Origin of the sequence: Streptomyces sp. P13-3-3 (genome assembly GCF_050571355.1) — a bacterium.
Lineage (GTDB): Bacteria > Actinomycetota > Actinomycetes > Streptomycetales > Streptomycetaceae > Streptomyces > Streptomyces althioticus.
Window position 1 is genome coordinate 113191 of the sequence record NZ_CP192228.1, and the last position, 903199, is coordinate 1016389.

The window sequence follows — 903199 nt, forward strand, 5'->3', positions numbered from 1 at the left end:
CCCGACGGGGCTGTCGACGTCACCGGAGTTCTTGGCGACCCGGTCGATGCTCGAGCGGGTGTCCAGCAGCGAGCCCACCCGCAGGCCGACGGAGGCGTCGGTGACGGCCTTCTTGCCCTTGTTGGTGACCGTCCCGGAGACGGTGACGGTGTCGCCCTCGGTGGGGGCGCCGGGTGTGAGGGAGTCCACGGACACAGCCACGGAGCCGTTGTCGGAGGCGGCCGGTGGCGCGGCCGGGGTCGCGGCCGCCGCGGGGGATCCCGCGGGCAGCTGGAGGAGTCCGGCGAGGAGGGGCGTCCCTGCAAGCACGGCACCGGTGCGCCGCAGCCAGCGGCGGGCAGGTGAGGGACTGGTCCCCTGGAAGTCTGCCGCCTCGGCCACGCGCTCGCCCGTCCCTTGTCGTCGTCAGTGGTCGTCGGAATGTGCGTCCAGGCATGGTAACGAGGTGCGAGGAGGGGAAGTGCCGCGGACCGGCGCCCAAGATCGAACTGCGCACGCCTTGTCCATGATCGCCACAGGTCCGTCCTGGCGTCTTTTCCGGGCGCTCGGGGCCGTGCGGGCCACGTACCCTCTTCTGTTGTGCCGAACGCCAACGAAGCAACCAGTGCCCTGAGCCAGGTGCAGGACCGCGCCGTGAGTGAACTGCTGCGGGTCGCCCCTGTCGCCGACGACCTAGCCCGCCGTTTCCAGGAGGCGGGGTTCTCACTCGCCCTGGTCGGCGGCTCGGTGCGGGACGCGCTGCTCGGCCGCCTCGGCAACGACCTGGACTTCACGACCGACGCCCGCCCGCAGGACGTCCTGAAGATCATGCGGCCCTGGGCGGACGCCGTCTGGGACGTCGGCATCGCCTTCGGAACGGTCGGCGCCCAGAAGGAGGCGCGGGTCGGGGACACCGACCGGAGTTTCCAGATCGAGGTGACCACCTACCGCTCCGAGGCGTACGACCGCACGTCGCGCAAGCCGGAGGTGTCCTACGGCGACTCCATCGAGGACGACCTCGTCCGTCGTGACTTCACTGTCAACGCGATGGCTGTCGCCCTCCCCGAGAAGAGGTTCATCGACCCTCACGGTGGTCTGAAGGACCTCGCCTCGCGCGTGCTGCGCACGCCGGGGACGCCCGAGGAGTCCTTCTCCGACGACCCGCTGCGGATGATGCGGGCCGCGCGCTTCGCCGCCCAGCTCGACTTCGAGGTGGCCCCTGAGGTCGTCGCGGCGATGAAGGACATGGCGGGACGCATCGAGATCGTCTCAGCTGAGCGGATCCGGGACGAGCTGAACAAGCTGATCCTCTCCCCGCACCCCCGTAAGGGCCTCACCCTGCTCGTGGACACCGGGATCGCCTCCTCCGTGCTGCCGGAGCTGCCGGCCCTGCACCTGGAACGTGACGAGCACCACCGGCACAAGGACGTCTACGAGCACACCCTGATCGTGCTGGAGCAGGCGATGGCCCTGGAGGAGGACGGACCCGACCTGACTCTCCGCCTCGCCGCCCTGCTGCACGACATCGGCAAGCCCCGCACCCGCCGCTTCGAGAAGGACGGCCGTGTCTCGTTCCACCACCACGAGGTGGTCGGGGCGAAGATGACCAAGAAGCGCATGACCGCGCTGAAGTACTCCAACGAGCTGGTGAAGGACGTCTCCCGGCTGGTCGAGCTGCATCTGCGGTTCCACGGCTATGGCACGGGAGAGTGGACGGACTCCGCCGTCCGCCGCTACGTCCGCGACGCGGGACCGCTGCTCAGCCGACTGCACAAGCTGACCCGCTCGGACTGCACCACGCGCAACCGCCGCAAGGCTGCCGCGCTCTCCCGCGCGTACGACGGTCTGGAGGAGCGGATCGCCCAGCTGCAGGAGAAGGAGGAGCTGGACTCCATCCGACCGGACCTCGACGGCAACCAGATCATGGAGATCCTGGGTATCAAGCCGGGCCCGGAGGTCGGTAAGGCGTACAAGCACCTGCTGGAGCTCCGGCTGGAGAACGGCCCGATGGAGCACGACGAAGCGCTGAACGCCCTCAAGGAGTGGTGGGCCGCACAGCAGGGCTGACAACGGGAACGGGGTCATGTTTCACGTGAAACATGACCCCGCACACGGTTCGGGGGCGGTGTTTCACGTGAAACACCGCCCCCGACGTCGTTCTTACTTGTCCTTGAGGCAGAGCAGGAAGCTCTTGCTGCCGTTGGTCTCCGTGTAGACGTACTCGAAGTCCTTGGCCTCGGCCTCGCACTTGCTCTGGGCGGTCAGGCCGGAGTAGTCGCCCTCGACCTTGGCCAGCACCTTGTACTGCGCCTTCGCGTCACCGCAGTCGACGACCTCGAGGTCCGGGTCGTTGTCGTCCGTGCTGCCACGGTGCATGCAGTCGCCCACGGCGGCCGCGGCGGCGTCGTCACGGCTGGCGATCCACCCGCCGATGGCCACACCCGCGACGATCAGAACGATCACGATGTTCTTGATCGTCTTGAAGCTGATCTTGCGGCCCTGAGGCTGCGGGGGCACGGGGGCTCCCGGCGGCGGGAAACCGGGCTGACCGGCCTGCTGCGGGAAGGGGGCCTGGCCCTGGGGCTGGCCGTAGGGCTGCTGCTGGCCCTGTGCGAACGGGTTGCCCTGGGGCGGCGGAGTGGTCACTTGGGGGTCCCCCTGTTACGTAGGCGCTTGACGCGAAAGGCGCGTCGATAAGACCCACGTAAGCTATCGGTCCGCACCGACAACTCTGTAGTCAGTTCTCGCTTCGTGGCACTGATGTGACACTTACTGGCGTTCAAACCGGGCCATAGCCACCGCTACTGCTCCGTAGATAACGGCGATTGTTACCACCAGCGTGACTGAACGTCCGTCAGACGGGAGCACCAGGGCGGCCACGGCCGCCGCTCCGACGAACGCCACGTTGAACAGCACGTCGTAGACCGAGAAGATCCGGCCGCGGAAGTCGTCCTCCACGGAGGCCTGGACGATGGTGTCCGTGGAGATCTTCGCGCCCTGGGTGGACAGGCCGAGGACGAACGCCCCCGCCAGCAACGGGCCGGTGGCGAACGGCAGGCCGAGCGCCGGCTCGAGCACGGCCGCCGCCGCGGCGCACGTGACGATCCACCGGCCGGGGCCCATCCGCCCCGCGGCCCACGGGGTCAGCACGGCCGCGGCGAAGAAGCCGGCGCCGGACGCCCCCAACGCCAGTCCGAGCAGCGCGAGTCCCTCGTCCGTGGTCGACGTGAGGTGGTACCGGCAGAGCATCAGCAGCATGACGAGCATCCCGCCGTAGCAGAAGCGCATGAGGAACATGGCCGTCAGCGCCCAGGCCGCGTCCCGGCGCGCGGGTGCCGCGAGATGACGTACGCCCGCCACGAGGTCGGCGAGCGTGCCGGAGAGGGCGGTGGACAGCCGGGGATGCACCAGCGCTCGCTCGGGGCCGAGCAGTTCCTTGGCGATACGCAGGGCCGACAGGGCCGCGCACAGGTAGAGGGCGGCGCCCACGAGCACCACGGCCGCGTCCGAGTCCGAGACGACCAGCCGGACCACGAAGGCCAGCCCGCCGCCCGCGGTCGCGGCGAGCGTCCCAGCGGTCGGGGACAGGGAGTTGGCGATGACGAGCCGCTCTGCGTCCACCACGCGGGGCAGTGCGGCGGACAGCCCCGCGAGGACGAAACGGTTGACGCCGGTGACGCACAGCGCGGCCACGAACAGGAGCCAGTCGGGGACCCGGACGAGGATCAGGAGGGCGGTCACCGACGCCATCAGGGCGCGCAGCAGGTTTCCGTAGAGGAACACCTGGCGGCGGCGCCAGCGGTCCAGCAGGACGCCGGCGAAGGGGCCGACCGCGGAGTACGGCAGGAGCAGGATGGCCATGGCCGAGGCGATGGCCGCGGCGGAGGTCTGCCGCTCGGGCGAGAAGACGACATAGGCGGCGAGCGCGACCTGGAAGACGCCGTCGGCGCCCTGGGAGAGCAACCGGACGGCGAGCAGGCGCCGGAAGCCTTGGAAGCGCAGCAGAACGCGCAGGTCACGGACGACGGCCATGGGGCACAGCCTCACATACGAAGGGGGTCTCCGGGACACACGACCCGGAGACCCCCGACTGCCCGCGGTGGTCGCGCTTAGCGCTCGACCTCGCCCTTGATGAACTTCCCGACGTTCTCACGGGCCTCGTCGTCGAAGTACTGCACCGGCGGCGACTTCATGAAGTACGAGGAGGCCGACAGGATGGGGCCACCGATGCCCCGGTCCTTGGCGATCTTCGCGGCGCGCAGGGCGTCGATGATGACACCGGCGGAGTTCGGGGAGTCCCAGACCTCGAGCTTGTACTCCAGGTTCAGCGGGACGTCACCGAAGGCGCGGCCCTCGAGGCGGACGTAGGCCCACTTGCGGTCGTCCAGCCAGGCGACGTAGTCGGACGGGCCGATGTGGACGTTCTTCTCGCCGAGCTCCCGGTCGGGGATCTGCGAGGTGACGGCCTGCGTCTTCGAGATCTTCTTCGACTCGAGGCGGTCGCGCTCGAGCATGTTCTTGAAGTCCATGTTGCCGCCGACGTTCAGCTGCATCGTGCGGTCCAGGATGACGCCCCGGTCCTCGAACAGCTTCGCCATGACGCGGTGCGTGATGGTGGCGCCGACCTGCGACTTGATGTCGTCGCCGACGATCGGGACACCCGCCTCGGTGAACTTGTCCGCCCACTCCTTGGTGCCGGCGATGAAGACGGGGAGGGCGTTGACGAAGGCGACCTTGGCGTCGATGGCGCACTGGGCGTAGAACTTCGCCGCGTCCTCGGAGCCGACGGGCAGGTAGCAGACGAGGACGTCGACCTGCTTGTCCTTGAGGACCTGCACGACGTCGGCCGGCTCCTCGGCGGACTCCTCGATGGTCTCGCGGTAGTACTTGCCGAGACCGTCGAGCGTGTGGCCGCGCTGGACCGTCACGCCGGTGCGGGGAACGTCGCAGATCTTGATGGTGTTGTTCTCGGAGGCGCCGATGGCGTCCGCGAGGTCGAGGCCGACCTTCTTGGCGTCCACGTCGAAGGCGGCGACGAACTCGACGTCACCGACGTGGTAGTCGCCGAACTGGACGTGCATCAGGCCCGGCACCTTGGCCGCCGCATCGGCGTCCTTGTAGTACTCGACTCCCTGCACCAGCGATGCGGCGCAGTTGCCCACGCCGACGATGGCTACGCGAACCGAACCCATTCCGGTTGCTCCCTGTGTGTACGAGTGAGGTCCTCGCGGACTCTCACGTGGCGGTGTCGCCGGGCGAATCCGGCCGGGGGTCGTCCCCGGACCGGGGCAGGTCGCCCGTCGCTCCAGATGTGGTGTCCTGCTGAGCGGGCCCCCCGGCGGCGGACCCCTTGAGGTCCCGGCCGGCCCGCTCGCTCTCGATGAGCTCGTTCAGCCAGCGCACTTCGCGCTCCACGGACTCCATCCCGTGGCGCTGGAGCTCAAGCGTGTAGTCGTCGAGGCGCTCCCGGGTCCGGGCCAGGGAGGCGCGCATCTTCTCGAGGCGCTCCTCCAGCCGGCTGCGGCGGCCCTCGAGCACGCGCATACGGACGTCGCGCGACGTCTGCCCGAAAAAGGCGAACCGCGCGGCGAACGTCTCGTCCTCGTACGCGTCCGGTCCCGTCTGGGCGAGCAGCTGTTCGAAGTGCTCCTTGCCCTCCGCCGTCAGGCGGTAGACGATCTTGGCGCGGCGCCCGGCCAGCGGTGCGGCGAGGGCGTCCTCGGTGGTGTTCCCCGGTTCCTCGATCAACCAGCCGTTGGCGAGCAGCGTCTTGAGGCAGGGATAGAGCGTCCCGTAGCTGAACGCACGGAACACACCCAGTGACGTATTGAGTCGCTTGCGCAGCTCGTACCCGTGCATCGGGGCCTCGCGGAGCAGGCCGAGTACGGCGAACTCGAGGATTCCGGAACGCCGGCTCATCGTCGCCTCCCCTCTGCCCCGGTCGTGCCCCGATGGGCTCGTGTGCGGCTCACGGCCGCCTTTATGTCGCGCTGATGTATCGACTCGATACATCACGACGATAGAACGACCTTCCGGGAGCGACAAGAGGGGGGAGAGTGAACGGGATCACATCACCGTTTCATTGCGAGCAAGTTGCCTGATTTGAGGTGAACTTCTGCGCCCGGGGGGTTTTGGCGGTGCGTAGTCTGTGCGCCATGCAGACCACCGGGAACCGAGTGACGACTGGGGGCGTCCTTGTCCCCGGTGCAGTACGGATGAATGCGCCGAGCGCCGCATCCGTACTTCGGGGGGACCGGAAACCAGCCGCCGTTTCCAGGCGCGCAGAGATGCGCCTGCCCGAGGAGTAGTCGTTCGATGAGCGAGCACCGTCGCAAACCGCCGCAGCCGCAGGGAGGCGGACGTGCCGCGGCCCGACGCGGCCAGTCCGGCTCGTCCTCCGGCCGCCGAGCGGCACCGCGAGGCGCCACCGGATCTCCGTCCGATTCCTATGGGTCGGGAACACGCGGTGCGGGGAGTGAGGCCCGCACCTACGGCAGCCGTGCCGAGGCACGACGCGCGGCACAGCGGGGAGGGTCCCGCCGCGCCGCCGGACCCGGGCGCGGACGTGGGCGCGCGGCCCCTCCGGCCAAGAAGAAGATCATCGACTATCCGCGCTACGACAAGGACGGCTGGCGACGCTGGCTGCCGTCCTGGAAGCTCGTGTCCGGCCTGTGCCTGGCCTTCTTCGGCGGCCTCGTCGCCGTGGCCGGGATCGGGTACGCGATGGTGAGCGTCCCCAGCGAGGAGAACGCCGCGGCGCGGTCCGAGAACAACGTCTACTACTGGGAAGACGGCACCCAGATGGTCGCCACCGGCAGCGGCCAGAACCGGCAGAACATCAGCTTCGACCGGATCCCCGAGGCCATGCGCTGGGCGGTGATCTCGGCCGAGAACAAGAGCTTCTACAAGGACTCGGGCATCGACCCCATGGGCATCGCCCGCGCGCTCGGCAACATGGCGACCGGTGGTGACACCCAGGGCGGGTCGACGATCACCCAGCAGTTCGTGAAGAACACCTACCTGACCCAGGAGCAGACGCTCTCCCGGAAGTTCAAGGAGATGTTCATCTCCATCAAGGTGGGCACCAAGCTCTCCAAGGACGAGATCCTCCAGGGCTACCTGAACACCTCCTACTACGGCCGCGGCGCCTACGGCATCCAGGCCGCCGCCCAGACGTACTACGGCAAGGACGCGGTCGACCTCACGCCCAGCGAGTGCGCCTTCCTCGCGGCCCTCCTCAAGGGCCCGACGTACTACGACCCGGCCGGCAACGAGAGCATCGACAGCTCGGCGAACGCCCGGGACAACCGGAAGCGGTCCGAGGAGCGCTGGGCCTGGATCCTCGAGCAGATGCACAAGGACGAGCACCTCTCGACCGCCGAGTACCAGGAGGCGATCAAGAGGTACCCGATGCCCCAGGGCCGCAAGGCCACCAAGGGCATGACCGGCCAGGTCAGCTACCTGGTCGACACGGCCAAGCGGTACGTCCTGAAGAACTCGGACATCTCCGAGGCGCAGTTCGACCAGGGCGGTTACCAGATCTACACGACCTTCGAGAAGGACAAGGTCGAGGCGCTGGCCAAGGCCGTGAAGAAGGTCGAGAAGGAGAACATCGACCCGAAGCGCGAGAAGGACCAGCACGTCCAGTTCGGCGCGGCCACGGTGAAGCCCAAGGACGGCGCCATCGTCGCCCTGTACGGCGGCCCCGGGTTCGAGAACGGCCACTTCGTCAACAACGCCGACACCTCCGGTGTCCCGGTCGGTTCGACGTGGAAGCCCTTCGTGCTCGCCGCGGCGATGCAGCACGGCACGTACAAGACCAACGGTGTGGGCGTCTCGCCGGCCAGTAAGTACAACGGCAACGACCACCTGAAGATCCTGAACAACGACGGCTCCTACGTCCTCAAGAAGGACAACACCCCGTTCTTCCAGGAGAACGAGAGCGACAAGCCGTGGGGCTACATCAGCCTGCGGAAGGCGATGGAGCAGTCGGTCAACACCCCGTTCGTGCAGCTGGGCATGGACGTGGGGATGAAGAAGGTGGCGGACGTCGCACAGAAGTCCGGCATCCTCAAGGACAGCTTCGCGGACCTCAACGCCTCGTTCGCGCTCGGTACGTCCACGCCCAGCGCGATCCGTATGGCGGACGCGTACGCGACGTTCGCGGCGTCGGGCAAGCAGGCCGAGCCGTACTCGGTGACCGAGGTCAAGTACCGGGGCTCGGAGCTGCCCAACTTCGAGAAGCCGCGGGTCAAGCAGGCGATGCCCGAGAAGGTGGCGAACAATGTCACCGACGTGCTCGAGAACGTGATCGAGAACGGTACGGCGCAGCATGCCAAGGAGCTCGGGCGCCGGGCGGCCGGCAAGACGGGTACCACGGACGAGAACAAGTCCGCCTGGTTCGTCGGCTACACCCAGCAGCTGTCGACCGCGGTCACGATGTTCCGTGAGGACCCCAAGAGCCACAAGCTGCTCTCCATGAACGGCACGGCGGGCAAGGACTCGATCCACGGTGGTGACATCCCCACCGAGGTGTGGACGGAGTTCATGAAGGTCGCGCTGAAGGGTGCGTCGGACCCCGGCTTCCCCAAGGCCGAGAAGATCGGCGAGGTCGCCGACGGGGTCGGCGCACCGTCGCCGACCCCGACCGAGACGGAGACCGAGGAGGCGACGCCGTCCGAGTCACCGACGCCGTCCGAGACGGTGACCACCCCGCCCCCGCCCACGGAGACCGAGACCTGTGGTCCCTTCGACTTCCGTTGCCGGGACGAGGAAGAGGACGACGGCGGGACCGGAAACGGCGGTGGTGACAACGGCGGCACCGACGGAGGCGCGAGTTCGTCGCCCGATCCCACCGAGAGCGAGGACCCCGGAGGTCCCCGGGGCGGCGGCAACGGCGGCCTGTTCGGAGGCTCCGGCGGCTGAGCCGTCACACCCGCCCGATGTGGGCGTTTCACGTGAAACATGGGCCGCCGTACCCGACGGGTACGGCGGCCCTCGCCGTATCACCGCACAGGTACGGCAGGATGTGCGGCATGCCCAGTGGAAAAACGACGAGCGTCCACGAGCCGGACCCGGTGCGGCCGACGGAGGAGGACCGGGTCGCAGCGGCCGGCAGCGAACTGATCGGGGGACCGATCGGCCGGCGTGCCCTGTTCGGCAGATCCTGGTGGACCCCGGTGCGGGTGATCGCGCTCGTGGCGATCAGTGTGTTCGCGCTCGGGCTGGTGCAGAAGGCGCCCTGTTACAACGGCGCCTGGTTCTTCGGCGCGAGTTCGCAGTACACGCACGCCTGCTACTCGGACATTCCGCACCTGTACCAGGGACGCGGCTTCGCCGACGGGCTGGTGCCGTACTTCGACCGGCTCCCGGGGGACATGGAGTACCTGGAGTACCCGGTCCTGACGGGCGTCTTCATGGAGGTCGCCGCGTGGCTCACCCCGGGCAGCGGCAGCATCCAGCACCAGGAGCAGTGGTACTGGATGGTCAACGCCGGGATGCTCATGGCGTGCGCGGCCGTCATCGCCGTGTGCGTGACGCGCACCCACGCCCGGCGGCCCTGGGACGGTCTGCTCGTCGCTCTCGCCCCTGCCTTCGCGCTGACCGCCACCATCAACTGGGACCTGCTGGCGGTCGCTCTGACGGCCGCCGCGATGCTGATGTGGTCGCGGGGCCGCGCCCTCGCCTTCGGCGTCCTGCTGGGCCTCGCCACGGCCGCCAAGCTCTATCCCGTACTGATCCTCGGACCTCTGCTCGTGCTGTGCTGGCGCGCGGGCCGGTGGAGGCAGTACTGCACGGCGCTCGGCGGAGCCGCCGTCGCCTGGATCGTCGTGAACGGGCCGGTGATGCTGTTCGCCTTCGACGGCTGGTCGAAGTTCTACACGTTCAGCCAGGAACGCGGCGTCGACTTCGGGTCCTTCTGGCTCATCCTGGCGCAGAACTCGGACGACCCGATCGCCACCGAGACGGTCAACACGCTCGCGACGCTGCTGATGCTGCTGTGCTGCGCGGGCGTGGCGGCCCTGACACTCACGGCGCCGCGCCGGCCGCGCTTCGCGCAGCTGGCCTTCCTGATCGTCGCGGCGTTCATCCTCACCAACAAGGTCTACTCGCCGCAGTACGTGCTGTGGCTGGTACCCCTCGCGGCGCTGGCCCGGCCCAAGTGGCGTGACTTCCTGATCTGGCAGGCCTGCGAGGTGACGTACTTCCTGGGCATCTGGATGTACCTCGCGTACACGACCAGCGGGGACGCCCACAAGGGCCTGCCCACCGACGGCTACCACTGGGCCATCGGCGCGCACCTGGCGGGGACGCTCTTCCTGTGCGTCATGGTCGTCCGCGACATCCTGATGCCGGATCGGGACCCGGTGCGCCGCTCCGGCGACGACGACCCCTCGGGTGGCGTGCTGGACGGCGCCGAGGACGTCTTCGTGCTCGGCCCCGCGGCGCGTCCCGCGCGCCACGCGGCCCACTTCGAGGCGCCTCAGGTCGACTGGGGCAGAACGCCGGCCGAGGGCGGTTCGCTCTGAGCGAACGGTCGGGAGGCGCCCGCGGACCACGCGAAGGGCCGTGCACGGAACGTCCGTGCACGGCCCTTCGCGATGGGTCCCGGAATTGTCTCAGCGGTCGACGAGCCGGTCGAACTGGGTCGTGGTGTGCCGCAGATGGGCCACCAACTCCTCGCCGACCTGGGGCTCCGGTGCGTCGGACGGCACGAACAGGATGGACACCTGCATGTGCGGCGGCTCGGCGAACCAGCGCTGCTTGCCGGCCCACACGAACGGCGAGAGGTTCCGGTTGACGGTCGCGAGGCCCGCCCGGGCGACCCCCTTGGCGCGCGGCATGACGCCGTGCAGGGCCTTGGGGGACTCCAGCCCCACCCCGTGGGACGTTCCGCCCGCCACGACCACCAGGTAGCCGTCCGAGGCGGCCTTCTGCTGCCGGTAGCCGAACCGGTCCCCCTTGGCGACCCGGGTGACGTCCAGGACCGCGCCGCGGTACTCGGTGGCCTCGTGGTCCCCCAGCCAGAGCCGGGTGCCGATCCGGGCGCGGAAACGGGTCTGCGGGAACTGCTGCTGGAGGCGGGCCAGCTCGTCGGCCTTGAGGTGGCTGACGAACATCGTGTGCAGCGGCAGACGGGCCGCCCGCAGCCGGTCCATCCAGCCGATGACCTCCTCGACGGCGTCGGAGCCGTCGGTGCGGTCCAGCGGGAGGTGGATGGCGAAGCCCTCCAGCCGGACGTTCTCTATCGCGGCGTGCAGCTGGGGCAGGTCCTGCTCGCTGATGCCGTGCCGCTTCATCGAGGACATCACCTCGATGACGACGCGGGCGCCGACCAGGCCGTAGACGCCGTCGACGGACGACACCGAGCGGATGACCCGGTCGGGCAGCGGCACCGGCTCCTCGCCCCGCCGGTACGGCGTCAGCACCAGCAGGTCACCGCCGAACCAGTCCTTGATCCGCGCGGCCTCGTACGTCGTGCCGACGGCCAGGACGTCCGTGCCCAGCCGTGTGGCCTCCTCGGCGAGACGCTCGTGGCCGAAGCCGTAGCCGTTGCCCTTGCAGACGGGGACGAGCCCCGGGAACTGCTCCTGCACGTGCTTGTGATGCGCCCGCCAGCGCGCGGTGTCGACGTAGAGCGTGAGCGCCATGGCCGGACCTGGAACCTTTCTCGTGGCTGCGGTGTAACAAAGGTATGGGAGGCGACGAAAGCCGTCAGGCTACGAAGACGGATACCGCGGCGAAGCGCGGATCAGCGGCGGGACATGTACATGTCGAGCGCCTTGTGGAGCAGCTTGTTGAGAGGGAAGTCCCACTCGCCGAGGTACTCGGCCGCCTGCCCGCCGGTGCCGACCTTGAACTGGATCAGGCCGAAGAGGTGGTCGGTCTCGTCCAGCGAGTCGGAGATGCCGCGGAGGTCGTAGACGGTGGCACCGAGCGCGTAGGCGTCGCGCAGCATGCGCCACTGCATCGCGTTCGAGGGGCGGACCTCACGGCCGATGTTGTCGGAGGCGCCGTAGGAGTACCAGACGTGCCCGCCGACGATCAGCATGGTCGCCGCGGACAGGTTCACGCCGTTGTGCCGCGCGAAGTACAGCCGCATGCGGTTGGGGTCCTCGGTGTTGAGGGCCGTCCACATCCGCTGGAAGTACGACAGCGGGCGCGGCCGGAAGTGGTCGCGCACAGCGGTGATCTCGTACAGCCGCTGCCACTCGGCCAGGTCCTCGTAGCCGCCCTGGACGACCTCGACGCCGGCCTTCTCGGCCTTCTTGATGTTGCGGCGCCACAGCTGGTTGAAGTTCTTGTGGACCTCTTCGAGCGAGCGGTTCGCCAGCGGCACCTGGTAGACGTAGCGCGGCTGGACGTCGCCGAAGCCGGCGCCGCCGTCCTCGCCCTGCTGCCAGCCCATGCGGCGCAGCTTGTCCGCGACCTCGAAGGCGCGGGGCTCGATGAAGTCGGCCTCCAGGTCACGCAGGCGCTTGACGTCCTGGTCCTGGATGCCCCGCTTGATGGTGGGAGCCTCCCAGCGGCGGATGATCACCGGCGGGCCCATCTTCACGGAGAAGGCGCCCTGCTGCTTCAGGTGGGCGAGCATCGGCTCGATCCACTCCTGGAGGTTCGGCGCGAACCAGTTGATGACCGGACCCTCGGGCAGGTAGGCGAGGTAGCGCTTGATCTTGGGCAGCTGCCGGTAGAGCACCAGACCCGCGCCGACCATCTCGCCGGTGCGGTCGTCGAACCAGCCGAGGCTCTCCGAGCGCCACTCCGCCTTGACGTCTGCCCAGGCCGGGACCTGCATGTGGCTCGCCGACGGCAGGCTCTGGATGTATGCCAGATGCTGCTCGCGACTGATGGTCCTCAGGGTCAGGCTCATTCGGGGCGCTCCTCGGGCTGGTGTGTCCCCATGGGTTCAGGGGCTCCGGCTCTCGCGCGAAGCCTACTGCGCCCCGGGTGCGGCCCGTCTGGGCGCACGGGACCTTCGCCCCGGCCGGCGGGCGGCCGGGGCAGTGGACGATGTGTGGAAGGGGCGGGTGGTGGCGGCGTCAGTCGACGACTCCGCCGAAGAGTCCGCCGTGCGCCATGCCCAGGAAGAAGCCGACCGCCGCCAGACCGAGGCCCAGGATCAGCCCGAAACGCTCGCGCGTCGTGACGGAGACCCACTGGCCGTACGCCCCGGTGAGGACGCCGATCAGGCCGGTCCAGGAGCTGAGCAGGTGCAGGTGATGGAACTGCGCCGAGATGAAGGCGGTGAGCCCCAGCACCAGGGTCACCGCGAGCAGGGTGTCCTGGAGCGGATGGGGCTTGCCGTCGGTGGCGAAGAGTCCGCCGGCGGTGTTGGGTCGCATTGCCTGTGCCATGGGCACCTCCTGCGAAGGGCGGCGCATCGTAGCGCCGTACACACCCGATGTGTCCAGATTGACGGTCCTCACGGCCGGATTTCAACCGGAAGCCGCTGTGCGGGTACTCTGTAGCGTCTGCACCGGTGTCTGTCCGGACAGATCCAGGCGGGAGCAGGAGAGGGTCACGACCCCTCCGTCCGGCCCGGAAGCCCGCCGCCCGACCCCGTTGTCAGTGGCGGCTGTTCTACTGACAGGCAACGTTGCGCAACGCATCACGACCCTCCTGCCACGGAACGACCGTGGCCGCTGAGTCCAAAGGAGGTGGGTTCCACATGCGTCACTACGAGGTGATGGTCATCCTCGACCCCGATCTCGAGGAGCGCTCTGTCTCCCCGCTGATCGAGAACTTCCTCTCTGTCGTCCGTGACGGCGGCGGAAAGGTCGAGAAGGTCGACACCTGGGGCCGTCGTCGTCTCTCGTACGAGATCAAGAAGAAGCCCGAGGGCATCTACTCGGTCATCGACCTGCAGGCCGAGCCTGCGGTCGTCAAGGAGCTCGACCGCCAGATGAACCTGAACGAGTCGGTCCTCCGGACCAAGGTCCTCCGTCCCGAGACCCACTGAGCTCCGCTCAGCTGATCCCGGGATCCGAGTAGCAGCACAAGCAGCCAGCAGCAAACCCGCCGAGAGGTTCCCCCATGGCAGGCGAGACCGTCATCACGGTCGTCGGCAATCTTGTCGACGACCCCGAGCTGCGCTTCACCCCGTCCGGTGCGGCCGTCGCGAAGTTCCGTGTCGCGTCGACCCCCCGCACCTTCGACCGCCAGACGAACGAGTGGAAGGACGGCGAGAGCCTGTTCCTGACCTGCTCCGTCTGGCGTCAGGCGGCGGAGAACGTCGCCGAGTCGCTCCAGCGAGGCATGCGCGTCATCGTGCAGGGCCGGCTGAAGCAGCGGTCCTACGAGGACCGTGAGGGCGTCAAGCGCACGGTCTACGAGCTGGACGTCGAGGAAGTCGGCGCCAGCCTGCGCAACGCCACGGCCAAGGTCACCAAGACCACCGGCCGCGGCGGCCAGGGCGGCTACGGCGGCGGTGGCGGCGGCGGCCAGCAGGGCGGCGGCTGGGGCGGCGGCCCCGGCGGCGGCCAGCAGGGCGGCGGCGCTCCTGCCGACGACCCGTGGGCGACCGGTGCTCCCGCCGGTGGCCAGCAGGGCGGTGGCGGCGGCTGGGGCGGTGGCTCCGGCGGCAGCGGCGGCTACTCGGACGAGCCCCCCTTCTAGGGCGGGCCGTACCCACACTTCTTGATCACACAGGAGAATCACCATGGCGAAGCCGCCTGTGCGCAAGCCGAAGAAGAAGGTCTGCGCATTCTGCAAGGACAAGGTCACGTACGTGGACTACAAGGACACGAACATGCTGCGGAAGTTCATTTCCGACCGCGGCAAGATCCGTGCCCGCCGCGTGACCGGTAACTGCACCCAGCACCAGCGTGACGTCGCCACGGCCGTGAAGAACAGCCGTGAGATGGCGCTGCTGCCCTACACGTCCACCGCGCGATAAGGGAAGGGTGACCCACTCATGAAGATCATCCTTACCCACGAGGTCTCCGGCCTCGGTGCCGCGGGCGACGTCGTCGACGTCAAGGACGGCTACGCTCGCAACTACCTGGTTCCGCGGAAGCTTGCTATCCGCTGGACCAAGGGTGGCGAGAAGGACGTCGAGCAGATCCGTCGTGCTCGCAAGATCCACGAGATCCACACCATCGAGCAGGCCAACCAGGTGAAGGCCCAGCTCGAGGGCGTCAAGGTCCGCCTGGCCGTCCGCTCCGGCGACGCCGGCCGTCTCTTCGGTTCCGTCACCCCGGCCGACATCGCTTCGGCGATCAAGGCTTCCGGTGGCCCCGAGGTCGACAAGCGCCGCATCGAGCTCGGTTCGCCGATCAAGACGCTGGGCGCCCACGAGACGTCGGTGCGTCTGCACCCCGAGGTTGCCGCCACGGTCAACATCGAGGTCGTCGCCGCCTGAAGGCAGCGCTCGCTGAAGCAGTGAGCATGGGGGCCGCATCCGTCAGGGTGCGGCCCCCATCGCTGTTCGTGCCAGGGGCCTCACGGGTAGCCGACCTGAGCGCGAGGTTCCACGTGAAGCGCGCTGTTCCGCATGAGGCGCGCTGTTTCACGTGAGGGCGGGCTGTTTCACGTGAAACGGTCAGCGCGCCGCGCCGGTCACGACCCAGCGGCCGGAGCGGGAACGCAGCCACAAGGTCAGCATCCGCACGGCCATCATCAGCGTCATCGTGGCCCACAGTGCGGTGAGCCCACCCCCGAGCACGGGCACCAGCAGGGCGGCCGGGGTGAAGACGGCGAGGGTCACGAGCATGGCCCAGGCCAGATACGGCCCGTCGCCCGCGCCCATCAGGACACCGTCCAGCACGAAGACGATGCCGCAGATCGGCTGGGACAGCGCCACGATGATCAGGGCAGGCAACGCCGCGTCCTTCACCGCGGAGTCGCTGGTGAAGAGCGGCAGGAACACCGGCCGTGCCAGGACGACCAGCACGCCCAGGACGACACCGACGGCCACGCCCCACTCGACCATGCGTCGGCACACGTCCCGTGCTCCCTGCGCGTCACCGGCTCCGAGATAGCGCCCGATGATGGCCTGTCCCGCGATGGCGATGGCGTCGAGGGCGAAGGCGAGCAGACTCCACAGGGAGAGGATGATCTGGTGGGCCGCGATGTCGGAGTCGCCCAGCCGGGCGGCGACCGCCGTCGCGATCAACAGGATCGCCCGCAGCGAGAGCGTCCTCACCAGGAGCGGTGCGCCTGCCTGGGCCGACGCCCGGATGCCGGCGGCGTCGGGTCGCAGGGAGGCCCCGTGCTGACGGGCGCCGCGCAGCACCACGGCCAGATAGACCGCGGCCATGCCGCACTGCGCGATCACGGTGCCCCAGGCCGACCCGGCGATACCGAGGCCGGCGCCGTAGACCAGGACGACGTTGAGGATGCCGTTGGCGACGAAGCCGGCGACCGCCACGTAGAGCGGGGTCCGGGTGTTCTGGAGTCCGCGGAGCACTCCGGTCGCCGCGAGCACGATCAGCATGGCCGGGATACCGAACGACGAGATCCGCAGGTAGGTGACGGCGTACGGGGCGGCGGTCTCGGAGGCGCCGAAAAGGTCCACGAGCGCGGGCGCCGTCGGGAGGACGACCGCCATGACGGCGGCGCCGAGCAGCAGGGCCAGCCAGATGCCGTCCATGCCCTGACGGATGGCGGCGGGGAGGTCGCCGGCGCCCACCCGCCGGGCGACGGCCGCCGTGGTGGCGTAGGCGAGGAAGACGAAGACGCTCACCGAGGTCACCAGGAGGGCCGACGCGACGCCGAGGCCGGCGAGCTGTGCCGTGCCGAGATGGCCGACGATGGCGCTGTCCGCCATCACGAACAGGGGCTCGGCGACGAGGGCGCCGAAGGCCGGGACGGCCAGCATGACGATCTCTCGGTCATGCCGGCGGCGGGCGGCGTTGGGGCGCGCGGGGGCCTGTGTCATGTGCACCAATCTAATCATCCACAGGTAAGAGATGCCAGCAGTTTACGACCCTTACTTTGTGGCTCAGGGTGTGGGGTTGCGTACACCTGTCGAACCGATTGTGATCCCCGTGGGAAAGTTTTTCTTCTACACAGCCGGTGGACGGCAAAGTGCCAGATCAGACGCCCCTTCACAGGGTGTTCACGGGCTTGTTCACAGCGCTGTCCACCGCCTCGTGCACAGGTTTCGCGGAGTTCTCCACAGCTCTGGGCCCGTCATCCACACGGCCTGTGGATAACCAGATTGGCTGACGGTGCCGACAGGCCTACGGTGGTCCGGCACCTGCTCCGTCCACCGGTTCTGGAAACGTCATAAAACCGGCGTGCGACAAGCGGAGTTGGGCCCCTTATTTGTCAGTGTCGTGCCGTAGAACTGAGGGGCACGGCGAGATCCGCTCCGGCGGACGGGAGGAGGTGGCTCGGTGAGCATTTCCGAGCCCTTGGACGACCCGTGGGCCGACAGCGGTCCCAGTGATCGTCTGCCCGCCTCCCGCCGTACGGGCGACCACGGCAGAGGCCGTGACGAGCAGCACGACCGCGGCCCGGACCGGGGCGTGTGGGACGAGGGAGGCTCCGCCTTCGAGCGGGTCCCGCCCCAGGACCTGGAGGCGGAGCAGTCCGTGCTGGGCGGCATGCTGCTGTCCAAGGACGCCATCGCCGACGTGGTCGAGATCCTCAAGGGCCACGACTTCTACAAGCCGGCCCACGAGACGGTCTACACCGCCATCCTCGACGTCTACGCCAAGGGTGAGCCGGCCGACCCGATCACCATCGCCGCCGAACTGACCAAGCGCGGCGAGATCAACAAGGTGGGCGGGGCGTCGTACCTGCACACCCTCGTGCAGACGGTGCCCACGGCGGCCAACGCCGCGTACTACGCGGAGATCGTGCACGAGCGGGCGGTGCTGCGCCGCCTGGTCGAGGCGGGCACCCGCATCACCCAGATGGGATACGCGGCCGACGACGACGTGGACGAGATCGTCAACCGCGCCCAGGCGGAGATCTACGCCGTCACCGAGCAGCGCACCAGCGAGGACTACCTGCCGCTCGGCGACATCATGGAGGGCGCCCTCGACGAGATCGAGGCGATCGGGTCGCGCAGCGGCGAGATGACGGGTGTGCCCACCGGGTTCACCGACTTCGACTCGCTCACCAACGGCCTGCACCCCGGTCAGATGATCGTCATCGCCGCGCGTCCCGCGATGGGCAAGTCGACGCTCGCGCTGGACTTCGCGCGGGCCGCCTCCATCAAGAACAACCTGCCCAGCGTCATCTTCTCGCTCGAGATGGGCCGCAACGAGATCGCGATGCGTCTGCTGTCCGCGGAGGCCCGCGTCGCCCTGCACCACATGCGGTCCGGCACGATGACCGACGAGGACTGGACCCGGCTGGCCCGGCGGATGCCGGACGTCTCGGCCGCCCCGCTCTACATCGACGACTCCCCGAACCTGTCGATGATGGAGATCCGCGCCAAGTGCCGGCGGCTGAAGCAGCGCAACGACCTGAAGCTGGTGGTCATCGACTACCTCCAGCTGATGCAGTCCGGCGGCTCCAAGCGGGCCGAGAGCCGTCAGCAGGAGGTCTCGGACATGTCCCGTAACCTCAAGCTGCTCGCCAAGGAGCTGGAGATCCCGGTCATCGCGCTGTCCCAGCTGAACCGTGGTCCCGAGCAGCGCACGGACAAGAAGCCGATGGTCTCCGACCTGCGTGAATCGGGCTCCATCGAGCAGGATGCCGACATGGTGATCCTGCTGCACCGCGAGGACGCGTACGAGAAGGAGTCTCCCCGCGCGGGCGAGGCCGACCTGATCGTCGCCAAGCACCGTAACGGCCCGACGGCCACGATCACGGTCGCCTTCCAGGGCCACTACTCGCGGTTCGTGGACATGGCGCAGACCTGAGGCGCCGCGACACACCCGGGCGTGTCGGCACGGCTCACCTGCTGAACTGGTGGCATGACGTCACCTCAGGAAGAACTGCTGCCCGGTACCCGGCGGGCGCTGCTGCACCGGGTCGCCGTCGCGCAGCGGGAAGGGCGGGCGCCGTCGCTCGTCGCGGCCGTCGTGCGGGACGGGAGGACCGTGTGGAGCGGGACCCGGACCTCGATGGAGGGCGAGGCCCCGGACGGCGATGTCCAGTACCGGATCGGTTCGATCACCAAGACCTTCACCGCCGTCCTGGTGCTGCGGCTGAGGGACGAAGGGCTGCTCGACCTCGCCGACCCGCTGGAGAGGCACCTGCCCGGCACCGGTGTGGGTGAGGTGACCGTCGTCGACCTGCTCGCCCACCGTGCCGGCCTGGCCGCCGAGACGCCCGGCCCCTGGTGGGAGCGAACCCCCGGTTCCCTGCGTCCCGACCTCGCCGACGTCCTGGGGGAGCGTCCCCTCATCCACCCCGTGGGGCGGCGCTTCCACTACTCGAACCCCGGCTACGCGCTCCTCGGCGCGCTGGTCGAGGAGCTGCGCGGGGCGCCGTGGGCGGACGTCCTACGGCGTGAGGTGCTGGAACCTCTGGGGCTGCACCGCACCACCGTCGAGCCTGTGGCGCCGCACGCGGGCGGCTGGGCCGTGCATCCGTGGGCCGACGTGATGCAGCCCGAGCCGCTGGAGAACCTGGGCGTGATGGCTCCCGCCGGGCAGTTGTGGTCCACCACCGGCGACCTGGCACGCTTCGCGGCCTTCCTGGCCGCGGGGGACGAGCGGGTGCTGAGCGCCGAGTCGGTGCGGGAGATGAGGACGCCGGCGGCGCCGGCCGAGGCGGCGGACGTGGCCGACGGTTACGCCTACGGTCTGGGGATGGAGCTGCGTCATCAGCACGGCAGGGCGCTCGTCGGGCACACCGGCTCGCTCCCGGGGTTCCTGGCCTGCCTGACGATGAGCCTCGCCGACGACGTCGGCGCGGTGGTTCTCGCCAACTGCACCTCCGGGCCGGCGCCCTTCACCGTCGCCGCGGACCTGGTGCGGATCGTCGCGGAGGCGGAACCTCGCATCCCCGCGCCCTGGCGGCCGCTCCGGAAGGCCGATTCCGCCGCGCTCGACCTGGTGGGCCAGTGGTACTGGGGGACGTACGCCTTCGGGTTGCGGCTGTCCGCCGACGGGCTGCTCGCGTTGGAGCCGCTCTCCGGAAAGGGGCGGCGTTCACGCTTCCGTCCGGACGGTGACGACGGCTGGGTGGGGCTCGAGGGCTACTACGCCGGGGAGGTACTGAAGCCCGTACGGCGCCCGGACGGCACGGTCAGCCACCTCGACCTCGGCTCCTTCGTGTTCACCCGGCAGCCGTACGAGGAGGGCGCTGCGGTACCCGGCGGCGTGGACGCCGACGGGTGGCGGGGTCTTTCGTAGACCCCGCGGGCGCCCGGACGTACACGTGCGGCCGTGTTTCACGTGAAACACGGCCGCTTCCTCACAGCGCCAGCTTGAAGCCCACGTGCGATGCCGTGAAGCCGAGCCGCTCGTAGAAGCGGTGGGCGTCGGTGCGGCTGTTGTCCGTTGTCAGCTGGACCAGTTGGCAGGCCTCGCGGCGGGAGGCGTCGATCGCCCACTCGATCAGCCGGGTGCCCAGACCGCCACCGCGTTCGTCCGCGTGGATGCGTACGCCCTCGATGACCGAGCGCGTGGCGCCGCGCCGGGACAGTCCTGGAATGATCGTGAGCTGAAGCGTCCCGACGACCCGCTCCTCCCGGACGGCGACGACAAGGTGCTGGTTCGGGTCGGTACGCAGCCGTTCCATCGCGGTCAGGTAGGGCGCGAGGTCGTCCGGAGACTCCCGCTGCGCGCCCAGGGGGTCGTCCGCCAGCATGGCGACGATCGCCGGTACGTCATCGGTGGTCGCGGGCCGTATCTCAAGATCTTCCATGCCCGCAGCCTAAGCGGGCACCGGCGCCTTCAGCGTCTCCACGGCGCGGACCAGGGGGGCGAGTTCGGGGTTCTTCGCCGCCTCGTCGAGCGCCTCGCGCAGCGCGGTGTCGTTGGTGGGCCGCGCCTCCTCCAGCAGCTCGAGGCCGGCCTCGGTGACGTCGGTGTAGATGCCGCGGCGGTCGGTGGGGCAGAGATACCGCTCCAGCAGGCCGCGGTCCTCGAGTCGCGTGACCAGCCGGGTGGTGGCGCTCTGGCTGAGCACGACTGCGTCGGCGACCTGCTTCATCTGCAGATGGCCGCCCTCACCGGTGTGCTGCCGGCTCAACACGTCGAGCAGGGAGTACTCCCGCACGCTCAGATCGTGCCGGGCCTGCAGTGCGCGCTCGATGTGGGCCTCGATCCTCCCGTGCAGCAGCGAGAGAGCGCACCAACCCTGGGAGAGGGCGGTGAGTGCGGGATCCGTGGCTGTCATGGGGTGGTTCCTCCGTCCAGCAGCGTCTGACTCCAGGGTAGACCACGGCCGCAATATCCAGCGCTTGCAAATATCCCGCGTCTGCAATTATTGTCTAGTCTCGTTAAGCGCTCCCGCAATCTCTGGAAGGTCTGTTCCCCCATGCCTCTCGCGCTTCTGGCCCTCGCGATCGGGGCCTTCGGGATCGGCACCACCGAATTCGTGATCATGGGCTTGCTGCCCGAGGTCGCGGGCGACTTCGGTGTCTCCATCCCCACCGCCGGTTACCTGGTGACCGGTTACGCCCTGGGTGTCATGTTCGGCGCCCCCCTGATGACCGTGCTCGGCACCAAGATCTCCCGGAAGCGCATGCTGATGCTGCTGATGGGCCTCTTCGTCGTCGGGAACCTGCTCTCGGCGCTGGCCCCCAGCTTCGGCCTCATGCTGACCGGACGGGTGGTCGCGTCCCTGGCTCACGGCGCTTTCTTCGGCATCGGCTCCGTCGTCGCCGCCGACCTGGTCGCCCCCGACAAGCGGGCCGGCGCCATCTCCCTGATGTTCACCGGTCTCACCGTCGCCAACGTCGTCGGTGTGCCGCTGGGCACCCTGGTCGGCCAGTCCCTCGGCTGGCGCGTCACCTTCGGCATCGTCGCCGCGCTCGGCGTGGTCGGCCTGCTGGGCGTCGCCAAGCTCGTGCCCGACATGCCCAAGCCCGAGGGCGTACGGCTGCGCCACGAGCTGGCCGCCCTGAAGAACGTGCAGGTCCTCCTCGCCATGGCGATGACCGTGCTCGGCTTCGGCGGCGTCTTCGCGGCGATCACGTACATCGCGCCGATGATGACGCACGTCGCGGGCTTCGCCGACGGCTCCGTCACCTGGCTGCTGGTGCTGTTCGGCCTCGGCATGGTCGGCGGCAACCTGGTCGGCGGCAAGTACGCCGACCGCGCCCTGATGCCGATGCTGTACGTGTCCCTCGGCGCGCTCGCCGCCGTCCTGGCGCTGTTCACCCTGACCGCCCACAACAAGATCGCCGCGGCCGTCACCATCGCCCTCGTCGGCGCACTCGGCTTCGCCACCGTCCCTCCGCTGCAGAAGCGGGTCCTGGACCACGCGCACGGCGCGCCCACCCTGGCCTCGGCGCTCAACATCGGCGCCTTCAACCTGGGCAACGCGCTGTCCGCCTGGCTGGGCGGCCTCGTGATCGCCGCCGGGCTCGGCTACACCGCCCCCAACTGGGTCGGCGCCGTCCTCGCCGCGGCAGCTTTGGCGCTCGCCGTCCTCTCGGCCGGCCTCGAGCGCCGCGAGCGGGCGGCCGGCACACCGGCCTCCGGCACGGTCCCCGCGGAGCGGCCGACCGTCGCCACGCACTGAACAGCGACGCCTCCAGGCGCGGGGCCAGGGCCGTCCCCGCGCCCGCCGGCCCCCCTCCCGTCCGTCACGACGGACACCGCACCCACCGCAAGGAGAACCACCTCATGACCACCACCGCCGTCGCCCCGCTGACCACCGCGGACGCCGAAGCCCTCGTCACCGCCGCGGTCGAGGCCGCCGAGAAGGCCGGCGTCACCGTCAGCGTCACCGTCCTCGACGCGGGCGGACACCTGCTCGCCTTCCGCCGGGACGACCGTGCCGTGCTGATCTCCGGCGAGACCAGCACGCGCAAGGCCTACACCGCGCTGCAGCTGAACGCCCCCACCGCCGACCTGGTGGACGCCGTGCAGCCCGGCGGCCTCTTCCACACCCTCCCCACCGCCCTCGACCGGCCGCTGCTCTTCATCGCCGGCGGCGTGCCCGTACGGCGTGACGGCCGGCTGATCGGCGCCGTCGGTGTCGGCGGCGGCGCCCCGGAGCAGGACCACGGCTTCGCCACGGCCGCCGTGGAGTCCCTCGCCTGACGTCGGACGGGCGCCACGCCCCGGACGTCGCACAGGACAGCCGTACAACGCACATCACGTGCCATACGGCGCACTACGAGGCGACGCCGGTCCCGCACCGCATGCGGGACCGGCGTCGCCGTCTGCCTGCCGTCAGGCGGCCGCCACCGTCACCGGGGCGAACCGCCGGCCCCAGTCCCCGGGGAGTTCCGTGATGCCGTGCGTCATGACGGCGTTGAACGCGACCGGCGCGAGGCCGTGCTCCTTCACCCAGTCGAGCAATGCGCCGTGACGGACGTCGATGTCGGTGCGCAGCGGCCGGTTGGTGTGGGCGGCCAGGGAGGCGATGAGAGCCTGGGCCGTCGCGGTGTCCCGGGCGATCAGCGGGCCCACGACGTGGGTGTGCATGTTGGGCCATGCGGCGGCGTAGCCGATGATCCGTCCGTCCTCCTCGGCCACCCGCAGCTGGTCCGCGAAGGCGGGCAGGCGGGTCACGATGTGGGTCCGGTCCAGGCCGAAGACCTCTTCGTCCAGCCGCAGGATCGCGGGGAGGTCGTCGGCGGTGGCCGTGCGGGTCAGGACGTCCGCCCGGCCGGACGGGACGAAGAGGCCGCGCACCATCTCGGCCTGCCCGGTGACCTTGAAACCGAGCTCCTCGTACAACGGCCGTCCGAGAGGCGTGGCGTGCAGGGTGAGGGGAGTCGTGCCCGCCTCTTCCAGCACATGGCGCATCAGCCGGCGCCCGAGGCCCTGCCGGGAGTGGCGCTCCGCGACGAGCACCATGCCCACGGCGGCCAGGGAGGGCTGCTCCCGGGGTCCGTACTCGGTGACGACGCAGGCAGCCGCCAGACCGCCGTCGGGGGCGTCGATGCCGTGACCGCGTCCGGCCGCGAGCAGGAGTCCCCACTTGTGCTCCTCCCGGGGCCACCCCCGGTCCTCGGACAGGTCGGCGCAGGCGGTGAGATCGCGGAGCGTCAGACGGCGGATGGGCAGGGCGTCGAGAGAAGGTGTCGGCACGCACGTCAGGCTGTCCGGCCGGAGCCTTCGGCGTCCACCTGTTTCCGCAGATGCGTACGTGCTTTTGGCCATCCCGTCCGGCCGGGATCAGCCCAGGTCGGAGGCGTGCAGGGCACGTACCCCTTCGATGTTGCCGTCGAGGTAGTGCCGCAGGGACAGCGGGACGAGGTGCACGGAGGCGATGCCGACCCGGGTGAACGGCACCCGCACGATCTCGTACTCGCCGGCGGGTTCCTCGACCTCCGGACCGTGCCGCAGGGACGGGTCCATGGACTCCAGACGACAGACGAAGAAGTGCTGCACCTTCACGCCGGTGGAGCCCTCGTCCTCGCCGATGTGCTCCACGGTGTCCACGAAGCACGGCACCACATCGGTGATCTTGGCGCCGAGCTCCTCGTACACCTCGCGGTGCAGGGCATGGACGACGGTCGCGTCCTCCGGCTCGACCCCGCCGCCGGGGGTGACCCAGTACGGGTCCACACCGGGTTTGGTGCGCTTGATCAGGATCAGGTGATCGCCGTCCAGCAGAACGGCTCGGGCGGTGCGCTTGACCACGGGTCGGACGGTCATGGGGGAAATGTGGCCCAGCTGGTTCCACGTGAAACATCGCCGGACGCCCTTGCTCCGGCCGCGTGGACACCGTGCCGCCGGCACCCCTGTCAGCACCAGTCGGCGGCCGCCCGCTCCAGCCATTCATGGGCCCGTGCGATGTGCGGCATCGCCAGCGTGCCGGTGCGGACGGCCAGGAAATAGGTGCGCAGCGGAGGCACCGTGGGCTCGTACAGGGCCAGGACGTCGCCGCGCTCCAGCGCGCCCGCGCAGAGGTAGCGCGGCAGCACGGCGAGGCCCGCCCCCGCCGTGGCACACGCCAGCACCGCGCGCAGGTCCGGGACGATCACCGTGCCCGGACACACCGGACGGGAGTCGAACACGGCGGCCCAGTAGCGGGAGACGAAAGGCAGTGACTCGTGCACCTCCACGACCGGGACCCGCTCGAGGGCGGCCGGGCCGGCCCGGCGGAGCGCCGCCACGCCGATCCGCCTGGTCCAGCCGGGCGCGGCGACCAGGACGTGCTCCTCGTCGCAGAGCGCCGTCGCCGAGAGCAGCGCGCCACGTGGACGGACGGTGCTGATGGCCAGGTCGTGGTGGCCGGCGGCGAGCCCTTCGAGGACCTCGTCCGCCGTGCCGAAGGAGGCGCGGAGCGCGAAGCCGTGGCCGTCCTCGCCGGTCAGCTCCGTCAGCGCGGGCAGCGCCCGCTCGGCGGTGAACTCGGGCGGCCCGGCCAGATGCAAGGTGCGTAAGGAGGAGTCCTCCTCCAGCCGGGACTCGGCTATCTCCACCAGCGCGTCCAGGTGCGGAGCCGCTTTGTGGGCGAGTTCGTCGCCGATCGTCGTCGGCGTCACCCCGCGCGCCTGCCGCAGGAACAGAGGCCGTCCGACCTGCCGCTCCAGGGTCCTGATCTGTGAGGTGACCGCCGGCTGCGAGAGCCCCAGCAGGGCCGCCGCGCGCGTGAAGGAACCGGCCCGGTGCACGGTCACGAAGGTCCGCAGCAAGGCCAGATCCACGGCACGCACCCTCCCTCGTCGGCCCGCCGCGGACCGGACGGGACCAACTATAAATTTGTCGATAGGTCGCTGTCGCTACGGTGATTGGACACTGACAGTCAGTCAACTAGCCTAAGTCGCGCGGTTCTTCGCGCGCAGAACCGAGGACGGTCCGAGCCACGAGGGGGGAGGCTCGGACCGTCCGCAGCGGGTGTCGCAGGTCGGACGTCCGCCGGTCAGCCCGCGGTCACGTCCAGCGCCCGCAGCACGTCCGCGATCAGGTCCTCCGGGTCCTCGGCGCCGACGGAGAAGCGGACGAATCCCTCCGGAACCGCGTCCCCGCCCCAGCGGCCACGCCGCTCCGCCGTGGACCGCACGCCGCCGAAGCTCGTCGCGTCGTCCACGAGCCGCAGGGCCTCGAGGAAGCCGTCCGCCCGTTCGCGGGACGGCAGTGTGAAGGACACCACGCACCCGTAGCGGCGCATCTGCTGCGACGCGATCTTGTGCGACGGGTCGTCCGGCAGCCCCGGGTACCGCAGACCCGTGACCTCCGGCCGCTCCCGCAGCGCCTCCGCGAGCCGCATCGCCGTCGCGTTCTGCCGCTCCACCCGCAGCTGCAGCGTGGCGATCGACCGGTGCGCGAGCCACGCCTCCATCGGCCCCGGAATGGCGCCGGTGATCTTGCGCCAGCGCCGCACCGCGGCCATCGCCTCGGCGTCGCGGCCGGTGACGTACCCGAGGAGCACGTCACCGTGGCCGGTCAGCTGCTTGGTGCCGCTGGCCACCGCGAAGTCCGCGCCGAGCTCCAGCGGGCGCTGGCCGAGCGGCGTCGCCAGGGTGTTGTCGACGGCGACCAGAGCCCCCCGCGCGTGGGCCGCTTCGGCGAGCCTCCGCACGTCGCACACGTCGAGTCCGGGGTTCGAGGGCGTCTCGATCCACAGCAGCTTCGCGCCGTCCAGCACCTCCAGCTGGGCGTCGCCGCCGGTCGGCGCGGTGCGCACCTCGATGCCGTACGCCTCCAGCTGGGCGCGCGCCAGCGGCAGCGCCTGGTAGCCGTCGTCCGGCAGGACGACCGCGTCCCCCGCGCGGAGCTGCGAGAACAGCACCGCGGAGATGGCGGCCATGCCCGAGGCGAACACGAGCGTCTCGACGTCGTCACGCCCCGGGGCCTCCAGCTCGCCGATCGCCCGCTCCAGCAGAGTCCACGTCGGATTCTCGTCCCGGCCGTAGGTGTACGGGCCGGTGGGGTCGCCCGGCAGATGGAAGTGGGCCGCGAACACCGGCCCGGGCAGGGTCGGCTCGTGCTTCACCGGCTCGGGCAGCCCGGCCCGCACCGCACGGGTGCCGTCGCCCGGTCCGCCCGTGCCCCTGGTCGCGTCGTTCATGCCGCCCGTCCTTCCACCTGCTCACGTACCGCGGCGAGCAGTCCGTGGCTCGCCGCCTCCACCATCTCAAGACACGCGTCGAAACCCTCGGGTCCCCCGTAGTACGGGTCGGGCACGTCGAGGTCGTCGCCGGCCGCCGGGTCGTACGACCGCAGCAGCCGGACCTTCTCCGCGTCCCGCTCCGTGGGGGCGAGACGACGCAGTGCCCTGAGGTGGCCGGCGTCCAGGGCGACGACCAGGTCGAGCCCGCGGAACCAGGACGGGTCGAACTGCCGGGCCGTGTGCTCGGCGCCGTAGCCGTTCTCCCGCAGCACGGCGACGGTGCGGGGGTCCGCGCCCTCGCCCTCGTGCCAGCCGCCGGTACCGGCGCTGTCGACCTCGACCAGGTCCTCGAGACCGGCCTCCGCCACGCGGGTACGGAAGACGAACTCGGCCATCGGGGAACGGCAGATGTTGCCGGTGCACACGAAGCAGACGCGGTAGGTCATGGTGGTCAGTTCCCGTCGGGCAGGATCATGTTCAGGGCCCAGGAGACCACGGAGATGATCAGACCGCCCAGGACGGCCGTCCAGAAGCCCTCCACGTGGAAGCTCAGGTCGAGCTGGTCGGCGAGCCAGGAGGTGAGCAGCAGCATCAGGGCGTTCACCACCAGGGTGAACAGGCCCAGGGTCAGGATGAGCAGCGGCAGGCTCAGCAGCTTGACCACCGGCTTGACCAGGAAGTTCACCACGCCGAAGATCAGTGCCACCAGCAACAGGGTGCCGATCTCCTTGCCGGTGCTGTCCCCGGTCAGGGTGATCTTGTCGAGGAGCCAGACCGCGACGGCGAGTGCTCCCGCGTTGGCGATCGTCTTGACTAGGAAATTCTTCATGTGTCTGATCGTGGCAGACAGCGTCGTGATCGGGCAGTGAGGGCAGGGGCGGGACCAGTGAAGGCATACCGGCTGGACGAACTCGAAGCGGAACGTGCCGCGAACGACGGGGCGTACCTGCAGTTCCTGCGGGAGCGGAACATGTCGGTCGGCCTGTACGCGCTGGACTCCGGCGCCCAGGATCCGCAGCAGCCGCACGGTCAGGACGAGGTGTACTTCGTGGTCAGCGGCCGCGCCTCGATCACCGTCGGCACGGAGACCACCGAGGTCGCGCGCGGCAGCGTCGTGTACGTGCCCGCCGGGGTTCCGCACAAGTTCCACCACATCAGCGAGGACCTGCGGGTCCTGGTGGTGTTCTCTCCGCCGGAGAGCTGAGGCAGGGCCTCGGGGTTCCCTAGGGGACGGGTCAGGGGAGGACAAGGGGTCCGAGGCCCCCGTCCGGCCCCCGGCCGCCCTAGCATCGAGAGCGGACATCATCGACACGACCCGGCAGGCAGCGGGCGGAGAGGTAAGGACGAGGCCATGCGAGAGATCTTCACGGGACTGCCGTGGTGGGTGAAGTGGATCGCGGTGCCGGTCATCGCCCTCGTGGTGTTCGGCGGCCTGATAGCGAGCGTGGCCTACTTCGTCATCAGCCTGCTCTTCAAGGCGCTCGTCTTCGTCGCCCTGGTCGGCGGACTGATCTACGTGGTGCGCAAGTTCACGGCGAGCTCCTCCTCACGCGACTGGTGAGCCGGCGGGAACCGGCGGGGCGGTAACGGGATACGCCGGTTCCCTCGGGTGGGGGAAGTTTCCGCCCAGGGCCTCCTGCGTACGGTGACGGACGGTTAGAGTCCGGAACTCGACGCGGGGCCGGTCCCCGCGAGCGGCGACCCCACCACCCGTGTTCCCCGCACGGGCTGCCCCCTCGCGTTACGGGAGTGACCCTTGGCCACGACTGGCACCGCCCCCGCCCCACGGACCGCGGTCCCCCCGCAGCCCCGTTCTCCGGCGCCGCACACCTCGGCCGCCGGCGCGACCCTCATCGGCTCCGTCCAGCGCGCCATGCGCCTGCTGGAGACCGTCGCCGCGCACGAGCAGGGCGCCCCCGCCAAGCAGCTCGCCCGGGAGACCGGGCTGGCGCTGCCCACCGCCTACCACCTGCTCCGCACCCTGGTGCACGAGGGCTATCTGCGCCGCGACCGCGGCCTGTTCTTCCTCGGGGAGGCCGCCGAGCGGCTGAGCAGCAGCGGAGCACAGCAGAAACGTCGCAGCACGGTGACCGACACCCTCGCCCGCTGGCGGGACGCGGTGGGCGTCCCCGTCTACTACGCGGTCTACCGCGACGGCGAGATCGGTCTGATCGGCGTGGCCGACACCCCGGCCAATCCGGCCGTCGAGGAGTGGGCCGACTTCCGGGAGACCGGCCACGCCCACGCCCTCGGCCAATGTCTGCTCGCGCAGCTGGACGACGCGGCCCGGCGCGACCACTTCGACCGCTACCCGGTGCGCCCGGTCACCCCGTACACGGTGCGCGACGCCGCGAGCCTTCTGCGAAGCCTGGAACGGGCCCGCGAGACCGCCCTGGCGATGGAGCGTCAGGAATACGCGCTGGGAACGGTGTGCGCCGCGATCCCCCTCAGGGTCGGCGCCACAGCGGCCTCCGTGGCCGTCTCGCTGCCCGTGCACCAGGCCGACCGTCTCCTCCCGACGATCCAGCGGTTGCAGGCCGAAATGCGCTGCTTGCTGGGCTCGCTGGCGCTGTCTATCAGTATCTGAAAACTCACTCCTTGTGATCTGCTGTGTACGTTGAGCAAGATTCCCTTGAGTGTCAGGGTCCATGCCCGGCCAGTCCGCGGCGAATGACGGGGTAGGCGATGCGCGAATCCGTACAGGCAGAGGTCATGATGAGCTTTCTCGTGTCGGAGGAGCTTTCCTTCCGCATTCCGGTGGAGCTCCGTTATGACACCTGCGATCCCTACGCGGTGCGGCTGACCTTCCATCTGCCCGGAGACGCCCCGGTGACGTGGGCGTTCGGCAGGGAGTTGCTGGTCGACGGCGTGGGCAGGCCCTGCGGCGAGGGCGATGTGCGGGTCGCGCCGGTCGACCCCGACACCCTGGGCGAGGTGCTGATCCGGCTCCAGGTCGGCAGCGACCAGGCGCTGTTCCGCTCGTCGACCGCCCCGCTCGTGGCCTTCCTCGACCGCACCGACAAGCTGGTGCCGCTGGGGCAGGAAGGGGCGCTCGCCGACTTCGACGCCCACCTCGACGACGCGCTCGACCGCATCCTCGCGGAGCAGAGCGCCGGCTGACGCGTTGAGCCGACCGGGTGGGCCGGTGGCGTAACGCTTCAGCGCGCCCCCGGCCCCCGCCCTTGGGTGGGTCAGCGTTTGCGGCGGCGGCCGCGCCCGCCGCGCGCCATGGCCGGCCGTGGTTCCGGCGCCTGGCCGACGGCCTTGTCGTGCGCCGCCGTCTGACCGGGCACCGGGGCACGCTCCGCCGGGCGGTCCGCCGACACGACCAGCGCGGCCAGGGCCGTGGTCACCGGCACCGAGGCGACCAGGCCGATCGAACCGATCAGCGTGCGCACGATCTCCTCCGCGACCAGTTCGCTGTTGGCGACCGTCCCCACGCCGCTCTGCGCCACGGAGAACAGCAGCAGCAGCGGCAGTGCGGCGCCCGCGTAGGCGAGGACGAGGGTGTTGACCACGGACGCGATGTGGTCGCGGCCGATGCGGATGCCCGCGCGGTACAGCGCGCGGCGGCCCATCGCCGGATTGGCTTCGTGCAGTTCCCACACGGCGGACGTCTGGGTGACCGTCACGTCGTCCAGGACGCCGAGCGAGCCGATGATGACGCCCGCGAGCAGCAGGCCGCTCATGTCGATGTCCGGATAGAGGCCGTGGATCAGGCCGGTGTTGTCGTCGGTGTTGCCGGTGAGGGCCGACCAGCCGATGAACACCGATCCCAGGACGCCGATCAGCAGCAGTGAGACCAGGGTGCCGAGCACCGCCACCGACGTGCGGGCCGACAGCCCGTGACAGAGGTACAGCGCGAGCAGCATGATCAGGCTCGCTCCCACCACCGCCACGACCAGCGGGTTCGAGCCCTCGAGGATCGCCGGCAGGATGAAGAAGTTGAGCACCAGGAAGCTGACCGCCAGCGCGACCAGCGCCATGACGCCCCGCAGCCGGCCCACGGCCACCACGGCGAGCGCGAAGACACCGGCCAGCAGCGCCAGCGGGAAGCGGCGGTTCACATCGGCGACCGAGTACTGGAGGTCCTCCGGCGCCGAGGGCTCGTAGGCGACGACGACCCCCTGGCCCTCGCTCAACTGCCGCGACTGGTCCGGCTGCACGATCTCGGTGAACGTCCGGCCCTTGTCCGTGCCGGTGTCGACCCGGATCGTCGCCTTCTTGCAGGTGCCGTTCGCCCGCTGCTGGGCCGAGGAGCCCTCGGCGGTGGAGGTGTCACCGGTCGGGACGCCGGCCGAGGGGTTCGCGGAGGCGCAGTCCACCGCGACCACCTCGGTGACCGTGGCCTGCTGTGTCTGGCGGTCGAAGCCGACGCCGGTGCGTTCGTGGGCGGGGGCGCCGCCCGGCCACAGCACGGCCAGGCCGACGAGGACCGCCGCCGTGAAGGGGACGAGGACCGCGGCGATGACCTTGCGGAGATGGCGGGACACCGGGGCGGCAGGTCCGTGACTGTGGCTGTGCCCGTGGCCGTGGGCCGGGGCGTGACCGTGGGTGTGCCTGTGGTCGTGTCCGCTCGTCGTGGGCGGGGAATCACCCGGCGTCCCTGGCGTGGCCAAACGTCGGTGTGAACCGGTGTGTTCGTGCGATCCCGTGCGTCCCTGCCCGGGACCGTGCCCCTGCCACTGCCCGGGGCCGTGCCCGGACTGGGCGTCGGCACCGTGCGGTGGCTCGGACGGCGGGTACGGAGGCGGAGAGTTCGAGGTCACCGACCGATCATCGCAAGAAGGAAGGAGGCCCTCTATTCAGCGCGCCAGAAATGACGCTAGCGTGGAGGCACCTTTTGTACACGCGGGAGCTCGGAGCACCGGGCTGAGAGGGCGCTGACCTCCGTCCCAGCGATGTTCCACGTGAAACATCACCGACAGCGGGTGATGTTTCACACGGGACGTCGGCAGACGGAAACCGCTGCGTCGACCGCCGAACCTGTTACCGGGTAATGCCGGCGTAGGGAGTAGGTCTCATGACCAACAAGGACGCACGCACGCCTGCCTCCACGCAGAACCCGACGGAGACGTCGGAGGCCGCGGAGGCCGGGAAGTCCATCGGCTGGCACAAGGCGTACGTCGAGGGCAGCCGCCCCGACCTGCGGGTGCCGGTCCGTCAGGTGCATCTCACCAACGGGCAGTCGGTCACCCTGTACGACACATCGGGTCCGTACACCGATCCACTCGTCGACACCGACGTCCGCCGGGGACTGGTCCCGCTGCGCGAGAACTGGATCGTCGCCCGCGGCGACACCGAGGAGTACGCGGGCCGTCCCGTCCGTCCCGAGGACGACGGGATCAAGCACACCTCGCCGCGCGGGGGACTGCGCAACCTCGACGCGGTCTTCCCCGGCCGGCCGCGGCTGCCACGCCGGGGCCGCGGAGGGAAGGCCGTCACGCAGCTGGCGTACGCGCGCCGGGGCGAGATCACGCCCGAGATGGAATTCGTGGCGCTCCGGGAGAACGTCTCCCCCGAGGTGGTCCGCGAGGAGATCGCGGCGGGCCGCGCGGTGCTGCCGGCCAACGTCAACCACCCGGAGATCGAGCCGATGATCATCGGCAAGCGGTTCCTGGTGAAGGTCAATGCCAACATCGGCAACTCGGCGGTCACGTCCTCCATCGAGGAGGAGGTGGAGAAGATGACCTGGGCGACCCGTTGGGGCGCCGACACGGTCATGGACCTCTCCACCGGCCGCAACATCCACACCACCCGCGAGTGGGTGCTGCGCAACTCCCCCGTGCCCATCGGCACCGTGCCGCTCTACCAGGCGCTGGAGAAGGTCGACGGCAAGGCCGAGGAGCTGACCTGGGAGATCTACAAGGACACGGTCATCGAGCAGGCCGAGCAGGGCGTGGACTACATGACGGTCCACGCGGGCGTCCGGCTCGCGTACGTGCCGCTCACCGCCAACCGCAAGACGGGCATCGTCTCGCGCGGCGGGTCGATCATGGCGGCGTGGTGCCTGGCGCACCACAAGGAGTCGTTCCTGTACGAGCACTTCGAGGAGCTGTGCGAGATCCTCGCCGCGTACGACGTGACGTACTCGCTCGGCGACGGTCTGCGGCCAGGGTCCATCGCGGACGCCAACGACGAGGCGCAGTTCGCGGAGCTGCGGACGCTGGGCGAACTGAACCGGATCGCCAAACGGCACGACGTGCAAACCATGATCGAGGGACCGGGACACGTCCCGATGCACAAGATCAAGGAGAACATCGACCTTCAGCAGGAGATCTGCGAGGAGGCGCCGTTCTACACGCTCGGCCCGCTCACGACGGACGTCGCGCCCGCGTACGACCACATCACCTCGGGCATCGGCGCCGCGATGATCGCCTGGTGGGGCACGGCCATGCTGTGCTACGTCACGCCCAAGGAGCACCTGGGGCTGCCCAACCGGGACGACGTGAAGACCGGCGTGATCACCTACAAGATCGCGGCCCATGCGGCCGACCTCGCCAAGGGGCATCCGGGCGCGCAGGAGTGGGACGACGCGCTGTCCGACGCGCGCTTCGAGTTCCGGTGGGAGGACCAGTTCAACCTGGCCCTCGACCCGGACACGGCCCGTGAGTTCCACGACGAGACCCTCCCGGCGGAGCCGGCGAAGACGGCGCACTTCTGCTCCATGTGCGGGCCGAAGTTCTGCTCGATGAAGATCTCCCAGGACATCCGCCGTGAGCACGGCGGCAGCCGCACGGAGATCGAGGAGGGCATGGCCCAGAAGTCCCGCGAGTTCGCGGAGGCGGGCAACCGGGTGTATCTGCCGATCGCGGACTGATCGTCGGGTGTCCTGGACGCACTGTTCCGGCAAGGCCCGTGCGGCTGACCGGGACAGTGCTCCGGCCACCGGTTCCGTGGGGCGGGCCGGACCGGGCCCTGGGCTCGGCTGGTGACCCTCTCCTACGCAGACCGCGTCTCCGCGCCCCGGCACGTCCTCTACGGCGGCCAGTACGTGACGGAGTACGTCTACCGCCGGCCCAGGACACCGGCGGAGACCGCACGGCTGGCCGAAGCCGCCGCCCATGACCCCGTGCTCGGATACGGCTGCGACGGCGACTCGCACCGGACCCCGGCCGCGCGAGGGGTGAGCCCGCGGTCGGCCGAGGTCGCGCCGTGGGTCATCTCGTGCATTCGTGCCGAGGTCGGCAGACTGGGGCCATGGTCGTGTGGGCGATGAGCAAGGGGTCCAACTGTTCCGTCGAGGCGCCCGTCGTGCGGGCCGAGCTCGCCTGGGCGGCGGGGCCCGGTGTGCCCGACATCGACGCGTCGGCCCTGCTGCTGACGTCGGTGGGGCGGGTGCGTGACGACGGGGACTTCGTGTTCTACAACCAGCCGCGGCACGCCTCGGGGGCCGTGCGGCACCTCGGCAAGCAGCACGCCGACGGGACCGCCACCGACACCGTCGAGGTGGACCTGCGCTCGGTGGAGCCGGCCGTCGAGCGGATCGTGCTCGGCGCCTCGGCCGACGGCGGGACGTTCGGGCAGGCGCCCGGACTGGTGCTGCGGCTGCTGGACGCCGCCTCGGGCGCCCAGATCGCCCGCTTCGCCATGGCGGCCGGCTCCGAGACCGCCTTCATCGGCGGCGAGCTGTACCGCAGGCAGGGCGCCTGGAAGTTCCGCGCGGTCGGCCAGGGGTACGCCTCCGGCCTCGCCGGACTCGCCACGGACTTCGGCATCACCGTCGACGACCCCGCCCAGGCACCCCTCGTCGCCGCGCCGCTGCCCCCTCCGCCGCACACCCCGGCACCGCCCCCGTCCGGCGCCACCCGCCTCGGCAAGGGCGAGGAGCAGCTGCCCGTCGACATGCGCAAGCGGCTGTCGCTGCGCAAGGAGCAGGTCGCGGTCAGTCTGCGCAAGCACGGCGCCGCCGACGTCACCGCACGGGTGATCCTCGTGCTGGACGCCTCCGGGTCGATGTCCTTCCTGTACTCCAAGGGCGTCGTCGCCGACGTCGTCGAGCGGATGGCGGCGGTCGCCGCCCAGCTGGACGACGACGGCGAGATGCAGGCCTGGACGTTCGCCACGAACCCCGCCCGGCTGCCGGACCTGCGGCTCGGTGAGCTTCCCGAGTGGCTGCGGCTGCACGTCCGCGTGGGGGAGATCTCCCTGTTCCGGCGCAAGCGCAGGAGGGGCCTCGACCCGAGCCAGGTCGACATGCGCGACGTGGGCATCCAGAACGAGGAGCAGAAGGTCATCGCGGAGGTGCGCGCCTACGTACGGGAGAACCCGACGTCCGCCCCCACGCTCGTGCTGTTCTTCTCCGACGGCGGCGTCTACCGCAACGCCGAGATCGAGAAGCAGCTGCGCGAGGCCGTCGAGGAGCCCGTGTTCTGGCAGTTCGTGGGGCTCGGGCAGGCCGGCTACGGCGTGCTGGAGCGGTTCGACACGCTGCCCGGCCGGCGCGTCGACAACGTCGGCTTCTTCTCCGTCGACGACATCAGCACGGTCCCGGACGCGGAGCTGTACGACCGGCTGCTGTCCGAGTTCCCGCAGTGGATCAAGGCGGCGCGCGGGGCGGGCATCCTCTGACGCCCCGGCCCCCGGGACGTACGCCGGCCGTGCGGCGTGCGTCCCCGTCGCGCTGCCGAGAGCGCTACTCCGGCTGGTGCTCCGGACCTCCGAAGTCCGGGCTCGAGTAGTCCGGGCTGGAGTAGCTGGGGCGGGTGCCCCGGTGCGCCCCGTCGTCGGGGCTGGAGAAGCCCGGCCGGTCGTACCCCAGGTGCGGCATACGGCTGCCCGGCGCGGGCGGCGCCGTGTGCTGCAGCGCCGTGGCCCCCGCGGGGTCGGCGAGCGCATCCCGCAGGAACGGCACGATGCCCCGTTCCAGCAGCGCCTCGCGCCAGGCCTCCCTGGCCTGGGCCACCTCCTCGTCGAGTTCGCGGTACGTCCCGCCGAGCGCCGACGGCTTGTTGCGCAGCGCGGTGAGCAGCAGACCCGCCCCGGCGACGAGGATGGCGACCGCCGTGACCGCGCCGAACACCCAGCCGGTGGTCAGCAGCGTCCCCGCGAACTCGTTGTCGGAATCGAACGCCCGCAGCACGAAGCCGACGAGCAGGAATATCGCGGCGGCGGTTCCGGCGAGGACCGGCGCCAGGACGGCGACGACCGCCGCCACCCCCGCTCCGGCCGCCTCGGCCATCTCGCCCACCGACGCGGCGAACCCCGCCGCGCCGCCGGCGCCCGGCTCACCGGCGCCGGCGTCGCGCACGGCCGGGGTGACCGCGGGCGGCCTGCGGGCCTCCTCGCGGACCTTCACGTAGTGCTGGTACTCGGTCGCCGCGGCCACGCTGATGAGCGCGGTGGCGTTCAGCGCCATCGTGCGCAGTTGCTCCGAGTTGAGCCGCTGTCCCACAGCGGCCAGCTCCGGGTTGTGTGGTGCGGAGCGCAGCGCCTCATCGAGAATCCGCTCGTAGTCCTGGCGGTCCTCGTTCAGCAGGTGCTGCGGAACGCTGTTCATGTGCATCCCCCGATGCTCCGTAGGGCTTGGGGCTCGGCATGCTGACGAGCCGTCGGGCAGAAACGGAGGGGAGCCTGCTACGGATAAGCCGATGGTAGAGCGGTGACGGCGCGCCGTGACAGGGGGTCTGCGGAAATTGCCGTACCCGGGATGCGGTCCGGGGCCGCCTCAACGCGGCCCGCACACCCCTCAGTTGGTCAGTGGCAACTGCCGTACCAGCAGTTTTCCTGCCATCGTCACGCCACCGTCCATCGCGATGGCGAGTCCGTCGGCGTACACGTGCGGTTCGAACACCGCGGGGCCGCGGTCGTCCTCGCCGTCCTCGGAGCCGACCTCGCCCAGCAGATACGGGATCGGGCTGTGGCCGTGAACGACCCGGGTACCGCCGTACGTATCGAGCAGGGAGCGCACCGCGTCGGCGCCGCCCTCGTCCCGGAAGGAGAACCGCTTGGTGAACTTGCGGAACAGGTCCCAGACCTCGTCGGCGTCGTTGCGGGTGAGGGTCTCGCGGACCGTGTCGTTGACCTCTTCGATCGAACGGCCGTAGTCGAGGTAGGCGGTGGTGTCGGAGTGGAGCAGCAGGTGGCCGTCGACCTCCTCGACGGCGTCGAGGCGTGCCATCCACTGCAGGTGGTGGTCCTGGAGGCGGTCCATGTCGGTCTTCTGGCCGCCGTTCAGCAACCAGGCCGCCTGGAAGGTGGCGGTGCCCGCGCCGGAGTTGACGGGCGTGTCGCCGAACCGCTTCGCGCCGAGCAGCAGCAGCTCGTGGTTGCCCATGAGGGCCTTGCAGTACCCGCCTGCCGCGGCGGCCTCGGCGGACAGCCGCATCACCAGGTCGATGACGCCGATGCCGTCCGGACCGCGGTCGGTGAAGTCGCCGAGGAACCACAGGCGCGCGGTTCCGGCGCACCAGTTGCCCGCGGAGTCGACGAGGCCCTGCTCCTGGAGGGCGGCCAGCAGCTCGTCCAGATAGCCGTGGACGTCGCCGACCACGTACAGCGGCCCCTTGCCGGTGGCGGGCTGGGGGGCGGGCGCGGCTACGGGGTCGACGGTCACCTGGACCGTGTCCCCCCGGTTGATGACGGGGAGGTCCCGCTGGGTCGGCGTGTACCCCTCCGGGTACGCCTCCTCGGACGGCGGGACGACGTCACCGGGGTGCGTGCTGCTGTGGACGTACGGACCGGTCTCGTGGACGTACGCGGGTACCCGGAAGTCGCGCAACGTCGCCGTCCGCTCCACCTCGGGTCCCTGACCGGCCCCCTGAGTCATCGACCCCTCCACCATCGCGCCGCATCTGCACCGCGTCGGACTGCCTGGTCGCAGCGGCCCGCGGTGTCGTGGGCCCATCATAGGAATGCGGATCGCGCCGTGTGATGACCCAGGGGTGGTGAATCAGAACAGGACTCCGGTTCATCGGGGCTTTCGCCCCGTTTGCGGTGGTCTCCGGCCCGTCGAATGGTGTTCGACACCGGCGCGCGGCCGTCCCTCGAACGCTCCACGACCGCCTGACCGGGGCCCGTCCGGTCGGTCCGGCGGGTGGTCCGGATTCCGTTTCCGCGCCCGTTCCGCCGCCCGTGCCGGTCGTCCTGCTTCCGGTTCGTCCCTTCGTCATCCCTCGGCGCGCACTCCGCGCGTCGTCCCTGGGGCGCACGTCCCCGCACCCGCCCCCGTCGGCCGGACCGTCCCGCAGGACGGCCGGTCCGTCTTCCCCGGGAGCCCCGAGCGGGCCGGGTGCCGCCTCGCCTCACCCCTCCGGAAGCGGGGCGTTCCCCCTGGTTCCCCGGCCCTTCGCGCCCCCCGGGTGTTCATGTGCCCTGCGGCGACCTCGGCGGGCTGACCGTCGTGCGGGGCGGCCGGCGCTGCGAGGACGTGCGCACGATCAGCTCGGTCGGTATCACCTGCTCGACGGGCTGGTCCGAATCGACGCCCTCGATGGCGTCGATCAGCAGCTGCACCACCGCCGTACCGATGCGGCGGGGTTTCAGGGAGAGCGTGGTGACGGGCGGCTCGGTGTTGGCGTACACCGTGGACTCGCTGCAGCAGACGAGAAGGAGGTCCTCCGGCACGCGCAGTCCGTAGCGGCGGGCCGCGGCGAGCAGATCCGTGCCGTTGGGGTCGAAGAGGCCGTAGACCGCGTCGGGGCGGTCCGGTCGGGCGAGCAGCCGGTCGGCGGCGACGGCGCCCGCACACGGGTCGTGCGCCGGGTACGCCTCGTACACCGGGTCCTGCCCCACCCGCTCGCACCAGCGCAGGTACGCGGTGGTCGACAGGTGGGTGTACGTGTCGGTGGTGGTGCCGGTCAGCAGGCCGATGCGGCGGGCGCCGGCGTCGGCGAGGTGGTCGAGGATGCCGAGCACGGCGGCCTCGTGGTCGTTGTCGACCCAGGCCGTGACCGGCAGGGAACCGGCCGGGCGGCCGTCGGAGACCACGGGTAAGCCCTGCCGGACCAGCTCGCTGACCACCGGGTCCTGGTCGGAGGGGTCGATCACCACCGTGCCGTCCAGGGCCACGTTGGACCACACGTCGTGACGCGAGGTCGCGGGCAGGATGACGAGGGCGTAGCCGCGGGCGAGCGCGGCGGACGTGGCGGCCCGCGCCATCTCGGCGAAGTACGCGAACTCCGTGAAGGTGAAAGGTTCATCCCCGTACGTCGTCACGGTCAGGCCGATGAGTCCGGACTTCCCGGTGCGGAGCGTTCGGGCGGCGGCCGAGGGGCGGTACCCCAGTCTGTCGGCCACCTCGCGGACGTGGCGCCGGGTGGCGTCCGGGAGCCGGCCCTTGCCGTTGAGGGCGTCGGAGACGGTCGTGATGGAGACTCCGGCGGCGGCGGCCACGTCCCTGATGCCCGCTCGACCCGGCCGGCTGCCTCGGCGTGAGGTTTCCGCGCGGCTCACCTGGTGCTTCCCTGCTGCTGTCATGGCGAGCCGATAGTAGGGCTCATGCGGTGGGGTAGGGCGGACGCATATGCACGCGTTGACAGGCACGTTTCTGCATGATCATTTCACATCAATCGCCTTGGAAACCACGGGTGTTGAACGGTTCAATGACAGTCCCTGACGTGTCCGTGCATGCGTGCCTGGCGAGGGTGCGATGTTGCGAAGAGGTCTCAACTCACCTGCACGGGTGACGCGCGCCACGGCGCGAACCACCGGCGCATAGATATATGTGCGGCGCGCCCCTGACCCGCACGCCCTTCACACCCGTACGGGCGATGTTTCCGGTGTTGTCCCTGTGACGCGGGAGAAGGAAGGCCCGGTCGTCGCCCCTATACGCAGCGAGGCCGAATCCTCATAAGGTGAGCAGTATTGGATGTCGGCGGCGGTCATGTGCCGCCGGTCTTCGCGAGGAGGACTGCGGTGAGCGAGACGAGCCCCAAGCTGCGCGCCGAGCTGGAGGGGATCCCCACCTACAAGCCGGGCAAGCCCGCGGCGGCCGACGGCCCGGCGGCGTACAAGCTGTCCTCCAACGAGAACCCCTATCCGCCCCTGCCGGGCGTGATGGAGACGGTGACGGCCGCCGCCTCCTCCTTCAACCGCTACCCGGACATGGCCTGCACCGCCCTCACGGCCGAGCTGGCCGAGCGGTTCGGCGTGCCGGCGTCCCACGTGGCGACGGGCACCGGCTCGGTCGGCGTGGCCCAGCAGCTGCTGCAGGCCACCTCCGGCCCCGGCGACGAGGTGATCTACGCCTGGCGTTCCTTCGAGGCGTACCCGATCATCACGCAGATCAGCGGCGCCACCTCCGTGAAGGTGCCGCTGACCGAGGGCGATGTGCACGACCTGGACGCGATGGCCGACGCGATCACCGACCGGACGCGACTGATCTTCGTCTGCAACCCCAACAACCCGACCGGCACCGTGGTGCGACGCGCCGAGCTGGAACGGTTCCTCGACCGGGTGCCCCGCGACGTCCTGGTGGTGCTGGACGAGGCCTACCGCGAGTTCATCCGCGACCCCGAGGTGCCGGACGGCGTGGAGATCTACCGCGAGCGGCCCAACGTCTGCGTCCTGCGCACCTTCTCCAAGGCCTACGGTCTCGCCGGGCTGCGCGTCGGTTTCGCCATCGCACACGAGCCGGTGGCCGCGGCGCTGCGCAAGACGGCGGTGCCGTTCGGTGTGAGCCAGATCGCCCAGGAGGCGGCCGTCGCCTCGCTCCGGGCGGAGGACGAGCTGATCGGCCGGGTCGGCTCCCTGGTCTGCGAGCGCAACCGGGTGGTGGACGGGCTTCGTGCCCAGGGCTGGACGGTCCCCGAGACCCAGGCCAACTTCGTGTGGCTGCGGCTGGGGGAGCGCACCGTGCCGTTCGCGCAGGCGTGCGAGCAGGCGGGTGTGGTCGTCCGTCCGTTCCCCGGCGAGGGTGTCCGGGTCACCATCGGTGAGACGGAGGCGAACGACATCTTCCTGAAGGTCACCGGGGAGTTCGGCGCACAGGGCTGACCTGCGGAGACAGCAGGTTCGACCTGCGCGGACACGGAGCGGCCGGCGGAGCGATCGCCGGCCGCTCCCGTGTGTCCGGGACCGGTCCGGGACCCGCCGGGGCGTGTCCGGCGAAGGGGTTGACGTCACACAGGACCCCCCTTCCGGGTCGGAAAAGCAGTAGGTCATAATTGCTTGTGAATGTGAACGCGTTCACAAGCGCATCCCGTTTCTCCCGAGATGGCCGGGGATGGAGCGGGCCCCGCGCGGCTGCACCACGGCGAAGTAAGGAGCGACGACGTGGATCTGGCTCTGGCGCCGGAGACCCTGGCGCGATGGCAGTTCGGTATCACCACCGTCTACCACTTCCTCTTCGTTCCCCTGACGATCTCGCTCGCCGCCCTCGTCGCCGGGCTGCAGACCGCCTGGGTGCGGACGGAGAAGGAGAAGTACCTCAGGGCGACGAAGTTCTGGGGGAAGCTCTTCCTGATCAACATCGCGATGGGCGTCGTCACCGGCATCGTGCAGGAGTTCCAGTTCGGCATGAACTGGTCCGACTACTCGCGCTTCGTCGGTGACGTCTTCGGCGCCCCGCTCGCCTTCGAGGCGCTCATCGCCTTCTTCTTCGAGTCCACCTTCATCGGCCTGTGGATCTTCGGCTGGGACCGGCTGCCGAAGAAGATCCACCTGGCCTGCATCTGGATGGTGTCGATCGGCACGCTGCTGTCGGCGTACTTCATCCTCGCCGCCAACTCCTGGATGCAGCACCCGGTCGGCTACCGGATCAACGGCGAGAAGGGCCGCGCCGAGCTCACCGACTTCTGGCTGGTGCTCACGCAGAACACCACGCTCAACCAGGTCTTCCACAGCTTCTCGGCGGCCTTCCTGACCGGCGGCGCCTTCATGGTCGGCATCGCGGCCTTCCACCTGATGCGCAAGAAGCACATCCCGGTGATGCGCACCTCGCTGCGGCTCGGCCTGGTGACCCTGGCGGTCGGCGGACTGTTCACCGCGATCAGCGGCGACACCCTCGGCAAGGTCATGTACGAGCAGCAGCCGATGAAGATGGCCGCCGCCGAGGCCCTCTGGGACGGTGAGGAGCCGGCGCCCTTCTCCGTCTTCGCCTACGGCGACGTCGACAAGGGGCACAACGAGGTCGCCCTGGAGATCCCCGGCCTGCTGTCGTTCCTCGCCCACAGCGACTTCGAGTCCTACGTGCCCGGGATCAACGACACCAACGAGGCGCTTCAGGAGAAGTTCGGTCCCGGCGACTACAAGCCCATCGTGCCCGTCGCCTACTGGGGCTTCCGCTGGATGATCGGGTTCGGCATGGCTTCCTTCTCGGTGGGCCTGCTGGGGCTGTGGCTCACCCGGAAGAAGTTCCTCCTGCCGGCCGCGTACCGCACCGGCGAGGACGAGGTGCCGCACCTGGTGCTGCTGAAGAAGCCGCTGGGCTCCCGGCTGACCCGGCTCTACTGGCTGGCCGCGGTGTGGACGATGGCCTTCCCGCTGATCGCCAACGCCTGGGGCTGGATCTTCACCGAGATGGGCCGTCAGCCCTGGGTCGTCTACGGCGTGATGCGCACCGAGGACGCGGTCTCCCCCGGCGTGTCCCAGGCCGAGGTCATCACCTCGATGACCGTCTTCACCCTGCTCTACGCCGTGCTGGCCGTCATCGAGGTCCGGCTGCTCGTCAAGTACGTCAAGGCGGGGCCGCCCGAGCTGAGCGACTCCGACCTCAACCCGCCCACGAAGCTCGGCGGCGACGTCCGTGACGCCGACAAGCCGATGGCCTTCTCGTACTAGGCCGAGGGAGCTGCACTGTCATGGAACTGCACGACGTCTGGTTCGTCCTCATCGCCGTCCTGTGGACCGGCTACTTCTTCCTCGAGGGCTTCGACTTCGGGGTCGGTGTCCTCACCCGGCTGCTGGCCCGGAACCGGGCCGAGAAGCGGGTGCTCATCAACACCATCGGGCCGGTGTGGGACGGCAACGAGGTCTGGCTGCTCACGGCCGGCGGCGCCACCTTCGCCGCCTTCCCCGAGTGGTACGCCACCCTCTTCTCCGGCTTCTACCTGCCGCTGCTGGTCATCCTGATCTGCCTGATCGTCCGAGGGGTCGCCTTCGAGTACCGGGCCAAGCGGCCCGAGGAGAACTGGCAGCGCAACTGGGAGACGGCGATCTTCTGGACCTCGCTGCTCCCGGCGTTCCTCTGGGGGGTCGCCTTCGGCAACATCGTGCGCGGGGTCAGGCTCGACGCCGACTTCGAGTACGTGGGCACCGTCTGGGACCTGCTCAACCCGTACGCCCTGCTGGGCGGCCTGGTCACGCTGAGCCTGTTCACCTTCCACGGCACGGTGTTCACGGCCCTCAAGACGGTCGGGGACATCCGGGAGCGGGCGCGGAAGCTGGCTCTGAAGGTGGGTCTGGTCACCGCCGCGCTGGCGCTGGTCTTCCTGCTGTGGACGCAGGCCGAGAGCGGTGACGGGGCCAGCCTGGTCGCGCTCGGTGTGGCGGTCGCCTCGCTGGTCGCCGCCCTGGGGGCCAACCAGGCGGGACGTGAGGGATGGTCGTTCACCCTGTCCGGCGTCACCATCGTGGCCGCGGTGGCCATGCTCTTCCTGACGCTGTTCCCGAACGTCATGCCCTCCACCCTGGACCCGGAGTGGAGCCTGACCGTCACCAACGCCTCCTCCAGCCCCTACACGCTGAAGATCATGACCTGGCTCGCGGTCGTCGCCACCCCGTTGGTGCTGCTCTACCAGGGCTGGACCTACTGGGTCTTCCGCAAGCGGATCGGCACCCAGCACATCGCCGACCTCGTGCACTGAGGGTGTGTTTCACGTGAAACCGATCGACCCCCGCCTCCTCCGGTACGCGCGTGCCACCCGGGGCTTCCTGGCAGCGGTCGTCGGCCTCGGGGCCGTCGGCGCGGGACTGGTCGTCGCCCAGGCCATGCTCATCGCGGAGATCGTGGTCGGTTCCTTCCAGGACGGCCGGTCCGTCGGTGAGCTGCGCACGCCGCTGCTGCTGCTCGTCGCGGTGGCGGCCGGCCGGGGCCTGGTCGGCTGGCTGACCGAGCTGGCCGCGCACCGGGCGAGCGCCGCTGTGAAGTCCGAGCTGCGGGGGAGGCTGCTGGACCGGGCGACGGCCCTGGGCCCGGGCTGGCTGGACGGGCAGCGCACCGGGTCGCTGGTCACCCTGGCGACCCGGGGTGTCGATGCCCTCGACGGCTACTTCTCGCGGTATCTCCCCCAACTGGGCCTCGCGGTGGTCGTCCCGGCCGCCGTGCTGGCGCGCATCGTCACGGAGGAGTGGGTGTCGGCGGCGATCATCGTCGGCACCCTGCCCCTCATCCCCGTCTTCATGGTGCTGATCGGCTGGGCCACCCAGAACCGGATGGACCGGCAGTGGCTGCTGCTGTCCCGGCTGTCCGGGCACTTCCTTGACGTCGTGGCCGGGCTGCCGACGCTGAAGGTCTTCGGGCGGGCCAAGGCGCAGGCCGAGTCGATCCGCACCATCACCGCCGAGTACCGGCGCGCGACCATGCGGACGCTGCGGATCGCCTTCATCTCGTCGTTCGCGCTGGAACTGCTCGCCACCCTCTCGGTGGCGCTGGTCGCCGTGACCATCGGCATGCGCCTGGTCCACGGCGAGCTGGACCTGTACACCGGTCTGCTCATCCTGATCCTGGCGCCGGAGGCATATCTGCCGCTGCGCCAGGTGGGGACGCAGTACCACGCGGCTGCGGAAGGTCTCGGCGCGGCCGAGGAGATCTTCACGGTGCTCGAGACGCCCGTGCCCGCGGCGGGGAAGGGCGCGGTGCCTCAGGGCGCCCTCGCCTTCCAGGACGTGACCGTCCGTTACCCGGGCCGGGCCACGGACGCCGTGGCGGACGTGTCGTTCACCGTCGCCCCCGGTGAGACGGTCGCCCTGGTCGGGCCGAGCGGGTCCGGGAAGTCGACGCTGCTCAGCGCGGCGCTGGGCTTCGTCCGTCCCGACGCGGGCCGGGTGAGCGTCGGCGGGGCCGACCTCACCGGGCTCGACCTCGCCGAGTGGCACCGCCACGTCGCCTGGGTGCCGCAGCGGCCCCATCTTTACGCCGGGACGATCGCGGAGAACGTCCGCCTGGCCCGGCCCGACGCGGACGACGCGGCGGTGCGGCGCGCGCTGCGGGACGCGGGCGCGCTGGACTTCGTGGATGCCCTCCCCCACGGCGTCGGCACCGTACTCGGCGAGGACGGTGCGGGGCTGTCGGCCGGGCAGCGGCAGCGGCTCGCGCTGGCTCGCGCGTTCCTCGCGGACCGCCCCGTGCTGCTGCTCGACGAGCCGACGGCCGCCCTCGACGGGGCCACGGAGGCCGAGGTCGTGGAAGCCGTACGACGTCTGACGGAGGGCCGGACGGTGCTGCTCGTGGTGCACCGCCCGGCACTGCTCGCCGTCGCCGACCGGGTGGTCCGGCTGACGGCGCCCGAGGTTCGCGACGAGGCCGTGGCCGTCGCCGCGGGCCGGGCGGACGCGGACACGGTGCCGGGCACCGCCTCCGAGAAGGACTCCGTGCCTGAACCGGCCGCACTCGCCGAGCCGGCTCCCGGCCGTGTGCTCGCCCGGGTCCGTGCCCTGTCGGGCGCACGGCGGGGGAGGATCACGCTCGCGCTGCTGCTCGGCAGCCTCGCCCTGGGCAGCGCCGTCGGCCTCATGGCCACATCCGGCTGGCTCATCTCCCGCGCCTCGCAGCAGCCGCCGGTGCTGTACCTCATGATGGCCGTCACCGCGACGCGCGCCTTCGGCATCGGCCGGGCCGTGTTCCGCTACGTCGAGCGGCTGGTGTCCCACGACGCGGTGCTGCGCATGCTGGCGGACACCCGGGTCGCGGTGTACCGGCGGCTGGAACGTCTCGCGCCCGCCGGACTGCGCGGCACCCGCCGGGGCGACCTGCTGACCCGGCTGGTGTCCGACGTGGACGCGCTCCAGGACTACTGGCTGCGCTGGCTGCTCCCGGCCGGCGCCGCCCTCGCCGTGTCCGCCCTGTCCGCCGGCTTCACCGCGTGGCTGCTGCCCGAGGCCGGTGCCGTGCTGGCGGCCGGGCTCCTTCTCGCGGGCGCGGTCGTGCCGCTGCTCACCGCCGCCGTGGCGCGGCGCACCGAGCGCCGGCTGGCCCCGGCCCGCGGTGACCTCGCCACCCGGGTGACCGACCTGCTGAGCGGCACCGCCGAGCTGACCGTCGCCGGGGCGCTGCCCGCCCGGTCCGAGGGGACGAGGCGGGCCGACGGCGTGCTGACCCGCATCGCGTCGCGCTCCGCCGCCGTCACCGGCCTCGGGGACGGGCTCACCGCGCTGATCTCCGGGCTGACCGTGGCCGCCGCCGCGTTCGTCGGTGTGCAGGGCGTGGCGTCCGGGCGGCTCGACGGTGTCGCCCTGGCCGTGGTGGTCCTCACCCCGCTGGCCGCGTTCGAGGCGGTCCTCGGCATGCCCCTCGCGGTGCGGTACCGGCAGCGGGTGCGCCGCAGCGCGGAGCGCGTGTACGAGGTGCTGGACGCGCGGCCGCCCGTACATGAGCCGGAGACGCCCCGGCAGGCGCCCGTCTCGCCGTTCCCGCTCACTCTCAGGGGGCTCACCGCCCGCCACCCCGGGCAGGAGCGGGACGCGCTCGCCGGGCTGGACCTGACGCTGGAGCGGGGCCGCCGCGTCGCGGTGGTCGGTCCCTCCGGCTCCGGGAAGACGACGCTCGCCCAGGTGCTGCTGCGCTTCCTGGACCCGGGCGCGGGGACGTACACGCTCGCCGGTGTGGACGCCCGAGCCTTGGACGGGGACCACGTACGGCGCATGGTGGGGCTGTGCGCACAGGACGCGCACCTGTTCAACAGCTCCGTCCGGGAGAACCTGCTGCTGGCGCGGAAGGACGCGACCGAGGCCGACCTGCGCGACGCGCTGCGCAGGGCCCGGCTGCTGGACTGGGCGGACGGGCTGACGGACGGGCTGGACACGATGGTGGGCGAGCACGGCGCGCGGCTGTCCGGCGGGCAGCGGCAGCGGCTCGCCCTGGCGCGGGCCCTGCTGGCGGACTTCCCCGTGCTGGTGCTGGACGAGCCCGCCGAGCACCTCGACCTTCCGACCGCGGACGCGCTCACGGCCGATCTGCTCGCCGCCACCGAGGGCCGCACCACCGTTCTCGTCACCCACCGGCTGGCCGGCCTGGAGGCCGTGGACGAGGTGATCGTGCTGGACGCGGGACAGGTGGTGCAGCGCGGACCCTTCGAGGAACTGCGCGTCGTCGACGGGCCGTTGCGGGACATGGCGGTGCGGGAGGAGGAGGCGGAAGCACTGGTGACGGTGTCCTGACCGACGCCCGCGCACGCACGAGGGGGCCGCCCCGACACAGCGTCGGGACGGCCCCCTCCGGCACGTCAGACGAGCCAGCCCACGAGGTGGACGACACCGGCGAGCAGCTCGGTCAGAACGTTCATGGCAGATCCTCCTGTGAAGGTGCATCGCGTGCGTGGGACTACGCACGCTCCACGCGCCGGAACGCGTGGGGGACACGCGCAGGACACCGGTCTGCAGCCCGTTGCTTGCGCCCTACAAGGATCACCGGGTCACGCGGGCCACGGCAGCCACATCGGCATCAGGCACCCGATCCGGGGAGTGCCTGACCTCCAGTTCGATTCCCTGAGCGGCGTTCTCCCGACCGGACGTTGACGCCTCGTCAGTGACGCCGGGGTTGCGGACGGCCGCCGAAGCATCCGTCCGGGGGCGTGTCGTCCCCCATGTGTACGACCTGAGCGCGCCTCCCGGCCCGGGCCGGGGACAGGATCGCAGGCATGCGTCTCACCCGCCGCCGTCCGTTGGTCGTCGCCGTGCTGTTCTGCGCGCTCGCCGTGCTCGCCGCCCGGCCCGCCGACGGCGACGGATCCCACGCCCCCGGCCACGGCGCCACCTCCGTCAGCACGGAGGTGGCGCGGCTGTACGAGGAGGCGGCGAAGGCCACCGAGCGGTACGAGGCCGGGCGCGAGGAGGCGGAGAAGCAGCGGGAGCTGGCACAGCAGCTCGAGGAGCGGCTCGACGACGAGCGGCAGGAGGCCACCGGGCTCCGTGAGGACCTGGGCCGGATCGCCAGCTCCCAGTACCGGGACGGCGGCGGGCTGCCGCTCACCGCGCACCTGCTTCTCGCCGACGATCCCGAGCAGCTGATGCGCGGTCAGCGTGTCGTTCAGCACGCCGAGGTGACACTGGACCAGGCACTGGGCCGCAGCGAACGGGCCGAGGCGCGGCTCGCCCGGGACGAGGCGAAGGCGGCGGCCGCCTGGGAGAAGCTGGAGAGGCGGAACGAGGAACTCGCCGCGTTGCAGCGGGACATCGAGGAGAAGCTCGAGACGGCACGGTGGAAGCTCCAGGGCGAGGCGGACGCCTCGGTGGCGGCGGGCTCCTGCCGTGGCGCCGTGCGGCTCGACCAGCCGCCGGTGGAGTACACCACCCCGTGGGTGGCGCCCGTGGAGACGTACGAGCTGTCCGCCTCCTACGGCAGCGGTGGCGCGCGCTGGGCGAACCGGCACACCGGGCAGGACTTCGCGGTGCCGATCGGGACGCCGGTGCGGGCCGTGGGCAGCGGCACCGTGGTGAAGGTGTCCTGCGGCGGCGCGTTCGGCATCGAGATCGTGGTCGCGCACCCGGGTGGTTACTACACCCAGTACGCGCACCTGGCCGCCGTCGCCGTCGACCAGGGGGAGCGGGTGTCCCCCGGGCAGTGGATCGGGCAGTCCGGCACCAGCGGAAACTCCACCGGCCCGCACCTGCACTTCGAGGTGCGGGTGACCCCGGAGATGGGATCGTCGGTGGACCCGGTGCCGTGGCTCACCGGACGCGGAGTGCCCCTCTGAGCGGCGGCCGCCGAAAGCCGCCGATCCGCCCCGGCGAACCGTCCGTGGACCTACATCCGCCCGTTCAGCAGCTGCTCGATCACCATGGCCACGCCGTCGTCGTTGTTCGCGACCGTGCGGCCCGACGCGGCGGCCAGCACGTCCGGGTGGGCGTTGCCCATCGCGTACGAACGGCCCGCCCAGGTCAGCATCTCGACGTCGTTCGGCATGTCGCCGAAGGCGACGACCTCCTCGTGCGAGATGCCGCGTTCGGCGCAGCACAGCGCGAGGGTGCTCGCCTTGGAGACACCGGGCCCGCTGATCTCCAGCAGGGCGCTCGGGCTGGAGCGGGTCACGGTGGCGCGGTCGCCGATGGCGAGCCGGCCCAGGGTGAGGAACGCGTCCGGCTCCATCTCGGGGTGGAACGCCAGGATCTTGAGCACCGGTTCGGCGGTGATGGGCGAGCCGTCGGCCAGCAGCTCCTCGGCGGGCGCCAGGTCGTCCGGGACCTCCATGTGCAGCTTCGGGTACGCGGGCTCCTGGTAGAAGCCGTAGGTCTGCTCCACCGCGTACACCGTGCCCGGGGCGGCGTCGCGCAGCAGGCCCACCGCCTCCAGGGCGTTGTTCCGGGGCAGCTCGCGCACCTTGACGAAGCGGTGCGCGCCCGGGCCGCCGTGCAGGTCGACGACGGCGGCGCCGTTGCCGCAGATGGCGAGGCCGTGGCCGTGCACATGGTCGCTGACCACGTCCATCCAGCGGGCCGGGCGGCCGGTGACGAAGAAGACCTCGATACCGGCCTCCTCGGCGGCGGCCAGGGCGGCGACGGTCCGTGGGGACACCGACTTGTCGTCGCGGAGCAGGGTGCCGTCGAGGTCGGTGGCGATGAGCCGCGGTGGAGTGGTGGCGGCCGGGGTCTCGGGCTCTCGGATCGCTGAGGTCACCCGCTCATTGTCCCGCATATGCCCGCACGGCCGTGCGGGACTCCGCACATCTGAGTGATTACCGACCTCACCAGCGGCTTCGCGTCCCGCAGCGGTGGGGCGGCGCCCGTTCTCGTTCACCGCAGCTGTGCCGGGGCCTCCATCGCGATCCGTTCGAAGACCTTCTGGTCCGCCGCGAAGTCGGAGTCCGGGATGGGCCAGTGCAGCACGATCTCGTCGAAACCCAGCTCGACGTGGCGGCCGGCGAAGTCGACGAAGGCGTCCAGGGACTCCAGCGGGCGGGCCCGGTCGGGGGTGAACCCGGTCAGCAGGATCTTGTCCAGCTCGGTCACGTCCCGGCCGATCTCGGCGCAGGCGCCGGCGAGCTTCTCGGCCTGACCGCGAATGGCCTGAACCGACTGCTCGGGTGTGCCGTCCTCGTACAGTTTCGGGTCGCCGGTGGTCACCCATGCCTGTCCGTACCGGGCCGCGAGCCGCAGTCCGCGCGGGCCGGTCGCCGCCACGGCGAAGGGCAGCCGGGGCCGCTGGACGCAGCCGGGGATGTTGCGCGCCTCGTGCGCCTGGTAGAAGTCGCCCTCGTACGACACGGCGTCCTCGGTGAGCAGCCGGTCCAGCAGGGGAACGAACTCGGCGAAGCGGTCGGCGCGCTCGCGCGGGGTCCACGGCTCCTGGCCGAGGGCGGTGGCGTCGAAGCCGGTGCCTCCCGCGCCGATGCCGAGGGTGACGCGGCCGCCCGAGATGTCGTCGAGGGAGATGAGCTCCTTGGCCAGGGTGACCGGGTGCCGGAAGTTCGGAGAGGTGACCAGGGTGCCCAGACGCATCCGCTCGGTCACGCCCGCGGCGGCGGTCAGGGTCGGGACGGCCCCGAACCACGGGCCGTCGCGGAAGCTTCGCCAGGACAGGTGGTCGTAGGTGTAGCCCGCGTGGAAGCCCAGTTCCTCGGCCCGCACCCAGGCGGAACGGCTTCCTTCGTGCCAGCGGCGGTACGGGAGGATCACGGTGCTCAGACGCAGGCTCATGCCACCGAGCCTAAGCGGCGCGTCCGGTTTCACGTGAAACACCTGAGCCGGCGCGGACCCCTGCTGCTCCCCTGTCACCGCACCCGGGCGCTCAGCCAGGGAGTGAGCACGATCATCGGGATGAACTCCTTGTGCGTCCGGTCCCCTGGCAGCGGCACGACGAGGAAGTAGCCCGGCGGGAAGCGCCGCGCCTTCACATACGCCAGCCCGTCGAACAGCGAACGCAGAAAGGCGGGTACGTCGTCGCGGGGGATGTCGGGGCACTCGACGCCCTCGACGTCGATCAGCGCGTCGTCCTCCGGGAACAGACGCACCCGCACCCGGGGCAGGCCGCCGAACTCGACATGAGCCTCGTGCGGCAGGGAGCCGTCGGGGTCCGTGGTCACACCGACCCCGGCCGCGGTGCGGCGCGAGGTCTGGTCGGCGCCGATGTCGTGAGTGACCTCGATCTCGCGTCCGTACCGGTCGGCGAGGGCACGGAGGGCGGTGACGGCGGCCTCGGTGGTGGGCAGGTGCTCCATGCCGTCGATCATGGCCTACCGGCTCTCGCCGAAGCGCAGATACCGGCGGGGAACGGCCTCGGTCAGCCAGACGCCGTTGGCGCTGATGTGGAAGACGTGGCCGTCGCGGTGCATGGCGCCCGCGTCGACCGACAGCACCACCGGCCGTCCCCGGCGGGCACCGACGCGGGTGGCGGTCTCGCGGTCGGCGGAGAGATGCACGGCGTGCCGGTCCATGGGCCGCAGGCCCTCGGCGCGGATCGCGTCCAGGTTCCGGGCGACCGTGCCGTGGTACAGCCAGGCCGGGGGTACGGCGGTCGGCAACTGGAGGTCCACGGGGATGGTGTGGCCCTGGCTCGCGCGGATCCGGGAGCCCTCGACGGCGAAGCGCCGTTTGTCGTTGGCGGCGACGACGTGGTCCAGCTCTTCCCGGGTGATCGGGAAACCGTGGTCCGCCGCCGCGGCGATCAGCGCGTCGATCTCCACCCAGCCGGCCGCGTCCGGGGCCAGCCCGATCCGCTCGGGCTGGTGGCGCAGATGCTTCGAGAGGTACTTCGACACCCGCACGGTGCGTCTTTCGTCCATCTGTTCAGACTGCCGGGAGAGACGCGCATCACGCGATCGATTTACATCCGAAGGTTTGATCCACAGATAAGTGAGGTTATCCACAGCGGAACGAGGGGTTCTGTGGACAACCGGCCCCTCAGACCGGGGGCTTCACGCGCGCGAGCCTCCGCGCCGCCCCCGGCAGCCACCGCGCCAGCGCGTACGCGGCCCGCGCCTCCGGGGTGACCGGCACGACCGCCTCGTCGCGGACCACCGCACGCAGCACCGCGGCGGCGACCTTCTCCGGCGGGTAGTTCCGCATCCCGTAGAGCCGCGCCGCCTTCCGTCGCCTGCGCCGCTCCTCCGCCGCGTCCGTGCCCGCGAACCGCGCGGTGGACGTGATGCCGGTGTTGACGAACCCCGGGCACACCGCCGTCACACCGACCCCCCGCTCCGCCAGCTCGGCCCGCAGGGACTCGCTCAGCATCAGCACAGCCGCCTTCGACGCCCCGTAGGCGGGCAGCGCCCGCGAGGGCTGGAACGCGGCCGCGGACGCCACGTTGACGATGTGGCCACCCTGCCCGCGTTCCGCCATCCGCCGCCCGAAGTGCAGACAGCCGTGGATCACGCCCCACAGATTGACGTCGAGGACCCGTTTCCAGTCCTCCGTCGTGGTGTCGAGGAAGGCGCCGCCCAGGCCGACGCCCGCGTTGTTCACCAGCACGTCCACCACCCCGTGCGCGGCGGTGACCCGCTCGGCGAGCTTCTCCACGGCCTGCTCGTCGGCCACGTCCGCCGTCTCCGCCCAGGCGTCCGCCGCACCCCGCGCCCGCGCCTCACCGGCGGTGCGGAGCGCCGCGCCGGTGTCCCGGTCGACCACCACCACGCGCGCGCCCGCCTCGGCGAACGCCAGCGCGGTGGCCCGTCCGATACCGCTCCCCGCGCCCGTCACCAGCACCAGCCGCCCGCCGAACCGGTCGGCGTACCGGCCCCGGGCCCGCCCCTCGGGCCGCCCGTCCTCCACGGACGTCACGAAATCGGCGATCCATGTGGCCAGCTGGTCGGGCCTGCTGCGCGGCACCCAGTGGCCCGACGACAGCGTGCGCCGGGTCAGCCGGGGCGCCCACTCCTCCAGCCCGTCGTGGAGCCGTGGCGAGAGGAACCGGTCCCCCAGCGGCGTGACAAGCTGCACCGGCACGTGCGCGTAGGCGTCGGGACGCGGGTCGCCCAGCCTGGACCGCACGTTGTCCCGGTACAGCCAGGCGCCGTGCGCCGCGTCCGACGGCAGGGACGTCGTCGGGTAGCCGTCGCCGGGCACCCGCTCCATGCGCTCCAGCAGCCGCGGCCAGTACCGGCCGAGCGGCCCGCGCCAGGCCAGCTCGGGCAGCACGGGCGTGTGCAGCGCGTACACATACCAGGACCGGAGGCCCTGGCCCAGCAGGTGTCCCGCCCGGCGTGGGGTGGGGCGGGACACCCGGCTCTTGATCCAGTGCCCGAAGTGGTCCAGCGAGGGGCCGGAGACGGACGTGAACGACAGGATCCGTTCCCGCGCGCGCGGCGCCGTGACGAACTCCCACCCCTGCACCGAGCCCCAGTCATGCCCCACCAGGTGCACCGGACGGTGCGGGCTGACCGCATCCGCCACGGCCAGGAAGTCGTCCGTCAGCTTCTCCAGCGTGAACCCGCCGCGCAGCGGACGCGGCGCCGTGGACCCGCCGTGACCCCGGACGTCGTAGGCCACCACGTGGAACCGCTCGGCGAGGCGCGGCGCGACCCGCGACCACACCTCCTTGCTGTCCGGGTAGCCGTGCACCAGGACGACCGCCGGCCGCTCCGGGTCACCCAGCTCGGCCACGCACAGCTCGACCCCGCCCGTCCGCACCCACCGCTGCCGCGCACCCTCGAGTCCCGTCACAGCGGCGAATCTCGCAGCTGTGAGACAAGCCGTCAACAGTGCACCCCGAGCCGTGCACAACTCTCAGGCAGGGCGTCCCCTACGGGCGCGTACGACTCCAGACGGACCCCAAGACGGCCCCGCGGTCTGACGACCGCAGTGGTACGGGTCACTACCTTCAGGGATGTGACTGTGATCGCGACCGAAAGCCTGAGCAAGCGGTACCCCCGGGTGACCGCGCTTGACCGGCTCTCCGTGGACGTCGGCCCCGGTGTGACCGGGCTCGTCGGAGCCAACGGGGCCGGCAAGTCCACGTTGATCAAGATCCTGCTGGGTCTGTCCCCCGCCACGGAGGGCCGTGCCGAAGTGCTCGGACTCGACGTCGCCACCGAGGGCGCCGCCATCCGGGAACGGGTGGGCTACATGCCCGAGCACGACTGCCTCCCACCGGACGTCTCGGCCACCGAGTTCGTCGTCCACATGGCGCGCATGTCCGGCCTGCCGGCCACCGCCGCCCGGGAGCGCACCGCGGACACCCTGCGCCACGTCGGCCTGTACGAGGAGCGCTACCGCCCCATCGGCGGCTACTCCACCGGCATGAAGCAGCGGGTGAAGCTGGCGCAGGCCCTGGTGCACGACCCGCAGCTGGTCTTCCTGGACGAGCCCACCAACGGCCTCGACCCGGTCGGCCGCGACGAGATGCTCGGTCTCATCCGCCGTATCCACACGGACTTCGGCATCTCGGTCCTGGTCACCTCCCACCTGCTGGGCGAGCTGGAGCGCACCTGCGACCACGTCGTCGTCGTGGACGGCGGCAAGCTGCTGCGCTCCTCCTCCACCCGGGACTTCACGCAGACCACCACGACCCTCGCGATCGAGGTCACCGACACCGACGAGCACCCCGACGGCACCGGCGCGGTGCGCGAGGCGCTGCACGCGCGCGGGGTGACCGTCCAGGACGGCAGCGGACTGCCGGGCGCGGGGCACATCCTGCTGCTCACCGCGCAGGGCGAGGACACCTACGACCTGGTCCGCGACGTGATCGCCGACCTGGGACTCGGCCTGGTGCGCATGGAACAGCGGCGGCACCAGATCGCCGAGGTCTTCACGAACGACGACGACGCACAGCGGAAGGAGGCGGTCGGCCATGGCGGCTGAGCAGTCCGTGCAGGCACCAGCCACCCCGTCGGGTGACTCCCGTATCCACAACATCGGCTACCGCTCCTATGACGGCCCCCGCCTGGGCCGCTCGTACGCCAGGATGTCGCTGTACTCGCAGTCCCTGCGCGGCGCCTACGGCCTCGGCCGCTCGGCGAAGTCCAAGGTGCTGCCGATGCTGCTGTTCGTCGTGATGTGCGTGCCGGCCGCCATCATGGTGGCCGTCGCCGTCGCCACCAAGGCGAAGGAACTGCCGCTGGACTACACCCGCTACGCGATCGTCATGCAGGCCGTCATCAGCCTGTACGTCGCCTCGCAGGCGCCCCAGTCGGTCTCCCGCGACCTGCGCTTCAAGACCGTGCCGCTGTACTTCTCGCGGCCCATCGAGACCGGCGACTACGTCCGCGCCAAGTACGCCGCGCTGGCCTCCGCCCTGTTCATCCTCACCGCCGCGCCCCTGCTGGTGCTGTACGTCGGGGCGCTGCTGGCCGAGCTCGACTTCACCGACCAGACCAAGGGATTCGCACAGGGACTGGTGTCCGTGGCCCTGCTCTCACTGCTCTTCGCCGGCATCGGCCTGGTCATCGCCTCGGTGACGCCGCGCCGCGGCTTCGGCATCGCCGCCGTGATCGCCGTCCTGACCATCTCCTACGGCGCCGTCTCCACCCTCCAGGCCATTGCCGACGTCCAGGGCAGCGGCGACGCGGGCATCCTGATCGGCCTGTTCTCGCCGATCACCCTCATCGACGGGGTGCAGTCCGCCTTCCTGGGCGCGAGCTCCGCCTTCCCCGGCGGGGTCGGCCCCGACCGGACCGAGGGCATCTTCTTCGTCCTGGTGACCCTGGGCCTGGTCGTCGGCTCCCACGCTCTCCTGATGCGCCGCTACAAGAAGGTGGGGCTGTGACAACCCTCAGCATCGACCACGCCTCCCGCTGGTTCGGCAACGTGGTCGCCGTCAACGACGTCACGATGACCATCGGCCCCGGCGTCACCGGCCTCCTCGGCCCCAACGGCGCCGGCAAGTCCACCCTGATCAACATGATGGGCGGCTTCCTCGCCCCCTCCACCGGCACCGTCACCCTCGACGGCGAGCAGGTGTGGCGCAACGAGAAGATCTACCGCCACATCGGCATCGTCCCCGAGCGCGAGGCGATGTACGACTTCCTCACCGGACGCGAGTTCGTCCTCGCCAATGCCGAGCTGCACGGCCTGGGCGCCAAGGCGGCCCAGAAGGCACTCGCCACGGTGGAGATGGAGTACGCGCAGGACCGGAAGATCGCCACCTACTCCAAGGGCATGCGGCAGCGCGTGAAGATGGCGTCCGCGCTGGTCCACGACCCGTCGCTGCTCCTGCTCGACGAGCCGTTCAACGGCATGGACCCGCGCCAGCGCATGCAGCTGATGGACCTGCTGCGGCGCATGGGCGACGAGGGCCGCACCGTGCTGTTCTCCTCGCACATCCTGGAGGAGGTCGAGCAGCTCGCCTGGCACATCGAGGTCGTCGTCGCCGGACGGCACGCGGCCAGCGGCGACTTCCGCCGGATCCGCCGTCTGATGACGGACCGCCCGCACCGCTACCTGGTGCGCTCCAGCGACGACCGCGCCCTCGCGGCCGCGCTGATCGCCGACCCGTCCACCTCCGGCATCGAGGTCGACGTCACCGAGGGCGCCCTGCGCATCCAGGCCGTCGACTTCGGCCGGTTCACCGCGCTGCTGCCGAAGGTCGCGAGGGAGCACGGCATCCGCCTGCTCACGGTCTCGCCGTCCGACGAGTCCCTCGAGTCCGTGTTCTCGTACCTGGTCGCGGCGTAGGAGGCCCTGATGTACGACCCCACAGTCGCCCGGCTCACCTACCGGGCCCTGCTCGGCCGTCGCCGGGCCCTCATCCTGGGCGCGCTGCCCCTGCTGCTGATCGTCATCTCGCTGGCGGTCCGCGCCCTCGCGGGCGCCGACGACCAGACCGCCGCCGACGTCCTCGGCGGGCTCGCGCTCGCCACGATGGTGCCGATCATCGGCGTCATCGCGGGAACCGGCGCGATCGGCCCGGAGATCGACGACGGCTCCGTGGTGTACCTGCTGTCCAAGCCGATCAAGCGGCCTACGATCATCTATACCAAGCTGATCGTCGCCGTCGCCGTCACCATGGTGTTCTCCGCGGTGCCGACGCTGATCGCGGGCTTCATCCTCAACGGCAACGGCCAGCAGGTCGCCGTCGCCTACACGGTGGCCGCCCTGGTCGCCTCCATCGCCTACGCGGCGCTGTTCCTGCTGCTCGGCACGGTCTCGCGGCACGCGGTCGTCTTCGGCCTGGTGTACGCGCTGATCTGGGAGGCGCTGTTCGGCTCCCTGGTGCCCGGCGCGCGCACGCTGAGCGTCCAGCAGTGGTCCCTCGCCGTGGCGGAGAAGGTGGCCGGCGGTGAACTGGTCACCTCGGACGTGGGCCTGACCACGGCGACGGTCGCGCTGGCCGCCGTCACGGTGCTGGCCACCTGGTACGCCGGCCAGAAGCTGCGCACGCTGACGCTCGCCGGCGAGGAGTGAGGGGCACACGCCCCGAGGTGCGCGAGGGCGGTGCCGCCGGTGTGGCGGCACCGCCCTTCGTCATGTCCTGCGGTGATTTATTCGGTGGCGTCGGGCGGGTCCGGCCGGGCACAGTGAGGTGTCCGCATCGCCGGGAACCTCCCGGCGACCGTGAGCCGGGGAGGAGCGGGACCATGCCCATGCACGGCAGTACGTTCCGCTCCCGTCGGGGCGGCCCGAGGCGGACTCCGGAGTAATCCCTACTGCTCCGTCGAGTCCCCCCGAGGACCGCCCGGGGCGGCCGCTTCGAGCGCGCGCACACCGCGCGTGGGCCGCCCACCCGGAGGATTGGCCGAGTGGTAAGGCACCGGCTTGCTAAGCCGTGGTCGGGTGAGAGCCCGCGCACGTTCGATCCGTGCATCCTCCGCCGAACGCGTTTCACGTGAAACCGCCGGGCGTCAGCCCAGCAGGCGCTCCAGTACCACCGCGATGCCGTCGTCCTCGTTGGACGCCGTCACCTCGTCGGCGACCGCCCGCAGTTCGCGGTGGGCGTTGGCCATGGCGACGCCGTGGCCGGACCAGGCGAACATCGGGATGTCGTTGGGCATGTCGCCGAAGGCGATCGTCTCCGCCGCCTTCACGCCGAGGCGTCGGGCGGCGAGCGACAGCCCGGTCGCCTTGGACAGTCCCAGCGGCAGCAGCTCCACGATGCCCTCGCCCGCCATGACGACGGTGACGAAACCGCCCGCGGTGCGCTCGGCCGCCGCGGCCAGCTCGTCCGAGGTCAGCTCGGGGTGCTGGATGTACAGCTTGTTCAGCGGGGCGGCCCACAGGTCGGAGGCGTCTGTGAACGGCGTCGCGGGCAGCTTGCCGACGACGTCGTAGCCCGGACCGACCAGCACCTCGCCGTCGAGGCCGTCCCGGCTCGCCGCCAGGTGCAGCGGGCCGACCTCCGCCTCGATCTTGGCGAGCGCCACCCCGGCGAGCTGCCGGTCCAGCGTCACGGAGGTCAGCAGCCGTCCCGCGCCGGCGTCGTACACCTGGGCGCCCTGGCCGCAGACCGCGAGGCCCTGGTAGCCGAGGTCCTCGAGTATCGGTCGGGTCCAGGGCACAGCGCGGCCGGTGACGACGATGTGCGCGGCACCCGCCGCGGTGGCCGCGGCGAGCGCCTCACGGGTGCGTGCGGACACCGAGTGGTCGTCACGCAGCAGCGTGCCGTCCAGGTCGGTGGCGACCAGCAGGTACGGGAAGGAGGACGACGCGCCGCTCACTTGGCGACCGGTTCCAGGATCTCCCGGCCGCCCAGGTAGGGACGCAGCACCTCGGGCACACGGACCGAGCCGTCGGGCTGCTGGTGGTTCTCCAGGATCGCCACGATGGTGCGCGGGACGGCGCACAGCGTGCCGTTGAGCGTGGCCAGCGGGCGCGCCTTCTTGTCCTCGCGCATCCGGATCTGCAGGCGGCGCGACTGGAACTCGGTGCAGTCCGAGGTCGAGGTCAGCTCGCGGTACTTGCCCTGGGTGGGGATCCACGCCTCGCAGTCGTACTTACGGGCGGCCGAGGAGCCCAGATCGCCCGAGGCGACGTCGATGACGCGGAACGGCAGCTCCAGCGACGTCAGCCACTGCTTCTCCCACTCCAGCAGCCGACGGTGCTCCTCCTGGGAGTCCTCCGGCGCCACGTAGGAGAACATCTCCACCTTGTCGAACTGGTGGACGCGGAAGATGCCCCGGGTGTCCTTGCCGTGCGAGCCGGCCTCGCGGCGGAAGCAGGGCGAGAAGCCCGCGTAGCGCAGCGGCAGCTTGTCGGCCTCCAGGATCTCGTCCATGTGGTAGGCGGCCAGGGCCACCTCGGACGTGCCGACCAGGTACAGGTCGTCCTTGTCCAGGTGGTAGACGTCCTGCGCGGCCTGGCCGAGGAAGCCGGTGCCGGCCATCGACTGGGGGCGCACCAGCGCCGGGGTCAGCATCGGCGTGAAGCCGGCCGCCGTGGCCTGCGCCATCGCGGCGTTCACCAGGGCCAGCTCGAGCAGCGCGCCGACACCGGTGAGGAAGTAGAAGCGGCTGCCGGAGACCTTGGCGCCGCGCTCGACGTCGATCGCGCCGAGGCGCTGGCCGAGCTCCAGGTGGTCCCTGGGCTCGAAGCCCTCGGCGGCGAAGTCGCGGATGGTGCCGTGCGTCTCCAGGGTGACGAAGTCCTCCTCGCCGCCGACGGGCACGTCGGGGTGGACGAGGTTGCTCAGCTTGAGCAGGAGCTCCTGGGTCTCGGCGTCGGCGGCGGCGCGCTCGGCGTCGGCGGCCTTGACGTCGGCCTTGAGCTGATCGGCGCGCTTCAGCAGGTCGGTCTTCTCGTCACCGGCCGCCTTCCCGATGAGCTTGCCGAGCGACTTCTGCTCGGCGCGCAGCTCGTCGAAGCGGACGCCGGACGACCTGCGCCGTTCGTCGGCGGAGAGGAGGGCGTCGACGAGCGCGACGTCCTCTCCACGGGCGCGCTGCGAAGCGCGCACACGGTCGGGGTCCTCACGGAGCAGGCGAAGGTCAATCACGCGGTCAAGGCTACCGGTGTGGGGTGAGGGCTCACGACTCACTATCGCGGTGACGCGATCTGTGTCCCTTTACTGATGAATTATCCGTTGTGTTCCTCAAGGTCAATAAAAGGGGTGCGACCGCTTGAAAGAGTCGGTCCCAGGGCTCAGGGTTGACCGGAAACCCTTGTGCGGAACGGGACTTGGGGCCGCACTGTCCACAGCTGTCCACATCACGCGAAAAGTTATCCACAGGCTGTGGGGAAGATCTGTGGACGTCGGAATTGATCACTCCGAAACGCCTGGCCGGCGACGGACATTCACGCAGGAACTCGCTCTGCCGCCACTTTCGAGTGGAAAGCCCTCCCTCTAAAGGATTGATCCCTTCAAAAAAGTGGACGAAGGGTGAGGCGCGGCGCAATGAACGTGATCATGGCCTGTAGGGCGATTTGTCGACCGAAGACCCCTCGGGTGTCGACTTGTCCCCAGGTCGAGAAGCGGGCCTGTGGATAACTTCTGTGGATAAAGACAATCGGCAGGTAGGACCGGCGGTGGACCGGTCAGAACCGGCCGTCCTGGCAGCGCGCCACCCAGTCCGCCGCCCCCACGAACTCCTCGTCCGACGTCCCCGGGAACGGCGGCCGCACCTCGCCCGGCTGCACGTCCGCCCTCGGGTACGAACCGAGATAGCGCACCTGGAGGCAGATCCGCTTCAGCCCCATCAACGCCTCCGCCATCCTGCGGTCCGAGATGTGGCCCTCGGCGTCGACGCAGAAGCAGTAGTTGCCGATGCCGGCACCGGTCGGCCGCGACTGGAGCAGCATCAGGTTGATGCCCCGGGTGGCGAACTCGCCCAGCAGGTCGCGCAGCCCGCCCGGGTGGTCGTCGCGCTGCCACAGCACCACCGAGGTCTTGTCCGCGCCGGTCGGCGCCGCAGGACGCGCGGGCCGGCCCACCAGCACGAACCGGGTCTGGGCGTTCTCCGCGTCGTGGATGCCCGTCTCCAGCGGCTCCAGCCCGTACCGGGCCGCCGCGAACTCACCGGCGAAGGCCGCGTCGTACCGGCCCTCCTGGACCAGCCGCGCGCCGTCCGCGTTCGAGGCGGCCGACTCCCACAGCGCGTCGGGCAGGTGCGTGCGCAGCCAGTTGCGCACCTGCGGCTGGGCCGCCGGGTGCGCGGTCACCGTCTTGATGTCCGACAGCTTCGTGCCGGGGCGGACCAGCAGCGCGAAGGTGATCGACAGCAGCACCTCGCGGTAGATCATCAGCGGGGTGCCCGCGACCAGCTCGTCGAGAGTGGTGGTGATTCCGCCCTCCACCGAGTTCTCGATGGGGACGAAAGCGGCCTCGGCCTCGCCGGCGCGCACCGCGTCGAGCGCGGACTGCACGGACACGTACGGGATCAGCTCACGCGTGGCCGCCTCGGGAAGCGTGCGCAGGGCGACTTCGGTGAAGGTGCCCTCTGGGCCGAGATACGCATAGCTCGCTGGCATGACCTCACCCTAATGGGCCCACGCCGACAGCCCCTCCCGAGAGAGCTCCGGAGGGTGACTCCGGGCGGTTCTCACCCCTCCAGCAGCGCCTGACCCACATACTCGCCCTCCGCCGCCCCGCCCGGGACCGCGAACAGCCCGCTCGTCTCGTGGCGGACGAACGGCGTCAGCGCGTCGCCCCGGTCGAGCTTGCGCTGCACCGGCACGAAGCCGCGCAGGGGATCGGCCTGCCAGCAGACGAACAGCAAGCCGGCGTCCGGAGTCCCGTCCGCGTCGATGCCGTCGTGGTAGGAGAACGGCCGGCGCAACATCGCGGCCCCACCGTTCTGGTCGGGCCGGGTGATCCGCGCGTGCGCGTTGATGGGGACGACCAGATTGCCCCGGGCGTCGGTCTTCTCCAGGTCCATGTCGGTCTTCTCGTCACCGCCGGAGAGCGGGGCGCCGTCCGCCTTGCGCCGCCCGATGACGCCCTCCTGCTCCCTGAGCGACAGCCTCTCCCAGTCGTCCAGCAGCATCCGGATCCGGCGGACGACCACGTAGGAGCCGTTCGCCATCCAGGCGGGCTCGCCCTGCTCCGGAACGAAGATCCGCTCGTCGAAGTCGGGTTCCTGGGGCTTCGGATTGCGGGTTCCGTCGACCTGGCCCATCAGATTGCGGGTGGTCATCGGGCGGGCGGTGGCGCCCGGCGAGCGGTTGAAGCCGTTCATCTGCCAGCGCAACCGGGCCGCCGCACCCGCGTCCTTCTGCACCGCGCGCAGGGCATGGAAGGCCACCAGCGCATCGTCGGCGCCGATCTGCACCCACAGGTCTCCGTCGCTGCGGGCCCGGTCGAGGCGGTCGGAGGAGAAGGCGGGCAACGGGTCCAGGGCAGTCGGACGCTGTTGCTCCAGCCCGGTGCGCGCGAAGAAGCTGTGCCCGAATCCGAAGGTCAGGGTCAGCGAGGAGGGTCCGGCGTCACGGGCAATGTCGCTGTCGCCCTCGGCCTCGAACTCCCCGGCCATCAGCCGGCGGGCGGTGTCGGACCAGCGGCGCAGCAGTGCGGCTGCCTCCCTGCGCCCGGCGCCGGGCGCAAGGTCGAAGGCGAGGAGATGGCCGCGCGACTGGAGCGGCTCGGTGATACCCGGCTGATGTTTCACGTGAAACGGCACTTTTGTGGCGCCGACCGAGGTGAGGGGGGTGGCTCCGGAGGGCGCCGCCGCGTACCCGACGGCACCGCCGGCCGCCCCGAGCACCAGTCCGGTGGCGCCGGCCGTGCCGAGCAGGCGTCGCCGCGACATGCCGGCGGCGGTGGGTTCCGTCCGGGTGTCCTCCTCGGGGATGCGAGTCTGCGACAGGGAAGGGTCAGCCATGGTGGTTCAGCCGATCTGAGCGTTCTTGGAGACGGTCACCTGGTCGATGTCGGAGGTCCGCACGGTCACCTCGACCTTCCAGTCGCCCGCCATGGGGATCTGCACTGTGCTCGCCGACCAGTGTCCGGTGGTGATGTGGTCGGGTGTGACGGGCAGCGGCCCGATGTCCTGGGCGGCGAGGGTGAGCGCGATCTTCACCTCGGGCACGTCGACGGGCGTGCCGTCCGGCCCCTCGACGTAGACGTGCAGGGCGTTGTCACCGGCCTGGGCGGGGTCGAGGTCGACCGAGACGACACCCTTGCCGTTGGTGCCGCCCGTGTCGAAAGGCATGGTCAGGCTCACCGCACCGCTGCCCTGCCCGGTCGTCGAGGCCGAGGACGAGAAGGAGGCGGCGGCCGCCTTCGCGTCCTGCTCGGTGCGCCCCGGCTCGGTCTGCGTCAACACGGTGGTCACGGCCAGCAGGACGACGGCGACGCCCGCTTCGGCGAGCACCGAGCGGCGCAGTCCGAAGCGGTTCGGGTCGGCGTCCCGCAACCGCTTCTGCCGGGCGGCCTCCGTCGCGGCACGCTGACGGGCGAGCTGCGCGGCCCGCACGGAGTCATGGCCGGCCTCGGCCTTCTCCGCATCGGACGCCCTGGGCGCCTCGGCCGCCTCGACCGCCTCGGACACCGCAGACGTGCCGGATGCCTCGGCCGGGGCCGTGCCGGCCGGCTGCTTCTCCTCCTCGGCCTCCTCGGCCCGCTCGGTCTCCTCGCTCCTTGCCGCCTCCTCGGTCGCCACCGACACACGAGCGTCGGCCAGCCGCTGCGTCCAGCGGCGGGACAGGAAGGCGACGGCGACCATCACGGCCACCAGCGCGATCTTGACGAGGAGCAGCTGCCCGTACCGGGTGTCGGTGAAGGCGGACCAGGAGCCGAGCTGCCGCCAGCTCTGGTAGACGCCGGTGACGGCCAGCGCCACCACGCTGCCGAAGGCGAGGCGCGAGAACCGTCGGACGGCGTCCCGCCCGACCGGCGTCTCCACGGGGGCGCGGTGGAGCGCGACGAGGAGGGCGGCCAGTCCGCCCAGCCAGGCGGCGACCGCCAGCAGGTGCACCACGTCGACCGGCATGGCCACGCCCGCCTGCAGACCCTGCGAGGCGTGCTCGGACATGGCCCAGCTCGCGGCCAGCCCGGCCGCGACGACCGTCCCGCCGAGGGCCAGCCCGAAGGTCAGGTCCCGCTTGTCCGGCTCCCCGCCGTCGCCCTCGCCGTCGCCCTCGGCGGCGTGGTCCGGGGCGCCGCCGTCCGCCGTGCGGGCGTACGCCCCGAAGAGCACCGCTATGAACAGCGCCGCCGCCGCGAGCAGCAGCAGCCGCGACACCAGGGCCGCGCCCGTCTTGGTCTGGAGCACGTCGCCGAGCAGCTCCAGGTCGAAGACGTCGCCGATCTTCCCGGAGGTGGTGTAGGAGCCGCGCAGCATCAGCAGGCCCAGGGTCGCCGCGGTGAGCGCGAGCCAGCCGGAGACGACCAGACGCTGGACCGCCCGCACCCGGGCGCCCGGCGCCCAGCAGGCGAGGACGAAGGCGGCGCCGCCCGCCAGGACGACGAAGCCCGCGTAGGAGACGTAACGGCCGAAGCCGTAGAGCCACCCCACCAGGCCGTCGTCGGAGCCCTGCGCGGAGACCGAGACGGTGGTCTCCGAGGGGGCGCCGATGGAGAAGGTGAAGGCCCCGGCGACGGGGTGGCTGTCGGCGGACACCACCTGGTAGGCCACCGTGTAGGTGCCGTCGGGGAGCCCACTCACCAGCGGCACGCTGTACGTGGTCCCGCTGGGGTTGGCCGGGTCGCCCTTGTCCACACGCTCGCCCTTGGGGTCGAGCACCCGCACCGAGTCGTCGCCCACCGCGACCGGCTCCGAGAAGGTCAGCGAGACCTGCGAGGGCGCGGTGTCGACCACTGCCCCCTGCGCGGGGTCGCTGCCGGTCAGCGCGGCGTGCGCGGAGGCGGGAGCGGCCCCGGCGAGGAGCGCGCCGGCGACGGCCAGGATCAGCAGCACCAGGGTCCGTACGCGGGGGGCGATGGTCTGGGTCACGGGGGTGTCTCCCTCAGTGTCCGGTCGTCGGGCGGTAGGTGGCCGGCTTCACCGGCAGCTCGACCGTGACGGGGTCGGAGTGGGCGAAGCGCAGCTCGACGGAGACCTTCTGACCCTGCTTCGGCTTGCGCTTCAGCTGCTCGAACATCAGATGGTTGCCGCCGCTCTCCAGGACGAGGCTGCCGTGGGCCGGGATGTCGAGGGATTCGACCTCCCGCATCGCCCCGTCGACGGTCTCGTGCACGGTGACCTGGCGGGCGACGTCACTGCTGACCGAGGTCAGCCGGTCCGCGGCGTCGCCGTCGTTGGTGATCGTGAGGAAGCCCGCCGCCAGGTCCGACACCGGCTGCGGCATGTACGCGGCGCCTACCGACAGCTGTGCCGAGCCGTCGTCCGAACCGCCGCACGCGGTCAGGGCGAGCGCGCCGGCCAGCGCGAGGGCGGCGGCCGCGCGGTGCCTCACGGGTTCTCCCCCTTGATGATCTTCGGGAGGTCCTGGGTGTAGTCCTCGACGGTGGCGTCCTCGCCGTAGAGGACGTAACCGCCGTCCGTCTTCGGGGAGAAGGCGATGACCTGGGTGCCGTGGTCGGAGACGGTCTTGCCGTTGTCGTCCTTGCGCGGCGGGTCGATGGAGATGCCGAGGGTGCGGGCGCCGGCCTGGATGGTGGCGAAGTCACCGGTCAGACCGACGACCTGGGAGTCGATGCCCTTGAGCCACGTGCCGAGCTCGGCCGGGGTGTCCCGCTCGGGGTCGGTGGTGACGAACACGATCCGCAGCTGGTCCTGCTGCTCCTTCGGGAGCTGCTTCTTGGCCACCGCGAGGTTGTTCATCGTCAGCGGGCAGACGTCGGGGCAGTGCGTGTAGCCGAAGTAGATCAGCGTGGGCCTGCCCGCGGTCTGCTCGCGGAAGTCGTACGGCTTGCCCTGGGTGTCGGTGAGGACGAGGTCGGGCTTCTCGAAGGGCTTGTCGAGGACGGTGGCCGCCTTCTGGCCGCCGTTCTCCTCGGACACCACGGAGACGGGCGAGCCGCTGTCGCCGTCGTCGCCGCCGCAGGCGGTGAGGGTCAGCGGGACGACGGCGAGCAGAGCCGCCGCCGCGAGGGTCTTCTTGCGCATGGGATGGTCCTGAAGGTGGGTGTGCGGCGCGCACCGGGAGGCCGCGGGCCGGGCCCGGTGCGCGCCGTGGAGAGGGAAGGCTCAGGCGGAGCGCCGGCGCCCGGCGAGCACGCCGTACGCGACGCCCGCGGCGCCGACCACGATGCCGACGACGCCCAGCACGCGGGCGGTGGTGTCGGTGCCGCCGGAGTCGCCGGACGCGGCGGTCGTCTCGGCGGAGGCCTGCTCCGCGTCGTCGGACGCCTTGTCGTCGGCGGCGGCGCCGTGTCCGTGGCCGTCCTCGGCGGGCGCGGACAGGGTCAGCACCGGAGCCGGGTTGTCGGGCTCGTCCTGGCCCTCCTGCGGTACCTCGATCCAGCGGACGACCTCCTTGTTGGAGTACGTCTGCAGGGCCTTGAAGACGAGCTGGTCGGTGTCCTCGGGCAGCGTGCCGACGGAGACCGGGAACTTCTGGAAGAAGCCCGGCTCGATCCCCTCGCCCTTGGCGGTCCAGGTGACCTTGGTGACGGCCTCGTCGATCTTCTTGCCGTGCACCTCGAGCGGCTCGGCCAGGCGCGACTTGGTGACCTTGATGTCCCAGCCCTCGACGGGCTGCGGCTGCACCGACGACAGGGGGTGGTCCGACGGGAACGTGACCTCGAGCTTGGTGGTCGCGGCGTTGTCCCGCTCGTTGGGGACCTTGAAGCCGACGACCGCGTAGCCGCCCTTGGCGGCCTCACCCTCGGGCTGCACGCTGACGTGCGCGAAGCAGGGGGAGGACACGGCGAGGACGGCGGCGCCGGCGACGGCACCGGCGGCGGCGATACGGGAAGCCTTCATGGCAGAAGCACTCCGCTTCGTAGAGGTTTCACGGACGGTGAGGGATACGCGGCGCGGACGGCGGTCGCTCCGCTGGGCGGGACGACGGCCCGGCGCACGCGGCGGGACCGGCGCACAGGCGTGCCGCACGGAGGCGTCCCTCGTCCCGTCCGGAACCCCGGACCGGTGGGTCGCCCCGCGTCAGGCGGCGAGCGCGAGTGCGGAGACGGAGGCCGGGGGACCCCGGCGGATCACCGTGTGGTGCAGGCCCGCGGAGCGCGGGGGAAGCGGAGGGAGCAGCGCGGTGCGCGGGGTGACCGGGCCGGCCTCGGGAGCGCCGGGGAGTCCGGCGCGCAGGGCCCGCACCAGGGCCAGCGCCCCGCGCAGCGACCGCACGAGGGCGCCCTCGGCGACTCCCTGCGCGGACAGCTCGGCCAGACGCAGCAGCGCCAGGTCGCCCCGGCGCAGCAGCCATCCCGCGACCGTCGCGGCGAGGACGTGCCCGAGCAGCATCGGCAGCGACGGCAGCAGCGACCCCACGGGGCCCGCCACGGCGTCGGCCTCGTGGGCCCCCGGCCCGTGCGGCAGGATCCGGGCGTCGGCGAGGAGCCGCTCGGCCTGGGCCGGGCTGATCGTGCCGGGGCCGCACCACAGCCGGGCGGCCTGGGCGACCAGCGAGGCGTCGGACGCGCCCGCGCCGTGCTGCCCGAGTCCGAACAGCGTGTGCAGCGCGGTCTGCCCGCCGGCCAGCAGGGCGGTGATCACCGGCAGCGGGCGGGTGCGCCCGGCGAGCGGCACGGCGACGGCGACCGCCGCGAGGAATCCCGCGCCGAGCGTCCACAGCGGGACGGCGTCGCAGGAGGCGAGCGAGTGGCCTGCCCCGGCCAGCACGACGCAGACCGCGGCGAACACCGCGGCCCGCAGGATCCGGAGTCCTCGTCCGGCGCGCGTCGTGCGCGGATAAGGGGCAGACATGGCGGCCTCATCATCGCACCAGCCCCCGGGGCGCCGTACGCCAGGTCCGCAAGATGAGGTACGACCGTAAGATCACCTGTGCGGTGCGGCGTCCCACATACACCGATCGGCTCCCCCGTACACCCGCCATATGGGCGGTGTCACGTCAACTTCGCGCTTACAGGTCACCACTCAGGGCAATACGTAACGGTATGTCGAGCCGCAGCCAGGAGGCTGGAGCATGAGCATCTGGTGGTCACTCCATCTGCGGCGTGATGCCGCCAGCGTGCCGCTCGCCCGGCGCCTGCTGCTCGGCACCATGGAGACCGCGGGCGTCGATCCCGAGATCTCCTACGACCTGTCCGTCGCCCTCAGCGAGGCCTGCGCGAACGCCGTGGAGCACGGTGGCGGCGCCGCACGCGACCACACCTCGGAGGCGTTCCGGGTGACGGCCTACCTCGACGGCGAGAAGTGCCGCATCGAGGTCGCCGACGCCGGCCCCGGCTTCCCCGCCGCCGGGCCCCGCCCCCGCCCCCAGCCCGTCCCGGCCGAGGCGGAGCACGGCCGTGGCCTGTGCCTCATCGAGCAACTGGCCGACCACGTCCACATCGGCAACAAGCCGGGGCGAGGCGGCGCGGTGGTGAGCTTCGACAAGATCCTCAAGTGGCGCGAGGACGCGCCGCTGACGGCGGTCTGACGCACACGACGAGGGCCCCTCCCGGCGATCCGGGAGGGGCCCTCGTTCATGCGTGCCAGGGGTGACTCAGCCCTTGAGGTCCGCCATCCACGCCTCCACCTCGTCCGAGCGGCGGGGCAGGGCGGAGGACAGGTTCGTGTTGCCGTCCTCGGTGACCAGGATGTCGTCCTCGATGCGGACGCCGATGCCCCGGTACTCCTCGGGGACCGTCAGGTCGTCGGCCTGGAAGTACAGGCCCGGCTCCACGGTGAGGACCATGCCCGGCTCCAGCGTGCCGTCGACGTAGGTCTCGGTGCGCGCGGCGGCGCAGTCGTGGACGTCCATGCCGAGCATGTGACCGGTGCCGTGCAGCGTCCAGCGGCGCTGCAGGCCCAGCTCCAGCACCCGCTCCACCGGGCCCTCGACCAGGCCCCACTCGACGAGCCGCTCGGCCAGCACGCGCTGCGCGGCGTCGTGGAAGTCGCGGTACTTGGCGCCCGGCTTCACGGCCGCGATGCCCGCCTCCTGGGCGTCGTACACCGCGTCGTAGATCTTCTTCTGCAGCTCGGTGTAGCGGCCGTTGACCGGCAGCGTCCGCGTGACGTCGGCGGTGTAGTACGTGTGCGTCTCCACACCGGCGTCGAGCAGCAGCAGGTCGCCGGAGCGGACGGGGCCGTCGTTGCGCACCCAGTGCAGGGTGCAGGCGTGCGGTCCCGCGGCGCAGATGGATCCGTAGCCGACGTCGTTGCCCTCGACGCGGGCGCGCAGGAAGAACGTTCCCTCGATGTAGCGCTCGCTGGTGGCCTCGGCCTTGTCGAGGACCTTCACCACGTCCTCGAAGCCGCGCACGGTGGAGTCGACGGCCTTCTGCAGCTCGCCGATCTCGAAGTCGTCCTTGACGAGCCGCATCTCGGAGAGGAAGACGCGCAGTTCCTCGTCGCGTTCGGCGGTGACCTTGTCGGTCAGCGCCTCCTCGATCCCGGCGTCGTAGCCGCGCACCACACGGACCGGGCCGGTGGCCTCGCGCAGCGCGCCGGCCAGCTCGCGGACGTCGGAGGCGGGGATGCCGTACCGCTTCTCGGCCTCGGTGAGGGAGTGGCGGCGGCCCACCCACAGCTCGCCCTGGCCGTCCAGCCAGAACTCGCCGTTCTCACGGTCGGAGCGGGGCAGGAGGTAGATCGTCTCCTGGTGGCCGTCCGTCGTCGGCTCCATGACGAGGACGCCGTCCTCCGTCTGGTTGCCGGTGAGGTAGGCGTACTCGACGGACGCCCGGAACGGGTACTCCGTGTCGTTCGAGCGGGTCTTCAGGTTGCCCGCCGGGATCACCAGGCGCTCACCGGGGAAGCGGGCGGACAGCGCCGCGCGGCGGGCGGCGGTCTCGGCGGCCTGGGCGATCGGCTCCAGGTCGTGCAACTCGGTGTCGGCCCAGCCGCTCTTCATGTTCTCGGCCAGCTCGTCGGACACGCCCGGGTACAGGCCGTTCTTCCGCTGCTTGACGGGCTCCTCGTCGGCAGTCTCCGGGGTCTCCGGCAGCTCCTCCGCCACGGTCATCCTCCTCGATACGGCACTGGACCACCCCCATCGTACGGTCGGGCGGAAACGGACGAACCGGGGAAGCGCCTGTTACCTGGGAGGCACGCGCGGTGAGCGGCGCGCGGGACGGGCGGATCAGTCGAAGCGCGCCGCGAGCAGCACCACGTCCTCCGAGGTGTCCGCGTCCTCGGCGCCCTCCGGCAGCACCGCCCGCAGTACGTGGTCGGCGACGGCGCCCGGGTCGCGGCGCAGCGCCCGCGGCACCCCGGCCGCGGCGGCGTGCAACCGGGCGAAGGCGCGGTCGGTCGGGTCGCCGGTGCGGTGCAGCAGGCCGTCGGTGTAGAGCAGCACCGTGTCGCCCGCCTCCGCCTGCACCTCCACGCTGGGCGCCTCCCAGCACGCGAGCATCCCGAGGGGGGCCGAGACGGATGTCTCCACGAACTCGGTGCGGCGCTCGCCGAGCAGCAGCGGCGGGCTGTGCCCGGCCCCGGCCAGGGTGATCCGGCGCACCGCGGGCTCGCAGTAGCCGAACAGCGCGGTGGCCGACCGGGCCGGCTCGGTCAGCCGCAGCAACAGCTCCAGGTCGGACAGGACGGCGACCGGGTCCTCGCCCTCCATCACGGCGTACGCCCGCAGGGACGCCCGCAGCCGGCCCATCGCGGCGACGGCGCTGGGGCCGGACCCGGTGACGGAGCCGACGGCGAGTCCGAGCGCGGCGTCCGGCAGCGGCAGCGCGTCGTACCAGTCCCCGCCTCCGCTCGGGCAGGTGCGATGGCGCGCGGCGAGCTGCACGCCTGCCACCCGCGGCAGGCGGGAGGGCAGCAGCTCCTCGGTCATCGTGGCCATCGACGCGCGCGTGTGCTCCAGTTCGAGGAGCCGGGCGAGGTGCTCCGCCGCGTGCCGGACGTACAGGCCGACGAGGTGGCGCTGCCGCTCGACGGGTTCGGCGGGTTCGTCGTACAGCCAGACGACCGCGCCGAGGCGTCCGGCGGTGTCGGTGGCGAGGGGCAGGGCGTAGCTGGCGGCGTAGCCGAGGCGGGCGGCCACCTCACGGTGCCGGGGGTCGAGGCTCTGCTCGGCGAACAGGTCGGGCTCGGCGACGCCGTCGTCCCCGCCGGGCAGTCCGTCGAGGATCCGGCCGTGCGGCAGGGCGCCGCGCGGCACCGTCTCCAAGTGGCCCAGGTCCGCGCGGCCGAGGCCCAGCCCGACGGTCGTGGAGGGCCCGCGCCCGTCGGCGGGCTCCAGGGCGACGAGCCCGCGCCGGGCGCCCACCAGGGCGGCTCCCGCGCGCAGCAGTTCGTCCAGGGCGGCGTCGAGCGTGCCGGCGCGGACCAGTCGTTCGGTCAGTTCGTGCAGGGTGGTGAGGTCCGAGACCCAGCCGGCGAGGCGGTCCTGGAGCAGCGCGCCCGGGGCGCTGTGGGGGTGTGCCGCGGCGGACGGGGTGGTACCCGTGGCGGGCGCGACAGTGTGTGCGGGGGCGGGAACCGTTGAATCGATTCCGGCCACTTTCGGAGGGTGCGGAGCGTTCATGGCGTCCGGCTTTCCGGCCGGTACGTACTGCTCAAAAGCATCGCAAACCCCCATGTCGTTCTGCGTCGCCGGCAGTGTCTCCACATGTACACGTACTCGTGAGGAGATGTCCAGCATTGTCCTGCTGGGATTCCTGGTGTCCGTGTGACCGAGAAGAACTCCCGATGGAACTCTTGCCGAAATGCGAAGTTGGCTTGAAACTGCCTCAGGGGGAGGCTTACTGCGGTCGACTGGCCTTGCTCGACGGAGCGTCACAGCGGTCGTGATGGGTACGTACTCGGAGAAGGCCAGGGGTGGTTGGGAACCGCCCGGGAACCTGGCGACGGACCCGGGCGTCTTAACCACCGACGACCGTGCCCCATCCTCCCGTGGCGGAGGCGGAGAGAAACACGCGCGACGGTAAACGCCAGACTTCGCCACCCCACGCCGTACCCGTACTTCTGATAGACGCTGTATGGGTGGAACGGCCGCGGAGGCAGCCCATGCCCGGCCCCTGGGGGTTCCCCCTGCCCGGCGCGGGGGTGTGATGCGCCAACAGGTACGCACAGTGAAGTGATCGACACATGACGTGAATGGTCCACGGTGTTGCCAGGCGTGCAACGGAAAGGAACGAGCGCTCATGCGCGAGATCCTCGGAAGGCGACGCAGGCTCCTGTCCCGGCGTGGTGACGAGGGGCCCGATCTGATCGGTGCGGCCCTGACCTTCGCCGCGGAGTGGCAGTGGCCCGTACTCCCCGGCGTGGCGGCCGACCCGCAGGACGGGTCCCGCTGCGCCTGCCCCGACCCGGAGTGCACGGTGCCGGGCGCCCATCCGTTCGACCCCGGCCTTCTCGCCGCCACCACCGACGCGCGGATGGTGCGCTGGTGGTGGACCAACCGGCCGACGGCACCGATCGTGCTCGCCACCGGCGGCAAGGCCCCGTGCGCGGTGTCCCTGCCCGCCCTGCCGGCCGCCCGCGCGCTCGCCGCGCTGGACCGCCGGGGGATGCGGCTCGGCCCGGTCGTCGCCTCGCCGACCCGCTGGGCGATTCTCGTCAAGCCGTACTCCCTGGAGCAGCTGGGCGAACTGCTCTACGCCCAGGACTTCGTCCCCGGCTCCCTCCGCTTCCACGGCGAGGGCGGCTACCTGGCCCTGCCCCCGTCGGTCACCGCGCAGGGGGAGATCCGCTGGGAGCGGGCGCCGCTGCCCGGCTCGGCGTCGCCCTGGATGCCCGACGTCGAGGCCGTGGTGGACGTGCTGGTCGACGCCCTCACCCGTACGGGTGTGAGCGCCCCCGAGATGTAGGCGGCGCCGTCGCGCGCCGCGCCCGGCAGCCCGTGCGAGGCCGCTATCTTCCCGGGACATGCCGCGTCATGCCGGGGGACGTGCCCGGGCGTCCCGCAGAGCCCGAGCGACCGCCCTCGCGGGCGTCGCGGCGGCCTGCGCGCTCACGCTGCCGCTGGCGGTCGCCTGCGCGGGCCAGGACGACGGCCGGAACCATCCCTCGGCCGGGCCGGACGATCTGCGTCCGATTTCCGTCCCCGTGAAGGGTGCTGCGGAGATCCCCGCGGAGAAGAGAAGCGCGCCCGACGGACGCGTCCCCGGAGGCCACGCTTCCGAGTGGGGCGCAACGGAGATCCGCGTCCCGGAGGACGGGGACGTCCTGGTGCGGGCGCCGACGGCGGACGAGGCGCCGCCGGGCGCGCCTGTGTCGACCGCCCTGCGCTGTGGCCCCGCCCTGTCCTCGCCCGACGGCGTGGAGGCGCAGACGTGCGTGGTGGTGCGGGGAGAGGACGTGTGGGCGCGGACGTACTACCGCAACACCACCGGCGCGCCCCTGGACGCGACCCTGTCCCTGCTCGGTCCGGACGGGCACAGCGTGCGGAGCCGGTGCGTGGCGGGGGCGGGGGACGACCCGTCCCTGTGCGAGACGCCGCGCGTACGTCTGAAGGGGGAGCCGCTGCGGTACACGGCGGTCGCGGAGTTCGCCGCCCACGCGGGCGGTGCACGGGAGGGGCGGCTGCTGTTGCGGGCCGGGAGCAACTCGCCGTCGGGGAGAGAGCGGTGAGACGCGGAAGTCTCTGTCCGACGCCCGGGGAGCCCGTGCGGAGGCCCGGACGGAGGGCGTGTGGCGGGCACACAAAGACCCGGTTGCTGGCGACGGGGGATGCACCAGCAACCGGGCTACTGGAACGGTAACAAGAGATCGGCGGTAAGCAAATTCGATCTCGGCGTTTCCAGTCACCGACTGGCTTGTGAGTACGGGGAGTTACGCGAGCGTAAGGAGATGTGTCCCGGGCGGTTCGGCCCGCCCGGGACACCCGCGGGAAGCCGGGTGCGCGGCGCCTCAGCTCAGCGTGACCTGGCGGTTCGTCAGACCGCCGCGCGCCCGGCGCTCGTCCGCGGTGAGCGGGGCGTCGGTCGCCAGTGCGGCGGCGAGCCGCTCGGCGAACTCGGCGGCCGGCTTCTCCACGTCGTCCGCGCGGACCTCGCTCGGCAGGTCCCAGACCGGCACGGTGAGCCCGTGGGCGCGGAAGGAGCCGACCAGACGGGTGCCCTCGCCGAGGGAGGAGCGGCCCGCCGCGTGCAGCCGCGCGAGCGCGTCCAGGAGCTGCTCCTCCGCGTGCGGCATGACCCACCGCAGGTGGTTCTTCTCGGGCGTCTCGCACCAGTACGCGGAGTCCACGCCCGTCAGCTTCACGGTCGGGATCGCCGCCGCGTTCGCCCGCTCCAGGGAGGCGGCGACGTCCGGCGAGGCGTTCTCCGGGTCCGGGACCCAGAACTCGAACCCGTCGTGCACGACCGGCTCGAAAGCGCCCTCCGGGTCGAGCAGGTCCTGCAGCCGGGAGCCGTCGGCGGGCGCACGGCGGGCCTGCACCGGGGTGCCCGGCTCGGCGGTCAGCGCGCGCTGCAGCGTGTCGGCGAGATCGCGGCTGAGGTCGCCGGAAGGCGTGTCGTTCTGCAGGCCGAGCAGCACCGAGCCGTCGTCGCGGCGGAGCGCCGGCCAGGCCATCGGAAGCACCGTGGCCAGGGTGACGGACGGGACGCCCTCGGGCAGGCCGCTCTTCAGGGTCAGCTCGACGGTCGCGGCGGGCACCAGCTCGCGCAGCGCCACCCAGTCGCACTCGCCCGGAAGGCCTTCGAACGGGCGGTGCACCAGCTCGGTCACCGCCTGCGCGGCTGCGCGGCCGTGGCACGCCTTGTAGCGGCGGCCGCTGCCGCAGGGGCAGGGTTCGCGCGCGCCGACGACCGGGATCTGCCCGTCCGTGAGCTGCGGGCGCTTGGCCTTCGTCTGAGGTCGCTTCTTGGCCATCGTGGGTGTCTCCCGGTTACGGCTCGTCTCGTACGGCGCGAGCCTAGCCGTTCGCGCCACGGCCGACGGGAACCTGTGGACGACGGGGTGGCCTGTGGACAACCCGGAGCGCCCCGTGGCGGCCCTCTCGGGAGAGCTGGACGGTGCAGGGTGTCGGGCAGCCCTACGAGGTGCGGGCTGCTGCCGGGGGAGCCTCACGAGGTGTGGGCTGCCGGCGGAGTCTCACGAGGTGTGGGCTGCCGGGGAGCCTGCCCCGGCACCGTGGGCGGTCAGTCCAGGTCGTCGAAGACGTCCGCGAAGTCCAGCCCGGTGAGGCGTGCGACCGGCGGGGCCGTCACCCGTGCCGCGAAGTCCTCGCGGCGGTGGCAGCTCCCGGCGTCCGGGTCGTGCACGTCCTCGTGGACGACGACCCACACCGTGACCTCCCCGGGCACCTCGTCGCGCACGCCCCAGTCGTCGGAGAGCGCGGAGATGATGTTGAGCCCGCGGCCGCCGTGCGCGGTGACCGACGGGGTGGCAGGCGCTGGGCGGGTCGGACCGCCCCCGTCGGTGACCTCGACGACGAGCCGGCCGCGCGGGTCCACCCGCCAGGCCGCACGCACGTCGCCGTCGCCCGCCAGGCTGTCGCCCAGGGGCCGGCCGTGTTTGCACGCGTTGCTCAACAGCTCGGAAAGGATCAGTACGGCATCGTCGACGACCGATTCCGGGACGCCTCCGTCACGCAGCTGCGTGCGCATCCGGCGCCTCGCCTTCCCCACGCCCGCAGGGCCATGGGGCACGGCCATGCTCGACGACGTGGGCACCTCCTGTGCCACCACCAACGCCACCCCCGAGACCTCCTTCGCCCCACGCCACGGTGTGGATGCCCCATCGGCCTGAACCGGAAACCGGCCGATCCGTGCGCGGTGACGCACTTGGAACGATCGAATACGCACCGAACGCGCCGGAGCACTCCCCGTAGTCGCATGGCTGGATTTCGTCGATGTGGCCGAGATATGAGGATGTGGGCGACCGGTCCCGTGGGTCAAGAGGTGGGCGACAACCACTGGGACACACGGGACGGATGCGACGCTCTGGGAGGGTTCCGGGGTCCGCTTCCGGCCTGTCATCCGCCGGGTTCGCGGGCCACCGACCGAGCCGGGCCGCACCGCGTCCATCCGTACCGAAGAGGCGTCTTCGCAGCTCAGCGCCCGAGCCGGTCGAGCACCGCACGCGGCCGGTTGGTGATGATGGCGTCCACGCCGAGACCCACGCACAGGTCGACGTCCGCCGGCTCGTTGACCGTCCAGACGTGCACCTGGCGCCCGGTCCGCTTGAGGCGCTCGATGTAGGCGGGGTGGCTGCGCAGGATGCGGATCGAGGGGCCCGCGATGTCCACGCCCTCGGGCAGCCGCCCGTCGCGCAGCCGCGGTGTGACGAACTGCATGAGGTAGACCGTCGGCATCGTCGGGGACGCGGCGCGCACGCGGTGCAGGGAGCGCGCGGAGAAGCTCATGACGCGCACCGGCGAGTCCTCGCGGGAGGCGGGCGCGTCCAGCCCGAACCGCTTGAGCAGGACCAGCAGCCGTTCCTCGACCTGCCCCGCCCAGCGCGTGGGGTGCTTGGTCTCGATCGCCAGTTCCACCCGGCGTCCGGCGTCGGCGACGAGCTCCAGCAGCCGCTCCAGGGTGAGTACGGAGGTGGCCTCGCGGTCCTCGGGGCGGTGCTCCCAGTCGGGCTCCTCGACGCGGGGCCCGCCGGCCGCGTCCCGGGTCTTCCACGAGCCGAAGTCGAGCGCGGCGAGATCGGAGAGCTCGAGCGCCGACACGGCGCCGCGCCCGTTCGACGTACGGTTGACGCGACGGTCGTGTACACACACCAGGTGTCCGTCGGCGGTGAGGCGTACGTCGCACTCGAGTGCGTCCGCGCCGTCCTCGATCGCCTTGCGGTACGCGGCCAGGGTGTGCTCGGGGGCGTCCTCGGACGCCCCGCGGTGTGCGACGACTCGGGTCAGGTGCTGACGTGCGTGGGTCACCGCGTCATGGTGCCACCGCGCGTCGGCCGGTGGGCGGGCGGTGTGGCGTGATCGGTACGGCAGTCCGGTCGGAGCCATCGAGTGGCGCACCTTACGTGAGTAATGCCCTATATAAAGAATGACCCCGGACCCACAGGAACGGCTTACGGTGCCCTGACGGCGTGTGGGAAAAGCTGACGTCATACAAAGAGACGTGCACAGCTCCATCCGCGCCGCGCCGGACGTCAGGCGCGCGTGACATGCGGGCCCGAGTGCGACCGAGACCGAACAGCCGTGGATCGAGGAGACAAGCTGTGAGCACCGAGAACGAGGGCACCGCGGTACCCCCGGCCCCGTCGGCTCCGCCGCCCCCGGCGGACGCTCCCGCTGCTTCCGCACCCCAGGGCGCGCACCCGGGGTCGGCTCCGGCGGCCGGCGACCCCTACGGCCCCCCGGCCTCCCAGGCCCACCACGACCGGGGCGAGTCCACCTCCGCCCCCGACCTGTCCTGGCCGCCGCCCCCGCCGTCCACCCCGGCGTACGGCGCCGGCGGCGCGGGACACGGCGCCGCGGGCCAGGGCGGTGGCGGCTGGGGCGCCGGCTGGGGTGCCGCGCACCAGCAGCCCGCGCCGAAGAACGGCCGCGGGCGCGGCGGGCTCGTCGCCGCGGTCCTGGTGGCCGCGCTGGTCGCGGGTGGCCTGGGCGGCGGCCTCGGCTACACGCTCGCCCGGGAGAACGACAGCGGCGGCTCGACGACCGTGTCGGCGGGCACCACCGGCGGCAACGTCAAGCGCGACCCGGGCACGGTCGCCGCGGTCGTGGCGGCGGCGCTGCCCAGCACGGTCACCATCGAGGCGGCGAGCAGCAGCGGCGAGGGCGGCACGGGCACCGGCTTCGTCTTCGACAAGCAGGGCCACATCGTCACCAACAACCACGTGGTGGCGGAAGCCGTCGACGGCGGCAACCTCTCCGCGACGTTCCCCGACGGCAAGAAGTACGAGGCGGAGGTCGTCGGCAACGCGCAGGGGTACGACGTCGCCGTCATCAAGCTGAAGAACGCGCCGTCGGACCTCAAGCCGCTGACCCTGGGCAACTCCGACGACGTGGCGGTCGGCGACTCCACCATCGCGATCGGCGCGCCCTTCGGCCTGTCCGACACGGTGACGACCGGCATCATCAGCGCGAAGAACCGCCCGGTCGCCTCCAGCGACGGCAGCGGGAGCAAGGCCTCCTACATGAGCGCACTGCAGACCGACGCGTCGATCAACCCGGGCAACTCCGGCGGTCCGCTGCTGGACGCGCAGGGCAACGTGATCGGCATCAACTCCGCGATCCAGTCGACCAGCAACGGCGGCTTCGGCACGGGCCAGGCCGGCTCCATCGGCCTCGGCTTCGCCATCCCGATCAACCAGGCCAAGTACGTCGCCCAGGAGCTGATCGAGAACGGCAAGCCGGTGTACGCCAAGATCGGCGCGTCCGTCTCCCTGGAGGACACCACCAACGGCGCGAAGATCACCGAGCAGGGCGTGGGCGGCACTGAGCCCGTCGACCCGGGCGGCCCCGCGGACAAGGCGGGCCTGAAGCCGGGTGACGTCATCACCAAGCTCGACGACCGGGTCATCGACTCCGGCCCGACGCTGATCGGCGAGATCTGGACGCACAAGCCCGGCGACGAGGTGACGATCACCTACGAACGCGGCGGCAAGGAGCGGACCACGGAACTCACCTTGGGCTCCCGCGTGGGCGACAGCTGACCCCACCCGCCACCCCCGCACCCGTTACCCTTGTCCCCGCGCCGCCGATCACCGGCCGGCGCGGGGAGGCGTGCCCGAGCGGCCGAAGGGAACGGTCTTGAAAACCGTCGTGGCAGCGATGTCACCGTGGGTTCAAATCCCACCGCCTCCGCGCAGGTGATGAACGTTGCAGGTCAGAGAGGGTGTCCCGTCCACCCGGGGCACCCTCTCTGCGTGCGCCTTGCCTCACCGTGAGTCGCAGGCATCCCACCTCTGCCAGCGCGTGTGGCCAACCTGCGGCCAGGAGCCATGCCCCCTCGGCCCCGCCCTCGTACTCCTCCGGACCCCGCTTGATCAGGCGTTCATCTTGTCCTCCTCGCCGTCCAGCAGCTCAGGGGCTATGGGGGCCGTGCAGCCTCCCGGTAGGCGAAACCCCGCCCGCAGGGGGTACGCGGGCCTTACGGGGCCTGCGGGACCCGGCCGGCTCATGGTGGCCGACAGGCTGGAAGGGATGAGTGGATGAGGCTGGAACGCTGCACGGCGGAGAGGCTCGGATTCGCGCTGTGGGTCGCCGGTGCCGTGGCCGCGTTCGGCGTGGTGGGTGCGTTGCTGTCAGCGTTGGGGGCTCCGGAGACGGTTGCCTGGCCCGCCGCTGTCGGAGCCGCAGTCGCCGGCGGATGGGGCGGCGGCCGGCTCACGCGGCGGTACGCGGAACGCCGCTGAGCTGGTCAACCGGGCACCCACCCGGAGGCAGTACAGCGCCACCTGACGGGGTCGGCCAAGCTTCGCGACGTACGTTCCGCCACAGTGACGTCCGGCGGAAAGTCAAGTACTCCAGCGAGTCGTCGGCTTGCAGAAGTCGAGCCACGAGGCACCGGCAGGGTGGCAGGCTGATCATCATGATGTCGACATCCCAGCCCGAGCCCCTGCGGGCGGCCATGACCGTTGAGGGGCGCCGCCTGTCCTACCTCGACTTCGGCGGTCCGGGGCGACCTCTGCTCGCGTTGCACGGCCACTTCAACGAGGCGCGCACCTTCTCCCACCTGGCGGGGGCGCTCAGCCCGGACTGGCGTGTCGTGGCCCTCGACCAGCGCGGGCACGGCTTCTCCGACAGGGGACCGGACTTCTCGCGCGAGGGATACGTCCGCGATGCTGCCGCGCTCATCGCTCATCTCGGCCTGGAACGGCCGGTGGTGCTCGGCCACTCGATGGGCGGGGTCAACGCCTACCAGCTCGCCGCGCGCCATCCGGAACTGGTCAGCGCACTCGTCGTCGAGGACATCGGCGCCGAGATCGAGGACGACCTGTCCTTCTGCCTGGCGTGGCCGCACCGGGCACCCACCCGCGCGGCGCTTGTCGAACAACTCGGGGAGTCGGCCCGCTACCTCACCGACGCCGTCCGCGAATACCCCGACGGCTGGGGTCTCGCCTTCCGTCCCGAGGACATGGTCACCTCCGTCGGTCAGGTCAACGGCGACCACTGGGACGACTGGCTCGCCAGTGACTGCCCCGCCCTGCTCGTCCACGGCACGCGCAGCGACACGCTCACCGAGGCCCACGCGGAGGAGATGGCGGCCCGCCGCCCCAACACCCGATTCGCCCAGCTCGCGACGGGACACACCGTTCACGAGACCGACCCTGCCGGGTTCGCCGCGACGGTGCGGGCCTTCCTCGAGGGCACGGTGACCGAGGGCCGATGAGAGTGGCACACCTGAGTACCTGAACTCATGTGCGACGCCCACCGCGCCATCACACTGACCGCATGAACCCAGCAGAAACGCACCCGGTGGATAAGCCCTCCACCGGTCCGCAGATCGGCGTCGGCGTGGCGCTGCTTCTTGTCGACCTCGTGCTCATCGCCGGGTCGGTGTACTGCGTCGGAGTAGCGGGCTGGGCCGACGGCTACGAGAGCGGCGGCTCCGCGGCGTCGGGTGCGTCGCAGACGGCGGCGCAAGCGATGTGGCTCCTGGGCGGCGGCGCTGTCCTGACGGGCGGCGGCCTCCTCGCCCTGGGGTGGCGCATCCCCGGCATCGTCCAACTGGTCGTCCTCGGCGCCGGGGCCGCGCTGGTCTCCGCGATGGGGGCCGGGTGACGACTCCGGTGGCCGGCCGGCCGTGGAGCGCCGATCAGATCCAGTTCGCCCAGCCGAAGGTGGCCGTATGGGCGGTGCGCACGGCGGGCCGGATTCCTTTTCCGGTGACGAGCCTCGTTGTCAGGACGAGGGTGAACAGCGCGGCGAAGGCGCCGGCGACGGCCCATGCCGCAGCGGGGGACCAGGCCGCTCCCACGAGGAGACACGCGATCACCGTCACCGCCAGGCCCAGATGGGCTGTGGGCAGGTCGGCGCGGAGTTCCCGGGCCGAGCGGCGGGCCGTGCTCAGGTCGGCCTCGTAGCGCGCCCTCGCCGCATCCGGGTCGGCGCACCGTCCTTCCGGCCACCGTTGGTTCACGGCAACTCCCCCCTTCCACCGTCTCCCCGCGGAGACTGGACGCCGCCCGCCGACGGCAGCGGGCCCAAGTGTTCCGTCAGACGGGCGCGGAGGAGCTCGTACTCGGGGTGGCGGCGGGGTAGTGGGCCCGGGGGGCGTGTCACCGTGCGGGGTGGGGAGAGGGCCTCGCCCGCCTGGAACTGTTCCAGCGTCAGGTCGAGGTCGACGCCGTTGGGGAGGCGGTTCCACCAGTGGTAGCCGTGCGGGGAGCCGGCCCGGCGGACGTCGGCGACCAGGAGGTCGCCGCCGAACAGGTCGTTGACGACCAGCGTCGTGATGTCGCAGTGGCCCACGGACGGGTTGTCCGGGCGCCAGTCGGGCAGGTCGTCGGGTGAGCACGTGTCGGCGGCCCAGCAGGCGCGGAACGCCCTGTCGAGGTCGAGCAGGGACCACGGCCGCCGAGTGGCGGCGTCACGGTTCATGACGCCGCCCGCACCATGCGGAGCTGCCCGATCTCCGTCGCGTTCTTCATCAGCTCCGCGTTCACCCAGGCCAGCATGTGCGCCTTCGTGTGGGACGGGTCGTCGGGCCAGGGGAAGGGCGCCGGGGTGTCCAGGTCGGCGTCCGTGAGGGTGCCGAGGTGGGCGAGCCACTCCGTGCGCAGGGAGCGGAGCCAGGTGAGCGTGGGTTCCCCCGCGCCGGGCCAGACGATCTCGGTCCGCTCGCGCGGGCGCTCCCCGCGCGCGTGGTCCAGCGTCACGCTCCACCACCATCCGATGTGCCAGCTCACCCACGCGACGGTGGGCACCGGTACGGGGTCGGGCTCGGTGTCCGCCCAGTCGGGGACCCACGCGCCCTCGGGCGACCGGCGGAGCGTCCAGCAGAGCGGGGCGGGCTCCCAGAGGAAGTCCTCCGGCTCCAGACGTTCCAGGTGGTACTCGAACAGGGACCAGGTCAGGTCGAACTGCCAGCGGAGCAGGCCGACCCGGCCGGCGGCGGAACGGGTGGGCGCGGTCACAGTTCCTCGTCGGTGGCGAGCTGCTCCCAGTCCATGTCCAGCAGCTCCGTCTCCGCGTCGTACCCCGAGGGGATGTGCGACGTCGGCTGGAACCAGACCACGGTGAGGCGGGAGCGGTACAGGGCACGGTCGTGTTCGGGGTCGAGGGCCTCGGAGCGGAAGCTGCCCACGCAGGTCACGGCGGGCAGCACCTCCACCGGGCCGAACGCGCCCGCGAACTGGTCGGGGTACTCGCGCGGCGGCGGGATCAGGTGCACCGGGGCGCCCGGGTGGAAGCGCTCGGCGGACCGGAGCAGCCCGGCGATCGCGTGGTCGTTCAGCGGCTTGCACGGGTATCCCTCGAGCACGTTCCCGTACGTCGCCGACAGGTGCAGCTCGGTCAGGTCGACGGAGCGGCCCGAGGCGAGGACGACGCGGGAGAGTGCCATGGTCGGCACTTTAAGACGCTGGTGCATGCGGGTCTTTCGAATTTCGGGCGCGTGCGCGGAAGGGCGTGGGGGCCGGGGAGGGGAGGACCGGTCGCCTCAACGGCCGGTCAAGCGCGCGGCCGACGCGACCGTCGCGCGTGCCTCGCGTTCGGACAGGCCCGTGGCGCGTGCCGCGTCGACCAGGGGATCCACCAGCTCGGGGCCGATGCCGTCCTCGTAGGCACGGCAGGCCGCCCAGAAGAGCCGGGTGTTGCGCTGGCCCTCGTGCGCCGCGAGGACGAACTGGACCAGGCCCTGCCCGTGGTCACCGGCCGACGGGGGCGTCGGATGGTGGGCGCGGGGTGGCGGCAGCAGCAGACGCAGCAGGGCCGGAGGGCAGGGCGAGGGCGCCAGGTCGGCGGTGCCGGGCGCGGCCCGGTACGCGCCGTGTTCCGTACGGGAGCCGGGGCCGACGAGGTAGCCGCCGGCGCCGCGGATGTCGATGCCGGGGGCGAGGCGGCCGGCGGAGTTGGGGACGACGACGTCGGGCGGGCCGCTGAGCCAGAGGTGGCGGCCGCCGCTCGGGGTGAGGACGACCACCGTGGGCGGGACGGTGAAGCCGTGCCGGGAGGCGAGGGCGCGGAGGGCGGCGCCGGGGTCGGTGCCGTTCTTCGTGTCGAGGTCGACGCCGATCAGGTGGTGCGGGGGCAGGCCGCAGGCTATGCCGTAGCCGGTCGCGCGGGGCGCGGCGGCGAACAGGGCGCGGATGCGCGCCGGGTCGGTGGTGGCGTCGTACACGCCGTGGCCGAAGCGGCCGCACTCGCCGTGGCAGGGCGGGCGGGACGGTTCGTCGCGGTGGGGGGAGCGCAGGGCCGGGAGCTTGGTGCGGGACAGCGGGATGACGGCCAGCCCGCGTCCGGCGGCTGACAGGGCGTGTGCGTGGGCCAGCGTCGTGGCCTGCCGGTCGGTGGTGGCCATGCCTCTATGTTCGTACACGCGTTCGAAGAAGGGAAGGGGGTAAGGGGTGCCACCCGAGGGTGAAGGCTTCCGTCGGGCGGACGCCGAAACGCTTCCTCCGTTGGGGCGCCGGGGTCGTCGCCACCTCGGGGCGAACAGGCCCCGAATCAGGGTCGACTCGGGGTTTATCGGCGGCTTCTCACGCTTGCGTGCGAATCACGGCTTACAAGGTGGTTCCGTGGCGTCCGGTGGGCAATCCTGATCTTGCGACGTCGTGCACAGCATCAGGGCGGGGGGCCAACTTCCCTGGTGAAAACCGCAGTTCACAGTCGTAGTGCACACATGGACGGCCTCGACCCGGTGCGTCCCTGGTTCTGGAGGGAACACAAACATGGCAAGCATCCGTACCGCCCGTGTCATCGCCGCCGCCGCCGCTCTCCCGCTCGCGGCCGCGCTCTTCGCGGGAGTCGCGACGGCGGACAACGGCGTCGGCGCCCTCGGTACCGGAGTCGGCGGGGACAACTTCGGGAACTCCGCCACCACACAGCAGCAGGCCGTAGGGGCCGGCGCCGAGAACGAGAGCAATACCGCCCAGGTCAACGGCTCCGCGTTCACGACCGTCAACCAGGGCGAGGACAACGTGGCCATCAGCTTCGCCCCCTTCTGGTGGCCGGCGCTCTGACCGCGTAGGCAAGGGGGAGATCCGGGGGGAGAAGGGGGATGCCGGACAGGGGGGAGGACGTCGGTCGCGGCGGCGCTTCGGCGCCGCCGCACCGGGCGGCCGGTCCTCGAGACGGCGCGCGGTACGTCAGGGGGGACCCGTAAGGCCCCTCATCCGCTCGTCCACCTCTGGGAGGTGAGGTGAACCCCACCCCTACGACCTGAGGGGGACCCGGCTTCGGGACCTGCGGGCGATCCGCCGGACGGGACCCGCTCCTAGCGTGGACGACATGACCACACCCGTCTGCACCAGCGCTTCGAACGCCGCCGCCCCGGCGACGCAGACCCTCCCGTACGCGTCGTTCTCGTCGTACATGAGGGCCCGCCAGCCGGTGCTCCTGCGGACCGCCCGGTCGCTGACCGGAAACCCCAGCGACGCGGAGGACCTGCTGCAGACCGCGCTCGCCAAGACGTACGTCGCGTGGGAGCGGATAGAGGACCACCGGGCGCTGGACGGCTACGTCCGCCGGGCGCTGGTGAACACGCGGACCTCGCAGTGGCGCAAGCGCAAGGTCGACGAGTTCGCCTGCGACGAGCTGCCCGAGCCGGACCCGCTGCCGACCGCCGACGACCCCGCCGAGCAACAGGCCCTGCGGGACGCGATGTGGAGAGCGGTCATGCGGCTGCCCGCACGCCAGCGGGCGATGGTCGTGCTGCGGTACTACGAGGATCTCAGCGAGGCGCAGACGGCGGAGGTGCTCGGCGTCTCGGTCGGGACGGTGAAGTCGGCGGTGTCGCGGGCGCTCGGCAAGCTCCGCGAGGACGCTGAGCTGGGGCTTGTTCGGAGCTGAGGGGGAACAGGAGGGGAACCTGACGCAGAACGTCGTCCGGCGGAGCGTGATCGATCATCCGCTCCCCTAGTGACATACCGCGCGGTATGTGCGCACAATCAGCGCAACCCGTACCGACGCCAGGCAATGTCGCCCAGGAGGACGCCGTGCTGAGCACCATGCAGGACGTACCGCTGCTGATCTCGAGGATCCTGACCCACGGGTCGTCGATCCACGGCACTTCGCAGGTGATCACCTGGACCGGCGAGGGGGACCCGCAGCGCCGTTCCTACGCGGAGATCGGCTCCCGGGCCGCCCAGCTGGCGCACGCCCTGCGCGAGGACCTCGGCGTCCGCGGCGACGAGCGGGTCGCCACCCTGATGTGGAACAACGCCGAGCACGTCGAGGCGTACTTCGCGATCCCCTCCATGGGCGCCGTGCTGCACACGCTGAACCTGCGCCTGCCGGCCGAGCAGCTCGCGTGGATCGTCAACCACGCCGCCGACCGCGTGGTCATCGTCAACGGCTCGCTGATCCCGCTGATAGCCCCGCTGCTGCCGCACCTCAAGACCGTCGAGCACGTCGTCGTCTCCGGACCCGGCGACCGCTCCCCCCTGGCCGACACCCACGTCCAGGTGCACGAGTACGAGGAGCTGATCGCCGGACAGCCCGTCGCCTACGACTGGCCGGAGCTGGACGAGCGGGCCGCCGCCGCCATGTGCTACACCTCCGGCACCACCGGCGACCCCAAGGGCGTGGTCTACAGCCACCGGTCCATATACCTGCACTCGATGCAGGTGAACATGACCCAGTCGATGGGGCTCACCGACCAGGACATCTCCCTGGTCGTCGTCCCGCAGTTCCACGTCAACGCCTGGGGCCTGCCGCACGCCACGTTCATGACCGGCGTCCACATGCTGATGCCGGACCGCTTCCTGCAGCCCGCCCCGCTCGCCGAGATGATCGAGAGCGTGCAGCCGACGCACGCCGCCGCCGTCCCCACCATCTGGCAGGGCCTGCTCGCCGAGCTCACCGCCCGCCCCCGGAACGTCTCCTCCCTCACCCAGGTCACCATCGGCGGCTCCGCCTGTCCGCCCTCGCTGATGGAGGCGTTCGACAAGCTGGGCATGCGGGTCTGTCACGCCTGGGGCATGACGGAGACCTCCCCGCTCGGCACGATCGCCCGCCCGCCGGCCCACGCCGTCGGCACCGACGAGGAGTTCGCCTACCGGCTGACCCAGGGCCGCTTCCCGGCCGGCGTCGAGGCCCGCCTCACCGGCCCCGGCGGCGAGCGCCTCCCCTGGGACGGCGAGTCCGCGGGCGAGCTGGAGGTCCGCGGCCCCTGGATCGCCGGCGCGTACTACAACGGCCCCGACGCCGAACCCCTCCGCCCGGCGGACAAGTTCAGCGAGGACGGCTGGCTCAAGACCGGCGACGTCGGCACCATCAGCGCCGACGGATTCCTCACCCTGACCGACCGCGCCAAGGACGTCATCAAGTCGGGCGGCGAGTGGATCTCCTCGGTGGAGCTGGAGAACGCGCTGATGGCGCACCCGGACGTCGCCGAGGCCGCCGTGGTCGCCGTCCCCGACGACAAGTGGGGCGAGCGCCCGCTCGCCACGGTCGTCCTCAAGGAGGGCTCCGCCGCCGACTTCACCACGCTGCGCACCTTCCTCCAGGAGGAGCGGAAGATCGCCAAGTGGCAGCTGCCGGAGCGCTGGACGGTGATCGAGGCGGTGCCGAAGACCAGCGTCGGCAAGTTCGACAAGAAGGTGCTGCGCCGCCAGTACGCCGAGGGTGCGCTGGACGTCACGCAGCTCTGACCGGCACCCGGTCCCGGACACGCGCCGGGCGGTGAGCGCGCCATCCGCGCCCACCGCCCGGCGCGGCGCTGTCCGCGCCCTACGTGCCGTAAGCGCCCTACGTGTCGTGAGTGCCGTATGTGCCGTAAGCGCCGTACGTGTCCACGGCCCGTACCCGCTCCGTCAGTTGGTCCCGATCCGCGACAGCAGGTCGACGATCCGCTCCTGCACCTCCGCGCTGGTGGACCGCTCCGCGAGGAACAGCACCGTCTCGCCGGAGGCCAGCCGCGGCAGGTCCGCCGCGTCGACGGCGGCCGTGTAGACGACCAGCGGGGTCCGGGTGAGCTGCCCGTTCGCGCGCAGCCAGTCGAGGATGCCGGCCTGCCCGGCCTGGCGGTGCACCTGCATCAGGTCCATCACCACCAGGTTCGGCCGGAACTGGCCCGCCAGCGTCACCGCGTCGGCGTCGCTCGCGGCCCGCGCGACCTGCATCCCGCGCCGCTCCAGCGTGCCGGTCAGGGCCAGCGCGATCTCCGCGTGCTCCTCGATCAGCAGGACGCGCGGCGGGTGCTGTTCGCTGTCGCGCGGCGCGAGCGCCTTCAGCAGCACCGCCGGGTCGGCGCCGTACGCGGCGTCGCGGGAGGCCTGGCCGAGTCCGGCGGTGACCATCACCGGCACCTCCGCCGCGCCCGCCGCCTGACGCAGCGACTGCAGGGCGGTACGGGTGATCGGCCCGGTCAGCGGGTCGACGAACAGCGCCGCCGGGAAGGCCGCGATCTGCGCGTCGACCTCCTCACGGGAGTGCACGATCACCGGGCGGTAACCGCGGTCGCTCAGCGCCTGCTGCGTCGACACGTCCGGCGCGGGCCACACCAGCAGCCGGCGCGGGTTGTCCAGCGGCTCCGGCGGCAGTTCGTCGTCCATCGGCTGCGGACGCGGCGGGTCCGCCACCTCCACGGCCCCGCCCGGACCGTCCAGCGGCTCGGGGCCCTCGGCGGCGTCCGCGTCCGGCGCCCCTATCGCGTACGAGCGTCCGGCGGCCTCCGCGGCCGGCGCGAGACGGGACTGCCCGGACGGCGTCGGCGTCGGCTGCGCCGCGGGCTGGGCGAGGGCTGCGGCCGGGCTGCGGTCCTGCTGCGGAGCGGGTGCCTGACCGGCGGGCGGTACGGGCTCCGCCTGCTGCGGGTGCGGCCGGGCGCCCTGGGCGGCGCCGGGAGCCTGCCCGCCGCCGGAGGTCTGGCCGTTCGCCGCGGCCTGGTCGCTGCGGGTGCCGAGCTTGCGGCGGCGTCCGGAACCGCCCGGCTGGTGCGGGGGCGGCGTGGCCGACGCCAGCGGCTGCTGGACCTGGGCGGCCTGCCGGTTGAACGGCACGCCCTGCCCCAGCGTCCGCACGCTGATCGCACGGCCCTGTGTCGAGTTCGGGTCCACCGGCGCGGCGGCCTCGGCGGGCAGCGGCTGGGCGGCCGGCCGGGCGGGCGCGGGCGCGCCCTCGGGCGGCAGCGGGGTGCCGCCGGACGGCGTGGGCTGCGGCGCGTTGGGAACGGGCGCCGCTCCGGCGCCGGAGGTGTCACCGGCGGTCGGCCACTGCTGCGGGGCCGGGGTCCCGGCGGGCGGGGTGGCCGCGCCCGCCGGGACCCCGGCCTGCGGCGCGCCCTGGGCGGGAGGGGCCTCGGCGGGCAGCGGCTGGGCCGGAGGGAGCGGGGCCGCGGCGCCCTGCGGGGGCGCCGCCCCCCACTGCTCGGGAGCACCCGGCGCCTGCGCGGCATCGGCCGGCGGAGCGACCGCACGGCGACGGCGGCCGGTGGGCGCGCTGGTGGGGTGCGGCTGCGGCGGGGTGTGGTCCTCGGACTGGTCCACCGGCACGGCGTCGTGCCGCCCGGCATCGGCGGCGGGCACACCCTGCGGCGCGGGAGCGGGCTGCGCGCCGGCCTGCGGCGCGGAGGCGCCAGGCTGCGGGGCCTGAGCGGTGGCGTCGGCGGGCTGCGCGGCCTGCGGGTTCGGGTTCGGCGGTACGGGCTGCTGCGCCTGTGCGGCGGCGTCGGCCGGCTGGGGACCGGGCGCGGCGGGCCGGGCATGCGGCCCGACCGGCTGAAGTCCCGGCCCGGCCGGCTGCGGCGCGATCGGCTGCGGCGCCTGCTGGCTGGGCGGAACCGGCTGCGCGTTCGGGCCGACGGGCTGGAGGTTCGGCCCGGCGGGCTGCGGTGCGGCCTGCTGGTCGGGCGGTACGGGCTGCGAGGCCTGCGGGTTCGGGCCGACGGGCTGGAGGCCCGGCGCGGCAGGCTGGGGCGCGGCCCCGGGGGCGGGTGCGTTCGGCGGCACGGGCTGCTGCTGTGCGTCGGCTGCGGCGGACTGAGGCGCGGCCGGCTGCGGCACCGGTTGATGCGGCGGCACCGGCTGTCCGTCGGTCCCGGCCGGCTGAGCCGCGCCCGCACCCGCAGCCGCGGCGTTCGGTCCGGCGGCCCGCTGCTGCGCAGGTACGGCCTGACCCGCGGCGGGAGCCACGGGCTGCGGAACCGGACCGGCAGCCACACCGTTCGGCGCGGCACCCGGCGCCACCGGCACGACCCCCTGGGCGGCCGGCAGTTCCTGACCCCCCGGCACCTGACCCGGCGCCATGGGGGCCTGACCCGGGGCCCCGGCCTGCGCGGGCTGCCCGGCGGCCTGTCCCGCCTGTTCCTCCTGGTCCGCCCCGGCCGGAGCCACCGGCGGCAGCGCGAACACCGTGCGCGGGGCGGCCTCCTGCGCCGCCGCGCGCTCGTTCGCGGCGGCCAGCGCACGTCGGCGCCGTCCCGTCGGCTGCGGCTGCTGGTCCGGTCCCGCGCCCTGGGCGGGCACGTGCACGGCGACCGCGCCGGGAGCCCCGTCCGCCTCGCCGCCCGCGGGCAGCGCCGGCGCGAGGGCCTGCTGCTCACCGGCCGCACGCCGGGCCCGGCGTCCGGACGGCGCGGGCACACCCTGCGGCGGTACGGTCCCGCCCAGCCCGGTGTTGGAGGCCGCGGCGCCCGCCGCGTGCTCGGCCGCGGTGACGACGGCGCCCTCGGACACCCCTGCCCCTGCCGCCGCACCGGCGAGTTCGACCTCGGCGCCCGCCGCGGGCGCCGCGTCCTCGGCGGGACGGCCACGCCGCCGCCCGGTACCGCCGGACGCGGCCGCGCCCTCACCGGACGCCTGCGCCGGAAGCTGCGCCTGCTGCGCCTGCTGTGGCTGCTGCGCCTGCGCGGGCTCGGCCGGAGCCGCCCGCCGCCTGCGCCGCCCGGTGGGCTGGGGAGCCTCCGCGGCCGGAGCCGCCGGGGCTTCGCCGTCACCGCCGGGCACGTCGCTGTCCAGGAACGCGTCGACGGACGCGCGCCGCGCCCGGCGCCGTCCTCCGCCCGGCGCGGGCCCGGCGGGAGCGGCGGCCTCCTCGGCCTGGGGAGCGGCCTCCTGGGGGACGGACCCCGCCCCGCCGCCGATCGGCACCTCGAGGACGAACGCGCTGCCGCTCATCCCCGGTACCTCGTGCGTCTGGAGCACCCCGCCGTGCGCCCGGACGATCCCGCGCACGATCGGCTCGTGCACCGGGTCGCCGCCGCTGTACGGGCCGCGTACCTCGATGCGGACGACCTCGCCGCGCTGGGCCGCCGCGACGACGACCGTGTTGTCCAGGTAACCGCCCGCCGACAGGGGCGTGTTGCCGGTCGCGTCGACGCCGGCGACGTCCGCGACCAGATGGGCGAGGGCGGTCGCGAGCAGACGCGCGTCCACCTCGGCCTCGATGGGCGGGGCGTGCACCGCGAACTGCACCCGGCCGGGGCCGATCAGCTCCACGGCCCCGTCGACACCGGCCGCGACGACCGCGTCGAGCATCACCTTCGTACGGGCGATCTTCTCGGTGCCGGAGTCGAGCTGCTGGTAGCCGAGGACGTTGTCGATGAGGGTGGTGATGCGGGCGTACCCGGCCGACAGGTGGTGGAGCACCTGGTTGGCCTCGGGCCACAGCTGGCCCGCGTCGTCCGCGGCGAGCGCGGCCAGTTCACGGCGCAGCTCGTCGAGCGGGCCGCGCAGGGAGCGGCCGAGCAGGGTGAGCAACTGCTCGTGGCGGGCGGCGAGGGCCTCGTAGCGGTCCTTCTCGCGCTCGCCGAGGGCCGCGTACCGCTCCTCGTACGCGGCGAGTTCCTCCGTGTGCTTCTCGCGGAGCTCCTCCACCTCGGTGACGTGGCTCTGGCGCAGGGCGGTCAGCTCGGAGCCGTGCTCCTCGGCGAGCCGCTCCAGCTCCTCGGCGTGCTCCCGCTCGGCGTCCTCCTTCTCCTGCAGGAGGGCGTCGTAGGGGCGGCGGTCGAGGAAGGTCATGACCGCGCCGACGAGCTGGTCGCCGTCGCGCACCGGGGCGGTGGTGAGGTCGACCGGCAGCTTGTCGCCGTTCTTGGCGTAGAGGACCTGGCCGCGCACGCGGTGCTTGCGGCCGGAGCGCAGGGTGTCGGCGAGCGGGGACTCGGAGTACGGGAAGGGGGAGCCGTCGGCGCGCGAGTGCAGCACGAGGGTGTGCAGCTCGCGTCCGCCGAGCTCGCCGGCCCGGTAGCCGAGGATCTGGGCGGCGGCCGGGTTGACCAGGACGATCCGCCCGTCGGTGTCGGTGCCGACGACGCCCTCGGAGGCGGCCCGCAGGATCATCTCCGTCTGCCGCTGCGAACGGGCCAGCTCGGCCTCGGTGTCGACGGTGCCGGAGAGGTCCCGGACGACGAGCATCAGCAGCTCGTCGCCGGTGTAGCCGTAACTGTCGTAGGCCTGCGAGGTGTTCTCGAGATTGGCGCTGGTGACCTCGACGGGGAACTCGGTGCCGTCGGTCCGCCGGGCGGTCATCCGGGTCGGCTTGGTGCGTCCGCGCGGGTCGATGTGGTCGGGCCGCCGCATGGAACCGGGGATGAGCTTGCTGTCGAACTCCGGCAGCAGGTCGAGCAGCCCGCGCCCCACCAGGGCGGTGCCCGGCGCCTCGAAGGCCTCGAGGGCGATGGTGTTGGCGTTGACGACCGTCCCGTTGGCGTTGACCAGCACCAGGGCGTCGGGAAGCGCGTCCAGTATGGCTGCGAGGCGAGCAGCGCCTCGGGATGGCCTGCTGCTCACGAGACGCTTCCTCCCTGTTACCGCGACGTGCCGACCGCTCGGGCCATCTTGCCAACGGGCCCGCAACGTGTCACGGGAGGGAGTCTAAGGGCTGGGGGTGCGCCGGGGACGCCGGATGGGACGCACATCGCACCCCGAGGTGACGGTGATGTGACGCCCGGTACGTCCGGAACCGCGCCTGCCTGGGCCGACGCACCGCGAACCTTCGCGGGACCTTTACGCCCCGGGCGCACCCGGGGCCCGGCCCACCTCGGGCAGCAGCGGCACCAGCCGGTCCCACCGCTCGATCGCGCATCCGTTCGTCCGGTCGTACGTCGCGTCGACGGGGCGGCCCGCCCAGGTGCCGGTGATCCGGGCGGTGGCGGGGCCGCCGTACTGCATGGTGCACACGGCGTCCCGCGGCGCCGGCGCGAAGGCGTCCCGGCCCCACCGTGTGCGCCGTTCGACGGCCGCGCAGGCGGCGTCCGGGTCGGGGTGGGTCCCCCCGCTCGGCCGGCACCGCACCTCGTACGTCCCGTCCGCCCCTCCGCCCGCGTCCCGCACGGTGACGGTGAGCCGGTCGCCGTCCGGCACCGGTTCCCCGGCCCGTGCCGGGGAGGGGAACGCGGCGAGCGAGGCGAGGACGGCGGCGAGCGCGACGAGGCCGCGTCGCCCGGGCACGGAGGACAGGGGGGAGGGCAGGGCAGTCATGCCGTGATCAACGCGCGGGGAGGCGGGACGTTGCGCCACGACGGCGTGCCGGTCGTCAGGGCTTTGCCCTGCGGGCTCCGCGCCTAGTACCGTGGGGACCGATTGGTGACACGCCACGCGGTTGTGTCATCATCGGCACGCACCACCCACTCGCGCCCGCGCGCAGCAGGTTGTGCATGGAGGCGTCGCCTAGTCCGGTCTATGGCGCCGCACTGCTAATGCGGTTTGGGCCTTAAAGCCCATCGAGGGTTCAAATCCCTCCGCCTCCGCCCCGAACACGAAGCCCCGGCCCCAGCGGCCGGGGCTTCGTCGTTGTCCCGCCGATCATGCCCCGGACTGCGTTTCCGCAGGTCACAAGGGGTAGGGCAATCGGATTTCACATGGCGGCGGCAGTCATGTAATGTTCTTCCTGTCGCCGCGAGCGGGCCGAAAGGGCCGGGAGCGGCGAGACAAATGAAGAGACAAGCACTCGTAGCTTAACGGATAGAGCATCTGACTACGGATCAGAAGGTTGCAGGTTCGAATCCTGCCGAGTGCACACAGACCGAAGGCCCCGGAGCGATCCGGGGCCTTTTGCGTTTCCGGTGTCTCAGGGGCGCGCGGCCCCGGCGGGCTCCTCCGGTCGCCGTGTCACCGCCAGGGCCGCCGCGTCGTCCTCGAGTTCGTCGGTGTGCCGGAACAGGGCCGCCAGCATGGCGTCCAGCACGGCGCCGGGGTCCGCCGGCAGGGGGCCGGTGAGCGGGGGGACGGGGTCGAAGAAGGCGCCGGTGCGGTCGCGGGCCTCGACGATGCCGTCCGTGAAGAGGACCAGCGTGGCACCGGGAGGCAGGTCGTACCGGTCCACCGGGACGACGGGACCGGCCAGGTCGCCCAGGCCCAGCGGCAGCGACGGCTCCTTCGGCTCCAGCGGCGTCACCCGGCCCCCGTGGACGAGCAGCGGCGGCGGGTGCCCCCGGTTCGCCATGCGGAACGCGGACCGGTCGGGGAGGATCTCGACGAAGACGGCGGTGACGAAGTCCTCGTAGGGCGCGTCCTCCTCGCGGGCCTTCACGTCCTGCACCTGGATCTCCGCGGCCTGCACGACCGACGGCAGGTCCGGCGTCTGCAGGGCCGCCGCGTGGAAGGCGCCCAGCAGGGCGTTGACCAGGGTGGCCGACCGGGTGCCCTTGCCGCGGACGTCACCGATCACCATGCGCAGCCCGTGGGGCGTGTCGTGGACCGCGTACAGGTCGCCGCCGATCAGGGCCTCCTCCTGCGCGGCCTGGTACCGGGTGGCCAGGGCCAGCCCCGGGACCCGCTCGGGCACGGTGGGCAGCATGGCGCGCTGGACCGTCTCCGCCACCTGGCGCGACGTCCTCAGCTGCTCGCGTTCGCGCGCGAAGATCCGGTTGAGGAACGCCGCGACGACGGTCAGCGTGACGAGGGTCGTGAAGCCGATGACGTTCGGCCGGGAGATCACCTCCCCGCTCTCACGGAAGGCCAGCAGCCAGCCCGTCAGAAGGGCCACGCCACCGCTGATGACCGTCCGGGCCAGGGAGTACACGGGCGCCGCCGTCACCGACACGGTCGCCAGCAGCGGAAAGGTGTTGAACGGCGGCCAGGCGAGGTCGACGACGACCGCGACGACGATCACGGCGGGCGGCAGGGCACGGGGCCAGGCCATCCGCCTGAAGCGCTCCTCGCGCTGGTACCGCTGCATCCCCAGGGCCCCCGGTCGATCCGTCGCGTCCTGCGCCCCAGTTTTCGGCATGCCCTCCCACGCAGCCACCTGGCGGGTCCGTCCGCGACCCGCCCGGACCGGCGCCGCTCAGGCCGCCGGCGGGATGTTCTGGTTGGCGTGGAAGAAGTTGTCCGGGTCGTAGGTGTGCTTGACGGCCGCGAGGCGGGCGTAGTTGTCGCGGTAGGTGGCGCGGACGCTGTCGGCGTCGCCGGTCTCGCCGAGGAAGTTGACGTAGGCGCCGCCCATGGAGTGCGGGTGGAGCGCCGACCAGTAGTCCACGCACCACCGGCGGATCAGGTCGGCGTTGCCCGGGTCGGGGTCGATGCCGGCGATGACGCCGGACCAGATCGCGTCGCGGTACGCCCAGGCCGTCTCGCCCGGGGCGACGTCGTGGGCCGCCCCGTCCACCGGGTACAGGTGCATGGTCGACAGGCCGGTCGGCAGCTCCCGCCCGAACCGCTCGTGCACCGCGAGGGCCTCGTCGGTGACCGTGTCGAAGAAGTCGCCGCGCCAGTACCACTGGAGCCCCTTGGGCACGAGGTCGTCGAACATCGTCTGGAGCATCGGGTACGGCATCGGCGTGGCGAAGTGGAAGGCCGGCGGGGCGGGGTCGTTCACCACGGACAGCACGTCGTCGAGGCGCCCGCCCTCCAGGTCGCCGGTGTAGCACCAGACGACGGCGCACACCTTCCGTCCGTGGAGCGGCTCCGGGAAGGGCGGCGCGGGCGGGACGGTCATGACGGCGAAGAAGCCGTTGAGGTCCTCGGGCGCCGACGGCAGGAACTCCCGGTACCAGCGCAGCACCTCCTGGGTCTGCTCGACCGGCCACACCGTGGCCGCCACGCCGACCGTGTGCACCGGGTGCAGCCGGAAGGTGAAGGACGTGACCACGCCGAAGTTGCCGCCGCCGCCCCGCAGGGCCCACAGCAGGTCCGGGTGTTCCTTCTCGGTGGTGGTGACGACGCTGCCGTCGGCCAGGACCACGTCCGCGGCGACCAGGCTGTCGATCGTCAGTCCGTACGTGCGGGTGAGGTGGCCGTGGCCGCCGCCCAGCGTGAGACCGCCCACGCCGGTGGTGGAGTTGATGCCGGCGGGCACGCCGAGCCCGAAGGTGTGCGTCTCGTGGTCCAGGTCGCCGAGCTGGCTGCCCCCGCCGACCTGGGCCGTCCTGGTCACCGGGTCGACCCGCACCCAGCGCATCAGGGACAGGTCGAGGGTGAGCCCGCCGTCGACCAGACACAGGCCGGGCCCGCTGTGTCCGCCGCCGCGCACGGCCAGCTCGACGCCCGTCTGCCGGGCGAAGGCGATCGTGGAGCGCACGTCCGCCGTGCCGGTGCAGCGGGCGACGGCGGCGGGACGGCGGTCGATCATGGCGTTGTAGACGGAGCGGGTCTCGTCGTATTCGGCGTCCTGCGGCGTCACGAGGGGGCCTCGCAGGGCCTTGCGCAGATTGTCCAGTGCGGTTGCGTCCATGCCGCTCATGTGCGGACACCCCTTGGAGCAGTGCGGAACCGGAGGCGGGCCGCGGGCGGACGAACCGGCGTCCCGCGCCTCGGCGGCGTCCGTGCCCTGGCGGCGTCGCGGGCCTCGCGAGGCGTCCGGCCGGTGTGCGTCCGGGGTCCTGAGGGGTGCGGTCCCCGGGGGCCCGAGGGAGCACCCTGCTCCTTTCAGTGTGACGCCGGTCACAAGGGTGCGCGATGTGGGCGCGGGGCCGGTGCGGGGTCGCACGGTCGGTGCGGGGTCGCGCGGGGTCGGTGCGGGGTCATCGCGGCGGGTCCGCGCCCCTGTGGTGGCGCAGGGCGTTGCGCAGATGGTTGGTCAGGGCGGTGGCCGCCGCCGTGAGGAAGATGAAGCTGTAGAGGATCTGCAGGATCGTGACCAGGCGCGCGGACTGTCCGCGCGGGGTGATGTCCCCGTACCCGACGGTCGCGAGCGTGACCATCGTGAAGTAGAGGGAGTCCAGGCGCGTGGCGATGCCGTCCAGTTCGCCGGGGTGCTGGGCGAGCCCCTGGTAGGCGGTCGCGAAGACCAGCACGGACAAACACATCAGCGGCGGGATCACCAGCCCCGGACGGACGCCCGGGACGTTCAGCAGCACCCGGGCGACCTGGATCAGCAGCAGGACGGCGATCAGCGCGAGGGCCGCCCCGAAGAGCACCCAGCTCAGGACCGGCCGGCGCGGGCCCAGCCGGTCCAGCGGCAGCAGGAAGTACGCGGTGACCATCGCGGTCAGCCCGGCTGCCTGGACCACCCAGGGCCAGGCGCCGGACCGGCCGCCGGGCGCGCGACCTACTGCGCCGGGGACTCGCGGCGAGGTGCGCACAGGGCCCAGATGATGAAGCCGTCGATGACGATGAGGACGATCGACCACACCGGCTGGTAGGGCAGCCACACGAAGTGGGCGATCATGCTCAGCCCGGCCAGTCCGACGCCGACGGCGCGGGCCCAGGTGGCCCCCTTGAACAGGGCCAGGCCGGCGGCGGCCACCAGGGCGCCGAGGATCAGATGCACCCAGCCCCAGCCGGTCAGGCTGAACGAGTACGTGAAGTTGGGTGTGGCGACGAAGACGTCGTCCCGCGCGATGGCGGCGATGCCCTCGAAGATCGCCATGACGCCGCCGAACACCATCAGGAACGCGGCGGCCACCGTCCAGCTCGCCGCCCAGGGGCTCTCGGCCTCCCGGCCCGTCCCGCGAAAGCCCGTACCGCTGACATTGCTGGCCATGTTTCCCGACCTTCCGGATGTCCCCGAGCGGTTCGATCCCTCCCAGACTGGCACCGCGGGCCCCGCCCGGCACCTCGGCGGTGACCCGGGGTCAGTTCCCGTACGGGTTCCCGCGCGGCTCAGCTCTTGGTGCGGCTCTCCTCGCGGAAGGCGTCCGCGAGCGCGGTGGCGCGCCGGAACCAGTCGTTCAGTACGGCCACCTCCTCGGCGGAGTAGTCCGCGAACAGGTCGGCGAGGCGGGCGTAGTAGGGCTCGTAGAGCCGGCGGGCCAGGGCCACCGCGTCGGGCACGGCGGCCACGCGGACGCGGCGGCGGTCGGCGGGGTCGGGGCGGCGGGTGATGAAGCCGGCCCGCTCCAGACGGTTGAGGACGCCGGTCATCGCGCCGGTGGTGACGTGGACGCGTTCCGCCAGCTCACCGGCGGTGAGCAGGTCGTCCCCCGCCTCCAGGACGAAGCCGAAGCAGGTCACGTCGGTCACGTTCAGGCCCATGACCTGGGCCATCTCCTGCTGGCCGATCAGATGCGTCGCGATCAGTCGGTCCATCGCCCCCATCGCCTCCTGCTGTGTGGCGGGTGGGCGCGGCTTGGCGTGCATGACGGGACTTCCCATTCCTCTTAGCTCGTGAGAGATTTCTGTTGTAAATTCCTTAGGACGTGAGACATCTGGAGACGTCCGTCGTCCGGAGGGAACGCCGACGCCGCGGAAGGGCAGACATGAGCGCGCATCCATATGACCACGGGCACACGGTCGCCGGCTGGACCGGCTGTGGGATCGCCCTCGCCGGAACGGCCCTCCTGGGCGTGGGAGTCTGCACCGTCTCGGGGCCGCTGCTCGCCGCCGGAGCGGCGGTCGACGTGCTCGCCCTGCTCGTCACCTGGGCCCTCCACCTCGCCGGGTGGGGCAAGGCGTCGGGGCCCCGGCAGCGGGAGGAGTGGAGCTGGCGGGTGCGGGACAGCGGGGCTCGCGCGGGACACGCGGAGTGCCTGGGGTGCCGGATGGCGGGACGGAGGGGCGGTACGGCCGTGGCGCCGGCACGTTCGGTCACGTCCGCGCCGGCCGCCCCCGCCGAGACGGACGCGGTGGGCGTGGGCGGCTGAGCCGGGCTGCTGTCAGTGGCCCCCTCTACTCTCGGCCGGGATGGCACAGGCATGGCGGTGCGCGGGGCTGAGCTGGACGGCGGGCGGTCCCGTGCTGATCTGGGATGGGGGCCGGCGCTCGGCGCTGACCTGGGGGAAGACGGTGGCCTTCGGGGTCGCGGAAGAGGGAGCGCGGACCTGTGTGGGAGCACGGGGGAACATGTGTCCGCTCGCCGCGCGGGTGTCGGCGCGGAGCACCGGGCCGCGCTGCGAGGAGTGCGCCCGTCTGGACCGGGCGCACTCGGTGGCCGCCGACACACTTGCGGACGACCCGCGGCCGTACCGGGTCTACCTGGCGTGGTTCGGGTCCGGGATGACCAAGGTCGGGATCACCGCCGAGCGGCGGGGACCCGCCCGGCTGCTGGAGCAGGGCGCGATCTGCTTCAGCTGGCTGGGCACGGGACCGCTGATGGCGGCGCGCCGCACCGAGGAGCTGCTGCGTGCCGCCCTGCGGGTGCCCGACCGCATCCCCTACGCCGCCAAGCGCGCGGCGCGGGCGGCGCTCCCGTCGGGCGGGGAGGAGCGGGCCGCCGAGATCGCCGGGCTGCACGCGCGGGCGCTGGCGCTCACCAGCTGGCCGGAGTCGCTCGAACCGGCCCCCTTCCGTCCCGTGGACCACGTGGAGGCGTTCGGACTGGCGGAGGCGCCGGCGCCGGTGGGCGTGGTGGGGGAGCTGGCCGCCGGCGGCGCGGTGAGCGGGGAGCTGGTGGCGGCCGCCGGTCCCGACCTGCATCTGGCGACGGACCGGGGCGTCCTCGTGCTGGACACCCGCCTGCTGCCCGGCTGGGAGCTGGTGCCGGGCGGGGGACGCCGGGTCGAGGTGCCGGTGCGGGCGCTGAGGGAGCGGCCGACGGCGCAGGACGGGCTGTTCTGAGCGGCGAAGACGGAGAGCGGGGCTGGACCGCCCCCGCTCCCGCGGGTGATCGTGTCCGGCATGAGCGCGCACACTCCGACTCCGTCGGCCGAGACCGACGCGGTATCCGAGCCCGAGGTGGCCTCCGAGACCGACGTGGCCTCCGAGCCCGTCGTGGCCTCCGACGTGGCCTCCGAGACCGACGTACCCTCCGGGGCCGAGGTGGCCTCCGAGACCGACGTGGCCTCCGAGACCGACGTGCCCTCCGAGACCGACGTGCCCTCCGAGACCGACGTGCCCTCCGAGACTCCCGGGACCTCAGAGACCGCCGGGGCTGCTGCCGAGGCCGCCGAAACTGACGGGATCGCCGCGACTGTCGGGGCTACCGGAACTTGCGGGGCCCCTGAGACCGACAGGATCGCCGGAGCTGCCGGAGCTGCCGGAGTCACCGGAACTACTAGGGCCGCCGCGACCGCCGCGACCGCCGCGACCACCGAAACCGACGGGACTGCCGCGACCGGCGGGCCCGTCGGCCCTCCCGCGCCCGGTGGAACCGACCGGACCGCCGTGACCACCGGCACCGCCGGGACTGCCGCGACCGGCGGATCCAACGGATCCAACGGATCCGCCGAATCCGCCGAAGTCCGCCGCTTCTGGCAGAACCTCGGTCTCCCCGGCCTCGTCGACGTGCACACGCACTTCATGCCGGAGCGCGTTCTCCACAAGGTGTGGGCGTATTTCGACGAGCTCGGGCCGCTCACCGGCGGTGTCGAGTGGCCGATCACGTACCGCGAGGACGAGGCCGCACGGGCCGCGCTGCTCCGCGCGTTCGGCGTGCGCGCCTTCACGGCGATGCTCTACCCGCACAAGCCGGGCATGGCCCGCTGGCTCAACGACTGGGCCGTCGGCTTCGCCCGCCGTACCCCCGACTGCCTGCACACCTCCACCTTCTTCCCCGAGCCCGGCGCCGCCGCCTACGTCCGCGAGGCGGTCGAGCACGGGACGCGCGTCTTCAAGGCGCACGTCCAGGTCGGCGGGTACGACCCCGCCGACGAGGCACTCGACGCCTGCTGGGGCCTGCTCGCCGAGGCGGGCACACCGGTGGTGGTCCACTGCGGCTCGGGCCCCGCCCCCGGCAAGCACACCGGCCCCGGACCGATGGCCCGCGTACTGGCCCGCCACCCCCGGCTGCGGGTGGTCGTCGCCCACCTGGGCATGCCCGAGTACGAGGACTTCCTCGACCTGGCCGAGCGGTACCCGGAGGTCCGCCTCGACACCACCATGGCGTTCACCGGCTTCAGCGAGCGGATGGCGCCGTTCCCCCGGCGTGCGCTCCCCCGCCTCGCCGCCCTCGGCGACCGCGTCCTGCTCGGCACCGACTTCCCCAACATCCCCTACCCGTACGCCCATCAGCTCGACGCCCTCGCGGGTCTCGGGCTCGGCGACGACTGGCTGCGGGCGGTGTGCCACGACAACGCGGCCCGGCTGTTCGGCCTGCCGGACGCCCCGGAGCCGCCCGCCTGAGAAACGCCTGTGGATTTCTCAGGGAAAACACAGACAGACGCAAGGGTGCTCTCAGGGGACGCCCCGATCGTGTCCGGTATGACCACGATCTCGCCCCAGGGGCGCACGGAACTGCTGAGGCCGGACGGGAGCTCCGTCCGGGTGCTGGTGGTGGACGACGAGCAGTCGATCACCGAGCTGCTCTCCATGGCCCTGCGCTACGAGGGCTGGCAGATCCGCAGCGCGGACGACGGCCAGGGCGCCCTCCGCGCGGCGCGCGAGTTCCGGCCCGACGCCGTCGTCCTGGACATGATGCTGCCCGACATGGACGGACTCACCGTCCTCGGCCGCCTCCGGCGCGAACTGCCGGACGTGCCCGTGCTGTTCCTCACCGCGAAGGACGCCGTCGAGGACCGGATCGCGGGGCTGACCGCGGGCGGCGACGACTACGTGACCAAGCCGTTCAGTCTGGAGGAGGTCGTCGCGCGGCTGCGCGGGCTGATCCGCCGCTCCCACGCGGTCGGCCGCCGCTCGGACGCCCTGCTGGTGGTCGGCGACCTCACCCTGGACGAGGACAGCCACGAGGTGACCCGCGGCGGGCAGAGCATCCATCTGACCGCCACCGAGTTCGAGCTGCTGCGCTTCCTGATGCGCAACCCGCGCCGGGTGCTCAGCAAGGCGCAGATCCTCGACCGCGTCTGGTCCTACGACTTCGGCGGCCAGGCGAACGTCGTCGAGCTGTACATCTCCTACCTGCGCCGGAAGATCGACGCGGGCCGGGAGCCGATGATCCACACCCGGCGCGGCGCCGGTTACCTGCTGAAGCCCGCGGTGGCGTGAGCGAGGCGGTGCGGTCGCGTCCACGCACGCTGCGTCCGCGTCCACGCACGCTGCGTCCGCGTCCGCGCACGCTGCGGACGCGGCTCGTCGTCGCGTCCGTCACGCTGATCGCGGTGGTGTGCGCGGTGATCGGCACGGTGACCACGCTGGCCCTCCGCTCCCATCTGTACGAGCAGCTCGACGGGCAGCTGCGCGAGGTGGCGATGCGGGCCACGGGCGGCCCGCCCGGCGACGGACCGCGCCCCGGCCCGCACGGGGACGCCCTCGACTTCGTGACGAGGGGCCCGCAGATGTTCGGCACCGTAGGCGCCACCGTCGTGAACGGCGCGGTGACCGCCGGGGTGGTCAGCGACTCCCGCGAGGTGAACGGCGTCCGCACGCCCGAGGCCGGGCGTCTCACCGATGCGCAGCTCGCCGCCCTGGAGGGCGTGCCACGCGACGGGCGCGAGCACAGCGCCGACCTCCCCGGCCTCGGCGGCTACCGCGTCCTCCACGCGGAAGGCCCCAACGGCGCCTTCTACGTCGCCGTCCCCACCGCCGACGTCGACGCCACCGTCACCACCCTGATCCTGGTGGAGATCAGCGTCACCGCCGCCGGTCTTGTCGCCGCGTCCCTGGCCGGCGCCGTCATCGTAGGCGTGGCCACCCGCCCCCTGCGCCGGGTCGCCGCCACCGCCACCCGCGTCGCCGAACTCCCTCTTCATCGCGGTGAGGTGACGCTGAAGGAGCGCGTCCCGAAATCCGAGTGCGATCCGCACACCGAGGTCGGCCGCGTCGGCGCCGCACTCAACCGCATGCTCGACCACGTCCACGGAGCCCTGCACGCCCGCCAGCTCAGCGAGACCCGGGTACGGCAGTTCGTCGCGGACGCCTCCCACGAACTGCGCACCCCGCTCGCCTCCATCCGCGGCTACGCCGAACTGACCCGGCGCGGCCGTGAGGAGACCGGCCCCGACACCCGGCACGCGCTGCGCCGTATCGAGTCCGAGGCCGGCCGGATGACCCTGCTGGTGGAGGACCTGCTGCTGCTCGCCCGCCTGGACGCCGGACGGCCCCTGCGGTTCGAGGAGACCGACCTGCTGCCGCTCGTCGTGGACACCGTCAGCGACGCCCGCGCCGCGGGACCCGGCCACCACTGGCGCCTGGACCTGCCCGACGCGCCCGCACCGGTCACCGCCGACGCCGCCCGGCTCCAGCAGGTCCTCGTCAACCTGCTCGCCAACGCCCGTACCCACACCCCGCCGGGCACCACCGTCACCGCACGGGTGCGCCGCGAAGGCCCGTGGCTGCGGCTGGACGTCGCCGACGACGGGCCCGGCATCCCGCCCGAGCTGCTCCCGCACGTCTTCGAACGGTTCGCGCGCGGCGACTCGGCCCGCACCCGGGCCACCGGTTCGACGGGTCTGGGGCTGGCGATCGTGCGGGCGGTGACAGCCGCGCACGGCGGCTCGGTGACGGTCGCGAGCACGCCCGGACGGACGGTGTTCACCCTGTGGCTGCCCGCCGCCGCACCGGACGCGCCTGACCCACAGCTGTGGCACAGCCTCACCACAGGGGCACAACAGGGCAGTTGACCAGGGTCGCTCCCATGCGAACCGATCACTGTCCCGGCACGCTGCCGGCTCGGGAGCACCTTCCGGCAGCCTGGGCCGGCACACCGGTCCTGGACGTCGTCGTCCCCGTCCACAACGAGGAGAAGGACCTCCGGCCCAGCGTCCGCCGGCTCCACGAGCACCTGACCCGGACCTTCCCGTACGCGTTCCGCATCACGATCGCCGACAACGCCTCCACGGACGGCACCCCGGACGTGGCCGCCGACCTGGCGCGGCGGCTCGAGGAGGTGCGGTCCGTCCGGCTGGAGCGGAAGGGCCGGGGCCGGGCGCTGCGGACCGTCTGGTCCGCGTCGGACGCGCCTGTCCTCGCCTACATGGACGTGGACCTGTCCACCGACCTCAACGCCCTGCTGCCGCTGGTCGCCCCGCTGATCTCCGGGCACTCCGACCTCGCCGTCGGCTCCCGGCTGAGCCGCGGCGCGCGGGTGGTGCGGGGCGCCAGGCGGGAAGTCATCAGCCGCGGCTACAACCTGATCCTGCGCGGCTCGCTCCAGGCGCGCTTCTCCGACGCGCAGTGCGGGTTCAAGGCGATCCGCCGTGACGTGGCGCAGGTGCTGCTGCCGCTGGTGGAGGACAGCGGCTGGTTCTTCGACACGGAGCTGCTGGTGCTCGCCGAACGGGCGGGGCTGCGCATCCACGAGGTGCCGGTCGACTGGGTCGACGACCCCGACTCCTCCGTCCACATCGTGCGGACGGCCATGGAGGACTTGAAGGGCGTCTGGCGGATCGGCAGGGCGCTGGCCACCGGCGCGCTGCCGCTGGACCGGCTCGCCCGGCCCTTCGGCGACGACCCGCGCGACCGGGAACTCGCGGACGTGCCGCGTGGACTGGCCCGCCAGCTGGTCGGCTTCTGCGCCGTCGGCGTCCTGTCCACGGCGTTCTACCTGCTCCTCTACAGCGCTTTCCGCGCCGTCACCGGCGCCCAGCTCGCCAACGGGCTCGCCCTGCTTGTGTCGGCGGTCGCCAACACGGCAGCCAACCGGCGGCTCACGTTCCGGGTGCGGGGGCGCGGCGGCATGGTCCGCCACCAGGCGCAGGGCCTGGTCGTCCTCGCCATCGGCCTCGCCCTGACCAGCGGCTCGCTCGCCGCCCTCGACGCGGCGAGCAGCGACCCGGCCCATTCCACGGAACTGGCGGTCCTGGTGGTGGCCAATCTGGCGGCGACCGTCCTGCGGTTCCTGTTGTTCCGCGCCTGGGTCTTCCCGGACACGGCTTCCCGGACCACCTCGGGATCCGACCCCGCTCCCCGGCCGGAGACGCCCTTCACGCCACCCCTCGCCCCGGCCCGCCCGCCGCTTCCCTCCCGGACCACTCCGCAGGCCGACGACGACCCGAGGACCACCCGATGACCACCCCGCACGACCCGCAACCGAACCCCGCCACCGAGGCACCCCGCCCGGCGCCCCCACCGCACGGCCCGCAAGCCGCACCCGATCCCGCCGACGGCGGCCACCAGCCCTCGCCCGGAGCGCGGGGCACCGCCGACAGCACCCACACGGCGTCCGCGCCGCACGGCCCCCACCCGGCATCCGCGCCGCACGGCCCCCACCCGCCATCCGCGCCGCACGGCCCCCACCCGCCATCCGCGCCGCACGGCACCCACGCCGAAGCCGGTACCCCCCGCTGGGCCCGTCCCGCCCTCTTCGCGCTGCTTCTCGCCACCGGTCTGCTGTACCTCTGCAACCTCCACGCCTCCGGCTACGCCAACTCCTTCTACTCCGCGGCCGTGCAGGCGGGCAGCCAGTCCTGGAAGGCGTTCTTCTTCGGTTCGCTCGACGCCGCGAACGCCATCACCGTCGACAAGCCCCCGGCCGCGCTCTGGCCGATGGCCCTCTCCGTGCGCCTGTTCGGGCTCAACTCCTGGGCGATCCTGGTGCCCGAGGTGCTCATGGGCGTCGGCGCCGTCGCCGTCGTGCACGCGTCCGTGCGCCGACGTGCCGGACACGGCGCCGCCCTCCTCGCGGGCGCGGTCCTCGCGCTCACGCCGGTCGCGGCGCTGATGTTCCGCTTCAACAACCCGGACGCGCTGCTCGCGCTGCTGATGGCCGTCGCCTGCCACCTCGTCGTCCGCGCCCTGGAGGACGGCCGCACCAAGTGGCTGGTGTGGGCGGGCGTCGCCGTCGGCTTCGCGTTCCTCACCAAGACGCTCCAGGCGTTCCTGATCCTCCCGGCACTGGCCGCGGTCTACGCGGTCTGCGCCCCCGTCCGCCCGCGCAGGAGGTGCGTCCAGCTCGCGCTCGCGGCCGTCGCGCTCGTGGTGTCCGGCGGCTGGTGGGTCGCGGTGGTCGAACTGTGGCCGGCGTCCTCACGGCCGTACATCGGCGGCTCGCAGAACAACAGCTTCCTGGAGCTGACCTTCGGCTACAACGGCCTCGGCCGGCTCAACGGCGACGAGACCGGCAGCGTCGGCGGCGGGGGCGGCCCCGGCGGCGGAGGCTGGGGCGAGACCGGCTGGGACCGGATGTTCAACGAGGAGATCGGCGGCCAGATCTCCTGGCTGCTGCCCGCCGCGCTGATCCTGCTGGTCGCCGCACTGGTCGTGACCCGTCAGGCGGGCAGGACCGACGTCACCCGTGCCGCGTTCCTCGTGTGGGGCGGCTCGCTGCTGACGACCGCCGCCGTCTTCAGCTTCATGGCCGGCATCTTCCACCAGTACTACACGGTGGCCCTGGCCCCCTACCTGGCCGCCGTGACCGGCATGGGCGCGGCGGTCCTGTGGGGGAGGCGGCGGGAGACCCGGGCCGCCCTCACCCTGGCGGGGGCCGTCACGGTGACGGCGGTGTGGGGCTACGTCCTGCTCCACCGCACGCCCGACCACCTGCCGTGGCTGCGGTGGCTCGTCCTGGTGGGCGGGCTGACCGCCGCGCTCGGGCTGGTCTTCGCGGGCCGGGCGGGACGCCGGGTGGTGCTCGCGGCGGCCGCGCTGGGTGTCGCGGCCTCCCTGGCCGGCCCGACGGCGTACACCCTGAGCACCGTGCGGGAGGGCCACTCCGGCTCCATCGTCACGGCCGGTCCCGCGTCGGCGGGCAGGGGAGGCGGCGGGCGTCCGCCGGGCGGCGCCCAGGACGGAGGCCCGGGTGGTGGCGGACCCGGCGGAGGGGGCTTGCCCGGCCAGGGCGGCGGCCCCGGTGGGGGCGGAGGCCCGCAGAACGGCACCCCGCCGAACACCGACGGCACCGGCGGCTTCCCCGGCGGCGCCCCGCCGAACACGAACGGCACGGGCGCCCCGCCCGGCGGAGCCACCACGGAAGCCCCCGGCCGGGGCGCACGCGGAGGCACCGGCATGGGCGGTCTCCTCGGCGGCACCGACGTCGACGCCGAGGCACGCCGGCTGCTGGGGACCGACGCCGCCGACCACACCTGGGCCGCCGCGACGGTCGGCGCGCAGAACGCCGCGAGCTACCAGCTCGCCACCGGCGAACCGGTCATGGCGATCGGCGGCTTCAACGGCACCGACCCGTCCCCGACCCTCGCCCAGTTCCAGCGGTACGTGGAGGACGGCCGCATCCACTACTTCATCCCGGGAGGAGGCGGCGGCCGGGGAGACGGCACCGCCTCACGGATCACCGCCTGGGTAGAGGCCCACTTCACCCAGGTCACCGCCGGCTCCGCCACCTTCTACGACCTCACCCGCCCCACGTCCGAAAGCTGACCCCGTCCCACAACCCCGCGTTGTACACCGTAAGAGAGGTGTTCTACGGTGTACAGCATGACCACGTCCTCGCAGGAGCAGCCCGCCGCGGCCCCCGACCCGTCCCCGGACTCCGCGCCGGCGGACGCGGTCCCCCGGGGGCACGCGCGGCGCTGGCTGATTCTCGGAGTCATCTGCCTCGCCCAGCTCACCGTGCTGCTGGACAACACGGTGCTGAACGTGGCGATCCCCTCCCTCACCCGGGAGATGGACGCCTCGACCGCCGACATCCAGTGGATGATCAACGCCTACTCCCTGGTGCAGTCGGGCCTGCTGCTCAGCGCCGGCAACGCGGCCGACCGCTACGGCCGCAGGAAGATGCTGATCGTGGGCCTCGCCCTGTTCGGCGCGGGGTCACTGGTCGCGGGGCTGGCCCAGTCCTCGGGGCAGCTGATCGCCGCGCGGGCGGGCATGGGCGTCGGCGGGGCGCTGCTGCTCACCACCACCCTCGCCGTGGTCATGCAGATCTTCACGCCCGAGGAGCAGCCCAAGGCCATCGGCATCTGGAGCGCCGTCAACTCCCTGGGTTTCGCCGCCGGTCCGCTGGTCGGCGGGTTCATGCTGAACCACTTCTGGTGGGGGTCGATCTTCCTGATCAACCTGCCGGTCGTGGCCCTGGCGCTGGCCGCCGTCGCCGCGTACGTCCCCGAGTCACGCAACCGTCAGGGCGACCGGCCCGACCTGGTCGGGGCGGTGCTCTCCACCATCGGCATGACGGCCCTGGTCTACGCGATCATCTCCGGCCCCGAGCACGGCTGGACGTCCGGCACGGTGGCCGTCAGCGCGGGCACGGCGGCCGTGGTGCTCGGCGTCTTCGCGTACTGGGAGAGCCGGATCCCGTACCCGATGCTCGACCCGCACTTCTTCCGCAACCGGCGCTTCACCGGCGCGGTCGGCGGCCTGGTGCTGATCACCTTCGGGATGGGCGGCGCGCTCTTCCTGCTCACCCAGTACCTCCAGTTCGTCCTGGGCTACGGCCCGTTGGAGGCGGGTCTGCGCACCGCACCGATGGCGCTGACCGTCGTCGCCCTGAACTTCACCGGCGTCGGCACCAAGTGGTCGGCGAAGATGGGAACTCCGCTGTCCATAGCGGTCGGCATGGGACTGATGGCGGCCGGGCTGGTGTCGATCGCCACGCTCACCGGCCACGGGTACGGCGGCACGCTGCTCGGCCTGGTGCTGATCGGCGGCGGCACCGCGATCGGCAGCCCGGTGATGGCGCACGCCGTGATGAGTTCCGTGCCGCGCGAGAAGGCGGGCGTCGGCGCCGGGATCAACGGCACGCTGGCCGAGTTCGGCAACGGACTCGGCGTGGCCGTCCTCGGCGCCGTGCTGAACGCGCGCTTCGCCGCGCTGGTGCCGGTCGCGGCGGCCTCGCTGCCGGCGGCGCTGGCCGCGGCCGGATCGGACCGCGAACGCGCCGAGATCACCGGGGCGTTCTCCTCCGGTCTGGAGACGAGCCTGCTCGTCGGCTCGGTCGCGGTGCTGCTCGGCGGACTGATCGCGGCGTCGCTCCTGCGCCGCGCCGACCGCGTCGACGCGCGGGCCGCGCGGGACGGGGCGGACGCCTAGCATGAACCGGCGTCGGCGAGTCGAGGAAGGTGCGCCATGGTGAGGGCAGACCAGCGGTCCGGGAAGACGCCACGGCCCAGTGTCTGGCTGGAGGACCGGGAGCGGGGCGGCAGGCGCGGCGGAGGTCAGCCCTCCGGCCTCGACCGGGACCGGATCACCGGGGCCACCGTGCGGCTGCTGGACGCCGAGGGCCTGGAGAGGTTCTCCATGCGCCGCCTCGCCGCCGAGCTCGACGTCACCGCGATGTCCGTCTACTGGTACGTCGACACCAAGGACGACCTGCTCGAACTGGCCCTGGACCGCGCCTTCGGCGAACTCGCCCTGCCCGAGCCGGACTCCGGCGCGGACTGGCGCGAGGAGCTGCGCGCCCTGGCCCGCGAGTACCGGGCGCTGCTGGTGCGGCACTCCTGGCTGCCGGCGCTCGTCGGACGCTTCCTCAACATCGGCCCCCACGCGCTGCGGTTCTCCGGCGCCGTCCAGGGGGTCCTCGGCCGCACCGGCCTGCCCGAGCACGAGGTGACCGGGGCGATCGCCGCCGTGTTCCAGTTCGTGTACGGACACGGCGCGGTGGAGGGCCACTTCCGCGAGCGGGTCGCCTCGACGGGCCTGACCCCCGACGAGTACCACCACCGCGCCATGACCGAGGTGCTGCGCGACCCGGACGCCTCCGACGTCGTCGGCCGGTCGGCCCGGATCATGGAGGCGCGGGGCGGCGACACGGTCGAGGAGATGCTCGACCGGGACTTCAGCTTCGCCCTGGACCTGCTGGTCGCCGGCATCGAGGCGATGGTCGCCCGCAGCCGCGGCTAGCCGCGCACGCGGCGTGGTCCTAGTCGCTCTCCGCCAGCCGCGCCGGGAAACCGCCCGTCGCCACCGGCCCCCAGCGCTCCGGGGTGATCCGGATCAGCGACTTGCCCTGCTTCACCATCGCCGCGCGGTACTCGTCCCAGTCGGGATGCTCACCGGCGATGTTCCGGTAGTACTCCACCAGCGGCTCCACCGAGTCGGGCGCGTCCAGCACCTCGGCGGTGCCGTCGATCTGCACCCAGGGGCCGTTCCAGTCGTCGCTGAGGACGATGAGGCTCACCCGCGGGTCACGCCTGGCGTTCCGGGTCTTGGCACGCTCCGGGTAGGTGGACACCACGATCCGCCCGGAGTCGTCGACGCCGCAGGTCAGCGGCGACCCCTGCGGCCCGCCGTCGGAACGGCGGGTGAGCAGGATCGCGTGGTGCCGGGGGCGTACGAAGTCGAGCAACTCGTCGAGGGAGACGCGGGTGTTGGTCGCGATGTCGGGTGCCATGGCGTCAGCCTAGGCCGCCATCGCCTCGGAGAGGTTGTCGTACACGGGCACGTCGCGGCGGAGCCCGGTCACCTCCAGGACGCGGCCCGCGACGCTCTCCGGGAGGGCCACCAGGTGCACCTTGGTGTGGGGGAGCAGCAGCCTGCGGGCGTCGTTGATCAGGCGGATGCCCTGGGAGTCCATGAAGCGGGTCCCGGACAGGTCGAGGACCATCACCCGGGCGGGCCCCCCGGAGCCGGAGCGGGCCTGGTACATGATCAACGGCAACAGGCCGTCGGCGTTGCGGAAGTCGATCTCCGACGGCAGCGGGAGCATCACGCGCTCGGAGGAGAAGGGGGGAAGGGCCATGGCATTCACCTGGAATCGGTCGTCCGGAATCGGCAAGGCCGCTTCCTGACCCTTCGCCCATTGCACCACGTCCGGGACGCGACGGACAGCGGTGCAGGTCCGGACGTCGCGCTCAGCCCTCCGGGAGCTGTTCGCCCTGCACGGCCTGGACGTCCAGCTCCACCCGGAGCGTGGTGCCGATGGCGGCGATGCCGGCCTGGACGACCTGGTTGTAGTTCATCGCGAAGTCCTCGCGGTGCAGCTCGGTCGTGGCCCGGAAGGCTGCCCGGGTGCCGCCCCACGGGTCGGCGCCGGTGCCGAGGTAGGCCAGGTCCAGGTCGACCGGGCGGACCACGCCGCGCATGGTCAGCTCGCCGTGCACGGTCCAGCGGTCGGTGCCCGCCTGGGTGAGCCCCGTGGACCGGTAGGTGATCTCGGGGTGCCGTGCGACGTCCAGGAAGTCGGGCGACCGCAGATGGGTGTCGCGCATCTTGTTGCCGGTGTCGATGGACTCGGCCCGGATCACCGCCTCCACACGGGACTTGGTGACGTCGTCGGGGGCGATCTCCACCAGGGCGGTGAAGTCGGTGAACCGGCCGCGCACGCTGGAGATGCCCAGGTGCTGGGCGACCGCGGCCACGCTCGAGTGCGCCGGGTCGACGGTCCACGGGCCGGGCGGCGGCAGCTCCGTGCCCCCGGTGCGGGCCAGCGTCACCGTCCCGATCTCGGCGCGTCCGCTCGCGGTGACGAGGGCGCTGGCGGCGGCCGGCGCGTACCCGACCGCGGTCACGACGACGGTGTACGCCCCCGGTGCCAGCTCGGTGGCGTCCCGGACGGCGCCCTCGGCGTCCGCCTCGGCACGCAGCACCTGGCTGCCCGTCCCGTCGGTCAGCGTGACGACCGCGTGCGACACGGCCCATCCGTCCCGGGTGCGGATCCTCGCGGTCAGTGGCATCCCGTCTTCTCCCTGCAAAGGCTCATAAAAAGGTCGTGATACGACCGGCCCGCGGCGGGGCGCGTCTCCGCTACAGGACGCGCGAACCCGCCACGGGCCGGGACTCGGGTTACTCGCCCGGGTGGGCGAGCTCGATGTCGTGGCCGTCGACACCGGGGCCTGCGACCGTCAGGGCGCTCGCCACCGGCGGATAGCCCGTGGCGATGACGGTGTACTCGCCGCCGTCCAGGTCGGCGAAGGCGTACGCCCCGTCGTCCCCGGTCGTGGCCGTGCCGACCACGTTGCCCGCCGCGTCGACCAGGGTGACCCGGGCGTCGGCCAGCGGACCGTGCGGGGCGCGGACCACGCCCCGGACATGGGCGCCGGTCTCCAGGTCGGCCTCGACCCGGGTGACGCCCGTGGCGCCGATCTCGACCGGCAGGGCGCGCGGCCGGTACCCGGCGGCGTTCACCGCGACGGTCACCGTGCCCGGCACCAGTTCGGCGAAGGAGAACTCGCCCTGCTCACCGGTGGTCCCGGTGGCCAGCAGGTCCCCGCGCACGTCGGTGACGATCACCATCGCGTCCTTCACCGGCTGCCCGGTCTCCGCCGCGCGGACCACACCGGTCATGCCGCTGGTGCCGCTGAGCAGGACGTCGTAGGTCACCGGCTCGCCGTTGACCACGATCGTCGACGCCTGCGGCTGGTGCCCGTCGGCGGCGGCGATCAGGACGTACGACCCCGCCGAGGGGGCGTCCACCGCGTAGGAGCCGTCCTCCTGGGCCACGGAGCGGCCGAGCTGGCGGCCGCCCAGGGAGATCAGCGTGACCGCGGCTCGGGGCACCGGGGTGCTGTCGGCGCCCCGGACGAAGCCGCGCACCGGGATGCCGGAGGAGGCGGACTCCTCGGGCCGGGCCGCGGTGGCGACGGCGGACACGGGCTGGGCGAAGGTGTCCTCCGCGGCGGCCTGCGTCTCCGCGACGGCGGGGGCGGCGCCCCCGGCCGGGACGGTGGCGGCCTCGGCGGCGGTCGGGGCGACCGGGTCGCCGGCCGCGGTGGCCTGCTCCTGCGCGGCCTGGGCCAGCGCGCCGGTGGTCCGCAGCGGGACCTCCTTGATGAAGATCGTCACCAGGAAGCCGAGCAGGGCGACCGGCGCGACGTACAGGAAGATGTCGGCGATGCCGTGGCCGTAGGCGCTCTCCAGCCAGGTGCGGATGCCCGGAGGCAGCAGGTCCATGTCGGGGATGGTGCCGCTGCCGGAGGCCTTGGCTGCCGCCGCCTGCTCCTGCGGGCTGAGCGTGCCGATGGTGTCCGCCGCGTAGGTGCTGATCCGGGACGACATCACCGAGCCGAGCACGGAGACGCCCACCGCGCCGCCGAGGGAGCGGAAGAACGTGACCACGGAGGAGGCCGCGCCCAGGTCGCTCGGGGCCACCTGGTTCTGCGTGCAGAGCACCAGGTTCTGCATCATCATGCCGACGCCGAGACCCATCAGCGCCATGAAGAGGCCGATGTGCCAGTACGGGGTGTCGTAGCGGATGGTGCTCAGCAGGCCGAGGCCCGCCGTGAGCAGCACGCCGCCCGTCAGCAGCCAGGCCTTCCAGCGGCCGGTCTTGGTGATGATGATGCCGGAGACGGTCGACGATATGAACAGACCGCCGATCATCGGGATGGTCATGACGCCCGACATGGTCGGGGACTTGTCCCGGGCGAGCTGGAAGTACTGGCTGAAGTAGACGGTGCCCGCGAACATCGCGATACCGACGAACAGCGAGGCCAGCGACGCCAGCGTGATGGTGCGGTTGCGGAACAGGCGCAGCGGGATGATCGGCTCGCTCGCCCTGGACTCGACGAGCAGGAAGATCAGCGTCAGCACGACCGCGCCGCCGACCATCACACCGGTCTGCCACGACATCCAGTCGTACTTGTCGTCGGCGAAGGTGACCCAGACGAGCAGCAGGGAGACGGCCGCGGTGACGAAGAAGGCGCCGGCCCAGTCGACCTTGACCTCCCGCTTCACCAGGGGCAGGTTCAGCGTCTTCTGCAGGACGACCAGCGCGATGAGCGCGAAGGGGACGCCGACGTAGAGGCACCAGCGCCAGCCGAGCCAGCTGGTGTCGGTGATGACGCCGCCGAGCAGCGGGCCGCCGACGGTCGCGACCGCGAAGGTCGCGCCCAGGTAGCCGGAGTACCGCCCGCGCTCACGCGGGGAGATCATCGCGGCCATGATGATCTGGGCCAGCGCGGCGAGACCGCCGCCGCCGAGGCCCTGGATGGCGCGCGCGGTGATCAGCATGCCCGGGTTCTGCGCCGTGCCGGCCACGATCGAGCCGATCACGAAGACCACCAGGGCCGTCTGGACCAGGGCCTTCTTGCTGATGAGGTCGGCGAGCTTGCCCCACAGAGGGGTGGAGGCGGTCATCGTCAGCAGCGAGGCGGTGACGACCCAGGTGTAGGCGCTCTGGCCGCCGCCGAGGTCGGAGACGATCTCGGGCAGGGCGTTGGTGACGATGGTCGACGACAGGATGGCGCAGAACATGCCGAGCAGCAGCCCGGACAGCGCCTCCATGATCTGCCGATGGGTCATCGGAGCGTCCGTGGAGGAGCCTCCCCCGTGCTTGGCATGAGCCCGCACACCGTTCGGTGTGGTCGTTGCCATGGACTTCCTTCTTTTACGTGCTTGCGGGTGTACGGGTGGTCTGTTCGAGTGACGGAGACGCCTGCCGGGGCACGGTGCGCGGGTCGCCGAAGCTGTCCCTGAGCCGGGCCATCAGCCGGGTGAGGTCGTCGACCTCCTCGTCCGACCAGTCGCCCAGCCGCTCCGCGAGGAGCTGGGTCGTGCGTCGGAACAGCTCGTCGAGCCGGGTCTCGCCGGCCGGGGTGAGGCGCAGGATGCGGGACCGCTTGTCGGCGGGGTCGGGAGAGCGTTCGATCCAGCCGCGCTCGGCCAGATGGGTGACGTGCCGGCTGGTGACGGACATGTCCACGGACAGCAGCTCGGCGAGCCTGCTCATGCGCATGTCGCCATGGCGGCCCAGCACGGTCAGCACGGCCGCGGAGCCGCTCGGGCAGTCCGACGGCATCAGCCGGTTCATCTCCCGCTTGACGGCGCCGAAGGCACTGAACTGCCGGACCAGCTCCTCGTACTGTGCCGACTCGGCCATGGCACCTCCGTTTCGTTGCTTAAAGCAACCGTAGGGATTGATGGTTGCTGAAGGCAAATAAAAACGGCCTGTCCGGACCCAAAACTTGGCAAAGACAAGTAATCGCGTCAGTAAACACGCAGGTGGGAGGGGTTTCCCCGTGGGATCCCGCCCCGCTTGGGGCCCCGGACGCTGATTCGCTAGGGTCTCGGTCCATGGCTAACACCCAGGGCCCGCAGGGCAATCACGACCCCGCCGGCAGCACCCAGATGTTCCGCGCGTTCGTCGACGAGGCTCCGGAGGCCGGCCAACCGGCGGCCACGGGCGGCGGCCCGCGGATCGGCCTGATCATCGGCATCGTCGCCGCGGTCGCCGTCATCGCGGCGGTGGCCTGGCTCGCACTGAAGTAAAAGGGAAGGCCGCCGAGGGGAACCCCCTCGGCGGCCACGCCCTCAAGGGGCGCGGGGAACTGCGCGCCCAGCCCCCACCGGCCCGCACGGGCGGGTGACCGTCCCCGGTCTGTTTGTTCGGCACCGCGACGACAACACCGTCAGGGGCGCGGGGAACTGCGCGCCCAGCCCCCACCGGCCCGCACGGGCGGATGGCCGTCCCCGGTCCGTTTGCTGGGTGCGGCGACGATAACACCGTCAGGGGCGCGGGGAACTGCGCGATCGACCCCCACCGGCCCGCACGGGCGGGTGACCGTCCCCGGTCCACTCCCTCGGCACGGCGACGACAACGCCCTCAAGGGGCGCGGGGAACTGCGCGATCAACCCCCACCGCCCCGCGCCCGCGAAGCGACCGAAGCGACCGCCACCCGCCCCGCCCGCAGGCGCGGAAAAGCGGTGCGCGGCGCCGCCGCAACGAGGAGCGCGAAGGCCCCCGGCCCTGAAAGGGCCGAGCGCCTCCGCGCTCGAAGGCAGGTCCGCGGACGTCAGTCCGAGATGAGCCCCTCCCGCAGCTGGGCCAAGGTGCGCGTCAGCAGACGAGAGACATGCATCTGCGAGATGCCCACCTCCTCCCCGATCTGCGACTGCGTCATGTTCGCGAAGAACCGCAGCATGATGATCCGCCGCTCACGCGGCGGCAGCTTCGCCAGCAGCGGCTTCAGCGACTCCCGGTACTCCACGCCCTCCAGCGCCGTGTCCTCGTAGCCGAGGCGGTCCGCCAGGGAGCCCTCGCCGCCGTCGTCCTCAGGCGCGGGGGAGTCCAGCGAGGACGCCGTGTACGCGTTCCCCACCGCGAGGCCGTCGACGACGTCCTCCTCGGACACGCCCAGCACGGCGGCGAGCTCGCTCACCGTCGGGGAGCGGTCCAGCTTCTGGGAGAGCTCGTCGCCGGCCTTGGTCAGCGCCAGCCGCAGCTCCTGGAGCCGGCGCGGCACCCGCACCGACCAGGACGTGTCGCGGAAGAACCGCTTGATCTCCCCGACCACCGTCGGCATCGCGAACGTCGGGAACTCCACGCCCCGTTCGCAGTCGAAGCGGTCGATCGCCTTGATCAGCCCGATCGTGCCGACCTGGACGATGTCCTCCATCGGCTCGTTGCGCGAGCGGAACCGCGCCGCCGCGTACCGCACGAGCGGGAGGTTGAGTTCGATCAGCGTGTCCCGGACGTAGGCGCGCTCCGGGCTGTCCTCGTCGAGGACGGCGAGCCGCAGGAACAGGGAGCGGGACAGGGTGCGGGTGTCGAGGGCCGCCGTCTCCGGGACCTCCGGAGCGGGTGCGGCGGCGAGGGACGGGCCCTCGTCGATGGGGCCGAGTGCGTCGAGAGCATGGGGAGCTGACTCGCTCTCCGCGAGCGTGAGCACCTTCGAGCTGCCCTGTTCTGCGGACATGCCACCCCCTTTGGGTCGCGGGACGGTCGCGGCGAACGCTCCCGATCCGAGGAACGCAGCCTTCACCTGAATACCGGCGCCGAGGCTCCGGCAAACGCGCTTCCGGCAGAATGTCACATGTCGGCAACGCGCTGTAGTGACATGTCGACATGCGAGATGCGAATCAGCCCTGGAAACAAGGGGTCTGACGGGGTATCGGACGGAAAGAACGCAGATTCGCGCCGTCGGGCGATTCGCTCTTTACGGTTACGCGTCGATCCTGTTTGCGGACCTCAGCCGCTGGAAGCTGCGGGCCAGCAGCCGGGACACGTGCATCTGCGAGACGCCCAGCTCGGCGCTGATCTGGGACTGCGTCAGATTGCTGTAGTAACGCAGCAGCAGGATGCGCTGCTCGCGCTCCGGCAGCTGCACGAGGAGGTGCCGGACGAGGTCGCGGTGCTCCACGCCGTCCAGGGCGGGGTCCTCGTAGCCGAGCCGGTCCAGCAGGCCGGGCATCCCGTCGCCCTCCTGCGCGGCCTCGAGCGAGGTGGCGTGGTACGACCGGCCGGCCTCGATGCAGGACAGCACCTCCTCCTCGGAGATGCGCAGCCGCTCGGCGATCTCGGCGGTGGTGGGGGTGCGCCCGAACGCGGTGGTGAGGTCCTCCGTCGCGCTGTTGACCTGCACCCACAGCTCGTGCAGCCGGCGCGGTACGTGGACGGTGCGGACGTTGTCCCGGAAGTACCGCTTGATCTCGCCGACGACGGTCGGCATCGCGAAGGTCGGGAACTGCACGCCCCGCTCGGGGTCGAAGCGGTCGATGGCGTTGATGAGGCCGATGGTGCCGACCTGGACGACGTCCTCCATCGGCTCGTTCCGGGAGCGGAAGCGGGCGGCCGCGTAGCGCACGAGCGGGAGGTTCGCCTCGATGAGCGCCGCCCGCACGCGGGCGTGCTCCGGCGTGCCCGGCTCCAGGTTCTTGAGCTGACCGAACAACACCTGGGTCAGGGCCCTGGTGTCCGCGCCACGGCGCTTGGCGGGGGTCTGGACCGCGTCGGGGGACACCTCGTCCTGGGGTGGCGCGGAACTGGCCGACACGGTCAACGCCACCTCTTCATTCGCTCACATCGTCCGTCAACTCATCCGTCAAAAGCGGTCATAGCATCACAAGACTGACTCACTGTGTGCAAGCACCGCATATTCCGTGTTGAGGGTGGGAGGCGGGCGCCGAACGCGGCGAGGCCCCCTGCCGGCACGGCGGGGGGCCTCGGTGCACGGTGTGCGGAGGGGGCGTCAGAACTCGTAGTCGGCGATCACCCACGTGGCGAACTCGCGCCACAGTCCGACGCCCGCCTGGTGGTCCGGGTGCTCGACGTAGCGGCGCAGCGCCTCGGCGTCCTCGAACGCGGAGTTGATGGCGAAGTCGTAGGCGATGGGGCGGTCGCTGATGTTCCAGGCGCACTCCCAGAAACGGATCTCCGGGATCTTCCCCTCCAGCGCGCGGAAGGCCTCCACGCCTTCGGCGACCTTCGGGTCGTCGCGGCGGACGCCCTCGTTCAGCTTGAAGAGCACCAGGTGCCGGATCATCACTTGCCTCCCGCGGCCAGCCAGGTCATGAAGTCGCCGATCGCCTTCGCGGCGTCCGAGATGCCCTGGAACCCGATGGTGACGTAGTCGCCGGCGGTCTCGGGGTCCGTGATGATCACGTACAGCACGAAGACCACCACCAGATAGACGGCGGCCTTCTTCGCGTTCACCGCCATCGCGGCCCTCCCCTGTCACGGCTGTCACTGCTGTCACGCGTGCATCGAGCGGGCCCATGATCGCACGAAGGGCCCCGTCTGACGACGGGGCCCTTCTCAAGCGGTAGCGGAGGGATTTGAACCCTCGGTGACTTGCGCCACACTCGCTTTCGAGGCGAGCTCCTTCGGCCGCTCGGACACGCTACCGAGGGAGACCTTACAGCACGGTGGCGCGTGGATCGAAATCGGTATTCAGCGTCCCCGGAAGAACTCCGTGAGCAGCCGCGAGCACTCCTCGGCGAGCACGCCTTCGATCACCTCGGGCCGGTGGTTGAGGCGCCGGTCGCGGACCAGATCCCACTGGGATCCCGCCGCGCCGGCCTTCTCGTCCCGGGCGCCGTAGACCACCCGGTCCACCCGGGACTGCTGGACGGCGCCCGCGCACATCGTGCAGGGCTCCAGCGTGACCACCAGGGTGCAGCCGGCCAGCCGCCACTCCCCGGCCCGTTCGGCGGCCCGGCGCAGGGCCAGGACCTCCGCGTGCGCGGTGGGGTCGCCGACCGCCTCGCGCTCGTTGTGGGCGCGGGCCAGCACGGTGACCCCGTCCGCGGCCAGCACGACGGCGCCGACGGGGACGTCCCCGCCCGGGACGGCCCGGCGGGCCTCGTCCAGGGCGAGGCGCATCGGCTCCCGCCAGCGGTCGCGCACCGGGTCCGGGAGGCCGGGCGCGGGGGTGGTGGTCGGCACGGTCAGCGGACGGTCTCCAGCACCTCGGAGGCGCCCAGCACCTCGGCGATCTCGGAGACGGCGTCCTGGGTCATCGAGCGCAGCTCCTTCTCGGTCACGCCCAGGTCCTCCAGGACCTGTGCGTCACCGACGGGGCCGTGCGGGACGGACTCGCCGGACGCGGCGGACGGGGCGCCGTCGGCGTCCTCGTCGTCCGGCTCACCGTCCTCCGTGCCGTCGAGGTCGAGGGCGTCCAGATCGGGGCCGTCGTCCCCGGGCTGCCGGCCGAGCAGTTCGTCGGTGAGCAGGATCTCCCCGTAGCTGCTGCGGGCGGCCGCCGCGGCGTCGGAGACGTAGATCCTGGGATCCTCCTCACCGTCCACGCGGACGACGCCGAACCAGCCGTCCTCCTGCTCGATCAGCACGAGCACGGTGTCCTCGTCAGGGGAGGCTTCCCGGGCCAGGTCGGCGAGATCCGACAGGGTTTCCACATCGTCGAGCTCTGTGTCGCTCGCTTCCCACCCGTCTTCGGTGCGCGCGAGCAGTGCGGCGAAGTACACCGTGACTCTCCCACTGGTCATAGGCGTGCCGGTTGGGGGTCCCCCCGGCGGAGGTGTGCGGGCGGGTATGCGGAGCTGAGACCCCGCCCACTGGGAATCGTGGCAGAAACAAGGCCGTCAGGGGACGTCTTCCGCTCCCTGTGTCCGGCAGTTTCGATCGCGGTCCAGCGCGCTTGTCGCCGCCACGACCGGATCGTACGCGCACAATCCCGCCACGGAAGCGCGGCACGTCAAAGGGACCCACGGTCCCCTTCCCCCACGGCCCACCCCGCGTGTCGCACCCACCCCGAGCAGAACGCGCCCACGCCGCAGTCACGCCCCTCGCGGGCACGGCTCCGACGTTACGCGGCCACGCTTCCCGCCATCCGCGGGCACGTCCCCCGCCATCTGCGGGCAGGCCCGCGCCGCCCGGGGCACGCCTCCCGCCCTCCGCTGGCACGGCTCACGGCCTTACGCGGCCTCGCCTCCCGCCCTCCGCGGGCAGTCGTGCCGCAGGGCGGCACGGGTGGGCGCGACGGCACCCTGCTGGCGCCAGGTGCGCGGACACCCCGGGCCGGCACAGGCGCCGGCGCCCCGCAGGCGCCAAATGCGTAGACACTCCCCGGCCGGCACAAGCGCCGGCGCCCGGAGACGAAGGCACCTGTGGGCGCGACGGCGCCTCGTCAGCCGCCAGGTGCGCAGCACCCCCGGCCGGCACAGGCACCGGTGCCTGAAAACGAATGGGACTGGGCCACCCCGCCCGAAAACCCCGCTACCAGCGAAACGTCCGCATCCGCATCGCATGCCGCAACCGCGCCGCCTTCGCCCGCCGAGGCTGCACCCGGTCCCGCAACGCCCGAGCCTCCGCCAGCTCCCTCAGGAACCGCGCCCGCCGCCGCCGGCGCTCGGCCTCCCAGTCCACCTCGCCGCCGGCGCCGCCCCCGCCGCCCCGGGCGCTTTCGGCTCCCCGGGACACCCGGGAAGCCCCGGCACCTTCGGCTCCCCGGGACACCCGGGAAGCCCCGGCCGCCCCGGCCGACGGATAGCGATCCTCCTGCTCAGGCATTGCTTCATCACCCCAGTCCGTCCCTCCCACCTTCCCCCGACCGGGCGGTTTGACGCCAGCGAAGGGGTGACGGGCGCCCCATCCCCTTGCCACGCACGGGGACGCCGGCCCTCCGCGTCCCGGTTAGGGTTGACGCCATGCGTCTCCACGTCGTCGACCACCCCCTGGTCGCCCACAAGCTCACCACGCTGCGCGACCAGCGCACCGACTCCGCGACCTTCCGCCGTCTCGCCGACGAGCTGGTCACCCTGCTCGCCTACGAGGCCACGCGCGACGTGCGCACCGAACAGGTGGACATCCAGACGCCGGTGGCGCGGACCACGGGCGTGAAGCTGTCCCACCCCCGCCCCCTGGTGGTGCCGATCCTGCGGGCCGGCCTCGGCATGCTGGACGGCATGGTCCGACTGCTGCCGACCGCCGAGGTGGGCTTCCTGGGCATGGTGCGCAACGAGGAGACGCTGCAGGCGTCCACGTACGCCACGCGCATGCCCGACGACCTCTCCGGGCGTCAGGTGTACGTCCTGGACCCGATGCTGGCGACCGGCGGCACGCTCGTCGCGGCCATCCAGGAGCTGATCAAGCGCGGCGCGGACGACGTGACCGCCGTGGTGCTGCTGGCCGCGCCGGAGGGCGTCGAGGTCATGGAGCGCGAGCTGGCCGGCACGCCGGTGACGGTCGTGACGGCGTCCGTCGACGAGCGCCTCAACGAGCTGGGCTACATCGTCCCGGGCCTCGGCGACGCGGGCGACCGCATGTACGGAGCCGCGGAGTAACTCCGCGGCTCGTCCCCCCCCCCCGTGCCCGACGGCCCGGAGGGTCAGCAGTTCTTCTTCGAGGCGGGTGCCGGCTCGGGGTTGGCCAGTGCGGTCAGCGCCTTGTCGGCGTCCGCCTTCGCCGTGAGCCCCCGGAACGCGTCGCCGATGATCAGATCGAGCTCGACGCCCTTGCGGGCCGGGTCCGTGCGGCGCTCGGCACCGGCCAGCTGGGTGCCCAGCACCGGCAGCGCCGTGTCCAGCGCGGTCGCCGGGCCGAGCAGCACGCCGGTGCCCTTGACCTTCTTGTCGAACGTCTCGGGCGCGTTGGCGACCTCGCCGACCTTGAAGCCGCGCTTCTTCAGCTCGTCGGCGGTCTTCTGGGCGAGTCCGCTGCGCGTCGTGGCGTTGAGCACGTTGACGGTGATCGTGCCGGGGAGGGGCAGCGGCTTGGCGGCCCCGGCGGGACTCGCCGAGGGCTTCGCCGTGGTGCCGCACGCGGCCTTCGTGCCGGCCGCGGAGGCGGAGTCACCGCCGCCGGTGAACACGTCGATGAGTTGCAGCGTGCCCCAGCCGCCCACGCCGAGGACGGCGACGGACGCGACGGTCAGCACGACGAGCTTGCCGCGCCGCCGGGGCCGGCGCATCCGCGGGTACTTGTCACCCGTGATGCGGTACTGGCCGCCCATGCCGGGTGGAGTGAGCATGCTCATGAGCGCAGCGTAGTGCGCCTGGGCTGCTATGCCTACTAGATGATCATTCGACTGGGTGCAGTCCAACCCGAAAGGGCCAAACCGGGCCGTCAGAGGGTTCGACGGGTGTCAGTCGAGTTCGAGAACGCGCGCGTGGAGCACCTGGCGCTGCTGGAGCGCCGCGCGCACCGCGCGGTGCAGTCCGTCCTCGAGGTACAGGTCGCCCTGCCACTTCACGACGTGCGCGAAGAGGTCGCCGTAGAAGGTCGAGTCCTCGGCGAGGAGGGTCTCGAGGTCGAGCTGCTGCTTGGTCGTCACGAGCTGATCGAGGCGGACCGGGCGCGGCGCCACGTCCGCCCACTGCCGGGTGCTTTCCCGGCCGTGGTCGGGGTACGGCCGGCCGTTTCCGATGCGCTTGAAGATCACACGGAAAGCCTACCGGTCGAGACGTTCCGGGCGCAGCCATGGCGACGCAGTACGCCGCCGCAAAAGACGCCCGAAACCGTCGGATAACGGTCCGCGCGCCCGTCGCGCGCCCTCACGGGACGCTCCGTACGCCACCCCTGGCTCGCATACCCGCCCCCGGTACGCCTCCTGAGCGGGCCCGCGGCGCCCGTCACGCCCCCGTCTTCCTGGCGGCCTTCGCCGCCTTCGCCGCCGCCTTCATCTCCTGCTTGTGCGCCCGCACCTTCACCAGCGACTCAGGGCCCGTGATGTCCGCGACCGAGCGGAAGGACTCCTCTTCGCCGTACGCGCCGGCCGCCTCGCGCCAGCCGGACGGGCGGACGCCGAGCTGCTTGCCCAGCAGGGCGAGGAAGATCTGCGCCTTCTGCTTGCCGAACCCGGGCAGGTCCTGGAGCCGCTTCAGCAGCTCGCGGCCGTCCTCCACGCCCCGCCAGACCGCCTCGGCGTCTCCGTCGTAGTGCTCGACGAGGTACCGGCACAGCTGCTGGATGCGGCCCGCCATCGACCCCGGGTAGCGGTGCACCGCCGGCTTCTCGGAGAGCAGCGCGGCGAACGCCTCGGGGTCGTACGCGGCGATCTCGTGCGCGTCGAGGTCGTCCGCGCCGAGCCGCTGCGCGATCGTCGCCGGTCCCTTGAACGCCCACTCCATCGGGATCTGCTGGTCGAGCAGCATCCCGGTCAGCGCGGCGAGCGGGCTGCGGCCCAGCAGCCGGTCGGCGTCGGGGTCCTGGGCGAGGTGCAGTGTGACGTCCATGCCCCTGATGATCGCGCGTCGCCCCGTTGATCGCGCGTCGCGGGTCAGCTCGGGCGCCAGTACCCCAGCGCCTGCACCCGCTGCTTGGGCAGGCCCAGCTCCTTGCGGACGAAGGCGCCCAGCGCGCGGGTGGTCGCGGTGTCGCAGGCGATCCACACGTACGGGTCGGCCCCGGACGCCAGCAGGTCCGGCAGGTCGGCGCGGACGCGCTCCACGAGGGCCGCGCCCGCGTCCCGCCGGGGCACCTCGCGCACCTCGTGCCGCGCGGGGTCGGCCACGAAGGGCAGCCCGTCGAGGGAGCCCTCGAACCAGACGGTCGCCGGGGCGTCGCCCAGGGCGCCCAGCAGGGAGTTGACGGCAGGCAGCGAGGCCGGGTCGCCGACCACGTACACATGGGACGGGGAGGGGTCCGGGTGCTCGAAGCCCGTGCCCTGCACGGTCGCCTCGACGGTGTCCCCGGCCTTCGCCGCCCGTGCCCAGTCGCTGGCGCGGCCCTCGTGCAGCGCGAACTCCAGGGCGAACGTGCCGGCCGCGGGGTCCGGGTCGACCAGGGTGTACGCGCGCTGGTGCGGCTTGCCCGCGTTGTCGAACCACAGGCGGACCCACATCGTGGGGTGGACCCCGGTGGTGGCCAGCATCCCGCCGTCGGTGAAGGTCAGCCGCCGGTAGTCGGCGGTGACGTCCTCGGCGCCCGTCACGGTGAACTCGAAGTCCTTCGCACGCAGCAGTCTGAGGACCGCGCCCTCCCAACCCCGCCCCTGCCCCATCGCGTTCTCACCCTTCGCGTACGATCCCGTCACGTCACGGGGTAACTTAGGGGAGCCTAACCTAAAGTGAAGTGGGGGCACAGTGTCCGGTGCGATCTTCCGGGACGCCTGGGGGATTCCCCATCTGCGGGCGGACGGAGCGCGTGAACTCGCGCGCCTCCAGGGCTTGGTGACCGCCCGTGACCGCGGCTGGCAGATCGAGGTGGAGCGTCACCGCGCCCAGGGCTCCTCGGCCTCCTTCCTCGGCGCCGGCGAGCTGTCCTGGGACGTGCTGGTCCGGCGCGCCCGGATCGCCGACACCGCCCGCCGCTGCCTCGCCCGCCTGGAGGAGCGCGACCCGGAGACCGCCGACTGGATCCGGGCGTACGTCACCGGGGTGAACGAGGGCCTGGACGGGCACGACGCCCCGGAGTTCGCGCGCGCCGGTGTCCTCCCCGGCCGCTGGGAGCCGTGGACGCCGCTGGCCGTGTGGCTGTCCACGCACCTCCTCTTCGCCGGCTTTCCCGCCAAGCTGTGGCGCGACCACGCCGCCGCGCGCCTCGGGGCGGACGTGGTCGGCCTGTTCGCCACCGACGGACCCGGCACCTCCGGCAGCAACGGCTGGCTGGTCACGGGGGAGCGCACGGTCACCGGGCAGGGGGTGATCGCCGGCGACCCGCACCGGTTCATCGAGGACCCCGGCGTCTACCAGCAGATACGTCTGTCCTGCCCGGAGTTCGACGTCGTCGGCCTCGCCGTGCCGGGCGTCCCCGGCATCGCCCACTTCGGCCACACCGGCACGGTCGCCTGGGCCATCACCAACGCCATGGCCGACTACCAGGACCTCTACCGCGAGCGGCTGCGGCGCACCGGCGCCGGCATCGAGGCGCTCGGCCCGGACGGCGTCTGGCGGCGGGCCGCACGGCACACCGAGACCGTCGAGGTCGCGGGCGAGGACCCCGTCGAGGTGGAGGTCGTCGAGACCGAGCGCGGGCCCGTCGTCATCGGCGGCCCCGAGGGCCTCGACGGCGGGGTGCCCGAGCCGGGGGAGCCCCCGCTCGCCGTCGCCCTCCGGTACCCGCCCCGCGTCACCGGCGACCTCGGCTTCGGCGCCCTGCTGCCGCTGCTGCGGGCCCGCCGCGTCGCCGACGTGGACCGCGCCGCCGACCTGTGGGCCGAGCCCGTCAACGTCCTCCTCGCCGCCGACACCGAGGGCGGCACCCTGCACCGGGTGGCCGGCCGCGTCCCCGTGCGCTCCGACGCCAACCGCGTCCGCCTGGTGCCCGCGTGGGAGCCCGGCCACGAGTGGCGGGGCTGGCACGAGCCGCCGCGCGCCGGTCTCGACGACGGCGTCGCCGTGATGGCCAACCAGCGCGGACCCGCCGCCCCGCTCGGCGTGGAGTTCGCCCCGCCGCACCGCGCCCGCCGCATCGCCGCCCTGCTCGCCCGGCAGCACCGCTGGTCCGCCGCCGGTATGGCCGCGATCCACACCGACACCCACCTCGCCTCCGCCGCGCCCCTCCTGGACCACCTGGCCGCGCTCGACGCCCAGGACCTCACCGCACCCGCGTCCGCCCTGCGCGCGCGGCTGCTCGCCTGGGACCGGCACATGGACGCCGGCAGCGCCGACGCGGCCGTCTTCGCGGCCCTGCGCAGCGCGGTCGTACGCCGACTGGCCGCCGAGCCCGCCCTCGCGGCCGCCGCGGCCCCGCCGCCGTACCCGGACGTCTTCCGCCCCTGGCTCGCGCTGGTCCCGCGCATCGGGTTCGCCCTGGAACATCTGCTCGCGGCCGAGGACCTGTTCGGCATCGACCGCCCCGCCGTCGTCCGGGCGGCCCTCGAGGAGGTGGCCGCCGCGCCGCCCTCCGGCGCCTGGGGCGACACCCACCGCCTCGCGCCCTGGCGAGCCCTGGCGGCCGAGGACCCGCGGGAGGAGCCCGGCCTGTCCGGCGACCACGACTGCGTGCTGTGCACCTCCGCCGTGCCCGGCATCACCGACCTCGCCGCCCGCGGCCCCGCCGCCCGCTACGTCTGGGACCTGGCCCGCCGCGAGGACAGCCGCTGGGTGGTGCCGCACGGCGCCTCCGGCCGCCCCGGATCACCCCATCACCGGGACCAGCAGCCCCTGTGGCTCGCCGGCGACCTGGCCCCGGTCGTCACCGACTGGGCCCAGCTGACGAAGGAGACCGATGTCTGACCCGTACGCCTCCCGCCCGGCCGTCCACGAGCAGAAGGTCGACGGCTTCGGCGCCGTACGCGTCCTGCCGCTGGACCCGGCCGCCGACGCGCCCCTGCTGCACCGCTGGGTGAGCGAGGAACGGGCCGTGTTCTGGGGCATGAACGGCCTCACCGAGCAGCAGGTCTCCGAGATCTACGCGCACATGGAGACCCTCGACACCCACCACGCGTACCTCGTGGTGAAGGACGGCGAGCCGGCCGCACTGCTCCAGACGTACGAACCGGAGGCCGACCGGGTGGGCGAGTGCTACCCCGTCGAGCCGGGCGACATCGGCATGCACCTGCTCCTCGCGCCCCCGGAGCCGGGCGGGAGCAGCTCCGGCTGGACCGCGGGGCTGGCGGCCGCCGTCTCCACGTTCGTCCTGCTGGGCCTGGACCGGCGGCGGATCGTCGTCGACCCGGACGTGGCCAACGAGAAGGCGGTCGCCCGGTTCGCGCGACAGGGCTTCACCACCGGGCCCCGGGTGGTGCTGCCCGAGGTCGACCTGCCGGACGTGTACCTCCCGGAGAAGCACGCACAACTCGCGTTCCTCACCCGGGAGGTAGCCTTCGGGGGGTGACCCCCGACGACCTCGTCGCCCACTTCGGACTGGAGCCGATCCCCCGGGAGGGAGGCCGGTTCCGGCAGACCTGGGCCGGCCCCGCCCGGCCCGACGGCCGCCCCGAGGGCACCGCCATCGTCGCCCTGCTCACCGCCGGGCCCGGCGACTTCTCCGCCCTGCACCGCCTGCCCGCCGACGAGACCTGGCACCACTACCTCGGCGATCCGCTGAGCATGCTGCTGCTCGCCCCCGACGGCACCAGCAGCACCCCGGTGCTCGGCCCCGACGTGGTCGGCGGCCAGCACGTCCAGCTCACCGTCCCCGCCGGCACCTGGATGGGTGCCCGCGTCGCGGACGGCGGCTCCTGGACCCTGTTCGGCTGCACGATGGCCCCCGGCTTCACCTACGAGGGCTACGAACACGGCGACCCCGCCGAGCTGGCCGCCCGCTACCCGGACCGGGCCGCCCTCGTCGCGGAACTGGGCCGCCCATGAGCGGGCGGGGACTGCTGCACGGCCAGGTCGCCCTGGTCACCGGCGCCGGCGGAGGCATCGGCGGGGGCATCGCCCGCCGGCTCGCCGAGGAGGGCGCGGCCGTCGCCCTGCACTGCCGCACCTCCGTCGCGTCCGCCCAGGAGACGGCGGTCACCATTCGGGACGCGGGTGGCAGGGCCGTCGTCCTGAAGGCCGACCTCACCGACGAGGACGCCTGCCACCGGCTCGTGGCGGAGGCAGCCGAACGGTTCGGCGGCCGGCTCACCACGCTGGTCAACAACGCGGGCGTCCAGCCCGTCCAGGAGCTCGCCGGGATGACGGCGGCCGAATGGCGCGCGGTCGTCGACACCAACCTCACCGCCGTCTTCGCCTGCACCCAGGCGGCGGCAGCGCTGATGCGCGGGCAGGGCGGCGGCTCCGTCACCCACGTCGCTTCCGTCGAGGCCCGCTTCCCCGCCCCCGGCCACGCGCACTACGGCGCCGCCAAGGCCGCGGTGGTGATGCACGCCCGCTCGGCGGCCCTGGAGTACGGGCCGTGGGGCGTGCGCGTCAACACGGTGTCGCCCGGCCTGATCGACCGCGACGGCCTGGAGGACACCTGGCCGGAGGGCGTGCGCCGCTGGCGTGAGGCGTCCGCCGTGGGCCGCCTCGGCCGCCCCGAGGACGTCGGCGACGCCTGCGTGTTCCTGGCGTCCCCGCTCGCGTCCTGGGTGACCGGCCACGACCTGGTGGTCGACGGAGGGGCGACGTCCCGCCCCACCTGGTGAAGCCCCCGTGGTGAAGGCGTCCTCGCCGCGTTGAGCGGACCGGGCGTCCCGTCCGTACTCCACGGGAGGCGGACGGCCGGGAGGCGGGAACGACGTGGAGCGACGGCGCGGTGAGGCGGCGGGCGGCGGGTCGCCGGCCCTGCGGGCGTGGGTGCTGCTGGGCACGCTGCTGGTGCTCCTCCTCGCGGGCGCGGCCCCGGCGAGCGCCCACGCGGCCCTGCGCGCCAGTGACCCCGAGGACGGAAGCGTCGTCAGGACGGCGCCCACCCACATCACCCTGACGTTCACCGAGTCCGTGGGCCTGCTCGAGGACTCCTTCCGGATCTACGGCCCCGACAACCGCCGGGTCCACATGGAGGAGCCCGAACACGCGGCCGGCGCCGCCGACACGGCCCGCGCCGCGCTGCCCCGGGGCCTTGACGAGGGCACGTACACGGTGGCGTGGCGGGTGGTCTCGGCGGACAGCCATCCGGTCTCGGGCGCGTTCACCTTCTCCGTCGGCAAGCCGTCCCCCACCCCGCCCGCGGCGCCCCAGGACCACGCCGAACACCCGGTCACCAAGAGCCTCTACGACACCGGCCGCTACCTCGCCTACATCGCGGCCGCGCTGCTCATCGGCACAGCGGCGTTCGCGGCCCTGTGCCGCCCGCCGGACACGGGCCCGCTGCGGGCGCCCCTGCTGTTCGGCTGGTGGACGCTGCTGGTGACGACGGCGGCGCTGCTGGTGCTGCGCTCGCCCTACGAGAAGGGCACGTCACCGGCGACCGCGCTGGACGTGTCGGCGTTCCCGGACACGCTGAGCGGCCGTCCGGGCATGGCGCTCCTGGCGCGCGTGCTGCTCCTGTCGGCGGCGGCCCTGCTCCTCCCGGTCCTGCGCCACCGGACCCTCCGCACCCGCGTCACGGCGGGCGCGGCCTTCTCCGTGGGGCTGGCCCTGACATGGGCGTCGGCGGAGCACGCCTCGGCCGGCATCCAGGTCCCGGTGGCCATGACGTCGTCGGTGCTGCACCTGCTGGCGATGGCGGCCTGGCTCGGCGGCCTCACCGCCCTGCTGCTCACCCTCCACCGGGCGAAGACCCCGCCCCCGTACGACACGGTGGCCCGTTTCTCCCGCCTGGCGTTCACGTCGGTGACGGTCCTGGTCCTCACCGGCGCCTACCAGTCCTGGCGCGGCCTCGGCTCGTGGTCCGCCCTCACGGGGACGGCGTACGGCCGCACGCTCGCCGTGAAGTTGGCCGCGACGGTGTTCCTGCTGCTCGCGGCGGCCCTGTCCCGCCGCTGGACGGCGCTGCTGGCCCGCCCGGCGGTGGCCGAGGAACGCGTACCGGCGCTGGTGGGCGCGTCGGGCCCGCCCCCCGAACCGAGGACGACGCACGTGACCACCGCTCCACCGGAAGCCGTCGGACCGGAAGCCGTCCACCGGCGTGCCCTGCGCCGCTCCGTCCTGGCGGAGGTGGTGGTCGCGGTGGCCGTCCTGCTGGTCACCACGGTGCTGACCGGCACCCTGCCCTCCCGGGCGGAGGCCGAGGCCGCGAAGGCGCCCGCGCCGCAGGTGGCGGGCCTGCCCGGCGCCCAGGCCCTCACGGTCCCCTACGACACGGGGACGCCCGGCGGCAGCGGCACGGTCCAGCTCACGATGGACCCGGGCCGCGTCGGCGAGAACGGCCTCCAGGCGGTGGTCTTCGGCCCTCAGGGCGCCCTGTCCTTCGTCCCGGAACTCCGTGTCACCTTCACCCTCCCGTCCAAGGACGTGGGCCCCATCGACGCCGGCCTCACCGACCGGGGCGGCTACTGGGCCACCAACGACCTCACCCTCCCCCTGGAGGGCGCCTGGACGATGAAACTGACGGTCCGGGTCTCGGACATCGACCAGGTGACGGTGGAGCGGGGGGTGCGGATCGGGCGGTGAGGGCAGGGCGAGAGCTACCTCTCGCCCGGACCTCCGGCGGGCGCAGCCTCGTCGGTGGCGGTGAAGGCCCGCAGTATCCGGCCCAGGTGGGCAGGGGCGGCCGCGAGGCGGATCACCCTGTCCCCGTCGCCCAGTTCGGCGACGTCCCAGCTCTTCGGCACGGTGTCGCCGTCGCCGCCGCGTGGACGGCGGACCGTCCTGACGACGAGCCGCTCCACCGGGATCGGGCGTGCCGCGAAGCGGCCCGGGCCCGGGTGGGGCGTGACGGCGGGCCCGTCGGCGCCGAGGACGATGTGGGTGCCGAAGCCGTTGGGGTTGTAGTCCGTGGATTCCAGGAACCGGGCGGGCAGGAAGACGTCCTCGTCGTCCAGGGGTGTGCCGTCCGGCGTCCCGGGCGGGCGGACGCGGGTCGCGCGCCAGGCCCGGACGACGAGGGCGAGCGAGGCCAGCGATCCGAGACCGGCCCAGACGACGTCCCCGGAGGTGTCCGGCACGAGGGTCGGGTGCTGGTAGCAGTACGGCAGCGCCCACACGGCCGTGCCGACGGCGGCGCCGGCGAACGGTGCCGACGACGGCATGACCTCGTCGGCGGGGAGGCGGCGTCCGCGACGGCGCTGCACGATCACGCCGCCCGTCATGCCGGCCGCCAGCACGCACAGCGCCGCGACCACGGTGACCTCACCGGAGGCGGGGAAGTGCTCGCGCCACGCGTGCTCCTCGCCGACGACCTCCCGCACCTGACCGCGCCACACGGTGAGTCGGACACGGTCGCCCGCCTCGAAGCCCCGAGCCCCCTCCCTCGACACCGCCAGCCGGTCGATCGGCCGTCCGCCGGCGAAGTAGAGGTAGCTGTTGCCCTTGCCCCTCTCCACCTCGGTGCGGGCGATCACGGAGGACAGCGTCGTCAGGCAGTCCCGGTCGTGCGCTGCGCCCTCCGCCGCGCACGGGGCGGCCGACGTCCATGCCAGCTTGGTCTCCGCCACCACCGGCACGAACCACGCGGCCAGCGCGGCGCCCGCGAGGAACAGGGCGCACATCACGGCCGGCAGGCCGCCACGGCGCCCGGCCGTGCGGACGGTGATCACGACGAGATGGTCCGACTCGGGTGTGCCGTGCCGCCGGTGCAGCGCGCGCAGCTCCTCGACGGTGCCGTCGAAGGTGTCCTGTCCCTCGGAGGACGGGCCCACCGGCAGAGGCAGACGCCAGACGGCACCGCCGCGCGTCACGACCTCGACGCGGTGGATGTCGCTGTGACGGCCGCGCTGCAGGTTCACCCGCACGTCCGCGATGTCCTCCCACCGGGCGCCGCGGCGGCGCAGCAGCGTGCGGTACGACAGTCCGTCCGCGTCGGCGTGCACGCGGACGACGGCGGCGTACGCGCCGCCGACACCCAGCGGCATGAGAAGAAGACCGATGAGCACCCACCGGTCGGGGGGCCCGCCCGTGATCACGAGGCGGGCCACCACCAGGAGCAACCCGGCCGCACCGGCGGCGACGAAGAACCACGGAAGCCGCTTCGAGCGGGTACGGCACGTCACTTCAGGCACGCTGCTCATGCGGGGAGCGTGCCATCGCCTCACTTACGCGGGCTTGTCCCGGCCACGGCAGTTTTCCGTGCGCGACGTTGCCGGGTCGCCACCGTCGCTAGGCCGACCTGGGACGCCGCGCGTGCGTGTCCGGGGCGGGCTGCTGCGCGTCCTCGGTCCAGAGGGTCTCGTCCTCGCCGAAGTCCGGAGCCTGGAACGGCTGCGTCGTCGGACGCGGCGATCCGGTGGAGCTGCGTGTCTGCCCGGTCGGGGCCGAGAACAGCGATGTGGAGTCGATGAGAGGTCTGCCTTTCGTCACAGGCCACTGAGCGGGCCTGGCGTGCCCGGAGCGGGCACGGTGGTCCTAGAGCTTGGTCATCTTGGGGTACGGGCTCAGGATCCGCATCTGCGACGAGCCGAAGTCCACGAGTGCCGCGACTCCGTCCTCGATGCCGACCACCCGGCCGAGGCCGTACACGTCGTGGGTGACCTGATCACCGGTGTCGAAGTGCTTGGGGGCCGGTGCGACCGGGGCCTTGAAGGGGCTGGTGGGCAGATGACGCTTCGGCGCCGAGGGCTTGGTCATGGCTCAGTATGCGCCTTTGTGCGCCGCGCCCGCTGTGTCCGTGGGCACAGACCGGGACGGCGACGACCGCGTCACGCCGCTGACCTGGGCAGGCCCGGTCTTAGGGCCTCCCCGCGCATGTGACGGGGGTCACGCTCGACGGGTGGAGCCGGGCAACGTCGAAGGGCCCCACCGCGAACGGTGGGGCCCTTCGACATCGTGCCCGGTGAGGCACTGGCGGAGGATACGAGATTCGAACTCGTGAGGGGTTGCCCCCAACACGCTTTCCAAGCGTGCGCCCTAGGCCTCTAGGCGAATCCTCCGCCGGAAACATTACATGACCGAGAGGAGTGCTCGCGAACTCGTTCCCTGCCCGGCGGATGAGGTAGCCTCTGCGTAGCCCCTCACGCGGCGCTATCTGACTGAACTCCCCCAGGGCCGGAAGGCAGCAAGGGTAGGTTGGCTCTGGCGGGTGCGTGGGGGGCGCTTGCGTTCCCCGGCGGGCCGGTCCGGTTGTCGGTGCGCGCCTATAACCTCGTAGACGTGTCGTCTCTCGCGCTGTACCGCCGCTACCGACCCGAGTCCTTCGCCGAGGTCATCGGGCAGGAGCATGTCACCGACCCGCTGCAGCAGGCCCTGCGGAACAACCGGGTCAATCACGCGTACCTGTTCAGCGGGCCCCGCGGCTGCGGCAAGACGACCAGCGCGCGGATCCTCGCGCGCTGCCTGAACTGCGAGCAGGGACCCACCCCCACCCCGTGCGGCACCTGCCAGTCCTGCCGCGACCTCGCGCGCAACGGCCCCGGTTCGATCGACGTCATCGAGATCGACGCCGCTTCGCACGGTGGTGTGGACGACGCCCGTGACCTGCGGGAGAAGGCGTTCTTCGGGCCCGCGTCCAGCCGGTACAAGATCTACATCATCGACGAGGCCCACATGGTCACGTCGGCCGGCTTCAACGCGCTGCTCAAGGTCGTCGAGGAGCCGCCGGAGCATCTGAAGTTCATCTTCGCGACCACCGAGCCCGAGAAGGTCATCGGGACGATCCGGTCGCGCACGCACCACTACCCGTTCCGGCTGGTGCCGCCCGGCACGCTCCGCGAGTACCTCGGCGAGGTGTGCGCGAAGGAGGGCATCGCCGTCGAGGAGGGCGTGCTGCCGCTGGTGGTGCGGGCCGGCGCCGGTTCCGTGCGTGACTCCATGTCCGTCATGGACCAGCTGCTCGCCGGCGCCGGGGAGGAGGGCGTGACGTACGCCATGGCCACCTCCCTGCTCGGTTACACCGACGGCTCGCTGCTCGACTCCGTCGTCGAGGCCTTCGCCACCGGTGACGGCGCCGCCGCCTTCGAGGTCGTCGATCGGGTGATCGAGGGCGGCAACGACCCGCGCCGTTTCGTCGCCGACCTGCTGGAGCGGCTGCGCGACCTCGTGATCCTGGCCGCGGTCCCCGACGCCGCGGACAAGGGCCTCATCGACGCCCCCGCCGACGTGCTCGAGCGCATGCAGGCGCAGGCCGGCACGTTCGGGCCCGCCGAGCTCGGCCGCGCCGCCGACATCGTCAACGAGGGTCTCACCGAGATGCGCGGCGCCACCTCGCCCCGGCTCCAGCTGGAGCTGATCTGCGCGCGCGTGCTGCTGCCCGCCGCGTACGGCGACGAGCGCTCGCTGATGGCCCGGCTCGACCGCATCGAGCGCGGGGTGCAGTTCTCCGCGGGCGGTGCCGCCGCCGGCATGCCGTCCATGGGGTACGTCCCCGGCCCGGAGGCCCACCAGGGGGCGGCCGCTCCGGCCGCGCACGACGTCGTCGAGCCCGGCGGCGGCCCCGCCGCGGCCCGCGCCGCCGTACGGGCACAGGGCCAGCCGACGCCTCCGTCGCCCGTGACTCCTCCGGCCCAGACGCAGCCACAACCCCAGCCTCAGCCCCAGGCGCAGGCTCCCGCCCCGACTCCGCCCCCCGCCCCCCAGACACCCCCGGCGGCCGCCGCACCGGCACCCGCTCCGTCGGCACCCGCCGCCCCCGCCCCCGGCGCCTGGCCCACCGCCGCCCCGGCGGGCGGCGGCGGCGCGGGACGGCGGCCCGGCGGCTGGCCCACGGCCGCCTCCGCGGGCGGTGGCGCGAGCAGGTCCCAGGCACCGCAGCCCACCGCCCCGCCGGCCCCCGCGGCTCCGTCCGCGCCCTCGGGGCCCTCGGCGCCCGCCACACCCCCCGCTCCGTCCGGCGGCGGAGGCGGCGGCCTCGACCCCCGCATGCTGTGGCCGAACATCCTGGAGACGGTCAAGAACCGCCGCCGCTTCACCTGGATCCTGCTCAGTCAGAACGCCCAGGTGACCGGCTTCGACGGCACGACGCTCCAGCTCGGCTTCGTGAACGCGGGCGCCCGCGACAACTTCCTCAGCAGCGGCAGCGAGGACGTGCTGCGTCAGGCGCTGACCGAGCAGTTCAACGTGCAGTGGAAGATCGAAGCGGTCGTCGACCCGTCCGGCGGTGGCACCCCGGCCGCGTCCGGCCCCGCGGGCGGCCCGTCCGGCGGCCGTGGCGGTGGCGGCGGCTACGGAGCACCCGGTGGTGGTGGTTACGGAGCACCGAGCGGCGGCTCCGGCGACACCCGAAGCCCCTCCGCCCCCCAGCCGCCGGCCCCCGCGTCTCCGTCCTCCGCGCCCTCGGCGCCCGCCCCGGCGGCCCCCTCCCGGCCCGCCGCTCCCGAGCCGCCCCCGGTCTCGCCCGAGGACGACATCCCGGAGGACGACGACCCCGACCTCGACGAGTCAGCCCTCTCCGGCAAGGAGCTCCTCGTCCGGGAGCTGGGCGCGACGGTGGTCGAGGAGATCACGAACGAGTAGCACGGGCGAGTACGACGGGCAGGGCCCCGCTATCCACACCCGGGTCGCGGCAACCGTCCGCACCCGGTCGCGGCAACCGTCCGCACCCGGTCGCGGCAACCGTCCGCACCCCGGCTCCGGCAACGCCCTGACCAGCTCGTTCGGAGGAACACACAACACTGCGCTCCCCGCCCCTTCGGAAGCCCGCACAAAGCGTGCCCGCCGTCTGCCGTTAGGCTGACCCCCGTGAAGGTCCTCGTCATCGGCAGCGGCGCCCGCGAACACGCCCTGTGCCACTCCCTGTCCCTCGACCCCGATGTCACCGCGCTGCACTGCGCGCCCGGCAACGCCGGCATCACCGAGGTCGCCGAGCTGCACCAGGTCGACGCCCTCGACGGCGCCGCCGTGTCCGCGCTGGCCGTGCGGCTGGGCGCGGACCTCGTGGTGGTCGGCCCCGAGGCGCCCCTGGTCGCCGGGGTCGCCGACGCCGTGCGCGAGGCGGGCATCCCCGTCTTCGGCCCCTCCAAGGAGGCCGCGCGGCTCGAGGGCTCCAAGGCCTTCGCGAAGGACGTGATGGCGGCCGCCGAAGTACCCACCGCCCGCTCCTACGTCTGCACCACCCCCGACGAGGCCGACGCGGCGTTCAAGGCCTTCGGCGCCCCCTACGTCGTGAAGGACGACGGGCTCGCGGCCGGCAAGGGCGTCGTCGTGACCGACGACCTGGAGGCGGCCCGCGCGCACGCCGCCGCCTGTGAGCGTGTCGTCGTGGAGGAGTTCCTCGACGGCCCCGAGGTCTCCCTCTTCGCGGTCACCGACGGCGAGACCGTCGTGCCCCTCCAGCCCGCGCAGGACTTCAAGCGCGCGCTGGACGGCGACGAGGGCCCGAACACCGGCGGCATGGGGGCGTACTCCCCGCTGCCCTGGGCCGACCCCAAACTGGTCGACGAGGTCCTCCAGACCGTGCTCCAGCCGACCGTGGACGAGATGCGCCGCCGCGGCACGCCGTTCTCCGGTCTGCTCTACGCCGGTCTCGCGATCACCTCGCGCGGTGTGCGCGTGATCGAGTTCAACGCCCGGTTCGGCGACCCGGAGACCCAGGTGGTCCTGGCCCGCCTGAAGACCCCGCTGGCCGGGCTGCTGATGGCCGCCGCCACCGGCAACCTCGCCCACCTGGAGCCGCTCCGCTGGAGCGACGAGGCCGCGGTCACCGTGGTCGTCGCCTCGCACAACTACCCCGGCACCCCGCGCACCGGCGACCCGATCACCGGCCTCGACGAGGTCGCCGCCCAGGACGCCCCGCACGCGTACGTCCTGCACGCCGGGACCCGGCTCGAGGGCGACACGGTCGTCAGCGCGGGCGGGCGCGTGCTGTCCGTGACGGCGACCGGCGAGGACCTCACCGAGGCCCGCGACCGCGCCTACCGTGCCGTCTCCCGTATCCGCCTCGACGGCTCCCAGCACCGCACCGACATCGCGCGGAAGGCGGCGGAGGGCGCGTAACCGGCCCGCACGACGCCCAGGTCACCACAGGCCCCGGACCCCTCCAGGATCCGGGGCCTGACCCTCGCCGTCCGTCGACCACCTCTCCCCAAAGCCATTCCATCGAGTGAGCGATGTGCCATCCGGCTGACGGGGGCCGGGGCCCCAACTAGGGTGCCGCGCAAGCGTTCCGGCACTTGGCCCACCGGCATTGCGATGTCGGTGGCGGGTGCCACAGTGGGGGCATGGGCAAGCCAGGACCGTGTCAGGCGCCGGGAGGGGGTGAGGGCGGGCCATGAGTACGAGCGGTGCGGGAAGGGAGCAGGGTGCTCCGGGCGCCAGAGCCCGGGCGCTGGCCGTGCTGCGGGTCCGCAGCCGGGCGCTGGCCGTCGCGCTGCTGCCCGCCGCCGCCGCGGTGATCCTCCTGGCCGGCGGCTCCACCGGCCACATGACCGGCCCCGGCTGGGACGTGGCCCGCCGGATCGTCACCCCTCTCGCCGTGCTGGTGCTGCTGCTCGCCGCCGGTGTCGCCCTGGTCGTCGCCCGCGCCCGGCCCGCCGTCACCCCCACCGTGCCGATCGCCGAGGAGTCGGCGCCGGACCTGTACCGGATGGTGCGTGACCTCGCCGACCGCCTCGGCGTCCCCGCGCCGTCCGCGATAGCGCTCACCCCGGACTGCGACAGCTGGCTGGAGGACCGTACGCATCCGGCGCACGCGCCCCCGCCGCCCGAGGAGCACGACGACGTGGCCCACGCGGGCCGGCCCTCCCGCCGCGCGCCCGCCGCGCCCGTGCTGGTCATCGGCTCGCCGTTCCTGTGGTGGATGCGGGTGGCCGAGCTGCGCGCCCTGCTCGCCCCGGTCGTCGCCGGCACGGGACCGGCGGCGCACCCGGACATAGCCGCCGCCCGGCGCTTCGTCCGGGGCCTGGACGCCGCGGTCGCCGTCACGTCGGCGCCGGACCGAGGGCCGGTCTCCCGCGTGGTGCTCGCCGGGGCCGGCCGGGTGGCCCGCCTGCTGCTGCACGGCAGCCGGGTGCACGCCGCCGAGATGGAGCGCGGGGTCGCCGCGGCCGCGGCCGAGCGCGCCAAGGCCGTGGACTACGGCCTGCGGATCGTCGCCCAGGAGCAGGTCGGCCTCGCCTACGCGGGCTGGGACCGGCTGCTGACCCGGGTGGCGCTGCCCGCCTGGCGGATGGGCCGCTGGCCCGCCCGGCTCAACGCGGGCGTGGTCGCCGCCCTGACCGAGCTGTCGCGCCGGGACCGGCTGGCCGAGGGGTTCGCCTCCCGGCTCGGGGAGCGCCCCGCCTGCGACCTGCTGGAGGAGCCCGGCGCGGTCGACGAGGCCACCTCCCTGCTCGCCGCCCGCCTCTTCCACGGCGGCCCGGCGGAGACCGGCCCCGACTGGTCGCCGGTCCACTGGGGCGACTATCCGGAGGAGGTCGTCGACCGCAAGTGGCGCACCGACGCCGCCCGCCTGCACCGGATACTCGACGCCCTGCGCGTCCCGCCCGCGGACGAGGAGACCCGGGCCCCCGACGGCCCCACGCTCGCCCGCGTCCTGACCCATCTGTCCACCACGCCCGACCTGCCCCCGGCGCCCGCCCCGGCCGTCGTCCCGGACGAGGACGACCTGGGCGGCGGCACCGCCCGCAGCGCCGCCCTCGCCGCGCGCCTCACGGCCGAGCTGGCCCGCGAGGAGGCCGCCGCGGCCGCCGCCCCCGCCGGCCCCCAGGCCGCCGCGGCGTCCGATCCGGACCCCCTCCGCGACGACCGCGCGCTTCCCCTCTTCCCTCTCCAGCCGCCCCGCACCGGACGGGAACTCCTCGCCGACCACATCACCGCGATGGTCTGCTGCGCGGCGATGGACACCGTGGGCGCCGTCCCAGGCCTCGACTGGCTCGACGGGCCCACGCTCCTCGTCGGCGGCGCCCGCGCCACGGACCTCCCGCCCCAGGTGCTGACCCTCATCGAGGACGGCGACCCCGCGGGCCTCAGAACCTGGCTCGCCCGGCAGGGCATACGCCCGGAGAAGCCCGTACGCCTCGCCTGAGCCGCACCCCGCCCGCCCCACCCGGAGCGCGTTCCTCCACTTCAACGCACGCACGACGAACGGTGACGACACCCGTGCGGAATGTGATGTGCTGGGGCCGTTCACGCTCAGGGGAGGGGGAACGGCATGCGACCGGAGCGGATCCGGCACGAAGGCACAGGGGCACCGGCACCCGACGGCGGCGACCCCTTCGCACCCGTCGCCTTCCCCTGGCCGGCCACCCCGCCCCACGACGCCGACGGCCGCATCGAAGGCTTCGCCTCCCCCTCCGCCGTCGCCCCCGGCGACTGCGTCGACCTCCACGTCACCGTCGACCCGCCCCGCCCGTTCCGCGTCACGGTCCACCGCATCGGCCACTACGACGGCCGGGGCGCCGCCGAGATCGCCTCGAGCCCCCGCCTCCACGGCACGGCGCAGCTTCCGCCGCTCACCGCGGGGCGCACCGTCTCCTGCCACCACTGGTGGCGGTCCTGGCGGCTGCCCGTCCCGACGTACTGGAACACCGGCGCGTACGTCGCCGTGCTGGCCACGGAGGACGGCCGGCACCAGGCGCACGTCCCGTTCACCGTGCGGGACGACCGGCCGGCGGACCTGCTGCTGGTGCTGCCGGACCTGACCTGGCAGGCGTACAACGCCTACCCGGCGGCGGACGGCCGCACCGGCGCGAGCCTCGCCCCGGCCGACGACGAGCACGAGGCGGACGACCCGGTCACGACCGTCACCTTCGACCGCCCGTACGCGGGCGACGGGCTCCCGCCGCACGCCGGGCACGCCTACGACGTCATCCGCTGGGCGGAGCGCTACGGCTTCGACCTCGCCCACGCCACCGCCCGCGACCTGCACGCGGGGCGCGTCGACCCGGCCCGGTACCGGGGGGTCGTCTTCCCCGGCCCGGACGAGTACTGGACGGCGCGGATGCGCACGGCCGTGGAGCGCGCCCGCGATCACGGCACCTCGCTGGTGTTCCTCTCCGCCCGCACCCTGCACCGGCAGATCGAGCTGGCGCCTTCCCCGTCCGGCGCCGACCGCCTGCTGACCTGCGGCAGGCGCCGGGGCCGGTCGGGTCCCGCGCCGTGGCGGGAGATCGACCGCGCGGAGCAGCTGCTGCTCGGCATCCAGTACGCGGGCCCGGTGCCGGGACCGCGCCCGCTGATCGTCCGCAACGCCGGCCACTGGCTGTGGGAGGGGACCGGCGCGCGCGAGGGCGACGTCCTCGACGGCCTGGTCGCGGGCGGGGCCGACCGTTACTACCCGCGCACCCCGCTGCCCGCCCACGAGGAGCGCGTCCTGCTCGCGCACTCCCCGTACGGCGACCGGCAGGGCGCCCGGCGCCATCAGGAGACGTCCCTGTACCGCGCGCCGTCCGGGGCGTGGGTGTTCGCCTCGGGCACGCTCGCCTGGTCGCCGGCGCTGGACCGGCCGGGGCACGCCGACCCGCGCGTCCAGCGGGCCACCGCCAACCTGCTCGACCGCATCCGCAAACGCGACTGACGGCGGGCGCGGACCCGGGCCCGCCGAACCCGGCCGCACCACCCCGACCGCCGTCCCGTCCGCACATACGGGAGAATCGACGTACCGTCCGGCCCCCTCCCGCCACCACCCTCCGGGAGTTCGCGCGGGAGCCGGGAGCGCTGCGGGCGTCCCTTCTGTTCGATCACGCGGAGGAACCGTGTCCGGATTCGTCGACAAGCCCGAGCCGATCCAGGTTCCGGGCCTGGTGCATCTGCACACCGGCAAGGTGCGCGAGCTGTACCGGAACGAGGCGGGCGACCTCGTGATGGTCGCCAGCGACCGCATCTCCGCCTACGACTGGGTACTGCCCACCGAGATCCCGGACAAGGGCCGGGTGCTCACCCAGCTCTCCCTGTGGTGGTTCGACCAGCTCGCCGATCTGCTCCCCAACCACGTCCTGAGCACCGACCTCCCCGAGGGTGCCCCCGCCGACTGGGCGGGCCGCACCCTGGTGTGCAAGTCGCTGAACATGGTCCCGGTGGAGTGCGTGGCCCGCGGCTACCTCACCGGCTCGGGCCTCGTCGAGTACAACGAGAGCCGGACGGTCTGCGGGCTGGCCCTGCCCCACGGCCTGGTCGACGGCTCGGAGCTGCCCGCCCCGATCTTCACCCCGGCCACCAAGGCCGCCGTCGGCGAGCACGACGAGAACGTGTCCTACGAGGAGGTCGCCCGCCAGGTCGGCGCGGAGACCGCCGCCCAGCTGCGCCAGGCCACCCTCGCCGCCTACTCCCGCGCCCGCGACATCGCCCGGGACCGGGGCATCATCCTCGCGGACACCAAGTTCGAGTTCGGTTTCGACGGGGACAGCCTGGTCATCGCGGACGAGGTGCTCACCCCCGACTCGTCCCGCTTCTGGCCGGCCGACCAGTGGGAGCCGGGGCGCGCGCAGCCGTCGTACGACAAGCAGTTCGTGCGGGACTGGCTGACCTCGGCGGAGTCGGGCTGGGACCGGAAGGGCGAGCAGCCTCCGCCCGCGCTGCCGCAGCAGGTCGTGGACGCCACCCGGGCGAAGTACGTGGAGGCGTACGAGCGCCTGACGGGCATCACCTGGAGCTGACACCGGGTTCCGGGGCCGGGGCACACCCCCGGCCCCGGGAACCGTACGGCGCACACGACGAAGGCCCCGGTCATCGACCGGGGCCTTCGTCCTCTGAGCGAACGACGAGGTTCGAACTCGCGACCTCAACCTTGGCAAGGTTGCGCTCTACCAACTGAGCTACGTTCGCCTGCTGCGCCGTGGCGCGAGCACCACTATACCCAACCGCGCTCGCGGGCGAGACGCACCGCGGTGTGGCGGTTCTCCGCGCCGAGCTTGGAGACGGCGGAGGAGAGATAGTTCCGCACGGTCCCCTGGGACAGCCGGGCCCGCTCCGCGATCTCCGCCACGGGCGCCCCGTCCGCCGCCAGCTCCAGCACCTCCGCCTCGCGCGCGGTCAGCGGCGAGTCGCCGGCGGCGATCGCGTCGGCGGCCAACTCGGGGTCGACGTAGCGGTTTCCCGCGTGCACGGTGCGGATGATCTCCGCGAGCCGCTGGGCGCTGACGGTCTTGGGGACGAACCCCCGCACCCCCGCCGCGAGCGCCCGCTTGAGATGGCCCGGGCGTCCGTGCCCGGTCACGATCAGCACCTGGCAGCCGGGCAGCTCCGCCCGCAGGGTTGTGGCGACCTTCACACCGTCCGCGCCCGGCATCTGGAGGTCGAGGACGGCGACGTCCGGGACGTGTGCCCGAGCCATCGCCAGGGCCTCCGGGCCGGACGCGGCCTCGGCGACCACCAGCAGGTCGTCCTCCAGGGACAGCAGGGCGGCCAGCGCCCCGCGGATCAGGTGCTCGTCGTCGGCGAGCAGCAGCCGCACCACGTCGGTCACGACGCGACCTCCAGCGCGGGACGCGCGGTGAGCGGAACCTCGGCGACGAGCCGGAACTCGCCGTCCCCGGCCTCCCCGGCGTCCAGCGTGCCGCCCACGTCGGACAGCCGCTCCCGCAGCCCGGCCAGTCCCGTCCCGCCCGCGCGGGACGACCCGTGCGGGGCGGCCGCCCCGTCGTTCCGCACCGTCAGCACCACGCGTCCCTCCGGCCTCCGCACCGTGACGGTGCACGTCTTCGCGTCCCCGTGCCGCAGCACGTTGGTGGTCGCCTCCCGGACCACCCAGCCGAGGGCCGACTGCACCTCGGCGGGCAGCCCGTCGGTCTCGCCGCTGACCTCGCAGTCGATGCCGGCCGCCCTCAGCACTCCCCTCGCACCGCTGAGTTCGGCCTCCAGGTCGGCCCGGCGGTAGCCGCGCACCACCTCGCGCACCTCCCGCTGGGACTCCTGGGCGATGCGCTGCACCTCGATCATCTGCTCGACCGCCTCGGGCCGTTCGCGCCGGGCGAGCTGGACGGCCAGCTCGCTCTTGAGGGCGATCACGGCCAGGTTCCTCCCCATCACGTCGTGCAGGTCGCGGCCGAAGCGCAGCCGTTCCTCGGCGACCGCGAGGCGGGCCCGCGTCTCCCGCGCCTCGTCGAGGGCGTAGACGGCGTTGAGCAGCCAGACGGAGAAGCAGGAGGTGGCGGCGATGAAGCCACTGGCGGCCGTCATGAACACGGCCATGCTCAGCGCGGCGAGAGCGGGCATGCCGAGCGCCGAGGCGACCAGGCCCGCGCCCACCCCGTATCCGGCGACGAGCCAGACGACGCGCCGGCGTTCCTTCATGGCGAGGGCCATCATGCCCACGCCGTAGGTGACCGTGGTGCCGAAGATCGCGCCCAGGACGGTCTCGGCGCCTTCCCCGTCGGGGCCGTGCCGGGTGAGGACGAGGGAGGTGACCGCGAGCACGGCGGTCGCGGCGCCCACTGCCCCCAGCAGCCGCAGCGGCTGGGGACGCCGGCCCGCCGTCCAGTCCAGGGCGCGGGAGACGAGCACCAGGGCCAGGGAGACGTGTCCGACGACCGGCACCATGAACAGCAGTGCGAGCCGCGCCTCCACCTGCCCGAGGGCCGTCACGCCGATCACCAACGGCTCGGACAGCGCGATCAGGTAGAACGACCACCGCGTGTACGTCTCGACCTTCGCGGGGGTGCTCTTGCGCCCCCACCAGCCGCCCGGGCCCGCCATCCGCCGCTCCTGTTCCTGCCGATCTCCGACGCCGCACCGGCCACAGCCGGTGCGGCGTCCTTCGCCCCTGGTCAGCGCCTCAGCGCCGCGGCTCCCAGCGGAACCGCCGCCGTACAGCAAACACCGCCACCGCGGTCCAGGCCAGGGCCACCGCGAGCGCACCGAGGGCGTCCCCGGCCGAGAGGTCGCCGGTCCAGCCGCCGCGCACCAGGGTGACGACCGGGGTCAGCGGCAGCAGCTCGCAGACCGACGCCAGCCGGTCCGGGAACAGCTCCAGCGGGACGAACATTCCGGAGCCCAGCATCGAGACGAACATCAGCGGCATGGGCGTGACCTGGGCGCTCTCGCCGGTCCGGGTCCAGCTCGCGGTGGCGGCGGCGAGCGCCGCGCTCATCACGAGGCCCAGCAGGAGGCCGAGCACGGCCAGGTGCGGCGCGGAGGGCGCGGACAGGTCGAGCAGCGCGGCGCAGCCCACGATCAGCAGCAGGCACTGCAGCAGCCCGGTGAGGACGGCGGGCAGCGCGGCTCCGGAGAGGATCTCCGCGTCCCGCAGCTCGCCCGTGCGCAGCCGCTTCAGCACCAGCTCCTCGCGCCGGACGACGTAGACGCCGACGAGGGTGGAGTACACGGCGAAGAGCAGCGAGAAGCCGACGGCGGCGGGCAGGACGAGCTCACCGGGGGTGAGCCCGGCCTCCGCGAGGTCCATCTCCTCGGCGGCGGAGCGCACGCTGACCGGCAGGACCAGCGGCACGAAGAGCCCGGCGACCAGGGCGCTCTTGTTGCGTCCCAGCAGGATCAGTTCGGCCCGGGCCAGGGAGGCCATCCGGCCGGCCGGGGTGGTCGTGGTGATGCTCATGCCGCGTACTCCTCCGTGGTCACGCCGTTCCCCGACGGGGCGGAGGCGTCCTTGGCGATGGTGAGGAAGGCCTCTTCCAGGGAGGCCGAGCGCACGTCGAGCCGGCGCAGCTCCACGCCCGCGTCCCGTGCCCACAGCAGCAGCTCGGTGGCCGAGCGCTGGAGGTCGCGGGTGCGCAGCCGGACGGTGCGGCCGTCCACGGTGTGGTCGCCCACGCCCATCGGACCGAGCGGCGGGAGGTCGCCCAGGTGGTAGCCGTCGGGCAGGTCGAAGGTGATCCGGGACGGCTCGGTCGCGGTGACCTCGGCCGGGGTGCCGGTGACGGCGATCCGGCCCTCGTGCATGATCGCGAGCCGGTCGGCGAGGTTCTCGGCCTCCTCCAGGTAGTGCGTGGTGAGCAGCACGGTGGTGCCGGAGTCGCGCAGGGCGCTCACCAACTCCCAGGTGTCGCGGCGGCCTTCGGCGTCGAGCCCGGTGGTCGGCTCGTCGAGGAACAGCACCTCGGGGTCGCCGAGCAGCGCGAGCGCCAGGTCCAGACGCCGCCGCTGCCCGCCGGACAGCTGCTTGACCCGGACGTCGGTCTTGGAGCCGAGGCCCACCATGGCGAGCACCTCCCGCTCGGGGCGGGCGCCGCTGACGGAGCCGGCCCACATGCGGGCGGTCTCGGCGACGGTCAGCTCGGAGGGGAAGCCGCCCTCCTGGAGCATGACGCCGGTGCGGTGCCGTACGGAGGCGCGCTCGGTGTAGGGGTCAAGGCCGAGGACCCGGACCTGTCCGCCGGCCGGCGGGGCGAGCCCTTCGAGGAGTTCGACGGTGGAGGTCTTCCCGGCGCCGTTGGTGCCCAGCAGGGCGAAGATCTCCCCGCGCCGCACGGTGAAGTCGACCCCGCGCACCGCTTCGAACCCGCCCCCGTAGACGCGTCGCAGGCCTGTGACCTCGATCACGTGCTCAAGTCCGTTCGTTTCCATGCCTCGAGCATCGCGGCCCGCGGAGGTGCTCGGCAGTGCGCGGTGTCATCACCGGACATGACAAATGTCAGACCCGGCGGGCCTGTTGAGACCGGAACACGGCCCGGACACGAAAAGACCCCGGTCCGATGGACCGGGGTCTCGTTCCCGAGCGGACGACGAGGCTCGAACTCGCGACCTCAACCTTGGCAAGGTTGCGCTCTACCAACTGAGCTACGTCCGCATTGCCTCCGACCGGCTCTCACCGATCGGCGCGGGCACCAGCCTACCTGATCCACAAGAGTGGTCGGTGAGGTGGTGCAGAGCGGGTGACAGGAATTGCACACTGCGCCTTCCCCCTGGAAGGGGGATGTTCTACTACTGAACTACACCCGCGTGTCCTCGGACCGGGCCTTTCGGCCTCGCCCCTCGGCGTGCTCCAGACTTTAGCTGATCAGCAGGGGGGCTGCGCAAGTCGGTTGCCCGCAGCGCCCGGTGACCGCCCGTCGGCGGGGTCGCCCGGCAGGGGCCGGCTCCGCACGGGAGTGCGGTTCCGGGCCGGGGCCGGGCGCGGTTCAGCGGGCCGCGGCGAACGCCTCGTAGACCTTCTTGGGGATGCGGCCGCGGGCCGGGACGTCCATCCGGTTCGCCTGCGCCCAGGCGCGCACGGCCGCCGGGTCCGGCGCGACCTCGGTCTGCCGGTACGCCTTGCCGGAGCGGGCGCGCTTGCGGCCGGCGTCCACGTAGGGCTCGAGCGCCTCGCGCAGTTTCCTGGCATTGGTTTCGTTCAGGTCGATCTCGTACGACGTGCCGTCGATCCCGAAGGCGATCGTTTCCGCCGCTTCCGAGCCGTCGATGTCGTCGAAGAGAGTGACCACGACCTTCTGCGCCACGAATATCGGTCCCTTCGTGCGACACCTCTTCCGTCCGGCCGTCCGTGATGACGTGCCGGTACGGTCGCCGAGATGTCGGCTGTCCGCCTGTAATCGGGCAAAGTATCTGCTAATGACAATTCATTTGTACAGTGCCCGGCAATGCAATGGGAAGCCCGACTAAATCTGCCCGCGTGTCCGGGCGCAATAGTGATCTGCGGGAGATCGCGAATCTTTCCCGGATCTTTTCCGGCGGGTCTCCCGGCGATGCCGAATCGTGACGGCGCTCACGTAGATTCCTACAACTCTACTCGCGTAGAAATTTTGTGCGGGTAGTCTGAAGGGACCTGCTCAGCACCACACACCGGGAGTGCCAGTGGCACGCGTCGTAGTCGACGTCATGCTCAAGCCGGAGATCCTCGACCCCCAGGGCCAGGCGGTGCAGCGCGCACTGCCGCGTCTGGGTTTCGAAGGGATCTCGGACGTCCGTCAGGGAAAGCGATTCGAACTGGAAGTTGACGGGCCGGTCGACGAGGCCGCGCTCGCCCGTATCCACGATCTTGCCGAATCCTTCCTCGCCAACACCGTGATCGAGGACTTCACCGTCCGGGTCGAGGAAGTCGCGGAGGCGGCCAAGTGACCGCTCGTATTGGCGTCGTCACTTTCCCGGGCAGCCTCGACGACCGGGACACCCAGCGCGCGATCCGCGTCGCCGGCGCCGAACCCGTCGCCCTCTGGCACAAGGACAAGGACCTCAAGCAGGTCGACGCCGTGGTGCTCTGCGGCGGTTTCAGTTACGGCGACTATCTGCGCGCCGGCGCCATCGCGCGCTTCTCGCCGGTCATGGACACCGTCATCGACCAGGCCAAGGCCGGCCTGCCGGTCCTCGGCATCTGCAACGGCTTCCAGATCCTCACCGAGGCGCACCTGCTCCCCGGCGGCATGCTGGGCAACGACCACCTGCACTTCATCTGCCGCGACCAGAAGCTGCGGGTGGAGAACGCGGACACCGCCTGGACCACCGACTACGAGGCCGGCCAGGAGATCCACATCCCGCTGAAGAACATGGACGGCCGCTACGTCGCCGATCAGCGGACGCTGGACGAGCTGGAGGCCGAGGGCCGCGTCGCCTTCCGCTACCTCGGCTTCAACCCGAACGGCTCGCTCAACGACATCGCGGGCATCACCAACGCCGCCGGGAACGTCGTCGGCCTGATGCCGCACCCCGAGCACGCCGTCGAGTCGCTGATCGGTACGGGCCGTACCGACGGCCTGCCCTTCTTCACGTCGATCCTCAAGAAGCTGGTCAACGCATGAGCAAGACGCCCCTGGACACGGTCGAGCACGCGGCCGCGACCCCCGACGTCGAGCTGCCCTGGGCCGAGCTGGGCCTGAAGAAGGACGAGTACGAGCGGGTCGTGGAGATCCTCGGCCGCCGGCCCACCGGAGCCGAGCTCGCCATGTACTCCGTCATGTGGTCCGAGCACTGCTCGTACAAGTCCTCCAAGGTGCACCTGCGCCAGTTCGGCGAGAAGGCCCCCGAGTCCGACGCCCTGCTCGTCGGCATCGGCGAGAACGCGGGCGTCGTGGACGTCGGCCAGGGCTACGCCGTCACCTTCAAGGTCGAGTCGCACAACCACCCGTCGTACGTCGAGCCCTACCAGGGCGCGGCCACCGGCGTCGGCGGCATCGTCCGCGACATCATCGCGATGGGCGCCCGCCCGGTCGCGGTCGTGGACCCGCTGCGCTTCGGCGCCGCCGACCACCCCGACACCAAGCGCGTCCTGCCGGGCGTGGTGGCGGGCATCGGCGGCTACGGCAACTGCCTGGGCCTGCCCAACATCGGCGGCGAGGTCGTCTTCGACGCCTGCTACCAGGGCAACCCGCTGGTCAACGCGGGCGCCATCGGCGTCATGCGGCACGAGGACATCCACCTCGCCAAGGCGTCCGGCGCGGGCAACAAGGTCATCCTCTACGGGGCCCGGACCGGCGGTGACGGCATCGGCGGCGCGTCGATCCTCGCCTCGGAGACCTTCGACGACGCCAAGCCGTCGAAGCGCCCCGCGGTGCAGGTCGGCGACCCCTTCCAGGAGAAGCTGCTCATCGAGTGCACCCTGGAGGCCTTCGCCGAGAAGCTGGTCGTCGGCATCCAGGACCTCGGCGCGGCCGGTCTGTCCTGCGCCACGTCCGAGCTGGCCTCCAACGGCTCCGGCGGCATGAGCGTCACCCTCGACGACGTGCCGCTGCGCGACTCCACGCTCTCGCCCGAGGAGATCCTCATGAGCGAGTCGCAGGAGCGCATGTGCGCGGTCGTGGAGCCCGACAAGGTCGACCGGTTCCTCGAGATCTGCGACAAGTGGGACGTCATCGCCACCGTCATCGGCGAGGTGACCGACGGCGACCGGCTGGAGATCTTCTGGCACGGCGAGAAGATCGTCGATGTCGACCCGCGCACGGTCGCGCACGACGGCCCGGTCTACGAGCGCCCCTACGCCCGCCCGTCCTGGCAGGACGAGCTCCAGGCGGACGACGCGAACAAGCTGCCCCGCCCGGCGACGGGTGAGGAGCTGAAGGACCAGGTCCTGAAGCTGGTCGGCTCGCCGAACCAGGCGTCCAAGCAATGGATCACCCAGCAGTACGACCACTTCGTGCAGGGCAACACCGTCCTCGCCCAGCCCGAGGACTCCGGCATGATCCGCATCGACGAGGCGTCCGGCCTCGGCGTCGCGATCGCCACCGACGGCAACGGCCGCTACGCCAAGCTCGACCCGTACACGGGCGCGCAGCTCGCCCTCGCGGAGGCGTACCGCAACGTCGCCACGACCGGCGCCAAGCCGCTCGCCGTCTCCGACTGCCTGAACTTCGGCTCGCCGGAGGACCCGGCGGTCATGTGGCAGTTCGCCGAGGCCGTGCGCGGTCTGGCGGACGGCTGCAAGCAGCTCGGCACGCCGGTGACCGGCGGCAACGTCTCGCTCTACAACCAGACGGGCGAGGCGGCCATCCACCCGACCCCGGTGGTCGCCGTCCTCGGCGTCATCGACGACGTGGCCCGCCGCACCCCGGTCGCCTTCCAGGAGGAGGGCCAGCTGCTCTACCTCCTCGGCGACACCCGCGAGGAGTTCGGCGGCTCGGCCTGGTCGCAGGTGATCCACGACCACCTCGGCGGTCTGCCGCCGAAGGTCGACCTGGAGCGCGAGCGGCTGCTCGGCGAGATCCTGATCTCCGCCTCCCGCGACGGCATGATCGACTCCGCGCACGACCTGTCCGACGGCGGTCTGATCCAGGCCGTGGTCGAGTCGGCGCTGCTCGGCGGCAAGGGCGCGCGTCTGGTCGTCCCCGACGGGCTGGACGCGTTCACCTTCCTGTTCTCCGAGTCGGCCGGCCGCGCGGTCGTCGCCGTGCCGCGCTCGGAGGAGGTCCGCTTCAACGACATGTGCGGTGCGCGCGGCCTGCCGGTCACCCGCATCGGCGTCGTCGACGGCGACACGGTCGAGGTCCAGGGCGAGTTCTCCCTCCCCCTGGCCGACCTGCGCGAGGCCCACGAGGGGACGATCCCGGCGCTGCTGGCCTGACCGGCACGGGAGTACGACACGGCAGAGGCCCCGCACGGTGTGTGCGGGGCCTCTGTTCTGTGCGCCCGCGCGGACGACACGGCAGAGGCCCCGCACGGTGTGTGCGGGGCCTCTGTTCTGTGCGCCCGCGCGCTGCTGCTAATTTCGACGGGCTGTCGGAGGGGATCCAGGGGAGCGGTGGCCATGCCGAGCGGGGTGCGCAAGCCCGTGTACGTGTTGCTGTGTCTGGCAGCCGTGGTGGCCCTCGGCTGGTGGGGGCGGGAGACCTGGCTGACCGTCGAGGCCCGACAGCAGATCGACGATGCCTGCGGAGGACTCGTCCCGGCGGAACGGGTGCTGTCCCTGTCCCCGGCGGGCGGCACCCTCACCCACCGCGACTCCGAGGAAGGCACGATCGACCTTGACGACGGGCTGCCGCAGAACTGCGAGATCTTCAGCACCGAGGCGGGCGAGGCGTACGGCACGAACAGCGGGGAGCGCTGGTTCTTCACCGGTGCGATGGGCGTCCTGCCGGCGGGCCCGCAGGTCGCCGACGATCCGCTGGACGTCCTCCTCGATCCCCATGGCGGTCCGACCCATCCGTATCAGCCGCTCGGCGGCGGCATCACCGGCATCGTCACGGACTCCGGGGTCGTCGTCGAGCTCCCATGTGCCGAGGGCGAGGCGGACGGGCGGCCCGTCACCGCCTTGTGGGCGCGGGCCGAGCTGATGGTCACCAAGCCGCCCTTCTCGGAGAACGGCCAGCTCACCGACCACGACCGGGACGTCCTCGCCGGGACCGCCGTGACCACCGCCAACAACCTCGCTGACCGGCTGGGCTGCGCCGATCGGCTGCCCGACCCGCCGGAGAACATCCCCGCGCTGCCCGAGGGCCCCGTCCCGGCCTCCCGCGCCGAGGGCACCTGCGCCTGGTACCGCGAGGGTGACTTCGCCCGGAGCGTCCGCTTCCCGGACCAGGTCCTCCAGAGCCGTACGGACGACCGGCTCTGGGACGAGCGGTGCGTCCTCGTGCTCGGCGCCGAGCGCGCGGCGGGCCTCTACAACGCCGAGGTGGAGAACCAGTCCTACCTGCCGAGGCCGACGGCGCCGGGGCAGTGGTTCGTCTCCCTCCACACCTACTCCGGCGAGAGGGCGAGGAACGTCCTGCTCACCAGCACCTACGGTGACGAGAAGCCGGAACCCGCCAGGCCCGGCGGGGCGGGCCGCAGCAGCGAGGACCCGGTCTGGTGGGCCTCCTCCGTCTGTGCCGGGCAGCCGCAGATCCACACCATGACCCTCGGCCTCGGCTACGACCAGGTGATCCCGGCCGAGATCAAAAAGGTCTTCCGCGCCTACGTCACCGACGTCACCGAGCGCCGTGGCTGCACGGACGTCGTCCTCCCGAAGTCCTCCGACTTCCCCTTCCGTCCCGCATAGGCTTCCGCCATGCCCCCGGCCAGGAAACGCCCCCGCTCCTACGACCCCGCCAAGACCCGCGCCGCCGTCCTGGCCCAGTTCGGGCACGTGCGCACCGCGGTCGGCACCCTCACCCCGGAGCAGCTCGCCGCGCCGACCCGGCTCGGCGACTGGACCGTCCGGGTACTGGTCGCCCACATCGGCGTCGCGCTGCTGGCCGTCGACCGCCTGCTGGACGAGCCGGAGCCCGCGAAGCAGGACGCCCGGCTGACCGACTGGCCCGCCGCCATCGCCACCGACGCCGGAGCCATCACGGACACCGCGCACCGGCTCGGGGCGGACCACCCCGACCTCGACGCCTACCTCGCGGACGCCGAGCGCCGCCTCACCGCCCGCCTCGACGCCCACCCGAGCGGCAGGCTGCTCCCGACCAGCGCGGGCGCCCTGCCTCTCACCGACTACGTGGTCACCCGCGCCGTGGAGCTGGTCGTCCACACCGACGACCTGAACGCCGCCCTCCCCGGCCTGGACGTCCCGTACGACCGGCAGGCGCTGGCCACCTGCGTCCGGCTGCTGGCCGACGCGCTCGCCGCGAAGGCGCCCGGCGGGTCCACGGAGGTGCGCGTCCCGCCGTTCGCGGTGGTGCAGTGCGTCGAGGGACCCCGGCACACGCGCGGCACCCCGCCCAACGTGGTGGAGACCGACCCGCTCACCTGGATCCGGCTGGCCGGCGGGCGGCTCACCTGGACGGACGCCGTGGCCTCCGCCGAGGTCAGTGCGAGCGGCGAGCGCGCCGACCTCGGTCCGTACCTGCCGCTGCTCGGCTGAGGGACGGGAGCCGAGGGGCGAGCCGAGGGGGAGCGGACGCCGACACCGGGGGGAACCGCCCGCTCCGCCCTTCCGTCGAAGCGGCATGGACCGACAGAAGCACACCTCGCGCAGGACCCTGGCGGCCGTCGCCGTGCTCGTCGTCCCGTTCGCCGCGGCATGCGGCAGCGAGAAGGCGGGCGCCGGCAGCGGCGCCGCCGAGGCGGAACGGCCGGTCACCGGCGTCCGCTGGACCGTCGACAGCGTCACCCTGGACGGCGCCACCCACCCCGCCCCCGACGGCGCCCACCTCACCCTCGGCGAGGACGGCCGCGCCACCGGCAGCTACGGCTGCAACCTCTTCGAGGCCCGCGTCCGCACCGACGGCGACCGCGTCCTCCTGACCGACCCCGAGACGACCTTGCGGGCCTGCGACGACCGGATCATGGAGGGGGAGAGCGCCGTCTCCCGTGCCCTGGCCGCCGGGGAGCTGAAGACCGACGTCGACGGCGACCGCCTCACACTGACCACCGCGTCCGGCGACACCGTGCGCCTCAGCGAGGCCCAGGACAGCCCGCTGCACGGCACCCGGTGGAACGTCACCACCCCCGACGGCGCCGGCCGCGCCCACCTGACCTTCGACCGGGAGAGTGGCGCGGTATCCGGGAACCTGGGATGCAACCAGGTCCGGGCGAAGGCCACCGTGCGCGACGGCCATATCACCCTCGGCGTCCCGTCCCTGACCCGAATGATGTGCGAAGACTCACTCATGGACACCGAGAAGGCCTTGACGAAGCTCTTCGACGGCGCCGCCCGATACACGATCGACGGCGACACCCTCACGCTGACCAGCGAAAACGGCGGCGAGGTACGGGCCGTCGCGGCCCGCTGATCCACCCGTGCGGCCACATCCCGCATTCGGACCAGTGGTCGATCTCGCCTACACTCGGAGGCGTGCCACGTGGTGACGGACGACTCAACCACGACCTGCTCCCCGGTGAGAAAGGCCCCCAGGACGCTTGCGGCGTCTTCGGTGTCTGGGCTCCGGGCGAAGAGGTCGCCAAGCTCACGTACTTCGGGCTCTACGCCCTCCAGCATCGGGGCCAGGAATCCGCGGGAATCGCGGTCAGCAACGGCTCCCAGATCCTCGTCTTCAAGGACATGGGCCTCGTGTCCCAGGTCTTCGACGAGACCTCCCTCGGCTCCCTGCAGGGTCACATCGCGGTCGGACACGCCCGCTACTCGACCACCGGCGCCTCCGTGTGGGAGAACGCCCAGCCGACGTTCCGCGCCACCGCGCACGGATCGATCGCGCTCGGCCACAACGGCAACCTGGTCAACACGGCGCAGCTCGCCGACATGGTGGCCGAGCTCCCCAAGGAGAACGGCCGCGCGCCCAAGGTGGCCGCGACCAACGACACCGACCTGATCACCGCCCTGCTGGCCGGCCAGCGCGCCGCCGACGGCGAGCCGGTCACCGTGGAGCAGGCCGCGCACGTGGTCCTGCCCAAGGTCAAGGGCGCCTTCAGCCTCGTCTTCATGGACGAGAACACCCTCTACGCGGCCCGTGACCCGCAGGGCATCCGCCCGCTGGTCCTCGGCCGGCTGGAGCGCGGCTGGGTGGTCGCCTCCGAGTCCGCCGCCCTCGACATCTGCGGCGCGAGCTACGTCCGGGAGATCGAGCCGGGCGAGTTCGTCGCCATCGACCAGAACGGACTGCGAACGTCCCGATTCGCGGAAGCGAAGCCCAAGGGATGCGTCTTCGAGTACGTGTACCTGGCGCGCCCCGACACCGACATCGCCGGGCGGAACGTCTACCTCTCGCGCGTCGAGATGGGCCGGAAGCTCGCCGCGGAGGCACCGGTCGAGGCCGACCTGGTGATAGCGACGCCGGAGTCCGGCACCCCGGCGGCCATCGGCTACGCGGAGGCCTCCGGCATCCCCTTCGGCGCCGGCCTGGTCAAGAACGCGTACGTCGGCCGTACGTTCATCCAGCCCTCGCAGACCATCCGGCAGCTCGGTATCCGGCTGAAGCTGAACCCGCTCAAGGAAGTCATCAAGGGCAAGCGCCTGGTCGTCGTCGACGACTCGATCGTGCGCGGCAACACCCAGCGGGCCCTGGTCCGCATGCTCCGTGAGGCGGGCGCCGCCGAGGTCCACATCCGGATCTCCTCCCCGCCCGTGAAGTGGCCCTGCTTCTTCGGCATCGACTTCGCCACCCGCGCCGAGCTGATCGCCAACGGCATGACCATCGAGGAGATCGGCACCTCGCTCGGCGCCGACTCCCTGGCGTACATCTCCCTCGACGGCATGATCGAGGCGACCACCATCGCCAAGCCCAACCTGTGCCGCGCCTGCTTCGACGGCGAGTACCCGATGGAGCTGCCCGACCCCGAGCTCCTCGGCAAGCAGCTCTTGGAGACCGAGCTGGCCGCCGGCACCGCCGCCCCGGCCGCGGTCGACGCGATCCGCCGCCCGTAAGCCCTGACGGACGACACGAAAGCTCTCACAGCCATGTCCCAGAACACTGGTGCCAGCTACGCAGCGGCGGGCGTCGACATCGAAGCGGGCGACCGCGCGGTCGAGCTGATGAAGGAGTGGGTGAAGAAGACGCAGCGCCCCGAGGTCCTCGGCGGCCTCGGCGGATTCGCCGGCCTCTTCGACGCCTCCGCCCTGAAGAACTACGAGCGCCCGCTGCTCGCCTCCGCCACGGACGGCGTCGGCACCAAGGTCGACATCGCCCGTCAGATGGGCGTGTACGACTCCATCGGGCACGACCTGGTCGCGATGGTCATGGACGACATCGTGGTGTGCGGCGCCGAGCCGCTGTTCATGACCGACTACATCTGCGTCGGCAAGGTCCACCCCGAGCGTGTCGCGGCGATCGTCAAGGGTATCGCGGAAGGCTGTGTGCTGGCCGGATGCGCCCTGGTGGGCGGCGAGACGGCCGAGCACCCGGGTCTGCTGGGTCCGGACGACTTCGACGTCGCCGGCGCCGGTACGGGCGTGGTGGAGGCCGACCGCCTGCTGGGCGCCGACCGCATCCGTTCGGGTGACGCGGTGATCGCCATGGCGTCCTCCGGACTTCACTCCAACGGCTACTCGCTCGTCCGCCACGTGCTGCTGGAGCGGGCCGGCCTGTCGCTGGACGCCAGGATCGAGGAGCTGGGCCGCACCCTCGGCGAGGAGCTGCTGGAGCCCACCAAGATCTACTCGCTGGACTGCCTGTCCTTGATCCACACCACCGAGGTGCACGCGTTCAGCCACGTCACCGGCGGCGGTCTGGCGGCCAACCTGGCGCGGGTGATCCCGGACGGGCTGCACGCCACGGTGGACCGCTCCACCTGGACGCCCGCCCCGGTGTTCGACCTGGTCGGACGGACCGGCTCGGTCGAGCGGCTGGAGCTGGAGAAGACGCTGAACATGGGCGTCGGCATGATCGCGATCGTGCCCCAGGAGTCCGTCGACGTGGCGCTGGCCACGCTGGCCGACCGCGGCGTGGACGCCTGGGTGGCCGGCGAGATCACCGAGCGCGGTGACCACACCACGGGTGCTGCTCTTGTCGGTGACTACGCGAACTGAGCACGAAGGTGCCGCCCGCTCGGTGACCGGGCGGGCGGCACACCGGCCGACGTGGTCGGCCCGGGCAGCACTGAACCCGGCGGGTGACCTGGGTCACCGACCGGGTTCATGCACCACGCAAGGTCAAGCGCCGCGACGCTGTTGCGAGGACGGGCCGTCCTCGCCTTCGTCGTCGTCCTCGTAGAGGTCGGCGTACTTTGCGTACAGGTCGTCGTCTTGCTCATCGTCCTCGAAACGATCACCGTTCGGTGACTGATTCGACGTCGATGCGCCCAGCTCCTCGGCCAGGCGGGAGAGATCAGTCCCACCGCTGTTGTACTTCAGCTGGCGGGCGACCTTCGTCTGCTTGGCCTTGGCCCGGCCGCGCCCCATGGCTCGACCCCCTCAACGACGGGGCTCGACGGCCCCAGAGTCTTGACACGCGTTCATGGTCCAGAACGGGCTCTCCGTGGAGAGACCGGTCCGTAGGGCTTCCACGGTACCTGAGCCCGCGCCCATACGGTACGTCGCCCGCATGACGTGGCCGCGCCCGGGACCGTCGAGGCGCCCTGTCCTCGCTGGTCAATCGCGATTTTAACCACTTATCGGCGGTCGACCCGCCGGGAGAAGTGAGAGTTCTCTCCAAGTGCCCCCCGGCGGGTACCGCTCAGGTGTGCGAAGGGCCCCGATCGGGGGCGCCGTGCACGGGCCTCAACGCAGTGGACGCGCCTCCGCCATCCGCTGCTCGGCGATCCGGTCGGCCGCGGCGGCCGGCGGAATACCGTCCTCCTTCGCACGTGCGAATATGGCGAGCGTGGTGTCGAAGATCTTCGACGCCTTCGCCTTGCACCGGTCGAAGTCGAAGCCGTGCAGCTCGTCCGCCACCTGGATCACGCCGCCGGCGTTCACCACGTAGTCCGGCGCGTAGAGGATCCCGCGGTCGGCGAGGTCCTTCTCCACGCCCGGGTGGGCGAGCTGGTTGTTGGCCGCGCCGCAGACCACCTTGGCGGTCAGCACCGGCACGGTGTCGTCGTTCAGGGCGCCGCCGAGCGCGCACGGGGCGTAGATGTCCAGGCCCTCGGTGCGGATCAGCGTCTCGGTGTCGGCCACGGCCGACACGCCCTCGGGGTGCCGGTCGAGGATCCGGCGGACGGCGTCCTCACGCACGTCGGTGATCACGACCTCGGCGCCCTCGGCCCGCAGGTGCTCCACCAGGTGGTGCCCGACCTTGCCCACGCCCGCGATGCCGACCGTGCGGTCGCGCAGCGACGGGTCGCCCCACAGATGCTGGGCGGCGGCCCGCATGCCCTGGTAGACGCCGTAGGAGGTGAGCACCGACGAGTCGCCCGCGCCGCCGTTCTCGGGGGAGCGGCCGGTGGTCCAGCGGCACTCCCGGGCCACGACGTCCATGTCGGCGACGTAGGTGCCGACGTCGCAGGCGGTGACGTAGCGGCCGCCGAGGGAGGCGACGAACCGGCCGTAGGCCAGCAGCAGTTCCTCGGTCTTGATCCGCTCCGGGTCGCCGATGATCACGGCCTTGCCGCCGCCGTGGTCGAGGCCGGCCATGGCGTTCTTGTACGACATCCCGCGCGCGAGGTTGAGCGCGTCGGCGACGGCCTCCTCCTCGGAGGCGTACGGGTAGAAACGCGTGCCGCCCAGGGCGGGGCCCAGAGCGGTCGAGTGGATGGCGATGACGGCCTTGAGGCCGCTGGCACGGTCCTGGCAGAGCACGACTTGTTCGTGGCCGCCCTGGTCCGAACGGAACAGGGTGTGCAGGACGCCGTCAGATACGTCGGTCACTGTGGTGACTCCTGAGTAAGTAGCGGCGGGTGGGACGGGCTCCCGTACGGGTGGCGGGGGCTGTGGCACGAGAGTAGATCCTTACTTGCCGGTCGGCGGCACTGTGTCCCGGATCACCTCCGTCCGGAGTACCGCGTGCGACGATTTGCCGGGGTTTCCCACCCGTCCGGGCGGAGGCCGGGCAGGTTTTCGCGTCGGTCCGCGGGGGAGGGAGCAGAGCGTGACCAAGGTGTCCTCGGTGATCGTCCCCTACGCCTCCTACCTGCGCGTGTACGAACCGCTGGCCGCCTTCCCGGAAGCGGAGCGCGGCCACTGGGAGCGGTACGCCCGGCGCGACGACCTCCCCTCCTACCAGGAGGAGCTGCGCCGGTCGCTGGCCGACCTCGCGACGGTCCCGCCGACGCCGGTCCCGGTGCACGAGAGCGACGACGCCTTCGTGCTGGAGACGGACGGCGAGGTCCGCGTCTGCCCGTGGCGCACCCGGCTGCGCGGCTGGCAGGCCCTGGGCGGGCTCGCGGAGGAGTATCCGCTGCCGGTCCTGGACGCCCTGCTGCCCCCGGTCGTACGGAACGAGACGAGCCGGGACTACGAGCGCTGGCTGGCCGAGCACCCCGACGCGCGGCCGTGGATCCGCACCTCCACCTGGCAGGTGCCGATCAACTGGTTCGTGCTCTTCGCCGACGAGGAGCGCGAGTACGCCAAGGGCTCCGCGGGCGAGGTCCCGGTCCTGCGCTACCGCACGCCCATGGTCCAGGCGCGGCGCCGGGTGGCGCGGGGCCTGCGGGCGCTGCGGGACGCCGTGGACGAGAGCCTGCTGATCGACGGCCTGGTGGACGTCGGCCGCTGGCTGGAGGAGTTCCATCCGCGCTCGCTGGTCGAGCTGGACTACGGAGGGCTGGTGCACGCCCTGTCCGCCGGCGCCCTGGAGGACGACCACTCCGCGGCCGACGTGAGTGAGGGGATCGCGGCGCTGCGGCGGGGCGACGAGGGGGGTGCCGCGGACGCGTACGGGCGCCTCGTCGAGCGCTGGCGCGCGGTCCGTGACCTGCGCTCGGCGAACTGACGTTTGACCAAACGCCCTTCTTGGGGTTTTGTCTTCGCCCTGAGGTTGGTTGAAGTCGCGTCAATCCGGATGCGACATCGGACGTAGCGGCCGTTCCGGGCTTAAGTCTCAAGTGTGTCAAGCGTGACGGACCGCACGTACAAGGCCCTTGCGTCCCTTGCCCCTCCTCATGCCAAAATAGGACAAGGAGTCCGGGGAGGGCTCCTCCGTCCTGCTGTGCTCCACTATGGGCGGAATCTCCGCATTGCACGCTTTGGGGGGTCCGGTGACTCCTGCACGCTGCTGTGACTGATCGTCACAGGGGTGTGACTGTCCGCTATGGCATGGTCCATCGGCTTCCGCGGCTGATGAACACCTGGGAGGGCAATTCCATCGGTTTGGCCGACGTGGCTGGACAGATGGTGTAGTTGTAGTGCCGAGGACAAGCCGTTCGTCCTATAACCGACTCGACTCGCGTCCGCCATTTCGGGCAACGCGGGTCAAGGTGCAGAATTTAGAGGAAAGAACCGAGAAGGTTCGGTTCTCCCGAGGAGGCCGCTCATGACCGCTCGCACCCCTGATGCCGAGCCGCTGCTGACCCCCGCTGAGGTTGCCACCATGTTCCGCGTCGACCCGAAGACGGTCACGCGCTGGGCGAAGGCCGGCAAGCTCACGTCGATCCGCACGCTCGGCGGGCACCGCCGCTACCGCGAGGCCGAGGTCCGCGCACTGCTCGCGGGCATCCCGCAGCAGCGCAGCGAGGCCTGAACCTGCATGAACCGGGCAGAACCGGCTGGTCCCCCACCGGCCGCGACGCCCGGGAACTTTAGCTCCAAGCGACGCGGGGACTGCCCCAACAGCCCCCTCGCCCAACCGAATCAGAGCTTCACGGCCAACTGAACACCGGGTGCGTCGTCGATCGCGCTGGACTCCGCCGGGTCCAGCGCGATCTTTTTTGTGCGCCGGTGGTGGGTCCTCGCACGGGTCCGTGAGTCCTCAACGGCCTTCTGTGCGCGGGCTTGTCGGACTCTGAGGGCGCCTGTGGGATCGGCTCCGGAGTGGCCGAGGCGGAGCGCTCGGGACAGTGCAATTGCACATATTAAATTGACCTGTTGTAGGCGAGGCGTAAGTTCCGCCCTCGTGAAAACTCATGCGGTGACACCCGTCACATACCAGTTGGGTTGTTGGGTCGACGGCATATGCGCTAGACGGAACGCGCTTCGGTGGCGGCTTGTTCCTGAGGATCTTCGACGGGTTCGGACGGCTCCCCGGGGACGATGCCGTCGGCGGGCGCGGAGTCCATCGCCAGGCGCTGGAGACGGTGGCAGACCGGGCAATGACGGGTGAGATGCCGGTACGACGACGCGGCCGCGAGATGCGCGCGGAGCAGTGCCCTCGTCTCGTGCCTGGCCGATGCCGTCATGCGCCACCTCCGGTCCCCCGCGGACACGTGCCCTGTTCCTGGAGTACCGAGGGACCGTGAGCCCGTCAAGACGGCGCAGGGGCCCCGGACAAGGGCGTGGAGGTTCTTCCCGGGGCGCGGGCCTGCGGAGGGGCCCTCACGACGCCTCCGGGGCGCCCGCACAGGTCTGCACGGGTCTGCACATGCGGAAGGCCCGCCATCCCTTACGGGGGGCGGGCCTTCCGATATGCGGTCCTGACGGGATTTGAACCCGCGGCCTCCACCTTGACAGGGTGGCGAGCACTCCAAACTGCTCCACAGGACCAGAATCGCGGCGCTTTCCTGCGTTGCGCTGCGAGAAGGACTGTACAGGAGCGGGAGCCCCCTGGTCGAACTCACCCTGCGTGCGGGTCCCGTCACGGCGCCGCGGCGTCGATCGCCTTCACGATCCGCTTGTCCGACACGGGGTACGCCGTGCCCAGCGCGTGGGCGAAGTAGCTGACCCGCAGCTCCTCGATCATCCAGCGGATGTCCCGCGCCTGCTGCGGCACCGGCCGGCCCTGCGGCATCTGCTCCAGGAGCCAGGCGTACTCGTCCTGCATCTCGTGGACCTTCGCCATGCGTGTGGTGTCCCGCTGCACGTTCGTCGGCATCTGTTGGAGCCGGCGGTCGGCGGCCACCAGGTACCGCATCAGGTCCGGCATCCTGCGCAGCCCCGCCGCGGTCACGAAGCCCGGCTTCACGAGCCCGTCCAGCTGCGTGCGGACGTCCTGGAGGTTCGGGAGCAGAGCGGGGCTGCGGACGCCCTTCAGGCGGCGCTCACAGGCCTGCCAGGCGGCCAGCACCTGCTGCACCTGCCCGACCGCGCGGACCGTCGTGTCGACGATCTCGGCACGCACCTTGTCGAACAGCTTCCGGTACGACTCCTCGTCCCACACCGGGCCGCCGAAGTCCGCGATCAGCTTGTCCGCCGCGGCCATGGCGCAGTCGTCGAACAGCGCCTGCACCGAGCCGTGCGGATTGGCGGACAGAGCCAGCTTCTGAGGGTTGGTCAGCTTCTCGGACGCGAACTTCGCGGGGTTGACCGGGATGCCCAGCAGGATCAGCCGCCGGGTGCCCTTCCACATCGCCTCCGCCTGCTCGGCCTCCGAGTCGAACAGCCGCACCGACACCGAGTCGCCGTCGTCCACCAGCGCCGGGTACGCCTTCACCGGCTGGCCGGCCCGGCGCGTCTCGAACACCCGGGTGAGCGAACCGATCGTCCAGTCCGTCAGGCCCTTGCGCTCCAGGGACTCCCCGCCCTGACGCTGCGCCGTGGCGGCGGCCGCCTGCGACAGCGCCTTGCGCGCCTTGGGACGCAAGCTGAGCTTCAGCGCCTCCAGGTCCTTGTCCTCGGCGAGCGTGCGGCGCCGCTCGTCGACGATCCTGAAGGTCACCTTCAAGTGGTCGGGGACGCGGGACCAGTCGAAGTCCTCCGCCTCGAACGGCACCCCGACCATCCGCTTCAGCTCGCGGGCCATGGTGACGGTCAGCGGCTCCTGCAGCGGCACGGCCCGCTCCAGGAACGCCTTCGCGTAGTTCGGTGCGGGCACGTAGTTGCGCCGGATCGGCTTGGGCAGGGAGCGGATCAGCTCCGTGACGACCTCTTCGCGCAGACCCGGGATCTGCCAGTCGAAGCCCTCGTCCGTGACCTGGTTCAGCACCTGGAGCGGGATGTGGACGGTCACGCCGTCCGCGTCCGCCCCCGGCTCGAACTGGTACGTCACACGGAACGTGAGCGGGCCCTGCCGCCAGTTGTCGGGGTAGTCGGCCTTGGTGACCGCGTCCGCCGACTCACGGATCAGCATCTCCCGTTCGAAGTCGAGGAAGTCGGGCTGCTCGCGCCGCTTGTGCTTCCACCACGAGTCGAAGTGCGCCCCCGAGACCACATGGTCGGGGATCCGCTGGTCGTAGAAGTCGAAGAGCGTCTCGTCGTCGACCAGGATGTCCCGGCGCCGCGCCCGGTGCTCCAGCTCCTCGACCTCGGTCAGCAGCTTGCGGTTGTCCGCGAAGAACTTGTGGTGCGTGCGCCAGTCGCCCTCCACCAGGGCGTTGCGGATGAACAGCTCCCGGGACAGCTCCGCGTCGATCCGGCCGTAGTTCACCTTCCGCTGCGCCACGATCGGCACGCCGTACAGCGTGACCTTCTCGTACGCCATCACGGCCGCCTGGTCCTTCTCCCAGTGCGGCTCGCTGTAGGTGCGCTTGAGCAGGTGCTCGGCGAGCGGCTCGACCCACTCCGGCTCGATCTTCGCGTTGACCCGCGCCCACAGCCGGGACGTCTCCACCAGCTCCGCCGACATCACGAACCGCGGCGGCTTCTTGAACAGCGCGGAGCCCGGGAAGATGGCGAACTTGGCGTTGCGCGCGCCGAGGTACTCGTTGCGCCCGCCGTCGCGCCGGCCGCCGCCCTGCCCGGAGTCCTTGGACTCCTTCACGTCCTTCATGCCGATGTGCGAGAGCAGACCGGCCAGCAGGGACACGTGGACGCGGTCGGCGGGGGCGTCCTCGTCGTTGAGGTGGATGCCCATCTGCTTGGCGACGGTCCGCAGCTGGGCGTAGATGTCCTGCCACTCGCGGATGCGCAGGAAGTTCAGGTACTCCTGCTTGCACATCCGCCGGAACGACGACGAGCCGCGTTCCTTCTGCTGCTCGCGGATGTACCGCCACAGGTTGAGGAAGGCGAGGAAGTCGCTGGTCTCGTCGCGGAAGCGGGCGTGCTGCTGGTCGGCCTGCGTCTGCTTGTCGGCGGGACGCTCACGCGGGTCCTGGATGGACAGGGCGGCGGCGATGACCATGACCTCACGGACGCAGCCGTTGCGGTCGGCCTCCAGCACCATGCGCGCCAGACGCGGGTCCACCGGCAGCTGGGCCAGCTTCCGGCCGGTCTGCGTGAGGCGCTTGCGCGGGTCCTTCTGCGTGGGGTCCAGCGCGCCGAGCTCCTGGAGCAGCTGAACGCCGTCGCGGATGTTGCGGTGGTCCGGCGGGTCGATGAAGGGGAACTTCTCGATCTCGCCCAGGCCGGCCGCCGTCATCTGGAGGATGACCGAGGCGAGATTGGTCCGCAGGATCTCCGCGTCGGTGAACTCCGGGCGGGAGAGGAAGTCGTCCTCGCTGTACAGCCGGATGCAGATGCCGTCCGAGGTACGGCCGCAGCGGCCCTTGCGCTGGTTGGCGCTGGCCTGCGAGACCGGCTCGATCGGCAGCCGCTGCACCTTGGTGCGGTGGCTGTAGCGGGAGATGCGGGCGAAGCCGGGGTCGATGACGTACTTGATGCCGGGGACCGTGAGGGAGGTCTCGGCCACGTTGGTGGCCAGCACGATCCGGCGTCCGCTGTGCTGCTGGAACACCCGGTGCTGCTCGGCGTGCGACAGCCGGGCGTACAGCGGCAGCACCTCGGTGGAGCGGTACCGCTTCTTCGTGAGGGCGTCCGCCGTGTCCCGGATCTCGCGCTCGCCGGAGAGGAACACCAGGATGTCGCCGGGGCCCTCCGCCATCAGCTCCTCGACGGCGTCGGTGATCGCGGTGATCTGGTCCCGGTCGGCGTCGTCGGAGTCCTCCTCCAGCAGCGGCCGGTACCGCACCTCCACCGGGTAGGTGCGCCCGCTGACCTCGATGATCGGGGCGTCGTCGAAGTGCCGGGAGAACCGCTCGGGGTCGATGGTCGCCGAGGTGATGACGACCTTGAGGTCGGGACGCTTCGGCAGCAGCTGCGCGAGATAGCCGAGCAGGAAGTCGATGTTCAGGGACCGCTCGTGCGCCTCGTCGATGATGATCGTGTCGTAGGCGCGCAGTTCGCGGTCCGTCTGGATCTCCGCGAGCAGGATGCCGTCCGTCATCAGCTTGACGAACGTGGCCTCCGGATTCACCTGATCGGTGAAGCGGACCTTCCAGCCGACGGCCTCGCCGAGCGGGGTGTCCAGTTCCTCGGCGACCCGCTCGGCCACCGTGCGGGCCGCGATCCGGCGGGGCTGGGTGTGTCCGATCATGCCGCGGACGCCACGCCCCAGCTCCATGCAGATCTTCGGAATCTGCGTGGTCTTGCCGGAGCCCGTCTCACCGGCCACGATCACCACCTGGTGATCGCGGATGGCCTCGGCGATGGCGTCCTTCTTCTGGCTGACGGGCAGCTGCTCGGGATACCTGACCTCCGGCACCCTGGCCCGGCGCGCCGCCATGCGCTCCTCGGCCGCGGCGACCTCCGCCTCGATCTCACCGAGCACGGCGGCGCGCGCCTCCGGCTTACGGATCTTGCGGGCGCCCTCGAGTCGCCGCCCGAGCCGGTGCGCATCGCGCAGCGACAGCTCGGAGAGGCGGGAGGCGAGGGAGCCGAGGGCGGGGGCAGAGTGCGTAGACATACGGACTCCAGGATCTCAGACCGCCGAAAAGCGCGGCGAGCCATTTTGCCGGGGCACACAACAAGGCCCCGATCGAAGATCGGGGCCTTTGCTGTGGCTGGGGCCGGGGTCGAACCGGCGACCTTCCGCTTTTCAGGCGGACGCTCGTACCAACTGAGCTACCCAGCCGCGATGTTTCACGTGAAACATCAGCGGTCCTGACGGGATTTGAACCCGCGGCCTCCACCTTGACAGGGTGGCGAGCACTCCAAACTGCTCCACAGGACCAAGCTTGTGTCGTACGACAGTGTCGCACAGGGTGGTGCGTGCCCCCAACGGGATTCGAACCCGTGCTACCGCCTTGAAAGGGCGGCGTCCTAGGCCGCTAGACGATGAGGGCTATCGGCCCGCCTGGGCGCTTCTCAGCGCGTCGGGGACGTGAGAAGCATATGGGATGGCGGGATGGTTCGCCAAAACGGTTCAGGACCGGGGTCGCGACGGCGTGGCGGAGGGGGTTGCGGGCGCCGTCCCCGACGGGCTGCCGGACGACGTGCCGGGGGAGCTTCCGGAGGGCGACGGGGAGGTGTCCGCGCCCGGCTGGTTCTCCTCGGGCAGGTGCCGGCTGACCTCCGCCGTGGTGAGCCCGAGGCCGCCCAGCTCGATGGAGTCCCAGGCCTGGAGGCGCTTGGTGTCCCGGTCGAAGTAGAGGATCGACGTCTCGATCGGGTCGGGGTACTTGCCCTCGATCGCACGCAGGCCGCTGCCGCCGGTGGACCCCTCGACGCGCAGCCGGGTGCCGTACCGCATGACCTCGGTGTCCTCACGGTGCAGATGGCCGGAGAGGACCAGCGGCACGGTCCCGTCGACCTCGCGGGCCGCCGAGGGCTCGTGGACGACCGCCACGTCCACCGGGGTGCCGGCCCGCCTCTGGTCCCGGATCGAGGAGGCGAGCCGGGCGCCCGCCAGCTCCTGGGACTGCTCGGCGCCGGTCCGCTGGGTGCGGTCGGGGGTGAACTGCGGGTCGCCGATGCCGGCGAAGCGCAGGCCCGCGATGGTCCGCGCCCTGCCGTCGTCCAGGACGTGCACGTTCCGCATCCGGTCGAGATAGCGCTGGGTGACGAGCGAGTCGTGGTTGCCGCGCACCCACACGTACGGGGCGCCCAGGTTCTCGACCGGGTCCAGGAAGCCGTTCTCGGCGGCCGTGCCGTGGTCCATCGTGTCGCCGGAGTCGACGATCACGTCCACCCGGTACTGCTCCACCAGCGAGGCGATGATCTTCCAGCTCGCGGGGTTGAGGTGGATGTCGGAGACGTGCAGGACGCGGATGGTGGTCGGGTCCGGCTGGTACACGGGGAGCGTGGACGTGGCGTCGTAGAGCTTGGTCACGTTGGTGACCAGGCGGGCCAACTCCTGCTGGTAGACGTCGAACTCGGTGACGATGCTGCGCGCGTCGCCGACCAGTGACGGCGCGGAGGACAGCAGACCGGAGAACTTCGGCTCCAGCACCGAGTCCGGGTTCCAGGTCGCGTACGCCGTGCCGCCGGACGCGGCCAGCAGCCCGAGGGCGAGCCCTCCGGCCGTCAGGGCGCGACGCGGACGGCGGTAGACGAGGAGGCCGAGCGTGGCGGCGCCGGTGACGACGGCGACGCAGGAGCGCACGGCGAGGTCCGCGGTGCCGCGGGCGATGTCCTCGGTGACCTCGTCCTGGAGCCCCGAGAGGCGCTCCGGGTGGTCGACGAGGGCGCGGGAGCGCTCGGGGTCGAGCTGGTCGACGTTGACGTCGAGCCGCACCGGGGCGATGTGGCTGTCGAGCTGCAGCGCGCCCAGGGGCGACACGTTGATCTTCGTGCCGCCGGTGAAGGACGGGCGCAGGGTCATGGTGGTGTTCATCGGGCCCACCGGCACACGGACGTTGCCGACGACGAGCAGACCGAGCCATGCGCCGAGCAGCACCACCGAGACGAGGCCGAGGGCACGCACCCACGGGCGCGGGCGCGCCCCGGCGGTGAGGGCGAGGGCCGGCGCGGCCGGGCGCCGGGTGCCGGAGCGCCGGCGACGGGTCGAGGCCTGCGGGAGCCGTGGGAAGCGGTGGATCAGGTTCATGACGGCAGTCGGGACGCGGGCCATTGATCCCCTATGCCCGTGCGGGCGGCCGGATATGCGGGCCTCGCCCGCCTCTCGTACGGACCGATCGTCCCCGACAATGGCTTCGTGCTGGAGATGACGCGCGAGGAGTTCGAGGAGCTGGTCGCCGAGGCGCTCGACCGGATCCCCCCGGAGCTGACGCGGCTCATGGACAACGTCGCGGTGTTCGTGGAGGACGAGCCGCCGGCGGACGACCCGGAGCTGCTCGGGCTCTACGAGGGGACGCCGCTGACGGAGCGGGGGGAGTGGTACGCCGGGGTGCTGCCCGACCGGATCACGATCTACCGGGGGCCGACCCTGCGGATGTGCGAGTCCCGGGAGGACGTGGTCACGGAGACCGAGATCACGGTGGTGCACGAGATCGCGCACCACTTCGGGATCGACGACGCCCGGCTGCACGCGCTCGGCTACGGATAGGCCGTCCGCGTGTCCTCCTGCGGGTGACGGGAGTTGGGGTTGTCGACCCTGTACTCCAACCGGAGGTGGCCCCGTGCGCCGCTTGTACGTACCCGTCCGCCTGGCCGCCACGGTCGTGGCCGTCGCCGCCGCCGCCGGATGCGTGAGCGTGGGTGACGACGACGCCGGAGGGAAGGCGGCCCCGTCCCACTCCGCGGGACGCCCGGGTGGCGAGGCCCCCGACGGCGGCACCGACCGGGTGGGCGGCAAGGCCGGCCACGGAGCGGCCGGGACCGACGGCGGGCGCGACGAGAAGGACGGCAAGGACGAGGACGGGAAGGACGGGAAGAAGAAGCGCAAGGGCGAGCGCCCGTCCCCCTCCGACGACCGGCCGTCCGCCGACGAGAGCCGTCCCGCGTCCGACGGCGGCGGCCCGGACGGCCCCGCGCGTCCGACCCCCGACGACCGCCCCGACCCGCCCGAGCCCAGCCGGACCCCGGACCAGCAGCCCTCGGACCCGCCGCAGGACCCCGGGCCGACGTCCGAACCGACCCAGGCCGAGCCCTCCTCGTCCGCCCACCAGCCACCCGACACCCAGCTCGCCCAGCGGGAGCCCGCACCGCGGGCGGGGGCGCCGGCCTAGTGTCGGCGCGGCCCCGCCGCACGCTTCTCACCTGCTGATTTGCATCCGAGGGGCCGGGGTGCGTATGGTGGCAGATCGTTTGATCCTATTTGCCCGGCGCCACAACAGAGCGCGCCGTGTGGCGCGTACTCTCTCCCTTGCCGTGGTGGACCGCATTGAGGCGGTCGTAATTGCGAACTGCGAATCACGGAGTTGACGGGCGCGTGCCGAAGAGACTCCGGAAGGTTTCGCATTCGTATGCCCATCGCCAGTACTGATCACGTCGTCGTGCCCGAGAACACCGAGGACACCGACACCACCGCCGCCGAGACGGCGGCCCCCGAGATCACCTTCGCCTCCCTCGGTCTGCCCGAGGGCGTCGTGCGCAAGCTCGCGCAGAACGGCGTGACCACCCCCTTCCCGATCCAGGCCGCGACCATCCCGGACGCCCTGGCCGGCAAGGACATCCTCGGCCGCGGCCGCACCGGCTCCGGCAAGACCCTCTCCTTCGGTCTGCCGACCCTGGCGCAGCTCGCCGGCGGCCGCACCGAGAAGCACAAGCCGCGCGCCGTCATCCTGACGCCGACCCGCGAGCTGGCCATGCAGGTGGCCGACGCCCTCCAGCCCTACGGCGACGTCCTCGGCCTCAAGATGAAGGTCGTCTGCGGCGGTACCTCCATGGGCAACCAGATCTACGCCCTCGAGCGCGGCGTCGACGTCCTCGTCGCCACCCCGGGACGGCTGCGCGACATCATCAACCGCGGCGCCTGCTCGCTGGAGAACGTGGAGATCGCGGTCCTCGACGAGGCCGACCAGATGTCCGACCTCGGCTTCATGCCCGAGGTGACGGAGCTGCTCGACCAGGTCCCGGCGGGCGGTCAGCGCATGCTCTTCTCCGCCACCATGGAGAACGAGATCAAGACCCTCGTCGACCGCTACCTCGACTCCCCGGTGTCGCACGAGGTGGACGCGGCGCAGGGCGCTGTGACGACCATGTCGCACCACATCCTCGTCGTGAAGCCCAAGGACAAGGCGCCGGTCACCGCGGCCATCGCCTCCCGCAAGGGCCGCACCATCATCTTCGTCCGCACCCAGCTCGGCGCCGACCGCGTCGCCGAGCAGCTGCGCGACGCGGGCGTGAAGGCCGACGCGCTGCACGGCGGCATGACCCAGGGCGCCCGCACCCGCACCCTCGCCGACTTCAAGGACGGCTACGTCAACGTCCTGGTCGCCACCGACGTCGCCGCCCGCGGCATCCACGTCGACGGCATCGACCTGGTGCTGAACGTCGACCCGGCCGGCGACCACAAGGACTACCTGCACCGCGCCGGCCGCACCGCGCGCGCCGGCCGCACCGGCACGGTCGTCTCCCTGTCGCTGCCGCACCAGCGGCGCCAGATCTTCCGCCTGATGGAAGACGCGGGCGTCGACGCCACACGCCACATCATCCAGGGCGGCGCGGCCTTCGACCCGGAGGTCGCCGAGATCACCGGCGCCCGGTCCATGACCGAGGTGCAGGCCGAGTCGGCCGGCAACGCCGCGCAGCAGGCCGAGCGCGAGGTCGCCCAGCTCACCAAGGAGCTGGAGCGTGCCCAGCGCCGCGCCACCGAGCTGCGTGAGGAGGCCGACCGGCTGCTGGCCCGCTCCGCGCGTGAGCGGGGCGAGGACCCGCAGGCCGTGATCGCCGAGGCGGCCGCCGTGGTGGCCGAGGCCGAGGTGACGCTGCCGGAGCAGCCGACCGCGCGGGACGTCGAGCGGACCGAGCGCCCGGCGGCCTCGGCCCCGTACGAGCGGCGTGAGCGGCGTGACGACCGGGACGACCGCGGCGGCTTCCGCCGGGACGACCGGGGCGACCGCGGTGACCGTGGCAACTTCCGCCGCGACGACCGTGGGGACCGCGGTGACCGTGGTGGGTTCCGCCGTGACGACCGTGGTGACCGTGGCGGCTTCAACCGTGACCGTGGTGACCGTGGCGGCTTCCGTCGCGACGACCGCCGTGACGACCGTGGCGGCCGTTCCTTCGAGCGCCGTGACGACCGCGGCGACCGCGGCGGGTTCCGCCGTGACGACCGTGGTGACCGTGGCGGCTTCAACCGTGACCGTGGTGACCGTGGCGGCTTCCGTCGCGACGACCGCCGTGACGACCGTGGCGGCCGTTCCTTCGACCGCCGTGACGACCGCGGCGACCGCGGTGGCCGTTCCTTCGAGCGCCGTGACGGCGGCGACCGCGGCGGCTTCCGCCGTGACGACCGTCCCGGCCACCGGGGCAGCGACCGCCCGTTCAACCGCGACCGTCAGGGCGACCGCCCGGGCTTCCGCTCCGGCGGCCACGACCGCCCCTACGGCCGTCGTGACGACCACCGCGGCGGCGGCTCGTTCCAGCGCCGCGAGGACAAGCCGCGCTGGAAGCGCAACGGCTGACACCGCCTCACCGGACCGACCGCCGAGGGCCCGCGCGACACCCGTCGCGCGGGCCCTCGCGCATGTGTGCCCCCTCCGGCCGCCACGCGCCTGCCGATACCCGATCGGCTCCCCGGCCACGTCCGGCTATGCTCGGGGAGGCAACATCGCCAAGGGCCCTTAGCTCAATTGGCAGAGCAGTGGACTTTTAATCCATTGGTTGTGGGTTCGAGTCCCACAGGGCCTACCTCCCGCCGGAGGGGAACCCCCCGACGCGGCGAACGGCGCTCGCACCGGCCAGGCCGGTACGAGCGCCGTTCGTGTTCTCCGGAAGGGGCGGCTCAGCGCGGGGACGGGCGCCGGACGTCGTCGCCCGGCCGCTCGTAGGGGTCGATGAGCTGCACGCCGATACCGCTGGTCACCAGGCCGGCCGCGATCAGCAGCCCGTCGGGCACGACGATGCCCGCGACCAGCATGCCCAGCCCCGCGATCAGCACCCACCAGGCGCTGGTCCGCCGGTACTCGCGCGGGCGGGTCGGGCGGCCGGCAGCGAGGGAACGGGCGAAACGGGGGTCCTCGTGCTCGAGTCGGGCCGCGAGATCGACCAGGCGGTCGTCGTCGGACTGGGGCACGGCTCCTCCTTCCCAGGGGGTGGCCGTCCGGTCACACCGTCGACGGCCGTCGCTCCGGACACCGGGACGTGCGCGAACCGCCGGCATGCCGTGAACTCGGGCCGATATCCAGGAGTTTGCCCGTCTGCCGAGGTCGTCACCCGCCCGGTACGGTGCCTCCAGCGTCTCCCGGGGCGCACGGCCCGAGCCATCCGTCGCGCCCCCCAACTCCAGGGGGGACCGGCACGCACACGAGCGTGGGCAGGGGTCCGCACACGCCGGGAAAATGGGGACTGTCACCGATGGCGCCCGCCCGGTCATGGGCGGAGGCTGGACGGTGACGGCCCGCGCCGCGCCCCCGGCCGCGGGCCGTCGGGGCCTTGAGCATACGACGGCGAGGAGGCGGAACCGGGTGCCTCTGTTCTGGCGCATCTTCCTGCTGAACGCCGTCGTGCTGATCGTCGCCACCGCCCTGCTCCTCGGACCCGTCACCGTGTCCACGCCGGTGCTGCTCACCGAGGCCGCGGTGCTCACCGTGGGCCTGGCCGCCATGCTCGTGGCCAACGCGCTGCTGCTGCGCGTCGGACTCGCGCCGCTGCAGCGCCTCACCCGCGCCATGAACACCACGGACCTGCTCCGCCCGGGGCACCGGACCGCGGTCGACGGGCGCGGGGAGATCGCCGAGCTGATCACCACGTACAACACGATGCTGGACCGGCTGGAGGACGAGCGGGCCACCAGCAGCGCGCGGGCCCTGTCCGCGCAGGAGGCGGAGCGCCGCCGTATCGCCCGTGAGCTGCACGACGAGGTCGGCCAGTCGCTGACCGCCGTGCTGCTCCAGCTCAAGCGGGCCGCCGACCACGCCCCCGCCGAGCTCGGCGACGAGCTGCGCCAGGTGCAGGAGACCACCCGCGCCTCCCTGGAGGAGATCCGGCGGATCGCCCGCCGGCTGCGCCCCGGCGTGCTGGACGAGCTGGGCCTGGCCAGCGCGCTGAAGGCGCTCGCCACCGAGTTCGGCGGGCCCGGGCTGACCGTCCAGCACTGCCTCGATCCCGACCTGCCCGAGCTGGACCGGGAGTCGGAGCTGGTGCTCTACCGGGTCGCCCAGGAGGGCCTCACCAACGTCGTGCGGCACGCGGGGGCGCGCCGTGCCGAGCTGGCGTTGCGCCGCACGCCGGGCGGGGTCGAGCTGCGGGTCCGCGACGACGGCCGCGGCATCGCCGGAGCCGACGAGGGAGCCGGCATCCGCGGCATGCGGGAGCGGGCGCTGCTGGTGGGCGCCGAGCTGACCGTGGAGCCCCGGGCGGACGGCGGCGGCACCGAGCTGCGGCTCGCCGTGCCCGTGCCCGCGCGTTTCCCCGCGCACGTCCTCGTCCCCGTACGACCCGAGCGGAAGTCCGTTCCCTCGACCATCCCGGCCGTCGTGCGCCGCTCCGCGCCCGCGCACGCGCCGCCCCCGTGACCGACGCCCCCCGACCGGAAACGCCGAACCATGACAGACGCCTCCCCCACCCGCATCCTCCTCGCCGACGACCACGCGCTGGTCCGCCGAGGGGTCCGTCTCATCCTGGACGGCGAACCGGACCTGACCGTGGTGGCGGAGGCCGCCGACGGCGCCGAAGCCCTCGAACTGGCCCGGGAGCACCGCCCCGACCTGGCCATCCTCGACATCGCCATGCCGCGCCTGACCGGCCTGCAGGCGGCCCGTGAGCTCTCCCGCACCCTGCCGGAGACCCGGATCCTCGTGCTGACCATGTACGACAACGAGCAGTTCTTCTTCGAGGCGCTGGCCGCCGGAGCTTCCGGCTACGTCCTCAAGTCGGTCGCCGACCGCGACCTCGTGGAGGCCTGTCACGCCACCATGCGGGGCGAGCCCTTCCTCTACCCGGGGGCGGTCAACGCGCTCATCCACAATTACCTCGACCTCGCGCGGGAGGGCCGCTCCCTGCCCGCGAAGGCCATCACGGACCGCGAGGAGCAGATCCTCAAGCTCGTCGCCGAGGGCCACACCTCGCAGCAGATCGCGGACATGCTGGTGATCAGCCCCAAGACGGTGGAGCGGCACCGCGCCAACCTGCTCGCCAAGCTGGGCCTGAGGGACCGCCTTGAGCTCACCCGGTACGCCATCCGGGTCGGCCTGATCGAGCCCTGACCTCTGCCCCCGGCGGCACGGGTTGCCAGACTGGAGCCGGACCGCGCAGCGGTCCCGCCGCCGCCCGCACCCGGGAGAGCCCGCCGATGCCGTACCCGTACGTCCTGCTGTCCGCCGCCGTCTCCCTCGACGGCTACCTGGACGACACCGGCCCGGAGCGGCTGCTGCTGTCGAGCCCGGCCGACTTCGACCGGGTCGACGAGGTCCGGGCGTCGGTGGACGCCATCCTGGTCGGCGCGGGCACGATCCGCGCCGACAACCCCCGGCTGCTGGTCAACTCGCCCGAGCGGCGCGCCGCCCGGGTCGCCGACGGCCTGCCCGAGTACCCGCTGAAGGTCACGGTGAGCGGCTCCGGGGACCTGGACCCTGCGGCCCGCTTCTGGCACACCGGCGGCGAGAAGGTCCTCTACACCACCGGCAAGGGTGCCGAACGCGCCCGAGCCCTGGGCATCGCCGCCGACGTGGTGCCGCTCGGCGACACCGTGGAGTGGCGGCCGCTGCTGGAGCACCTGCACGACGTGCGCGGGGTGCGGCGGCTGATGGTGGAGGGCGGCGGGCGGATCCACACCCAGCTGACGACCGAAGGCCTCGCCGACGAGCTCCAGCTCGTCCTCGCCCCGCTGTTCGTCGGCGACCCGGACGCCCCCCGCCTGTTCGGCCCCGGCTCCTACCAGGGCGGGCGGCTGCGCCTGGTGGAGACCCGGCCCGTCGGCGACGTCGTCCTGACGCGCTACGAACCCACCGCGCCCGGCACCGGCGCGCTGCCGTCCGCCGCTGACCGTCACTGGCTCGCCCTCGCCTGCGACCTGGCCGGACAGTGCCCGCCCTCCGAGACCGCGTTCAGCGTCGGCGCGGTCGTGGTCGCCGCCGACGGGACCGAGCTGGCGCGGGGCCACTCCCGGGAGGGCGACGACCCGGTGGTGCACGCGGAGGAGGCCGCGCTCGCCAAGGCCGACCCCGCCGACCCGCGGCTGGCCGGCGCCACCGTCTACTCCAGCCTGGAGCCGTGCGCCCGCCGCGCGTCCCGTCCGGCACCCTGCGCGCGGCTGATCCTGGACGCGGGGGTGCGCCGGGTGGTCACGGCCTGGCGGGAGCCGGACACCTTCGTGACGGACGCCGACGGCAGCGCCGTCCTGGCGGACGGGGGCGCCACGGTGCTGGTGCTGCCGGAGTTCGAGCAGCGCGCGAAGGCGCCGAACGCGCACCTGCTGGGCGGCTGATCGCGCCCGCCGGGGAAGCGATGTGCATCGAACCCCGTGGATGCCGTACACTCGTGTTTACCGACGCGGGGTGGAGCAGCTCGGTAGCTCGCTGGGCTCATAACCCAGAGGTCGCAGGTTCAAATCCTGTCCCCGCTACTGAAGGCCGAGGGCCGGAATCCGAAAGGGTTCCGGCCCTCGGTGCTTTCCATGACGGCGCTCGTTGCCCGCCCCTTCACGCGTCCTCCACCTCGCCTTTCGCGCACAGTGAGCGAACGGCGCCGCAGCGCATAACAACTGACGAACCGTCAGGTTCGGCCGGTCGTCCGAGGCGCAGTCAACTCGCCCGTTTTCGCCCGCTCGTGGCGCTTAAGTCCACGCGGAAATCGTTAACGATCAAGAGGAACGGCTTGGAATCCGGCCCCCGCGTCTATTAACGTTCGATAACGCAGCGCGGTCGTCCCAGCCGTCACAGAAGGCGGCTCCGTGCGCACGCGCCGAATCCCGCAAGGGAACCGGGGAACCACCACCATGGGGTGAATCGGGCGGATACCGCCGTGGAGGCACGGTTCGTATACGCGCGTAGGAGACCTTCCCGCTCCGAACCCGTCAGCTAACCCGGTAGGCGAAGACGGAAGGAAAGGAGCGCGCCCACGTGGCGTCCAACCCGCCTGCCCCCGAGGCCCCGTTCAAGCCGAACGACACCTTCGCGTACGGCGCCCCCGGCGCCGAAGAGGGCCCCTTCGAGGAGTGGAACCCCACCGCGGAGTCCGTGCGGCCCGTGCGTGGCCGGCACCGCGTCGCCAAGCAGCGCGGAGGCGGACTCGCCCGCAGCTCCACCGTCCTCGGCGTCGGCGTCATAGCCGCCGTCGGCGCCGGCGGCATGGCCAGCGCCCAGACCGGCAAGCCGCCCGTCTCCATCTCCATCCCCGACCTTCCCCACGTGGGTTCCCTCATCTCCGACGAGGAAACGCCCAAGGGATCCAGCACCCCCCTCAGCGACATCGGCAGGATGGCCGCCGCCGACACCGGCGCCGAGGAGGGCGCGGACGCCGGCGAGGCGCTGCGCGCCCGCATCATGGCCCAGGTCGAGCAGCAGCAGGGCCAGGCGCAGAGCAAGGCGGAGGCCGCCGCCCTCGCCGCCGCCGAGAAGGAGGCCGCCGAGGCCGCCGCCAAGGCGGAGAAGGAGGCCAAGGAGAAGGCCGAGGCCGCCAAGAAGAAGGCGGAGGAGGAGGCCGCGAAGAAGGCCGAGGCCGAGCGCCTCGCCGAGCTGGCCAAGCAGTACGCGCTGCCGACCTCCTCGTACACCATCACCTCGACCTTCGGTCAGGCCGGCGCCTACTGGTCCTCCGGCTACCACACCGGCCTCGACTTCGCCGCGCCCACCGGCACCCTGATCAAGGCGGTCCACACCGGCACGATCACCTCCGCCGGCTGGGACGGCTCGTACGGCTACAAGACCGTGCTCACCCTCGACGACGGCACCGAGGTCTGGTACGCCCACCAGTCGTCGATCAACGTCAGCGTCGGCCAGAAGGTCGCCACCGGCGACGTGATCGGCCGCGTCGGCGCGACCGGCAACGTGACCGGCGCCCACCTCCACCTCGAGGTCCACACCGGCTCCGGCGGCGTCGACCCGGCGGCCTGGCTGGCCGGCAAGGGCCTCAGCATCTGAACCACCGGCGGCCGGCTCCCGGCTGCCGACGCCGTGAACGCCGGCAGCCCCGACGACGACCCCCCGACGTCAGGGCTGCCGGTTCCGCGTGTCCGGGGCCTTCTCAGCGCCGGTAGGGGTTCTCCCCGTACGCCGGATACGGCGGCTGCCCCTGCGGCGGCCACACCGCCGGGACCGGCCCGTACGCCCAGCCCGCGCCGTACGGCACCCGGGGCGCCGTGAGGCGGGCCGCGTGCTCCAGCGCCGGGCGGGCCGCCTGGCGCCGGTGCCACAGCTCCAGCAGCAGCTCCCGCTCCCGCGTCACGAAGTCCGCCCCCGCCTTCCCCGCACGGCCCCGGTGCCGCAGGAACGCCAGCTGCGTCGCGTACACCTCGTACTGGGAGACCGCCCGCGCCGCCGGCCTGCCCCCGTGCTCGCGGGCGAACTTACGGGCGAGGCGCCGCGCCCGCATCGAGCCCAGCGCGAACGGCTCCGACGGGCGCAGCCAGCCCGCCACCGCGTACGCGGGCAGCTCCGTGCGCACGGTCCGCAGCTCCCGCTGCCGCGTCCACACCACGAGCCAGGTCAGCAGCCCGAACGTCGGGACCATGAACGCCCCGTACACCGCGATGAAGCCGAACTGGCCGAGCGTGGCGGAGCCGTTCCACAGGGCGTGCATGCCCATCGCGAGGAGCAGCCCGGCGAGGGGGAGGAGGACGCGCCGCACCCGCTGGCGGTCGGCGGCCAGCGCGGCCGCGCCGAACCCGATGCCGGTGAGCACGGTGAACAGGGGGTGCGCGAAGGGCGACATGACGACGCGCACGAAGAAGGTCGCCGCGGTGACCGAGGCGATGCCGCTGCCGCCGGTGAGCTGGTCGGTGCCGAAGGCGTTGCCCAGGTAGAGGACGTTCTCGGTGAACGCGAAACCGGTCGCGGTGAACCCGGCCGCCACCACGCCGTCGAGGATCCCGTGGAAGTCGCGTCTGCGGAACAGGAAGAGCAGCAGCACCGCCGCCGCCTTCGCCGTCTCCTCCACGACCGGCGCTATGACCGTCGCGCCCAGGGTGTCGGCGCCGGCCGGGTCGGCGGTGGTCGTCGCTATCCACCGGGTGGCGAAGCTGTTCGCCACGATCGCGATGAGCGCCGCCGCGCACGCGCCCCAGGCGAAGGCGAACAGCAGGTTCCGCCAGGGGCCCGGCTCCACCCGGCCCAGCCAGCGGAACGCCGCCAGCAGCAGCGGGACCGGCAGCACGGCCAGCCCCAGACCGACGAGAAAGCCCTGCGTGCCCGTCTGCTCCCGCACCAGCGCGAGGATCACCAGACCGGACAGGGCCAGCAGCGTGACCATCGCTCCGTAGCGGACCGCCGGGCGCTGCCACCAGTGCGGGTGCCGCAGCGTGCTGCCGGGAGCTGCGCCGGGGTGCGGCGGGTACGGAGGGCTGCTGGCCACGGGATCGACCCTAACGAGGAAGGGGCAGGGCTGCGTGCCGGCGCGGGGCCCCGGGGGAGGTCAGACGGTGTCCCCGTCCGGGCGGTCGGCGCGGTCGTCGTGCGGTACGCGGCGGAAGAGCAGGTCGTTCACCACATGACCCTTGTCCAGCCCCTGCCGCTCGAAACGGGTGAGCGGCCGGAACGCGGGACGCGGCGCGAAACCGCCGTCCTCCCGGGTGTTCTCGAAGTCCGGGTGCGCGGTCAGCACCTCGAGCATCTGCCCCGCGTACGGCTCCCAGTCGGTGGCGCAGTGCACGGTCGCGCCCGGCGCGAGGCGGGACGCGGCCAGGGTGAGGAACTCCGGCTGGATCAGCCGCCGCTTGTGGTGCCGCTTCTTCGGCCACGGGTCGGGGAAGAAGACGCGCAGCCCGCTCAGCGCGTCCGGGGCGAGCATCTCGCGCAGCAGGATGATCGCGTCGCCGTTCGCCACGCGCACGTTGGTCAGGCCGCGCTCCTCGGCGAGGTGCAGCAGATGCCCCTGGCCGGGGGTGTGGACGTCGACGGCGAGGATGTTCGTGTCCGGGTCGGCGGCGGCCATCTCCGCGGTGGCCTCGCCCATGCCGAAGCCGATCTCCAGGACGACCGGCCGGCCGTTCCCGAACAGCTCGGCCAGGTCCAGCCGGCGGCTGCCGTCGATGTCGAGCCCCCACACCGGCCACAGCCGCTGCAGCGCGTCCGCCTGGCCCGCGGTGACGCGGCTGCGGCGGGGCTGGAAGCTGCGGATCCGGCGTTCGAAGTGCGACCCGGCGGGGTCGGCCTTCGGGCCGTCGGGGAAGCGCGGCTCCCCCTTCGCGCGGGCGCGGGGGGCCGGCTCGCCGGCGGTCCGCTCGGCGTGCGGTGCTTCGGGGGTGCTCATCGCGGAATCAGACACAGTGCCCTCGATTTTACGGGGACGGCGCGCCCGGCCGCCCGGCCGCCCGACGGCCGCGCCCGTCACGCGTACTCACCGCTCGCTCTCGGCGAGGCCGGCCAGCGTCCGGCGGGCGATCTCCCGGCCGATCGGCAGCGAGGCGGTCGCGGCGGGCGAGGGGGCGTTCAGCACGTGCACCGCGCGGGGCGCCTCCCGGATCAGGAAGTCGTCGACCAGCGTGCCGTCGCGCAGCACCGCCTGCGCCCGCACCCCGGCCGCCGTCGGCACCAGGTCCTCGTCCCGCACGGCGGGCAGCAGCCGGCGCACGGCCCGCGCGAAGGCCGGCTTGGACAGCGAGCGGTGCAGCTCCCCGGCGCCGTACCGCCAGTGGCGGCGGGCCAGCTGCCAGGAGCCCGGCCAGGCCAGGGTCGCGCCCAGCTCGCGCGGCCGCACCGTCCGCCAGTCGTACCCCTCGCGGGCCAGCGCCGGGACCGCGTTCGGCCCCACGTGCACCCCGTCGTCCGTGCCCCGGGTGAGGTGGACGCCGAGGAAGGGGAACGCCGGGTCCGGCACCGGGTATACCAGGCCGCGCACGAGCTCGGGGCGGGCCAGCTCGTAGTACTCCCCGCGGAACGGCACGATGCGGGCGCCGGGCTCGTCGCCCGTGAGCAGCGCGATCCGGTCGCAGTGCAGCCCCGCGCAGTTCACCAGCGTGCGGGCGCGCACGATGTCGCCGGCGGCCGTCAGCACGGCCACGCCCCGGTCGGGCCGGCGGTCGATCCGGACCACCTCCGCGCCGTGCCGCACGTCCGCCCCGGACGCCTCCGCGAGCCGGCGGGCCACCGCGCCGTAGTCGCAGATGCCGGTGGTGCCGACATGGATCGCGGCCAGGCCCTGGACCTCCGGCTCGTACTCGGCGATCTGCGCGCCGCACAGCTCGCGCACCGACAGGCCGTTCTCCCGGCCGCGCTGCACCAGGGCGTGCAGCCGGGGCAGCTCCTCGCGCTCCGTGGCGACGATCAGCTTGCCCGTCACCGCGTGCGGGATGTCGTACTCGGCGCAGAACTTGACCATCTCGGCCGCGCCCGACACCGCGTACCGCGCCTTCAGGGAGCCGGGGCGGTAGTAGATGCCGCTGTGGACCACCCCGCTGTTGCGTCCCGTCTGGTGCCGGGCCGTGCCCTGCTCCTTCTCCAGCACGGTCACCCGCGTGCCCGGGGCGGCCCGCCCGATGGCATACGCCGTCGACAGGCCGACGATCCCGCCGCCGATCACCACCACGTCACAGTCGTACGACCCCGCCGCCACCTGCGCCACCTCCCGCGTCGATAGTGCACTGCGCCACTGACAACGGCTTCAAACCAAGGGCGGGGCGGGACGGGTCAGGCCGTGGTCATCAGCAGCGGGCGGGCGCGCTCGCGCAGCTCGACCACGCGCGGCTCGTCGCCGTACGGCTCCAGCCGGTGCAGCAGGTCCTTGACGTACTCCGTGGTGCGCGCGGAGGAGATGCGGCCGGCCACCTCCACGGCCCGTACGCCCTGCTCACAGGCGGCGTCCAGGTTCCCGGACTCCAGTTCGGCGACCGCGGAGACCACCAGGCGCAGGCCGTGCGAGCGCACGAACTCCTCCGTGGGCTTCGACAGCGCCTGCTCGGTGAAGCGGCGCACCTGGCGGGGCGCCTTCAGGTCCCGGTAGCACTCGGCCGCGTCGGCGGCGAACCGGTCGTAGGAGTAGAAGCCGAGCCAGGTCGGGTCGCTGTCGCCGGGCCGGGACCGCTCCAGCCAGCTCTCCGCCGACTTCAGCGCGGCGCCGGCCGCCTGCGCGTCCCCGGCGCGTGCGTGCGCGCGTGCCTCGACCAGGCGGAAGAAGCTGAGGGTGCGGGCGGTGGCCAGGCCGCGGTTGCGCTCCAGGGCGGCCTGGGCGAGGTCCACGCCCTCGTCGCCGAAGCCGCGGTACGTCGCCTGGAGCGACATGGAGGCGAGGACGTATCCGCCGAGGGGCACGTCGGCCGCCGCGCGGGCCAGGCGCAGGGCCTGGATGTAGTAGCGCTGCGCCGCCTCCTGCTGGCCGGTGTCGAAGGCCATCCAGCCCGCGAGGCGGGTGAGTTCGGCGGCCGCGCCGAAGAGGGAGCGGCCCACGTCGTCGGAGTAGGAGCCGAGGAGCAGCGGGGCGGCCTCGACCCTCAGGCACTCGGGGACCATCGACGAACGCCAGTCGCCGCCGCCGTACTTGGAGTCCCAGCGGCGGGCGTCCTCCGCGGCCTCCCGCAGTTTCTGCACATCGCTGTGGCCGACTTTGAGCGGTGCGCCGGAGCCCTCGGACGGGCTCACCTCGCGCGCGACCGAGCTGTCGGCCGGGGTTATCAGCCACCGTGAGGCGGGCGTGGCGTACGCGCTCACCGCGAACGACCCGGCGAGGGACTGCCAGATGCCGCCGGAGCCGGCGCGGCGGCCGGCGAGGTCCAGCCGGTACAGCTCGGTCGCGGACTTCACCGCCTGGCCGACGTCACGGGGGAAGGCGAGACCCACCTCGGGCGCGGGATCGGCGTCCGCCAGACCGATCTCGTGCAGCGGCACGGGACGGCCCAGCTTCTGGCCGATGGCGGCGGCGATCAGGTGCGGGGCTGCGCCCTGGGGCACCATGCCCTTCGACACCCAGCGCGCCACCGACGTCTTGTCGTAGCGAAGCGTCAGTCCCCGCTGGGCGCCGAGATCGTTGACGCGCCGCGCGAGGCCGGCGTTGCTGATTCCCGCGAGGGCGAGAACGGCGCCGAGCTTTTCGTTCGGCCCGCGTTGCTCCCTGGACATGCGCCACCCCTCGACACAGACGGCTGCCGCTCTGGCATAACCACGCGGCATTCGTAAACCCAGCGTAGTTCGCCGCATCCCAAGCGTTAAGGGGCATTCTTCCGGATGGCGGGATTGTGGTCCGTACTGAAGTACGGGTCCGATACGCGCAGTTGCGGCGTGCTCCCGGTGTGTGGCCGTGCGCCTGTCCGTGCGCTCTTCTCCGGCCATCCCGGGAGCGGTTCCATGGTCCGTGCGTGGGTCGGCCCGCTGTACTGGATCCAGTGGGCTGGGGGAACACCGCCGCCTTCATCCCCGCGGGCGGCGGAACGGTCCGGGAGACGAGCTCCGCCTCCCGGACCGTACGCCCCGCGGTGGTGCGCAAAGCCTGTACGGAGCGTGTTCGAGTGTGATCTCACCGCTTCGATTTGGCCGAAAATCGATGCCACTCGTTTCGGCGTATCCGCGCTTCTATCCAGGTAGTTGAGGGCGCTTTGGTGGTTTTGGGGGCGCGCTGCGGGGGCGCATTCGCGTCGAAGTGGCCTGGTGGGCGGCGACCGCCCGGATGTCGATCTCCGTGTCTCGGGCGGGTGTTCGGGTGTGCTCCGGCGCAACGCCCGTAGAGGGTAGGTGTATCCGCCGGGGCGCATTCGACGGAGCACACACCGCTCCGGCGACGTTACCGAGCGCCGCCTTCATGGCAGCATGGGGAACCGGTTCGTACGGTGCACTGGTTGTCCACAGCATGTGGAGGCGGCGATGCGGTGGTTGGTGGGATGGAGCAGCACCGCCGCGGCGGCCGGGGGATACGGCCCCGTCGGCTCCGCCGGAGCCACCGGCGTCGACGGTGAGACGCTGCAGCCCGTCGGCTCCCACCCGCTGTGGGGCGACCCCGACCCCCTGTGGGCGGTCGGCGACTGGCGCCCCGACGAGGTGCGCGTGGTCTCCGCCGACGCACAGACCCGCATCGCCGTCCTCGGCACCTGCGGCGCCACCGACGAACAGCTGCGCGTCGCCCTCTTCGCCGCCCGCGGCGGTGCGCTGCGGCACCTGACCGCCTGGCCCGGCAGCTACACGGCCGTCGTCCAGGTCGGACGCCGCATCACGGTGTGCGGCGACCTCGCCGGCGCCCGGCCCGTCTTCTACACCCCCTTCGAACGGGGCGTCGCCTACGCCACCGCCGCCCTGCCGCTCGCCGACCTCGTCGAGGCCAACCTCGACTTCGGACACCTCGCCGCGCTGCTCGCGGCGCCCGACGTGCCCGCCGCGCTCCAGGACTCCACCCCGTACGAGGGCGTGAAGCGCGTTCCGCCGGGGCACGCGCTGATCCTGCGCGCCGGGGCCCGGGAGATCGCCGGGTACGAACCCGTCGCCTCCCTGGCCGTCGCCGCACCGCCCGCCGACCCCGACCACGCGGTGGACGCCGTGCGGGACGCGCTGGTGGAGGCGGTACGGACGCGGCTGGCCGCGCCTCGTCACGTGCCCGGCGCCGACATAGACCCCGGACCGGTACCGGGCATGGGTCCCGCGGAGCGGCGTGCGGCGCGGGGGACGCCGGTGGCCGGGATCGGGGCGGACCTGTCCGGGGGGCCGGCGTCGGGTGCCCTGGCGCTGCTGGCCGCCGGGCTGCCCGGGAGACCCGGCACCGTGCTGGGGCACGGCACCGGCGCGGGGGAGCGGCTGCTCGCCGTCACCTTCAACGACCTCGCCGCCGGCGACGCGGGAGGGCGCGACGAGGGCGAACTGGAGCGGGCGGGCGCACTCGCCGCGAATCCCCGGCTGCACCATGTGGTGGTCGCCGGGGAGGAGTCGACGCTCCCCTACGTCGAGCTGGACGTGCCGCTGACGGACGAGCCGGGGCCGTCGCTGGTCGCCGCGGCGCGGCACCGGGCGCGGCTGGCGGCGGGCAGCGCGGACCACTTCACGGGGTACGGCGCGAAACAGGTGCTGGACGCTCATCCGGCGCGGCTCGCCGACCTGTTGATGGACCGGAAGCGGCGGCATCTCGTGCGGCCGGTCGCCGCTCTGGCCAAGGCGGACGGGTCCGTGATGGTGCCGGCGCGGGTGTACGCGGCGGCGAGGCGGCTGGCGCGGACGCCGTACCGGACCGGGCTGGAGTCCCTCGCGCAGCGGCTGCTGCACAAGAAGCTCGACGACGACGGTCCCGGGGGCGCGGCGGACGCCTCGCTGGCCGCGCTGACCTGGGGAAGGCCCGGGCCCGCGGCGCGGTGGCTGACCGGGGAGGCCCTGGCTGAAGTATCGGTTCGCCTCCAGGCGTCGACGTGGCGGTCGGAGGTGGGTCCCGGGCAGCGCCCGGGGGACTTCCGGGCGCGGGCGGCACTGGCGCGGTACGCGGCGGACGTGCGGGTGCTGGAACAGGCGGCGGAGATCCGGTCGCAGCGGCTGCACACGCCGTTCCTCGACAACCAGGTGGTGCGGGCGTGCAGGGCCCTGCCGGAGGCGCTGCGGGTACGGCCCGGCGCGCGGGCGGCGATCCTGCGGTCCGTGCTGGAGGGCGCGGGGGTGCGGGATCTGCCGGCGGGGTGGGGGGCGCCGGCGGTCCCCACGTCGGCGGTGGCCGCGCGGACGGGGCTGCGGGTGGCGGCGGGGCCGCTGATCGCGCTGTTCGACACGCCGCTGCTGGCGCAGGCGGGGCTGGTGGAGGCGCGGGTCGTGCGGAAGGCGTTGCGGGGGGCGGCGGAGGGCGAGGTGCTGCCGCTGGACGGGCTGGCGGATCTGGTCGCGCTGGAGGTGTGGCTGCGGAGGCTGCTGGCGCGGCGGGGGACGTGCTGGACGGGGACGCCTGCGCGGCAGCGGGCGGTGCCGGCGGGGATTGTTCCGCAGCGGGGGGCGCTGGGGGCGGGGGCTGCGGGGGCTGCGGGAGCTGCGGGGGCTGCGGGGTCGCGCTGAGGTGGGACGCCTGCGGTGCAGGGTTTTGTCCGGCGGGGGCTGAGGTAGCGCCCTACGGCCGGTGGGTGGTGCGGGGCGCGCTGGGGGCGGGGGCCGCGGGGGCCGCGGGGGCTGCGGGGTCGCGCTGAGGTGGGACGCCTGCGGCGCAGGGTTCTGTCCGGCGGGGGCTGAGGTAGCGCCCTACGGCCGGTGGGTGGTGCGGGGCGCGCTGGGGGCGGGGGCCGCGGGGGTCGCTGGGGCCGCGGGGTCGCGCTGAGCACGGTGGGGGCTGAGGTTGCGCCTACGGCCGGTGGGTGGCGCGGGGGCGCGCTGGGGGTGGACGTCCTCGGTCTGGCGCGATGGTGCGTGTTGCAGAGGCGGACGGCGAGGACGCGCCAGCCGCTGCGGGCGCCCACCCCCACCCCGCCCCCTCCCCGCCGCGGGCGCCACACCGACACTGGTGGCGGAGGCCCGGCCCCGCCCTCCCCGCCATCGCGCGGCAACACCGACTCCGGTGGGGGCGGCGGCCGCAAGTGTCGCCGACTGCGGGCAGTCGTGCCGCTGGGGCGAGCAGAGTCGGCGGCGGCCATCGAGTTTCGCTGACTGCGGGCAATCGTGCCGCTGGGGCGATGGGGGTACCTCCCGCTCGAGCGAAGCCGAGAGTGGGGGAGGGTGGGCGCGGCGGCGCCTCGTTGGCGCCGAGGTGCGCGAACACGCCCCGGCCCGCACCGACGCCGGGCGACCTGGTTCGCACCGTGGGTGCGACACGCGTGGGCCGGCGCCCGTGTCGTACGGGGGTCGGCCCACGCCGTTGGAAAGTGACCGCAGGTCAGGAGGGCCTGCTGCGGAGGCCCTCCAGGAGGATGTCCAGGAGCCGGGCGGAGGCCGCCGCCTGCTGAGCCGCGTCAGGAAGGGAAGGCGCGGCCGTCGCTATGACGAGCAGCACGTCGGACACGGACACGTCCGCCCGCAACTCCCCCGCCGCCCGGGCCCGTTCCACCAACTGCCCGACCACGTCGAGCAACTCCGCCGCCCCGCCGTCGTCCTCCACCCGCTCCTCGGGCACGAGCCGCAACTCCCCCGCAGGCTGCGTCCGCTGCTGCGGCAGCCGCGCGTGCTCCGGCAGCCCCCGCTCCTCCGCGACCCCGACCCGCAGCACCTGCGGCGGCAGCAGCCGCCCCGCGCCGGAGGCGACCGACGTGCGCAGGAAGCGCGACAGAGCCGACCACGGCTCGTCCTCCTGCCCCAGAGCGGCACGCGCCTGCTCCGTCAGCCGGGACGTCTCCTCCTCGGCGATCCGCCGCACGAGCACGTCCTTGCTCGGGAACCGCCGGTACACCGTGCCGACGCCGACCCGTGCCCGGCGCGCCACGTCCTCCATCGGCGCGCCGTACCCCAGCTCGCCGAAGACCTCACGCGCCGCACGCAGCACGTGCTCCAGGTTGCGCTGGGCGTCGACGCGCAGCGGTGTGGTGCGAGTGCCGTCCGGGCGCCCGCCGGAGGCGGCGCTCATCGTCGCGCCAGAGGCGACAGCGGACGACCATCGAGAGTCCTGAACATGCATGTGTATCCCCCGGTAATGACGTCTCCCCCCGGAGACTCTCCCCGCCATTGACGTCCGGGGCGTGAAAACGGGACCGTGCCGGTCGGTCCCGCCCGTCGCGGACCCGATGAGCACATCCCCCTGCACCCCGTCGACACATGAACATAGTTGAGAGGGGGTCAATTCAGAAGGGGCACGTTCCGCACGGAGCGCCCCTCGATCGGAGCACGAGTCGTATACGTCCCGAATGTTCCGTGACGAGGGTGCCGATCATGCGGTGTGACCTGCGGTGATCGGGGCTGTGTCGGTAATTCGGCCAACCACCGGCAGGGCCGTCCTACGGTCACACAATTCGTCGGGGCTGTGGACAAACGGAAGCGACGGGTGCGTCATGGGAGGGTGAAGGAACGTGCGCGCATTCTCGTTGTCGGCGGCGGCTACGTCGGGATGTACACGGCCCTGCGCCTGCAGCGGAGACTGAAACGCGAGCTCGGACGGGGTGAAGCCGAGATCACGGTCGTCACGCCGGACCCCTACATGACGTATCAGCCGTTCCTGCCCGAAGCGGCCGCAGGTGCCATTTCCCCTCGTCATGTCGTCGTACCGCTGCGTCGTGTCCTCGACCGGTGCCGCGTCGTCATCGGGGAGGCCACGGCCGTCGACCACGCCGCGCGCACGGCCACCGTCCGCACCCCGGCCACCGAGGAGGAGGGGACGGACGGCAGCCGGATCGAGTACGACGAGCTGGTCCTGGCACCCGGGTCGGTCGCGCGTACCCTGCCGATTCCGGGCCTCGCCGATCACGCCATCGGGTTCAAGACGGTGGAGGAGGCGATCGGGCTGCGCAACCACGTCCTCGAGCAGATGGACATCGCCTCGTCGACGCGCGACCCGGCGGTGAGGGACGCCGCCCTGACGTTCGTCTTCGTCGGCGGCGGCTACGCGGGCGTGGAGGCGCTCGGCGAGCTGGAGGACATGGCCCGCTACGCCACGCGGTACTACCACAACGTCCGCCCCGGGGACATGAAGTGGATCCTGGTGGAGGCGTCGGACCGGATCCTCCCCGAGGTGGGCGAGGAGATGGGCCGCTACACCGTGACGGAGCTGCGGCGGCGCAACATCGACGTGCGTCTCGAGACGCGGCTGGACTCCTGCGCCGACCGGGTGGCCGTGCTGAGCGACGGGTCGCGCTTCCCGACGCGGACCGTGGTGTGGACCGCCGGTGTGAAACCGCACCCCGTGCTCGCCGCCACCGACCTGCCCCTGAACGAGCGCGGCCGGCTGCGCTGCACCGCCGAACTGGCCGTCGCCGGCGCCCCCCACGCCTGGGCCGCCGGCGACGCCGCAGCCGTACCCGACGTCACCGCGGGGGAGGAGGGGCGGGAGTGCGCGCCCAACGCGCAGCACGCCCTGCGCCAGGCGCGCGTGCTCGGCGACAACGTCGTCCACTCCCTGCGCGGCGAACCCCTGGAGACGTACGCCCACAAGTACGCCGGATCCGTCGCCTCCCTGGGGCTGCACAAAGGGGTCGCCCAGGTCTACGGGCGCAAGCTGAAGGGCTACCCCGCCTGGCTGATGCACCGGACGTACCACCTCAGCCGGGTGCCGACCTTCAACCGCAAGGCGCGCGTGGCCGCGGAGTGGACGCTCGCGGGCCTCTTCAAGCGGGAGATCGTCTCGCTCGGATCACTCGAACATCCTCGGGCGGAGTTCGAACTGGCGGCCGGTGGAAAGCCTTCCCACGACCCACCGCACAACCCGAAGGGGTCGTCCTGACCGGACCCAGGAACTCCTGGGGCCGGACCGGCGTCTAGCGGATGTCGGCCCGGCCGGACCCTGTCACACTGGTCCACCACCGCGGGCGGGAGGGCCCGCCCCGGTGCGGCCCCCGGGCCCCGGCCGGTTCCGGTATCCGGCCGCCGACAACTACACGAGGCAAGGATTCGTGAACTTCACGCGCTGGAGCGCCCGGCTCCCCGGAACGCAGCGCCGCGCCGCAGCGCGGACCGAGCAGACGGCACCCCCGGACCGGCGGGGAGAGGGCTCCGTGCCCGCGGCCCGCGCGGAGAGCCTCACCGACGGGGACCGGCCGCCGCCGCCCGTCGACGAGCTGGAGGTCCGTGAGGTCCTCGACCGCGTCCCCTGCCTCGTCGCCCTGGTCCACGGCCCGGACCACCGCATCGCCTACCTCAACGACGCCTATACGGCCGCCTTCGGCCTCCGCCCCGTCGGCGCGCCCGCCAGGGGAGCGCTCCCGGAGCTGGACGAGCTGGGCCTGCTGCCCCTCCTCGACCAGGTCCTGCGCAGCGGCAAGCCCCGTACGGTCAAGTCCCGCAAGGCGCCTGACGGCCGCTCGTACACGTTCACCTGCACGCCCGCGGGGGAGGGCGACGGCCGCGGCGTGCTGGTCTTCGCCACCGACGTCACCGACCACGCCGAGGCCGCCGAGCGGCTGCGCGCCAGCGAGCGCAGGCAGCGCGAGACCGCCGTCACCCTCCAGCGCTCCCTGCTCCCTCAGGAGCTGGAGGAGCCCGACGACCTGCGCGTCGCCGCCACCTACCACCCCGGCGGCACCGAGGCGGCCGTCGGCGGCGACTGGTACGACGTCATCACCCTCGGCGGCGGACGCACCGCCCTGGTCATCGGCGACGTGATGGGACGGGGGGTGCGCGCGGCGGCGGTCATGGGCCAGCTCCGCACGGCCGTCCGGGCGTACGCGCGCCTGGACCTCCCGCCGCACGAGGTGCTCCAGCTGCTCGACGGCCTCGCCATGGAGATCGACGCCAACCAGATCGCCACCTGCGTCTACGCCATCCACGACCCGAACGAGGGCCGCCTGGTGTACGCCTCCGCGGGGCACCTCCCCATCCTGGTGCGCGACGAGAACGGCACCGTCCGGCGCGCCGACGAACCGACCGGGCCCCCGCTCGGCACCGGCGGCTGGATGCACGCCTCCGGAACCGTGCCGCTCGGTGCGGGATCCACCGCCGTCCTCTACACCGACGGCCTGGTCGAGCGCCGCGACGAGGACCTGGACGAGGGCATCGCCTCCCTGGAGCGCGCCCTGGCCGGGGCGACCGGCGGCCCCCAGGTCGTCTGCGACCGCCTGGTCCGCTCGGCCGGTGTCACTCCGGAACACGACGACGACGTCGCCGTCCTGGTCCTCCAGCACCCGGCGCGCTCCGGTCCGGAGAGCGAGCTGTTCCGCAACGCCGCGCTGGAGCTGCTCGGCGGGGTCGAGGCGGCGCCCCGCGCGCGTGCCTTCGCGTCCGGCGTGCTGACCAGCTGGCGCTTCCCCGCCGAGCTGCACGACCTGGGCGTGCTGGCGACCAGCGAACTGGTCGCCAACTCCCTCCAGCACGGCACACCCCCGATGCGGCTGCGGCTGCGCCGCACCGACCGCCGCCTGATCATCGAGGTGACCGACGGCGACGACCACCTGCCCAGGCGGCGGCGCGCGGAGCCCGGAGACGAGTCCGGCCGGGGCATCGCCATCGTCGCGACGATCGCCTCCGCGTGGGGCAGCAGACGCACCCCGGGCGGCGGCAAGGCCGTCTGGTGCGAGTTCCTGCTGCCGAGGACCGCCGGCGTCGGCGTCTGACGCGCGCGGTCAGGCCGGAGCGGGCGCCTGCTCGGTGCCGCCCTGCGCGACGACCCGGCTGCCCGCGGCCGACGGCTGGTCCTGCACGGCGGTCAGCCGGCGCCCGAGCCGCAGGGCCAGCACGGTGATCCCCAGCGAGAACAGCAGGAACACCACGATGTACGGGGCGTGCAGCGAGGCCGCCATCGGACCGCCCACCGCCGGACCCACGGCCAGCGCGAGCTGCTTCACCAGGGCGAAGGCGGAGTTGTACTGGCCGGCCATCCCGGTCGGCGCCAGGTCGGCGACCAGCGGCGCCAGCGTCGGCGACAGCATCGCCTCCCCGAGCCCGAACAGCGCGTACGTCGAGACGAACGCCGCCGTCGCCATCTCCTGACTGGCACCGCCCAGCCCCGCGTACCCGGCCACGGCCCACGCCACGGCCCAGATCAGGCCCACGGAGGCGATCACGCGCGACCGCTTCCGCCGCTCCACGAAGCGGAGCACCGCGAACTGCGCGACGACGATCACCAGCGTGTTGGCCGCCAGCGCCGTTCCCAGCGTGGAGGTGGAGATCCCGGCGGCCTCCACGCCGTACGCGCTCAGGCCCGACTCGAACTGGCCGTAGCAGGCGAAGAACAGCACGAAGCCCAGCACGCACAGCTGCACCATGGCCCGGTTGCCCAGCAGCTGCTTCCAGCTGCCCTTGGCCGACTGCGCGGGCGTGCCGTCGATCCGCGGGGAGCGCGGCATCCGCACCGTGGACATCACCACGACCAGCAGCAGGAACATCACCGCTTCGATGGCGAAGAGAAGAGTGAACGAGCCCGCTTTCGTCGGGTCGACGAGGTGACCGCCGATGAGACCGCCGACGCCGAGCCCGAGGTTCTGCAGGAAGAACTGCATGGCGAACGCGCGCGACCGGGTCTCAGGACCCGAGCAGTCCACGATCATCGTGGCCAGGGCCGGCTGCATGACCGCCTGACCCGCGCCGAGCGCCGCCGCCGACAGCAGCACGGTCGCGGCGCTCGCCGACAGCCCCAGGCTGAGCGAGCCGATGGCGGCGGTCAGCAGGGCGGCGAGCAGCACCGGCAGGGCACCGCGCCGGACGATCGCCCGTCCGGCCAGCGGCAGCACGATCAGCGCGGCCACGGCGAAGACGGCGAGGACCATCCCCGCCGTCATCGGCCCCAGCCCGCGCACCTGCGCCACATAGACGTACAGATACGGGACCGTGAAGCCCAGCCCGAAAGCGCTGAGTGCGTTGCCCACGTGGATCCGGCGCATCGCTGCGCCCATCGCCCTGGTCACGTTCACCTCTCTCACTAGTTAGGAGTGAAGGCTTAGAAGCTAAAGTTCGAAGCTAAAGAGTACATAGAGAAGGACTTCAAGGCAAAGACGGGGCGTGCCATACTGCGCCCATGGGCGACACCCCCGGCGTGGAAGAGCCGACCCTCGAAGAGCAGATCGCCGCGTACCAGCGCGAGTTCCAGGACCTCGACCCCCAGGTCGAGCAGATCGTCAACGCGCTGTCCCGGCTCAACCGCCGCATGAACGTCGCCTACGGCCGCCAGACCGCCGAGCTCGGCATCACCAACGCCGACTGGGAGGTCCTCAAGGCGCTCGTCCTCTCCGGTGCCCCCTATCGCATGGGCCCCGGCGACCTCGCCAAGCGCCTGGGCCTGACCCCGGCCGCCATGACCCACCGGATCGACCGGCTGGTCACCGAGGGTCTGGTCACCCGGGATCGGGACGAGAACAACCGGGTCCGCGTCATCGTGGAGCTCACCCCGGCCGGCCGGGAGAAGTGGCAGGAGGCCATGCGGATGGCCACCGTCTTCGAGGCGGACCTCCTCCAGGACCTCGACGCGGCAGAGCGGACCGCCCTCGGTGAGGTGCTCACGCGCCTGCTGCGCAGGGTCGAGGACGCCCAGCCGGACGCCGGCGGACGCCTCACCGACCTGGACTGAAAGATCTAGGCCTGCGGGACTTGACGCGGCCCGGGCCGCTCCGTAAGGTTCTTCGGGTTGCCACGGGGCCGTAACGGTTCTCCGGCAGCACTTCCGCCGCGAAAGCGGCAACCAAACCTGAGTTCGACCTCCCAGTGGGAACGATTTCAGCGTGCCCGCATGCCTGAATTCAAATCCACACCCTCGATTTGGGGAACACGGAGAGAGTCCGCTAAGGTTTGAGACGTCGGAACGGCCCGCAACGGCCGGAAAGACGAACCCCGCTGACTGGGGGTCAGAGCGAGAAACTGGATCTGATAAAGTCGGAACCGCCGGAAAGGAAAGCGCGAAAGCGTCGACCTGGAAAGCACCGAGGAAATCGGATCGGAAAGATCTGATAGAGTCGGAAACGCAAGACCGAAGGGAAGCGCCCGGAGGAAAGCCCGAGAGGGTGAGTACAAAGGAAGCGTCCGTTCCTTGAGAACTCAACAGCGTGCCAAAAGTCAACGCCAGATATGTTGATACCCCGTCCATCCAGTTTCGGATGGTCGAGGTTCCTTTGAAAAAACACAGCGAGGACGCTGTGAACGTCGGGACTATTCCTCCCGATGTTCCGCTCTCGTGATGTGTGCACCCGATTACGGGTAAACATTCACGGAGAGTTTGATCCTGGCTCAGGACGAACGCTGGCGGCGTGCTTAACACATGCAAGTCGAACGATGAACCACTTCGGTGGGGATTAGTGGCGAACGGGTGAGTAACACGTGGGCAATCTGCCCTGCACTCTGGGACAAGCCCTGGAAACGGGGTCTAATACCGGATACTGACCCGCTTGGGCATCCAAGCGGTTCGAAAGCTCCGGCGGTGCAGGATGAGCCCGCGGCCTATCAGCTAGTTGGTGAGGTAATGGCTCACCAAGGCGACGACGGGTAGCCGGCCTGAGAGGGCGACCGGCCACACTGGGACTGAGACACGGCCCAGACTCCTACGGGAGGCAGCAGTGGGGAATATTGCACAATGGGCGAAAGCCTGATGCAGCGACGCCGCGTGAGGGATGACGGCCTTCGGGTTGTAAACCTCTTTCAGCAGGGAAGAAGCGAAAGTGACGGTACCTGCAGAAGAAGCGCCGGCTAACTACGTGCCAGCAGCCGCGGTAATACGTAGGGCGCGAGCGTTGTCCGGAATTATTGGGCGTAAAGAGCTCGTAGGCGGCTTGTCACGTCGGTTGTGAAAGCCCGGGGCTTAACCCCGGGTCTGCAGTCGATACGGGCAGGCTAGAGTTCGGTAGGGGAGATCGGAATTCCTGGTGTAGCGGTGAAATGCGCAGATATCAGGAGGAACACCGGTGGCGAAGGCGGATCTCTGGGCCGATACTGACGCTGAGGAGCGAAAGCGTGGGGAGCGAACAGGATTAGATACCCTGGTAGTCCACGCCGTAAACGGTGGGCACTAGGTGTGGGCGACATTCCACGTCGTCCGTGCCGCAGCTAACGCATTAAGTGCCCCGCCTGGGGAGTACGGCCGCAAGGCTAAAACTCAAAGGAATTGACGGGGGCCCGCACAAGCGGCGGAGCATGTGGCTTAATTCGACGCAACGCGAAGAACCTTACCAAGGCTTGACATACACCGGAAAGCATCAGAGATGGTGCCCCCCTTGTGGTCGGTGTACAGGTGGTGCATGGCTGTCGTCAGCTCGTGTCGTGAGATGTTGGGTTAAGTCCCGCAACGAGCGCAACCCTTGTCCCGTGTTGCCAGCAGGCCCTTGTGGTGCTGGGGACTCACGGGAGACCGCCGGGGTCAACTCGGAGGAAGGTGGGGACGACGTCAAGTCATCATGCCCCTTATGTCTTGGGCTGCACACGTGCTACAATGGCCGGTACAATGAGCTGCGATACCGCGAGGTGGAGCGAATCTCAAAAAGCCGGTCTCAGTTCGGATTGGGGTCTGCAACTCGACCCCATGAAGTCGGAGTCGCTAGTAATCGCAGATCAGCATTGCTGCGGTGAATACGTTCCCGGGCCTTGTACACACCGCCCGTCACGTCACGAAAGTCGGTAACACCCGAAGCCGGTGGCCCAACCCCTTGTGGGAGGGAGCTGTCGAAGGTGGGACTGGCGATTGGGACGAAGTCGTAACAAGGTAGCCGTACCGGAAGGTGCGGCTGGATCACCTCCTTTCTAAGGAGCACTTCTCACCAACCTCGGTTGGTCAGAGGCCAGTTCATCAGCGAACGTCTGATGCTGGTTGCTCATGGGTGGAACGTTGACTACTCGGCACGGTCCAGGATGGACCAGGCGCTAGTACTGCTCTTCGGGGCGTGGAACGCTGATCTGGTCAACTGACTGTGTCGGGCACGCTGTTGGGTGTCTGAGGGAATGAACTTCCTTCAGTGCCGGCCCCAGTGCACTCGAGCCGTATGGCTTGGGGTGATGGGTGGTTGGTCGTTGTTTGAGAACTGCACAGTGGACGCGAGCATCTGTGGCCAAGTTTTTAAGGGCGCACGGTGGATGCCTTGGCACCAGGAACCGATGAAGGACGTGGGAGGCCACGATAGGCCCCGGGGAGTCGTCAACCAGGCTTTGATCCGGGGGTGTCCGAATGGGGAAACCCGGCAGTCGTCATGGGCTGTCACCCGCTGCTGAACACATAGGCAGTGTGGAGGGAACGCGGGGAAGTGAAACATCTCAGTACCCGCAGGAAGAGAAAACAACCGTGATTCCGGGAGTAGTGGCGAGCGAAACCGGATGAGGCCAAACCGTATGCGTGTGAGACCCGGCAGGGGTTGCGCATTCGGGGTTGTGGGATCTCTCTTTCATGGTCTGCCGGCCATGAGACGAGTCAGAAACCGTTGATGTAGGCGAAGGACATGCGAAAGGTCCGGCGTAGAGGGTAAGACCCCCGTAGTCGAAACGTCAGCGGCTCGTTTGAGAGACACCCAAGTAGCACGGGGCCCGAGAAATCCCGTGTGAATCTGGCGGGACCACCCGCTAAGCCTAAATATTCCCTGGTGACCGATAGCGGATAGTACCGTGAGGGAATGGTGAAAAGTACCGCGGGAGCGGAGTGAAATAGTACCTGAAACCGTGTGCCTACAAGCCGTGGGAGCGTCGCGTTGAGTGCTTGCACTCAACGTCGTGACTGCGTGCCTTTTGAAGAATGAGCCTGCGAGTTTGCGGTGTGTTGCGAGGTTAACCCGGGTGGGGAAGCCGTAGCGAAAGCGAGTCCGAATAGGGCGATTTTAGTAGCACGCTCAAGACCCGAAGCGGAGTGATCTAGCCATGGGCAGGTTGAAGCGGAGGTAAGACTTCGTGGAGGACCGAACCCACCAGGGTTGAAAACCTGGGGGATGACCTGTGGTTAGGGGTGAAAGGCCAATCAAACTCCGTGATAGCTGGTTCTCCCCGAAATGCATTTAGGTGCAGCGTCGTGTGTTTCTTGCCGGAGGTAGAGCACTGGATAGGCGATGGGCCCTACCGGGTTACTGACCTTAGCCAAACTCCGAATGCCGGTAAGTGAGAGCGCGGCAGTGAGACTGTGGGGGATAAGCTCCATGGTCGAGAGGGAAACAGCCCAGAGCATCGACTAAGGCCCCTAAGCGTACGCTAAGTGGGAAAGGATGTGGAGTCGCACAGACAACCAGGAGGTTGGCTTAGAAGCAGCCACCCTTGAAAGAGTGCGTAATAGCTCACTGGTCTAGTGATTCCGCGCCGACAATGTAGCGGGGCTCAAGCGTACCGCCGAAGTCGTGTCATTCCAGAACATAGGGCCAACGCCTTCTGGGATGGGTAGGGGAGCGTCGTCTGCCGGGTGAAGCAGCCGCGGAAGCGAGTTGTGGACGGTTGACGAGTGAGAATGCAGGCATGAGTAGCGATTCACACGTGAGAAACGTGTGCGCCGATTGACTAAGGGTTCCTGGGTCAAGCTGATCTGCCCAGGGTAAGTCGGGACCTAAGGCGAGGCCGACAGGCGTAGTCGATGGATAACCGGTTGATATTCCGGTACCCGCTGTGAAGCGTCAAACATCGAATCCAGTGATGCTAAGCCCGTGAAGCCGCCGGCTGAGTCTTCGGACGAGGTCGGAGTGGTGGAGCCGGTGACCCGAGCTGGTAGTAGGTGAGTGATGGGGTGACGCAGGAAGGTAGTCCATCCCGGGCGGTGGTTGTCCCGGGGTAAGGGTGTAGGCCGGACGGTAGGCAAATCCGCCGTTCATTAAGGCTGAGACCTGATGCCGAGCCGATTGTGGTGAAGTGGATGATCCTATGCTGTCGAGAAAAGCCTCTAGCGAGTTTCATGGCGGCCCGTACCCTAAACCGACTCAGGTGGTCAGGTAGAGAATACCGAGGCGTTCGGGTGAACTATGGTTAAGGAACTCGGCAAAATGCCCCCGTAACTTCGGGAGAAGGGGGGCCACAACCGGTGATGAGCTTCGCGCTCTGAGCTGGGGGTGGCCGCAGAGACCAGCGAGAAGCGACTGTTTACTAAAAACACAGGTCCGTGCGAAGCCGTAAGGCGATGTATACGGACTGACGCCTGCCCGGTGCTGGAACGTTAAGGGGACCGGTTAGCTCACTTTCGGGTGGGCGAAGCTGAGAACTTAAGCGCCAGTAAACGGCGGTGGTAACTATAACCATCCTAAGGTAGCGAAATTCCTTGTCGGGTAAGTTCCGACCTGCACGAATGGCGTAACGACTTCTCGACTGTCTCAACCATAGGCCCGGTGAAATTGCACTACGAGTAAAGATGCTCGTTTCGCGCAGCAGGACGGAAAGACCCCGGGACCTTTACTACAGTTTGATATTGGTGTTCGGTTCGGCTTGTGTAGGATAGCTGGGAGACTGTGAACTCTGGACGCCAGTTCAGGGGGAGTCGTCGTTGAAATACCAGTCTGGTCGTGCTGGATGTCTAACCTAGGTCCGTGATCCGGATCAGGGACAGTGTCTGATGGGTAGTTTAACTGGGGCGGTTGCCTCCTAAAGAGTAACGGAGGCGCCCAAAGGTTCCCTCAGCCTGGTTGGCAATCAGGTGTTGAGTGTAAGTGCACAAGGGAGCTTGACTGTGAGACCGACGGGTCGAGCAGGGACGAAAGTCGGGACTAGTGATCCGGCGGTGGCTTGTGGAAGCGCCGTCGCTCAACGGATAAAAGGTACCCCGGGGATAACAGGCTGATCTTCCCCAAGAGTCCATATCGACGGGATGGTTTGGCACCTCGATGTCGGCTCGTCGCATCCTGGGGCTGGAGTCGGTCCCAAGGGTTGGGCTGTTCGCCCATTAAAGCGGTACGCGAGCTGGGTTTAGAACGTCGTGAGACAGTTCGGTCCCTATCCGCTGTGCGCGTAGGAGTCTTGAGAAGGGCTGTCCCTAGTACGAGAGGACCGGGACGGACGAACCTCTGGTGTGCCAGTTGTTCTGCCAAGGGCATGGCTGGTTGGCTACGTTCGGGAGGGATAACCGCTGAAAGCATCTAAGCGGGAAGCCTGCTTCGAGATGAGGACTCCCACCTCCTAGAGAGGGTAAGGCTCCCAGTAGACGACTGGGTTGATAGGCCGGATATGGAAGCACGGTAACGTGTGGAGTTGACCGGTACTAATAGGCCGAGGGCTTGTCCTCAGTTGCTCGCGTCCACTGTGTTGGTTCTGAAACCACGAACAACCCCATGTGCCACACATGGTGCGGTTGAATGTTTCATAGTGTTTCGGTGGTCATAGCGTAGGGGAAACGCCCGGTTACATTCCGAACCCGGAAGCTAAGCCTTACAGCGCCGATGGTACTGCAGGGGGGACCCTGTGGGAGAGTAGGACGCCGCCGAACAATTCTTATAGAGAGAGCCCCCGTGCCATTCGGCACGGGGGCTTTCTGCGTTTCACGGCCTCGCCAGTCACGTTTCATACGCGCGGATCACCGCCTGGACCCGGTCCGGTCTCGGAGGGACGGCGGCCCTAATTCGTTGGGAGGCCGTGGTACCCCGGTACTACCGTGGCCGCATGAGCTACAAGGTCCGTTCCCTGCGCGTCGACGAGTGGCCCCTGGCCAAGGCCCTGCGGCTGGAGGCACTGCGGGACCCCGTGGCGCCCATCGCCTTCATGGAGACGTACGAGTCCGCCGTCGCGCGGCCGGACTCCTTCTGGCGGGAGCGGGCCGAGGGGGGCGCCGAAGGGGCGTCGGGGGCGCAGCAGATCATCGCCGAGGGGCCGGACGGGGAGTGGGTCGGCACGGTCACGGTGCTGATGGAGGAGGCCGGGACCACGGACTGGGCCGGGATGCCCGTCGAGCGGCTCCAGGGGCATCTGGTCGGGGTGTACGTGCAGCCGGGGCACCGGGGGATCGGGCTCACGGAGGTGCTCTTCGACGCCGGTCTGGAGTGGGCGTGGTCGCGGGGCGCCGAGCGGGTGCGGCTGCTCGTGCACGAGGACAACGCGCGGGCGCTGCGGGCCTACCGGAAGGCCGGGTTCACCGAGACCGGGGTGACCATGACGCTGGGTCCCGACAAGGATGAGCGGGAGCTCGAACTGGCCGTGCAGCGCCCGGAGTCAGACCGGTAGTTCCGCGTGCGGCCAGCGGGTGCGGGCCTGTTCGCGGGAGCGCAGGAGGGCCACCGTGGGCATGCCGCGCTCGGGCCCGGCGGTGAGCAGCTCCGGGAGCTGGGGGAGAGGGGCCACCGCCGCCACGTCGTCCAGGACGAGGGTGAGTGGTGGGTCGAGCCGACCGGAGGATGACCGTTCGGCCATGCGCCGGCCGTGCTCGACCACGTGCGAGACGAGCGCCGTGAGCAGAGGCATGGCGCCCGGACCGGTGCGCGGATCCTCGATGGATTCGCCCACGACGTAAAGCGTTCCCCCTTCGTGGATGAAGGAATCCAAGGCGAGGGCATCACTTCGGTGCGGATTGCAGGCTTCCCGGACGTTGACCGTGGAGAGGGCCGCCAGCGCACGCGCCGTCAGCTGCTGAGCCATGTCCCGGCGTTCGGGGTGCGCGGTGAGGGCCGCCTCGAGTTCGCCCGCCGAGCCCGACGCCGCCTTGGGATGGGTGCGCAGGACCCGTACGGCGTCCTGCACCTGGAGGCCCTGTGCCCAGCGGTGCACGTGGCGGACGGCGCGGCCGTCGACGGCGGCCGCGTGCAGGTAGCTGCGGAGCAGCAGTTCGGCGGTGTCGCCGAGCTGCTGGTCGAGCCGTGAGGTGGGACGGACGGGGGCGAGGAGGGCCGCCGCGCGGGCGGTCGCCGTGTCCTTGTCCTCGCAGCCGGCGGTGGGCGACCAGTGGAGGCGGGCCGGGGTGTCGCAGAGGTGCGTCGGGTCGTAGAGGTGGGCGGGACCGAGTTTGGCGCGGGCGTCCTTGGTGTCGTACCAGAGGGTCGGGTTGGACGTGAGGACGAGGGCGGGGCCCTCGGCGTCGCGTACGGCCTGCGCGGCGGTGGTGTGGCGGGTGGCCGGGGGGCCGTAGTGGAGGCCGGGGGTGGCCGTGGTCCCCTCCACGGCGGGCCGAGGGGCCGGTTCGGCGGGCCTCGGGGCGGGGACGTCGTACGCCGGCGCAGGCTCCGGCCGTTGTTCGAGCGCGGGCTCCGGCTGCTGTTCACGCATAGGCTCCGGCCGCGGCCCGGGCGACGGTTCCGGCATCGGTTCCGGCCCCGGCATCGGCTTGGGAGGCGTCGGCGCCTCCGCCGTCCGTTCCTCCGCGCGGCGGCGCGCCCGTACCGCCCGCCAGCGGGCCACCGTGCCGAGGACGAACACGGTGAGGACCACCAGGATCATCAGCTGGCCGATGAGCAGGCCCCAGAACAGGCCGTAGCCCGACAGGTCGCCGGGCGGGGCGTCGGGCCAGGCGCCGGGGATGTCGTGCGGTTCGGCGATCAGGTGGCGCACGGCCAGCGGGGTGCGGGTGAAGGAGAGGCCGGACGGCCAGTGGCCGTGGGCGAAGAGGCCCGCGAGGCCGGTGGCCGTCCACACCATCGCCGTCATGCCGAGGAGGAACGCGAGCACCCCGACCAGCAGTCCGTCCGGGATGCCGCCGCTTCGGCCGCCGTCGTGCCCGCGTCGCTCGTCCGGTCTCACGCGTCCCCCTCCCGCCGTTCCTACGCCACCGTCGACTCGGAGTCCCCGACGTGCTGCTCCACGAAGGCCGCCGCCCGCTCCTCCGCCTCCAGCTCGGCGGCGCGCAGGGCGTCGTCGGTGAGGTCGGCGGACGACTCGGTCATCGCGCGGTCGGTGAAGACCAGCGGGCGTTCCGTCTCCGTGACCAGGTGTTTGACCACCTGGACGTTGCCGTTGACGTCCCAGACGGCGATGCCCGGGGTGAGCGTCGGGATGATCTCCACGGCCCACCGGGGCAGGCCGAGCACCCGGCCCGTGGCCCGCGCCTCGTCCGCCTTCTGGGCGTAGATGGTGCGGGTGGACGCCATCTTCAGGATCGCCGCGGCCTCCTTCGCCGCCGCTCCGTCGACCACGTCGGACAGGTGGTGGACGACCGCGACGAAGGACAGGCCGAGGCGCCGGCCGAACTTCAGCAGCCGCTGGAAGAGCTGCGCCACGAACGGGCTGTTGATGATGTGCCAGGCCTCCTCGACCAGGAAGATCCGCTTCTTCCGGTCGGGGCGGATCCAGGTGTGCTCCAGCCACACGCCGACGATGGCCATGAGGATCGGCATGGCGATGGAGTTGCGGTCGATGTGGGACAGGTCGAAGACGATGAGGGGGGCGTCCAGGTCGATGCCGACGGTCGTCGGGCCGTCGAACATGCCGCGCAGGTCACCGTCGACCAGGCGGTCGAGGACCAGGGCGACGTCCAGGCCCCACGCCCGGACGTCGTCTATGGCGACGTTCATCGCCTCCGCCGACTCCGGTTCGGGGTGGCGGAGCTGGTCGACGATGTCGGACAGCACCGGCTGGCGTTCGACGATGGTCTCGTTGACGTAGGCGTGCGCGACCTTCAGGGCGAAGCCGGAGCGCTCGTCGAGGCCGTGCCCCATGGCGACCTCGATGATGGTGCGCAGCAGGGCGAGCTGGCCCGTGGTGGTGATCGCCGGGTCGAGCGGGTTGAGGCGGATGCCCTGGTCGAGCGCGGCCATCGGGTCCAGGCGGATGGGGGTTATGCCCAGCTCCTGGGCGATGAGGTTCCACTCGCCGGCGCCGTCCTCGCCCTGCGCGTCCAGGACGACGACCTGGCGGTCGCGGAAGCGGAGCTGGCGCAGGACGTACGTCTTCTCCAGCGCCGACTTGCCGTTGCCGGACTCGCCGAGGACCAGCCAGTGGGGGGCCGGGAGCTGCTGGCCGTAGAGCTGGAAGGGGTCGTAGATGTAGCCCTTCCCGGAGTAGACCTCGCGGCCGATGATGACGCCGGAGTCGCCGAGGCCGGGCGCGGCGGTCGGCAGGTACACCGCCTGCGCCTGGCCCGTGGACGTGCGCACCGGCAGCCGGGTCGTCTCGACCTTCCCGAACAGGAAGGACGTGAAGGCGTCGGTGACGACGGACAGCGGATCCCGCATCTTCAGCTCAGCCCCTACCTACGAATGCCGGTGGCGAACGGGAGAGTGTTCACGAACGCGCGGTGGTGCTCGCGGTCGCACCACTCCAGCTTCAGGTACGACTTTCCGGCCGAGGCCCGTATCGTCCGCTTGTCGCGGGCCAGGGCCTCGGGTGTGCGGGAGGAGACGGTGATGTAGCCGACCAGGTTGACGCCCGCGGCGCCGCTGGCGAGGTCCTCGCCGCGCTGGTCGAGACGGCTGTGCGCGGCGACGTCGCGCGGGTCGACGGTGCGGTTCATCTTGGCGGCGCGGGACGCCTCCGCCGCGTCGTTGGTCTTCTCGGTCAGCATGCGCTCGATGGCGACCTCGGTGGGTTCGAGGTCCATCGTGACGGCGACCGTGCGGATCACGTCCGGGGTGTGGACGAGCAGCGGCGCGAGGAAGTTCACGCCGACCGGGGTCATCGGCCACTCCTTCACCCAGGCCGTGGCGTGGCACCAGGGGGCGCGGGTGGTGGACTCGCGGGTCTTGGCCTGGAGGTACGTGGGCTCGGTGGCGTCCAGCTCGGCCGGCCAGGCGTTGCGCCGGGACATCGCCTGGATGTGGTCGATCGGGTGGTCCGGGTCGTACATGGAGTGGATCAGCGAGGACAGCCTGCTCTGGCCGAGCGGCTGGCGTACGCGGATGTCGGCCTCCTGGAGCCGGGAGCAGATGTCGGTGAGCTCGCGGGCCATGACGACGGCGAGGCCCGCGTCACGGTCGACGCGGCCGCCGCCCTGGCTGCGCATGGCGCGGGCCATGGCGTTGGCCTCGGCGGCCAGCTCCCGGGTGTAGTGCATGCAGGCGACCAGGTACGCGCGGTGCTGCTCGCTGCTGGTCGACACCATCGACTGGAGCTGGTCGTACGACTGCTGGAGCCAGGCGGGCGCCCTGTCGTCGCCGCGGACGGAGACGTCCTTGGCGTGGGCGTCGGGGTCGGCGGGGAGGGTGCGGGCGAGCATCTGGATGCGGGTGACGAAGCCGTCGCCGTTCGCCACGTGCTTGAGCAGCGTGCCGAAGCGGTCGACGAGGGCCTCCTGGTCCTCGGAGTCGCGCAGGCCGACGCCGGGGCCCTCGATCTCGATGGCGGCGGTGACGGTCTTGCGGTCCGCGTGCAGCAGCACGGCGATCTCGTCCGGGCCGAACGGCGCGGACAGCCAGGTGATGCGGCCGATGCCGGGCGGCGGGCCGACCTCCACCTCGCGGCCGTCCAGCCGCGTGCCGGCCTCGATGACGCCGGAGCGGTAGGCGGCGCCGCGCCGCAGGGTGCGCTTGTAACTGCGGTTGATCTCGAACCACTTGTAGAACGTGCGGTGCTTGTACGGCACGTACACGGCGGCCAGGGCGAGCATCGGCAGGCCCGCCAGCAGCACGATCCGCACGGACAGGACGGGGACGAGGAGCCCGCACATCATGCCGAGGAACGCGCCGATGACGATGAGCGCGATCTCACCGGTCTCGCGATTGCGGCCGACGATCGCGTTCGGCCGGGCGCGGCCGATCAGATACGTACGGCGGGGCGTGACCGTGGGGGACAGATGGGACTCGGTCGTCAACGCCCTTCACCTCCCGTGCGGTTGTTGCTGCTGTTGCGGGTGCCGGCGTGCGGGGTGTTCACCGGGCTGCCCGTCCGGGGCGGGGGCGCGGCGGCGGATCCGGCGCCGCCCGAGGGGCGGGAGCTGTGCGCGGCGACTCCCCCGGACGCGGGGTTGGACGGGCGGGGCGCGGAGGACTGGCCGCCCCCGCCGCCGTGGTTGTCGGCGCGGGTGCTGTGGGTCTTGATGCCCTGCGCGACCAGGGTGGCCGGGGAGCTGATGACGGCGGCGGCCTTGCCCTCGGCGCCCTGCATGAGGCGGTTGTTGCGCGAGCCGGCGATCTCGTCGCCGAAGCCGGGGACGAAGCGGTAGATCATCGCCGAGGCGAAGATGGCGAGCAGGATGATCGCCAGTCCGGAGACGACGGCGGAGAAGGCGTCCGGGCCGTCGTCGGCGGAGAGCGCGCCGGCCAGGCCGAGCACGATCACGATGACCGGCTTCACCATGATCACGGCGATCATGATGCCCGCCCAGCGGCGGACGTGGCCCCACAGGTTCTTGTCGACCAGGCCCGCGTAGACGACGGTGCCGAGGAGGGCGCCGACGTAGAGCAGGGCGGCGCGGATGACCAGCTCCAGCCAGAGGATGCCGGCGGCGAGGATGGAGACCAGGGAGACGACGATCAGCATGATCGGGCCGCCGCCGATGTCGTCGCCCTTCTCCAGCGCGCCGGAGAACGTCCCGAAGAACGTGTCCGTCTGGTCGCCGGTCGCCTTCGCCAGCACGTCGGTGACGCCGTCGGTCGCGGAGACGACGGTGTACAGGATCAGCGGGGTGAAGGCGGAGGCGAGGACGGTCAGCCAGAGGAAGCCGATCGCCTCGGACAGGGCGGTGGTCAGCGGCACGCCGCGGACTGCCCGCTTGGCCACCGCCAGCAGCCAGAGGAGGAGCGTGAGGATCGTCGACGCGGCGAAGACGACGGCGTACTGCTGGAGGAAGGTGTCGTTGGTGAAGTCCACCTTCGCGGTGCTCTCGACGGCGGCGCTGAGCTGTTTGACCGTCCAGGACGCGGCGTCGGCGCAGCCGCGGGCGAGGGAGGAGAGGGGGTCGAGGGCGGAGGTGGGGTCGCTGAAGGTGGAGCGGCCACCGCCTCCTCCGGAGGAGCCGCCTTCACCGCGTTCGCAGTAGTCCTTGGCGGGGCCGCGGATGAGATCGCAGGGGTCGCTGCTACCGGTGGGTTCCGGTGATGGGTCGGCGACTGCCCGGCCGGCGAACAGGACTGCGACGCCCTGTACCGCCGCGACGGCCGTCGTGAGCTTGAGGAAGCGGTGGCTAGCGCGCATACGTGAACCCTCCGTACTCCTCGACAGCCTTCGTCATGTCGTCGGCGGTGGAGGCCTTCTGGTCGCGCCCGACCGGGACTGGTCCGTCCTTCTGCTGGAAGTCGACGACCTTCCAGTCGTTGTCGATCCACTGCAGCTGGTAGGTGGTGGTGTACCAGCTCTCGGTGACCGGGTTGGTGGATCCCTCCCCGGACAGGCCGAACAGCGAGGTGTACCAGACCTCGACGGTGGCTTCGTTCGCGCTGAATGCCGTCGCCTTGGTGCCCACCGGGACGACCCGGGAGACGAAGGTCTGTCCGGCGGGCGCCTTGCCGCTCTTGTCGAGGCCGATGTTGGCGAGGAACTCCTGGTTCGAGTAGGCCGCGTCAAGGTCGCCTTGGCGTGCAGCGGCGACATCGGGCGTGAAGACCGCCGTCACGATGTCGCGTCGCTGCTCCTTGTCGAACATCTCGGCGGAACCGAGTACTACGGAGTAGTTGGCCGCCGCGCTCTCCGCCCCCTGTCTGTCATGGGCGAAGCCCGACGCGACGGGCTTTTCGCCCGTCGGGGCCGTCGCCGCCGCCTTCGGGGAGTCGCCGCCCTCCTCCGCGTCGGAATCCCCGCCTCCACGGTTCGCGAAGGCGATCGCCGCGATGAGGAGGACCACCACGCCGACGACCGTGACCAGGCTGCGTGACGACGACCGGCCGTTTCTGCGCGCGCCGCCGTACGGGTCGCCGCCCGCCTCCGGCAGGCGGGTGCGGGTCCGGCCCGTGTCGTCTCCGAGACTCATGCCGCGTACGCCCCCTCAGCGTCGTGCGGGAACACCTCGTACTCCGTGTACTCCACGTACGACGGTAGCCGTACCGGCCGCCGCTCGGGCGTGGTGTGGTGACTGGACATCAGGGAAACGCAACCTCAGCCGGTGGGCACGACGGGCGGGTGGGATGGAGGGGGCCGGGCGTGCCCGGTCGGGACCGATGGTGCGGGATCAGACGGCCATGCCGTACACGATGGTGAACAGGGTGCCGAGCGAACCGATGATGAAGACGCCCGTGAGCCCCGCGATGATGAGGCCCTTGCCCTGTTCGGCGCTGAACGTGTCCCTCAACGCGGTGGCGCCGATGCGCTGTTTGGCCGCCCCCCAGATGGCGATGCCGAGGCAGATGAGGATGGCGACGGCCATGACCACTTCGATCATCACCTTGGCCTCGTTGCCCAGGCTGCCGAAGGGGCCCCAGTCCGGAGCGATCCCGCCGATGATGGTGTTGATGTCTCCCTCGTCGGCCGCAAAGAGCATGTAAGTCACCGCCCCTGTATGGGTAGTTCCGCATCCTCTGCGGGGGTGCAGAGGTCAGGCCTCATTGTCGCCGACGATGACGCCGTCGTATGTCGACTTGACGTCATCTGTTGGCAGGTTTCGTGGGAATAGCTTGCCACCGGCGCGCGCCGGACTTCGGGAGGGGCGCGCTCCGAAGGGTGAAGAGTCGTATCGTCACTCTGTGTATCACGCTGCGTAACGCCGGGCAATGAAGCGGGGCTCGTTCCCGGTGGCGCGGACCGTGCATGTCGTCGTATCTGATCACTCCCGTTCGGCCGTCGCGCCTTTACACTGTCGGGCGTCGGTGGACTGCCGGACGGTGAGGGGTGGTTGACGGTGCGTAAGGTGTGGGTCGGTGCGACTCTTGCCGTCGGATCCGCGCTCGCCTTCGTGATGCTGCTCGTCGTCGGGGTGTACGTCGTCGCCGGGAACCTGGTGAACGGGGTGGGTGGCGGCGCCGCCAAGACCTTGGCCAAGGGCAGTGTGCCGGCGGCCTATCAGCAGCTCGTCTCCCGCTGGGGCAATCTCTGTCCCGCCATCAACCCTGCGTTGCTCGCCGCGCAGCTCTACCAGGAGAGCGGGTTCAACCCGCGGGCGCAGAGCCATGCCGCCGCGCAGGGCATCGCGCAGTTCATCCCCGGCACCTGGGCCACTCACGGGATCGACGGGGACGGGGACGGGGACCGTGACGTGTGGGACCCGGCGGACGCGATCCCGTCCGCGGCGACCTACGACTGCACGCTCGCGTCCTACGTGAAGGACGTCGGCGGGGATCTGACCGAAAACATGCTCGCCTCGTACAACGCGGGGGCGTACGCGGTCATCAAGTACGGGGGTGTGCCTCCGTACAAGGAGACGCAGAACTACGTGAAGCGCATCCGTGAGCTGGAGAAGAGCTTCGCGGCGCCCGTGGGGCGGGTGGATCCCTCGCGGCAGGCGGCCGGGGCGATCGCCTTCGCGCAGAAGAAGCTCGGCACTCCCTATCTCTGGGGCGGCAACGGCACCGCTGACCAGGGAGGACGCTTCGACTGCTCGGGGCTGACGAAGGCCGCGTACGAGAGTGTGGGCATCACGCTGCCGCGTGTGGCGAACGACCAGTACAACGCGGGTCCGCATCCGGACCGGGACGAGTTGCTGCCGGGTGATCTGGTGTTCTTCTCGGACGACCTGACCGATTCGCGGGCCATCCGGCATGTGGGCATTTATGTCGGCGGCGGGTACATGATCGACGCGCCGCGCACCGGTGCGGTGATCCGATTCGACCCGATCGACACTCCTGACTACTTTGGTGCCACCCGGGTCACGGAAGATGGCGCGAAAGCGCTCCCCACGACGGTGTGAGCGGAGCGACAAACGCCCCCCTGAGCTGCGAAGACGCATCTCTCTTCGATAACGTCTGCGTGATCTTTCGGTGGAGTGTGGAACGTATCGACGGGGACCGTGCGTTCCTGTTCTCGTAGCCGAGCGGACGAGCGGATCTACAGACCACGGGGGTGGCAGACACGGCACGCGTCCGCGTGCCGGACGACATGACGAAGGGGCCGCAGCACCATGGCTGGACTCGCCGATTCCGGGTCGAACCCCGACGTCGACCTGCTCTACGACATCAACGGCCTCGCGAAGGCCGCCCCGCCGTGGTTCGACCACGTCATGGAGTTCGTCGGTGAGTACGGGGTGCTCTTCGGCCTTCTCGCGATGGTGCTGTGGTGCTGGTGGGGCGTGCGCAAGCGCGGCGGACCTGACGCTGCGTCATCGGTGGCGGCCCTGGTGTGGGCCCCGCTCGCGGCGGGCGTCGCGGTCCTGGTGAACGTGCCGATCCGCGGCTTCGTCGAGCGGCCACGGCCGTTCAACGACCACGAGGGGCTCGAGGTGCTCGTCGACGGCAAGGACGACTTCTCGTTCGTGAGCGACCACGCGACGCTCTGCATGGCACTGGCGGTGGGGCTGTTCCTGGCCAACCGGCGGTTCGGCCTGGTCGCGCTGGTGCTGGGCCTGCTCGGCGGTTTCATCCGTGTCTACATGGGCGTGCACTACCCGACGGACGTGGTGGGCGGACTGGCGCTGGGCACCGCGGTCGCGCTGCTGCTGTCGCCGCTCGCCATGGCGCTGCTGACGCCGCTGGCGCGGGCGGTGGAGCGGTCGCCGAAGGCCGGCTGGCTGGTCGCCGCCCGGCCGCAGGGCCAGCGGCGGAGGGTGGCCGAGCGCAGCCGGGGCCGGGCCGCGGGCACCGGCCCCGAGGAGCGGGACCTGGCGGCCTGACGACGTCGCACGAGGGCCCGTGACCTTCGTCCCTCTGCGGGGCGGGCGGTTACGGGCCCTTCGTGTGTCCGGCGCCCTCAGAGGGCCTGTGGGTGGGTGAAGACGCCGTCCGGGTCGTAGCGCCGCTTGAGGCGGGACAGGCGCGGGGCGGCGTCGCCGTAGTAGGCGCGGCGCCAGTCGGCGAGGGCGGGGTCGGTGTAGTTCTGGTAGGCGGCGCCGGACGCGTGGGGGCGCAGCGCCTGGTGAGTGGCCGTCAGCCACTCCCGGACCGTCGCGCCGTCGGAGTGGTCGGGGTGCCAGGACGCGAGGTACTGGGCGAGCACGCGGGAGCGGCGGTGCACGAACGCCGTCGCGGCGGGCGCGACCCGGTTGACGGCGCCGCCGAGGGCGGTGAGCGCGATGCTCGCCGAGCCGCCGCGGGCCGCCCGTGTCCGCTCCAGCAGGGTGTCGATCCCGGCGGCGTCGAGGGGCCGGTCGTAGAAGTCGGAGCGTGCCGCGTACGTCTCGCGGGACAGGGCGCCCTCGGGGCTGCGGCCGGGCGTCCCGCCGGGCAGGCCGCACCGGTCGTCGGCGAACGAGGTGCAGCCCGCGTACAGCTCCATCGACTCCTGGTACGAGCGGCGGCGCAGCAGGACGCTGCTCTCGGAGGCGCCGACGCGGTCGGCGAGCCGGTCGACGGCGTTCTGCAGCTCGCCGTAGGTGCCGAGGGAGAAGACGGTGACGGAGACGGAGGGGCCGGCGCCGGTGTTCTCCAGGTGGAGCGCGGACCAGATCTCGTCGGGCTGGCCGGGACCCCACTCCTGCCAGGCCGCGACCACGGCGGCCGCCCGCTCCCACGGCCAGGTGAGGTGGCCGGTGACGCTCCGGGGCGCGGGGTGGGTGCGGAAGCGGAACTCGGTGACGACGCCGAACTGGGCGTTCCCCGCGCCGCGCAGCGCCCAGAACAGGTCCGGGTGCTGGGAGTCGGATGCGGTGAGCCGGCTGCCGTCGGCGGTGACCAGGGTGACCTCGGTGAGGCTGTCGCAGGTCAGGCCGTAGGCGCGGGAGGTGACGCCGTGTCCGCCGCCGAGGGTGAGGCCGGAGATGCCGACGGTGGGGCAGGAGCCGCCGGGGACGGTGACCCCGCGGGCGGTGAGGGCGCGGTAGACGTCGATCAGCCGGGCGCCGGCGCCGACGACGGCCGTGTCGCCCTCGACGCGTATGCCGGCCATGGCGGACACGTCGACGATCAGCCGGCCGTCGCCGGAGGACCAGCCCGCGTAGGAGTGGCCGCCGCTCCGCACGGCGAGCGGGACGGCGTGCTCGCGGGCGTGGGTGAGGGCGGTGCGGATGTCGTCGGCGTGCCGGACGTAGGCGACGGCGGCGGGCCTGAGGGTGTCGAAGCGCGTGTTGTAGAGGCGGTGCGCGGTGGTCCAGTCGGCGTCGCCGGGGCGCACCAGGCGGCCGTCGAGGTGTCCGGCCAGGGCGGTCCAGTCGGCTGGCGTCGCGGGGCGTGGGGTGCGGGAGGGCGTGGGTGAGGACGGGGCGCGCGAGGCGGGCGGCGCGGTCCGGGGCTCGGAGGACGTGCACGCGGAGGCGGTGAGCGCGGCGGCGGCGCCGGCGACGAAGGTGCGGCGGTTCACGGGCGGCCTTCCGGACGTCGGGTGGGGGGACGGCCTGTCACGGCACCGGGGGCGGCGGTCCCTGGGCGGGCGCTCCGTGGGGGACCCGGGCGGTCCGTCGTCGGACCCGGTGCCGGCCCATTCTCGGCACCTGCCGGGCCCGCGTCACTCCCCCGTGTGGTTTTCGGCGTCCCTGCGGGCCAGGCTCCTGGCTCTGCGGGCCGGGCCGCGCCATCCGCAGGTGCAGCGGGCCGTGCAGAAGGGCCCCTGCTCGGTGGTGGTCGTGAGGTGGCGCCGGGGCTCCGGCGCGTCGTCCTGGTGCGGCACGCCGCCCACGGTAACGCCCGCGGGGCCGCGTGACGGGGCCCCTGACCGGTCGTTAACGCCACTGACAGCGGCCCGTGTCGGACGGAGCGGGGGTAGGCAGGGATGGCGCGAGGGCGACAGCACAGGCGGACGCACGGCGTGACGGCCGTGGCCGGGGTCGTCTGCTGTCTCGGGCTCGGCGCCGCCGGGTGCGCGCGCAGCGACGCCGTCGCGCAGGGGCCGCCCGCCGGGGACCCGGTGCAGGTGCTGCGCACGGCCGCCGACGCGCTGGTGGAGGCCGGCAGCTCCCAGACGCGCACGTCGCTGGAGATAGCCACCGGAGGCACCCGGGTCACCATCCGGGGCGAGGGGGTCTACGACTACCGCAAGCGGCTCGGGCGGCTCGAGGTGCGGCTGCCGCAGGACCCCGCCGGCGCCGCCGGCCACCGGCCGATCACCGAACTCCTCGCCCCCGGCGCGCTGTACATGAAGAACCGGGGCGCCGGTGTGCCCGCCGACAAGTGGGTGCGGGTGGACACCGCGACGCTGTCCGACGGGAACCTGGTCACCGGCGGGGCGACCGATCCGTTCGCCGCGGCGGAGGTGCTGCGCGGGACGAGTTCGGCGGCGTTCGTCGGGCGGACCGAGGTGGCGGGGGCGCGGGTGCGGCACTACCGGGGCACCGCCGACCTGGAGGCGGCCTCGCAGGCGGCGTCGGAGGTCAACCGGGGGCCGCTGGGCGCGGCGGCGAAAGGGTTCGCCACCGCGCGGGTGCCGTTCGACGTGTACCTCGACGACGAGGGGCGGATCCGCAAGATCCGGCACCGGTTCAGCTTCGTGAACGGCGAGCGGCAGGAGCCGGTCGCGGTCGCCTCCACCACCCTGCTGTACGACTTCGGCGCCCCCGCCGACGTGCGGCTTCCGGAGGACGAGGACATCTACGCCGGGCGGATCGCCCAGGAGTGAGTCTCGTCGGCGGGGCGGGACGGGCCCGTGGTGGCCGGGCCGAACTAGCCCTTCCGTGCCATGCGCGGTCCGTAGGGCGCTCCCTACTCTAGGAAGTCGGTGACGACAGAGTGAGGTGAGGCGCGTGGCTCCGCTCGGGAGGGGGACGGTTCCGGTCCAGGATCACGTGGCGCTCGCCGAGATCGAGCTGTGCGGCGAGCTGATCATCGCCGCGTCCAACGCCGAGGACCGGCTGAGCCTGGAGAGCATCGACGAGGTGCTGCGGGTGGCCGAGGCGCGGACGGACACCGCCGGATCCTGAGGGCCCCGGCCCCCGGTGGGCCGGTCAGGTCCGCAGCATGCGGGCGATGGCCTGCGTGGCTTCCTTGACCTTCGCGTCGATCTCGTCGCCGCCCTTGACGGCCGCGTCCGCGACGCAGTGGCGCAGGTGCTCCTCCAGCAGCTGCAGTGCGAACGACTGCAGCGCCTTCGTGGAGGCGGACACCTGGGTGAGTATGTCGATGCAGTAGACGTCCTCGTCGACCATCCGCTGCAGTCCGCGGATCTGGCCCTCGATGCGGCGCAGCCGCTTGAGGTGCTCCTGCTTCTGGTGGTGGTAGCCGTGGATCCCGCGGTCGTGATCGGTCACGATGTCCGTTACGTCCGTCACATCCGCAGTTCCCGGGGCGCCCGCGGCGGGCGCGGTGTCCACGGCGCCGTCCGCGTCCGGCGAGGAGGGCGCGTGCGCGCCGGTTCCGGTGGTGGTCATCGCGTCCTCCTGGTGTCCTGATGGGCGCTATATACCCCTGGTGGGTATATGTTACCGAACTTCGCCGGTCCGTGGAGGGCCGGTCCGCGCCGCCCGCCGGATCCCGCGAGCCGCACCTGCCGCCCCCGTACTCATCACTCTGCCTGATGGGCGACACTGGGGGGCGGCCGTTATTGGTGGCCGGATGATGCGCCTAGCATCAGCCTGACCGAAACCGACGCATACCGAGGACCCCACGTGCGCTTTCGTCTGACCCCCAGGGAGACGAGCTTCTACGACATGTTCGCCGCGTCCGCGGACAACATCGTCACGGGCTCCAAGCTCCTGATGGAACTGCTCGGGGCGGACACCTCCGCCCGGGCCGAGATCGCAGAGCGTATGCGGGCCGCGGAACACGCCGGTGACGACGCCACGCACGCGATCTTCCACCAGCTGAACTCCTCGTTCATCACGCCGTTCGACCGCGAGGACATCTACAACCTGGCGTCCTCCCTCGACGACATCATGGACTTCATGGAGGAGGCCGTCGACCTGGTCGTCCTCTACAACGTCGAGGAACTGCCCAAGGGTGTCGAGCAGCAGATCGAGGTCCTCGCGCGGGCAGCGGAGCTCACCGCGGAGGCCATGCCACACCTGCGCACCATGGACAACCTCACCGAGTACTGGATCGAGGTCAACCGGCTGGAGAACCAGGCCGACCAGATCCACCGCAAGCTCCTCGCCCACCTCTTCAACGGCAAGTACGACGCGATCGAGGTGCTGAAGCTCAAGCAGATCGTGGACGTGCTGGAGGAGGCGGCGGACGCCTTCGAGCACGTCGCGAACACGGTGGAGACCATCGCGGTCAAGGAGTCCTGAGCCTTTCATGGACACCTTCGCTCTGATCCTGACCATCGGGGTCGCGCTCTTCTTCACCTACACCAACGGTTTCCACGACTCGGCGAACGCCATCGCCACGTCCGTCTCCACCCGGGCGCTGACGCCCCGCGCGGCGCTCGCCATGGCGGCCGTGATGAACCTGGCCGGCGCCTTCCTGGGGTCCGGGGTCGCCAAGACCGTCAGTGAGGGGCTGATCGAGACGCCCGAAGGGTCGACGGGGATGGGGATCCTCTTCGCGGCCCTGATCGGCGCCATCGCATGGAACCTGATCACCTGGTACTTCGGTCTGCCCTCCTCGTCGTCCCACGCCCTGTTCGGCGGCATGGTCGGCGCCGCGCTGGCCGGCGGGACGACGGTGTACTGGCACGGCGTCGTCGACAAGATCGTCATCCCGATGTTCGTGTCGCCGGTGATCGGCCTGATCGCCGGTTACCTGGTGATGACGGCGATCATGTGGATGTTCCGGCGGGCCAACCCGCACAAGGCCAAGCGCGGCTTCCGGATCGCCCAGACGGTCTCCGCGGCCGGCATGGCCCTCGGCCACGGCCTCCAGGACGCCCAGAAGACGATGGGCATCGTGGTGATGGCCCTGGTCATCGCCGACGTCGAGGACTACGGCGACCCGATCCCAGTGTGGGTGAAGATCGCCTGCGCGCTGATGCTGTCGCTCGGCACCTACGCGGGCGGCTGGCGCATCATGCGCACCCTCGGCCGGAAGATCATCGAGCTGGACCCGCCGCAGGGCTTCGCCGCCGAGACCACCGGCGCGTCGATCATGTTCGGCTCGGCCTTCATCTTCCACGCCCCGATCTCCACCACCCACGTGATCACCTCCGCGATCATGGGCGTGGGCGCCACCAAGCGCGTCAACGCCGTGCGCTGGGGCGTCGCCAAGAACATCGTCCTCGGCTGGTTCATCACCATGCCGGCCGCCGCCCTGGTGGCCGCGGCCTGCTTCGGACTGGTGCATCTGATCGCGCTGTAGACCCGCGCGCCGGCACGTACGTGGAAGGGCCCGCCCCCGTCGAACGGGGGCGGGCCCTTCGTGCCTCGCGGCGGCACCGCCATGCAGCGTCGCGAGGAGCCGGGTCAGCCGAAGCGGCCGGAGATGTAGTCCTCGGTGGCCTGGACCGACGGGTTGGAGAAGATCCGCTCCGTCTCGTCGATCTCGATGAGCTTGCCGGGCTTGCCGACGGCCGCCAGGTTGAAGAACGCCGTGCGGTCCGAGACGCGCGCCGCCTGCTGCATGTTGTGCGTCACGATGACGATCGTGAAGCGCTCCTTCAGCTCGCCGATCAGGTCCTCGATGGCGAGGGTGGAGATCGGGTCCAGGGCGGAGCAGGGCTCGTCCATCAGCAGCACGTTCGGCTCGACCGCGATGGCCCGCGCGATGCACAGACGCTGCTGCTGGCCGCCGGAGAGGCCCGAGCCGGGCTTGTTCAGCCGGTCCTTGACCTCGTTCCACAGGTTGGCGCCCCGCAGGGACCTCTCGACGACGTCGTCCAGCTGGGACTTCTTGTACGTGCCGTTCAGGCGCAGCCCCGCCGCCACGTTGTCGTAGACGGACATCGTGGGGAACGGGTTCGGGCGCTGGAAGACCATGCCGACCTCGCGCCGCACGGCCACCGGGTCGATGCCCGCGCCGTACAGGTTCTCGTCGTCCAGCATGACCTTGCCGTCGACCCGGCCGCCCGGGGTCACCTCGTGCATGCGGTTGAGGGTGCGCAGGAAGGTCGACTTCCCGCAGCCGGAGGGGCCGATGAAGGCCGTCACGGAGCGGGGCTCGACGGTCATCGAGATGTCCTCGATGGCCAGGAAGGATCCGTAGTAGGCGTTGAGGCCGCTGACGTCGATGCGCTTGGCCATGGGTATCACTGCTTCTTTCGGGTCGCCGACGACTGTGTGGGGGAGCCGGTCAGCGACCGGTCTTCGGGGCCTTCCAGCGGGCGATGCCGCGGGCCACCAGGTTGAGGATCATGATGAACGCGATGAGCGTCAGGGCCGCCGCCCAGGCACGGTCGTACGCCGCCTCGGAGCCGTTGGTGTACTGGAGGTAGATGTACATCGGCAGGGAGGCCTGCGGGTCCTGGAACGGGTTGGCGTTGATGAAGTTCGTGCCCCACACCAGGAGCAGCACGGGGGCCGTCTCGCCGGTGATGCGGGCGATCGCGAGCATCACGCCGGTGGTGATGCCGCCGACGGACGTCGGCAGGACCACCTTGAGGATGGTGCGCCACTTGGGCACGCCGAGGGCGAGGGACGCCTCGCGCAGCTCGTTGGGGACGAGCTTGAGCATCTCCTCCGTGGAGCGCACCACCACCGGGATCATCAGGATGGACAGCGCCATGGAGCCGGCGAAGCCGGAGTAGCCCATGCCGAGGATCAGGATCCACAGGCTGAGGACGAACAGGCCCGCGACGATGGACGGGATGCCCGTCATCACGTCGACGAAGAAGGTCACGGCCTTCGCCAGCCGGCCCCGGCCGTACTCGACGAGGTAGATGGCGGTGAGCACGCCGACCGGCACGGAGATCGCGGTGGCGAGGCCGACCTGCTCCAGCGTGCCCAGCAGGGCGTGGTAGATGCCGCCGCCCGGCTCGGTGTCGGCGACCACGCCCATGGAGTGGGTGAGGAAGTAGCCGTCGAGGACCTCGATGCCCCGCTTGACGGTCTCCCAGGTCAGCGACGCGAGCGGGATCACCGCCAGCAGGAACGCCACCCACACCAGGCTGGTCGCGGTGCGGTCCCGGGCCTGGCGGCGCCCCTCGACCTTGGCGGACACGGCGAACGAGCCGCCGACGAACAGCAGCGCCGCGATCAGCGCCCACTGGATGTCGCTGTGCAGCCCGGCCGCGGCGCTGATCCCGTACCCGAGGGCGGCGGAGGCGCCGGCGACGGCCCAGGGGAACCACTTCGGCAGGGTCGCCCCGCGCAGGGAGCCGGTCGGGCGGACGTCGTGGGTTGCGTGGGTCATGCGTTGGCCCCCGAGTACTCCTTGCGGCGGGCGATGATCAGCCGGGCCGCGCCGTTGACCAGCAGGGTGATGACGAACAGCACGAGACCGGAGGCGATCAGCGCGTCCCGGCCCATCTCGGTGGCCTCGTTGAACTTGCTGGCGATGTTCTGCGCGAAGGTGCCGCCGCCCGGGTCGAGCAGGCTGGCGTTGATCGTGAAGCTCGGGGAGAGCACCATGGCGACGGCCATCGTCTCGCCGAGGGCACGGCCGAGGCCCAGCATCGACGCGGAGATCACGCCGGAGCGGCCGAACGGCAGCACCGACATGCGGATGACCTCCCAGCGGGTCGCGCCGAGGGCCAGGGCGGCCTCCTCGTGCATCCGCGGGACCTGGCGGAAGACCTCACGGCTGACGTTGGTGATGATCGGCAGGATCATCACCGCCAGCAGGATGCCGACGGTGAACAGCGAGCGCGGGGCGCCGTCGTTCCACTCCAGGATCCCGGTCCAGCCGAGGTGGTCGTCGAGCCAGCCGTACAGGCCGTCCAGGTGCGGCACCAGGACGAGCGCGCCCCACAGGCCGTAGACGATGGACGGGACGGCGGCGAGCAGGTCGATCACGTAGCCGATGGGGCCGCCGAGGCGGCGCGGGGCGTAGTGCGTGATGAACAGGGCGATCGCGACGGCGACCGGCACGGCGATGACCATCGCGACGATCGACGACACCACGGTGCCGAAGGCCAGGACGGCGATGCCGAACTCCGGCGGGGAGCCGCTGGGGTTCCACTCGAAGCTGGTGAAGAAGTTGGCCTCGTCCTGGGATATCGCGAGCGAGGCCCGGTAGGTGAGGAAGGCCGCGATGGCGGCCATCAGGACCAGGACGAGGATGCCGGACCCCCGGGACAGCCCGAGGAAGATCCGGTCGCCGGGGCGGGTGACGCCGCGCGCGGCACGGGTGTCGGGGGGCGCGGCCGGGCCGGGTGCCGGCGGGGCCGCGGGTTTCTGCGTGGTGGTGTCCATCGGGTTCTCCGGTCTGCGGAGCCGCCGGGCCGGGAGGCTCCTTCGGAGCCGTCCGGAACCCTCGGGGCTCCTGTTGGCGGTGCACCGGACGGTGCGGCCCGCCCCGGGACCGGGTGCGGGCCGCACACTCGGGTCAGCTGAGGCTCGACACGGTCTCGCGGACCTTGGTGATGATCTCCTGCGGCATCGGGGCGTAGCCGGCCTCGGCCAGCTGTCCCTGACCCTCCTCGGAGGCCATGTAGTTCAGGAAGGACTTGGTGGCGGGCAGGGTGTCGGCCTTGTTGCCCTTGTCGCAGACGATCTCGTACGTCACCAGGACGATCGGGTACGCGCCTTCGGCGGACGGGGTGTAGTCCAGCTCGAGCGCGAGGTCCTTGCCGGTGCCGACCACCTTGGCGGCGCCGATGGCGGCGGTGGCGTTCTCGATGGTCGCCTTCACCGGCTCGGTGGCCTCGGTCTTGATGTCGACGGTCCTGACGCCGTCCGAGGCGTAGGACAGCTCGAAGTACGAGATGGCGCCGGAGGTCTGCTTCACCTGCTGGGCGACGCCGGAGGAGCCCTGCGCGGACTGGCCGCCCTCGGCCTCCCAGGACTTGCCCGGCTCGTACGTCCAGTCCTTGGGCGCGGCGGCCTTCAGGTACTTGGTGAAGTTGTCCGTGGTGCCGGACTCGTCGGAGCGGTGGAAGGCCTGGATCTTCAGGTCGGGCAGGTCGGCGCCGGAGTTGAGCTTGGCGATCGCCGGGTCGTTCCACTTGGTGATCTTGTTGTCGAAGATCTTCGCGAGGGTCGGGGCGTCCAGGGCGAGGGTGTCCACGCCGGGCACGTTGAAGCCGACCGCGATCGGGCCGCCGACCATGGGCAGGTCGATGCCCTGGCCGTCCGTGCACACCTTCTTCGACGCCTCGACCTCCTCCGGCTTCAGCGCGGAGTCCGAGCCGGCGAACGCGGTCTGGCCCTGCGTGAACGCGGTGATGCCGGCGCCCGAACCGGTCGGGTTGTAGTTGATCTGCACGTCCTTGCAGGCCGCGGTGTACTGCTTCACCCAGGCGTCGACGGCGTTCTTCTGGGCGGAGGAGCCGGACGCCTGGAGCTGGCCCTTGGCGTCGCCGCAGTCGATGTTCCCCGCCTGCGCGGTGGCCGAGGCGTCGCCGCCGTTGCTGTTGCCGGTGTCGTCGGAGCCGCACGCCGTGAGGGCCAGGGCGCCGGTGACGGCGAGAGCACCGAGAGCGAGGGCCCGCCGGTTCATGCGCTGAAGCTTCACTTGTGTTCCTTCCAGTGGCCGCCGTCCTGAATTCGGCGGCGTGCGAAGTGTGGTGAGGCGCGACGCCTCGTCCTGTAAGGGTGCGGGTACGGGCGATCCGCACCGCGTAAGGCCGAAATTAGGCAGAAGAGGTGAAGCCGCCGATGGGCGTACATGAACGAGGGGTGAACCCCTGAGGACGGTGCGGTGAGGCCGCGGCGCGGACGGTTTCAGGGGGCCGGGCGGAGGGTGGGGAGGAGGGCGTCCACCAGGCCCGCGTCCATGGGCGAGGTGAGGTGGCGGCGGGCCGCGTCCGGGGGCAGCCAGAGGATGCGGTCGACCTCGTCGTTCGGGGTGAACGTGCCGGAGACCGCCTCGGCCGCCCAGTAGCGGACCCGCTTGGGGCGGCCGTGCGCGAGATAGCGGGTGCTGGGCAGCTCGGCGGCCGGTACGGCGGTGTACCCGGTCTCCTCGGCGACCTCGCGCAGGGCGCCGGCGAGCGCGTCCTCGCCGCGCTTCAGCTTGCCCTTCGGCCAGGACCAGTCGTCGTACTTGGGCCGGTGGACCAGGCACAGCTCCAGGTCGCCGGTGACGGGCGAGCGGCGCCACAGGACGCAGCCGGCCGCCTCGACGGTGAGGGCGCCGTTCCTGCCGGGTCGGGTGGTGCGCACCGGGGCCTCCCTGTCGCAGGGCGTTCTACGGGGTGCCGGCGGGCGGCTGCTGCCAGGCACGCTGGAACGCGTACCGCGCGGCCTCCACCTCATGCCGCTGACCGGCGTGGAGCACGCCCAGCGCGTACGCCGTGGCCGGCGCGATCCTCGGCGTGCGGCCCGCCTGCGCGGCGGCGGCCGCGGCCTCGGCGGCGTCCCGGTGCCGGTCCAGCGCCTCGCCCGCCGCACGCAGCCGGGGGTCGTCTCCCGCGGCGGGGTCCAGCACCTCCTGGGCGTAGCGGTGCAGCCGGAGCAGGAGCCGCACCTGGTGCCAGGGGGCGTCCTGCGGGTGCGGGGAGGGGTCCGGCGACAGCCCGACCACCAGTGCCTCGGCGTTGTACGGGCTCCCCGCGGTGAGCAACGGCAACGCGGCGACGGCGTCCTCGAGCCGCTCCCGCGCGGCGTCGGCGAGCGGACGCAGATCGGTGTGCCCGGCCTCGCCGGCCAGCGGGACCTCGCCGGCCAGCACGGCCACCTGGTCGGCGACGGCATGGAACCGCGCGGACCCGAGCGCCCGCAGGGCGGCGGAGTGCGCCCGCGTCCGGGCGAGGGTGAGCTGCCGCTCCAGCAGGGCGGCGGCCTTGGCGGCGCCCACGGCCAGGGGAGCGCGGCCGGGGGCGGCGCCGGATCCGCCTTCGGGACGCGGTGCGACGGTGCGTCGGCCGTCCGGGGCCGGAGCGGTGGCGGTCGCGGCGGGAGCGCGGCGGGGCGCGGCGGGGAGGGCTCCTGTCGCGCGGGCGGGGGCCGGGGTGCCGGACACGGAGGTCGCGGGCCGGGGCGCGTCCGGCGGGGTGGCGTCGGCGGGAAGGGGCACACCGGAAGTGCTGGGCGTTGGCCGACGGGCCGAGGGGGGTGTCGGGGCCCCAGGGCCCGAGAGGTGGTGGAGGGCTTCCAGGAGGCGGGTCAGGCGGGTGGCGCAGGCGTCCTCCTGGGACAGCGTGCCCGAGACCCAGGCGAGTTCCGGGCCCAGGGCGCGGGACCAGGACGGGTCCAGGGCGGGCCGGAAGGTGTAGAGGCCCGCGCCGATGCGGCGGGCCGCGCGTCCGAGGGCGCGGGCCGCCTCCGCGGAGTCCTCCGGGGTCGCCGCGTCCCGGTGGAGCCGCAGCGCACGGAGGAACTCGGTGGCCCTGGCCCGCAGATGGCGGGCCAGGACGTCCACGGGATCAGGGTGCCGCTGTGCCACGCCGGCGCCTCCGGGCGTCAATGAGCATCTCCTGGATGTTGCGCAGGGGCTGGCCGTCCGCGTCCGTGGAGTGCCGGGTCCACTCGCCGTCCGGACCGAGGTGCCAGGAGGCCGTGGTGTCGGACATCCCCGTCTCCAGCAGCCGGTTGAGGGCGGCCCGGTGCGCCGGGTCGGTGACCCGCACCAGCGCCTCGATCCGCCGGTCGAGGTTGCGGTGCATCATGTCGGCGCTGCCGATCCACACCTCGGGCTCGCCGCCGTTGCCGAAGGCGAACACCCGGGAGTGTTCGAGGAAGCGGCCCAGGACGGACCGCACGCGTACGTTTTCCGACAGCCCCGGCACGCCGGGCCGGATCGCGCAGATGCCGCGCACCCAGATGTCGACGGGCACGCCCGCCTGGGACGCCCGGTAGCAGGCGTCGATCACGGCCTCGTCGACCATCGAGTTGACCTTGATGCGTACGTACGCGGGCCGCCCGGCGCGGTGGTGCTGCGCCTCCTTGTCGATCCGTGAGATCAGCCCGTCCCGCAGGGACTTGGGGGCGACGAGGAGGCGTCGGTAAGTCTCACGCCGGGAGTAGCCGGAGAGGCGGTTGAACAGGTCGGAGAGGTCCGCGCCGACCTGCGGGTCCGCGGTGAGCAGGCCGAGGTCCTCGTACAGCCGGGCCGTCTTCGGGTGGTAGTTGCCGGTGCCGACGTGGCTGTACCGCCGGAGCGTCTCGCCCTCCTGACGGACCACCAGCGACAGCTTGCAGTGGGTCTTCAGGCCGACGAGGCCGTAGACGACGTGGCAGCCGGCCTCCTCCAGCTTGCGCGCCCACTTGATGTTGGCGTGCTCGTCGAAGCGGGCCTTGATCTCGACCAGGACGAGGACCTGCTTGCCGGACTCGGCGGCGTCGATGAGCGCGTCGACTATCGGGGAGTCGCCGGAGGTCCGGTACAGCGTCTGCTTGATGGCCAGCACGTCCGGGTCGGCCGCCGCCTGCTCCAGGAAGGCCTGCACGGAGGTCGAGAAGGAGTCGTACGGGTGGTGCAGCAGCACGTCCCGGCTGCGCAGCGCGGCGAAGATGTCGGGCGCGGACGCCGACTCCACCTCCGCCAGGTCGCGGTGGGTGCCGGCGACGAACTTCGGGTACTTCAGCTCGGGCCGGTCCAGGCTGTGGATGCGGAACAGGCCGGTCAGGTCGAGCGGGCCGGGCAGCGGGTACACCTCGGCCTCGGAGATCTTCAGCTCGCGCACGAGGAGGTCCAGCACCTCGCGGTCGACGGACTCCTCCACCTCCAGCCGCACCGGAGGCCCGAAGCGGCGCCGCATCAGCTCCTTCTCCAGGGCCTGGAGGAGGTTCTCCGCGTCGTCCTCCTCGACCTCCAGGTCCTCGTTGCGGGTGAGCCGGAAGGCGTGGTGCTCCAGCACCTCCATGCCCGGGAACAGCTCCTCCAGGTGCGCGGCGATGACGTCCTCGACGGGGACGTAACGGCCGGGGGAGGACTCCAGGAAGCGCGACAGCAGCGGCGGCACCTTCACCCGGGCGAAGTGCCGGTGCCCGGTCACCGGGTTGCGCACCACCACGGCCAGGTTGAGCGACAGACCCGAGATGTAGGGGAAGGGGTGCGCCGGGTCCACCGCGAGCGGGGTCAGCACGGGGAAGATCTGGTGCCGGAACAGGGTGAAGAGGCGGGCCTGCTCCTTCTCCGTGAGCTCGTTCCAGCGGACCAGGTGGATGCCCTCCTCCGCGAGGGCGGGGGCGACGTCCTCGTGGTAGCAGGCGGCGTGCCGCGCCATGAGCTCCCGGGAGCGCGCCCAGATCATCTCCAGCACCTCGCGCGGCTGGAGGCCGGACGCGGAGCGGGTGGCCACGCCGGTGGCTATGCGCCGCTTCAGTCCCGCGACCCGCACCATGAAGAACTCGTCCAGGTTGCTGGCGAAGATCGCGAGGAAGTTCGCCCGCTCCAGCAGCGGCGTCTCGGGATCCTCGGCCAGTTCGAGCACCCGCTCGTTGAACGCCAGCCAACTGCGCTCGCGGTCGAGGAAACGGCCCTGCGGCAGCGGGGCGGCGCCCTCGATGTGCGCCTCCTCGTAGCCGTCCAGGTCGGCGTCGATGTCGGGTTCCAGATCGGACACCGTTCCGGCCACGGTGTGCGGCCGGTGCGCGGCGATGGAGCCCACGGAGGGCTGCGAGTGCTGGACCTGTGCCTGGGTGTTGGGCTGGCTCATGACCCCATTCTTCCGCGCGAAGGGGGTCACGGGCGCGTCGGAAAGCGCGGGTGGGAGCGGTGGTGGCCCTGAGGCGCTCCCGTACCCCCCGTTCACCCGGCGGGGTGAGGGCTCTGCCGCGGCAGGATGCATTCACCGAGCGTCGCAAGGCCGTCTGAATCCGTGGTTACGGCGACATGACGTCCAGGGCAGCGGGCGGTTGCCCGCGGGGGTGCCCGCCTCTGATCCTGACGGCATCCCGTCTGCCGGGGCTCGCCGTCCGCCGGCCACCGCCCGTCGGGGGCTGATCGCCCAGTTCCCCGCGCCCCTTTCAGGTGCGCGGGGAACTGCGGTGGGCTGGGGGCACCCGCCGCACCCGCCTCAGCCGCGCGCCGTCCCGGTCGTGCGGCGCAGCACCCGGAACGCCGCGTAGGTCAGCAGACCGGCCACGGCGAGCAGGATGCCCGTGGCGACCAGTTGGAGCGGCCAGTAGTGGGAGGCGGGGTGGGCGTCGCGGTAGAAGGCGGTGGCGCCCATGTCGGCCAGGGTGTCGCGGCAGCTGTGCATGGAGCTGCTGACGCACGGGGCCTCCGCCCGGCCCCCCGGGGTCAGTACACCCTCGCTGACGAGCAGGCCCCGCCCCAGCAGCCCCTCGGCCAGGCCGCTGACCCGGGTCACGGACGGCCACAGGTACGGCACGGCCGTGTGGACGGCGGCCCACAGCACCCCCACGGTGGCCGCGGCGGCGGCCAGCGCGGCCATCGCGCGGCGCAGCAGCAGCCCGGCCAGGGCGCCCGCCGCCAGACCGGCCAGCGCCAGGCCCATGGGGATGGTGCCGTTGGCGTGGAAGGTGTCCATGTCGTGCCAGGACGTGGCCGTGTCGATGCGGTCCCTGCCCGCCGCCCAGGCCCAGTGGTGCAGTGCCGCCAGCAGACCGGTCACGGCGATGGTGAGCACGGCCGGGGCGACCAGCCGGGAGGCCAGCCAGCGGGCGGGGGAGACACCCTGGGTCCAGGCGAGACGGGCCGTGCCGGACTCCGTCTCGCGGCCGACGAGCGCGCCCCCGGCCCAGGCGGCCACCAGGAACGGCACGGCCAGCACGGCGATCGTCGTCCAGTTGTAGACGTCCTTGTAGAGCAGGATCGATTCCTGGTCGTAGGAACAGCGCGGGGTGAACCCGCAGGCGTTGTACGCCTTCCACGCCGCCGCGGAGGCGTCGGTGAGCGGCCCGCCGAGCCACACCAGGGCCGCCGCGGTGAGCAGCACCAGCGCGCCGCCGCCGATCAGGGCCGGGCGGTGCAGCCGGACCAGCCAGCGCCACTGGCGGGGCACGCCGGCGGTGCGGGCGGCGGGCGCGGCCGGGGTGGTGAGGGCGGCGGTCATACGGCGGCCTCCAGGGTCTCGGGCGCGGGGGTCAGGGCCGGGGCCGCGGGATTGCGCAGGTAGGACAGGACGAGGTCCTCGAGGGACGGTGTGGTGGTGCGCCAGTCGTCGGGCAGCGGGCCGGACGGGCGGATCACCGCGCTGAGCTGGCGTCCGGTGGTGCGGGACTCGACGACCTCGTGCGCGGCGAGGTCCGCGCCGGCGGGGGCGGTCACCCGGGTGTGGGCGGCCAGCAGGTCGTCGATGTCGCCGGAGAGCCGTATCTTGCCGCCGCCCACCAGCAGCAGGTGGTCGCAGGAGTCCTCCAGCTCGGCGACGACGTGCGAGGACATCACGACGGTGGTGCCGTGGGCGGCGGCCTCGCCCATCAGCAGGCCCATCAGCTCGTGGCGCGCGAGCGGGTCGAGGTCCGCCATCGGCTCGTCGAGGAGCAGGAGTTCGGGCCGCTTGCCGAGGGCCAGGGCGAGCGCGACCCGGGTGCGCTGGCCGCCGGAGAGGGCGCGGATCCGCCGGTCCGGGTCCAGGTCGCCGCCGGCCACGACCCGGCGCGCGGTGTCCGCGTCCCAGTGGCCGGGGTTGAGGTCGGCGCCCATGCGCAGCGTCTCGGCGACCGTGAGCTGCGGGTACAGCGGCTTGTCCTGGTCGACGAAGCCCACCCGGGAGCGGGCGGCGGCCGGGTGGGCGCCGAGCACGCGGACCGTGCCCTCGGTGGGGGCGAGCAGGCCGGCGGCGAGCGCGAGGAGCGTGGACTTGCCGGCGCCGTTGGGTCCGACGACGGCGCACACGCGTCCGGCGGGCAGCCGGAAGGAACAGTCGCGCAGCGCCCAGGAACGGCGGCCGAAGCGCTTGCCCAGCGCGTCCGCCTCGAGGGCCGGGACGGTCATGACGGGTCTCCCTGTGGGGTGTGCGCAGGCGCGGGGTGCGCGGCCTGCTCCGGGTAGTGCGTCTCGAGTACGGCGGTGAACAGCGCGGCGACGTCCTCCCGCTCCAGGCCGGACTCCCGCGCACGGGCGGCCCAGTCCTCCAGCTCCGCGCGGAGCGGGGAGTCGGCGGGGGCCGCGCCGAGGGAGCGGCGCACGAAGGTGCCGAGGCCGCGCCGCGCCTCGACCAGACCCTCGCGCTCCAGCTCCCGGTACGCCTTGAGGACGGTGTTCGGGTTGACGGCGGTGGCCTCCACGACCTCGCGGGCCGTGGGCAGCTTGTCGCCGGGGGCCAGCAGGCCCAGCCGGATCGCCTGCTTCGTCTGCTGGACGATCTGGACGTAGGTGGCCACGCCGCTGCGCCGGTCGATGCGGTAGTCGACCACTCGACAACCACCCTTTCACTATTTGAGTAGTGAAAGGGTGGTGCAGGGGTGGTGCGAAAGTCAACCGGGACCGATCGCGGCTCCGGCCGCGCATTCGACGGCCGAACCGTGAACCGATCCGCGGGGCCCGTCCGATGAGGGGACGTGAGCGAGATGAGAAGCGACGGCGAGCTGCTGCGCGCCGTCACGGCCGACGGCGACCGGCGCGCCTTCGAGGAGCTGTACCGGCGGTACGCGCCGTGGCTGACCGCGCGCATGCGCACCCGGTGCGCCGACGCCGCCCTCGTCGACGACGTCGTGCAGGAGACCTTCCTCGCGGTGTGGCGCGGCACGGCCCGCTGGCGTGAGGACGCGGCGGGCGCGGACGCCGCCGGCTGGCTGTGGCGGATCGCCTCACGCCGGCTGGTCGACGCGCTGCGCGGGGCCGGGGCACGGGGGCGGCTGCGGCAGGCGCTGGCGCGGCTGCGGCACCGGGACGAGGCGTCGGCGGAGGAACGCGTGCTCGCGGGGGTCGAGCACGGGGACCTCGCCGGCGCCCTGGTGCGGCTGTCGCCGGAACTGCGCGCGGTGCTCCAGGCGACCGTGGTCGACGGGCTGACCACCCGTGAGGCCGCGGTCCTGCTCGGCATCCCGCCGGGCACGGTCAAGACGCGGGCCATGCGCGCCCGCAGGCAACTCCGGGAGGCGCTGGCATGACGTACGAGGACAGGCGCTGGCACGTGCCGGAGGACGACCTGCGGGCGTACGCGCGCGGCGGGCTCGAGGCGCCCGCGCTGTGGTCGGCCGACACCCATCTCACGGCGTGCGCGCACTGCCGTGCCGTGCTCGCGGGCCTCGGCGACCCCGTCGCCCTGGACGCCGGCTGGGAGCGGCTGGACGCCGAACTCGACGCGCCCCGGCCCGGCCTGCTGGAGTCGCTGCTGCTGCGGCTCGGCGTCCGCGACCACACCGCCCGCATGCTCGCGGCCACGCCCGCGCTGCGCCGCTCCTGGCTGGGCGCGGTGACGGCGGTGCTGCTGCTCACCGTGGCCGTCACCGTCGCCCGCACCGAGAGCGACCGGCTCACCTTGTTCCTCGCCCTCGCCCCGCTGCTGCCGCTCGCGGGGGTGGCGCTGTCGTACGGGCCGCGGATGGACCCGACGTACGAGATGGCCGTGGTCGCGCCGATGCACGGGTTCCGGCTGCTGATGATCCGCACGGTCGCCGTGCTGACCGCCGGGCTCGGGCTGAACGGCCTGGCCACGCTCGCCCTTCCCGGGTACGGGCTGCTCGCCCTGAGCTGGCTGCTGCCCGCACTCGCCCTCACCGCCACGGCGCTCGCGCTGTCGGCCCGGCTCGGGCCCGTCCTGGCGCCCGCGCTGACCGGCGGCGGCTGGGTCGCGCTGCTGGTCACGGCGGACGCGGTCCGCTCCGGCGGGCAGGAGACGCTCGCCCCTTTCACCGCGGCCGGACAGGGCGTCTCGGCGGCCGTCGCCGTGCTCGCCGCCGGCCTGCTGGTCCTGCTCCGGGACCGCTTCGACCTGAGCCGGGACCCCGCGGTCTGACCGCGCCCGGCCTCCCACCGGCCGGGGCGACCCACCGCCCCGGCCTCCACCACCTGCCACGGGAGTTCCCCATGTCCCCCACCGTCTCGGCCTCCGGGCTGAGCCTCCACTACGGCGCGACCCGCGCCCTGGACGACGTGTCGCTGCGACTGACCCCCGGCGTCACCGGGCTGCTCGGCCCGAACGGCGCGGGCAAGACCACGCTGCTGCGGGTCCTCGCCACCGCCGTGCCCGCCGACCGGGGCGCGTTCACCGTGCTCGGCCACGACCCCTCGACCGCCCGCGGCCGCCAGGAGGTGCGCCGCCGGCTCGGCTACCTGCCGCAGACGCCCGGCTTCCACCCGGACTTCACGGCCTTCGAGTTCGTCGACTACGTGGCCATCCTCAAGGAGCTGACCGACCGCTCCGCCCGCCACCGCGAGGTGCGCCGGGTCCTCGACGAGGTCGGCCTGGCCGACGTGCGGGGCAAGCGGATCCGCAAGCTGTCCGGCGGCATGCGGCAGCGGGTGGCGCTGGCGGCGGCGCTCGCCGGCGACCCGGCCTTCCTCGTCCTCGACGAGCCCACCGTCGGGCTCGACCCCGAACAGCGCATGCGGTTCCGCGAGCTGATCGCCACCGCGGGCGAGGGCCGGACCGTGCTGCTGTCCACCCACCAGACCGAGGACGTGGCGATGCTCTGCCACCGGGTCGTCGTCCTGGCGGGCGGCACCGTCCGCTTCGACGGCACCCCCGCCGAGCTGACCGCACGGGCCGCGGGACGCGTGTGGAGCAGCGACGGCCGCGACCCCGGCGCGCTGGCCGGCTGGCGCACCGGACTCGGCACCTTCCGCAACGTAGGCGACCCGCCGCCCGGCGCCGACCTCCTCGAACCCACCCTCGAGGACGGCTACCTGCTCACCCTGGACGGCGCGGCCGCGGAGGTGACCGCGTGACGACGACCACCACCACGGCGCCGGCCCCGGCCCCCGTGACGGCCCCGCCCGGCGCCTCCTGGGCCGCCGTGTCCGCCCTCGCCCGCTTCGAGACGCGCAAGCTCCTCACCCGCGTGCCGGTGGTCGTCGCGTTCGCGGTGTACGTCGCCTGGACCGTGTGGCGCACCCGCGTCTCCTTCGACGGCTTCCCCGCGCTGCAGGACGCCGACCGCGCCACCCAGGACGCGCCTCTGCTCGTCGGCCTCGCGGTCCTGCTGAGCGCCAACCACGCCATGCTGCGCTCCCGCCGGCACGACACCGAACGGCACCTCGACGTGCTCGTGCTCCCCCGGTGGGGGCGCACGGTCGCGCACCTGCTGTCCGTCGTCGCGGCGGCCCTGCTGGTCGCGGTGTGCGTGGGCGGGCAGTTCGCCTGGGAGGCGCTCAAGCCGGGCGCGGTCGGGCACGGCTCGCCCGGCGAACTCCTCGTCGGCCCCCTGTCCGTGCTGCTCCTCGGCGGGTTCGGGGTGCTGCTGGCCCGCCTGGTCACCGCGCCGTTCGCGGCGCCGCTGCTGATCGTCCTGCTGCTCTTCCTCGCCACCTTCCTCGGCTTCTCCGACGACGGCTGGACGCGGTGGCTGATGCCGTCCGTCGGCACGTACAGCGTCGTCACCCTGCCCTCCGACCTGATCGGACGCCCCGCCGCGTGGCACGCCCTCTACCTGGGCGGACTCGCGCTGACCCTGATGACGGCGGCCGTGCTGCTGTCCGGCGGCGCCCGGCTGCGGACCGCCCAGGCGGCGGTCGCCTGCGCGGTGGCGCTGACCCTGGCCGGCGCGGTGGGCCAGTCCCGGGGCGTGCCGGAGTCCGTCACCGAGGCGCGCGTACGGGCCTCGGTCACCCCGGAGAAGGTCCACACCTGCGTCGAACGCGACGCCACCACGTACTGCGCCTTCCCCGAGTGGACGCCGCGCACCGGCGACTGGGCCCGGACCGTCGACGACGTCCGCGCCCTGGCCGGCGGCGACGCGCAGGACCGCCCCCTGGTCGTACGGCAGCGGGTCGAGGCGCGCTACGGCCTGGACGCCGACGCGACCCTCCCGCCGCTCACCCGACCCGGCGAGGTGACCGTGGGGACGGCCTGGGGCGGCAACCGGGTGCCCGAGTTCGCCGTCGCGGTGGCCGGTGCGCTGGTCACCGGCTCGGAGGCCACGGCGGGCGGGATGTGCGACGGCCGGATGGTCACCGTGATGTGGCTGGCCCTCGCCGACCGGCCCGACCCGGTCGCCGACCTGCGCCGGGTGCGGATCGACGACAGCGACACCGGCTCGGCGATCGTCGTCTCCCGGACGGAACCGCTGCAGATGACCTCCGCCCAGACGGAGCTGCTGCGCGAACTGCTGGAACTGCCCCGCGACGAGGCCGCCGCCAAGGTGAAGGCCGGCTGGGCCGAGCTGACCGCCCCGAAGGTGACGACGGACCGCGTCGCGCGGGTGCTGGGCCTGGAGAAGCCCGAGGGGGAGAACGAGTGCCTGTGACCGCGACCCGGACGGCCGGGAACACCCCGGCGCGCGCGGCCCGGCGGGGCGTTCTCCTCCAGCTGGTCCGCCCGGTCGCCCGCACGGTGCCCTGGTGGGCGCTCGCGGCGGGCGGCGGGCTCGGACTGCTGGCGGCCGCGCTGCCCCGGCTGTCCGGCGGCGAGGTCACCCCGTGGGCCGGGGTGAACGCCCTGCGGGCCGCCGCCCTGTGCTTCGCGCTGGGCGCCGCGTTCCTGCTGGACGACCCTGCCCGGCAGACCACCGCCGCCGTCCCCGTCCGCCGCGTCCTGCGGCACGCGCTGCGCTGCGCGTTGGTGCTGCCCGCCGCCGCCGTGTGGTGGTCGGCGGCCGTGCTGCTCGTCCCCGAGGAGGCGCGGCCCCCGGCCGGGGACGTCACCCTGGAGGCGGCGACGGCCCTCGCGCTCGCCCTGGCCGGCGCGGCCTTCGCGGTGCGCCGCCGGGGCGCCGGCCGGCCGGGTCAGGCGGTCGCCGCGTCCCTGCTGGTGGCCGCGGTCCTGGCGCCGCTGCTGACCCCCTCGGAGTGGTCACTGTTCACCGTGCCCGGCGACCCACGCTGGGCGGACGCCCACGGCCACTGGACGCTGCTGCTGTGCGCGGCGCTCCTGGCGGTCGCGGTGTGCTGCGTGGAACCGGTGCGGCGGCGCACACTCCGGACGCTCAGGTCCCCGTCCCGTTCTTGAGTACGCGGGTCCGCCGACTCCAGCCCGTCCGGCGCTTGAGGACGAGGCCCGCCAGGGCCGACAAGGGGGGTCTGGGGGCGTAGGCCCCAGGGAGGAAGGGGCGGCGGGGGCGCAACCCCCGGCGCCCGTGCGGCCGGCGGCGTGCACGCCCGGCGTGATCGACACAGTGCCGGCCCGGCCGGCCCTCACGTCTCCGTCCGGTACATCAGGTCCGTCTCGTGGGTGACGAAGCCCAGCCGCTCGTAGACGGACACCGCCGCCTTGTTGTCGGCGTCGACGTACAGCATGGCGGTGGGCAGACCCTGGTCCGCCAGGTGGCGCAGCCCGATAGTCGTCAGCGCCTTGCCGAGCCCGCCGCCCTGCACGTCGGGGGAGACCCCGAGGACGTACACCTCGCCGAGGCCCTCCTGGGCGTGCACCTTCGTCCAGTGGAAGCCGACCAGCCGCCCGTCGCCCTCCGCGAGGAAGAAGCCCGCGGGGTCGAACCACGGTTCGGCCTTGCGGTCGTCGAGGTCCCGCTGTGTGAGGGAGCCCTGCTCGGGGTGGTGGGCGAACGCGGCGGCGTTCAGCGTGAGCCACGCCGCGTCGTCCCGGCCGGGCTCGAAGGTGCGCACGGTGACGCCCTCCGGCAGCACCGGGTCGGGCAGGTCCAGGTTCGCCAACGGGCGCCGCATCTGCCGCAGTTCACGGAACAGCGTCAGTCCGAGCACCTGCGCCAGATGCCGGGCCGCGGAGTGCCCGCCGTGCGCCCACACCCGCAGCCGCTTGCCCGACGCGGCCAGCAGCGCCGTGCCGAGCGCCCGCCCGTGCCCCTGCCCGCGGTACGCGGGATGCACCACCAGCTCCGCGGCGGGCGGCTCCACCGGGTCGGTGTCCTCCAACTGGGCGTACCCGACGAGCTCTTCCCCGGCGGTCAGCAGCAGATGCGAGACGCCCTCCCGCTCCCCGCCGCGCAACTGCAGCCGGCCCTGCTCGGACACGGCCTGCTGGCCGTCGGCGCGCGCCGCCTCGTCGAGCAGCGCGAGCACCGCGTCGACCTTCGCCTGGTCGAGCGTGGTGTACGTCTGGAGCGAACGGGGGCGGCCGGGCCGGGAGAACGCGTCGCTGGTCATGCGTACGAGGGTAAAGGGACGGCGCGACGAGGGGGCGGCGACGGGCGCGTGCGGCCCGCCGCGGCGACGGCGGCGACCGTGGCCGAAAAGATAAACCAGGCTGTAACCCGGAAGCCCCTGTCGCGCTACGCGCGTTGACTCTAGGCTGCGCCGGTACCCACTCGCACCGACAGGGGGGCGTATGCCAGCCACATCCCCGGCGCACCCGCGCCGCAGACGCCGTACGAACCGTCTCCTCGCGACCGCCGCCGGTGTCCTCACCGTCGGTGCCCTGGCCGCCGCGGCCCTGCCGGGGTCCGCGAGCGCGGGCGAGCAGCACGGCAAGGGCAAGGGCCACGGCCATGGACCGAGCCGCTACCAGGACGTGCAGCTGCTGTCCTTCAACGACCTGCACGGCAACCTGGAGCCGCCCACCGGTTCCTCCGGCCGGGTCACCGAACTCCAGCCGGACGGCACGACGAAGACCATCGACGCGGGCGGCGCCGAGTACCTGGCGACGCACCTGCGTCAGGCCCGCAAGGGCAACCCGTACTCCATCACCGCGGCCGGCGGCGACATGGTCGGCGCCTCCCCGCTGCTCTCCGGCCTGTTCCACGACGAGCCCACCATCGAGGCGCTGAACAAGCTCGAACTGGACGTCACCTCCGTCGGCAACCACGAGTTCGACGAGGGCGCCAAGGAGCTGTCCCGCCTGCAGAACGGCGGCTGCCACCCGACGGACGGCTGCTACACGGACAAGAAGTTCAAGGGCGCCGACTTCCCGTACCTGACGGCCAACGTCCTGAACGAGAAGACCAAGAAGCCCCTTCTCAAGCCGTACTGGGTGTGGAAGAAGAAGGACGTCAAGGTCGGCTTCATCGGCGTGACCCTCGAGGGCACCCCGAACATCGTGTCCGCCGAGGGCGTCAAGGGCCTCGTCTTCAAGGACGAGGTCGAGACGATCAACAAGTACGCCGAGGAGCTGCGCCGCAAGGGCGTGAAGTCCATCGTGGCGCTGATCCACGAGGGCGGCTTCCCGGCCTCGCAGGGCTACAACTACGACTGCGACTCCGGGGGCCCCGGCGCCGGCATCTCCGGCCCCATCGTGGACATCGCGAAGAACGTCTCGCCCGAGGTGGACGCGCTGGTCACCGGCCACACCCACAACGCGTACGTGTGCACCGTCCCCGACCCGGCGGGCAACCCCCGCATGGTCACCTCCGCCGCGTCCTTCGGCCGGCTCTACACCGACACCACGCTGACCTACGACCGCAAGACCGGTGACATCGCCCGTACGGCCGTGAAGTCCGCGAACCACGTGGTGTCCCGCGACGTCCCCAAGGCGTCCGACATCACCGGCCTGATCGGCAAGTGGAACACCCTCGCCGCCCCGATCGGCAACCGCGCCATCGGCTACATCTCCGGCGACGTCGTCAAGGACGGCACCGAGTCCCCGCTGGGCGACCTCATCGCCGACGCGCAGCTGGAGTACGCCCGCACGCTGGACCCGGAGACCGACCTCGCCCTGATGAACCCGGGCGGCATCCGCGCCTCCCTCACCTACGCGGCGAGCGGCGCCGAGGGCGACGGAGTCGTCACCTTCGCCGAGGCGTTCACGGTCCAGCCGTTCGCCAACACGGTCAACCTGCAGACCTACACCGGCGAGCAACTGATCCAGGCGCTCAAGGAGCAGGTCAGCGGCTCCAACGAGGCGGCCCCGAAGATCCTCCAGGTGTCCGACGGACTCACCTACACGCTGGACCTGACGAAGTCCGGCGCCGACCGGGTCGTCACGGACTCCATCCGGCTGAACGGTGAGGCGATCGACCCGTCGGCGAGCTACCGCGTCGCGATGAACAGCTTCCTCGCGGGCGGCGGCGACGGCTTCACCACCCTGGGTCAGGGCGCCGACGCCCTGGTCGGCGACGACGACCTGAAGGCGCTCGAGCAGTACCTGACGGCCAACTCGTCGGCCGGCGCCCCGCTCGCCCCGCCGGCGGCGGACCGCATCACGATCGTGCAGTAACCCGCAGGACGACGAAGAGGGGCCGGTGCCGGATGGCACCGGCCCCCCTCGCGTTCTAGCCCTCCACGTCCCACACGACCGCCTGCGCGACGATCACGCGCTCCCCGTCGAAGGTCACGGCCGGCCCCTCGTGCAGCCGGTACCCCGACTCGAGCGCCTCGCTGACCCGCCGGCAGAAGGCGGAGTCGTCGGGGCCGGTCAGTACGCGGTAGACGGGCAGTCCGTCGGGTGGATTCGCCATGCCTCCCAGCGTGTCACGGGGCGTCGGGGACCTCCGGCGGAGGGGTCGGGGCGCCCGGCAGACGGACGGTGGCGGTGGTGCCGCCGCCCTCGGCCGGGGTGAGCGCGACCGTGCCGCCCGCCTGCTGCACCGTGCGCGCCACGATCGACAGCCCGAGGCCGGAACCGGGGAGGGCGCGGGCGCCGGGGGAGCGCCAGAAGCGGTCGAAGACGTGCGGCAGTTCGTCCTCCGCGATGCCGGGGCCGTGGTCCCGGACGGTCAGCACGCCGTCGGCGAGCCGCACCTCGACCGTGCCGCCCGGCGGGCTGAACTTCACCGCGTTGTCCAGCACGTTGACCACCGCGCGCTCCAGCGCGGCCCGTTCGGCCCGCACGTACCAGGGCCGCAGCTCGGCCGACATCGTCAGCTCCGGGCCGCGCAGCCGGGCCCGGCGCAGGGCCGCCTCCACCACGTCCTGCCAGGCGACGATCCCCACGCGGCCCGCCTGATGACCCGGGTCGGGGCGGGACAGCTCCTGGAGGTCGCCGATCAGCGCGGCCAGCTCCGTCATCTGCGCCTTCACCGAGTCCAGCAGCGCCTTGCGGTCGGCCGGCGGGAGGGGCCGGCCGGTGTCCTCGCTGCGGGTCAGTAGCTCGATGTTGGTGCGCAGCGAGGTGAGCGGGGTGCGCAGTTCGTGCCCGGCGTCCGCGATGAGCTGCTGCTGGAGGTCACGGGAGCTGGCCAGCGCGGACGTCATGGAGTTGAAGGAGCGCGACAGCCGCGCGATCTCGTCCTCCGACTCCTCCTCCACCGGGATGCGCACGCCCAGGTCCTCGGTGCGCGCCACGTGCTCCACGGCCTCGGTCAGCTTGTCGACCGGGCGCAGTCCGGTGCGCGCCACGGCGAGACCCGCGGCGGCCGAGCCGAGCACCCCGATGCCGGACACCAGCAGCAGGATCAGCGCCAGGTCGTTCAGCGTCGACTGCGTGCCCTTCAGCGGGACCGCCACGATGACGGCCGCGTGGGTGCTGGTCAGCGTGGACGGGTCGTTGATGACGAGCGGCAGGGTCAGCACCCGGACGTCGTCGCCGTCCTCGTCGGTGCCGTCGCGGAAGATGCCCCTGGACCCGGTGCCCGCGTTCTCGATCACCTCGCGGTCCGACGCGGTGACCTTCACGTTCCCCACCGAGCTGGGAAACAGGCAGACCGTGCCGTCCTCCTTGACCACCTGCGAGTACGTGTACTGGAAACCGCCCGCGCTGTCGCGGGGCGTGTCCGTGCAGTCGGTGAGGGCGCTGCGGATCTCGTCCACCCGCTGCGGCCCCTGCAGCACGGTCGCCTTCTTCAGATCCTCGTCGACCTGCTCGTACAGCTTGCCCTGCACGATGAACCAGCAGGTCACCGACACCGCTGCCACCGCGAACGCCACCGCCGCGGCGACCAGCAGCGACAGCCGCGCCCGGATCGGCAGGGCGCGGAAACGGCGCACAGGACCGGTCACTCCGCGCCGCCCTGCCGCAGTACGTACCCCACCCCCCGCACCGTGTGCACCAGGCGCGGCTCGCCGCCCGCCTCGGTCTTGCGGCGCAGGTACATGACGTACACGTCCAGCGAGTTGGACGACGGTTCGAAGTCGAAGCCCCACACCGCCTTGAGGATCTGCTCACGGGTCAGCACCTGGCGCGGGTGCGCCATGAACATCTCCAGCAGCGTGAACTCCGTGCGCGTCAGCTCCACAGGGCGTCCGGCCCGGGTCACCTCCCGCGTGGCCAGGTTCATCGTGAGGTCGGCGAAGGTGAGGACGTCGTCGGTCTCGGCGGACGCCGCCACCGCGGCCGCGTACGAGCTGCGCCGCAGCAGGGCCCGGATCCGCGCGAACAGCTCGTCCAGCTCGAACGGCTTCACCAGGTAGTCGTCCGCCCCCGCGTCCAGCCCCGTCACCCGGTCGCCCACGGTGTCGCGGGCCGTCAGCATCAGGATCGGCGTGGTGTCGCCGGTGGCGCGGATACGGCGGGCGGCGGTCAGGCCGTCCATGCGGGGCATCTGGATGTCGAGCACGAGGAGGTCGGGCCGGCGGGCCGCCGTCTTCTCCAGGGCGTCCACGCCGTCGACGGCCTCCTCGGTGTCGTATCCCTCGAAGGCCAGGCTGCGCCGGAGTGCTTCGCGCACCGCCGGCTCGTCGTCGACGATCAGGATGCGCTGCGGGGCACGGTCGCCGTCTGCGGGGCTCATCGGGTGGCGGGTCCTTCGTCTGCGCGCCGCGCGGCGGGCGCGGCGGGGGAGGGGGCGGGCTGTCGGATCTTCAGCGTCGCACGTTTCCCGCCCCGCGCGTCAGCCGCCCGCACCGGCCCGCAGGTCCGGCAGGTCCGCCTTGAGCGTGTTCACCGGGATGGCGAAGCCGAGGCCGACGCTGCCCGCCGTGGACGACTCCGCGCCGCTCGGCGCGTACATCGCGGAGTTGATGCCGATGATGTTGCCGTTCATGTCGATCAGCGCGCCGCCGGAGTTTCCCGGGTTCAGCGAGGCGTCGGTCTGGATCGCCTTGTACGTGGTCGTGGAGCCGCCGGTGTCGCCGTTGAACTGCCGGCCGCCGAACTCGAACGGCCAGCCGCCGCCGCGCTGCCACTGCTGCTGCCCCTGGCTCTCGTCCGTGGACACGGTGACGTCCCGGTCGAGCGCGGAGACGATGCCGCTGGTCACCGTGCCGGTGAGGCCCTCGGGCGAGCCGATCGCGACGACCTGGTCGCCGACCTGCACGCCGTCGGAGTCGCCCAGGGTGGCGGCCTTCAGACCGGAGGCGTCCTCCAACTTGATCAACGCCAGGTCCTTGCTGCTGTCGGTGCCGACGACGCGGGCGTCGTACGTCGTGCCGTCGTGCGTCCGCACCTGGATCTGCGAGGCGCCGGCCACGACGTGGTTGTTGGTGACGACCTCGCCGTCCTCGGTGACGACGACACCGGAGCCGGTGGCCGAGCCGGACGAGGAGGCCGCCTTGATCTCCACGATGCTGGGGCTGACGCTCTTGGCGACCCCGGCGACCGTGCCCTTCAGGGACGCCGGCACGACGTCGGTCTCCGTGGCGGAGGACGTGGTGACGCCGGTGGAGGAACCACCGGTCAGCTCCTGCACGCCGTAGGCCGTGGTCCCGCCCACGGCGGCGGCGACGATCGCCACGGCGACGAGCAGCTTGGCGGGGCCGCGGCTTCGCCTGTGCGCGGGAGCGTAGGGCGGCGGGGGCGGCCACTCGGGGTTCACGTGGTGAGGAGGGAGGTTTTCGCTCATGTACCTGAGCGTCCCGCTCGGTGATGAGAGCCACCTGAGGGCGACCTGAGAAGCCCGGCAGAAGTACGTACGGCCGGCATAAATGCCCTCAGGGGGCGCGGGGAACTGCGCACTCAGCCACGCAGGTCCCGCACCCGGCGTCGACGGGGTGCCGCTGCGCCCACCCGTGCCGCCCCTAGCGGCACGACTGCCCGCAGCGGCGGCGTCCCTCAGGGGCGCGGGGAACTGCGCGCCCAGCCACGGAGGTCCCGCACCCGGCGTCGGCGGGGTGCCGCTGCGCCCACCCGTGCCGCCCCAAGCGGCACGACTGCCCGCAGCTAGGACGCCCCTCAGGGGCGCGGGGAACTGCGCGCTCAGCCGATCACGGCCCGCGGCCGACCGGCGGCGGGGGCGTGCCCCTTCAGGGGCGCGGGGAACTGCGCGACCAGCCACGGACGACCCGCACCCGGCGGCGGCGGGGTGCCGCGGCGCCCGCAGCCGGGGGCGGCACGCCCCTCAGGGGCGCGGGGAACTGCTAGGAACAGCCGCAGGACTGGCGCAGGACCAGTCGCGACGGGAACACCTTCAACCGCTCCCGGCGGGAGCCGGCCACGCGGAGACCGTCGTCCAGCACCAGATCCACCGCCGCCCGCGCCATCGCCGGCCGGTCCGACGCGACCGTGGTCAGCGGCGGATCCGCCAGCGCCGCCTCCTTGATGTCGTCGAACCCGACGACCGCCAGCTCCCCCGGCACGTCGATCCGCAGCTCCCGCGCGGCGCGCAGCACACCGATCGCCTGGTCGTCCGTGGAGCAGAAGACCGCCGGCGGCCGCCGCGGCCCCGACAGGATGTCCAGCGCGACCCGGTAGGCGTCGTAGCGGTTGTAGGGGGCCTCGAAGAGGCGCCCCTCCGTGGGTATCCCGGCCTCGTCCATCGCGCGCCGCCAGCCCTCGACGTGGTCGGAGACCGGGTCGCCGACGGCGGGCGTCTCCGCCGTACCGCCGACACAGGCGACGTACTCGTAGCCGTGCTCCAGCAGATGACGCACGGCGAGCTGCGCGCCGCCGAGGTCGTCGGTGACGACGGCGACGTCGTCGATCGCCTCCGGCCGCTCGTGCAGCAGCACCACCCGGGCGTCCCACGCCTCGATCTCCGCCGCGGCCAGGTCGTTCAGCGCGTGGCTGACCAGGATCAGACCGGAGACCCGCATGCCGAGGAAGGCACGCAGATAGTGGACCTCGCGCTCGCCGATGTAGTCGGAGTTCCCGACCAGCACCATCTTCCCGCGCTCGGACGCGGCCTGTTCCACCGCATGTGCCATCTCGCCGAAGAACGGCTGGCGGGCGTCCGGCACGATCAGACCTATGAGATCCGTGCGCCGGGACGCCATCGCCTGGGCGACGCGGTCGGGCCGGTACCCCAGCTCCTTGATCGCTGCGAGCACCCGCTCGCGCGTGGCCGGGGCGACCGGCCGGGGTCCGTTGTTGATGACATAGCTGACGACCGCGGTCGACGTCCCCGCCAGTCGCGCCACGTCATCCCTGGTTACCTTGGCCACGCGCGGAGTCTACGCGGATATATCTTTTCCGGGCAGGGCGTGCCGGAGGTGGTGAGCAGCGGAAAAGCGGCTCGTCTGCGCGAACGCGCCGCTCATGCGTGCGGCCCTCAGGCCTTCGCCCGCACCCCGTCGGCGTCCGCCGCGGCCGTCTCGTCCGCTTCCGCCGCCTTTTGCCGGGCGCCCTTCGCCTTCGCCTCCTCGGCCGCGCGCTCCACCTTCTCCGGCGTAACGAATCGATAACCGACGTTCCGGACGGTGCCGATCAGCGACTCGTGCTCCGGGCCGAGCTTGGCGCGCAGACGGCGTACGTGCACGTCGACCGTGCGGGTGCCGCCGAAGTAGTCGTAGCCCCAGACCTCCTGCAGCAGCTGGGCGCGGGTGAACACCCGGCCGGGGTGCTGCGCGAGGTACTTGAGCAGCTCGAACTCCTTGAACGTCAGGTCCAGGACCCGGCCCTTCAGCTTCGCGGAGTACGTCGCCTCGTCCACGGAGAGGTCGCCGTTGCGGATCTCCATGGGGGAGTCGTCGTTGACGATCTGCTGGCGGCCCATCGCCAGCCGCAGCCGCGCCTCGACCTCCGCGGGGCCGGCCGTGTCCAGCAGTACGTCGTCGATGCCCCAGTCCGCGGTGACCGCGGCGAGGCCGCCCTCGGTCACGACCAGGACGAGGGGACAGCCGGGGCCCGTGGAGCGCAGCAGCTGGCACAGGCTGCGGACCTGGGGAAGATCGCGGCGGCCGTCGATGAGGATCACGTCGGCGCCGGGGGTGTCCACCAGCGCCGGGCCCTCCGCGGGCGCCACCCGGACGTTGTGCAGGAGCAGACCGAGGGCGGGGAGCACCTCCGTCGACGGCTGGAGCGCGTTGGTCAGGAGCAGCAGGGAACTCATCGGGTCGCCTCACCTGCTCGGGTCGTGGCCGCCCGGAACGGGGCCGTCCTGCGTTCGTGCACGGTTCGCTCGCCCATAACGTCTGGTTCCTCCTCGGTCCCTGCGAGGACGTTTACGGCATTGCTGCGTGCGTTCGACGGCCTGCACCTCCGGCGGTTTCCCGCCTTCGTATACAACGCTTCCGAAAGCACAAAAGGACCCGGGGGCTTCACTGCCCGAGTCCTCTTCGCAGCAGAATAGCCGACATGGGCACCGATGCGGCAGGTCATGTGGCGCGATCCACCATTCGTCCATATTCCGAGACACCGGATGTGACACGGGACGGCGCGTCAATGCGGACGTTCCTGCGCACGGCGGACGGTGTGGCGATCGATTCCGTATACGAGCCGGGAGGCGTTGTATACGACCCGGGGAAGGCCGTATACGAATCGGCCGGCGAGGGTTCGCGGAAGGGTTCGGGGAATGCGGTCCCCGGTGATTCCCAGGGGCTCGTTTTCGTGATCGCGCACGGTTTCACCGGAGACGCCGACCGCCCCCACGTGCGGCGCGTCGCCCAGGTGTTCGCGCGGTACGGCGCCGTCGTCACCTTCTCCTTCCGCGGGCACGGCCGGTCCGGCGGACGCTCCACCGTCGGCGACCGCGAGGTGCTCGACCTCGCCGCGGCGGTCGCGTGGGCGCGGGAGCTGGGGCACACGCGGGTGATCACCGTGGGGTTCTCCATGGGCGGGTCCGTGGTGCTGCGGCACGCGGCGCTGCACACGGGTGACGTCGACGCCGTCGTCTCGGTGAGCGCGCCCGCGCGGTGGTTCTACCGGGGGACCGCGCCCATGCGGCGGCTGCACTGGCTGGTGACCCGGCCCTCCGGGCGGCTGGTCGGGCGGTACGGGCTGCGCACCCGCATCCACCACCGGCAGTGGGACCCCGTGCCGCTGTCCCCCACCGAGGCCGTGCCCCGCATCGCGCCGACCCCGCTGCTGGTCGTGCACGGAGACCAGGACGCCTACTTCCCGCTCGACCACCCCCGGATGCTCGCGGACGCCGCCGGGGAGCACGGGGAGCTGTGGGTCGAACACGGCATGGGGCACGCCGAGAACGCGGCGCCCGAACCGCTGTTGCGGAGGATCGGGGACTGGGCGGTCGCCCGGGCGGGCTAGCCTGACCGTGTTCACCGTCAACCGATCGAGGAACCAGCAGATGGCAAAGGTCACGGTGCGGTACTGGGCCGCCGCCAAGGCCGCGGCGGGGGTGGCCGAGGAGCCGTACGAGGCGGACACGCTCGCCGACGCGCTCGCCGCCGTGCGCGAACGGCATCCCGGCGAGCTGGCGCGCGTGCTGCTGAGGTGCTCGTTCCTGGTCGACGGCGATCCCGTGGGCAAGCGCGCGCATGAGACGGTACGGCTGGCCGACGGCGGCACGGTCGAGGTGCTTCCGCCGTTCGCAGGAGGGTGAGGATGACGAACCAGCCGTACGGCGGGGGTTACGGGTACGGGGGGCAGGAGCCGCCGGTCACGCCGTATCAGCAGCCGCCGGGCACGCCGTACCAGCAGCCGCCGGGCACGCCGTACCAGCAGCCGCGGTCGCAGCCGCAGGCGTGGCCCGGGCAGGGGTACGACCATGCGTACGACCCGTACGCGGATCAGCAGCACACGCAGCAGTGGCAGGGGCAGACGTGGGAGACGCAGATGCAGCCGCCGGTGGCGGCGGCTGCTCCTGTGACTCCTGATCCTGTTCAGGTCCCGGAGCCCGCTCCGGTGGCCGCTGGTGAGCCGGAGCCGGAGCCGGAGTACGGCCCCGCCACCCTCGCCGGGAACGCCCGGATCACCGACGCGCAGCGCGCCCGCGCCGAGGGGCGGTCGCCGGTCATCGAGCCCGGGATGCAGCCCGCGCTGCTGACGGCGGTGCTGGGGCTGCTGCTGGCGGGCGGTGCCGCGCTGGGGACGTACGCGCTGCTCGTGCCGCTGGTGGTGCTGCAGGGCGTGACCGCGGCGGGGTGGTTCCGGCTCAACGGGATGTGGCCGGCGCGGCAGGGCATCGCGCTGGGGTTCCTCGGGGCGCTGGTCGCGGACGCGGCGATGCTGATCTCGGACCGGTCGCCCGGGGTGATCCTCGGGACGCTGGGTGTGTGGGTGCTGCTGTCGCTGGTGCTGCAGCTGCGGTCGCACGCGGATCCCGATGAGCGGATGTACGGGCTGATGGCGACGGTGGTCGCGGCGGCGCTGGCGATCGCTGCGGGCGGCTACCTCGCGGCGGACGCGGACGCGGTAGTCGTGGGGGCGGTCGCGGTGGCGGCGGCGACGGTCGTGCGGGCGCTGCCGGTGGCGACGGCGGCGTCGGTGGTGATCGCGCTGGCGGCGGCGGGCGGTGCGGGGTACGCCGTCGGGGGGATGTCGACGGACGCGGCGCTGATGGGGGTCGGGGCGGCGGTCTGCGCACTGATCGGCCACAGGGTGGCCAGCTACGACTACCCGTCCCGCTTCGTCCACTTCACGGCAGGAGTCGCCCTGCCGCTGGCGGCGGCGGGGCCGGTCGTGTACACGCTGGGTCGGGTATTTGGCTGAGGTCTGACGCCTGCGGCGCATTCACCTGTCCGGTGGGGGTTGCTGTAGCGCCCAGGGGCGGTGGGTGGTGCGGGGCCGCGGTGGGGGCGGTCGTCCTCGGTCTGGCGCGAGAGTGCGTCTCGAGAAATCCAGGGCGCGGACGCGCCAGCCGCTGCGGGCGCCCACCCCCACCCCGTCCCCTCCCCGCCGCGTGCGGCTACACCGACGCCAGTGGCGCACGACGGCCGGAACCCTCGCCAACCGCTGCGCGCGGGCGGGCGGCGGCCGCCAGCTCCGCCAACTGCGGGCAGTCGTGCCGCCTGGGGCGGCACGGGTGGGCGCGGCGGCACCTCGTCGGCGCCGAGGTGCGCCGACACCCCCCGGCCCGCACCCACGTCGGTGCCTGTTGGCTCCGCCGACTCGGGTGGGCGCGGAGGCACCCCGTCGGCGCCAGGTGCGTGAACAGGCACCCGTGCAGTGGGACCCAGGGTCGCGGAAACACCCCCGCGTCCGCCCAACCCCCGTGCAGGATGTCGACCATGCACCCCACAGCCACCATCCACGCCCTGTGGACACACATGCAGTCCCGGGACTGGCCCGCCCTCTCCTCCCTCCTCGCCGACGACGTGGTCGTCGAATGGCCCGTCAGCGCGGAACGCATCCGCGGCAAGGACAACTACATCCGCGTCAACGCGGAGTACCCCGAGGGCTGGTCCATCAAGATCCTCCGCGTCCTCGACGCCGGCGACCACGTCGTCTCCGAGGTCGAGGTCCCCCACGCCACCCTCGGCACCCACCGCGTCGTGTCCCTCTGGACGGTCAGGGACGGCCTGGTCACGTGGGGCCGCGAGTACTGGACGGAGCTCGGCGCCGACCCCTCCCCGGCCTGGCGGGCGCCCTACGTCGAGCGTTTCTGAGGCGTCCCTGTCACAGGTGATCCACAATCCCCGGCTCTCCCGCCGGCCCCCCACTACGCTCGCGTGAGGGCGGCCGCCGGTCGTCGGGACACGTCAGGTGGGGGACTCCGCATGCGCGCCTTGCGAATACTGCTCGTCATCGCCGTCGTACTCGGCGGCATCTTCGTGATCGTCGACCGCGTCGCCGTCCACTTCGCCGAGGGCGAGGCCGCCGACCGGGTCCGCGCCTCCGAAGGGCTGGCCTCCACCCCCGACGTGGACATCCAGGGCTTCCCCTTCCTGACCCAGGTGCTCGGCGGTTCGTTCGACGAGGTGCGGGTCGGCATCTCGGACTACGAGGCCGGCGGCGGCGAGGGCGGCAAGACCATCCGCATCGCCGACCTCCGGGCGGACCTGCGCGGCGTCGAGTTCTCCGGTGACTTCGGCTCCGCCGTCGCCGACAGCGCCACCGGCACGGCCACCATCGCCTACGACGAGCTGCTGAGGAACGCCAAGGCGGAGCCCACGAAGGTGGCGCCCGGCATCACCGCCGAGGTGGTGGCGCTGTCCGACGGGGGCAACGGGAAGATCAAGGTCGCGCTGGAGACCACCGTGCTCGGCACGAAGCTGCCCGAGCCGGTGAGCGTGCTCAGCTCGGTGACCGTCGTCGACGGGAACACCGTGCGGGTGCGGGCGGACGCGCTGCCGGTGCTGGGCGGGGTGCAGATCGCCGAGTCGCGGGTGCGGCGGATCACCGACTTCGAGCAGAAGATCGACGGCCTGCCCGGCGGGATCAGCCTGGAGAAGGTCCAGGCGGCGTCGGACGGCGTGGACGTGACGGTGACGGGGAAGGACGTACGACTGGCCGGGTAGACCGGCGGTGTCCGGTGGGCGAGACGGTCTCGTCCGCTGGGCAGATGGGACGGCTCCGGGGGTGGGGGCGCGGGCGACCGGGCGGGCGGTTTCACCGGTCGTCGTATCGATGGATGGACGATCTCGTCTCACCATGCGACACACCGGTGACAGGGCCCCTCGTCCGTCCTTACGATCGACCCCATGCAGTGTCAGACGAGCGTCCTCCGTCCGAGGGGACAGGCGGATCTCACGAAGCGGCGGGCAGTGGACCTGTGCCGTGTCGCCGCCATGCTCTGTCGCACCTTCTGAGCGGACGCGTCTTCCGTCCGCATTCCCGTTCCGTTCCCTGATCGGGGAACCCGTGCGCCGCCCCGGCCCGGGCGCCGCGCACCCCCGTACCCGCACGCCCCCCGTAACTGCCCCGGAGGAGAACAGCATGGCTCGCAGCGACGTCCTGGTCGACGCCGACTGGGTCCAGGAGCACCTGGACGACCCGACCATCGTGATCGTGGAGGTGGACGAGGACACGTCCGCCTACGACAAGAACCACATCAAGAACGCCGTCCGGATCGACTGGACCAAGGACCTGCAGGACCCGGTCCGCCGTGACTTCGTCGACCAGGAGGGCTTCGAGAAGCTCCTGTCCGACAAGGGCATCGCCAACGACCACACGGTCGTCCTGTACGGCGGCAACAACAACTGGTTCGCCGCGTACGCGTACTGGTACTTCAAGCTGTACGGCCACGAGAACGTCAAGCTCCTCGACGGCGGCCGCAAGAAGTGGGAGCTCGACGCCCGCGAGCTGGTCCCCGGCGACGAGGTGCCGGAGCGCCCGAAGACCGAGTACAAGGCCAAGCCGCAGGACACCTCCATCCGCGCCTTCCGCGACGAGGTCGTGGACGCCATCGGCAAGCAGAACATCGTCGACGTGCGCTCGCCCGACGAGTTCGCCGGCAAGCTGCTCGCCCCGGCCCACCTGCCGCAGGAGCAGTCGCAGCGCCCCGGCCACGTGCCGACCTCCCGCAACATCCCCTGGTCGAAGAACGCCAACGACGACGGCACCTTCAAGTCCGACGAGGAGCTCAAGAAGCTCTACGAGGACGAGGAGATCGACCTGTCCAAGGACACCATCGCCCTGTGCCGCATCGGTGAGCGCTCCGCGCTGTCCTGGTTCGTGCTGCACGAGCTGCTCGGCGTGGAGAACGTCAAGAACTACGACGGCTCCTGGACCGAGTACGGCTCCCTCGTCGGCGTGCCGATCGAGCTCGGCTCCGGCAAGTAATCCCTCCCCGACCGACCTCTCAGGAGTAAGACATGTGCGGTGCGAAGGCCGGCGGCCCGGACGCCTCGACGATCAAGCCCGGTGAGACCACCATCCAGGGTCAGGTGACCCGCGACGGCGAGCCGGTGACGGGATACGTCCGTCTCCTCGACTCGACCGGCGAGTTCACCGCGGAGGTCCCCACCTCCGCGACCGGACAGTTCCGCTTCTACGCGGCGGAAGGCACCTGGACCGTCCGCGCCCTGGTGCCCGGCGGCACCGCCGACCGCACGGTCGTCGCCCAGCAGGGCGGCCTGGCCGAGGTCGCGATCGCGGTCTGAGCAGGCTCAGCACGAAGGGCTGCGTCCCTGTGGATGCGGCCCTTCGGCATGTCCGGACCTACGCTGGAGACATGTACGCGCGCAGGCGTCATGTCTACTTCGCCATGATGGGCGGCTGCATCGGGCTGTTCGTCCTGGCCTGGGGCGTCGTACGCCTCTGGTCGGTGCCCGCCGCCGTGGCGATGTGCCTGGTCGCCATGGTGATCCCGCCGGTCGCCGCGATCGTCGCCAACCGGCGCGGCCCCGACGACCGCTGGTGGGACGACCCTTCCGGCGACCCGCAGTCCGACGAGTGGTGGGACGAGCTGGACGGCAGGAAAGGGCCCCGCTAGCCCGGTCAGTACACGAGGGCCTGCGTGCCGTCCGCCATGGCCTCCTGCACGAAGACCTGCGCGCCCGCGATCCGCACGCCCTCGATCACGTCCTTCTCCGTGATCTCCCGGCGCGCGGCGCACTGCGTGCACAGCGTGACCTTGCCGGACGCCAGCACCGAGTCCAGCAGGTCCGGCAGCGGAGCGGCGTGCGGCAGCTCGAACTCCGCGGCCTTCCCCGGCAGCGCGAACCACGCCGACTCCCCGGTGAGCCACAGCGACACCTCGACCCCACTGGCCGCCGCCACCGCGGCCACCGTGAACGCCTGCGAGCAGCGCTCGGGTGCGTCGGCCCCGGCGGTCACCTTGATCACGAGCTTCTTCGCCATACCCGCATGGTAGTCAGGGGCGCGTGGCCCACCTCGGACGACGGGTGCCGCACCCGGCCGCGTAAGCTGGGGTCGGCCCTGTGCACACCTTCGCACCCCCGCTCAAGGAGCACCCCGTGATCATCTTCTTCGAAATCCTGCTGGTCCTGGTCTGCGTCGGCGTCCTCGCCTTCGCCGGACTGACCGTGAAGAAGCTGTTCCAGGGCCAGCGCTGACCGCGACCAGGAAGTACCCCTCATGATCGAGATCCCGTCCGACCTGCACAAGGACCTCGTCCCGCTCGCGTTCCTGCTCGGCAACTGGGCAGGCGCGGGCGTGCACGACTTCCCCGGTGCCGAGAAGTGCAACTTCGGCCAGGAGGTCACCTTCACCCACGACGGGCGGGACTTCCTGGAGTACTCCTCGCGCACCTGGGTGCTCGACGGCGACGGCAACAAGGTCCGCCCGCTGGAGTCGGAGCACGGCTACTGGCGCATCGACGCCGACCGCAAGGTCGAGGTGACCATGGTCCGCGACGACGGCGTCGTCGAGATCTGGTACGGCGAGATGGCCGAGAAGAAGCCGCAGATCGACCTGGTCACGGACGCCGTCGCGCGCACCGCCGCCTCCGGCCCGTACACCGGCGGCAAGCGGCTCTACGGCTACGTCAAGAGCGACCTGATGTGGGTCGGCGAGAAGCAGACCCCCGAGGTCGAGCTGCGCCCCTACATGTCGGCGCACCTGAAGAAGGTCGTCACCCCGGAGGAGGTCGAGCGCTGGGCCAAGGCCCTGCCCGACGACATGCCGGACGACGGCATCGCGTTCTTCAAGTAGGCCGTCCGGCCCCGGGGTGCTCCGGGGCCCAGGCTCTAGACTCGTGGGTGTGGTGAGCACCGACTGGAAGAGCGACCTCAGGCAACGCGGGTACCGGCTGACGCCCCAGCGCCAGCTCGTGCTCGAAGCCGTCGACACCCTGGAGCACGCGACCCCCGACGACATCCTCGTGGAAGTGAGGAAGACGGCGTCGGGGGTCAACATCTCCACCGTGTACCGCACGCTGGAGCTCCTCGAGGAACTGGGCCTGGTCAGCCACGCCCACCTCGGGCACGGCGCGCCGACCTACCACCTCGCCGACCGCCACCACCATCTGCACCTGGTCTGCCGCGACTGCACCAAGGTGATCGAGGCGGACGTGGAGGTGGCCGCCGAATTCACCGAGAAGCTGAGGGACACCTTCGGCTTCGACACCGACATGAAGCACTTCGCGATCTTCGGCCGGTGCCAGGACTGCTCCCTGAAGACGTCAACTACCGAGTCGTAGGCTAGGCGTATGAAAAGCCCCCTGCTGACCCTGCCCGGCGCCGTCCCCGCCGAGGGCGTGGACGAAGGCGTGGCCGCCCACTACGGCGACCTGTTCCGTGAGCAGCGCGCCCTCGCCGACGGCACCGGCTTCGTCGACCTGTCCCACCGCGGGGTCGTCACCGTCTCCGGCGCCGAGCGGCTCGGCTGGCTCCACCTGCTGCTCACCCAGCACGTCCAGGAGCTGCCCGCGCACGAGGCCACCGAGGCGCTGATCCTGTCCGCCAACGGCCACATCGAGCACGCGCTCTACCTGGTCGACGACGGCGAGACGACCTGGGCGCACGTCGAGCCCGGCACCCAGGAGGCGCTGGTCGCGTACCTGGAGTCGATGAAGTTCTTCTACCGGGTCGAGGTCGCCGACCGCACCGAGGACGTCGCGGTGGTGCACCTGCCCGCCGGGTCCATCGCCGAGGTGCCCGAGGGCGTGGCGGTGCGCGAGACGCCGTACGGCAGGGACCTCTTCCTGCCCCGCGGCGACCTGGAGGAGTTCGCGCGCACGGCGGGCCCCGCCGCCGGGCTCCTCGCCTACGAGGCGCTGCGCGTCGAGCAGCACCGCCCCCGGCTCGGCTTCGAGACGGACCACCGCACCATCCCGCACGAGCTGGGCTGGATCGGCTCCGCCGTGCATCTGCAGAAGGGCTGCTACCGCGGCCAGGAGACCGTCGCCCGCGTCCAGAACCTGGGCAAGCCGCCGCGCCGGCTGGTCTTCCTGCACCTGGACGGCAGCGAGGTGCACCTGCCCGTGCCGGGCACCGAGCTGCGCCTGGCGGACGACGGGCCGGACGGCCGGAAGATCGGCTTCATCACGACCTCGGTACGCCACCACGAGCTGGGGCCGGTCGCCCTCGCCCTGGTGAAGCGGAACGTCCCGGTGGACGCCCGGCTGCTGGCCGGGGACACGGCCGCCGCGCAGGAGACCGTCGTCGAGCCCTGAGCCGCGCGGTTCGTGAGGCCCGCGCGGCCCGTGGGCCTCACATCTCCAGCAGCACGGTGAACGGGCCGTCGTTCGTCAGTGACACCCGCATGCGCGCGCCGAACCGGCCCGTCGCCACCGTCGCGCCCAGCGCGCGCAGCTGGGCCACCACCTCGTCGACCAGCGGCTCGGCGAGATCGCCGGGGGCTGCGGCGTTCCAGGTGGGGCGGCGGCCCTTCCGGGCGTCCCCGTAGAGGGTGAACTGGCTGATCACCAGGAGCGGGGCGCCGACGTCGCTGCAGGACCTCTCGTCCTTCAGCATCCGGATCGACCACAGCTTGCGGGCGAGCTGCGCCGCCTTCTCCTCGGTGTCCTCGTGGGTGACGCCGACCAGGACGCACAGGCCCTCGCCCTCGATCTCCCCCACGGTCTCGCCGTCCACGACGACGCTCGCGCCGTCCACCCTCTGCACCACTGCTCGCATACGCCCATGATGCCGGTCCGCGAACAGACGCCCGACGGCGGCCCGCGATCCACCCCGGTCGGGCTATTTTTACTCCTTAGCGCCCATCTGGGGCGGATCGGGGCCACTCACTCACATTGCGGCCGTCAGGGGTGGCACGATGCTGGCACATGCCGGTCGAGGGGACGGTTGAGGCACATGAGCACATCGGGGATCGGGCAGGCGTCCGCGGCTGTCGCGTTGGCCCAGGAGTTGACCCAAGGGGGCGGCGGGGAACGGGAGTTCCGACGGCCGCCCGTGCAGCGCACGGACAGCCCCGCGCTGCCCGGGGACGGGGCGGAGGACGAACTGACCGGGCTGAGCCTGGCCGAACTGCGCACGATGCGGCGGGACGCACAGCGCGACGAGGCCGACCTCAGCTACGTACGGAGGCTGCTGCAGGGGCGGATCGACATCCTGCGCGCGGAGCTGGCCCGGCGTGACCTGCCGTCAGGGGTGCCGGCGGCCGTCGCGCCGGGGGAGACCTCCGTCGTGCAGCGGCTGGCGGAGATCCTGCGGGACACCCCCGCGCGTCACCGTTCCTCCGCCCGCCATCTGACGCTGGGCACACCGCGGAGCGAGGAGTACCGGCGGCTGGCCTCCGAGATGCTCGCCGAGGTGGAGCTCTCCGACCTGGGCGCGCGCACGGACGGAGAGCTGCACACCGCGATGGGCCGGTTGGTCGGGTACGAGCAGCAGGTGTCGCGCCGCCGGCAGCGGCTGCAGCGCACCGCCGACGCGTGCGGGGCGGAGATCACCCGGCGCTACCGGGAGGGGGAGGCGCAGGTCGACGACCTGCTCGCATGAGGTCCGGGTCCCGGTGAAACCACGTCGACACCTCCCGGGGGGCCGACTTACCGTGACCCCATGACCTCCCGTGCCGACATCGACGTACGCCCCATCGACGCATCCGAGTTCCCCGACTGGCAGCGGGCCATGAACATCGGGTTCCTGCACCGGCCGACCCTGGACGAGGAGATCCTCGACGCGCGCCGGGCGCAGTTCACGCCCGGCCGCTCGACGGCCGCCTTCGACGGAGGGCGCTGCGTCGCGACGTTCCGCTCCTTCGCGCAGGAGCTCACGGCCGTCGGCGGGGCGGCCGTCCCGGCCGACGCGGTCACCAACGTCACCGTCTCCCCGACCCACCGCAGGCGCGGCCTGCTGACGCGGATGATGGCGCAGGACCTGGCGGCGGCGAAGGAGCGCGGGGACGTCGTCGCCACGCTGATCGCCGCCGAGTACCCGATCTACGGGCGGTACGGCTTCGGCCCCGCCACCTGGGCCACCGAGTGGACGATCGACGTGCCGCGCGCCGGGCTCGACCCGCGCTGGGCGGGCCCGGAGGACGGCGGCCGGATCGACCTGGTGGACGCCGAGGACGTCCGCAAGCACGGCCCCGAACTGCACGAGCGGCTGCGCCGTTCCCAGCCGGGCGTCGTGAGCCGTGACGAGCTGTGGTGGAAGGTCACGACGGGCGCCGTGCGCTTCCACGCGACGTTCCACGAGCCGTACTACGTGATCTACCGCTCGGCCTCCGGTGAGGTCGAGGGCATCGCCGCCTACACCGCGGACGACAAGTGGGGCGACGGCAAGCAGCCGCTCAACACGGTCCGGGTGAAGTGGCTGACCGGGGTGACCCCCGCCGCCGAGCGGGCGCTGTGGCGCTACCTGTGCTCGATCGACTGGGTGGTCGCGGTGAAGACCGGCTACCGCGCCCCGGACGACCTGCTTCCGCACTTCCTCCCCGACCCGCGGGCCGCCGCCGTGACCACCCACGCCGACTGGCTGTGGGTGCGCATCCTCGACGTCGTACGGGCCCTGGAGGCGCGGACGTACGAGGCGGCGGGGTCGCTGGTGCTGGAGGTGGCCGACGCGGGCGGGCTGGCCGGCGGGCGGTACCGGCTGGAGGCGTCGGCGGACGGCGCCGGGACCTGCGCGCCGACGACGGACAACCCGGACCTCTCGCTGGACGTCGCGGAGCTGGCGACGCTGTGGCTCGGCGACGAGTCGGCGGTGCGGCTCGCGGCGCTGGGCCGGGTCCGGGAAGAACGAGCGGGCGCCGCCCGTCAGGCCGACGCCCTGCTGCGTACGTCCAGGCGACCGTGGTGCCCGGACATCTTCTGAGCGCGGACGCCTCCGCGCCTTCGGTGCCGCTTCCTCCTTCCGCCGGTGACGGGTGGGCGTGATCGTGCATCCGTAGCGAGCTGTTCAGTTGTGGTGGTGGGTGTGGTGCTCCGTCGGCGGGCTCCCGGCTCCCCTCCGGAAGGGAGCCCGGCCGGCGGTCCGTGCGGAGTGCCGTCAGCCGGACTGGGCGAACAGCATCACGAGGATGACCGCGCCGATGCCGCCGATCATGGTGTTGCGTGCCTTGATGCCCACGGTGAGGGCGACGAAGGCGATGATCCCCATCGGGCCGTACTTCCACTGGACGAGCTGCTCGAACCCGATGGCCAGGGCGGCGACGACGATGGCGATGAGCGGCATGGCGGTCCCCCTTTGTCCGGCGGCCCCCCACCGCCCTCCTGGTGAGCCAACCCCTCTACGGGTCGACCAGGTTGGGCGAGTTGGTGACCAACTTATTCTTAGTTATCTCCACTTGGAAGAGTCCTATAACCACCCTTCGTTGAACTCCCGCAAGATGGCGAGAAGTTGTAGTGTTTGGCCGTGGAGCCGGAACACGCCTCCGTCAATGGACGGAAGAAGCCACAGCGGCCACAGCGGACGCATCGTGAAGTGGCCGACGAGCTGCGCGCCCGGATCCGGTCCGGGGTGCTGCGGCCGGGTCAGCGCATGCCCACGCAGGCGCAGCTGGCCGCCGAGTTCGGCGTCGAGCGGCAGGCCGTGCGGGGCGCGTTGCGCATCCTGCAGTCGGAACATCTGCTGACGAACATCTCGAAAGGGGCGCCCGCGACGGTCGCGGAGCGGGCCGACCGCGCCCCGGTGGGCCCCGCGGCCCCGCCGCAGCCCACCACGGTGGCGCTCGCACCCCGGATAGCCTCCGCCTTCGAGGCGGAGCACGTGAAGATCGACGCCGTCTGCCTCACCGCCGTCTCCCTCACCCTCGCCATCGGCGAGCCGCTGCGGCAGATCTACACGGGGCGACTGAAACCGGCCAAGGTCGACGTCCGCGTCCTGCTGCCCAGCCGGAGCATCGACCTGGCCTTCCCGGTGCCGGTCGGCGGGCGGCAGGGCGACGACGACCCGGTGCACGAGCGCTGGCTGGCCCAGCGCAACGCCCAGGGGCAGGTGCTCCGCCACAACCTGATGGCCCTGCGCGCCACGCACGGGATCGACGTGCGCGTGACCTTCCGTGCGCTGCCCTTCACGCCGCCGGTGAAGCTGTACCTGCTCAACAACACCGAGGCGCTGTTCGCCTACTACACGGTGACCCGCAGCGAGGCGCTGATCGGTCAGGAGAGCCTGCCGACGTACGACGCGCAGGGCGTGCGGTCGATGCTGTTCGCCTTCGAGCAGGGCGACGGCCTGCGCGACACGACCTTCGTGGAGCAGTCCCGCCTGTGGTTCAACGCACTGTGGGAGACGATCAGTTCGGAGCTTGAGCTCACGGACTGACGTCTCCCACAGAGGCCTGGTCGGGCCGGCCACGCTTCCGCGGCGGCCGGGGCGGGCCGGTCACAGGGCGGGGCGGGCCACGAGCAGCGCCAGCAGCACCGCTCCGGCGGAGCTGACACCGGGCCGTTTCGCGTGGATGCCCACGGTGACCAGCAGCAGGCCGAGGAGGCCGGCCGCGCCGTACCTCCACTGGAGAAGCTGCTCGACGGTGACGACGACGACGGCGGAGATCAGGGCGATGACGGGCATGGTGTACCCCCTTCGGGCGGAGACGGTGAAACGGGGCGACGGCGCCGGTGGCCCTGAGGCGGTGACTGTCCGAAGAGCGGAACGCTAACCTCCGCCAACTCCGCCAAGTTGGCAACCAACTCCAGTAGAGTTGTCCCCACTTGGCTCCTACTCATAAACAACTTTCAAACAACTGCCTTTAGATGGATCAAAGTTGTAGCGTTTGGTCGTGGCCCAGGAGAACGTGTCAGTGAACGGCAGCAGCAGGCTCTCGGCCCAGGAGATCGCCGACATCCTGCGGGAACGCATCCGCGGGGGTGCGCTGAAGGCGGGCGACCGGCTGCCCACGCAGGCCGAGCTGGCCGAGGAGTTCGGCGTGGAGCGCGGCACCGTCCGTCAGGCCCTGCGGGCCCTCCAGGACGACGGACTCCTCAGCAACGTCAGCAAGGGAAGCCCGCCCCGGATCGCCGCGCCCGCCCCGGTCCGGGAGGAGCCCCAGCCGACGATGGTGGGGCTGGCGCCCCGGCTGACGGAGGCGTTCTCCGCGCCCCGCGTGCGGATCGACGCCGTGTGCCTCACCGCGGAGAGCTTCATGCTGGCGGTCGGCGAGCCCGTCCGGCACATCCACGAGAGCCGTATCCGCCCCGAGGCGATCGACGTCCGCATCATGCTGCCGTCCCGGCGGATCAACCTCGCCTTCCCCGTGCCGGTCGAGGGCCGCGACGCGGGCGACGAGGATCCGGTGCACGAACGGTGGCTGGCCCAGCGCAACTCCCAGGCCCGCGTGCTCCAGCACAACCTCCAGGCGCTGCGCGCCACGCACGGCATCGACGTGCACGTGTCCTTCCGGGCGCTGCCCTTCACCCCGCCGGTGAAGCTGTACCTGCTCAACGGCGAGGAGGCGCTGATCGGCTACTACATGCTGACCCGCCGCGAGGAGGAGTGGGAGAGCCAGACCCTGGAGATGTACGACGCGCTCGGCTCCGCCTCCCTCCTCTTCTCCTTCGCCAAGCGGGCCGGCCGGCGGGACCAGGCGTTCGTGGAGGAATCCCAGAAGTGGTTCGACGCCCTCTGGGAAACCATCACGACGGACCTGACACTCTCCTAGTGACTTCTGAGACGCAGCAGACTGAAGCGGTGACAACCGAGACCGAGGCGGAACCGAACGACCTGCGGAACCTGATCGAAGGCGCCCGCGTCGTGCTGTGGGACTTCGACGGCCCCGTCTGCCGGCTCTTCGCCGGCCACTCCGCCGAGCGGGTGGCCCGGGACCTGGTGGACTGGCTGGAGGGGCGGGGGCTGCACGGGCTGCTGGACGAGTCCGCGCGCGAGTCCCTCGACCCGCACGTCGTCCTGCGCGCGGTGGACCGCCGGCACCCCGGCAGCGACCTCGTCGCGGAACTCGAGGAACGGCTCACCCAGGAGGAGCTGAGGGCAGCGGCCTCCGCCCGGCCGACGCCGTACGCCGACCCCCTGGTCCGCACCTGGACGGCGGTGGGCGCCCGCCTGGCCATCACGACGAACAACTCGCCGCGGGTGGTGAAGGAGTACCTGACGTCCCGGGGCCTGCTGCCGTGCTTCGCGCCGCACATCTACGGCCGCACCCAGGAACTCCGCCACCTGAAGCCTCATCCGCACTGCATCCAGCGGGCGTTGAACGCGATGGGCGCGGCTCCGGCGACGGCCCTGATGATCGGGGACACCCCGTCCGACTTCCTCGCGGCGCGGGCGGCGGGGGTGCCGTTCCTGGGGTACGCCAGGAACGAGCGGAAGAACAAGGTGTTGCGGGACGCGGGGGCGGAGTGGATCGTGGGGTCGCTGGAGCCGGTGCTGAAGGCGGTGTGGGAGGCCGGTCAGGCCTGAATCATCAGCGCGGTGAGCACCACGGCCGCCCCGACGGCGAGCCCCTCACGGCGGGCGCGTACGCCCACACCGACGAGGAGGAGCAGAACCAGGCCGAGCACGCCCAGCCGCGTCTCGGCCAGCAGGCTCATCAGCAGCTTGCCCAGCGCGGTGATCAACTGAAGGCGGTACATGAGCCGACCATCTCCCCTCCACTTTCCGACACCGTCCGGAATCGCTCAACTCGCGGTCCAATTGGACTGGTTGGCCTGAGAGCTGTCTGCCCGGACCGGTTGATCCCTTAACCAACGGTCCGCCCGTATCAGGGACTTGTGGACGGTTGGTTTGCCGGTGGACCGAAAGCGGTACGTTCCGGTCGTGACCGGGAGGGGTGACGAGTCAAGCGGCGGCGGTGGGCGGGAGGCCCAGCGGATCGCCGACGAGTTGCGCGCGCGGATCGGGCACGTCTATCCCCTGCACTCCTTCCTGCCGGCGCAGCGCGCCCTCGCCGTGGAGCTGGGCGTCTCACGCGACACGGTGCAGCGGGCGCTGCGGGAGCTGGCGAGCGAGGGGTGGATCGAGTCCCGGCGGGGCAGCGGCTCGCGGGTCATGAAGGTCCAGCGCATACAGTCGTCGACGGCCAAGGCGACCCGTGTGCGTGGTCAGGTGACGCTGGCGCCCTTCATCAGCGAGGCCTTCGAGCGCCCTGAGGTCACGCTGGACGTGTACACCCTGACGTCGGAGTCCCTGGACGCCCACATTCGCCTGCAGTCGGAACGCATCCGCGGTGGCTTCATCTCGCCCCAGCGCATCACGCTCCGTATGCTCCTTCCGGATCCGTCACTTCCGCTGCCGTATCCGCGGGTGAAGGAGAGTCCGGACGACGCCCGGATGCGGACGCGGTTGCGGACCATTACGGAGACGCATACGGCCTCCCTGGTCAGCGCGCTGAGGGACCTCCAGACCGAAGGCCTGGTCCCATCGGTCGACGTACGGATTCGGCACGCTCCGCTGACCCCGACCTTCAAGCTCTACCTGCTCAACGAGGCCGAGGCGCTGCACGGCATGTACGAGATCATCGAGCGGCAGCTGGAGCTGGCGGACGGCGAGGTGGTGACCGCGCTGGACGTACTGGGGCTGGGCGCGACCCTCACCCACCATGTGAAGAATCCGGCCGATGCCGGCGCCCCCGGCACCGTGTTCCTGGACGGCATGCAGCAGTGGTTCGACTCCGTGTGGAAGCACCTCGCCCAGTGACTGCGGTGCTGTACGATTCCGGCCACCGATTGAGCAGCAGCTGCTCCCCCGTCCGTACCAGAGAGCACATCAGCGACTGGGACGGGCCTCCGTAACTCGGGCACGTGGGTGACACCCGGCTGCCCGGTGCCTGACGCCATGCGGTTGACTTCCGCGTGCGGAAACGGAGGCCGCATGTCTACCGTCGTTTGTGTCTCCCTCGTACGTCACGGAGCGGCCAGTGGGCGCACCACCTCTTCCCCGACCGGCCCTCGGGGCGCCCACTTCTCCGGACGACCGGCTCCGCGACTTCGTGGAGCGCGCCACGCTGTGCGGTACGGCCGCCAGCGGTCACCACAACCAGAACTACGTGCTGGCACTGAACGAACTCGAGGCGCGGTTACTGGGCCGTGAGCCGTGTACGTCGGTGACGGTGCGCATCCGCCGGGCCGAGGCGCTGCCGGTGGTGATCAGGACCTGGGACAACGAGGACGAGATCCTCGGGGCGGTCAAGGACGTCCTGCCCCACGTGCCGCAGTGCTTGGCCAAGGGCCCGGACTTCGCCGTCCACAGCTATGTGGAAGGCGTGCCGCTGTCCAGCATCTGCGCCAACGGAAAGCCCCTCGACACCTTGCTGGTGCGGGCACTGGCCGGACTGCTGGCCCAGATGACCCGGGTCAGACGCAGCTCGCTGCCGGCCCTGCCGCCCCACTGGCCGAGCAACGACACCGACAGCCAGGCGTTCCTGCGCACTCTGGCCCACCTCGCGGACGAGCAGATCCGCCGGCCCAATTGGACTGCCTTCGGCGGACTGTTCGCGGCGCTGGGCATCCCCGAGGACGCCCTGATCCGGCTGGCCGAGCGCACCCCCGCCATGGCGCGACGGCCGTACAGCCTGCTCCACGCCGACCTGCACCGGGACAATGTGATCGTCTCCTACGGCGGATCGCTACCTCTGATCTGCGTCGACTGGGAGCTGGCGACGTACGGCGATCCCCTCCACGACCTGGCGACCCATCTGGTGCGCATGCAGTACCCGGATCACCAGTGGCCCGAGGTGATCGGCGCGTGGGAAGAGGCCATGCGCCGCGTCCGTCCGGCGGCCGTCAACGGGTTGGCCAGGGACCTGCAGCACTACCTCGACTTCGAGCGAGCGCAGTCCGTGTTCCCGGACGTCATGCGGGCCGCGCAGTCCCTTGAGCGGGCGTATGCGCAGAAGAATCTGGACGAGGCTACGGCGGTGGTGGACCGGGCGCTGCGCGCGGCGGCGCGACCGTTGGGCCTCCGGAGCGTTCCCGGCCCGAAGGAGATCGAGCGCGCCCTGTTCCGCTGGCAGTCGTCGCGAGGAGTGTGCGGCGCCCAGGTCGTCAGGTGGTTGCCGGATCGGCGTCTCGCGCTGCCGGACGACTTCGGTGAGGGCAATGTCCTCGACGCCCTGTCGGTGGAAGGCGCGGCCCCAGCCAGCCGCGTTTTCAAGGGCACGGCACACCTCAATACAGTCGTCCGGGTCCCCGGGGTCTGCTACCCGGTCGTCGTACGGCGCAGGCTGCCTGACGTCACCCGGAGGGAACCGCATTTCCTCAGTGAGCACGCGGTGCTGCGGGGCATCGAGGAGGCGAAGGTCGCCGTGAACGCGCCAAGGGCCCTCGCCCTGGGCGAGACGCACGGGAACGACCACTTCGCGATCCACACCTACATGGGCCCGGAGGACGTCGACCGCCCCCCCAACCATCCTGTGCACGGCCTACTGCCCCACGAGGCGGACGGGCTGGTGGACCAGCTGTGCGCCCTGACCCAGGTGGACTACAAGCGGATCGACCCGTTGGCTGACGAGCCGGGTTTCCACTACTGGCTCAAGGACGAGCTGGTCCGCCTCGTCGGAGGACTGCCCAGGAAAACCCAGCAACTCGCCCGGCAGCTAGGCCTTCCGGATCACGACCGCCTGAAACAGATCCTGTCCCGGCAGAAGGTCAGCCACCGTGAGCATGCTCTCCTCCACGGCGACCTCAACCCCTGGAACCTGGTGCGCCGGGACGGTGGGCTCAGCATCATCGACTGGGAGATGGCCCTGATCGGCGACCCCCTGTACGACCTGGTCCGGCACATGCACCTCACCCCCACCCGCCCGGAGATCCGGGACCGCATGTTCCGCCGCTGGGAGCGCAACCTCCCGCCCGAGTACACGCGCGACTGGCAGAAGGACTGGCAGGTGTACCGACGCCTCGAAGCCGTCCGCTCGGCCTACATCGACCTCGACCGCATCGTCACGGGAGCAAGCCTCGACGCCCCGAACGTCCGCCGCGCGGTCGCCTCGTACGCGGTGACCCTGGGAGTCGCCACGGGCGCCCTCGGTCTGCCGGTCCGGGCCACGGCCAACCCGTACCTCGCCCGCGCCCTGGTCTGACGCCGGCGCGGCCCGGTCGGGTGCGTAGGCTCGCCGCATGAGCGAGATCGGGCTGCGGGAGCGCAAGAAGCGGCGGATGTACCGGACGGTGTCGGACATCGCGATCCGGATGTTCCTGGAGCGTGGTTTCGACGCGGTGTCCGTCACCGAGGTGGCCGCCGCGGCCGAGATCTCCAAGCCGACGCTCTTCCGGTACTTCCCCGCCAAGGAGGACCTCGTCCTGTACCGGATCGCGGACCACGAGGAGGAGCCCGCCCGCGTCGTACGGGAGGGGCCGACCCCCGTCGAGGCACTGAAGCGCCACTTCCTGGCAGGCCTGGAACGCCACGACCCGGTGACGGGGCTCAACGACGACCCCGAAGTGCTCGCCTTCCACACCCTGCTCTACGGCACGCCCTCCCTGGTCGCCCGGCTGTACGGCCAGCTGGAGCGGACCGAGGAGGCGCTGGCCGAGGCGCTCGGGGACGGGCTCGACGCCCGGCTCGCCGCCGGACAGATCATCGCCGTGCGGCGGATCCTCGCGCAGGAGAACTGGCGGCGGATCGCGGCAGGGGAGTCCCTCGACGCCGTGGGCGAGGACGCGGTGGACGCGGCGGAGCGGGCGTTCGCGGTGCTGGCGCGGAGCCTGCCAGCGGGCGTTACCGAGTAAAAAACATTACCGAGTTACGTTTCTTGCTACGCTCGGGGGAATGACGCCCGACGCCCCCGTGCCCCAGCACGCCCTCGACCAGGAACGTGCCCATCACGACCGCTGCCGTGATGCCCTCGCCGGCATGACCGGCGGTGCCGACGAGCAGGTGAGCACCGGTGAGGACGTCTCCGCGTCCGGCGCCGACGCCGAGGTCCTCGGGTACCGGCTGCGCAGCCGGGCCAAGGAACTGCGGGAACTGCCGCCCGGCCCGCTGTTCTTCGGGCGCCTGGACTTCGGCCCGGACGAGCCCGACCACGGGCGCCAGAGCTACCACGTCGGGCGCCTGCGGATCACCGAGCACCCGGCCGCCCCGCCCCTGGTCGTCGACTGGCGGGCGCCGGTGTCCCGCACCTTCTACCAGGCGTCCGCCCGTGACCCGCGGGGCGTGACCGTGCGCCGACGGTTCGGCTGGGCGCCCGGCAGCAGGGGCGACTCCCGTGATCTGACCGGTCTGGAGGACGAGCACCTGGCGCGGGGCGAGGACCGGGTGAGCGGAATCGTCGCCCGGGAGATCGAGCGGCCCCGTGTCGGGCCGATGCGGGACATCGCCGCCACCATCCAGCCCGAGCAGGACGACCTCGTCCGCGGCGACCTGGGCCTCACCGTGTGCGTGCAGGGTGCTCCCGGCACCGGCAAGACCGCCGTCGGCCTGCACCGGGCGGCCTACCTGCTGTACACCCATCCGCAGCGCATGCGGCGCGGCGGCCTGCTCGTCCTCGGGCCGAACCGGACCTTTCTCAGCTACATCGCGGAGGTCCTGCCCTCCCTCGGCGAGACCGGCGTACGGCAGTCGACCCTCACCGAGGAGATCGCCCGGCACCCGGTGACCGGCGAGGACGACGAACCGACCGCCCTCCTCAAGCACGACGCCCGCACGGCGGAGGTACTGCGCCGGGCGCTGTACGCGCGGGTGCGCACCGATCACGGTGACTCCCTCGCCGTCCCCGACGGTTCCTACCGGTGGCGGGTCGACGGGGAGACCTCGGCGCGGATCGTCGCCGAGGTGCTGGACGAGGAACCGCCGTACGCCGTGGGGCGGGAGAGGGTACGGGCACGGATCGTGCGGGCCGTCCAGGACCAGGCCGAACGGCGCAGCGGTCCGCGGGGCGCCGCCTGGGTGCGCCGGATCGAGCGGGCGCGGCCGGTGGCGGCGTACGTGGACGCCGTCTGGCCGGCCGTGCGGCCGGAGCAGGTGGTGGCGGAACTGCTGTCCGGTGGCGACCGGTCGGCGCGGGCGGCCGACGGGGTCCTGGACGCGGACGAGCAGCGCGCCCTGCTGTGGTCGCGTCCGCCGCGGTCGTGGCGTTCGGCACGCTGGTCCGCCGCCGACCTGCTGCTGCTCGACGAGGTGTCCGGGCTGATCGAGCACCCCGAGGGTTACGGGCACGTCGTCGTCGACGAGGCGCAGGACCTGTCCCCGATGGAGTGCAGGGCCATCGCCCGCAGGGCCGCCTTCGGATCGCTCACGGTGCTGGGCGACCTGGCGCAGGGGACGGCACCCTGGGCGTCCCGCTCCTGGGCCGCGACGCTGTTCCACCTCGGCCGCCCGGAGGCTGCCGTCGTACCGTTGACCACCGGCTTCCGGGTGCCTCAGGCGGTCGTGGAGCTGACCAACCGGTTGCTGGGGCGGCTGGACGTCGAGGTGCCGGAGGCGCGGTCCCTGCGCCCGGACGGCGAGTTGCGCAGCCGGGTCGTCGACGACCCCGACGACGTGCAGGCCGCGGTCGTGGCCGCCGTCCGGGACGCCCTGGAGCGGGACGGGTCCGTCGGTGTCGTCGCGGCGGACGGCGATGTCCCCTCGCTGCGGCGCACGTTGGCGGAGGCCGGTGTCGAGGCAGCAGGGCCGGAGTCGCTGGAGGCCCGTGTCGGCGTGGTACCCGCGAGCGTGGTCAAGGGCCTGGAGTACGACCACGTGGTGGCGGTGGAGCCGGCCGCGATCGCCGAGGCGGAGGAGCGCGGACTGCACCGGCTCTACGTGGTGCTCACCCGGGCGGTGTCCCGCCTGGAGGTGGTGCGGTCGCGGCCCCTGCCGTTCTGACGCGGGGCGCGCCGCTCACGCCCCCTCGTCCTCCACCGGCGGCTCCAGCGCCCTCAACCACCGCTCCGTCTGCGCCACATGTGCCTCCGCCACGCCCGCAGCCGCGCCCGGGTCGTGGGCGGCGATGGCCGTCGCGAGGTTGCGGTGGTCGGCGTCGCTCTTGCGGCGGAGGTCGGGGCCCTCGGGGAGGGTGAAGACCTGGTACTTGCGGGAGCGGGCGCGGAAGACCGCGAGGAGGGACGCCAGCGTGGGGTTTCCGGCCGCGCGGGCGATCTCCGCGTGGAAGCGGTGGTCCAGGTCGGACGCCTCCGCCGGGTCCTCCGTGGCCTCCATCGCCTCGATCAGCGAGAACAGCGTCCCGACCGTCTCCGGGGTCGCACGCGCCGCCGCCTGGGCCGCCACGTGCGCCTCCAGGACACGGCGGATCTCGTAGACCTCCAACAGGCCCGGCAAGGGCAGCAGTTGCAGGGTCAGGGAGAGGCTGCCGATCAGGTCCTCGGGGCGGAGCTGTGAGACGTACGTGCCCGAGCCGTGGCGCGGTTCGAGCACGCCCAGCGCCGACAGCATCCGTACCGCCTCGCGCAGCGAGCCGCGCGAGACGCCGAGTTCCTCGCAGAGATCCGCCTCGGGCGGGATCTTCTCCCCGGCGCCCAGCCGCCCCGTGGCGATCATGTGGCGCAGGCCGTGGAACGCCTTGTCGACTGCCGACATCCGTTGCCTCCCCTGACGGGCCGCGTCCGCCGCGGCCCCCGCCCGAGTGAAGCGTAGTCGGACGAGAGATCAGATGTCTTCCGTGAAACATTTCCGAGTCATCTGATTTCAGGTGGCTCACAGGTCTTGTCATGGCCGAAAACGCCATGCCAACATCCCGAGTCATCATACGTCTTGGCCTTCGGGTCTCCCGATGGTCCGACGTCCTCCGATGTCCCTCGCGGATGGGAGTCATGTGAGCGAGACCGACGTCAGCACCGCGCCCCGCCCCCTGCTGCTGGCCGACGGACGGCCCGCGGCGGACGCGTGGTCGCTGGACCCCGCCCTGCGCCACCTCAACCACGGCTCCTTCGGCGCCGTCCCGCTGGCCGCCCAGGAGCGGCAGAACGCGCTGCGGGAGGAGATGGAGCGGGCGCCGGTCGTGTGGTTCCCCGAACTGCCGGGCCGGATCGCGAAGGCCAGGACCGGACTCGCCGCGTTCCTCGGCGTGGACGCGGGCGACCTCGCCCTGGTGCCCAACGCCAGCGCCGGCGTCAGCGTCGTCTACGCCAACCTCGAGAAGAGGGCGGGCGGCGAGATCGTCGTCACCGACCACGGCTACGGCGCCGTCACCATGGGCGCCGAACGCCTCGCCCGCCGCTGGGGCGGCCGGGTCCGCACCGCCCGCGTGCCGCTGGACGCGGACGAGGAGCAGGCGTACGAGGCGGTCATGGCGGAGGTCGGCGACGCCACCGATCTGGTGGTCGTCGACCAGATCACCTCCGCGACCGCCCGCAGGTTCCCCGTGGAGCGGATCGGTGCCGAGGCCGCCCGCCGCGGAGTGCCGTTCCTCGTCGACGCCGCCCACGCGCCCGCCCTGCTCGCCGCGCCTCTCGACGGCCTGACCTGCGACTTCTGGGCGGGCAACCTCCACAAGTGGGCCTGCGCCCCGCGCGGCACCGCCGCTCTCGTCGCCCGCGGCCCGCTCCGTGACGGCCTCCACCCCCTGATCGACTCCTGGGGCGCGCCCGACCCCTACCCGGACCGGTTCGACCAGCAGGGCACGCTCGACGCCACCAACTACCTCGCCGCGCAGACCGCTCTGGACTTCGTCGACGACACCTGGGGCTGGGACGCGGCCCGCCGCTACATGGACGAGCTCGCCGGGTACGGCGAGCGGGTCGTGGCCTCGGCCGTCACCGCGCTGACCGGCGAGGACGCCCGCGTGGACGTGGGGATGCCGGTGCCCGGCATGCGGCTGGTGCGGCTGCCGGACGGCCTGGCCGACCGCCGGGAGGCCGCGGACGCCCTACGCGACCGGGCCGCTGCGGAGCTGGGCGTCGAGGCCGCGTTCACCGCCTTCGGCGGGATCGGCTACGTACGGCTGTCCGCGCATCTCTACAACACCCCCGAGGACTACGAGTACTTCGCCGAGCGGTGCGTGCCCGTGCTCGGCGAGTGGGCCCGCGCCGCCCGCCCCTGATCCCCCCATCCTCCGCACCCCCCATCCTCTGCACCTCCCCCCGCCCCGTCGCCCCGTTCACCCAAGGAAGAGGTCAGCACGATGAGAAGAAGGACGGCAGCTCTCGCGCTCGGCACCGCCGCCGCGATGGTCCTGACCGGCTGCTCCACCATGAGCCCCGGTGAGAGCGGAACGGTCACCCTCAACATGGTGGAGAGCCTGACCAACCCCGCCCGCACCGACCTGCTCGAGGAACTGATAGCCGACTTCGAGAAGCAGAACCCGAAGATCAAGGTCAAGCTGGTCTCGCCGCCCACCGAGCAGGCCGACCAGAAGCTCCAGCAGATGCTCCAGTCGGGCAGCGGCGTCGACGTCCTCGAGGTCCGCGACATCACCGTCGGACCCTGGTCGAACAACGGCTGGCTGTACGACATGAAGAAGGACCTGACCGGCTGGAAGGGCTGGGACGCGCTCACCGACAACGCTGTCGCCGCCTCCGAGGACGACAAGGGCCGCACCTACTTCGTGCCGTACGGCTTCTACGGGCTGAGCCTCTTCCACCGCACCGACCTCATCAAGGACGCCGGCTTCGACAAGCCGCCGGCCACCTGGGAGGAACTGCTGGAGCAGGCGTCGAAGATCCACGACCCGTCGTCGCGCCGGTACGGCTACGCCTTCCGCGGCGGCCCCAACGCGCACAGCAACGCCACGGCCGCCATCGAGGCCTACGTCGCCGACCGGATCGACCCGGCCAACGGCTACCTGCTGAAGGACGGGAAGACCATCTTCTCGGCGCCCGAGGCGCTGGACGCGATGGAGATGTACCTGAAGCTGTTCAAGCAGGCGTCGCCGAAGTCGTCCGTGGCCTGGGGTTACCCGGAGATGGTGGAGGGCTTCTCCAACGGCTCGACCGCGTTCCTGCTCCAGGACCCCGAGGTCATCGCCACCGTCTCCGAGTCGAAGTCGATCGACGCGGACCAGTGGAGCACCGCGCCGCTGGTGGCCGGGCCGAGCGGCAAGACCGTGCAGCCGCTGGCGACCGCCGGGTGGGGTGTCGCGGAGGGGAGCAAGCACAAGGCCGAGGCCGTGAAGTTGGTGGAGTTCCTCTCCGAGGGCGAGGCGTCGACGCGGTTCTCCAAGGGGAACAGCCTGGTGCCGATCCTGAAGGCGGCTTCCGAGGACGAGTTCTACCGCACCGGACCGTGGGCCAGCTACGTCACCATGACCGAGAACCCGGACACGTTCCTGGTCGTCACCCAGCCGCGCGGGGTCGCGTGGTGGACGGAGTGGCAGCAGCGCGCCGACACGGACGTGCAGAAGATGGTCCTCGGCAAGCTCACGCCGAAGGAGCTGCTGGCCGGCTGGGACGCCTACTGGACCGAGAAGTGGAAGAAGTGACCATGTCCGGTACGTCCACGCCCCCGTCCGGCGTGACCACGGCGCCCTCCGTACGCAAGGAGGGCGCCCCGCCCCGCGGCGGGGGCACCGGGGGCCGCCGGCGGCGGGAGTTCACCACCCGGCGGGGTCTGGTCATCGCCGCGTTCATGGCGCCGGCCGCGGTCTTCGTGGCGCTGTTCACGTACTACCCGATGATCGCCGGCAGTCAGATGGCGTTCCGGAACTGGAACCTGACCGACCTCACGGACACCTCGTGGGTGGGGCTCAAGAACTTCCGGGAGGTCTTCACCGACCCCGCGTGGGGCACGGTGCTGGGCAACACCGCGCTGTGGGTGGTCGGTTCGATCGTGCCGCAGCTGGTGATCGGGTTCGCGCTGGCGCTGTGGCTGCGCCGCAGGTTCCGCCTCCGCGGGCTCTACCAGGCGCTGATCTTCTTCCCGTGGGCGATCTCCGGGTTCCTGATCGGCATCCTGTTCCGCTGGATGTTCAACAGCGAGTTCGGCGTCGTCAACGACCTGCTGCAGAAGGCCGGTCTGATCGACGAACCGGTCGCCTGGCTCGCCGACCCCGACACCGCGATGACCGCCGTGCTGATCGCCAACGTCTGGTACGGGGTCACCTTCTTCGCGATCATGATTTTGGCCGCGCTCCAGTCCATCCCGGACGAGCTGTACGAGGCGGCGGCGCTGGACGGCGCGGGCAAGGCGCGGACGCTGTTCCGCATCACCATCCCGTACATCCGCGTGACGCTCGTGCTCACGGTGCTGCTGCGGGTCATCTGGATCTTCAACTTCCCGGACCTGATCTTCGGCATGACCGGAGGCGGGCCGAACGACGAGACGCACATCGTGACCACCTGGATGATCAAGATCACGCAGCAGGGCGACTACGGCAAGGCCTCCGCGCTCGGCCTGCTGGTGGTGGCGGTGCTGCTGGTGTTCGCGATGTTCTTCCTGACGGCGACCCGGGAGCGGGGCGGCGGCCGCCGGGGCGCCGGCAAGGGCGGAAAGCGAGGGGTGCGGGCATGATCGGCAAGGAAACCACGGCCGGCCGGGCCGCGAAGTTCACCTTCCTGGGGCTCTGGCTCGTCTTCGCCCTCTTCCCGCTGTACTGGATCACCGTCACGTCCCTCAAGGACCCCGGTGACATCTTCTCCTTCCCGATCGCCTACTGGCCCGAGCGGTTCTCCCTGGAGAACTACCAAGGCCTGTTCGGCAAGGCGGACTTCGGCACGTACCTGGTGAACAGCCTGGTCGTGTCGACCGTCGCGGGCGCGGTGGCCACCGCCATCTCGACGCTCTCGGCGTACGTCCTCGCCCGGTTCGAGTTCCGCAGCAAGTCCGCGCTGCTGATGGCGTTCCTGGTCACGCAGATGATCCCGTCGTTCATCGCGCTGGGCCCGCTGTACCTGCTGATGACCGACCTCCAGCTGGTCGACAACCGGCTCGGGCTGATGCTGGTCTACATCGCCGTGTGCATCCCCTTCTGCACGGTGATGCTGCGCGGCTTCTTCGAGAACGTCCCGGACGCGCTGGAGGAGGCCGCGATGATCGACGGCCTCTCCCGGCTCGGGGCGCTGCTGCGGGTGCTGCTGCCGGTGATGCGGCCGGGGATCGTCGCCGCGTTCATCTTCAACTTCGTCAACTGCTGGAACGAGCTGTTCCTTTCGGTGACGCTGATGAACAGCGACGAGAACAAGACGGTGCCGACCGCGCTCAACGGCTTCATCTCCAGCTTCAACATCGACTGGGGTTCGATGTCCGCGGCGGCGGTGCTGACGATCCTGCCGACGATGGTGCTGTTCGCCTTCGCCAGCCGGCACATCGTGCAGGGGCTGACGGCGGGAGCGGTGAAGGGCTGATCAGGGCGTGGCGCGGGTGCCGGGACCGTCGGGGGTGTCCTCTCCGGCGGCTTCCCGCGCCGCCCGCTCCAGCCGGTCGCGGTAGGCCGCCCACCAGGCGGGATCGGCCGCGGGCAGGCTGGTCGCGCCCGGCCGCTCGCCCGTCGCGCCGTCCAGCCGTTCACGCAGGATGTCGGCGTGGCCCGCGTGCCGGCTGGTGTCGGCGATGACGCGGACCACGGCGTGGTGCAGGGTCAGCCGCGCGCGGTCCTCGGGCCACCACGGCACCGTGCCGGTCGCGTCGAGCGGCAGCGCCTCGACCGTCGCGTCCGCGTGGGCCCAGGCCCGCCGGTACAGCGCCACGATGTCGTCGCGCGTCTCGTCGGGCGCGGCCCACATGTCCGCGTTGAGCTCGGCGCCCTCGGCCAGCCACGGCAGCGGCTCGCCGGACGGACGTCCGAACGTGTCGCCGAGGTAGCCGAGTTCGATCCCGGCGGCATGCTTCACCAGCCCGAGCAGATTGGTCCCGGTCGGCGTCAGCGGCCGCCGGACGTCGTACTCGGACAGCCCTTCCAGCTTCCAGACCAGCGCGTCGCGCGCCTCCTGGAGGTAGCGGTGCAGGTCGGCCTTGGCGGTGTCGGTGAGTGGCATGGGGCTCAGTCTGTCGGGCGGGAGCGCCCGGTCGCCCGAACAGGCGCTCAGTCCTCCGCCGCGTCCCTGAGAATCGCCTCCAGGCGGCCGCGGCACTCCGCCGCGAACGCCGGGAACGTGTCCCAGTAGTACGGGATGCCGGCGACGGCGACCGCGATGGCCCAGGCGCGGGCGCGCAGCCAGGTCGGGGTGTCGAGGGACAGGGCGTCCCGGTAGGCGCGGCGGGCCTCGGGCGGGAGGTCCCAGACGGGGGCGTGCTCGGCGTCGGGGAAGCCGATCGAGAGCGCGCCGAAGTCGATCACGGCGTGGAGCGTGCCGTCGCGGGCCAGGAGGTTGGCCGGTCGGAGGTCGCCGTGCAGCCAGACGTGCGGTCCGGTGGGACCGGGCAGCGCGAGCGCCTCCCGCCACAGCCGTTCCAGTGTGTCGATGTCGAGGTCCAGCCCCTCGACGGCCCGGCACGCGTCGAAGCCGGGACCGACCCACTCGTCGCACGCCGCCAGGGTGCCTCCGCGGTACCAGGACAGCCCGTCCTCCCGCGTCGCCCCCATCAGGCCGATGCCGTGCAACTCCCGTACGAACTCCGCCAGGTCGGCGCCGAAGGCGGCCCAGTCGCGGACCGTGTCCGGGCCGACGTCCTCGCCGTCGATCCAGCGGTGGACGGCCCACGGGACCGGGTACGCGTCGGTGGGCGTCCCGGCGTGCACGGGCTCCGGCACCCGGCGGGGGAGGAGGGGCGCGAGACGGGGCAGCCACCGCTGCTCCTTGCGCAGGGACGGCCCGCCGTCCGGCTTGCGCGGCAGGCGGACCAGCAGGTCGTCGCCCAGCCGGTACATGGTGTTGTCCGTGCCCGCGCCCGCGGGCCGCAGCGGCAGGTCGGCCCACTGCGGGCACTGGGCCCGCAGCAGCGACCGTACGAGGCCCTCGTCGACGGTGATCTCGTTCTCGTGCAGCGACGTCACCCGGGAAGTGTGGTCCCGGCGCGGCGTCGGAGGCCACCGGGTTTCCGCCTGCCTCACGTGGGGCCGTCGTACGTGAAGCGGTAGCCGGCGCAGTCGGTGAGGCGGACGTAACCGAGACGCTGGTAGAGGGCGTTGCTGGTCGGGTTGGCCGGGTCCGCGAACAGGACGACGTCCGTGGCGCCCGCCTCCAGCGCGGCCCGGCTCACCGCGGCCGTGACCGCGCCCGCGTAGCCGTGGCCGCGGAAGCCGGACGGGGTGTGGACGGGGTCGACGCGCACCATGCCGCCGGTCACCGAGGTGACGGCCGCCATGGAGACGGGGGTGCCGTCCGGGGTCCGCCAGAAGGTGAAGTGCCGGTCGCCGAACCGCGACCGGTCCCAGGAGCCCGCGTCGATCAGGTCGATGGACGGCTGCTCGCCGACCTCGACGCAGAACTCCCTGCACCGGCGCACCACGAGCTCGCGGTCCTCCGCCCCCGCGAGCTGGGCGCGGCCCTCCGGGTGCGGCCGGGGCGGGGTGAGGGTGCCGAGGCGGTAGAGGTGCGTGTGCCAGAACAGCTTCGGCGTCGCGCCGGTGTGCCCCTGCCAGGCCGAGGCGAAGACGTCGGCGGTGTCCTGGTCGGCGACGACCTGGGTGGGCGTGTGGCCGAGCGCGGACAGGCGGGTCGCGAGCGCGTCGGCGTCGTCGGCGGTCAGCGGGGTGAGGCCGAGACGGCCGCGCGGGGTGAGGTAGCAGACCGCGCGGACCTCGCCCTCCGACTCCAGCCGGCCGAGGAGGCGGTCGCCCGTGCCGTCGAGGCGCAGTTTCTCGACGTCCGTGAGCGGGGTGGTGTGCAGGGCGGGCCGCGAGCGCAGGAAGGCGCCGGCCCGGGCGAGGAAGTCCTCGACGTCGGTGGTGAGATGCCAGTGGTCCGGGAGCATGCCTCATCGTGCCGGACGCGGGACCGGGCGAGCGGGGGTTCGCACCGATCCCGCCGACGGGTGGCCGGAAGGTCCTACGCCTGCGCCACCACGTCCGCGACCACGCAGCTCACGTTGTCCGGGCCGCCCGACGCGTTGGCCAGGCCGACGAGTTCGCGGACCGCCGCCTCGGGCTCGGGCGTGCCGGTGAGCACCCGGAGGACGTCCTCGGCGGGCACGACCGTGGACAGGCCGTCCGAGCACAGGAGGTAGCGGTCGCCGGCGCGGGCGTCGTGCAGCCGCAGGTCGGGTGTGGAGTCGGCGCCCCGGCCCAGGGCGCGCAGCAGCAGGGACCGCTGTGGGTGCGAGGCGGCCTCCTCGGGGGTGAGACGCCCCTCGTCGATCAGCGACTGCACCACCGTGTGGTCGTGGGTGATCTGGAACAGCTCCCCGTCGCGCAGGAGATGGACGTGGGAGTCGCCGATGTGGACGAGGGCGAGCTGCGAGCCGGTCCACAGCATCGCGGTGAGCGTGGTGCCGGCGTCGGCGTCCGCGTCCGCGCCGTCGTCGCCGGGGGAGGCGACGCCGTGCACGGCCTGTTCGGCGCGGCCGAGGGCGTCCTCGAGCGCGTTGAGCAGATCGCCCGCCGGGACGGTCTCCGACTCCAGACTTCGCAGCGCGTCGACGGCGGCCGCACTGGCCGGGGCGCCCCCGGCGCCGTAGCCGTCGGCGACGGCGAGGAGGCGGGAGCCCGCGTAGGCGGTGTCCTGGTTGCTCGCGCGGACCCGGCCGGTGTCGGAGAGGGCGGCTAGCGCAGGGCGAGAGTCGCGGTGGTGCGGGACATGGTGGGGTCCTTCCCGTTCAGGTGGTCGACGAGGAAGGCCGCCAGGTCCCGCCGCGCGGCCGTGTCGGCCTCGACCCGCGCCCAGTACGCGCGGATCTCGCAGGCCGCCTCGCCCGGCTCCAGGGCGCACACCCGCCGGATGCGGGCGAGCGGCATGCCCAGCCGCCGGAGCCAGGCGACCAGCCGGGCCTGCTCCAGCTGCTCGGGCGCGTAACGGCGGTAGCCGGTGTCCGGGTCGACGCGGGCGGGAGTCAGCAGACCGAGCTCGTCGTACAGCCGCAGCGCCTTCGGCGACAGCCGGGACGCCTTCGCGAACGCCCCGATGGTCAGCAGCTCCATGCGTGTCCCTCCTCGTACCGGGCCCGTCGCCCGGTACCGACGATGCTGGGCGCTCCCCTTGGGTGAAGGTCAACAGCGGGCGTTCCCCGCACCTTTCAGCGAGAGGGTGACCGGTCCGGGCCGCGTGTCGGCGGTGATCACATCTGCGCTGAGCCGCCGACCGGCCGCGACCACCTCGGAAGGATGTCCGCTCCGTCGAACCCGGTGACCTTCACCCTGCGTACGATCCCCGGCCGGAGCGTGTCGATCAGGGCCCGCAGGCGGGGGTCGGTGGGAGGCTCGGGTCTGGAGGCGAGCGTAAGCGGCGCGGGCGGCGCGGAGACGTAGCGCACTCTTGCAAGCAGGTTGCTTGCAATTGTTAGCGGGGTGCGTCATGGTGGGGGCATGGCATCCCTGAACGTCGGCGGACTCGGTGAGTATCTGCGCGAGCAGCGGCGCAACGCGCAGTTGTCGCTGCGGCAGCTCGCCGATGCCGCCGGGGTGTCCAATCCGTACCTGAGCCAGATCGAGCGCGGGCTGCGCAAGCCCAGCGCGGAGGTGCTCCAGCAGGTCGCCAAGGCGCTGCGCATCTCCGCCGAGACGTTGTACGTCCGCGCCGGGATCCTCGACGCCGAGCGCGACCGGGACGAGGTCGAGACGCGCGCCGTGATCCTCGCCGACCCCACGCTGAACGAGCGCCAGAAGCAGGTGCTCCTCCAGATCTACGAGTCCTTCCGCAAGGAGAACGGATTCGGGGGCACCGAGGACGGTGAGGTGGAAGCCGTCGGGCCCGAGCCGGGCACGGAGGCTTCCGCCGGCACGGTCGGCAGACCCGCCGAGCGCCCCGGCCACGAGGCCGGCGGCGACGACAACGGTCCGCGGCGGACGGCCGGCTGAGCCGGCCAGGGCGCCGGACGCCCGCCACGGACCACACAGACCCTCAGCCGAACACGACATCCGGGAGGACCATCACCATGGCCATCACCGACGACCTGCGCAAGACCTTCAGCGACCCCAAGCCGCTCTACTTCGCCGCCGGCACCGCCGACCTGGCGCTGCAGCAGGCCAGGAAGGTGCCGGCCCTGGTGGAGCAGCTGCGCACCGAGGCCCCGGCCCGTATCGACGCCGTGCGCAACACCGACCCCAAGGCCGTCCAGGAGCGGGTGACCGTCCGGGTCCGGGAGACGCAGGAGAACCTGCAGGCCAAGGCCAACGAGCTGTTCGGGACGATCGACACCGACCTGAAGAAGCTCGGCGAGACCGCCCAGGACCTGGCGCTGCGCAGCGTGGGCGTCGCCGCCGAGTACGCGGTCAAGGCCCGCGAGACCTACGAGAAGCTCGCCGAGCACGGTGAGCAGGCCGTGAAGACCTGGCGCGGCGACGCCGCCGACGGCATCGAGGACATCGCGGTGGCCGTCGAGCCGCCGGCCCGGCCGAAGCCCGCGGCCGCCCCGGCCGAGGCCAGGACGGCCGAGAAGCCTGTCGTGGCCACGCCGGCCGAGGCGAAGGTGACGGAGGCCAAGCCGGCGGACGCCAAGCCGGCCGAGGCCGCCGCGAAGAAGCCCGCCGCACCGAAGAAGGCCCCGGCGGCCCGCAAGGCCACGGCGAAGAAGACGACGCCGCCCGCCAAGTGAGCGGCGTCGCAGCCCGCTGAAGCGGGACGGAACGGCACGGGCCGGGCACTTACGCGGTGCCCGGCCCGTTCATCGGGTAGCCGACCGGCGGATGCGGGTACGGTGACGGCGGTAGGACGACGTGGCGCCCGTCGGCGGCGCGGCAAGGACGACGGCGCGGTGGACGAGCCGATTACGGGTGGTGGACGTAGTGCTGATGCAGGGCTTCGCTAACTTCTTGTGGCTGCTGAGCATGGCTCTGATCGTGTTCAGCGGCTTCGCGCTGATCGACGCCGCCACGCGCCGTGAGGACGCCTACCGCGCCGCGGACAAGAAGACCAAGCCGTTCTGGCTGATCGTCCTGGGGCTCGCCTTCGTGGTGAACCTGATCTTCAACATCCTGTCGTTCTTGCCGATCATCGGCCTGATCGCGACGATCGTGTACATGGTCGACGTCCGTCCGGCCCTGAGGTCGCTCCCCGGCGGCGGCCGGGCCCGCAGGGGCTCCAGCAGCGACGGCCCCTACGGGCCGTACAACGGCGGTCGGTGACTCAGGCGCGCCGCGTCCTGAGGGCCCTGCGGTGACCGCGCCCTGAAGGGGCGCGGGGAACTGCGCGAACGGCCACGGACGGCCCGCAGCCGCCCCGGAACCGTGCCGGCACGGCGGTCAGCGCGTCCGGTCCAGCAGCAGGACCGCCACGTCGTCCGTCAGCTCGCCCCCGTTGAGGTCACGCACCTCGTTCACCGCCGTGCGCAGCAGCTCCTCCCCGCTCAGACCCTCGGAGAGCCTGCGGCGGATCAGGTCCACCATGCCGTCCTGGCCCAGCCGCTCCCCGCTGTCGCCGACGCGGCCCTCGATCAGGCCGTCGGTGTAGAGCATCAGACTCCACTCGGCGCCCAGCTCCACCTGCATCCGCGGCCAGCGGGCGCCGGGCAGCAGCCCGAGGGCGGGGCCGTTGTTGTCGTACGGCAGGAGCCGTGCGGGCATGCCGGGGCGGGCCAGCAGCGGCGACGGGTGGCCGGCCAGGCACAGGCCCGCGCGGCGGCCGTCCGGTGCGATGTCCACCGTGCACAGCGTCGCGAAGATCTCGTCGTCGGGACGCTCGTGCTCCAGCACCTGCTGGAGCGTGCTCAGCAGCTGGTCACCGCACAGCCCGGCCAGGGTCAGCGCCCGCCAGGCGATGCGCAGCTCCACGCCGAGCGCCGCCTCGTCCGGTCCGTGCCCGCAGACGTCGCCGATCATGGCGTGCACGGTGCCGTCGGGTGTGCGGACCACGTCGTAGAAGTCGCCGCCGAGCAGGGCGCGCGAGCGGCCGGGCCGGTAGCGGGCGGCGAACCGCAGCGGGGAGCCGTCCAGCAGCGGCGTCGGCAGCAGACCGCGCTCGAGCCGGCGGTTCTCCTGGGCGCGCAGCCGGCCCTCGGCGAGGCGCCGCTCCGCGGAGTCGGACCGCTTGCGCTCCACCGCGTAGCGGATGGCGCGGCTCAGCAGCCGCCCGTCCAGCTCGTCGCGGACCAGGTAGTCCTGCGCGCCGACCCGCACGGCCTCGGCGCCCCGCTCGGTGTCGTCCGCGCCGGTGAGGGCGAGGACGGCGTGCCGGGGCGCCAGCTCCAGGACGTGCCGGAGGACGGCCAGCTCGTCGCCGTCGTCCGCCCGGCCGGGCGCGGGCAGCGCCAGGTCCAGCAGGATGCAGTGGACGTCGTCGGTCAGCAGCCGCTCGGCCTCGGTGAGGTTGCGGGCGGTGCGGATGCGAATCGGCCGCCCGGCCTGGTCGAGCAGGTCGGGCACGATCGGCGTGCCGCCCGGGTCGTCCTCGATGAGCAGCAGGGTGAGCTGCGCGGGTGTCGTGGTGGTCGTGGTCTTCGCCGGTTCGGTGTCGGACGGGGTGGCCGCGTCGGCGGCCGCCGTCCGGTTCTCGGGCAACTCCTGTGCGGACTCGTTCGGTGCGGCGACCGTTCCCTGACCACCTTCCGCGGCCGGGATCGCTCTCTGCCGCGGTACGGGTGCGGGCATTGTTCCGGGTTCCTTCCCTCCCCCCGAGGGCATGGCGGGGGCGACGGATCTCGGCCCTGTCCCCCGCGTGGGTCGTGCGTGAGCGGGCAGGGGATGCCCCTTCGAACGGGGACCATAGCGGGTGACCGCGCCGCAGCGGAATGGTGTGAACCACGCCGCCCGGCCAACGGCCGCTGTCATATGCCGCGTTTGCTACCGCAGTTGGACAGGCCGGAGATGCTGTGGGGATGACGAACGTCACGTCCACGGGGCGTTGGCCACGAGATCCACGTGCGGTGGGTCACGTGGCCGGTGTCACCGGGACGTTGGGGCCGCGGGAGACCGCCCCCGGGCGTCACTCGGCGGCCGGATCGGGGCGTACGACGCCCAGGATGGGCATCGAACCGGCCCCGGCGAGCGTCACGGTCCGGCCGGGCCGGGGTGCGTGGACCATGACGCCGTCGCCCACGTACATCCCGACGTGGCTGGCGTCGGCCCAGTAGATGATGAGGTCGCCGGGCCGCATGTCCTTGACGTCGACGCGCTTCAGGTGCTGCCACTGCATCTGTGACGTGCGCGGGATGGTCTTCCCCGCGGCCAGCCACGCCTGCGAGGTCAGCCCGGAGCAGTCGAACGTGTTCGGACCCTCCGCGCCCCACTGGTAGGGCTTGCCGATCTGCGCCGTGGCGTACGCCACCGCCTTGCGGCCCTGCGCGGTCGCCTTCGAGGTCACCTCGTCGAGCACGCCGGAGCTCAGCCAGGTGGCCTGGGCGCGGGCGGCGGCCTGCCGCTCCAGCCGGGCCAGCCGCTCCTTCTCCTCCTGCTCGAGCTCGGCCTCCAGCTTCTCGGCCGCCTCGATCTGCCTCTCGATCCGCTTCTGCGCGGCGGCCTTGACCTTGCGGCCCGCCTCCAGCTTCCGCATCTGCTCCCGGGCGTCCTCGGCGTACTCCTCCAAGTCCCGCTGGGTGCGCGTCATCTCGCCGAGCAGGCCCTTGGTCGCGTGCTGCTCCTGCCGGACGCGGCCGGCGCCGTCCAGGAAGTCCTGCGGGTCGTCGCTCAGGACCAGGCGCGCCTCGGGAGGCAGTCCGCCGCCCCGGTACTGCGCGGCCGCCGCGGCGCCCGCGCGGTTCTTGAGGTCGTCCAGCTTCTCCCGGCCCTCGACGATCTTCTTCGCCAGCCGCACGACCTGGGCGGTCTGCTGCCGGGCCTTCTCCTCCGCCGCGTTGTACTCGTCGGTGGCCTTGGCCGCCGCACGGTAGAGCTTCTCGAGCTTCTTGCGGACGGCCTCGAGCTCGACGTCGCTGGTGACCACGGTGACGCTGGCCGTCGCGCCCGGGTCGGGGCTCGCCGTCGCGCCCGGATCGGGCGGGGGAGTGGGCGCCGCGAACGCCGTACCGGGCACGGCCAGTACGGTCACCGCGCAGACCACGGTCACGGCCGCCGTCAGCACTCCGCGCTTGCCTGCCCCCATGCGTGCACCCCCGCCTGGTTAATCGTCAGTAACTTTTCGTGTCCGGGGGGATGCTGCCATCAATGAGCGAGAAACGACAGGGGGTGTGGACAATGCCCCTTCCGTCCCGCTGGTCCCCGTTGGACCGTCGTTCCGGCCGGTGTGACGAACGGCCTGGGGAGATCGTTCCCGGCCGCTACAAGTGGAGGTAGGGCCTCCGGTGGTCTCACCACCCGAGCGGCGCCAACGCCTCCCACCGCACGGTGACTTCGCCCTGCCGCCACCGCGCCGGGCCGTCCGTCACCGGCCAGTCGGCCGTGAGGGCCCGCACGGTCCGGATCCAGCGCTGGCGCGCCCCGTACGAGGCGTAGGGCGCGGCGGCGGCCCAGGCGCGGTCGAAGTCGCGCAGGAAGGCGTGCACCGGCTCGCCGGGGACGTTGCGGTGGATGAGCGCCTTGGGGAGCCGCTCGGCCAGGTCGGAGGGGCGTTCCAGGGAGCCGAGCCGGGTCGCGAAGGTGACCGTGCGCGGGCCCTCGGGACCGAGCGCGACCCACACGTGCCGGCGTCCGACCTCGTCGCAGGTGCCCTCGACCAGCAGCCCGCCGCGTGAGCCGGTCGCCGGGTCGGCCGGGGCGAGCCGCGCGCACAGCCGCCGCCACACGCCGGCGACCTCCCCCTCGTCGTACTGGCGCAGCACGTTCGCCGCGCGGACCAGCACCGGGCTGCCCGGCACCGGGATCTCGAAGCCGCCGCGCAGGAACACCAGCCCCTCCCGCTCGTACGGCCGTGCCGAGGCGACCCGGGCCGGGTCGATCTCCACACCCGCCACCCGGGTGCGCGGCGCCGCCGTGCGCAGCCGGTGCAGCAGTTCGAGCGCGGTCCAGGGCGCCGCGCCGTAGCCGAGGTCGACGGCGAGGGGGTCGGCGGCGCGGCGCAGCTCGGCGCCGTGCGCGGCCGCGATCCAGCGGTCCATGCGGCGCAGCCGGTTGGGGTTGGTGGTGCCGCGCGTCACCGTGCCCACGGGGGTGGAGGCGGGACGCGGTGTCATGAGGACGAGGGTACGGGGGTACCCGTCCCCGGATCGCGGCGCGTGCGCCGCCACGGGCACGCACCCCACAGTCGAACGGTTGAGCTAGTCCAGGCCAAGATTCGGTAAAGACCGCCACCGACGGCGTCCCGCGGAAATGGGAACGCAATCGTCCGACGTTGACGTCGCCGAGGGTCGTACGCCCTCTCCCAGACGTGCACGCAGCGAGGAGGAACGCCACGTGAGCCAGTACATCGCGAGGCTCGGGCGGCGCTCCCCCGCCGTACCGCCGCGGCTGCGGCTGCACCGCAGGCCACGCCGCGTGGCGATGCTCTCCGTGCACACCTCACCGCTGCACCAGCCGGGCACCGGCGACGCGGGCGGCATGAACGTCTACATCGTCGAGCTGGCCCAGCGGCTCGCCGCGATCAACATCGAGGTGGAGATCTTCACCCGGGCCACCACGGCCGCCCTCCCGCCCGTCGTCGAGCTGGCGCCCGGCGTCCTCGTCCGGCACGTCGACGCGGGCCCCTACGAGGGACTGGCCAAGGAGGACCTGCCCGCCCAGCTGTGCGCCTTCACCCACGGCGTGATGCAGGCCTGGGCCGGACACCGTCCCGGCCACTACGACCTGGTCCACTCCCACTACTGGCTCTCCGGCCACGTGGGCTGGCTGGCCGCCCAGCGCTGGGGCGTCCCCCTGGTGCACGCCATGCACACCATGGCCAAGGTCAAGAACGCCAACCTCGCCGACGGCGACACGCCCGAGCCCGCCGCCCGCGTGATCGGCGAGACCCAGATCGTCGCCGCCGCGGACCGGCTCATCGCCAACACCACCGAGGAGGCCGGCGAGCTCGTCCACCACTACGCCGCCGACCCCGCCAAGGTCGCCGTCGTCCACCCCGGGGTGAACCTCGGCCGCTTCCGCCCCGCCGACGGCCGCGCCGCCGCCCGCGCCCGCCTGGGTCTGCCCCAGGACGCGCTGATCCCGCTCTTCGCCGGCCGCATCCAGCCCCTCAAGGCCCCCGACGTGCTGCTGCGCGCGGTCGCCGAGCTGCTCGCCGACCGGCCCGAGCTGCGCTCCCGCGTCTGCGTCCCCGTCGTCGGCGGCCCCAGCGGCAGCGGCCTCGCCAAGCCGGAAGGGCTGCAGAAGCTCGCCGCGCGGCTCGGCATCGCCGACGTCGTCCACTTCCACCCGCCGGTCGGGCAGGAGGAGCTCGCGGACTGGTTCCGCGCCGCGTCCGTGCTGGTCATGCCGTCGTACAGCGAGTCGTTCGGGCTGGTCGCCATAGAGGCGCAGGCGTCCGGCACCCCGGTGCTCGCCGCGGCGGTCGGCGGCCTCCCGGTCGCCGTGCGCGACGAGGAGACCGGCTTCCTGATCGAGGGCCACGACCCGGCCGCGTACGCGCGCGTCCTGCGCGACCTCGCCGACCGGCCGGAGCTCGCCGCGCGCATGGGTGAGGCCGCCGCCCGGCACGCCCAGTCCTTCGGCTGGGACACCGCGGCCGCCGCCACGGCCGACGTGTACACGGCCGCGACCCACGCCCACCGCCGTCACGTACGCTCCCACCATGGCTGACACGGAAGCGGAGCAGCGGGCGGCACAGATCGTCGAGGGCGTGCTGAAGGACGCCGAGCTGGAATGGGAGAGCCCGGCCCCCGGGACCTACGTGGTGAAACTCCCCGGCACCCGCAAGCTGTCCACGACGGTCTCCCTGATCGTCGGCCGGCACACCCTGTCCCTCAACGCCTTCGTCATCCGCCACCCCGACGAGAACGAGGCCGGCGTCCACCGCTGGCTCCTGGAGCGCAACCTCAAGCTGTTCGGCGTGAGTTACGCCGTCGACCCGCTCGGCGACATCTACGTCACCGGCCGCCTGCCGTTGCCCGCGATCACCCCCGAGGAACTCGACCGGCTGCTCGGGCAGGTCCTGGAGGCCGCCGACGGCAGCTTCAACACCCTGCTGGAGCTGGGCTTCGCCTCCGCGATCCGCAAGGAGTACGCCTGGCGGGTCTCGCGCGGCGAGTCCACCCGCAACCTGGACGCCTTCACCCATCTGCTGCAGCGGCCTTCGGAGGGCTGACTCCGCGCGTCGTGTGACCGTACGACGACGGGGTCCGAACTGGCGTGCGGAAGCGGGCTGTTAGCCTGCCGCGATCCGGACCTCGGACACAGGGGTCCCATGCATGAAGAGGACGTGCATGCGCACTGGCAGATCCGCCCTGGCGGCGGTGCTCGGCGGAACGATCGCCCTCGGGGCGCTGACCGCTCAGCCCGCCCAGGCCGCCGACACCGGCATCAAGGTGTCGAAGGCGGTCGTGAACAAGGGCAAGCCCATCGTGGTGGGCACCACCGAGACGAAGTACCCGACGGTCAGCTTCCGGGTGACCTGGCCCGCCGGGCACACCATCAGCACCGCGTCGGCCATGCCGTTCATGTACCACGGCACGACGGCGGTCAAGGCCTTCGAGGGCCCGGGCAACCAGGTCTTCCTGCACGACATGATCACGTGCAACGAGGACGGCTCGCGCGCCGCGAACTGCGAGGGCAGGCTGCGCATCCGGCCCCGCGAGAACCTCGACTCGGCCGCGGACGCCACGACGTGGAAGCTGGCGTTCGTCGCCCTCCTGGACGTGAAGGGCAAGACCAGGCACGAGTACCTGAACAGCTCGGCCACCCTCCAGGTCAAGCGCGCCGCCCGGGCCACGGTCAACGCCTCGCCCGAGCCGGTGGTCAAGAACAGGACGCTCACCGTCACGGGCAAGCTGACGCGCGCCGACTGGGCGAAGCGCGCCTACTCCGCCTACGGAGGCAAGGCGGCCCGGCTCGAGTTCCGCAAGGCGGGCACCACCACCTGGAAGGCGGTCAGGACGGTGCGGGCGAACTCCGCCGGGTCCCTGAGGACCACGGTGAAGGCGACCGCGGACGGCTCCTGGCGCTGGATGTTCGGCCAGACGACCACGACCGGCGGGGCGACGTCGGCCGCGGACTACGTCGACGTGAGGTGACGCGCACGCCGTCGGGGGTTCGCGCGTGCGGACCCTCGACGGCGCGCTTTCTCACGGGCGTTCCGCGCTCCTGTACCGCCCCGGAGTGACCCCCACCAGCCGGCGGAAGTGCCGGGTCAGGTGGGCCTGGTCGTAGAACCCGGCGGCGGCCGCGACGTCGCCCGGCGGCCACCCCTCCAGCAGCAGCCGCCGCGCCCTCCCGACCCGCCTGGACATCAGGTACTGGTGGGGCGGGATGCCGTACGCGGTGCTGAACGCCCGTACCAGATGGGCGGGATGGGCCGACAGCTCGGCGCCCGCCTCCGCCAGGGTGAGCCCGTCGGGCACCCGCGCGTCGAGCAACTCCCGCAGCCGCCGCGCCAGTACGGGGTCGGGGCGGCGGGGCGCGGCCGGCTCACGCGACTCCAGATGGTCCCGCAGCCGCTCCCCGACCAGCGTCAGCCGGCTCTCCGCCTCCAGTTCGTCCCCCGGCCGCACCAGCGCGGAGTGCACCTGCCCGACGCGCCGGCGCAGCAGCGGATCGCGAAGGTCGGGGCGGTCCACGGCGGCCCCGATCAGATCGTCGCCGAGCCGGCTGGAGTCCAGGTACAGCACCCGCTTGCGGAAGCCCTCGGCCGTGGCCGGCTCGCCGTTGTGCGGGACGTGCGGCGGCAGCAGGGTCACGGTGTCGTCCGGGGTGCCGTGCTCGTGCCGGTCCAGGTCGTACCGCACGGCACCGGAGTCGACGATCAGCAGCGTCCAGGCGTCGTGGACGTGCATCGGATAGGCGTACTCGGTGAAGCGGGCGTGGAACACCTCGACGACACCAGGGACGGAGGGCCGCCAGGCGGAGACCGTCGCCGGGGTGGGAGCTGCCGTGGAGGGCATGCAAACAACGTACAAGACCCGGGACGGCCCGGGGCGGCAGTCTCACGGCATGAGCACGAGCACCCGTTTCGACACGAAGATCGCCGTCCTGCTGCGTGAGGACCTGGAGCCCTGGCAGCGCCTCAACGTCACCGCGTTCCTGGTCAGCGGCCTGGGCACCCAGCTCCCCGACCTGATCGGGCAGCCGTACGAGGACGCGGACGGCGTGCCGTACCTGCCGATGTTCCGCCAGCCGGTGCTGGTCTTCCAGGGCGCCAAGGAGGTCCTGGGGGCGGCCCACGAACGCGCCCTCTCCCGTGCCCTGCCGCGCGCGGTCTTCACCTCCGACCTCTTCGCCACCGGCCACGACGACGCCAACCGCGCGGCGGTCCGGGCCGTGGGTACGTCGGACCTGGACCTGGTGGGTCTCGCGGTGCACGGCCCGCGCAACGCGGTGGACAAGGTGCTGAAGGGGGCGCGGATGCATCCGTGAGGGGGGACGCGGCGATGCGCCGCGTACGCTTTTTGCGTGCCCGCACCCCGTCTCAACCGTGTCGCCGTCCTGGTGCTCGAGGGCGCGAAGCCGCTCGACGTCGGGATCCCCGCGCAGGTCTTCACGACCCGCGCGAGCATGCCGTACGAGGTGCGGGTGTGCGGGGCCGCGCCGGGCCTGGTGACCGGCGGGGACGGTCTCGCGTACGCCGTCTCGCACGGTCTCGACGCACTGGAGTGGGCCGACGTCGTCTTCGTGCCCGGCTACCGCTTCCCGGACCGGGAGGATCCGCCGCCGGCCGTCGTGGACGCGCTGGTCGCCGCGCACGAGCGGGGAGCGCGGCTCGCCGCGATCTCGACGGGGGCGTTCGCGCTGGCCGCCACCGGCCTGCTGGACGGGCGGCGCGCCACCACGCACTGGCACTACACACGCGCCCTCATGGCCCGGTACCCGCGGATCAAGGTCGACGAGAACGTGCTGTTCGTCGACGAGGGCAGCGTGCTCACCTCGGCGGGCGCCGCCTCCGGCATCGACCTGTGCCTGCACATCCTGCGCGGCGATCTCGGGGTGGCCGCGTCCAACCACGCGGCCCGGCGCCTGGTCGCGGCGCCGTACCGCAGCGGGGGCCAGGCCCAGTACGTGCCGCGCAGCGTGCCCGAGCCGCTGGGGGAGCGGTTCGCGGCGACGCGGGAGTGGGCGCTGCACCGGCTGGGTGATCCGCTCACCCTGGAGGTGCTGGCGCGGCAGGCGGGGGTGTCGCCGCGGACGTTCTCCCGGCGGTTCGTGGAGGAGACCGGCTACACGCCCATGCAGTGGGTGATGCGCGCCCGCGTCGACCTGGCCCGCGAGCTGCTGGAACGCTCCCAGCGCAGCGTCGAGCAGATCGCCGCCGACACCGGGCTCGGCACCGGCGCGAATCTGCGGCTGCACTTCCAGCGGATCCTCGGGACGACGCCGAGCGAGTACCGGCGTACGTTCACGCGCGGCGAGTGAAGCGCGTCCGCGCGCACTGGCAGGATCCTTGTGAACCATGGCGATCCCGCCACTGTCCGCGGTGCCCACGGCGCGCGAGCCTGGAGAGCGAGAGGAAGGGACACCACTCATGACTCGCATCGCCATCAACGGATTCGGCCGCATCGGACGCAACGTGCTCCGAGCCCTGCTGGAGCGGGACACCGCCCTGGAGGTCGTCGCCGTCAACGACCTGACCCAGCCGGCCGCCCTCGCGCGGCTGCTTGCCTTCGACAGCACCTCCGGCCGCCTCGGACGCCCGGTGAGCGTCGACGGCGACACCCTCGTCGTGGACGGCCGCCGGATCAAGGTGCTGGCCGAGCGCGAACCCGCGCAGCTGCCCTGGGCCGAGCTGGACGTCGACCTCGTCCTGGAGGCCACCGGCCGCTTCACCTCGGCCAAGGCCGCCCGCGCCCACCTCGACGCGGGTGCGCGCAAGGTACTGGTCAGCGCGCCCTCGGACGGCGCGGACGTGACGCTGGCGTACGGCGTGAACACGGACGCGTACGACGCGGAGCTGCACACGATCGTCTCCAACGCGTCCTGCACCACCAACGCGCTCGCGCCGCTCGCGGCCGTCCTCGACGACCTGGCCGGCATCGAGCACGGGTTCATGACGACCGTGCACGCCTACACGCAGGAGCAGAACCTCCAGGACGGCCCGCACCGCGACCCGCGCCGCGCCCGTGCCGCCGGCGTCAACATCGTGCCGACCACGACCGGCGCCGCGAAGGCGATCGGCCTGGTGCTGCCGAACCTCGACGGCAAGCTGTCCGGCGACTCGATCCGCGTGCCGGTGCCGGTGGGGTCGATCGTCGAGCTGAACACGACGGTCTCCCGTGACGTGACGCGCGAGGACGTGCTGGCCGCGTACCGCACGGCCGCGGAGGGCCCGCTGGCCGGCGTCCTCGAGTACTCGGAGGACCCGCTGGTCTCCTCGGACATCACCGGCAACCCGGCGTCGTCCATCTTCGACTCGGCCCTCACCCGCGTCGACGGCCGCCACGTCAAGGTGGTCGCCTGGTACGACAACGAGTGGGGCTTCTCCAACCGGGTCATCGACACGCTGGAGTTGCTGGCGCGGGGTTGAGCACCCGCCGGTGGCGAGGCGTGGCACATGGTGGCACGCCTCGCCACCGTCGCCGTATGCGCGCCCAGCCGGACATCACGCAGCGGGACCTGCGGAACCGGTCCCGGGAGATCATGGATGCCGTGGAAGGCGGTCAGTCCTTCACGGTCACCCGCGACGGTCATCCGGTCGGGCGGCTCGTTCCGCTGCGCAGGCGTCCTCGCTTCGTCTCCCGCCGGGAGTTCGCCGCGATGTCCAAGGCGGCTTCGGACAGCGACACCGACACCTTCCGCACCGACCAGGACGCCACGGCGGACACCTGCGTGGACGACCCGTATGCCCGCTGAGCGCACGACGTACGAGGTGACCCCATCTCCCTCGGTGCCTCGGCCCCCGCCTCTACCGGCTGCATCTGCGCGGCGGTGATCAGCACGGTCCGCGAGCCGCGCCGTCGGATCGCCGAGCTGATGATCGCCTCGATCGCCCTGCCGAGGACCCGCCGCACGAGCGTTGAGGCGCCGGACGGTACAGCCTGCTGTACCGCGGAAACGGGTGCCTCCCGGCGCGACGGTGAACGTTCTGCTTCCTAGCGTGGACACCACGGAACCGACACCCGAACCCCCGCCAGGAGCAGACACCATGACGACCACCCACCCCAAGGCGTCCGACAACTCCGCGACCCACACGGCCCTGTGGGCCCTCGTGGCCGTGAGCGGCGTGGCGAACCTCGTCTCGTCCGTCGCCCAGGCGCCCCTCGTCGTGAACCTGGCCACCGGCCTGGTCACCCTCGCCGCCCTGACGACCCTGGGCGCCCGCCACCTTCGGGCCCGGCGCACGCGCGTCTGACCTGGAAGGTTGCGGTACGTGAACGGGCGGGCGCCCGTCAGACCTCCCTGCCGGGATTACGGCGCACGATGCGCAGCCCGCACGCATCCTGCTGCCGGACGTTGCTGTCCGAGGCCACGTGGAGGGGTACGGCGAACAGCATCCAGCCCAGACCGTAGATCCAACGGCGTGCCAGTGCGGGCAGTTGAGGCCGTCCGCCGTCGGTGTCCCGCACCACCCGCAGGCCGGCGGCCAGCTTGCACAGGCTCCGCTGCGTGGCCCAGGTCACGAGGACGTGGTTGACCAAGGACGCGGCGAGGGCACCGCCCAGGCCGGCCATCCATGGTGTGGGCGAGCCCGGGGACACGCTTGCCGCGACTGCGATCACGAGTCCGGCCAGCAGGCCGAACACTCCGTCGACCAGCACGGCGCACAGACGACGCCCCTCGGACGCTGCGGCTTCCGGAGGAGCGATGTGTGCGGGACCCTCGATCATGCGGCTCAGCGTATGTGCCGCTACGCCCCGAACTCCCTCCACCGTCCTTCGGAGATCACCTCGACCGTGCCGTCGACGACCTTGACGGCCGTCTGCTCGTCGATGGCGTAGGACGGGACGCCGAGGCCCGCGGCCCAGCGTTCCGCGTCGGCCATGGTGTTCTCCGGGAACGCGTCCAGGTGCGGGAAGATCGAGAAGTCGACGACTCCCAGGGTGCGGTCGTCCGGGGCGGAGGGCCACTCGACGAAGTACGTGCCGATACGAGGTGTCATCACCATGCTTCCGGCGCTCACACCCACCCAGACCATGTCCTGCATGGACGGCAGCAGGTCCGCCAGCCCGGATTCCCGCATCCAGTGACACAGGTAGGTCGCGTCGCCGCCGTCGACCAGGAGTACGTCGGCGTCCCGGACCCAGGGGATCCAGCGGTCCGTGCCGATGGTCGGCAGGGCGGTGAGTTCGAGGATGCCGAGCGTCCCCCATCCCAGGCCAGTCAGGTGCTGCCCCAACGGCTCCGCGGCCGCGAGGCCCCGCACGGATGCCGGACCGCACATCGGGTGACCCCACTGTGCCGTCGGGATGCAGAGGGCGCGGCACTCGTCGATCGGCTTGCCGAGGAGCTGCACGAGCGCCGACCGGATGCTCGGGTTCGTGACGCCGCCCGACGTGAGCAGGAGCTTCAAGGTGCCTCCAGGTACGCGCGGAAGATGGACGCACCTGAGGACTCCGGACCGTGCCGGAACTCATCGCGGTTCCGAGAGAGTGTTGCTGCCGCTTGCCAGTGGCGATGGCAGGATCGCCGTGCCGGCGTGCCGTGTCGAGGAGGGGCCGAGGTGCCGTCCACCGAGCTGAAGCACTCGTTCGAGATCGCCGCGCCGCCGGAGGAGGTCTTCGCGCACCTGGCCGAACCGTCGCACTACGTCGGCCTGTCGCCGCTCGTCGTCGCCGTCCGTGACGTGCGGCGCGACGGCGGCACCGTGACCTACACGGCCGTGGAGCGTTTCCGTCTCCTGGGTGTCCTGCGGCACGACAACCTCATCGACGCCACGCTCGTCGCCGTCCCGGACGGCCTCCCGGACTCCGCCGAGGTCTTCGGGGAGGTCCGTAGCCCCGCTCGTGTCCGCATGAGCTACCGCTTCGTCATCGACCGCCACGGGACCGGCAGCGCCGTCACCGACACCCTGCACCTGCGGACGCCCCTGGGCCTGCTGCGCTTCGCCGCCTCCCAGGCAAGAGCGGTCCAGCAGGCCCGGGCCCGCGTCCTGACGGACCGCCTGACCCGCCCTGCCTGACGGCCCGAAGACGGCCCAGGGCATGAGAAGAGCCCCCTCCCGCAAGGAAGGGGGCTCACTCGTGGGCGCTTACTTCTTCTTGCCCTGGTTCTTCACAGCCTCGATCGCCGCCGCGGCCGCCTCAGGGTCGAGGTACGTGCCGCCCGGGGTGACCGGCTTGAAGTCGGCGTCGAGTTCGTAGTACAGGGGGATGCCCGTCGGGATGTTGAGGCCCGCGATGTCGGCGTCCGAGATGCCGTCCAGGTGCTTGACCAGCGCGCGGAGGCTGTTGCCGTGGGCGGCGATCAGGACCGTGCGGCCGGACAGGAGGTCCGGGACGACCGAGTCGAACCAGTACGGCAGCATGCGGACGACGACGTCCTTCAGGCACTCCGTCTGCGGACGCAGCTCCGGCGGGAGGGTCGCGTAGCGCGGGTCGGAGAACTGGGAGTACTCGGCGTCGCGGTCCAGCGCCGGCGGCGGGGTGTCGTAGGAGCGGCGCCACAGCATGAACTGCTCCTCGCCGAACTCCGCGAGCGTCTGCGCCTTGTCCTTGCCCTGGAGGGCCCCGTAGTGACGCTCGTTCAGGCGCCAGCTGCGGCTGACCGGGATCCACAGGCGGTCCGCGGCCTCCAGCGCGAGCTGGGCCGTGCGGATCGCGCGCTTCTGGAGCGAGGTGTGGAGCACGTCGGGCAGCAGGCCGGCTTCCTTGAGCAGCTCGCCGCCGCGCGTCGCCTCCTTCTCGCCCTTCGCGGTGAGGTTGACGTCCACCCAGCCGGTGAACAGGTTCTTCTCGTTCCACTCGCTCTCGCCGTGGCGGAGGAGGATCAGCTTGTACGGTGCGTCGGCCATGTGCCCGAGCGTAATCGACGCCCCGCGGGGCCCGCGCGCCCTGCCCGCCTGGCGGACGGTTGACGGTATCTGTTAATCGAGTGGCCGCCGCCCTGCCCGCTTTCGTAAGTTGTGATGGCTGCTTCAGCCACTTACACGTCATCCCGGGCCGCGCCCGGACGCCAGGGGGAGCCACCCATGTCAGTCACCGGAGTCAGACGTGCCCTGAGCGAGTCCGTCTCAGGGCTTCCCCGCGCCTTCTGGTGGCTGTGGGCCAGCACCCTGGTCAACCGGCTCGGCGCCTTCGTCGCCACCTTCATGGCGCTCTACCTCACCCTCGACCGCGGCTACTCCGCCTCCTACGCCGGTCTCGTCGTCGCGCTGCACGGGCTCGGCGGGGTGATCTCCTCTCTCGGCGCCGGCGTCATGACCGACCGGCTCGGGCGGCGGCCCACCCTGCTCGTCGCCCAGACCGCGACCGCGCTGTCCGTCGCCCTGCTCGGCTTCGTCCACGACCCCGTCGCCATCGCGGCCGTCGCCTTCCTCGTCGGCATGGCGTCCAGCGCCTCCCGGCCCGCCGTGCAGGCGATGATGGCGGACATCGTGCGGCCGGAGGACCGTATCCGGGCCTTCTCCCTCAACTACTGGGCGATCAACCTCGGTTTCGCGATCTCCTCCGTGGGCGCCGGCTTCATCGCCGAGGTCAGCTACCTCGCCGGCTTCCTCATCGAGGCCGCGATGACCCTCCTCTGCGCGGTGCTCGTCTTCGTGAAGCTACCCGAGTCCCGCCCCGAGCGGCGGACCGCCGAGCCGGGCGCGGCGGAGGAGGACTCCGTCTCCCTCGGGACCGTGCTGCGCGACGGCCGGTTCATGGGCGTCGTCGGGCTGTCCTTCCTCGTCGCCGTCGTCTTCCAGCAGGGCTACCTGGGCCTCCCGGTCGCCATGGGCGAGGCCGGCTTCACGCCCGCCGACTTCGGCATGGCCATCGCCGTCAACGGCGTCCTGATCGTCGTGCTCCAGCTGCCCGTGACCCGCCTGATCGAACACCGCGACCCGCGCCGGATGCTCGTCGTGTCCTCGCTGCTCGCCGGATACGGCTTCGGGCTCACCGCCTTCGCCGGGTCGGTCGGCGTCTTCGCCCTCACCGTCTGCGTGTGGACGCTCGCCGAGATCGTCAACGCGCCCGTCCAGACCGGGCTGGTCGTACGGCTCTCCCCGGTGCACGGCCGCGGGCGCTACCAGGGCGTCTACACCTCGTCCTGGGCGGTCGCCGCCCTCGTCGCCCCGCTGCTGTCCGGCTTCGTCATCGACCGTTGGGGCGCCGCCTGGCTGTGGGGGACCTGCGCCGTCGTCGGCACGGTCGCCGCCCTCGGGTACGGGCTGCTCATGCGCCGGCTTCCGGAGGACTCGGGCACCGGTACCGGCACCGAGCCCGTGAAGCCGTCGCCCCAGTCTCCCCAGGCCCGCCAGTCTCCCCAGGCCCCCCAGTCCGCACAGCCCGCCGAGCAGACCGTCTAGCCGCCCGCACGCCGCAGGCCCCGCCCGCCGTCACCGGTGGGCGGGGCCCACGTACGTCCGTCATCTCATCCGCACTGGCACGGGCTGCCCGACTGGCACCCGCAGCCGCACCCCGAACCGCAGCCGCAGGCGGCGATCAGGGTGAGGTTCCTGACCTCGGCGGGTTGCTCCGTCTCGCGCTCCTGCGTGGGGTCGGGCGTCGTGCCGGGGGATTCGGCCATGGGTCCCTCCTCGGGCTGGGGCCTGCGCACACCTGCTCCCCATTGCACGCCCGCCCGGCCGGGCGCATCAACGGCGCATCGGGGGCGGCGGAAGCTCACCCGCGCCCCCGATCGACACCCGCACGCCGTACCAAGACGGCCGGACGCCGTACCAAGACGGCCGGACGCCCGTGCCTGGACGGCCGCCCGCCGTACCAAGACAGCCGCACGCCGTGACAAGACGGCTCAGCCGCCCTCCACCCCCTGCACCGGCGCGATCTCCGGCTGCAGGTCCGCCTGGATCTCGTCCGCGTGCTCGCCGGTGACCAGGTACACCACCCGCTTGGCCACCGACACCGCGTGGTCCGCGAACCGCTCGTAGTAGCGGCCCAGCAGCGTGACGTCCACCGCCGTCTCGATGCCGTGCTTCCAGCGGTCGTCCATCAGGTGCTGGAAGAGGGTGCGGTGCAGCAGGTCCATCGCGTCGTCGTCCTGCTCCAGCTGGAGCGCCAGGTCGACGTCCTTGGTGATGATCACCTCGGCCGCCTTCGCCATCAGGCGCTGGGCGAGCTGGCCCATCTCCAGGATCGTGGCGTGCAGGTCCCGCGGCACCCCGCGCTCGGGGTAGCGCAGCCGCGCCAGCTTCGCCACGTGCTGGGCGAGGTCGCCGGAGCGCTCCAGGTCCGCGGACATCCGCAGCGAGGTGACGACGATCCGCAGGTCGGTCGCCACCGGCTGCTGCCGGGCCAGCAGGGCGATCGCCCGCGCCTCCAGGTCGTGCTGCAGTTCGTCGACCTTCTGGTCGGCCTCGATCACGCTCTCCGCGAGCTTCAGATCGGCGTCGAGGATGGCGGTCGTGGCGCGCCCGATCGCCGATCCGACCAGCCGGGCCATCTCCACCAGACCGTCGCCGATCGAATCCAGTTCCTCGTGGTACGCGTCCCGCATCGGAATTCCTCTCGTGCGTCTCTGTCCGGGCTGTCCGGGTCCGGGCTCCGAGGGCCTTGGGTCCCACCCACGCCCCACCCACGCTCCCACGTTCCGTCCGCCACGCGTCCGGTTCCGTCACCTCGCGTGAACCGGTACTGGCCTGTAGGTGAACTCTGGGCGACGAGTGTCCGAGGTCGCCCGCCGAGCGCTGTGGGCAGCGCTCGCGCCATGCCTAACCTGGACGCATGGACGTGAACGCGGCGGTCGCCGCAGCGGCTGCGATCGCCGGACTGCTCACCGGCGTCATCGCCATGCTGGCGTTCCGCGTCAGCGAACGCGAACAGCGGCGCCCCACCCGCACCTCGCTGCACACCGACGCCGTGCTCCCGCCCGGCGTCGACACCGTCCTCTCCGTGCTGCGCTCGTCCGCCGTGGTCCTCGACGAGAACGACGGCGTGGTGAAGGCCAGCTCGGCCGCGTACGCCCTCGGACTGGTCCGCGGCGGCAAGCTCGCCGTGGAGCCGATGCTGAAGATGGCCCGCGACACCCGGCGGGACGGTGAGATACGGCAGGTCGAGCTGGACCTGCCCCGCCGGGGGACCGGGCGCGGCGAGGCCCTCGCGGTGTCCGCGCGGGTGGCGCCGCTCGGCTCCCGGCTGGTGCTGCTGCTGGTGGAGGACCTCACCGAGGCCCGCCGCATCGAGGCGGTACGGCGCGACTTCGTCGCCAACGTCAGCCACGAGCTCAAGACCCCCGTCGGGGCGCTGTCCCTGCTGTCCGAGGCCGTGATGGACGCCTCCGACGACCCCGAGGCCGTGGAGCGGTTCGCGGGGCGCATGCAGATCGAGGCGACCCGGCTGACCAACCTGGTGCAGGAGCTGATCGACCTCTCCCGCGTGCAGAACGACGACCCGCTGGAGGACGCCGAGCCGGTCCCGGTCGACGAACTGGTCGCCGAGGCCATCGACCGCTGCCGGCACCAGGCGGGCACCAAGGAGATCACCATGGCCGCCGCGGGCGCCGCCGACCTGCGGGTCTGGGGCAACCGCGGCCAGCTCGCCGCCGCGCTCGGCAACCTCGTCGAGAACGCGGTCAACTACTCGCCCGCCCGCACCCGCGTGGGCATCGCGGTCCGTTCGGTCGCGCAGCCCGGCGGGGACCTGATCGAGATCGCCGTGACCGACCAGGGCATCGGCATCTCCGACAAGGACAAGGAGCGCGTCTTCGAGCGCTTCTACCGCGTCGACCCCGCCCGCTCCCGTGCCACCGGCGGCACGGGGCTGGGCCTCGCGATCGTGAAACACGTGGCCGCCTCGCACGGCGGGGAGGTCACGGTGTGGAGCGCCGAGGGCCAGGGCTCCACCTTCACCCTGCGGCTTCCCGAGGCCCGTGCGGCCCGCGGCCGCCGGCCGTCCGAGCGGGACGACTCCGAGGGCCTCGACGGCGAGGCCGGAGGGACGTCCCACCCCTCCCCCCACTCGTCCGATCCATCCGCGTACGCAACGCTTCCCTCCCCGGAGGTCCTTCCGTGACCCGAGTGCTCGTCGTCGAGGACGAGGAGTCCTTCTCCGACGCCCTGTCGTACATGCTCCGCAAGGAGGGCTTCGAGGTCGCCGTCGCGACCACGGGGCCCGACGGACTCGACGAGTTCGACCGCAACGGAGCCGACCTCGTCCTCCTCGACCTGATGCTGCCCGGGCTCCCGGGCACCGAGGTGTGCCGCCAGCTGCGCAACCGCTCCAACGTCCCCGTGATCATGGTGACCGCCAAGGACAGCGAGATCGACAAGGTGGTCGGCCTGGAGATAGGCGCCGACGACTACGTCACCAAGCCGTTCTCCTCGCGCGAGCTGGTCGCGCGGATCCGCGCGGTGCTGCGCCGGCGCGGCGAGCCCGAGGAGACCGCCCCGGCGGCCCTGGAGGCCGGCCCGGTGCGGATGGACGTCGACCGGCACGTGGTGACCGTCGGCGGCACCAAGATCGACCTGCCGCTGAAGGAGTTCGACCTGCTGGAGATGCTCCTGCGCAACGCGGGCCGGGTGCTGACCCGGATGCAGCTCATCGACCGGGTGTGGGGCGCGGACTACGTGGGGGACACCAAGACCCTCGACGTCCACGTGAAGCGACTGCGCGCCAAGATCGAGCCGGACCCGGGCGCGCCCCGCTACCTGGTGACCGTGCGCGGCCTGGGCTACAAGTTCGAGCCGTAGGCCGCGGGCCGCGGACGAGCGGGCCGGTACGGCGGCCGTACGGGACGGCCGTACGACGCGAAGGGCGGGACCCCGGTGGGGTCCCGCCCTTCGGCGTGCGGTGCGGTGGGTCCGGTCAGTTGCCGGACGTCTCCTGGCTCGCGGAGGCCGCGTCCGAGGGGGTGCCCTCCGGGGCGCCCGTGCTGGTGGGCTCGTCGCCGGAGGTCTCCTCGCCGGAGGCGTTCTCGCCCTCGCCCGTGGCCTCCTCGCCCGGCTCGCCGGAGGCGTTCGCCGACGGGGACGCGGAGGCGCCCGTGGCGGGGGCCTCGCTCGGGCCCCAGCTCTCGAAGAAGTGCTCGGCCGGGAAGACGAGCGCGCGCAGGGTCACCTCACCGGTCTCGCTGAAGGTGAAGGTGATCTCCTGGGCGTTGCCGTCCTGGACGGCCTCACGGCTGCTGGGCAGCACGGCCGAGGCGTTGCCCTCGCCGCCGAGGATCAGGCTGCCGCCGGCCGGGACGACCAGGTCGCCGCCCTCGGCGGGGGACAGCTCGGCGGTCTTGCCGGTGCCGGGCACGGTGACCGACTCCAGCGTCTGGTCCTTGTCGCCCGAGTTGAACAGGGTGGCGGAGACGGCGGCCGGGCCGGTCGACTCCAGGTCGGGCTGGGTGATGACGGTGGCGTTCTGCACCTGGATGTCGCCGACCGTCGTCGACGCGTTGTCCGGCTGGATCTGCAGGGTCTGGGCGTTGTTGCCGGCCGCGCACGCGGAGAGCGAGGCGAGGGAGATTGCGATGGCGGCGGCGGCGAGGGCGCCGCGTCGAAGGCTGCTGCTCACGGCGGCGGCAACTCCTTGACTCGAGCGTGTGTGGCGACCGGGTAAAGCCGCCCTAAGTGTCTGTCAGCGGCCTCAGGTTACCGAGCCTCCCGCAGGCTGCTGCACCCGACCCTCCCCACGCCTACCCAGGTCGTGCCCGTGAGGCGTGCCCGCGCCGGGGATGTCACCCGATCACCACCCGACTCCCGCGGCCCGCGCCACAGCGGCCGCACCGGCCACAAGTGACCCGCGAGTAAACATCCGCCACTTCTGCCCTACGCGTCCCTTCATTCACGTGGGTGCGCATTTCGGTGAAGGAATGAGGGGGATCCCGGTTAATTGATCACCGGCCGCCGATCCTCACACCGTGTGATCAATTCCGGATTCGACCGGAACCGGCTCGGCTCACCGAACGGAGTAGCGGAAGTCGCACTTCTGGAACCGGACATTTGGGGCTGTTCGACCGCTCGTGTGGAGCTCCGGAAGGGTGTAACGTGCGCGTTTCACTTGCCCCGGAGAGCCGCTCCGACCTGCGAATACCTGCTTCCGCTAGGCGGCCGAAGCACGTTCCTGTTGCGCTTGTCAAGCCCCGAGAATGGCCCTGACCTGCGAAAACGCCATTCAGAAGACGCCGTATCCGTGTTACCCTGGATAGCCACGGAAGGGGTACCTGTCACATGACGTTCAAGGTTGGCGACACCGTGGTCTATCCCCATCATGGGGCCGCGCTGATCGAGGCAATCGAAACTCGCCAGATCAAAGGCGTGGACAAGACCTACTTGGTGCTGAAGGTCGCCCAGGGTGACCTGACGGTACGTGTGCCAGCGGACAATGCGGAGTTCGTCGGCGTGCGTGATGTGGTCGGTCAGGACGGGCTGGACCGGGTCTTCGAGGTGCTGCGCGCGCCGTACGCCGAGGAGCCCACGAACTGGTCCCGTCGGTACAAGGCAAATCTCGAGAAGCTCGCCTCGGGCGATGTCATCAAGGTCGCGGAAGTCGTGCGTGACCTGTGGCGCCGGGAGCGGGAGCGCGGTCTCTCCGCCGGTGAGAAGCGCATGCTCGCGAAGGCGCGTCAGATTCTGGTCAGCGAGCTGGCCCTCGCCGAGAACACCAACGAGGACAAGGCCGAGGCCCTGCTCGACGAGGTTCTCGCCTCCTGAGTTCTCCGAGTCGTGGCTCCGCCCGTCGCGTGCCGTCACGCCGGCCGTCGGAGCAGCACTCAGAGCACTCAGCGCATCGAAATGCCGCGGTGCCCGATGACGTCCAGGACGTCGCCGGGCGCTGCGGCATGTTCGTACCCGGACACCTTACGTAGGCTGCACGTGCGCCGAGACTGGGAATGTGTCGTCACTCACGTCCCACCCCTGGCGTGCCGGGCCCGGGCGGTCGGCTCGACCAGAGTCACGGAAGGGGCTGGTCAAGGCGGAACGCCCGGCACTTCCCCGCTCACGGGAGCGGGGCACGCCCAGGCCATACCCACGTAGGCCGAGCCCACAAACCTGACAGGAACCGATGTCTGACGATCCGCTCCCGCCGTCCTCGCCGACCCCCGCACCCGGCCGTCCGACGGTCCGGACGGCCGCCGTCATCCCGGCCGCCGGCCGGGGTGTGCGGCTCGGCCCCGGAGCCCCGAAGGCGCTGCGCGCGCTCGGAGGCACACCCATGCTGGTCCACGCCGTGCGGGCGATGGCCGACTCCCGCGCCGTCTCCCTGGTCGTCGTGGTGGCGCCGCCCGACGGAGCCGGCGAGGTCACGTCGCTGCTCGACGCGCACGCGCTGCCCGAGCGGACCGACGTCCTCGTCGTCCCCGGCGGGGAGAGCCGCCAGGAGTCCGTGAAGCTCGGCCTGGACGCGCTGCCCGAGGGCTACGACATCGTCCTGGTCCACGACGCGGCCCGCCCGCTCGTCCCGGTGGACACCGTCGACGCGGTCGTCGAGGCCGTACGCGACGGAGCACCCGCCGTCGTCCCCGCGCTGCCGCTGGCCGACACCGTCAAGCAGGTCGAGCCGGCCGCCGCCCCCGGCGAGCCCGAGCCCGTGGTCGCCACCCCCGACCGCTCCACGCTGCGCGCCGTCCAGACCCCGCAGGGCTTCGACCGGGCCACGCTGGTCCGCGCCCACGGAACCGTGACGGACGACGTCACCGACGACGCCAGCATGGTCGAGCAGCTCGGCCTCACCGTCGTGACCGTCCCCGGGCACGAGGAGGCCTTCAAGGTCACCCGCCCCCTCGACCTGGTCCTCGCCGAGGCGGTCCTGGCGCGCAGGAGGCTCAACGATGGCTTCTGAGCCGTACCCCCTGCCGCAGGTCGGCATCGGCACCGACATCCACGCCTTCGAGGACGGCCGCGAGCTGTGGTGCGCCGGCCTGAAGTGGGAGGGTGAGGGCCCCGGGCTCGCCGGCCACTCCGACGCGGACGTCGTCGCGCACGCCGCCTGCAACGCCCTGTTCTCCGCCGCGGGCCTCGGCGACCTCGGACAGCACTTCGGCACCGGCCGCCCCGAGTGGTCCGGCGCCTCCGGCGTCACCCTCCTCACCGAGGCCGCGCGCATCGTCCGCGAGGCGGGCTTCCGCATCGGCAACGTCGCCGTCCAGGTCGTCGGCCCCCGCCCCAAGATCGGCAAGCGCCGTGAGGAGGCCCAAAAGATCCTCTCCGAGGCGGCGGGCGCCCCGGTCTCGGTCTCGGGAGCCACGACGGACGGCCTGGGCTTCCCGGGCAGGGAAGAGGGCCTGATGGCAGTGGCAACAGCGCTGGTGGTCAGAACAGGGTGAGCGTCCACGCCCCGAAGGGGCGCGGGGAACTGCGCGACAAGCCCCCACCGGGCCCGCACGTGACATGCCGCCCCGAAACCGCCGGAGGCACACCGCACACCCCCGCGCCTACTACCCTGGTGTCGTGACTATTCGCCTGTACGACACCAGCGCCCGGCAGATCCGTGACTTCACCCCGCTCCGGCAGGGCTGCGTCTCGATCTACCTGTGTGGTGCCACCGTGCAGGCGGCGCCCCACATCGGCCACATCCGCTCGGGCCTGAACTTCGACATCATGCGCCGCTGGTTCGAGTACCGCGGCCTGGACGTGACGTTCATCCGCAACGTCACGGACATCGACGACAAGATCATCGCCAAGTCCGCCGAGCAGGGCCGCCCCTGGTGGGCCATCGGGTACGAGAACGAGCGCGCCTTCAGCGACGGCTACCGCGCGCTCGGCTGCCTCCCCCCGACGTACGAGCCGCGCGCCACCGGCCACATCACCGAGATGGTCGAGATGATGCGCGGCCTGATCGAGCGCGGGTACGCCTACGAGGCCGACGGCAACGTGTACTTCGCCGTGACGTCGTTCCCCGACTACCTCGAGCTGTCCAACCAGGAGCTGGACAACCTGCTCCAGCCGTCCGGCGACGGCGAGACCGGCAAGCGGGACCCGCGCGACTTCGCGATGTGGAAGGCGGCCAAGCCGGGCGAGCCGAGCTGGGAGACGCCGTGGGGACGCGGGCGCCCGGGCTGGCACCTGGAGTGCTCGGCGATGGCGCACAAGTACCTCGGCGCCGCCTTCGACATCCACGGCGGCGGCCTGGACCTGATCTTCCCGCACCACGAGAACGAGATCGCCCAGGCCAAGGCCTACGGCGACGAGTTCGCCCGGTACTGGGTGCACAACGCCTGGGTCACCATGAGCGGCGAGAAGATGTCGAAGTCGCTCGGCAACTCGGTGTTGGTCAGCGAGATGGTCAAGCGCTGGCGGCCCATCGTGCTCCGCTACTACCTGGGCACCCCGCACTACCGGTCGATGATCGAGTACAGCGAGGAGGCCCTGCGCGAGGCCGAGTCCGCGTTCGCGCGGATCGAGGGCTTCGTGCAGCGCGTGGTGGAGAAGGCCGGCGGGGCCGTCGAGCCCGCCGCCGAGGTGCCGCCCGCGTTCGCCGAGGCGATGGACGACGACCTGGGCGTCCCGCAGGCGCTCGCCGTCGTGCACACGGCGGTCCGGCAGGGCAACAGCGCGCTGGCCGCCGACGACAAGGAGGAGGCGGTCGCCCGCCTCGCCGAGGTCCGCGCCATGCTCGGCGTGCTCGGACTCGACCCGCTGGACCCGCACTGGGCCGGCGACGACGGCCGCGGGGACGACCTGCACGGCGTCGTCGACACCCTGGTCCGCATGGTCCTCGACCAGCGCGAGGCCGCCCGGGCCCGCAAGGACTGGCCCACCGCGGACGCCATCCGCGACCAGCTCAACCAGTCCGGGCTGGCCATCGAGGACGGCCCGCAGGGACCGCGCTGGAGCCTCGGCCCCCGCTGAGGCGCCGCCGCGTGTCCCGACCGCGGTCGGCCGCGGAACCGCCGTGGACCGGCCCGCGGACCCGGTCCGGGGCCTCCCGGTCCCGGCCGCGCGCAAGATCGAGTGTGCTGTCCGGGCCGCCGGGCGGCACACTGCACAGGCACACCCACGAACACGGGAGCGCCCACCCACGTGGGCGCACTCCCACGACTTCACGGAGACGGATACCTCATGGCCGCGAACAACCGCCGCATGTCCGGCAAGAAGGGCGCGCAGGTCGGCAGTGGCGGCCAGCGACGCCGGGGTCTGGAAGGCAAGGGCCCGACCCCGCCCGCCGAGATGCGCAAGGGGCACGCCAAGCAGCGCGCCGCCCAGGCGAAGGCCCGGCGCGCCCAGGGCCGCACCACCCAGCGGCGCGGCGGCCGGTCCGCCTCCGAGCTGGTCGTCGGCCGCAACCCGGTCGTCGAGGCGCTGCGCGGGGGCGTGCCCGCCTCCACGCTGTACGTCCAGCAGTTCATCGACAACGACGAGCGGGTGCGTGAGGCGCTCCAGCTCGCGGCCGACCGCGGCGGGATCAACCTCATGGAGGCGCCCCGCCCCGAGCTCGACCGCATGACCAACGGCCTCAACCACCAGGGCCTGGTCCTCCAGGTCCCGCCGTACGAGTACGCGCACCCCGAGGACCTGGTCGCCGCCGCGCACGACGAGGGCGAGGACCCGCTGATCGTCGCGCTCGACGGGGTCACCGACCCGCGCAACCTCGGCGCGGTCGTCCGGTCCGTCTCCGCGTTCGGCGGGCACGGCGTGCTCGTGCCGGAGCGGCGGGCGGCCGGGATGACCGCCGGCGCGTGGAAGACGTCCGCGGGCACCGCCGCGCGGACGCCCGTCGCCCGCGCGACGAACCTGACGCGGGCGCTGGAGGCGTACAAGAAGGCGGGTGTCCTCGTCGTCGGTCTCGCCGCCGACGGGGAGGCCGAGCTGGGCGACGTCGAGGCGCTGGACGGGCCGGTCGTGATCGTCGTCGGCAGCGAGGGCAAGGGCCTGTCGCGGCTGGTCGGCGAGACCTGCGACGTGCGGGTGCGGATCTCGATGCCGGGCGGCGCGGAGTCGCTCAACGCCGGTGTGGCCGCGGGCATCGTGCTGTACGAGGCGGCGCGCCGCCGTAGCTGAACGGGTGTGCGACTCCGTCACCCACTTGGTGGATTCCGGAGGGTCCGGACCGGCTTGACGCGGTCCGGACACATCTGGCCGGTCAAGGCAGTGTCCTAACGCCTTGTCACTCGGTTAGATGAGTGTGGACACCAGAACACCACCCCGCACACCCACGGGGGCCCGCTCGTCGGGACTCGACGACGCTCCCGCGCTGAGCATGGTGAAGGTGCCGAGCGATCCGGCGCAGGTCATCGTGAACCACGCCAGCTTCCGCGTGCAGCTGGCCGCCCCGGCGCGCGGCGTCCGGTCGCCGCGGATCGCACGGCATACGACCGCCGCCGAGGACACCGCGCGGATCCCCGTCGTCACCACCGTGGGCGCGGGTCAGGCCGCCCCGCGCCGCCGTCCCGTCGTGTGGAGCGGCAGGTCCGCCCCCGACGACACCGGCGCCCACCGCCTCCTCCAGGCCGTACGGCACGGGGGCCTGCGCCACGCCGACGAGCCGCTCACCGACTCCGGGAGCACCCGGATCCTGCCGCAGCAGGGCGGCGGGTACGGGTACGACGACGACACCCAGCCGCTGGAGAGCCCGTTCGTCGGCGCCCAGCGCGGCCACTCCGACGGGCCGCTGCTGCCCCCGATGCGCACGGTCGGCAGCGCCTACGACGAGGACGGCCACGCGCCCCTCGACGAGGACACGTACGAGCCCGCGTACGAGATCGAGGAGCGGCCCGAGGGCGGCCGGCGCGCCCGGCGGCACGGCGACGACCCGGCGCGCCACGCGTACTATCCCGGGCGCCGGATGAACCTGGGCGTGGTGCTGCTCCCGCTGCGCGTCTTCCTCGGCGGGATCTCCGTCTACGCGGGGATGAGCAAGCTGTGCGACCCGCTCTACTTCGACGGCGGGCCGCGCGGGTCCATGGTCAAGTGGCTGCACAGCCTGCACCCGTGGGACGTCGCCGAGCCGCTGCGGCAGTTCGCGCTCGCCCACCCCGTCGGCACGGGGCTCGCCATCGCCTTCGCCCAGGTCGTCGTCGGCGTCCTCACCGTCCTCGGCTGCTGGCAGCGGGTGGCCGCCGGCATCGGGGCGATGCTGTCGGCGGCGCTGCTGGTGAGCGTGAGCTGGAAGAGCGCCCCCGTCTACGAGACGCCCGACATCATCTACCTCGCCGCCTGGTCGCCGCTGATCATCGCGGGCGCGCCCGTCTACTCCGTCGACGGCAGCCTCGCGGGCCGCGCCTGGCGGCGGCTCGGGCCGCGCGCCGACATCTGGGACCTGCGGCGCTACGTGCTGCGCCGCGGGGCGCTCGTCACGTTCGTGGTGTGCGGGTCCAGCATGCTCGTGGGCGCGCTGCTCGGCGGGGCCGTCCGGGACGCGGACCGGGTGGTCGTGCCTGGCCCCGGAGAGGCGCCGCGCAACAACCTGCCGGGATCCCCGCTGCCGGAGGAGTCCGGTGAGCGGGAGGAGAAGGGCGACAAGGGGACGCCGTCCGCGTCCGACTCGCCCACGGGGGGTGCCACGTCCGGCACGGCCGGCCCGTCCGCGGGGACGAGCAGCACCCCCGGCGCCACCCAGGGCGCGGGCGCCGTCACCGGGGCGCCCAGCCAGACGCAGGGCAGCACGGGGCAGGCCCCGCCGCAGCAGTCCTCCCCGGAGGGCCAGGAGCCGAGCACCACCGCCGGTCCGACCTCGGGCGGCGGCGAAGGCTCCGGCAGCAGCGGGGGCGGCACGCCCGGCGGCGACGACGGCGGCTCCTCCGACCGGCCCGGCCTGGTGGGCGGCCTGCTGGGGTAGCGGACGTCCGCCGGTACGACAGCGGGGTCCCGTACGCCATCGCGTGCGGGACCCCGAAGTCTTGGGCCCTAATGGCCTCAACGGCCGTGGGAGGCGAGCTCCTTGGCGGCCTCGGTGAGGTCCTTGGCGGTGTCGATGGCCCGCCAGTAGGAGCCCTGCGGGATCGTGAACCCGGCGAGCCGGCGCTCGCGCGCGAGGTGCGGGAACGTGGTGCGCTCGTGGTCACCGCGCTCCGGGAGCAGGCCGGCGAACTCGGGGGAGAAGACGTAGACGCCCGCGTTGATCTCGAACGTGGACGGCGGGGCCTCGATGAAGTCCGTGATCAGACCGAACCCGTCGGTGCGGACCGCGCCCCACGGGAGGCGCGGGCGGGCCAGCGCGACGGTGGCGACGGCGTCCCGCTCGGCGTGGAAGTCGGCCATGTCACGCAGCGAGAAGCGGGTCCAGATGTCGCCGTTGGTGGCGAACCACGGCCGGTCGGGGTGCGGCAGACGGGCGGCGGCGTACTTCAGTCCGCCGCCGCGGCCGAGGGGCTCCGTCTCGACGACGGTGGTGACGGAGACGGGCAGGTCGGTGGTCTCCAGCCACTTCTCCAGCACCTCGGCGAGATGGCCGCAGGAGACGACGACGTCGGTGACGCCCTCCTCGGCGAGCCAGGTGAGCTGGTGGCCGATGATCGGGGTTCCCGTGCCGGGGATCTCGACCATCGGCTTGGGCCGGTCGTCGGTGTACGGACGGAGCCGGGATCCCTGGCCGCCGGCCAGGACTACGGCTTGCGTGGGGCGGGACACGGCACGCGGATCGGTCATGCCCGCACTTTACGCGGCCGGGGGCCGCGGACCATGGGCGGACCGGGACGCGGGCGGTGTCACTGGAGCCCGCTCCGGACGCCCAGGTGCGAAGGGCGACGGCGCCTCGTCCCGACGGGCCGGAGGCAGTGCTGCCCGGGACGTGTGGCCGGGAGGGTGTCGTTGGCTCCGGCGCCGCTGGTGACGGTGAACGGCCCTGCCCTGAGAGCGCGTTGAGGCGCTGCGTGGCCGACCGGGCCCAGGCGGCCGACCGTCGGCGCAGAGCGGGGCGGGGCCTCGGTCCGGGGTCGGCTCTCAGCCCCGGTGGGCGCGGGGCGGTTGCGCCTGGCTGTCGGCCGGGCGGGACATGGTGCACCCGGCTGTCGGGTCCGGGGCGGGATGCAGGCGCGCGGCCGGATGCACCCGGCTGTCGGGCGGGTGGGCGCGGGCGCGGCCGGATGTTGGCCCGGCCGGATGTGCGGGTGCGGTGTCAGTCGTTGGCCGCCACCACTCCCGAGGCGAACGACGTGTCGCAGACCGGGCGGGCGTAGGACTGGGCCTTGGTGGGGCCGTAGACGCGGACGGCGGCCTTGCCGAGGGAGCGGGCGATGGAGGCGCAGTGCCCGGCGAGGGACGGGCGGTCGTTCACCGCCTGCTGGAGCTGGGTCAGGGCCGCGCCCGGGTCCTTCTTCTGGAGCTCCATCAGGAGCTTGTCCCGCAGGACGTCCTGGGGGGCGCGGGCGGCGGCCCGCGACGAGGCGCCGGCGGCGGACGTGTCCGCGGCGGTGAGCACCGGACTCTGAGGCGTCCCCGACCAGTTGACCGACGCGACCGCGAGGGTTCCGGAGAGCACCAGGACGACGGGCAGGACGAGGGCGAGGGAGCGGCCGATCCGGCGGGCGGGGCCCCGGCCGCGTCGCGTCTGAGGGTGAATGGAGTGCGTCACGCGTGTGAGGGTAGCGTCCGGTAGCCGAGGTGAAACATTCCGTCACCGTTACGGGGGACGGCGAACGCCGACTTTCGTGCCGCGTGTTGACGAGTTGGGGTAGATTGCCCGGATTGGCTGGGTATTTGTCGACAACGCGAGGGGCCCCGCAGCGCGTGCCGCGGGGCCCCTCGGACGTCAACTCGCTCAGTCGGACAGGCGCGCGCCCGTCGACGTGGAGAACACGTGGGTCTCGCCGGAGCGCGGCACGACGTGCAGCGTGCTGCCCTTCTCCGGGACCTCGCGGCCGCCGACGCGGACCACCAGGTCCTTCGCCTCGCCGCCGATCTGCGCGGTGCCGTAGACGAAGGCGTCGGAGCCCAGCTCCTCCACGACGTTCACGGTGACCGCGACGCCCTGGTCGGAGTCGGCGCCGGCGACGTCGAAGTGCTCGGGGCGGACGCCCACGGTGACGGTCTTGTCGCTGGTGGCGGAGAGCGCGTCACGCTGCACCGGCACCACCGAGTTGCCGAACTTCACACCGCCGTCGGCGACCGGGACCTCGACCAGGTTCATGGCCGGGGAGCCGATGAAGCCGGCGACGAAGAGGTTCGCGGGCTTGTCGTACATGTTGCGCGGGGTGTCGACCTGCTGGAGCAGACCGTCCTTCAGCACCGCGACGCGGTCGCCCATGGTGAGGGCCTCGACCTGGTCGTGGGTGACGTAGACGGTGGTGATGCCCAGACGGCGCTGGAGCGACGCGATCTGCGTACGGGTGGACACACGGAGCTTGGCGTCCAGGTTGGACAGCGGCTCGTCCATGAGGAACACCTGCGGCTCACGCACGATGGCGCGGCCCATCGCCACACGCTGACGCTGACCACCGGAGAGCGCCTTCGGCTTGCGGTCCAGGTACTCGGTGAGGTCGAGGATCTTCGCGGCCTCCTCGACCTTCTTGCGGATCTCCGCCTTGTTGACGCCGGCGATCTTGAGCGCGAAGCCCATGTTGTCGGCGACCGTCATGTGCGGGTAGAGCGCGTAGTTCTGGAACACCATGGCGATGTCCCGGTCCTTCGGCGGCAGGTGCGTGACGTCGCGGTCGCCGATGCGGATGGCGCCGCCGTTGACGTCCTCGAGGCCCGCGAGCATGCGGAGCGAGGTGGACTTGCCGCAACCGGACGGACCGACCAGGACGAGGAACTCGCCGTCCGCGATCTCGATGTCCAGGGCGTCGACGGCGGGCTTGGTCGAACCGGGGTAGATCCGGGTCGCCTTGTCGAACGTGACAGTGGCCATGTGAATGGTCCCCTTCTACCGGCAGGAACGTGCCGGACGATCCGAGTAGGAAGGTGATGCCACGACGGGTGTTCCGTTGTGGTGTGTGGTCCACACGAGTGAACTGGCTCAGGACGGTACCTGGCGTTCACCTGCTTGTCAGCATGTTCCGGGCTGTGAATTTCGCGGAAACTTTCGATCCTGTTCGTATCGGTCGGCCAGGACCGTCACCGCCTCCGCGACCGCCCGCCGCAGTCCCGGCGGGCCCAGCACCTCCGCCTCCACCCCCAGGCGCAGCAGATCGCCGGTGGCCACCGCCTCCGACTCCACCGGCAGCTCCACCTCCACCCAGCCGTCCGCGTCCGGCGGTCCCGCCCGGTCCAGCGCCCGCGCGCCCGCCGCCCCGAACTGCATCGGCAGCAGCTTCCGCCCGCGCGGGGACAGCCGCAGCCGGGCCGTGTCCTGCCGCAGCGCCGCCTCCAGCCGCCGCGAGGTCTCCGTCCAGTACGCGGCCAGGTCGAACCCGGCGGGCCGGAGGAACTCCTCGCCGGTCTCCTCCACCTCCTGGAACCGCGAGACGCGGTAGGTGCGCACCGCGTCGTCCGCGAGCGCGATCAGGTACCAGATGCCGCCCTTCAGCACGAGCCCCAGCGGACGCACCTCCCGCCGCACCTCGCCGCGCCAGCGCGCGTACCGGGTCCGCAGCACCCGCCGCTCCCACACCGCCCGCGCGACCGCCGCCAGGTGCGGCACCGGGTCGGCGTCCCGGAACCAGGCCGGCGCGTCGAGGTGGAACCGCTCGCGCACCCGCCGCGCCTGTTCCGCCAGCCCGCCCGGCAGCGCCGCCTCCACCTTGAGCTGGGCGCTCGCCAGGACCGCGCCGAGCCCCAGCTCACCGGCCGGCCCCGGCAGCCCCGCCAGGACCAGCGAACCGGCCTCCGCGTCGGTCAGCCCGGTCAGCCGCGTCCGGTAGCCCTCCACCAGACGGAAGCCGCCCTGCGGTCCGCGCTCGGTGCGTACCGGCACCCCGGACGCGCCGAGCGCCTCGACGTCCCGGTAGACGGTGCGCACCGACACCTCCAGTTCGGCGGCGAGTTGGGGCGCGGTCATGCGGCCGCGGTTCTGCAGCAGCAGGAGCAGGGTGAGGAGCCGGTCGGCACGCATGCGGCCCATTCTCGGACCGCGACGCCGTACCTGACAGAGGGTGTCAGGTACGGCCGGGAAGCTGGGCGGCGCAGCACAGGACGACTCCGAAGCCGCCCCTGGAAGGGACCAGCCATGCCCGTCACCGAGACCGCCGGCCACTTCACCTTCGCCGACTGGAAGGAGAACCCCGTCTCGCCGGAGGACGTCTTCCCCCGGCTCGCACACGCCACCGTCGTCAACGCCTTCTCCGGAGGCGTCGAGGCCGAGGCCACCGTCTGCGACTACACGATCGCCTACGACACCGCCGTCACCGGCGCCTTCGCCGGGCTGGAACTCGTCACCGGCCGGGTCGACGGCCGCTCGGGCTCGTTCGTGCTGGAGGAGCGCGGCCGTTTCGCCGACGACGGCACCGTGCACTGCACGTTCGAGGTGGTCGAGGGCTCCGGCACCGGCGAGCTGACGGGGCTGCGCGGCACGGGCGGCTTCACCTACCGGCACGGCGAGACGAAGGTGCCGTACACCTTCGCGTACGAGGTGGGACGCGCCTGAATCAAGTGCGTGGCTCGGCGAATCCGGCACTGTGTACAGTGGACCGCGCTTCGCGCGCGCCGCGCGCGCCGCCTCCTTAGCTCAGATGGTCAGAGCAGCTGTCTTGTAAACAGCAGGTCGTCGGTTCGAATCCGACAGGGGGCTCCATCGACCCCCCCCGGGCCGGACCTTCTCCGGCCCGGGTTTCCCGCTCCCGGCGTCCTTCACCGGGTACCGCCGCGCAGGCGGCGGGCGATCTCCAGGTCCGCCTCGCCCAGTGGGCGGCCCTCCTCGGTCTCCCACAGGCAGTTCTGCAGCACCCGCCCGTACGTCCACGCCCGGGCCCGCCCGCGGTCCAGGCCGAGCACCTCGGTCATCGCGTCGAAGCGCCACACCACGTCGCCGGGGTCGAAGGTGTTGGCGAGGGCGGGCCACAGGTCGAAACCGGGGTCGCCGGCGAGCGGCTTGGGGTCGATGGCGAGCCAGGGCGCGCGGTCGGCGGCGAGGACGTTCTCGTCGTGCAGGTCCCAGTGGAGCAGCCGGTCGCCGGGCTCGTCCGCGACCTCGCGCACGGCGGCCGCGCAGTCGGCGACCAGACGACGGGCCTCGGGGTCCTGGATGCGGTCGAGGACGGCGGGGGTGCGCTCCAGCATGGACGCGGCGATGTCGCCGAGACGGCGCATCCCCGTCGGCGCCGGGGTGGTGTGGAGGTGGGCCAGGAGGCGCGCGATCACCAGGACGCCCTCGTGGACGTCCGGCTGGTGGGCGAGCATCCGGGAGGAGTCGAGGCGCTCCAGCAGCATGGTGCCGGTCGGCTCGTCGTGGTCGAGGAGGCGGACCGCCCCGTCGCCGTTCCACAGGCGCAGGGCGACCGGCTCGCCCTCGCTCTCGTGGTCGCGGAGCTGGAGCTTGAGCACCGCCGGGGTGCCGTCGGCGCGGTCGACCGGGAGGACCAGGGCGCTGACGCCGTGCATGGGCGTCCCGGCGAGGCGCAGGTCCCAGCGGTCGACGAACTCCGCGGCGAGGTCCGGGAGGGCGGCGACGAAGGCCCGCCCGGCCTCCTTGTTGAACTTGATCTGGGCCTCGGCGAGCTTCGCGGGGATGTCGATCACGCTTCGCACGGTAGTGGGGTACGGGGGCGGGGCGCGCCCGATTTCCCGGGCGCCCGTGCACGGGTGGTCAGGGCTCCAGGACGACCTTGCCGGTCGTGCCCCGGTTCTCCAGGGCCCTGTGGGCGTCGGCGGCCCGGGACAGCGGGAAGCGGTGCACGGCGGGGGTGAGCCGGCCCGAGGCCGCCTCGGCGAGGGAGCGGGACTCCAGGGTGCGCATGGGGTCGTCGCCGCCGGCGCGGCGCATCATCTCCGGACCGAGGACGCTCACCGAGACGCCGTCGACGAGGTACGGCCGGTCGCTGCCGATGCCCTGCGAGGTCCAGCCGAACACCATGTGCCGGCCGCCCGGCGCGAGCAGGCCGACCAGCGCACGGGCGACGTCCCCGCCCACGCCGTCGTACACGACCGTGAGCTTGCCCCGGTACTCCTCCAGCCGTCCGGCCCAGCCGGGCGCGGTGTAGTCGACGGCGAGGTGGGCGCCGGCCCGCGTGGCCAGGGCGGTCTTCGCGGGGCCTCCGGCGAGGCCGACCACGGTGGCGCCCGCGTTCCGGGCGTACTGCACGAGGAGGGTGCCGATGCCGCCCGCCGCGGCCGGGACGGCGACCACGTCACCGGGGCCCGGCTCGGCGAACTGCACGATCCCCATCGCCGTACGGCCCGTGCCGATCATGGCGACGGCCTCGGCGAAGTCCAGACGCTCCGGGATCTCGTGCAGCCGCGCGGCGTCGGCGACGGCCAGTTCCGCGTAGCCGCCGGGGGCGAAGCCGAGGTGGGTGACGACCCGCCGGCCGAGCCAGTCGGCGGGGGTGCCGGGGCCGAGCGCGTCGACCACACCGGCGATCTCACGGCCGGGGATCGTCGGCAGTGCGGCCGGGGCCGGGGCGGGCCCGCGCAGGCCTTCGCGCAGGGCGGTGTCGAGGAGGTGGACCCCGGCCGCGCGGACGGCGACCCGGACCTGGCCGGGGCCCGGCACCGGGTCCTCGACCCGCTCGTAGGTGAGGTTCTCCGCGGGGCCGAAGGCGTGCAGTCGGACGGCGTGCATGGTGCTCCCCTGGGCCGGTGGCGGGGCGCTCCGTGCGCCCCGCCACCCACCGTGTGACCTCAAGCGCGCTTGAGGTCAAGGGCGTCCCGGCCGAGGGCGAGGGAGACGGCCGTCAGGGCGCTGGTGAAGGACACCTCCGACAGCACGCCCGGCGCGGCGACCCGGTCCCCGGCCAGGTAGACCCCGTCCCCGCGGTCCACGGCGGGCCGGTCGCGCCAGGTGGCGCCGGGCGGGTCGACAGCACCGGTACGGCCGTCCGCCAGCGCCTCGCGCCGCCAGGTGAGCCGCTCCCGCCAGCCGGGGAAGCCCAGGTCCAGCAGCTCGTCCGCGCGGGCGGCGCCGTCGGCCTTCGACGCGCCGGGCGCGACCGGGATCTGGCTCTGGATCAGCTGCTCGCCGGCCGGGGCGAGGGTGCGGTCCTGCGCGGTGAACCGCTCCAGCCAGCCGGGGGCGTCCAGGTCGGACACCACGAACGGGTCGCCGCGCCGGGTGCGCAGCGCCAGGTCGACCAGGACGGTCCGCCCGCTCGGCCAGGTCAGCGAGGAGTCGCCGAGGAGGCGGCGGGCGGACTCCAGGGAGGTGGCGACCACCACCGGGGTGTCGGTGGGGAGGGTGTCGACGCGGGACAGGGTCTCGACGCGCACGCCCAGGTTCCAGGCGTGGGCGGCCATCCGGTCGATCAGCGCGCCCCAGCCGCCCCGCGGGTAGTGCGCCTCCGGCGGCAGCTTCGTGGCCCGGCGGAGCCGCTCGTGCACGAACGCGGCGGACAGGGAGCCGGGGTCGTGGTGGAACAGTGCGACGGCCGAGTAGTGCGCGGCGGCCCGCGCGCCCTCCGGGCCGGCGACGCCGGTGGCCCAGGTGAGGAAGCCGGCGTCGACGGGCGCCCGCAGGCCGGGGCGCAGCAGCTTCAGCATCGCGGGCGGCGGGGTCCGGCGCAGGGCGCCCCGGTGGCGCAGCCGCAGCCGGGCCGCCTCCCGCAGCGGCAGCGGGGCGAGCGGGCCGAGCAGGCCGCGTTCGCGGAGCCAGGTCCAGTGCGGTCCGCCGTTGTAGAGGGCGTGCGGGCCCTCGTTGGTGCGGTAGGGGGCGTCGGCGGTGCGGGCGCGGCCGCCCAGGGTGTGGTGGGCCTCGTACAGGGTGACCTTGGCGCCCGCCTCGGCGGCGGAGACGGCCGCGGTGAGTCCGGCGAATCCGCCGCCGACGACGGTGATGCGGTGCATGACTGGGCTTCTCCCTCGGTCGGGCTCGGTCGGGCGCCGGAGACGCTGTCCGGCGGTACACAACCAGGACGACCGGCGGCGCCGGGATGTGACACGCGGGGCGTTCCCGCAGGCCGGGCGGGTTGTCGGAGGCGGGGTGCAGCATGGGCGCATGGTGCGTGGAGCGGCAGGGAGACCGGGTGTGCGGGCGGCGCGGCGGCCGGAGCTACGGCTCCCCGCGCCGGAGGCGTTCGAGGGGGGTGGTCTGGAGCCGGACGGGGACTACGACGGGCTGGAGTTCGCCGGCACGGACCTCGCCGGGCAGGACGGGGCGGGTGCGCGCTTCATGGACTGCGCGCTGCGGGGATGCGCGCTGGACGAGACGCGGTTGTCCCGGGCGCGGGTGCTGGACTCGGTGCTCGACGGGGTGCGAGGCGTGGGCACGGACCTGGCGGGCGCGACCCTCCGGGACGTGGAACTGAGCGACGCCCGGCTCGGCGGCACTCAGCTGCACGGGGCGGCGCTGGAGCGGGTGCGGATCCGGGGCGGGAAGATCGACTTCCTGAACCTGCGCGCGGCAACGCTCAAGGACGTCGTCTTCGAGGGCTGCGTGCTGGTGGAGCCGGACTTCGGCGGGGCGCGCCTGGAGCGCGTGGAGTTCGTCGACTGCACGCTGAAGGGCGTGGACCTGTCCGGCGCCACCCTGAAGGACGTGGACCTGCGCCGGGCGGCCTCCCTGGAGATCGCCCGAGGGGTGGACCGCCTCTCCGGCGCGGTGATCAGCCCGACCCAGATGCTGGAGCTGGCGCCGGTGCTGGCGGGGGAGCTGGGGATCGCGGTGGAGGGGTGAGGAAGGGCTGCGCCTCGGGCTTCGGAGCGGTGTGCCTTCGCGGCACCGGGCGTTCGGGGCGGGCGCCGTCGGGCCGGCCCTGACCACCGGGCTGCTCGGGCAGCAGGGGCCGCGACGAGGGCGGGGGCGACGGTGATCGGGCGCGACGACGGCCCGGCCGCCATCCGTCGCCGCGGAGTCCCGCAGCGGGGCTCGGGCGCCGAACAGGCGCGTGGACGGTTACCGGCCGCCCCCGGGGCCGGCCCGGGGGCGGTCAGCTCACGCGGGGAAAGCGGGCCTGGAGGGTCCAGACGGCCGGGTTCTCGCCGAGGTCGTCGTGCAGGTCGGTCAGATCGGCCAGCAGGTCGTGGAGGAAGTCGCGGGCCTCGCGGCGCAGTTCGGAGTGGGAGAAGGTGAGCGGGGGCTCGGAGGCGGGGAGCCACTCCGCCTCGATGTCCACCCAGCCGAAGCGCCGTTCGAACAGCAACCGGTCGGTGGACTCGGTGAAGTCCAGCTCCGCGTGCTGCGGCCGTGACGCGCGCGAGCCCGCCGGGTCGCGGTCGACGCGCTCCACGATGTCGCACAGCGCCCACGCGAAGTCGAGCACCGGCACCCATCCCCAGGCTGTGGAGATCTCCCGGTCCGACGTGGTGTCGGCGAGGTAGACGTCGCCGCAGAACAGGTCGTGCCGCAGGGCGTGGACGTCCGCGTGGCGGTAGTCGGTCTGCGGGGGGTCGGGGAAGCGGTTGGAGAGGGCGTAACCGATGTCGAGCACGTGGGTGATGGTGTCACGGTCCGGCGCCCCCGCCGCCATAGGATCCCGGCGTGCGCACCCCCCGCCTCCTGAGCCGCGGTGTCGTCGCCGCCCTGGCCGCGGCGGCACTCGCCGCGTGCGGGTCCGGCCCCGGCGCCGAGGGCGCCGGTGACGACGGCGCAGGCGACCCGTACTTCCCGCAGGCGGGCAACGGCGGCTACGACGTCACCCACTACGACCTCGCCCTCGCCTACGACCCCGACGCCCGCCGGCTCACCGGCACCGCGACGGTCGACGCCCGCGCCACCGAGGACCTCACCGCCCTGAACCTCGACCTCCAGGGCCTCGACGTGGACGCCGTCACCGTCGACGGCGCCGGCGCCCGCTTCGGCCGCGACGGGCAGGAGGTGACCGTGCGGCCCCGCCACGCCCTCGACCGGGACGCCCACTTCCGGATCGTCGTCCGCTACTCGGGACGCCCCGAGACGGTCACCGACCCCGACGGCTCCGAGGAGGGCTGGCTGCGCACGGCCGACGGGGCGCTCGCGCTGGGCCAGCCGGTCGGCTCCATGGCCTGGTTCCCCGGCAACCACCACCCCTCGGACAAGGCCACCTACACCGTCTCCGTCACCGTGCCGAAGGACCTGCGGGCGGTCTCCAACGGCGAACCGGCCGGGGAGGAGACGAAGGACGGGCTCACGACGTACCGCTGGCACACCCCCGAGCCCATGGCCAGCTACCTCGCGACGGTCGCGATCGGCCGCTACGACGTCCACCGCGGCGAGACCGCCGGCGGGCTGCCGCTGTTCACCGCTGTCGACCCGGAGCAGGCGGGCGCGAGCCGCGCGGCGGTGAAGCTGCTCCCGGAGGTCGTGGAGTGGGCCGAGCGGCGGTTCGGGCCGTACCCCTTCTCCTCCGCGGGCGCGGTCGTCGAACGCCCCGGCGACGCCGGGTACGCCCTGGAGACGCAGAACCGTCCGGTCTTCGCCGGCGCCCCGGACACGGCGCTGCTGGTCCACGAGATCGCCCACCAGTGGTACGGCGACTCCGTCACCCCGCGCACCTGGCGGGACATGTGGCTCAACGAGGGCTTCGCCACGTACGCGCAGTGGCTGTGGGAGGAGGACCACGGCGAGGGCAGCGCGCAGAGCACCTTCGACCGGCTGTACTCCGGCTCGTACTTCCCGGACGCGGGCACGAACGCGGCGCTGTGGTCCTTCCCGCCCGCCGACCCGCCGGACGCGGCGCACATCTCCGCCACGCCCGTGTACTGGCGCGGCGCGATGGTCCTCCACATGATCCGCAGGACGGCCGGCGACGAGGCCTTCGGCCGCCTGCTGCGCGGCTGGGCGGCGGAGCACCGGCACGCCAACGCGAGCACGGACGACTTCACCGCGTACGTCGAGAAGGAGGTGCCGGGCAAGGACTTCTCCCGGGTCTGGGAGGAGTGGCTGTACGGGGAGGGGCGGCCGGCGACCGCTTCCTAGGCGGGGTCCGGGCCGGTCAGGGGCTTGCGCAGGACCCGGCACGGGCGGCCGAGGTCACGGTCGCGGCGGCGGTCGATCTCCGTCCAGCCGAGGGCTGTCCAGAAGGCGAGGCCCGGGGCGTTGTCCTCCAGCACGGCGAGCCGTACGGCGGTGTGGCCGGCCGCGCGCAGGCGGTCCTCGACGAGTGCGGCGAGGCGGCGGCCGTGGCCCCGGCCGTGCAGGCTCGCGTCGACCATCAGCAGGCCGATCCACGGGTCGGGGTCGGCGGGGTCGGGGTGCACGGAGAGCGTGACGGCGATGCCGACGAGGACGCCCGCGTCACGGGCGAGGAGGACCTCGGTGTGCGGCTCGGACAGCTCCCGGGCCAGCTCGGCCGCGACCTGCTCGGGGCGGATGCCGTACGGGTCCGGGAAGTCGCCGCTGAGGGCGTGGAAGGCGTGGTTGGAGGCGTACAGGGCGGTGACCTCGGTCAGCACGGGGCCGGGGAGGTCTCCGTCGGGGGAGAGGCGCAGCGGGTCGAGGAACACGGGGGCAACGTAGCGCGCGGCCACCGGGCGGGCGCGGCGGAGCCCCCGCCCCGGCGAACGCGGGCGGGGGCTCCGTCAGGTCGGTCGCGGTGCGTCCGTCAGACGTTCACGCCGAAGTCCTGGGCGATGCCAACGAGGCCCGAGGCGTAGCCCTGGCCGACCGCGCGGAACTTCCACTCCGCGCCGTTGCGGTACAGCTCGCCGAAGACCATCGCCGTCTCGGTGGCCGCGTCCTCCGACAGGTCGTAGCGGGCGATCTCGGCGCCGCCGGCCTGGTTGACGATGCGGATGTACGCGTTGCGCACCTGGCCGAAGTTCTGGCTGCGGTTCTCGGCGTCGTAGATCGAGACCGGGAAGACGATCTTGTCGACGTCGGCCGGGAGGGCCGCCAGGTTGACGTTGATCGCCTCGTCGTCGCCCTCGCCCTCACCGGTGCGGTTGTCACCGGTGTGGACGATGGTGTTGTCCGGGGTCTGCTTGTTGTTGAAGAACACGAAGTGGGCGTCCGAGTAGACCTTGCCCTGCGTGTTGACCGCGATCGCCGACGCGTCGAGGTCGAAGTCCGTTCCCGTGGTGGTGCGGACGTCCCAGCCGAGGCCCACGGTGACGGCGGTCAGGCCCGGAGCCTCCTTGGTGAGCGAGACGTTGCCACCCTTGGACAGGCTTACAGCCATTGTTGGGAGTCCCTTCCCTCGTTGTGCGTACGGCTACGAAGCTACAGCTACCAACTTGAACGCCGAGAGGGGTGCGCGAGGTTCCAGGTCTCTTTACTTTCTTTACCCGGGTACGGATATTCGGGTGACGTGACCGGGGCGGGCGCGGGAACCTGTATGTCATGTCCGGTCCCCTTGTCGTACGCGGCTCCGTCTCCCTGCCCGAGGCCGAGCTCATGTGGCGTTTCTCGCGCTCGTCAGGGCCGGGCGGGCAGCACGTCAACACCAGCGACACCCAGGTGGAGCTGCGGTTCGACCTGGCCCGGACCGAGGCGCTGCCCGAGGTGTGGAAGCGGCGGGCGCTGGAGCGGCTCGCGGGGCGGCTGACCGACGGGGTCGTCACGGTGCGGGCGTCCGAGCACCGGTCGCAGTGGCGCAACCGGGAGGCGGCGGCGGTGCGGCTGGCGGCCCTGCTCGCGGAGGCCACGGCGCCTCCGCCCGCGCCGCGGCGGCCCACTCGGGTGCCGCGGGGGATCAACGAGCGGCGGCTGCGGGAGAAGAAGCGGCGGTCCGAGACCAAGCGGGGGCGCTCCGCGCGGGACTGGTGAGACGCGGATGGGCCGTGCCCTTGGTCTTCACCTGCGGGCCGGTGGGGGTTGGTCGCGCAGTTCCCCCGCCCCTGAGGGTGTTCCTACAGACGCAGGACACCTACGTGCTCGTCATTGACCTTCTCTGCCGTCTTCTCGAAGCCCAGGGTGAGGTAGAAGTTCTCCGGGCCGTGCTCGCCGGGGTGCCAGGTGACGTGGACGGTGTTCGTGCCGCGGCGGCGTAGTTCTTCCGCCACCGCGTTCACCGCGAAGCGGCCGTAGCCCCTGCCCTGTTCGTCCGCCGCGATGTTGAGGCGCCACAGGCCCGAGCGGACGTCGGTGCCGTCGTCGCGCCAGTCGAAGTCGAGGAACGCCATCACGAAGCCGACCACACGTCCGTCGTCCACGATCACGCGCGGCCACGCCTTGCCGGGGCGGACGTACGCCTCCGCGAGGGAGTGGGCCACCGGGTCGACCGCGAACTCCTGTTCCGGGCGGACCCGCAGGGCGAGCGCGGCCTCGAGATTCGCGGGTGTGATCTTTTCGAGGCGCGGGGCCCTCACGGTCGTCATGCCGGGAGGGTAGGCAGGGGAAACGGCGGCGGTAAAAGGGATTTCGGGAGGGCTCAGCCCAACTGGCGGTAGCGGCCCCGGAAATAGGTGAGCGGCCCGCCCTCCGCGCTCGGCACGGCGGCCGTCATCACGCGGCCGATCACCAGGGTGTGGTCACCCGCCTCCACCCGCTGTTCCGTGCGGCATTCCAGAGTCGCCAGCGCGCCGCCCACCAGCGGGGCTCCCGTGTACTCGCCGCGCCGGTAGGGAATGTCCGCGAACAGCAAACGGTCGCTGACCCGGCCCTTCATCGAGAAGCGGCCCGCGATGTGGCGCTGGCTCTCGGACAGCACGGACACCGCCCACAGCGGCTGCTCCTCCAGCAGCTCGTCCATGCGGGAGCCGGTGCGCAGGCTGACCAGCACCAACGGCGGGTCCAGGGAGACGGACAGGAACGCGGTCGCGGTCATGCCGACGTCCTCGCCGGCCGGCGCCCCGGGGTCGTCCGGGTCCAGCGGCGCTTCCATCGCGGTCACCAGGACCACACCGGCGGCCAGACGGGACATGGCGGCACGGAACTCGTCGTTGCTCACCCCCTCAGCATGCCGGGCGGCGGGCGGAACGGTGATCGGGGCCGGGGCGGCGGGAGTGTTCAGCACACCGGAAACGCTAATCTCCGCTGCACGGACATCGCATCGGACCGTGGCCCGAACCGGGACCTAGGACCAGCGGCCTATCCGGGCACAATTCATGCACAATCGCCACACGATCCGCGTCACGGAAATGAGCCGGGATACCGCGCGTAGACCACGCAATTGTTCACGTTTAGCTGTGACTTGAGTCACAAGGGGCAAGAATTGTTGACCCTGTGTACCGGGTGAGCAGCGCGCTGTGATTCAGTGGCGGGGAAGCTGCTGCGACGATACGCCGATGATGACCCTTGATGCGCTGCGAGGTCTCGGGGGGAGGGCGAGGATGGAGACCGAGTCGGAACCCTACGTCCGTCTTGCATCGCTGCGACAACTCCACCGGGCCATGGCCGACATGAACACGGCGCGCAGCCTGGCGGACACGTTGCAGACGGTCGCCGACGGCGTCGTGGGCGCCCTCGGGTACGAGCTGGCCTGCGTCAACCTCGTACGCCCCGACGGCGACCTCGTGGTCGCCGCCCTCTCCGGGAACGCGGCGGCGGAGGCCCTCATCACCGGCCGGGTCGGCTCCCGCGAGTCCTGGGACCGCCGGCTCACCATGGGCGAGCGCTGGGGCGACCTGGTGTTCATACCGCACACCGAGGGCTGGGTCCTCGACGACGACGACGTCCCGCAGTGGTACACCGACGGGCCCGCTCCCCGCTTCGAGGACGAGTGGCACCCCTCCGACCGGCTCTTCGCCCCCATGTACGCGCCCGGACCGCAGGGCGGCGGCACCTCCGGCGAACTGATCGGCGTGCTCTCCGTCGACCGCCCGCGCAACGGCCGCCGGCCCGGCGCCTGGGGCCGCGAGGCCCTCCAGATGTACGCCTTCCAGGCCGCCATCGCGATCAGCAACGCCCGGCTGCGCTCCAACATGCAGCGCGCCCTGGTCCGTCTGGAGCGCGAGCAGCAGGCGCTGCGGGCCAGCGAGGAGAGCTTCCGGCAGGCCTTCGAGTACGCGCCCTCCGGCATGGCCATCGCCGAGATGGGCGGCGACCAGCACGGCCGCATCCTGCGCACCAACGACGCCCTGTGCCGGCTGCTCGGCCGGCCCGCCTCCGCGATGCGCCGCTACTCCTTCTCCGACCTCGTCCACCCCGAGGACATAGGCACCCTGCTGCGCACCTCAGCCGAGGGCGGCCGGGCGGAGCTGCGGCTGGCCCGGCGCGACGGCACCTACGTGTGGGTCTCCCTACGCAACTCGGTCGTCGCCGACGCCGCCGACGGGCCGCGCTTCCTGCTCACCCACGTCGAGGACATCGAGGAGCGCAAGCGCCGCGAGCTCCAGCTCGCCCACCGCGCCTCCCACGACTCGCTCACCGGCCTGCCGAACTCCGCCGAGCTGCGCTCCCGGCTCTCCGCCCGGCTGTGCAGCCAGCAGCCGCTCACCCTGCCGGCGGCCGTGGACTCCATGGAGCCCTACGAGTCCTTCGACTCCCACGACGCCGCCTTCGGCCCGCCCGCCTTCGACCGCGGCCACGACTTCGACTTCCCGCCCGGCCGTGACGCGTACGACGGCTACGACCACCATGTGCACACCGTCGCGCCCGCCGCGGACGCCGACGACGGCACCAAGGGGCTCGCGGTGCTCTTCTGCGACCTCGACGGCTTCAAGTCGATCAACGACCGGTTCGGGCACAACGCGGGTGACGCGGTTCTCATCGAGGTGGCCCGGCGGCTCAGCAACGGCGTGCGGGACGGCGACACCGTGGCCCGGCTCGGAGGTGACGAATTCGTCATCCTCGCCGACGGGCTCGGCCGGGCCGACGCGCAGGACCTCGCCGTACGGCTGCGCAACGAGATCATCCAGCCGATCCGGGCCGAGGGACGGGCCGTGCGGGTCGGCGCCAGCTTCGGTATCGGGTGGGCCCATTGCGGCATGACGGCCGACGAAGTGCTGAAGTCGGCCGACGAGCGGATGTACGTCGAGAAACGATCTCGTCCCAAACAGCACAGACGTGCCGGATGAGCCGCAGGTCGGTGCGTTGATGCGGTCCGGGTCACCCTTTCGGGTCAGAGGAACCGGGTAGGCTCGGCTTCTCCGCACACGTACACACCCGATCCGCAGCTAGGAGCACAGGGGATGACGCCCGGCAACAACGGCGCGAGCACGCCCGAGGACGACGACCCGTTCGGCTACCTGTACGCCGACGGGCAGGCCAACGGAGCCCAGCCGCCGTCCGGGGGTTACGGCTACCCGAACTCGGTGAACCGGGTGCGGCCGGTCGGTTCCCGCCAGTACGGCCAGCAGGGGCCCGCCCCGCAGGCACCGCCCCAGCAGGGCGCCTTCGGCCAGCCCAGCGCGCACTACGCCGCGCCCGAGACGCTGCCCGGGGGCGCGCCCGCCGCGCGCACCCCGCAGCCGTCCCGCGGCGGCCGTGGCGGCGGCCCGAACACCAAGGGTCTGCTCATCGGCGCGATCGCCGTGGTCGCGGCGGTCGTCATCGGCATCGGCGTCGCCATGATCAGCGGTGACGACGACGACAAGGGCGGCAACGAGGCGGGCCCGTCCCCGACGGCGACCCAGGAAACGGGCGAGCCCAGTCCGTCTTCCTCGGAGGGGGACAAGGACGAGGACAAGGCGAAGCTGCCCGCCATAGACGCGAAGGCGCTCCGCCTCGACGGCGGCGCGACCCTCTCGTCCGAGTTCGAGGGCGCGAAGGCCGACGGGGGCGTCTACGTCACCGGCTTCAACAAGGTCGGCTCGAAGGTCACCTGGACCGTCAACGGCGTCAAGGCCGGCAACTACCGCTTCTACGTGCAGTACGGCATCCCCGGCGAGGACGCCGACGCGACCATCGTGGTCAACGGCAAGCCCGAGACCCGCCCGCTGAACATGAAGAACTTCGGCAACACTCCCAAGGGCGACTGGGAGAAGGGCTGGAAAGAGACCTGGGCGAACGTGAACCTCAACGACGGCACCAACACCATCGAGCTGGTCTGCAACGAGGGCAACAAGTGCAACGCGGTCCTCGACCAGCTGTGGCTCACGAATGAGGACGGATCCAGCTGACCCGGCGGGCCTTCATCGTGCGGCGTGAAGGCCTCACGCCGCCGTGGCCACGCCCGTGACCGTGACCGTTGTGAGGAAGCGGTCGTAGGCCGCGTGGTCGAAGTCGCCGGCTGTGGGGGAGAGGACCGTCGCCGCAGAGAGGGCCGTGGCGCGGATCAGGCGTTCCGGCCAGGGGCGGTGTTCCACCAGGGCGGACAGCAGGCCCGCGACGGCCGCGTCGCCCGCGCCCGTGGGGTTGCCGGTCAGCGTGGCCGGAGGGGTCGCGCGCCAGCGGCCCTCCGGGGTCACCGCCAGCAGGCCGTCCGCGCCCAGGGACGCGACCACCGTGCCGGCGCCCCGGCGGCGGGCGTCCTGGGTGGCGCGCAACGGCTCGTGGGAGCCGGTGAGTTCGGCCAGCTCCTCCGTGTTGGGTTTCAGGAAGTCGGGCCGGCCGGCCACACCACGGCGCAGGGCCGCCCCGCTGGTGTCGAGCAGCACCGGGACCTGGGCCGCGCGGGCCGTGCGGACGAGGTGCGCGTACGCGCCGACCGGGACGCCCGGGGGCAGGCTGCCGCACAGGGCCACCGCCGACGCGGACGCCAGCAGGTCGTCGTAGACCTCCTGGAAGGCGGACCACTCGGCGTGGGTGATGTCCGGGCCGGGCTCGTTCAGATGGGTCGTGGCGCCGGTGCGGTCGTCGACGAGGGTCACCGTGCGGCGGGTGGCGCCGGAGACGGGGACCAACGCGTCGGTGAGGCGCGGCACTTCGGCGAGGCGGTCGCGCAGGACGCGTCCCGTGGGGCCGCCCGAGAAGCCCGTGACGGTCACCTCGTGGCCGAGCGCGGCCAGTACCCGCGCCACGTTGACGCCCTTGCCGCCGGGGCGTTCCAGCACCTCGGAGACCCGGTGGGAGGCCCCTGCCCGCAAGGACGGGACGCGATAGGTGATGTCGAGAGCGGTGTTCAGCGTGACCGTGAGAATCACCGGGCCGACCTCCCCCTCTTGCCTGCCTTCCGTGGCCCCGGGGTCACGATCATGCCAAAAGGAAGGCGGTCGGCCCACCCCTGGGACCGGCCACCGTGGACCGGTCCCGGGGACGGATCAGGCCAGTTGGGGAGCGACCGCCCATTCCCCCTTGCGCATGACGCCCACCAGCTCGAAGGAGTCGTCCAGGACGACCAGGTCGGCGTCCTTGCCGGGCTCCAGCGAGCCGATGCGGTCGGACAGGCCCAGCAGCCGCGCCGGGTTCGCGGAGACCGCCGCGACGACGTCCTCGACGGGCAGCCCGTCCACCGTCACCGCCCGCTTGAAGGCGCGGTCCAGGGTCAGCGTGGAGCCGGCGATCGAGTTGCCCTCCACCAGCCGGGCCACGCCGTCCGCGACCTCGACCTCCAGCGGGCCGAGCATGTAGCGGCCGTCGCCGAAGCCGGCCGCGTCCATCGCGTCGGTGATGAAGGCGACCCGGTCGCGTCCGGCGTGGTGGAACGCGAACTGCAGGGCGGCCGGGTGGAGATGCGTGCCGTCGTTGATCAGCTCGACGGTGACCCGCTCGTCCTCCAGCAGCGCCGCGATCGGGCCGGGGGCGCGGTGGCCGAGCGGCGGCATCGCGTTGAACAGGTGAGTGGCGACGGTCGCGCCCGCGTCGACGGCGGCGACCGTCTGCTCGTAGGTGGCGTCCGTGTGGCCGACGGCGGCGATCACGCCGTGCTCGACGAGCAGCCGTACGGAGTCCAGACCGCCGGGGAGTTCGGTCGCGAGCGTCATCATCCGGGCGTGGCCGTGGGCCGCGTCGATCAGCTTGCGCACCTCCGCCGGGTCGGGGTCGCGCAGCAGCGTCTCGTCGTGCGCCCCTTTGCGGCACGGGGAGATGAAGGGCCCCTCGAAGTGGATGCCGGCGATGTCGCCCTGCTGGGCCAGCTCCGCCAGCATCCCCGCGTGCCGGGCGAGGAAGTCCAGGTCGCCCGTGACGGCGGAGGCGACCACGGTGGTGGTGCCGTGGCGCAGATGCGTGCGGACGCCCTGGAGGACGTCCTCGGCGGTGCCGCCGGCGAAGGACACCCCGCCGCCGCCGTGGTTGTGGATGTCGACGAAGCCGGGCACCAGCCAGTGGCCGCGCAGGTCGACCGTCTCGGCCGTCCCCTCCGCGGGGGCCGGGCCGGGGGCCGTGGCCGCGATGCGCGTGCCCTCGACGGTCACGCGGGCGTCGTCCACGGTCCCGGTGGGCAGGACCACCCGGGCACCGGTGAGAACCTTGGTGGGGGCCATCAGGTGGTTACCTCCGAGGGGTCAGTGGTCTCGATCGACGGGCCGGCGGCCTCGATCAGGTCCCAGGCGAGCAGGCCCGCGCCCAGGCATCCTGCGGTGTCCCCGAGGGCCGCGGGGACCAGGGACGGCAGCTTCTGGAAGGTGACCCGCCGCCGGACGGCCTCCCGCAGCGGTGTGAACAAGGTTTCCCCCGCCTCGGCGAGCCCGCCACCGATGATCAGCGTGCGCGGGTCCAGCAGGGTGAGCGCGGTGACCAGCCCGTCGGCGAGCGCGTCCACCGCCTCCTGCCACACCCGTACGGCCCGCTCGTCGCCCGAGGCAACGGCCTTGGCGCAGTCCGCCGCGTCCGCGTCCGGGCCGCCGCTCGCCTCGGCCCAGGCCCGGCTCACGGCCGACGCGGACGCGTACCGCTCCAGACAGCCGCGCTGACCGCAGGGACACTCCGCGCCGCCGGGCCGTACGACGATGTGGCCGATCTCGCCCGCGAAGCCGTGCGCGCCCGCCTCGACCTTGCCGTCGATGCCGATGGCGCCCGCGATGCCGGTGCCGAGCGGGACGAAGAGGAAGCGGTCGGCGCCGCGCCCGGCCCCGACCCGGCCCTCGGCGAGACCGCCGGTGCGCACGTCGTGGCCCAGCGCCACGGGAACGCCGCCGAGCCGCTCGGCGAGCAGGGCGCGCAGGGGCACGTCGCGCCAGCCGAGGTTGGCGGCGTAGGCGGCGACGCCCTCCGCCTCGTCGACGATGCCGGGGACGGCGACACCGGCGGCCGAGGCCGGTTCGCCGTGGGCGCGGATGCCGTGGGCGCGGAGCTCCGCCGCGAAGTCGAGGATGCCCTCGACCACCGCGTCCGGGCCGCGCTCGCGGCCGGTGGGCCGGCGCGCCTGGTGCAGCAGCTCGCCGTCCGCCCCGACCAGGGCGGCCTTCATCCCGGTGCCGCCCACGTCGAGGGCGATGACATGTTTCACGGGGAACAGTGTGGCCCGTGGACCCGCAAGAGGTCTAGTCCACTCACGTGGTGTAGACCTTAATCCGATAATCGGATCACCAAGCGGCGCTGGGCGCCGGATCAGGGGAGAGCACGTGCGAGGGCGGGTCAGGACAAGGACGATCGCGGCGGTGTCCGCGCTGGGACTGGCAGCGGTCCTGAGCGGATGCGGGGTCGGCGGCGAGTCCTCCGACGTGACCCTCACGCTGGTCGCCGCCGACTACGGCAACGGCGCGGCCGACAGCAGCAAGAAGTACTGGGCCGACCTGGTCGAGCGGTACGAGTCCGACCACCCGGACGTCGAGATCGACGTCAGCGTGTACTCCTGGAACGACGTGGACCGCAAGGTCAAGGAGATGGTCGACGCCGGGAGCCCGCCGGACATGGCCCAGATCGGCGCGTACGCCGACTACGCCTCCCAGGGCCTGCTCTACCGCGCCGGCGACCTGCTCTCCATCCCCGTCCAGGCGGACTTCCTCTCGCAGCTCTCCGGCGCCGGGGAGGTCAACAGCGTGCAGTACGGCATGCCGTTCGCCGCCTCCACGCGGCTGCTGTTCTACAACAAGTCCCTCTTCATCGAGGCCGGCATCACCCCGCCCGAGACCTGGGACGAACTGGTCGAGTGCGCCGAGGCGCTCAAGGCGGCCGGGGTGAAGTTCCCCTACGCGCTGCCGCTCGGCCCCGAGGAGGCCCAGGCCGAGACCCTCCAGTGGCTGCTGAGCGGCGACGGCGGCTACACCGACATCGGCGGCACCTACGGCATCGACTCCACGGAGAACGTCGAGACCCTCAGCTGGCTGCGGGACGAACTCGTCGGCAAGGGGCTCACCGGCCCCGTCGCGCCCGGCAAGCTCGACCGCGCGAAGGCGTTCGAGGCGTTCGCCGCCGGGGACGTCGGCATGCTCAACGGGCACCCCTCCCTGATGGAGATGGCGCGGAAGAAGGGCGTGAAGTACGGCATGGTGCCGATCCCCGGCACCGACGGCACGACCCCCTCCGCGCTCGGCGTCGCCGACTGGATGATGGCGTTCGAGAAGAACGGGCACCGCGACGAGATCGGGGACTTCCTCGACTTCGTGTACAGCGAGAAGAACGTCCTGGACTTCTCGCGCGAGTACGACCTGCTGCCGGTCACCAACTCCGCGTCGCGGGCGATGGCGGCGTCGGGGCAGGACAAGGAGCTCAAGCCGTTCCTCGACCAGCTGCCGCTGTCGGAGCAGTACCCGGTGGGCAAGACGTCGTGGGCCGGGGTGAACGCGGAGATCAAGCAGAAGATCGGGCGGGCCGTGGAGCCGGGGGGCAGCCCGGCGGCCGTGCTCGGGGAGCTTCAGGCCGCGGCCGTGCGGGCGGACAGTGCGGGGTAGCCTGCCCGGCATGGGTGAGGCTGAGGCTGAGGCTGAGGAGCTGGGGCGCCTCGAGCGGGAGGTGCTCGCGCTGGAGCGGCGGGGGGTCGTGTCGCCGGGGGCGAAGGAGCGGGTGATCCGGGAGGAGCTGGGGCTTGTACCGGTGCGGTACTACCAACTTCTCAACGCGTTGCTCGACGACCCGCGGGCGTTGGCCCACGATCCCGTGACGGTGAACCGCTTGCGGCGGGTCAGGGAAGCGCGGCGCGGGGAGCGGTAGGGGTCTCTCGCCCCCGCCGCCCCTTCCCGTACCCGGTGCTCCGCCCCGGACCCCGCTCCTCGAACGCCGGAGGGGCTGAGCTCAGCCCGTCGACACCCTCGTCAGGCGAGCCGGGCCGCCAGCGTGCGCAGCAGGCGCACCACTCCCGACGGGCCGTCGACCACCAGGTCCGCCCGCTCCCGGAGCTCCGTGACCTCCTCGCTGCCGCTGCACACCAGCACACCCGGCGTCCCGGACGCCCGCAGCTTGTCCACCGCCGTGAAGGCCGCCAGGTCGCCCAGGTCGTCCCCGGCGTACAGCACCGACCCCGCCCCGATCTCCCGCGCGTACCCCAGGAGCGCGACCCCCTTGTCCATGCCCGGCGGCCGCAGCTCCAGCACCATCCGCCCCGGCTCCACGACGAGACCGTGCCGCGTCGCGAGGTCCGTCAGCGGCTCGCGCAGGGCCTCGAAGGCGGCCTGCGGGTCGGCCGCCCTGCGGGTGTGGACGGCGACCGCCCGCCCCTTCTCCTCGATCCACGTGCCCTGCCACGCCCCCACCCGGTCCAGCAGCCCCGGCAGCTCGGCGCGGGCGGCGGCGACACCGGGGTGCGGGGCGGGCGCGGTGACGGTGCCGGTGACCGCGTCCCACCGCTCGGCGCCGTAGTGGCCGAGCACCACCAGGTGCTCGAGATTCGGCACGCCCGCGAAGCCGCCGTGGCGGACCGCGACGCCCGGCGGGCGGCCGGTGACGACGGCCACCGCCGCGACCTTCGGGGCGAGCGCGGCGAGCGCGGGCACCGCGTCCGGGTGGGCGCGGGCCTGCTCGGGGTCGGGCACGATCGGCGCGAGCGTGCCGTCGAAGTCGAGCGCGATCAGCGCCTTGCCCGGGCGGGCCAGGAGCGCGTCGAGTCCGTCCCGCCCGGCCTGCGTGGCGGGCGCCGGCAGGTCGCCGGGGTCCGTGGAGTCCGTCTGACTGGCCATGCGCCCCAACCTATCCACGCAGCGCTTCCAACTGGTCCAGGAACCACCGCGCCGGGGGCAGCGCCGTCGCCGCCGCGACCAGCCGCTTGCTGCGCTCCGTACGGTCCTCGGGGCGCATCGACAGCGCCTCGTGCAGGGCCTCGGCCGTCTGCACGACGTCGTACGGGTTGACGGTGATCGCGTCCTCGCCCAGCTCCTCGTGGGCGCCGGCCTCGCGGGACAGCACCAGGGCGCAGCCCGTGTCGGAGACCACCGGGACCTCCTTCGCGACCAGGTTCATGCCGTCGCGGATGGGGTTGACGAGGGCCACGTCGGCCAGCCGGTACGCGGCCAGGGAGCGGGCGAAGTCGTCCTTGACGTGCAGGACGACCGGCCGCCAGCCGGGCGTGCCGTACTGCTCGTTGATCTCCTCGGCGAGCCGCTGCACCTCGGCCGTGTAGTCGCGGTAGACGGCGAGGTCCTGCCGGGACGGGTAGGCGAAGGCGACGTGCACCACGCGCTCGCGCCACTCGGGCCGGTCGTCCAGCAGCTGCCGGTACGCGAGCAGGCCGCGCACGATGTTCTTGGACAGCTCGGTGCGGTCGACGCGGACGATCGTCCGGCGCCCCTCGCCGATCTCCTCCTTCAGCGCGGCCATCCGCTCGTCGACGTCCGCCTCGTGCGAGCGGGCGCGCAGGAAGTCCGCGTCGGCGCCCAGGCCGTGCACCCCGACGCGGGTGTCGCCGAGCCCGCCGGCGAACCGCTCGCAGCACGCGGTGAACGCGTCCGCCCAGCGGCGGGTGAGGAAGCCGAGCCGGTCGGCGCCGAGCATGCCGCGCAGCATCTGCCGCGCGATGTCGTCGGGCAGCATCGCGAAGTACTCGGGCGGCGCCCACGGCGTGTGCGAGAAGTGCCCGATGCGCAGGTCGGGGCGCAGCTCGCGGAGCATGCCGGGGACCAGGGTCAGGTGGTAGTCCTGCACCAGGACGGCCGCGCCCTCGGCGGCCTCCTCGGCCAGCGCCTCGGCGAACGCGCGGTTGTAGGTCTCGTAGGAGGCCCACTGCCGGCGGAACTCCGCGTCGAAGGCGGGCTCCAGCGGCGTCTGGTACAGCATGTGGTGGACGAACCACAGCACCGAGTTCGCGATGCCGTTGTACGCGTCCGCGTGCACGTCCGCCGGGACGTCCAGCATCCGCACGCCGTCCTCCCCGACGCCGCGCCGCACGGCCTCGCGGTCGCCGTCGGACAGTGCCGAGCACACCCACAGGGCGCCCGACTCGGGGCCGATGGCCGAGAGGCCGGAGACCAGTCCCCCGCCGCCCCGCCTGCTCCTCAGCGAACCGTCGTCCGCCACCGCGTACGACACCGGCCCCCGATTGGAGGCGACCAGCACCTGAGCTGCACCGAAGCTTGAAGCCATACGCCTCAACCTAGCCCGGCCCCCCGGGCCTCAAACGTGCCGGTGCGTCACACCGGTCGGTGACGGACGGGGTCAGGCCACCTTGCGGGACTGGTACTCCGCGACGTCCCGCATCGGCGGCCGCTCCTCGGTGTCCACCGAGTACGTGCGGGGCTCGAAGGCGTCCCCGGCGCGCTCGAACTGGGTCAGCGACGGTCGGAGCAGATGCGCGCGGGCCAGCCGCAGCTGCGCGGTGCGGTAGATCGCGGCGGCCATCCGGCCGAGCGCCTGCCCGTCCTGGTGCCGGTGCTTGCGCACGCCCACGTCCACCTGGGCCAGCGCGTCCAGGCCCACCAGGTGCAGGGCGTCGACCAGCATGCCCAGCTCGACGCCGTAGCCGACGGGGAACGGGAGCTGTTCGAGCAGGCCGCGGCGGGCCGCGTACTCGCCGCCCAGCGGCTGGACGAAACCGGCGAGCTGCGGCCAGTGCATGTTGAGCAGCGGGCGGGCCATCAGCTCGGTGACGCGGCCGCCCTGCCCGGCGCCCGCGCCGGTGATGCTCCCGTCGGCCGTCGTCATCGGCCGGTCGTACATGGCCTTGACCAGCTGGAGGCCGGGGTCGGTGAGCAGCGGGCCGACGATGCCGGTGACGAAGTCCGACGAGAACTCCCGCAGGTCCGCGTCGACGAAGCACACGATGTCACCGCGCGTGACCAGCAGCGACCGCCACAGCACCTCGCCCTTGCCGGGCACGGCAGGCAGGCGGGGCAGGATGGCGTCCCGGTGGACGACGGTCGCGCCGGCCGCCGCGGCCACCTCGGAGGTGCGGTCGGTGGAACCGGAGTCGATCACCACGACCTCGTCGACCAGGGGCACCTGGAGCACCAGGTCGTGCCGGATGACGGAGACGATGTCGCCGACCGTGGCCTCCTCGTTCAGCGCGGGCAGCACCACGCTCACCGTCTGTCCCGAGGAGCGTTTCGCCGCCAGGATCCGGTGCAGCGGACGGTCGGAAACCGACCAGGAGCGCTCGATCAGCCAGCGCTCGACTTCTTCCAGCACGGCGGACTCCTCACTGGCCGGGGGCGGTCCATCTCGGTGTGCGGACGGCTCTCTCCGCCGTCCGGGCCTTCGGTTACAGTCTTGAACAGCGCCGACGGACCCCGCATCCCGGGGGGTGTCGGGGCGGACAACTGAACACCGCTCATCCAGAGGGGCAGAGGGATACGGCCCGATGAAGCCCCGGCAACCCTCCAGTCGGTACTTGTCACGCGGACGTGGCGAGGCTCCCGGCTAGGGAAGGTGCCAAATCCGTCTCACGGCGAAGTGCGTCGTGAGGAAGATGAGGAGAAAGGGCCTCGCCTCCATGGCTGTGCAGACTTTTGCAAGCACCACCGACTCCGCGAACACCGTCGACCTCGGCCCCGCCGCCGCGCTGTCCTGCCGCGAGTGCGGCCACCGCGTGCCCCTCGGTCCGGTCTTCGCCTGCGAGGAGTGTTTCGGCCCGCTGGAGATCGCCTACGACTTCTCCGGGTACGACACCGAAGAGCTCCGCAAGCGCATCGAGGCGGGTCCCGCGAACATCTGGCGCTACGCGCCGCTGCTGCCCGTCCCCGCGGACGTGGCGACCAAGCCCAACCTGAACCCCGGCTGGACCAAGCTCGTCCAGGCCGACAACCTCGCCCGCGAACTGGGCGTCACCGGCGGCCTCTACGTCAAGGACGACTCCGGCAACCCCACGCACTCCTTCAAGGACCGGGTCGTCGCCCAGGCCCTGGAGGCCGCGCGCGCCTTCGGCTTCACCACCCTGTCCTGCTCCTCCACCGGCAACCTGGCCGGCGCGGTCGGCGCCGCCGCCGCCCGGGCCGGCTTCCGCTCCTGCGTGTTCATCCCGCACGACCTGGAACAGGGCAAGATCGTCATGGCCGCCGTCTACGGCGGCGAGCTCGTCGGCATCGAGGGCAACTACGACGACGTGAACCGTTTCTGCTCCGAGCTGATCGGCGACCCGGCCGGCGAGGGCTGGGGCTTCGTCAACGTCAACCTGCGGCCGTACTACGCCGAGGGCTCCAAGACCCTCGCGTACGAGGTCTGCGAGCAGCTCGGCTGGCGGCTCCCGGACCAGATCGTGGTCCCGATCGCGTCCGGCTCGCAGCTGACGAAGATCGACAAGGGTCTGCAGGAGCTGATCAAGCTCGGGCTCGTCGAGGACAAGCCGTACAAGATCTTCGGCGCCCAGGCGGCGGGCTGCTCGCCGGTCTCCACCGCGTACAAGGCCGGGCACGACGTGGTCCGCCCGCAGAAGCCGGACACCATCGCCAAGTCCCTGGCCATCGGCAACCCGGCGGACGGGCCGTACGTGCTCGACATCGCCCGGCGCACCGGCGGCGCGGTGGAGGACGTCACGGACGCGCAGGTGGTCGAGGCGATCAAGCTGCTGGCGCGGACCGAGGGCATCTTCGCGGAGACCGCGGGCGGGGTCACGGTCGGCGTGACGAAGAAGCTGATCGAGGACGGGGTGCTGGATCCGTCCCTCACCACGGTGGTGCTGAACACCGGGGACGGGCTCAAGACGCTGGACGCGGTGGCGGGGACGGGGCTCACGGCGACGATTCGTCCCAGTCTTGAGTCGTTCCGTGAGGCCGGGCTCGTCTGAGCCGCTTCGCCATTTCCTGACCGGAGGTTCAAAGTGAGCGTTACCGTTCGTATCCCTACCATTCTGCGCACCTACACCGGGGGCAAGGCCGAGGTCGCCGCCGAGGGGACCACCCTGGGCGAGGTCATCCAGGACCTCGAGAAGAACCACACCGGCATCGCCGCGCGGGTCCTGGACGACCAGGGCAAGCTGCGCCGGTTCGTGAACGTGTACGTCAACGACGACGACGTGCGCTTCGAGCAGGGGCTGGAGACGGCCACCCCGGAGGGTGCCGGCGTCTCGATCATTCCGGCGGTCGCCGGAGGCTGATCATTACCTTCGGTAATGACCGTTACCGAGCGTTCAGGACTTTGCCCCCTCCGTGAGAGATCCGGAGGGGGCAATTCCATGAGGTTGAGCGCGGTAGAGTTGGGGAACGCGCTCCCGATCCATTGATCGAGAACCCTGAATTCCTGCCGCGGACCCGACTGGATGTAGCCAAAGTGCGGGCTCCTTTCGCGGCCTTTGTCTCCTTTGCCCGGCCCGACTTGCCCTGAATTCTGGCGAATTCTTGCCACATTCCGGACCGGTAGCGTCCAGATTTCTCGTCCGATTGACCTGTTGCAGACGGCAGTTGGACAGATACATTCAGCCGCGGTCGACGCGTTCCGGCGCACGCCCCCAACCGTTGGGGGGTGAGGTCTGACCCGGGTCCGCGAAGTGTGGATCTGTGCAAGGGCCAGTAATAGGGGAGTTAGGCATGGCTCAGGGCACCGTCAAGTGGTTCAACGCGGAGAAGGGGTACGGCTTCATCGCGGTCGACGGTGGTGCGGATGTTTTCGTCCACTACAGCGCGATCCAGATGGACGGCTACCGCACCCTTGAAGAGGGCCAGCGGGTCGAGTTCGAGATCTCGCAGGGTCAGAAGGGCCCGCAGGCCGACATGGTTCGCGTCACCGCCTGAACGCGCTACCAGCAGCACGCGACATCTTCTGCCGGCGACAGGGCCCGCACCCCTCGGGGTGCGGGCCCTTCGTCATGCCTAGGCGCACGCGCCGCGCGCGCCGTGTTCGCCCGTGGCTGAGCGCCGGTCGGAGCCCTTGGCGCCACTGGCTCGCAGGGCTCTCGGGGACCTCTCGAAATTACCGCCGCTCCGCGAGCGCGCCTTGCACTCTCGGGGGTCGAGTGCTAATCATTGGCGTTAGCACTCTGAAGGTGAGAGTGACAACGAAGGACCGGGTCGGTGAGGCCCGCCAGGTCACGTGGGGCAAGGAACCACACGGCCGGCGAGCCGTCCGTCGCGGGCGCGGGCGCGGTCCGAAGGAATCACCCCCAGTCCTGGAGGGACCACTTCACATGGCCAAGATCATCGCGTTCGACGAGGAGGCGCGGCGCGGCCTCGAGCGCGGCATGAACCAGCTCGCGGACGCCGTGAAGGTGACGCTCGGCCCCAAGGGCCGCAACGTCGTCCTCGAGAAGAAGTGGGGCGCCCCCACGATCACCAACGATGGTGTCTCCATCGCCAAGGAGATCGAGCTCGAGGACCCGTACGAGAAGATCGGCGCCGAGCTGGTCAAGGAAGTCGCCAAGAAGACGGACGACGTCGCCGGTGACGGTACGACCACCGCGACCGTCCTCGCCCAGGCCCTGGTCAAGGAGGGCCTGCGCAACGTCGCCGCCGGCGCCAACCCGATGGCCCTGAAGCGCGGTATCGAGAAGGCCGTCGAGGCCGTCTCCGCCGCCCTGCTCGAGCAGGCGAAGGACGTGGAGACCAAGGAGCAGATCGCCTCCACCGCCTCCATCTCCGCCGCCGACGTCCAGATCGGCGAGCTCATCGCCGAGGCCATGGACAAGGTCGGCAAGGAAGGCGTCATCACCGTCGAGGAGTCCCAGACCTTCGGTCTGGAGCTGGAGCTCACCGAGGGTATGCGCTTCGACAAGGGCTACATCTCGGCGTACTTCGCCACCGACATGGAGCGTATGGAGGCCGTCCTCGACGACCCGTACATCCTGATCGCCAACTCCAAGATCTCCAACGTCAAGGACCTGCTCCCGCTCCTGGAGAAGGTCATGCAGTCGGGCAAGCCGCTGCTGATCATCGCCGAGGACGTCGAGGGCGAGGCCCTGTCGACCCTGGTGGTCAACAAGATCCGCGGCACCTTCAAGTCCGTCGCCGTCAAGGCCCCGGGCTTCGGCGACCGCCGCAAGGCCATGCTCGGCGACATCGCCATCCTCACGGGCGGCGAGGTCATCTCCGAGGAGGTCGGCCTCAAGCTGGAGAACGCCACCGTCGACCTGCTGGGCAAGGCCCGCAAGGTGGTCATCACCAAGGACGAGACCACCATCGTCGACGGCGCCGGCTCCGCCGACCAGGTCCAGGGCCGCGTGAACCAGATCCGCGCCGAGATCGAGAACAGCGACTCGGACTACGACCGCGAGAAGCTGCAGGAGCGCCTGGCGAAGCTCGCCGGCGGTGTCGCGGTCATCAAGGCCGGCGCCGCCACCGAGGTGGAGCTCAAGGAGCGCAAGCACCGCATCGAGGACGCCGTGCGCAACGCCAAGGCGGCCGTCGAGGAGGGCATCGTCGCCGGTGGTGGCGTGGCCCTGCTCCAGGCCTCCCAGGTGTTCGAGAAGCTGGAGCTCGAGGGTGACGAGGCGACCGGCGCCAACGCCGTGAAGCTCGCCCTGGAGGCCCCGCTGAAGCAGATCGCCGTCAACGGTGGTCTCGAGGGCGGCGTCGTCGTGGAGAAGGTCCGCAACCTCACGGTCGGCCACGGTCTGAACGCCGCGACCGGCGAGTACGTCGACATGATCGCCGAAGGCATCATCGACCCGGCCAAGGTGACGCGCTCCGCGCTGCAGAACGCCGCGTCGATCGCCGCGCTGTTCCTCACCACCGAGGCCGTCATCGCCGACAAGCCGGAGAAGGCCGCGGCCCCGGCCGGCGGCGGCATGCCCGGCGGTGACATGGACTTCTGAGCCTGACCCGTCAGGTTCGGACCCGTCCGAGGTCCGGAGGGCGGCACTCCCGCACAGGGGGTGCCGCCCTTCGGCGTGTCCGGGCGCCCTCACGAGGTGACCGGTGTCACGGGTACGGGCGGGGGAGGGACGGGAATGCTCACCGCCGTGCGCGGGTTCGACGGAGAGTGCGTTGTATGCACGTACACATACCGTCGAGTATCCGCGAGGAGTTCTCCTTATGACCGTCGCCGCCTCCGAGGCCACCGGACGTGCCGCCGAGGTCCTGGCCCGGCCTGTCGCCCTGAACGGCCTGACCGTGCCCAACCGCATCGTCATGGCGCCCATGACCCGCCAGTTCTCGCCGGGCGGCGTGCCGGGGGAGGACGTCGTGTCGTACTACGCGCGCCGGGCCGCCGCCGGGGTGGGGCTGATCGTCACCGAGGGCACGTACGTCGACCACCCGTCCGCCGGCATCAGCGACCGGATCCCCCGGTTCCACGGGGAGGAGCAGCTGGCCGGCTGGGCGAAGGTCGCGGAGGCGGTGCACGCGGCCGGGGGCCGGATCGTGCCGCAGCTGTGGCACGTCGGCATGGTCCGCGAGCAGGGGCAGCCGCCCTTCCCGGAGGCGCCGGCGGTCGGCCCGTCGGGGCTGCGCCTGGACGGCGCCGAGGGCGGCAAGGAGATGACCCAGGCCGACATCGACGACGTCGTGGCGGCGTTCGCGAAGGCGGCGGCCGACGCCGAGCGCATCGGCTTCGACGGTGTGGAGCTGCACGGGGCCCACGGTTACCTCATCGACCAGTTCCTGTGGGCGGGCACCAACCGCCGCACCGACGCCTACGGCGGCGACCCGGTGGCCCGCACCCGGTTCGCCGTGGAGATCGTGCAGGCCGTGCGCGCGGCCGTGTCGCCCGGCTTCCCGGTCGTGTTCCGCTTCTCGCAGTGGAAGTCCGACCACTACGGCGCCCGTCTCGCCGAGACCCCCGAGGAGCTGGAGGCGATCCTCACCCCGCTCACCACGGCCGGCGTCGACGCCTTCCACGCGTCCACCCGCCGCTACTGGCTCCCCGAGTTCGACGGCTCCGACCTCAACCTGGCCGGCTGGACCCGCAAGCTGACCGGCCGTCCCGCCATCACGGTCGGATCGGTCGGCCTGGACGGCGAGTTCGGCCGTGCCTTCCTCGGCGAGGGTGCCGAGCTGCGGGGCATCGACGACCTGCTCGACCGCCTGGAGCGCGACGAGTTCGACATGGTCGCGGTGGGCCGTGCGGTCCTCCAGGACCCGGAGTGGGCGGCGAAGGTGCTGGCCGGCCGCTTCGACGAGCTGACCTCGTACGACGCGGCGTCGCTGACCTCGCTGAGCTGAGTCCCGGCCCGGTTCCGGGCGTGGCGCGGTGTCCTCCGGCGGAGGGCGCCGCGCCTCTCTGCTGCGTGGTCCATGTCATGTGACTGTCACGTGGTTTTCATTTGCTTGCGTCAATCAAGGAGATTAAAGTTGCCCGAGTCAAGCAGATCTGACTCTTCCGGAGACCTCCTTCATGTCCGACGCACCCGAAAGATCCGTCACGACCGGCACCGCCGCGCCGCCGAGGACGGGTGCCGTGGTACCCGTGCTGGCGCTCGGCGGGATCGTCGTCTCGCTGATGCAGACGCTCGTGATCCCGATCGTGGGACAGCTGCCGCAGTACCTGAACGCCTCGGCGTCGGACGCGGCCTGGGCCGTCACCGCCACCCTGCTGGCCGCCGCCGTCGCCACGCCCGTGATGGGCCGGCTCGGCGACATGTACGGCAAGCGGCGCATGCTGCTGCTCAGCATGGCCATGCTGGTCGTCGGCTCGGTCGTCGCCGGACTCAGCGACAGCCTCACCCCGATGATCGTGGGCCGTGCCCTCCAGGGCCTGTCGTCCGGTGTCATCCCGCTGGGCATCAGCATCCTGCGTGACGAACTCCCCGCGGAGCGGCTGGGCTCCGCCACCGCGATGATCAGCGCCTCGCTCGGCGTCGGCGGCGCGCTCGGCCTGCCGCTCGCCGCCCTGATCGCCGACAACTTCGACTGGCACGCGCTGTTCTGGACCTCCGCGGCGCTCGGCGTCGTCGCGCTCGTGCTGGTCCTCGCGCTGGTGCCCGAGTCGAAGGTGCGGACCGGCGGGCGGTTCGACCTGGTGGGCGCGGCCGGTATGGCGGCCGGACTGATCTGCCTGCTGCTCGCGATCTCCAAGGGCGGCGACTGGGGCTGGACCAGCGGCACCACGCTCGGCCTGTTCGCCGCGTCCGTCGTCGTCCTGCTCGCCTGGGGCTTCTTCGAGCTGCGCACCGACCGCCCGCTGGTGGACCTGCGCACCACCGCCCGTCCCCAGGTCCTGATCACCAACCTCGCCTCCGTGGCGATCGGCTTCGCGATGTTCTCCATGTCGCTGGTCATCCCGCAGGTGCTGCAGCTGCCGGAGCAGACCGGTTACGGCCTCGGCCAGTCGCTGCTGAGCGCCGGTCTGGTCATGGCGCCGTCCGGCCTGGTGATGATGGCGCTGGCCCCGGTCTCGGCGCTGGTCTCCCGCGCGCGGGGTCCGAAGGTGACGCTGATGATCGGCGCGCTGATCGTGGCCGCGGGCTACGGGCTGAACGTGGCGATGATGAGCGAGGTCTGGCACTTCGTGCTGGCGTCCTGCGTCATCGGCGCCGGCATCGGCTTCTGCTACGGCGCCATGCCGACCCTCATCATGGGCGCCGTGCCCGCCTCCGAGACGGGCGCCGCGAACAGCCTCAACACGCTGATGCGCTCCATCGGCACGTCCGTGGCGAGCGCGGTCGCCGGTGTGGTCCTCGCGCAGATGACGACCCGGTTCGGCCCGTACGCGCTGCCGTCCGAGGACGCCTTCCGCGCGGTCCTCGCCCTCGGCGCGGGCGCGGCGCTGCTTGGCTTCGTGGTGGCGGCGTTCATCCCGAAGCAGCGGGGCACCGCCGGGGCGGAGTCACTCGTCACCGAGGGCGCGCCCGAGGCCGCGGAGCCGGCGAAGGCGTGACACCTGCGGGCGGGTGGGCGGAGTGCTCGCCGGCGCCCGGACGAGACGGCGGCCACTGTCCCGAGGACATCGGGGGGTGGCCGCCGCTCGGTGTTCGGGGTGAGCCCGAACACCGGCATGGATGCGGTGTCGGCCCCGAGAGCGCGACGGGCCGTCCGACCGGGTCGGCTCCGATGGCGCGGGGTCGCGCGGTCGGCTCGTGCCGGTCCGAGGAGCCCTGTGACTCGGCGTGCTTGGGGCTGTGGGTCTCGCCGTCGTGGCGGCTGGCCCCGGCTGCCGGGGGCCGGCGTCCGGAGTGTCAGGCGGTCTGGGGTTCGGTGGCGGGGCCGGGCGGCGGGCGGGCCGGGGGTGACGCTTCGGGGCGGCTCCGTTGGCGCGGGGTCGCGCGGTCGGCTCGTGCCGGTCCGAGGGTTCTTCGGACTCGGCGTGCTTGGGGCTGTGGGTCCCGCCGTCGTGGCGGCCGGACCCGACTGCCGGGGACCGGCGCCCGGAGCGTCAGGCGGCCCGAGGCCCGGTGGCGGGGCCGGCCGGCGGGCGGGTCGGGGGTGACGCGCCAGACGCTCGGGCCGGGGGCCCGGAGGGCGGGCCGCCCGCTCTCGGGGTGGCTGGTCGGCAGCCGTGAGTCACGCCAGGGCGCCGCGCCCCGTGCCGTTCAAGGAGCCGTGAGGCTCGCGCGGCTCAGATGTTGCCCATCGGTTCGATGTCCACGTGGACCGGGTTGCCCCAGACGCGGAGCACCTCGTAGTCGGTGAACTCGTGGACGACGCGGTAGGCCATCGCCGGGCGGACCGTGCGGAGCTGGGCCTTGACGAAGAGTTCCGCCTCGCGGCGGTCGCGGCGCGGGGTGCCGCACAGCTGCCACGCCTGGCCGTTCCACATCTCCGGCAGCCAGCGCTGCTGCGGCTGCGGGCGGTCGCCGCGCACCCCGTAGCGCGAGGGCGCGGGACCGGCGGGCCGGGCCTGCGGGGCCGGGCCGTTGAACTCGGCGCGGCGGGCGGCGCGACGCCTGGTCTCGCAGAGCAGGCACAGGTCCGGGGCGCTCTCGTCGACCGGCCCCGTGGGGTGCTCGGCGCAGCGCGTGCTGGGCGGCGCCGTGGTGACGGTGTCCTCCAGCAGGTCCAGCGCCCGCCGCAGGTCGTCACGCACCTCGTGCAGCCGGGAGTCCGGGGTGTCGGCGGAGAGCGCCTCGCCGTGCTCACCGAGCACACGCAGCGCCCGGCCGAGGGCGGTGAGCTGTGCGTGGTTCATGGTGGTCTCCGTGTGGGTGGGGCCATTGCTCCAGCGTGCACCACGAAGCGCGGCCAGGGTGGCCCTGGTGCCGGAACGGCCAGGCCCTACGATGCCTGGTCGGACGGACGACTGTCGAAAGGGCGGGGGAAAGATGAGGGGGACCGGGGCGGTACCGGTGCCGGACGGCGCCGAGGACGTCCGGCCCGCGGGGGAGCGGCGCAAGATCGGCAACTCCCTGCTGTGGGCCTTCGGGGTGACGGCAGGGCTGCTCCTGGGCGCCGCCGTCGCCGCGTGGGTCACGTGGCTGGGTGTCGTCGTCGGCCTGGCGGCCGTCGCCGTCGCGGCGTGGCTCGTGGGCGGCGTTTGGCACCGGGCAGGCGCGGCGGTCACCGTCTCCTTCGGGGGTCTCGCCCTGATGATGTTCGCCTCTCCCGCCGTGTACGAGGGGTACATGGGGGCGGTGGGCGAGCCGGTGGACGCCGTGGTCGTCCAGGTCGTCGACGAGGAGCGCCGACGGGGACCGAGCATGTTCTGCACGCTCCGGGAGCTGGACGGCGAGCGGCGCGTCCACCGGGTCTCCCAGCAGGAGAACTGCTTCGGGCAGGCGAAGGCGGGCGACCGGGTCACGATCGTCAAGGACCCGCTGGACCTCCTCGACCCGCGGATGCCGGACGGCCCGGAGCAGGAGGACAGCAGACGGATCACCCTCGCCGCCACCGTCGGCCTGACCGCGCTCGTCCTCGGCACCACGGTGTACGCGGGGCTGCGGCGGCGAGGCTAGACCCTCATCTGGGGCCCGGAAGCCCGCCTCTCACCAGGGGCGCGCCCCTCACCCGCCCGCGCGGGACAGCGCCGCCCGCAGATGGCCGTCGGACTCGTCCAGGAGCCGGGCCGCCGTCGGGCCGTCCACGCCGGCCAGCAGTACCAGGATCGCGTTCTTGACCTCGCCGTCCGTGGCGGCGAGGGCGTGTTCCACGGCCTCGTCGTCGGCGCCCGTGACCTGGGCGACGATCCGGCGGGAGCGGGCGCGCAGCTTCTCGTTGGAGGCGCGCACGTCGACCATCAGGTTCCCGTAGGTCTTGCCGAGCCGGATCATCGTGATCGTCGAGATCATGTTCAGCACGAGCTTCTGCGCCGTGCCGGCCTTGAGGCGGGTGGAGCCGGTGAGGAACTCAGGGCCCACGACCACCTCGATGCCGTGCTCGGCCGCCGCCGCGAGCGCGCTGTCCCGGTTGCACGACAGTCCCACGGTGAGCGCCCCGTGCTTCCGGGCGTACGCGACCGCGCCGACCGCGTACGGGGTGCGGCCGGAGGCGGAGATGCCGACCACCGTGTCGTCGGCGGTGAGGCCGAGCGCGGCGAGGTCGGACTCGGCCAGCTCGGGGGAGTCCTCGGCGCCTTCGACCGGGTTCACCATGGCCTCGGGCCCGCCCGCGATCAGGCCGACGACCCTCGCGGGGTCCGTGTTGAAGGTGGGCGGGCACTCGGAGGCGTCCAGCACGCCCAGCCGCCCCGCCGTGCCCGCGCCGGCGTAGACCAGCCGGCCGCCGCGCGCCATCCGCTCCGCCACGGCGTCGATCGCGGCGGCGATGGCGGGCACCTGCCCGGCGACCGCGCCCGCGACCGTGGCGTCCTGGGCGTTCATCAGCCGGGCGATCTCCGGCGTGGGCAGCCGGTCGACGTCCGCCAGCTCCGGCCGGTACGCCTCGGTGGTCAGGGTCTCGAGCTGGGAGCGCAGATCACGGTCGGGCGAGGTGGAGGTCATGGGCGGTGTTCTTTCGGTCGGGGCCGGCGGCTCGGAAGGGGGTACGGCGGGGGCGCGCACGCGGCCGGTGCGCGGCGGGGTCCGCCCTCACGGACCCCTGCGGGTCGCCCGGTGGCGGTGCGCCAGCGCCTCGTACGACGCCGAGAGGGCGGGCGCCGCGGCGTCGTAGGTGCGCTGGGCGACACCCACGAACAGGCAGTCCACGACGAGCAGTTGACCCGTACGGGAGGACATCGCGGCCGGGCGCAGCTCGCTCTCGCGGGCCGTGGAGGTGGTCAGGACGTGGTCGGCGTACTGCGTGACGGGGCTGTCGGGGCGGCCGGTGACCGCGACCGTCGTGGCGCCGCGCTCGAAGGCGACCCGGAGCGGCTCGATGACGTCGCCGGTGGTGCCGGAGTGGGTGATGGCGATGGCCACGTCCCCGGAGCGCAGCTGCACGGCGTTGGTCACGGCGAGGTGCGGGTCGCTGTGGGCGTGCGCCATCAGGCCTATGCGCAGCAGTTTCTGGGTGAGATCCTGGGCGACCAGTCCCGACGCGCCGACGCCGTACACATCGGTGCGGCGGGCGCCCGCGAGGGCGGTCACGGCGGCGGCGAGCTGGACGGTGTCCAGTCCGGCGGCGGTGTCGGCGAGGGTCTGCTGCTCGTCGTAGGCGAGCTTGGCGACCACGTCGGCGATGGGGTCGTCCACGGCGATGTCCGTGGTGATCGCGGGGGCGCGCCCGGACTGCTGCTGGGCGGCCAGGCCGGCCAGGGCGAGCCGCAGGTCGCGGTAGCCCGGGTAGCCGAGCAGGCGGGCCGTGCGGACGACCGTGGCCTCGCTGGTGCCGGTCAGCTCGGCGAGGCCGGTGACCGTGAGGGCGGCACAGCCGGCCGGGTCGTCGGCGACGGCCTCGGCGACGCGCTGCATGGAGCGCGTCATCGACGGGGCGAGCGTGCGCACCTTGGCCGCGAGGGCGGCGGGCGCGGGCGGCGCGGGTGGGGCGCCGGCGCTCCCGAAAATTTCCTTCACGTCATTGGTCACGAAATGAAAGATATTTTCGTCGCGGGCTCCGGGTCAAGAGTGCGCACAATGGGGACATGGACCCCCAGCACGCACCCGGCCCCCCTCCGCCCCTGGAACAAGCGTTGCACGCGGCACGCGCCCTCGTGCTGGCCGACCTGATGTCGCGCGGGGTCGCCGAGGCGGACGTCGTGTCCCTGGTCGAGGACTCCGTCGCGCACCGCCGCTGGTGGGTCGAGCAGTGGCCGGAGGGCGCCGGCTTCCTGGCCGGTCTCGTCGCGCAGGACGTGCAGGACGCCCTGCTGGAGCGGTACGGACGCTGGCCGCTGTGTCCCGTGTGCGGCAGCGGCGACCCGCACGCGCTGGAGGTCGAGCCCGAGCTGGGCCCCGACCCGCACTGGGTGTGCCACAAGGCGGGCGTGAAGGTCGCGGCGGTCGGCGGACTCGGCGGGGCGGACGCCACGTGACCGTGTACATCGACCCGCCCGCCTGGCCGGGCCACGGCCGCCTCTGGTCCCACCTGGTGAGCGACGTCTCCTACGCCGAGCTGCACCTCTTCGCCGCCGGCCTCGGCGTGCCCCGCCGCGCCTTCGAACGCGACCACTACGACATCCCCGCCCACCGGTACGCGGACGCGGTGCGCGCGGGCGCGGTCGAGGTCAGCAGCCGCGAGGTGGTGCGGCTGCTGCACGGGGCGGGGCTGCGGCGGCGCAAGGGAGCCTGGCGGACGGGCCGTCAGGTCTGAGTCAGGCCCGCAGCTCGTAGGTGATCCGGCCCTCCTGCCGGGACACCTCGGTGAACCCGGCGCGGGTCACGACCTTCTGCGACGGCACGTTCGGCTCCTCGACGACGGCCACCACGGTGTGCACGGCGTCCTGCTCGAGCGCCCACGCCGACAGGGTGCGCAGCGCCTCGGTCGCGTAGCCGTTCCCGCGCGCCTCCACGACGAGGTCGTAGCCGATCTCGACCCGGCCGTCGGCGGGCGCGCCGTGGAAGCCCATCGCGCCCACCGCGCGGTCGTCCTCCCGGCGGACCAGCACGTACATGCCCCACTCCGGGAGGAACGTGCCCTCCTCGTACTGCTTGACGCCGATGCCGGCGCCCACGCGCGTGCCCTCGGCCGGGGCGCCGCCCGCCCAGGTGAAGCCGCCGTCACCCGCGACGGACAGGCTCGCGGCGACCGCCGGGGTGACGCCCTCCAGGTCGAGCCGCTCGGAGCGCAGCACCGGGTTGTTGTACCAGCGCCACGTGGTGACCCGCTCCCGCCCCTCCAGCTCGCCGCGGCCGGTCGCCCACAGCAGCGTGGGCCAGGGCGACGGGCCCGGCCGGACGTGCGGGAAGATCCGCGTGAGCACGAACTCGCAGAGATCGGCGGGCGGTTCGTACGCGATGCCCAGGCCCTCGGCGATGTCGTGCGTGTGCAGCAGCACCTCGGCGATGCCCATCGCGGCGAAGCCCTCACGGCTCGCGTGCCGGAAGGGGAACGGGTGGAAGGCGCGCACGGAGCGGGGGGTGGTGCGGACGGCGGCGGCGAGCAGGACGCCCATGGCGGACACCACGCGGAGGGTGCCCGCGTTGTCCGCGTCGTCCAGCAGCGCGATGTCGAAGGGCGCGTACGCGTCCTGCTCACGGCCCGCGAGCTGCGTCGCGTACCCGATGAGATCGCCGGCGACGTGCTCGGCCGTCTCCCGGCAGGTCCACTCCAGCCGTCCGGCCCGGACCCCCGCCCAGTCGCGGTCGGTGACCGCCCCCAGGGCCGCCACACTGTGCGCGACGGCCGCCTCCACCTGTTCCGCTCCCGATGCGTGCATGAGGGGGAGGCTAGGCGGAGGGCGGGGGCGGGGTCGACAGCATTTCCAGCTCGGCGCGCAGGTTGTACCGGGCGGTGGCCTCCCAGTGCTCCTGCCCGTACGGGGTGCGGAACAGACGGTGCAGGCCGAGGAGTTGGCGCAAAATGCCGGCGCGGCCCTCGCGGAAGTCGTCGTTCGGGACGAAGTGGTACTCCTCGCGGACGGCGGCGGTGTAGGCGGCGTACGCCGACGGCGCGGCGGCGAGGATCGCGAGGTCGGCGTCGCAGAGCACCTGGCCGTCGCGGTCGTCGTCGGCCGGGTCGTGCGTCACGGTGAGCCGCACCAGCCGGGCGACCTCCTCGGTCTTCGCCGCGGACACCCCGGCCTCCGGCAGCGCGCGCTCGGCGAGCCGGGCGGACCGCTCCTCGTTCTCGGACCGGTCCGGCAGATAGACGGCGTCGTGGAACCACGCGGCGAGCCGTACGACGTCGGGGTCGTCGGCGTGGTCCGCCAGCTCGTCGACGCGGTCAAGGACCGCCGTGAGGTGATCGACCGTGTGGTACCGCCGCTGCGGCTCCTGCCAGCGGGCGAGCAGATGCTCCGCGTACGGCACGGGATCAGGGCCCTCCGAGGATCCCCGCGCGCCTTCGAGGGCACGGACGAAACGGTCACGGAGGTCTTGGGTGTCGGCCATGACCCCATTGTTTCCGGTCACGTCCGGTGCGTCACGGCATCGGCTCGGCCCGCTCGCCTGTCCCGGTGCGCCGGGCGGGGTCCTGGACGTACGGCGTCACGGCAGCCTCTCCACCCGCGCCACCCCGCCCGTCTCCAGGGCCGTCCACAGGGCGCCGTCCGGGCCCACGGTGATGCCGTGGGGCTCGGATGACGGGTCCGGGAGGGCGTGCTCGGTGATCTCGCCGGTCTCCGTGACGCGGCCGACGCGGCCCGCGCCCCATTCCGTGAACCAGCACTCACCGTCGGCCGCGGCGACGACCGCGTGCGGTTTGGCCGAGCGCTCGGGCAGGGGGAACTCCGTGATCCGGCCGTCGGGCAGGATCCTGCCGATCTGTCCCGCCAGGATCTCGGCGAACCAGACCGCCCTCCCGTCCGCGGCGATGCCGACCGGGCCGGCGGCTTCCGTGGGCAGGGGATGCACGGCGGTGTCGCCGTCGACGGTGATGCGGCCGATCGCGTTCGCGCCGTTCAGCGTGAACCACAGCGCGCCGTCCGGGCCCGTGGTGATCGCGGAGGGGAAGCCGCCCGCGACCGGCAGCGCGAACTCCGTGACCTCCCCGCCGGGGGTGATGCGGCCGATGCGGTCGCCGGTCGTCTCCGTGAACCACAGCGCGCCGTCGGGCCCCGCCGTGATGCCGTACGGCCCGCCGTCGGCGGTCGGCAGCGGGAAGGACGTCACCTCGCCGTCCGTGGTGACGCGACCGATCCGGTGGTCCTGATGACGGGTGAACCACAGCGCGCCGTCCGGGCCGGCCGCGACGACCGTGGGACGGCAGCCGGCCGCGTCCAGGGTGTACTCCTCGAACGCGCCGTCGAGGGCGAGGCGGGCGACGCTGCCGCGGTGCACCAGCGTGAGCCAGAGCGCGCCGTCGGGGCCGGCCGCGATGCCGTACGGCCCGGCCTTGTCGTCCGTGATGCGGAACGTGCTGACGGAGGGGGTACGGGGGGACGGCACATCAACTCCCGGTGGGACGGTCATCCCCGGCACCCTGGCCGGACGGGACGCCCGGCGCAACCGCCTTTCGTCTCCCGGCGCGCCGCGGACGCCGACCGTGGGACATGTACACAAACGGAAGGGCTGATAACGGCTGGTGCCGGTGATCTTCCGCTGCTTAGTGTGATCCGCCGGAGCGCCAACTGCCGTGCGTACGCCACCTCGCAGGCTCCCGACCCGAAGGAGACCGGAAGCAGTGAGCAGCCAGCCGACGTTCGTCCTGGTCCACGGGGCCTTCGCCAACTCGTTCTCCTTCGCGCCGCTCCAGGCCGAGCTCGGACTCCTCGGACACCGCTCGGTCGCCGTCGACCTGCCCGGTCACGGCTTCGGGGCCACCTTCACCCGCGCCTACCAGGCGCCGCAGGACCCCGAAGGACTCGCCACCGCGCCCGGGGCGATCAAGGGCGTCACGCTCGCCGACAACGCCGCGCACCTCATCGGCGTCCTGGAGCGGGCGAAGCGGAACGGCCCGGTGATCCTCGTCTCGCACAGCCGGGGCGGCGCCACGGCCACCGCCGCGGCCAACGCACGGCCCGACCTGATCGACCGCATCGTCTACGTCTCGGCGTGGTGCCCGGTCGCGCTCGACGTGGGCGACTACTACGCCGAGCCCGAGATGGCCGAGGTCGACGCCGCGTCACTGGCCCTGGCCGCGGCCGGGAACCCCGCCGAACTCGGCCTGCTCCGCGTCAACTTCCGCACCGCCGACCCGGCCGCCCTCACGGCGTTCAGGGCGGCCTTCCTCGCCGACGGCACCGACGAGGAGTTCCTGGCCTTCCTCAACACCTTCCAGCCGGACGAGAACCTGGACGTCGGCACCTCCGCCGACCGGGCGCAGGCGGCGACCTGGGGCACGATCCCGAAGACGTACGTCCGCCTCGCCGACGACGCGAGCATGCCGCTCGCCCTGCAGGACCGGCTGATCCGCGAGGGCGACGAGCTGACGCCGGACAACCCCTACGACGTCCGCACCCTGCCGGGCAGCCACCTGAAGTGGCTGGTCGACCCGGCGCCGGCGGCCAGGCTCCTGGGTGAGCTCGCGGACCTGACGGTCCCGTCCGCCCGTCCGTGACCCGCACCGGCCGCCGGCGACTCCCGTCGGCCGTTCCGCGGCGATGTCCGTCCCGGCGGCGGCGCCGCCACTAGCGTGGACGCATGACGACTCCTGCGGATGTGTACGAGGTACGGGACCCCGAACTGCCGGGACGGCTGCTGGGCGTCGAGCGGGACGTACTGCTCCCCTTGCTGCGGGCGCGTGGCGACGGCGACTTCGCGCTGCCGGTGACGGCGTGTCCGGGCTGGACGGTGCGGGACGTGCTGGCGCACTGCTCGGCGGCGCTGTCGCGGGTGGTGGAGAGCCGGTACGAGAAGGACGTGTTCTCGCCCGCGTGCAACCAGCGGGACATCGACGAGCGGTCCGGCTGGACCCACGCCGAGATCCTCGACGAACTGGACCGCGGGATGACCGAGGCCGGACCGGTCATCGCGAAGTCGAGCGGGCGGCTGGACGCGCTGGCGCTCGGCGAGTGGGTGCACGCCGGGGACGTGCGCGTCGCGCTCGGGGAGCCGGGGGCGTACGCGGGCTCGGGTCTGCCGTTCGCGCTCGCGCTGCTGGCGCAGGTCACCGGCGCGCGGGGGCACGTGCCGCTGCACGCCGACCTGGACGATGCGGACGAGCCGCTGCGGCTGGGCGACGCGTCCGGTGCACGGCCCCCGGCGCGCTTCATCGGCGACGGGCCCACCCTGGTGCGGCTGTACGCGGGGCGCCCGGTGGACGGGGTGTCGTACGAGCTGGCGGGTGTGGACGCGGCGGAGCTGAACATCTTCGGCTGAGCGGCGGGTGGGCGTTTCCGGGCCCGCTGCCGGGCGTAGGCTTGGATTGGACTAGACCTGTAGGAGCCGTTCCGAGCCGACGAATGGGGCCCCATGAGCAAGCGTGCAGTCCTGGAGGTGATCGCCCTCGACGTCGAGGACGCCGTCGCCGCCCAGGCGGGAGGTGCGGACCGCCTCGAGCTGGTCACCGACATGGCCGCCGACGGGCTGACCCCCGCGGCGGCGACGGTGACGGCGATCCGCGCGGCCGTGGACATCCCCGTCCGGGTCATGCTGCGGCTCGCGGACGGCTTCGCGGCGGGCGCGGTGGAACGGCTGGCCGCCGCGGCGTGCGAGATGCGGGAGGCGGGGGCGGAGGAGTTCGTCCTCGGCTTCCTCGACGCGGACGGCCAGGTGGACCTGGCGGCGGTGGAGCGGGTCGCGGGCGAGCTGGAGGGGTGCCGGTGGACGTTCCACCGTGCGATCGACCATGCGGCGGACCGTGATGCTCTGCGCAAGCAGCTCGCGGACTTTCCCGGGCTGGACACGTATCTGACCGCCGGGTCGGCGGAGGGGGTCGACTCGGGTCTGGCTGTGCTGTGTGCGGAGGCGGGCCGCCGTGGGGAGCCCGGGTACGGGCAGCAGTTGCTGGTGGGGGGTGGGCTGCGGTTGGAGCATGTGCCTGGGCTGTTGGGCGAGGGTGTCGACGCCTTCCACATCGGGGGCGCGGCTCGGCCGGAGGGGTGGGCGGGGCCGGTGTCGGCGGAAGCTGTGCGTCGGTGGCGGGGCGTGCTGGGGAGTTGAGGCGCCTCTGACGCCGGGTGGGGGTGTTGTCGCAGCCCGGCGTGGGCGGGGTGCCGTCCGCGCCCACCCTCCCCCACTCTCGGCTTCGCTCGAGCGGGAGGTACCCCCATCGCCCCAGCGGCACGACTGCCCGCGGGGAGCGGGGAGCGGTGGCGCAGCACGGCGTCCGCGGCGTGTCCGCGGGGGCGCGTCCGCGTGTCTCGGCGTGTCCGCGGGGCCGGGTGGGGCGTCCGCGGGGGCGGCGTGGGTTACGTCAGTTGCGTCGGCAGTGGGGCCGTGTGCGTGATGATCAAGCCTGAGACCGCTCGGGTCAGCGTGACGTACAGGCGGCGCAGCCCCGTGCGTTCGTCCGGTTCCGCTTCGACGATCGCCCGGGGTTCGTCCAGGAGGACGTAGTCGTACTCCAGGCCCTTCGCCAGGGAGGCCGGGACCAGGGTGAGGCGGGTGGACCGCGTCGTCTCCTCGCCGGGGGACACGTACGGCAGGCCCGCCGCGGCCAGGGCTTCCGTCAGGCCGGGGATGCGGGGGTCGGCCGCGATCAGACCCACCGAGCCTTCACGGGTGAGCAGTTCGCGGCACGCCGCGATGACGTCGTCCGGGCCCGACGCGCCGCGCACCTCGAAGAAGCCCGGGTTCTCGCGGATCGACGCGACCGGGGCGAGCCCCGGCGCGATGTGCGGCAGCAGCCGGGAGGCGTACGTGATGACGTCCGTGGGGACACGGAAACCCGCCGTCAGCTCCTCCACCACCGCGTCCGGCTTGCCCAGGTGGGACAGCGCCTCCTCCCAGCTGCGCGTCGCCCACGGCGTGGTGCCCTGCGCCAGGTCGCCGAGGACGGTCGCCGAGCCGGTCGTGCAGCGGCGGCCCACCGCCCGGTACTGCATGGGGGAGAGGTCCTGCGCCTCGTCCAGCACCACATGGCCGAGCGACGGCGTCCGCTGGACCAGGTCCGCCGCCTCGTCGATCAGCACCGTGTCCGCCGCCGACCACTTCGCCGACTTCACCGAGCGGGCCGGCTTCGCCCACAGGACCGCCTTCTGCTCCCGCTCGTCGAGCAGCCCCTCCGCGTGCTCCGCCAGGAACTCCGCGTCGCCCAGCAGCCGCAGCACCAGCTTCGCCGGGTCGACCGCCGGCCACACCGCCTTCACCGCGGCCTTCACCGCCGCGTTGCGCGCCACCGCGTCCTGCACCCGGTCGTCCGGCGCCTCGCCCGCCCGCTCCATCTGCACCAGCACCGCGTGCGCGATCCGCTGCGGCAGCGCCTCGCGGGCGGCGCCGTAGCGGATGTCCCGGTCGAGCAACTGACGCACGATCTCCTCGAGTTCGTACGCCGGGACACGCCAGCGACGCGAGCCGCGCACCACCACGACCGGCTCCGCCGGCATCGTCACGTGGGAGTACAGCGCCCGCCGCAGCACCTCCGCCATGCGCGCGTCGCCCTTGACCGTCGCCGCCGTCGCGTCGTCCGTGCCCCGCACCTCCACGTGCGCCACCAGGTCGTCCACCGTGGCCTGGGCGACGGCGAGTTCGCCCAGGGCCGGGAGCACCTGCTTGATGTAGTGGAGGAAGGAGCGGTTCGGGCCGACGACCAGCGTGCCGGTGCGGGCGAGCCGCTCGCGGTGGGCGTAGAGGAGGTAGGCGACCCGGTGCAGGCCGACGGCCGTCTTTCCGGTGCCGGGACCGCCCTGCACGCACACGCTGCCCGACAGCCCCGACCGTACGATCTCGTCCTGCTCGGGCTGGATCGTGGCGACGATGTCGCGCATCGGGCCGACGCGCGGGCGCTCGATCTCCTGCTGGAGCAGCTTGCTGGTGGTCGCGGCCTCGGCCGGGTCGGAGAGGTGCTCGTCCTCGTACGCGGTGAGGTCGCCGCCGGTGTAGCCGAAGCGGCGGCGCAGCCCGACGTCCATCGGGTCCTTCTTGGACGCCCGGTAGAACGGCTGCGACACCGGCGCACGCCAGTCGATCACCATCGGGTCGCCGTCCGCGTCGTGCACGTGCCGGCGCCCGATGTGCAGTGTTGAATAAGCAGCCTCCGGCTGCGGGCGTTCCCCCTCCGCACCCTCCGCCTGCTCCGCGCCCGGCGCGCGGAGGTAGTCGAGGCGCCCGAAGAACAGCGGGGTGTCGCTGAGGTCGGCCAGCGCCTTGATCCGTTCGTCGATCTGGTGCTGGAGGACGGCCGCGTTCACCCAGTTGGCGGTCACGTCGCGGATGTCGAGCGCCTCCACGTCCTCCCGCATGGCGCGCAGGGCGGCGCGGGACGCGGTGAGGTGCGAGCGTTCGCGGGCGAGGGGGTCGTCGGCCGGGGTGGTCGTACCGTCCAGGGGTTCGTCTACGGGCGTGGACGCGGACAAGGGGGTGCCTCCGAAGGACCTGCTGCGGGTGTGCTGCGAGGAAGGAATGCCGGCCGGTTTCCGTCCGGACGGCGGCGCTCCGTGAGGGAGGCGGGAAGAGAGCGGAGATTCTAGGTCGTGGGGTGGGGGTGGTCCAAACGGTTTCCCCTCGCCCGTGGGGAGCGGTCGGCGTCGGGCGTGGCCCTCAGGTCCCCCTAGGGGTGACCCCGTCCTGCTTGAGAGGGACGGCTCGTCCCGCAGGTGTACGCGGCGGCCCCGCGGTTCGGTCCCGTGGGCCGATGCCCGTACCGGGGTCACGGAGCGACCATGAACGCATGAGCGCAGCCACCGTCCACCCCACCAGCCCGCCGGTCCGCCCGAGCGGCGCCGCCCCGGCCGAGGGCAGTCACCCGCACCGCGTCGGTGACGCCCTGCGCGCCGTGAAGGTGTTCCTCGGCGCGGCCCTCGACGTGATCCTCCTCGGCGAGTACGGCGCCGAGGCCGGCGTCCGCCGCCGCTAACCCTTCTCCTCGTTCTCCTTCCCCTCCGGTTTCTCGAACAGCACGTCACGTGCCTCCTCCGCCGCGCCGAGCATGGTCTCCGCGATGAAGTCCAGGAACCGCGCGGCGTTCTCCAGCCGGGTCGCGGCCGGTGTGCCGCGCCCCATGACGTCCACGCCCTCCCGTGAGGCCGCCGCCACCTGCGCGGTGGACCGGGCGCTGGCGACCATCGACTGGTACCAGATGTCCTCGTCGAAGCCGTAGCGCTCCCGTCGGTCCCCCTCGTCGCGGTACCGGCGCACCAGGTCCTGGCTCTCCAGGAACGCGACGGCCTTCGACACCGACGCCGGGCTGACCTGCAGCCGCTCCGCCAGCTCGGCGGCGGTGAGGCTGCCGGAGTCGCTGAGGGTGAGACAGGCCATGACCCTGGCCATCATCCTGGGCGTGCCCGAGGCGATGAAGACCGTGGTGAGCGTCTCCTCGTACGCCCGTACCGCCTCCGGGTCCCGCCCGTACGCGTCCGGCGCGGCCTTCGCCTGCCGCGCGTCGCGCCTGCGCCGGCGGGCGCGCTGCTCGCTCGCGCGCTGCGCCAGCTCCGGGCGGTAGGCGGTGGGGCCGCCGTTGCGCATGACCTCCCGCGTGACCGTCGACGTCGGGCGGTCGAGCCGCCGCGCGATCTCCGCGTACGCCAGCCCGTCGGCCAGCCCCGACGCGATCTGCTGCCGTTCCTGCTGAGTGAGCCTGCCTCCTGGCAACGCGGGTCTCCTTCGTGGTCCGTGAGTGCGGCGAGCATAGCGTTCACGCTCTTTGTAATGCAACGAATCGTAGGGTGGCCGTTGCGTTGTCGCACAGGGCGTTGCAACGATTTGTACGCTCTGAACTGCGCAAAGAATGTCTGAATGCAACAACAGCGTTGCCGCTTCCGTGAACGCAACGTAGCGTTTCCGGTGTCAGAAACAACGACACCCGAAGGAGCGCACGATGCGGTTCCAGACCCCCGCCCCCCTCCCGGTCGCCCTCGACATCGCCGCCGGCCGCATCCGGTTCGTCGCCGCCGACCGGGCCGACACCGTGGTCGAGGTCCTGCCCGTCGACGCCACGAAGAGCCGCGACGCGAAGGCGGCGGAGCAGACGAGGGTCGAGTACCGCGACGGAGTCCTGCGGATCGACGGCCCGCGGGCGAAGAACCAGCTTCTCGGCCCCTCGGGATCCGTCGACATCACCGTCCGGCTGCCCGCCGGCTCCCGAGTCGAGGCGAAGGCCGCCGGCGCGGAGCTGCGAGGCGAAGGCCGGCTCGGCGACGTCGTCGTCGACGGCGCGCTGGGCCCGGTGGAGCTCGACGAGGCCGCGAGCGTCCGCCTCACCGTTCTGGCGGGCGACGTCTCGGTCGGCCGCCTGGGCGGGCCCGCCGAAATCAGCACCGGGAAGGGCGACATCCGCGTCACCGAGGCCCTGCGCGGCACGGTCACCCTGCGCACCGAACACGGCGACATCACCGTAGGCGCCGGCCGCGGGGTCTCCGCCTCCCTCGACGCCGGCACCGGCCACGGCCGGGTCCGCAACACGCTCAGGAACGCCGACGGCGCCGCCGCCGGCCTCACCGTCCACGCGACCACCGCCTACGGCGACATCACCGCCAGCAGCCTGTGACCGCCCCTGACGCGACGAAGGAGACACCCATGACCGGACCGGCCATCGCGGCGAGCGGGCTGCGCAAGGCGTACGGCGACAAGGCCGTCCTCGACGGCGTCGATCTCGCCGTCGAGGAAGGCACGATCTTCTCCCTGCTCGGGCCGAACGGCGCGGGCAAGACCACGGTCGTCAAGATCCTCTCCACGCTCGTCGGCGCGGACGCGGGCGACCTGCGGGTCGGCGGGCACGACCTCGCCGCCGACCCGCAGGCCGTGCGGGCCGCGATCGGCGTCACCGGCCAGTTCTCGGCCGTCGACGGGCTGATCACCGGCGAGGAGAACATGCTGCTCATGGCGGACCTGCACCACCTGCCCCGCCGGGAGGGCCGGCGGGCCGCCGCCGAACTGCTGGAACGCTTCGACCTCGCGGACGCGGCGAAGAAGCCCGCGTCCACCTACTCCGGTGGCATGAAGCGCCGCCTCGACATCGCCATGACGCTGGTCGGCGACCCGCGGATCATCTTCCTCGACGAGCCGACCACCGGGCTCGACCCGCGCTCCCGTCACACCATGTGGGGCATCATCCGCGAGCTGGTCGACGGCGGGGTGACCGTTTTCCTCACCACGCAGTACCTGGAGGAGGCCGACCAGCTCGCCCACCGCATCGCCGTGCTGCACGACGGCCGGATCGCCGCCGAGGGCACCGCGGAGGAGCTGAAGCGGATCGTCCCCGGCGGGCACGTACGGCTCCGCTTCACCGACCCGGGCGGCTACCGGTCGGCCGCCGCCGTCCTGACCGGGGCCGCCCCGGACGACGCGGCACTGAGCCTGACCCTCCCCAGCGGCGGCAGCCAGCGAGAACTGCGCGCCGTGCTGGACCGGCTCGACTCCGCCGGGGTGGAGGCGGACGAGCTGACCGTGCACACCCCCGACCTCGACGACGTCTTCTTCGCCCTGACCGAAGGCGCCGCCGTCCCCGCTCCCGCCGAGGAGGCCGTCCGATGAGCGCCCCGCAGCCCCTCTCCCTCGCCTTGCGCGACTCGTCCACGATGGTGCGCCGCAACCTGCTGCACGCCCGGCGCTACCCGTCCCTCACCCTCAACCTGCTGCTCACACCGGTCATGCTGCTCCTGCTCTTCGTGTACGTCTTCGGGGACGTGATGAGCGCGGGGCTGGGCGGCGGCGGCCGGTCCGCGTACGTCGCCTACCTGGTGCCGGGGCTGCTGCTGATGACCGTCGGCTCCACCGCGATCGGCACCGCGGTGTCCGTGTCGATGGACATGACCGAGGGGATCGTCGCCCGTTTCCGCACGATGGCCATCCACCGCGGCTCGGTGCTCGTCGGACACGTGGTCGGCAGCGTGCTGAAGGCGGTCCTGAGCGTGGTCGTCGTGGGCCTGGTCGCGGTGGCGATCGGCTTCCGCTCCACGGACGCCACGGCGCTGGAGTGGCTGGCCGCCTTCGGGCTGCTGGTGCTGTTCGCGACGGCGCTCACCTGGATCGCGGTCGGCATGGGCCTCGGCGCCCCCAACGCGGAGGCCGCCGGCAACAACGCGACCCCGCTGATCCTGCTGCCCCTGCTGTCCAGCGCGTTCGTCCCGGTGGAGGGGATGCCGGGGTGGTTCCGGCCGATCGCCGAGTACCAGCCCTTCACGCCGGCCATCGAGACCCTCCGCGGGCTGCTGCTCGGCAGCGGGATCGGGCACAACGGATGGCTGGCCGTGGGCTGGTGCGTGGCGCTGGTGCTGCTCGGCTACTTCTGGTCGACGGCCTCCTTCGCCCGCGACCCGAAGTGACCACGCGCACGCGTGAGTACGAGTACGCCCCCGCCTTGAGTAGCGGCCCCGGTGCGCCCGTCGCGCCGGGGCCGCTTCACTGGCCGTATGAACACGAACAGCTCGCCGGTGCAGAGGTACGGGGACGAGCGGGACCCCCGCGCGTACGTGGCGCCGGCCGTCGCCACCGTGCTCGGTGTGATGCTCGCCCCGCTCGCCCTGCTGTTCGGCGCGCTGTCCGTCATGGCGACGGACAGCTGCGGCCCCGACGACTGCTCGACGGCGCTGACGACCGCCCTGGACGTGGTGCACGGCACCCTGTTCCTCGGCGGGCTGCTCGGGGTCGCCGCCTGCGTCGCCGCGTGGCTGCTGCCCCGGACCCGCCGCTGGGCCGTGCCGCGCGTCTGGCTGGCCGGGCTGTCGCTGCTGCCCTGGCTGACCGTGATCACGCTGGTGTTCAACCTGCCGCAGGGGTGACGACCACCCTCGAAGGTCCTCAGCTCTCCGTGAGGAGTTCGTCCGCGTCGACGATCCGGTACGCGTACCCCTGCTCGGCCAGGAACCGCTGGCGGTGCGCCGCGAAGTCCTGGTCGATGGTGTCGCGGGCGACCACGGAGTAGAAGTGCGCCTGGTGGCCGTCCGCCTTCGGCCGCAGCACCCGGCCGAGGCGCTGCGCCTCCTCCTGGCGCGAGCCGAAGGTGCCGGACACCTGGATGGCGACCGTCGCCTCCGGCAGGTCGATCGAGAAGTTCGCGACCTTCGACACCACCAGCACGCTCAGCTCGCCCTGCCGGAACGCCTCGAACAGCTTCTCCCGCTGGGCGTTGGACGTCTCGCCCTTGATGACGGGCGCGTCCAGGTGCTCGCCGAGCTCGTCGAGCTGGTCGATGTACTGGCCGATGACGAGGATCTGCTGGCCCTCGAAGCGGCGGACGATCGCCTCCGTCACCTTCTGCTTGGTGGCGGTCGTCGAGCAGAAGCGGTACTTCTCCTCCTGCTCGGCCGTCGCGTACGCCAGCCGCTCGGAGTCGGTGAGGTTGACGCGGACCTCGACGCAGTCGGCGGGCGCGATGTAACCCTGCGCCTCGATCTCCTTCCACGGGGCGTCGAACCGCTTCGGGCCGATCAGCGAGAAGACGTCGGACTCACGGCCGTCCTCACGCACCAGGGTCGCCGTCAGACCGAGACGGCGGCGGGCCTGGAGGTCGGCGGTGAACTTGAAGACGGGCGCGGGCAGCAGGTGCACCTCGTCGTAGAGGATCAGACCCCAGTCGCGGGAGTCGAACAGCTCCAGGTGGGGGTAGACACCCTTCCGCTTCGTCGTCAGCACCTGGTAGGTGGCGATGGTGACGGGGCGGATCTCCTTCTTCGTACCGCTGTACTCGCCGATCTCCTCCTCGGTGAGCGACGTCCGCCTCACCAGCTCGTGCTTCCACTGGCGGGCCGAGACGGTGTTGGTGACGAGGATCAGCGTGGTCGACTTCGCCTGCGCCATCGCGCCCGCGCCGACCAGCGTCTTGCCGGCGCCGCAGGGGAGGACGACGACGCCGGAGCCGCCGTGCCAGAAGTTCTCCACGGCCTGCTTCTGGTACGGGCGCAGCGCCCAGCCGTCCTCGTGCAGCTCGATCGGGTGCGCCTCGCCGTCCACGTACCCGGCGAGGTCCTCGGCGGGCCAGCCCAGCTTCAGCAGGGTCTGCTTGATCTGGCCGCGCTCGGAGGGGTGCACCTGGACCGTGTCCGGGTCGATGCGGGCGCCGACGAGGGGGGCGACGCGCTTGGAGCGCAGCACCTCCTCCAGGACCGGGCGGTCGGTGGTGGTGAGGACGAGGCCGTGCGCGGGGTGCTTGACCAGGCTGAGCCGGCCGTAGCGGTCCATGGTCTCGGCGATGTCGACGAGCAGCGCGTGCGGCACCGGGTAGCGGCTGTACTGCACCAGCGCGTCGACGACCTGCTCGGCGTCGTGGCCCGCCGCCCGGGCGTTCCACAGGCCGAGCGGGGTCACCCGGTAGGTGTGGATGTGCTCGGGGGCGCGTTCCAGTTCGGCGAACGGCGCGATGGCGCGACGGCAGTCGTCGGCCTGCTCGTGGTCGACCTCGAGGAGCAGGGTTTTGTCGGACTGGACGATGAGCGGACCATTCACGCGCGGCTGCCTTTCTGCGACGGGCTCGGCACGGGCACTGCACGGCCAAACGTCCAGTTTGCCTGATCGCATTCCGAACCGGGGCCGCGTCCCCTCAAAGGCGTGGGACCGCGAGGTCCCCAGAGGCGCGGGACCGTGTCACCATGCGGCTGCCGCCGCGTCGGCGCGACCAACCCCGGCGAGCCCGCACCTACCCACCCCACCTCACTCCGCGAGTTCCGCGACCCCCGTGATCCGGTGGAGGGGATAGGTGCGGACCTCGTCAGCGGTGTGGTCGTAGGCCGTCACGAACCCGCCCTCGACCCGGATCGGCGCGATGACCCGCTGACTGGCGCCCCCCTCCGCGTTGACGTACCCGATCCACAACGTGTCGTTGGTGAGCACGGCGGCCTGCAGGCCGGCCAGCGTGTCCGCCGCAGAGGTGCGCGGCAGCTCCCCCGGCGCCCCACCCGCCGCCCCGCCGACCGGCTTCCGCGGCGCCGTGGAGGCGAGGTCCCCCGCCCGGACCGCGCGGATCGCGGCGGCGAGCAACGTGTCGTCCGGCACGGGCGGTCCGTCCGGCACCGGCTCCGGAGGCGTCCGCGGAGGCGTCCGGTACGCGTCCGCGCGGGCGATCAGCACATCACCCTCCGCGGACTCCGCGGCCGGCGCGAACCCCATCGCCCGCAGCCCCTCCAGCAGCGCCGCCGGATCGGTCCGCGCCGCCAGCACCGTCGGGGCGAGCCGCCGCAGCCCAAGACCGGCGGCGCGCTTGTCGGCCAGGATCTCGTTCAGCACCGCGTCGTCGTCGCACCGCACGTAGGACGAGGCGGCGCCCACCCGCAGGTGCCCGTGCCGGCGGGCCACGTCGTCGACGAGGTACGCCAGCGGCTGCGGCACCGGCGTACGGGAGTGCGCGGCGAGGAAGGCGTGCAGGTCGGCCGCGGACCGCCCGGCGTCCAGGGCGCGCCGCACCGAGGCGGGCGTGAACCGGTAGACGGTCGCCCCGCCCTTCGACTCCACGTCCGCGAGCACGCCCAGCATGTCGGCGAGCGGCCGCTCCAGCGGGCCCGGCGCGACGGCCGTCAGGTCGGCCTGGAGCAGCACGTGGTCCAGCGGCTCGGGCAGCAGGGGGTCGAGCAGCCGGGCGGCGGCCGCGGCGGCGGTCGCCTGCTCGGCGGGGGAGAGGGCGGGCGGCGCGGGGGCCTGCCGGTGGTGCACGGGCAGCTTGTCACCCGGTCCCGTGGGCTCGGTCTGTGGGTCCGCGTGCCGGGGCGCGGGCGGCGCGCCGATCAGCGCCCGCCCGTGCGAGGAGAGCGCGCCGCGTCCCGTGACGCCGAGCATCTCCGCCTCCGCCAGCGTCCAGCGGGCCAGCCGCGACCGCAGGTCGTCGTCCCCGCCCGCCGCGCTCGCACCGTCGGCCGGATACCCCGGCGCCCCGGACCCGCCCGCGCGGGCCGCCGCGCCCCGCGCCTGCTCGGCGGAGTGCGCCGGCGTCCGGCGGGCGTACGGGGAGGACGTGCCGCCACCGTGGCCGCCCCCGGTGCCGCCCCCGGTACGGTCCGCGCGCGGGGGCCGCTCCCAGCGCAGCCGCGCCAGCAGCGACCCGGTGTCCGGAGCGGCACCCTCCGGAAGTCCCGCCAGCAGGGCCAGCACCCGGTGCCGTACCTCCGGCGCGGACGAGCGGTCCAGGCCCGGACCGAGCGCGGACAGCGTGCGGTCCTTCGCGTCCCGCTCCCCGACAAGACCCGGGGTGCGGGTCGCCGCGAGCCACGCCGTGGCCAGCCGCGCCCACCGCTCCCCGGCGGGCCGCTCCAGCCACTCGTCGTACGCCGGGGTCGCCGCGTACCGCTCGTCGGCCTCACCGTCGGACGCCAGCAGCCCGGCCGCGTAGGCCAGTTCGACCCAGAACGCGGCCACCGGCTCCGGCACGTCCAGCGCCACGGCGGTCCGCTTGAGGTCCCGCACGCTCAGGCCGCCCGCCCGCAGCACCCCCGGACCGCCCTCGTGCCAGTCCTTCAGCAGCTCCTCGACGGTCGCGAGCGCCGTGTACGCCTGCCCGGCCGCCGTCGCGTCCACCATCTGCGGCCGGTGCGCGGCGGCCGCCTCCACGGGCGGCGGCACCGGCTCCGTCGTCCGGTGCGCCCGACCGGCGCGCAGCCGCAGCGCCACCTCGCGGGGCAGCACGACCGTGCCGGGCGCCGTCGGCAGCAGCAGCCCCCGGTCGAGCAGCCAGCGCAGCCGGGGCGCCGGATCGGCGGTGACCTGCCCGTACGGCGGACCCCACACCAGCCGCTCCAGCACCTCCACCGACTCGCTCGGCGCCTGGTCGAGCAGCGCGGACATCCGCTCGGGGTCGTCGAAGAGGCCGGTCAGCGCGTCCAGCGCGGAGACGGAGTCGTGCGTCGACGGCAGTCCGGCCGTCGCCAGGATCTCCTGGATACGGCCCGGCGAGATGCCCGCGCCGGCCTCCCGCACGGTCGGGCCGAGCCCCGTCGGCGACGGATGCTGCGGCGACGGCGCCAGCAGCTCGCGGGCGGTGCGCACCAGACGCAGCCGGCCGTCGCCGCCCCACACCAGGGCCTGTTCGCGGAGCGTGCCGAGGGCGTGCGGCAGCGCGGCGGACACCGCCGGGTCGCCGTCGTCGCCCGCCATCAGCCCGAGCAGCTCGTCGTACGTCGCCGGCTCGGACGCGATCGCCAGCGCCTGCGCGGTCTGGAGCGTGAACCGGTCGAGGCGCTCCAGCGCGCGGACCACCGAGGCGCGCGTGCCCGCGCGGGTGGCGAGCTGGGTCAGGTCCGTGGGCACGGGCGTGATGAGATCCGGCCGGCTGCGCAGGAGCGCGGCCAGGGAGACGTCGTCGCGCCCCCGGAGCGCCTCGGCGAGGGATCGGGGGGCCGCCGCGGGGTTCTCCTCGGTGCTCATCCGCATCACGTTAGCGGGTGGGTACGTCCGTGGCGTGCCGGGAGTTGGGTCGGGTCGCCGCAGTCGCGATACCGTCGGGCGACGGTGTCCCGACGCATCCGTCCCGGAGGGGACTTCGTGGGTATCGAGAGTGACCAGGTCGTCTACGAGTATCTGAGCCGCGTCGGCGACGTGGCGCAGCAGCGGCAGTTGCCGTCGGCGGCGCGGATGCGGCTGGTCGCGGAGCTGCGTGACGAGATCGACCGGCGCCGTGCCAAGGCCGTGGTGGACTCGCCCGCGGCGGTGCGGCGCATCATCGCGCGGATGGGGACGCCCACGGAGGTGGTCGCTGCCGCGGAGGACTCGGCTCCGGGAGCCGCGCCGGGCGCGTCGGAACGGGACCGGCCGTCGGGTGTCCCCGTGCAGCGGGAGGCGAAGCCGGCGGGCGGGATGTTCCGCAAGGTCGTCCCCCGGCCCCGGCGGTCCGAGGCTGCGCCCCCTGCCCCTGTGGACGCGCCGACGCCGCCGCACCGGGCCGGTCTCGACGAGGCCGGCGACAGCGGGAGCCGGCCCGACTGGTGGCGGGTGGACAGCGGTCCCTTCGGGGTGGGGGACGAGGTGCCGGGCTTCGTGGGCGGGGTGGAGATCCCCGAGCTGCTGAAGCGGCCGGCGGCGAAGGAGGAGCCGGCGCCCGCGGCCGAGGCGGCCGAGGCGGCTGAGGCGGCCGACGCGGTGGAGGCGGACGCCGCCCCCGCCCGTCGTCGTCTGCTGCGGCTGCCGTCACGGCGGTGGAGCAACCCGCTGCTGTTGATCGCCGCGGCGTCGCTGGTCGTGGGGGCGGTGCTGGGGAACTGGTTCGCGCTGATCCTGGGGTGGCTGATCGCGTACGCCTCGCGCCGGCTGACGCGGGGGGAAGTGAAGGCGGCGGTGGTGATCCTGCCGGGCCTGTCGCTGATCGGGGGGATGGTCTGGCTCTGGGGCCGCACGGTGGGCCGCTGGGGCGCCCCCGTCCCCGAGGGCCAGATGAACACGGCGCTCACGGAGACGTGGCCGTGGGTGATCCGCACGGCGGCGGTGACATCGGCGCTGTTCCTGGTATGGCGCTCCCAACGCCAACGCTGAGGGGCGCGGGGAACTGCGCGCTCGGCCAGGGACGTCCCGCACCCGGCGGTGGCGGGGTGCCGCTGCGGCGGCGTCCTTCAGGGGCGCGGGGAACTGCGCGATCGGCCACGGAGGTCTCGCACCCGGCGTCGGCGGGGTGCCGCTGCGCCCACCCGTGCCGCCCTTAGCGGCACGACTGCCCGCAGCTAGGCGCGCCCTTTAGGGGCGCGGGGAACTGCGCGCCCAGCCACGGACGACCCGCACTCGGCGTCGCCGGGGTGCCGCTGCGGTGGCGTCCTTCAGGGCCGCGGGGAACTGCGCGACCAGCCACGGACGACCCGCACCCGGCGTTGGCGGGGTGCCGCTGCGCCCACCCGTGCCGCCCCAAGCGGCACGACTGCCCGCAGCGGCGGCGCCCCTCCAGGGGCGCGGGGAACTGCGCGATCGGCCACGGAGGTCCCGCAGGGTCGTGGCGGACAATGGCCCACATGGCCAACGCGACCCCACCCACCCCACCCACCCCGTCCGGCAGGACCACCCCCACCGTCGGGTTCGACCTCGACATGACGCTCATCGATTCGCGGCCCGGCATCCGGGCCTGCTACGTGGCGCTGGCCGAGCGGACCGGCACCTACGTGGACGCCGACCTGGCCGTCAGCCGGCTGGGCCCGCCCCTCGTGGAGGAGATAGCCAACTGGTTCCCGGCCGAGCGGGTCGAGGAGGTCGCCGACCTGTACCGGGCGATGTACCCCGAGTACGCGATCACGCCCACGCTCGCGATGCCCGGCGCGCGGGACGCGATAGCCGCCGTACGCGCGCGCGGCGGGCGGGCCATCGTGGTGACCGCGAAGTACGAGCCCAACGCCAAGCTGCACCTCGCGCACCTCGGCATCGAGCCGGACGCGGTGATCGGCGACCTGTGGGCCGAGCAGAAGGCGCTGGCGCTGCGCGAGCACGGCGCGTCCGTGTACGTCGGCGACCACACCGGCGACGTACGCGGAGCGCGCACCGCGGGCGCGGTGTCGGTCGCGGTCGCCACCGGACCGTGCGACGCGGCGGAACTCCGGGAGGCCGGAGCGGACACCGTTCTCACGGACCTGAAGGAATTCCCCCGCTGGTTTTCGGACTACTGCTCGGACAACTGACCGGAAACCGCACGAGCGGCCCGGGCCCGCCGTCGCCCCGCGGCGGCGGAACGCAGTACGCCCGCACCGGCGATGACGAATCCGACGCCCATGAGCATGCTCAATCCGAACATGTACGTCGGAAAGGGCGTCGTCCCGAGGAACAGCGGGGCGACCGTGACCAGAGTGGCCACGGCGCCGACGAAGAAGACGAGGGCGCCGGCACGGACCAGGCCGTCACCGGGCTGGGCGGAATTCGCTTGGGTTTTGTCACGCACCGGACCAGGGTAGTTCCCTGCGCGAGGGAACGACGCGGTGACGTCTTGTCACCGGCTCGAAGACCATTAGCCTTGGTACCGGCGGGTCATCGGGCCCGCCCGAGTGCTATCAAGAGCCGTTTTCCGATGCAGTTTTCCCGACGAGTACGAGGACGAGGACAGACGTGCCCACCGGCAAGGTCAAGTGGTTCAACAGTGAGAAGGGCTTCGGCTTTCTCTCCCGTGACGACGGCGGCGACGTCTTCGTGCATTCCTCGGTCCTCCCCGCCGGAGTCGAGGCCCTGAAGCCGGGCCAGCGCGTGGAGTTCGGCGTGGTCGCCGGGCAGCGCGGCGACCAGGCCCTCTCCCTGACCATCCTGGATCCGGCCCCGTCGGTCGCGGCGGCCCAGCGCAAGAAGCCCGACGAGCTGGCTTCGATCGTGCAGGACCTCACGACTCTGCTGGAGAACATCACGCCGTCGCTGGAGCGGGGCCGCTACCCGGACCGCGCGGCCGGCAAGAAGATCGCCGGACTGCTCCGCGCGGTCGCCGACCAGCTCGACGTCTAGACCCCCGTCGCGGGACGGACCGCCGTCACAGGACGGACCCCCGTCACGGGAACCGCAGCGCGTCCGGGCCGAGGGGAGGGACGAGCCCCTCGGCCGCCGCGCGCGTGAGCAGCCCCCGCACGGCCGCGTAGCCGTCCTCGCCGAGGTCGGCGGTGAACTCGTTGACGTACAGCCCGATGTGCTGGTCGGCGACGGCCGGGTCCATTTCCTGGGCGTGCTCCATCACGTACGGGCGGGAGGTCTCCGGGTCGTCCCATGCCGCCCGCACGGACGCGCGGACCGAGTCCGCGAGCCGGGTCAGCGTCTCCTCGCCGAGCGCGCGCCGCGCGAGGATCGCGCCGAGCGGGATCGGCAGCCCGGTGGTGTTCTCCCAGTGCTCGCCCATGTCCGCGAGCTTGTGCAGCCCGTAGTTCTGGTACGTGAAGCGCGCCTCGTGGATGACGAGGCCGGCGTCGACCTTCCCGTCCCGCACGGCGGGCATGATCTCGTGGAACGGCATCACCACGATCTCGCCCACGCCCCCGGGGACGACGTCCGCCGCCCACAGCCGGAACAGCAGGTAAGCGGTCGACTTCTCGCTCGGCACCGCGACCGTGCGGCCGGTGAGGTCCGTGCCCGGCTCCCGGGTCAGCACCAGCGGCCCGCAGCCCCGGCCCAGCGCGCCCCCGCAGGGCAGCAGCGCGTACTCGTCGAGGACGTACGGCAGCACCGCGTACGACACCTTCAGCACGTCCAGTTCACCGCGCTCGGCCATGCCGTTGGTGATGTCGATGTCGGCGAAGGTGACGTCGAGGGCGGGCGCGCCCGGCACGCGGCCGTGGGCGAGGGCGTCGAAGACGAAGGTGTCGTTCGGGCAGGGCGAGTAGGCGATGCGCAGCCGCTGCTGCTCACTGGTGGTCATGCCGTGTTCCAACTCTCCAGTACGGGCGCGAGCTTCCCGAAGCCCTCGGTGAGGGCCGCGAGGGCGTCGCCGATGCGCCAGGCGGCGCGGTCGCGCGGGCCGACAGGGTTCGAGACCGCCCGCACCTCCAGGACGGGCACGCCCTGCGCGGCGGCGGCCTCGGCGACGCCGAAGCCCTCCATGCCCTCGGCGAGGGCGCGGGGATGGCGGGCGCGCAGGGCGTCCGCGCGGGCGGCGGTGCCGGTCACCGTGGACACCGTGAGCACGGTGCCGGTGCGCGCGCCGGACGCGGCGGCGGCCGCCTCGGCGAGGGACGCGGGCGGGTGGTGGGTGACGGTGCCGAAGCCGAGCTCGGTGACCGGCAGGAAACCGTCGGCCGTCTCGGCGCCCAGATCGGCCGCGGTGATCGCGTCGGCGACGACGAGGGACCCGAGGGGCGCGTCCGGAACGAAGCCGCCGCCGATCCCGGCGCAGACGACGAGGCCGTAAGGGCGGCCCTCCAGGGCGGCGGCGGTCAGCGCGACGGCCGTCGACGCGGCGGCGAGCGCCGGACCGACGCCGGCGGCCAGCAGGGCGGGCCCGCCGGCGGTCTCATGGACGACCGCGCCGGGCAGCTCCCGCTCCCGCACCGGCCCCGGGAACGCCTCGGCCACCGCGTCCCGCTCGGCGGGGACCGCGGTGGCCACGAGAACGCGTGCGAGGGACGTGATCAGTCCTCGTCCTTCTTGAGCCGGAAGGACCACAGACCGGTGGCCTCGTCCTCGCCCTCCTTGACGGACACCAGGGTCGAGTCGCCCTGGGCGCCGTACTGGGCGTTGAAGAACACGCTGCCCGGGATGGCCTGGTAGGTCTTCTTGGTCGACTCGACGAGCGGCTGGCCGTTCAGCAGGATCGTCCAGCCGTGGTCGGCGATCTCCGGGTCGACGCCGAAGCGTACGGTCTCCGTGGGGTCGACCTTGATCTCGTCGATGCCCTTGTCCTGGAGGCACTTGTTGAGAGCCTCGGTGGTGAGGGCCTTGCCCTCGCCGCCGCAGGTCGCCTCGGAGCTCACCGAGTCGCTGCCCACCGTGATCGTGGAGATCGCCGTGGGCTTGTCGCAGGCGGACAGGAGAAGCAGTCCGGCGGATACGGCGCCGGCGGCGGCGACGGCGCGGCGGCGTCGCACAGCGGATTGCAACGTGGTCATGGCGGAAGGCTATCGGTCAGGTGTGCCCCGTCCGCCACGCGGGGTACGGCGTGGCCCCCGGTTACGCCACTCGCGGGCGCCCCGCGTGCCCCTGACGGGCCGAACGGAGCAGTCCGCGGACCGTCGTCAGCCAGCCCGCGCCGACGATCGCGGCGCCCACCGCGAGCCCCAGACCGCCGATCAGCGGCATCGCGATGCCGATCGCGCCGCCCAGCACCCACGCCATCTGCAGCAGCGTCTCCGACCGGGCGAACGCGGACGTCCGCACCTGTTCCGGCACGTCCCGCTGGATCAGCGCGTCCAGCGACAGCTTGGCCAGCGCCTGCGCGAACCCGGCGACCGCCGCGAGACACGCCACCAGCACCGCGCCGAAGAACACCGCCGCCGTGATCGCCGCCCCCAGCACCACCGCCACCACCGTCACGATGATGATCTCCGGCGCGCGGGACCGCAGCCCCGCCCCGACCGCCGTGCCCAGCGCGTTGCCCGCGCCCGCCGCCACGCCGACGATGCCCAGCGACACCGCCGCGCTCTGACCCGTCATCGGATGCTCGCGCAGCAGGAACGCCAGGAAGAAGATGAGGAAGCCGGTGAGGCAGCGGATGGAGGCGTTGGCGCCCAGCGCGTGGGTGACCGCCGGGCCGACCGTGCGCAGCCCCGGCTTCTCCGCCCTGCGGTGCGGGCCGTGCAGGTGCTGCTCGTCGGCGGCGAGCAGCGCCACGGCCTCCCCCTTGGCGGAGTCCACCTTCGGCGGCAGCCGGAACGACAGCAGCATGCCCGTCACGAACAGCGCGAACGCCCCGTACAGCGGCCAGCGCGGCCCGATCTGCTGGAGCCCCGCGCCGATCGGCGCGGCGATGCCGGTGGCGAGCAGCCCGCCGAGGGTCACCCGCGAGTTCGCCTTCACCAGGGAGAAGGCGGGCGGCAGCAGCCGCGGCACGACGGCGCTTCTGACCACCCCGTACGCCTTGGACGCCACCAGGACGCCCAGCGCCGCCGGATACAGCTCGAGACCCCCGCTGACCACCGCGCCGGACAGCACCAGCGCGAGCAGCGCACGCGCGAGCATCGCCCCCGCCATGGCGGCCCTCCGGCCGTGCGGCAGCTTGTCCAGGAGCGGGCCGACGACCGGGGCGAGCAGGGTGAACGGCGCCATCGTGATGGCCAGGTACAGGGCGACGCGCCCGCGCGCCTCGTCGGTGGGGACGGAGAAGAACACGGTGGAGGCCAGCGCGACGGTGATCATCACGTCGCCCGCGCCGTTCACCCCGTGCAGTTCGATCAGCTTGCCGAGGCCGGACTCGCCCGCGCCGTGCGCGTGGGTCACCTTGCGGATGCCGCGAGCGGTTCCGGTCACCGGGAAGCGCAGCGCCCGGCCGAACGCACGAAGACGGCCGTCCGCTCGGACCGAACCGAGGCGCCGGCCGCGTCCCTTGCCCCCCGCCGGCCCACCGGTACCGGTGGCGCCCTGGGGTGTCCTCGCGGTAGCCACGACGTCATAGTGCCCCGAGATGGCGGTGCGTAGTGCCGTAACACCGGGGACGGGGCCTTCGGTGCCACTGTACGGCCGAACGCGCCGGGCAGCGGGCGGAGGCTCCGCGGCCGTCCTCCGCCGCCCGCCGGCGCCCGACAAACCGGCGCGCGCCGTTCCGTAACAACCGTCGGTGTAGGCCCAGCGCACGCGAGCAGGTAGCGTGCGTATCTCAGCCATCCCGCAGAATGGATGGTGGGCGCGCCCGAGCACGATGCGGCGCGGACGTCGACGCGGTCCCCCGGTCCGCTCCGTCCGCCCCCCGCGCTGGGATGGCGCACTCGTGAGACGGCGTAGGAGAGAAGCGATACCTGTGAGCGCAGCGACAACGCGAAGCCGCACCCCCGACCGCCTGTGCGCCGAGGCCGTCGACCTCGCCCGCGCCGCAGCCGAGGAGGCCGCCGCGCCCGGGGTCGTGGGCGAGCACGAGGGGATGGTCTCCGAGGGCGACCGCGTCGTCACGCACTTCTTCGGGTGCCGTGAGCTCGGCTACCGCGGCTGGCGCTGGGCCGTCACCGTCGCCCGCGCCTCCCGCGCCAAGATCGTCACGGTGGACGAGGTCGTCCTGCTGCCCGGCCCCGACGCCGTCCTGGCACCCGAGTGGGTGCCGTGGAGCGAGCGGCTGCGCCCCGGCGACATGGGCCCCGGCGACCTGCTGCCCACCGAGGCGGACGACCTGCGCCTGGAGCCCGGCTACACCGGTGCGGAGGAGCCGCCGCCGAACTCGGCGCTCACCGAGGACCTGGCGGACCTCGCGGACACCGAGGACGCCGAGGTCACCGGCGGCAGCCCCGCCGAGCAGACCGTCACCCCGTCCCGCGGCTCGATCGCGGCGCTCGCCGAGGAACTGGGCATGCGCCGCGCCCGGGTCCTCTCCCGCTACGGCCTGCACGCCGCGGCCGACCGCTGGGAGGAGGCGTTCGGCGCGAAGACCCCGATGGCGCAGGCGGCCCCCGCCTCCTGCATGTCCTGCGGCTTCCTCGCCCCGATCGGCGGCTCGCTGGGCCAGGCGTTCGGGGTGTGCGCCAACGAGTTCTCCCCGGCCGACGGCCGGGTCGTCTCCCTCGCCTACGGCTGCGGCGGCCACTCGGAGGCCGCGGTCATGCCGAAGCCCCCGCAGCCGGCCCCGCCGGTCATCGACGAGACCCGCGTCGACCCCTTCCCTCTCCGCCCGTCCCCGGACTCGGGCTCGGTCCCGGCCACGGAGGACGCGTCGTCGGCGGAGCTGGGGCATTCCTGAGGACACCGGCAGCGTGGTGAGGTGGGTTGCGTCGGTGGCCTTCGCCTCCTTCTCCCTGGCCCTGGTGTGGGGTGGGGTCGCCGGGCTGCGCACCGGGTGGATCCATCCCTGGGAGCGGGCCGGTGTCCTGCGGCCCGTGCCGCATGGGCTGGGCCTCGTGTTCACCGGGAGCGGCCTGCTCTGCTTCACCGGCGTGCTCACCTTCACCCCGGTGGGTGACGCGTTGGTGTACCTCCTCACCATCGGCGCCTGCCTGTTCCTGCCCGGGACCCTCCTGGTCTGCGTGTCGCGTTTCCCGGACCGCGGTTAGCGCGTCACCGGTGGAGCAGGGTCACGCGCGTACCGCCTGCGGTCGCCGCGCTCTCGTGTTCCAGGTTGCTCCTGGCGCGGGCACGACGGGCGGCGAGGTCGGGACGGGGAACGAGTTCCTTCACGCGTCCTCGAAGACCTCTTCGGCCTTCGGGACGGTGACGGCGCGGGCGAGCCAGTGGCGGAGGAGTTCAGGGTCGGTGCAGTGCGTGATGCGGCTGCGGACGTCCTCGGAGATGCCGAGGCCACGCTGCTCGAGGATGAGCAGGATGTCCTCGGCCCGGCTCTCGGCGCGCGCTTCGTCGCGCACCTCACCGCGTACTTCGTCGCGTACTTCGTCGCGCACCTCGTCGCGCACTTCATTCCGTACTTCGTCGCGCACTGCGGCACGTACTTCGTCACGCACTTCTTCGGCGAGGTAGGACTTGTAGAAGGAGAGGTCCACGGCCACCAGATTCCTCCAGAGGTTCTTGGCCGGGCGCTTGGCCAGGCCCTGTGCGGTGAATTCGACGAGGGGCTTTGCGACGTCTTCGGGAGCGTCCCGAAGCGCTGTGGACAGGGCCTTCAGTATCGCATCGACGTCCGGTTCGGCAGCGTGTGTGATGGCCGCCAGACTGGCCAGGACCAGGTCGGCGCGGGCTTCTTCCGGGTCGGTGATGACGGGCATGTTGTGCGGTCCGGCGACCAACGGCTGCACGGTGAGGGTGGGCAGCTGCGGTGGTCCGCAGCTCACCGGCTGCTGGGCCCATGTGGCCGTGGTGTGATCCTGGCAAACGACCAGAAGAGCCGTGGGCAGCCGGTACTTCGTCCACAGGTACGCGGTGTAGTAGGCCCAGCTCGCCGGCTTGTCCGGGTGCTTCTTGCCCTGTGCCTCGACGGCCAGGAGATACGAGCCCTGATCGGCGGTTTCCAGCCGGAGGAGCGTGTCGACCCGTCGTTCGACGGGGTTGGCCTCCGTCAGGTCGGTCGGCAAAGCGGTCGCCTTCACCGGGGCGGGGATGTCGACTCCGAGAAAGCGTGAAACGCGGCTGAAGAGGCCGGGGTCGTGCTGGAAGATGCGGTGCATCGCCTCGTGGGGCGGGCTGACCATGGGTTTCCTTGTGGCGTCAGGGGTTGACGGCGGCTGCCGTCCGGCAGTCGCGGCAGTGGGTTTCCGTCTGCGGGGCGCGGAAGGCGCGGTCGCAGCCGTCGCAGGAGCGGAGGGCGTGGCGGACGGGAGGCGGGGCGGCCGGGGCGCGGTACGGGGGTGGGGGTGGCAGCTGGGCGGTGAGGCGGTGGGCGAGGAGGGCTGCCGGGCGGCGGAGGGCGTCGGCCGGGAGGTCGGCCGTGAGGGCGTGGCGGACGGTGGTGGGGGTCACCTCGCGTTCGAGCCAGGCGATGACGCCGGGGGCGAGGTGCTCCGTGTCGGTGGCGGAGAGCAGCAGGCGGGGGTCGTGGCGGCGGAGGGCGGTGAGGAGGTCGGTGGCCTGCTGATGGAGGGCGACGGCGGCGGCCTGGGTGGGCTGGGGGACGGCGGGGAGGGCTTTGCGGGGGCGGGGCTCGGGCCGGTGCGCGGTCCGGGGCGGCGCGGTGCAGTCGGTCTCGGCCGGGCGGCGGCGGTGGCCGGGCTGGTTGCAGGAGATGGTGCGGGTGACGATCCGGCCGGTGGCGGTGCGGACGCGTTCGCGGCGGAGGTAGCCGTGGGTCTCCAGCTCCCGCAGGGCGGCGGCGATGCGGGTGGTGCCTTCCTTGAAGCGGGAGGCGAGGCTCTTGATGTCCGCGGGGGCGCCGGTGGGGAGCGACTGGATGTGGCAGCCGAGGCCGATCGCGAGGAGCGAGAGCTCCTTGTGCTGGGTGAGGTGGTTGCCGATCACCACGAAGCGTTCGGTGTGGCGGGTGTTCTCGTGGATGACACCGCCGGTGTGGTGACGCGATCGGGTCGGATTGCCGACGACGCCTGACTGGGCGTGCGAGGGCGCGCTAGGGTTTTGCGTATCCATCGGGAAGGTCTCTGCTTCCTTGGTGGTCAGGCCCTCGCACTGGGATTGCCGTCCCGGCGGGGGCCGAAGTCTTTTTCGGTTGTGCTGCGCTGAGCGTAGAGGTGCGGAGGACTCGAAAAGCCAGCCGAGCGGCGGATGTTCACTCGCCCGAGTGATCACGGGCCGTGGGCGGGAGGGGTGGGGCTTGGTGGGGTGATTTCCCTCAGGTTCTTGAGGGGTAGGCGCCGACGGCGCCGGAGCATCAAGTCCCGGGTTCCGGTGCCTCAGCGCCGGCCGGGCCGGTCCGCGTGCATGGCGAGGCGCGCGGCGAAGTCGTGGGTCAGGGTGCGGAGTTCGGGTGGGCCGTCGATGGCGAAGGGGCGGTCGAGGGCGGCCAGGACGGGTGGGAGCCAGTCCAGGTGTTCCGCGCGGATCTCCACCTGCTGCCATCCCGGCTCGTGTTCCTCCAGGGTCGCGACCGTCGCGGGCAGGTGGGCGCGGATGTGTTCGGGCGTCGCCCGCACGCGCAGGGTCACCTCGTACCGGTACGGGGCCGTCGCGAAGCCCGTCACCACACGATCCGCCGGATCCGGTCCCTCCGGCGCCGCGAAAGAGCCGGGGAGCACCCGCGCGTCCGCGATGCGGTCCAGCCGCAGTGTGCGGTCCTCGTCGCGGTCCGCGTCCCTGCCGGTGACGTACCACCGGCCCGCGTGCGCCACGATCCCGTACGGATGCAGGGTGCGGTCGCTGCGGCGCTCCTCGCGGTCGGTGTAGCGGACGGCGACGGGCCGGCGGTGGCGCACCGCGTCGGCCAGGGTCAGCAGCACCTCCGCGTCCGGGCTCGCGAACTCCCCGGCCCGCTCCGTGAAGGACAGCGACTCCAGCAGGGCGTCCAGCCGGCCCGCCAGGTGCCGGGGCAGCACGCGCCGGATCTTCGCCGCGGCCGTCTCGTTCGCCGTGCGCTGGGCCGTCGTCAGGCCCGCCCTCCGCCCGGCGACCAGCCCGAGCAGCACCGCCAGCGCCTCCTCGTCGCCGAACATCAGCGGCGGCACGCGGTAACCCGGCCCCAGCCGGTACCCCCCGTAGCGCCCGCGCACCGACTCCACCGGCACGTCCAGGTCGATCAGCTGGTCCACGTACCGTCGCACGGTCCGCCCGTCCACGCCGAGCCGTTCGGCGAGTTCCGCCACGGTCCGCGTCCCGCCGGACTGCAACAGGTCCAGCAGGGTCAGCACGCGGGCGGCGGGTCGAGGCATGAGGACCACGTTAGTTCCGATACCGGGCGGGTTCTGTCCGGTATCGCTCCTACCGTCGGCCGTGCACGTCATCGTCGTACGGCCGAGGAGTCACCCCATGCAGTTCGCATCCGTCCGCATCATCACCGCCGACGTGGCCCGCCTCGTCGCCTTCTACGAGCGCGTCCTCGGCGTGCCCGCGACCTGGGCCACCGAGCACTTCGCCGAGCTGCGGACCGACGGCGCCACGCTCGCGATCGCCGGCACCGCCACCGTCCCGATGTTCGCCCCCGGCTCCGCCCGCCCGGCGGCCAACCACAGCGCGATCGTCGAGTTCCACGTCGACGACGTGGACCGCGTCCACAAGGAGCTGGGCGACGCCCTCACCGACGTCGTCAACGGACCCGCCACCATGCCGTGGGGCAACCGCTCCCTGCTCTTCCGAGACCCCGACGGCAACCTCGTCAACTTCTTCACGCGCTGACACGGCGTGTGTGTCCGGTCACTGTCCGGAGGCTGTCCGTAGCCGTCGGCGCCGTACCCGCCGTTGGTGCGGGTGGGGCGCCGGGGGCGTCCTGGACGGATCCGAGGGAGAGGTGCGGGATGACGGCGGTGGAGGCGGGGCCGGGTCGGGCCGACGAGGGTACGGACGAGTCCGGCTGGGAGGTGGACCCCGACGACGAGTGGGGCGTCGCGGTCATCACCACCGTGGGCCGGCAGATCAAGCTGCGCCGCGAGGCGATGGGGTTGAGGGTGCCCGACTTCGGGCGGGCCGTCGGCTACGGCGAGGACATGATCTACAAGATTGAGAGCGGGAAGCGGATTCCCCGCCAGGAGTTCCTGGACCGGGCGGACGAGCTGCTGGAGGCCGGGGGCCTGCTGTCAGCGGCGTGGGAGGACGTCAAGAAGGTCCGCTATCCGAAGAAGGTGCGTGCGCTGGCGAAGCTTGAGGCGCAGGCTGTGGAGATCGGCATCTACGAGAGCCACAGCATCCACGGTCTGCTGCAGACGCCCGAGCACGCGAAAGCCCTGTTCGAGGCCATGCAGCCGCCCTACTCGCCGGACGAGGTCGAGCGTATGGTCGCGGCGCGCGTCGCCCGGGCGTCGGTCTTCGGCCGCTCGCCCGCGCCCGCGCTCAGCTTCGTCCTCGAAGAGGCGGCGCTGAGGCGCCCCATCGGCGGCAGAATGGTGCAACGACGGCAGTTGGAGCGGCTGTTGGAGGTGGCACGCCTGCACAACGTGATGCTTCAGGTCATGCCGTTGGACTGTGAGTCCCACTCCGGGATGGACGGCAGGATCGAACTGCTGAAGTTCGCGGACGGGACGGCGGTGGGCCGTTCCGACGGCGCATTCTGCGGTCGGCCGACAACTGAGCTGAAACACCTGCGTGTTCTCGAACTGCGGTATGCAACCATCCGAGCCCAAGCGCTCTCTCCGCGCGAAACGCTGACCTTCATCGGACAACTGCTGGGAGAAACATGAGCAGCCAGCTCAACTGGTTCAAGAGCAGCTACAGCAGCGGCAACGACGGCAACTCCTGCGTCGAACTCGCCCTCACCGCCCAGACCGTCCACGTCCGGGACTCCAAGGACACCACCGGCCCCAGGCTGACCTTCGCCCCGGACGCGTGGGCGTCCTTCGTATCGTTCGCGTCCGAAGGCTGAACGCAGTGACTGGTTCGCCTGCTACTCGATGAGCAGGCGGACCAGCTGACCGGCACACGATGGCGTGAACCTGCGTGGGTTCCGGCCTCGGGGCGGCCGATCGGCCGGAGTACCGGGCAGCCGAACGTTTCGTGGACCGGCTGGCCACAGACGGTCCCGCGCTGCCGTTCCGCCCTCGGCTGGTCCACTACGGAACTCGCCCGGCGTGCCAAGCTCTCCGAGGAGGACGTCGAGGCCATCGAGGAGAGCAGTGTCGAGCCCACGCTGGAGCTGATCGAACGACTGGCCACAGCTCTGGAAGCGGGAGCCCGCATCGACCCCCGCAGCAGTCCCGAGTTCCGGTTCGAGGGATACGCGGCCTGATCCGGCGCAACGACGGACCCCCGAGGCGGCCTGGGGCCGTCTCGGGGGTCACGGTGTGCGGGGCCCGGTGTCAGAGGCTGACGCCGTGGTTGCGCAGGAACGTCGCCGGGTTGACGGCGGAGCCGTAGTTCGGGGTGGTGCGGATCTCGAAGTGCAGGTGGGGACCGCTGGAGTTGCCGGTGCTGCCGGACGAGGCGATCTTCTGGCCGGTCTTCACGACCTGGCCGACCTTCACGTTCAGGGACGACAGGTGGGCGTACTGGGAGTACGTCTTGTTGCCGTGCTTGATCACGATGGCGTTGCCGTACGCGGGGCCGTCACCGGCGCCGTTGCCGCCGGCCTTCACGACCGTGCCGCCGTGCGCGGCGACGACCGGGGTACCGGTCGGGACCGCGTAGTCCTGGCCGGAGTGCTTGGAGGCCCACATGCCGCCGTTCTGCGCGAAGCTCGCGGACAGCTTGTAGCTCTTGACCGGGGAGACCCAGGACGCGGGGGACTTCTTGGCGGCCTCGGTCGCCTTCTTCACCGCGGAGGACTTCACGGCCTGCGTCTTCGCGGCCTCGGCCTGTGCGGCGGCCTGCGCCTGGACCGACGTGGCGGTGCCGGACGCGGCGGAGTTGCCGGAGGCGGCGACCGCGACCCCGGCTCCCAGGACGGCCGTGGAGCCCAGACCGGCTGCCATGACGGCGGCGCGGGTGCGGGTGACGGTCATACGGGGGAAACGGGACGTGACGCGCTCGAACATCGAAACCTCATGGGGGTGGGGACTTGGGGGACGCCATCGGCGGAACGGGGTCCGTGCCGTGATGGCTGTTCCTTGGTAACCGCCCCCGGCCAAATGCCGCAAAGGTGTGACCTACGACGAAACGTCGTACATAGGGCATGAGATGCACGTCTCTTGACGGAGCCCCCCAGAGGGGGCAAAACCCCCATTTCAAGCCGATCGATCAGGCTTGCGCCCTTTATGTCCGATTTCAAATCGGGCATTTCTTCACTATTCCGGGTAGTACACCCGTCGGGCCCTGTGGAGCATGTCACCGAGGGCCCTACGTGAATGTGGCGTGGGTCTCCGCATTCGGGGCCGCAGGAGCCGCACGGGCCGCAGGTGATGCAAGGCCCGTACTCACGTGCCGAACAGTTCCAGCGACAGCCAGAGGGCGACCGTGGACGCCACGAGCGCCGCCGGGACCGTCGCCAGCCCGAGCAGGGTGAAGCGCACGAGGCTCACCTCGTGGGCGTGGTGGTGCACGATGCGGCGCCACAGCAGGGTGGCGAGGGAACCCGCGTAGGTGAGGTTCGGGCCGATGTTCACGCCGAGCAGGACCGCGAGGACCACGCCGGGACCGGACGGCGCGGCCAGCGGGACCAGGGCGAGCACGGCGGGCAGATTGTTGATCAGGTTGGCCAGCAGGGCCGCCAGCGCCGCGACCGCCAGCAGGGACAGCAGCCCCGTGCCGTCGGGCAGGACCGCGTCCAGAGCGTCGCCCAGCCCCTGGTCCAGCACCGCCCGCACCACCACGCCCAGCGCCAGTACGAACGCCAGGAACGGCAGGTCCACGGCGCGCAGCAGCCGTACGACGCTGGTGCGGCGGCGGGTCAGGGCCCGTACCGCCATCACGCCCGCCCCCGCAGCCGCCGCCCACGCGGGGTCGATCCCGACGGCGGACGCCACCACGAACCCGGCGAGCGTCGCCCCCACCGTGACCAGCGCGAACAGCGGCACCTCCACCGGCCCGTCCGCCGTGTCCGGCGCGGTCGGCCCCGCCGTGAGGTCGGTGGCGAAGAAGCGGCGGAAGACGACGTACTCCACGGCGATCGCCGCCAGCCACGGCAGCAGCATCAGCAGCGCGAAGCGGGTGAAGGTCAGGCCGGTGGCGGTGAACGCGAGCAGGTTCGTCAGGTTCGACACCGGCAGCAGCAGGGACGCCGTGTTCGACAGGTGCGCGCCCGCGTACACGTGCGGGGCGGGGCGGGCGCCCATGCGGGTCGCGGTGGCGAACACGACCGGCGTCAGCAGCACCACCGTCGCGTCCAGGCTGAGCACCGCCGTGATCAGCGAGGCCAGCGCGAACACCGCGCCCAGCAGCCGGCGCGGGCGGTGCCGGGACCAGCGGGCCATCCAGGTCCCGCACGCGTGGAAGAGGCCCTCCTCGTCGCACAGCTTGGCCAGCACCAGGACGGCGGCGAGGAAACCGATCACCGGGCCGAGCCGCTCCGCCTCCTCCCGCACGGCGTCCGTGGTGATCGCGCCCGTCGCGACCACCACCCCGGCGGCGGGCACCGCGAACGCCGCCTCCGGCCAGCGGAAGGGACGGACGACGGCACACACCAGCACCACGGCCAGCGCGGCGACGGAGAGCGATTCGAGCAGCACAGTGCTGATCATCCACGCGGTGGGCGGCGTCCCGGACACCGCGTCCCCGTGGTGTCGCGGAGCGGTACCTTCGACCTCACGCAGATCAGGGCCCGATGAGGAGAGTCAACGTGAGCAAGTTCGTGCGGCCCGCCGCCGAGGGTGCCGACCCGTTCGGTACGGCGCGTCTGCGGCGCGGGGTCCTGGACGCCTGGGCCACCAGTCCCGCCCGGTTCCGCGAGGACGCCAACGCCGAGGAGGACCTCGTCCTCGGCGGCTACCGGGACCGGCTCGTCGTCGAGCTCGCGCAGAACGCCGCCGACGCCGCCGCCCGGGCCGGCGTGCCCGGCCGCCTCCGGCTCACCCTCCGCGACGGGGTCCTCGTCGCCGCGAACACCGGCGCCCCCCTGGACGCGGCCGGCGTCGAGTCGCTGTCCACGCTGCGCGCCTCCGCCAAGCGGGACGCCCCCGACCGGGCCGTCGGACGGTTCGGCGTCGGCTTCGCCGCCGTGCTCGCCGTCACCGACGAGCCCGCCGTCGTCGGCCGGCACGGCGGGGTGCGCTGGTCGCTCGCCGAGGCGCGGGACCTCGCGCGGGACACCGCCCGGCACAGCCCCGGCCTCGGCGACGAGATCCGCCGCCGCGACGGGCACGTACCGCTGCTGCGGCTGCCCTTCGCCGCCGAGGGCACCGCGCCCGACCCGTACGACACGGCCGTCATCCTGCCGCTGCGCGACACCGCGGCCGCCGACCTCGCCGAGCGGCTGCTGCACGCCGTGGACGACGCGCTGCTGCTCGCCCTGCCCGGCCTGGAGGAGGTCGTCGTCGAGACCGGCGACGACACGCCACGCACGCTGAGCCGGAGCACCGACGGCGACCTGACCGTGGTCACCGACTCCCGCGACGGCGTCACCCGCTGGCGCACCGCCGCCGCGCACGGCGCCCTCACCCCCGAGCTGCTCGCCGACCGCCCCGTCGAGGAGCGGCTGCGCCCGCACTGGTCGGTCACCTGGGCCGTCCCCGTCGGCCCCGACGGCGGCCCCGCCCGGCCGCGCACCGCCCCCGTCGTGCACGCGCCCACCCCCAGCGACGAGCCGCTCGGCGTCCCCGCCCTGCTCATCGCCTCCCTGCCGCTGGACTCCACCCGCCGGCACGCCGCGCCAGGACCGCTCACCGACTTCCTCGTGCAGCGCGCCGCCGACGCCTACGCCGGGCTCCTCGCCGACTGGCGTCCGGTGACCGCCGGCGCCATCGACCTCGTGCCCGGCCCGCTCGGGAAGGGCGAGCTGGACGGCGCCCTGCGCGCGGCGATCCTGGAGCGGCTGCCGCGCACCGCCTTCCTGCCGCCCGCCGCCGCGCCCGTGGCCGACGACGACTCCGGGCTGCCCGAGGCGCTGCGTCCGCGCGACGCCGAAGTCGTCGAGGGCGCGGGCGCCGACACCGTACGGGTGCTGGCGGAGGTCCTGCCCACGCTGCTGCCCACCGGTCTGGAACGGCGCGCCGAGCTGCGCACCCTCGGGGTCGCGCGGGTGCCGCTGACCGACGCGGTCGACCGGCTCGCGGGTCTGGAGAAGTCCCCCGACTGGTGGCGGCGGCTCTACGACAGCCTCGCCGGCGTCGACCCCGACCGGCTCAGCGGACTTCCCGTGCCGCTCGCTGGGGGTACCTCCCAGGCTTTCGGCTCTGGGGGAGGGCGCACGACGATCGGCCCCCGGCAGGTGCTGCTGCCCACCCCGGACGCGACCCTCGACGCCGAGCTGCTCGCCCGGCTCGGCCTGAAGGTCGCCCACCCGGACGCCGCGCACCCGCTCCTGGAGAAGCTGGGCGCGCTGCCCGCGACCCCGCGCGCCGTGCTCACCACCCCGCAGGTCCGGGCCGCCGTCGCCGCGTCCCTCGACGACGAGGGCGGGGTGAACTGGGAGGAGGACACCCTCGACGCCGACGAACTCGTGGAGGTCGTCCTGACGCTGGTGCGGGACGCGGGCCTGGAGCCCGGCGACGAGCCCTGGCTGGGCGCGCTCGCCCTGCCCGACGAGGACGGCGAACTCTCCCCGGCCTGCGAACTCGTCCACCCCGACGGTCCCTTCGCCCGGGTCATGCGCGAGGGCGAGCTGGCCGCCGTGGACGCGGACCTGGCCGGGAAGTGGGGCGAGCAGCCGCTGGCCGCGTGCGGAGTGCTCGTCGACTTCGCTCTGGTGCGGGCCACCGACGTCGTCCTCGACCCGGACGAGCTGGAGCCGCGCGAGAGCGACTACGCCGAGCCGGACGACCCCGGGCTGCTGGACGCCGTCGACGTGTGGGCCGAAGACATCCTCGACCGCTTCCCCGACGCGCCCGTCCCGCCCGTCGCCACCGAGATCGTCGCCGTGCGCGACCTGGACCTGGTGGACGACGACCGCTGGCCGCAGGCGCTCGCGCTGCTCTCCCGGCCCCCGCTGCGGGACGCGCTGGTCGAGCCGGTGCGGATCCTGCTGCACGACGGCACCCACGAGACCGTACGGCCGTACACCGCCTGGTGGCTGCGCGGCCACCCCGTGCTCGGCGGGCGCCGCCCGGCCGGACTGCGCGCGGCGGGCGGCGACCCGCTGCTGCGCGGCCTGTACGACGAGGCCGACGCGACCGGCTTCGACGACGAGCAGGTGCTGCGCGCGCTGGGCGTGCGCACGTCGGTCGCCGCGCTGCTGGACGAGCCGGGCGGCGCGGCCGAACTGCTGGAACGCCTCGCCGACCCGGACCGGCCGGTCACGGCGGCGCAGCTGCACGGGCTGTACGGGGCGCTGGCGGAGCTGGACCCCGAGCAGGTGACCCTGCCGGACGAGCTGCGCGCGGTCGTCGACGGGCGGGTGGAGGTGGTGGACGCCTCCGAGGCGGTGGTCGTCGACTCGCCCGACCTGCTGCCGTTCACCTCCGGCGTCCCCCTGCTCCCGGTCCGCCCGGCGCGCGCCGCGGACCTGGCGGAGCTGTTCCAGGTACGCCGCCTCAGCGAGTCCGTCACCGGCCGGGTGGACTCCGAGGGCACGGAGCACGAGGTGCCGGAGCCGGTACGGGTCCTGCTGGGCCCGCGGACCCCGGAGTCCTACGTCGAGCACGAGGAACTCGTCGTGGACGGGGTGGAGATCGACTGGCGCCTCACCGACGACGCGGTGCTGCACGCGTCCACCCTGGAGGGGGTGGCCGCGGGCCTCGCCTGGGCGGCGGGGCAGTGGCCGCGACGGTTCGAGGTGGCGGCGCTGCTGGAGGATCCGTCGCGGACGGAGGAACTGGCTCGGGACCGCTGGTTCGACTGACCCGGAGGGGCTGGGACCAGCCCCTCCGGCGTTCGAGGAGCGGGGTCCGGGGCGGAGCGCCGGGACGGGACGGATCAGGGGTCCGTGGGGGTCGCCCCCGACCCCTCGTACTCCAACTGCTCCAGCTCCCGCGCCAGCGTCTCCGCGTCGTACGGCCCCGTGTGCCGGCGGTTGCCGATGAAGAACGTCGGGGCGCCCTGGACGCCGCTCGCCTCCGCGCTGCGCGCGTCGCGGCGGACCCGTTCCGCCACCCAGTCGGACTCGAGGTCCTTCAGGAACTTCTCCATGTCGAGGCCCAGGTCGATCGCGTAGACGACGGTGTCCTCGAACTCCATCTCGTCCTGGTGCTGGTAGAGCAGGTCGTGCATCTCCCAGAAGCGGCCCTGGGCGTCCGCGGCGACCGCCGCCCGCGCGGCCAGCTCGGCGTGCGGGTGGACGTCGGGCAGCGGGAGGTGCCGGAAGACGTAGCGGAACCGGTCGCCGAAGCGGTTGCGCAGCTCCTTGGTGACGCCGGTGGCGCGGGCGCAGAAGGGACACTCGAAGTCGCCGTACTCCACCAGCGTCAGCGGCGCGTCGACCGGGCCGAGGATGTGGTCCGTATCCGGGTCGACCAGCCGGTCCAGATAGCGCGGCAGGTCCGCGTCCGTCTTGCCGCCGAGCATCGTGGAGAGGCGGAACGCCAGCCAGCCCACGAGGGTGGCGATCACCGCCGCGAGCAGCACGCCGACGGTCGCCCGGGCGAGCAGGTCCGGTGCGTCGTCGAAGGCGAGGCCCACGATCAGCAGGGAGACGGTGAACCCGATGCCGGACAGGGCCGCGCCGCCCAGCACATGGCCCTGACCCACCCCGGGGGGCAGCTCGCCCAGACCGAAGCGGGTGCCGAGCCGCGCCCCGCCCCAGATGCCGATGAGCTTGCCGGCGACCAGACCGACGACCACGGCCCAGGTGAGGGCGGAGCCCAGCGCGTCGGTGAGGACGCCGTCGCGCAGGTCCACGCCAGCGTTGGCCAGGGCGAACACCGGCACGACGACATAGCTGGACCAGGGGTGCAGATACATCTGGAGGCGTTCGTTGACCGAGACGGCCTTCTGGAGTCCCTTGCGCGCGGTCCTGCCCACGTCCGCGCGGGGCGACTGCCGGAAGGCCCGGAACAGCCGCGTCGCCTGCTCGACGCCCTCACGGGACGGCTCGCGCGCGGGGATGAGCAGTCCGCCGAGCATGCCGGCGATGGACGCGTGCAGCCCGGCGTTCAGCGTCAGGTACCACATCACCAGCACGATCAGCACGTACGGGACGGCCCGCCACACGTCGAACCGGGACAGCGACGACAGGATCGCGCCCAGCAGCAGCGCGGCGATGAGTTCCGGCAGCTGGATCGACCCGGAGTAGACGACGCCGATGACGGTGACCGCGACGATGTCGTCGATGACGGTGATGGCCAGCAGGAAGATCCGCAGCTGGGTGACGAAGCGGGGGCCGACCACGGCGAGCGCGCCCAGCAGGAACGCCGTGTCGGTGCCGATGACGATGCCCCAGCCGTTGGCTGCCTCCGTGCCGGGCGCGATCAGCAGGTAGAACAGCACCGGAACGAGCATGCCGCCGACGCCCGCGAGGCCCGGGATCATGATGCGGCGGCGGTCGTTCAGCGAGCCGACGGACAGCTCGTAGCGGACCTCCAGGCCGATGACGAAGAAGAACAGCGCCATCAGCCCGTCGTTGACCCAGTGCCCCAGGTCCATCGCCAGCTCCGCGTCGCCCACCGAGACGGACGCCTCGGTGTGCCACAGCGAGAAGTACGACTCGGACCAGGGGGAGTTCGCCCAGACCAGGGCGATCGCCACCGCGAGCAGCATCAGCCCGGAGCTGCCCGCCTCCGTGGCCAGGAACCGGCGCACCGGCGCGGCCAGCTGGGCCGCGAGCTCACCCCTGCTCGACCGTGTCTGCGACTCGTCGGACTTCTTCCGGGGCAGCAGCTTCATGAGGTCTTCCGTCTCCGATCACCTGCGCGGCAGACTCCATGGTCACCCACATACCGGGCATAACGCCTGAGCGCCGGAGTCGCTCCTCCAGCAAATCTCCACGAATCGCCCCAGTAATCACACACGTGGCGTACGTCATGAAAGGGGACGGGCCGCCGGGACGCGGAAAACGCGCCGGCTCAGACCGGGAACCTGCGGTCCACCCAGCGCCAGAGGAACTCCAGGACCGCCGCCGTGACCGCCGCGATGCCGACCGCCACCCAGGGCATCGTCATGCCGACCAGGCGCAGCGCGAAGAAGTCCTGCAGCCACGGGACCGCCAGGACCACGAGGAACGCGCCGGCCATGGCGGCGACCAGGGCGACGCGCCACCAGGTGTACGGGCGGGCGATGATCGCCAGGACCCAGATGGAGATCAGGAACAGCGTCAGCGTCGCCACGCTGGTCTCCGCGCCCAGCGCGCCCGCTCCGCTGTAGTGGCTGCGCGCAAGGAGGTACGTGGCGAAGGTGGCCAGCGCCGCCAGCACCCCGCCCGGGACGGCGTACCGCATGACCCGGCGGACGAAGTGCGGTTTCGCCCGCTCCTTGTTGGGGGCGAGGGCGAGGAAGAAGGCGGGGACGCCGATGGTCAGCGTGGACAGCAGGGTCAGGTGACGCGGCAGGAACGGGTACTCCACCTGCGTCGCCACCACCAGCACCGCGAGCAGCACCGAGTACACCGTCTTCACCAGGAACAGCGTGGCGACCCGCGTGATGTTGCCGATCACCCGCCGGCCCTCGGCCACCACCGACGGCAGCGTGGCGAAGCTGTTGTTCAGCAGCACGATCTGCGCGACCGCCCGGGTGGCCTCCGAGCCGGAGCCCATCGCCACGCCGATGTCCGCGTCCTTCAGCGCCAGCACGTCGTTCACGCCGTCACCGGTCATCGCGACCGTGTGGCCCTTCGACTGGAGCGCGCCCACCATGGTCCGCTTCTGCTGGGGCGTGACCCGCCCGAAGACCGTGCCGGCCTCCAGCTCGTCGGCCATGGCCTCCGGCTCCTCGGGCAGCCGGCGCGCGTCCACCGTCGTGCCGGACAGGCCGAGCTTGCCGGCGACCGCCCCGACCGACACCGCGTTGTCGCCGGAGATCACCTTCGCGCTGACGTCCTGCTCCTCGAAGTAGCGCAGGGTGTCGGCGGCGTCGGGCCGCAGCCGCTGCTCCAGCACCACCAGCGCCACCGCCCGTACGCCGTCCACGGCGGCCGGGTCGGCCAGGTCACCGGCGTTCACCCCGTCGCGGGCGCGGGCCAGCAGCAGCACCCGCAGGCCCTCGTGGTTCATCCGCTCGGTCTCGGCCAGCGCCGGGTCGTCGTGGGGGAGGAGCACGTCCGGGGCGCCCAGCAGCCAGGTGACGAGCCGCCCGTCGCCCTCGTCGAGGGTCGCGCCGCTGTACTTGCGGGCGGAGGAGAAGGGCAGCGTGTCGGTGAGCCGCCACTCGGTGGTGTCCGGATACGCGTCGATGATCGCCTTCAGGGAGGCGTTCGGCCGCGGGTCCGCCGAGCCCAGCTCACCCAGCACCTTCCGTACGTACGTCTCGCCGGCGTCGCCCAGCACCCGCAGTTCGGTGACGTCCATGCCGCCCTCGGTGAGCGTGCCGGTCTTGTCCAGGCACACCGTGTCCACGCGGGCGAGGCCCTCGATCGCGGGCAGCTCCTGCACCAGGCACTGCTTGCGGCCCAGCCGGATCACACCGATCGCGAAGGCGACCGAGGTGAGCAGCACCAGCCCTTCGGGCACCATCGGCACGATCCCGCCGACCGTGCGGGCGATCGAACCCTTCAGCTCGTTGTCCTTGACCACCAGCTGGCTGATGATCAGGCCGATCGCGGTCGGCACCATCATCCACGTGACGTACTTGAGGATCGTGGAGATGCCGCTGCGCAGCTCGGAGTGGACCAGGGTGAAGCGGGACGCCTCCTCGGCGAGCTGCGCCGCGTAGGCCTCGCGGCCCACCCGGGTCGCCTGGAAGGAGCCGCCGCCCGCGACGACGAAGCTGCCGGACATCACCTGGTCGCCGGGCTGCTTCACCACCGGGTCGGCCTCACCGGTGAGCAGCGACTCGTCGATCTCCAGGCCGTCCGCCTCGGCGACCACCCCGTCGACGACGACCTTGTCCCCCGGTCCGATCTCGATGAGGTCGTCCAGCACGATCTCGGAGGTGCCGATCTCCACGGCTGTTCCGTCCCGGCGCACCGTGGGCCGCGCCTCGCCGATCAGCGCGAGCGAGTCGAGCGTCTTCTTCGCCCGCCACTCCTGGATGATCCCGATGCCGGTGTTGGCGAGGATGACGTAGCCGAACAGGCTGTCCTGGAACGGGGCGACGATCAGCATGATCACCCAGAGCACGCCGATGATCGCGTTGAACCGGGTGAAGACGTTCGCGCGGACGATCTCCGTGACGGACCGGCTGCTGCGCACGGGGATGTCGTTGACCTGCCCGCGCGCCACCCGCTCGGCCACTTCCGCCGAGGTCAGACCGGTCGCCGGCGACGTGGCCGTGGCGGGCCGGACGGCATCGGTCCGGTCGTCCGCATCGAGATGCGTCATGCAGTCGACAGTACGTGCGGATCCGGTGCTTCACCCGCTGGAGCGGGGAAGATCCGACCAGGGGACGACGGCCGTCCCGCCGGGGTCCTACCGCGGAGGTAGTTCCCCCAACTTCCGCCTCAGGGCGCTGGGTTGGCGTGATTCAGTCGGTGTGTGCCGCCGAGGCGCGGCCCGCCTCCGCGCCGGTCTCCTCGGCCTGCGCCCGCTTGATCGCGGCGTCGCGCCTGCGGACGTACCAGATGCCGATGAGTCCGAGACCGCCGCCGGCCAGGCAGGTCCACACCCACCAGGTGTGCCCGTGCTCGTCGAACCAGCCGTAGAACGGCAGCTGCACCAGGAAGAGGACGAACCAGACGATCGTGCCGCCGGTGATGGTGGCGACCACGGGGCCCTCCAGGGGCTCCGGCGCCTCGTGCTTGGGGGTCCACTTCGCCATGCGGACAGCTTACGAGGAGCGCCGACGGCGTGGCGCCCCGCACCGGACGGTCCCGGCGGTGGAGCGGGAATCACACCGGCCACCGGCGGTCTACGCGCGGAGATGGTGTCGACGGCGTTATATGTTCATACTGAATCCGTTTGCCTCTGACCGCTTTTATTCGTAGAAAACACCAAAGGCTCGGCTCCGGGGGGAGCCCGCCGGTGATGAGGTCCCTGCACATGTCCACGTCGGCCCCCGCCAAGGCCCCCACCCCCGAGCAGCCGGGGTCCGGTGCCGCGAACGGCGCCCTCGACCGCTACTTCCGGATCTCCGAGCGGGGCAGCACGCTCCCGCGTGAGATCCGGGGCGGTTTCGCCACCTTCTTCGCGATGGCCTACATCATCGTGCTGAACCCGATCATCCTGGGCAGCGCGAAGGACGTGTACGGCAACCAGCTGGACAACGGCCAGCTGGTCACCGCGACCGCTCTGACCGCCGCGTTCACCACGCTGCTCATGGGCGTCATCGGCAACGTCCCGATCGCCCTGGCCGCCGGCCTCGGCGTGAACTCGGTGGTCGCGCTCCAGCTCGCGCCCCGCATGTCCTGGCCGGACGCCATGGGCATGGTGGTGCTGGCCGGTTTCGTGGTGATGCTCCTGGTCGCCACCGGCCTGCGCGAGCGCGTGATGAACGCCGTGCCCTACGGGCTGCGCAAGGCCATCGCCATCGGTATCGGCCTGTTCATCATGCTGATCGGGCTCGTCGACTCGGGCTTCGTCTCCCGCATCCCGGACGCCGCGCAGACCACCGTGCCGCTCCAGCTCGGCGCCGACGGCCACCTCAACGGCTGGCCGGTGCTGGTCTTCGTGCTCGGCGCGCTGCTCACCCTGGCGCTGATCGTGCGCAAGGTGCCCGGCGCGATCCTCATCTCGATCGTCGTGATGACCGTCGTCGCCGTCGCGATCAACGCCGTCGCCGACGTGCCCTCCTGGGGCCTGACCTCGCCCGAGTGGCCCGGCAACCCGGTCGCGACCCCCGACTTCGGCCTGATCGGCCAGGTCAGCCTGTTCGGCGGATTCTCCAAGGTCGGCGTGCTGACCGGCGTGCTGTTCGTCTTCACCGTGCTGCTGTCGTGCTTCTTCGACGCGATGGGCACGATCATGGGCGTCTCCGACGAGGCCAAGCTCACCGACGGCGAGGGCCAGATGCCCGGCATCAACAAGGTGCTGTTCATCGACGGCGTCGCGGTCGCGGCGGGCGGCGCCAGCTCCGCCTCCGCCACCACCGCGTTCGTGGAGTCCACCGCCGGCGTCGGCGAGGGCGCGCGCACCGGCTTCGCCAACGTCGTCACCGGCGGTCTGTTCGCCGTGGCGCTGTTCCTCACGCCGGTCGCCACCATGGTCCCGTCCCAGGCGGCCACCCCGGCGCTGCTCGCGGTGGGCTTCCTGATCCTGGCCAACGGGATCCGGGAGATCGACTGGGCGGACCACACCATCGCGATCCCGGCCTTCGTCACGATGGTGATGATGCCGTTCACCTACTCGATCACCAACGGCATCGGGATGGGCTTCCTCACCTTCGTGGCGCTGCGCCTCGCGGCGGGCCGCGGCAAGGAGGTCCCGGCGGCGCTGTACGTGGTGGCGGCGGTCTTCGCCTTCTACTACCTGATGCCGGCGCTGGGTCTGACCTGATCCCCGCCGGAGGAGCGCGGGATCAGGTGACCCCGTAGAACTTCTCCGTCTCCTCGACGGCGGTGCGGAACCGCTGGTCGAAGTCATCGCGCATGAGCGTCCGGACGACATAGTCCTGGACGCTCATGCCGCGTTTGGCGGCATGGTCGCGGAGCCGTTCGAGCAGTTCGTGGTCTATCCGCAGGCTGAGCACGTCGGTCCCCATGGACACGAGAGTCGCCGCACCTCACGGTGCGGCGCGTGGCATTTCGTGCATCGATCACTCATATGGGTGATCTCGGCCGGGGGCTGTCTTGATGTCGTTCACCGGTCGGTGCCCCGTCGGGGGCGGCCCCTGGGGCGGGAGTGGCGCGACTCACGGGCGGGGCGCGCCCTACCGGGTGGTCCTTAGCGAAGGTAATGAGTTACGCTAAGCATCATGCCGGACCTCAGCCATGGCGACGACGCCGCCGCCGTGAACGCCCTCCGCTCCGCCGTGATGCGGCTGTCCCGCCGCCTCAAGCACCAGCGGGTCGACGAATCGCTCAGCCCCACCGAGATGTCGGTGCTCGGCACCCTGGCCCGCTGCGGCAGCGCCACCCCGGGCGAGCTCGCCCGCAAGGAACACGTCCAGCCGCCGTCGATGACCCGCATCGTGGCGCTGCTGGAGGCCAAGGGCCTCGTCAGGCTGGAGCCGCACCCCGACGACCGGCGTCAGAAGGTCGTCACCCAGACCGAGCGGGCCGAGGCGATGCTCGAGGAGAGCCGGCGCAAGCGCAACGCGTTCCTCGCCACGCTGGTCGAGGAGCTCGACGAGGACGAGTGGGCGACCCTGCGCGCCGCCGCCCCCGTGCTGGAGAAGCTGGCGCACATCTGAACCACCCCCGGCAGCCACAGGAGGCGAACCTTTTGAGTACGGGATCCGGAGCAGCTTCCGCCCCCGCACCTGACCCCTACGACACCAAGTCCGCCCTCGACGCCCCCGCCCGCAAGAACTCCATGTTCTCCTCGCTGAGGATCAGGAACTACCGCCTGTTCTTCCTCGGCCAGGTCGTCTCCAACATCGGCACCTGGATGCAGCGCATCGCCCAGGACTGGCTGGTGCTCAGCCTCACCGGCTCCTCGGCCGCCGTCGGCATCACCACGGCGCTGCAGTTCCTGCCGATGCTGCTGTTCGGCCTGTACGGCGGTGTCCTCGTCGACCGGCTGCGCAAGCGGCCCACCCTGATGGTCACCCAGTCCGCGATGGCGTTCACGTCGATCGCGCTGGCCGTCCTCACCCTGACCGGCCTCGTCGAGGTGTGGCACATCTACGTCGCCGCCCTCGCCCTCGGCTTCGCGACCGTCGTCGACAACCCCGCCCGCCAGTCGTTCGTGTCCGAGCTGGTCGGCCCCGGGCAGCTGCAGAACGCGGTCAGCCTGAACTCCGCGAACTTCCAGTCCGCCCGGCTGGTCGGTCCCGCCGTCGCGGGCCTGCTGATCACCGGTGTCGGCACCGGATGGGCGTTCCTGCTGAACGGCCTGTCCTTCGTCGCGCCGCTGACCGGCCTGATGCTGATGCGCACCCGTGAGCTGCACCCCGTGGAGCGCGCCCCGCGCGGCAAGGGACAGCTCCGTGAGGGCCTGCGCTACGTGGCGGGACGGCCCGACCTGCTCTGGCCGATCGTGCTGGTCGGCTTCATGGGCACGTTCGCCTTCAACTTCCCGGTGTACCTGTCGGCCTTCGCCGACGACGTGTTCCACGGGGACGCGGGCGTCTACAGCATGTTCAACACGCTGATGGCGGTCGGCTCCGTCTCCGGCGCCCTGCTCGCCGCCCGGCGCGGCACGGCCCGGCTGCGGCTGCTGATCGTGGCCGCGCTGGCCTTCGGCGCGCTGGAGATCCTCGCCGCCGCGTCGCCCGAGCTGTGGATGTTCGCGCTGATCATGGTGCCGCTGGGCCTGGTGTCGATGACGGTCAACGTCACCACCAACACCAGCCTGCAGATGTCCACCGACCCGTCGGTGCGGGGCCGCGTGATGGCCCTGTACATGATGGTGTTCCTCGGCGGCGCCCCCGTCGGCGCGCCCATCGTCGGCTGGGTCACCGACACCTACGGCGCCCGCGTCGGCTTCGCGGCCGGCGGCGCGATCGCGATGACCGCGGCGGCCGTGATCGGGCTGATCCTGGCCCGCGCGGGCGGCCTGCGCCTGGCGGTCGGCTGGCACCGCGGCCACCCCAGCGTCCGCTTCGTCCCGCGCGACCGCGTGAAGGCCCTGGCCCCGGCGGCGTGAGCCGCCGGGCGGGGCCGCCCGGCCCGTCAGTCCCCGGGGAACTCGTCGGTCCTGAGCACCAGCCCGACGGGCGTCCCGGTCAGATCGATCTCCTCCCCGAAGGGGAAGCCGACGACCGCGTGGTAGACGCCGTCCTTGGAGAGCGTGTGCAGCTGCCACTCGGCGGTGTACGGGTCGACGATCAGGTACGCCGACGCTCGATGCGTACAGCCGCGCAGTCCAACGATACGCACGGTGACCAGGGCACGCGGGACACTGGAGGCATGAGACTCTTCGCCGCCGTGCTGCCGCCCGAGGACGTGGTCCGGGCGCTGGACGTCGAAGTGGGCGCGCTGCGGACGCTGGACGGGGCCGGCGCGATGCGGTGGACCGAGCGGGCCGGGTGGCACTTCACGCTCGCGTTCTACGGCGAGGTGGAGGAGGACACCGTGCCCGAGCTGACCGCGCGGCTGGGACGGGCCGCGGCGCGGACCGAGCCGTTCCCGCTGGCGCTGTCCGGCGGCGGACGGTTCGGCCGCGGGCGCGCCCTGTGGACCGGGGCGGCGGGCGACGTGCACACCATGCGGCTGCTGGCCGAGCGCGCCGAGGCGGCCGGCCGCAAGGCAGGCGTCGGGATGGACGAGCACCGGCGCTACACGGCCCACCTGACCGTGGCGCGCAGCCGGGACGCCGTGGACGTACGGCCGTACCTCGCGGCGCTGGAGGACTTCCGCAGCCGCACCTGGACCGTGGAGGAGCTGGTGCTGGTCCGCAGCCACCTGCCCCGGTCGGGCGTCCCGGGCGAGCAGCCCCGTTACGAGGCGGTCGCCCGCCGGGCACTCGGCGCGGCCGGTTAGGCTCGACGGCGTGGACCCCAAGACTCGAAACCGGATCATGGCCGGTGCTCTCGTGCTGATGTTCGTCGTGGTGGCCTTGGCGGCGGCGCTCCCGATGTAGCGCCGCCGCCGGGCCGTCACGCCGCGTCCGTCGTCACCAGGCGAAGGCCTCCGGGGACGGGCCGGGGCCCGGGAAGATTTCGTCCAGCGAGGACAGCAGCTCCTCGCCCAGCTCCAGCTCCAGCGCGCGCAGCGCCGAGTCGAGCTGCTCGCGCGTGCGCGGGCCGACGATCGGGCCGGTCACGCCGGGACGGGTGAGCAGCCAGGCCAGCGCCGCCTCGCCCGGCTCCACGCCGTGCTTCTCCAGCAGGTCCTCGTACGCCTGGATCTGCTTGCGCGCCACCGGGTCGGCCAGGGTGTCCGCGGCCCGTCCGGAGGCGCGGCGGCCGCCCTCGGCCTCCTTCTTGATGACCCCGCCCAGGAGACCGCCGTGCAGCGGCGACCAGGGGATGACCCCGAGCCCGTAGTCCCGCGCGGCCGGGATGACCTCCATCTCGGCGCGCCGCTCGGCGAGGTTGTACAGGCACTGCTCGCTGACCAGCCCGATGGTCCCGCCGCGCCGGGCGGCGGTCTCGTTGGCCTGGGCGATCTTGTAGCCGGGGAAGTTCGACGAGCCGACGTAGAGGATCTTGCCCTGCTGGATCAGGACGTCGACCGCCTGCCAGATCTCGTCGAACGGGGTGGCCCGGTCGATGTGGTGGAACTGGTAGACGTCGATGTGGTCGGTCCCCAGGCGCTTCAGCGAGGCGTCGACCGCGCGCCGGATGTTCACCGCGGACAGCTTGTCGTGGTTGGGCCACGCCTCGCCGTCCGGGCCCATGTTGCCGTACACCTTCGTGGCGAGGACGACCTTGTCGCGGCGGCCGCCGCCCTGGGCGAACCAGCTGCCGATGATCTCCTCGGTACGGCCCTTGTTCTCACCCCAGCCGTAGACGTTGGCGGTGTCGAAGAAGTTGATGCCGGCGTCGAGCGCCGCGTCCATGATGGCGTGGCTGTCGGCCTCGTCGGTCTGCGGACCGAAGTTCATCGTCCCGAGGACGAGCCGGCTGACCTTGAGTCCTGTGCGTCCGAGCTGCGTGTACCTCATGGACGTCCAGCCAACGTGTTGGAGTGCGCTCCATGCAAGCCGTCCAGCGTCAGGGCGTCCGCCCGGGAGGGTCAGGACGGCTTGTACGGGCCGCCCAGCGACCACTCCTGCCACATCGCCTCGGCGAACGCCCCCGCGATCTTGTGCTCGCCGCTCTCGTTGGGGTGCGTGCCGTCGTAGGTGTCGACGTGGAAGTCGTACGTCGCGGGCGGCGGGACGAGCAGCAGCGGGGAGGCCGCGGTGTCCAGCTCGGCGACCGTCTCGGCCAGCAGCGTGTTGAAGCGGTCGACCTGTCCCGCGAAGGTCTCGTCCGCGTCCACCCGGATGTTGCGGACCACCGGCATCACCGCCATCCGCACCTTCGGGCGGGCCGCCCGCGCCTCGGCGACGAACGCCCGCACGTTGTCCGCGGTCTGCTCGGCGTTGGTGTAGAAGCCGAGGTCGATCAGGCCCAAAGACACCAGCAGCACGTCCGCGCGGCAGGAGCGCACCGCGTCGCCGATCAGCGGGGCCATGTGGCACCAGCCCTCGCCCCAGCCGGCCAGGTGCGCCCGCGGGAAGTCCGGGTCGGCGTACGCGTACGAGGTGGGCTCGTCCGTGGACGGGTCGTGCAGCGTCTCGCGCGGGCCGACCAGCGTGAAGGGGCCGCCGTACGCGGCGCACAGGTGCTGCCACAGGCGGTAGCGCCAGGTGTGTTCACCCGCGCTCCCGATCGTCATCGAGTCACCTACGGGCATGAACCTGAGCACCCGATCATCATGGTGGATCAGCGCGTCCGCCGCGATGTGAGCCCCGACACCCGCACCGGGCGGCCCGCGCTGATGGCAGGCTTGGCCCATGCGCAGACCCTTCGCCCTGCTCGCCGCGACCCTGCTGACGGCCGCGCTCGCCGTGCCCGCCTCCGCCGCCGACAACGACGACGGGAACGAGGGGTTCACCATCAACGACCCGCGCATCACCGAGTCCAGCGGGCTCGCCGCCTCCCGGCAGCACCCCGGCGTCTACTGGACCCACAACGACAGCGACGACGGCCCCTACCTCTACGCCGTCGACGGCAGCACCGGCGACACGGTCGCCCGCCTCACCCTCACCGGCATCGGCACGCCCCGGGACGTCGAGGCGATCTCCCTCGGCCCCGGCAACCGCCTCTTCGTCGCCGACACCGGCGACAACCTCGGCGGCACCTGGCCGTACGTGTGGATCTACGAACTCCCCGAGCCGAAGCGGCTCGAGGATGCGACCGTGCAGGCCACCCAGTACGTCGTGAAGTACGCCGACGGCCCGCGCGACGCCGAGGCGATGGTCGTCCACCCGAGGACGGGGCGGGTGTACCTCATCGACAAGCACGAGGACGGCGGGCACCTCTACGAGGGCCCGGCGAAGCTTTCGCCGAAGGGTGACAACGTCTTCCGGCCGATCGCCCCCGTCGAGCTCTGGACCACCGACGCCGCGCTCTCCCCCGACGGTCAGGACCTCGCGGTGCGCGGCTACTTCGGCGGTATCCACTACGCCTGGAACGGCGGGAAGCTGGAGCGTAAGGGGCGGCTGAGCGTGCCGCTCCAGGGACAGGGCGAGTCGGTGACCTACTCGGCGGACGGCTCCCGGCTGCTGTTCGGCAGCGAGGGGGAGCAGAGCGGGGTGGTGAGCCGTCCGGCTCCCGGCGCGGACGAGAGCGGCTCGAGCGGCGGCCCCGGCTCCCGCGCGGACGGCGGCGACAGCGCCTCGAAGGACGGGAAGGGCGACTCCGTGAAGGTCGGGGGAGCGGTGGTGGTCGCCGTGCTGGTCGCGGCCCTGTTCGGGCTGAGCAGGCGCCGGCGCAAGGGCTGAACCGGCGCCGTCAGCGCCCCTGTTCGGCCGCCCTCCGGGTGACGAACTCCTCCAGGCCGTCCAGGATGCGCTGGAGGCCGAACTCGAAGTGGTCGAAGCCGGAGCTGAAGGTGTCGTCCGAGAGCGCCGCCATGACGGGATAGCGGCCGCTGTTCATCGCCTTCTCCAGGGCGGGCCGCTGGGCCTCCCAGAACTCCGCGTCCGTCAGCCCGGAGCTGTGTTCGGCCTGCTCCTGGTACAGCTGCGTCCGGGCCGCCCCGACCACGTATCCGTCGATCATGATGATCGCCGACAGCAGCTCGGGGTCGGACAGGCCCATCGGCTTGATCCGGGAGAGCACCTTCTCCATGCCGTCCAGCGCGCTCGGGCCGAGGATCGGGCGGGACTGGTTGACCTCCAGCAGCCAGGGGTGGCGCCGGTAGAGGGCGAGGGTGGCCCGGCCCAGCGCCTCCAGGGCCGACCGCCAGCCGCCGTCGCCGAGGTCCGCGGGGTTCTCCGACGGGCGCTGCACCCGGTCCAGCATCAGGTCGAGCAGCTCGGCCTTGCCGGGCACGTAGCGGTACAGGGACATCGTGCCGGTGCCCAGCTCCGTGGCGATCCGGCGCATCGACAGCGCGCCGAGGCCGTCCCGGTCGGCGACCTCGATCGCCGCCTCCACGATCCGCTCCAGGGTCAGCCCCGGCTTCGGACCCCGGCTGGGCCGCTGCCCGGTGCCCCAGAGCAGGTCGAGGGTGCGCGCGATGTCGCCGCTGCCACTGGTCTCCGTACCGCTTCCGCCGCTGCTCATGCGGGCAGTCTAGATCCGCGCCAAAAAACTGGGTACGTCGTACGCGCAATCGGGTACGGTGTACCCGGTTTCTGGAAGGGGGACCCATGAAGGACGACGGGTACGCGGTGCGGGCCGAGGGGCTGGAGAAGCGCTACGGCGAGAAGCGCGCCCTGGACGGCTTCGACCTCGCCGTGCGGGCGGGCACGGTGCACGGACTGCTGGGACCGAACGGCGCGGGCAAGACCACCGCCGTGCGGATCCTGTCGACGCTGATCCGGCTCGACGGCGGGCGGGCGACCGTGGCCGGGCTGGACGTGGAGCGGCAGGCCCGCGAGGTGCGGGCGCGGATCGGGCTCACCGGGCAGTACGCGGCGGTGGACGAGGTGCTCACCGGGCGGCAGAACCTGGAGATGTTCGGCAGGCTGTTCCACCTCGGCGGACGGCGCGCCAAGGCGCGCGCGGCGGAGCTGCTGGAGCAGTTCGACCTGACCGACGCCGCCGACAAGGGGGTCGGCGACTACAGCGGCGGCATGAGGCGCCGGCTGGACCTGGCGGCGTCGATGATCCTGACGCCGGCCGTGCTGTTCCTGGACGAGCCGACGACGGGGCTCGACCCGCGCAGCCGGGGCGAAGTGTGGGACTCGGTGCGGGCGTTGGTGGCGGGCGGCACGACCGTGCTGCTGACCACCCAGTATCTGGAGGAGGCCGACCGGCTGGCCTCCCGCATCACCGTCATCGACCGGGGCCGGTCCATCGCCGACGACACCCCGGACGGGCTGAAGAACCGCGTCGGCGGCGACCGCGTCGAGGTCGTCGTGGCCGAACGGTCCGACATCCCGCGCGTGGTGAAGGTCGTCGCGCGGGTCTCCGACGGCGAACCCGAGTCGGACGAAACCGAGTTGCGGGTGCACGCGCCCGTGACCGACCGGGTGACCGCGCTGACGGACGTCGCGCGCACCCTCCAGGACGAGGGCGTACGGGTCGAGGACATCGGGCTGCGCAGGCCCAGCCTCGACGACGTGTTCCTGCGCCTGACCGGACACCGCACGGAGACGACGGAGAAGGAGGCGGCCGCATGAGCGCGCTCGACCTGACCGGACCGGCCGGGCACGGCCGCGTGTACTGGGCGCTCGCGGACTGCTGGAACGTCGTCCGCCGGGGCCTCACCCACTACCGGCGCCAACCGGTCAACATCGCCTGGCAGCTCGGCTTTCCGATCCTCTCCGTGCTGCTGTACGGCTACGTCTTCGGCAGCGCGATGCGGGTGCCGGGCGGCGGGGACTACAAGGACTTCCTGATGCCGGGCATGTTCGTGATGACCATGGCCTTCGGCTTCATCAACACCGCGACGGTCGTGGTGTACGACTCCACCAAGGGCGTCATCGACCGCTTCCGCTCGATGCCGATGGCGTCGTCGGCGGTGGTGGCCGGGCGCGGGGTGACCGATCTGATCGTCGCGTGCGCGGAGCTGGCCATCCTGATGTTGACGGCCCTCGTCATGGGCTGGCGCCCGGACGGCGGCTGGGGATTCCTCGCCGCGTTCGGACTGCTGCTGTGGCTGCGGTTCGCGCTGATCTGGCTGGGTGTCTGGCTGGGACTCCTCGTCCCCAACCCGGAGGCGGCGGGCGGCCTCTTCGCGCTGGCCTTCCCCCTGACGATGATCTCCAGCATCTTCGTCGCCCCCCAGCTCATGCCCGACTGGCTCGGCTGGGTGGCCGCCTGGAACCCGATCTCCTCCACGGCGGCGGCGACCCGCGAACTCTTCGGCACCCCGGTCGGCGGCGGCGACTCGTGGGTCGAACAGCACGCGCTGCTGATGGCGGGCGTCTGGCCGGTGATCCTCACGGCGGTCTTCCTGCCGCTGGCGGTACGGAGGTTCCGGCGTCTGAGCAGGTGAGACGTGAAGGGGCGCCTGGTGGGAACCACCGGGCGCCCCTTCCGCGTAAGCCGGGCTACAGCTGCTCGATCACGTAGTCGACGCACTTCGTCAGGGCCTCGACGTCCGACGGGTCGATCGCCGGGAACATCGCGACGCGGAGCTGGTTGCGGCCCAGCTTGCGGTACGGCTCGGTGTCGACGATGCCGTTGGCGCGCAGCACCTTGGCGACGGCGGCCGCGTCCACCTCGTCGGAGAAGTCGATCGTGCCGATGACGGCCGACCGCTTCGCCGGGTCCGTGACGAACGGGTTGGCGTACTTGATGTCCTCCGCCCAGCCGTACAGCGTGCGCGCGGAGGTCGCGGTGCGGCGGACCGCCCAGTCCAGGCCGCCCTGGCCGTTGATCCACTCCAGCTGCTGGTTCAGCAGGAACAGCGTCGACAGCGCCGGGGTGTTGTACGTCTGGTTCTTGCGGGAGTTGTCGATCGCCGTCGGCAGGGAGAAGAACTCCGGGACGTGCCGGCCGCTCGCGTGGATCCGCTCGGCGCGCTCGATCGCGGCCGGGGAGAACACGCCGATCCACAGGCCGCCCTCGGAGGCGAAGGACTTCTGCGGGGCGAAGTAGTAGACGTCCGTCTCGGCGATGTCGACCGGGAGGCCGCCCGCGCCGGAGGTGGCGTCCACCAGGACCAGGGCGCCCTCGTCGGCGCCGGCGACGCGCTTGATCGGCATGGCGACGCCGGTGGAGGTCTCGTTGTGCGTGAGGGCGTACACGTCCACGCCCGCCTCGGCGACCGCCTCCGGGTGCGTGCCCGGGTCGGCGGAAACGACGTCGGGGTCGGCCAGCCACGGGGCGAGCTTGGCGGCCTTGGCGAACTTGGAGCTGAACTCGCCGAAGCTGAGGTGCTGCGACTTGTTCTCGATCAGGCCGTGGGTCGCGATGTCCCAGAACGCGGTGGACCCGCCGTTGCCGAGGATCACCTCGTAGCCGTCGGGGAGCTGGAACAGCTCGCGGACGCCCTCGCGCACCTGGCCGACCAGGTTCTTCACCGGGGCCTGGCGGTGGGAGGTGCCCAGCAGGGACGTGCCGGTCGCGGCCAGCGCGTCCAGCGCTTCCGTCCGCACCTTGGAGGGACCCGCACCGAAACGACCGTCGGCGGGCTTGATGTCAGCAGGAATCCGGATCTCAGCCACGACCGGAGCCTAGCGGCTGGGGGAAACACGGGCGCAACATCGTCCGTCCGCTGAGACGCGCCGCTGAGACGCGTCACCGGTACGGGTGGCGGGCGGTCCGGGGGGAGGGCCGTCCGCCACCCGCGTCACTCACCCGCCGAGCGTCACCGGCAGCTCGTACAGGTCGTTCTGGGTCACCACCGGCTTGTTGCGCAGCTCACCCGCCGGCACCGCCAGGTCCAGCTTCGGGAAGCGGGCGTACAGGGCCGGGAGGGCGACGCCCGCCTCCAGGCGGGACAGCGCCGCGCCGGGGCAGACGTGCGGGCCGTGCCCGAAGGAGATGTGCCGGTTCGCGCTCTCCCGGGTGATGTCGAAGTCGCCCGCCGTCGGCCCGTGCGCCCGCTCGTCCCGCCCGATCGCCGCGTACGACACGATCAGCGCGTCCCCGGCGGGCAGCACCTTGTCCCCGACGGGCACGTCCTCGGTGGCGAACCGGATCAGCACGTGCGAGGTCGGCGTGGACCAGCGCAGCGTCTCCTCGACCACCGCCGACCAGTCCGTCTTCCCGGACAGCACCAGCTCGCGCTGGTCCGGGTGGGTGGAGAGGTTGACCACCGCGTTGACGATGAGGGAGATCGTGGTCTCGTGCCCGGCCGCCACCATCAGCTGGAGCGTCGCGACGATCTCCTCGTCGGTGAGCCGGTCCCCGTTCTCCGACGCCTGGATCAGCGCCGACGTCAGGTCGTCGCCCGGGTTCTCCCGCTTGGACGCCACCGTCTCGGTCATGATCCCGGCCAGCTCGGTGAGCGTCGCGAGGACCTCCTCCGGCGGCGTCTGCGTGGAGAAGAACTTCTCGAACAGCTCCTTCAGCCGCGGCAGCCGCTCCTCCGCCAGCCCCATCAGGTCGGCGATCACGTACATCGGCAGCGGGTAGGCGAACACCGCCTTCAGGTCGACGCTGTCACCGGGCTGCGCCGCCACCTGGTCCAGCAGGGACTCCGTCAGCTCCGTGATCCGCTCCCGCATCCGCTCCACCCGTCTCGGGGTGAGCGCCTGGGCGACCAGCGTGCGCAGTCTGCGGTGGTCGGCGCCGTCCACGGTGAGCATGGAGCGCGGCGGGTTCGCCAGCCCGATCAGCGGCCAGTCCGGGGCTATCTCCCCGCGCTGCCAGGCGCCCCAGACGTTGATGTCCTTCACCAGCCGCGGGTCGGTCAGCAGCTTCTTCGCCTCGGCGTGGTGGGTCACCGCCCACACGGGCACGTCACCCGGCAGGGTCACGGCGGCCAGCGGCCCCGCGGCGCGCAGTGCGGCGCTCTCCGCGTCCAGGTCGGAGACGAACGGGTCGAGGGGGATGCGGGTCTGTTCCGTGTCGGTCGCGGTGAGGTCCGTACCAGCCGTCATGCGAGCGAGCCTCCAAGGGCGGGAGTGGGTGTGAAGGTGACCGGCAGCTCGGACAGACCGCGCAGCCAGGGCGACGGGCGGCGGGTCAGGGAGGAGGCAGGCGCGGCCAGGTCGATGTCCGGCAGCCGGTCCAGGACCACCTCGATGCCGGTCCGGGCGATCACCTCGGCGATCTCCTGCGCCGGGAACGGGCAGCGGTGCTCCCCGTGACCGAAGGAGAAGTGCGCGCTGTTGCCGCCGGTGAGCGAGCCGTCCGTGCGTACCTGCGGGTCCGAGTTGGCGCCCTGGAGGCCCAGCAGCACCATGTCGCCGGCCCGGATGCGGCGGCCGCCGAGCTGCGTGTCGCGCGACGTCCACCGCGCGGCCACGTTCTGCGTCGGCGTGTCCTCCCACAGCACCTCGTTCATCGCCTCGGCGATGCTGTTGCGGCCGCCGAACAGCGAGGCCGCGAACCGGGAGTCGGTGAGCATCAGGTGCAGCGAGTTGCCGATCCAGTCGGCGGTCGGCTGGTGCCCGGCCGCCATCATCACCATCAGGTCCTGGACGATCTCCTCGTCCGTGAAGCCCGAGGTGTCGGCGAGCATCCGGGAGGCCACGTCCTGGGCGGGCTCCTTGCGCCGCTCGGCCACCAGCTCCGTCATCGACGTGAACAGGTGCGTCTGCCCGGCGAGCGCCCGCTCCCGCCCGTCGATCATGTCGTTGAGCGCGGTGACCAGCGCGGGACCCTTGTCGTCGGGGAACCCGTACAGCCGGGCCAGCACCCGCACCGGCAGCAGCATCGCGAACTCGCCGATGATGTCCGCGGAGCCGCGCGGGCAGATGGCGTCGATCAGCTCGTCCGCGAACCGCTCGGAGTGGCCGCGCAGTTCGGTCGGGTCGACCGCCTCCAGCGCGTTCCCCAGCATCGCGGCCCGCTCCCGGTGCCGCTCGCCGACGGTGTAGAGGATGGACGGCTGACGGCGTCCGATCATCGGCAGCAACGGCCAGTCGTCGGGGATGTTCTCCCACTGGTTCCACAGCTCGGAGTCGCGGCTGAACAGCACCGGGTCGCCGGTGACCTGGTGCAGCTCGCGGTAGCCGAGGACCAGCCAGGCGGGGGCGTCGCCGTCGAGCACGACCGGCACCACACTGCCGTGCTCACGGCGCAGCTCGCGGTAGACGCGGGCCGGGTCGTCCTGCAGCAGGGGGCCGCTGAACGGGACGGCGTCGGGGACGGAGGCGGGACTCACACCAGCTCCTGACGGGGGGCTCGGGCCTGGTCGGCGTACAGCTCCTTGATGTGCTCCACCAGCGTGATCAGCACGATCTTGCTGGACTCACGGGACCGCGCGTCGCAGTTCACCAGCGGGACGTGCGGGTCCAGGTCGAGCGCCTCACGGATCTGCTGCGGGGTGAACGTGGGCCCGCCGAAGTCGTTGCAGGCCACGATGAACGGCGTGCCGTGCCGCTCCAGCCGGTCGATGGCGTACCAGGAGTCGTCGATGCGCCGGGTGTCGACCAGCACGACCGCGCCGAGCGTGCCGGAGAACAGCCGGTCCCACAGGAACCAGAACCGCTCCTGCCCCGGCGCGCCGAACAGGTACAGCACGTTGCGCTCGTCCAGCGTGATGCGGCCGAAGTCGAAGGCGACGGTGGTCGCGGTCTTGCCGCTCACCCCGCTGAGGTCGTCGACGCCCTCGCCGGCCTGGGTCATCGTCTCCTCGGTGTTGAGGGGACGGATCTCGCTGACGGAGCGGACCATCGTCGTCTTGCCGGCGCCGAAGCCGCCCACGACCACGATCTTCAGGCCGTTGTCGGCCGACGCGCCCAGCGGGGTGCGCGTCTCGGACGCCACGGGCGTCTCAGAGGTTGCGGAGTCCAACGAGCACCTGCTCCAGGATGTCGGGGTCGGGTACGGCGGCCTTGCGGGGGTGACGGGCGCTGACCCGGCCCGCCGCGAGGAGGTCGGACAGCAGGATCCGGGTGATGCTCACCGGCAGCCTCAGCTCGGCCGCGATCTCCACGACCGCCGTGGGCCGTTCGGTGAGGCGCAGGATCGCCGCGTGCTCCGACTGCATGCCGGGCACCGGGTCGCACTCGGCGACGACCAGGGTCACCAGGTCGAAGGGGTTGTCGGGCCCGGACCGGCTGCGCCCCCCGGTGAGGGTGTACAGCCGGTCGGGCGCGTCGTCCCTGCCGGGCCGGCTCATGAGCTGCGCGGCTGCGCGGTCAGGTGCTCGCCGAGCTGCTCCACCAGCTCGCTCATGTTGTGCCCGACGAGCCCGGCGTCCGCGTCCTCGGTGGTGACGACGGCCAGGTGCGCGCCCTCGCCTGCCTCCACGATGAACAGCACACCGCCGTAGAACTCGGTCATCGCCGAGCGCACCCCGCCGGTGCCGTCGCCGAACTCGACGGACGCGCCGTGCGACAGCGACTGGATGCCGGCGGCGATGGCGGCGAGCTGGTCGGCCTGGTCGTTGGACAGCTCGGTCGTGCGGCACAGTTTCAGGCCGTCACGGGACAGCACGAGCGCGTGCCGCGCGCCCGGCGTGCGCTCCAACAGGCCCTCGATGAGCCAGGTGAGCTTCTCGTCCGCTGTGGTCGTGCCGGTCATGAGGTGGTGTCGCCTTCCGAAGTCACGGGGGTGGGCTGAGCTGTGGTCTCGGGGTCGGGGGTGGTGTCGCGGGCCGGGGTGAGGCCCGCGTCCGGGTCGGCCGTGTCGTCCGGGGTCGGAGTCCGTACGGCCTGGCGGAAGCTGCTGAAGCGCGCGGTGCGGGCGCGGGTCTCCTCGGCCGTGGGCGCGGGCCGGGACTCCGCGGCGCGGCCGGCTCCGCCCGCCCGGCGCTCCGCCTCGGCGAGGGTGCGGCCGCGGCGCCGGCGGGGCAGCACCAGGGGCGGGGCGCCGTCGTCCCCGGACGCGGACGCGTGGGCCGGCACCGGGTCGGCGTCCACGTCACCGCCGGAACGGGCGGCGGCGTAGGAGGGGGCGGGGAGGACGGCGGCGCGGGCGGGGGAGGCCGGGCGCTCCGTCTCCGGGGAGGCGGAGGAGGCGGTGGTGTCGCCGGTGGCGCCGTGGCGGGGCTCGGGTTCGGCGTCCCCGCGGGTCACGGAGCGGCGCTGGGGGAGGACCAGGGGCGCGGCATCGACGGCCGGTGCCTTGTCCTCGGCGGCCGGCGCCTCGTCCTCAACGGCGGACGACGTCCCGTCCTGCGCGGCGGTCGGCGTCCGGTCCTGCGAGGCGGACGGCGCCTCGTCCTCGGCGGCCGACGGCCGGCCGTCCTTCGTGACAGACCGCTCGGTGCCTCGGGCGCCGGAGGAGGCTTCCGGGGCGGAGGGCTCGGCGTCCGTCGGGGCGGACGGCCCCGCGCTGTTCGTGCCGGACGGCATCGCGGCCTTCGCGGCCTTCCCGGCGGACGACACCACGGCGCTCGCGGCGGACGCCTCCCGCTCCTTCTCGTCCGCGGCCTTCACCGTCGCAGTCAGGGTGCGGGCGGACGTCCCGTTCGCCGCCGGGGCCGTGACCGGCCGCAGGGGCGTCGCGTCCCCCGGTACGAGGATGTCCTGCGGCAGCAGCACCAGCACGCCCGTGCCGCCGCGCGCGGAGGGCCGGTACGACACCCGCAGCCCGTACCGCCGGGCCAGCCGGCCGACGACCGCGAGACCCAGCCGGGTGCCGGTGAGACCGCCCAGCTCGGTGGACTCGCCGGAGACGGCCCGCTCGGCGCGCCGCAACTGCGCCTCGCCCATCACCAGACCGCTGTCCTCGACCGACACGATGACACCGGCCGGGACCTCCTCCACGTAGACGTGGACCTCGGCGGTCGGGGGCGAGAAGTTCGCCGCGTTGTCGAGGAGTTCGGCGAGCGCGTGCATCACGCCCTCGGCGGCGTGCCCGGCGACGGAGGTGTCGCTGGCGGAGTGGACGCGGACCCGCTGGTAGCCGGCGATGCGGCCCATCGCGCCGCGCAGGATCGACTCCATCGCGATGGGGCGGGCCCAGCGGCGGCCGGAGCGGGCGCCGGTGAGGACGGCGACGGAGTCGGCGAGGCGGCCCGCCTGGGCGGTGCGGTGGTCGAGGTGGAGCAGGTCGGCGAGGACCTCCTCGTCGTGGTGCTTCTCCTCCATCGCGCGCAGGTCGGCGAGCATGCCGGTGGCCAGGGCCTGCATCCGTCCGGCCGCGTTGGCGGTGGCGGCCAGGGCGGCCGCGCGGGCGCCCTCGGCCTCCCGCAGCCGGGTGGTGAGCCGCGCGTTCTCCCCGGCCAGGCGGATCCGCTCGCGCGCCAGGCGGTCGCGCTCCTCCTCCAGCCGCTCCCGTTCCTCCGTGTGCTCACCGGTCAGCTTGGTGAGTTCGTCCGTGTGCTGGGCGGTGAGCCGGTCCAGTTCGGCGGTGTGCCGTTCGGCGGACCGGGCCAGCTCCGCCGTGTGCGCGTCGTCGACCCGGGTGCGCTCCTCGGCCCGCTCGTTCGCCAGCCGGGCCAGCTCGGCCGCGTGCTGTTCGGTGAGCCGGTCGCGCTCGTCGGCCAGCGCCTCGGCGAGATGGGCCCGCTCCTGATCCAGCTCGGCGGACAACCGGGCCCGTTCACGGGTGAGTTCGCCGGTGAGCAGTTCGTGCCGGCGGCGGGCGTCCTCGGTCAGCCGGGACCGCTCCTGGAGGAGCCGGCCGACGTCCTGGGTGACGGCCTCCAGCCGCTCCCGGGCGGCGCGCGCCGTCAGACGGGCGTACGCGGCGGCCGTGACGGCGGCGCACAGCAGCACGGACGCGACCACGCCCGTCACCAGGACCGCGCCGGTCGCGGCGTCCGGGACCAGGACGACGGAGGCCGCGACGGCGACCGCGCAGAACGCGGCGGTGAGCACGGGGGCGGGCAGCAGGCTGCGGGGGGTGGGGCGGTCGCCGGGGAGCAGGGGGGAGGTCATCAATCAGGTCCTCGGTCGGGTCCTCGGTCGGGTCCGCGGGCGTGCGCCGTCGTGGCTGCGCGGCCCTCGGGCGGTTCGATGGGACGCCGGACCTGATGCAGGGGTCGCTTCGCTGAAGAGGTCCGACAACTGCGCGCAACTCGCGGTCACTATATGGGAGTTCGTGATCGAGTTGGGAAGATTCTGCTTCCGTTCTTGGTTAAACAGTCGTGGCCGCCCGTCCTGGCACGGTCCCGCCGAAGGTGTGCCGCCGCCCGCGCCGCGCCCCCGCGGAGGCATCCTGAGGGCATGACGGATCAGCGGGAACTGGCGGCGGCGCTGCGCGGGGCGGTACGCGGCGAGGTGGACCTCGGCGTCACCGCGCGGGCGCTGACCACGATGGACGCCTCCAACTACCGCCGGATTCCGCTCGGCGTGGTCGCGCCCCGGGACGCCGACGACGTCGCGGCGGCGCTCGCGGTGTGCCGGGAGCACGGGGTGCCCGTGGTGCCGCGCGGCGGCGGCACGTCGATCGCGGGACAGGCGACCGGCACCGGCATCGTGCTCGACTTCACACGCCACATGAACCGTCTGCTGTCCCTCGATCCGGAGGCGGGCACCGCCGTCGTGCAGCCGGGCCTGGTCCTCGACCGGCTCCAGGAGGCCGCCGCCCCGCACGGCCTCCGGTTCGGCCCCGACCCGTCCACCCACGGCCGTTGCACCCTCGGCGGGATGATCGGCAACAACTCCTGCGGCTCCCACTCGGTCGCCTGGGGCACCACCGCCGACAACGTGCGCACCCTGTCGGTGATCACCGCGCGCGGTGAACGGCTGCGCCCCGGACCCGGCTGGGCGGGCGCCCCGGAGGGCCTCCGCGCGCTGGTGGAGGCGGAGTTGGCGCGTCTGCGCACGGGCTTCCCCGACCTGCCGCGCCGTATCTCCGGATACGCGGTCGACGCGCTGCTCCCCGAGAACCGCGCCGACGTCGCCCGCTCCCTCTGCGGCTCGGAAGGCACCCTCGCCGTGCTCACCGAGGCGGAGCTGACCCTCGTACGGGCGCCCCGCGCACGGGCGCTCGCCGTGCTGGCGTACGCCGACGAGAGCGGGGCCGCGCAGGCGGCGGCGGGGCTGCTGCCGTACGGGCCGCTGACGGTGGAGGGCATGGCGGCCGACCTGGTGCCGTCCGCCGCCGACCTGCCGCGTGGAGGGGCGTGGCTGTTCGTCGAGGCCGGCGGGGACACCGAGGCGGAGGCCCGCGCGGCAGCCGAGGCGATCGTGCGGGCGGCGGACGTCGTGGACGCGCTGGTGGTCACCGACCCGGCCCGGCAGCGCACGCTGTGGCGCATCCGGGAGGACGCCAGCGGCACGGCGACTCGCATGCCCGACGGCAGTGAGGCGTGGCCCGGCTGGGAGGACTGCGCGGTGCCGCCCGCCCGGCTCGGCGACTATCTGCGGGACTTCCGGGCGCTGCTCGCCGAGCACGGTCTGCGCGGTACCCCGTACGGGCACTTCGGGGACGGCTGCATCCACGTCCGCATCGACTTCGACCTGCTGACCGGGCCGGGCGTGGCCCGCTTCCGGCGCTTCTCGGAGGAGCTGGCGGACCTGGTCGTCGCCCACGGCGGCTCCCTCTCCGGCGAACACGGCGACGGGCAGGCGCGCGCGGAGCTGCTGCCGCGCATGTACGGCGCGGAGACGGTCGCCCTCTTCGAGCGGGTGAAGGGCGCGTGGGACCCGGAGGGCCTGCTCAACCCCGGCATGCTGGTCCGCCCGGCGCCCCTCGACGCGGACCTCCGCTTCACCGCCCTCCCCCGCGAACCCGTCGACGTCGCCTTCGGCTACCCCGCCGACGCCGGTGACTTCTCGGCCGCCGTGCGGCGCTGCGTGGGCGTCGCCAAGTGCCGTACGACGTCCGTGTCGGGGTCCGCCGTGATGTGCCCGTCGTTCCGCGCCACGGGGGAGGAGGAGCACTCCACGCGGGGGCGCGCCCGGCTGCTGCACGAGATGCTCGCGGGCGAGGTGGTGACGGACGGCTGGCGCTCCACGGAGGTGCGGGACGCGCTCGACCTGTGCCTCTCCTGCAAGGGGTGCAGGTCCGACTGCCCGGTGGGCGTCGACATGGCCACGTACAAGGCGGAGTTCCTGCACCACCACTACGCGGGCCGCCGCCGTCCCGCCGCGCACTACGCGATGGGGTGGCTGCCGGTGTGGCTGTCCTGGGCGGCCCGGACCCGGACGGCGGGCGTGGTGAACGCGCTCGCGTCGGTGCGGCCGCTGGCACGGCCGGCGAAGCGGGTGGGCGGGATCGCGGGGGAGCGGGAGATCCCGCGTCTGGCGACGGAGCCCTTCACCCGCTGGTGGAGGCGGAGGCCTGTCGCGGGTGAAGGCCCGCTGGTGGTGCTGTGGCCGGACACCTTCACCGAGCATCTGTCGCCGTCGGTGGGGCGGGCGGCGGTACGGGTGCTGGAGGCGGCGGGGATGCGGGTGGTGCTGCCACCGACGCTGCGGCTGCCGTCGGCCGCCCGGCTGGGCGACGCCCGGTCACGCTCCCCGCTGTCCCTGCTCACGGCCCGCAGGGGCCGGGTCTGCTGCGGGCTGACGTACATCTCCACGGGCCAGCTGGACCGCGCCCGTACGGTGCTCCGCCGCACGCTGGACCTGCTGGAGCCCGTCCTCGCGACGGACGCGCCGCTGGTGGTGCTTGAGCCGAGCTGTGCGGCCGCGTTGCGCACGGACGCGCCGGAGCTGCTCCACGACGACCCGCGTGCGGCGCGGCTCGCGTCCCGTGTGCTGACGTTCGCGGAGGCTCTGGAACAGCACGCCCCCGACTGGACCCCGCCCGCCGTGAACCGCCCGGTCACCGGCCAGACCCACTGCCACCAGCACGCGGTCCTGGGCGACGGCCCCGACCGCAGACTCCGGGAGGCGGCGGGTCTGACGGGTGAACTGGCCGGCGGCTGCTGCGGACTGGCAGGCAACTTCGGCTTCGAGAAGGGCCACTACGACGTCTCGCGCGCCTGCGCGGAGGAGCAGTTGCTCCCTGCCGTACGGGAGGCGCCGGAGGCCGCGGTGGTCCAGGCGGACGGCTACTCCTGCCGGACACAGCTGGAGCAGCTGGGAGGAGTACGGGGCCGCCACCTCGCGGAGATCCTGGCGGAGGCGCTGGACGCGCCGGAGGCGCCGGAGGCGTGAGGGGGTTCCTCAGTCGAGGCAGAACTCGTTCCCCTCGATGTCCTGCATGACGATGCACGAGTCGGTGCCGTCGTAGAGCAGCCGCTGCCGGGTGGCGCCGAGGGGGATCAGCCGGGCGCACTCGGCCTCCAGCGCGGCCAGCCGCTCCTCACCGGTCATCCCGGTGCCGACGCGGACGTCGAGGTGGACGCGGTTCTTGACGGTCTTGCCCTCGGGCACCCGCTGGAAGAACAGCCGCGGGCCGGCGCCGGTGGGGTCGCTCGCCGAACACCAGGCGCCGTCCCCGTCGGGGAACCGCTCCCGGTTGAAGTCGTCCCAGGAGCCGTACCCCTCGGGCGGCACGACGGTGTACCCCAACACCTCGCACCAGAACCGGGCCAGCCGCTCGGGTTCGGCGCAGTCGAAGGTGATCTGAACCTGCCTGATCGTTGCCATCGCGGCACCCTAACAAGGCGACGGACAGCAGGCCGTGACTATTCGAGCCGGGCGGACCCCCAGGCGGCCTGACCCGAGTAGGAGCCGTTCCTCGACCCGCTGACGAACTTGGCCACGAGGCGGAGCTGGATGCCGCCCGTGACGTTCTCCTCGATGTGGGCGGACTCCGTGACGGTGGCCCGATGGGTCTCACCGAGCTTCCGGTCGTCGAGGTACACCTCGAAGTCGACCACGACGTCGGAGCGCGAGTCGCTGTCGGGGCCGACGTCCGCGGTGAAGGTCGTCCAGTCCGCGTTGAGCGCGTACACCACGTAGACGCTGTTGAGGCTGCTGCTCGGTCCGATGTCCTTCCAGATGGACGAGGTGTACGTGGTCCCCGCGATCTCGGTGGTGCCCTTGCGGACGTCCTTCTCGATGGGGTGCACGTCGCTCAGGAACAGGGTGCGCGGCCCCTGCTCGGGCCTCTCGCCGTTCCCCGACGGGGCTTCCGCGGCGTCCTCGGGGGCGTCTTCGGCGGACTCCGCGTCGGGGAACGGCTCGGCGGTGTCCGCCTCGTCCGTGGAGGACGGGCCGGGAGACTCGGAGAAGTCGGCGGAGTCGGCCGAGGGGTCCTCGCCCGCACCGTCGCTTCCGGCGGCCTCGTCCGACAGCCCGTTGCTGTCGTTCCCCTTCCCGCAGACGGCCCTGTCCTTGCAGTTGTTGGTCTCCTTGCTGCATCCGGAGGCGCCGGACGCCAGGAGCAGGAGGGCCGCGAACACGGCGGCCGCCGTCCCCCGCCTCACTGCTTCACGGCGGGCTCGCCGACGCCCACCTGGTTGTTGTCGTTGTCCTCGCCGCAGATGGCTCGGCCGTGGCAGGAGTTGGTAGGGGCCGGGTCGGTCTGGTGCAGAGCCACATAGGCACCGAGGGCCGCGAGGGCCACGGCCGTGACCGCGCCGATAGCTTTGATCCAGATGGCCGTTCGCTGTGGCCCGTTCATCGTGCGTGCCATGTGGTGCTCCATAGGCGTGAGTGGCGGGCCCTCATGGTGGCGGCGGTCGTGTTCGGGCGTGGTGTCCGAATGCGTCAACGAGGATGTCGCCGCGTTGTCGGCTCCGGGCGACGAGCCAGTTGGCCCCGGAAACCGGACCTGGCGGTTCCAGCCGCGCCTGCTCCCTTCGGCGTGGCCCGTCTACGGCAGATGAGCGGTGCCCGTCACGGCGTCCCGACGAGCGTTGTCGTCCGACGCGCCGCCCCGCGTCGGTGAGGCGTCCGGTCGCGGCGTACGCACACGCAGGTCACGGGCGTGATCGTCGGCGTTGACCCGCCGTGTCCGGGTGGGCAGAATCGGCGGGTTCGGGGTGATCGGGTGGGGCAGTGGGGGACGGGTTGATGTTCGACCGACGTAGGAATCAGCTGAACGCGATCGCTTTCAACACCTCGGCTCCGACCGACGTGTTGCTGCGGCTGCTGCATCAGGAGGCCGCCGGTGCGTGAGGGGCCTTCATGGCGCGCCCGTTGCCGGACGAGGTGGTCGACGCGATCGTCGTGGATCCGGAGCGGCGTCTCCGTTCCACGTTCGCGGAGAGTTTCGCGGTCTCCGGGGAGCAGCGTGGACGGCTGGTCGACGATCCCCATTTCCGCGTCCGACAGGTACTCGCCAACGCGCCGAACCCTTTCCGTTCGGGCGCTCCGTCGCTTCCGCTCCCCGTGCAGCGGCGGCTGCTCGACGACCCCGAGCCGATCGTGCGGAGGGACGCGGCCTTCTACGGCAACTTCGACGATCGGCTGATCGCCGGGCTCTGCGACCACGAGGACGCGTTCATGCGGGGGGCCTCCTGTGGCTCCTGGTCCCTGCTGTCCGAGAGTGACCGTGAGCGTCTGCTGCACGACCCGGACGACGACGTCCGGCAGCGGGCCAGGATCGCGGCCTGCGGTGCCGACGCCTTCTGGACCGGCGTGCTTCTCGAGAGCGGGCTGGACGCCAGTTCCCGGCGGGACGTCATCCGGTACGGAGCCATGACCGCCGCGCTCGCCGAACAGGTAGCGGCCGGCGTCGACGCGTCGGACCGGCAAGCGCTGGCGCTCAACACCCGCGCTCCCCTCGACGTCGTACGGAAGCTCGCGGATGACCCTGAGCACAGCGTCCGTCTGGCCGTGTCGGTCCGCCCGGAGTTCACGGAGGCCGAGCGGGCCGTCATCGATTACACCGTCGGCCCGTCCGACCGGCTGGACCCCGTCGAGTGGGTGCGCACCTGCGAGGACGCCGACGTCCTGCGCGACTGCGCGCGGTCGTCCCACACCTGGCTCCGGCGCAGTGCCGCCTGCGCCGAGCACCTGCCCGCCGACGCCGTCGAGCTGCTGTCGCACGACGACGACTACGCCGTACGGCTGCTGCTGTGCGAGAGACAGCCGACCGTCGACGGGGAGGTGGTGCTGGAGACCTACCTGAAGTGCCAGGTGATCACCGCGAGCCTGCTGCTGTCCCACCCGAACTTCCCGAAGGCCGGCCACGCGGAGCGCTTCGCCGACGACCCGGACCCGGTCAAGCGGGCCCTTGCGGTGTTGGATCCGGACGTCGGCGCGGACGTTCTGGCCCGCCTGCTGGCCGACGACGAGAGCACGGTGAGCAGTGCGGCGGCCGGGCACCCCGCCCTGCCGCCCGACCTGCTGCTGCGGGCGTGCGACGAACCGGCGACCGAGACCTCGGCCCTCCGCAACCCGTCTCTCCAGGCGAACGTCATGCACGAGCGCCTCGACGCCCTCGGCGTCCCCCGCTGAGCACCGACGGGTCTCAGGGTGACGTCTCGCCCCTCACCAAGGGGTGGCACACCGGCTGGACGCCCTCGGGCAGGGCGTCCGGCTCGCACCAGCGGGCCTCCAGGATCTCGAGGGGGTCCAGGCGCATCTCGCCGCCCAGCAGACGGGCCTCGAAGGCCACCTCCATGCGGGTGCGCAGGCCGCTGTTCAGCATGACCAGGCGGCCGACCTCCACGTCGAGGCCGGTCTCCTCCTTGACCTCGCGCACCACGGTCTGCCGGAAGTCCTCACCCTTGCGCGCGAAGCCGCTCGGCAGGCCCCACTGGCGGCCGGGCGGCCACATCCGGTGCTTCAGCAGCAGCACCCGTCCCTCGTCGTCGCGCACCACGCCCGTCACGCCGACCACGAATTTGGCGTGCAGCAGCCACACGATGCGGCTCTGCAGCGGGCGCAGGAGCCGCCAGACACGGACCAGGAGTCGTCGCACGGAACCTCAGTCGAAAGGGGGGAGCGGACGGGGGGTCACCAGGGGGAACCGTACCGGGTAGGACGTCCGCACCGTGGACGGAGTTGACCCGGACGGGACGCGGGTCGCATCGTCAGGCATATAAACGCTTCACGGTGCTGACGTAGTTCAATACGCTGGACCCGTGAGTACATCGAGGTGCACACTCGATGCAGTCGCGCATCACCTCGCACCGCTCGCGTCTCCTACGTCCCTGGAAGGCACCGTGACCACCCCCAGCGCCGCCACCTCGTCCACCGCTTCCGGGCAGGCCCACGGTCCCGCCCCCGCGCAGGCCGGCGCCCCGGGCGGTCGCCGCGGCTCCCTCGGGCCGGTCGGGCTGGTGCTGGCGGGCGGCATCTCCGTGCAGTTCGGCGGGGCGCTCGCGGTGACGCTGATGCCGCGCGCCGGGGCGCTCGGGGTGGTGACCCTGCGGCTGCTGGTCGCGGCGGTGGTGCTGATGGTGGTGTGCCGGCCGCGGCTGCGCGGTCACTCGCGGACCGACTGGGGCACCGTGATCGTCTTCGGCGTCGCCATGGCCGCGATGAACGGCCTCTTCTACCAGTCCGTCGCCCGCATCCCGCTCGGCCCGGCGGTCACCCTGGAGGTGCTGGGCCCGCTCACCCTCTCCGTGCTGGCCTCCCGGCGCGCGGTCAACCTCGTGTGGGCCGCGCTGGCCCTTGCCGGCGTGTTCCTCCTCGGCGGCGGAGGCTTCAGCGGCCTCGACCCGCTGGGCGTCGCGTTCGCCCTGGCCGCAGGCGCCATGTGGGCGGCGTACATCGTCTTCAGCGCGCGGACCGGACGCCGTTTCCCGCAGGCCGACGGGCTCGCGCTCGCCATGGCGGTGGCGGCGGTGCTGTTCCTGCCGCTGGGGGTGCTGGAGTCCGGTACGAAGCTGCTGGACCCGACGACGTTCGCGCTGGGCGCGGCGGTCGCGGTGCTGTCGTCCGTCCTGCCGTACACCCTCGAACTCCTCGCGCTGCGACGCCTGCCCGCGTCGACGTTCGCGATCCTGATGAGCCTGGAACCGGCCCTCGCGGCCACCGCAGGCTTCCTCGTCCTCGACCAGGCCCTCGCCGCGACGGAGGCCGCCGCCATCGCGCTGGTCATCGGGGCGAGCATGGGGGCGGTGCGGACGCAGGTGGGGCGGGGGAAGGTGAAGAAGGCCGCAAGCGTCTCCTGACGATCGCCGCCCGTGTTGAGCCGCGGCGACACAGGAGTCGCTCCCGTCTCTCCCAGCACCCGGGGTCCTCCGTTGAACGGCCCCTGGGGCCGGTGTGGCGTTGCCCGTCGCGCGGCCGGGTAGGGTACGGGCACGCGCAGGGGGGGAGCGGGATGCTGGCGGGGGCGTTGGGTGATCTGATGCTGGGCCTGCTCGCCAGTTGTCTGAGCGGCCTGGCGGTGTGGCTGTGGCAGCGCGGCAAGCACACCCGTGAGCTGAGGCTGCGGATGAGCGTGGTCGGCGCCCGGCCCGGCGACACGTGCCTGATCGTCATGAGTAACAAGTACGGCGCCCCAGGCGCCACGGATCACCACGACGTCCAGGCGATGATCGAGGCGGCCGTCGTCAGCCACAGCCTGGAGTGCGAGGTCGAGGTCGTCCGTGGTGACGACTTCCGCGGGAGCAACGGCAACCGGCCCGAGTTCTGCATCGGGGGCCCGCTCGGGGCGAACGCCCGCAGTGCGGGTCATGCCGCGCACACCCTGCCCGGCGTCACGTTTCACCCCTACGACCACCCCGAGCACCCGCTGGCCATCGAGGCGGGCGGGGTGCTCCATCGATGGAGCAGCGACAACGAGGCGTATGCGCTTCTCGCCAAGTTCACCGCTCCCGGCGGTGAGCGCCCCGTCATCCTGGTCTGCGGGCAGACCGCACTCTCCAACCACGCCGCCCTCTACTTCCTGCGCCGGTCGTACGGCCGGATAGTGGACACGGTCGCCTCCACCGACCGCTTCTGCCTGCTGCTGAAGGTGCCCTCGGTCCGCACCTACGGCCATCAGGGCGTCGTCCTGGACCGCGACCTCACGGACGTCGCCTTCCAGCACGGGGCGTGAGCCCGCAGCCCGCCGCCACCGCTCTGCTCATCGCAGCGGGCAGGGGCGGTGCGGCTGTGGGCGGGCCGCGGGAGGATGAGGAAGCCTGCCGGTGCACGGCGTGCCCCAGAGGCGTACCGAGAGGTTGCCGACCGTGGCCGTTATCGTCAGCTCGCCGCCGATGGCGTGCAGGTACGCCGCCATCGTCGAAGTGTCGAGGCGAGCCGCGCCCCGCTCGATCTGACTGACCCGGCCCTGGGTGACCCCCATCGCCTTGGCCACCTGGGTCTGGGTAAGGCCCTGTGCCTTCCTGAGTGAGGCCAACTCGTGCCCTCGCTCCGCGTCGATCATCTCCGCCTTGATGGCGTCGATCCGCTCACGCTTCTCGCGGGTGATGTCGGCCGTCAGATCGTCCATGGAGCCCGGATTCATCTGCCCTGCCCTCCTGTCTTCGAAGAAGCGCGGCTCGTGGAGTTCTGCCACAACGGGAGATTAGTTCACCTAATAATCCGGCCTCAGTTGCGCTGGGAAAAAATGCATGCAAGCACGCTTGCTTGTTTCCTGACCCCCTGCCATGCTCCCCCCAACCACGCCGCACACCGCCGTGTCCGTGTCCCGAGGGGAGCGACCTCGTGTCCGATCCGACGCCTGTGATCGACGATCTGCGTGAGGAGAGTGAGGAGCTCGACCGGCTGGTGGCCGGGCTGGAGCCGGAGCGGTGGGCGTTGCCCACGCCTGCCGCCGGATGGACCGTCGCCCACCAGATCGGGCACCTCGCCTGGACGGACCACTGCGCCCTGACCGCCGTCACCGACGCCGACGGCTTCCAGGCGATCGTCGAGCAGGCACTCGCCTCCCCCCACACGTACGTCGACGACGGCGCCGAGGAGTACGCCCGCGCCGAGCCCGCCGCGCTGCTCGCCCGCTGGCGGGAGGGGCGCGCGGCGCTGGGGAAGGCGCTGCGGGAGGCGCCGGCGGGGGCGCGGTTCCCCTGGTTCGGGCCGCCGATGTCCGCCGCCTCCGTGGCCACCGCCCGCCTGATGGAGACCTGGGCGCACGCCCAGGACGTCGCCGACACGCTCGGCGTGACCCGCGCGCCCACCGCCCGCCTCCGGCACATCGCCTGGCTCGGCGTCCGCACCCGCGACTTCGCCTACGGCGTGCACGGCCTCACCCCGCCCGCCGACCCCTTCCGCGTCGAGCTGACCGCGCCGGACGGCGGTGACGTCTGGGCGTACGGGCCCGAGGACGCCCCGCAGCGCGTCACCGGCCCCGCCCTCGACTTCTGCCTCCTGGTCACCCAGCGCGCCCACCGCGCCGACCTCGCACTCACCGCCGACGGCCCCGACGCCGACCGCTGGCTGGACGTCGCGCAGGCCTTCGCCGGGCCTCCCGGCGGCGGGCGCGAGCCGAAGAAGGACGCTGAGGGGGACGGCGCGCGGTGACCTCACAGCCCTTGCGCGTCGGCAACTTCTCCGGCTTCTACGGCGACCGCTCCGACGCCCTGCGCGAGATGCTGACCGGCGGCGACCTCGACGTCCTCACCGGCGACTACCTCGCCGAACTGACCATGCTGATCCTGGCCCGCGACCGGCTGAAGGACCCCTCCGCCGGATACGCCCGCACCTTCCTGCGCCAGGTGGAGGACACCCTGGGCCTCGCCCACGAGAAGGGCGTCCGGATCGTCACCAACGCCGGCGGGCTCAATCCGGCCGGACTCGCCCAAGCCGTACGGGAGGTGGCGGGCCGCCTCGGCATCCCCCTGCGCGTCGCCCACGTCGAGGGCGACGACCTCACCGCCCGCCACCCCGGCAGCCTCGCCGCGCACGCGTACCTCGGCGGCTTCGGCATCGCGGAGTGCCTGCGGGCCGGGGCCGACGTGGTCGTCACCGGGCGGGTCACCGACGCCGCCCTCGTCACCGGGCCCGCCGCCGCGCACTTCGGCTGGAAGCCCGACGACCACGACCGGCTGGCCGGCGCCGTCGTCGCCGGGCACGTGCTGGAGTGCGGGACGCAGGCGACCGGCGGCAACTACGCCTTCTTCACCGAACGCGACCCCAGCGAGCTGCGGCGCCCCGGCTTCCCCCTCGCCGAGATCCACCCCGACGGCTCCGGCGTGGTCACCAAGCACCCCGGCACCGGCGGGTTCGTCGACGTCGGCACGGTCACCGCGCAGCTGCTGTACGAGACGGGTGGTGCCCGGTACGCCGGGCCGGACGTCACCGCGCGCCTGGACACCGTCACGCTCACCCAGGACGGCCCCGACCGGGTGCGGATCGAGGGGGTGCGGGGGGAGGCCCCGCCGCCCACGCTCAAGGTGGGCCGCAACCGGCTCGGGGGGTTCCGCAACGAGGTCGTCTTCGTGCTCACCGGACTCGACATCGAGGCCAAGGCCGCGCTGGTCCGCGAGCAGATGGGCGACGCCCTCGCCGTGTCCCCGCCCGCGGACGTGCGGTGGGACCTCGCCCGTACCGACAAGCCCGACGCCGACACCGAGGAGACCGCCAGCGCGCTGCTGCGGCTCGTCGTACGGGACCCGGACCAGCAGAAGGTCGGGCGGGTGCTCAGCGGGGCCGCGATCGAGCTGGCGTTGGCCGGCTACCCCGGGTTCCATGTGGTGGCGCCACCGGGGAAGGGCTCGCCCTATGGGGTCTTCGAGGATGTGTACGTGCCCCATGGGGACGTCGACCATGTGGCCGTCCTCCACGACGGGCGTCGGATCACCGTGGACCCGCCCCAGGACACCGCCGCACTCGACGACGTACCGGAGCCGCAGCTTCCCCAGCCGCTGCCGCCGGGGCGGACCACCCGCGCGCCCCTCGGTCGGGTCGTCGGGGCCCGCAGCGGCGACAAGGGCGGGAACGCCAACGTCGGCGTGTGGGCGCGGACGGACGACGCCTGGCGGTGGCTCGCGCACGAGCTGACCGTCGAGCGGTTCCGGGAGCTCATCCCCGAGGCCCGCGACCTGCCCGTCACCCGGCACCCGCTGCCGAACCTGCGCGCCCTGAACTTCGTCGTCGAGGAGATCCTCGGCGAGGGCGTCGCCGCGCAGGCCCGTTTCGATCCGCAGGCCAAGGCGCTGGGGGAGTGGCTGCGCTCCCGGTACGCCGACATCCCGGAGGTGCTCCTGTGACGGTCCTCGCGTCCGCCCTGAACCCGTCCGACCCGGACCACCGCGAGAACCGGGAGGCGATGCTCGCCAAGCTGGCGGAGCTCGACGCCGAGCACGCCAAGGCCCTCGCGGGCGGCGGCGAGAAGTACGTCGAGCGGCACCGGAAACGCGGGAAGCTGCTGGCCCGTGAGCGGATCGAGCTGCTGCTCGACCCGGACACCCCGTTCCTGGAGCTGTCCCCGCTGGCCGGCTGGGGCAGCGACTGGACCGTCGGCGCGTCCATGGTCACCGGCATCGGGGTCGTCGAGGGCGTCGAGTGCATGATCACGGCCAACGACCCGACCGTGCGCGGCGGCGCCAGCAACCCCTGGTCGCTGAGGAAGGCCCTGCGCGCCAACGACATTGCGCTCGCCAACCGGCTCCCCGTCATCAGCCTCGTCGAGTCCGGCGGCGCCGACCTGCCCTCGCAGAAGGAGATCTTCATCCCGGGCGGTGCGATCTTCCGCGACCTGACCCGGCTGTCGGCGGCGGGCATCCCCACGATCGCCGTCGTCTTCGGCAACTCCACGGCGGGCGGCGCGTACATCCCCGGCATGTCCGACCACGCGATCATGGTCAAGGACCGGGCGAAGGTGTTCCTCGGCGGCCCGCCGCTGGTGAAGATGGCGACCGGCGAGGAGAGCGACGACGAGTCCCTGGGCGGCGCCGACATGCACGCCCGCGTCTCCGGCCTCGCCGACCACTTCGCCGTGGACGAACCGGACGCGCTGCGCCAGGCCCGCCGGGTCGTCGCCCGCCTCAACCACCGCAAGGCGTACCCCGATCCGGGCCCCGCCGAGCCGCCCAAGTACGACCCGGAGGAGCTGCTGGGCATCGTCCCCGGCGACCTGAAGATCCCCTTCGACCCGCGCGAGGTGATCGCGAGGATCGTCGACGCCTCCGACTTCGACGAGTTCAAGCCGCTGTACGGCACCAGCCTGGTCACCGGCTGGGCCGCCCTGCACGGCTACCCGGTCGGCATCCTCGCCAACGCGCAGGGCGTGCTCTTCAGCGAGGAGTCGCAGAAGGCCGCCCAGTTCATCCAGCTGGCCAACCAGCGGGACATCCCGCTGCTGTTCCTGCACAACACCACCGGCTACATGGTCGGCAAGGAGTACGAGCAGGGCGGCATCATCAAGCACGGCGCCATGATGATCAACGCGGTCTCCAACTCCCGCGTCCCGCACCTGTCCGTCCTCATGGGCGCCTCGTACGGCGCCGGCCACTACGGCATGTGCGGCCGCGCCTACGACCCCCGCTTCCTGTTCGCCTGGCCCAGCGCCAAGTCCGCCGTCATGGGCCCGCAGCAGCTCGCCGGCGTGCTGTCCATCGTCGCCCGCCAGTCCGCCGCCGCGAAGGGACGGCCGTACGACGACGAGGCGGACGCGGCGCTGCGCGCCATGGTGGAGCAGCAGATCGAGTCCGAGTCCCTGCCGATGTTCCTGTCCGGGCGGCTGTACGACGACGGCGTCATCGACCCGCGCGACACCCGCACCGTCCTCGGCCTGTGCCTGTCCGCCGTCCACACCGCGCCCTACGAGGGCGCGCGCGGCGGCTTCGGCGTCTTCCGGATGTGAGGCAACCCGTGATTACTTCCGTCCTCGTGGCGAACCGCGGTGAGATCGCCTGCCGCATCGCCCGCACCTGCCGTGACCTCGGCATCGCGACCGTCGCCGTGCACTCCGACGCCGACGCGGGCGCCCTCCACGCACGCGTCGCCGACACCGCCGTACGGCTCCCCGGCTCGGCGCCCGCCGACACGTACCTGCGCGGCGACCTGATCGTGAAGGCCGCCCTCGCGGCCGGCGCGGACGCCGTGCACCCCGGCTACGGCTTCCTCTCCGAGAACGCCGACTTCGCGCGCGCCGTCCGGGACGCGGGGCTGGTGTGGATCGGGCCGCCGCCGGAGGCGATCGAGGCGATGGCGTCCAAGACGCGCGCCAAGCAGCTCATGGGCGTCGCCCCGCTCACCGACGTCACCGAGGCCGACCTGCCGGTGCTGGTGAAGGCCGCGGCGGGCGGCGGCGGACGCGGCATGCGCGTCGCGCGCGCCCTCGCCGACCTGGACGCCGAACTCGCCGCCGCCCGCGCGGAGGCGGCGAGCGCCTTCGGCGACGGGGAGGTGTTCGTCGAGCCGTACCTGGAGAACGGCCGCCACGTCGAGGTGCAGGTCCTCGCCGACACCCACGGCACGGTGTGGGCGCTCGGCACCCGCGACTGCTCACTCCAGCGCCGCCACCAGAAGGTGATCGAGGAGGCCCCGGCGCCCGGCCTCTCCGACGCGCTCACCGAGGAACTGCACACGCTCGCCGTACGCGCCGCCCGCGCGGTCGGCTACGTCGGCGCCGGCACCGTGGAGTTCCTGGTCGCGGGCGAACGGGCGCACTTCCTGGAGATGAACACCCGGCTCCAGGTCGAACACCCCGTCACCGAGGAGGTGTTCGGCGTCGATCTCGTCGCCCAGCAGATCCGGGTCGCCGAGGGCCACGCGCTGGACCCCGAGCCGCCGGCCCCGCGCGGCCACGCCGTCGAGGCCCGCCTCTACGCCGAGGACCCCGCCCACGAGTGGGCCCCGCAGACCGGCCGCCTCCACCGCCTCGCCGTCTCCGGCGCCGTCCGCCTCGACAACGGCTACACCGACGGCGACGACGTCGGCGTCCACTACGACCCGATGCTCGCCAAGGTCGTCGCCCACGCCCCGACCCGCGCGGAGGCGGTCCGCAAACTCGCGGCCGCCCTGGAACGCGCCGTGATCCACGGCCCCGTCACCAACCGCGACCTCCTCGTCCGCTCCCTGCGCCACGAGGAGTTCGCCCAGGCCCGCATGGACACCGGCTTCTACGACCGCCACCTGCCCGCCCTCACCGCGCCCGCCCCCGACCCGTACGCCCCGCTCGCCGCCGCCCTCGCCGACGCCCACGGCCGCTCCCGCTTCGGCGGCTGGCGCAACGTGCCCTCGCAGCCGCAGGTCAAGCGGTACGCGGTGAACGGCCAGGAGCACGAGGTGCGTTACCGCCACACCCGCACCGGCCTGACGGCCGACGGCGTGACGGTCGTCCACGCCGACGCGTCCCTGGTGATCCTCGAAACCGACGGCGTACGCCGCCGCTACGAGGTCGCCCGCTACGGCGACCGCGTCCACGTCGGCTCCACGGCCCTCACCGCCCTCCCCCGCTTCCCCGCCCCCGAGGCCGACCACGCCCCGGGCTCCCTCCTCGCCCCGATGCCGGGCACGGTGGTCCGCATCGCGGAGGGCGTCGCCGAGGGCGCGTCGGTGGAGGCGGGCCGGCCCCTGCTCTGGCTGGAGGCGATGAAGATGCAGCACAAGATCACGGCCCCCACCACAGGAACCCTGACCACCCTCCACGCGAGGGAGGGCCAACAGGTGGAAGTCGGCACCCTGCTGGCGGTGGTGGAAGAAGCCCCCTGAGGGCCGCAGGCCCTCCAGGGGCGCGGGGAACTGCGCGCCCAGCCACACACAACCCGCACCGCCCCCCCCCCCGACGACTCAAGCCTCTCCTCCCAAGGAGCCCACATGCCGGTGATCGATTCAGAAGAGCACAAGGCCCTCCGCACAGCGGTATCCGCCCTCGGCCACAAATACGGCCGCGCCTACTTCACCCGCACCGTCGAAGAGGGCAGGCCCGCCACAGAACTCTGGGCGGAGGCCGCCAAACTCGGCTACCTCGGCGTCAACCTCCCGGAGGAGCACGGCGGCGGGGGCGGCGGCATCTCCGAACTCTCCATCGTCCTGGAGGAACTCGGCGCCGCCGGCTGCCCGCTCCTCCTCATGGTGGTCTCCCCCGCCATCTGCGGCACAGTGATAGCCCGCTTCGGTACCGAGGACCAGAAGCGCACCTGGCTGCCCGCCCTCGCCGACGGCACCCGCACCATGGCCTTCGGCATCACCGAGCCCGACGCCGGCTCCAACTCCCACCGCATCACCACGACCGCGCGCCGCGACCCCGCCACCGGCGACTGGCTCCTCACCGGCCGCAAGGTGTTCGTCTCCGGCGTGGACATCGCCGACGCCACCCTGATCGTCGGCCGCACCGAGGACGCCCGCACCGGGCGCCTGAAGCCCTGCCTGTTCATCGTCCCGCGCGACACCCCGGGCTTCGAACGCCGCAAGATCGACATGGAACTGAACGCGGCGGAGAAGCAGTTCGAGCTGGTCCTCGACGACGTGCGGCTGCCCGCCGACGCGCTCGTCGGCGACGAGGACGCCGGTCTGCTGCAGCTGTTCGCCGGGCTGAACCCCGAGCGCATCATGACGGCCGCGTTCGCGATCGGCATGGGCCGCTTCGCGCTGGCCCGCGCCGTCGAGTACGCCCGCGACCGCACCGTCTGGAAGGCGCCCATCGGCTCCCACCAGGCGATCGCCCACCCCCTCGCGCAGGCGCACATCGACCTCGAACTGGCCCGGCTGATGATGCAGAAGGCCGCCCACCTCTACGACGCCGGCGACGACATCGGCGCCGGGGAGGCCGCCAACATGGCCAAGTACGCGGCGGCGGAGGCCTGTGTGAAGGCCGTCGACCAGGCCGTGCACACCCTCGGCGGCAACGGCCTCACCCGTGAGTTCGGACTCGCCTCGCTGATAACGGCCGCGCGCGTGTCTCGTATCGCGCCGGTCAGCCGGGAGATGATTCTCAACTACGTCTCCCACCAGACCCTGGGCCTGCCCAAGTCGTACTAGGCGACCGGCGGGCCTCCCGGCCGTCTTGGAGGAACCATGTTCCGCAGCGCGTACGCAGACGTCACGCCGGTCGACCTCCCCATCCACGAGGCGGTGCTCGCCCGCGCCGCCGAGTTCGGGAGCATCCCGGCCCTGATCGACGGCACCGACGGCACCACCCTCACCTACGAGCAGCTCGACCGATTCCACCGGCGGGTCGCCGCCGGGCTCGCCGAGGCGGGCGTGCGCAAGGGGGACGTGCTCGCCCTGCACAGCCCCAACACGATCGCCTTCCCCACCGCCTTCTACGCGGCGACCCGCGCGGGCGCCTCCGTCACCACCGTGCACCCGCTCGCCACGCCCGAGGAGTTCGCCAAGCAGCTGAAGGACTGCGCGGCCCGCTGGATCGTCACCGTGTCACCCCTGCTGGACAGCGCGCGCCGGGCCGCCGAACTCGCGGGCGGCGTCGAGGAGATATTCGTCTGCGACAGCGCGCCTGGACACCGTTCGCTGATCGACATGCTGGCCTGCACGGGCCCCGAGCCGGTCGTCGACATCGACCCGGCCGAGGACGTCGCCGCGCTGCCGTACTCGTCCGGGACGACCGGCGTCCCCAAGGGCGTGATGCTCACCCACCGGCAGATCGCCACCAACCTCGCCCAGCTCCAGCCGTCGATCACGGCAGGGCCCGGCGACCGCGTCCTCGCCGTGCTGCCGTTCTTCCACATCTACGGCCTCACCGCGCTGATGAACGCCCCGCTGCGGCACGGCGCGACCGTCGTCGTGCTGCCGCGCTTCGACCTGGAGCAGTTCCTCGCCGCCATCCAGAACCACCGCATCACCGCCCTGTACGTCGCCCCGCCGATCGTGCTGGCCCTCGCCAAGCACCCACTGGTCGCCGAGTACGACCTGTCCTCCCTTGAGCACGTCATCAGCGCCGCCGCGCCCCTGGACGCGACGCTCGCCGCGGCCTGCGCGCAACGGCTCGGCCTGCCTCCGGTCGGCCAGGCCTACGGCATGACGGAGCTGTCGCCCGGCACGCACGTCGTCCCGCTGGACCTCATGGACCAGGCGCCGCCCGGCACCGTCGGCAAGCTCATCGCCGGCACCGAGATGCGGATCGTCTCCCTCGACGACCCCGGCAAGGACCTCGGGCCGGGTGAGTCGGGGGAGATCCTCATCCGCGGCCCGCAGGTGATGAAGGGCTACCTCGGACGCCCCGACGCCACCGCCGCGATGATCGACGAGGACGGGTGGCTGCACACCGGTGACGTGGGTCATGTGGACGACGACGGCTGGCTGTTCGTCGTCGACCGGGTGAAGGAGCTCATCAAGTACAAGGGCTTCCAGGTCGCGCCCGCCGAGCTGGAGGCGCTGCTGCTCACCCACCCCGGCGTCGCCGACGCCGCCGTCATCGGCGTCTACAACGAGGACGGCAACGAGGTGCCGCACGCCTTCGTCGTCCGCCACCCCTCCGCCCCGGAACTCACCGAGGGCGAGGTCATGATGTACGTCGCCGAGCGCGTCTCCCCGTACAAGCGGGTCCGGCACGTCACCTTCGTCGACGGCGTGCCCCGCGCCGCCTCCGGAAAGATCCTGCGCCGCGAACTCCGGGCGGCGCACAAGGAGCCCTCGTGACCCTGATCGGCCGCAGTCGCACCCGGGGCGTCGAGACGCTGTCCCTCGACGCCCCGGAGCGCCGCAACGCCCTGTCCGCCGCCCTCGTCGGCGGCCTCGCCGCCGCGCTCACCGACGCCGGGAAGGACCCCGGCGTCCGCGCGGTGGTCCTCACCCACACCGGTAACACGTTCAGCGCGGGCGCCGACCTGAAGGACCCGCCCGATCCCGCCGCGCTGGTCGCTCTGCTCCGGCAGATCGTCGAGCTGCCCAAACCGGTCGTCGCCCGCGTCACCGGGCACGTCCGCGCGGGCGGGCTCGGGCTGCTCGCCGCCTGCGACATCGGCGTCGCGTCCCGCACGGCGACGTTCGCCTTCACCGAGGTACGGATCGGCGTCGCCCCGGCGGTGATCTCCCTGCCGCTGCTCCCGCGCACCGACCCGCGCGCCCTCACCCGCTACTACCTCACCGGGGAACGCTTCGACGCGGACGAGGCCGCCCGCATCGGCCTGGTCACGGCCGCCGGCGACGACGCCGACGACACGCTCGAGCCGATTCTCGACGGTGTGCGCCGGTCCGCCCCCGAGGCCCTCGCCGAGACGAAACGGCTGCTCACGGCTAAGGTTCTGGAGACCTTCGACCGGGACGCGGACACCCTGACCGCGCTCTCGGCACGCCTCTTCGCCTCCGCGTCCGCGCGCGAGGGCATGACGGCGTTCCTCGAACGACGGGATCCGGAATGGGCGGTGTGAGCGGGGCATGGGTGAGGTGAGCACGGCCGACCGTGCCGGACGCGTCCCCAAGCAGGACCGCAGCCGGGCCACCCGGCAGCGGCTGCTGGAGGCCGCCGTGGCCTGCCTCGCCGAACACGGCTGGACCGGCTCCACGGTCTCCGTCGTCGCCGAACGCGCCGGTGTCTCCCGGGGCGCCGCCCAGCACCACTTCCCCACGCGGGAGGACCTGTTCACGGCCGCCGTCGAGTACGTCGCCGAGGAACGCTCCACCGCCCTGCGCGCCCTCTTCCCCGAAGGGGCCGCGGCCTCCGACCGCCGCGCGGTGGTCGCCGCACTCGTCGGCCTCTACACCGGGCCCCTCTTCCGCGCCGCCCTGCACCTGTGGGTGGCCGCCTCCAACGAGGAGCAGCTGCGGCCGCGGGTGACCGAGCTGGAGCTGCGGGTCGGGCGCGACTCGCACCGCATCGCGGTGGAACTCCTCGGCGCGGACGAGTCCCGCCCCGGCGTCCGCGAGACCGTCCAGGGGTTCCTCGACATGGCCCGCGGCCTGGGCCTCGCCAACCTCCTCTCCGACGACACCGCCCGCCGCGAACGGGTCGTCGCCCAGTGGGCGGACCTCCTGGACGACGCGCTGCGCTGAGACCACTGTCGGTGGCCGGCCCTACGGTGTCCGCCATGGGTGACTACTTCCAGACGGTCGTCGACCTCGACGCCGGGCCCGACGAGGCGGCGGAGTACGCGGAGCGCGGGCTCGCGTGGCTGGTGTCCGAGGGCGTGGTCCTGGCCGAACGCACCGTCTGCGTCCTCGGCGCACCACTGGGGCATCCGCCGGGCCCGGACTGGCTCCGCGCGTGTTCCCCGGAGGACGCCGGGTGGAAGCCGTCCGACGGGCTGGCCGTGGAGGTGGGCCGCACGGTCTTCGGCGGCGGCCAGGGCGAGCCGGAGGCGGTGACCTGCCCACGCTGCGAGGTCACGACCCGGCTGATGACCGACACGTGGGAGTCGGACGACGAGGCGTGGGAGCCGTTCGGAGAAGCCCTGCGCGCCTGGGACGAGGACGGGGAGGCCGACGTCGTCTGCCCCGCCTGCGCCGCGTCCGTGCCCCTCCCCGAGTACCGCTGGGCCGACGACTACTTCGCCTTCGGCCACCTGGGCTTCCGGTTCTGGAACTGGCCGGAGCTCACGGACGCGTTCCTGACCCGCTTCACCCGCGTCCTGGAGGGCCACAGGACGGTACGGGTGTGGGGCAAGCTGTAGGACCGCACCGGGGCGCGCGGCCCCACGCCCGGTACGCGGGGCCGCGCCCCGCAAGGGCTCCGTTCACGGCGCCAGCCGCTCCACCCGCCAGCCCCCGCCGGGCACGGCCACGTACCGCAGGCGGTCGTGGAGGCGGTTCTCGCGGCCCTGCCAGAACTCCACCGTCTCCGGGACGACCCGGAAGCCGCCCCAGTGCGGGGGCACCGGGACCCGTTCCTGTTCCGGGTAGCGCGCCGCCAGGCCGGCGTACGCCGAGTCGAGTTCCTCGCGGGACGCGATCACCGTCGACTGGCCGCTGGCCCACGCGCCCAGCTGGGACCCGTGCGGCCGGGTACGGAAGTACGCGGCCGTCTCGTCGCGCCCGGTGCGGCGGGCCGTGCCGGTGACGATCACCTGCCGGGCGACCGGGTGCCACGGGAACAGCAGCGAGACGTGCGGGTTCTCGGCCAGGTCGCGGCCCTTGCGGGACTCGTAGTTCGTGTAGAACACGAACCCGCTCGCGTCGAAGTGCTTCAGCAGCACCGTGCGTGAGCTGGGCCGGCCCGCCGCGTCCGCGGTCGACACGATCATGGCGTTCGGCTCGAACAGTCCGCCCTCCCGCGCGGCCTGCGCGAACCAGCGCGCGAACTGCTCGACGGGGGTGGCGGCGAGGTCGGTCTCGGAGAGCCCCTCGGTCCGGTACTGCTTGCGCATCGAGGCGAGATCGAGGGGGACGGCGTCTCGGTCGGTCACATCGTCATCCTGCCGTATCCACCCAGGCCGCGAGGGTGTGGTGGCCCACGTCACAGACAGTCGGTGCCCAACCTCACGGGTGGCACTCAGTGCCGCGAACCCTCCCCAAAACTGGCACTCAGGGATATCGTGCTGGCACTGATCCGGTTGGGTGACCGCCAGCCGGGCATCACAGGGGTGACGTCCGGACCGCGAGTCCCACCGAGCCGACCGCGGATCCCCGGGACCCACACCGATCGCGCCACGACACATGGTCGTCCCACCCCACAACACCATCTGTCACCCATCTATCGAGGGAGCCGCCTGATGTCCGACTTCGTACCCGGGCTCGAAGGAGTCGTCGCGTTCGAGACGGAGATCGCCGAACCGGACAAGGAGGGCGGCGCCCTCCGCTACCGGGGCGTCGACATCGAGGACCTGGTCGGTCACGTCTCCTTCGGCAACGTCTGGGGGCTGCTCGTCGACGGCGCGTTCGCGCCAGGACTGCCGCCCGCCGAGCCGTTCCCCATCCCCGTGCACTCCGGCGACATCCGCGTCGACGTGCAGTCCGCGCTCGCCATGCTCGCCCCCGTGTGGGGCCTGAAACCGCTCCTCGACATCGATGCCGAGCAGGCCCGCGAGGACCTCGCCCGCGCCGCCGTCATGGCCCTGTCGTACGTCGCCCAGTCGGCGCGCGGCCAGGGACTGCCGATGGTGCCGCAGAGCGAGATCGACAAGGCCGAGTCGGTCGTCGAGCGCTTCATGATCCGCTGGCGCGGCGAGCCCGACCCCAAGCACGTCGCCGCCGTCGACGCCTACTGGACGTCGGCCGCCGAGCACGGCATGAACGCCTCCACGTTCACCGCCCGCGTCATCGCCTCCACCGGCGCGGACGTCGCCGCGGCGCTGTCCGGGGCCGTCGGCGCCATGTCCGGTCCGCTGCACGGCGGCGCGCCCTCCCGCGTGCTGCACATGATCGAGGAGATCGAGCGCACCGGGGACGCCGAGGCGTACGTCCGGCAGACCCTCGACAAGGGTGAGCGCCTGATGGGATTCGGCCACCGCGTCTACCGCGCGGAGGACCCCCGCGCCCGCGTGCTGCGCCGCACCGCCCGTGAGCTGGGCGCCCCGCGCTTCGAGGTCGCCGAGGCGCTGGAGAAGGCCGCGCTGGCCGAGCTGCACGCCCGCCGTCCGGACCGGGTGCTGGCCACCAACGTGGAGTTCTGGGCCGCGATCGTGCTGGACTTCGCGGAGGTGCCGGCGCACATGTTCACGTCGATGTTCACCTGCGCCCGCACCGCCGGCTGGTCGGCGCACATCCTGGAGCAGAAGCGCACGGGCCGGCTGGTCCGCCCGTCGGCCCGCTACGTGGGTCCGGGCTCGCGTGATCCGCGCGAGGTCGAGGGTTACGGGTCCATCGCGCACTGAGCGCGGCCGGGAGGCCGCCGAGAACGCAGACGACCCGCGAGTCTGGTTCCCCCTCGGGGGAGCCGGCCGGACGATACCGGCGACTCGCGGGTCGGGTGACTGCGTTGGATTGGGCCGGTTGCGTGTATCACTCGCACGCCGGTCCGGCGCCGAACCGAGTACGGCGGCGGGCCACTAGCCCGCAGCCACCTCTTCCGTCCGGTTGTCATACATCTGCCGAACCACCTCCTTTCCGAAGTACCGCCACCTTAAGAACCGCTCGCCGCAGGATCAACCGCTTTTCCGTGCCGGCCTCCGTGCGGCCGCGGCGCGCGTCAGCCGTGCACCCCCGCCCCCGGCCGCCGCGTGAGTGGATCAGGTCTTTTGCCTCGTGAAAGCCTGGGTACCTGGGAGCGGGCAACAATTCCCACAATCTTGTCGAGAACTCGATGTGCGCTGGGTCACGTTCAAGTTGAATGATTGTTGGTGAGCGAATCGTCGTGCCGTACGTGCGGACACAGCCTGCAGGGGGTTCAGGTGAGTGCATCCCGGCGTAGTGGGGCCACCGACGAGCTCGGGCCCGAGGGGTCCGAGCCCGAGCGGGAGGGGCCGGCCGGCTCCGACCTGCTCGCGGCGTTGCTCGACGGCATGGACGCCGCCCTGTGCGCCTTCGACGCGGACGGCGTGGTGACCCACTGGAACCGTGAGGCCGAGCGCGTCCTCGGCTGGACCGCCGAGGAGGCGGTCGGCCGCGCCGGGTTCGCCGGGTGGGCCGTGCGCAGCGCCGACGCCGAGGAGGTCGAGGCGCGGCTGATGTCGGCCATGGACGCGCCCGGCCGGCAGGTGAACGAGTTCGCGCTGCTGACCAAGGACGGCCGCCGGGTCCTGGTGCGCACCCAGTCCGCCGCCGTGCGCGGTCCCGACGGCGAGCCCGCCGGGGTCTACTGCGCGTTCAGCGAGGTCCACGCGCAGATCGACCTGGAGCGCTCCATCGCGCTGAGCGAGGCGCTGCTGGAGGACGCCGGCTGGGGCGTCGTCCTCGTCGACGCCGACCTGCGGCCCGCCGTCGTCAACGCGTACGCGGCGCGGGCGCTCGGCGCCGGCCGCACGTCGGTACTCGGGCGGCCGCTGGGAGAGCTGCTGTCGCAGGGTGTGGAGGAGCTGGAGAGCGCGCTCACCCATGTGCTCGCCGAGGGCGCGCCCCCCGCACCCGCCGAACTGTGGGTGACCGTGCGGACGCCCGAGGGCGAGCGCCGGCGTTGCTGGCGGAACGGGTTCGTGCGGCTCTCGTCGCCGCTCGCGGAGGAGCCGGTGCCGCTCGGGGTGGGCTGGCTGTTCCAGGACGTGACCGAGGCGCGGCAGGGGGAGCAGGAGGCGTCGTTGCTGCGGTTCCGCACCCAGCAGCTGCACCGGGCCGCCCGCGCGGCGGCGGAGTGCGAGAGCCCCGCCGAGGCGGCTGCCGTCCACCTGGACTTCGCGCTCGCCGGGTTCGCCGACCACGCCGTGATCGACCGTGTCGCCGAGGGCGGCGCGGACAGCGACCGGGTCCGCCTGGTGCGGATCGCCGAGACCCCCTCCGGTGCCCCCGGCCCCTGCCGCCTCGACGGCCGCGCGGGCCTTCCGGTGCTGTACGCCGACGGGCACCCGGCCCTGCAGTGCGTGGAGCGCGCCGGGACGGTGCGGGCGGGCGCGGGCTCGCTCAGGGGGGACGCGGCACGCGAGTGGGCGGTGGCCCGCCAGTGGCCCCAGGACACGGTCCACGCCCTGTGCACGGTTCTGCGCAGCCGCGGTCGCACGCTCGGTGCCGTGACGTTTCTGCGTACGTCCAACCGCACGGCCTTCGAACGCGCGGACGCGGTGTACGCGGAGGATGTGGCGGCGCACATCGCGTCCGCGCTGGATCTGGCAGCGCTGCTTCCCGGGGAGGGGTGAGGGCCGGTCGCGCCGGACGCCGCGGATGTCGGCTGCGGGTGCGTGGTGGCCGTTCGCGCAGTTCCCCGCGCCCCTTCGGGGCGGTCACCCTTGGGGGCGCGGGGAACTGCGCGACAAGCCCTCGCCGGGCCGCGGACGAAGGCACGCCGTCGGCCCGCCGCGAGCAGCGCCTGCCCGGGGCGACCCCTAAGCCGTACCGGGCTCAGTGCTGGTAGAAGATCCGGTCGCCGTACTCCGTCATCACCCGGGTGTTCCAGGCGCGGCCGCCGTCGACGTTGCCCGAGCGGAGCAGGGGCGGCTCGACGCCCCGGTCGGCGAGGGTGGCCGCCGCGGTGGCCATGACCGCCTGGAGCAGCGCCGAGGTGACGACCGTGGACGCGGGTGCGAACGGCGCCGACACCCCCTCCCACGTCAGCTCCGCGTCGCCGACCGCGATCCCCGAGTCCAGCACCACGTCGCAGTGGTCCTTGAGGAACGTCCCGGAGGGATTCCGCGGCGACGTCTCGGCCGCGTACGCCACCGACGTCACGCCGATCACCTTCACGCCCTTGGCGCGCGCCCTCGTCGCCATCTCCACGGGCATCACGTTGCGCCCGGACAGGGAGATGATCACCAGGAGGTCGCCTCCCCGCAGCGGGGAGGAGTCCAGCACCGTGCCCGCGAGGCCCTCCACCCGCTCCAGCGCGGACCCGAGGGTCGCCGGCCGGACGTCGACGCCGACGACCCCCGGCACCGCGAGCAGGTTCATCAGGGCGAGCCCGCCCGCGCGGTAGACGAGGTCCTGCGCGGCGAGCGAGGAGTGGCCCGCGCCGAAGGCGAAGAGGCGTCCGCCGTCGGCGACCGTGTCCGCGATCATCGTGCCCGCCGCCGCTATGGGCCCGGCCTCCTCGTCGCGCAGCCGCCGCAGCAGCCCGATCGCGGCGTCGAGGAACTGGCCGGCGGGCGTGCGGTCGCTCATGCGGCTCCCTTCGGGGCGGACATGTCGCGGATCACCGTGCGGTCTGGACCACTGCCGTGTCAATACGGTGTCCGGACACCCCGTCCGCCGCCGTGCCGGAGCCGCGCGTTTCCGGGGCACGGCCCGGTTGTCCGTCGTATGCGTAAGAATTGAGTCTCGGGCCAGCGCACACGCCGGGCAGCCGTCCAGCCTTCCGGCAGAGCCAATCCGCAGATCTCATCGAGGGGCACGTATGTCCGGACTGATCGACACCACGGAGATGTATCTCCGCACCATCCTCGAGCTGGAGGAGGAAGGTGTGGTCCCCATGCGCGCCCGGATCGCCGAGCGGCTCGACCAGAGCGGGCCGACGGTCAGCCAGACGGTGGCCCGGATGGAGCGCGACGGCCTGGTGTCCGTCGCCCCCGACCGCCATCTGGAGCTCACGGAGGAGGGCCGTCGGCTGGCCACCCGCGTGATGCGCAAGCACCGGCTCGCCGAGTGTCTCCTGGTCGACGTGATCGGCCTGGAGTGGGAGCAGGTGCACGCCGAGGCGTGCCGCTGGGAGCACGTGATGAGCGAGGCCGTCGAGCGCCGTGTCCTGGAGCTGCTGCGGCACCCGACCGAGTCGCCGTACGGCAACCCGATCCCCGGGCTCGAGGAGCTGGGCGAGACGGACGGCACGGTGCCGTTCCTCGACGAGGGCATGGTGTCGCTGGCCGACCTGGACCCGGGCGCCGAGGGCAAGACGGTCGTGGTGCGCCGGATCGGCGAGCCGATCCAGACGGACGCGCAGCTGATGTACTCGCTGCGCCGGGCGGGCGTGCAGCCCGGCTCGGTGGTGAGCGTGACGGAGTCCGCGGGCGGCGTGCTGGTGGGCAGCAGCGGCGAGGCGGCGGAGCTGGAGTCCGAGGTCGCCTCGCACGTGTTCGTCGCGAAGCCCTGAGACCCGCGCCGTGCAGGGGGGCGTTCACGCCCTCCGGGCGCGAACGCGCCGAATCCGCCTCCGCCGCGTCCGCGTTGCGCCGAATCGCAGCGTTCGCCCGGCGGGCGTGCGAGGCTGTCGCGTGAGGCATATGACCTGAGGGGTTCTTGGCCCGGTGGCGCGGAGGCCGCCGGGGCCGGGGAGGGGCGGGACGATGTGCCGTGACCACGTGAGGAGCCCCGGCGCCGCACGGCGCCGGGGCCTGTCCTCCCCTGTGCTGACCCGGAGCCCCGAGCTCTCAGGGTCATTCCCCTCGGACCGGTTTCCCCGAGCGGTCCGCCTCCCGCTGAAGATCTCCCCCGGCCCGCGCCGGTCAATCCCCGCGCGGGGTCACTCGAACGAGGGGTGTTGCCGGAGAGGCGGGCATTTTCGAATACCCATTCGATAGCGTGCGGCAGTGGCAACAGGCAGGGTCCGGGGGCCGGCGGGGGCCGGCGCACCGGCGACGGACAGGGTCAGTGGGCAGGCAGCGAGCGTGGGGGGTGCCAGACCGTGGCGCGACGCATCGATGTGACGGGGGCGGACGGCGTACGCCTGGCCGCCTGGGAGTTCGGCGACCCGGCCAAGGCCGGAGCCGCCCCTGAGGAGGGAAGCACCCCGGACGCGCCGGGCGTGCTCTTACTGCACGGCCTGATGGGCCGCGCCTCGCACTGGGCGTCCACCGCCCGCCGCCTCTCCGCGCGGCACCGCGCGGTCGCCCTCGACCAGCGCGGCCACGGCCGCAGCGAGAAGCCCCCGGAGGGCGCCTTCACCCGCGACGCCTACGTCGACGACGCGGAGGCCGCCCTGGAACAGCTCGGCCTCGGCCCCGCCGTCCTCATCGGCCACGCGATGGGCGCCCTCACCGCCTGGCAGCTGGCCGCGAAACGCCCCGACCTGGTGCGCGGCCTGGTCATCTGCGACATGCGGGCCTCCGCCCTCGGGGGCGCCTCGCAGCGCGAGTGGGCGGAGTGGTTCGCGTCCTGGCCGGTCCCCTTCGCCACCCTCGCCGACGTACGGAAGTGGTTCGGCGAGGACGACCCCTGGGTGGAGCGCCCCAACCCGGCCCGTGGCGAGTTCTACGCCGAGGTCATGGCCGAGTCCCCCGACGGCTGGCGCCCCGTCTTCGACCCCGACCAGATGCTCCGCTCCCGCGAGACCTGGGTCTACGACGCCCACTGGGAAGAACTCGCCCAGGTCCGCTGCCCCGCCCTGGTCGTCCGCGGCCTCGACGGCGAACTGGGCCGCGCCGAGGCCCAGGAAATGGTCCGCGTCCTCCCCCGAGGCCAGTACGCCGAGGTCTCCGACGCCGGCCACCTCGTCCACTACGACCAGCCCGAAGCCTGGCTCACGGCGATCGAACCGTTCCTGGACTCGCTCGCCGGGGAGTAGCCGGGCCACGTCCGGCGGCGGTGTCGGAGGCAGCGGCTACGGTACGCCGTTGTGGACGCCGCCGATCTCGACCGACAGACCCTGACGCAGCACGACTGCGTCCCTCCGCACCTGGTGACCAGGCTCCTGGAACGCGGTCACGCCGGGGTGGTGGAGCACTGGGCCGGCCAGGGGGAGTGGTTCTGCGCGCGGGAGTGGGCACGGTTGCTCGGCACCGAGGGGCGCCAGGGGGAGGCGCTGGACGTGCTCGCCCCGTACCTGGCCACGGGCTGGTGGACGGCGACCGAGACCGCGGCCGGGCTGCTGGAGACGTGGGGGAGGACCGACGAGGCGATCACGCTGTCGGCAGCCGGTACGGAGCGCGGCCACCCCCTGGCGCTGGGATTTCACGCGCGCCTCCTTGCCCGGCACGGCCGCGCGGAGGAGGCCTTCACGCTGCTGAAGCCGCACATCGACGACTGGTCCTGCGCCGCCGCCCTGGTCGACGTGGCGGGTGACGCCGGCCGGGACGACGAGGCGGCCGGCCTGCTGGCCTCCCGTGTCGTCGACGACCACGCCTGCGACTCCCCCTGGTGCTGCGACCGCCTCGACCTTACCCTGGCGATCGGCCTGCTGGCCCGGGTCCGCGAACGCCAGGGCCGCGTCGACGAGGCCGTGGCCCTGCTCCGGACACGAGCCGTCACCTCGCTCAACGGCCGCGACCAGCTGGCCGATCTGCTGGCCCGGCACGACCGGCTCGACGAGCTGCGCGCCTACGCGGCGGGCGACGACCTGGGAGACGCCGTACGGAGTCTCGCGGAGCTGCTGGAGGCGCGCGGCGACGTGGAGTGCGCGATCGCGGCGTACCAGGAGGCGGACGCGAGCGCCCCGCACTCGACGGTCCGTCTCGCGGAGCTGCTGGCGCGGCACGGACGCGGGGACGAGGCGCTGGAGGTGATGGGCCGCCTGGCCGAGTCGTACAACGGGGACGACTGGATCCTTCACGTCCTGTCCGAGCTCCACCTCCGCCAGGGCCGTCCCGAGGACGGCCTGGCCCGCCTCGACACCCTCGCCGCCGCGCGCGAGCAGCCGGAGGAGTGGGATCTCCTGTGGATACGCCTGTCACTGGCCGCGGCCGCCGGGAGGACCGACGAGGCGATCGCATGGGCCCGCGCCCACCCTGAGGGCGATACGTCGTACGCGGCACCGGCCGTCGCCGAGCTGCTCGCCGGCGCGGGACGCCTCGAAGAGGCCGTCGCGGAGCTGCGCCGGCACCCCGGGCAGAACGTCCACGAACTGGCCGGATACCTCGTCGACCTCGGCCGTGTGGACGAGGCCGTGGCGGTCCTGCACCAGGACCGCCACAGTCCGATTGGACCCGCCTGGGACAGCGCCGCCTGGCGCGCGCAAGCGGCGGACTGATCAGCGGGCGGGCCCCGGAATTACGCCTTCTTCAGATGCCGCCTCAAGAACCCCGCCGCCGCCTCCCCCGCGGACGCCGGGACGCCTGTGTGGCCGCCCAGGTGGGCGTGGAGGGACTTGTCCCGGGAGGCGAAGGTGTCGAAGAGGGCCAGGGAGGAGTCCCGGTCGTTGCCCTCGTCGTCCCACTGGAGGAGGACGTGCAGCGGGACCGTGACCCGGCGGGCCTCCTCGAAGATCACGCGCGGGACGAAGCTCCCCGCGAAGAGGACCGCGGCCGCCACGCGCGGGTCGGTCGCCGTCAGCCGGACGCCGAGGGAGATCAGGCCGCCCGAGACGCCGACCGGGCCGGTGAGCTCAGGGAGCTGGAGGAGGGTGTCGAGCGCCGCCCGCCATTCGGGGGCCGCCGCGTCGACCAGGGGGAGGACGAGGGCGTCCACGAGGTCGTCGCCGACCGGTTCACCCGCCCGCATCGCGCGGTGGAGGTTTTCGCGCGCCTGGTCGAGGGCCGGCCAGGCCGGGCGGTCGCCGCTGCCCGGCAGTTCGATCGTGGCCGAGGCGAAGCCGTCCGCCGCCGCGTGCCGGGCGCGGGACACCAGGCGGGGGTACATCGCGTCCAGGCCGAGCGGCGGGTGGCCCAGCAGGATCAGCGGGACCGGCGTGGAAGCGGACGCGTCCGCTGGCGTCCACAGGAGACCCGGGATGCCGTCGAGGGTGAAGCGGCGTTCGAGGACGCCGTCGTCGAGGAGGAGTTCCGAGGTGACGTACATGGTCGTGCCTTCCGGGAGTGCGCTGCTACGGCGCTCCCGGGCGACCTGCCTGTCACCCGACCGTGACCCCGGAGGGGAGCACCCATGTCGTTGCTGCTGCGGTCACGGGTACCACCTCCTCGGTCCAGGCACGGTCCGGGCGACCGTAGCAGCGTCCGCCCGCCGCCCGCCATGAGGTTTCCGCCGGGGGACGCCCCCTCACCCCTTGCTCACCGCCGACACGATCTCCGGCAGCCGCGCCGCCGTCCGCGGGGCGGCCAGGCGGAGGCCGCCGAAGGTGAGGAGGGCGCCGTAGGCCGTGCCGGCGAGCAGGAGGAGAAGGCGCAGGTCCTGGCCCGCGTCGCTGATGTTCAGCCAGATGGTCAGGGCGATCACCGGGAGGCAGAGGAGGGCCGCCGCCATCATGCCGCCGAAGATGGAGATCCACGCCAGGCCCACCTGCCCGGGGGCCACGTTCTTGTAGCCCTCCTGCGGCACGGAGTACGGGAACCGCGCCGACGTCCACGCGCCGGTGGCTAGCATCGCGCCGAGCAGCGCGAAGGACAGACCCAGCGCCTCCGGCAGCCGCGCCCAGTCGTCCAGCATCGCCGTCGTCAGCACCGTGACGAGCGTGGCGTACGGGAGGGTGATCAGCAGCAGCGCCAGGGCGCGGGCGCGCAGTTCGGCGTAGGCGTCGCGGGCGGAGGAGATCGTCATCGCGACCATCCAGAACGCGGACGTGTCCTGACCGAACTGGTTGTACATCTGGATGCCGAGCATCCCGGCCGCGAAGCAGGCGAAGTACACCGAGCCGGTGCCCTGCCAGGCGTTGAACACCGGCACGATCAGGCCGATCGCCAGCGACGTCACCCACGCGGCCTTCGTCTTCGGGTCGCGCCAGATGTAGCGCAGGCTGCGCTCCATCACCGTGCCGGTCCTGCCCGCGGGGAGCAGGCGCGCGAGGCCCGTGGAGGGGCGGTCGCGGACCGCGGAGTCGCCCGTCTGCAGGGTGGAGCCGTCCGGCGCGGTCATCAGCCGGGTCAGGGTGCGCGACCACAGCGCGAGCAGCAGCACGAGCGCCCCCGCGCTCACCGCCAGCTGCGCCACGGCGACCCCGTACGCCCCCTCCCCGGCGGTGTGCACCGCGCCGATCGCCGATGCGCCCGGCAGCCAGCGCAGCACGCCCGCGACCGGGTCCAGCTGTTCCAGGCCGCCCGAACCCAGGCGCTGCGCCCCGAAGTTCACGACCTGCGCGCCGACCGCGACGACCAGACCGCTGAGCACCGCCAGGTCCCGTCCCTTGCGGCTGGTCAGCAGCCGTACGTTCGCCGCGGCCACCGCCCGCGCCAGCGCCACGCACACCAGCAGCGCCAGCGGCACGGCGACGACGCCCACCGCCCACGCCGCCGCGCCACGGGCGACGGTGATCACCGAACCGGCCAGCAGGCACACCGAGAACAGCGGTCCGATGCCCACCAGGGACGCGACCAGCAGGGCCCGCACCAGCGGCCGCGGACGCAGCGGCAGCATCACCAGGCGGGTCGGGTCGAGCGTCTCGTCGCCGCCGGGGAAGAACAGCGGCATCACCGCCCAGCCCAGCGCCAGCACCGCCACCAGCAGCACCACGAGCGACTCCGCGCCGCCGACGCCGCGCAACGCCACAAGACCGAGCACCTGGAGCGCGGCGAACAGCAGCGCGACGACGGCGGAGGCGATCCAGGCGGCGCGGCGCCCGCCGGACTGGCGCAGGCCGTTGCGCAGCAGGGACAGCTTCAGGCGGACGACGACCGGGGTGAGGGCGGGCGCGCTCACCGGGCGCCACCGCCCAGCCAGTCGAGGTCGGACCCGGCGTCGCGGCTGTCCGCGCCGACGAGTTCGAGGAACGCCCGCTGCAGGGACGGCGCGTCGCCGCGCACCTCGGCGAGCGGCCCGTGGGCGCGGATGCGGCCGGCGGCCATCACCGCCACCCAGTCGCACAGCGACTCCACCAGCTCCATGACGTGGGAGGAGAACACCACCGTCGCGCCGGAGGCGGTGTAGCGCTCCAGAACGCCCCGGATGGTCTGCGCGGACACCGGGTCGACGCCCTCGAACGGCTCGTCCAGGAACAGCACTTCGGGGTTGTGCAGCAGCGCCGCCGCGAGGCCGATCTTCTTGCGCATGCCGGTGGAGTAGTCGACGACCAGCTTGTGCTGGGCGCCCGCCAGGTCGAGCACGTCGAGCAGCTGGGTGGCCCGCTTGTCGACCTCCTCGCCGGGCAGCCCGCGCAACCGGCCGGTGTAAGCCAGCAGTTCCCGCCCGGACAGCCGCTCGAACAGGCGAAGTCCCTCCGGCAGCACGCCGATCCGGGCCTTCACCTGCGCCGGGTCGCGCCACACGTCGTGCCCGGCGATCTCGACGGTGCCCTGGTCCGGGCGGAGCAGCCCCGTCACCATGGACAGGGTGGTGGTCTTCCCGGCGCCGTTCGGCCCGACCAGACCGATGAACCGCCCCGCGGGCAGCTCCAGGTCGATCCCGCCGACGGCGACCTGCTCCCCGAACCGCTTCCACAGCCCCTGCACGCGCACGGCAACAGTGCCCACCACGTCTCCCTCCGTCGTCCCCGAGCCTACGGGGACGGCGTCGGGATCCGCGGGCCCGGGGAGTCTCCCGTCACCGGTCCCGGCCGCAGGCGTACGCCAGTGACGGCAGCAGCTCCTCCGCGTCCGGCAGCCAGCGGTTCTCCTGGGTGGGCCGGCGGGCCCACTGCACGGCCCCGTGACGCCCGACCCGGGTCGGCGGCGCGGCGACGAACGCCCCCTCGCCCAGCACGGCCAGGTCGAGCGACGTCGTCGTCCAGCCCAGGGTGCGCAGCAGGTGCGGAAGCTTCGCCGCCGCCCCGGGCAGGACGAAGAACTCCGTGCGCCGGTACGGCGTCAGGGTCACCGGGCCCGGCGTGAGCCCCATCCGCTCCATCCGGGCCAGCGCCAGCAGACCGGCCGTCTCCGGCACGGAGATCGCGTCGAACGCCCGCCCCGTGGGCAGCAGGACCGAGGCGCCGGGCTGCTTCTGCCACATCCGCCGCGCCGCACCGGCGCTCCCGGTCGCCAGGTCCGCCCAGCCGGGCTCGGCCGGGTGCGCGCCGGGCGCGGGGCAGGCCGCGTCACCGCACGAGCAGACGTGCACCCCGTCGACGACCTCGGTCCAGGTGCCCGGCATCACGTCCCAGTGGCGCTCCTCGGCATAGCGCACGGCGGTGTCCAGCAGCGATTCCCCGCGCTGCTTCGGGATCTGTACGGCGTCGGCGCCCGCGATCGTCTCTTCCACGATGAACACAACTTCACCCGTCACCAGGGGTTACGCCCCGCCGTATGCGCGGGGGAGGGGCATCGGGCCCGTCCCCGGGGCGCATGGGTGCATCCATGGGGGCGCGCGGGAGGATCCGCCACCGCGGCGGGGTAACCAGGAGGGGGGTCGGCAACCGTCGATACCCCGTCAATTCTCACATGTCCCGCATTGTCGGTATGTCGACGGGGCATTGATCCTCCCGGCCGGACGTCTCGCCGGGACGACGTGAGACGTACGGCCGCGGACAACACGTCAACCCGGTGCGTGGGCAGGCACCGCAGCCTCAGGGGGTACGCCATGGCCGCAAGGCCGCTCGTCGCCCGGCAGCCGAACGAACGGCTGCAGGCGCTCATCCAGGAAGCCGGATGCTCCAACGCCGGACTGGCCCGCAGGGTCAACATGTGCGGCGCGGAGCACGGCCTCGACCTGCGCTACGACAAGACGTCGGTGGCCCGCTGGCTGCGGGGACAGCAGCCGCGGGGCCGGGCGCCTGCCATCATCGCGGAGGCGCTGGGCCGCAAGCTGGGCCGCACGGTCACGATCGACGAGATCGGCATGGCCAACGGCAAGAATCTCGCGTCCGGGGTCGGCCTCCAGTTCTCGCCGACGGTACTGGGAGCCATCGAGCAGGTCTGCGAGCTGTGGCGCAGCGACGTGGGGCGGCGGGACTTCCTGTCCGGCTCGTCCGTCGCCGCCTCCGCGCTGGTGGAGCCCAGCCGCGACTGGCTGATCTCCGCGCCCGACGGTCAGGTCGCGCGCAACACCGGTCCGCGGGTGGGCCAGTCGGACGTGGCGGCGGTGCGCTCGATGACGGAGGCACTGGTCGCGCTGGACCACCAGTACGGCAGCGGGCACGTCCGCCCGGTCGTGGTGCACTACCTCAACAGCGTCGTCTCGGGGATGCTGGCCGGCTCGTACCGCGAGGCGGTGGGGCGCGACCTGTTCGGCGCCGTCGCCCGACTCACGGAGCTGGCGGGGTACATGGCCGTCGACACCGGCCAACCGGGGCTCGCCCAGCGGTACTACATCCAGGCGCTGCGGCTCGCCCAGGCCGCCGGGGACCGCGGCTACGGCGGGTACGTGCTCGCCGCGTCCATGAGCCACCTCGCCGCACAGCTCGGGAACCCGCGCGAGATCAGCCAGTTGGCACGCGCGGCCCAGGAAGGGGCACGGGGGCGCGTGACACCGCGCGCGGAGGCCATGTTCCTCGCCGCGGAGGCCCGCGGGCACGCGCTGATGGGCGACGCCCCGGCCGCGCACGCCGCCGCGGGCCGCGCGGTGAGCGCCCTGGAGGCGGCCGACCCGGGCTCGGGCGACGACCCGCCGTGGATCGCGCACTTCGACGAGGCGTACCTGGCCGACGAGTTGGCGCACTGCCACCGCGACCTCGGCCAGGCGGAGGCCGCCGCGCGGTGCGCACGGGAGTCACTGGACGGCCATCCGCCCACCCGCGCACGGCGCCGGGCCATCGGCTACGTGCTGCTCGCCACCGCCCAGGTGCAGCAGCGCGAGATCGAACAGGCCTGCGCCACCGGCCTGAAGGCCGCCGAACTGCTGGGCGGGCTGCGCTCCAACCGGGGCGCGGAGTACCTGGAGGACCTCCAGCAACGCCTCGAGCCGTACCGGGAGGAGCCGGTGGTACGGGAGTTCGGGGCGCGGATGGAGCTCCAGACGGCGGCGTGACGTACGCGACAGTCGCGTGCGACACGGGAGGCGGACGGGAAGGAGGGGACGTAATCAGCGTGCGGTGACCTGGTTTTGTTACCGCGCTCACAGGGCAGGAGGTCAGGTTCTGTGCTGCGTGGCACCGGGCTCCGGGGACCCGGTAGCGTGAGCCCGATTCACAAGGTCCCCCATTGGTAGGAGTCCCGGTGACGCAGAGTGGACAGGGCGAGGAGCCCTCGGCGCGCCCAGCGCGCGAAGGCATCGTGCTGCCCTCGGACGGTGGTGAGCCCCTGCTGCCGGGCATGACGTCCGGTCCGGTCGCGCCCGGCGGTACGGACGGCGCGCCCGCCGGCGGCGGGTTCCCCGCGTCGGCGCCGCCCGGCGGCCAGACCTGGGGGAACCCCTGGGGCCCGGACCAGCAGGCGGCCGCCCCGCCCGCGGGCCAGGAGTGGCCGTCGGCGCCCGACGGGCAGTGGCAGCAGCAGCAGTCACCGTCCGGGTGGGACGCCGGCCACCACCAGCAGCAGGGCCGGCCGCAGCACGGTCAGCAGCCTTCCTGGGACGCCGGGGCGCAGGCCCAGGGCGGTCAGCCGCAGGGCGGCCCCGGGCCGCTGCCGCCCGAGGGCGCCCCGTCCCAGGGCGGTTACCCGCCCGCGCACGGCGGACAGGACGCGTACGGGCAGGGCGGCGGGTACGCCGCCACGGACGGCTACGGCCAGGCCGCCGGAGGCGCCCCCTACGGCGGGCACACCGCGGGCGGCCACCTGCCCCCGCAGAACGGCGCCGCGTACGCCGCGCCCGGCGGCGGGTACGGGTACCCGCCCGCCCACGGCGCCCCGCTGCCGCCCCCCGCGCCCGGCGCGGACGAGGGCGCCACGCAGGTCATACCCCCGGTCCCGGCGGGCGGCGCCGACGAGGGGGCGACCCAGTACATACCCCCGGTCCCGGCGGGCGGCGCCGACGAGGGCGCGACCCAGTACCTACCCCCGGTCGCACCGGGCGCGCTGCCGCCCGAGATGCCCGCCGCGCACGACGCGGAGCTCACCCGCAACCTGGGCGTCGCCCAGCCGCAGGCCGGCCCCGGCCCGCTGCCCCAGCCGGGCAGCCCGGACGCCGAGCCCACCCAGTTCATCGCCCCGGTCACCGACCAGGGGCCGCCCCAGCCGTACGGCGCCGCACAGGGCGACGAGGGCCGGCAGCCGCCCGCCGAGTTCGACAACCTCTTCCGCAACGACGACGGCGCGGCCGGCGCCACGCAGCAGATGCCGCGCATGGACTACGGCCGTCCCTCCCGCGCCGACCGCACCCCGCCCGGGCCGCCCGTCCCGCCCGCGTCGCACCACGGCGGCGGACGCGGCGGTGGCGGCGGCAACGGCGGCCCGCGCTGGCCGCTGATCGCCGCGGTCGGCGTCGGTCTCGCCGTCGTCGGCGTCGGTGCCGGCGCCCTGCTCGGCAGCGGCAGCAAGGACGACGACGCCAAGGACAACCAGCCCGTCTCCGCCACCGCGCCCGCGAGCACCGAGGCCTCGCCGTCGCCGACCGTGGACCCGGCCCGGGAGCAGGCCGTCGAGCTGGACAAGCTGCTCGCGCACAGCGGCGACAGCCGCAGCAGCGTGATCAACGCGGTCGAGGACGTCAAGGCGTGCCGTGACCTCGACAAGGCCGCGTCCGACCTGCGCGAGGCAGCGAAGCAGCGGAAGCAGCTCGTGACCGACCTGTCCGGGCTGTCCGTGGACAAGCTGCCCGAGCACGAGGCGCTCAGCGAGGCGCTGCGGAAGGCCTGGAAGGCGTCCGCCTCCGCCGACGACCACTACGCGAAGTGGGCGGACCAGACCAAGGGCAAGGGGAAGAAGGGCTGCAAGAAGGGGTCTGCCCGGAACACCGAGCAGACCGCCGCGGGGAACAGGGAGAGCGGTACCGCCACCGAGCAGAAGAAGAAGGCGTCCGAGTTGTGGAACGCCATCGCCCGGCAGTACGGGCTGACGGAGCGGGCGCCTACGCAGTTGTAGGGCGCGCGCCGTGTGCGTGTGCGGGTGCGTGGGGGCCGGTCGCGCAGTTCCCCGCGCCCCTTCGGGGCGCCCCTACAGAGCCGCGTCCTTCAAGGTGGCCGTCACGTCCGTGAAGCCGTCCGCCGCCGCGGTGAGGCGGCCCTTCACCACCACGTGGAGCGTGACGTTCGCGTTGACCAGGCGCGGGAGGCCGACGGAGGCCAGGGTGTCCTGGAACTCCCAGCGCAGGGTGGGGGTGAGGCCGCCCGTGGTGACCTTCAGGCCGCCGTCCAGGGCGGTGGTCACCGTGTCCGCGGTGACCTCGCCGTCCCCGAGCGACTCCACGGCCTGGTGGAGCACCCGGTAGGCGATCCACGTCGTCTGCACGCCCGCGTCGGCCGGGTCGATGCGGTTGTCGCCGAAGGCCTCCGCCCGGATCACCTCCTTCATCGGGTCCCAGCGCGCGTCGCCCGCCTCCGGGTACCAGCCGGTGACGTACGCCCCCTCGTACGGGCCCGACGCGCCCCCGGAGGCGTCCAGCACCGTCTGGTCGACGCTGCCCAGCACCGTCGCGGTACGTACCTCGGGGTGGCGGGCGCGGGCGCGCCGGAAGGAGTCCATGAAGGTGCCGGTGCGGTCCCCGAGCGCCGGCACCACGCAGCCCCGCTCCTCCCCGGTGCCGGCGGCCGCGTGTTCCAGCGCACGCTCGGCGGTGTCGTCGTAGGAGGTCGCGGCCTCGGCGGCGCGCAGGTCGCCGGCCGTCGCGTGGCCGCCCGCCGCGAGGCCGGAGTCCAGCAGCGGCGGCAGCTGGTCGCCCGTGATGGTGTCGGGCCGGACCAGGGCGACGGGGCCGCACGCGTCGGCGAGGGTGCGGCCGAGCCCGGCGAGCAGCGCGGGCTGTCCGCCGTTGACCGGGTAGGACAGGGGGCTGGTGAACTCGTCGTGGGTGAGGCCGTAACCGCCGATGTAGGGGATGCCGGCGGCCTCCAGCGTGGGCAGGAAGGCGTCGCCGTGCTGGCTGTACGAGCCGACCACGGCGACGGCGTTCTCCGCGACCGCGCGCCGGGCGCAGCGCGCCGCGGCCACCGCGTCGTCGCGTTCGTCGCAGGTCAGCACCCTCAGCGGGCGGCCGTCGATGCCTCCGTGGGAGTTCACCCAGCGGCCGTACGCCTCGGCGAACGCGGGCATGCCGGGCTTGTTGGTCGCGCCGGTGTTCTCGGGCGCCCAGGTCATCACGGTGATCGTGTCGTCCCCCGGGCCTTCCGTCACTCCGGGGACGACCCCGCAGCCGGCGACCAGCGCGGCGCACGCCGTCAGCGCGCCCGCGGACAGGGCGCCGGCGCGGGCGGGCCGGACGAGGGAACGGGGGAGGACGGTGCTGCGAATGCGTCGCCTGCCGGTCATGCCCCCGCACCATTCCCTCACACGGCGAACCGCTCCGTGACGCTCGGTCGACGGGAGGTGACGCGGAGGTGAATTGCGGGGGCCCGTCCGGCGCGTACGGAGCGGAAACGTACGATCGACGACCGTGCAAGGTTCGGAGAACTCTTCCCGTCGCGGCCGTCGCTCCTCCACCATGGGCGGCATGCCACTCAACGACATGCCGTGGTGGCGCTGGCGCAGCAATGTGCGCTCCGCGCTGCACATGCTCTCCGACCCCGCCTTCCAGCGGGACGTCTGGCTGGCCGGCGTGCCCGGCTACGGGGACGTCACCGACGCCGTGTACCGGCTGGTCGAGGACACCTGGCTGGACAACTGGTCCGCCGAGAAGTACGTCGGCACGATCTTCCGCGACTCGCAGGAGGCCGCGCTCGTCGACACCGCCGTGCTGCGCGTGCTGCGGATCATGCACCAGGTCGGGCCGGACGCCCCGGTCACCGCGTACCTGGAGCACGAGGGCTGGCCGGAGGCGGTGCGCGCCGCGCGGGACGCGCACGTACGGATGGCGGCGAGCGACGGCGACGACCCGGACGCCGTGCCCAGCACGCTCGAGGTGCTGCGGATCATGACGCGTTCCGCGTAGCGGGACGACCGGCCGTGGGCCGGTGCGGGTGTGGGACCCTTTTCCCCATGAGCGAGCAGTCCACCCGAGCCGCGGCACCCGCCGACCAGTACGTCCTCACCCTGTCCTGCCCCGACAAGCAGGGCATCGTGCACGCCGTGTCCAGCTACCTGTTCATGACCGGCTGCAACATCGAGGACAGCCAGCAGTTCGGCGACCACGACACGGGTCTGTTCTTCATGCGCGTCCACTTCTCCGCCGAGGCCCCGGTCACGGTGGACAAGCTGCGGGCGAGCTTCGCGGCGATCGGCGACTCCTTCCAGATGGACTGGCAGATCAACCGGGCCGACGAGAAGACGCGCATCCTGCTGATGGTCAGCAAGTTCGGGCACTGCCTGAACGACCTGCTGTTCCGTGCGCGGACCGGGGCGCTGCCCGTGGAGATCGCCGGGGTGGTGTCCAACCACACCGACTTCGCCGAGCTCGTCGCCTCCTACGACATCCCCTTCCACCACATCCCGGTGACGAGGGACACCAAGCCGGAGGCGGAGGCGCGGCTGCTGGAGATCGTGCGGGAGGACGAGGTCGAACTCGTCGTCCTCGCCCGCTACATGCAGGTGCTGTCGGACGACCTGTGCAAGCAGTTGTCGGGGCGGATCATCAACATCCACCACTCCTTCCTCCCTAGCTTCAAGGGTGCGAAGCCGTACCACCAGGCGCACGCCCGGGGTGTGAAGCTGATCGGTGCGACCGCGCACTACGTGACCGCGGATCTGGACGAGGGGCCGATCATCGAGCAGGAGGTCGAGCGGGTGTCGCACGACGTCACGCCGGACCAGTTGGTCGCGATCGGGCGGGACGTGGAGTGCCAGGCGCTGGCGCGGGCGGTGAAGTGGCACGCCGAGCGGAGGATTCTGCTGAACGGGCGCCGTACGGTCGTGTTCGCCTGAGAGGCGGAGCTCCACGGTCTCGCCGGCGACTGCGGGCCGCAGGGGGCCGTTCGCGCAGTTCCCCGCGCCCCCAAAGGGGCGCGGGGAACTGCGCGAAAACGCGCCCCTACATCCTGCTCAAGCTCGCCGCGGCGAACAGTACGTCCCTGATCGCCTCCCGGTCCCCCTCCTGCCCGGCGGCAGCCTCCCGCGGCGGCACGTGGCCGGCCGCGAGCCGGCAGAACTCCGCGCCGTCCAGGGCGACATGAGCCACCTCGTGCTCGGCGGACCCCTTCGCCGCCGGCGAGTCCAGCGGGATCAGCCACTCCCCGCCGCCCGATCCCTCGATCTCCAGCCGCAGGCTGCGCCCCGGCTCGCCCGCGGCGACCAGCCGGCGCTCCACGGGGGCCGCCAGCCCGTGATGACGACGGGCCTCCAGGACCACCGGAAGCAGCCGGGCCGCGAGGTCCACCATCTCGTGCAGATGGCGCCCGGCGGGCGGGTCGTACGGATAGTCCACCGCCTCGGCGATGTCCTCCGCGTGGACCCAGCACTCGAAGGCCCGGTCCAGCATCGCGTCGTGCAGCGGCAGCGCGAAGTCGCCGTAGGGGACGGTCATACGGCCGGTGTCGCTGCCGGTGAAGGAGACCGTGCGGATCAGCCGGTGGCTCTGCTCGCGCCAGGGGCCGCGGACGGACCGGGTGGGCGGGAAGCGGGCGGCCCGCCAGTACGCCTCGGTGCGGTCGGAGGGTGTGGGCCGCTCGGGCCGGACCTCGCCGAGCGGGTCCTCCAGACCGAGGGCGACCGCGACCAGCCCGTCGACGGTCATGAGGTGGGCGATGACCCCGGCGACGGTGGTGCGGCGGCTGCTTGCCTCGTCGCCCTCGTACCAGCGCAGCCGCACCGGGGCGTGCCACTCGTTGTCGCCGAAGTCCTGGAGCAGGGCGTCGAGCCGGGCGGTCTCGGCGTCGTAGGCGGCGGCCCAGTCGGGGACCGGGATGCGAGGCGGGCGCCGCTCCAGGCAGGTCTCCAGGACGCGGGTGCGCAGCGCCGGTTTCAGATCGAGGCTCTCGGGCCGCTGGAGCAGGCCGACGGCCTCGCGCAGCCGCAGAGCCTCGTCCGCGCAGGGGCCGCAGACGCCGAGGTGTTCCTCGACGGCGTCGGCCTCCGCGGGCGCACAGGCGGCCAGGGCCCAGGCGCCCAGCAGCGACTTCAGCACCTGGTGCTCCGGCCCCGGGGGCAGCTCGTCCGGCCCGGCGGTGAGCGGTCCGCGGTCGTCGTACGGCCCGGGGCCGTGCCCGCTCACGCGGCGCCTCCGATGCCGGGCGGTGCGCCCGGCGCCCCCGCGTCGTGGGCGGTGGCCAGCAGCTGGAGGCCGAGGCGCAGCCGGCGGCGGGCCTCCTCGTCGGTGACGCCGAGGTCGGCGGCCGTCTGCCGGTAGTCCCTGCGCTGGAAGTAGGCCAGTTCCAGCGCGGCCCGCAGGGGCGCGGGCATGGACTGGACGATGTAGTCGGCGCGGGCGGCCACCGAGGCGTGCCGGACCTTGCGTTCCAGGTCCTCGGTGGTGCCGGGGCCGCCCCGGGCGAGCGCGGCGGTCTCGGTGGTGCGCAGCCGCTCCACGGCCAGCCGGTTGGTCAGGGCGGCGAGCCAGCTGCGCAGGGGGCCCTGCCGGGGGTCGTAGGTGTCGGGGTGCTGCCAGACGTGGGCGAAGACGTCCCGGGTGACGGTGTCGGCCGCGTGTTCGTCCCCGAGGACGCGGTGGGCGAGGCCGTGCACCAGGGAGGCGAAGCGGTCGTAGAGCTCGCCCAGGGCGGCCGCCTCCCCGCGGGCCAGCCGCTGCTGCATCTTGCGGTCCCAGCGGGGCGGTGCGTCCTTCTTGCGCATGCGGCCCCTCACCCCCTGTTCGTCCCGCGGGTCCCGGGGTGGTCGGTTCCCGGGTCCGGCGTGTGACCGGCGACGCCACGAATGTAGTCGCCATGGACGAGGGTGTACGCCCCTTTGTGGCAATGTGCGCCCCTCGGGGCGGCTTCCGTGGTAGGGAGTCGCCCGCGCAGGTGGCGCAGCGTGCGGATCATGTCTGCCCCGTCGTCTGTCGATCGGAACCGATCGAACCGGATCGATTACGACCAGAACAAGCCCTTTATGTTCGGTAACCGTTTCTGGGGTCGTGTTTCAGGGAACGGCCGGTGGGCAGCCGCGCAGCAAGGAAGCGTAGGCATTGCTTCCGTTTCGGCGAGCGAGGGGCGTGGTGGTGACCTTCAAAGTGACCGACCAGGAGAACGGCGCATGGGCCGTCCTCCGGGTCTCCGGCGAGCTGGACCTGGTGACGTCCCCGGTGCTGCGGCAGCGGGTGCACGACGTCGTGGCGGAAGGGCGGCACCGGCTCGTCCTCGACCTCTCCGAGGTGTGGTTCTGCGACTCCAGCGGGGTCGGCGTGCTCATAGCCTCCCGTCGGCTGCTGCGCTCCTGCCAGGGCCGGCTGCGGCTGATCCTGCCCGCGCGCGGCGCCGCCGACGGCAGCCACGTCAACAAGGTGCTCGGCGCGCTCGGGGTGCGCCGGCTGTTCGAGGTCCACCCGGACGTGCCGTCCGCCGTCGACGAGGACGCCCGCCCGCTCTCGGCCTGAGGCCCCGCCCCCTCACCCCGCTCTCACTCCGCGGCCCGCGCGTGGTGCCCCTCACACGTGTCACACGTGTGTCCCGGTGTTCCCCCGGTCCTGGTCCAAGCGCCGCTTTCCGGCTCCCCCGCGCCCGCACACCCCGTACGCTCCCAGCGAGACGACCCCTCCGACCTAAGGCGGCCTGAACAAGACATGGTCACCAGCGAGTACGAGCGCAGGATCGCGGCCCGCTTCGCCGGCTTCGACCAGGACGGCAACGGCTACATCGACCGCGAGGACTTCATGACGGCGGCCAAGGCGCTGCTCGCCGAGTTCGGCACGGCGGCCCGATCCGACCGGGGCCAGGCCCTGTACGTCGGCGCCGAGGCGTTCTGGCAGGGCATGGCCGGCATCGCCGACCGGGACGGCGACCAGCGCATCACCCGCGAGGAGTTCGTGACCGGCGCGCTCAAGCGGCTGCGGGACAACCCGGAGCGCTTCGCCGAGATCGCCCGCCCCTTCCTGCACGCGGCGCTCGCCGTCGCGGACACCACCGGCGACGGAGCCGTAGGGGTGGAGAACACCGCGCGCGTGCTCCAGGTGCTGGGCGTCGAGGCGGACGTCGCCGCGGAGGCCGCCGCACAGCTGGACACCGACGGGGACGGACGGATCGGCGAGGAGGACGTCGTCTCCGCGTTCGCCCGCTACTTCACCGTCCCCGAGTGACGCGCCGGGGCGTCCGCGCCCCCGGCGGTGTCACCGATCGTGGCATTTTGCTGATCACGGAGCGTCCGTACGACCCCGGGCCGGGTGAGTTCTTCCGTCACGGCCCGGAGTCGGGCGGCGTCTCCGGTACGTTGTGCGGGATGCGAGTCGTCGTGACCGTCCGCCGCGGCCGGGCCGCCCTCGAGACGGTTGCCCGGGGCGCCGTTCCTTCAGGTGCTCGTGGGGTCAACGGGCCGTGCACCGGGCTTCGTTCGAGTCCGCGCGGCAAGCGTCGCACAGTATGCCGCACAGGTACTCCTTCGCGCTGGAATATGCCTGAAGCGCTTGTTGAGGTGACTGTACGTCAACCATGCTGTCCCACAAGGGAGTCACGGTCCGTGATCCAGGTCCCGGTCATTGTTCTGGCCATGCGGAAAATGGCTAGGATCGTGGCCCTCGTGAGGCGCGAGTCCAAGTGTCCGCCGGTTCGGATGGTGTGAGCGGTGCAGGTGCTTCAAGTGCAGCTGGAGATCCGGCCCGACCCCGCTGAGGTGGGGCGGGCCCGGCGCTGGGCCCGCTCACGGCTGGCCGGGTCCGGCATAGGGGCCGACGAACCGCTGGCCGAGACGCTGATCCTGCTCGTCTCCGAACTCGTCACCAACGCCGTGGTGCACACCGGCTGCCCGGCCGTCCTGCGGCTCTCGCTGCCCGGCGCGGACGCGGCCGAGGAGGTCACCGTCCGCCTGGAGGTCGCCGACCGCAGCGGCAGGGCGCCGGTGCCGCGCTGCGCGGGCGACGAGGCGACCGGCGGACGCGGACTCGCCCTGGTCGACGGGCTGGCCGACCGCTGGGGCTGGAGCACCGAGGGCGCCGGCAAGCGCATCTGGTGCGAACTCGACCGCTGCGGCGCGGCGTCCGACGCCGCCCGCGCCTCCTGCGGCGGCGGCGCGGCGACGTACGACGGACTGGCCTACGAGGCGGTCTGAGCGCCCGCGCCCCGACCGTTGCCGCTCCCGCGGGGAGGCACGGGTGCACGGCGGGACGGCCGTCCGGTGCCGTACGTGATGCGGTGCGCCGGGTGTGCTCCCGTGCGCCGACCCGACGAAACGGTCAAGCGGGGCGAATGCCGTATCGCGGATCGAAACGGTATTGACGTGCCGTCACCGGGTGATCACGCTGGTCGTCAGCGATTCGCCGCGAGGGGACGGCGAGGGCACCGTGACGGAGTCCTCGGCGAGTGTGGGTCGTTATCCGGCGCATGCCTCCCGGGGGCGGGGGACCTGGCGGGGCCGCCGGAGCCGCAGGGCGGTGTGGGGCTGTCGTGCTCGGGGCGAGCAGCGCCGCACCGCCGCGCGGAGTTCTTCGTCCACAGCCTGTGGACAAGCGGACGCGTGCGGGACTCAGACCGCGACCGCCGTCCCTTCCCCGCGTTCCGAGGCCGCGCGGAAGGTGCGCCGGTAGGCCGTGGGGGTCACGCCGAGGGCCGCCTGGAGATGGGCCCGCATGGACTGGGCCGTCCCGAACCCGGAGTCCCGCGCCACCTGGTCCACGGTCAGCTCGGTGGTCTCCAGCAGGTACCGCGCCCGCTCCACCCGTTGCCGGGTGAGCCACTGCCCCGGACTGACCCCGGTCTCCTCCCGGAAGCGGCGGGTGAAGGTGCGCACCGACATCGACTCCCGCTCCGCCATGTCGCGCAGCTGGATGGGCTCGTGCAGCCGGCCCAGCGCCCAGGCGCGGGCGCCGCTCGTGGACGCCTGCTGCGGGTCCGGCACCGGAAGCCGGATGTACTGCGCCTGGCCGCCGTCCCGGTGCGGCGGCACCACCGTGCGCCGGGCCACGTCGTTGGCGACGGCGGCGCCGTGGTCGCGCCGCACCATGTGCAGGCACAGGTCGATCCCGGCCGCCACGCCCGCCGAGGTGAGGATGTCGCCGTCGTCGACGAACAGCACGTCCGGGTCGACGTCGATCTGCGGGAACAGCCGCTGGAGCCGCTCCGCGTCCGCCCAGTGCGTGGTGGCGCGGCGCCCGTCGAGGCGGCCGGAGGCGGCGAGGACGTAGACGCCCGTGCAGATGGAGGCGATGCGCGCGGCCGGCGGGATGCGGCCGAGCGCGTCGGCCAGTTCGTCCGTCAGCTCGCCCCGCTCGAAGACCGGGCCCAGCTCGTAGCAGGCCGGGACGACCACCGTGTCGGCGGTGGCCAGCGCCTCCGGGCCGTGCGGCACGTGGATGGCGAAATCGGCGTCCGTCTCCACCGGTCCCGGCGGCCGGACCGAGCAGGTGACCACCTCGTACAGCGGCCGCCCCCACTCGTCCCGGGGGCGGCCGAACACGCGGTGAGGGATGCCCAGTTCGAACGGCAGCAGGCCGTCGAGGGCGAGGACGACCACGCGGTGGGGCCGGTGGCCGGCGGGGGAACGGGGTGGCTCGACCGGGTCCGAAGGCATGGCCCGATCCTAGCGAATGCTGTCCCTCGGGCCACTCGTTGAAGCGGACATGCTTGCCCGAAGCTGTACGACGTGACCACGACCAGCAACACCGCCGCCGTCGGGCCGCCCGCGAGCGGCCGCAAGCCGACCCGCCGCCGGGTGCACCGCGCCTGGTTCGTCGCCGCCGTCACCTTCGTGACGATTATCGGCGCCGCCGCCTTCCGCGCCGTGCCGGGGCTGTTCATCGACCCGCTGAACGAGGAGTTCGGCTGGTCACGCGGCACCATCGGCGCCGCGGTCTCCCTCAACCTGGCGCTGTACGGGCTCACCGCCCCGTTCGCGGCGGCGCTGATGGACCGCTACGGCATCCGCCGGGTCGTCGCCGTCGCGCTCACCGTGATCGCGGCCGGGTCCGGAGCCACCGTGTGGATGGACTCCGCCTGGCAGCTGATGCTCTGCTGGGGCCTGCTGGTGGGCCTCGGCTCCGGCTCCATGGCGCTCGCCTTCGCCGCCACCGTCACCAACCGCTGGTTCACCGAGCGGCGCGGCCTGGTCAGCGGCATCCTCACCGCCGCGTCCGCCTCCGGTCAGCTGATCTTCCTGCCGCTGCTGTCGTGGATCGTCGACCGGTACTCCTGGCGGCCCGCGGCGGTGACGGTGTCGCTCGCCGCGCTCGCGGTGGTGCCGTTCGTCTGGCTGCTGCTGCACGACCACCCCGCCGACGTCGGCCAGAAGCCGTACGGGGCGAAGGAGTTCGTGCCCAAGCCGGCACCCGTGCCCGGGGCCGCCCGGCGCGCGCTGACGGTACTCGGATCGGCCGCGCGCACCGGCCCGTTCTGGCTGCTCGCGGGGACGTTCGCGATCTGCGGCGCCTCCACCAACGGGCTGATCCAGACCCACTTCGTGCCCGCCTCGCACGATCACGGCATGCCCATCACCACCGCCGCGTCCCTGCTCGCCGTCATCGGCGTCTTCGACGTCGTCGGCACGGTGGCCTCCGGCTGGTTCACCGACCGCTTCGACTCGTGTCGGCTGCTCGCCGTCTACTACGCGCTGCGCGGCGTCTCCCTGCTCTTCCTGCCGTTGCTGCTCGCGCCCTCCGTGCACCCGCCGATGCTGCTGTTCATCGTCTTCTACGGCCTCGACTGGGTCGCCACCGTGCCGCCCACCCTCGCCCTGTGCCGGGAGCACTACGGCGACGACAGCCCCATCGTGTTCGGCTGGGTGCTGGCGTCGCACCAGGTGGGCGCGGCGATCGTCGCCTTCGCCGGCGGCCTCGCGCGGGACGCGTTCGGCTCGTACGACGTGGTGTGGCTGGCATCGGGCGCGCTGTGCGCGGCGGCGGCCCTGATGGCCCTGGTGATCCGCAAGCGGCCGGCGGTCCTTACGACGAGCTGAGGCGCTGTGGGGGCGGGCGCGATGGCGGGGCGCCTCGAGAGCTGGGCTGGGCTGCCCGGGGCCGGACGTCCTGACGGGCGGGCGTCCCGAGGGGCGGGTGCTCCGGGGGCGATGCGCCTCGACGGTCGGGGGCTTCGGGAGTCGGTCGCCCTGAGGGCTGGGCTGCCGGGGGCCGGACGTCCTGTCGGGCGGGCGTCCCGAGGGCTGGGTGCCTCGGGGTCATGGGCCTCAAGGGTTGGGCCCCTTGAACGCTGGGGCTGCCCGAGGGCCGGACGTCCTGACGGTCCGGGCCAAGGCCGGGTGCCCTGGAGGTCAGGCGCCTTGGGACTCGAGCGCCCCGAGGGCGGGGAAGCCCGGGGGCCGGACGCTTGACGGTCGGGCGCCGCGAGGGTCGGGGCACCCACCCCGGCGCCGGGCACCCTCGGGCGTCAGGGCGCCCCCGGCGTCAGGCGCCCGGCAGGCGGGACGCCTTGCCGTTGCGGGCGACCGCTCGGGCGATGCGACGGGCGTCCAGGGCCATCTCTCGGAGGTTGCCGCTGATCGGGTTCGTGAAGCCGGTGAAGTACAGGTCCGGGGCGCCGGCCGGGGTGCGGGCGCCGTGGACCACGGGTCTGCCCCGCTCGTCCAGCACCCCGAGACCGCCGACCAGGCCCTCCAGCCCGCGCTCGTACCCGGTGGCCGCGACCACCGCGTCCGGGGCGACGCGCTCGCCGTCGGCCAGCAGCACCTCGCCCCCCTCGAAGCCCTTCACGGCGGCGACCACCTCCACCTCGCCCTTGCGCACGGCGTCGATCAGACCGACGTCCTGCACGGGGATCGCGCCCTCCAGGGCACGGCTGTAGAGCCCCGTCTCCGGGCGGGGCAGGCCGTGCTCGGACAGGTCCGGCACCGCGATCCGCGCCTGGAGGCGGCTGATGCGGTCGACCAGCGGCACCGGCAGCCGGCGCACCAGGATCCCGGAGTACTGCGCGGGCCACCCGGCCGTCGAGCGGCGCACGATGTGCGGAGGGGTCCGCACCGCCAGCCGCACCCGGGAGGCGCCGCCCTCCACCAGGTCCACGGCGATCTCGGCGCCCGTGTTGCCGACGCCGACCACCAGGACGTCCCGCCCGGCGAACGGCTTGGCGTCGCGGTACCGGGACGCGTGCAGCAGCTCCCCGGTGTACGTGTCCCGTCCGGGCCAGTCGGGGACGCGCGGGGTGTGGTTGAAGCCGGTGGCGACGACGACCGCCGCGCCGGTCAGCTCCCGTCCGCCGGTGGCCCGCAGCAGCCAGCCGGTGCCGTCCTCGGTGCGCTCGACGCGGGACACCTCGACGCCGGTGACGATCTCCAGGCGGTGGTGCTCGGCGTACTTCTCCAGGTAGCGGACCACGTCGTCGCGGGACGGCCAGCGGCCGAAGCGGCGGGGCATCGGCAGGCCGGGCAGCGCGGACCGGCGCCGGGTGGTGTGCAGGTGCAGCCGGTCGTAGTGACGGCGCCAGGAGTCGCCGACCCGCTCGGAGCGCTCCAGGACGACGGCCCGCACCCCGTGGGCGCGCAGGGCGTACGCGACGGACAGTCCGCCGGGGCCGCCGCCGACGACGTAGACGGGGCGGTCCGCCCGGAGGGGCGCGGTGGGCTGCGCGGACGTGGTGGAGTCGGCCATGACCGCGAGCGTAATCCGGCACGGCATTGATGGGTCTCGGTCAAGACCGGAATTGGTTGCGGAATGATCACATGATGTCGTGATCGCGGGTTCAATGTCCCCATGTCTTCCCCACAGCGCACCCGACCCCGACCGCCGTCCGAACTCCGCGACCACGGACTGCTCCTGCGCGCCTGGGACCCGCGCTCCGACGACGACGCCGAGGCCTGGCTGCGCGGCCTCACCGACCCGGAGTTCCGGCGCTGGAACACCCCGCTGCGACCGGTCGGCGACCTGGACGGCGCCCGGCGGTCGCTGCGCACCCGGGCCGCCCTCGCCGAGGAGGGGGCCGTCGTCTCCTTCCACATCGCCGACGCGGCCGACGGCACGCCGCTCGGCCACATCGGCATCGACGACATCCGGCCGGTCATGGCCGTCGGCCGGATCGGCTACTGGGTCCTGCCCGAGGCGCGAGGCCGGGGCGTGGCCACCCGCGCGGTGCTGCTCGCCGCGGACTGGGCGCTGACCGAAGGCGCCCTCCACCGCCTGGAACTGGGCCACGCCGTCGGCCACGAGGTGTCCTGCCGGGTCGCGAACCGCTGCGGCTTCCTCCCGGAGGGCACGCTGCGTGACGCGATGTTCGCCCCCGGCCGCCACGACGCGTTCCGCGACACCCACCTCCACGCCCGCCTGGCCACGGACCCGTCCCCGCCGGACCCGTCCCCGCCGGGGCCGTGACCCCCTCCGGGACGTCTCCCCTCAGACGCGCGGCAACCGCCTCACGGCCACAGCAGCTCCCTCGCCCAGTCCTCCCCCTCCCCGCGGTACCGCAGGCGTACGTGGCGGCGCTGCGGGTCGCCCTGGAAGAACTCCACCTCGTCCGGGGCCAGGTGGTACAGCGTCCATGAGGGGGCCGGGGTGTCAGGGGCCCGGCGGGCCTTCTCCCAGGCGGCCTCCGAGGCGCGGGCGAGTTCCTCGGGAGAGGCGAGCACCGCGCTCTGGCGGCCGGTCAGGGCGGAGGCCAGCGCGCCCGTGGAGCGGGCGTGGAGGTCCGCCCGGGCCTCCTCGGGCGGGGCGGCCGTGACGGGACCCCGTACCCGCACCTGGCGGCCCAGGACCGGCCAGTAGAAGGTGAGGGCCGCGTACGGGCGGGCGGCGAGGTGCCCGCCCTTGCGGCTGTGCGCGTGCGTGGCGAACGACCATCCCCGCTCGTCCGCGCCGTGCAGCATCACGATCCGTACGTCCGGCAGGCCGTCCGCGTCCGCCGTCGCCAGGGACATGGTGTGCGGCTCGGGCTGCCCGGCCGCCGCGGCGTCCGCCAGCCACCGCGCGAACAGCGGCAGCGGCTCGGCGGGGGCCCGCCCGGCGTCGAAGGGGCGCAGATCGGTGACGGCCGGGTCCCACACCCGCAGGGACCGCAGCAGTGCGTGAAGGTCGGGTTCCATGCGGCCGATTGTCGGCCCTCAGATCGACCCCAGGTCCGACGACACCCACCGCTCCGGCCGCATCCGCACGACGACCTGCTCCCCGTGGTTCTTCCACGCGAAGTCCACGTACCCCTCGACCTTCTCGGCGGGCAGGTAGCGCGCGGAGATCTCCCGCAGCTTCTCGACCGTGGCGGGAGAGGTGTCGACGACCGGGCCCTCGACGGAGACGTAGCGGATGGTCGGCTCGACGCGCTCCACCAGGAGGGAGAAGCGTCCCGCCGCCTGGAGCAGCCGGTTCTTGCGGGAGTGCCGCCCGGTGAGGATCCACACGTCCTCGCCGGGCGCGTACTGGTACCAGATCGGCACGGTCAGCGGGGCGCGGCCGTCGCCCGCGTCCACCGCGAACGCGGCCACGCGCGGTTCGGACAGGAACGTCTCGCGCTCTTCGGGGGACAGGACCATGGCGGTTCCTCCAGCGTCGTCGGCGTCGGGGCGTGCACTCGGGCCTGCGGCCGGGCGGTACAACGCCGGCCGGGCCGGGACGTGTTCCGCACGTTGCGCCCCCAACCATCGGAACCGGCCCGCCCCCGGGAACGCGACAGGCGGCGGTCCACCGGAGTGAACCGCCGCCCGGATGACAGGAACGACGAGGTCGCGGGGGAGGAGCGGGGCCGCGCGCGGCTACTTGGTCGGCTTGCGCCCGGTGACTCCCAGGTGCACCAGCAGCGCCAGGTTCGGCTTGATCTCGGCCTGCTTGACGCCCCAGGAGGAGAAACCTTTCTGGTGCGAGGCCACGGCCGCCAGCATGGCGACCAGGGAGCCGGCGACCGCGCCGGGGTTGACGTCCTTGTCGATCCGCCCCTTCGCCTGGAGCTCGGAGACCGCCTGGGCGAGGGAGGCCTCCACGGCGTTGAGAACCTTCAGGCGGATCTTGGAGAAACGTTTGTCCCCTTCGGCGGAGCCGAGATCCACCACGCGGAGGATCGCGTCGTTCTTCCGCCAGAACTCCAGGAAGCCGTCCACCAGTTCCTGTGCCGTCTGCCAGCCGGCCCGCCCGCTCCAGGAGCGTCCCTCGACCAGCTCGCTCAGGGAGCCGCTCTCGGACGCCATGGTCTCGGCGAGCTCCAGGACGGCGCCCTCGACGTCCGGGAAGTACTGGTAGAAGGTGGCCGGCGAGGTCCCCGCGCGGCGGGCGACGTCGATGACCTTGACATCCCGGTACGGGGACGAGCTGAGCATCTCGCTGAGGCAGTCGAGCAGCTTCTGCCGGGTCTCCTGCCCACGCCGGCCGGCCACGCGGCCGTCGACGGTACGCACTTGTCCTGTCATGCCGTCAGCTTACCGACGGGGTTCGGGAGCGCGATTCGGCCGACTGCAAATGGGGTGCGGGGCCCGAAGAACCCTGGTGTGCCTGGTCGGCGGGGTGCGGGCGGCGCGGCTACGTTGTCGGCATGGCCGAAAACAGGGCGTCGGAGTACACGGAGGGCACCCCCTGCTGGGTGGACGCGCAGCTGCCCGATCTGGAGGCGGGCAAACGGTTCTACGGTGAGCTGTTCGGCTGGACCTTCGAGGAGCAGCCCACCGGGACGGTCCGCGCGCTGAAGGACGGCGACCCCGTCGCCTCCCTCGCGCACAAGACGGACGGACGGCTGCCGACGGTGTGGACGGTGTCCTTCTCCACCCCGGACGCCGACGGCCTGTGCGCGCGCATCCGTGCGGCCGGCGGACAGGTGGTCGCGCCCCCGGCGCCGTTCGGCGACCTCGGCCGCACCGCGCTCGTCACCGACCCGGAGGGCGCGGTGTTCTCGCTGTGGCAGCCCGGGACCGCGACCGGCTTCGCACGTCGCCACGAGCCGGGCACCTTCGCCTGGGTCCAGCTCTACGCACGGGACACCGGGACGGCCAACACCTTCTACGGCGACCTCTTCCAGGACGCCCTGTTCGGCGAGGGAGCCGACCCCGACTTCGGCCGCGCGCCCGTCTCCGAGGTCTTCGCCCCCGAGATGCCGCCGCACCTCCTCGTCCACTTCGCCGTGACGGAGCTGGAGCCCGCCCTGGAGCGGGTCGCCCGGCTCGGTGGCCGCACGCAGGTCCCGCCCTTCGAGACGTCGTACGGGACGGCGGCCGTCGTCACCGACAATCAGGGGGCGTCCTTCGCGCTGCTGCGGCGCTGACCGTACGCTCGGTGCGCCGCTGCGGTCCGTCGCCTGTACACCGTCCGGCCGTCCATTCGAGTCATATGTAAACCTGGACACCCGATTTGTCGGCCGGTTCGCACCAGGGGGCGCGGACAGGAAGAATCGGGGTGCGTGCCGCCACGGCGGTGCGGTGGTGAGACGCTGCACTACGGTCGCGCACAGGTGGTGGCGCGACGCGTACGGGGAGGTGGCAGGCAAGTGGTGGATCAGCTGACGCAGCACGATCCGCGGCGAATCGGGCCGTTCGAGGTGCTGGGACGGCTGGGAGCCGGCGGCATGGGGCTGGTCTATCTCGCGCGCTCGGCGTCCGGCCGGCGGGTGGCGATCAAGACGGTCCGGACCGAGCTGGCAGAGGACCAGCTGTTCCGGGTGCGTTTCACGCGCGAGGTGGAGGCGGCCCGCGCGGTCTCCGGTTTCTACACGGCGGCCGTCGTGGACGCCGACCCGCGCGCCGCCGTACCGTGGCTGGCCACCGCCTACGTGCCCGCCCCCTCGCTCGAGGAGATAGTGAACGAGTGCGGGCCGCTGCCCGCGCAGGCCGTGCGCTGGCTCGCCGCCGGCGTCGCCGAGGCGCTCCAGTCGATCCACGGCGCGGGCCTGGTCCACCGCGACCTCAAGCCGTCCAACGTGCTGGTCGTCGAGGACGGCCCCCGGGTGATCGACTTCGGCATCGCGTCCGGCGTGTCCAACACCCGGCTGACGATGACCAACGTTGCTGTGGGCACCCCCGCCTACATGTCCCCCGAGCAGGCCAAGGACTCCCGCAGCGTCACCGGCGCGAGCGACGTGTTCTCCCTCGGCTCCATGCTGGTCTTCGCCGCCACCGGCCACCCCCCGTTCCACGGCGCCAACCCTGTCGAGACGGTCTTCATGCTGCTGCGCGAGGGCCCGGACCTGGAGGGCCTGCCGGACGAGCTGCGGCCGCTCATCGAGTCGTGCATGCAGATGGACCCGACGGCCCGGCCCAACCCCGCCGACCTCCAGGCACAGCTCGCCCCGCACCTGTTCGGCTCCGGCTCCGACGACAGCGGCACGGCGTCCGCGTGGCTGCCCGAGCGGGCGGTCGCCCTGATCGAGACGCGCCGCGGCGGCCGCCCCGCCAGACCGCCGCAGAACAGCGGCCGCAGCGGGGGCGGCGCGCGTCCCCACGTGCCGCCCCCGCCGCCGCACGACCCGGTCGTCCCGCCGCCCCCGCCCCAGCCGGCCCCCGTGGGCGCGCCCGGCACCGGCCCCGTCCGGCTGGCGGGCGCCGCGGTGCCCATCGGTCCCGGCCCGCGCGTCGCCGACACGCGCGCGGCCGCCGTGCAGGCGCCCCCGCCCGCCGCCGCCCTGGCCGCCACCTGGACCAAGCCCCGCCCCGGCGTGAACGGCGCCGAGCCGGCCGTCGCGCCCGTGCCTCCGGCGCCCGCAGCGCAGCCGGAGCAGCCCGGCGGCTGGCGCCCCTGGCGGTTCCGCATGTCCAACGACGTGTGGGGCACCCCCGCCGTGGCCGGCGACCTGGTGTACGTCACCTCCTTCGAGGTGCACGCCCTGGACGTGGCCACCGGACGGCGCCGCTTCAAGACGCGGGACGTCGCCTGGTCGATGGCGGTCGCCGACGGCCGCATCCACGCCTCCGACGGGCCCACCCTCTACGCGCTCGACGCCCGCGAGGGCGGCGACCTGTGGCGGCTGAACACGGACGCCTGGGTGTACTCCCTCAAGGCCGACCGCGGCACCGTCCTCACCGGCACCCGCGGCGGCGGCGTCCAGGGCTGGGAGGCGTCCACCGGGCAGAAGCTGTGGGAGGTCGGCGGCTGCCAGACCGACTTCGAGTCCCCGGAGGCCGGCCCCGCCCTCTTCGACGGCACCGCCTACGTCTGGCAGGACGCCCGGCTGCGCGCCCTGGACGCCCGCACCGGCGAGGAGCGCTGGTCGTACCCGATCGGCGACGCGGCCTCGTGCGGCGGCGTCCCGGTCCGCCTCACCGCCGCGCCCGACGGCTACGTCTACGTCTGCGCAGGCACCCGGGTGCTCGCCCTGGAGGCCGCCTCCGGACACGTCCGCTGGCACTTCGAGGCCCCGGCGGTCTTCCTGTGCCCGCCCGCCTTCGTGCCCGGCCCCGCGGTCACCGGCGGCGGGGTGTACCTCGCCGACTACCTCGGCACGGTGTACGCCCTGGACGCCACCGACGGCCGCGACCGCTGGCGCATCGCCACCGAGGCGCGCTCCTCGGCCGAGCCGGTGCTGGTCGCCGCGGGCCATGTCCACGTGGGCAGCGGCAAGGGCCTCTACACGCTGGACGCGGTCACCGGCACGCCCAAGTGGCGCTTCCAGTCCGGCGGCGAGATCGTGGGCGCGCCCGCGGTCGCCGAAGGCCGGATCCACTTCGGCTCCAGCGACCACCTGCTGTACACGCTGAAGGCCGACGACGGCCGGCTGCGCTGGAAGCTCGCGACCGGCGGCGAGATCACCGGCTCCCCGGTGGTGCGCGACGGCGTGGTGTACGCGTGCAGCAAGGACCGCTGTGTGTACGCGCTGGACGCGGAGAAGGGCACGGGCACGGCGCGGACCGCGTGAGACGCGCGTCGCCGGCGCCCCTGCGGGGGACGGCCGTCGTGCCGGCTGCACGGAAGGGGCCCGGACGGCGGCCGCCGCTGCGGGGCGGTGGGTGTCCGCCGCCCTCGGGGCCGACGCTACGCCGGGTACGGGACGGTCGCCAGGCAGTGACATGGCCGTGACACAAAGATCGCTAGCCTGAGGGTCATGACTTCTCGGGGGAAGACTCTCAAGCTCACCGCTGTCTCGGCGCTGGTCGTCCTCGCGCTCACCGGCTTCTCCACCGGCCGCGGGCACGGCCACGGCAGCGGGCACCACGACGGCGACGGCGACGGTGGCTGCAGCAGCTCCAGCCAGAACCACGACTCGTCGAGCGGTTCGCACCGCGACTACGACGACGATGACGACTACGACGACGACTACGGCAGCAGCGGGTCCGGTGGCTCGGAGGTGTCGGCGTACCCGAGCGCGGCCCCGATGAAGCTGGTGGAGTGCGCGTCCGAGGAGAAGCCGTACGCCACCGTCGAGGTCACCAACAGCGACACGCTTGAGGGCACCTTCTCGGTCGTGGTGATCTTCAAGGACGTCGCCGGCGAGGAACTGACCCGCGGTACCGAGGAGGTCTCCGTCCCGGCGGGTGAGACCACCGAGGTCAAGGTCCCGGTGGACGACGAGGCGAGCCTCCCGCAGATCGACGCGTGCGAGCTCGACTCCTACGCCCCGGCGGCCTGACCGCGACGACACGGGAGAGGGGCCTTGGTGCGGAGTCGTACGACTCCGCACCAAGGCCCCTCTCCCACGACCCGGCCGCGACGGCTCCCCCTCCGTGCCGCCGCGGCCGGTCCCCGTGCGGGAAGAAGGCTCAGCGGCCGTCCCCGTCCCGGGCGGGCGGCGCCGGGACGTGCTGGTCCAGCGTGGTGACCTCGCCGATGCTGGGCGGGGCCGGCACGTGCTGGTCGAGCGTGGTGACCTCCGGGTCGTCCTTGCTCGGCGGCGTCGGCACGTGCTGGTCCTGCGTGGTGAACTCCGGCTCGTTCGTGGCTTCCGTCATGACGTGTACAACCCCCAACAGATGGATCGGGACGTGCGGTTGAACGGCCCGCTCGGCGACTCCCCCGAAGGTCGCCGAGCGGGCGTTCCAGCGGGCCTCAGAGTGGAGATGAGCCCCTCGGATCCGCCTGCCCCCCGACGCGACGCATCCGTTCCATGAGAGTGGCAGCCCGCCATAAACGTTCGATGAACGCCTCCGGCGGGCCGCCGTCAGGCCACCGACAGCGGGGCGAGCAGCCTGCGCACCTGGACGGCCTCCACGGAACCCGTCTCGTCGTACAGGGTCAGCGCCTCGCGCCAGCAGGCGCGCGCCCGGTCGCCCTGGTCCAGGGTGTCCAGCGCCCGGCCGAGCAGGGTGAGAGCGTTGGCCCGCATCCAGTCGCCGCCGATGCAGCCCATCGCCAGGGCCTGTTCCGCGTGCCGGGCGGCCCGCGCCGGGCGACCGGCCCGCAGGTGCACCTCGGCGATGCGGTAGTGGGTCGTGCCCTCCCACAGCGACTGACGGTTCTCCGCGAAGATGCACAGCGCCTCGTCGAGCTGGGCCAGCGCCTCCGACGTGCGCCCCGCCTGGCTGAGCACGATCCCGGACGCGTACCGGGCGTTCGCCACCCGCATCGACATCCCCAGCGCGTCGTAGATCTCGACGCCCCGCCGGGCGAGTTCCACCGCCTCGTTGCTGCGGCCCATGGAGGCGAGCGCGCGGGAGAGGTTGCAGACCGCGCTGGCCTCGCCCGGCCGGTTGCCGTCGGCGCGGAAGGCGTCGATCGCGCGCAGGAAGTACCCCTCGGCGTCCGCGTACCGGGCGGTGCACGTGGCGATGATGCCGAGCTGGTTCGGGGCGGTGCCGTTCGCCCACGGGTCGTCCGCCTCCCGCAGCAGCGCGTCCGCCCGCATCGTCTCCTCCTCGGCGGCCTCGAACCGGCCCGCCTGGCTGAGCACCTGGGCGACGGTGACCCGGGCCCGCACCTCGGCGCGGGCGTCCCCGAGGGCCGCCGCCGCCTCGCACGCGGCCCGCGCGGTCTTGCGGTACTGACGCGAGTCCACCCCGGACTCCGCGAGGTCGATGGTCGCGACCAGCAGGTCCACGGCCCGGCGCACCATGGACGCGCCCAGCGACTGCTGCACGCACGCCAGCAGCGGCCCGGCCTCGCTGTGCAGCCAGTCCACCGCCTTCGCCGCGCCGCCGAACTCCTCGCCCTCGAAACGGCCCTTCTCCAGGTGCGCCACGGTCCGGTCGCCCGGCCGCTCGATGCCGTACACCCGCACCGCCGTCGCCAGGTAGTAGTCCAGCAGCCGCGACCGGGCCGCCTCCCGCTCGGCGGGCGGCTGCTCGTCCCGCTCGGCGCACGCACGCGCGTAGAGCCGCACGAGATCGTGGAAGCGGTAGCGGCCGGGGGCCGCCGACTCCAGCAGGGACGTGTCGACGAGGGACTCCAGCAGGTCCTCCGTCGCCTCCGCCTCCAGGTCCAGCAGGGCGGAGGCGGCGGCCAGCGAGATGTCGGGGCCGTCGGCCAGGCCCAGCAGCCGGAACGCGCGGGCCTGCGCCGCGTCCAGCGCGCCGTACCCCAGCTCGAAGGTCGCCTTCACGGCCAGGTCCCCGGCCTGGAGCTCGTCCAGGCGGCGGCGCTCGTCGGCGAGCTTCGCCGCGAGGAACGACACCGTCCAGGTGCGCCGGGAGGCCAGCCGCGAGGCGGCGATACGGATGGCCAGCGGCAGGAAGCCGCAGGCGGCCACCACGTCCAGGGCGGCCTCCCGTTCGGAGCGCACCCGCTCCTCGCCGACGATCTTCGTGAAGAGCGCCAGCGCCTCCTCCGGCGACATCACGTCCAGGTCGACCAGGTGCGCCCCGGCCAGGCCCACCATCCGCACCCGGGACGTCACCAGCGCCGCGCAGCCCGCCGTGCCCGGCAGCAGCGGCCGTACCTGCGCCGCGTCGCGCGCGTTGTCCAGCAGCACCAGCACCCGGCGGCCGTCCAGCATCGAGCGGTACAGCGCTGCCCGCTCCTCCAGCGAGTCCGGGATCGCCGAGTCGGCCGTGCCGAGCGCCCGCAGGAAGGAGCCGAGGACCGTCTCCGGTTCCGCGGCGCGCGCGCCGGCGCCCTGGAGGTCGACGTAGAGCTGGCCGTCGGGGAACGCGTCCCGGGCGGCGTGCGCCACGTGCACGGCGAGGGTGGTCTTGCCGACGCCGCCGATGCCGGCGACGGCGGACACCGCCATCACCTGCGCCTGGTCGCCGGTGGCCGACGCGAGGACCTCGCCCAGCTCCCGTACGAACGCCGCACGGCCCGTGAAGTCCGGCACCGACGCCGGGAGTTGTGCCGGGCGTACGGGGGCGGGCTCCGGGGTGGGCAGCCTGGCGGGCGGTTCGGCGAGGGCGGGGTCGGCCTCCAGGATGCGCTGCTGCAGCTCGCTGAGGTCCGGGCGGGGGTCGACGCCCAGCTCGTCGGCGAGCAGCCGGCGGGTGTCGGCGTACACAGCGAGCGCCTCGGCCTGGCGTCCGCTGCGGTACAGCGCCAGCATGAGCAGCTCGCGCAGCCGCTCCCGCAGCGGGTGGGCGGCGGTCAGCGCGGTCAGCTCGGAGACGGCCTCCGCGTGGCAGCCCTGCTCCAGGTCCATGTCGAGCCGCGTCTCGAGGAGTTGGAGCCGCCACTCCTCCAGGCGTACGCGCTGCGCCTCCGCGTACGGTCCCGGCACCCCGGCCAGCGTCTCGCCGTCCCACAGCGCCAGCCCTTGGCCGAGCAGGTCGCGGGCGCGGCTCAGGTCGCCCGCGGCGCGGGCCTTCTCCGCCTCCGCCGCCAGCTCCTGCGCGGCCGCGAGGTCCAGCGCGCCCTGGCCGAGCCCGCGCACGGCGTAGCCGCCGGACTCGCTGACCAGGACGCCGGGGTCCAGCACCTTCCGCAGCCGGGACGCGTAGGTGCGCACCGCGGCCAGCGCCTGCGAGGGCGGTTCCTCGCCCCACAGGGCGTCGATCAGCTCGGCGGCCGTCGCGGTGCGGCCCTCGCGCAGCAACAGCGCGGCCAGCAGGGCACGTTGCTGCGGACTGCCGGTGGCGACCGGTACGTCGTCACGCCAGGCGCGCACCGGGCCCAGCACTCCGAACCGCAGCGCCGACGGCTCCGGGGAGGAGCCGGGACCCCGCTGCTCGGGCCCTCGCGGCACACCGTCCATGCAGTCCCCCTATGCATTCCGAGCAACTACGCCAGTTTGCCTTCTCCTGACGCATGAGTCAGCCTCGCGAGACACCGATCACACGGGGAGCGGCGGGCCGCCACGGACTCCACACATGTGCGACCTCATCCGTCCAGATCCACCCGTACCGTGAGCAGTTCGGCCCCGATCGCGCGGACGGCGGCGCTGTTGAGGCGGGGGAGCGAGCGCAGCCGGGCCACGGGGTCGTCGTCGGGCATCAGGTGGGCTGTGCCGGTGTGCCAGCGGCCCCGGACGCGCACCCGCACCCGGGGGTCCGCCTTGATGTTCCGCACGTACTGCGAGCGTTCGCCGAACTCCGACACCAGCCAGAAGGTGTCACCGTCGCGCCGTCCGCCCACCGGTGTGGTGCGGGGCAGGCCCGACACGCGGCCGGTGGTCTCCAGCAGGGTCTGGAACGGCATTCGGCGCAGCAGGGGGTTCCCGACGCGGCGCTGGAAGGCCGTGGCGACGCGGTACTTGCGTTCGGCGCGAGAAGTCATCGTGGCGCCGAGCCTACCGGCGGCCGAGGAAGACGGGGTTGGTGAAAGCGGCCAAGCTTCCGGGCAGCGGCGGGACGGCGGCCTCGTGCCGCACCTCCGCGCGCACGTACGCGGCGTACGCCGGGGTGGTCCGCCACTCCACGGCACCTTCCCCGCCCGCCGGCAGCGGCGCGGAGGTGTGCAGCACGCCCTGGTCGGTGACGAGCCGGATGAGCAGTGAACTGCCGTGGCAGGGAAGGGAATCGGCGGGTTTCGGGGCGGGTGCGTGGGGCCGGGCCGGACGTAATGCCGACCGGTCGGTATGGACAGGAGGGGAGCGGCCGGGTATGCATGGGGCGTCGTCCGCGTACGAAAGGCAGCCCATGCGCATCGCCGTCACTATCTTCCTCACCGACGAGACGATCACCCCGGTCCGGCTGGCCCGGGAACTGGAACAGCGGGGCTTCGCCGGGCTCTACCTGCCGGAGCACACGCACATCCCCGTCGAGCGCACCACCCCCTACCCGGCGGGCGGCGAGCTGCCCCGCCAGTACGGCCGCACCCTCGACCCCTTCGTCGCGCTCGGCCAGGCCGCGGCCGTCACCGACCGGCTCGGGCTCGGGACCGGCATCACGCTCGCCGCGCAGCACGACCCGATCGACCTGGCCAAGCAGATCGCGACCCTCGACCACCTCTCCGCCGGCCGGTTCACGCTGGGGCTCGGCTTCGGGTGGAACGTGGAGGAGGCCGCCGACCACGGCGTGGAGTGGCGCACCCGGCGGGCCCTGGTCCGCGACCGGATGGGCCTCATGCGCGCCCTGTGGGCCGACGAACCGACCGCCTACGACGGCGAGTTCGCGAGCGTCCGGGCGAGCACCGCGTACCCCAAGCCGGTGCAGAAGCCGCGCGGCCCGGTGAGCGGGCCGCGCACCCTCGTCGGCGGTGCGGCCGGACCGAAGCTGTTCGCCGACATCTGCGCCTACGCCGACGGCTGGCTGCCGATCGGCGGGCGCGGGCTGACCGAGGCGCTGCCCGCGCTGCGCGCCGCCTGGGCCGACGCCGGCCGCGACCCGGCCGCCCTCCAGGTCGTGCCGTACGCGGTCCGTCCCAGCACGGGAAAGCTGGCGCACTTCGCCGAGCTGGGCGTCGAGGAGGTCGTGGCACAGCTGCCGCCGGAGGGGGAGACGGAGGTACTCCGTGCGCTGGACGCGCTCCAGTCGTTCGTGGACGGGCAGGGCTCCTGATCACGCCGAACGTATGCTCAAAGAATGACGACTTCCGCGACGTCCGGAACCGGCGGCCCGACCGAGAACAGCCTGCGCCGCGCGCTCAGGCGCGCCCGCGACGGCGTCTCCCTGGACGTGTCCGAGGCCGCGGTCCTGCTCCAGGCCCGCGGTGAGCATCTGACGGACCTCTCCGCCTCGGCCGCCCGGGTCCGCGACGCGGGCCTGGACGCGGCGGGGCGGCCCGGCGTCATCACGTACTCCAAGAGCGTGTTCGTCCCGCTGACGCGGCTGTGCCGGGACAAGTGCCACTACTGCACGTTCGTCACCGTGCCCGGCAAGCTGCGCCGGGCCGGGCACGGGATGTTCATGTCGCCGGACGAGGTGCTGGACATCGCCCGCAAGGGCGCCGCGCTCGGCTGCAAGGAAGCGCTCATCACCCTCGGCGACAAGCCAGAAGAACGCTGGTCCGAAGCCCGCGAATGGCTCGACGCGCACGGCTACGACGACACGATCGCCTACGTCCGCGCCATCTCGATCCGCATCCTGGAGGAGACCGGTCTCCTCCCGCACCTCAACCCGGGCGTCCTGTCCTGGACGGACTTCCAGCGTCTGAAGCCGGTCGCGCCGTCGATGGGCATGATGCTGGAAACCACCGCGACCCGCCTGTGGTCCGAGCCCGGCGGGCCCCACCACGGCTCCCCCGACAAGGAGCCGGCGGTGCGGCTGCGGGTCCTGGAGGACGCCGGCCGCTCCTCCGTCCCCTTCACCTCGGGCATCCTCATCGGCATCGGGGAGACGTACGAGGAGCGCGCGGAGTCGTTGTTCGCGCTGCGGAAGGTGGCCCGCGCCCACCACGGCATCCAGGAACTGATCATCCAGAACTTCCGCGCCAAGCCGGACACCGCGATGCGCGGCATGCCGGACGCGGAGCTGGACGAGCTGGTCGCCACGGTCGCCGTCGCCCGCCTGGTCCTCGGCCCCACCGCCTGCCTCCAGGCCCCTCCGAACCTGGTCGACTCCGAGTACGGGCGGCTCATCGCGGCCGGCATCGACGACTGGGGAGGCGTCTCCCCGCTCACCATCGACCACGTCAACCCCGAGCGGCCCTGGCCGCAGATCGAGGAACTCGCCGAGCAGTCCCGCGCGGCCGGCTTCGACCTGCGGGAACGCCTCTGCGTCTACCCGGAGTTCGTGCGGCGCGGCGAGCCCTGGCTGGACCCGCGGCTGCGCCCGCACGTCGCCGCGCTCGCCGACCCGGAGACGGGGCTGGCCCTCCCGGACGCGCTGCCCCAGGGGCTGCCGTGGCAGGAGCCCGACGAGGCGTTCACCGCCACCGGCCGCACCGACCTGCACCGCACCATCGACACCGAGGGCCGCACCGGCGACCGCCGTGAGGACTTCGACGAGGTGTACGGCGACTGGGACGCGCTGCGCGAGGCCGCCGCGCCCGGCATGGTCCCCGAGCGGATCGACACCGACGTGCGCGAGGCGCTGCGGACGGCCGCGGACGACCCGACGAAACTGACGGACGCGGAGGCGCTGGCCCTGCTGCACGCCGACGGGCCCGCCCTGGACGCGCTGTGCCGGGTTGCGGACGACGTGCGGAAGTCCGCGGTCGGCGACGACGTGACGTACATCGTCACCCGCAACATCAACTTCACCAACGTCTGTTACACCGGCTGCCGCTTCTGCGCCTTCGCCCAGCGCCGCACGGACGCCGACGCCTACACGCTCTCGCTGGAGCAGGTCGCGGACCGTGCCGCCCAGGCGTGGGACGTCGGCGCGGTGGAGGTGTGCATGCAGGGCGGCATCCACCCCGACCTGCCCGGCACCGCCTACTTCGACATCGCGCGGGCCGTGAAGGAACGCGTCCCCGGCATGCACGTCCACGCCTTCTCCCCGATGGAGGTGGTGAACGGCGCGACCCGCACCGGCCTGTCCGTCCGCGAGTGGCTGACCGCCGCCAAGGAAGCGGGCCTGGACACCATCCCGGGTACGGCGGCGGAGATCCTCGACGACGAGGTCCGCTGGATCCTCACCAAGGGCAAGCTCCCGGCGGCCACCTGGATCGAGGTCGTCGAGACGGCCCACGAGCTGGGCATCCGCTCCTCGTCCACGATGATGTACGGCCACGTCGACCAGCCCCGCCACTGGCTCGGCCACCTCCGTACCCTGGCCGGCATCCAGCAGCGCACCGGCGGCTTCACCGAGTTCGTGACGCTGCCCTTCGTGCACACCAACGCCCCCGTCTACCTGGCCGGCATCGCCCGCCCGGGCCCGACGGTCCGCGACAACCGCGCGGTGACGGCGATGGCCCGCCTGCTGCTCCACCCCTGGATCCCCAACATCCAGACGAGCTGGGTCAAACTGGGCGCGGAGGGCGCGGCGGAGATGCTGCGCTCCGGCGCGAACGACCTCGGCGGGACGCTGATGGAGGAGACCATCTCCCGCATGGCGGGCTCCTCCTACGGCTCCTACAAGTCGGTCAAGGACCTCGTCGAGGTCGCGGAGGCGGCGGGCCGCCCGGCGAAGCCGCGCACGACCCTGTACGGCGAGGTCCCCGAGGAGCGGAGGCACGCGGCGGAGGCCTCGGACGGCCATCTGCCGGAGCTGCTCCCGGTGCTCGACTGACTCCGGGACCGTTGCCGGCTGGCAGTAGGATGATCCGACCCGCTTTCGGTAGCTGAGGAGTGCGTACCGGTGTCTGCCCGTCTTCCTTCGTGGGCCTGGGTGACCGGGCTGACCACGGGGGCGATAGCCGTGGTGGCGGTCCTGGGCGTCCAGGCGGACCAGGGCACCAAGCCCGTCGCCGCGACCACTCCGCCGAAGGCCACGGCGACGGCGGACCCCAAGCCGTCCGCCGCCCCGTCGAAGAAGCCGACGGCACCGGCCGTCCCGGCCGACTCCGGCACCGGCCGCCGCATCGTCTACTCCCTCGGCCAGAAGCGCGTCTGGCTGGTCGACGCGAGCGACGCCGCCCGCAGCTCCTTCCCGGTGTGGCCCGGCACGGTCTCCCCGGACCCCGGCTCCTACGCGATCGGCACCCGCAACGAGGCCACCACCGGCAGCGACGGCGTCCCGGTGGAGCACATCATGTACTTCGCCCAGAAGTCCGGCGTCTTCGTCGCCTTCTCCAACGCGGTCGACGGCTCCTCACCCCCACCTGCCGACCCGGGCGCCCAGACAGGCGGCATCCGCGTCGCCAAACAGGACGGCAAGGCCCTGTGGGCCTTCGGTACGGCGGGGACGACGGTGTACGTGGTGCAGTGACCGACCGTCGTGCCGGTCACACCGTGCGTCGCGCCTCGTCCACGAGGTGACGCACTCGGCCACCCGACGTGACCTCGTACCCCTGCTGCGGAAGGTCCCGGCCGCCGAGGTTCCCCGTGAGAGCCGGCCCCGCAGGCGGTGCTGACGGTCCGTGTCCCGGTGGGACGCCAGGTCCTTGCGCAGGGCCTCGAAGCAGCGGCGCGTGTTGCCGGGCGCCTCCGAGCCGAGTTCACCCCACCCCTTCGCGGCCTCGTTCGTCGCGAAGGGCAGACGCCATGCGCCGTCCACCGGCGGGGGCGCGACGTCGCCGCCGCGCTTGGGGCTCACGGAGCCGTCACCTCGCCGTGGTCGGGGTCCGCCAGAACGCGGGCGGTCGCGCGCCATTCGGGCAGTATGGCCCGCTCGCCCGCGTCGCTGCGGACGAGGGCGCCGAGAAGCCGGGCGGTGATGTCCGCCGTCTCCTCGCGCTGCTGGTCATGGCGCGCCGTCGTGAGGTATAGATCCTCGCCGTCCCGGCGCGTGACGTGCACGCGGTGGGTCTGGTCGAGAGTTTCGGCGACACGCTTCGAGTTCTTCGAGCTGAACCCGACCTACGCCTGGGCGCGCGAGCGGCGCGATGCGGTCGTACGGGACCGTGAAGGGTGAAAACAGGCGACTCCCGGCCGCTCGGGTCACACTCCGTATAGCGAGCCGCATGGCGAGCGGGAAGGCGATCCGGCCTCGCGGCCCACCGTCCCCGTTCGATTACAGTGCTGGGCGTCGTACGTACGGACGGTCCCGGGGAGGTCTTGGTGGCTGGTACTGCCGGGCCCGTGTGGGGGCGCCGTGAGCAGCAGGACTTCCGCAGCCGGGTGCGCGGAACGCTGCTGGGGGTGGCCGTCGGGGACGCGCTGGGCGCGCCCGTGGACGCCCTGGACCTCGACACGATCCGCCGGACCCACGGCGCGGACGGCCTGACCGACCTCGCCCCCGCCTTCGGCCGGCGCGGCGCGGTCACCCACCACACCCAGCTCACCCTCTTCACCGTGGACGGCCTGATCCGCGCCCAGGTGCGGCGCGACACCGGCGCCTGGCACCCGCCGACCGATCTGCACCGGGCGTATCTGCGCTGGGCCACCACGCAGCGGGACTGGGGCCCGGACGAGCGGCGCAAGGAGGACGGCTGGCTGGCCAGGGAGGAGTGGCTGTACGCCCGCCGCGACCCGGCCCGCACGCTGCTCCTCGGCCTGGGCGACGCGACGATGGGCACGCTGGACGCGCCCAAGAACCCCGGCGAGGCCGGCCCGGAGGCGGCGGCCCGCTCGGCGCCGTTCGGGCTGCTCGTCGGCTGGGACCCGCAGCTGGTGGCGCAGCTCGCGGTGGAGTGCGCGGCGCAGACCCACGGCCACCCGGTCGGCTACCTCGCGGCGGGCGCGTACGCGGTCCTGGTGCACGCGCTCGCCCGGGGCGACAGCCTGGACACGGCGGTGCAGCGCACGCTCGCCCTGCTGGCCGCGCGGCCCGGCCACCAGCCGGTGACGGACGCCCTCCAGCGCGCGCTGGGCGCCGTACGGCAGGGGATGCCCGGCGCGGAACGGGTCACGGAACTGATCGGCGACGCCACCGCCGAGGGCCTGTTGTCCGCCGCCGTGTACTGCGCGCTCGTGGGGGAGGACGTACGGCGGGGTCTGTGCCTCGCCGTGAACCACGCCGGCCCCAGCGCGGCGGCCGGCGCGCTGACGGGCGGCCTGCTGGGCGCCCTGCACGGCGAGACGGCCCTCCCGCCGGCCTGGCTGGCCGAACTGGAGGGCCGCCCCACGGTCCTGGAACTGGCCGACGACTTCGCGATGGAAATGACCCAGGGCCCCGCCCTCCACACCCCGGCCACCTCCTCCCCGGCCTGGCTGACCCGCTACCCCAGAGGCGCGTGAGAGCAACACCCCCAGGGGCGCGGGGAACTGCGCAAAGGGGGGTCCGGGGGGCGAAGCCCCCCGAAGGTCGGGATGGGAAGGGGCGGAGGGGGCGAAGAAACCCTCAGTCCTTCACCGGCACCCCGGCCTCCCCCGCGGGCACGGGAAGAGCAACACCCTCCCCGCCCCCGTCGGAGTTCACCCGCTCGATGACCGCAACCCTCTCCTCCGTGTCCTCAGGCCTCACGAACCCGACAACGACATACAGCACCAGCGACACGGCCAACGGAATGGACACCTGGTACTCCAACGGCACCCCACCCTCCACGGCCCATTGGATCGGGTAGTTCACCAGCCAGAACGCCACCAGCCCCATCCCCCAGCTGACCAGCGCCGCCGTAGGCCCGGACCGCCGGAACGGCCGCAGCAGCCCCAGCATCATCGGAATGGCGATCGGCCCCATCAGCCCGGCCACCCACTTGATCACCACGGTGATGATGTCCTTGAACGTCGGCGAGTCGACCTGCGTGGCCACGGCCATGGACAGCCCCAGGAACACCACCGTGGTGACCCGCGCCGCGACCAGACCCGACCGCTCCCCCCACGCCCGCGCCCGGGCGGACAGCACCGGCGCCACGTCCCGCGTGAACACGGCCGCGATCGCGTTGGCGTCCGAGGAGCACATGGCCATCGTGTGGGAGAAGAACCCGACGACGACCAGCCCCAGCAGCCCGTGCGGCAGCAACTGCTCGGTCATCAGGGCGTAGGAGTCGGACCCGTCCGCCTTCTGCGACTCGACCAGCAGCGGGGACATCCACATCGGGAAGAACAGCACCAGCGGCCACACCAGCCACAGCACCGCCGACAGCCGCGCGGAGCGCGCGGCCTCACGGGCGTCGCGGGTGGCCATGTACCGCTGGGCCTGGTTCAGCATCCCGCCGTTGTACTCGAACAGCTTGATGAAGAGGAACGCCAGCAGGAACACCGTGCCGTACGGCCCGACCAGCGGCTCCCCGTGCCCCTTCAGCTCCGGCTGGTCCCAGGCGCCGAGGAAGCCGCCGTGGTCGCCGAGCTCCAGCACGACCGCGACGAACATGGCGATCCCGGCGAGCAGCTGGATGACGAACTGCCCGAGTTCCGTCAGCGCGTCCGCCCACAGTCCGCCGATGGTGCAGTAGACGGCGGTGACCGCGCCGGTGATGAGGATGCCCTGGTTCAGGGAGACCCCGGTGAACACCGACAGCAGGGTGGCGATGGCCGCCCACTTCGCGCCCACGTCCACGATCTTCAGCAGCATCCCGGACCAGGCGAGCGCCTGCTGGGTGCGCAGGTCGTAGCGGTTCTTGAGGTACTCCAGCGGCGAGGCCACGTGGAGCCGGGAGCGCAGCCGGTTGATGCGCGGGGCGAACAGCCGGGAGCCGATGGCGATGCCGAGGGCGATGGGGAAGGACCAGGTGACGAACGAGGTGACGCCGTAGGTGTAGGCGATGCCGGCGTAGCCGGTGAACATCACCGCGCTGTAGCCCGACATGTGGTGGGAGATCCCGGAGAGCCACCAGGGCATCTTGCCGCCGGCGGTGAAGAAGTCGCTGACGCTGTCCACCCGCTTGTGCGACCAGACACCGATGGCGACCATCACGGCGAAGTAGCCGATGAGCACCGCCCAGTCGAGACCGTTCATGTCCCCCCTTCCAGGGTCCGCCTTGTGAACACCGCTCAGCAGGTTGGCACTTCGCCTGAGCGGGGCAGGAACACGGAAGGGTGCGAAGTGCCCGCTCATCGTGGGCGGTGTGGCGGGAGCACGACAAGAAAACGGTGAGTCAAGACCGTGCAAAAACGTTCGCCAGGCGGACTATCGTTCAGATCCCTGAACAGGTTCGCGACTTGAAGAAGCCCCGGGGAACCCTCCCCGGGGCCTGCCTCAGCGCAGCTCCTCGGGGCACGGCGTGCCCCGCTCACCCCACTTGTACGGGGCCGCCAGCCGGTACGTCCCCGCCTCGGGCGCCAGCAGCACCGTCCACTCGTCGCCGTTGGCGTCCTCCTCCGTCTCCATCAGACAGCCGTGCACGTTCTCGTACGTCTTCGGCTCGTCCTCGGGACGGTTCTCGGACTCCTCCGTCTCCTGCGGCGGGTCCAGCGCCTTGCCCTCGCCGTCGACCAGGCCCAGCCACGGCGAGTACGGCACCCGGATCAGGATCCGGCCCGGCTTCTCCACCCGCAGCGTCCACTCGCCCTGCTCGGCGCGCTCCACGACCGTGTTCGGCTCCGCCAGCGGGGTCGGCGCCTGCACCTCGAACAGCTGCCAGTTCGCGTCGCCCCAGACCTGCTTCAGATACGGCAGCCCGCCCTGCACCAGCTCCCGCTCGCGCTGGCCGCCGTCGCCGTCCGGCTCGTCCTTCGGCAGCACCACGTAGTGCACGCCCCAGCGCTTCAGCCACTCGCGGTAGTTGGCCGCGTTGAGGGTGTCGTCGTAGAAGAGCGGGTTGCGCTCCATGTCGGCCTGGCGGTTCCAGCCGCGCGCCAGGTTCACGTACGGAGCCAGCGCGGACGCCTCGCGGTGCGAGCGGGCGGGGACGACCTCCACCCGGCCCTGCTCGGCGCCGACCTCCTGCAACTCGTTCACCAGCGGCGCCAGCTCACGCGCCCAGGACGCGGCGGGCGTCGTGTTCACCACGTCGTTGACCGACTTCACGCCGATCCAGCCGTTGAAGCCGATCACGGCGACGACCAGCGCGTACCACTTACGGGACCGGGGCTCGGCGAACGGCAGCGCCGCCACCAGCACCACACCGCCGAACAGCATCGCCAGCCGTGTCATGTTCGACCCGATCTGGGAGCTGATCAGCCAGACCAGCACCACCCCGAGCCCGTACACCGCCGCCGTGATCCGGACCGTTCTCCAGTCCTTCGGCACCAACGCGTAGACCAGCACCGAGTACACGAACGGCAGCACGACCGACCCGAAGCCCATCGGCTGCGTGCCGGAGAACGGGAACAGCCACGCCGACACCGCGACCACCGCGCTCGGCGCGAGCCCCAGCGCCCAGGCACCCGGCCTGCGCTTCTGCAGGAACAGCGCCACCGCGACCAGGCCCACGAACAGGCCCGCGACCGGCGAGGCCATGGTCGCCAGGGCGGCCAGCGGGGCCGCGCACAGCGCCTTCGCCCAGCGCTTGTACCGCCACCGGTACGGCCAGCAGAAGACGACCGCGACGGCGCCGAGCGCGAACATCGTGCCGAGCCCGTACGTCACCCGGCCCGAGGCGGCGTTGCACAGCAGCGCGAACACGCCCGTCAGCGCCGCCCACAGGGGGTTGCGCACGGACCTGCTGCGCATCAGCACCAGCGTGAGCAGGCCCGCCGACACCGTGCCGGCGATCATCATCGTGGTCCGCACGCCGAGCACCGACATCAGGTACGGCGACACCACGCTGTACGACACCGGATGCATCCCGCCGTACCAGGCGAGGTTGTACGCGGAGTCGGGGTGCCGGCCCACGAACTCGGCCCACGCGTCCTGCGCGGCCAGGTCGCCGCCGCTGTTCGCGAAGGTGAAGAACCAGACGACATGCAGCAGCCCCGACAGCGCGGTGACGGACAGCACCGGGTGGCGCAGCATACGGGCGCGCACGGCGAGGACCGCGGCCTTCGCCCGGCCCGGAGGGTCACCCTGAGGGGCGCTCCCGGAGGACGGGTCGGCGGCCCCGGTGGACCGCTCGGCTCCGGATGCGGGTATTCGCGGGCCGGCCCCCGGGCCCGGGTTCGCGTCGTCGGCGCGTGTCGGCTCCGCTGTCGCCACCTGTCGGCACTCCCCGTGATCCCGTTCCTCGCCCGATTCCTGCCCGTTTCGTGACGCTAGCACGCACCCCGCGGACCGTCCGCCCGGGTGGGCGGCGGTCCGCGGGGTGCGGCCGTCGTCGATCCGCCGCCGGATCAGGCGACGCGGGTCAGCTTGTCCGTGAAGCCGGGCTCCACGAGGTCCTCCTTCAGCGAGACCGGCACCTTGACGGCGCCGTTCCTGCCGTCACCCACGGTGAGCGTGCCGACCTCCGTCCCGGCCTCGGCCGTGTGCGGCAGCTCCGTACCGGCGAACGTCAGTTTCACCTCGAGCCCGGCCCAGCCGACGGCCTTGACGTCCTCGGTGACGACGACCGGGGTCCGGCCGCCGAGCCCGTCGTCGGCGTAGCCCACGACGGTGCCCTTGCGCAGGATGGTCTCCGCCCGCAGGGCGTCCTGGCCGGCCAGGACCAGCTTGTGCCCGGCGTCCAGGGCGCCCGACAGGATCGTGTTGTCCTCGCCGCCCTCGGGCTGGCGCAGCACCGCGCCGACGATCCGGTGCACCTCGCCGTCGACGTCCTTCTTCGCCGCGAACGACAGGTTGCCGAGCGCGGAGGTGGTGGTGCCGGTCTTGATGCCGACCACGTCGTCCTTGCCGACCAGACGGTTCCAGTTGCCGTGCTTCACGCCCTTGTAGTCGGTGTACTCCATCATCGCGGCGACCTCGCGGAACGCGGGCTGCCGCATCGCTGCGCGGGCCAGCTTCACCTGGTCCACGGCCGTGCTCACGGTGGTGTTGTTCAGACCCGACGGGTCCGTGTACGTCGTGTCCGACATCCCGAGGTCCTCGGCGGCCTCGTTCATCTTCTCGACGAACGCCTCCTCCGACCCCGCGTCCCAGCGGGCCAGCAGCCGCGCCACGTTGTTCGCGGACGCGATGAGGATCGCCTCGACGGCCTCCCGCTCGCTGATCGCGTCGCCCTCGGTGACGTCGACCGTCGACTCCTGCCCGGCGTCCGACTGCTCCTCGGCTGCCTTGTCGATCTCGATCCTCGGACCGTCGGCGCCGCTCTTCAGCGGGTGGTCCCGCAGGATCACGTACGCGGTCATCACCTTGGCGACACTCGCGATCGGTACGGGCTTCTGCTCGCCGGAGGAGCCGAAGGTGCCGATGCCCTCGACGTCCAGCGCGGCCTGGCCGTTCTCGGGCCACGGGATCTGCGGCTTGCCGCCCTCGAAGGTGTAGCTGTCCTGGGCGGTCAGCACCAGCGTGGGCGTCGGCAGCGGGCGGAAGTTCTGCACGACCGCGAAGACGATCACCAGCAGGAGGACCAGCGGCGTCCAGATCTTGATCCGCCGCACGGCCGTCCGCAGCGGGGTCTGCGGGGGCGGCGGGGTGTTGGTCAGCTCGGCCAGCAGGTCCAGCGGCGGCTTCGGCGGCAACGGCTGCTGCGTCGTCCGCTCCGGACCGACCTGCGGCAGGAACGTCGTCGACTCGGCCGGGGCGGGACCACCCTGACGCGGGGTCTGCCCTATGGCGGGGTCGGGCTTCAGCGCGACGAACTTGCTGGTCCGCTCGGCCTCGGCGGCACGCGCGTCCGTGCGGGCGGCGGCGTCGCCCAGCTTGAGCATGGTGGTCGGCTGATCCACGGCCGGCGCGGAGGGGCGGGGCGCCCGGAACACGGCGGTGGGCTGATCGACGGGGGCGTCGGCGCCGGCGGCCTTGCCGGTGCCCTTGGCGCCGGTGCCACGGCTTTCGCCGCCCCCGGTGTCGGCGTCGCCGTCCTTCGTGGTGCCCTTGCCGCCGTCGGTCTTGCCGTCGCCGTCCTGGGCGTCGCTGCTCTTGTCGGCGTCGGCGTCGGCGTCGGCTTCGTCTTCGGCGTCGGTGTCGGCTTCTGCGTCGGTCCTGGCCGCGGCTGCCGTACCGGCGGCGGTCGTGCCGGTGTCCTTGCCGCCGTCGGTCTCGTCGGCGGAGCTCTCGTCGCGCCTGGCGCCGCCGGCCTCGGCGTCGCCCTCGCCCTCGTCGGTCCCGGCGTCGGCCTTGCCGGTGTCCTCGGCGTCGGCCTCTCCGTCGGCGGCGCCCGCGCGCCCACCGGCCGCGCCTTCCTCGTCGTCACCGGCGTCGCGGTCGCTCTCCGGCGCGGCAGCCGCACCGGCGGCGGCCTCGGGCGCGTCGGCCTTGTCCGAAGCCCCCTTGCCGTCACCGGCTTCGCTCTCCGCGTCCTCGCCCTCGGAGGCCGGGCCCTTGGCGTCCTTGCCCTCGGAGGGGGACCCCTCGGCGGTCGCCCCCTCAGAGGCCTTGCCCTTCGGCGCGTCCTCCTCCGGGCCGTCGCCCTGCTCGCCCTGCTCGCCCTGCTCGCCCTGCTCGCCCTGCTCGCCCTGCTCGCCCTGCTCGCCGTGCTCGCCGTGCTCGCCGTGCTCGCCGTGCTCGCCGTGCTCGCCCTGCTCGCCGTGCTCGCCGTGCTCGCCGTGCTCGCCGTGCTCGCCGTGCTCGCCGTGCTCGCCGTGCTCGCCCTGCTCGCCGTGCTCGTCGTCCTCGGTGGCGGAGGCCTCGGACGGGGCGTCGTCGGACGGGTCGGCGTCCCCGGCCGCGTCACCGGACGGGCGCGCGTCCTCGCCGGAGGCGTCCGAGGAGGCCTCCTCGGAGTCCGGCTCCGCCGACCGCACCCACGCCGCGACGGCCTCCCGCAGACGCCCGTCACCCTCCCCCGGGCCCTCGTCCCGCCCCTCGGGGGCATCGGGGGCATCGGGGGCATCGGCGTCGGCGTCCTCGGCAGTGGAAGCCGAGACCTCCCGCACCGACAGCACCCGCGTCGCCGTGTCGGCCTTCCGGCCGCTCTCGGAGCCGCCCGCCCCACGGGCGACCGCGAGGCGGGGATCCTGCTTCTCGGGAACCGGCCCGGCGCTCCCCGACGTCTGTTCTGCCGACGACTCGCGCTGCTTCGACCTGTCGGGGGACTCGCCCGCCACCGATGCCTCCTCCATGTGCCGCACGCCCCGCGTGCGCCAACCGAACCGTGAACCGCCCGCCCGTGACATCGCTCCGAAGCGCTGTCCGAACCATGTACCAGTGTCCTGTGTGCGGGCTTACCCCACGCGGTAGACGAGAACGACATACCTACTGGTTCCACTACGAACCGGTCACGCACCCTCGACAGACCAATGTGAGAGGGGTCACCCTGTCATTCATCCACGCGGGGAGGCATGGATGGGCAGGAGCCGCAGAACACTTCCGGAGGAGCTTCTGCTGCTGGCACTGGACCCGGCCACGGGTACCACTGCACAGCCGCAGTCGCTCGACCTCGGTCTGGCCGGAGCGCAGCTAGTGGAGCTGGCGCTGGCCGGACGGATAGCCCCAGACGGGGATCGTATCGCCGTGGTGGTGCCACGGCCGACTGGAGACCCAACACTGGACTGCGCACTGGAGTTGCTGCGAAGGCGTGGCGCTCCGGTGCGGGCGGTCCACTGGATCGGCGGGCCGCGTCTCGGGCTCCGCCAGACCTACCTCTCGCATCTGGAGCGGTGCGGCATGGTGCACGCCGTGGCCGGCCAGATGTGCGGGGTCTTGCCGACGACCCGGTACCAGGCGACGGACACCGAGATCAGCCGGGAGATCAGGGCCCGGCTGGACTCAGCGATCCGCACCGGCGTACCGCCGGACCCGCGGACCGCGGCGCTCGCCGCGCTGGCGCACGCGGTGGGCCTCGGCAAGCACCTGTACCCGGGGAACGAGGGCAGGTCCTCGCGCTCCCGGTTGCGGGACCTGATCCGGCACGACCCCATGGGCGGACTCGTCGCGCACGCGGTGATGGACGTCCAGAACGGCGCCGCGGCCCAGCCGCGCCGCAGCTCCGCACCGGCGGGCCGGCAGGCCCCCGGCGGCAGGGGCGCACCGGAGCCCGCCCGCGGCGTTCCGGCGCAACCACGCCGCGGATCCATGGCACGCGCCGCCGCCCACTGAGCCGCACGTCCCCCGGGCTCGGCAGGGCGCACCGTCGGATCCACGGCACCGCAGACCCGGTCACGGGAGCCGCTGTCCGAGCGGGGCGGAGAGAACACACGGGCTCTCTCCGCCCCGCTCGGCGTGCCCGAGGGCACGCCGAAGCGCGGCCGCACGGCCGTGAACTGGCGTGTACCCGTCGTATATCCACCATTTCCCAGCGGTAGTACGCACGTTGGTGGCAGTCTGCTCAACGGGTCGTCGAGTCATCGAGCAGACACACAAAGTGGCAGTACGAAATCCAGGTACACAGTGCAAGTACGAGGCACGCAGCCGGAGGTGCACGTCCCGTGGCGTCCAATGTCAATCCCACCGTCCGGCGGCGCCGGCTCGGCCAGGAGCTGCGCCGGCTCCGTGAGCTGAAGGGCATGACGGCCGAGGAGGTCGCGGAGCGGCTGCTCGTGTCGCAGTCGAAGATCAGCCGGCTGGAGAACGGCCGCCGCAGCATCAGCCAGCGCGACGTGCGCGACCTGTGCGGGGTCTACGAGGTCGAGGACCAGCGGATCGTCGACTCGCTGATGCAGATGGCCAAGGACTCCCGCCAGCAGGGCTGGTGGCACGCGTTCGGCGACATCCCGTACAGCGTCTACATCGGTCTGGAGACCGACGCGGAGTCGCTGCGGGTGTACGAGCCGCAGATCATCACCGGCCTGCTGCAGACCCGCGCGTACGCCGAGGCGATCGTGCAGGGCGGCTCGCCGGAGTCCAGCGAGCAGGACAACGACAAGCGGGTGGAGGTGCGGCTGCGCCGGCAGAGCCGGGTCACCGCCGAACAGGACCCGCTGCGCCTGTGGGTGGTGCTCGACGAGGCCGCGCTGCACCGCGTCGTCGGCAGCCGCCAGGTGATGCGCGAACAGCTCGAACACGTCCTGGAGCTGAGCCAGCTGCCGCACGTCACCGTGCAGGTGCTGCCGTTCGAGGTCGGCGCGCACGCGGGCATCAACGGCCAGTACTCCATCCTGGAGTTCGCCGACGCGGCCGACTCCAGCGTGGTCTACATCGAGGGCGTCACCAGCGACCTGTACCTGGAGAAGCCGCACGACGTGCAGAAGTACACGGTGATGTACGAGCACCTGAGGGCGCAGTCGCTGAACGTGGAGCAGTCGCGGCGGCTGGTGGAGCGGCTCGCCAAGGAGTACGCACGCTGAACTCCCGTTGCGGGAGCGCCGGATGGTACACCGACGGCACGTACGACGGGAAGTCCCGCTCGGAATATGCCATCCGGTCGAGTGAACGAGACCTCCGGACGACGAGGGTGACGAGTAGCGTCGATCACGCCAACCAGCACCGACGGTTGGCGCAATCCGTTCTGCGGTCCACGCCGGAATGCGCAGGCCGGTGACAGCAACTCAGCATCTGGCTACGGAGCGAACATGGCAATTCGTCTGGGCGCCACGGAAACGTGGACGACGTCCTCCTACACCAACAACAACGGGGCGTGCGTGATGGTCAGGTCGACCACCGAGGAGGCGCTGGAGCTCGGGGACACCAAGATCCCCGAGGGTCCGAAGCTGGCGTTCCCGGCCGACGCGTGGAGCGCCTTCGTGGCCTCGGTCAAGTAGCCCCGGCGCCCTCCGGCGCAGGCGGCACCACCGACAGGCCCTCTCGACGAGTCCGCCGTCCTTGCCGAGAGGGCCGGCTTGCGCCCGCCGGGCGCCCCGGCCCGCCCCACCGGGAGACGGCAGACCGGCCGCGGGAACCCCCGCGACCGGCCGCACACGACCGTGTCCGGCGCTCTGCGCGCCGCCGGTCCGTCGTCAGCCCGCGGTCGCCTTAGCCTCCGCGACCGGGAAGGCGACGTCGCACACCGGGTCCTGAGGGCCCGCCGCGTCCCAGTCCGCGAAGTAGATCTCACGGCACGGGCCCGCGTACGTCAGCCCCCGCTCCCGCATCCACTCCTCCACCGCCTCGAAGGCGGCCAGTATCTGCGGGTGCGCGACCTGTGCCTTGGTGATCCGGGTGCGGGCCAGCCGCATCGCCGGCTCCACCCGCACCGTCGTCCCCCGGGCCCGGCCCCGCTCCGCGGCCCAGGCGCGGGCCGCCGCCTCGTCGGCGACCGGCACGCACGCCTCCGCGGGCCCGTCGCTCTCCACCGACACCTCGGAGTGGTAGACGACGAACGGCGACCCGGTCACCCCGCCGCAGGCGCGGGCGCCCTCCTCCAGCCGTCCCAGCGACGCGCCGATCCACGCCGGCAGCTCGTCCGCCAGGATGTGCCGCGACTCGGTGATCACCACCTGCTCCGGCACGTCCACCGTCTCCACCGTGAACTTCCCGTACATCTCGAGGCTCCTCCCCGACAACCGTCCACGGAGATAGTCGGCGAGCGTCCGCTGCGCGGCATGACGCGCCTCGACCTCGGCCCAGTACGCGTCCAGCCGGCCGGCCTGCGCCGCGCCGTCGCCCGCGTCCACCACCTCGGCGATCCGCGCCAACGGCATGTCCAGCTGCCGCAACAGCGCCACCAGCCGGGCCCGTTCGACCTGACCCGCCCGGTAGTACCGGTAGCCGGTGTCCGCGTCGACCCGCGCCGGCGCCAGCAGCCCCAGCCGGTCGTACAGGCGCAGGGCCTTCGCCGACAGGCGGCTGCGGGCCGCGAACGCCCCGATGGAGAGCAGTTCCTCGTCCACGTCGACATTCTCCGTCACCGGGCGGTCCGTCCGCCCGGTGACGACGACGCTCACCCCTGCCCCAAGGGCAAGGTCAACCGTCAGCCCAGAGCCTTCTCGACGGCCGCCACGACCTCCGCCGACTCCGGCTCCGTCTGCGGGGAGAAACGGGCCACGACGGCGCCGTCCCGGCCGACGAGGAACTTCTCGAAGTTCCAGCGGATGTCACCGCTGTGCCCCTCGGCGTCGGCGAAGCCCACGAGACGCTCGTACAGCGGGTGCCGGCCGTCCCCGTTCACCTCGACCTTCTCGGTCATCGGGAACGTCACCCCGTACGTCGCCGAGCAGAACTCCGCGATCTCCTCCGCGGAGCCCGGCTCCTGCCCGAGGAACTGGTTGCAGGGCACGCCGAGCACGGTGAACCCGCGCTCCGCGTACCGCTCGTGCAGCCGCTCCAGGCCCTCGTACTGCGGGGTGAGACCGCACTTGGAGGCCACGTTCACGACGAGCACGGCACGGCCCGCGTACTGGGACAGGTCGGCCGGGCCGCCCGTGAGGGCGCCGATCTCGACGGCGAGCGGCGCGGCGCTGTTGTTCTCGGTAGTCGTCATGGGGCCGACCCTAGCTGCGGCCGCCGGCTCCCGGCCGACCGCCCTGACGGGAATCCACCGCTCCCCGACCGCGTGCGCCGAGTCACCGAGGGGCCTACTCCTCGGGGGCCTCGCCCTCCACCAGCCGTTCCGCGATGTCGTCCGCCCAGGCCAGCGCCCAGCGCCGCAGCTCCTCGATCTCCGGGGCGTCCAGCCCCTGCGCACGGAACCCGCGGTCGTCGAGCCACTCCGTGCCGGTCAGCCGGGACTGCAGCTCGGTGAGGTCGAAGGTGTCGGGCGCGTGCCGGCGCCCCAGCTCCTCCAGCTCGGCCGGACTCCACCGGTCCGCGGCCGCGTGCACGTCCACCAGGTCACGCGGCAGCCCCCGGTCCGCCAGCGCCCGCACCCGCGTACCGACCAGGTCCTCCAGCGACAGCGCCGGACCGGCCGCGGTCGTCACCGGCGGCCGCCACAGCACCTCCTTGCGGAGGTCGACCCGCCACCGCACCCCGGTCTCCTCGTCCCCCACGACCAGCCGCGCCGCCAGCGGATCGGCCACCGGCGCCTCGACGGGCCACCCGCGCGCCTCCAGCCCCGCCCGCACGGCCCCGGCGATCTCGGCCATGTCCGCGGGATGCTCGGTGGCCAGATCCACCCCCTCACTCACCCGGGCGTCCACCAGCCCGTGCGCCCGTACGGCCTCGCCGCCCGCCAGGACCAGGCCGTACGGCGCCCCGACGGCGAGCAGATCGCCCGCCAGCCGCTCGTGCACGGCGTCCACGCCGAGGGGAGGTGAGGTCATGCCCCGATTATCGCGGCGGGGACGCTCCGCCACGATCGGGTGAAAGCGTCCGGTACAGGGCAACGAGTCGCATTCCCCGCAGGTCACCTACGCGCACGAACGGAACGACCAGGAGGGACGCGCCACCGTGACCCAGCCGAACGACCCGAACCAGCAGCCGCCCCACGCGAACCAGCCGCCTCACCCGGGCGGGCAGCAGCCGTACCCGCAGCCTCCCGGGTACGGCTTCCCGGGCAGCCCGCCCCCGCCGCCCGCGAAGAAGCGCCGCTTCCTCAGGTTCGCGGGCTTCGGCTGCGCGGGCGTCCTCGGTCTCGTCGTCGTGATCGCCGCGCTCTCGGCGAGCGGCGACGACTCCGGCGACGGCGGGAACACGGCGGCCGACGCCTCCGTCAGCGCGTCCGCCGGGGCGAAGGAGAACGGCACGAAGGAGAGCAGTCCGAAGAAGAAGGAGGCCCAGGAGAGCGGCGGCCCGGTGAAGGTCACCGCGGAGCGCGCGGAGTTCAGCAAGAGCATCCTGGCCGACGGCAGCGACTACACCAGTGTGAGGGTCACCGTCGTCAACGACGGCGACGACGAGGTGAGCGTGAACCCGCTCTACTTCACGATCACCGACACCGGCGGCACCAAGCACACGGCCGAACTCGGCGTGGACGAGGAGCAGATCGACACGGTGGACCTCGCCCCCGGCGAGAACGTCTCCGGCACCGTCACCGGCAAGGGCACCTTCACCCCGAAGTACGTGACCTACACCGACGGCCTGCTGGGCGACCCGATGCGGGTGGACGTGTCCTGAGACCTCAGTCCGGCCGTACCTCGAAGTACTGGTCCGGGGAGTCCGCACAGGGTTCCTGGACGGCCTCCACGCCCTCCGCGACCGAGTCGTCGGCGCTGCCGACGCACCGCCCGCCCGGCACCGTCCTGAACCGGTACGCGCCGGCCTGATTCGGGACGGCCTCGGGGCGGAACAGGGTCGCGCCGGCGCAGTCGTCACGCGGTTCGAGCATGCCCCTTATCGGGCCGGTGTCCATGACGGTCAGACACCCCTTGCCGAGCTCCGGATGGTGCCACTGGATCCGGTACAGCCCGGCGCCGGCCGGTTCGAGGTACGTACGCGGGACCGGGGCCCCGGCGCAGGGGAGCCGGACGGCGACGGCGCTGCCGTAGGCGCCGCGACGGTCGCGTCCGTCGGTGAGGCACAGGTCGGTCCGTCCGGCGGGCCGGACGGTCACCCAGCCGTCCACGGGCGCCTGCGCCTCGCCCTGGGCGACGGGGGCGTCGTCCCGCGTGTCCTCCGCCCCGGACTGCCAGGCCCGGACGCCGATGCCGGCGACGAGGAGGAGCCCGACGGCGGCGAGCGCGAGCAGGAGGCGCCGGCGCGGCCGTGGCGTCCTGGCCGCAGCGTCCTCGCTCTCCCGCCCCACCGCGCTCACCTCCTCGTGTCCGTCGTGCGGCGCGGGAGGGGACGCGGCGGGGGCGGGAGCCGGTGCGGACGGGCCGCCGCCCTGACCGGCACTCCCCTCCGCGATCCTCTCCCGGGCCTCCAGCCAGTCCCCGACCCGCTGTCCGTCGCCGCAGGCGCGCACGAAGGCGGCCAGGACGTCGGGCCGGGGGAGACGGTCACGCCGGAGAACGTCGGCCAGGGTGCTGCGCGCCAGCACGTCCCCGTTCCGGCCGGCCTGCTCCTCCAACTCGCGATAGGTCATCCCCGACAGCGCCTTGAGCCGCCTCATCGACTCGACGAAACCGGCGGCATCCTCGGCCGCGTACGGAGACAACTCACGCAGGTTCCCCATGCGTGCCATCTTGCTGCGGTCGTTGCACGCTGAACAACGGGGAAACCCGCCATGCGGCGCGCGCATGCCGAGGACCCGCCACCGTGTGCGTGCCGACCCGTGGTGGCGGTGACGGGCCGCGGTCTCCCCCCTGCCGCGGCCCGTGCTCCCCCGCCGGCACCTCGACCTTGCCGAACGGGACGGCCGGGATCAACAGGGAGAGCCTGTCCCGGACAGCCGTGAGCTTGTCCGGGCAGGTCAGGGACGTTGTGGGGCCGCGTCCCGGACAACGGACGGGCAGTGGGCGGCGCGCCGGGGAGCGCCCCCGCATAGAATCCGGCCCATGGTGAAGCCCGACGAGCTGATCGTAGACATCGCCGCCCGCGTGGAATCCGGGCAGAGCAGCCAGATGTCTCTGACCGTGGTCACCGGTGGTGCCGTCATCACCGGCCGGCTGGCTCCCGAATCCGTGTGGCGGAAGAGGGTCATGGAGGTGCTGACGGACTCGGACCAGCTCGCCGAGTTCGCCTCCGTCTTCGACGCCCCGGTCAAGCGGGACGGCCCTCCCACCCACCTCCACTTCCACGTGGCCCGGATCATCCAGGGCACGGTCGGCGTCCCGGAGACGGGCGGCATGTACCGGGTGGCGATCGAGGACGTCAGCGCCTGGACGGTGGGCGACTTCAGCTACTCCTGACGTACGCGGGTGCTCCGTCCGCACGCGGACGCCCGGCGGTGTCTTGCGTTCACCGCACCGGCCCTTTAAGTTACTGGCCAGTAGCCACAGGTGAACGGAGCGCCGTCATGCCCACGCTGGACCGCCACGAGAACGTCTTCGTCCTCGACCTGGGAGACGGCGAGAACCGCTTCCACCCCGACTGGATCGCCGCGGTCGCGGCCGCGCTCGACGAGGTCGAGAAGGCGGAGGGCCCGCGCGCCCTGGTGACGGCGGCGACGGGCAAGTTCTGGTCCAACGGCCTGGACCTGGAATGGCTGTTCGCCAACGCGGACCACTACCAGGACTACGTGGTGTCGGTGCACCAGCTGTTCGCGCGGGTGCTGTCGCTGCCGGTGATGACGGTGGCCGCGCTCCAGGGCCACACGTTCGCGGCAGGGGCGATGCTGTCGCTGGCCCACGACTTCCGCGTCATGCGCGAGGACCGCGGCTATTGGTGCCTCCCGGAGGCGGACATCGACATCCCGTTCACCCCTGGCATGTCGGCCCTCATCCGCGCGCGCCTGGCCCCGCAGACGGCCCACGAGGCGATGACGACGGCACGGCGGTACGGGGGAGCGGACGCGGCGGCGTCGTCGATCGTGGACCGGGCGGTCGCGGAGGCCGATGTCCGCCCCACGGCGATCGCCCTGGCCGAGTCCCTCTCCGGCAAGGCCGGCAACACCCTGGGCACGATCAAGTCCCGCCTGTACACGGAGGTTTTGTCGACCCTGAGGGACACGGCGAACCCGATGGGCTGACGGGCGTCAGGACGGTTGTCGGTTCTGCTCCTGCCCGACGCCGACATCCCACAGCGGTCCGGCGCACCTGCCCCTGGACGCCGCTGGGGCTGCAACTGCCTGCTGTGTGCAGCAGGCAGGGACCGCACGGTGACGTGGCCGTATGGTCAGTCGCGGATCTCTTCCCGCAGCCTGTGCAGTCTCGGCAGTGCCCACTGGGCGAGAGGAGCGGCCAGTGGGCACCAGCACGTAGGCGACGGGGCCGGTCGCGAAGCCGGAGGGGCAGTTCAGGAGCGAGCCTCCGAAGACGACCAACGGGACGTGGAAGTCCTTTTGCGGCGAGCCTTCATACGTCGCGATCAACCACACCATGCACGCTGTGGCGAGGACGCAGCTGGGCCCCAGGACATATCGGAGGAGGGTCATCGCGACGTCCTCCGAAGCGGCTCCCGCAATCATCTCCGTGCAGTACAGGAACGGCGGAAGCATCGTGATCACGCGTACTACGGCGATGTCCCTGGAGCTTCCCGTCCTCGTGTGTGTGAATGCGTGTCGGTGAGTGTGCTGTCCGGCGAAGGCCATGAAGCGCTTTGGGCCCGGCGAGCGGCCGGAGTGAGGTGCGGGCGTCCCGTCAGACCTTCTCGACTCGCACGGAATGGCCGGCGAGGAGTTGATTCATGTCGTCGGTGTCGGAGGTGAAGACGGTCGCCTGGGCTCCCTGTGCGGCTTCCCGCCCGGCCACAGCCGCCAGGACGGCGTCGATGGCGTACTTGTGCCCGTGCAGGCCGGCTGCCTTCAGCATGTCGCGTGCCATAACGGTCACCTGGTCGTCCGTGTGCACGATGCGGATCCGGGACAGCGTCCAGTTCCACAGCGCCTGCCGCGACGCTTCGCGCGGGTCCCAGGCCTCCAGGGTCGTGAGCGCCGAGGTGACGATCGGGATGTCGAGCCGCGGGGCCGTCTTGATCAGCGCGGTCATCTCCCGATCGCCCTGGACCGCCTTGGAGAGCGCCTCGGAGTCGAACACGAAGACGCGCTGTCGCGGCCGGTGCAGCTTCGCTCGGGCGGTGCGGCTCACGCGGCCTCGTCCGAAGCCGATCGCTGCTGGTCGTGCCAGCCGTCGATGGCGGCGATGCGCTCCAGCGCCGCTTGCTGCTCGTCGTCGGTCACGGCGCCGTGCTCTTCCTCGAGCCGGTCAGCCAACTCGCGCAGGCGGTCCATGGCGTCCTGGTGGGCGGCGGCGGCCGCGATGTAGCCGGACACCCCGCGTGCGTCGACGCGCTCCTTGATCGATTCCACCAGCTCTTCCGGCACGGTGATGGTGATCTTCCGAGTTGCCATACTTCGAGTATGCCACGCTCTGTGCGGCATGGCCTGCTCTTCTCGAAAGAACCGGTTCCGAAGATCAGAAATGTGCGAGATGCCCACGACCCCGGACACGACGAAGGGCCAGCCTGGGAGGAAACCCCTCCTGAGCTGGCCCTTTGCTCTGTGCCCCCGGCAGGATTCGAACCTGCGACACCCGCTTTAGGAGAGCGGTGCTCTATCCCCTGAGCTACGAAGGCGTGCGTCCTGGTCGGTGGCTGCGGGCCCGGTCACGGGGACAGCGGCGACCGCCTGGGCGCTCGATCCACAGGGTACCGGATCGGTGTCCGGGTGGGTGGGGGTCGGGGACAGCCGAAGATCGAGAAGTTCGACCGGCCGATCGGCCAGGGTCCGCCCGGCCCCCACCCACCCCCTCACGGCTTCCGCGCCACCCCGCCGAACATCGCCACCTCCGCCGGAACCTCACCGGAGCCCTCGTCCGGGCGCCACCGGTTGCAGGACACCACCCCCGGCTCCAGCAGCTCGAGCCCCTCGAAGAAGCGGGACACCGCCCCCGGTGTCCTCTGCGTCAGCTTCGGCGTCCCGTTCTCGTTCCAGAACGCCACCGCCGCGTCCACGTCCGGCATGTCCGGGCGGGTGATCGTGTGGGAGAGGACGAGGTGGCTGCCCGACGGCAGGCGGTCCATCAGGCGGCGCACCACCCCGTACGCCTCCTCGTCGTCCTCGATGAAGATGACCACGCCCAGCAGGACCATCGCGACCGGCTTGCCGAAGTCCAGTGTCCTCGCGGCCTGTTCGAGGATCGCGTCGATGTCGCGCAGGTCCTCGTCGAGGTATGCCGTGCTGCCCTCCGGCGTACTGGTGAGCAGCGCCTCCGCGTGCGCCAGCACGATGGGGTCGTTGTCGACGTAGACGACCCGCGAGTCGGGCGCGACGCGCTGCGCCACCTCGTGGGTGTTGTCGGCCGTGGGCAGGCCCGTGCCGATGTCGAGGAACTGGCGGATCCCGCACGGTCCGGCCAGGTGCCGCACCGCGCGGCCGAGGAACTGCCGGTCGGCGAGGGCGTAGTCGCCGATGCCGGGGTGCAGCTCGCGGATCTGGTCGCCGGCGGCCTGGTCGACCGGGTAGTTGTCCTTGCCGCCCAGCCAGTAGTTCCAGATGCGCGCGGTGTGCGGCTGGTCGGTCCTGATGCGCTTGCGCGCCTCGAGCGATGCCGCGGATATCTCCGTCACTACGTCCTCCCAGAGCTGACCGGCAGCTGTCAAGGAGCAACCTAGCGGGGGGAGTTGTAAGGGACCGGTCAGCCCCGCCGAGCTGTCACCGGGACGTCGTGCGCGTCACCCTCACCCGGTACTCCTCCTCGCCCCCCGCCAGCACCGCCACCCGCACCCCCTCCTCCCGGTCCACGAAGCTCTGCCCCGGCTCGAACGTCGCGTCCGACAGTTCCGCGTGCACGTTGGGCGCCCGGGTGCAGCCGCCGCTGTCGCGGGTCGCGTCGTGCACGGTGATCGGGCCCATGCCCGTGTCCACGTCCGCGTCGACCCGGTAGATCAGGACGCCCGGCCGGCACACCGCCTCGTCGTTCCCCTCGCGGGTGCGGACCTCGACCGCGTACCCGGAGTGCGCGTCGAGCGGGACGAAGAGCAGCTTGGGGCCGCCCGCGCGGGCCAGCGGCGTCAGGACGTACTCCCGCGAGCCGCGCCCGGCCACGCAGCTCACCTGGGACGTGTCCAGCCAGCCCAGCTTCCACTTGTGCCAGGCGAGGAAGTCGTTGTTGGCGCCCCAGTCCTCGCTCATGATGTCCCAGTGGCCGACGGCGCCGCCGCCCTCGGCGGTGTAGAGGTCGGGCAGGCCGAAGACGTGGCCGTTCTCGTGGGGCAGCACGCGGTAGCCGGTGCGGGCGTAGGAGCCGGAGCCGTCGTCCTGGCGGGAGTAGACGAACGACGCGTTGGAGACGGGCCGGCCGTCCGCGGTGGGGGCCTCGTCGTTGCCGGCGAAGGTGACGGACAGGACGGTGTCCAGGGCGGCGGGGCCCGCGTTGGGGGTGACGAGGACGTTGACCAGGTCGTACGACTGGAAGTCCACCTCGGTGTCGGCCTCGGAGACGATGTCGCGGATCAGCTCCCGGTAGCCGGGGTCGAAGGGGGCGCCGCGCTCTATGCCGTACTGGCGGAAGGACTTCGGCATGCGCAGCCACTCGGGGACGGGCAGTTCGGGGCGGTAGTCGAGGCGGCCGTAGGAGCTGGTGGTGAACCACTCGCGGGTCTGCGGGAAGAACTCGCGGTAGCGGTCCAGGGCGTCGCCGTCGCCGGGGGCGTCCGAGAAGTCGATCATCAGGGTGAGGGCGCGGACCGTGCCGGTGGAGCGGGTGTAGCCGGGGTCCGTGGGGATGCCTTCGGACATCTGGACCTCGCGGTCGCTGCCGATCATGCACGGGCCGTGGGCGGAGCTGCGGGAGAGGGCGCTCGGGCCGGCGCCGGGGGCGGTGGTGGCGGGGGAGAGGTGACCGCTTCCGGCCGAGCTGCAGACCGCGAGGGTGAGGGCGGCGACGGAGCCCAGGGCGGCCAGGCGGCGCGGGGATATCCGGCCTCGGCTCGGCTGCGGCTGCATGGGGGGACCTCCGCTCCGCACGGCAGCCGCCGTCTCCGACTGCACCCTCTCGATCACCCTGCGTCACGGGTGGGGGGTGCGCTCGCCGGGTGGTCCGATCGTGGAGGCCAGTGGGAACGAAGTGTGACCTGGGTCACATGAAAAACTTCCCGTCCGGGAAATAACCGGGGATCGTCTCCCCGTTTACGCCTGTGTCCGCACGATCCGGGGACACAATCCCCGGTTCCGCCGCAGACGAAGAACGGCAGACAAGAACAGACGCCAGAGCAACACCCCGAGGAGTGCACCGTGACCGCGACGACCGAGACCCCCCTGACGCGCAAGGCGCCCCGGCCCCGCGCCGACGCCCTGCGCAACCGGGAGCGGATCGTCGCCGCCGCCCGGGAGATGTTCACCGAGTTCGGGCCCGAGGTCCCGCTCGACGAGATCGCCCGCCGGGCCGGCGTCGGCAACGCCACGGTGTACCGCAACTTCCCCGACCGCGACGCGCTCGTGCGCGAGGTGGTCTGCTCCGTCATGGACCGTACGGTGCGGGCCGCCGAGCAGGCGCTGAACGAGACCGGGGACGCCTTCGAGGCGCTGGAGCGCTTCGCGCACACGGCCGCGGACGAGCGGATCAGCGCGTTGTGCCCGATGATCTCCAGCACCTTCGACCAGAGCCACTCCGACCTGGAGGAGGCGCGGCGGCGCGCCGAGAGCCTCGTCGCCCAGCTCATGGACCGCGCACGCGCGGCCGGGCAGCTGCGGGACGACGTGGAGTACGGCGACCTGATGGTGGGCGTCGCGCAGCTGAGCCGGCCCCCGGCCGGCACCGCCTGCATGAGCGCCGACCGTTTCGTCCACCGCCACGTCCAGCTGTTCCTGGACGGCATGCGGGCGCCCGCGCCCTCCGTCCTGCGGGGTTCGGCCGTGACCGTGGAGGACCTGCGCCGCTGAGCGACTCCTGACACCTTCAGGCCGCCCGTCCTGATCACGGGCACCGGCACCGACGGCCGTCGACGGGGACGCGCCGCTGGCCCAACACGTCCGATTTTTCGTTACTCACATCTTCATTCCGCTACAAGTCCCGAAGTGGGTACCCCCATGTCTGAAACAGTGTCCCCGGCCGGAAAGGCCCCGGGCCGCGCCGACGCAGGCGGCCCGGACGCCAACCGCTGGAAAGCCCTCGCCTTCATCGCGATAGCCCAGCTGATGGTCGTCCTGGACGCCACCATCGTGAACATCGCCCTGCCCTCCGCCCAGCAGGACCTCGGCATCTCGGACGGCAACCGCCAGTGGGTGGTCACCGCCTACGCCCTGGCCTTCGGCGGACTTCTGCTGTTCGGCGGCCGGATCGCCGACCTGTGGGGGCGAAAGCGGGCCTTCGTGGTCGGTCTCGGCGGCTTCGCGCTGGCGTCCGCGCTGGGCGGCGCGGCCACCAACGAGGCGATGATGTTCGGCGCCCGCGCACTCCAGGGCGCGTTCGGCGCGCTGCTCGCGCCCGCCGCGCTGTCGCTGCTCGCGGTGATGTTCACCGACGGCAAGGAGCGCGCCAAGGCGTTCGGCATCTACGGTGCGATCGCGGGTGGCGGTGGCGCCGTCGGCCTGATCCTCGGCGGCTTCCTCACCGAGTACCTGGACTGGCGCTGGACGTTCTTCGTGAACATCCCGTTCGCCGTGGTCGCCGCGGCCGGCGCGTACTTCGTCATCCGTGAGCCCAAGGGCGGCCGCAACCGTTCCCCGTTGGACGTCCCCGGCGTGATCCTGTCCACCCTGGGTCTGGTCGCGCTGGTCTACGGCTTCACCCGCGCCGAGTCCGAGGGCTGGAGCGACACCCTCACCATCGGCATGTTCGTCGCCTCGGCCGTGCTGCTCGCCGCGTTCGTGGCCGTCGAGGCGCGGGTCAAGGCGCCGCTGCTGCCGCTGCGCGTGATCACCGAGCGCAACCGCGGCGGGGTCTACCTGTCGCTGGGCCTGGCCATCATCGCGATGTTCGGCCTGTTCCTCTTCCTCACCTACTACCTCCAGGTCGTGAAGGGCTACTCGCCGGTGAAGACCGGCTTCGCCTTCCTGCCGATGATCGCGGGCATGATCACGGGCTCCACGCAGATCGGCGCCCGGCTGATGACGCGGGTCCCGCCCCGGCTGCTGATGGGCCCCGGCTTCCTGGTCGCGGCGGTCGGTATGCTGCTGCTGACCCAGCTGGAGATCGGCACCTCGTACGCGGCCGTGCTGCTGCCCGGCATGCTGCTGCTGGGTCTCGGCATGGGTACGGCGTTCATGCCGGCCATGTCGCTGGCCACCCTGGGCGTCGAGCCGCGTGACTCCGGTGTCGCCTCCGCGATGGTCAACACCTCGCAGCAGGTGGGCGGCGCGATCGGCACGGCCCTGCTGAACACGATCGCCGCCTCCGCCACCACCGCCTACGTCGCCGACCACATCGGCGGCGCCTCGGGCCGGGCCCAGCAGCAGCTGGTCCAGCTCCAGGGGCAGGTGCAGGGCTACACCAGCGCCATCTGGTTCGCCGTCGGGATCCTGGTGGCGGCCGCGGTCATCGCCCTGACCCTGATCAACGCGGGCCGTCCGGGCGGCACGGCGGTCGCCGGGTCCTCCGACGCGGCCGCGGAGAACGAGGCGGCCGTGCCGGTGGCCATGCACTGACCCACGGGCCCGCCTCCCGGAGCCGTCCGCGCGGGAGGGGAAGGGGACGCCCCTTCCGAGCGGTTCCGAAGGACCTGCCCCGGCTTCCGCGGCGTCAGCGGAGCCAGGGCAGGTCCGCACCCGCTTCGCTCGGCTGAAGTCCCTCGGCGACGATCCCCATGATCTCGCCGAGGGACTTCTGCTGTTCCGGGGTGAGCCGGTCGAACACCGCCTGCCGTACGGCGTCGACATGGCCGGGCGCGTGGCGGCGCAGGACGTCCATGCCCGCGTCGGTGAGCACGGCGAACTGGCCGCGCTTGTCGGCGGGGCAGTCCTCGCGGCGGACCCAGCCGTTCTTCTCCAGCCGTGAGACCGCGTGCGACAGGCGCGAGCGGGTGATCTTGGCGTCCTTGGCCAGCTCCGTCATCCGCAGCCGCCGGCGGGGTGCCTCGGCCAGCTTCACCAGCAGGCCGTAGTAGACGTGCGGCATGCCCGCGTCCCGCTGGAGCTGACGGTCGAGGTGGTCCTCCAGGAGCGTGGTGGCGTCGACGTACGCACGCCAGACGCGCTGTTCCTCGTCGGTGAGCCAGCGTGGCTCCCCGGCGGCTGCCGAAGATGCGGATGCCGTGTTCATGTACCCCACTGTACGGGCGCTCTTCTTGAAGGTTAAACAAATGGGGCGTACAGTCGTCAGTGGAAGTTGAGAGTTCAAGTAGAAGCTTCCAGGAGACGCTCGCGAAGGAAGGAGTCGCCGTCATGACCGCCGCCACTCAGGAGCGCATGCCGGCGCTCTACCTCAGCCACGGCGCCCCGCCCCTGGCCGACGACCCCGTCTGGCCCGGCGAGCTCGCCGCCTGGTCCGCGGACCTCCCCCGCCCCAAGGCGATCCTCGTCGTCTCCGCCCACTGGGAGGAGGCCCCGCTCGCCCTCGGCGCGACCGAGACCGTCCCCCTGGTCTACGACTTCTGGGGCTTCCCCGAGCACTACTACCGGGTGACCTACCGGGCCCCCGGAGCCCCCGAGCTCGCCGAGTCGGTACGCAAACTGCTGCGCGCCCCCGGCACCCCCGTGCAGGACGTCCCCGACCGGGGCCTGGACCACGGCGCCTACGTCCCGCTCGTCGAGATGTACCCGGACGCCGACATCCCCGTCCTCCAGATCTCCATGCCGACCCTCGACCCCGTGAAGCTGATGGAGACCGGCCGCCGCCTCGCCCCGCTGCGGGACGAGGGCGTGCTGATCGTCGGCTCCGGCTTCTTCACCCACAACCTCGCCGCGCTGCGCCAAGGCGGCATCCCCGCCTGGTCGGCCGAGTTCGACGCGTGGGGCAGGGAGGCGCTCCAGGCGCGGGACGTGGACGCGCTGCTCGACTTCACCCGCAAGTCCCCGGCGGGCCGGCTCGCCCACCCGCGCACCGAGCACTTCGCCCCGCTCTTCGTCACCATGGGCGCCGCGGACGCGGCGGGCGAGCTCGGGGAACAGAAGTCCGTGATCGACGGGTTCTGGATGGGGCTGGCCAAGCGGTCGGTGCAGTTCGGCTGAGGCGGTGCCCCGTGGGGCGGGGCCGGCGGGGGAGTGGCGTCACAGCTCCTTCTCGTGCCAGGCCACGTCCCACCAGCGGCCGAACTTGTGACCCACCTCGCGGTACGTGCCGACGTACCGGAAGCCGAACCGCTCGTGCAGCCGCGTCGAGGCGGCGTTCGGCTGGGCGACGCCCGCGTAGGCGCGGTGCAGCCCCTCGTCCGCCAGGGCGTCGAAAAGGGCCTGGTAGAGCAGGGTTCCGATGCCGCGCCGGCCGGCGTCCGGGGCGACGTACACCGTCGTCTCGACGGACGTCGCATAGGCGGGCTTCGCGCGGAACGGGCCCGACGAGGCGTACCCGAGGACCCGCCCGGACCCGGCGGCCGTGGCAACCATCAGGCGGTGGGGGCCGTCTACAGGGTGGGAGAGCAGCCAGGGGCGTCGCTCCGCCGGAGTGAACGGAGTGGTGTCGAACGTGACGGCCGTCTCACGTACGTAGTGGTTGTAGAGGTCGGTGAGGGCCACGAGGTCACCCTCGTTCCCCGGTCTGACCTGCACCTCCGCGTGACCCGGCTCCATCGCACCTCCCTGCGTGGCCGGACAGGGTACTGCATGATCAGAAAAATCGGGGGGCGGGTTGGGAATTCTGTCCTGATTCCAGTCGTTGTTTCCTACGGATGCGGGCACCCGAGCAGAGTCCGGAAAAGACCCTGAAGACCGTGCCGAGTGTCCGCAGGACCACCCGCTGACCTCACCATCGCAAGGGAGCACGCATGGCAACCCGTGCCGTCGCCCGTCGTCAGTCCGCCTCCGGCGAGACGGTCGACTCGGCAAGCAGTGTTCGCGCCCATGGCGGCGAGATCGCCGACCGCGACCTGGTCGGCATGTACCTCGACGAGATCGCGCGCACGCCGCTGCTCGACGCCGCCAAGGAAGTCGAGCTGTCACAGATCATCGAAGCGGGTGTGTTCGCACAGCAGATCCTCGACGGGCGCGAGGAGAACAAGGTAGGAGCCACCCCCGAGGAACTCCAGGCCCTGGTCGACGCCAGCGAGCGGGCGAAGGACATCTTCATCCGTTCCAACCTCCGCCTGGTCGTCGCCGTCGCCCGGCGGTACCCGCGCAGCGGTCTGCCGCTGCTCGACCTCATCCAGGAGGGCAACGCCGGCCTGGTCCGCGCGGTCGAGAAGTTCGACTACCGCAAGGGCTTCAAGTTCTCGACGTACGCCACCTGGTGGATCCGGCAGGCCATCACCCGGTCCATAGCCGACCAGTCGCGCACGATCCGTCTGCCCGTCCACCTGGTGGAGGAGCTGGGCCGGATCCGTCGCGTGCAGCGCGAGTTCAACCGTGAGCACGGCCGCGACGCCGAGCCCGCGGAGATCGCCGCCGAGCTCGGCTCCACGCCGGAGCGCGTCACCGACGTGCTCGACTGGGCCCGTGACCCGGTGTCGCTGAACATGTCGGTGGACGACGAGGGCGAGACCCAGTTCGGCGACCTCCTGGAGGACACCTCCGCGGTGTCGCCGGAGCAGTCCGTGATGACGCTGCTGCGCAGCGAGGAGCTGGACGACCTGATCGGCCGCCTCGACCAGCGCACGGCCTCCATCATCAAGATGCGCTACGGCATCGAGGACGGCCGCGAGCGCACGCTGACCGAGGTCGGCAAGGAGCACGGTCTGACGCGCGAGCGCATCCGCCAGATCGAGAAGCACGCGCTGCTGGAGCTGAAGAAGCTGGCCCGTTCCACCGGGTTCGACGCGGCGGCGTGACGGAAGCGTCCGTCCGCCGGCGCGGCGTCCGGCCCCGCGACCGCGCGCCGGACGTCCCGCGTGACGGCCGTGCCGCGCGCGGTCGCGTGAGGGGCGCGGGCCGCGTGCGCCGGGTGGCGGAAGACCGCGCAAACATGGCTGTTCCCCGCCGCTTCAACCCGGCGGGGCCGGGGAACAAGACGTGAGAACCCAGTAGTCGGAAGGCTTTGGGGCCTCGGGCCCCGGGCCGACCCACGCGCCACGTCCCGACGCACCACCCCCCCCCGGCGCCGGGACTTCCCACGCCGGGTCCGGCGCCTGTCCCCCCGGGCGCCGGGCCCGGCTTTTCGCTGTCTTTCCCAGCGGGTCACCCCGGACCTGAACCCCGGGGTGGCCCGCCAGATGGCAGATTGTGCCACATGGGCATAGCCTGCCGAAGGTGAGCAGCACCACTCCGACGCCGCCCCCGCCGTTCCCCGAAGACCCGGCGGCCGACGGCTCGTTGACCGAACGGCGCAAGGCGCGGACCCGCCTCCACATCGCCCGCACCGCCGCCGGGCTGTTCGTCCGGGACGGCCTGCGCGCCACCCGCGCCGAGGACATCGCCCACGCGGCCGGCGTCGCCCCGCGCACCTTCTACCGGTACTTCCCCACCAAGGAAGAGGCCATCGGCCCCCTCTACGCGCTCGGCGCCCGGCGCTGGGTGGACGCGGTCCGCGCCGCTCCCGCCGGGACGCCCCTGCCGCGCGTGCTCGAGGAGGCCGCCCGGCACACCCTCACCCCCGGGCTCGGGGTCGCCGAGGAGTCCTGGAACTGGGTCCGCACCCTCATCCGGCTCGCGGCGGACAACCCCGCGCTGGGCAGGGTGTGGGCGGAGGCCTGCCGGGCCTCGGAACGGGACCTGGCGGACGCGCTGGCCCGCCGGCTGACCGACGGCCCGCCCCCGCGACCGGACACCGACGTCGCCACCCGCACCCGCCTGTGCTTCGCCGCGGCCGCCGCGAGCGCCGCCGTCCGCACCGCCATGGAGAACTGGGCGGCACTCGACGGCCCAGCGGAAGGCCCGGCCGGCCCCGCGGAGCTGGCCGCCGCGAATCTGTCCGCGCTGCGGGACTTTCCGTGGGCGGCGGTGGCGGGGCCACGGGGGCGGTAAGCGCGCGGGGCGGCGCGGGGGCGGAGGGGGAGGCGGGGAGGTCTCGGGCGCGAGTCGGGCGCGTGAGGTGTCGACGGCGGGGGGCCGCGACCGATGGCGCGGGCGGACGAGGGCGTTGACGGGGCGGGGAGAGGCGGCACGGGCGTGGTGGTGTCGAGGCCTGGGCGGTGACGGGCGTGGGGTGGGGCCCACTCGGGCGTTGGCGGTGAGGGGCTGGATCCGGCTGGTGCGCGCAGGGCGTGGTGGTGCCGGGCCTGGGCGGTGACGGGCGTGGGGCGGTTCGCGGGGACGCGGGCGCTGCCCGTGCGGGCACTGGATCCGGCGGGTGCACGCAGGGCGTGGTTGTGCCGAGGCCTGGGCGTGGGGCGGCTCGCGGTCACGCGGGCGTTGGCGGCGTGGGCATCGTGCAGGCGCGCCTGCGTCGGCGCGAGGGCGGTGACAGGCGCGCCTGCGGGTGCGGACCCGTGTGTCCGGGGCGCCGGGGAGCTACTCCACGGCGCCCGCCGCGTGCGTCAGGCGGGTGCCCAGGGTGCGGGCCGCCTCCGCCAGTTCCGGGGGGTCCTGGACCGTGAAGGCGTGGCCCAGCATGGCCAGGCGTACCGCCATCCAGTCCTTCGGGCCGCTCACCGTCGCCCGCAGCCGGCAGCTGTCCTCGTCCAGCGGCTCGGGCGCGCCCATCCAGGGCGGGAGCCGCGGCGCGACCGTCGCGGCGGGCGCGGCGAACGTGACGGTGATCTCGTAGGAGTCGAGCGCGCGGTTCACGGACCGCCGCAGGAACTCCGCGGCGCTGCCCGTCGGCAGTTCACGCGGGCTGAAGCGGGCGCCCGTGGCGAAGGGGTCGCTGACCCGGTCGACACGGAAGGTGCGCCAGTCCGCGCGGTCGAGGTCGTAGGCGACCAGGTACCAGCGGCGGCCGGTGGACACCAGCCGGTGCGGTTCGGTCAGGCGCCGGGACTCGGTGCCGTCGGCGGCGCGGTAGGAGAACCGCAGCCGCTCGTGCCCGGCCACCGTGGACGCCATCACCGTGAGCGTCTCCGGGGCGATCGTCGGGCCGTCCCCGCTGGTGAGCGGGGTCGTCGCGGCCTGGAGCACGCTCACGCGGTGCCGCAGCCTGCCGGGCAGCACCTGCTCCAGCTTGGCCAGGGCCCGCACCGACGCCTCGTCCACCCCCTCCAGGGCGTGGCCGGCGCCGGCCCGCAGGCCGACCGCGATGGCGACCGCCTCCTCGTCGTCCAGCACCAGCGGCGGCATCGCCTTCCCCGCGACCAGCCGGTAGCCGCCGTCCGAACCCATCGTCGCCTGCACGGGATAGCCGATGTCCCGCAGCCGCTCGACGTCCCGCCGGACCGTGCGCCGGGAGACACCGAGCCGGTCGGCCAGCTCGCCGCCGGGCCATTCGCGGGGCGTCTGGAGGAGGGAGAGCAACTGGAGCAGCCGTGCCGGGGTGTCCGTCGTCATGCGTCGAGCATGCCCCACCAGTAGGACCGGATCTGACCTACTCGGGTCATAGCGTCGCGGACATGCACTCCACCGACACCGCTCACGCACCGACACCGCAGCCCGTACCGGGCGACCGCCGGCGCTGGTTCGCGCTGGCCATCGTGATGACCGCGGCCTTCATGGACCTCGTCGACGTCACCATCGTCAACATCGCCGTCCCCTCGATCCAGCGCGACGAGGGCGCCACCTTCAGCCAGATCCAGTGGATCACCGCCGGCTACGCGCTCGCCTTCGCCGCCGGGCTGGTCACCGGCGGACGGCTCGGCGACATCCACGGCCGCAAGCGGGTCTTCCTCGTCGGCATCGGCGGCTTCACCGTCGCCTCCGCCCTGTGCGGGCTCGCCGTGAACCCCGAGATGCTGGTCGCCTCCCGCATCCTCCAGGGCGCCATGGCCGCGCTGATGGTGCCGCAGGTGCTGTCGATCGTCCACGCCACCTTCCCCGCGCACGAACGCGGCAAGGTGTTCGGACTGTTCGGCGCGATCGTCGGCCTCGGCGCGGTCTCCGGGCCGCTGCTGGGCGCGCTGCTGACGGAGGGCAATCTCTTCGGGCTGGAGTGGCGGCCCATCTTCCTGATCAACCTGCCTGTCGGCGTCGCCGCCCTCGTCCTCGGCAGCCGCTTCATCACCGAGTCCAAGGCGCCCCGCGCCCTGAAACTCGACCTGCCCGGCGTCGCCCTCGTCACCCTCGCCCTGCTGATGCTGCTCTACCCGCTCACCCGCGGCCGCGAGCTGGGCTGGCCGGTGTGGGGCTACGTGTCGATGGCGGGCGCGCTCGTCGTGTTCGCGGCCCTGGTGGCATACGAGCGGGCCAAGGGCGCGCGGGACGGCTCCCCGCTGATCGAGCTGTCGCTGTTCCGGGTGAAGAGCTTCGCGGCGGGCATCGCCGTCCAGACGGTGTTCGGCGTCGGCCTCGGCATCTTCTTCCTCGTGTGGACGCTGTACATGCAGATCGGGCTGGGCTGGAGCGCGCTGCGCGCCGGACTGACGGGCGTGCCGTTCTCCGTCGCGGTGTCGGTGGCCGCCGGGGTGTCCGTGCAGCAGCTCGTCCCGCGCTTCGGCCGCAAGGTGCTCCAGGCGGGCGCCCTGGTCATGATGGCCGGCGTGCTGATCTACCTGGTGGAGGCCGACCGCTACGGGCTCGGCATCACCTCCTGGCAGATGGCGCTCCCGCTGGCCGTCATGGGCGTCGGCATGGGGCTCGTCGTGGCCCCGCTGACCGACGCGGTGCTGTCCGAGGTGCCGCGCGAGCACGCCGGTTCGGCGTCGGGACTCATCAACACCGTGCAGCAGATGGGCAACGCGCTCGGCCTCGGTCTGGTCTCCGTGGTCTTCTTCGGAGTCATCGACGAGAAGCTCGCGCCCGCCGAGGTGGGTCCCGCCTTCGTGGACGGCTTCACCCACGCCCTGGGCTGGGTGGCGGCGGTGCTCGGCGCGATCTTCCTGCTGATGTTCGCCCTGCCGAAGCGGCCGGCGCAGCACGTCGAGGGTGCCGCGGGCGTCGAGGCGGCGCCGGCGGTGGGGGAGAAGGAGCCGGAGCTGGTGCCCTGACGGGCCCGCTCCGACGCACCGCCGCCCGGAAGTGGGCATGATCGGACGTCCGGTTGTGCCCGTTTCCGGGCGGTGACTGTTTACTTTCCGGACATCCCGACGTAGCCTCCCAGCGAAATCACACGTTCGGACACGGACGCGCCCGCGAGGGTGAGCGCGGACGGAACCGGGAGGCAGGCGGCCATGTACGCACCGGAACGGCAGCAGGAGATCCTTCGCCTCGCCCGCGACGGTGGACGCGTCGACGTGGTCTCGCTCGCCGAGGAGTTCCAGGTGACCGCCGAGACCATCCGCAGGGACCTCAAGGCCCTCGACCGCGCCGGACTCGTCCGCCGCGTCCACGGCGGCGCCATCCCCGCCGGACGCCTCGACTTCGAACCCGACCTCGCCGAACGCGAGACGACCGCCGCCGACGAGAAGGACCGCATCGCCCGCGCCGCCCTCGCCGAAGTTCCCGCCGACGGCACGATGATCCTCGACGCGGGGTCGACCGCCGGCCGCCTCGCCGGCTTCCTGACCCCGGAGCTCTCCCTCACCGTCGTCACCCACAGCCTGCCCGTCGCGGCCCGCCTCGCCGACCACCCCGGCATCCAGCTCCACCTCGTCGGCGGACGCGTACGGCACCGCACCCGCGCCGCCGTCGACGCCTGGGCGCTCAGGGCGTACGCCGAGATCCGCGCCGACGTGCTGTTCCTCGCCGCCAACGGGTTCTCCGCCGAGCACGGCCTCACCACCCCCGACCTCGCCGAGGCCGCGGTGAAGCGCGCCGCGACGGCCGCCGCCCGGCGCGTGGTGCTGCTCGCCGACTCCTCCAAGCACGGCCAGGAGCACTTCGCGCGGTTCGGCGGCCTCGACGACGTGGACCTCCTCGTCACCGACACCGGGCTCGACCCGCGGGACGCCGCCGCCATCGAGGCCGGCGGCACGGAAGTGGTACGCGCATGATCCTCACCGTCACCCCGAACCCGTCCCTGGACCGCACCTACGAGGTGCCGTCCCTGGACCGCGGCGAGGTCGTCCGCGCCACCGGCGAACGCGTCGACCCCGGCGGCAAGGGCGTCAACGTCTCGCGCGCCGTCGCCGCCGCAGGCCGCCGCACCGTCGCCGTCCTGCCGCTCGGCGGCGCCCCCGGCGCCCTGGTCGCCGACCTCCTCGACGCCCAGGGCATCGAGGTCGCCCCTGTCCCCGTCACCGGCGCCACCCGCTCCAACATCGCCCTCGCCGAGACCGACGGCGTCCTCACGAAGATCAACGCACCCGGCCCGGACCTCACCCCCGCCGAGCAGGAGAACCTCCTCGACACCGTCCGCCGCCACGCCGCCGGCGCCGACTGGATCGTCTGCTGCGGCAGCCTTCCCCGAGGCCTCGGCCCCTCCTGGTACGCCGCACTCGTCGCCCGCGTGCACGCCGCCGGCCTGCGCATCGCCCTCGACACCTCGGGCCCCGCCCTGCTCGCCGCCCTCCGCGAACGCCCCGACGTCGTCAAACCCAACGCCGAGGAACTCGCCGAGGCCGTCGGCCGCCCCCTCACCACCGTCGGCGACGCCCTCAAGGCCGCCGAGGACCTGCGCGAGACGGGCGCCCGCGCCGTCCTCGCCAGCCTCGGCTCCGCAGGACAGCTCCTCGTCGACGCCGACGGCGCCTGGTACGGCACCGCCCCGGTCGACGCCGTCCGCAGCAACGTCGGCGCCGGCGACGCCTCCCTCGCCGGGTTCCTCGTCGCCGGAGGCCGCGGACCGGAGGCGCTCGCCTCCGCCGTCGCCCACGGCGCCGCCGCCGTCCGCCTCCCCGGCAGCCTCATGCCGACCCCCGGCGACCTCGACCCCGCCGCCGTGACCGTCACCGCCGACATCCCCGTCGACCGGCCGCTGGACGGAGCGGCCGGATGACACCCACCGACCCCACGTCCCACGACCTCTCCTACGAGCTCCCCCGTCCCCTTCTCGTCCCCACCCCCGCCCGCCCCGCCGTACGGGCGACCCGGGCGATACGCGTGCGAAGGAGCCCGCGATGAGCGACACCATCACCGCGGACCTGGTCGACCTCGACCTGTCCGCCGACACCAAGGAAGCGGCGGCCCGCGCCCTCGCCGAGCGCATGGCGGCCCAGGGCCGGGTCACCGACCTGGAGGGATTCCTGGCCGACGTCGCCGCCCGTGAGGCGCAGATGCCGACCGGCCTCGACGGCGGCATCGGCATCCCGCACTGCCGCAGCGCCCACGTCACCGAGCCGACCCTCGCCTTCGGCCGCAGCGCCGCCGGCATCGACTTCGGCGCCCCCGACGGGCCCGCCGACCTGATCTTCCTCATCGCCGCCCCGGCCGGCGCCGACGACGCCCACCTCACTCTGCTGTCCGCCCTCGCCCGGCGCCTGATGAACACCGAGTTCACCGACGCCCTCCGCGCCGCGACCGACGCGGGGCACGCGGCGGCGCTGATCCGGGGGGAGGAGACGGCTTCCGGGGACGCGACTTCCGAGGGCGCGGCTGACGAGGGCGCGGCTTCCGACGGTGGAGCCTCTGAGGGCGCGGCTTCCGGGAACGCGGCTGACGAGGGCGCGGTCACCGTCCCCGACGACTCCGTGGCGGTGCCGGCGGCGGCCTCCGCCGGCACCGCCACGGGCTCCGCCGCCCCCGCCGGCGACCGCCCCTTCCGGATCGTCGCCGTCACCTCCTGCCCCACCGGCATCGCCCACACCTACATGGCCGCCGAGTCGCTGGAGACCGCAGGCCGCGAGGCGGGCGTCGAGATCGTCGTCGAGACGCAGGGCTCCGCCGGCTTCACCCGGCTCGACCCGGCCGTGATCGCCGCCGCCGACGGCGTGATCCTCGCCCACGACGTGCCCGTACGGGACAAGCAGCGCTTCGCCGGGAAGCCCACCGTCGACACCGGTGTGAAGGCCGCGATCAACCGCCCCGCCGACCTGATCGGCGAGGTCCGCGACAAGGCCGCACGCGGCGAGACCACCGCGGCCGGCCCCGCCGACGGGGCCACCCCCGTCGAACGCGCCGGCACGGACGACGAGGGCTACGGCACCCGCCTGCGCCGCTGGCTGATGTCCGGCGTCAGCTACATGGTTCCCTTCGTCGCCGCAGGCGGACTGCTCATCGCCCTCGGCTTCGCGATCGGCGGCTACGAGATCAACGAGGCCCCGTCGGTCATGGACCACTTCGTGTGGACCCAGGCCGCCAGCTGGGGCGCGCTGCTCTTCCAGACCGGCGGCGTCGCCTTCGGCTTCCTCGTCCCCGTCCTCGCCGGTTACATCGCCTACGGCATGGTCGACCGGCCCGGACTCGTCCCCGGCTTCGTCGGCGGCGCCATCTCCCTCACCGTCAACGCCGGCTTCCTCGGCGGCCTCGCCGCCGGACTGATCGCCGGCGGCGTGGTGCTCGCCATCCAGAAGGTCAACATCCCGGCGGCGCTGCGCGGCATCATGCCGGTGGTGGTGATCCCGCTGATCTCCTCGGCGGTCGTCGGCTTCCTGATGTTCGTCGTCATCGGCAAGCCCATCGCCGAGGCCCAGAAGGGGATGACCGACTGGCTGAACGGTCTCACCGGGGCCAACGCCGTCCTGCTGGGCGCCCTGCTCGGCCTGATGATGTGCTTCGACCTCGGCGGTCCCGTCAACAAGGTCGCCTACACCTTCGCCACCGCCGGCATCGCCGTCGCGAACCCCGGCGACTCCGCGATGAAGGTCATGGCCGCCGTCATGGCAGCCGGCATGGTCCCGCCCCTCGCGATGGCCCTCGCCACCACCGTGCGCGGCCGGCTCTTCAACCGCGCCGAACGCGAGAACGGCAAGGCCGCCTGGGTCCTCGGCGCCTCCTTCATCTCCGAGGGCGCCATCCCCTTCGCCGCCGCCGACCCGCTCCGCGTCATCCCCGCCTCGATGGCGGGCGGCGCGGTCACCGGCGCCCTGTCCATGGCGTTCGGCGCCACCCTGCGCGCACCCCACGGCGGCATCTTCGTGGTGCCCCTGATCGGCAACCCGCTGCTCTACCTGGTCGCCATCGCGGCCGGTGTCGGCGTCACCACGGCCCTCGTGATCGTCCTCAAGGGCCTGCGCGGGGCCGCCGGTCCGGACGGTCCGGCGCCGGGCGAGGACACCGCCCTCGCACCGGCGGCCGGGGGCGCCGGAACGCGCAAGGAGACGGTCGCCGCGCGGACGGTGTGACGATGCGTCCGTTTGGGGGTGTGTGGGCAGTTCATGCCTAGTGCGATATAGATCACGATCGTCACGGTCCGGGGTACAACTCCCCGGACCGTGGTGTGTACTGGGCGGCATGGCTGAGCACGAGACCCTCTCGCGGACGACGGGTGCCACCGTCCTCACCCTGGTGGTTGTGGCCTGCGCGGCCGGCCTGGCCGACGCCCTCCGGCGCCGCGTACGCCTCCGTCGGCGCGCGCGCCACCATGCCGGGGCGGAGCCCGTCCCGGCGCCCGTCCACACCCACCACGGCTCCCCGACCATCCCGCGTCAGCGGGCCACAGGCCCGAGCGCGGAGACCGTACGCCTCACCGAGGCCGAGCGCGACGCGTTCGCCGTCCTCGTACGGCGTCTCTCCGAAGGGGACTAGGCCTGCTGCCACCCCGCCCAGGGGTTCAGCGGCCCTGCGCGGCCCGGCGCTCCATCGCCCGCCGCGCGGCGTCCTCGCTCGTGTACACCTCGCACATGTGCCGCCCGTCCGGCGTCACCGTGTGCTCGACCTCCCACAGCGAGACCTCACCGCCGTCCCCCAGCAGGAACGCGTGCTCGTACAGCGAGAAGCACAGCGCCGCACGGCCCGCCCGCGAAGGACGGCCGAAGGCCTGCGTGATGCGATGCGCGCACGCCGTCGACAGCAGGGCCGCCGTCTCGGCGTCCGGCCGGTCCGCGTTCTCCGCCCGGCGCAGTAAACGCCGCGCGTGATCGGGGGAGCCGTCCGGGATGTACGCGTGGCGTACCGCGGGCAGCGTGAACGCGGGCGCCGTCACCGGCAGTTCGAAGTCCGGGGCCTCCGGCGGCAACGGCAGCCGCGCGGTCGCCGTCCGCAACTCCTCCTCGTCCACGTACACCTCGTGCTGCGGCTCGCTGCCCGGGGCGGTGTTGTGGACCAGCTCCCACAGCGTCAGCGCCGAACCGTCCGCCAGCAGCCACGTGTGCCGGTAGGTCTCCCGGTGCAGACCCGCGCTGTGGTGCGCCGAGTGCAGGGAACCGTCGTGCGCCAGCGCGCAGTCCAGCCGGCGGATCGTCTCGTCCGGCAGCTCGAAGGAGTTCAGGGCGCGGCCCAGGAGGCGCGCGAGATGCTCCTCCGGTGAGTCGGACGAGTCAGGTGGTTCGCACGCTGCCGTCTCGTACGGAACGCTCAAGGCTTCTCCCGGCGTTGCTGCATGTCACCTTGTGGGTGCATACCGTAGCCCCTCGGTCGGACGTCGTGTCCGGGAACCGAGAAAACGTATGCCCGGACGACGAGCGGAACACACGAAAAGTTCCCGGCCGACCTCGCCCCGACATGAATTGTTCCTGGTCAAACGGTACTTCAGGGGTGCGTGGGGGAGGGGATGCGACCCGTTGCGCGCCGCCCCGCGCACGCCGGGGGCTTCGCCCCCTCCCGTCCCGCTGTCCGACACGACTGGACACGTCGCCTCGGTGGTGACGTAAGTTGCGGAGCGCTTTCTTCCGCACTACGCACGAGAAATGAGGCCCCGGAGTGAGCGACCAGGAGAAGACGAGCCTGTGGCAGGGCTTCAAGGCCTTCCTGATGCGCGGGAACGTCGTCGATCTGGCGGTGGCGGTCGTCATCGGCGCCGCCTTCACCAACATCGTCAACTCGGTCGTGGAAGGGGTCATCAACCCGCTCGTCGGTGCGTTCGGCACCCAGAACCTCGACAGCTACACGTCCTGCCTCAAGGGCCCCTGTGAGGGCACCGGGGACGCGGCGACCGGCGTGCGCATCCTGTGGGGCTCGGTGCTCGGCGCGACACTGCAGTTCGTGCTCACGGCGGCCGTCGTCTACTTCCTGATGGTGCTGCCCATGGCGAAGTACCTGGCCCGCGTGGAGGCGCGCCGGAAGGCGAAGGAAGGTGCCCACGAGGTCGTCGAGGTGACCGAGCTGGAAGTCCTCAAGGAGATCCGCGACGCGCTGCTCGCCGAGCGCGCGCAGGGCGGCGGCAGGAACCTGCGGGCGGACGACGGCGGGCGGACCGGCGACGGGCGGACCGACGACGGACGGTAGGAGAACCCGCCGCGCGGTCAGATGTGGTGGGGCGGCTTCTCGTCGAGGAAACGCCTCAGGTCGGCGGCGCTGTCGCCGGACGGTCGCTCGCCCCAGCCGCGGTCCGTGTCGTCGGAGGCCGGCTGGTCCAGCGGGTCGTCGAAGACGAGCGCGGGCTTCGGCTCGTGCGGCTGCTCGGGGGCGGTACTCATGCCTCCAGGGTACGGCCGGGGCCGCGGGGGCATGACTGCCCCCATGAAGGCTGACGCTCTGACGGATGTGGCCGGCGTGCGCGTGGGGCACGCGACGCGGACCGGCGACGGATGGCTCACCGGGACCACGGTGGTGCTCGCCCCGGAGGGAGGCGCGGTCGCCGCGGTGGACGTACGCGGCGGCGGACCCGGCACGAAGGAGACCGACGCGCTGGACCCGCGCAACGTGGTGCAGCGCGTGGACGCGGTCACCCTCACCGGCGGCAGCGCCTTCGGCCTGGACGCGGCCTCCGGGGTGATGGCCTGGCTGGAGGAGCAGGGCCGCGGGGTGCGGGTCGGTCCCGAGCCGACGCACGTGGTGCCCGTCGTGCCCGCCGCCTGCGTCTTCGACCTGCGCCGGGGCGGCGACTTCCGGGCCCGGCCCGACGCCTCCCTGGGCCGCGCGGCGGTCGAGGCCGCCGCGGCCACCGGTCCGGGGGCGCCGGTGCCGCAGGGATGCGTGGGCGCCGGGACGGGCGCCGTGGTCGGCCAGCTCAAGGGCGGGGTCGGCTCGGCGAGCACGGTCCTGCCGTCGGGGGTGACCGTGGCCGCGCTGGTGGTGGCCAACGCGGTGGGGTCGGCGGTGGACCTGGAGACGGGGGTCCTCTACGGGGACTACTTCGGCGGGCGCCCGCGTCTGCCCGGCCCCGAGGTGCACAGGGCCGCACGGCGCCGGCTGGCGGAGGCGGCCGAGCGCAACGCCCCGCCGCCGATGAACACCACCCTCGCCGTGGTCGCCACCGACGCCGACCTGACCCGCGCGCAGGCGCAGAAGCTGGCCGGTACCGCGCACGACGGCATCGCGCGCGCCGTCCGCCCGGTGCATCTGCTGAACGACGGCGACACCGTCTTCACCCTGGCCACCGGCACCCGACCGCTGGACGCGAAGGACCCGCTCGCGCTGAACGAGGTGCTCGCGGCGGGCGCGGACCTGGTGACCCGGGCGATCGTCCGCGCCGTGCGGGCCGCCGACCCGGTGGACGGACCGGGCGGCGCGTGGCCGTCGTACGGGGAGTTGTACGGGGGGAGCTGAGAGGGCGGACGGGGACGGCCGCCGGCCGGTCAGGGCGCCCGGCGCCGCGCGCGTCACCACAGCGTCACCGCCAGCCGGGCCGTGGCGCTCGCGCCGGCCAGCTCGGCGGCCGTGTCGCGCGGCACCGACAGGACGACCAGCGCGCCCCCGTCGCCGTCCGGCGGCTCCGGCACCTCCGTGACCCGCGCCCCGCGCGCGACCACTCGGGCCTCACCGCCGGACACCGTCTCCTCGGCCGCGATCACGTCCACCCGGTCGCCGGGCCGCAGCAGCCGGACCGTGGCCCCGTCGGCGATCCGCACCGGCGCGGAGACCGGCGCGCCCGCGCGCCGCTGCCGTACGGGACGGTCGTCACCGCCCGACGGCACGGGGGTCCCGGCCGCCGCCCGGGCCGGCTCGGGATGTCCGCGCGAGCGGTCGCTGTCCCTCGGGCCCGCCGCGACGAGCGCGGCCGCGGTCACCGCGAGACCGACCGCCACCGCCCGTCTGCGGTGCCGCGCCAGCCTGCCCGCGAGCGGCAGCATGCCGCGCACCCGCACCGGGTCGAAGTGCGGCACCTCGCACGGCGGCGGCACATCGGCACCGTGCGGACGCGGGAACGGGGAGCGACGGTACGCCGAGGGTGCGCAGGGCACCGAGGGCACGGACGACAAGGACGACAAGGACGACATGGACACGGGGCCACCACCTGGGACGCGGGAACGGCTTGCGCACCTCACGATGAAGCCCCCGACGGAATCCCGCCGGGGGCTGTGAACGCATCCTCAGCTGTGGAAAACCGCGCCACCCGAACGAGCGCCTCCGCGCCCCCGCGACGCCTCCGCCTCCGCGACGCCCCACTTCCACGCCAACGCGACGCCCCACTTCCACGCCTCCGCGACGCCCCACCTCCACGCCAGCGCGACGCCCCGCCTCCGCGACGCCCCGCCCCATAAGCCCCGCCGCCACCCCGCGACCCGGCGCCACCTACGGCAACGCGAACCCCGGATCCATCCCGCCCAGCGCCGACGCGCACAGACAGTCCCGCTCCTCCGTCGACGGCAGCGCCGCCACCGCGTCGAACAGCACCCCCCGCAGCCGGTCCACGTTGGCCGCGAACACCTGGAGCACCTCGTCGTGGGAGACGCCCTCACCCGTCTCGGCGCCCGCGTCCAGGTCCGTGACCAGCGTCAACGACGTGTAGCAGAGCTCCAGCTCACGGGCGAGCGCCGCCTCGGGGTGCCCGGTCATGCCCACCACGGACCAGCCCTGCGCCTGGTGCCACAGCGACTCGGCGCGGGTGGAGAAGCGCGGGCCCTCGACGACGACCAGCGTGCCGCCGTCGACCGCCTCCCAGTCCCGCCCGCGGGCCGCCTTCAGGGCGGACGCCCGCCCGGTGGGGCAGTAGGGGTCGGCCAGGGACACGTGGACGACGTTCGGCACGGTGCCGTCGGGCAGCGGCAGCCCGTCGAAGTAGGAGTTGGCGCGGGACTTGGTGCGGTCCACGAGCTGGTCCGGCACCAGGAGCGTGCCCGGTCCGTACTCGGGGCGCAGACCGCCCACCGCGCACGGGCCGAGGACCTGGCGCACGCCGACCGACCGCAGCGCCCACAGGTTGGCGCGGTAGTTGATGCGGTGCGGGGGCAGGTGGTGGCCGCGTCCGTGCCGGGGCAGGAAGGCGACCCGCCGGCCGGCCACCTCGCCGAGGAAGAGGGAGTCGCTGGGCGCCCCGTAGGGGGTGTCGACCTGGACCTCGGTCACGTCGTCGAGGAAGGAGTAGAAGCCGGATCCGCCGATGACGCCGATCTCGGCGTTCGCCATGTTCGCCATGGCCCGACCCTAACGGCACCCGGAAAGGCCGGGAGAGAGCCCCGTCGGCCGCCCCGGTCGCGCCGGGACACACCGAGGGCCCCGCCGTCGGGGGACGACAGGGCCCAGGGGAAGCGTGTGTCGGGCGGTCAGGCCGCCGTGGTGCTCGTCGAGCTGCCGGAGGAGCCGGACGAGGACGAGCTCGAACCGGAGTCCGACGAAGAAGAGCTCGACGACGAAGAACTCGACGAAGAGGATCCGGAGGACTTCGACGACGCCGGCGAGGAGCTCGACGAGGAGCCGCGGCTGTCGTTGCGGTAGAAACCGGAACCCTTGAAGACGATGCCGACCGCGGAGAACACCTTCTTCAGGCGGCCCTGGCAGTTGGGGCACTCGGTCAGGGCGTCGTCGGTGAACTTCTGCACCGCCTCGAGGCCCTCGCCGCACTCGGTGCACTGGTACTGGTAGGTCGGCACTGTCTTCCTCCTGGCACTCTCACTCAATGAGTGCTAACGACGGTCCATAGTGACGCATTCCGCGGGCCTAGTCCACTGCGACGGGCTCGCGGTGACCCATGCCACGTGCGACGGTACGCCCGCGCGGAGCACCCGCGAGCCGCGAGCGCAGGGCCAGCAGGGTCGCCAGCGCCAGCAGCGTGCCGCCCATCGGCACCAGGAACCCGGCGCCGTCCCACAGCCGGTCCTCGAACTGTCCGGCGACGGTGACGGCGGCGGCCTGGCCCAGCGCGACGGCGCCGGTCAGCCAGGTGAACGCCTCGGTGCGGGCGCCCGCCGGGACCAGGCTCTCCACCAGCGTGTAGCCGGTGATCAGCGCCGGGGCGATGCACATGCCGACCAGCAGGCCGAGCGTGCCCAGCAGCAGCGAGGAGTCGGCCGTCCACAGCGCGGACGCGGCCAGCGCGAGGGCGGCGTAGGCGACGATCAGGCGGCGCTGCGGGGCGACCTTCCAGGCGATCGCGCCGCAGGCGAGGCCGGCGAGCATGTTGCCCGCGGCGAAGACGCCGTACAGGACGCCGTTGAGGCCCGGTTCGCCGATGGACTCGGTGTACGCGGCCAGGGAGACCTGCATGCCGCCGAAGACGGAGCCGATGCCGAGGAACGTCACGATCAGCACGCGCACGCCGGGCATGCGCAGCGCGGAGGCGTGCCGTACGCGCGTGTGGCCGTCGGCGGTCGTGGCGACCGGCGGCTGGGTGCCCTTCTGAGCGGCGAACAGCAGACCGCCGACCAGGGTGAGCGCGGCCTCGGTGACCAGGCCCGCGGACGGGTCGACCGTCGTGCACAGCGCGGTGGCCAGCAGCGGGCCGACGACGAAGGTGAACTCGTCGGTGACGGACTCGAAGGCCGCGGCGGTCGCCATCAGCGGGGAGCCCTTGAGACGGACGCCCCAGCGGGCGCGGACCATCGGCCCGACCTGCGGCACGGAGGCGCCGGTGGGGACGGCCGCGGCGAACAGCGCCCACAGCGGTGCGCCGTTCAGCGCGAGGGCGGTGAGGGCGAGTCCGGCCGCCGCGTGCACCAGCACGCCCGGCACCAGCACGGCGCGCTGGCCGTGCCGGTCGGCGAGCCGGCCGGTGTACGGGGCGAACAGCGCCATGGAGACGCCGGTGACGGCCGCGACGGCGCCGGCCGCGCCGTAGGAGCCGGTGGTGTGCTGGACGAGCAGCACGATGGAGAGGGTGAGCATCGCGAACGGCTGACGCGCCGCGAAGCCGGGGAGCAGGAACGTCCACGCGCCGCGGGTGCGCAGCAGGCGGCCGTATCCCGGTCGGGAGGTGGCCGCCGAGTCCTTCGACGTGGTGACCGTGGATGCCACGGCCCGTGCCTTTCCGCCACCTGGTAGCGCCCCGCACGAGGTCGCGCGGGCACGCCGAGAGCTGTCCTCTTGCGCTGACTGCGGTAGATACCGGCGCCACAGCTCAGGGCGCCCGGCCGCCATACGGTCGCGCCAGCTCTGCGTCAGGCAGAGTTGGTTCGATCTGGGGTCGCTTCATGATACAGGGGGTGACGGCGTGGACGCCTGTGAAGGTGAGCATCCTCTCAGCGTCCGGCCTGCGATCCTTCGGTGTCCCGGCCGGTGCCCAGCCAGCCGGCGAGCTTGCCGCCCCGGGCGACCGCGCGCAGCCGGCGCTCCGCCGCGTCCCGCACCGGGTCGGTGGCGACGACGAGGAGTTCGTCGCCGCGGCGCAGCATCGTCTCCGGCGACGGCACGAAGGACGTCCCGTCCCGCACGACGAGGGTGACGGCGGACCCGGTGGGCAGCCGCAGCTCGCCCACCTCGACGCCGTGCATCCTGGACCCGGCGGGGACGGTGACCGACAGCAGGTGGCCGCGCAGCCGCTCCAGGGGCGCCGACTCCACGCCGAGGTCGGCGGCGCCGGAGTCGCCGAGCCGCAGCAGCCGGGCCAGTCCGGGCAGCGTCGGGCCCTGCACCAGGGTGTAGACGACGACCAGCAGGAAGACGATGTTGAAGATCCGCTCGCTGCCGTCGACGCCCTGCACCATCGGGATGGTCGCCAGGATGATCGGCACGGCGCCGCGCAGGCCCGCCCAGGACATCAGCGTCTGCTCCTGCCAGGGCACCCGGAACGGCGTCAGGCACAGCACGACACTGAGCGGACGGGCCACCATCGTGAGGACCAGCCCGACGACGAGGGCGGGCACGATGTCGTCGGCGAGTTCGTGCGGGGTGACCAGCAGGCCGAGCAGCACGAACATGCCGATCTGGGCGAGCCAGCCGAGCCCTTCGGCGAAGCCGCGGGTGGCGGGCCAGTGCGGCAGTTTGGCGTTGCCGAGCAGCATCGAGGCGAGGTAGACGGCGAGGAAGCCGCTGCCGTGGACGAGCGCGCCGCCCGCGTAGGCGGTGACGGCGATGGCCATGACGGCGATCGGGTAGAGGCCGGAGGCGGGCAGCGCCACGTGCCGCAGGCCCCAGGCGCCGAGCCAGCCGACGGCGAGACCGACGGCGGCGCCGATCGCCAGCTCCAGCAGGATCTCGCCGATCAGCACGTACCAGTGCTCGACAGGACCGGCCGTGGAGAAGGCCACCACGAGGATCACCACGGGGGCGTCGTTGAAGCCGGACTCGGCCTCCAGGGTGCCCCGCACCCGGGCGGGCAGCGGAACCTTCCGCAGCACCGAGAAGACGGCCGCCGCGTCCGTCGAGGAGACCACCGCGCCGATGATGAGCGCCTGCCGCCATTCCAGCCCGATCAGCAGGTGCGCCGCCGTGGCCGTCACGCCGACGCTCACCGCGACGCCGGCCAGCGCCAGCGCGGCCGCCGAGGGCAGGACCGGTCTGATCTCGGTCCACTTGGTGCCCAGACCGCCCTCGGCGAGGATCACGACCAGGGCCGCGTACCCGATCACCTGGGTCAACTCGGCGTTGTCGAACTGGATGTCGCCGATGCCGTCCTGGCCGATGGCGATGCCGATGCCCAGGTAGACGAGCAGGCTGGGGAGCCCGCTGCGCGAGGAGATCCGGACCGCGGCCACGGCGACGAGCAGAACGAGCGAGCAGACGAGCAGGAGCTGGTTGAGGTGGTGGACAGTCAGCGGCGTTCCCTTCCCCGGCCCTGGCGCACCCGTGAGGGAGCGCGCGTCCGTCGCGGGCGATGCGCCCGCTTTCCGGGCGAACCGCTTCGATTGTCACGGCGAACTACTTCGTTACCTTACCTAACTCTTGACGCGTTCTTGACGCGGAAGGCGGCAAGATCGAACGCCCGTCCGGGCTGGTTCCCCACTCCGCGTCAAGGGGCGCGGAGCCCTGCGCCTATCGTTGCTCCAGCGCTCAGTTAAAAGCACAGCCCGACCTGCCGCTCGCGTTAGGACAGCAAGGACAGCGATGCCCACCGACACCACCGCCGCCTCCACGGGTCAGCAGGCCGCCGGCACGTCCGGCAGGAAGAAGGGGCGCAAAGGCCGTCTCGTCGTGCTCGTCCTGGTGCTGGCCCTGATCGGAGGCGTCGCCTACGGGGCGTACTGGTCCGTCAGCACCGTGCGCGCCTCGTTCCCGCAGACCGAGGGGTCGATCACCCTCGAAGGACTCTCCGGACCCGTCGACGTCAGACGCGACGGCTACGGCATCCCGCAGATCTACGCCTCCTCCGACGAGGACCTGTTCATGGCGCAGGGCTACGTCCAGGCGCAGGACCGGTTCTACGAGATGGACGTGCGCCGGCACATGACGTCCGGCCGGCTGTCGGAGATGTTCGGCGCGGGCCAGGTCGACAACGACGCGTTCCTGCGCACCCTCGGCTGGGACCGCGTCGCGAAGCAGGAGTACGAGGAGAAGCTGTCCCCCGCCACCAAGAAGTACCTCCAGGCGTACGCCAAGGGCGTCAACGCCTACCTGGAGGGCAAGGACGGCAAGGACATCTCCCTCGAGTACGCGGCACTGGGCTTCGAGAACGACTACGCGCCGGGCGAGTGGACGCCGGTCGACTCCGTGGCCTGGCTGAAGGCGATGGCCTGGGACCTGCGCGGCAACATGCAGGACGAGATCGACCGGGCGCTGCTGACCAGCCGCCTCGGCCCGAAGCAGATCGCCGACCTGTACCCGTCGTACCCGTACGGCCGGAACAAGCCGATCGTGCAGGAGGGCGGCTACGACGAGGGCAGCGGCACGTTCGAGGCCGAGGGCGGCTCGGGTGACGGCGAAGGCGAAGGCGACGGCTCCGGGGACGGCTCCGGCGACGGCACCGGCACCGGCGACGGCGCCGGTTCGGAGCTCGGCGGCGGCACGGAAGGCGGCACGGGCTCCGGTGCGGAGGGCGACGCGGCCGGCTTCGAGGGCCAGCTCACCGGACTCCAGCGGGTGCTGGAGGACCTCCCCACCGCCGTCGGCGTGAACGGCGACGGCATCGGCTCCAACTCCTGGGTCGTCTCCGGCGACCACACCGTCTCCGGCAAGCCGCTGCTCGCCAACGACCCCCACCTGTCGGCCTCCTTGCCGTCCGTCTGGTACCAGATGGGCCTGCACTGCCGCGACGTCTCCGACAAGTGCCGCTACGACGTCACCGGTTACACCTTCGCGGGCATGCCGGGCGTGATAATCGGCCACAACCAGGACATCGCCTGGGGCCTGACCAACTCCGGTGTCGACGTCACCGACCTCTACCTGGAGAAGATCACCGGCGACGGCTACCAGTACGGCGACAAGGTGGTGCCGTTCGAGACGCGCGAGGAGACCATCAAGGTCGCCGGCGGCTCCTCGCGGAAGATCGTGATCCGCGAGACCAACAACGGCCCGCTGCTGTCGGACCGTTCGGACGAGCTGGTGAAGACCGGCAAGAAGGCCGCCGTCGAGAGCGCCGCCCCCGACCGGGGCGACGGCTACGCGGTGGCGCTGCGCTGGACCGCCCTGGACCCCGGCCGCACCATGGACGCCGTCTTCGCGATCAACCGCGCCAAGGACTGGGACGACTTCCGCGAGGCCGCCGAGCTGTTCGAGGTGCCCTCGCAGAACCTGGTCTACGCGGACACCGAACACATCGGCTACACCCTGCCCGGCAAGATCCCGACCCGGGCGAAGAAGCACGACGGTTCCGTCCCCGCCCCCGGCTGGGACCCGGACTACGAGTGGACCGGCTGGGTCGACCAGGACGAACTGCCCTACGAGTTCGACCCCGAGCGCGGCTACATCGTCACCGCCAACCAGGCCGTCGTCGACGAGGACTACCCGTACACGCTGACCACCGACTGGGGCTACGGCGCCCGCAGCCAGCGGATCAACGACCTGATCCAGTCGAAGATCAAGGACGGCGGGAAGATCTCCACCGACGACATGCGGCAGATGCAGCTGGACAACTCCAGCTCCATCGCCAAGCTGCTGGTGCCCGAACTGCTCAAGATCGACGTCGGCGACGAGCACGTCCGCCAGGCACAGAAGCTGCTGGAGGGCTGGGACTACACCCAGGACGCCGACTCGGCCGCCGCCGCGTACTTCAACTCCGTCTGGCGCAACATCCTCAAGCTCTCCTTCGGCCACAAGCTGCCCAAGGAGCTGCGGGTCAAGGGCCAGTGCCTGTGGGTCGAGCCGGTCAACACCACCGGCCCGGCCGACGAGGCGGCCAAGGTCCGCGAGTGCGGCCAGCGCTCCGCGAGCCAGGCGCAGCCGGACGGCGGCGACCGCTGGTTCGAGGTGGTCCGGCGGCTGATGGCCGACGAGGACAGCGAGTGGTGGACCACGCCGAAGCGCGGCACCCGCCCCGGCGCGGAGAACCGTGACGAGCTGTTCAAGCGGGCCATGATCGACGCCCGGTGGGAGCTGACCGCCAAGCTCGGCAAGGACATCGACACCTGGAACTGGGGCCGGCTGCACCGCCTGTTCCTGGACAACCAGACCCTCGGCAGCGACGGGCCCGGCTTCGTGAAGTACGTGCTCAACCGCGGCCCGTGGAACCTCGGCGGCGGCGAGGCCACCGTCAACGCCACGGGCTGGAACGCCGCCGGCGGCTACGGCGTGGTGTGGGTGCCGTCCATGCGGATGGTCGTCAACCTCGACGACCTCGACAAGTCCCGCTGGATCAACCTGACCGGCGCCTCCGGGCACGCCTACAACGCCCACTACGTCGACCAGACGGACAAGTGGGCCGAGGGCGAACTGCTGGAGTGGCCCTTCTCGGAGAAGGCGGTCGAGGACGCCACCACCGACCACCTGGTGCTCAAGCCCTGACCCGCACCCCGCGGGCACGACGGCCGGCCTCCACGCGCGCGTGGAGGCCGGTCCGCGTCTCTCAGGCCTCGGGAGCCGGGCGGCCGAACCGCCGCACCCCGGACGGGGTCACCACGGCGTCCACCGGCCGGTCGTGCGGCTCCTGCGGCACCCGCTCCACGACCTCCCAGTCGTACAGCAGCACCACCAGCGCCGGACGCACGCGGGCCCGCTCCAGGCGGGCGAGGACGCGGTCGTAGGAGCCGCCGCCTCGGCCCAGGCGCATCCCGCGGGCGTCCACGGAGAGACCGGGCAGCAGCACGGCGTCCGCCTCCGTCACGGCCCGGGGGCGCAGCCGCTCCCCTGCGGGCTCCAGCAAGGTCATCCGCCCGCCGCCGTGCTCCGCGGGCAGCAGGGAGTCCGGGCCCCGGTACACGCCCCACGCCAGGTCGTTGTCGGGCAGCAGCGCGGGCAGCAGCACCCGCACGCCCCGCGCGCGCAGCGCGTCCAGCAGCGCGAGCGTGCCCGGTTCGCTCCCCACGGAGACGTACGCGGCGACCGTGCGGGCCTCCGCCAGCTCGGGCAGCGCGAGCGCCCGGCGGGCCAGGGCGCCGGCGTGCGCCTGAACGTCATCGGCCGTCAATCCGTTCCTCACCTGGAGGACTTCGCGCCGTCGCGTGCGCTTGTCAGGTTCGGGCTGGCCCTGGTTCTGTCTCAAGTCGATTCCCGTACTGTCTTAATGTGCTCATATGAGCATTTTTTCAGCGGAGTCACAGATTCAGTGCAAAGACACCGGCTAGGGTGTCGCCCATGTCTCAGTCACACCCGCGGATCAGCAAGGCTGTCATCCCCGCCGCCGGCCTCGGCACCCGGTTCCTGCCGGCCACCAAGGCCACGCCCAAGGAGATGCTGCCGGTGGTCGACAAGCCGGCGATCCAGTACGTGGTCGAAGAGGCCGTCGCCGCCGGCCTCGACGACGTCCTCATGGTTACGGGCCGCAACAAGCGCCCGCTCGAGGACCACTTCGACCGCAACTACGAACTCGAGTCCGCGCTCGAGAAGAAGGGCGACGGCGAACGTCTCGCCAAGGTCCAGGAATCCAGCGACCTCGCCACCATGCACTACGTCCGTCAGGGCGACCCCAAGGGCCTCGGCCACGCCGTGCTGTGCGCCGCCCCGCACGTCGGCGACGAGCCCTTCGCCGTCCTCCTCGGCGACGACCTGATCGACCCGCGGGACCCGCTGCTCCAGCGCATGATCGAGGTGCAGCAGGAGCACGGAGGCAGCGTCGTCGCGCTGATGGAGGTGGCCCCCGAGCAGATCCACCTCTACGGCTCCGCCGCCGTCGAGGCCACCACCGACGCCGACGTCGTCCGGCTCAGCGGACTGGTCGAGAAGCCCTCCCGCGAGGAGGCGCCCTCCCACTACGCCATCATCGGCCGCTACGTCCTCGACCCGGCCGTCTTCGACGTGCTGAGCAAGACCGAGCCCGGCCGCGGCGGCGAGATCCAGCTGACCGACGCCCTCCAGCAGCTCGCCGCGGACGCCACGCTCGGCGGGCCGGTGCACGGCGTCATCTTCCAGGGCCGCCGCTATGACACCGGCGACCGCGGGGACTACCTGCGTGCCATTGTCCGTCTCGCGTGCGAACGTGAGGACCTGGGACCGGACTTCCGGACCTGGCTCCAGCGATTCGTCACCGAGGAGATGCAGCAACGTTGAGCAGCGCCGCGCCCCGCACCGCAGAACCGGACCACCTCTGGTCGGTGGACGAGCACCTGGACGACATCCTCGCGACCGTCCGCCCGCTCGACCCCATCGAGCTGAACCTCCTCGACGCACAGGGCTGCGTCCTCGTCGAGGACATCACGGTCCCGGTCTCCCTGCCCCCCTTCGACAACAGCTCGATGGACGGCTACGCGGTGCGGGTCGCGGACGTCGCCGGCGCGAGCGAGGAGTACCCGGCCTCCCTGGAGGTCGTCGGTGACGTCGCGGCCGGCGCGGCCGACCCCGTGCACGTCGGACCCGGCCAGGCCGCGCGCATCATGACCGGCGCCCCGCTCCCGCCCGGCGCCGAGACCGTCGTCCCCGTCGAGTGGACCGACGGCGGACTCGGCGAGGGCCCCGCCGCCGGGATGCGCGCCCGCAGCCTCGCCCCCGACGGCGCCACCGGACAGGTCGCCGTGCACCGCCCCGCGCCCGCCCGCGCGCACGTGCGCGCCCAGGGCAGCGACGTCCGGGCCGGCGACCGCGTCCTGGAGGCCGGCACCGTCCTCGGCCCGCCGCAGATCTCCCTGCTCGCCGCCGTCGGCCGCGGCACGGTCCGGGTGCGCCCGCGCCCGCGCGTGGTGGTCCTCTCCACCGGCAGCGAACTCGTCCAGCCCGACGAGCCGCTGCGCCCCGGCCAGATCTACGACTCCAACAGCTTCGCCCTCACCGCCGCCGCCCGTGAAGCCGGCGCGATCGCCTACCGCGTCGGCGCCGTCGCCGACGACGCCGAGACCCTCCGCGACACCATCGAGGACCAGCTCGTCCGCGCCGACCTCATGGTCACCTCCGGCGGCGTCAGCGTCGGGGCGTACGACGTCGTCAAGGAGGCGCTGTCGCACGCGGGCGACGAGGACGAGCCCGGCAGCGGTGTGGAGTTCCGCAGGCTCGCCATGCAGCCGGGCAAGCCGCAGGGCTTCGGCTCCATCGGCCCCGACCACACCCCGCTGCTCGCCCTCCCCGGCAACCCGGTCTCCTCCTACGTCTCCTTCGAGCTGTTCGTCCGCCCCGCCATCCGCACCCTGATGGGGCTCCAGGACGTCCACCGGCCGCGCGTCCGCGCCGAACTGAGGGCGGAGAAGGCGCTGACCTCGCCGAAGGGACGCCGCCAGTTCCTGCGCGGCCGGTACGCCGACGGGGTCGTCACGCCCGTCGGCGGCGCCGGATCGCATCTGGTCGCCGCCCTCGCGCAGGCGAACGCGCTCGTCGTCGTGCCCGAGGACGTCGAGGACGTGGCGCCCGGCACCGAGGTCGAGGTGGTCCTGCTCGGCTGAGCACCGCCCGTTGGCGGTACCGTGTCGCGCACAGCAGGCCCGCGCCCCGCACCGCGCCGGGCCAGGACCGGGAGCGCCACACGATCATGACCGTGCCATCCCGGGGGGACACCCCCGGACCCACCGACGACCAGTCCCGTCTGACCCACATCGACGAGGCGGGCGCCGCCCGCATGGTGGACGTGTCCGCCAAGGACGTCACCGCCCGCACCGCACGTGCCACCGGCCGCGTGCTCGTCGCGCCCCGCGTGATCGAGCTGCTGCGCGGCGGGGGCGTGCCCAAGGGCGACGCGCTCGCCACCGCGCGCATCGCGGGCATCATGGGCGCCAAACGCACCCCCGACCTGATCCCGCTGTGTCACCCCCTGGCGCTGTCCGGTGTGAAACTGGACCTGTCGGTCGCGGACGACGCCGTGGAGATCGCGGCGACCGTACGGACGACGGACCGCACGGGCGTCGAGATGGAAGCCCTCACCGCCGTGTCCGTGGCCGCGCTCACCGTCATCGACATGGTCAAGGCGGTCGACAAGGAGGCGGTCATCACGGACGTGCGGGTGGAGGAGAAGACGGGCGGCAAGTCGGGCGACTGGAGCCGGTCATGACGCCCCCCGCGGCCCCGTACCGGGCCCTCGTCGTCACGGCGTCCAACCGCGCCGCGGCCGGCGTCTACCAGGACACGGGCGGCCCGCTCATCGCCGACGGCCTGAGACGCTTCGGCTTCGCCGTCGACGGCCCGCGGGTCGTCCCCGACGGCGACCCCGTGGAGGCCGCCCTGCGCGCGGCCGTCGACGCCCGGTACGACGTCGTCGTCACCACCGGCGGCACCGGCATCTCGCCCACCGACCGCACCCCCGAGGCCACCCGCCGCGTGATCGACCGCGAGGTCCCCGGCATCGCGGAGGCCATCCGCGCGTACGGCCGGGACAAGGTGCCCACCGCCGCCCTCTCCCGGGGCCTCGCGGGCGTCGTGGGCGCCACGCTGATCGTCAACCTGCCCGGGTCCGGCGGCGGGGTGAAGGACGGCCTCGCCGTCCTGGAGCCGCTGCTGAGGCACGCGGTGGACCAGCTGCGCGGCGGGGACCACCCCCGTCCGGACGCCGGCGACGGGGGTGCGCGCTGAACACGCCGTACTGGCCCGTGGAGCTGAGGGACGGCGACATCGTCCTCCGCCCGATAAAGCTGCGCGACCAGAAGGCCTGGCGCGAGGTGAACCGCCGCAACCGGGACTGGCTGCGGCCCTGGGAGGCGACCATCCCGCCGCCCACGCCCAGCGGACCCGTCACCCACCGCCCCACCTACCGGCAGATGGTGCGCCACCTGCGCTCCGAGGCCAACGCGGGCCGCATGCTGCCGTTCGTCATCGAGTACCAGGGGCGCCTGGTCGGGCAGTTGACGGTCGCCGGGATCACCTGGGGTTCGATGTGCTCGGGCCACATCGGCTACTGGGTGGACGAGGCGGTGGCCGGCCGGGGCGTGGTGCCCACGTCCGTGGCGATGGTGGTGGACCACTGTTTCCGCGCCGTCGGACTGCACCGCATCGAGGTCTGCATTCGCCCCGAGAACGGGCCGAGCCGCAGAGTCGTGGAGAAACTCGGATTCCGTGAGGAAGGGCTGCGTCCGCGCTATCTCCACATCGACGGCGCGTGGCGCGACCATCTCGTGTTCGCGCTCACCGCGGAGGAAGTCCCCGACGGTCTTCTCGCCCGCTGGCGCCGCACCCGCGCGCAGGAGCGGTCCCGCGATGAACTGCCCGGACGCGGACAGCGCGACCGCGGAATCCCGCACGGCCCCGGTAATTGAATATACGTTCGAATTGCAGGCCGGGATGACCGATCCGGAACCGGCAATTACCGGGATCCGGCGACTGTCTGATCGCATCCATCACAAGAAAAGTTCGAAATATCAGCCAGATCGTGCGACACACCGGCCCAATTGGCCTATGGCCTCGTGCAAACCCCTCTACGGTGTGAGACGTGAGCAGCAGCGGCCTCATCTACGCAGTCATTGTCGGGGCCTGGGCCGCCTACTTGGTGCCGATGTGGCTCCGTAGGCAGGACGAGCTGAACGAGGCACGTCCGACGGAACGCTTCAGCACCGCCATCCGACTGCTGTCCGGACGGGCGGGCATGGAGCGCCGGTACGCCAAGGACCTGCGGGCGCGCTCCGCCGACGAGGAGGAGCAGGGCGTCCACGACCCGGATGCGATCACCGACATGGTGGACGTCCGGGCCTTCGCCGTGTCCCAGACCCGTCCGCAGACCCAGGCGCCCGTACCGGCCCCGCCCGAGGAGCACCCGGAACCGGGCCGCGACGGACGGGTCACGCGGGAACGCGGCGGGACCCCCCAGCACGAGCGCGGCGAACCGCACGCGCCGGAGGAGGCCGCCCCGCGTGAGGAGCGGCCCGCCGGCCGGGGTGAACCGGCCGCCGCCGGCGGCCCCGCCGCGCAGGGCCGCGTCCCCGCCGCGCGCCGCTCCCCGGACGCCGCCCGCCGGGACCGCAGCGCACAGGCCGCCGCCGAGCGCGCCCGGCGCTCGAAGGTCCTCGCGCGCCGCCGGCGCACCATCACGATGCTGTTCCTCGCCTTCACGCTCGGCGCGGTCGTCGCCGCCGTCGGCGGGCTGGCGTTCCTCTGGGCGCCGGGCGTGCCCGCCGTGCTGCTCAGCGCCTACATCGCCTACCTGCGCTCCCAGGAGCGCCGCCGGTTCGCCTACCAGATGGACCGCCGCCAGGCCGAGGCCGCGGCGCGGCGGCTGCGCGAGCGGCGGCCCCGTCGCCGTCCCGCGGCCGACGAGGCCGACCCGGACGAACCGGAGGGCCCGGAAGCCGGTGCCGACACCGACCCCGGCCTGTCCGCGCTCGCCGCGGACCGGCGCGCGCTGGTCGAGCAGACCGACCACGCCGAGTGGGTCGACCAGCAGCGCGAGCGCAGCCGGCGGCCCGGCCAGGGCGGCGACAGCTGGGACCCGGTCCCCGTCCCGCTCCCCACGTACGTGACGGCCCCCGTCGCCCCGCGCGCCTCCGGCGACGTCGACCTCGGCGCCCCGGACACCTGGAGCTCCGCCCGCTCCAGCGCCGTACCGGCCGAGGAGAGGCAGGCGGCGGCCGAGGAGCAGGACCCGCCGGCGGCCGACGACCGGGACCCGGACGACGGCCGCACCGACGCCCGCCGCGCCGCCTCCGCCCGCCGCTCCCGCGAGCGCGGACGCACCCCGCTGTTCGACCAGTACGAGGACGGCGACCGTCCCAAGGCCGCGAACGAGTAGCACCCGGCCAACGGATTTTTGAGCACCCCGATCGGGATGCTAAAGTTTCACTCGTTGCAAGGGCCTGTGGCGCAGTCCGGTAGCGCACCTCGTTCGCATCGAGGGGGCCAGGGGTTCAAATCCCCTCAGGTCCACGCAACGAAGCCCCGGCCGGGTTCACCCGGCCGGGGCTTCGACTTTGCTGCGGCTGTCGGCCGCCTGCCCGCGCGAAGCCCCGGTCGCCTCTCGCGGGCGGGACTTCGCGCAGGGGGAGTGCTTCCCCGGCGGACTACAGGTACTTCGCGTAGCAGCGGCTGTCCTCGTGGAAGCGGTAGTAGCCGAACTTCTCGCAGGGCTCGTAGCCGCTGGAGGTGTAGAGGGCGATGGCCTCCGGCTGCTTGGTGCCGGTCTCCAGGACCATCCGGACGCGGCCGGCGGCGCTGGCGTCCTCCTCCAGGGCGGCGAGGATGCGGCGGGCGAGACCCCTGCCGCGCATCTCCTCCACGACGTACATGCGCTTCAGTTCGGCGTCGCCGTCCCGGTTGCCCTCGTCGTTGGCGTCCTGGACGCGCCAGCCGCCGGAGGCGACGGGGACGCCGAGCGCGTCGTAGGCGATCAGGTAGGTGCCGTTGGGGGGACGGAAGTCCGCGGGGTCCATGGGGGTGGCGTCGCCGCCGTCGCCGTAGCGGATGTCGTACTCGGCCTGGACGGCTGCGTCCAGCTTCACGGCGTCGGGGTGGTCGTAGGGGACCGGGCGGATTTCCATGACGATTACCGTAAAACATGCCTGGACCTGCGCGTGTCGTATCGTGCCCTGGTGCTCACTGTGACCTCTGCCAACGTCAATGGACTCCGCGCCGCCGCCAAGAAGGGCTTCGTGGAGTGGCTCGCCGGTACCTCCGCCGATGTGCTGTGCCTCCAGGAGGTACGGGCCGAGGCGGCGCAGCTGCCGGAGACGGTGCGGGAGCCCGAGGGGTGGCACGTGGTGCACGCGCCGGCCGCCGCCAAGGGGCGTGCGGGCGTCTCCCTGTACACCCGGCGCGAGCCCGAGCGCGTCCGGATCGGCTTCGGCTCGGCGGAGTTCGACGGCAGCGGACGGTACGTCGAGGCGGACCTGCCGGGTGTGACGGTCGCCTCGCTGTACCTGCCGTCCGGCGAGGTCGGCACCGAGCGGCAGGACGAGAAGGTCCGCTTCATGGACGAGTTCCTGGTGTACCTCAAGGAGCTGCGTGAGAAGGCCGCCGCCGACGGCCGCGAGGTCGTCGTCTGCGGCGACTGGAACATCGCGCACGAGAAGGCCGACCTCAAGAACTGGCGCGGCAACACCAAGAACTCCGGCTTCCTGCCCGAGGAGCGGGAGTGGCTCTCCCGCGTCCTCGACCCGGCCGACGGCGGCTACGTCGACGTGGTGCGCGCCCTGCACCCGGACGTCGACGGCCCCTACTCGTGGTGGTCGTACCGAGGGCGCGCCTTCGACAATGACACCGGTTGGAGGATCGACTACCAGATCTCCACCCGGGGCCTCGCGGACCGCGCGCTGAAGGCCTACGTGGAGCGCGCGGCCACCCACGCCGAACGCTGGTCGGACCACGCGCCGGTGACGGTGGTCTACGGGTAGGGCGCGAGGTCGGTCCCGGGGTCGGTACCCCGGTTCAGTCCCGCTTCCGCAGCCTCCGGTCCAGCGCCAGTGACAGCTCCGCGTCCACCACGCTGCGGGCCAGTGGGCGCAGGCGGTGGAGGGTCTCCTCCGGGGCGTGGCGGAGGATCAGGTCGGCGAAGAGGTCGGCGAGGGCGTCGGCGTGGGTGCGGACCTCCGCGCCGGTGCGGAGGACCTCGCCGAGCGGGATGCCCTCGTGGACCAGTGCCGAGGACACCTCCAGCAGGCGGCGGCTGATGTGGACGATCTCCTCGCCGTCGACGCCGAGGTAGCCGAGGTCCAGGGCGGCGGCCAGGTTCTCCGGGGTGACCTCGCCCGCGAAGTGGTCAGCGAGCTCCTCGGGGGTGAGACGGACCGGGGTCTCCTCGGTGGGGACCTCCACGCCGAGCAGGTCGCCGACGTCCCGGCCGTTGTCGAAGGCCTCGGCCAACTCGGCTATGCCGTTCAGCGTGTGACCGCGCTCCAGCAGCGCCGTGATGGTGCGCAGCCGGGCCAGGTGGTGGTCGTCGTACCAGGCGATGCGGCCCTCGCGGCGCGGTGGCGGGATGAGCTTGCGCTCGCGGTAGAACCGCAGGGTGCGCACGGTGATGCCGGCCAGCCGCGCCAGTTCCTCCATGCGGTACTCGCGCCGCTGCGTGGGTCCCTCGCTGTCGTCCGTCACACCTGAACCCTAGGTCGTACCGGCGGTAACTTTCCTCGCGCACCCCCTACCCATGAGTACGGCACTGCTCTACGCTCCCCATTGCGCCAGTGTTCACTGGCATGGTTCTGAGCGATGCGCGGAGGCTTTGGGATGGCCGAGCACGAGCATGTACGGGTCGCGGTGATCGGGTCGGGATTCGGCGGACTCGGGGCCGCCGTACGACTGCGCCGCGAGGGGATCACGGACTTCGTCGTCCTGGAGCGGGCCGGCAGCGTCGGCGGCACCTGGCGCGACAACAGCTACCCCGGGTGCGCCTGCGACGTGCCCTCCCACCTGTATTCCTTCTCCTTCGCGCCCAACCCGGACTGGCCGCGCTCCTTCTCCGGCCAGGAGCACATCCGCGCCTACCTGGAGCGCGTCACGGACACCTTCGGGCTGCGCCCGCACCTGCGCTTCAACGCCGAGGTGAAGCGGATGACCTGGGACGCCGAGCGGCTGCGCTGGGACATCGAGACCACCGCCGGCGACTGGAGCGCGGACGTCGTCGTCTCCGCCACCGGGCCGCTGTCCGAGCCCAAGCTGCCGGACGTGCCGGGCCTCGACACCTTCCCCGGCAAGGTGTTCCACTCCGCCCGCTGGGACCACGACTACGATCTGCGCGGCAAGCGCGTCGCCGTGATCGGCACCGGCGCCTCCGCCATCCAGATCGTCCCGTCGGTCCAGAAGCAGGTGGAGAAGCTCACCCTCTTCCAGCGCACCCCCGCCTGGGTGCTGCCCCGCATGGACCGGCCCATCGGCGCCGCCGAGCGCGCCGTGCACCGGGCGCTGCCCTTCACCACCAAGCTGCGCCGCGGGCTGCTGTGGGGCATCCGCGAGCTCCAGGTGCAGGCGTTCACCAAGCACCCGAGCGAGCTCGGGTTCGTCGAGAAGATGGCGAAGCGGAACATGGCGCGGGCCATCAAGGACCCGGCGCTGCGGGCCAAGCTCACCCCCGACTACCGCATCGGCTGCAAGCGGATCCTGCTGTCCAGCACGTACTACCCGGCCCTCGCGCAGCCCAACGTGGACGTCGTCGCGAGCGGGCTGACCGAGGTGCGCGGATCCACCCTGGTCGCCGCCGACGGCAGCGAGACCGAGGTCGACGCGATCGTCTTCTCCACCGGCTTCCACGTCACCGACATGCCGATCGCCGAGCGCGTCGTCGGCCCCGAGGGCAAGACCCTCGCGGAGGTGTGGTCGGGCGGCATGCAGGCGCTGCGCGGCGCCTCCGCGGCCGGCTTCCCCAACTGGATGACGATCATCGGCCCCAACACGGGCCTCGGGAACTCCTCGATGATCCTGATGATCGAGTCCCAGCTGAACTACATGGCCGACTACCTGCGCCAGCTCGACGTCCTGGGGGTCCCCCCAGGCCCTTCAGGCTCTGGGGGAGGCCGGGTCGCCCTCGACGCCCGCCCCAGCGCGGTCCGCGCCTGGAACAACCGGGTGCAGGAACGGATGAAGCGCACGGTGTGGAACACCGGCGGCTGCACCAGCTGGTACCTCGACGAGAGCGGCCGCAACACCACCATCTGGCCCGGCACCACCGCCGAGTTCCGGCGCGCCACCCGCCGCGTCGACCTCGCCGAGTACGCCGTGCTGCGCGCCGCCGACGCGCGGCCCGGGACCGGCGCGGAGAACGCGGAGGTGGCCGCATGAGCCGCCCCACCCCCGTCACCACCGGGCGCTACGCACCGCCCGCCCCGGCGCGCGAACTGACCGCCACCTCCGCCGACGGCGCCCCGATCCACGTCGAGGTGCACGGGCCCGAGGGCGCGCCCGCCGTCGTCCTCGCGCACGGCTGGACCTGCTCGACCGCCTTCTGGGCCGCGCAGATCGGCGAACTCGCCGCCGACCACCGGGTGATCGCCTACGACCAGCGCGGCCACGGACGCACCCCGGCGAGCCCCGCGTGCAGCACGGACGCGCTCGCCGACGACCTCGAGGCCGTCCTCACCGCCACCCTCGCCCCCGGCGAACGCGCCGTGATCGCCGGTCACTCCATGGGCGGCATGACGGTGATGGCCGCCTCCACCCGGCCCGCGTTCCGCGAGCACGCCGCCGCCGTCCTGCTGTGCAGTACGGGCAGCACGCGGCTCGTCCCCGAGTCCACGGTGCTGCCGCTGCGTCCCGGGCGCGTCCGTACCTGGATCACCGGGCACATCCTCGGCAGTCGCGCCCCGCTCGGGCCGGTCACCCCCGCCGCCCGGCGCATCCTCAAGTACGCGACCATGGGGCCCGCCTCGGCACCCGACATGGTGGAGGCCTGCGCCCGCATCGTGCACGCGTGCCCCCGCACCGTCCGCCACGCCTGGTCGCACGTGCTCGCCACGCTCGACCTCGACGCCGCCGTACGGGAGTTGAACGTGCCCGCGGAGATCGTCGTCGGCACGGCCGACCGGCTCACCCCGCCGGTGCACGCCCGCGCGCTCGCCGCCGCGCTGCCCGACTGCCGCGGCGTCACCGAACTGCCCGGCGTCGGCCACATGACCCCCGTCGAGGAGCCCGACCTGGTCACCACGCGGATCCGGGACCTCGTCACCGCCCACGTGAGTGCCCCACAGCCGTCCGTACCCGCCGAGGAGAGCGCATGAGCAGGGTCAGTCTCGAAGGAAAGGTCGTCGTCGTCACCGGCGCGGCGCGTGGGGTCGGCGAGCTGCTCGCCCGCAAACTCTCCGCGCGCGGAGCGACGTTGGCGCTCGTCGGACTCGAACCGGACGCGCTGAAGGACGTCTCCGCCCGGCTGCACGGCGACAGCGACCACTGGCACGCGGACGTCACCGACCCCGAGGCGATGGCCCGGGTCGCGGGCGAAGTACGCGAGCGGTTCGGCCGGGTGGACATCGTGGTCGCCAACGCCGGTGTGGCGACGGGCGGTCCGTTCACCGAGTCCGACCCGGACGCCTGGCGGCGGGTCATCGAGGTCAACCTGATCGGATCGGCCGTCACCGCACGGGCGTTCCTCCCGCTGCTCTCCGAGAGCCGTGGCTACCTGCTGCAGATCGCGTCCCTCGCCGCGATCACCCCGGCGCCGATGATGACGGCGTACTGCGCCTCGAAGTCCGGTGTGGAGGCGTACGCGCACGCGCTGCGCGCCGAAGTCGCCCACCGGGGCGTCAAGGTGGGCGTCGGCTACCTGTCGTGGACCGACACCGACATGGTGCGCGGCGCCGACCAGGACGACGTCATGCGGGAGTTGAGGCAGCGGCTGCCGTGGCCGTCCAACAAGACCTACCCGCTCGGTCCCGCCGTGGACCGGCTCGTCGCCGGCATCGAGCGTCGGTCCGCCCACGTCTACGGACAGGCCTGGCTGCGCGGGATGCAGGGCATCCGCGGCTATCTCCCCGCCCTCATCGGCACGGTGGGGCAACGGGAGATGAAGCGGTTCGGGCACCGGCTCGACGGGCTGCGCATCGGCCTGGTCGGGGCGGGCGGAAACGCCGACGAACAGCACCGCGCTACGGTGCGTGACTGATCGACATGCGCAGGGTCACCGCCCGTGTGAATCTGGTCGGGCAAGTTCCCCCACCCCACAACGGGAGTGAACCCACATGGGTATGAAGGACCAGATGCAGGAGAAGGCCGGCCAGTTCCAGCAGCAGGCCAAGCAGCGCGCCCAGCAGGGCAAGGAGCAGCTGCAGAACCGCGGCCGCCGTCGGGACGACGAGCAGGACCCGCAGCGTCGCCGCGAGTCCGAGGAGCGCTTCGACCAGGACCACGAGGTCTGACGTCGACGCACCCGTGCAGTGACGTGCCGTAGGAAGGGGTGCCCCTGGCGAAGGGGGCACCCCTTTCTCACGCCCTCAGCGGCTGCGCGGCGGCAGCTTCGGCCGCGACCGGTCGGGCACGTCGGTGTATCCCGGGGGCGAGGCGGGCGGTTCGGCCTCCAGCAGGTCCAGTGCGAGCCGTACGGCGTCGTCCAGGACCGCGTGCCGGCCCTCGGCCCAGTCCAGCGGGGTGCGCAGCGCCTCCAGGTCCGGGTCGACGCCCCGGTTCTCCACGGACCAGCCGTACGCGTCGAACCAGGCCGCGTTCATCGGCACCGTGATCACCGTGCCGTCCCCGAGGCGGTGCCGGCCGGTCATGCCCACCACCCCGCCCCAGGTGCGCTGCCCCACTACCGGGCCCAGCTCCAGCAGTTTGAACGCGGCGGTGATCATGTCGCCGTCGGAGCTGGTCGCCTCGTCGGCCAGCGCGACCACGGGCCCGCGCGGCGCGTTGGAGGCGTACGACACGGGCTGGGCGTCGCGGGTGAGGTCCCAGCCGATGATGGTGCGGGTCAGCTTCTCCACGACGAGCTCGCTGATGTGCCCGCCCGCGTTGCCGCGCACGTCCACGATGAGCGCGGGCCGGGACATCTCCATCCGCACGTCCCGGTTGAACTGCGCCCAGCCGGAGCCGCCCATGTCGGGGATGTGCAGATACCCGCAGCGCCCGCCGCTCAACTCGCGTACGACGGCTCTCCGTTTGGCCACCCAGTCCTGGTAGCGCAGGGGCGTCTCGTCGACCAGCGGGACGACCGCGGCCCGTCGGGGCGGACCCTCGCCCTCGGGCGAGAACGTGAGCTCGACCGTGGTGCCGCCCGCCGCCGCGAGCAGCGGGTACGGCCCGGTCACGGGGTCCACCGGGCGGCCGTCGACATGGGTGAGGACCGCGCCCTCGCGGATGCCGGTGCCGGCCAGCGGGGAGCGGGCCCGGGAGTCGGAGGATTCGCCGGGCAGGATCCGCCTCACCGTCCACCCCGCGTCGCGGTGGACCAGGTTGGCGCCGAGCAGGCCCTGGCGCCGCTGGTAGTGCGGGGGCCCCTCGTTGCGGCGGGCCGCGGTGACGTAGGCGTGCGAGGTGCCCAGTTCACCGAGGACCTCGCGCAGCAGGTCGGCGAACTCGTCGGGGGAGGCGACCCGTTCGACCAGCGGGCGGTACTGCTCCAGCACCCCGTCCCAGTCGATGCCGCACATGTCCGGCTCCCAGAAGTAGGCGCGGATCAGCCGTCCCGCCTCCGCGTACGCCTGGCGCCACTCGGCCGCCGGATCCGCCTCGTGCTTGATGCGGCGCAGGTCGATCCACACCGTGGAGTCGCCGTCGCCCCGCTCGGTGGCGGGCACCGCGCGCAGCTCGCCCTCGTCGACCACGACCAGCCGGGTGCCGTCGCCGCTGACCGCGAAGAAGTCGAGGTGGGTGACGAGTTCGGACTTCTTGGCCTTGGGGACGTCGAAGTGCTCCAGGGTGGGCCGGCCGGTGGTGTCGTCGGGGTTGGCGAACGTCTCGCCCAGCGCGCCCGAGATCGGCCAGCGCAGCCACACCAGCCCGCAGCCCGCGACCGGGCACAGGCCCGAGTACTTGGAGGCGGCCACCGGGAAGGGCGTCACCCTGCTCTCGAGGCCCTCCGCCTCCACGGTCACCGTGCCGCCCTCCTCGCCCTCCTCGTCCAGCGGGTCGAGCCCCCCGGCGGCGGGCCGCCCCTCCGGGTTCAGCGCGAACGGCGAGGGCGTCGCCGACGACAGCGGCACCAGGTACGGGCGGCAGCCCAGCGGGAAGGACAGGTCGCCGGTGTGCACGTCGTACACCGGGTCGAAGCCGCGCCAGGACAGGAACGCCAGATAGCGGCCGTCGCGGGTGAAGACCGGGTTCTCGTCCTCGAAGCGGCCGCCTGTGACGTCCAGGACCAGCCGGTCCTTGATCCGGGCGAGCTTGATCTGCCGCAGCGACCGCCCGATCACCGGATGGGACCAGGCCAGCCAGGCGCCGTCCGGGGAGAAGGCGAGGTCGCGCACCGGGCCGTTGCCGGAGTGGATCAGCTCGGTGACCTCCTCGGCCGTCCCGTCCGTCGCCTCGTCGGTGTCCACCAGCAGCAGCCGCCCGTCGTGCGCGGCGACCGCGAGCCGCTGCCCCTCGGGGTCGGCGACCATCTCCAGCACCCGGCCCAGCTTCCCGGCGGCCAGTCTGCGGTGCGCGCGGTGGCCGGTGGCCCGGGGCAGCGAGGCGATCTCCACGGCGTCCTCGCCCTCGGCGTCCGTGACGTACGCGACCTGGCCGCCCTCGCCGAGCATCTCCGGCAGCCGCACCCGGACGCCAGGGGTGTCGGTGAGGGTGCGGGCGGGGCCGTCGCGGTGGGTGAGCCAGTACAGGCTGCCGCGCACCACGACCGCGCTGGCCCGGCCGGTCTCGTCGACGGACAGGCCGTCCAGGTGCTGCGCCGTGGGCACCTGGTAGGGGCGCCGGCCGGAGCGCGGACCGCTCAGCCGCACGTCCAGCCGGCGCGGCTCCGAGCCGGGCGACAGGTCGTCCACGATCCACAGGTCGCCGGCGCACTGGTAGACGACGCGGGTGCCGTCGGTGGCGGCGTGCCGGGCGTAGAAGGCGTCGTGGTCGGTGTGGCGGCGCAGGTCGGTGCCGTCGTGGGCGCAGGAGTAGAGGTTGCCGATGCCCTCGTGGTCGGAGAGGAAGGCGATCCGGCCGCCGACGAACATCGGCGCGTGCAGATGTCCTTCCACCCCTTCCAGCAGACGGTGACCGTGCAGCCAGAGCCTCCCGGTGGCGCCGCCCCGGTAGCGCTTCCAGGACGCCGGTTCGTGCGGCGGGGTGCCGGTGAGCAGCAAGGACTTGCGCTCGCCCGCGAGGTCGGCGACCTGGATGTCGGAGACCGGGCCCCAGGGCAGCTTGCGTCCGGGGCTGCCGTCGAGGCCGAGCTTGTAGGCCCAGGTGAAGTAGGAGAAGGGCTCGCCGTGCGAGGTGACGGCGAGGATCGCCTCGTGCCCGTGTTCGTCGGGCGGGGCCCAGCCGCAGACGCGGGTGTCGGAGCTGCCCCAGTACGTCAGCCGCCGTCCGGGGCCGCCGTCCACCGGCACCAGGTGCACCTCGGGGTCCAGGGTGCGCCAGCTGGTGTACGCGATGTGGCGGCCGTCGGGGGAGAAGCGGGGGTGGCCGAGCTTGGTGCGGTCGGCGGTGAGCCGCCAGGCGCGGTCCGCCCCGTCCAGCGGGGCGAGCCAGAGGTCGTCCTCCGCCACGAAGCACAGCAGGTCGTCCTGGAGGTGCGGCAGACGCAGATAGGTCACCCTCCCCATGCTTTTCCGGGGGACGGACCGCAGCAACTTATGCCGAACCGACAACCGTGACGCACGCCACGTACGAAACGGTTTCGTTTCGCTACTCGGGAGTTGTACCTTCGTCTTGTACGAAACCGTGTCGTTTCTTTGACGCGGTGGGATCCGGAGCGGAAAGGTGGTCGGCATGAGTGACATCGCGACGTCACGTCGCAGCCGCATCACCCCCGAGCGCGAGGCCGAGCTGTACGGGGCCGTGCTCGACCTGCTCCGTGAGGTCGGTTACGACGCCCTCACCATGGACGCCGTGGCCGCCCGCACCCGGTCCAGCAAGGCCACGCTCTACCGCCAGTGGGGCGGCAAGGCCGAGCTGGTGGTCCGGGCGATGCGCAGCCAGAAGCCGGGCGGCATCGCCGACGTGGACACCGGGTCCCTGCGGGGTGACCTGCACACGATCATCGGCCGCGAGGACGACTGCGACATGGCGCAGAACGTCGCCCTCATGCGGGCCCTCGCCATGGCGGTGCACCAGAACGACGACCTCCGCCAGGCGCTCCGCGAACTGCTGGTGGAGCCGGAGGTCGAGGAGTTCCGCCGGATCGTCGACCGCGCGATCCGACGGGGCGAGGTCCGCGCCGACTGCCCGGCGCTGGACTACATCGTGCACATGCTGGTCGGGGCGTTCGCCACCCGGACACTGATCGACGAGCAGCCGCCCACGCAAGCGTTCCTCATCTCGTACATCGACGCCGTGGTGCTCCCCGCCCTCGGAGTCGCCCCAGCCGACTGAGCCCCAGTCGCGAGACAGCCACCTCCTGACGTAACCGCTCACCCCGTCGGGCTGATCCCCCCTGCCCTGAAACATCCACGACCTGACCGGGAGCACGCCCTCGTGGCCACATTCCTGTACCGACTCGGCCGGTTCTCCTTCCGGAAACGGCACTTCGTCGCCCTCTTCTGGGTGGCGCTGCTGGCGCTCGCGGGCGCCGGCGCGGCCGGCGCGCCCGCCGCCGGCAACTCGTCCTTCTCCATCCCCGGCACCGAGTCCCAGAAGGCCTTCGACCTGCTGGACGAACGGTTCCCCGGCGCCAGCGCCGACGGAGCCACCGCCCGCGTCGTCTTCAAGGCGCCCGACGGCCAGAAGATGACCGACCCCGGCAACAAGGCGGCGGTCCAGGACACCGTCGACGAGCTGTCCGGCGGCACCGAGGTCGCCCAGGTCACCGACCCGTACCAGGGCGGCGGCGTCAGCCAGGACGGCACGATCGCCTACTCCTCCGTGACCTACAAGGTCCCCGGCATGGAGCTGGAGGAGTCCTCCCGTGAGGCCCTGAAGGCCGCCGCCGAGGACGCCCGCGACTCCGGGCTGACCGTCGAGATCGGCGGTGACGCCCTCCAGGCCATACCGGAGACCGGCTCCGCCGAGATCATCGGCATCGGCATCGCCGCGGTCGTCCTGGTCATCACCCTCGGCTCGCTGCTCGCCGCCGGACTGCCGCTGCTCACCGCGATCGTCGGCGTCGGCATCGGCGTCGCCACCATCACCGCGCTGGCCAGCACGCTCGACCTGGGCTCCACCACCTCCATCCTGGCCTCGATGATCGGTCTCGCGGTCGGCATCGACTACGCCCTGTTCGTGGTCTCCCGCTACCGCGCCGAACTCGCCGAGGGACGTGAGCGTGAGGAGGCGGCCGGACGGGCCGTCGGCACCGCGGGTTCCGCCGTGGTCTTCGCCGGTCTGACCGTCGTCATCGCGCTGGTCGGCCTGTCCGTCGTCAACATCCCGATGCTGACGAAGATGGGCATCGCCGCCGCCGGCACGGTCGCCGTCGCGGTCCTCATCGCCCTCACCCTCATCCCCGCCGTGCTCGGCTACGCCGGCCGCCGTGTCCGCCCGGCGGGCGAGAAGAGCAAGCTGCTCGGCGGCGGACGCGCCAAGGACAAGGCGGACAGGCCCAACATGGGCACCCGCTGGGCGAGTTTCGTCGTCCGCCGCCCGCTGGCCGTGCTGCTGCTCGGCATCGTCGGCCTCGGCGCCGCCGCGGTTCCGGCCGGCTCCCTGGAGCTGGGCCTGCCCGACGACGGCTCCCAGCCGACGTCCACCACGCAGCGCCGCGCCTACGACCTGCTCTCCGACGGCTTCGGACCCGGCTTCAACGGCCCGCTGGTGGTCGTGGTGGACGCCCAGGGCAGCGACGACCCGCAGGCCGTCTTCCAGCAGGCCGGCGACGAGATCAAGGCGCTCGACAACGTCGTGAACGTCGCCCCCGCCGCCCCCAACAAGGCCGGCGACACCGCGACGATCGCCGTCATCCCGGACGCCAAGCCGTCCTCGGTGGCCACCGAGGACCTGGTCCACGACATCCGGGCCGTGGGCGCCGACATCAAGGACGGCACCGGCGCGGAGGTCCTCGTGACCGGCGCCACGGCGATGAACATCGACGTCTCGCAGAAGCTGAACGACGCCCTGGTGCCGTACCTGGTGCTGGTGGTCGGACTCGCGTTCCTGCTGCTGATCGTGGTGTTCCGCTCGATCCTCGTCCCGCTGAAGGCGGCCCTCGGCTTCCTGCTCTCCGTGCTGGCGGCCCTCGGCGCGGTCGTCGCGGTCTACCAGTGGGGCTGGCTGTCCGGCCTGATGGGCGTCGAGGAGACCGGTCCGATCATGTCGATGATGCCGATCTTCATGGTCGGCGTGGTCTTCGGACTGGCCATGGACTACGAGGTGTTCCTCGTGACCCGCATCCGCGAGGCCCACGTCCACGGCGAGAAGCCGTCGCAGGCCGTGGTCACCGGGTTCCGGTACAGCGCGCGGGTGGTGACCGCCGCGGCGGTCATCATGATCGCGGTGTTCTCCGGGTTCATCGGGTCCAGCGACTCCATGGTCAAGATGATCGGCTTCGGCCTCGCGATCGCCGTCCTCTTCGACGCGTTCGTGGTCCGCATGGCCATCGTCCCGGCCGTCCTGGCGCTGCTCGGCGCCAAGGCCTGGTGGCTGCCCAAGTGGCTGGACCGGGCGCTGCCCAACGTCGACGTCGAGGGCGAGAGCCTCGCCGCGCACGACGGTGCGGCGGGCAAGGACGACGAGGACAAGGAACTCGTCCGGGCCTGACCGCCCGGACGGTCACGACCAGCCGGTGAGGGCTCCGTGGGGACGGGGCGCCCTCACCGGCTTCCTCGTACCGGCCGCCGTGTCCGTCGCCCCGTGTCCGTCGCCTCGTGTCCGTCGCCCGGAACGAGGTCGCGTGCACCGGGCTCCGGCGGTTACGGTGCCCCGCATGACCACCTCAGCCACCGGAACCGAAGGCTCCGCAGCCCACCCGCGCTTCGCCGAGGCCCTGCGCGAACTGGGCCTCGAGGACGTGGTCGGCCGCGTCCGCCGTTTCCCGGAGGCCACCCGCACCGCCGCGGAGGCGGCGGCGGCGATCGGCTGCGAGCTCAGCGAGATCTGCAAGTCCCTGATCTTCGCCGCCGACGGCGAACCGGTCCTGGTCCTCATGGACGGCGCGTCCCGCGTCGACCTCGACCGGGTCCGCGAGGAACTCGGCGCCGGGCAGGTCACCCGCGCCAAGGCCGACGTAGTCCGCGAGACCACCGGCTACGCCATCGGCGGCGTGCCCCCCTTCGGCCACCGCACCCGCACCCGCGTCCTCGCCGACCGCTCCCTCCTCGACCACCCCGTGGTCTGGGCGGCGGCAGGCACCCCCTACGCGGTCTTCCCGATGCCCCCGAAGGACCTGATCACCCACGCGGGCGCGACACTGGTGGACGTACGGGAACGCGAGGCGTGAGGCGTCACTGATCCTGGGCGCCCGAGACGACCGTGAGTCTCCAGGTGGCGGGGCCCTCCGTCACCTGGACCGCCAGGTGCTGGGGTTCCCGCGGGGTGTGGACGACGCCGACCGTGGTGGCCCCGTCGCAGTGGACCGGGTGGCGGCCTCCGTCGGCGGAGCGGTCGACGAGGGTCACCGAGCCCGTGCCGGAGCAGTCCGCGTAGACCGTGTACGCCTTGCCCGGCGGCGTGAAGCGCGGGAGCTGTGCGCTGCCCGTGCCCGAGGTCTCGGGGAGCAGCACCTCGGCGGCTCGCGGGACGGCCAGGGCGGGTTGCCGGGAAGCGGCGGGCCCGGGGGACGGAGGAGCGTCGGCACGCGCCGGGGCGTCCGCGTCGGTGCAGCCGGCCAGGAGCAGCGCCACCGCTGCGGTGGTGACGGCTGCGGGAAGACTGCGGCGCACGGGGCCTCCGGGAGTGCGGTGTGAACACCCCGTGGTCGGCGGGGGCTTGGTGACGGTATCCGCCACTGCGTCGCCGTTGGTAGTGAAGCGTCGATCACTGGCCGGAAAGTGACGTCCTGCCGCGTCCGGCGGGCGCGTGCGCCGCGCAGGCGGGAGGCGCACTCTGGAACGAGAGGAAATCCGGAGGTGATCCGTCATGATGCACACCGCAGTGGGATGGCACATCGAGATGGAGTTCTCGGAGGACGACCAGCACACCCGCGCGGTCGCGATGGTCAGGCTGCCCGACGGGTCCGAGGTGCGCGCCCACGGGCACGCGTCCCGGCACTACACCGACTCCAATCAGCCGCGGGTCGGGGAGGAGATCGCCGGCGCCCGGGCCCTGAACGAACTCGCCATGCAGATGCTCGACAAGGCGCACCGCGAGATCGACGACGCGTCCGGCCGCGTCTCCCACCCGATCCACGTCTAGGAACGGGCAGCGCTCCCCACGCTTTCCCGCACCGCGCGGATCAGCGCCTGGGCCCTGGGGTCCGCGGTGACCGTCCTGCGGAAGCCGTTGGTGACGAAGCCGAGGGCGACGCCGGACTCCGGGTCGGCGAAGCCGAGGGAGCCGCCGCGGCCGGGGTGGCCGAAGGAGCCCGGGGCCAGGAGCGGGGAGGCGCTGCCGTGCAGCATGTAGCCGAGCCCGAAGCGGGTGCCGACCACCAGGACCCGGTCGGGGCCCGCCGACTCCTCGGCGCGGGCGCGCTCCACAGTGTCCGGGGAGAGCAGCCGCACCCCGTCGACCGGGCCGGTGAGTGACGCGTAGAAGCGCGCCAGCCCGTCCGCCGTCGCGATGCCGTTGGCGGCGGGCAGGGCGGCGGCGTGGAACGCGGGGTCGTTGTGGTCCGGGGACGGGTCGATCGCGGCGAAGGCGCGGCGGGTGAGGGAGTCCGGGTCGGTGTAGGCGGCGGTGACCGACCGTTTGGGCCGGGCGCGCAGCGCCCCCGACGGCTCGGGTCCCTCGACCTTGCCCGCCCGCCCGACGCGGTGCGCCTCGGAGGCCGGGAGGCCCACCCACAGATCCAGGCCCAGCGGAGCCGCCATCTCGGACGCGATCCACTCCCCGGTGCCCTTCCCGGTCACCCGGCGCACCAGCTCGTCCACCAGCCAGCCGTACGTCAGCGCGTGGTAGCCGTGGTCCGTGCCCGGCTCCCACACCGGGGCCTGCGCGGCGACCGCCTCGGCGGCCCGTACCGGGTCGGTGGCGTCGGCGAGGCTCAGCGGGCGGTCCAGCACGGGGAGGCCCGCGCGGTGCGCGAGGACGTGCCGGACCAGCACGCCCTCCTTGCCGTGCGCCTTGAACTCCGGCCAGTACCGGCCGACCGGCGCGTCCAGGTCGAGCAGGCCCCGCTCGTGCAGCATCAGCACCGCGGCGGCCGCGACACCCTTCGTCGCCGACCGCACGACCTGCGCGGTGTCCCGCTGCCAGGGCGCGTCGCCGTCGACGTCCTTCGACCCGGCCCACAGGTCCACGACCCGGTGCCCGTCCCGGTACACGGCGAGCGCAGCCCCCCGCTCCCCGAGCCGCTCGAAGTTCCGGACGAACGCCTCCCGGACCGGTTCCCACCCGCCGGCCACTGTGCCGTGCACCTCGACGTCCACGTCTCGTCGTCCTCTCCGCTCGCCTGCGACAGTGGGTGCAACCACGCCGTCGCGCCTGCGATTCCAGGGCGCGGCGCGCTCGTCACCCACGGCCGGGCGGCGCCGGCACGGAACGCGGGTCGAAGCCGTACGGCAGCTCCAGGCGGTGCGCCCGCATGAGGTCGTCGTCGGCGAGCAGATCCCCCGTCGGGCCGTCCGCCGCGATCACTCCGTCGCTGAGGACCAGTGCGCGCGGGCACAGCTCCAGCGCGTACGGCAGGTCGTGCGTGACCATCAGGACGGTGACGTCCAACGAGCGCAGGATGTCGGCCAGTTCACGGCGGGACGCCGGGTCCAGGTTGGAGGACGGCTCGTCCAGGACGAGGATCTCCGGCTCCATCGCGAGCACGGTCGCCACGGCCACCCGGCGCCGCTGCCCGAAGGAGAGGTGGTGCGGCGGGCGGTCCTTGAACTCCGCCATGCCGACCCGCTCCAGCGCCCGGTCGACGCGCGCCTCCAGCTCGGCCCCCTTGAGCCCGGCCGCCGCCGGACCGAACGCCACGTCCTCCCGCACCGTCGGCATGAACAGCTGGTCGTCGGGGTCCTGGAAGACGATCCCGACCCGGCGCCGGATCTCCGCCATGTTCCGCCTGCCGACCTCCAGGCCGGCCACGCGGACGGTGCCCGCGCCGCCGGTGAGGATGCCGTTGAGGTGCAGGACGAGGGTGGTCTTGCCGGCGCCGTTCGGCCCGAGCAGCGCGACCCGCTCGCCGCGCCCGATGGTGAAGTCCACGCCGAACAGGGCCTGATGGCCGTCGGGGTAGGCGAAGGCGAGGCCGGAGACCTCGAGGGAAGCAGTACTCACAGGGTCCATCCCAGCAGACACACGACGAGGGCGGCGCAGGGGAGGGCCAGGGCGTACGACCACTGCGCCCGGGACGCCGCCACCTCGTCGATCACCGGCATGACCCCGGTGTAGCCGCGGCTCACCATCGCCAGGTGGACGCGCTCACCGCGTTCGTAGGAGCGGATGAACAGCGCGCCCGCCGACTTGGCGAGCACGCCCCAGTGCCGTACCCCGCGCGCCTCGAAGCCCCGGGACTCGCGGGCGATCCGCATGCGGCGCATCTCGTCGGTGATGACGTCGCCGTAGCGGACCATGAAGGACGCGATCTGCACCAGCAGCGGCGGCAGCCTGAGCCGCTGGAGGCCGTGCAGCAGCTCCCGCAGTTCGGTGGTGGCGGCGAGCAGGACGGACGCGGCGACGCCGAGGGTGCCCTTGGCCAGCACGTTCCAGGCGCCCCACAGACCGTTCACGCTCAGCGACAGCCCGAGCACGTCGACCCGCTCGCCCTCGGCGACGAACGGCAGCAGCACGGCGAACGCGACGAACGGCACCTCGATCAGCAGCCGCTTCAGCAGGAAGCCGGCCGGTACGCGCGCCGCGTACGCGACCGCGCCGAGCAGCATCGCGTACGCCGCGAACGCCCACATCGCCTCGCGCGGCGTCGACACGACCACGACCACGAAGGCGAGCACCGCGGCGAGCTTGGTGTGCGGCGGCAGCGCGTGCACGGGGGAGTGGCCGTGCCGGTAGAGCCGGTGGGAGTGACCCGCACCCACGTCAGACGCTCGTGCCGGCGGAGGTGGTGTCCTCCGCCCGCTCGTCGGCGGTCCGCCTGCGGCGGACCGCCCAGAACACGCCCGTGCCCGCCACGACCGTCACGCCCACGCCGATCACGCCCGCGAGACCGCCGGACAGCCGGGCGTCGTCGACGTCCTTCACGCCGTAGTCGGCCAGCGGGGAGTCCGCGACCGCGTGCTCCTCGGCCTGCTGGTCGATGCCGTGGTCGGCGGCGACCTTCTCCAGGCCGTCCGGGTTCGCCGAGGCGTAGAAGCTCACGAACCCCGCGAGCAGCAGCGAGGTGACCAGGCCGGCGATCCACACCTTGCGCGGGGAACGCGCGGCGACCGGGACGGGCTCCGCTGTCTCCGGGGCGTCGACCAGCTCGCCGTTCACCCGCAGCTTCAGCTTCTGCCCCAGCCCGCGCGCGCCGTGCACCAGGTCGGGGCGTACGGCGATCACCGCGCCGACGGTCAGCGCGGTGATGGCGGCCTCGCCGAGACCGATGAGCACGTGCACGCCGACCATCGCGCCGGCGACCTTGCCGATCGACACGTCGGTGGTGCCGCCCACCGCGTACAGCAGCGTGAAGACGACCGCGGAGGCCGGGACGGAGACCAGGGCGGCGACGAAGGAGGCGGCGGTCACCGAGCGGCGGGAGCGCGGCAGCACCTTCACCAGGCCGCGGAACAGCGCGTAGGCGACCACGGTGGTGGTGATCGCCATGGTGGTGATGTTCACACCGAGCGCGGTGAGGCCGCCGTCGGCGAACAGCACGGACTGGAGCAGCAGCACCACGGACACGCACAGCACACCCGTGTACGGACCGACGAGGATCGCGGCGAGGGCGCCGCCGAGGAGGTGGCCGCTGGTGCCGGCGGCCACGGGGAAGTTCAGCATCTGCACGGCGAAGATGAACGCCGCGACCAGACCGGCCAGCGGCGCGGTGCGCTCGGCGCCCCCGCCCGCGCCCGGGCGTGCGGTGTCGTCGAGCTCGCGGCGCGCGCCGCGCAGGCTCACGGCGATCGCGCCGGCGGCGAGGACGCCGGCGGCGGCGGATACGGGGACGTCGATGAATCCGTCAGGTGCGTGCACGGACTCGATGATGTGTCCTCTTGCGAACCTTTCGCAAGAGCGAGTGACTTGTTCTACGTCTCGTCCTACCTTCCCTTTACCTCATCTGTGATAGAGGCCGCTCGGAAGCGCGGATTCCGATTTGGGTGCACGATGGGACGGGAGTGGGTAAACGGCTGATGAGCCATGGATGCCCTGCCGGGCGCACGACGCAGCGTAAGGGGCCCACCGATGTCCGTGATCGAGCAGTACGCGCGAGTCCACATCGTGACGGATGAGGACCCCCTGCTGGAGAGTCACGGGGCCGTCCCCGTGGTGCTGCGGTACGACCCCGAGCACGACCCCCGTCACGTCCGGGTGGACCTGCCCGGGTCGCGGCCGCTCGAATGGGTCGTCGACCGGGACCTGCTGGAACACGGGCTCAAGGCGCCGGTGAACAGCGGCGGCATACGGGTCTGGCCGTGCGGCCGGGTGCAGGCGGTGGTGGAGTTCCACACGGGTCAGGGCCACTCGGTGGTCGAGTTCGACACCAAGACCCTGTCCCGCTTCCTCCGCCTCACCCACATGACGACGCCCGAGCCCGTTCCGCACTGACCGCCCGGCCGGAGGACCGCCCGGGCGGGTGGCGTGCGCCGGGTGACCTGCGTCGGCCGCATGCCCCGTCGACTCCGCGGGCCGCACCGCCCACGAGCGCGTCCGTGACCACAGACATGCGCCTGGTACCCCCGCCGCATCCCGGCGAGGCGCCCCCCGGCTCCCGGCGGCGCGGCACAAGGGTGGCGGCCGCCGACAGACGACGGACCCGAGAACGGTAGGTCGTGCCGGTGACCGGCCGTGGCCAGGCGGCCGCCTGGCCGGCTCGCGGTGGCCCGGGCGGGCCCCGGCCGAAGAGTGCGGGGCGCCACCGCAGCGTGTTACCGGGGCGGGCGCGCCCGCCCCGGGTCCCTCAGCCGCCCGCCTTCAGCAAGCTCGCCACGATCGGGCCCGCCGTGGAGCCGCCGTGGCCGGCGGACTGGACGACGGCGGCCGCCGCCAGGTCGCCGCGGTACGCGGTGAACCAGCCGTTGGGCTTCTTCTGACCGTCCACCTCGGCCGAGCCCGTCTTCGCGCCCCGCTCACCGTCCACCCCGGCCATCGCCTCCGTGGCGGTGCCGGCGGTCGCGGTGTACGACATCAGCTCCCGCAGCTGCGCGAGCGTGTCCGCGGACAGGGTGCGCGGCGCGGTCGCGAGCTGACGTCCGTCGACCTCCGGCGGGACCAGGTACGGCTGGTGGAAGACGCCCGCCTTCACCGTCGCCGACACCGACGCCATGTTCAGCGGGTTCATCCGCACCCCGCCCTGGCCTATCAGCGACGCGGCCATCGGGGCCTTCGACTGCACGGGCACCGCGCCGTCGAACGTGGACACCCCGACCTTCCAGTCGTTGCGGCCCAGCCCGAAGTAGTCCTGGGCGTGCTTCGTGAGGTCGTCGTCCTCCAGCTTCGGGGCCTGGCTGATGAAGGCCGTGTTGCAGGACGCGGCGAAGCTCGCGCGGAACGTGCCGTCCTTGATCTGGAACTTGTCCAGGTTCTGGAACTTCCAGCCGCCGTAGCTGAAGTACTTGGGGCACGGGTGCTTCTTGTCGATCGACGCGAGGCCCTTCTCGATCAGCATCGAGGAGGTGACCACCTTCATCGTCGAACCCGGCGCCAGCGACCCCTGGAAGGCGACGTTGAAGCCGCGCGAGGAGTTCGCCGCCGCGAGTATCTCGCCCGTCGACGGCCGCACCACGACCACCGAGGCCCGCTTCCGCTTCGCGACCTCGGTCTCGGCGAGCGCCTGCAGGGACGGGCTCAGCGTGGTCTTCACCGTGCCCGGCGTGCCCTCGCTCAGCTCCAGCAGGGTCGTGTCGGCCAGCTCCGCCTTCTTCGACGCCTCGCCACGCACCACACGCAGCTCGACGCCCGCCTCGCCGCCCGCCTTCTCGCCGTACTTCTCACGCAGCCCGTCCAGGACGGACCCCAGCGACGGGTACTTCTCCGTGGTCAGCTCGCCGCCGTCGCGGTCCAGCGCCTTCACCGGCGGGGTGCCGGCCTCGCCGGTGACCAGCCTGTCGCCCTCCCGCAGCTCCGGGTGCAGCACGGACGGCCGCCAGTCGACGCGCGGCTCCCCGTCCCCGGCCCGCCGCACCACGGTCAGCGTGCTGTCGTACGTCAGCGGCTTCGTCGTCTGCTCGTACGACACCGTGCCCTTGACGGCGAAGGTGACCGAGTCGCGGGCGGGAGCGCCCGGGGTGAGGGCGAGGTCACGGACGCGGGCGTCCTTCACGTACGAGGCGAGCGCCGCCTTCGCGGCCACCGGGTCGTCGGTCGCGGCGGCGGCCTCGGCGACCTGGCCGGACTGCCAGGCGGTGAGGAACTTTCCGGCGGCGGCGGTGACCTCCTCGGCCGTCAGCGGGCCCGACTTCACGGTCTCCGCCTGGGAGGCGGAGTCCCCGCCGTCCCGCCCCGCGCCCTCGACGAGTGCGTACGCGCCGTAGCCGGCGCCGCCCATCAGCACGGCCATCGCCGCGCCGATCACGACCGGTCTCATGTTCCGCCGGTCCCCGGCGCGCCCTCTGTTCCCCACTGGTGTCCGTCCTCCGTGCCCCGCCCCGGCCCCCCGCGGCCCGCGTGGCTCTCGATCGAGTCAAGGCCCCGTCGGCGCAGCCACGCCGACGACGGCCCCCACCCTAAAGTCCCGCCCGGCGGGCCGTGCGGTCAGCCGCCCGCTCGTAGCACGGCTGCGACAATCGGCCCCGCCGCGTCGCCGCCGTGGCCGCCCTGCTGGGCCATCGCGGCCGCCGCGACGTCGTTGCGGAAGCCGGTGAACCAGCTGTCCGACGTCGCGTTCCCGTCGACCTCCGCCGAGCCGGTCTTCGCGCCGATGTCACCGCCCAGTCCTGACATCGCCTTCTGCGCGGTGCCCTGGGTCGCGGTGAGCCGCATCATCTCCTTGAGCTGGGCCGACGTCCCGCCCGGCAGGCCCTTCGCCTGCGCCAGCTGACGCCCGTCCAGCTCGGGGGAGACCAGATACGGCTGACGGAACGCGCCGGTGACGGCGGTGGCCGTCACGGACGCCATGTTCAGCGGGTTCATCTGCACCTGGCCCTGGCCGATGGCGTTCGCCGCCCGGTCCGGGCCGCCGGACGCCGGCACGCTGCCGTCGAAGGAGGCGATGCCGGTCTTCCAGTCGTCCCGGCCGAGCCCGAACCGCTCCTGCGCCTCCCGGGTGAGCGAGGCGTCGTCGATCGGCTTCTCGTCGATCAGCTTGATGAAGGCGGTGTTGCAGGACCGCAGGAAGCTGTTGGCGAGGGTGGCGCCCTCGTTCGGCTCCATGCCCGTGAGGTTCTTGAAGGTCTGGCTCTGCCAGGTCGCGGTGTCCGTGCAGGGCGCGGGGCCGTTCATGGAGGTCACGCCGTTGTCGATGAGCATCGCGGCGGTGATGATCTTCATGGTGGAGCCGGGGGCGACCTGGCCCTGGAACGCCGCGTTGAAACCGTCGCCGCGGTTGTTGGCCACCGCCAGGACCTCGCCGGTGCTGGGCTTCAGCGCCACCACCGAGGACTCCGGGTAGTCCTTCACCGCCTTCTCGGCGGCCGCCTGCACCCCGGCGCTGAGCGTGGTGCGCAGCTTGCCCGGCTCGCCCTTGGCGAGGGTGAGCAGCGGGGTGTCGGCCTCGTCGGTCGTGTGCCGGATCGACAGCTCGACGGCCGGACTGCCGCCCGCCTTGTCACCGTACTTCTGCCGCAGGGTGTCCAGGACCGGGCCGAGGGAGGGGTACTTCTCCCTCGTCAGCACGGTGCCGTCGCGGTCCACCGCCTCGATGGGCGGCTGCGCGGACTCCCCGGTGACGAGGGTGTCCCCGTCCTTCAGGTCCGGGTGCACGACGGACGGCTTCCAGTCGACCAGCGCCCGGCCGGTGGTCTGTCCGCGCACGACCGTCAGGGTGCTGGTGTAGCGCAGCGGCTTGGAGACGCCGTCGGCGGAGACGGTCGCCTTCACCGTGAACGGCACGGTGGCGCCGCGCGGGGCGCCCGGCGTGATGTCGACCCGCCCGATGCGCGCCTCCTCGCCGTACGCGGCCAGCAGCGCGCCCGCGTCCTGCGCGTTGTTCGTGTACGAGGCCGCCTGCGAGGCCTGCCCCTTCTCCCAGGCGCCGAAGAACGCCTCGGTCGTCTCGCGCACCTCGTCCTTGTCGGGCGGCCCCGACCGGGGCGTGTCCGCGGCACTGGAGCCGCCCCCGCCTCCCCCGCCGATCGCCGAGACGATGTTGTACGCCCCGTACCCCGCTCCGCCGACCATCACGGCGAACACGCCGCCCACGACGGCGACCTTGACCCCCTTGCCCATCGGGCGTTCCTCCCCCGGCCGGACCCCGCGCCATCTGAACACGTTCAAAAGCCCGGCACGCCCCGAACCCTACGCGCTGCCCGCACCCAAAGAGACCTGTGCGACGGATCTTTGTCCCAAAGAGACCCGTTCCCCGGGGGGCGCCCCGCCCCGGTCACGCCCGGAGGGCTACACCCACGTGTCCAGCCACATCCGGCTGCGCCAGTCGTCGATCGGGATCGGCGTGCCCGTGTAGATCGGCCAGAAGTAGATGAAGTTCCAGGCGATCAGGAGGGTCAGGACGCCCGCCGCTGTCGCTCCTGCCACGCGGCGGGTGTCCGAGGAGCGGGGTGGGCCGACGACCGCGCCCAGGAGCATCGCCACCGCCAGGCACAGGAACGGCACGAAGACGATCGCGTAGAAGTAGAAGATGGTGCGCTCCTGGTAGAAGAACCAGGGGACGTACCCCGCGGCGATGCCGCAGGCGATCGCGCCCGCGCGCCAGTCGCGGCGGAAGGCCCACCGCCACAGCACGTACAGCAGCGCCAGGCAGCCCACCCACCACAGCATCGGCGTGCCGATGGCGAGGACCTCCTGCGCGCACTTCTCACCCGCGTCCACCGGGCAGCCGTCCACGCCGGGCGCGGGCGACTCGTAGAAGTACGACACCGGGCGGCCGGCGACGATCCAGCTCCACGGGTTGGACTCGTACGTGTGCGGCGAGGACAGGCCGACGTGGAACTCGTACACCTGGTTCTCGTAGTGCCACAGGCTGCGCCACCAGTCGGGGAACAGCCACGCCCAGTCGCTGGTCCGCCCGTCGCGGGTGGCCCAGTCGCGGTAGTAGCCGCCGCTGCCGTCCGTCGCGGAGAGGATCCAGCCGATCCAGGACGCGAAGTACGTGAACACCGCCACCGGCACCGTCGACAGGAACGCCCAGCCCAGGTCCCGCTTCAGCACCGCGACCCGGGGCCGCGCCGCGCCCGCGACCCGGCGCGCGCCGACGTCCCACAGCACGGACATCACACAGAACGCGGCCATGATGTACAGGCCGTTCCACTTGGTGCCGATCGCCAGGCCCAGCATCAGGCCCGCCGCGAGACGCCACGGCCGGAAGCCGATCCGGGTGTTCTCTGCGACGTCCACGTCCGGGCGGGCCCGCCCGTCCGCGTCCACCGGCAGCGCGGCGGCCAGTTTCGCGCGCGCCTTGTCCCGGTCGATCAGCAGACACCCGAAGGCCGCCAGCACGAAGAACATCAGCACGCCGTCGAGCAGCGCGGTGCGGCTCATCACGAAGTGCAGCCCGTCCACCGCCATCAGCGCGCCCGCGAGGCAGCCGAGGAACGTGGAGCGGAACAGCCGCCGCCCGATCCGGCACAGCATCAGCACCGACAGCGTGCCGAGCAGCGCCGTCATGAACCGCCAGCCGAACGGGTCGAAGCCGAAGATCAGCTCGCCCAGACCGATCACGTACTTGCCGACCGGCGGATGGACGACGTACGCGGCGTCCGTCGGGATCGGGACGTTGCCGCCCGAGTCGAGAACGAGCCGGTTGACCTCCTTGTCCCAATTCACCTCGAAGCCGCGGTGGACGAGCGCCCACGCGTCCTTCGCGTAGTACGTCTCGTCGAATATCACCGCCTTGGGGTGACCCAGGTTCCAGAACCGCAGCACCCCCGCCACCAGCGTCACCAGCAGCGGACCGCCCCACCCCGACCAGCGGACGAGACGGTCGGCCAGGAGCGGCGGCACGCCGAGCGTCTTCCACAGCCGGCCCGACGGCACGGCGTACGGCGGGACCAGGCGGTCACGGACGTCGCCTCTGACGGCGGGCGTCCGGTGGCCGAAACGCCGCAGCCGGTGCTGCCACGTCCGCCGCTGCTCGAGCGGCGACTGCTCCTGGCGGGTGTCCGTGGAGGACGCGGTACTGGTCACCGCGCCATCGTAGGGAACGGCGCTGTGTGAGTCCCGCGCATGGGCGGTATGCCCCGCCTGCGTCCGCTCCTGGGAGGATGGGCGCGTGACCGGAACCCTCGTACTCGCAGGCACCCCCATCGGCGACATCTCCGACGCGCCGCCCCGGCTCGCCGAGGAACTCGCCGGCGCCGACGTCGTCGCCGCCGAGGACACCCGGCGGCTGCGCCGGCTGACCCAGGCGCTCGGCGTCACCCCCAAGGGGCGGGTGGTGTCGTACTTCGAGGGCAACGAGACCGCCCGCACGCCCGAACTGGTCGAGGAGCTGGCGGGCGGCGCGCGCGTGCTGCTCGTCACCGACGCCGGCATGCCGTCCGTGTCCGACCCCGGCTACCGGCTGGTCGCCGCGGCCGTCGAGCGGGACGTCAAGGTCACCGCGGTGCCGGGGCCGTCCGCCGTGCTCACCGCGCTCGCCCTGTCCGGGCTGCCCGTGGACCGCTTCTGCTTCGAGGGGTTCCTGCCCCGCAAGGCGGGGGAGCGTCTCGGCCGGCTGCGGGAGGTCGCGGACGAGCGCCGCACCCTCGTCTACTTCGAGGCACCGCACCGCCTCGACGACACCCTCGCCGCGATGGCCGAGGTGTTCGGCGGTGAGCGCCGGGCCGCCGTCTGCCGGGAGCTGACCAAGACCTACGAGGAGATCAGGCGCGGCCCGCTCGCCGAGCTGGCCGCGTGGGCGGCCGAGGGCGTGCGCGGGGAGATCACCGTGGTCGTCGAGGGAGCCCCCGAGAAGGGCCCGGAGGAGTACGACGACGCCGAGCTGGTGCGCCGGGTGCGGGTGCGCGAGGAGGCGGGCGAGCGCCGCAAGGAGGCCATCGCGTCGGTCGCGGCGGAGGCGGGCCTGCCGAAGCGGCAGGTCTTCGACGCGGTGGTGGCGGCCAAGAACGCCGGGAGCGTCTGAGGCGCGCGACGGCGCGCGCCATCGTCATGGAACGCCCCCGCGTCGGTAAAGCGTCCGGGGTGTTCCGGTAAGACACGGCCAAATCGGCGCCAATCTTCCGCCCGCGCCGGTGTGCTCATGGCCGCCCGGGAGTCCACTGGTGGGAGGGGCGGGCACGGGCCCGTCCCGTCAGCGGACCGACAGGAGCCGGCATGACCGAGATCTCCGGACCGGGCGGACTGCGCGCGGGCGCCACCGCCGTCGTCACCGAGGCGTACGCCTTCGCCTGCATGCGCTGCGGATACGGCTGGGAGCAGTCGTACGAGATAGAGCACCACGTCGACGGCGACGGCCACACCTTCGTGCTGTACGTGGCGGACGGCCGGATCGTGCCCTCCCCGCTGAACCGGCCCACCTGCCGCAGCTGCGACGGGCACGTCGTGCGGATCCTCCGACCGGGCCGGGTCGCCTCGGCACGGGACGCCGCCCACCGGGAGCGCCGGGTGCCGGCCGCCGGGCCGGTGGAGGCCCCCTGGGCGCCGTAGGGGGCCGCGCCGCTTCCGTAGGATCGGAGGCATGCCTGCCGACGACCGAGACAAGAACGCCGCGCCGCCGCTCCCGGAGCCCCTGCGGGTGCCGGTCGCGGACTCCCACACGCACCTCGACATGCAGTCCGGCACGGTCGAGGAGGCCCTCGCCAAGGCCGCGTCGGTGGGGGTGACGACCGTGGTGCAGGTCGGCTGCGACCTCAAGGGGTCCCGGTGGGCGGCGGACACGGCGGCGGCGTACGACTCCGTGCACGCGACGGTCGCCCTGCACCCCAACGAGGCGCCCCGGATCGTGCTCGGTGACCCCGACGGCTGGTCGCGGCAGGGCGCCCGCGAGCCCGGCGGGGACGCGGCGCTGGACGAGGCGCTCGCCGAGATCGACCGGCTGGCCGCGCTGCCCCAGGTCAAGGGCGTCGGCGAGACCGGCCTGGACCACTTCCGTACCGGCGAGGAGGGCAAGGAGGCGCAGGAGCGGTCCTTCCGCGCCCACATCGAGATCGCCAAGCGGCACGGCAAGACGCTCGTCATCCACGACCGCGACGCCCACGCGGACGTGCTGCGCGTGCTGAAGGAGGAGGGCGCCCCCGAGCGCACCGTCTTCCACTGCTACTCCGGGGACGCGGAGATGGCGGAGATCTGCGCCCGCGCCGGCTACTACATGTCCTTCGCCGGCAACGTCACCTTCAAGAACGCGCAGAACCTGCGGGACGCCCTCGCCGTCGCCCCGCTGGAGCTGGCCCTGGTGGAGACCGACGCGCCCTTCCTCACGCCCGTGCCCTACCGCGGCCGGCCCAACGCCCCCTATCTGGTGCCGGTCACCGTGCGTGCCATGGCCGCCGTGCGCGGCATCGACGAGGACGCGCTGGCCACGGCGCTGGGCGCCAACACCGCGCGCGCCTTCGGCTACTGACGGACCCACGGGACATCCACCGTCCGTAGTCGTGTCGCCTGGGAGAGCGATCGGCGCTCGGCTAGGTTCTGGGAGCCCCCTCGGGGGTTCCCGTGGCCAGCCCTGGAGCGTGTCGGCGTGAGCACCACCCTGCGGTTCGAGACGTACGCGAAGACGTGCCCGACGCACGTCGTGTGCGGCGGCATCCACGAGGCGGAGACCGTGCCCGCCCTGCCCCGCCGCGCACCCGCCCCCGCGCCGGGACGGTCCGCGCACCGGCGCCCCGGCCGGTACGCCGAACGGGCCGAGGCCGCGCGCCGGCTGCTGCCGAAGGCACTGGTCGTCGCGTTCCTCGCGGGCGGCACCAGCGCCTTCGTCGCCGAGGACAAGGGCGTCGAGCTGACCGTCGACGGCAGCCCCCGCACCCTGCACACCTTCGCCGACGACGTCACCGGGCTGCTCGCCGAGGAGGGCGTGCGCACCGGACCGCACGACGAGATCAGCCCCGCGCCGGGCACCGCCCTGGAGGACGGCGACACGGTCGAGGTGCGCCACGCGCGTCCGCTGCTGCTCACCCTCGACGGGACCCGGCAGCAGGTGTGGACGACCGCGGCCACCGTCCACGAGGCGCTGCGGCGGCTCGGCGTACGGGTCAGCGGCGCCCATCTGTCCGTCCCGCCCGGCACCCGCGTCGGACCCGCCGGGCTCGCCCTGGAGGTCCGCACCGAGCGCGCGGTGACCGTCCTCGCCGACGGGCGGGCGCGCACCGTCCGCACCAACGCCGCGACCGTGCGCGAGGCCGTGCACCAGGCCGGGGTCACCCTGCGCGGACGCGACACCACGTCCGTCGCCCCCGGCAGCTTCCCGCGCGACGGCCAGACCGTCACCGTGCTGCGCATCACCGACGGCACGGAGATCCGCGACGAGGAGATCCCCTTCACCGAGGAGCGCGTCGAGGACCCCGGGCTGGCCCACGGCACGGTGGTCGTCGACCGGGCCGGACGGCCGGGGCTGCGCCGCCTCACCTTCGCGCAGCGCACCGTCAACGGCGTCCGGCAGCGGCCCCGGCTGCTGTCCACGGACGTGGTGCGCGAGCCGGTCGCGCGCCGGGTGCGGGTCGGCACCCGGCCCGTCCCGATGACCGTGCGGGGCGCGGACGCGCTGGACTGGGACGCCCTCGCGCGGTGCGAGTCCGGCGGCCTGCCCGACGCCACCGACCCGTCGGGCACGTACGGCGGGCTGTACCAGTTCGACACCCGCACCTGGCGTGACCTCGGCGGCGCCGGCCGCCCCCAGGACGCGCCCCCGGCCGAGCAGACGTACCGCGCGAAGCGGCTGTACATTCGCAGCGGCGCCGCCGCCTGGCCGCACTGCGGGGCCCGGCTGGGCGGGTGACGGCACCGGCGGTGACCGGGGCGTACCCGCGCGCCCCGTACCCTTGTCCCGTGACCAGCCCCACCCCCGACGCCCTCCTGGGCCCCGCCGACGTCCGCGAACTGGCGGCCGCCCTCGGCGTACGGCCCACCAAGCAGCGCGGCCAGAACTTCGTCATCGACGCCAACACGGTCCGCCGCATCGTGCGCACCGCCGAGGTACGCCCCGACGACGTCGTCGTCGAGGTCGGCCCCGGGCTCGGCTCGCTCACGCTGGCGCTGCTGGAGGCCGCCGACCGGGTCACCGCGGTGGAGATCGACGACGTGCTGGCCGGGGCGCTGCCCGCCACCGTCGCCGCCCGCATGCCGGAGCGCGCCGACCGCTTCGCGCTGGTCCACTCCGACGCGATGCACGTCACCGAGCTGCCGGGACCGGCGCCGACCGCGCTGGTCGCCAACCTCCCCTACAACGTCGCCGTGCCCGTGCTGCTGCACATGCTCGAGACCTTCCCGAGCATCGAGCGCACGCTGGTGATGGTCCAGTCCGAGGTCGCCGACCGGCTCGCCGCCGCCCCCGGCTCGAAGGTGTACGGCGTGCCCTCGGTCAAGGCCAACTGGTACGCCGAGGTGAAGCGGGCAGGGGCCATCGGCCGCACCGTCTTCTGGCCCGCGCCGAACGTCGACAGCGGCCTGGTGTCGCTGGTGCGGCGCGCGGAGCCGCTGAAGACCACCGCGACCCGGCGCGAGGTGTTCGCCGTGGTCGACGCGGCCTTCGCCCAGCGCCGCAAGACGCTGCGCGCCGCCCTCGCCGGATGGGCTGGCTCGGCCGCGGCGGCCGAGGCGGCGCTGGTCGCCGCGGGCGTCCCGCCGCAGGCACGGGGCGAGTCGCTCACCGTCGAGGAGTTCGCGCGCATCGCCGAGCACAAGGACGCCGGACACGAGGAGCAGGCCCCGCAGTGAGCGTCACCGTCCGCGTCCCCGCCAAGGTCAACGTCCAGCTCGCCGTCGGCGCGGCCCGCCCCGACGGCTTCCACGAGCTGGCCAACGTCTTCCTCGCGGTCGGCCTGTACGACGAGGTGACCGCCACCCCGTCGCCGGACGGTCTGCGCGTCACGTGCGAAGGGCCCGACGCCGCCCAGGTCCCCCTCGACCGCACCAACCTCGCCGCCCGCGCCGCCCTCGCCCTCGCCGAGCGGTACGGCCGGACGCCCGACGTCCATCTGCACATCGCCAAGGACATCCCCGTCGCGGGCGGCATGGCCGGCGGCAGCGCGGACGGCGCGGGCGCGCTGCTGGCCTGCGACGCGCTGTGGGGGACCGGCGCGAGCCGTGAGGAACTCCTCGACATCTGCGCCGACCTGGGCAGCGACGTGCCGTTCAGCCTGGTCGGCGGGGCCGCGCTCGGCACCGGGCGCGGCGAGAGGCTGACCGGGCTGGAGGTCGGGGGCGCCTTCCACTGGGTGTTCGCGACGGCCACCCGGGGACTGTCCACGCCCGCTGTCTTCCGCGAGTTCGACCGGCTCGCCGAAGGGCGCGACATCCCGGAGCCGGCCGCGTCCCGGCCCGTGCTCGACGCCCTCGCCGAGGGCGACCCCGACGCCCTCGCCGCCGCCGTCACCAACGACCTCCAGCCGGCGGCCCTCTCCCTCTTCCCCGACCTCTCCGCCACCCTCGCGGCAGGCCGGGAGGCCGGCGCCCTCGCCGCCCTGGTCTCGGGCTCGGGCCCCACGACGGCGTTCCTCGCCCGCGACGAAGAGACGGCGGAGAAGATCGCGGAAGCCCTGAGGCCCACCCCCGCCTGCCGCACGGCCCGCACGGCGACGGGGCCGGTGCCGGGGGCGACGGTCCTCTGAGCGGCCCGGCCGCCCCGAGGACGTCGGATCGTCGCACCAGGTGATCGTCGTCGCGCGTACCGGGCCCGTCCGGCGAGGGCCTACGCTGGAAAGCTGATCGATCCACCGGGCAGGAGAGAAATGGCCGTCAATCTGGTCAATGTCGAGAACGTCAGCAAGGTGTACGGCACCCGTGCGCTGCTGGACGGGATTTCGCTCGGCGTCTCCGAGGGGGACCGGATCGGGGTCGTGGGACGCAACGGGGACGGCAAGACCACGCTGATCCGCATGCTGGCCCGGCTGGAGGAGGCCGACACCGGGCGGGTGACGCACTCCGGCGGGCTGCGGCTCGGCGTGCTCACCCAGCACGACTCGCTCGACCCCGAGGCGACCGTCCGGCACGAGGTCATCGGCGACATGGCCGACCACGAGTGGGCCGGCGACGCCAAGGTGCGGGACGTGCTCACCGGACTGTTCGGCGGGCTCGACCTGCCCGGCTTCCCCAAGGGCCTCGACACCGTCATCGGACCGCTGTCCGGCGGCGAGCGGCGCCGCATCGCGCTGGCCAAGCTGCTCATCGAGGAGCAGGACCTCATCGTCCTCGACGAGCCGACCAACCACCTCGACGTCGAGGGCATCGCCTGGCTCGCCGAGCACCTGCGCAACCGCCGCTCCGCGCTCGTCTGCGTCACCCACGACCGCTGGTTCCTCGACCAGGTCTGCACCCGCATGTGGGACGTGCAGCGCGGCGTCGTCCACGAGTACGAGGGCGGCTACTCCGACTACGTCTTCGCCCGCGCCGAGCGCGAGCGCATCGCGGCCACCGAGGAGGCCAAGCGGCAGAACCTCGTCCGCAAGGAGCTGGCCTGGCTGCGCCGCGGCGCCCCCGCCCGTACGTCCAAGCCGCGCTTCCGCGTCGAGGCCGCCAACGAGCTGATCGCGGACGTGCCGCCGCCGCGCGACAGCAGCGAGCTGATGAAGTTCGCCTCCTCGCGGCTCGGCAAGACCGTGTTCGACCTGGAGGACGTGACCGTCCAGGCCGGCCCCAAGGTGCTGCTGAAGCACGTGACCTGGCAGCTCGGCCCCGGCGACCGCATCGGCCTGGTCGGCGTCAACGGCGCCGGCAAGACCTCCCTGCTGCGGGCGCTCGCCGAGGCCGCCCGCAGCGAGGGCGAGACGCAGCCCGCGGCAGGGCGTGTCCGTGTCGGCAGGACCGTCAAGCTGGCCTACCTGTCGCAGGAGGTCGCCGAACTCGACCCCACCTGGCGGGTGCTGCAGGCCGTGCAGCAGGTGCGCGAGCGCGTCGACCTCGGCAAGGGCCGCGAGATGACCGCCGGTCAGCTCTGCGAGACCTTCGGCTTCAACAAGGAGAAGCAGTGGACGCCCGTCGGGGACCTCTCCGGCGGTGAGCGGCGCCGCCTCCAGCTGCTGCGGCTGCTGATGGACGAGCCCAACGTCCTCTTCCTCGACGAGCCCACCAACGACCTCGACATCGAGACCCTCACCCAGCTCGAGGACCTCCTCGACGGCTGGCCCGGCTCGATGATCGTGATCTCCCACGACCGGTTCTTCGTGGAGCGCACCACCGACCGGGTCTTCGCCCTGCTCGGCGACGGCACCCTGCGCATGCTGCCGCGCGGCATCGACGAGTACCTGGAGCGCCGCAAGCGCATGGAGGAGGCCGCCGCCGCCTCCGCCCAGGCCGCCGCCCCGGCCCGCAGCGCGACGCCCGAGAAGAGCGCCGCCGACCAGCGCGCCGCGAAGAAGGAACTCCAGCGCATCGAACGGCAGCTGGACAAGATCTCGGCCAGGGAGGCCACCCTCCACACCGCCATCGCCGACAATGCCACGGACTTCGCGAAGGTGGCCGAACTGGACGCCGAGCTGCGGGACCTGGCCGGTCAGCGCGACGAACTGGAGATGCGCTGGCTGGAACTCGCCGAGGACGCCTGACCGGCGCGAGAGCCGCGTCACGCGCCTGCGTGCGGGGAGCGCGCGCCGCGTGAAGAGGGCGTGAAGGCACGTAACGGGCGCATCACAGGCCGGTCCTCCCTTGGGAACAGGGGAGGACGCGGCCCGGTGGCGTGTCGGTGCCGGGTGATAGAAAGAGCCGTCCGACAAGTGACCGACGACGACTCTGGGTCATCACGAACCTCAGGGCGTGGCTAAAAATCAGTGAGCAAGGGGGAACGCGCTGATGACTCAGCCGCCCAACCAGCCGCCTCAGGGCGGCTTCGGACCTCCGCAGGACCCGCCGCCGGGCGGTGGTTTCGGACCGCCGCAGACGCCGCAGACCCCTCCGCCCCCGCAGGGCGTCCCGTCGACGCCTCCGCCTCCGCAGGGCCCGCCGTCCGGCGCCCCGCAGCCCGGGTACGGCTACCCGCAGCAGCCTCCGACGCAGCCCGGCCCCTACGCCTCCGGGCCGTACCAGCAGCCCGGCCCCTACGGGCAGCCGCAGCAGCCGGGCCCGTACGGCCGGCCCGGGTACGGATACCCGCAGCAGCCCGGCTTCCCCGGCGCGCCCGGCACCCCGCCCGGCGGCGGCTCCCGCAACCCCTTCAAGGGCAAGCCGCTGCTGATCGCCGCCGCCGCGGTGGTGGTCGCGCTGATCGTCGGCGGCACCGTGTGGGCCGTCTCCGGTGACGACGACAAGAAGGAGCCGGTCGCCCAGCAGACAGAGGACCCCAAGCCGGGCGAGTCCAGCGCCGCCCCGGTCAACCCGGGCGACGGCAGCGGCGACGGCGGCGAGGAGACCGAGGACCTCAACGAGGGCCGCCAGGCCGGCGAGTCCAAGGTGCTCTGGTACAAGGAGGCGCCCGACGCCCCCGGGTCCGGCGCCGACGCCCCCGGTCAGTGGATCACCGACAAGACCGCGGTCAAGGCGGCCTACAAGGACCTCTACGGGTACAACGTCACCGACGGCAAGCCCGCCTGGGACACCATCACCTTCCCCCACAAGATCTGCGCGGTCACCCCGGGCAAGACGGCCGACAACAAGGTCGTCGTCGCGTCCATGAGCGGCAGCAGCGACAGCGCCAAGTGCAACCAGCTCCAGCTCGTCGACCTCGTCACCGGCGAGAAGGGCTGGACGCAGGAGGTCGCCGACGGCGCGCTGTTCGACAGCGTGCTCTCCATCGAGATGTCCCTCGCCGGCAACACGCTGATGGTGGGCCGCTCCCAGTCCGGCACGGCGTACGACGTGCGCACCGGCAAGAAGCTGTGGGACTCCAAGAAGTACGGCGACGACCCCTGCTTCCCCGCCGCGTTCGCGGGCGGCAAGCGGCTGATCCAGGTCGCCTCCTGCGGCGCCGGCGGCGACAACGCCCACGACGAGGTCCGCGAACTCGACCCCGTCACCGGCAAGGCCAGGTGGACGTACAAGTACGCCAAGGGCTGGCGCGTCGAGCGCACCTTCTCCGTCGACCCGCTGGTCGTCTACGCCACCAAGCAGGAGGAGGGCAGCGACAAGAAGGCGTGGAACATCGCCGCCTTCACCTCCGCCGGGAAGCTGCGCTCCCAGGTCGCCGTCGACGAGAAGTTCGACCCCGGCTGCGGCTGGGCCATCCTCGCGCGCGACCTCCAGGGCTGCACGGGCGTCGTCGTCGCGGGCGACACCCTCTACCTGCCGACGGCCGCCACCACCGGGGCCAACGAGCTCGTCGCCATCAGCCTCGCCAACGGCAAGGAGCTGTGGCGCGAGTCCTCCCCCGCGGAGGAGGCGATGATCCCCATGAAGGTCGAGGGCGGAAAGCTCGTCGCCTACGTCGAGCCGTCCTACGACGCCGGCGGCCGTGTCGTCGCCCTGCCCGTCAGCGGCGCGAGCCACAAGCCGGCCACGCTGATGCAGAACCCGCAGGCGGTCGCCGACATCGAGAACGGCTTCTTCAGCAAGGCGATCGACTGGGTCGACGGCCGCTTCTACCTGTCGACCACCCGGCTCAACGGCAACGACGACGCGAAGGAGAAGTTGATGCTCGCCTACGGCAAGTGAGACCGGCCCGTGAGCGCAGCCCGCGTCACCTTCCCGCCGTCCGTCGTCCCCTTCCCCTGAGGTACCCACGTCATGAGCCAGCCGCCTCCGCCGCCCAACCAGCCCCCGCAGCAGCCGGGGTTCGGGCCGCCGCAGGAACCGTCGGAGCCGCAGACGCCGGCGCCCTCGGCTCCCGCCACGCCTCCCACCCCGCCCGGGCAGCCGCCCCAGCAGCCGCCCGCCGGGCCTGACCTGAACAAGGCGCCGCAGCCGCAGCCCCAGCCGGGCTACGGCTACCCGCAGGCGCCGGGGACCCCGCCGCCCGCCGGGCCGCCGACGCCCCCGCAGGGGCCCGGTTACGGCTACCCGCAGCAGCCGCAGCCGCCCGCCGGTTACGGCTACCCGGCCCAGCAGCCCGGCCCGTACGGCCAGCCCGGTCCCTACGGGCAGCCGCAGCAGCCGGGACCGCACGGGCAGCAGCCCCCCTACGGCTACGCGCAGCCGACCGTGCCGATGCAGGCGCAGGCCGGACAGCCGGGCGGCGGGCGGAAGTTCAACTCCCAGGTGGCCATCATCGTGTCGGCGGTCGTCGCGATCGCGCTGATCGTCGGCGGCGGCGTCTGGTACGCGAACTCGTCCGGCAAGGACGACGACAAGCAGACCACCGCCGAGGGCGGCGACACCAAGGGCGGCAAGGGCGACGGCAAGGAGGGCGGCTCCGGCGACGGAGGCGCCACCACCGGCAAGGCCGAGGAGAAGGCGCCCGCCGCCACCGGGTCGAAGGTGCTGTTCCAGGTGCCCTCGCCCAAGGTGCCCAAGGGCGTCACGGCCATCTCCATCGCCGGTTCCTGGCTGACCGACTCCGTCTACGCCAAGAGCGGGCTGTCGGAGATCACCGGCTACGACCGCAAGACCGGCACCAAGAAGTGGACGCTGGACCTTCCCGGTCCGGTGTGCGCGGCGACGCCGCACGTCACCGAGGACAACAGGACGGCGATCGCTCACAAGCCGGCCATGCCGAGCAAGACGAATCCCCAGTCCTGCACCGAGGTCGCGGTGATCGACCTGGCGGCCGGCACCAAGGTGTGGACGAAGAACGCCAAGTCCGGCACCATGCCGGTCAGCTTCAACAACGTGACGATCGGCGGCGGCACCGTCGCGGCCGGTTCCACCAGCGGCGGCGCCGCCTGGGACCTCGCCACCGGTGACGAGCGCTGGGCGCCCAAGACGTCCGACTCCTGCTACGACGCCGGGTACGGCGGCGGCGCCAAGCTGGTCGCGGTCCGCAAGTGCGGCTCCTACGACCAGCGTCAGCTGCACATCCAGAACGTCGACCCCAAGTCCGGCGACATCCTCGCCGAGTACAAGATGGACGAGGGCATCGAGTACGCGGCCGTCGTCTCCACCGACCCGCTCGTGGTGGCCGCCGACGTCGGCGACAGCGCCGGTGACGGCAGCGGCATCTCCGACTTCTTCTCCATCGACAACAAGACCGGCAAGCTGCGCGCCCGCCTCTCCGCGCCGGGCGACGAGTTCGCCGCGCGCTGCGACGCCATCTACCGGGTGGAGAACTGCACCGGAGTGACGGTCGGCAACGACCGGCTGTACATCGCCACCGAGGAGCACGACAGCGGCGGCGAGTCCTACGGCCAGACCAACGAGGTCGTCGCCTTCGACCTGGCCACCGGCAAGCAGACCGGCCAGCGCGCCGACGCCGGCGAGAACTACGAGATCTTCCCGCTGCGCATGGACGGCCCCAACGTCATCGCGTACAAGCGGCCGCCGTACGACAAGGGCGGGCAGGTCGTCAGCATCGACGGCGAGTCCTTCGAGGAGACGCTCCTGATGGAGAACCCGTCGACGGAGGCGGTGCGTGACGTGGAGTCGCGGATGTCTCCGGACTACTCGGAGATCCAGTTCGGGCAGGGCGGGCTGTACATGTCCTCCGTGTACGCGAGTGACTTCACGAGCCGTGAGAAGGAGTACTCGGTGATCGCTTTCGGTACGGAGTGATACCGAGCGATCGTTCGACGTTGCCTTGTGGTGCGGCCTGCGGCCCCGTCCCTGTTCAGGGACGGGGCCGTTCGCGTACCGCTCATCACGCGCTCTTCGCCATCGAACACGAGAATTTCGGCGTTCCGGGGCGATTCTCACCGGTAGGGGGAGCGCGACGTCGAACAAGCGTGTAGCTTCCGGGGGCATCCGGGGGTGTGTTGTCCGGGGGGATCTGGGGGGATGGTTGTCCGATGGGAGTGCGGCTGATGGTGGTCGACGACCACCGACTGCTCGCCGAGGCGCTGGCCTCGGCGCTGAAGCTGCGAGGGCACAGGGTGCTGGCCGCGGCGGCGCCCGCGGCGGGGGCCGCGGACCTGGTGATCAGCAGGGCGCCGGAGGTGTGCCTGCTGGGGACGGCGGCGCCGGCGGAGGCCGGGACGTTCGATCCGGTGGTGAAGATCAAGCGGGAGCGGCCGCAGGTGGCGGTCGTGGTGCTGGGGCCGGTGCCGTCGCCGCGGGGGATCGCGGCGGCGTTCGCCGCGGGGGCGTCGGGGTACGTCCGGCACGACGAGCGGATCGAGGGTGTCGAGCGGGCGATGCTGAAGGCGCGGGCGGGGGAGGCCGCGGTGGCGCCCGCGTTGTTGCAGGGGGCGTTCGGGGAGCTGCTGAATCCTGCGGCTCAGCCGGACGACGAGGGGGCGCGGTTGTTGTCGATGCTGACGCCTCGGGAGGTGGAGGTGCTGGTGCGCGTCGCGGAGGGGGAGGACACGCGGCTGATCGCGGCGGGGATGGGGATCGCGCCGTCCACGGCGCGGACGCATGTGCAGAGGGTGTTGATGAAGCTGGGGGTGGGGTCGAGGCTGGAGGCTGCGGCGCTGGCGGCTCGAACGGGGTTGCTGGACCGGGCGTCGACGCGGTCGTGACGCCTGCGTAGGCCTGCGGCGCGGGGCCCTGTCCGGTGGGGCTGAGGTCCGGTGGCCTCCCGGCGGCTGGTGGGGGCTGAGGTGTGACGCCTGCGGCGCATTCACCTGTCCGGTGGGGGTTGATGTAGCGCCCACGGTGGGGTGAGTGGTGCGGGGCCGCGGTGGGGGTGGTCGTCCTCGGTCTGGCGCGATGGGGGCGTTGACAACAGGGAGGGCGCGGACGCGCCAGCCGCTGCGGGCGCCCACCCCCACCCCGTCCCCTCCCCGCCGAGGGCGGCTATCCGACACCCTTGGGCGGGCGGCGGCCGTAACCCTCGCCAACCGGTGGGCGGGCGGCGGCCGCAACTGTCGCCAACTGCGGGCATGCGTGCCGCCTGGGGCGGCACGGGTGGGCGCGGCGGCACCTCGTTGGCGCCGAGGTGCGCCGACACCCCCCGGCCCGCACCAACGCGGTGGCCTGCATACGCACACGGGGTGTGCAACCCCGTACGTGAGGGTGCACACCCCGTGTGAAGGGGGACGGGCGTCAGGGAGACGACGTGTTCTCGTCGTCAGGGACCGCCGGTGGGGGTGGGGTCGGGCGGAGCCAGAGCCAGAGGAGGAAAAGGAGGCCGAGGATCAGCATCCCCAACCCCGTCCACAGGTTGATGTTGACCCCCTCCGCCTTCTCGATGTCGGCATCCGACGCGGTGAACCCGGCGATCATCACGATCACCCCGTACACGACGAACAACCCACCGATGATCCGCCGGATGTCGAACAACCGCGCGGCCGTGGCGGACTTGGTCTCCAGCTCGGTGATCTCCTTCTGGAGATCGTCCTCGGAGTAGTGATCGGACATGCTCTCTCAATCCTCCCGCGGTCAGAACGAGAACGGGATGTAGCAGGCGGCAGCCAGAATCACCGCGCCCCAGCCCAGCAGCGCCGGCTTGCGGTACCACGCGTCGTCGCCCTGCGCGGGCGGCTCCGCCATGCCGGGCGAGCGGGTGCCGTAGACCAGGCCCTGCAGCTCGGCCTGCGGCTTCGGCGCCGTGAACAGCGACACCGCGATCATCACGACCGCGCCCGCGACGAAGCCCGCGATCGCGGAGACGAAGTTGGCGCCCTGGTCGGAGGGGATGTCGATGATGCCCTGCTTGTAGATCCAGAAGTAGTTCACCATCGCGGCGGTGGTGCCCGCGATCAGGCCCCAGAAGCCGGACTTCATGGACGCCCGCTTCCAGAACATGCCGATGATGAAGACGACGAACATCGGCACGTTGAAGAAGGAGAACAGCGTCTGGAGGTAGGCCATGATGTTGGAGAACGAGCTGGCCAGGAACGCCGTCCCGATGGACGCGAGCACGCCGACCGCGGTGACCAGGCGGCCGAAGCGGACGTAGTAGGAGTCCTCGCGGTCCTTCACCACGTACTTCTGCCAGATGTCGGCGGTGAAGACGGTGTTGAAGGAGGAGACGTTCGCCGCCATGCCCGCCATGAACGCGGCGAGCAGACCGGTCACGGCGATGCCGAGCACACCGTTGGGCAGCAGCTGCTGCATCAGGTACGGGATGGCGTCGTTGTACTGCAGGTCCGAGCCGGCGGTGCCGATCTTGGGGACCAGTACGGCGGCGACCAGGCCGGGGATCATCACCAGGAAGACGATGAAGATCTTCGGGAACGCGGCGATCAGCGGGGTGCGCTGGGCCGCGGAGAGGTTCTTCGCGGACAGCGCGCGCTGCACCTCGGCGAAGTTGGTCGTCCAGTAGCCGAAGGACAGGACGAAGCCGAGGCCGAGGACGATGGTCAGCCAGTTGGCGCCGAGCGGGTTGTCGCTGCCGATACCGGTGCCGCCCCACGCGGTCATGAAGTTGTCGCCGTGGGCCGAGGTGAGCTTGTCGGACAGGCCGTCCCAGCCGCCGACGCTCTTCAGGCCGAGCACGGTGATCGGGATGAGCGCGGCGAGGATGACGAAGAACTGCAGGACCTCGTTGTAGATCGCCGAGGACAGGCCGCCCAGGGTGATGTAGCCCAGGACGAACGCTCCGGCGACGACGATGGCCACCCACTGCGGCCAGCCGAGGAGCGCCTCGACGACGATCGCCAGGGCGTAGAGGTTGACACCCGCGATGAGGATGGCTGCCGCCGCGAAGAGGATCGAGCTCAGCAGGTGCGCCGCCTTGTCGAAGCGCAGCAGCAGGAACTCGGGGACCGAGCGGACCTTGGAGCCGTAGTAGAACGGCATCATCACGAGGCCCAGGAACACCATCGCGGGGATGGCGCCGATCCAGTACCAGTGCGTGGTGTAGACGCCGTACTGGGCGCTGTTCGCGGCCATGCCGAGGATCTCGGTGGCGCCGAGGTTGGCCGCGATGAACGCGAGTCCGGTGACCCAGGCGGGCAGCGAGCGGCCGGACAGGAAGAAGTCCAGGCTCGTCTTGACCGACCGGCGGGCGGCGAAGCCGATGCCCAGCACGACGAGGAAGTAGATCCCGAGGATCGTGTAGTCCAGCCAGTTGGTGGGGAGCCGAAGCCCCGCGGCCAGGTATGTGGGGGTATGCATACGCACTCGCTTCGTTCGCGAACTGATCCGACGCGGAATCTACGCCTCCGTGTTCAATAATTGAACACGTTCCTACACGTTCTTTGTTTGATTGTGATGAGAGCCGTGGGGTGGTGGGTTGTGATGTGTTATGTTCGATTGTGTTGAGTGACGGGCGGGTGCAGAGGAGTGCCACAGTGAAGAAGACCTCGACCCGGCTGGCCGACGGCCGTGAGCTCATCTACTACGACCTCGCCGACGACACCGTGCGCGACGCGGTCGACCGCCGTCCGCTGGACGCCACCGTGACCACGTCCGAGATCCGCCGCGACGAGCTCCTGGGCGACTCCGTCGCCATCGCCTCGCACCGGCAGGGCCGTACGTATCACCCGCCGGCCGACGAGTGCCCGCTGTGCCCGTCGGAGGGCGACCGGCTGAGCGAGATCCCCGACTCCTCGTACGACGTGGTGGTCTTCGAGAACCGCTTCCCCTCGCTCGCCGGGGACTCCGGTCGCTGCGAGGTCGTCTGCTTCACCTCCGACCACCACGCCTCCTTCGCCTCGCTGGGCGAACGACAGGCGCGGCTGGTGCTGGACGCCTGGACGGACCGCACGTCCGAGCTGTCGCATCTGCCCTCCGTTGAACAGGTGTTCTGCTTCGAGAACCGGGGCGCCGAGATCGGGGTCACCCTCCAGCACCCCCACGGGCAGATCTACGCCTACCCCTTCACCACTCCCCGCACCGCCCTGATGCTGCGCCAGGTGGCGGCACACAAGGAGGCGACGGGCGGGGAGAACCTGTTCGACGCCGTGGTCGAGCGGGAACGCGCCGGCGAGCGGGTCGTCCTGGAGGGTGAACACTGGGTGGCGTTCGTGCCGTACGCGGCGCACTGGCCCTACGAGGTCCACCTGTACCCCAAGCGCAGGGTGCCCGACCTGCTGGGACTCGACGAGGCGGCGCGCGCGGAGTTCCCCCGGGTGTACCTGGAACTGTTGCGGCGCTTCGACCGGATCTTCGGGGAGAACGAGCCGCCCACGCCGTACATCGCCGCCTGGCACCAGGCGCCGTTCGGCCCGCTGGACGACTTCGACGGCGTGACACGCGACGACTTCGCGCTGCACCTGGAGCTTTTCACCATCCGCCGTACGTCCGGCAAGCTTAAGTTCCTCGCGGGCTCCGAGTCCGGCATGAACGTGTTCATCAACGACGTGCCGCCGGAGCGCGCGGCCGAGCGACTGCGAGAGGTAGCGAGTTCATGAGCAGCGGGAAGTACCTGGTCACCGGGGGCGCGGGGTACGTAGGCAGCGTCGTCGCCCAGCATCTGGTCGAGGCCGGTCACGAGGTCATCGTGCTCGACAACCTCTCCACCGGCTTCCGCGAGGGCGTTCCCGCGGGCGCCACGTTCGTCGAGGGCGACATCCGCGACGCCGCCAAGTGGCTGGACCCCTCGTTCGACGGCGTGCTGCACTTCGCCGCCTTCTCCCAGGTCGGCGAGTCCGTGCAGAAGCCGGAGAAGTACTGGGACAACAACGTCGGCGGCACCATGGCGCTGCTCGCCGCCATGCGCGAGGCCGGAGTGCGCCGCCTGGTGTTCTCCTCCACGGCGGCCACCTACGGCGAGCCCGAGCAGGTCCCGATCCAGGAGACCGCCCCCACCCGCCCGACCAGCCCCTACGGCGCCTCCAAGCTCGCCGTCGACCACATGATCACCGGCGAGGCGCAGGCGCACGGGCTCGGCGCGGTCTCCCTGCGCTACTTCAACGTCGCCGGCGCCTACGGCGCGTACGGCGAGCGCCACGACCCCGAGTCACATCTCATCCCGCTGGTGCTCCAGGTCGCCCAGGGCCGGCGCGAGGCGATCTCCGTCTACGGCGACGACTACCCGACGCCCGACGGCACCTGCGTCCGCGACTACATCCACGTCGCCGACCTGGCCGAGGCGCACCTGCTCGCGCTGAAGGCGGCCACGCCCGGCGAGCACCTGATCTGCAACCTCGGCAACGGCAACGGCTTCTCGGTCCGTGAGGTGATCGAGACCGTCCGCAAGGTCACCGGGCACCCCATCCCCGAGGTCGTCGCACCGCGCCGGGGCGGCGACCCCGCGGTCCTGGTGGCGTCCGCCGCGACGGCCCGCGAGAAGCTCGGCTGGAACCCGTCACGCGCGGACCTCGAGGGGATCGTCGCGGACGCGTGGGAGTTCGCGCAGCAGCGCGGCAACTAAAAGGCAACGAAGGGTCAGGGGTCCAGGGCATGAGCGAGTCCAGCGCGGCCGCGGCGGAAGCCGTCGCCGCACGGTTCGAGGAGCTGTACGGGAGCGCGCCCGACGGGGTGTGGGCGGCACCCGGCCGGGTCAACCTCATCGGCGAGCACACCGACTACAACGACGGCTTCGTCATGCCGTTCGCCCTGCCGCACACCGCGGTGGCGGCGGTGTCCCGGCGCGACGACGGCGTCCTGCGCCTGCACTCCGACGACATCGGGGGCCGGGTCGTGGAGCTCTCCGTCGACGACCTCGCCCCCGAGTCCGACAAGCGCTGGACCGCCTACCCGGCGGGCGTCGTCTGGGCCCTGCGCGAGGCCGGCCACGCGGTCACCGGCGCGGACGTCCACCTCGCGTCCAGCGTCCCGGCGGGCGCCGGCCTGTCCTCCTCGGCCGCCCTGGAGGTCGTGGTCGCCCTCGCGCTGAACGACCTCTTCGGCCTCGGCCTGCGCGGCTGGCAGCTCGCCCGGCTGTCCCAGCGCGCGGAGAACGTGTACGTCGGCGCGCCCGTCGGCATCATGGACCAGACGGCGTCCGCCTGCTGCGAGGCCGGCCACGCCCTGTTCCTCGACACCCGGGACCTGTCCCAGCGTCAGATCCCCTTCGACCTGGCGGCCGAGGGCATGCGCCTGCTCGTCGTCGACACCCAGGTCAAGCACAGCCACAGCGAGGGCGAGTACGGCAAGCGCCGCGAGGGCTGCGAGAAGGGCGCGGCCCTGCTCGGCGTCGACGCCCTGCGGGACGTGCCGTACGAGGACCTGGACGCGGCGCTGGCACGCCTCGGCGACGACGAGGAGGTGCGCCGCCTGGTCCGCCACGTGGTGACCGAGGACCACCGCGTGGAACAGGTCGTCTCCCTTCTGGAGTCGGGCGACACGCGCGCCATCGGCCCGCTCCTGATCGAGGGCCACGCCTCCCTGCGCGACGACTTCCGCGTCTCCTGCCCCGAACTCGACCTGGTCGTCGACACGGCGGTGTCGGCCGGTGCGCTGGGCGCCCGCATGACGGGCGGCGGATTCGGCGGTTCGGCGATCGTGCTGGTGGAGGAGGGTGACGTCCCGGCGGTCACCAAGGCGGTCGAGGAGGCCTTCGCGGCGGCGAGGTTCACGACGCCCCGCGTCTTCGAGGCGGTGCCTTCGGCGGGGGCGCGACGGGTTCGGTAGTCACGCGGTCGCCTCTGTGTGCCCCCACCCGGACGTCACCGGGCGGGGGCATCGCCCGGTTGCGGCGCACGTCGGCTGGATCGCCACCTTCCGTGTGTGAATGAATGCGGAACGTCGCTATCCGTTCACTGCTTCTCGTGGGGCCTCGACGAAAGGGCACAGCCATGTCTTCGGCCATGCGCAGGACGGCGAGAACCCCGGCCCTACGGCGCACGGCCGCCGCAGCCGTCGCGTTGGGCGCCTGCCTGACGCTCGCCGCTCCGGCACCGGGCGCCGGAGCGGCGCCCGCCGGCCCCGTGCCCGCCGTCTTCTTCGGCGACTCCTACGCCGCCAACTACGGCATCGCGCCCCTCGACCGCGAGACCGTTCCCGACGCCCTCTGCCTCCGGTCGACGGAGAACTTTCCCGCCGTCGCCACCCGGCGCCTCGCGGACCAGGGCGTCACGCTCCGCGTCCAGGCGGACGTTTCCTGCTCAGGGGCCCGCGTCCACCACTTCTGGGAGAAGCAGGAGCTGCCCTTGGCCGGCGGGGAGGTTCCGCCGCAGAACGAGGCGCTCACGCACGACACCCTGCTGGCCGTGGGCAGCACGGGCGGCAACACGCTGGGCTTCCACGACATCCTGAAGCAGTGTTCCGCCGTGCTCCGGGGACAGTCGGCGCTGCCGGGGAAGCCGGTGGCCGAGGGCGAACCGGCCGCCAGGTGCGCCGAGTTCTTCGAGGCCGGCGACGGGAGGCGGTGGCTGGACGACCGGTTCGCGCGGGTCGCGTCCGACCTGGAGCGGATGCTCGAGAACATCCGGCACCTCTCCCCCGGGGCGAAGACCGTCCTCGTCGGCTATCCCAGACTCGTGCCCGAGAACACCGCCAAGTGCCTGACCCCCGCACCGGGCCAGACCCACCCGCCGCTCGCCGACATCCCCCAGGACGCCATGCCGGTCCTGGACCGGATCCAGAAGCGCCTGGACGACGTGATGAAGAAGGCCGCGGCGGGTGGGGGCGCCGACTTCGTCGACCTCTACGCCCGGACCGGCGGCAACACCGCCTGCGACGGCGCCGACCGGGCCATCGGCGGCCTCCTGGAAACCTCCTCCTCCACACTGCCCTGGTACGCACACCCCAACGAGAAGGGCCGCGACATCCAGGCCGGGACGGCCGCCGAAAGGATCACGGAGATCCTCGGCAGGGTCGAGACGGGTGTGGGCCGCCCCACCTGACGACGCACCCCCGGTGATCAGCCCAGCCGCTTCGTCAGCGTGTACTCCGTGACCCCCGGTGGATAGTCGGGGATCACGCAGACCACCTCGTAGCCGTGCTTCCGGTAGAAGTCCGGGGCCTGGAAGTCCCAGGTCTCCACGCGGGCGTGGGTGCAGGCGCGTTCGGCGGTGGCGAGGCGTTCCGCCTCGGTCAGGAGCGTGGAGCCGAGGCCCGTGTCGCGGTGGGCCGCGTCGACCCAGAGGTAGGTCACGTGGAGCCATGTCGTCCAGGTGTGGCCGACCAGGCCGCCCGCGAGCCGGCCGTTCGCGTCCGACACCCACACGTGCAAAGGGGATTCGCGCTCGGCGGGGGTTCCACGCAGGGCACGCAGGACCGGGGAGGCCGCCGTGTTGGCGTCCCGGAGCCGCCTGTGGAGCAGATCGCGTCGGGCCTTGTCGACTTCTGTCTCAAGACGAAACATGCGGCACACCATAAACGCGTAAGGCCGCAAGTTCTGCAAATCAGCTTCCGCTCCGGGCCCCCGCCCGTACTCTGATGAACAGCGCCGGTGGGGGCCGGCGTGCGTTCAGGGGGCGAGACAGCCGGGCACGGCGTCCGGGGCGGGGGTGGCGGTCGACGCGCGGCGGTGGCTGTGCGGACGACGCCGTCCCGTCCCGCGTCCGGCGAGAAGAGCCACGGGGATTCAGTGCCGTGTCCGCGCCGGTGTCGTCCACCGGCGACGGGGTAGTCCCCTGCTCTGGGAAGAGCGTGGGGAAGGGGGTTACGTGGTTCGCATTCGAGTCCTGGTCGTCGACGACCACCGCATTTTCGCCGAGTCGCTGGCCGCGGCGCTGGCCGCGGAGCCCGACGTCGACGTGTCCGCGGCGGGCAGCGGTCCGGCGGCGCTGCGGTGTCTGGAGCGGGCGGCGGCCGAGGGACGGCGGTTCGACGTCATGCTCGTCGACGCCGACCTGGGCGTCCCGGTGCCCGACGGGCGCCCGGCCGCGCCCGTGCAGGCCGTCGACGAGGACGGCGCCGTGGACGGCATCTCCCTGGTGAGCGGCGTGCGTTCGGCGCAGTCGCAGACGCGGGTCGTCGTGCTCGCCGAGAAGGACGACCCGGCCCGCGCCGCCCTCGCCCTCCAGGCGGGCGCCTCCGGCTGGGTCGCCAAGGACTGCTCGCTGAGCCGGCTGCTCACCGTCATCCGCGGCGTGCTGCGCGACGAGACCCACCTGCCGCCCGCGCTGCTGACGGGCGTCCTGCGGGAGTTGACCGCCGCCCGGCGTCACCGCACGGAGAGCGAACGGCTCGTGGAGTCGCTCACCCCGCGCGAGCGGGAGGTGCTGCGCTGCATGGTCGCCGGCCTGGGGCGCAAGGCCGTCGCCGAGCGCCTCTACCTGTCCCCGCACACCGTGCGCACCCACATGCAGAACGTCCTCGGCAAGCTGGGCGTGCACTCCACGCTGGCCGCCGTCGCCCTCGCGCGGCGGGCCGGGGTCGGACCGGTCGACCTATCCGGGGATGTTGTCGAACGGGGCGGTCAACTGGCGTAGCAGTCCGGCCAGTTCCACCCGCTGGGCGCGCGTGAGCTCGCCGAGGATCGCCCGCTCCTGGGCGAGCAGACCGGCCAGCGCCTGGTCCGCGCGGTCCTTGCCCTCGTCGGTCAGCCGCACCAGCACCCCGCGCCGGTCGCTGGGGTCCGGCAGCCGTTCCACCAGGCCCTTCTTGGCGAGCCGGTCGATGCGGTTGGTCATCGTGCCCGAGGTGACGAGCGTCTGCGTGAGGAGCTGCCCGGGGGAGAGCTGGTAGGGGGTGCCCGCGCGGCGCAGCGCGGTCAGCACGTCGAACTCCCAGGACTCCAGGCCGTGCTCCGTGAAGGCGAGGCGGCGTGCGCGGTCCAGGTGCCGGGCCAGTCTGCTGACCCGGCTGAGCACCTCGAGCGGTTCCACGTCGAGGTCCGGGCGCTCCCGGCGCCACGCTGCGACCAGCCGATCGACCTCGTCCTCCATAAGGATCAGTGTAGTGGTTGTGTCGACATGAAGTCTCTTGATGTCGAGTCTCTTGACATCGAGAGTCTTTGCCCGGCAGCCTGGAGGGCACGCCGATCCGCGATCCGGGAGGTCCCGTGTCCGCAGCATCCGCCCGTCCCGTCTGGGACCCCGCCCAGTACCTGCGTCACGCCGGGCACCGCACCCGGCCCTTCACCGACCTGCTCGCCCGCGTCCCCGGCCTGCCCGGCGCCCCGCCCCGCATCGCCGACCTCGGCTGCGGCGCCGGCAACGTCACCGCCCTCCTCACGGAGCGCTGGCCCGCCGCCCGCGTCACCGGCTACGACAACTCCCCGGAGATGCTCGGCAAGGCCCGCGCCGACCACGAAGGCCCCACCGGCGGAGGCGGCCGCCTCGACTTCGCCCACGCCGACGCCGCCACCTGGACGCCCGGCGAGCGCTACGACCTGATCGTCAGCAACGCCACCCTCCAATGGGTGCCCGGGCACGTGGAACGGTTCGGCGCGTGGATCGACGGGCTCGCTCCCGGCGGGGTCCTCGCCCTCCAGGTTCCCGGCAACTTCGGCGCCCCCAGCCACACCCTGATGCGCGACCTCGCCGCCTCCCCGCGATGGCGGGACCGCCTGTCCGGGGTGCTGCGCCACGAGGACGCCGTCCTGCCGCCCGAGGGATACCTGGACCGCCTGGCCGCCCTCGGCTGCTCGGTGGACGCCTGGGAGACGACGTACGTCCATCTGCTGACGGGGGAGGACCCCGTGCTCGACTGGGTGAAGGGCACCGGGCTGCGGCCCGTCCTCACCGCCCTCGACGACGACCCCGCGGCCCGCGAGGAGTTCCTCGCCGAGTACCGCACCGCCCTGCGCGAGGTCTACCCGGCCACCGCGCACGGCACCCCGTTCCGGTTCCGCCGCGTCTTCGCCGTCGCCGTCAAGGAGGGCTGAAAACCGATGCTGACCGCCGTCGACCATGTGCAGCTCGCCGCACCGCCCGGCTCCGAGGATCTGCTGCGCGCCTACTACATCGGCGTCCTCGGCATGACCGAGACGCCCAAGCCGCCCGCCCTCGCCGCACGCGGCGGCTGCTGGTTCGAGGCCGGTGACGTACGTCTCCACCTCGGGACCGAGCGGGACTTCCGGCCCGCCCGCAAGGCCCACCCCGGTCTGCGGGTCACCGGCATCGACGCGTTCGCCGCCAGGCTGGCGGCCCACGGCGCCCCGGTCGCCTGGGACGGCCTGCTCCCCGGGTACCGCCGCTTCCACAGCGAGGACCCGGTCGGCAACCGCCTGGAGTTCCTGGAGCCCGTCTAGGACTTGCGGTGGCCTATCAGCCGAGGCTTCGGCTCCAGGCCGTCGAGACCGTGCCAGGCGAGGTTCACCAGATGGGCGGCCACCTCCGCCTTCTTCGGCTTGCGCACGTCCAGCCACCACTGGCCGGTCAGCGCCACCATCCCCACCAGCGCCTGCGCGTACAGCGGGGCCAGCTTCGGGTCGAAGCCGCGGGACTTGAACTCGCGGCCCAGGATGTCCTCCACCTGGGTGGCGATGTCCGAGATCAGCGACGCGAACGACCCCGTCGACTGGGGGATGGGGGAGTCACGGACCAGGATGCGGAACCCGTCCGTGTACTCCTCGATGTAGTCCAGCAGCGCGAACGCGGCCTGCTCGCACAGCTCCCGCGGGTGACCGGCCGTCAGCGAACCGGTCACCATGTCCAGCAGCCGCCGCATCTCCCGGTCCACCACGACCGCGTACAGCCCCTCCTTGCCGCCGAAATGTTCGTACACCACGGGTTTGGAGACCCCGGCCTTCGCCGCGATCTCCTCCACCGACGTGCCTTCGAACCCCTTGGCCGCGAAGAGGGTGCGGCCGATCTCCAGCAGCTGCTGGCGGCGCTCGGCACCGGTCATCCGGGTGCGGCGCGCACGCCGCGGCTTGTCATTGCTTGGGGTGCTGGAGTCGGTCGCCACGGCGACCATCATGCCGCCTCGGCGGGTTCCTTCCCGCGCGGGGCGGCGCCATCCGGGCCGACACGGCGCGAATCGATACGCGAGCGTGACGGCCACCGCACGTCGGACGCCCAGCCCAGCTGCTCGAACCAGCGGATCAGCCGCGCCGAGGAGTCCAGCTGCCAGCGCTCCACACCGTGCCGCGCCGACGTGGGGTCGGCGTGGTGCAGGTTGTGCCAGGACTCACCGCACGACAGGATCGCCAGCCACCACACGTTGCCCGAGCGGTCCCGCGACTTGAACGGACGCTTGCCGACCGCGTGGCAGATCGAGTTGATCGACCAGGTCACATGGTGCAGCAGAGCCACCCGGACGAGTGAACCCCAGAAGAAGCCGGTGAACGCGCCCCACCACGACATCGTCACCAGACCGCCGATGATCGCGGGCAGCGCCAGCGACAGCGCCGTCCACAGCACGAACAGACGGGAGATGCGCCGCATCGTCGGGTCCTTGATCAGATCCGGCGCGTACTTGTCCTGCGGCGTCTGCTCCTCGTCGAACATCCACCCGATGTGCGCCCACCACAGGCCCTTCATCAGCGCCGGGACCGACTCCCCGTACCGCCACGGCGAATGCGGGTCGCCCTCCGCGTCGGAGAACTTGTGATGCTTGCGGTGGTCGGCCACCCAGCGCACCAGCGGCCCCTCGACCGCCATCGAACCGGCGATCGCCAGCGCGACCTTCAGCGGGCGCTTCGCCTTGAACGAGCCGTGCGTGAAGTGACGGTGGAAGCCGATGGTGATGCCGTGGCATCCCAGGAAGTAGAAGAAGACCAGCAGGCCGAGGTCCAGCCAGCTCACCCCCCATCCCCACGCCAGCGGCACGGCCGCGAGCAGCGCGAGGAAGGGGACGACGATGAAGGCGAGCAGCGTGATCTGCTCGATGGACCGTTTCCGCTCCCCGCCCAGCGTGGCGGAGGGAGCGGTGTCGTCGGGCCGGGACTGCTTCGGGGCTTCGTCGAGCACATCGGAGGTTGAGGTCATGCGTTCCCCTGTGGGGTATGTGGACTGAGGGAAGGTGCCGAACCGCCGGAACCGCATCGCTTTCCTACGGTCCCGTAACCTACGGCATCGTAAGTATGGCAGTGCGTCGCCCCGCGGCAAGAGCCCGTGGCCAGCGCGTCCGGCTCGACACCTATCCTTGGAAGTCGGTCGGACAGCGCGGTCCGCTCTGATTTCTTCCCGGACGTCCGGCCCGCAAGCGGCGCACGCCGCGCGAGACGCTCGTTCGGGTTCCCTCCAGACGAGCTTCAACACTGCAAGGAGCCGCACCTGTGAGCAGTGCCGACGACCAGACCACCACGACGAGCGCCGAACTGCGTGCCGACATCCGCCGACTGGGCGACCTCCTCGGAGAGACGCTCGTCCGGCAGGAGGGCCCGGAGCTCCTCGACCTCGTCGAGAAGGTCCGCCGCCTCACCCGCGAGGACGGCGAGGCCGCCGCCGAGCTGCTGCGCGGCACCGAGCTGGAGACCGCCGCCAAGCTGGTGCGCGCCTTCTCCACCTACTTCCACCTGGCCAACGTCACCGAACAGGTGCACCGCGGACGCGAACTCGCCGCCCGCCGCGCCGCCGAGGGCGGTCTGCTCTCCCGCACCGCCGACCGGCTCAAGGACGCCGACCCCGAGCACCTGCGCCAGACCGTACGGCACCTCAACGTACGGCCCGTGTTCACCGCCCACCCCACCGAGGCGGCCCGCCGCTCCGTCCTCAACAAGCTCCGCCGCATCGCCGCCCTCCTGGAGACGCCGGTCCTCGCCTCCGACCGGCGCCGCCTCGACACCCGTCTGGCGGAGAACATCGACCTCGTCTGGCAGACGGACGAACTGCGCGTGGTGCGCCCCGAGCCCGCCGACGAGGCCCGCAACGCCATCTACTACCTCGACGAGCTGCACGCCGGCGCCGTCGGCGACGTCCTGGAGGACCTCACCGCCGAACTGGAGCGCGTCGGCGTCCACCTCCCCGACGACACCCGCCCGCTCACCTTCGGCACCTGGATCGGCGGCGACCGCGACGGCAACCCCAACGTCACCCCCCAGGTCACCTGGGACGTCCTGATCCTCCAGCACGAGCACGGCATCAACGACGCCCTGGAGATGATCGACGAGCTGCGCGGCTTCCTCTCCAACTCCATCCGCTACACCGGAGCCACCGAGGAACTGCTCACCTCCCTCCAGGCCGACCTGGAGGCGCTGCCCGAGATCAGCCCCCGCTACAAGCGCCTCAACGCCGAGGAGCCCTACCGGCTCAAGGCCACCTGCATCCGGCAGAAGCTGGAGAACACCAAGCTCCGCCTCGCCAAGGGCACCGCGCACGAGCCCGGCCGCGACTACCTCGGCACCAGCGAGCTCATCACCGACCTGCGGATCATCCAGGAGTCCCTGCGCGAGCACCGCGGCGGCCTCTTCGCCGACGGCCGCCTCGCCCGCACCATCCGCACCCTCGCCGCCTTCGGCCTCCAGCTCGCCACCATGGACGTCCGCGAGCACGCCGACGCCCACCACCACGCCCTCGGCCAGCTGTTCGACCGGCTCGGCGAGGAGTCCTGGCGCTACGCCGACATGCCCCGCGACTACCGCTCCAAGCTCCTCGCCAAGGAGCTGCGCTCCCGCCGCCCGCTGGCACCCACCCCCGCGCCCGTCGACGAGGCCGGCGAGAAGACCCTCGGCGTCTTCCGCACCGTCAAGCGCGCCCTGGAGGTCTTCGGCCCCGAGGTCGTCGAGTCGTACATCATCTCCATGTGCCAGGGCGCCGACGACGTGTTCGCCGCCGCCGTCCTCGCCCGCGAGGCCGGCCTCATCGACCTGCACGCGGGCTGGGCGAAGATCGGCATCGTGCCGCTCCTCGAGACGACGGACGAGCTCAAGGCCGCCGACACGATCCTCGAGGACATGCTCGCCGACCCGTCCTACCGGCGCCTCGTCGCCCTGCGCGGCGACGTCCAGGAGGTCATGCTCGGCTACTCCGACTCCTCCAAGTTCGGCGGCATCACCACCAGCCAGTGGGAGATCCACCGCGCCCAGCGCCGACTGCGCGACGTCGCCCACCGCTACGGCGTCCGGCTGCGCCTCTTCCACGGCCGCGGCGGCACCGTCGGCCGCGGCGGCGGCCCCACCCACGACGCGATCCTCGCCCAGCCCTGGGGCACCCTCGAGGGCGAGATCAAGGTCACCGAGCAGGGCGAGGTCATCTCCGACAAGTACCTCATCCCGTCCCTCGCCCGCGAGAACCTCGAACTGACCGTCGCCGCCACCCTCCAGGCCTCCGCCCTGCACACCGCGCCCCGCCAGTCCGTCGAGGCCCTCGCCCGCTGGGACGCCGCCATGGACGTCGTCTCCGACGCCGCCCACTCCGCGTACCGGTCCTTCGTCGAGGACCCCGACCTGCCGACGTACTTCCTCGCCTCCACCCCGGTCGACCAGCTCGCCGAACTGCACCTGGGCTCGCGGCCCTCCCGCCGCCCCGGCTCCGGCGTCTCCCTCGACGGCCTGCGCGCCATCCCGTGGGTGTTCGGCTGGACCCAGTCCCGGCAGATCGTCCCCGGCTGGTTCGGCGTCGGCTCCGGCCTCAAGGCGCTGCGCGAGGCCGGCCTGGACACGGTGCTCGACGAGATGTACGGACAGTGGCACTTCTTCCGCAACTTCATCTCCAACGTGGAGATGACCCTCGCCAAGACGGACCTGCGGATCGCCCAGCACTACGTCGACACCCTCGTCCCCGACGAGCTCAAGCACGTCTTCGACACCATCAAGGCCGAACACGCCCTCACCGTCACCGAGGTGCTGCGCGTCACCGGCGAGCGGGAACTGCTGGACGCCGACCCCGTCCTCAAGCAGACCTTCTCCATCCGCGACGCCTACCTGGACCCGATCTCCTACCTCCAGGTGGCCCTGCTCAAGCGCCAGCGCGACGCGGTCGCCGCCGGGGACCAGCCCGACCCGCTGCTCTCCCGCGCCCTGCTGCTCACCGTCAACGGCGTCGCGGCGGGCCTGCGCAACACCGGCTGACCCACCGACGCACCAAAGGGCGGCGCCCTCCGGCTCGCACGAACCGGAGGGCGCCGCCCCTCGTCATGTCCGGGGGCCTACAGCGCCACGAACGCCGCCGTCAGCAGTCCCGCGCCCGCCAGCGCCATCACCCACGCCGCGCGCGTCCGCAGCAGACCGCCCGCCACCACCACCGACGCCAGCAGCAGCGCACCCCCGAGCGGCACCCACGCGTACAGCACCCCGGCCGGACCGGAACGCACCGCCTCCTCGCCGCCCGGCTTCAGCACCACCGTGTACGTGCTGCCCTTCTCCACGGCCACCGTGTCGTCCAGCACCACCTTCTCGCGCGGCTGCGCCCCCGGCGACAACGGCCGGAACGGGCCCTCACAGGCGTCCTCGGCGCACCGCGTCACCTCGACCGTGCCGCGCTCGCGGCCCTTGGTCAGCATCACGTGCTGCGCCGTCCCCCACGACGCCCACACACCGGCGATCAGGATGAGCACGGCGACCGTGCCCATCGCCGCGAACCGGCCGAAGCGCAGCGCCGAGGAACCACGCGAGGAACGGACAGCGGAAGGCATGGCCGCGATCTTTGGCCATGACCTCGCGCCCGGTCAACTCCGGCGGGCGGCACCAGCGCAGATGTCCGGCCTTGTCGCCCTCGTCACCCGCGTCACGAGTTGTACGCGCTCTGCGCCCGCTCCAGACCCTCCGTCACCAGGCACTCCACCGCGTCCGCCGCCCGGTCCACGAAGTAGTCCAGCTCCTTGCACTCCGCCGACGAGAAGTCCTTCAGCACATAGTCCGCCACCTGCATCCGCCCCGGCGGCCGGCCGATCCCGAACCGCACCCGGTGGTAGTCCCGGCCGAACGACCCCGTCAGCGACTTCAGACCGTTGTGCCCGTTGTCCCCGCCACCCAGCTTCAGCCGCAGCGTCCCGTAGTCGATGTCCAGCTCGTCATGGACCGCCACCACCCGCTGCGGCGGCACCTTGTAGAACTCCCGCAGCGCGTTCACCGGCCCGCCCGACAGATTCATGTACGACATCGGCTTCACCAGCACCACCCGCCGGCTCCCCGGCCCCGGAGGACCGATCCGGCCCTCCACGACCTGCGCCTGCGCCTTCGCCGCCCGCTTGAACCGGCCGCCCATCCGCTCCGCCAGCAGGTCCGCGACCATGAACCCCACGTTGTGCCGGTTCATCGCGTAACCCGGCCCCGGATTGCCCAGCCCGGCGACCAGCCAAGGGCCCGCCGCGTCCTCCGTCACGCCCACGTTTCCTCCCACATACGCGTCGGCCGCCGCCCCGCACGGGAGCAGCGGCCGACGTACGACTGGATCCGAAAGGCTCAGGCCTCGGCGGCCTCGTCGCCCTCCTCGGCACCCTCCGGCGCCTCCTCGGCCTGCGCGGCCAGGACCTGCAGCACCACGGTGTCGTCCTCGACGGACAGCGAAACACCGCTGGGGAGCTTGATGTCCTTGGCGAGCACGGAGGCGCCGGCCTCCAGGCCCTCCACGGAGACGGTCACGCTCTCCGGGATGTGCGTGGCCTCGGCCTCGACGGGCAGCGCGTCCAGGACGTACTCCAGCAGGTTGCCGCCCGGGGCCAGCTCACCCTCGGCCTGCACCGGGATCTCGACCTGGACCTTCTCGCCGCGCTGCACCAGCTGCAGGTCGACGTGCTCCAGGAAGCCCTTCAGCGGGTCACGCTGAACCGACTTCGGAATCGCCAGCTCGTTGGTCTTGCCGTCGATGTCCAGCGCGATCAGGACGTTCGGCGTACGCAGGGCGAGCAGCAGCTCGTGACCCGGGAACGTCAGGTGGATCGGGTCGGAACCGTGACCGTACAGAACACCGGGAACCTTGTCGGCACGACGGATACGGCGGGCGGCACCCTTGCCGAACTCGGTGCGCGTCTCGGCGGCGATCTTCACCTCGGACATGATCACTCCTCATAGTCAGAAACGGACGTGGTCACCCGGCCACGAACGGCCTGCTACGAAGAGCGCGTCGATAACGGACCGCCGTACGAACTTCCGAAGAAGCGGTACGGCCTCCCTCGCCGAGCAACTCGTGCAGTTTACCCGGGCCAGGAGGCCGTACCCAAAACGATCACCGGCAGCCGAACCGACGTCCGACCGCAGAACCCTTACTGCTCGTCGAACAGGCTCGTCACCGAGCCGTCCTCGAACACCTCACGCGCCGCACGCGCGATCGTCGGCGCGATCGACAGCACCTTGATCTTGTCCAGGCTCTCGCTCAGCTCACCCGGCGTCGGCAGCGTGTTCGTGAACACGAACTCACTCACCTTCGAGTTCTTCAGACGGTCCGCCGCCGGACCCGACAGCACACCGTGCGTCGCCGTCACGATCACGTCCTCCGCGCCGTGCGCGAACAGCGCGTCCGCCGCCGCGCAGATCGTGCCACCGGTGTCGATCATGTCGTCCACCAGCACACACACGCGGCCCTTCACCTTGCCGACGACCTCGTGCACCGTGACCTGATTCGCCACGTCCTTGTCCCGGCGCTTGTGCACGATCGCCAGCGGCGCGCCCAGCCGGTCGCACCAGCGGTCCGCCACCCGCACACGGCCCGCGTCCGGAGACACCACCGTCAGCTTCGAACGGTCCACCTTCGCGCCCACGTAGTCCGCCAGCAGCGGCAGCGCGAACAGGTGGTCCACCGGGCCGTCGAAGAAGCCCTGGATCTGGTCCGTGTGCAGGTCCACCGTCAGCAGACGGTCCGCACCCGCCGTCTTCATCAGATCCGCGATCAGACGCGCCGAGATGGGCTCACGGCCACGGTGCTTCTTGTCCTGCCGGGCATACCCGTAGAACGGCACGATCACCGTGATCGAACGGGCAGACGCACGCTTCAACGCGTCGATCATGATCAACTGCTCCATGATCCACTTGTTGATCGGCGCCGTGTGGCTCTGGATCAGGAAACAATCGGCGCCACGCGCCGACTCCTGATACCGCACATAGATCTCGCCGTTCGCGAAGTCGAAGGCCTTCGTCGGGACGACCCCGACACCCAACTGCTGGGCGACCTCCTCGGCAAGCTCGGGGTGGGCGCGGCCGGAGAAGAACATCATCTTCTTCTCGCCGGTCGTCTTGATCCCGGTCACAGCACTGTCTCCTCAGAGGTGTCTCAGCTGGTGGGGTGCGCGTTTCCGCACCTCTCACGGTACGCCGTCCCGAACGGAACGCTCTCCGGTCAGTCCTCGCCGGCCGGCTCCCCCGACGCCGCCTCCGCGGCCTTCGCGGCAGCACTCCCCGGACGCTTACGAGCCACCCAGCCCTCGATGTTGCGCTGCTGACCACGGGCCACCGCCAGGGAACCGGGCGGCACATCCTTCGTGATCACCGAGCCCGCAGCCGTGTAAGCACCGTCTCCGACCGTGACAGGAGCAACAAACATGTTGTCCGACCCCGTCCGGCAGTGCGACCCGACCGTCGTGTGATGTTTGTCCTGTCCGTCGTAATTGACGAACACACTTGCCGCACCGATGTTCGAGAAATCACCGATCGTCGCGTCACCCACATACGACAGATGCGGAACCTTCGACCCCTCACCGATCGACGCGTTCTTCGTCTCCACGTACGTACCGATCTTGCCCTTACGCGCCAGCCGCGTCCCCGGACGCAAATACGCGAACGGACCCACCGACGCCTCCGGACCCACCTCGGCACCCATCGCCACCGTGTTGTCCACACGCGCCCGCGCACCCACCCGGGTGTCCGTCAACCGCGTGTTCGGACCCACCTCACAACCCTCACCCAGATGCGTCGCCCCATGCAGCTGCGTCCCCGGATGCACCAGCACGTCCCGCTCGAACGACACCGTCACGTCCACCCACGTCGACGCCGGATCCACCACCGTCACACCCGACAACATCGCCGCCGTCAACAGCCGCTCGTTCAGGATCCGCCGCGCCTCCGACAACTGCACACGGTTGTTGATCCCCGCGATCTCCCGGTGATCCCCCGCCACCGACGCACCCACCCGGTGCCCCGCCTCACGCAGGATCCCCAGCACGTCCGTCAGGTACTCCTCACCCTGACTGTTGTCCGTACGCACCTTCTTCAGCGCATCCGCCAGCAACGCCCCGTCGAACGCGAACACACCCGAGTTGATCTCCCGGATCGCCCGCACCTCGTCCGACGCGTCCTTGTGCTCCACGATCGCCGTCACCGCGCCGGAGCCGTCCCGCACGATGCGGCCGTAACCCGTCGCGTCCGGCACCTCCGCCGTCAGCACCGTCACCGCGTTGCCGTCCGCCACGTGCGTCTCCGACAGCCGGCGCAGCGTCTCACCGGTCAGCAGCGGCGTGTCACCGCACACCACGACCACGGTCCCGTCCACGGAACCGCCCAGCTCCTCCAGACCCATCCGCACGGCGTGCCCCGTGCCGTTCTGCTCCGCCTGCACCGCGGTCCGCACGTCCGGGGCGACCTCGGCGAGATGCGCGGTCACCTGCTCACGGGCGTGACCCACGACGACCACGAGGTTCGCCGGGTCCAGCTCACCGGCGGCGGCGAGCACATGGCCCACCAGGGAACGGCCACAGATGTCGTGCAGAACCTTCGGTGTGGCCGACTTCATACGGGTGCCCTCACCCGCTGCGAGAACGACGACGGCTGCCGGGCGATTGGCGCTCACGGGATGCCCTTCGGCTGTGTTGGAGGTGGGGGGATGGACATCCGCAGGATACCGGGGCGTTTCCGGGGGGACATGAGAGCGGGTCCTGACCGTGACCGGCCAGGACCCGAACTGAGGATGTGCTCCCGGGGGAGGACTCGAACCCCCATGATCAGAGCCAAAATCTGACGTCTTGCCCTTAGACGACCCGGGATTACCCTTATGTCCGATTTCGCGCATCGGACGAGGTGGCAGCCCCTACTATGCCGTACCACCAGCCTTCGATGCGACGGTACAGGTCGGCTCCGTTCCTCACGTCCACGCGGAGGCATCCCCGGTACGTGTCACCGGTGTTCTTCCGGTTCGTCGCCGGGTTGTGCCTCTTGAGCGTCGTCTTCAGGAAGCCGGTCCGGTCCACGCCCACGTGGTCGGCCCAGAACAGTTCGGCACCCTGGACGTCGGCGGTCTCGTGGATATGTACGGCGAACCTGATCTGAGCCGGGTCCACGTCGAGCAGGCGCAGCCAGGCCAGGAAGACCGAGATCATGTCCGGGTCGCTGTTGACGAAGGTGACGCGCTCCTGCGGGTTGTGCGGCTTTCTCTTCGATCCCTCGGCCCAGTAAAGGCCCACCCCGAGCAGGAAGAGTTCGCGGTCCGTCATGGAGCCGATCTCGTTCGTCGCAGCCGCGCGGGTCCGCTGTCGCTCCTCCTCGCGGAGCCGCAGCTTCGCCTCCCAGCCCCGCCGGGCGATGGCCGCCGCCTCCTCGCGGCTGCGTTTCCGCTCCGGCTTCGGCAGACCCCGCACCCACAGCGAGATCGAGCTCTTCGAGCAGCCCAGCTCGACCTGGATCTGGTCGTAGGTCCAGCCCTTGAGGCGGAGCGCGCGGGCCCGCGCGCGCAGGTCGTCCTTGGCGTTGGGCCGGCGGGTCCATTCCGGGGCGGGTTCGCCCTGGAGGAGCCGGTTGAGGATGTCGTTGTTGTCGACGTGGAGCCGGTCGCGGATCTGGCGTCGGCTGAGTCCTTCGCGTCGCAGGGCGACGGCCTGTTCGCGCAGGCCTTCGAAGTCGGCGTATTTGCCGGTCGGATGTGCCATGGGCATACCGTCCGGCCGGAATGGAGGGTTCCCGGGTCGAACGGTGCGCGATTCAGCAGTTCGAGGGATTGTGGGGCGTACGGCGGCTGATCGGTCGGCCGGTGTGGTCCGGGGGCGAGGTGAAAACTCGCCGGAAAACGGGCGGGGAGCGCCTTTAGGCTGGGAGGCATGACCGCGACGGGGGAAGACCATGTGACGGCCCGGGGAGGGCCCTGGTGGTGGGAGCGGCGGCGCAGTGCCGTGCTCGATGTGGGGCTCGCGGCGGTGTCCGCGCTGGAGTGCGGGGTGGAGGGGGTCCCGTTCGCGTGGGAGGCGGGGGTCCCGGTCGCCGTGGGGGTGTTGTTCGGTCTCGCGGCGGGGTCGGTGTTGCTGGTGCGGCGGCGGTGGCCGATCGCGGTGGTGCTGGTGGCGATCGCGGTGACGCCGGCCGCGATGGGGTTCCTGCTGGGGATCGTGGGCCTGTACTCGTTGGCTGCTTCGGATCTGCCGCGCCGGATCATCGGGTCGCTGGCGGGGATGCAGTCGGTGGGTGTGCTGATCGTGATGTTCGTGCGGATGCGGCAGGACATCGCGCGGGGGGACGTGGATGTCGGTGACTGGCTGGTGCCGTTCGCGTCGGTGACGATGGCGCTGGGTGTGACGGCTCCGCCGGTGCTGCTGGGGCTGTACGTGGGGGCGCGGCGGCGGCTGATGGAGAGTCTGCGGGAGCGGGCGGACAGTCTGGAGCGGGAGCTTCAGTTGCTCGCGGAGCGGGCGGAGGAGCGCGCGGAGTGGGCGCGGGGTGAGGAGCGGACGCGGATCGCGCGGGAGATGCACGACGTGGTGGCGCATCGGGTGAGTCTGATGGTGGTGCATGCGGCGGCGTTGCAGGCGGTGGCGCGGAAGGATCCGGAGAAGGCGGTGAAGAACGCCGCGCTGGTGGGGGACATGGGCCGGCAGGCGCTGACGGAGCTGCGGGAGATGCTCGGGGTGCTGCGGGCGGGCGGGGACGCGGTGCGGTCCCGGTCGGAGGGTGCGTCGGTGCCGTTGGCGGCGGTGGGGGCGGCCGCGGCGGCCGCGGCGTCGCGGGTGGCGGTGGAGGAGCCGGCGGAGGGGCCGTCGCTGGCGGAGATCGACGAGTTGGTGGGGCAGTCGGCGGCGGCGGGGATGGTGGTGGATCTGTCGGTGGAGGGGGAGTACCGGGCGTATGCGCCGGAGGTGGAGGCGACGGCGTACCGGGTGGTGCAGGAGGCGTTGACGAACGTCCACAAGCATGCGGCGGGTGCGAAGACGTATGTGCGGCTGGCGCATCGGGTGTCGGAGATCGCGATGCAGGTGGAGAACGAGCCGCCGTCGGGGGCGGGTTCGTCGGCGGGGTTGCCGTCGGGGGGCAACGGTCTGGTGGGGATGCGGGAGCGGGTGTCGGCGCTGGGGGGTGTGTTCGTGTCGGGGCCGACGGACGCGGGGGGTTTCCGGGTGTCGGCGGTGATTCCGGCGGCGTAGGTCTGTCGGTGTGCGGCGGGGGTCAGCCGGCGGTGAGGCGTTGGGGTGTGGTGCCGGAGATCAGGGTGGCGAGGGCGTGGTCGATGTCGGGGCCGAGGTACCAGTCGCCGGTGTGGTCGAGGGCGTAGACGCGGCCCTGTGCGTCGATGGCGAGGAGTGCCTGGGTGCCGGGTTCGGCGCCGAGGGGGCAGACCTGGGTGTCGAGGGCGCGGCCGAGGTCGCCGAGGGTGCGGGCGAGGTGCAGTCCGTGCAGGGGGTCGATGTGGAGCGGGGTGGGGGCGATCTGGCGGCCGGGTCCGGTGGGCCGGATGTGGAGTCCGCCGAATTCGGCCCAGGCCTCGACGGCGGCGGGGAAGACGGTGTGCCGGTGTCCTGCGGGGGAGGTGTGGTCGCGGAGGGTGTCGGCCCAGATCTCGGCCTGTTTGATGTCCCAGCGTCCGGGTTGCCATCCGGCGGCGCGCAGTGCGGCGTCGACGGGGACGGCGAATCTGGTGGTCGAGGTGCGGTCGGTGTGCATCTGCTCTTCGTTCGTCGAGGTCGTGTGGTGGTGCGGGGGGTGGTTCAGCCGTCGGTGGCGGCGGGGTCGACCGTGCGGACGCCGAAGTGGGCGGTGAGGGCGGTGCAGGCGCGGCAGGGGGCGGCGTAGCTGCCGTGGAGGGGGTCGCCGTCCTCGCGGATGCGGCGGGTGGTGAGTTTGGCGTGCTTGAGGGCTTTGCGGGCCTCGCCGTTGGTCATGGGTTTGCGGGCGGCTCTTTTGCTGCGGGCGGCGTCGGCGGTGGCGATGTGCCGGGAGATGAGGATGGTTTCGGCGCAGCGTCCGGTGAAGCGGTCGCGCTGGTCGCTGGTGAGGGTGTCGAGGAAGTCCTGGACGAGTGGGTGGAGTGCGGGGGGTGTGTCGCCGCGGGCGGCGGTGCCGGTGAGGGTGGCGCCGCGGACGGAGAGGGCGGCGGCGATGGTGGGGAGGATGCCGTCGCGGCGGTGCCGGAGGGTGGGCGCGGGGGTGGTGTCGGTGGCGCTCCAGCCGATGCGGGGGTCGCCTGAGCGGGGGTCGCCGGTTGGTCCGGTGTGCGTCCCCGTCTGCGTCGCGTTCATGATCGTCATCCCCTCCCGAGCATCCCCCCGGTGGTCACAGAGTGCCAAATCGCGTGGCGGCTGGGGAAGCTGGGGCGGGGCGACACGCCAGGGCGGGGGCGGGCTGTCACGGTGGGGTGACGTGGGGTCACGGAAGCGGAGGGGCTGGTGACCGGTGCCCGGTGACCGGTGGGGGTGTACCGCATAGGCTGTCGGCACCGCGATCCGGCGGTGTTCCGTGTGTGGGCGCCGGGGGTTCGTGGTGGTGAAGCAGTCGAGACAGACGTGACAGTCGAATACGTTCCGTGACGGCCCTGACGGTGGGGCGGGCGGGGCGTACAGAGTGCCGCAGGGGGCAACCGCCATGACGACAGGTCGGCTCGGGCAGACCGCCGCGCCGCCGAACGCGGCCTATGCCGGGCAGGTCGTGCACTTCCCGGATCCGGTGCGGGCGGCCCGTCACCCCAGAGGGGTGCGGGTGGACGAGCGTGGTTACCCCGACTTCTCGCCGTACGCGCGCGCGGCCGCGGAGATCGCGGATCCGCCGGAGGGTTTCGGCGTGGACGAGCTGCGGCTTACGGACTATGTGTCGGCGAACGCGGCGCTGGCGGCGACGGGTCACGAGTTGTGGGACACGGTGCCTGCGGTGGCGACGCCGCACGGCTGGACGTGGCATCACGTGGCGGGGACGCGGCGTCTTGAGCTGGTGCCGGTCGAGGTGAAGGCGTTGCTGCGGCATCACGGTGGTGTGGCGACGGCGGCGGTGGATCACGCGAAGCGGGGGACGCGGCCGTTGCAGGAGACGCGTCCGGCGCATTTCGGGTTGCCGAAGTCGGGTGTGGCGGTGACGGAGTCGCAGGTGCTGGGTGTCGAGGAGGATCTCGGGTACCGGTTGCCGGGTGCGTACCGGTCGTTCCTGAAGGCGGCGGGCGGGTGCGCGCCGGTGGGGACGGCGCTGGACGCGGAGCTGGGTCTGCTGGTGGACCAGCCGTTCTTCACGGTGCGGGACGAGGCCGCGGTCAACGACCTGGTGTATGTGAACAAGTGTCTGCGGGACCACCTGACGAAGGACTATCTGTGTGTCGCGTTCGTGCAGGGTGGTCTGCTGGCGGTGAAGGTGCGGGGCGAGCGGCAGGGGTCGGTGTGGTTCTGCGCGTACGACGATGTGCGGGACGTGGATCCGTCGTTGCCGCCGGCGGAGCGTGTGGAGCGGTTGCTGCTTCCGTGCGGTGAGGATTTCGACGTGTTCCTGTCGCGGCTCGCGGGGTCTCCTCCGGAGTTGGAGACGGTGGCGAATCTGATGGTGGACGGCGGGTTCGCGCGTGCCGTTCCGGTTTCTTCCGCGGGGGAGTGAGTCGTAGCGATGGTGACGTTCGCGCAGGCGCAGGAGCGTGCGGAGGAGTGGGTCAACGGGGACGTGCCCGCGTATCAGCACCGTGAGGTGCGGGTGCGGGAGTTCGGTCTCGGGTTCGTGGTGTGGGCGGAGGACCGTGCGGACGGTCCGCGTTCGGACGGCGGCGGGCAGCGGCTGGTGATCGCCCGGGACAGCGGTGAGGCCACGCTGTGGCCGGCGCTGCCGGTGGGTGAGGTGATCCGCCGGTACGAGGAGGAGTACGGCAGGGACGAGGCGGCGGCGGAGGAGCCGGCGCCCGAGCCTCCGGCGCGGGTGGACCTCAATCAGACGTCGTTCTTGCTGAGTCCTCCGGAGTGGTTGCAGGAGGCGGCGGACCGGCTGGGGATCCCGGACCGGCGCGGGGAGACGTCGGGGGGTGCCGCCGGGGTGGCCTCGGACGGGTCCGCGCCGGCGTCGGCGGGGTCCGGTGCCGGGCCGGCGTCGGGTGCGGTGCCGGGGCAGGCGGGTGCGCCCGACGCGAGCTGGGCGTCGTCGTCCACGGGTGCGGGCCGGGGCGCCGACGCGGAGTCCCCGGCGGGTTCCGGTGCCTCGGCGTCCGCCTCCGACGGCAGTGGTTCGGCGTGGCCGGCGGCCGGCGGCGGTGCGGACGAGGGCACGCCGTGGGCCGGTACGGACACCACGGGCGACGCGGGCGAGGACCGCTCGGTGCCGCTGCCGCAGACCGTGTACGCGCCGCAGGTGCGGGAGCCGGGCGAGGACGCTCCGGCGACGCCCGACGCGCAGACGGCGCTGATGTCGGGTGGCTCCCAGCTGCCGCCGACGGCGGTCGCGCCGGCGGTCCGGCCGGGGCAGCCGGCTCCGCCGCCTCCCACCCAGGCGGGGCCCCCTGGGACGCCGCCGCCTCCTAGCCAGGCGGGTGCCCCCGGCACCCCGGCGCCGGGTACGCCCGCGCCTCCGCAGGCTCCGGGCGCGCCGGACGCCGGTGACATCGCGGACGCCGCGACCAGCAAGGCGACCCCGCCGCCGAAGCGGGGGCAGGGTCCGACGACCCCGCCGCCTCCGGGCGCGCCGGGGACGCCGGGCGCGCGTCCCGGCGGTACGCCCGCGCCCGCTCCCGCGCAGGGTGGGAGCGGTTACGTGCCCACGCAGCTCGTGTCGTCGCTGGGACCGGAGGGGCCGGACGGCCCGGGCGGCGGGCAGACGCCTCCGCCGGGGGCGCCGACTCCGCCTCCGCCGGGTGCGCCCGGTACGCCTCCGGGCGGGGTGCATCACGCGGCGACGATGCTCGCCGATCCGAACAGCTCGGGCGCCGGGGTGCCTACGCCTCCGGGCCCGCCCGGTGCTCCGGGTCAGCCGGGTGCGCCTCAGCCTCCTGGTCCGCCCGGTGCCCCGGGGCAGCCCGGCCGGCCCGGCGCCCCGGGTGCTCCCGGCGCGCCCCAGCCGCCCGGTGCTCCCGGCACTCCCGGTCAGCCCGGGGCCTCCGGGGCGCCCCAGCCTCCCGGCCCGCCCGGTGCTCCGGGTGCCCCCGGTCAGCCCGGCGCGCCCCAGCCCCCCGGTGCTCCCGGCACTCCCGGCGCCCCGGGCAACGCCCCCGGCGCCCCGCCGGTGCACCACGCGGAGACCGTCCTGGCCGCGCCGCCCGTCGGCGGTCCGGGCGCGCCTCCGCCGCCGCCCGGTGCGCCCGGTACCCCGCCGATGGCGCCGCCCGGGGCGATGCCTCCCGGCGCCATGCCCCCGCCGGGTGCTCCCGCGCCGGGGCAGCCGCCGGCGTACGGCTATCCGCAGCAGCCGCCCGGTCAGCCGACCGTCGGCCCCGGCTACCAGGCCGTGCTGCGCTACCGCGCGCAGGACGGCTCCGAGCAGCAGCTGATCCGGCGTTCCGCGCCGGGCACCCCGCACCCGGAGTGGCAGATCTTCCACGAGCTGCGCGCGATGAACGTGCCGCCGAACCAGGTGCTGGAACTGCACACGGAGCTGGAGTCGTGCGAGCTTCCGGGCGCGTACTGCGCGCGGATGATCCGTGAGCAGTGGCCGCAGGCGCGCATCACGTCGATCGCGCCGTACGGCACGGACCACGCGAGCCGGCAGCAGGGCATGCAGCAGCTCCTGGCCCACCAGGGCGAGCTGCACCAGGTGGCGGACGGTCCCGCGCGTCCCGCCCCGGTGCGGGCGCCGATCCCGCCGGTGCAGCCGGCCCCGCCGATCCCGCCGGAGGCGATCGGGCAGGAGCTGGCGGCCGCGTTCGGGCCGGGCGTGTTCCGGTTCGAGCAGGCGGCGGTGTCCCGTCAGGGCGTGCCGCCGGTGGTGGCGCACACGCTGGTGACGGCGGGGCTGCCGACGGACATGGGGCCGTTCTTCTGGGCGCAGGCCCAGCCGGGCCGCCCGGTGCCGACGCTGGCGGAGCTGGCCGCGGAGCGGGGTGTGCAGCCGGCGCCGGACGCGGGCTCGTACCTGGTGATGGGCAGCGACTTCGGCAAGGCGGTCTGTGTGCAGTACGGCACGGCGAACATCGTCGCGGTGCCGGTGGAGGCCGGTCCGGGCGGTACGGCGGTGCCGCCGCAGTTCGTGAACACCGGGCTGCCGGAGTTCGCGCGCTGCCTGGCGCTGCTGGGCCGGATGTGGCGTCTGCGGTTCGGGCTGAACCAGGAGCAGGCGGGCCGCTGGACCGTCGACTTCCAGGCGCAGCTGGCCGCGCTGGACCCGGCGGCGCTGGGGTCGCCGGAGACGTGGTGGTCGGTGCTGCTGGAGCAGATGTGGGACGGGCTGCTGTGAGCCGCCGCCGCTGAAGGTGTGACCCGTGAGCCGGGCCCGGTCGTGACGACGACCGGGCCCGGCTTTCGTGTGTCCGCCCGTCGCGGGGCCCGGCGAGCGGAGTGTCGCGTTATGAACACGTCCTCGCCATCGATCAAGATGTGCGCGATTCATCCCTTTTTGTGCTCGGTCGTCGTGCTGGGCTTCATGTCCGTCGGTGGAAGGGGTTCCAGGGTGAGCAGCAGCACATCGGTGTCGTCGCAGGGGTTCGAGATCGTCCGCCGGGGGCGCGGGTACCGCCCGCTCCAGGTGATCGCGTACGTCGAGGCGCTGTCGGACGACCGGGACGCCGCCTGGGAGCGCGCGGCGCGGCTGACCGTCCTGGCGCGGGAGATGGAGGAGGAGCTCGAACGGCTGCGGGAGCGGGCGGCCGGGCTGCCGGAGCAGACGTACGAGTCGCTCGGCGACGGGCCGCGGCGGCTGTTCCTGCTGGCGCTGGAGGAGGCCGTGGCCGTACGGGAGTCGGCGCGGCAGCACGCGCGGGACCTGGAGGACCTGGCGCGCGACGACGCCGCCGAGGTGGAGGGGGCCGCGCGGGCGTACGCGGCCACGCTGCGCGGCGTCGCCGACGAGTACGCCCGGGAGCGGCTGGCCGCGGCGCGGGAGAAGGCCGACGAGATCCGTGTCGAGGCGCGGCTCGACGTGAAGGAGCGGCGCACCGAGGCGCTGGCGGAGGTGCGGCGGCTGCGGGAGCGCACCTCGGAGCTGCTCGCCGAGGAGGCCAGGGCGCAGGCGCAGCGGCTCGACGAGGTCGCCCGGGAGGAGGCGGCGCGGGCGGCGGAGCTGGACGCGCGGCAGACGGAGGCGGAGGAGCGCGCCGAGAAGGTGCTCGCGGAGGCGCGGCAGGCGTTCGCCGACGCGGAGGAGGCGGCCCGGCGCTGCGCGGACGAGGCGCGGGAGCGGGCGGCGGAGGTGCTGGCCGAGGCGCGGTCCCGGGTGGAGGGCGTAGAGCGGGAGACCGAGCGGGTGCTGCGGGAGCACGCCGACCGGCGGGAGGACGTGCAGATGCAGATGGACCACGTGTCCGCGAGCCTGAGCGCGCTGACCGGCCGCGCCGTGGAGTGACCCTTCCCGCGCGGCCGGCCGCTGTTGCCGCCGGTCGGTGTCCTCCGCCGGTCAGGGCCTTCTGCGGACGGCGCCGGCGAGGATCCAGCCCTCCACCGCCTCGTACTGGCGGCGCTGTTCCTCCGCCCGGGCGCGGCCGGAGACGACGGTGCCGAGCCAGCCGCAGAGGAAGCCGAACGGGATGGACAGCAGACCGGTGGTGGTGAGGGGGAAGAAGTTGAAGTCGGCGTCGGGGAAGGCGGCCACGGGGGAGCCGGAGACCAGGTTGGTGCCCGGCATCAGCACCAGCACGGAGACGGTTCCTCCGACGAGGGTGGCGAGCAGGCCGGTGCGCGTGTAGCGGCGCCAGAAGAGGCTGTAGACGAGGGCCGGGGCGATGGCCGAGGCGCCCAGGCAGAAGGACAGCGTGATCAGCGGGTGCAGGCTGTGGTGCTGCACCAGGGTGGCCAGCAGGATCGCGGGCACGCCGACGGCCGCGGCGGACAGGCGGGCCAGCAGCATCTCGCGGCGCGGCGTCATCTCCCGGACCCGGGCGGCGAACACGTCGTGCGCGAGGGAGTTGGCGCAGGCGAGGATCATCCCGGCGACGGAGGCGAGGACGGTCAGGAAGATCGCCGTGGTGACGGTGGTGAACAGGACGGTCTCCGCGGTGGACACCTCCGCTCCGAACACCGCGCGGGTGCCGAGCAGGTAGGCGGTGTTGCCCCGCGGGTCGGCCCCGGCGACGACGGCCCGCCCGAGCAGCGCGGTCGCGCCGAACCCGACGACCGTGATGACCAGGACGAACAGCGCCACGCCCGACACCGCCCAGGACATCGAGCGGCGTACCTGACGGGCGCTGTCCGCGGTGTACATGCGCATGGTGATGTGGGGGAGGCAGGCGCCGCCGAGGACCACCGTGAGATGCGAGCTGATCATGTCGATGCCGGGGCTCGCGCTGCCGGTGAACTGCAGTCCGGACGCGAGGAAGGCGTCGCCGGCGCCGCTGTTGGCGGCTGCCGCGTCGAAGAGGGCGCCCGGGTTCCAGTCGAAGCGGTGCAGCGTCAGCGCGGCGACCACCAGGCCGGAGCCGAGCAGCAGCACGATCTTCAGGATCTGGATGAGGGCGGTGCCCTTCATACCGCCGATCGCCGCGTAACCGATCATCAGCGCGCCCACGCCGACGATGCACCCGGTCTGCATCGACTCGCCGGAGAAGCCCAGGATGAATCCCATGAGCTGTCCGGTTCCGGCGAGTTGCACCAGCATCAGGGGCAGCAGAGAGGCGAGGGTGACGGCGCTGGCGGTGATCCGCACCGAGCGGCCGCCCGGCATGCGGCGGGTCAGCGCGTCGCCCATGGTGAACCGGCCCGCGTTGCGCAGGGGTTCGGCCAGCAGGAACATCAGCAGCATCAGCGACAGGGCGGTGCTGAGCGCGAGGACGACGCCGTCGTAGCCGAACAGGGCGATGACGCCGCTCGTGCCGAGGACGGTCGCGGCGGAGATGTAGTCACCGGCGATCGCGAGACCGTTGCGCATGGGGGAGAGGGAGCCGTAGCCGGTGTAGAACTCGTCGAGGTCGTCCCGGTCGGGGCCGGTCAGCACGCACAGCAGCAGGGTGACGGTGGCGACCGCGGAGAACCCCACCAGGGACATCGTTTCGGCGGTGTCGCCGAACAGCGGGCTCACCGGACCGCCTCCCGACGCGCGTCGACCACGGCCTGACGGCGGATCAGGCCGGCCAGCGGGTCCACGCGGCGGCGCGCGGTCGCCTCGTACAGGGCGACGGCGAGCCAGGTGACGGGCACCTGGCCCACGGCGAGCAGCAGGCCGGTGGGGACACCGGCGGTGGTGCCGGTCATGAGGGACGGCGCGAACGCGGACAGCACCAGGAAGAGCACGAAGTAGCCGAGCGCGGTGAGGGTGGCGGTCCGGCGCTGCCGGCGGTAGGCGCGGCGCAGCCGGCGCAGGTCGCTGTGGTGGCCCAGCGGGGCGTGCCGGGGGGCCCGGTGCGGCCGGGGCGGGGGCGGGGCGGGCGGCAGCCAGGGGTAGGTGTGGTGGGTGGGGGAGGCGGCGTACGGGACGCCCGCGCGGGGATCCGTGTACGGGCCATCGGCGTACGGGGGCGGGGGTCGGTGCGGGTCGGGCGGAGGGGGGAAGGGGTCGGCGGGCATCCCGTGCTCCTTGCGTGGCTCGGGTCCGTGCGGGGACCGCAGGGAGGGGGGTGGCGGAGCGGAGCCCGCACGTTACTCGCGCGTAGAGCGGAGCGCGACGGTTTGGCGCAACTCGCGCGCGAGGGAGCGCTCTCGGGGGTGGTACATGCCCTGAGCTGGGGTGTTACCCGGATTAACTCCGACTTTTGCGGTGTACGCGGGACATCGAGCTGTCCATCGGCGGACTCTCCGCTTGACCCTGACGCGGCGGCAGGGGGGACGCTGGGCGGCGCCGGACGGGCCGGGTCCGCGGATGCGGACAGGAGGAGGCCGGGGGAGCCGAAGGGAGGAGCGACCCCGAGACGGTCTCCGCCCCACGAGGGAGAGCCCTTAGGGGCACCTCCGTACTGCGGCTCGGGGAGGGTTCGTCCCGGCGGAGGACGAACCGGGGCCGCCCCCGTCCTTAACCTGGCTTTACGCCGCTGGGGGGTGGCGGAGCACAGCACCGGGGGTGGGGTTTTCCACAGCGGAAGACTGCGCTGAACACCAGCGCGCCGGACCCCCTCCCCCCGCCAGACTGAAGCACGAACCGCACACCACGCACCGGGCGGCCGCCGCAGGCCAGGACGGCCGCCGGGAGCACCGCTTTCTCTTGACGACCGACATAGGAGACATACCGTGACATCGGCTGTGACCATTCCCAGGCACGGGGGTACTGGAGGGACTACGGCCGTTGCCGCGCGGGCGCGGCAGGTCGTGAAGGCGTACGGGTCGGGGGAGACCCGTGTCGTCGCCCTCGACCACGTCGACGTGGACATCGCCCGCGGTCAGTTCACCGCGATCATGGGCCCCTCGGGGTCCGGCAAGTCCACGCTGATGCACTGCCTCGCCGGGCTCGACACCGTGACGAGCGGTCAGATCTACCTGGACGACACCGAGATCACCGGGCTGAAGGACAAGAAGCTGACCCGGCTGCGCCGCGACCGGATCGGCTTCATCTTCCAGGCGTTCAACCTGCTCCCGACGCTCAACGCGCTCGAGAACATCACGCTGCCCATGGACATCGCAGGCCGCAAGCCCGACAAGGCGTGGCTGGACCGGGTGGTGGAGACCGTCGGGCTCGCCGAGCGGCTCAAGCACCGGCCGACGCAGCTCTCCGGCGGCCAGCAGCAGCGGGTCGCCGTGGCGCGGGCGCTGGCCGCCCGGCCGGAGATCATCTTCGGTGACGAGCCGACCGGCAACCTCGACTCCCGCGCCGGCGCCGAGGTGCTCGGCTTCCTGCGCCGCTCGGTCGACGAGCTGGGCCAGACCATCGTCATGGTCACCCACGACCCCGTCGCCGCCTCCTACGCGGACCGCGTGCTGTACCTGGCCGACGGCCGCATCGTCGACGAGATGCACCAGCCCACCGCCGAGCAGGTCCTCGACCGCATGAAGGACTTCGACGCCCGGGGGCGCACGTCATGACCGTGCTGAAGACCTCGATGCGCAACTTCCTCGCGCACAAGGGACGCATGGCGCTGTCGGCGGTGGCGGTGCTGCTGTCGGTGGCGTTCGTCTGCGGGACGCTGGTGTTCACGGACACCATGGGCACCACATTCGACAAGCTGTTCGCGGCGACCGCCTCGGACGTCACGGTCAGCTCCAAGGACGCCGACGACGGCGGTGAGACGACCGCCGGCAACGGCAAGCCGCCGGTGATCCCGGCGGCCGTGGTCGACCAGGTGCGCGGCGCGCAGGGCGTGAAGTCGGCCGAAGGCACGGTGTTCTCCACCTCCGTGACCGTCGTCGACGGCGACAAGGACAACCTCTCGCCCACCAGCGGCGGCCCGACCATCGTCGGCAGCTGGAACGCCAACGACGCCCGCACCATGGAGATCACCGACGGTGCGGCCCCCGAGGGCGCGGACCAGATCATGGTCGACGCCGACACCGCCGACAAGCACGACCTGGCGCTCGGCGACGAGATCGGCGTGATCAGCGCCCTCGGCACCCACACCGCGAAGATCTCCGGCATCGCCGACTTCACCGTCACCAACCCCGGCGCCGCGATCTTCTTCCTGGACACGGCGACCGCCCAGCGGACCCTGGTCGGCGAGAGCGGCGTCTACACCAACGTCAACGTCACCGCCGCGGCCGGCGTCAGCGACGACCAGCTGAAGCGGAACGTCCTGACCGCGCTCGGCACCGACTACAAGGTGCAGACCGCCAAGGAGAGCGCGGACGCCAACAAGGAGAGCGTCGGCGACTTCATGGACGTCCTGAAGTACGCGATGCTCGGCTTCGCCGGGATCGCCTTCCTCGTCGGCATCTTCCTGATCATCAACACCTTCTCCATGCTGGTCGCCCAGCGCACCCGGGAGATCGGCCTGATGCGGGCCATCGGCTCCTCCCGCAAGCAGGTCAACCGGTCGGTGCTGATCGAAGCCCTGCTGCTCGGCCTCGTCGGTTCGGTCCTCGGCGTCGGCGCGGGCATCGGCCTCGCGGTCGGCCTGATGAAGCTGATGGGCGCCATCGGCATGGAGCTGTCCACGAGCGACCTCACCGTCGCCTGGACGACCCCGGCGCTGGGCCTGCTTCTCGGCGTGGTCGTCACCGTCCTCGCCGCCTACCTGCCCGCCCGCCGCGCCGGAAAGATCTCGCCGATGGCCGCGCTGCGCGACGCCGGCACCCCGGCCGACGCCAAGGCCGGCCGCATCCGGGGCCTGACCGGCCTGGTCCTCACCGGCGCCGGCGGCTACACCCTCTACCTGGCGGGCAGCGCGGACAAGGCCACCGAGGGCTCGCTCTGGCTGGGCCTGGGCGTGGTGCTCTCCCTCATCGGTTTCGTCGTCGTCGGCCCGGTGCTGGCGAGCGGCGTGGTCCGCGTCCTCGGCGCGGTCCTGCTGCGGGCCTTCGGCCCCGTGGGCCGCATGGCCGAGCGCAACGCCCTGCGCAACCCGCGCCGCACCGGTGCCACCGGCGCCGCGCTGATGATCGGGCTCGCTCTGGTGGCGTGCCTGTCCGTGGTGGGCTCCTCGATGGTCGCCTCGGCCACGGAGGAGCTCGACAAGGTCGTCGGCACGGACTTCATCGTCCAGGACGACAACGGCATGGACCTCACCCCGGAGGCCGTCGCCGCGATCAGGGCCACCGAGGGCCTGGACCGGGTCACCGAGTACAAGTGGACGCAGGCCGACTTCACCACGCCCGACGGGAAGACCAGCGACGACACCGCGATCACCGCGACCGACCCGACGTACGCCGTCGACATGCGCATGGAGACCGTCGAGGGGAAGCTCGCGGACGCCTTCCGGCCGGACTCCATGTCCGTCCACGAGGACTACGCGAAGGACCACGGCATCACCCTCGGCTCGACGGTCGACGTCGCCTTCGAGGGCGGCAGGACCGGCACCCTCACCGTGCGGGCCGTGACCAGCAGCGAGGGCGTCATCGACGCCGGCGCGATGTACACGTCGATCGACACCCTCGCCCGGTATGTGCCCGCGGACAAGATGCCGCTCACCATGATGGTGCTCGCCTCGGCGAAGGACGGCCAGAAGGACGCCGCGTACGCGGCCCTGAAGCAGTCCATGGACCGCTTCCCGCAGTTCGAGGTGCGCGACCAGACCGACTACAAGGAGGCTCTGAAGGACCAGATCGGGCAGCTGCTGAACATGATCTACGGCCTGCTGGCGCTGGCGATCGTCGTGGCGATCCTGGGCGTGGTGAACACGCTGGCCCTGTCGGTCGTGGAGCGCACCCGGGAGATCGGCCTGATGCGGGCCATCGGCCTCTCGCGCCGCCAGCTGCGCCGCATGATCCGCATGGAGTCGGTCGTCATCGCCCTCTTCGGCGCCCTCCTGGGCCTCGGACTGGGCCTCGGCTGGGGCGCGACCGCCCAGCAGCTCCTCGCCCTGGAGGGGCTGAAGGTCCTCGACATCCCGTGGCCCACCATCGCCGGGGTGTTCGTCGGATCGGCGTTCGTCGGCCTGTTCGCCGCGCTGGTCCCGGCGTTCCGGGCGGGCCGGATGAACGTCCTCAACGCCATCGCCACCGAGTAGCGGCCGGCAGGAGCAGCAGGAGTTCACCGCACACGGGGGTTGCGGGGAGACCGGTGCCGGAAGGTCCCACGGGGGGGCCTTCCGGCACCGGCGTGTGCGGCGGGGGGAGGCGCGTGGCCCGTCGTCGTCCACAGCTCCGGCGGCTGTCGGCGGGTCGACGTACCCTGGACACCCCCGGCCCGCGGCGCGCGTCGGGCCCGTCGTGTTGCACATCCCCGGAAGGGATTCCGCCCCGCATGAGCCTGCACGGTCTGCTCGACGCCGTCGTCAAGGACACCGCCCTCGCGGAAGCGGTCACGGCCGCCGCCGACGGCAACCGCATGCACGTCGACCTGGTCGGCCCGCCCGCGGCCCGTCCGTTCGCGGTCGCCGCCCTGGCCCGTGACGCCGGCCGCCCCGTGCTCGCCGTGACGGCCACGGGACGCGAGGCGGAGGACCTGGCGGCCGCCCTGCGCTCGCTGCTCCCGCCCCAGGGCGTCGTGGAGTACCCGTCCTGGGAGACGCTGCCGCACGAGCGGCTCAGCCCCCGCAGCGACACCGTCGGCCGCCGCCTCGCCGTGCTGCGGCGCCTGGCCCACCCCCGCCCCGACGACCCCGAGACCGGCCCCGTCTCCGTCGTCGTCGCCCCCGTGCGCTCCGTGCTCCAGCCGCAGGTCAAGGGCCTCGGCGACCTGGAGCCCGTCTCCTTGCGCACCGGGCAGAGCGCCGACCTGAACGACGTCGTCGACGCCCTCGCCGCCGCCGCGTACGCGCGCGTGGAGCTGGTGGAGAAGCGCGGCGAGTTCGCGGTGCGCGGCGGCATCCTCGACGTGTTCCCGCCCACCGAGGAGCACCCCCTGCGGGTGGAGTTCTGGGGCGACGACATCGAGGAGATCCGCTACTTCAAGGTCGCCGACCAGCGGTCCCTGGAGGTCGCCGAGCACGGACTGTGGGCGCCGCCCTGCCGTGAGCTGCTGCTCACCGACGAGGTGCGCGAGCGGGCGCGGGTGCTCGCCGAGGAGCACCCGGAGCTGGGCGAGCTGCTCGGGAAGATCGCCGAGGGCATCGCGGTGGAGGGCATGGAGTCCCTCGCCCCGGTCCTCGTCGACGACATGGAGCTGCTGCTGGACGTGCTGCCCAAGGGCGCCATGACCGTCGTCTGCGACCCGGAGCGGGTGCGCACGCGCGCCTCCGACCTGGTCGCCACCTCGCAGGAGTTCCTGCAGGCGTCCTGGGCGGCCACCGCCGGCGGGGGCGAGGCGCCCATCGACGTCGGCGCCGCCTCCCTGTGGTCCCTCGCCGACGTCCGGGACCGGGCCCGCGAGCTGGACATGCCGTGGTGGACGGTGTCGCCGTTCGCCGCCGACGAGGAACTCGACGCCGACACGCTCAAGCTGGGCCTGCACGCCCCCGAGAGCTACCGCGGCGACACCGCGCGGGCGCTCGCCGACACCAAGGGCTGGATCGCCGACGGCTGGCGCACCGCCTACGTCACCGAGGGCCACGGCCCGGCCGCCCGCACCGTGGAGGTGCTCGGCGGGGAGGGCATCGCCGCCCGCCTCGACAACGACCTGGGCGAGCTGACCCCGTCCGTCGTGCACGTGTCCTGCGGCTGCATCGACCACGGCTTCGTCGCCCCGGCGCTCAAGCTGGCCGTGCTCACCGAGACCGACCTCACCGGCCAGAAGGCGTCCGGCCGCGAGGGCGCCCGGATGCCCGCCCGGCGCCGCAAGACCATCGACCCGCTCACGCTGGAGGCGGGCGACTACATCGTCCACGAGCAGCACGGCGTCGGCCGGTACATCGAGATGGTGCAGCGCACCGTGCAGGGCGCCACCCGCGAGTACCTGGTCGTGGAGTACGCCCCGGCCAAGCGCGGTCAGCCCGGCGACCGTCTGTACATCCCCACCGACCAGCTCGAGCAGATCACCAAGTACGTCGGCGGCGAGGCGCCCACCCTGCACCGGCTCGGCGGTGCCGACTGGACCAAGACCAAGGCGCGCGCCAAGAAGGCCGTCAAGGAGATCGCCGCCGACCTGATCAAGCTGTACAGCGCGCGGATGGCGGCGCCGGGTCACGCCTTCGGCCAGGACACCCCCTGGCAGCGCGAGCTGGAGGACGCCTTCCCCTACGCGGAGACGCCCGACCAGCTCACCACCATCGCCGAGGTCAAGGAGGACATGGAGAAGTCGGTTCCCATGGACCGGCTGATCTGCGGCGACGTCGGTTACGGCAAGACCGAGATCGCGGTGCGGGCCGCGTTCAAGGCCGTGCAGGACGGCAAGCAGGTCGCGGTGCTGGTGCCGACGACGCTGCTGGTGCAGCAGCACTTCGGGACGTTCAGCGAGCGGTACGCGCAGTTCCCGGTGAACGTGCGGGCGCTGTCACGCTTCCAGACCGACACCGAGGCGAAGGCGGTCCTGGAGGGTCTGAAGGACGGCTCGGTGGACGTGGTGATCGGCACCCACCGGCTGTTCTCCTCCGAGACCAAGTTCAAGGACCTGGGCCTGGTCATCGTCGACGAGGAGCAGCGGTTCGGCGTCGAGCACAAGGAGCAGCTGAAGAAGCTCCGCGCCAACGTCGACGTGCTCACCATGTCCGCCACGCCCATCCCGCGGACCCTGGAGATGGCGGTCACCGGCATCCGCGAGATGTCGACGATCACCACCCCGCCCGAGGAGCGCCACCCGGTGCTCACCTTCGTCGGCCCCTACGACCAGCGGCAGATCGGCGCCGCCATCCGCCGTGAACTGCTGCGCGAGGGCCAGGTCTTCTACATCCACAACCGCGTCGAGTCCATCGACCGGGCGGCGGCCCGGCTCCGCGAGATCGTGCCCGAGGCGCGCATCGCGACCGCCCACGGCCAGATGTCGGAGCAGGCGCTGGAGCAGGTCGTCGTCGACTTCTGGGAGAAGAAGTTCGACGTGCTGGTGTCCACGACGATCGTCGAGTCCGGCATCGACATCTCCAACGCCAACACCCTGATCGTCGAGCGCGGCGACAACTTCGGCCTCTCCCAGCTGCACCAGCTGCGCGGACGCGTCGGCCGCGGCCGCGAGCGCGGGTACGCGTACTTCCTCTACCCGCCGGAGAAGCCGCTGACGGAGACCGCGCACGAGCGTCTCGCGACCATCGCGCAGCACACCGAGATGGGCGCGGGCATGTACGTGGCGATGAAGGACCTGGAGATCCGCGGCGCGGGCAACCTGCTCGGCGGCGAGCAGTCCGGGCACATCGCGGGCGTCGGCTTCGACCTGTACGTGCGGATGGTCGGCGAGGCCGTCGCCGACTACCGCCGCCAGCTGGAGACGGGCGAGGTGGAGGAGGAGGCGCCGCTCGAGGTGAAGATCGAGCTGCCGGTCGACGCGCACGTCCCGCACGACTACGCGCCCGGCGAGCGGCTGCGCCTCCAGGCCTACCGGGCCATCGCCTCCGCGAACAGCGAGGAGGACATCGCGGCCGTCCGCGAGGAGCTGGTCGACCGCTACGGCAAGCTGCCGGAGCCGGTGGAGAACCTGCTGCTGGTGGCGGGCCTGCGGATGCTCGCGCGGGCGTGCGCGGTCGGCGAGATCGTGCTGCAGGGCACGAACATCCGGTTCGCGCCGGTGGAGCTGCGTGAGTCGCAGGAGCTGCGGCTCAAGCGTCTCTACCCCGGCTCGGTGATCAAGCCGACGTCCCACCAGGTGCTGGTGCCGCGCCCGAAGACCGCGAAGGTCGGCGGCAAGCCGCTGGTCGGGCGGGACCTGCTCGGCTGGGTGGGGGAGTTCCTCACCTCGGTCCTGGGATCCTGACCCCGCCGTACGGACGGCAGGGCCGCCCGCGGTGCGCGCGAGGCGCATCGCGGACGGCCCTGAGATCTGCGTGAGGTCCTACGGCTGGTCGGGGCGGTCGCGCTCCATGCCGAGCCGGCGCTCCGCCTGCTGCTGACCGGAGTCGATCTGCTGCTCGTACTTGCCGCCGGTCCTCTCGTTCATCTTCTTCTCCGCGGCGTCGGAAGCCTTGTGCGCCGCCTTGTGTGCCGACTTGTTGCTCTTGAACTTGTCGAGGATGCCCATCCAGAGCTCCTTCCGAAGTGGCTCAAATCCGACCATACGCGCCGATCGCGTCGAGTGCCCAAGCGGGCGGGGAAAGGTCTGGACCACTCGCTCGTTACGGTGAGCTTCCGGATGGGCCGCTCCCGCCGGGGCAGGCTCGGAACAGAACAGCAGAACAGCAGAACGAGGGAGGGGCGCGGTGACGCGAGACCTGGGGTGGGGCAGCAGGATGCGGCGCGCGGGAGGAGCGGCGGCCGCCGTCGCGGTGGTCCTCCTCGCGGGATGCGAGTCCATACCCGACGTGGACGTCCCCGCGTCCGGCGGCAGCGGGGCCCCGGCCCCCGACGGACGCGCGGCGAGCCCGCTGGACAACCCGGACGGCACCCGCCCCGGCCTCGCCCCGGTCCGTGACGCGCAGGAGCGCGCCGAGGCCGCCGCGCTCATCGACAAGGTCGCCACCAAGGGCCGCGGCCCCAAGACCGGCTACGACCGCGACGAGTACGGCTACGCGTGGATGGACACCGCCGACGGCGTGCCCCTCGCACGGAACGGCTGCGACACGCGCAACGACATCCTCCAGCGGGACGGCCAGGAGCTGCGCTTCCGCTCCGGCTCCGACTGCGTCGTCGTCTCCCTCACCCTGGCCGACCCCTACACCGGCAAGACCATCGAGTGGCGCAAGCAGAAGGCCGCCGAGGTGCAGATCGACCACGTCGTGCCGCTCTCCTACAGCTGGCAGATGGGCGCCTCCCGCTGGTCCGAGGCCAAGCGCCGGCAACTGGCCAACGACCCGCTCAACCTGCTCCCCGTCGACGGAAGCGCCAACTCCGCCAAGAGCGACTCCGGCCCGGCGTCCTGGCTCCCGCCCAGCAAGGGCATCCGCTGCGCCTACGCCGTCCGCTTCGCCCAGGTCGCGGTGAAGTACGAGATGCCCGTGACGAAGGCGGACAAGGAGACCATGCGGGAGCAGTGCGGGGTCTGAACCCCGCCGTCCGCCGAGCCCCTGCCGTCCGCCGGAGGGCAGGGCAGAGGGGAGCAGGGGAAACAGGTTGTCGGGCGCCGTGCCCACGCCTACCGTGCCGTCCATGACGTACAAGATCACGAGTCTCGCCGAGCGGCCCGACCGAGCACGCGACGTGTGGGAGATGGCGGACAGCTGGCCGGAGTTCGTGATCGCGGACCTCGTGGGCTCCGCCTGCTTCCCGCGCATCGCCGCCGAGCTGCCCGCCTACGTGCTCTTCGCCGAGGACGAGCGCGGCGAGGTCGTGGCCACCGCCCACAGCGTGCCGTTCGCGCTGCACGCCCCGGGCCGCGGCAGCCTGCCCGCGAGCGGCTGGGACCAGGTGCTGGTCTGGGCCTTCGCCGACCTGCGCAACGGCGTGCGGCCCGACACCGTCAGCGCGATCGCGGTCACCGTCACCCCCGAGGCGCAGGGCCACGGGCTGTCCGCGCTGATGCTCACCGCGATGCGGGACAACGCCCGGGCGCACGGCTTCACCGAGGTCGTCGCCCCCGTACGCCCCAGCGCCAAGCACCTCGAACCGCGCACCCCGGTCGAGGAGTACGTCCGCCGGGTGCGCCCCGACGGGCTGCCGGAGGACCCGTGGATGCGCGTCCACGCCCGCGCCGGCGCCACCGTCGAGCGGGTGGCGCCGGCGTCCATGACCGTGTCGGCGTCCCTGGACCAGTGGCGCCACTGGACGGGTCTTCCCTTCGACACCTCAGGACCGGTCGAGGTCCCCCGGGCGCTGGCGCCGGTCCACTGCGACGTGGAGCGCGACCACGCCGTGTACGTCGAGCCCAACGTCTGGATGCGCCACCCGCTGTGACGGGTGGTCACCGCGAGGCGGCCGCGGTGACCGGATGCGGATGCGGTGACCGGGAGCGGCCGCGGTGACCGGGGGCGGCCGGAAGCGGCCGTGACGGCCGGGCGGCGCGCGGCGGCGGGAGCGAGGGTCAGAACTGGCCGTTGCCGAGGAGCTCGCCGTCGGCGTCGTAGACGGTGACGAGGCCGTTCTCGCTCTGCTTCCAGTCGGCGAAGGCGGAGGCGATGAGCTTGGCGGGGCCGCTGCCCTCGCCCATGAGCCCGCCGGTGAAGTCGGTGTAGACGTCGGCGGTGTCGAGGATGTCGTTCTGCTTGTCGGCGCCCTGCACCTTGGTGACGTGCGAGACGGCCTCCTTCTCCTGGGCCGTCCCGTTCTCCTTCACGAACGCCTTGAACTGCTCGGCCTGCGAGAGCTTCTTCTCGGCCTTCTCCGTCTCCTCGGTCTTCCCGGGGCCCTGACCCGAGTCCGCCCCCGCGTCCTTCGCGCCGCCGGGCTGCCGGTCGGCGGAGGCGGAGGTGCCCTTGTCGGTGGTGCCGGTGCCGTCGTCGCCGGCGTTGGCCGAGACGGCGCCGATGACGACGAGCCCCACGACGGCACCAAGCGCGATCTTGGTCTTCATACCCATGACGGTGTCCCCTCCCCAGGCGGCGGCCGCCCCGGTTCGATCGGCGGCCGCTCGTTTGCGGGGTCAATCAGAGCAGAGAGTGTGAACCGAGTCAACACGAGGGTTGCGCATGGATGGGTACACGTCCGTGAACGTGGGTTCCCTGGCGCCCTCGGTATGCTCGTCGCCACAAAGGGAGCAGCGGAGAGCGGGGCGGGTTCCGGGATGCAGGACGACGCGACTGAAGTGACCGCCGCGGGGATCGCCCGGCTGGCGGGGGTGGGCCGGGCCGCGGTCAGCAACTGGCGCCGTCGGCACGCCGATTTCCCCCGGCCGGTCGGCGGCAGCGAGACCAGTCCCGCGTTCGCCCTGGCCGAGGTCGAGGAGTGGCTGCGGCGCCATCGCAAGCTCGCCGAGGTCCCGCTCAAGGAGCGCGTCTGGCAGCAACTCGCCGGCCACCCGGACGGGCCGGTCACCGCGCTCGTGCACGCCGGATGCGCGCTGCTGCTGATCCACGACCGGCCGCCCGTCTGGCTCGACATCAGCTCCGGCAGCGACGAGCGGCTCGCCGCGCTGCTCCCGGACGCGCTGGACGAGGTGCTCACACCGCGCATGCCCGGGACGGCCCGTCCGGGCCGCACCGACCGCTCACGCGTGAACGGTCAGCACCCTGTGAACACCCCGCCCTCCACCTCGCCCGCGCCCCCGGCACCCCGAGCAACCCCGGCAACGCCGACCGCCCCGGCCACCCCCGCCCTCGACATCCCCACCGCCCCCCGCCTGCTCCCCTCCGTCCCCCTCCTGCGCGGCGTCGCCGAACTCGCCGCCGAGCGGGGCGCCCGCCCCACCTTCGAGTTCCTGCTCGGCCGGCACCTCGACGCCAACCCGCGCCAGTACACACTCTCCCCGCCCGACCTCGCCGGCCTCATGGCCGCCCTCGCCGGCACCCCCGCCACCGTCCTGGACCCCGCCTGCGGCACCGGCGCCCTGCTCCGCGCCGTCGCCGACCGCCCGGACCGCCGCCTCCTCGTCCAGGACGGCTCGCCGGAGCTCGCCGCCCTCACCGCACTACGCCTCGCCCTGCACACCCGCGCCCCCGTGCACGCCGCCGCCGGCGACACCCTGCGGGCCGACGCGTACCCGGAGCTGCGGGCCGACGCCGTGCTGTGCCACCCGCCGTTCAACGAGCGCAACTGGGGCCACGACGAACTCGCCTACGACCCGCGCTGGGAGTACGGCTTCCCCGCCCGCACCGAGTCCGAGCTGGCCTGGGTGCAGCACGCGCTCGCCCGGCTCAGGGACGGCGGCATCGCCGTGCTGCTGATGCCGCCCGCCGTGGCGTCCCGCCGCTCCGGCCGGAGGATCAGGGCAGACCTGCTGCGCCGGGGCGCGCTGCGCGCCGTCGTCGCGCTGCCCGCCGGGGCGGCGCCCCCGTACAGCGTGCCGCTGCACCTGTGGGTGCTCCGCCGGCCCGACCGGACGCCCGCGCAGCCGGAGGTGCTGCTCGTCGACGCCGGCCGGTTCTCCGCCGAGGGACGCGGCGGACCCGACTGGCCCGGGGTGCGGGAGACCGTGCTCGACGCCTGGGGCGCCTTCGACCGGGACGGCGGCGTCGAGGAACGGCCCGGCCTGGCCCGCTCGGTGCCGGTCATCGAACTCCTCGACGACGACGTCGACCTGACCCCCGCCCGCCGACTGCCGCCCCCGGCGGACACCGACGGCGCCGGCCGGCTCGCCGACGTACGGGCGCGGCTCGACGAGACGCTGCGGCTGACCGCCGAACTGGCGCCGCCGCCCGCGGAACCCGTGCCGTCCGCCGCGTCCGGGCGGCTGCCGCTGACCACCGTCGGTGAACTGGCGCGCGCGGGCGCGCTGGTGATGCGCACCGGCGGACACGGCGGCCGGGGGCGCGTGCCGGTGCTCACCGACCACGACGTGCTGGCCGGGACCGCCCCCTCCGGGACGCTCCCGGAGAGCGAGGAGGAGCCGGTGCTCACCGAGCCGGGCGACGTCGTGCTGCCCGTGCTCGGCGGCGGGGCCGTGGCCCGGGTCGTCGACGAGGCGACCGCGGGGGCCGTCCTCGGCCGCAACCTCGTGCTGCTGCGCCCCGACCCGGCGGCGCTCGACGCGTGGTTCCTCGCCGGGTTCCTGCGCGGCACCGCCAACCACCGCCAGGCCAGCAGCTACGCGTCCACCGCCACCCGGCTCGACGTCCGCCGCCTCCAGCTCCCGCGCCTCGCGCCGGACGAACAGCGGCGCTACGGCGAGCGGTTCCGCGCCCTGGACGCGTTCGAGCGGGCGCTCAGGGAGGCCGGACGCCTCGGCGAGCAACTGGTGCGCGGGATGTACGACGGCCTCACGGACGGGACGATCGTCCCGGACTAGCGTCCGCCCCCTGCTCCGGTACGGCAACGGTTCGGTACATCACGGGACCGGTTGTCGCCGTGGACCTATACGCTCGGACTCTCCACCGGAGTTCACACGTCGGCTACACCCGTCCAGGAGCAGCATGTACGGCCACGGCGCGCCGCCGCCCCCACCCAGCTCGGGCTCGGTCATCACGCAGCGCGTGCTGTACGCGGCCTCCGGGGTGTTGTGCTGCGGGATGCTGTCCGCCGTGCCGCTGTTCCGTATCGCGGTGCTGCGCGGGCGGGTCCTCGACTGGATAGCGGCCTGGGCGAGCATTCCGCTCTCCGTCACCGCCATGGTCGTGATGGGCGCCTTCGAGGAGACCGACTGGCGCACCGACGTGGCGCTCGCCTTCCTCCTCCTGCTCGGCGCCTGCTCCAGCGCCTACTACCTGATCGTCGACATCCGACTGCCCCGGCAACGCGGTGCGTACGGCGGCCCGTTGCCGCCCTCCCCGCACGCCACCACGGTCCACGCCCACGGTGGTCCCAGCCCTTACGGCTATCCGCAGCCGGCCTCGCCGTACATGCCCACCGCCCTGTCGCAGCCGCAGCCTCCGCACACCCCGTACCCCGGCCCCGTGCCGCCCTCCACCGCCCCGCCCACTCCGGTGCCCCCGCCGCAGGCGCAGCCGCCGCAGGGGCCCGGACCCGCCCGGATCGACCAGGTGCGCGCCGAGCTGGACGAGCTCAGCGACTACCTGCGCCGGCAGGACGGACAGCAGCGGCCGCAGGGTGACCACGAGGGCGGACGGTGAGCGCGGCGGCGGGACGCGTCGTCGCCGGCCGCTACGAACTGTCCACGCTCATCGGCCAGGGCGGCATGGGACAGGTCTGGACGGCCTACGACAAGCGGCTGGACCGGCGCGTGGCGGTGAAGCTGCTGCGCCCCGACAAGGTGGCCGGACACGAGGCCGACGAGCTGCGCCGCCGCTTCGTGCGCGAGTGCCGGGTGACCGCGCAGGTCGACCACCCCGGCCTGGTCACCGTGCACGACGCGGGCAGCGAGGGCGAGGAGCTCTTCCTCGTCATGCAGTTCGTCGACGGCGCCGACCTCGGCGACCACCTCGCCGAGCACGACCCGTACCCGTGGCAGTGGGCGGTCGCGGTCGCCGCGCAGCTGTGCGCGGTGCTCAGCGCCGTGCACGCGGTGCCGATCGTCCACCGCGACCTCAAGCCGCGGAACGTGATGGTGAAGCAGGACGGCACGGTCACCGTCCTCGACCTCGGCGTGGCCTCCGTGATGGACGCCGACACCACCCGCCTGACCCACACCGGCACCCCCATCGGCTCGCCCGCCTACATGGCGCCCGAACAGGCGATGGGCGGCGCGGTCGGCCCGTACACCGACCTGTACGCGCTCGGCGTGCTGATGCACGAACTGCTCAGCGGGGACGTGCCGTTCTCCGGCTCCACGGCGCTCGGGGTGCTGCACCGGCACCTGTACGAGCCGCCCGTGCCGGTGCGGCGGCTGCGCCCCGAGGTGCCGGAGGCGCTGGAGGCCCTGGTGCTGCGGCTGCTCGCCAAGGACCCGCAGCACCGCCCGGACTCCGCGCAGGAGGTGTACGAGCACCTGGCGCTGCTGCTGCCCTCCCGGGGCACGCCCACCGGCGCCCCGCTGGACCCCACCCGGCCCTTCCTGCGCCCGCACGCCCCCTGGCCGGACCGCGCCAGGACACCGGCGCCGCGGCCCGCGCCCGCCGCGCCGCCCGCGCCGACGGCGGAGAAGGCCGACGTGGCCGCCGCCGTGGACGAGGTGAAGCGGCTGCTCGGCGAGGGCCGCATCACCCAGGCCGTCGACATCCTCGGCTCGATCCTTCCGGTCGCCGCCGAACAGCACGGCGAGCACTCGCCGGTGGTGCGCACCCTGCGCAGGCAGTACGCCGCCACACTCCTCGACGACGGCCAGTACCGGCGGGCCCTGCCCGAGCTGCGCCGGCTCGCCGACGAGCGCGCCGCCGAGGCCGGCCAGGCCGACCCGCAGTCGCTGCGCCACCGCTACGAGGCCGCCCAGTGCCTGGAGCAGCTCGGCGACCCCGCGGCGGCCCTCGCCGAGTACCGGGCGCTGCTGCCGTACTACGAGAACCGGTACGTGGCCGCCGGGGACCCGCAGCAGGCGCACGACGTGCGGCGCCGCATCGGGCATCTGCTGCTCGCCCTCGGCGACCGGCCCGCCGCGCACGACACGCTGGTGCGGCTGCTGCACGACGTGGAGCGCGTCCAGGGGCCGGGGCACCCCCTCGCGGCGGACATCCGGCGCACCCTCCAGTGGCTGGGGCAGGTGCGCGGGTAACCGCGACCGGGTCCGCGCGGGGGAGACGGCGGGCGCGGCGGTGCCGGAAGTCGCCGTGAATCGTTGGTCGAATGGGTTGGCCAGAGCTTGGCCGATGCCTACCATCGATCACCGCAAGACTTTGTGCACCGCCGCACAAGCTCTCCTCAGGAGGTTTCCTTGCACCGCCGTCGTCGCACCGCGTTCCTCCTCACCGCCGCGATCGCCGCGGCCCCTCTGCTCACCGCCTGCGGCAACGACGCGCACCCCGGTGCGGCGGCCGTGGTCGGCGGGGAGCGGATCACCGTGTCGCAGCTGGAGAACCGCGTCGACGAGGTGCGCGCCGCCCAGCGGGAGGCCGTCCCGGACCAGGCGCAGTACCAGCAGGCCATCGCCCGCACCGGCGGTCTGACCCGCGACACCCTGCACAGCATGGTGCTGGACAAGGTGCTGGAGCGTGCCGCGCGCGACGCCGGGGTGACGGTCTCCGACCGCGAGGTGCAGCGCACGCGGGCCGAGTTCGAGGAGCAGGCCGGCGGCGCGAAGGCGCTGGAGGCCGCCTGGCTCCAGCAGTACGGCGTGCCGCCGCAGCGCCTCGACGAGAACCTCCGCCTCCAGGTGACGGCGCAGAAGCTCGCCCAGAAGCTCGGCACCGACACCAGCCGCCCCGAGTTCTGGAAGGCGCTGTCCGACGCGAGCAAGGAGCTCGACGTCGACCTCAACCCGCGCTACGGCGAGTGGGACGCGGAGAAGAGCAGCCGGGTCGACGCGAAGACGCCGTGGGTGAAGGACGTCACCGCCGTGGACGGGCCGCCGCTGGGGCTGTGACGTGGGCTAGTTTCGAAGGGTGAACGCAACCAGCCCCGCCCCCGGCCGTGTCGTCCTGCTCACCACCAGCCACCGGGTCGCGCCCGGACTGCTGTCCTGGCCCGCCTGGCAGGCGCTGCACGCCGCCGACCGGGTGCTGTGCGCGGACGGCGCCCATCCGCAGCTGCCGTACCTGCGGGAGGCGGGGATAGCCGTCGAGGAGGCCGCGCCCACCGCCGAGGAGGTCGTCGACGCCTGCGCCGGCGGCCGCACGGTGGTCGTCGTCGCGACCGGCGAGGGCGAGCCCGCGCTCACCGACGGACTGGCGCGGATGGCCGGCAGCGGCCGGGTCTCCATGCCCGAGCTGGAACTCCTCCCCGCCTCCTACGACCTGCCGGGCGCCCGCCTGCTCGACCTGGTCCAGGTCATGGACCGCATCCGCGCCGAGTGCCCCTGGTCGTCCCGGCAGACCCACGAGGGGCTCGCCAAGTACGGCATCGAGGAGGCGTACGAGCTCGTCGAGGCCATCGAGGACGGCGACCGTGACGAGCTGCGCGAGGAACTGGGGGACGTGCTGCTCCAGGTCGTCTTCCACGCGCGCATCGCCGAGGAGCACGCGGAGGAGCCGTTCTCGATCGACGACGTGGCGGGCGGGATCGTCGCCAAGCTCGTCCACCGGCATCCGCACGTCTTCGGGGAGGAGACGGCGCGGACGCCGGAGGAGGTCAAGGCGCACTGGATGCGGACGAAGGCGGAGGAGAAGCGGAGGGAGTCCGTCACGGACGGGGTGCCGGTGGGGCAGCCGGCGCTGGCGCTCGCCACGAAGCTGGCGGGGCGGGCCCGCTCGGCGGGCCTCTCCGTTCCTCTTCCCTCCGGGCAAGGGGTCGGTTACGAGCTGCTGGCGCTGGCCGCGCGGGCGGAGGCGGAGGGGGTGGACGCGGAGGCGTCGCTCCGGGCCGCGGCCCGGGTCTACCGCGAGGCGATCCGCGCGACGGAGAAGGAAACGGGAGCCTGACCTTCCCACCCCGGGGGCTCCGCCCCCGAACCCCCGACGCGCAGTTCCCCGCGCCCCCAAAGGGCCGCGGGGAACTGCGCGCCCAACCCCCACCCACCCGCACGGACGGCCGGACGCGAGCCACCCGCTCCCCAAAGGGGCGCGGGGAACTGCGCGCTCAACCCCCACCCACCCGCACGCACGCACGACGCGAGCCACCCCCTCTCCAGGGGCGCGGGGAACTGCGCGCTCAGCCCTCACGCACCCGCAGGGACGGCACGACGCGAGCCCCCCAAAAAAAGGGGCGCGGGGAACTGCGCGACCGAGCCCCACCCACCCGCACGGGCCCGCGCCCACAACCCCCCGCCCGTTAGGGTCGCCCCATGCGTGACCAGTCACCCCCCTCCACACCCCCCGACCTCTTCACCTGGGAGTTCGCCGCCAACCCCTACCCCGCCTACGCCTGGCTCCGCGAACACGCCCCCGTGCACAAGACCAAGCTCCCCAGCGGCGTCGACGCCTGGCTGGTCACCCGTTACGCCGACGCCCGTCAGACCCTCGCCGACAACCGCCTGTCGAAGAACCCCGCGCACCACGACGAGCCCGCGCACGCGAAGGGGAAGACCGGGATCCCGGGCGAGCGGCAGGCCGACCTCATGACGCACCTGCTGAACATCGACCCCCCGGACCACACCCGCCTGCGCCGTCTCGTCAGCAAGGCCTTCACCCCCCGCCGGGTGGCCGAGTTCGCACCCCGGGTGCAGGAACTCACCGACGACCTCATCGACCGCTTCACGCGCGGCAGCGACACCGCCGACCTCATCCACGACTTCGCCTTCCCCCTCCCCATCTACGCCATCTGCGACCTGCTCGGCGTCCCGCGCGAGGACCAGGACGACTTCCGGGACTGGGCGGGCATGATGATCCGTCACGGCGGCGGCCCGCGCGGCGGAGTGGCGCGGTCGGTGAAGAAGATGCGCGGCTATCTCGCCGAGCTGATCCACCGCAAGCGTCAGGCGCTGCCCGCGGAACCCGTCCCCGGCGAGGACCTCATCTCGGGTCTGATCCGCGCCTCCGACCACGGCGAGCACCTCACGGAGAACGAGGCCGCCGCGATGGCGTTCATCCTCCTCTTCGCCGGCTTCGAGACGACGGTCAACCTCATCGGCAACGGCACCTACGCGCTGCTCACGCACCCCGAGCAGCGCGAGCGTCTGCAGCGGGCGCTGGCCGAGGGGGACCGCGGGCTGCTGGAGACCGGGGTGGAGGAACTGCTGCGCTACGACGGCCCGGTGGAGCTGGCGACCTGGCGGTTCGCCACGGAGCCGGTCGTCATCGGCGGGCAGCGGATCGAGACCGGCGACCCGGTGCTCGTCGTGCTGGCCGCGGCCGACCGGGACCCGGAGCGGTTCGACGACCCGGACACCCTGGACCTGGGCCGCCGCGACAACCAGCACCTGGGGTACGGGCACGGCATCCACTACTGCCTGGGCGCCCCGCTCGCGCGCCTGGAGGGACAGACCGCGCTCGCGACGCTTCTGACGCGCCTTCCGGACCTCCGGCTCGCCGCCGATCCGGCCGAACTGCGCTGGCGCGGCGGCCTCATCATGCGGGGACTCCGTACACTTCCGGTGGAATTCTCCCGTCCGTGTTCAGGACAGACCTGACCTTCCTGCCCGTGCCCGGGGGCCGGTGTGCGGAAACCTGAGGCATGCTCAACTCTGTGATCTTCATGTGATCTGCACGGCATGAACTTGTGACAAGTGATCGACTGCCTATACGTTCACCCATCAAGTACGGCGCGCCGCACGGTTTTGCTCGCCCGTACCGGTCCTTGTTGCCGAGTGAAAGGCTTCCGCATGCTCTCCGGGAACGGCCGACACCGTCGCCCCCGCCAGGCTCCGGCTCTGCTCGTCGCCGCCGGGGTGACCGGATCCGCGATCGCGATCCCGCTCCTCGGGGCGGGCGCCGCCAGCGCGGCGGACGGTGAGACCTGGGACCGGGTCGCGGAGTGCGAGAGCGGCGGCTCCTGGAGCCAGAACACCGGCAACGGCTACTACGGCGGCCTGCAGTTGACCCAGGACGACTGGGAGAACTACGGCGGTCTGGAGTTCGCGCCGAGCGCCGACGCGGCCAGCCGCAACCAGCAGATCACCGTGGCCGAGAGAATCCTCGCCGACCAGGGCGTCGGCAAGTGGCGCGCCTGCGGCCTGCTCACGGGCCTGAACCAGGACACCGGGTCCCCGGACGTCGACCCGGGCGTGCCGTCCGGCGCGGAGCAGGACGACACCCGGACCGGCGGGACGAGCACCCCGTCCGGTTCGCCGGAATCCGGTGATTCGTCCGCTTCTCCCTCTCCGTCGGCCACGTCGGGTTCACCCGATGCGTCCGGCGAGGCGAAGAGCGACGCGGACGCGAGTGCGTCCCCGTCCGCCTCCACCACCCGCGAAAGCGACGAGTCGGACAAGTCGGGCCGGAGTACCGGCTCTTCGGCCGCCACCGAGTCGGAGGACGGCGGTTCGGGCCGCCATCGCGGCCCCAGTGCGCAGGAGGACGTGACCGCCGACGCCGGGACCCCGTCGTCCGGCCGGCACGCCTCGCCCTCCACGGACACGCCCGCGGGGATCGCCGACGACCGCTACACGGTCCAGGACGGCGACAGCCTGGCCTCCATCGCCGACTCCCTTGCCCTGACCGGCGGATGGACGGCGCTCTACGTCGAGAACCAGCAGGTCATCGGCGACGACCCGAACCTCATCCTGCCCGGCCAGCGGCTCCTGGTGGACAGCGAAACCGCCGAATAGCGGTCGGAAACGGGCGGCCGAAGGCACCTGCGGGCGGCGGCAGTTGACGAAGCGATAAGGGTTGAATGTCCATAATAAGGACTGTGAGAGATAGGTCTCAGAGGCCCTGATCATCTTTGATATTCCACCGATCGCGTGCTTACGGTCGTGACCGCTCGCCATCGCGGGCCCCGGCTGCCGCCACGCCGAATCCTGCCAGTGGCAGCACGGGAACAGTCGTCGCGTCATGCGCCGTAGGCAGGAGCGGGGGACCCAGGTAAGTGCCGCGACCGGACGGTTGACGTCCGGTACGGCTCGGGGTGAAGCCGCGTCCCGGGAGGGACGTGGCCGGGCAACTCAACCGGCCCGAACCCGACAGCTCACCTCGTAGGCGTCGGTGAGGGGATCCATCCATGCTGTTTTCCGGCAAGGGCAAGCACCGTCGTCCGTCCAAGGCCACTCGCGCCATCGCCATCGCCGGTGTCACCGGCGCCGCCGTCGCCGGCCCGCTGATGGCGTCCGGCACCGCCTCCGCGGCCACCGCGTCCGAGTGGGACGCCGTCGCCCAGTGCGAGTCCGGCGGCAACTGGTCCATCAACACCGGCAACGGCTACTACGGCGGCCTGCAGTTCTCCGCCTCCACCTGGGCCGGCTACGGCGGCACCCAGTACGCGGCCACCGCCGACCAGGCCACCAAGGCCCAGCAGATCGAGATCGCCGAGAAGGTCCTCGCGGGCCAGGGCAAGGGCGCCTGGCCGGTCTGCGGCACGGGCCTGTCCAACGCCTCCTACGACGGCGGCTCCGCCGAGGGCTCCTCCCAGGAGTCCGGCTCCACCGAGTCGCGTGAGAGCGGGCAGAAGGCCTCCCGTTCCGCCGAGCGTCCGGCCGCCCCGGCCGCGCCGAAGGCGGAGAAGAAGGCCGAGAAGAAGACCGTCACCACCCCGACCGGCAAGAAGGTCGAGAAGGGCGACGGCGAGTACAAGGTCGTCAAGGGCGACACCCTCAGCTCGATCGCCGAGGAGCACGACGTCAAGGGCGGCTGGGCGAAGCTGTTCGACCTGAACGACGACATCGTCGACGACGCCGACCTCATCTACCCGGGCCAGCAGCTGCACCTGAAGTAAGGGCAGACCGCCAGGTCCCTCCCGTCCCCACGGGCTCCGCCCCGGTGCGTTTCTTCCCCCGTACGCACCGGGGCGGGGTCATGTCCGGACGCATTCCGGTCACGGTTTGCCGAACCTGCTTTGTTCCGTTGAGAAACAAAGTACGCTCGGTTCCGTCCATGAGGCGGGCGGCGAGATGGCCGATCGCCCGGAGCCGGTTAGGCTCGGACCCGCAGGGCCCCCGCGGCCCCGCTCACCCGCGTCACATCCCAAGAAGGAGATGCTCGTGCCGTCCATCGACGTCGTCGTAGCCCGGGAAATCCTGGACTCCCGAGGCAACCCCACGGTCGAGGTCGAGGTCGGCCTCGACGACGGCAGCACGGGTCGTGCCGCCGTCCCGTCCGGCGCCTCCACCGGCGCCTTCGAGGCCGTCGAACTTCGTGACGGCGACGCCGGCCGTTACCTGGGCAAGGGCGTCGAGAAGGCCGTGCTGGCCGTCATCGAGCAGATCGGCCCGGAGCTCGTCGGCTACGACGCCACCGAGCAGCGCCTGATCGACCAGGCGATGTTCGACCTGGACGCCACCGACAACAAGGGCTCGCTCGGCGCCAACGCCATCCTCGGCGTCTCGCTCGCCGTCGCGCACGCCGCCTCCGAGGCCAGCGACCTGCCGCTGTTCCGCTACCTGGGCGGCCCGAACGCGCACCTGCTGCCGGTGCCGATGATGAACATCCTGAACGGCGGCTCGCACGCCGACTCCAACGTGGACATCCAGGAGTTCATGATCGCCCCGATCGGCGCGGAGTCCTTCTCCGAGGCGCTGCGCTGGGGCGCCGAGGTCTACCACACCCTCAAGAAGGTGCTGAAGGGCAAGGGCCTGGCCACCGGCCTCGGCGACGAGGGCGGCTTCGCCCCCAACCTCGGCTCCAACCGCGAGGCCCTCGACCTCATCCTCGAGGCGATCAAGGAAGCCGGTTACACCCCCGGCGAGCAGATCGCCCTGGCCCTCGACGTGGCCGCCTCCGAGTTCTACAAGGACGGCGTCTACACCTTCGAGGGCAAGGAGCGCACGGCCGCCGAGATGACCGAGTACTACGCGGAGCTCGTCGACGCGTACCCGCTCGTGTCCATCGAGGACCCGCTGTTCGAGGACGACTGGGACGGCTGGAAGACCATCACCGACAAGCTCGGCGACAAGGTCCAGCTCGTCGGCGACGACCTGTTCGTCACCAACCCCGAGCGCCTGGCCCGCGGCATCGAGGAGGGCGCCGCCAACGCCCTGCTGGTGAAGGTCAACCAGATCGGCTCGCTCACCGAGACCCTGGACGCCGTCGAGCTGGCCCAGCGCAACGGCTTCAAGTGCATGATGTCCCACCGCTCCGGCGAGACCGAGGACGTCACCATCGCCGACCTGGCCGTCGCCACCAACTGCGGCCAGATCAAGACCGGCGCCCCGGCCCGCTCCGAGCGCGTCGCCAAGTACAACCAGCTGCTGCGCATCGAGGAGATCCTCGACGACGCCGCGGTGTACGCCGGCCGCAGCGCGTTCCCCCGCTTCAAGGGCTGACCTCACTCCCGCAGGAAGCGTCGTACGTACGTCCCCGTACCCGGTCCCGTACCGTGTGCGGGGACGTACGCGTGCAGGGGACGAACGAGAGGCGGGAACATGGCGGTGAAGGACCGGGACCGTTTCTCCACCGCGACCAGGATCCGGCTGATCGGTGAGCAGACCGCGGCCCGGGTCTACCGCTCGCAGACCAAGCGGCAGGCCCGCCGCTCGCGGCTGACCGGCCGCGCGGCCCTGCTCGCCCTGGTCCTCTGCTCCCTGGTCGTGGCCCTCGCCTACCCGATGCGGCAGTACGTCTCCCAGCGCGCGGAGATCGCCGACCTCCAGAAGGAGCAGGACGAGACCCGCCGGCGGGTCGAACGGCTGCGCGACCTGAAGGCCCGCTGGCAGGACGACGCGTACGCCGAGCAGGAGATCCGCAGGCGCCTGCACTACGTCATGCCGGGGGAGACCGGCTACATCGTCGTCGACCCGGCCGGCGCCGGCACCACGCGCGGCGACCTCCGCGCCGCCGACCGCCCCTGGTACGCCAACGTCTGGGACGGCGTCGACAAGGCCGACGCCGCCGCCCAGTGATTCCGACGGAACACCGCAGAAAGACACGTATGGACACCCCTCCGCCCACGACCCCGCGTACCGAGCCCACCGACGCGGACGTCGAGGCCTTCAAGCAGCAGCTCGGCCGGCCCCCGCGCGGGCTGCGCGCCATCGCGCACCGCTGTCCCTGCGGGCAGCCGGACGTCGTGGAGACCGCGCCGCGGCTGCCCGACGGCACACCCTTCCCGACGCTGTACTACCTGACGTGCCCGCGGGCGAACTCCGCGATCGGCACGCTGGAGGCGAACGGCGTGATGAAGGAGATGACCGAGCGGCTGGCCGCCGACCCCGAGCTGGCGGCCGCCTACCGCGCGGCGCACGAGGACTACATCCGCCGCCGCGACGAGATCGAGGAGCTGAAGAACTTCCCCAGCGCCGGCGGCATGCCGGACCGGGTGAAGTGCCTCCACGTCCTCGTCGCGCACTCGCTGGCCGCCGGACCGGGCGTCAATCCGCTCGGCGACGAGGCGCTGGCGATGCTGCCGCAGTGGTGGGCCAAGGGCCCCTGCGTGACGTCCACGGCCGGGGAGGGCGCCCAGTGACCCGGGTCGCCGCGATCGACTGCGGTACGAACTCCATCCGCCTGCTGGTGGCCGACGCCGACCCGGAGACGGGTGAACTCACCGACCTGGACCGGCGCATGACGATCGTGCGGCTCGGCCAGGGCGTCGACCGCACCGGCCGGCTGGCCCCGGAGGCGCTGGAGCGCACCTTCGCCGCCTGCCGCGCGTACGCGGAGATCATCGAGAAGCACGGCGCCTCGGAGCACCTGCGCTTCGTCGCCACCTCGGCCTCCCGCGACGCCGAGAACCGCGACGACTTCGTGCGCGGGGTGGTGGACATCCTGGGCGTGGAACCCGAGGTGATCACCGGTGACCAGGAGGCGGAGTTCTCCTTCACCGGCGCCACCAAGGAGCTGACCGGCCGCGACGACCTGCACCGGCCGTTCCTGGTGGTGGACATCGGCGGCGGCTCCACCGAGTTCGTCGTCGGCGACGACCGTGTGCGCGCCGCCCGCTCCGTGGACGTGGGCTGCGTCAGGATGACCGAGCGCCACCTGGTGCGGGACGGGGCCGTGACGGACCCGCCCACGGGGGAGCAGATCGCGGCGATGCGCGCCGACATCGAGGCCGCCCTGGACCGGGCGGAGGAGGCGGTGCCGCTGCGCGAGGCGCGGACGCTGGTGGGCCTGGCGGGGTCCGTCACCACCGTGTCGGCCATCGCCCAGGACCTGCCCGAGTACGACTCGGCGGCCATCCACCACTCCCGCGTCTCCCGGGACCGGGTCCGGGAGATCACCGAGTGGCTGCTGCGCTCCACCCACGCCGAGCGGGCCGCCGTGCCGTCCATGCATCCGGGCCGGGTCGACGTGATCGGCGCGGGCGCCCTGGTACTGCTGGCGATCATGGAGCGCACGGGTGCCGAGGAGGTCGTGGTCTCCGAGCACGACATCCTCGACGGGATCGCCTGGTCCGTGGCCTAGGTCTCTTCTGTTACCGGCCAGTAGCACTCCGCTGAGCAGTCGGGATAGCGTTTGAGCGGCGCTCCCGGGGGGTCTTGGGACCCCTCGGGGCGGACCCCCACGGGAAAGTTCGTGAAGTTCTTCACAAGGAATTGGCCCCGGGAGGGCGAAGAAGTGGGTCCGATTGACCCGTTCGGGCGCTCAACACCCCTTTGAACACGTTCAGAAGAGGGAGACGGGGGGTCCGCGCACACCGCTCGAAATGACGTCCCGGCCTGCCTCACAGGCCGCCTCCGGTCGCAGAGAGGCAGCTCACGCGGCATTGACAACGCGTCAGGCGGGAGCCCGGTTCCCGATCCGGACTGTGATCTGGATCAAGAAGCGGGGGATGGTAGCACAGCCCCTGCCGGAGCTTGTGAAGGGGCGCACGAGGTACCCCCCTCGGGCGGGTGGATACTCGATGGCATGAGCACCACGGAGCGTCCCAGGATCCTCGTAGTAGGCGGTGGGTACGTAGGCCTGTACGCAGCTCGGCGCATCCAGAAGAAGATGCGTTACGGCGAGGCGACCGTCACCGTCGTCGACCCGCGGTCGTACATGACCTACCAGCCCTTCCTCCCCGAAGCCGCCGCCGGCAGCATCTCCCCGCGGCACGTCGTCGTCCCGTTGCGGCGCGTGCTTCCCAAGGCGGAGGTCCTCACCGGCCGGGTCACCACCATCGACCAGGACCGCAAGGTCGCCACGATCGCCCCGCTCGTGGGCGAGGCGTACGAGCTGCCCTTCGACTACCTGGTGATCGCGCTCGGCGCGGTCTCCCGCACCTTCCCGATCCCCGGCCTCGCCGAGCAGGGCATCGGCATGAAGGGCGTCGAGGAGGCCATCGGCCTGCGCAACCACGTCCTCGAGCAGCTCGACAAGGCCGACTCCACCACGGACGAGGAGATCCGGCGCAAGGCGCTCACCTTCGTCTTCGTGGGCGGCGGCTTCGCCGGCGCGGAGACCATCGGCGAGGTCGAGGACATGGCCCGGGACGCGGCCAAGTACTACAAGACGGTGTCCCGCGAGGACATGCGCTTCATCCTCGTCGACGCCGCCGACAAGATCCTCCCCGAGGTCGGCCCCAAGCTCGGCAAGTACGGCAAGGAGCACCTCGAGAGCCGCGGCGTCGAGGTCTACCTGTCCACCTCCATGGACTCCTGCGTCGACGGCCACGTGGTGCTGAAGAACGGCCTCGAGGTCGACTCCAACACCATCGTGTGGACCGCGGGCGTCAAGCCCAACCCGGCGCTGGCCCGCTTCGGCCTGCCGCTCGGCCCGCGCGGCCACGTCGACACCGCGCCGACCCTCCAGGTCAAGGGCACCGACTACATCTGGGCAGCGGGCGACAACGCCCAGGTCCCGGACCTCGTGGGCCGCAAGGCCGGCAACGAGAACGCCTGGTGCCCGCCGAACGCCCAGCACGCGCTGCGCCAGGCCAAGGTCCTCGGCGACAACGTGATCTCCGGCATGCGGGGCTTCCCGCAGAAGGAGTACAGCCACGCCAACAAGGGCGCGGTCGCGGGCCTCGGCGTCCACAAGGGCGTCGCGATGATCGTGATGGGCAAGTTCAAGATCAAGCTCAAGGGCCGGCTCGCCTGGTACATGCACCGTGGCTACCACGGCATGGCGATGCCCACCTGGAACCGCAAGATCCGGATCTTCGCCGACTGGACCCTCGGCATGTTCCTCAAGCGTGAGGTCGTGTCCCTGGGCGCGATCGAGTCCCCGCGCGAGGAGTTCTACGAGGCCGCCAAGCCGGCCCCGGCGCCCGCCGCCCAGCAGGAGCCGAAGAAGACCGAGGCCAAGGCCTCCTGACCCGGGGCCGCCCCCCAGGTCACCCGTAGGCCCACCCGAAGGGGCCGCCCGCCATCCGTGGTGCGGGCGGCCCCTTCGGCATGCCCGGGTGACTCCCCGCGGGTTGCGTTTCCGTGTTTTGCCCGAAGATGACGCGCGCCGGGGACTGTCACGGCCGCGCCCAGGTGTTTACGTGGTGACGACATTCCGGGATCCGGTCACGGAGGTGTACACCATGGCAGACGCCGCCTCGCGGCTGAAAGGCATTCTCGAGCAGTTGCTCGCCGCACCCCTTCCGGTGCGCATCCGCACCTGGGACGGCTCGGAGGCCGGCCCCCCGGAGGCCCCCGTCCTGGTCGTGCGCAACCGGCGCGCCCTGCGCCGCCTGCTGTTCAAGCCGGACGAACTCGGCCTGGCGCGCGCCTGGGTGGCCGGCGACCTGACGATCGAGGGCGACCTCTACACCGCGCTGGGCCTGCTCGCCGGGAGCATCTGGGAGCGCGACGAGGACGCCCGTACCCTCGCCCAGTCCCTGCGCGACCCGGAGTTCCGCTCGGCGGTGCGCCGGCTGTTCGCCATGGCGGGCCCGCCGCTGCCGCCCGCCCCGCCCCGCGAGGAGGTCCGCAGGCCCCGCCGAGGACTGCACACCAAGCGCAGCGACAAGCGCGCCATCAGCCACCACTACGACGTCGGCAACGACTTCTACGAGATCGTCCTCGGCCCGTCCATGGTGTACTCCTGCGCCTACTGGCCCGCCCCGCCCCCGGAGGGCACCCTCGAACAGGCCCAGCACGACAAGCTCGACCTGGTCGCCCGCAAGCTCGCCCTGCGCCCCGGGCAGCGGCTGCTGGACGTCGGCTGCGGCTGGGGCTCCATGGCGATCCACGCGGCCCGTGAGCACGGGGCGAACGTCGTCGGCATCACCCTCTCCCAGGAGCAGGCCGCCTACGCCCGCAAGCGGATCGCCGAGGAGGGGCTGACCGACCGCATCGAGATCCGCGTCCAGGACTACCGGGACGTCACGGACGGCCCCTACGACGCGATCTCCTCCATCGGCATGGCCGAACACGTCGGCTCCGAGCGCTACCTGGAGTACGCGACCGTTCTGCACCGGCTGCTGAAGCCGGGCGGCCGGCTGCTCAACCACCAGATCGCCCGCCGCCCGCAGCGCGACGAGGAGTCGTACCAGGTGGACGACTTCATCGACGCCTACGTCTTCCCCGACGGCGAGCTGGCCCCGCTCGGCACCACCGTCACCCTGCTGGAGCGCGCCGGGTTCGAGGTGCGCGACGTGGAGTCGATCCGCGAGCACTACGCCCTCACCCTGCGCCGCTGGGTGGCGAACCTGGAGGCCGAGTGGGCGCGTGCGGTCGCGCTCGCCGGTCCGGGGCGGACCCGCGTCTGGCAGCTCTACATGGCCGCCTCCGCGCTCGCCTTCGAGCGCAACCGCATCGGCGTCAACCAGGTCGTCGCCGTGCGCACGCCCGAGTCGGGGGCGTCGGGGCTGCCGCTGCGTGCCCGGGTGTGGGGCGCTCCCGGCCCGGCCTGATCCGCACCACGACGCGAAGGGCCGGGCCCCCGTACGGGAGGCCCGGCCCTCGGTGCGCCGCGTCGTGACGCGGTCACTCCGCCTTGATCGCGCTCAGCATGTTCAGCCGGGCGGCGTTGCGGGCCGGCCACAGGGCGGCCAGGACGCCCACCAGACCGGCCAGCACCACGAAGATCCCGATCCGGTCCCAGGGCAGGACCAGCGCGTACCCCGGGATCTCGTCGGCGACGGTCTCGCCGATCGCCCAGCCGAGGAACGTGCCGAGACCGATGCCGACCACCGCGCCGAACACCGAGATGACGACGGCCTCCAGCCGGACCATCCGCTTCACCCGGCGCCGGTCCAGACCGATCGCGCGCAGCATGCCGATCTCCTGCTGCCGTTCGAAGACGGACATCGCGAGGGTGTTGACGACGCCCAGCACGGCGATGATCAGAGCCATCGCCAGCAGGCCGTACATGACGTTCAGCAGGGTGTTGATGACGCCGCCGAACTCGTCGCGGATGTCCTGCCGGTCCATCACGGTGATCGCGGGGTTGTCACCGAGCGCGTCGACGAGGACCTTCTCGTTCGCGGCGGACTGGCCGCCGTCGACCTTCACGAAGATCTGCCGGATGTACGGCTTCGCCTCGTGCCCGCTCACCACGGCGCTGTCGATGAGGACGGGGGAGAGGAACTCGCTGTCCTTGTAGACGGCGCCGACCGTCAGCGTCGCCTTCTTCTCGTCGGCGAAGGTGAAGGGGATGCGGTCGCCGGGCTTCCAGCCCCTGCTCGCGGCCGTGGTCTCGGCGACCGCGATCCGCCCCTCGGCGAGCGTGCCGGCGTCGCCGCTGACGACGTCGATGTTCAGGACCCGCTCGATGTCGCCCGGGGTGACCGCGGAGGCGGAGACGTAGTCGTCGCCGGTCCGGAGGTAGGCGTCCTGCTGGGGGGAGACCGCCGAGACGCCCTCGGCCTTCTCCAGCGCGGTCAGCGCGGACCGGTCGAGGTCGCCCCCGTTGGCCATCGTGACCATGTAGTCGGCCTTGATGTTGTCCGTGGTCATCTTGTCGATGGCGGTGCCGACCGTGACGCCGAGCACCGACAGGCCGGTCACCAGCGTCAGACCGATCGCCAGCGCCGAGGCGGTGGCGCCGGTGCGGCGCGGGTTGCGGACCGCGTTCTGGCCGGCCAGCTTGCCGGCCACGCCGAAGGGTCCGACGAGCAGCGGACGGACGAGTGCGATCACGGGCCGGGACAGCAGCGGGATCAGGATGATCACGCCGATCAGAGCGAGGAACGCGCCCGCGCCGATGTACATCCGGCCGTCGTCGCCGCCGGTCGAGGCGCCTGCCACGATCCCCGCCGCGCCGAGGGCGGTGACGGCCCCGCCGATGGAGTTGCGCAGCACCAGCGACTTGGTGGTGGCCACCGCGTGGACGCTGTTCATCGCCGCCACCGGCGGGATCTTCGCGGCCCTGCGGCCGGGCAGCCAGGCGGCGAACACCGTGATCAGCACGCCGACCGCGAACGCCGCGATCACCGGAGTGGCGGACAGGACCAGCGGGCCGTCAGGCATCTTCATGTCGAACGCCGCCATGCCGGAGCGCAGTCCGACGGCCAGACCGACGCCCAGGGCGAAGCCGACGGCCGAGGCCACCAGACCCACCACCGCGGCCTCGGCGAGCACCGAGCGGGTGATCTGCCTGCGGGACGCGCCGACCGCGCGCATCAGGGCGACCTCCTTGGTGCGCTGGGCGACCAGCATCGTGAACGTGTTGGAGATCAGGAAGACGCCCACGAAGAGCGCGATGCCCGCGAAGCCGAGCAGGACCTGCTTGAGGTTGGCCATGCCCTGTTCGATCTGGTCGGCCTGCTCGTCCGCGAGCGCCTGGCCGGTCCGCGCCTCCGCCGTGTCCGGCAGCAGCGGCTCGACCGCGGCGAGGATCTCCGCGTCGTCCGCGCCGGGGGACGCGACGACGGTGACGTCCGCGAAGTAGCCCTGCTTCAGGTACTGCTTCTGGGCGACGGCGGTGTCGAAGAGGACGAGGCTGCCGCCGGCGTTGACGGCGCCGTCCTCGGTGGTGAACACACCGCTGAGGGTGTACTCCTTCACCGGGCCGTTGGTGGCGACGCGCACCCGGTCGCCGACCTCGTACTCGCCCTTGGCCGCGGAGTCCTCGTCCAACGCGATCTGGTCGTCCTTCACCGGGCCGGAGCCGTCGGTGAACGTGTACGCGGGGTCCTTGCCGTCCTCGCCGGGCGCGAAGTTCGAGCCCTTGTTGGACCATCCGACGCCGATCAGCTTCCCGTCGGGGTCGGCGACCCCGGCGAAGCCCTCGACGCGGCCGTACACCCCGGCGACGCCGTCCACGGCGGCGATCCGGTCGAGGTCCTCGCCGGACAGGCCGGGCGCCTCCTCGGGGTTGTCCGGGTCGGCGTACGAGGTGACGGCGACGGCGACGTCGTCGTAGCTCTTCGCCGACTGGTTGCGGAAGGCGTTGGAGAGGGTGTCCGCGAAGACCAGGGTGCCCGACACGAACGCCACGCCCAGCATCACGGCGAGCACGGTCATCAACAGCCTGGCCTTGTGCGCGAAGACGTTGCGCAAGGCGGTACGGAACATGGGTCTTCTCTGTCCAGACGGTACGGGGAAGGGGCGGGCGGGCGGCGGGCCCGGGGTCAGCTGGTGCGGCCCTTGGCGTCGAAACGCTTCATCCGGTCGAGCACCGAGTCGGCCGTCGGGCCGTGGAGCTCGTCGACGATGCGGCCGTCGGCGAGGAAGACCACCCGGTCCGCGTAGGCGGCGGCGACCGGGTCGTGGGTCACCATGACCACCGTCTGGCCCAGTTCGCGCACGGAGTTGCGCAGGAAGCCGAGCACCTCGGCGCCGGAGCGCGAGTCGAGGTTGCCGGTCGGCTCGTCGCCGAAGACGATGTCGGGCCGGGACGCCAGCGCGCGGGCCACCGCGACCCGCTGCTGCTGGCCGCCGGAGAGCTGGGCGGGCCGGTGGCTCAGCCGGTCGGACAAACCGACCATGCGGATCACGGTGTCCAGCCACTCCTTGTCGGGCTTGCGGCCCGCGATGTCCATCGGAAGCGTGATGTTCTCCAGGGCGTTGAGCGTCGGCAACAGGTTGAACGCCTGGAAGATGAAGCCGATCTTGTCCCGGCGCAGTCGCGTGAGCTGCTTGTCCTTCAGCGCGCCCAGCTCGGTGTCGCCGATGCGCACGGAGCCGGAGGAGAAGGTGTCGAGCCCGGCGACGCAGTGCATCAGTGTGGACTTGCCTGAGCCCGAGGGGCCCATGATCGCGGTGAACTCGGCCTGCCGGAAGTCGACGGAGACCCGGTCCAGCGCGACCACCCGGGTCTCGCCCTGCCCGTAGATCTTCGACAGCTCCGTGGCGCGCGCGGCCACGGTGGTGGTCCGGTCGGCGAGGGGGGCGGTGGTCACGGATGAGCTCCTGTCAGGACGGCGTGTTCGGGGACGTCACCATCCTTCCGTGGCTTCGCCGCCGCGTAGTCAGCCGCTGCTCCGGTTCCTGGGGGCGACTCGGGAGGGAGCGCGGGGCGCCGGGTCATACCTGGGGATGACGGGGGACCCCTACCCGGGTCGTCCCCGGAACGGGTGGGGCGCCCTGTCCCGGACGGTGAAATTCCGTCAATCCGCGTGCAGAGGGCCCCGTCGCACGCAAGGCTGGTGGCACGTGCTGACGGTGCGTTCCGGTGTCTGATGCTCCCTCAGGCGCCAATAAAATAAGACAAGATCGGTCCATCCCGCCGCAGGCGGGGGGAGGGTCACCGATAGGCTCGGAACCGCGAAGCGGGGCCCACGGCCTGCCCGGATGGTGGAATGCAGACACGGCGAGCTTAAACCTCGCTGCCCCTGAGCGGGCGTGCCGGTTCAAGTCCGGCTCCGGGCACCACCACGGCCGCGAGGCCCGGCCCCTCCGGGGAAGGCCGGCGTCCGCCACCGCCCGTCCGCGGCACCGGCACACGGACAGGGCCGTCCCGTCAGACCCGCACCAGGCCCGCCCGGAAGGCCAGGATGACGGCGTGGACGCGGTCCCGGGCGCCGATCTTCCCGAAGATCCGGCCGACGTGACTCTTCACCGTCGACTCGGCGAGATGGAGCCGCCGGGAGATCTCCGCGTTCGTCAGACCCTCGCCGATCGCGACGAGGATCATCCGCTCCCGCGCGGTGAGCGTGCCGATCCCCGCGTGCTCCTCCGCCGACAGCGGCACGGGGTCCGGGTGCCCCGCCGCGAGGCGGCGCAGGAGGCGCCGGGTGGCGCTGGGCGCGATCACCGCGTCGCCCGCGGCCACCGCCCGGATCCCGGACAGCAGGTCGCCCAGCTCGGCGTCCTTCGTGAGGAAGCCGCTCGCCCCGGCCTCGACGCCGGACAGGACGTACTCGTCGAGGTCGAACGTCGTCAGCAGCAGGACGCGCGGCGCCTCCTCGGATCCCTGGCGGTCCGTCACGATCCGGCGGGTGGCGGCGATGCCGTCGAGGTGCGGCATCCGCACGTCCATCAGCACCACGTCGGGGCGCAGTTCCCGCGCCAGCCGCACCGCCTCGCCGCCGTCGCCCGCCTCACCGGCCACCTCGATGTCCGGCTGCCCGGTGAGGAACATCGTCGTGCCCATCCGCTGGAGGGGCTGGTCGTCCGCGATCAGCACCCGGATGGTTCGGGGCGTGTCCGTCATGCCGTTCCCGGCCTCCCGTCCTCCGTTCCCGCGGAACCGGCCGCGGGCCCCCCGGTCCTCGTCGCCGGCGGGTACGTCCCCGAGCCGCCGGCGTCGCCGACGGGCAGGCGTGCCCGCACCCGCCAGCCCGTCGCCGTGGGCCGGGCCTCGAACGTGCCGCCGTACGCCTCGACGCGTTCGCGCATCCCCGGCAGGCCGTGGCCGCCGGGCTTCGGGGCGGCGGGCGCGGCGCCGGTGTCGGTGACGGTCACCGTGACGGCGTCCGTCCCGCGTTCGACGTCGACGCGGGCGCGGGGCGCGGGGCCCGCGTGCCGGAGCACGTTGGTGAGGGACTCCTGCACGACGCGGTAGACGGCGAGCTGCCGGCCGGTGTCGAGGGTGCGCAGATCGCCGGTGCGCCGCAGGACGACGTCGAGCCCGGCGTCCCGCAGTGCGTCGAGGAGGTCGGTCAGGTCGTCGAGCCGGGGCTGCGGGCTCAGGGGCGTGCCGTCGGCGCCGGCGTCCTCGCGCAGCACCCGCAGCACGTGCCGCACCTCCCGCACGGAGGTGCGGCTCACCTCGCCGATGGCGTCGAACGCGCGCACCGCCTCGTCCGGGGAGGTGCGGGCGACCACGCCGCCGCCGGTCGCGAGGGCCGTGATGACCGACAGGTTGTGGCCGATGACGTCGTGGATCTCCTGCGCGATGCGGGAGCGTTCGGCGACCGCCGCGGTACGGGCGATCTCGGCCTGCTCGGCGGCGAGGCGGGCGCGGTTGCCCCGTACGAGCAGACCGAGCAGGACCGCGGCGGCGCCCATGGCGGCGACCGCAAGGACGAGGAGGAGGCGCTCCCGCGGAGACGTCCCCTCGGCGTCGGGCGGGGCGGCCAGGGCGGTCACCGCCAGGACCGCGACGACCCCGGTCGCGGTCCCGGTCACGCACCGCCGGCCGTCCCGCAGGACGGCGCCGAACAGCGTCACCCACACGGCCAGGTACGTCCACGCGGCCGTCCCGCCCATGGCGAGGGCGCTCGCCGCGGAGACCAGGGTGCCGCCCGAGGCGGTCAGGAGGGCGGCGTACGGGAGGCGCCGGCGCAGGGCGACGGCGCCGTGCACGGCGGCGAGCACCGCCCAGCCCGGCGGACCGGACGGCGGGCTCGCGAGGAAGGACACGGCGGTGACGAGCAGGGCCAGGCCGAGGTCCCAGCCCCAGGGGTGGCGCCGGTCGAAGGCGCTCATCCCCTGGAGCGGATCGGTCACCGCGGCGTCCGCGACACGCATGGGCACTCGTCCGTCGCCTTCCGGGTCAGATGTCGCGGGTCTTCAGCAGCCACCACGAGACGCCGCCCAGCGCGGCGACCCAGGCGAGCAGGACGACGACCGCCGTGCCGACGCCGTACGGTCCGTCCGCGATCCCGGCGCCGCGCACGACGTCCATGGCGGCGAACGGCATCCAGTCGGTGAAGCCGGACACCCCGTCGGGCAGGAACGCCGGGAAGATCTGCGGGCCGAGCTGGAACACGCCGAAGTACAGCGTGATCGCGGCCGCGGCGTTGCGGACGAGCGAGCCGAGCACCAGCCCGAAGAGCGCGCCGAACGGCAGCAGGAGCGTTGCGGCGAGCACGCCCCAGAACATCCGGGTGTCGAACAGCGACATGCCCGCCGCGGAGGGGATCGCGCCGGTGATCCGGGTGAGCAGGTACAGCAGCACGGACATGACCGCGCCGAGTGCCGTGGTCACCCCGGTCAGGACGGCCGCCTTGGCGAGGAGCAGTCCGGTGCGCCGGGGCGCGGCCACGACGCTCGCCCGGATCGAGCCGCTGCTGTACTCGCCCGTCACGACGAGCACGCCCAGGACGATCAGGGTGAGCACCCCGAGCGGGTAGACGGCGGTGAAGCTGAACGGGATGTCGGCCGCGGCCCCGTCGCCGAGGGTCTGTCCCTCGATCAGGAGATAGGCGCTGAGACCGGCCACGAAGGCGAAGGACGCGGCGAGGGTGATCCGCAGCGACCGGACCGACCGGAGCTTGGTCCATTCGGAGAGCAGCAGCCCCTTGGCGGTGACGCGGGCGGTGCCGAGGTCCGGCGCGGGCGGGGTGGCGGCGGTCATCGGACGGACTCCAGGGGTGCGGAGGTGCGGGGTGCGGCGCCCCCGGGCGTGCCGTACTCGACGGCGTTGCGGGTGATCTGCATGAAGGCCTCCTCCAGCGTGATGCGCCGGGGGGAGAGTTCGTGGAGGGGGATGCGGTGGGCGCTCGCGATCTCACCGATCTCGCGGGCCGAGCGGCCCTGGACCTCCAGCGTCTCCGCGTCCAGGGAGGTCACGGTGGTGTCCGCGCCCTGGAGCACGGACGCGAGAGCGGAGGCGGCCGGGGTGACCACGCGTACCGACGCGGGGGCGACGGAGGCGATGACGTCGGAGACGGTGCCGGTGGCGAGCAGCCGCCCCTGGCCGATCACCACCAGGTCGTCGGCGATCAGGGACAGCTCGCTCATCAGGTGGGAGGAGAGGAACACGGTGCGCCCGCGGGCGGCGTACCCGGCGAGCAGCCGGCGCAGCCACAGCACACCGTCCGGGTCCAGGCCGTTGACCGGCTCGTCCAGGACGAGGACCTCCGGGTCGCCGAGCAGGGCGGCGGCGATGCCCAGCCGCTGCCCCATGCCCAGGGAGAAGCCGCCGGCCCGCTTGTGCGCGACCGGGCCCAGGCCGACCAGGTCGAGCACCTCCCGCACCCGGGACCCGGGGATGCCGTGGGTCTGAGCGAGGGCGAGCAGGTGCGCGTGGGCGGAGCGGCCCCGGTGCACGCCCTTGGCGTCGATGAGCAGGCCGACGTGGCGCAGCGGGTCGGGCAGGTCGGCGTACCGGCGCCCGCCGACGGTGATGGTGCCGGAGGTGGGGTGGTCGAGGCCCACCAGCATGCGCAGGGTGGTGGACTTCCCCGCGCCGTTGGGGCCGAGGAAGCCGGTGACGACGCCGGGCCGCACCGTGAAGGAGAGGTCCTCCACGGCGGTCCGTTCGCCGTACCGCTTGGTCAGGTGTTGAGCGACGATCATGTTTCACCACGTTAGGAACGGGTCCGTTTTCGGGCATCGGCCCGCGGTATCCGGCTCGCCGGCCCGTGGATACCGCGGGATTAGTCCCGCGGTGCCTGCCGGGACCCGGCTTCGGCGCCCGTGCGCGAACCGGGTCCGGTCACGGCGTGGACGAGGGGCAGGAACACCTCGTCGACGATCTCCTCGACGGCCTCGTCGGTCGCCGAGGACTGTGTGACCAGCACCTCGTTGGCCAGCAGGTCGAAGGCCACGTTCCGGACGCGGAGCGGGACGTCCGCCGTGGCGATCTCGCCCCGGTCGCGGGCGCGTTCGAGGACGGTCCGCATCCGGCTGCCGCGGCTCTCGGTGAGCCGGCTGCGCAGGTCGGCGAGCGTGGGCGCGTCGCGGTCGGCGCCGTCCAGTCGCGCGGCCAGCTGGATGGCGATGCGCGCGCGGGCGTCGTTGGCGGCGTGCATGAGGGCGACGACGTCCCCGCGCAGGGAGCCGGTGTCGGGGGCCGGCGCGTGGATGTCGGCGCCGAGCCGGGAGGCGGCCGCGGCGAGGGCCAGGTCGCGTTTGGCGGGCCAGCGGCGGTAGAGCACGGCCCGGCTGGTGCAGGCCCGCTCGGCGACCGCGTCGTAGGTCATCACCTCGTAGCCGGACTCCATCAGCTCGGCCCAGGCGGCGTCCAGCAGCGCCTTCTCCAGCTCCGCGCCGCGGCGGCGCCGCTTGGGCGCGTGCGGCGCCTCGCCTGCGGCCCCTTCCTCGTTAAGAGACATTGAGTTTCCTATTTCCTCGACGTACTCTCCCTTAGAAGATACACCGTGTCTCTTAAAGAGGTTCGAAGTGAGTACGAAAGCACCTGAAGCGGACGTGAGGAGTGAGGAGCTCACCTCAGAGGTGTGGCCGGTCGCCTGGACCGTCGTCGTCGGCGCGCTGGGCGTCCTGTTCGGAACGACCATCGTGGCCGTGGCGATCGAGCCGCTCGCCGGGATCCTGGACGTCCCCCTGGCGACGATCCAGTGGATCAGCACCGGCTACCTGCTGGCCCTCGCCGTCGTCATCCCGATCGTCCCGTGGGCGCAGCGGCGCCTCGGCGGCAGGCGCCTGTGGATCCTGGGCCTGCTCGTCTTCCTCGCGGCGTCCGTGCTGAGCGCCCTGGCGTGGGACGCCACCTCGCTGATCGCGTTCCGCGTGCTGCAGGGCGTGGGCGGCGGCATCCTCATGCCGATGATGTCCACGCTCGTGATGCATGCGGCGGGCGGCAAGGGCCTCGCGCGTGTCATGGCCGTCGTCGGCATCCCCGCCTCCCTGGGCCCGATCCTCGGCCCGGTGCTCGGCGGGATCGTGCTGGACCGGCTCGACTGGCGCTGGCTGTTCCTGGTCACCGTCCCCTTCGTCCTCGCCGGCATCGCCCTCGCGCTGAAGTACCTGCCCAAGGACGAGGAGACCCGCCCCGCGAAGCTCGACGTCACCGGGTTCGCCCTCATGTCCTCGGGCCTGGCGGCCGTGCTGTACGGACTGAGCGACGCCAGCAGGGACGGCGGGTTCCTGCACCCGGACGTGCTCGTCCCCGTGTCGGCGGGCCTGGCCGCGACCGGCGTCTTCACCTGGCGCGCCCTGCGCCGTAGGACGGACGCGCTCGTCGACCTGCGGCTGCTCCGCCACCTGCCGCTGTCGTCCTCGACGTTGCTGCTGTTCCTCTCGGGCGTGGCCCTCTACGGCGCCATGCTGCTGATCCCGCTGTACTTCCAGCAGCTGCGCGGGATGACGCCGCTCGTCGCGGGACTGCTGCTGATCCCGCAGGGCGTGGGCACCCTGCTCAGCCGGACCCCGGCGGCACGCCTGTCCGAGGCGATCGGGTCCCGGTGGGTCGTGGTCGCGGGCTTCGTGCTCGTCGTGATCGGCACGGTGCCGTTCCTCGGCGCCACGGCCCACACCGACCTCGTCCTCATCAGCGTGTTCCTGTTCGTCCGCGGTCTCGGTCTCGGCGCGGTGACCGTGACCCTCATGGCCCTCGCGTTCGAAGGGCTCGCCCGCGACGAGGTGCCGCACGCGAGCGTCATCAGCCGCATCGGCCAGCAGCTCGGCGGCTCCTTCGGCACGGCGGTCCTCGCGGTGACGCTCCAGGCCGCGATGACCACGGCGTCATCTCCCGCGCTCGGCTTCCGGCACGCGTTCTGGTGGGCCCTCGGCTTCACCCTCCTCGCGGTGCTCGTGTCCTTCGCGATCCCCCGGGGGAGCGGCAGGCGCGGGTGAAGCCCGGTGGCGGCCGAGCCGGCGGTCGAGCAGGGCGGGCCCGGCGCGGCAGCGACCGGCGCCCGTGCGGCCCGTTGACACCTCGGTGGGTGGGGTCGGAGACTCGCGGGCGGGCGTGGGCGAAGGGGGGCGACCGGTGCGTACCACCGTGGGGATCGTGGGGGCCGGTCCCGCCGGGCTGATGCTGGCGCGGCTGTTGCGGCTCGCGGGCATCGACTGCGTCGTCCTGGAGTGCCGCGACCGCGCCTACGTGGAGCGGAGACAGCGGGCCGGGGTGCTGGAGCAGGGCACCGCCGACGCGCTCAGGGCGGCCGGGGCGGGGGAGCGGCTGGACCGCGAGGGCCTGCCCCACGACGGCATCGAGCTGCGGTTCGGGCGGCGCCGCCACCGCGTCGACTTCCCGGACCTCACCGGCGGCCGCCGCGTCACCGTCTACGCTCAGACCGAGGTCTGCAAGGACCTCATCGCCCTCGCCGGGACCGACGGTCCCCCCGTGCTCTTCGAGGCGGAGGTGCTCGCCGTCGAGGACGTGGACACCGACGCCCCGCGGATCCGCTTCCGCCGCCACGGCCGCGAGGAGGCGCTGGAGTGCGCCTACGTGGCCGGCTGCGACGGCTTCCACGGGGTGTGCCGGGCCGCCGTCCCCGCCGCCGTCTCCCGCGTGCACGAGCGCAGCTACCCGTACGCCTGGCTGGGCGTCCTCGCCGACGTGCCGCCCTCCCACGACGAGCTGGTCTACGCCCGCCACGACCGCGGCTTCGCCCTGCTGTCCATGCGCTCCCCGACCGTGTCCCGCCTCTACCTCCAGGTGCCGGAGGACACCAAGGCCGAGGAGTGGACGGACGAGGAGATCTGGGACGAGCTGGCCCTCCGCCTGGAGACCGCCGACGACTGGAGACTGGAGCGCGGCCCCGTCACCCAGAAGTCGGTCACCCCGATGCGCTCCTACGTCCACGAGCCCATGCGGTACGGACGTCTCTTCCTCGCCGGTGACGCCGCCCACATCGTGCCCCCGACCGGAGCCAAGGGCCTCAACCTCGCCGTCGGGGACGTCGTGGTCCTCGCCCGGGCCCTGGAACACGAACGGCGCACCGGCTCCACCGAGCTCCTGGACGCCTACTCCGCGACCTGCCTGCGCCGCGTCTGGCAGGCCGAGCGGTTCTCTTACGACATGACCACGCTGCTGCACCGGGACCCCGGCGCCACCGCCTTCGACGACCGGCTGCAGCTCGCCCGTCTGGACCGGATCGCCACCAGCCGGTCCGCCGCCGCCGACCTCGCCGAGGGCTACACCGGACTCCCCCTCGGGTGATCACTGTCTCCGGCCGGTTCCGGGCAGGTACCGGCTCGGTACCGGTCCGTCACCTGCCGTGAAGGGAATCACCAGGACGCGTAGCGTGTTGCGCAGCACAACAAGGGAAAGATCCTCCCCAAGCATTAGGGTCATTCCTTTGCCTACCTATTACTCTTGAGCCAAGGCCGCACCGAGTGGCCATGGAGGAGTGAAATGAGGAGCAGTAACCCGGTCTTCTCGCGACGGGGGTTCGGCCGCGACAACGGCTACGCGGGCTTCAACACCGCGCCGCAGGCCGGGGGCCCCGCAGTCGCCACGCAGGCCAACCCGTACGCACAGCCGACGGGCAACCCGTACGCCCAGAACCCGTACGCGCAGCAGCAGCAGTACGGCGCGCCGCCGCAGGCCCCCGCCACGGCCGGCCGCATGACCATCGACGACGTCGTGATGCGCACGGGCACCACGCTCGGCGTGCTGATCGTCACCGCCGCGCTCGCCTGGGCGCTGCTGCCCGTCGACGACGCCAACATCGGCCGGTCCTACGGCATCGGCATCGGCTCCGCGCTGATCGCCATGGTCCTGGGCTTCGTACAGGCGTTCAAGCGCAAGGCGTCGCCCGCGCTGATCCTGACCTACGCCGCCTTCGAGGGCGTGTTCCTCGGCGTCATCTCCAGCGTCGTCGACAACCGCATCGCCGACGGCGCGGCCATGCAGGCCGTGCTCGGCACCATGGCGGTGTTCGCCGGTGTGCTGGTGGCCTACAAGGCCGGGTGGATCCGCGTCAACCGCCGCTTCTACGGCTTCGTGATGGCGGCCGCCCTCGGCTTCATCCTGCTGATGGCCGTGAACCTGCTGTTCGCGGTGATCGGCGGCGGTGACGGCCTCGGCTTCCGCAGCGGCGCCCTCGGCGTCCTCTTCGGCGTCGTCGGCATCATCCTCGGCGCCTGCTTCCTCGCCCTGGACTTCAAGCAGGTCGAGGACGGCATCGCCTACGGCGCCCCGCGCGAGGAGGCCTGGCTCGCCGCCTTCGGCCTCACGCTGACGCTGGTGTGGATCTACCTCGAGTTCCTGCGGCTCATCTCGATCCTCAACAGCGACTGACGCTTCGGCGTCCGCCGCACGGCATGACGAAGGGCCCCGGTTCCGACCGGGGCCCTTCGCCGTGTCTCGGGTCCGTTCCGGGGGACGGGCCGGGCGCCGGCTAGAGCAGCCTGCGCGCCGCCCTCCGCAGGTCGTACTCGTGCACGATCGCCTTGGCGTGGCCGTACGCCAGGTCGTACTCGTGCCTCAGCCAGCTGACCTTCTCCTCGAAGCGGACGAGCGCCGGGCCTTCTTCGACGGTGCGCAGCCAGTCGGAGATCTCACGACCGGTGCAGTGCGGGATGCGGGCGAGCATGTTGCGATGGGTCTCTGCGGAGAAGACTTGGGACATCGGCGCCTCCGGACGCTGGGATACAAGCCGGTCCTTCAGGTCACCGTGCCCGAGCGCCCGTCCGTTGGCAACAGTCCTGCCGCGCCGCGTACGCTCGCCGCGTGGTTGATACGACGCCCTTCACCCGTGCCGTGGATCATTTCGCCGACCGTCTGCGGGCCGCGCCGCAGAGCCGGCTACAGCGGGGAGCGGCGGCCGAGGCGCTCGCGCTGGCCAGGGAGTTGGCGCGGCGCACCCAGCATGTCGAGGAGCCGGGCACCGAGCCGCGCGAGATGCCGGACGCCGGCATGTTCGCCGCCGCCGACCAGATCACCGTCGCCGGACACGACTTCGCCCTCGTGCTGAAAAGCGACGAGGAAGTGGCCGAGGCCGCCCGGCTCGTGGAGGAGGCACGCGAGCGCGCGGGTGTGTGACCCCGCGAGGGGCGTGCGCCGGGCGGTGATGGGGCGCGGCGCCCCGCGCTACAGGGACGCGATGACGCGGTCCGCGAGGATGTAGACGCTGTCCTCGCCGCAGGAGAACGTCAGCGTGTACGCCCCGGAGATGCCGGAGCCGCCCAGCAGGAACGGCGTCTCGCCCGCCCGCAGCGCCTCGGCCAGGCGGTCCGCGGTCTCGCGGTGCCCCGGCGTCATGCAGAGCGTGGTGCCGTCGGCGAACACGTACACGTCCAGGGTGCCCAGCGGGCCCGGACGGACGTCGGTCAGCTCGGTGCGCGCGGCCGCCAGCTCCTCCAGCACCTCCACCGTGCGCTCGTGGTCGCTCACGACCGGCGAGGAGTGCGGAACGAAGTCCGGGTGCGAGGGGTGACGGCGGCGGGCCGCTGCCAGCTCGGGGGAGTCCCCGGCGTGCTCCTCGGTGTCGGCGCCGGGCTCGGAGACCGGCTCCAGGCCCGCGAAATCGGCCTGCCGGGGCAGGAACAGCTCGCTGTCGGGCAGACCCAGCAGGGACGGGCCCTCGGAGGCGTCACGCGCCTCCTGGGCGGCCCAGAACGCCCGTGCCTCGGCCAGCTCGCGCTCCCGCTCCTCGGCGAGCGCCTCCGCGACCGCGGCGCGTATCTCGTCCGGTCCCGCCGAGCGGGCGTGCGGGACCTCGGCACGGCCCGTGGCCCGGCTCCTGGCCAGCTCGGTGTGCAGCGCCGCGACCTGTCGACGCAGCACCAGCACACTGCGCAGGACGGCGACGCCCACGGCTCCGGTGGCGGCCGTGGTGATCAGCAGGGCGATCGGCATGGCGCTCACTGACGTACTCCCGGTTCACAGTCGACCCCCGACTTCCTACATCAGCTTGAAGGGCGGACTAACCATCTGTCAGTGCGTAACGTCACGAATCGGACAGTCCGGCGGGGTGTAGGCACCTGATGCGGCTTCCGTGACCTGCGCCGATACCCCTCCCGCGAGGCGTAGGTCACATCCTGGGGGAATTTGGATCACAGAACGGCCCGGCACCCCGGAGAACGGGGGTGCCGGGCCGGAATCTCACGCAGCGTGCCGCCCGGGTGACTCAGCGGCGTGACCGGTCTCAGCTCAGGCGCTCGATGACCATCGCCATGCCCTGGCCGCCGCCGACGCACATGGTCTCCAGACCGAACTGCTTGTCGTGGAACTGCAGGGAGTTGATGAGCGTGCCGGTGATGCGGGCGCCGGTCATGCCGAAGGGGTGGCCGACGGCGATGGCGCCGCCGTTGACGTTCAGCTTGTCCAGCGGGATGCCCAGGTCCTTGTAGGACGGGATCACCTGGGCGGCGAACGCCTCGTTGATCTCGAACAGGTCGATGTCGTCGACGGTCAGGCCGGCCCGCTGCAGGGCCTGCTTGCTCGCCTCGACCGGGCCGAGACCCATGATCTCCGGGGAGAGGCCCGAGACGCCGGTGGACACGATCCGGGCCAGCGGGGTCAGGCCCAGCTCGCGCGCCTTGGTGTCGCTCATGACGACCAGCGCGGCGGCGCCGTCGTTCAGCGGGCAGCAGTTGCCGGCGGTGACCAGGCCGTCGGGGCGGAAGACGGGCTTCAGGCCGGAGACGCCCTCCATGGTGACGCCGGCGCGCGGGCCGTCGTCCTTGCTGACGACCGTGCCGTCGGGCAGCGTCACCGGGGTGATCTCGCGCTCCCAGAAGCCGTTCTTGATGGCTTCCTCGGCGAGGTTCTGCGAGCGGACGCCGAACTCGTCCATCTCCTGACGGGTGACGCCCTTCCAGCGGGCGAGGTTCTCCGCGGTCTGGCCCATCGCGATGTACGGGTCGGGGACCAGGCCGTCCTCGCGCGGGTCGTGCCAGGTGGTGCCCTCCTGCTGGGCGACCTCGGCGGTGCGGGCCTCGGCCTCGGCGAACAGCGGGTTGCGGGTGTCCGGGAGGCTGTCGGAGTTGCCCTTCGCGAAGCGCGAGACCGTCTCGACGCCGGCCGAGATGAAGACGTCGCCCTCGCCGGCCTTGATCGCGTGCAGCGCCATGCGGGAGGTCTGCAGCGAGGAGGAGCAGTAGCGGGTGATGGTGCAGCCGGGGAGGTGGTCCATGCCCATCTGCACGGCGACGACCCGGCCGAGGTTGTTGCCCTGCTCGCCGCCGGGCAGGCCGCAGCCGAGCATCAGGTCGTCGATGTCCTTCGGGTCCAGCTCGGGGACCTTGGCGAGGGCCGCCTGGATGATCGTGGCGGTCAGGTCGTCCGGCCGCAGGTCCTTGAGCGAGCCCTTGAAGGCGCGGCCGATGGGGGAGCGGGCGGCGGAAACGATCACGGCTTCGGGCATCACGGCTCCAGAGTGAAGAGGGTGCGGCGGGGCGCTGGGCGGCGTCCGTTGGGAAGTTACCCGGCCGTATGACAGGGGTCACGGGTGTCGGGGTGTGAGATGGGCCGCAACTTTCTAAGCGCTTGCTTTTTTATGGCCCCGCTTCCAGCGACCGTGACGGAAGCGCCCCTTCAGGGGCGCGGGGAACTGCGCGCTCAGCCACGGAGGCCCCGCACCCGGCGTCGGAGGGGTGCCGCTGCGCCCACCCGTGCCGCCCTGGGGGTCCCCCCAGGCCATTAAGGCACTGGGGGAGGCACGACTGCCCGCAGCTGGGGCGGTACGCCCCTACAAGGGGCGCGGGGAACTGCGCGATCAGGCACAGACCACCCGCCCCCGGCGTTGCAAGGCGGCACGACTGCCCGCAGCTGGGGCGGTACGCCCCTTCAGGGGCGCGGGGAACTGCGCCCCCGGCCACATACCACCCGCCCCGGCGTCGCAGAAGCGCGAGGTGGGTCACGGCGACGGCTGCGTCGACGGCTCGGGCTCGGATTCCGTGACCCGCCGGCGCCGACGGCGCTTCAGGAGGGCCCAGGCGCCCCGAGGCCCCGTCGGCATCGCCGCCGTGACCTCCGTACCCGCCTCCGACGCCGCCTCCGCCGCCGCCCGCGCCACCGGCAGGAACCCCTCGCGGCGGGCGGCGTCCGGCCGGTCCTCCTCCGGCCACAGTCCCAGCGCCGCGCACACCGTCGGCAGCACCGCCATCGCCGCCGTCGCGTACCCCTCCGCCGAGGGGTGGTAGCTGTCCGGGCCGAACAGCTCCCGCGGGTTCGCCGCGAACTCCGGCCCCAGCAGGTCGCCCAGCGACACCGTGCGCCCGCCCTGCTCGACCACGCCGATCGTCTGCGCCGCCGCGAGCTGCCGCGAGGCCCGGCGGGCCATCCAGCGCAGCGGCTGCCGTACCGGCTCGATCGTGCCGAGATCCGGGCACGTGCCGACCACCACCTCCGCGCCGGCCGTCCGCAGCCGCCGCACCGCCGAGGCGAGGTGGCGCACGGACCGGGTGGCCGGCATCCGGTGCGTCACGTCGTTCGCGCCGACCATGATCACGCAGATGTCCGGCACCCGCGACGGGTCCGCCAGCGCCAGACTCACCTGCCGGTCGAGGTCGTCCGAGCGGGCCCCGGGCACCGCCACCGTGGACAGCCCCACCGGACGCTCCGCGATCGCCGCCACCCCGGAGGCGAGCAGCGCGCCCGGCGTCTGCCCGGCCCGGTGCACGCCCTGCCCGGCGGCCGTGGAGTCGCCCAGCATCGTCAGTCGCAGCGCCGGCTCACCCGGCACCGTGTAGGAGGCGCCGTACAGTCCGTCCGCGGTGGGCACGTGAGGTGACGTGCCGTTGCCCACACGGCGCCGGGCCAGCTGCGCCTCCGCCAGCAGCAGCCCCACGGCCGCCGCGCCCACCAGCCCGATCCCCCCGCCGCCGTACGCGGCGCCGGCCGCGATGCGCCGGGCCACTCGCGCCCTCGACATGCCCGTCATGCTCGCCGCCACCTCCTCGTAGCCGTACACCCAGGTCTTGCCCCGTACGGACGGTGGTCCAATCCCGACAGGGAGTGAACGACCCGGCCGGGTCCGGCTCCGGGGAGGGCCTAGGCTGGCATCACCACCACGACCACCTCTTTTGCAGCAGTCCGGAGACAACGGTGCAATTCCACGACTCGATGATCAGCCTCGTCGGCAACACCCCGCTGGTGCGGCTCAACAGCGTGACCAAGGGCATCAGGGCCACCGTCCTGGCCAAGGTGGAGTACTTCAACCCGGGCGGCTCCGTGAAGGACCGCATCGCCCTGCGCATGATCGAGGCGGCGGAGAAGAGCGGGGAGCTGAAGCCGGGCGGCACCATCGTCGAGCCGACCAGCGGCAACACCGGCGTCGGACTCGCCATCGTGGCCCAGCAGAAGGGCTACAAGTGCATCTTCGTCTGCCCGGACAAGGTCTCCACCGACAAGATCAACGTCCTGCGCGCGTACGGCGCCGAGGTCGTCGTCTGCCCGACTGCCGTGGCCCCCGAGCACCCCGACTCGTACTACAACGTCTCCGACCGGCTGGTCCGTGAGACGCCGGGCGCCTGGAAGCCGGACCAGTACTCCAACCCCAACAACCCCCTGTCGCACTACCACTCCACCGGCCCCGAGCTGTGGGAGCAGACCGAGGGGAAGATCACGCACTTCGTGGCGGGCGTCGGCACCGGCGGCACCATCTCCGGCACCGGCCGCTACCTCAAGGAGGCCAGCGACGGCCGCGTCAAGGTGATCGGCGCGGACCCCGAGGGCTCGGTGTACTCCGGCGGCTCCGGCCGTCCGTACCTGGTGGAGGGCGTCGGCGAGGACTTCTGGCCGACCGCCTACGACCGTGAGGTCGCGGACGAGATCGTCGCCGTCTCCGACAAGGATTCCTTCCAGATGACCCGCCGGCTCGCCAAGGAGGAGGGCCTGCTGGTCGGCGGCTCCTGCGGCATGGCGGTCGTGGCGGCGCTGGAGGTGGCCTCCCGGCTCGGCGAGGACGACGTCGTCGTCGTACTGCTCCCCGACAGCGGCCGCGGCTACCTCAGCAAGATCTTCAACGACGAGTGGATGGCCGACTACGGCTTCCTCGAGGACAACGGCCCGAGCGCCCGCGTCGCCGACGTGCTGGACGACAAGGAGGGCGGCCACATCCCGTCCCTCGTCCACATGCACCCCGACGAGACCGTCGGCCAGGCCATCGAGGTGCTGCGCGAGTACGGCGTCTCGCAGATGCCGGTCGTCAAGCCGGGCGCCGGTCACCCGGACGTGATGGCCGCCGAGGTCGTCGGCTCGGTCGTCGAGCGGGAGCTGCTGGACCACCTGTTCAGCAAGAGCGCTTCGCTCGACGACCCGCTGGAGAAGCACATGTCCGCGCCGCTGCCGCAGGTGGGCTCCGGTGAGCCGGTCGCGGACCTGATGGCGGTGCTGGGCAAGGCGGATGCGGCGATCGTGCTGGTCGAGGGCAAGCCGACCGGGGTGGTCAGTCGTCAGGACCTGCTGTCCTTCCTCGCCAAGACCGGCGCGTGAGGTAGCCGTCCGCGGCGGGACGGGTGACCGATCGCGCAGTTCCCCGCGCCCCTGAGGGGGGCGGTGCGGTGTGATGCCGTCTGCGGCGCGGTGGGGGCTTGGCGCGCAGTTCCCCGCGCCCCTGGGCGTGCTGCGGTGGACGCGCCCCGAAGGGGCGCGGGGAACTGCGCGAGCGACCCACGACGACCCGCGCCCGGGTCCCGGACCTCAGGAACGCGGTCCGTCCCGTGCGGGACTTCCCGCAAGTGGTACGAGCACGTCACGCCCGCGCAGCACCCGGTTAACACAGCTCCGGCACAGTGGTGGATGTCGGCGGGACGGGAGCGGCTCCCCGGACCGGCCGACGGCCACACGGCGTCGAAGGACCTCCGGAGCGGCTCCCGGACCTCCATGGACGCCTGTGAAACGCACTACGCCCGTGGCGCAGCGCGTGTTCGCGGGGACCGCCGTCGTCCCGCCCCCCGGCAACGGGGGTGCGGCGGTCCCCGCGCAAACTCTTTCCCCGGCGCGTGCGCCACGCACCCCCTGCGGCTCAGTCCTCCCAGGCGTCGTCGTCCCGTGCCGAGCGGCGGCCCCGGAACAGCGCCGGGTTGCCGCGCACGACCTGGACGACGTTCACGCCGACGATCCCCGCCCAGGCGACCAGCAGCCCCGGCAGGTCGGCCACGCCCCCGCCGATCGCGGACAGCGGCACCGCCAGCACCATCGACACGATCCCGAAGCCGAACCGCTCGCCCCAGGAGTCCGTGGCCTTCGGCGCCCGCGCGTCCCGGGCCGACGTCAGCCGGTGCTCGGCCAGTTGCCGGCGCACCCGGCGCTCCACGGCGCCGTCGATGCGCTGGTCGACCTTCTCCAGGAACGAGTCGATCAGGGCCGACTCGTAGTCCTCGCCCAGATCCCTGCGGGCCTGCAGGGAGGCGTGGAGTTCCTTCTTCAGCTCGGCGTCCCGCGCGTCCATTCCGGTCATGCCTCACAAGGTAGGGACGCGGGAGCCGGCGCGCACTGGGGGTAACCCCCGTTCCCGTGCTCGGGCGGGCCGCCGTCCCGCGGCCCCCGCGCGCCGGCCAGGGTCAGGCCTTGCACATCTTCTCGTCGGCCCGGGACTGCGGGACGTCGACCTTCTTCGGCGTCGCGACCGGCACCCCGGCCTTCGTGAAGTCGGGTCCGAGGGTCAAGGTCATCGGCGCGTCGCCGCCGGCCTCGGCGGTGGGCTTCATCGCGGCGGCGGGCAGGCCCATCAGGTCGGCCAGCTTGCGGGCCTGGTCCGCCTGGTCCGGGGCGTACACGAGCTGGGTGCGGGAGACCTTCGCGGGCGCGTTGCCCTGGTTCGCCGAACGGGACACCCCCTGGCTGTTCTGCAGCCAGGTGACCGTCTCCCCGGCCGCGCCCTGCGGGCCGCCGCCGTTGAGGACGTCGACGCGCACGGCGGACGCCTCGGCCCGCGCGCCCTTCAGCAGCGCGTCCTGCTTGTCCTTGGCCTTCTTCTTCTGCTTCTTCACCTCGGTGAACGACACGTCGTCCTGGAGCATCGAGAACACCTGTGGTGCCTTGGCCGGGTCCGGGACGACGGTGACGGGCCGCGGCTCGTCAGGGTTGTCGATCACCGGGAGCGTCATCAGCGTGATGTTCTTCAGGTCGATCTTGCCGAGTTCCTTGGCGAGGGTGAGCAGCTTGCCGGGGCTGCCGATGGCCTGGTCCACGGTGAGGGACTTGGTGGCCGCGTCGGCGACGTCCAGCATCTTCGTCGGGCTGCCGAGCGTGTCCTCCTTGAGGCGGCGCAGCATCGACGCGACGAACTTCTGCTGCATCCCGATCCGGTCCAGGTCGCTCTCGTTCTTCAGCCCGTGCCGGTTGCGCAGGAACGACAGCGCCTCCTCGCCCTGGATGGTGGTCTTCCCGGCCGGCAGGTCGAGCTTGGTGCCGCCCGAGGTGTCCTTCAGCGGCTCCTCCAGGCACACCTCGACGCCGCCGACCGCCGTGGACAGCGTCTTGACGGCGTTGAAGTCGAACATCATGAAGTGGTCCACGTCCAGGCCGGTGAGCTGCTCGACCGTGCGCATGGTGCAGCCGGGGTCGCGGCCCTCGACGCCGTAGGACTCGTTGAACTTGGTCCTGCCCTCCGAGCCGGGGATCGTCTTCGTCGAGCCGTCGGACTGCCGGGTCTCGCAGTCCGGTATCTCGGTCATCAGGTCCCGGGGGATGCTCACCACCGTCGCGTTGGACCGGTCCCCGGCGACGTGGAACAGCAGTGTGGTGTCGGCGTGCCCGGTCACGTTGTCCCGGTTGCCGTACGCCTCGTTGCCCTCGCCGGTGCGGACGTCGTTGCCGATGACGAGGATGTTGGCCGGGCCGTCCCCGAGGACGGTGGCGCTGCCGACGTCACCGATGTCGACGGTGTCGATGTTCCCGCCCAGGCGGTCCCACCAGTAGTACGCGAACGCCGAGCCGCCGACCAGCACCAGGCCCATCACACCCCCGGTCCACATCAGCGCCTTGCGGCGGCCGGACCTCTTCGGCTGCCTGCGCTTGCGGCGGTGCGCGTCGCGAGGGCCGTCGGGCGCGGTGTCGTCGTCCCCGTCACGCGGGCCGGGATCACGCTCCCGCGGGCCGGGATCCCGCTCCCGCGGGCCGCCGGGACGCGGGCCGGGCGCCTGCGGGGTGCGCTGGCGCGGCACCGAGGGCGCCGGGGGCGGTGCGCCGCCGTCCAGTCTCAGTTCGTAGTCACCGGTCCGCGGATTGAGCACCCACTGGTCGGCGGGATCGGCCCCTTCCGCCCGCCCACGACTCTGCGCGTCCACGCCCCCACCCACTCCTGCGCCCTGTGCCCCGTGGGGCACCTGAGTCCAAATTGCTTACATGTTCGACGACTTACGCTATCCGGCCGTTCCCGGCCGCGCGGACCTCGTGGCTAAATCGTCGAGATCCGGACGTGTCCGGGAAGAGGGCCCCGGATCCACGACATGGCGTGATCCGGGCGGGGTCCGGCGCCCGCCCGGCACGGTGCGGCGTTCGCCTGTATAACGGCATGCAGAAGTCACGACGGATGAATGGGCCGGGGACGGCCGAGGGGGAGTCAGGTCATGAGCGGCACCGAGAGCCCCGCGGCGCGTCTCCAGGCGCTCTTCGAGGGGCACCGGCTGACGCCGACCCAGCGGCGCATCGCCCACAGCATGGTGCGGCGCGCCGCCGACGTGCCGTTCCTGTCGAGCGTGGAGCTGGCCGAACTGGCCGGGGTGAGCCAGCCCTCCGTGACCCGCTTCGCGGTCGCCCTCGGTTTCGACGGCTACCCCGCGCTGCGCCGCCACCTGCGCGAGGTCGCGCCGGCCGAACCCGCCGCGGACACCGGCTCGCACAACGAGTACCAGCAGGCCGTCGAGGCGGAGATCGAGAACCTGCGCCATCTCGCGGAGGTACTGGCCGACCCCGGGCCCGTGCGGCGCGCGGGGCGGGTGCTCGCGGGGAGCCGGCCCCTGCCCGTGCTCGGCCTGCGGGCCGCCGCCGCCCAGGCGCACGGCTTCGCCTACTTCGCCGCCAAGGTGCACCCGGACGTACGGCTGCTCAACGAGGGCGGCACGATGCTGCTCGACCGGATCGACGCGGCCGTGCGGGCGGGGGCGTCGGCGCTGCTGTGCTTCGCGCTGCCGCGGCATCCGCGCGAGGTCCTCGACGCGCTCGTCCACGCCAAGGAGGCGGGGCTGACCGTCGTCACCGTCGCCGACTCGCCGTTCGCGCCCGTCGCCAAGGTGTCCGACCTGCTGCTGCCGGCCGCCGTCGGCACGGCGCTGGTGTTCGACACCGCGTGCGCGCCGATGCTGCTGGGGCGGGTGCTGCTCGAGGCGATGTGCGACGACCTGCCCGACGCGCAGGCGCGGCTGGAGGACTTCGACACCCGGGCCGCGGCGCGCGGGCTGTTCGTGGAGTGACCGGCGCGAGGGACGCGCGTCTTCTCAGACTCGTCTCAGCTTGCCCCGCTAGCGTCCGACGCACGGGACTTCCCTCGAAGGCGTTCCACAGGTAAGGGACTTCCCACAGATGGACTTCCTCAGGAATCGGAAGACGGGAGGCTGGACGTGACGCGCGGAGGACAGGGGCTGGCCCGGGTGGCCGTCGTCGTACGGGCCGGGGCCGCGCCACTGTGGTGGCTGGGAGTCGTCGCCGCGGGCGCCGGGGCGTTCGTGCCGGGCCTGACGGGGCTGCGGATCGGAGCGCTCGGCGGAGCCGCGCTGTTCCTCGTGGCCGCGGCCCTCGTGACGCTGACGCGGCGGGGCCGGTACCGCGCACTCGCCCGCGCGGCGGCCCGGGCGGGCCGGCACGACGTGCTGCAGGACCGTGCGGTCACCGCGCGCAACTGGCGCCGGGCGCACCGCTGGTGGCTGCTGCTCGCCTTCCTCGCGGCACTCGGCTCGGCCCTCGCGGCGCCCGCCGCGGCCGGAATGGTGCTCGCCGGGTGCGGGGTGGGGCTGTGGCTGAAGGCGGCGTGGATCGGCCGCCTGGAGCGGGCCGACGAGGTGCTGCTGTGGGTCCGCGTGGACTGGCTCCGCAAGGGCGCGGGCCGTCCCGCCGGCCGCGCCGTCAAGGCCTACCGCACCACGGGCATCGCCGCGGGCGACGCGGCCCCGGGCGGAGCCCGCCGCAGGCTGACGACGGCGGCCTGACGGCCCGGGCGCGTGGCGACCACGCGCCCGGGATGAACCCGCACCCCCACACGGCCGCACCGGCCCGACATCCGAACCCACGCCACGCGCGAAGGCGGCTCGCCCCGGGCCGACCGGCCCCGGCGCATGGGCGCGCCGGGCGCGTGCCGTATCCGCGCCCGGGCGGGCTCCCTGGTGCCTGCCGGACGCGGGGAGTCGGGGCGTGGGCGAGGGCCCGCTGCCCGGTCCGGTGGTGCCGGAGACGGCTTGGCGCGGCCGCGCCCGGCCGGAGGCCCTCCGCGCGCGCTGCCGGGCGCCCACCGGCCGCGCCGGACGCGTGAGCCGGGGCGCGGGTGGGCGCACGTGCGCCGTCCGGCCCCGGCCGAGGCGGCTCAGGCCAGGTCCGTCAGGGACTCCGTGTGGGCCGCGCCCGACTCCGTGACGATCTCCTCGATCGGCTGGGCCGGGCGGACCGTCGCGAAGGTGATCCCGCCCGACGGCGACTGCGCGTAGCCGAGGACGGCCGGGCGCGGGAGCGAGTTGTAGGCGTAGTGGTGCGCGAAGTAGTACGCGCCCGTGTCCAGCGCCGCCGCGTAATCGCCCTGCTCCAGCAGCGGCAGCTCCTGCCCCTGCGCCAGCAGGTCGCCCGCGAAGCAGGCGGGTCCCGCCACGTCCTGGACGACCGCCGGGCCCTCCTTGGGCAGCCCCTTCGCGTCGTACGCGGCGATCCGCAGCGGCCACGACTGCGGCGCGTACACCGTGCGCGTCGCGACCTGCACGCCCGCGTGGGTCACCGCGACCGGACGGCCGCCCGCGCTCTTGGCGTACTCCACGCGCGTGACCACCGTGCCGTGCTTGGCCAGCAGGGACCGGCCGAACTCGGTGACCAGCCCGTACCGCCCGTCGAACAGCCCCGGCACCGTCTCCTTCAGCAGCCGCGCGTACTCCGCGTACGTCGGGCCGGTCTCCTCGGAGGCGAAGTTCACCGGCAGTCCGCCGCCGATGTCGAGGGTGTCGACCTGCCGGCGTCCGGCCCGCCGGTTGATCTCCTCCGCCAGTTCGTACGTCTCCGCGACCCCGCGCGCCATCATCGTCAGGGCGATGCCCTGGGAGCCGGTGTGGGCGTGCAGCCGGGTCAGCCACGGACGGTCCAGGTATGCCTGGACCACCCACTCCCGCGCTCCCTCGTCCCGCAGCGCCACACCGAACTTCGACGTGGCCGTCGCGGTCGACAGCGCCTCGATGGAACCGCCTCCGACCTGTGGGTTCACCCGGATGCCCAGCGGCGACCGCACGTCCGTGCCGGCCACCAGCGCGTCGATGCGCTCCAGCTCCTGCGGGTTGTCCGCGTTGACGGCGATGCCCAGCCGCAGCGCCTCCCGCAGCTCGGCGGGCGTCTTCGCGGGGGAGTCCAGTACCGTGCGCCCCGGCTCCACGCCCGCGGCGCGCGCCAGCGCCAGCTCGCCCGGGCTGGCCACCTCCGCGCCGATGCCCTCCTCGCGCAGCAGCCGCAGCACCGGCACCAGCGGGCTCGCCTTCACCGCGAAGGCGTGCAGCACCGGAGTGCCCGGCGCGGTCACGGCCTCGAAGGCGGCCCGCAGGTCCGCCGCCGACTCACGGATGCCGGTGACGTCCAGCAGTCCCACGAGGGGCGCGTCGGTGTCGAGGAAGCCCTGCTCCACGGCCGCCCGCACCGCGGCGTCCCGGCGGGCCGCCCGCCCGGCGGCCCTCGGGTCGGCCCCGGCCGTCACGTCGCCCGTCCTGTCACGTATCTGCTCGTTCGCGCGCATGCATCCAGCCAAACATCCCCCGGACGGAGGTGCCGACGCACCCCCTGTATTGACTAGCTCTATTCAGCGGATGAGGATGTGAATATCTGCAGACGTCGTGTGGCCACCTGGAGGCACCCCATGTCAGGACCGCGTCCCGTCCGAGCACCGCGCGGCAGCGAGCTGAGCGCCCTGGGATGGCAGCAGGAGGCCGCCCTGCGGATGCTGCAGAACAACCTCGACCCGGAGGTCGCCGAGCACCCCGACAAGCTCGTCGTCTACGGCGGCACCGGCAAGGCGGCCCGCGACTGGCGCTCCTTCGACGCCATGGTCCGCACCCTCAGGACCCTCAAGCAGGACGAGACGATGCTCGTCCAGTCCGGCCGCCCCGTCGGCGTGATGCAGACCCACGAGTGGGCGCCGCGCGTCCTCCTCGCCAACTCCAACCTGGTCGGCGACTGGGCGAACTGGGAGGAGTTCCGCCGCCTCGAGCAGCTCGGCCTGACCATGTACGGGCAGATGACCGCCGGCTCCTGGATCTACATCGGCACCCAGGGCATCCTCCAGGGCACCTACGAGACCTTCGCCGCCGTCGCCGCCAAGCGCTTCGGCGGCTCCCTCGCCGGCACCATCACCCTCACCGCCGGACTCGGCGGCATGGGCGGCGCCCAGCCGCTCGCGGTCACCATGAACGACGGCGTCGTGATCTGCGTCGACTGCGACCCGCGCGCCATCGACCGCCGCATCGAGCACCGCTACCTCGACGTGAAGGCCGACTCCCTCGACCACGCGCTGCGGCTCGCCACCGAGGCCCGCGACGCCCGCCGCCCGCTGTCCGTCGGCGTCCTCGGCAACGCGGCCGAAGTCGTCCCCCAGCTCCTCGCCATGGGCGCGCCGATCGACATCGTCACCGACCAGACCTCCGCCCACGACCCCCTCGCCTACCTGCCCCTCGGCACCGCCTTCGAGGACATGGCCGACGCCGCCGCCAAGGACCCGGCCGGCTTCACCACCCGCGCCCGCGAGTCCATGGCCCGGCACGTCGAGGCGATGGTCGGCTTCCAGGACGCCGGCGCGGAGGTCTTCGACTACGGCAACTCCATCCGCGGCGAGGCCCAGCTCGCCGGCTACGACCGGGCGTTCGCCTTCCCCGGCTTCGTCCCCGCCTACATCCGCCCCCTGTTCTGCGAGGGCAAGGGCCCCTTCCGCTGGGCCGCCCTCTCCGGCGACCCCGCCGACATCGCGAGGACCGACCGCGCGATCCTCGACCTCTTCCCGGAGAACGAGTCCCTCGCCCGCTGGATCAAGATGGCCGGGGAGCGCGTCCATTTCCAGGGCCTGCCCGCCCGCATCTGCTGGCTCGGCTACGGCGAGCGCGACAAGGCCGGCGAGCGCTTCAACGACATGGTCGCGAGCGGCGAACTGTCCGCGCCGGTCGTCATCGGCCGCGACCACCTCGACTGCGGCTCCGTCGCCTCCCCCTACCGGGAGACCGAGGCGATGCTCGACGGCTCCGACGCCATCGCCGACTGGCCGCTGCTGAACGCCATGGTCAACGTGGCGTCCGGCGCCTCCTGGGTGTCGATCCACCACGGCGGCGGCGTCGGCATGGGGCGGTCCCTCCACGCGGGGCAGGTCACCGTGGCCGACGGCACCGCCCTGGCCGGCGAGAAGATCCGCCGCGTGCTGACGAACGACCCGGGCATGGGCGTCATCCGGCATGTGGACGCCGGGTACGACATCGCGGAGTCGGTGGCGGACGCGAAGGGTGTGCGGGTGCCCATGCGTGAGGGTGACCCCGCGTGAATCAGAACGGCACCTCTCCGGTGGGGGCAGTCGGGTCGTCGCCGACTGCGGGCTCGGCTGTGCCCACGCGTTCCGCCCCGCGGAACGACTGCCCACAGCCTGATTCGTTCCACGAGATGTGGCGGCAACTGCTGCCCGTCGGACGGAACTCGACGAGCGGCGGCTACCGCCGGTTCGCCTGGACCGGCGCCGACGCCGACTGCCGGGACTGGTTCCGCGAGCAGGCCCGCCGCCGCGGCCTCACCTACGAGGTGGACCGCAACGGCAACCAGTGGGCCTGGCTCGGAGACCCCGCCGAGGGGGACGCCGTGGTCACCGGATCGCACCTGGACTCGGTGCCCGACGGCGGCGCCTTCGACGGGCCCCTCGGCGTCGTCTCCGCCTTCGCCGCCCTCGACGAACTGCGCCGCCGGGGCGTCCGCCCGGCGAAGCCGCTCGGCATCGTCAACTTCGGCGACGAGGAGGGCGCCCGCTTCGGGCTCGCCTGCGTCGGCTCCCGGCTCACCGCGGGCGCGCTCACCGTCGACCAGGCGCACCGGCTCACCGACACCGACGGCGTCACCCTCCCGCAGGCCATGGAGACCGCCGGCCACGACCCGGACGCCATCGGCCCCGACCCCGTGCGCCTCGGCCGCATCGGCGCGTTCGTCGAGCTGCACGTCGAGCAGGGCCGGGCGCTGGACCTCACCGGCGACCGGGTCGGCGTCGCCTCCGCGATCTGGCCGCACGGCCGCTGGCGGTTCGACTTCCGCGGCGAGGCCAACCACGCCGGCACCACCCGGCTCGCCGACCGGCACGACCCGATGCTGCCGTACGCCGAGACCGTCCTCTCCGCGCGGCGGGAGGCCGAACGCGCGGGCGCGGTCGCCACGTTCGGCAAGATGGCCGTCGAGCCGAACGGCGTCAACGCCGTGCCCTCCCTCGTGCGCGGCTGGCTCGACTCCCGCGCCAGTGACCAGGAGCGACTGGACACGGTGGTCGGCGGGGTGGAGCGGGCCGCCCGCGCGTACGCCGCCGCCCACGGCGTCCAGCTCGACGTGGAGCGCGAGTCCTTCACCCCCGTCGTCGAGTTCGACCACGCCCTGCGCGACCGGCTGGCCCGCATCCTCGGCAAGGACGCTGGCCTGAAGGTGCCCGTCCTCGGCACCGGCGCGGGACACGACGCGGGAATCCTCGCCGGACGCGTCCCGACCGCCATGCTGTTCGTACGGAACCCCACCGGCGTCTCGCACTCCCCGGCCGAGTACGCCGCCGAGGACGACTGCGTGGCCGGGGTCCTCGCTCTCGCCGACGTACTGGAAGGACTGGCCGCACCGTGACCGCCACCTTGCGGACGTACTGGCTGGAACACGCCTGGCTCGGCACGCACGTCGAGCCCGGCGTCACCCTCGACGTGACCGACGGGCGCATCGCCGCCGTCCGCACCGGCACCCCCGCGCCCCCGCCCGGCGCCGAGATCCTGCGCGGACTGACCCTCCCCGGACTGGCGAACGCCCACAGCCACGCCTTCCACCGCGCCCTGCGCTCCACCGTCCAGGTCGGCTCCGGCACCTTCTGGACCTGGCGCGAGGTCATGTACGCCACCGCCGACCGGCTCACCCCGGACCGCTACCACGCCCTCGCCCGCGCCGTGTACGCCGAGATGGCGCTGGCCGGGATCACCACCGTCGGCGAGTTCCACTACGTGCACCACGCGCCCGGCGGCACGCCCTACGCCGACCCCAACGCCATGGGAGAGGCGCTTCTCGCGGCCGCCGCCGAGGCCGGCATCCGGATCACCCTCCTCGACGCCGCCTACCTCTCCTCCGGCTTCGGCCGGCCGCCCACCGCGCACCAGCTCCGCTTCTCCGACGGCGACGCGGAGTCCTGGGCCGCACGCTCTTCACTTCTCAAGGACCGGGACCACGCGCGGATCGGCGCGGCCGTGCACTCCGTGCGGGCCGTGCCCGCGGAGCAGTTGTCGACGGTGGCGCGCTGGGCCGAGGAACGGAGGGCCCCGCTGCACGTGCACCTGTCCGAGCAGACCGCCGAGAACGACGCCTGCCGGGAGGCACACGGCTGCACCCCCGCCCAACTGCTCGCCCTGCACGGCGTGCTCGGGCCGCGCACCACCGGCGTGCACAACACCCACCTCACCGCCGAGGACGTCTCGCTGATCGGCGGCAGCGGCACCGGCACCTGCATGTGCCCCACCACCGAACGCGACCTCGCCGACGGCATCGGACCCGCCGCGGCCCTCCAGAACGAGGGCTCCCCGCTCTCCCTCGGCTCCGACAGCCACGCCGTCGTCGACCTGTTCGAGGAGGCGCGCGCGATGGAGCTGAACGAGCGGCTGCGCACCCGCACCCGCGGTCACTGGACGGCCGCGGCCCTGCTGCGCGCGGCCACCGTCGACGGGCACGCGGCGCTCGGCTGGGACGACACCGGCGTCATCGAGGCCGGGGCGCGCGCCGACCTCACCACCGTCGCGCTGGACTCGGTCAGGACGGTGGGACCGCTGCCCAGGCTGGGCGCCGAGACGGCCGTATTCGCCGCGACGGCCGCCGACGTCCGGCACACGGTCGTGGCAGGCCGGCACGTGGTGCGCGACGGGGCGCACACGCTGGTCCCCGACGTGCCCGGAGCCCTCGCGCGGGCGATCCGGGAATTGCGCGCCTGACGACCCATGAGCACGCGACCCATGAGGACACCATGAGTGCCACCGTCATCACGAACATCGCCACGCTGGTCACCAACGACCCCTCCCTCCGCGACACGGACCCCCTCGGCCTGGTCCGGGACGCGGCCGTCGTCATCGAGGGCGACCGCGTCGTGTGGACCGGTGAATCAAGCAAAGCACCCGCCACCGACAACCGGGTCGACGCGGGAGGCCGCGCGGTCCTGCCGGGATTCGTCGACTCCCACTCCCACCTGGTGTTCGCCGGGGACCGCACGGAGGAGTTCAACGCCCGTATGTCGGGCCGCCCGTACAGCGCGGGCGGCATCCGCACCACGGTCGCCGCCACGCGCGCCGCGGGCGACGCGGAACTGGAGGCGAACCTCACCCGCCACCTCGCGGAGGCGCTCCGGCAGGGCACCACGACCTTCGAGACCAAGTCCGGCTACGGGCTGACCGTCGAGGACGAGGCCCGTGCCCTGCGGCTGGCCGCCCGTCACACCGACGAGGTGACCTACCTGGGTGCGCACATCGTCGCCCCCGAGTTCGCCGACGACCCGGCCGGCTACGTCGCCCTGGTCACCGGTGACATGCTGAACGCCTGTGCCCCGCACGCCCGTTGGATCGACGTGTTCTGCGAGAAGGGCGCCTTCGACGGCGACCAGGCCCGCGCGATCCTCACCGCCGGCAAGGCGAAGGGGCTGCATCCGCGGATCCACGCCAACCAGCTCTCGTACGGGCCCGGTGTGCAGCTCGCCGTCGAGCTGGACGCGGCCAGCGCCGACCACTGCACCCACCTCACCGACGCCGACGTGGACGCGCTGGCGAACAGTTCGACGGTGGCGACGCTGCTGCCCGGTGCGGAGTTCTCCACCCGGGCCGCGTGGCCGGACGCCCGGCGGCTGCTGGACGCGGGGGTGACCGTGGCGCTGTCCACCGACTGCAACCCCGGTTCGTCGTTCACCTCGTCGGTGCCGTTCTGCGTCGCGCTCGCCGTGCGGGACATGGGGATGACGCCCGACGAGGCGGTCTGGGCGGCCACCGCGGGCGGGGCGGCGGCGCTGCGGCGCACCGACGTCGGCCGGCTCGTCCCGGGCGCGTACGCGGACCTGGTGCTGCTGGACGCCCCCAGCCACGTCCACCTGGCCTACCGGCCGGGCGTCCCGCTGGTCACGGGCGTGTGGCGCCGGGGCGTACGGGAGGACGCCGAAAGGCCCCGGAACCTCTGAAAGGCGGCCCGGACCCTCCGGGCCGCCCCCTGGAGGACGGACGTCACGCGGCCGTGATCACTCCTCGACCGTGAGGCCCTTGCGCAGCTTCACCAGCGTCCGGGACAGCAGACGGGAGACGTGCATCTGGGAGATGCCGAGCTCCTCTCCGATCTCCGACTGGGTCATGCCGGCGACGAACCGCAGCGACAGGATCTTCCGGTCCCGTGACGGCAGTTCGGCGATCAGCGGCTTCAACGACTCGATGTACTCGATGCCTTCGAGCCCGTGGTCCTCGTAACCGATCCGGTCGGCCAGGGCGCCCTCTGCGTCGTCCTCCTCGGGCTGGGCGTCCAGGGAGGAGGCGGTGTACGCGTTCGACGCGGCCATGCCCTCGACGACCTCGTCGGTGGTGATGCCCAGCCGGTCCGCCAGCTCGGCCACCGTCGGCGCGCGGTCGAGCTGCTGGGCCAGTTCGTCGCCGGCCTTGGCCAGGTCCAGCCGCAGCTCCTGCAGGCGGCGCGGTACGCGCACGGACCACGAGGTGTCGCGGAAGAAGCGCTTGATCTCGCCGATGATGGTCGGCATCGCGAAAGTGGGGAACTCCACACCCCGCGTGTGCTCGAAGCGGTCGATCGCCTTGATCAGGCCGATGGTGCCGACCTGGATGATGTCCTCCATGGGCTCGCTGCGGGAGCGGAACCGGGAGGCGGCGAACTTGACCAGTGCGAGGTTCAGTTCGACGAGCGTGGTGCGTACGTACGAGTAGTCGTGACTGCCTTCGTCGAGCGACTCCAGGCGCTCGAACAGGGTCTTGGACAGGGCCCGTGCGTCGACCGGGCCCACCTCGTCGTACGGGGGGATCTCCGGGAGTCCGGCGAGTAGACCGTCCTCGACGACTCCCAGGTCGTCCTGCTCGATGGGATCCAGATGTTCCGGGGGTGGTGTCGACGTCGCTTCTTGGGTAGGCGATGCGTCGAGCCGGGGTGACATGATGTCCTCCATCGTTCTCGGCATATGGCTGCCGAAGCCGATACGTGCACTGCGGTGTGCGGCGCCTCCAAAGCCGGCCGTGTCGGGTACGTGTCTTTACTAGCCCTACCGGCTGCTCGGAGCATGCCGCAAGTGCGTTCTGTTCGGTTATGTCCGTTTGTGCGTGATTGTTAGAGTGTCGATGCGTGGCCGGAAGGCGTAATGTTCGAGAGCGTCAGGAACAGCCACGACCTCGGGAGAGAGACGGCATGGACCGCGGGACGGTCGGCAGCGCACAGTCGGGCCGGCTTCTGGTCGAGGTGCGAGAAGAGGGCCCCAGTGCCGTCGTGACCCCGGCGGGTGAGTTGGACCACCACACCGCCGATCTGTTGCGGGAGCCACTGGAGGACTGCCTCGCCAAGGGTTTCAAGCGGCTTGTCATCGACTGCTCCCGGCTGGAGTTCTGTGACTCCACGGGGCTGAACGTGCTGCTCGGGGCCCGGCTGAAGGCCGAGGCGGGCGGCGGCGGGGTGGCCCTCGTGGGCATGCAGCCCGTCGTTGCGCGCGTGTTCGAAATCACGGGCGCGGACGCGGTGTTCGCCGTCCACGACACGCTCGAGGCGGCCCTGGCCGACGATTCGGCGTGACGCGGGCGGGCAGGCCCGGCGGGGCGCTCGTGCCGCACCCGCCGGCGGCGGGGGGCTCCCGACGCGTTTTTTCGCGCGAATACGGGGGTGTTCCGTCGGACGGGTCGGGCAGGAGACACCCTGTACGTCCCGGACGCGGTGGTCGGGAGGGCGCCGAGAACCCGTCGGGCCGTCCGCGCGTGACCGGCCGAGTACGGAAGATTTCGCATTGTGAACTGGTGACACGGTGAGGTGAAGCGCTGATGAGCACCACCCGGCCCTATTCGCCGGGCGACCGCGGTCCGGAGCCCAGCGGCGCTTCCGGGACGCCCGGGGGCGCTGCGCCGGCCGCAGGCGCCCCGGACGGCGGCGTGGCCACGCCGACCGCCGAGCCGGTGTCCCCCGAGGGGCAGCCCGGCGGCGCACAGGTGCGCCGGCTGAGCTTCGAGGACCAGAGCGGGGTCGTGCCGCTCGCGCGGGACTTCACGCGGCAGGCGCTGTACGACTGGGGCTGGCTGCCGGCCGCCACGGCGGACCGGCGCGCCGCCGCCGAGGACGTCCTGCTCGTCGTGTCCGAGCTGGTCACCAACGCGTGCCTGCACGCCGAAGGACCGGACCTGCTGACCATCACCTGCGACCGCAAGGTGATCCGCCTCGAGGTCACCGACCGCGGCACCGGCCGGCCGTCCCCGCGCACGCCCCACCGCGCGGGCCGTCCGGGCGGGCACGGCATGTTCATCGTCCAGCGGCTGTGTCTGGACTGGGGGGTCCAGCGCCTGCCCGATGTGGCGGGCAAGACAGTCTGGGCCGAGCTGGGCACGCCGTCGTAGTTCCCGGTACGTCCCGGTACGCACCGGCCTCCAGGACCCTGAGGGGTCCCCGGGGGCCGTTTCGTTTTTCGGCGCGGCGCCTTGTACGCGCCTGAGCGCCCGCGAAACACCCGGGCCCGCACCGGGGGCTTCCGGGCCGGTACGCCCCCACCTGAGCGTCCTCAGCACGGTGGAGGCGCCCTTCAGGGGCGCGGGGAACTGCGCGCTCAGCCACGAAGGTCCCGCGCCCGGCGGTGGCGGGGTGCCGCTGCGCTCACCCGTGCCGCCCCTAGCGGCACGACTGCCCGCAGCGGCGGCGTCCTTCAGGGGCGCGGGGAACTGCGCGCTCAGCCACGGGGGTCCCGCACCCGGCGGTGGCGGGGTGCCGCTGCGCCCACCCGTGCCGCCCCTAGCGGCACGACTGCCCGCAGCGGCGGCGTCCCTCAGGGGCGCGGGGAACTGCGCGCCCAGCCACGGAGGCCCCGCACCCGGCGTCGGCGGGGTGCCGCCCCTGAGGGGCGCGGGGAACTGCGCGATCAGCCACAGCCGGCCGGCACCCGGAAAGAGCCCCCAAGCCCCCGAAAAACCCCGAAGGGCCCCCAGCCGTGCCGGCCGGGAGCCCTTCGTTTCAGTGCGCGACGCGCGACACCCGCCTCAGCGGACGTCCCCCATCAACGACTTCACCTTGTTCCGGTACATCCAGATGGCGAACCCCGCCACGACCGCGAGGGTCGCCTCCAAGGCGACGATCCCCGTCTTGTTGAGGTCGACACCGGCGATGGACAGCAGACCGGTCGTGGCGTCACCGGCGGTGACGGCCAGGAACCAGACGCCCATCATCTGCGAGGCGTACTTCGCGGGCGCCATCTTCGTGGTGACCGACAGGCCGACCGGGGAGAGCAGCAGCTCGCCGACGGTCTGGACGAAGTAGATCGCCACCAGCCACAGCGCGGCCGCCTTGTGACCGCCGTCGGCGATCGACAGCGGGGCGAGGAACAGGAAGAACGAGACGCCGACCAGCATCAGACCGGACGAGAACTTCACGATCGTGCTCGGCTCCTTGCCGCGCCGGTTCAGCGCGAGCCAGATCCAGGCGAAGACCGGGGCCAGGGCCATGATCAGGACCGGGTTGACCGACTGGTACCAGGAGACCGGGAAGTCCCAGCCCAGCACGCTGTTCTCGGCCGACGAGTCGGCGAAGATCGACAGGGTCGAGCCGCCCTGGTCGTAGATCATCCAGAAGATCGCCGCGGCGACGAAGAACCAGATGTACGCGGACATCTTCGACTGCTCGGTGCGGTCGAGGTCCTTGTCGCGCTTGATGCGCGCCAGCACCATCACCGGGATGATCACGCCCAGCAGGGTCAGCGGGACCAGGATCCAGTTCAGGGTGTAGTGGCCGGAGAAGCCGACGATCGCGTACGCCACGACGGCGATGCCCGCCCACAGCGCGGCCTTGCGGAGCGTGGAGGCCTTCTCCTCGGCCGACAGCGGCTTCGGGACGACGCTGGACTGCGGGTCCAGGTGGCGGGTGCCCAGCAGGAACTGCGTGACGCCCAGGCCCATGCCGAGCGCGGCGAGCGCGAAGCCCAGGTGCCAGTTGACGTTCTCACCGACGGTGCCGATGATCAGCGGCGCGGCGAAGGCACCGAGGTTGATGCCCATGTAGAAGACGGTGAAGCCACCGTCCCGGCGCGGGTCGTCCGGGCCCTTGTAGAGCTGGCCGACCATCGTGGAGATGTTGGCCTTCAGCAGACCGGAGCCGATCGCGACGAGGCCGAGGCCGCCGTAGAACGTGCCCGAGTAGGGCAGGGCCAGCGTGAGGTGGCCGAGCATGATGACACCGCCGGCGACGGCGACGGTCTTGCGGGGGCCCCAGACCCGGTCGCCGAACCAGCCGCCGGGCATGGCGAGCAGGTACACCAGCGACAGGTACACCGAGTAGATGGCGGTGGCGGTGCCCGCGCTCAGACCGAGACCGCCCGGCGCGACGAGGTACAGCGGGAGCAGAGCCCTCATGCCGTAGTAGGAGAAACGCTCCCACATCTCGGTCATGAAGAGAGTGGCCAGTCCGCGGGGGTGGCCGAAGAAGGTCTTCTCGGATCCGGGGGTGCCCGGGGAGACCGAGTCCTTCGTCAGGCTGGACGCCATGGTCGTTCCTTGCTGTCGGGACGCGTCGCGCGAGACGGGTACGCGCCCGGTGGGGGGCTGGCCGGCACCGGCGGGCCGTACCGTCCGCCCCACGCCTGGGGGGTGCCGCCCCGGATCACGGAGCGACGGACGGCGACCACCGGGATCCACGCCCCCGCCGTGCGTCGACGCGCGGCGAAGGCCCGGCCACAGGTCATTCCTTCAGGGACCGGCAGCGTGTGCCGGCCCGCACACAAAAGAGACCTTCAGCGTCAACTGCCGCCAAAGGTCCCCGCGGTGCAACAGGCGTTGGTTCACCATACGGCAGGACACTGCCGGATATGGAAGGACTTGAGACGCGAATCACAGGTTTCAAAGGAACCGTGATCGCCTATTCGAAGGTCCGTCCAGCATCGCACCTCGCACCCGCAGGTCCGTCCCGGGGGTCGGGACGGTGAGAATCGGGTGAGACGCCGGTAAGAGCCGAGCCCGCCGATCACACCCCTGCGGCTCGGGCCACGGGTCTACCATCATCCGCATGACCCGTGTACTGCTCGCCGAGGACGACGCGTCCATCTCGGAGCCGCTGGCCCGCGCCCTGCGCCGGGAGGGCTACGAAGTCGAGGTGCGTGAGGACGGACCCGGCGCCCTGGACGCCGGAATGCAGGGCGGCGTCGACCTGGTCGTGCTGGACCTCGGGCTGCCGGGGATGGACGGCCTGGAGGTCGCCCGCCGGCTCCGCGCCGAGGGGCACACGGTCCCTCTGCTGATCCTGACCGCGCGCGCCGACGAGGTGGACACGGTCGTCGGCCTGGACGCGGGCGCCGACGACTACGTCACCAAGCCGTTCCGCCTCGCCGAGCTGCTGGCCAGGGTCCGCGCCCTGCTCCGGCGCGGCGCCGCCGAGCCGCAGCAGCCGCCCGCCACCCACGGCGTGCGCATCGACGTCGAGTCGCACCGCGCGTGGATGGGCGACGAGGAGCTCCAGCTCACCGCCAAGGAGTTCGACCTGCTGCGGGTGCTGGTGCGCGACGCGGGCCGGGTGGTCACCCGCGACCAGCTGATGCGCGAGGTCTGGGACACCACCTGGTGGTCCTCCACCAAGACCCTCGACATGCACATCTCCTGGCTGCGCAAGAAGCTCGGCGACGACGCGGCCAACCCCCGCTACATCGCCACCGTGCGCGGCGTGGGCTTCCGTTTCGAGAAGAGCTGAACCCCCGCCGGGGTTCCGCCGCCGGGTAAGAGAACATGCGCCGCCGTCTGATCCAGTCCACGCTCGCCGTGGTCCTCGTCGTGATCGCCGTCTTCGGGGTCTCCCTGGTGATCGTCGAGACCCGCACCATCACCGAGACCGCCAGGGAGCGCGTGGAGTCCGAGGCGGTGCGGCTCGCCAGCATCGTCGACAGCCGCCTCCTCGTCGAGGACAAGGTCACCGCCGAGATCATCGGCGACCAGATGCCCGACGACCGGTACGCCGTCGTCCGGATCCCCGGCAAGCCGCCCATCGAGGTCGGCTCCAGGCCGGACGGCGACGTCATCAGCGCCACGGCGCCCGGCGAAGAGGGCGAGACGGTCACCGTCCAGGAGCCGCGCTCCTCGGTGACCGAGGAGGTCGCCCGCACCCTGCTGATCATCGGTCTCGTGGCGCTGCTCGCCGTGATCGCGGCGGTGCTGCTGGCGATCCGGCAGGCCAACCGGCTCGCCTCCCCGCTGACCGACCTGGCCGAGACCGCCGAGCGCCTCGGCTCCGGCGACCCGCGCCCCCGCCACCGCCGCTACGGCGTCCCCGAGCTGGACCGGGTCGCCGACGTGCTGGACGCCTCCGCCGAGCGCATCGCGCGCATGCTGACCGCCGAGCGGAGGCTCGCCGCCGACGCCTCCCACCAGCTGCGCACCCCGCTCACCGCGCTGTCCATGCGGCTGGAGGAGATCACCGTCACCGACGACCCGGACACGGTGAAGGAGGAGGCGACGATCGCGCTCGCGCAGGTGGAGCGGCTGACGGACGTGGTGGAGCGGCTGCTGACCAACTCCCGCGACCCGCGCACCGGCTCCGCCGTCACCTTCGAGCTCGACGACGTGATCAAGCAGCAGCTCGCCGAGTGGCGCCCCGCCTACCGCAGCGCCGGCCGGGCCATCGTGACGTCCGGCAAGCGGAACCTGAAGGCCGTGGGCACCCCGGGCGCGGTCGCCCAGGTGCTGGCCGCGCTGATCGAGAACTCGCTGATGCACGGCGGCGGCACGGTCGCCCTGCGCACCCGGGTCACCGGCAACCAGGTCGTCGTGGAGGTCACCGACGAGGGTCCCGGCGTGCCCGCCGAGCTGGGTTCGCGGATCTTCGAGCGGGCGATCAGCGGCCGCAACTCCACCGGGATCGGCCTGGCGGTCGCCCGGGACCTCGCGGAGGCGGACGGCGGCCGGCTGGAGATGCTCCAGGCCAAACCGCCCGTGTTCGGGCTGTTCCTCTCCAGCACGCCCCCGCGGAAGGACCCAGACGAGGAGACCCGCAGGACGGTGCGCTGAGACGCCCGGCGGTCACCCGGCGCGGTACGGCCGCTACGGCACGCGCTGCCGGAGCCGCTCGTCGGCGATCGTGGCGCCGCCGCCCGCCACGGGTTCCTCCCGCACCGGCAGGGCGCGGAACACCCACGAGCGGTAGGACCAGAAGCGGAACAGCGTCGCGATGCCGATGCCGAGGAACTTGAAGATGTTGCTCTGCAGGGAGCTGTCCCAGCCGAAGCCGTACGTCGCCGTGTAGAGCACGCCGTTCTCGATCACCAGGCCGATGACGCTGAACAGCAGGAACAGCGACATCTCGCGGGTGCGCCGGGACTTGTCGCGGTCCCGGTAGGTGAAGTACCGGAAGCCGACGTAGTTGAAGACGATCGCGACCACGGTGGCGATGACGCTCGCGCGCACCACCTGGAGGTCGGTCGCCTGACGGACCAGGTTGAACACACCGAGGTTGACCAGAACCCCGGCTCCCCCCACCGCGCCGAACTTGGCCACTTCGCGGAAGAGCCGTCGAAGCCCCGAGGAACCTTGTTCCATCGCCCACAGGCTCCCGTCGGTCGAGTGCGTCAACTCCGCCATGCTAACCACCGGCAGGCGCGATCTTCCTGCGGACGCCGTGTCGCACGGGCCCCACGCGCCCCTCCCGTCCCGGTGGACGGGCGAGAATCGGCCACCCTGGCGTGGGCGGATACCCTGGGGTCGTGACGTTCCCGGTAGTCGGCATGGTCGGCGGCGGTCAGCTCGCTCGTATGACGCACGAGGCTGGCATCCCGCTCGGCATCAGGTTCAAGCTCCTCAGTGACACCCCGCAGGATTCCGCGGCCCAGGTGGTGAGTGACGTCGTCGTCGGCGACTACCGCGACCTGGACACTCTGCGCGACTTCGCGCGCGGCTGCGACGTGATCACCTTCGACCACGAGCACGTGCCCACCGAGCACCTGCGGGCCCTGGAGGCGGACGGCATCCCCGTCCGCCCCGGCCCCGAGGCGCTGGTGCACGCCCAGGACAAGGGCGTGATGCGGGCGAGGCTCGACGCGCTCGGCATCCCGTGCCCGCGCCACCGCATCGTGTCGGATCCGGCCGATGTGGCCGCGTTCGCCGCGGAGGGCGAGGGCTTTCCCGTCGTCCTGAAGACGGTGCGCGGCGGGTACGACGGCAAGGGCGTGTGGGTCGTGGACTCCGAGGCGGAGGCCGCCGAGCCGTTCAAGGCCGGGGTGCCCGTGCTCGCCGAGGAGAAGGTCGACTTCGTGCGGGAACTGGCCGCCAACGTGGTGCGCTCCCCGCACGGCCAGGCCGTCGCCTACCCGGTGGTGGAGTCGCGGCAGGTGAACGGCGTGTGCGACACCGTGATCGCGCCCGCGCCCGACCTCGACGAGGAGCTGGCGCTGAAGGCCGAGGAGATGGCGCTGACCATCGCCAAGGAGCTCGGCGTGGTCGGCCACCTCGCGGTGGAACTGTTCCAGACCCGCGACGGCCGCATCCTCGTCAACGAGCTCGCGATGCGCCCGCACAACTCCGGCCACTGGTCCATGGACGGCGCGATCACCTCGCAGTTCGCCAACCACGTCCGCGCCGTCCTCGACCTCCCGCTCGGCGACCCGCGCCCGCGCGCGAAGTGGACGGTCATGGTCAACGTGCTCGGCGGCGACTACCCGGACATGTACTCGGCGTACCTGCACTGCATGGCCCGCGACCCCCAGCTGAAGATCCACATGTACGGCAAGGACGTGAAGCCCGGCCGCAAGGTCGGTCACGTGAACACCTACGGCGACGACCTGGACGACGTGCTGGAGCGCGCCCGTCACGCAGCCGGCTACCTGAGAGGCACGATCACCGAATGAGCCCGGTTGTAGGCATTGTCATGGGGTCCGACTCCGACTGGCCCGTCATGGAGGCCGCGGCCAAGGCCCTCGACGAGTTCGAGATCGCCTACGAGGTCGACGTCGTCTCAGCGCACCGCATGCCCCGCGAGATGATCACGTACGGCGAGCAGGCCGCGGACCGCGGGCTCAAGGCGATCATCGCGGGCGCGGGCGGCGCCGCCCATCTGCCCGGCATGCTCGCCTCGGTGACCCCGCTGCCCGTCATCGGCGTGCCCGTGCCGCTGAAGTACCTCGACGGCATGGACTCGCTGCTGTCCATCGTGCAGATGCCGGCCGGTGTGCCGGTCGCCACCGTCTCCGTCGCCGGCGCGCGCAACGCGGGCCTGCTCGCGGCCCGGATGCTCGCCGCCCACGACGAGGAACTGCTCGGCCGCATGAGGGAGTTCCAGCAGGAGCTGAACGACCAGGCGACCGAGAAGGGCAAGCGGCTGCGGGCCAAGGCCGAGGGCGCCGGCGCCGGTTTCGGCTTCGGCAAGTGAGCGGGGTGGACCGCGTGACCTCCCTGGACGACGCCCGCGCCCTGCTCGCCGAGTTCCCCATCGTCGACGGGCACAACGACCTGCCCTGGGCGCTGCGCGAACAGGTCTCCTACGACCTCGACGCCCGCGACATCGCCGACGACCAGTCCGCCCATCTGCACACCGACATCCCCCGGCTGCGCGCCGGCGGCGTCGGCGCGCAGTTCTGGTCGGTGTACGTCCGCGCCGACGCCCCGGACCCGGTCCCGGCCACGCTGGAACAGATCGACTGCGTACGGCAGTTGCTGGACCGGCACCCGCGGGACCTGGCGCCCGCGCTGACCGCCGCCGACATGGAGGCCGCGCGCCGCGAGGGCCGTATCGCCTCCCTCATGGGGGCGGAGGGCGGCCACTCCATCGCCAACTCCCTCGGCACGCTGCGGGGGTTGTACGACCTCGGGGTGCGCTACCTGACCCTCACCCACAACTTCAACGTGGCGTGGGCCGATTCGGCGACCGACGAGCCCGGCGTGGGCGGACTGTCGGCGTTCGGCCGCGAGGTGGTGCGGGAGATGAACCGGCTCGGCATGCTGGTCGACCTCTCCCATGTCGCCGCCACGACCATGCGGGACGCGCTGGACACCAGCACCGCGCCGGTGATCTTCTCCCACTCCTCGGCCCGCGCGGTCTGCGACCACCCGCGCAACATCCCCGACGACGTGCTGGAGCGGCTGCCCGCCAACGGCGGCGTCGCGATGGTGACGTTCGTGCCGAAGTTCGTGCTCCAGGCCGCCGTCGACTGGACGGCCGCCGCCGACGAGAACCTGCGCGCGCACGGCTTCCACCACCTCGACACCAGCCCCGAGGCGATGAAGCTGCACCGCGCCTTCGAGGAGAGCCGCCCGCGGCCCGTCGCCACGGTGGCCACGGTCGCCGACCACCTCGACCACATGCGCGAGGTCGCCGGGATCGACCACCTCGGCATCGGCGGCGACTACGACGGCACGGCCTTCACCCCGGACGGCCTCAACGACGTCTCCGGCTACCCCCGGCTCGTCGCCGAGCTGCTGGACCGCGGCTGGTCCCGCGCCGACCTGGCCAAGCTGACCTGGCAGAACGCGGTCCGCGTGCTGGGTGCCGCCGAGGACGTGGCCCGTGACCTGCGCGCCACGCGCGCGCCGTCCAACGCCACGATCGAGGCGCTGGACGGCTGACCGGCGGACGCGGCGCGGGGGCGGGCGGCCCGCCGTACCCCGAACGCCGCGTTCACCAGGAAGCACGTGGGTGCTCCGTGCGACGGTGACCGTACCGCCCGAGGTCACGACGTACGGAGCCCCGTTATGGCCGATCTCCAGGACGACCTGCATACCGCCGCCGAGGTGGGCCGCGCCGACGAGCCGTACCCGCAGGAGGCGGTGGTCGTCGGGCCCGAGGAGTACCGGCCGGTCTCCGACCCGGACGACGCCCCCCTCGACCGAGCGCGGGCCGTCCTCGCCGCCCACCCCGTCTGCGACGGCTACAGCGGCCTGCCGTGGACGCTGCGCGGACTGCCCTGGTACGACCTCGACCTCGGGGAGAGCGCCGTCGACGCGGACCTGCCGCGGCTGCGCCAGGGGCAGGTCGGCGCCGTGTTCTGGTCGCTGCACCTGCCCGACGGCCACGACGGCGGCCGGGCGCTCACCGCGACCCTGGAGCAGCTGGACCTGGCGCAGGGGGTCGTCGCCGCCCACGACGCGGGGCTGCGGCCCGCCCGCACGGCCGGGGAGGTCGTCGACGCCCGCAACTGCGGCCGGGTCGCCGTGCTGTTCGGCCCCGCGGGCGCGCCCGCCCTCGGGGACTCCCTGAGCGTCCTTCGCTCCCTGCACGCCCTCGGCGTCCGGGTGCTCACCCTCACCGGCACCTCATGGGCGGGCCCCGCCGGGCTCTCCCGCTTCGGGGAGGAGGTCGTACGCGAGATGAACCGGCTCGGCATGGTCGCCGACCTCTCCTACGCCTCCGCCCCCACGATCCGCCGGGCCCTCGTCGTCTCCAAGGCGCCGGTGCTGTTCACCCGGTCCGGCGCGTGCGACCTGCGTCCGCACCCGGCCAACCTGCCCGACGACCTGCTCGCCGCGGTGGGTGAGGCGAAGGGGCTGTGCCTGGTGCCGCTCACCGCCGAGCAGGCCGGCCCGACCGTCCGCGACGTCGCCGACCACCTCGACCACGTCCGCACCGTCGCGGGACCGGAGTGCGTGGGGCTCTCCGGCACGTACGACACGGGCGGCGCGCACCCGCAGGAGCTGCGCGACCCGTCGTGCTATCCCCGCCTGATCGCGGAGCTTCTCCGCCGAGGCTGGGAGGAGTCCGACGTGGCCCTCCTGACGTGGGGCAACGTCCAACGCGTCCTCCGCGCGACGGCCTTCACGGCCCACACGGCCCAACAACGCCGCAAGCCGTCGACGGCGACAATCACCACCCTCGACGGCTGAGGCGCCCCTCCGGGGCGCGGGGAACTGCGCGCTCAGCCACGGATTGCCCGCACCCGGCGGTGGCGGGGTGCCGCCCCTTCAGGAGCGCGGGGAACTGCGCGCTCGGCCACGGACGTCTCGCACCCGGCGTCGGCGGGGTGCCGCTGCGCCCACCCGTGCCGCCCCTAGCGGCACGACTGCCCGCAGCGGCGGCGCCCTCCAGGGGCGCGGGGAACTGCGCGCTCGGCCACGGAGGCCTCGCACCCGGCGTCGGCGGGGTGCCGCCCCTTCAGGGGCGCGGGGAACTGCGCGCTCAGCCACGGATTGCCCGCACCCGGCGGTGGCGGGGTGCCGCTGCGCCCACCCGTGCCGCCCTAGCGGCCCGACTGCCCGCAGCGGCGGCGTCCCTCAGGGGCGCGGGGAACTGCGCGCCCAGCCACGGACGACCCGCACCCTGTGTCGCGAAGGCGCTGCCTACGGCTGTTCGATGCGGCACAGGCAGAAGGGATGCCCCGCCGGATCGGCGTAAACGCGGAAGTCCTTCTTCTCGTAGTCCTCGCTGTCCAGGACACGCGCCCCGAGCGCCAGCACCTTCTCCTCCGCCGCGTCGACCTCCTCCCACGTGCCACCCGCGTCGAAGTCGAGATGGAACTGCTGGGAGTCGTGGTCGGCGGCCGGCCAGGCCGGCGGGGTGAAGCCGGGGGCGCGCTGGAAGGCGAGGCGAGGGCCCGAGGGGACCTGGAGGACCACCCAGTCCTCGTCCTCCGCCACGGGCGTGCCGCCGGCGACGGCCGCGTAGAAGACCGCCAGTTCACTCGGGTCGGGGCAGTCCAGGACGACACTGCGCAGTCGTGCCACGGGGGCCATCGGCTCCTCCATCTCTCGTCAGGCGTCTCGTCGGGCGTCTCGTCAGGCTCTCAGCAGGCGCACAGGCAGAACGGGTGCCCGGCCGGGTCCGCGTAAACCCGGAAGGTCCGCGAGCGGTCCTCCGCATCCAGCGGCTTCGCGCCCAGCGCCAGGACCTCCTTCTCGGCCGCGTCCAGGTCCTCGACGGTCAGGTCGAGATGGAACTGCTGGGAGCGGTCGGCCGCGGGCCACCGCGGCGGGACGTGACCCTCGGCCCGCTGGAAGGCCAGCGTCGGCCCGCCGGGGACCGCGAGGTCCACCCAGTCGCCCTCGCCCTCCGGCGTGCCGCCCACGACCCCGGCGTAGAAGCCGGCCAGCACGTGCGGGTCAGGACAGTCCAGGACGACGGCGCCCACCTTCGCTACGGACATGACTGCCTCCTCGTGTGCTCGTGTTACCGCTTGAAGCGGCCTACAGGTAACCGTTACCGCATGCTGCCGCAGTACGGGTAACCTCGCAAGGAGATTGGGGAAAGGTACCGTCGCGTCATGAGCGAGAGAGCGGCCCCGCCGGGGCGGCTGACCCTGGTCCACGACCTCGTCAACACCGTGGACCTCGCCACCGGCGCCGACGCGCTGGACACTCCCGAGGGCCGCGCGCCCTTCGGGATCGCCGAGGACACCGTCGACGACGCCCGCGAGCTGCGCGAGTCGCTGCGCGCCGCTTTGCTCGCGCACGCCGGACACCCCGCCCACCGCCCGGTCGTCCCGCTCGGCGAGCTGCTCGCCCGCGCGCCCCTGGTGGTCACGGTCGACCCCGCCGACGGCTCCGCCGCCCTCGCGCCGGTCGACGAGGGACCGCTGCTGTCGCGGGTCGCCGCCGCCGTCGCCGAGGCGGTCACGGCCGGCACCTGGCAGCGCCTCAAGGCGTGCGAGTCCCCGGACTGCCACTGGGCGTACTACGACCGCAGCCCCGCGGGACGCGGCCGCTGGTGCTCGATGCAGGTGTGCGGGGCCCGCGCGAAGATGCGCCGGTACCGGGCGAAGCAGGGGTAGTCCCGGCACGCCCGCGCCCGGTGCGGCAGAATGCAGCACGACGCCGGTTCGGCCGACTGAGCCTCGGCCGAACCGGCGTCACCCCGCGCGCGGGAAGCGCGTCTCAGGCCCCGGGGCGTCCCATCGCCCGGAAGCGCCAGCCGGCCCGCCGCCACGCCTCCGCGTCGAGCGCGTTCCGCCCGTCCAGCACGACCCGCTCGGCCGCCGCCTCGCCCAGCTCCGCCGGGTCCAGCTCCCGGAACTCCCGCCACTCCGTCAGGTGCAGCACGACATGGGCGCCGCGCACCGCCTCCAGCGCCGAGTCGGCGTACCCGAGCGTCGGGAAGAGGGAGCGGGCGTTGTCCATGCCCTTCGGGTCGTAGACCGTGACCTGGCCGCCCTGGAGGTGGATCTGCCCGGCCACGTTCAGCGCGGGCGAGTCGCGGACGTCGTCCGAGTCGGGCTTGAACGTCGCGCCCAGCACCGCCACCCGCTTGCCGAGGAACGGCCCGCCGCCCAGCTCCTGCCGGGTCAGCTCCACCATCCGGCCGCGCTGGCGCATGTTGATCGAGTCGATCTCGCGCAGGAACGTCAGCGCCTGGTCCGCGCCCAGCTCACCGGCGCGCGCCATGAACGCCCGGATGTCCTTCGGCAGACACCCGCCGCCGAAGCCGATCCCGGCGCGCAGGAACTTCCGCCCGATCCGGTCGTCGTAACCGATCGCCTCGGCCAGCTTGGCGACGTCGCCGCCGGTGGCCTCGCACAGCTCCGCCATCGCGTTGATGAACGAGATCTTCGTGGCGAGGAAGGAGTTCGCGGACGTCTTCACCAGCTCCGCCGTCGGGAAGTCCGTCACCACGAACGGCGAGCCCTCCTCGATCGGCGTGGCGTACACCTCGCGCAGCAGCTTCTCCGACCGCTCGCTGCGCACGCCCACCACGATCCGGTCCGGGTGCAGGGTGTCCTGCACCGCGAAGCCCTCACGCAGGAACTCAGGGTTCCAGGCCAGCTCCGCGTCCGCCCCGGCCGGCGCGTGCTCGGCGAGGTAGGCGGCCAGCCGGTCGGCCGACCCGACGGGCACCGTCGACTTGCCGACGACCAGCGCGGGGCCCTTCAGATGCGGGGCGAGCGAGGCGATCGCCGAGTCGACGTACGACATGTCGCAGGCGTACTCGCCGTGCCGCTGCGGGGTGTTCACGCAGACGAAGTGGACGTCGCCGAACTCGCCCAGCTCGGCCCAGTCCATGGTGAACCGCAGCCGGCCGGTCGAGCCCTCGATCCCGGCCACGTGCCGGCGCAGCAGCTCCTCCAGTCCCGGCTCGTACATCGGGACCTCGCCGCGGCGCAGCTTGTCGATCTTCTCGGGCACCACGTCGAGGCCCATCACCTCGAAGCCCAGCTCGGCCATGGCCGCGGCGTGGGTCGCGCCGAGATAACCGGTGCCGATCACGGTGATCTTGAGGGCCATGGGGGTGCTCCAGAGGTCGCGGCAGGCACGTGCGCGCCCGAGCATATCCGGGGCGCCCGTACGCCCCCCGTCCGGTCGTTCCCCTGGCTGTCGCCCAGCTCACCTATCCACGAGCATGGGGGAAGGCCTAACATTTGAGTTACTTAACGGTAGTTAGCGTGACCAGCATCGCAGCGTTTTGGAGCGTGAGAAACCTTGGCCGGATCGGCTGACTTCGACCTGTACCGCCCGTCCGAGGAGCACGACATGCTCCGGGACGCCGTCCGCTCGCTGGCCGAGGCGAAGATCGCGCCGCACGCCGCCGCGGTGGACGAGGAGGCCCGCTTCCCCCGTGAGGCCCTCGACGCGCTCGTCGCCAACGACCTGCACGCCGTGCACGTCCCCGAGGAGTACGGCGGCGCCGGCGCGGACGCGCTCGCCACGGTCATCGTGATCGAGGAGGTGGCCCGCGTCTGCGCGTCCTCCTCCCTCATCCCCGCCGTGAACAAGCTGGGCTCGCTGCCGGTCATCCTCTCCGGCTCCGAGGCGCTGAAGAAGAAGTACATGGCCCCGCTCGCCAAGGGCGAGGGCATGTTCTCGTACTGCCTGTCCGAGCCGGACGCCGGTTCCGACGCCGCCGGCATGAAGACCCGCGCCGTCCGCGACGGCGACTTCTGGGTGCTCAACGGCGTGAAGCGCTGGATCACCAACGCGGGTGAGTCCGAGTTCTACACGGTGATGGCCGTCACCGACCCGGAGAAGCGCTCCAAGGGCATCTCCGCGTTCGTCGTGGAGAAGGGCGACCCGGGCGTGTCCTTCGGCGCCCCGGAGAAGAAGCTCGGCATCAAGGGCTCGCCCACCCGCGAGGTCTACCTGGACAACGTCCGCATCCCCGCCGACCGCATGATCGGCGAGGAGGGCACCGGCTTCGCCACGGCGATGAAGACCCTGGACCACACCCGCATCACCATCGCCGCGCAGGCCCTCGGCATCGCCCAGGGCGCCCTCGACTACGCCAAGGGCTACGTCAAGGAGCGCAAGCAGTTCGGCAAGCCCATCGCGGACTTCCAGGGCGTGCAGTTCATGCTCGCCGACATGGCCATGAAGATCGAGGCCGCCCGCCAGCTCACGTATGCGGCCGCGGCGAAGTCCGAGCGGGGCGACAGCGACCTGACCTTCCAGGGCGCCGCCGCCAAGTGCTTCGCCTCCGACGTGGCCATGGAGGTCACCACGGACGCCGTCCAGCTCCTCGGCGGGTACGGCTACACGCGTGACTACCCGGTCGAGCGCATGATGCGCGACGCCAAGATCACGCAGATCTACGAGGGCACCAACCAGGTCCAGCGCATCGTGATGGCGCGCAACCTGCCGTAACCGCGGCCAGGCCCCACGGAAGGGCGCCCGGGATCTCCCGGGCGCCCTTCCGCGTCCTCCGGCCCGGACCTGGCGCCGGGCTCACCGGCGCCAGAACAGGTGGTGCGTCACACCGCTCGGGCTGGGCACGGCCTCCAGGTGGTACCGGTCGAGCAGGTCCTCCGGGGAGTCCCACAGACGCAGCCCGGAGCGCAGCTTCACCGGCGACACCGCCACGTGCAGGGTGTCCACCAGACCCGCGTCGAGGAACTGCCGCACGGTGGTGACCCCGCCGCCGAGCCGGACGTCCTTGCCGCCCGCCGCCTCCCGCGCCAGCTCCAGCACCCGCTCCGGGGTGCCGTCGACGAAGTGGAACGTGGTGTCGGACAGCGTGAACGACGGACGCGGGTGGTGGGTCATCACGAACACCGGCGTGCGGAACGGCGGCTCGTCCCCCCACCAGCCACGCCACTCGTGGTCCTGCCAGGGCCCGCGCTGAGGCCCGAACTTGTTGCGCCCCATGATCTCGGCGCCGATGTTGTTCCTGAAATCACGGGTGAAGTAGTCGTCGAGGCCCCGGGTCCCGCCGGGGTCGGTGCGGTTGGGCCAGCTCGCCGTCGCCCCCGCCCAGGCGAACAGCTCGCCCGGGTTCACATGGCCGAAGGGGCGCTCGGGGGTCTGGTCCTCGCCCGCGCCGACCCCGTCGGCCGAGACGCAGAAATTCTGTACGCGCAGCAGCTGAGGCACTGTCTCTCCCGTGCTAGGTGACAGTGGATGGACTCCCCGGGAGGGGAGAACTCATCGCCGTCCGCTCACAGGAAACGCCGGATCGGGGTGACCGCCGCCTCCGCCAGACGGGCGCGCAGCGGACGGCGCCGCCAGCGGGCCGGGTCGACGGCCTCGCTCTGCTTGCGGTCGGCGTCGAAGTCCTCGTCGAGCCGCGCGGTGAAGTCCTCGTCGAGGACGGCCAGCATGACCTCCTCGTCGTGCTCCAGCGAGCGCCGGTTGAAGTTGGTCGAGCCGATCAGGGAGCAGACGCCGTCCACCGTGATGATCTTCGTGTGGAGCATGGTCGGCTGGTACTCCCGCACCTCCACGCCCGCGTCCACCAGCGTCTGGTAGTGCTGACGTCCGGCCAGCAGACAGGCGCGCTGGTCGGTGTGCGGCCCGGGCAGCAGGATCTCCACCTTCACGCCCCGGCGTGCGGCGGACGCCAGCAGGTCGATGAAGTACTCGTCCGGCGCGAAGTACGCCGTGGACAGCCGGAACCGCTCCTGCGCCGAGGTGATCACCACACGGAGCAGGGTCTGCATGTCCTGCCAGCCGAAGCTGGCCGAGCCGCGCACCACCTGCACGGTGGCGTTGCCGGGCTGCTCCTGCGAGGTGAAGCGGTCGTACTCGTCGTACAGCTCGTCGTGGCACTCGGCCCAGTTCTGGGCGAAGGCAGCCGCGATGCCGTCCACGGCCGGGCCCCGGACCCGCACGTGCGTGTCGCGCCACTCCTCGGGGCTGCGGGCGTCGCCGCACCACTCCTGCGCGATGCCCACCCCTCCGGTGAAGGCGGTGTGCTCGTCGGTGAGGAGCACCTTGCGGTGGCAGCGGTGGTTCTGCCGCATCGGCGACAGCCGGGTCGGCTTGCGGAACCACGCCACGTGGACGCCGGCCTCCTCCATCGCCTCCAGCAGCTCCGGCTCTATCTCCTTCGCACCGAAGCCGTCCAGCAGCAGCCGCACCCGGACGCCCGCGCGCGCCCGCTCGGCCAGCGCCTCCGCGAACTCGTGCGCGATGTCGCCCCGCCAGTAGACGAACGTCATCATGTCGACCGTGTGCTCCGCGGCGCGGACCGCCGCCAGCATCGCCGGGAAGATCTCGTCGCCGTTGCGCAGCGGCACGAGTTCGTTGCCCTCGGTCGCCGCGATGCCGATGAGCCGCTCCAGCCGTCTGCGCAGCCGCTGCCGCTCCGTCTGTGCCGTCATGGTCCTCTCCCTGTCCGTGCCGCGGAATCGCCCCCTCGGCGCCGCGGTCACCGGCGCCACCCTTCCTGTTTGCCGCTCCCGGCCCGGCCAAGCAGCGCCCTGTGGTGGTCATGGACACAGGGGCGTAGGACGGGAGGTGCGGGGGCCGAGCGCCGGTCCTCGCCGGACCTGGGAGGAACCATGACCCAGCAGCAGCCGGCCACGGAACCGCTGAGCAAGGAGATGCAGGACTGCATCCAGGCGTGCATGGCCTGTCACGGCGTGTGCGAGGAGGCCATGAGCGCGTGTCTGCAGAGGGGCGGCGAGGCCCAGACGCGGATCATGCGGGCGCTCCTCGACTGTTCGGAGATGACCCGCATGTGCGCGGACATGATGATGCGGCGCTCTCCGCTGCACAACGAGATGTGCATGATGTGCGCGCAGGCCTGCGACCTGTGCGCGGAGGCGTGCATGACGATGCCGGAGGACGAGCTGATGACGCGGTGCGCCGAGTCGTGCCGCCGCTGCTCGGAGATGTGCCGTGCGATGGCGGGCGCCCCGATGTGACACACGCGCCGGACATGCGCGAGGGCACCCCCGGCGGGGGCGCCCTCGTCGTGGTGACCGGCGCTGTCAGTCGCCCGTGACGGTCACCTTCTCGTCGTTGTTCAGCTGGTTGACCAGCTGCTTCACCTTGTCCTTGTTCCACAGCAGGTTGCCGCCGCTGGAGCCGGCGAGCGGCATGTTCATCGAGGTGCCCTCGCCGCCGCTGACGCCCTTCATCGACCAGAACATGTCGGCCAGGTCGAACAGGCCCATCTCCTTGTCGACGATCAGGGAGTCCAGCCCGGCGCCCATGGTCGGGTAGAGCCGGAAGGGGTTGAGGACGGTGCTCGGGGTGGCCACCTGGCCGGCCAGGGCCGAGAGGAACTTCTGCTGGTTCTTCGTACGGTCCAGGTCGGAGCCGGGCAGGGCGTAGCGGGTGCGGACGAAGGCGAGCGCCTCCTCGCCGTTCAGGGTCTGCTTGCCCTTCTTGAAGTCGGCGCCGGACTTGGTGTCCTTGATGTCCTGCGGGATGTCCATCTCCACGCCGCCGACCGCGTCGACGATGTTCGCGAAGCCGCCGAAGCCGATCTCCACGTAGTGGTCGATGTGCAGGCCGGTGTTGAACTCCACCGTGCGCACCAGCAGCTCCGGGCCGTCCTCGGCGTACGCGGCGTTCAGCTTCACCTGGCGGCCGGTGCCCTGGTAGACCTTCCCGGACTCGGAGCCCTTGAAGGTGGGGATCTCCACGTTCGAGTCGCGGGGCAGCGATATGAGGGTCGGGCCGTTGTCGCCGGTGTGCAGGATCATCACCGAGTCCGTGCGCTTGCCCTCGGCGGATCCGGTGCGCAGCCGCTTCTTGTCCTCGTCCGACAGCCCCTCACGGCTGTCGGAGCCGACGATGAGGTAGTTGGTGCCCTCGCCCTTCTCGGGCCGCTCGATCACCTTCGACAGGTCGACCTCGCGGTTGAGCTTGGAGTCGGCCCAGAAGTACGTGGCGACGGTGGTGACGAACAGCACGGTCACCAGGGTGATCGCCGTCCACTTGATACGGCGCCGCCAGTCCGGCGCGGGGCGCTGCGGGCCGTGGCCGTCACCGCCGCCGCGTCCGCCGGCGCCGCCGTAGACCTGGCCGGTGTTGTAGCCGCTGTCGTAGTCGTCGTAGCCGCCGCTTCCGTGGCCGTCGACGTACTGGGGCTGCTGCGGGACCCCGCCGTAGGCGCCCTGCCCGGGAGGGGCCGGCTGACCCCGCCGGACCTGCCGCATGACACGGGGGCTCTCGGGCTGTGCGCTCGCGCTCCCGCGTCCGTAGCGGCGGCCGCGGTTGTCGTCGGACCATGCCTCGGGCCAATCATTCATGCCAGACAGTGTGCAGGTCCGCCGGGTCCGCCATACAAGGGTCGTCGGAAAATCAAAGCGCCGCTGTTGCGAAGCTGACACAAAACCACCGCCTGTCACCTCGGCATAAGGTGGAGGCCATGACAGACCAGGCCCCTGCCGCGCAGACGGACAGTCCGGAGATCCCGGGCAAGCCCGTCTCGGCGTCCCGCACCACCCTCAGCCACATCATGACCCACAACGACACCAATCTTCTGGGCACCGTGCACGGTGGGGTGATCATGAAACTGGTCGACGACGCGGCGGGCGCCGTCGCCGGCCGGCACTCGGGAGGGCCGGCCGTGACGGCCTCCATGGACGAGATGGCGTTCTTCGAGCCGGTCCGCGTGGGTGACCTTGTTCACGTCAAGGCCCAGGTCAACTGGACCGGCCGGACCTCGATGGAGGTCGGGGTGCGGGTGCTGGCCGAGCGGTGGAACGAGTCCGCGCCGGCGACGCACGTCGGCTCCGCCTACCTCGTCTTCGCCGCGGTCGACGCCGACGGCAAGCCGCGGCGGGTGCCGCCGGTCCTCCCCGAGAGCGACCGCGACCGCCGCCGCCACCAGGAGGCCCAGATCCGCCGCACCCACCGCCTCTCCCGCCGCCGCGCGATCCTGGAACTCCGCGAGAAGCGCGCGGCGGAGGGCTTCGACGACTGACGCCGTGGCCCACCAGGGCCGCCCCCTGGCGGACGCCCTCGCCGCTCTGACCGGAGCGCCCACGGCTCGCCCGCCGGGCGCGCAGGGACCATGACGGCGACCCGACCCACGAGAGGCCGGCCGACGGTCAGCCGTGCGGCGTCCATCCGACGGCCGGGGCGGGACGGCGAGTCACGCTCGGAGTGCGCGGCTCGGGTCCGGTCCGTGCGGGCCGGACCTTGTGACCGGCCAGGCCCGGCCGGGCAGGGATCCGCGCGTGGTGTGCGCGGCTTCGACCCGGTCCGTCCTGGACGGACTGTGCGACCCGCCCGGCCGGGACCCGTAACCCTCGGGTCCCGGCCCGCGGCGGACGCCGAGTGCCGGCCTCTGTGCGCTGCCCCTCCCGGGGACGGTCGACGATTGCACGGCTGCCCGCGCGCTGCCGTGAGAGCTCGGAGCTTGAGGGCCCGGAGGTGAGGCGGGCGCCCGCGGGGACGCGCGTCCGTCGCCCTCCGGCCGTCCGGCTGCCCGAGGCAGGCACTCGGCCCCCGCCCGCGTCCCCGGACTGCCCGGCGGCAACCGCCCAGGCTTCGGCAGTGCCAAGGCCGGCACCGCCCGGGAGGCCGCGCGGTCTGCCTCGGCACCGCCGAGGCCTCGGCAGCGCCAGGGCCCACGCCGCACGGTAGGCCGCGCGGTCCGCCTCGGCACCGCCCAGGACTCGGCAGCGCCAGGGCCCACGCCGCCCGGCGGGCCGCGCGGTCTGCCTCGGTATCGCCCAGGCCTCGGCAGCGCCAAGGCCGACACCGGCCCGGCAGGCCGCGCGGTCTGCCTCGGCACCGCCCAGGACTCGGCGACAGGGCCCACGCCGCCCGGCGGGCCGCGCGGTCTGCCGGGGACACCAAGGTGGTCCGGGCCGAGGGCCCGGCCGTCTGCGGCCGGTGGGCCGGGCGGTCCGCCGGGCATGGTGGGGACGCCTCGGGGCCAGGGGCCCGTGGCCGGGAGAGCCCCCCGCCGTCCGCGGGGTCAGCCGCAGTTGACCTCGTCGCCGCGGACCACCCCGAACTCTCCCTGGCCCGGGTCCTGCGGGCGGACCTTGCGGACCTTTTCGAAGTCGGCGCCCGCGATGACCTTCAGGGTCGGGCCCTGGCCCTTCACCGCGCGCAGTTCGCTGCCGGGGAGGGCCGCCGCGAGGGACTTCGCGGAGCGGTCCCAGCGGGGGTCGTAGGCGACGACCGTGCGTTCGTGGTCCTGGCGGTCGGCGTTGGCGGGGGCCTTGGTGGTGGCGAAGCCGGTCGCCGCCAGGGCCGCGTCCACGCGCCGGCCCAGACCGGACGTGCGGGTGCCGTTCTCGACCTGCACCCGGATCTGCTTCGGGTCGACCGGCACCCGCAGCGCCGCGCCGGCCGAGGGCCGCGTGGACAGCGGCTCGTCGCGGCGCAGCGCCTCGAAGATGTGCTCGGACTTCTCCGCGTCCCACTTCAGCGTCGAGCCGATGCCCTTCACGACGTACCCCGGCGTCACCACCGGCACGGTGGTGAACTCCGACGACGACGGCGAGAAGTTCCGCATCGCCCGCCCCAGGTCGAGCAGCTCACCGGTGCCGAACCCCTCGTCCGCGCGGACCGAGCCGAGCACCGCGCGCGTGACGTCCCTGAACCGCATCGGGTTCAGCAGGATCCCGGACGACGTGGCCCGCTCCACCAGCGCCGCCAAGAAGTGCTGCTGCCGCCGCATCCGGCTGAGGTCGGACCCTCCGTCGACGTACCGGGCGCGGACGTACTGGAGGGCCTCGCCGCCCTTGAGGGTGTGCCGGCCCGGGGCCAGGTCGAGCCCGCTGTGGCTGTCCTTCAGACGCTGGTCGGTGCAGATCTCCACGCCCCCGACCACGTCGACGGTCTTCATGAAGCTGGCGAAGTCGACCTCCAGGTAGTGGTCGATCTTCACCCGGGTCATCTTCTCCACCGTCCGCACGGTGAGCTGCGGCCCGCCCTCCGCGTAGGCCGCGTTCAGCTTCAGCGGGTGACCCTTGTGCTGCTGCCCGCTGACCCGGTCGGTGTGCGGGGGCGTCAGGGCGTAGGAATCACGGGGGAGGCTGACGACGCTGGCCCGGTCCCGGTCCTCCGAGATGTGCACGATCATGACCGTGTCGGTGCAGTGACAGGGCGCCCCGCCGAGCCGGTACTTCTCCCGCTCCGCCTTGCCGATGCTGTCCCGCCCGTCCGTGCCGACCAGCAGGATGTTCATGCCGTGCCCGGCCCGCGGCCGGTTCTTCATGTCGCGGAACGGGTCGACGCGTGCGATGTCGTCGTCGAGCCCGCTGAGCACCGCGTGCCCGATCCCGGCGGAGGCGAGCACCACGACCGACAGCGTGGTGACCGTGCGCATGACCCACCGCGGCCGGCGGCGCGGGGGCGCCGGCGGGCGCGTGGCCGGCCGGGACGGCCGCGCCGGGCGCCGGTCGGGGTTTCGGGGCCGGGGGGAGCGCGGCGGCGTGGGCAAGGGGGGCACCTCCGGACGACGGCCGAGCGTGGAATCGTGAGCACCGTAGGCCGATACGATCTGCGGCCCTTCGCACAGCACCCCGGCACGCGCAGACGTGTCCCCCGTTCGCGGTAACGTGAGGCTCCTATGAACGCCAATCCCGACGTGCGGCCCCCGGCCGTTTCCGTGATCATGCCCGTCCTCAACGAGGAGCGGCATCTGCGCGGCGCGGTCCGCGCGATCCTCGCCCAGGAGTACGCCGGCGAGATGGAGGTCGTGATCGCCCTCGGTCCGTCCACGGACCGCACGGACGAGATCGCCGCCGAGCTCGTCGCCGAGGACCCGCGGGTGCACACCGTGCCCAACCCGACGGGCCGCACCCCGGCCGCCCTCAACGCGGCGATCAAGGCCTCGCGCCATCCGATCGTGGTCCGCGTCGACGGCCACGGGATGCTCTCCCCGAACTACATCGCCACCGCCGTGCGTCTCCTGGAGGAGACCGGCGCGCAGAACGTCGGCGGCATCATGCACGCCGAGGGCGAGAACGACTGGGAGCGGGCCGTCGCCGCCGCGATGACCTCGAAGATCGGCGTGGGCAACGCCGCCTTCCACACCGGCGGCCAGGCGGGCCCCGCCGAGACCGTGTACCTGGGCGTGTTCCGGCGCGAGGCGCTGGAGCGGCAGGGCGGCTACAACGTGGAGTTCATCCGCGCCCAGGACTGGGAGCTGAACTTCCGCATCCGTGAGGCGGGCGGGCTGATCTGGTTCTCGCCCGAGCTGCGGGTGTCGTACCGCCCCCGCCCGTCCGTGCGGGCGCTCGCCAAGCAGTACAAGGACTACGGCCGCTGGCGTCACGTGGTGGCCCGCTACCACGCCGGCTCCATCAACCTGCGCTACCTCGCGCCGCCGACCGCGGTGTGCGCGATCACGGCCGGAATCGTGGTGGGCGCGGCGCTCACCCCGTGGGGCTTCGTCGTCCCCGGCGCCTACCTCGCGGCGATCGTCGCGGGCTCCATACCCGCCGGCAAGGGCCTGTCGCTCAAGGCGCGGCTGCAGATCCCGGTGGCCCTCGCCACCATGCACATGTCGTGGGGCTGGGGCTTCCTGACCAGCCCGCGCTCCCTGGCGAAGAAGGTCATCGCCTCCCGCCGTCCCGCCGTCAAGACGGAGGACGCCACGGCGGCCTGACGCCCCGTCCGACCCCGACCCGACGTCCGAAGGCCCCATCCCGCACCGGGAAGGGGCCTTCGCGGTCACCGGGTGAAGTGTCACCAGGCGGAAGCGTCACCAGGTGAAGCCGGGGCTCACATGCATGCAGGCCTTGTCGTCCGCGCCGTTGAGCGCCTGCGCCGACTCGGGCGTGGTGTCGTCCTCCTCGGGCGCCTCGTACCGCGTGCCCTCGCGCCAGTCCGCGCCCACGACCAGCGTCACGCCGGACACGTCCGTGGACCGCTTCACCGCGTCCGCCGGGATGCCGAGGACCGCCGCGACACGGTGGGCGTCGCCCTCCAGGTCGGCGCTCGGGTAGCGCACCACGGTCCGCTCCTCGGTGTACGCGCCCGCGGTGTCGGCGGTGGCGCCGGTGAAGCCCTTCTCCTTCAGCTCCCCGGCGATCGCGGAGGCCCGGCCCTGGGCGGGCGCGAGGGTGTCGGTGCGGGTGCCGTTGCGGACCTGCACGGCGATGGCCGAGTCGGCCGCGGCCGGGTCGGCGGGCGGCTCCACCACGGGCGGCTTCGGCTTCGCGTCCCTGCCGTCCAGGGCGATGTCCTCGCGCACCAGCCGGAAGAGTTTCTCGGCGTCCTCCGTGGGCTCCACGCGGGCGCCCACGTACCGGTTGGGCATCGTGGTCATGGTGATGCGCTCCGGCTTCACCTTCCGCAGCTCGGTGCTCAGGTCGTACAGCTTCTTCACCGTGTCGAGGCCCGGGTCCACGGTGAGCGCACGGGTGGCCTCCTCGGCCAGCCGGCGCAGGCTGTTGGGGCTGCTCAGGGTGGCGTTCTCGCGCAACTGCCGGGCCAGCGAGTTCATGTACATGTGCTGCGCCTTGGCACGCGCGAGGTCGCTGCCGTCCTCGAAGCCGTACCGGGTGCGCAGCCACTGCAGGGCCTGCTCGCCCTTGACCGGGTGGGTGCCCTTCGGCAGCTTCAGCCCGGAGCCGTGGCCCTGGCTGTCGCGTGAGTGGATGTTCGCGTCGACGCAGACCGGGACGCCGCCGACCGCGTCCGCCATGGCGACCACGCCCGCGAAGTCCACCATCACGAAGTGGTCGATGTGGATGCCGGTGAGTTCCTGCCAGGTGGCCACCGTGCAGCCCGGACCGCCGTGCCCCAGGCTCTGGTTGGCCATCACCCGGCCCTCGCTCGCCGGGTACACCGTGCCGTCGTCGGGGTCGGTGCACTTGGGAATGTTCAGCAGGGTGTCGCGCGGCATGCTGATCACGGACATGTTGCTGCGGTCCGCGGACAGGTGGACCAGCATCTGCACGTCCGCCAGCGGCGTCGAACCGAACGTCTCGCGGGCGCCGCCGAGTTTCTGGTTCTCCTCGCTGTCCCGCGCGTCGCTGCCGATCAGCAGGATGTTCAGCGGGGTCTGGCCCGCCGCGTTGGGCGTCGGTTCGGCGACCTTGCCGTCGCCCAGGTTCAACGGGTCCTTGCGGATGTTGTCGTTGAGCTGGCGGTAGTACAGGTAACCCGCCGCTCCGGCCGCGAGTATGAGCAGCGCCAGCACCGCGGCCGACCACTTGAGTACGCGCCGGAAGCGCCGCGGACGCGGGGCCGAGCCGTCGGCGGGCGGGGCGTCGTCGGGAGCCGGCGCGAGCTCCTCGTCGCGGGCCGTCTCCCGCGTGGCGTTCTGTGTCACTGCCCCGTCCTTCCCACCCCTGGAAACACCTCGCTCCGGCACGCAGGCCCCGCCCTGCGTCCTGTTAGACGCTTGACAGGCCCGTCAGTTGCCCCGGGTTTTCCCTCGATTTCCCCAAGGGGTGGCGCGGACCCCGCCCGCCGCGGGCGCTACCAGCGGTACGGCGCGTACACGTCCATGCAGGCGCCCTTCTCGTCCGCGCTCAGCGCGTCGGCGTCGTCCGGCAGGTCGCCCGCCTTCGGCGGCTCCGGCGCCCGGTACGTCCCGCCCTCGCGCCAGTCCGCGCCGACCACCACGGTGACGCCGGAGACGTCGGCGGACCTGCGGACCGAACTCATCGGTATGCCGAGGGACTTGGCGACCCGCTGGGCGTCCCCCTCGAGGTCGGCGGCCGGATACCGCACGACGGTCCGCTCCTCGGCACCGGCGGCGGAGGTGTCGGGCGCGGCACGGGTGAAGCCCTGCTCGGCCAGCTCCCCGGCGATCGCGCTCGCCCGGCCGGTGACCGGCCCCTCGGTCGCCGACCGGGTCGCGTTCCGCACCAGCACGCCGATCTCGTCGTCGGGCGCGGACGGGTCCTTGGTGCGCTCCTCGCGGGACGCCTTCCCGGCCCCGCCCGTGCCGCCCTTCGCGCCCTCGTCGCCCTTGCCGTCGTTGCCGCCCTTGTCGTCGAACGGCACGTCGTCGCGCAGCAGCGCCCAGACCTGCTCTGCGTCGTTCCCGGCGGGCAGGAGGTGGTTGGCGTTCTGCGGGTCCTGGACGGTCGGCAGTGTCGTCATCGTGATGCGCTCCGGCGGCACCGTCCTCAGCTGCATCCCCAGGTCGTACAGCTTCTTCACCGACCCGATCTCCTCGGAGACCTGGAGCGACTTGGTGGCCGCCTCCGCGAGATCGGTGAGCCGCCCGGTGTCGGTGAAGACGTTCTGCCCGCGCAGCGTGCGGATCATCGAGTTCATGTACATCCGCTGCGCCCGGGTGCGCAGGATGTCGCTGCCCCACGCGTGCCGGGTGCGCAGCCACTGGAGAGCCTGCTCGCCCTCCACCTTGGTCGTGCCGGCCCGCAGCTTCAGGCCCGAGCCGCCGGGCACGCCGGGCAGCGGACGGTCCCACACGTTCTGCCGGACGCAGACCTCGACGCCCCCGACCGCGTCCGCCATCCGCACCACGCCCGCGAAGTCGATGGTCATCCAGTGGTCGACGTAGACACCCGTGAGGTTCTCCCAGGTGGCGAGCGTGCAGCCCGGACCACCGCGCGCCAGCGAGGTGTTGATGATGTCGTTGGTCTCCGGATACGTCGTCCCGGTGTCCGGGTCGGTGCACCGGGGGATGTCGACGCGGGTGTCGCGCGGGATGCTCACCACGGCCGCGCTCTTCCGGTCGGCGGCCAGGTGGATCAGCATCTGCACGTCGCCGAGCGGCGGGTTGCCGCGGTTGGCCTTGCCGCCGCCGAGCGCGACGTTGGCGTCGGAGGCGCGGCTGTCGGAGCCGATCAGCAGGATGTTGAGGGGGGTCTGCCCGGCCGCGTTCGGCGCGGACCGCTCCGCCTTGGAGTCGCCGCTGCTGCGCTCGCCCTTCACCAGGTTGTCGTTGAGATGGTCGTAGTACAGGTAACCGGCGCCCGCCGTGCCGAGTATCAGCACGGCCAGGGTCGTCGCCGACCAGCGCAGGGCGCGCCGTGCCCGTCCGCCGCGCGGTCTCCCGCCGCCGTCGCCGCCCTCGGCGGCACGCGCTCCCTCGGGACGGTCCTCCTCGGGCGGGCCGGACCGGCGCGGGGCGCCGTCCTGCCGTGCCCCCTCCTCGTACACGTCACTTCGCGTCATCGTGCGGTGTTCTCTCCCCACCCCTGGACATGGAACGGGCCCGTCTGCGCCCCGTAGGACGCGAGACGGGCCCGTCAGGTGCCTATTCGGCGCAGACGACCTTGTCCGCCGTGGATTTCTTGATGTCGTCCGGCGCCTTGTCCGGAGGCGTGAGCGAGACGCCCGCGCCCTTGAAGTCCTTGCCGAGGGTCAGCGTCATCGCGGGCACACCCTGCGAGTTCGTGACGCTCTCGCCCGGCTTCATCGCCGACCCGGACAGACCCATGATGTCGGCCAGCCGCCGCGCCTGGTCCGCCTGGTCGGGGGCGTACTCGAGGGTGGTCTTCGCCAGCTCCGCGGGTGCGTTGCCCGCGTTCTCCGACTTGTTGACGCCCTGCTGGACCTGGAGCCAGCTCAGGGTCGACTGGGCGCTTCCGGCGGGCGCGCCGCCGTTGAGGACGCGCACCCGCACTTCGGAGGCAGGGGCCTTCGCGCCCTTCAGCCGGGCGGCGACGGCGGCCTTCTCCTTCTTCTGCTGCTTCTTGACCTCGGTGAACGACACGTCGTTGCGGATCAGGTCGAAGACTTCCGGCGCCTTGGCGTCGTTGAGGACGACGGTCGCCTTGATCTTCTCCGCCGGGTTGTCGACCACCGGGACCGTCGTGAACGTCAGGTTCTTGACGTTGAGCTTGCCCAGCTCCAGACCGAGGTCCTTCAGCTTGTTGATGCTGTTGAGCTGGGAGTCGACGGTGAGCGCCTCGGTGGCCGCCTCGGCCAGGTTGATCATCTTGGACGGGCTGGTGAGCGTGTCGTTCGACTTCAGCTTGCGCATCAGCGCGCTCAGGAATTGCTGTTGCAACTCGATGCGGCTGAGGTCGCCGCCCAGACCCACGGAGTGACGGGTGCGCACGAACGCCAGAGCCTGCTCGCCCTCGATCTTGTGAGTGCCCTTGGGCAGATTCAGGTGCGAGTCGGGGTCGTTGATGTCCTTGCCCAGGCACACCTCGACACCCTCGACCGCCGAGGTCAGTGTCTTCACCGCGTTGAAGTCCGCCACCATGAAGTTGTCCGGCTTGATGCCGGTCAGCTCGGTCACGGTCCGCATGGTGCAGCTGGGCGTCCGGCCGGCCTGGCCGAGGCTGGTGTTGAAGCGGACGCCGGTCTCGCCCGGGATGACCTTCTCGCTGCCGTCCTCCTGCTGGGTGGGGCAGTCCGGGATGTCGACTATCAGGTCGCGCGGGATGCTCAGCGCGGTGGCGTTGGAGCGGTCCTTGGAGACGTGCAGCAGGATCGTGGTGTCGGCGTGGCCCTCGCTGCCCTTGTCGCCGTAGCCCTCGTTGCCCGAGCCGGTGCGCTTGTCCGTGCCGATCAGCAGGATGTTGATGGCCTCGTCCTTCTTGAAGCCACCGGTGCCCGCGCCGTCGTCGGAGACGGACGTGATGTTGTCGTTGAGGTGCTCCAGGTACAGGTAGCCGCCCACACCCGTGGCGAGCACCAGGAAGGCCACCGTGCCGCTGGTCCACAGCAGCACCTTCTTCGCCTTCTTGGGCTTCTTCGCCGGCCGGCGCCCTCGGCGGCCCGCCGGAGGCTCCTCCTCCTGCGCACCCCGGCGCCGGCGCTGCGGCGGCACGTCCCGCCCGGGCGTCTCATCTCCGGGAGCGGCGCGGCCGGGGCCGTCGGGTGCCTGGTCGGGCGACGCCGACCGGGCCCGCGGATTCCCCGCCCCCGGGTTCCGCGGCCCGCGCGGGGCCGGAATGGGCGACTGCGGTGCGGAAGGGCTCAGTCGCAGTTCGTATTCGCCGGTGTGCGGATTGAGTACCCACTGGTCTGCGGGATCGATGTTCTCTCCCCGCCCACGGCCTTGCGCGTCCACGGTCGCTCGAATCCTCCGTCGGGGCCACGCGGCGCCTTTCCCCTCCCAAGGCGCTCGGGTCTCGGTCACACAGTGCGGGATCTCAGGACGGGCCTGAAGGAACGGACGCACCGGAGGGCTCACACTAACGGGCCTGATCGGCGTCCGGCGACGTCGGTGACGAATTCCACGCCTTCACAAGGGGCAATCCGCCCATTTCCGTGGACAGGAGTTCGCAGCCTGGGAGTTGTCTTTGAGTTTCCTTTACGCGCAGGTGTCCTCGGCGGCGGTGTTGCCGGAGAACGTGGGCTCCGGGGACGCGCTGTCCGCCGGTGCCGCCGTTTCCTTTTCCGTGGCCTTTCGCTCACCGTCCGTGCTCACGCGCAGGGCTTCGTCCTTGCGCAGCCGCTCGAACAGTTTCCCGGCGGCGGGCTGGGCGAGTTGATCCCGATTCACGTCTCCGGCGTAGGACTCCCTTGGCACGGTGAGGAATTGCACACCTTCCGTAGGGATGTCACGGAGCCCTCGTACGAGTTCGTACAAACCGCGCAGGCTGGCGAGTTCGGGGTCGGTCGTGAGGGACGAGGTGGCCGCGTCCAGAACGGGATACAGCTTCACCGGATTCAGCAGGATCTCGTTGCTGCGGACCTTGTTGACCAGCGCGCCGAGGAACCGCTGCTGGCGTTCGATGCGGCCGGTGTCGCTGCCGTCCCCGAGGCTCTTGCGGGCCCGTACGTAGCCGAGGGCCTGCTCCCCGTCGAGCGTCACGCGCCCCGCCGGCAGGTGCAGGTGGGCGTCCTTGTCGTCGATCGGCCGGCTCAGGCACACCTCGACGCCGTCCACCGCGTCGACCATGTCCTTGAACCCCTCGAAGTCGACGACGACGTGGTGGTCCACGCGGATGTCGGTGAGCTTCTCCACGGTGCGGATGGTGCAGGCCGAGCCGCCCACCTCGAAGGCCGCGTTGAACTGGGTGAACATCGGCGCGCTGCGCGATCCGTCGGGGCGGCGGCAGTCGGGCACGTCCACCATCAGGTCCCGCGGTATCGACACGGCGGTGGCGCTGCGCCGGCCCGCCGACAGATGCAGCAGGATCACCGTGTCCGAGCGCTCGGTGCCCGGATCGCGCCCGTAGCGGCGGTTCTCCGCGCCCGCCCGGGAGTCCGACCCGATCAGCAGGATGTTGAGGGCGTCCTTCACCAGGGCGGTGGGCCGGTCCTTCTCGAACCGGGCGAGCTCGGCCGCCGCCGCCTCGTCCGGGGTGATGTTCCCCTCCAGCTTCATGTACACCGCCCACCCGGCGGCCGCGGCGCCCGCCAGCGCGAGGGACACCCCGAGGCTCACCCCCCACACCCAGCGCCGGCGACGGCGGCGGACCGCGCCGCGCCCGCTCGGCGAGGAGCCGGAGCCCGGACCGAGAGGGCGCCCCGCCCCGCCCTGGCCCTCGGGGGGTATGCCTGCGGTGTCGCTCATGCCGGTTCCACCCCTCCCTGCGTACGGGCCGGGACGGCGTACGGGTGCGGGCCGCTCCGCGTGCCGCGCGGGAGCGCCCCGTGAGGCGCGCGCCGCTCGGTGTGCCGCTTCCTACGACTGTGGCCCGGAGGAGGGAGGAGTGGGGGGTGGTGCTGCGCCGAACGGGTGACGGCGGTGTGCTCCGGCGGGCAGGTCAGCGGGCGATGACCGTGACCCGCTCGCTCTCCACCCGCTTGTCCAGGGCGTCGGCGTCCAGCCGGTCGACGTTGCGGCACAGCACCACGGAGCCGCCGGTCGCCAGCGGCGCGTACAGCCCGGCGTTCAGCCCTTCCCAGGTGTCGTACGGCAGCCCGGACAGGATCCGGGAGCCGGGGCCGGTCAGCCCGAGGTCCGGCGCCTCCGCGCGGGCCCGCTCGACGACCTCCGCGCCCGAGAACTCCCGGCCCGCCACGATCAGCGCCGGCTCCTCCGGGTCGACGGGCGCGTACGGCACGAACCGGTCGCCCTGCCCCGGCACCTCCACGGCGTAGTCGGCGAAGCCCTCCGGCGGCTGCGGGAAGCGCCCGCCGAGCGGTCGCAGCGCCAGCGCGACCCGCGGGCCCGAGCAGGCGCGGGCGGCCTCCAGCGACTCCGGCTCCGGGCCGCTCACCACCACGTCCGCCGCGGACGGGTCGCCGCCGACGTCCGCGACCACGCCGACCGACGCGCACGCCAGCAGCCACACCGCGGTCTGCCAGTGCGCGGGCAGCAGCAGGGTCACCCGGTCGCCCGGTTCGACGGACAACTCGTCCTGGAGCAGGTTGGCGGTCTTGGCCACCCAATTGGCGAAGGTGGCCACGGACAATTCGACCCGTTCGCCCGTGGCGTCGTCGTAGAAGGTCACCAGGGGGCGTCCCGGGTCCGCGGCGAGCGCGGAACTCAGCAGGTCGGCAGGGGTGCGGTCGGTGGCGTTCACCCGCGCAAGCGTACGCGGCCCCCGCCGGGCGCACCCTCCGTGCGGGCCATGGGCGGGCCACCGGTTCGGGGGAACGGCAGCCGACAGACCGTCATATGAGCGATGGACAGATTTGTCTGACTGTGTCCAAGCTCAGGGGCATGCGTGGAATTCTTGCTTCCTCAATCGGCGTCACGTGCGCCGCGGCCCTCGCCCTTCCGCTCGCCCCGCCCGCCGCCGCGTCCGACGCGCCCGACGCGCCCGACGTGGCCACGCGCACCGTGGGGACGGCCGACGTCCAGGCCGGCTCCCGAGTCGATGCCCGGGGCGACTCCCGGGCCGATGTCCGGGCCGAAGTCCCGGGCAGTACCCAGTCGCTGCCCCTGCGGCCCCTCACCCACGACCGTGCCACAGGCGCCGTGCTCGGTCTGACGCCCCGGACGGTACGGACCTTCTCGCTCCTCGGCGTCGTCTGGGACGATCCCTCCGCCCACCTGCACGGCCGCGTGCAGGTCCGCACCCGTGCGGTCTCCACGGGGGAGTGGACCGACTGGCGGGACGTCGAGACCCACTACACCGAGCACGGTGCGGACCCGGACTCCCCGGAGGCCGCCTCCGGGAAGACGCGGGGCGCCACCGCGCCCCTGTGGGTGGGGGAGTCGAACGGGGTCGAGGTGCGGGTGCTGCCGGAACCGGATTCCGGTGAGCCGGAGGACGTGGACCCTGTCGACGCGGAGGCGGATGAGGGTGTGTCAGGCGGGGAGGGGGCGGGGGAGGGTGCCGGTGAGGGGGCCGGTGAGGGGGCCGGTGAGGTGTCCACCCTGCCGGCCGGGATGCGGCTCGATCTGGTCGATCCGGGGGAGGCGGAGTCCGGGGGGTCCGAGGTGTCCGGGGGGTCCGAGGGGTCCGAGGGCTCCGGAGAGGGGACGGGAGGTGCCGAGCCCGCCGAGGAGCCCCGTACGGACGTCATGACCGCCGCGGCCAAGGCCGCCTCCGCCGCCAACTCCGCCCTGGTGCCGCTCGGCGCCACCCAGATCCCCTCGCTGACCGCCGAGGAGACGCGGGAGGAACTCGTCACCCTGCGCGGCACCGAACTGACCGAGCAGCAGCAGGCGAAGAAGTACATCGGGCCGCGGCCCGCCATCACCACCCGGCGCGGCTGGGGGGCGGACGAGAGCCTGCGCGAGAAGAGCTTCGTCTACACGAGTTCGGTCAAGGCCGCGTTCGTGCACCACACCGCCTCCGGGAACAACTACTCCTGCTCCCAGGCGCCCTCCCTGATCCGCGGCTTCTACCGCTACCACACCAAGAGCCTGGGCTGGCGGGACATCGGCTACAACTTCCTCGTCGACAAGTGCGGCCGCATCTACGAGGGCCGGGCCGGCGGCGTGGCCAAGCCGGTCAAGGGCGCGCACACCATGGGGTTCAACACCAAGACCACGGGCATCGCCGTGATCGGCTCCTACGGCTCCAAGAAACCGTCCTCCAAGGCGGTGAAGGCCGTCGCCCGGCTCACCGCCTGGAAGCTCGGGCTGCACGGCATGAACCCGAAGAAGAAGACATCCCTGACGTCCGGCGGGGGCAACCTGTACGCGAAGGGCAAGAAGGTGAAGATGAAGGTGATCTCCGGCCACCGGGACGGGTTCAACACCTCCTGCCCCGGGGGGAAGCTGTACTCGAAGCTGGGCAGCGTGCGGTCCAAGGCCGCCGGGTACCAGGGCCGCTGAGGAAGCCGGCCGGGGGCCGGCCGCTCCGCTCCTGCCGGGAGCCGTCTGCATACACTGGCCGGCCGAAAGACAGTTCGGCCGGTCCCGGCAGGAAGCAGAGACGACAGGTGACAGAAGCGATCCTCCTGGTCGGCGGCAAGGGCACGCGGCTGCGTCCGCTCACGGTGCACACGCCCAAGCCCATGGTCCCGGCGGCCGGGGTGCCGTTCCTCACGCACCAGCTCGCGCGGGCGCGCGCGGCGGGCGTGGAGCACATCGTCCTCGCCACGTCGTACCTCGCCGAGGTGTTCGAGCCGTACTTCGGCGACGGGTCCGCGCTGGGGCTGCACATCGAGTACGTCACGGAGGAGGAGCCGCTCGGCACGGGCGGCGCCATCCGCAACGTCGCCTCGCGGCTGCGCTCCGGGCCGGACGAGCCGGTGCTCGTGTTCAACGGGGACATCCTGACGGGGCTGGACATCGGGGCGCTGGTGCGGACGCACGAGACGTCCGGCGCCGATGTCTCGCTGCACCTGACGCAGGTGAGCGATCCGCGGGCGTACGGGCTGGTGCCGACGGACGACACCGGGCGGGTGCTGGCCTTCCTGGAGAAGCCGCAGACGCCCGAGGAGATCGTCACCGATCAGATCAACGCGGGGGCGTACGTGTTCCGGCGGTCGGTCATCGACACGATTCCCGCGGGGCGGGTGGTGTCGGTGGAGCGGGAGACGTTCCCGGGGCTGCTGGAGGCGGGGGCGCACCTTCAGGGGATGGTCGACTCGACGTACTGGCTGGACCTGGGGACGCCGGCGGCGTTCGTGCGGGGGTCGGCGGACCTGGTGCTCGGAAAGGCGCCGTCGCCCGCCGTGCCGGGGCGGTGCGGGGACCGGCTGGTGCTGCCGACGGCGCGGGTGGCGCCGGACGCGAGGCTGGAGGGCGGGACGGTGGTGGGCGAGGGGGCGTTCGTCGCGGAGGGCGCGCGGGTGTTCGGCTCCACGATCCTGCCGGGCGCGGTGATCGAACCGGGGGCGGTCGTGACGGATTCGCTGGTCGGGACGCGGGCGCGGGTGGGGGAGCGGGCGGTGCTGACCGGGGCGGTCATAGGGGACGGGGCGGTCGTGGGGGCGCGGAACGAGCTGCGGGAGGGTGTGCGGGTGTGGTGCGACGCGCGGATCCCCGCCGGGGCGGTGCGGTTTTCTTCGGACCAGTAGGGGGGTGGGGTGTGAGGCCTGCGGCGCATTCACCTGTTCGGTGGGGGTTGATGTAGCGCCCACGGTGGGGTGAGTGGTGCGGGGCCGCGGTGGGGGTGGTCGTCCTCGGTCTGGCGCGATGAGGGTGCTTACGAGGGGGAGGGCGCGGACGCGCCAGCCGCTGCGGGCGCCCACCCCCACCCCGTCCCCTCCCCGCCGCGAGCGGCTACACCGACACCGGTGGCGAAGGCCATCTCCCCGCTCCCGTCACGCGGGGCGGCGGCACTTCGCGCCGACTGCGGGCGCGCGGCGGGCTGGCGGCCGCACATGTCGCCAACCGCGGGCATGCGTGCCGCCTGGGGCGGCACGGGTGGGCGCGGCGGCGCCCTGTCGGCGCCAGGTGCGCGAACCCCCCCGGCCCGCACCAACGCCGGGTGAGGAGAGGGGTACGGGTGTGCCACACCCGTACGGTGCCGCGCAGCACGGAGTGCTAGAGCCGCCCGATGTCCCCGTGCGGCATACGGGGCGCCCGCCGCGCAGGCGTCCTCCCGCTCAACAGAATGAGCCGCACGGCCCGATGCCGCTGCCCCGCATACGGCTCGAGCAACGACAGCATGACGGAGTCGTCCGCATCCCGGTCCCCCGCCAACGCCCACCCCACGATCCCCGGCAGATGCAGATCCCCCGTCGTCACCGCATCCACCGCCCCATGACTCCGCTGCACCGTCTCCGCCGACGTCCACGGCCCGATCCCGGACACCAGCTCCAGCCGCGCCCGCGCCTCCTCGGGAGACAGACGGGCCGCCTCCTCCATCCGCGCGGCGACCCGCACCGCGCGCAGCACGGTGGAGGCCCGCTTGTCGTCGACACCGGCGCGGTGCCACTCCCAGGAGGGGATCAGCGCCCAGGTGCGCGGCGCCGGCATCACCGCCATCCGCTCGGGCGCGGGCCCGGGCGCGGGTTCGCCGAACTTGCGGACCAGCAGCCGCCACGCCCGGTACGCCTCCCCGGTCGTGACCTTCTGCTCCAGGATCGACGGGATCAGCGATTCGAGGACCAGCCCGGTGCGCAGCAGCCGCAGGCCCGGCAGGCGGTGGTGGGTGAACGCCAGCAGCCGGTGCCGGGGCACGAACGCGGACGGGTCGTCGGCGGCGCCGAGCAGTTCGGGGAGCCGGTCCAGGAGCCAGTCGGCGCCGGGGCCCCACGCCTGGCCGCGGACCGTGTCTCCGTGCACGCTCACCCGGAGGGTGCCGGGGCCCACGGGCGTGAGGCTGGTGCGCCACGCGGCGCCGTCCGGGGTCGTGCGGAACGTCGGGTCGCCGGTGCCGCGGCGCAGCGGGCCGAGGACCAGGCCCAGGTCCAGGGGGCCGTCCGGCACCCAGGTGCGGGTCCGGGGCGAGGCCGGCGCGCTGCGGGGCCCCCGTGGCGACGGCATCGCGACATGGCCGCCGCGCACGGTGGTCCGCGTCGGGCGGGGAGCGAAACGTCCGGCCACGAGAGTTCCTGGGGTGAGAGGGGAAGCTCCTACGAGAGTAGGGCCTCGCTCACCGCACCTCGATGAAACGGGCCGCGTCCCGCTCGGGGCGGGGGCGTGGCTCCTCCGCCGGGTGGCCCACCGCGACCGCGCCCATCGGGTCCCAGTCGGCCGGCAGGTCCAGGACCTCGCGGACCACGTCACGGCAGAACATCGTCGACGACACCCACGCCGAGCCGAGGCGCTCGCCCGCGAGGGCCACCAGGAAGTTCTGCACACCCGCGCCCGTGGCGACGACGAACATCTCCCGCTCCGCTCCGTCCCTGCGGGCGTCGCCGTAGTGGTGCGAGCCGTCCATCACCAGGCAGGGCACGACCAGGTAGGGGGCGTTGCGCAGGACGTCGCCGCGGCGGATCCGCTTGGCGACGGACTCCTCGGACTTGCCGTCCCGGCGCAGGTCCTCGATCCAGGCGTCGCGCATCGCGTCGAGGAGACGGGTGCGGGTGTCGGCGGATTCGAGGAGGACGAAGCGCCAGGGGGTGGTGTGGTGGGGCGCGGGGGCCGTCACGGCGGCGGCAACCGCGCGGCGCACCGCCTCGGGGTCGACCGGCTCGTCCGTGAAGGACCGCACCGTGCGGCGCTGGGTCACCGCCTCGCGGACCGCCTCGGACGTGCCGAGGCGGAACATGTCGTCGCGCGCGGCGCGGACCAGGGCACGGGCGCCCTCGGTGTCGTCCGAGGACGTGGTGTGCGGCAGGCCGCGGACCACCGCCACGGGGAGACCCGCTGCCTTGCCCTTGACCAGGTCGCCCGCGGCGGCCAACTCGTCGGCGGTGGCGACGACCGTGGCGGCGAGCGGGTTGCCGTGCGCGTCGGTGCCGCCCCGCAGGTCGTCCAGCACGCGCACACCCGCCGCGCCGATCGCGACGTCGGTCAGGCCCGCGCGCCACGGGCGGCCGAAGGTGTCGGTGACGATCACGCCGACCTCGACGCCGAGCGCGTCGCGGACCCCCTGGCGGATCGTGCGCGCGGAGGCGTCCGGGTCCTCCGGGAGGAGCAGGACCGTGCCCGGCGCCGTGTTGGAGGCGTCGACGCCGGCGGCGGCCATGACCAGGCCCTGCCGGTTCTCGACGATGCGCAGGGGGCCGCGCCGGGCCACCACCCGTACGGTCTCCGCGTCGATCGCGGCCTCCCGGTCGGCGGCCTCGACGATCCGGCCCTCCGCCTTGGAGACGATCTTCGAGGTGACCAGGAGGACGTCGCCGTCGGCGAGGTCGGGCGCGGCGGCCGCGATCAGTTTGGCCAGGTCGTCGCCGGGACGGATCTCGGGCAGGCCGGGGAGGGCCCAGACCCGGTAGGCGGGGTGCGCCTCGCTCATGCCGTCCGGACCTCCTCGGCCAGGGCCAGCGCTTCGCCGGCCATCCGGGCGGCCGCGTCCACGTCGGTCATCATCAGCGGCACGGCCCGGCAGCGGATGCCCGCCGCCTCGACCCGCTCCACGCTCGCCGCGTCCACGGTGTCCACCAGCCAGCCGTCCAGCAGCCCGGAGCCGTAGTGCTCGGCGACCGCGGCCGCGGTGGACTCCACGCCGACGGCGGCGAGCACCTTGTCGGCCATGCCGCGCACCGGCGCGTCCCCCACGATCGGGGAGAGGCCGACCACCGGCACGCCCGCGTCGGCGATGGCCTCGCGGATGCCGGGCACCGCGAGGATCGTCCCGACGGACACCACCGGGTTGGACGGCGGGAAGAGGACGACGTCGGCCTCGCCGATCGCCTCCAGGACGCCCGGCGCGGGCTTGGCCTGCTCGGCGCCGACCGGCACGACAGCCTGGGCGGGCACCGACGCCCGCAGCCGCACCCAGTACTCCTGGAAGTGGATCGCCTTGCGCTCGCCGTCCAGCTCGACCGCCACGTGCGTCTCCACGCGGTCGTCGGTCATGGGGATCAGGCGTACGCCGGGCTGCCAGCGGTCGCACAGCGCCTCGGTGACCGCGCTCAGCGGGAAGCCCGCGCCGAGCATCTGGGTGCGCACGATGTGCGTGGCGAAGTCGCGGTCGCCGAGCCCGAACCAGTCCGGGCCGACGCCGTAGGCCGCGAGTTCCTCCTTGAGGTGGAAGGTCTCGTCGCTCCGCCCCCAGCCCTGCTCCTCGTCGATGCCGCCGCCGAGCGTGTACATCACCGTGTCGAGGTCCGGGCAGACCTTCAGCCCGAAGAGGTGGATGTCGTCGCCGGTGTTGCCGATGACCGTGACGTCCGCGTCCGGCGCGGCCTGCTTCAGACCGCGCAGGAAACGGGCACCGCCGATGCCGCCTGCCAGAACCACAATGCGCATGGGGCCATCCTCGCAGGCCGCCCCGACATCGCGTCAGCCAGTCACCGGAGCGTTGCCGGGCGTGCCTCGCAGTGCGGGGCGGCGGGGGAGGCGGCGGCCGGACGGAGCCGGGACGCGGGGTGCATCGGCATCTCGGTCAGGCCCGGGTAGTAGACGTGCAGGCTGACCGCGGGCTCCAGGGTGTCGTTGACGACGTCGTGCGCGTAACCGGGCGCGAAGACCCGCTGGTCCCCGGCGGTCAGCACGCGCGTGCCGCGGTCGGTCCGCTCGGTCAGCGTGCCGGCCAGGACGGTGAGCACGCCGGAGGAACGGCCGTGGTCGTGCGGTCCGCTGCCCTGGCCGGGCACCCAGGACAGCAGCCACACCTCGTAGCCGGGGCCGGTACGCAGCCGGTGGTACCAGCGGGTGGTCGCGTCGTAGCGCACGAGGGGTTCCCACTGGGCGCGGTCGGCGGCGACGGCGCGGGCCAGGCCGGCGAACTCGGCCACGGTGGAGGGGTGTTCACGCTCGGGCTGGAGCAGGTGCGGGACTTCGAGGATGTCGCCGGCGATCTGGAGGTCGCTGTCGCTGTTCATGGGTTACGGAGGTCCTCGGCGCGGAGAGGCGGGGCGGTGGGGGAGTCGCGCCGCGCGGTGCCCGGGTCGCGGGCGGGCGGCAGGGGCGCCCCGGTGAGGGCGGATTCAGCGAAGGGGGCCGGGCCCCTGAGGGGCGCGGCGGAGGCCGGAGCGGGGTGGCTCAACAGCCGGTACAGCGACAGCTACAGCGCGCGCGGGCAGCACCGAGGAACCCGGCGGAGCGGGTCGAGGTGAGTGCCGGATTCGCGAGCATGCCCACAAGGAGAGCGGTTCACACCACCGAAGTCAACTCGACGCCCGGTATGTGGGATCGGGTTCACCTCATCCGGTTCATCTGGGAGGTGAAAGGTTTGCTCAGCCGGTTGCCGGGACACAAGGTGCGCACGGCCGGGCGCCCCGCGCGCCGTTGCGATCCCGTGACCCGACTGTGATCCGGATCGCCGCGGCGAGGGGTGTCGGAACGAGATCGATCCTCTGGGCGTCCTCCCTCGTGAGGCTCTGTACGGGGCCGGACACCCGCGCGGGTCCTGTCTGCGTGTCAAGGTTTAGGGTGATTTGAACACTTTCCGCTCGGCCTTGGTTCCGCAGAGTGAATAAGGGGCCCAATAGCAGATCTCGGCTTGACTCGCCCGGAGCAGCACACTTGTAATTTCACTCGTGTCGTTCAGCCGGAATCGGTAACGGCCACATCACGGGGACGCGAAAGACGGACGAGGGGCGCACATGACCGAGCTGGTGCAGCAACTGCTGGTCGACGACGCGGACGAGGAACTCGGCTGGCAGGAGCGCGCGCTGTGCGCCCAGACCGACCCCGAGTCCTTCTTCCCCGAGAAGGGCGGCTCCACCCGGGAGGCCAAGAAGGTCTGCCTCGCCTGTGAGGTCCGCTCCGAGTGCCTCGAGTACGCCCTCGCGCACGACGAACGCTTCGGCATCTGGGGCGGCCTGTCCGAGCGGGAGCGCCGCCGTCTCAAGAAGGCCGCCGTCTGACGCTCGGCGCCCCGGGCGCCGCCCGGCGCACTCCCGCTCTCCACACGCTTTTGCGTACAAACGTCACTTAAGGCCCGTCGCCGGTGGGTTGTCCACAGGCGGCGGGTCCCCTTGTTGTGCAGCCGATAGTGTGGTCGCTCGTCCGAGACGCCCCGCCGCCCCCATCGGGCACGGGCGTCCCCACAGTCCACCGAACCGGGGCCCGTACCTCGATGTCCGTGCACAGCCACTCGGCAGCCCGTCAGGATTCCGCTGCCGCACCTGAGTTCCCGCGTCACGTGGTGACCGCGGTCCTCGTCTCCCACGACGGCGCCCGCTGGCTGCCGGACGCGCTGGCCGGCCTGCTCGGCCAGGAGCGCCCCGTCCAGTCCGTCATGGCCGCCGACACCGGCAGCGCCGACGACTCCGCCCGGCTGGTCACCGAGGCGCTCGGCGACGACCGCGTCCTGCACCTCGCCCGGCGCACCGGCTTCGGCCAGGCCGTCGAGGAGTGCCACCGCGGCGCCCCGCACCTCACCCCCGACGACCTGCCGTACCTGAAGCGGCCGAGCGGCTGGGACCCGGTCACCCGCAGCTGGCGCGACGACGCCTACGACCTGCCCGAACTGCCGTACGGCGAACCGGTCGAGTGGCTGTGGCTGCTGCACGACGACTGCGCGCCCGAGCCCGAAGCGCTGGCGGAGCTGCTGCGCGTCGTGGAGACCGAGTACGAGCTCGGCCGTGAGGACGTCGCCGTCGTCGGCCCCAAGCTCCGCGGCTGGTACGACCGCAGGCAGCTGCTCGAGGTCGGCGTCTCCATCGCCAACTCCGGCCGCCGCTGGACGGGCCTGGACCGCCGTGAGCAGGACCAGGGCCAGCACGACCACGTACGGCCCGTGCTGAGCGTGTCCACCGCGGGCATGCTCGTCCGCCGCGACCTCTTCGAACAGCTCGGCGGCTTCGACCGGCACCTGCCCCTCATGCGCGACGACGTCGACCTGTGCTGGCGGCTCAACGCCGCCGGCTACCGGGTCCTCGTCGCGCCCGAGGCGGTCGTCCGGCACGCCGAGGCGGCCTCCCGAGAGCGCCGCACCGTCGACTGCGTGGGCCGCACGGCCGCCTCCCCGCACAAGGTGGACAAGGCCGGCGCCGTCCACACCCTCCTCGTCAACGCCCGCAGCGCCGCCCTGCCCTGGGTGCTGCTCCGGGTCGTCCTCGGCACGCTGCTGCGCACCCTCGCCTACCTGGTCGGCAAGGCCCCGGGACAGGCCGTCGACGAGATCCGCGGCCTCATGGGCGTCCTGCTGCGACCCGAGCGCATCCTCGCCGGACGCCGCGACCGCGGCAGCCCCCAGGCCGACAAGGGCGAGCTGCGCCCGCTGTTCCCGCCGCCCGGCGCGACCGTCCGCGTCACCGTGGAGCAGGTCGCGAGCAACCTCGTCGGCCGCTCCGACCCCGAGGCCGCCTCCGGCGCCGGACGGCACGGCAGCGCGATCGAGTCCGGACCCGGCGGCGACGACGCCGACTTCCTCGAGATCGAGCAGTTCGCCCGCCTCAAGCGCATCGCCCGCCGGCCGGGACCGGTCCTCTTCCTGATGCTGCTGCTGGTCTCGCTGGTGGCGTGCCGTCAGCTCCTCGGCGGCGGCGCGCTGGCCGGCGGCGCCCTGCTGCCCGCGCCCGCCGCGGCGGGCGACCTGTGGGCCCGCTACACCGACGCCTGGCACGCGGTCGGCGCCGGCGGCACCGGCACCGCGCCGCCCTACCTGGCGATCGTGGCGGCGCTGGCGACCCTGCTGCTCGGCTCCACCGGCCTCGCCGTCACCGTGATGCTCGTCTGCTCGGTGCCGCTGGCCGGCTTCACCGCCTACTTCGCCTCCCGCCCGCTCGTCGAGTCCCGGCTGCTGCGCGCCTGGGCGGCCGTCGCCTACGCCTTCCTGCCCGCGGCGACCGGCGCCCTGGCCTCGGGACACATCGGCACGGCCGTGCTCGCCGTGCTGCTGCCCCTCCTCGCCCGCGCCGGCATCGCCGCGAGCGGCCTCACCGCCCCCGACGGCCGCGGCAGCTGGCGCGCCACCTGGGCGTACGCGCTGCTGCTCACCCTCACCACGGCCTTCACCCCGATCGTGTGGCCGATGGCGCTGGTCCTCGGTGTCGGCGTGCTGGCCCTGCGCAGGGCCGACCTCAAGACCTACGGCCCGCGCTTCCTGGCGCAGTTCGGCAGCCCCTTGCTGGTGCTCGCCCCCTGGTCGCTGTCCCTGCTGCCGTTCGGCTTCTTCCAGGAGGCCGGGCTGCCGTTCGGGGCGTCGGCCGCGTCCGCGCTCGACCTGCTCGGCGTGAGCCCCGGCGGGCCCGGCACCGGCGGCGGGCTGCTGCTGATCGGCCTGGTCCTCGCCGCGCTGGCCGCCCTGCTGCGCGCCGAGCGCCGCACGGCGATCCTCACCGCGTGGACGGCCGCCCTGGTGGGCCTCGTCTTCGCGGCCCTGTCCAACGGCTCCGCGTGGGCGGGCCCCGCCACCCTCGTCTACGGCATCGCCCTGCTGGCCGCGGGCACGCTGGGCGCGGACGGCGCCCGCTCGCGCGTCGCCGAGCAGAGCTTCGGCTGGCGCCAGCCGGTCGCCGCGCTGATCGCCCTGGCCTGCGCCGTCGGCCCGCTCGTCCTCGCCGTGGGCTGGATGGTCCGCGGCGCCGACGGCCCCGTCGAACGGCGCGACCCGGTGCAGGTGCCGGCGTTCGTCGCCGAGGAGAGCGCCACCCGCGACCAGGCCCGCACCCTGGTCCTCGACACCGACTCCGCCGACCGCGTCGCCTACGTCCTGGTGCGCGGCTCCGGGGCCCGCATGGGCGACGCGGAGATCGCCGCCCAGGACGGCGAGAACGAACTGCTCGACAAGGTCGTCGCCAACCTCGTCGCCGGCTCCGGCGCCGACCAGGCCGACCAGCTCGGCGGCTTCGCCGTCCGCTACGTCCTGGTGCACCAGGGAGCCCCGCGCGAGGTCACCCGGGTGCTGGACGCCACGCCCGGCCTGAGCCGGCTCAGCCAGCAGGCGGGCGGCGCGCTGTGGCGGGTGGACCGGCAGGTCGCCCGGGCGGCCGTCGTGCCCGCGGAGGGTGAGGGCGAGCCGCAGCCCGTGGCCGCCGGACCGGTCGAGATCCACACCGACATCGAGGACGGCGCGGAGGGCCGCGTCCTGCGCCTGGCCGACTCCGCCGCGGAGGGCTGGACCGCCACCCTGGACGGCAAGGCGCTCACCCCGACCACGGTCGACGGCTGGGCCCAGGGCTTCGAGCTGCCCGCGTCCGGCGGGCGCCTGGACGTCACCTACGACGAGCCGTTCACCCACACCCTGTGGATGTGGGCGCAGGGCTCGCTCGCCGTGGTTCTCGTGGTCATGGCGCTGCCCGGCCGCAGCCGTGACATCGACGACGACCTGCCTGAGGAGGAGCCCGTTCCGGCCGAGGTCATGGCCGGAGAGGGCCGCCGCGCCCGCCGCCTGCGCGCCCAGGCCGAGGCGGAGGCCGCCGCCGCGGCGGCCGACGGCCCCGACGACGGCGCCCCGGAGGAGCCGGACGAGCCCGGCCCCGGTCCGGAGGCCGACGTGCCCGCCCCGCCGGAGCACCCCCCGGCCCCCGTCCCGCACCAGGGCGACTACGGCGACTGGGACCAGGGCCAGTACCAGAACGCGGGCTACGACGAGAACGCCTACGCGGCCGCGCCCTACCAGCAGCAGTACGCGGCGGACGGCTACGGCGGACAGCAGTACCCGGCGGAGGGCTACCCCCAGCAGGACGGCGCGTACGACCCGTACGGCTACGGCGTCCCGCAACAGGGCTACGACCAGACGTACCCGCAGGGATACGACGGGACGGCGTACCCGCAGGGCTACGACGCCCCGTACGACCCCCACGGCCCCGGCGCCACGAACCCCGACTCGTACGGCAACGAGCGTCCTGACGGGAGCCAGCAGTGAACCGCACCACCCTGTCCCTGATCGCGGGCGCCACCGCGCTCGCGGCCGTCACCGGCTTCGCCGCGGTCTCGGCGCCCGACCCCGAGGCCGCCGGGCAGCGCACCGGGGCGGCGGCCACCCTGCCCGTGGAGCGCACCGGCCTGCTGTGCCCACGGCCCAGCACCTCCGACCTGGCCGAGACGACGTACACCTCGTTCACCCCGGTCACGGAGGGCGCGGACGACAAGGGCACGGCCGTGCTCCGGTCGGCCGCGCAGCAGTCGGCCCCGGACGAGGACGCCTCCGGCGACGAGGAGAGCGAGAAGGACGGCGAGGACGCCTCCGGCGACGAGGAGACCGAGAAGGACGAGAAGGGCGACAAGGACGCCGCGAAGGACGACAAGGGCGGCAAGCCCGTCCTTCAGCTCAAGGAGCCCGGCAAGCCGGTGGCCGCGGAGGCCGACGGCGCGGACGCGCCCGCCCTCGTCGGCACCGCCGACGGCCGCTTCGCCTCCGGCTGGACCGCCCAGCAGACCACCGAGGTCACCGCGGGCACCGGCCGCGGGCTCCAGGGCGTCGCCTGCTCCGCCGCCGACACGCAGTTCTGGTTCCCCGGCGCCAGCACGGCCGACAGCCGCACCGACTACATCCACCTGACCAACCCGGACGACTCCGCGGCCGTGGTCGACATCGAGCTGTACGGCAAGGACGGCGAGCTGGAGACGACGGTGGGGGAGGGCATCACGGTCAAGCCCCGCTCCGCCGAGCCGGTGCTGCTGTCCACGCTCACCGCCGAGAAGCAGACCGACGTCACCGTGCACGTGGTGGTGCGCAGCGGCCGGGTCGGCGCCGCGGTGCAGGCACTGGACGACGAGACCGGCGGCGACTGGCTGCCCGCGTCGGCCGACCCGTCGGGCCGTCTTGTCCTGCCCGGCATCCCCAAGGACGCCAAGGCCGTGCGCCTGGTCGCCTTCACGCCCGGGGACGCCGACGTCGACCTGAAGGTGCGGCTCGCCGCCCCGTCCGGTCTGATCACCCCGGCCGGCAACGAGACGCTGCACCTCAAGGGCGGCATGACCGCCGCCTTCGACCTGGGTGAGCTCACCCGGGGTGAGGCGGGCTCCCTGGTGCTGACGGCGCCGGACGGTTCCGTGCCGGTCGTGGCGGCCGTGCGGGTGCTGCGCGGCGAGGAGGGCAAGCAGGAGTCGGCGTTCATCCCGGCGGCGCGCCCGGTCGAGACGCGGGCGACGGCGCTGGACAACACCGCCAAGGGCACCACCCTCTCGGTCACCGCGCCCGAGGGCGGGGCCGAGATCGAGGTGACGGCCTCCGCGGGCACCAAGGGCGGCACGCCGCAGACGAAGACGTACAGCATCAAGGCGGGGACGACGCAGGACGTCGAGGCGCCGGTGCCCGCCGGGCTGAAGGGCAGCTACGCGCTGACGGTCGAGACGCGGTCCGGCGGTCCCGTCTACGCCTCGCGCACCCTCGCCGCGACGGAGGGCGGTGTCCCGTACTTCACGGTGCAGCCGCTCCCGGACGACCGGGGCGTGGTGGCGGTGCCGGACGCGTCCGAGGACCTGTCCGTCCTCCAGCGGTAGCCGCCTCCAGCGCCGGCCGCCTCCAGCAGCCCGTCCTCCAGCCGTAGCCGTACGAGGCCCCCGGTGCGTCAGTCCTCGCCGTACCGGGGGTCGACCGTCTCGGGGGTGAGTCCCAGCAGGTCGGCGACCTGTTCGACGACGACCTCGTGGACCAGCGCCGCCCGCTCGTCGCGGCCCTTGGAGCGGATCTCGACCGGCCGCCGGTAGATCACCACGCGCGCGGGACGCCCGTCGCCCGCCGTCACGGCTCCGCCCAGCGGGACCGTCTCGTCCCAGCCGGGTCCGGCCGCGCCGTCCAGCCGGGGGACGTCCAGCACCAGGAAATCGATGTCGGCGAGCTGCGGCCAGCGCCGCTCAAGACGCTCCACCGAGTCCTGCACCAGATCCGCGAACGTCTCCGCGCGGCTGGCGGCCAGCGGCACCTGGGGCGGTGCGATCGGGCCGCGCATGCCCCGGCCGTGGCGGTCACGGCGTCGGGGCCCGGGGGCTGCGGAGCGAGGAGTCACGGGGCTGTCCATCACTGCGAAGGGTAGTCGTCGTGCCGCCGCGCCGCCCCACGCCCACGCGCGTTCCGGCCGACCCGCGCGCCATGTCACAACCTGACCATTCCAGCCAAGGTTGGGCTCGATTCCGTATCTCTCCTGGACCGATCACCTCAAGGCATTTGACGGTGTTTATGCCGAGTGGTGACCGCAATCAGAACCGGCCGAAAGCCGCCGTTCCGGCGTACCGCCTGGTCACAGAGGTGTGTTTCCTGGGGTATGTGGGGCGTTTCACACCCCGACACGGGGGAGTGACCTGGTGGAGAGTCGTCGCGGCCCGCTCAAGAGTGCGGTACCGTCCAACGTCGTGAGCCCTGTACGTCGCTGTTCGCGCACCGCCTGCGGCCGTCCCGCCGTCGCGACGCTGACGTACGTCTACGCCGACTCGACCGCGGTCCTCGGCCCGCTCGCCACCTACGCCGAACCCCATTGCTACGACCTGTGCGCCGAGCACTCCGAGCGCCTCACCGCGCCGCGTGGCTGGGAGGTCGTCCGCCTGCTCGACGGGTCCGCCCCGGCGCAGCCCAGCGGGGACGACCTGGAAGCGCTCGCCAACGCCGTGCGTGAGGCGGCCCGCCCCCAGGAGCGGGCGGCCGGAGCCGGCGGCGGCGCGCGCGGCGCCGACCCGATGGAGGTCGCCCGCCGCGGCCACCTGCGGGTTCTGCGCTCCCCTGACAACTGAGCCGGGCGCTCCGGTCCTCCCGTCACATCCCTTCACCGCACACCCATTGACGCCCGCTTGGCGCGGACACGACCATTCCGGTGACCCAGCGAGAAATCGCTTTCGCATGGCGGAATCCGGGAGGCGCACGTGTACGTCCAGGAACTGGAACCCGTCGCCGGATCGCTCGGCCTCTCCGCCCTCGTGGCGGCCCTGCCGCTGCTGATCGTGCTGGTGCTGCTCGGCGGTGTCCGGATGAAGGCGCACCTCGCGGGCCTGATCGGCCTGGCGGCCGCGGTCGCGGTGGCCTGGCTGGCGTACGGAATGCCGCTGGACCAGACGCTCTCCAGCGGCGCCCAGGGCGCCGTCTTCGGGCTCTTCCCCATCATGTGGATCGTCGTGAACGCCCTGTGGATCTACCGGATGACGGTCCGCACCCGCCACTTCGACATCCTGCGCCGCTCCTTCGGCCGGCTCTCCGACGACCCCCGCATCCAGGCGCTCGTCGTCGCGTTCTGCTTCGGCGCCCTGCTGGAGGCGCTGGCCGGGTTCGGCGCCCCCGTCGCGATCTCCGCCGTGATGCTGGTCGCCCTCGGATTCGACCCCGTACGCGCCGCCGTGGTCGCGCTCGTCGCCAACACCGCGCCGGTGGCGTTCGGCGCGATGGGCACCCCCGTCGTCACGCTCGCCCAGGTCACCGGGCTGCCGCTGGACTCCGTGGCGTCCGTCGTCGGCCGACAGACCCCGCTGCTGGCCCTCGTGGTGCCGCTCGTGCTCGTCTGGCTGGTCGACGGCCGGCGCGGACTGCGCGAGACCTGGATCCCCGCGCTGGTGTGCGGCGTCGCCTTCGCCGTGGCCCAGTTCGCCGCGTCCAACTACGTCTCCGCCCAGCTCGCCGACATCGGCGCCGCCCTCGCCGGCGCGGGCGCCCTGATGGCCGTGCCCCACTCCCGCGTGCCCGCCGCCGAGTCCGTCCGGACCTCCGTCCTCACCGGCACCCGCAGCGAGGAACTGGACGCCGACGACCCGCGCGGCGAGGTCGTGCGGGCGTACGCGCCCTACGCGCTGATCGTCGCGATCTTCGCCGTCGCGCAGATCCCGGCCGTCAAGGACTGGCTCGCCGGCGCCACCCAGACCTGGAACTGGCCGCTGCTGGACGTCGCCGGCCCCGACGGCGAACCCGTCGGCGGCAACATGTTCAGCCTGCCGCTCGTCTCCACCGGCGGGACGCTCGTGCTGTTCGCCGGGCTCGCCACCGCCGCGGTCCTCGGCGTCCACGCGCGCGTGGCGGTCAGGGAATGGCTGGAGACCGTGCGCGAACTGCGGTTCGCGCTGCTCACCGTGACCAGCGTCCTCGCCCTCGCCTACGTCATGAACCTCTCCGGACAGGCCGCCACCATCGGCCACTTCGTGGCGGCCGCCGGCGCGGGCCTCGCCTTCCTGTCCCCGGTCCTCGGCTGGTTCGGCGTCGCCGTGTCCGGCTCCGACACCTCCGCCAACGCCCTCTTCGGCGCCCTCCAGGTCACCGCCGCCCAGCAGTCCGGCCTCTCGCCCGAACTGCTCGCCGCCGCCAACAGCTCCGGCGGCGTCCTCGGCAAGATGATCTCCCCGCAGAACCTCACCATCGCCTGCGCGGCCGTCGGACTCGCGGGCCGCGAGGGCGACCTGCTGCGCAAGGTGCTGCCCTGGAGCCTCGGCCTGCTGCTCGTGATGTGCCTGATCGTGGTGGGCCAGAGCACGGCGGTGCTCGGCTGGATGCTGCCCTGAACCTCCGCGACGGCCCTGCCGGACGCTCCGGGTAGTTTGTGGTGACCGACAGGACTCCGGAAGGGCTGGCCGTGGCTGCTGATCTCTCGCAGATCGTGAAGGCGTACGACGTGCGCGGGGTCGTCCCCGACCAGTGGGACGAGGCGCTCGCCGAGCTCTTCGGGGCCGCCTTCGTGCGGGTGACCTCCGCGACCGCCGTCGTCACCGGACACGACATGCGCCCCTCGTCCCCGGGCCTGTCCGCCGCCTTCGCACGCGGCGCGGCCGGCCAGGGCGCCGACGTCACCGAGATCGGCCTGTGCTCCACCGACCAGCTGTACTACGCCTCGGGCGCGCTGGACCTGCCCGGCGCGATGTTCACCGCCTCGCACAACCCGGCGCGGTACAACGGCATCAAGCTGTGCCGTGCCGGCGCCGCCCCCGTCGGCCAGGACACCGGACTCGCCGACATCCGCGCCCTCGCCGAGGAGTGGAGCGACACGGGCGCCCCGCGGCCGGCCGTAGCCACCGGGACGGTCACCCGCCGCGACACCCTCGACGACTACGCGGCCCACCTGCGCTCCCTCGTCGACCTCACCGGCATCCGCCCGCTGAAGGTCGTCGTCGACGCCGGCAACGGCATGGGCGGCCACACCGTCCCCACCGTCCTCGCCGGGCTGCCGCTCACGGTCGTCCCGATGTACTTCGAGCTCGACGGCACCTTCCCCAACCACGAGGCCAACCCGCTGGACCCGGCCAACCTCGTCGACCTGCAGAAGCGGGTCCGCGAGGAGGGCGCCGACCTCGGCCTCGCCTTCGACGGCGACGCCGACCGCTGCTTCGTCGTCGACGAGCGCGGCGAACCGGTCTCCCCGTCCGCCGTCACCGCCCTGGTCGCCGCCCGCGAACTCGCGCGCAACGGCGGCACGGGCACCGTCATCCACAACCTGATCACCTCGTGGTCCGTGCCCGAGGTCGTCCGGGAGAACGGCGGCACCCCCGAACGCACCCGCGTGGGCCACTCCTTCATCAAGGCGGAGATGGCCAGGACCGGCGCCATCTTCGGCGGCGAGCACTCCGCCCACTACTACTTCCGCGACTTCTGGAACGCCGACACCGGCATGCTGGCCGCCCTGCACGTCCTCGCCGCGCTCGGCGAGCAGCAGGGCACCCTGTCCGCGCTCGTCGACCAGTACGACCGCTACGCAGGCTCCGGCGAGATCAACTCCACCGTCGACGACCAGGCCGCCCGCCTCGCCGCGATCCGCGCCGCCTACGAGGGCCGCGAGGGCGTCACCCTCGACGACCTGGACGGCCTGACCGTCTCCGCCGCCGACTGGTGGTTCAACGTCCGCCCCAGCAACACCGAACCCCTGCTGCGGCTGAACGCCGAGGCCCGCGACGAGGCCACCATGATCCGCGTCCGCGACGAGGCCCTCGCCCTGATCAGGCAGTAGTCGCCGCACCCTCCGCAGGCCGGGGCGGCGGGTCCCGGGCGGACCGCCCCGGACCCGCCGCGGGGCCCCCACCGGCGGTACCCTGACCAGCACATCCACCAGTGAAGGGACCCTCATGCCTCTCGAAGCCGGCCTCCTGGAGATCCTGGCCTGCCCGGCCTGCCACTCCCCCCTCGAGGAGCGGGACACCGAGCTGGTCTGCACCGGCCAGGACTGCGGGCTCGCCTACCCGGTCCGCGACGGCATCCCCGTCCTCCTCGTCGACGAGGCCCGCCGCCCGGAGTAAGCCGCCCCCGCGCCCGGAGCCCCCGCGTACCGCCCCGCCGATCGGAGCCAGTCGCCCATGCTCGACGAATCGCTGCTCGACTCACCGGAGGGCCTCGCCGAGGCCGACCACCGCGCCCTGCTCCGCGGCGCCGCCGAGGCCGGGGCCCGCGTCCGCACGGCGGCACGGCACGCCGCCGAGGCCGGCGTGGGGGACCTGAAGCCCGACGGCCGCCCCCGCGCCGTGCTCATCGCCGGGCCCGGCGCCGCCGCCACCCAGACCGCCGACCTGCTCGGCACCCTGGCCGGCGCCGGCAGCCCCGTCACCCGCCTCGCCCCCACCGGCGTCGCGCCCGCCGCCGGCGCCCTGCGCTGGGAACTGCCGGGCTGGGCCGGGTCCGTGGACCTGCTGCTGATCGCCACCCCGGACGGCACCGAACCGGGCCTGTCCCTGCTCGCCGAGCAGGCCTACCGGCGCGGCCTCACCGTCGTCGCCGTCGCCCCCGCCGGCACCCCGCTCGCCGAGTCCGTCTCCGGCAGCCACGGCCTGTTCGTCCCCATGGCCGTCGCGCCCTACGACCACGACGAACCCCTCGCCGCCTCCGCGCCCGGCGTGCTGTGGGCGCTGCTCACCCCGCTGCTCGCCCTGCTCGACCGCACCGGCCTGCTCACCGCGCCGCCGGACACCCTGCAGAAGGTCGCCGACCGCCTCGACGCCGTCGCCGAACGCTGCGGGCCCGCCGTCGTCACGTACAGCAACGCGGCCAAGACCCTCGCCGCCGAACTCGCCGACTCCCTGCCCGTCGTGTGGACCGAGGGCGTCTCGGCCGGACCCGCGGGACGGCGCTTCGCCGCCGCGCTCGCCGAGCTGTCCGGCACCCCCGCCGTCGTCGCCGAACTGCCCGAGGCCCTCGCCGCGCACAGCGCCCTGCTCGCCGGACCGCTCGCCGCCGGCGCCGACCCGGACGACTTCTTCCGCGACCGCGTGGAGGAGGCGCCCGCCCTGCACGCGCGCGTGGTGCTGCTCCGCGACCGGCCCCTCGGCGGCCTCACCGCCGCCCCCGCCGCCCGCGAGCTGGCCCTCACCCACGACACGCCGATCAGCGAGCTGGAACCGGAGGAGGGCGGCGAACTGGAGACCCTCGCGGAACTGATCGCCGTCACCGATTTCGCCGCCGTTTACCTGGCGCTCGCCTCGGCACCCCGATGATGCCGAAGGCCCCCTGACCCCCGCGCGGACGCCCGGCCCGGCGCGCCCGCACGAGAACCGGCAGAAGGAACGCGAAGAGCCCCATGGACCGCCTCGACAACACCGTCCGCCCCTACGCCTGGGGCTCCACCACCGCCATCCCGCGGCTGCTCGGCACCGAGCCGACCGGCGAACCGCAGGCGGAGATGTGGATGGGCGCCCACCCCGGCGCCCCCTCACGCACCGGCCGGGGCACGCTCGCCGAGGTCGTCGACGCCGACCCGGAGCGCGAGCTCGGCGCCGCCACGGTCGCCAAGTTCGGGCCCCGCCTGCCGTTCCTGCTCAAACTGCTCGCCGCGGGCTCCCCGCTGTCCCTCCAGGTCCACCCCGACCTGACGCAGGCGCGGGCGGGCTACGAGGACGAGGAGCGCCGAGGCGTCCCCGTCACCGCCCCGCACCGCAACTACAAGGACACCAACCACAAGCCCGAACTGATCTGCGCCCTCACCGAGTTCGACGGCCTGTGCGGCTTCCGCGACCCGTTGCGCGCCGCCGAACTCCTCGACGGACTCGGCGTGGACTCCCTCAAGCCGTACGTCGACCTGCTGCACGCCAGTCCCGAGGAGGCGGCGCTGCGCGAGGTGCTCACCGCCGTCCTCACCGCCGACCCCGACGAGATGGCCCGCACCGTCACGGAGACGGCCGCCGCCTGCGACCGCCTCGGCGGCGAGTACGCCCCCTACGCAGGCATCGCCCACCACTACCCGGGCGACCCCGGCGTCATCGCGGCGATGCTGCTCAACCACGTCCGGCTCCAGCCCGGCGAGGCCCTGTACCTCGGCGCCGGCGTCCCGCACGCCTACCTCGACGGCCTCGGAGTCGAGATCATGGCCAACTCCGACAACGTCCTGCGCTGCGGCCTCACCCCCAAGCACGTCGACGTCCCCGAACTGCTGCGCATCGTCCGCTTCGAGGCCGCCGACCCCGGCGTGCTCCGCCCGGAGGCCGGCCCGGACGACGAGGAGGTCTACGAGACCCCCACCGACGAGTTCCGGCTCTCCCGCTACGTCCTCCCCGAGGGCGCCCCCGCCCACGACCTCACCCTCGACGCCCCGCAGATCCTGCTGTGCACCGCGGGCGCCGTCCGGACCGGCGAGCACGAGCTGACCCCCGGACACTCCGTGTTCGTCCCCGCGGGTGAGAAGGCCGAGGTCTCGGGTACCGGAACCGTCTTCCGGGCCACCGTCGTCCTCTGAGCGGGCCATGACCACGACCTGACGCGCCGTCGCCGGGCAGTCCTGCAACAATGGCGCACCGTCACAGCACGGACCACGGCCCGGCGGTGGGCGCACACGCCTGCCCGGACCCCACGGCGTACGAAGGGACAACGCGGACACATGAGCGCGTCAGGCGGCACCAAGGCGATCGTGGCGGCACTCGCCGCCAACCTCGCGATCGCGGTAGCGAAGTTCGTGGCGTTCGTCTTCAGCGGCTCCTCGTCGATGCTCGCCGAGTCCGTGCACTCGGTCGCCGACTCCGGCAACCAGGCACTGCTGCTCGTCGGCGGCAAGAAGGCCCAGCGCAAGGCCACCCCCGAGCACCCCTTCGGCTACGGCCGCGAGCGGTACATCTACGCCTTCCTCGTGTCCATCGTGCTGTTCTCGGTCGGCGGCATGTTCGCCCTCTACGAGGGCTACGAGAAGATCAAGCACCCGCACGAGCTGGAGCACTGGTACTGGCCGGTCGGCGTGCTGGTCTTCGCGATCATCGCCGAGGGCTTCTCCTTCCGCACCGCCATCAAGGAGTCCAACGGCCTGAGGGGCGGCCGCTCCTGGAAGGAGTTCGTCCGCCACGCCAAGGCGCCCGAGCTGCCGGTCGTCCTGCTGGAGGACCTCGGCGCCCTCATCGGTCTGGTCCTCGCCCTCGGCGGCGTCGGCCTGGCCCTCGCCACCGGCGACAGCGTCTGGGACGGCGTCGGCACCCTCTGCATCGGCGTCCTGCTCATCCTGATCGCCCTGGTGCTCGCCGCAGAGACCAAGTCGCTGCTGCTCGGTGAGGCCGCGGGCGTCGAGGAGACCCGCAAGATCGAGGCCGCCGTCGTCGACGGCGACACCGTCACCCGCATCATCCACATGCGCACCCTCCACCTCGGCCCGGAGGAACTCCTCGTCGCCGCCAAGATCGCGGTGCGGCACGACGACACCGCCACCGAGGTGGCCGCCGCCATCAACGCCGCCGAGGCCCGCATCCGCGACGCCGTGCCGATCGCCCGGGTGATCTACCTGGAGCCCGACATCTACAGCGAGGCCGAGGCCGCCAAGGGGCCCGACCCCGAGGCCACGCCCGGCGGACCCACCCAGCCGGACGAGGCGCACTGACCCACCCCCGACACCGCCGTCAGGCCGTTCCGGGACCGCACCGCGGCCCCAGAACGGCCTGATGTGTTCGCGGCCGGACTGGGGACCGCCGGGCGGGTCGGTGTAGCTTGGGACGGAGCCAGACGTCGCTGCTGATGGCGGTCGGGCGGTCCCACCGCGGACCGGCCGAGGGAGAGAGGGCCTCCGACGGACTGCGCTGCGCGTACGCGGGCATGCCTGTGCCCTCCTCGGGCACTCCTGTGTCCGCCGCCGCGCAGATCAGCCGTACCCACCTCGCCCCAACCCGAGGAGCAGCCCGTAATGACGACTGTCGACAACCGACAGGACTTCAAGGTCGCCGATCTCTCCCTGGCCGAGTTCGGCCGCAAGGAGATCACCCTCGCCGAGCACGAGATGCCCGGCCTGATGGCGATCCGCAAGGAGTACGCCGACGCCCAGCCCCTGGCCGGCGCCCGGATCACCGGCTCCCTGCACATGACCGTGCAGACCGCCGTCCTCATCGAGACCCTCGTCGCGCTCGGCGCGCGGGTCCGCTGGGCGTCCTGCAACATCTTCTCCACCCAGGACCACGCCGCGGCCGCCATCGCCGTCGGCCCTGACGGCACGCCCGACAACCCGCAGGGCGTCCCCGTCTTCGCCTGGAAGGGCGAGACGCTCGAGGAGTACTGGTGGTGCACCGAGCAGGCGCTGACCTGGCCGGACAGCCCCACCGGCGGCCCGAACATGATCCTCGACGACGGCGGCGACGCCACGCTCCTCGTCCACAAGGGCGTGGAGTACGAGAAGGACGGCAAGGCGCCCTCCCCGGACACCGCCGAGTCCGACGAGCACCGGGTCATCCTGGAGCTCCTCAACCGCACCCTCGCCGAGAGCCCGCAGAAGTGGACCCAGCTGTCCTCCGAGATCCGCGGTGTGACGGAGGAGACCACGACGGGTGTGCACCGTCTGTACGAGATGCAGCGTGACGGCATCCTGCTGTTCCCGGCGATCAACGTGAACGACGCCGTGACGAAGTCGAAGTTCGACAACAAGTACGGCTGCCGCCACTCCCTGGTCGACGGCATCAACCGCGCCACCGACACGCTGATCGGCGGCAAGACGGCCGTGGTGTGCGGCTACGGCGACGTCGGCAAGGGCTGCGCGGAGTCGCTGCGCGGCCAGGGCGCCCGCGTGATCATCACCGAGATCGACCCGATCTGCGCGCTGCAGGCGGCGATGGACGGCTACCAGGTCACCACGCTGGACGAGGTCGTCGAGACGGCCGACATCTTCATCACCACGACCGGCAACAAGGACATCATCATGGCCTCGGACATGGCCAAGATGAAGCACCAGGCGATCGTGGGCAACATCGGCCACTTCGACAACGAGATCGACATGGCCGGCCTGGCGAAGACCCCGGGCATCGTCAAGGACGAGATCAAGCCGCAGGTCCACACCTGGACGTTCCCCGACGGCAAGAAGATCATCGTGCTGTCCGAGGGCCGCCTGCTGAACCTGGGCAACGCCACCGGTCACCCGTCGTTCGTGATGTCCAACTCCTTCGCGGACCAGACCCTGGCCCAGATCGAGCTGTTCACCAAGCCCGACGAGTACCCGACCGGCGTCTACGTGCTGCCCAAGCACCTCGACGAGAAGGTCGCCCGCCTCCACCTGGACGCCCTCGGCGTCAAGCTCACCACGCTGCGCCAGGACCAGGCCGACTACATCGGCGTGAAGGTCGAGGGCCCGTACAAGTCCGACCACTACCGCTACTGAGCCGGACGCTCCTCACCGAGCCCGAGCCCCGAGGCAGGCCCCCGCACCCCCGTGCCGGGGGCCTGCCCCGTTGTCGGACCGGCGACCGGCCCCGCCCTCACGACCCAGGACCCCCATGCCCCGCGGCCGTTATTCGCTCCACGATCCGCACGATCACACCCCCCTCGCGGACGAACACTTCCAGTGCGCCCCCGGCCCCTCCGGCTGGCGCTACGTCTCCCAGCTCACCGGCCCCGACGGCGATCACGCGGGCTCGGTCGACCTCACCCTCGACGCCCTCGGCCGCCCCCTCCGCCTCGAACTGCACGCCGCGAGCTGGCAGGTCCGCGGCGCCGCCCTCGACGGCGTCACCTGGGTCCGCACCGACCCCACAGGGACCCACGCCACCGAAGGCAACGTGCGCGCCCACGCCTTCACCGGCACATCCCCCGCCTTCCTCGTCGCCACCGCACGTCTGCTGCGCCTCACCCCCTCCACCGCGGGCACCCGCGTACGCCTCGTCGCCTTCACCGACCCGGTCCTCGCCCCCCGCACCGTGGACCAGTCCTGGGCGCTGGTCGACAGAGAAACACACCCCACTGACAACGGCCCCCTGACCGTGGACGCGTACCAGATCACGGCCCTGGACACGGGCGAACAGCACACTGCGCACCTTGCCGGTGACGTCGTCCTCTCCGCGCCCGGCGTCGAGCTGGAGGACTTGGACTCGCCGCCGTCGGACCTCGACTGAGGGAGCGCCGTCTCCGCCGGTCAGGCGGGCGGCGCGAAGCCCGTCGAGGGCCGCTCGGCGGCCTCACTGCCGGCGGGAGGTCCGACCGGCGGCGCGGGAGGTCCGACAGGCGGTGCCGCCGGAGACACGGGGCCGGCCGGGACGGCGGGCGGCGGCAGCACGGGCTGACCCGCGCCCGCGGGGTACGAAGCCGGAGCGGGAGCGGTGGGCGCGCCTCCGCCGCCGAAGGTCCGCTGCGCCTCCCGCGTCTGCCGCTCCTGCAGCACCGCCGCCAGATACATCGCGGGCGGAACTCCCGGAGGCACCGGCGCGCCGGTGCGCCCGGCCACGTCCGACGCCAGCCGCTCCGCCATCGACCAGCCGACCTGCGGATCGAGCTGCCGCATCCGCGTCAGGTACTGGCGGACGGCGAGCCACAGACCGTCGGGCACCGCCGACAGGTCGAGTCCGGAGAAGCGTCCCGCGAGCCACGGCGGAGGCGGCGGCACGAAAGCGCCCTGCCCGGCCGCCGGTATGCGCTCCCGCACCACCAGCGTCCCCGCGAACACGTCCCCCAGACGCCGGCCGCGCGCCGACACCAGCGAGGCGACGCAGGCCACGACCCCGAACGTCATCAGGATCTCGATCACCCCGAGCAGCCCCCGCACCAGCGCGTGCCGGAACCGGATCGGCCCGCCGTCGTCCCGCACCACCCGCAGTCCGCAGGCCAGCTTCCCGAGCGACGTCCCGTGGGTCAGCGTCTCCACCAGGATCGGCCCGCCCACCAGCACCAGGACGAACGTCGCGATCGTCACCGCCGTCCGCGCCGCCTCGTCCAGCGAGGCCGTCGCCGCCACGAGACCGAGGGTCACCAGGACGTAGACGGTCACGGCCGCCGCCAGGTCCAGCAGGACGGCCAACCCCCTGCTGGGCAGCTTCGCGGGGCGCAGTTCCAACGCCACCGCCTCGCCCGTCACCAGCTCACTCACGCCCGCCGCCTCTCCCTGGGTCTGCCCCGAACACCGCCAGTCTGCCAAGCTGATGGCACATCGCACCGCCGTACGAACAGCCGAGGAGCAGGGACACCGATGGACCTCGACGTCTTCGTCTCCGCCCATCGAGCGGAGTGGGACCGTCTCGACGCCCTGCTCGCACGACGCCGCCGGCTCACCGGAGCGGAGGCCGACGAACTCGTCACCCTGTACCAGCGCGCCGCCACCCACCTCTCGGTGATCCAGTCGGCCGCCCCCGATCCCCAGCTCACCGGCCGGCTCAGCCAGCTGGTCGCCCGCGCGCGCAGTGCGGTGACGGGCACCCGCCGGGCGTCCTGGCGCGATGTCACGCAGTTCCTGACCCACGGTTTCCCCGCGGCCGTCTACCGCGCACGTCACTGGTGGGTGCCGACGGCGCTCATCTCCACGGCGGTGGCCGCGCTGCTCGGCTGGTGGATCGGCACGCACCCCGAGGTCCAAGCCTCCATAGCGGCGCCCGCGGAACTCCGCGAGATGACCCGCCCCGGCGGCCAGTACGAGACGTACTACTCCAGCAACCCGGCGACCTCGTTCGCCGCGCAGGTGTGGACGAACAACGCATGGGCCGCCGCCCTGTGCCTGATCCTCGGAGTGTTCCTCGGCCTGCCGGTCCTGTGGATCCTCTTCCAGAACATGCTCAACCTGGGCGTCGGCTTCGGCTTGATGTCCTCCGCGGGACGCCTCGACACCTTCCTCGGTCTGGTCCTGCCGCACGGCCTGCTGGAACTCACCGCGGTCTTCGTCGCCGCCGGCACGGGACTGCGGCTCGGCTGGACCGTCATCGACCCGGGTCCGCGCACCCGCCGCACCGCCCTGGCGGAGGAGGGCCGCGCAGCCCTCGCCATGGCGATCGGCCTGGCCCTGGTCCTGTTCGTCTCAGGCGCGGTCGAAGGCTTCGTCACCCCGTCGGGCCTGCCCACCTGGGCCCGCATCACCATCGGAGTCGTCGCGGAGCTGGCCTTCCTGGCATACGTCTACGTCCTCGGCGGACGGGCCGCTCGCGCGGGCGCCACCGGGGACGTGGAGGCATCCGAGCGAAGCGCCACCGTGCCCACGGCCGCCTGATGTGCGACCGGCCCCGGTGAGCTGCTAGTGTCCTCTTCGCCCCACGGGAACCGTTGACGCGGTGCCGGTGGGGAGGTAGATTAGAACAGTTGCCTGGAGATGGGTTCTGACCCGGAGGGCGACGGTGAACATCTACTGGCTTCCCGCCGGGACGCAGATTCCGCGGAAGCACCCCCCGATAAGTCGGAATTCGAGGCCGGTCAATCCGCCCCGGAACTTCTGATAAAGTCGGATCCGCCGGAAAGGAAAGCGCGAAAGCGTCGACCTGGAAAGCACCGAGGAAATCGGATCGGAAAGATCTGATAGAGTCGGAAACGCAAGACCGAAGGGAAGCGCCCGGAGGAAAGCCCGAGAGGGTGAGTACAAAGGAAGCGTCCGTTCCTTGAGAACTCAACAGCGTGCCAAAAGTCAACGCCAGATATGTTGATACCCCGTCCGTCCGGTTTCGGATGGTCGAGGTTCCTTTGAAAAAACACAGCGAGGACGCTGTGAACGTCGGGACTATTCCTCCCGATGTTCCGCTCTCGTGATGTGTGCACCGGATCACCGGTAAACATTCACGGAGAGTTTGATCCTGGCTCAGGACGAACGCTGGCGGCGTGCTTAACACATGCAAGTCGAACGATGAACCACTTCGGTGGGGATTAGTGGCGAACGGGTGAGTAACACGTGGGCAATCTGCCCTGCACTCTGGGACAAGCCCTGGAAACGGGGTCTAATACCGGATACTGATCATCTTAGGCATCTTGGATGATCGAAAGCTCCGGCGGTGCAGGATGAGCCCGCGGCCTATCAGCTAGTTGGTGAGGTAATGGCTCACCAAGGCGACGACGGGTAGCCGGCCTGAGAGGGCGACCGGCCACACTGGGACTGAGACACGGCCCAGACTCCTACGGGAGGCAGCAGTGGGGAATATTGCACAATGGGCGAAAGCCTGATGCAGCGACGCCGCGTGAGGGATGACGGCCTTCGGGTTGTAAACCTCTTTCAGCAGGGAAGAAGCGAAAGTGACGGTACCTGCAGAAGAAGCGCCGGCTAACTACGTGCCAGCAGCCGCGGTAATACGTAGGGCGCGAGCGTTGTCCGGAATTATTGGGCGTAAAGAGCTCGTAGGCGGCTTGTCACGTCGGTTGTGAAAGCCCGGGGCTTAACCCCGGGTCTGCAGTCGATACGGGCAGGCTAGAGTTCGGTAGGGGAGATCGGAATTCCTGGTGTAGCGGTGAAATGCGCAGATATCAGGAGGAACACCGGTGGCGAAGGCGGATCTCTGGGCCGATACTGACGCTGAGGAGCGAAAGCGTGGGGAGCGAACAGGATTAGATACCCTGGTAGTCCACGCCGTAAACGGTGGGCACTAGGTGTGGGCGACATTCCACGTCGTCCGTGCCGCAGCTAACGCATTAAGTGCCCCGCCTGGGGAGTACGGCCGCAAGGCTAAAACTCAAAGGAATTGACGGGGGCCCGCACAAGCGGCGGAGCATGTGGCTTAATTCGACGCAACGCGAAGAACCTTACCAAGGCTTGACATACACCGGAAAGCATCAGAGATGGTGCCCCCCTTGTGGTCGGTGTACAGGTGGTGCATGGCTGTCGTCAGCTCGTGTCGTGAGATGTTGGGTTAAGTCCCGCAACGAGCGCAACCCTTGTCCCGTGTTGCCAGCAGGCCCTTGTGGTGCTGGGGACTCACGGGAGACCGCCGGGGTCAACTCGGAGGAAGGTGGGGACGACGTCAAGTCATCATGCCCCTTATGTCTTGGGCTGCACACGTGCTACAATGGCCGGTACAATGAGCTGCGATACCGCGAGGTGGAGCGAATCTCAAAAAGCCGGTCTCAGTTCGGATTGGGGTCTGCAACTCGACCCCATGAAGTCGGAGTCGCTAGTAATCGCAGATCAGCATTGCTGCGGTGAATACGTTCCCGGGCCTTGTACACACCGCCCGTCACGTCACGAAAGTCGGTAACACCCGAAGCCGGTGGCCCAACCCCTTGTGGGAGGGAGCTGTCGAAGGTGGGACTGGCGATTGGGACGAAGTCGTAACAAGGTAGCCGTACCGGAAGGTGCGGCTGGATCACCTCCTTTCTAAGGAGCACTTCTCACCAACCTCGGTTGGTCAGAGGCCAGTTCATCAGCGAACGTCTGATGCTGGTTGCTCATGGGTGGAACGTTGACTACTCGGCACGGTCCAGGATGGACCAGGCGCTAGTACTGCTCTTCGGGGCGTGGAACGCTGATCTGGTCAACTGACTGTGTTGGGCACGCTGTTGGGTGTCTGAGGGAATGAACTTCCTTCAGTGCCGGCCCCAGTGCACTCGAGCCGTATGGCTTGGGGTGATGGGTGGTTGGTCGTTGTTTGAGAACTGCACAGTGGACGCGAGCATCTGTGGCCAAGTTTTTAAGGGCGCACGGTGGATGCCTTGGCACCAGGAACCGATGAAGGACGTGGGAGGCCACGATAGGCCCCGGGGAGTCGTCAACCAGGCTTTGATCCGGGGGTGTCCGAATGGGGAAACCCGGCAGTCGTCATGGGCTGTCACCCGCTGCTGAACACATAGGCAGTGTGGAGGGAACGCGGGGAAGTGAAACATCTCAGTACCCGCAGGAAGAGAAAACAACCGTGATTCCGGGAGTAGTGGCGAGCGAAACCGGATGAGGCCAAACCGTATGCGTGTGAGACCCGGCAGGGGTTGCGCATTCGGGGTTGTGGGATCTCTCTTTCATGGTCTGCCGGCCATGAGACGAGTCAGAAACCGTTGATGTAGGCGAAGGACATGCGAAAGGTCCGGCGTAGAGGGTAAGACCCCCGTAGTCGAAACGTCAGCGGCTCGTTTGAGAGACACCCAAGTAGCACGGGGCCCGAGAAATCCCGTGTGAATCTGGCGGGACCACCCGCTAAGCCTAAATATTCCCTGGTGACCGATAGCGGATAGTACCGTGAGGGAATGGTGAAAAGTACCGCGGGAGCGGAGTGAAATAGTACCTGAAACCGTGTGCCTACAAGCCGTGGGAGCGTCGGACATCAAGCTTGCTTGGTGTCTCGTGACTGCGTGCCTTTTGAAGAATGAGCCTGCGAGTTTGCGGTGTGTTGCGAGGTTAACCCGGGTGGGGAAGCCGTAGCGAAAGCGAGTCCGAATAGGGCGATTTTAGTAGCACGCTCAAGACCCGAAGCGGAGTGATCTAGCCATGGGCAGGTTGAAGCGGAGGTAAGACTTCGTGGAGGACCGAACCCACCAGGGTTGAAAACCTGGGGGATGACCTGTGGTTAGGGGTGAAAGGCCAATCAAACTCCGTGATAGCTGGTTCTCCCCGAAATGCATTTAGGTGCAGCGTCGTGTGTTTCTTGCCGGAGGTAGAGCACTGGATAGGCGATGGGCCCTACCGGGTTACTGACCTTAGCCAAACTCCGAATGCCGGTAAGTGAGAGCGCGGCAGTGAGACTGTGGGGGATAAGCTCCATGGTCGAGAGGGAAACAGCCCAGAGCATCGACTAAGGCCCCTAAGCGTACGCTAAGTGGGAAAGGATGTGGAGTCGCACAGACAACCAGGAGGTTGGCTTAGAAGCAGCCACCCTTGAAAGAGTGCGTAATAGCTCACTGGTCTAGTGATTCCGCGCCGACAATGTAGCGGGGCTCAAGCGTACCGCCGAAGTCGTGTCATTGCGATATGTACCCCCAACGGGGATCGTGATGGGTAGGGGAGCGTCGTCTGCCGGGTGAAGCAGCCGCGGAAGCGAGTTGTGGACGGTTGACGAGTGAGAATGCAGGCATGAGTAGCGATTCACACGTGAGAAACGTGTGCGCCGATTGACTAAGGGTTCCTGGGTCAAGCTGATCTGCCCAGGGTAAGTCGGGACCTAAGGCGAGGCCGACAGGCGTAGTCGATGGATAACCGGTTGATATTCCGGTACCCGCTGTGAAGCGTCAAACATCGAATCCAGTGATGCTAAGCCCGTGAAGCCGCCGGCTGAGTCTTCGGACGAGGTCGGAGTGGTGGAGCCGGTGACCCGAGCTGGTAGTAGGTGAGTGATGGGGTGACGCAGGAAGGTAGTCCATCCCGGGCGGTGGTTGTCCCGGGGTAAGGGTGTAGGACGTCAGGTAGGCAAATCCGCCTGACATGTGTCTGAGACCTGATGCCGAGCCGATTGTGGTGAAGTGGATGATCCTATGCTGTCGAGAAAAGCCTCTAGCGAGTTTCATGGCGGCCCGTACCCTAAACCGACTCAGGTGGTCAGGTAGAGAATACCGAGGCGTTCGGGTGAACTATGGTTAAGGAACTCGGCAAAATGCCCCCGTAACTTCGGGAGAAGGGGGGCCACAACCGGTGATGAGCTTCGCGCTCTGAGCTGGGGGTGGCCGCAGAGACCAGCGAGAAGCGACTGTTTACTAAAAACACAGGTCCGTGCGAAGCCGTAAGGCGATGTATACGGACTGACGCCTGCCCGGTGCTGGAACGTTAAGGGGACCGGTTAGCTCACTTTCGGGTGGGCGAAGCTGAGAACTTAAGCGCCAGTAAACGGCGGTGGTAACTATAACCATCCTAAGGTAGCGAAATTCCTTGTCGGGTAAGTTCCGACCTGCACGAATGGCGTAACGACTTCTCGACTGTCTCAACCATAGGCCCGGTGAAATTGCACTACGAGTAAAGATGCTCGTTTCGCGCAGCAGGACGGAAAGACCCCGGGACCTTTACTACAGTTTGATATTGGTGTTCGGTTCGGCTTGTGTAGGATAGCTGGGAGACTTTGAAGCAGCCACGCCAGTGGTTGTGGAGTCGTCGTTGAAATACCAGTCTGGTCGTGCTGGATGTCTAACCTGGGTCCGTGATCCGGATCAGGGACAGTGTCTGATGGGTAGTTTAACTGGGGCGGTTGCCTCCTAAAGAGTAACGGAGGCGCCCAAAGGTTCCCTCAGCCTGGTTGGCAATCAGGTGTTGAGTGTAAGTGCACAAGGGAGCTTGACTGTGAGACCGACGGGTCGAGCAGGGACGAAAGTCGGGACTAGTGATCCGGCGGTGGCTTGTGGAAGCGCCGTCGCTCAACGGATAAAAGGTACCCCGGGGATAACAGGCTGATCTTCCCCAAGAGTCCATATCGACGGGATGGTTTGGCACCTCGATGTCGGCTCGTCGCATCCTGGGGCTGGAGTCGGTCCCAAGGGTTGGGCTGTTCGCCCATTAAAGCGGTACGCGAGCTGGGTTTAGAACGTCGTGAGACAGTTCGGTCCCTATCCGCTGTGCGCGTAGGAGTCTTGAGAAGGGCTGTCCCTAGTACGAGAGGACCGGGACGGACGAACCTCTGGTGTGCCAGTTGTTCTGCCAAGGGCATGGCTGGTTGGCTACGTTCGGGAGGGATAACCGCTGAAAGCATCTAAGCGGGAAGCCTGCTTCGAGATGAGGACTCCCACCTCCTAGAGAGGGTAAGGCTCCCAGTAGACGACTGGGTTGATAGGCCGGATATGGAAGCACGGTAACGTGTGGAGTTGACCGGTACTAATAGGCCGAGGGCTTGTCCTCAGTTGCTCGCGTCCACTGTGTTGGTTCTGAAACCACGAACAACCCCATGTGCCACACATGGTGCGGTTGAGTGTTTCATAGTGTTTCGGTGGTCATAGCGTAGGGGAAACGCCCGGTTACATTCCGAACCCGGAAGCTAAGCCTTACAGCGCCGATGGTACTGCAGGGGGGACCCTGTGGGAGAGTAGGACGCCGCCGAACAATTCTTATAGAGAAAGCCCCCGTGCCATTCGGCACGGGGGCTTTCTGCGTTTTACGGTGCCCCCCCGCACCGCCCCCTTCTTACAGCCGCCCCGCGGACTTCAGCGCCAGATACGCGTCCGCCAGCGCCGGCGCCAGTTCCTCCGGAGTCGCGTCCACGACCGTCACCCCGCGGCGGCGGAGCTGTTCGGCCGTGCGGTCGCGTTCCGTGTGGGCCTGCGCGGCCGCCGCGGCCTCGTACACCGCGTCGACGTCCCCCCGGCCCTGGCTCATCGACGCGACATGCGGGTCGGCGACCGAGGCCAGCACGACCGTGTGGCGCTGGGTCAGGCGGCTCAGGACAGGCAGGAGACCCTCCTCGACCGGCGTCGCGTCCAGCGTCGTCAGAAGGACGATCAGGGAGCGGCGCGGGGCCGTTCGGAGTGCCGCCGCCGTCAGGCCGCGGGCGTCCGTCTCCACCAGCTCGGGTTCCAGCGTGGCCATCGCGTTCACCAGCGACGGCAGGAGATCGCCGGACGCACGGCCCTGGACCAGGGCGCGCACCCGGCGGTCGAAGGCCAGCAGGTCGACGCGGTCGCCGGCGCGGGAGGCCAGAGCGGCGAGGAGCAGGGCCGCGTCCATGGAGGCGTCCAGGCGCGGTGCGTCGCCCACACGGCCGGCGGACGTGCGGCCGGTGTCGAGGACGAGCAGGATGTGGCGGTCGCGCTCCGGACGCCAGGTACGTACCGCGACCTCCGACTGGCGGGCGGTGGCGCGCCAGTCGATGGAACGGGTGTCGTCACCGGGGACGTAGGCGCGGAGGCTGTCGAACTCGGTGCCCTCACCCCGCGTCAGGACGCTCGTGCGGCCGTCCAGTTCGCGCAGCCGGGCCAGCTTGGACGGCAGGTGCTTGCGGCTGGTGAACGGGGGCAGGACGCGGACCGTCCACGGGACCTTGTGGGTGCCCTGGCGGGTGAACAGGCCGAGCGGGCCGTAGGAGCGGACGGTGACGCGGTCCGCCTGGCGGTCGCCGCGGCGGGTCGGGCGCAGGCGTGTCGTCACGCGGCGGCGTTCGCCCGCGGGGATCGTCAGCCGGTGCCGGGACGCCTCCGTCTCCGTGCCGGGCGTCCAGCTGCTCGGCGGCCAGGCGTCGCGGAGACGGGCTCGCAGCGGGCGTCGGGACGGATTGGTGACCGTCAGGGTGACGTCGGCGCTCTCGCCGAACCGTACGGAGGTGTCGCCGGAGCGGGTCAGGCCGAGGGTGCGGACCGGGGCGGCCAGGGCGTAGTCGCAGGCGCAGGCCACCGCGAGGGGCGCGTTGACGGCGAGGAGGCCCGTCCAGCCGGGTTCCCAGATGCCGACGGGGAGGGAGCCGAGGGCCGCGAGGAGAGCGGCGCGTCCGGTGGGAGCCATCAGCGGGGGACGGGGACGTGGGAGAGGACCGCGTTGATGACCGAGTCGGCCGTCACGCCCTCCATCTCCGCCTCAGGGCGCAGCTGTATGCGGTGGCGGAGCGTGGGCAGGGCGAGGGCCTTCACGTCGTCCGGGATGACGTAGTCGCGGCCGGTCAGCCAGGCCCAGGCGCGGGCGGTCGCGAGCAGCGCGGTGGCGCCTCGCGGGGAGACGCCGAGGGTGAGGGACGGCGACTCGCGGGTGGCGCGGCAGATGTCCACGACGTACGCGGTGATCTCGGGGGAGACCGTGGTGGCGGCGACGGCGCGGCGGGCGGCCTCCAGGTCGGCGGCGGACGCGACGGGGCGTACGCCGGCGGCGCGCAGGTCGCGCGGGTCGAAGCCCTGGGCGTGCCGGGTGAGGACGTCGATCTCGTCCTGGCGGGACGGCAGGGGGATCGTGAGCTTGAGGAGGAAGCGGTCGAGCTGTGCCTCGGGCAGCGGGTAGGTGCCTTCATACTCGACGGGGTTCTGGGTCGCGGCGACCAGGAACGGGTCGGGGAGGGCGCGCGGGGTGCCGTCGACGGTGACCTGGCGTTCCTCCATGGCCTCCAGCAGGGACGACTGGGTCTTCGGGGGCGTGCGGTTGATCTCGTCCGCGAGGAGGAGGTTGGTGAAGACCGGGCCGGGCTGGAAGGAGAACTCGGCGGTGCGGGCGTCGTAGACCAGGGAGCCGGTGACGTCGCTCGGCATGAGGTCGGGGGTGAACTGGACGCGCTTGGTGTCGAGTTCGAGCGCTGCGGCGAGGGAGCGGATCAGCAGGGTCTTGGCGACGCCTGGCACTCCCTCGAGGAGGACGTGGCCGCGGCAGAGCAGGGCGACGACGAGGCCGGTCACGGCGGGGTCCTGGCCGACCACGGCCTTGGCGATCTCCGCGCGCAGGGCCTCCAGGGCGGCCCGGGCGGCGGCCGGGTCGCCGGTGGGCGCGGCGTTGTCGGTGGTCGGGTCCATCATGAACGGCGTACCTGCCTTTCGAGGGCGTCGAGTTGGTCGGCGAGCCGGATCAGAGCCGCGTCGTCGCCGGGGGGCGGGCCGAACAGAAGCGTGTGGGGGGAGGACGGTCCGTCGCCGTCGAGGCGGGCGGACAGTGCGGGGAGCAGGGCCTCGGGCGAGTGCGCCTGGGTGCCGGGGACGCCGACGAGGGGGGCCAGGCGGATGCGGGTGGCGGAGCGCAGGGCGAGGGCGGCGCGGTCGCGGGCGTCGGCCTTGCGGTAGAGGCGGGCGCGGCCTTCGACGGTCTCGGAGGCGCGGATCGCCACGGGAAGTCTCTCGGGCACGAGGGGACCGAGCCGGCGTGCCCGCCACAGGGCGGCCACGGCGGCGGCGACGAACAGCTGGAGGGTGCCCCAGAGCCAGCCGGAGGGCAGGAGGTCGAAGAAGCTTTTCTCGTCCTCGGTCACGGCGGAGGCGTCGGCGGGGCTGGGGAGGTACCAGACGAGATGGGGGCGGGAGCCGAGGAGCTGGAGCGCCAGCGAGGCGTTGCCGTGCTTGTCCAGGCGGTCGTTGTAGAGGATGTCGGGGGCGCCGAGGAGGACGGTGTCGCCGGCGCCGGAGGAGTCGGGGACGCGCAGCAGGGTGGCCAGGCGGTGGCTGCGGTAGCACTCGTCGGCGTCGGGGTGGTCGGAGGAGTAGCGGATGCCGCCCGTGTCGGCGCTGCCCGCGCGTACGGCGGCGGGGAGGCCGCAGTCCGGTTCGAGGGTGGAGTCGAGGCTGTTGGCCGGGTCGGCCGTGACGCCGGGGGCGAGCCGCTCGACCGAGGCGATGCCGGAGGCGACCAGGACGGTGCGGCCGCCGGAGTTCTCGGTGGCCGCGTGCAGCTGTGTCTGCCGGCGGGGCGTCAGCAGGTCCGGCACGGCGACCAGCAGGGTGGTGTCGGGTCCTGCCGCGTCGGCGGCCTCGGCGAGGGTGGTGACCACGCGGGTGTCGACGCCCCGGTCGGCGAGCAGTTCGGCGACGGCGCGGCTGCCGAGGGGGTCGGCGGAGTGCGGGTCGAGCCTGCCGTGCCGGGCGTCGGAGCGGACGACGGCGATGGCGACGGCCGCGACGACGAGCAGCACCAGTGCGAGGGCGACGCCCCGGCCGCGGGTCCACAGCTGGCGGGCGGTGGGGGAGGCCGAGGTGGGCGGCGAGGTGACCTCGGTCGTCATCCGGCGGCTCCCTGGCGGGCGTCGGGGTGGGCGCCGGCGCTTCCGGCGAGGGCGGGCTTGGCCCGCTCCAGGTCGCCGTCGAGGGCGGCGAGCCCGCGGTACGTGTCCTCGGAGGCGGTCCGGCCGCCGTACGTGACGTCGTCGAAGTCGCGGGCGGCGGTGCGCAGCCGGTCGCTGTGGGCGGGCAGGGCGCGGCCGGCCTCGGCGGCGGCCTCGTCGGCGGTGCGGCCGGGGCGGGGGTCGAGGAGGGCGCGTTCCTCCAGGGCGCGGACGACGGCCCGCATGCGTTCCTGGACTGCCTGGTTCCAGTGGCCCTGGGCGGCGTGCGCCTCGGCGGCGGCGCGGTGTTCGGCGGCGCTGCGGGGGCGGTCGTCGAAGAGGGCGGGGGCGGTGACCGGGCGGCGGCGGGGGGTGCCGAGGCGCCACCAGAGGGCGGTTCCGACGGCGAGCGCGGCGACGACGATGACGACCAGGCCGAGCGCGCCGCCGGGTGTGGCGGTGGACGCGGCGCCGAGCAGGTCGTCGACCCAGTCCCAGAAGGCCTCCAGCGCACGCTGGAGCCAGCTGGGGTCGTTCTCGTGGTACATCTGCTTCGACAGCTCGCGCTCGGCCGCCTCCCGCGCGGGGTCGCGCGGGAGGGTGACGGGCGGTTCGTCGTCGCCGCGCGCCAGCAGGCGCACGGCGGTGTCGGCGGCCGACGGCAGGGCCGGTACGGCCTGGAGAACTCCCCCCGTGACGGTCACCGCATCAGCTCCCGCCGGTGGCGCCCGGGCCCTGGACGCCCGCGGCGCGCGCCAGTTCGAGGTCGAGGGCCTCGCGGCGGATGCGCTGGTCGATGTAGAGGAGCACGGTGACGCCGGCGGTGATCGGGAACGTGATCATGGATCCGATCACCGAGCCGATGCCGCTGATGATCAGGAAGGTCCAGCCGATGTCCCCGCCGGCGGTGCTCACGAAGCCGGTGACGCCGTCGCCGCTGAACGCGGCGGCGAGGAACGTGAACGGGATGACGATGATCGCCGCGACGACGTAGGCGATGATCGCGGCCAGCAGCTGGATGCCGAAGACGCGCCACCAGGAGCCGCGCACCAGCCGGGCGGAGCGGCGCATCGCGGTGACGATGCCCTGCTTCTCCAGCATCAGCGCGGGGGAGGCCAGGGAGAGGCGGACCATGAGCCAGGCGGCGAACACGGCCGCGGCGAGCAGGCCCAGCAGGGTCAGTCCGAAGCCGACCTCGGCGCCGGCGGAGACGCTGACGAGGATGCCGGGCAGCGCGCCGACGGCGGCGATGCCCACCGCGATGAGCCCGAGCAGGAGGATCAGGCCGAACAGCTTGAGGACCTGCGGGCGGGCGTCGCGCCAGGCCTCGCCGGTGGTCACCGGGCGGCCGAGGACGGCGCGGCTGGTGACGGTGGTGAGCAGGGCGGTCGCCGCGACAGTGCCGATCAGGGTGATGCCGTAGAGCGCGGCCGAGCTGAGCAGCAGGTCGCCCATGACGTCGGTGAGTTCGCCGAGGGTGGCGCTCGGGTCGTCGAGCACCTCCGTGTTGGCGTCGTCGAGGACGAGGCCCTGCAGCAGGACCGCGGCGATCTCGGTGAGGACGGCGAGGGTCAGCGAGATGCCGAGGACCGTGCGCCAGTAGGTGCGCATGGTCGACACGGCGCCGTCGAGGAGTTCGCCGACGCCGAGGGGGCGCAGCGGGATGACGCCGGGCTTCGCCGCGGGCGGGGGACCTCCCCAGCCGCTGCCCCAGGGGGCCTGGCCGCCGGGACCGCCCGGAGGCGGGGCGCCCCAGCCGGGACCGGGGGGCGGCGGAGGCGCCTGGCCGGGGCCGCCCGCGCCGGGGGTGGGCGCGGACCACTGGGCGGCCGGGGGCTGGTCCTTGGACCACTTCACGCCCGGCTCCCGCGGGGCGTCACCCGACTGCCGCGGCCGGTCGGCGGACTGCTCGGGGCCGGGACGGCCGTCGGACCCGGCAGGCCCGGACGCGTCCGGTTCCCGCCCGTCGGACGGGGCGGATCCGGGCGAGGCCCAGCCCGGAGTGTCGTTCATCGTCGCTCCTTCACGGTGCCCGGCCGCGGTCGCGGTGGCGGCTCGGGCAGCCATCGTGCCATGCGGTGCTTCCCGGTGGACCCGCCGAGGTCGGGGCTGCTCGCCTTCTATTGTCCGTGCGACAGGGGGCAGACTGGCGGCATGGCTGATCAGTACGCGCACAGCGGTGACGACAAGCGGCCGACCGGGATGCCGGCACTGCGCTGGGAGGAGCCTCCCGAAGGCCCGGTGCTGGTCCTGCTCGACCAGACGCGGCTCCCGGCCGAGGAGGTCGAGCTGGTCTGCACGGACGCGCCCGCACTGGTGGAGGCGATCCGTTCGCTCGCCGTGCGCGGCGCCCCCCTGCTGGGCGTCGCGGGCGCGTACGGTGTCGCGCTCGCGGCCGTGCGGGGCTACGACGTGGACGACGCGGCGGCGGCCCTGAAGAGCGCCCGGCCCACGGCGGTGAACCTGGCGGTCGGGGTGCGGCGGGCGCACTCCGCGTACCGGGCGGTGGTGGACGGCGGCGGCGACGCGCGGCAGGCGGCCGGGGCGGCGCTGGCCGCCGCGCGGCAGCTGCACCAGGAGGACGCCCGGGCCAGTGCGAGGATGGCGGAGCACGGGCTGGCGCTCCTCGACGAGCTGATGCCCGGCGGCGGGCACCGGATCCTCACCCACTGCAACACCGGTTCGCTGGTGTCGGGCGGCGAGGGGACGGCGTTCGCGGTGGCGCTCGCGGCGCACCGGGCGGGACGGCTGCGGCGCCTGTGGGTGGACGAAACGCGTCCTTTGCTGCAAGGTGCTCGCCTGACGGCGTACGAGGCGGCCCGCAGCGGCATGGCGTACACCCTGCTCACCGACAACGCGGCGGGATCGCTGTTCGCGGCGGGCGAGGTGGACGCGGTGCTGATCGGCGCGGACCGCATCGCGGCCGACGGTTCGGTGGCGAACAAGGTGGGGAGCTATCCGCTCGCGGTGCTCGCGCGGTACCACCATGTGCCGTTCATCGTGGTGGCTCCGGTGACGACGGTGGACCCCTCGACGCCGGACGGGGCGTCCATCGAGGTGGAACAGCGTCCCGGCCATGAGGTGACAGAGATCACGGCGCCGCAGGTGCCGGTGGCCGGAGCGGAGGCGGGAGGCGGGATTCCGGTGGCCCCCTTGGGGACGACCGCGTACAACCCGGCGTTCGACGTGACACCGCCGGAGCTGGTGACGGCCGTCGTCACCGAAGAGGGCGTCGTTTCGCCCGTGACCACCGAGGCTCTGGCCGCCCTGTGTGCCAGGTCACGCCAGGTAACGATTAGCTAATGGGATGATGTCGTTTATGAAGGGACGAGTCCTTGTCGTCGACGACGACAGCGCACTGGCCGAGATGCTCGGCATCGTGCTGCGCGGTGAAGGTTTTGAGCCGTCTTTCGTAGCCGACGGCGACAAGGCGCTGGCCGCCTTCCGCGAGACCAAGCCGGATCTGGTCCTGCTGGACCTGATGCTCCCCGGCCGTGACGGCATCGAGGTCTGCCGCCTGATCAGGGCGGAGTCCGGGGTGCCGATCGTGATGCTCACGGCGAAGAGCGACACCGTCGACGTGGTGGTGGGCCTGGAGTCCGGGGCCGACGACTACATCGTCAAGCCGTTCAAGCCGAAGGAGCTGGTCGCCCGGATCCGTGCGCGGCTGCGCAGGTCCGAGGAGCCGGCGCCGGAGCAGCTCGCCATCGGCGACCTGGTGATCGACGTGGCCGGTCACTCCGTGAAGCGGGACGGGCAGTCCATCGCCCTGACGCCGCTGGAGTTCGACCTGCTGGTCGCCCTCGCGCGCAAGCCGTGGCAGGTGTTCACGCGTGAGGTGCTGCTGGAGCAGGTGTGGGGCTACCGCCACGCGGCGGACACCCGCCTGGTCAACGTGCATGTGCAGCGGCTGCGCTCCAAGGTCGAGAAGGACCCGGAGAAGCCCGAGATCGTGGTGACGGTCCGTGGTGTCGGATACAAGGCAGGACCGAGCTGACATGTCCGGTGACAGTGCCGCTTCGGCGCCCGGCCGGTCCGGGGGCCGTCCGGGGCGGCCTGTCGGCCGGGGGACGGCGGCTTCCCGCTGGCGCCACCTCTTCGACGGCGACCTGCTCCAGGGCGGGGTCCAGGGAAGCCCGGTCGTCCGCCTGGTCATGCGCTGGGTGCGGCGTCCGCTGCTGCCCGTCATGCGGCTGTGGCGGCGCAACATCCAGCTCAAGGTCGTCGTCACGACGCTGCTGATGTCGCTGGGCGTCGTGCTGCTGCTCGGCTTCGTCGTCATCGGCCAGGTGCGCAACGGCCTGCTCGACGCCAAGGTGAAGGCGTCGCAGAGTCAGGCCACGGGCGGTTTCGCCGTTGCCAAGCAGCAGGCCGAGCAGGCCGGGAGCGTCACCGACGAGGAGGGCCCGGCACCCGACGGCCGCCCCTCGCAGAGCGTCATCCAGTGGATGAGCGACCTCGTCGCCTCGCTGTCCAGCGGCGGCCAGGGCGCCTTCGACGTGGTGACCCTGCCCTCCGGCGGCGACAGCGGCAGCGGGCGCGGACCGCGCGCCTCCGGCGGGGTCAACCCGGCCGCGAGCGTCCCCGCGGCGCTGCGCGAGCGCATCGACACCAGCACCGGGGCCGCGCAGAGCTACACGCGCATCGTCTTCGCCGAGAAGGACAAGGAGTCCCAGCCGGCCCTCGTCATCGGCAAGCAGGTCAACGACCCCAACGGCGACCCGTACCAGCTGTACTACCTCTTCCCGCTCACCCAGGAGGAGAAGTCGCTGAGCCTGGTCAAGGGCACCCTGGCGACTGCCGGGCTGTTCGTGGTCGTGCTGCTCGGGGCGATCGCCTGGCTCGTGGTGCGGCAGGTGGTCACGCCGGTCCGGATGGCCGCCGGGATCGCCGAACGGCTGTCCGCGGGGCGGCTCCAGGAACGCATGAAGGTCACCGGCGAGGACGACATCGCCCGCCTCGGCGAGGCCTTCAACAAGATGGCGCAGAACCTCCAGCTCAAGATCAGCCAGCTCGAGGACCTGTCGCGGATGCAGCGCCGGTTCGTGTCGGACGTGTCGCACGAGCTGCGCACCCCGCTGACCACCGTGCGGATGGCCGCCGACGTCATCCACGAGGCCCGCGAGGACTTCGACCCCGTCACCGCGCGGTCGGCCGAACTGCTCGCCGACCAGCTCGACCGGTTCGAGTCGCTGCTCGCCGACCTGCTGGAGATCAGCCGCTTCGACGCGGGCGCGGCCGCCCTGGAGGCGGAGCCGATCGACCTGCGCGAGGTGGTGCGGCGCGTGGTGACCGGCGCGGAGCCGCTCGCCGAGCGCAAGGGCACCGTCATCAAGATCGTCGGCGACCAGCAGCCCGTGGTCGCCGAGGCCGACGCGCGACGCGTGGAGCGGGTGCTGCGCAACCTGGTCGTCAACGCCGTCGAGCACGGCGAGGGCAAGGACGTCGTGGTCAAGCTGGCCGCCGCGGGCGGCGCCGTGGCCGTCGCCGTGCGCGACTACGGCGTCGGCCTCAAGCCCGGCGAGGCCACGCGCGTGTTCAGCCGCTTCTGGCGCGCCGACCCGGCCCGCGCCCGCACCACCGGCGGCACGGGCCTGGGGCTCTCCATCGCCCTGGAGGACGCCCGGCTGCACGGCGGCTGGCTCCAGGCGTGGGGCGAGCCGGGCGGCGGCTCGCAGTTCCGGCTGACGCTGCCCAGGACGGCGGACGAGCCGCTGCGCGGATCCCCGATACCCCTGGAACCCAAGGACTCGCGGCGCAACCGCGGCCTCGACGACGCGGGACTGCCGCGCGGCGGAGACGGCGAGAAGCGCGCCACGGTGCCGGTGGGCCGGCCGGGCGCCGACGACCCGGCGCAGTCCGCCCGCGACCCGCTGGGCCGCAGGCCCGGCGCCTCGGCGCCCACGGCCGATCCCACCGCCCTGCCGGGCAGCGGCGCGCGCGTGGTGGCCCGCTCGGGCAGCACGCGGATGGCGCCGGGCACGGCGCCCGGCGTGAACGGCGGGACGGACGAGGCTCCTCCGGGCGGCGCGGACCGGCCGACGGCCGCAGACGAGGGCGGGGACGGCGCACCGCGCGGTGCGGAGAAGGACGGGGAGGCGACGCGTGGGCGGTGAGCGTGTGAGGCGCGGGTGGGGGACACCGGCCAGGGCGGCGGTGTACGCCGCCTGCGGGGCGGTCCTGCTGGCCGGGTGCGCCTCGATGCCGGACAGCGGCGACCTGCGCGGGGTGGAGTCCACACCGCGCCAGGACTCGCAGGTGCGGGTGTACGCCATGCCGCCGAGCGACGACGCCACCCCCACCCAGATCGTCCAGGGCTTCCTGGAGGCGCTGACCAGCGACGACGCCGACTACAAGACCGCGCGCCAGTACCTGACGCCCGAGGCGTCCAAGTACTGGCGTCCCGAGCAGTCGACCACGGTGCTCTCCGACGGGCCCGGCGCCCGCGCCGACCGGGAGCCCCGCGAGGACAGCACCGCCCTCACGTACACGCTGACCGGCACCAAGTTCGCCACCGTGGACGCGCAGCAGGCGTACGCTCCCTCCTCCGGCCACTACAGCGAGCTGGTGCGGCTGGTGAAGGACGACAAGAGCGGCCAGTGGCGCATCGACGCGGTGCCGCAGGGCGTCGTCATGGGCAAGTCGGACTTCCAGCGCAACTACACGTCCTTCAACAAGTACTACTTCGCCGCGAACGTGGACGTGAACGGGGCGTCGCTGCCGATGGCCGTCGCCGACCCCGTGTACGTGCGCCGGCACGTCGACCCCACGACGCGGATGGTGCGCTCGCTGCTCACCGGTCCGACGAACTGGCTCGACCCCGTCGTCCGCTCGAGTTTCCCGACCGGCACCCAGCTACGGAAGGGCACGGGACCGCTCACCCCGGACGACCGCGGCAAGCTCACCGTGCCGCTCAACGACCGGGCGGCCGACATCGGCACCGGCCGCTGCGAGGAGATGGCCGCCCAGCTGCTGTTCACGCTGCGCGACCTCAGCCCCGCGGTGGAGGAGGTCGAACTGCGGGCCGACGGCGGTCAGCTGTGCTCCCTCACCCAGGACGGCGCCGAGACCGTGGCCACCCGGGGCGCGCTCAACCAGCCCGACCACCTGTACTACCTCGACGGGAAGGACAAGCTCGTCCGGGTCGCCGCCGGCAGCCGCAGCCCCGACGCCGAACCGGCGCCCGGCGCGCTCGGCCAGGGCGGGCAGCGCCTGCGGTCCGTGGCGGTCGCTCGGGACGAGCGCACCGCGGCCGGTGTCGGCCTGAACGGCCAGGACCTGTTCGTCTCCGCGCTGGCGCAGGGCGCCACCCTCGGCGAGCCGGTGCTGCGCAGCCAGGGCAAGACCGAGCAGGACCGGCTGACCCCGCCGAGCTGGGACGCCCAGGGCGGCCTGTGGATCGCCGACCGCAACCCCGCCCGCCCCGGCCTCTACCTGCTGGAGGAAGGCGCGGGACAGCCGCTGCAGGTACGCACGCCCGGCCTGGAGGGCCGGATCCAGTCGGTGCGGGTGGCCGCCGACGGGGTGCGGATCGCCCTCGTCGTCGAGAACGGCGACCAGCGGTCGCTGCTCGTCGGACGGATCGAGCGCAGCGGCCCGGACGAGGCAGGGTCGGGCGAGCAGCCCACGGTCACCGTGGTGGAGCTGCGCTCGGCCACCCCCGAGCTGGAGCAGGTCACCGCCATGTCGTGGGCCGGGGACAGCCGGCTCGTGGTCGTCGGCCGCGAGCACGAGGGCGTGGAGCAGATGAAGTACGTCGAGGTCGACGGCTCCACCCCGGACGTGCCGCCGCCCGCCGCGCTGACCGGCGTGAAGGCGCTGACCGCCGCCGGGGACGACAACGCGCCGCTGGTGGCGTTCTCGGTGGACGGCATCGTGCGGCTGCCGTCGGGGGCGCAGTGGCAGAAGGTGGCGGACGTGACGGAGGGGAAGGCGCCGGTCTATCCGGGCTGAGCGGGCGCGGGTTGGGTCGCCGGTCCGGCGCGCGGGTCCGGGGTGAGCGGTCCGGGGTGAGCGGGTGCGGGCCGTGCCGGTCCGGGGCGGGCGGGTCCGGAGTGAGCGGGTCCGGGGCCGGCGGGTCCGGAGTGAGCGGGTCCGCGGCGGGCGGTTCGGGATGAGCGCGGCTCCGGGCCGGCTGGTTCAGGGGTCTTGCTTCGGCGTTCGAGCGGGCTCGGCGCGGGCGGGTACGGGACGGGCGGGCCCGGAACGGGTGGGTTCGGGGCGATCGGTCCGGGGTGTGCGCGGTCCCGGGCCGGCTGCTTCAGGGGTCTCGCTTCGGCGTTCGAGCGGGTTCGGTGCGGGCGGGCCCGGGGTGAGCGGGTCTGGGATGAGCGCGGCTCCGGGCCGGCTGGTTCGGGGGGTCTCGCTTCGGCGTTCGAGCGGGTTCGGCGCGGGCGGGCCCGGGGTGAGCGGGTCCGGGGCCGATGGGGCCGGGTCGAGCGCGGTCCCGGGCCGGCCGTTTCAAGGGTCTCGCTCCGGTGTTCGAGTGGTTCCGGCGCTGGTCACACGGTTGTCCACAGGGGTGGCCGGGTGACCGGGGCGTTGGCACAGTGAGCCCATGCGGAGCTGGTGGCGGGACCTCACCGACCTGGTGCTTCCGGCCGAGTGCGGCGGATGCGGCAGGCCCCGCGCCGTGCTCTGCGACCGGTGCCGTGCGGCGCTGAGCGACAGGGAGCCACGCCGGGTGCGGCCGGCGCCCGAGCCCCGCGGACTGCCGCCCGTGCACGCGGCCGCCCCCTACGCCGACGAGGTGCGCGCCGCGCTGCTCGCCCACAAGGAGCGCGGCGCCCTGGCCCTCGCCCGGCCCCTGGGCGAGGCCCTCGCGGGCGCCGTGCGGGCGGGACTGGGAGCTCCGGCGGCCCGCCCGCGGCCCGGCAGCCGTGACGGCACGGGCAGGGCGGCAAGCACCCCCGTACTGCTCGTTCCCGTGCCGTCCGCCCGGCGGGCCGTGCGGGCGCGCGGGCACGACCCGGCGCGGCGGATCGCGTACGCGGCGGCGGGTGAGCTGCGGCGCTCGGGGGTACCCGCAGCGGTACTCGCCGCGCTGCGGCAACGGCGGCCGGTGGCCGACCAGTCGGGACTCGGCTCGAGGCAGCGGCTGGCCAACGTCGCCGGCGCCCTCGCGGTGGCGCCCGGCTGTGCCCGGCTGTTGCGCCGGGGCCGGGTCGTGCTGGTCGACGACCTCATGACGACCGGGGCGACCCTCGCCGAGGCGGCACGCGCGGTCACGGCCGCACAAGGGCCGCCCGGCCCGGAAACGGAACCGGCCGTAATGGGCCGGGAAGCGTCGAGCAATTCGCGGCCCGCATTCGTGTACCTGGGTGAGACATGGGAAGGGTCAGAACAACGGAGGACACCGCCACAGGCGTGGAGCGGAGCGGACCGGCAGCCCGGCCGGACGGTGAAGGAGGCGCGCGGGACACGCGCCGGCGGGACGCCCGGCGTGGTGTGCGCGGCCGTCGTGGCGGCGTCGCCGGATGCGTTCGGAATACACCGAAACTGACTGAGAACTTACGTCGTTGCAGGTAATCAGAGGGTTAATTCCCCTGAATGGAGGTACGTCGCGGTAGAGGGTGACGCCATCCGTCCGCGCGAGATATGTTCGGTTGTGAGGGAAAGCCGCAGGCCACACCCCTCTGATCGGAATGCGGCGGTGCGGGCCTTATCGACTTCACCCGCACCGGTGGACTGGAGATCTCGCGCCGGGGGGAGGAGGTGGACGTCACCGAGTCCGAGGCTCCGGACGACACCGGAGCCTGGTGCAAAAGGGAGACACATCCGCAGCGAAGCGGAGTGATCCGGGAACGGAGTTCTGCGTGGACATCGTCGTCAAGGGCCGCAAGACCGAGGTGCCCGAGCGGTTCCGGAAGCACGTGGCCGAGAAGCTGAACCTGGAGAAGATCCAGAAGCTCGATGGCAAGGTGATGAGCCTCGACGTCGAGGTGTCCAAGGAGCCCAACCCCCGACAGGCCGACCGCTGCGACCGGGTGGAGATCACGCTCCGCTCCCGCGGCCCGGTGATCCGGGCGGAGGCGGCGGCGAGCGACCCCTACGCGGCGCTCGACCTGGCAGCGGAGAAGCTCGACGCCCGGCTGCGCAAGCAGCACGACAAGCGTTTCTCACGGCGCGGCTCGCGCAGGATCCCCGCCGCCGAGGTCCCCGACCACGTGCCCGGCGTGGCCACCCTCAACGGGTCCGGCGCGGTCACCGCGCCGGAGGAGGAGCAGGCGGTCCCCACCAAGAAGGTCGGTTCCCTGGAGGTCCAGGGCGACGGGCCGCTGGTCGTCCGCGAGAAGACCCACGTGGCCGCCCCCATGACCCTCGACCAGGCGCTCTACGAGATGGAGTTGGTCGGGCACGACTTCTACCTCTTCGTCGACTCCGAGACCAAGGAGCCCAGCGTCGTCTACCGGCGCCACGCCTACGACTACGGCGTGATCCACCTCCGGACCGACACGATGGTCACCGAGAACAACTCCCCCGAGGCGGGCGGAACCCTCGGCGGCTGACCCGCCGGGCGACAGCACAGCAGGTGCCCCTGGTGCGCGTGTGCGCCCCCAGGGGCACCGGCGTGCCACCGCCCGGTGTCCCCACCGGCACCCCGGTGACGGTGCGGCATGGAATCATGGCGGCAGCGGCCCAACCGGTGGGCCGTTGCCTTGGGTTGGCGATGGTCAGGACCACAGGCCACAGCCTTCAGGGGGAGGAACGCGATGGCGGACAGCTTCGGACCGATGCGGGACGAGGATGCCGACGACGGCGTCGTCGGCATGGGCCCGGACGCGGACACTCCGCGCAAGGAGCCGATCAGAGTCCTGGTGGTGGACGACCACGCGCTGTTCCGCCGCGGTCTGGAGATCGTGCTGGCCGCCGAGGAGGACATCCAGGTCGTCGGCGAGGCCGGTGACGGCGCCGAGGCCGTGGAGAAGGCAGCGGACCTGCTGCCCGACATCGTCCTGATGGACGTGCGGATGCCCAAGCGGGGCGGCATCGAGGCCTGCACCTCCATCAAGGAGGTCGCCCCCAGCGCCAAGATCATCATGCTGACGATCAGCGACGAGGAGGCCGACCTCTACGACGCCATCAAGGCGGGCGCCACCGGCTACCTGCTCAAGGAGATCTCCACCGACGAGGTCGCCACCGCCATCCGCGCCGTCGCCGACGGGCAGTCGCAGATCAGCCCTTCCATGGCGTCGAAGCTGCTCACCGAGTTCAAGTCGATGATCCAGCGCACCGACGAGCGCCGGCTCGTCCCCGCGCCCCGGCTGACGGACCGCGAGCTGGAGGTCCTCAAACTCGTCGCCACGGGGATGAACAACCGGGACATCGCCAAGGAGTTGTTCATCTCCGAGAACACCGTGAAGAACCACGTGCGCAACATCCTGGAGAAGCTCCAGCTGCACTCCCGGATGGAGGCCGTGGTCTACGCGATGCGGGAGAAGATCCTCGAGATCCGCTGACCCGTCGGTCCCGCGATCCGCCGCCCCGCCCCGTCAGCTCAGCCGAGCAGCCGGGCCAGCTCCGCCGTCAGCGGCTCGCGCAGCTCCGGCGCGTCCACCCGCTCCACGCGGACGTCCGTGCAGCCCACCCAGCCCGCCGCCTCCACCAGCGCCTGCGCCACCTGCGGCACCGCTTTGATGCCGTCCAGCGTGACCTGCTTGGCGACCAGCGTGCCGCCCTCGCGCGCCGGGTCCACGCGGCCCACCAGCCGTCCGCCCGCCAGCACCGGCATCGCGAAGTAACCGTGGACGCGCTTGGGTTTGGGGACGTACGCCTCCAGGCGGTGGGTGAAGCCGAAGATCCGCTCCGTGCGCGCCCGCTCCCAGATCAGGGAGTCGAACGGGGACAGCAGTGTCGTGCGGTGCCGCCCGCGCGGCGGTGTGGCCAGCGCCTCCGGGTCCGCCCAGGCCGGCTTGGACCAGCCCTCGACCGTGACGGGCACCAGACCCGAGTCGGCGATCACCGCCTCGACCTGCTCACCCTTCAGCCGGTGGTAGTCCGCGATGTCCGCGCGGGTGCCCACGCCCAGCGCCCGCCCGGCCAGCCCCACCAGGCGGCGCAGGCACTCCTCGTCCGAGGGCTCCTCGGCCAGCAGCGCGGCCGGCACGGCCCGCTCGGCCAGGTCGTAGACCCGCTTCCAGCCGCGCCGTTCCACGCACACCACCTCGCCGTACATCAGGGCGCGCTCCACGGCGACCTTGGTGCCGGACCAGTCCCACCACTCGCTGGTGCGCTTCGCGCCGCCCAACTCGGTGGCGGTGAGCGGGCCTTCGGTGCGCAGCTGCTTGACGACCTGGTCGTACACGCCGTCGGGCAGTTCGTGGTTCCAGTGCGGGCGGGCGCGGTAGGCGCGGCGGCGGAAGGCGAAGTGCGGCCACTCCTCGACGGGGAGGATGCACGCGGCGTGCGACCAGTACTCGAACGTGTGCGCGGGCTGGTCGCCCTGCTTCCAGTACGCCTCCTCCACCGCGCGGCGGCCCACCGCGCCGAGACGGGCGTACGGGATCAGCTCGTGCGAGCGGGCGAGGACGGAGATCGTGTCGAGCTGCACCGCGCCGAGGTGGCGCAGGACGCCGCGCACACCGGCGCGGCGGTCGGGGGCGCCGAGGAGTCCCTGGGCCCGCAGGGCGATGCGGCGGGCCTCGTCGGCCGAGAGTTCCGTGGTCGGACGCGGCAGGGTCGTCATAGGTCCGCACCCTAGAGGGCCCCACTGACAACCGCGGGGCGCCCGCACGGAACGGACGTCAGCCGCGGGCGGGCACGTACGGAGTGGTGGACGGAAGGCCCAGGTCGGAGGGGAGCAGGGAGCCCACCCAGCCGTCCCGCAGCACCCCCTTGTTGACGAGCGAGGAGCGCAGCACGCCCTCGATCCTGAAGCCGGCCCGTTCGGCGACCGCGCGGGAGGCCGTGTTGCCGACCTCGGCGCGCCACTCCATGCGGTCGACGGACATCCGTGTGAAGGCCCAGCGGCACGCGGCCACGGTGGCCTCGGTGATGTAGCCGTTGCCGCGGTGCTCCTTGGCGCTCCAGAAGCCGACCTCGCCCGTCGCGAACGACCGCATCGTGACGCCGAGCATGCCCGTCAGCTCCCCGGCGGGCAGGAAGACACCGAAGGTGAACATCGTGCCGTTCGCCCAGCCGTCCGGAACGAGCTGCTCCGTGAAACCGCGCGCGTGCTCGGGAAGGTACGGCGAAGGGATCGTGGTCCACCGCTGGATGTCCGGGTCCTGGCAGATCCGGTACACGGTGTCGGTGTCCTCCGGGCCGACGGCGCGCAGCAGCAGACGGTCGGTGGTGAGCGTGACGGGTTCCATCGGGCGATTCTGCGCACGTCGCGGCGGCGGGCGCCATCCCTTTGAGTGGCGGTGAACCGATGATCACCCTGCGTGCGATTCGCCGTAGGCGTGCGGCACCATCCGGGCGCCCGGGACGTTGTCCGTGTAGCAGCCGTGCCACGGTTCGGCTGCGGCGGACGGTCACCGCCCCGGCAGGCCTCCCGGCGTGACGGGGTCCTCGCATACGATGGCCGTTGCTCAGTCAGTGAAACGGAAACCGACCGTCCCAGGCCCGACCGGCAAGGAGACCAACCCCCGTGTCCGTCCTCTCGAAGATCATGCGTGCAGGCGAAGGCAAAATCCTGCGCAAGCTGCACCGCATCGCGGACCAGGTCAACTCCATCGAAGAGGACTTCGAAGGCCTCTCCGACGCCGAGCTGCGGGCCCTCACCGATGAGTACAAGCAGCGCTACACCGACGGTGAGAGCCTGGACGACCTGCTGCCCGAGGCCTTCGCCACGGTGCGCGAAGCCGCCCGGCGCGTGCTGGGCCAGCGCCACTACGACGTCCAGATCATGGGCGGCGCGGCCCTGCACATGGGTTACGTGGCGGAAATGAAGACCGGTGAGGGCAAGACCCTCGTCGGCACGCTTCCCGCGTACCTGAACGCCCTGTCCGGCGACGGCGTCCACATCATCACGGTGAACGACTACCTGGCCGAGCGTGACTCGGAGATGATGGGCCGCGTCCACCGCTTCCTGGGCCTCGAGGTCGGCTGCATCCTCGCCAACATGACGCCGGCCCAGCGCCGCGCCCAGTACGCGTGCGACATCACCTACGGCACGAACAACGAGTTCGGCTTCGACTACCTGCGCGACAACATGGCGTGGTCGAAGGACGAGCTGGTGCAGCGCGGCCACAACTTCGCCATCGTCGACGAGGTCGACTCGATCCTCATCGACGAGGCCCGTACGCCGCTGATCATCTCGGGCCCCGCCGACCAGGCCACCAAGTGGTACGGCGACTTCGCCAAGCTGGTGAAGCGCCTCAAGCGCGGTGAGGCCGGCCAGCCGCTCAAGGGCATCGAGGAGACCGGCGACTACGACGTCGACGAGAAGAAGCGCACGGTCGCCATCCACGAGTCCGGCGTCGCCAAGGTCGAGGACTGGCTCGGCATCGACAACCTGTACGAGTCGGTGAACACGCCGCTGGTGGGCTACCTGAACAACGCCATCAAGGCGAAGGAACTGTTCAAGAAGGACAAGGACTACGTCATCATCGACGACGAGGTCATGATCGTCGACGAGCACACCGGACGTATCCTCGCCGGCCGCCGGTACAACGAGGGCATGCACCAGGCCATCGAGGCCAAGGAGGGCGTGCCGATCAAGGACGAGAACCAGACGCTCGCCACGATCACGCTGCAGAACTTCTTCCGCCTCTACAAGCGCCACGACCACAACGGCAAGGAACTGCCGGGTCTGTCCGGCATGACCGGTACGGCGATGACCGAGGCCGCCGAGTTCCACCAGATCTACAAGCTCGGCGTGGTGCCCATCCCGACCAACCGGCCGATGGTCCGCAAGGACCAGTCGGACCTGATCTACCGCACCGAGGTCGCCAAGTTCGAGGCGGTCGTCGACGACATCGAGGAGAAGCACCGCAAGGGCCAGCCGATCCTCGTCGGCACCACCTCGGTCGAGAAGTCCGAGTACCTGTCGCAGCAGCTCAGCAAGCGGGGCATCCAGCACGAGGTGCTGAACGCCAAGCACCACGAGCGTGAGGCGCAGATCGTCGCCCAGGCCGGCCGCCGCGGCGCCGTCACGGTCGCCACGAACATGGCCGGCCGTGGTACGGACATCAAGCTCGGCGGCAACCCCGAGGACCTCGCGGAGGCGGAGCTGCGGCAGCGCGGGCTCGACCCTGAGGAGCACATCGAGGAGTGGGCCGCGGCCCTGCCGGAGGCGCTGGCGCGCGCCGAGGAGGCCGTGAAGGCCGAGAAGGAAGAGGTCGAGAAGCTCGGCGGCCTCTACGTGCTGGGCACGGAGCGGCACGAGTCGCGGCGTATCGACAACCAGCTGCGCGGTCGTTCCGGCCGTCAGGGCGACCCGGGCGAGTCCCGCTTCTACCTGTCGCTCGGCGACGACCTGATGCGGCTGTTCAAGGCGCAGATGGTCGAGCGCGTGATGTCCATGGCGAACGTGCCGGACGACGTGCCGATCGAGAACAAGATGGTCACCCGTGCGATCGCGTCCGCGCAGTCGCAGGTGGAGACGCAGAACTTCGAGACGCGTAAGAACGTCCTGAAGTACGACGAGGTGCTCAACCGGCAGCGCGAGGTCATCTACGGCGAGCGCCGCCGCGTCCTGGAGGGCGAGGACCTGCAGGAGCAGATCCACCACTTCATGGACGACACCATCGACGCGTACGTCCAGGCGGAGACCGCCGAGGGCTTCCCCGAGGACTGGGACCTGGACCGGCTGTGGGGCGCGTTCAAGCAGCTCTACCCGGTGAGCGTCACCGTCGAGGAGCTGGAGGAGGCGGCCGGCGACCGCGCCGGTCTGACCGCCGAGTTCATCTCCGAGTCCATCAAGGACGACATCCGCGCCCAGTACGAGGCGCGCGAGACGCAGCTCGGCTCCGAGATCATGCGTGAGCTGGAGCGGCGGGTCGTGCTGTCGGTGCTGGACCGCAAGTGGCGCGAGCACCTCTACGAGATGGACTACCTCCAGGAGGGCATCGGCCTGCGCGCGATGGCCCAGAAGGACCCGCTGGTCGAGTACCAGCGCGAGGGCTTCGACATGTTCAGCGCGATGATGGACGGCATCAAGGAGGAGTCCGTCGGCTACCTGTTCAACCTGGAGGTCCAGGTCGAGCAGCAGGTCGAGGAGGTGCCGGTCGAGGACGTCAAGCCGACCGCCGACCTGGAGAAGCAGGACGCGGTGCCGGCGCAGGCGCGGCCGGAGATCCGCGCGAAGGGGCTGGACGCCCCGCAGCGGCGGAACCTCCACTTCTCCGCTCCCACGGTGGACGGTGAGGGCGGCACCGTCGAGGGCGAGCTGGCGACCGACGAGGAGCCGGTGCGCTCGTCCGCGGACGGCCTGACCCGCGCGGAGCGGCGGAAGCAGGCGCGGGGCGGGCGTCGCCGCAAGAAGTGACGTCGCCGCACCGACGGCGCACACGGCACGGTCGGCCGGGGCCGGGCACCTGAGGGTGTCCGGCCCCGGCCGTCGTATGTGGTCGTCAGCGGGGGCCGCCCAGCTCAACGGCGGTGCAGCGCCAGCGGAGGTCCCGGCCGCGCTCCAGCCGGAACGCCATGGCGCGGAGCCTGTCCCCGGCGCCGATCCGCGCGAACGCCTCGATGGCGCCCTCCCGCGGCACGAACCATCCGATGTCCCGCACGACGGGCCGCGCCCCACGCGTCCGCAGGGGCCCGCGCTCGGCGAGCCGGATCAGCTCGTCGTAGGCCTGCCCGGCACTGTGCCGCAGCATGGCGTGCACGGGGCGCTGGCCGCTGAGCACGGCGACGAGCAGTTCGGCGAACCGGTCGGTGGGACGGGGCTGGGGTACGCCCCGGAGCACCCCGCCCGGTCGCGCGGACACGGCGCCGCCCTCCGCCCTGCGCGGGACCTCGGGCGGTGTGCCGCCCGCATGCCGGCCGTGGTCGGCGGGCGCGCCGACGGGCGCCGCGCCCGGGTTCGCGGGCGAGCCGCCCGGCCTCCGGTGCCGTGTGCCTGACGGCACTCGGGTGCCGCTGCCGGCCGCGGTGCCCGCGCCGCCCTCCGCCCTGCGCGGGACCTCGGGCGGTGTGCCGCCCGCATGCCGGCCGTGATCGGCGGGCGCGCCGACGGGCGCCGCGCCCGGGTTCGCGGGCAGGCCGCCCGGCCTCCGGTGCCGTGTGCCTGACGGCACTCGGGTGCCGATGCCGGCCGCCGTGCCATCGGTCCTCCGGCCGGGTGCGCCCACGGCCGTGCCAGCGGGCGCCCCGTTCACGCGCACGGGCGGCGTGCCCGTGGAGCCGCCCCGGCTGTCCCACGTCGTGCCGTCCGGCCTTCGGCCGGCGTCGGCCGGGGTGCGCACAGACGGCGCCACCGTAGAAGTTCCCGGATCCGGGGCCGGGCGGGGTGCCGCGTCTGCGGGCGCCTCGCCGAGGTGCTCGGGCGGCGCGGCGGCCGGCGCGGCCGGCCCCGAGCCGGTGCGGCCGCCGCGCACCTGGGCCCGGCCCGTCGGGCGGTTGTCCGTGGGGCGCGTGCGGCGGGGGGAGGCCCCTCGGGGGCGGCCCGCGCCCGGGGAGGGGGACACGGAGGCGCCCGCCGTGGGGACGCGTGGGGGGATCGCCGCGGGGGAGCGGCGGGGTGTTCTGCTCATGACCTTGTGCACGAGGGCCCCGTTCTGAAGGCCGGGCCGGCGGGGGAGCCGGGTACCGGGCAGTAACTTCGTGACGTGGATCTTGTATGGGGCCGTGCGGGGGCGGGGCAAGGAAGGGCAGGGGCGCGTGGGACGGGGTGGGAAGTTCACTTATCCGGGTGGTCGTCGTCGTGACGAGCCTCTGTTCAAGCGGGTCGGGCGGGTGAATCCCCGGACTCAGGGTGACGGCCCCGGAGGGGGGCGCGAGGACTCGAAGGGGGACGGGCTCGACGTATTCTGAGACCTTGCCGGAGAAGTGACCCGAGCTGACGAAAGCGGCCGACCATGCGCGTCTACGTCCCCCTCACCCTGCCCGGGCTCGCCGAGGCGCACAGGACGGGGCAGCTGGGCGACGGGCCGCTCACCGCGTACGCCGTGACGCCCGCACTGCGCGAGTGGTACGTCTCCGACGACGTCGAGGAGCTGGAGTACGCCGCGCTCGGCCGCGCCGCGCTGGCCTCCCTGCGTCTCCTGGCCGCCGACCCCGCCGCGCCCCGCCGCCGGGTCGTGGTCGCCGTGGACGTGGCCGACGGCGCCGCCTCCGCCGGACCCGGCAAGGGCCCGGACCCGGACGCGCCGGGCGAGGTGCGCCTCGCCGGGCCCGTACGGCTGGCGAAGGCGGCCGCCGTGCACGTGGACGCGGAGGACGCCGAGGAGGACGTCGCGGCCGCCGCGCAGGCGCTGGACGCGGCGGACAAGGGTGACGACGACGCGCGGTTCGTCGTGGACGGCGCGGAGGACCACGAGCTGCTGTGGTTCGCGACGCAGGAGGTCCCGCAGCTCGTCGGCTGACGGCCCGGGTAGGTTTTCCGCATGGGGACGCACACGGACGCGCACATCGTCTGGGACTGGAACGGCACGCTCTTCCACGACGTCGACGCGGTCATCGGGGCGACGAACGCGGCCTTCGCCGAGCTGGGCCTCGCGCCCATCACGCTGGAGCGGTACCGGGAGCTGTACTGCGTGCCGGTGCCGCGCTTCTACGAGCGGCTGATGGGCCGGCTGCCCAGCCAGGCCGAGTGGGAGGTCATGGACGCCGTCTTCCACCGCCACTACACCGAGCACCGCGTGCGCTGCGGTCTCGCCGACGGCGTGGAGGACCTGCTCACGGGGTGGGTCGCGGCGGGCCGCAGCCAGTCGATCCTCAGCATGTACGGGCACGAGGAGCTCGTCCCGCTGGTGGAGGACTTCGGGATCTCCTCCCACTTCATACGCGTCGACGGCCGCACCGGCCCCTCCGGCGGCAGCAAGGCGGAGCACATGGTGCGCCACCTGGACGCCCTGCGCGGCACGGTGGACCCTCGGCGCACGGTGGTCATCGGCGACGCGGCCGACGACGCGCTGGCCGCGCTCCACGTGGGCGCGCACGCCGTGCTGTGGACCGGCGGCTCGCACGGCCGGGCCGGCCTGGAGGCGGTCGGGGTTCCGGTGGTCGACAGCCTGAGCGAGGCCGTGGCGCAGGCGGAGCGCCTGGCGGTCTCCGCCTGATCCGAGGAGCCCGGCGCACTGTGCGAAACGTCAAAGTTCGCCCCCCGGTTTTGTACACATACGGCTCATGACGGGGCCCCTCCGGAGAGCGATAGCCTAGGCAGCGTGATCAGCGCGATAGCTCGCGGGGACCGTGGCGTCCCCGCTGTGCGCCCGGCGACCACGGAGGACATCCGTGACCGGGTGGCGACCGCTGATCCTCGCGGGCGGCACGGGACGCGGCGCACCCCAGGGGGGCCGACGTCACGGAGAGCCACGTCACACCCGTCGGACGCACTCAATTCCGCCGAGAAGCCCCCGCTCCTCTCACCTTGCGGCATACCGTCGGCACAGACCGGACACCCCGTGTCGTACCGCCGCACCTCAGGGTCGGAGACCGTACTTCCTTCTACGTCACGCAACGGCGCGCGACAGGAGCCAGAGGACCATGCAGACCAAGCTGGACGAAGCCAAGGCCGAGCTGCTCGATCGGGCCGCCCGGGTAGCTGAGAACAGCCCGGCCGGGGGGAAACTGCCGACTGGGACCGCGGAGGGGGACACACCCGACCGGGATGCCGTCCTCGCGTTCCTCCAGCGCTACTACCTGCACACCGCCCCGGAAGACCTCACCGACCGCGACCCGGTCGACATCTTCGGGGCCGCCGTCTCGCACCGCCGGCTCGCCGAGAACCGGCCGCAGGGCACGGCGAACGTCCGGGTGCACACACCGACCGTCGAGGAGAACGGCTGGACCTGCAGCCACTCCGTCGTCGAGGTCGTCACCGACGACATGCCCTTCCTCGTCGACTCCGTCACCAACGAGCTGACCCGCCAGGGCCGCGGCATCCACGTCGTGATCCACCCGCAGTTCGTGGTCCGCCGGGATGTCACCGGCAAGCTGATCGAGGTCCTCTCCGACGGGGTGGCCGGCGACCTCCCGCAGGACGCCCGCGACCTGCCGCACGACGCGCACGTCGAGTCCTGGATCCACGTGGAGATCGACCGCGAGACCGACCGCGGCGACCTCAAGCAGATCACCGCCGATCTGCTGCGCATCCTCTCCGACGTCCGCGAGGCCGTCGAGGACTGGGGCAAGATGCGCCAGGCCGCCACCTCGCTGGCCGACGCGCTGCCCGACGAGCCCGTCCCCTCCGACCTGCCCCCGCTGCAGGTCGAGGAGGCCCGCGAGCTGCTCCACTGGCTCGCCGACGACCACTTCACCTTCCTCGGCTACCGCGAGTACGAGCTGCGCTCCGACGACTCGCTGGCCGCCGTGCCCGGCACCGGCCTCGGCATCCTGCGCTCCGACCCGCACCACGCGGCCGACGAGGACCACCCGGTCAGCCCGTCCTTCGAGCGGCTGCCCGCCGACGCCCGCGCCAAGGCCCGCGAGCACAAGCTCCTGATCCTCACCAAGGCCAACAGCCGCGCCACCGTGCACCGGCCGTCCTACCTGGACTACATCGGCGTGAAGAAGTTCGACGCCGACGGCAACGTCGTCGGCGAGCGCCGCTTCCTCGGACTGTTCTCCTCCGCCGCCTACACCGAGTCCGTGCGCCGGGTGCCCGTGATCCGCCGCAAGGTCGAGGACGTCCTGGAGCGGGCCGGCTTCTCCCCGCACAGCCACGACGGGCGCGACCTGCTCCAGATCCTGGAGACCTACCCGCGCGACGAGCTGTTCCAGACCCCGGTCGAGGAACTGCAGTCCATCGCCACCTCGGTGCTCTACCTCCAGGAGCGCCGCCGGCTGCGGCTGTACCTGCGCCAGGACGAGTACGGGCGCTACTACTCCGCCCTCGTCTACCTGCCGCGCGACCGCTACACCACCGCGGTGCGGCTGCGGATCATCGACATCCTCAAGGAGGAGCTCGGCGGCGTCAGCGTCGACTTCACCGCGTGGAACACCGAGTCGGTCCTGTCCCGGCTGCACTTCGTCGTCCGCGTCCCGCAGGGCACCGAGCTGCGCCCCCTGTCCGACAGCGACAAGGAGCGCATCGAGTCCCGGCTGGCCGAGGCCGCCCGCTCCTGGTCCGACGGCTTCTCCGAGGCCCTGACCACCGAGTTCGGCGAGGAGCGCGCCGCCGAGCTGCTGCGCCGCTACGCGGGCGCCTTCCCCGAGGGCTACAAGGCCGACCACACCCCGCGCGGCGCCGTGGCCGACCTGGCGCGCCTGGAGGAGCTGGGCGAGCAGCGCGACTTCGCGCTCAGCCTGTACGAGCCGGTGGGCGCGGCGCCCGACGAGCGCCGTTTCAAGATCTACCGCACCGGCGAGGCCGTCTCCCTGTCCGCGGTGCTGCCCGTGCTGCAGCGCCTCGGCGTCGAGGTCATCGACGAACGGCCGTACGAACTGCGGTGCGACGACCGCAGCGTCGCCTACATCTACGACTTCGGGCTGCGCATGCCGCAGGCGCCCGGCGGCGGGGTGGACCACCTCGGCGACGACGCCCGCGAGCGTTTCCAGGACACCTTCGCGGCGACCTGGACCGGCAAGGCGGAGAACGACGGCTTCAACGCCCTCGTGCTGAGCGCCGGGCTCACCTGGCGTCAGGCGATGGTGCTGCGCGCGTACGCCAAGTACCTGCGCCAGGCCGGCTCCACCTTCAGCCAGGACTACATGGAGGACACCCTCCGCCACAACGTCCACACCACCCGGCTGCTGGTCTCCCTGTTCGAGGCGCGGATGTCGCCCGACCGGCAGCGCGCCGGGTACGAGCTGGTGGACGCCCTGCTGGAGGAGCTCGACGCCGCCCTCGACCAGGTCGCCAGCCTCGACGAGGACCGCATCCTGCGCTCCTTCCTCACCGTCATCAAGGCGACGCTGCGCACCAACTTCTTCCAGGAGGCGAGCGGCGGCGAGCCGCACGACTACGTCTCCATGAAGTTCGACCCGCAGGCCATCCCGGACCTGCCCGCACCGCGCCCGGCGTTCGAGATCTGGGTGTACTCGCCGCGGGTGGAGGGCGTGCACCTGCGCTTCGGCAAGGTCGCGCGCGGCGGTCTGCGCTGGTCCGACCGGCGTGAGGACTTCCGCACCGAGATCCTCGGCCTGGTCAAGGCGCAGATGGTGAAGAACACCGTCATCGTGCCGGTCGGCGCCAAGGGCGGCTTCGTCGCCAAGCAGCTGCCCGACCCGGCCGTCGACCGCGACGCGTGGATGGCCGAGGGCATCGCCAGCTACAAGACCTTCATCTCGGCGCTGCTCGACATCACCGACAACATGGTGGGCGGCGAGGTCGTGCCGCCGGCGGACGTCGTCCGGCACGACGAGGACGACACCTACCTGGTCGTCGCCGCCGACAAGGGCACCGCGACCTTCTCCGACATCGCCAACGAGGTCGCCGAGAGCTACAACTTCTGGCTCGGGGACGCCTTCGCCTCCGGCGGTTCGGCCGGCTACGACCACAAGGGCATGGGCATCACCGCCCGCGGCGCCTGGGAGTCCGTCAAGCGGCACTTCCGCGAGCTGGGCGTGGACACCCAGAGCGAGGACTTCACGGTCGTCGGCATCGGCGACATGTCCGGCGACGTGTTCGGCAACGGCATGCTGCTCAGCGAGCACATCCGCCTGGTCGCGGCCTTCGACCACCGGCACATCTTCATCGACCCGAACCCGGACGCGGCCACCGGGTACGCCGAGCGCCGCCGGCTGTTCGAGCTGCCGCGTTCCAGCTGGGCCGACTACGACACGGAGCTGATCTCCGCCGGCGGCGGCGTCTTCCCGCGCACAGCGAAGTCGATCCAGATCAACAGCCACATCTGTGAGGCGCTGGGCATCGAGGAGAAGATCTCCAAGATGACCCCGGCCGACCTGATGAAGGCCATCCTCAGGGCGCCGGTCGACCTGCTGTGGAACGGTGGCATCGGCACCTACGTCAAGGCGTCCACCGAGTCCGACGCGGACGTCGGCGACAAGAGCAACGACGCGATCCGCGTCGACGGCAAGGACCTGCGGGTCTCCGTCGTCGGCGAGGGCGGCAACCTGGGCATGACCCAGCTCGGCCGGATCGAGTTCGCGCTGCACGGCGGCCGGATCAACACCGACGCCATCGACAACAGCGCGGGCGTGGACACCTCCGACCACGAGGTGAACATCAAGATCCTGCTGAACGGCCTGGTCAAGGAAGGCGACATGACGGTGAAGCAGCGCAACAAGCTGCTCGCCGAGATGACCGACGAGGTCGGCCGCCTGGTGCTGCGCAACAACTACGCGCAGAACACCGCCATCGCCAACGCGCTCGCCCAGTCCAAGGACATGATCCACGCCCAGCAGCGCTTCCTGAAGCACCTGGTGCGCGAGGGCCACCTGGACCGGGCGCTGGAGTTCCTGCCCACCGACCGGCAGATCCGCGAACGGCTCGCCACCGGGCAGGGTCTGACCGGGCCGGAGACGGCGGTGCTGCTGGCGTACACGAAGATCACCGTCGCCGACGAGCTGATGCACACCTCGCTGCCCGACGACCCGTACCTGAAGGGTCTGCTGCACGCGTACTTCCCGACCGCGCTGCGCGAGCAGTTCGGGGAGCACATCGACAGCCACCCGCTGCGCCGTGAGATCACCACGACCGTGCTGGTCAACGACACGGTCAACACCGGCGGCACCACCTATCTGCACCGGATGCGCGAGGAGACCGGGGCGTCGCTGGAGGAGATCGTCCGGGCGCAGACCGCGGCCCGCGCGATCTTCCGCTCCTCGGTGGTGTGGGACGGCGTGGAGGCGCTCGACACCAAGGTCGACGCCGCCACCCAGACCCGGATCCGGCTGCACTCGCGCCGTCTGGTGGAGCGCGGCACGCGCTGGCTGCTGAACAACCGGCCGCAGCCGCTGCAGCTCGAGGAGACGGTGTCTTTCTTCGCCGAGCGGGTGGAGCTGGTCTGGTCGCAGCTGCCGAAGCTGCTGCGCGGCGAGGACCAGGACTGGTACGGGAAGATCCACGACGAGCTCACCGGGGCCGGCGTCCCGGACGAGCTGGCCACCCGGGTCGCCGGGTTCTCCTCCGCCTTCCCGACGCTCGACATCGTGTCGGTGGCCGACCGGATGGGCCGGGAGCCGCTGGACGTCGCCGAGGTGTACTACGACCTCGCCGACCGGCTGCGGATCACCCAGCTGATGGACCGGATCATCGAGCTGCCGCGCGCGGACCGGTGGCAGTCCATGGCCCGCGCGGCCATCCGCGAGGACCTGTACGCGGCGCACGCGGCGGTCACCGCGGACGTGCTCGCGGAGGGCGACGGCACGTCGACGCCGGAGCAGCGGTTCGCGCTGTGGGAGCAGAAGAACGCGGCGCTGCTGGGCCGGGCCCGCACCACGCTGGAGGAGATCCACAACTCCGACGCGTTCGACCTGGCCAACCTGTCGGTGGCCATGCGGACCATGCGCACGCTGCTCAGGAACTCGTAGCGCACCGGACCCGTCGAGGGGCGTCCGGGACCGTCACGGTCCGGGGCGCCCCTCGCGCGTTGTGGTGCGTTGGGCGGGAATCCGCGGCGGACCCGTGGGGACGGCCCCGTGACGGGATAGGGCTCCCCTGTGACTGTCCGATCCTCGCCGTCCGGGGTGTCCGGGGAGACCGGTACGCGCCGCTCCGGGCTCCGCCCGGCCGCCGTCGGCCGGGTCCTGGCCATGGGCGTCACCGGGCTCGTCCTCCTCCTGCTGACCCTGGTCGTCGTACGGCTGCCGTGGATGGGCGACCTGGGCATCCACGCGGCCACCGTGCAGCGGCTGCGGCACGCCCCGCTCGCCCCCGGCAACCCGCTGGTCGACGCGAACACCCCGAGCCCGTACTACTCGCCGTGGACGCTGGTGCTCGGCGGTGTGGCGAGGGCGAGCGGCCTGGACGTGTTCGTGGTGCTGCGGCTCGCCGCGGCGGCCGGACTGGCGCTGCTGGTCACGGGCGTGTGGCGGTACGTGCGGACGCTGAGCGCGCACCCGGCCGCGCCCGTGCTCGCGCTGCTGTCCCTGCTGTTCCTGTGGGGCACCGAGCCCCTGCTGTGGAGCGGGTTCACCGGGCTGCACTCGCTGGCCCTGACGGCGGCGTACCCGAGCACCTTCACGCTGGGGCTTGCCTTCCACTTCTGGACCTGGCTGAGCGGGGCGCTGCGCCGGCCGGCCGGGTGGGGGGTGTGGCTGGGGCTGGGCGTGCTGTGGGCGGTGATCCTCCTCTGCCACCAGTTCTCCGGGGTGGTGGCCACGGCCGGGGCGGCCGCCACGGTGGCCGCGACGCGTCCCGGGCGCGCGGTGTGGCCCCGGCTCGGCGGTGCGCTGCTGCTGGGCGTGTTGGTGCTGGGGGCGTGGCCGTACTACGACTTCTTCGCGCTGGCGGACGCCGCGGACGGGCTGGAGACGGTGCACCGGGTGCTGTACGCGCACCCGGCGGCGCGGTTCGGGCTGGTGCTGCTCGGGGTGGCCGCGCTGGTGGGGCGGTGGCGGCGCGACCACCGGGACCCGCTGGTGGTGTTCTGCGCCCTGGGGGTGCTGGCCGTCGCGGCGGGCCGGGTCACCGGGCACTACTCCTGGGCGCGGGCCCTGCCGGCGGCGGTGATCCCGGCGCAGCTCGCGGCGGCGCTCGCGGTGGTGGGGGCGGGGTCGCGGCGGGTGCGGTCGGTGTGGGCCGTGCTGCTCGCCGGGGCGCTGCTGGCCGGTGCCTGGGCGCAGGCGGGCACCCTCGGATACGTCGTCCCGGCCGACGCGCTGCCGGGCCCGGTCGAGGAGAAGTACCGGCGGCCGTGGCCGGGGTACGGCTGGATCACCCGCTGGGTGCGGTACGGCGACGTCGTCATGGCCGAGGGCCGGGTCGCCCGTCAGGTGCCCGCCTACGGCCCCTACACGGTCGCGCCCGGCTACCCGGACTTCTTCCTCGCCGACGAGAAGCGCCGCACGGCCGCCACGGAGGCGTACTTCGCCACGGGCACCTCCCCGGCCGAGCGGCGGCGCACCGAGCGGGAGTACGAGGTGCGCTGGGTGCTGGACCGCCGCGGCGCACTGGACGACCCCGCGCTGCGTCCGGTGGCCCGGGGACCACGCGGGGAGGTGCTGTACGCGGTGCCGTGAGCCGGACGGGGTGCGCCGGCAGCCGCAGGGCCCGGCGGGCGGGATGGACGGTGCGGGCGGCTGTGGCGTCCCGGGGCGTGGGGGTCGGCGCAGGGCACGCCGTCGCCGGTCGTACGGCGCCGGTGCCCGCCCGGGGTGCCCGGTGCGTGCGGTCGGCGGGAGGAGGGCCCCGGTGAGTGGGCTGCGACCTCCCGAGGGGTGGCTTTCCGGCTGGACGGTGGCCCGGGGAGGTGCGGCCCCGGGGCTCTGGGGCCGCACAGGCCGGCGCGGGGTGCCGATCACCGGGTGTGCGCGGCCCGGTGCGTGCGGCCGGGGCCGGGGTGTGGATCCGGTTGGACGGTGATGTGGATCCGCTTGGACGGTGTCCTGGTCCGGTGGCGGAGCGGCGGTGGAACGCGGACGGTCGGCGCAGGGCGGCTGCGCCACCCGCGCACGGCCCCGTGCGGCCGGTGGGCGAGGGACGGCTGGGTCGCTCGCCCGTGGGCTGCCGGGGCGTGGCCCGCGGGGTCGGCGGTGGCCGGCGGTGGCCAGCGCGGTGGGAACGCCGGCCCTCAGCGGACGGCGCCCGCCACCAGGTGGACCGCCCGGCGCAGGCGCGGGTGGATCAGGCGGGTGGTGACCGGGCGGAGGGCGGCGGGGACGCCGGCCGGTTCCCAGCGGACCTGGAGGCGGCCCGGGTTGTGTCCCTCCGGTTCGACGGTGACCTGGTGCGGGGCGGCGCCGGAGCGGTAGGGGACGCGGGCGGTCAGCGGCGGGAACCGCAGGGGCGCCAGCAGCAGCGCCTGGTTGCTCTGGCCGCCGCCGGAGAGCCGGACCAGCGGGTGCCGGACCCCTGAGAACCCGCTCAGCGGCAGCCGCGCCCCGGCCAGGTCCAGCCGTACCGTCCCCTCGAACACGCCGGGTCGCACCGGGTCCAGGCGGAACGGCACGGTGAGGCGGCGCCGGCCCGGGGAGATCACCAGGCTCGCCCGCTGCGGGCCGACGGGGAGGCGCAGCGCCGGGTCGTAGGTGCGCACGGTGAGGTCCACCCGGGCGCCGCCCCCGGGGACAGGGGCGATCCCGGTGATCTCGTGCCGGAACAGCGCGCCGGGGAAGGGGCGGGTGTCCGGCTCCAGCTCGGTCAGGTCCAGCTCGCGGCGGGCGCCCACGCCGTCCGGCACACGGTCGCCCCAGTAGACCCGGCCGTCCGCGTCGGCGGCGAGCCGCCTCGGGGCGACGCCGTACCCCAGCCCCCGCGCGGCGAGCGCGGCCTCCGGCAGGCGGCGGTCACGGACCAGCTGGAGCACCACCCGCTCCGCGCGGGGCAGCCGCGCGTAGGCGCCGGGGGCCAGCGTCTCCAGGTACGGGTTCACCTCGTCGGCGAAGGCGGCGAGCCACTCCTCGTCCCGGTACGGCAGGTCGCCCGCGTACATCCGGAAGTCGTGCTTGAGGAACTTGTGGTCCTTGTCCTCGCGCAGCCCCTCGTGCCCGCTCTCCGCCAGGAACGCGTCGATCAGCCGCTGCACATGGATCCGGTCGCGGACGTTGCCGATCAGGTGCCGCTGGTTGGATATGGACGCGGCGTCGGAGCTCACGTAGGGGGCTATGTACCAGAGGTAGACCGGCTCGGGGACGATCGTGAACCGCTCCGCCAGGCAGTAGGCCTGCGCGGAGAAGAGCTGGTCCTCGTAGTGGATGCCCTCCGGGAAGCGCAGCGCGTGCCGGTCGAGGAAGGCGCGGGCGTACATCTTGCTGGTCGCCAGGTGCTCGAAAAACAGCCGCGGGTCGTCCTCGATGCCGTCCAGGGTGCGGCGCTCGCCCACCAGGTGCGGCATCCACGTGGAGCGGCGCCCGGTGTCCACCCGGATCCGGCGCACCGCGCCCATCGCGAAGTCGATCTCCCGCTCGCGGTGCGCGGCCAGCAGGGCGGCGACCGCCCCCTCCGGCAGCTCGTCGTCGCTGTCGAGGAACATCAGGTACGGCGCCCGGGCGATCTCCAGGGCACGGTTGCGCGGGGCGCTGCATCCGCCGCTGTTCTCCGGCAGCCGCAGGTACCTCACGCGCGGGTCGGAGGCCGCCAGCTCCCGCGCCACCCTCGGGGTGTCGTCCGTGGAGTGGTCGTCGCTGATGACGATCTCCAGATCGCGGTGGGTCTGGCGGCACACGGACCGCACGGCGCGGGGCAGCCGTCCGGCGTCGTTGTGCACGATCACCGTGACGGTGACGTCGGGGAGCCGGGACGTGGACATCACGCGGTCACCTCCTGGGGGGCCGGCGCCGGGGTGCGCTCCTCCGGCGGCAGCACCGGGGGCAGGGACCCCTCGTCCTCGCCGAGGAACACCCGGCGCACGACCCGCTCGGCGGCCCGGCCGTCGTCGAACTCGCAGAACCGGCGGCGGAACGCGGCCCGCGCCTTCGCCGCGCCCTCGTCGCGCCAGGCGTCGCCGGCGAGGATCTCGGTCAGGTCGTCCTGGGTGCGCGCGACCGGCCCCGGCGCCTCGGCCATCAGGTCGAAGTACACCCCGCGCGTGGTGCGGTACGTCTCCCAGTCGTCGGCGTGGATCACGATCGGGCGGTCCAGGTTGGCGTAGTCGAACATGATCGACGAGTAGTCCGTGACCAGCGCGTCCGCGGCCAGGCACAGCTCCTCGACCGGGTCGTACGACGACACGTCGATCACGCGTCCGGAGCGGCGCAGCCCGGCCAGCGGGGAGAGGCCGGAGTCGTAGAAGTAGTGGGCGCGCACCAGCAGGACGGTGTCCTCGCCGAGCCGGTCGGCGAGCGCGGCGAGGTCCAGGCGCGGGGTCCAGCCGGCCTCGTAGTCGCGGTGGGTGGGCGCGTAGAGGACGGCCCGGCGGCCGGGGGCGACGCCGAGCCGCTCGCGGACCGCGCGCACCTCGTCGGCGCCGGCCGTGTAGTACACGTCGTTGCGCGGATAGCCGTGGTCGAGGGAGACGTACCGGGAGGGGTAGGCACGCTCCCACATGCGGGTGGTGTGGCTGTTGGCGGAGACGCTGTAGTCCCACTTGTCGACGCGCTCCAGCAAGGCGTCGAAGTCCAGCCCCTGCGCGGCGGCCGGGTAGGCCATCTGGTCGAGGCCCATGCGCTTGAGCGGGGTGCCGTGATGGGTCTGCACATGCACCGCTTCGGGGCGTTTGACCACCGCGTTCGGGAAGTTGACGTTGTTGACGAGGTACTTCGCCGTGGCGAGCGCCTCCCAGTAGCGGCGGGTGCCGGGGACCACGTGGTCGGTGCCGGGCGGCAGCAGGGCCGCGTTGCGCGCGGTCACCACCCACACCGGGTGGACGTGCGGGGCCAGCTCGGCAAGCTTCGCGGCGATCGCGGCCGGGTTGCAGGCGACGCCGCGGCTCCAGTAGGCGGAGAACACCGCGAGGTGCGGGTCGACGGGACGGCGCAGCGCCGCGCGGTACTGGTGGTCGCGGACCAGGGCGCCCGCCTGCCGCCGTCCGGCGCGCACCGTGGACCGCACGGCACGGCGGGCGTGGTTGGCGGCCTGGAAGGCGCGGTAGCGGGTGTAGGCGCCCTCCTCCAGCAGTGAGCGGCGCACGCCCTCCGGGCCGCCGGGACGGCGGTACCCCTCGGGGCGACGGCGCACGGCGGCGGATCCGGCCCGCAGGAAGAACTCCCGGGCGGCCGGCTCGGGCACGGCGCCGCGGGCGAAGGTGCGCAGGCAGTCGCGCACCATGATCTCGTAGAGCACGGTGTGGACGGCGGGCCGGTCCTGGGCGAGGTCGAGCAGGGCCTCGTAGCGGTCGACGACGGCGAGGTGCTGCTCGGGGGTGACGGGCGGGAGGCTCGCGGGACGCAGCCGCCGGTCCTCGTAGGCGATGTGCGGCAGGCAGGAGACGCGGCCGGCGAGCAGCAGGGCGGCGAGGGCGGCGCGGGGCTCGTCGTCGGTGGTGAGGTGGTCCTCGTGGGCCCGCCAGAAGCCGGCGCGCAGCACGCGCGTGCCGAGCAGCGGGGTGAGGCGCAGCAGGTAGGCGCTGTCGGCGAGGGCGGGCTCGGTGCGTCCGGCGCGGGCGAGGAGGGGGCCGTCCGCCGAGGGGAGCGCGGAGCTGCGCCAGGTGCTGCGCAGATGGTCCAGGAGGAGGACGTCGACGCCGTCGGGCAGTTCGGCGGTGCGTTCGGCGACGGTGCGGGGGCTGCCGGGCGGGAGGCCGTCCTTGGCGCGGACGAAGTGCAGCCAGCGGCCGGTGGCCCGCGCGGCCCCCGCCGCTCTCGCCGCCGCGTCGGAGGTGCCGTCGGGCAGCGGGACCACCTGGAGCTGCGGGGCGTGGAGCCCGGCCGTCTCCCGGGCCCAGTCGCCGACGGCGGCGACGACGACCTCCACGTCCGGCAGCGGGTGGGCGACGAGCGAGTCGAGCAGGCCGGTCAGGTGGTCCTGGGTGTTCGGCCCGTGGACGATGACGCTGAGCTGGGGCATCACGGGGCTCCTTCGGCTGCTCGTCGGCGCGGACGGTCCCGTCGGTCGCTATCCAGTCATAGTGACACCAACAGGGCGAATCGGTCCGCGCGAGGTCCACCCGAACGGCGCTCGCCGGGCCCGCGCCGGATCTGCTAGCGGGCGCCCGTGAACTTCTCGTACTCGCGGAGCACCTCGTCCGTCGGCCCGTCCATGCGCAGCTCGCCGCGCTCCAGCCACAGCACCCGGTCGCAGGTGTCGCGGATCGACTTGTTGTTGTGGCTGACCAGGAACACCGTGCCGGCGTGCTTGCGCAGCTCGCGGATGCGGGCCTCGGAGCGCTTCTGGAAGGAGCGGTCGCCGGTCGCGAGGGCCTCGTCGACGAGGAGCACGTCGTGGTCCTTGGCGGCGGCAATGGAGAAGCGCAGGCGGGCGGCCATGCCGGAGGAGTAGGTGCGCATCGGCAGGGTGATGAAGTCGCCCTTCTCGTTGATCCCGGAGAAGTCGACGATGTCCTGGTAACGCGCCTTCACCTCCTCGCGGGACATGCCCATCGCGAGGCCGCCGAGCATCACGTTGCGCTCGCCGGTGAGGTCGGCCATCAGGGCCGCGTTGACGCCGAGCAGGGACGGCTGGCCGTCGGTGTAGATGTTGCCGTTCTCCACCGGCAGCAGTCCGGCGACGGCCTTGAGCAGGGTGGACTTGCCGGAGCCGTTGGTGCCGATCAGGCCGATCGCCTCGCCGCGGTACGCCACGAAGGACACGTTCCGCACGGCGTGCACCCGGCGCACGCCGGACGCCTTCTCGGTCTCCTTGCGGCGGAGCATGCGGTTGAGCGCGGCGGTCGCGGTGCCGCGTCCGGCACCGGTGCCGTTGACCCGGTAGACCACGTCGACGCCGTCGGCGACGACCGTGGGCCTCCTGTCCTGGGGGGTGTCAGCCACGGCCGTACCTCTCCTCTGCCTTCCAGAAGTAGACGAAGCCGACCACGCCGGCGAGCACCGCCCAGCCCAGCGCGAACGCCCACACGTGCGGCGGCAGGTAGGACGAGTCGTACTTGTCGATCAGCGCGAACCGCACCAGGTCCATGTAGATCGCCGCCGGGTTCCACTGCAGGACGTCCGCCAGCCAGGCGGGGACGTTCTTGTCCTCCAGCATCGCGGGGATGGAGAACATCACGCCGGACGCGTACATCCAGGTCCGCAGCACGAACGGCATGAGCTGCGCCAGGTCGGGGGTCTTGCTGCCCATCCGCGCGAAGATCAGCGCGAGGCCGGTGTTGAACACGAACTGCAGCGTCAGCGCGGGGATCACCAGCAGCCAGGAGGCGTCCGGGTAGCTGCGGAACCCGATCATGACGACGACCAGGACGATCATCGAGAACAGCAGCTGCTGGAGCTGCTGGAGCGCGAACGAGATCGGCAGCGACGCCCGCGGGAAGTGCAGCGCGCGCACCAGTCCGAGGTTGCCGGAGATCGCCCGCACGCCCGCGAGGACGGAGCTCTGCGTGAAGGTGAAGACGAAGACGCCCGTCACGAGGAACGGCACGTAGACGTCGCTCGGTATGCCGCGCCGGGCGCCGAGCAGCAGGCCGAAGATGAAGAAGTACACGGCCGCGTTCAGCAGCGGCGTCGCCACCTGCCACAGCTGGCCCAGCTTCGCCTTGCTGTACTGGGCCGTCAGCTTGGCCTGCGAGAACGCCAGGATGAAGTGCCGCCGCCCCCACAGCTGACGGACGTACGCGCCGAGGGACGGGCGGGCGCCGCTGACCGTGAGACCGTGCCGGGCGGCGAGGGCCGCGAGGTCGGTCTCGGGCGGTTCCGGGCGCGCCGACGCGGCGGGCGGTGTGTCGAGTGCCTGACTCACATCCGCTGCTTTCGCTAGGAGGGGGGTGGGGTGACGGTCGCTCCGGTCCTTGACGTCGGAACGGGACCGTATCGTCGCGTCGACGAGCGTAGGTCGAATGCGCGTCGGAACGCAACCGTATCGTCGCTACGCGGGCGGCCTATGCTGGAGCGCATGACGAACGCCGACGCGCCCGAGCCACGTCCGCGCCGCCGGGCTCCCGCCGGGGCCGCCGTCCTGCGCGAGGACGTCACCGAGGCCATCCGGACGGCCGTCTTCGAGGAGCTCGCCGCCGTCGGCTACGCCCGCATGTCGATCGAGGGCATCGCGCGCCGTGCCGGCGTCGGCAAGACCGCGGTCTACCGTCGCTGGCGCTCCAAGCTGCACGTCGTCCTCGACGTGGTCTCCGCGCTCGCCGTCCAGGGCCTGCCCGCGCCGGACACCGGCTCCCTGGAGGGCGACCTGCGCCTGCTCTACGAGGTCACCTCGCGCGCCCTGCGGCATCCCGTCGCCTCGCAGATCCTCCCCGACCTCCAGGCCGAGGCCGCCCGCAACCCCGAGATCGCCGAGGCCGTGCAGAAGGCCCTGCGGGAGGGCCAGGACGGGGTCGCCAGGGGCATCGTCACGGCGGCCCAGGAGCGGGGCGAGATCGGCGCCGGCGTCGACCACACCCTGGCCCTCGACCTGATCTCCGGGCCCCTGTACTGGCGCTCGGTGGTGATCCGCAGCCCGAAGCTGCCGAAGGGCTACCTGGACGGCCTGACCCGCGCGACGGCCCAGGCGCTCAGGGCGCTCTGAGCCACGGGGCGCGCGGGGGTGACGATCTGTGCCGCTATCGCGCCCTCCAGGGCCGGTGTGTCCCTGGAGGTGTCACGCCGCCGCCGGTGCGGCCCTCCGGCAGGCCTCCCGGCCTGTGTCCCCGCGCGCACGCCGCGATCTGCAGGGCCGGGGCGCCTCGGGGGCAGGAGCGGCCCAGGACCAGGCCGCGGCGGCTCGGGACGGCGCGGGCGCTGGGGGAGACGGGCGGGCCCGTGTCGGGGGTGGAGGTTCGCGCGCCCGTCCCGACGCGCAGGGCGGTGCGTTCCCGTAGGCGGGGGTGGAGCAGCCGAGGCGCTGTCGGCTCGCGCCAGGTCGGCCGTGGCGCCGGGGTCGGTCGGTACCCGCTCGTGCGCCCGTCCCGATCCGCAGGGCGGTGGCTTTCCGTGGGTGGGGGTGGAGCGGCCGGGCGGTGTGGGCTCGTGTCAGGTCGGCTGTCGGCGCTGGGGCCGGTCCGGCTCGTGCGTTCGTCCCGATCCGCAGGGCGGTGCGTTCCCGTGGGTGGGGGGGAGCAGTCGAGGCGCTGTCGGCTCGCGCGAGGGCGATGGTCAGCGCCGGCGTCGGGCCGGTGTCCGGTCGGCGCGCCGCGCCCCCAAGGGACCGCAGGCGCGGGTACGTGCAGCTGCTCAGGGCAGCCACCGTCGCAGGCGGCCCGTCAGTAGGCGGCGGGCGTCCTGTGGTCCCGCCGCCACCCGGAGGGCCAGCGCTCCTCCGTGGGTCGCGTAGGGGCGGACCAGGATCAGGCCGTGGTGGGGGCTCGGGGTCGCCCGGGGGCGCAGCAGGCCCGGGCCCGTGAGGGCGTGGGCCGAGACCGTGCGGGTCGCGCCGTCGCGGAAGCGCAGCCGCAGCCGCAGGTCCCACGCGCCCGTGCCGAGGGCCGCCAGCCGTTCCAGCGGGACGGGCGTCGCGGCGGTCCAGGCGCCGTCGGCGGCCGGCCGTAGCGGCACCGTGCGGCGCAAGACCAGACCCGCACGGTCCCGGTGGCGCCACTCCACCTCCGCGTCCACGGGACCGGCCCGCCCGACCGCGCCGTACAGCTCGTGCAGGCGCAGCCGCAGCAGGCGGGTGCGGGCGCGCAGCTCGGCGTCCACGGCGAGCGGCAGCAGGCGGACCGGGCGCTCCGGCAGGGTCTCCAGAGTGACCTCGGGCAGCTCCTCCGACCAGCAGGGCGTGCCGTCGGCCGTCCGGGCGTAAGGCGGGCACAGCCGGGACGGGCGGGCGGCCAGCTCGCGCAGGCGCGGCAGGTCGCGCGGCTCGGGCGAGGCCAGCAGCACCCGCGCGAGCAGCATGCCCGGCGCGGCCGGGTCGCCCGAGCGGTCGGCGGCGTCGTACTCGGCGAGGTGGGCGCGGGTGTGCGCCCACCACGCACGGCGGTACGCCTCGTCGTGCAGCGGCAGCTCGCGGACGTACATGCGCAGGTCGTGGTCGAGGAACTTGGCCCGGACGGCGCGCGCCAGCCCCTTCCCCCCGGCGTCCAGCAGGATCGTGTGGGCGGTGCGGCAGGCGTGGGTGCGGGCGCGCCAGTTGTCGACGCCCGTGCGGTCCAGCGAGATCGACAGCCGGGGCGCGGCGCGGCGCACGTGCCAGACGTACACCCGGTCCGGGACCAGGGCGACGCGCGGGGCGGCGGCCCACACCCGCGCGGTGAAGACCATGTCCTCGTAGGGGAAGCGGCCGTCGGGGAACCGGATGCCGTGGGCACGCAGGAAATCCGTCGCGTACAGCTTGTTGACGCTGAGGGTGTCGCGGACCAGGCGTGGGCGGTCGGCCGGGCGCGCGACGACGGCGGGGGAGGCGTACAGGGCGGGCTCCCACGGCACCTCGCGGCCCGAGGGCAGCTCACGGCGCACGCACAGGCCCCCCGTGACCTGTGCTTCCGTCTCCCGTGCGGCGGCGAGGAGCGCGTACACGGCGCCGGGCGGCAGTACGTCGTCGCTGTCCAGGAACATCACGTACGGGGCGGCCGCCGCGTCCAGGCCGGTGTTGCGCGGGGTGCCGCAGCCACCGCTGTTGACGGGCAGCCCGACCACCCGCAGCCGGGGCTCGGCGGCGGCCAGCCGCTCCAGCAGTTCCGCGCTGCCGTCCGTGGAGCAGTCGTCCACGGCGACGACCTCCCGCACGGCGGGCCCCTGCCCGAGCGCGGAACGCACCGCGTCGGCCACGTGGGCGGCGTCGTCGTGGCCTATGACGACGACCGAGACGGCGCCGGCGTCGGCCGGGGAGGGGTCGGGGTGCATGGCATCCTCGGGGCGCGCTGCGGAGGTTCACTCCACGCTCGCCCGGAGTGTGCCGTCCCGCACCCCGGGACGGTCCCGGCGGGCGTCAGGCCCCTTCGGCGGCCGCCTTGTCCAGGGCGGCGGTGAGGTCGGCGAGGGTGGCGCTCAGCGCGCGCATCTCCTCGACCCGCAGCCCGGTGGCGGCGGAGATCCGGCGCGGCACCCGCACGGCCTGCTCGCGCAGCGCGGCGCCCTCCTCGGTGAGCCGCACCTCCACGGACCGCTCGTCGCGCGCGCTGCGCTCGCGGTGCACCAGACCGGCCGTCTCCAGCCGCTTGAGCAGCGGGGACAGCGTGCCGGAGTCCAGCCGCAGGCGCTCGCCCAGCCGCTTCACCGGCACCGTGCCGTCCTCCCACAGGACCAGCATGACCAGGTACTGCGGGTAGGTGAGGCCGAGATCCTTCAGCACCACCCGGTAGACGCCGTTGAAGGCGCGGACGGCGGAGTTGAGGCTGAAGCAGATCTGCTGGTCGAGACGGAGCCAGTCGTCCGTCACGGCCGGCGCGTCCGTCGCCGGGATGGGGCCGGGTGTCGCTGTCATGCGTCCAGGGTAGCGCTGCGCGAGCCATTTGGTTGTGTCCAATTTAATTGTGTGCTCTACTTGAGCGCACGGAGGCCGGGTCCCCTGGAACCGGCCGGTCACCCGCCGAAAGGAAAGGTGTCCCCATGGACGCGCTCTACACCGCAGTCGCCACCGCCACCCACGGTCGCGAAGGCCGCGCCGTCACCTCCGACGGCAAGCTGGACCTCGGCCTGAGCGCCCCCAAGGAGCTGGGCGGCGACGGCAAGGGCACCAACCCCGAGCAGCTCTTCGCCGCCGGCTACGCGGCCTGCTTCGGCAGCGCCCTCGGCGCCGTCGGCCGCGCCGCGAAGGTGGACGTCAGCGAGGCCGCCGTGACCGCCGAGGTCGGCATCGGCAAGCAGGGCGAGGGCTTCGCGCTCGCCGTGACGCTCCGCGTCGAGCTGCCCGACGGCCTCGACGAGGAGACCGGCCGCAAGCTGGTCGAGCAGGCCCACCAGGTCTGCCCCTACTCCAACGCCACCCGCGGCAACATCCCCGTCGAGATCGTCGTCGAGTAGTCCCGCCGCTCGCCCCCGACCCGCGCCAGCACCTCGCCGGTGCGCCGGCTCCACGCCACCACCACGGCCTCCTCGGGCACCCGCTGGTACTTGGTGAGGAGCAGCCAGCGCACCCCGTAGCGGCGGACCACCGTGTCCCGCAGGGCGCGGGTCGAGGCGGGATCCAGGTACGCGCGCACATCGGCCACCCGCCGCAGCCGCTCCCGTTCGTCCAGCGAGGCGTCCGGCCAGGCGGGTGCGGCGAGGTTGGGCCCGTACCCGGCGATCGCGTGGACGGCGTAGTAGCCGTCGGTGATCACCACCTCCCCGGGCGCGACGTGCCGCGCGGCCCAGTCGTACGACGGCCAGTCCGGGGGCTGCCGGAAGCCGACCGGGTCCGCCGCGGGCGGCACCAGCGCCCCCGCGTGCACGGTGAGCAGCCCGGCGAGGGCCCCCGCCGCCGCGGCCCCGCCCAGCAGCCGCCGCCACACCGGCCACGGGCGGGGCGCCGCCAGTTCCACCGCCAGTGCGAGCTGCAGCGGCAGCAGCGTCAGCCCCAGGGCGCGCCCGTAGGTGTAGTGGCCGCTCACCCAGCCGTACGCCACGACCGCGCAGTCCAGGGCGAACATCAGCACCAGCGGGTCCCGCCGTGAGCGCCGCGCCCGCAGCCACAGGGCCGGAAGCCCCAGCAGCGCCAGCCCGAACTGCCCGGGCAGGTCCAGGTACAGCCGCCGGTGCATCGCGTCCACACTGGAGTCCCCGGCCAGCGCGAACACGTCGAAGTACGGCCAGCAGGCCGCCGTCGCCAGAGCCACGGCGCCGGTCAGCGCCCAGCGTCCGGCCAGCGCCGCCGACCACCGTCGCTGCCACCCGGCGACCAGTGCCAGCGCCCCCAGCGCCGCCGCGACCGCGGTGATCGGGTGCACCAGCAGGATCAGCCCGTACAGCAGACCCAGGCCCGCGTACCCGGACAGCGGGCGCAGACCGCCCGGCCCCAGATAGCGCACACCCCCGGTGTCCCGGGCCCGCGCGCCGGTCAGCGCCCACGCCCAGAAGGCCAGCCCGATCGCGAACGCCGACGGGTAGGGCAGGTTGCCCGTCATAGACATCAGGTTGAGGTAGCCGCTCCACCAGGCGCGCTCCACACCCCACAGCAGGGCCGTCGCGGCGAGCGCCAGCACCGGCGCCCAGGGGCGCGGGGTCAGCACCCGCACGAAGCGGCCGAGCCCGGTGAGCAGCACCAGCAGGTTCAGCGGCCCGGTCAGCCGCAGCACCTCCCAGCCCCCGAGCCCGGTCAGCCGGGCGAACGCGCCCTGCGCCACGGCGTACGGCGAGTAGTAAGGGCTGCCCGCGCCGGGCAGGTCCGCCATCGGGTGCCGGGGGCGCAGGAGATCGGCCTTGAGGCGCTCCACGACCGCCGCGTGCTGACCGGCGTCGCAGCACAGCGGCACCCGCCAGAACGCCAGGGTCATCACCAGGAAGAACAGGAAGCCGGCGCACTGGTACGGCGACGGGCGCCAGGACCCGCCGCCGCGCAGCGCCGTGGCGCCGTCCACCGTGCGGCGCCGGACGAGGACGCCGGCGCTCATCGGATGCGAAGAGAAAGGGGCATTCGAGGCATTTGCCCAATGTTCCCGTGAGCGGCCCGGTTCTGACCAGCCGTCACCGCTTCGGGTGACACCCGGTCAGCCCACCGGCTCCACCGGCGCCCCCTGCGCGGGCACCACGGCCCGCCGCAGCACCGGCTCCAGCAGCAGCGGCACCCCCAGCACCGGCAGCAGCCAGGCCAGCGTGATCAGCCGGTCGCCCCAGATGTTGATGTCCGGGTGCCCCGCCTGGTTGAGGAACCCCGTGCAGGCCGCCGCGGCCAGGAAGGCCCCGAACGCCGGCCGCCGCAAGGCTCCCAGCACGCCCGCCGCCAGCGCCGCCACGAAGAACGGCTCCCACAGCTGCCGCCGCGCCCACTCCATCCAGAAGTTCCCCTGGAGCTGGAAGAACTCCGCCCACGGCCGCTCCCGGTCCGGCCGGGCGAAGTGGCCGGTGAGCAGGTCCTGCACGCTGTCCGACACCGACGGGTGGCCCAGCAGCCGGGACACCAGCACCGTGCCCAGCACCCCCGCGCACCCCACCGCGGCCAGCGCGACGGGACCGCGCCCCGCCGGCATCCCGCGCCACCGCCGCCGTGCCGCGACCGCCACGCCCGCCGCCGCCAGACACGCCCCGAGGAACAGCGCCTGCGAGTGCTTCACGGTGAACAGCGCGAACAGGGCGCCCGCGACGAGCGCGAGCCCCGCCCGGGGCCTCGTCCCGCCCAGCACCAGGGCGCAGCCCCACAACGCGGCCAGGGTGAGCGCCAGCATCAGGCCCTCGGTCATCGGGCGCATCGCCGTCGTCCCGCACGGCAGGACCAGGTACAGCGCCATCCCGGTGAGCGCGAGCGGCACCGGGGCCGCCAGCGTGCGCAGCACCAGGTACGCGAACACCCCGCCCGCACAGGTGATCAGCACGCCCGCCGTCCACACCCCCCACGTCACCCCGAGCAGCGCGACGAACGGCGCCAGGACCAGCGGATACCCGGGCCGCACCTCGAAGATCCGCATGAACCGCTCCGGCATGAACGGCACCGTGTGCCCGGCGGTGTCCCCGGCCGCGAGGCGCGCCTCCACCTGCCGCCACTCCTGCTCCCGGCATTCCTGGAGCACCCGGGGCGCGGGGTCCGGGGCGTGGAAGCGCACCACGTCCACGAGCTGCGCGCGGTGCGCCATCGCCGCCTTCCCCGCGCAGTAGTGGTCGATGGTGGCGGCCGCCGCCTCCCGCTTGTCCGCGCCGGTCAGACTCAGCGCGTACGACACGTAGTTCTTGCTGTCGGGAGTGTCGCGGCCCTCCACGGTGGCCAGCTGCATCAGCGCGAACAGGGCGGCCAGCAGCAGCACCCAGGTGCGCGGCCTCACGACGGGGTCAGCAGGTCGCGGCCGGCGGTCTGCGCGGGCAGCAGGCCGGGGTCGCCGGAGGGCTCCGGCAGCGGCTCGCCCAGCATCACGGCGCGCACCACCCGCTCGGCGGCCCGCCCGTCGTCGTACTCGCAGAACCGCTCCCGGAACGCCGCCCGCAGCCGCGCCGACTCCTCGTCCGCCCAGGTGCCCGACGCGAACAGCCACGCCAGCTCCCGGTAGGAACGCGTCACATGGCCCGGCGGCCCGGCCGTGACGTCCAGGTACGCGCCCCGGCTCGCGCGGAAGGCGTCCCAGTCGTCGGCGTGCACCACGACCGGCCGGTCCAGCAGGGCGTAGTCGAACATCACGGACGAGTAGTCGGTGACCAGGACGTCCGCCGCGAGCAGCACGTCCTGCACCTCCGGCTCGTCGGTGGCGTCCACCAGCACGCCCCGCCGGTGCAGCTCCGACAGGCCGAGTCCGCGGGCCGGCCCGTCGGCGAGCGTGGGGTGCAGCCGGACCACCAGGGTGCGGCCCTCGCCCAGGTCGGCGGCGAACCGGGCCAGGTCGATCCGCTCCACCAGACCGTCCCTGCGGTAGTCCCTGCGGGTCGGCGCGTACAGCACCACCGTGTCGCCCTCCGGGATCCCCAGCCGCTCCCGGGTCGCCCGGGCGCGCTCCTCGTCCCCGCGCACCAGCACGTCGTTGCGCGGGGAGCCCGACCGCAGCGAGGTGAAGTGGCAGGGGAAGGCCCGCTCCCACACCAGCTCGGAATGGCGGTTGGCGACCAGGCTGTGGTCCCAGCGGTCGGCCCGGCGCAGCATCTGCGGCACGTCGAAGTGCAGCCGCGCGCCGGGCTTCTCCAGCAGATCGGCGCCCGCGTACTTCAGCGGGGTGCCGTGGTGGGTGTGGACGTGCACGCTGCCCGGCCGCTTCACCAGCGTGCCCGCCCAGTTGACGTTGTTGACGAAGTACGTGGCCCGCTCGGTCACCCGGCGGTACTCCGCCGTGTCCGGCAGCACGAACGGGGTGCCCGGCGGCAGGGACGCGGCCCGCTCCTCGTCGGCGACCACCCACACGCCCCGGATGTGCGGGGCGAGTTCGCGGGCGGCGCGGTAGACGGCCGCCGGGTCGCCGAGCATCCCGCGGTGCGAGAACGCCGAGTACACGGCGAGGTGCGGGTCCAGCGGGCGGCGCAGCAGCGACCGGGCGCGCACCGCCCGCGCCGCCGTCGCCGTACGCGCCTGCCGGGCCCGCCGCTGCAGGTCCCGGCCGGTCCGCGTGGCCCGGCGGCGCAGCACGTACCCGGCGTACGAGCCCTCCAACACGCGCAGTTCCGCGGGGACCCGCCCGTCCGGCGGGCGGTGCGCGTGGAACATCTCGGCGGTGCGGCGGAAGAACTCGGCCCGGTCCGACGGCGGCAGCCGGTCCGGCTTGGACAGGATGTCGAGACAGTGCTCGCCCATCTTGGCGTGCAGGAACGGCCGCCAGTGCGCCAGCGCCGGGCGCGCGTCGACGAACCGGAACACCCGCGCGTACTGCTCGTGCGCGTCGAAGTGCTTGCGGCTGGTCGTGGACAGGATGTTCCCCTGGCGGCGCTGCCGGTAGTACAGGCAGATCCGGTCCAGGGTGGCGATGCGCTCCGCGCTGAGCAGCACCGGGAACGTCCAGGGCGTGTCCTCGTAGTAGCCGGGCGGGAAGGTGAAGCCCTCCCGCTCGACGAAGTCACGCCGGTAGACCTTGTTCCACACCACCATCAGCAGGTCGAGGATCTCCGGCCGCTCGGCCGCCGTGAAGGTGCTCGCGGAGGCCTCGGCCAGCACATGGGCGAGGACGTTGCGGCGGGTGCCGCCCCACCAGTAGGTGCGGGCGTAGTCGAAGACCAGCACGTCCGGGTCGCCGGTCTCGTCGAGCCGGTCCGCGAGGGCGCGCAGCGCGCCCGGGGTGAGGGTGTCGTCGCTGTCGAGGAAGAGCAGGTAGTCGCCGGTCGCGTGCGGCATGCCGGCGTTGCGGGCCCGGCCGAGGCCCACGTTCTCCTCCAGGTGCAGCACCCGCACCCGGTCGTCGCGGGCCGCATAGTCGTCGAGGATCGCCCCGCAGCCGTCGGGGGAGCGGTCGTCGACGGCGATCAGCTCGAGGTCGCGGTAGGACTGCCCGAGCACCGAGTCGAGACAGGCGTGCAGATACGCCTGCACCTCGTACACGGGGACGATGACGCTGAAGCGGGGCACGTCAGCTCCTCACCAGGTTGGCGGCCGCGGGGGCGGGGACACGCTCCGCGAGCGGGATCACGGGCGGCAGGGCCTCGGGCGGCTCGCCGAGCAGCACCCGGCGCACCACCCGCTCCGCGGCCCGGCCGTCGTCGAACGGGCAGAACCGCTCCCGGAACGCGGCCCGCAGCGCCGCCGCCTCGTCGTCCGCGTACGAACCGTCGCGGAACACCCGGGCCAGCTCCCCGGGCGTGCGGGCGACCCGGCCCGGCGGGGCGGCCGTCAGGTCGAAGCAGACGCCCCGCGTCTCCCGGTACAACTCCCAGTCGTCGGCGTACACCACGATCGGGCGGTCCAGGTTGGCGTAGTCGAACATGATCGACGAGTAGTCCGTGACCAGGGCGTCCGCCGCGAGGCACACGTCCTCCGAGGAGCGGTGCGCGGTGACGTCGATGATCCGGCCGCTCCGTCCGCGCCCGCCCCGGTCGTAGAAGTAGTGCGCGCGCAGCAGCACCACCACGTCCTCGCCGGCCGCCTCGCAGAACGCCTCCAGGTCGAGCCCCGGCTCGAACCCCGTGTGGTGGTCGCGGTGCGTCGGCGCGTACAGCACGGCCCGCGCGCCCTCCGGGACCCCCAGCTCGGCGCGGATGCGGGCCACGTCGTCGGCGCCGGCCGTCACGTACACGTCGTTGCGCGGATAGCCGTACTCCAGATGCTCGTACGAGCCGGGGAAGGCGCGCTCCCAGACGCGGGTGGAGTGCGGGTTGGAGGACAGGTTGAAGTCCCAGCGGTCCACCCGCCCCAGCAGCTTGGTGAAGCTGCCGGTGGCGGCCGCCACCACCGGATACGTCGACTGGTCCACGCCCATCGTCTTCAGCGGGGTGCCGTGCTGCGTCTGGAGGTGCACGCTGCCGGGGCGTTTCACCACGCCCTCCGCGAAGTTGGCGTTGTTCACCAGGTACGTGGCGCGGGCCAGCAGCTCCCAGGCGCGGTGACTGCCGAGCACCGCGTACTCCACGCCGTCCGGCACGGTGTGCGCCTGGTCGGCCTCCACCAGGAACACCCCCCGGATGTGCGGGGCGAGTTCGCGGGCCTTGGCGTGGATCGCGGCCGGGTTGCAGGCGTAGCCGCGGCCCCAGTACGCGCAGTACACCGCGAGGTCCGGGTCGAGCGGGCGGCGCAGCTGGAGGCCGTAGTGCAGCCGGGTGCGCAGACCGCGCGGACGGGGCAGCGCGCCCGCCGCCCGCCCGGCCGCGCGCCGGGTGTCACGCAGCGCGGCGAACGCCTCGTACGACCCGGCCGCCAGCAGCCGGTGCTGCACGCCCAGGCTGCCGCCCGGCGGCCGGAACCCGGCGGGCCGGTGCCCGCGGTACAGGGCGCTCGCCCGCCGGAAGAACTCCCGCCGCCCGGACGGCAGCCGGCGGGGATGCGCGGCGGTCTTCAGCACGGCCGCGAAGAGCTGCTCGAACAGCGGTCCCGACCGCTCGGCCGGCAGTCCGAGACCGGAGGCCTCGTCGAGCACCCGCTCCGTCTGGTCCAGCAGATCGTGGTGGTGCGCCCCCGGCAGCCGCAGCCGGTCGCCCTGGCGGCGCGCCCGGTGCCGCACCAGCACCCGGCGCGACACCGCCACCCGCTCCGCCCGCAGCAGCGCCCGCCCGCACCAGCCGACGTCGGTGAACCACCCGGGCGGAAAGGCCAGTTCGTGCTCGGCGACGAAGGCGCGCCGCCAGGCCGCGCTCCACGCGGGCAGTCCCACCCCGGTGAGCCGCGGGGCGCGGGCCGGGGCGAAGGCGCCGCCCGGGGCGTGCTCCAGCAGCGGCGCGGCGGGGCGCGTGGGCTCGCCCTCCCACCACGGGACGCGCTCGTGCTCGCACGGCAGCACGTCCACCGGGCCGGTCTCCGCCAGCCGTGCGTCCAGCGCCGCGAGCGCGCCCGGCACCAGCACGTCGTCCCCGTCGAGGAACAGCAGGTACGTCCCGGTCGCCGCCCGCACGCCCGCGTTGCGCGCACCCGCCAGCCCCTCGGACGGCGGCGCGTGGACGGGCGCCACCCGGGAGTCCCGCTCGGCGTGCCCGGCGGCGACACCGGCCGCCGGTGACCCGGCCGCGTCGCAGACCGGGATCAGCTCGAAGTCTCCGAACGACTGGGCGAGGACCGAGTCCAGCGCCTGGCCCAGCCGACCTGCGACCCCATGGGACGGGACGATGATGCTGAAGCGGGGCATTCTGCTCTTTCCGTTGACGAGGGTGTGACGGCGGCCGCTCAGCGGGCGGGCCGCCGCCCGGGCCGCCCCGTCGGACGCCGCGCGGGCGGCCGGGCCGGGGCGGGCCGTGACGAGCCGGGGGACATGCGTACTCCCAATGGGGGCAACGACGGGCGGACGGGGTGGGTGACGGTCAGAAGACGGCCGGCTGCGGCGGAAGCGACACCACGGGCGTCTCCGGCGCGGCGGCGGCCGCCGGCACCGGGCGCCGCCGCGCCGGCGGGACCGCCAACGGCTCGGCGAACTCCCCGAGCAGCACCGTGCGCACCACCCGCTCCGCCGCACGGCCGTCGTCGTGCGGGCAGAAACGGTCACGGAACGCCGCCCGCAGCCGGGTCGCGCGCGGTCCGCACCAGCGTCCCCCGGCGAAGATCTCGATCAGCTCGTCCTCGCTGTCCGCGACCGCGCCGGGCGGGACGGTCCACGGGTCGACGTAGAGTCCGCGGGCCGCCGCGTACGCCTCCCGGTCCTCGGCGTGCAGCACGATCGGGCGGTCCAGGCCCGCGTAGTCGCACATCAGCGGGGAGAAGTCGGTGACCAGGGCGTCCGAGGCCAGACAGAGCGCCATCACGTCCGGGTGGGCGCTCACGTCCACCACCCGGTCGGAGGCCGCCTCGAGCGGCTCGCCGTCGGGGCGCACCGTGCGGGAGAGGATGACGAACCGGGGGCCGAGGCGGCGCACCACACGCTCCAGGTCGAGGGTGCGCACCGGGGTGCGGCGGTAGTCGCGGGGCGCCGGCGCGTACAGGATCGCCACCGCTCCCGCGGGGACGCCCAGGGAGTCCCGCAGCACGGCCACGTCCTGCGGGGTCGCCGTGTGGAAGCGGTCCGCGCGCGGCCTGCCGTACTCCAGCGTGCGGTAGCGGCCGGGCAGCACCCGCTCGTACGTCAGCGTGGAGTGCCGGTCGCCGGTGACCACGTGGTCCCACTGGTCGACGCCCTCGAGCAGCCGCGCGAAGTCCGTGTCCCTGGCCGCCGCCGGACGGTCCTGGAGGTCGAGCCCCGCGTACGCCAGCGGGGTGCCGGGCGGGGTGTGCACCAGGATCTGCCCCTTGCGCTTGACCAGCCCCGGCACCAGCGCGCGGTCGGTCACCACGTACGCGCTGCGGGCGAGCGCGGTCAGATGGGCGGCGGTGCCGGGCACCAGACGCCGGGTGGCGGTGGGCAGGGTGTGGTGCAGTTCGGGCCGGGTCGCCCAGGCGGTGCGGACGCGCGGGGCGTGGTCGCGGACCGCGGACTCCAGGGCGGCCGGGTCGCCGCCGTAGCCGCCGTCGCCCTCGACGGTGAACAGGACGCGGCCGGAGTCCAGCGGGAGCAGCCGCTGGACGCGGTAGTGGGAGCGCAGCAGGGCGCGCCGCAGACCGCGCAGCGCGCGGCGGCGCACCCGGCCCGCGCGGCGGCCGAGGGAGGCGGCGAGCCGCAGGACGCGGTAGGTGCGGTGCAGCCCGAACCGGACCAGCGCGTGCCGCACCCGGGCGCGGGCGGGGACGGGTGCGCCGGGCGTGCGGTGGCGCCGGTACTGCTCGCGGGCCCGGCGCAGGAAGGCGGCGCGCGAGCCGCGCGGCAGCCGGTCCGGGCGGGTGTACACGGTGAGCAGGTGGTCGACCATGCGGCGGAACAGCACCGGCCGCCAGCGCTCCAGGTCGGGGTGCGCGTCGAGGTGGGCGAAGACCCGGTCGTACTGGCCGAACACCTCGAAGTGGCGCTCGCTGGTGGTGTGCAGGATGCCGCCGGCGCGCCGCTGCCGGTAGTGCACGCACACCCGGTCGAGCGTGGCGACCGTCCCCGCCGTCATCAGCACCGGGTACGTCCACGGGGTGTCCTCGTAGTAGCCGGGCGGGAAGGTGAAGCCCTCCCGCTCGACGAACTCCCGCCGGTACGCCTTGTTCCACGCCACCGCGAGCAGGCTGAGCAGCCCCGGCCGGTCGGCGAGGGTGAACGGTGCCGGGCCGTGCTCGGCGAGCTGGGCGGCGACCTGGTTGCGGACGGTCTCGCCGGTCCAGTAGGCGCGGGCGTAGTCGTAGACCAGGACGTCCGGGTCGCCGGTCTCCTTCAGCCGGTCGGCGACGGCGAGCAGCGCGTCCGGGGTGAGGGTGTCGTCGCCGTCCAGGAACACCAGGTAGTCGCCGGTCGCGCGGGCCATGCCGGCGTTGCGGGCCGGGCCCAGGCCGACGTTGGCCGGCAGGTGCACCGGCCGCACCCGCGGGTCGCGGGCCGCGAACTCGTCGATCACCGCACCGCAGGCGTCGGGCGAGCAGTCGTCCACGGCGATCAGTTCGAGGTCCGGGTACGACTGGGTCAGCACCGACTCCAGGCACTCGCGCAGATACGCCTGAACCTGGTACGCGGGGACAATGACACTGAACCTGGGCAAGGGGCATCCAACGGTCGGCGCGGGCGTTCTGCCCGGCAACGCCCGTTGGCCCGCCTTGGTTACGCCGCCTGCGGCATCCGGGGGAATCACGTCGCACGAAGGGGCGGACCTCGGCCGGTCCGCCCCTCAACTGCGCATGCGATGTGCCTATTTGACGGCGCCCGCCATCACACCGGAGACGAACTGCCGCTGGAACGCGAAGAACACCACCAGCGGCACCACCATCGAGATGAACGCGCCCGGCGCCAGCACGTCGATGTTGTTCCCGAACTGCCGTACCTGCGTCTGCAGGGCGACCGTGATCGGCTGGCTCCCCGAGTCGGTGAAGATCAGCGCGACCAGCATGTCGTTCCACACCCACAGGAACTGGAAGATGCCCAGCGCGGCGACGGCCGGACCGGCCAGCGGCATCACCACCCGCACGAAGAGCCGCAGTTCACCCGCGCCGTCCAGCCGGGCCGCCTCCAGCAGCTCCTTGGGGATCTCCGCGAAGAAGTTCCGCAGCAGGAACACCGCGAACGGCAGACCGAAGCCGACGTGGAACACCACCACACCGGTCAGGGAGCCGAAGATGCCCAGCGTGCCGAAGAGTTCGGCGATCGGGATCAGCGCCACCTGCACCGGCACCACCAGCAGCCCCACCACGGCGAGGAACCACCAGTCGCGGCCCGGGAAGTCCATCCACGCGAAGGCGTACCCGGCCAGCGCGCCGATCACCACCACCAGCACGGTCGCCGGCACGGTGATGTACACCGTGTTCAGCAGCGAGGCGGTGATGTCGTCGTTCTCCAGCAGGGTCCGGTACGCGCCGAAGGTCAGCTCGGACGGCTCGGTGAACACCGTCCACCACCCGTCCACCGCCATGTCCTCCGGCGAGCGCAGGCTGGCCAGCAGCAGCCCGATCGTCGGCACCAGCCAGAACAGGCCGACGACGATCAGGAAGACGCGGACCGCCCCGCCGCTGACCCATCCGGCGAGCCGGGACCCCAGCGACCGCTCCGCCCGGACGGGCTCCGCGGGCCGCACACCCGCCTTGGTGACGCTTCCGGCGCCCGCGCTCATCGCCGCACCTCCCGCCTCAGCCGCCGTACGTTGAACCACATCACCGGGATCACCAGCAGCAGCAGGAACACCGCGATGGCGCTGGCGACGCCCGGCTGGTCCTCGGAGAAGCCCTTGCGGTACAGCTCCAGGGCGAGGACGTTGGCGTCGTCCTGCGACGAGCCCGGCGCGATGATGAACACCAGGTCGAACACCTTCAGGACGTTGATCATCAAGGTGACGGTGACCACCGCGAGCACCGGTGCGAGCAGCGGCACCGTGACCCGCCGGAACACCTGCCATTCGTTGGCGCCGTCCACTCGTGCGGCCTCCAGCAGCTCACGGGGCATGCCCGCGAGCCCGGCCGCGATCAGCACCATCGCGAACCCGGCCCACATCCAGATGTACGAGCCGATGATGGCCGGAGTGACCAGCGAGGGGCCGAGCCAGTCGAGCCCGTTGTACGGCTCCGTGAAGTTGCTCGCGGGCAGCCGCAGGTGCGCCCCGTCGGCCTTGGACGAGAAGGAGAACGTGCCGTCGGCGGCGGCCGTGGCCGTCTCCACCACCTCGCCGTCCTTCACCGCCTCGATCCGCATCCCGGCGTAGCCCAGCTCGGAGGAGTCCACCTGGTTGAGGGTGCCGACGCCCTTGCCGCGGGTGAAGTCCTGCCAGGTGGAGCCGGTGATCCGGTCGTCCTCCGGCTTGGGCGCCGCGGCCGGCTTCGCGTCGTCCGGCATCACGTCCGGGGCGACCCCCACCAGCGGCAGCGTCACCGTGTCCCCGGCGCTCACCGTGCCCTTGGTGACGAACGCGCCCCCGCCGGCCGGCTCCAGCGGCGACTCGCGGCCCGGATGCGCCTTCGGGAACGCCGAGGACTGGGCGAAGGTGTCGTGCACACCCACCCACACGGCGTTCGCCACGCCCTTGTCGGGGTCCTGGTCGTAGACGAGACGGAAGATGATGCCCGCCGCCAGCATGGAGATGGCCATCGGCATGAAGACGACCAGCTTGAACGCCGTGCCCCAGCGCACCCGTTCGGTGAGCACCGCGAAGACCAGACCGAGCGCGGTCGCGACCGTCGGGGCGAACACCACCCAGACGATGTTGTTCTTCAGCGCGGTGCGGATGCCGTCGTCGGTGAACAGCGCCTGGTAGTTGTCGAACCCGGCGAAGGAGTCGCCGGACTGGTCGTAGAAGCTGCGGATGACCGAGTACCCGATCGGGTAGACCACGAGCGCCCCGAGCAGCACCAGGGCGGGCAGCAGGAACAGCGCCGCCACGGTCCTGCGGGTGCCGGTGACGCTCTTGCGCGACCTGGGAGCGGCGGGGGCCGTCTTCGCGGCCCCCGCCGCCGTGTCCGCCGCCATCCCCGGTCAGTTCCCGTACGCCGCGGCCGCGTCGGCCTCCAGCTTCGCCTGGGTGCCGGCCACGTCCGCCGGGTTCTTCAGGAAGTCCTGGAGCGCCTTCCACTCACCCTTGCCGGGTGTGCCGCCGAAGGCCTGCGGGGCCTGGTCGGACATGTCGAAGCGGAAGTCGTCGCCGGCGTCGATCAGCGCCTTGGCCATCTTCTGCTGGACCTCGTTCGGGTACGCCGACTCCGGCACGTTCTTGTTCGGCGAGAGGTAGCCGCCGAGCTTCGCCTGGATGCCCGCCGCGTCCGGGGAGGCGAGGAACGTCACCAGGGCCTGCGCCGCCTCGGAGTCCTCCAGGATCACCGCCGCGTCGCCGCCCGACACCACGGGCGGGGTGTCGCCGACCGAGGGGAACGGGAACACCTTCGCGTCGGTGCCCACCTTCGCCTTGGTCTCGCCGATGTTCACCTGCACGAAGTCGCCCTCGTAGACCATGCCGGCCTTGGGCTGGTCGCCGCCGGTGAAGGTCTGCGTCACGGACGCCGGGAACTCCGTCTGCAGCGCGCCGTTGGGGCCGCCCGCGAGGTAGTCCTTCTTGCCCCAGACCTCGGCGAGGGTGGTCAGCGCCTCCTTGACGGACGGGTCCGTCCACTTGATCTCGTGCTTCGCGAGCTGGTCGTACTTCTCCGGGCCCGCCTGCGAGAGGTAGATGTTCTCGAACCAGTCGGTGAGGGTCCAGCCGTCGGCGCCGCCGACGGAGAACGGGGTGACGCCGGAGTCGTAGACCATCTGCGCGGTGTTCAGCAGCTCGTCCCAGGTCTTCGGCTCGGACGCGCCCGCGTTCTCGAAGACCTGGGCGTTGTACCAGATCAGCGACTTGTTCGCGGCCTTGTAGTAGACGCCGTACTGCTTGCCGTCGACCTTGCCGATGTCCTGCCAGCCCTGCGAGTAGTTCTTCGCCAGCTCCTTGGTGGCCTCCGGGCCGAGCGGCTTGGCCCAGTTCTTCTCCACGGCCTGCTTGATCGCGCCGGGCTGCGGCAGCATCGCCACGTCCGGCGGGGCGCCGCCCGCGATCTTCGAGCCGAGGAAGTTGATGATCGGGTCCTGGGCGGGGACGAAGGTCACCTTGGCGCCGGTGCGCTTCTCGAACTCCGCGAGGACCTGCTTGAAGTTCTTCTGCTCCGCACCGGTCCACACGGCCGCGACCTCCAGGGTCTGGCCGTCCAGCTTCGGCAGGGTGAGGGTGGTTCCGGTGTCCCCGGACGCCTTGCCCTTGTCGTCGCCGCCACCGTCGCCGTCGTCGTCGCCTCCGCAGGCGGTGAGGGAGACCGCGAGCACGCCTGCGGCGAGTGCCGCGGCGGCCCTGACGGCCCGTCGGGAGGGGAGGACCGGACCGTGCCGCCCGGCCGCCCCGCGTATCCGGAAGTTCCTGCTCGTCCTGCGCATCACTGCCCCGTTCTCGTACTCCGTCGTACTTGGCCGAACGTTCGAGCGCTGTTCCGTGCGGTCTGGTCTACGCCTGGGGCGAGGGGGTGGCAAGAGCGCGTCCTGTGTCAACTCGACGATCGTGACCACGTCGTGACCAGGGGTCACATAGGCGGCCGCCCCGCTTGGCTGCGGGCAGTCGTGCTGCTTGGGGTGGCACGGGTGGGCGCAGGCGGGGCCTGGCTGGCGCCGTGAGTGGGGTTCGGTGCCTTGTGTGCTGTGCCGCGGCACTCTGTGGACGCCGGGTGCGGGTGGTGGGTGGCTGATCGCGCAGTTCCCCGCGCCCCTGGGGGGCGTTCCAGCTGCGGGCAGTCGTGCCGCTTGGGGCGGCACGGGTGGGCGCAGGCGGGGCCTGGCTGGCGCCGTGAGCGGGGTTCGGTGCCTTGGGTGCTGTGCCGCGCACCTTGTCGGCGTCGGGTGCGGGTGGTTCGTGGCTGGTCGCGCAGTTCCCCGCGCCCCTTAAGGGTGCTTCTGCCGCGGCCGCTGGAAGCGCCCACCGCCGCTGCGGCCGGCTGCCGCCCAGGTGCGGGTGGTTCGTGGCTGGTCGCGCAGTTCCCCGCGCCCCTGGGAGGGCAGCCGGTTACAGGAGTGACGGGACCCGCGGGGACGCGACCTGGCGGGCTGCTCGGTCCAGGGCGCTGGCGAGGAGCGCGAGGTCCGTGGGCCCGTTCCCCAGCTCGCGTACCTGCCGCCGCGCCGGCGGATCCCCCATCCGGTGCCACTCCAGCGGCACCACCGTCGGCCGCAGCGTCGCGGTCCGCGGAATCCGCCCCGTCACCCGCCCGCCCTGGAACTCCGTCCCCCGCCCGTCCGCACGGACCAGCCGCCCCCGCCCCGGCGCGGGATCGTCAGGACCCCGCCCCACGACCGGCGCGTCCAGCGCCACCCGCAGCGACGCCTGCTTCACCGGCTCGGTCTGCGCCGTCCGCGGACACGGCGCGGTCGCCGCGACCAGATGCACACCGAGCCGCTCACCGTCCCGCGCCACCGCCTCCAGCGCCCGCATCACCGACCCCGCGGCCGGCCGGCCGGGCGCGCCGAGCGCGGGGGAGACCAGCTGGTCGAGGTCGTCCACGACCACCACCAGCCGGGGCAGCGCCGGCGCGGCCTGAGTCTTGCGCCGGTCCGCGCCCGGCCGCAGCCGCACGGTCGCGCTGGGCGGGCTGTCCAGGTCGCCGCTCGCCGCCGTGCGCTGGGCGACCATCCGGTCCGCCAGCTCCCGGCCGGTGTGCCACTCGGCGAAGTCCGAACGCCCCAGCAGCTCCGCCCGCCGCTTCAGCTCGGCGCTCAGCGACTGCGCGAACTCCCGCATCCGCACCGGGTCGTCGGCGCTCAGATGGGTGGAGACGTGCGGCACGTCCGTGCACACCAGCAGGCCCTCGCCGGCCCCGGACCCGGCGACCGGGCCGCCGCGCCCGTCGACCAGGACGATGCCCAGCCGGTCGGGCCGCTCGGCCGCGGCCAGCGAGGCGACGACCGCGCGCAGCAGCTCCGTACGGCCGCTGCCGGACGGGCCCTCGACCAGCAGGTGGGGTCCGTCGGCGGCGAGGTCGGCGGTGACCGGTCCGCGCGGGCCGGCCCCGAGGACGGCGGCGGCGCGCCCGCCGAGCGCACCGGTGTCGTCGGCCGCGTCGGCCCAGCGGGCCATCAGCGACGCCGGGGTGGCCCGGGCCAGGCCCAGTTCGTCGAGCAGCCGCGCCGACGGAGGCAGCGGCGCCGACACGCGGGGGTGCGGTCCGGCCGCGGGGCCGTCGGGCCGCAGCGGCGCGAGCGCCCGCGCGAACCGCTCGGCCCAGGCCGCGGACACCGCGTCCACGGTGGCGAGGGTGCCGTGCCCGACCGGGCCGGGCGGGGAGCCGTCGCCGGTCCTCGCCACCCGCAGCAGCCGGAGCGCGGTCGCCACGTCGCCGCTGAGCAGCGCGACCGCCCCGCAGTCACGGAAGGCGGGCGCCACCGCGCAGGCCGCCTCGTACGTCTCCGTCAACGGGGACGCGGGCGAGGCGGCGGGCGTCTCGGCGAGGCACAGCAGATGGACACCGGCGCGCGGCCCCTCCACCGCCAGCCGCGCCAGGGCGTCCCGCACGTCGGCGCCGCCGGGGTCGCCGTCCACCACGACCACCGTGAACGGCCCGGCGTCGGCCGGGGCGCCCGCGAGGTCGTGGTCGGCGAGACGGCGCAGCAGCTCGTCGGCGCGGGCCGCGGCCTGCTCCCGGTCGTGGGCGAGGAGCAGCCGGCAGTCCTGGCCGTGCCCGGGCCGCAGATGCGGCAGCCAGCCCAGCCAGGACCACTCGGCGGTGCGCTCCTCCGAGGGACGGGAGGGGTCCGCGGCGATCAGGACGATCTCCAGCGTGTCGGGGGAGTGCAGCGCGGCGAGCTGGGCGAGCGCCGCGCGGGCCAGCCCGGAGAGCCGCTCGCGCGGTCCGGCGAGCCCCAGCGCGCCGACCTCGCGCAGCCCCACGGTCGCGGGGACGACGGGCAGCAGCCCGGAGCCGTCCGGCGCGGGCCGGTCGGCCGTGCCGAGCCGCACCGCGAGCGCCTCGGGGTGGTCGGGCCCGCGCTCCCACAGCCGGGGGCCGGGGCCGAGCGCGGTGAGCAGCAGCGTGGCCGGGTCCGGCCAGCTCTCGGGCTGCGCGGGGACGGCGGGTGCCGGGGCGTACCCGGCTCCCCGGGGCGGGTCGTCGTCGAAGGCCGCGTCGGCGTCCCGCTCGGTACGCCCGCCGGTGAGCCGCCGCGCCCAGGCGCCGATCCCGCCCCGCCTGCGCGCCCGCGGCGGCTCGGGGGCGTCGGTGCCCCGGACGGGGGTGCCCTTGCGGGTGCCGTCGGGGGCGTCGGCGGTCTGCGCGGCGGTCGCGTCGGCGTACCGCCCGTCGCGGGCGTCGCCGGTGGTCCGCCCGGTGGGGCCGGCGGGCGGCGGTCCGGCGGGGTGCGACCCGGCGGGGTGTCCGGGGTGCGCGGTGGGCGCCTCGTCCCGCGTCGGGGCGTGCGCGGGGCCGGCGTACAGGCCGTTCGCCTGTCCCCGGCCCGCGTGCGTCTCCCCGGCCGGGACGGGACGGGAGACCCGCCGCCCCTGGGGCATCCGGGGCACGTCCCCCCGGGTGGCGATCCGCACGGTGCGCTGCGCCTGGCTCCCGCCGTCGCGCCGCTCGGCCTCCGGGGGGCCGCTCTGCTCCGGCACATGGGAGACCGGCCCCGACGGAGGGGCCGCGGCGCGGGCGGGCGTGGCCCAGTCCGCGGAGCCGTGGGCGTGGTGGGTCGGGGCGCGCGGTCCCTCGGGGGCGCCCCCGAGGTCTGCCGGACCGGGTGCTCCTCCCGTGTCGCGCTCCGCCCCGGCCGTACGCGGCCCCGGCACCCGGACGTGTCCCTCCCCGTCCGGGGTGGTCGCCGTGCGGGCGGACGGCCCCTCCGCCGGGGTCAGCCGCAGGGCGGACTCGCCGATGCGCAGCAGCGCGCCCGGGGTGAGCCGCACCGGGCGGGCGCCGACGGCGCGGCCGTCCAGCGTGGTGCCGTTGGTGGAGCCGAGGTCGGCGACGGAGACACGGCCGTCCGCGCCGACCGTCACCGCGCAGTGCAGCCGGGAGACGTCCGGATCGTCGAGGGGCACGTCGGCGTCGGCGGAGCGGCCTATGCGGATCTCCCCGCCGTGCAGCAGATGCACCCCGCCCGCGTCGGGCCCGGCGACCACGTGCAGCCGGGTGGGGGCGGCGTCCAGCTCGGGATGCGGCTCGGGCTCGCCCGGCGCGCCCACCGCCAGCACCGCACCGTCGATCAGCGGGGGCTCGCCCAGCGTGCAGCGCTGGGCGTCGAGGCGCTGGTCACCGGCGTACAGCACGGGCGCGCCCGAGGAGCCGGAGGAGCCGTCGCCGCCGGAGACCGCCGAGGCGAGCGCGGAGGCGACCGCGGCGAGAGCCGTGCCCGCGGGCGCCGTGACCAGCACGTCGCAGCTCATGGCCCGCTCCCGGACGGGGGAGGAGGGGCCCAGCGGGTCTACGACGGTCAGCCGGATCTGCATCGCCGTCAGCGGTCCCTTCTGCGCGAGCGCCCGCGACACGGGGGACGAAGCGGTCCCGCGGTCCCCCTCCGCGGACTTCCCCCACCGCCACACGCGCACGTACGGCCAGTACTGCCCGCATCCTCGCACCTGTCACCGACAGCGCGCCCGCCTCCGGGCATCAAATGATCTTGATTGGTCGGCTCTGCCCGTAAAAATGCCTGACCAGTGACGCCTGGATGATCACTCGGGGCCGACTTGAGATCGGTCACGTCCGGCCCGCGGCAACCAACGGACAGAGTCGGGCGTCTTTCCGGCAGACTCCGCACGCGCGGAATCCGCGGAGAATTCAGCGGAACCGTCGAAACCGTCGAACAGGAACGGGAACCGGTGCGTAAGACCCAGCACAGGACGACGCAGAAGTCGGCCGGCCGGTATCCCGTGCGGCGGCACTACAGTGGGTCGGAACATTCCGCAGCAGGGTGGACCACGGTGTACGCCAGCCAGCAAGCAGCAGGGAGCGCATGACGTGCGGCCGGTAGGGAGCAAGTACCTGCTCGAGGAGCCGCTCGGACGCGGCGCCACGGGCACCGTCTGGCGCGCACGCCAGCGGGAGACCGCGGGCGCCGAGGCGGCCGTGCCGGGCCAGCCCGGCGAGACCGTGGCGATCAAGGTCCTCAAGGAAGAGCTGGCGAGCGACGCCGACATCGTGATGCGCTTCCTGCGGGAGCGCTCGGTCCTGCTGCGGCTCACCCACCCCAACATCGTCCGGGTCCGCGACCTGGTGGTCGAGGGTGAGCTGCTGGCGCTGGTCATGGACCTCATCGACGGTCCCGACCTGCACCGCTACCTGCGCGAGAACGGCCCCCTCACCCCCGTCGCCGCGGCCCTGCTGACCGCGCAGATCGCCGACGCGCTCGGGGCCAGCCACGCCGACGGCGTGGTCCACCGCGACCTCAAGCCCGCCAACGTCCTGCTCAAGCAGCAGGGCGACGAGCTGCACCCGATGCTCACCGACTTCGGCATCGCGCGCCTCGCCGACTCCCCGGGCCTGACCCGCACCCACGAGTTCGTCGGCACGCCCGCGTACATCGCGCCGGAGTCCGCCGAGGGCCGCCCGCAGACCTCCGCCGTCGACATCTACGGCGCCGGCATCCTGCTCTACGAGCTGGTCACCGGCCGCCCGCCGTTCTCCGGCGCGTCCGCCCTCGAGGTGCTGCACCAGCACCTGAGCGCCGAGCCGCGCCGCCCGTCCACCGTGCCCGACCCGCTGTGGACGGTCATCGAGCGCTGCCTGCGCAAGAACCCCGACGAGCGGCCCGGCGCCGAGAACCTCGCGCGCGGTCTGCGGGTCGTCGCCGAGGGCATCGGCGTGCACGCGAACTCGGCGCAGATCGCCGCCGCGGAGAACGTCGGCGCGCTCCTCGCCCCCGACCCCGCCCCGGCGCAGGTCCCCGGCGAGCCGTCCGCGCCCGGCGCCTCCGACCCCACGCAGGTGCTGCCGCAGAACCCGAACGGCGCCTACGACCCCAACGCCGCGACCAGCGTCCTGCCGCAGACCGGCCCGTCCGGCGCGGCCGACCCGACGGCCGTGATGCCCCCGGTGCCGCCGGGGCAGCCCGCGGGCGGCCCCGAGGACCCGCACCCCTGGCAGAACCAGCTCCGCGCGGCCCGCGACCGCAACGAGCAGACCCAGGTGCAGTACCTCGACCCCAGCCAGGACCCGCTGCGCCGCCGCCCCCAGCGGCAGGTGGCCCGGCCGCCGCAGCAGCCCCCGCAGCGCCACCCCCAGCAGCAGCCGCAGCCCGGCCCCGGGTACGGCTACCCGCAGCAGCCCCCGCCGCAGCAGTACGCCCCGCCGCCGGAGCGCCAGCGCCGGCAGGCGCCCCAGCCGCCGCAGCGGTACGCGCCCCCGCCGGAGCCGCAGCGCCCCGCCCGGGAGCCGCGCCAGCCCCGCCAGCGCAGCGCCAACCCGATGCGCATCCCCGGCCTGGGCTGTCTCAAGGGGTGCCTGTTCACGCTGCTCATCCTGTTCGTGGCGAGCTGGCTGATCTGGGAGCTGAGCCCGCTCCAGGACTGGATCGGCACGGGCAAGGGCTACTGGGACCAGCTCAGCGACTGGTTCGGCTCGATCACGGGCTGGATCGAGGACCTGGGCGGCCCGTCGGACCCGACGAACTAGGTTCGTCTGCCGATTTGTCGACATCTGGGGGCCGATTTCCGGGTCTCCGGTGAAGGTCACCTGTCCGGACGCGTAGCTTTGGCGACAACACGCGTCGGTAGGAGCAGTCTTGGCACGGAGAATCGGCAGCCGGTACACCGCCCATCAGATCCTCGGGCGGGGCAGCGCCGGCACGGTGTGGCTGGGCGAGGGCCCCGAGGGGCCCGTCGCCATCAAGCTGCTGCGTGAGGATCTCTCCTCGGACCAGGAGCTCGTCGGCCGCTTCGTGCAGGAGCGGACGGCGCTGCTGGGTCTGGAGCATCCGCACGTGGTGTCCGTGCGGGACCTGGTCGTCGACGGCAACGACCTCGCGCTGGTCATGGACCTGGTCCGGGGCACCGACCTGCGCACCCGGCTGGACCGGGAGCGCCGGCTCGCCCCGGAGGCCGCGGTGGCGATCGCCGCGGACGTCGCCGACGGCCTGGCCGCGGCGCACGCGGCCGGGGTCGTCCACCGCGACGTCAAGCCGGAGAACGTCCTGCTGGACATGCAGGGCCCGCTCGGCCCCGGCGGCTCGCACCGCGCCCTGCTGACCGACTTCGGCGTGGCGAAACTCATCGACACCCCGCGCCGCACCCGCGCCTCCAAGATCATCGGCACGCCGGACTATCTGGCCCCCGAGATCGTCGAGGGCCTGCCGCCGCGCGCCGCCGTCGACATCTACGCCCTCGCCACGGTCCTCTACGAGCTGCTCGCGGGCTTCACCCCGTTCGGCGGCGGCCACCCGGGGGCGGTGCTGCGCCGGCACGTCACCGAGACGGTGGTGCCGCTGCCCGGCATCCCGGACGAGCTGTGGCAGCTGCTGGTGCAGTGCCTGGCCAAGGCCCCCGCCTCGCGTCTGCGCGCCTCCGAGCTGGCCGCCCGGCTGCGGGAGCTGCTGCCGCTGCTGGCCGGGATGCCGCCGCTGGACGTGGACGAGCCGGACCCCGACGAGGCCGAGGAGGCCGCCGAGGAGCTGTCCGGCGCGGCCCCCGCCGCAGGACAGCCGGTGCGCCGCCGCGGCGCGGTCCCGCTGGTACCGGGCGCCAGGCCGTCCGACTCCAACCGCGACACGCACACGTCGATGCGGGTCCCCGCGCCGGACGAGCTGGCCGGCGGGGCCCGGGGCACGGCCCGCGCGCCCCGGGCGGCGGGCGCCCCCCGCCCGGGCTCGGCCCGCAACCGGGCGGTGACGCGCCGCCGCCGCCTCACCCTGGCAGTGACGGCGACCCTCCTCGCGGCAGCAGGCGTAGGCACCTGGCTGGCCACGACGGACGACACCCCACCCCCACCCCCGGACATGGAAAACTCGGCCCCGGCCACCCCCTAGGTGTGTTGTCCGGGGACGTTGGTGACACGCGTGCTGGGTTCTTGAACGGGTGAGGGCCTCCGGGTTCGGTGTGGATTGCGACATCTGCACCGCTCCGAGGAGGCCCTCGTGCCCCACCGTAATGCCCCGCTGACCGAGACCGGGCGTCTTCGCCTGGCCCGCTGTGTCGTCGACGACGGCTGGCCGCTGCGCCGGGCTGCCGAGCGTTTCCAGGTCAGCCACACCACCGCCGCCCGCTGGGCCACCCGCTACCGCCAGCTCGGCGTCGCCGGAATGAACGACCGCTCCAGCCGGCCCCACCACCAGCCCCGCAGGACGCCGGCCGAGACCGAGACGGAAGTCCTCCGGCTCCGGCGCGAACACCGCATCGGCCCGCTGCGGCTGGCCGTCCGGTGCCACATCGCGGCCTCCACCGCCCACCGCATCCTCCAGCGGCACGGCCAGCCGCCTCTGAGGGCCCTGGACCGGGCCACCGGCGAACCCGTCCGCCGCTACGAACGCGCCCGACCCGGCGAACTGGTCCACATCGACGTCAAGAAGCTCGGCAGGATCCCCGACGGCGGCGGCCACAAGACCCTCGGCCGGGCCGACGGCCACCGCAGCCGGACCAACGGCGCCGGCTGGGCCTACCTGCATACCGCCCTCGACGACCACAGCCGGATCGCCTACACCGAGGACCTGCCCGACGAGACCGCCCCGACCTGCGCAGCTTTCCTCGTCCGGGCCACGGCCTACTTCGCATCGCTGGGCATCCGCATCGAGCGGGTCCTGACCGACAACGCCTGGGCCTACAGCAAGAACACCTGGCGTGACACCTGCCGCGACCTGGGCATCAGCCCCCGCTGGACCAGGCCTTGGCGGCCCCAGACCAACGGCAAGGTCGAACGCTTCCACCGCACCCTGCTCGACGAATGGGCCTACCAGCGGCCCTACACCTCAGACCACGAGCGCAGGGAAGCGTTCACCGACTGGCTGCACTGGTACAACTACCACCGCCCCCACACCGGCATCGGCGGCCACCCACCAGCCAGCCGCGTCACCAACCTGCCCGGTCAGCACACCTAGGGGCGCGGGGAACTGCGCGAGGGGGGTCTGGGGGCGTAGCCCCCAGGGGCGGTGGAGCAGCGCAGGGCACCTCCCCGGCCCGCGGGGTGACCCACCCCCTCAGGGGCGCGGGGAACTGCGCAAAAGGGGGCCCGGGGGCGCAGCCCCCCGGTAAAGGGGAGGGAGCCGGGCGCCCCCGCCCGGCATGGCCCACGGCGGGAAGCCGTTACGCTGGAGGGCGTGGCAGTCGTCGACGTATCCGAAGAGCTCAAGTCCCTCTCCTCGACCATGGAGTCGATCGAGGCCGTCCTGGACCTCGACAAGATGAGGGCAGACATCGCCGTGCTCGAGGAGCAGGCGGCCGCGCCGTCCCTCTGGGACAACCCGGACGAGGCGCAGAAGATCACCAGCAAGCTGTCCCACCTCCAGGCGGAGGTGAGGAAGGCCGAGGCCCTGCGCTCGCGGATCGACGATCTCGCCGTGCTCTTCGAGATGGCCGAGGAGGAGGACGACCCGGACACCCGCGAGGAGGCCGAGTCGGAGCTCACGTCGGTCAAGAAGGCGCTGGACGAGATGGAGGTCCGCACCCTCCTCAGCGGCGAGTACGACTCCCGTGAGGCGCTGGTCAACATCCGCGCGGAGGCGGGCGGCGTGGACGCCGCCGACTTCGCCGAGAAGCTCCAGCGCATGTACCTGCGCTGGGCCGAGCAGCGCGGCTACAAGACGGAGCTGATCGAGACCTCGTACGCGGAAGAGGCCGGCATCAAGTCGACCACCTTCTCCGTGCAGGCGCCGTACGCCTACGGCACCCTCTCCGTCGAGCAGGGCACGCACCGCCTGGTGCGCATCTCGCCGTTCGACAACCAGGGCCGCCGCCAGACGTCCTTCGCGGGCGTCGAGGTGCTCCCCGTGGTCGAGCAGACCGACCACATCGAGATCGACGAGTCCGAGCTGCGGGTGGACGTGTACCGGTCCTCCGGGCCCGGCGGACAGGGCGTCAACACCACCGACTCGGCGGTGCGCCTGACCCACCTCCCCACCGGCATCGTGGTCTCCTGCCAGAACGAGCGCTCGCAGATCCAGAACAAGGCCACCGCCATGAACGTCCTCCAGGCCAAGCTCCTGGAGCGGCGCCGCCAGGAGGAACAGGCCAAGATGGACGCCCTCAAGGGCGACGGCGGCAACTCCTGGGGCAACCAGATGCGTTCGTACGTGCTGCACCCGTACCAGATGGTCAAGGACCTGCGTACGGAGTTCGAGGTGGGCAACCCGGAGGCCGTGTTCAACGGCGAGATCGACGGGTTCCTCGAGGCCGGAATTCGCTGGCGCAAGCAGCAGGAGAAGTAAGGCCCCGCCCGCACACCGATTTGTCGACAAGGCAACTGCCGCTATCGCAGCGGCAGTTGCCTTGTCGTGTCGGGGATGTCCGGGATTTACATCACACTCACAGCTTCCCTGTCCGGCAAAGCGTGCGGAGCCGGACATCGCGTACGCAACGCCCTTGACGTTCTTTTGGAAAGTGGGAAGGGTGGCGCGTGGCATGCGCATTTCTGGGGCGCATGTGAACCGGGGGGCGTTTCACCACAGTTACCTCCGTTGATCACGGCCCCGGGCGCCGCCTCACTGACGATGAGCTACTGGGGGTAGCAACCACATGACCAAGAAGACGCGGATCCGTGTCGCTCGTATCGCGGCCGGTGCCGTGATAGCGGCCGGCGCCTCGCTCACGGCGGCCGGCGCCGCCTCCGCCCTCGAGATCGGCGTGAGCGCCGAGGCGAACGACGCGGGCCTCGGCCTGGGCGTCAGCCTGAGCGCCGGCGACGAGGACCCGGGCGACGAGCCTGGCGACGACGACGAGACGGACCCGGGCTGCGGCATCGGCACGAGCCCGGACTGCCCGGAGGAGCCCAGCGAAGAGCCGTCCACCCCGGAGGAGCCCACCATCCCGGAGGAGCCCACCGAGGAGCCCTCCACCCCGGAAGAGCCCACCGAGGACCCGACCGAGGAGCCCACCGAGGCGCCCTCCGAGTCCGCCCCCGGCGGCGGCCTCGACCCGGACGGCGGCGCCTCCCCGCAGGAGGAGGGCTCCTCCTCCCTGACCGACACCGGCGAGGAGGCCCCGGCGGCCTCGGCGCAGGGCAACGGCAAGGAGCTGGCCGAGACCGGTGCCGCCGAGACCACCTTCCTGGTGATCGGCGCCGCCACGATGATCGCCGGCGGTATCGGCTTCCGGGTGCTCCCGCGCCTGATGTCCGGCCGCGGCGGCGCCGCCGCCTGACGGTGGCCGCGCGCGTACGCACCGTACGCACGACATGACGCAAGGGCCCGGAGCGCCGCCGCGCTCCGGGCCCTCGCCGTGTCTGTGGGACGTGTGGGGCTTCTGGCCGTCCTGGTCAGACGGTCTGGTGGGCGAGCAGCGCCACCGCCGCCACCAGAACCGCCAGCAGGACGATCAGGGTCATCGGGGTCAGCCCCGCGAAGAAGTTCTCCTGCTGCATCCGCTCGCGGTTCGCACGGCACACGGGGCACCGGCCCTCGCTCACGGGCGCGGCGCAGTTCGCGCACACCAGCCGGTCGTACGTCATGCGCTCGCCCTCCTCGCGCCGATTCCTGGGGTTCAACGCCCACCACCGCGTGAACGTTCCCCTTCCACTCTGCCAGGTTCCCGCGGAAGCTGCGCCGGGTCGCTCACGGAGAGGGTGGTTCAGGAGGATGCGCGGCTGCGGCGCCGTTGCGGTCGCTCGCGCCCACGCGGCGGAGCCGCACCTGTCACAGCCCCGCCCCCCTGGGGATGCTGCCCTCGTCCGGCACCGGAACAAAAGGGCGCATCTCTTCCACAACCCCCTCCGGTGACTGCGCTCGGCTCCCCGGGTCGCGTAAGGTCACGCTCATCTACCCCCGGCTACCCGTGGTGCATCCGTGATCCGATTCGACAACGTGTCCAAGGTCTACCCCAAGCAGACCCGCCCAGCCCTCCGGGACGTCTCCCTGGAGGTCGAGAAGGGCGAGTTCGTGTTCCTCGTCGGGTCCTCCGGCTCCGGTAAGTCCACCTTCCTGCGGCTCGTCCTGCGCGAGGAGCGGGCCAGCCACGGGCAGGTGCACGTCCTCGGCAAGGATCTCGCCCGCGTCTCCAACTGGAAGGTGCCGCAGATCCGGCGGCAGCTGGGGACCGTGTTCCAGGACTTCCGCCTGCTGCCGAACAAGACGGTCGCCGAGAACGTCGCCTTCGCGCAGGAGGTCATCGGCAAGTCGCGCGGTGAGATCCGCAAGTCCGTGCCGCAGGTGCTCGACCTGGTCGGGCTCGGCGGCAAGGAGGACCGGATGCCGGGCGAGCTCTCCGGCGGTGAGCAGCAGCGCGTCGCCATCGCGCGGGCCTTCGTCAACCGGCCCAAGCTGCTCATCTGCGACGAGCCCACCGGCAACCTCGACCCGCAGACCTCCGTCGGCATCATGAAGCTGCTCGACCGGATCAACCGGACGGGCACCACCGTGGTGATGGCGACGCACGACCAGAACATCGTGGACCAGATGCGCAAGCGCGTCATCGAGCTGGAGAAGGGCCGCCTCGTGCGCGACCAGGCACGCGGCGTCTACGGCTACCAGCACTGACGCTCCACGGAAAGGCTTGATCAGACGCCATGCGCGCCCAGTTCGTCCTGTCGGAGATCGGCGTCGGTCTCCGCCGCAACCTGACGATGACCTTCGCGGTCGTCGTCTCCGTCGCCCTGTCGCTCGCCCTGTTCGGCGGGTCGCTCCTGATGAGCGACCAGGTGAGCACGATGAAGGGCTACTGGTACGACAAGGTCAACGTCTCCATCTTCCTGTGCAACAAGAGTGACGCCGAGTCCGACCCCAACTGCGCCAAGGGCGCGGTGACCGACGACCAGAAGAGCCAGATCAAGGCCGACCTGGAGAAGATGTCGGTCGTCGACACGGTGTCCTACGAGTCGCAGGACGAGGCGTACAAGCACTACAAGGAGCAGTTCGGCGACTCGCCGCTGGCCAGCTCCCTGACCCCGGACCAGATGCAGGAGTCGTACCGCATCAAGCTGAAGGACCCGGAGAAGTACCAGGTCATCGCGACCGCCTTCGACGGGCGCGACGGGGTGCAGTCCGTACAGGACCAGAAGGGCCTGCTGGACAACCTCTTCGGCCTGCTGGAGGGCATGAACATCGCTGCCCTCGCCATGATGGCACTGATGCTGGTCGTCGCCCTCATGCTGATCGTGAACACCGTCCGGGTGTCCGCGTTCAGCCGACGGCGCGAGACCGGGATCATGCGTCTGGTGGGCGCCTCCGGCTTCTACATCCAGGCGCCGTTCATCATGGAGGCCGCGGTCGCCGGACTCATCGGCGGCGGCCTCGCGTGCGGCTTCCTGATCCTGGCGCGGTACTTCATCATCGACCACGGACTCGCCCTGTCGGAGAAGCTGAGCCTGATCAACTTCATCGGCTGGGACGCCGTCCTGACGAAGCTTCCGCTCATCCTCGCGACAAGTCTGCTGATGCCGGCGTTGGCCGCGTTCTTCGCGCTGCGCAAGTATCTGAAGGTGTGACTCTTGCCAACAGGGGCGCGCGGCCAACGGGCCGTGCGCCCCTTCGCGTTGTCCTAGACTCACCGGCATGTCAGGTCGTGACCCGTTCTGTCGGCCCCGCAGCGTCCGCCGCGGCGCCGCCCTGACCTTGGTGTTCGCGAGCGTGCTCGTCGCCGGCGCGGCCACGGGCAGCCTTCCCGGCACCGACCGCGGGGACGCCGCGGACGGCGCCGCGCAGGCCGCTCCCGTCGGCCACCACGCCGAGGTCGCCCGGGCCGCCGAGGAGGCCGCCGCCCACGGCGCGTCCCCGCTGGAGGCCGCGGAGCGCGCGGTCAGCCGCAGCGGCGACCGCTGGGGGGCCGTCTACTCGCGCGGCGAGTACGAGGAGTTCGAGGCCACCCTCGACGGCGCCTACACCGGCGTCGGCCTGTGGGCCCGCGAGCGGGACGGGCGCATCGAGGTGAGCAGGGTCGGCGACGGCACGCCCGCCGACGAGGCGGGCATCCGCCCGGGCGACCGGCTGCGCAGCGTCGACGGGAAGAAGGTCGACGGGCGGCCCGTCACCGAGGTCGTCTCGTTACTGCGCGGCGACAGGGCGGGCAAGGCCGCCGGAAGCACCGTGCGGCTGGGCCTCGAGCGCGGCTCGCGCTCGTGGAGCGAGACCGTCCGGCGCGCCCGGCTCTCCCGCGAGCCGGTCACCGTCCGCTCCCTGGCCTCCGGAGTCACGGTCGTCCAGGTGTCCGCCTTCACCAAGGGCTCCGGCGAGCGGGTGGGCGCCGCCGTGCGCCAGGCGCCGAAGGAGTCCGGCATCGTCCTCGACCTGCGGGGGAACCCCGGCGGCCTGGTCGCCGAGGCGGTCACCGCGGCCTCCGCCTTCCTCGACGGCGGCCTGGTCGCCACCTACGACGTCGCAGGCGAGCAGCGCGCCCTGCACGCCGAGCCCGGCGGCGACACGAAGAGACCCCTGGTCGCGCTGGTCGACGCGGGGACGATGAGCGCGGCCGAACTCCTCACCGGCGCCCTCCAGGACCGCGGACGGGCGGTCGTCGTGGGCTCCCGCACCTTCGGCAAGGGCTCGGTGCAGATGCCGACCGAGCTGCCCGACGGCTCCGTCGCCGAACTGACCGTCGGCCACTACCGCACCCCCTCCGGCCGGGGCGTCGACGGCCACGGCATCACCCCCGACCTGGAGGCCGGCGGGCAGGCGCTGGAGCGCGCGGAGACGGTCGTCGGCGGACTCGGCCGCTAGCCGCCTTCCCCGTAAACGGCTTACCGCACACCCCCGGTGTAGTGCCAAAATGGGCGGCACTATGGCTAAGGAAAAAGGGCGCAAGCTGATCGCGCAGAACAAGAAGGCGCGCCACGACTACCTCATCATCGACACCTACGAGGCGGGTCTGGTGCTCACGGGCACCGAGGTGAAGTCGCTGCGCCAGGGCCGGGCGTCGCTGGCGGACGGCTTCGTCCAGCTCGACGGCAACGAGGCGTGGCTGCACAACGTGCACGTCCCCGAGTACAGCCAGGGCACCTGGACCAACCACAGTGCCCGGCGCAAGCGGAAGCTGCTGCTGCACCGCGAGGAGATCGACAAGCTGGAGGCCAAGTCCCAGGAGACCGGCCACACCATCGTGCCGCTCGCCCTGTACTTCAAGGACGGTCGGGCGAAGGTCGAGATCGCGCTGGCCAAGGGCAAGAAGGAGTACGACAAGCGGCAGACGCTGCGCGAGAAGCAGGACCGGCGGGAGACCGAGCGGGCGATCTCCGCGGTGCGCAGGAAGCAGCGGGCCTGAGGTCCCCCGGGACCTCGCGGGAATAGGCTGGCATCGACCCGCGTTGGTCACGTACGATGGCTTCGCACCTCACAGAGGGTGCGGGTCACCTCCTCCGGGAGGGTTTGACAACACAACATGGGGATGATCGGTTTCGACAGCGGCTGTCGAAGCAGGGGAAGCGTGTCGAGGAAGCGGCCATGATCTCGTAAACCACAGGCCGAAAAAAATAATCGCCAATTCCAAGCGATCCCTCTCCCAGGGCGAGCTCGCCCTCGCTGCCTGATCTTCAGGTAGCGAGCAGCGGCTCCCCTACTTAAAGGGAGTGTCAGCCCGGGGATGTTCCCGACCCGGTTCCTGGCATCATTCAGGGAACTAAACCTTGATCCCGGTCACGGGGTGAAAAGGGAAATCACACAGTGACTGGGCCCGTCGGAGACTTGTCGGCGTGATCTCCGGGGCCGAGAAAAGCACAGCCGACTGCACACGGAGAAGCCCTGGTTCCGCACCGTTGGACGCGGGTTCGATTCCCGCCATCTCCACTTACCCCATGTGGGCAGAGGCCCCGTCGCGCGAGCGGCGGGGCCTCTGTCATGCGCGGCTGCCATACGTGGCTGTCATGCGCGGCCACATGGGCGCACCCCCGCGATGTGGGGGCCGCACCCATATCGGTGGGTGGTTCACGCTTCTACCTTCGCTCTCCATGACACAGACCAGAGCCGCACTGCGCCCCACCGTGCTGACGGCCCTCCTGGCCGCCCTCCTCTCCGTCCTGCTCGCCCCCGCGCCCGCCTCCGCCGCCTCGCTCCAGGAGGTCACCGGCTTCGGCAGCAACCCCGGCGCCCTGAAGATGTACCGCTACGTCCCCGACGGGCTGCCCGCGGGCCGTCCCGTGGTCGTCGCCCTGCACGGCTGCACCCAGAACGCCGCCGGGTACGCCTCCGGCACCGGCTGGACCACGCTCGCCGACCGCTGGGGCTTCTCCGTCGTCCTGCCGCAGCAGCAGAGCGGCAACAACCTCAGCCAGTGTTTCAACTGGTTCGAGTCCGCCGACACGAAACGCGGCCAGGGCGAGGCCGCCTCGGTCGCGCAGATGGTCGACCGCCAGCTCGCCGACGTCTCCGGCGACCCGTCCCGCGTGTACGTCACGGGGCTGTCCGCGGGCGGCGGGATGACCGCCGTGATGATGGCCGCCTACCCGGAGAAGTTCGCCGCGGGCGGCATCGTCGCCGGACTGCCCTACGGCTGCGCGCAGGCCGCCGGGACGGCGTACGTGTGCATGTTCGTCGGGGCCACCCAGACGCCCGCCCAGTGGGGCGACCGGGTGCGGGCCGCGCGGCCCGGGTACACCGGGCCGTGGCCCGCGCTGACCGTGTTCCAGGGCACGGCCGACTACACGGTGAGGCCGGCCAACATGACCGCCCTGGTGGACCAGTGGACGAACGTGCACGGTGCCGACCGCACCGCCGACGTCAGCGACACCGTCGCCGGACACCCGCACCGCGTCTACCACGGCCCCGCCGGGAACGCGGTCGTGGAGACGTACAGCCTCACCGGGATGGGGCACGGCCAGCCCGTCGACCCCGGGAGCGGGGACGCGCAGTGCGGGGCGGCCGGCACGTACTTCCTGGACGTGAACCTGTGCGCCGCGTACCGGCTGGGCAAGGCCTGGCAGCTCGGCTGAGTGTGTCAGCGCCCGCGCGGCGCCGTGCTCGACCGTTCCGTCAGCCGGGGCGGCAGCAGGGTGGTGCCCGGTACGGGAGCCCCGGACAGCTTCCGTACCAGCAGGTGCACCGCGCGGGCGCCCAGCTCGGCGGCCGGCACGGCGACCGAGGTGACCGGGACGCGGGCCGACGCGGCGACCGGGGCCGGGCAGACGGCGGTCAGCGACAGATCGCCGGGGACCCGCATCCCCAGCTCATCGAACGCCTCGATCAGCGGGTCGACGAGCGGCTCGTTGTGCACCACCACCGCGGTCAGCGCGGGCAGGTCGCGCAGCAGCCGCTCCACCACCGCGCGGGCGGCGTCCCGGCCGGTGCCGCACGGCAGCACGGCCGAGGCGAGCCCGTGCCGGTCGGCGGCCGCGGTGAAGCCCTCGACCAGCCGCCGGGCGAACGCCGTGCGCCGCACGTACACCTCCGGCGGCGAGCCGACCAGCGCCACGGCGCGGTGCCCGAGCCCCGCCAGATGGTCCACGCACAGCTCCCCGGCCGCCCGGAAGTCCAGGTCGACACAGGTCAGGCCGTCGGCCTCGGCGGGCACCCCGATCAGCACGGACGGTAAGGAACAGGAGCGCAGCAGCGGCAGCCGGGGGTCCTGCAGCTGCACGTCCGTCACGATCACGCCGTCCGCCAGTCCCGTGTCCGTGACCCGCCCGATGCCCTCGTCGCCCTCGCCCTGGGTGAGCAGCAGCACGTCGTGGTCGCGGGCGCGGGCGGCGGTGACCACCGACACCGCGAACTGGGTCACCACCGGCACATGGATGCCGGGCCGCATCGGCACCGCCAGCGCGAGCACCTTCGCCCGGGCGCCGGAGCGGGACCGCCCGCCGCCGTCCGTGCGGTAGCCCAGCTCGCGCACCGCGGCCTGCACCCGGCGCCGGGTCGCGTCGGAGATCGGCCGCTTGCCGCTCAGCGCGTACGAGACCGTACTGGGGGAGACGCCGGCGCGCCGGGCCACATCCGTGATCTTCGCCATCGGGAGTCCTCGTGGGCACGGTCCGTGGGGGGAGGAAGCGGCCGACACCCTTGTCGAAGCGCTTCGACGGGTGAAGGTATGTGCGGGACCTGTGCCCGTCAATGGTGCGTGCGGTGATCCCTCGACCGGTTCGACGCGCCGAACGAGAGCAGCGTCCCGGCGACCGTGAAGGCGATCAGCGCCGCCGCCACCGGCACCCCGTACCCGGCGGTGGCCGACACGTGCTCCACGACCCAGCCGCCGGCCGCGCTGCCGCAGGCGATCCCGCCCAGCAGCCCGGTGACCGCCAGCGTCATGCCCTCGTTCAGCCGCCCCTCGGGGGTGTGCCGCTGTACCAGGGTCATCGTGGTGACCATCGTCGGGGCGGTCGCCATGCCCGCCACCAGCAGCGCCCCCGCCAGCACCAGGAGCGAGCCGGTGAGAGCGGCGGCCAGCAGCGGCAGCGTCATGAGCACGGCCATCGCGGCCAGGCACCACAGCAGGCGGGTCCACGCCGGCCCGGACAGGCGCACCGCGCCGTAGAGCAGGCCCGCCACGCAGGAACCCGCCGCCTGGAACGCCAGCACCGCACCGGCCGCCGTGCGGTGCCCCTGTCCGTCCGCGAACGCGATCGTCACGACCTCCATCGAGCCGAACACCCCGCCCGTCGCCAGGCAGACCAGCAGCAGCGGCCGTATGCCCGGCGCGCGCAGAGGGGCCCGCCCGGCGGCGCGGCGGACGGCCGGGGGTTCCGTGGAGCGCTGTGCGGTGAACAGCGCGACGCCCGTCAGCAGCAGTACCGCGCCCGTCAGCGTCCCCGCCTCCGGGAAGAACGTCCCGCACAGCACGGCCGCGAGCACCGGGCCGAGCATGAAGCACAGTTCGTCGGCGGCCTGTTCGAAGGAGTTCGCGGTGTGCAGCGCGTCGGGCCGGCCCTTCAGCAGATGCGCCCAGCGCGCCCGGGACATGCCCCCGGTGTTCGGGGTGGTGGCGGTGGCCGCGTAGGCGGCGAACAGCGTCCAGGCCGGGGCGTCGAGCCGCACGCAGAGCACCAGCGCCAGCGAGCCGAGCACCGCGATCAGCGTGGCCGGAAGTGCGACGCGCGCCTGCCCGTGGCGGTCCACCAGGCGCGCGGTCCACGGGGCGACCACCGCCGTGGCGGCGAGCCCGGTCGCGGTGACGGCTCCGGCCAGGGCGTAGGAGCCGCGGTTTCCCGCGATCATCACGATCGCGCTCAGTGCGAACATGCCCATCGGCAGCCGGGCGAGCAGGTTCCCCGCCGTGAAGGCACGGGAGCCGGGCACCTCGAACAGGCGGCGGTAGGGGCCCGGCTCGCGCGGGGCCCGGCGGGTGAAGTCGACGGCCACGAGGGTGTCGGCGGTGACGGTGAACAGGCGGGTGTCGCGGGAGGTCGGTTGCGGCATGACCTCACCGTCGCCCTTGGGCGGCCGACCGGTCCAACACCTTCTCCGCACCGATTGACGCACCTGTGTTGTAGGTTCGCGGTCATGTCCGCACCCGCCCACATGGAGCCCCGCCTGCTGCGCGCCTTCGTCACCGTCGCCGAGGAGCTGCACTTCACCCGCGCCGCGGCCCGCCTGTACGTCGCCCAGCAGGCGCTCAGCCGGGACGTGCGCCGGCTGGAGCGGGAGCTGGGCTGCGAGCTGTTCGTCCGCAGCACCCGCCGGGTCACGCTCACCGCCGACGGCGAGCGCCTGCTGCCGTACGCCCGCGCCGCCCTCCAGGCGCAGGACGACCTGCTCACCGCCGCCCGCCGGAGCCGTCCGCTGCTGGTCGACCTCAACTCCCCGGGCCTCGGGACCCACCGCGAGGTGCTGCACCGCGCGCGTGAGCGGGCCCCCGGGCTCGAGCTGATGGCCCGTTACGAGAGCGGGCTGACCTGGGCGGCGGGGGAGCTGCTCGCGGGGCGGCTCGACGCCACGTTCGGCCGGTTCGCGGGGCTCGTCCCGTCCGTGCGGGCCGGACTCGACCAGCAGCCGGTGCGGTACGAGCCGATGGCCGTGCTGCTGCCCGAGGACCACGCCCTGGCCGGCCTGCCCGAGGTGCCGCTGGCCGCGCTCGCGGGGGAGACCGTCTACGCCGGGGCGGGCAACACGCGCACCGAGGAGTGGACGGACCTGGCGCGGCGGCTGTTCGACGGGCGGGGCATCACGCTCGCGCCGCCCGTCCCGCTGGCCGTGGGGGAGGAGGAGTTCCAGCGGGTGACGGCCCGGGCCGGGCACCCCGTCCTCGCCGTGGTGAGTTTTCCGCCACTGTCGGGGACGGTTTCGCGGCCTTTGGTGGAGCCGGTCCCCCTCTCGCCCGTGTCCCTTGTGTGGCGAAAGGGAATGATCCACCCCGCTTTGGCGGAACTGCGCAGGTCGGCGGCCGAATTGGCCGCCGAACGGGGCTGGTTGGAGCGTCCCGTGGACTCCTGGCTTCCGGGTCCGGACGCCGATGTGATGGGAGCGCACCCAATGTCTCGCTGCTGACACAAAAGGTCTCCGCGCGAACACAGAACCTCCGCGTGCGCTACATTCGATGCTTCGAGCACGGTGTGATAAACGGGGCGCTCGGAGCGGGTGGGGGCCCGGTCCGCCGACGGGTGCTCGGGTCGTACGCGCGCCGATGGTTCCGTTGGGGGGAAGTGCGAGCGCGTGGAAAAGTGGCGAGAAGACGCCCAACCGGGTCGGCCGCAGTCGGCCGACGGTTCCCGGAGGTTCGCGGAAGCGGACGAGGACGCCCGTGAGACACGGGTGCTCCCCCTGGCGGAGAGACCCGCCGAACCCGGTCCGAGAGACGGCGCGGAGAGCTTCCGCGCCGGTTCCGGTTCCGGGTCCCTGGACGAGCGCTGGGCGCGGCTCGGAGTGTTCCCGTCCGGGAACGGCGACGAGGACCGCACCCGGATGCTGCCCCCGACCGGGGGCGACGACAGGACCGACGTCCTGCCCAGGACGGGCGGCCGCCCCGGCGCGTCCGACACTCCCTGGCCCGGCGAGGACCGCACACAGGTGCTGCCCCAGGCGGGCGGCCACCCGGGTCCGCCCTCCCGCCCCGGCCCGGCCGGCGGCGTCCGCCCGGACGACGGACCCGGTCCGTCCGGCGGCCGCGGCGGCTTCGACGCCTTCCGCAAGCCGCCCGCGCCCGCCGCGCACCGGCCCGCCGACGACGCCTACGACTCCGAGCGCACCACCGCCCTGCGCGTGCCCCGCCCCGCCGCCGCGGTCACCCCGGCCCCGGTGACGCCGGACGCCGGCGCCGCCGTCCGCGACCCGTGGCAGGAGGACCCCGGCACCGCCGAGGCCACCCACGACCCGCACGAGGTGACGGTCCAGCTCGACGCCGTGCAGATCGGTGCCGGCGGTGTGCTGAGCCGTACTCCCGCAGCGGGCGCGGCGCCCGAGGCGGCCCCCGTCTTCGTCGACGAGTCGGGCCGCCGCAACCGCCTCTACCGCCGCATCGGCCTGGCCGTCGGACTCGCCTGCGCGGGCTACGCCGTCGTCATGGTCGCCACCCTGCTGTCCGGAAACTCCGACGCCCCGTGGATGCCCATCCCGGGTCAGGAGGCGAAGCCGGCCGAGCAGGTCGAGACCACGCCCGGGCCCTCCGCGACCGACGCCTCGCCCAGCTCCGGCACCAGCCTCGCCCCCGGCGTCGGCTCGCCCACCCCGGGCGCCTCCGACCTGCCGGGCCCCGACGCCTCCGCCCCCGTGGCGGGCGGCACCGGCGGCACGGTGCGGCAACCGGACGGCGGCGCCCCGGCGACCACCCCGGCCGGCCGGCCCAGCTCCCAGCCGGCCACCGGCGGCGGCGACGGAGGCGGCGCGACCACCGCCGAGACGCCCCCGGCCGGCGGCGGCACGGCCTCCCAGCCCACAACGCCGACGTCCCCGGACGACACGCAGCCGCCCGACACGACCGCTCCCACCGGAGGTGGCGGCGGCGAGGCCGGCGGCACCGACAGCCTTTCCGCTCCCTCCGCAGGCGACCGCCCGGTCGCCGCCGAACCCGCCGCGGGCGCCGACTCCGACCCCGCCGCCGCACCGTCCCCGGAGAACGTCCTCTGATGGCATCCCCGTCCCACCGCCGCCGGGCGCCCCGCCCGGACCGGCGCGGCGCCCTGCGCCGTCGCGTGCCGCTGCGTCTGCTGCTGCCGCTGCTCGTCCTGGTCGCCCTCGCCGCCATGCTGATGCTCCGCGGCTACGTGCACAGCGAGATCCTCGCCGACCACCGGGTCCAGGACCCGGCCCCCACCACCGAGGTGCCCGAGGAGATACTCGAGGGCGGCCCGGTGATAGACGCCCGCAGCGGCAAGGCCACGTCCCTGAGCGTGCCCGACCGCCGTCTGGTGCTCACCTTCGACGACGGCCCGGACCCCACCTGGACGCCGAAGGTGCTCGACGTGCTGAAGAAGCACGACGCGCACGCCGTCTTCTTCGTCACCGGCACCATGGCCTCCCGCTACCCGGACCTCGTCCAGCGCATGGTCGACGAGGGCCACGAGGTCGGCCTGCACACCTTCAACCACCCGGACCTGTCGCTCCAGTCCAAGAAGCGCATCGACTGGGAGCTGTCGCAGAACCAGCTCGCCCTCACCGGCGCGGCCGGCATCCGCACCTCGCTGTTCCGCCCGCCGTACTCCTCCCACGCCGACGCCATGGACAACGAGTCCTGGCCGGTCACCGAGTACATCGGCAGCCGCGGCTACCTCACCGTCGTCAACAACACCGACAGCGAGGACTGGAAGCGGCCCGGCGTCGACGAGATCATCCGCCGCGCCACACCGAAGAACGGCGAGGGCGCCATCGTCCTCATGCACGACTCCGGCGGTGACCGCAGCCAGACCGTGGCCGCGCTCGACACGTTCCTGCCCGGACTCAAGGACAAGGGCTACGAGTTCGACAACCTGACCGAGGCCCTGGACGCGCCCAGCGCCCACAGCCCGGTCACGGGGCCCGAGCTGTGGAAGGGCAAGGCCTGGATCTTCCTGGTGCAGGCCTCCGAGAAGATCACCGGCGTGCTGGTGGTCGGCCTGGCGATCATCGGCACCCTCGTCATCGCCCGCTTCGTGCTGATGCTGCTGCTGTCCGGCGCGCACGCCCGCCGGGTGCGCCGCAGGGGCTTCCGCTGGGGTCCGACGGTCACCGAGCCGGTCACCGTGCTGGTCCCGGCGTACAACGAGGCCAAGTGCATCGAGAACACCGTCAACTCCCTCATGGCCAGCGATCATCCGATCGAGGTGCTGGTCATCGACGACGGCTCCACCGACGGCACCGCCCGCATCGTCGAGGCGATGGGCCTGCCCAACGTCCGGGTCATCCGCCAGCTCAACGCGGGCAAGCCCGCAGCCCTCAACCGGGGCCTGGCCAACGCCCGCTACGACATCGTCGTGATGATGGACGGCGACACGGTCTTCGAGCCGTCCACCGTCCGTGAGCTCGTCCAGCCCTTCGGCGACCCGCGGGTCGGCGCCGTCGCCGGCAACGCGAAGGTCGGCAACAAGGACAGCCTCATCGGCGCCTGGCAGCACATCGAGTACGTGATGGGCTTCAACCTGGACCGCCGGATGTACGACATCCTGCGGTGCATGCCGACCATCCCGGGCGCCGTCGGCGCCTTCCGGAAGTCGGCCCTGGAGCCCATCGGCGGCATGAGCGACGACACCCTCGCCGAGGACACCGACGTCACCATGGCGCTGCACCGCGCCGGCTGGCGCGTGGTCTACGCGGAGAACGCCCGCGCCTGGACCGAGGCCCCGGAGACCGTCCAGCAGCTCTGGTCGCAGCGCTACCGCTGGTCCTACGGCACCATGCAGGCCATCTGGAAGCACCGCCGCGCACTCGTCGACAAGGGCCCCTCCGGGCGCTTCGGCCGTGTGGGCCTGCCCTTCGTCTCCCTGTTCATGATCGTGGCCCCGCTGCTGGCGCCGCTGATCGACGTCTTCCTGCTGTACGGCCTGGTCTTCGGGCCGACCCAGCAGACCATCCTCGCGTGGCTGGGCGTCCTGGCCATCCAGGCCGTCTGCGCCGCGTACGCGTTCCGTCTCGACAAGGAACGCATGACCCATCTGATCTCGCTGCCGCTGCAGCAGATCCTGTACCGCCAGCTCATGTACGTCGTGCTGCTCCAGTCCTGGATCACGGCGCTCACCGGCGGCCGGCTGCGCTGGCAGAAGCTGCGCCGCACCGGTGTCGTCGGGGCGCCCGTGAACGGGGCGGTGCCGAGCGGCCAGGCGTACGACGACGACCGGAGGCCGGTGGCATGACCCACGGACACCCGTCCGGCGCCGCCCCGGTCCCGGACGGCCCTTACCCGACCCCGTACGGCGCTTCCACAAACGTGGCCCCGCAGCCGGCGCACGCGTTCCCGCAGCAGCACGCCACGGAACCGCCGCAGCCGGACCCGGCTCCGGCGGCCGAGGAGACGCCGGCCCCGAAGAAGCCGGGCCGGGACAGGTACCTGGACCTGCTGCGGTCCATCGCCCTGGTCCGCGTCGTCGTCTACCACCTCTTCGGGTGGGCCTGGCTGACCGTGCTCTTCCCGTCCATGGGCGTGATGTTCGCGCTCGCCGGTTCGCTGATGGCGCGGTCGCTGAAGCGGCCCGCCGGGAGCGTGATCCGCTCCCGGGTCCGCCGTCTGCTGCCGCCGATGTGGATTTTCGGCGCGGTCGCGCTGACGCTGCTGTTCATGAGCGGCTGGAACCCCGGGGACGATCCGGACCAGGGCGGCGGCCCCTGGGGTCTGGTCAAGCTCTTCAACTACCTCGTCCCGATCGGCGCCCCGCCCTACCCGGCCGAAGCCGGGGACCTCGGGTGGCTCACCGGCGGCACCTGGTCGGACGATGCGGTGGGCCCGCTCTGGTACCTGCGCGCCTACCTGTGGTTCGTGCTCGCCTCGCCGCTCCTGCTGTGGGCGTTCCGCAGGGCGCCCTGGCCCACGCTGCTCGCCCCGCTCGGCCTGACGGCCGTCGTCGGCTCCGGGCTGGTCACCATCCCCGGCGAGACCGGCAACGCGGTCACCGACTTCGCGGTCTACGGCTCCTGCTGGGTGCTGGGCTTCGCCCACCAGGACGGCATGCTCAAGCAGGTGCCGCGCTACATCTCGGTGTCCTGCGCCTCCCTGGTGATGGCGTTCGGCCTGTGGTGGGCCTCGGGCCACCTCGGTGACGAGGGGTGGGACCTGAACGACATCCCGCTGGCGCAGGCCACCTGGTCCTTCGGGTTCGTGGTGATCCTTCTCCAGTACTCGCCCTCGTGGCAGGAACTGCCGGGCAAGCTCGCGGGCTGGGACAAACTGGTGACCCTGTCCAACAACCGGGCGGTCACCATCTACCTGTGGCACAACCTGCTGATCGCGCTCGCCTTCCCGCTCGTCGACCTGCTGTACAAGCTGCCGTTCATGCAGAGCGAGCGCGGCGCGGAAGCGCTCAACAGCACCTACGAGCTCTGGGCGTTCGCGTTCATCTGGCCGCTCATCGGCCTGGTGGTCCTCGCGACCGGCTGGGTCGAGGACCTCGCGGCCAAGCGACGCCCGAGGCTCTGGCCGAACGGCGCCGAGGCCAAGCGGCCCGAGCCGGCGGGCCGGGGACGCCGCCGCTGACGTGCCGGGCCGCTCCGGCCGCGCCTTTCGCGCCGGAGCGGCCCGTGCGAGACTGCCCCCTGTTGCTGAAGTGAACGGTGGGCCAGGGGGCGAGGGGCGTATGAGCAAGCGGCAGACGCGGAAGATGCTGCGGTCGATGGCGAGTGGACAGCCGGTGGAGGTGACCAGCCCCACTGCATCTGTGAAGAAGCTGGCCCGACTCGCCGCCGTCGCCCAGCAGTTCGGCTACGAATTCGCCGACGTCCTCTACAGCGCGTCGAACTTCAACCAGTTGAAGATCGTGATCGTGCCCGACCCCGCCCCGCAGGCGCAGGCCCGCGCCGCCCAGAACTGGGCGCAGTACCCCAACGCCGCCGACGGGACGTCCTTGCCGCCGGTCGACCCGGCCGTCGTCGAACTCCTCAAGGCCCGTATCGACGTCACCGCCAGGGTCGCCGAGAAGTCGATCGGTTATCGCGTGGTCGCCGGCTCCGTCGCCTGCGTCATCCTGGCCTACCGCTTCGGCGGTACCTCGGACGACTTCGTCGTCGCGGGCGGCATCTGGGTATTCCTGATGGCCTGCCTCGGCGTCTACTACGTCGTCTCCCGCAAGCGCACCGCCAAGTACGAAGCGACGCTCCAGGCCGCCGGCTTCATGCCCGTGGCGGACGAGACGGGCCGCGTGCGCTACCTGCCGCCGGGCGCCGGGATGCCGTACGGCCAGCCCGGCCCGTACGGCGCGCAGCCGCAGGGCGCCCCGGGCTACCCGCAGCAGCAGCCCCAGCAGCACCCCCAGGCGTACGGCGGGCCCTTCCCGCAGCAGCAGCCCGCCCCCGCCTACGCCCCGCCCGCCCAGCAGCCGCCCGCGTACGGCCGGCCCGGCCCGTACGGCCAGCAGCCCCCCGCATACGGCCAGCCCGGTCCGTACGGCGTCCCGCCGCAGCAGGCGCCCGGACCCTACGGCGGGCCCCCGCAGCACTGAGGCTCACCGCGCCGCCGGTGACCGGTGACGGACTTCTCTCACCCCGCCCCCGGCGAGGGTGAGAGCAACGTTCCCTGCCGGTCACCGCGTGCCACAGACAGGAAACGCTCCCTCCCTACCTTCGGGACCATCCCTCGCGGCACCGCCGCGCCCCGGAGAGCAGTGGAGGCCCCATGACAGCCCGCGGCCGTTGGATCCAGCAGTGGGACCCGGAGGACGAGACCTTCTGGAACCGCACCGGAGAGCGGATCGCCCGCCGCAATCTCCTCTTCTCCGTCCTCTCCGAGCACATCGGTTTCTCCGTCTGGACCATGTGGTCCGTGCTGGTGCTCTTCATGGGCCCCGAGTACGGGCTGACGCCCGCCGACAAGTTCCTGCTGACGTCGCTGGTGACGCTGGTCGGCGCCGTCGTCCGGGTCCCGTACACCTTCGCCGTCGCGGTGTTCGGCGGGCGGAACTGGACGATCATCTCCGCGGGGCTGCTGCTCGTGCCGACGACCGCCGCGTTCGCGGTGATGGAGCCGGGGACCTCCTTCTCCACGTTCTTGCTGGTCGGCCTGCTCGCCGGCATCGGCGGCGGCAACTTCGCCTCCTCCATGACCAACATCAACGCCTTCTTCCCGCTGCGGAAGAAGGGCTGGGCGCTCGGACTGAACGCCGGCGGGGGCAACATCGGCGTCCCCGTCATCCAGCTCGTCGCGCTCGCGATCATCGGCGCGAGCGGGGGGCCGCGGGTGCTGCTCGGCCTGTACATCCCTCTGATCGTCGTCGCCGCCGTGTTCGCCGCGCTCCACATGGACAACCTGGCCTCGGTGAGGAACGACACCGGAGCCGCCAAGGACGCGGCGCGCGACCCTCACACCTGGATCATGTCGTTCCTCTACATCGGCACGTTCGGCTCGTTCATCGGCTACAGCTTCGCCTTCGGGCAGGTGCTGCAGAACCAGTTCGACCGCACCCCGCTGGAGGCCGCGTACGTCACCTTCATCGGGCCGCTGCTGGGCTCGCTGATCCGGCCGGTGGGCGGCTGGCTCGCCGACCGCTACGGCGGCGCGCGCATCACCCTGTGGAACTTCGTCGCCATGGGCGCCGCGACCGCCGTGCTGATCGCCGCCTCCATGCGGCAGTCGCTGGTGCTGTTCACCGTCGCCTTCGTGGGGCTGTTCGTGCTGACCGGCCTCGGCAACGGGTCGACGTACAAGATGATCCCCGGCATCTTCCAGGCCAAGGCGCGGGCGCTGGGGCTCGAAGGGGAGGCGGCGGCCGCGTACGGACGGCGGCTGTCCGGGGCGTCGATGGGGCTGATCGGCGCGGTGGGCGCGCTCGGCGGTGTCGGCATCAACCTGGCCTTCCGCCAGTCCTTCCTCTCCTACGGCTCCGGCACCGGCGCGTTCGTGGCGTTCCTCGCCTGCTACGCGGTCTGTTTCGCGGTCACGTGGGCGGTATACCTTCGCCGGCCCGCCGCCCGGCCGGCCGGGACGGACACCGCTCCGCGGGAGAAGCCGCAGCTCAGCTACGCCGAGGTCTGACGGACGGTGACGTAACACTGGTGACATGAAGCCGAACCGAGCCTGTCATGGATCATTGACAGGCTCGCTCGGCACGGACGTGGAGCCGCACCTCCGTGCAGGACGCCGACTCGAGCCGGGACGAGAGTGATGTACGACGAACGAGAGCAGTCTCCGGAGCACGGGCCCCTCGCCGGGTTCACCGTGGGCGTGACCGCGGCGCGCCGGGCCGACGAGCTGGGCGCGCTGCTGGAGCGGCGCGGCGCGGCGGTGCTGCACGCTCCGGCGCTGCGGATCGTGCCGCTCTCCGACGACAGCGAACTGCTGGCCGCGACCAAGGAGATCATCGGGCGGGCCCCGGACATCGCGGTCGCCACCACCGCGATCGGGTTCCGCGGCTGGGTGGAGGCCGCCGACGGCTGGGGGCTCGGCGAGGACCTGCTGGAGCGGCTGCGCGGGGTGCGGATCCTGGCGCGCGGGCCCAAGGTGAAGGGCGCGATCCGGGCGGCGGGGCTGACCGAGGAGTGGTCGCCGGCGTCGGAGTCGATGGCGGAGGTGCTGGACCGGCTCCTCGAGGAGGGCGTCGACGGGCTGCGCATCGCCGTCCAGCTGCACGGCGAGCCGCTGCCCGGGTTCGTGGAGTCGCTGCGGGCCGGGGGAGCGGAGGTGGTGGGCGTGCCGGTCTACCGGTGGCTGCCGCCGGAGGACATCGGCCCGGTGGACCGCCTGATCGACGCGGTCGTCGCCCGCACGCTGGACGCGGTCACCTTCACCAGCGCGCCCGCCGCCGCGTCGCTGCTGTCCCGCGCCGAGGAGCGCGGCCTGGCGGACGACCTGCTGGCCGCGCTCGGCCACGACGTGCTGCCCGCCTGCGTCGGCCCGGTCACCGCGCTGCCGCTCCAGGCGCGGGGCGTCGACACGGTGCAGCCCGAACGCTTCCGGCTGGGCCCGCTGGTCCAGCTCCTCTGCCGTGAACTCCCCGCGCGTGCACGCACGTTGCCGGTCGCCGGGCACCGGGTCGAGATCCGGGGCCACGCGGTCCTGGTCGACGGCGAGCTGCGGCCCGTGCCGCCCGCCGGGATGTCCCTGCTGCGGGCGCTGTCCCGCAGGCCCGGCTGGGTCGTCTCCCGCGCGGAGCTGCTGCGCGCCCTGCCCGGGGCGGGCCGCGACGAACACGCGGTGGAGACGGCGATGGCCCGTCTGCGCACGGCCCTGGGCGCCCCCAAGCTGATCCAGACGGTCGTCAAGCGCGGCTACCGCCTCGCCCTCGACCCGGCGGCGGACACCAAGTACGACGCGGCGGTCTGACCCGGCGGCGTCGGGGCTCGGCACCACCCGGCGACGCGCGGGTCCTCACACCGCTCAACTCCCCCGGCCGCACGGCGGAGCCGAAAGCCCGCGGCAGGAGGGGTTCCGGGGTTCGGGACGGGCGGGCACTGTGGAGGGAGCACGGTTTCCCGGTTCGCGCACGGCCCCCCACGCGCGCGGGGCCCACCTAGGCGGTGGCAGGACATGGCACTGGGCACGGTCACGGCGTCCTACGAGCTGAGGTTCGACACCGGGCGGGTCTGCCTGGATCTGCTCGCGACCACCCATCCGGGGGAACGGCTGGGCTCCGTCGACGCGCTGCGGGCCTGGATCACCGGCGCCGGACTCGTCCCCGAGGGCACACCGCTCGCCCACGCCGACCCGTCCTGGCTGGACGCCTTCCGCGAACTGCGCGCCTACCTCGTCCCGTTGGTGCGGGCGCCCGGTTCCCCGTCCCAGGGCCCGGCGCTCTCCCGGGTCAACGACCTGGCCCGTTCCGCGCCCCCGGCGCCCCGCGCGGTGCCCGGCGCGGACGGGACGCTGGTGCGCCGGCTCGACGGCCCGCCCGGCCGGGACGCGCTGATCGGCGCGGTGGCCCGGGACGCGGTGGACCTGCTGACCGACCCGGCCGCCCGCGCGAGCCTGCGCCAGTGCGAGGGCGACAACTGCCCCATCGTGTACGTCGACGCCTCGCGGGGACGCAGAAGGCGCTGGTGCTCCAGCGAGATCTGCGGCAACCGGGAACGCGTGGCCCGCCACCGCCGCCGTACGGCAGCCCTCACCCGCGCGTGAACAGCGGCCGGCCCCCCGCGCCCGATTGAACTCCCTTATCCCCTTCGCGGTTTTCGCGCCCCGAGGTTCCCGAAAATCGGTCAAGTGATCTCCGTCACGCCTCCGTTGGGCCCTGGCGGGCGAGCGTCGGAGCCCTGTCGTCCGTCGTGTGTCGGAAATGTGAAGGGGAAGCGGGGGGAATGTGCGCTCATGTCCCGGTCGTCGAAACGTCACCGAGAAAACTGCCGTCTCTCTTTGAACGCCCAACGCCCCGCGTGCGTACCGGTTGTCGAGCGACCGACTGGGGGATCCCCCGGACACCGGAGGTGGGCGTGCGCAAGGATGCGGCCGTGGCCAATGAACGTGGAACGAGGGCCCGACATCGCATGTCTTCACAGCCCTCGGAACCTGACGAGGAGCTGATGCGTGCGCTGTACCGCGAGCACGCAGGACCCCTGCTGGCGTACGTCCTCAGGCTGGTCGCCGGAGACCGGCAGCGCGCCGAGGACGTCGTCCAGGAAACGCTCATCCGTGCCTGGAAGAACGCCGGTCAGCTCAATCGGGCGACCGGTTCGGTACGCCCCTGGCTGGTGACGGTCGCCCGGCGCATCGTCATCGACGGCCACCGCAGCCGGCAGGCCCGGCCGCAGGAGGTCGATCCGTCGCCGCTGGAGGTCATCCCCGCGGAGGACGAGATCGACAAGGCGCTGTGGCTGATGACGCTGTCGGACGCACTCGACGACCTGACCCCGGCACACCGGGAGGTCCTCGTCGAGACCTACTTCAAGGGGCGTACCGTCAATGAGGCGGCCCAGACACTCGGCATACCGAGCGGCACCGTACGCTCCCGGGTGTTCTACGCCCTGCGGTCGATGAAGCTGGCTCTGGAGGAGCGGGGGGTGACGGCGTGATGAGTGTGTACGGGGGAAACCAGGGATTCGGCACGGGCGGGACGGGTATGTCTGGTGCCATGGAGGGATCACCGGTGCCGAACGAACACGAGACCGTCGGTGCCTACGCCCTCGGCATCCTCGACGACGCCGAAGCCAGCGCGTTCGAGGCGCATCTGGCGACCTGCGAGTGGTGCGCCCAGCAGCTCGACGAACTCGCCGGCATGGAACCGATGCTGGCCGCGCTCGCGGACCTGCCCGACGCCGCCGGATCGCCCGCCATCGGCGAGTCGCTGTCCGCGAAGCCGTCGCCGCGCGTGGTGGAGAAGCTCGTCGACGAGGTGGCCGAGCGCAGGGCGCGCAAGCGCCGCCGGAACTTCTACATGGTCGCCGCGGCCGGCGCGCTGATCGTCAGCGGCCCGTTCGTGGCCGTCGCCGCGAGCGGCGGGGACGGCGGCGGCAGCGGCGGTGGCAACACCGGACGCACGCTCGCGGCCAACCCGGTGAAGGACGCCTTCGACAAGAGCTCCGAGAAGATCACCGCGACGGACCCCTCCACCGGGGTGACCGCCACCGTCGCCCTGGAGGACAAGCTCTGGGGCACCGAGATCGTCACCGAGCTGAAGAACGTCAAGGGCGAACAGAAGTGCTCGCTGATCGCCGTCGGCAAGAACGGCGAGCGCGAGACGGTGAACTCCTGGGCGGTCACCGGCGAGGGCTACGGACTGCCCGACGCCGCGACCGACAAGGGCAAGCAGCCGCTGTACGTCCAGGGCGGCGCCGCGTTCGAGCGCAACCAGATCGACCACTTCCTGGTCGCGACCTTCGACGGCAAGACGCTCGTGGAGGTCGACGCGTAGCCTCACGGGGCCCCCTTCGCGTACGGTTGACGGCTGCCCAGCACGTCAGAAGGGGGCCCGGTGGCCGCTCAGGCTCAACAGGAATCCGCGGTCGTCCCGGTTCACGACTCCGTTCGCGACCGGGAGATCCGCCTGGAACAGGAACACCTGGACCGGGTGTACCGGCGCCTCGAGGAGAAGATCTCCGAGGCCGAGTTCCTCATGCGCGACGCCGCCCAGCGCGGCCACGTCGGCACGCCCGGCGCCCTCGCCGAGCGGGACGCCCAGGTCTTCCGGGCCGGCATCCACCTCAACCGGCTGCACAACGAGTACGAGGACTTCCTCTTCGGCCGGATCGACCTGCTGCTCGGCAAGGACGGCAAGAAGGGCCCGGACGGCGCGTACACCGCCGTCGAGCCCGCCGAGGGCGCCGTCCGCCCCGACAACACCGCCGACATCGCCGAGACGCTGCACATCGGCCGCATCGGCGTCCTCGACGAGGACTACGCCCCGCTGGTCATCGACTGGCGGGCGCCCGCCGCGGCCCCCTTCTACCGCTCCACCCCGGTCGACCCCGGCCGGGTCGTGCGGCGCCGGGTGATCCGCTCCAAGGGGCGCCGCGTGCAGAGCGTCGAGGACGACCTGATGCGCCCCGAGCTGAAGGCCACCCTCGACGGCCGCGAGCTGGCCGTGATCGGCGACGGCGCCCTGATGGCCGCGCTCGGCCAGGCCCGTACGCACACCATGCGGGACATCGTCGCGTCGATCCAGGCCGAGCAGGACCTGGTGATCCGCGCGCCCGCCGCCTCCGTCACCTACGTCGAGGGCGGTCCTGGCACCGGCAAGACCGCCGTCGCCCTGCACCGCGCCGCCTACCTGCTCTACCAGGACCGGCGCCGGTACGCGGGCGGCATCCTGATCGTCTCCCCGACCCCGCTGCTGGTCGCCTACACCGAGGGCGTGCTGCCGTCCCTCGGCGAGGAGGGCCAGGTCGCCATCCGCGCCATCGGCTCCCTCGTCGACGGCGCCGAGGCCACCGTGTACGACTCCCCGGCCGTGGCCCGGACCAAGGGCTCGTACCGCATGCTCAAGGTGCTGCGGAAGGCCGCGCGCGGCGCCCTGGAGCTGAACGACTCCCCGCAGCGGCTGCGGGTCGTCGCCTTCGGCCGGCGTCTGGAGCTGGAGGCGGAGGAGCTGGCGGGCATCCGCCGCACCGCGCTCGGCGGGACCGCCCCCGTCAACCTGCTGCGCCCCCGCGCCCGCAAGCTGCTCCTGGACGCCCTGTGGGAGCGCTCCGGCGCGGGGAACCGGCACACCGACCCCGAGCTCGCCGCCGAGCTGCGCTCCTCCTTCGACGAGGACGTCACCTCCGAGGACGATTTCACCGCCTTCCTCGACGCCTGGTGGCCGGAACTCACCCCGGCCGCCGTCCTGGACGCCATGGCCGACGAGCGGCGCCTCGGCCGCTGGGCCCGGCGCGTCCTCAACCCGGGGGAGGTGCGCAAGCTGGCGCGCGCCCTCCAGCGGGACGGGCGCTCCGTGCACGACATCGCGATGCTGGACGAACTCCAGGCGATCCTGGGCGCCCCCGCCCGGCCCCGGAAGAAGCGCGAGATCGACCCGCTGGACCAGCTCACCGGCCTGGAGGAGCTGATGCCGGTGCGCGAGGAGACGCAGCGCGAGCGTGCCGAGCGGCTCGCCCAGGAGCGCGTCGAGTACGCGCACGTCATCGTCGACGAGGCGCAGGACCTCACGCCGATGCAGTGGCGCATGGTCGGCCGCCGCGGCCGCCACGCCACCTGGACGATCGTCGGCGACCCGGCCCAGTCCTCCTGGTCCGACCCCGACGAGGCCGCCCAGGCCCGTGACGAGGCCCTCGGCACCCGCCCGCGCCGCCGCTTCGAGCTGACCGTGAACTACCGCAACCCGGCCGAGATCGCCGAGCTGGCGTCGAAGGTCCTCGCCCTCGCCATGCCCGGCTCCGAGTCGCCGCGCGCGGTGCGCTCCACCGGCGTCGAGCCGCGCTTCGCCGTGGTCCGGGAAGCGCTGGGCGACACCGTGCGCGCCGAGGCCGCGCGGCTGCTGGAGCGGGTGGACGGCACGGTCGGCGTGGTCGTCGCCATGCGGCGGCGCGAGGAGGCGCGGCGCTGGCTCGACGGGCTAGGAGACCGGGTGGTGGCGCTCGGCAGCCTGGAGGCCAAGGGCCTGGAGTACGACGCGACGGTGGTCGTCTCGCCCGCGGAGATCGCCGACGAGTCCCCGGCCGGCCTGCGGGTCCTCTACGTGGCCCTGACGCGTGCGACGCAGCAGCTCACCGTGGTGTCCGCGGAGCGCGACGAACCGGACGCCGAGGGGGTCCCCGACCTGCTGCGGGACTGAGCCGGCGGCGGCGTCGGGGGGCCGGGGGAAATATCCCCCGGTCATGGGAATGGCCCCGGGCGATCCGTTTGTTAGCCTGGACGTGGCACCGGCCCGATCCAAGCCCCCGGGCCCAACCTTAGTCGCTTCGAGCGACCACTTGCCGCGAGGCGAGCATGGCGGGTCGGTGTCATGAACGTTCGAGAGGCCCTCGTCACGAGATGTGACGGGGGCCTCTTTTGCTGCCCGCGCGTCTCTCGTATGGTGGAACTCGTTTTCCGGCTGGCGACAGCCGGCGATGAACAAAACGTCCGCAATCCGAGGCGGCTACCACGTACTCAGCGGTAGGTGCGACGATCGGACGGCACGATTCGCGACACGGTTGAAAAGCAGAGGAACGGCCATGGCAACGGCGCCCAGCGTCTCCTACTCGATGACCATCCGGCTGGAGGTGCCCGCGGGAGGAACCGCGGTGTCCCAGCTCACCGGGGCCGTCGAGTCCCACGGAGGCCTGGTGACCGGCCTCGACGTGACCGCGTCGGGCCACGAGCGGCTCCGGATCGACGTCACCATCGCGGCCACCTCCACCGCCCACGCCGAAGAGATCGTCGAACAGCTGCGCCACATCGAGGGCGTCACCCTCGGCAAGGTCTCCGACCGTACGTTCCTCATGCACCTCGGCGGCAAGATCGAGATGGCGTCGAAGCACCCCATCCGCACCCGTGACGACCTGTCCATGGTCTACACGCCCGGCGTGGCCCGGGTCTGCATGGCGATCGCCGAGAACCCCGAGGACGCCCGCCGCCTCACCATCAAGCGCAACTCCGTTGCGGTCGTGACGGACGGCTCCGCCGTGCTGGGCCTGGGCAACATCGGCCCGAAGGCCGCCCTGCCGGTGATGGAGGGCAAGGCCGCCCTCTTCAAGCGGTTCGCCGGCATCGACGCCTGGCCGCTGTGCCTGGACACCCAGGACACCGACGCGATCGTGGAGATCGTCAAGGCGATCGCCCCCGGCTTCGCCGGCATCAACCTCGAGGACATCTCCGCGCCCCGCTGCTTCGAGATCGAGGCCCGGCTGCGCGAGGCCCTCGACATCCCCGTCTTCCACGACGACCAGCACGGCACCGCCATCGTGGTGCTCGCCGCCCTGACCAACGCCCTGCGGGTCACCGGCAAGTCCATCGAGAGCATCCGGGTCGTCATGTCCGGCGCCGGCGCGGCCGGCACCGCCATCCTCAAGCTGCTGCTGGCCGCCGGTGTGAAGAACGCCGTGGTGGCCGACATCCACGGCGTGGTGCACGCCGGACGCGAGGACCTGGTCGGCGCCGCCCCCGGCACGGCCCTGAGGTGGATCGCCGACAACACCAACCCGGAGAACCTCACCGGCACGCTGAAGGAGGCCGTGCGCGGCGCGGACGTCTTCATCGGCGTCTCCGCCCCCAACGTGCTGGGCGCCGAGGACGTCTCCGCGATGGCCGAGGGCGCGATCGTGTTCGCGCTCGCGAACCCCGACCCCGAGGTGGACCCGGCGATCGCGCGCCAGACGGCGGCGGTTGTCGCCACCGGCCGCTCGGACTTCCCCAATCAGATCAACAACGTGCTGGTCTTCCCGGGCGTCTTCCGCGGCCTGCTGGACGCCCAGTCCCGCACCGTCAACACCGAGATGATGCTGGCCGCCGCGCAGGCCCTGGCCGACGTCGTCACCGAGGACGAGCTGAACCCGAACTACATCATCCCCAGCGTCTTCAACGAGAAGGTCGCGGGCGCGGTCGCCGACGCCGTCCGGGACGCCGCCAAGGCCGCCGGCGCGTGACGCCCGCGCGGGTGTGAGCGGCAGGATCCGGGGCAGTCCGCACGCTGTGAGGATCGCCACGGGGTTGGAAACGGCGCGTCGCGGAACCCGTAGTCCCGGCGGCCCTCTAGGGTGGGCGGCCGGGCCTGGGCTCCGGCCCCTGCTGTCCGCTGCCGGAAGCGGACGGAGCGTCACCGCTCGGAGGCCGTGGCGCTCTTCGTGTGACTCCCTCGGGTGTTCTCACGACTCCTGCGGGTGCCGGATTGGCATTACCGCCGCAGGTAGAGGCAGGATGCGTCCCTGGGCGCGAGGGTCCGACGAAGGACCCGGGTCCGGGGACTCACCGAGGAACCTGGCAGCATCGGCTTTCGCCGTGCCCGACATGCGGCTCCGCCGCGTGGCACGCCTCAACGGCAAGAAGAACACGGGAGTAACAACATGAACCGCAGTGAGCTGGTGGCCGCGCTGGCCGACCGCGCCGAGGTGACCCGCAAGGACGCCGACGCCGTGCTGGCCGCGTTCGCCGACGTCGTCGGCGACATCGTCTCCAAGGGCGACGAGAAGGTCACCATCCCCGGCTTCCTGACCTTCGAGCGCACCCACCGCGCTGCGCGCACCGCGCGCAACCCGCAGACCGGTGAGCCGATCCAGATCCCCGCGGGCTACAGCGTGAAGGTGTCGGCGGGCTCGAAGCTCAAGGAAGCGGCCAAGGGTAAGTAAGGCGCCCTGCGGGCGCCTCACGCCTGAGCGGTTCAGCGCCGTTCGGCCGGGTGCCCCTCGCCTGTCTGCCGGCCCGTTGTGGCTGGTCGCGCAGTTCCCCGCGCCCCTCGCAGGGGCGTCGCAGTGAACGCCGATGGGGCGGTCACCCTTCAAGGGTGACCGCCCCATCGGCGTTCGTGTGCCCGGGGTCAGCCGAGGGCCTTGCCCGGGAGTTCCACCTTCGCGCCCAGCTCGGAGAGCTTCTCCATGAAGTTCTCGTAGCCGCGGTTGATCAGGCCGATGCCGTGGACGCGGGACGTGCCCTGGGCCGCGAGGGCCGCGATCAGGTACGAGAAGCCGCCGCGCAGGTCGGGGATCTCGAGGTCCGCGCCCTGGAGCTTCGTCGGGCCGGAGACGACCGCCGAGTGCAGGAAGTTGCGCTGGCCGAAGCGGCAGTCGGAGCCGCCCAGGCACTCGCGGTAGAGCTGAATGTGGGCGCCCATCTGGTTGAGCGCGGAGGTGAAGCCCAGCCGGGACTCGTAGACCGTCTCGTGGATGATGGACAGGCCCGTGGCCTGCGTCAGGGCGACCACCAGCGGCTGCTGCCAGTCGGTCTGGAAGCCGGGGTGCACGTCCGTCTCCAGGGCGATGGACTTCAACTGCCCGCCCGGGTGCCAGAAACGGATGCCCTCGTCGTCGATCTCGAAGGCGCCGCCGACCTTCCGGTAGGTGTTGAGGAACGTCATCATCGAGCGCTGCTGGGCGCCGTGGACGTAGATGTTGCCCTCGGTGGCGAGCGCCGCGGACGCCCAGGAGGCGGCCTCCAGACGGTCCGGCAGGGCGCGGTGGGTGTAGCCGCCGAGCTTGTCCACACCGGTGATGCGGATCGTCCGGTCGGTGTCCATCGCGATGATGGCGCCCATCTTCTGCAGGACGCAGATCAGGTCCTCGATCTCCGGCTCCACCGCCGCGTTCGACAGCTCGGTGACGCCCTCCGCGAGGACCGCCGTGAGCAGCACCTGCTCGGTGGCGCCGACGGACGGGTACGGCAGGGCGATCTTGGTGCCGCGCAGCCGCTGCGGGGCCTCCAGGTACTGGCCGTCCGCCCGCTTCTCGATCCGCGCGCCGAACTGCCGCAGCACGTCGAAGTGGAAGTCGATGGGGCGTCCGCCGATGTCGCAGCCGCCGAGGCCCGGGATGAACGCGTGCCCGAGACGGTGCAGCAGCGGGCCGCAGAACAGGATCGGGATCCGCGAGGAACCGGCGTGGGCATCGATGTCAGCGACGTTGGCGCTCTCCACGTAGGTGGGGTCGAGCACCAGTTCGCCGGGCTCGTCGCCCGGACGGACCGTCACGCCGTGCAGCTGCAGCAGACCCCGGACGACCCGGACGTCACGGATGTCCGGAACGTTGCGCAGCCGGCTCGGTGCGCTGCCCAGCAGCGCGGCGACCATGGCCTTCGGTACGAGGTTCTTCGCACCGCGGACCCGGATCTCGCCCTCCAGCGGGGTTCCGCCGTGGACAAGCAGTACGTCATCGACGTCGTTGACGGTCATGAATCTCGCGTTCCGTGGAGTGGGGCAGAGGGTCAGAAGGAAAAGGGTAATCGCCCTCCACCCCCCTTCTGTAAGCCCGAGGAGGCCCTGGGAACGTCATGGCTCTGTCACAACACGAACGGTTCCGCGGCGGCCACGCGGGGTCACCGTGTCCGGGCGCGCGCCGGGCGCGCTCCCGGCCGCCCGTCCGCACCCCTTCACCTCGGCCGGACGACGCCCGACCAGGAAGCTCTCGCGCGCGGCGGCGGTCTTCACTCCGTCACCCGCATTGCCTCCCCGCGCGCGGGGAAGATGCGGGATCATGTCTGGCATGACCGAGGTGTCCTCGCTCACAGGGCGGCTGCTCGTGGCCACTCCCGCTCTGGCGGACCCGAACTTCGACCGCGCGGTGGTGCTCCTTCTCGACCACGACGAGGAGGGCTCCCTCGGTGTCGTCCTCAACCGGCCGACCCCGGTGGACGTGGGAGACATCCTGGAGGGCTGGGCGGACCTGGCCGGCGAACCCGGCGTGGTGTTCCAGGGCGGTCCGGTGTCGCTGGACTCGGCCCTCGGTGTCGCCGTCGTCCCGGGCGGCGCGGCGGGGGAGGAGCCGCCGCTCGGCTGGCGCCGGGTGCACGGCGCGATCGGCCTGGTCGACCTGGAGGCCCCGCCGGAACTGCTCGCCTCCGTCCTCGGCTCGCTGCGGATCTTCGCCGGCTACGCGGGCTGGGGCCCCGGCCAGCTGGAGGACGAGCTGGTCGACGGCGCCTGGTACGTGGTGGAGTCCGAGCCCGGTGACGTGTCCTGTCCGTCACCCGAGCGGCTCTGGCGCGAGGTGCTCCGCCGGCAGCGCAACGAGCTGGCGATGGTCGCCACGTATCCGGACGACCCTTCGCTCAACTGACCGGGGCGGGCTTCAGTACCCTTGGCTGTTATGAGCACTCTTGAGCCCGAGCGCGGGACTGGTACGGGGACCCTGGTCGAGCCGACGCCGCAGACCTCCCACGGCGACGGCGACCACGAGCGCTTCGCCCACTACGTCCAGAAGGACAAGATCATGGCGAGTGCCCTCGACGGCACTCCCGTCGTGGCGCTGTGCGGCAAGGTGTGGGTGCCCGGCCGCGACCCGAAGAAGTACCCGGTGTGCCCCATGTGCAAGGAAATCTACGAGTCCATGAGTGAAGGCGGCGACGACAAGGGCAAGGGCAAGGGCGACAAGTAGTCCCCTCGGTGGTCCCCTCCCTTCCCTGACGCCGGCCCGAGTCCTCCGAGGCCCCCGCCGGGCGCGCTTTGCGTGCCCGCGGGGGCCTTTGTGCTGCTTGCCCGTTGCACAGGGTGCGTCGGGCGGTCACAGAGTGGTTGAGACCTCTTGTGGCGTGGTTCACCCAGTCCTTAGCCTCCGGTGTGTTGTGCACAGCGAAACCGCCATTGCATATGTTGCAACGCGCTCGGAGGAGCACTCCATGAAGCTGTCCGTCCGCATGGTCGCCGTCGCGGCCGTCCTCGCCACCGCCGCCTGCGCCCCTCAGACCTCCGGCAACTCCTCCTCCGACAAGGACGAGAAGACCGGCACCCTGCGCGTCTGGCTCTTCCAGGAGGTCAACAACCAGCCCAAGGAACAGGTCGTCGACTCCGTCCTCGCCGCGTTCGAGAAGGAGCACGAGGGCGCCGAGGTCACCGTCGAGTACATCCCCGTCGAGACCCGCGCCCAACGCATCAAGGCCGCCTTCAACGATCCGAAGTCCGCGCCGGACCTCGTCGAATACGGCAACACCGACACCGCCGGCTATGTGAAGGACGGCGGACTCGCCGACGTCACCGAGGACTTCGGCGCCTGGGACGAGGCCAAGGACACCGACCCCACCGCCCGCCAGTCCGTCACCGTCGGCGGCAAGGTCTACGGCGTCCCCTACTTCGTCGGCGTCCGCGCCCTGTACTACCGCACCGACGTCTTCGAGGAACTCGGCCTCGACGTCCCGAAGACGCAGGCCGAACTGATCGCCACGGCGAAGGAGATCCGCGCCGCGAAGCCGGAGCTGTACGGGCTCGCCGTCGGAGGCGCCTACACCTACGGCGCGATGCCCTTCATCTGGTCCCACGGCGGCGAACTCGCCACCGGCAAGGGCGGTTCGTACGCCTCCGCGATCGACAGCGCCGCCGCGCGCAAGGGCATCGAGGCCTACACCTCGCTGTTCGGCGACGACAACTGCCCCGCCGCCAAGTGCGCCGCGATGACCGGCAACGACACGATCACCGCGTTCGCCGCGGGCAAGGCGGCCATGGCGATCGGCGGCGACTTCAGCCACGCCGCCGTCGAGGCCGGCCAGGTCAAGGGCAAGTACGCCGTCGTACCGCTGCCGGGCCTGAAGGCCGGGTCGATCGCCCCCGCCTTCGCGGGCGGCAACAACCTGGGCGTGCTGAAGTCCACCACCCACCGCACCCTCGCCGTCGACCTGATGAAGCGGCTCGCGTCCAAGGAGGCGCAGGGGGAGTTGTTCGACGCGATGGGATTCCTGCCGACGTTCTCCGACGTGCGGCAGCAGGTGGCCGCGAAGGAGGCCTTCGTGAAGCCGTTCGTCGCGACCCTGGCCGCCGACACGAAGTTCGTGCCCGCTTCGCCGGCGTGGGCGCAGATCGATGCGGGGGCGGTGCTGCCGACGATGTTCCAGGAGGTCGTGTCCGGCAAGAAGGACGTGGACTCCGCTGCGGCGGACGCCGCCAAGAAGATGAACGACGCGTTCGGGTCCGTCGGATGACGGTGCCTACGGGGACGGGGGTTCTGGAGCGTCGGCGGGCTCCTGTCCGTGGGGGGTTCTCGCGCCCACGCGGCGGCAGCCGCACATCCGGCACAGCCCCGCGCCCCCGGAGGGGGCGTTCGCGCACGCCGTGGTTGTATCTCGCGCCGGCGCTCGTCGTGCTCGGGGGGCTGCTCGCCTATCCCATCTACCAGCTCGGGCTGATCTCGGTCTTCCACTACACCCAGGCCCAGGTCAGTGGTGGGGAGCCGACGACCTTCGAGGGGTTCGGGAACTACTCCCGGCTGTTCTCGGACGGGCAGTTCTGGGAGGTGCTGCTGGCCACCGTGGTGTTCGCGGCGGCCTGCGTCGTCTCCACGCTGGCGGTGGGGTGCGCGCTCGCCGTGCTGCTCACCCGGGTGCGGGCCGTGCCGCGGCTGGCGCTGATGCTGGCCGCGCTGGGCGCCTGGGCCACGCCCGCGATCACCGGGTCCACGGTGTGGCTGTTCCTGTTCGACGCCGACTTCGGTCCCGTCAACCGGGTGCTGGGACTCGGTGACCACGCGTGGACGTACGGGCGGTTCAGCGCGTTCTTCCTGGTGCTGCTCGAAGTGGTGTGGTGCTCCTTCCCGTTCGTGATGGTCACCGTCTACGCCGGCATCCGCGCCGTGCCCGCAGAGGTGCTGGAGGCGGCCGCGCTGGACGGGGCCTCGCAGTGGCGGATCTGGCGGTCGGTGCTCGCGCCGATGCTCCGCCCGATCCTGGTCGTCGTCACCATCCAGTCGGTCATCTGGGACTTCAAGGTCTTCACGCAGATCTACGTCATGACGGGCGGCGGGGGCATCGCGGGACAGAACCTCGTGCTCAACGTGTACGCGTACCAGAAGGCGTTCGCGTCCTCGCAGTACAGCCTGGGCGCCGCCATCGGCGTGGTGATGCTGCTGATCCTGCTCGCCGTGACGCTGGTGTACCTGCGGCTGCTGCGCCGCCAGGGGGAGGAACTGTGAGCCCCGTGAGGCAGGACGTGGAGTCCCGGGTGAATCTTCTGAGCCGGTTCACCCGGCGTCCGGGCCGGACGGCCGCCGAGGCGACCGCCCTGGTGGTCGCCGCCGTGGTGGCCTTCCCCCTGTACTGGATGGTGCTGAGCGCCTTCAAGCCGGCCGGGGAGATCCGGTCGGCCGAGCCGCGGCCGTGGACGCTGGCGCCCACGCTGGACTCGTTCCGGCGGGTGTTCGCACAGGAGGATTTCGGCCGGTACTTCCTGAACAGCGTCGTCGTCGCGGTCGCCGTGGTGATCGCCTCCGCGTTCATCGCGTTTCTCGCCGCGACCGCCGTGACGCGATTCCGGTTCCGTTTGCGGACCACCCTGCTGATCATGTTTCTGGTGGCCCAGATGGTGCCCGTGGAGGCCCTGACGATCCCCCTGTTCTTCGTGATGCGGGATCTCGGTCAGCTGAACACGCTGTGGTCGCTGATCCTGCCGCACATCGCCTTCTCGCTGCCGTTCGCGATCTGGATGCTCAGGGGGTTCGTGAAGGGCGTTCCCGAGGCGCTGGAGGAGGCCGCCTACATGGACGGCGCGAGCCGTACGCGGTTCCTTTGGCAGATCCTTTTCCCGCTCGTCCTGCCGGGTCTCGTGGCGACCAGTGTGTTCTCGTTCATCTCCGCCTGGAACGACTTCCTGTTCGCCAAGTCGTTCATCATCAGCGACATCTCCCAGTCGACCCTGCCGATGGCGCTGCTGGTGTTCTACAAACCCGACGACCCCGACTGGGGCGGGGTCATGGCGGCGTCCACCGTGATGACGATTCCCGTGCTGGTCTTCTTCGTACTCGTACAGCGGCGTCTGGTCTCCGGACTGGGCGGCGCGGTAAAGGACTGACGTGATGCCGACTTCACTGATTCCGGCGCCCCGGGGCGCCGTCGCCGGTGCCGGGGAGACCCGTCTGACGGACGCTTGCGGGCTGTACGCGGGACCCGGCACGGAGGGCGTGGGGCGGTGGCTCGTGAGTGTGCTGCGGGCCGCCACCGGACTGCCCTGGAGGGAGGCGCGGGAGCCCGCGGAGGCGCGTGACGGCGTCCGGCTCTCCCTCGCCGCGGACCTCGGCCCCGAGGCGTACCGGCTCGTCAGCGGCCCCGCGGGGGTGCTCGTCGAGGGCGGCGACGCGGCCGGTGTGCTGCACGGCGCGCAGACCCTGCGGCAGCTCCTCGGCGCCGACGCGTTCCGCAGGGCGCCGGTCCGCCGCGACCGGGTGTGGACCGTGCCGCACCTGACCGTCGAGGACGCGCCCCGCCTCCGCTGGCGCGGTCTGATGCTGGACGTGGCACGCCACTTCATGCCGAAGGAAGGTGTGCTGCGTTATCTCGACCTGATGTCCGCGCACAAACTCAACGTGCTGCATCTGCACCTGACGGACGACCAGGGCTGGCGCGTCGAGATCAAGCGGTATCCACGGCTCACCGAGGCCGGATCGTGGCGCGCCCGCACGAAAATCGGCCACCGCGCGTCGCCGCTCTGGGACGACCGGCCGCACGGCGGCTTCTACACCCAGGACGACCTCCGCGAGATCGTCGCCTACGCCGCCGAACGGCATATCAGCGTGGTCCCCGAAATCGACGTCCCCGGACACTCGCAGGCCGCCATCGCCGCGTATCCGGAACTCGGGAACTCCGACGTCGTCGACACCGCCGCGCTGACCGTCTGGGACACCTGGGGCATCAATCCGAACGTCCTCGCCCCCACCGAGGACACCCTGCGCTTCTACGAAGGGGTTCTGGAGGAACTCCTGGAACTGTTCCCCGCCGACGCCGGGCCGTTCTCGCCGTTCGTGCACATCGGCGGCGACGAATGCGTCAAGGACCAGTGGCGGGAGTCGAAGACGGCGCGGGAACAGATCGCGAAGCTCGGGCTCGCCGACGAGGACGCCCTGCAGTCCTGGTTCATCGGCCACTTCGACCGCTGGCTGGCCGACCGCGGGCGGCGGCTCATCGGCTGGGACGAGATCCTCCAGGGCGGACTCGCGCCGGGCGCCGCCGTGTCGTCCTGGCGCGGCTACGCGGGCGGAATCGCCGCCGCCCGAGCCGGGCACGACGTGGTGATGTGTCCCGAACAGCAGGTCTACCTGGACCACCGCCAGGACGCGGGCCCCGACGAGCCGGTGCCGATCGGGTACGTGCGCACCCTGGAGGACGTCTACCGGTTCGAGCCCGTCCCCGCCGAGCTGACGCCCCAGGAGCGGGAGCGGGTGCTGGGCACGCAGGCCAACGTGTGGACCGAGGTGATGGAGGACCAGGGGCGCGTCGACTACCAGACGTTCCCCCGGCTCGCCGCACTCGCGGAGGTCGCCTGGAGTGAGCTTCCCGCCCCCGCCGACCGGGACTTCGCCGGATTCGAGCGGCGGATGACCGAGCACTACCGGCGCCTGGACGCCCTGGGCGTCGCCTACCGGCCGCCCGGCGGCCCCCGCCCGTGGCAGCGCCGCCCGGGCATCCTCGGCCGCCCGGTCGACGGGCCGCCGCCCGCCCTGTAGCCGCCTTCCCCGGCCGTCCCCCGGTGCTCTTCCGCCCCGGGGGACGACCCGTGCCTCCCGCGTTCGCTGCGGGCCGAACAGGTCGGTCCATAACGGAACAAGAGCTTCCGAAGGCTGTGATTCCGCGGTGCCGGGGCGATTCGGGGACGGAATCGGCCAGGTCCGGGCCCAGCCGGGCGAATGCCTCCTAGCGGACCCCCGTCTTCGGCACCTGCCAAGATGTGCCAGAGTTGCCACGTCCGCCCTGTCAGCACGTACCGTACGGCGCACGGGTGGGACCAGGTGGGGCAGCGGGAAGGGGCAGCCGGTTTTGAGCACGCACGCACCGCAGGCGGCGCAGGCCGTGACGCTGCCCACGACACTGGACGAGGCAGTGGCGGCGCTCACCGCCATGCCCGCCGCCGTGCCCGTCGCGGGCGGCACCGACCTGATGGCCGCCGTCAACTCCGGGCAGCTCAGGCCCGCCGCGCTCGTCGGCCTCGGCAAGATCAGCGAGATCCGCGGCTGGCAGTACCTGGACGGACACGCGCTCCTCGGCGCAGGACTCACCCACGCGCGCATGGGACGCCCCGACTTCGCCGCGCTCATCCCGGCGCTCGCCGCCGCCGCGCGGGCCGCCGGACCCCCGCACATCCGCAACGCCGGCACCCTCGGCGGCAACATCGCCTCCGCCGCCCCCACCGGGGACGCCCTGCCCGTGCTGGCCGCCCTGGAGGCGACGCTGATCGTCGCCGGACCGGACGGCGCCCGCCGCGAGGTCCCGGTGTCGCACCTGCTGGCCGGCATGGACGTGCTGCGCCCCGGCGAGCTGATCGGCTACGTGCGCGTGCCGCTGCTGCACGCCCCCCAGGTCTTCCTGAAGGCGACCGGCCGCACCGGACCCGGCCGCGCGGTCGCCTCCGTCGCCCTCGTGCTCGACCCCGCCCGGCGCGGGGTGCGCTGCGCGGTGGGCGCCATAGCGCCGATGCCGCTGCGGCCCCTGGAGGCCGAGCAGTGGGTCGCGCAGCTCATCGACTGGGACAACAACCGCGCGATCGTCCCCGAGGCGCTCAGCGCGTTCGGGGAGTACGTGGCCGCGGCCTGCATCCCCGACGCCGCGCCCGAGGAGGACGGCAGCGTCCCGCCGCTGCCGCCCGCGGTACTGCACCTGCGGCGCACCGTCGCCGCGCTGGCCCGACGAGCACTGGGGAGGGCGTTGTCGTGACCGACGACCAGCACGGACAGGGCGGCACGCCTCCGGGCGGCAGCCGCTGGGACCCGCTGCCGCAGGGCGACTACGACGACGGCGCCACGGCCTTCGTGAACCTCCCGGAGGGCGGCATCGACGCCCTGCTGGACGCCATGGAGAGCCCGCTGGCCGCCCCCGGCCACGGCTACGTCCCGCCGCAGATCACGGTCACGCCGGCCACCACCGCGGGCACCGACCCGGCGGCCACCGGCAGCTGGGCCGCGCCCGGCGCCCCCGTCGACGGGACCCAGTGGCACGACCCGGCGTCCGCGGAGCCCGACGCGCCGGCGGGGGGCCCGTACGGCTACGACCCCGGCGCGAGCGGGCAGTGGGCCTACGACCCCGACGCGCAGGGACAGCAGCACGCGCAGGGACAGCACCAGGCACAGGGACAGCACCACGCGCCGGGCCACGATCCCGCGGCTCAGCACCAGGGGCACGGTCAGGCGCCGGGGCAGGACGTCACCGGGCAGTGGTCGATCCCCGTGGCGGGCGGCGACCTGCCGGACGAGTCCGGCGAGTTCACCACGTCCTCCCTGGTCGAGCAGTGGGGGAACACCCCTCCGGCGACCCTCCCGGGCGGCGCCGCCGCACCCTGGGCCGAGTCCCAGTCCATCGGCACGCCCTGGGGCCCCGGCGTTCCCGGTGTGCCGCAGGACCACGACCAGCAGGGCGGTGCGTACGCGCCGCGGCCCGGCGCGTACGAGGACCAGGGCGGCCAGGGCGGCGAGCACGGGCCCGCCCAGGAGGCGCACGACCCCTCCGCCCGGCAGCACGGCTCCCAGCCCTCGTACCCGGGCGCGCCCGACGCCTCCCCGGAGCAGCCGCAGGCGGGCCCCGCCGAGGACGCCTCCGCGCACGACGCCCCGCAGGCGTCCCGGCCGCTGCCCGCGGAGGAACACCCGGAGCAGCCGTGGCAGTCCGAGGAGGGCGCCGACGGTGATCCCGGCGCCGCCGGAGGCCACGAGCACCCGCAGGCGCGCCAGGACGCCCAGGACGTCGAGGAGCCCCCCTCCGGCGCGTCCGAGGGCGACGGCGGCCCCGCAGAGTCCCAGGAGGCCGCCGAAGCCCCCGAGGAGCCCGCCAAGGCCCCGGAGCGTTCCGCGGGAGACGGCACCCCCGACGACGCGGACGGCCCGGGCGCCCCGGAGGACTCCGACGCACCGGACGCCCCCGTCGCCGAGGTCCTCGTGGCCCCGCACGACGACCACCCCCTCGCCTCCTACGTCCTCCGCGTCAACGGCACCGACCGGCCCGTCACCGACGCGTGGATCGGCGAGTCCCTGCTCTACGTGCTGCGCGAGCGGCTCGGCCTGGCCGGTGCCAAGGACGGCTGCTCGCAGGGCGAGTGCGGCGCGTGCAACGTCCAGGTCGACGGCCGGCTCGTCGCGTCCTGCCTGGTCCCCGCCGTCACCGCGGCCGGCAGCGAGGTCCGCACCGTCGAGGGACTGGCCCAGGACGGCCGGCCCTCGGACGTGCAGCGCGCCCTCGCCCGCTGCGGCGCCGTGCAGTGCGGCTTCTGCGTGCCCGGCATGGCGATGACCGTGCACGACCTGCTGGAGGGCAACCCGGCCCCGACCGAGCTGGAGACCCGCCAGGCCCTGTGCGGCAACCTGTGCCGCTGCTCCGGCTACCGGGGCGTGGTCGACGCCGTGCAGGAGGTCGTCGCCGAGCGCGAGGCGCACGCCGAGGCCGAGGCCGCCGCGGACGACGGCGACGGCGCCCCCCGCATCCCGCACCAGGCGGGCCCCGGCGCCGGCGGGGTCAACCCCTCGGCGTTCGGCGTCGCACCGCAGGACCAGTCCCACGGCCAGGACGGAGGCCAGGCGTGAGCAACGAAGCAGCCACCGTGCAGACCGCCGAGGCGGCCCCCGGGGAGGAGGCCGCCCCACGACGCGGACTCGGCGCCTCCCTCCCGGCCGCCGACGCGCGCGCCAAGACCGAGGGCACCTTCCCGTACGCCGCCGACCTGTGGGCCGAGGGCCTGCTCTGGGCCGCCGTGCTGCGCTCGCCCCACCCGCACGCGCGCATCAAGTCGATCGACACCACGCACGCGCGCGAGATGCCCGGCGTCCGCGCGGTCGTCACCCACGAGGACGTCCCCGGCGCCTCCGTGCTCGGCCGCGGCACGGCCGACCGCCCCGTCTTCGCCTCCGAGGTCGTACGCCACCACGGCGAGCCGCTGGCCGCCGTCGCCGCCGACCACCCCGACACCGCGCGCATGGCCGCCGCCGCGGTCATCGTCGAGTACGAGGTGCTCGACCCGGTGACCGACCCCGAGCGGGCCTTCGAGGCCGAACCCCTGCACCCCGACGGCAACCTGATCCGGCACATCCCGCTGCGCCACGGCGACGCGGACGCGATCGGCGAGGTCGTCGTCGAGGGCCTGTACCGCATCGGCCGCCAGGACCCCGCCCCCATAGGGGCCGAGGCCGGACTCGCCGTGCCCCGCCCGGACGGCGGGGTCGAGCTGTACCTGGCGTCCACCGACCCGCACGGCGACCGGGACCTCGCCGCCGCCGCGTTCGGCCTCCAGCAGGACCAGGTGAAGGTCGTCGTCACGGGGGTGCCCGGCGCCACCGCCGACCGCGAGGACCAGAGCTTCCAGCTGCCCCTCGGGCTGCTCGCGCTGAAGACCGGCTGCCCGGTGAAGCTCGCCGCCACCCGCGAGGAGTCCTTCCTCGGTCACACCCACCGCCACCCCACGCTGCTGCGCTACCGCCACCACGCCGACGCCGAGGGCAAGCTGGTCAAGGTCGAGGCGCAGATCCTGCTCGACGCGGGCGCCTACGCCGGCACCTCCTCCGACGCCCTGGCCGCCGCCGTCGCCTTCGCCTGCGGCCCGTACGTCGTGCCCCACGCCTTCATCGAGGGCTGGGCGGTGCGCACCAACAACCCGCCCTCCGGCCATGTGCGCGGCGAGGGCGCGATGCAGGTGTGCGCCGCGTACGAGGCGCAGATGGACAAGTTGGCCAAGAAGCTCGGCCTGGACCCGGCCGAGGTGCGGCTGCGCAACGTGATGGCCACCGGCGACGTGCTGCCCACCGGCCAGACCGTCACCTGCCCCGCCCCCGTCGCCGAACTGCTCGAAGCCGTACGGGACGTCCCGCTGCCGCCGCTGCCCAAGGACACCCCCGAGGACGAGTGGCTGCTGCCCGGCGGCCCCGAGGGCGCGGGCGAGCCGGGCGCGGTGCGCCGGGGCGTGGGCTACGGCCTCGGCATGGTGCACATGCTGGGGGCGGAGGGCGCCGACGAGGTGTCCACGGCCACCGTGCGCGTCCAGAACGGCGTGGCGACCGTGCTGTGCGCGGCCGTCGAGACCGGGCAGGGCTTCTCCACACTGGCCCGGCAGATCGTCCAGGAGACCCTCGGCGTCGACGAGGTGCACGTGGTGCCCGTCGACACCGACCAGCCCCCGGCCGGGGCGGGCTGCCGCGGACGCCACACCTGGGTGTCGGGCGGGGCGGTGGAGCGCGCGGCCAAGATGGTCCGCACCCAGCTCCTCCAGCCGCTGGCGCACAAGTTCGGCATGTCCACCGAGCTGCTCCAGATCACCGACGGCAAGATCACCTCGTACGACGGGGTGCTGTCCACGACCGTCACCGAGGCGCTGGACGGCAAGGAGCTGTGGGCGACGGCGCAGTGCCGGCCGCACCCCACCGAGCCGCTGGACGACGCGGGGCAGGGCGACGCCTTCGTCGGCATCTCCTTCTGCGCGATCCGCGCGGTGGTGGACGTCGACATCGAGCTGGGCTCGGTCCGGGTCGTGGAGCTGGCCGTCGCGCAGGACGTCGGCCGGGTGCTCAACCCGGCGCAGCTCGCCGCGCGCATCGAGGCGGGCGTCACCCAGGGCCTGGGCGCGGCGCTCACCGAGAACCTGCGCACCCCGCGCGGCCTGATCCGCCACCCCGACCTCACCGGGTACGCCCTGCCGACCGCGCTGGACGCGCCCGACATCCGCATCGTGAAGCTGGTCGAGGAGCGGGACGTGGTCGCGCCGTTCGGCGCGAAGTCGGTCAGCGCGGTGCCGGTGGTGACCTCGCCGGCCGCGATCGCCTCCGCCGTGCGCGCCGCCACCGGGCGTCCGGTGAACCGGCTGCCGATCCGCCCGCAGGCCGCCGTGGTGACCGGCAACTGAGCGATTCCCCGGGCCGATCGGCCTCTCGGGGCAACGCTCGGGGCCTCCCGCGCGTCTTGAGAAGCAGGGCGCCGGCCGCGCTCCCCGTTTCCGATGCGTTGTCAGTGGTGCCGCGTACTCTTCGGAGCAGTGGGGGACGGCCGTGGGTCCGGCAGGGCGCGGGCCGTCCTGCCCGGGGCGGGACGTTCGCGGGCCCGGGACCGAGCACACGTATCGCGGGGGAATCATGAGCACGACCGACACCGTTGTCGCGAGGGCGATCGCACTCACCGAGGACGACCTCGGTCCCCAGGTCACGCACGCGTCGACGCGGAGCTGGCTGACCGGACCCGGACTGCCGTGCGACAACGGCCTGTTCCGTTTCATCGAGCCCGCCCGCCCCGGCGGCCTGCCCACGGTCGCCGAGGTGACCGGAGCCGCCGACCTGCTGTCGCCCGCGCTGCGCGACCGGCTCGTCATCGGCGCGTTCGCCGCCCCGGCGGGCCTCGAACCGGAGGCCGTGCTGCTCGACGGCGCCACCGGCGAGGTCTCCAGCGCGTACGTCCAGGACCGGCCCGACCTCCTGGACTGCCGTCCGCTCGCCCCGTCCCTGCCGACGTTCGTCCGCTTCGCCGCGGCCACGGACGAACTGGCGGGACTGCGCGGCCAGTTCGCCGCCTACGCCGGGCGGTACGGCACCAAGGCGGTCGCGGAGGCCTCCCGGCAGCTGCTCGCGGTGTTCGAGGAGGGCGCGGACGGCGAGCCCGCGCCGTTCTGGCGGATGGCGGCGCTGATCCGCCCCCTCGCCCTGGTCGCCGGCCCCGGCACGGCCTCGGGCCTCGCCCTGGACCTCCCCCTGCGGCTGCTGGACGACGAGTTCGGCCGGGGCGGCGTGGTCCGCTTCGAGGAGGTCGACTTCCCCGCGACGCTCACGCACGAGCCGACCCGCCGCTTCCTGCGCGAGACGGGCCTGCCCGAGGACGGCTTCCTGTTCTCGCTGGACACGGACCAGCCGCTGCGCACGCTCACGGAGTACGCGGCCGACGACTGCGGCGGCTTCCCGCCCGGCCTCCTCCCGGCCCACGCCGACCGGCTGATCCGCGTCGGGCACCTGATCGACGACCACGGCCTGGTCGTCGACGGGGCGACGGGGGCGGTGCTGAGCTGGAGCGAGTCGGACGGGGCGCTGCGCCCGCTGAACACGGACATCTCCACGCTGGCGTTCACCCTCTGGCTCCTGCACCGGGAGCGCTCCCTCGACGAGGCCTCCGGCCACGCGCTCACGAGCGACGTCTACGACCAGCTCGCCCTGACGATGATCCAGGTCCTCGCCTCGGTCGACCCGACGGGCACGACCCCGGACGCCGACTGGCACTACTGGACCCGCCTCTTCCAGGACGAGGCGGGCGGGGTTCTGTAGCGCGCACGCCGAAGGGCGGGGCGCTCGGTAAGCGCCCCGCCCTTTCCGGAGGCCGTGGCGGGGATCGAACCCGCGTAACTCTCCGCGAGCGGAGCTCGCTGTCGGATGCAGCGCAGGCGGGTCCTCTTTCTGGAGGCCGTGGCGGGGATCGAACCCGCGTAACTCGCTTTGCAGGCGAGTCCCTGAACCACTCGGGCACACGGCCGTGTCGGTGGGGGAGAGGCGCCGTGCGGCGTCTCGCCGTCCCGAACCGGTGCGTCGACCGTACGGCGGGCGGCTGACGGTGCTCAAGGGAACGCCGGGGCGTGCAACGCGACTGCCATGCGCCGTTCACAAAGGGCCGGACACCCCGGTCCTACGACCAAGGTCCCGGTCTCGTTCCCGACCCCCGACAGGGGTCAACCAGGGCCGTGGACCTTACCCTGGCGGTCATGACCGCCCCGAACCCCCGCGACACGGGTGTCGCCGAGCCCGCCGGCGCCCCCGCCCCGGCCGTCGTCCCCGACGACACCGTCCTCAGCCGCCGGTACCGCGCACTGAGCATCGGGGTCGTCTCCGTCGTGCTGCTGATCGCCTTCGAGGCGACCGCGGTGGGCACGGCGATGCCCGTCGCGGCCCGCGAGCTGAACGGCGTGTCGCTGTACGCGTTCGCGTTCTCCGGATACTTCACCACCAGCCTCTTCGGCATGGTGCTGTCCGGCCAGTGGTCCGACCGGCGCGGCCCGCTCGCCCCGCTCACCTGGGGCATCGCCTCCTTCGCCGCCGGGCTGCTGATCGGCGGCACGGCGGGCACGATGTGGCTGTTCATCCTGGGCCGCGCGGTCCAGGGCCTCGGCGGCGGCCTGGTGATCGTCGCCCTGTACGTCGTCGTCGGCCGCGCCTATCCCGAGCGGCTGCGCCCGGCCATCATGGCGGCGTTCGCGGCCGCCTGGGTCGTCCCGTCGATCGTCGGCCCGCTCGCCTCCGGCGCGGTGACCGAGCACCTCGGCTGGCGCTGGGTGTTCCTCGGCATCCCGGTGATCGTGGTGCTCCCGCTGGCGCTCGCCCTGCCCCAGATCCGGCGGCTCGCCTCCGGCCCGGTCGGGGACGCCGCCGAGGCCCCGGCCTCCTTCGACCGCCGCCGTATCCGGCTGGCCCTCGCCATCTCCTTCGGGGCGGGCCTGCTCCAGTACGCCGCGCAGGACCTGCGCTGGCTGTCCCTGCTGCCGGGCGCGCTGGGCGTGGCCCTGCTGGTCCCTGCCGTCCTCGGCCTGCTCCCGCGCGGCACCTGGCGCGCGGCGCGTGGTCTGCCGTCGGTGGTGCTGCTGCGCGGTGTCGCCGCCGGGTCCTTCATCGCGGCGGAGTCCTTCGTCCCGCTGATGCTGGTCACCCAGCGAGGGCTCAGCCCGACGCTGGCAGGCTTCTCCCTCGCGGCGGGCGGCGGCACCTGGGCGCTGGGCTCCTGGGTGCAGTCCCGGCCCCGCCTGGAGAAGCACCGGGAGCGGCTGATGACCGTCGGGATGCTGCTGGTCGCGTTCGCGATCGCGGCGGCGCCGAGCGTGCTGATCCACTCCGTGCCGGCCTGGACGCTGGCGGTGGCGTGGGCGTTCGGCTGCTTCGGCATGGGACTGGTGATCTCCTCCACCAGCGTGCTGCTCCTCCAGCTCTCCGCGCCCGAGGAGGCCGGCACCAACTCCGCCGCCCTCCAGATTTCCGACGGCCTGTCCAACGTCCTCCTCCTGGCGATCGGCGGCGCCGCCTTCGCCGCCCTCGGCGGGGGCACCGTCAGCCACGCGGCCACGGAGGCCACCGGCTCCCACCCGGCCGCCTTCGCCGCGGTGTTCCTGCCGATGGCGGCGGTAGCCCTGGCGGGGGTGTGGGTGGCTGCTCGGGTGCGGGAGCGTTGACCCGTAAACCGGTCGTCACCAGGTGATCGCCGACAGTAGTCTCCCGCCATGTCCGAACTGGTTCTCCGCCTCGACCCCGACGTACACCAAGCTCTCCACGACCTCGCGGACGCGCAGGACCGCGCCCCGGAGGAGGTCGCGCGGGAAGCGCTGCGCCGCCACCTGCACGAGGAGGGCACGCTGGTGCGTGCCGTCGCCGAGCGCATCGCGCGGGAGCACGCCGAGTTGCTGAGGAGGCTCGGCGAATGACCCGGCACCTCACCGTCGACGAGGTCACGGCCATCGCCGAGGTCGCCTTCGGCGGGCAGCCGCCCGAGACCCGGGCGCCGGGGCTGTTGGCCTCGGCCGTGCACCGCCCACGCGCCCGGATGTTCGGCACCGCGGCGTACGAGGATCTGCACGAGCAGGCCGCGGCGCTCCTCCACGCCGTCGCGACGAACCACCCGTTCGTCGACGGCAACAAACGCACCGCCTGGCTGGCCACCGCCACCTTCCTCGCGGTGAACGGGGTCGACCTCGCGGGCGTGGACCAGGACACGGCGTACACGCTGGTCGTCGATGTGGCATCGGGGGCGGAGAGTGATGTGGGAGAAATCGCGCGGCGGCTGAGGCGGTTGTGATGTGGGTCCCACCCTCGGGCGGGACGGCCGCGTAGCGGCATGTGCGTCACCGCCGCATCGGTAGGGTGGCCCGGTCGTCGCACGTACCAGAGCCGCCCGAACCACCCTCCCGGAGATCGTGACTACCACCGCCGGCACCGCCTCGCACCACCTGTCCCCGGCCTTCCCCGGCCGTGCCCCCTGGGGCACCGCCGGCAAGCTGCGCGCCTGGCAGCAGGGGGCGATGGACAAGTACATCCAGGCTCAGCCCCGTGACTTCCTCGCGGTCGCCACGCCCGGCGCCGGAAAGACCACGTTCGCGCTGACGCTGGCGTCCTGGCTGCTGCACCACCACGTCGTGCAGCAGGTGACGGTCGTCGCGCCCACCGAGCATCTGAAGAAGCAGTGGGCGGAGGCGGCCGCCCGCATAGGCATCAAGCTCGACCCGGAGTACAGCGCGGGCCCGCTCGGCAGGGAGTACCACGGCGTCGCCGTCACGTACGCCGGTGTCGGCGTGCGCCCCATGCTGCACCGCAACCGCGTCGAGCAGCGCAAGACGCTCGTGATCCTGGACGAGATCCACCACGCCGGCGACTCCAAGTCGTGGGGCGAGGCGTGCCTGGAGGCGTTCGAGCCGGCCACCCGCCGCCTCGCGCTGACCGGTACGCCGTTCCGCTCGGACACCAACCCCATCCCGTTCGTGGTGTACGAGGAGGGCGACGACGGGATCCGCCGGTCGTCCGCCGACTACACCTACGGGTACGGCTCCGCGCTCGCCGACGGCGTCGTGCGGCCCGTGATCTTCATGTCGTACAGCGGCAACATGCGCTGGCGCACCAAGGCGGGCGACGAGATCGCCGCCCGGCTCGGCGAGCCCATGACCAAGGACGCGATCAGCCAGGCCTGGCGCACCGCCCTCGACCCGCGCGGCGAGTGGATGCCGTCCGTGCTGCGCGCCGCCGACCAGCGGCTCACCGAGGTCAGGAAGGCCATCCCGGACGCCGGCGCCCTGGTCATCGCCTCCGACCAGGACTCCGCGCGCGCCTACGCCAAGCTGATCCGCGACATCACCGGCCACAAGGCCACCCTCGTGCTCTCCGACGACGCCGGCGCGTCCAAACGGATCGACGAGTTCAGCGCGAGCGACGACCGCTGGATGGTGGCCGTCCGCATGGTGTCCGAGGGCGTCGACGTCCCGCGTCTCGCGGTCGGCGTGTACGCCACCACGATCTCCACGCCCCTCTTCTTCGCCCAGGCCGTCGGCCGCTTCGTACGGTCCCGGCGGCGCGGCGAGACCGCGTCCGTGTTCCTGCCGACCGTGCCGGACCTGCTCGGCTTCGCCAACGAGATGGAGCGCGAGCGCGACCACGTCCTCGACAAGCCCAAGAAGGCGGGCGAGGAGGACCCCTACGCCGAGTCCGAGAAGGAGATGGACGAGGCGAACAAGCAGCAGGATGAGGACACCGGCGAGCAGGACATGCTGCCCTTCGAGGCGCTGGAGTCCGACGCGGTCTTCGACCGGGTCATGTACAACGGCGCCGAGTTCGGGATGCAGGCGCACCCCGGCAGCGAGGAGGAGCAGGACTACCTCGGCATCCCCGGCCTGCTGGAGCCCGACCAGGTGCAGCTGCTGCTCCAGAAGCGGCAGGCCCGGCAGATCGCGCACAGCAGGAAGAAGCCGGCCGAGGAGGCCGACCTGCTCGAACTGCCCGCCGAGCGGCGGCCCGTGGTCTCCCACAAGGAGATGATGGAGCTGCGCAAGAAGCTCAACTCGCTCGTCGGCGCCTACGCCCACCAGAGCGGCAAGCCGCACGGCGTGATCCACACGGAGCTGCGCCGGGTGTGCGGGGGTCCGCCGTCCGCCGAGGCGACGGCGGGACAGCTGCGCCAGCGGATCGCCAAGGTGCAGGAGTGGGCCACCCGCATGCGGTGAGACGCCTGTGCGTCACGTGTGGACGGGGAAGTGAATGGGAGCGGTCCCCTCGTGTGCGTACCGGGACAAAAGTGACCACTTTGTGCAACCGGTGACCGGATTCTGGACGGAGCCTTCCGCTCAGCGGGACCGGCTCGCTACTGTCCCGCTACGCACACGCCCCGTGGCAGCGCCGCCGCGGAGCGCAGCCGTGAAGCGACTGTGCCCGGGACTGGTCCGGGCCGACGGCCGATCGGCGGCCCTCTGAAGCGCGTGACCGCCGGGACCGGTGACGCACCTGCGGCGAGGGGGCCGTCGACCTCACCACTGAAGGAGTGGGCGTCGTGACCGCGGAGACCTCTCAGACGCTCGACAGGGGCCTACGGGTCCTGAAACTGCTCGCCGACACGGATCACGGGCTGACCGTCACCGAGCTTTCCCAGAAACTGGGCGTCAACCGGACCGTCGTGTACCGGTTGCTCGCCACGCTGGAACAGCACGCGCTGGTCCGCCGCGACCTCGGCGGCCGGGCCCGCGTCGGCCTCGGCGTGCTGCGGCTGGGACGACAGGTGCACCCGCTGGTCCGGGAGGCGGCGATGCCGGCGCTGCGGTCCCTCGCGGAGGACATCGGCGCGACCGCCCACCTGACTCTGGTCGACGGGGCGGAGGCCCTCGCCGTGGCGGTGGTGGAGCCGTCGTGGACCGACTACCACGTGGCCTACCGGGCCGGGTTCCGGCATCCGCTGGACCGCGGCGCCGCGGGCAGGGCGATACTCGCCGCCCGGCAGAAGGCTCCCGGCGACCCCGGCTACACCCTCACCCACGGCGAGCTGGAGACCGGCGCCTGCGGGGCGGCCGCGCCGCTCGTGGGTGTCACGGGCGTCGAGGGCAGCGTGGGCGTCGTCATGCTGGCGGACGTCGTGCCGGAACGGGTCGGCAAGCGGGTGGTGGAGGCGGCCCGGGAGGTCGCCGAGGCCCTGCGCTGACCGCCCGCACCGGGCGGGGGCGCCCACCCCGGCGGATCCGCCCCCGCGGGCACCCCGGCAGGGTGCCACGCCCGTCACGTTAGATTGGCTCCGTGCTCACTCGCCTCACACGTCCCCAGGCCCTCGCCGTCTGCGCCGCCCCGGCCGTCGCGCTGCTGGCCACCGCCGTGCTCGCGCCGCTGCCCTTCTCCGTGGCGCAGCCCGGGCTGACGGCCGACGTGCTCGGCGAGAACAAGGGACAGCAGGTCATCACCATCTCCGGCGCCCCCGTACGGGAGACCACCGGCCAGCTGCGGATGACCACCATCGAGGCGACCTCCCCGGACACCCGCGTCAACCTGCCGCAGGTGATCGACAGCTGGTTCCGCACGGACGAGGCGGTCATGCCCCGCGACGCCGTCTACCCCAGCGGGGACGACGTCCGGGAGATCGAGCAGTTCAACCGGAAGCAGATGAAGGAGTCCCAGGACGAGGCCACCCGGGCCGCGCTGACGTACCTGGGCCGCGAGAACCAGGGCATCGACGTCACCCTGAAACTCGCCGACGTCGGCGGCCCGAGCGCCGGACTGCTGTTCTCCCTCGGCATCGTCGACAAGCTGGACGGGGACGGCAGCGGCGGCGACCTCACCGGCGGCCGGGTCGTGGCCGGCACCGGCACCATCGACTCCGCGGGCCGGGTCGGCGCGGTCGGAGGCGTGCCGCTGAAGACGCGGGCCGCCAAGCGGGACGGCGCCACCGTCTTCCTCGTCCCGCGCGACGAGTGCGCCGAGGCCCAGGCCGAACTGCCCCAGGGGCTGCGCCTGGTCCCGGTGACCACGCTCGAGGGCGCCGTCGACGCGCTGGTCGCCCTGGAGAAGGGCACCGGCAAGGTCCCCGCCTGCTGACCCCCGCTACCCCTCCGTCACGAACCCCTCGGCCACCATCCAGTCCAGCGCGACCTGATGGGGGTCCTCCCCGTCGACGTCGACCCGGGCGTTGAGGGTCTGCGCCACGGTGTTGTCCAGCTTCTCCGTGACCGGGGCCAGCACCTCCGCGATCGCCGGCCACTTCTCCAGCGTCCTGCTGTTCACGGTCGGGGCCGCGTTGTAGTTGGGGAAGAACTTCCTGTCGTCCTCCATCACCACCAGGTTCATGGACTTGATCCGCCCGTCGGTGGTGTACACCTCGCCGTAGGTGCAGGCGCCCTTGGCCGTCTGCGTGTAGATGATCCCGGAGTCCATCTGCGTGATGTTGCCCGCCGGGACGCTCATCCCGTACGCCTTCTCCATGCCGGGCAGCCCGTCCGCGCGGTTGGCGAACTCGCCCTCCACGCACAGCGTCACCGCGCCCGGGTCGGTCTTCGACAGCTCCGCGACCTCCGACAGGGTGCGGGTGCGGTACCGCTCGTAGTTGGCCTGGTTCATGGCCAGGGCGTACGTGTTGTTCAGCTCCGACGGCTCCAGCCAGGTCACGCCGTTCTTCGCGTCCGCGTCCCGCACCGCCAGCCACTGCTCGCGCGGATCGGGGATCGGCCTGGTGTTGCCCTGGTACGTGATCCACGCCGTGCCCGTGTACTCGAACCCGGCGTCCGCCTCGCCCTTGACGACCGCCTCCCGCGAGCCGACCGAGCCCTGGATGCCCGTCCGGTCCACCACGTCCGCGCCCGCCGCCTGGAAGGCGATCCCCATGATCGCGCCGAGGATCAGCTGCTCCGTGAACTCCTTGGAGGTGACGGTGAGCTCGGCACCCTCCAGCGGCTTCCCCCGGCCGATCGTGCCCGGCTCCACGTCGTCGACCATGGGCGACCCGCTGGTCAGCCCGCACCCCGACACCACCGCCAGCAGCGCCGCCGCCAGTGTCAGCCGCACCCCCGGGCGCCCGCTCACGGCCCGGCCTCCAGCCCGCGCGGCCGCAGCAGCAGCTCCGCCAGCGAGGCCAGCCAGTCCACCAGCAGGGCCAGCGCGACGGTGAGCACCGACCCCACCACCAGCACCGGCATCCGCTGGCTGGTGATCCCGGTGGTGATCAGCACGCCGAGCCCGCCGCCCCCGCCGAAGGTGGCGAGCGTCGCCGTGCCGACGTTCAGCACCAGCGCGGTGCGCACGCCCGCGAGGATCAGCGGCACGGCGAGCGGCAGTTCCACGCGGGTGAGCACGCCCACCGGGGACATGCCGATGCCGCGCGCCGCCTCCAGCAGCGCCGGGTCGTTGGCCCGCAGCCCGGCGATCGTGTTGGACAGCACCGGCAGCACGGCGTAGGCGATGATGCCGATCAGGGCCGCCCGGCGGCCGATGCCGAGCCAGATCACCAGCAGCGCCAGCAGACCGATCGCGGGGGTGGCCTGGCCGATGTTGGCGAGCGTCATCACCACCGGGGTGGCCCGGCTCGCCTGCCCCCGGGTCAGCAGGATGCCCAGCGGGATGGCGATGATCAGCACGAAGAACGTCGAGATCACGGTCAGCTCGATGTGCTGCCACAGCGCCTTCGACACCCGCCCGTCCGACAGCGCGTTGCGGGTGAGGGCGTCCAGGTCGGCCTGCTCGAACCACAGCCAGGTCGCCAGCAGCACGGCGATCAGCAGCAGCGGCAGCAGGGTCAGCTTCTGCCAGGTCACCCGCGTCGGCGCCACGGCCGGGCGGACCGGGGGAGGGGCCTCCTCCCCGTCCGTCCCCGTGTCCTCGACCGCCTCGGGCCCGTCCTCGGGCCGCCGCCCCTCGGAGGTCCTCACGCCTGCGCCTCCCCGCGGTCGCCCGGGGGGTGCGCGCCCTCCTGCTCGGCGTGCGTCTGCGCGGACCGCTGCTCCTCCAGGCCGGCCTGCGACTCCCGCGCCTCCAGCCGGTCCGCCTCCAGCAGCTCGTGCACGGAGTTCATCAGCGTCTCCACGTCCACGACACCCTCGTACGCGCCCCGCCGCCCGGTCACCGCGACGCGGCCCGTGTTGTCGGTGAGCACCGCCTCCAGGGCGTCCCGCAGGGTGGCGTCCCGGGTCACCGTGTCGTGCACCAGGACGCCCGCGCGGGCCAGGGAACCCTGGGTGCGCGCGATGTCGCCGCGCCGCAGCCACTTGTAGGGGCGGCCCCGCTTGTCCAGCACCAGCACCTCGTCCGTGCCGGCGGAGCGCAGCCGGGCGGAGATCTCGTCGAGCGGGTCGTCCACGCCCACCGTCGGGTAGTCGGTGACGGCCACGTCCCCGACCCGGGTGAGGTTGAGCCGCTTCAGCGCGGCGCCCGCGCCGACGAAGCCGGACACGAAGTCGTCGGCGGGGTTGGTGAGGATCGCCTCCGGGGTGTCGAACTGGGCGATGTGGGACTGCTCGCGCAGCACCGCGATCCGGTCGCCGATCTTGATGGCCTCGTCGAAGTCGTGGGTGACGAAGACGATCGTCTTGTGCAGCTCGCGCTGGAGCCGGATCAGCTCGTCCTGGAGGTGGTCCCGGGTGATCGGGTCGACCGCGCCGAACGGCTCGTCCATCAGCAGCACCGGCGGGTCCGCCGCCAGCGCCCGCGCCACGCCCACGCGCTGCTGCTGGCCGCCGGAGAGCTGGCGCGGATAGCGGTCGCGGAACTCGTCGGGGTCCAGGCCGACCAGGTCCAGCATCTCCTCCACCCGGTCCCGCACCCGCCCGGACGGCCAGCGCAGCATCTTCGGCACCAGGGCGATGTTCTGCGCGACGGTCATGTGCGGGAACAGCCCGCTCGCCTGGATCGCGTAGCCGATGGTGCGGCGCAGCTTCACCGGGTCCATGTCGGTGACGTCCTCGCCGCCGATGCGGATCCGGCCGCCGGTGGGCTCGATCAACCGGTTGATCATCTTCAGGGTGGTGGACTTCCCGCACCCGGAGGGGCCGACGAAGACCACCGTCTCGCCCGCCCCGATCTCCATGGTGACGTCGTCGACGGCGGGCCGGTCGCTGCCCGGGTAGCGCTTGGTGAGGCCCTCCAGCTCGATGGTCGCCCCGACCGACCGGGGGGCGGCCTCCGTCGTACCGGACTCAGGCACGGATCCCCCTGGAGATGGTCAGCCGTCCGATCAGGACGTACGCGGCGTCGAACAGCAGGGCGAGGACGACGATGCCGAGGGTGCCGGCGAGCACCTGGTTCAGGGCGTTCTTGCTGCCCAGGGAGGCGATCCCGCGGAAGATCAGGTTGCCGAGGCCGGGTCCCGAGGCGAAGGCGGCGATGGCCGCGATGCCCATCAGCATCTGCGTCGAGACGCGGATTCCGGTGAGGATCGGCGGCCACGCCAGGGGCAGTTCGACCCGCACCAGCCGGGTCAGCCGGGACATGCCGATGCCGGTGGCCGCGTCCACGAGCGCCGGGTCGACCCCGCGCAGGCCCACGATCGCGTTCCGCACGACGGGCAGCAGTCCGTACAGGGTCAGCGCGATCACGGTCGGCGGCACGCCCAGCCCCACGATCGGGATGAGCAGGCCGATCAGGGCCAGCGCCGGGAAGGTCAGCAGGGTGGAGGTGACGGTGGTGGCGAGGCCGCCCGCCCACTCGCTGCGGTAGGTGACGATCCCGATCAGCACACCGAGGGCGGTGGCCACCACCATGCACTGGAAGACGACGCTGGCGTGCTGGTAGGCGTCGATGAGCAGTTGCTGGTGCCGGCTCTCCAGGTACTCCCAGAAGTTCACATCCGCTCACCCCCAGCTCGGCCAGGTCCGGTCACTCGCCGAGCGCGGCCTGCTCCACCAGCGGGATGATCCGCAGCGGAACGGGGTTCTCCATGACGATCGCCGTGGACGCCCGGACGATGCCATCAAAACCGACGACGCGGTCGATCACCCGCTGGAGATCGGCGTTGGAGCGAGCCACCAGCCGGCACAGCATGTCCCCCGTCCCGGTGGTGGTGTGCAGCTCCAAAACCTCGGGGACGGTCGCCAAGTGGGCCCGTACGTCGGCGCCTTGGCCCTGCCGGATCTGCAGGGTGGCGAACGCGGTGACCGGGTAGCCGAGCGCCGCGGGATCCACCTGGGGGCCGAATCCGCGGATGACTCCGTTCGACTGAAGACGGTCCAGGCGGGCCTGCACGGTCCCGCGCGCCACCCCGAGCCGGCGGGACATCTCCAGCACCCCGATCCGCGGCTCGCGCGCCAGCAGCAGGATGATCCGCCCGTCCAGATGATCGATCGCCATACCGCTCTCCCCAGTGGTCATCCTGTACAGAAAGCCCGCCGAGACGGGCATTCGGATGGACATGTTGCCCAGTGAATGCGCGAACTATTGCGCACCTTGCAGGGCTGTTCCACCCTGCCCCTATGACGCAGACCACACACACCGCTCCCGACACCGCACGGCAGGCAGACCCCTTCCCGGTCAAGGGAATGGACGCGGTCGTCTTCGCCGTGGGCAACGCCAAGCAGGCGGCGCACTACTACTCCACCGCCTTCGGCATGCAGCTGGTCGCCTACTCCGGACCGGAGAACGGCAGCCGCGAGACCGCCTCCTACGTGCTGGAGAGCGGCTCGGCCCGCTTCGTCTTCACCTCGGTGATCAAGCGGTCCACCGAGTGGGGCGCCTTCCTCGAGGACCACGTGGCCGCGCACGGCGACGGCGTGTACGACCTCGCCATCGAGGTGCCGGACGCCCGCGCCGCGTACGCGTACGCGATCGAGCACGGCGCCACCTCCGTCACCGAGCCGTACGAGCTGAAGGACGAGCACGGCACCGTCGTGCTGGCCGCCATCGCCACCTACGGCAAGACCCGGCACACCCTGGTCGAGCGCGGCGGTTACGACGGCCCCTACCTGCCCGGCTACGTCACCGCCGACCCGATCGTCGAGCCGCCGGCCAAGCGTTCCTTCCAGGCCGTCGACCACTGCGTCGGCAACGTGGAGCTCGGCCGCATGAACGAGTGGGTCGAGTTCTACAACAAGGTCATGGGCTTCACGAACATGAAGGAGTTCGTGGGCGACGACATCGCGACCGAGTACAGCGCGCTGATGTCGAAGGTCGTGGCCGACGGCACGCTCAAGGTCAAGTTCCCGATCAACGAGCCCGCCGTCGCCAAGAAGAAGTCGCAGATCGACGAGTACCTGGAGTTCTACGGCGGCGCCGGCGTCCAGCACATCGCGCTGAACACCAACGACATCGTGCACACCGTCCGCCAGATGCGCGCCGCCGGCGTGCAGTTCCTGGACACCCCGGACTCGTACTACGACACCCTCGGCGAGTGGGCGGGCGAGACCCGCGTGCCGGTGGAGACGCTGCGCGAGCTGAAGATCCTCGTCGACCGCGACGAGGACGGCTACCTGCTGCAGATCTTCACCAAGCCGGTCCAGGACCGTCCGACCGTTTTCTTCGAGATGATCGAGCGCCACGGCTCCATGGGCTTCGGCAAGGGCAACTTCAAGGCCCTGTTCGAGGCGATCGAGCGCGAGCAGGCCAAGCGCGGCAACCTGTAGGCGCCGCGCGCCCGCGCCCTCAGGAGGACTCGGGGCCCGCCTGGACGGACGGCTCACCCAGGCGGGCCAGCGCCTCCTTCGCGCGGGGCGCGTGCAGCGGCGAGAACCACGGGTTGATCCGCAGAGCCTCCGTCAGATGGCGGCGCGCGGCCCCGTACCGCTCCAGGGAGTGCTCGATCATCCCCCGGTGGTAGGCGAACAGCGCGCTGCGCACGCCCCCGCCCTTCGTACCCTCCGTGGCCCGCACCGCGAACGGCAGCGCCTCCTCGTGCTCCCCGGCCCGGTGCAGCGCCCAGCCCAGCGCGTCCGCGACCTCCGTCGACGGCTGCCGCTTCCACTCCGCCCGCAGCCGCCGCACCGCCGCCTCCACGTCCCCGTGGTCGGCCTCGAAGCGGCCCAGCACCAGTTCCTCGTCCGCGCCGTGCGCGGCGGCCAGCCCGACCCGCTCCCGCAGCTGCGCGTACTGCACCTCGGCGGCCGGCCGCATCCCCAGCGACTCGTACAGCTCGCCCAGCTCCAGCGCGTACTCCGGCCGCGGATGCCTCGCGAGGGCCGTGCGGTACGCGCTCAGCGCCTCCGTGGTGCGGCCCAGCGCCGCCAGTGCCCTCCCCTGCCCGGCCTGGGCCGCCCGCTGGTCGGGGTCGGTACGCACCGCCTCCTGGAAGTGGCGCAGCGCGTCCTCCCGGTCACCGCGCTCCCAGGCGAGCTGCCCGGCCCGCTCCAGGTACGCCGCGCGCTCGGCGGGCTCCCCGGCGGCCGACGCGGCGTCCGCGAGCTTCGCCGCCGCGTCCTCCCGCCAGCCGCGGTCCCGGTAGACGGCGGCCGCCCGCACCATCACCGCCGGGCCCGAGCGCAGCTCCGCCAGCTTCTCCAGCAGCCGGCCGGCCTCCTCGTCGTCGCCGAGCCCGGCGGACGCCTCGATGAGCGGCGGGTACGTCGTCCACCGTCCGGGCTCCAGCTTCCGCGCCGCCTCGCCCCACGCGCGGGCGCTCGCATGGTCGCGGCGGGCGTTCGCCAGCACGGCCATCGCCCGCAGCGCCGGCACGTTGTCCTTCCGTACCTCCAGCGCGGTGCGCAGCGCCTCCTCGGCGCGCGGCCAGTACCGCGGGTCGGCCAGCCGCAGCCCCTGCTCGACCCGGGCCGCGCCCAGCTCGGCCCAGGCGCGCGCGTCCCGGGGGCGGGTGCGCAGATGCCGTTCGCGCTCGGCGGCCAGCGCCTCCAGGTCGCCCAGCGCGGCCGGGACGCCGCTGGTCACCGCGGCCAGGGCGCGCTCCTGCGGGGTGGGCGCGGCGCCTGCCCGCCCCACGGCAGCGTCACCAGAACCCCGCCCAGCACGGCGGCGCCGGCGGCCGAGGCGAGCAGACCGCGGCGGTACCTCCGCCGGCGCGCACGAGGCTGTTCGTCCATGGCGCACACTGTGCGTCACACACGGCCTACATATGATCATCACACTCCGGCGGAACCCGGCCGCCCGCACGGGGTTCACACCGATGGCCCCGGGTGCGACGCTGTGATCATGAGCCGTATCGAAGCGCCACGCGATGAAGACACGGTGGCGGCCGGACCTCTCGTCGACCGGCTGCTCGGCGGCCTGCCCGCGGAGGCCGTCCTCACCGACCCGGACGTCACGGCCTCCTACGCCCACGACATGGCGAGCTTCTGCCCGGCGGGCAGTCCCGCGGTGGTGGTGCTGCCCCGGACGGTCGAGCAGGTCCAGCATGTCATGCGCACCGCCACCGAGCTGCGCGTGCCGGTCGTCCCGCAGGGCGCCCGCACCGGCCTGTCCGGCGCCGCCAACGCCACCGACGGCTGCATCGTGCTCTCGCTGACCAAGATGGACCGCATCCTGGAGATCGACCCGGTGAACCGGATCGCGGTCGTCGAACCGGGTGTGATCAACGCCGCCCTCTCCCGCGCGGTCGCCGAGCACGGCCTCGCCTACCCGCCGGACCCGTCCAGCTGGGAGATGTGCACCATCGGCGGCAACATCGGCACCGCCTCCGGCGGCCTGTGCTGCGTGAAGTACGGCGTCACCGCCGAGTACGTCCTCGGCCTGGACGTCGTCCTCGCCGACGGGCGGCTGCTCACCACCGGCCGCCGCACCGTCAAGGGCGTCGCCGGCTACGACCTGACCCGCCTGTTCGTCGGCTCCGAGGGCTCCCTCGGCATCGTCGTCCGCGCCGTCCTCGCGCTGCGGCCCAAGCCGCCGGAGCAGCTGGTGCTGGCCGCCGAGTTCGCCTCCGGCGCCGCCGCGAGCGACGCGGTGTGCCGCATCATGGCCGGCGGTCACGTGCCGTCCCTCCTCGAACTGATGGACCGCACCACCGTCAAGGCGGTCAACGACATGGCCCGCATGGGCCTGCCGGAGTCCACCGAGGCGCTGCTGCTGGCCGCGTTCGACACCACCGACCCCGCCGCCGACCTCGCCGCCCTGGGCGCGCTGTGCGAGGAGGCCGGCGCCACCCAGGTCGTCCCCGCCGAGGACGCCGCCGAGTCGGAGATGCTGCTCCAGGCCCGCCGGATGTCCCTGGTGGCGCTGGAGGCCGTCAAGGGCACCACGATGATCGACGACGTGTGCGTGCCCCGCTCCCGGCTCGGCGAGCTGATCGAGGGCGTCGAGCGGATCTCCGAGAAGCACGGGCTGACCATCGGGGTCGTCGCCCACGCCGGCGACGGCAACACCCACCCGACGGTCTGCTTCGACGCCTCCGACCCGGACGAGTCCCGGCGGGCCCGTGAGTCCTTCGACGAGATCATGGCGCTCGGCCTGGAACTCGGCGGCACCATCACCGGCGAGCACGGCGTCGGCGTGCTGAAGAAGGAGTGGCTGGCGCGGGAGGCCGGCCCGGTGTCCATGGAGATGCAACGGGCCGTCAAGCGCGCGTTCGATCCGCTCGACATTCTGAACCCCGGCAAGCTCTTCTGAACGAGAAGGTGCCCGAAAGGGGTGGGGTCCGGCCGGACGGGACGTCCGGCCCCCGCCCGTCTGATAGATGTGGTGGCCCCCGACCCATCCCTCGAGCAGATACGGGACGACGGACATGAGCGCCCCAACCCCGGCACCCGGAGACGACAGGCCCCGCGAGGGGTACTACCCGGACCCCTCCATTCCCGGATACGTCCGGTACTGGAACGGCGCCTCCTGGGTGCCGGGCACCAGCCGTCCGGCACCCGCCGACGGAGAGCCGCTCGCCCCGCCACCCGGAGCCGCACCGTCCGGAGCGGCACCGGCCGCGTCCTCCGGCGCCGCCCAGGCCGTGCCGTCCGTGGAGGAGACCGGCCCGCACTTCTTCGACGAGGACCCGGACGACGCGCCCGCCCCGGCGGCCCCGAGCCCGGCCGACGCCCAGCACGGCAGCCGGCCCGAGCCCGCCTCCGCCTGGGGCGCCGACCGCACCCGCCAGTCCGGCTTCGGCGGCGACCAGGACCGCAAGGTCTCCTGGGGCGCCGCGGGCGCCGACCCCCGCGTCCCGCACGACTCGGCGGCGCAGGGCGGCCCGGCCGCTTCCGGACCGGCCGCCGCCTCCCAGGACACCCCACAGGCGGACGGGACGTTCGTCTTCCGCAGGCCCACGGCCGACTCCGCGCAGCAGCCCGCCCCGTCCGGCGGCGCGGCGGCGTCCCGCGACGAGGGCACCATGACCTTCCGCGCCGTCTCCCCGCGCGCCGGGGAGACCGCCGCGCCCGGCGCCGGACGGCCCGGCTTCTCGGCGGGGAAGGCCGCGGCCGAGCGTGCCGCCGCCGCGTCCGCGCCCGCCGCCCCTCCGGCCGGCCCGCAGCAGGCCACCGCGCCCGCCGTGCCCCCGCAGACCACCGGACCCGCGTCCACGCCGGCAACCCCGGCGGCCGCCGCGGCCCCGGCCGCCTCGACGCCGCTGACGCCCGGCCCCGGAGGCGGGCAGCCCTCCTGGCCGCAGCAGGTGCACCGGCTGGCGGGCGCGACCCCGGAACCTCAGGCCGCGCCCTGGAAGCCGCCGGTCGACGACGTGTTCCAGGCCGCCGCCCGCCGCCAGGCCGCCGCCCGGCCCGCCACGCTGGGCCGCCGGCTGGCCGCCCGGCTGCTCGACACGGTCGTCCTCGGCGCCGTCACCGCCGCGGCCGCCGTGCCCCTCGGCATGAAGGCCCTGGACCACATCGACGCGAAGATCGAGGCGGCCAAGCTCTCCGGCGAGACCGTCACCGTCTGGCTGCTCGACGGCACCACCTCCGTCCACCTCGGCATCGTCCTCGCCGTCCTGCTGCTCGGCGGGGTGCTCCTCGAGGTGCTGCCGACCGTCAAGTGGGGCCGCACGCTGGGCAAGAGGCTCATGGGCATCGAGGTGCGGGACATCGAGGCGCACGAGGCCCCGGAGTTCGGCGCGGCGCTGCGGCGCTGGCTGGTGTACAGCGTGCCCGGACTGCTCGTGGTCGGTGTCGTCGGCGTGCTGTGGTGCCTGTTCGACAAGCCCTGGCGCCAGTGCTGGCACGACAAGGCCGCGCACACCTTCGTCGCCGCGGCCTGACAGCGCGTCGGCCGCGCGGACGGCGCCGGTACTCCGGACGGCGGCCCGCCGGATGCGGGGCCGCGGGGTTCGGGATCGGATCGGGGGCATGACCACCGAACCGCCCCCCGGCTCCGGTCAGCAGCCGCCGGACGAGGACCCGTTCAGGAAGCAGCAGCCGCCCGACGACGACCCGTTCAGGAAACAGCCCCCGCCGGGCGCCCCCGGCCCGGGCTCGGGCTCTCCGTACGACACCCCGGGCGCCACGCCCCCGCCCGGGCAGGGCGGCAGCAGCCCCTACGGGGGCGGCGGCCCGTACGGCGGCGGGGGAGCGGGCGGCCCCTACGGCGGCGGACCCGGCGGCCCGTACGGGGGAGGCCCCGGCGGTCCCTACGGCGGTGGCCCGGGCGGTCCCTACGGCGGTGGCCCGGGCGGCGGTCCCTACGGGGGCGGCGGCCCGGCCGACCCGCTGGCCGGGATGCCCCCGCTCGCCGACAGCGGCCGGCGCACGCTGGCCCGCATCATCGACATGATCCTCGTCGGCATCGTCGTCTGGCTGCTCACCTGGCCGGTCGGGGTCAGCGAGTACAACTTCGACGGCGACCAGGTCAACGTCGGCAACGGCTTCGCCCAGTCGATCATCGCCGCCGCCCTCTACATCGCGTACGACACCTTCATGGCCGTCCGCTTCGGCCGCACCCTCGGCAAGAAGTGGCTGGGCATGCGGGTGGCGAACCTCTCCGACGGCTCCAACCCCTCCGTGCAGACCGCGCTGATCCGCGCGGCCGTGCTGTGGCTGCCGTTCGCCTTCTGCTGCGCCTGCGTGTGGACAGCGATCTCCGGCGGCTGGAGCTACTTCGACCGGCCCTACAAGCAGGGACTGCACGACAAGGCGGCCAGGACCGTCGTGGTCACGGCCCGATGACGCCGGGCCGCCGCTCGCACGCGGCCGGAAATCGCCTTGCACGCGGCGGGCGTCGGGTCAGGACGCCGCGCGCTCGCGGACCTGCTCGCGGGACGGGGACGGCACCGTGGCGCGCACCGGGAGCGGCGTCGCGGGCCGGGCCGCCGCGGGGCGACGGGACGCGGGGACCGGTACGCGCACGGCCACCACGAGTCCCAGGGCGAGCGCCACGACGGCGACCGCCGCGACGCCCGCGCCGGAACTCGTCCCGGACAGCAGCAGCAACGCGAAGGTCGACAGGATCACGGCGCACGAGCCGTAGGCGAACTGAGCGACAGTCGGACGGGGCATGGCCATCGTGTCCTCGGAAGTCGGGGGCTGTCGGCCTGGCTTTCCGCCGGCTCAAGGGCGTTCCGCCAAGCGACTCTAACCGCGAGAGTGCCCGAGGGGAACGGACAGTAAGCGTGACCTGACCTACAGGGCCGGTGCACAGGGGGCGCACGGATTCATGGCGCCCCACACAGGGGCCGTCGGACGCGCCCGGCGGGGTTTCGCGCGGAACTGTCCGCAATGCGAACCGGCGATCCGCATAACGCTTTTGATCTGTTCAAGTCAAGGTCTGTTTTTTCTGGCGAACCTCTAGTCAAATGACGTCACTTGACTACACGCGTTGATCACGTGCGCGCGGGACCTTCCATAGACGGAACCTCCTTCGGCCGCGCGCAGGAACGCGGGAGGGGATCTCAAGTGACCAGTAGACCCTGGACGTTCAGAGCGGCCGCGATAGGCGTGGCCCTTGCGGCGGCCACCGCCACCTGCTCTGCGTTCACCGTGGCGCAGGCGGACTCGGCCGACCGGGCCGACCGCCCCAGCGCCGTGGACCGGCACGACCCGGCGTCGAACAACCACGTCGACCACGACCTCGAGGGCCCGCTCTCCAAGACGCAGGCGGCCCAGCGCGAGGAGGCACTCAACCAGGTGCTCTCCGGCAAGACGTCGGTCAAGAACCGTGGCGGTTCGAAGGTCGTCCAGCTGAAGGGCAAGAAGGGCGACAGCAAGTACGTCGAGCTCGGCCGGGAGAAGACCGACAAGATCTTCACCATCCTGGTGGAGTTCGGCGACAAGATCGACAGCCGCTACGGCGGCACCCCGGGCCCCCTGCACAACCAGATCGCCAAGCCGGACCGCAAGGTCGACAACTCGACGGCCTGGCAGGAGGACTACGACCAGCAGCACTTCCAGGACCTGTACTTCGGTTCCGGCAAGGGCGTCGACTCGGTCAAGACCTACTACGAGAAGCAGTCCTCGGGCCGCTACTCGGTCGACGGCGAGGTCTCCGACTGGGTCAAGGTGCCCTACAACGAGGCCCGTTACGGCTCCAACAAGTGCGTGCCCGACAACTGCGCCTGGTACGCGGTGCAGGACGGCGTCACCGCCTGGGCCGAGCAGCAGAAGGCCGCCGGCCGGACCGACGCCCAGATCAAGGCTCAGCTCTCCCAGTACGACCAGTGGGACCGCTACGACTTCGACGGCGACGGCGACTTCAACGAGCCCGACGGTTACATCGACCACTTCCAGATCGTGCACGCCGGTGAGGACGAGTCCGCCGGCGGCGGCGCCCAGGGCGAGGACGCGATCTGGGCGCACCGCTGGTACGCCTTCGGCACCGACGCCGGCGCCACCGGCCCCGAGGAGAACAAGCTCGGCGGCACGCAGATCGGCAACACCGGCATCTGGGTCGGCGACTACACCATCCAGCCGGAGAACGGCGGACTCGGCGTCTTCGCCCACGAGTACGGCCACGACCTCGGTCTGCCGGACCTCTACGACACCCAGGGCGGCGAGAACGGCACCGGCTTCTGGACGCTGATGTCGTCCGGCTCCTGGCTCGGCACGGGCAAGAAGGAGATCGGCGACCTCCCCGGCGACATGACCGCCTGGGACAAGCTGCAGCTGGGCTGGCTGAACTACGACGTCGCCAAGGCCGGGGTCAACTCCTGGCACAAGCTGGGCCTCGCCGAGTACAACACCAAGCACAAGCAGGCCCTGGTCGTCCAGCTCCCGAAGAAGGCCGTCACCACGGAGATCGTGGAGCCGGCCGAGGGCGAGACCCAGTGGTGGAGCGGCAGCGGTGACGACCTGCGGAACACGCTCACCCGCAGCGTCGACCTGACCGGCACCTCGTCGGCCGAGCTGTCCCTGGACGGCTGGTACGAGATCGAGTCCGACTACGACTTCCTCTACACCGAGGTGTCCACCGACGGCGGCGCCAACTGGACCGCCCTGGACGGCACGGTGGACGGCCAGCCGATCCCGCGGGACGGCAGCGACAAGCCGGCCCTGCACGGCACGGTCGACGGCTTCAAGAAGCTCGTGTACCCGCTGGACGCCTACGCGGGCCAGAAGATCGACCTGCGCTTCCGCTACCAGACCGACGGCGGCGTCGCCCTGAAGGGCTTCGCGGCCGACTCGATCACGGTGACGGCGGACGGCACCGCGCTCTTCACGGACAACGCCGAGACGGCCGACGAGGCCTGGACGGCGAAGGGCTTCTCCCGCATCGGCGCGTCCTTCACCAAGGACTACGAGCAGTACTACATCGCCGAGAACCGGCAGTACGTGTCGTACGACGAGACGCTGAAGGTCGGCCCGTACAACTTCGGCTTCACCGACCGTCCGGACTGGGTCGAGCACTACGCGTACCAGAACGGCCTGCTGATCTGGAAGTGGGACACCTCCCAGCTGGACAACAACACCAGCGTGCACCCGGGCAAGGGTCTGATCCTCCCGATCGACTCGCACCCGACCGCGCTGAAGTGGTCCGACGGCACCCTGATGCGCAACCGCGTCCAGACCTACGACGCCACGTTCAGCACGTTCCGCACCGACGCGATCACCCTGCACAAGGCGGACGTCGCGAAGCACATCAAGGGCTCGAAGGGTGTGTCGGTCTTCAACGACCGCACCAACACCTACTGGGACCCGGCGAACCCGACCGGCAGCGTCCAGGTCACTGACACCAACACCAAGATCAAGATCACCAAGGAAGCCAAGGACGGCTCCACGATCGAGCTCGAGGTGGGCCCTGCGGGTCGCTGAATAGCGTCCTAGCAGGTCAGAACATGATCGGCGGTGACCCCCTGGCGGGTCACCGCCGATCCGTGTTTAGGTGCCTCCTGTGACTCTCTTATTGACACCTGCTGACACGGGGGTATGACCGCATGGCCGCAGGAGGCTTCTGCAAGCTGCCGAACGGCACGGTGGTGGTGGCGCTGAACCTGCCCAGCCCCGCCGCCGACGCACCGGCCGGGGTACGGGTGCTGGTCCACGCGCAGAACCGGGCGCGCGCCCTGACCAGGCTGCGCAACCTGGGCCTGCGCGCCGTCTACCTGCGCGGGAACACCGCGCCGCCCACGCCCGACGAGATCACGGCGGTCCTGCACCATCCCGACGGCCTGATATGGCGCACGGCGCCCGCCGGGGGAGTGCTGTCGTTGGAGCTGTGGCACCCGATCCGGGCGCTGATCAAACGCCCGGCCGCCTCCGCCTGACCCGGCTCACCGCACGACCGGCTTGCCCGACAGCTCCACGCCGGCCTCCCGCATCTCCTCGAGCGCCCGCTCGGTGGTCTCCCGGGACACGCCCGCGGTGAGGTCGAGCAGCACCTGGGTGCGGAAGCCCTCACGGACCGCGTCCAGCGCGGTGGCCCGTACGCAGTGGTCGGTGGCGATGCCGACGACGTCCACCTCGTCGACCTCCCGCTCCCGCAGCCACTCGGCGAGCTGCGTGCCGTTCTCGTCGGCGCCCTCGAAACCGCTGTAGGCCGCCGCGTACGCCCCCTTGTCGAAGACGGCGTCGACCGACCCGGAGGTCACGGCGGGCGCGAAGTTCGGGTGGAAGCCGACGCCCTCGGTGCCGGCGACGCAGTGGGCGGGCCAGGAGCGCCTGAAGTCCGGGTGGTCGGAGAAGTGCTCGCCGGGGTCGACGTGGTGGTCCCGGGTGGCGACCACGTGCCGGTACCCGGCCGGGGCCTGGCCGATCAGCTCGGTCACGGCGGCGGCCACGTCGGCGCCGCCGGCGACGGCGAGGCTGCCCCCCTCGCAGAAGTCGTTCTGCACGTCTACGACGATCAGTGCGCGGCGCATGGTCGGTGTCCTTCGGCTCTCTGGGCGGACGGATGGATGCGGCGGGGCCGGGCGGGCGTACCTCGGGCCCCGGGGACGGAGCGACGCGGACGGGGGACTCGCGCCGTGGCTTGCCTTTAGCTACCCGACGGCAGGTGCACGTACTCCGTCGGGAGGACGGGTTCCCCGCGCGAGAGCTGCGTCGCGGACAGCGGGAGACCGGCGCGGACGGCGGCGTGCCGGTCGCGGACCACGTCCAGCGGCTCGCGGGCGACCACCTCGCCGCCCCGCACCAGCGGCACCAGCAGCTGCCGGTCGGCCAGCTCGGGCGGGACCTCACCGGTGCCGATCACCTCGGCCTCGGCGACGCCGTCCGCGTCCCTCCGCCGCGCGGCCCACTTGCGGCCGCCGATCGACGTCTTGCCGCCGGTGGACCTCTTCGCCACCGGCACCAGCGGCGCCCGCGGTTCCGCGGACTCGGCGCGCGCGACCAGCTTGTAGACCATCGAGCAGGTCGGGTGCCCCGAGCCGGTCACCAGCTGCGTGCCCACCCCGTACGCGTCCACCGGCGCCGCGGCCAGCGAGGCGATGGCGTACTCGTCCAGGTCCGAGGTCACGACGATCTTCGTGTCGCGGGCGCCCAGCTCGTCGAGCTGCTGGCGCACCCGGTGGGCCACCAGCAGCAGGTCGCCGGAGTCGATGCGCACCGCGCCCAGCCCCGGTCCGGCGACCTCCACGGCCGCGCGGACCGCCTCGGTCACGTCGTAGGTGTCCACCAGGAGCGTGGTGCCCGCGCCGAGGGAGTCCACCTGGGCGCGGAAGGCGTCCCGCTCGGTGTCGTGCAGCAGGGTGAAGGCGTGGGCGGAGGTGCCGACGGTGGGGATGTTGTAGCGGAAGCCGGCCGCCAGGTCGGAGGTGGAGGAGAAGCCGCCGATGTAGGCGGCGCGGGAGGCGGCGACGGCGGCCAGCTCGTGGGTGCGCCGGGCGCCCATCTCGATCAGCGGCCGGTCGCCGGCGGCGGACGACATCCGGGAGGCCGCGGCGGCGATGGCCGAGTCGTGGTTGAGGATCGACAGGATCACCGTCTCCAGCAGCACGCACTCGGCGAAGCTGCCCTCCACCCGCATGACCGGAGAGCCGGGGAAGTAGACCTCGCCCTCCGGGTAGCCCCAGATGTCGCCGGAGAAGCGGTAGCCGGCCAGCCAGTCCAGGGTCTCCTCGTCGACGACGGCCTTCCCGCGCAGGAAGCGCAGCATGTTCGCGTCGAAGCGGTAGTTCTCCACCGCGTCCAGCACCCGTCCGGTGCCCGCCACGACGCCGTAGCGGCGGCCGTGCGGCAGCCGCCGGGTGAAGACCTCGAACACGCTGTGCCGCTCGGCCGTGCCGGCCTTCAGCGCCGCCTGCAGCATCGTCAGTTCGTACTGGTCGGTGAAGAGTGCCGTCGACGGAACATTCACCGGCAACCCAAGGTCCGCTGTGTCCATGGCGAGGATGGTACCCCCATTTCGTCACTCTGACGATTTGGCTGTGCGGGGCGGTCGTGAGCGGGCCGGTTTGTGCGACCACCCCCCTCCGGTGGCAGCATGGGCAGTGTGACGTCACCCGCACCCCTGGAGATCGAACGCACCGAGTCGGCGGAGGAGGTCTTCGCCGTACCCGAGCCCGACGTCCCGTGGGTCACGATCGTCCACAACGACCCGGTCAACCTCATGAGCTACGTGACGTACGTCTTCCAGTCGTACTTCGGCTACTCCAAGGACAAGGCCACCAAGCTCATGCTCGACGTGCACCACAAGGGCCGGGCCGTCGTCTCCAGCGGCACCCGCGAGGAGATGGAGCGCGACGTCCAGGCCATGCACGGCTACGGCCTGTGGGCGACCCTCCAGCACGACCGGAAGTGAAGCCGGACATGACCGCCCGGGACGTGGCCCGCGCCCTCCCGCAGGACCGGAAGTAGCGAATCGCCTCCATGCCAGGACACTTCGAACCGCTCCCCGGCGGCGGCGCGGCCGTCGCCCTCGACGACGTCGAGATCTCCATCATCCGCTCGCTCGCCGTGCAGCTGATGGAGATCATCGGCCCCGGCCCGGCCGAGGAGTCCGGCGGCGACCCGCTCGCGGAGCTCTTCGCCGAGGGCCCCAGCGAGCCGCCCTCCGACCCGGTGCTGCGCCGCCTCTTCCCCGACGCCTACGTCGACCCGGAGGGGACCGAGCAGCCCGACAAGGCCGAGGAGCAGCGGGTGTACTCCGCCGAGTTCCGCCGCTACACGGAGAACGACCTGCGGGCCGGCAAGCGGGAGAACGCGCTGGCGGTGATCCGCTCCCTGGACGGGCTGAGGGCCGGGGCCGGCGAGGGCGAGGCGGTGCTCGAGCTGACGCCGGAGGAGTCCGTGCGCTGGCTCGGCGCGCTGAACGACCTGCGGCTGGCGATCGGCGCCCGGCTGGAGATCACCGACGAGGACGACAGCGACGTCCTGTTCCACCTCCCGGACGAGGACCCGCGCAAGCCGATGGTGATGGCGTACCTCTGGCTGGGTGGTCTTCAGGAGACGCTCGTCTCGACGCTGACGGCGTAGGAAACGTCCGGACCTGTCCGGAAAATACCGCGAAGTGTTCGCTCAGAAGAACCTCAAGTCCGAATAACGATCGTGTCACCGCCCCTGCGCATTCATGCCGCAGGGGCGATTTTGTGTGACCTGGGTCACGCGGGGGTCGGTAAGCGCGTGGTAAGAATTCGCAACCCGCTTGCGCCGCCGACGCGGATGCGAGCGACGAGCCGGTCCTCGCCGGTGTGCACGCCTGCCCGACACGGACGCGGCCCCCTTCCCGGGGGCGTCCCCCTACCGCCGTCGCCGGACCGGGACGCGGGCCACGCCCGAACGTCCCCGACTCCTCACCTGCCGGAACGTCCCCGCCCCACCTGAGGAAGTTCGATGTCACTCGACTCCATCACCACGACCATCGACGACGCCGTCAGCGATTTCTTCGACCCGGTCGCCACCACGATCGGCGACATCGTCTTCTACACCGTCCCGGTCGCCGGTGCCGACCTCCCGCTGATCGTCGCCTGGCTGGTGATCGCCGGTCTGGTCTTCACCGCCTGGTTCGGGCTCATCCAGGCCCGCAAGCTCAAGCTCGCCTTCGACGTCGTCCGCGGGCGCTACGACGAGAAGGACTCCCCCGGCGAGGTCAGCCACTTCCAGGCACTCACCGCCGCCGTCTCCGGCACCGTCGGCCTCGGCAACATCGCCGGTGTGGCCGTCGCCGTCTCCATCGGCGGCCCCGGCGCCACCTTCTGGATGATCCTCTGCGGCCTGCTCGGCATGGCCACCAAGTTCGTCGAGGTCACCCTCGGTGTGAAGTACCGCGAGGAACACCCCGACGGCACCGTCTCCGGCGGTCCGATGCACTACCTGCCCAAGGGTCTCGCCGAGCGCTTCGGCCGCGGCGGCGCCCAGCTCGGCAAGGTGCTCGCGGTCCTCGCCTCCGTGATGATCCTGTTCTTCGGTCTGTTCGGCGGCAACCTCTTCCAGACCAACCAGAGCTACGCGCAGATCTCCTCCACCTTCGGCGGCGAGGACGGCTTCCTGGCGTCCTCCGCGGGCGCCGTGCTGTTCGGTCTCGTGGTCGCGGCCCTCGTGGGTCTGGTGCTGCTCGGCGGCATCCGCTCCATCGCCTCGGTCACCAGCCGTCTGGTCCCGGCCATGGCGATCATGTACGTCCTGGCGTGTCTGGTCGTCATCCTGGTCAACGTCACCGCCGTGCCCGACGCCATCGGCAACATCTTCCAGGGCGCCTTCGAGGCCGAGGGAGTCGCGGGCGGTGTCATCGGCGCCCTGATCGTCGGCTTCCAGCGCGCCGCCTTCTCCAACGAGGCCGGTCTGGGCTCCGCGCCCATCGCCCACTCCGCGGTGAAGACCAAGCACCCCGCGAGCGAGGGCCTGGTCGCCCTGCTGGAGCCGTTCATCGACACGGTCGTCGTCTGCACCATGACCGCGCTGACCATCGTCATCGCGGCCCCCGCCAGCTGGGACGCGGCCCGCGAGGGCAACGAGATCGGCGGTGTCACCATCACCTCCGACGCCTTCGAGACCGTGCTGCCCTGGTTCCCGAACCTGCTGACCGTCGCGGTGCTGCTGTTCGCCTTCTCCACGATCCTCACCTGGGGCTACTACGGCCTGAAGGCGTGGACGTACCTCTTCGGCCGCAGCAAGGTGAGCGAGACCGTCTTCAAGGCGGTGTGGAGCGTCTTCGTGGTCGCGGGTTCGCTGCTCTCGCTCGACTCGCTGATCAGCCTGGCCGACTCGGCGCTGTTCCTGCTGTCGGTCTTCAACATCATCGGCCTCTACCTGCTGGCCCCGGTCGTCAAGCGTGAGCTGGACAAGTTCCTGACCCACGTCCGTGACCGCCGCTCGGGCGCGGGCGCGCCGGACGCCGGCTCCGCGGAGCCGGAGACGGCCAAGGCGCCCTGAGCGTCCCTTCCGGCCCCGAAGGCCCGTCCGCACCGCGCGCCGGTGCGGACGGGCCCTTTCCGTTTTTCGTTTGACCTGCAACTTGTGCACAGGCGTTCGCTCAACGGTGTCTCAAATCCACATAACGGTTCCGTCAAACGAGCCACCGCCTTTCCGTCCCTGGGCCGTGTTTGTCCCTGTTTTCCTGTGCGCCACGTCACAGGTGGGGCAGGTGACCATCCCGTCCGCCGTGATAGACCTTCACGACCGCCCGGCGAACGCCACCCGAACGTTCGGCCGGGTGCGCCACCGAGCCGGTCACCGCCGGCCAGGCACGGGCGGGCCCGCGCGCCCGCCCAGCTCCATCAGTCCGGGGGGATCGAGACCCGATCCGCGGCCGACAGTCGGCCCGGGTCGGCATGGAGAAAGGCGCACGACACATGACCTCTGCGAAGGTCACCGAAGCCCCCGAAGAGGGCTACGAGCGCGGACTCGGCAGCCGCCAGGTCCAGATGATCGCCATCGGCGGCGCGATCGGCGTCGGCCTGTTCATGGGCGCCGGCGCGAACATCGCCAAGGCCGGCCCCAGCATCATCCTCATGTACGCCCTCGCGGGCGTGGTCATCTTCTTCATCATGCGGGCCCTGGGCGAACTGCTCCTCTACCGGCCCGTCTCCGGCTCCTTCGCCGAGTACGCCCGCGAGTTCCTCGGCCCGTTCTTCGGGTTCGTCACCGGCTGGACGTACTGGCTGATGTGGGTGGTCACCGGCATGGCCGAGCTGACGGCCGCCGCCATCTACATCCACTTCTGGTTCCCCGAGATCCCCCAGTGGGTCAGCGCCCTGGTCTTCCTCGTCGTGCTGTTCGGCGTGAACCTGATCTCCGTCAAGATCTTCGGCGAGGTCGAGTTCTGGTTCTCGATGGTGAAGGTCACGGCCATCATCGGCATGATCGTCATCGGTCTCGGCGTGCTCACCCTCGGCTTCTCCGACGCCGGCGACACCGCCGCCGTCTCCAACATCTGGTCGCACGACGGCTTCTTCCCCAACGGCATCGGCTCCAGCCTGATGACCCTCCAGGGCGTCATGTTCGCCTACCTCGCCGTCGAGCTCGTCGGCGTCACCGCGGGCGAGTCCGAGAACCCCGAGAAGACCCTGCCCAAGGCCATCAACACCCTGCCCTGGCGCATCATCGTCTTCTACGTCGGCGCCCTGCTGGTGATCCTCTCCGTCGTCAAGTGGACCGAGTTCTCCGCCGGCGAGAGCCCCTTCGTGCACGCCTTCGGCAAGATCGGCATCCCGCTCGCCGCGGGCATCGTCAACTTCGTCGTGCTCACCGCGGCCCTGTCGTCCTGCAACTCCGGCATGTACTCCACCGGCCGGATGCTGCGCGGCCTCGCCGCCAACAACGAGGCGCCCAAGGCCTTCGCCCGGCTCAACGCCCGCAAGACGCCCGCCGTCGGCATCACCGTCTCCGTGGCCCTCATGGGCATCGGTGTGATCCTCAACTACGTCGTCCCGGAGAAGGCGTTCACCTACGTCACCTCCGTCGCCACCGCGGCCGGCATCTGGACCTGGATGATGATCCTCGTCAGTCACATCCGCTACCGCCGCGCGGTCGACGCCGGCCGGCTGCGCGCCTCGTCCTTCCCCGCCCCCGGCGGCGCCCTGTTCAGCTGGGTCGCCCTGGTCTTCCTGATCGGCGTCACCGTCATGATCGCGGCGGACGCGGACGCCCGTGTCTGCCTCTACGTCGCGGCCGGCTGGGCCGTCGCCCTGGGCATCGGCTGGACCGTGCTCAAGAAGGGCAACCCGGCGATCGCGGACCGCGACGGGGACCGGTTCGAGAAGGTCGGCTGACCACCCCCGGGGACGCCGGCGCACGGGGAGCGCTCGTGGGGTTCCCCGCCGCCATCCGCTCAAGGCGTCCGGCATACGGGCCGTTCCGTACCACCCCTCGGTACGGAACGGCCCGTCTGCTTATCCTGAGGCCATGCTGACCATCACCCAGGCCCTCCACGACCAGATCGTCGCCCACGCCCGTGAGGACCACCCCGACGAGGCGTGCGGCGTGGTGGCGGGCCCGGTGGGATCCGGCCGCCCCGAGCGTTTCATCCCCATGCTGAACGCGGCCCGCTCGCCCACTTTCTACGAGTTCGACTCCCAGGACCTGCTGAAGCTGTACCGGGAGATGGACGACCGCGACGAGGAGCCGGTGGTCATCTACCACTCGCACACCGCGACCGAGGCCTACCCCTCGCGCACCGACATCACCTACGCCAACGAGCCCGGCGCCCACTACGTGCTGGTCTCCACCGCCGACACCGACGGCGCCGGCGACTTCCAGTTCCGGTCCTTCCGGATCGTGGAGGGCGAGGTCACGGAGGAGGAGGTACGCGTCGTCGACGCGTACTGATCCCGCATCGCGGATGGTCCACGTCCGGGATGTGGGATCACACTCCGGAACCCGGACAGGGAATCGATACGATGAGTTCATGGTTCTCTTCGACGTGGGCGACAACGCGCCGGGCACGCTGCTCGTGGCGCGGCTCCACGTCGACCTGTGCAGGCTGAACAGCGCCATCTGTTGACGTTCCGCAGCCGCCTGCGGCCACGAGCCGCGGCGCCGCCGTGCGCCCACGAAGAACCCACGACACCTTCCGACAGGAGCCCTCAGCCATGGCCATCGAGGTCCGCATCCCCACCATCCTCCGCCAGTACACCGACGGTCAGAAGGCGGTGGAGGGCACCGGGGACACCATCGCCGAGCTCTTCGCCGACCTCGAGACCCGGCATGAGGGCATCCAGGCCCGCATCGTGGACGGTGACCAGCTCCGCCGGTTCGTCAACGTCTACCTCAACGACGAGGACGTCCGCTTCCTCGACGGCATCAACACCAAGCTGAGCGACGGCGACAACGTGACGATCCTGCCGGCCGTCGCCGGCGGCATGGCCTGATCCGCATGCGTTACGACTCCCCGCTGGCCGCGGTGGGCAACACCCCTCTGGTGCGCCTGCCGCGGCTGTCGCCGTCCGCCGACGTCCGCGTATGGGCCAAGCTGGAGGACCGCAACCCCACCGGTTCCATCAAGGACCGTCCCGCCCTGTTCATGATCGAGCAGGCGGAGAAGGACGGACGCCTCACCCCGGGCTGCACGATCCTCGAGCCGACCAGCGGCAACACCGGCATCTCCCTCGCCATGGCCGCGAAGCTCAAGGGCTACCGCATGGTGTGCGTGATGCCCGAGAACACCTCGCAGGAGCGGCGCGACCTGCTCGGCATGTGGGGCGCGGAGATCATCTCCTCCCCGGCCGCGGGCGGCTCCAACACCGCCGTGCGCGTCGCCAAGGAGCTCTCCGCCGAGCACCCGGACTGGGTGATGCTCTACCAGTACGGCAACCCGGACAACGCGGGCGCCCACTACGCGACCACCGGCCCCGAGATCCTCGCGGACCTGCCGTCCGTCACCCACTTCGTCGCCGGCCTCGGCACCACCGGCACCCTCATGGGCGTCGGCCGCTACCTGCGCGAGCACAAGCCGGACGTGAAGATCGTCGCCGCCGAGCCGCGCTACGACGACCTGGTCTACGGCCTGCGCAACCTCGACGAGGGCTTCGTCCCCGAGCTGTACGACGCGTCGGTCCTCACCACCCGCTTCTCCGTCGGCTCCGCCGACGCGGTCACCCGCACCCGTGAACTCCTCCAGCAGGAGGGCATCTTCGCGGGCGTCTCCACCGGCGCCGCCCTGCACGCGGCGATCGGCGTCGCGAAGAAGGCACAGAAGGCCGGCGAGTCCGCCGACGTGGTCTTCGTCGTCGCCGACGGCGGCTGGAAGTACCTGTCGACGGGCGTCTACACGGCCGCGACGACGGAGGAAGCCATCGAGACACTGCAGGGACAGCTCTGGGCGTGACGCCCCGGCTGCCGCTCGCACCGAAGCCACCCGCGCCGCCCGGAAGGGCGTGCGTACGGGTGGCTTCGCCGTTCACCGGCCGCGCCGTCCGTCCGCGCGAAGGTGCGGAGGCAGTGGCGGAGGCGGCTGAGGGGGCGGAGGCGGACCAGGCGGGCGGACGCCCCCCGGCAGCAGCAGGGGGCCGCCCGCGGCGATCCGGGCCTGTGTCTCCTCGGCGCGCCTGCGGGCCAGGGGGTTGTCGTCGCGGATGAAGTGCAGGCGTACCACGTCGTTGCTGCGGCCCTCCCTGGAGTGCAGGGCGTAGCCCATCTCCTGCGCGATCGCCTGGATACGGCCTGCGCGCGCCACCCGGAAGCCGCGGAGGACGATCTCGATGCGCCCCCGCCCGTCGAACTGGGCGAGGACCTCCGCCTCCTTCTTCACTCCGCCTCCCCTTCCCGCCGCTCCGGGCGGTGCCGTCTGCGCGGGCGGCCCCCTCTGCCCCAGCCGTCGACGAGGGCGGTGACCAGGGCGAGCAGGACCACCGCGGCGAGTGCGAGCCACCAGGCCGTGTTCATGACCAGACCGTACCGGCGCGGGACGGGGGCGCGCGCCCCCTCCCGCCGCGGCACGCGCCCCTTCCAGCCGAACCGGTGACAGCACAGGTGAGTTCGCCCACAACGGCGCCTGGTGGAGGAGCGACCGCAGGTTTTGCGCCTTACGCTCGACGGACCGCACGACCCCCGTCTTCTCCCACCCGCCAGCGGAGGTTTCTGCTTCATGAAGCTCACCGTCGTCGGCTGCTCGGGGTCGTTCCCGTCCGCGGAATCGGCCTGCTCGAGCTACCTCGTCGAGGCCGACGGCTTCCGGCTGCTCCTCGACATGGGCAACGGCGCCCTGGGCGAGCTGCAGCGCCACTGCGGTCTCTACGACCTCGACGCGATCTTCCTCAGCCATCTGCACGCCGACCACTGCATCGACATGTGCGCCTACTTCGTGGCCCGTTACTACCGGCACGACGGCGGCCGCTGCGCCCCGCTGCCGGTCTACGGCCCCGAGGGCACCGAGCACCGGCTGACGACCGCCTACGCCGACACGCCCTCGGCCTCCTCCATGAGCGAGGTCTTCGACTTCCACACGGTCAAGCCGTCCACCTTCGAGATCGGCCCGTTCCTCGTGCACACCGAGCGCGTCGCGCACCCGGTCGAGGCGTACGGCATCCGCATCGAGCACGGCGGGAAGACACTGACCTACTCCGGCGACACGGGCGCGACCCCGCTGCTGGACGACCTCGCCCGGGACACCGACCTCTTCCTGTGCGAGGCCGCCTTCACGCACGGCAAGGAGAGCATCCCGGACCTGCACCTCAACGGCCGTGAGGCGGGCGAGTCCGCGGCCCGCGCCGGGGCCCGCCGGCTGATCCTCACGCACATCCCGCCGTGGACCGACCCGCAGGTCAACCTCACCGACGCGCGCGCGGTGTACGACGGCCCGGTGGGGCTGGCGGCGCCGGGGGCGACGTACGAGATCTGAGCGCACGGCACGCCCGGCGCACGCGGAAGGCCCCGGAACCGAGCAGGTTCCGGGGCCTTCCGCGTCGTACGGGGAGGCTCACGCCTTCGTGGTGTCCTCCAGCTCCTCCTCGGGCTCACGTCCCGGGGTGGGCAGGTCGAATTTGGTGATGGCGAAGCGGAAGAGCACGTAGTAGATCACCGCGAACACCAGGCCGATCGGGATGATCAGCCATGGCTTGGTCGCCAGGTTCCAGTTCAGGGCGTAGTCGATGAAGCCCGCCGAGAAGGTGAAGCCGGCGTGCACACCGAGCGCCCAGGTGATCGCCATGGACAGCGCGGTCAGCACCGCGTGGATCACGTACAGCGCCGGGGCGATGAACATGAACGCGAACTCGATCGGCTCGGTCACACCGGTCACGAACGAGGTCAGCGCGAGCGAGAGCATCATGCCCAGCACGGCCTTGCGGCGCTCGGGGCGGGCGGCGTGCGCGATGGCGAGCGCGGCGGCCGGCAGGCCGAACATCATGATCGGGAAGAAGCCCGACATGAACTGGCCGGCGTCCGGGTCACCGGCGAAGAAACGGTTCAGGTCGCCGTGGACGACCTCGCCCGCCGCGTTGGTGAAGTCACCGATCTGGAACCAGGAGACGGTGTTCACGAACTGGTGCATGCCGATGGGGATCAGCGCACGGTTGATCAGACCGAACAGACCCGCGCCCGCGGCGCCCAGGCCGGTGATCCACTCGCCGGCGTCGGAGATGAGGTTGCCGATCGGCTCCCAGACCAGGCCGAAGAAGACGCCCACGAGGGTGCCGACGAAGGCCATGATGATCGGGACCAGGCGGCGGCCGTTGAAGAAGCCGAGCCAGTCGACCAGCTTCTTGCGGTGGTACCGCTGCCACAGCACCGCGGCCAGCAGACCCATCAGGATGCCGCCGAGGACGCCCGGGTTGTTGTACGTCGCGGCTATGTCCTCGCCCGCCTGGACCTTCGCCTCGGTGACGGGGAAGGCCTTCAGCACGTTGCTGTAGACCAGGAAGCCGACGAGCGCGGCGAGGGCGGTCGAGCCGTCGGCCTTCTTGGCGAAGCCGATGGCAACGCCGATGCAGAACAGCATCGGCAGGTTGTCGAAGATGGCGCCACCCGCGGTGGCGAAGACGGCCGCGACCTTGTCCCAGCCCAGGCCGTCCGCGCCGAACACGTCCGGCTGGCCGAGGCGCAGCAGGATGCCCGCCGCCGGCAGGACGGCGATCGGGAGCTGAAGGCTTCGGCCGACCTTCTGCAGGCCCTGGAAGAGGCCGGATCCCCGCTTCTTTGCGGGGGCCGCCGAGTCGGTGGCGGTGCTCATACTTCCTCCATCGGTGGTGGTCTACACCACTAGTGGTGTAGACCTGTTGTAGCACGATGAAGGCCACGTAAGGAACCCGCGAATCCGCGACGGTGGGACTACGCACCGTGCCTCCGTGGAAGCGTCGCAGACACCCCCGCGGGGGCACACCGAAAAGCCCCCGGAACTCAAGGTTCCGAGGGCTTGGGCAGCCACCTCCAGCCTAGGAGATCACCGCCGCGCCGCGTCCTCCACCTCCTCCTCCGGCTCCCGCCCCGGAGTCTTCAGATCGAACTTCGTGATCGCGAACCGGAACACCACGTAGTACACCGCCGCGAACACCAGGCCGATCGGGATGATCAGCCACGGCTTCGTCGCCAGGTTCCAGTTGATGACGTAGTCGATCAGACCCGCCGAGAAACTGAACCCGTCGTGCACCCCCAGCCCCCACGTCACCGCCATCGACACACCCGTCAGCACCGCGTGCACCACGTACAACGCCGGCGCGATGAACAGGAACGAGTACTCGAGCGGCTCCGTGATGCCCGTGACGAACGACGTCAGCGCCACCGACAGCATCAGACCGCCGATCTCCTTGCGCCGGTTCGGCCGCGCACAGTGCGTGATCGCCAACGCCGCCGCCGGCAGCGCGAACATCATGATCGGGAAGAACCCCGACAGGAACTGCCCCGCATCCGGGTCGCCCGCCAGGAACATGTTGATGTCACCGTGCACCACCCGGCCGTCCGGCGTCGTGTACGTGCCGAACTGGAACCAGATGGGCACGTTCAGGAACTGGTGCAGCCCGATCACCAGCAACGCCCGGTTCGCGACCCCGAACACGCCCGCACCCCACGCGCCAAGACCCGTCATCCAGTCGCTGAAACTCTCCAGCGCCTCACCGATCGGCGGCCAGATCCACAGACACACCGCCGCGAACACGATCGCCGCGAACGCCATGATGATCGGCACCAGGCGCCGCCCGTTGAAGAAGCCCAGCCAGTCCACCAGCTTCGTCCGGTGGAACCGCTGCCAGAAGTACGCCGCCATGAGACCGATGACGATGCCGCCGAACACCCCCGGATTCTGGAAGTCGAACGCCGTCACCGTCCCGTCCGACAGCTGACAGCCGACGTTCGGCACCGCCTGAGAACCCTCCGGACAGTCCTTCGGGAACTGCCGCAGCACATTGAAGTAGACGAGGAACCCCGCCACCGCCGCCAGCGCCGTCGACCCGTCCGCCTTCTTCGCCATCCCGATGGCCACACCCACACAGAACAGCAGCGGCAGCCCCAGCGAACCGTCCAGCAGCGCCCCGCCCGCCCCCGCCATCACCTTCGAGACGTTCGTCCACCCCAGACCGTCGTCCCCGAACACGTCCGGCTGCCCCAGCCGGTTCAGGATGCCCGCCGCCGGCAGCACCGCGATCGGCAGCTGCAGACTCCGCCCCATCTTCTGCAGACCCTGGAACAACCGGTTCCAGCGCTCCCGCAGCGGGCTCACCCCGGCGTCGGCACCGGCGGGGCTCTCCGTACTCATCAAGTCCCCTTCGATGGACGGCCCTGAGGGTTTGGCGGCAGTCCCCCCGGTGGTGTAGACCAGTGAGGCAGGACGGTTCCGCTGTCGTGACGCCCATCATCGAGCGACCACGACATGACCGCTCGCAAAGATGGGCCAACTGTGGGTTACTGCGACAAAGCGGTTCGGATCAGGGAGAACGAACATGGCCACCAAGGCTGAGAAGATCGTTGCCGGGCTCGGCGGCATCGACAACATCGAAGAGGTCGAGGGCTGCATCACCCGCCTCCGCACCGAGGTCGTCGACCCCTCCAAGGTCGACGACGCCGCCCTCAAGGCCGCCGGCGCCCACGGCGTCGTCAAGATGGGCAGCGCCATCCAGGTCGTCATCGGCACCGACGCCGACCCCGTCGCCGCCGAGATCGAAGACATGATGTGAACCACCGCACCACCTGACCCACGCGCCGCGGCCCCACCGGCCGCCACCGCACCCGGGCCCTTCCCCCAGCACGGGGAAGGGCCCCACCGCGTCTACGGCTAGGCTCGACGCCATGTCTCGCATCGACGGCCGCACCCCCGAACAGCTCCGCCCCGTCACCATCGAACGCGGCTGGAGCAAACACGCCGAAGGCTCCGTCCTCGTCTCCTTCGGCGACACCAAGGTCCTCTGCACCGCCTCCGTCACCGAAGGCGTCCCCCGCTGGCGCAAGGGCAGCGGCGAGGGCTGGGTCACCGCCGAATACGCCATGCTCCCCCGCGCCACCAACACCCGCGGCGACCGCGAATCCGTCCGCGGCCGCATCGGCGGCCGCACCCACGAGATCAGCCGCCTCATCGGCCGCTCCCTGCGCGCCGTCATCGACTACAAGGCCCTCGGCGAGAACACCGTCGTCCTCGACTGCGACGTCCTCCAGGCCGACGGCGGCACCCGCACCGCCGCCATCACCGGCTCCTACGTCGCCCTCGCCGACGCCATCGGCTGGGCCCAGGGCAAGAAACTCGTCAAGCCCGGCCGCAAGCCCCTCACCGGCACCGTCGCCGCCGTCTCCGTCGGCATCGTCGCCGGCGTCCCCCTCCTCGACCTCTGCTACGAGGAGGACGTCCGCGCCGACACCGACATGAACGTCGTCTGCACCGGCGACGGCCGCTTCGTCGAGGTCCAGGGCACCGCCGAGGCCGAACCCTTCGCCCGCGACGAACTCAACGCCCTCCTCGACCTCGCCGTCACCGGATGCACCGAACTCGCCGCCGCCCAGCGCACCGCACTGGATACCCTCCTCGCAAAGTAAAAGGCACCCCAAGACCCGTGGTCGGCGCGAGCAACCGCGCCGACCGCCGCCGCGTCTGAGGGGATACGGGCGCGCGGGCACCCCCCGCGCGCCCCGCCGACACACCGGGCCCCACCGGCCCGACGAGGGAGGGAACGTTCCATGGCAGCGAGCCGCCGACGCCGCACCGCAGCCGTCGCCGCCACCCTGGCGGCCGTCGCGCTCACCACCGGACTCACCACCGGCTGCTCCGCCGTCGACAAGGCACTCGACTGCGTCCGCACCGCCGACGCCGTCGCCGAGAGCGTCACCGACATGCAGCAGGCCGTCGAGAACGCCTCCAACGACGTCACCCAGCTCGAGGAAGCCCTCGACTCCGTCGAGACCAACCTCGGCAACCTCCGCGACGAGACCGACAACGCCGACGTCGGCAAGGCCGTCGACGACCTCGAGAAGGCCGTCGCCAACGTCCGCACCTCCGTCGACAACGGCGACACCACCCCCGACCTCAGCCCCGTCACCGACGCGGCCGGCGAACTCACCAAGGTCTGCACCCCGTAACGACGGCCCCCGTCATGGGCCCAGGGATACTGGGCCCATGACCCGCCTGATCCTCGCCACCCGCAACGCCGGAAAGATCACCGAGCTCCGCTCGATCCTCGCCGACGCGGGCCTGCCCCACGAACTCGTCGGCGCCGACGCCTACCCCGACGTCCCCGACGTCAAGGAAACCGGCGTCACCTTCGCCGAGAACGCCCTCCTCAAGGCCCACGCCCTCGCCCGGGCCACCGGCCTGCCCGCCGTCGCCGACGACTCCGGCCTCTGCGTCGACGTCCTCGGCGGCGCCCCCGGCATCTTCTCCGCCCGCTGGGCCGGCCGCCACGGCGACGACAAGGCCAACCTCGACCTCCTCCTCGCCCAGCTCTCGGACATCGACGCCGCACACCGCGGCGCGTCCTTCGCCTGCGCCGCCGCCCTCGCCCTCCCCGACGGCACCGAACGCGTCGTCGAGGGCCGCCTCAACGGCACCCTCCGCCACACCCCCGCCGGCACGAACGGCTTCGGCTACGACCCGATCCTCCAGCCGGAGGGAGAGACCCGCACGTGCGCGGAGCTGACCCCGGCAGAGAAGAACGCGATCAGCCACCGGGGGAAGGCGTTCCGGGCGCTGGTGCCGGTGGTGCGGGAGCTGTTGGGCTGACGACACGGAAGAGGCTCGACACCATCGCGGTGTCGAGCCTCTTCTCCCTGTGGGCCCGGTGGGACTCGAACCCACGACACACCGGACCTAAACCGGCGCCCTCTTGCCAGCTGGGGTACGGGCCCGCAGCGGTGCTTACTCTACTGGGCGTCGCCCCGGGTCCGTCGGCCTCCTCGGGACCACGTGGCGGTGATCGCGTGGCAGTTGGGACAGAGCAGGCGCAGGTTCTCGCGCCGGTCGTCGGTCCAGTCCCCGTTGATGTGATCGATCTCCAGGGTCATCGGCATGCCGCGCCACTGGGAAGCGGTGCCGCACATGGCACACCGCTCCGGCACACCGATCTCTCGGAGTGCGCGACGCAGTAGCGGCGCCTTCGTGCGTTGCTGACCGCTGTGACGGACGAGGATGTCATCGGCGCTCTTGCGTGGGTTCGGGCCGGGTTTCCCCCGCTGATGCGCCTGCCCCAGGAAGTGCGCGGTCGGCAGCTGATGTTCGGCGATCCACAGGCGCAGCATCGCTCTTTGCCCACCGTTGTCAGGCCGGCCGAGCTTGCGCAGGGCTCCCGCCAGGGACGTCGACCCGGCGACAGCCGTACGCAGTTCCTCGGCCGTGGGGCGCGGCGTACTGCGGCGGCTCACGCTGTGCGCTTCCTGGCTCGACCACGGTAGGTATCGGTGGTGGAGTGACAGTTGGGGCAGAGAATGCGCAGGTTCTCGATCCGGTTGTTCCGCCAGTCCCCGTCGATGTGATCGACCTCCAACGACAGCGGCTTGCCGCGCCACACCGCTTCGACCCCGCACAGGGCACACCGCTCCTCCACGCCCATCTCACGCATGGCCCGCTTGAGGCGGCTGCCCGGCACCCGCCTGGCGTGCGCCGGTTCCTGCGCCACGAGGATCTCCTCGGCCGTTTGGCGGCGCTGGTTGTACCGCTGCCGTTCCGTGCGGACTACAGGCGTGAAGTGCGAGGTGTCGAGTCCGTACGCCTTGATGCGGCGGGAGATGTGCGTGTGATGTCCGCCGACCGGGTCCAGTCCCAGGCGCCGGAGGACGTCATTGACGCTGGACGACCGGGCGACCACCGGCTCGAGGATCTGCCGTGTCCACTTGATCCCCTCACGCTCGAAGTGCGAGACGTCGACCCCGAGCTTCTTCATGCGCTCGTGGACGTACCGACGCTTCCACCCCGTCGGCTCCACCCCGAGTCTCCGACACGCTTCGGACAGCGTCCGGGACTCCCTGGCTGCTTCCTCCAGCCGCTCCCGGGTGTACTTACCGACCCCCATCGAACCCCCTCCGTATCTCCGTCCACGTGTTCGTGGGCTCGTACGGAGCAACGATCCGGATATCGGACGGTCACGTACGGAAAGCGGAACGGCCTGCACCGGTGTGGCGGTGCAGGCCGTTCCCGAGGGGCCGCAGGGTCAGATGCCCAAGTCCTTGATGATCTTGGCCACGTGGCCCGTCGCGCGGACGTTGTAGAGGGCGTGTGCGACCTTGCCCTCCTCGTCGACGACGATCGTGGAGCGGATGACGCCCATGTAGGTCTTGCCGTAGTTCTTCTTCTCGCCGAACGCGCCGTACGCGTCCAGGACCTTCTTGTCCGGGTCGGCGAGCAGGGTGACCTTCAGGTTCTCCTTCTCGCGGAACTTCGCGAGCTTCTCCGGGGCGTCCGGGGAGATGCCGATCACGTCGTACCCGGCCCCGGCCAGCAGGTCGAGGTTGTCGGTGAAGTCGCACGCCTGCTTGGTGCAGCCGGGCGTCAGCGCCGCCGGGTAGAAGTAGACGATGACCTTGCGGCCCTTGTGGTCGGCCAGCGACACCTCGTTGCCGTCGGCGTCGGGCAGGGTGAAGGCGGGGGCCTCGTCCCCGGGCGTCAGGCGTGCGCTCATCGGTCTCGTCTCCTCGTACGTGCACTGCGTGGATCGGGTGCCGGGATCGAGGGTAACCGGGGGTCCTGACAGTGCGGCGCGGCCTGAAGCTGACAGACTGTCCGGCACAGGCAACACAGCGGATCGTGGAGGCGACACGGTGGCGGACACGGCGGACACCAGGACCCCGGCGCAGATCGAGGCGGACATCGCGCGTCGCCGTGCGGTGCTGGCGGAGACCCTGGACGAGATCGGGGTGCGGGTGCACCCGAAGACGATCGTGGGTGACGCGAAGGCCAGGGTCGTGTCGAACGTGGACCACACGCTGGGGCGCGCCTATGTGGGCGTGAACCGTGCGGTGAGTGAGGTGAAGGCGCAGTTCGTGGACGAGACGGGCTCGCCGCGGCTGGAGCGGGTGGTCCCGGTGGGGCTGCTGGTGGTGGGTGTCGTGGGGCTGCTGGCCCTGGGCAGCCGCAGGCGGCGGCGCTGAGGTGCCGGCGGACGGGTCCCCCTCCCGCGTGCGTCCGTCGTCGAGGCAGGTAGGTTTCAGGCTGTGAGCGCCAACAGAAACGACAGTTCCCCGCACGACAAGCTGCCGATCCGGATGCTGCACGACCGTGTGCTCGTGCGGCAGGAGACCGGTGAGGGTGAGCGGCGTTCGGGGGGCGGCATTCTGATTCCCGCGACGGCGGCGGTGGGCCGCCGGCTGGCCTGGGCCGAGGTGGTCGCGGTGGGACAGAACGTGCGGACGGTGGAGCCGGGTGACCGGGTGTTGTTCGACCCGGAGGACCGTGCGGAGGTCGAGGTGCGCGGGACGGCGTACGTGCTGATGCGGGAGCGCGATCTGCACGCGGTGGCCGCGGACCGTTTCGAGGGGTCCGAGGACTCGACCGGCCTGTACCTGTAGTTCCTGAACCGTCGACCGATGGGGCCGGTGACAGCCGTCACCGGCCCTTTTCGTGTGGTCGGTTACCGTGGGAGGTCCCGTACGGCGTCCTGTGTGGCGTGACCGTGCGGGCCCCGACGAGACGCGCCGTACCGGGGTGAAGGCAAAGACGACGCACCCCCGTTTCGCTGTCGTGTCCCGGAGGTGCCTGTCATGGCCTGGGTTCTGCTGGTGGTCGCCGGTCTGCTGGAGGTCGGCTGGTCGGTCGGCATGAAGTACACGGACGGTTTCACCCGTCTGTGGCCGAGTGTGCTGACGGGCGCCGGCATCGTGACGAGCATGCTGCTGCTGTCGTACGCGGCGCGGACGCTGCCGATCGGGACGGCGTACGGCGTGTGGGTGGGGATCGGTGCGGCCGGGGCGGCGGTGCTGGGCATGGTGGTGCTGGGGGAGCCGGTGACCGCCGCCCGGATCTTCTTCATCTGTCTGCTGCTGGTGGCCGTGGTGGGTCTGAAGGCGACCTCGGGCCACTAGCGGCGGCTAGTTCCAGCGGCGTCCGTCGAGGGCGCCGCTGAGTCCGCCGGGGCCGGGGAGTTCGTCGCGGTTGGAGCCGCCGTCGTCGGTGCTGCCGCCGCCGGTGGTGTCCCCGCTGCCGCCCGTGCCGCCGCCGTCGCCGGTGTCGCCGCTCTGGCCGCCGGTGGGTGAGCCGGTGGAGGTGCCGCCGGTGGAGTTCTGCCCTTCGCTCTCCGTGCCCTCTCCGTCGCCGGTGCCGCTGCCGCCGTCCTCGGGGGTGCCGCTGTCGGTGTCCTCGTCGTCGGGGGCGCCGGTGGCGGGGGAGGAGGGGTCGCCGGAGGAGGACGGTCCGCCGCTGGAGTCGGGGGCGGGGGGCTGGCTCTCGTCGGCGCCGGGCTGGAGCCGCAGGGTGAAGCTGCCGACGGGTTCGCCCTCGAGGGCGTCGCGGGTGTACTGGCCCCAGATCTCGGCGGGGGCGCCGCCTCCGTTGACGCGGGGCAGGCCCATGGCGCCGTAGAGGGACTTGTGGCCGGCGGTGACGGGGTCCTGGCCCATGACGGCGACGACGGTGGCGAGGTCGGGGGTGTAGCCGGCGAACCAGGCGGCGGTGTCCTCCTCGGCGGTGCCGGTTTTGCCTGCGGCGGGCCGTCCGCCGGTCTGGGCGGCGGTGGCGGTGCCCTTCTCGACGACGCCCTTGAGGACGGAGGTGGTGGTGTCGGCGGCCTCGCGGCTGACGGCCTGCCGGGTGCGCCGTTCGGGGAGGGCGATGTCGCGGCCGTTCTGGGTGATCTTCTCGACGAGCGTGTACGGGGTGTGCTTGCCGTGGTTGGCGAGGGTCGCGTACGCCTGTGCCATGTCGAGGACGCTGGCGTTGGCGACGCCGAGGGCGATGGAGGGCCCGGGTTCGTCGAGGTCGGGGGTGTCGGGGGAGATGCCGAGGTCGACGGCGGTCTGCCGGACCTTCTCGGGGCCGACGTCGACGGCCATCTGGGCGTAGACGGCGTTGACGGACTTGTCGGTGGCCTCGCTGACGGTGATGTCGCCGTAGTCCTCGTGGTCCTCGTTCTCGGGCGCGTAGCGGGGTCCTGCCCAGCCCTGGACGGGGCGTTCGCTGGTGCCGTCGTAGCGGGTCTGGGGGGTGATGCGGCGGCCGTCCTGGGTGCGGGAGCCGTTCTCGACGGCGGCGGTGAAGACGAAGGGCTTGAAGGAGGAGCCGACCTGGAAGTCCCGGCGGGTGGCGTTGGGGGTGTACTGCTTGACGTAGTCGATGCCGTTGTACATCGCCACGACCTTGCCGGTCTTGGGTTCGACGGAGGCGCCGCCGGCGCGGACGTAGGTGTCGACCTTGCGGTTCTTCTGGTCGAGGCGGTCCATGAGGTTGTCGTTGACGGCCTCGACGAAGGCGTCCTGCTTGCTCTTCTGCAGGGTGGTGGTGATGCGGTAGCCGCCGGCGTCGAGGGCGGACTCGTCGACGATCTTGTTGTCGGCGAGGTGCTGCTTGACGACGTTGACGATGTAGCCGCGCTGCCCGGACATGCCGGTGGAGTGGGTGGTCCGCTTAGGCACGGGGAAGGTGAGGCGGGCGCGTTCGGCGGGGTCGAGCCAGCCTTCGTCGACCATGCCGTCGAGGACGTAGTTCCAGCGCTTCTCGACGAAGGCGCGGTTCTCGGGGTGCGCGATCACGTCGTACTGGCTGGGGGCGTTGACGAGGGCGGCGAGGTAGGCGGCGCGTCCGGCGTCGAGTTCGGAGGCGTCCATGTCGTAGTAGGCGTGGGCGGCGGCCTGGATGCCGTAGGCGCCGCGGCCGAAGAAGCTGGTGTTGAGGTAGCCCTCGAGGATCTCGTCCTTGGACTGGTTGCGGTCCAGCTTGATGGCGATGAAGAACTCCTTCACCTTGCGGGTGACGGTCTGCTCCTGGCGCAGGTAGTAGTTCTTCACGTACTGCTGGGTGATGGTGGAGCCGGACTGCTTGCCCTTGCCGGTGACGGTGTTCCAGGCGCCGCGGACCATGGCCTGGGGGTCGACGGCGGACTCGGTGTAGAAGTCGCGGTCCTCGGCGGCGAGGACGGCGTGCTGGGCGTCCTTCGAGATCTGGGAGAGGGTGACGTTCTCCCGGTTGACCTCGCCGTCGCGGGCGATGACGGAGCCGTCGGCGTAGAGGTAGACGTTGGCCTGCTGGGTGGCGAGGGCGTTGGCGGCGGGGATCTGGACGAGGGCGTAGCCGAGGAGGAAGCCGCCGACGACGAGCAGCGCGGTGACGAGGAACGCGCCGAGGACCATGCGCCAGGTGGGGACGGCGCGGCGCCAGCCGGTGCGGCGGGCCTTGAGGGCGGCGCGGCGTTCCCGGCGGGCGGCCTTCTTGTCGTCGGCGGTCTTGTCCTTGGCGGCGCCCGGCTTCCCGTCGGAGGCGGCGTCGGACTCCTGGTCCGAGACGGCGGCGGCCCCGCTGTTCTGGCCGGATTCATCCGATCGTGTGGCGTCGGCGTCGTCCGTCCGGGTGTCGTCCCGGGCGTCGTCGGGCGCGTCGGCCGCCTGAGGCTCGTGCGATGCCCAGCCCGGGCGGGGCTTCTTCGGCTGCGGCTCGTCGCTCATGTCGTGCACGGACTCCTGATTCGCCTCGTTCGTTCCCGTACGCCTCATGTGTGTGCGTACGCCTCGTGCGTGCCTCTTATTGAAGACTGTCGCACCCGTCGCCGCCTTCGCCGGGCGGCGACGCGCGTCGTGCGTCCCGCGCCGTGTCGCCCGTTCGGCCGCGCCGGCTGTTCACCTGACCGGAGGACGGGCCGGAAAACCCGTGGCGGCGCGATCTCTGCCCGGACTAGGCTCCTGCGCTTCGGTGTCCAGGGCGGAAGGGGTGGAGAGGGGTGGGTTCGGCACGGTTGTACCTGGCCGTGGCGGCCCGGGGATTCCGGCGGTACGCGTCGTACCGGGCGGCGACCGCGGCCGGGGTGTTCACCAACACGGTGTTCGGGCTGATCCTCGTCTACACGTATCTGGCGCTGTGGGACGAGCGTCCGGACCTCGGCGGCTACGACCAGGCGCAGGCGGTGACGTACGTGTGGCTGGGTCAGTGCCTGTTCGCCGCGCTGGCGCTGCAGGGCGGGGGCGTCGAGACGGAGCTGATGGAGCGCATCCGCACCGGTGAGATCGCGGTGGACCTGTACCGTCCGGCGGATCTGCAGCTGTGGTGGCTGGCGGGCGACCTGGGCCGGGCGGCGTTCCAGCTGCTGGGGCGCGGGGTGGTGCCGTTCCTGGTGGGCGGGCTGTTCTTCCCGACGGCGCTGCCGACGCGGTTCGACACGTGGGTGTGGTTCGCGGTGGCGCTGCTGCTGGCGGCGCTGGTGAGCTTCGGGATCCGCTATCTGGTGGCGCTGAGCGTGTTCTGGCTGCTGGACGGCACGGGCGTCAGCCAGGTGATGATGATCCTCGGGGTGTTCTTCTCGGGCATGGTGCTGCCGCTGAACGTGTTCCCGGGCGGGTTCGGCGAGGTGGCGCGCGCGCTGCCGTGGGCGGCGCAGCTGCAGGTCCCCGCGGACGTGCTGATGGGGGAGACGGCGGTGGCGGGGGCGTTCGCCTTCCAGGCGATGTGGGCGGTGCTGCTGCTCGTGGCGGGCCGGCTCGTGCAGTCGGCGGCCACGCGCCGGGTGGTGGTGCAGGGTGGCTGAGCGGAGCGCGGTGCTGGAGGGGCTGCGGGCGTACCGGATGATCGCCGGGATGTGGGTGCGGTCCGGGATGACCTACCGGGTGTCGTTCGTGGTCACGCTGTTCGGCAACCTGGTGATGACCGGGCTGGACTTCGTGGGGATCCTGCTGATGTTCTCGCAGGTCGACGAGTTGGCCGGCTGGTCGTTGCCGGAGGTGGCGTTCCTGTACGCGGCGTCGGTGACGTCGTTCGGGCTGGCGCATCTCGCGTCCGGGTCGATGCAGCAGCTCGGTTCGCGGATCAGGGACGGCTCCTTCGACGTGCTGCTGGTGCGGCCGGTGCCGGTGCTCGCGCAGGTCGGCGGGGACCGTTTCTCGCTGCGGCGTCTGGGGCGGCTCGCGCAGGGCGGGGCGGTGCTGGGCTGGGCGCTGGTGGCGGCGGACATCGACTGGACGGTGTCGAAGGTGCTGCTGGTGCCGCTGATGGTGGTGTCCGGCGCGGCGATCTTCGTGGCGGTGTTCGTGGCGGGCGCGGCGTTCCAGATCTACGCGCAGGACGCGGCGGAGGTGCAGAACGCGTTCACGTACGGCGGGACGACGATGCTGCAGTACCCGCCGGCGGTGTTCGGGAAGGACCTGGTGCGCGGGGTGACGTTCGTGCTGCCGCTGGCCTTCGTCAACTGGGTGCCCGCCGCGCACGTCCTGGGGCGCCCGTACCCGCTGGCGCTGCCGGGGTGGGTGGCGTTCGCGTCGCCGCTGGTGGCGGCGGGGTGCTGCGCGCTGGCGGGGCTGGCGTGGCGGACGGGACTCAGGTCGTACAGGAGCGTGGGGAGTTGAGCGGGCGGATGGGCACGACAGAGGGGTCCGAAGGCGCGTTCATCGAGGTGGACGGGGTCGAGAAGGTCTTCGACGTGCGCCGGCGCAAGGGGCTGTTGCGGCGCGAGCGGCACCAGGTGAGGGCGGTGGACTCGATCTCCTTCACGGTGGCGCGCGGTGAGATGGTCGGCTACATCGGGCCGAACGGCGCGGGGAAGTCGACGACGATCAAGATGCTGACGGGCATCCTCACGCCGAGCGGCGGCCGGCTGCGGGTCGCGGGTATCGACCCGTCGCGGGAGCGGACCCGGCTGGCGCACCGCATAGGTGTGGTGTTCGGGCAGCGCACCACCCTGTGGTGGGACCTTCCGCTGATCGACTCGTACAAGCTGATGCACCGCATGTACCGCATTCCCGACGCCCGCTACCGGGAGAACCTCGCGCGGCTGGTCGAACTGCTCGACCTGGGCGACCTGCTGGAGGTGCCGGTGCGGCAGCTGTCGCTGGGGCAGCGGATGCGCGGGGACATCGCGGCGGCGCTGCTGCACGACCCGGAGGTGCTGTACCTGGACGAGCCGACGATCGGCCTGGACGTCGTCTCGAAGACCCGGGTGCGGGAGTTCCTGCGGCAGGTGAACGCCGAGCGCGCCACGACGGTGCTGCTGACCACGCACGACCTGCAGGACATCGAGCAGGTCTGCTCCCGCGTGATGGTCATCGACCACGGCCGGCTGGTGTACGACGGGGCGCTCGCCGGGCTGCACGAGGTGGGGGAGGGCGAGCGGACGCTGGTGGTGGACCTGGAGCGGGAGTTTCCGCCGGTGGAGGTGCCGGCTCCCGCCCGGGTGGTGCGGGTGGACGGGCCCCGGCAGTGGGTGGCGTTCCCCGCGTCGGAGCCGGCGGCCGGGCTGGTCGCGCGGATCGCCGAGCGCTACCCGCTGGTGGACCTGTCGGTGCGGGAGCCCGACATCGAGGCGGTCATCGCGCAGATGTACGCGGAGCGGGCCGGGCGGGCGCCGACGCAGTCCTCGTAGCCCTGTGACGGGGACAACTCGTAGGCTGCTGGGTATGACCGACGACGCACCCGCACCGGACCTCCGCGCCTCCGACGCCGACCGTGAACGGGTCGCCGAAGTCCTCCGGGACGCCCTCGCCGAGGGCCGTCTGGACATGGAGGAGTTCCAGGAGCGGCTGGACGCCACCTACCAGGCGCGCACCTACGGGGAACTGGCCCCCCTCACCCGTGACCTGCCCGGGTCGGGCACGGCGGTGGCGCCCGCCGTCTCGCTGACGAAGGACCCGGCGGCGGGCGGGGGTTGGGCGGACCGCATCGTCGGCGGGGACGAGTCGGGGCTGTCGACCTGGGCGGTCGCCGTGATGGGCGGCTTCGAGCGCAAGGGGCGGTGGACGGCGCCCCGGCGCTTCAACTGCTTCGCCCTCTGGGGCGGCGGCACCATCGACCTGCGCGACGCGAACTTCGCGGACCGCGAGATCGTCATCAACGCCGTCGCGATCATGGGCGGGATCGACGTGACCGTGCCGCCCGGCGTGGAGGTGGTGGTGCGCGGCGTCGGCATCATGGGCGGCTTCGACCACCGCGAGGAGGGCGTGCCGGCCGAGCCGGGCGCGCCGCGCGTGATCATCACCGGGCTCGCCTTCTGGGGCGGGGTCGGCGTGCAGCGCAAGCTGCCCCGCGCGGAGCGGCAGCGGCTGCGGGAGGAGCGGCGCCTGGAGAAGCAGGCGCTCAAGGAGGAGCGGCGGCGGGAGCATCTGCAGCGCGCGGAGCGGCAGCGGCAGGAACACCTGGACAGCGCCGAGCGGCACCGCCGCGAGCTGGAGCAGTCACGGCGCCTCCACGACCCGCTGAACCTGCACGGCACGCGGGAGGAGCGGGAGCGGCGGCCGGAGGACCGCTGACCGCGTTCACCGGCCCCGACGACCGCTGCCCGCGCGCACCGGTTCGGACGTCCGGTGTCCGTGCCTGCGGGTCCCGGCGGCCGTTGTGCGCACCGGCTGCGGGGGCCGCTGATCGTGCGCATCGGTCCGGGCGACCGCTGACCGTGTGTGCGGCTCCGGCGGCCGCTGTTCGTGCCCGCCGGTCCCGCCGGCCGATGACCGCGCGCGTCGGCTGCGGGGGCCGTTGTGCGTGTGCACCGGACTCGGCGGCCGTTGAGCGGTGCGCGGCTCCGGCGACCGCCGACAGCGAGCGGTCCGGGCGGCCGTTGGCCGTGTGCACCGGGCCCGGCGACCGATGACCGTGCGCACCTGCTCCGGGGGCCGCTGATCGTGCGCATCGGTCCGGGCGACCGCTGACCGTGTGTGCGGCTCCGGCGGCCGCTGTTCGCGCCCGCCGGTCCCGCCGGCCGATGACCGCGCGCGTCGGCTGCGGGGGCCGGTGTGCGTGTGCACCGGACTCGGCGGCCGTTGAGCGGTGCGCGGCTCCGGCGACCGCCGACGGCGAGCGGTCCGGGCGGCCGTTGGCCGTGTGCACCGGGCCCGGCGACCGATGACCGTGCGCACCTGCTCCGGGGGCTGCTGATCGTGCGCATCGGTCCGGGCGACCGCTGACCGTGTGCGCGGCTCCGGCGGCCGCCGACCCTGCGCGGCGCGGAAGGCCGCTGTCCGTGCCCGCCGGGCCCGGCGGCCGCTGTCCGCGCTCGCCGGCCCGGCGCCCCTCACAGCCGGGCTGGTGCCCCGCCCTTCAGCGTCTTCAGTTCGAACGTCTCCGCCATGCGCGCGTAGCCCTCGTCGCTGGGGTGCAGTCCGTCCCCGGAGTCGTGGCCGGCGCGGAGGCGGCGGGGGTCGTACGCGTCCCGCACCGCCTCGTCGAAGTCCACGACCTCGTCGAACACCCCGCCGTCGCGGATCTCCGCGTTGACCTCCTGCCGCACGTCCTCGCCGTACGGGGTCCAGCCGCGGTGCCCGCGGTACGGCATGAGCGTCGCCCCGACGACCTTGATCCCCCGCGCGTGCGCCCGCGCGGTGAGAGCCGTCAGCCCGGCCGCGATCCGATCCGGGTCGGCGGTGTCGGGCGCGCGGAGGATGTCGTTGATGCCGAGCACGACGACCACGACCCGGACGTTCGCGCGGCCCAGCACGTCCCGGTCGAAGCGGCGCAGTGCGCTCGGGTTGCGCGGGGGGCGGCCGGGCCCGTCGGCGAGGACGCGGTTCCCGCTGAGCCCGGCGTTGACGACGCTGTAGCCGGGGAGGTCCCGGCCCGACGCGAGGGCCGCGCGCAGCCGTCCGGCCAGCACGTCGGGCCAGCGGGCGTCCGCGCCGGTCGTGGAGGAGATGCCGTCGGTGAGGGAGTCGCCGAGGACGACGACCGTGCCCTCGGAGTCGTCGGCGAGCACGTCCAGCGCGGTGACGTACCGCCAGACGGTGCTCTGCCCGTTGTACGCGGCCCCGGTGGTGTCGCGGGTGTGCTCGCCCTCGGCGACCCAGGAGATCTGCCGGGCGTGCTTGTGGTACGTCACCGGACCCGAGGGGACGGGGGAGTACGTGCTGATCAGCACGTGCGCGTCGCGCGGGACCGGCACGCGGACGGCGTCGCTGACGACCTGTCCGCCCGCCGGGACGACGACCGACGGGTTCCCGGCGAAGGTGAGGGGCCGCATGGTGCCGGGGAGCGCGGCGGCGGTGTCCGGGCCGGCGGAGACGGCGATCGACGCGTGCGTGAGGGTGAGCGGGGCGCGGCCGTAGAGGTTGGACAGGGTGACGCGGGCGCGGGTGCCGCCCGCGGTGGTGTGGACGACGTTCCGCACGGACCGGCCGGCGAGCCCCGCGGTCTCCGTGCCGGGTTCGCCGCCGCCGGGCGCGGTCGCCCAGGCGGTGACCCAGGTCCCGGCGGAGGCGGGCGCGACGGGGTTCCCGGCCCCGCCGCCGTCGCGGGCCGGGGTGTCCCGCCCGCGCAGGCCGTCGGCGGACACCCCGACGAAGATCACGGCGGACACGGCGAGCACGGCCGCGAGCATCGCGGCCAGCAACGCCGCGTACCGTCCGGGCCGCCCCTGCGGGGCGGGTGGCTGCGGCGCGCGCGGCGGCGCCGCCGTGTCCCCGTCACGGGTCATGCTGTTCTGTTCTCCTCGGGAAGAGGGAGCCGCTCGCGGCTCCGTCCGTCGCACCATGGTGGGTCAGGGCGGGGGAGGCAGGGTGCGGGACGCGACCGAAGATCGTCCGGGCGGACCCGGACGGACCCTGGACGGCTCGGACGTGCCCCGGATGCACCAGGGCCCGGCCCGGACCGCGGCAGGACCGGCCCCCGGCTGACCCCAGGCGCGCCTTCGGGTGGTCGGCCCGCGCGGCCCGGGGTGTCCGGGGCGGCCCGGGGTACCCCTCGGTGACGTCCCTGGACAATCCCCCCACGGACAGACGCCGGGAACTCCTGTTCCGTTCCAGGAGTCGGTCAGGAAGGGACAATGTGTGAGAGATCACCGAGCGGGTGGAGCGGATGGAACGGACTGAGACGGCAGACACCGAGGACCGGGACGCCGCCGAGCAGCATGCCCGCGCCGGCGCCGCCACGAACCGGGCGATGACGACGTTCAGCCCCGCGGACGAGGAGAAGCAGCGCGGCGTGCGCCGCATGAAGCTCACCGCGACGGGCCTGCTGCTGTTCGTCGCCCTCGTCTACGTCCTCGCCAAGTGGGCCTCCCACCAGGGCGCCGGCGCCTGGGCGGGGTACGTGGCCGCGGCGGCCGAGGCGGGCATGGTGGGCGCGCTGGCCGACTGGTTCGCCGTCACCGCGCTGTTCCGGCACCCGCTGGGCCTGCCCATCCCGCACACGGCGATCATCCCGACCAAGAAGGACCAGCTCGGCACCGCCCTCGGCGACTTCGTCGGGGAGAACTTCCTCTCCGAGGACGTCGTCCGCAGGCGTCTGCGTGCCGTCGGTATCGGCAGCAGGCTCGGCGCCTGGCTCTCCGTCCCCGAGCACGCCGACCGGGTCACCGCCGAGGCGTCGGCGGCCCTGCGCGGCGCGCTGACGGTGCTGCGCGACTCCGACGTGCAGGCGGTCGTCGGCGAGGCGATCACCCGCCGGGCGAACGCCCAGGAGGTCGCGCCCGGCATGGGCAAGATGCTGGAGCGGATCGTCGCCGACGGCGCCCACAAACGCGCGGTGGACGTCGTCGTCACCCGCGCCCACGACTGGCTCGTGCTGCACAGCGACGCCGTGATGGACGCGGTGCACGGCGGCGCACCCGGCTGGACGCCCAAGTTCGTGGACCGCAAGGTCGGCGAGCGCGTCTACAAGGAGCTGCTGCGCTTCGTCACCGAGATGCGGGACATGCCGAGCCACCCGGCGCGCGGCGCCCTGGACCGCTTCCTCACCGACTTCGCGACCGACCTCCAGGCCGACACCGACACCCGCGCCCGCGTGGAGCGGCTCAAGGGCGACATCCTGGGCCGCAGCGAGGTGCAGGACCTGATCGCGTCCGCCTGGACGGCCGTGCGGGGCATGATCGTCTCGGCGGCGGAGGACGAGCGCAGCGAGCTGCGGCTGCGGCTGCGGGCGTCGCTGCTGTCGCTGGGCGCCCGGATGTCGCTCGACCCGAAGCTCCAGGGCAAGGTCGACACCTGGCTGGAGAGCGCCGCGGTGTACGTGGTGACCACCTACCGCAAGGAGATCACCTCCCTGATCACGGACACGGTGGCGAGCTGGGACGCGGAGCACACGACGAAGAAGATCGAGGCCAACATCGGCCGTGACCTGCAGTTCATCCGCATCAACGGCACGGTGGTCGGCTCGCTCGCGGGCCTGCTGATCTACACGGTGTCGCGGGCGCTGGGGGCGTAGCGCGGCCGCCCGGACCGCGGGGGCCGCACCCGCCGGGGACGGCCCGGGGCGTGAAACCGGCCGGCGCGGGGCACACGAGGTTCACTTCGTCGAGGAGGGAGCCCATGGCCACCGCGCAGTCCGGGACCGGACGCACCGTCACCACCAGAATCCCCGCCCGCCTGGACCGCCTGCCGTGGTCCCGCTGGCACTGGTCCGTCGTCATCGGCCTCGGCACCGTATGGATCCTCGACGGGATGGAAGTCACCGTCGTCGGCAACATCGCGGCCCGCCTGTCGGAGCCCGGCAGCGGACTGCCCATCACCTCCGGCGAGGTCACCGGCATCTCCGCCGCCCTCTACGTCACGGGCGCCTGCCTGGGCGCCCTGTTCTGGGGGCGGCTCACCGACATCTACGGCCGCAAGAAGCTGTTCCTGATCACCCTGGCCGTCTACCTGGGCGCGACGGCCCTGACCGCGGTGTCCTTCGACACCTGGTGGTTCTTCCTCTTCCGCTTCCTCACCGGCTTCGGCATCGGCGGCGAGTACGCGGCCATCAACTCCGCGATCGACGAGCTGATCCCGGCGCACTACCGGGGCCGCGTCGACCTGCTGATCAACGGCAGCTACTGGCTCGGCGCGGTGGCCGGCGCGCTGCTGTCGATCGTCGCCCTGAACACCTCGATCTTCCCGGCGGACGTCGGATGGCGTCTCACCTTCGCCCTCGGCGCGGTCCTCTCCCTGGTCATCCTGCTCGTACGGCGGCACGTCCCGGAGAGTCCGCGGTGGCTGCTGATCCACGGCCGGGACGAGGAGGCCGAGCGGATCGTCTCCGGCATCGAGGAACGCGTCACGGCCGACGGCGGCAAGGAGCTGCCGCCCGTCGAGGACGAGATGACGATCCACCAGCGCAGCCGCACCACGTTCACCGAGATCGCCCGGACCGTCTTCGGCCGCTACCGCAGGCGCTCCACCCTCGGCTTCGCCCTGTTCATCGGGCAGGCGTTCCTCTACAACGCGATCACCTTCGGCTTCGGCGCGATCCTCACGCAGTTCTTCGACGTCCCGTCGGGGAACACCGGCTACTACTTCGCGGTCATCGCGGCCGGCAACTTCCTGGGCCCGCTGCTGCTGGGCAAGCTGTTCGACACGGTCGGCCGCCGCGTCATGATCTCCGGCACGTACGTGCTGTCGGGCGCGCTGCTGTTCGGCACGGCGTGGCTGTTCGACCGCGGGTCGCTCACCGCGGCGACGATGACCGCGTGCTGGTGCGTGGTGCTGTTCTTCGCCTCCGCCGGCGCGTCCAGCGCCTACCTGACGGTCTCCGAGATCTTCCCGATGGAGACCCGGGCCATGTCCATCGCCTTCTTCTACGCGATCGGCACCGCCGCCGGCGGCATCAGCGGCCCGCTGCTCTTCGCCGAGCTGACGAACACCGGCAAGGTCGGCGACACGGTGCTCGCGTTCCAGATCGGCGCGGGCCTGATGGTCGCGGCGGGCATCGTCGCGGCGATCCTCGCGGTGAACGCGGAGCGGCGGTCCCTGGAGGACATCGCGACGCCGCTGTCGGCGGCCGAACCCCAGCAGGCGGCGGCCCGTCCCTGACAGACGGGCCCGCGACCGCGCGGCCGGTGACCTTGTGCCCGGCGGCGGACCGGTGGGGCACTCAGTCCCGCCGGTCGGCCACCGCCCACGACGCGAGGGCGACCGCGCCGGCCACCGAGAACACGGCCGGCCAGGCGCCGACCTTCTTCGCCAGCGGGTGCGACCCGGCGAAGGCGGCCACGTACGCCGCCGACAGCACACCGGCCGCCGTACCCCCGGCCCGCTCGCGCCACTGCTGGGCGGCGGCGACCCCGGCGGCGGCGAGCACGACCCCGCCGAGCTGCCGCTTCCGGGTCCAGCGGGCCACGCCGTACCCGCCGACGAGCCCGCTCGCGGCCACCACCGAACTGGGAACCTTCGCCATGCCTGCTGCCTCCTGCCACTGCGCCCCGCGCGGGGCGCGGGAAACCACGGACCTCCGAGGCTAACGCGCCCGGCGGCGCCCCCTCTCACCAGCCCCGGAGCAGTCGTCGAGGCGAAGCTGAGTCAGGGCTTGTCAACTTTCCTCTTCATGGGCTATATAAGGAATTGATCCGTAGGGCATCGCACAAGCGACTTGACGGAGAGGAGTGGACTGTGATGCTCATGCGTACCGACCCGTTCCGCGAATTCGACCGTCTCGCGCAGCAGGTCTTCGGCCCGGGCACCAGCACGTCGGCGATGCCGATGGACGCCTACCGGGCGGGGGACGACTTCATCGTCCACTTCGACATCCCCGGCATCGACCCGGAGTCCATCGAGCTCGACGTCGAGCGCAACGTCCTGAACGTCCGTGCCGAGCGCCGCTCGCCGGCCCCCGAGGACGCGGACGTGGTGGTCTCCGAGCGTCCGACCGGACACTTCAGCCGGCAGCTGTTCCTCGGCGAGACGCTGGACACCGAGCGCATCGACGCCTCGTACGACGCGGGTGTCCTGACCCTGCGCATCCCGGTGGCCGAGGCGGCCAAGCCGCGCCGCATCCAGATCGCGGGCGGCGACCGCAAGCAGATCACCGGCTGACCGGGCCGACCCCTTCCGCGCGTCCCGCGGGCCTCGCGCCCGCGGGACGCGGCCACGCGCCGGACGCCCGGGGGCGGGCGACGGCGCGAACGGGCCGGGGGCCCGGGACCAACGGGCCGACCGGCCCACGCAGAACCGCATACCGGAGAAGGAGAGGAGCTTCGGATGACCACGCTGACGCCGCAGAAGCCCGCCGTCCCGCAGCCGGGAGGTGACATCACCCCGGCGCCCGGGCCGCGCCCGGCCCAGGACCCCGCCTGGCGTGAACTCGTCGACGCCGTGCGGGAGGCCGGGCAGTACCCGACGCGGTCGGAGGCGGAGAGCGTCACCCGTATCGTCCTGTCCGCCCTCGGCGGCCACGTCGTCGGGGACGAGCGCGTCGACCTGGCCCGCGCCCTGCCCGAGGAGGCCGCGCGGGTGGTCGCCTCCCAGATCCCGGCGACGCGCCGGCTGACGGCGGCCGAGTTCGTCGACTCGGTGGCCGCCCGGATCGAGGGCGCGACCCCGGCGACGGCCCGCTGGGACGTCAGCTCCGTGCTCAGCGTGCTGCCGCCGCTGGTCGGCGACGAGCTGGTGACGCGCATCCTGGACCAGCTCCCACCCGGCTACGCCCTCCTGTTCGGGCGGGCCGAGCTGACACCGGCGGCGTGACGACCACGCCGTAGCTCCCCCTCCTCACCGGCGAGCGCCCCCGTGCCCGACAACGGCACGGGGGCGCTCGCCACGCCGTACCGGACACGGTGGGCGTACGCCCGTACGCTCACCGACGGCATGGAGCGTACGATCGTACGCATGACGACGGACCACTTCGCGGGCGATCCGCGCACGAACCTGGAGCGGATGCTCGCGGGCGACCTGTACATCGCCGACGACCCCGAGATCGGCCGCAGGCAGCAGCGCGCGATGCGGCTCGCCGCCCGCTACCAGGCCACGTTCGTGGACGAGCGGGACCAGGCGAACGCGGTCCTGGCCGAACTGCTCGGCTCGGTCGGCGAGGACGTCGAGATCCGCCCGCCGCTCTACGTCGACTACGGCAGCAACATCACCGTCGGCGCCCGCACGTTCGTCAACTACCACCTCACCGCGCTGGACGTCGCCGCCATCACCATCGGCGAGGACTGCCAGATCGGCCCGAACGTCCAACTGCTCACGCCCACACACCCCGTGGAGCCCCAGCCGCGCCGCGACAAGCTGGAGGCGGCGCGGCCCATCACCATCGGCGACAACGTGTGGATCGGCGGCGGCGCGATCGTCTGCCCCGGCGTCACGATCGGCGACAACTCGGTCATCGGCGCGGGCGCGGTCGTCACCAAGGACGTCCCGGCGAACGTCGTGGCGGTCGGCAACCCGGCCCGCCCGGTCCGCTCCCTCTGACCGCCGTCCGTATGGCCACCGGACACACCGACCCGCACCGCCGCGCACGCATCCTCGCGGCGGCGCTCGACCTGATCGCCGAGGAGGGCGTCGCCGGCGTCTCCCACCGCAAGATCGCCGCGCGGGCCGGGGTGCCGCTCGGCTCGATGACGTACCACTTCACCGGCATCGACGAGCTGCTGCTGGAGGCGTTCACGGGGTACGCCGACCACGTGGTCGCCGTCTTCGAACGGCACCTCGCGGGCGCCGCGACCCCGGCGGAGGCGCGCGAGGCGGTCACCGACCTGATCCACACCCTCTCGGAGGGCCCGCGCCGCGACCTGATCCTGGTCCAGGAGCTGTACACGCTGGCGGCGCGCAGGGAGCCGTACCGCGCGCTGTGCGCCCGCTGGATGCGCCGCAGCCGCGCCCTGCTGGAAACCCACTTCCCCCCGGACACGGCCCGCCAACTGGACGCGTTGATCGAGGGCTTCACCCTCCACCGGGCCCTGGACGACGACCCGCCGGGGCGACCGCTGACACGGGAGGCGGTGGGGAGGGTCACGGGGGAGGGGTGAGGCGCGTCGTCCCGTTCGGCGGTGGCGGAGCGCCGGTGGTGGGCGTCGGCTTCCTCCGCTTCGTGGCAGGGGTGTTCGCCCTGGTCGGTCCGGTCATCCTGGTCACCGGGCTCATGGACGTCTGGCGCGGCGAGGCGGGGACGTACGAGCTGCCTCCCCTCCCCGCCTGGTTCGTCGTGGCGGAAGCCGCGGTCGTCGCAGCCTTCCTCTGGTGGATGTGGCGGCGTTCCGGTGTGCTGCGCCGTGAGTGGACTGCCGGCGGCGTCCTGCGACGTGCCGCCATCGCGGGTCTCACCGCATCGCTTGTCGCCTTCACCGTCTGCTTCGGCTTCGGTCGGAGCGGGTGGGTACTCCTCAGTTGGCTGGCCGGTGGTTTGTGCGGCCTGACGCTGTTGATCGGCGGCCGCACCGGCGAGGAGGCGGACACCGAAGCGGTCTCCTGAGCGGTTTCGCCGAGGTCGGCGGCTTGTTGATCCACGTGTGCCGTTGCCCGACGCTCAACTGGCCGATGCCCTGCCGGCCGCCTCCGCGCGGGCCACCTCGGCGTCGTACCGGGCGGCGTCGACATGCAGATCCAGCAACCGGGTCGGCGCTTTCGCGGGGAGCTCCCAGTCCGACCACTGCACGATGCCCCCGCAGCGCTGCACGACCACGGTCAGGAACCCGCAGCAGCCGCCGGTGCACTCCGGTTCGCCCAGCTCCAGACGGCGCGCCTCCCCGGTCGCCCGCAGCGGGCTGGGGCGGCCCGCCGGCAGGACGTCGGCCGCGTACGGGCCGCGACCTCCCTCGTCGACCCCTGCCTCGACCAGGTCCTCGCCGTTGACGAGGAACCGCACGGTAGCCGCCCAGCGGGGCCCGGGCGGCAGCACCTTGATCTCCAGACTGTCGAACATCCGGCCACTGTAGGGCGCGTGCGGCGACGGGCTCCCGGGTGACCTAGGTCGAAAGTCCGTCTGGTGGACGGCGACGACGTGCGGGGAGGATCGCCGCATGGTCGACGCCCACCACCTGCTCGCCTTCTGCACGATGTCCCTGCTGCTGTCCGCCGTCCCCGGCCCGAGCGTCCTGTTCGTCGTCGGGCGCGCCCTCGCCCACGGCCGGGCGACCGCCCTCGCGTCCGTACTGGGCAACGCGTTCGGGGGATACGTCCTGGTCGTGGCCGTCGCGCTGGGCGTGGGGAGCCTCGTCGAGCGGTCGGCGGTGCTCTTCCACACGATCAAACTGCTCGGCGCCGCGTACCTGATCGTCCTCGGTGTGAGGGCGGTGCACGCGAGTTGGCGGGGCCGGGACGTGGCCGGGCGGCCGGCGGACGCCAAGGGCGCTGACGGGACGGCCGGTTCGGTGCGGGCGGGCGTCTGGGTCGGGGTGACGAACCCGAAGAGCGTCGTCTTCCTCACCGCCGTACTGCCCCAGTTCGTCGACCGCGAGGCCGGCCACGCGACGGCGCAGATGCTCGTACTCGGTCTGGCCGGCGCCCTCTTGCAGCTGCTGTCGGACGGGATCTGGGGTCTGGGCGCCGCCACCGCGCGGGACTGGCTGGGCCGGTCGCCACGCAGGACGGCGGCGATCGGCGGCACCGGCGGCCTGGCCATGATCGGCCTCGGCGCGTCGGTGGCGTTCACCGGCCGCGCCGAGTGAGGGAGGCGCCGCCCGGGGCGGGCACGGAGGCCGGGCCCGCCCGCCCCGGACCCGGTGCGGTGGTCTCCAGGGTCCGCCCGGCCCGTGACGAGCGGGAACCGGCGCGCGTACGGCGCCTCTTAATCGATTGCGGCCGGCCGGCGCGCGGGGATAGGAAGGCCGCATGCTGAAGGGAACGAGGGTCGGCCTGAGGGCGCGGCACGAGGACGACACGCCGGTTCTGCGGGCCGAGCTCTACAACGACGTGGTCAACTCCGCGCGCGCCGAGGGCCGCCCATGGCGCCCGGTCACGGCGAACGACCCGCAGCTCGCCTTCGACAACCCACCGGAGAACCTTGCGTCCTTCTCCGTGGTGGAGCTGGAAGGCGGCACCCTCATCGGCACGGCGAACCTGTGGGGCATCGACACCCACAACCGCAACGCCCACATCGGCGTCGGCCTGCTCCCCGCCGCCCGCGGCAAGGGCTACGGCACGGACGTCGTCGCGGCCCTCTGCTACTACGGCTTCGCCGTACGCGGCCTCCAACGCCTCCAGATAGAGACCCTCTCCGACAACGAGGGCATGATCCGCGCGGCGGAGCGCAACGGCTTCGTGCGGGAGGGGGTGCTGCGCAACTCGGCGTGGGTGTTGGGGGAGTTCATGGACGAGGTGGTGTTGGGGTTGTTGGCGGGGGAGTGGAAGGGGAGTGGGGCGGCCTAGTTGTTCTGTCCGGGGAGGTTGTGAACGGTGAGACAGGTCTCGGCCGAGGGATCTTGAACGGGTGAGGGCCTTCCGGTTCGGTGTGGATTGCGACGTCTACACCAACCAGAAAGGCCCTCGTGCCCCACCGTAATGCACCCCTGACCGAGACCGGACGGCTGCGCCTGGCCCGTTGCGTGGTCGAGGACGGCTGGCCCCTGCGCCGGGCCGCCGAACGCTTCCAGGTCTCGCCCACCACCGCCCAGCGGTGGGCCGACCGCTACCGCCGCCTGGGGGAAGCCGGCATGGCCGACCGCTCCAGCCGCCCACGCACGAGCCCGGGCCGCACTCCCACCCGTACCGAGCGGCGGATCATCAAGGTCCGTCTGCTGCGCCGGTGGGGACCGGCCCGCATCGCGCACTTCCTGCACCTGGTGCCCTCGACCGTGCACCGCGTGCTCACCCGCTACCGCCTGGCCCGCCTGTCTCATCTCGACCGGACCACCGGCCGCGTGGTGCGCCGCTACGAACGCGCCAGGCCCGGCGAACTCGTCCACGTCGACATCAAGAAACTGGGCAACATCCCCGACGGCGGCGGACACAAGGTCCATGGCAGGGCTCAGGGCAGCCGCAACAGCTCCGCGCACCGCGACCCCGCCCGGCCCCGCGCCGTCCACGGCCGTCCCAACCTCGGCTACAGCTACCTGCACACCGCCGTCGACGACCACTCCCGCCTCGCCTACAGCGAGATCCACGCGGACGAGAAGAAGGAGACCGCCACCGCCTTCTGGCAGCGGGCCCACACCTTCTTCACCCAGGCCGGGATCTCCGTCGAACGGGTACTGACCGACAACGGCTCCTGCTACCGCTCACGCGACTGGCGCGATGCCCTGGCAGCGACCGGGATCGCCCACAAGCGAACCCGGCCCTACCGGCCCCAGACGAACGGCAAGGTCGAACGCTTCAACCGCACCCTGCTGGACGAGTGGGCCTACGCACGCCCCTACCGGTCAGAAGCCGAGCGCCGCCAAGCGTTCCCGCAATGGCTGCACACCTACAATCACCACCGCGGACACACCGCGCTGAAAGGGCAACCACCCGCCAGCCGCGTCCCCAACCTCACAGGGCAATACACCTAGTCGGTCGCCTTGCCTCTTCTGTCCCTTACGCGCGCGGGTCGACCTGCTTCAAGGAGCGTACAAACGCCGTCCATGGCTGAGGGCGCACGCGAACTATCGGCCCGTCTGCCCATTTCGAGTCGCGTATGAGCGTGCCCGTCTCGATGCGGGCGCACTCGACGCACTCGGTGCCACTGCCACCGCTGTAGGACGAGGTGATCCAGGTGGGCTGGGACGGGGCAGTCATCAGGTCTCCTTGCTGATCCTGTCGATGAGATCGGTGGAGGACTCGAAGTCGAGTGCCTGGGCGCTGAGGTACTCGAACGCCAACTTATAACGCTCGAGTTCCTCGGGCTTCTCCATAAAGAGCCCACCACCAAGGAGATCCACGTACACCACGTCGAGCTCGGATGCTTGCCCGCGCAGCACAGCGAAGCTTCCGACAGCGGCGGCGTGCGCGCCTCGGTCGAACGGCAGAACCTGCACGGTGATACGCGACCGCTCAGCCATGGTCAGCAGATGCGTTAGTTGCTCCCGCATCACCTCTCGACCGCCCACCCGTCGCCTGAGCGCGGCCTCATCGATCACCGCCCAGAGGTGCGGCGGGTCTTCGCGTTCTAGCAACTCCTGACGCTTCATGCGGATATCGACCATGTGCTGCACTTCGCGTTCTTCGCACCGCACTTCGGAAGCTCGGTGCACGGCTTCGGCATACGCGCGCGTCTGCAGCAGCCCTGGGACGTACATGCAGGCGTAGTGGTCCTCGCGCACCACCTCGTCCTCGAGGGTGAGCATGAGGTTCATGGACTCGGGGATTGGGTCTGCGAGAGAACGCCACCAACCCTGGATACGTGCGCCCTTGGCCAGTTCGACTAGGGCCAGACGCTCCTCATCAGTTGCTCCGTACTCACGGCATAGTGCGTCCACGGCAGGCCACTTGACCACGCCTTCCTTGGTCTCGTAGCGGCTCAGGGTCGCCTTCGAGATGCCCACCCGCGCTCCCGCTTCCTCCAGCGTCAAGCCCGCCAGCTCGCGAAGTCGGCGGAGGTCGGCGCCCAACTGGCGCCGTCGAGTGGTGGGTCCAACCGGCATGGCACAAGCCCTTCGTGCGAGTCGCTCGATAGTTGCCTCCCCGCGTTCATCACGGCAAGACGGTGTGCGCCGGGGGCGCGTACGACACCTCGCGCTCCACCAGTCACGAGATGAGAGTTTCATTTTGAGAGTTTCAGTGAAACTCTCAGTACGTGACCGAGTTCAGTGCGTCACAAGCCTGACCTACTTAGGAGGAGAAGCGTGGAGGAAGCAGCTCACATCCCCCTGTGGAGGGTGCAGTTCCTTGCCGAGCCCGAGGAAGTCTCGGCGCTACGAGCGGACGTACGAGCTCGACTCGTGGAGTGGGGTGTGCAGGAGGTCATCGACGCGGCTCAGCTCTGCGTGAGTGAGTTGGTGTCCAACGTGATTACTCATGTGGGCCGGGGGGCGCCCGCCAGCCTCGTTCTCTCTCTTCGTGGTGCCCGCCTGCGCCTTGAGGTGTGGGACCCGGACGCGCGCGTACTGCCCACGCTCGTACAGGCGACGGAGGATGCCGAGAGCGGACGAGGCATGACTTTGGTGGACGCCCTGGCGGACTGCTGGGGCGTCGACCTGCACCGGGACGGCAAGGCCACGTGGTGCGAGATCGTCGCTGTGTCGGCGGCCACACACGCGGGGGGCGTGGGAGGCACGCGCGTGGCGCGAGCGGAGAAGATGCTCAGCTCCTACAGCGCTGGGCGGCTGCCCAGCGGACCGCGTCACAGCCGGATCGGCGCTCTGGCGACGGAGGCGGCGGCCATTGACCTCATCTCCGACCTCTTGCACTGGCTGAGGGCGCACGGCCATGACGCCGATGACATTTTGGACCGCGCCCAGACGCACTTTGAAGCTGAACTGGGCGCAGCCCCTGGTGTGAGCTGAAGCTCAGCCGGCCGCCACAGCTTGGGCGTACGACAGCACGTCCGCCGGCAGGGCATGCTCCAGCTTCCAGGTGATGGCCATGGGTCTGCTGCCCTCGTGCCGCTCGTACTCGGCGCGGCCCAGCAGCATCCACGGCTGCGGGCCGCCTATGTCAGTGCTTTTATACCGGCGGACGAAGAGCAGCACCTGACTGCCCTGGCTTGCGTGGCGTCGGTACCGCAAGCCGGTCGGGGACGACTCTGAGGTCCTGTTCTGAGACTCCCAGTGGAAGCGCGTATCGCTCAATGCAAAGTCACGGTAGCGGGTCTGCGGGGAGAAGTCCTTCTCGTCCTTCTCCAACGTGACGAACAGTGCATCCGTTGCGATGGACTCGCACCACAGCACCCCTTCGCGGAAGTCTCCAGGCATCTGGCCTCCAATCTCGGCTTGACCGAGAGCGGGGAGGATCTCTTCGCGACTGTAGGAGGCATGCACGGTCAGCGGGATGGGGCGGTCGTGAGCCAACCCGAGCAGCGGGATGGGGACGTGCTCGGTGTGGGCGAGATTGTGGGCCAATACTTGGCGCAGCTCGCTGCGGAACGCTCGCTGCTTGCGAAGGACCACGAAGCCAGCGTCATAGCTCGCGAAGCCCTTGCGGGTCACCCCACCCAACGGCCAGAGCTGGAAGAAGAGCATGCGGGCGTAAGCCTGTGTCTGCGCATCGAGGTCGCGGTAGGCAGGCGCATCGTCCTCCAGGAGACGCGTGTACGCCTGCACGCGGAGCGGATCGTCGACGTGAAGGAAGGCGGGTACTCGCCTGAGCAGCGCAGCCTCCCCTTCGGGGGCCTCCTCAGCCAACAAGCCCGAGCGGCGGAGGAGCCCAGTCCAGGAGTTCCCCGTCCCTCGGTAAAGCTCCTTGATGTCCCGGCCGCTCTCCTCCAGGTACCGGCCGAGAAGCGGCTCGCGGTAGTCCGCCACTTCACGTGCCAGCGTTTTCACGTTGACGTTGAGTTGCTCCTTAATGTTGGCGATGATTGTGCGCTTCGCCTTCTCCTCGAGCATGATCTCGCAGCCCGAAGGGAGCTTAGGGAAGTCATGCTCGATGTGGTGTAGGAGTCGCTTCCGTGTGAAGTTGGTCAGAGCGCGGAACTGGTTCTCGAAGCGGAATTCCCTGCGATGCTGACCGATGAAGTCCAAGACCGTCAGCACGGCCTTGTTGTCGGATCTGCGCAATCCTCGGCCCAACTGTTGGAGGAAGACAGTCGAGCTTGACGTCGGCCGGAGGAGCAAGAGCGTGTCGACGTCCGGGATGTCGACGCCCTCGTTGAACAAGTCGACGGAGAAGATCACTTGCAACGACCCGGACCTTAGGTCGGCCAGTGCTTGCCGTCGCTGCTCGGGGGGAGTCTCTCCAGAGACCGCAACGGCCTGGAAGCCCGCCGTGCGGAAGGAATCGGCCATGAAGTGCGCATGGGCCACGGAGACGCAGAATCCCAAGGCGCGCATGCGGCTCGGGTCGGAAACCTTGTCTTCGACCGCCTTCACGACGAGGGCTGCGCGTGTCTTGTTTCCGGTCAGGACGTTGCTGAGGGAGCTCAGATCGTACGACCCGCGCTTCCACTCCACCGAGCTGAGGTCGGTGGTGTCACTAATGCCGAAGTAGTGGAAGGGACTCAGGAGCTTGTTGTCGAGAGCTTCCCAGAGCCGCATTTCTGCGGCGATACGCCCTTCGAAGAATTCGTCCTGAACGTTCTTTCCGTCCATGCGCTCCGGCGTGGCGGTGAGACCCAACAGCTCCTTGGGCTTGAAGTGATCGATGATCTTCCGGTAGGTCGGTGAGGTTCCGTGGTGGAACTCATCGATCACGATGACATCGAAATGGGTCGGGTCGAGACGGTCCAAGGTCTTCGGATTGAGCGACTGGACGCTCGCGAAGACGTGCGTCCAGCGTTCCGGGATCTCGCCGCTGTACAACAGTTCCCCGAAATCTGCGTCCAGCAGGATCTCCTGATAGGTGCGGAGGGACTGCTGCAAGATCTCCTTGCGATGCGCTACGAAGAGGAGGCGCAGGTCGCGCTTGTGGTCCTGGCGCAGTTGCTTGTAGTCCAAGGCGGCCATGACTGTTTTGCCGGTGCCCGTCGCCGCGACCAGGAGGTTGCGGTGCACGTCGTGCACTTCCCGCTCCACATTGAGGCGTTCCAGCATGTCCCGCTGATAGGGGTACGGCCGTACTTCCAGTCCGGCTAGCGTGATGGCCTTCCCCGTCGCCGGGGCTCCACCAGCCACAGCGAGTGCGTCACGCAGCCGAGGGCCGTCGGCGTCAGGGTCGTAGGTCTCGAAAGACGGGTCGTTCCAGTACGACTCGAAGGTCGCCTCGAACTTCCTCATCACCTCGGGAGTGGCGACAGAGGACAAGCGCACGTTCCACTCCAGGCCGTCGAGCAGGGCGGCTTTCGAGAGGTTGGAGCTACCGACGTACGCGGTGTCGTAGCCACTGTCTCGGCGGAAGAGCCACGCCTTGGCGTGCAGGCGCGTGGAGCGGGTCTCGTAGTTGACCTTCACATCCGCCTGGAAGTCGCGCACCAGTCGGTCCAACGCTCGCCGTTCCGTGGCGCCGATGTACGTCGTGGTGAGGACGCGGATGGGTACGCCTCGCTCAGCGGCGGCCTGGAGCGACCGCTCGAGGACACGAAGCCCATGCCATTTGACGAAAGCGCAGAGCAGGTCGACGCGATCCGCCGTGGCGAGCTCGGCGCGCAGTTCAAAGCCGAGGCTCGGGTCCTCAGGTGCGTTGGTAAGGAGCGCCGCGTCGGAGAGCGGAATGCCGGGACGCACTTCGAACACCCCGGGCGCCTCTTGGCGTGTGATCGCTAGCAGTTGTTGAGGGCCATCAGCGATGAGGTCTACCCACTCCTGCGCGCCCTTCAGGGTGCTGATGGAGTCCAGGATGTGGTTGGCGGCGTGTACCCGCTCCTCCGCAGGGAGGTTCTTCAAGACACGGTGCACGGTGCGTGCGACATGCCGGGCGAGCACGTGGGGGACCGACTCGGCACCCACGTCCTCCCGCAGTGGATACCAGCCAAGCTGGGAAAGCTCGCGCAGCTGCTGCTCAAAACGGAGCGTGATCAGTTGCTCGTAGAGGCCTGCGGCGGGGTGGGACAGATCCTCCAGCTCAGACACGCCACGCTCCTTTGATCACAGCCGGATAGCTGGGTCTATGTGTAACAGAGGGCTCTGACAGTCAGGGGCGACGATGGCCGAGTTGATGCGCTGGTTGATCTCAACATGACGTCATCGACCGAGAGTTGGCCATAAATGATCACCTGCGTTCCAGCATGGATGAATGGCTATCGAACGCGTCATCGGACACATCGAGGGCGTGCCCGTGGGCACGGTGTTCCATCGGCGGAAGGATGTGATGGAGGCACGGCTGCATCAGACGAACCAGCGCGGCATCTCTTGGCTACTGGACCAGGACGGCAGCAGGGTCAGCGACGCGATCGTCCTGAACGGCGGCTACGTGGATGACGAAGACGAGTGGGACCGTATCCAGTACACAGGTGCCTCGCCGAGTAGGGAGAAGGACCCGAGCGGCCGGTTGCTGAGCAGCCAGTCCTGGTCCTACACGGATAACGCCGCCTTACGCCTTAGCTTCGAGCGGGGTCATCCCGTCCGAGTGATCCGGGGCTACGAAGGTGACCCTCGCTACTCCCCGTGTGACTCCTACCGCTACGACGGCCTGTACGGGATCACGGACGTGCGCACCGCAATCTCCAAGTACCCGGCTCCGGACGGATCGCCCGTCAACATCTGCCAGTTCGACCTGCGACGTCTTCCGGATCAGGAGCAGGTGCAGACGAAGCTGGAGCGGCACGTGATGGACGTGCTGGATGAGCTGGGCGACGAACCGCAGTATGAGGAGAAGTTCCCTCGGGCGCGCAGCGTGCGCGTGCGGCGACTGATTCGCGATACGGCCGCCGCGCAACGGATCAAGCAGCTCTACGGCGGAGAGTGCCAACTGTGCGGTCTCCGCTTGCTGGGACCTGACGGCAGGCCCTACAGCGAAGGCGCGCACATACGCCCCCTGGGGAAGCCGCATTACGGACCCGACGTCGAGCCCAACATCCTCTGCCTTTGTCCCAACTGCCATGTACGGCTTGATATGGGGGCCGTCACCTTGGGCGACGGCAGAAACGTGATCCCGAGAGCGCCCCTGTCGGGAGCCAACCTGCTGCCGCAGCTCACGGTGCGGGAAGGGCATCTCGTGCACCCCGCCTACCTGCGCTATCACCGTGAGTACTGGGAGGGGCAAGGCGGGCAAGCTCGGTAGCCCGTACTCGAGAGGGGCACCCCTCCAAGCCCGGCATAAGCTCACCGCACGGTGCAAAACCTCGACGCCTACCTCGCCGACGTCCCCGACTACCGCAAGGTCGTCCTGACGCGGCTGCGGGAGCTGTGCCGGGCCGAGCTCGAGGGGTTCGCGGAGGTCATGGCCTACGGGATGCCCACGTACCAGCGGGACGGCGTCGCGGAGATCGCGTTCGCCAGTCAGAAGCAGTACCTCTCCTTCTACCTCTTCCGCGGCGACGTCCGTGACGCCTTCACCGAGCGGCCGGCCGGCCAGAGCATGGGCATGGGCAAGAGCTGCCTCCGCTTCCGTCGGCCCGGCAGCGTCGACCTCGACCTGGTCAGCGACTTGCTCCGTGCCACCGCGACCACCTCCGGCCCGGCCGCCCAGTAACCCCGCCGCCCCGCCGCCCCCGGTGTACCCGCCGCCCCCGGCGTACCCGGCACGCACGCCGCCGCCCCCGGCGCCCTCCCTCACCCCCTCCAAATAGATTGTGCGCAATCTAGTTGTGCACAACTAAATGGCGCGCTATCTTCTTCACCAGTGCTCAGCGCACAACACGACCTCAGAGAGGGGCACACCCCATGCCGTTCATCACCGTCGGCCAGGAGAACAGCACCGACATCGAGCTGTACTACGAGGACCACGGCACCGGGCAGCCCGTCGTGCTGATCCACGGGTACCCGCTCGACGGTCACTCCTGGGAGAAGCAGACCGCCGCCCTGCTCGCCGCCGGCTACCGGGTCATCACCTACGACCGGCGCGGGTTCGGACAGTCCGGTCAGCCGACCACCGGCTACGACTACGACACCTTCGCCGCCGACCTGAACACCGTCATGGAGACCCTGGACCTGCGCGACGCGGTCCTCGTCGGGTTCTCCATGGGCACCGGTGAGGTCGGCCGCTACCTCGGGACGTACGGGTCGGAGCGCGTCGCGAAGGCCGCCTTCCTCGCCTCGCTCGAGCCGTACCTGCTCAAGACGGACGACAACCCCACGGGCGTCGACGGCTCCGTCTTCGAGGGCATCGAGAAGGCCGTCACCGAGGACCGGTACGCCTACTTCACCGCGTTCTACCAGGACTTCTACAACCTGGACGAGAACCTCGGCACCCGCATCAGCGAAGAGGCCCTGCGCAACAGCTGGAACGTGGCCGCCGGTTCCTCCCCCTACGCCTCCATCGCCGCCGTCGCCACCTGGACCACCGACTTCCGCGCCGACCTGGCGAAGATCGACGTCCCGGCGCTGATCCTGCACGGCACCGCCGACCGGATCCTCCCCATCGAGGCCACCGGCGAGCCCTTCCACCAGGCCCTGCCCCAGGCCGAGTACGTCGTCGTCGAGGACGCCCCGCACGGCCTGCTGTGGACCCACGCCCAGGAGGTCAACGACGCCCTCCTCGCCTTCCTGGCCAAGTGAGCCGACCCCACCCACAAGCAGTGCGCCCGGCCGCCGGACGAACCGGTGACCGGGCGCACCCCCGCACGCGCGTCAGCGCGAAAGCGCCAAGAAGACGCCTACACCCCGTGGCACTCCCCGTACACCTGACCCGACCCGCACCAGCACCCCTCCGACCGCTCCGGCGGCCACGCCACCGCACGCCCCCGCGCCGCCAGCGTCGTCGCGTACTGGGGAAGGAGTGAGGCGTCGGACGGGGGCGTCAGCTCCGACGCGGCGAACGCCTCGTACGACGGGACCGTGCCCCGCACGATGCCCAGGTTCGGCGTGCCCGAGGCGGCCAGTTCGCGCAGGGCTCCCTCTATCGTCGCCAGGTGCGCCTCGTGGGACGGGTACTCCTCCGCGAGGTCCGGGTACGCGTCCGTCAGCTCCGCCAGCTCGCCGGCCGGCCAGTGCAGCACCGCCACCGGGAACGGGCGGGACAGCGCCTCCCGGTACGCGCCCAGCTCCGCGCGCAGCCGCAGGATCTCCGCCTCCAGCTCCTCCGGGTTCTCCGAGCCGAGCGACCACACGCGCTTCGGGTCGTGCAGCTCGTCCAGGCCGATGGGGTGCCGGTGCACGGAGTCGGCGAGCGCGTCCCACTCGTCGTGCGCCGCGCCCAGCATCCTGCGCACCCGGTGGCGGCCGAGGAGCAGCGGGTACGTGGCGCGCGGAGGCTCGCCCACGCCCGTCAGCAGCAGGCGCACCGCCTCGGTGAACGTCTCGTGCGCCTGCTCCAGCTCGTCGTGCGCCTCCAGCGCCTCCGCGACGATCACCCAGGGGGCGGGGTCGCGCGGGGACGCCGTGCGGATGCCGTCGATGATCGCGCGGGCCTCCGCCTCGTGGCCGTACTCCCACAGGTTGGAGGCCTTCAGGGCGCGGACCAGGTACGGGTTGTCCAGGTCCGCGCCCGAGGTCAGCAGGCGGTCGTAGAGCGCCGTCGCGGCCGGGCGGTCACCGGCCAGCTCCCGGTGCGCGGCGGCCCGCAGCAGCAGGGCCTCGGCATCCTCGGGGTAGCGGTCGGCGGTCCGCTCCAGACGGGCGGCCTCGTTGATGTGGTCGACGTTTTCGGCAGGCGTGTCGGGGCGCATGGGGGACACCGTACTGCCGACAGGTGACAGAAGTGAGGGCCCCAGGGCCCTCGGGCGCCGGTCCACGGCCGGCTCGCCCCGGTCCTACGACCGTTCCCGCAGCGCCAGCACCGCCACCGCCGCGACCAGCGCCAGCACCGCGGACACCACCATCGCGATGTCCGTGCCGCGGGCCGGGCCGCCGCTCGACGACGTCGCCACGGCGATGGTGAGGGAGACGCCGGCGCACGAGCCGATGTACCGCAGGGTCTGCTGCGCGCCGGAGCCCATCGCGGCCCGCGCGGCCGGCACCGACTCCACCGCGAGCAGCGGCAGCGCCGCGTTGAGCAGGCCGCTGCCGACCCCGGCGATCAGCATGCCGGGGACGAACCGCGCCGTGGAGCCCGCGTCCAGCGCACCCAGCATGGTGATCACGCCGACCGCGTGCAGGGCGAACGCGACGGCCAGCTGGACGCGGGTCGGGACGCGGCCGGCCAGGCGGCGGGCCTGGAGCGCGACGACGAAGGCGAGGCCCGCCCACAGCAGCGTCAGCAGGGCCGTGTCCATCGCGGACATCCCCAGCACCCGCTGGAGCACCGCCGGCAAGAAGCTGAACAGGCCGATCACCGACAGTCCCGTGAACAGGCCGCCCACGGACGAGGCGAGGAAACCGCGGTGGCGGAGCAGGGACAGGTCGATCATCGGGGCCGCCGTGCGGCGCTCCACCAGCGCGAACCCGGCGAGGAGGACGACGGCCGCGCCCAGCAGTAGCCACACCGGCGCCCGCAGCCAGCCGTCCCGGCCCAGCGTCAGGGCCGCCACCAGTGAGACGAGCGCGAGTCCGAACGTCGCGGCCCCCGCGAAGTCGGGCCGGCCGCCGCGGGCGGACCGCGACTCGGTGAGCGTCCTGGTGCCCAGGAGGGCGATCACCACGGCGGCGGCGCCGAGGACGCCGTAGACCGCGCGCCAGTTGGGTATCCCGGCGGCGAGCAGCGGGCCCACCGCGATGCCCCCGGTGACGAACGCGCCCCACACGCCCGTCGCCCGCAGCCGTCCGGCGGCCGTCGGGAAGGCGTGCACGATCAGGCCGAGACTGCTGGCCAGCAGGGCCGCGCTGGCCGCGCCCTGCGCGATCCGGGCCAGGGTGAACAGCCAGGTGCCGGTGGCGAGGGCGCCGAGCGCCGTGGTGACGCCGAGCGCCAGCGTGCCCCAGACGAAGATCCGGCGGCGCCCGTAGTCGTCGGCGAGGCTGCCGGCCACCAGGAGCAGCGCGGCGAGCCCGAGCGGGGTGCCGTTGAGCAGCCACGCCTGCGCGGACAGCGGGGTGTGCAGGGCGGCCGCGGTCGCGGGCAGCGTGACGATCGGGGCGGTGTACGTCATCAGCGCCACAGCCGTGGCGGCGCTGGTCAGGGCCAGGGTGGCGCCGGGGCGCGGAGGTGACTCGGGGCCGGCGGCCCGCGCGGTGGCGGCCTGCGCCTGTGCGGCGGTGGCGGGGGTGGCGGTCATGTCGTCGGGGTCCTCTGCGGGGTCGGGGAGGGGGCGGGTGAGAGATGAAATGGTAGGTTCGTTCATTGAACCTACCTGAACCCGACCACGGTAGCACCAGTCAGTTCGATGATTGAACCAACAGGCGGAAAGTGGTTACAGTGGACGGCATGGCACTGGGCAAGGACTACGGGACGCAGGAGTGCTCCATCGCGAGCGCCCTGGAGGTCATCGGCGAACGGTGGACGCTGCTCGTCATCCGCGACGCCTTCTACGGCGTGCGCCGCTACAACGACTTCCTCGTCCACCTCGGCATCCCGCGCGCGGTCCTCGCCTCCCGCCTCCAGACGCTCACCGCCCAGGGCATCCTGGAGAAGCGCCGCTACCAGGAGTCCCCGCCCCGCGACGAGTACGTCCTCACCGACCGCGGCACCGCCCTGTGGCCCACCCTCCGCGCCCTCGGACTGTGGGGCCGCGAGCACCTCACCGGGCGCCGGCTGCGTATCTTCCGGCACGCCGCCTGCGGCACCGAGCTCGGCCCGTACGGCGAATGCCCCGCCTGCGGAACCGTGGTGGCCGTCCCGGACGTCGAAGTGGTGCCGGGACCGGACCTCAGCCGGGACCCGGCCGACCCGGTCAGCCGGGCCCTGCTCAAGCCGAAGCGGCTGCTGCAGCCCGTGGAGGTCGACCCCGCCTGACGGGCGGCTCACGCCGAGCTGACAGAGGGACCTGGCACAATGCGGTGCACGCGACGCACCGCGAGACGGAGAGAGGGGGGACACGGCCCATGTCAGGGGTCACCACGCGGCACACGCCCGCCGGACGGCCGGACACACGCTCCGCGCGCACCCTCCTCGCCCTGCTCTTCCCGCTGCTCCAGATCGCCCTGCTGCTGACCCCGGCCCCCGACGGCGGCCTCTCCCTGGTCCACGTCACGCTCGCCGCGACCGCGGCGGCCGGAGCCGCCCTCACCACCTGCGCCGTCATCGCCGCCCGCAGCGCGCCCGCCGTGCCGCCCACCCGGGTCCGCACGGCCCTGCGCGACCGCGACCGGCGTACGGCCTTCCTCCCTCAGCGGGATCCCGACGCCAAGGGGCGCACCCGCCCCCGAGCGCCCGGTCACGCCCTCCCGGCGACCGCCGCGTAGGGCACCTCCGCAGGACGTTCTTCCCACGTTCCCTCCGCACGCCCCGCGCGCGGGTCGTCATGCCCACCATCCCCGTCCCGTCCGGCCGTCCGCCGCGCCGGGACCCCCGGCACGACGAGACCCCCGGAGGGCTCACCCTTGTCTGTCTTCGCCACCCTGGTCGAGCAGCTCGCCGACCTGCTCCGCCCCCTGTTCGGCCTGTCCGCCGCGGCCGCCGCGATCATCGCGTTCACCGCCCTCGTACGCCTGCTCGTCCACCCGCTCTCCCGGGCCGCCGCGCGCGGGCAGAAGGCGCGGACCGCGCTCCAGCCGCGCATCGCCGAACTGCGCCGCAAGCACGGCAAGAACCCGGAGAAGCTCCAGAAGGCCGTGATGGAACTGCACGCCGAGGAGAAGGTGTCCCCACTGTCCGGCTGCCTGCCCAGCCTGCTCCAGCTCCCCGCGTTCTTCCTGCTCTACCACCTCTTCTCCAGCGGCTCGATCGGCGGCGAACCCAACGCGCTGCTCACCCACCAGCTGCTCGACGCGCCCCTCGGCGGCCGGTGGGCGGACGCCCTCGACCACGGCGGCGCGTTCGGCGGGGCCGGCCTGGTGTACCTCGGCCTCTTCGCGGTCGTCGCGGTCGTCGCGTACTTCAGCTACCGGCTCTCCCGCCGGATGACCGCGGCGTCGGCGGCGATGGCGGGCACGGCGGGCACGGGCGCGGGCCCGCAGGTGCCGGGTGCCGCGGCCATGGGCGGGGTCATGAAGGTGATGCCGTTCATGTCCTTCTTCACCCTGGTCACGGTGGCCGTCGTGCCCCTGGCCGCCGCGCTCTACGTGGTCACCTCCACGACGTGGAGCGTGATCGAGCGGTCCGTGCTGTACCGGTGAGCCGGGGCGGGGCGCGGTCCAGTACGTGAACCGGGTCTTGCGGAGTGGAGGGCCCGGCCTGGAGGATCGGCCGGTCCTCCGACGGCCGCGCCCGCCGCACCGGTCGTCCCCGTCGGGCGGGCGCCCGCGAGCGAGGGAGACACCACCATGAAGCTGCTGCGCGTCGGTACGGCGGGACGGGAACGGCCCGCGCTGCTCGACCCCGACGGGACCCTGCGGGACCTGTCCGGACTCGTCGCGGACATCGACGGGACGCTCCTCGCCGACGAGGACGCCCTCGGCCGGATCAGGAACGCGGCCGCCGCCGGCGACCTGCCCGCGCTGGACGCGACGGGACTGCGCACCGGGCCGCCGCTCGCGCGGATCGGCAAGATCGTGTGCATCGGGCTGAACTACCACGACCACGCCCGCGAGACCGGCGCCGAGCCGCCCGCCGAGCCGGTGGTCTTCCTCAAGGCCCCGGACACCGTCGTCGGCCCCGACGACACGGTGCTGATCCCGCGCGGGTCGGTGAAGACCGACTGGGAGGTCGAACTCGCCGTCGTGATCGGCCGGACCGCGCGGTACCTGGAGTCGGCGGAGGAAGGACTCGCGCACGTCGCCGGGTACGCCGTCGCCCACGACGTCTCCGAGCGGGAGTTCCAGATCGAACGCGGCGGCACCTGGGACAAGGGCAAGAACTGTGAGACGTTCAACCCGCTCGGCCCCTGGCTGGTCACCGCCGACGAGGTGCCCGACCCGCAGGACCTGTCCCTGCGGCTGTGGGTCAACGGCGAGCTGAAGCAGGACGGCACGACGGCCGAGCAGATCTTCCCCGTCGGCGAGGTCGTGCGCTACGTCAGCCGCTTCATAACCCTGTACCCGGGCGACGTCGTCAACACCGGCACCCCGGCGGGCGTGGCGATGGGCCACCCCGAGCCGAAGCCGTACCTGAGGGCCGGGGACGTGGTCGAGCTGGAGGTCACGGGGCTGGGCCGGCAACGGCAGGTGCTGGCGCAGGCGTAGGGCACGGCGCGGGAGCGCGGGTGTCCCCGCGCTCCCCGCCCGGCCGTCGTACGCGCCCTTCCCCGGCGGGCCCCGCCCCGCCACACTGGGTCCGCCCGACGCCGGTCACGCCCGCTTCCTGGGCGGGGCGAGGGGGTGGGGGGCGGACCCGGGGGGAGTTAGGGGTGTGACGGTGGGTGAGGACCCGTCCGAGGACGAGGTGTGGGCAAAGTTGGACGCGTATCTGGCTCGCGGCAAAGGGAAAGGAAGCGGTCGCACCGCGGCGGACTTCACCCTCGCCCGGCTGCCCCTGCTCCGCGCTTCGGTCACCCGTCACATCGAACGGCGTACCGAGGCGACACGGCACGAACCCGGCTCCGTCGACCTCGCCGGCCGCCCCGTCTACGACGTGCTGCGGGACTACGAACTCGGCCCGCGCGACAAGCCCTTGGACAAGCCGGTGGAGCTGGTCCGCCGCGGCACGGTGAACGTGCGGTCCTGCGGCTGCGCGAACGGCCGGCAGCAGTGCGCCGACTGCAAGGGCATGACGTACCGCACCTGTGAGCCGTCCCAGCCGTGTCCCGTGTGCGCGGGGGTCTCCCCGTGCAGCCAGTACCTCAAGCACGGCGGTATCCCCAGCAGCCCGCCCCGGCCGCCCAAGGCGCGCAGGGCGGCGCACCCCGAGGAGCGGGTGACCTGCGCGGCCTGCCACACCCCCGACAGCGCGTGCCCCGGATGCCAGGGCTGGGGGAGAGTCAGGTGCGAGAAGTGCCAGGCACGCGGGCGCATCCCCTGCGGGCCTTGCAAGGCGACCGGGACCGTCACCTGCGGGACGTGCCGCGGCCAGGGGCGGACGACGTCCTGGACGGCCGGGCGGATCGCCTGGGTCTCGGAGACCGAGGCGGTGTCCCACCCCGACACGTGGCCCCGGCGCGTGACGGCCGAACTGAGGTCGGCCGGCTGGCGCAAGGACCGGCTCGGCGCCGGAGACCCGCTCCCCGACGACCTCTCCGCCGACCACCGCTCGGTCCTCGCACCACACCTGCGGCAGCACGAGGGGGAGCAGGACCGCACGGTCGTCATCGAGCGGATCACCGTCGTCCGGGCGACGCCGCGGGGCAGCGGCGACCGGGAGTACTACCTCTACCGCGGCTTCTCCGGAAACCTGGAGGTGCAGGCGCGGATCTCGGACGAGGGCAGGAGGAAGGCCGTGGCGGCGGTGCTGGCGGCCGTCGTCCTGCTCGTCGTCGTCCTCCTCCTCGTCAAGTGACCCGGGCTAGGCCCGTGACAAGAAGTGTTCCAGTGCCTCCACCACCAGCCGGTGGTCCTGGAGTTGGGGCAGGCCCGAGACCGTCACCGCGCCGATGACGCCCACGCCCTCGACCGTGATCGGGAACGAGCCGCCGTGCGCCGCGTACGTGTCCGGGTCGAGGCGGGACGACTCCTCGAACGTCGTGTTTTTCGCCCGGAACCGCGCGCCCACCAGGTAGGACGCGGAGCCGTACCGCTCCACCACGCGGCGCTTGCGGGCGATCCACGCGTCGTTGTCGGGCGTGGAGCCCGGCAGCGCCGCGTGGAAAAGCTGCTGGCCCGCGCGGTGGATGTCGATCGCGACCGGCGCCTGCCGCTCACGCGCCAGCTCCACCAGCAGGGAGCCCAGCGCCCACGCGTCGTCGTGCGTGAACTGCCGGAAGACAAGCCGGCGTTCCTGCGCCTCCAGGTCCTCCACGGTCGGGGTGAGCTCCGGCTTCTGGGTGGTCACAGCGTCACCGTCACCTTCTCGGCGGCCGAACGGCGCGCCGCTTCCAGGACGTCCAGGGCCGCGGCGGCCTCCAGCGCGGTCACCGGGTTGGGGCCGTCGGCGTGCAGCGCCCGCGCCACGGCCGCGTAGTAGGCGGGGTAGTCACCCGGCAGGGTGGGGACGGGGGCGCCACCGCCGGTCACCGGGGACTCCCCGGCGCCGAGACGGCCCCACAACTCCTCGGGCTCGGCGCCCCACTCGGTGCCGGACGCGCCCGGACGGGAGCCGTCGCGCAGGGCGGCCTCCTGCGGGTCCAGGCCGTGCTTGACGTAACCGGCCTTCGAGCCGAGGACGCGGAAGCGCGGCCCGAGCTGGGCGGTGGTCGCGGAGACGTACAGGTGGGAGCGGACACCGCTCTCGTGGGTGAGCGCGAGGAACGTGTCGTCGTCGGCCTGCGCGCCCTCGCGGCGGACGTCCGCCTCCGCGTACACCGACGTCACCGGGCCGAACAGGACCAGCGCCTGGTCGACGACATGGCTGCCGAGGTCGTACAGCAGGCCGCCGATCTCCGCCGGGTCGCCCGACTCCCGCCAGCCGCCCTTGAGCTGCGGGCGCCAGCGCTCGAAGCGCGACTCGAACCGGTACACCTCGCCCAGCTCGCCGTCGGCGATCAGCCGGCGCAGGGTGAGGAAGTCGTTGTCCCAGCGGCGGTTCTGGAAGACGGACAGCAGCAGGCCGCGCTTCTCGGCCAGCTCGGCCAGCGTGCGGGCCTGAGCCGCCGTGCCCGCGACGGGCTTGTCCACGACGACCGGCAGACCGGCCTCCAGCGCGGCGGTGGCGAGCGGGACGTGCGTCTTGTTCGGCGACGCGACGACGATCAGGTCCAGTTCGTCCGCGCGCGCCCACAGCTCGTCCGCCGAGGCGGCCACCCGTACGTCCGGGTGCTCGGCGCGGGCCTGCGCCTGCCGCTCGGGGTTCGAGGTGACGACCGTGTCGAGCGCGAGGCCCGGGGTCGCGGCGATCAGCGGGGCGTGGAACACGGAACCCGCGAGGCCGTAGCCCACGAGGCCGACGCGAAGGGGAGTGCCAGTCATGCGTCCTACTTTCGCAACGCTGTTGCCAAAGTGCAAGAGCGGGACACAATGGGCGGGTGAACAGGACGTACGGCGGTGGCATGCGAGGCGCGGGCGGCGGCGCCAACCTGCTCGCCCTGCGCAGCCACAACACCGCGCTGGTGCTGGACCTGCTGCGCACGGCCGGGACGGAGGGCATCAGCCGGCTGGAGCTGGCCGACCGCACCGGGCTCACCCCGCAGGCGGTCAGCAAGATAACCGCCCGGCTGCGCGAGGAGGGCCTCGCGGCGGAGGCCGGACGGCGGGCGTCGACGGGCGGCAAGCCGCGCACGGTGCTGCGGCTGGTGCCGGAGGCGGGGCACGCGGTGGGCGTGCATCTCGACCGCGACGAGCTGCGGGCGGTGCTGGCGGATCTCGACGGCACGGTGGTGGCGCGGCGGCACGCGGCGCTGGATCTGGGGGCGGGCGCGGAGGCTGTGCTGGGGCGGGTCGCCGCCGTGGTGGGGGAGTTGGGGGCGGAGGTCGCGGGGGCCGCCGGGGGGCGGTCGCTGCTGGGGGTGGGCGTCGCGCTGCCCGGGCCGCTCGACCATCGGCGGGGGGTGCTGCACCGGGTGACGGGGTTTCCCGAGTGGGACGGATTCCCGTTGCGGGACGCGCTGGCCGAGCGGTTGGGGGGTGTGCCGGTGGTGGTGGACAAGGACACCAACGCCGTGGCGCTCGGGCTGGCCGTCGGGGGTGAGGGCGGGTCCTTCGCCTATCTGCACCTCGGTACGGGGCTGGGGGCGGGGTTGGTCGTCGGGGGGAGTGTGCACCGGGGGCCGCGGACCGGGGCGGGGGAGTTCGGGCACCAGGTGGTGCAGCTCGACGGGCCGCGGTGCGGGTGCGGGGACCGGGGGTGCGTGGAGGCGCTGTGCCTGGCGGCGGTGGCTGGGGGGGAGATGGGGGAGGCGGCTCGGGTGCTGGGGACCGGGGCGGCGAATCTGGTGGGGTTGCTGGACATCGACCGGGTGCTGGTGGGCGGGCGGACGGTGGAGGGGGCGCCGAGGGTGTTCCTGGGCGGTGTACGGGGGGTACTTGAGGCGCGGGCGCGGCGGACGGGGGAGGAGTGTGTGGGAGTGGGCTTGGTGTCCGGGGAGTCGCGGGTTGCGGAGGGGGCGGCGCAGTTGGTGCTGGCGCCGGTGTTCGGGCAGGACGGGTGAACAGTGCACGGTGTGGGGGGTGGGCGGGGGTGCTGCGCAACCCGGCGCCGACGGGGTGCCGCCGCGCCCACCCTCCCCCACTCTCGGCTTCGCTCGAGCGGGGGGACCCCCATCGCCCCAGCGGCACGACTGCCCGCGGCCGCCGAGGGCGCGCTGTCAGCGGCCGGGGCTGCAGCACACCTCAGGGGCGCGGGGAACTGCGCGATCGGCCACGGGCGACCCGCACCCGGCGATGCGGCGGCACCACGACCCACGGGCCGCCGAGGGCGCGCCGCCAGCGGCGGGGGCTGCAGCACCCTCAGGGGCGCGGGGAACTGCGCGACTGGCCACGAACGACCCGCACCCGGCGATGCGGCGGCACCACGGCCCGCGGTCGGCGGGGGTGCGCCGCCAGCGGCCGGGGTTGCAGCACACCTCAGGGGCGCGGGGAACTGCGCGATCGGCCACGGACGACCCGCGCCGGGAAAGATTTAGGCTGGGCCCCGCAGGGCCCGACGACGGCAGGAGAGCGTGCACATGGCAGACCGCAAGCCCATCGAGTCCTGGCTCACCGACATGGACGGGGTGCTCATCCACGAAGGCGTGCCGATTCCCGGCGCGGACGCCTTCATCAAGAAGCTGAAGGACTCCGGCCGCCCCTTCCTCGTGCTGACCAACAACTCGATCTACACCCCGCGCGACCTGCACGCCCGGCTGCGCCGGCTGGGGCTCGAGGTGCCGATCGAGAACATCTGGACGTCCGCCCTGGCCACCGCCAAGTTCCTCGACGACCAGCGGCCCGGCGGCTCCGCGTACGTCATCGGCGAGGCCGGTCTGACCACCGCGCTGCACGACATCGGCTACATCCTCACCGACCACGACCCCGACTACGTGGTCCTCGGCGAGACCCGCACGTACTCGTTCGAGGCGATGACCAAGGCCGTGCGGCTGATCAACAACGGCGCCCGCTTCATCTGCACCAACCCCGACGAGACGGGCCCCTCCACCGAGGGCCCGCTCCCGGCGACCGGCGCGGTGGCCGCGCTCATCACCAAGGCGACCGGCCGGCAGCCCTACTTCGCGGGCAAGCCGAACCCGCTGATGATGCGCACCGGGCTGAACACCATCGGGGCGCACTCCGAGAGCAGCGCGATGATCGGCGACCGGATGGACACCGACGTGCTGGCGGGCATCGAGGCCGGCATGAAGACGTACCTGGTGCTGACCGGGCTGACCCGGCCGGAGCAGGTGGAGAACTTCCCGTACCGGCCGAGCAAGGTCGTCGACTCCATCGCCGACATCGTCGACCTCGTCTGATCGTCGTACGGCCGTTTCGCCGTATCTCGTTCACCCGACCGGTCCAGTGCCGCGCGTGAGAGGGTGCGGGGCCGGACCGGGCGGGGGAACCTCCGGAGTGTCTGGAGGTTCACGATGGGTAAGCGGCGACTCGCACTCTGCGCGGGTGTCCTGGCCGTCACCGCGTTCGGTCCGGCGGCCTGCGCGGCGTACGCGGCGGACGGAGGGGACGTCTCGGTGGTCCCCGCGGCTCCCGCGCCCGGCGGCGACATCGCCCTCAGGGTGACCGGGTGCGACGCGCGCGAGGCGGTCGCGCGGTCCACGGCGCTGGTGTCCGACGCCCGCCTCACCCCCGACGACGACGGCGACGGCCTCGCGGGCGACGGGCGGGTGCGGTCCACGGCCACCGCCGGGACGTACACGGTGACCGTCACCTGCGACGGCACGGAGCACAGGGGCACGGTCCAGGTCGTCCGGAAGCAGACGCCCGCCGCGGGCGCCGAGCCCGCCGCGCGGCCCTCGCCCGTGGCCCCCGTGAACGCCGGAGCAGGCGGCGCGGCACGTGACCTGGCCGGCCGTCCTGAGCAGCAGGGACCCGGCACCGCGCAGACGGTGGTCGCCCTCGCCCTGGCCGGGACCGCCGCCCTCACCGTGCACCGGGCGGCCCGCCGTCAGGCGCGGCGCGGCCGGAGGACGGGGTGACCGGCATCGTGCGTGACCTGACGAAACGGCTGCCCGCCGGCGCGGTCTGGGTGGCGCTGCTGCTCGGACTGTGGCTGTGGGGGCAGGGCCTCACCGAGGTGCCCGCGGGGACGGCCGGGCCCGCCACCGGCGACATGGCGGCGGCCGGACGCCCGCCCCTGACCGACCTGCCCACCGTGCACCGGCCGCTGAAGTCCGCGGACCCGCTCACCCTCGACATCCCCGGCCTGGAGCTGCGCGCCCCGGTCGTCGCCCGCGGCCTGGACGAGCGCGGCGCCCCCGAACCACCGCCGCTCGACCGCGCGGGCGAGGTCGGCTGGTACGCGGCCGGCGCAGCCCCCGGCGCGGAGGGCGCCGCGCTGATCGTGGGGCACGTCGACACCGAGACGCGGCCCGCCGTCTTCCACCGGCTCGACACGCTGGAGCCCGGCCAGGAGATCCGGGTGGCCCGCAGCGACGGCACCGTCGCCGAGTTCACCGTCGAGGACGTCCGCGTGCTCGACCGGGACGGCTTCGACGCGCGGGAGGCGTACGGCCCGCGCCACGACGGGCGCGCCGAACTCCGCCTGATCACCTGCGGGGGCGCCTTCGACACCGCGGCCGGCGCCTACGAGGCGAACGTCGTCGTCTCCGCGTACCTCACCGACGCCTCGGCGCCCCGCACCGACGCGTGAGCGGGGCGGGAGCCCTCCGGCCCGGCCGGCGGCCTGCTCCCCGGAGGCCGTCGGCCGGGCCGGTCCTCGACCGCGCTGAGCACGGGCCGCGGGAGGTGACCCGGCGGGACGCGCGGGAGGTGTGCGGAAGGCACGCGGGAGCACCGGCCCGGCGGTCGGCCGGCCGGCGCACCCGACTCTAGAGGGAAAGCCGGGCCCCGCCCAGGGGCCGGCGCACGTCAAGTCCCGGACCGGTCGCATTCCGTGATCGGCGCAGGTGGGCGTGGATCCGGCCACATCGCGCGCCGACGGCGCCACGGTGTCCCCGGCCCGCTGTAACAGGCCGTGGACAAGCGGCACTCGGCCGTCCTGGCGGGTCGCGGGGTGTGCCAGGATTGGGGCCCGGAACATGTGGAACAAGTGCACCCAAGGGGGGTTGGATGTACGGCAGCAGGGGGGTCGGGGCGTTCGCCGGGGGGCGGGCGTCCGCAGCGGTGCTGGGGGCGGCACTGCTGCTCGCGGGATGTTCCTCCGGGGGTGACGACGGCAAGGAGGGCTCGGCCTCGGCCGTCGTCACGCAGCAGCCGAAGGAGGCGGACCCCTTCTGGGTCAACCCGGACGGTGCCGCGGCGCGCGAGGTCGGCGAACTGCTGGGGGACGGCAGGAAGGCCGAGGCGCAGCAGCTCAGGAAGATCGCCGAGCAGCCCGTCGCGGAGTGGATCAACCCGGAGAACGCCGAGGAGCAGGCGCGGGACTTCACCGAGGGCGCCGACAAGGCGGGACGCCGCGCGGTGCTGGTCCTCTACAACATCCCGCACCGCGACTGCGGCCAGTACTCGCAGGGCGGAGCCGCGGACGGCGACGCCTACCGGGACTTCGTCGACGCGGTGGCCGAGGGCATCGGGGACCGCCCGGCGACGGTCGTGCTGGAACCGGACGCGGTGCTGCACCTGGTCGACGGCTGCACCCCGGAGGAGTTCCACGAGGAGCGCTACGACCTCCTCCACGGAGCCGTCACCAAGCTCAAGGGCCTGAAGGACACCAAGGTGTACCTGGACGCGGGCAACGCCGGCTGGGGCAACCCGGACGAGATCCACGAGCCGCTGAAGCGGGCCGGGATCGAGCGGGCCGACGGCTTCGCGGTGAACGTCTCGAACTTCTACACCACCGAGGACTCCATCGCCTACGGCAAGGAGCTGTCCGCCAAGGTCGGCGGAAAGCACTTCGTCGTCGACACCAGCCGCAACGGCAACGGCCCCTACACCGGGGGCGATCCGGACGAGCGCTGGTGCAACCCGCCCGGCCGGGCGCTCGGCGAGACCCCGACGACCCGCACGTCCGACCCGCTCGTCGACGCCTACCTGTGGATCAAACGCCCGGGGGAGTCGGACGGCGAGTGCAAGGGCGGCCCGAAGGCCGGCGAGTGGTGGGAGGACTACGCCCTGGGGCTGGCGCGCGCGTCGACGACGTAGCGGCCGGGCAGCGGAGCGACACGAGAGGGGCGCCGTGCGGATCGCACGGCGCCCCTCCCTCGTACCGGCGGGCGCGTTACGGCACCTGCACCCACTGGGCCTTGCTGGGCGTGCCGTCGCCGTCGGTGACGAACAGCATGTACCAGCCGGACTGCACCAGGTTCTTGTTCTTCGGCACGGTCACCGTGATCTGGTCGCCGTCGGTCGTGAAGTCCAGGGCGATCGAGCGCTGGTCCACGTCGGTGACGTGGGTGGTGGCGCTCGGCCGGATCAGCCGGACCTTCTTGACCGAGGCCGCGTCCTGCGAGGTGAACGTCCCGGACCCGCCGCGCTTGATGGTCTTCGGCCCTCCCGCGAGGTCGGGCTGCTCCTCGTCGCCGTACAGGTACGGCGGGGTGTAGATCTCGATGCGCTGCTCGAACTCGCCCGGCTTGGTGTTGGCCTTGTCGGCGAACAGCGAGTCCGAGCCGAAGAACATCACGCGGCCGTCGGGCAGCAGGATCGAGCCCGAGTGGTAGTTGCGGCCCACCAGCGGGTCGGCGACCCGCCGCAGCTCGTTCTTCTCGGTGTCGTAGATCCGCGCCTCGAGGATGTTGGAGTCGCTGCGGCCGCGGTAGTCCTCCGAGCCGCCGGAGATCAGCACCTCGTCGTTCGGCAGGACCGACGCCTGCGGGTAGCGGGTGCCCTTGTCGAGCGACGGACCGTCCACGAACTTCGGGTCGTCGGCCTTCAGGTCGACGATCCGGGTCTTCTCACTGGACCGCGGGGACTCGCCCACCCCGCCGCCGCCGATGACCATGTACTTCTCGTCCTGGGCGGGCGGCAGCAGCACCGTGCCGGACGTCTCCATCAGGTCGGGGTCGCTCAGGCCGGGGATCTTCTTGAACTTGTTGGTCTCCACGTCCCAGACGCCCGGCTCGCGGCCGACGTCGTCCGGCCCGTATCCCGCGTTCGACCCCGAGTAGAAGATCTTGCCGTTCTGCATCAGGAACAGTGCCGGGTAGGTGGGGAACTGCCGTTCCTTGTCGGTGTACTCCCACTCCTTGGTCTCCGGGTCGTAGATCTCGTTCTTGCCCGGGACGAGCTGGCCGATGTCGTCGAGGCCGGAGACGCTGAGGATCTTCCCGTCGCTCAGGGTGGTGAGCGTCGGGTACCAGCGGGCCTCCTTCATCGGGTCGACCTTGATGTACTTCTCCGCGACCGGGTCGAACTCGTAGGCGTCCCGGATCCCCTGGAAGTCCTTCTTGTCCAGGGCGAGCTTCTCGGCGATGCCGTACGTGTTGCGCGCGTCGTCGCCGGTGAGCCCGTGCACCCGGTAGTTGTCCTGCGTGCCGGTCTCGTACGTGGCGCCTTCCTTCTGCGCCTCGACGTAGATTCGGCCCACGCCCGGGGTGTTGCCGAGGAACTCGCCCGTCTCCGGGTCGAAGTTCTTCTCGGCGCGCGGCACGAGCACCGGGTCCTTCGACACGAAGGTCTTGCCGTTCTCCTTGCCGGTGAACTTCGTGCCCGCCGGGAGGGTGATCGGCTTGTCCGGGTTCTCGTTCTGGACGAGCATCAGGCCGCCGGCCTTCTTCACGTCGCCCTTGAGCTTCTCGTACCGCTTGGTGCCGCCCGCGATCAGCAGGTTGCCGTTGGCGAGCTGCGTGTGCCCGGTGCAGAACAGGTCGTTCGGCGTCGGGACCTTCTTGATGGTCTTCTTGACCGGGTCCCAGATCCGGGTGTCGTACCTCTTCGCGTCGAAGTTGTCCTGGTTGTTGCCCGACCCCGCGACGAGCAGCACCTTGCCGGTGCGCAGCAGCGCCGCGTGGATGGTGTTCTGCCGGTACTCCTCGGGAAACTCGACGATCTCCCACTTGCCGTTCGCGGCCTTGTACTCCGGCTGATTGATCTTGTACTGGTGGTATTTCTCGGTCCCGAAGCGGTACAGCCACGGGCCGTTCATCCCGGCCAGCGCGAGCACCACCGCCGTGCCTATCGCGATCCGACGGGCGCGACGGCGGCCTGCACGGTCAGTCATTCCTTACGTCCCCCAAGTCCACCAAGGGCGATCTGCATGGTCTGGTCGTCACCGGGGTTGCCGCCCCCGGGGCCTCCCGGCCCTTCGGGGCCCCCTGATCCGCCCGGTGCGCCGTGGGAGCCCGCCCAGTGGGGCCGGGGCTGCGGCTGGTGCGGTGCGTGCTGCTGGGGCATCCGCACGCCGTCGGCCGGGGTGGCGTCCTCGCGCGCGTGCCCCGCCGCGTGCGCGCCGGGCTTCTTCCGGTCCTGCCGCATGCCGTGACGCCAGGCGAACATCGGCGCCGCGGTGATGAGCAGGGCGAAGGTGGCCCAGATGACCATCGCCGGGTGGGAGTGCCCGAGGACGAGGCCCGCGGCGATGGAGCCACCGAAGATCAGGATGAAGTACCAGTGGTAACGGAAGGTGCCGAACCAGGTGTCCGGGCTGGCCGAGTCGCCCTTCGGGGTGACCACGAACTTGCTCTTGCGGCGCAGCACCGAGTCGATCAGCGCCTTGGCGTAGAGCGGGGCCGACAGCGCGGACATCACCATGCCGGCCACACCGCCGGAGCCTTCCGGCTCGTGCGGGGAGACGTTGTGCCGGCGGTTCCAGACGTACAGGCCGATCTGCAGCGCGGAGGCGTTGCCGTAGAGCATCAGCCAGACGGCCGGGTCGATGTTCACACCCGAGGCGCCCAGACCCAGGAACAGCGCGCAGCTGAGCGCCGCGAGGATCCAGTTCAGGGCGGACATCGGATAGAAGATGATCATCATCGTGTAGTTGAAGAGCTTGCTCGGCGGGAGCGTGAACCAGCCCTTCCAGTACTGCTTGAGGATCGTCTCGTAGGTGCCGCGCGACCAGCGCATCTGCTGGGTGAAGAAGTCGGTCCAGGCGTTGGGGCCCTCACCGACCGCCAGGACGTCCGGGGTGTAGACCGAGCGCCACTTGCGTCCGGTCTCCGGGTTCTTCGCCCGGTGCATCTCGAACCCGGTCGCCATGTCCTCGGTGATCGAGTCGTACAGGCCGCCGATCTGCTTCAGGGCCTTGATGCGCACCGCGTTGGAGGTGCCCACGAACATGGGCGAGCCGTAGCGGTTGCCGGCGCGCTGGATCAGCGCGTGGAAGAGGAACTGCTGGGACTCGGCGGCCTTGGTGACGAAGTTGTCGTAGTTGCCGTAGACCTGCGGGCCGATGACGAAGCCGACGTCCGGGTCGCGGAAGAAGCCGAGCATCCGCTCCAGGTAGTTCGGCAGCGGCACGTGGTCGGTGTCCACGGAGGCGAAGAAGTCGTAGTGGTCGCCGTGCGCGTCCAGCCAGGCGTTGTAGTTGCCGTGCTTGGTCTTGGCGCGGTGCGGGCCCTTCTTCTGGTTCCACTTCGCGACGCCCTTGCGGGAGAAGTGGTGCACGCCGAGGCGCTCGCAGACCGCCTTCACCTCGGGGTCGTCGCCCTCGTCGAGCAGCCAGACGTGCATCAGGCCCCGGTGGCGGATCCTGACGGCCGCCTCCAGGGTCTTCGTCACCATCTCCAGCGGCTCCTTGCCGGGCACGAAGGAGGTGAGGAAGGCGACCCGGGTGCCGGTCTCCGGCACCACCGGGACCGGGTCCCGGGCGACCAGCGTGGCGTGCGCGTTCGACACCACGTTCATGCAGCGGAAGAACTCGATCAGACCGATCGACACGAGCATCACGACGTCGAGGGCGGGCAGCCACTCGAACGCCGGGTGGTCGCGCTCCGTCCAGTGCGACGGCTGGAGCAGCCACACCAGCAGCACCAGCGACAGCACGGGGGCCGCCAGCAGCATCAGCGCGATGCGGATGCGGTGCGGCTCCTGCGAGATCAGCGAGCGGTACTGGACCTTGTACGGTCTGTTCGGATCGGGCTGGGTGAGGGGACCCGCGAGGCGGCTGTAGTGCTCGTAGTCGTACCTGGGCAGTGCTTTCTTGATCCGGCGGAACGTACCCGTGTTCCAGTTCCGATGGCCGGGCACCCGCAGCTGGGTGGTCTGGGACGGGTCGTCGTCCCGGTGGGCGCCCGTCGGCGTCGACGTCATGAGTCATCCCCCCACACGCGGCAAGAGCGCGTGTTTCGTCGCTTCCTTACGTCCGGGCCGGTCCCCCTCGACCTCCGGACGTGTCAGTGGCGGACCGCGGTCACCACGTCACGCACACCTTATAGACACGACTTCGTGTCCTTCCGGTTGCATGATCCCCCTTCGGTGCCGGCGCGGGGGAACGGGGTCCCTCACCCCGTCCCGGCCGACGGCCGGTGCTCCCCCCGGTCCCCCCAACGACCGCGACGGCGCGGATCGTTGAAGAGACCAGGGTCCCGGTTCGTTCCTCATGATCGCAAGGTGCGAAACACGGTGCAGACCGGGCATAAGGGGTCTTTGTGACGCCCGAGGGCGTCCTGTGATGTCACAGTTCCGTACGGGGCGCGAGAGCGTGGCGCTCAACGGGGGCGAGAGAGTTTCCGGCCAAAAACCGACGGGCCCCTCGTGGAACGAGGGGCCCGTCGTGTCGGTGCGCCGCCAGGGACTCGAACCCCGGACCCGCTGATTAAGAGTCAGCTGCTCTAACCAACTGAGCTAGCGGCGCCTGCTGACGGCAGAACTCTACAGGACTCCCGAAGGTGCTCGTGACCACCCCGGCCCGCCGCCCGCCACCCGGGGCGTCCGGTGGAGGAACGCTTTACGTCATTCGGACCGTCAAAGTGCGCGCCCCGAAGACCGTTGCGACACTGACGCTCGTGCGCAGAGGCGGAGAAACGTTCCGGGAATGTGAGGGGAATCGCATGGGGTCTCCGGTGGGCGAGGAATTCGGACCGGCCGGAGACCGCACGCGCCGCAGCCGTGCGGGTGAACGGCGGGAGCGGCCGCTTCCCCGCGCGGGGCGGCTGCGGCGCTCCCCGGCGCGGGGCGCCGCCCTTGTGGTGGCCGCTGTCGTGTCCGTCGCGCTCGGCGCCCACCCGGCCCCCGCCCAGGACAGCCGGGTCCCCGCGGGCCAGGGCGTCCCCGCAGACCAGGGGGGCGGCGGCGGGCAGGGCGTGCCGGGCCCGCTGTTCGGCTCCGACGGGCGCACGGGTCCCGCGCTGCCGCCCGGGACGATCCCCGCGATCACCCGGACGGACATCGTCAAGCGGGCCGCCGCCTGGGTCAGCCAGAAGGTCCCCTACAGCGTGTCCTCCTACTGGTCCGACGGATACCGGCAGGACTGCTCCGGCTATGTGTCGATGGCCTGGAAACTGCCCGGCAACGAATGGACGGGCAGCCTCGCGCAATACGCCGACAAAATCACCAAGGCGGAACTCCAGCCCGGTGACATCCTCCTGTTCCACAATGCGTCCGACCCGTACAACGGTTCGCACGTCGTCATTTTCGGCGGGTGGGCGAACACGGCCCGCACCCAGTACGTCGCCTACGAGCAGACCCCGCCGCACACCCGCAAGATGACGACCCCGTACGCCTACTGGAACAACTCGGCGCGCTATGTGCCGTACCGCTACAAGGGCGTGACCGACGGGGCCGCGGGGGCGGCTCCGGAGGCCGCCGTGCCCGCCTCGCCGACGTTTCCGCCCGTGCCCTCGGTGGCGGATTCCCCACCCGCCACCGAGGGCGCGGACGCCGTCGAGCCGGGCGGAGGGGCGCCGGCGCCCGCCGTGCAGGACGGTCCGCGCGGAACGGACGCCGGAGAGGGGGCGGCCGGCGTGGCACCGACGGGGCGCGGGACGACCGCGGACGGCGCTCCCGGTCCGTCGGGAACGCGGTCCGGTGAGGTCCCGGGTGGCTCAAACGGAGGTTCCGCTTCTGCCCCGGCGGGCCTTTCCCCCGCCTGACCCGACCGACCGGGGCGCCGGGCGTCCGCCCCGTCCGGGTTCCTCGATGTGACGCATCTGGCGCGGAGGCTGGAGGCACGCATGACCACCACGACATCCCACATCCCCGAGCACGTGCCCGAGTCCGAGGGGCCCGACGCCGGCGTCGCGGCCCCCCGCCCGGCCCGGCTGATCCACACCGAGTCCACGACCGAGATCCCCGTCCACCTGCTGTTCCGTGAGGAACCCTCCGATCCGCCGGCGGAGGTGAAGCCGCGCCCCGCCGTCGTCGCCCACCGCCCCCCGCCCGAGAAGCCGGAGACGGAGGACCGGGACACCCGGGACATCGGCGTACGGGCGCGCGCGTCCGCGCCCCGCGTCGATCCGGAGATCGTGGAGCGGCCCGCGCGGGTGCTGCCGGGCATCGCCGGGGTGCTCGCGGGGGTGTGCGGCGCGGCGGGCTGCGCGGTCACCGCGTGGTGGGCGGGGGTGCTGCCGCCGTTCGCGGCGGCAGCGTTCGGGCCTTCCGCCGGGGCCGGCGGCCTGGGGCCCGCGCAGTGGGCGGCGTTCGCCGGGGCCGGGGCGCTCGGGCTGTTCGGCTTCGGCGGTCTGGCCCGTGGCCGGACCGGGCGGGCCTGGGTGCTGGAGTTGTTCGGCCGCTATCGGGGGACCGTGCGGGGGACCGGACTGCTGTGGGTGAACCCGCTGCTGCTGCGCCGCCGGGTCGACGTGCGGCTGCGGCACTGGCGCGGCGAGCCGTTCCCGGCGGCGGACCGGGGCGGGGTCGCGCTGCGGGTGTCGCTGCTGGTGGTGTGGCGGGTGAGGGACACCGCGCGGGCGACCCTGGGCGTCGAGGACCACGAGGGGTACCTGCGGGCGTGCGTGGAGGCGGCGTTGCTGCGGGTGCCGGTCGCCGCGCCGGGCGCCGGACGGGGCGCGGTGCAGGCGACGCAGGACGCGCTGACCCGGCTGGTGGCCACGGACGCCGGGCCCGTCGGGGTGGAGGTGTGCGCGGTGCGTCCGCTGCGGGTGGAGTACGCGCCGGAGGTGGCGGCCGCGATGCACCGGCGCCGGATCGCGGCCCTGGACGCCCGGCACCGGGCGAGCGTGGTGGGCTCGGTCGTGGACTCGGTGGAGGACACCGTGACCCGGCTGACCATGCGCGGTCTGCTGGACCTGGACGACGACGAGCGCCAGGTGCTGGTGAAGGACCTCACGGTGGCGTTCTGCGCGGGGCGGGGCGAGGCGGGGGTCTGAACGACGGGGATCCGCGGGGGAAAACAGGCTCCGCGATTGGTATGGACATGTTCAACAACCGCCCCTACCCTGAGACTTGGTCTAGACCTGCACCCTGACATCTCCCCCACACTCCAGGAGCGGCAGCATGCGTAAACGGACCAAGCTGTACGCGGCCGCGGTGGGACTGGCCACGACCGGAGCGCTCATGCTCTCCTCCGGCGGCGCCAGCGGCCACGGCTACACCGACCTGCCGGTCAGCAGGCAGAAGCTCTGCCAGAACGGCGGCGTCTCCAACTGCGGCGCCATCCAGTGGGAGCCGCAGAGCGTCGAGGGCCCGAAGGGCTTCCCGGGGGCCGGCCCCGCCGACGGCAAGCTCTGTTCGGCCGGCAACGCGTCCTTCTCCCCCCTCGACGCACCGCGCACCCCGTCCGGCGGCGCCTGGCCCACCACCCGGGTGACCGGCGGCCAGCAGTACACCTTCCGGTGGCAGTTCACGGCGATGCACGCCACCACCGACTTCAAGTACTACGTCACCAAGCCGGGCTGGAACGAGAACCACAACCTGTCCCGGTCCGACCTCAACCTCACGCCGTTCCTGACCGTCCCCTACAACGGCCAGCGTCCGCCGCAGACCCTGTCGCACAGCGGCCGGCTGCCCAGCGGACTCAGCGGCCACCACGTGATCCTCGCGGTGTGGACGGTCCACGACACGGGCAACGCGTTCTACGCCTGCTCCGACGTGACCTTCTAGGACCGGCCCGGGGCAGCGCCCCCGATGTGTCCGAGCACGTCAAAGGGCCTCTCGCTCCCACGAGAGGCCCTTCTCGGTGCGCCGCCAGGGACTCGAACCCCGGACCCGCTGATTAAGAGTCAGCTGCTCTAACCAACTGAGCTAGCGGCGCATGACTCCCGCCATCCGCTTCCGCGGTCGGCGACGGGAAAAATCATACCCGGTCCCGGAGGGTGCTCCCGACCACTCCCGCCGGGGCCCGGACCGCCCGCTCAGATCGCCAGCGACAGCAGTACCGGGGTGGCGTTGCGGTTGAGGGTGTCGGCGGCCCGGCGCAGCCGGTGGGCGTGCTCCAGCGGCAGGGACAGCGCCAGGCATCCCGCCGTGGACCCGGCGGTGAGCGGGACGGCCGCGCAGACCGTGCCGACCGCGTACTCCTGGAGGTCCAGGACCGGCACCGTCGGCGGCTGAGCGGCGAGCTTCGACAGCAGCAGACGGTCGCTGGTGATGGTGCGCGAGGTGAGCCGGGCCGGGCGGTGCCGGGCCAGGTGGTCGCGCCGGCCCTCGTGGTCCAGCTGGGTGAGCAGGCTCTTGCCGACCGCCGTGGCGTGCGCCGAGTAGCGGAAGTCCACCCACTCGTTCACCTTCGGGGTGGCCGGGGAGTCGGCGTACTGGGTGACGCTGACCTCGCCGTCGACGTACCGGCTGAGGTAGACGGCTGCGCCCACGGAGTCGCGCAGCCGGTCGAGGGTGCGCTGGAGGGTGTCCCGCAGGGCCTGCCGGTGTCCGTCGGCGGAGCCGAGCCGGGTGAAGGCCGCCCCGGTGACGTAGGCGCCGTCGGTGATCTGCTCGACGTAGGCCTCGCGGCGCAGCATGCGCAGGAGGGTGGTCAGCCGCTCCGTGGCGATGCCGGTCTCGCGGGCCAGTTCGGTCTCGTTGATTCCTGTGCCACGCCGCGCCACCGTCTCCAGGACGCGCAGTGCGTCCTGGACCGAGTGGTACGACGCGGTCGGCTCGTGCCTCAGCGCCACGGTTTCCCCCTGCGCTCGCTCGTAGGGCCGCAATCCGGTCAACGAATCCCCTCCACGATAGCCGTCAAAGGCGTTGTCGAAGGCGGGGGTTGACAAGATTGCGGCCCTCTGAACTGCGGCGCCGACCCTCTGGCATATGCCACAGGTATGACCCAGGCCGTGGACCTCGGGCGACGCGCCGGGCGCGCTCCGTGACTACAGGACCGCGCTCAGGAATTGCCGCGTCCGGTCGTGCTCCGGCTCGTTGAAGATTTTCTCCGGCGAGCCCGCCTCGATGACCCGGCCCGAGTCGAACATCAGCACCTGGTCCGAGATGTCCCGCGCGAAGTTCATCTCGTGGGTCACACAGAGCATGGTGATGTCCGTGGAGCGGGCGATGTCCCGCAGCACGTCCAGCACACCGGCCACCAGCTCCGGGTCGAGCGCCGAGGTGACCTCGTCCAGCAGCAGCACCTGCGGACGCATCGCCAGCGCCCGGGCGATAGCCACCCGCTGCTGCTGGCCGCCGGACAGCTGGGCCGGGCGCTTGTCGAGGTGGTCGGTCAGCCCGACCATCTCCAGCAGCTCCCGCGCCCGCTCCTCGGCCGCGTCCTTGGACATGCCGAGCACGGTGACCGGGGCCTCGGTGATGTTCCGCAGCACGGACATGTTCGGGAACAGGTTGAACTGCTGGAAGACCATGCCGATCTTCTTGCGGACCTCGCGGACCTGCTTCTCCGGCGCCGGGAACAGCTGCTGCCCGTCGACGGTGATGACACCCTCGTCGGGCTTCAGCAGGGTCATCAGCAGCCGCAGGATCGTGGTCTTGCCGGACCCGGACGGGCCGATCAGCGTCACGTGCTTGCCGGCGTCGACCGAGAAGTCCAGGTTGTCCAGGACCGTGTGGTCCCCGAAGCGCTTGGTGACCCGCTCCAGCCGGATCAGCTCACCGGTCGCGCGCGGGGTCTCGGGCTTTTCTTCGAACGGGGCGTGGGTGTCAGTGGACAAGGCGTCGCTCCAGGGCTCGCAGGGCAAGGGAGGCCAGGTAGGAGATGACGATGAAGGCCACGCCGATCACCGTCAGGGGCTCGGTGAACTGGAAGTTCTGCTGGGCGAACAGCCGCGCCTGGCCGAGCATCTCCAGCACGGTGATGGCCATCAGCAGGGGGGTGTCCTTCAGCATCGAGATGACGTAGTTGCCGAGCGCGGGCACCACCCGGCGCACGGCCTGCGGCAGGATCACCACGGTCCACGTCCGGCGCAACGGCAGGTTCAGCGCCGTCGCCGCCTCCCACTGGCCCACCGGCACCGCCTCGATACCGGCGCGGTAGACCTGCATCGTGTACGTCGAGTAGTGCAGCCCGATGGCGAAGACGCCGGTGGTCGTCGCCGAGAAGGTGATCCCCCACTCGGGCAGCACGTAGAAGAGGAAGAACAGCTGCACCAGCAGCGGGGTGTTGCGGATGAACTCCGTGACCGCGCCGACCGGCCAGGTCACCCAGCGCGTCGGCGTCCGCATCAGCAGCGCCCACACCAGGCCCAGCACGAAGGAGATCAGCGAACCGAACACCAGGATCTGCAGGGTGACCCACAGACCGTCCCAGAAGTACGGCATGAAGTCGGCGACCGCGCCCCAGTCCCACGTCACGAGACACCACTTCCCTCGGGCACGCGCACGTCGGCGGCCTTCTTCTTCGGCGCCTTGCCGACGCCCGCCTTCAGCTTCTTCTCCAGCCCGCGCATCGACCGGGTGAGCAGGAAGGCGATGACGAAGTAGATGAGCAGGATGTACGTGTAAATCTCCGCGCTCTCCTGGAGCGCCAGGCGGACCAGGTTGGCGCTGAACGCCAGGTCGCCCATGCCCATGACCGAGACCAGGGCGGTGCCCTTGAGCAGCTCGATCAGCAGGTTGGAGAACGGCGGGATCATCTCCGGCACCGCCTGCGGCAGCAGGATGAGCTTCATCCGCTGCCAGGGCGTGAAGCTGAGGGCGATGCCGCCCTCACGCTGGGCCGGGTCGACCGCGGCGAGCGCGCCGCGCACGATCTCCGAGCCGTACGCCCCGTAGGTCAGACCGAGCGCCAGGGTGCCCGCCCACAGCGGCACGAGCTGCCAGCCGAAGGCCGGCGGCAGCACGAAGAACACCCAGAAGATCATCACCAGCGCGGAGGTGCCGCGGAACACCTCGGTGTAGAAGCCCGCGAGGAAGCGGACGATCCACAGCCGGTGGGTGCGGGCGATGCCGACCACGAACGACACCGCGGTGGCGAGCAGGGCGCTGAGCACGAGCAGCTGGATCGTGACCCAGACGCCGTCGAGTACGCGTTCCCAGAGTCCGGAAGTCATCCGCCGCAGAGCTCCTTCGCGGTCAGATCGGTCATCTCGTCCTCGGTGAACCCGAACGGCTTGAGGATGCGCAGCAGCTCGCCGCTCTTCTTGAGCTTCGTCAGCTCGACGTTGAAGGCGTCCCGCAGCTTCGTCTCCGTCGGCCGGAACGCGAACGCCCCGCCGTCGACGTGCGGCTCGCCACCGACGAGCGGCTTGAACGGCTCGGTCGCCTCGGCCTTGCCCGACTTCTTGACCACCTCACGGGTGGTGAGCGCGGTACCGGCGAAGACATCGACACGCCCGGCCTCGACGGCGTTCAGGCCGGCCACCTGATCGGGGACGATCAGGATGTCGCTCTCCTTGTAGCCGGCCTCCACGGCGTACGCGATCTCCGCGTACCCGGTGCCGGTGGCGAACTTCGCCTTCTTCTTCACGACGTCCTGGTAGTTGCGCAGCCCCAGCGGGTTGCCCTTGCGGACGATGAAGGAGTCGAGCATCTGGTAGTCGGGGTCGGAGAAGATGACCTGCTCGCAGCGCTCGGCGTTCACGTACATCCCCGCGGCCACGACGTCGAACTGCTGGGAGTTCAGCCCGGGGATGAGCGAGCCGAACTCGGTGGGTACGGGCTGCACCCGGTCCACCCCCAGCCGTTTGAAGATGACCTTGGCCAGCTCGGGCGCCTCGCCGGTCAGCTCACCGTCCTTGTCGATGTAGCCGAACGGGATCTCGCCGGCGATGCCCAGCCGGACCACGCCCGCCGCCCTGAGCCGCTCGAGCAGGTCGCCGCCGTCCGTCGTGGACGCCGTCGGCACGCGCGAGCACCCCGCCGCGCCCAGCGCGCCGAGCGCCGCGACCCCCGCGAGCAGCGACCGACGCGAGGGCCCTGAGGTCCCTGTTATTCGTCTCAGTGGTTGAAGTGGTGGAGCCATGGCGGCGCGGCTACCCGAACCGATGCGAGTTATTCCGGCCAGTTTCGGCCCCGTTCGGCGGTGGGGCGGTCTTGACCGGCACGGGACCATGGGGTGCATGGCCGACCGATTCCTCGAGATCTCACTGGTCAGGCGCGAAGTGACCGGCATCGCGCGACTGCTCGACGACCGTGCCCCGATCACCTGCGAAGCCGTCTGGAAATCTCTCCCGCTGTCCGGCGACGTCTACCACGCCAAGTACGCCCGCAACGAGATCTACGCCCTCTTCCCGCCCTTCGCGGACCGGGAGCCACCCCTGGAGAACCCCACAGTCACCCCCATTCCGGGCGACCTGTGCTATTTCACCTTCTCCGGCGCCGAGTTGGGCACCACGTCCTACGGCTACGACCGCGAGGTCCGCCCCGGCAGCACCGTGGTGGACCTCGCGCTCTTCTACGAACGGAACAACCTGCTCCTCAACGGCGACGTCGGCTGGGTCCCCGGCATCGTCTGGGGGCAGGTGGTGGAGGGCCTGGACGCCCTCGCCGACGCCTGCAACGACCTGTGGCGCACCGGCGCCGCCGGGGAGACGCTCAGCTTCCGGAGAGCGTGACCCCCGCCTCGTACAGCGCGTGCGCCGCCCGCAGCACCACGTCGTCCCGGTGCCGCGCGGCCACCAGCTGCAGCCCGACCGGCAGCCCGTCCGCCAGGCCCACCGGAACACTGGCGGCGGGCTGCTGCGTCATGTTGAACGGGTAGGTGAACGGCGTCCACCCGGTCCAGCGCCGGTGCCCGGACCCCCGCGGCACCTCCGCGCCCGCCTCGAACGCCGTGACCGGCAGCGTCGGGGTGACCAGCAGGTCGTAGGTGTCGTGGAAGCGCCCCATCCGCCGGCCCAGGTCCATCCGGACGTCCACCGCCGCCAGGTAGTCCAGCGCCGACAGCCGTCCCCCCTCCCGGCAGATCTCCCGCAGCCCCGGGTCGAGCCGCTCCCGCTGCTCCCGGCCCAGGGCCTGTGTCACCCGCGCCGCGCCCGCGAACCACAGGGCGTGGAAGGCCTCCACCGGGTCGGCCAGGTCGGGGTCGGTCTCCTCGACGTACGCGCCGAGTCCCGCGAGCCGCTCCACCGCCCGCCGCACCACGGCCGCGACACCCGGGTCCACCCGCACCTGCCCGCCCAGCGACGGCGAGAACGCCACCCGCAGCCCCCGCACCCCGCCGCCCAGCGCCTCCGAGAACGGCCCCGGCGCCGGCGGGAGCCCCGACCAGTCACGGGAGTCCGGCGCGGCGATCGCGTCCATCAGCAGCGCCGCGTCCGCCGCGTCCCGGGTCATCGGACCGACGTGCGCCAGCGTCCCGAACGCGCTCGCCGGATACAGCGGCACCCTCCCGTACGTCGGCTTCAGCGCGAAGATCCCGCAGAACGCCGCCGGGATGCGGACGCTGCCGCCGCCGTCCGTGCCCAGCGCCAGCGGCCCCGCGCCCAGCGCCACGGCCGCCGCCGCGCCCCCGCTGGACCCGCCCGCCGTGCGCGTCGGGTCGTGCGGGTTGCGGGTGACCCCGCTGAGGGGTGAGTCCGTCACGCCCTTCCAGCCGAACTCGGGCGTCGTCGTCTTCCCGAGGAACACCGCGCCCCGCTCCCGCAGCCGGGCCACCGACGGGGCGTCCTCGTCCCACCGCCCCGCCGGGTCGACGGTCCGGGACCCCTTCAGGGTCGGCGCGCCGCGCAGCAGCAGGATGTCCTTCACCGTGACCGGCACCCCGTCCAGCGGCCCCAGTTGCTCACCCCGCCGCCACCGCTCCTCGGAGGCGGCCGCCCGCTCCAGGGCGTCGTCGGCGAGCAGCCGCACGAACGCGTTCACCTCGGGCTGGATCTCCTCGGCCCGGCGCAGCGCGGCGCGGGTCACCTCCACCGGGCCGAACTCGCCCTTGCGGTAGCCGTCGACGAGCCGGGCCGCGGTCAGTTCCGTGAGCTCGGACATCCACACTCCCTGGGAAGACGTCAGTGACCCGGTACATACCCGCGTCGCTTGTCGACCACGTTCTCCAGCGGCCGGCCCGCCTCCCACAGCTCGTACAACTCCACGAACTGCGCCGCCAGTTCGTCCCGCCAGCCGACCGTGTCGCCGCTCATGTGCGGTGAGACGACCACGTCGTCCAGCTCCCACAGCGGGCTGTCGGCGGCCAGCGGCTCGGCCGTGAACACGTCCAGCGCCGCGCCCGCGATCCAGCGGTCCCGCACCGCCCGCACCAGCGCGTCCTCCACCACCAGCTCGCCCCGGCCCACGTTCACGAAGTACGCGGACGGCTGCATCAGGCCGAAGCGGCGGGCGTCGAACATCCCCCGCGTCTCCTCGGTCAGCGGCGCCGCGGCGACCACCCAGTCCGCGCGCGCCAGCAGCCGGTCCAGGTCCTCCGGTCCGTGCACCCCGTCCCGCGCCGTCCGGCCCACCAGCGCGGTCCTCACGCCGAGCGCCTCCAGCGTCCCGGCCACCGCCCGGCCGATCGGCCCGGACCCCACCACGCACGCCCGCGTCCCCGCCACCCGGCGCGTCTCCCGGTGCAGCCAGGTCCGCTCCCGCTGGAGCCGCAGCGTCCGCGGCAGGTCCTTGGCGAACGCGAGGACGAGACCGGCGACGTACTCGGCGATCGGCCCGTCGAAGACGCCGCGCGCGTTGGTGACCACCGTGTCGGACGCGGCGAGTTCAGGACAGAGCAGATGGTCCACCCCGGCGCTCGCCGTGTGCACCCAGCGTGGCCGGGGACCCTCGCCCGGCCACGCCCGGCGCACCGCGTGCGAGGTGAAGTCCCACACCAGCAGCACGTCCGCGTGCGGCAGCCGCTCGGCGAGCGTCGACCCGTCCGCGTGCTCGATCCGCACCCGTCCGGCGAGCCTGCCGAGACGGGGGAGCGGTTCGGCGTCCAGGACGAGCAGCGTGGGCGTGGTCATGGGCCTCGTCTCCAGGTGGCTCGGTGCGGTCCGGCGGTCCCGGCGCGGACCGGTGACGACGAGTTAACCGGTTGTTGACCGGGGGGTGACCCGGGTGGATTGACCGCGTCCCTACCCGAACCTACCGTCGTCGACACGGGTCTTTCCGCGTTCCTTCGTGTGCTCGTCTCCCAGCGTGAGGCCGGTGCCTGTCATGGACGTCTCCCTTCTCGGCGGCCCGAGCCCGCAGCGCGGGCTCGGGGTGGTGGCCCCCTTCGACTTCGCGCTGGACCGGGAGCTGTGGCGCTGGATCCCGGACGGTGTCTCCCTGCACGTGACGCGTACCCCGTACGTGCCGGTCGAGGTCAGTCTGGACCTGGCCCGGCTGATCAGCGAGCACGAGACGCTGGGCGACGCGGTGCGCACCCTCACCGCCGTCGCGCCCGAGGTCGTCGCCTACGCGTGCACCTCCGGCAGCTTCGTCGGCGGGATCGTCGGCGAACGCGCCATGTGCGAGGCGATGAGCCGGGCCGGGGCGGTCCCCGCGATCACCACCTCGGGCGCGCTGCTCGAAGCGCTGGTGGAGCTGGACGTGCGCCGGGTCGCCCTGGTCACGCCGTACACGGTGTCGGTCACCCGGGCGCTGGAGCGCTACGTGGCGCGCGCGGGCGTCACCGTCACCGGCTGCGCCTACATGGGACTGACCCGGCACATCTGGAAGGTCACCTACCGCGAGGTGGTGGACATGGCCCGGCAGGCGGTCCGTGACCGGCCCGGCACGGCCGACGCGCTGTTCCTCTCCTGCACCAACCTGCCGACGTACGACGTGATCCCGCAGCTGGAGGCGGAACTGCGCATACCGGTCATCTCGGCCAACCAGGTGACCATGTGGGCGGCGCTGCGCCGATTGGGTACCCGGGCGGTGGGACCGTATCAGGCGCTGATCGACGCGTCCGCACGCCCCGGGACCGTCACGCCGGGCCAGGCGCCGACCGTACTGCCCGGCCAGGCGGCGCCCGGTCCGGTGCTGCCGGACGCACCAGGAGAGAAGCAGCAGGAAGGCTGGACATGACCGCACTGGGATTCCTCTACCCCGGACACTCCGCGGAGGACGACTATCCGCGCATCGAGCAGTTGCTGGGCGGCGACGTCCGCGTGGACCTGGTGCACACCGACATCGGCGAGGACGCGCACCGGGTGGACGCCCTGCGCGAGATGGGCTCGCCGGAGCGGCTGGCGGCCGGCCTGGAGGAGTTGCGCCTGGCCGGCGTCGAGGCCGTGGTGTGGGCGTGCACCAGCGGCAGCTTCGTGCTCGGCTGGGACGGCGCCCGCGACCAGGTGCGCCGGCTCGCCGTCGCCGCGGGCATGCCCGCCTCCTCCACCTCCTTCGCCTTCGTGCACGCGATCCGGGAGATCGAGGTGCGCCGGGTCGCCGTCGGCGCGACCTACCCCGACGACGTCGCCCAGCTGTTCGCCGACTTCCTGCGGGCCGGGGGAGCGGAGGTCACCGGGGTGCGCAGCTCCGGGATCGTCACGGCGGCCGAGGTCGGCACCTGGGGAGAGCGGGAGCTGTTCGCGCTGGCCCGCGCGGCCGACTCCCCGGACGCGGAGGCGCTGCTCCTGCCGGACACCGCCCTGCACACCGTCGCGCACATCCCCGCCCTGGAGAAGGAACTGGGCAAGCCGGTCCTCACCGCCAACCAGGTCACCGTCCGGGAGGGCCTGCGCCTGGCCGACCGCCGCGTCAACGCGCCCGAACTCGGCGCGCTCTTCACGCGGGAGCCGCTCGTCCAGGTCTGACGGAGCCGCCCGTCCGGCACGGACGTGAGGAACGCCACCTTCACCGGCGTACGTCCCTCCGCGCGCCCGGAGTGCGTCCCCGTCGCCGTCTTTGTGCGCCCCGCGAGCTGGGTAGTCACCGGTCGGCGCGCCCGCACGGCCGGAGCCGTCCCGCCCTCGCGGGCCGGACGCCCACTTGCGGGGGCGCGGGACAATGGACGGTGGCCCTCCGGCACCCGGAGACCACCGCGACGTACGAAGGAGAAGTCATGGCGGAGCACACGCCGCGCCCGGACCAGCCGCGGCTACGCCCCGCGCCCCTGCTGTTCGAGCCCGCGCAGGCGGCCTCGGACCCCGAGCACTTCTTCGACCTGGAGTCGATCGAGGATCCGCGCGCGCTGCTGGAGCGGGCCACGGAGCTGACGCTCGCGTTCCGGGCCGCCGCGGACCGGGCGACGGAGTTCCAGGCGGTCGCGGCGGCCCAGCTCGCCGACCCCCGCCGCTTCGACCGGCTGTCGACGGCGGACATCGCCGAGCGCGCCGAGTGGACCGAGGACTACGCGAAGAAGATGGTCGAGTTCGGCCGCGACCTGATGCGCGGCGGCGAGGGCCCGGGGCACGTCGACCCCGTGTGAGCCGCGCCGCCCCCGGCCGTCCGGCCCGTCGAACGGATGTGGCATATGCCGGGGGACAGGGTACGCGCCCGGCCGGGCTCTCGTCCCGGATTCCGGCAACTTTGCGGAACCGTTCCCTCACGGCACGTAGAAATATCTGTATGAGCAGCACACCGAATGTCTCCGACGTCAGCGGTGTCACCCCGGACGGAGCCGCCTGGCTCGCCTCGGCCGGCACTGCCCCGCGCGGCGCCCGCCCCCTGTGGGGCGAGCGGCCGGACACCCCGGTGGTCCTGCCCTGCGGCGTCGTCTTCGACGTGGTGAGCGTGCCCGCGATCTTCGGGCGCCGGATGCTGGACCGCCTGTGGGAGGAGGGGCCGGGCTCGGGTCCCGTCGCGGAGTACCGCGGCCGGATGCTGCTGTTCGGCGCCGTGGGCACCGCCCAGCGGCTGCCCGCCCTGCTGAGGTGGGAGGAATGGGGCGCCCACGGCAGCCGTACGGACGGCGTCCCGCCCCTGCTGTGCCACGGCACCGGCGACGCGGTGACCGTCCCCGCACCGGCCGGTCCCGCACGCCCCGACGCGGGGGCCACGGCCCGCTGGCTGGTCGCCCCGGACAGCCGAAGCCCCTGGCTGCCGGGCCCGGAGGTGCTGCTCTGGGCGGCGGTGCGGGCGGCCCGCGCGGCCGTGCGGATATCGATTTTTCCTCCCGCCGATCGTGATGCTAATGTCTACGACGTCAGCAGGCGCCGCTAGCTCAGTTGGTTAGAGCAGCTGACTCTTAATCAGCGGGTCCGGGGTTCGAGTCCCTGGCGGCGCACGACACGAAAGGCCCCTCGCGCGAGCGGGGGGCTTTTTCGCGTCCGGAGGCCGGCGGGCGCGCGTCACGCCGTCCCGCGGGTGGGCCCGCGCGCCTGGCTGCTCGCGGCCGGTGATGCGGTGCGCTTGGCGCCTCGAGGCTCGTGGTCTCACGAGCCCGGAACGCCGAGGTCCGTAGTCCCGCGCGCCCGGCGCCTCGCGGCTCTTGGTCTTACGAGCCCGGAGCCCCGAGGTCCGTAGTCCCACGCGCCCGGCGCGTCACGGCCGGTGATTCGGTGCGCTTGGTGCCTCGCGGTTCATGATCTTGCTCGCGCTTGGCGGCTCGCGGCTCGTGGTCCCACGAGCCCGGAGCTCCGAGGCCCGTAGTCCCGCGCGCCTGGCGCCTCGCGGCCGGTGATGCGGTGCGCTTGGCGGCTCGCGGCTCGCGGCTCGCGGCTCGCGGCTCGCGGTCCACGAGCCCGGAGCCCCGAGGCCCGTAGTCCCGCGCGCCCGGCGCCTCGCGGCCGGTGATGCGGTGCGCTTGGCGGCTCGCGGCTCGCGGCTCGCGGCTCGCGGTCCACGAGCCCGGAGCCCCGAGGCCCGTAGTCCCACGCGCCCGGCGCGTCACGGCCGGTGATTCGGTGCGCTTGGCTCCTCGCGGCTCGTGATCCCGCGCGCCTGGCGGCTCGCGGCTCGTGATCCCGCGAGCAAGCGGCGTGCGCCGCACGCAGGGGGCGAGGCCACCGCGACGTACGCGAGATGGCCGGCGGGCCGAGGGCCGGCGGGCGTGCGCTGTCGGCTCGGCGTGACGCGACGCGGAACTCGGCTCCCGGTGCGCAGACGTCGGGGCCGGCCGGCCGGGTGCACGGGCGGGGCGCCCGTGGGCGCGCCCACGCGGCCGGGTGGGCGCGGGGCGTCGGCGGGGGCGTTGGCCGGGGGCCTCAGGAGGCCCGTGCCGTGCGGTCACCCGTGGTGATCTTCACCGTCCACGCGCCGGACGGCGTGCGGCCCTCCACCTCGACGCGGACCGACTCGCCGGGGACCGTGAAGCTCTCGCCCAAGGCGACCGGGGCGTCCGCCAGCGGCGGATACACCGAGTCCTCCCAGCACGCCTCGGTGCGCGGATGGGCGTCGATCACCTCGACGGGGCCGCGCCCCGAGCGGGTGCCGCTCGACACCCGGTAGACCAGCACGCCCGACCGGCACGCCGCGCGGTCGTTGCCGAACGGACCCCGCACCTCGAAAACCAGGGCCGAGTCCGCACCCGTGCGCACCACCGCCAGCTTCGTACCGCTCCCCAGTCCGAACGACGGCGCCCCGGCCGCGCCCGTCACCGGCGTGCCCGGACCCGCCCCCAGCGGCTCCAGCGTCAGCCGCACCGGATCGCCCCCCTGCACGCACCGCACCTGCTGCGGCTCCAGCCAGCCCAGCTTCCACTTGTGCCAGCCGAACAGGTCCGGCGCGAGCGCGAACTGGCTGCCCATCAGGTCCCAGTCCCCGACGTGGGTGTCCCAGTCGCCCTTGCCGTCCACCGGCCGGTGGTACAGATCCGGCAGGTCGAAGACGTGCCCCGTCTCGTGCGCCAGCACCAGCCGGTCCGGAGGATGGTTCTCGAAGACGGTGACGACCCGCCGGATGTCCGCGCCGTCCGCCCGCATCGGCCGGTCCAGGTTGACCACCTTCGTGGCGTCCGAGTCCACCCCCGGCGCGTCCGGATCGGCGACGAAGTACACGATGTCGTAGGCCGAGTAGTCGACGTGCGGATCGGACGCGGCGAGCGCGTCCCGCAGATACGCCGCCCGGTGCGCCACCGTCCAGTCGCGCTGTATGGCGTACGCCGTCGAGGGGCGCGGCATCCGGATCCACCGCTTCACCGGATGCGCCCGCAGGCTGAACTTCCCGTAGGAGGACCGCTCGAAGAAGCGGCTGGTCATCGGGAAGTGGTCGGCGGCCAGCTCGTCCGGCGAGGTCAGCGGATGCGAGTCGGGGAACGACAGGAACACCATCACCGCGTCCAGCCGGCCGGCCGGACGCGGATAGGCCGCGTTCCAGGTGTCCAGGCCCTCCGAGTGGTGGGCGTCGGTCCGGGTCAGCACGCACGGCTGCGCCGAGAACGGTTCGGGTCCCGACGGCACGCTCACCATGGACGTCGCCGCGAGCGCCGACATAGTGGTGCACATCGCCGCCGTGGTCCGCAGCCGGGGGCGGACACCCGAACGGCCCAGCCGCTGTCGCAGTGCCTCACGACCGAGTCCTCTCGGGGTGAGCTGACGCGGCACAGGGACCTCCGGGAGACGGTTCGCGGGACACCGCACCCAGAGTGGGATGATTTGTCGTACTACGCCCTGTTCAACTGCACCGGTCGGGTGAGAACAGCGGCGGAACGGGCGGGACCGCGCGCACGTCGCACCGCCCGCATTCACGGAACGTCACAACTGGTCGGAGCGCGGCAGAAGCCGTCCGCACCCGGGCAGAAACGATCTGGCAGAGATGCGGAACCGGCGGGGAGGCCGGACAGTGGCTGGAAGGGCCCGACGCGGGCCTCTATGATCGGCACACTTTCCGGATGCGGAAGGTGTTTTCCTGCCCGACAGCGAGCGAGTGCACTGCGGGAGCGAGTGGTGAGCGGAACGTCCGAAGGGCCGACGCCCGCGACTGAGCTCAATCGGTCGGTCGTCACGGAGAGTAAGATTTCGGCGTCCCCGGGTGCCGAGTTCACCGCGCCCGTCGAGCCGGAGGAACCGGTCGGGTCGGCCTCCCCGCGGTCCCCCGCGCCCCCGTCCTACCGCTCCGTCTTCACCGCCGCTCCGCTCGCCATGGCCGTCGTCGACCGCGAGGGCATGATCACCGGCGCCAACGCCGCCCTCGCCGACCTGCTGGGCCGCGACCAGGACAC

At 72.4% G+C, this 903199-nt stretch carries 796 protein-coding genes, 25 tRNA genes, 6 rRNA genes, 2 other RNA genes, 4 pseudogenes and 4 riboswitches (2 of these 837 running past the window's edge); of the genes and pseudogenes, 458 read left to right on the top strand and 375 right to left on the bottom strand.

Going from position 1 to position 903199, the window contains the following annotated elements:
- On the bottom strand, window positions 1-381 hold the 5' portion of the coding sequence (locus tag ACQZOG_RS00525; protein ID WP_033273259.1) for a DUF6049 family protein. It extends 2040 nt beyond the left edge of the window; 381 of the gene's 2421 nt are visible here — the first part of the coding sequence; the start codon lies at window positions 379-381; its stop codon lies off the left edge, out of view.
- A gap of 198 nt (window positions 382-579) precedes the next feature.
- Here ACQZOG_RS00525 and ACQZOG_RS00530 point away from each other — a divergent pair, with 198 nt between their 5' ends.
- Entirely contained in the window at window positions 580-2046 is a 1467-nt protein-coding gene (locus tag ACQZOG_RS00530) for a CCA tRNA nucleotidyltransferase (protein WP_359496049.1), read from the top strand.
- Between the two features lie 93 nt (window positions 2047-2139).
- On the opposite strand, the gene ACQZOG_RS00535 is transcribed toward ACQZOG_RS00530, so the two are convergent.
- The 4 genes from ACQZOG_RS00535 to ACQZOG_RS00550 form a co-directional block, all read right to left on the bottom strand.
- A complete protein-coding gene (locus ACQZOG_RS00535) occupies window positions 2140-2625 on the bottom strand; it encodes an LppU/SCO3897 family protein (protein ID WP_033273261.1) in 486 nt (161 codons plus the stop codon).
- 123 nt (window positions 2626-2748) lie between these two features.
- Window positions 2749-4011, bottom strand: a complete 1263-nt coding sequence (locus ACQZOG_RS00540) for an MFS transporter (protein ID WP_033273262.1) — start codon at window positions 4009-4011, stop codon at window positions 2749-2751.
- A gap of 77 nt (window positions 4012-4088) precedes the next feature.
- Window positions 4089-5171, bottom strand: a complete 1083-nt coding sequence (locus tag ACQZOG_RS00545) for an inositol-3-phosphate synthase (protein ID WP_033273263.1) — start codon at window positions 5169-5171, stop codon at window positions 4089-4091.
- A 43-nt stretch (window positions 5172-5214) separates the two neighbouring features.
- Complete coding sequence (locus ACQZOG_RS00550; RefSeq protein ID WP_033273264.1) at window positions 5215-5898, bottom strand: PadR family transcriptional regulator; 684 nt, start codon at window positions 5896-5898, stop codon at window positions 5215-5217.
- 396 nt (window positions 5899-6294) lie between these two features.
- On the opposite strand from ACQZOG_RS00550, the gene ACQZOG_RS00555 reads away from it, so the two are divergent.
- Window positions 6295-8904, top strand: coding sequence for a transglycosylase domain-containing protein (locus ACQZOG_RS00555; protein WP_391605693.1), 2610 nt, complete (start codon window positions 6295-6297; stop codon window positions 8902-8904).
- A 101-nt stretch (window positions 8905-9005) separates the two neighbouring features.
- Window positions 9006-10508 carry a glycosyltransferase family 87 protein gene (locus ACQZOG_RS00560; protein WP_430741188.1) on the top strand — a complete coding sequence of 501 codons (1503 nt, stop codon included), beginning with the start codon at window positions 9006-9008 and terminating at the stop codon, window positions 10506-10508.
- Between the two features lie 90 nt (window positions 10509-10598).
- Here the strand turns inward: ACQZOG_RS00560 and ACQZOG_RS00565 are convergent, their stop codons facing one another.
- From ACQZOG_RS00565 to ACQZOG_RS00575, 3 genes are all read right to left on the bottom strand, one after another.
- On the bottom strand, window positions 10599-11630 hold the full coding sequence (locus ACQZOG_RS00565) for an alanine racemase (RefSeq protein ID WP_033273266.1): 1032 nt from the start codon (window positions 11628-11630) through the stop codon (window positions 10599-10601).
- Between the two features lie 101 nt (window positions 11631-11731).
- Window positions 11732-12853 (bottom strand): peptidoglycan bridge formation glycyltransferase FemX, encoded by a 1122-nt coding sequence (gene femX / locus ACQZOG_RS00570; RefSeq protein WP_033273267.1) that lies wholly within the window; start codon window positions 12851-12853, stop codon window positions 11732-11734.
- A 169-nt stretch (window positions 12854-13022) separates the two neighbouring features.
- Complete coding sequence (locus ACQZOG_RS00575; protein ID WP_033273268.1) at window positions 13023-13337, bottom strand: hypothetical protein; 315 nt, start codon at window positions 13335-13337, stop codon at window positions 13023-13025.
- Window positions 13338-13651: 314 nt separating this feature from the next.
- Here ACQZOG_RS00575 and rpsF point away from each other — a divergent pair, with 314 nt between their 5' ends.
- From rpsF to rplI, 4 genes are all read left to right on the top strand, one after another.
- A complete protein-coding gene (rpsF, locus tag ACQZOG_RS00580) occupies window positions 13652-13942 on the top strand; it encodes a 30S ribosomal protein S6 (protein ID WP_019324683.1) in 291 nt (96 codons plus the stop codon).
- A gap of 74 nt (window positions 13943-14016) precedes the next feature.
- A complete protein-coding gene (locus tag ACQZOG_RS00585) occupies window positions 14017-14598 on the top strand; it encodes a single-stranded DNA-binding protein (RefSeq protein WP_058916465.1) in 582 nt (193 codons plus the stop codon).
- Window positions 14599-14641: 43 nt separating this feature from the next.
- Window positions 14642-14878 (top strand): 30S ribosomal protein S18, encoded by a 237-nt coding sequence (gene rpsR / locus ACQZOG_RS00590; RefSeq protein WP_003949403.1) that lies wholly within the window; start codon window positions 14642-14644, stop codon window positions 14876-14878.
- 18 nt (window positions 14879-14896) lie between these two features.
- Window positions 14897-15343, top strand: a complete 447-nt coding sequence (gene rplI, locus ACQZOG_RS00595; protein WP_033273270.1) for a 50S ribosomal protein L9 — start codon at window positions 14897-14899, stop codon at window positions 15341-15343.
- 180 nt (window positions 15344-15523) lie between these two features.
- Here the strand turns inward: rplI and ACQZOG_RS00600 are convergent, their stop codons facing one another.
- A complete protein-coding gene (locus tag ACQZOG_RS00600) occupies window positions 15524-16861 on the bottom strand; it encodes an MATE family efflux transporter (protein ID WP_033273271.1) in 1338 nt (445 codons plus the stop codon).
- 460 nt (window positions 16862-17321) lie between these two features.
- Here ACQZOG_RS00600 and dnaB point away from each other — a divergent pair, with 460 nt between their 5' ends.
- Together dnaB and ACQZOG_RS00610 are read left to right on the top strand one after the other, a co-directional pair.
- The gene (gene dnaB / locus ACQZOG_RS00605) at window positions 17322-18800 is read left to right on the top strand and encodes a replicative DNA helicase (protein WP_033273272.1); all 1479 of its coding nucleotides are present in this window, start codon (window positions 17322-17324) and stop codon (window positions 18798-18800) included.
- Between the two features lie 54 nt (window positions 18801-18854).
- The gene (locus tag ACQZOG_RS00610) at window positions 18855-20240 is read left to right on the top strand and encodes a serine hydrolase domain-containing protein (protein ID WP_033273273.1); all 1386 of its coding nucleotides are present in this window, start codon (window positions 18855-18857) and stop codon (window positions 20238-20240) included.
- Window positions 20241-20301: 61 nt separating this feature from the next.
- On the opposite strand, the gene ACQZOG_RS00615 is transcribed toward ACQZOG_RS00610, so the two are convergent.
- Window positions 20302-20754, bottom strand: a complete 453-nt coding sequence (locus tag ACQZOG_RS00615) for a GNAT family N-acetyltransferase (RefSeq protein WP_033273274.1) — start codon at window positions 20752-20754, stop codon at window positions 20302-20304.
- 9 nt (window positions 20755-20763) lie between these two features.
- On the bottom strand, window positions 20764-21228 hold the full coding sequence (locus tag ACQZOG_RS00620; protein ID WP_033273275.1) for a MarR family winged helix-turn-helix transcriptional regulator: 465 nt from the start codon (window positions 21226-21228) through the stop codon (window positions 20764-20766).
- Between the two features lie 141 nt (window positions 21229-21369).
- On the opposite strand from ACQZOG_RS00620, the gene ACQZOG_RS00625 reads away from it, so the two are divergent.
- A complete protein-coding gene (locus tag ACQZOG_RS00625; protein WP_033273276.1) occupies window positions 21370-22578 on the top strand; it encodes an MFS transporter in 1209 nt (402 codons plus the stop codon).
- A gap of 104 nt (window positions 22579-22682) precedes the next feature.
- The gene (locus ACQZOG_RS00630; protein WP_033273277.1) at window positions 22683-23102 is read left to right on the top strand and encodes a GlcG/HbpS family heme-binding protein; all 420 of its coding nucleotides are present in this window, start codon (window positions 22683-22685) and stop codon (window positions 23100-23102) included.
- Between the two features lie 132 nt (window positions 23103-23234).
- Here ACQZOG_RS00630 and ACQZOG_RS00635 read toward each other — a convergent pair whose 3' ends face one another.
- From ACQZOG_RS00635 to ACQZOG_RS00660, 6 genes are all read right to left on the bottom strand, one after another.
- Window positions 23235-24098 (bottom strand): GNAT family N-acetyltransferase, encoded by an 864-nt coding sequence (locus ACQZOG_RS00635; protein ID WP_033273278.1) that lies wholly within the window; start codon window positions 24096-24098, stop codon window positions 23235-23237.
- A gap of 87 nt (window positions 24099-24185) precedes the next feature.
- Window positions 24186-24668 (bottom strand): NUDIX domain-containing protein, encoded by a 483-nt coding sequence (locus tag ACQZOG_RS00640; RefSeq protein WP_033273279.1) that lies wholly within the window; start codon window positions 24666-24668, stop codon window positions 24186-24188.
- Between the two features lie 89 nt (window positions 24669-24757).
- Window positions 24758-25663: a LysR family transcriptional regulator gene (locus ACQZOG_RS00645; protein WP_033273280.1), complete on the bottom strand. Its 906-nt coding sequence runs from the start codon at window positions 25661-25663 to the stop codon at window positions 24758-24760.
- Window positions 25664-25878: 215 nt separating this feature from the next.
- The gene (locus tag ACQZOG_RS00650; protein WP_033273281.1) at window positions 25879-27027 is read right to left on the bottom strand and encodes a cystathionine gamma-lyase; all 1149 of its coding nucleotides are present in this window, start codon (window positions 27025-27027) and stop codon (window positions 25879-25881) included.
- Complete coding sequence (locus ACQZOG_RS00655) at window positions 27024-27515, bottom strand: low molecular weight protein-tyrosine-phosphatase (protein WP_033273282.1); 492 nt, start codon at window positions 27513-27515, stop codon at window positions 27024-27026. Before ACQZOG_RS00655 ends, ACQZOG_RS00650 begins: the two co-directional genes overlap by 4 nt.
- Before the next feature lie 5 nt (window positions 27516-27520).
- Complete coding sequence (locus ACQZOG_RS00660; RefSeq protein ID WP_033273283.1) at window positions 27521-27898, bottom strand: phage holin family protein; 378 nt, start codon at window positions 27896-27898, stop codon at window positions 27521-27523.
- A gap of 57 nt (window positions 27899-27955) precedes the next feature.
- On the opposite strand from ACQZOG_RS00660, the gene ACQZOG_RS00665 reads away from it, so the two are divergent.
- The 4 genes from ACQZOG_RS00665 to ACQZOG_RS00680 all read left to right on the top strand — a co-directional run bounded on the left by ACQZOG_RS00665 (window position 27956) and on the right by ACQZOG_RS00680 (window position 30189).
- Window positions 27956-28273 (top strand): cupin domain-containing protein, encoded by a 318-nt coding sequence (locus ACQZOG_RS00665; RefSeq protein ID WP_033273284.1) that lies wholly within the window; start codon window positions 27956-27958, stop codon window positions 28271-28273.
- Window positions 28274-28420: 147 nt separating this feature from the next.
- Complete coding sequence (locus ACQZOG_RS00670; RefSeq protein ID WP_033273285.1) at window positions 28421-28630, top strand: DUF5326 family protein; 210 nt, start codon at window positions 28421-28423, stop codon at window positions 28628-28630.
- Between the two features lie 195 nt (window positions 28631-28825).
- Window positions 28826-29656, top strand: coding sequence for an IclR family transcriptional regulator (locus ACQZOG_RS00675; RefSeq protein WP_382003816.1), 831 nt, complete (start codon window positions 28826-28828; stop codon window positions 29654-29656).
- Window positions 29657-29754: 98 nt separating this feature from the next.
- The gene (locus ACQZOG_RS00680) at window positions 29755-30189 is read left to right on the top strand and encodes an SsgA family sporulation/cell division regulator (protein WP_019525340.1); all 435 of its coding nucleotides are present in this window, start codon (window positions 29755-29757) and stop codon (window positions 30187-30189) included.
- Between the two features lie 71 nt (window positions 30190-30260).
- Here ACQZOG_RS00680 and ACQZOG_RS00685 read toward each other — a convergent pair whose 3' ends face one another.
- Window positions 30261-31838 carry a YibE/F family protein gene (locus ACQZOG_RS00685; RefSeq protein WP_430741189.1) on the bottom strand — a complete coding sequence of 526 codons (1578 nt, stop codon included), beginning with the start codon at window positions 31836-31838 and terminating at the stop codon, window positions 30261-30263.
- Between the two features lie 254 nt (window positions 31839-32092).
- Between ACQZOG_RS00685 and thiC the strand changes: the two genes are divergently transcribed.
- The gene (thiC, locus tag ACQZOG_RS00690; RefSeq protein ID WP_037640569.1) at window positions 32093-33889 is read left to right on the top strand and encodes a phosphomethylpyrimidine synthase ThiC; all 1797 of its coding nucleotides are present in this window, start codon (window positions 32093-32095) and stop codon (window positions 33887-33889) included.
- Between the two features lie 380 nt (window positions 33890-34269).
- Window positions 34270-35640, top strand: coding sequence for a VWA domain-containing protein (locus ACQZOG_RS00695; protein ID WP_261675302.1), 1371 nt, complete (start codon window positions 34270-34272; stop codon window positions 35638-35640).
- 64 nt (window positions 35641-35704) lie between these two features.
- On the opposite strand, the gene ACQZOG_RS00700 is transcribed toward ACQZOG_RS00695, so the two are convergent.
- The 3 genes from ACQZOG_RS00700 to ACQZOG_RS00710 form a co-directional block, all read right to left on the bottom strand.
- Window positions 35705-36574 carry a membrane protein gene (locus tag ACQZOG_RS00700; RefSeq protein WP_033273289.1) on the bottom strand — a complete coding sequence of 290 codons (870 nt, stop codon included), beginning with the start codon at window positions 36572-36574 and terminating at the stop codon, window positions 35705-35707.
- 183 nt (window positions 36575-36757) lie between these two features.
- Window positions 36758-37852, bottom strand: coding sequence for a metallophosphoesterase (locus tag ACQZOG_RS00705; RefSeq protein WP_359520741.1), 1095 nt, complete (start codon window positions 37850-37852; stop codon window positions 36758-36760).
- A 521-nt stretch (window positions 37853-38373) separates the two neighbouring features.
- Window positions 38374-39486, bottom strand: coding sequence for a LacI family DNA-binding transcriptional regulator (locus tag ACQZOG_RS00710; RefSeq protein ID WP_078492901.1), 1113 nt, complete (start codon window positions 39484-39486; stop codon window positions 38374-38376).
- A 438-nt stretch (window positions 39487-39924) separates the two neighbouring features.
- Here ACQZOG_RS00710 and hisC point away from each other — a divergent pair, with 438 nt between their 5' ends.
- From hisC to ACQZOG_RS00735, 5 genes are all read left to right on the top strand, one after another.
- Window positions 39925-41004 carry a histidinol-phosphate transaminase gene (gene hisC / locus ACQZOG_RS00715; protein WP_033273291.1) on the top strand — a complete coding sequence of 360 codons (1080 nt, stop codon included), beginning with the start codon at window positions 39925-39927 and terminating at the stop codon, window positions 41002-41004.
- A 279-nt stretch (window positions 41005-41283) separates the two neighbouring features.
- Window positions 41284-42789, top strand: coding sequence for a cytochrome ubiquinol oxidase subunit I (locus ACQZOG_RS00720; RefSeq protein ID WP_033273292.1), 1506 nt, complete (start codon window positions 41284-41286; stop codon window positions 42787-42789).
- A 20-nt stretch (window positions 42790-42809) separates the two neighbouring features.
- Complete coding sequence (cydB, locus tag ACQZOG_RS00725; RefSeq protein ID WP_033273293.1) at window positions 42810-43814, top strand: cytochrome d ubiquinol oxidase subunit II; 1005 nt, start codon at window positions 42810-42812, stop codon at window positions 43812-43814.
- Between the two features lie 13 nt (window positions 43815-43827).
- Window positions 43828-47325, top strand: coding sequence for a thiol reductant ABC exporter subunit CydD (gene cydD / locus ACQZOG_RS00730; protein WP_430741190.1), 3498 nt, complete (start codon window positions 43828-43830; stop codon window positions 47323-47325).
- Between the two features lie 479 nt (window positions 47326-47804).
- Window positions 47805-48860: a M23 family metallopeptidase gene (locus tag ACQZOG_RS00735; protein WP_033273295.1), complete on the top strand. Its 1056-nt coding sequence runs from the start codon at window positions 47805-47807 to the stop codon at window positions 48858-48860.
- 50 nt (window positions 48861-48910) lie between these two features.
- On the opposite strand, the gene ACQZOG_RS00740 is transcribed toward ACQZOG_RS00735, so the two are convergent.
- The 5 genes from ACQZOG_RS00740 to ACQZOG_RS00760 all read right to left on the bottom strand — a co-directional run bounded on the left by ACQZOG_RS00740 (window position 48911) and on the right by ACQZOG_RS00760 (window position 53760).
- A complete protein-coding gene (locus tag ACQZOG_RS00740; RefSeq protein WP_430741191.1) occupies window positions 48911-49798 on the bottom strand; it encodes a Cof-type HAD-IIB family hydrolase in 888 nt (295 codons plus the stop codon).
- 98 nt (window positions 49799-49896) lie between these two features.
- Window positions 49897-50799, bottom strand: coding sequence for an LLM class flavin-dependent oxidoreductase (locus tag ACQZOG_RS00745; protein WP_033273297.1), 903 nt, complete (start codon window positions 50797-50799; stop codon window positions 49897-49899).
- 74 nt (window positions 50800-50873) lie between these two features.
- On the bottom strand, window positions 50874-51332 hold the full coding sequence (locus ACQZOG_RS00750) for a hypothetical protein (protein WP_033273298.1): 459 nt from the start codon (window positions 51330-51332) through the stop codon (window positions 50874-50876).
- A gap of 3 nt (window positions 51333-51335) precedes the next feature.
- Window positions 51336-51884: an RNA 2'-phosphotransferase gene (locus ACQZOG_RS00755; RefSeq protein WP_033273299.1), complete on the bottom strand. Its 549-nt coding sequence runs from the start codon at window positions 51882-51884 to the stop codon at window positions 51336-51338.
- A gap of 118 nt (window positions 51885-52002) precedes the next feature.
- Window positions 52003-53760, bottom strand: a complete 1758-nt coding sequence (locus ACQZOG_RS00760) for an SDR family oxidoreductase (protein WP_033273300.1) — start codon at window positions 53758-53760, stop codon at window positions 52003-52005.
- A 171-nt stretch (window positions 53761-53931) separates the two neighbouring features.
- Between ACQZOG_RS00760 and ACQZOG_RS00765 the strand changes: the two genes are divergently transcribed.
- The 5 genes from ACQZOG_RS00765 (at window position 53932) to ACQZOG_RS00785 (ending at window position 57844) form a co-directional block, all read left to right on the top strand.
- A complete protein-coding gene (locus ACQZOG_RS00765; protein ID WP_037640555.1) occupies window positions 53932-54897 on the top strand; it encodes an ABC transporter ATP-binding protein in 966 nt (321 codons plus the stop codon).
- On the top strand, window positions 54887-55801 hold the full coding sequence (locus ACQZOG_RS00770) for an ABC transporter permease (RefSeq protein ID WP_430741192.1): 915 nt from the start codon (window positions 54887-54889) through the stop codon (window positions 55799-55801). The genes ACQZOG_RS00765 and ACQZOG_RS00770 overlap by 11 nt, the downstream gene beginning before the upstream one ends.
- Window positions 55798-56709, top strand: coding sequence for an ABC transporter ATP-binding protein (locus ACQZOG_RS00775; RefSeq protein WP_033273303.1), 912 nt, complete (start codon window positions 55798-55800; stop codon window positions 56707-56709). The genes ACQZOG_RS00770 and ACQZOG_RS00775 overlap by 4 nt, the downstream gene beginning before the upstream one ends.
- 9 nt (window positions 56710-56718) lie before the next feature.
- Window positions 56719-57438, top strand: coding sequence for an ABC transporter permease subunit (locus ACQZOG_RS00780; protein WP_033273304.1), 720 nt, complete (start codon window positions 56719-56721; stop codon window positions 57436-57438).
- 321 nt (window positions 57439-57759) lie between these two features.
- Window positions 57760-57844, top strand: a tRNA-Ser gene (locus ACQZOG_RS00785).
- A gap of 31 nt (window positions 57845-57875) precedes the next feature.
- Here the strand turns inward: ACQZOG_RS00785 and ACQZOG_RS00790 are convergent.
- The 9 genes from ACQZOG_RS00790 to ACQZOG_RS00830 all read right to left on the bottom strand — a co-directional run bounded on the left by ACQZOG_RS00790 (window position 57876) and on the right by ACQZOG_RS00830 (window position 67745).
- Window positions 57876-58688, bottom strand: coding sequence for an HAD family hydrolase (locus ACQZOG_RS00790; RefSeq protein WP_193454351.1), 813 nt, complete (start codon window positions 58686-58688; stop codon window positions 57876-57878).
- Entirely contained in the window at window positions 58685-59962 is a 1278-nt protein-coding gene (serS, locus tag ACQZOG_RS00795; protein ID WP_033273306.1) for a serine--tRNA ligase, read from the bottom strand. The genes ACQZOG_RS00790 and serS overlap by 4 nt, the downstream gene beginning before the upstream one ends.
- 539 nt (window positions 59963-60501) lie before the next feature.
- On the bottom strand, window positions 60502-61434 hold the full coding sequence (gene pheA / locus ACQZOG_RS00800) for a prephenate dehydratase (RefSeq protein ID WP_033273307.1): 933 nt from the start codon (window positions 61432-61434) through the stop codon (window positions 60502-60504).
- 71 nt (window positions 61435-61505) lie between these two features.
- Complete coding sequence (gene efeB / locus ACQZOG_RS00805; protein ID WP_033273308.1) at window positions 61506-62783, bottom strand: iron uptake transporter deferrochelatase/peroxidase subunit; 1278 nt, start codon at window positions 62781-62783, stop codon at window positions 61506-61508.
- 6 nt (window positions 62784-62789) lie between these two features.
- Window positions 62790-64856, bottom strand: coding sequence for a copper resistance protein CopC (locus ACQZOG_RS00810; RefSeq protein WP_033273309.1), 2067 nt, complete (start codon window positions 64854-64856; stop codon window positions 62790-62792).
- A gap of 13 nt (window positions 64857-64869) precedes the next feature.
- Window positions 64870-65319: a copper chaperone PCu(A)C gene (locus tag ACQZOG_RS00815; protein ID WP_033273310.1), complete on the bottom strand. Its 450-nt coding sequence runs from the start codon at window positions 65317-65319 to the stop codon at window positions 64870-64872.
- Entirely contained in the window at window positions 65316-65972 is a 657-nt protein-coding gene (locus tag ACQZOG_RS00820) for an SCO family protein (protein ID WP_037640550.1), read from the bottom strand. Before ACQZOG_RS00820 ends, ACQZOG_RS00815 begins: the two co-directional genes overlap by 4 nt.
- A gap of 81 nt (window positions 65973-66053) precedes the next feature.
- Entirely contained in the window at window positions 66054-66791 is a 738-nt protein-coding gene (locus ACQZOG_RS00825) for a YcnI family copper-binding membrane protein (RefSeq protein ID WP_033273312.1), read from the bottom strand.
- A 180-nt stretch (window positions 66792-66971) separates the two neighbouring features.
- Window positions 66972-67745, bottom strand: coding sequence for a hypothetical protein (locus ACQZOG_RS00830; protein ID WP_058916477.1), 774 nt, complete (start codon window positions 67743-67745; stop codon window positions 66972-66974).
- A gap of 220 nt (window positions 67746-67965) precedes the next feature.
- On the opposite strand from ACQZOG_RS00830, the gene ACQZOG_RS00835 reads away from it, so the two are divergent.
- Entirely contained in the window at window positions 67966-68421 is a 456-nt protein-coding gene (locus ACQZOG_RS00835; RefSeq protein WP_033273314.1) for an ATP-binding protein, read from the top strand.
- Window positions 68422-68487: 66 nt separating this feature from the next.
- Here ACQZOG_RS00835 and ACQZOG_RS00840 read toward each other — a convergent pair whose 3' ends face one another.
- Together ACQZOG_RS00840 and ACQZOG_RS00845 are read right to left on the bottom strand one after the other, a co-directional pair.
- Window positions 68488-69951: an aminopeptidase P family protein gene (locus ACQZOG_RS00840; protein ID WP_033273315.1), complete on the bottom strand. Its 1464-nt coding sequence runs from the start codon at window positions 69949-69951 to the stop codon at window positions 68488-68490.
- Window positions 69952-70068: 117 nt separating this feature from the next.
- Window positions 70069-71580, bottom strand: a complete 1512-nt coding sequence (locus tag ACQZOG_RS00845; protein ID WP_191878801.1) for a PP2C family protein-serine/threonine phosphatase — start codon at window positions 71578-71580, stop codon at window positions 70069-70071.
- A gap of 502 nt (window positions 71581-72082) precedes the next feature.
- On the opposite strand from ACQZOG_RS00845, the gene ACQZOG_RS00850 reads away from it, so the two are divergent.
- Window positions 72083-72748, top strand: a complete 666-nt coding sequence (locus ACQZOG_RS00850; protein WP_033273317.1) for a bifunctional DNA primase/polymerase — start codon at window positions 72083-72085, stop codon at window positions 72746-72748.
- Window positions 72749-72806: 58 nt separating this feature from the next.
- Window positions 72807-73511, top strand: coding sequence for a hypothetical protein (locus ACQZOG_RS00855; RefSeq protein ID WP_033273318.1), 705 nt, complete (start codon window positions 72807-72809; stop codon window positions 73509-73511).
- Between the two features lie 279 nt (window positions 73512-73790).
- On the opposite strand, the gene ACQZOG_RS00860 is transcribed toward ACQZOG_RS00855, so the two are convergent.
- From ACQZOG_RS00860 to ACQZOG_RS00870, 3 genes are all read right to left on the bottom strand, one after another.
- A complete protein-coding gene (locus ACQZOG_RS00860; protein ID WP_033273319.1) occupies window positions 73791-74756 on the bottom strand; it encodes a DUF5926 family protein in 966 nt (321 codons plus the stop codon).
- Window positions 74757-75025: 269 nt separating this feature from the next.
- Entirely contained in the window at window positions 75026-75670 is a 645-nt protein-coding gene (locus ACQZOG_RS00865) for an ATP-binding protein (RefSeq protein ID WP_063833249.1), read from the bottom strand.
- 269 nt (window positions 75671-75939) lie between these two features.
- Complete coding sequence (locus tag ACQZOG_RS00870) at window positions 75940-76770, bottom strand: glycerophosphodiester phosphodiesterase (protein WP_033273405.1); 831 nt, start codon at window positions 76768-76770, stop codon at window positions 75940-75942.
- A gap of 293 nt (window positions 76771-77063) precedes the next feature.
- Between ACQZOG_RS00870 and ACQZOG_RS00875 the strand changes: the two genes are divergently transcribed.
- The 4 genes from ACQZOG_RS00875 to ACQZOG_RS00890 all read left to right on the top strand — a co-directional run bounded on the left by ACQZOG_RS00875 (window position 77064) and on the right by ACQZOG_RS00890 (window position 80574).
- Complete coding sequence (locus ACQZOG_RS00875) at window positions 77064-78503, top strand: S1C family serine protease (protein ID WP_033273321.1); 1440 nt, start codon at window positions 77064-77066, stop codon at window positions 78501-78503.
- 64 nt (window positions 78504-78567) lie between these two features.
- Window positions 78568-78654, top strand: a tRNA-Ser gene (locus ACQZOG_RS00880).
- A gap of 730 nt (window positions 78655-79384) precedes the next feature.
- On the top strand, window positions 79385-80182 hold the full coding sequence (locus ACQZOG_RS00885) for an alpha/beta fold hydrolase (RefSeq protein ID WP_033273406.1): 798 nt from the start codon (window positions 79385-79387) through the stop codon (window positions 80180-80182).
- A gap of 62 nt (window positions 80183-80244) precedes the next feature.
- Window positions 80245-80574: a hypothetical protein gene (locus tag ACQZOG_RS00890; protein ID WP_033273324.1), complete on the top strand. Its 330-nt coding sequence runs from the start codon at window positions 80245-80247 to the stop codon at window positions 80572-80574.
- 34 nt (window positions 80575-80608) lie between these two features.
- On the opposite strand, the gene ACQZOG_RS00895 is transcribed toward ACQZOG_RS00890, so the two are convergent.
- The 5 genes from ACQZOG_RS00895 to ACQZOG_RS00915 all read right to left on the bottom strand — a co-directional run bounded on the left by ACQZOG_RS00895 (window position 80609) and on the right by ACQZOG_RS00915 (window position 83314).
- Window positions 80609-80932: a hypothetical protein gene (locus ACQZOG_RS00895; RefSeq protein WP_051724383.1), complete on the bottom strand. Its 324-nt coding sequence runs from the start codon at window positions 80930-80932 to the stop codon at window positions 80609-80611.
- Window positions 80929-81393 (bottom strand): YunG family protein, encoded by a 465-nt coding sequence (locus ACQZOG_RS00900; RefSeq protein ID WP_051724384.1) that lies wholly within the window; start codon window positions 81391-81393, stop codon window positions 80929-80931. The genes ACQZOG_RS00895 and ACQZOG_RS00900 overlap by 4 nt, the downstream gene beginning before the upstream one ends.
- The gene (locus ACQZOG_RS00905; protein ID WP_037640530.1) at window positions 81390-81929 is read right to left on the bottom strand and encodes a DinB family protein; all 540 of its coding nucleotides are present in this window, start codon (window positions 81927-81929) and stop codon (window positions 81390-81392) included. The genes ACQZOG_RS00900 and ACQZOG_RS00905 overlap by 4 nt, the downstream gene beginning before the upstream one ends.
- Complete coding sequence (locus ACQZOG_RS00910; protein WP_193469169.1) at window positions 81926-82357, bottom strand: hypothetical protein; 432 nt, start codon at window positions 82355-82357, stop codon at window positions 81926-81928. Before ACQZOG_RS00910 ends, ACQZOG_RS00905 begins: the two co-directional genes overlap by 4 nt.
- A 96-nt stretch (window positions 82358-82453) precedes the next feature.
- On the bottom strand, window positions 82454-83314 hold the full coding sequence (locus ACQZOG_RS00915) for a bifunctional DNA primase/polymerase (RefSeq protein ID WP_430741193.1): 861 nt from the start codon (window positions 83312-83314) through the stop codon (window positions 82454-82456).
- A gap of 370 nt (window positions 83315-83684) precedes the next feature.
- Between ACQZOG_RS00915 and ACQZOG_RS00920 the strand changes: the two genes are divergently transcribed.
- From ACQZOG_RS00920 to ACQZOG_RS00930, 3 genes are all read left to right on the top strand, one after another.
- Window positions 83685-83975 (top strand): hypothetical protein, encoded by a 291-nt coding sequence (locus ACQZOG_RS00920; protein WP_037640528.1) that lies wholly within the window; start codon window positions 83685-83687, stop codon window positions 83973-83975.
- Between the two features lie 268 nt (window positions 83976-84243).
- Window positions 84244-84804, top strand: coding sequence for a SigE family RNA polymerase sigma factor (locus tag ACQZOG_RS00925; protein ID WP_033273410.1), 561 nt, complete (start codon window positions 84244-84246; stop codon window positions 84802-84804).
- 86 nt (window positions 84805-84890) lie between these two features.
- Window positions 84891-86606: a long-chain fatty acid--CoA ligase gene (locus ACQZOG_RS00930; protein WP_058916486.1), complete on the top strand. Its 1716-nt coding sequence runs from the start codon at window positions 84891-84893 to the stop codon at window positions 86604-86606.
- A 162-nt stretch (window positions 86607-86768) separates the two neighbouring features.
- Here the strand turns inward: ACQZOG_RS00930 and ACQZOG_RS00935 are convergent, their stop codons facing one another.
- Window positions 86769-91685 carry a PAS domain-containing protein gene (locus tag ACQZOG_RS00935; protein WP_430741194.1) on the bottom strand — a complete coding sequence of 1639 codons (4917 nt, stop codon included), beginning with the start codon at window positions 91683-91685 and terminating at the stop codon, window positions 86769-86771.
- Between the two features lie 216 nt (window positions 91686-91901).
- Window positions 91902-92375, bottom strand: a complete 474-nt coding sequence (locus tag ACQZOG_RS00940; protein WP_399571381.1) for an SSI family serine proteinase inhibitor — start codon at window positions 92373-92375, stop codon at window positions 91902-91904.
- A 178-nt stretch (window positions 92376-92553) separates the two neighbouring features.
- Between ACQZOG_RS00940 and ACQZOG_RS00945 the strand changes: the two genes are divergently transcribed.
- Both ACQZOG_RS00945 and ACQZOG_RS00950 read left to right on the top strand, forming a co-directional pair.
- Window positions 92554-92644: transfer RNA gene (locus tag ACQZOG_RS00945), tRNA-Ser, on the top strand.
- Window positions 92645-92840: 196 nt separating this feature from the next.
- Window positions 92841-92913, top strand: a tRNA-Arg gene (locus ACQZOG_RS00950).
- Window positions 92914-92964: 51 nt separating this feature from the next.
- Here ACQZOG_RS00950 and ACQZOG_RS00955 read toward each other — a convergent pair.
- The 5 genes from ACQZOG_RS00955 to ACQZOG_RS00975 all read right to left on the bottom strand — a co-directional run bounded on the left by ACQZOG_RS00955 (window position 92965) and on the right by ACQZOG_RS00975 (window position 97415).
- A complete protein-coding gene (locus ACQZOG_RS00955; RefSeq protein ID WP_430741195.1) occupies window positions 92965-94038 on the bottom strand; it encodes a PP2C family protein-serine/threonine phosphatase in 1074 nt (357 codons plus the stop codon).
- Window positions 94039-94182: 144 nt separating this feature from the next.
- Window positions 94183-95568 (bottom strand): FAD-binding oxidoreductase, encoded by a 1386-nt coding sequence (locus ACQZOG_RS00960; protein ID WP_430741196.1) that lies wholly within the window; start codon window positions 95566-95568, stop codon window positions 94183-94185.
- 289 nt (window positions 95569-95857) lie between these two features.
- Window positions 95858-96346: a potassium channel family protein gene (locus tag ACQZOG_RS00965; RefSeq protein WP_430741197.1), complete on the bottom strand. Its 489-nt coding sequence runs from the start codon at window positions 96344-96346 to the stop codon at window positions 95858-95860.
- Between the two features lie 38 nt (window positions 96347-96384).
- Window positions 96385-96819, bottom strand: a complete 435-nt coding sequence (locus ACQZOG_RS00970) for a DUF7144 family membrane protein (protein WP_033273332.1) — start codon at window positions 96817-96819, stop codon at window positions 96385-96387.
- Between the two features lie 119 nt (window positions 96820-96938).
- Window positions 96939-97415 (bottom strand): MarR family transcriptional regulator, encoded by a 477-nt coding sequence (locus ACQZOG_RS00975; protein WP_037643943.1) that lies wholly within the window; start codon window positions 97413-97415, stop codon window positions 96939-96941.
- A 119-nt stretch (window positions 97416-97534) separates the two neighbouring features.
- Here ACQZOG_RS00975 and ACQZOG_RS00980 point away from each other — a divergent pair, with 119 nt between their 5' ends.
- The 9 genes from ACQZOG_RS00980 to ACQZOG_RS01020 all read left to right on the top strand — a co-directional run bounded on the left by ACQZOG_RS00980 (window position 97535) and on the right by ACQZOG_RS01020 (window position 108839).
- Window positions 97535-97918 carry an HGxxPAAW family protein gene (locus tag ACQZOG_RS00980; RefSeq protein ID WP_430741198.1) on the top strand — a complete coding sequence of 128 codons (384 nt, stop codon included), beginning with the start codon at window positions 97535-97537 and terminating at the stop codon, window positions 97916-97918.
- 40 nt (window positions 97919-97958) lie between these two features.
- Window positions 97959-98831, top strand: coding sequence for a DUF2797 domain-containing protein (locus ACQZOG_RS00985; RefSeq protein ID WP_354794318.1), 873 nt, complete (start codon window positions 97959-97961; stop codon window positions 98829-98831).
- A gap of 546 nt (window positions 98832-99377) precedes the next feature.
- The gene (locus tag ACQZOG_RS00990) at window positions 99378-100334 is read left to right on the top strand and encodes an amidohydrolase family protein (RefSeq protein ID WP_430741862.1); all 957 of its coding nucleotides are present in this window, start codon (window positions 99378-99380) and stop codon (window positions 100332-100334) included.
- Window positions 100335-100412: 78 nt separating this feature from the next.
- Complete coding sequence (locus ACQZOG_RS00995; protein ID WP_037640514.1) at window positions 100413-101153, top strand: response regulator transcription factor; 741 nt, start codon at window positions 100413-100415, stop codon at window positions 101151-101153.
- On the top strand, window positions 101150-102727 hold the full coding sequence (locus ACQZOG_RS01000; protein WP_430741199.1) for a HAMP domain-containing sensor histidine kinase: 1578 nt from the start codon (window positions 101150-101152) through the stop codon (window positions 102725-102727). The genes ACQZOG_RS00995 and ACQZOG_RS01000 overlap by 4 nt, the downstream gene beginning before the upstream one ends.
- Window positions 102728-102741: 14 nt before the next feature.
- The gene (locus tag ACQZOG_RS01005; protein ID WP_193469197.1) at window positions 102742-104115 is read left to right on the top strand and encodes a bifunctional glycosyltransferase family 2/GtrA family protein; all 1374 of its coding nucleotides are present in this window, start codon (window positions 102742-102744) and stop codon (window positions 104113-104115) included.
- A complete protein-coding gene (locus ACQZOG_RS01010; RefSeq protein WP_351034140.1) occupies window positions 104112-106418 on the top strand; it encodes a glycosyltransferase family 39 protein in 2307 nt (768 codons plus the stop codon). The genes ACQZOG_RS01005 and ACQZOG_RS01010 overlap by 4 nt, the downstream gene beginning before the upstream one ends.
- Before the next feature lie 57 nt (window positions 106419-106475).
- A complete protein-coding gene (locus ACQZOG_RS01015) occupies window positions 106476-108029 on the top strand; it encodes an MFS transporter (protein WP_037643938.1) in 1554 nt (517 codons plus the stop codon).
- Window positions 108030-108065: 36 nt separating this feature from the next.
- Complete coding sequence (locus ACQZOG_RS01020; protein ID WP_033273337.1) at window positions 108066-108839, top strand: TetR/AcrR family transcriptional regulator; 774 nt, start codon at window positions 108066-108068, stop codon at window positions 108837-108839.
- 19 nt (window positions 108840-108858) lie between these two features.
- Here the strand turns inward: ACQZOG_RS01020 and ACQZOG_RS01025 are convergent, their stop codons facing one another.
- From ACQZOG_RS01025 to ACQZOG_RS01045, 5 genes are all read right to left on the bottom strand, one after another.
- Window positions 108859-109329 carry a PPOX class F420-dependent oxidoreductase gene (locus ACQZOG_RS01025; protein ID WP_191882891.1) on the bottom strand — a complete coding sequence of 157 codons (471 nt, stop codon included), beginning with the start codon at window positions 109327-109329 and terminating at the stop codon, window positions 108859-108861.
- A gap of 9 nt (window positions 109330-109338) precedes the next feature.
- Entirely contained in the window at window positions 109339-109677 is a 339-nt protein-coding gene (locus ACQZOG_RS01030; protein WP_351036203.1) for an STAS domain-containing protein, read from the bottom strand.
- Window positions 109678-109789: 112 nt separating this feature from the next.
- Entirely contained in the window at window positions 109790-110611 is an 822-nt protein-coding gene (locus ACQZOG_RS01035; protein ID WP_033273339.1) for a YceI family protein, read from the bottom strand.
- A gap of 109 nt (window positions 110612-110720) precedes the next feature.
- Entirely contained in the window at window positions 110721-113249 is a 2529-nt protein-coding gene (locus ACQZOG_RS01040) for an MFS transporter (protein WP_193469202.1), read from the bottom strand.
- Window positions 113250-113262: 13 nt separating this feature from the next.
- Window positions 113263-113754: a MarR family winged helix-turn-helix transcriptional regulator gene (locus ACQZOG_RS01045; RefSeq protein WP_033273341.1), complete on the bottom strand. Its 492-nt coding sequence runs from the start codon at window positions 113752-113754 to the stop codon at window positions 113263-113265.
- A gap of 194 nt (window positions 113755-113948) precedes the next feature.
- On the opposite strand from ACQZOG_RS01045, the gene ACQZOG_RS01050 reads away from it, so the two are divergent.
- Window positions 113949-114143 carry a hypothetical protein gene (locus tag ACQZOG_RS01050; RefSeq protein WP_033273342.1) on the top strand — a complete coding sequence of 65 codons (195 nt, stop codon included), beginning with the start codon at window positions 113949-113951 and terminating at the stop codon, window positions 114141-114143.
- A gap of 524 nt (window positions 114144-114667) precedes the next feature.
- Here ACQZOG_RS01050 and ACQZOG_RS01055 read toward each other — a convergent pair.
- From ACQZOG_RS01055 to ACQZOG_RS01090, 8 genes are all read right to left on the bottom strand, one after another.
- The gene (locus tag ACQZOG_RS01055; RefSeq protein ID WP_033273343.1) at window positions 114668-115570 is read right to left on the bottom strand and encodes an RNA polymerase sigma factor SigF; all 903 of its coding nucleotides are present in this window, start codon (window positions 115568-115570) and stop codon (window positions 114668-114670) included.
- Between the two features lie 246 nt (window positions 115571-115816).
- Complete coding sequence (locus tag ACQZOG_RS01060) at window positions 115817-116653, bottom strand: RNA polymerase sigma factor SigF (RefSeq protein ID WP_006132791.1); 837 nt, start codon at window positions 116651-116653, stop codon at window positions 115817-115819.
- A gap of 189 nt (window positions 116654-116842) precedes the next feature.
- Window positions 116843-117136 carry a Dabb family protein gene (locus ACQZOG_RS01065; RefSeq protein WP_058916509.1) on the bottom strand — a complete coding sequence of 98 codons (294 nt, stop codon included), beginning with the start codon at window positions 117134-117136 and terminating at the stop codon, window positions 116843-116845.
- Window positions 117136-117312 carry a hypothetical protein gene (locus tag ACQZOG_RS01070; protein ID WP_019527032.1) on the bottom strand — a complete coding sequence of 59 codons (177 nt, stop codon included), beginning with the start codon at window positions 117310-117312 and terminating at the stop codon, window positions 117136-117138. The genes ACQZOG_RS01065 and ACQZOG_RS01070 overlap by 1 nt, the downstream gene beginning before the upstream one ends.
- A gap of 101 nt (window positions 117313-117413) precedes the next feature.
- Window positions 117414-117498, bottom strand: a tRNA-Ser gene (locus ACQZOG_RS01075).
- A gap of 45 nt (window positions 117499-117543) precedes the next feature.
- Window positions 117544-117975, bottom strand: a complete 432-nt coding sequence (gene tadA, locus ACQZOG_RS01080) for a tRNA adenosine(34) deaminase TadA (protein ID WP_230229883.1) — start codon at window positions 117973-117975, stop codon at window positions 117544-117546.
- A gap of 65 nt (window positions 117976-118040) precedes the next feature.
- Window positions 118041-118577, bottom strand: coding sequence for a hypothetical protein (locus ACQZOG_RS01085; RefSeq protein WP_037640500.1), 537 nt, complete (start codon window positions 118575-118577; stop codon window positions 118041-118043).
- 751 nt (window positions 118578-119328) lie between these two features.
- On the bottom strand, window positions 119329-119532 hold the full coding sequence (locus ACQZOG_RS01090; RefSeq protein ID WP_390898109.1) for a hypothetical protein: 204 nt from the start codon (window positions 119530-119532) through the stop codon (window positions 119329-119331).
- Between the two features lie 227 nt (window positions 119533-119759).
- Here ACQZOG_RS01090 and upp point away from each other — a divergent pair, with 227 nt between their 5' ends.
- Window positions 119760-120395 carry a uracil phosphoribosyltransferase gene (gene upp / locus ACQZOG_RS01095; RefSeq protein WP_033273349.1) on the top strand — a complete coding sequence of 212 codons (636 nt, stop codon included), beginning with the start codon at window positions 119760-119762 and terminating at the stop codon, window positions 120393-120395.
- A 44-nt stretch (window positions 120396-120439) separates the two neighbouring features.
- Here upp and ACQZOG_RS01100 read toward each other — a convergent pair whose 3' ends face one another.
- The 4 genes from ACQZOG_RS01100 to ACQZOG_RS01115 all read right to left on the bottom strand — a co-directional run bounded on the left by ACQZOG_RS01100 (window position 120440) and on the right by ACQZOG_RS01115 (window position 123052).
- Window positions 120440-121063 (bottom strand): LytR C-terminal domain-containing protein, encoded by a 624-nt coding sequence (locus ACQZOG_RS01100; RefSeq protein WP_033273350.1) that lies wholly within the window; start codon window positions 121061-121063, stop codon window positions 120440-120442.
- A gap of 132 nt (window positions 121064-121195) precedes the next feature.
- Complete coding sequence (locus ACQZOG_RS01105; RefSeq protein WP_004943146.1) at window positions 121196-121492, bottom strand: type II toxin-antitoxin system VapB family antitoxin; 297 nt, start codon at window positions 121490-121492, stop codon at window positions 121196-121198.
- Between the two features lie 190 nt (window positions 121493-121682).
- On the bottom strand, window positions 121683-122285 hold the full coding sequence (locus ACQZOG_RS01110) for an HhH-GPD-type base excision DNA repair protein (RefSeq protein WP_033273351.1): 603 nt from the start codon (window positions 122283-122285) through the stop codon (window positions 121683-121685).
- Window positions 122286-122329: 44 nt separating this feature from the next.
- Entirely contained in the window at window positions 122330-123052 is a 723-nt protein-coding gene (locus ACQZOG_RS01115) for a siderophore-interacting protein (protein ID WP_261676280.1), read from the bottom strand.
- 82 nt (window positions 123053-123134) lie between these two features.
- Between ACQZOG_RS01115 and ACQZOG_RS01120 the strand changes: the two genes are divergently transcribed.
- The 5 genes from ACQZOG_RS01120 to ACQZOG_RS01140 all read left to right on the top strand — a co-directional run bounded on the left by ACQZOG_RS01120 (window position 123135) and on the right by ACQZOG_RS01140 (window position 128981).
- The gene (locus tag ACQZOG_RS01120) at window positions 123135-125228 is read left to right on the top strand and encodes a penicillin acylase family protein (protein ID WP_430741200.1); all 2094 of its coding nucleotides are present in this window, start codon (window positions 123135-123137) and stop codon (window positions 125226-125228) included.
- Window positions 125221-125829, top strand: coding sequence for a GNAT family N-acetyltransferase (locus ACQZOG_RS01125; protein ID WP_037640489.1), 609 nt, complete (start codon window positions 125221-125223; stop codon window positions 125827-125829). Before ACQZOG_RS01120 ends, ACQZOG_RS01125 begins: the two co-directional genes overlap by 8 nt.
- Window positions 125826-126305 (top strand): cupin domain-containing protein, encoded by a 480-nt coding sequence (locus ACQZOG_RS01130; RefSeq protein ID WP_033273355.1) that lies wholly within the window; start codon window positions 125826-125828, stop codon window positions 126303-126305. The genes ACQZOG_RS01125 and ACQZOG_RS01130 overlap by 4 nt, the downstream gene beginning before the upstream one ends.
- Window positions 126302-127072: an SDR family NAD(P)-dependent oxidoreductase gene (locus ACQZOG_RS01135; protein WP_230228776.1), complete on the top strand. Its 771-nt coding sequence runs from the start codon at window positions 126302-126304 to the stop codon at window positions 127070-127072. The genes ACQZOG_RS01130 and ACQZOG_RS01135 overlap by 4 nt, the downstream gene beginning before the upstream one ends.
- A 151-nt stretch (window positions 127073-127223) precedes the next feature.
- Window positions 127224-128981, top strand: coding sequence for a copper resistance protein CopC/CopD (locus tag ACQZOG_RS01140; RefSeq protein WP_261676279.1), 1758 nt, complete (start codon window positions 127224-127226; stop codon window positions 128979-128981).
- Window positions 128982-128995: 14 nt separating this feature from the next.
- Here the strand turns inward: ACQZOG_RS01140 and ACQZOG_RS01145 are convergent, their stop codons facing one another.
- From ACQZOG_RS01145 to ACQZOG_RS01155, 3 genes are all read right to left on the bottom strand, one after another.
- On the bottom strand, window positions 128996-130537 hold the full coding sequence (locus ACQZOG_RS01145) for a PH domain-containing protein (protein WP_193469205.1): 1542 nt from the start codon (window positions 130535-130537) through the stop codon (window positions 128996-128998).
- A 334-nt stretch (window positions 130538-130871) separates the two neighbouring features.
- Window positions 130872-131093, bottom strand: coding sequence for a hypothetical protein (locus ACQZOG_RS01150; RefSeq protein ID WP_033273358.1), 222 nt, complete (start codon window positions 131091-131093; stop codon window positions 130872-130874).
- A gap of 214 nt (window positions 131094-131307) precedes the next feature.
- Window positions 131308-131395 (bottom strand) — tRNA-Ser (locus ACQZOG_RS01155).
- Between the two features lie 72 nt (window positions 131396-131467).
- Between ACQZOG_RS01155 and ffs the strand changes: the two genes are divergently transcribed.
- From ffs to ACQZOG_RS01185, 6 genes are all read left to right on the top strand, one after another.
- An RNA gene (gene ffs / locus ACQZOG_RS01160) (signal recognition particle sRNA small type) lies at window positions 131468-131566 on the top strand.
- A gap of 49 nt (window positions 131567-131615) precedes the next feature.
- The gene (locus ACQZOG_RS01165; protein WP_430741201.1) at window positions 131616-133913 is read left to right on the top strand and encodes a DNA polymerase III subunit gamma and tau; all 2298 of its coding nucleotides are present in this window, start codon (window positions 131616-131618) and stop codon (window positions 133911-133913) included.
- A gap of 225 nt (window positions 133914-134138) precedes the next feature.
- A complete protein-coding gene (purD, locus tag ACQZOG_RS01170) occupies window positions 134139-135392 on the top strand; it encodes a phosphoribosylamine--glycine ligase (RefSeq protein ID WP_033273360.1) in 1254 nt (417 codons plus the stop codon).
- A 274-nt stretch (window positions 135393-135666) separates the two neighbouring features.
- Window positions 135667-137421 carry a hypothetical protein gene (locus tag ACQZOG_RS01175; RefSeq protein ID WP_193469213.1) on the top strand — a complete coding sequence of 585 codons (1755 nt, stop codon included), beginning with the start codon at window positions 135667-135669 and terminating at the stop codon, window positions 137419-137421.
- Between the two features lie 126 nt (window positions 137422-137547).
- Window positions 137548-138912: a N,N-dimethylformamidase beta subunit family domain-containing protein gene (locus ACQZOG_RS01180; protein ID WP_033273362.1), complete on the top strand. Its 1365-nt coding sequence runs from the start codon at window positions 137548-137550 to the stop codon at window positions 138910-138912.
- A 178-nt stretch (window positions 138913-139090) separates the two neighbouring features.
- Window positions 139091-139990 carry a phosphoribosylaminoimidazolesuccinocarboxamide synthase gene (locus tag ACQZOG_RS01185; RefSeq protein WP_037640469.1) on the top strand — a complete coding sequence of 300 codons (900 nt, stop codon included), beginning with the start codon at window positions 139091-139093 and terminating at the stop codon, window positions 139988-139990.
- A gap of 96 nt (window positions 139991-140086) precedes the next feature.
- Here ACQZOG_RS01185 and ACQZOG_RS01190 read toward each other — a convergent pair.
- The 8 genes from ACQZOG_RS01190 to ACQZOG_RS01225 form a co-directional block, all read right to left on the bottom strand.
- A tRNA-Gly gene (locus tag ACQZOG_RS01190) sits at window positions 140087-140159 on the bottom strand.
- Window positions 140160-140184: 25 nt separating this feature from the next.
- Window positions 140185-140790 (bottom strand): response regulator transcription factor, encoded by a 606-nt coding sequence (locus ACQZOG_RS01195; protein WP_033273420.1) that lies wholly within the window; start codon window positions 140788-140790, stop codon window positions 140185-140187.
- 5 nt (window positions 140791-140795) lie between these two features.
- Window positions 140796-142028, bottom strand: coding sequence for a sensor histidine kinase (locus ACQZOG_RS01200; protein WP_261675262.1), 1233 nt, complete (start codon window positions 142026-142028; stop codon window positions 140796-140798).
- A gap of 79 nt (window positions 142029-142107) precedes the next feature.
- On the bottom strand, window positions 142108-142884 hold the full coding sequence (locus tag ACQZOG_RS01205; protein WP_033273365.1) for an ABC transporter permease: 777 nt from the start codon (window positions 142882-142884) through the stop codon (window positions 142108-142110).
- A complete protein-coding gene (locus ACQZOG_RS01210) occupies window positions 142881-143852 on the bottom strand; it encodes an ABC transporter ATP-binding protein (RefSeq protein WP_430741202.1) in 972 nt (323 codons plus the stop codon). Before ACQZOG_RS01210 ends, ACQZOG_RS01205 begins: the two co-directional genes overlap by 4 nt.
- Before the next feature lie 150 nt (window positions 143853-144002).
- Window positions 144003-144075, bottom strand: a tRNA-Gly gene (locus tag ACQZOG_RS01215).
- A gap of 80 nt (window positions 144076-144155) precedes the next feature.
- Window positions 144156-144227, bottom strand: a tRNA-Gly gene (locus ACQZOG_RS01220).
- Window positions 144228-144406: 179 nt separating this feature from the next.
- Entirely contained in the window at window positions 144407-144724 is a 318-nt protein-coding gene (locus tag ACQZOG_RS01225) for a histone-like nucleoid-structuring protein Lsr2 (RefSeq protein WP_006133354.1), read from the bottom strand.
- A 355-nt stretch (window positions 144725-145079) separates the two neighbouring features.
- Here ACQZOG_RS01225 and purS point away from each other — a divergent pair, with 355 nt between their 5' ends.
- The 8 genes from purS (at window position 145080) to purM (ending at window position 154059) form a co-directional block, all read left to right on the top strand.
- On the top strand, window positions 145080-145343 hold the full coding sequence (gene purS / locus ACQZOG_RS01230) for a phosphoribosylformylglycinamidine synthase subunit PurS (RefSeq protein WP_006133353.1): 264 nt from the start codon (window positions 145080-145082) through the stop codon (window positions 145341-145343).
- Window positions 145340-146020 (top strand): phosphoribosylformylglycinamidine synthase subunit PurQ, encoded by a 681-nt coding sequence (gene purQ, locus ACQZOG_RS01235; protein WP_033273367.1) that lies wholly within the window; start codon window positions 145340-145342, stop codon window positions 146018-146020. Before purS ends, purQ begins: the two co-directional genes overlap by 4 nt.
- Window positions 146017-148275 (top strand): phosphoribosylformylglycinamidine synthase subunit PurL, encoded by a 2259-nt coding sequence (purL, locus tag ACQZOG_RS01240; protein ID WP_193454308.1) that lies wholly within the window; start codon window positions 146017-146019, stop codon window positions 148273-148275. The genes purQ and purL overlap by 4 nt, the downstream gene beginning before the upstream one ends.
- Window positions 148276-148458: 183 nt before the next feature.
- Window positions 148459-149691, top strand: coding sequence for a hypothetical protein (locus ACQZOG_RS01245; RefSeq protein ID WP_261675261.1), 1233 nt, complete (start codon window positions 148459-148461; stop codon window positions 149689-149691).
- 9 nt (window positions 149692-149700) lie between these two features.
- On the top strand, window positions 149701-150498 hold the full coding sequence (locus ACQZOG_RS01250; protein WP_261675260.1) for a maleylpyruvate isomerase family mycothiol-dependent enzyme: 798 nt from the start codon (window positions 149701-149703) through the stop codon (window positions 150496-150498).
- 85 nt (window positions 150499-150583) lie between these two features.
- Window positions 150584-151369, top strand: coding sequence for an META domain-containing protein (locus ACQZOG_RS01255; protein ID WP_261675259.1), 786 nt, complete (start codon window positions 150584-150586; stop codon window positions 151367-151369).
- Window positions 151370-151431: 62 nt separating this feature from the next.
- On the top strand, window positions 151432-152958 hold the full coding sequence (purF, locus tag ACQZOG_RS01260) for an amidophosphoribosyltransferase (protein WP_033273373.1): 1527 nt from the start codon (window positions 151432-151434) through the stop codon (window positions 152956-152958).
- A 33-nt stretch (window positions 152959-152991) separates the two neighbouring features.
- Window positions 152992-154059, top strand: a complete 1068-nt coding sequence (gene purM / locus ACQZOG_RS01265; protein ID WP_033273374.1) for a phosphoribosylformylglycinamidine cyclo-ligase — start codon at window positions 152992-152994, stop codon at window positions 154057-154059.
- Between the two features lie 123 nt (window positions 154060-154182).
- On the opposite strand, the gene ACQZOG_RS01270 is transcribed toward purM, so the two are convergent.
- Both ACQZOG_RS01270 and ACQZOG_RS01275 read right to left on the bottom strand, forming a co-directional pair.
- Window positions 154183-154431, bottom strand: a complete 249-nt coding sequence (locus ACQZOG_RS01270; RefSeq protein WP_033273375.1) for a DUF3073 domain-containing protein — start codon at window positions 154429-154431, stop codon at window positions 154183-154185.
- A 318-nt stretch (window positions 154432-154749) separates the two neighbouring features.
- Complete coding sequence (locus ACQZOG_RS01275) at window positions 154750-155838, bottom strand: Leu/Phe/Val dehydrogenase (protein WP_033273376.1); 1089 nt, start codon at window positions 155836-155838, stop codon at window positions 154750-154752.
- Window positions 155839-156058: 220 nt separating this feature from the next.
- Between ACQZOG_RS01275 and ACQZOG_RS01280 the strand changes: the two genes are divergently transcribed.
- Together ACQZOG_RS01280 and bldC are read left to right on the top strand one after the other, a co-directional pair.
- Window positions 156059-156901, top strand: coding sequence for a hypothetical protein (locus ACQZOG_RS01280; RefSeq protein WP_033273377.1), 843 nt, complete (start codon window positions 156059-156061; stop codon window positions 156899-156901).
- 540 nt (window positions 156902-157441) lie between these two features.
- Window positions 157442-157648 carry a developmental transcriptional regulator BldC gene (bldC, locus tag ACQZOG_RS01285; RefSeq protein WP_003949541.1) on the top strand — a complete coding sequence of 69 codons (207 nt, stop codon included), beginning with the start codon at window positions 157442-157444 and terminating at the stop codon, window positions 157646-157648.
- A 436-nt stretch (window positions 157649-158084) separates the two neighbouring features.
- Here the strand turns inward: bldC and ACQZOG_RS01290 are convergent, their stop codons facing one another.
- The 7 genes from ACQZOG_RS01290 to ACQZOG_RS01320 form a co-directional block, all read right to left on the bottom strand.
- Window positions 158085-158303, bottom strand: a complete 219-nt coding sequence (locus tag ACQZOG_RS01290; RefSeq protein WP_193454307.1) for a DUF6274 family protein — start codon at window positions 158301-158303, stop codon at window positions 158085-158087.
- 229 nt (window positions 158304-158532) lie between these two features.
- Window positions 158533-158607, bottom strand: a tRNA-Asp gene (locus tag ACQZOG_RS01295).
- 91 nt (window positions 158608-158698) lie between these two features.
- Window positions 158699-162679 carry an ATP-dependent RNA helicase HrpA gene (gene hrpA / locus ACQZOG_RS01300; RefSeq protein ID WP_430741203.1) on the bottom strand — a complete coding sequence of 1327 codons (3981 nt, stop codon included), beginning with the start codon at window positions 162677-162679 and terminating at the stop codon, window positions 158699-158701.
- 94 nt (window positions 162680-162773) lie between these two features.
- Window positions 162774-162847: transfer RNA gene (locus tag ACQZOG_RS01305), tRNA-Phe, on the bottom strand.
- Between the two features lie 24 nt (window positions 162848-162871).
- Window positions 162872-162946: transfer RNA gene (locus tag ACQZOG_RS01310), tRNA-Asp, on the bottom strand.
- 39 nt (window positions 162947-162985) lie between these two features.
- Window positions 162986-163058 (bottom strand) — tRNA-Glu (locus ACQZOG_RS01315).
- A gap of 80 nt (window positions 163059-163138) precedes the next feature.
- The gene (locus ACQZOG_RS01320) at window positions 163139-164785 is read right to left on the bottom strand and encodes a metallophosphoesterase family protein (RefSeq protein WP_033273379.1); all 1647 of its coding nucleotides are present in this window, start codon (window positions 164783-164785) and stop codon (window positions 163139-163141) included.
- An 84-nt stretch (window positions 164786-164869) separates the two neighbouring features.
- On the opposite strand from ACQZOG_RS01320, the gene ACQZOG_RS01325 reads away from it, so the two are divergent.
- From ACQZOG_RS01325 to ACQZOG_RS01340, 4 genes are all read left to right on the top strand, one after another.
- Window positions 164870-165220, top strand: a complete 351-nt coding sequence (locus ACQZOG_RS01325) for a metallopeptidase family protein (protein WP_033273422.1) — start codon at window positions 164870-164872, stop codon at window positions 165218-165220.
- A gap of 73 nt (window positions 165221-165293) precedes the next feature.
- A complete protein-coding gene (locus ACQZOG_RS01330; protein ID WP_430741204.1) occupies window positions 165294-165842 on the top strand; it encodes a hypothetical protein in 549 nt (182 codons plus the stop codon).
- A 237-nt stretch (window positions 165843-166079) separates the two neighbouring features.
- Entirely contained in the window at window positions 166080-168242 is a 2163-nt protein-coding gene (locus ACQZOG_RS01335; protein ID WP_033273381.1) for a DEAD/DEAH box helicase, read from the top strand.
- A 153-nt stretch (window positions 168243-168395) separates the two neighbouring features.
- A tRNA-Lys gene (locus tag ACQZOG_RS01340) sits at window positions 168396-168468 on the top strand.
- 94 nt (window positions 168469-168562) lie between these two features.
- On the opposite strand, the gene ACQZOG_RS01345 is transcribed toward ACQZOG_RS01340, so the two are convergent.
- Entirely contained in the window at window positions 168563-168853 is a 291-nt protein-coding gene (locus tag ACQZOG_RS01345; protein WP_033273382.1) for a DUF3040 domain-containing protein, read from the bottom strand.
- A 391-nt stretch (window positions 168854-169244) separates the two neighbouring features.
- On the opposite strand from ACQZOG_RS01345, the gene ACQZOG_RS01350 reads away from it, so the two are divergent.
- From ACQZOG_RS01350 to ACQZOG_RS01370, 5 genes are all read left to right on the top strand, one after another.
- Window positions 169245-170294: a HAMP domain-containing sensor histidine kinase gene (locus tag ACQZOG_RS01350; protein WP_033273383.1), complete on the top strand. Its 1050-nt coding sequence runs from the start codon at window positions 169245-169247 to the stop codon at window positions 170292-170294.
- Between the two features lie 30 nt (window positions 170295-170324).
- Window positions 170325-170984: a response regulator gene (locus ACQZOG_RS01355; RefSeq protein ID WP_033273384.1), complete on the top strand. Its 660-nt coding sequence runs from the start codon at window positions 170325-170327 to the stop codon at window positions 170982-170984.
- A gap of 86 nt (window positions 170985-171070) precedes the next feature.
- A complete protein-coding gene (locus ACQZOG_RS01360) occupies window positions 171071-172204 on the top strand; it encodes a dihydrofolate reductase family protein (RefSeq protein ID WP_037640451.1) in 1134 nt (377 codons plus the stop codon).
- A gap of 64 nt (window positions 172205-172268) precedes the next feature.
- A tRNA-Met gene (locus tag ACQZOG_RS01365) sits at window positions 172269-172342 on the top strand.
- A 326-nt stretch (window positions 172343-172668) separates the two neighbouring features.
- Window positions 172669-172826: riboswitch (cyclic di-AMP (ydaO/yuaA leader) on the top strand.
- A gap of 12 nt (window positions 172827-172838) precedes the next feature.
- Window positions 172839-173858: a M23 family metallopeptidase gene (locus ACQZOG_RS01370; RefSeq protein WP_033273386.1), complete on the top strand. Its 1020-nt coding sequence runs from the start codon at window positions 172839-172841 to the stop codon at window positions 173856-173858.
- 103 nt (window positions 173859-173961) lie between these two features.
- Here the strand turns inward: ACQZOG_RS01370 and ACQZOG_RS01375 are convergent, their stop codons facing one another.
- The 4 genes from ACQZOG_RS01375 to ACQZOG_RS01390 all read right to left on the bottom strand — a co-directional run bounded on the left by ACQZOG_RS01375 (window position 173962) and on the right by ACQZOG_RS01390 (window position 178985).
- Complete coding sequence (locus ACQZOG_RS01375) at window positions 173962-175287, bottom strand: PrsW family intramembrane metalloprotease (RefSeq protein ID WP_037640450.1); 1326 nt, start codon at window positions 175285-175287, stop codon at window positions 173962-173964.
- A gap of 60 nt (window positions 175288-175347) precedes the next feature.
- The gene (gene trmB, locus ACQZOG_RS01380; protein ID WP_193454302.1) at window positions 175348-176184 is read right to left on the bottom strand and encodes a tRNA (guanosine(46)-N7)-methyltransferase TrmB; all 837 of its coding nucleotides are present in this window, start codon (window positions 176182-176184) and stop codon (window positions 175348-175350) included.
- An 87-nt stretch (window positions 176185-176271) separates the two neighbouring features.
- On the bottom strand, window positions 176272-177495 hold the full coding sequence (gene lhgO, locus ACQZOG_RS01385) for an L-2-hydroxyglutarate oxidase (protein ID WP_430741205.1): 1224 nt from the start codon (window positions 177493-177495) through the stop codon (window positions 176272-176274).
- Window positions 177496-177560: 65 nt separating this feature from the next.
- Window positions 177561-178985 carry a hypothetical protein gene (locus ACQZOG_RS01390; protein WP_033273390.1) on the bottom strand — a complete coding sequence of 475 codons (1425 nt, stop codon included), beginning with the start codon at window positions 178983-178985 and terminating at the stop codon, window positions 177561-177563.
- Between the two features lie 738 nt (window positions 178986-179723).
- On the opposite strand from ACQZOG_RS01390, the gene ACQZOG_RS01395 reads away from it, so the two are divergent.
- Entirely contained in the window at window positions 179724-181874 is a 2151-nt protein-coding gene (locus tag ACQZOG_RS01395; protein WP_430741206.1) for an asparagine synthase-related protein, read from the top strand.
- Window positions 181875-182682: 808 nt separating this feature from the next.
- Here ACQZOG_RS01395 and ACQZOG_RS01400 read toward each other — a convergent pair.
- Entirely contained in the window at window positions 182683-183417 is a 735-nt protein-coding gene (locus ACQZOG_RS01400; protein ID WP_033278175.1) for a TetR/AcrR family transcriptional regulator, read from the bottom strand.
- A 378-nt stretch (window positions 183418-183795) separates the two neighbouring features.
- Here ACQZOG_RS01400 and ACQZOG_RS01405 point away from each other — a divergent pair, with 378 nt between their 5' ends.
- Entirely contained in the window at window positions 183796-185172 is a 1377-nt protein-coding gene (locus ACQZOG_RS01405; RefSeq protein WP_033278174.1) for an NAD(P)/FAD-dependent oxidoreductase, read from the top strand.
- Between the two features lie 169 nt (window positions 185173-185341).
- A complete protein-coding gene (locus ACQZOG_RS01410) occupies window positions 185342-186997 on the top strand; it encodes an ATP-binding SpoIIE family protein phosphatase (RefSeq protein ID WP_430741207.1) in 1656 nt (551 codons plus the stop codon).
- 9 nt (window positions 186998-187006) lie between these two features.
- Here the strand turns inward: ACQZOG_RS01410 and ACQZOG_RS01415 are convergent, their stop codons facing one another.
- Entirely contained in the window at window positions 187007-188275 is a 1269-nt protein-coding gene (locus tag ACQZOG_RS01415) for an MFS transporter (RefSeq protein ID WP_033278172.1), read from the bottom strand.
- Window positions 188276-188397: 122 nt separating this feature from the next.
- On the opposite strand from ACQZOG_RS01415, the gene ACQZOG_RS01420 reads away from it, so the two are divergent.
- The 5 genes from ACQZOG_RS01420 (at window position 188398) to ACQZOG_RS01440 (ending at window position 195464) form a co-directional block, all read left to right on the top strand.
- Window positions 188398-188946, top strand: a complete 549-nt coding sequence (locus ACQZOG_RS01420) for a MarR family winged helix-turn-helix transcriptional regulator (RefSeq protein ID WP_430741208.1) — start codon at window positions 188398-188400, stop codon at window positions 188944-188946.
- 630 nt (window positions 188947-189576) lie between these two features.
- Window positions 189577-191102 (top strand): 16S ribosomal RNA (locus ACQZOG_RS01425).
- Window positions 191103-191405: 303 nt separating this feature from the next.
- A 23S ribosomal RNA gene (locus ACQZOG_RS01430) occupies window positions 191406-194532 on the top strand.
- 84 nt (window positions 194533-194616) lie between these two features.
- Window positions 194617-194733: ribosomal RNA gene (gene rrf, locus ACQZOG_RS01435) — 5S ribosomal RNA — on the top strand.
- The 16S, 23S and 5S rRNA genes sit together here, the layout of an rRNA operon.
- 173 nt (window positions 194734-194906) lie before the next feature.
- Entirely contained in the window at window positions 194907-195464 is a 558-nt protein-coding gene (locus ACQZOG_RS01440) for a GNAT family N-acetyltransferase (RefSeq protein WP_033278116.1), read from the top strand.
- Here the strand turns inward: ACQZOG_RS01440 and ACQZOG_RS01445 are convergent.
- The 6 genes from ACQZOG_RS01445 to ACQZOG_RS01470 form a co-directional block, all read right to left on the bottom strand.
- On the bottom strand, window positions 195453-196970 hold the full coding sequence (locus ACQZOG_RS01445; RefSeq protein WP_193454902.1) for a type IV secretory system conjugative DNA transfer family protein: 1518 nt from the start codon (window positions 196968-196970) through the stop codon (window positions 195453-195455). The genes ACQZOG_RS01440 and ACQZOG_RS01445 overlap by 12 nt on opposite strands.
- Window positions 196971-196990: 20 nt before the next feature.
- The gene (locus ACQZOG_RS01450) at window positions 196991-198400 is read right to left on the bottom strand and encodes an ATP-binding protein (RefSeq protein ID WP_037640432.1); all 1410 of its coding nucleotides are present in this window, start codon (window positions 198398-198400) and stop codon (window positions 196991-196993) included.
- Between the two features lie 14 nt (window positions 198401-198414).
- Window positions 198415-199974, bottom strand: coding sequence for an SCO6880 family protein (locus ACQZOG_RS01455; RefSeq protein WP_033278113.1), 1560 nt, complete (start codon window positions 199972-199974; stop codon window positions 198415-198417).
- Entirely contained in the window at window positions 199971-201296 is a 1326-nt protein-coding gene (locus ACQZOG_RS01460) for a hypothetical protein (RefSeq protein WP_354794634.1), read from the bottom strand. Before ACQZOG_RS01460 ends, ACQZOG_RS01455 begins: the two co-directional genes overlap by 4 nt.
- Complete coding sequence (locus tag ACQZOG_RS01465) at window positions 201286-202068, bottom strand: hypothetical protein (RefSeq protein WP_354794636.1); 783 nt, start codon at window positions 202066-202068, stop codon at window positions 201286-201288. The genes ACQZOG_RS01460 and ACQZOG_RS01465 overlap by 11 nt, the downstream gene beginning before the upstream one ends.
- Window positions 202069-202266: 198 nt before the next feature.
- The gene (locus tag ACQZOG_RS01470; protein ID WP_006136301.1) at window positions 202267-202575 is read right to left on the bottom strand and encodes a hypothetical protein; all 309 of its coding nucleotides are present in this window, start codon (window positions 202573-202575) and stop codon (window positions 202267-202269) included.
- A gap of 351 nt (window positions 202576-202926) precedes the next feature.
- Here ACQZOG_RS01470 and ACQZOG_RS01475 point away from each other — a divergent pair, with 351 nt between their 5' ends.
- A complete protein-coding gene (locus ACQZOG_RS01475; RefSeq protein WP_033278110.1) occupies window positions 202927-203937 on the top strand; it encodes a bifunctional lytic transglycosylase/C40 family peptidase in 1011 nt (336 codons plus the stop codon).
- A gap of 210 nt (window positions 203938-204147) precedes the next feature.
- A complete protein-coding gene (locus ACQZOG_RS01480) occupies window positions 204148-204855 on the top strand; it encodes a phosphatase PAP2 family protein (protein ID WP_033278109.1) in 708 nt (235 codons plus the stop codon).
- Window positions 204856-204932: 77 nt separating this feature from the next.
- Here ACQZOG_RS01480 and ACQZOG_RS01485 read toward each other — a convergent pair whose 3' ends face one another.
- Window positions 204933-206477: an FAD-binding oxidoreductase gene (locus ACQZOG_RS01485; RefSeq protein WP_430741209.1), complete on the bottom strand. Its 1545-nt coding sequence runs from the start codon at window positions 206475-206477 to the stop codon at window positions 204933-204935.
- Window positions 206478-206621: 144 nt separating this feature from the next.
- Window positions 206622-206783: a hypothetical protein gene (locus ACQZOG_RS01490; protein ID WP_167338246.1), complete on the bottom strand. Its 162-nt coding sequence runs from the start codon at window positions 206781-206783 to the stop codon at window positions 206622-206624.
- A gap of 102 nt (window positions 206784-206885) precedes the next feature.
- Between ACQZOG_RS01490 and ACQZOG_RS01495 the strand changes: the two genes are divergently transcribed.
- Together ACQZOG_RS01495 and ACQZOG_RS01500 are read left to right on the top strand one after the other, a co-directional pair.
- On the top strand, window positions 206886-207728 hold the full coding sequence (locus ACQZOG_RS01495) for a hypothetical protein (protein ID WP_193454904.1): 843 nt from the start codon (window positions 206886-206888) through the stop codon (window positions 207726-207728).
- A 115-nt stretch (window positions 207729-207843) separates the two neighbouring features.
- Window positions 207844-208029 (top strand): hypothetical protein, encoded by a 186-nt coding sequence (locus tag ACQZOG_RS01500; protein WP_190003076.1) that lies wholly within the window; start codon window positions 207844-207846, stop codon window positions 208027-208029.
- A gap of 24 nt (window positions 208030-208053) precedes the next feature.
- On the opposite strand, the gene ACQZOG_RS01505 is transcribed toward ACQZOG_RS01500, so the two are convergent.
- Window positions 208054-208476, bottom strand: coding sequence for a metal-sensitive transcriptional regulator (locus tag ACQZOG_RS01505; protein ID WP_033278106.1), 423 nt, complete (start codon window positions 208474-208476; stop codon window positions 208054-208056).
- 237 nt (window positions 208477-208713) lie between these two features.
- Between ACQZOG_RS01505 and ACQZOG_RS01510 the strand changes: the two genes are divergently transcribed.
- Complete coding sequence (locus ACQZOG_RS01510; protein WP_024884041.1) at window positions 208714-209334, top strand: DUF47 domain-containing protein; 621 nt, start codon at window positions 208714-208716, stop codon at window positions 209332-209334.
- Window positions 209335-209341: 7 nt separating this feature from the next.
- Window positions 209342-210340, top strand: a complete 999-nt coding sequence (locus tag ACQZOG_RS01515; RefSeq protein ID WP_033278105.1) for an inorganic phosphate transporter — start codon at window positions 209342-209344, stop codon at window positions 210338-210340.
- Window positions 210341-210444: 104 nt separating this feature from the next.
- On the opposite strand, the gene pstB is transcribed toward ACQZOG_RS01515, so the two are convergent.
- The 10 genes from pstB to ACQZOG_RS01565 all read right to left on the bottom strand — a co-directional run bounded on the left by pstB (window position 210445) and on the right by ACQZOG_RS01565 (window position 221346).
- Entirely contained in the window at window positions 210445-211221 is a 777-nt protein-coding gene (gene pstB, locus ACQZOG_RS01520; protein WP_033278104.1) for a phosphate ABC transporter ATP-binding protein PstB, read from the bottom strand.
- Between the two features lie 49 nt (window positions 211222-211270).
- Complete coding sequence (gene pstA / locus ACQZOG_RS01525) at window positions 211271-212329, bottom strand: phosphate ABC transporter permease PstA (RefSeq protein ID WP_033278103.1); 1059 nt, start codon at window positions 212327-212329, stop codon at window positions 211271-211273.
- The gene (pstC, locus tag ACQZOG_RS01530; RefSeq protein WP_033278102.1) at window positions 212326-213330 is read right to left on the bottom strand and encodes a phosphate ABC transporter permease subunit PstC; all 1005 of its coding nucleotides are present in this window, start codon (window positions 213328-213330) and stop codon (window positions 212326-212328) included. The genes pstA and pstC overlap by 4 nt, the downstream gene beginning before the upstream one ends.
- Before the next feature lie 133 nt (window positions 213331-213463).
- Complete coding sequence (gene pstS / locus ACQZOG_RS01535; protein ID WP_193454907.1) at window positions 213464-214591, bottom strand: phosphate ABC transporter substrate-binding protein PstS; 1128 nt, start codon at window positions 214589-214591, stop codon at window positions 213464-213466.
- Between the two features lie 209 nt (window positions 214592-214800).
- Window positions 214801-215241: an NUDIX hydrolase gene (locus tag ACQZOG_RS01540; protein ID WP_033278101.1), complete on the bottom strand. Its 441-nt coding sequence runs from the start codon at window positions 215239-215241 to the stop codon at window positions 214801-214803.
- Between the two features lie 25 nt (window positions 215242-215266).
- Window positions 215267-216484: a CHAD domain-containing protein gene (locus ACQZOG_RS01545; RefSeq protein WP_430741210.1), complete on the bottom strand. Its 1218-nt coding sequence runs from the start codon at window positions 216482-216484 to the stop codon at window positions 215267-215269.
- The gene (locus ACQZOG_RS01550; protein WP_037640410.1) at window positions 216444-218678 is read right to left on the bottom strand and encodes an RNA degradosome polyphosphate kinase; all 2235 of its coding nucleotides are present in this window, start codon (window positions 218676-218678) and stop codon (window positions 216444-216446) included. The genes ACQZOG_RS01545 and ACQZOG_RS01550 overlap by 41 nt, the downstream gene beginning before the upstream one ends.
- Window positions 218679-219038: 360 nt before the next feature.
- A complete protein-coding gene (locus ACQZOG_RS01555) occupies window positions 219039-220040 on the bottom strand; it encodes an ABC transporter permease (RefSeq protein WP_430741211.1) in 1002 nt (333 codons plus the stop codon).
- On the bottom strand, window positions 220037-220924 hold the full coding sequence (locus ACQZOG_RS01560) for an ABC transporter ATP-binding protein (protein WP_037640405.1): 888 nt from the start codon (window positions 220922-220924) through the stop codon (window positions 220037-220039). Before ACQZOG_RS01560 ends, ACQZOG_RS01555 begins: the two co-directional genes overlap by 4 nt.
- Window positions 220921-221346: a GntR family transcriptional regulator gene (locus ACQZOG_RS01565; RefSeq protein ID WP_033277818.1), complete on the bottom strand. Its 426-nt coding sequence runs from the start codon at window positions 221344-221346 to the stop codon at window positions 220921-220923. The genes ACQZOG_RS01560 and ACQZOG_RS01565 overlap by 4 nt, the downstream gene beginning before the upstream one ends.
- Before the next feature lie 144 nt (window positions 221347-221490).
- On the opposite strand from ACQZOG_RS01565, the gene ACQZOG_RS01570 reads away from it, so the two are divergent.
- The 5 genes from ACQZOG_RS01570 (at window position 221491) to ACQZOG_RS01590 (ending at window position 226040) form a co-directional block, all read left to right on the top strand.
- On the top strand, window positions 221491-222042 hold the full coding sequence (locus ACQZOG_RS01570; protein ID WP_033277819.1) for an RNA polymerase sigma factor: 552 nt from the start codon (window positions 221491-221493) through the stop codon (window positions 222040-222042).
- Window positions 222039-222890, top strand: a complete 852-nt coding sequence (locus ACQZOG_RS01575) for a hypothetical protein (protein WP_033277820.1) — start codon at window positions 222039-222041, stop codon at window positions 222888-222890. The genes ACQZOG_RS01570 and ACQZOG_RS01575 overlap by 4 nt, the downstream gene beginning before the upstream one ends.
- 71 nt (window positions 222891-222961) lie before the next feature.
- On the top strand, window positions 222962-223822 hold the full coding sequence (locus tag ACQZOG_RS01580) for an ABC transporter ATP-binding protein (RefSeq protein WP_203550561.1): 861 nt from the start codon (window positions 222962-222964) through the stop codon (window positions 223820-223822).
- A complete protein-coding gene (locus ACQZOG_RS01585; RefSeq protein ID WP_037640402.1) occupies window positions 223819-225339 on the top strand; it encodes a hypothetical protein in 1521 nt (506 codons plus the stop codon). The genes ACQZOG_RS01580 and ACQZOG_RS01585 overlap by 4 nt, the downstream gene beginning before the upstream one ends.
- Complete coding sequence (locus ACQZOG_RS01590) at window positions 225336-226040, top strand: hypothetical protein (protein WP_286159923.1); 705 nt, start codon at window positions 225336-225338, stop codon at window positions 226038-226040. Before ACQZOG_RS01585 ends, ACQZOG_RS01590 begins: the two co-directional genes overlap by 4 nt.
- A 185-nt stretch (window positions 226041-226225) precedes the next feature.
- Here the strand turns inward: ACQZOG_RS01590 and mshD are convergent, their stop codons facing one another.
- Window positions 226226-227152 (bottom strand): mycothiol synthase, encoded by a 927-nt coding sequence (gene mshD, locus ACQZOG_RS01595; protein ID WP_430741212.1) that lies wholly within the window; start codon window positions 227150-227152, stop codon window positions 226226-226228.
- A 181-nt stretch (window positions 227153-227333) separates the two neighbouring features.
- Between mshD and ACQZOG_RS01600 the strand changes: the two genes are divergently transcribed.
- Window positions 227334-229157: a bifunctional metallophosphatase/5'-nucleotidase gene (locus ACQZOG_RS01600; RefSeq protein WP_397663696.1), complete on the top strand. Its 1824-nt coding sequence runs from the start codon at window positions 227334-227336 to the stop codon at window positions 229155-229157.
- 55 nt (window positions 229158-229212) lie between these two features.
- On the opposite strand, the gene ACQZOG_RS01605 is transcribed toward ACQZOG_RS01600, so the two are convergent.
- From ACQZOG_RS01605 to ACQZOG_RS01630, 6 genes are all read right to left on the bottom strand, one after another.
- Window positions 229213-229398, bottom strand: coding sequence for a DUF1737 domain-containing protein (locus ACQZOG_RS01605; RefSeq protein WP_033277825.1), 186 nt, complete (start codon window positions 229396-229398; stop codon window positions 229213-229215).
- Between the two features lie 13 nt (window positions 229399-229411).
- A complete protein-coding gene (locus tag ACQZOG_RS01610) occupies window positions 229412-230878 on the bottom strand; it encodes a HAMP domain-containing sensor histidine kinase (protein ID WP_037640391.1) in 1467 nt (488 codons plus the stop codon).
- Window positions 230875-231609: a response regulator transcription factor gene (locus ACQZOG_RS01615; protein WP_033277827.1), complete on the bottom strand. Its 735-nt coding sequence runs from the start codon at window positions 231607-231609 to the stop codon at window positions 230875-230877. Before ACQZOG_RS01615 ends, ACQZOG_RS01610 begins: the two co-directional genes overlap by 4 nt.
- A 99-nt stretch (window positions 231610-231708) precedes the next feature.
- Window positions 231709-232659 (bottom strand): S1C family serine protease, encoded by a 951-nt coding sequence (locus ACQZOG_RS01620; RefSeq protein ID WP_051724677.1) that lies wholly within the window; start codon window positions 232657-232659, stop codon window positions 231709-231711.
- 514 nt (window positions 232660-233173) lie between these two features.
- Window positions 233174-234196, bottom strand: a complete 1023-nt coding sequence (locus ACQZOG_RS01625; RefSeq protein WP_033277829.1) for a LacI family DNA-binding transcriptional regulator — start codon at window positions 234194-234196, stop codon at window positions 233174-233176.
- A gap of 107 nt (window positions 234197-234303) precedes the next feature.
- The gene (locus tag ACQZOG_RS01630) at window positions 234304-235083 is read right to left on the bottom strand and encodes a response regulator transcription factor (RefSeq protein ID WP_033277830.1); all 780 of its coding nucleotides are present in this window, start codon (window positions 235081-235083) and stop codon (window positions 234304-234306) included.
- Window positions 235084-235352: 269 nt separating this feature from the next.
- Here ACQZOG_RS01630 and ACQZOG_RS01635 point away from each other — a divergent pair, with 269 nt between their 5' ends.
- The 9 genes from ACQZOG_RS01635 to ACQZOG_RS01675 all read left to right on the top strand — a co-directional run bounded on the left by ACQZOG_RS01635 (window position 235353) and on the right by ACQZOG_RS01675 (window position 241305).
- Window positions 235353-236237, top strand: a complete 885-nt coding sequence (locus ACQZOG_RS01635) for an alpha/beta hydrolase family protein (RefSeq protein WP_430741863.1) — start codon at window positions 235353-235355, stop codon at window positions 236235-236237.
- 40 nt (window positions 236238-236277) lie between these two features.
- Window positions 236278-236532, top strand: a complete 255-nt coding sequence (locus ACQZOG_RS01640; RefSeq protein ID WP_033277832.1) for a MoaD/ThiS family protein — start codon at window positions 236278-236280, stop codon at window positions 236530-236532.
- Between the two features lie 2 nt (window positions 236533-236534).
- The gene (locus tag ACQZOG_RS01645) at window positions 236535-237641 is read left to right on the top strand and encodes a hypothetical protein (protein WP_430741213.1); all 1107 of its coding nucleotides are present in this window, start codon (window positions 236535-236537) and stop codon (window positions 237639-237641) included.
- 518 nt (window positions 237642-238159) lie between these two features.
- Window positions 238160-238537 (top strand): nuclear transport factor 2 family protein, encoded by a 378-nt coding sequence (locus ACQZOG_RS01650; RefSeq protein WP_399607930.1) that lies wholly within the window; start codon window positions 238160-238162, stop codon window positions 238535-238537.
- 111 nt (window positions 238538-238648) lie between these two features.
- The gene (locus tag ACQZOG_RS01655) at window positions 238649-239389 is read left to right on the top strand and encodes an LmeA family phospholipid-binding protein (RefSeq protein WP_033277835.1); all 741 of its coding nucleotides are present in this window, start codon (window positions 238649-238651) and stop codon (window positions 239387-239389) included.
- A 183-nt stretch (window positions 239390-239572) separates the two neighbouring features.
- Window positions 239573-239680 (top strand): putative leader peptide, encoded by a 108-nt coding sequence (locus ACQZOG_RS01660; RefSeq protein ID WP_350328463.1) that lies wholly within the window; start codon window positions 239573-239575, stop codon window positions 239678-239680.
- 127 nt (window positions 239681-239807) lie between these two features.
- Window positions 239808-240653, top strand: a complete 846-nt coding sequence (locus ACQZOG_RS01665) for a sulfurtransferase (RefSeq protein ID WP_019524015.1) — start codon at window positions 239808-239810, stop codon at window positions 240651-240653.
- 32 nt (window positions 240654-240685) lie between these two features.
- Window positions 240686-240973 (top strand): DUF1416 domain-containing protein, encoded by a 288-nt coding sequence (locus ACQZOG_RS01670; RefSeq protein WP_004986406.1) that lies wholly within the window; start codon window positions 240686-240688, stop codon window positions 240971-240973.
- A gap of 71 nt (window positions 240974-241044) precedes the next feature.
- The gene (locus ACQZOG_RS01675; protein ID WP_033277836.1) at window positions 241045-241305 is read left to right on the top strand and encodes a DUF3099 domain-containing protein; all 261 of its coding nucleotides are present in this window, start codon (window positions 241045-241047) and stop codon (window positions 241303-241305) included.
- A 5-nt stretch (window positions 241306-241310) separates the two neighbouring features.
- Here ACQZOG_RS01675 and ACQZOG_RS01680 read toward each other — a convergent pair whose 3' ends face one another.
- On the bottom strand, window positions 241311-241673 hold the full coding sequence (locus ACQZOG_RS01680; RefSeq protein ID WP_033277837.1) for a DsrE family protein: 363 nt from the start codon (window positions 241671-241673) through the stop codon (window positions 241311-241313).
- Window positions 241674-241910: 237 nt separating this feature from the next.
- Here ACQZOG_RS01680 and ACQZOG_RS01685 point away from each other — a divergent pair, with 237 nt between their 5' ends.
- The 3 genes from ACQZOG_RS01685 to ACQZOG_RS01695 are packed head-to-tail and all read left to right on the top strand — an operon-like array spanning window position 241911 to window position 243948.
- Entirely contained in the window at window positions 241911-242486 is a 576-nt protein-coding gene (locus tag ACQZOG_RS01685) for an FABP family protein (protein ID WP_033277838.1), read from the top strand.
- Between the two features lie 49 nt (window positions 242487-242535).
- Entirely contained in the window at window positions 242536-242973 is a 438-nt protein-coding gene (locus ACQZOG_RS01690; protein WP_019524010.1) for a Fur family transcriptional regulator, read from the top strand.
- A 9-nt stretch (window positions 242974-242982) separates the two neighbouring features.
- A complete protein-coding gene (locus ACQZOG_RS01695) occupies window positions 242983-243948 on the top strand; it encodes a YgfZ/GcvT domain-containing protein (protein WP_037640381.1) in 966 nt (321 codons plus the stop codon).
- 37 nt (window positions 243949-243985) lie between these two features.
- Here ACQZOG_RS01695 and dtd read toward each other — a convergent pair whose 3' ends face one another.
- On the bottom strand, window positions 243986-244411 hold the full coding sequence (gene dtd, locus ACQZOG_RS01700) for a D-aminoacyl-tRNA deacylase (protein WP_430741214.1): 426 nt from the start codon (window positions 244409-244411) through the stop codon (window positions 243986-243988).
- Window positions 244412-244588: 177 nt separating this feature from the next.
- Here dtd and ACQZOG_RS01705 point away from each other — a divergent pair, with 177 nt between their 5' ends.
- Both ACQZOG_RS01705 and ACQZOG_RS01710 read left to right on the top strand, forming a co-directional pair.
- Complete coding sequence (locus ACQZOG_RS01705) at window positions 244589-245236, top strand: hypothetical protein (protein WP_033277841.1); 648 nt, start codon at window positions 244589-244591, stop codon at window positions 245234-245236.
- A 60-nt stretch (window positions 245237-245296) separates the two neighbouring features.
- Window positions 245297-246553 carry a GNAT family N-acetyltransferase gene (locus ACQZOG_RS01710; protein ID WP_033277842.1) on the top strand — a complete coding sequence of 419 codons (1257 nt, stop codon included), beginning with the start codon at window positions 245297-245299 and terminating at the stop codon, window positions 246551-246553.
- Window positions 246554-246727: 174 nt separating this feature from the next.
- Here the strand turns inward: ACQZOG_RS01710 and ACQZOG_RS01715 are convergent, their stop codons facing one another.
- Entirely contained in the window at window positions 246728-246913 is a 186-nt protein-coding gene (locus ACQZOG_RS01715; protein WP_033277843.1) for a hypothetical protein, read from the bottom strand.
- 174 nt (window positions 246914-247087) lie between these two features.
- Here ACQZOG_RS01715 and ACQZOG_RS01720 point away from each other — a divergent pair, with 174 nt between their 5' ends.
- A complete protein-coding gene (locus ACQZOG_RS01720; protein WP_084207089.1) occupies window positions 247088-248002 on the top strand; it encodes a FadR/GntR family transcriptional regulator in 915 nt (304 codons plus the stop codon).
- Between the two features lie 60 nt (window positions 248003-248062).
- Here the strand turns inward: ACQZOG_RS01720 and ACQZOG_RS01725 are convergent, their stop codons facing one another.
- Window positions 248063-248251, bottom strand: a complete 189-nt coding sequence (locus ACQZOG_RS01725; RefSeq protein ID WP_033277845.1) for a hypothetical protein — start codon at window positions 248249-248251, stop codon at window positions 248063-248065.
- Window positions 248252-248453: 202 nt separating this feature from the next.
- Here ACQZOG_RS01725 and ACQZOG_RS01730 point away from each other — a divergent pair, with 202 nt between their 5' ends.
- Complete coding sequence (locus tag ACQZOG_RS01730; RefSeq protein ID WP_078492879.1) at window positions 248454-249338, top strand: GntR family transcriptional regulator; 885 nt, start codon at window positions 248454-248456, stop codon at window positions 249336-249338.
- 29 nt (window positions 249339-249367) lie between these two features.
- A complete protein-coding gene (locus tag ACQZOG_RS01735) occupies window positions 249368-250093 on the top strand; it encodes an HAD family hydrolase (RefSeq protein ID WP_107685381.1) in 726 nt (241 codons plus the stop codon).
- Here the strand turns inward: ACQZOG_RS01735 and ACQZOG_RS01740 are convergent.
- A complete protein-coding gene (locus ACQZOG_RS01740) occupies window positions 250084-250266 on the bottom strand; it encodes a hypothetical protein (protein ID WP_058916540.1) in 183 nt (60 codons plus the stop codon). The genes ACQZOG_RS01735 and ACQZOG_RS01740 overlap by 10 nt on opposite strands.
- A 184-nt stretch (window positions 250267-250450) precedes the next feature.
- Between ACQZOG_RS01740 and ACQZOG_RS01745 the strand changes: the two genes are divergently transcribed.
- The 4 genes from ACQZOG_RS01745 to ACQZOG_RS01760 all read left to right on the top strand — a co-directional run bounded on the left by ACQZOG_RS01745 (window position 250451) and on the right by ACQZOG_RS01760 (window position 256441).
- The gene (locus ACQZOG_RS01745) at window positions 250451-251329 is read left to right on the top strand and encodes a winged helix-turn-helix domain-containing protein (protein WP_203550571.1); all 879 of its coding nucleotides are present in this window, start codon (window positions 250451-250453) and stop codon (window positions 251327-251329) included.
- 220 nt (window positions 251330-251549) lie between these two features.
- Window positions 251550-253712 carry an aminoglycoside phosphotransferase family protein gene (locus tag ACQZOG_RS01750; RefSeq protein ID WP_430741215.1) on the top strand — a complete coding sequence of 721 codons (2163 nt, stop codon included), beginning with the start codon at window positions 251550-251552 and terminating at the stop codon, window positions 253710-253712.
- 37 nt (window positions 253713-253749) lie between these two features.
- Window positions 253750-254361 carry a TetR family transcriptional regulator gene (locus ACQZOG_RS01755; protein WP_037640372.1) on the top strand — a complete coding sequence of 204 codons (612 nt, stop codon included), beginning with the start codon at window positions 253750-253752 and terminating at the stop codon, window positions 254359-254361.
- A gap of 40 nt (window positions 254362-254401) precedes the next feature.
- Window positions 254402-256441 (top strand): HelD family protein, encoded by a 2040-nt coding sequence (locus ACQZOG_RS01760; protein WP_430741216.1) that lies wholly within the window; start codon window positions 254402-254404, stop codon window positions 256439-256441.
- 15 nt (window positions 256442-256456) lie between these two features.
- Here the strand turns inward: ACQZOG_RS01760 and ACQZOG_RS01765 are convergent, their stop codons facing one another.
- Entirely contained in the window at window positions 256457-257152 is a 696-nt protein-coding gene (locus tag ACQZOG_RS01765) for a FadR/GntR family transcriptional regulator (protein ID WP_037640370.1), read from the bottom strand.
- Between the two features lie 235 nt (window positions 257153-257387).
- Between ACQZOG_RS01765 and ACQZOG_RS01770 the strand changes: the two genes are divergently transcribed.
- From ACQZOG_RS01770 to ACQZOG_RS01785, 4 genes are all read left to right on the top strand, one after another.
- Window positions 257388-258614 (top strand): aminotransferase class V-fold PLP-dependent enzyme, encoded by a 1227-nt coding sequence (locus ACQZOG_RS01770; protein ID WP_033277850.1) that lies wholly within the window; start codon window positions 257388-257390, stop codon window positions 258612-258614.
- Between the two features lie 81 nt (window positions 258615-258695).
- Window positions 258696-259991: an ABC transporter substrate-binding protein gene (locus ACQZOG_RS01775; RefSeq protein ID WP_359521022.1), complete on the top strand. Its 1296-nt coding sequence runs from the start codon at window positions 258696-258698 to the stop codon at window positions 259989-259991.
- Window positions 259992-259993: 2 nt separating this feature from the next.
- Window positions 259994-261019, top strand: coding sequence for a carbohydrate ABC transporter permease (locus ACQZOG_RS01780; protein ID WP_409350516.1), 1026 nt, complete (start codon window positions 259994-259996; stop codon window positions 261017-261019).
- Window positions 261016-261852, top strand: coding sequence for a carbohydrate ABC transporter permease (locus ACQZOG_RS01785; protein WP_037640364.1), 837 nt, complete (start codon window positions 261016-261018; stop codon window positions 261850-261852). Before ACQZOG_RS01780 ends, ACQZOG_RS01785 begins: the two co-directional genes overlap by 4 nt.
- Here the strand turns inward: ACQZOG_RS01785 and ACQZOG_RS01790 are convergent, their stop codons facing one another.
- From ACQZOG_RS01790 to ACQZOG_RS01805, 4 genes and pseudogenes are all read right to left on the bottom strand, one after another.
- Window positions 261853-262482: a DinB family protein gene (locus ACQZOG_RS01790; RefSeq protein ID WP_193467604.1), complete on the bottom strand. Its 630-nt coding sequence runs from the start codon at window positions 262480-262482 to the stop codon at window positions 261853-261855.
- Between the two features lie 47 nt (window positions 262483-262529).
- Window positions 262530-263441 carry an aminoglycoside phosphotransferase family protein gene (locus tag ACQZOG_RS01795; protein ID WP_037640361.1) on the bottom strand — a complete coding sequence of 304 codons (912 nt, stop codon included), beginning with the start codon at window positions 263439-263441 and terminating at the stop codon, window positions 262530-262532.
- 53 nt (window positions 263442-263494) lie between these two features.
- Window positions 263495-264361, bottom strand: coding sequence for a GNAT family N-acetyltransferase (locus ACQZOG_RS01800; protein ID WP_193454925.1), 867 nt, complete (start codon window positions 264359-264361; stop codon window positions 263495-263497).
- 74 nt (window positions 264362-264435) lie between these two features.
- Window positions 264436-265523, bottom strand: a pseudogene (locus ACQZOG_RS01805) (MerR family transcriptional regulator).
- A gap of 384 nt (window positions 265524-265907) precedes the next feature.
- Here ACQZOG_RS01805 and ACQZOG_RS01810 point away from each other — a divergent pair.
- The 3 genes from ACQZOG_RS01810 (at window position 265908) to ACQZOG_RS01820 (ending at window position 267665) form a co-directional block, all read left to right on the top strand.
- Complete coding sequence (locus ACQZOG_RS01810; RefSeq protein ID WP_033276067.1) at window positions 265908-266399, top strand: helix-turn-helix domain-containing protein; 492 nt, start codon at window positions 265908-265910, stop codon at window positions 266397-266399.
- 77 nt (window positions 266400-266476) lie between these two features.
- Window positions 266477-267136, top strand: coding sequence for a hypothetical protein (locus ACQZOG_RS01815; protein ID WP_261675233.1), 660 nt, complete (start codon window positions 266477-266479; stop codon window positions 267134-267136).
- 196 nt (window positions 267137-267332) lie between these two features.
- On the top strand, window positions 267333-267665 hold the full coding sequence (locus ACQZOG_RS01820; RefSeq protein ID WP_078493156.1) for a DUF2516 family protein: 333 nt from the start codon (window positions 267333-267335) through the stop codon (window positions 267663-267665).
- 117 nt (window positions 267666-267782) lie between these two features.
- Here ACQZOG_RS01820 and ACQZOG_RS01825 read toward each other — a convergent pair whose 3' ends face one another.
- The 3 genes from ACQZOG_RS01825 to ACQZOG_RS01835 form a co-directional block, all read right to left on the bottom strand.
- Complete coding sequence (locus tag ACQZOG_RS01825; RefSeq protein ID WP_037640353.1) at window positions 267783-269126, bottom strand: PP2C family protein-serine/threonine phosphatase; 1344 nt, start codon at window positions 269124-269126, stop codon at window positions 267783-267785.
- Window positions 269127-269460: 334 nt separating this feature from the next.
- Window positions 269461-270576, bottom strand: a complete 1116-nt coding sequence (locus ACQZOG_RS01830; RefSeq protein WP_191883284.1) for a C40 family peptidase — start codon at window positions 270574-270576, stop codon at window positions 269461-269463.
- A gap of 205 nt (window positions 270577-270781) precedes the next feature.
- Window positions 270782-271603 (bottom strand): class I SAM-dependent methyltransferase, encoded by an 822-nt coding sequence (locus ACQZOG_RS01835; RefSeq protein WP_261675231.1) that lies wholly within the window; start codon window positions 271601-271603, stop codon window positions 270782-270784.
- Window positions 271604-271823: 220 nt separating this feature from the next.
- Here ACQZOG_RS01835 and mshA point away from each other — a divergent pair, with 220 nt between their 5' ends.
- From mshA to ACQZOG_RS01850, 3 genes are all read left to right on the top strand, one after another.
- Window positions 271824-273161, top strand: a complete 1338-nt coding sequence (gene mshA, locus ACQZOG_RS01840; protein WP_033276072.1) for a D-inositol-3-phosphate glycosyltransferase — start codon at window positions 271824-271826, stop codon at window positions 273159-273161.
- Window positions 273154-273666: a YbjN domain-containing protein gene (locus ACQZOG_RS01845; RefSeq protein WP_033276073.1), complete on the top strand. Its 513-nt coding sequence runs from the start codon at window positions 273154-273156 to the stop codon at window positions 273664-273666. The genes mshA and ACQZOG_RS01845 overlap by 8 nt, the downstream gene beginning before the upstream one ends.
- A gap of 118 nt (window positions 273667-273784) precedes the next feature.
- The gene (locus ACQZOG_RS01850) at window positions 273785-274591 is read left to right on the top strand and encodes a hypothetical protein (protein WP_430741217.1); all 807 of its coding nucleotides are present in this window, start codon (window positions 273785-273787) and stop codon (window positions 274589-274591) included.
- Between the two features lie 51 nt (window positions 274592-274642).
- Here the strand turns inward: ACQZOG_RS01850 and ACQZOG_RS01855 are convergent, their stop codons facing one another.
- Entirely contained in the window at window positions 274643-275458 is an 816-nt protein-coding gene (locus tag ACQZOG_RS01855; protein WP_430741218.1) for an AraC family transcriptional regulator, read from the bottom strand.
- Between the two features lie 49 nt (window positions 275459-275507).
- On the opposite strand from ACQZOG_RS01855, the gene ACQZOG_RS01860 reads away from it, so the two are divergent.
- The 5 genes from ACQZOG_RS01860 (at window position 275508) to ACQZOG_RS01880 (ending at window position 278856) form a co-directional block, all read left to right on the top strand.
- Entirely contained in the window at window positions 275508-275930 is a 423-nt protein-coding gene (locus tag ACQZOG_RS01860) for a DUF2000 domain-containing protein (RefSeq protein WP_033276076.1), read from the top strand.
- A gap of 36 nt (window positions 275931-275966) precedes the next feature.
- Window positions 275967-276923 carry a GlxA family transcriptional regulator gene (locus ACQZOG_RS01865; RefSeq protein ID WP_058916553.1) on the top strand — a complete coding sequence of 319 codons (957 nt, stop codon included), beginning with the start codon at window positions 275967-275969 and terminating at the stop codon, window positions 276921-276923.
- A gap of 109 nt (window positions 276924-277032) precedes the next feature.
- Window positions 277033-278031, top strand: a complete 999-nt coding sequence (gap, locus tag ACQZOG_RS01870) for a type I glyceraldehyde-3-phosphate dehydrogenase (protein WP_193467612.1) — start codon at window positions 277033-277035, stop codon at window positions 278029-278031.
- Window positions 278032-278087: 56 nt separating this feature from the next.
- Window positions 278088-278357 carry a type II toxin-antitoxin system Phd/YefM family antitoxin gene (locus ACQZOG_RS01875; protein ID WP_033276079.1) on the top strand — a complete coding sequence of 90 codons (270 nt, stop codon included), beginning with the start codon at window positions 278088-278090 and terminating at the stop codon, window positions 278355-278357.
- A gap of 292 nt (window positions 278358-278649) precedes the next feature.
- On the top strand, window positions 278650-278856 hold the full coding sequence (locus ACQZOG_RS01880; RefSeq protein ID WP_058916555.1) for a hypothetical protein: 207 nt from the start codon (window positions 278650-278652) through the stop codon (window positions 278854-278856).
- A 37-nt stretch (window positions 278857-278893) separates the two neighbouring features.
- Here the strand turns inward: ACQZOG_RS01880 and ACQZOG_RS01885 are convergent, their stop codons facing one another.
- The gene (locus ACQZOG_RS01885; RefSeq protein ID WP_193454930.1) at window positions 278894-279331 is read right to left on the bottom strand and encodes an RDD family protein; all 438 of its coding nucleotides are present in this window, start codon (window positions 279329-279331) and stop codon (window positions 278894-278896) included.
- Between the two features lie 20 nt (window positions 279332-279351).
- Complete coding sequence (locus ACQZOG_RS01890; RefSeq protein WP_430741219.1) at window positions 279352-280014, bottom strand: Type 1 glutamine amidotransferase-like domain-containing protein; 663 nt, start codon at window positions 280012-280014, stop codon at window positions 279352-279354.
- A 150-nt stretch (window positions 280015-280164) separates the two neighbouring features.
- On the opposite strand from ACQZOG_RS01890, the gene ACQZOG_RS01895 reads away from it, so the two are divergent.
- Window positions 280165-280623 carry an SRPBCC family protein gene (locus ACQZOG_RS01895; RefSeq protein ID WP_193454932.1) on the top strand — a complete coding sequence of 153 codons (459 nt, stop codon included), beginning with the start codon at window positions 280165-280167 and terminating at the stop codon, window positions 280621-280623.
- 69 nt (window positions 280624-280692) lie between these two features.
- Here the strand turns inward: ACQZOG_RS01895 and ACQZOG_RS01900 are convergent, their stop codons facing one another.
- The gene (locus ACQZOG_RS01900) at window positions 280693-281454 is read right to left on the bottom strand and encodes a phosphoglyceromutase (protein WP_033276088.1); all 762 of its coding nucleotides are present in this window, start codon (window positions 281452-281454) and stop codon (window positions 280693-280695) included.
- Window positions 281455-281631: 177 nt separating this feature from the next.
- Between ACQZOG_RS01900 and ACQZOG_RS01905 the strand changes: the two genes are divergently transcribed.
- Window positions 281632-282951: an MDR family MFS transporter gene (locus tag ACQZOG_RS01905; RefSeq protein ID WP_033276089.1), complete on the top strand. Its 1320-nt coding sequence runs from the start codon at window positions 281632-281634 to the stop codon at window positions 282949-282951.
- A gap of 65 nt (window positions 282952-283016) precedes the next feature.
- On the opposite strand, the gene ACQZOG_RS01910 is transcribed toward ACQZOG_RS01905, so the two are convergent.
- Entirely contained in the window at window positions 283017-283172 is a 156-nt protein-coding gene (locus ACQZOG_RS01910; protein ID WP_006133908.1) for a hypothetical protein, read from the bottom strand.
- A gap of 225 nt (window positions 283173-283397) precedes the next feature.
- Window positions 283398-284099, bottom strand: a complete 702-nt coding sequence (gene phoU, locus ACQZOG_RS01915; RefSeq protein WP_033276090.1) for a phosphate signaling complex protein PhoU — start codon at window positions 284097-284099, stop codon at window positions 283398-283400.
- 227 nt (window positions 284100-284326) lie between these two features.
- Between phoU and ACQZOG_RS01920 the strand changes: the two genes are divergently transcribed.
- Together ACQZOG_RS01920 and ACQZOG_RS01925 are read left to right on the top strand one after the other, a co-directional pair.
- Entirely contained in the window at window positions 284327-285613 is a 1287-nt protein-coding gene (locus tag ACQZOG_RS01920) for a sensor histidine kinase (RefSeq protein ID WP_033276091.1), read from the top strand.
- Window positions 285610-286290 carry a response regulator transcription factor gene (locus ACQZOG_RS01925; RefSeq protein ID WP_033276092.1) on the top strand — a complete coding sequence of 227 codons (681 nt, stop codon included), beginning with the start codon at window positions 285610-285612 and terminating at the stop codon, window positions 286288-286290. The genes ACQZOG_RS01920 and ACQZOG_RS01925 overlap by 4 nt, the downstream gene beginning before the upstream one ends.
- Window positions 286291-286405: 115 nt before the next feature.
- Here ACQZOG_RS01925 and ACQZOG_RS01930 read toward each other — a convergent pair whose 3' ends face one another.
- Window positions 286406-287104 (bottom strand): copper chaperone PCu(A)C, encoded by a 699-nt coding sequence (locus ACQZOG_RS01930; protein WP_037640322.1) that lies wholly within the window; start codon window positions 287102-287104, stop codon window positions 286406-286408.
- 656 nt (window positions 287105-287760) lie between these two features.
- Between ACQZOG_RS01930 and ACQZOG_RS01935 the strand changes: the two genes are divergently transcribed.
- The 6 genes from ACQZOG_RS01935 to ACQZOG_RS01960 all read left to right on the top strand — a co-directional run bounded on the left by ACQZOG_RS01935 (window position 287761) and on the right by ACQZOG_RS01960 (window position 294307).
- A complete protein-coding gene (locus tag ACQZOG_RS01935) occupies window positions 287761-288243 on the top strand; it encodes a CarD family transcriptional regulator (protein WP_003953493.1) in 483 nt (160 codons plus the stop codon).
- Window positions 288244-288595: 352 nt separating this feature from the next.
- Window positions 288596-289372 (top strand): 2-C-methyl-D-erythritol 4-phosphate cytidylyltransferase, encoded by a 777-nt coding sequence (ispD, locus tag ACQZOG_RS01940; protein WP_033276094.1) that lies wholly within the window; start codon window positions 288596-288598, stop codon window positions 289370-289372.
- Complete coding sequence (gene ispF, locus ACQZOG_RS01945) at window positions 289362-289856, top strand: 2-C-methyl-D-erythritol 2,4-cyclodiphosphate synthase (RefSeq protein ID WP_203550583.1); 495 nt, start codon at window positions 289362-289364, stop codon at window positions 289854-289856. Before ispD ends, ispF begins: the two co-directional genes overlap by 11 nt.
- Window positions 289857-289980: 124 nt before the next feature.
- Window positions 289981-291381: a cysteine--tRNA ligase gene (gene cysS / locus ACQZOG_RS01950; RefSeq protein WP_037640315.1), complete on the top strand. Its 1401-nt coding sequence runs from the start codon at window positions 289981-289983 to the stop codon at window positions 291379-291381.
- A gap of 210 nt (window positions 291382-291591) precedes the next feature.
- On the top strand, window positions 291592-292530 hold the full coding sequence (gene rlmB, locus ACQZOG_RS01955; protein ID WP_058916558.1) for a 23S rRNA (guanosine(2251)-2'-O)-methyltransferase RlmB: 939 nt from the start codon (window positions 291592-291594) through the stop codon (window positions 292528-292530).
- A 118-nt stretch (window positions 292531-292648) separates the two neighbouring features.
- Window positions 292649-294307: a DoxX family membrane protein gene (locus tag ACQZOG_RS01960; RefSeq protein WP_430741220.1), complete on the top strand. Its 1659-nt coding sequence runs from the start codon at window positions 292649-292651 to the stop codon at window positions 294305-294307.
- 77 nt (window positions 294308-294384) lie between these two features.
- Here the strand turns inward: ACQZOG_RS01960 and ACQZOG_RS01965 are convergent, their stop codons facing one another.
- The 4 genes from ACQZOG_RS01965 to ACQZOG_RS01980 form a co-directional block, all read right to left on the bottom strand.
- Window positions 294385-295116, bottom strand: coding sequence for a nucleotidyltransferase family protein (locus ACQZOG_RS01965; protein WP_033276099.1), 732 nt, complete (start codon window positions 295114-295116; stop codon window positions 294385-294387).
- A gap of 469 nt (window positions 295117-295585) precedes the next feature.
- The gene (locus ACQZOG_RS01970; protein ID WP_033276100.1) at window positions 295586-296041 is read right to left on the bottom strand and encodes a hypothetical protein; all 456 of its coding nucleotides are present in this window, start codon (window positions 296039-296041) and stop codon (window positions 295586-295588) included.
- A 186-nt stretch (window positions 296042-296227) separates the two neighbouring features.
- The gene (locus tag ACQZOG_RS01975) at window positions 296228-297316 is read right to left on the bottom strand and encodes an ABC transporter ATP-binding protein (RefSeq protein ID WP_230228461.1); all 1089 of its coding nucleotides are present in this window, start codon (window positions 297314-297316) and stop codon (window positions 296228-296230) included.
- Between the two features lie 138 nt (window positions 297317-297454).
- A complete protein-coding gene (locus ACQZOG_RS01980) occupies window positions 297455-298459 on the bottom strand; it encodes a helix-turn-helix transcriptional regulator (protein WP_191882987.1) in 1005 nt (334 codons plus the stop codon).
- Between the two features lie 114 nt (window positions 298460-298573).
- Here ACQZOG_RS01980 and ACQZOG_RS01985 point away from each other — a divergent pair, with 114 nt between their 5' ends.
- On the top strand, window positions 298574-298990 hold the full coding sequence (locus tag ACQZOG_RS01985) for a DUF3224 domain-containing protein (RefSeq protein WP_033276102.1): 417 nt from the start codon (window positions 298574-298576) through the stop codon (window positions 298988-298990).
- 70 nt (window positions 298991-299060) lie between these two features.
- Window positions 299061-299137 (top strand) — tRNA-Thr (locus ACQZOG_RS01990).
- A gap of 56 nt (window positions 299138-299193) precedes the next feature.
- Here ACQZOG_RS01990 and ACQZOG_RS01995 read toward each other — a convergent pair.
- The 3 genes from ACQZOG_RS01995 to ACQZOG_RS02005 are packed head-to-tail and all read right to left on the bottom strand — an operon-like array spanning window position 299194 to window position 302340.
- The gene (locus ACQZOG_RS01995) at window positions 299194-300090 is read right to left on the bottom strand and encodes an aminoglycoside phosphotransferase family protein (protein WP_430741221.1); all 897 of its coding nucleotides are present in this window, start codon (window positions 300088-300090) and stop codon (window positions 299194-299196) included.
- Between the two features lie 58 nt (window positions 300091-300148).
- Entirely contained in the window at window positions 300149-301123 is a 975-nt protein-coding gene (locus ACQZOG_RS02000; protein WP_037640303.1) for a zinc-binding dehydrogenase, read from the bottom strand.
- Between the two features lie 59 nt (window positions 301124-301182).
- Complete coding sequence (locus tag ACQZOG_RS02005; protein WP_058916561.1) at window positions 301183-302340, bottom strand: NAD(P)-binding protein; 1158 nt, start codon at window positions 302338-302340, stop codon at window positions 301183-301185.
- Window positions 302341-302491: 151 nt separating this feature from the next.
- Between ACQZOG_RS02005 and ACQZOG_RS02010 the strand changes: the two genes are divergently transcribed.
- Window positions 302492-303169 carry a pentapeptide repeat-containing protein gene (locus ACQZOG_RS02010; RefSeq protein ID WP_430741222.1) on the top strand — a complete coding sequence of 226 codons (678 nt, stop codon included), beginning with the start codon at window positions 302492-302494 and terminating at the stop codon, window positions 303167-303169.
- Between the two features lie 253 nt (window positions 303170-303422).
- Here the strand turns inward: ACQZOG_RS02010 and ACQZOG_RS02015 are convergent, their stop codons facing one another.
- On the bottom strand, window positions 303423-303923 hold the full coding sequence (locus ACQZOG_RS02015) for a hypothetical protein (RefSeq protein ID WP_193454938.1): 501 nt from the start codon (window positions 303921-303923) through the stop codon (window positions 303423-303425).
- Window positions 303924-303973: 50 nt separating this feature from the next.
- On the opposite strand from ACQZOG_RS02015, the gene ACQZOG_RS02020 reads away from it, so the two are divergent.
- Window positions 303974-305389 carry a M1 family metallopeptidase gene (locus tag ACQZOG_RS02020; protein WP_261675225.1) on the top strand — a complete coding sequence of 472 codons (1416 nt, stop codon included), beginning with the start codon at window positions 303974-303976 and terminating at the stop codon, window positions 305387-305389.
- Here ACQZOG_RS02020 and ACQZOG_RS02025 read toward each other — a convergent pair.
- Both ACQZOG_RS02025 and ACQZOG_RS02030 read right to left on the bottom strand, forming a co-directional pair.
- The gene (locus tag ACQZOG_RS02025; RefSeq protein WP_354794702.1) at window positions 305386-305916 is read right to left on the bottom strand and encodes a GNAT family N-acetyltransferase; all 531 of its coding nucleotides are present in this window, start codon (window positions 305914-305916) and stop codon (window positions 305386-305388) included. The two genes, ACQZOG_RS02020 and ACQZOG_RS02025, sit on opposite strands and share 4 nt — an antisense overlap.
- Window positions 305917-306014: 98 nt before the next feature.
- Entirely contained in the window at window positions 306015-306590 is a 576-nt protein-coding gene (locus tag ACQZOG_RS02030) for a TerD family protein (protein ID WP_033276109.1), read from the bottom strand.
- Window positions 306591-306751: 161 nt separating this feature from the next.
- On the opposite strand from ACQZOG_RS02030, the gene arfB reads away from it, so the two are divergent.
- The gene (gene arfB / locus ACQZOG_RS02035) at window positions 306752-307177 is read left to right on the top strand and encodes an alternative ribosome rescue aminoacyl-tRNA hydrolase ArfB (protein WP_048459029.1); all 426 of its coding nucleotides are present in this window, start codon (window positions 306752-306754) and stop codon (window positions 307175-307177) included.
- 83 nt (window positions 307178-307260) lie between these two features.
- Here arfB and ACQZOG_RS02040 read toward each other — a convergent pair whose 3' ends face one another.
- On the bottom strand, window positions 307261-307728 hold the full coding sequence (locus ACQZOG_RS02040; protein ID WP_193467622.1) for a GNAT family N-acetyltransferase: 468 nt from the start codon (window positions 307726-307728) through the stop codon (window positions 307261-307263).
- A 53-nt stretch (window positions 307729-307781) separates the two neighbouring features.
- Complete coding sequence (locus ACQZOG_RS02045; protein WP_191882978.1) at window positions 307782-308366, bottom strand: flavin reductase family protein; 585 nt, start codon at window positions 308364-308366, stop codon at window positions 307782-307784.
- Between the two features lie 316 nt (window positions 308367-308682).
- On the opposite strand from ACQZOG_RS02045, the gene cdgB reads away from it, so the two are divergent.
- Together cdgB and ACQZOG_RS02055 are read left to right on the top strand one after the other, a co-directional pair.
- Window positions 308683-310368, top strand: a complete 1686-nt coding sequence (cdgB, locus tag ACQZOG_RS02050; RefSeq protein WP_033276112.1) for a diguanylate cyclase CdgB — start codon at window positions 308683-308685, stop codon at window positions 310366-310368.
- A gap of 114 nt (window positions 310369-310482) precedes the next feature.
- Window positions 310483-311412 (top strand): carbohydrate-binding protein, encoded by a 930-nt coding sequence (locus ACQZOG_RS02055; protein WP_037640291.1) that lies wholly within the window; start codon window positions 310483-310485, stop codon window positions 311410-311412.
- 33 nt (window positions 311413-311445) lie between these two features.
- Here the strand turns inward: ACQZOG_RS02055 and ACQZOG_RS02060 are convergent, their stop codons facing one another.
- From ACQZOG_RS02060 to ACQZOG_RS02070, 3 genes are all read right to left on the bottom strand, one after another.
- Window positions 311446-312375 carry a 1-phosphofructokinase family hexose kinase gene (locus ACQZOG_RS02060; protein ID WP_203550592.1) on the bottom strand — a complete coding sequence of 310 codons (930 nt, stop codon included), beginning with the start codon at window positions 312373-312375 and terminating at the stop codon, window positions 311446-311448.
- 117 nt (window positions 312376-312492) lie between these two features.
- Complete coding sequence (gene nagA / locus ACQZOG_RS02065; protein WP_137209395.1) at window positions 312493-313656, bottom strand: N-acetylglucosamine-6-phosphate deacetylase; 1164 nt, start codon at window positions 313654-313656, stop codon at window positions 312493-312495.
- Window positions 313656-314621 carry an ROK family protein gene (locus tag ACQZOG_RS02070; RefSeq protein WP_193467624.1) on the bottom strand — a complete coding sequence of 322 codons (966 nt, stop codon included), beginning with the start codon at window positions 314619-314621 and terminating at the stop codon, window positions 313656-313658. The genes nagA and ACQZOG_RS02070 overlap by 1 nt, the downstream gene beginning before the upstream one ends.
- Window positions 314622-314772: 151 nt before the next feature.
- On the opposite strand from ACQZOG_RS02070, the gene ACQZOG_RS02075 reads away from it, so the two are divergent.
- Window positions 314773-316005, top strand: a complete 1233-nt coding sequence (locus tag ACQZOG_RS02075) for an extracellular solute-binding protein (protein WP_403259762.1) — start codon at window positions 314773-314775, stop codon at window positions 316003-316005.
- 10 nt (window positions 316006-316015) lie between these two features.
- Window positions 316016-316264 (top strand): DUF3263 domain-containing protein, encoded by a 249-nt coding sequence (locus ACQZOG_RS02080; RefSeq protein ID WP_406716784.1) that lies wholly within the window; start codon window positions 316016-316018, stop codon window positions 316262-316264.
- A gap of 101 nt (window positions 316265-316365) precedes the next feature.
- Here ACQZOG_RS02080 and otsB read toward each other — a convergent pair whose 3' ends face one another.
- The 3 genes from otsB to ACQZOG_RS02095 all read right to left on the bottom strand — a co-directional run bounded on the left by otsB (window position 316366) and on the right by ACQZOG_RS02095 (window position 319666).
- Window positions 316366-317226, bottom strand: coding sequence for a trehalose-phosphatase (gene otsB / locus ACQZOG_RS02085; RefSeq protein ID WP_406716785.1), 861 nt, complete (start codon window positions 317224-317226; stop codon window positions 316366-316368).
- Between the two features lie 10 nt (window positions 317227-317236).
- Complete coding sequence (locus tag ACQZOG_RS02090; RefSeq protein WP_430741223.1) at window positions 317237-318625, bottom strand: alpha,alpha-trehalose-phosphate synthase (UDP-forming); 1389 nt, start codon at window positions 318623-318625, stop codon at window positions 317237-317239.
- A 72-nt stretch (window positions 318626-318697) separates the two neighbouring features.
- A complete protein-coding gene (locus ACQZOG_RS02095; protein ID WP_033276120.1) occupies window positions 318698-319666 on the bottom strand; it encodes a glucosyl-3-phosphoglycerate synthase in 969 nt (322 codons plus the stop codon).
- A gap of 139 nt (window positions 319667-319805) precedes the next feature.
- Window positions 319806-319953, top strand: a riboswitch (SAM riboswitch).
- Between the two features lie 17 nt (window positions 319954-319970).
- Here ACQZOG_RS02095 and thrC point away from each other — a divergent pair.
- The 6 genes from thrC (at window position 319971) to ACQZOG_RS02125 (ending at window position 327220) form a co-directional block, all read left to right on the top strand.
- Window positions 319971-321260 (top strand): threonine synthase, encoded by a 1290-nt coding sequence (thrC, locus tag ACQZOG_RS02100; protein WP_033276121.1) that lies wholly within the window; start codon window positions 319971-319973, stop codon window positions 321258-321260.
- Window positions 321261-321293: 33 nt separating this feature from the next.
- Window positions 321294-321569, top strand: coding sequence for a ubiquitin-like small modifier protein 1 (locus tag ACQZOG_RS02105; RefSeq protein ID WP_033276122.1), 276 nt, complete (start codon window positions 321294-321296; stop codon window positions 321567-321569).
- Between the two features lie 430 nt (window positions 321570-321999).
- Window positions 322000-322203 (top strand): cold-shock protein, encoded by a 204-nt coding sequence (locus tag ACQZOG_RS02110; protein ID WP_004986573.1) that lies wholly within the window; start codon window positions 322000-322002, stop codon window positions 322201-322203.
- Window positions 322204-322595: 392 nt separating this feature from the next.
- Window positions 322596-324218, top strand: a complete 1623-nt coding sequence (gene groL / locus ACQZOG_RS02115; RefSeq protein WP_024884152.1) for a chaperonin GroEL — start codon at window positions 322596-322598, stop codon at window positions 324216-324218.
- A 220-nt stretch (window positions 324219-324438) separates the two neighbouring features.
- Window positions 324439-325566: an NADH:flavin oxidoreductase gene (locus tag ACQZOG_RS02120; protein WP_037640279.1), complete on the top strand. Its 1128-nt coding sequence runs from the start codon at window positions 324439-324441 to the stop codon at window positions 325564-325566.
- A 172-nt stretch (window positions 325567-325738) separates the two neighbouring features.
- Window positions 325739-327220, top strand: coding sequence for an MFS transporter (locus ACQZOG_RS02125; protein WP_193454944.1), 1482 nt, complete (start codon window positions 325739-325741; stop codon window positions 327218-327220).
- A gap of 678 nt (window positions 327221-327898) precedes the next feature.
- Here the strand turns inward: ACQZOG_RS02125 and ACQZOG_RS02130 are convergent.
- Complete coding sequence (locus tag ACQZOG_RS02130; protein WP_193454945.1) at window positions 327899-328468, bottom strand: hypothetical protein; 570 nt, start codon at window positions 328466-328468, stop codon at window positions 327899-327901.
- 133 nt (window positions 328469-328601) lie between these two features.
- Between ACQZOG_RS02130 and ACQZOG_RS02135 the strand changes: the two genes are divergently transcribed.
- Entirely contained in the window at window positions 328602-329231 is a 630-nt protein-coding gene (locus ACQZOG_RS02135; RefSeq protein WP_037640275.1) for a hypothetical protein, read from the top strand.
- A gap of 48 nt (window positions 329232-329279) precedes the next feature.
- Here ACQZOG_RS02135 and murQ read toward each other — a convergent pair whose 3' ends face one another.
- Entirely contained in the window at window positions 329280-330215 is a 936-nt protein-coding gene (murQ, locus tag ACQZOG_RS02140; RefSeq protein WP_193467627.1) for an N-acetylmuramic acid 6-phosphate etherase, read from the bottom strand.
- Between the two features lie 87 nt (window positions 330216-330302).
- Window positions 330303-331238: a MurR/RpiR family transcriptional regulator gene (locus ACQZOG_RS02145; protein ID WP_033276128.1), complete on the bottom strand. Its 936-nt coding sequence runs from the start codon at window positions 331236-331238 to the stop codon at window positions 330303-330305.
- 56 nt (window positions 331239-331294) lie between these two features.
- On the opposite strand from ACQZOG_RS02145, the gene ACQZOG_RS02150 reads away from it, so the two are divergent.
- Both ACQZOG_RS02150 and ACQZOG_RS02155 read left to right on the top strand, forming a co-directional pair.
- Window positions 331295-331684 carry a hypothetical protein gene (locus tag ACQZOG_RS02150; RefSeq protein ID WP_033276129.1) on the top strand — a complete coding sequence of 130 codons (390 nt, stop codon included), beginning with the start codon at window positions 331295-331297 and terminating at the stop codon, window positions 331682-331684.
- The gene (locus ACQZOG_RS02155; RefSeq protein WP_033276130.1) at window positions 331681-331962 is read left to right on the top strand and encodes a DUF4031 domain-containing protein; all 282 of its coding nucleotides are present in this window, start codon (window positions 331681-331683) and stop codon (window positions 331960-331962) included. The genes ACQZOG_RS02150 and ACQZOG_RS02155 overlap by 4 nt, the downstream gene beginning before the upstream one ends.
- Window position 331963: 1 nt before the next feature.
- Here ACQZOG_RS02155 and ACQZOG_RS02160 read toward each other — a convergent pair whose 3' ends face one another.
- From ACQZOG_RS02160 to ACQZOG_RS02170, 3 genes are all read right to left on the bottom strand, one after another.
- On the bottom strand, window positions 331964-333004 hold the full coding sequence (locus ACQZOG_RS02160) for a GNAT family N-acetyltransferase (RefSeq protein ID WP_359521026.1): 1041 nt from the start codon (window positions 333002-333004) through the stop codon (window positions 331964-331966).
- A 34-nt stretch (window positions 333005-333038) separates the two neighbouring features.
- On the bottom strand, window positions 333039-333701 hold the full coding sequence (locus tag ACQZOG_RS02165) for an HD domain-containing protein (protein WP_033276132.1): 663 nt from the start codon (window positions 333699-333701) through the stop codon (window positions 333039-333041).
- 96 nt (window positions 333702-333797) lie between these two features.
- Window positions 333798-334721, bottom strand: a complete 924-nt coding sequence (locus ACQZOG_RS02170; RefSeq protein WP_261675219.1) for a Vgb family protein — start codon at window positions 334719-334721, stop codon at window positions 333798-333800.
- 211 nt (window positions 334722-334932) lie between these two features.
- On the opposite strand from ACQZOG_RS02170, the gene ACQZOG_RS02175 reads away from it, so the two are divergent.
- The 3 genes from ACQZOG_RS02175 to ACQZOG_RS02185 all read left to right on the top strand — a co-directional run bounded on the left by ACQZOG_RS02175 (window position 334933) and on the right by ACQZOG_RS02185 (window position 337352).
- Window positions 334933-335808 (top strand): alpha/beta hydrolase, encoded by an 876-nt coding sequence (locus ACQZOG_RS02175; RefSeq protein ID WP_037640268.1) that lies wholly within the window; start codon window positions 334933-334935, stop codon window positions 335806-335808.
- Between the two features lie 83 nt (window positions 335809-335891).
- The gene (locus ACQZOG_RS02180; RefSeq protein ID WP_033276135.1) at window positions 335892-336569 is read left to right on the top strand and encodes a maleylpyruvate isomerase family mycothiol-dependent enzyme; all 678 of its coding nucleotides are present in this window, start codon (window positions 335892-335894) and stop codon (window positions 336567-336569) included.
- A gap of 93 nt (window positions 336570-336662) precedes the next feature.
- Entirely contained in the window at window positions 336663-337352 is a 690-nt protein-coding gene (locus ACQZOG_RS02185; RefSeq protein WP_037640263.1) for a copper homeostasis protein CutC, read from the top strand.
- Between the two features lie 248 nt (window positions 337353-337600).
- Here ACQZOG_RS02185 and ACQZOG_RS02190 read toward each other — a convergent pair whose 3' ends face one another.
- The gene (locus tag ACQZOG_RS02190; RefSeq protein ID WP_430741224.1) at window positions 337601-339706 is read right to left on the bottom strand and encodes a HelD family protein; all 2106 of its coding nucleotides are present in this window, start codon (window positions 339704-339706) and stop codon (window positions 337601-337603) included.
- A 314-nt stretch (window positions 339707-340020) separates the two neighbouring features.
- Here ACQZOG_RS02190 and ACQZOG_RS02195 point away from each other — a divergent pair, with 314 nt between their 5' ends.
- On the top strand, window positions 340021-340206 hold the full coding sequence (locus ACQZOG_RS02195; protein ID WP_106963289.1) for a hypothetical protein: 186 nt from the start codon (window positions 340021-340023) through the stop codon (window positions 340204-340206).
- Here ACQZOG_RS02195 and ACQZOG_RS02200 read toward each other — a convergent pair.
- Window positions 340203-340940 (bottom strand): GbsR/MarR family transcriptional regulator, encoded by a 738-nt coding sequence (locus ACQZOG_RS02200; RefSeq protein WP_230228433.1) that lies wholly within the window; start codon window positions 340938-340940, stop codon window positions 340203-340205. The two genes, ACQZOG_RS02195 and ACQZOG_RS02200, sit on opposite strands and share 4 nt — an antisense overlap.
- Before the next feature lie 226 nt (window positions 340941-341166).
- Here ACQZOG_RS02200 and ACQZOG_RS02205 point away from each other — a divergent pair, with 226 nt between their 5' ends.
- The 4 genes from ACQZOG_RS02205 to ACQZOG_RS02220 all read left to right on the top strand — a co-directional run bounded on the left by ACQZOG_RS02205 (window position 341167) and on the right by ACQZOG_RS02220 (window position 344068).
- Window positions 341167-341835, top strand: coding sequence for a DUF4097 family beta strand repeat-containing protein (locus ACQZOG_RS02205; RefSeq protein WP_037640259.1), 669 nt, complete (start codon window positions 341167-341169; stop codon window positions 341833-341835).
- Window positions 341836-341864: 29 nt separating this feature from the next.
- A complete protein-coding gene (locus ACQZOG_RS02210) occupies window positions 341865-342821 on the top strand; it encodes an ATP-binding cassette domain-containing protein (RefSeq protein WP_033276140.1) in 957 nt (318 codons plus the stop codon).
- Window positions 342818-343612, top strand: a complete 795-nt coding sequence (locus ACQZOG_RS02215; protein WP_058916575.1) for an ABC transporter permease — start codon at window positions 342818-342820, stop codon at window positions 343610-343612. The genes ACQZOG_RS02210 and ACQZOG_RS02215 overlap by 4 nt, the downstream gene beginning before the upstream one ends.
- An 87-nt stretch (window positions 343613-343699) precedes the next feature.
- The gene (locus tag ACQZOG_RS02220; RefSeq protein WP_033276142.1) at window positions 343700-344068 is read left to right on the top strand and encodes a hypothetical protein; all 369 of its coding nucleotides are present in this window, start codon (window positions 343700-343702) and stop codon (window positions 344066-344068) included.
- A gap of 19 nt (window positions 344069-344087) precedes the next feature.
- Here ACQZOG_RS02220 and ACQZOG_RS02225 read toward each other — a convergent pair whose 3' ends face one another.
- Window positions 344088-345731 (bottom strand): DNA repair helicase XPB, encoded by a 1644-nt coding sequence (locus tag ACQZOG_RS02225; RefSeq protein WP_033276143.1) that lies wholly within the window; start codon window positions 345729-345731, stop codon window positions 344088-344090.
- Between the two features lie 204 nt (window positions 345732-345935).
- Entirely contained in the window at window positions 345936-348635 is a 2700-nt protein-coding gene (locus ACQZOG_RS02230) for a helicase-associated domain-containing protein (RefSeq protein ID WP_203550599.1), read from the bottom strand.
- A gap of 117 nt (window positions 348636-348752) precedes the next feature.
- Between ACQZOG_RS02230 and ACQZOG_RS02235 the strand changes: the two genes are divergently transcribed.
- Together ACQZOG_RS02235 and ACQZOG_RS02240 are read left to right on the top strand one after the other, a co-directional pair.
- Entirely contained in the window at window positions 348753-349736 is a 984-nt protein-coding gene (locus ACQZOG_RS02235; RefSeq protein ID WP_430741225.1) for a hypothetical protein, read from the top strand.
- Between the two features lie 467 nt (window positions 349737-350203).
- A complete protein-coding gene (locus tag ACQZOG_RS02240; RefSeq protein ID WP_033276146.1) occupies window positions 350204-350860 on the top strand; it encodes an HAD family hydrolase in 657 nt (218 codons plus the stop codon).
- Here ACQZOG_RS02240 and ACQZOG_RS02245 read toward each other — a convergent pair.
- Window positions 350842-351117, bottom strand: coding sequence for a hypothetical protein (locus tag ACQZOG_RS02245; RefSeq protein ID WP_033276147.1), 276 nt, complete (start codon window positions 351115-351117; stop codon window positions 350842-350844). The genes ACQZOG_RS02240 and ACQZOG_RS02245 overlap by 19 nt on opposite strands.
- 164 nt (window positions 351118-351281) lie before the next feature.
- Between ACQZOG_RS02245 and ACQZOG_RS02250 the strand changes: the two genes are divergently transcribed.
- Complete coding sequence (locus tag ACQZOG_RS02250; protein ID WP_033276148.1) at window positions 351282-351665, top strand: cold-shock protein; 384 nt, start codon at window positions 351282-351284, stop codon at window positions 351663-351665.
- Between the two features lie 43 nt (window positions 351666-351708).
- Here the strand turns inward: ACQZOG_RS02250 and ACQZOG_RS02255 are convergent, their stop codons facing one another.
- The 4 genes from ACQZOG_RS02255 to ACQZOG_RS02270 form a co-directional block, all read right to left on the bottom strand.
- Window positions 351709-352566, bottom strand: a complete 858-nt coding sequence (locus tag ACQZOG_RS02255) for a 1,4-dihydroxy-6-naphthoate synthase (protein WP_193467634.1) — start codon at window positions 352564-352566, stop codon at window positions 351709-351711.
- Window positions 352563-353252, bottom strand: coding sequence for a futalosine hydrolase (locus ACQZOG_RS02260; protein WP_359569073.1), 690 nt, complete (start codon window positions 353250-353252; stop codon window positions 352563-352565). Before ACQZOG_RS02260 ends, ACQZOG_RS02255 begins: the two co-directional genes overlap by 4 nt.
- 23 nt (window positions 353253-353275) lie before the next feature.
- Complete coding sequence (locus tag ACQZOG_RS02265; protein ID WP_033276150.1) at window positions 353276-353731, bottom strand: hypothetical protein; 456 nt, start codon at window positions 353729-353731, stop codon at window positions 353276-353278.
- A gap of 82 nt (window positions 353732-353813) precedes the next feature.
- Window positions 353814-355244, bottom strand: coding sequence for an MFS transporter (locus ACQZOG_RS02270; RefSeq protein ID WP_033276151.1), 1431 nt, complete (start codon window positions 355242-355244; stop codon window positions 353814-353816).
- 352 nt (window positions 355245-355596) lie between these two features.
- Here ACQZOG_RS02270 and ACQZOG_RS02275 point away from each other — a divergent pair, with 352 nt between their 5' ends.
- Together ACQZOG_RS02275 and ACQZOG_RS02280 are read left to right on the top strand one after the other, a co-directional pair.
- Window positions 355597-356523, top strand: a complete 927-nt coding sequence (locus tag ACQZOG_RS02275; RefSeq protein ID WP_033276152.1) for a DUF3027 domain-containing protein — start codon at window positions 355597-355599, stop codon at window positions 356521-356523.
- Between the two features lie 34 nt (window positions 356524-356557).
- Window positions 356558-356833 (top strand): hypothetical protein, encoded by a 276-nt coding sequence (locus tag ACQZOG_RS02280; RefSeq protein ID WP_037640252.1) that lies wholly within the window; start codon window positions 356558-356560, stop codon window positions 356831-356833.
- Between the two features lie 120 nt (window positions 356834-356953).
- Here the strand turns inward: ACQZOG_RS02280 and ACQZOG_RS02285 are convergent, their stop codons facing one another.
- The 3 genes from ACQZOG_RS02285 to ACQZOG_RS02295 form a co-directional block, all read right to left on the bottom strand.
- Window positions 356954-357922 carry a hypothetical protein gene (locus ACQZOG_RS02285; RefSeq protein ID WP_430741226.1) on the bottom strand — a complete coding sequence of 323 codons (969 nt, stop codon included), beginning with the start codon at window positions 357920-357922 and terminating at the stop codon, window positions 356954-356956.
- Between the two features lie 16 nt (window positions 357923-357938).
- The gene (locus ACQZOG_RS02290; protein ID WP_193467637.1) at window positions 357939-358811 is read right to left on the bottom strand and encodes a helix-turn-helix domain-containing protein; all 873 of its coding nucleotides are present in this window, start codon (window positions 358809-358811) and stop codon (window positions 357939-357941) included.
- 263 nt (window positions 358812-359074) lie between these two features.
- Window positions 359075-360046, bottom strand: a complete 972-nt coding sequence (locus tag ACQZOG_RS02295; protein WP_359672233.1) for a helix-turn-helix transcriptional regulator — start codon at window positions 360044-360046, stop codon at window positions 359075-359077.
- A gap of 97 nt (window positions 360047-360143) precedes the next feature.
- On the opposite strand from ACQZOG_RS02295, the gene ACQZOG_RS02300 reads away from it, so the two are divergent.
- From ACQZOG_RS02300 to ACQZOG_RS02315, 4 genes are all read left to right on the top strand, one after another.
- The gene (locus tag ACQZOG_RS02300; RefSeq protein ID WP_033276156.1) at window positions 360144-360509 is read left to right on the top strand and encodes a VOC family protein; all 366 of its coding nucleotides are present in this window, start codon (window positions 360144-360146) and stop codon (window positions 360507-360509) included.
- Between the two features lie 119 nt (window positions 360510-360628).
- Window positions 360629-361507, top strand: a complete 879-nt coding sequence (locus ACQZOG_RS02305) for a helix-turn-helix domain-containing protein (protein WP_051724570.1) — start codon at window positions 360629-360631, stop codon at window positions 361505-361507.
- The gene (locus ACQZOG_RS02310; RefSeq protein WP_037640249.1) at window positions 361504-361689 is read left to right on the top strand and encodes a DUF397 domain-containing protein; all 186 of its coding nucleotides are present in this window, start codon (window positions 361504-361506) and stop codon (window positions 361687-361689) included. The genes ACQZOG_RS02305 and ACQZOG_RS02310 overlap by 4 nt, the downstream gene beginning before the upstream one ends.
- A gap of 99 nt (window positions 361690-361788) precedes the next feature.
- Complete coding sequence (locus tag ACQZOG_RS02315) at window positions 361789-362052, top strand: helix-turn-helix domain-containing protein (protein WP_365165249.1); 264 nt, start codon at window positions 361789-361791, stop codon at window positions 362050-362052.
- A gap of 70 nt (window positions 362053-362122) precedes the next feature.
- On the opposite strand, the gene ACQZOG_RS02320 is transcribed toward ACQZOG_RS02315, so the two are convergent.
- On the bottom strand, window positions 362123-362797 hold the full coding sequence (locus ACQZOG_RS02320; RefSeq protein ID WP_037640248.1) for a M23 family metallopeptidase: 675 nt from the start codon (window positions 362795-362797) through the stop codon (window positions 362123-362125).
- 378 nt (window positions 362798-363175) lie between these two features.
- The gene (locus ACQZOG_RS02325; protein ID WP_430741227.1) at window positions 363176-364438 is read right to left on the bottom strand and encodes an SLC13 family permease; all 1263 of its coding nucleotides are present in this window, start codon (window positions 364436-364438) and stop codon (window positions 363176-363178) included.
- A 98-nt stretch (window positions 364439-364536) separates the two neighbouring features.
- Between ACQZOG_RS02325 and ACQZOG_RS02330 the strand changes: the two genes are divergently transcribed.
- Window positions 364537-367692: a sacsin N-terminal ATP-binding-like domain-containing protein gene (locus ACQZOG_RS02330; protein WP_430741228.1), complete on the top strand. Its 3156-nt coding sequence runs from the start codon at window positions 364537-364539 to the stop codon at window positions 367690-367692.
- A gap of 74 nt (window positions 367693-367766) precedes the next feature.
- On the opposite strand, the gene nhaA is transcribed toward ACQZOG_RS02330, so the two are convergent.
- The 3 genes from nhaA to ACQZOG_RS02345 all read right to left on the bottom strand — a co-directional run bounded on the left by nhaA (window position 367767) and on the right by ACQZOG_RS02345 (window position 372695).
- Window positions 367767-369671 carry a Na+/H+ antiporter NhaA gene (gene nhaA, locus ACQZOG_RS02335; RefSeq protein WP_033276488.1) on the bottom strand — a complete coding sequence of 635 codons (1905 nt, stop codon included), beginning with the start codon at window positions 369669-369671 and terminating at the stop codon, window positions 367767-367769.
- Between the two features lie 179 nt (window positions 369672-369850).
- On the bottom strand, window positions 369851-372259 hold the full coding sequence (locus ACQZOG_RS02340) for a cation-translocating P-type ATPase (protein ID WP_037640246.1): 2409 nt from the start codon (window positions 372257-372259) through the stop codon (window positions 369851-369853).
- Window positions 372260-372401: 142 nt separating this feature from the next.
- Window positions 372402-372695 carry a DUF2530 domain-containing protein gene (locus tag ACQZOG_RS02345; RefSeq protein WP_193454962.1) on the bottom strand — a complete coding sequence of 98 codons (294 nt, stop codon included), beginning with the start codon at window positions 372693-372695 and terminating at the stop codon, window positions 372402-372404.
- A 221-nt stretch (window positions 372696-372916) separates the two neighbouring features.
- On the opposite strand from ACQZOG_RS02345, the gene ACQZOG_RS02350 reads away from it, so the two are divergent.
- Window positions 372917-374368 (top strand): NCS2 family permease, encoded by a 1452-nt coding sequence (locus tag ACQZOG_RS02350; protein WP_033276491.1) that lies wholly within the window; start codon window positions 372917-372919, stop codon window positions 374366-374368.
- Window positions 374369-374390: 22 nt separating this feature from the next.
- On the opposite strand, the gene ACQZOG_RS02355 is transcribed toward ACQZOG_RS02350, so the two are convergent.
- Window positions 374391-374573 carry a hypothetical protein gene (locus ACQZOG_RS02355; protein WP_033276586.1) on the bottom strand — a complete coding sequence of 61 codons (183 nt, stop codon included), beginning with the start codon at window positions 374571-374573 and terminating at the stop codon, window positions 374391-374393.
- 213 nt (window positions 374574-374786) lie between these two features.
- On the opposite strand from ACQZOG_RS02355, the gene ACQZOG_RS02360 reads away from it, so the two are divergent.
- Together ACQZOG_RS02360 and ACQZOG_RS02365 are read left to right on the top strand one after the other, a co-directional pair.
- Window positions 374787-375224: a MarR family winged helix-turn-helix transcriptional regulator gene (locus tag ACQZOG_RS02360; RefSeq protein ID WP_019524522.1), complete on the top strand. Its 438-nt coding sequence runs from the start codon at window positions 374787-374789 to the stop codon at window positions 375222-375224.
- A 32-nt stretch (window positions 375225-375256) separates the two neighbouring features.
- Window positions 375257-376621, top strand: coding sequence for an MFS transporter (locus ACQZOG_RS02365; RefSeq protein WP_033276492.1), 1365 nt, complete (start codon window positions 375257-375259; stop codon window positions 376619-376621).
- A gap of 26 nt (window positions 376622-376647) precedes the next feature.
- Here ACQZOG_RS02365 and ACQZOG_RS02370 read toward each other — a convergent pair whose 3' ends face one another.
- Entirely contained in the window at window positions 376648-376854 is a 207-nt protein-coding gene (locus tag ACQZOG_RS02370) for a hypothetical protein (RefSeq protein WP_033276493.1), read from the bottom strand.
- A gap of 30 nt (window positions 376855-376884) precedes the next feature.
- Here ACQZOG_RS02370 and thpR point away from each other — a divergent pair, with 30 nt between their 5' ends.
- Window positions 376885-377457, top strand: coding sequence for an RNA 2',3'-cyclic phosphodiesterase (gene thpR, locus ACQZOG_RS02375; RefSeq protein ID WP_230228412.1), 573 nt, complete (start codon window positions 376885-376887; stop codon window positions 377455-377457).
- 133 nt (window positions 377458-377590) lie between these two features.
- On the opposite strand, the gene ACQZOG_RS02380 is transcribed toward thpR, so the two are convergent.
- The gene (locus ACQZOG_RS02380) at window positions 377591-378583 is read right to left on the bottom strand and encodes an aldo/keto reductase (RefSeq protein ID WP_033276495.1); all 993 of its coding nucleotides are present in this window, start codon (window positions 378581-378583) and stop codon (window positions 377591-377593) included.
- Between the two features lie 71 nt (window positions 378584-378654).
- The gene (locus ACQZOG_RS02385; RefSeq protein ID WP_033276496.1) at window positions 378655-379332 is read right to left on the bottom strand and encodes a GDSL-type esterase/lipase family protein; all 678 of its coding nucleotides are present in this window, start codon (window positions 379330-379332) and stop codon (window positions 378655-378657) included.
- Window positions 379333-379420: 88 nt separating this feature from the next.
- Between ACQZOG_RS02385 and ACQZOG_RS02390 the strand changes: the two genes are divergently transcribed.
- Complete coding sequence (locus tag ACQZOG_RS02390; RefSeq protein WP_033276497.1) at window positions 379421-380410, top strand: hypothetical protein; 990 nt, start codon at window positions 379421-379423, stop codon at window positions 380408-380410.
- Window positions 380411-380420: 10 nt separating this feature from the next.
- Here ACQZOG_RS02390 and ACQZOG_RS02395 read toward each other — a convergent pair whose 3' ends face one another.
- Window positions 380421-381197 carry a TetR/AcrR family transcriptional regulator gene (locus tag ACQZOG_RS02395; protein ID WP_033276498.1) on the bottom strand — a complete coding sequence of 259 codons (777 nt, stop codon included), beginning with the start codon at window positions 381195-381197 and terminating at the stop codon, window positions 380421-380423.
- Between the two features lie 86 nt (window positions 381198-381283).
- On the opposite strand from ACQZOG_RS02395, the gene ACQZOG_RS02400 reads away from it, so the two are divergent.
- Window positions 381284-382258 (top strand): daunorubicin resistance protein DrrA family ABC transporter ATP-binding protein, encoded by a 975-nt coding sequence (locus ACQZOG_RS02400; RefSeq protein ID WP_033276499.1) that lies wholly within the window; start codon window positions 381284-381286, stop codon window positions 382256-382258.
- Window positions 382255-383076 (top strand): ABC transporter permease, encoded by an 822-nt coding sequence (locus ACQZOG_RS02405; RefSeq protein ID WP_058916590.1) that lies wholly within the window; start codon window positions 382255-382257, stop codon window positions 383074-383076. Before ACQZOG_RS02400 ends, ACQZOG_RS02405 begins: the two co-directional genes overlap by 4 nt.
- Before the next feature lie 55 nt (window positions 383077-383131).
- On the opposite strand, the gene serC is transcribed toward ACQZOG_RS02405, so the two are convergent.
- The 7 genes from serC to ACQZOG_RS02440 all read right to left on the bottom strand — a co-directional run bounded on the left by serC (window position 383132) and on the right by ACQZOG_RS02440 (window position 390526).
- Window positions 383132-384250, bottom strand: a complete 1119-nt coding sequence (gene serC / locus ACQZOG_RS02410) for a phosphoserine transaminase (RefSeq protein ID WP_033276501.1) — start codon at window positions 384248-384250, stop codon at window positions 383132-383134.
- 129 nt (window positions 384251-384379) lie between these two features.
- On the bottom strand, window positions 384380-385630 hold the full coding sequence (locus ACQZOG_RS02415; RefSeq protein WP_033276502.1) for a cytochrome P450 family protein: 1251 nt from the start codon (window positions 385628-385630) through the stop codon (window positions 384380-384382).
- A complete protein-coding gene (locus tag ACQZOG_RS02420; RefSeq protein ID WP_037640228.1) occupies window positions 385627-386859 on the bottom strand; it encodes a cytochrome P450 in 1233 nt (410 codons plus the stop codon). Before ACQZOG_RS02420 ends, ACQZOG_RS02415 begins: the two co-directional genes overlap by 4 nt.
- Window positions 386856-387491: a GTP-binding protein gene (locus ACQZOG_RS02425; RefSeq protein ID WP_033276504.1), complete on the bottom strand. Its 636-nt coding sequence runs from the start codon at window positions 387489-387491 to the stop codon at window positions 386856-386858. The genes ACQZOG_RS02420 and ACQZOG_RS02425 overlap by 4 nt, the downstream gene beginning before the upstream one ends.
- Window positions 387472-387819, bottom strand: coding sequence for a DUF742 domain-containing protein (locus ACQZOG_RS02430; protein WP_033276505.1), 348 nt, complete (start codon window positions 387817-387819; stop codon window positions 387472-387474). Before ACQZOG_RS02430 ends, ACQZOG_RS02425 begins: the two co-directional genes overlap by 20 nt.
- Entirely contained in the window at window positions 387816-388223 is a 408-nt protein-coding gene (locus ACQZOG_RS02435) for a roadblock/LC7 domain-containing protein (protein WP_033276506.1), read from the bottom strand. The genes ACQZOG_RS02430 and ACQZOG_RS02435 overlap by 4 nt, the downstream gene beginning before the upstream one ends.
- A complete protein-coding gene (locus ACQZOG_RS02440; RefSeq protein ID WP_430741229.1) occupies window positions 388220-390526 on the bottom strand; it encodes an ATP-binding protein in 2307 nt (768 codons plus the stop codon). The genes ACQZOG_RS02435 and ACQZOG_RS02440 overlap by 4 nt, the downstream gene beginning before the upstream one ends.
- A gap of 288 nt (window positions 390527-390814) precedes the next feature.
- On the opposite strand from ACQZOG_RS02440, the gene ACQZOG_RS02445 reads away from it, so the two are divergent.
- A complete protein-coding gene (locus ACQZOG_RS02445; RefSeq protein WP_430741230.1) occupies window positions 390815-393697 on the top strand; it encodes an FAD-binding and (Fe-S)-binding domain-containing protein in 2883 nt (960 codons plus the stop codon).
- Window positions 393698-393706: 9 nt separating this feature from the next.
- On the opposite strand, the gene ACQZOG_RS02450 is transcribed toward ACQZOG_RS02445, so the two are convergent.
- From ACQZOG_RS02450 to ACQZOG_RS02460, 3 genes are read right to left on the bottom strand one after another with little or no spacing between them, the layout of a single operon-like run.
- Window positions 393707-394132, bottom strand: a complete 426-nt coding sequence (locus tag ACQZOG_RS02450; RefSeq protein ID WP_037640218.1) for a VOC family protein — start codon at window positions 394130-394132, stop codon at window positions 393707-393709.
- A 38-nt stretch (window positions 394133-394170) separates the two neighbouring features.
- Window positions 394171-394890 carry an NPCBM/NEW2 domain-containing protein gene (locus ACQZOG_RS02455; protein ID WP_037640216.1) on the bottom strand — a complete coding sequence of 240 codons (720 nt, stop codon included), beginning with the start codon at window positions 394888-394890 and terminating at the stop codon, window positions 394171-394173.
- Window positions 394891-394910: 20 nt separating this feature from the next.
- Window positions 394911-395123 carry a hypothetical protein gene (locus ACQZOG_RS02460; RefSeq protein ID WP_158698206.1) on the bottom strand — a complete coding sequence of 71 codons (213 nt, stop codon included), beginning with the start codon at window positions 395121-395123 and terminating at the stop codon, window positions 394911-394913.
- A gap of 494 nt (window positions 395124-395617) precedes the next feature.
- On the opposite strand from ACQZOG_RS02460, the gene ACQZOG_RS02465 reads away from it, so the two are divergent.
- Entirely contained in the window at window positions 395618-396892 is a 1275-nt protein-coding gene (locus tag ACQZOG_RS02465; RefSeq protein ID WP_430741231.1) for a hypothetical protein, read from the top strand.
- Window positions 396893-396905: 13 nt separating this feature from the next.
- On the opposite strand, the gene ACQZOG_RS02470 is transcribed toward ACQZOG_RS02465, so the two are convergent.
- Complete coding sequence (locus ACQZOG_RS02470; protein ID WP_037640212.1) at window positions 396906-397358, bottom strand: NUDIX hydrolase; 453 nt, start codon at window positions 397356-397358, stop codon at window positions 396906-396908.
- A gap of 244 nt (window positions 397359-397602) precedes the next feature.
- Here ACQZOG_RS02470 and ACQZOG_RS02475 point away from each other — a divergent pair, with 244 nt between their 5' ends.
- Window positions 397603-398559 carry an EamA family transporter gene (locus tag ACQZOG_RS02475; protein ID WP_351036026.1) on the top strand — a complete coding sequence of 319 codons (957 nt, stop codon included), beginning with the start codon at window positions 397603-397605 and terminating at the stop codon, window positions 398557-398559.
- A gap of 152 nt (window positions 398560-398711) precedes the next feature.
- On the top strand, window positions 398712-399431 hold the full coding sequence (locus ACQZOG_RS02480) for a hypothetical protein (protein ID WP_033276515.1): 720 nt from the start codon (window positions 398712-398714) through the stop codon (window positions 399429-399431).
- A 27-nt stretch (window positions 399432-399458) separates the two neighbouring features.
- On the opposite strand, the gene ACQZOG_RS02485 is transcribed toward ACQZOG_RS02480, so the two are convergent.
- Window positions 399459-399893: a helix-turn-helix domain-containing protein gene (locus ACQZOG_RS02485; protein WP_430741232.1), complete on the bottom strand. Its 435-nt coding sequence runs from the start codon at window positions 399891-399893 to the stop codon at window positions 399459-399461.
- Window positions 399894-400042: 149 nt separating this feature from the next.
- On the opposite strand from ACQZOG_RS02485, the gene ACQZOG_RS02490 reads away from it, so the two are divergent.
- From ACQZOG_RS02490 to ACQZOG_RS02530, 9 genes are all read left to right on the top strand, one after another.
- Window positions 400043-400855, top strand: coding sequence for a TIGR03084 family metal-binding protein (locus ACQZOG_RS02490; RefSeq protein WP_033276517.1), 813 nt, complete (start codon window positions 400043-400045; stop codon window positions 400853-400855).
- Complete coding sequence (locus ACQZOG_RS02495) at window positions 400852-402543, top strand: acyclic terpene utilization AtuA family protein (protein WP_430741233.1); 1692 nt, start codon at window positions 400852-400854, stop codon at window positions 402541-402543. Before ACQZOG_RS02490 ends, ACQZOG_RS02495 begins: the two co-directional genes overlap by 4 nt.
- Window positions 402540-404138, top strand: coding sequence for an acyl-CoA carboxylase subunit beta (locus tag ACQZOG_RS02500; RefSeq protein ID WP_430741234.1), 1599 nt, complete (start codon window positions 402540-402542; stop codon window positions 404136-404138). Before ACQZOG_RS02495 ends, ACQZOG_RS02500 begins: the two co-directional genes overlap by 4 nt.
- Before the next feature lie 8 nt (window positions 404139-404146).
- Window positions 404147-405991 carry a biotin carboxylase N-terminal domain-containing protein gene (locus ACQZOG_RS02505; RefSeq protein WP_430741235.1) on the top strand — a complete coding sequence of 615 codons (1845 nt, stop codon included), beginning with the start codon at window positions 404147-404149 and terminating at the stop codon, window positions 405989-405991.
- A 105-nt stretch (window positions 405992-406096) separates the two neighbouring features.
- Entirely contained in the window at window positions 406097-407260 is a 1164-nt protein-coding gene (locus ACQZOG_RS02510) for an acyl-CoA dehydrogenase family protein (RefSeq protein WP_430741236.1), read from the top strand.
- Between the two features lie 36 nt (window positions 407261-407296).
- Entirely contained in the window at window positions 407297-408877 is a 1581-nt protein-coding gene (locus ACQZOG_RS02515; RefSeq protein WP_193454971.1) for a 4-coumarate--CoA ligase family protein, read from the top strand.
- Window positions 408874-409608 carry an enoyl-CoA hydratase family protein gene (locus tag ACQZOG_RS02520; RefSeq protein ID WP_193454972.1) on the top strand — a complete coding sequence of 245 codons (735 nt, stop codon included), beginning with the start codon at window positions 408874-408876 and terminating at the stop codon, window positions 409606-409608. Before ACQZOG_RS02515 ends, ACQZOG_RS02520 begins: the two co-directional genes overlap by 4 nt.
- A gap of 7 nt (window positions 409609-409615) precedes the next feature.
- A complete protein-coding gene (locus ACQZOG_RS02525) occupies window positions 409616-410230 on the top strand; it encodes a TetR/AcrR family transcriptional regulator (protein ID WP_033276524.1) in 615 nt (204 codons plus the stop codon).
- 35 nt (window positions 410231-410265) lie between these two features.
- A complete protein-coding gene (locus ACQZOG_RS02530; protein ID WP_033276525.1) occupies window positions 410266-410847 on the top strand; it encodes a hypothetical protein in 582 nt (193 codons plus the stop codon).
- 63 nt (window positions 410848-410910) lie between these two features.
- Here the strand turns inward: ACQZOG_RS02530 and pdxH are convergent, their stop codons facing one another.
- A complete protein-coding gene (pdxH, locus tag ACQZOG_RS02535; protein ID WP_058916601.1) occupies window positions 410911-411579 on the bottom strand; it encodes a pyridoxamine 5'-phosphate oxidase in 669 nt (222 codons plus the stop codon).
- A 306-nt stretch (window positions 411580-411885) separates the two neighbouring features.
- Here pdxH and ACQZOG_RS02540 point away from each other — a divergent pair, with 306 nt between their 5' ends.
- Window positions 411886-412986, top strand: a complete 1101-nt coding sequence (locus ACQZOG_RS02540; protein ID WP_037640184.1) for a citrate synthase 2 — start codon at window positions 411886-411888, stop codon at window positions 412984-412986.
- 516 nt (window positions 412987-413502) lie between these two features.
- A complete protein-coding gene (locus ACQZOG_RS02545; protein ID WP_033276528.1) occupies window positions 413503-414897 on the top strand; it encodes a PAS domain-containing protein in 1395 nt (464 codons plus the stop codon).
- A gap of 202 nt (window positions 414898-415099) precedes the next feature.
- Here the strand turns inward: ACQZOG_RS02545 and ACQZOG_RS02550 are convergent, their stop codons facing one another.
- On the bottom strand, window positions 415100-415855 hold the full coding sequence (locus ACQZOG_RS02550; protein ID WP_033276529.1) for an SIS domain-containing protein: 756 nt from the start codon (window positions 415853-415855) through the stop codon (window positions 415100-415102).
- Window positions 415856-416087: 232 nt separating this feature from the next.
- Between ACQZOG_RS02550 and ACQZOG_RS02555 the strand changes: the two genes are divergently transcribed.
- The 3 genes from ACQZOG_RS02555 to ACQZOG_RS02565 all read left to right on the top strand — a co-directional run bounded on the left by ACQZOG_RS02555 (window position 416088) and on the right by ACQZOG_RS02565 (window position 419591).
- The gene (locus tag ACQZOG_RS02555; RefSeq protein WP_006134258.1) at window positions 416088-416780 is read left to right on the top strand and encodes a metal-dependent transcriptional regulator; all 693 of its coding nucleotides are present in this window, start codon (window positions 416088-416090) and stop codon (window positions 416778-416780) included.
- Window positions 416781-417311: 531 nt separating this feature from the next.
- The gene (locus ACQZOG_RS02560) at window positions 417312-418190 is read left to right on the top strand and encodes an alpha/beta fold hydrolase (protein ID WP_193454977.1); all 879 of its coding nucleotides are present in this window, start codon (window positions 417312-417314) and stop codon (window positions 418188-418190) included.
- Window positions 418191-418241: 51 nt separating this feature from the next.
- Entirely contained in the window at window positions 418242-419591 is a 1350-nt protein-coding gene (locus ACQZOG_RS02565; RefSeq protein ID WP_351036012.1) for a tetratricopeptide repeat protein, read from the top strand.
- A 20-nt stretch (window positions 419592-419611) separates the two neighbouring features.
- Here the strand turns inward: ACQZOG_RS02565 and ACQZOG_RS02570 are convergent, their stop codons facing one another.
- The 4 genes from ACQZOG_RS02570 to ACQZOG_RS02585 form a co-directional block, all read right to left on the bottom strand.
- A complete protein-coding gene (locus tag ACQZOG_RS02570) occupies window positions 419612-420358 on the bottom strand; it encodes a dienelactone hydrolase family protein (protein ID WP_193467652.1) in 747 nt (248 codons plus the stop codon).
- Window positions 420359-420556: 198 nt separating this feature from the next.
- Window positions 420557-422149, bottom strand: a complete 1593-nt coding sequence (locus ACQZOG_RS02575; protein ID WP_033276533.1) for a hypothetical protein — start codon at window positions 422147-422149, stop codon at window positions 420557-420559.
- The gene (locus ACQZOG_RS02580; protein ID WP_107115369.1) at window positions 422146-422922 is read right to left on the bottom strand and encodes an ABC transporter ATP-binding protein; all 777 of its coding nucleotides are present in this window, start codon (window positions 422920-422922) and stop codon (window positions 422146-422148) included. Before ACQZOG_RS02580 ends, ACQZOG_RS02575 begins: the two co-directional genes overlap by 4 nt.
- 67 nt (window positions 422923-422989) lie before the next feature.
- Window positions 422990-423652: a bifunctional DNA primase/polymerase gene (locus ACQZOG_RS02585; protein WP_193454979.1), complete on the bottom strand. Its 663-nt coding sequence runs from the start codon at window positions 423650-423652 to the stop codon at window positions 422990-422992.
- A gap of 309 nt (window positions 423653-423961) precedes the next feature.
- Here ACQZOG_RS02585 and ACQZOG_RS02590 point away from each other — a divergent pair, with 309 nt between their 5' ends.
- Both ACQZOG_RS02590 and ACQZOG_RS02595 read left to right on the top strand, forming a co-directional pair.
- Window positions 423962-425347: a hypothetical protein gene (locus ACQZOG_RS02590; protein ID WP_033276535.1), complete on the top strand. Its 1386-nt coding sequence runs from the start codon at window positions 423962-423964 to the stop codon at window positions 425345-425347.
- A 188-nt stretch (window positions 425348-425535) separates the two neighbouring features.
- Entirely contained in the window at window positions 425536-427338 is a 1803-nt protein-coding gene (locus ACQZOG_RS02595) for a hypothetical protein (RefSeq protein WP_359595765.1), read from the top strand.
- A 72-nt stretch (window positions 427339-427410) separates the two neighbouring features.
- Here the strand turns inward: ACQZOG_RS02595 and ACQZOG_RS02600 are convergent, their stop codons facing one another.
- The gene (locus tag ACQZOG_RS02600) at window positions 427411-428721 is read right to left on the bottom strand and encodes an ABC transporter substrate-binding protein (RefSeq protein ID WP_037640175.1); all 1311 of its coding nucleotides are present in this window, start codon (window positions 428719-428721) and stop codon (window positions 427411-427413) included.
- 172 nt (window positions 428722-428893) lie between these two features.
- Here ACQZOG_RS02600 and ACQZOG_RS02605 point away from each other — a divergent pair, with 172 nt between their 5' ends.
- Both ACQZOG_RS02605 and purU read left to right on the top strand, forming a co-directional pair.
- Window positions 428894-429340 carry an SCO4402 family protein gene (locus tag ACQZOG_RS02605; RefSeq protein ID WP_051724593.1) on the top strand — a complete coding sequence of 149 codons (447 nt, stop codon included), beginning with the start codon at window positions 428894-428896 and terminating at the stop codon, window positions 429338-429340.
- A gap of 47 nt (window positions 429341-429387) precedes the next feature.
- Window positions 429388-430269 (top strand): formyltetrahydrofolate deformylase, encoded by an 882-nt coding sequence (gene purU / locus ACQZOG_RS02610; protein WP_033276539.1) that lies wholly within the window; start codon window positions 429388-429390, stop codon window positions 430267-430269.
- A gap of 106 nt (window positions 430270-430375) precedes the next feature.
- Here purU and ACQZOG_RS02615 read toward each other — a convergent pair whose 3' ends face one another.
- A complete protein-coding gene (locus tag ACQZOG_RS02615; RefSeq protein WP_033276540.1) occupies window positions 430376-431554 on the bottom strand; it encodes a maleylpyruvate isomerase N-terminal domain-containing protein in 1179 nt (392 codons plus the stop codon).
- On the bottom strand, window positions 431551-432132 hold the full coding sequence (locus ACQZOG_RS02620) for a sigma-70 family RNA polymerase sigma factor (protein WP_037640173.1): 582 nt from the start codon (window positions 432130-432132) through the stop codon (window positions 431551-431553). The genes ACQZOG_RS02615 and ACQZOG_RS02620 overlap by 4 nt, the downstream gene beginning before the upstream one ends.
- A gap of 361 nt (window positions 432133-432493) precedes the next feature.
- On the opposite strand from ACQZOG_RS02620, the gene ACQZOG_RS02625 reads away from it, so the two are divergent.
- The 3 genes from ACQZOG_RS02625 to ACQZOG_RS02635 all read left to right on the top strand — a co-directional run bounded on the left by ACQZOG_RS02625 (window position 432494) and on the right by ACQZOG_RS02635 (window position 434538).
- Window positions 432494-432874: an STAS domain-containing protein gene (locus tag ACQZOG_RS02625; RefSeq protein ID WP_033276542.1), complete on the top strand. Its 381-nt coding sequence runs from the start codon at window positions 432494-432496 to the stop codon at window positions 432872-432874.
- A 186-nt stretch (window positions 432875-433060) separates the two neighbouring features.
- Entirely contained in the window at window positions 433061-433573 is a 513-nt protein-coding gene (locus tag ACQZOG_RS02630; RefSeq protein ID WP_033276543.1) for an EF-hand domain-containing protein, read from the top strand.
- A gap of 497 nt (window positions 433574-434070) precedes the next feature.
- Window positions 434071-434538 (top strand): ATP-binding protein, encoded by a 468-nt coding sequence (locus tag ACQZOG_RS02635; protein ID WP_033276544.1) that lies wholly within the window; start codon window positions 434071-434073, stop codon window positions 434536-434538.
- Between the two features lie 414 nt (window positions 434539-434952).
- On the opposite strand, the gene ACQZOG_RS02640 is transcribed toward ACQZOG_RS02635, so the two are convergent.
- A complete protein-coding gene (locus ACQZOG_RS02640) occupies window positions 434953-435996 on the bottom strand; it encodes a GlxA family transcriptional regulator (RefSeq protein ID WP_058916605.1) in 1044 nt (347 codons plus the stop codon).
- Window positions 435997-436068: 72 nt separating this feature from the next.
- Between ACQZOG_RS02640 and ACQZOG_RS02645 the strand changes: the two genes are divergently transcribed.
- Window positions 436069-437376, top strand: coding sequence for an MFS transporter (locus ACQZOG_RS02645; RefSeq protein WP_430741237.1), 1308 nt, complete (start codon window positions 436069-436071; stop codon window positions 437374-437376).
- Window positions 437377-437821: 445 nt separating this feature from the next.
- Here ACQZOG_RS02645 and ACQZOG_RS02650 read toward each other — a convergent pair whose 3' ends face one another.
- Window positions 437822-439021 carry a flavin-containing monooxygenase gene (locus ACQZOG_RS02650; protein ID WP_033276547.1) on the bottom strand — a complete coding sequence of 400 codons (1200 nt, stop codon included), beginning with the start codon at window positions 439019-439021 and terminating at the stop codon, window positions 437822-437824.
- Window positions 439022-439123: 102 nt separating this feature from the next.
- Here ACQZOG_RS02650 and ACQZOG_RS02655 point away from each other — a divergent pair, with 102 nt between their 5' ends.
- Window positions 439124-439738: a GNAT family N-acetyltransferase gene (locus tag ACQZOG_RS02655; RefSeq protein ID WP_058916607.1), complete on the top strand. Its 615-nt coding sequence runs from the start codon at window positions 439124-439126 to the stop codon at window positions 439736-439738.
- A gap of 41 nt (window positions 439739-439779) precedes the next feature.
- On the opposite strand, the gene ACQZOG_RS02660 is transcribed toward ACQZOG_RS02655, so the two are convergent.
- The 3 genes from ACQZOG_RS02660 to ACQZOG_RS02670 all read right to left on the bottom strand — a co-directional run bounded on the left by ACQZOG_RS02660 (window position 439780) and on the right by ACQZOG_RS02670 (window position 441744).
- Window positions 439780-440445, bottom strand: a complete 666-nt coding sequence (locus ACQZOG_RS02660; protein WP_037640161.1) for a pyridoxine/pyridoxamine 5'-phosphate oxidase — start codon at window positions 440443-440445, stop codon at window positions 439780-439782.
- Between the two features lie 18 nt (window positions 440446-440463).
- Window positions 440464-440889, bottom strand: coding sequence for a pyridoxamine 5'-phosphate oxidase family protein (locus ACQZOG_RS02665; RefSeq protein ID WP_359597670.1), 426 nt, complete (start codon window positions 440887-440889; stop codon window positions 440464-440466).
- A gap of 219 nt (window positions 440890-441108) precedes the next feature.
- Window positions 441109-441744: a TetR family transcriptional regulator gene (locus ACQZOG_RS02670; protein ID WP_033276551.1), complete on the bottom strand. Its 636-nt coding sequence runs from the start codon at window positions 441742-441744 to the stop codon at window positions 441109-441111.
- Window positions 441745-441878: 134 nt separating this feature from the next.
- Between ACQZOG_RS02670 and ACQZOG_RS02675 the strand changes: the two genes are divergently transcribed.
- From ACQZOG_RS02675 to ACQZOG_RS02685, 3 genes are all read left to right on the top strand, one after another.
- On the top strand, window positions 441879-442601 hold the full coding sequence (locus ACQZOG_RS02675; protein ID WP_033276552.1) for a VOC family protein: 723 nt from the start codon (window positions 441879-441881) through the stop codon (window positions 442599-442601).
- Window positions 442602-442823: 222 nt separating this feature from the next.
- Window positions 442824-445184 (top strand): PQQ-binding-like beta-propeller repeat protein, encoded by a 2361-nt coding sequence (locus tag ACQZOG_RS02680; protein ID WP_033276553.1) that lies wholly within the window; start codon window positions 442824-442826, stop codon window positions 445182-445184.
- 186 nt (window positions 445185-445370) lie between these two features.
- Entirely contained in the window at window positions 445371-445895 is a 525-nt protein-coding gene (locus ACQZOG_RS02685) for a hypothetical protein (RefSeq protein WP_193467656.1), read from the top strand.
- A gap of 130 nt (window positions 445896-446025) precedes the next feature.
- Here the strand turns inward: ACQZOG_RS02685 and ACQZOG_RS02690 are convergent, their stop codons facing one another.
- The 4 genes and pseudogenes from ACQZOG_RS02690 to ACQZOG_RS02705 all read right to left on the bottom strand — a co-directional run.
- Window positions 446026-446214: a hypothetical protein gene (locus ACQZOG_RS02690; protein WP_037640153.1), complete on the bottom strand. Its 189-nt coding sequence runs from the start codon at window positions 446212-446214 to the stop codon at window positions 446026-446028.
- Between the two features lie 209 nt (window positions 446215-446423).
- On the bottom strand, window positions 446424-449381 hold the full coding sequence (locus tag ACQZOG_RS02695) for an AfsR/SARP family transcriptional regulator (protein WP_058916611.1): 2958 nt from the start codon (window positions 449379-449381) through the stop codon (window positions 446424-446426).
- A gap of 125 nt (window positions 449382-449506) precedes the next feature.
- Window positions 449507-449902, bottom strand: a complete 396-nt coding sequence (locus ACQZOG_RS02700; protein WP_048457457.1) for a nitroreductase/quinone reductase family protein — start codon at window positions 449900-449902, stop codon at window positions 449507-449509.
- 13 nt (window positions 449903-449915) lie between these two features.
- Window positions 449916-450113 (bottom strand): annotated as a pseudogene (locus tag ACQZOG_RS02705) (CehA/McbA family metallohydrolase); the annotation flags it as partial.
- 151 nt (window positions 450114-450264) lie between these two features.
- Here ACQZOG_RS02705 and ACQZOG_RS02710 point away from each other — a divergent pair.
- The 3 genes from ACQZOG_RS02710 to ACQZOG_RS02720 all read left to right on the top strand — a co-directional run bounded on the left by ACQZOG_RS02710 (window position 450265) and on the right by ACQZOG_RS02720 (window position 454377).
- Window positions 450265-451125 carry an LLM class F420-dependent oxidoreductase gene (locus tag ACQZOG_RS02710; RefSeq protein ID WP_430741238.1) on the top strand — a complete coding sequence of 287 codons (861 nt, stop codon included), beginning with the start codon at window positions 450265-450267 and terminating at the stop codon, window positions 451123-451125.
- Window positions 451126-451149: 24 nt separating this feature from the next.
- On the top strand, window positions 451150-453738 hold the full coding sequence (locus tag ACQZOG_RS02715; protein ID WP_430741239.1) for a bifunctional FO biosynthesis protein CofGH: 2589 nt from the start codon (window positions 451150-451152) through the stop codon (window positions 453736-453738).
- Between the two features lie 69 nt (window positions 453739-453807).
- The gene (locus tag ACQZOG_RS02720; protein ID WP_193454988.1) at window positions 453808-454377 is read left to right on the top strand and encodes a L,D-transpeptidase; all 570 of its coding nucleotides are present in this window, start codon (window positions 453808-453810) and stop codon (window positions 454375-454377) included.
- A gap of 323 nt (window positions 454378-454700) precedes the next feature.
- Here ACQZOG_RS02720 and ACQZOG_RS02725 read toward each other — a convergent pair whose 3' ends face one another.
- Window positions 454701-454907 (bottom strand): hypothetical protein, encoded by a 207-nt coding sequence (locus ACQZOG_RS02725; protein WP_230228372.1) that lies wholly within the window; start codon window positions 454905-454907, stop codon window positions 454701-454703.
- A gap of 261 nt (window positions 454908-455168) precedes the next feature.
- Here ACQZOG_RS02725 and ACQZOG_RS02730 point away from each other — a divergent pair, with 261 nt between their 5' ends.
- A complete protein-coding gene (locus tag ACQZOG_RS02730; protein ID WP_033276561.1) occupies window positions 455169-456287 on the top strand; it encodes an ADP-ribosylglycohydrolase family protein in 1119 nt (372 codons plus the stop codon).
- Window positions 456288-456390: 103 nt separating this feature from the next.
- Here the strand turns inward: ACQZOG_RS02730 and ACQZOG_RS02735 are convergent, their stop codons facing one another.
- From ACQZOG_RS02735 to ACQZOG_RS02745, 3 genes are all read right to left on the bottom strand, one after another.
- On the bottom strand, window positions 456391-457947 hold the full coding sequence (locus ACQZOG_RS02735; RefSeq protein WP_430741240.1) for a sodium:solute symporter family protein: 1557 nt from the start codon (window positions 457945-457947) through the stop codon (window positions 456391-456393).
- 240 nt (window positions 457948-458187) lie between these two features.
- The gene (locus ACQZOG_RS02740) at window positions 458188-460065 is read right to left on the bottom strand and encodes an MFS transporter (RefSeq protein ID WP_163092089.1); all 1878 of its coding nucleotides are present in this window, start codon (window positions 460063-460065) and stop codon (window positions 458188-458190) included.
- A gap of 134 nt (window positions 460066-460199) precedes the next feature.
- Window positions 460200-463013, bottom strand: coding sequence for a D-alanyl-D-alanine carboxypeptidase (locus ACQZOG_RS02745; protein WP_430741241.1), 2814 nt, complete (start codon window positions 463011-463013; stop codon window positions 460200-460202).
- Window positions 463014-463251: 238 nt separating this feature from the next.
- On the opposite strand from ACQZOG_RS02745, the gene ACQZOG_RS02750 reads away from it, so the two are divergent.
- The 3 genes from ACQZOG_RS02750 (at window position 463252) to ACQZOG_RS02760 (ending at window position 465605) form a co-directional block, all read left to right on the top strand.
- The gene (locus tag ACQZOG_RS02750; protein WP_033276564.1) at window positions 463252-464004 is read left to right on the top strand and encodes a GOLPH3/VPS74 family protein; all 753 of its coding nucleotides are present in this window, start codon (window positions 463252-463254) and stop codon (window positions 464002-464004) included.
- Window positions 464005-464333: 329 nt separating this feature from the next.
- Window positions 464334-465191, top strand: coding sequence for a helix-turn-helix domain-containing protein (locus tag ACQZOG_RS02755; RefSeq protein WP_430741242.1), 858 nt, complete (start codon window positions 464334-464336; stop codon window positions 465189-465191).
- A 225-nt stretch (window positions 465192-465416) separates the two neighbouring features.
- Window positions 465417-465605 (top strand): DUF397 domain-containing protein, encoded by a 189-nt coding sequence (locus ACQZOG_RS02760; protein ID WP_033276565.1) that lies wholly within the window; start codon window positions 465417-465419, stop codon window positions 465603-465605.
- A gap of 195 nt (window positions 465606-465800) precedes the next feature.
- Here the strand turns inward: ACQZOG_RS02760 and ACQZOG_RS02765 are convergent, their stop codons facing one another.
- From ACQZOG_RS02765 to ACQZOG_RS02775, 3 genes are all read right to left on the bottom strand, one after another.
- Window positions 465801-466691, bottom strand: coding sequence for a MerR family transcriptional regulator (locus ACQZOG_RS02765; protein ID WP_430741243.1), 891 nt, complete (start codon window positions 466689-466691; stop codon window positions 465801-465803).
- Between the two features lie 62 nt (window positions 466692-466753).
- Entirely contained in the window at window positions 466754-467263 is a 510-nt protein-coding gene (locus ACQZOG_RS02770; protein ID WP_033276566.1) for a glutathione peroxidase, read from the bottom strand.
- Window positions 467264-467357: 94 nt separating this feature from the next.
- Window positions 467358-468044, bottom strand: a complete 687-nt coding sequence (locus ACQZOG_RS02775) for a nucleotidyl transferase AbiEii/AbiGii toxin family protein (protein ID WP_193454993.1) — start codon at window positions 468042-468044, stop codon at window positions 467358-467360.
- A 127-nt stretch (window positions 468045-468171) separates the two neighbouring features.
- Here ACQZOG_RS02775 and ACQZOG_RS02780 point away from each other — a divergent pair, with 127 nt between their 5' ends.
- Entirely contained in the window at window positions 468172-468837 is a 666-nt protein-coding gene (locus tag ACQZOG_RS02780) for a DUF4352 domain-containing protein (RefSeq protein WP_430741244.1), read from the top strand.
- A gap of 4 nt (window positions 468838-468841) precedes the next feature.
- Here ACQZOG_RS02780 and ACQZOG_RS02785 read toward each other — a convergent pair whose 3' ends face one another.
- On the bottom strand, window positions 468842-469837 hold the full coding sequence (locus ACQZOG_RS02785; protein ID WP_351084396.1) for a helix-turn-helix domain-containing protein: 996 nt from the start codon (window positions 469835-469837) through the stop codon (window positions 468842-468844).
- 322 nt (window positions 469838-470159) lie between these two features.
- On the opposite strand from ACQZOG_RS02785, the gene ACQZOG_RS02790 reads away from it, so the two are divergent.
- The gene (locus ACQZOG_RS02790; RefSeq protein WP_033276570.1) at window positions 470160-470513 is read left to right on the top strand and encodes a hypothetical protein; all 354 of its coding nucleotides are present in this window, start codon (window positions 470160-470162) and stop codon (window positions 470511-470513) included.
- A gap of 107 nt (window positions 470514-470620) precedes the next feature.
- The gene (locus ACQZOG_RS02795; RefSeq protein WP_033276571.1) at window positions 470621-471292 is read left to right on the top strand and encodes an enoyl-CoA hydratase-related protein; all 672 of its coding nucleotides are present in this window, start codon (window positions 470621-470623) and stop codon (window positions 471290-471292) included.
- 610 nt (window positions 471293-471902) lie between these two features.
- On the opposite strand, the gene ACQZOG_RS02800 is transcribed toward ACQZOG_RS02795, so the two are convergent.
- The 5 genes from ACQZOG_RS02800 to ACQZOG_RS02820 form a co-directional block, all read right to left on the bottom strand.
- Entirely contained in the window at window positions 471903-472349 is a 447-nt protein-coding gene (locus ACQZOG_RS02800; protein ID WP_037640130.1) for a hypothetical protein, read from the bottom strand.
- Window positions 472346-472612 (bottom strand): hypothetical protein, encoded by a 267-nt coding sequence (locus ACQZOG_RS02805; RefSeq protein ID WP_191883223.1) that lies wholly within the window; start codon window positions 472610-472612, stop codon window positions 472346-472348. The genes ACQZOG_RS02800 and ACQZOG_RS02805 overlap by 4 nt, the downstream gene beginning before the upstream one ends.
- A gap of 151 nt (window positions 472613-472763) precedes the next feature.
- Window positions 472764-472836 (bottom strand) — tRNA-Arg (locus ACQZOG_RS02810).
- A 174-nt stretch (window positions 472837-473010) separates the two neighbouring features.
- Window positions 473011-473829, bottom strand: coding sequence for an SAM-dependent methyltransferase (locus tag ACQZOG_RS02815; RefSeq protein ID WP_430741245.1), 819 nt, complete (start codon window positions 473827-473829; stop codon window positions 473011-473013).
- Window positions 473830-473914: 85 nt separating this feature from the next.
- The gene (locus tag ACQZOG_RS02820) at window positions 473915-475207 is read right to left on the bottom strand and encodes a M6 family metalloprotease domain-containing protein (RefSeq protein WP_037640093.1); all 1293 of its coding nucleotides are present in this window, start codon (window positions 475205-475207) and stop codon (window positions 473915-473917) included.
- 288 nt (window positions 475208-475495) lie between these two features.
- Here ACQZOG_RS02820 and ACQZOG_RS02825 point away from each other — a divergent pair, with 288 nt between their 5' ends.
- Window positions 475496-476143: a TetR/AcrR family transcriptional regulator gene (locus tag ACQZOG_RS02825; protein WP_058916619.1), complete on the top strand. Its 648-nt coding sequence runs from the start codon at window positions 475496-475498 to the stop codon at window positions 476141-476143.
- A 147-nt stretch (window positions 476144-476290) separates the two neighbouring features.
- Window positions 476291-477847 carry an MFS transporter gene (locus ACQZOG_RS02830; RefSeq protein WP_033276582.1) on the top strand — a complete coding sequence of 519 codons (1557 nt, stop codon included), beginning with the start codon at window positions 476291-476293 and terminating at the stop codon, window positions 477845-477847.
- A 94-nt stretch (window positions 477848-477941) separates the two neighbouring features.
- On the opposite strand, the gene ACQZOG_RS02835 is transcribed toward ACQZOG_RS02830, so the two are convergent.
- Entirely contained in the window at window positions 477942-478460 is a 519-nt protein-coding gene (locus ACQZOG_RS02835; protein WP_359568801.1) for a MarR family winged helix-turn-helix transcriptional regulator, read from the bottom strand.
- A gap of 146 nt (window positions 478461-478606) precedes the next feature.
- On the opposite strand from ACQZOG_RS02835, the gene ACQZOG_RS02840 reads away from it, so the two are divergent.
- A complete protein-coding gene (locus tag ACQZOG_RS02840) occupies window positions 478607-479368 on the top strand; it encodes a dioxygenase family protein (protein ID WP_359568824.1) in 762 nt (253 codons plus the stop codon).
- 39 nt (window positions 479369-479407) lie between these two features.
- Here ACQZOG_RS02840 and ACQZOG_RS02845 read toward each other — a convergent pair whose 3' ends face one another.
- Entirely contained in the window at window positions 479408-479926 is a 519-nt protein-coding gene (locus tag ACQZOG_RS02845; protein WP_193455003.1) for a GNAT family N-acetyltransferase, read from the bottom strand.
- A 305-nt stretch (window positions 479927-480231) separates the two neighbouring features.
- Between ACQZOG_RS02845 and ACQZOG_RS02850 the strand changes: the two are divergent.
- From ACQZOG_RS02850 to ACQZOG_RS02860, 3 genes and pseudogenes are all read left to right on the top strand, one after another.
- Window positions 480232-480309, top strand: a pseudogene (locus ACQZOG_RS02850) (sigma-70 factor domain-containing protein); the annotation flags it as partial.
- A 111-nt stretch (window positions 480310-480420) separates the two neighbouring features.
- Window positions 480421-481119 carry a sigma-70 family RNA polymerase sigma factor gene (locus tag ACQZOG_RS02855; RefSeq protein ID WP_372453483.1) on the top strand — a complete coding sequence of 233 codons (699 nt, stop codon included), beginning with the start codon at window positions 480421-480423 and terminating at the stop codon, window positions 481117-481119.
- A gap of 418 nt (window positions 481120-481537) precedes the next feature.
- Window positions 481538-482251 (top strand): TetR/AcrR family transcriptional regulator, encoded by a 714-nt coding sequence (locus ACQZOG_RS02860; RefSeq protein WP_359496601.1) that lies wholly within the window; start codon window positions 481538-481540, stop codon window positions 482249-482251.
- 486 nt (window positions 482252-482737) lie between these two features.
- On the opposite strand, the gene ACQZOG_RS02865 is transcribed toward ACQZOG_RS02860, so the two are convergent.
- Window positions 482738-483709, bottom strand: a complete 972-nt coding sequence (locus tag ACQZOG_RS02865; RefSeq protein ID WP_033277392.1) for a helix-turn-helix transcriptional regulator — start codon at window positions 483707-483709, stop codon at window positions 482738-482740.
- A 62-nt stretch (window positions 483710-483771) separates the two neighbouring features.
- On the opposite strand from ACQZOG_RS02865, the gene ACQZOG_RS02870 reads away from it, so the two are divergent.
- From ACQZOG_RS02870 to ACQZOG_RS02890, 5 genes are all read left to right on the top strand, one after another.
- Window positions 483772-485301 (top strand): MFS transporter, encoded by a 1530-nt coding sequence (locus tag ACQZOG_RS02870; RefSeq protein ID WP_033277391.1) that lies wholly within the window; start codon window positions 483772-483774, stop codon window positions 485299-485301.
- 183 nt (window positions 485302-485484) lie between these two features.
- Complete coding sequence (locus ACQZOG_RS02875) at window positions 485485-486246, top strand: DeoR/GlpR family DNA-binding transcription regulator (RefSeq protein WP_037640084.1); 762 nt, start codon at window positions 485485-485487, stop codon at window positions 486244-486246.
- The gene (pfkB, locus tag ACQZOG_RS02880; protein ID WP_033277389.1) at window positions 486243-487190 is read left to right on the top strand and encodes a 1-phosphofructokinase; all 948 of its coding nucleotides are present in this window, start codon (window positions 486243-486245) and stop codon (window positions 487188-487190) included. The genes ACQZOG_RS02875 and pfkB overlap by 4 nt, the downstream gene beginning before the upstream one ends.
- A gap of 121 nt (window positions 487191-487311) precedes the next feature.
- Entirely contained in the window at window positions 487312-489474 is a 2163-nt protein-coding gene (locus ACQZOG_RS02885; RefSeq protein WP_430741246.1) for a PTS fructose transporter subunit IIABC, read from the top strand.
- Window positions 489475-489583: 109 nt separating this feature from the next.
- Window positions 489584-489877 (top strand): hypothetical protein, encoded by a 294-nt coding sequence (locus tag ACQZOG_RS02890; protein WP_037640082.1) that lies wholly within the window; start codon window positions 489584-489586, stop codon window positions 489875-489877.
- A gap of 25 nt (window positions 489878-489902) precedes the next feature.
- On the opposite strand, the gene ACQZOG_RS02895 is transcribed toward ACQZOG_RS02890, so the two are convergent.
- The gene (locus tag ACQZOG_RS02895) at window positions 489903-490649 is read right to left on the bottom strand and encodes a DUF6227 family protein (RefSeq protein WP_382004548.1); all 747 of its coding nucleotides are present in this window, start codon (window positions 490647-490649) and stop codon (window positions 489903-489905) included.
- A 392-nt stretch (window positions 490650-491041) separates the two neighbouring features.
- Between ACQZOG_RS02895 and ACQZOG_RS02900 the strand changes: the two genes are divergently transcribed.
- Window positions 491042-491515 carry an MscL family protein gene (locus ACQZOG_RS02900; RefSeq protein ID WP_382004658.1) on the top strand — a complete coding sequence of 158 codons (474 nt, stop codon included), beginning with the start codon at window positions 491042-491044 and terminating at the stop codon, window positions 491513-491515.
- 17 nt (window positions 491516-491532) lie between these two features.
- Here ACQZOG_RS02900 and ACQZOG_RS02905 read toward each other — a convergent pair whose 3' ends face one another.
- Window positions 491533-491706, bottom strand: a complete 174-nt coding sequence (locus ACQZOG_RS02905; protein WP_193455011.1) for a hypothetical protein — start codon at window positions 491704-491706, stop codon at window positions 491533-491535.
- 43 nt (window positions 491707-491749) lie between these two features.
- Here ACQZOG_RS02905 and ACQZOG_RS02910 point away from each other — a divergent pair, with 43 nt between their 5' ends.
- Complete coding sequence (locus ACQZOG_RS02910) at window positions 491750-492778, top strand: P1 family peptidase (RefSeq protein WP_193455012.1); 1029 nt, start codon at window positions 491750-491752, stop codon at window positions 492776-492778.
- Between the two features lie 53 nt (window positions 492779-492831).
- On the opposite strand, the gene ACQZOG_RS02915 is transcribed toward ACQZOG_RS02910, so the two are convergent.
- The 5 genes from ACQZOG_RS02915 to ACQZOG_RS02935 form a co-directional block, all read right to left on the bottom strand.
- On the bottom strand, window positions 492832-493449 hold the full coding sequence (locus ACQZOG_RS02915; RefSeq protein ID WP_167338232.1) for a hypothetical protein: 618 nt from the start codon (window positions 493447-493449) through the stop codon (window positions 492832-492834).
- Window positions 493450-493744: 295 nt separating this feature from the next.
- Window positions 493745-494578 carry an S-methyl-5'-thioadenosine phosphorylase gene (locus ACQZOG_RS02920; protein WP_063833281.1) on the bottom strand — a complete coding sequence of 278 codons (834 nt, stop codon included), beginning with the start codon at window positions 494576-494578 and terminating at the stop codon, window positions 493745-493747.
- 137 nt (window positions 494579-494715) lie between these two features.
- Window positions 494716-495042 carry an FmdB family zinc ribbon protein gene (locus ACQZOG_RS02925; RefSeq protein WP_078492862.1) on the bottom strand — a complete coding sequence of 109 codons (327 nt, stop codon included), beginning with the start codon at window positions 495040-495042 and terminating at the stop codon, window positions 494716-494718.
- A 67-nt stretch (window positions 495043-495109) separates the two neighbouring features.
- The gene (locus ACQZOG_RS02930) at window positions 495110-496402 is read right to left on the bottom strand and encodes an MFS transporter (protein ID WP_387787008.1); all 1293 of its coding nucleotides are present in this window, start codon (window positions 496400-496402) and stop codon (window positions 495110-495112) included.
- Between the two features lie 224 nt (window positions 496403-496626).
- Entirely contained in the window at window positions 496627-498141 is a 1515-nt protein-coding gene (locus ACQZOG_RS02935; RefSeq protein WP_033277380.1) for a potassium/proton antiporter, read from the bottom strand.
- Between the two features lie 289 nt (window positions 498142-498430).
- Here ACQZOG_RS02935 and ACQZOG_RS02940 point away from each other — a divergent pair, with 289 nt between their 5' ends.
- Entirely contained in the window at window positions 498431-501262 is a 2832-nt protein-coding gene (locus tag ACQZOG_RS02940; protein ID WP_430741247.1) for a penicillin acylase family protein, read from the top strand.
- Window positions 501263-501323: 61 nt separating this feature from the next.
- On the opposite strand, the gene ACQZOG_RS02945 is transcribed toward ACQZOG_RS02940, so the two are convergent.
- The gene (locus tag ACQZOG_RS02945) at window positions 501324-501959 is read right to left on the bottom strand and encodes a 5-formyltetrahydrofolate cyclo-ligase (RefSeq protein WP_193467672.1); all 636 of its coding nucleotides are present in this window, start codon (window positions 501957-501959) and stop codon (window positions 501324-501326) included.
- Window positions 501960-502051: 92 nt separating this feature from the next.
- Between ACQZOG_RS02945 and galU the strand changes: the two genes are divergently transcribed.
- The 7 genes from galU to ACQZOG_RS02980 all read left to right on the top strand — a co-directional run bounded on the left by galU (window position 502052) and on the right by ACQZOG_RS02980 (window position 507682).
- Window positions 502052-502963 carry a UTP--glucose-1-phosphate uridylyltransferase GalU gene (gene galU, locus ACQZOG_RS02950; protein WP_037640074.1) on the top strand — a complete coding sequence of 304 codons (912 nt, stop codon included), beginning with the start codon at window positions 502052-502054 and terminating at the stop codon, window positions 502961-502963.
- Complete coding sequence (glp, locus tag ACQZOG_RS02955; RefSeq protein WP_193455015.1) at window positions 502960-504282, top strand: molybdotransferase-like divisome protein Glp; 1323 nt, start codon at window positions 502960-502962, stop codon at window positions 504280-504282. The genes galU and glp overlap by 4 nt, the downstream gene beginning before the upstream one ends.
- An 86-nt stretch (window positions 504283-504368) precedes the next feature.
- Window positions 504369-504884, top strand: a complete 516-nt coding sequence (gene moaC, locus ACQZOG_RS02960; RefSeq protein WP_058916628.1) for a cyclic pyranopterin monophosphate synthase MoaC — start codon at window positions 504369-504371, stop codon at window positions 504882-504884.
- Window positions 504881-505402, top strand: coding sequence for a MogA/MoaB family molybdenum cofactor biosynthesis protein (locus tag ACQZOG_RS02965; RefSeq protein ID WP_203550650.1), 522 nt, complete (start codon window positions 504881-504883; stop codon window positions 505400-505402). The genes moaC and ACQZOG_RS02965 overlap by 4 nt, the downstream gene beginning before the upstream one ends.
- Window positions 505403-505419: 17 nt before the next feature.
- Window positions 505420-506082 carry a GNAT family N-acetyltransferase gene (locus ACQZOG_RS02970; RefSeq protein WP_033277374.1) on the top strand — a complete coding sequence of 221 codons (663 nt, stop codon included), beginning with the start codon at window positions 505420-505422 and terminating at the stop codon, window positions 506080-506082.
- Between the two features lie 173 nt (window positions 506083-506255).
- Window positions 506256-507548, top strand: coding sequence for a divisome protein SepX/GlpR (sepX, locus tag ACQZOG_RS02975; protein ID WP_203550651.1), 1293 nt, complete (start codon window positions 506256-506258; stop codon window positions 507546-507548).
- Between the two features lie 60 nt (window positions 507549-507608).
- Window positions 507609-507682 (top strand) — tRNA-Ala (locus ACQZOG_RS02980).
- A gap of 134 nt (window positions 507683-507816) precedes the next feature.
- On the opposite strand, the gene ACQZOG_RS02985 is transcribed toward ACQZOG_RS02980, so the two are convergent.
- A complete protein-coding gene (locus ACQZOG_RS02985; protein ID WP_382004562.1) occupies window positions 507817-508293 on the bottom strand; it encodes a GNAT family N-acetyltransferase in 477 nt (158 codons plus the stop codon).
- Between the two features lie 51 nt (window positions 508294-508344).
- Between ACQZOG_RS02985 and ACQZOG_RS02990 the strand changes: the two genes are divergently transcribed.
- Window positions 508345-509145 (top strand): exodeoxyribonuclease III, encoded by an 801-nt coding sequence (locus ACQZOG_RS02990; protein ID WP_037643894.1) that lies wholly within the window; start codon window positions 508345-508347, stop codon window positions 509143-509145.
- 34 nt (window positions 509146-509179) lie between these two features.
- Here ACQZOG_RS02990 and ACQZOG_RS02995 read toward each other — a convergent pair whose 3' ends face one another.
- Complete coding sequence (locus tag ACQZOG_RS02995) at window positions 509180-509800, bottom strand: MerR family transcriptional regulator (protein ID WP_058917935.1); 621 nt, start codon at window positions 509798-509800, stop codon at window positions 509180-509182.
- Between the two features lie 177 nt (window positions 509801-509977).
- On the opposite strand from ACQZOG_RS02995, the gene ACQZOG_RS03000 reads away from it, so the two are divergent.
- The 4 genes from ACQZOG_RS03000 to ACQZOG_RS03015 all read left to right on the top strand — a co-directional run bounded on the left by ACQZOG_RS03000 (window position 509978) and on the right by ACQZOG_RS03015 (window position 513594).
- Window positions 509978-511525: a flavin-containing monooxygenase gene (locus tag ACQZOG_RS03000; protein ID WP_430741248.1), complete on the top strand. Its 1548-nt coding sequence runs from the start codon at window positions 509978-509980 to the stop codon at window positions 511523-511525.
- A complete protein-coding gene (locus ACQZOG_RS03005; protein WP_037640061.1) occupies window positions 511522-512460 on the top strand; it encodes an alpha/beta fold hydrolase in 939 nt (312 codons plus the stop codon). Before ACQZOG_RS03000 ends, ACQZOG_RS03005 begins: the two co-directional genes overlap by 4 nt.
- Window positions 512457-513341 carry an SDR family oxidoreductase gene (locus ACQZOG_RS03010; protein ID WP_033277368.1) on the top strand — a complete coding sequence of 295 codons (885 nt, stop codon included), beginning with the start codon at window positions 512457-512459 and terminating at the stop codon, window positions 513339-513341. The genes ACQZOG_RS03005 and ACQZOG_RS03010 overlap by 4 nt, the downstream gene beginning before the upstream one ends.
- A 76-nt stretch (window positions 513342-513417) precedes the next feature.
- Window positions 513418-513594 (top strand): hypothetical protein, encoded by a 177-nt coding sequence (locus ACQZOG_RS03015; protein WP_167338231.1) that lies wholly within the window; start codon window positions 513418-513420, stop codon window positions 513592-513594.
- A 75-nt stretch (window positions 513595-513669) separates the two neighbouring features.
- On the opposite strand, the gene ACQZOG_RS03020 is transcribed toward ACQZOG_RS03015, so the two are convergent.
- The gene (locus tag ACQZOG_RS03020) at window positions 513670-516921 is read right to left on the bottom strand and encodes a S41 family peptidase (RefSeq protein WP_430741249.1); all 3252 of its coding nucleotides are present in this window, start codon (window positions 516919-516921) and stop codon (window positions 513670-513672) included.
- A gap of 175 nt (window positions 516922-517096) precedes the next feature.
- Here ACQZOG_RS03020 and ACQZOG_RS03025 point away from each other — a divergent pair, with 175 nt between their 5' ends.
- The 3 genes from ACQZOG_RS03025 (at window position 517097) to ACQZOG_RS03035 (ending at window position 520697) form a co-directional block, all read left to right on the top strand.
- Window positions 517097-517699, top strand: a complete 603-nt coding sequence (locus tag ACQZOG_RS03025; RefSeq protein WP_430741250.1) for a TetR/AcrR family transcriptional regulator — start codon at window positions 517097-517099, stop codon at window positions 517697-517699.
- 102 nt (window positions 517700-517801) lie between these two features.
- Window positions 517802-520018, top strand: coding sequence for an MMPL family transporter (locus ACQZOG_RS03030; protein ID WP_430741251.1), 2217 nt, complete (start codon window positions 517802-517804; stop codon window positions 520016-520018).
- A gap of 166 nt (window positions 520019-520184) precedes the next feature.
- A complete protein-coding gene (locus ACQZOG_RS03035; protein WP_037640054.1) occupies window positions 520185-520697 on the top strand; it encodes a YbaK/EbsC family protein in 513 nt (170 codons plus the stop codon).
- Between the two features lie 4 nt (window positions 520698-520701).
- Here the strand turns inward: ACQZOG_RS03035 and ACQZOG_RS03040 are convergent, their stop codons facing one another.
- The gene (locus ACQZOG_RS03040) at window positions 520702-521139 is read right to left on the bottom strand and encodes a hypothetical protein (RefSeq protein ID WP_058916635.1); all 438 of its coding nucleotides are present in this window, start codon (window positions 521137-521139) and stop codon (window positions 520702-520704) included.
- 196 nt (window positions 521140-521335) lie between these two features.
- On the opposite strand from ACQZOG_RS03040, the gene ACQZOG_RS03045 reads away from it, so the two are divergent.
- Complete coding sequence (locus ACQZOG_RS03045; protein WP_033277363.1) at window positions 521336-521611, top strand: DUF1876 domain-containing protein; 276 nt, start codon at window positions 521336-521338, stop codon at window positions 521609-521611.
- On the opposite strand, the gene ACQZOG_RS03050 is transcribed toward ACQZOG_RS03045, so the two are convergent.
- The 4 genes from ACQZOG_RS03050 to ACQZOG_RS03065 all read right to left on the bottom strand — a co-directional run bounded on the left by ACQZOG_RS03050 (window position 521608) and on the right by ACQZOG_RS03065 (window position 525484).
- On the bottom strand, window positions 521608-522786 hold the full coding sequence (locus tag ACQZOG_RS03050) for a serine hydrolase domain-containing protein (RefSeq protein ID WP_430741252.1): 1179 nt from the start codon (window positions 522784-522786) through the stop codon (window positions 521608-521610). The two genes, ACQZOG_RS03045 and ACQZOG_RS03050, sit on opposite strands and share 4 nt — an antisense overlap.
- Window positions 522787-522868: 82 nt before the next feature.
- Window positions 522869-523639, bottom strand: a complete 771-nt coding sequence (locus tag ACQZOG_RS03055; protein ID WP_033277361.1) for an energy-coupling factor ABC transporter ATP-binding protein — start codon at window positions 523637-523639, stop codon at window positions 522869-522871.
- On the bottom strand, window positions 523627-524388 hold the full coding sequence (cbiQ, locus tag ACQZOG_RS03060; protein WP_037640049.1) for a cobalt ECF transporter T component CbiQ: 762 nt from the start codon (window positions 524386-524388) through the stop codon (window positions 523627-523629). The genes ACQZOG_RS03055 and cbiQ overlap by 13 nt, the downstream gene beginning before the upstream one ends.
- A 1-nt stretch (window position 524389) precedes the next feature.
- Entirely contained in the window at window positions 524390-525484 is a 1095-nt protein-coding gene (locus ACQZOG_RS03065; protein ID WP_203550659.1) for an energy-coupling factor ABC transporter permease, read from the bottom strand.
- Between the two features lie 210 nt (window positions 525485-525694).
- Here ACQZOG_RS03065 and ACQZOG_RS03070 point away from each other — a divergent pair, with 210 nt between their 5' ends.
- Window positions 525695-526057, top strand: a complete 363-nt coding sequence (locus ACQZOG_RS03070; protein WP_430741253.1) for an SsgA family sporulation/cell division regulator — start codon at window positions 525695-525697, stop codon at window positions 526055-526057.
- Window positions 526058-526409: 352 nt separating this feature from the next.
- Here the strand turns inward: ACQZOG_RS03070 and ACQZOG_RS03075 are convergent, their stop codons facing one another.
- The 3 genes from ACQZOG_RS03075 to ACQZOG_RS03085 form a co-directional block, all read right to left on the bottom strand.
- Complete coding sequence (locus tag ACQZOG_RS03075) at window positions 526410-528035, bottom strand: penicillin-binding transpeptidase domain-containing protein (RefSeq protein ID WP_380826154.1); 1626 nt, start codon at window positions 528033-528035, stop codon at window positions 526410-526412.
- Window positions 528036-528202: 167 nt separating this feature from the next.
- On the bottom strand, window positions 528203-529834 hold the full coding sequence (locus ACQZOG_RS03080) for a penicillin-binding transpeptidase domain-containing protein (protein WP_406716877.1): 1632 nt from the start codon (window positions 529832-529834) through the stop codon (window positions 528203-528205).
- A gap of 168 nt (window positions 529835-530002) precedes the next feature.
- Window positions 530003-531748, bottom strand: coding sequence for a dolichyl-phosphate-mannose--protein mannosyltransferase (locus ACQZOG_RS03085; RefSeq protein ID WP_430741254.1), 1746 nt, complete (start codon window positions 531746-531748; stop codon window positions 530003-530005).
- A gap of 85 nt (window positions 531749-531833) precedes the next feature.
- Here ACQZOG_RS03085 and rsmI point away from each other — a divergent pair, with 85 nt between their 5' ends.
- From rsmI to ACQZOG_RS03135, 10 genes are all read left to right on the top strand, one after another.
- Entirely contained in the window at window positions 531834-532685 is an 852-nt protein-coding gene (gene rsmI, locus ACQZOG_RS03090) for a 16S rRNA (cytidine(1402)-2'-O)-methyltransferase (RefSeq protein WP_058916639.1), read from the top strand.
- 191 nt (window positions 532686-532876) lie between these two features.
- Window positions 532877-533209: a hypothetical protein gene (locus ACQZOG_RS03095; RefSeq protein ID WP_033277339.1), complete on the top strand. Its 333-nt coding sequence runs from the start codon at window positions 532877-532879 to the stop codon at window positions 533207-533209.
- A gap of 31 nt (window positions 533210-533240) precedes the next feature.
- The gene (locus ACQZOG_RS03100) at window positions 533241-534122 is read left to right on the top strand and encodes a TatD family hydrolase (protein ID WP_033277338.1); all 882 of its coding nucleotides are present in this window, start codon (window positions 533241-533243) and stop codon (window positions 534120-534122) included.
- 117 nt (window positions 534123-534239) lie between these two features.
- The gene (locus tag ACQZOG_RS03105; RefSeq protein WP_033277337.1) at window positions 534240-535496 is read left to right on the top strand and encodes a resuscitation-promoting factor; all 1257 of its coding nucleotides are present in this window, start codon (window positions 534240-534242) and stop codon (window positions 535494-535496) included.
- A 50-nt stretch (window positions 535497-535546) separates the two neighbouring features.
- On the top strand, window positions 535547-536434 hold the full coding sequence (rsmA, locus tag ACQZOG_RS03110) for a 16S rRNA (adenine(1518)-N(6)/adenine(1519)-N(6))-dimethyltransferase RsmA (RefSeq protein ID WP_033277336.1): 888 nt from the start codon (window positions 535547-535549) through the stop codon (window positions 536432-536434).
- On the top strand, window positions 536431-537327 hold the full coding sequence (locus ACQZOG_RS03115) for a 4-(cytidine 5'-diphospho)-2-C-methyl-D-erythritol kinase (protein ID WP_033277335.1): 897 nt from the start codon (window positions 536431-536433) through the stop codon (window positions 537325-537327). Before rsmA ends, ACQZOG_RS03115 begins: the two co-directional genes overlap by 4 nt.
- 120 nt (window positions 537328-537447) lie before the next feature.
- Window positions 537448-539259: an ABC-F family ATP-binding cassette domain-containing protein gene (locus ACQZOG_RS03120; protein ID WP_033277334.1), complete on the top strand. Its 1812-nt coding sequence runs from the start codon at window positions 537448-537450 to the stop codon at window positions 539257-539259.
- A gap of 244 nt (window positions 539260-539503) precedes the next feature.
- Entirely contained in the window at window positions 539504-541297 is a 1794-nt protein-coding gene (locus ACQZOG_RS03125) for a PQQ-binding-like beta-propeller repeat protein (protein WP_354792680.1), read from the top strand.
- Window positions 541298-541369: 72 nt separating this feature from the next.
- On the top strand, window positions 541370-543289 hold the full coding sequence (locus ACQZOG_RS03130) for a PQQ-binding-like beta-propeller repeat protein (RefSeq protein ID WP_430741255.1): 1920 nt from the start codon (window positions 541370-541372) through the stop codon (window positions 543287-543289).
- 233 nt (window positions 543290-543522) lie between these two features.
- A complete protein-coding gene (locus ACQZOG_RS03135; RefSeq protein WP_006135813.1) occupies window positions 543523-544194 on the top strand; it encodes a helix-turn-helix transcriptional regulator in 672 nt (223 codons plus the stop codon).
- Window positions 544195-544720: 526 nt separating this feature from the next.
- Here the strand turns inward: ACQZOG_RS03135 and ACQZOG_RS03140 are convergent.
- The gene (locus ACQZOG_RS03140) at window positions 544721-545035 is read right to left on the bottom strand and encodes a hypothetical protein (RefSeq protein WP_033277331.1); all 315 of its coding nucleotides are present in this window, start codon (window positions 545033-545035) and stop codon (window positions 544721-544723) included.
- Between the two features lie 21 nt (window positions 545036-545056).
- Window positions 545057-546736, bottom strand: coding sequence for a sodium:solute symporter family protein (locus tag ACQZOG_RS03145; protein ID WP_033277330.1), 1680 nt, complete (start codon window positions 546734-546736; stop codon window positions 545057-545059).
- 176 nt (window positions 546737-546912) lie between these two features.
- Between ACQZOG_RS03145 and galT the strand changes: the two genes are divergently transcribed.
- The 4 genes from galT (at window position 546913) to ACQZOG_RS03165 (ending at window position 551352) form a co-directional block, all read left to right on the top strand.
- Window positions 546913-547974, top strand: coding sequence for a galactose-1-phosphate uridylyltransferase (galT, locus tag ACQZOG_RS03150; protein ID WP_033277329.1), 1062 nt, complete (start codon window positions 546913-546915; stop codon window positions 547972-547974).
- On the top strand, window positions 547971-548936 hold the full coding sequence (gene galE / locus ACQZOG_RS03155) for a UDP-glucose 4-epimerase GalE (protein WP_430741256.1): 966 nt from the start codon (window positions 547971-547973) through the stop codon (window positions 548934-548936). Before galT ends, galE begins: the two co-directional genes overlap by 4 nt.
- A 29-nt stretch (window positions 548937-548965) precedes the next feature.
- On the top strand, window positions 548966-550138 hold the full coding sequence (galK, locus tag ACQZOG_RS03160) for a galactokinase (RefSeq protein WP_037640032.1): 1173 nt from the start codon (window positions 548966-548968) through the stop codon (window positions 550136-550138).
- Between the two features lie 164 nt (window positions 550139-550302).
- Entirely contained in the window at window positions 550303-551352 is a 1050-nt protein-coding gene (locus tag ACQZOG_RS03165) for an SGNH/GDSL hydrolase family protein (protein ID WP_430741257.1), read from the top strand.
- Window positions 551353-551369: 17 nt separating this feature from the next.
- Here the strand turns inward: ACQZOG_RS03165 and ACQZOG_RS03170 are convergent, their stop codons facing one another.
- Window positions 551370-551825: a GNAT family N-acetyltransferase gene (locus ACQZOG_RS03170; RefSeq protein ID WP_033277325.1), complete on the bottom strand. Its 456-nt coding sequence runs from the start codon at window positions 551823-551825 to the stop codon at window positions 551370-551372.
- A gap of 292 nt (window positions 551826-552117) precedes the next feature.
- On the opposite strand from ACQZOG_RS03170, the gene ACQZOG_RS03175 reads away from it, so the two are divergent.
- Entirely contained in the window at window positions 552118-552885 is a 768-nt protein-coding gene (locus ACQZOG_RS03175) for a LuxR C-terminal-related transcriptional regulator (protein WP_033277324.1), read from the top strand.
- Here ACQZOG_RS03175 and tamR read toward each other — a convergent pair.
- Window positions 552844-553341, bottom strand: a complete 498-nt coding sequence (gene tamR, locus ACQZOG_RS03180) for a MarR family transcriptional regulator TamR (RefSeq protein ID WP_033277323.1) — start codon at window positions 553339-553341, stop codon at window positions 552844-552846. The genes ACQZOG_RS03175 and tamR overlap by 42 nt on opposite strands.
- Before the next feature lie 116 nt (window positions 553342-553457).
- Between tamR and ACQZOG_RS03185 the strand changes: the two genes are divergently transcribed.
- Together ACQZOG_RS03185 and ACQZOG_RS03190 are read left to right on the top strand one after the other, a co-directional pair.
- The gene (locus ACQZOG_RS03185; RefSeq protein ID WP_033277322.1) at window positions 553458-554282 is read left to right on the top strand and encodes a trans-aconitate 2-methyltransferase; all 825 of its coding nucleotides are present in this window, start codon (window positions 553458-553460) and stop codon (window positions 554280-554282) included.
- Between the two features lie 6 nt (window positions 554283-554288).
- Complete coding sequence (locus ACQZOG_RS03190) at window positions 554289-554648, top strand: glyoxalase (protein ID WP_261675163.1); 360 nt, start codon at window positions 554289-554291, stop codon at window positions 554646-554648.
- Here the strand turns inward: ACQZOG_RS03190 and ACQZOG_RS03195 are convergent.
- Together ACQZOG_RS03195 and ACQZOG_RS03200 are read right to left on the bottom strand one after the other, a co-directional pair.
- Window positions 554645-555319 (bottom strand): TetR/AcrR family transcriptional regulator, encoded by a 675-nt coding sequence (locus ACQZOG_RS03195; RefSeq protein WP_026243476.1) that lies wholly within the window; start codon window positions 555317-555319, stop codon window positions 554645-554647. The genes ACQZOG_RS03190 and ACQZOG_RS03195 overlap by 4 nt on opposite strands.
- Window positions 555316-556329: an acyl-CoA desaturase gene (locus ACQZOG_RS03200; protein ID WP_033277320.1), complete on the bottom strand. Its 1014-nt coding sequence runs from the start codon at window positions 556327-556329 to the stop codon at window positions 555316-555318. The genes ACQZOG_RS03195 and ACQZOG_RS03200 overlap by 4 nt, the downstream gene beginning before the upstream one ends.
- Before the next feature lie 290 nt (window positions 556330-556619).
- Here ACQZOG_RS03200 and ppc point away from each other — a divergent pair, with 290 nt between their 5' ends.
- Window positions 556620-559352 carry a phosphoenolpyruvate carboxylase gene (gene ppc / locus ACQZOG_RS03205; RefSeq protein WP_033277319.1) on the top strand — a complete coding sequence of 911 codons (2733 nt, stop codon included), beginning with the start codon at window positions 556620-556622 and terminating at the stop codon, window positions 559350-559352.
- Between the two features lie 77 nt (window positions 559353-559429).
- Here ppc and ACQZOG_RS03210 read toward each other — a convergent pair whose 3' ends face one another.
- The 7 genes from ACQZOG_RS03210 to ACQZOG_RS03240 all read right to left on the bottom strand — a co-directional run bounded on the left by ACQZOG_RS03210 (window position 559430) and on the right by ACQZOG_RS03240 (window position 565072).
- The gene (locus ACQZOG_RS03210; protein ID WP_106963283.1) at window positions 559430-559915 is read right to left on the bottom strand and encodes a hypothetical protein; all 486 of its coding nucleotides are present in this window, start codon (window positions 559913-559915) and stop codon (window positions 559430-559432) included.
- A 92-nt stretch (window positions 559916-560007) separates the two neighbouring features.
- Window positions 560008-560610: an aminoacyl-tRNA hydrolase gene (gene pth / locus ACQZOG_RS03215; protein WP_430741258.1), complete on the bottom strand. Its 603-nt coding sequence runs from the start codon at window positions 560608-560610 to the stop codon at window positions 560008-560010.
- A gap of 74 nt (window positions 560611-560684) precedes the next feature.
- Complete coding sequence (locus tag ACQZOG_RS03220) at window positions 560685-561278, bottom strand: 50S ribosomal protein L25/general stress protein Ctc (RefSeq protein WP_037640026.1); 594 nt, start codon at window positions 561276-561278, stop codon at window positions 560685-560687.
- Between the two features lie 206 nt (window positions 561279-561484).
- Window positions 561485-562465 carry a ribose-phosphate diphosphokinase gene (locus ACQZOG_RS03225; RefSeq protein ID WP_033277315.1) on the bottom strand — a complete coding sequence of 327 codons (981 nt, stop codon included), beginning with the start codon at window positions 562463-562465 and terminating at the stop codon, window positions 561485-561487.
- Window positions 562466-562554: 89 nt separating this feature from the next.
- Window positions 562555-564000, bottom strand: a complete 1446-nt coding sequence (gene glmU / locus ACQZOG_RS03230) for a bifunctional UDP-N-acetylglucosamine diphosphorylase/glucosamine-1-phosphate N-acetyltransferase GlmU (protein ID WP_193455033.1) — start codon at window positions 563998-564000, stop codon at window positions 562555-562557.
- Window positions 564001-564122: 122 nt separating this feature from the next.
- A tRNA-Gln gene (locus ACQZOG_RS03235) sits at window positions 564123-564193 on the bottom strand.
- 6 nt (window positions 564194-564199) lie between these two features.
- Window positions 564200-565072 (bottom strand): hypothetical protein, encoded by an 873-nt coding sequence (locus ACQZOG_RS03240; RefSeq protein WP_430741259.1) that lies wholly within the window; start codon window positions 565070-565072, stop codon window positions 564200-564202.
- Between the two features lie 168 nt (window positions 565073-565240).
- Here ACQZOG_RS03240 and ACQZOG_RS03245 point away from each other — a divergent pair, with 168 nt between their 5' ends.
- A complete protein-coding gene (locus ACQZOG_RS03245; RefSeq protein ID WP_430741260.1) occupies window positions 565241-566554 on the top strand; it encodes a sensor histidine kinase in 1314 nt (437 codons plus the stop codon).
- A gap of 22 nt (window positions 566555-566576) precedes the next feature.
- Here the strand turns inward: ACQZOG_RS03245 and ACQZOG_RS03250 are convergent, their stop codons facing one another.
- Window positions 566577-567071, bottom strand: a complete 495-nt coding sequence (locus ACQZOG_RS03250; protein WP_193468408.1) for an SUKH-3 domain-containing protein — start codon at window positions 567069-567071, stop codon at window positions 566577-566579.
- Window positions 567072-567115: 44 nt separating this feature from the next.
- A complete protein-coding gene (locus ACQZOG_RS03255; protein ID WP_193455037.1) occupies window positions 567116-567646 on the bottom strand; it encodes a YwqJ-related putative deaminase in 531 nt (176 codons plus the stop codon).
- Between the two features lie 343 nt (window positions 567647-567989).
- Between ACQZOG_RS03255 and ACQZOG_RS03260 the strand changes: the two genes are divergently transcribed.
- From ACQZOG_RS03260 to ACQZOG_RS03270, 3 genes are all read left to right on the top strand, one after another.
- Window positions 567990-568979 (top strand): SMI1/KNR4 family protein, encoded by a 990-nt coding sequence (locus ACQZOG_RS03260; protein ID WP_058917937.1) that lies wholly within the window; start codon window positions 567990-567992, stop codon window positions 568977-568979.
- Window positions 568980-568988: 9 nt separating this feature from the next.
- Window positions 568989-571751: an SUKH-4 family immunity protein gene (locus tag ACQZOG_RS03265; protein ID WP_430741261.1), complete on the top strand. Its 2763-nt coding sequence runs from the start codon at window positions 568989-568991 to the stop codon at window positions 571749-571751.
- Between the two features lie 186 nt (window positions 571752-571937).
- Complete coding sequence (locus ACQZOG_RS03270) at window positions 571938-572855, top strand: hypothetical protein (RefSeq protein WP_037643886.1); 918 nt, start codon at window positions 571938-571940, stop codon at window positions 572853-572855.
- A gap of 51 nt (window positions 572856-572906) precedes the next feature.
- On the opposite strand, the gene ACQZOG_RS03275 is transcribed toward ACQZOG_RS03270, so the two are convergent.
- Both ACQZOG_RS03275 and ACQZOG_RS03280 read right to left on the bottom strand, forming a co-directional pair.
- Complete coding sequence (locus ACQZOG_RS03275; protein WP_372453485.1) at window positions 572907-574490, bottom strand: cation acetate symporter; 1584 nt, start codon at window positions 574488-574490, stop codon at window positions 572907-572909.
- A gap of 29 nt (window positions 574491-574519) precedes the next feature.
- A complete protein-coding gene (locus ACQZOG_RS03280) occupies window positions 574520-575008 on the bottom strand; it encodes a DUF485 domain-containing protein (RefSeq protein ID WP_058916655.1) in 489 nt (162 codons plus the stop codon).
- A 657-nt stretch (window positions 575009-575665) separates the two neighbouring features.
- On the opposite strand from ACQZOG_RS03280, the gene ACQZOG_RS03285 reads away from it, so the two are divergent.
- The 3 genes from ACQZOG_RS03285 (at window position 575666) to mfd (ending at window position 582800) form a co-directional block, all read left to right on the top strand.
- Entirely contained in the window at window positions 575666-576454 is a 789-nt protein-coding gene (locus ACQZOG_RS03285; RefSeq protein ID WP_033278138.1) for an ABC transporter ATP-binding protein, read from the top strand.
- Window positions 576451-579030 carry an ABC transporter permease gene (locus ACQZOG_RS03290; RefSeq protein ID WP_037640010.1) on the top strand — a complete coding sequence of 860 codons (2580 nt, stop codon included), beginning with the start codon at window positions 576451-576453 and terminating at the stop codon, window positions 579028-579030. The genes ACQZOG_RS03285 and ACQZOG_RS03290 overlap by 4 nt, the downstream gene beginning before the upstream one ends.
- A gap of 236 nt (window positions 579031-579266) precedes the next feature.
- On the top strand, window positions 579267-582800 hold the full coding sequence (gene mfd, locus ACQZOG_RS03295) for a transcription-repair coupling factor (protein WP_033278136.1): 3534 nt from the start codon (window positions 579267-579269) through the stop codon (window positions 582798-582800).
- Between the two features lie 78 nt (window positions 582801-582878).
- Here mfd and ACQZOG_RS03300 read toward each other — a convergent pair whose 3' ends face one another.
- Window positions 582879-583064 carry an antitoxin gene (locus ACQZOG_RS03300; RefSeq protein WP_033278135.1) on the bottom strand — a complete coding sequence of 62 codons (186 nt, stop codon included), beginning with the start codon at window positions 583062-583064 and terminating at the stop codon, window positions 582879-582881.
- Window positions 583065-583272: 208 nt separating this feature from the next.
- Here ACQZOG_RS03300 and ACQZOG_RS03305 point away from each other — a divergent pair, with 208 nt between their 5' ends.
- Both ACQZOG_RS03305 and ACQZOG_RS03310 read left to right on the top strand, forming a co-directional pair.
- Entirely contained in the window at window positions 583273-584025 is a 753-nt protein-coding gene (locus ACQZOG_RS03305; RefSeq protein ID WP_033278134.1) for an HNH endonuclease family protein, read from the top strand.
- A gap of 103 nt (window positions 584026-584128) precedes the next feature.
- The gene (locus tag ACQZOG_RS03310) at window positions 584129-584872 is read left to right on the top strand and encodes an acetyltransferase-like protein (RefSeq protein WP_037640009.1); all 744 of its coding nucleotides are present in this window, start codon (window positions 584129-584131) and stop codon (window positions 584870-584872) included.
- Between the two features lie 127 nt (window positions 584873-584999).
- Here the strand turns inward: ACQZOG_RS03310 and ACQZOG_RS03315 are convergent, their stop codons facing one another.
- Window positions 585000-585494, bottom strand: a complete 495-nt coding sequence (locus tag ACQZOG_RS03315; protein ID WP_037640008.1) for a hypothetical protein — start codon at window positions 585492-585494, stop codon at window positions 585000-585002.
- 204 nt (window positions 585495-585698) lie between these two features.
- On the opposite strand from ACQZOG_RS03315, the gene ACQZOG_RS03320 reads away from it, so the two are divergent.
- From ACQZOG_RS03320 to ACQZOG_RS03385, 14 genes are all read left to right on the top strand, one after another.
- Window positions 585699-587858, top strand: coding sequence for an N-6 DNA methylase (locus tag ACQZOG_RS03320; protein ID WP_430741262.1), 2160 nt, complete (start codon window positions 585699-585701; stop codon window positions 587856-587858).
- A 124-nt stretch (window positions 587859-587982) separates the two neighbouring features.
- Window positions 587983-588639: a hypothetical protein gene (locus ACQZOG_RS03325; protein ID WP_033278130.1), complete on the top strand. Its 657-nt coding sequence runs from the start codon at window positions 587983-587985 to the stop codon at window positions 588637-588639.
- A gap of 38 nt (window positions 588640-588677) precedes the next feature.
- The gene (locus ACQZOG_RS03330) at window positions 588678-590174 is read left to right on the top strand and encodes a serine/threonine-protein kinase (protein WP_261676273.1); all 1497 of its coding nucleotides are present in this window, start codon (window positions 588678-588680) and stop codon (window positions 590172-590174) included.
- Between the two features lie 159 nt (window positions 590175-590333).
- The gene (locus tag ACQZOG_RS03335) at window positions 590334-590981 is read left to right on the top strand and encodes a SurA N-terminal domain-containing protein (protein WP_037639998.1); all 648 of its coding nucleotides are present in this window, start codon (window positions 590334-590336) and stop codon (window positions 590979-590981) included.
- A 19-nt stretch (window positions 590982-591000) separates the two neighbouring features.
- Window positions 591001-591975, top strand: coding sequence for a nucleoside triphosphate pyrophosphohydrolase (locus ACQZOG_RS03340; RefSeq protein WP_193468429.1), 975 nt, complete (start codon window positions 591001-591003; stop codon window positions 591973-591975).
- Between the two features lie 362 nt (window positions 591976-592337).
- Window positions 592338-593621, top strand: coding sequence for a cytochrome P450 family protein (locus ACQZOG_RS03345; RefSeq protein ID WP_191881637.1), 1284 nt, complete (start codon window positions 592338-592340; stop codon window positions 593619-593621).
- 192 nt (window positions 593622-593813) lie between these two features.
- Window positions 593814-594758, top strand: a complete 945-nt coding sequence (locus ACQZOG_RS03350) for a transglycosylase family protein (RefSeq protein WP_430741263.1) — start codon at window positions 593814-593816, stop codon at window positions 594756-594758.
- Window positions 594759-594977: 219 nt separating this feature from the next.
- A riboswitch (cyclic di-AMP (ydaO/yuaA leader) is annotated at window positions 594978-595146 on the top strand.
- Window positions 595147-595150: 4 nt separating this feature from the next.
- Window positions 595151-595861 carry a transglycosylase family protein gene (locus ACQZOG_RS03355; RefSeq protein WP_193468434.1) on the top strand — a complete coding sequence of 237 codons (711 nt, stop codon included), beginning with the start codon at window positions 595151-595153 and terminating at the stop codon, window positions 595859-595861.
- Window positions 595862-596126: 265 nt separating this feature from the next.
- Entirely contained in the window at window positions 596127-597407 is a 1281-nt protein-coding gene (gene eno / locus ACQZOG_RS03360; protein ID WP_033276242.1) for a phosphopyruvate hydratase, read from the top strand.
- Window positions 597408-597506: 99 nt separating this feature from the next.
- The gene (locus ACQZOG_RS03365) at window positions 597507-597983 is read left to right on the top strand and encodes an FtsB family cell division protein (RefSeq protein WP_033276172.1); all 477 of its coding nucleotides are present in this window, start codon (window positions 597507-597509) and stop codon (window positions 597981-597983) included.
- A gap of 29 nt (window positions 597984-598012) precedes the next feature.
- Window positions 598013-598546: a DUF501 domain-containing protein gene (locus ACQZOG_RS03370; RefSeq protein WP_037639986.1), complete on the top strand. Its 534-nt coding sequence runs from the start codon at window positions 598013-598015 to the stop codon at window positions 598544-598546.
- Window positions 598543-599487, top strand: a complete 945-nt coding sequence (locus ACQZOG_RS03375) for a Ppx/GppA phosphatase family protein (protein WP_033276174.1) — start codon at window positions 598543-598545, stop codon at window positions 599485-599487. The genes ACQZOG_RS03370 and ACQZOG_RS03375 overlap by 4 nt, the downstream gene beginning before the upstream one ends.
- 444 nt (window positions 599488-599931) lie before the next feature.
- On the top strand, window positions 599932-601320 hold the full coding sequence (locus ACQZOG_RS03380; RefSeq protein WP_078492853.1) for an NAD(P)/FAD-dependent oxidoreductase: 1389 nt from the start codon (window positions 599932-599934) through the stop codon (window positions 601318-601320).
- Window positions 601321-601534: 214 nt separating this feature from the next.
- Entirely contained in the window at window positions 601535-602848 is a 1314-nt protein-coding gene (locus tag ACQZOG_RS03385; RefSeq protein ID WP_430741264.1) for a class I SAM-dependent methyltransferase, read from the top strand.
- 73 nt (window positions 602849-602921) lie between these two features.
- Here the strand turns inward: ACQZOG_RS03385 and ACQZOG_RS03390 are convergent, their stop codons facing one another.
- Both ACQZOG_RS03390 and ACQZOG_RS03395 read right to left on the bottom strand, forming a co-directional pair.
- Complete coding sequence (locus tag ACQZOG_RS03390; protein ID WP_430741265.1) at window positions 602922-605453, bottom strand: ABC transporter permease; 2532 nt, start codon at window positions 605451-605453, stop codon at window positions 602922-602924.
- Between the two features lie 56 nt (window positions 605454-605509).
- Window positions 605510-606280, bottom strand: coding sequence for an ABC transporter ATP-binding protein (locus ACQZOG_RS03395; protein WP_033276177.1), 771 nt, complete (start codon window positions 606278-606280; stop codon window positions 605510-605512).
- Window positions 606281-606665: 385 nt separating this feature from the next.
- Between ACQZOG_RS03395 and ACQZOG_RS03400 the strand changes: the two genes are divergently transcribed.
- Window positions 606666-606752 (top strand) — tRNA-Leu (locus tag ACQZOG_RS03400).
- An 88-nt stretch (window positions 606753-606840) separates the two neighbouring features.
- Here ACQZOG_RS03400 and ACQZOG_RS03405 read toward each other — a convergent pair.
- From ACQZOG_RS03405 to ACQZOG_RS03425, 5 genes are all read right to left on the bottom strand, one after another.
- Window positions 606841-607533, bottom strand: a complete 693-nt coding sequence (locus ACQZOG_RS03405; protein WP_033276178.1) for a response regulator — start codon at window positions 607531-607533, stop codon at window positions 606841-606843.
- Entirely contained in the window at window positions 607530-608792 is a 1263-nt protein-coding gene (locus ACQZOG_RS03410) for a sensor histidine kinase (protein WP_382004637.1), read from the bottom strand. The genes ACQZOG_RS03405 and ACQZOG_RS03410 overlap by 4 nt, the downstream gene beginning before the upstream one ends.
- Before the next feature lie 25 nt (window positions 608793-608817).
- A complete protein-coding gene (locus ACQZOG_RS03415) occupies window positions 608818-609621 on the bottom strand; it encodes an ABC transporter permease subunit (RefSeq protein WP_051724573.1) in 804 nt (267 codons plus the stop codon).
- Complete coding sequence (locus ACQZOG_RS03420) at window positions 609618-610565, bottom strand: ABC transporter ATP-binding protein (protein WP_033276179.1); 948 nt, start codon at window positions 610563-610565, stop codon at window positions 609618-609620. Before ACQZOG_RS03420 ends, ACQZOG_RS03415 begins: the two co-directional genes overlap by 4 nt.
- 80 nt (window positions 610566-610645) lie before the next feature.
- Entirely contained in the window at window positions 610646-611323 is a 678-nt protein-coding gene (locus ACQZOG_RS03425; protein WP_430741266.1) for a TetR/AcrR family transcriptional regulator, read from the bottom strand.
- Window positions 611324-611390: 67 nt separating this feature from the next.
- Between ACQZOG_RS03425 and ACQZOG_RS03430 the strand changes: the two genes are divergently transcribed.
- The 3 genes from ACQZOG_RS03430 (at window position 611391) to ACQZOG_RS03440 (ending at window position 615198) form a co-directional block, all read left to right on the top strand.
- Complete coding sequence (locus ACQZOG_RS03430) at window positions 611391-612803, top strand: MDR family MFS transporter (RefSeq protein ID WP_245657324.1); 1413 nt, start codon at window positions 611391-611393, stop codon at window positions 612801-612803.
- A gap of 136 nt (window positions 612804-612939) precedes the next feature.
- Window positions 612940-614115 carry a 4-hydroxybenzoate 3-monooxygenase gene (locus ACQZOG_RS03435; RefSeq protein WP_193455177.1) on the top strand — a complete coding sequence of 392 codons (1176 nt, stop codon included), beginning with the start codon at window positions 612940-612942 and terminating at the stop codon, window positions 614113-614115.
- A 195-nt stretch (window positions 614116-614310) separates the two neighbouring features.
- Complete coding sequence (locus tag ACQZOG_RS03440) at window positions 614311-615198, top strand: Bax inhibitor-1/YccA family protein (protein ID WP_058916667.1); 888 nt, start codon at window positions 614311-614313, stop codon at window positions 615196-615198.
- 100 nt (window positions 615199-615298) lie between these two features.
- On the opposite strand, the gene ACQZOG_RS03445 is transcribed toward ACQZOG_RS03440, so the two are convergent.
- Window positions 615299-615529: a DUF4287 domain-containing protein gene (locus ACQZOG_RS03445; protein WP_033276183.1), complete on the bottom strand. Its 231-nt coding sequence runs from the start codon at window positions 615527-615529 to the stop codon at window positions 615299-615301.
- A gap of 101 nt (window positions 615530-615630) precedes the next feature.
- On the opposite strand from ACQZOG_RS03445, the gene ACQZOG_RS03450 reads away from it, so the two are divergent.
- The gene (locus ACQZOG_RS03450) at window positions 615631-615942 is read left to right on the top strand and encodes a hypothetical protein (RefSeq protein WP_093554203.1); all 312 of its coding nucleotides are present in this window, start codon (window positions 615631-615633) and stop codon (window positions 615940-615942) included.
- 48 nt (window positions 615943-615990) lie between these two features.
- Here ACQZOG_RS03450 and ACQZOG_RS03455 read toward each other — a convergent pair whose 3' ends face one another.
- The 3 genes from ACQZOG_RS03455 to ACQZOG_RS03465 form a co-directional block, all read right to left on the bottom strand.
- Window positions 615991-616767 (bottom strand): hypothetical protein, encoded by a 777-nt coding sequence (locus ACQZOG_RS03455; protein ID WP_430741267.1) that lies wholly within the window; start codon window positions 616765-616767, stop codon window positions 615991-615993.
- Window positions 616768-617047: 280 nt separating this feature from the next.
- Window positions 617048-618268, bottom strand: a complete 1221-nt coding sequence (locus ACQZOG_RS03460) for an acetyl-CoA C-acetyltransferase (protein WP_033276186.1) — start codon at window positions 618266-618268, stop codon at window positions 617048-617050.
- Window positions 618269-618760: 492 nt separating this feature from the next.
- Window positions 618761-619786 (bottom strand): SGNH/GDSL hydrolase family protein, encoded by a 1026-nt coding sequence (locus ACQZOG_RS03465; protein WP_033276247.1) that lies wholly within the window; start codon window positions 619784-619786, stop codon window positions 618761-618763.
- Window positions 619787-619950: 164 nt separating this feature from the next.
- Here ACQZOG_RS03465 and ACQZOG_RS03470 point away from each other — a divergent pair, with 164 nt between their 5' ends.
- The gene (locus ACQZOG_RS03470; protein WP_033276187.1) at window positions 619951-621339 is read left to right on the top strand and encodes a cystathionine beta-synthase; all 1389 of its coding nucleotides are present in this window, start codon (window positions 619951-619953) and stop codon (window positions 621337-621339) included.
- Window positions 621340-621871: 532 nt separating this feature from the next.
- On the opposite strand, the gene ACQZOG_RS03475 is transcribed toward ACQZOG_RS03470, so the two are convergent.
- Together ACQZOG_RS03475 and ACQZOG_RS03480 are read right to left on the bottom strand one after the other, a co-directional pair.
- Window positions 621872-622297 (bottom strand): hypothetical protein, encoded by a 426-nt coding sequence (locus ACQZOG_RS03475; RefSeq protein ID WP_033276188.1) that lies wholly within the window; start codon window positions 622295-622297, stop codon window positions 621872-621874.
- Between the two features lie 112 nt (window positions 622298-622409).
- On the bottom strand, window positions 622410-624137 hold the full coding sequence (locus ACQZOG_RS03480) for an LCP family protein (protein WP_203550684.1): 1728 nt from the start codon (window positions 624135-624137) through the stop codon (window positions 622410-622412).
- A gap of 282 nt (window positions 624138-624419) precedes the next feature.
- Here ACQZOG_RS03480 and ACQZOG_RS03485 point away from each other — a divergent pair, with 282 nt between their 5' ends.
- On the top strand, window positions 624420-625262 hold the full coding sequence (locus ACQZOG_RS03485; RefSeq protein WP_033276190.1) for a MurR/RpiR family transcriptional regulator: 843 nt from the start codon (window positions 624420-624422) through the stop codon (window positions 625260-625262).
- A 147-nt stretch (window positions 625263-625409) separates the two neighbouring features.
- Window positions 625410-625994 carry a hypothetical protein gene (locus ACQZOG_RS03490; RefSeq protein ID WP_033276191.1) on the top strand — a complete coding sequence of 195 codons (585 nt, stop codon included), beginning with the start codon at window positions 625410-625412 and terminating at the stop codon, window positions 625992-625994.
- A gap of 371 nt (window positions 625995-626365) precedes the next feature.
- Here ACQZOG_RS03490 and ACQZOG_RS03495 read toward each other — a convergent pair whose 3' ends face one another.
- Window positions 626366-627763 carry a diaminopimelate decarboxylase gene (locus ACQZOG_RS03495; RefSeq protein ID WP_430741268.1) on the bottom strand — a complete coding sequence of 466 codons (1398 nt, stop codon included), beginning with the start codon at window positions 627761-627763 and terminating at the stop codon, window positions 626366-626368.
- 120 nt (window positions 627764-627883) lie between these two features.
- Between ACQZOG_RS03495 and hutU the strand changes: the two genes are divergently transcribed.
- The 4 genes from hutU to hutI all read left to right on the top strand — a co-directional run bounded on the left by hutU (window position 627884) and on the right by hutI (window position 633433).
- The gene (gene hutU / locus ACQZOG_RS03500; protein ID WP_430741269.1) at window positions 627884-629548 is read left to right on the top strand and encodes a urocanate hydratase; all 1665 of its coding nucleotides are present in this window, start codon (window positions 627884-627886) and stop codon (window positions 629546-629548) included.
- A gap of 116 nt (window positions 629549-629664) precedes the next feature.
- Entirely contained in the window at window positions 629665-630867 is a 1203-nt protein-coding gene (locus ACQZOG_RS03505; RefSeq protein ID WP_193455181.1) for an allantoate amidohydrolase, read from the top strand.
- A complete protein-coding gene (locus ACQZOG_RS03510) occupies window positions 630864-632207 on the top strand; it encodes a formimidoylglutamate deiminase (protein WP_193455182.1) in 1344 nt (447 codons plus the stop codon). Before ACQZOG_RS03505 ends, ACQZOG_RS03510 begins: the two co-directional genes overlap by 4 nt.
- 32 nt (window positions 632208-632239) lie before the next feature.
- A complete protein-coding gene (gene hutI / locus ACQZOG_RS03515) occupies window positions 632240-633433 on the top strand; it encodes an imidazolonepropionase (protein ID WP_193455183.1) in 1194 nt (397 codons plus the stop codon).
- 57 nt (window positions 633434-633490) lie between these two features.
- Here the strand turns inward: hutI and ACQZOG_RS03520 are convergent, their stop codons facing one another.
- The gene (locus tag ACQZOG_RS03520; RefSeq protein ID WP_106963417.1) at window positions 633491-634405 is read right to left on the bottom strand and encodes an RNA polymerase sigma factor SigF; all 915 of its coding nucleotides are present in this window, start codon (window positions 634403-634405) and stop codon (window positions 633491-633493) included.
- A gap of 248 nt (window positions 634406-634653) precedes the next feature.
- On the opposite strand from ACQZOG_RS03520, the gene ACQZOG_RS03525 reads away from it, so the two are divergent.
- Together ACQZOG_RS03525 and ACQZOG_RS03530 are read left to right on the top strand one after the other, a co-directional pair.
- A complete protein-coding gene (locus tag ACQZOG_RS03525) occupies window positions 634654-635031 on the top strand; it encodes an STAS domain-containing protein (RefSeq protein WP_019522686.1) in 378 nt (125 codons plus the stop codon).
- Between the two features lie 242 nt (window positions 635032-635273).
- Window positions 635274-635840, top strand: a complete 567-nt coding sequence (locus tag ACQZOG_RS03530) for an ATP-binding protein (RefSeq protein ID WP_037639955.1) — start codon at window positions 635274-635276, stop codon at window positions 635838-635840.
- A gap of 633 nt (window positions 635841-636473) precedes the next feature.
- Here ACQZOG_RS03530 and ACQZOG_RS03535 read toward each other — a convergent pair.
- Window positions 636474-637970, bottom strand: coding sequence for an oligopeptide:H+ symporter (locus tag ACQZOG_RS03535; RefSeq protein WP_033276199.1), 1497 nt, complete (start codon window positions 637968-637970; stop codon window positions 636474-636476).
- 517 nt (window positions 637971-638487) lie between these two features.
- Between ACQZOG_RS03535 and ACQZOG_RS03540 the strand changes: the two genes are divergently transcribed.
- Window positions 638488-639165: a response regulator transcription factor gene (locus tag ACQZOG_RS03540; RefSeq protein ID WP_019522689.1), complete on the top strand. Its 678-nt coding sequence runs from the start codon at window positions 638488-638490 to the stop codon at window positions 639163-639165.
- 35 nt (window positions 639166-639200) lie between these two features.
- Complete coding sequence (locus ACQZOG_RS03545; RefSeq protein ID WP_033276200.1) at window positions 639201-640475, top strand: ATP-binding protein; 1275 nt, start codon at window positions 639201-639203, stop codon at window positions 640473-640475.
- A gap of 33 nt (window positions 640476-640508) precedes the next feature.
- Here the strand turns inward: ACQZOG_RS03545 and ACQZOG_RS03550 are convergent, their stop codons facing one another.
- Entirely contained in the window at window positions 640509-641003 is a 495-nt protein-coding gene (locus ACQZOG_RS03550) for a GtrA family protein (protein WP_033276248.1), read from the bottom strand.
- A 164-nt stretch (window positions 641004-641167) separates the two neighbouring features.
- On the opposite strand from ACQZOG_RS03550, the gene ACQZOG_RS03555 reads away from it, so the two are divergent.
- The 4 genes from ACQZOG_RS03555 (at window position 641168) to ACQZOG_RS03570 (ending at window position 645275) form a co-directional block, all read left to right on the top strand.
- Window positions 641168-642307, top strand: a complete 1140-nt coding sequence (locus tag ACQZOG_RS03555; RefSeq protein WP_078492849.1) for a 5-(carboxyamino)imidazole ribonucleotide synthase — start codon at window positions 641168-641170, stop codon at window positions 642305-642307.
- On the top strand, window positions 642304-642828 hold the full coding sequence (purE, locus tag ACQZOG_RS03560; protein ID WP_033276202.1) for a 5-(carboxyamino)imidazole ribonucleotide mutase: 525 nt from the start codon (window positions 642304-642306) through the stop codon (window positions 642826-642828). Before ACQZOG_RS03555 ends, purE begins: the two co-directional genes overlap by 4 nt.
- A 14-nt stretch (window positions 642829-642842) precedes the next feature.
- Window positions 642843-644021 carry a dipeptidase gene (locus ACQZOG_RS03565; RefSeq protein ID WP_058917939.1) on the top strand — a complete coding sequence of 393 codons (1179 nt, stop codon included), beginning with the start codon at window positions 642843-642845 and terminating at the stop codon, window positions 644019-644021.
- 126 nt (window positions 644022-644147) lie between these two features.
- Window positions 644148-645275, top strand: a complete 1128-nt coding sequence (locus tag ACQZOG_RS03570) for a dipeptidase (RefSeq protein ID WP_033276203.1) — start codon at window positions 644148-644150, stop codon at window positions 645273-645275.
- 453 nt (window positions 645276-645728) lie between these two features.
- Here the strand turns inward: ACQZOG_RS03570 and ACQZOG_RS03575 are convergent, their stop codons facing one another.
- Window positions 645729-646121 (bottom strand): VOC family protein, encoded by a 393-nt coding sequence (locus ACQZOG_RS03575; protein ID WP_033276250.1) that lies wholly within the window; start codon window positions 646119-646121, stop codon window positions 645729-645731.
- A gap of 50 nt (window positions 646122-646171) precedes the next feature.
- Window positions 646172-646531 (bottom strand): VOC family protein, encoded by a 360-nt coding sequence (locus tag ACQZOG_RS03580; protein ID WP_430741270.1) that lies wholly within the window; start codon window positions 646529-646531, stop codon window positions 646172-646174.
- 117 nt (window positions 646532-646648) lie between these two features.
- Here ACQZOG_RS03580 and ACQZOG_RS03585 point away from each other — a divergent pair, with 117 nt between their 5' ends.
- On the top strand, window positions 646649-647155 hold the full coding sequence (locus ACQZOG_RS03585; RefSeq protein WP_193468457.1) for a CGNR zinc finger domain-containing protein: 507 nt from the start codon (window positions 646649-646651) through the stop codon (window positions 647153-647155).
- Window positions 647156-647258: 103 nt separating this feature from the next.
- On the opposite strand, the gene ACQZOG_RS03590 is transcribed toward ACQZOG_RS03585, so the two are convergent.
- On the bottom strand, window positions 647259-648602 hold the full coding sequence (locus ACQZOG_RS03590; protein ID WP_037639946.1) for a UDP-glucose dehydrogenase family protein: 1344 nt from the start codon (window positions 648600-648602) through the stop codon (window positions 647259-647261).
- Between the two features lie 195 nt (window positions 648603-648797).
- Here ACQZOG_RS03590 and ACQZOG_RS03595 point away from each other — a divergent pair, with 195 nt between their 5' ends.
- Window positions 648798-649955: an acyl-CoA dehydrogenase gene (locus ACQZOG_RS03595; RefSeq protein ID WP_058916681.1), complete on the top strand. Its 1158-nt coding sequence runs from the start codon at window positions 648798-648800 to the stop codon at window positions 649953-649955.
- An 81-nt stretch (window positions 649956-650036) separates the two neighbouring features.
- On the opposite strand, the gene ACQZOG_RS03600 is transcribed toward ACQZOG_RS03595, so the two are convergent.
- Window positions 650037-650681 (bottom strand): dihydrofolate reductase family protein, encoded by a 645-nt coding sequence (locus ACQZOG_RS03600; protein ID WP_403262630.1) that lies wholly within the window; start codon window positions 650679-650681, stop codon window positions 650037-650039.
- Window positions 650682-650746: 65 nt separating this feature from the next.
- Window positions 650747-651910 (bottom strand): phospholipase D-like domain-containing protein, encoded by a 1164-nt coding sequence (locus ACQZOG_RS03605; protein WP_033276209.1) that lies wholly within the window; start codon window positions 651908-651910, stop codon window positions 650747-650749.
- Between the two features lie 180 nt (window positions 651911-652090).
- On the opposite strand from ACQZOG_RS03605, the gene ACQZOG_RS03610 reads away from it, so the two are divergent.
- Window positions 652091-652456, top strand: a complete 366-nt coding sequence (locus ACQZOG_RS03610; protein WP_058916682.1) for a four-helix bundle copper-binding protein — start codon at window positions 652091-652093, stop codon at window positions 652454-652456.
- 66 nt (window positions 652457-652522) lie between these two features.
- Here ACQZOG_RS03610 and ACQZOG_RS03615 read toward each other — a convergent pair whose 3' ends face one another.
- Window positions 652523-653791: an LCP family protein gene (locus ACQZOG_RS03615; protein ID WP_193456743.1), complete on the bottom strand. Its 1269-nt coding sequence runs from the start codon at window positions 653789-653791 to the stop codon at window positions 652523-652525.
- Between the two features lie 119 nt (window positions 653792-653910).
- On the opposite strand from ACQZOG_RS03615, the gene ACQZOG_RS03620 reads away from it, so the two are divergent.
- A complete protein-coding gene (locus ACQZOG_RS03620) occupies window positions 653911-654468 on the top strand; it encodes an acyl-CoA thioesterase (RefSeq protein WP_033276212.1) in 558 nt (185 codons plus the stop codon).
- Window positions 654469-655470: 1002 nt separating this feature from the next.
- Here ACQZOG_RS03620 and ACQZOG_RS03625 read toward each other — a convergent pair.
- Window positions 655471-656832, bottom strand: a complete 1362-nt coding sequence (locus tag ACQZOG_RS03625; RefSeq protein WP_058916684.1) for an LCP family protein — start codon at window positions 656830-656832, stop codon at window positions 655471-655473.
- A 243-nt stretch (window positions 656833-657075) separates the two neighbouring features.
- Between ACQZOG_RS03625 and ACQZOG_RS03630 the strand changes: the two genes are divergently transcribed.
- On the top strand, window positions 657076-658116 hold the full coding sequence (locus ACQZOG_RS03630) for a glycosyltransferase family 2 protein (RefSeq protein ID WP_430741271.1): 1041 nt from the start codon (window positions 657076-657078) through the stop codon (window positions 658114-658116).
- A gap of 96 nt (window positions 658117-658212) precedes the next feature.
- Here ACQZOG_RS03630 and ACQZOG_RS03635 read toward each other — a convergent pair whose 3' ends face one another.
- The 5 genes from ACQZOG_RS03635 to ACQZOG_RS03655 all read right to left on the bottom strand — a co-directional run bounded on the left by ACQZOG_RS03635 (window position 658213) and on the right by ACQZOG_RS03655 (window position 665866).
- Entirely contained in the window at window positions 658213-659787 is a 1575-nt protein-coding gene (locus tag ACQZOG_RS03635) for an LCP family protein (protein ID WP_359496779.1), read from the bottom strand.
- A gap of 149 nt (window positions 659788-659936) precedes the next feature.
- The gene (locus ACQZOG_RS03640) at window positions 659937-661607 is read right to left on the bottom strand and encodes an LCP family protein (RefSeq protein ID WP_203550691.1); all 1671 of its coding nucleotides are present in this window, start codon (window positions 661605-661607) and stop codon (window positions 659937-659939) included.
- An 82-nt stretch (window positions 661608-661689) separates the two neighbouring features.
- Complete coding sequence (locus ACQZOG_RS03645; protein WP_033276222.1) at window positions 661690-663459, bottom strand: LCP family protein; 1770 nt, start codon at window positions 663457-663459, stop codon at window positions 661690-661692.
- Window positions 663460-663702: 243 nt separating this feature from the next.
- A complete protein-coding gene (locus ACQZOG_RS03650) occupies window positions 663703-664911 on the bottom strand; it encodes an LCP family protein (protein WP_033276223.1) in 1209 nt (402 codons plus the stop codon).
- 193 nt (window positions 664912-665104) lie between these two features.
- Entirely contained in the window at window positions 665105-665866 is a 762-nt protein-coding gene (locus ACQZOG_RS03655; protein ID WP_037639938.1) for a TIGR03089 family protein, read from the bottom strand.
- Between the two features lie 140 nt (window positions 665867-666006).
- Between ACQZOG_RS03655 and ACQZOG_RS03660 the strand changes: the two genes are divergently transcribed.
- Window positions 666007-667572: a peptidoglycan recognition protein family protein gene (locus ACQZOG_RS03660; RefSeq protein WP_037639936.1), complete on the top strand. Its 1566-nt coding sequence runs from the start codon at window positions 666007-666009 to the stop codon at window positions 667570-667572.
- A gap of 107 nt (window positions 667573-667679) precedes the next feature.
- Window positions 667680-668762 carry a sugar phosphate nucleotidyltransferase gene (locus ACQZOG_RS03665; RefSeq protein WP_033276225.1) on the top strand — a complete coding sequence of 361 codons (1083 nt, stop codon included), beginning with the start codon at window positions 667680-667682 and terminating at the stop codon, window positions 668760-668762.
- A 469-nt stretch (window positions 668763-669231) separates the two neighbouring features.
- Here ACQZOG_RS03665 and ACQZOG_RS03670 read toward each other — a convergent pair whose 3' ends face one another.
- The 4 genes from ACQZOG_RS03670 to ACQZOG_RS03685 are packed head-to-tail and all read right to left on the bottom strand — an operon-like array spanning window position 669232 to window position 673124.
- On the bottom strand, window positions 669232-670236 hold the full coding sequence (locus tag ACQZOG_RS03670; protein WP_058916687.1) for a DNA-3-methyladenine glycosylase family protein: 1005 nt from the start codon (window positions 670234-670236) through the stop codon (window positions 669232-669234).
- A gap of 49 nt (window positions 670237-670285) precedes the next feature.
- Window positions 670286-671593 (bottom strand): coenzyme F420-0:L-glutamate ligase, encoded by a 1308-nt coding sequence (locus ACQZOG_RS03675; protein ID WP_193468472.1) that lies wholly within the window; start codon window positions 671591-671593, stop codon window positions 670286-670288.
- A complete protein-coding gene (gene cofD, locus ACQZOG_RS03680; protein WP_037639930.1) occupies window positions 671590-672549 on the bottom strand; it encodes a 2-phospho-L-lactate transferase in 960 nt (319 codons plus the stop codon). Before cofD ends, ACQZOG_RS03675 begins: the two co-directional genes overlap by 4 nt.
- 41 nt (window positions 672550-672590) lie before the next feature.
- Window positions 672591-673124, bottom strand: a complete 534-nt coding sequence (locus ACQZOG_RS03685) for a cysteine dioxygenase (protein ID WP_037639928.1) — start codon at window positions 673122-673124, stop codon at window positions 672591-672593.
- A gap of 723 nt (window positions 673125-673847) precedes the next feature.
- On the opposite strand from ACQZOG_RS03685, the gene ACQZOG_RS03690 reads away from it, so the two are divergent.
- From ACQZOG_RS03690 to ACQZOG_RS03700, 3 genes are all read left to right on the top strand, one after another.
- Window positions 673848-674111 carry a WhiB family transcriptional regulator gene (locus tag ACQZOG_RS03690; RefSeq protein WP_006134669.1) on the top strand — a complete coding sequence of 88 codons (264 nt, stop codon included), beginning with the start codon at window positions 673848-673850 and terminating at the stop codon, window positions 674109-674111.
- A gap of 278 nt (window positions 674112-674389) precedes the next feature.
- On the top strand, window positions 674390-678058 hold the full coding sequence (locus ACQZOG_RS03695) for a glycosyltransferase (RefSeq protein WP_430741272.1): 3669 nt from the start codon (window positions 674390-674392) through the stop codon (window positions 678056-678058).
- Window positions 678055-679638: a DUF5719 family protein gene (locus ACQZOG_RS03700; RefSeq protein WP_193456750.1), complete on the top strand. Its 1584-nt coding sequence runs from the start codon at window positions 678055-678057 to the stop codon at window positions 679636-679638. The genes ACQZOG_RS03695 and ACQZOG_RS03700 overlap by 4 nt, the downstream gene beginning before the upstream one ends.
- Window positions 679639-679706: 68 nt before the next feature.
- Here ACQZOG_RS03700 and ACQZOG_RS03705 read toward each other — a convergent pair whose 3' ends face one another.
- Window positions 679707-680087, bottom strand: a complete 381-nt coding sequence (locus ACQZOG_RS03705; RefSeq protein ID WP_033276232.1) for a metallopeptidase family protein — start codon at window positions 680085-680087, stop codon at window positions 679707-679709.
- Between the two features lie 352 nt (window positions 680088-680439).
- On the opposite strand from ACQZOG_RS03705, the gene ACQZOG_RS03710 reads away from it, so the two are divergent.
- The 9 genes from ACQZOG_RS03710 (at window position 680440) to ACQZOG_RS03750 (ending at window position 690363) form a co-directional block, all read left to right on the top strand.
- The gene (locus ACQZOG_RS03710) at window positions 680440-680862 is read left to right on the top strand and encodes a DUF3499 domain-containing protein (protein WP_006134663.1); all 423 of its coding nucleotides are present in this window, start codon (window positions 680440-680442) and stop codon (window positions 680860-680862) included.
- A 129-nt stretch (window positions 680863-680991) separates the two neighbouring features.
- The gene (locus ACQZOG_RS03715; RefSeq protein ID WP_203550695.1) at window positions 680992-682608 is read left to right on the top strand and encodes an L-lactate permease; all 1617 of its coding nucleotides are present in this window, start codon (window positions 680992-680994) and stop codon (window positions 682606-682608) included.
- A gap of 71 nt (window positions 682609-682679) precedes the next feature.
- On the top strand, window positions 682680-684044 hold the full coding sequence (locus ACQZOG_RS03720) for a phosphomannomutase/phosphoglucomutase (protein ID WP_058916691.1): 1365 nt from the start codon (window positions 682680-682682) through the stop codon (window positions 684042-684044).
- Between the two features lie 115 nt (window positions 684045-684159).
- Window positions 684160-684330 (top strand): Trm112 family protein, encoded by a 171-nt coding sequence (locus tag ACQZOG_RS03725; protein ID WP_019527105.1) that lies wholly within the window; start codon window positions 684160-684162, stop codon window positions 684328-684330.
- 57 nt (window positions 684331-684387) lie between these two features.
- Window positions 684388-685518, top strand: coding sequence for an SIS domain-containing protein (locus tag ACQZOG_RS03730; protein ID WP_033276235.1), 1131 nt, complete (start codon window positions 684388-684390; stop codon window positions 685516-685518).
- Between the two features lie 83 nt (window positions 685519-685601).
- Window positions 685602-686753 (top strand): mannose-6-phosphate isomerase, class I, encoded by a 1152-nt coding sequence (manA, locus tag ACQZOG_RS03735; RefSeq protein WP_037639920.1) that lies wholly within the window; start codon window positions 685602-685604, stop codon window positions 686751-686753.
- A gap of 141 nt (window positions 686754-686894) precedes the next feature.
- Entirely contained in the window at window positions 686895-687875 is a 981-nt protein-coding gene (locus ACQZOG_RS03740) for a cation diffusion facilitator family transporter (RefSeq protein ID WP_033276237.1), read from the top strand.
- 300 nt (window positions 687876-688175) lie between these two features.
- Window positions 688176-689633: an adenosylhomocysteinase gene (ahcY, locus tag ACQZOG_RS03745; RefSeq protein ID WP_037639917.1), complete on the top strand. Its 1458-nt coding sequence runs from the start codon at window positions 688176-688178 to the stop codon at window positions 689631-689633.
- A gap of 115 nt (window positions 689634-689748) precedes the next feature.
- On the top strand, window positions 689749-690363 hold the full coding sequence (locus ACQZOG_RS03750) for a hypothetical protein (RefSeq protein ID WP_193456751.1): 615 nt from the start codon (window positions 689749-689751) through the stop codon (window positions 690361-690363).
- Between the two features lie 20 nt (window positions 690364-690383).
- On the opposite strand, the gene ACQZOG_RS03755 is transcribed toward ACQZOG_RS03750, so the two are convergent.
- On the bottom strand, window positions 690384-691331 hold the full coding sequence (locus tag ACQZOG_RS03755; protein WP_193456752.1) for an RDD family protein: 948 nt from the start codon (window positions 691329-691331) through the stop codon (window positions 690384-690386).
- A 99-nt stretch (window positions 691332-691430) separates the two neighbouring features.
- On the opposite strand from ACQZOG_RS03755, the gene ACQZOG_RS03760 reads away from it, so the two are divergent.
- The 4 genes from ACQZOG_RS03760 (at window position 691431) to rrf (ACQZOG_RS03775) (ending at window position 698150) form a co-directional block, all read left to right on the top strand.
- The gene (locus tag ACQZOG_RS03760; protein WP_037639912.1) at window positions 691431-692438 is read left to right on the top strand and encodes a stage II sporulation protein M; all 1008 of its coding nucleotides are present in this window, start codon (window positions 691431-691433) and stop codon (window positions 692436-692438) included.
- 556 nt (window positions 692439-692994) lie between these two features.
- Window positions 692995-694520 (top strand): 16S ribosomal RNA (locus ACQZOG_RS03765).
- Window positions 694521-694823: 303 nt separating this feature from the next.
- Window positions 694824-697949 (top strand): 23S ribosomal RNA (locus ACQZOG_RS03770).
- An 84-nt stretch (window positions 697950-698033) separates the two neighbouring features.
- Window positions 698034-698150, top strand: a 5S ribosomal RNA gene (gene rrf, locus ACQZOG_RS03775).
- 81 nt (window positions 698151-698231) lie between these two features.
- Here the strand turns inward: rrf (ACQZOG_RS03775) and ACQZOG_RS03780 are convergent.
- From ACQZOG_RS03780 to ACQZOG_RS03800, 5 genes are read right to left on the bottom strand one after another with little or no spacing between them, the layout of a single operon-like run.
- A complete protein-coding gene (locus ACQZOG_RS03780) occupies window positions 698232-699542 on the bottom strand; it encodes a DUF58 domain-containing protein (RefSeq protein WP_430741273.1) in 1311 nt (436 codons plus the stop codon).
- Window positions 699542-700531, bottom strand: a complete 990-nt coding sequence (locus tag ACQZOG_RS03785; RefSeq protein ID WP_107685374.1) for an AAA family ATPase — start codon at window positions 700529-700531, stop codon at window positions 699542-699544. Before ACQZOG_RS03785 ends, ACQZOG_RS03780 begins: the two co-directional genes overlap by 1 nt.
- The gene (locus tag ACQZOG_RS03790; protein WP_430741274.1) at window positions 700531-701727 is read right to left on the bottom strand and encodes a DUF4350 domain-containing protein; all 1197 of its coding nucleotides are present in this window, start codon (window positions 701725-701727) and stop codon (window positions 700531-700533) included. The genes ACQZOG_RS03785 and ACQZOG_RS03790 overlap by 1 nt, the downstream gene beginning before the upstream one ends.
- Complete coding sequence (locus ACQZOG_RS03795; RefSeq protein WP_430741275.1) at window positions 701724-702470, bottom strand: DUF4129 domain-containing protein; 747 nt, start codon at window positions 702468-702470, stop codon at window positions 701724-701726. The genes ACQZOG_RS03790 and ACQZOG_RS03795 overlap by 4 nt, the downstream gene beginning before the upstream one ends.
- Window positions 702471-702474: 4 nt before the next feature.
- Window positions 702475-703779 (bottom strand): glycerophosphoryl diester phosphodiesterase membrane domain-containing protein, encoded by a 1305-nt coding sequence (locus tag ACQZOG_RS03800; RefSeq protein WP_033277567.1) that lies wholly within the window; start codon window positions 703777-703779, stop codon window positions 702475-702477.
- 141 nt (window positions 703780-703920) lie between these two features.
- Here ACQZOG_RS03800 and mtnA point away from each other — a divergent pair, with 141 nt between their 5' ends.
- The 7 genes from mtnA to ACQZOG_RS03835 all read left to right on the top strand — a co-directional run bounded on the left by mtnA (window position 703921) and on the right by ACQZOG_RS03835 (window position 713225).
- Window positions 703921-705069, top strand: a complete 1149-nt coding sequence (gene mtnA, locus ACQZOG_RS03805) for an S-methyl-5-thioribose-1-phosphate isomerase (protein ID WP_033277566.1) — start codon at window positions 703921-703923, stop codon at window positions 705067-705069.
- 4 nt (window positions 705070-705073) lie between these two features.
- Window positions 705074-705763, top strand: a complete 690-nt coding sequence (mtrA, locus tag ACQZOG_RS03810) for a two-component system response regulator MtrA (protein ID WP_004987303.1) — start codon at window positions 705074-705076, stop codon at window positions 705761-705763.
- A gap of 1 nt (window position 705764) precedes the next feature.
- Window positions 705765-707882: an MtrAB system histidine kinase MtrB gene (gene mtrB, locus ACQZOG_RS03815; protein WP_430741276.1), complete on the top strand. Its 2118-nt coding sequence runs from the start codon at window positions 705765-705767 to the stop codon at window positions 707880-707882.
- Complete coding sequence (locus tag ACQZOG_RS03820) at window positions 707872-709719, top strand: LpqB family beta-propeller domain-containing protein (protein ID WP_430741277.1); 1848 nt, start codon at window positions 707872-707874, stop codon at window positions 709717-709719. Before mtrB ends, ACQZOG_RS03820 begins: the two co-directional genes overlap by 11 nt.
- A 604-nt stretch (window positions 709720-710323) precedes the next feature.
- A complete protein-coding gene (locus tag ACQZOG_RS03825; protein WP_033277563.1) occupies window positions 710324-711268 on the top strand; it encodes a ComF family protein in 945 nt (314 codons plus the stop codon).
- 313 nt (window positions 711269-711581) lie between these two features.
- Window positions 711582-712274, top strand: a complete 693-nt coding sequence (gene hpf / locus ACQZOG_RS03830) for a ribosome hibernation-promoting factor, HPF/YfiA family (protein ID WP_033277562.1) — start codon at window positions 711582-711584, stop codon at window positions 712272-712274.
- Window positions 712275-712478: 204 nt separating this feature from the next.
- Window positions 712479-713225 carry a response regulator gene (locus tag ACQZOG_RS03835; protein WP_006132445.1) on the top strand — a complete coding sequence of 249 codons (747 nt, stop codon included), beginning with the start codon at window positions 712479-712481 and terminating at the stop codon, window positions 713223-713225.
- Window positions 713226-713263: 38 nt separating this feature from the next.
- On the opposite strand, the gene ACQZOG_RS03840 is transcribed toward ACQZOG_RS03835, so the two are convergent.
- Together ACQZOG_RS03840 and ACQZOG_RS03845 are read right to left on the bottom strand one after the other, a co-directional pair.
- On the bottom strand, window positions 713264-714451 hold the full coding sequence (locus ACQZOG_RS03840) for a winged helix-turn-helix domain-containing protein (RefSeq protein WP_033277561.1): 1188 nt from the start codon (window positions 714449-714451) through the stop codon (window positions 713264-713266).
- A 58-nt stretch (window positions 714452-714509) separates the two neighbouring features.
- Window positions 714510-715079 carry a GNAT family N-acetyltransferase gene (locus ACQZOG_RS03845; RefSeq protein ID WP_033277560.1) on the bottom strand — a complete coding sequence of 190 codons (570 nt, stop codon included), beginning with the start codon at window positions 715077-715079 and terminating at the stop codon, window positions 714510-714512.
- A 278-nt stretch (window positions 715080-715357) separates the two neighbouring features.
- On the opposite strand from ACQZOG_RS03845, the gene secA reads away from it, so the two are divergent.
- On the top strand, window positions 715358-718198 hold the full coding sequence (secA, locus tag ACQZOG_RS03850) for a preprotein translocase subunit SecA (protein ID WP_033277559.1): 2841 nt from the start codon (window positions 715358-715360) through the stop codon (window positions 718196-718198).
- A gap of 85 nt (window positions 718199-718283) precedes the next feature.
- Here secA and ACQZOG_RS03855 read toward each other — a convergent pair whose 3' ends face one another.
- Window positions 718284-718643, bottom strand: coding sequence for an Rv3235 family protein (locus tag ACQZOG_RS03855; RefSeq protein ID WP_058916293.1), 360 nt, complete (start codon window positions 718641-718643; stop codon window positions 718284-718286).
- Window positions 718644-719732: 1089 nt separating this feature from the next.
- On the opposite strand from ACQZOG_RS03855, the gene ACQZOG_RS03860 reads away from it, so the two are divergent.
- The 4 genes from ACQZOG_RS03860 (at window position 719733) to ACQZOG_RS03875 (ending at window position 727962) form a co-directional block, all read left to right on the top strand.
- On the top strand, window positions 719733-720239 hold the full coding sequence (locus ACQZOG_RS03860; RefSeq protein WP_033277558.1) for a DUF6912 family protein: 507 nt from the start codon (window positions 719733-719735) through the stop codon (window positions 720237-720239).
- 21 nt (window positions 720240-720260) lie between these two features.
- The gene (locus ACQZOG_RS03865; protein ID WP_033277557.1) at window positions 720261-720935 is read left to right on the top strand and encodes an HAD family hydrolase; all 675 of its coding nucleotides are present in this window, start codon (window positions 720261-720263) and stop codon (window positions 720933-720935) included.
- Window positions 720936-721362: 427 nt separating this feature from the next.
- Window positions 721363-726312, top strand: a complete 4950-nt coding sequence (locus tag ACQZOG_RS03870; RefSeq protein WP_359597252.1) for an NAD-glutamate dehydrogenase — start codon at window positions 721363-721365, stop codon at window positions 726310-726312.
- A gap of 129 nt (window positions 726313-726441) precedes the next feature.
- Window positions 726442-727962 carry a hypothetical protein gene (locus ACQZOG_RS03875; protein ID WP_380826237.1) on the top strand — a complete coding sequence of 507 codons (1521 nt, stop codon included), beginning with the start codon at window positions 726442-726444 and terminating at the stop codon, window positions 727960-727962.
- A 551-nt stretch (window positions 727963-728513) separates the two neighbouring features.
- On the opposite strand, the gene ACQZOG_RS03880 is transcribed toward ACQZOG_RS03875, so the two are convergent.
- The 4 genes from ACQZOG_RS03880 to ACQZOG_RS03895 form a co-directional block, all read right to left on the bottom strand.
- Window positions 728514-730190, bottom strand: coding sequence for a glycosyltransferase family 2 protein (locus tag ACQZOG_RS03880; RefSeq protein WP_359597255.1), 1677 nt, complete (start codon window positions 730188-730190; stop codon window positions 728514-728516).
- On the bottom strand, window positions 730190-732385 hold the full coding sequence (locus ACQZOG_RS03885; protein WP_193469547.1) for a CDP-glycerol glycerophosphotransferase family protein: 2196 nt from the start codon (window positions 732383-732385) through the stop codon (window positions 730190-730192). Before ACQZOG_RS03885 ends, ACQZOG_RS03880 begins: the two co-directional genes overlap by 1 nt.
- A 134-nt stretch (window positions 732386-732519) precedes the next feature.
- Window positions 732520-733308 (bottom strand): ABC transporter ATP-binding protein, encoded by a 789-nt coding sequence (locus ACQZOG_RS03890; RefSeq protein ID WP_028959137.1) that lies wholly within the window; start codon window positions 733306-733308, stop codon window positions 732520-732522.
- Window positions 733301-734230: an ABC transporter permease gene (locus ACQZOG_RS03895; protein ID WP_058916287.1), complete on the bottom strand. Its 930-nt coding sequence runs from the start codon at window positions 734228-734230 to the stop codon at window positions 733301-733303. Before ACQZOG_RS03895 ends, ACQZOG_RS03890 begins: the two co-directional genes overlap by 8 nt.
- A 141-nt stretch (window positions 734231-734371) precedes the next feature.
- On the opposite strand from ACQZOG_RS03895, the gene ACQZOG_RS03900 reads away from it, so the two are divergent.
- On the top strand, window positions 734372-735007 hold the full coding sequence (locus tag ACQZOG_RS03900) for a TetR/AcrR family transcriptional regulator (protein ID WP_033277551.1): 636 nt from the start codon (window positions 734372-734374) through the stop codon (window positions 735005-735007).
- 644 nt (window positions 735008-735651) lie between these two features.
- Here the strand turns inward: ACQZOG_RS03900 and ACQZOG_RS03905 are convergent.
- Window positions 735652-737262: a glycosyltransferase family 2 protein gene (locus tag ACQZOG_RS03905; RefSeq protein ID WP_430741278.1), complete on the bottom strand. Its 1611-nt coding sequence runs from the start codon at window positions 737260-737262 to the stop codon at window positions 735652-735654.
- A gap of 85 nt (window positions 737263-737347) precedes the next feature.
- The gene (locus ACQZOG_RS03910) at window positions 737348-737842 is read right to left on the bottom strand and encodes a MarR family winged helix-turn-helix transcriptional regulator (protein WP_058916285.1); all 495 of its coding nucleotides are present in this window, start codon (window positions 737840-737842) and stop codon (window positions 737348-737350) included.
- Window positions 737843-737967: 125 nt separating this feature from the next.
- Between ACQZOG_RS03910 and ACQZOG_RS03915 the strand changes: the two genes are divergently transcribed.
- Window positions 737968-738381, top strand: coding sequence for an organic hydroperoxide resistance protein (locus ACQZOG_RS03915; RefSeq protein WP_033277549.1), 414 nt, complete (start codon window positions 737968-737970; stop codon window positions 738379-738381).
- Here the strand turns inward: ACQZOG_RS03915 and ACQZOG_RS03920 are convergent.
- From ACQZOG_RS03920 to ACQZOG_RS03960, 9 genes are all read right to left on the bottom strand, one after another.
- On the bottom strand, window positions 738330-739949 hold the full coding sequence (locus ACQZOG_RS03920; protein WP_387758988.1) for a hypothetical protein: 1620 nt from the start codon (window positions 739947-739949) through the stop codon (window positions 738330-738332). The genes ACQZOG_RS03915 and ACQZOG_RS03920 overlap by 52 nt on opposite strands.
- Window positions 739950-740045: 96 nt before the next feature.
- Window positions 740046-741311: a membrane protein gene (locus ACQZOG_RS03925; RefSeq protein WP_033277547.1), complete on the bottom strand. Its 1266-nt coding sequence runs from the start codon at window positions 741309-741311 to the stop codon at window positions 740046-740048.
- Window positions 741308-743524, bottom strand: a complete 2217-nt coding sequence (locus ACQZOG_RS03930; protein WP_058916283.1) for a bifunctional glycosyltransferase/CDP-glycerol:glycerophosphate glycerophosphotransferase — start codon at window positions 743522-743524, stop codon at window positions 741308-741310. The genes ACQZOG_RS03925 and ACQZOG_RS03930 overlap by 4 nt, the downstream gene beginning before the upstream one ends.
- A 1-nt stretch (window position 743525) precedes the next feature.
- Window positions 743526-745727, bottom strand: a complete 2202-nt coding sequence (locus ACQZOG_RS03935; protein ID WP_430741279.1) for a bifunctional glycosyltransferase/CDP-glycerol:glycerophosphate glycerophosphotransferase — start codon at window positions 745725-745727, stop codon at window positions 743526-743528.
- A gap of 172 nt (window positions 745728-745899) precedes the next feature.
- Window positions 745900-748140 carry a bifunctional glycosyltransferase/CDP-glycerol:glycerophosphate glycerophosphotransferase gene (locus ACQZOG_RS03940; protein ID WP_033277545.1) on the bottom strand — a complete coding sequence of 747 codons (2241 nt, stop codon included), beginning with the start codon at window positions 748138-748140 and terminating at the stop codon, window positions 745900-745902.
- Between the two features lie 147 nt (window positions 748141-748287).
- The gene (locus ACQZOG_RS03945) at window positions 748288-749202 is read right to left on the bottom strand and encodes a carbohydrate ABC transporter permease (RefSeq protein WP_033277544.1); all 915 of its coding nucleotides are present in this window, start codon (window positions 749200-749202) and stop codon (window positions 748288-748290) included.
- Window positions 749199-750548 (bottom strand): carbohydrate ABC transporter permease, encoded by a 1350-nt coding sequence (locus tag ACQZOG_RS03950; RefSeq protein WP_079031465.1) that lies wholly within the window; start codon window positions 750546-750548, stop codon window positions 749199-749201. Before ACQZOG_RS03950 ends, ACQZOG_RS03945 begins: the two co-directional genes overlap by 4 nt.
- A 6-nt stretch (window positions 750549-750554) precedes the next feature.
- Window positions 750555-751979, bottom strand: a complete 1425-nt coding sequence (locus ACQZOG_RS03955) for an ABC transporter substrate-binding protein (RefSeq protein ID WP_351036544.1) — start codon at window positions 751977-751979, stop codon at window positions 750555-750557.
- 619 nt (window positions 751980-752598) lie between these two features.
- Window positions 752599-756027, bottom strand: a complete 3429-nt coding sequence (locus ACQZOG_RS03960) for an FHA domain-containing protein (protein WP_399607526.1) — start codon at window positions 756025-756027, stop codon at window positions 752599-752601.
- A 508-nt stretch (window positions 756028-756535) separates the two neighbouring features.
- Here ACQZOG_RS03960 and ACQZOG_RS03965 point away from each other — a divergent pair.
- The 5 genes from ACQZOG_RS03965 to ACQZOG_RS03985 all read left to right on the top strand — a co-directional run bounded on the left by ACQZOG_RS03965 (window position 756536) and on the right by ACQZOG_RS03985 (window position 762858).
- Entirely contained in the window at window positions 756536-758188 is a 1653-nt protein-coding gene (locus tag ACQZOG_RS03965; RefSeq protein WP_033277542.1) for a serine/threonine-protein kinase, read from the top strand.
- Between the two features lie 109 nt (window positions 758189-758297).
- A complete protein-coding gene (locus ACQZOG_RS03970) occupies window positions 758298-759536 on the top strand; it encodes a serine/threonine-protein kinase (protein WP_359578221.1) in 1239 nt (412 codons plus the stop codon).
- 108 nt (window positions 759537-759644) lie between these two features.
- Window positions 759645-760601: an IS481 family transposase gene (locus ACQZOG_RS03975; protein ID WP_037638751.1), complete on the top strand. Its 957-nt coding sequence runs from the start codon at window positions 759645-759647 to the stop codon at window positions 760599-760601.
- 219 nt (window positions 760602-760820) lie between these two features.
- The gene (gene prfB, locus ACQZOG_RS03980) at window positions 760821-761927 is read left to right on the top strand and encodes a peptide chain release factor 2 (protein WP_033277540.1); all 1107 of its coding nucleotides are present in this window, start codon (window positions 760821-760823) and stop codon (window positions 761925-761927) included.
- 307 nt (window positions 761928-762234) lie between these two features.
- On the top strand, window positions 762235-762858 hold the full coding sequence (locus ACQZOG_RS03985; RefSeq protein ID WP_430741280.1) for an LPXTG cell wall anchor domain-containing protein: 624 nt from the start codon (window positions 762235-762237) through the stop codon (window positions 762856-762858).
- A 115-nt stretch (window positions 762859-762973) separates the two neighbouring features.
- Here ACQZOG_RS03985 and ACQZOG_RS03990 read toward each other — a convergent pair whose 3' ends face one another.
- A complete protein-coding gene (locus ACQZOG_RS03990) occupies window positions 762974-763165 on the bottom strand; it encodes a hypothetical protein (RefSeq protein ID WP_019525816.1) in 192 nt (63 codons plus the stop codon).
- A gap of 334 nt (window positions 763166-763499) precedes the next feature.
- On the opposite strand from ACQZOG_RS03990, the gene ftsE reads away from it, so the two are divergent.
- The 6 genes from ftsE (at window position 763500) to ACQZOG_RS04020 (ending at window position 768568) form a co-directional block, all read left to right on the top strand.
- Window positions 763500-764189 (top strand): cell division ATP-binding protein FtsE, encoded by a 690-nt coding sequence (gene ftsE / locus ACQZOG_RS03995; protein WP_006132401.1) that lies wholly within the window; start codon window positions 763500-763502, stop codon window positions 764187-764189.
- A gap of 29 nt (window positions 764190-764218) precedes the next feature.
- Entirely contained in the window at window positions 764219-765136 is a 918-nt protein-coding gene (gene ftsX / locus ACQZOG_RS04000; RefSeq protein ID WP_033277538.1) for a permease-like cell division protein FtsX, read from the top strand.
- Window positions 765137-765203: 67 nt separating this feature from the next.
- Window positions 765204-766364, top strand: coding sequence for a S41 family peptidase (locus ACQZOG_RS04005; protein ID WP_193455357.1), 1161 nt, complete (start codon window positions 765204-765206; stop codon window positions 766362-766364).
- Between the two features lie 61 nt (window positions 766365-766425).
- Window positions 766426-766905: an SsrA-binding protein SmpB gene (gene smpB, locus ACQZOG_RS04010; RefSeq protein ID WP_033277536.1), complete on the top strand. Its 480-nt coding sequence runs from the start codon at window positions 766426-766428 to the stop codon at window positions 766903-766905.
- A 119-nt stretch (window positions 766906-767024) separates the two neighbouring features.
- Window positions 767025-767429, top strand: a transfer-messenger RNA (tmRNA) gene (gene ssrA / locus ACQZOG_RS04015).
- Window positions 767430-767587: 158 nt separating this feature from the next.
- Entirely contained in the window at window positions 767588-768568 is a 981-nt protein-coding gene (locus tag ACQZOG_RS04020) for an extracellular catalytic domain type 1 short-chain-length polyhydroxyalkanoate depolymerase (RefSeq protein ID WP_430741281.1), read from the top strand.
- A 5-nt stretch (window positions 768569-768573) separates the two neighbouring features.
- Here the strand turns inward: ACQZOG_RS04020 and ACQZOG_RS04025 are convergent, their stop codons facing one another.
- Together ACQZOG_RS04025 and ACQZOG_RS04030 are read right to left on the bottom strand one after the other, a co-directional pair.
- Window positions 768574-769581 (bottom strand): LacI family DNA-binding transcriptional regulator, encoded by a 1008-nt coding sequence (locus ACQZOG_RS04025; protein WP_430741282.1) that lies wholly within the window; start codon window positions 769579-769581, stop codon window positions 768574-768576.
- A 98-nt stretch (window positions 769582-769679) separates the two neighbouring features.
- The gene (locus ACQZOG_RS04030; RefSeq protein ID WP_430741283.1) at window positions 769680-770984 is read right to left on the bottom strand and encodes an MFS transporter; all 1305 of its coding nucleotides are present in this window, start codon (window positions 770982-770984) and stop codon (window positions 769680-769682) included.
- 84 nt (window positions 770985-771068) lie between these two features.
- On the opposite strand from ACQZOG_RS04030, the gene ACQZOG_RS04035 reads away from it, so the two are divergent.
- From ACQZOG_RS04035 to ACQZOG_RS04095, 13 genes are all read left to right on the top strand, one after another.
- The gene (locus ACQZOG_RS04035; protein ID WP_430741284.1) at window positions 771069-772052 is read left to right on the top strand and encodes a LysR family transcriptional regulator; all 984 of its coding nucleotides are present in this window, start codon (window positions 771069-771071) and stop codon (window positions 772050-772052) included.
- A gap of 264 nt (window positions 772053-772316) precedes the next feature.
- Window positions 772317-773627 carry a hypothetical protein gene (locus ACQZOG_RS04040; RefSeq protein WP_430741285.1) on the top strand — a complete coding sequence of 437 codons (1311 nt, stop codon included), beginning with the start codon at window positions 772317-772319 and terminating at the stop codon, window positions 773625-773627.
- Window positions 773627-775825 carry a polysaccharide deacetylase family protein gene (locus ACQZOG_RS04045; RefSeq protein ID WP_033277531.1) on the top strand — a complete coding sequence of 733 codons (2199 nt, stop codon included), beginning with the start codon at window positions 773627-773629 and terminating at the stop codon, window positions 775823-775825. The genes ACQZOG_RS04040 and ACQZOG_RS04045 overlap by 1 nt, the downstream gene beginning before the upstream one ends.
- Window positions 775822-777159 carry an acyltransferase family protein gene (locus tag ACQZOG_RS04050; RefSeq protein ID WP_430741286.1) on the top strand — a complete coding sequence of 446 codons (1338 nt, stop codon included), beginning with the start codon at window positions 775822-775824 and terminating at the stop codon, window positions 777157-777159. The genes ACQZOG_RS04045 and ACQZOG_RS04050 overlap by 4 nt, the downstream gene beginning before the upstream one ends.
- 100 nt (window positions 777160-777259) lie before the next feature.
- A complete protein-coding gene (locus ACQZOG_RS04055) occupies window positions 777260-778120 on the top strand; it encodes a hypothetical protein (RefSeq protein ID WP_430741287.1) in 861 nt (286 codons plus the stop codon).
- 173 nt (window positions 778121-778293) lie between these two features.
- Window positions 778294-779649, top strand: coding sequence for a nitrate/nitrite transporter (locus ACQZOG_RS04060; RefSeq protein WP_037639848.1), 1356 nt, complete (start codon window positions 778294-778296; stop codon window positions 779647-779649).
- Between the two features lie 129 nt (window positions 779650-779778).
- Window positions 779779-780936 carry a uroporphyrinogen-III synthase gene (locus tag ACQZOG_RS04065; protein WP_430741288.1) on the top strand — a complete coding sequence of 386 codons (1158 nt, stop codon included), beginning with the start codon at window positions 779779-779781 and terminating at the stop codon, window positions 780934-780936.
- 204 nt (window positions 780937-781140) lie between these two features.
- Complete coding sequence (locus tag ACQZOG_RS04070) at window positions 781141-781728, top strand: CGNR zinc finger domain-containing protein (protein ID WP_033277526.1); 588 nt, start codon at window positions 781141-781143, stop codon at window positions 781726-781728.
- 305 nt (window positions 781729-782033) lie between these two features.
- Window positions 782034-782618, top strand: coding sequence for a sigma-70 family RNA polymerase sigma factor (locus ACQZOG_RS04075; protein ID WP_078492847.1), 585 nt, complete (start codon window positions 782034-782036; stop codon window positions 782616-782618).
- A 74-nt stretch (window positions 782619-782692) separates the two neighbouring features.
- Window positions 782693-783457, top strand: coding sequence for an anti-sigma factor family protein (locus ACQZOG_RS04080; RefSeq protein ID WP_382001761.1), 765 nt, complete (start codon window positions 782693-782695; stop codon window positions 783455-783457).
- Between the two features lie 60 nt (window positions 783458-783517).
- Window positions 783518-785815 carry a HelD family protein gene (locus ACQZOG_RS04085; protein WP_058916271.1) on the top strand — a complete coding sequence of 766 codons (2298 nt, stop codon included), beginning with the start codon at window positions 783518-783520 and terminating at the stop codon, window positions 785813-785815.
- A gap of 382 nt (window positions 785816-786197) precedes the next feature.
- Entirely contained in the window at window positions 786198-787607 is a 1410-nt protein-coding gene (locus ACQZOG_RS04090) for an NAD-dependent malic enzyme (RefSeq protein WP_033277523.1), read from the top strand.
- Window positions 787608-788024: 417 nt separating this feature from the next.
- Complete coding sequence (locus tag ACQZOG_RS04095) at window positions 788025-788306, top strand: HU family DNA-binding protein (protein WP_003990598.1); 282 nt, start codon at window positions 788025-788027, stop codon at window positions 788304-788306.
- 188 nt (window positions 788307-788494) lie between these two features.
- Here the strand turns inward: ACQZOG_RS04095 and murA are convergent, their stop codons facing one another.
- On the bottom strand, window positions 788495-789841 hold the full coding sequence (gene murA, locus ACQZOG_RS04100) for a UDP-N-acetylglucosamine 1-carboxyvinyltransferase (protein ID WP_033277522.1): 1347 nt from the start codon (window positions 789839-789841) through the stop codon (window positions 788495-788497).
- Between the two features lie 310 nt (window positions 789842-790151).
- On the opposite strand from murA, the gene ACQZOG_RS04105 reads away from it, so the two are divergent.
- From ACQZOG_RS04105 to ACQZOG_RS04150, 10 genes are all read left to right on the top strand, one after another.
- Window positions 790152-790724: a YqgE/AlgH family protein gene (locus tag ACQZOG_RS04105; protein ID WP_033277521.1), complete on the top strand. Its 573-nt coding sequence runs from the start codon at window positions 790152-790154 to the stop codon at window positions 790722-790724.
- Window positions 790725-790754: 30 nt separating this feature from the next.
- Window positions 790755-791042 (top strand): DUF3039 domain-containing protein, encoded by a 288-nt coding sequence (locus ACQZOG_RS04110; RefSeq protein ID WP_033277520.1) that lies wholly within the window; start codon window positions 790755-790757, stop codon window positions 791040-791042.
- A 241-nt stretch (window positions 791043-791283) separates the two neighbouring features.
- Window positions 791284-792576, top strand: coding sequence for an extracellular solute-binding protein (locus tag ACQZOG_RS04115; RefSeq protein WP_033277519.1), 1293 nt, complete (start codon window positions 791284-791286; stop codon window positions 792574-792576).
- Window positions 792573-793562, top strand: a complete 990-nt coding sequence (locus ACQZOG_RS04120) for a carbohydrate ABC transporter permease (RefSeq protein WP_391605271.1) — start codon at window positions 792573-792575, stop codon at window positions 793560-793562. Before ACQZOG_RS04115 ends, ACQZOG_RS04120 begins: the two co-directional genes overlap by 4 nt.
- Window positions 793563-793567: 5 nt before the next feature.
- On the top strand, window positions 793568-794437 hold the full coding sequence (locus tag ACQZOG_RS04125; protein WP_380826197.1) for a carbohydrate ABC transporter permease: 870 nt from the start codon (window positions 793568-793570) through the stop codon (window positions 794435-794437).
- A gap of 4 nt (window positions 794438-794441) precedes the next feature.
- The gene (locus ACQZOG_RS04130) at window positions 794442-796085 is read left to right on the top strand and encodes a beta-N-acetylhexosaminidase (protein ID WP_033277580.1); all 1644 of its coding nucleotides are present in this window, start codon (window positions 794442-794444) and stop codon (window positions 796083-796085) included.
- Between the two features lie 310 nt (window positions 796086-796395).
- Window positions 796396-797289, top strand: a complete 894-nt coding sequence (locus tag ACQZOG_RS04135; RefSeq protein WP_033277517.1) for an FAD binding domain-containing protein — start codon at window positions 796396-796398, stop codon at window positions 797287-797289.
- Window positions 797286-799145, top strand: a complete 1860-nt coding sequence (locus tag ACQZOG_RS04140; RefSeq protein WP_391605270.1) for a 2Fe-2S iron-sulfur cluster-binding protein — start codon at window positions 797286-797288, stop codon at window positions 799143-799145. The genes ACQZOG_RS04135 and ACQZOG_RS04140 overlap by 4 nt, the downstream gene beginning before the upstream one ends.
- Window positions 799142-801451 (top strand): xanthine dehydrogenase family protein molybdopterin-binding subunit, encoded by a 2310-nt coding sequence (locus ACQZOG_RS04145; protein ID WP_351035886.1) that lies wholly within the window; start codon window positions 799142-799144, stop codon window positions 801449-801451. The genes ACQZOG_RS04140 and ACQZOG_RS04145 overlap by 4 nt, the downstream gene beginning before the upstream one ends.
- Before the next feature lie 226 nt (window positions 801452-801677).
- Window positions 801678-802850, top strand: a complete 1173-nt coding sequence (locus ACQZOG_RS04150) for an SUKH-4 family immunity protein (RefSeq protein ID WP_193455346.1) — start codon at window positions 801678-801680, stop codon at window positions 802848-802850.
- Between the two features lie 130 nt (window positions 802851-802980).
- On the opposite strand, the gene ACQZOG_RS04155 is transcribed toward ACQZOG_RS04150, so the two are convergent.
- A tRNA-Cys gene (locus tag ACQZOG_RS04155) sits at window positions 802981-803055 on the bottom strand.
- 226 nt (window positions 803056-803281) lie between these two features.
- On the opposite strand from ACQZOG_RS04155, the gene ACQZOG_RS04160 reads away from it, so the two are divergent.
- From ACQZOG_RS04160 to ACQZOG_RS04185, 6 genes are all read left to right on the top strand, one after another.
- Window positions 803282-804736 carry an MFS transporter gene (locus tag ACQZOG_RS04160; protein ID WP_193455345.1) on the top strand — a complete coding sequence of 485 codons (1455 nt, stop codon included), beginning with the start codon at window positions 803282-803284 and terminating at the stop codon, window positions 804734-804736.
- 48 nt (window positions 804737-804784) lie between these two features.
- A complete protein-coding gene (locus ACQZOG_RS04165; protein ID WP_037639831.1) occupies window positions 804785-804985 on the top strand; it encodes a hypothetical protein in 201 nt (66 codons plus the stop codon).
- Window positions 804982-805356 (top strand): type II toxin-antitoxin system death-on-curing family toxin, encoded by a 375-nt coding sequence (locus ACQZOG_RS04170; RefSeq protein WP_037639829.1) that lies wholly within the window; start codon window positions 804982-804984, stop codon window positions 805354-805356. The genes ACQZOG_RS04165 and ACQZOG_RS04170 overlap by 4 nt, the downstream gene beginning before the upstream one ends.
- A 118-nt stretch (window positions 805357-805474) precedes the next feature.
- On the top strand, window positions 805475-807268 hold the full coding sequence (locus tag ACQZOG_RS04175) for a DEAD/DEAH box helicase (RefSeq protein WP_203550723.1): 1794 nt from the start codon (window positions 805475-805477) through the stop codon (window positions 807266-807268).
- 323 nt (window positions 807269-807591) lie between these two features.
- A complete protein-coding gene (locus ACQZOG_RS04180; RefSeq protein ID WP_033277511.1) occupies window positions 807592-808233 on the top strand; it encodes an IclR family transcriptional regulator in 642 nt (213 codons plus the stop codon).
- A gap of 92 nt (window positions 808234-808325) precedes the next feature.
- Window positions 808326-809117: a S16 family serine protease gene (locus tag ACQZOG_RS04185; protein ID WP_033277510.1), complete on the top strand. Its 792-nt coding sequence runs from the start codon at window positions 808326-808328 to the stop codon at window positions 809115-809117.
- Window positions 809118-809123: 6 nt separating this feature from the next.
- On the opposite strand, the gene ACQZOG_RS04190 is transcribed toward ACQZOG_RS04185, so the two are convergent.
- The 5 genes from ACQZOG_RS04190 to ACQZOG_RS04210 are packed head-to-tail and all read right to left on the bottom strand — an operon-like array spanning window position 809124 to window position 813353.
- Entirely contained in the window at window positions 809124-810098 is a 975-nt protein-coding gene (locus ACQZOG_RS04190; RefSeq protein ID WP_403258918.1) for a glycine betaine ABC transporter substrate-binding protein, read from the bottom strand.
- Complete coding sequence (locus ACQZOG_RS04195; protein WP_193455343.1) at window positions 810095-810940, bottom strand: ABC transporter permease; 846 nt, start codon at window positions 810938-810940, stop codon at window positions 810095-810097. The genes ACQZOG_RS04190 and ACQZOG_RS04195 overlap by 4 nt, the downstream gene beginning before the upstream one ends.
- On the bottom strand, window positions 810937-812211 hold the full coding sequence (locus tag ACQZOG_RS04200; RefSeq protein WP_058916265.1) for a betaine/proline/choline family ABC transporter ATP-binding protein: 1275 nt from the start codon (window positions 812209-812211) through the stop codon (window positions 810937-810939). The genes ACQZOG_RS04195 and ACQZOG_RS04200 overlap by 4 nt, the downstream gene beginning before the upstream one ends.
- Window positions 812204-812851: an ABC transporter permease gene (locus ACQZOG_RS04205; protein ID WP_037639826.1), complete on the bottom strand. Its 648-nt coding sequence runs from the start codon at window positions 812849-812851 to the stop codon at window positions 812204-812206. The genes ACQZOG_RS04200 and ACQZOG_RS04205 overlap by 8 nt, the downstream gene beginning before the upstream one ends.
- A 31-nt stretch (window positions 812852-812882) precedes the next feature.
- Window positions 812883-813353: an Lrp/AsnC family transcriptional regulator gene (locus ACQZOG_RS04210; RefSeq protein ID WP_006134418.1), complete on the bottom strand. Its 471-nt coding sequence runs from the start codon at window positions 813351-813353 to the stop codon at window positions 812883-812885.
- Between the two features lie 122 nt (window positions 813354-813475).
- Between ACQZOG_RS04210 and hppD the strand changes: the two genes are divergently transcribed.
- On the top strand, window positions 813476-814621 hold the full coding sequence (hppD, locus tag ACQZOG_RS04215) for a 4-hydroxyphenylpyruvate dioxygenase (protein ID WP_033277505.1): 1146 nt from the start codon (window positions 813476-813478) through the stop codon (window positions 814619-814621).
- 19 nt (window positions 814622-814640) lie between these two features.
- Here hppD and ACQZOG_RS04220 read toward each other — a convergent pair.
- Window positions 814641-816028, bottom strand: a pseudogene (locus ACQZOG_RS04220) (tetratricopeptide repeat protein).
- Window positions 816029-816131: 103 nt separating this feature from the next.
- Here ACQZOG_RS04220 and ACQZOG_RS04225 point away from each other — a divergent pair.
- From ACQZOG_RS04225 to ACQZOG_RS04235, 3 genes are all read left to right on the top strand, one after another.
- The gene (locus tag ACQZOG_RS04225; RefSeq protein WP_037639824.1) at window positions 816132-817547 is read left to right on the top strand and encodes an FAD-binding oxidoreductase; all 1416 of its coding nucleotides are present in this window, start codon (window positions 816132-816134) and stop codon (window positions 817545-817547) included.
- A gap of 115 nt (window positions 817548-817662) precedes the next feature.
- Entirely contained in the window at window positions 817663-819123 is a 1461-nt protein-coding gene (locus tag ACQZOG_RS04230) for an RDD family protein (protein ID WP_193467966.1), read from the top strand.
- 88 nt (window positions 819124-819211) lie between these two features.
- The gene (locus ACQZOG_RS04235; RefSeq protein WP_193455340.1) at window positions 819212-820027 is read left to right on the top strand and encodes an RDD family protein; all 816 of its coding nucleotides are present in this window, start codon (window positions 819212-819214) and stop codon (window positions 820025-820027) included.
- Between the two features lie 57 nt (window positions 820028-820084).
- On the opposite strand, the gene ACQZOG_RS04240 is transcribed toward ACQZOG_RS04235, so the two are convergent.
- Window positions 820085-820363, bottom strand: coding sequence for a hypothetical protein (locus ACQZOG_RS04240; RefSeq protein ID WP_033277500.1), 279 nt, complete (start codon window positions 820361-820363; stop codon window positions 820085-820087).
- 390 nt (window positions 820364-820753) lie between these two features.
- Between ACQZOG_RS04240 and ACQZOG_RS04245 the strand changes: the two genes are divergently transcribed.
- Window positions 820754-823105 (top strand): immune inhibitor A domain-containing protein, encoded by a 2352-nt coding sequence (locus ACQZOG_RS04245; RefSeq protein ID WP_033277499.1) that lies wholly within the window; start codon window positions 820754-820756, stop codon window positions 823103-823105.
- A gap of 122 nt (window positions 823106-823227) precedes the next feature.
- The gene (locus tag ACQZOG_RS04250) at window positions 823228-823557 is read left to right on the top strand and encodes a hypothetical protein (protein WP_033277498.1); all 330 of its coding nucleotides are present in this window, start codon (window positions 823228-823230) and stop codon (window positions 823555-823557) included.
- 6 nt (window positions 823558-823563) lie between these two features.
- Here the strand turns inward: ACQZOG_RS04250 and ACQZOG_RS04255 are convergent, their stop codons facing one another.
- Window positions 823564-824151: an isochorismatase family protein gene (locus tag ACQZOG_RS04255; protein ID WP_033277497.1), complete on the bottom strand. Its 588-nt coding sequence runs from the start codon at window positions 824149-824151 to the stop codon at window positions 823564-823566.
- Between the two features lie 116 nt (window positions 824152-824267).
- Window positions 824268-825614, bottom strand: a complete 1347-nt coding sequence (locus ACQZOG_RS04260) for a nicotinate phosphoribosyltransferase (protein WP_261675115.1) — start codon at window positions 825612-825614, stop codon at window positions 824268-824270.
- Window positions 825615-825713: 99 nt separating this feature from the next.
- Between ACQZOG_RS04260 and clpS the strand changes: the two genes are divergently transcribed.
- From clpS to ACQZOG_RS04300, 8 genes are all read left to right on the top strand, one after another.
- Entirely contained in the window at window positions 825714-826031 is a 318-nt protein-coding gene (clpS, locus tag ACQZOG_RS04265; RefSeq protein ID WP_024885384.1) for an ATP-dependent Clp protease adapter ClpS, read from the top strand.
- Between the two features lie 68 nt (window positions 826032-826099).
- Window positions 826100-826705, top strand: a complete 606-nt coding sequence (locus tag ACQZOG_RS04270) for a DUF2017 domain-containing protein (RefSeq protein WP_033277495.1) — start codon at window positions 826100-826102, stop codon at window positions 826703-826705.
- Window positions 826706-827062: 357 nt separating this feature from the next.
- The gene (locus tag ACQZOG_RS04275) at window positions 827063-828601 is read left to right on the top strand and encodes an alanine/glycine:cation symporter family protein (protein WP_193467968.1); all 1539 of its coding nucleotides are present in this window, start codon (window positions 827063-827065) and stop codon (window positions 828599-828601) included.
- A gap of 419 nt (window positions 828602-829020) precedes the next feature.
- Window positions 829021-830439: an amino acid permease gene (locus ACQZOG_RS04280; RefSeq protein WP_430741289.1), complete on the top strand. Its 1419-nt coding sequence runs from the start codon at window positions 829021-829023 to the stop codon at window positions 830437-830439.
- Window positions 830440-830572: 133 nt separating this feature from the next.
- Window positions 830573-830995, top strand: coding sequence for a Mov34/MPN/PAD-1 family protein (locus ACQZOG_RS04285; RefSeq protein ID WP_033277492.1), 423 nt, complete (start codon window positions 830573-830575; stop codon window positions 830993-830995).
- Between the two features lie 79 nt (window positions 830996-831074).
- Window positions 831075-831170 carry a putative leader peptide gene (locus ACQZOG_RS04290; protein ID WP_315968234.1) on the top strand — a complete coding sequence of 32 codons (96 nt, stop codon included), beginning with the start codon at window positions 831075-831077 and terminating at the stop codon, window positions 831168-831170.
- An 88-nt stretch (window positions 831171-831258) separates the two neighbouring features.
- Complete coding sequence (locus ACQZOG_RS04295; protein WP_033277491.1) at window positions 831259-831537, top strand: MoaD/ThiS family protein; 279 nt, start codon at window positions 831259-831261, stop codon at window positions 831535-831537.
- 5 nt (window positions 831538-831542) lie between these two features.
- Window positions 831543-832493, top strand: coding sequence for a PLP-dependent cysteine synthase family protein (locus ACQZOG_RS04300; protein ID WP_033277490.1), 951 nt, complete (start codon window positions 831543-831545; stop codon window positions 832491-832493).
- Window positions 832494-832565: 72 nt separating this feature from the next.
- Here the strand turns inward: ACQZOG_RS04300 and ACQZOG_RS04305 are convergent, their stop codons facing one another.
- Together ACQZOG_RS04305 and ACQZOG_RS04310 are read right to left on the bottom strand one after the other, a co-directional pair.
- Complete coding sequence (locus ACQZOG_RS04305) at window positions 832566-832916, bottom strand: hypothetical protein (RefSeq protein ID WP_051724656.1); 351 nt, start codon at window positions 832914-832916, stop codon at window positions 832566-832568.
- A complete protein-coding gene (locus ACQZOG_RS04310; RefSeq protein ID WP_106959408.1) occupies window positions 832913-833050 on the bottom strand; it encodes a hypothetical protein in 138 nt (45 codons plus the stop codon). The genes ACQZOG_RS04305 and ACQZOG_RS04310 overlap by 4 nt, the downstream gene beginning before the upstream one ends.
- A 202-nt stretch (window positions 833051-833252) precedes the next feature.
- On the opposite strand from ACQZOG_RS04310, the gene ACQZOG_RS04315 reads away from it, so the two are divergent.
- Window positions 833253-834005 (top strand): MBL fold metallo-hydrolase, encoded by a 753-nt coding sequence (locus ACQZOG_RS04315; RefSeq protein WP_033277489.1) that lies wholly within the window; start codon window positions 833253-833255, stop codon window positions 834003-834005.
- Window positions 834006-834083: 78 nt separating this feature from the next.
- Here ACQZOG_RS04315 and ACQZOG_RS04320 read toward each other — a convergent pair whose 3' ends face one another.
- The gene (locus tag ACQZOG_RS04320; protein ID WP_033277488.1) at window positions 834084-835334 is read right to left on the bottom strand and encodes a PTS transporter subunit EIIC; all 1251 of its coding nucleotides are present in this window, start codon (window positions 835332-835334) and stop codon (window positions 834084-834086) included.
- A gap of 210 nt (window positions 835335-835544) precedes the next feature.
- Window positions 835545-836852 carry a PTS transporter subunit EIIC gene (locus tag ACQZOG_RS04325; RefSeq protein WP_037639805.1) on the bottom strand — a complete coding sequence of 436 codons (1308 nt, stop codon included), beginning with the start codon at window positions 836850-836852 and terminating at the stop codon, window positions 835545-835547.
- A gap of 184 nt (window positions 836853-837036) precedes the next feature.
- Here ACQZOG_RS04325 and ACQZOG_RS04330 point away from each other — a divergent pair, with 184 nt between their 5' ends.
- The 4 genes from ACQZOG_RS04330 to rdgB all read left to right on the top strand — a co-directional run bounded on the left by ACQZOG_RS04330 (window position 837037) and on the right by rdgB (window position 839300).
- Window positions 837037-837270: a glucose PTS transporter subunit EIIB gene (locus tag ACQZOG_RS04330; protein ID WP_033277486.1), complete on the top strand. Its 234-nt coding sequence runs from the start codon at window positions 837037-837039 to the stop codon at window positions 837268-837270.
- A gap of 112 nt (window positions 837271-837382) precedes the next feature.
- Entirely contained in the window at window positions 837383-838120 is a 738-nt protein-coding gene (gene rph / locus ACQZOG_RS04335) for a ribonuclease PH (RefSeq protein ID WP_033277485.1), read from the top strand.
- A 141-nt stretch (window positions 838121-838261) separates the two neighbouring features.
- Window positions 838262-838660, top strand: coding sequence for a hypothetical protein (locus ACQZOG_RS04340; RefSeq protein WP_033277484.1), 399 nt, complete (start codon window positions 838262-838264; stop codon window positions 838658-838660).
- 37 nt (window positions 838661-838697) lie between these two features.
- A complete protein-coding gene (gene rdgB / locus ACQZOG_RS04345; protein ID WP_033277483.1) occupies window positions 838698-839300 on the top strand; it encodes an RdgB/HAM1 family non-canonical purine NTP pyrophosphatase in 603 nt (200 codons plus the stop codon).
- Window positions 839301-839350: 50 nt separating this feature from the next.
- Here the strand turns inward: rdgB and ACQZOG_RS04350 are convergent.
- From ACQZOG_RS04350 to bcp, 4 genes are all read right to left on the bottom strand, one after another.
- Window positions 839351-839425 (bottom strand) — tRNA-Leu (locus ACQZOG_RS04350).
- A gap of 15 nt (window positions 839426-839440) precedes the next feature.
- Complete coding sequence (locus ACQZOG_RS04355; protein ID WP_430741290.1) at window positions 839441-839938, bottom strand: HNH endonuclease signature motif containing protein; 498 nt, start codon at window positions 839936-839938, stop codon at window positions 839441-839443.
- Complete coding sequence (locus ACQZOG_RS04360; RefSeq protein WP_193455334.1) at window positions 839935-840585, bottom strand: HNH endonuclease signature motif containing protein; 651 nt, start codon at window positions 840583-840585, stop codon at window positions 839935-839937. The genes ACQZOG_RS04355 and ACQZOG_RS04360 overlap by 4 nt, the downstream gene beginning before the upstream one ends.
- Before the next feature lie 138 nt (window positions 840586-840723).
- Window positions 840724-841191, bottom strand: a complete 468-nt coding sequence (gene bcp / locus ACQZOG_RS04365) for a thioredoxin-dependent thiol peroxidase (protein ID WP_033277480.1) — start codon at window positions 841189-841191, stop codon at window positions 840724-840726.
- Window positions 841192-841330: 139 nt separating this feature from the next.
- On the opposite strand from bcp, the gene ACQZOG_RS04370 reads away from it, so the two are divergent.
- From ACQZOG_RS04370 to ACQZOG_RS04380, 3 genes are all read left to right on the top strand, one after another.
- Window positions 841331-841660 (top strand): DUF3618 domain-containing protein, encoded by a 330-nt coding sequence (locus ACQZOG_RS04370; protein ID WP_033277479.1) that lies wholly within the window; start codon window positions 841331-841333, stop codon window positions 841658-841660.
- Window positions 841661-841774: 114 nt separating this feature from the next.
- Window positions 841775-842077, top strand: a complete 303-nt coding sequence (locus ACQZOG_RS04375) for a GroES family chaperonin (protein ID WP_156698885.1) — start codon at window positions 841775-841777, stop codon at window positions 842075-842077.
- Between the two features lie 97 nt (window positions 842078-842174).
- Window positions 842175-842235: riboswitch (guanidine-III (ykkC-III) riboswitch) on the top strand.
- 34 nt (window positions 842236-842269) lie between these two features.
- The gene (locus ACQZOG_RS04380; protein WP_019525098.1) at window positions 842270-842590 is read left to right on the top strand and encodes a DMT family transporter; all 321 of its coding nucleotides are present in this window, start codon (window positions 842270-842272) and stop codon (window positions 842588-842590) included.
- Window positions 842591-842596: 6 nt separating this feature from the next.
- Here ACQZOG_RS04380 and ACQZOG_RS04385 read toward each other — a convergent pair whose 3' ends face one another.
- Window positions 842597-845161 (bottom strand): transglycosylase domain-containing protein, encoded by a 2565-nt coding sequence (locus tag ACQZOG_RS04385; protein WP_037639798.1) that lies wholly within the window; start codon window positions 845159-845161, stop codon window positions 842597-842599.
- Window positions 845162-845433: 272 nt separating this feature from the next.
- Here ACQZOG_RS04385 and ACQZOG_RS04390 point away from each other — a divergent pair, with 272 nt between their 5' ends.
- The 4 genes from ACQZOG_RS04390 to ACQZOG_RS04405 are packed head-to-tail and all read left to right on the top strand — an operon-like array spanning window position 845434 to window position 848944.
- On the top strand, window positions 845434-846234 hold the full coding sequence (locus ACQZOG_RS04390; RefSeq protein WP_037639795.1) for an ABC transporter permease: 801 nt from the start codon (window positions 845434-845436) through the stop codon (window positions 846232-846234).
- Entirely contained in the window at window positions 846227-847048 is an 822-nt protein-coding gene (locus tag ACQZOG_RS04395) for an ABC transporter permease (protein ID WP_033277476.1), read from the top strand. Before ACQZOG_RS04390 ends, ACQZOG_RS04395 begins: the two co-directional genes overlap by 8 nt.
- Before the next feature lie 8 nt (window positions 847049-847056).
- Entirely contained in the window at window positions 847057-848061 is a 1005-nt protein-coding gene (locus ACQZOG_RS04400; RefSeq protein ID WP_430741291.1) for an ABC transporter ATP-binding protein, read from the top strand.
- Between the two features lie 34 nt (window positions 848062-848095).
- Window positions 848096-848944, top strand: coding sequence for a DUF1707 SHOCT-like domain-containing protein (locus ACQZOG_RS04405; protein ID WP_430741292.1), 849 nt, complete (start codon window positions 848096-848098; stop codon window positions 848942-848944).
- Between the two features lie 758 nt (window positions 848945-849702).
- Here the strand turns inward: ACQZOG_RS04405 and ACQZOG_RS04410 are convergent.
- A complete protein-coding gene (locus ACQZOG_RS04410; protein ID WP_430741293.1) occupies window positions 849703-851097 on the bottom strand; it encodes an SGNH/GDSL hydrolase family protein in 1395 nt (464 codons plus the stop codon).
- Between the two features lie 380 nt (window positions 851098-851477).
- Between ACQZOG_RS04410 and ACQZOG_RS04415 the strand changes: the two genes are divergently transcribed.
- Both ACQZOG_RS04415 and ACQZOG_RS04420 read left to right on the top strand, forming a co-directional pair.
- Window positions 851478-852824 carry a DUF445 domain-containing protein gene (locus tag ACQZOG_RS04415; protein ID WP_391605258.1) on the top strand — a complete coding sequence of 449 codons (1347 nt, stop codon included), beginning with the start codon at window positions 851478-851480 and terminating at the stop codon, window positions 852822-852824.
- 104 nt (window positions 852825-852928) lie between these two features.
- The gene (locus ACQZOG_RS04420; RefSeq protein ID WP_193455331.1) at window positions 852929-854407 is read left to right on the top strand and encodes an MFS transporter; all 1479 of its coding nucleotides are present in this window, start codon (window positions 852929-852931) and stop codon (window positions 854405-854407) included.
- Between the two features lie 61 nt (window positions 854408-854468).
- Here the strand turns inward: ACQZOG_RS04420 and ACQZOG_RS04425 are convergent, their stop codons facing one another.
- Window positions 854469-854771: a hypothetical protein gene (locus ACQZOG_RS04425; protein ID WP_193455330.1), complete on the bottom strand. Its 303-nt coding sequence runs from the start codon at window positions 854769-854771 to the stop codon at window positions 854469-854471.
- A gap of 215 nt (window positions 854772-854986) precedes the next feature.
- On the opposite strand from ACQZOG_RS04425, the gene ACQZOG_RS04430 reads away from it, so the two are divergent.
- The 5 genes from ACQZOG_RS04430 (at window position 854987) to ACQZOG_RS04450 (ending at window position 857780) form a co-directional block, all read left to right on the top strand.
- Window positions 854987-855406: an Hsp20/alpha crystallin family protein gene (locus ACQZOG_RS04430; protein WP_193455329.1), complete on the top strand. Its 420-nt coding sequence runs from the start codon at window positions 854987-854989 to the stop codon at window positions 855404-855406.
- 165 nt (window positions 855407-855571) lie between these two features.
- Window positions 855572-856057 carry a DUF2267 domain-containing protein gene (locus ACQZOG_RS04435; protein WP_033277470.1) on the top strand — a complete coding sequence of 162 codons (486 nt, stop codon included), beginning with the start codon at window positions 855572-855574 and terminating at the stop codon, window positions 856055-856057.
- 141 nt (window positions 856058-856198) lie between these two features.
- Window positions 856199-856780 (top strand): sugar O-acetyltransferase, encoded by a 582-nt coding sequence (locus ACQZOG_RS04440; protein ID WP_033277576.1) that lies wholly within the window; start codon window positions 856199-856201, stop codon window positions 856778-856780.
- Window positions 856781-856791: 11 nt separating this feature from the next.
- Window positions 856792-857337 carry a TetR/AcrR family transcriptional regulator gene (locus tag ACQZOG_RS04445; RefSeq protein WP_058916254.1) on the top strand — a complete coding sequence of 182 codons (546 nt, stop codon included), beginning with the start codon at window positions 856792-856794 and terminating at the stop codon, window positions 857335-857337.
- Window positions 857334-857780, top strand: a complete 447-nt coding sequence (locus ACQZOG_RS04450; RefSeq protein ID WP_058916253.1) for a hypothetical protein — start codon at window positions 857334-857336, stop codon at window positions 857778-857780. Before ACQZOG_RS04445 ends, ACQZOG_RS04450 begins: the two co-directional genes overlap by 4 nt.
- A gap of 54 nt (window positions 857781-857834) precedes the next feature.
- Here the strand turns inward: ACQZOG_RS04450 and ACQZOG_RS04455 are convergent, their stop codons facing one another.
- Entirely contained in the window at window positions 857835-858230 is a 396-nt protein-coding gene (locus tag ACQZOG_RS04455; protein WP_058916252.1) for a hypothetical protein, read from the bottom strand.
- 97 nt (window positions 858231-858327) lie between these two features.
- On the opposite strand from ACQZOG_RS04455, the gene ACQZOG_RS04460 reads away from it, so the two are divergent.
- The 3 genes from ACQZOG_RS04460 (at window position 858328) to ACQZOG_RS04470 (ending at window position 860793) form a co-directional block, all read left to right on the top strand.
- Window positions 858328-858975, top strand: coding sequence for a LysE family translocator (locus ACQZOG_RS04460; RefSeq protein ID WP_037639780.1), 648 nt, complete (start codon window positions 858328-858330; stop codon window positions 858973-858975).
- A gap of 163 nt (window positions 858976-859138) precedes the next feature.
- Entirely contained in the window at window positions 859139-859675 is a 537-nt protein-coding gene (locus ACQZOG_RS04465) for a GNAT family N-acetyltransferase (RefSeq protein WP_033277466.1), read from the top strand.
- A 119-nt stretch (window positions 859676-859794) separates the two neighbouring features.
- Window positions 859795-860793 (top strand): IS481 family transposase, encoded by a 999-nt coding sequence (locus ACQZOG_RS04470; RefSeq protein ID WP_058917296.1) that lies wholly within the window; start codon window positions 859795-859797, stop codon window positions 860791-860793.
- Window positions 860794-860818: 25 nt separating this feature from the next.
- Here the strand turns inward: ACQZOG_RS04470 and ACQZOG_RS04475 are convergent, their stop codons facing one another.
- Together ACQZOG_RS04475 and ACQZOG_RS04480 are read right to left on the bottom strand one after the other, a co-directional pair.
- Entirely contained in the window at window positions 860819-861019 is a 201-nt protein-coding gene (locus ACQZOG_RS04475) for a DUF397 domain-containing protein (RefSeq protein ID WP_033277465.1), read from the bottom strand.
- The gene (locus tag ACQZOG_RS04480) at window positions 861019-861864 is read right to left on the bottom strand and encodes a helix-turn-helix domain-containing protein (protein ID WP_037639775.1); all 846 of its coding nucleotides are present in this window, start codon (window positions 861862-861864) and stop codon (window positions 861019-861021) included. The genes ACQZOG_RS04475 and ACQZOG_RS04480 overlap by 1 nt, the downstream gene beginning before the upstream one ends.
- A 201-nt stretch (window positions 861865-862065) precedes the next feature.
- On the opposite strand from ACQZOG_RS04480, the gene ACQZOG_RS04485 reads away from it, so the two are divergent.
- On the top strand, window positions 862066-862725 hold the full coding sequence (locus ACQZOG_RS04485) for an ATP-binding protein (protein ID WP_037639772.1): 660 nt from the start codon (window positions 862066-862068) through the stop codon (window positions 862723-862725).
- A gap of 3 nt (window positions 862726-862728) precedes the next feature.
- On the opposite strand, the gene ACQZOG_RS04490 is transcribed toward ACQZOG_RS04485, so the two are convergent.
- Window positions 862729-865884, bottom strand: a complete 3156-nt coding sequence (locus tag ACQZOG_RS04490) for a DUF3427 domain-containing protein (RefSeq protein ID WP_430741294.1) — start codon at window positions 865882-865884, stop codon at window positions 862729-862731.
- A gap of 163 nt (window positions 865885-866047) precedes the next feature.
- Between ACQZOG_RS04490 and ACQZOG_RS04495 the strand changes: the two genes are divergently transcribed.
- The 3 genes from ACQZOG_RS04495 (at window position 866048) to ACQZOG_RS04505 (ending at window position 868470) form a co-directional block, all read left to right on the top strand.
- Window positions 866048-867034: a YDG/SRA domain-containing protein gene (locus ACQZOG_RS04495; protein WP_430741295.1), complete on the top strand. Its 987-nt coding sequence runs from the start codon at window positions 866048-866050 to the stop codon at window positions 867032-867034.
- A gap of 51 nt (window positions 867035-867085) precedes the next feature.
- Window positions 867086-867445, top strand: a complete 360-nt coding sequence (locus ACQZOG_RS04500; protein WP_430741296.1) for a DUF1801 domain-containing protein — start codon at window positions 867086-867088, stop codon at window positions 867443-867445.
- A gap of 191 nt (window positions 867446-867636) precedes the next feature.
- Window positions 867637-868470, top strand: coding sequence for an alpha/beta fold hydrolase (locus tag ACQZOG_RS04505; RefSeq protein ID WP_399607419.1), 834 nt, complete (start codon window positions 867637-867639; stop codon window positions 868468-868470).
- A 98-nt stretch (window positions 868471-868568) separates the two neighbouring features.
- Here the strand turns inward: ACQZOG_RS04505 and ACQZOG_RS04510 are convergent, their stop codons facing one another.
- Together ACQZOG_RS04510 and ACQZOG_RS04515 are read right to left on the bottom strand one after the other, a co-directional pair.
- Entirely contained in the window at window positions 868569-869579 is a 1011-nt protein-coding gene (locus tag ACQZOG_RS04510; protein WP_430741297.1) for an SEC-C domain-containing protein, read from the bottom strand.
- A gap of 84 nt (window positions 869580-869663) precedes the next feature.
- On the bottom strand, window positions 869664-871064 hold the full coding sequence (locus ACQZOG_RS04515; RefSeq protein ID WP_058916240.1) for an MFS transporter: 1401 nt from the start codon (window positions 871062-871064) through the stop codon (window positions 869664-869666).
- A 140-nt stretch (window positions 871065-871204) separates the two neighbouring features.
- On the opposite strand from ACQZOG_RS04515, the gene ACQZOG_RS04520 reads away from it, so the two are divergent.
- The 5 genes from ACQZOG_RS04520 to ACQZOG_RS04540 all read left to right on the top strand — a co-directional run bounded on the left by ACQZOG_RS04520 (window position 871205) and on the right by ACQZOG_RS04540 (window position 875317).
- A complete protein-coding gene (locus tag ACQZOG_RS04520) occupies window positions 871205-871741 on the top strand; it encodes a winged helix-turn-helix transcriptional regulator (protein WP_163089178.1) in 537 nt (178 codons plus the stop codon).
- Between the two features lie 89 nt (window positions 871742-871830).
- Entirely contained in the window at window positions 871831-872190 is a 360-nt protein-coding gene (locus tag ACQZOG_RS04525) for a DUF6412 domain-containing protein (RefSeq protein ID WP_193467978.1), read from the top strand.
- A 138-nt stretch (window positions 872191-872328) separates the two neighbouring features.
- On the top strand, window positions 872329-873063 hold the full coding sequence (locus ACQZOG_RS04530; protein WP_033277456.1) for a YidC/Oxa1 family membrane protein insertase: 735 nt from the start codon (window positions 872329-872331) through the stop codon (window positions 873061-873063).
- A gap of 147 nt (window positions 873064-873210) precedes the next feature.
- Entirely contained in the window at window positions 873211-874068 is an 858-nt protein-coding gene (locus tag ACQZOG_RS04535) for a fumarylacetoacetate hydrolase family protein (RefSeq protein ID WP_359597345.1), read from the top strand.
- 166 nt (window positions 874069-874234) lie between these two features.
- A complete protein-coding gene (locus tag ACQZOG_RS04540) occupies window positions 874235-875317 on the top strand; it encodes a hypothetical protein (protein WP_430741298.1) in 1083 nt (360 codons plus the stop codon).
- 6 nt (window positions 875318-875323) lie between these two features.
- On the opposite strand, the gene ACQZOG_RS04545 is transcribed toward ACQZOG_RS04540, so the two are convergent.
- Both ACQZOG_RS04545 and ACQZOG_RS04550 read right to left on the bottom strand, forming a co-directional pair.
- Complete coding sequence (locus tag ACQZOG_RS04545) at window positions 875324-875809, bottom strand: heme-degrading domain-containing protein (protein WP_203550747.1); 486 nt, start codon at window positions 875807-875809, stop codon at window positions 875324-875326.
- Window positions 875806-876882, bottom strand: coding sequence for a Gfo/Idh/MocA family protein (locus tag ACQZOG_RS04550; protein ID WP_430741299.1), 1077 nt, complete (start codon window positions 876880-876882; stop codon window positions 875806-875808). Before ACQZOG_RS04550 ends, ACQZOG_RS04545 begins: the two co-directional genes overlap by 4 nt.
- An 80-nt stretch (window positions 876883-876962) precedes the next feature.
- On the opposite strand from ACQZOG_RS04550, the gene ACQZOG_RS04555 reads away from it, so the two are divergent.
- The 5 genes from ACQZOG_RS04555 to ACQZOG_RS04575 all read left to right on the top strand — a co-directional run bounded on the left by ACQZOG_RS04555 (window position 876963) and on the right by ACQZOG_RS04575 (window position 882162).
- Window positions 876963-878060: an ROK family protein gene (locus ACQZOG_RS04555; protein WP_430741864.1), complete on the top strand. Its 1098-nt coding sequence runs from the start codon at window positions 876963-876965 to the stop codon at window positions 878058-878060.
- A gap of 516 nt (window positions 878061-878576) precedes the next feature.
- A complete protein-coding gene (locus ACQZOG_RS04560; RefSeq protein ID WP_033274759.1) occupies window positions 878577-879356 on the top strand; it encodes an HAD-IIA family hydrolase in 780 nt (259 codons plus the stop codon).
- A gap of 114 nt (window positions 879357-879470) precedes the next feature.
- Window positions 879471-880037: a hypothetical protein gene (locus ACQZOG_RS04565; protein ID WP_354792841.1), complete on the top strand. Its 567-nt coding sequence runs from the start codon at window positions 879471-879473 to the stop codon at window positions 880035-880037.
- Window positions 880034-880711, top strand: coding sequence for a class F sortase (locus tag ACQZOG_RS04570; protein WP_058916233.1), 678 nt, complete (start codon window positions 880034-880036; stop codon window positions 880709-880711). The genes ACQZOG_RS04565 and ACQZOG_RS04570 overlap by 4 nt, the downstream gene beginning before the upstream one ends.
- 419 nt (window positions 880712-881130) lie before the next feature.
- A complete protein-coding gene (locus ACQZOG_RS04575) occupies window positions 881131-882162 on the top strand; it encodes a glycoside hydrolase family 6 protein (protein WP_033274756.1) in 1032 nt (343 codons plus the stop codon).
- A gap of 76 nt (window positions 882163-882238) precedes the next feature.
- Here the strand turns inward: ACQZOG_RS04575 and ACQZOG_RS04580 are convergent, their stop codons facing one another.
- From ACQZOG_RS04580 to ACQZOG_RS04590, 3 genes are all read right to left on the bottom strand, one after another.
- Window positions 882239-884179, bottom strand: a complete 1941-nt coding sequence (locus ACQZOG_RS04580; protein ID WP_193467984.1) for a galactose oxidase-like domain-containing protein — start codon at window positions 884177-884179, stop codon at window positions 882239-882241.
- Entirely contained in the window at window positions 884176-886209 is a 2034-nt protein-coding gene (locus ACQZOG_RS04585) for a glycosyltransferase family 2 protein (RefSeq protein ID WP_033274754.1), read from the bottom strand. The genes ACQZOG_RS04580 and ACQZOG_RS04585 overlap by 4 nt, the downstream gene beginning before the upstream one ends.
- A 470-nt stretch (window positions 886210-886679) precedes the next feature.
- Window positions 886680-886753: transfer RNA gene (locus ACQZOG_RS04590), tRNA-Lys, on the bottom strand.
- 334 nt (window positions 886754-887087) lie between these two features.
- On the opposite strand from ACQZOG_RS04590, the gene ACQZOG_RS04595 reads away from it, so the two are divergent.
- From ACQZOG_RS04595 to ACQZOG_RS04605, 3 genes are all read left to right on the top strand, one after another.
- A complete protein-coding gene (locus ACQZOG_RS04595) occupies window positions 887088-887990 on the top strand; it encodes an NlpC/P60 family protein (protein ID WP_430741300.1) in 903 nt (300 codons plus the stop codon).
- 81 nt (window positions 887991-888071) lie between these two features.
- The gene (locus ACQZOG_RS04600) at window positions 888072-889226 is read left to right on the top strand and encodes an SPFH domain-containing protein (RefSeq protein ID WP_033274753.1); all 1155 of its coding nucleotides are present in this window, start codon (window positions 888072-888074) and stop codon (window positions 889224-889226) included.
- 127 nt (window positions 889227-889353) lie between these two features.
- Complete coding sequence (locus ACQZOG_RS04605; protein WP_033274752.1) at window positions 889354-889959, top strand: lytic polysaccharide monooxygenase auxiliary activity family 9 protein; 606 nt, start codon at window positions 889354-889356, stop codon at window positions 889957-889959.
- Window positions 889960-890036: 77 nt separating this feature from the next.
- Here the strand turns inward: ACQZOG_RS04605 and ACQZOG_RS04610 are convergent.
- From ACQZOG_RS04610 to ehuB, 6 genes are all read right to left on the bottom strand, one after another.
- Window positions 890037-890110, bottom strand: a tRNA-Lys gene (locus ACQZOG_RS04610).
- A 100-nt stretch (window positions 890111-890210) separates the two neighbouring features.
- Entirely contained in the window at window positions 890211-890969 is a 759-nt protein-coding gene (locus ACQZOG_RS04615) for an IclR family transcriptional regulator (protein ID WP_037639747.1), read from the bottom strand.
- 195 nt (window positions 890970-891164) lie between these two features.
- On the bottom strand, window positions 891165-891956 hold the full coding sequence (gene ehuA, locus ACQZOG_RS04620) for an ectoine/hydroxyectoine ABC transporter ATP-binding protein EhuA (RefSeq protein ID WP_033274750.1): 792 nt from the start codon (window positions 891954-891956) through the stop codon (window positions 891165-891167).
- On the bottom strand, window positions 891946-892596 hold the full coding sequence (gene ehuD, locus ACQZOG_RS04625; protein ID WP_033274749.1) for an ectoine/hydroxyectoine ABC transporter permease subunit EhuD: 651 nt from the start codon (window positions 892594-892596) through the stop codon (window positions 891946-891948). The genes ehuA and ehuD overlap by 11 nt, the downstream gene beginning before the upstream one ends.
- Complete coding sequence (ehuC, locus tag ACQZOG_RS04630; protein ID WP_033274748.1) at window positions 892593-893294, bottom strand: ectoine/hydroxyectoine ABC transporter permease subunit EhuC; 702 nt, start codon at window positions 893292-893294, stop codon at window positions 892593-892595. The genes ehuD and ehuC overlap by 4 nt, the downstream gene beginning before the upstream one ends.
- Window positions 893291-894205, bottom strand: coding sequence for an ectoine/hydroxyectoine ABC transporter substrate-binding protein EhuB (gene ehuB, locus ACQZOG_RS04635; RefSeq protein WP_387786175.1), 915 nt, complete (start codon window positions 894203-894205; stop codon window positions 893291-893293). The genes ehuC and ehuB overlap by 4 nt, the downstream gene beginning before the upstream one ends.
- Window positions 894206-894302: 97 nt before the next feature.
- Here ehuB and ACQZOG_RS04640 point away from each other — a divergent pair, with 97 nt between their 5' ends.
- Entirely contained in the window at window positions 894303-894797 is a 495-nt protein-coding gene (locus tag ACQZOG_RS04640) for a DUF3830 family protein (protein ID WP_033274746.1), read from the top strand.
- Here the strand turns inward: ACQZOG_RS04640 and ACQZOG_RS04645 are convergent.
- Together ACQZOG_RS04645 and ACQZOG_RS04650 are read right to left on the bottom strand one after the other, a co-directional pair.
- On the bottom strand, window positions 894778-896166 hold the full coding sequence (locus tag ACQZOG_RS04645; protein ID WP_058916226.1) for an amidase: 1389 nt from the start codon (window positions 896164-896166) through the stop codon (window positions 894778-894780). The genes ACQZOG_RS04640 and ACQZOG_RS04645 overlap by 20 nt on opposite strands.
- A 20-nt stretch (window positions 896167-896186) precedes the next feature.
- Window positions 896187-897134, bottom strand: coding sequence for a D-2-hydroxyacid dehydrogenase (locus ACQZOG_RS04650; protein WP_058916225.1), 948 nt, complete (start codon window positions 897132-897134; stop codon window positions 896187-896189).
- Window positions 897135-897327: 193 nt separating this feature from the next.
- On the opposite strand from ACQZOG_RS04650, the gene ACQZOG_RS04655 reads away from it, so the two are divergent.
- The 5 genes from ACQZOG_RS04655 to ACQZOG_RS04675 all read left to right on the top strand — a co-directional run bounded on the left by ACQZOG_RS04655 (window position 897328) and on the right by ACQZOG_RS04675 (window position 900325).
- Window positions 897328-898185: a maleate cis-trans isomerase family protein gene (locus ACQZOG_RS04655; RefSeq protein ID WP_037639737.1), complete on the top strand. Its 858-nt coding sequence runs from the start codon at window positions 897328-897330 to the stop codon at window positions 898183-898185.
- Window positions 898182-898913 (top strand): maleate cis-trans isomerase family protein, encoded by a 732-nt coding sequence (locus ACQZOG_RS04660; RefSeq protein ID WP_033274742.1) that lies wholly within the window; start codon window positions 898182-898184, stop codon window positions 898911-898913. The genes ACQZOG_RS04655 and ACQZOG_RS04660 overlap by 4 nt, the downstream gene beginning before the upstream one ends.
- 248 nt (window positions 898914-899161) lie before the next feature.
- Window positions 899162-899527 (top strand): hypothetical protein, encoded by a 366-nt coding sequence (locus tag ACQZOG_RS04665; protein ID WP_033274741.1) that lies wholly within the window; start codon window positions 899162-899164, stop codon window positions 899525-899527.
- A 140-nt stretch (window positions 899528-899667) separates the two neighbouring features.
- The gene (locus ACQZOG_RS04670) at window positions 899668-900261 is read left to right on the top strand and encodes a bifunctional DNA primase/polymerase (RefSeq protein ID WP_430741301.1); all 594 of its coding nucleotides are present in this window, start codon (window positions 899668-899670) and stop codon (window positions 900259-900261) included.
- Window positions 900252-900325, top strand: a tRNA-Lys gene (locus ACQZOG_RS04675). Before ACQZOG_RS04670 ends, ACQZOG_RS04675 begins: the two co-directional genes overlap by 10 nt.
- A 919-nt stretch (window positions 900326-901244) precedes the next feature.
- Here the strand turns inward: ACQZOG_RS04675 and ACQZOG_RS04680 are convergent.
- The gene (locus ACQZOG_RS04680; protein WP_354792827.1) at window positions 901245-902483 is read right to left on the bottom strand and encodes a M6 family metalloprotease domain-containing protein; all 1239 of its coding nucleotides are present in this window, start codon (window positions 902481-902483) and stop codon (window positions 901245-901247) included.
- Between the two features lie 441 nt (window positions 902484-902924).
- Here ACQZOG_RS04680 and ACQZOG_RS04685 point away from each other — a divergent pair, with 441 nt between their 5' ends.
- Window positions 902925-903199, top strand: the start of a protein-coding gene (locus ACQZOG_RS04685) for a putative bifunctional diguanylate cyclase/phosphodiesterase (RefSeq protein WP_193455305.1). 1615 nt of this gene lie beyond the right edge of the window; 275 of the gene's 1890 nt are visible here — the first part of the coding sequence; the start codon lies at window positions 902925-902927; its stop codon lies off the right edge, out of view.

Excerpts from the sequence above, each read along its gene's own strand:
- ACQZOG_RS00540 (WP_033273262.1), bottom strand. The coding sequence starts at position 4,011 with ATGGCCGTCGTCCGTGACCTGCGCGTTCTGCTGCGCTTCCAAGGCTTC.
- ACQZOG_RS00545 (WP_033273263.1), bottom strand. The coding sequence starts at position 5,171 with ATGGGTTCGGTTCGCGTAGCCATCGTCGGCGTGGGCAACTGCGCCGCA.
- ACQZOG_RS00550 (WP_033273264.1), bottom strand. The coding sequence starts at position 5,898 with ATGAGCCGGCGTTCCGGAATCCTCGAGTTCGCCGTACTCGGCCTGCTC.
- ACQZOG_RS00555 (WP_391605693.1), top strand. The coding sequence starts at position 6,295 with ATGAGCGAGCACCGTCGCAAACCGCCGCAGCCGCAGGGAGGCGGACGT.
- ACQZOG_RS00560 (WP_430741188.1), top strand. The coding sequence starts at position 9,006 with ATGTGCGGCATGCCCAGTGGAAAAACGACGAGCGTCCACGAGCCGGAC.
- ACQZOG_RS00565 (WP_033273266.1), bottom strand. The coding sequence starts at position 11,630 with ATGGCGCTCACGCTCTACGTCGACACCGCGCGCTGGCGGGCGCATCAC.
- femX (WP_033273267.1), bottom strand. The coding sequence starts at position 12,853 with ATGAGCCTGACCCTGAGGACCATCAGTCGCGAGCAGCATCTGGCATAC.
- ACQZOG_RS00575 (WP_033273268.1), bottom strand. The coding sequence starts at position 13,337 with ATGGCACAGGCAATGCGACCCAACACCGCCGGCGGACTCTTCGCCACC.
- rpsF (WP_019324683.1), top strand. The coding sequence starts at position 13,652 with ATGCGTCACTACGAGGTGATGGTCATCCTCGACCCCGATCTCGAGGAG.
- ACQZOG_RS00585 (WP_058916465.1), top strand. The coding sequence starts at position 14,017 with ATGGCAGGCGAGACCGTCATCACGGTCGTCGGCAATCTTGTCGACGAC.
- rpsR (WP_003949403.1), top strand. The coding sequence starts at position 14,642 with ATGGCGAAGCCGCCTGTGCGCAAGCCGAAGAAGAAGGTCTGCGCATTC.
- rplI (WP_033273270.1), top strand. The coding sequence starts at position 14,897 with ATGAAGATCATCCTTACCCACGAGGTCTCCGGCCTCGGTGCCGCGGGC.
- ACQZOG_RS00600 (WP_033273271.1), bottom strand. The coding sequence starts at position 16,861 with ATGACACAGGCCCCCGCGCGCCCCAACGCCGCCCGCCGCCGGCATGAC.
- ACQZOG_RS00610 (WP_033273273.1), top strand. The coding sequence starts at position 18,855 with ATGACGTCACCTCAGGAAGAACTGCTGCCCGGTACCCGGCGGGCGCTG.
- ACQZOG_RS00615 (WP_033273274.1), bottom strand. The coding sequence starts at position 20,754 with ATGGAAGATCTTGAGATACGGCCCGCGACCACCGATGACGTACCGGCG.
- ACQZOG_RS00620 (WP_033273275.1), bottom strand. The coding sequence starts at position 21,228 with ATGACAGCCACGGATCCCGCACTCACCGCCCTCTCCCAGGGTTGGTGC.
- ACQZOG_RS00625 (WP_033273276.1), top strand. The coding sequence starts at position 21,370 with ATGCCTCTCGCGCTTCTGGCCCTCGCGATCGGGGCCTTCGGGATCGGC.
- ACQZOG_RS00630 (WP_033273277.1), top strand. The coding sequence starts at position 22,683 with ATGACCACCACCGCCGTCGCCCCGCTGACCACCGCGGACGCCGAAGCC.
- ACQZOG_RS00640 (WP_033273279.1), bottom strand. The coding sequence starts at position 24,668 with ATGACCGTCCGACCCGTGGTCAAGCGCACCGCCCGAGCCGTTCTGCTG.
- ACQZOG_RS00650 (WP_033273281.1), bottom strand. The coding sequence starts at position 27,027 with ATGAACGACGCGACCAGGGGCACGGGCGGACCGGGCGACGGCACCCGT.
- ACQZOG_RS00655 (WP_033273282.1), bottom strand. The coding sequence starts at position 27,515 with ATGACCTACCGCGTCTGCTTCGTGTGCACCGGCAACATCTGCCGTTCC.
- ACQZOG_RS00660 (WP_033273283.1), bottom strand. The coding sequence starts at position 27,898 with ATGAAGAATTTCCTAGTCAAGACGATCGCCAACGCGGGAGCACTCGCC.
- ACQZOG_RS00670 (WP_033273285.1), top strand. The coding sequence starts at position 28,421 with ATGCGAGAGATCTTCACGGGACTGCCGTGGTGGGTGAAGTGGATCGCG.
- ACQZOG_RS00680 (WP_019525340.1), top strand. The coding sequence starts at position 29,755 with ATGCGCGAATCCGTACAGGCAGAGGTCATGATGAGCTTTCTCGTGTCG.
- thiC (WP_037640569.1), top strand. The coding sequence starts at position 32,093 with ATGACCAACAAGGACGCACGCACGCCTGCCTCCACGCAGAACCCGACG.
- ACQZOG_RS00695 (WP_261675302.1), top strand. The coding sequence starts at position 34,270 with ATGGTCGTGTGGGCGATGAGCAAGGGGTCCAACTGTTCCGTCGAGGCG.
- ACQZOG_RS00700 (WP_033273289.1), bottom strand. The coding sequence starts at position 36,574 with ATGCACATGAACAGCGTTCCGCAGCACCTGCTGAACGAGGACCGCCAG.
- ACQZOG_RS00705 (WP_359520741.1), bottom strand. The coding sequence starts at position 37,852 with ATGGTGGAGGGGTCGATGACTCAGGGGGCCGGTCAGGGACCCGAGGTG.
- ACQZOG_RS00710 (WP_078492901.1), bottom strand. The coding sequence starts at position 39,486 with ATGACAGCAGCAGGGAAGCACCAGGTGAGCCGCGCGGAAACCTCACGC.
- cydB (WP_033273293.1), top strand. The coding sequence starts at position 42,810 with ATGGAACTGCACGACGTCTGGTTCGTCCTCATCGCCGTCCTGTGGACC.
- ACQZOG_RS00735 (WP_033273295.1), top strand. The coding sequence starts at position 47,805 with ATGCGTCTCACCCGCCGCCGTCCGTTGGTCGTCGCCGTGCTGTTCTGC.
- ACQZOG_RS00740 (WP_430741191.1), bottom strand. The coding sequence starts at position 49,798 with ATGCGGGACAATGAGCGGGTGACCTCAGCGATCCGAGAGCCCGAGACC.
- ACQZOG_RS00745 (WP_033273297.1), bottom strand. The coding sequence starts at position 50,799 with ATGAGCCTGCGTCTGAGCACCGTGATCCTCCCGTACCGCCGCTGGCAC.
- ACQZOG_RS00750 (WP_033273298.1), bottom strand. The coding sequence starts at position 51,332 with ATGATCGACGGCATGGAGCACCTGCCCACCACCGAGGCCGCCGTCACC.
- ACQZOG_RS00755 (WP_033273299.1), bottom strand. The coding sequence starts at position 51,884 with ATGGACGAAAGACGCACCGTGCGGGTGTCGAAGTACCTCTCGAAGCAT.
- ACQZOG_RS00770 (WP_430741192.1), top strand. The coding sequence starts at position 54,887 with ATGGCGGCTGAGCAGTCCGTGCAGGCACCAGCCACCCCGTCGGGTGAC.
- ACQZOG_RS00780 (WP_033273304.1), top strand. The coding sequence starts at position 56,719 with ATGTACGACCCCACAGTCGCCCGGCTCACCTACCGGGCCCTGCTCGGC.
- pheA (WP_033273307.1), bottom strand. The coding sequence starts at position 61,434 with ATGCCAGCGAGCTATGCGTATCTCGGCCCAGAGGGCACCTTCACCGAA.
- efeB (WP_033273308.1), bottom strand. The coding sequence starts at position 62,783 with ATGGCTGACCCTTCCCTGTCGCAGACTCGCATCCCCGAGGAGGACACC.
- ACQZOG_RS00820 (WP_037640550.1), bottom strand. The coding sequence starts at position 65,972 with ATGCGCAAGAAGACCCTCGCGGCGGCGGCTCTGCTCGCCGTCGTCCCG.
- ACQZOG_RS00825 (WP_033273312.1), bottom strand. The coding sequence starts at position 66,791 with ATGAAGGCTTCCCGTATCGCCGCCGCCGGTGCCGTCGCCGGCGCCGCC.
- ACQZOG_RS00830 (WP_058916477.1), bottom strand. The coding sequence starts at position 67,745 with ATGTCTGCCCCTTATCCGCGCACGACGCGCGCCGGACGAGGACTCCGG.
- ACQZOG_RS00835 (WP_033273314.1), top strand. The coding sequence starts at position 67,966 with ATGAGCATCTGGTGGTCACTCCATCTGCGGCGTGATGCCGCCAGCGTG.
- ACQZOG_RS00840 (WP_033273315.1), bottom strand. The coding sequence starts at position 69,951 with ATGACCGTGGCGGAGGAGCTGCCGGAGACCCCGGAGACTGCCGACGAG.
- ACQZOG_RS00845 (WP_191878801.1), bottom strand. The coding sequence starts at position 71,580 with ATGCTGGACATCTCCTCACGAGTACGTGTACATGTGGAGACACTGCCG.
- ACQZOG_RS00850 (WP_033273317.1), top strand. The coding sequence starts at position 72,083 with ATGCGCGAGATCCTCGGAAGGCGACGCAGGCTCCTGTCCCGGCGTGGT.
- ACQZOG_RS00855 (WP_033273318.1), top strand. The coding sequence starts at position 72,807 with ATGCCGCGTCATGCCGGGGGACGTGCCCGGGCGTCCCGCAGAGCCCGA.
- ACQZOG_RS00860 (WP_033273319.1), bottom strand. The coding sequence starts at position 74,756 with ATGGCCAAGAAGCGACCTCAGACGAAGGCCAAGCGCCCGCAGCTCACG.
- ACQZOG_RS00885 (WP_033273406.1), top strand. The coding sequence starts at position 79,385 with ATGTCGACATCCCAGCCCGAGCCCCTGCGGGCGGCCATGACCGTTGAG.
- ACQZOG_RS00890 (WP_033273324.1), top strand. The coding sequence starts at position 80,245 with ATGAACCCAGCAGAAACGCACCCGGTGGATAAGCCCTCCACCGGTCCG.
- ACQZOG_RS00900 (WP_051724384.1), bottom strand. The coding sequence starts at position 81,393 with ATGAACCGTGACGCCGCCACTCGGCGGCCGTGGTCCCTGCTCGACCTC.
- ACQZOG_RS00910 (WP_193469169.1), bottom strand. The coding sequence starts at position 82,357 with ATGGCACTCTCCCGCGTCGTCCTCGCCTCGGGCCGCTCCGTCGACCTG.
- ACQZOG_RS00915 (WP_430741193.1), bottom strand. The coding sequence starts at position 83,314 with ATGGCCACCACCGACCGGCAGGCCACGACGCTGGCCCACGCACACGCC.
- ACQZOG_RS00920 (WP_037640528.1), top strand. The coding sequence starts at position 83,685 with ATGGCAAGCATCCGTACCGCCCGTGTCATCGCCGCCGCCGCCGCTCTC.
- ACQZOG_RS00925 (WP_033273410.1), top strand. The coding sequence starts at position 84,244 with ATGACCACACCCGTCTGCACCAGCGCTTCGAACGCCGCCGCCCCGGCG.
- ACQZOG_RS00930 (WP_058916486.1), top strand. The coding sequence starts at position 84,891 with ATGTGCGCACAATCAGCGCAACCCGTACCGACGCCAGGCAATGTCGCC.
- ACQZOG_RS00940 (WP_399571381.1), bottom strand. The coding sequence starts at position 92,375 with ATGACTGCCCTGCCCTCCCCCCTGTCCTCCGTGCCCGGGCGACGCGGC.
- ACQZOG_RS00955 (WP_430741195.1), bottom strand. The coding sequence starts at position 94,038 with ATGGCCTGGCCCCGTGCCCTGCCGCCCGCCGTGATCGTCGTCGCGGTC.
- ACQZOG_RS00960 (WP_430741196.1), bottom strand. The coding sequence starts at position 95,568 with ATGGACGCAACCGCACTGGACAATCTGCGCAAGGCCCTGCGAGGCCCC.
- ACQZOG_RS00970 (WP_033273332.1), bottom strand. The coding sequence starts at position 96,819 with ATGGCCAGCAATGTCAGCGGTACGGGCTTTCGCGGGACGGGCCGGGAG.
- ACQZOG_RS00975 (WP_037643943.1), bottom strand. The coding sequence starts at position 97,415 with ATGCACGCCAAGCCGCGCCCACCCGCCACACAGCAGGAGGCGATGGGG.
- ACQZOG_RS00980 (WP_430741198.1), top strand. The coding sequence starts at position 97,535 with ATGAGCGCGCATCCATATGACCACGGGCACACGGTCGCCGGCTGGACC.
- ACQZOG_RS00985 (WP_354794318.1), top strand. The coding sequence starts at position 97,959 with ATGGCACAGGCATGGCGGTGCGCGGGGCTGAGCTGGACGGCGGGCGGT.
- ACQZOG_RS00995 (WP_037640514.1), top strand. The coding sequence starts at position 100,413 with ATGACCACGATCTCGCCCCAGGGGCGCACGGAACTGCTGAGGCCGGAC.
- ACQZOG_RS01005 (WP_193469197.1), top strand. The coding sequence starts at position 102,742 with ATGCGAACCGATCACTGTCCCGGCACGCTGCCGGCTCGGGAGCACCTT.
- ACQZOG_RS01010 (WP_351034140.1), top strand. The coding sequence starts at position 104,112 with ATGACCACCCCGCACGACCCGCAACCGAACCCCGCCACCGAGGCACCC.
- ACQZOG_RS01015 (WP_037643938.1), top strand. The coding sequence starts at position 106,476 with ATGACCACGTCCTCGCAGGAGCAGCCCGCCGCGGCCCCCGACCCGTCC.
- ACQZOG_RS01020 (WP_033273337.1), top strand. The coding sequence starts at position 108,066 with ATGGTGAGGGCAGACCAGCGGTCCGGGAAGACGCCACGGCCCAGTGTC.
- ACQZOG_RS01025 (WP_191882891.1), bottom strand. The coding sequence starts at position 109,329 with ATGGCACCCGACATCGCGACCAACACCCGCGTCTCCCTCGACGAGTTG.
- ACQZOG_RS01030 (WP_351036203.1), bottom strand. The coding sequence starts at position 109,677 with ATGGCCCTTCCCCCCTTCTCCTCCGAGCGCGTGATGCTCCCGCTGCCG.
- ACQZOG_RS01035 (WP_033273339.1), bottom strand. The coding sequence starts at position 110,611 with ATGCCACTGACCGCGAGGATCCGCACCCGGGACGGATGGGCCGTGTCG.
- ACQZOG_RS01040 (WP_193469202.1), bottom strand. The coding sequence starts at position 113,249 with ATGGCAACGACCACACCGAACGGTGTGCGGGCTCATGCCAAGCACGGG.
- ACQZOG_RS01045 (WP_033273341.1), bottom strand. The coding sequence starts at position 113,754 with ATGGCCGAGTCGGCACAGTACGAGGAGCTGGTCCGGCAGTTCAGTGCC.
- ACQZOG_RS01050 (WP_033273342.1), top strand. The coding sequence starts at position 113,949 with ATGGCTAACACCCAGGGCCCGCAGGGCAATCACGACCCCGCCGGCAGC.
- ACQZOG_RS01055 (WP_033273343.1), bottom strand. The coding sequence starts at position 115,570 with ATGTCCGCAGAACAGGGCAGCTCGAAGGTGCTCACGCTCGCGGAGAGC.
- ACQZOG_RS01065 (WP_058916509.1), bottom strand. The coding sequence starts at position 117,136 with ATGATCCGGCACCTGGTGCTCTTCAAGCTGAACGAGGGCGTCCGCCGC.
- ACQZOG_RS01070 (WP_019527032.1), bottom strand. The coding sequence starts at position 117,312 with ATGGCGGTGAACGCGAAGAAGGCCGCCGTCTATCTGGTGGTGGTCTTC.
- tadA (WP_230229883.1), bottom strand. The coding sequence starts at position 117,975 with ATGCGCCTCGCCCTGGACGAGGCCCGCCGGGCCGTCCCGGGCGGGGAC.
- upp (WP_033273349.1), top strand. The coding sequence starts at position 119,760 with ATGCGTCTCCACGTCGTCGACCACCCCCTGGTCGCCCACAAGCTCACC.
- ACQZOG_RS01100 (WP_033273350.1), bottom strand. The coding sequence starts at position 121,063 with ATGGGCGGCCAGTACCGCATCACGGGTGACAAGTACCCGCGGATGCGC.
- ACQZOG_RS01110 (WP_033273351.1), bottom strand. The coding sequence starts at position 122,285 with ATGGACGTCACACTGCACCTCGCCCAGGACCCCGACGCCGACCGGCTG.
- ACQZOG_RS01115 (WP_261676280.1), bottom strand. The coding sequence starts at position 123,052 with ATGGGGCAGGGGCGGGGTTGGGAGGGCGCGGTCCTCAGACTGCTGCGT.
- ACQZOG_RS01125 (WP_037640489.1), top strand. The coding sequence starts at position 125,221 with ATGTCTGACCCGTACGCCTCCCGCCCGGCCGTCCACGAGCAGAAGGTC.
- ACQZOG_RS01135 (WP_230228776.1), top strand. The coding sequence starts at position 126,302 with ATGAGCGGGCGGGGACTGCTGCACGGCCAGGTCGCCCTGGTCACCGGC.
- ACQZOG_RS01145 (WP_193469205.1), bottom strand. The coding sequence starts at position 130,537 with ATGAGCAGCGTGCCTGAAGTGACGTGCCGTACCCGCTCGAAGCGGCTT.
- ACQZOG_RS01150 (WP_033273358.1), bottom strand. The coding sequence starts at position 131,093 with ATGACCAAGCCCTCGGCGCCGAAGCGTCATCTGCCCACCAGCCCCTTC.
- ACQZOG_RS01175 (WP_193469213.1), top strand. The coding sequence starts at position 135,667 with ATGAGTACGAGCGGTGCGGGAAGGGAGCAGGGTGCTCCGGGCGCCAGA.
- ACQZOG_RS01180 (WP_033273362.1), top strand. The coding sequence starts at position 137,548 with ATGCGACCGGAGCGGATCCGGCACGAAGGCACAGGGGCACCGGCACCC.
- ACQZOG_RS01200 (WP_261675262.1), bottom strand. The coding sequence starts at position 142,028 with ATGGCGGGCCCGGGCGGCTGGTGGGGGCGCAAGAGCACCCCCGCGAAG.
- ACQZOG_RS01205 (WP_033273365.1), bottom strand. The coding sequence starts at position 142,884 with ATGAGCATCACCACGACCACCCCGGCCGGCCGGATGGCCTCCCTGGCC.
- ACQZOG_RS01210 (WP_430741202.1), bottom strand. The coding sequence starts at position 143,852 with ATGGAAACGAACGGACTTGAGCACGTGATCGAGGTCACAGGCCTGCGA.
- purL (WP_193454308.1), top strand. The coding sequence starts at position 146,017 with ATGAGCAAGACGCCCCTGGACACGGTCGAGCACGCGGCCGCGACCCCC.
- ACQZOG_RS01245 (WP_261675261.1), top strand. The coding sequence starts at position 148,459 with ATGCCGAGCGGGGTGCGCAAGCCCGTGTACGTGTTGCTGTGTCTGGCA.
- ACQZOG_RS01250 (WP_261675260.1), top strand. The coding sequence starts at position 149,701 with ATGCCCCCGGCCAGGAAACGCCCCCGCTCCTACGACCCCGCCAAGACC.
- ACQZOG_RS01255 (WP_261675259.1), top strand. The coding sequence starts at position 150,584 with ATGGACCGACAGAAGCACACCTCGCGCAGGACCCTGGCGGCCGTCGCC.
- purM (WP_033273374.1), top strand. The coding sequence starts at position 152,992 with ATGTCCCAGAACACTGGTGCCAGCTACGCAGCGGCGGGCGTCGACATC.
- ACQZOG_RS01270 (WP_033273375.1), bottom strand. The coding sequence starts at position 154,431 with ATGGGGCGCGGCCGGGCCAAGGCCAAGCAGACGAAGGTCGCCCGCCAG.
- bldC (WP_003949541.1), top strand. The coding sequence starts at position 157,442 with ATGACCGCTCGCACCCCTGATGCCGAGCCGCTGCTGACCCCCGCTGAG.
- ACQZOG_RS01290 (WP_193454307.1), bottom strand. The coding sequence starts at position 158,303 with ATGACGGCATCGGCCAGGCACGAGACGAGGGCACTGCTCCGCGCGCAT.
- hrpA (WP_430741203.1), bottom strand. The coding sequence starts at position 162,679 with ATGTCTACGCACTCTGCCCCCGCCCTCGGCTCCCTCGCCTCCCGCCTC.
- ACQZOG_RS01320 (WP_033273379.1), bottom strand. The coding sequence starts at position 164,785 with ATGGCCCGCGTCCCGACTGCCGTCATGAACCTGATCCACCGCTTCCCA.
- ACQZOG_RS01335 (WP_033273381.1), top strand. The coding sequence starts at position 166,080 with ATGCCCATCGCCAGTACTGATCACGTCGTCGTGCCCGAGAACACCGAG.
- ACQZOG_RS01355 (WP_033273384.1), top strand. The coding sequence starts at position 170,325 with ATGACAGACGCCTCCCCCACCCGCATCCTCCTCGCCGACGACCACGCG.
- ACQZOG_RS01360 (WP_037640451.1), top strand. The coding sequence starts at position 171,071 with ATGCCGTACCCGTACGTCCTGCTGTCCGCCGCCGTCTCCCTCGACGGC.
- trmB (WP_193454302.1), bottom strand. The coding sequence starts at position 176,184 with ATGAGCACCCCCGAAGCACCGCACGCCGAGCGGACCGCCGGCGAGCCG.
- ACQZOG_RS01390 (WP_033273390.1), bottom strand. The coding sequence starts at position 178,985 with ATGTCCAGGGAGCAACGCGGGCCGAACGAAAAGCTCGGCGCCGTTCTC.
- ACQZOG_RS01395 (WP_430741206.1), top strand. The coding sequence starts at position 179,724 with ATGCGGTGGTTGGTGGGATGGAGCAGCACCGCCGCGGCGGCCGGGGGA.
- ACQZOG_RS01400 (WP_033278175.1), bottom strand. The coding sequence starts at position 183,417 with ATGCATGTTCAGGACTCTCGATGGTCGTCCGCTGTCGCCTCTGGCGCG.
- ACQZOG_RS01415 (WP_033278172.1), bottom strand. The coding sequence starts at position 188,275 with ATGGGCGCAGCGATGCGCCGGATCCACGTGGGCAACGCACTCAGCGCT.
- ACQZOG_RS01420 (WP_430741208.1), top strand. The coding sequence starts at position 188,398 with ATGGGCGACACCCCCGGCGTGGAAGAGCCGACCCTCGAAGAGCAGATC.
- ACQZOG_RS01440 (WP_033278116.1), top strand. The coding sequence starts at position 194,907 with ATGAGCTACAAGGTCCGTTCCCTGCGCGTCGACGAGTGGCCCCTGGCC.
- ACQZOG_RS01450 (WP_037640432.1), bottom strand. The coding sequence starts at position 198,400 with ATGCGGGATCCGCTGTCCGTCGTCACCGACGCCTTCACGTCCTTCCTG.
- ACQZOG_RS01460 (WP_354794634.1), bottom strand. The coding sequence starts at position 201,296 with ATGCGCGCTAGCCACCGCTTCCTCAAGCTCACGACGGCCGTCGCGGCG.
- ACQZOG_RS01465 (WP_354794636.1), bottom strand. The coding sequence starts at position 202,068 with ATGAGTCTCGGAGACGACACGGGCCGGACCCGCACCCGCCTGCCGGAG.
- ACQZOG_RS01470 (WP_006136301.1), bottom strand. The coding sequence starts at position 202,575 with ATGCTCTTTGCGGCCGACGAGGGAGACATCAACACCATCATCGGCGGG.
- ACQZOG_RS01480 (WP_033278109.1), top strand. The coding sequence starts at position 204,148 with ATGGCTGGACTCGCCGATTCCGGGTCGAACCCCGACGTCGACCTGCTC.
- ACQZOG_RS01495 (WP_193454904.1), top strand. The coding sequence starts at position 206,886 with ATGGCGCGAGGGCGACAGCACAGGCGGACGCACGGCGTGACGGCCGTG.
- ACQZOG_RS01505 (WP_033278106.1), bottom strand. The coding sequence starts at position 208,476 with ATGACCACCACCGGAACCGGCGCGCACGCGCCCTCCTCGCCGGACGCG.
- ACQZOG_RS01515 (WP_033278105.1), top strand. The coding sequence starts at position 209,342 with ATGGACACCTTCGCTCTGATCCTGACCATCGGGGTCGCGCTCTTCTTC.
- pstB (WP_033278104.1), bottom strand. The coding sequence starts at position 211,221 with ATGGCCAAGCGCATCGACGTCAGCGGCCTCAACGCCTACTACGGATCC.
- pstA (WP_033278103.1), bottom strand. The coding sequence starts at position 212,329 with ATGACCCACGCAACCCACGACGTCCGCCCGACCGGCTCCCTGCGCGGG.
- pstC (WP_033278102.1), bottom strand. The coding sequence starts at position 213,330 with ATGGACACCACCACGCAGAAACCCGCGGCCCCGCCGGCACCCGGCCCG.
- ACQZOG_RS01550 (WP_037640410.1), bottom strand. The coding sequence starts at position 218,678 with ATGAGCCAGCCCAACACCCAGGCACAGGTCCAGCACTCGCAGCCCTCC.
- ACQZOG_RS01555 (WP_430741211.1), bottom strand. The coding sequence starts at position 220,040 with ATGACCGCCGCCCTCACCACCCCGGCCGCGCCCGCCGCCCGCACCGCC.
- ACQZOG_RS01560 (WP_037640405.1), bottom strand. The coding sequence starts at position 220,924 with ATGACCGTCCCGGCCCTCGAGGCGGACGCGCTGGGCAAGCGCTTCGGC.
- ACQZOG_RS01575 (WP_033277820.1), top strand. The coding sequence starts at position 222,039 with ATGACGTACGAGGACAGGCGCTGGCACGTGCCGGAGGACGACCTGCGG.
- ACQZOG_RS01580 (WP_203550561.1), top strand. The coding sequence starts at position 222,962 with ATGTCCCCCACCGTCTCGGCCTCCGGGCTGAGCCTCCACTACGGCGCG.
- mshD (WP_430741212.1), bottom strand. The coding sequence starts at position 227,152 with ATGACCAGCGACGCGTTCTCCCGGCCCGGCCGCCCCCGTTCGCTCCAG.
- ACQZOG_RS01600 (WP_397663696.1), top strand. The coding sequence starts at position 227,334 with ATGCCAGCCACATCCCCGGCGCACCCGCGCCGCAGACGCCGTACGAAC.
- ACQZOG_RS01605 (WP_033277825.1), bottom strand. The coding sequence starts at position 229,398 with ATGGCGAATCCACCCGACGGACTGCCCGTCTACCGCGTACTGACCGGC.
- ACQZOG_RS01615 (WP_033277827.1), bottom strand. The coding sequence starts at position 231,609 with ATGAGCCCCGCAGACGGCGACCGTGCCCCGCAGCGCATCCTGATCGTC.
- ACQZOG_RS01620 (WP_051724677.1), bottom strand. The coding sequence starts at position 232,659 with ATGAGCGAAAACCTCCCTCCTCACCACGTGAACCCCGAGTGGCCGCCC.
- ACQZOG_RS01630 (WP_033277830.1), bottom strand. The coding sequence starts at position 235,083 with ATGAGTTCCCTGCTGCTCCTGACCAACGCGCTCCAGCCGTCGACGGAG.
- ACQZOG_RS01640 (WP_033277832.1), top strand. The coding sequence starts at position 236,278 with ATGGCAAAGGTCACGGTGCGGTACTGGGCCGCCGCCAAGGCCGCGGCG.
- ACQZOG_RS01645 (WP_430741213.1), top strand. The coding sequence starts at position 236,535 with ATGACGAACCAGCCGTACGGCGGGGGTTACGGGTACGGGGGGCAGGAG.
- ACQZOG_RS01650 (WP_399607930.1), top strand. The coding sequence starts at position 238,160 with ATGCACCCCACAGCCACCATCCACGCCCTGTGGACACACATGCAGTCC.
- ACQZOG_RS01655 (WP_033277835.1), top strand. The coding sequence starts at position 238,649 with ATGCGCGCCTTGCGAATACTGCTCGTCATCGCCGTCGTACTCGGCGGC.
- ACQZOG_RS01660 (WP_350328463.1), top strand. The coding sequence starts at position 239,573 with ATGCAGTGTCAGACGAGCGTCCTCCGTCCGAGGGGACAGGCGGATCTC.
- ACQZOG_RS01665 (WP_019524015.1), top strand. The coding sequence starts at position 239,808 with ATGGCTCGCAGCGACGTCCTGGTCGACGCCGACTGGGTCCAGGAGCAC.
- ACQZOG_RS01670 (WP_004986406.1), top strand. The coding sequence starts at position 240,686 with ATGTGCGGTGCGAAGGCCGGCGGCCCGGACGCCTCGACGATCAAGCCC.
- ACQZOG_RS01675 (WP_033277836.1), top strand. The coding sequence starts at position 241,045 with ATGTACGCGCGCAGGCGTCATGTCTACTTCGCCATGATGGGCGGCTGC.
- ACQZOG_RS01680 (WP_033277837.1), bottom strand. The coding sequence starts at position 241,673 with ATGGCGAAGAAGCTCGTGATCAAGGTGACCGCCGGGGCCGACGCACCC.
- ACQZOG_RS01685 (WP_033277838.1), top strand. The coding sequence starts at position 241,911 with ATGATCGAGATCCCGTCCGACCTGCACAAGGACCTCGTCCCGCTCGCG.
- ACQZOG_RS01695 (WP_037640381.1), top strand. The coding sequence starts at position 242,983 with ATGAAAAGCCCCCTGCTGACCCTGCCCGGCGCCGTCCCCGCCGAGGGC.
- dtd (WP_430741214.1), bottom strand. The coding sequence starts at position 244,411 with ATGCGAGCAGTGGTGCAGAGGGTGGACGGCGCGAGCGTCGTCGTGGAC.
- ACQZOG_RS01705 (WP_033277841.1), top strand. The coding sequence starts at position 244,589 with ATGAGCACATCGGGGATCGGGCAGGCGTCCGCGGCTGTCGCGTTGGCC.
- ACQZOG_RS01710 (WP_033277842.1), top strand. The coding sequence starts at position 245,297 with ATGACCTCCCGTGCCGACATCGACGTACGCCCCATCGACGCATCCGAG.
- ACQZOG_RS01715 (WP_033277843.1), bottom strand. The coding sequence starts at position 246,913 with ATGCCGCTCATCGCCATCGTCGTCGCCGCCCTGGCCATCGGGTTCGAG.
- ACQZOG_RS01725 (WP_033277845.1), bottom strand. The coding sequence starts at position 248,251 with ATGCCCGTCATCGCCCTGATCTCCGCCGTCGTCGTCGTCACCGTCGAG.
- ACQZOG_RS01740 (WP_058916540.1), bottom strand. The coding sequence starts at position 250,266 with ATGTACCGCCTTCAGTTGATCACCGCGCTGGGCAAGCTGCTGATGAGC.
- ACQZOG_RS01755 (WP_037640372.1), top strand. The coding sequence starts at position 253,750 with ATGAGCGAGATCGGGCTGCGGGAGCGCAAGAAGCGGCGGATGTACCGG.
- ACQZOG_RS01760 (WP_430741216.1), top strand. The coding sequence starts at position 254,402 with ATGACGCCCGACGCCCCCGTGCCCCAGCACGCCCTCGACCAGGAACGT.
- ACQZOG_RS01765 (WP_037640370.1), bottom strand. The coding sequence starts at position 257,152 with ATGTCGGCAGTCGACAAGGCGTTCCACGGCCTGCGCCACATGATCGCC.
- ACQZOG_RS01775 (WP_359521022.1), top strand. The coding sequence starts at position 258,696 with ATGAGAAGAAGGACGGCAGCTCTCGCGCTCGGCACCGCCGCCGCGATG.
- ACQZOG_RS01780 (WP_409350516.1), top strand. The coding sequence starts at position 259,994 with ATGTCCGGTACGTCCACGCCCCCGTCCGGCGTGACCACGGCGCCCTCC.
- ACQZOG_RS01785 (WP_037640364.1), top strand. The coding sequence starts at position 261,016 with ATGATCGGCAAGGAAACCACGGCCGGCCGGGCCGCGAAGTTCACCTTC.
- ACQZOG_RS01790 (WP_193467604.1), bottom strand. The coding sequence starts at position 262,482 with ATGCCACTCACCGACACCGCCAAGGCCGACCTGCACCGCTACCTCCAG.
- ACQZOG_RS01800 (WP_193454925.1), bottom strand. The coding sequence starts at position 264,361 with ATGCTCCCGGACCACTGGCATCTCACCACCGACGTCGAGGACTTCCTC.
- ACQZOG_RS01810 (WP_033276067.1), top strand. The coding sequence starts at position 265,908 with ATGGCATCCCTGAACGTCGGCGGACTCGGTGAGTATCTGCGCGAGCAG.
- ACQZOG_RS01815 (WP_261675233.1), top strand. The coding sequence starts at position 266,477 with ATGGCCATCACCGACGACCTGCGCAAGACCTTCAGCGACCCCAAGCCG.
- ACQZOG_RS01820 (WP_078493156.1), top strand. The coding sequence starts at position 267,333 with ATGCAGGGCTTCGCTAACTTCTTGTGGCTGCTGAGCATGGCTCTGATC.
- ACQZOG_RS01825 (WP_037640353.1), bottom strand. The coding sequence starts at position 269,126 with ATGCCCGCACCCGTACCGCGGCAGAGAGCGATCCCGGCCGCGGAAGGT.
- ACQZOG_RS01830 (WP_191883284.1), bottom strand. The coding sequence starts at position 270,576 with ATGGGGGCAGGCAAGCGCGGAGTGCTGACGGCGGCCGTGACCGTGGTC.
- ACQZOG_RS01835 (WP_261675231.1), bottom strand. The coding sequence starts at position 271,603 with ATGACACCGCGTCCCGCCTCCACCCCCGTGGGCACGGTGACGCGCGGC.
- ACQZOG_RS01845 (WP_033276073.1), top strand. The coding sequence starts at position 273,154 with ATGGCTGACACGGAAGCGGAGCAGCGGGCGGCACAGATCGTCGAGGGC.
- ACQZOG_RS01850 (WP_430741217.1), top strand. The coding sequence starts at position 273,785 with ATGCGCACTGGCAGATCCGCCCTGGCGGCGGTGCTCGGCGGAACGATC.
- ACQZOG_RS01855 (WP_430741218.1), bottom strand. The coding sequence starts at position 275,458 with ATGCCCTCCACGGCAGCTCCCACCCCGGCGACGGTCTCCGCCTGGCGG.
- ACQZOG_RS01860 (WP_033276076.1), top strand. The coding sequence starts at position 275,508 with ATGAGCACGAGCACCCGTTTCGACACGAAGATCGCCGTCCTGCTGCGT.
- gap (WP_193467612.1), top strand. The coding sequence starts at position 277,033 with ATGACTCGCATCGCCATCAACGGATTCGGCCGCATCGGACGCAACGTG.
- ACQZOG_RS01875 (WP_033276079.1), top strand. The coding sequence starts at position 278,088 with ATGCGCGCCCAGCCGGACATCACGCAGCGGGACCTGCGGAACCGGTCC.
- ACQZOG_RS01880 (WP_058916555.1), top strand. The coding sequence starts at position 278,650 with ATGACGACCACCCACCCCAAGGCGTCCGACAACTCCGCGACCCACACG.
- ACQZOG_RS01885 (WP_193454930.1), bottom strand. The coding sequence starts at position 279,331 with ATGATCGAGGGTCCCGCACACATCGCTCCTCCGGAAGCCGCAGCGTCC.
- ACQZOG_RS01900 (WP_033276088.1), bottom strand. The coding sequence starts at position 281,454 with ATGGCCGACGCACCGTACAAGCTGATCCTCCTCCGCCACGGCGAGAGC.
- ACQZOG_RS01905 (WP_033276089.1), top strand. The coding sequence starts at position 281,632 with ATGTCAGTCACCGGAGTCAGACGTGCCCTGAGCGAGTCCGTCTCAGGG.
- ACQZOG_RS01910 (WP_006133908.1), bottom strand. The coding sequence starts at position 283,172 with ATGGCCGAATCCCCCGGCACGACGCCCGACCCCACGCAGGAGCGCGAG.
- phoU (WP_033276090.1), bottom strand. The coding sequence starts at position 284,099 with ATGCGGGACGCGTACCACGAGGAACTGGATTCGATCGGCGACGGTCTG.
- ACQZOG_RS01920 (WP_033276091.1), top strand. The coding sequence starts at position 284,327 with ATGGACGTGAACGCGGCGGTCGCCGCAGCGGCTGCGATCGCCGGACTG.
- ACQZOG_RS01935 (WP_003953493.1), top strand. The coding sequence starts at position 287,761 with ATGACGTTCAAGGTTGGCGACACCGTGGTCTATCCCCATCATGGGGCC.
- ispD (WP_033276094.1), top strand. The coding sequence starts at position 288,596 with ATGTCTGACGATCCGCTCCCGCCGTCCTCGCCGACCCCCGCACCCGGC.
- ispF (WP_203550583.1), top strand. The coding sequence starts at position 289,362 with ATGGCTTCTGAGCCGTACCCCCTGCCGCAGGTCGGCATCGGCACCGAC.
- rlmB (WP_058916558.1), top strand. The coding sequence starts at position 291,592 with ATGGCCGCGAACAACCGCCGCATGTCCGGCAAGAAGGGCGCGCAGGTC.
- ACQZOG_RS01960 (WP_430741220.1), top strand. The coding sequence starts at position 292,649 with ATGAGTGTGGACACCAGAACACCACCCCGCACACCCACGGGGGCCCGC.
- ACQZOG_RS01965 (WP_033276099.1), bottom strand. The coding sequence starts at position 295,116 with ATGACCGATCCGCGTGCCGTGTCCCGCCCCACGCAAGCCGTAGTCCTG.
- ACQZOG_RS01975 (WP_230228461.1), bottom strand. The coding sequence starts at position 297,316 with ATGGCCACTGTCACGTTCGACAAGGCGACCCGGATCTACCCCGGTTCG.
- ACQZOG_RS01980 (WP_191882987.1), bottom strand. The coding sequence starts at position 298,459 with ATGCGTGCCGACCGGCTCCTCACCCTGCTCCTGCTGCTGCAGAACCGC.
- ACQZOG_RS01985 (WP_033276102.1), top strand. The coding sequence starts at position 298,574 with ATGCCCGTCACCGAGACCGCCGGCCACTTCACCTTCGCCGACTGGAAG.
- ACQZOG_RS02000 (WP_037640303.1), bottom strand. The coding sequence starts at position 301,123 with ATGCACGCCGTCCGACTGCACGCCTTCGGCCCCGCGGAGAACCTCACC.
- ACQZOG_RS02005 (WP_058916561.1), bottom strand. The coding sequence starts at position 302,340 with ATGCACCGCATCACCGTCGTCGGCGGCGGATTCGCCGGACTCACCGCG.
- ACQZOG_RS02010 (WP_430741222.1), top strand. The coding sequence starts at position 302,492 with ATGGTGCGTGGAGCGGCAGGGAGACCGGGTGTGCGGGCGGCGCGGCGG.
- ACQZOG_RS02030 (WP_033276109.1), bottom strand. The coding sequence starts at position 306,590 with ATGGCTGTAAGCCTGTCCAAGGGTGGCAACGTCTCGCTCACCAAGGAG.
- arfB (WP_048459029.1), top strand. The coding sequence starts at position 306,752 with ATGTCCGGTCCCCTTGTCGTACGCGGCTCCGTCTCCCTGCCCGAGGCC.
- ACQZOG_RS02040 (WP_193467622.1), bottom strand. The coding sequence starts at position 307,728 with ATGACGACCGTGAGGGCCCCGCGCCTCGAAAAGATCACACCCGCGAAT.
- cdgB (WP_033276112.1), top strand. The coding sequence starts at position 308,683 with ATGGAGACCGAGTCGGAACCCTACGTCCGTCTTGCATCGCTGCGACAA.
- ACQZOG_RS02055 (WP_037640291.1), top strand. The coding sequence starts at position 310,483 with ATGACGCCCGGCAACAACGGCGCGAGCACGCCCGAGGACGACGACCCG.
- nagA (WP_137209395.1), bottom strand. The coding sequence starts at position 313,656 with ATGGCCCCCACCAAGGTTCTCACCGGTGCCCGGGTGGTCCTGCCCACC.
- ACQZOG_RS02080 (WP_406716784.1), top strand. The coding sequence starts at position 316,016 with ATGGGTGAGGCTGAGGCTGAGGCTGAGGAGCTGGGGCGCCTCGAGCGG.
- otsB (WP_406716785.1), bottom strand. The coding sequence starts at position 317,226 with ATGGCCAGTCAGACGGACTCCACGGACCCCGGCGACCTGCCGGCGCCC.
- ACQZOG_RS02090 (WP_430741223.1), bottom strand. The coding sequence starts at position 318,625 with ATGGCTTCAAGCTTCGGTGCAGCTCAGGTGCTGGTCGCCTCCAATCGG.
- thrC (WP_033276121.1), top strand. The coding sequence starts at position 319,971 with ATGGCTGTGCAGACTTTTGCAAGCACCACCGACTCCGCGAACACCGTC.
- ACQZOG_RS02110 (WP_004986573.1), top strand. The coding sequence starts at position 322,000 with ATGGCTCAGGGCACCGTCAAGTGGTTCAACGCGGAGAAGGGGTACGGC.
- groL (WP_024884152.1), top strand. The coding sequence starts at position 322,596 with ATGGCCAAGATCATCGCGTTCGACGAGGAGGCGCGGCGCGGCCTCGAG.
- ACQZOG_RS02120 (WP_037640279.1), top strand. The coding sequence starts at position 324,439 with ATGACCGTCGCCGCCTCCGAGGCCACCGGACGTGCCGCCGAGGTCCTG.
- ACQZOG_RS02125 (WP_193454944.1), top strand. The coding sequence starts at position 325,739 with ATGTCCGACGCACCCGAAAGATCCGTCACGACCGGCACCGCCGCGCCG.
- ACQZOG_RS02130 (WP_193454945.1), bottom strand. The coding sequence starts at position 328,468 with ATGAACCACGCACAGCTCACCGCCCTCGGCCGGGCGCTGCGTGTGCTC.
- ACQZOG_RS02135 (WP_037640275.1), top strand. The coding sequence starts at position 328,602 with ATGAGGGGGACCGGGGCGGTACCGGTGCCGGACGGCGCCGAGGACGTC.
- murQ (WP_193467627.1), bottom strand. The coding sequence starts at position 330,215 with ATGACCTCCACCTCGCCCGACCGTGATCTGCGCTCCCAGCTCGAGACC.
- ACQZOG_RS02150 (WP_033276129.1), top strand. The coding sequence starts at position 331,295 with ATGGACCCCCAGCACGCACCCGGCCCCCCTCCGCCCCTGGAACAAGCG.
- ACQZOG_RS02165 (WP_033276132.1), bottom strand. The coding sequence starts at position 333,701 with ATGGCCGACACCCAAGACCTCCGTGACCGTTTCGTCCGTGCCCTCGAA.
- ACQZOG_RS02170 (WP_261675219.1), bottom strand. The coding sequence starts at position 334,721 with ATGACCGTCCCACCGGGAGTTGATGTGCCGTCCCCCCGTACCCCCTCC.
- ACQZOG_RS02180 (WP_033276135.1), top strand. The coding sequence starts at position 335,892 with ATGACGACTCCTGCGGATGTGTACGAGGTACGGGACCCCGAACTGCCG.
- ACQZOG_RS02185 (WP_037640263.1), top strand. The coding sequence starts at position 336,663 with ATGAGCAAGCGTGCAGTCCTGGAGGTGATCGCCCTCGACGTCGAGGAC.
- ACQZOG_RS02195 (WP_106963289.1), top strand. The coding sequence starts at position 340,021 with ATGAGCGCAGCCACCGTCCACCCCACCAGCCCGCCGGTCCGCCCGAGC.
- ACQZOG_RS02205 (WP_037640259.1), top strand. The coding sequence starts at position 341,167 with ATGCGGTTCCAGACCCCCGCCCCCCTCCCGGTCGCCCTCGACATCGCC.
- ACQZOG_RS02210 (WP_033276140.1), top strand. The coding sequence starts at position 341,865 with ATGACCGGACCGGCCATCGCGGCGAGCGGGCTGCGCAAGGCGTACGGC.
- ACQZOG_RS02215 (WP_058916575.1), top strand. The coding sequence starts at position 342,818 with ATGAGCGCCCCGCAGCCCCTCTCCCTCGCCTTGCGCGACTCGTCCACG.
- ACQZOG_RS02220 (WP_033276142.1), top strand. The coding sequence starts at position 343,700 with ATGAACACGAACAGCTCGCCGGTGCAGAGGTACGGGGACGAGCGGGAC.
- ACQZOG_RS02230 (WP_203550599.1), bottom strand. The coding sequence starts at position 348,635 with ATGAGCACCGAGGAGAACCCCGCGGCGGCCCCCCGATCCCTCGCCGAG.
- ACQZOG_RS02240 (WP_033276146.1), top strand. The coding sequence starts at position 350,204 with ATGGCCAACGCGACCCCACCCACCCCACCCACCCCGTCCGGCAGGACC.
- ACQZOG_RS02255 (WP_193467634.1), bottom strand. The coding sequence starts at position 352,566 with ATGACCACCAGTGAGCAGCAGCGGCTGCGCATCGCCTACTCGCCCTGC.
- ACQZOG_RS02285 (WP_430741226.1), bottom strand. The coding sequence starts at position 357,922 with ATGGTCAGCCCGCCCCACGAGGCGATGCACCGCATCTTCCAGCACGAC.
- ACQZOG_RS02290 (WP_193467637.1), bottom strand. The coding sequence starts at position 358,811 with ATGGATACGCAAAACCCTAGCGCGCCCTCGCACGCCCAGTCAGGCGTC.
- ACQZOG_RS02295 (WP_359672233.1), bottom strand. The coding sequence starts at position 360,046 with ATGCCTCGACCCGCCGCCCGCGTGCTGACCCTGCTGGACCTGTTGCAG.
- ACQZOG_RS02300 (WP_033276156.1), top strand. The coding sequence starts at position 360,144 with ATGCAGTTCGCATCCGTCCGCATCATCACCGCCGACGTGGCCCGCCTC.
- ACQZOG_RS02305 (WP_051724570.1), top strand. The coding sequence starts at position 360,629 with ATGACGGCGGTGGAGGCGGGGCCGGGTCGGGCCGACGAGGGTACGGAC.
- ACQZOG_RS02310 (WP_037640249.1), top strand. The coding sequence starts at position 361,504 with ATGAGCAGCCAGCTCAACTGGTTCAAGAGCAGCTACAGCAGCGGCAAC.
- ACQZOG_RS02320 (WP_037640248.1), bottom strand. The coding sequence starts at position 362,797 with ATGTTCGAGCGCGTCACGTCCCGTTTCCCCCGTATGACCGTCACCCGC.
- ACQZOG_RS02325 (WP_430741227.1), bottom strand. The coding sequence starts at position 364,438 with ATGATCAGCACTGTGCTGCTCGAATCGCTCTCCGTCGCCGCGCTGGCC.
- nhaA (WP_033276488.1), bottom strand. The coding sequence starts at position 369,671 with ATGAAGCTGCTGCCCCGGAAGAAGTCCGACGAGTCGCAGACACGGTCG.
- ACQZOG_RS02340 (WP_037640246.1), bottom strand. The coding sequence starts at position 372,259 with ATGACGCATCTCGATGCGGACGACCGGACCGATGCCGTCCGGCCCGCC.
- ACQZOG_RS02345 (WP_193454962.1), bottom strand. The coding sequence starts at position 372,695 with ATGGCGAAGTGGACCCCCAAGCACGAGGCGCCGGAGCCCCTGGAGGGC.
- ACQZOG_RS02350 (WP_033276491.1), top strand. The coding sequence starts at position 372,917 with ATGTCCACGTCGGCCCCCGCCAAGGCCCCCACCCCCGAGCAGCCGGGG.
- ACQZOG_RS02355 (WP_033276586.1), bottom strand. The coding sequence starts at position 374,573 with ATGGGGACCGACGTGCTCAGCCTGCGGATAGACCACGAACTGCTCGAA.
- ACQZOG_RS02360 (WP_019524522.1), top strand. The coding sequence starts at position 374,787 with ATGCCGGACCTCAGCCATGGCGACGACGCCGCCGCCGTGAACGCCCTC.
- thpR (WP_230228412.1), top strand. The coding sequence starts at position 376,885 with ATGAGACTCTTCGCCGCCGTGCTGCCGCCCGAGGACGTGGTCCGGGCG.
- ACQZOG_RS02380 (WP_033276495.1), bottom strand. The coding sequence starts at position 378,583 with ATGAGGTACACGCAGCTCGGACGCACAGGACTCAAGGTCAGCCGGCTC.
- ACQZOG_RS02390 (WP_033276497.1), top strand. The coding sequence starts at position 379,421 with ATGCGCAGACCCTTCGCCCTGCTCGCCGCGACCCTGCTGACGGCCGCG.
- ACQZOG_RS02395 (WP_033276498.1), bottom strand. The coding sequence starts at position 381,197 with ATGAGCAGCGGCGGAAGCGGTACGGAGACCAGTGGCAGCGGCGACATC.
- ACQZOG_RS02400 (WP_033276499.1), top strand. The coding sequence starts at position 381,284 with ATGAAGGACGACGGGTACGCGGTGCGGGCCGAGGGGCTGGAGAAGCGC.
- ACQZOG_RS02405 (WP_058916590.1), top strand. The coding sequence starts at position 382,255 with ATGAGCGCGCTCGACCTGACCGGACCGGCCGGGCACGGCCGCGTGTAC.
- ACQZOG_RS02415 (WP_033276502.1), bottom strand. The coding sequence starts at position 385,630 with ATGACGGCTGGTACGGACCTCACCGCGACCGACACGGAACAGACCCGC.
- ACQZOG_RS02430 (WP_033276505.1), bottom strand. The coding sequence starts at position 387,819 with ATGAGCCGGCCCGGCAGGGACGACGCGCCCGACCGGCTGTACACCCTC.
- ACQZOG_RS02435 (WP_033276506.1), bottom strand. The coding sequence starts at position 388,223 with ATGACCGGCACGACCACAGCGGACGAGAAGCTCACCTGGCTCATCGAG.
- ACQZOG_RS02440 (WP_430741229.1), bottom strand. The coding sequence starts at position 390,526 with ATGACCTCCCCCCTGCTCCCCGGCGACCGCCCCACCCCCCGCAGCCTG.
- ACQZOG_RS02445 (WP_430741230.1), top strand. The coding sequence starts at position 390,815 with ATGACGGATCAGCGGGAACTGGCGGCGGCGCTGCGCGGGGCGGTACGC.
- ACQZOG_RS02450 (WP_037640218.1), bottom strand. The coding sequence starts at position 394,132 with ATGGCAACGATCAGGCAGGTTCAGATCACCTTCGACTGCGCCGAACCC.
- ACQZOG_RS02460 (WP_158698206.1), bottom strand. The coding sequence starts at position 395,123 with ATGGCACGCACGATGAACGGGCCACAGCGAACGGCCATCTGGATCAAA.
- ACQZOG_RS02465 (WP_430741231.1), top strand. The coding sequence starts at position 395,618 with ATGGCGCGCCCGTTGCCGGACGAGGTGGTCGACGCGATCGTCGTGGAT.
- ACQZOG_RS02480 (WP_033276515.1), top strand. The coding sequence starts at position 398,712 with ATGCTGGCGGGGGCGTTGGGTGATCTGATGCTGGGCCTGCTCGCCAGT.
- ACQZOG_RS02510 (WP_430741236.1), top strand. The coding sequence starts at position 406,097 with ATGCCGGTGATCGATTCAGAAGAGCACAAGGCCCTCCGCACAGCGGTA.
- ACQZOG_RS02515 (WP_193454971.1), top strand. The coding sequence starts at position 407,297 with ATGTTCCGCAGCGCGTACGCAGACGTCACGCCGGTCGACCTCCCCATC.
- ACQZOG_RS02525 (WP_033276524.1), top strand. The coding sequence starts at position 409,616 with ATGGGTGAGGTGAGCACGGCCGACCGTGCCGGACGCGTCCCCAAGCAG.
- ACQZOG_RS02530 (WP_033276525.1), top strand. The coding sequence starts at position 410,266 with ATGGGTGACTACTTCCAGACGGTCGTCGACCTCGACGCCGGGCCCGAC.
- ACQZOG_RS02540 (WP_037640184.1), top strand. The coding sequence starts at position 411,886 with ATGTCCGACTTCGTACCCGGGCTCGAAGGAGTCGTCGCGTTCGAGACG.
- ACQZOG_RS02550 (WP_033276529.1), bottom strand. The coding sequence starts at position 415,855 with ATGAGCGACCGCACGCCCGCCGGCCAGTTCCTCGACGCCGCGATCGGG.
- ACQZOG_RS02555 (WP_006134258.1), top strand. The coding sequence starts at position 416,088 with ATGTCCGGACTGATCGACACCACGGAGATGTATCTCCGCACCATCCTC.
- ACQZOG_RS02570 (WP_193467652.1), bottom strand. The coding sequence starts at position 420,358 with ATGTACGTCACCTCGGAACTCCTCCTCGACGACGGCGTCCTCGAACGC.
- ACQZOG_RS02590 (WP_033276535.1), top strand. The coding sequence starts at position 423,962 with ATGGCCGCAAGGCCGCTCGTCGCCCGGCAGCCGAACGAACGGCTGCAG.
- ACQZOG_RS02600 (WP_037640175.1), bottom strand. The coding sequence starts at position 428,721 with ATGACCGGCAGGCGACGCATTCGCAGCACCGTCCTCCCCCGTTCCCTC.
- ACQZOG_RS02605 (WP_051724593.1), top strand. The coding sequence starts at position 428,894 with ATGGGCGGCATGCCACTCAACGACATGCCGTGGTGGCGCTGGCGCAGC.
- purU (WP_033276539.1), top strand. The coding sequence starts at position 429,388 with ATGAGCGAGCAGTCCACCCGAGCCGCGGCACCCGCCGACCAGTACGTC.
- ACQZOG_RS02620 (WP_037640173.1), bottom strand. The coding sequence starts at position 432,132 with ATGCGCAAGAAGGACGCACCGCCCCGCTGGGACCGCAAGATGCAGCAG.
- ACQZOG_RS02630 (WP_033276543.1), top strand. The coding sequence starts at position 433,061 with ATGGTCACCAGCGAGTACGAGCGCAGGATCGCGGCCCGCTTCGCCGGC.
- ACQZOG_RS02640 (WP_058916605.1), bottom strand. The coding sequence starts at position 435,996 with ATGCCTTCGGACCCGGTCGAGCCACCCCGTTCCCCCGCCGGCCACCGG.
- ACQZOG_RS02650 (WP_033276547.1), bottom strand. The coding sequence starts at position 439,021 with ATGGCCGACTCCACCACGTCCGCGCAGCCCACCGCGCCCCTCCGGGCG.
- ACQZOG_RS02655 (WP_058916607.1), top strand. The coding sequence starts at position 439,124 with ATGTCTTCCCCACAGCGCACCCGACCCCGACCGCCGTCCGAACTCCGC.
- ACQZOG_RS02660 (WP_037640161.1), bottom strand. The coding sequence starts at position 440,445 with ATGGAACCCGACCTTCACGCACTGCTGCGGTCCCTGCGGGTGTGGGAC.
- ACQZOG_RS02665 (WP_359597670.1), bottom strand. The coding sequence starts at position 440,889 with ATGGTCCTGTCCCCCGAAGAGCGCGAGACGTTCCTGTCCGAACCGCGC.
- ACQZOG_RS02675 (WP_033276552.1), top strand. The coding sequence starts at position 441,879 with ATGGCCGAAAACAGGGCGTCGGAGTACACGGAGGGCACCCCCTGCTGG.
- ACQZOG_RS02685 (WP_193467656.1), top strand. The coding sequence starts at position 445,371 with ATGACTTCTCGGGGGAAGACTCTCAAGCTCACCGCTGTCTCGGCGCTG.
- ACQZOG_RS02690 (WP_037640153.1), bottom strand. The coding sequence starts at position 446,214 with ATGACGGAAGCCACGAACGAGCCGGAGTTCACCACGCAGGACCAGCAC.
- ACQZOG_RS02695 (WP_058916611.1), bottom strand. The coding sequence starts at position 449,381 with ATGGACGGTGTGCCGCGAGGGCCCGAGCAGCGGGGTCCCGGCTCCTCC.
- ACQZOG_RS02700 (WP_048457457.1), bottom strand. The coding sequence starts at position 449,902 with ATGACTTCTCGCGCCGAACGCAAGTACCGCGTCGCCACGGCCTTCCAG.
- ACQZOG_RS02710 (WP_430741238.1), top strand. The coding sequence starts at position 450,265 with ATGCGCATCGCCGTCACTATCTTCCTCACCGACGAGACGATCACCCCG.
- ACQZOG_RS02715 (WP_430741239.1), top strand. The coding sequence starts at position 451,150 with ATGACGACTTCCGCGACGTCCGGAACCGGCGGCCCGACCGAGAACAGC.
- ACQZOG_RS02735 (WP_430741240.1), bottom strand. The coding sequence starts at position 457,947 with ATGAACGGTCTCGACTGGGCGGTGCTCATCGGCTACTTCGCCGTGATG.
- ACQZOG_RS02750 (WP_033276564.1), top strand. The coding sequence starts at position 463,252 with ATGGGCAGGAGCCGCAGAACACTTCCGGAGGAGCTTCTGCTGCTGGCA.
- ACQZOG_RS02760 (WP_033276565.1), top strand. The coding sequence starts at position 465,417 with ATGGCAATTCGTCTGGGCGCCACGGAAACGTGGACGACGTCCTCCTAC.
- ACQZOG_RS02770 (WP_033276566.1), bottom strand. The coding sequence starts at position 467,263 with ATGACGACTACCGAGAACAACAGCGCCGCGCCGCTCGCCGTCGAGATC.
- ACQZOG_RS02775 (WP_193454993.1), bottom strand. The coding sequence starts at position 468,044 with ATGACCTCACCTCCCCTCGGCGTGGACGCCGTGCACGAGCGGCTGGCG.
- ACQZOG_RS02785 (WP_351084396.1), bottom strand. The coding sequence starts at position 469,837 with ATGGGGAACCTGCGTGAGTTGTCTCCGTACGCGGCCGAGGATGCCGCC.
- ACQZOG_RS02790 (WP_033276570.1), top strand. The coding sequence starts at position 470,160 with ATGGTGAAGCCCGACGAGCTGATCGTAGACATCGCCGCCCGCGTGGAA.
- ACQZOG_RS02795 (WP_033276571.1), top strand. The coding sequence starts at position 470,621 with ATGCCCACGCTGGACCGCCACGAGAACGTCTTCGTCCTCGACCTGGGA.
- ACQZOG_RS02805 (WP_191883223.1), bottom strand. The coding sequence starts at position 472,612 with ATGGCAACTCGGAAGATCACCATCACCGTGCCGGAAGAGCTGGTGGAA.
- ACQZOG_RS02820 (WP_037640093.1), bottom strand. The coding sequence starts at position 475,207 with ATGCAGCCGCAGCCGAGCCGAGGCCGGATATCCCCGCGCCGCCTGGCC.
- ACQZOG_RS02830 (WP_033276582.1), top strand. The coding sequence starts at position 476,291 with ATGTCTGAAACAGTGTCCCCGGCCGGAAAGGCCCCGGGCCGCGCCGAC.
- ACQZOG_RS02835 (WP_359568801.1), bottom strand. The coding sequence starts at position 478,460 with ATGAACACGGCATCCGCATCTTCGGCAGCCGCCGGGGAGCCACGCTGG.
- ACQZOG_RS02840 (WP_359568824.1), top strand. The coding sequence starts at position 478,607 with ATGCCGGCGCTCTACCTCAGCCACGGCGCCCCGCCCCTGGCCGACGAC.
- ACQZOG_RS02845 (WP_193455003.1), bottom strand. The coding sequence starts at position 479,926 with ATGGAGCCGGGTCACGCGGAGGTGCAGGTCAGACCGGGGAACGAGGGT.
- ACQZOG_RS02865 (WP_033277392.1), bottom strand. The coding sequence starts at position 483,709 with ATGACGACGGACACCCCGGCACGGCTGCTCCAGTTGCTCTCCCTCCTC.
- ACQZOG_RS02870 (WP_033277391.1), top strand. The coding sequence starts at position 483,772 with ATGCACTCCACCGACACCGCTCACGCACCGACACCGCAGCCCGTACCG.
- ACQZOG_RS02875 (WP_037640084.1), top strand. The coding sequence starts at position 485,485 with ATGTACGCACCGGAACGGCAGCAGGAGATCCTTCGCCTCGCCCGCGAC.
- pfkB (WP_033277389.1), top strand. The coding sequence starts at position 486,243 with ATGATCCTCACCGTCACCCCGAACCCGTCCCTGGACCGCACCTACGAG.
- ACQZOG_RS02885 (WP_430741246.1), top strand. The coding sequence starts at position 487,312 with ATGAGCGACACCATCACCGCGGACCTGGTCGACCTCGACCTGTCCGCC.
- ACQZOG_RS02890 (WP_037640082.1), top strand. The coding sequence starts at position 489,584 with ATGGCTGAGCACGAGACCCTCTCGCGGACGACGGGTGCCACCGTCCTC.
- ACQZOG_RS02900 (WP_382004658.1), top strand. The coding sequence starts at position 491,042 with ATGCGCGGGAACGTCGTCGATCTGGCGGTGGCGGTCGTCATCGGCGCC.
- ACQZOG_RS02905 (WP_193455011.1), bottom strand. The coding sequence starts at position 491,706 with ATGAGTACCGCCCCCGAGCAGCCGCACGAGCCGAAGCCCGCGCTCGTC.
- ACQZOG_RS02910 (WP_193455012.1), top strand. The coding sequence starts at position 491,750 with ATGAAGGCTGACGCTCTGACGGATGTGGCCGGCGTGCGCGTGGGGCAC.
- ACQZOG_RS02915 (WP_167338232.1), bottom strand. The coding sequence starts at position 493,449 with ATGTCGTCCTTGTCGTCCTTGTCGTCCGTGCCCTCGGTGCCCTGCGCA.
- ACQZOG_RS02920 (WP_063833281.1), bottom strand. The coding sequence starts at position 494,578 with ATGGCGAACGCCGAGATCGGCGTCATCGGCGGATCCGGCTTCTACTCC.
- ACQZOG_RS02940 (WP_430741247.1), top strand. The coding sequence starts at position 498,431 with ATGCCCACCGACACCACCGCCGCCTCCACGGGTCAGCAGGCCGCCGGC.
- galU (WP_037640074.1), top strand. The coding sequence starts at position 502,052 with ATGTCTCAGTCACACCCGCGGATCAGCAAGGCTGTCATCCCCGCCGCC.
- moaC (WP_058916628.1), top strand. The coding sequence starts at position 504,369 with ATGACCGTGCCATCCCGGGGGGACACCCCCGGACCCACCGACGACCAG.
- ACQZOG_RS02965 (WP_203550650.1), top strand. The coding sequence starts at position 504,881 with ATGACGCCCCCCGCGGCCCCGTACCGGGCCCTCGTCGTCACGGCGTCC.
- ACQZOG_RS02985 (WP_382004562.1), bottom strand. The coding sequence starts at position 508,293 with ATGGAAATCCGCCCGGTCCCCTACGACCACCCCGACGCCGTGAAGCTG.
- ACQZOG_RS02995 (WP_058917935.1), bottom strand. The coding sequence starts at position 509,800 with ATGGAGGAACTGGCGCGGCTGGCCGGCATCACCGTGCGCACCCTGCGG.
- ACQZOG_RS03000 (WP_430741248.1), top strand. The coding sequence starts at position 509,978 with ATGGCCGAGCACGAGCATGTACGGGTCGCGGTGATCGGGTCGGGATTC.
- ACQZOG_RS03005 (WP_037640061.1), top strand. The coding sequence starts at position 511,522 with ATGAGCCGCCCCACCCCCGTCACCACCGGGCGCTACGCACCGCCCGCC.
- ACQZOG_RS03010 (WP_033277368.1), top strand. The coding sequence starts at position 512,457 with ATGAGCAGGGTCAGTCTCGAAGGAAAGGTCGTCGTCGTCACCGGCGCG.
- ACQZOG_RS03015 (WP_167338231.1), top strand. The coding sequence starts at position 513,418 with ATGGGTATGAAGGACCAGATGCAGGAGAAGGCCGGCCAGTTCCAGCAG.
- ACQZOG_RS03025 (WP_430741250.1), top strand. The coding sequence starts at position 517,097 with ATGAGTGACATCGCGACGTCACGTCGCAGCCGCATCACCCCCGAGCGC.
- ACQZOG_RS03035 (WP_037640054.1), top strand. The coding sequence starts at position 520,185 with ATGACCACCTCAGCCACCGGAACCGAAGGCTCCGCAGCCCACCCGCGC.
- ACQZOG_RS03045 (WP_033277363.1), top strand. The coding sequence starts at position 521,336 with ATGATGCACACCGCAGTGGGATGGCACATCGAGATGGAGTTCTCGGAG.
- ACQZOG_RS03055 (WP_033277361.1), bottom strand. The coding sequence starts at position 523,639 with ATGGACCCTGTGAGTACTGCTTCCCTCGAGGTCTCCGGCCTCGCCTTC.
- ACQZOG_RS03070 (WP_430741253.1), top strand. The coding sequence starts at position 525,695 with ATGTCCGTGATCGAGCAGTACGCGCGAGTCCACATCGTGACGGATGAG.
- ACQZOG_RS03075 (WP_380826154.1), bottom strand. The coding sequence starts at position 528,035 with ATGAGACCGGTCGTGATCGGCGCGGCGATGGCCGTGCTGATGGGCGGC.
- ACQZOG_RS03080 (WP_406716877.1), bottom strand. The coding sequence starts at position 529,834 with ATGGGCAAGGGGGTCAAGGTCGCCGTCGTGGGCGGCGTGTTCGCCGTG.
- ACQZOG_RS03095 (WP_033277339.1), top strand. The coding sequence starts at position 532,877 with ATGACCGAGATCTCCGGACCGGGCGGACTGCGCGCGGGCGCCACCGCC.
- ACQZOG_RS03100 (WP_033277338.1), top strand. The coding sequence starts at position 533,241 with ATGCCTGCCGACGACCGAGACAAGAACGCCGCGCCGCCGCTCCCGGAG.
- ACQZOG_RS03120 (WP_033277334.1), top strand. The coding sequence starts at position 537,448 with ATGGCCGTCAATCTGGTCAATGTCGAGAACGTCAGCAAGGTGTACGGC.
- ACQZOG_RS03125 (WP_354792680.1), top strand. The coding sequence starts at position 539,504 with ATGACTCAGCCGCCCAACCAGCCGCCTCAGGGCGGCTTCGGACCTCCG.
- ACQZOG_RS03130 (WP_430741255.1), top strand. The coding sequence starts at position 541,370 with ATGAGCCAGCCGCCTCCGCCGCCCAACCAGCCCCCGCAGCAGCCGGGG.
- ACQZOG_RS03135 (WP_006135813.1), top strand. The coding sequence starts at position 543,523 with ATGGGAGTGCGGCTGATGGTGGTCGACGACCACCGACTGCTCGCCGAG.
- ACQZOG_RS03140 (WP_033277331.1), bottom strand. The coding sequence starts at position 545,035 with ATGTCCGATCACTACTCCGAGGACGATCTCCAGAAGGAGATCACCGAG.
- ACQZOG_RS03145 (WP_033277330.1), bottom strand. The coding sequence starts at position 546,736 with ATGCATACCCCCACATACCTGGCCGCGGGGCTTCGGCTCCCCACCAAC.
- galE (WP_430741256.1), top strand. The coding sequence starts at position 547,971 with ATGAGCAGCGGGAAGTACCTGGTCACCGGGGGCGCGGGGTACGTAGGC.
- galK (WP_037640032.1), top strand. The coding sequence starts at position 548,966 with ATGAGCGAGTCCAGCGCGGCCGCGGCGGAAGCCGTCGCCGCACGGTTC.
- ACQZOG_RS03165 (WP_430741257.1), top strand. The coding sequence starts at position 550,303 with ATGTCTTCGGCCATGCGCAGGACGGCGAGAACCCCGGCCCTACGGCGC.
- ACQZOG_RS03170 (WP_033277325.1), bottom strand. The coding sequence starts at position 551,825 with ATGGTGTGCCGCATGTTTCGTCTTGAGACAGAAGTCGACAAGGCCCGA.
- tamR (WP_033277323.1), bottom strand. The coding sequence starts at position 553,341 with ATGGAGGACGAGGTCGATCGGCTGGTCGCAGCGTGGCGCCGGGAGCGC.
- ACQZOG_RS03190 (WP_261675163.1), top strand. The coding sequence starts at position 554,289 with ATGCTGACCGCCGTCGACCATGTGCAGCTCGCCGCACCGCCCGGCTCC.
- ACQZOG_RS03195 (WP_026243476.1), bottom strand. The coding sequence starts at position 555,319 with ATGATGGTCGCCGTGGCGACCGACTCCAGCACCCCAAGCAATGACAAG.
- ACQZOG_RS03200 (WP_033277320.1), bottom strand. The coding sequence starts at position 556,329 with ATGACCTCAACCTCCGATGTGCTCGACGAAGCCCCGAAGCAGTCCCGG.
- ACQZOG_RS03210 (WP_106963283.1), bottom strand. The coding sequence starts at position 559,915 with ATGCCTTCCGCTGTCCGTTCCTCGCGTGGTTCCTCGGCGCTGCGCTTC.
- ACQZOG_RS03220 (WP_037640026.1), bottom strand. The coding sequence starts at position 561,278 with ATGTCCGAGGTGAAGATCGCCGCCGAGACGCGCACCGAGTTCGGCAAG.
- ACQZOG_RS03240 (WP_430741259.1), bottom strand. The coding sequence starts at position 565,072 with ATGGCACATCCGACCGGCAAATACGCCGACTTCGAAGGCCTGCGCGAA.
- ACQZOG_RS03245 (WP_430741260.1), top strand. The coding sequence starts at position 565,241 with ATGACCGCGACGGGGGAAGACCATGTGACGGCCCGGGGAGGGCCCTGG.
- ACQZOG_RS03250 (WP_193468408.1), bottom strand. The coding sequence starts at position 567,071 with ATGCACACCGACCGCACCTCGACCACCAGATTCGCCGTCCCCGTCGAC.
- ACQZOG_RS03255 (WP_193455037.1), bottom strand. The coding sequence starts at position 567,646 with ATGAACGCGACGCAGACGGGGACGCACACCGGACCAACCGGCGACCCC.
- ACQZOG_RS03260 (WP_058917937.1), top strand. The coding sequence starts at position 567,990 with ATGACGACAGGTCGGCTCGGGCAGACCGCCGCGCCGCCGAACGCGGCC.
- ACQZOG_RS03265 (WP_430741261.1), top strand. The coding sequence starts at position 568,989 with ATGGTGACGTTCGCGCAGGCGCAGGAGCGTGCGGAGGAGTGGGTCAAC.
- ACQZOG_RS03270 (WP_037643886.1), top strand. The coding sequence starts at position 571,938 with ATGTCCGTCGGTGGAAGGGGTTCCAGGGTGAGCAGCAGCACATCGGTG.
- ACQZOG_RS03275 (WP_372453485.1), bottom strand. The coding sequence starts at position 574,490 with ATGTCCCTGGTGGGGTTCTCCGCGGTCGCCACCGTCACCCTGCTGCTG.
- ACQZOG_RS03280 (WP_058916655.1), bottom strand. The coding sequence starts at position 575,008 with ATGCCCGCCGACCCCTTCCCCCCTCCGCCCGACCCGCACCGACCCCCG.
- ACQZOG_RS03290 (WP_037640010.1), top strand. The coding sequence starts at position 576,451 with ATGACCGTGCTGAAGACCTCGATGCGCAACTTCCTCGCGCACAAGGGA.
- mfd (WP_033278136.1), top strand. The coding sequence starts at position 579,267 with ATGAGCCTGCACGGTCTGCTCGACGCCGTCGTCAAGGACACCGCCCTC.
- ACQZOG_RS03300 (WP_033278135.1), bottom strand. The coding sequence starts at position 583,064 with ATGGGCATCCTCGACAAGTTCAAGAGCAACAAGTCGGCACACAAGGCG.
- ACQZOG_RS03305 (WP_033278134.1), top strand. The coding sequence starts at position 583,273 with ATGCGGCGCGCGGGAGGAGCGGCGGCCGCCGTCGCGGTGGTCCTCCTC.
- ACQZOG_RS03310 (WP_037640009.1), top strand. The coding sequence starts at position 584,129 with ATGACGTACAAGATCACGAGTCTCGCCGAGCGGCCCGACCGAGCACGC.
- ACQZOG_RS03315 (WP_037640008.1), bottom strand. The coding sequence starts at position 585,494 with ATGGGTATGAAGACCAAGATCGCGCTTGGTGCCGTCGTGGGGCTCGTC.
- ACQZOG_RS03320 (WP_430741262.1), top strand. The coding sequence starts at position 585,699 with ATGCAGGACGACGCGACTGAAGTGACCGCCGCGGGGATCGCCCGGCTG.
- ACQZOG_RS03325 (WP_033278130.1), top strand. The coding sequence starts at position 587,983 with ATGTACGGCCACGGCGCGCCGCCGCCCCCACCCAGCTCGGGCTCGGTC.
- ACQZOG_RS03345 (WP_191881637.1), top strand. The coding sequence starts at position 592,338 with ATGCGTGACCAGTCACCCCCCTCCACACCCCCCGACCTCTTCACCTGG.
- ACQZOG_RS03350 (WP_430741263.1), top strand. The coding sequence starts at position 593,814 with ATGCTCTCCGGGAACGGCCGACACCGTCGCCCCCGCCAGGCTCCGGCT.
- ACQZOG_RS03355 (WP_193468434.1), top strand. The coding sequence starts at position 595,151 with ATGCTGTTTTCCGGCAAGGGCAAGCACCGTCGTCCGTCCAAGGCCACT.
- ACQZOG_RS03365 (WP_033276172.1), top strand. The coding sequence starts at position 597,507 with ATGGCGGTGAAGGACCGGGACCGTTTCTCCACCGCGACCAGGATCCGG.
- ACQZOG_RS03370 (WP_037639986.1), top strand. The coding sequence starts at position 598,013 with ATGGACACCCCTCCGCCCACGACCCCGCGTACCGAGCCCACCGACGCG.
- ACQZOG_RS03380 (WP_078492853.1), top strand. The coding sequence starts at position 599,932 with ATGAGCACCACGGAGCGTCCCAGGATCCTCGTAGTAGGCGGTGGGTAC.
- ACQZOG_RS03385 (WP_430741264.1), top strand. The coding sequence starts at position 601,535 with ATGGCAGACGCCGCCTCGCGGCTGAAAGGCATTCTCGAGCAGTTGCTC.
- ACQZOG_RS03390 (WP_430741265.1), bottom strand. The coding sequence starts at position 605,453 with ATGTTCCGTACCGCCTTGCGCAACGTCTTCGCGCACAAGGCCAGGCTG.
- ACQZOG_RS03405 (WP_033276178.1), bottom strand. The coding sequence starts at position 607,533 with ATGACGGACACGCCCCGAACCATCCGGGTGCTGATCGCGGACGACCAG.
- ACQZOG_RS03410 (WP_382004637.1), bottom strand. The coding sequence starts at position 608,792 with ATGCGTGTCGCGGACGCCGCGGTGACCGATCCGCTCCAGGGGATGAGC.
- ACQZOG_RS03415 (WP_051724573.1), bottom strand. The coding sequence starts at position 609,621 with ATGACCGCCGCCACCCCGCCCGCGCCGGACCTCGGCACCGCCCGCGTC.
- ACQZOG_RS03420 (WP_033276179.1), bottom strand. The coding sequence starts at position 610,565 with ATGATCGTCGCTCAACACCTGACCAAGCGGTACGGCGAACGGACCGCC.
- ACQZOG_RS03425 (WP_430741266.1), bottom strand. The coding sequence starts at position 611,323 with ATGTCTCTTAACGAGGAAGGGGCCGCAGGCGAGGCGCCGCACGCGCCC.
- ACQZOG_RS03440 (WP_058916667.1), top strand. The coding sequence starts at position 614,311 with ATGAGGAGCAGTAACCCGGTCTTCTCGCGACGGGGGTTCGGCCGCGAC.
- ACQZOG_RS03445 (WP_033276183.1), bottom strand. The coding sequence starts at position 615,529 with ATGTCCCAAGTCTTCTCCGCAGAGACCCATCGCAACATGCTCGCCCGC.
- ACQZOG_RS03460 (WP_033276186.1), bottom strand. The coding sequence starts at position 618,268 with ATGCCCGAAGCCGTGATCGTTTCCGCCGCCCGCTCCCCCATCGGCCGC.
- ACQZOG_RS03465 (WP_033276247.1), bottom strand. The coding sequence starts at position 619,786 with ATGACGGGCATGTCGAGGGCGCGAGTGGCCCGGCGCATCGCGGCCGGC.
- ACQZOG_RS03475 (WP_033276188.1), bottom strand. The coding sequence starts at position 622,297 with ATGGACGCGCGGGACGCCGAGCTGAAGAAGGAACTCCACGCCTCCCTG.
- ACQZOG_RS03485 (WP_033276190.1), top strand. The coding sequence starts at position 624,420 with ATGAGCGGCACCGAGAGCCCCGCGGCGCGTCTCCAGGCGCTCTTCGAG.
- ACQZOG_RS03495 (WP_430741268.1), bottom strand. The coding sequence starts at position 627,763 with ATGCGCGCGAACGAGCAGATACGTGACAGGACGGGCGACGTGACGGCC.
- hutU (WP_430741269.1), top strand. The coding sequence starts at position 627,884 with ATGTCAGGACCGCGTCCCGTCCGAGCACCGCGCGGCAGCGAGCTGAGC.
- ACQZOG_RS03505 (WP_193455181.1), top strand. The coding sequence starts at position 629,665 with ATGTGGCGGCAACTGCTGCCCGTCGGACGGAACTCGACGAGCGGCGGC.
- hutI (WP_193455183.1), top strand. The coding sequence starts at position 632,240 with ATGAGTGCCACCGTCATCACGAACATCGCCACGCTGGTCACCAACGAC.
- ACQZOG_RS03520 (WP_106963417.1), bottom strand. The coding sequence starts at position 634,405 with ATGTCACCCCGGCTCGACGCATCGCCTACCCAAGAAGCGACGTCGACA.
- ACQZOG_RS03525 (WP_019522686.1), top strand. The coding sequence starts at position 634,654 with ATGGACCGCGGGACGGTCGGCAGCGCACAGTCGGGCCGGCTTCTGGTC.
- ACQZOG_RS03530 (WP_037639955.1), top strand. The coding sequence starts at position 635,274 with ATGAGCACCACCCGGCCCTATTCGCCGGGCGACCGCGGTCCGGAGCCC.
- ACQZOG_RS03535 (WP_033276199.1), bottom strand. The coding sequence starts at position 637,970 with ATGGCGTCCAGCCTGACGAAGGACTCGGTCTCCCCGGGCACCCCCGGA.
- ACQZOG_RS03540 (WP_019522689.1), top strand. The coding sequence starts at position 638,488 with ATGACCCGTGTACTGCTCGCCGAGGACGACGCGTCCATCTCGGAGCCG.
- ACQZOG_RS03545 (WP_033276200.1), top strand. The coding sequence starts at position 639,201 with ATGCGCCGCCGTCTGATCCAGTCCACGCTCGCCGTGGTCCTCGTCGTG.
- ACQZOG_RS03550 (WP_033276248.1), bottom strand. The coding sequence starts at position 641,003 with ATGGAACAAGGTTCCTCGGGGCTTCGACGGCTCTTCCGCGAAGTGGCC.
- purE (WP_033276202.1), top strand. The coding sequence starts at position 642,304 with ATGAGCCCGGTTGTAGGCATTGTCATGGGGTCCGACTCCGACTGGCCC.
- ACQZOG_RS03570 (WP_033276203.1), top strand. The coding sequence starts at position 644,148 with ATGGCCGATCTCCAGGACGACCTGCATACCGCCGCCGAGGTGGGCCGC.
- ACQZOG_RS03575 (WP_033276250.1), bottom strand. The coding sequence starts at position 646,121 with ATGGCCCCCGTGGCACGACTGCGCAGTGTCGTCCTGGACTGCCCCGAC.
- ACQZOG_RS03580 (WP_430741270.1), bottom strand. The coding sequence starts at position 646,531 with ATGTCCGTAGCGAAGGTGGGCGCCGTCGTCCTGGACTGTCCTGACCCG.
- ACQZOG_RS03585 (WP_193468457.1), top strand. The coding sequence starts at position 646,649 with ATGAGCGAGAGAGCGGCCCCGCCGGGGCGGCTGACCCTGGTCCACGAC.
- ACQZOG_RS03590 (WP_037639946.1), bottom strand. The coding sequence starts at position 648,602 with ATGGCCCTCAAGATCACCGTGATCGGCACCGGTTATCTCGGCGCGACC.
- ACQZOG_RS03605 (WP_033276209.1), bottom strand. The coding sequence starts at position 651,910 with ATGACGGCACAGACGGAGCGGCAGCGGCTGCGCAGACGGCTGGAGCGG.
- ACQZOG_RS03610 (WP_058916682.1), top strand. The coding sequence starts at position 652,091 with ATGACCCAGCAGCAGCCGGCCACGGAACCGCTGAGCAAGGAGATGCAG.
- ACQZOG_RS03615 (WP_193456743.1), bottom strand. The coding sequence starts at position 653,791 with ATGAATGATTGGCCCGAGGCATGGTCCGACGACAACCGCGGCCGCCGC.
- ACQZOG_RS03620 (WP_033276212.1), top strand. The coding sequence starts at position 653,911 with ATGACAGACCAGGCCCCTGCCGCGCAGACGGACAGTCCGGAGATCCCG.
- ACQZOG_RS03625 (WP_058916684.1), bottom strand. The coding sequence starts at position 656,832 with ATGCGCACGGTCACCACGCTGTCGGTCGTGGTGCTCGCCTCCGCCGGG.
- ACQZOG_RS03630 (WP_430741271.1), top strand. The coding sequence starts at position 657,076 with ATGAACGCCAATCCCGACGTGCGGCCCCCGGCCGTTTCCGTGATCATG.
- ACQZOG_RS03640 (WP_203550691.1), bottom strand. The coding sequence starts at position 661,607 with ATGACGCGAAGTGACGTGTACGAGGAGGGGGCACGGCAGGACGGCGCC.
- ACQZOG_RS03650 (WP_033276223.1), bottom strand. The coding sequence starts at position 664,911 with ATGAGCGACACCGCAGGCATACCCCCCGAGGGCCAGGGCGGGGCGGGG.
- ACQZOG_RS03660 (WP_037639936.1), top strand. The coding sequence starts at position 666,007 with ATGCGTGGAATTCTTGCTTCCTCAATCGGCGTCACGTGCGCCGCGGCC.
- ACQZOG_RS03675 (WP_193468472.1), bottom strand. The coding sequence starts at position 671,593 with ATGAGCGAGGCGCACCCCGCCTACCGGGTCTGGGCCCTCCCCGGCCTG.
- cofD (WP_037639930.1), bottom strand. The coding sequence starts at position 672,549 with ATGCGCATTGTGGTTCTGGCAGGCGGCATCGGCGGTGCCCGTTTCCTG.
- ACQZOG_RS03685 (WP_037639928.1), bottom strand. The coding sequence starts at position 673,124 with ATGAACAGCGACAGCGACCTCCAGATCGCCGGCGACATCCTCGAAGTC.
- ACQZOG_RS03690 (WP_006134669.1), top strand. The coding sequence starts at position 673,848 with ATGACCGAGCTGGTGCAGCAACTGCTGGTCGACGACGCGGACGAGGAA.
- ACQZOG_RS03705 (WP_033276232.1), bottom strand. The coding sequence starts at position 680,087 with ATGCGCGGCCCGATCGCACCGCCCCAGGTGCCGCTGGCCGCCAGCCGC.
- ACQZOG_RS03725 (WP_019527105.1), top strand. The coding sequence starts at position 684,160 with ATGCCTCTCGAAGCCGGCCTCCTGGAGATCCTGGCCTGCCCGGCCTGC.
- ACQZOG_RS03730 (WP_033276235.1), top strand. The coding sequence starts at position 684,388 with ATGCTCGACGAATCGCTGCTCGACTCACCGGAGGGCCTCGCCGAGGCC.
- manA (WP_037639920.1), top strand. The coding sequence starts at position 685,602 with ATGGACCGCCTCGACAACACCGTCCGCCCCTACGCCTGGGGCTCCACC.
- ACQZOG_RS03740 (WP_033276237.1), top strand. The coding sequence starts at position 686,895 with ATGAGCGCGTCAGGCGGCACCAAGGCGATCGTGGCGGCACTCGCCGCC.
- ahcY (WP_037639917.1), top strand. The coding sequence starts at position 688,176 with ATGACGACTGTCGACAACCGACAGGACTTCAAGGTCGCCGATCTCTCC.
- ACQZOG_RS03750 (WP_193456751.1), top strand. The coding sequence starts at position 689,749 with ATGCCCCGCGGCCGTTATTCGCTCCACGATCCGCACGATCACACCCCC.
- ACQZOG_RS03760 (WP_037639912.1), top strand. The coding sequence starts at position 691,431 with ATGGACCTCGACGTCTTCGTCTCCGCCCATCGAGCGGAGTGGGACCGT.
- ACQZOG_RS03780 (WP_430741273.1), bottom strand. The coding sequence starts at position 699,542 with ATGGCTCCCACCGGACGCGCCGCTCTCCTCGCGGCCCTCGGCTCCCTC.
- ACQZOG_RS03785 (WP_107685374.1), bottom strand. The coding sequence starts at position 700,531 with ATGGACCCGACCACCGACAACGCCGCGCCCACCGGCGACCCGGCCGCC.
- ACQZOG_RS03790 (WP_430741274.1), bottom strand. The coding sequence starts at position 701,727 with ATGACGACCGAGGTCACCTCGCCGCCCACCTCGGCCTCCCCCACCGCC.
- ACQZOG_RS03800 (WP_033277567.1), bottom strand. The coding sequence starts at position 703,779 with ATGAACGACACTCCGGGCTGGGCCTCGCCCGGATCCGCCCCGTCCGAC.
- mtnA (WP_033277566.1), top strand. The coding sequence starts at position 703,921 with ATGGCTGATCAGTACGCGCACAGCGGTGACGACAAGCGGCCGACCGGG.
- mtrA (WP_004987303.1), top strand. The coding sequence starts at position 705,074 with ATGATGTCGTTTATGAAGGGACGAGTCCTTGTCGTCGACGACGACAGC.
- mtrB (WP_430741276.1), top strand. The coding sequence starts at position 705,765 with ATGTCCGGTGACAGTGCCGCTTCGGCGCCCGGCCGGTCCGGGGGCCGT.
- ACQZOG_RS03825 (WP_033277563.1), top strand. The coding sequence starts at position 710,324 with ATGCGGAGCTGGTGGCGGGACCTCACCGACCTGGTGCTTCCGGCCGAG.
- ACQZOG_RS03835 (WP_006132445.1), top strand. The coding sequence starts at position 712,479 with ATGGCGGACAGCTTCGGACCGATGCGGGACGAGGATGCCGACGACGGC.
- ACQZOG_RS03840 (WP_033277561.1), bottom strand. The coding sequence starts at position 714,451 with ATGACGACCCTGCCGCGTCCGACCACGGAACTCTCGGCCGACGAGGCC.
- ACQZOG_RS03845 (WP_033277560.1), bottom strand. The coding sequence starts at position 715,079 with ATGGAACCCGTCACGCTCACCACCGACCGTCTGCTGCTGCGCGCCGTC.
- ACQZOG_RS03860 (WP_033277558.1), top strand. The coding sequence starts at position 719,733 with ATGCGCGTCTACGTCCCCCTCACCCTGCCCGGGCTCGCCGAGGCGCAC.
- ACQZOG_RS03865 (WP_033277557.1), top strand. The coding sequence starts at position 720,261 with ATGGGGACGCACACGGACGCGCACATCGTCTGGGACTGGAACGGCACG.
- ACQZOG_RS03870 (WP_359597252.1), top strand. The coding sequence starts at position 721,363 with ATGCAGACCAAGCTGGACGAAGCCAAGGCCGAGCTGCTCGATCGGGCC.
- ACQZOG_RS03880 (WP_359597255.1), bottom strand. The coding sequence starts at position 730,190 with ATGTCCACGTCCCGGCTCCCCGACGTCACCGTCACGGTGATCGTGCAC.
- ACQZOG_RS03885 (WP_193469547.1), bottom strand. The coding sequence starts at position 732,385 with ATGCCCCAGCTCAGCGTCATCGTCCACGGGCCGAACACCCAGGACCAC.
- ACQZOG_RS03900 (WP_033277551.1), top strand. The coding sequence starts at position 734,372 with ATGCTGGAGCGCATGACGAACGCCGACGCGCCCGAGCCACGTCCGCGC.
- ACQZOG_RS03905 (WP_430741278.1), bottom strand. The coding sequence starts at position 737,262 with ATGCACCCCGACCCCTCCCCGGCCGACGCCGGCGCCGTCTCGGTCGTC.
- ACQZOG_RS03910 (WP_058916285.1), bottom strand. The coding sequence starts at position 737,842 with ATGACAGCGACACCCGGCCCCATCCCGGCGACGGACGCGCCGGCCGTG.
- ACQZOG_RS03915 (WP_033277549.1), top strand. The coding sequence starts at position 737,968 with ATGGACGCGCTCTACACCGCAGTCGCCACCGCCACCCACGGTCGCGAA.
- ACQZOG_RS03920 (WP_387758988.1), bottom strand. The coding sequence starts at position 739,949 with ATGAGCGCCGGCGTCCTCGTCCGGCGCCGCACGGTGGACGGCGCCACG.
- ACQZOG_RS03935 (WP_430741279.1), bottom strand. The coding sequence starts at position 745,727 with ATGCCCCGCTTCAGCATCATCGTCCCGTCCCATGGGGTCGCAGGTCGG.
- ACQZOG_RS03945 (WP_033277544.1), bottom strand. The coding sequence starts at position 749,202 with ATGAGCGCGGGCGCCGGAAGCGTCACCAAGGCGGGTGTGCGGCCCGCG.
- ACQZOG_RS03950 (WP_079031465.1), bottom strand. The coding sequence starts at position 750,548 with ATGGCGGCGGACACGGCGGCGGGGGCCGCGAAGACGGCCCCCGCCGCT.
- ACQZOG_RS03955 (WP_351036544.1), bottom strand. The coding sequence starts at position 751,979 with ATGCGCAGGACGAGCAGGAACTTCCGGATACGCGGGGCGGCCGGGCGG.
- ACQZOG_RS03960 (WP_399607526.1), bottom strand. The coding sequence starts at position 756,027 with ATGCAGATCCGGCTGACCGTCGTAGACCCGCTGGGCCCCTCCTCCCCC.
- ACQZOG_RS03985 (WP_430741280.1), top strand. The coding sequence starts at position 762,235 with ATGACCAAGAAGACGCGGATCCGTGTCGCTCGTATCGCGGCCGGTGCC.
- ACQZOG_RS03990 (WP_019525816.1), bottom strand. The coding sequence starts at position 763,165 with ATGACGTACGACCGGCTGGTGTGCGCGAACTGCGCCGCGCCCGTGAGC.
- ftsX (WP_033277538.1), top strand. The coding sequence starts at position 764,219 with ATGCGCGCCCAGTTCGTCCTGTCGGAGATCGGCGTCGGTCTCCGCCGC.
- ACQZOG_RS04005 (WP_193455357.1), top strand. The coding sequence starts at position 765,204 with ATGTCAGGTCGTGACCCGTTCTGTCGGCCCCGCAGCGTCCGCCGCGGC.
- smpB (WP_033277536.1), top strand. The coding sequence starts at position 766,426 with ATGGCTAAGGAAAAAGGGCGCAAGCTGATCGCGCAGAACAAGAAGGCG.
- ACQZOG_RS04020 (WP_430741281.1), top strand. The coding sequence starts at position 767,588 with ATGACACAGACCAGAGCCGCACTGCGCCCCACCGTGCTGACGGCCCTC.
- ACQZOG_RS04025 (WP_430741282.1), bottom strand. The coding sequence starts at position 769,581 with ATGGCGAAGATCACGGATGTGGCCCGGCGCGCCGGCGTCTCCCCCAGT.
- ACQZOG_RS04030 (WP_430741283.1), bottom strand. The coding sequence starts at position 770,984 with ATGCCGCAACCGACCTCCCGCGACACCCGCCTGTTCACCGTCACCGCC.
- ACQZOG_RS04035 (WP_430741284.1), top strand. The coding sequence starts at position 771,069 with ATGTCCGCACCCGCCCACATGGAGCCCCGCCTGCTGCGCGCCTTCGTC.
- ACQZOG_RS04045 (WP_033277531.1), top strand. The coding sequence starts at position 773,627 with ATGGCATCCCCGTCCCACCGCCGCCGGGCGCCCCGCCCGGACCGGCGC.
- ACQZOG_RS04050 (WP_430741286.1), top strand. The coding sequence starts at position 775,822 with ATGACCCACGGACACCCGTCCGGCGCCGCCCCGGTCCCGGACGGCCCT.
- ACQZOG_RS04055 (WP_430741287.1), top strand. The coding sequence starts at position 777,260 with ATGAGCAAGCGGCAGACGCGGAAGATGCTGCGGTCGATGGCGAGTGGA.
- ACQZOG_RS04060 (WP_037639848.1), top strand. The coding sequence starts at position 778,294 with ATGACAGCCCGCGGCCGTTGGATCCAGCAGTGGGACCCGGAGGACGAG.
- ACQZOG_RS04065 (WP_430741288.1), top strand. The coding sequence starts at position 779,779 with ATGTACGACGAACGAGAGCAGTCTCCGGAGCACGGGCCCCTCGCCGGG.
- ACQZOG_RS04070 (WP_033277526.1), top strand. The coding sequence starts at position 781,141 with ATGGCACTGGGCACGGTCACGGCGTCCTACGAGCTGAGGTTCGACACC.
- ACQZOG_RS04090 (WP_033277523.1), top strand. The coding sequence starts at position 786,198 with ATGGCAACGGCGCCCAGCGTCTCCTACTCGATGACCATCCGGCTGGAG.
- ACQZOG_RS04095 (WP_003990598.1), top strand. The coding sequence starts at position 788,025 with ATGAACCGCAGTGAGCTGGTGGCCGCGCTGGCCGACCGCGCCGAGGTG.
- murA (WP_033277522.1), bottom strand. The coding sequence starts at position 789,841 with ATGACCGTCAACGACGTCGATGACGTACTGCTTGTCCACGGCGGAACC.
- ACQZOG_RS04105 (WP_033277521.1), top strand. The coding sequence starts at position 790,152 with ATGACCGAGGTGTCCTCGCTCACAGGGCGGCTGCTCGTGGCCACTCCC.
- ACQZOG_RS04110 (WP_033277520.1), top strand. The coding sequence starts at position 790,755 with ATGAGCACTCTTGAGCCCGAGCGCGGGACTGGTACGGGGACCCTGGTC.
- ACQZOG_RS04115 (WP_033277519.1), top strand. The coding sequence starts at position 791,284 with ATGAAGCTGTCCGTCCGCATGGTCGCCGTCGCGGCCGTCCTCGCCACC.
- ACQZOG_RS04120 (WP_391605271.1), top strand. The coding sequence starts at position 792,573 with ATGACGGTGCCTACGGGGACGGGGGTTCTGGAGCGTCGGCGGGCTCCT.
- ACQZOG_RS04130 (WP_033277580.1), top strand. The coding sequence starts at position 794,442 with ATGCCGACTTCACTGATTCCGGCGCCCCGGGGCGCCGTCGCCGGTGCC.
- ACQZOG_RS04150 (WP_193455346.1), top strand. The coding sequence starts at position 801,678 with ATGAGCACGACCGACACCGTTGTCGCGAGGGCGATCGCACTCACCGAG.
- ACQZOG_RS04160 (WP_193455345.1), top strand. The coding sequence starts at position 803,282 with ATGACCGCCCCGAACCCCCGCGACACGGGTGTCGCCGAGCCCGCCGGC.
- ACQZOG_RS04165 (WP_037639831.1), top strand. The coding sequence starts at position 804,785 with ATGTCCGAACTGGTTCTCCGCCTCGACCCCGACGTACACCAAGCTCTC.
- ACQZOG_RS04170 (WP_037639829.1), top strand. The coding sequence starts at position 804,982 with ATGACCCGGCACCTCACCGTCGACGAGGTCACGGCCATCGCCGAGGTC.
- ACQZOG_RS04210 (WP_006134418.1), bottom strand. The coding sequence starts at position 813,353 with ATGGCGATCGATCATCTGGACGGGCGGATCATCCTGCTGCTGGCGCGC.
- hppD (WP_033277505.1), top strand. The coding sequence starts at position 813,476 with ATGACGCAGACCACACACACCGCTCCCGACACCGCACGGCAGGCAGAC.
- ACQZOG_RS04230 (WP_193467966.1), top strand. The coding sequence starts at position 817,663 with ATGAGCGCCCCAACCCCGGCACCCGGAGACGACAGGCCCCGCGAGGGG.
- ACQZOG_RS04235 (WP_193455340.1), top strand. The coding sequence starts at position 819,212 with ATGACCACCGAACCGCCCCCCGGCTCCGGTCAGCAGCCGCCGGACGAG.
- ACQZOG_RS04240 (WP_033277500.1), bottom strand. The coding sequence starts at position 820,363 with ATGGCCATGCCCCGTCCGACTGTCGCTCAGTTCGCCTACGGCTCGTGC.
- ACQZOG_RS04250 (WP_033277498.1), top strand. The coding sequence starts at position 823,228 with ATGGCCGCAGGAGGCTTCTGCAAGCTGCCGAACGGCACGGTGGTGGTG.
- ACQZOG_RS04255 (WP_033277497.1), bottom strand. The coding sequence starts at position 824,151 with ATGCGCCGCGCACTGATCGTCGTAGACGTGCAGAACGACTTCTGCGAG.
- ACQZOG_RS04260 (WP_261675115.1), bottom strand. The coding sequence starts at position 825,614 with ATGGACACAGCGGACCTTGGGTTGCCGGTGAATGTTCCGTCGACGGCA.
- clpS (WP_024885384.1), top strand. The coding sequence starts at position 825,714 with ATGGGCAGTGTGACGTCACCCGCACCCCTGGAGATCGAACGCACCGAG.
- ACQZOG_RS04270 (WP_033277495.1), top strand. The coding sequence starts at position 826,100 with ATGCCAGGACACTTCGAACCGCTCCCCGGCGGCGGCGCGGCCGTCGCC.
- ACQZOG_RS04275 (WP_193467968.1), top strand. The coding sequence starts at position 827,063 with ATGTCACTCGACTCCATCACCACGACCATCGACGACGCCGTCAGCGAT.
- ACQZOG_RS04280 (WP_430741289.1), top strand. The coding sequence starts at position 829,021 with ATGACCTCTGCGAAGGTCACCGAAGCCCCCGAAGAGGGCTACGAGCGC.
- ACQZOG_RS04285 (WP_033277492.1), top strand. The coding sequence starts at position 830,573 with ATGCTGACCATCACCCAGGCCCTCCACGACCAGATCGTCGCCCACGCC.
- ACQZOG_RS04290 (WP_315968234.1), top strand. The coding sequence starts at position 831,075 with ATGGTTCTCTTCGACGTGGGCGACAACGCGCCGGGCACGCTGCTCGTG.
- ACQZOG_RS04295 (WP_033277491.1), top strand. The coding sequence starts at position 831,259 with ATGGCCATCGAGGTCCGCATCCCCACCATCCTCCGCCAGTACACCGAC.
- ACQZOG_RS04300 (WP_033277490.1), top strand. The coding sequence starts at position 831,543 with ATGCGTTACGACTCCCCGCTGGCCGCGGTGGGCAACACCCCTCTGGTG.
- ACQZOG_RS04310 (WP_106959408.1), bottom strand. The coding sequence starts at position 833,050 with ATGAACACGGCCTGGTGGCTCGCACTCGCCGCGGTGGTCCTGCTCGCC.
- ACQZOG_RS04315 (WP_033277489.1), top strand. The coding sequence starts at position 833,253 with ATGAAGCTCACCGTCGTCGGCTGCTCGGGGTCGTTCCCGTCCGCGGAA.
- ACQZOG_RS04320 (WP_033277488.1), bottom strand. The coding sequence starts at position 835,334 with ATGAGCACCGCCACCGACTCGGCGGCCCCCGCAAAGAAGCGGGGATCC.
- ACQZOG_RS04325 (WP_037639805.1), bottom strand. The coding sequence starts at position 836,852 with ATGAGTACGGAGAGCCCCGCCGGTGCCGACGCCGGGGTGAGCCCGCTG.
- ACQZOG_RS04330 (WP_033277486.1), top strand. The coding sequence starts at position 837,037 with ATGGCCACCAAGGCTGAGAAGATCGTTGCCGGGCTCGGCGGCATCGAC.
- rph (WP_033277485.1), top strand. The coding sequence starts at position 837,383 with ATGTCTCGCATCGACGGCCGCACCCCCGAACAGCTCCGCCCCGTCACC.
- ACQZOG_RS04340 (WP_033277484.1), top strand. The coding sequence starts at position 838,262 with ATGGCAGCGAGCCGCCGACGCCGCACCGCAGCCGTCGCCGCCACCCTG.
- rdgB (WP_033277483.1), top strand. The coding sequence starts at position 838,698 with ATGACCCGCCTGATCCTCGCCACCCGCAACGCCGGAAAGATCACCGAG.
- ACQZOG_RS04360 (WP_193455334.1), bottom strand. The coding sequence starts at position 840,585 with ATGGGGGTCGGTAAGTACACCCGGGAGCGGCTGGAGGAAGCAGCCAGG.
- bcp (WP_033277480.1), bottom strand. The coding sequence starts at position 841,191 with ATGAGCGCACGCCTGACGCCCGGGGACGAGGCCCCCGCCTTCACCCTG.
- ACQZOG_RS04375 (WP_156698885.1), top strand. The coding sequence starts at position 841,775 with ATGCTGCACGACCGTGTGCTCGTGCGGCAGGAGACCGGTGAGGGTGAG.
- ACQZOG_RS04380 (WP_019525098.1), top strand. The coding sequence starts at position 842,270 with ATGGCCTGGGTTCTGCTGGTGGTCGCCGGTCTGCTGGAGGTCGGCTGG.
- ACQZOG_RS04385 (WP_037639798.1), bottom strand. The coding sequence starts at position 845,161 with ATGAGCGACGAGCCGCAGCCGAAGAAGCCCCGCCCGGGCTGGGCATCG.
- ACQZOG_RS04400 (WP_430741291.1), top strand. The coding sequence starts at position 847,057 with ATGGGCACGACAGAGGGGTCCGAAGGCGCGTTCATCGAGGTGGACGGG.
- ACQZOG_RS04405 (WP_430741292.1), top strand. The coding sequence starts at position 848,096 with ATGACCGACGACGCACCCGCACCGGACCTCCGCGCCTCCGACGCCGAC.
- ACQZOG_RS04410 (WP_430741293.1), bottom strand. The coding sequence starts at position 851,097 with ATGACCCGTGACGGGGACACGGCGGCGCCGCCGCGCGCGCCGCAGCCA.
- ACQZOG_RS04415 (WP_391605258.1), top strand. The coding sequence starts at position 851,478 with ATGGAACGGACTGAGACGGCAGACACCGAGGACCGGGACGCCGCCGAG.
- ACQZOG_RS04420 (WP_193455331.1), top strand. The coding sequence starts at position 852,929 with ATGGCCACCGCGCAGTCCGGGACCGGACGCACCGTCACCACCAGAATC.
- ACQZOG_RS04425 (WP_193455330.1), bottom strand. The coding sequence starts at position 854,771 with ATGGCGAAGGTTCCCAGTTCGGTGGTGGCCGCGAGCGGGCTCGTCGGC.
- ACQZOG_RS04430 (WP_193455329.1), top strand. The coding sequence starts at position 854,987 with ATGCTCATGCGTACCGACCCGTTCCGCGAATTCGACCGTCTCGCGCAG.
- ACQZOG_RS04435 (WP_033277470.1), top strand. The coding sequence starts at position 855,572 with ATGACCACGCTGACGCCGCAGAAGCCCGCCGTCCCGCAGCCGGGAGGT.
- ACQZOG_RS04440 (WP_033277576.1), top strand. The coding sequence starts at position 856,199 with ATGACGACGGACCACTTCGCGGGCGATCCGCGCACGAACCTGGAGCGG.
- ACQZOG_RS04445 (WP_058916254.1), top strand. The coding sequence starts at position 856,792 with ATGGCCACCGGACACACCGACCCGCACCGCCGCGCACGCATCCTCGCG.
- ACQZOG_RS04455 (WP_058916252.1), bottom strand. The coding sequence starts at position 858,230 with ATGTTCGACAGTCTGGAGATCAAGGTGCTGCCGCCCGGGCCCCGCTGG.
- ACQZOG_RS04460 (WP_037639780.1), top strand. The coding sequence starts at position 858,328 with ATGGTCGACGCCCACCACCTGCTCGCCTTCTGCACGATGTCCCTGCTG.
- ACQZOG_RS04465 (WP_033277466.1), top strand. The coding sequence starts at position 859,139 with ATGCTGAAGGGAACGAGGGTCGGCCTGAGGGCGCGGCACGAGGACGAC.
- ACQZOG_RS04475 (WP_033277465.1), bottom strand. The coding sequence starts at position 861,019 with ATGACTGCCCCGTCCCAGCCCACCTGGATCACCTCGTCCTACAGCGGT.
- ACQZOG_RS04480 (WP_037639775.1), bottom strand. The coding sequence starts at position 861,864 with ATGCCGGTTGGACCCACCACTCGACGGCGCCAGTTGGGCGCCGACCTC.
- ACQZOG_RS04495 (WP_430741295.1), top strand. The coding sequence starts at position 866,048 with ATGGCTATCGAACGCGTCATCGGACACATCGAGGGCGTGCCCGTGGGC.
- ACQZOG_RS04505 (WP_399607419.1), top strand. The coding sequence starts at position 867,637 with ATGCCGTTCATCACCGTCGGCCAGGAGAACAGCACCGACATCGAGCTG.
- ACQZOG_RS04510 (WP_430741297.1), bottom strand. The coding sequence starts at position 869,579 with ATGCGCCCCGACACGCCTGCCGAAAACGTCGACCACATCAACGAGGCC.
- ACQZOG_RS04515 (WP_058916240.1), bottom strand. The coding sequence starts at position 871,064 with ATGACCGCCACCCCCGCCACCGCCGCACAGGCGCAGGCCGCCACCGCG.
- ACQZOG_RS04525 (WP_193467978.1), top strand. The coding sequence starts at position 871,831 with ATGTCAGGGGTCACCACGCGGCACACGCCCGCCGGACGGCCGGACACA.
- ACQZOG_RS04535 (WP_359597345.1), top strand. The coding sequence starts at position 873,211 with ATGAAGCTGCTGCGCGTCGGTACGGCGGGACGGGAACGGCCCGCGCTG.
- ACQZOG_RS04550 (WP_430741299.1), bottom strand. The coding sequence starts at position 876,882 with ATGACTGGCACTCCCCTTCGCGTCGGCCTCGTGGGCTACGGCCTCGCG.
- ACQZOG_RS04555 (WP_430741864.1), top strand. The coding sequence starts at position 876,963 with ATGCGAGGCGCGGGCGGCGGCGCCAACCTGCTCGCCCTGCGCAGCCAC.
- ACQZOG_RS04560 (WP_033274759.1), top strand. The coding sequence starts at position 878,577 with ATGGCAGACCGCAAGCCCATCGAGTCCTGGCTCACCGACATGGACGGG.
- ACQZOG_RS04565 (WP_354792841.1), top strand. The coding sequence starts at position 879,471 with ATGGGTAAGCGGCGACTCGCACTCTGCGCGGGTGTCCTGGCCGTCACC.
- ACQZOG_RS04575 (WP_033274756.1), top strand. The coding sequence starts at position 881,131 with ATGTACGGCAGCAGGGGGGTCGGGGCGTTCGCCGGGGGGCGGGCGTCC.
- ACQZOG_RS04580 (WP_193467984.1), bottom strand. The coding sequence starts at position 884,179 with ATGACTGACCGTGCAGGCCGCCGTCGCGCCCGTCGGATCGCGATAGGC.
- ACQZOG_RS04585 (WP_033274754.1), bottom strand. The coding sequence starts at position 886,209 with ATGACGTCGACGCCGACGGGCGCCCACCGGGACGACGACCCGTCCCAG.
- ACQZOG_RS04600 (WP_033274753.1), top strand. The coding sequence starts at position 888,072 with ATGACCACCACGACATCCCACATCCCCGAGCACGTGCCCGAGTCCGAG.
- ACQZOG_RS04605 (WP_033274752.1), top strand. The coding sequence starts at position 889,354 with ATGCGTAAACGGACCAAGCTGTACGCGGCCGCGGTGGGACTGGCCACG.
- ehuC (WP_033274748.1), bottom strand. The coding sequence starts at position 893,294 with ATGACTTCCGGACTCTGGGAACGCGTACTCGACGGCGTCTGGGTCACG.
- ehuB (WP_387786175.1), bottom strand. The coding sequence starts at position 894,205 with ATGGCTCCACCACTTCAACCACTGAGACGAATAACAGGGACCTCAGGG.
- ACQZOG_RS04640 (WP_033274746.1), top strand. The coding sequence starts at position 894,303 with ATGGCCGACCGATTCCTCGAGATCTCACTGGTCAGGCGCGAAGTGACC.
- ACQZOG_RS04645 (WP_058916226.1), bottom strand. The coding sequence starts at position 896,166 with ATGTCCGAGCTCACGGAACTGACCGCGGCCCGGCTCGTCGACGGCTAC.
- ACQZOG_RS04650 (WP_058916225.1), bottom strand. The coding sequence starts at position 897,134 with ATGACCACGCCCACGCTGCTCGTCCTGGACGCCGAACCGCTCCCCCGT.
- ACQZOG_RS04655 (WP_037639737.1), top strand. The coding sequence starts at position 897,328 with ATGGACGTCTCCCTTCTCGGCGGCCCGAGCCCGCAGCGCGGGCTCGGG.
- ACQZOG_RS04660 (WP_033274742.1), top strand. The coding sequence starts at position 898,182 with ATGACCGCACTGGGATTCCTCTACCCCGGACACTCCGCGGAGGACGAC.
- ACQZOG_RS04665 (WP_033274741.1), top strand. The coding sequence starts at position 899,162 with ATGGCGGAGCACACGCCGCGCCCGGACCAGCCGCGGCTACGCCCCGCG.
- ACQZOG_RS04670 (WP_430741301.1), top strand. The coding sequence starts at position 899,668 with ATGAGCAGCACACCGAATGTCTCCGACGTCAGCGGTGTCACCCCGGAC.
- ACQZOG_RS04680 (WP_354792827.1), bottom strand. The coding sequence starts at position 902,483 with ATGTGCACCACTATGTCGGCGCTCGCGGCGACGTCCATGGTGAGCGTG.